This window comes from Pseudomonas sp. DC1.2, from assembly GCF_034351645.1.
GTDB lineage: Bacteria > Pseudomonadota > Gammaproteobacteria > Pseudomonadales > Pseudomonadaceae > Aquipseudomonas.
Genome location: NZ_CP133782.1, coordinates 464,563 through 1,387,308 on the forward strand (window position 1 = coordinate 464,563; position 922,746 = coordinate 1,387,308).

Genomic DNA, 922,746 nt, shown 5'->3' on the forward strand with positions numbered 1-922,746 from the left:
ATTCACCAGCAGCGCGCGATAGCCCTGCTGTACCCAGATGGGCAGGTGCCAGAGGTCTACCAGTGTCTGGGCGATTTCCAGCAAGCGGACGCCGAACAATTGCTTTTCGACCTTGCGCGCCGATTCGCCCTTGTGAATGACCCGCAATTCCCACTCTTCAAGCAAGTGCGGATGGGTCAGAGCCAGCGGCCAGAGCGGCGAAAGAAACAGCAGGCTGCCCCAGTGGATGTCTTGCCACAGTCGCGCCAGGCGGCTGGCGAAAAAACCGTTGGCCTGTTGGGTGGCATGCTGGCTGATCATTTGCAGCTGACGCAGGGCCAGCGGAATGTCGGATAGGGGTTTGGCGGGCAGTCGGGCGAGCAGTTCTTCGGTGCGTTTCAAACCGAGGCGATTGATCGCCACCTCAAGGTTTTCCGCCGGTTCGGTCATGCTGCCCTGGGTGTGACGATTTGCCTCACGAATCACGCTCAAGGCCAGTGCCGGGCTTTCTTGCATGAGGTCGGCGATGTCGCGCACAGAACTGCGACTATTGCGAAGTGCCTTGCAAACACGGTCATGACTGGCTTGAGGAACCGGCAGGCGCACGGCATCGAGTAGTTTGACCCAGCCTTGGAGGGTGGTCGGTTTTAGAGCTGGAACGTTCGTTTCGTTAGCCATGGTTGGACGCGATCATCGTCTGCATTACCTATGCCCGGAGCGGGCCAAATTGGCTTTTCGCCTGAACTGGCTATAGTCTGGCGCAGTTTTGCCGATAAGTAGAAGAAGAGATTTTTTAACTTCCGAATATGACCTTGAACCCGACTCAGTAAGTGCTCCCCTACCTATGGCTAAAATAATCGGCATCATTGTCGTATTCGCGAGCGTGCTCGGCGGATACGTGCTTTCCCACGGCAAGATTGCCGCCCTGATTCAGCCTTTCGAGGTGATGATCATTGGTGGCGCTGCACTGGGTGCATTCCTGCAGGCCAACCCCGGTTACATGACGATGCACGTGCTCAAGAAGTCGTTGGGCATGTTCAGTTCGCGTTTCACCCACACCTTCTACCTTGAAGTCCTGGGCCTGATCTACGAGATCCTCAACAAGAGCCGCCGCGAAGGCATGATGGCCATTGAGGGTGACATCGAAGACGCCTCGGCGAGCCCGATTTTTGCCAAGTACCCGGCTGTATTGAAAGACACACGCATGACGGCGTTTGTCTGTGATTACCTGCGCATCATGTCCTCCGGCAACATGGCTCCCCACGAACTCGAAGGCTTGTTCGACATGGAGCTATATAGCCTCAAGGAAGACCTTGAGCATCCGTCCCACGCGGTGAACGGTGTTGCTGATGCCATGCCCGGTTTTGGTATCGTCGCAGCGGTACTGGGTATCGTAGTGACCATGGCCTCCCTGGGTGAGGGCGACCAGAAAGCCATTGGTATGCACGTTGGTGCGGCACTCGTGGGTACATTCTTCGGTATTCTCGCGGCCTACGGTTTTTTTGGTCCGCTAGCCACCTCCCTGGCGCACGATGCCAAGGAAGAACTGAACGTTTACGAAGCCATCAAGGCTTCCTTGGTGGCCTCGGCTTCCGGCGTGCCGCCATCGTTGGCGGTCGAGTTTGGGCGCAAAGTGCTGTACCCGGCGCACCGGCCTAGTTTCGCCGAGCTTGAACAAGCGGTTCGCGGTCGCTAAGTCATGGAAAATAACCAGCCGATAATCATCAAGCGCGTCAAGCGCATCGCTGGCGGGCATCACGGGGGCGCCTGGAAAATCGCCTTCGCTGACTTCGCCACGGCGATGATGGCGTTCTTCCTGGTGCTGTGGCTGTTGTCCACGGCCACGCCGGAACAGAAGATCGCCATTGCCGGTTACTTCAAGGACCCGGTCGGCTTCTCGGAAAGCGGCACGCCTTACATTATTGACCTGGGCGGCACACCGACGCTCGCGCCGGAAAACACCCTGAACCCCGAGGTGAAGTCTCAGCCTCAGCCAGACAAGGTGACAGTGGACACCGATCAGGTCGAAGGCATGGCCGAGCAGGTCGAGAAAGAACGTCTGGAACTGCTGTTGCAAGAACTGCAGAACAAGGTCAATGAAAACCCGCAACTGCAGAAGTTCAAGGACCAGATCCTGTTCGAAATCACGCCGAATGGCTTGCGCATCCAGATCATGGACGCAGAAAACCGGCCGATGTTCGACTCAGGCTCCGCGCGACTGAAGCCTTATTTTGAAGACATCTTGCTGGCCATGGCTGACACCATTAAAGCGGTGCCGAATAAAATCAGCATCAGCGGTCACACTGACGCCAAGCCGTTCTCCGGCACCGGCGACTTTGGTAACTGGGAGTTGTCGGCTAACCGTGCCAACGCTGCCCGTCGTGCGCTGGTTGCCGGCAGTTACCCGGATTCTCAAGTGGCGCGGGTCGTCGGTTACGCCTCGTCGGCGTTGTTCGATCGCGAGCATCCATTCAATCCGGTCAACCGCCGTATCGACATCGTCGTACTGACGAAGAAGGCGCAGGCGGCCATCGAAGGTTCGCAAGGTGCAGACCCGACATCGACACCGGACACTCCCGCCGGTGCGCCGACCGCGCCTGCGGATCCGAACGCCTTGCCGGCGGATAAACAGCCGGTGCCAGCCCATGAGCTTCGCGAGCGGTTGAACCTGTTCGAGGACGCTGCGCCGAAACCGGGCGCACCCGCCAAGCCTGCGGATCCGCCAAAGCAGTGACCCAAAAAAGCCACGATGATCGTGGCTTTTTTGTTTCTGGGACGTTGCGGCTTGCCTGTTGTTTGTGGAGGGGCTTCCATCCAAACACTTGCAGCTGCTGCGTCACTATTACCGCTTCCTCAGCCTCACCCAGTAATATTTTTAAATACGGAAAGCTCCTACGGGCTTTGCAGGGGTGTCTGACATTAATTTTTCTTCCTCCTTGCTAGCTTGCTCGGCAATTGACGCCTACTCCTATCCGCTATGGATTGAGCTTCGCGCCTTGTCTTTCAGCTCAAGGATTAGCGTATGTTCGCGCGGGCCAATGTTGCGCACTTCGAACTAAAAATTCCTAACGTCCGTAACGATTTCAAGGTGCTCGCGTTTGACGGTGTCGAGGCCATCAGCGCCTTGTACGCCATCCACGTTGAGCTGGTCAGCGAGCACCCGGATTTCGATCTGGAGCGCCTGCTCAGTCAGCCGGCGTTTCTGCAATTTGGCTTCAACGGCGAAGGCCTTCACGGCCGCATCGAAGACGTCATGGTCGGTGAGGCCGGCAAGCGCCTGACCCGTTATCACCTGACGCTGGTGCCGGCGCTGCACTATTTGCAGTTCAGCCACAACCCACGGATTTTCCAGCGGTTGACGGTGCCGCAGATCATCACGCAAGTGCTCAAGGGGCACGGCATCCTGAGCGATGCGTTCAGCTTCCATGTCAGCACCAGCCCCGAGCGCGAGCACTGCACTCAATACGGTGAAAGTGACCTGGATTTCGTCCAGCGCTTGTGCGCCGAAGACGGCATCGCGTGGCATCACCAGCATTCATCGGGCGGTCATCAGTTGGTGTTCACCGACGATCAAACCTTCTTCCCTAAACTGGGCGCCACCCCCTACCAGCAAGACTCGGGCATGGTCGCGGAGCACCCGGTGGTCAACCAGTTTTCCATGCGTTTCAGCACGCGTACCAGCAACGTGACGCGCCGCGACTACGACCTGAAACGGCCACAGCTGTTGCTGGAAAACAGCTTCAGCGCCGAGTTCACCCCGGTGCTGGAAGACTACGATTACCCGTTGCTGATGCAGACTGAAAAGCGCGGCAGACAACTCGCCCGTCAGGCCTTGGAGCGCCACCGCACCGACTATCAGTTGGCCCAAGGCACAAGCGATCAGCCGACCCTGCGCAGCGGTCACTTTTTTGACCTGATGGAGCATCCGCGTAAAACCGCCAACGATCTGTGGCTGCTGCTAAGCGTTACGCACTTTGGGAAACAGCCACAAGCACTCGAAGAGGTGATCACCCTCGACGTCAAACCCGAAGAGGGTTTCACTCAGGGTTACCGCAATACGTTCAGCGCCATTCCGTGGGACGTTTTTTATCGTCCGCCGCTGTGCCCACGCCAAGCGCAGCTGGTCAGCCAGACCGCACGCGTCACCGGGCCGGTGGGCGAAGAGATTTTTTGCGATGAGTTTGGTCGGGTAAAGGTCGAACTGCCTTGGGACCGCGCCGAACTCAACAGCGATAAAAGCAGTTGCTGGCTACGGGTCTCGTCCAGTTGGGCGGGCGAGCAGTTCGGCGCGGTGACCATCCCGCGCATCGGCATGGAAGTCGTCGTCACCTACCTCGAAGGCGACCCCGACCAGCCGCTGATCACCGGTTGCGTGCCGAACAAAGTCACCTGCGTCGCCCATGCCTTGCCCGAACACAAAACCAAAACCGTATTGCGCAGCCACAGCTCGCCGCGCACCGGCGGCTACAACGAACTGTCGCTGGAAGACCGCGCCGGGCAGGAAAAAATCTACCTGCGGGCCCAGCGCGATATCGAGCAACTGATCCTCAACGACAGCGACAGCCGCATCGGCAACGACCGCCGTGAACAAATCGCCCGCGACAGCCACAGCCTGATCGGCAACGACCGTTTCGAACAGGTGGACCAGCACAGCGCCAGCCTGATCAAGGGCGACGAACTGCACACCACCGAAGGCGCGCGCAATACGGTGATCGGCGGTGAAGAACGGATCAGCATCAGCAGTAACGCCAGCACCACGGTGGCCGGAACGCTGGTGATTCAGGCGGGTTCGCAAGCGCATATGACGGCCGCCAATGTGGTGATTGAGGCCGACGTGAGCCTGACGCTTGAAGCCGGTGGCCAACACATCGTGATCAACGCCAGCGGGATTTTCAGCAGCGTGGCCATTGTTCAGGGCGGGGCGCCGGTGGTGGGGATGGCTGCTCAGGCTGCGCTGTCGGTTGTGCCGCAGGGGACTGAGTCCGTGAGGGTTGACACCCTACCTATGGAAGCCCTGCTCAAACAGGACATCGTCTTTCGTGAGGCCAATATTGGCCTCTGCCCGGTGTGCGACGCCGCCCAGCAAAGCCACGAAGCTGAAGGGACGCCAGCATGACGTCAACCACCCCAAACAAAGGACTGCTCCTGCTTGACGGTGCCCACTATGAGAGCGCCATGGATTGGCTCCTCGAGCACTACGGCCCGGACCAACCTCAGCCGCTATTCAAGGGCACCGCTTACGAGCCCATTGGTGCCGCGGGCCCGTTTCTCCTGAATGCCTCGTTCGGCAGCGCAACCTATGCCGCGTGGTGGGGCGGTTCCGACTTGCAGCACGGTGTGTGGCTGGCTTCTGCGCAAAGCGCCCGACAGTTGTTATCGATCCTGCAACGTCGCTTACGCATTTTTGATGAGCAACAGCGTGAGTTCTGGTTACGCCTGGCGGATGGCGCTGTTCTAAGCCGTGCCTGGATGGCCGGTGCGCAATGGCCCGCAGGTTTTTGGCATGGCGTGGATAGCGTCTGGCTACGGCATGGCAATACAGCGGTGTGCGCTTGGGAAAACCCAACACCTGAATTCGACGCGGCACCGGTCAACAAAGGTCTGGCTGCGCAAATCACTCTGCCTGAGCCGCTGCTGGATGCACTCGGTTTGCCTGCCAGCCCGGAGCGGAAAGCATGAGCACACACGATAAAAGCCGCTTTGGCACGTGTCCGCTGTTTGTTGCAGTCCTGCCACTGCGATATGCCTTGGGCCCCACAAACGCTGTCGATACCAGCGCCCATGACGTGCCTGCTCTGAATGGCCAGTTTCCCGAACTGGGCCCGAGGCATCCTGATCTGACCGCGCACACGCTCAACTACACCTCCCGTTTGTTGCGCGACGGTTGGTTGTACGTGTGGCAGAGCAATCCACCCAGACTGGTGGAGTATGAGATTGAAAAAGCGCAGCTCACGCAAACCACGCGCTCAGGCAAGGTGATCGACACCCGAGTCAAGCCGCATCTGTTGCTCAGGGCCGGTGATGCTGCCGCGTTGGTGTGGTCGCCCGTGCGCTGGAGCGAACCGCAGTACAAATCCGCCAGAACAAGCCCCTTCGTGCGCCAGCGCATCATGCGCAGTTTTGTGCCGGGCGTTGCGCCGTTCAGTGGTCCCGTCGACACAGTCACCAAGCAGATTGGCGAATACAACGATGCGACGCGCTACGGTTGGAGCACTGAACCCGAAACGGAACATGCCCCCGACTGGCTGAAGTTGCAGCGCCAGATGAAAGCGTGCGAGCAACAAACCTTCGCGATCATTGATGACGCATGGGGCGTGCTGCTCGACCTCGCGGCATTGATGCGTGTGCGTAAGGAGGCTTTCGACAGTTATCAGGAGCATCACGCTGAAGAGTGGGCGATGGCCAATGTCATCAAGTCACTGAGCGAAGGCGACCGTCAACTAAGCACGCAACTGCCGTCGATCACCCGTTATGACGAACTCCAACGGGCGTGGAAAGATCAAGACATCCAGAACGATCGATATACCGCCGATATCCGACGCCTGGCCCAACTCTGGGTGGCGTGGTTCAACACCCAGCAAGTGGCTGGCCCGTCGAGCATGGACACAGCGTGCGGTCATTTCGATATAACTCAAGCGCTTGCTCGTGAGGCGCTGGAGTTGCATTTTGCTGCTGCTTGTTTGGGGCCGGCGAACACTAGTGTTGGGGCTCAGGCCATTACCTTTAGTCTGGAAGGTAACCAGGCCGGTAAGCCTTGGCTGCTTTGGGCGTTGCTCGGGTTGCCATCTCGGTTGGGTGTTGGCGAGATTAAATATCTGGTGGACTTCAGTGATGTGGTTCGCGACAACATGGCGGCCGCGCAAGAGGGCACCAACAATCTCGCAAGGGTTTTCGGTTATGCAGGGGCGATCAATCAGACGGCCGACAAACTGAAGCAACACAAACCGGCTTCAAGCATTGAGGCCTTGTTTCTGTCCATCGCGCCGGTGGCGGGGCTGCAATTGCATCAGGGCGAACAGACCAGCAGTGCGGCGGGGCGTTTGTACCTGGCGGCAGCGCTGGCCCGCAGCGACCAGCGCATCCAGACTTCGGGCGTCACGCCGCGTCAATTAGGTGAGTGGTATAGCGATTTGATGGGTACGCGTCAGTCATTGCCCACTCATTTGAATGTCGCGCCGCTGGTCAGCGGAGTGGCTGACGGTATTCCGTTCATGCACTTGGTTCCGGCCAGTACCAAGCTGCCACCGTTGCCGGTGAATCTGGCGGCCGGTGTTGAATTGAGCAGTGTGTTTGATGTGAAAAGTACGCTGAGTAAGGCGTCGATCAAGTCGATTTTGATGTTGGTGGCGGGGGTGAATTTTGTTTCTTCGGGAGAGCAGGTTTTTGAAAAGCGGACCTACAAAAGTGTATTTGTCACGGCCGGGGCGGCGATTGGTGTTGGGGCCGCAGCTGCGGCGGTCTTTCAGCGAGTAACAGAGGTTGATTGGGCATCAGCCGTTCGCCATAGCGGCAACTCTTCAGTTTCATCTCGGCTGCTTTTAAGCAAGGCGTTAAGGCGGGCTGCCACTACTGCTTTGGCGCAGGGCGTCTTTCTAGCATTTGATGTTGTGCTCTATGGGGTCGACGCCTTTGAAGCCTACAAAGCAGGCGATTTCGACACGATGGCTGTGAACTTGGCGGTAGTAGGGGCTTCACTGGCAAGTATCAGGCTTCAAGTCCAGGCTTTTCGGGAACTGCGAGTGGCGCGAGCCGCTGTAATAGTAGGAGATGTGGCGACTATTGCCAGAGGGATCAACGTGGTACCCCATCTCGGTGCCAAGCTATTGGGCCTCGCTGTTGTGATTGTGGGTGGAGTCATTGCCCGTCTCTATACCACGGACTCGTCGCTGGAAAAATGGGTAAAAACCAGCCGCTTCGGTATACGTCCAGACGACACTTGGTCCCACGACTATGCGCTGTCCATGGATAAGATGTATTCCACTCTGTTTCCCATTAGTTTTGATGCCTACCGGTTGGCAGAAATGCATCCCTATCAAGGGCAAGTGACGTCCACCTACCTAATGCTGAAACTACCGGGAGAAAACGTGCAGATGTCCGACGCCATGGTTCACTTCAAGGGTGTCGAGGTCTGGGGCGATACACTCGGCTATCACTCCGAACAGATAAGAAAGGTCGAATGGACGGGTAAAGATTTTTCCCGACACAGTGGTACCCGCATTCCGGTTTCCGCCGGCATCACTCCTTATCGCCGTGTTTATCATGAAGATGGAGTGCGGGACTTGAAGTACGTTGAGGGGGAATTGATCTATTCACCACAAGAAGGACTGACGCTACCCGCGGTAAAAATCATGGAACGAGCATGGATATAAGTACGCAAGAGACGCCTCGCTACAGTGCTACCCCCACAGTTATCCTTGCGGCGGACAAATCGACGGGTGAACAGCTAATGGAGTTGTTTATCACTGAAGAACACACCGAGCATTACTTGGCGTTACAAGCGGGTGGCGACTCTGATCGAGGAATACTGACGGGAGTGCTGGGCGGAATAGGGGGCTGTGCTTTGGTGGGGCTTGGCCTTTTAGGCGCAATGCAAGGCAAGCTCGACATCACATATATGACGTTCGTTACAGGCCTGTTCCTATTTCTGGTGCCTTTCTTTTGGGAAGTCCTTCGCCCCTTGCCATTGCCCATTCTATTTAACCGCCGAACCCGCGAAGTGTATTTTTATCATGAAGGTAATCTTTATCACGCTCCATGGGATGGCATCTGCGCCGTAGCCAATGAATTTCAATTGGTTGGTGCTCAAATCGGTGGTATGCAAAGCGCCTCACTGGAAATTAGGATGTGGAAATTTGAAGAATCGGAAACCGCTCTGATGGTTAGCCTCGGCTCTCCATTCGGTAAATCATTGGAGATGCAAAAAGGCTTTTGGGAGTACATCCGCTCCTACATGAACAACGGCCCCTATTTCGATGAGTACGGTAATCACAGTGAGTCGGACGTATTTGTACAAGGCCAGTTGTCCGTGCGGCCTAGAATGAGCGACAGCTTCAAACAGACACTGGAGCGGATAAAACAGGCAAAGCGAGAGAACGGAGGTAAAAACTATCTGCGCAGTATCGATGTTTTGGGCTTAGTACTCGATCTTTGCTTCTATCCCACCTGTCGCATTCAAGAACTCACCTACAGCCTCGCCAAGCGCCGCTCCCGCAACCTGTGGCCGAAAGTTGTCACTGAACGCCTGAAACCCGACGGTCCGAATACGCGTCTTGTTGATCTGGAGGATCGGCAGGATCGTGTAGCTTCGAACGAAGGCTGATTTGCTTTTCGTTGATTGAACTGAAATTAACAGCGATGAATATCGTGGAATAAGTATGGATATTAATAAGTCAGCATCTCCCCACGCCACTGCACCCACCGTAAGGCTCGAGGCGGCAAAGCCCACAGGTGAAAAGCCAATAGCCCCATTTATTATCGATGAGCACAATGAGGACTACTTAACACTGCAAGATGCGGGCGAACCGGATCGAGGGCGCCTGGCTGGCTTCTTTGGGTGGTTGGCAATTGCACTGTTATGTCTGGAGCTACTGTTAATGCTCTATGGGATACACAAGAGTGTCCTTGTAGAATTGGGAATCACAACCCTTTTGTTTTTTGTTTTATTTGTATGGGAAGCCCATCGCCCTTTACCGCTGCCGATTGTGTTCAATCGCCGTACACGCGAAGTATACGTCGATCAGGATGGGGTTCTGTTTCACGCCCCGTGGGATGGTCTTTGCGCCGAGGTCGATGAGTTTCAGCTCGTCGATACTCAATTAGCGAGCATGCAAAACGCTACGCTGGAAATTAGTGTATGGAAATTCCAACAACCGGAAATGGTACGGATGATCAGTCTTGGTACGCCTTTTGGTAAAACACTGAACCTGCAAAAAAGCTTTTGGGAGTATCTGCGCGCCTATATGAATAACGGTCCTTGGTTCGATGGCCAAGGTAATCACAGTGATTCGGACGCGTTTGTAAAAAGGCAGTTGTTAATGCGTCAAAAAATTAGCACCCGTTTGATGTCGAAACCTACACCAATAGAACAGATGGAAAAGGAGGGTGGAGACGAAAACTACATAAGCGGAAGGGATGCAATAAAAATAATACTTAAACCGATTTTCTACCCCCTGGATCGAATTCAAAAACTTGTCTACGGTTTCGCCAAGCGCCGCTCTCACAACGTGTGGCCCCATGTTATAACCGAGCGGCTCAAGCCCAATGGACCCATTACGCGTCTTGTCGATCTAGAGGATGAAAAAAAACCGTGACGATTAGATTTGATTGCACTGTCGGTCTCTAAAACTAATGCGGTGCGCTGAAAATTAAATTTTCAATCGGTCATGTCTAAATACGATGTTGCTATGGCTGCTGCGAAGATCAAGGGGTAATTATGCGAGCTACATGGAATCCTTATACAAGCTTGACGCACATCTATTGGTTATGTGGAAGCTGTGTTGTTAGTTTTGCAATGCTGGGGATGATTTTTTTTCCTTACGGGGCACTGGGGCGCTACGTGGCAGGGTGGCCCATTGGGATGTCAATACTGATGAGTATTGTGTTGAGTGTGATTAGCAGTTTTTCAAAACGTGATCATAAAGTGAGTATTTCAGTTGTTCCGCAAGGTTTAATGTTTCGCGATGAGGCCGTTGGTTATAAGCGACAGGAGTTGATTCTCAGGGAGGAAATACATTCGATTCATGTTCGGCGAAACCCATTTTTCAAATCGCTTGTTATTGAGTTGAAAGAGGATAATCAGCGCTTTTTTTTGAGTAATGCGGCTTTTACGGACGGGTTCTTTGATCAGGTTCGGGCACACATTAAATATGAGTGTTGAAACATGCGTTCAAAGCCCCTCGTAACATCCCCGACAGCGTCGTGTGCCTGTGTTTGAAAAATGCCAAACGTCATGGCCTGAGGTATTTCGCCCACGCTGCACATGTATTGATTCACAACGAGTGTGACGTCTATGACGCTCATCGCTGGAAGGTGGAAAAAAGCAGCCGTTTGAATATCAGGAAGCCGCGATATTCGCGGCTTATTTGGGCCTGTCAGAAGCCTCGATGAATACGATTTTTGAGTTGGTCGTGGAAGTGTTCGGCGTTCTTTTTGTAAGTGCCGCGCAAGGATTCATTGACCGAATCCAATGTCATCGAGCGTTTATTGGTCACTTCTTCCCGGTAAGCATCGATAAAGAACTCAATATCTTTTTCGCTGCTCAGCTTCGGCCATTTATCCAGGTACAGCGGCAGCTCCGCCGGGCCAGTCCGGAACGAGCAGATGCGGCGATTGCTGATGGTCGCCTCACCGATTTCGAACGGTACCCACCAGGAATTTGCGGTCCTTTCGGACACCACGGCCAACAGGTGTGTGCATTCGCTGATGTTGCGCGTGATCACCCCGGTGATGTCGTCGGTGGTCTGCGACTCGGGATCGAGCACGTCGAGGTAGGTTTTGATGTTGGCTTGCTGTAGCCGTTTGTTGATGGCGATGGCTTGCGGCCGATCCATGTGGCGGTAGCTGATAAACACTGGCATCAAAAATGTCCCTTGATCGCGAGTTCGCGGTAGTAGGCGCCGAGCGCGGTAAGGCGGCAGCCAGTGGAGTGCATGGCCGCGAAGTACATGTGCTCGGCGTCGACCGGTTCGATCAGGCTGTGGCGGTTGCATTTCTGCAGTTGTTGAAAAATTTCTCCATTGTCGGGATCGAACGTGGCTTCGGTGGGTTCGTAGCTGGGGTCGAGCGGATAGACAAAACTGGGTTCGGGGAACCAGTCCTTGAGTTTGCGCAAGGTTTCTTCAGCAATCAGCGGCGCTACTTCGCGCAGCGGGACGAATTGAGAAACATTGGTTTTGAATACCGGGCGCTGTTCCCACGCGCCCAGCGCATTGTCGACAAACGAATACACGCTGCCGGGAGTCACCCTGCCCAGCACATTGGCCGCGCCGCCGTGCAAGGCCTGCAACAGCAGTCCGGTGAATACGCCGTGGCCACGCGATTCCAGTGCCAACTGCTCTTTCTTGCAGGCGGTCAGGATGGTCATGCCTTCGCCGACCACGCTGTTGCCGCCGCGCAACCCGCGCATCGCGGCGGCGGCGCCGGCCTGGCAGCAATCGAGGATGATGATTTTATTCTTGATCTGCGGGGCGTTGTCCGCCCAGTTCAAGATATCGCTGATGCGAATGCCATCTCCGCCATGCGCAAAGTCCTGAGGAATCAGCAGCCCTTCGTCGATGCTGGTGTCGAACTGACCGTGGCCGGCGAAATACAGCAGCGCCACATCACAATCACCGGAAAACAGGCTCTGGATGTGCTGTTTCATCGCCGTCAGTGAGAGGTCATCCTCGGCGGAGGTCAGCACCTTGCTGCTGAAGTTGGGGCGGCCGTTGGCATGCCGTTCCAGTACCGACGCCATAGCCATGGCGTCGTTGTTGCAGCCGCTTAGCGGTGAGACATGCTGATAATGGTTGATACCGATGAACAATCCCTTGCGCATGCTCATACCGCCGTGTGCAGGCGAATCGCGTTGACGATGCTGTTGGTGTTCCACGCACATTCGGCATGTGCGGCGTCACGTACCACCGTGGAGATTCGCTCGGCCCCGAACGGTTTGACCGCGATGATCACCTTGCCCATGCGCTTGGCGATCTCGATCTCCTTGTTGATCCACTTGCTGTATGTGGAATACATGCCGGCCATGATCAGTACCGCCGAGCACGGGCGGATTTTGTTTTCGATTGCCTCGACCAGTTGCTTGTCGGTCTTCGCGCCAATAATCGGGTTTTCGGGTGGCACCGAAAAATTCTTGAAGGTGAAGGTCGGGTGCGCGTTGAGCAGGCGCACGAGATTGTCATGCGTGTCGGAGTAGTTCCACGAATGGCTGATGAACAAATGATAGGTTTGCATGGGCGTCCCTCTGTATCGCCAAAAGGGCGAAGAGGGCTTGAATTTAGGCAGTTGAATGAAGGTGGCAAGGGCTTTGCGTTAAAACAGAAATGCCCTACAGGCACTTGTGAGCGGGCCCTACAGAGTGATCTGGCGTTTAAGTCGGCGAGGGTTTTGTAGGTCTAAAATAGCGACGCGCCGCCCCGTCGATGTCGGGGGGGCGCGCACGTCTGTTTAATAGCTGGTTTCCGGCAGGCTGGCGATGATCGAGCGGTAGCTGTTCATCCTTTGCTGTTGCACGCGACCCTCTTCAAGGCCTTTGAGCAAGGCGCAACCCGGTTCGCGGTCGTGCTTGCAGTCGCGGAAGCGGCAAGTGCCGATCAAGTCGTTGAACTCAATGAAGCCAGCTTCAACGTCGGCACGGCTGACGTGGCCCAGGCCGAATTCACGGATACCAGGGGAGTCGATGAGTTCGCCGCCGCCGGGGAAGTGGAACAACCGTGCGGTGGTGGTGGTGTGCGTACCTTGGCCGGAAAGCTCGGACAGCGGGCCGACGCGGGCTTCGACTTCGGGCAGCAGGCTGTTGACCAGCGATGACTTGCCGACGCCGGACTGGCCGACGAAAACGCTGATGCGCCCGTCCAGCTGTTCCTGCAATTGCTCCATGCCATTGCCGTGGTGCGCCGAGACTTCCAGTACCGGATAGCCCAAGGTGCGGTATACCGCCAGCAAGGCATTCAGCGCCGGGGCATTCTGCTCGTCGATCAAGTCGAATTTGTTGAGCAGCAACAGCGGCCGGATTCCGGCGTGCTCAGCGGCAACCAGGTAACGATCGATCAGGTTGGCGTGGGGCTCGGGCAGCGGGGCGAAGACGATGACGATCATGTCGACGTTGGCTGCTACCGGCTTGAGTTGGCCGCGGCTGTCCGGACGGCAGAGCTCGGTTTTTCGTGGCAGTTGCGCGACGATGACCCCTATGCCCTGGTTGCCGGCGCGCCATACCACCTGATCGCCTGTGACCAGCGCGGGGAGGTTGGCGCGCAAGTGGCAGCGGAATACCTGGCCTGCCAACTCGCCATCGAGCGCTTCGACTTCGACCTGCACACCGAAGTGCGCGATCACCAAGCCGGTCTGTTCCGCGCCCAGGTCGCCGCCTTCAAGTGCCTCGACAGCTGAGGACTCGCGTTTGGCGGCGCGGGCAGCGCGCTCGCCCTGAATTTTTTCGATGCGCCAGTTTTGACGACGATTGAGTTGGCGTTTGGCCATGGGTGTTCCGTATCAAGAATGCAGCGATTAGATAAAACGGTCGCGAGTTTAGCACGCCCCGCTGGTTGCCTAGGCTAAACTGCGCAGCATTGCCTAGGAGCCGCCGTATGCATAACCCGCAGAATCTGATCTGGATCGACCTGGAAATGACCGGTTTGAACCCGGATACCGACGTCATCATCGAGATGGCGACCATTGTCACTGACAGTAATCTGAACACCTTGGCCGAAGGGCCGGTGATTGCTATCCACCACAGCGACGAGATTCTCGCCGGCATGGACGAGTGGAACACCCGCCAACATGGCGGCTCGGGTCTGACCCAGAGGGTTCGCGACAGCCGGATCAGTATGGCCGAAGCCGAAGCCGAAACTATCGCCTTCCTGGAAAAATGGGTGCCGAAGGGCAAGTCGCCGATCTGTGGCAATAGCATCTGCCAGGACCGCCGCTTTCTTTACACCCACATGAAAGCGCTGGAAAGCTACTTTCACTACCGCAACCTCGACGTTTCGACCCTTAAAGAGCTGGCTGCGCGCTGGGCGCCGGACGTGCGTGACAGCTTCACAAAGGGCAGCACTCACCTGGCCCTGGACGATATCCGAGAATCCATCGCCGAGTTGCAGCACTACCGCAAGCACTTCATCAAGTTCTGATGTGGCGGCGTCCGCAATCACGCCTTCGCGGGCACGCCTCACGCCTACAGTTCTGGGCTGTACCGTAGAAGCGAGGTGCGCCGCGAAGCCGTCAGCCCGGCCGTACTGTGTGATTGCCCTCTTTTGGTGCCGCCACGAAATGGCTAGACTGCGCGCCTTCCTGCCAGGACTGCCGCCATGTTGCTGATGCTCTACCTGATCGCCATTACCGCCGAGGCCATGACCGGTGCCTTGTCTGCCGGCCGTCGTGGCATGGACTGGTTTGGCGTGGTGTTGATCGCCTGCGTCACGGCCCTGGGCGGCGGTTCGGTGCGCGATGTGTTGCTCGGCCACTACCCGCTGACGTGGGTCAAGCATCCGGAATACCTGGTGCTGACCTCGGTAGCGGCGATGTTCACGGTCTTCACTGCCCGGTGGATGCGTCACCTGCGTTCGCTGTTTCTGGTGCTCGACGCCGTTGGTCTGGTGGCATTCACCTTGATCGGTTGCATGACGGCCCTGGAAATGGGGCAGGGCATGCTGGTGGCGTCGGTCGCCGGTGTCATCACCGGGGTTTTTGGCGGCATCCTGCGCGATATCTTCTGCAACGATATACCGCTGATCTTCCGTCGTGAGCTCTATGCCAGCGTCTCGTTCGCCGCGGCATGGTGTTACATGCTCTGTATCTACCTGCAATTACCCGGTGAGCAGGCGATTCTGATCACGCTGTTTGGCGGCTTCCTCCTGCGTTTGCTGGCGATCCGTTTCCACTGGGAAATGCCCAAGTTCGTTTATAACGACGAGGCTTGACGCGCCGCGTGTTGCTTGAGCGCCCACTCCACATGCTCTCGCACCAGTTCTGACGGGTATTCGCGCCGTGCCTTCAACGCTTCCAGCACTGGAATGCTCGACGGCGCGTTGCCCAGGCCGACCGCCAGATTACGCAACCAGCGTTCATAGCCGGCTCGGCGCAATGGCGAACCTTCGGTGCTGCTGAGAAAACGCTCCTCGTCCCACATGAACAGTTCGGCCAGTTCAGCATTGTCCAGGTTGTGCCGTGGCTTGAAGTCGTTTTCAGCGGACGGCCGTGCGAAACGGTTCCATGGGCAGACGATCTGGCAGTCATCGCAGCCAAACACGCGATTGCCGATCAGTGGTCGCAGGTCTTCGGGGATGGCGCTTTTCAGTTCGATGGTCAGGTAGGAAATGCAGCGGCGCGCATCCAGCAAATACGGGCCGACGAAGGCGTTGGTAGGGCAGATGTCGAGGCACGCGGTGCAGCGCCCGCAGTGCTCGGTGGTGTGGGCCGGGTCCACCGGCAGCGGTAGGTCGACGAACAATTCGCTCAAGAAGAAGTAACTGCCGGCCTTGCGGTTCAAGACCAGGGTGTTTTTGCCGATCCAGCCGAGTCCGGCTTTTTCGGCGATGGCTTTTTCCAGTACCGGGGCGCTGTCGACGAAGGCGCGATAGCCGAATGGACCGATGACCGCCTGAATTTTGTCTGCCAGTTGCTGCACGCGTTTACGGATCAACTTGTGGTAATCGCGGCCCAAGGCATAACGCGAAACGTAGGCTTTTTCCGGCTGGGCCAGCAATTGTGCCATTTGCGTGTCACCGGGCAGGTAGTCCATGCGCAAGGAAACTACACGCAAGGTGCCGGGGACGAGTTCTTCCGGGTGCGAGCGTTTGCTGCCGTGGGCGCCCATATAGTCCATTTCGCCGTGGTAGCCGGCTTCGAGCCATCGCTCCAAGTGTTGCTCATGCTCACCGAGGTCCAGGCCGCTGATGCCGACTTGCTGAAAGCCCAGCTCACGGCCCCAGTCCTTGATGGATTGAGCGAGGGCGGGCAGGTCTGTAGTAATAGCGGGCATGAGACGAGAGAAACCGGAGCTGAGGTGCGTATAATTCTGCCAGACATCGGAGCCCGAAGACGCATGCCGCACACTAAAGATGATTTACCCGACGCACTGTACAGCGCTGCGCAAGTGCGTGGGCTCGATGCGAGCCTGATCGCGGCCGGCACGTCGGGCTTCGAGTTGATGCGGCGAGCGGCCCGGGCGACGTGGCGTGCGATCGTTCGACAGTGGCCGATGGCTAACGAATTGAGCGTCATGGCCGGCCACGGCAACAATGCCGGTGACGGTTATCTGGTGGCCGTATTGGCCCGTCGTGCCGGGTGGTCGGTGCGGGTGTTCAGCGTGGTCGATCCTCAACGCTTGCAAGGTGATGCGGCGTTGGCCCATGCCGAAGCCGTTTCTGAAAAAGTAATTATCCAAGCCTGGAGCGCAGATGCCGAATTTCGCGGCATTGTGTTGGACGCACTGCTGGGCACGGGTCTGAGCGGTGAGGTGCGTGAACCTTTCGTCATGGCCATCGGCGCCATCAATGCCAGCGGGTTGCCCGTGGTCGCGGTTGATATCCCTTCGGGGCTGTGTGCCGATACCGGTCACATCCTCGGCGCGGCGGTTCAGGCTGATCTGACCGTAACGTTCGTTGGTCTGAAACTGGGGCTGTTCACGGGTGACGCCGCGGATGTGGTGGGTAAGTTGGTTTTCAACGATTTGCACGCTGACCCTGCGTTGGTCGAGGCGGTCGCCTTGAGCGCGCTTCTTTTAACCCCCCGTAATCTGCCGCGATTGGCCTCTCGTGCGCCCTCCTCGCACAAAGGCACGTTAGGTCATGTGCTGCTGATCGGCGGAGACCGGGGCTTGGGCGGTGCGATCCTGCTCAGCGCGCAGAGTGCGCTGCGCTCGGGTGCGGGCATGGTGTCCCTGGCCACGCGTAGCGAACACGTGTCGGCGGCATTAACGCGTCTGCCTGAGGTGATGGTGCTGGGTACGTCGTCGGCCAATCAACTGATGGGTTTGCTTAAGAAAGCTACGGTGCTGGTGGTCGGGCCGGGACTTGGTCAGGCCGGTTGGGGGCGCAGTCTGTTGTCGGCGGCCGCTAACGCAGCGTTGCCGCAAGTCTGGGATGCCGATGCGTTGAACCTGTTGGCCAGCGAGCACGTGAGCTTGCCCAAGGACTGCGTGATCACTCCGCACCCTGGCGAAGCGGCACGATTGCTGGGGATATCGACGGCTGAGGTTCAGGCTGATCGTCCGGCCGCGGCTCATGCGCTGAGCAAAAAATACACCGCTGTCGTCGTGCTTAAAGGCGCCGGCAGTTTGATCGCCAGTCCCGACGGGCGTCTGGCGCTGTGTCACCAAGGCCATCCCGCCATGGCCACTGCCGGTTTGGGTGATGTGCTGGCGGGGCTGGTTGGCGCATTGCTGGCGCAAGGCATGAGCGCGTTCGCCGCCGCTTGTCTGGCCGTCTGGCTGCACGCCAATGCCGGTGAGCAACAAGGTAAGTTCGGCCGTGGTCTGGCGGCCAGTGATCTGATTCCGGCCATTCGTCAGTTGTTGGAGGAGCAAGCACCGTGTCTGAAGTAACCCTGTACCTGGCTGATGAAGAGGCGATGAGCGCATTCGGCGCACTCATTGCGCAAACCACCCAAGGGCATGGCCTGATCTTTCTTGAAGGTGATCTTGGCGCCGGCAAAACCACCTTGTCCCGAGGCATCATCCGCGGGTTGGGGCACGTGGGTGCGGTAAAAAGTCCGACCTTCACTTTGGTCGAGCCCTACGAAATTGGCGACATCCGCGCCTTCCATTTTGACCTCTACCGACTGGTCGATCCGGAAGAGCTGGAGTACCTCGGTATCCGCGACTACTTCGACGACGATGCCCTATGTTTGATTGAATGGCCCCAGAAGGGTGCAGGGTTTTTGCCAAAGCCCGACCTGACCATTACCATTAGCCCGCATGACAGCGGGCGTTCGCTGAAAATTTTGCCTCAAGGCTCGCGTGGCGAGTCTTGGTGTGCCGCTTTGGCATTGGAATTCAAATAAATGATGGGGTCAGGTATGCGCTTTCGCGCGATGGTAGCTGCCGTAGGATTGTTGTTTTTGGCGGTGACCGTCGACGCTGCGGCCGAAACGAAGGTCAACAGCGTTCGCCTGTGGCGGGCGCCGGATAACACGCGACTGGTGTTCGACCTTAGTGGCCCGGTGCAGCACAGTGTGTTTACCCTGACGGCTCCGGATCGGTTGGTCATCGACATCAATGGTGCGACCCTCGGTGCGCCGTTGAAGGTCAACACTGCCAACACGCCGATTACCGCCATGCGTTCGGCCCAGCGTACCCCGACCGATTTGCGGGTGGTCATCGACCTTAAAAAAGCCGTCACCCCGAAAAGCTTCATCCTGGCGCCGAACGCTCAGTACGGTAATCGCCTGGTGGTTGACCTGTTCGACAGCGCTGAAGCCGCTGCGCCCATTCCACCGCCGCCGACCAACGTCGCGACCGTGGCCCCGGTGCCGGTCACTCCAATTGATCCACCGGTGAAGTTGCCACCCGCCCCGGCTGGCAAGCGCGACATTATTGTGGTCATCGATGCCGGCCACGGCGGCGAAGACCCGGGTGCCTCTGGTTCGCGCGGCCAGCATGAGAAAGACGTGGTGCTGGCCATTGCTCGTGAGTTGCAGCGTCAGGTCAACGGCATGAAAGGCTTCCGTGCCGAACTGACCCGTACCGGCGACTACTTCATCCCGTTGCGTGGCCGTACCGAAATCGCCCGCAAGAAAGGCGCCGACCTGTTCGTCTCGATCCATGCTGACGCCGCGCCGTCCTCCGCAGCCTTTGGTGCGTCGGTGTTCGCCTTGTCTGATCGCGGTGCGACGTCGGAAACGGCCCGTTGGTTGGCTGACAGTGAAAACCGTTCCGACTTGATTGGTGGTGCCGGCAGCGTCAGCCTCGACGACAAGGACCGCATGCTAGCGGGCGTGCTACTTGACCTGTCGATGACCGCCTCCCTGACCTCCAGCCTGAACGTTGGTCAGAAAGTCTTGAGCAACATCAGCCGCGTCACACCGTTGCACAAACAACGCGTCGAACAGGCCGGGTTCATGGTGCTGAAATCGCCGGACATTCCATCGATCCTGGTTGAAACCGGGTTTATCTCCAACGCCAATGAGGCGGCCAAGTTGTCCGGGTCGAGCCACCAACAGGCCCTGGCTCGCTCGATCAGCGCCGGCGTTCGTCAATTCTTCCAGCAGAATCCGCCGCCGGGCACTTACATTGCCTGGCTGCGTGATTCCGGCAAAATCGCTCAAGGGCCGCGTGACCATCGCGTCAGTCCGGGCGAGACGCTGGCGATGATCGCCGTGCGTTATCAGGTGTCCCCGGCGACGCTGCGCAGCGCCAACAACCTGAAAACCGATGAGTTGAAAATCGGTCAGACCCTGACCATCCCAGGCACTGAACTGGCGGCCAAGGAATGAACCAAGTGCTGACGAACGCTGGCCGTATCGAGCTGCTCAGTCCGCGGTTGGCGAACCAGATTGCGGCGGGGGAAGTGGTCGAGCGTCCGGCTTCGGTGATCAAGGAACTCTTGGAAAACAGCCTCGACTCTGGCGCCAGGCGCATTGATGTCGATGTGGAGCAGGGCGGTGTCAAGCTGCTGCGGGTGCGCGACGATGGCAGCGGTATTTCTGCCGATGACCTGCCGCTGGCGCTGGCGCGGCACGCTACCAGCAAGATTCGTAACCTCGAAGACCTCGAGCAGGTGATGAGCCTGGGGTTTCGCGGTGAAGCTCTGGCTTCGATCAGCTCCGTGGCGCGATTGACCCTGACGTCTCGCACCAAGGACGCCGATCAGGCCTGGCAAGTCGAGACCGAAGGCCGGGACATGGCGCCGCGGGTACAACCAGCGGCTCACCCGGTGGGCACCTCGGTGGAAGTGCGCGACCTGTTCTTCAACACCCCAGCGCGGCGCAAGTTTCTTAAGACTGAAAAAACCGAATTCGATCACCTGCAGGAAGTGATCAAGCGCTTGGCGCTGGCCCGGTTCGATGTGGCATTTCACTTGCGTCACAACGGCAAAACCATCCTCAGTCTGCACGAAGCCCATGACGACGCGGCCCGTGCCCGGCGCGTGGCGGCGATCTGCGGTTCGGGTTTCCTGGAGCAGGCACTGCCCATCGAAATCGAGCGCAATGGTCTGCACTTGTGGGGTTGGGTCGGCTTGCCGACCTTTAACCGCAGCCAGGCGGACTTGCAGTATTTCTTTGTGAACGGCCGTGCAGTACGCGACAAACTGGTGGCCCACGCCGTGCGTCAGGCTTACCGCGACGTGCTGTTCAACGGTAGGCATCCGACGTTCGTGCTGTTTTTCGAAGTTGATCCAGCGGGGGTTGACGTCAACGTACACCCGACCAAACACGAAGTGCGTTTTCGTGATGGGCGCATGGTCCACGACTTCCTCTACGGCACTCTGCACCGTGCCTTGGGCGATGTGCGACCGGATGATCATCTGGCAGCGCCGGTGGCGACGGCTATTGTTCGGCCTACTGGCATTGATGCTGGAGAATTCGGTCCGCAGGGTGAAATGCGCCTGGCGGCCAATGCGTTGCTGGAGCAGCCGCAAGGGCAGCCGACGTTCAATACGGCGGCGGGGTCAGGCGCTGGCGCCGGTTTTCAGTATCAGTACACGGCACGGCCTCAGTCCGGCGTGCCGGTTGCTGAAGCCCAGGCCGCCTATCGCGAGTTTTTCGCACCGTTGCCTGAAGCCAATGCGGTAGCCCTGCCCGACGGGCAGGACGACATTCCACCATTGGGATACGCGCTGGCCCAACTTAAAGGCATCTACATTCTTTCGGAAAACGCCCAAGGCCTGGTGCTCGTTGACATGCACGCCGCTCACGAGCGGATCATGTACGAGCGCTTGAAGATTGCGATGGCCAGCGAAGGCCTGAGCGGTCAGCCGCTGCTGGTGCCGGAGTCCCTGGCTGTCAGCCAGCGCGAGGCCGATTGCGCGGAAGAACATATCGCGTGGTTCCAGCGTCTCGGCTTTGAATTACAGCGCCTTGGCCCCGAAACCCTGGCCATCCGGCAGATCCCGGCACTGCTCAAACAGGCTGAAGCCAACCGCTTGGTCAGTGACGTTTTGGCGGACCTGATGGAGTACGGCACCAGCGACCGTATTCAGGCGCACCTCAATGAACTGCTCGGCACCATGGCCTGTCACGGTGCGATCCGCGCTAATCGGCGTTTGGCTTTGCCAGAAATGAACGGCCTGCTGCGGGACATGGAAAACACCGAGCGCAGCGGTCAATGCAACCATGGCCGACCGACCTGGACCCAACTGGGGCTGGACGATCTGGACAAACTATTCTTGCGCGGTCGTTGATGAGTCAGCTCCCTCCAGCGATTTTCCTGATGGGCCCGACCGCTGCGGGCAAGACTGATCTGGCCATCGAACTCACTAAAGTGCTGCCCTGCGAGTTGATTAGTGTCGATTCGGCATTGGTTTACCGTGGCATGGACATCGGCACCGCCAAGCCTTCCAAAGATATCCTTGCCGAATTTCCGCACCGTTTGATCGATATTCTTGATCCGGCCGAGAGCTATTCCGCCGCGGATTTCCGTCGTGATGCCCTTCAGGCCATGGCCGAGATCACCGCGCGGGGCAAAATCCCATTGCTTGTAGGCGGCACAATGCTCTACTACAAGGCTTTGGTCGAAGGTCTGGCGCAAATGCCGGCGGCTGACCCGCAGGTTCGTGCGCAAATCGAAGAAGAGGCCGCACGCCTTGGTTGGCAAGCGCTGCACGACCAATTGGCGCTGATTGACCCGGTTTCCGCGGCGCGAATTCACCCGAACGACCCGCAGCGTCTGAGTCGAGCGCTGGAAGTTTATCGCCTGAGCGGTCAGAGCATGACCGAGCTGCGCGAAAGACAATCTGCGCAAACTACTGAAGCAGCAGCTTCGGGACTGCAACAATTGCCCTATACTGTCGCGAACTTGGCTATCGCTCCGGCAAATCGCCAGGTGCTGCACACCCGTATTAAACAAAGATTCACAAATATGTTGGAACAGGGGTTCATCGACGAGGTCGTAGCCCTGCGTACAAGAAGTGACCTGCATTCGGGGTTGCCGTCTATACGCGCTGTAGGGTACCGACAAGTCTGGGACTACCTGGATGGCAAGCTGTCGCAAGCCGAGATGCAGGAGCGGGGAATCATCGCCACGCGCCAATTGGCAAAGCGCCAGTTCACCTGGCTACGCAGTTGGGCTGATTTACATTGGTTGGACAGCCTCGATTGCGACAATCTGCCGCGCGCCTTGAAATACCTTGGGACGATCTCCATATTGAGCTGAGTCCTTGCAATTGCCGTCTATCCTTGGGGGTGCGACGGCCACAAGCCATCTGTTTACCTATTTTTTATATTGAATCCTTAAAGGAGTGCGGCACATGTCAAAAGGGCATTCGCTACAAGACCCTTACTTGAATACTTTACGTAAAGAGAAAGTTGGGGTTTCCATCTATCTGGTCAACGGTATCAAACTGCAAGGCACGATCGAGTCTTTCGACCAGTTCGTTATCTTGTTGAAAAACACCGTAAGCCAGATGGTTTACAAACACGCTATCTCTACAGTAGTGCCGGTTCGTCCAATTCGTCTGCCTAGCGCAACCGAATCCGAAGCAGGTGATGCTGAGCCAGGTAACGCCTGATAGGAGTCTCCTTTGTTCTTTGAGCGCCACAGTGGTGGTGATCGAGCAGTTCTCGTTCACTTGGATGGTCAGGACCCTGAGGCGCGCGAAGATCCGCAGGAGTTTCAGGAATTGGCAATTTCGGCTGGTGCCGAGACCGTCGCGTTTGTCAACGTGCCGCGTCATCGGCCAACCGCCAAATACCTGATTGGCAGCGGCAAGGTCGAAGAATTACGCGACCTGGTCAAAGCCGAACAGGTAGATCTGGTGATTTTTAATCACATCCTCACGCCCAGTCAGGAACGTAACCTCGAACGTGTTTTCGAGTGTCGCGTAATCGACCGCACGGGCCTGATTCTCGATATTTTTGCCCAGCGTGCCCGCACCCATGAAGGCAAGCTTCAGGTCGAACTGGCCCAGCTTGAGCACATGAGTACGCGGCTGGTTCGCGGCTGGACTCACCTTGAGCGGCAGAAGGGCGGTATCGGTCTGCGCGGCCCGGGTGAAACCCAATTGGAAACCGACCGGCGTCTGCTGCGGGTTCGCCTGCGACAGATCAAGGGGCGCTTGGAAAAGGTCCGTAGCCAGCGCGAGCAATCTCGACGCGGACGCAAGCGGGCTGATATTCCGACAGTGTCACTGGTGGGCTATACCAACGCCGGCAAATCGACATTGTTTAATGCGGTGACCGACTCCGATGTGTTCGCCGCTGACCAACTGTTCGCGACCCTTGACCCCACGTTGCGCCGACTCGAACTCGACGACCTGGGGCCTATCGTCCTGGCCGATACGGTAGGCTTCATTCGTCACCTGCCGCACAAGCTGGTCGAGGCATTTCGGGCTACGCTCGAAGAGTCGAGCAACTCCGACCTGCTGTTGCATGTGATTGATGCGCATGAGCCCGAGCGCATGGCCCAGATAGAACAGGTCATGGTGGTGCTCGGGGAGATTGGTGCGCAGGACTTGCCGATCCTTGAGGTATACAACAAACTCGATTTGCTCGAAGGTGTCGAGCCGCAGATTCAACGCGATGCCGATGGCAAACCGCTGCGGGTCTGGTTGTCGGCCAAGGAAGGTACTGGGCTTGACCTGCTCAAGCAGGCCGTGGCCGAGTTGCTCGGTGATGATTTGTTTGTAGGCACCTTGCGCTTACCGCAACGTTTTGCTCGACTGCGTGCGCAGTTTTTCGAACTCGGTGCGGTGCAGAAAGAAGAACACGACGAAGAAGGTATCTGTCTGCTGGCCGTTCGCTTACCACGGATCGAGTTGAATCGACTCTTGAGCCGCGAAGGTCTGCAATCAACGGACTTCATCGAGCAACACACTTTGCAATAAAAGCCTGAGAAAGCGGTTGTGCCGTGGTGACAGGCATTCTGTAGCATTGGTCGGCGCGCCGTGGGTGCGTCTTTGCTTTATCAGATGGAGAGCGCTATGGCTTGGAATGAGCCGGGTGGCAACTCGAATAATCAGGATCCTTGGGGTGGCAAACGCCGCAATAACGGCGACCGCAAGGGACCACCGGATCTCGACGAGGCCTTCCGAAAGCTGCAGGAAAGCCTGAACGGGTTGTTCGGTGGTGGTAAAAAACGCGGCGACGATGGCGGCGGTTCGGGCAAGAGTGGCGGCTTCGGCGGCCTGCTCGGTATCGGCCTGGTCGTGTTGGCGGCCATCTGGCTGTACAGCGCGGTGTACGTTGTCGACGAGCAGGAGCAAGCCGTGGTGCTGCGCTTTGGCAAGTACTACGAAACCGTTGGCCCGGGCCTGAATATCTACTTCCCGCCAATCGATAAAAAGTACATGGAAAACGTGACGCGTGAGCGTGCGTACACCAAGCAAGGCCAGATGCTGACTGAAGACGAGAACATCGTCGAAGTGCCGCTGACCGTGCAGTACAAAATCACCAACCTGCAAGACTTCGTGCTGAACGTTGATCAGCCTGAAATCAGTCTGCAGCAAGCTACCGACAGTGCCTTGCGCCACGTGGTGGGCTCCACCGCCATGGACCAGGTGCTGACCGAAGGTCGTGAGTTGATGGCCAGCGAGATCAAGGAGCGTCTACAACGTTTCCTCGATACCTATCGCACCGGTATCACCGTTACTCAGGTCAACGTTCAGAACGCAGCGGCACCGCGTGAAGTTCAGGAAGCGTTCGATGACGTGATTCGTGCCCGTGAAGACGAGCAGCGTTCGCGTAACCAGGCTGAAACCTACGCCAACGGCGTTGTGCCGGAAGCCCGTGGTCAAGCCCAGCGTATCATCGAGGATGCCAACGGTTACCGCGATGAGACGGTCTCCCGTGCCAAGGGTGAGGGTGATCGCTTTACCAAACTGGTCGCCGAGTACCGCAAGGCTCCAGAGGTGACGCGTGAGCGGCTGTACCTGGACACCATGCAGGAAGTCTTCACCAACACCAGCAAGGTGCTTGTGACCGGCAACAAGAATGGCCAGAGTAATCTGCTGTACTTGCCGTTGGACAAGATGATCGACAGTGGCCGCACCACCAGTGCTGGCAATCCGGCGTCTGGCGCGGCAGCCAGCAGCAATGAAGCGAATGCGCGTGCAGCCGCTGATCTGCAGCAACAGCAAGCACGTACCAGGGAGAGTCGCTGATGAGCAATAAATCGCTGATCGCCCTTATTGTCGGCGTCGTCGTGGCGATCGCTGCCTGGAACTGCTTCTACATCGTGGCTCAGACCGAGCGAGCGGTGTTGCTGCAGTTTGGTCGCGTGGTTCAGGCTGACGTTCAGCCGGGTCTGCATGTGAAAGTGCCTTACGTTAACCAGGTGCGCAAATTCGACGGTCGTCTGATGACGCTGGATGCACCGACACAGCGCTTCCTGACGCTTGAAAAGAAAGCGGTCATGGTTGATGCCTTCGCCAAGTGGCGCGTCAAGGATGCCGAGCGCTTCTACACGGCGACTTCTGGCCTCAAGCAGATTGCTGACGAACGCCTTGCGCGTCGTCTGGAATCGGGCCTGCGCGACCAGTTTGGTAAGCGCACCCTGCATGAAGTGGTCTCCGGTGAGCGTGACGCGTTGATGGCGGACATCACCGCTTCGCTGAGCGCGATGGCTGAGAAAGAGCTGGGCATCGAGGTTGTCGATGTTCGGGTCAAGGCCATCGACTTGCCGAAAGAAGTTAACCGCAGCGTGTTCGAGCGTATGAGTACCGAGCGTGAGCGTGAGGCTCGTGACCACCGCGCCAAGGGTAACGAACTGGCTGAAGGCATTCGTGCCGACGCCGATCGCCAGCGTCGCGTGTTACTGGCCGAAGCCTATCGTGAATCGGAAGAGGTTCGCGGTGATGGTGATGCCCAGGCCTCTGCGATCTACTCCAAGGCCTATGGTCAGGATCAGGAGTTCTACGCGTTCTACCGTAGCCTGCGCGCCTACCGTGAAAGCTTCGCGAACAAAACCGACGTCATGGTCCTGGACCCAAGCAGCGATTTCTTCCGTTACCTGGAAAAATCCAAGCCTTGATGCAACGTTGACCTGAATCATCCCCGCTTGGCGGCTAAAAACCGCGGCGGGGTGATCCTTTAGGAAAACGTGTGTATGATGCGGCAGCCGGGAAATTCCCGGCTTTTTTGCGTCTGCACGTTTGATTGCTGCTTTGTTGCAAGACATCGTGTTGAATGGCTCGACAGATTTTTCGAGGAAAGTGCTTGGCGAAGCCGATTTAAGGCTTTTCGCCCCTTCGTTCATGCGCGTGGTTTATGCGCATGAACCATGCATTTTCTGCTTCACTCAAGGCTCGCCCAAAGGCTGGCCGCCCGGATCATAGGGGAATGGCGTAATGGCAACGGTAGACCGCTGGCTGCTGCCAGATGGCATCGAAGAAGTACTGCCACCGGAGGCAGCGCGCATTGAAGTCGCGCGTCGCCAGGTGTTGGACCTGTTCCAGAGCTGGGGTTACGAGTTTGTCGTGACTCCCCATATCGAGTACCTGGAATCTCTGCTGACCGGCGCAGGCCAGGACCTGGATCTGCGTACCTTCAAGGTCATCGACCCGCAATCGGGCCGGCAGATGGGTTTTCGTGCTGACATCACGCCGCAAGTGGCGCGCATCGATGCGCATACTCTGCGTCGCGAAGGCCCGAGCCGTTTGTGCTACGCCGGCAGCGTGCTGCATGCTCAGCCACGCGCCTTGTCGTCCTCGCGCAGCCCGATCCAGTTGGGCGCCGAGTTGTACGGCGATGCCAGCCCGAGTAGCGACGTTGAAGTCATCAGCCTGATGCTGGCCATGTTGCAACTGGCTGATGTTCCGGACGTCCACATGGACCTCGGCCATGTCGGGATCTATCGTGGCCTGGCGCGCGCCGCCGGTTTGTCTGGCGAAGTCGAACAGCAGTTGTTCGATGCGTTGCAACGCAAAGCCATCGACGAGGTCATTAGCTTGACCGAAGGGCTGCCAGCCGATTTGTCGAGCATGCTGCGGGCGCTTGTTGATCTGTGTGGCGGTCCTGAAGTATTGAGCGCCGCACGCGTGCGTCTGGCCAATGCGCCGGCGCCGGTATTGGCTGCATTGGAAGACTTGTTGGCGATTGCTGATCGTCTGTCGACGCGTTTCCCGCAGTTGCCTCTGTATTTCGACCTGGGCGAGTTGCGCGGTTACCACTACCACACCGGTGTGGTGTTCGCGGTGTTTGTGCCAGGTGTGGGGCAGTCCATTGCCCAGGGCGGTCGTTACGACGACATTGGCGCCGACTTCGGTCGAGCCCGTCCGGCAACAGGCTTCTCTACCGATTTAAAAACCCTGGTGACCCTGGGGCGTGCTGAAATCGAGCTACCGTCTGGCGGTATCTGGATGCCTGACAGTACGGATACGGCACTCTGGCAGCAGGTTTGTCAGTTGCGCAGTGAGGGTCAGCGTGTCGTTCAGGCATTGCCTGGGCAACCTTTGGCCGCCGCCCGTGAAGCGGACTGCGACCGGCAATTGATTCAGCAGAACGGGCTGTGGCAAGTATTGCCGCTGGCTTCTTGAGTTTCCCTGCCGGCCGCCGCCGGCACCAAGTTTGCGCGAATGAGGACAAGTGTTATGGGTAAGAATGTCGTAGTCCTGGGCACCCAGTGGGGTGATGAGGGCAAAGGCAAGATCGTTGATCTGCTGACCGAACATGCTGCCGCCGTAGTGCGCTACCAAGGTGGCCACAACGCAGGTCACACCTTGGTGATCGATGGCGAAAAAACCGTCTTGCACCTGATCCCGTCGGGCGTGCTGCGCGATGGCGTGCAGTGCCTGATCGGCAATGGTGTGGTGGTTGCACCGGACGCTCTGCTGCGCGAGATCATCAAGCTGGAAGAAAAAGGTGTACCGGTGCGCGAGCGCCTGCGCATCAGTCCTTCCTGCCCGCTGATCCTGTCCTATCACGTAGCGCTGGACCAGGCGCGTGAAAAGGCCCGTGGCGAGCTGAAGATCGGCACCACCGGTCGCGGCATCGGCCCGGCTTACGAAGACAAGGTTGCTCGTCGCGGTCTGCGCATCGGTGACCTGTTCCACCGTGAGCGTTTCGCCGCCAAGCTGGGCGAGTTGCTGGATTACCACAACTTCGTGCTGGTCAATTACTACAAAGAGCCGGCGATCGACTTCCAGAAAACACTCGACGAGTGCATGGAATATGCCGAACTGCTGAAGCCGATGATGCTCGATGTCACCGCTGAGCTGCACGAGCTGCGTCGTGCGGGCAAAGACATCATGTTCGAAGGCGCCCAAGGCTCCCTGCTGGACATCGATCACGGTACTTATCCATACGTCACCAGTTCCAACACCACTGCTGGTGGTATCGCCACCGGTTCCGGTTTTGGTCCGATGTACCTGGATTACATCCTCGGCATCACCAAGGCTTACACCACGCGTGTCGGTTCGGGTCCATTCCCGACTGAGCTGTTCGACGACGTGGGTGCTTTCCTGGCCAAGCGTGGCCATGAGTTCGGTGCTACCACTGGCCGTGCCCGTCGTTGTGGCTGGTTCGATGCGGTCATTCTGCGTCGCGCCATCGACGTCAACAGTATTTCGGGCCTGTGCCTGACTAAGCTGGACGTGCTGGACGGTCTGGAAACCATCAACATCTGTGTTGGCTACAAGAATCAGGACGGTGCAGTGATTGATGCGCCGACTGACGCCGACAGCTACATCGGCCTGGAGCCAGTGTACGAAGAGATGCCAGGCTGGACCGAGTCCACCGTAGGTGCCAAGACGCTGGAAGAACTGCCTCAGGCTGCACGCAACTACATCAAACGCGTCGAAGAGTTGGTAGGCGCGCCGATCGACATTATTTCGACGGGCCCGGACCGCAACGAGACCATCGTTCTGCGTCATCCGTTCGCTTAATAAGTTGTTGATGTAAAACACAAAGGCCCCTTAATTGGGGCCTTTGTCGTTTAGGCTTGTTGAGCGGCACGACCCTTGCTGCGATCTTGTTAAAAGCGTCGCTTCCAGTGTGCCATCAATTTAATGGCGCCAAAGCAGAGGGATTTCATGTGTCGGCCGTTCTCTCACTGTTACAAAGCCGTTTGTTGCGGCCAGTGTTCGTTACCCTTGGTATCGCCCTTTTGGTGCAGGTGCTGGTAGCTGTTGCTCTGACTCGGAGCACGGTGACTGCACTAGAGGCCGATCTCGGCGCGAGACTAGGCGCCGATAGCCAAAAACTTTCAGCAGAGTTGGAGCAGGCGGGGCGTGAAGTCACGTCGAGCCTGGACAGCCTCTCCAGCAATACTCGTCAGCGTCTTACTGCGGGATTGTCTTCGCGTCTGAAGGATGAGCAGGCGCAACTGCGTGGGACGTTGGAAAAGGATCTGCAGGAATCGGCCAATGACATGGCGCAGTTACTGGCCTCGGTCGCTCCTCGAGCGATGTGGGACAGTGACGTCCCGACCCTGTCCGAATTTGCCCGCCGGGCTCAGCGCAATCCCAATGTGCTGTTCGTGGTGTATGACGATGCGACGGGTCAGCACTTGACGCGCTACCTCAATCGGGAAAATCCGATCAATAAGGCACTCCTAGAGAAGGGCCAGGGTGAGCGTGCGCTGGACAAGGTGTTGGATGCAGCGAAGCACGATCCGTCAGTTTATTACCTCGAAGCCTCGATCAACCCCAATGGCGTGGAAATCGGCAAGGTCTTGATGGGTGTTTCTACCGCCTCGGTGGAAACTGATCTTGCAGCGCTGGATAAGCGTTTTTCGGCGTTGATTGCCAGCAGTGATCAACTGGTTGGCGACAGTCTCAAAGGTGCGGCGGCGGACAGTGCCGCGGCGATGCGTGCGCGGTTGCAGTCGGCGCAGTCCACGGCGTCTGAAATGAAGGCCAATACGACCAGTACCGTGCAGGAGGCGGCTGGCACGTTGCGCTGGCGCATCGGCATGGGGTTGGCGGTGGTAGGTTTTGGCGTGTTGCTGTTGCTGGCGGTAGTGTTAGGGCGGCGCGTGGTCAACCGTCTGAAAATGCTGATTGCTGCGATGGATGACTTGGCAGCAGGCGAGGGTGATCTGACTAAGCGGGTGCAGATCAGTAGCAAGGACGAGATTGGCGACATGGCCTCGGCGGTCAACCGCTTTGTGGATAAGTTGCAGCCGATCGTGCGTGAAGCGGGCGATGTGGCGCAGCGTACCGGCGTGGAAATCGGCGCGATGACCTTGCGCAATGCGGGGGCGGATGCGGCGGCGGGTATGCAGCGCGATGAAGTCGCCGAGAGCTTGCGCGCGTTGTCGCAGATGGCGGACGAGGCTCAGTCTGAAAGTCATGCCATGCAGGCCGCTTTGCAACAGGTCGTGGATATTCGCCAGGCCACGGACGAGAACACTCGCACCTCGGCGAAGGTTGGCAGTCTGATCGAAGCATTGGCTGGTCAGGTCGATACCGGGGCGAAAGTTATCGAGCGTCTGGCGCAGCAAAGTGAGCAAATTGAAGTGGTGCTGACGGTGATTCATGGCATCGCCGAGCAAACCAATCTGTTGGCGTTGAACGCGGCAATCGAAGCGGCGCGGGCCGGTGAGACGGGGCGCGGGTTTGCGGTGGTGGCCGATGAAGTGCGGGCACTGGCGAGCAAGACGCAAAGCTCTACCGGTGATATCCAGGCGCATATCGTGGCGTTGCAACAAGGTGCGCGTGAAGCGGTGGCGGCGATTGGTCTGGCGGGGCGTCAGGCCAACGAAGGTCTATTGGTGTTGCGCGACAGTGCGCGTTTACAGCAATCGGTGCAGGCATCGGTAGAGCAGGTGCATGCGGCGATTGGTTTGGCGACGCAGGCGGCGGCGCATCAGGCGCAAGGCGCGCAAGCGGTACGTGGGCGGGTTGAAACCATTCATGCACAGGCTGAGAAGGCAGCTCAGGCAGTGGTTGAAACCACTGCCAGCGGCAAAGTGCTGGACGGATTGGCGGCGCAGTTGAAAGCAAGCCTGGGGCAGTTCAGGGCGTAAGATCTTCTGTGTTTGGGCTGGCCGCTCGCGGGGGCGATGTCGGCAGCTCAGACACATTCGGGCGTCAATACAGCGCGCGCGGGGGAAAAATTTAACGTCATGTCAGGGTTTTTTTGGGGGGGCTGCAGGCGCCGGTTGGCTTGGGTGGGCTCGGTCGCACCTTGACGTCATGAGGTTGCTGGTTTCTCGAACATAAAAACGGGCTACCGTCTACTGTCACTTTTCGCAGCTATTCACCCCATGCCTGAAGGTTCCTAATGCAACATCCCATGCAGTCGCTCAATTAAACCCTGATGAGCATATGTGGATACCTTCATATTCACGGAAGGGTTTGCTTATGAGCAATGCAGTGATAAATACGGCCGGACAGCGAGACCTGACTTTCGGTAATCAACTCACAAAAGATGGCACCATTTTCTATGATGGCTTCGCGGGGATTTCACGATCAGACAGCGCTGGGTCAATCATCACCGCATGGCCATATGGGTTCGTCAAGCATGACGCTAACGGCGAACTGAGCTCTACCGTTAACGCTAAGGTCGTCAAGCGTGCAGTGGCCGAACATATCGACATTTACAACCTTGCGATACAGCCTGACGGAAAGCCGCTGATACTCACTGCGCGAGGTGAGGCTAGCAGCGCTTTCATCACCCGATTCAAGCAGGTCGGTGAGGTGGATAGCGACTTTGGTAACAACGGGAGTACTTCGCTCGGCGCTCAGGTATCAAAATTTTTTGCGCCAATAAGCGGTATTTCCATTTTGCCTGGCGGAGACATTCTTTTGGCGTTCTATGACCTGTCAAACAACAGCCATATCATGCGACTCGATAGCCAGGGCGCGTTGATTAACTTTGGGCAGGGTGCTCCCATTCACTTGCCGGCGACCGAGCTTGAAGCTCTGCTGGTCACTGCTGATGGTTTCGTGGTGGGTGGTTCAAGCGCAAAAAAAGCGCTCCTGAAGGGCTTCTTGCACAATGGCCAGCCCAACCCAGGGTTTGGCACCAACGGAACCGTCACTCTCCGCTTTTCAGGCGGCGTAGAGGATACAAAAATCACCGGGTTGGCAGCCGGCCCAAATGGCGCAATCGCAGTAGCGGGGAGTAGTTGGTACTCCCCGCAAGATATCAACTTTGTGGCGAACATCCTTGTCAACGGCGCCCCGGACCCCCTGTTCAATAACGGAGGTCCGCTGGAGACTGGCGCGGGTATTGGCGCCTACACCAGTGTCGTCGTGCAGGCAGACGGGAAGATCGTCACCTTGGCCCGAGATGATCGTAATGGGTCTTTCGTCAATCTGATCAGGCACACTCGGGCGGGCCAATGGGATGCTGATTTCGGGGCAGGGGGCGTCGCCGAGGTTTACCGAGACTCGCAAAGAAGACCGGAAACCGTCTTTATAGATACCTTGGAATGGGTGCAGCCTGGCGGAAAGCTACAAAGCAGCGGAAAGCTGTCGGCTAGCAGCTTCGTCGCACGCCTTCTTAGTCAGTGAGCCCGGTGCGCTAATCAGGCCTGCCGCGCAGGCAATCCTTCATGCGTCATCCGCTAATAGGTTTGTTCGCTCGCCTGCGACAGGTGTAAATGATTGAATGTCGCGTGGCGATAGGCTGCAACTTCAAGCGATTGGACATTTTTTTCAGCAGTCTGAAACGCAAAAACCCGCTTTCGCGGGTTTTTGTTAAATTTCAGAGCGCGCCCTGAAATTTGAATTGGTGCCCAGAAGAAGACTCGAACTTCCACGACCTTGCGGTCACCAGCACCTGAAGCTGGCGTGTCTACCAATTTCACCATCTGGGCATTATCGCGAGCGTTGCCGCTGTTGATGTGGCGCACTATACGGAGCGCACTTTGATCTGTAAACCCCTGATTTGGTTTTAATAAATCATATGCTTAGAATGCAAAAACCCGCTTTCGCGGGTTTTTGTGTGAGCTTTGAAATTGATCTAATCTCAAGCTCTAAATTGGTGCCCAGAAGAAGACTCGAACTTCCACGACCTTGCGGTCACCAGCACCTGAAGCTGGCGTGTCTACCAATTTCACCATCTGGGCAGTATCTTCGGCGCGTCTGCGTCGTCGATGGCGCGCACTATACGGAGCGTCTTTTTAACTGTAAACCCCTGTCATCCAAAAAAGCTGGAATATTTCACCAACGGTATTTAAAACAGCATCGGGGCGTCAATAAAAGGCTTTAGAAGGGCTCTCGTAGCCTGAAATTTCCCGTTTCATTACGCCTATGCCAAACTAACCCGCATATAGACAAGGTGAAAACTCTCTAATGGCCGATTGGCAATCCCTCGATCCCGAGGCCGCTCGTGAAGCGGAAAAATATGAAAACCCTATTCCTAGCCGCGAACTGATTCTGGCGCATCTCGCCGATCGGGGTTCGCCTGCTAGCCGCGAGCAGTTGGTGGAAGAGTTTGGTCTGACCACAGAAGACCAGCTTGAAGCCCTGCGTCGCCGCCTGCGCGCCATGGAGCGCGATGCTCAACTTATCTATACCCGTCGCGGCACTTATGCGCCGGTAGACAAGCTCGATCTGATCCTGGGGCGCATCAGCGGCCACCGTGACGGCTTTGGCTTCCTGATCCCGGACGACGGCAGTGACGACCTGTTCATGAGCCCTGCACAAATGCGCTTGGTGTTCGATGGCGACCGTGCCCTTGCGCGGGTTTCAGGCCTGGACCGTCGCGGTCGCCGTGAAGGCGTGATCGTGGAAGTCGTATCCCGCGCCCACGAAACTATCGTCGGTCGTTATTTCGAAGAAGGCGGCATCGGCTTCGTCGTCGCGGACAACCCAAAGATCCAGCAGGAAGTGCTGGTCACTCCGGGCCGCAACGCCAGCGCGAAGATTGGTCAGTTTGTTGAAGTGAAGATTACTCACTGGCCGACGCCACGCTTCCAGCCGCAAGGCGACGTGGTTGAGGTTGTGGGCAACTACATGGCCCCGGGCATGGAAATCGATATCGCCCTGCGCACCTATGACATTCCTCACGTCTGGCCTGAAGCGGTCTTGAAAGAAGCTGCGAAACTCAAGCCTGAAGTCGAAGAAAAAGACAAAGAGAAGCGCATCGATCTGCGTCATCTGCCGTTTGTCACCATTGATGGTGAAGACGCTCGTGACTTCGATGACGCGGTGTACTGCGAAGCCAGGCCGGGCAAGCTGCGCCTGTTCTCCGGTGGCTGGAAGTTGTACGTCGCGATTGCCGACGTTTCCAGCTACGTGAAGATAGGTTCGGCCCTGGACAACGAGTCCCAGGTTCGTGGCAACTCGGTGTATTTCCCCGAGCGCGTGGTGCCGATGCTGCCTGAGCAGTTGTCGAACGGCCTGTGCTCCTTGAATCCGCACGTTGACCGTCTGGCCATGGTTTGCGAGATGACTATCTCCAAATCCGGCGAGATGACCGATTACTGTTTCTACGAAGCGGTGATCCACTCCCACGCTCGTCTGACCTACAACAAGGTCAGTGCAATGTTGGAGACGCCGAAAATCACCGAGGCGCGTCAGCTTCGCGGTGAGTACAACGACGTTTTGCCGCACCTCAAGCAGCTCTACTCGCTGTACAAGGTGTTGCTGGCGGCTCGCCATGTACGTGGCGCGATCGATTTTGAAACGCAGGAAACCCGAATCATCTTCGGGACCGAGCGCAAGATCGCCGAAATCCGTCCGACCACCCGTAACGACGCACACAAGCTGATCGAGGAGTGCATGCTGGCCGCCAACGTGGCCACCGCCGAGTTCCTCAAAAAGCACGAAATTCCTGCGTTGTACCGTGTTCACGATGGTCCGCCGCCAGAACGTCTGGAAAAGCTGCGCGCCTTCCTGGGCGAGCTTGGCCTGTCCCTGCACAAAGGCAAGGACGGCCCGTCGCCGAAGGACTACCAGGCACTGCTGGCAAGCATCAAAGACCGTCCGGATTTCCATCTGATCCAGACCGTCATGCTGCGTTCGTTGAGCCAAGCGGTGTATAGCGCTGATAACCAGGGCCACTTCGGCCTGAATTATGAAGCCTATACCCACTTCACCTCGCCGATCCGCCGCTATCCCGACCTGCTCACGCATCGGGCGATTCGCAGCGTCATCCATTCGAAAATGGACACCCCGCACGTTCGTCGTGCCGGTGCGATGACCATTCCAAAGGCGCGCATCTATCCGTATGACGAGGCGGCCCTGGAGCAGTTGGGCGAGCAGTGCTCGATGAGCGAGCGACGCGCCGACGAAGCCACCCGAGACGTGGTGAACTGGCTCAAATGCGAGTTCATGAAAGACCGTGTGGGCGAGTCGTTCCCGGGTGTTATCACCGCGGTGACCGGTTTCGGCCTGTTCGTCGAGCTGACCGACATCTACGTCGAAGGCTTGGTGCATGTCACTGCGCTGCCGGGTGATTACTATCACTTCGACCCTGTGCATCATCGCCTGGCCGGTGAGCGTACCGGTCGCAGCTTCCGTCTTGGCGACACCGTTGAAGTGCGGGTCATGCGCGTCGATCTTGATGAGCGCAAGATCGATTTCGAGATGGCTGAAAAGACCATCAGCGCACCGATCGGTCGCAAGAAACGCGGCGCTGAAACAGCTGCACCTGCTGCTAAAACCGCTGCAGAGCCAGCTCCGGCGAAAACCGGCCGTCGTCCTGCCAAGGAAAAAGCGGTCGAAGCCTATCGCCCGAGCGACGCGGCAGCAAAAAACGCCGAGCTGCGCAAAAGCCGTGAAATGAAGCAGGCGTTGCTGTCTGAAGCCAAAAGCGGTGGTAAAGCGGCGTCTGGGGGAAAGACCGGGCGGTCGGCGCCTGAAAAGGCCTCCGGCAGCAAGCCAGCCAAACCGAGTAAACATCGTAAAGGCCCGCCAAAGGCGGGCTCGGCTCCTACTGCCAAAAGCGGCGGAGCACGTAAACCAAAGGCCAAGTCATGAGTCAGTTGGAAAAAATCTACGGCGTGCATGCTGTAGAAGCGTTGCTGCGTCACCACCCGAAACGCGTCAAGCAGATCTGGCTGGCTGAAGGTCGCAGTGATCCGCGCGTGCAAACGCTGATCGAACTGGCGAACGAAAATCGCGTGGCCGTCGGTAATGCCGAGCGACGCGAGCTGGATGCCTGGGTTGAGGGTGTGCATCAGGGTGTTGTGGCGGACGTGAGTCCTAGCCAGGTCTGGGGCGAGGCGATGCTCGACGAGCTGCTTGATCGCAGCGAAGGCGCGCCGTTGTTGCTGGTGCTTGATGGCGTGACCGATCCGCACAACCTTGGTGCTTGCCTTCGTTCAGCCGATGCGGCCGGTGCGCTGGCGGTGATTGTTCCGAAGGACAAGTCGGCGACCTTGACCCCAACGGTACGAAAAGTGGCCTGCGGCGCGGCGGAAGTGATTCCGCTGGTGGCCGTGACGAACCTGGCGCGTACCCTGGAAAAACTCAAGCAGCGTGGCTTGTGGGTTGTCGGCACAGCGGGAGAGGCTGAGCAGAGTCTGTATCAGCAAGACATGACCGGCCCGACTATCCTGATCATGGGGGCGGAAGGTAGCGGCATGCGGCGTCTGACTCGTGATCTTTGCGATTACTTGGTGCATTTGCCGATGACCGGCAGTGTCAGCAGTCTCAACGTTTCCGTGGCCACGGGCGTGTGCTTGTTCGAGGCTCAGCGTCAGCGTAGCGTCAAAGCTGCTGGAACCGCCAAGAAGTCCTGATCTGCTGCACAAACAACTGTGGGGGCATGTCTGCCCCCACAGTTGTTTGTGGTGAGGCGAAAAATGGTGAGCGAGCGAGCTGTTCAAATAATCACCAATTGCCTTGCGCCTCCGCCGTCCCTTCTCTACAATTGCGCCCCTTGCTGTGATGGCAGGCACAAACGTGTCTAGCGTCCGCAAGTCCATAAGTGTCATTCACTCCTTGTCTGACCGCTTTTTAGTTAGCGGCAGGCTACAACCCGTAAGGAGCATTCATGCGTCATTACGAAATCATCTTTTTGGTCCACCCGGATCAAAGCGAGCAAGTCGGCGGCATGGTAGAGCGTTACACCAAGCTGATCGAAGAAGACGGTGGCAAAATCCACCGTCTGGAAGATTGGGGCCGTCGTCAACTGGCCTATGCAATCAACAATGTTCACAAGGCTCACTACGTGATGCTGAACGTTGAATGCACTGGCAAGGCCCTGGCCGAGCTGGAAGACAACTTCCGCTACAACGATGCAGTGATCCGTAACCTGGTCATCCGTCGCGAAGAAGCCGTTACTGGCCAATCCGAGATGCTCAAGGCTGAAGAAAACCGCAGTGAGCGCCGTGAGCGTCGCGACCGTCCTGAGCACTCCGACGCTGAAGGCGTTGACAGTGATGACAGCGACAACAGCGATAACGCTGACGAGTAATCCACGGACCTTTTAAGGAGCCAATTACATGGCACGTTTCTTCCGTCGTCGTAAATTCTGCCGCTTCACCGCTGAAGACGTGAAGGAGATCGATTACAAAGATCTCAACACTCTGAAAGCTTATGTATCCGAGACCGGCAAAATCGTTCCAAGCCGCATCACCGGTACTAAAGCTCGTTATCAGCGTCAGCTGGCCACCGCTATCAAGCGCGCCCGCTTCCTGGCCCTGCTGGCCTACACCGACAGCCACGGCCGCTGAGACCGGGCAGTCGACAAGTTAGTAAGGGATTGAATGCATGCGCGCCTTAGCTGAATTCATCATGCGGGGGCGTGTGCAGGCCACGCTGGTTGTGGCCGGATCTGCGGCATTGCCGCTGTTGTTCTGGTTGAGTGCCGCTGCGGGTTGCCTTGTGCTCCTGCGGCGCGGTTCGGACGCTTTGAGCGTCCTGGGTTTGGGTTTGTTGTCAGTGTTGGTGAGCTGGCACTTCCTGAAAGACCCGACAGCCCTCTTGGTGCTTGTCGGGTCTTGTAGTCTGGCGTTGGTTTTACGCGCCGGCTATTCCTGGAGCCGCGTGCTGCTGGTCAGCATGGCCGTGGGATTGTTGTGTGCCGTGAGTCTGGGGACTGTGTTCAGTTCCTTCATTGAGTCGTTGGCGCAGACGTTTGAAAACGTCTTGCCGCTGGCGATGGGTGAGGTCTACGAGAAATTCTCGGCAGACCAGAAAGCGTTTCTCACGGCGCTAACCGTTCCGCTGATGATCATATCAACAGCGATTTCGCTACAGGTCTTTAGCGTGCTGTGCCTGATTCTTGGGCGCTATTGGCAGGCGTTGTTGTATAACCCCGGTGGTTTCGGTCGCGAGTTTCGCGCCATCCGATTGCCGAAGAGCGTGGCGCTGTCGCTGCTGGCCGTCATGTGTGTTGCTCCGTTTTTCGGGCTACATGCATTGATCTTGTTGCCGTTGTGCAGCGTACCGCTGTTCTTCGCTGGTCTGGCTCTGATTCACGGGCTGGTCGCGCAGAAACGCCTGGCCGGTTTCTGGCTGGTGGGGATATACGTCACGTTGTTGCCTTTCATGCACTTGCTCGGTCCGTTACTGGTGGTTTTGGCCATTGTCGACAGCCTGATTGATTTTCGCGGTCGTCTGGCGTCGAAAGACGCCGACAACGCGAACGGTGAAGGTTAAAAGTTAAGAGGATTTTCACATGCAACTGATCCTTCTGGAAAAAGTCACCAACCTGGGCAACCTGGGTGACAAAGTGAACGTTAAGGCTGGTTACGGTCGTAACTACCTGCTGCCTTACGGTAAAGCGACCGCTGCGACCGCTGCCAACGTGGCTGCGTTCGAAGAGCGTCGCGCTGATCTTGAAAAAGCCGCAGCAGACCGTAAAACCTCGGCTGAAAGCCGTGCCGCCCAACTGGCTGAGCTGGAAGTGACTATCACTGCCACCGCCGGTGACGAAGGCAAGCTGTTCGGTTCGATCGGTACTCACGACATCGCTGATGCACTGACCGCCTCTGGCGTTGAAGTTGCAAAAAGCGAAGTTCGTCTGCCGAACGGCACCATCCGCAACGTAGGCGAATTCGACGTAGCCGTGCATCTGCACGCCGAAGTTGAAGCCACCGTACGCGTTGTCGTGGTAGCAGCTTAAGCAACACTTGATCGGCTGGCGGCTTGCCCGTCAGACGGTTAACATCGGGCACGATCCTGTTTACAGGTCGTGCCCTTTGTCTTTCTGCAGTTCCTGATTTTCACACCCCTGCTTTTCCTAAAGAACCAAGTGGCCATGAACGATATCTCTGCTCCTGAGCAATACGATCTGCAAACCGCTGCCCTGAAGGTGCCGCCACATTCTATCGAGGCCGAACAGGCCGTGCTCGGTGGTTTGATGCTGGACAACAACGCCTGGGAGCGTGTGCTCGATCAAGTCTCCGACGGCGATTTCTATCGGCATGACCACCGTCTTATCTTCCGCGCAATTGCCAAGCTGGCTGACCAGAACTCACCCATCGACGTGGTGACCCTGGCTGAGCAATTGGACAAGGAAGGTCAGACTTCGCAAGTCGGTGGCCTCGGTTACCTTGGGGAGCTGGCCAAAAACACGCCGTCTGTCGCCAACATCAAGGCGTATGCGCAGATCGTCCGCGCGCGGGCCACTTTGCGGCAGTTGATTGGCATCGCTGCCGAGATCGCCGACAGCGCTTTCAACCCGGAAGGCCGAACGGCTGAAGAGATTCTCGACGAAGCCGAGCGGCAGATTTTCCAGATCGCCGAGGCTCGGCCGAAGACCGGTGGTCCGGTCAGCGTCAACGATTTGCTGACCAAAGCCATTGATCGTATCGATACGCTGTTCAACACCGACAACGCGATCACTGGCCTGTCCACCGGTTACACCGACCTGGACGGCATGACCAGTGGCTTGCAACCCTCCGACCTGATCATCGTCGCCGGTCGTCCATCCATGGGTAAAACCACCTTTGCGATGAACCTCGTAGAAAACGCCGTGTTGCGCAGCGACAAGTGCGTACTGGTTTACTCGCTGGAGATGCCAGGCGAATCGCTGATCATGCGTATGTTGTCGTCCCTCGGTCGGATCGATCAGACCAAGGTCCGGGCCGGCCGCCTGGAAGACGACGACTGGCCTCGCCTGACCTCGGCGGTCAACCTGCTTAACGATCGCAAACTGTTTATCGATGATACGGCGGGCATCAGCCCATCGGAGATGCGTGCGCGGACACGGCGTTTGGTGCGTGAGCACGGCGAGGTCGGGCTTATCATGATCGACTACCTGCAATTGATGCAGATTCCAGGGTCTGGCGGTGACAACCGGACCAACGAGATTTCCGAAATTTCCCGCTCCTTGAAAGCCTTGGCCAAGGAATTCAACTGCCCGGTGGTTGCGCTGTCGCAGCTCAACCGCTCTCTCGAGCAGCGCCCGAACAAACGCCCGATCAACTCCGACTTGCGTGAATCCGGAGCAATCGAGCAGGATGCCGACGTCATCATGTTCGTTTACCGGGACGAGGTTTATCACCCGGAAACCGAGCACAAAGGCATCGCCGAAATCATTATCGGCAAGCAGCGAAACGGGCCTATCGGTACGTCGCGGCTGGCGTTTATCGGTAAGTACACCCGTTTTGAAAACCTGGCGCCGGGTAGCTATAACTTCGACGACGAGTAAGTCGCAGGGAACGCCCTCGACTCAGGGGTTATGTTTTGCCTCCAGACTTCACACAAAACAGGCGCCGCAATTTCCGACTGCTATGGTCGGAATTGGTTATTTTTTGTGCTATATTCCGCGCCCGCGAAATTCAATGAAAGCCAACACCGGTTATCGACATGATGCAAGCAGCCAAGCCGTTATTTGACTATCCCAAATACTGGGCCGAATGTTTCGGGCCAGCGCCATTCCTGCCCATGAGCAGGGAGGAGATGGATCAGCTCGGCTGGGATTCCTGCGACATCATCATCGTCACCGGTGATGCATACGTCGACCACCCATCGTTCGGTATGGCAATTATCGGCCGGCTGCTAGAGTCCCAGGGCTTTCGCGTCGGGATCATTGCCCAGCCAAACTGGCAATCCAAAGACGATTTCATGAAGCTCGGCGAGCCGAACCTGTTTTTCGGCGTCGCCGCCGGCAACATGGATTCGATGATCAACCGCTACACCGCCGACAAGAAAATCCGTTCCGACGATGCCTACACCCCCGGTGGTTTGGCGGGTAAGCGTCCGGATCGCGCGAGCCTGGTCTACAGCCAGCGCTGTAAAGAAGCTTACAAAAACGTGCCGATTGTACTGGGTGGCATTGAGGCGTCCTTGCGCCGTATCGCCCACTACGACTACTGGCAGGACCGGGTACGCAACTCGATCCTGATCGATGCCTGCGCCGACATTCTGCTTTACGGTAACGCCGAGCGAGCCATTGTCGAAGTCGCCCAGCGTCTGTCCTACGGTCACAAGATCGAAGACATCACTGACGTGCGCGGCACCGCGTTCATTCGTCGCGACACGCCGCAAGGCTGGTACGAAGTCGATTCGACACGCATCGACCGTCCGGGCAAGGTCGACAAGATCATTAACCCGTATGTCAATACGCAAGACACCCAAGCCTGTGCCATCGAGCAGGAAAAGGGCCCGGTTGAAGATCCGGAAGAAGCCAAGGTTGTACAGATTCTCGAAAGCCCGCGGATGACTCGCGACAAGACCGTGATTCGTCTGCCGTCGGTTGAAAAAGTCCGTGGCGACGCGGTTCTTTATGCTCACGCCAACCGCGTGCTCCACCTGGAAACCAATCCGGGTAACGCCCGCGCGCTGGTGCAGAAGCACGGCGAAGTCGATGTCTGGTTCAATCCGCCGCCGATTCCGATGACTACTGAAGAAATGGATTACGTGTTCGGCATGCCTTACGCACGGATCCCGCACCCTGCGTATGGCAAGGAAAAGATTCCAGCCTACGACATGATCCGTTTCTCGGTGAACATCATGCGGGGCTGCTTCGGTGGCTGTACGTTCTGCTCGATCACCGAGCATGAAGGTCGGATCATTCAGAACCGTTCCGAAGAGTCGATCATTCGCGAGATCGAAGAGATCCGTGACAAGGTGCCAGGTTTCACCGGCGTCATTTCCGACCTCGGCGGCCCGACGGCTAACATGTACCGCATCGCTTGCAAGACCCCGGAAATTGAATCCGCGTGCCGCAAGCCATCATGCGTGTTCCCTGGCATTTGCCCGAACCTGAACACCGACCACTCGTCGTTGATCCAGCTGTATCGCAGCGCCCGTGCCTTGCCAGGTGTGAAGAAGATCCTGATCGCCTCCGGCCTGCGTTATGACCTCGCGGTCGAGTCGCCGGAATACGTCAAGGAACTGGTGACCCACCACGTCGGTGGTTACTTGAAGATCGCCCCGGAACACACCGAGGAAGGTCCGCTCAACCAGATGATGAAACCGGGCATTGGCAGCTATGACAAGTTCAAGCGCATGTTCGAGAAGTATTCCAAAGAAGCTGGGAAAGAGCAGTACCTGATTCCTTACTTCATTGCCGCGCACCCCGGCACCACTGACGAAGACATGATGAACCTTGCCTTGTGGCTTAAGGGCAATGGCTTTCGCGCCGATCAGGTGCAAGCGTTTTACCCGTCGCCGATGGCCACGGCTACCGCGATGTACCACTCGGGCAAGAACCCGCTGCGTAAGGTCACTTACAAGAGCGACGCGGTAACCATCGTCAAGAGCGAAGAGCAGCGTCGTCTGCACAAAGCGTTCTTGCGTTATCACGACCCGAAAGGCTGGCCGATGCTGCGTGAAGCGCTGACCCGCATGGGTCGCGCCGACTTGATCGGGCCGGGTAAGAACCAGTTGATCCCGCTGCACCAGCCGGCGACCGACAGTTACCAAAGTGCCCGCCGCAAGAACTCGACGCCGGCTGGCAGCCATAAAGTCGCGGGGGAGAAAACCACCAAGATTCTGACCCAGCACACTGGCTTACCGCCGCGTGCCAGCGATGGCGCTAACCCTTGGGACAAGCGTGAACAAGCCAAGGCTGCGGCGTTCGCCCGCAACCAGCAGGCAGCGAAGGATCGTAAGGACGCGGCCAAAGGCAAAGGGCCAAAGCCTGCGCGTAAGCCGGTAGTGCCACGCTAAGCTGCGCTTGAGCTGAACAGAACGCCAACCTTCGGGTTGGCGTTTTGCTGTCCGCTCTCAGGCTTCGCGATGGAACGATTTTGGGTGTCTCGCCACATTTGCGTGCAATCCCCTCAAACCAATTTCTCGCGCTGCCCGATTTTGGTGCTGTACTGCCTCAAGCAACCGGAGAAAGCGCCAGTGCTACGCGATGGCATAAGTCTTGCGCGCTTTCCAATACGCTTAAGGCTCGCAGGAGGCACGCCGTGTCGATTCATGTCGCATTGCATCACGTCACGCACTACCGCTACGACCGCGCTGTCGAGCTCGGTCCGCAGATCGTTCGCCTGCGCCCGGCGGCCCACAGTCGCACGCGGATTTTGTCCTATGCGCTGAAAGTCTCGCCTGAGGAGCATTTCATTAACTGGCAGCAGGACCCCCAAGGCAATTATTTGGCGCGGTTGGTGTTCCCGGAAAAAACCAATGAACTGCGCATCGAAGTCGATCTGCTGGCAGAGATGGCGGTGTTCAATCCGTTCGATTTCTTCCTGGAGCCCTACGCGGAAAAAATCCCGTTTGCCTATGCCGCCGATGAGCGTAAGGAGCTGGCTCCGTATCTGGAAACTTTGCCTCTGACCCCGGTGTTCAAGGCCTACCTGGACGGTATCGACCGAACGCCGCTGCCCAGCGTCGATTTTCTGGTCGCACTTAACCAGCGCTTGAGCGAAGACATCGGCTACTTGATCCGTATGGAGCCCGGCGTCCAAACCCCCGAGCACACCCTCCAACATGCCTCGGGCTCTTGCCGCGACTCGGCCTGGCTGCTGGTGCAACTGTTGCGCAATCTCGGGTTGGCGGCACGTTTCGTTTCCGGCTACCTGATCCAGTTGACCGCTGACGTCAAAAGCCTCGATGGCCCTTCGGGCACTGAGGTGGACTTCACGGACTTGCACGCCTGGTGCGAAGTTTATTTGCCGGGTGCTGGCTGGATCGGCCTGGACGCGACCTCAGGGCTGTTTGCCGGTGAAGGACACATTCCGTTGGCTTGTAGTCCCGATCCGGGCTCAGCGGCACCGATCAGTGGCTTGGTGGAGCCATGCGAATGTGAATTTACCCACGAAATGTCCGTGGAGCGGATTTGGGAAGCGCCACGAGTCACAAAGCCCTACACCGAAGACCAGTGGCTGGCGATCCAGGCGCTGGGCCGGCAGATTGATGCCGACCTGCTGGAAGGCGATGTACGCCTGACCATGGGGGGCGAACCGACTTTTGTTTCGATTGATGACCCCGATGGCGAAGAGTGGAACACCGCTGCCCTCGGCCCGGACAAGCGTAGGCTGTCGGCCGAGCTGTTTCAGCGTATGCGCAAGCATTACGCGCCCAAAGGTCTGGTGCATTTCGGGCAGGGCAAGTGGTATCCGGGCGAACAGTTGCCGCGTTGGTCGTTGAACTGCTACTGGCGCCGTGACGGCGTACCGATCTGGCACAACAGCGCACTGGTAGCCGATGAGCAGGAAGACTACGGGGCTGATGGCGAACTGGCCGGGCGTTTTCTGGCGAGTGTTGCCGAGCGCTTGAAACTGCCGGCGCGTTTTGTGTTTCCAGCCTACGAAGACAATTTCTATTACCTCTGGCGCGAAGGCACCCTGCCGCAGAACGTCAGTGCCGAAGACTCGCGTCTGGAAGAGCCGTTGGAGCGTGCGCGTTTGCGCAAAGTCTTCAGCCAGGGCCTGGACAAAGTCATCGGCCAGGTCTTGCCACTGGCGCGCACCGCCAAGGGTGATCAATGGCAAAGCGGTCGCTGGTATTTGCGTGAGGAACATTGCCGATTGGTGCCGGGTGATTCGCCGCTGGGTTATCGCTTACCGCTGGGCTCGCAGCCTTGGGTGAAGGCCGCTGAGTATCCCTTCATTAATCCCGCCGATCCGAACCAGGATTTCCCGGCGTTGCCGGACGCTGCACAACTGAAACAGCATGGCGATCCGGCGGTCGCCGATGAGCGCGCGCCGAAGGTCGATGAATCCGCTGACTGGCTGACTCGCACAGCGTTCTGTGCCGAAGCGCGAGACGGTCGGTTGTACCTGTTCATGCCGCCGCTGGAGCAGGTCGAGGATTATCTGGAACTGGTGGCCGCTATCGAAGCCACTGCCGAGGAGTTGCATTGCCCTGTGTTGCTCGAAGGCTATGAGCCACCGAGTGACCCGCGCTTGAGCAACTTCCGCATCACGCCGGATCCAGGGGTGATTGAGGTCAACGTGCAGCCGTCCGCGAGTTGGGATGAATTGGTCGAACGCACCGAGTTTCTCTACGAAGAAGCGCGCCAGACCCGATTGACCACCGAGAAATTCATGATCGATGGCCGGCACACCGGCACCGGCGGCGGTAACCATTTCGTGCTGGGTGGTGCGACACCGGCGGACTCGCCGTTTCTACGGCGTCCAGACCTGCTGCGCAGCCTGATCAGCTACTGGCATAACCATCCGTCCTTGTCCTACTTGTTTTCTGGATTGTTCATCGGCCCGACGTCCCAGGCGCCGCGGGTCGATGAAGCGCGTAACGATGCGTTGTATGAGCTGGAAATTGCCTTTGCGCAAATGCCGGAGCCAGGCGAAGAATGCACGCCGTGGTTGGTGGATCGACTGCTGCGCAACTTGCTGATTGATGTGACCGGTAATACGCATCGTGCCGAATTCTGCATCGACAAGCTCTACTCGCCGGACGGTGCCACCGGTCGCCTTGGTCTGCTCGAGTTGCGTGCATTCGAAATGCCGCCTCACGCGCGCATGAGCCTGGCTCAACAGTTGTTGCTGCGCGCGCTGGTGGCGCGGTTCTGGCGTGAGCCCTATGCGCCGCCGAAACTGGCGCGCTGGGGCACCGAACTGCACGATCGCTTCCTGTTACCGCACTTTATTGAGCAGGACTTCGCCGATGTGATCGTCGATCTGAACGCTGCCGGTTATCCGGTGCGGTCCGAGTGGTTTGCCGCGCATCTGGAATTCCGGTTTCCCAAGGTCGGCGATTACGCTGTCAGTGGTATCGAACTGGAGTTGCGTCAGGCGCTTGAACCTTGGCATGTGCTGGGCGAGGAGGGCGCGGTCGGTGGCACGGTGCGCTACGTGGATTCGTCGCTGGAGCGTTTGCAGGTCAAACTCAGCGGCTTGCCGCCGCAGCGTTATGTGCTGACCTGCAATGGCATTGCGGTGCCGTTGCAACCGACGGGGCGGATCGGCGAGTTTGTCGCCGGTGTGCGTTTCCGCGCCTGGCAGCCATCCAACTGCCTGCATCCGACCATCCCGGTTCACGCGCCGCTGGTGTTCGACCTGCTCGACACCTGGATGGGGCGTTCGCTGGGGGGCTGTCAGTACCACGTCGCCCATCCGGGCGGGCGCAATTACGACAGCCTGCCGGTGAACGCCAACGAGGCCGAGAGCCGAAGAATGGCTCGATTCTTCCGAATCGGACACACCCCGGGGAAACTTCCTATACCGAATGTAACGATTAACGACGAGCTGCCGATGACACTCGATTTGCGACGTTTCTAAGCCCTACACGACGCTCGGATTTTTCGTATATCCGGGCGTCATTAGCCTGCGTTAGTCTGACCGTTCTTTGCTGTCTGCCGAGCTTTCCATGCCTGACCTGCTTGACCGCTACCCGCTGACGGCGGGCACCTACCACGAACTGCTCGACGAGAGCGGCGCCGTGCGCCCGCACTGGCGTCGATTATTTGACCAACTGCAACGCAGTACCCCGGCGCAACTGGTGCAGCGTCAGGCGTTGTTGGCCCGACAGATCCAGGAAAACGGCGTGACTTACAACGTCTATGCCGACCCCAAAGGTGCCGATCGGCCTTGGGAATTGGACTTGTTGCCGCATGTGATCGACGCCGATGAATGGCAACAATTATCGGCCGGCATCGCTCAGCGGGCGCGCTTGCTCAACGCTGTGTTGGCCGATCTCTACGGTCCGCAGCGGCTGATCGCCGAGGGGCTGTTGCCGGCAGAGCTGGTGTTTGGTCACAACAACTTCCTCTGGCCTTGTCAGGGCATCTTGCCGCCCGATGGGGCGTTTCTGCATCTCTACGCCGTGGACCTTGCGCGCACGCCGGACGGTCGTTGGTGGGTTACGGCGGACCGGACACAAGCCCCGTCTGGCGCCGGCTATGCGCTGGAAAATCGCACCATCGTGTCGCGGGCTTTCCCCGAGTTGTACCGCGACCTGAAAGTGCAGCACCTGGCGGGTTTTTTCCGCACGCTTCAGGAAACCCTGGCCCGTCAGGCCCCGTGTGACGACGAAGCACCGTTGGTGGTGCTGCTCACACCGGGGCGTTTCAATGAAAGCTATTTCGAGCATCTGTATCTGGCCCGCCAGCTCGGTTATCCGCTGGTGGAGGGCGGCGACTTGACGGTGCGCGATGCCACCGTTTACCTGAAAACCCTGAGCGGCCTGCGACGGGTTCACGCGATCATGCGGCGCCTCGACGATGACTTCTGCGATCCGCTGGAGCTGCGCACCGACTCTGCTCTCGGCGTACCTGGCTTGCTCGAGGCCGCGCGGCTGGGCCGGGTGCTGGTGGCCAATGCGTTGGGCAGTGGCGTGCTGGAATCCCCAGGTTTGCTGGGGTTTCTGCCGACGATCAATCAATTTCTATTCGGCGAAGAACTGATCCTGCCGTCCATTGCCACCTGGTGGTGCGGTGAGGCGCCGGTGCTGGCGCAGGCGCTGGAAAAACTGCCGGAACTGCTGATTAAACCCGCGTTTCCTTCCCAAAGCTTCGCACCGGTATTTGGCCGCGATCTGAGTGAAAAACAGCGTCAGACGCTAGCCGAGCGCATGCAGGCGCGGCCTTACGCTTATGTTGCGCAAGAACTCGCTCAGTTGTCACAGGCGCCGATCTGGCAAGCCGAAGACGGGCAACTGCAACCCCGTGCCATCGGCATGCGCGTGTATGCAGTGGCCAGCCACGACGGCTATCGGGTTTTGCCCGGCGGTTTGACTCGGGTGGCCGCCGACGCCGACGCCGAAGTGGTGTCGATGCAGCGCGGCGGTGCGAGCAAGGACACGTGGGTGCTTGGTGAGCGTGCCCCCGGCGGCGAACAATGGAAAACCCAGCGCGCAATTGGTGTTCACGATCTGGTGCGACGCGATCCTTACTTGCCGTCGCGAGTGGTGGAAAACCTGTTTTGGTTTGGCCGTTACTGCGAACGTTGCGACAACAGCGCGCGGCTGCTTCGGATCATGTTGGCGCGTTATGTCGAGGGTGATGACCCGCAGGCCCTTGATGCTGCCGTCGATCTTGGCGAGCGCCTGAATTTGTTGCCCGATGAAGGCGATTTGCCGGAGCGGTTGCTGGCTGCATTGCTTGGCGATGACTGGTCGTTCAGCCTGCGCTCCAACCTGCAACGCTTGCAGTGGGCGGCTTCACAAGTGCGCGGCAAGCTCTCGCGGGAAAACTGGCAGGCGTTGGTGGAATTACAGCGCGAGGCCATGGAACTTGAAACCGAAGAGCCGGACTTTGGCGAGTTGCTCGACTTCCTCAACCGCCTGGTCATGTCTCTGGCGGCGCTGTCTGGTTTTGCCCTGGATGACATGACTCGAGACGAAGGCTGGCGCTTCTTGATGATTGGCCGGCGGATCGAGCGGCTGCAATTTCTCAGTGCCAGCCTCGCGGCGTTTTTGCGTGGCGCCGGTGCCTTTGATCAAGCAGGTCTTGAATGGTTGCTGGAGCTGGGTAACAGCGGCATCACCTACCGCTCGCGATACCTGGCGGTGGCGCAATTGATCCCGGTTCTCGATCTGTTGTTGCTAGACGAGCAGAACCCGCACGCGGTGCTGTTCCAGTTGAAATTGGTGACCCGAACCTTGAAGCGCTTGAACGACGATTTTGGTGCCCCGCGAGAGGCCGGGTTGCCGCAGTTGGTGGCGCGCCTGGCGCATTTCGATCTCGGCTGTCTGGAAAACTCGCTGTTTGGCGAGGCCAGTGTCCACGCGGCCATCGAAGGGCTGGCCGATTTGCTGCAAGAGATTGCCGATGCCAGTGGGCAAGTCTCGGATCGCTTGGCGCTGCGCCATTTTGCCCATGTCGATGATGTTAGCCAACGAACGGTGTCCGTCTGATGAGTGCTCATTACCAGATTTTTCACGACACCCATTATCACTATGACAGCCCGGTGTCCCTGGCCCAGCAACTCGCGCATTTGTGGCCGCGCGCTTGTGAGTGGCAGCGCTGCACGGCGCAGGCGCTACTGATCAGCCCGGAGCCCACGACGCGCCGTGATGAACTGGATGTGTTCGGTAATCCCCTGACCCGCCTGGCCTTCGAGCGTCCCCACGATGAGTTGTTGGTCAATGCCCAGCTGACATTGGAAGTACTGGCCCGGCCGTTACTGGATTTCAATCTGTCGCCTGCCTGGGAAGAAACCCGCAGTGCGTTGACCTACAGCAGCCAGCCACTGTCCCCCGAATTAATGGAAGCCTGCCGATATCGCTTCGAGTCGCCCTATGTGCATTTGAAGCGCAATTTTGTCGAGTTTTCCGAAAGCTGTTTTCCACCTGAGCGGCCACTGCTGCTAGGGGTGCAGGCGTTGATGGAGAAAATTTTCAGCGAGTTCACCTTCGATGCCGAAGCGACTCAGGTGGCGACACCGTTGGTCGAAGTGCTGGAGCGTCGGCGCGGGGTCTGCCAGGACTTTGCTCACCTGATGCTCGCCTGCGTGCGGTCACGTGGCTTGGCGGCGCGGTATATCAGCGGTTACCTGTTGACTCAGCCACCGCCCGGCCAGCCGCGACTGATTGGCGCCGATGCGTCTCATGCCTGGGTCTCAGTGTTTTGCCCGATTCTGGGCTGGGTCGATTTCGATCCGACAAACAATGTGCAACCGGCACTCGAACACATAACCCTGGCTTGGGGCCGGGATTTTTCCGATGTATCGCCGTTGCGGGGGGTGATTCTAGGGGGCGGCAGTCATGATCCCGAAGTTCGGGTTACCGTGATGCCACTGGATTAAGCGGGTGTTGGTAAGCAGAGGCTGTGAGGGTCAGCAGGTAACCTGCTGACCCTGGACACAGATCCGGTGGGCCTGATCAGATCATCGGGCCCTGAGGGTCTCAGGCGTCGGGCGCCTGATCTTTCGGTGCTTCAACATCATGTTCTGCTACCACTTCACCTTCTGCATCCGGGTTCAGTGCTGCTGCTTCTTCTTCAGCTGTAGCTTTCTTGCGCTGAAGCTTTTCCTCTTTCTTCTGCTCCTTGGCCAAGTCTCTCTGACGTTTGGCGAAGGAATAATTAGGTTTAGCCATGGGCGATCCTCTGGGGTCGAAGGTGAGGTTGAGCGGCGCATATTCTGCCCTGTATCGATGCCGAGCCGTTAGCTGGGTTTTTGCTCGGTCCATTTTGGTGGTGCCGAGGGGTGCCAGGCGTCCAGTGCATCGAGCAGGGTTTGCGGCGACTCGCTCATTTGCAGCATGTCACGGTGCTGCCCGCGAACGAAGCCTTCGCCGACGATATGATCGAGAAATGTCGCCAACTTGCTGTAGAAACCGTTCACTTCCAGCAAACCGAGCGGTTTGCCATGGTAGCCAAGCTGGCCCCAGGTCCAGACTTCGAACAGTTCTTCCAGTGTGCCCAGGCCGCCGGGTAGCGCGATAAAGGCGTCGCTGAGTTCCGCCATTCGAGCCTTGCGCGCATGCATGCCGTCGACTACTTCCAGGCGAGTCAGGCCGCTGTGGCCGATTTCCTGGTCCTTGAGGCTTTGCGGGATGATCCCGATTACTTCACCGCCGGCTGCCAGCGCTGCGTCGGCGACGATCCCCATCAAACCGACGGCGCCTCCACCGTAGACCAGGGTCAGCTTGCGCTCGGCCAATGCGCGCCCCAGCGCGACGGCTGCCTCACGGTAAGCTGGGTGGGTGCCGGTGCTGGCACCGCAAAATACACAAACGGATGCGATAGACATGCCTTGCTCCAGGGTCAGGATCGCCACAGGTTAAAGGCAGGCAAGCATCGCTCCAAGGGTTAAACCTCGCGATGAGGCTTTTCGTAAGTACCGCTTGCACCACAGGCGTAGGCGGCGAGCAAACTGCACAGCAGGCTGTTAAGGGACATATCAGGCGCTCCGGGTCATTGATGGGGCTGAGCATAGGGTGGTGCCAGACGCCTGGCTGTTAGATTGTTTCGATGAATGTCATAGCTGGAAAGTTGTATACAATTTTTGACTCAAGTCATAGGAACTTGCGAAGATTTCAGGCAGTCTTCTGTCCATTCGCAATTTGTTAACCCTGCCTTGGAGATTCACCATGTTTGCCAAACTTGTTGCGGTATCCCTGCTGACACTGGCCAGTAGCCAATTGATGGCTGCCGAATGCAAGGTCGATGTCGACTCCACCGACCAGATGTCCTTCAATACGAAGGAAATCACCATCGACAAGAGCTGTAAGACCTTCACCGTGAACCTGACCCACTCCGGCAGCTTGCCGAAAAACGTCATGGGTCATAACTGGGTGCTGAGCAAAACCGCAGACATGGCGGGCATCGCGACTGATGGTATGAGCGCCGGTATCGATAAGAATTACCTGAAGGACGGCGACGACCGCATCATCGCTCACACCAAAATTATTGGAGCCGGCGAGAAAGACTCGGTGACCTTCGATGTATCGAAGTTGGCGGCTGGCGAAAGTTACCAGTTCTTCTGCTCGTTCCCTGGCCACAACTCGATGATGAAAGGCGCTGTTGTCCTGAAGTAATCGAATCAAACGCATAAAAAAAGCGTCCACTCGAGACGCTTTTTTTGTACCTGACGTTTGACCATTGGTGTTCATCGCCGCAGGTACTTCACGACCCTTGTGGGGGCGAACCTGCTCGCGATGGCGCCAGCATGCACAGCGTGTCAATTATGGGGCAAACGGCATCTCACGCTTGTGATGCGTTTTTTTGTACGTTTCACAAATGATCCTGAATGCTTCCTCGCGTACCGGCTCTCCATGCAGGAACGCGTCGATCTCGGCATAGGTCACGCCATGGGATGCTTCGTCCGGCTTGCCGGGCGACAGGTCTTCGAGGTCGGCGGTTGGGACTTTTTCTACCAGCGACTCCGGTGCGCCGAAGTGGCGGGCGATATCTCGGACCTGGTTTTTCACCAGGCCGCTCAACGGTGCCAGGTCACAGGCGCCGTCACCGAACTTGGTGAAAAACCCCATCACCGCTTCGGCGGCGTGGTCGGTGCCAATCACCAGACCCTGGGCTGCGCCGGCGATGGTGTACTGGGCGACCATGCGCATCCGCGCTTTGGTGTTACCGAGCACGAAATCCACCGAGACCGCGTGTTTGCCTTCGAAGGCAGCCACTTCATTGGCCAAGGACTTGACGGCCGGGCCGATGTTCACGGTATGGCGCTCGTCCGGGGCGATGCAGTCCACCGATGCCTGGGCGTCGTGTTCATCGAATTGTGTCTCGTAAGGCAGGCGCACGGCGATGAAGCGATAGCTGTTGTCACCACTGCGCTCACGCAGCTCGCGTATGGCCCGTTGCGCCAGCAGCCCGGCGGTCAACGAATCGACGCCACCGCTGATGCCCAGCACCAGGCTCTTGAGCCCGGAGTTGACGAGGCAATCCTGGATAAAGCTAATCCGCCGGGCGACTTCCGCCTCGAGGGCGGCTTGGTCGGCAAACGGCGGTTGAACCTTGAGCTGCTCAGCAATCTCACGCTGTACGGCTTGCATGAATTCACTCCTTGCTTGAAACGCTGGAAAGGGCAGGTACTTTGAAAACGTGTCGCAAATAGGCGACGAAATTAGGATCTTTGCAGTGAGTCTTGCCAGGCTCATCGGAAATCTTTGCCACGGGCTGGCCGTTGCACGCCGTCATTTTAAGCACGATGCTCATCGGTTCGACACCCGGAATATCGCAGGTCAGGTTGGTGCCGATACCAAAACTGACATTGATTCGCCCGCGCAACGCGCGGAATATCTCCAGCGACCTGGGCAATGTCAGGCTGTCGGAGAACACCAGCGTCTTGCTCATCGGGTCGATGCCGAGCTTGTGGTAGTGGGCGATTGCCTTTTCTGCCCACAGCACCGGATCACCGGAATCGTGGCGCAGACCGTCGAAGAGCTTGGCGAAATACAGGTCGAAATCACCGAGAAAAGCATCGGTGGTGATGCAGTCGGTGAGGGCGATCCCGAGTAAACCGCGATACTCGCGAACCCAGCAATCGAGGGCGGCAATCTGGCTGTCGATCAACCGTGGGCCGAGTTGCTGATGGGCCATGATCCATTCGTGGGCCATGGTCCCCAGTGGCTTCATGTCCAGCTCACGGGAAAGATGCACGTTGCTGGTGCCGACGAAACGTCCGGGGAAATCGTGCTTGAGCACGTTCACCACTTCTTCCTGTACACGGTACGAAAAGCGCCGGCGAGTGCCGAAATCAGCGACCTGCAACTCGGACAACTCGTCGCTGCTGGCGTTGGCAGTCAGCCAGTCGAATTTGCGATACAGCTGCTCGCGCGCTTGTTCCAGAACGACTTCACGGTAGCGGTAGCGGTTTCGCACCTCGCTGACGATTGCCAGCATCGGCACTTCGAACAGAATCACATGCAGCCACGGTCCCCGCAGGCGGATGAACAGTTCACCGTTTTCAATACCGGTGTGGACATAGCGCAGGTTGAAGCGAAATAAACCGAGAAACCGCAGGAAGTCCGGCTTCATGAAGCTGATGCGCTCCAGGAAACTCAACTGGTCAGCGCTCAGGCTTAGCTCTGCCAGGCGCTCGATCTGGTAACGGATTTCCGCCAGGTACGGGCGCAAATCCTCACTGTTACGGCAACGAAACTCCCATTCGACTTCCACGTTCGGGTAGTTGTGCAGCACTGCCTGCATCATCGTCAGTTTGTAAAAGTCGGTGTCGAGCAGGTTCTGCACGATGCGATCGCCAAATACGCTCTCGCTCATAACGGGGGTTCTCCAGGCTGGTCGCGGCCTGTGGCAACGACGTGTCAGCAATATCAGTCAATAGGCTAGTGGCGCATATCTGTAGCGGTTATTGCCAGCGATTTTTTAAGCGAAGCCGATCCCGTAGGCGCGAGCCTGTTCGCGAAGGGGGTATCACACTCGACATCAACGTTAAATGCTCCGTTCAGGCTCGCTCCCGCAGGGTTTATGTGAGGCTTCAAGTGTGCGGCGTATCAGGGCTGTCGATCTGCTCCAGCATCCACTTTACAAAGTCTCGCACCTTGGGCACTTCCGCCGAGTGTTCCGGGTAGGCGAGGTAATACGCGTCGCAACTGGGCATCGGATGTTGCCAGGGAATGACTAGTTTGCCGTCGGCTAATTCCTCTTCCACCAGGAATCGTGGCAGCAGCGCCACGCCGCAGCCGACTTGCGCGGCGCGGATGCACATATAAAAAGTTTCGAAACGCGGGCCGTGGTAGCTGTGTTCGGTGTGGTAGCCCTGGCTGTCGAACCAGTCGTGCCAGGCCTGGGGGCGGGAGGCGTTTTGCAACAGGACCAAATCGGCGAGTTGTGTCGGATCGGTAAACGGCGTGTCCGGTAGGCTACCTGGCGCGCAGACGGGCACCAGCTCTTCACCAAACAGTTTCAGGCTTTCAGTGCCGGGTCGCGAGCCTTGGCCGAAGTAGAACGCCAGGTCGCTACGACCTTGCAGCAAGTCGTCGGCTTCTTGTTCGCTGCACAGATCCAGATGGATCGAGGGATGGCGCAGGCGCCAGCCTTTCAAGCGCGGCACTAGCCAGCGTGCGCCGAAGGTCGGAGGCGTCGAGACGCGCAGGACTTCGGTGTCACCGCCGTAGGAGCGCAGATAGTGGGTCGACATCTCGACCTGAGTGAGGATTTTTCGTACCTCCACCAGGTACAAATCCCCGGCAGGGGTCATTTGCAAGCGTCGGCGTACCCGACGAAACAGCAGATGCTGTAGTAACTCTTCCAGCTGGGCGACCTGTTTGCTGACGGCGCTTTGGGTCAGGTTTAGCTCTTCGGCAGCCCGGGTGAAGCTCAAATGCCGGGTCACGGCCTCGAAACACTGGAGTGCGGTGATCGACGGCAAGTAGCGTTTATTCAGCATGGGTGGTCCTTTTTCTTCTTTCTTTGTTGCCAGCAATGCGAAGCATGAATAAACGGAATGATATCTCTCTTAATGGTCGTTTGTTGGCTCCTCTCAGGGCGGCTACAACTACAGGTCTGATCAGCCGTGATTTTCCGGCTGCACGTTTTCTGTTTTTTGCTTGAGGAGTGACCCATGGTTGCTGCATTGCTTGATCGTCTTGGTGTGAACCCGGCCCTGTATCAGAACGGCAAAGTGCCGGTTCATTCGCCCATCGATGGCAGCCGCATTGCCGACGTGAACTGGGAAGGTGCCGCTGAAGTCGAGCAGCACATCAGTCGCGCAGATCATGCGTTCGAGCTGTGGCGTAAGGTCCCGGCGCCGCGCCGTGGCGAATTGGTCCGCCAATTGGGCGATATCCTGCGTGAATACAAGGCTGATCTCGGTGAGCTGGTCTCCTGGGAAGCCGGCAAGATCACTCAGGAAGGCCTGGGCGAAGTTCAGGAAATGATCGATATCTGCGACTTTGCCGTCGGTCTGTCCCGTCAGTTGTACGGTTTGACCATCGCCTCCGAGCGTCCTGGCCACCATATGCGTGAAACCTGGCATCCGCTGGGGGTCGTGGGCGTGATTAGCGCGTTCAACTTCCCTGTGGCCGTCTGGGCCTGGAACGCCGCCCTGGCACTCGTCTGCGGTAACCCGGTGATCTGGAAACCGTCGGAGAAAACCCCGCTGACTGCGCTCGCCTGTCAGGCACTATTCGACCGCGTATTGAAGAACTTCAGTGACGCGCCTGCGCACCTGAGCCAAGTCATCATTGGCGGTCGCGACGCTGGTGAAGCGTTGGTCGATGACCCGCGCGTGGCGCTGATCAGTGCCACGGGCAGCACGCGCATGGGCCGTGAAGTAGCACCAAAAATTGCCGCACGTTTTGCTCGCAGCATTCTGGAGCTGGGCGGCAACAACGCGATGATTCTCGGCCCAAGCGCCGACCTGGACATGGCGGTGCGTGCGATCCTGTTTAGTGCCGTCGGCACCGCCGGTCAGCGTTGCACCACCCTGCGTCGCCTGATTGCCCATGAGTCGGTCAAAGAAGAAATCGTCACGCGCCTGAAAGCAGCCTATTCCAAAGTGCGCATCGGCCATCCGCTGCAAGGCAATCTGGTCGGCCCGCTGATCGACAAGCACAGCTTCGAAAACATGCAGGATGCACTGGAGCAGGCGTTGAGCGAAGGCGGCCGGGTGTTTGGCGGGAAGCGTCAGTTGGAAGATACATTCCCGAATGCCTACTACGTGTCCCCGGCCATCGTTGAAATGCCGGAGCAGAGCGACGTGGTGTGCCACGAAACTTTCGCACCGATTTTGTATGTGGTCGGTTACAGCGATTTTGCCGAAGCGATGCGCTTGAACAACGCGGTGCCGCAAGGCCTGTCGTCGTGTATTTTCACCACTGACGTGCGTGAGGCCGAGCAGTTCATGTCGGCGGTCGGCAGCGACTGCGGCATTGCCAACGTCAACATAGGCCCGAGCGGTGCAGAAATCGGCGGGGCGTTTGGTGGCGAGAAAGAAACGGGAGGTGGTCGTGAGTCGGGCTCCGACGCATGGCGCGGGTACATGCGCCGCCAGACCAATACCGTGAATTACTCGCTGGAGTTGCCATTGGCCCAAGGGATCACGTTCGACTGATTGTCGATTTGAGCCGTGATCCCCTGTAGGGGCGGGCAATCCCGCGCCCTCATTTGAAGGTGTGTTGGTTAGGTTTCTGATTGGAGTCTGGCAATGCCGTTACGCGAAGAGTGTCTGTGGGAAAAGCTGACGCCGCAAAGGCCTGATAACGGGGCGCTCAAGGGTGAAGTCAGCGCAGACGTGTGCGTCATTGGCGCCGGTTTTACCGGTCTGTCGGCGGCGGTGCATTTGTTGGAGCAGGGTAAAAGTGTCTGCGTGCTTGAAGCTCATCGCGCCGGTCATGGCGGTTCCGGACGCAACGTCGGGCTGGTCAATGCGGGGATGTGGATTCCACCGGACGAGATCGAGGCCGGGTTCGGTGAGGCGGTGGGCAGTCAGCTCAACCGCATGCTGGGGGCGGCGCCATCCCTGGTGTTCAGTCTTGTGGATAAGTACAAAATCGACTGTCAGTTGCGTCGCGAAGGCACGCTGCACATGGCGCACAACGCCCGTGGCGAAGCGGATCTGCGCAGTCGTGAAGAACAATGGAAACGTCGCGGCGCACCCGTTGAACTGCTGACAGGCCAAGCCTGCGAGCAAGCGACCGGCACCCAGAAAATTGCCGCCGCGTTGCTCGACCGACGTGCCGGCACTCTCAATCCAATGGCTTACACCTCGGGTCTGGCCCAAGCGGCCATTGGCCTCGGCGGTCAGTTGTTCGATCATTCTCCCGTCACCCAACTCGAACGTCAGGGCCAGCGCTGGTCCGTACAAACCGATCAGGGCTCGGTGCTGGCCGAGCAAGTGGTGATCGCCTCCAACGCGTATACCGAAGGCGACTGGACGGAGCTGCGGCGCAACTTCTTCCCCGGTTATTACTATCAAGTGGCGTCGGCACCGCTCACCGAAGACGCTGCCCGGCAAATCCTTCCCGGCGGGCAAGGGTCGTGGGACACCCGGCAGGTGCTCAGCAGCATTCGTCGCGACAAGGAGGGGCGTTTGTTGCTCGGCAGTCTTGGCAACGGCAATCAAAAGCCGGCGTGGTTTTTGAAAGCTTGGGCGGACCGCGTTCAGCAGCACTATTTTCCCTACCTCAAACCAGTGGAATGGGAATGCACCTGGACCGGCTGCATTGCCTTTACCCCGGACCATCTGATGCGCTTGTTCGAGCCGGCGCCCGGTTTGGTGGCAGTCACCGGTTACAACGGCCGTGGCGTCACCACCGGCACTGTGGTCGGAAAGGCCTTTGCCGATTATCTGTGTCACGCCGATCCTCAAGCGCTACCTATCCCGTTCGCACCGATGCAGCCCCTCGCGGGTGTCGGCTTGCGCAGCTGCCTGTACGAGGCCGGTTTCTCGCTGTATCACGCAGGCCAGTGCCTGCGGATCGTTATTTGATTGTTGATTTTTGTTGCTGGAAGCAGCGCTTTCCGGCGTAGCGACTAGCCTGTAATGGTGCGGGTTGTAGCAGTCCCGCACCAGCAGTGTGCAGTTCGGTGACGCAGGCTGTTACAGGCTGGTTGCACGTCGTTTAATGCCGCGGTTGCAATGATGGCGCTTGCGGGTTGCGCCTTTTTCATAAAATGGTTTCACCTCCCGCGGTTTAGACGGTTGCACGCCCAATGAAAAAGGGCCCGAAACAGTCGAAATAACCATAAGGCAGCGACTTTTTTCAGAATAAAAAACCGATGGCACGGCCCTTGCTCTGAGCATTCAGAGAAGTCGCAGTGCCAACTAAAAAAAACCTCGGAGCACCACCTCATGTCCCAGACGTTTTACAAGAAAGGCTTTCTGGCCCTCGCAGTGGCAGCTGCATTGGGTGTTTCTGCGTTTGCACAGGCTGATGTGAAAATCGGTGTGGCGGGTCCTATGACAGGCGCCAACGCGGCATTTGGCGAGCAGTACATGAAGGGGGCACAGGCTGCGGCCGATGCGGTCAACGCAGCAGGCGGCGTCAACGGGGAAAAAATTGTACTGGTCAAGGGCGATGACGCCTGCGAACCGAAACAGGCTGTAACGGTCGCCAAAGACCTCACCAACCAGAAAGTCGCCGGCGTCGTCGGTCACTTCTGTTCCTCTTCGACCATCCCGGCCTCCGAGATCTACGACGAAGCGGGCATTATTGCGATCACTCCAGGGTCCACCAACCCACAAGTTACCGAGCGCGGCCTGAGCGCCATGTTCCGTATGTGCGGGCGTGACGACCAGCAAGGCATCGTGGCTGGCGACTACATTGTCGACGTGCTCAAGGGTAAGAAAGTCGCGGTTATCCACGACAAGGACACCTACGGCCAAGGCCTCGCTGACGCCACCAAGGCGCAGTTGATCAAGCGCGGCGTGACCCCGGTTATTTACGAAGGCCTGACTCGCGGCGAGAAAGACTTTAGTGCCCTGGTGACCAAAATCCGCGCCGCTGGCGCCGATGTCGTCTACTTCGGCGGTCTGCACCCAGAGGCTGGTCCACTGGTTAAACAACTGCGTACCGAAGGCCTGAAAGACGTGAAATTCATGTCCGATGACGGCATCGTGACCGATGAATTGGTGACCACCGCTGGCGGCCCGCAATACGTCGACGGCGTGCTGATGACCTTCGGCGCCGACCCGCGTCTGCTGCCAGAAAGCAAAACCGTGGTAGACGCCTTCCGCAAGGCCGGTACCGAGCCTGAAGGCTACACCCTCTACGCCTACGCCTCGGTTCAGGCACTGGCTGCCGCGTTTAACGGCGCCAAATCCAACAAGGGCGAAGACGCTGCCAAATGGCTGAAAGTACACCCGGTCAAAACCGTGATGGGCGAGAAGACCTGGGACGCCAAGGGCGACTTGAAAGTCTCCGACTACGTGGTTTACCAGTGGGACAAAGACGGCAAATATCACCAGTTGGAAAAACAGAAGTGATATGAACTGCTGATCTGTCCGGCGCCTTGTGCGCCGGGCAGTCAAAGAACATGTCCGTGCAGTACCTGTCTTTTCTCGTAGAGCTGCACACTACCGTGTTACGTCGGCGGCTGAACCCCGGTCCGTTGCAATGCGCTTCTGTGCAGTCTCTCAAATGCGTGAGATTGCGTTATGGATGGTATTTTCCTGCAGCAACTGGTCAACGGTCTGACCCTCGGGTCGGTCTATGGCCTGATCGCCATCGGCTACACAATGGTCTACGGCATCATCGGCATGATCAACTTCGCCCACGGCGAGGTTTACATGATCTCTGCGTACCTCGCGGCGATCAGTCTGGCTCTGCTGGCTTACTTCGGTATTGAATCCTTCCCTCTGCTGATGCTCGGCACACTGGTCTTCACCATCATCGTCACCGCGGTGTATGGCTGGGTCATCGAACGTGTTGCTTACAAACCGCTGCGTAACTCCACCCGACTGGCACCGCTGATCAGCGCCATCGGTATCTCCCTGATCCTGCAAAACTACGCACAGATTGCCCAAGGCGCCCGTCAACAAGGGGTGCCTACACTGCTGACAGGCGCATGGCGAGTTGAAGTCGGGACCGGCTTCGTCCAGCTCACCTACACCAAGATCTTCATTCTGGTTGCAGCGTTCGCCGGGATGGCCCTGCTGACCTACGTCATCAAGTACACCAAGCTTGGCCGCATGTGCCGTGCTACTCAGCAAGACCGCAAGATGGCTTCGATCCTGGGGATCAACACCGACCGGGTGATTTCCTACGTGTTCATCATTGGTGCAGCGATGGCGGCTCTGGCCGGCGTACTGATCACCATGAACTACGGCACGTTCGACTTTTACGCCGGCTTCGTCATTGGCATCAAAGCGTTCACTGCGGCGGTACTTGGCGGTATTGGCTCGTTGCCCGGCGCCATGCTTGGCGGGATTATTCTCGGGATCTCCGAGTCGCTGTTCTCCGGGTTGGTCAACTCGGATTACAAAGACGTTTTCAGCTTCTCGCTGCTCGTGCTGGTTCTGGTCTTTCGGCCCCAAGGCCTGCTCGGCCGTCCTCTTGTGTCGAAGGTGTAAACGATGTCTTCAACCACTAAAAAAACCATTGATATCAAAAGAAGCCTGGTTGACGCGATTCTTGCCGGCCTTATTGCCCTGATTGTGTTCGGCCCGATTGTTGGCATTGTGCTGGATGGCTACAGCTTTAATCTGCAACCGACGCGAGTGGCCTGGCTGGTTGCCATCGTCATGGTCGGACGCTTTGCCCTGAGCCTGTTCCTGCAAACCCCCAAAGGGCGGCACATTCTCGAAGGTTTCGAGACCACCGGTTCCGGCGTTCACGTACTGGCACCTGATTACAAATCCCAGCTACGTTGGGTCATCCCGCTGATGATCGTGATTGCCGTGGTCTTCCCGTTTTTCTCCAACTCCTACCTGCTGGGCGTGGTGATTCTCGGATTGATCTATGTATTGCTGGGTCTGGGCCTGAACATCGTGGTCGGCCTGGCCGGTCTGCTCGACCTGGGTTACGTGGCGTTTTATGCCATCGGCGCCTACGGCCTTGCACTCGGTTATCAATATTTGGGGCTGGGTTTCTGGACGGTGCTGCCGCTGGCGGCGATTACGGCAGCAATGGCCGGGTGCATTCTGGGCTTTCCAGTCTTGCGGCTGCACGGTGACTACTTGGCAATCGTGACCCTGGGCTTCGGTGAAATCATTCGGCTGATTCTCAACAATTGGTTATCCCTGACCGGTGGCCCGAATGGCATGCCCGCGCCACTGCCGACGTTCTTCGGCCTGGAGTTCGGCAAGCGAGCGAAAGAGGGCGGAATACCGTTTCACGAGTTTTTTGGTATCGCCTACAACCCGGACGTGAAGTACTACTTCATCTACGCGGTGTTGTTCCTGGTGGTGTTGGCCGTGCTGTACATCAAGCACCGCTTGACCCGTATGCCGGTTGGTCGGGCCTGGGAAGCATTGCGTGAAGATGAAATCGCCTGCCGTTCGATGGGCTTGAACCATGTGTTGGTCAAGCTCTCGGCGTTCACCCTCGGCGCTTCAACCGCGGGTCTGGCCGGGGTGTTTTTCGCCACGTATCAAGGTTTCGTCAACCCGACCTCGTTCACGTTCTTCGAATCGGCGCTGATCCTGGCCATTGTGGTGCTCGGTGGTATGGGTTCGACCATCGGCGTGGTGATCGCGGCGTTCGTACTGACTGTCGCCCCGGAACTGCTGCGCAGCTTTGCCGAGTACCGGGTGTTGCTGTTCGGCATTCTGATGGTATTGATGATGATCTGGCGACCGCGCGGCTTGATTCGCATCAGCCGTACCGGCGTGACCCCGCGTAAAGGAGTAGCGCCATGAGCGAAGTCGTACTCTCGGTCGAGAAGCTGATGATGCACTTTGGCGGCATCAAGGCATTAAGCGATGTCAGCCTGAAGGTCAAACGCAACTCGATCTTCGCCCTGATCGGCCCCAACGGTGCCGGCAAGACCACGGTGTTCAATTGCCTGACCGGCTTTTACAAAGCCTCCGGCGGCAAGATCGAACTCAATGTACGTGGCGAGCGGACCAACGTCATTCAGCTATTGGGCGAATCGTTCAAGTTGACTGATTTCGTCTCGCCGAAAAACTTCGCCACTCGGCTGTACTACAAAATGTTCGGCGGCACGCACCTGGTGAACCGCGCTGGCCTGGCGCGCACATTCCAGAACATTCGCCTGTTCAAGGAAATGTCCGTGCTGGAGAACCTGTTGGTTGCTCAGCACATGTGGGTCAACCGCAACATGCTGGCCGGTATCCTCAACACCAAGGGTTACCGCAAGGCGGAGAGCGATGCCCTGGATCACGCCTTCTACTGGTTGGAAGTGGTGGATCTGGTGGACTGCGCCAACCGTTTGGCCGGTGAACTGTCCTACGGCCAGCAACGCCGTCTGGAGATCGCCCGGGCCATGTGTACCCGGCCGCAGATCATCTGCCTCGACGAACCGGCCGCCGGCCTCAACCCTCAGGAAACCGAAGCGCTGAGCGCGATGATCAGGCTGCTGCGTGACGAGCATGATCTGACCGTGGTGCTGATCGAACACGACATGGGCATGGTGATGAGTATTTCCGATCACATTGTGGTGCTGGACCACGGTAACGTCATCGCCGAAGGCGGGCCCGAAGCGATTCGCAACGACCCGAAAGTGATTGCTGCCTACTTGGGCGCCGACGAAGAGGAGCTGGTATGAGTCAACCGATCCTCGAATTGAAAGAGCTGGATGTGTTCTATGGGCCGATTCAGGCCCTGAAGAAAGTCTCGCTGTACATCAATGAAGGCGAAACCGTGAGCCTTATCGGCTCCAACGGCGCCGGCAAGTCGACCCTGTTGATGTCGATCTTCGGTCAGCCTCGCGCCGCTGGCGGTCAGATCATTTATCGCGGCGTCGATATTACCGAAAAATCGTCCCACTACATTGCGTCCAACGGCATTGCCCAGTCGCCGGAAGGGCGCCGGGTATTTCCGGACATGACCGTCGAGGAAAACCTGCTGATGGGCACTATTCCCATCGGTGACAAGCACGCCACCGAAGACATGCAGCGCATGTTTGAGCTGTTTCCACGGCTCAAGGAGCGGCGCACCCAGCGGGCGATGACCATGTCTGGCGGCGAGCAGCAAATGCTCGCCATTGCCCGCGCGCTGATGAGTCGGCCCAAGTTGCTGCTACTTGATGAGCCGAGCCTGGGTCTGGCGCCGATCGTGGTGAAACAGATCTTCGCCACCCTGCGAGAGCTGGCGGCCACCGGTATGACAATCTTCCTGGTCGAGCAGAACGCCAACCACGCGCTCAAGCTGTCGGACCGGGCGTATGTGATGGTCAACGGCGAGATTCGCCTCAGCGGTACGGGTAAGGAGCTGCTGGTGAACGAGGAGGTACGCAACGCTTATCTGGGCGGCCACTAACCACCCCCACGAAATACCCACAGCCCCGACGAGCCATCGCCGGGGCTTTTTTACACCTCAAAGGCACCGCGAATCCGCTGTGGTAGAGCGCAGGATCGCTTCTGTATTTATCCTCCACAGGTGTTTCTGTGTGCTTTCCGGAAATTGTGGAAAACAATATTCACATGCTCTCAAACCGCGACATAAAGCCGCTGCAAATAGTTGTTTTGTCACGCTTTTGACTTGTCCCCGTTTGCTGTGGAGCTGGCTGTGAATAACATGGGAGTAGCTGGCTGAGTGCCTTTGTTTACGTGGCTTTCAGGCGATTGATTGTTTTTTGATCAGGCGTTTTTTGCTGATCTTGACCTGACTTTGTCAACCTTTTTGTTGTGGGCGAAAACGCTCCTAAATCGGTGTCGCGAGCCTGTGGATAAGTCTGTGGTTAAACTCTGGAAAGACTCCGCTGATGGCCGTGGTTGCTGGCTCGGCGCCATCGCCGGTTTGACCGTTCAATCGTGCAATTTGCCTTGGGCTACACTGCAGGGTGTCGACGGTCAAGCAAAAAAGTTTCTGATGTGCCCGCAAAGCCTTGTGGATAGCGGGGGCGAGGTGTTTTGCACTTGCCCCCAAAGACTGTGGACCTGCCTGTGGATAACGTGCGCGCACATGGCTACAAGCCAGTTGTAGCAAGGGCTGGCGGCAGGTGATCGTTTTTTGTACAGCTTAGATGAATAAATCTTCATTTTGCTGATTTTGCGTTCGGATACTCTGCGCGCATTGCCCCACAGCCGGTGGGGTCTTTGTCAGTGGAAGACCTGGAGCAACTGCATGACCGATAGTCCCGCTTTTGTTCCGGCAGAGCCCTCCAGCCCAATGGGCCGGTTGCGCCAACGAATCGGCTATGACCTGGCGGTGATGGACCTCGGTGGACGAGGTCTGGCCTTGATCGGCGGCCTGATGTTTCTGGCCTGGATCAGTTCGGGTATCTATAAGGTTCAGCCCGACGAGCAGGGCATCGTCCTGCGTTTTGGCCGCTGGCAGCAGACCGCCGAGTCTGGCCTGCACTATCACCTGCCATTTCCCATCGAAACCGTGTTGCTGCCCAAGATTACCCAGGTCAATCAATTGCAACTGGGCAGCGGTAGCAGCCAAAGCGCGGCCAGCAATGGTGCTCGCGACAAACAGATGCTGACCGGCGACGAGAACATCGTCGAGGCCGATTGCACGGTGTTCTGGCGTATCAAGGACGCTCGCTTGTACCTGTTCAAGATCAGTGACCCTGAACGTTCGGTGAAACTTGCGGCGGAAAGTGCGCTGCGCGAAGTCATCGGGCGCACACCGATTCAGGCGGTGATGTCAGATAAGCGCGCACAAATTGCCGATGAAACCCGTGATTTATTACAGCAGTTATTGGACCGCGAGCAGGCCGGGATTCTAATCACGCAAGTACAACTGCAACGGGTCGATCCGCCACCACAAGTGATTGATGCGTTCAACGACGTGCAGCGGGCCCGAGCCGACCAAGAGCGCGCCCGTAACGAAGCCGAAGCCTACGCCAATGACGTGATCCCCCGCGCTCGCGGTGACGCCTCACGCATTACCCAGGAGGCGGAGGCTTACAAGGCTCAGGTCGGGAACTTGGCTGAAGGCGAGGCTAAGCGCTTTCTCTCGGTCTACAACAGTTACGTGCAATCGAAAGACGTTACCGCTTGGCGCTTGTACATGGAAAGCATGGATGAAGTCTTGAAAAAGGCTTCTCGGGTCATTATCGATTCCTCCGGCAAAGGGATGTCGGGGGTTGTGCCTTACATGCCGTTGAGCGAGCCGGTCAAAACCGCAGCCAAGGAGGTCCGCCCATGAGCCGCCTGATCAAACGACTGGCGTTCGTCAGCGCCGCGCTCGGGCTCTGGGCGTTGGTGGCTTCGGCGTATGTGGTTGATGAATCGCAGCAGGCGCTGGTCATCCGCTTCGGCGCCCCCATGGGCGTGGCCGGTGAGCCAGGGTTGAAGTTCAAGGTGCCGTTCAGCGATTCGATTGTGTTCTACGACCGTCGCTTGCAGACCCTCGCTTCGCCGGCTGAGCAAGTCATTCTGGGCGATCAGAAACGCATCGAGGTCGAGACTTACAGCCGTTTCCGGATCAGTGACCCGTTGCGTTTTTATCAGGCCGTGGGAACCCTGGAACAGGCCAACGCGCAACTGACGCAAATGGTCAGTTCTTCGCTGCGACGAGAGTTGGGCGAGATTTCGCTGCGTTCATTGTTGTCGCCCGCCCGACAGCAAGAAGTGGCAATTATCGAGAAAGACGTTGCCGACAAGGCCCGTGCATTAGGTATTGAGGTGACGGAAGTGCGCCTGCACCGCGCCGATCTGCCGCTGGAGGCCAGTCAGGCCATTTACGACCGGATGAAGTCCGAGCGTCAACGCGAAGCCAAGGAGCTGCGCGCGCAAGGGTTTGAGTGGGCTCAGCAGATCCAGGCCAAGGCGGATCGTGATCGCACAGTTCTGCTCTCCGAGGTCCAGCGTCAATCGGCGATCACCCACGGTGAGGCGGATGCGGCAGCCAACCAGATTCTTTCGGCGGCGTTCAACAAAGACCCTGGGTTTTACAAGCTGTACCGCTCGTTGCAGACGTATCGCCAGGCATTGGCTGAGAGTCAGCCAATGTTGGTGCTGACGCCCGACGCGCAATTTCTCAAGCAGTTTCAAAGCGGACCGGTAACGCCCGGTGAGCGGTAGCCGGAGCCATGAGTGATCTCTCTGCGGACCCCCCTGCGTTCAGGCGGCGCCTGACCCGGCTACTTGCCACGATGGGGCCGGGGCTGGTGGTGATGATGGCGGACACCGAAGCCGGCAGTGTGATTACGGCGGCGCAAAGCGGTGCGCAGTGGGGTTACCGTTTGTTGTTGCTGCAGTTTCTGCTGGTGCCGTTGATGTTCATGGCCCAGGAACTGACCGTCCGGCTGGGGTTGTGTACCGGCAAAGGTTACGTGGAATTGGTGCGTCAACACTTCGGTCGCGGGCTGGCGGCGGTCACAGCGCTGGTCTTGTTGCTCAGCTGTTTTGGTTCGTTGTTGACGCAAATGAGCGGGCTGGTCGGTGCCGGCAGTCTGTTCGCAATTCCCGGCTGGTTGATTCTGCTGACGTTGGTGGTGTTCATCCTCGGCATGGTGCTGACCGGTTCGTACCGCTCGGTCGAACGGGTGACCCTCGCTGTGGGCATGTTCGGCCTGGCCTTCGTGGTCATGGCGATCAAGGCGCAGCCCGACATCCCCCAGATACTGCATGACCTTGCCCGCATGCCCTTGAATAATCCCGACTATCTGTACCTGCTGGCCGCCAATCTGGGGACCAGCGTGATGCCGTGGACTGTGTTCTATCAACAATCGGCGTTGATCGACAAAGGCCTGGATGCCACGCATTTGCCCATCGCGCGCATTGATACGCTGGTGGGGGCGGTGTTCTGCCAGGTGCTGACGGCGTCGATCGTGATTGCCGCTGCCGCCACCCTCGGCGGGCACGCGGCGGGGCTGGACAGTATTGCCCAGATCGGCCAGGCCTTTGGCGCGTTGATCGGGCCTACCTGGGGCGAGTTGGTGTTTGCCATCGGGTTAGCCGGCGGTGCGCTGGTGGCGACCATCGTGGTGTGTCTGAGTGCGGTGTGGGCCGTGGGCGAGGCCTTGGGCGTGCGTCATTCGCTGGAGCAACACCCGCTGGACGCGCCTTGGTTCTACGGCCCTTTTGCATTGTTGCTGATCGGCGGGGCCTTGCTGGTGGCGTCGGGGGTGAACCTGATCCGCCTGTCGATTGCGGTCGGTGTGCTCAATGCCCTGCTGATTCCGCTGATCTTGCTGTTGTTATTCTTGCTCGCGCGCAGCGTTCTGCCGCCGGAGCATCGCTTGCGTGGGCGTTATGCACGGGTGGTCGCCGTTATTTTCACGCTGACTTCGGTACTCGGGTTGTATGCCGGGCTCTGCGGGTCGCTGGGATGAGGTTGCGATGACAAAGGTTCTTGCCGGGAAACCCCTCGATGTTATTTGACGGTGCGCTGCATGCGCTGAGTATGATTTTTGAAGTGTTCCTGCTGGATTTGATTCTGTCCGGGGACAATGCGCTGGTGATCGCTATGGCCTGTCGCGGCTTGCCGCCGGACCAACTCAAGCGAGCCGTCATGATCGGCACCAGCGGCGCCATTATCCTGCGGGTACTGCTCACGACCCTGGCAGGGTGGTTGCTGCTGGTGCCGGGGCTCAAGCTAATCGGCGCGGTATTGTTGCTGGTGATCGCGATTCGGCTGTTGATCGAGGACGAAGCGAACGAGGAAGGCGAGTTGCCTGCCGGTGCGCTTTCGACCTTGGGCGGGGCGGTGCTCACCGTGCTGACGGCCGACCTGATCATGAGCATGGACAACGTGGTCGGGTTGGCGGCGGTGGCTCAGGGCAGTGTTTTTTATCTACTGCTGGGGTTGCTGTTGAGTGTGCCGTTGTTGATGTTCGGCAGCGTGCAGATTGCCGGGTTATTACAGCGTCAGCCGATGCTGGTGTCGGTGGGGGCGGCGTTGCTGGGCTATGTGGCAGGAGATATCGCGGTGGGCGACCCGGTCGTCGTCGGCTGGATCAATAGCCAGTCGCCTGCGCTCAATCAAGTGGTGCCGCTGCTATGTGCAGTCTTCGTGGTGCTTCAGGCGCGGATTATCCGACGTCAGCGTGCCCGCTTGCCGAGGCCGCAGATCAGTCGGCTGTGGGTGCCGAGTGTCGATGTGGCGAATGTCCAAATGCCGTCGCCGCCCAGCGCTGCTGTGATGGCGCCGCAGAGGGTACTCATCACGCCGCTGGCGCCAACGGTTGAAGTGAGTGCCGAGGCGTCGAGAGACCCTGCCCCTCTTGTGGGGTCGCGCTTTGGGGCGTATTCCGGCTGGGTCGCGGTGGTGGCAGGGCTGGCGGGTATTTTTCTGGTCGCCGGCGTGTTGTACAGCGTGGTGGGGGCGCTGGCGGGGACGTTGTTACCCAGCGCGCAAAAAGAGTTTGCCTATGTCTGCACCGGGGCCAGTACCACCGTTTACTACCGGCCGGGAGGCAGCACCATTCGCATCGTTACCGGTGGCGGCGAGGCCTCGGGGTACGTGAACTATAAGGAAATTCTCTGGCAGGACGCCGAGGCGGCCGCCAGGCAATTGCACCTGACGCCCCCGAGTGAAATCGAAAAGACCAGCGCCACGGTGGTCACGCTCAATGGTGGCAGCTTCGCGCAGATCGCCTGCACTCGCACGCTCTAGGGGCGAAGCAACAAGACCCGGTTGCCGCTGTGCTCCGGGCCGGGCATGCTGGCCGCTGATTTTCTATTCCAATGGCTGCTCATCAGCCGAAGCAAGGAGAACACGATGTCCAACACCCTGTTTATTACCGGCGCGACGTCTGGTTTTGGCGAAGCCTGTGCCCGGCGTTTTGCCGAGGCAGGCTGGAAACTGGTGCTGACCGGTCGTCGTGAAGAGCGCCTTGATGCGCTGTGCGCCGAGCTATCGAAGCAAACGGAAGTCCACGGCCTGGTGCTGGACGTGCGTGATCGCAAGGCCATGGAGGAGGCGATCGCTAACCTGCCGCCATCCTTCGCCAAACTGCGCGGGCTGATTAACAACGCTGGCCTGGCGCTGGGCGTTGATCCGGCGCCCAAGTGCGATCTGGACGACTGGGACACCATGGTCGATACCAACATCAAAGGCTTGATGTACAGCACTCGTCTGCTGTTGCCGCGCCTGATCGCCCACGGTCGAGGGGCGGGCATCATCAACCTAGGTTCCATCGCCGGCAACTACCCGTACCCCGGCAGCCACGTGTATGGCGCGAGCAAGGCGTTCGTTAAACAGTTTTCCCTGAACCTGCGCTGCGACTTGCAAGGAACAGGCGTGCGGGTCAGCAACATCGAGCCGGGCCTGTGTGAGAGCGAGTTCTCGTTGGTGCGGTTTGCCGGTGACCAGGACCGTTACAACGCCACCTACGCGGGTGCCGAGCCGATCCAGCCGCAAGACATCGCCGACACTATTTTCTGGGTGCTCAATGCGCCTGCGCACATCAATATCAACAGCCTGGAATTGATGCCGGTGAGCCAGACCTGGGCTGGTTTTTCAATTGAGCGCAATGGCGGCAAGGCTTAAGACTGAGTCGTGCCCCCCATGCGGTAGCCCGCGCCCACAGGGATTACCTGACCCTTGTGGGCGCGGGCTTGCATCGCGAATGCGTTCAGGAAGGCGAAAGCGCTCATACGCTAGACTCCTCCTCCAACAACCTCACCGCAGCCTGCGGTGTTCAAGGTTTTTAGAGGAGGCTACGTGAGTAACCGAGGTGAGCAGTCGCTGCTCAAACAATCGACTGTCCTGATGTTCGCTGTCGCAATCGCAGGGATTGTCACTGGTTTTGTTTCTGGTTCCCAATCCATCCTTTTCGATGGTTTTTTCTCGTTGATCGCGACCTTGATCAAGGTCTTGATGCTTATTACCGCCAAACTCATTGCTAAAGAAAGTAACCACCGCTTCCAGTTCGGCTTCTGGCATCTGGAGCCGATGGTGCTGCTGATCGAAGGCAGCTTCCTGTTTTTGATTGCCATCTACGCCTGCCTTAACGGTGTGTTCGGCATCATCAATGGTGGACGCGACATTGAGCTGGGTTTGGTGATCATTTACGCGGCGGTGTTTACCGTCGTCGAGTTTGGCTATTTCTTCTACGTCCGGCATCGCAATCGCAAGCTCAAGTCAACGCTGATCCAGTTCGACAACATCAGTTGGCTGGTGGACGCGATGCTCTCTGTCGGCCTGTTGATCAGTTTCCTGACCGCGCTGCTGCTGAAGTCCCAGGGATACGGCCAGTGGGCGGTATTTGTCGACCCATTGATCCTGATTCTGCTGGGCCTGAGCATGCTGGCGCCGGCCTTCAAGATCCTGCGCCCTGCGCTGCGCGACGTGCTGGGCATTGCTCCGGATCAACTCGACGACAAGGTTCGTCAGGTGATGGACGCGATGAAGCTCGAACAGGGTTTCGACGACTACGTGTCCTATGTGCAGAAGCACGGTCGGGCGCGGTTTATCGAAATTCATGTGGTGTTGCCAACGGACTACCGACTGGCGAGCGTGGGGCAACTGGATGTGTTGCGTGAGCAGATTTCCGCGAAGCTGGGCCCCGCGGACACGGCGCGATGGCTGACCATCAGCTTTACCGGGGACCGCAAGTGGATTGCCTGATCGAGGGGTGAACCCTGGCGATCAGCGCAGATAGTCGGCCAATCCGCGATAGCAGGTCGCCAAGTGATAAGGCGTGGTTGACGGCATGTCCTTGCGGCTGACCTCGCCCTCTTCATCACGACATTCGTACCAGCCACCCGCATGCAGAAAACGCTGCTGTAGCGCCTGCAATTGGCGCAACACCGCCGCTGCGCTGTCAGGTTGCAATGTCAAGGCGCGCAGGTATTCGGCCTGGGCCCAGATGCGCTGGGTGCTGTCGCGAGGACGGCGTGGGTCGCTTTCCAGATCGAGCATGGCTCGAACGGCGCCATTGTGTTCGACCACCCCCAACTGCTCGGTGTGGCTGAACGCCTGGCTCAAGGACCGATGCAGTTTGCTGTCACGCAGCAACGGCGAAGATTCCAGTAGGAAATACCATTCGAATTGATGGCCCGGTTCGAACCAGTTATCCACAGACCCCAGCGGTTTCTCCATCAACACGCCCTGTTGCGGGTCGATGAAGCGCTTGTGCATGGCGGTGCACAACTCGATCAATGCCTCTTGTACTGCCGTGTCTTCACGTACCGACAGCGTGGCGAGAAACGCTTCGGCCAGGTGCATCAATGGATTTTGCAGCGGTCCGGAGGTGAGCGACGACCAGTCACGATCCAGGCTGGCTTCATACAGGCCGTCGCCTAAGGCAAAGTGCTGAGCCACTACCTCCAGCGCCGCGTTGAGCGCCGATTCGACCAACGGTTCGCGGACCTTGTGCCAGTAATGAGCGCAGGCGAACAGGATGAAGGCGTGGGTGTAGAGGTCTTTGCGCTGATCCAGCGGCGCACCTTGTGCATCGATGCTGTAGAACCAGCCGCCATGTTCGGCATCGTGAAAATGCTGCTGCAAGGAACGGAATAGCGCCGCCGCACGGGTTTCGGCATCCGGGACTTTGCCGATCAGGCTCGAAAACAAGTACAGCTGACGGGCGCAGGCCATGGCTCGATAGCGCTGTGCCGGTAGCGGCGAATGCTCGGCGTCCAGCGCCTCGTAAGGCAGCGCCATGTCGGCGTTCCATCCGGGACCTTGCCAGAGCGGTACGATCACCTCCAGGAAGTGCTGTTGCACCTTGGCAAACAGGTCGGTCAGTTCAGGCTGGGAGGCAGAGCGGGAAGCAGGCGGCATTGGCTGGCGTCGTCACGGCAGGGGCGATTGCGCGACATGTTAGCAGAGTGAGCGCTTTGATCGTTCCCACGCGGTGCGTGGGAGCGATCTTTGCTGCTTAGCCCGCCAACAACCACACTCCAGTCGCCGCCGACGCCGCACCCGCCAAACGAACCAGCGGCGCCGCTGCTTGCGGCAGCGCGCGCACAACGGCATAACCGGCGGCATGCAACGCGGCCGTCGCGGCGACAAATCCGGCGGCGTATGCCCAAGGACTCGACATGTCAGGCAGCTCCAGGCCGTGCGCCACGCCATGGAACAGTGCAAACAACGCTGTCGCAGCGACCGCTACCGCCAGCGGTGGACGCACGGCCAGAGCCACGGCGAGGCCGAGCGCCAGCACCGATGCGGCAATCCCGCTTTCCAGCGCCGGCAGATTGAGCCCTTCAAAACCGAGCAAGCCGCCGATCAGCATCGTGGCAACAAAGGTGCATGGCAGTGCCCACCGAGCGGCACCTTTCTGTTGTGCTGCCCACAACCCCACCGCGACCATCGCGAGCAGGTGATCAATGCCGCTGATCGGGTGACTGATACCCGCCATCAAACCATTGTCGCCATGGCCGGGGTGGGCGAAGGCGATGGCCGGGGTCAGCAACAGGGCCGCGGCGCCCAGGATGCGTTTCAGAGTCATGGATAAGCTTCCTTGTTGATAAAAATGAGTCGGTATCAGGCGGCAGTCAGCAAGCCTTGGCGTTCGATGAAGGCAATGATTGCTTCCAGGCCCTGGCCGGTTTTCTGGTTGCTGAAGACAAACGGCTTGCCGTTGCGCATGCGTTGGGTGTCGCTGTCCATCAACTCAAGCGATGCACCCACCAACGGGGCGAGGTCGATCTTGTTGATCACCAGCAAGTCGGACTTGCAAATTCCCGGCCCGCCTTTGCGCGGCAGCTTGTCGCCGGCTGACACGTCGATCACGTAGATGGTCAGGTCAGACAACTCCGGGCTGAAAGTCGCCGACAGGTTGTCACCGCCAGACTCGACGATGATCAGGTCAAGCCCCGGAAAGCGGCGGTTCAGTTGATCCACTGCTTCGAGGTTGATCGAGGCGTCTTCGCGGATCGCCGTGTGCGGGCAGCCGCCGGTTTCCACGCCAATGATGCGCTCCGGTGCCAGGGCTGCATTGCGCACCAGAAAGTCGGCGTCTTCGCGGGTATAGATATCGTTAGTCACGACGGCCAGGTTATAGCGGTCGCGCAGGGCCAGGCAGAGGGCCAGCGTCAGTGCGGTTTTACCGGAGCCGACCGGGCCGCCTATACCGACGCGCAAAGGTTGTGTGTTCATGTGTTTCTCCAAAATAACAGGGCCAAAATAACAGGCCCTAGGAACGGAATAGACGGCTGTACTGGCGCTCATGGGCCATGCACGCCAGGGACAGGCCGAAAGCGGCACTGCCCACATGTTCTGGATTGATTCGGATGGCGTTCTGCTGAGCCTCTTGTAACAACGCAAGCAGTTGGCTGGTCAGGCGTTGAGCGGCTTGCTGGCCCATCGGCAGGGTTTTCATCAACACCGCCAATTGGTTTTCCAGCCAGCTCCAGAGCCACGCGGCCAGGGCATCCTGCGGGTTTATTCCCCAGGCGCGAGCGGCCAGCGCCCAGCCGAGGGCCAGGTGCGGTTCGGGACGTTGTTCGAGAAAGGCCCGCGCCGGCGTATCCAACTCCGGCAAACCGTTGAGCAGTTGCTGCAACGAATAGCCCATTTGCCGACTTTCCTGATGCAGTTCGCGGGTCTCTCGGCTGGCACGGTGTTCTTCGCAGCGTTGCAGCAGTTCGACCCAGTTGTCGTCTGCGGCGGCCACACAATGGGCCAGCAGCAACGGCGCGTCGAAGCGGGCCAGGTTGAGCAGCAACTGGTCGCTGATCCAGCGTCGGGCGCTGTCGGCATCTGTCACGCGGCCGTTATCCACAGCCATTTCCAGACCTTGGGAATAGCTGTAACCGCCAATCGGCAACTGCGGACTGGCCAAGCGCAACAGCGCCCAGGCTGGGTTCATAAGCGCACGCCGAACTGGTGCAGTTTCGGCGGGTAGTTAAAGTCTTCGTCGCCATGCCGCGAATGATGATGACCGCCGCCGTAGGCGCCGTGTTCCGGCTGGAATGGCGCTTCGATGTTGTCGGCGTTGGCGCCCAGTTGTTCGAGCATGGCCTTGAGCACGTAATCGTCCAGCAGGCGTAACCAGCCATCACCGACTTGCAGGGCGACGTGGCGATTGCCCAAGTGATAGGCCGCGCGGGTCAGTTCGAAGGCGTTGGCGCAAGTGACATGCAACAGTTGTTCGGGGCGGGCGCAGACGCGCACGATGCGCCCATCTTCGGCCTGTAGGCATTCGCCGTCGTGCAGCGGCGGCTGACCACGCTCCAGAAACAGGCCAACGTCTTCACCTTCGGCACTGAAACAGCGCAAACGGCTTTTGCTCCTGGCCTCGAAGGTCAGGTGCAATTCGGCGGCCCAGACGGGTTGAGAGTCGATTCTGCGGTGGATCACCAGCATCGGAAAGCTTCCAGCAAAGGGCAATGCTCAGGTTAGAGCAAGGGGCTTGCCAATCGGACAAGGTGTAGGAAATCCCTGTCGGAGCTTAGTGGTTGTTTCAGGATGTTGCAGAATTTTGCGTCAAGTTGGTGCGCTGATGGAGGGTGCGCACCAAGGGGTGGCGTGCGTCAGCGTGAGGCAGAGTGATTGGTTATTCCGTGCTCCCGAGCCCTTGCCAATGCTTGAGCCCGATAAAGATAAAGCGCAACTGCTGGGTGATCTTGGCCTGAGGCGTCAGATGTTCCGGCAACGCTTCAACTGGCGGGTCGATGATGTCCGGCAGGGTGGCGAAAACGCTTTTGACGATCAAATCGGCTATGACATGCAAGCCGCTGCTGTCCAGGTGCTGGAGTTTCGGCATGCGTGACAGGTCGGCGGCCAAGTCCGAGCTGATGCCTTCGCGCAGGCGGCCAATGGCTTGCCGCACCGGCAGAGAGCCGCCGTATTGCTCGCGGGCAAGAAACAGGAATTGCGAGCGATTAGCGCTGACCACGTCGAGGAAAATCCGTACTGACGCATCAATGATGCCGCCCATGACGAATTCGTTATGCCGGACCAGGCGGATGGTTTCGCGGAAGGTTTGGCCGACTTCACTGACCAGCACCAGGCCTAGCTCGTCCATATCGGCGAAATGCCGGTAGAAACCGGTGGGCACGATCCCGGCGGTTTTTGCTACTTCGCGCAGGCTCAGGCTGCCGAATCCTCGGCCGCAGTCCATCAAATGGCGGGCAGCGTCCATCAGGGCGTTACGGGTCTGTTGTTTCTGTTCGGCGCGGGACAGCATCGCAAGGGGTGTTTTCTGGACAGGACAGCGGCGCACTCTAGCAAATCGGCTTTGCTGGCGTCGAACGAGTATCGGGGAGTCAGGCGGGGAAAAACGTGTGGCTTATATAAAGTCAAAAGCCCAATCCGGGGATTGGGCTTTTTTCAGGGCGCTCATGGCCTTAGCTCAAAGCGCTGTTGCGTTCGATTACACGGTCACCACCACCTTCGGCAAGGGTTTGACCTTGTGGTGTGCGATCTGAACCGTCAGCGGCAAGGGTTTGACCTTGTGGTGTGCGGTCTGAACCGTCAGCGGCAAGGGTTTGACCTTGTGGTGTGCGATCGGAACCGTCAGCGGCAAGGGTTTGGCCTTGTGGTGTGCGATCTGAACCATCAGCGGCAAGGGTCTGGCCTTGTGGGGTCTTGTCGTAGCCGTCCTGAGTGATCAGGCCTTTTTCTTTCAGGCGTTCGTTACCGTTGGCACCATCAGCGACGGTCTGGCTGTACACCGAGTGGCTGTCTTTGACTTGGGGAGTGGCTTGATCAGCGGCTGGCAAAGCAAAAGCGCTGCTGGCAAGCATCGAGAGGGTAAGGCTAAGCAGTAATTGGCGTTTCATGATGGGTTGCTCCTTGGGGGGGCGTTAAAGTGGGTACGAGGGCAATGCTACTCTCGATAAGTCGATATAAAAGTTCATAAACGCAATGGTAATAATCAACAGAATTGATTGTTCCGCGGAAAGGCTCTAGCTCGGGCGTTTCCGCGGAGCAGTTTTGCCCTGTAGTGGGTATTTTTGACCCACTACTGCCTCGCAAAAGGGCGTAGGAGGTAACGCTAAAACAGTCGCTCGACGGGTATTCGGGAGGTTTTTGCGCCTGGATAGGCCTTTCGATTAAACCTGCACCGCATTTCTCAGTCGTAGAACCTATGGCGGGCCAGTTCTGGCCTACCGTTTCATACGTGCGTCGTAGTCAGGACGCCACGTCGTATTCAGGAGTCCTGTGCAATGACGCGCACTCGTAAAATTTTCGCCTGGGCCTTTGCCAGCCTTTTGGTGGTGCTGGTGGTCCTGGTTCTGGTCATCGTGTTCTTCGATTGGAACCGGATCAAACCGCCCCTCAACGCTAAAGTCTCCGAAGTGCTGCATCGTCCTTTTGCCATCAATGGCGACCTGTCAGTGGTTTGGCAGCGCGAGCCCGACGAGGGCGGCTGGCGTGCCTTTGTGCCGTGGCCCCACGTGGTCGCGCAGGACTTGAGCCTGGGCAACCCGGACTGGTCAAAGCAGCCGCAGATGGTCACGCTTAAGCGCGTCGAACTGCGTATTTCGCCGTTGGCCTTGATCGTCCAGCGTGTGGTGATTCCCCGGATCGATATCACCGAACCGAATGCCCAACTGCAAAGGCTGGCCGACGGTCGCGCCAACTGGACCTTCAAACTCGACCCCAAAGACCCGAATGCCACGCCGTCGAGTTGGGTGGTGGACATTGGCGCCATTGGCTTCGATAAGGGCCATGTGAATCTCGACGACCAGAGCCTGAAGACTCAGCTCGATGTACTGATTGATCCGTTGGGTAAGTCGATTCCATTCGGCGATATCGTCGGTGACAAAGCGGCGAAAATTGCCCTTGAAAAGGGCGCTGCACCGCAGGACTACGCCTTTGCTTTCAAGATCAAAGGTCAATACCACGATCAGAAGCTCAGCGGGCAGGGCAAGATTGGCGGTCTGCTGGCGCTACAAGATGCCACCAAGCCGTTTCCGCTTCAGGCCCAAGTGAGTGTCGCCGACACCCGAGTTGAACTGGCCGGGACCCTCACCGATCCGTTGAATCTCGGCGCGCTGGATTTGCGCCTGAAACTGGCCGGCAGCAGCCTGGCCAACCTCTACCCGCTGACCGGCGTGGCCCTTCCGGCCTCGCCACCTTATGCCACCGACGGCCACCTGATCGCCAAGCTGCATGACGCAGACGGCGCGCAGTTCCGCTACGAAGCGTTCAACGGCAAAATCGGCAGCAGCGACATTCACGGCAACCTGGCGTATGTCGCCAGCCAGCCTCGGCCCAAGCTCAGTGGTGCGCTGGAGTCCGCTCAGTTGTTGTTTGCCGACCTGGCGCCGTTGATCGGGGCCGATTCCAATGCCAAGCAACAGGCCCGTGGTGGCGAAAGCAAACAACCGACGGACAAGGTGCTGCCCGTTGAAGAGTTCAAGACCGAGCGCTGGCGCGAAATGGACGCCGACGTCGAGTTCACCGGCAAGCGCATCGTCCACAGCGAAAAGCTGCCGTTTACCGACCTCTACACCCATTTGGTGCTCACCGACGGCGTGCTCAGCCTCGAACCCCTGCGCTTCGGCGTGGCGGGCGGCAAGCTAGATGCGCAGATTCGTCTCAATGGCCATGCCGAACCTCTGGAAGGTCAGGCCAGGCTCACCGCTCGCGGTTTCAAACTGAAGCAGTTGTTCCCGACCTTTGAGCCCATGAAAACCAGTTTTGGCGAACTCAATGGCGACGCTGACCTCTCCGGTCGTGGCAACTCGATCGCCAAATTGCTCGGCACGGCCAACGGTAAGCTGAAAATGTTAATCAATGACGGCGCCATTAGCCGGGAGTTGATGGAGTTGGCCGGTCTGAACGTCGGCAACTATGTGATGGGCAAAATCTTTGGCGACAAGGAAGTGAAGATCAACTGTGCGGCGGCGGACGTCGATATCAAGACGGGCCTGGCGGCCACGCGTCTCTTCGTTTTCGATACCGAGAACGCGATCATTTATATCGATGGCACGGCGAACATGGCCACTGAGCAGTTGGACCTGACGGTGACTCCTGAGTCCAAAGGCTGGCGTTTGATCTCGCTGCGTTCGCCGTTGTACGTGCAGGGAAAATTCATCAAGCCGGATGCCGGTGTAAAAACCGTACCGTTGCTGTTGCGCGGGGCGGGGATGGTTGCGCTGGGCGTGATTGCCGCGCCGGCGGCCGGGCTGCTGGCGCTCGTCGCGCCGAGCGGCGGCGAGCCCAATCAGTGTGCGCCGTTGCTGGAGCAGATGAAGGCGGGCAAGGCACCGGTGACGGTTAAGCCCACCCGGTAAATGGGTGGCGCCTGTAACAGCGCCACCGCGAGCGGACCCGCCCACAATGGCACCGTGTTACAGGGCCAATGTGGACGTGGGCTTGCTTCGATCAAACGCTACAAATCTTTCAGGATGTCCGCCATGTCATCGGCATGCTCTTCTTCCTGAGCCAGGATGTCTTCGAAGATGCGCCGAGTGGTCGGGTCTTTTTCGCCGATGTAATGGATGATCTCGCGGTAGCTGTCGATGGCGATTCGCTCGGCAACCAAGTCTTCGTAGACCATTTCCTTGAGATTTTTACCGGCCACGTATTGCGCGTGAGAGTTTTTCGACAACAGGTCGGGATTGAACTCCGGTTCCCCGCCCAATTGCACAATGCGTTCGGCCAGGCGGTCGGCGTGCTCGGCTTCCTGGGTCGCGTGTTCGAGGAACTCGGCGGCGGCTACCTGCGCCTTGAGGCCGTTAGCCATGAAGTAATGGCGCTTGTAGCGCAATACGCAGACCAGTTCGGTGGCCAGCGACGCGTTGAGCAGGCGCAGCACTTCTTCACGGTCGGCGCTGTAAGTTTCAGTGACGGCACCGTTCTCAACGTTCTTGCGGGCTCGTTCACGAAGGGTTTTCACATCAGACATATGCATGTCGCTCATCTTCATCTCCTGGAGGCTAATCCGGTTGGCGTCACGCCTCTGAGGCCGTGATCGCTACGTAGGTGTGAGTGATGAGCATGGCGAAAAGTTTTATGTTATTTGCCCATCGCCGACATTGGCCTGCGTGGTGCAGTCAACGCGGTTGCTGCGTTGTCACACTAGAGTTGTCATCTTCCATGGCGATGCTTGGCTGATGTCTTGCACGCCTTGCGTCTTCCACCGACCACAAGGATGTCTGCCCATGTCACAAGGTTCCGCTACGCGCTACCCGCTGGTATTGGTCCCGGGAATGCTGGGTTTTATCCGGCTGCTGCTCTATCCGTATTGGTACGGCATCATTTCGGCGTTGCGTCGCGGTGGAGCGACGGTGATTGCGGTGCAGGTTTCACCCCTTAACTCCACCGAAGTGCGCGGCGAGCAGTTGTTGGCGCGGATCGAAGAGATTGTGCGGGAAACCGGGGCCGAGAAGGTCAACCTGATCGGTCACAGCCAAGGCGCGCTGACCGCCCGCTATGCTGCTGCCAAACGCCCGGACCGCGTGGCTTCGGTGACGTCAGTGGCCGGCCCCAATCATGGTTCGGAGTTGGCGGACTACCTGCACACCCATTACCCGGCTGACAGCGCCAAAGGGCGTTTGCTGAGTGTTTTGCTACGCATGATTGGCGCGCTGATGAGTCTTCTGGAAACCGGCTATCGCGGGCCGAGACTGCCGGTGGATATTCAGGCTTCCCATCACTCGTTGACGACCGAAGGCGTGGCGCTGTTTAACCAGCGTTACCCACAGGGCCTGCCCCAAACTTGGGGCGGGCAGGGGCCGGAGGAGGTCAACGGCGTGCGCTACTATTCCTGGTCCGGGACGTTGCAGCCGGGCAAGACCGATAGAGGCCGCAACCTGTTCGACGGCACTAACCGTAGCTGCCGGTTGTTCGCCAAAACCTTCGAGCGTGAAGCCGGGAATTGCGACGGGATGGTTGGACGGTACAGCTCGCACCTCGGGACGGTGATTGGCGATGACTATCCGCTGGATCACTTTGACATCGTCAACCAGTCATTGGGGCTGGTGGGCAAGGGCGCGGAGCCGGTCCGGTTATTCGTCGAGCATGCGGCGCGGCTAAAAGCAGCAGGCCTTTAGACCGCGTCACGGGTCTTGGCGAGAAGGCGTCGAGTCAGGCAACGCTTACCTTATGGCCCAACACCGTGGTCCAGCGCTCCGACAAAATCACCCCGCCCAGCGTTAGTAGGCCGCCGACCAGGTGATACATCGCCAGTTGTTCATGCAGCACCGCCGCCGCAATCAGTGCGGTGATCAGCGGCAGCAGGTTGAAAAACAGCGTGGTCCGACTTGGCCCCAGGCGCACCACGGCCTGCATCCACGCCAAGGGTGCGAGCATCGAAGCCAGCAGGCAGGCATACAGCACCAGCGGGATGTTTTGCAGGGTCAGACCGGTTTTTTCCGAGGCGAGGAACATCGGAAACAGCACCACGACCGCCACCAATACCTGCAAATACAGCAACACCAGGGGCGGCAAGCGCAGCTGCCATTTTTTCAGCAGGGTGCTGTAAATCGCATAGGCGAGCGTAGCGACCAGCATCATCGCGTCGCCCAGATTGATTCCGTGTTCCAACAGTGCGCCAAGGCTGCCGGACGACACTACGACCAACACCCCGGCAAACGACAGCAGCGCACCGACCAAGGCCCCGGCGGTCAGGCGCTGGCCGAGGCTGGCAATTGCCAGGGCCAGCGACATCAATGGCATCAGCGACAGGATGATCCCCATGTTGGTGGCGGTGGTCAGCGTCGCGGCAAAGTACGCCAGGCTTTGATAGACCGCCATGCCGAGCACGCCGAGGATAAAAACCTTGCCCAGGTTCGGACGGATCAGCGGCCAATGGACGAGCACGGGTTTGAACATAAAGGGCGTGAACAGCAGGGCTGCCAGCAGCCAGCGGTAAAAACCGATCTCGGCGGGGAAGATCGCGCCGACCGCCAGTTTGTTGATGACGGTGTTACCGGCCCAGATGAAAATGGCCAGCAGGGGATAAGCGTATTGCATCGCGAGCAACCAGAACGTTAATGAACGTTGATTATCCACCTGTCTGGATGCACGCCTATACTGCGATCCAGACAACCTGCCGCTGATTCCGGACACCATGAACAGTAAACACATCGACTTGCTCGATTTCACCGAACTACCGGCCCCGGTCTATTTTCGCTACGCCGATTTTGATACGCATGAATACGCCTCGGCCCATCGTCACCCGTGGGGCAGCCTGGAGTATTCAGCCAGGGGCGTGCTGCATATGGACATCGGCGGCAGTCGTTTCCGGTCGCCACCGCAATACGCCGTGTGGGTGCCACCGCAAACCGAACACAGTTTCTACAGTAATCAGCCGATCAACTATCGCGCCGTGTGCCTGGCGCCGCCGTTGTGCATCGACTTGCCGCAGCAGGCCTGCACGTTGGCCATCAGCGAAATTGTCAAAGCGATCCTCAAGGACTTCGCCGCGCGGGATGTGAAGATTGCGCAACACGACGCCGATCAGCGTCTGGCCCACGTGTTGGTGGATCAACTGCAACAGGCGCCGGTCCTTGAGTGCTACCTGCCTTACGCCAGCAGCCCCGGCTTGCTCGCCATACTGGAAGCCATGCAAGCCGAGCCGGGGGATAACCGGCCCTTGGCGCAATGGGCAGAGCAAATCCATGTCAGCGAGCGGACCCTGGCGCGACAGTTCGTTCGTGAGTTGGGCATGAGCTTCGGCGAGTGGCGGCAGCGCCTGCGATTTTTGGCTGCGATTGAAGCGCTGGAAAGCCCACGCAGCATTCAGGAAATCGCTTTCGATATGGGCTATAGCGCCAGCTCGGCGTTTATTGCGATGTTTCAACGTCAGGCCGGATGCACGCCTGAACACTATCGTCGGTACAAAACACTTTAAAAAGGGTTGGCTACACTTCAGGGCGAGGCCGCGCCCCTCGGTGCGGCGACAAGGAGAAAACTCCATGAAGATGTTGCGTGTCCCTTTGTTGATGATCGGTTTGCTGCTCTGCTCCCAAGGTTTCGCCGCCACGGCCCAACAGAACAAAATGACCACCTGCAACGCCGACGCCAGCGCCAAAAGCCTCAAAGGCGATGAGCGCAAGACATTCATGAGTACGTGCCTGAAGGCCACGCCCGCTGCCGAGACCGCCAAACCCATGACCCCTCAGCAAGAAAAGATGAAAACCTGTAACGCCACCGCCACTACCCAGGCCCTTAAAGGTGATGCGCGTAAAACGTTCATGAGCGACTGTCTGAAGAAAAAATAAACGCCAGTGGGTAACGATGGGTGCGGTGATCGCCCCATCGCGAGCAAGCTCGCTCTCATTGGATCCAGGTTCGCAGGACTCATGTGCGGGCGACGGGGATTAATAAGGCCCGTGAGAAAAGCCGTCAGTCCCCGACCCCTACACAATCCCTAGTGCTGACATCGGAACGCTGGCAGACTGCCGGTCCTTTTACGCCGTTCGTTTTGAGGCTGTATGCCAACGTTTTCTCAGCGTCACGTATTGCTGTTGGTTAGTTGGGTGATCATTTTTGGCGGGCTGCTGCTGGTACTGCCGCTGCGACTGCTGCCTAGCCTGCTGGCCGGCCTGTTAGTGTTCGAACTGGTCAACATGCTCACACCGCAACTGCAGCGGTTGATCGAAGGTCGCCGTGCTCGCTGGCTCGCCGTGGCGTTGCTCGGCACGCTGGTGGTGAGTGTGCTGGCGTTGATTTTCGCCGGAGCCATCAGTTTTCTGCTGCATGAAGCGGAAAATCCAGGCGCCTCCCTCGATAAATTCATGGGCGTGGTTGACCGCGCTCGCGGGCAGCTACCGCCGTTCATCGACGTTTATCTGCCGGCCAGCGCCGCCGAGTTTCGGGTGGCCATCGGCGAGTGGATGAGCAAGCACCTCAGCGATTTGCAGTTGGTGGGCAAAGATGCGGCACACATGTTTGTGACCCTGCTGATCGGCATGGTCCTGGGGGCGATCATTGCCTTGCAGCGCGTGCCAGACTTGACCAAACGCAAGCCGTTAGCGGCGGCGCTGTTCGAGCGTTTGCACCTGTTGGTGCAGGCGTTTCGCAACATCGTGTTCGCCCAGATCAAAATATCCCTGCTGAACACGGTCTTCACCGGGATTTTTCTCGCGGTGATTCTGCCGATGTTCGGCATCAAGCTACCGCTGACCAAAACCCTGATCGTGCTGACATTCCTTCTCGGGCTGTTGCCGGTGATCGGGAACTTGATGTCCAACACGCTGATCACCATCGTCGGTCTGTCGCTGTCGATTTGGGTCGCAGTGGCGGCGCTGGGTTATCTGATCTTTATCCACAAGCTTGAGTATTTCCTCAACGCGCGCATCGTCGGTGGACAGATCAGTGCCAAGTCGTGGGAGTTGCTGCTGGCAATGCTGGTGTTCGAGGCCGCGTTCGGACTGCCGGGTGTGGTGGCTGGGCCGATTTATTACGCGTATCTGAAAAGCGAGTTGAAGCAGATTGGAATGGTGTGATCAGGCGCGATGCGTCGCCTGATCCCCCCCTCGCGAGCAGGCTCTCGAGGGGGGCGAATCAGTTCTGGATCAGTCCATCGACCCGTAACGCTTCATGGCCTCGATCGCCAAACCGCTGCCGATGCTGCCAAAGATGTTGCCTTCCACGTGGTGAGCTTTGGACAGCATCGCCGAGATGCTGTTACGCAACGCCGGAATCCCGCTCGAACCACCGGTAAAGAACACCGTATCGACCTGATCAACCCGCACGTTGGCGTCGTTCAACAGCTTGGTCACGCTGTTGCGCACGCGCTCCAGCAATGCGTCGATAGCCGATTCGAACAGCGCTCGACTCAATTCAACGCTCAACCCCGGTTCGATGCGATCCAGCGGCACGTGGCGGCTCTGCGCGTGGGTCAGCTGGATTTTGGTTTCTTCCACTTCCATCGCCAGCCAGTGACCTGCGCGCTGGTCGATCAGTTTGAACAGACGATCGATGCCGCCCGTGTCTTCGATGTCGTAACGCATGCTGCCCAACGACAAGGTCGATTTCTGCGAGTAGACCGAGTTGATGGTGTGCCAGGTCGCCAGATTCATGTGATGACTGGTGGGCATGTAGGCGCCGCTCTTCATCCGGCTGCCGTAGCCGAACAGCGGCATCATGCCTTGCAGGCTTAACTGCTTGTCGAAATCGGTCCCGCCGATGTGTACACCGCCGGTGGCGAGGATGTCATCGTGACGGTTGTCATGGGTGCGGCGCTCGGGTGACAAGCGCACCAGCGAGAAGTCCGAGGTGCCGCCACCGATGTCCACAATCAGCACCAGCTCTTCTTTTTCAATGGTCGACTCGTAGTCGAAGGCTGCCGCAATCGGTTCGTACTGGAACGACACATCTTTGAAACCGATGGCGCGGGCTACGTCGACCAAGGTGTTTTCGGCTTCCTGGTCGGCCATTTCATCGTCGTCGACGAAAAACACCGGACGGCCCAGCACCACTTCTTCGAACTCGCGACCGGCTGTCGCCTCAGCGCGCTTCTTCAACTGACCAATGAACAGCCCGAGCAGGTCTTTGAACGGCATTGCCGTGCCCAGAACGCTAGTGTCATGCTTGATCAGCTTGGAGCCCAGCAGGCTCTTGAGCGAACGCATCAGCCGCCCTTCGTAGCCTTCCAGGTATTCGTGCAACGCCAGCCGGCCGTACACCGGGCGGCGTTCCTCGATGTTGAAAAAGACCACCGAAGGCAGAGTGATCTTGTCGTCCTCCAGCGCGATCAGCGTTTCCATGCCGGGACGCAGCCAGCCGACGGTGGAGTTGGACGTGCCGAAGTCGATACCGCAGGCACGGGCTGGAGATGCGTTTTTCATGTCTGTCGAGTTCCGGTTAAAAAACGGCCGCGCAGTGTATGCCAGTGCGGCGCAGATTCGAAGGCCGACTATCCGCTAAATCGCAGCTATTCGCGCCTTGAAAGACTATCCTTCGCCCCAAACTTGTCTGCATTGGGCCTGGCAGCTTTAGGGCGGTCGCAAGAACCGCCGCCCGCTGCCGATAAACTTCTAATGCGCTGCCCGGTCACAACCTTGAGATCGGTCAACTCTGCGCCTGAAAACAAGCGCATGCTGCCGGTGGCGGCGCGATATCGATAACGGATGGTGATTCCCTCGATGGACTTCAAAGACTATTACAAGATTCTCGGTGTGGAGCCGACGGCGGACGATAAGGCGATCAAAGCCGCCTATCGCAAACTGGCGCGCAAATACCACCCCGACGTCAGCAAGGAAAAGGACGCCGAGGCCAAATTCAAGGACGCGTCCGAAGCTTATGAAGCGCTGAAAAGCGCTGACAAACGCGCCGAATACGACGACCTGCGTAAATATGGCCAACACGGCCAACCGTTCCAGGGCCCGCCGGGTTGGCAGGGTCGTGGCGGTGCAGGTGGTTTTGGTGGTGGACAGGACACGGGCGATTTTTCGGACTTCTTCAGTTCGATTTTCGGCAACCGTGGTCCTGGTTTTGGGGGTGGACAGTCGGGCCGTAGCGCCGGGCGTCGAGGGCAAGACGTGGAAATGGAATTAGCGGTTTTTCTGGAAGAAACCCTCTCGAACGAGTCGAAGAAGGTCACGTTCCAAGTGCCGCAGTACAACGCGGCCGGTCAGCATGTCAGCAACACCAGCAAAAGCCTGAACGTGAAAATCCCGGCCGGCGTGACCGACGGCGAGCGCATTCGTCTCAAGGGCCAGGGCGCTCCAGGCGTCGGTGGCGGCGCCAATGGCGACCTGTTCCTGATCATTCGTTTCGCGCCGCACCCGAAATTCGATGTCGAAGGCGAAAACCTGATCATCACCTTGCCGCTGGCACCCTGGGAGTTGGCACTGGGGGCCGAGGTTGCGGTGCCGACGCTGACTGGCAAGATCAACCTCAAGGTGCCGGCCGGTAGCCAGAATGGTCAGCGTATGCGGGCCAAGGGGCATGGCCTGATGAACAAGGCCGGCGAGCGCGGGTTCCTGTTCGTGCAACTCAAGGCCGTCATGCCCAAAACTGCGGACGACGAGGTCAAGGCGTTGTGGCAGGAACTGGCGAAAAAAGCCGAATTCGATCCGCGAGAAAATTTTTGATCCGGTAGAAGGAGTAGCCCGACATGAGCAGCCCCCTGATCGTTCAACTGGACATGGCAGCATTCTGTGAGGCGACCGATTTGTCGGACGTCTACGTGATCGAAATTGTCGAGCACGGCATCCTCGAACCTCAGGGCGCGCAGCCCAAGGATTGGCGCTTCAACGATTTTGAGTTGGTGCTGGCCAAGCGCGCCGCCAAGTTGCGCCGCGATCTTGAACTTGAATGGGAAGGCGTGGCGCTGGCGCTGGACCTTCTGGAAGAGGTGCAGCAATTGCGCGCCGAAAATCAGATGCTCAAGCAGCGATTGGGACGGCTGGTGATCGAGTAAGCGCGTGAATTTTCCGGTGGCGTGTTCAGTTCGCCTTCGCGATCAGGCACGCCGCCACGTTCGATGCCTGATGGGGCAACACGCAGGTTCGCGATAAACGACAGCGTGGGTGCTCGGCTTTACATCTTTTTTGGCAGCACCACGGTAAACACCGTCCCGTCGGCTTCGCTGGAGCGGACCTCAATCGTGCCTTGGTGCGCTTTCACCACTTCCTTGACGATAAACAAGCCCAAGCCGAGGCTGGTGCTCGGTGAGCCTGGCTCTTCGTCAGTGCTGCGCACCAGCGGATCGAAAATCGTACCGATGGCGGCGTCCGAAATCGGTGCGCCGCCGTTGTGGATAGTGAGTCGAACGCTGTCAGGCTCGCCTTGCAGGGTCAAGCAGACCTCGCATTGGTTCGAGCCATGTTGCAGCGCATTGCCGATCAGGTTTTGCAACATCTGATCAAGCCTTGAAGCGTCCCATCGCCCCCGGGTATCGCCCTCGACAGACAAGCGCAACAGGCACTCTGGATGGCCGGCGCGGGCTTGGGCGACGGCTTCGCGCGCGGCCTCGGCCAGGTCCATGGGGGCGGGCTCGACCGGCAGCGTCTTGCCCAGGCGGCTGCGCACCAACTCCAGCAAATCGTTGACCATCACCGCCATATGCCGAGCGCCCAGCTTGATCTGATGCGTCCAGGTCAACGCATCACCCTCAAGCCCTGCTTTGCGCAGGAGCATTTCGGTGGACATGCTCACGGCCTGCAGGGGCGCACGCAGATCGTGCCCCAGAATGGCCAGGAAAATATCTCGCGAGCGGTTGACTTGGTCGGCATACGCGGCAGTCGATTCTGCCAGGGCTTCATCAATGGCTTCATTGAAACGAATCATGTCCTGAAAATATTGCAGGTCCGGACCTTCCAGACTTTTGACCCACAGGCGAATCACGCACGCGCGCAGGTGACGGAACTCGGACGTCATCTGTACCAGGTCGAAACCGACGTCGTGCCGCAACTCTCCGTGACTGGCCGCTGCCTCGTTCAGGCTAGGAGTTTTTTCCGGGCCTTCACCCTTGGCTTTAGCGGCTTGTTCGCTGGCGCTCTGGGCGGTGCGCATATCGCGGGCGGCCGCCAGCAGGATGGACTTGGCATGATCGCGCAGGGTCGTGCGATCCAGGTCGTCGTCCGGGGTAATGTCTTTAGCGAATTGCTCCCACTCGTCGACGATGTGCTCCACGTGTTGCACGATGAAATCAGGTAACCGCATGGTCGAAAGCCTCGGGCAGTGAGGGCGTGAAGGTGTCGCATGATAGCGCCTTTACCGTGCCGTAAAACAGCCGGTATCGGTCGCAGCAAATTCACGCTAAGTCGTGGTGTTATCTATATATGTTCGGCGTTTTAATATTCGAACAGTCACGCTCTGTTCTTTGGGGACAGCCAGCAAATTTTTGCTCTTTTATTTTATGGGGTGACGCTTAAGCTGAATGCTCATAAGGCTATTTTTGGTTGAAGTGCGATGTCTGAATCAAATGGATTTGAAGTTGTGGCAGAGGAGCCTGATCTATCGCCCAAGCGTACTGGCCTCCATCAGCTACGTATTGTCGAGGCAATTCCGACACTCATAAAAAACGCGCCGCCGTCCAGACTGCGGTCATTGCTGCGAGCCAATACCTCAACAAAAACAATACCAGCGTGGTATCTCCGGACCTCCGAAGGACAGCGACACTACCTCAAGCAACTGATCGATGAACGTTGGCGGCTGCAGTCGAAAGTGGAGGGGCCGCTTAAAGACCTTCAGCAGGACATTGGCGCCTTTGCCAAGCCACTGTTTTCAATGTTGATCCGTTCGAACTTCAATACCGATGAAGACATTAGTCAGTTGACTGTGAAGCTTTATGTCGCGGACAGGTTGATTTTCGGTATCGATACCGGCGCCACTCGTCTGCGTGAGTCGACGTTGCTTGACGCGGCGTTGCATAACTTTGAGTCGGCGGAAACGGTCGAGGGTTATTTCAGCAGTGGTACGGGTGTTTATCGAAAAAATTTTCGTAATGAACTCACGCTTATCCCTGGCATGACATTAAAAAAAATTGCCACACTCTGCCGGCAGATAGACATAGGGCAGCAGTACCAGACCCACATAAAAAATATATTGGTTCCCGCTGATTCGAGTGTCAGGGCCTCACTCGAACAAGATTCAATCGCCAGTGAAAAAGCGGCTTTTAAACTCGAATCACTGGTGGCGTATTTAAAGAGTGATCTAGGCTCATATGCTTACGGCAAACTGCAACAGGTACACGATGGTCTCAGCAATATCGTCTTCCATGACCGCCCGCTGCACAGGCATCGATTGTCGCTGATGGGGTTTCGGTTACACGGGATCGTATTGTTCAGTGCCTTGAGTGATCCTTCCAGAATCAAGCAGGCCATTGATGAACTGATGCCGGACGGTCTCAAGCAATGGCTTGAATGGTCACAACGCATTCCAGTGGTATCGGACAACGCGTATGAGAAGTTCAAGTTGCTGCAGGTCTTTTTTGCCAACGGCCCCCGTGGTCTCAGTGATGCGCTGATACGCCGCGACGATATCTATCAGCAAAGCGATCTCAGCGGTCCTTTGATTGCCTACATTCCGGATGACCCTGTGCATCCGATCAAAGAATACGCCTCCATGGTGGAGTTTATGAAAGAGCTGATCAGCCAGCTTCGCCAGCCGGACTACCAGGCGTTTTTCAGCCGGTTCGTTGCCCAGCAAGACAAGGGCATTTTTTTTTCTCGGGTCAAAGGGCGTCTGTCCACGATGACCTGGCAGCAACGCGCGCCACTGGACATGGGGCCATGGTGGCGTGAGACAGCGGTGGAGAATCCTAACGCAGAGCCGATTTCCAACGTGCTGGAAGGTGATCTCTGGCGCGCGCTTTATCTGGACAAACGTGACCAGGCCATTGCCGATGCACGAGTGATTGCGGTTCCCACCGGCGATGAAGACGCGAAGTCTCGCTGGAAGCGCCTGACCAGCTACCTGGACATTGGCTGGAATGTGTTCAACTTTGGCGCAATGCTGGTGCCGGGTTTGGGCGAGGTGATGCTGGGCCTCATGGTTGCGCAAATGGCCGCCGAGCTTCTGGAGGGCGTCGAAGAGTGGAGCCAGGGCGACAGGGACGAGGCCGCGGCGCATCTGACCGGGGTCATGATCAATTTTGCCCAGCTGGCGCTGATGGGCACGGGCCATGTGCTGCCGAGTGGCGCGGCGGTTGCCGTCAAGCCCAGCCCGCTGATCGACAGCCTGAAGCCCGTGACGCTGGCCAATGGCAAGCCCCGACTTTGGAAGGCGGACTTGACGCCCTATGAACATCAGGTCGTCCTCCCTGATGCCAAGCCCAACCGGTTGGGGTTGTACGAGCACCAGCGCCAACAGTGGTTACGCGCACAAAATAAAAACTACAGGGTGCTTAAAGACCCGATTACCGGTCAGCATCGCCTCGAGCATCCGACGCGTTACGATGCCTATCAACCCAAGGTAGAGCACAACAGTGCCGGGGCCTGGAGGGTCGAAAGCGAGCGCCCGCTAAGTTGGGACGCCCATCAAGTCACGCAACGCCTTAACAGTATGCTGGACGCTCAGTCCCCTGAAATACTGGCGAATTTTCGCCGCGTTAGCGGGTTCGATGAGAATCAGCTACGTCGGCTGCACGTCGAACACGAAAAGCCGCCCGCGCTATTAATGGACAGCGTCTCGCGCTTTGATCACTACGTCACTGTAGAAAGACTCCCCGCGCAAATAAAGATGAGTGGTGTTCCAGAGGACATGGTCGGGTTCCTGCCGCCGCTGATGGTCGAACTGCCTCGCTGGCCGGAATCCCGAGCGATAGAAGTGTTTGCCGCCGACGATCAGGCAGGCGTCTCCTCCATGCACGGTAACGCAATGGCTGCTGAGCCAATGAGGATCAAAATCAGTCGATCGGAACTGATCGCGGGCCAGTTGCCGTCTCGGGTCATTGAGTCCCTGAACGTTGGCGAAATTCGTGAGCTGCTGGGCGAGCAGGTTGGCAGCGACACCAGCGCTCGTGTCGAGGCGTTACGTAATCAGTTGGCCACTCAGGCAAAAAAACAAACCGCGCGCTTGTTCGAATCATTGTGCCAAGGCCGTGAGGTTCCCACTGAGCCTGGGGTGCGTTTGTTAATGGATGACTTTCCAACACTGCCGGCAAACGTTGCCCAAGAACTGGTGGAACACGCCGAGCCTGCTGATCTGCTGCAACTGACGGACAGCAAACGGGTTCCGCTACGCCTTGGCCAACAGGCACGCCGGGTGCAAGAACGCGTGCGCTTGAATCGCGCCTATGAAGGCCTCTATTGGGAGGCGTTAGCGGGTGCCGATACGCGACGGCTTGAGCTGGGTACATTGGCAGCGTTGCCAGGCTGGTCACCCGAGGTTCGTCTCGAAATTCGGGAATTGAAATTTGATGGGCGCCTGCTGTCCAGTGTCGGACCTGTGGATGCGCCGATACGCAAAGTGCTGATCAATGATGACAAGGGGCGGTACATCACTCGGGGCTCGCAGGATGAGCATTTACATGGTGCCGATAACTTTTATGCCGCCGTGCTGCACGCCCTGCCCGACGCTGAGCGCACGGCTTTGGGGTATCACATTTACGAGGGTGATCAGCTCAAGGCGGCCGTGCATCGTTCGCCACTTGACCGTGAAAAGCTGGCGCCGATTCTGCTTGAGAAGCCTGTTCGCCAGCCGGCCTATGACCCGATGGCTGCGAGGTTGCTGGGGGGCGCTGACGGCTACCGATATGTTCCTGATGGTCCAAACACCCGCTATCGGTTACGCAATCTTTACCCTGCGTTCACCGAGGTGGAGCTAGACGAAGTCATCGAGCGTTTTTATCGCTCAGGGTCGCCGTACCGAGTTCAGCTCGAAGCACTTGAAAATGAGTTCGATCAGCTGTGCAATTCGCTGCAGCAATGGCGGGAATCACCCACCGTGAGTTTTCGCTGGAGCCCCGATGGCGTGAACCAGATAGCGACGAGGGATCGAATCATTACGTCGCTCAGGCAATGTTGGCAGCGCACTGGACCGAGGCACATCGCTCCTGATGGAAGCTACATCGGGCAGACACTGAACATCAGTGATTTTCGATTGGGTCCGCACTTCGAAACATTGCCCAAGCTGCAAGCCAACTTCGATCATGTGACGCGGCTGTTGTTAAGGAACGCCGAGCTTTCCAATACCCATCAGGCTTTCCTTCAACCCTTTCGCAAGGTGCGTGTGCTCGACCTTGCTTTCAACAAGTTCCGTGCGTTACCGCCGATTATTGCCGAGATGCCGCATCTCACGGAGCTTAACCTCTCCACCAATGAGATTGCCCTGACCTCTGCCGATGTGCAGATGCTCGCAGACCGCAGGCAATTGTTGAAGTTGAATCTGTCCGGGAACCCACTGGGTTTACTGCCGGACATCAGTCGTATGCCGGATTTGCACACGCTGAACCTGTCTGATACAGGCGTAAATACTTGGCCGCCAGGGCTGTTTGATTTGCCTCGGTTTCGGCATTTTCATCTGGACTTGCAACGCAATGTACTCACCGTCATCCCTTCCGTTGCCCGAGGCTCTGCCGATGCCGAGTTGCTGGCCCGTACACTGCTCAGTCGTCAGCCCCCATGGATGAGCGCGCAAAACCTGGAGATTCTCAAAGAGTATATCCGGTCGGTTGGCATGGACCCTGAGCGCCTTTACCCACCCCGAGGCACCCAAGACAGCCTTGCATGGGAGACGGGTTTTACGCGTCCGCAGTGGGTGGCAAAACAGGCTGTCTGGAATGCGGTAGAGGCTGAGTCGGGTTCGCTCGAGTTTTTCAACGAGATCAGAACGCTCACACATTCCTATGACTTCACACACAGCAGCGCTTACCGCACCGATCTGACGGCGAAGGTGTGGCGAATGCTCGACGCCATGTCCGAAAATACCGAGCTTCGTACCACGTTTTTTGCCGAGGCCAAGGTGCGTTCTCAATGCGTGGATGGCGCTACTCAGTTGTTCAATGTGATGGGGCTTAAAGTCCTCGTCCATGAAGCGTATGCGTTGGACAACGCCGGTCTGATTGAGTCCGAGCTGGTTAACCTGGCCAAGGGTAAATCACGACTGGATGAGATAGAGAGAATTGCCGAGCGTCATATCGCCCAGCGTATTTCGGCGGGCGAGACTTTTCGAGCGGTCGGAGCCAACGGCGACGTCACCGGAAGTATTGACGTGGTCGAGGTTCACCTGGCGTTCATGACGGACCTTGCAGAACGACTTGATCTGCCCTGGCAAGCCCGTGGCATGCAATTCCGACGCATTGCAGGTGTCACTCGCCAAATGATCGATGATGCTTACCAGCGGGTGCTGGGGCTGGAGGAGGGCGATCTGTTGCGTGACTCGATTGCCAGTCAGCCGTTTTGGGAAACCTTTGTACAACGCTCCAACCGCGCCCGCTTCAAAGCCCTGCGGCGCAAAGTAGAAGCTACTTATGAGTTCAAGGAGGCACTGGATGACAGAGCCGCCAGCACTGAGCGCTCGCCGGAGGAGAGGGCGCACTTGAAAGAACGGATCAGGGTAGTGGCTGCCGAATTGGGCCGGCCGGAAAGTGCTTACGACGTTGGCCTGGTGGTATCGGATGAAGAGTACGCCGCGCAAAACCAGTCGATTAAAGAAGAGTCTAAAGCACTGCTCAGTCAACTGACGCAAGCAGCTATGGACCGGGCAAAACTGCAAAGGGTCGAAGTACCTTTTACAGTACAAACCGATAGCTGATCGCCAAGGCACAGGGCTCTTGGCAACGCCTTGTGTGTGTTGGAGAAGACCCGCACACACAGGGCTGTTCTGAGCACTTGGCCGTTAGAACAGGAAGTAACGTTGCGCCATTGGCAACACGTCCGCCGGTTCACACCAGAGCAGTACGCCGTCTGCCTTGACCTGATAGGTCTGTGGATCGACATCGATATCTGGCAGGTAGTCGTTGTGAATCAAGTCGGTTTTCTGCACCTCGCGGCAGCCTTTGACCACCGCAATTTTTTTCTTTAGTCCCAGTGCTTCGGGCAGGCCGGCTTCGTGCGCGGCCTGGCTGATGAAGGTCAGGCTGGTGGCATGCAGCGAGCCGCCGTAACTGGCGAACATCGGGCGGTAATGCACCGGCTGTGGGGTCGGGATTGAAGCGTTGGCGTCGCCCATTAAACTGGCGGCGATGGCGCCCCCCTTGATGATCAACGTTGGCTTAACGCCAAAGAATGCTGGGCGCCAGAGCACCAGATCCGCCCATTTTCCGACTTCGATCGAGCCCACCTCGTGGCTGATGCCGTGTGTGATCGCCGGGTTGATGGTGTATTTGGCGATGTACCGTTTGGCGCGGAAGTTGTCGTTGCCCTCGCCGTCACCTGGCAATGCTCCGCGCTGTTTTTTCATTTTGTCGGCGGTCTGCCAGGTACGGATGATAACCTCGCCGACGCGGCCCATGGCCTGGCTGTCGGAGCTAATCATTGAGAACGCGCCGAGGTCGTGCAGGATGTCTTCGGCGGCGATCGTCTCGCGGCGAATACGGCTTTCGGCGAAGGCCACGTCTTCGGCAATGCTTGGGTCCAGGTGGTGACAGACCATCAGCATGTCCAAGTGCTCGTCGATGGTGTTGCGGGTGAACGGTCGAGTGGGGTTGGTCGAACTCGGCAGCACGTTGGCAAAACCGCAGGCCTTGATGATGTCCGGCGCATGACCTCCGCCGGCACCTTCGGTGTGGTAGGTGTGAATGGTGCGGCCCTTGAACGCGGCGAGGGTGGTCTCGACGAAGCCGGACTCGTTGAGGGTGTCGGTGTGGATCGCCACTTGCACGTCGTATTGATCGGCGACGTTCAAGCAGTTGTCGATGCTTGCCGGCGTGGTGCCCCAGTCTTCGTGCAGTTTGAGACCGATGGCGCCGGCCTTGACCTGTTCGATCAATGGCTCCGGGAGGCTGGCGTTGCCCTTGCCGGTTAAACCGATGTTCATCGCAAAGGCGTCAGCGGCCTGAAGCATCCGCGCCAGGTGCCATGGCCCTGAGGTGCATGTCGTGGCGTTGGTGCCCGTGGCGGGGCCGGTGCCGCCGCCGATCATGGTAGTGACACCGCTCATCAATGCTTCTTCGATCTGCTGTGGGCAGATGAAGTGGATGTGCGTGTCGATGCCGCCGGCGGTGAGGATCATGCCTTCGCCGGCGATGACTTCAGTGCTGGCGCCGATGGCGATGGTTACATTCGGCTGCACGTCCGGGTTACCGGCCTTGCCAATCCCGGCAATGCGCCCGTCCTTGAGGCCCACGTCGGCTTTGACGATGCCCCAGTGGTCGATAATCAGTGCATTGGTGATGACGGTGTCGACCACTTGTGCCGCCAGTAGCTGGCTTTGACCCTGGCCGTCGCGGATGACTTTGCCGCCACCGAACTTCACTTCTTCGCCATAAGTGGTGAAGTCTTTTTCCACTTCGATCCACAGTTCGGTGTCGGCCAGGCGGACCTTGTCACCGACGGTGGGGCCGAACATGTCGGCGTAGGCTTGACGGGAAATCTTCATTCGTTCGCCTTGAGATTCTATTGAATTTGAAATCGTTCGCGGCGCTCACGTTCGCGAGCAGGCTCGCGAAGGGGCCGTTGCAGACACCGCATTACTTACAGGTCACCCATAATCCTGCCGGCAAACCCGAACACCCGGCGCTGTCCGGCCAGGTCCACCAACTCGACTTCGCGGCTTTGTCCCGGCTCGAAGCGAACGGCGGTGCCAGCGGGAATATTCAGCCGCATGCCGCGGGTGGCGGCGCGGTCGAAGGTCAGGGCGTCGTTGGTTTCGAAAAAGTGATAGTGCGAACCCACCTGGATCGGCCGGTCGCCGCTGTTAGCCACTTTCACGCTGATCGTGCGGCGGCCGACATTGAGTTCGATGTCGCCGGGCTGGATCTGATATTCGCCAGGAATCATACGGGTTGTCCCAGGGTCTTGAAGTAGATGGCGGTCGGGGCGTAATGACCGTCCGGGCGTTGGCAATAGTTGGGCAACTCGCCGACACGGATGTAGCCCAGCGACTGATAAAAGGTTTCGGCGGCGGAGCCGGCTTCGGTGTCGAGATAAAGCAGGCCGCGCTTGTGCTGGCGCGCTGCAAGTTCCAAGGCGCTCATCAGTTGTTGGCCAAGGCCACGTCGACGCGCTTCGTGCAGCACTTGCAGCTTTTGCACTTCGGCACGATTACGACCGTTGGCTTTCTGGCACAGACCCAACTGCACGCTGGCCAGGACCTTCTCTTCATGCACCACCACCCATAGCAACAGGCTTGCGTTCTCAAGGTCGGCCTGTACCGCATTGATGTAGGCGTGGGCCTGAGCGTCATCGAGGTTGGCCAAAAAACCAATCGAAGCACCATGTTTTACGGCGTCGAACAGCAAATCAATCAAGCCCTGGCGATAGTGCGCAAAGCTTTCAATATTGACGCGGCGCAGTTGGGCGGCGTTCATCGAGTATCACTCCTTATTGGCGTTCGGCGGCTCCGCGCCTGGGTTGAGGGTCAGTTGCATGAAAGTCAGGTCCAGCCAGCGGCCGAACTTGGTGCCTACTTGGGGCATCTGCCCGGTGGTCACGAAACCGGCCCGTTCATGCAGGCGAATAGACGCGACGTTGCCACTTTCTATCGCGGCGACCATGACGTGCTTGTTGCACGCTTTAGCGCGCTCAATCAGTTGCACCACCAGTTGCGCGCCCAGCCCGTTGCCGCGCTGGTCGTGGCGCACGTAAACCGAATGTTCGACCGTGTGGCGAAACCCGTCGAACGGCCGCCAGTCACCAAATGAAGCGTAGCCCAGCACGGTGTTGTCACCGTCGACGATCGCCAGGATCGGATAGTCCTGGGATTGCCGGGCGCTGAACCAGGCCTGTCGATTGCCCAGGTCAACGGCTTGGTCGTTCCAGATCGCCGTGGTGTGAGTAACGGCATCGTTGTAGATGTCGCGGATGGCCGGCAGGTCGGTGTGCAGTGCATCGCGAATGAGATAAGTCATGGCACGGCCTCAGGCGATCGGTTGGTGAACGGTCACCAGTTTGGTGCCGTCGGGGAACGTCGCTTCAACCTGAATCTGCGGGATCATTTCCGGGATACCTTCCATGACCTGTTCGCGGCTGAGCAGGGTCGTGCCGAAATGCATCAGCTCGGCCACGGTCTGGCCGTCACGGGCCCCTTCGAGCAGGGCTGCGGAAATGTAGGCCATGGCTTCGGGGTAATTGAGTTTCACGCCGCGCGCCAAACGTCGCTCGGCGACAAGGCCGGCGGTGAAGATCAGTAGCTTGTCTTTCTCGCGAGGGGTCAGGTCCATTTGGAATCCATATCGGCAGATTAAAAGGGTATTTGGCACCGTAAATACACATCCCCTGTAGGCGCGTGCGTCAGGTGCTCCATATTCTTGGGGGAACAGCGTCTTTGCCCAGCAACGCTGGCCGCAGTAATCGCCATAAATCTATAAGCCAACCGCGTGCCAATAACGCTTCACTGGCCAGGCATCTAGCCACCAACAGTCCCGGCAACTGGGTCAAATCACCGCGCACGTGATGGGGCAGCGAGCGGCACTGTTCCAATAAATCGTCAGCGATTTCACCCGTCACCAGTAAGGTGGCAAACACCGGTTGGCCGTCGAGCCCGATGGGCGAGTCCAGCAACCCGTCGCCGCCGACAATGCGCTGGCGTTCATGCCAGAGCAACTGGCCGTCCCGGCGGATATCGAGCTGCGCCTGGAAATGCCCACGCTCAAAACGCTCGCCACTGGCCGGACGACCCAGCGCCACCACGTCCCAGTAAAAAACTCGGGCGTCGCCCTCAAGGTCGATTGTGGTACTGATCTCGGCTTGGGCCGCGCTGAAAATGATGGTTTCCTGCGGCAACCATTCCAGCGTCGCACCGGCCGCCACTTTCAAGTCGAGATGCTGATACGCGGGACTGGCGGCGCGATACCACTTGGCCGCGCCAGGGCTGGTGATCTGCGCCCAAGCGTCGGCGCCGACACTGGCCGTGATATCGAGCCGATCGCCTCCGGCTATCCCGCCCGGCGGGTGGATGATGATGTGCTGGCACACCTCGGACCCTTCGGCATACAGGTGCTTTTGCACCCGTAACGGGCCTTTGTGCCGGCGCTGAATCGGGCGCGTGCTGTCGCCGAATCGGGCGTAGCCGAGCTCCAGTTCAGCGTGCCAACTGGGGGTGAACGGGGCAGTGGGGACAGGTAAATTCATATCGTCTAATTATCGTTAGGACGCTACAGACTAGATCGTAACCAGCCCGCGCACACCCTCGGCTTCCATATTTTCTCCGCGACCTTGCTGCACGATCTCGCCCCGGGACATCACCAGGTACTGATCGGCCAGTTCGGCGGCGAAGTCGTAGAACTGCTCCACCAGCAAAATCGCCATGTCGCCACGCGCGGCCAGTTTCTTGATCACTGCACCGATTTCCTTGATCACTGATGGCTGGATGCCTTCGGTGGGCTCATCGAGGATCAGCAGTCGTGGTCGGCTGGCCAGCGCGCGGCCGATTGCCAGTTGCTGCTGTTGACCGCCGGACAAATCGCCGCCGCGCCGCTGCTTCATTTGCAGCAGCACCGGGAACAGCTCGTAGATGAACGCCGGCACTTCTTTCGCCTCGCTGCCGGGAAACCGCGACAAGCCCATCAGTAAGTTTTCCTCCACGGTCAAACGACCAAAGATCTCGCGGCCCTGAGGCACGTAGGCGATTGCGGCATGCACCCGTTGATGCGGCTTGAAGGTGGTAATCGGCTTGCCTTCCCAGTTCACCGTACCTTCCTTGGACGGCAACAGCCCCATCAGGCATTTGAGCAGGGTGGTCTTGCCCACACCGTTACGCCCCAGAAGACAGGTGACTTCGCCGATTTTTACTTCAAACGTCAGGCCCCGCAGGATGTGGCTACCGCCGTAGTATTGGTGCAGCTTGTCGACTTGCAGCATTTTAAAATTCCTTCTGTTCCACACAGCATCCGGTGGGAGCTGGCGTGCGAAAGCGGTGGTTCAGTCACCCCCATGTTCGAGGTGCCGACCTCTTCACGGCCAGGCCCGCCGCTACCGGAAAGGTATTTACGGATCTAGCGACCGAGATAAACCTCAATCACCCGCTCATTTTCCTGCACCTGCTCCAGCGACCCTTCGGCCAGCACGCTGCCCTGGTGCAACACGGTGACGTGGTCGGCGATTGCACCGACGAAGCCCATGTCGTGTTCCACCACCATCAGCGAATGCTTGCCCGCCAGACTTTTGAACAGCTCGGCTGTGAATTCGGTTTCGGCGTCAGTCATGCCTGCTACAGGCTCGTCGAGCAGCAGCAGTTGCGGGTCTTGCATCAGCAGCATGCCGATTTCCAAAAATTGCTTTTGTCCGTGGGAGAGCAGCCCCGCAGGACGATTGACCGAGGCCGTCAGGCGAATGGTTTCCAAGACTTCGGCAATTCGGTCTTTCTGTTCGCCGTTCAGACGGGCCCGCAGGCTGGCCCACACGGACTTGTCGGTTTTCTGTGCCAGTTCAAGGTTTTCGAACACGCTCAGGGCTTCGAATACTGTCGGCTTCTGGAACTTGCGCCCAATACCGGCCTGGGCGATTTGCACTTCGCTCATCAGCGTCAAATCCATGGTTTCACCAAACCAGGCCTTGCCGTGACTGGGGCGAGTCTTGCCAGTGATCACGTCCATCAGCGTGGTCTTGCCCGCGCCATTGGGGCCGATGATGCAGCGCAATTCGCCGACGCCGATGTACAGGTTCAGCGCGTTCAACGCCTTGAAGCCGTCGAAGCTGACGCTGATGTCTTCCAGGGTCAGGATCGTGCCGTGGCGAGTATCCAGACCGGGGCCGACGCGTTGGCCGAGGCCGATCGCGTCACGGCTGCTGCCGGCGTCCTTGTTGGGTTCCACCGGGAAAAAAGCCGGTTCGAGCATGAATTCAGCCGTTGCAGTGACTCTCATTGTTCACCTCTTTTTTTCAGCAAACCGATCACGCCTTTCGGCAGATACAAGGTCACGACGATGAACAGCGCGCCGAGGAAAAACAGCCAGTATTCCGGGAACGCCACGGTGAACCAGCTCTTCATGCCGTTGACCACTGAGGCACCGAGCAGCGGCCCGATCAGCGTGCCGCGACCGCCCAAGGCTACCCATACGGCGGCCTCGATGGAGTTGGTCGGCGACATTTCGCTCGGGTTGATGATCCCGACTTGCGGCACATACAATGCGCCGGCCAAACCGCAGAGCACGGCGCTCAAGACCCAGACAAACAGCTTGAAACCACGCGGGTCGTAGCCGCAGAACATCAGGCGGTTTTCCGCATCTCGCAGTGCGGTGAGTACGCGCCCGAACTTGCTTTGCGCCAGCCGCCAGCCAATGAACAGACTGGCGACCAGCAATACCACCGTGGCGAAAAATAGCACCGCACGAGTGCCGGGCTCAGTGATGCCGAAGCCAAGAATGGTGCGGAAATTGGTAAAGCCGTTGTTGCCGCCAAAGCCGGTTTCGTTGCGAAAGAACAGCAGCATCCCGGCGAAGGTCAGGGCCTGGGTCATGATCGAGAAATACACGCCTTTGATCCGCGAGCGGAAGGCGAAAAATCCGAACACCAACGCCAGCAGCCCAGGTGCCAGTACCACCAGGCACATCGACCAGAGGAAGCTGCTGGTGCCGGTCCAGTACCACGGCAGTTCGGTCCACGACAGGAACGTCATGAAGGCTGGCAGCGCATCGCCGGAGGCCTGGCGCATCAGGTACATGCCCATGGCGTAACCGCCGAGGGCGAAGAACAGGCCGTGGCCCAGTGACAACAGACCGGCGTAGCCCCAGACCAGGTCCAGTGCCAGCGCGACGATGGCGTAGCACAGAATCTTGCCCACCAGCGTCAAGGTGTAGGCCGAGACATGAAACACGCTGTCGGGCGACAACAGCGACAGCAGTGGCAACGCCAGCAGTAAAACGAGGATCACCGCGCCAATCGTGATCGTGACTTTAGGGCCGGCTTTTTGCGTGGCCGTGAGCATCAGAGGCTGATTCATCAGTCGATCACCCGTCCTTTCAGTGCGAAGAGGCCTTGCGGACGTTTCTGGATAAACAGAATGATCAGCGCGAGGATCAGGATCTTGCCGAGCACGGCGCCGATCTGCGGTTCGAGAATCTTGTTGGCGATGCCCAGCCCGAAGGCGGCCATAACGCTACCGGCCAACTGCCCGACGCCGCCGAGTACCACCACCAGGAACGAATCGATGATGTAGCTCTGCCCGAGGTCCGGGCCGACGTTGCCGATCTGGCTCAGCGCCACGCCACCGAGGCCGGCAATGCCTGAGCCGAGGCCGAAGGCGAGCATGTCCACGCGCCCGGTGGGCACGCCGCAGCAGGCCGCCATGTTGCGGTTCTGAGTGACTGCGCGCACGTTCAGGCCCAAGCGAGTCTTGTTTAGTAGCAGCCAGGTCAATACCACCACAAACAGCGCAAAAGCGATGATCACGATCCGGTTGTATGGCAGCACCAGGTTGGGCAACACCTGAATCCCGCCCGAGAGCCAGGTCGGATTAGCCACTTCAACGTTCTGCGCACCGAATAACAACCGCACCAATTGAATCAGCATCAGGCTGATGCCCCAGGTGGCGAGCAGGGTTTCCAGCGGGCGGCCATAGAGGTGGCGAATGACGGTGCGTTCCAACGCCATGCCGATGGCTGCGGTGACAAAAAACGCCACCGGCAAGGCGATCAGTGGGTAGAACTCAATGGCGTTCGGGGCGAAGCGCTGGAACATCAGCTGCACCACATACGTCGAGTAAGCCCCCAGCATCAGCATCTCGCCGTGGGCCATGTTGATCACACCGAGCAGGCCAAAAGTGATCGCCAGGCCGAGTGCGGCCAGTAGCAGAATCGAGCCCAACGACATGCCGCTGAAGGCTTCGCCGAGGATCTCGCCAATCAGCAGTTTGTGTTTGACCTGGGCGAGGCTGGTTTCGGCAGCGGTGCGCACGTTGGCATCGGCTTCGACACCCGGTTGCAGCAAACTTTCGAGACGCGTGCGCGCCAGCGGGTCACCGGTTTCCCCGAGCAAACGAACGGCGGCGAGGCGCACCGCGGGGTTGCTGTCGACCAATTGCAGGTTGGCCAGGGCCAGGCTCAGGGCGGCGTGAACGCTTTCGTCTTTTTCGCCAGCCAGTTGCTGGTCGAGGAATTTAAGCTGTGGCGGTGTCGCGCTTTTCTGTAATTGCTGAGCGGCGGTCAGACGGATTTTAGGGTCGGCGGCGAGCAATTGGTGACTCGCCAGTGCGGTGTCGATAAGACCCCGCAGGCGATTATTCAGGCGCAGGGTTTTCGGTTGGCCATCGACAGTCAACTCGCCTTGTTGCAGGGCGTTGATCAGTTCGACACGGGCCGGGGCGGGCTGCGCGGCCCAGGTTTCCAGAAGCTTGGCCTGTTGCGCGGGATTGGCCGCGACAAAGTCTTCGGCATCCCCTGCGTGGGCGGCCATCGGCAACAGCAAAGCGATGGCGAGGAGAAAGCGGTAAAGGGCGGTGCGCATAGAAAGTCGCCTTACGCGGACAATGGGGGACTTGCGTCAGGTCCGGGCTTTGTGCCCGGCCCTGACACCCAGTGGCTTAGTTGCTCTTTACTGCATAGTCCGGCTTCTTGTCGTTGCCCTTGATGAACGGGCTCCACGGTTGGGCTCGGATCGGGCCGTCGGTCTGCCACACAACGTTGAACTGACCGTCGGCTTGAATCTCGCCGATCATCACGGGTTTGTGCAGGTGATGGTTGGTCTTGTCCATGGTCAGGGTGAAGCCCGACGGGGCGGCGAAAGTCTGGCCCGCGAGTGCTTCGCGGACTTTATCGACGTCGGTGGATTTAGCTTTTTCCACCGCTTGTGCCCACATGTGGATGCCCACGTAAGTGGCTTCCATCGGGTCGTTGGTTACCGCTTTATCAGCACCCGGCAAGTTGTGTTTCTTGGCGTAGGCTTTCCAGTCCGCCACGAACTTCTTGTTCACCGGGTTCTCGACCGACTCGAAGTAGTTCCATGCGGCGAGGTTACCCACCAGCGGTTTGGTGTCGATGCCGCGCAGTTCTTCTTCACCTACCGAGAACGCTACGACCGGAACGTCAGTGGCTTTCAGGCCCTGGTTGGCCAGCTCTTTATAGAACGGCACGTTGGAGTCGCCGTTGACGGTGGAGATGACCGCTGTTTTGCCTCCTGCCGAGAATTTTTTGATGTTGGCCACGATGGTTTGATAGTCGCTGTGCCCGAACGGGGTGTAGACCTCTTCGATATCTTTGTCGGCCACCCCTTTGGAGTGCAGGAACGAACGCAGAATCTTGTTGGTGGTGCGCGGGTAGACGTAGTCGGTGCCCAGCAGGAAGAACCGCTTGGCGCTGCCGCCTTCTTCGCTCATCAGGTATTCCACTGCCGGGATCGCCTGTTGGTTGGGCGCGGCGCCGGTGTAGAACACGTTCGGCGACATTTCTTCGCCTTCGTATTGCACGGGATAGAACAGCAAACCGTTGAGTTCTTCGAATACCGGCAACACCGACTTACGCGACACCGAGGTCCAGCAACCGAACACCACGGCAACCTTGTCCTGAGTCAGCAGTTGTCGGCCTTTTTCAGCAAACAACGGCCAGTTCGACGCCGGGTCGACCACCACGGGCTCCAGCATTTTGCCGTTCACGCCGCCCTTGGCGTTGATCTCGTCGATGGTCATCAACGCCATGTCTTTCAGGGATGTTTCGGAGATCGCCATGGTGCCGGACAACGAATGCAGGATACCGACCTTGATGGTCTCGGCGGCCTGGACAGTCCAGGTCATGCCCATCGCGACAATAGATGCCGTGAGTGTGAAAGCCTTGATCAAGCTGCGACGCTTCATGGTGCGATCTCCAAAACAGTTGATTTTTTTAATGGGTGGAGGCAAACGCTGAAAAGCCCTGTGCAAAGGCTGTGCCCACGAGAGAGGTGGCCTGTTTTTTGCGAAATCCGGGCTTGGAGTACGAGGAGTGACGCACCAGTTTGGCGCCAAAATCAGAGAGGGGTGCGGTGCGTGCGCTGATCTGGGGCCGAGGTCCTTTTTCATCCTGCATAGAGGCCTGAGCCAGCCGATCGCTTATTAAAACGCCGGATCAAAAATATATATGTACCACCTCCCACGGTTCGTGAAAGCGGACATTGAATACCTCTGGTTTGCCTTGAATTCATGCATGGCGTGAACGCGCGGTATTGAGCAACTGATCCTTTGTCTCGCTCTGCCTGGCGCTCAGGAGCTTACGGTTTAGCGACCGGGCTTTTATTGCCTCGGCAACCCTTGCAACCCAGGTTTTGCACGGTGCGGTTTTCAGCGCAACGAATATCAACGCCTACTTTTTCCGAGTGAGTAACTAGATGGATAATTTTTCCCGGCGCGCAGAACGCGCGTTGAATAACACCGTACCTTTCCCGCCGCTAGGACCTGCCTTTGTCAGCGCTGATGACGCCGCCTGTTGGGCACACCTGCAAATTGGCGCACAACGTGACCGAGAGTATGGCGGAGTTATCGTTCAGGGTACTGACGGTCGATTCCGCGCCACAGTCCCCAAGGAGGGCGAGGAAATTTCCGTGGACTTTGCGCTGTTTCTGTCAACGGATGAACATGGCGCCTTTCAGGTTCCGGCAGGCTTCGTGTGCCATGCCTGTTATCACTCCCATCCATCGAGTGAGGCACAGATTCTTGCTGCCAACCCAGGGATGACAAAAGACCAGGCAAGTGTCGCGAACAGCTTTTTCTCAGTGCCCGACATCATCTTCACGCTCAGGAACAGGGCATTTGCCCGCGCCCATTATTTGTCGGGCCCTGGCGGTGTATTGCTCAAATACCTGACCAGTGGTTTTTCGATCGAGGCTTTGTTTTACCAGGCTTTGAATAACCAGTGGTCCAAGGGCACGCCGATTGAACTGGATGGCTCTTTCGAGGGCATGATTCGGCGGTTGGCCATGAGTGGTGAGTTGCAGGTGCTCATTGCCAACGGCTTATGGGGTGGTGTACGGGGCCGCGTGCCGGATAGCTGGACGATGAATACTCCGGTTGCCATCGTCCCTATGAGTTTGATGCTCAACAGCCCAGTTTTTCCAGCTGCTGACCTTGCCGTGGCCTATGCGCAGTCGCGTATCAGGCAACTGCCCAACACTCGGCAGTTGGTGTTCTTATTCAAACATGACCGAGCCGATGAATACTTGGCCACGGAGCCGTTGGTTATCGGGCGTAGCCGTTTGCCGCCCGACAATGCCTTCCCCATGTTGCCCCTGGGCCCCTCAGTGCCGAGCGGGTTTCACCTGCACGGTATTTTCTATATGTCTCGACCGGTTACCGCGCAATTCCCGACCATTGAGCCCTGGTTGTATCAGCAGTTTTTCAGTCCTGCTGATTTGGCGAGTTACATCGGCCAGGTGCACAAGTTTCTGCACAAGATACAGGCCTCTACAGGGCTTTCGCTGTACATGCGTACCAAGGACGGCGCGCTGTTGAAGTACCGGTTCAGTGGCAGTGATGCCGAGTTCGGGCTGTCCAGAATCAATGCCGCGGGCATGATTACGGATGACGGAACTCAGGAGCGATTGCTCGACGGGACTTTAACTCCACACCAATTCATACGGCGTGTCGCGGCATTCGGAGTGCTGAGCGTCGAACAGACCAGCCCGCTGTGGGATGTCCTCGGTGTCGTTGGACAGGGCTGGATATCCCATGCGACTTTTGCACGTCCGCAGTTGAGTCTGTCTTTTTTATCCGCCGACGATGCGGCGCGACATCTTCATTCGCGGGTTAACGGCCGACGTAAGACTGAATTTGGCGCTCTTGTCTTAAAACGTGCTGACCAACGTTACGTGGCTACGGCGTTGTTGGAGACCGGTGCAAATCCTTTTGGGTACGAGCGGTTCTACCCCAACGATAGCAGCGGCGCCATGATCGGATTGCCAGAAGGGCACGAGATAGTTGCCTGGTTCGGCTCTCATATGGCGTTGTCGAAGATGGACGTTGGGCTGGTCGAAAGTATGAAGTGGACACGCCAGGATGCCGAGCTTTACGCCCAGATGTATGCCGATTTCGAGGCCTACAGCATCCATCGACGGCAGTTGCCGGGCTACCTCTCTGGTGCTGAAGACAGCCTGATCGTCCTCGAGCCTACCGGCACAGGCCAGGAAGTGTTTGAGCTGTGGTTTGAAGCGTCTCTGTCGGGAAAGAGCTCTATCAGCATCAACCTGGCCAACGGTACTTACACCCCGGCAGACGTCGCGCGCAAGTTGGCCGAGGTCAGCCGCCTGCGGGTGTTGGCGGGTAATCCGTTGTGGGGGCCAGCGCGTCAACTAAGCCTTAATTGGAAACCTTTTGAAGCGCTGCTGGAATACGCAAAACCTAGTCAGATCACTTACGGTGCGGTGTTCAACGATCCCGATAGCGCGGTTCTGGATGCCAGTAAGTGGGCTTTGCAAAGCCTCGACGGTGCCGAGCGTTACTTTGCCTTTCTTCTCAAACATGAAGAAAAAAACGAGTATGTGATGAGCGAGCGGGTGCCGGTGACCTGGAATACCGCGCTTTTTTCCCTGACCACGCTCTTTACATTAACGGCTCCGGCCACTTATTCCTTGCCGCCAGGGTTCTATTTCGAGGCGCTCTACTATTGCTCTGGGGATACCAGCAACTGGCCGGCCCGTCACTTCATTCCACCCAGGGAGTTGTATCAGGCGCTGGAAGTTGGGAAGACGGTGTACTTCAGCAGCGGCGGTGGTTTGCCGTTGTATTTCACGACCTCCGATCAGGCGTTGCTCAAGTATCAGCCCGCAAAGGAGTCGCCGTTATTCACGCTGCAAGACGGCGACAGTGGCTCAGGGGATATAGAGCGAAAGTTGAGCGGTGGCACCCTCGACGGGCCCGATTTTGCGCGCAAGGTCGCCAATGCCGGTGAACTGGATGTGGTTCAGACGAGTCCGTGTTGGGGTCGCCTCGGACGGGTCAGTAACGCCTGGCAGCCTTACGCCAATCTTCAACGGAATAACCTGGGTCCTGTCTTTATTGACATGGATGATGCCGCTCGCTACGTGCAGGACTTGGTGGGCACTGCCCGTCTCCAACGGTATGGCGGGTTTATTTTGATGCGCGAGGATGGCTATTTTTTTGCCACCTTGCCACGCGTTGTTCTGCAAGACGATTTTCAGCTCAGCTGGATTTTCCCTGATGAGATCACCGATAAGGGGCTCTATCCGCCCAGGGTTAAGGTCGTTGCCCGTTATTACTCGCAGCCGGCGACCGAGCTGCCGTTTTTGCTGCCGTCCGTTGAAAAAGACATCTATTGCTGCATGTTTTCAACCCGCGCGGTGAACACTGCCGTTCAATGGCCATATGGCCACTTGACCCACTATTTGTTGGCCCCTGACGGGGCTTTGCTCAGTCTGCAACCGCGCGATATATCGGCTCTTGTCGCTGAACATCAGGTTCCCGATCGGGCTGAAAAAGACTGGCTTCAAAGCCCGGTGGAAAAAAAATTGCGCAGTGGCGAGCTGGCGCCCAGTGACTATGTCAAACGCATAGCTATGTTTTTTGATTTTTGGGTGATCACTGGCAGTGTCCTGTGGGGTGTTGCCGGACGGGTTTTGAATTGGGCGCCCAATCTCCCGCGCGAGGTGTTGACAAGCTATGAGCGCGCGACTCAAGACCCAGCGCTCAGTCCGCTATTTACTCAACCCGCTGATGCCGTGCGCCATGTTCATCAACAGCCACGCAATAAGCGGTCGTTGACCTTCGGATTTGTGCTCAAGTCCACCAGCAACGGCCATTACGTGGCGAGTTTACCGGTCACCGATGATGGCTCCCTCTTCGCCCACCGTCGGGTGTTCAGTATCGATGGCTACCCTTATCGCTATGGTCTTGCGGGTGTCTATTTTTGCGTGCCAGAGAACCCGGATTTTTACCCCTCGGGCACGGTGTTTTCAGAGAGCCAGTTCGCCGGAATTTTCTCGCCTGTCGATATGGCCAACGCGCTCAGTATGTTGCGCTTGAGCCGTGACCGTCTCAGTCTGCCGGTGTATGTGTCGTGCGCCGATGGGGCGTTGTTGCGGTTTCAACTCAAGGAAAGTGCCGTCGGGATTGAAACCTACGGGGGCGCCCAGAAGACGCTGCGTGAGATACGCTTCCGTAACCTGAGCGCCTCAGGTTATATCCAACACTTGGTCGCGGTCGGTGATCTGGATGTGCTGGTGAGCAGCAAAAACTGGCTCGGTCAGGGCCGCGTCGGGCCACGTCACCGACTACGCACCTCGCTACCCACACACACTGACAATCGCCTGCCCTTGGGGCCAATTTTTACTCATCCCGACGATGCGGCGCAGTACGCTCAAAAACACGTCGACGCGTTTTCCCTGACGGAGTACACAGGGGCCGTACTCAAGCACGCAATGACAGACAGTTATGTGCCGGTGGAGCCGCTACGCGACGGTCCCCCGCCTCCCATTGCCGCCCGTACTACTTTCAGATTCATCGCCTCGCAACCTGCGACAGAACTGCCATCGGGCTATGAGGTTTTCGCCGCTCACCAGTTCTACCACACAGGGATGGATCAGCCGGCCGAGCAGCCGGAAGACAATTTTCGTCTCTACTTTGTGTCGTGGCGCGAGGTCGGGTTTTATACCTATACGTTAAAAATGAGGGGGTACGGGATACAGGCGTACTACTTGTCTAGTCGTGACGGTGCGTTGCTCAAGTACGAACCGAACTACTCTGGCGGGGAGTTCAAGGTATTCGATACCCAAGGTAAGTGGTCCGAGGAGGGGGGATACACAGCGAAGGCGCCCAAGCCCAGCGCGTTTATTTCGGCGCTGGCGAGGAACTCGGTGTTGGAAGTGCTTAGATTCGGGACATTCTGGCGACCCCGTGGGAGGGTCGATCCCGTGTTGAGACTTGAAATCATGTCTCACGATGACTGGCGTCTACGCGACGAGTTGTAAGTGCCCGACGCTGCAACAAATGCCACTGTGCCGAGGGGCTTCATCACCCTCGGCTCAGCGACGGCGCATCAGCGCGATGAAAAAAAGGCCGCCGATAGCCGCGGTAGCGACACCAATCGGTAGGTCTTCCGGGGCGATCAGGGTACGGGCCGCAACATCAACCCACACCAGGAAAACGCTTCCCAGCAACACACATGCCGGTAGCAATCGTCGGTGCTCGGCGCCTACCAAGCGCCGCGCAATGTGCGGCACCATCAGTCCGACAAACCCGATTGAGCCACTGATCGACACCAGCACCCCGGTCATCAACGACGCGATCAAAAACACCCTTAAACGCACGTTACGGGCATTCAAACCAAGGGTCACGGCGGTTTGCTCACCGGCCATCAGCGCGTTCAATGGCCGGGCCATGCCCAGTAGCAGCACCAGCCCCAGCAGGACGCTGGCGGCGGGCACTGCGAGCAACTCCCAGCGCGCCAGACCGAGCCCGCCGAGCATCCAGAACATCACCGCAGAGCTGGCCCGGTGATCACCGAGAAACAGCAGCAGATTGGCAATCGCCATCATCACAAAGGACACCGCGACGCCACACAGCAGCAACCGGTCACTGTCCAGCCGGCCATTGCGGTTGGCGATCATCAAGACGATAAGCATGCTCACTGATGCGCCAATAAACGCGGCAATGGGCAGCGTCAGCAAACCGACGACTTCCCCGACGTGCAGCACCACAATCACCGCCCCCAACGTGGCGCCAGAGGTCACACCCAGCAGGTGTGGGTCGGCCAACGGGTTGCGCGTCACCGCTTGCAGCACCGCACCGATCAGCGCTAGCCCGGCACCGACCAAGGCGCCGAGCAACATGCGAGGTACGCGGATCAGCCAGACGATGTGCTCTTGCCCGGCGCTCCAGCTTTGCTCACCGAGGCCGAATGCCTTGTGCAGCAGAATTCGCCAGACCACGTCCACCGGAACCCGCGCCGGTCCAAAACCCAGAGACACCACACACGACACCAGCAACAGCGCACCGAGGGCAATCAGCAGCAAGGCATAGCGACGATTGATCATTCGCCGTGGAAACCCTTGGCCAGGGTTTCAACCGCCAACACGTTATCGATCCCCGGCGTGGCCTGGACATAAGGGATGACAATGAAACGCTGGTTCTTGATCGCGTCCACTGCTTGCAGGGCTGGGTTCTTCAGCAAGAACTGCTCCTTTTGCTCGGCAGTGACTTCGCCATAATCGACGATCACGATCACCTGTGGATTGCGCTCGACCACGTTCTCCCAGTTGACCCGGGTCCAACTGGCCTCGACGTCGTCGAGAATGTTGCGTCCGCCGGCGGCGTCGATCAGTGCTTGTGGCATGCCGAGGCGGCCAGACGTCATGGCTCGGTCCTCGCCGCTGTCGTAGAGGAACACCCTCGGTTTGTCCACGGGCAGATCCTTGCGCACCTCGGCGACTTGCGCCTGCATCCGGGCGATCAGGGCAGTGGCGCGGTCTTGCACATCAAAGATTTTGCCGAGGTTACGTAGGTCGTTGTAGGTGTCGTCCAGCGTGGCGGCCGGGCGTTGCATGACGAACGCGCAGGACTCGGTCAGTTCGTAAACATTGATGCCCAGCGGTTGCAGCGTCTGCGGTGTCAGATCACCGCCTACGCGCATGCCGTAGTCCCAGCCGGCAAAGAAGAAATCGACGTTGGCGTTGAGCAGGGTTTCCACCGAGGGGTACTTCGCCGCCAGCTCCGGCAGACCGTCGAGGATAGCCTGCATCTGCGGCGTGACTGACTTCCAGCCAGTCACGCCGCTGTAGCCGGCCATCCGCGATTTCAGGCCGAGGGCGAGCATCATCTGGGTCATGTTGATGTCATGGCTGACTGCGTGTTTTGGCGACTGCTTGAACGTCACCTCACGATTGCAGCTCTGGACGGTCAGCGGGTATTTCGTCGCCTCGGCGCGAGCTTGAGCAGCGCCCAGCAATAGGGCGATGCATAGCAGGAAACGCACAGTCATGGTTGGGTTATCCAAGTGATTCGGGGGTAGCCGTGGAGGGGGTGTTGATCGATCAGCGCTTCGACGCCGAAGACTTCGCGCAGCAGCGCGGCGGTCAGGACTTCGGTCGGCGTGCCGCTGGCGACGATTTGACCGTGATTGATCACGTATAACCGATCACAAAAAGCGGCCGCCAGATTGAGGTCGTGGATACTCGCCAGGGTGCCGATCTTCAGGCGTTTGACCAATTGCAGCAGTTCGAGCTGATAGCGCGGGTCGAGGTGGTTGGTCGGCTCGTCGAGGAGCAGCAATTGCGGTTGCTGGGCCAAGGCGCGGGCGAGGATCACGCGTTGCTTTTCACCGCCGGACAGGGTCGCGAAAGCGTGGTCATCGAAGCCTTCGAGACCGACCGATTCCAGTGCCTGGGTGGCGAGGTTACGGTCTTCGAGTGTGTCGTTGTCAAACAGGCCTTTGTGCGGCGTGCGGCCCATGGCGACCACTTCTGCAACGGTCAGGCCAAAGGCATCGGGGAATTCTTGCAGGACCACGGCAATGCGTTGTGCGCACCAGCGTGAGGATTGCTTCCAGACGTGGTGATGATCGAGTTGGACATCGCCACTGTCGGGTTTGCTGAAGCGATAGGCGCAACGCAGCAGGCTGGTTTTGCCGCTGCCGTTGGGGCCAATTAACCCGACAAACTCACCGGCGGCCACCTGCAACGAGGCGTCACGCAGTTGGAACTGGTGATGACAGTGGCCGTGGCTCTGGGGAGTCCAGGTGAGGCGAGTGAGGTTCAGCGAGGTCATGCGTTGGCTCTGGATGTTGGCTGTTGCTGATGACGCCTTCGCGGGTAAGCTCCACTCCTATGGTCTTAGGCCGATCACCCAATGTGTGTTCGACATAACCTTGCAGGAGCGAGGCTTGCCCGCGAAGAGGCGTTTTCTGTGTTATACAGTAACGTTTGTGGCGGTCAAGCGGTCAGCGCGCGAAGTCTACAGATCGTTCTAAATTAAGCATCTCGCCTGCTTCATGAGGAAGGTGAAGCAGATTCAGTTTGCCTATTGATTCGCGACAGCAGTAGTCGATCCAACAGCCAGACGACGATCAGCGATGCCCCCACCAACGGAAAAATCACCGCGAGCGCTAGCATGATCACCACACCGGTTTTCCATTTCGGCAGGTTGTGGCGCAGCGCAGGGACGCCGAGTTTGCCATCCGGCCGACGCTTCCACCAGATCACCACGCCGCTGACCGCACTGAGCACAATCATCAGGCAGATCAACAACACCACGAGCTGATTGAATGCACCGAACATCTTGCCTTCATGCAGCATCACGCCGACTTCGGTAGCGCGGGCGACCTTGCCGTATTGCTCCCAGCGCACGTCGGCGAGGACCTTGCCGGTGTACTGATCGACATGCAGGGTGGCGTCGTTGCGCGGGTCATCGGCGAACACGGCAATGGTAAACACGCCTGTCGCAGTGGCCGGGAAGGTGATGCTGTAGCCCGGCTCGACATGGCGCTGCGCAGCGACGTTCTGCACGTCTTGCAAGCTGATGGTCGGAGCAGCAGGACGGGCATGTGCGCTGTCGTTGGTACTGTGTTCGGCATGGTCGCCGGACATCGGCATTGGCGTGTTTTCCATGGCCCAGGGGACAGTCTGGCGTGTGGCGCTGTTGAGGCTGCGGGCCTCGACGTCGGATTTCGGCATGTCGTTCCACATAGCTGCCGGGAAGCGGTTCCAGACTTCGGCATATTGCTTGCCCCAGAAGCCGGTCCAGGTCATGCCGCTGAGCAGCATCACCAGCAAAAATGCAGCGCCCCAAAACCCGGTTACCGCGTGCAGGTCACGCCACAGCACGCGACCGCGCCGGCTGAAACGCGGCCACACAATGCCCGCGTATTGACCGCGCGGCCACCACAGGAATACGCCGGTCACGACCAGCACCACGCCCCAGCCAGCGGCCAGTTCGACCAGCCGATCACCGACGGTGCCGATCATCAGCTCGCCGTGAATCGCGCGGGCGATGGCTTGCAGATTGTTCTTGGCGTCTTGCTCGCCGAGGATATCGCCGTGGTACGGATCGATAAAAACGTTCAGCTCTTGTCCTGCGTTGATAACGACAAATTGCGCGCTGCGTTCGGCGTTGACCGGCGGCAGGTACTGCTTGATCCGACCTTGTGGGTACGCGTCTTTTACCCGCTTGAGCAACTGGTCGGCGGAGACGGCGTGGTGCCCCGTCGGGACGTGCATCAGGCTGCCGTACATCAACGGATCGAGTTGCGGTTTGAACAGGTAAATGAGACCGGTCAGCGCCAGCATCACCATGAACGGCGCGACGAATAATCCGGCATAAAAATGCCAGCGCCAGGCCAGGTTATAGAAATTCGGTTTGGGTTGTTGCATCAAGGGTGCTCCGCTTGGCTTGGGTCTTATGTTGTTCGTTGACTGCTGCGCAGTCCTTCGCGAGCAGGCTCGCTCCCACAGGTATCGCCCTGTGTGTGCTGGAGCGGGCTCGCCCGCGATACTTTTAGAAACTCATATCGACCTTGGTCCAGAGCGTGCGCCCCGGCTCGTTGATCGCTTGTGGGTTATTGGCCGGGTAACCGAAGCCGGCGTTGCCGGCCAGGTTCAGGTGCTCCGCGTAGGCGTTGCCAAAGAGGTTGTCGACCCCGGTGCTGACCTTCCAGTTTTTATTGAGGCGGTAGGCGCCGTTGAGCGAGAACACGCCGAAACCCGAGCTTTTGTCGAAGTCCTTGCCGACAACGTTGCCCTTGTTCTGATCAATGCGGTTTTGCGCAGCCACCACTCGCCACAAGGCCCCGGCGCTCCAGTTGTCTTCGCTGTAGGTCAGGCCGAAACGTGCATCAAGCGGCGGCATTTGCGGCAGTGCCTTGCCGTCGCTGCTGTTCTTGCCCCAGGCGTAGGCCAGCGTGGCGTCGGCTTTCCAGTTGGACGTCAGCTTGTAGGCCGCACCGACCTCACCGCCCATGATCCGAGCGTTGATGTTCTCGGCCTGAGAGTGGGTGCCCATCATTGTCGGGGTGTAGTTGAACAGGATGTAGTCACGCACCTGGCCGACGTAACCCGACGCCCAGGCTTGGAGGTCATCGGTCTTGTATTGCAGACCGACGTCGAGCTGAGTGGTCTTCTCCGGTTTGATTGAGTCGAAGGCATTCACCGAACCGGTTGGGCCGGACTTCGCTGAAAACAGCTCCCAGTAATCTGCAAAACGTTCGACGTGGCCGAGACCGGCATACAGCGTGGTCGGGCTGTCCGCTAAGTCATGTTCGTAGCGCATGAAGCCGCTGGGTAGGGTGTCGGCGCGAGTATCGCCAGCAGTCGGGTTGGGACGGGTCGTTGTGCCCGAGCCGGTGCTCTGCCGATAATCCTTGGCTGACGCTCGATCGAGACGCGCACCGCTAATCAATCGATCGCGGTCGGCGGCGTACCAGGTCAGTTCGCTGAACACACCGTAGTTATTGAGTTCGGCGTCCTTGGTGTACGGCAGGTCTTTGTAGGTGTCGATGCCCATGCTGCCGCGCTGGCGGTGTTCGTTGGTCTGCGCATCGAGGCCGCTGATCAGTTGCACGTCGGCCCAGCGCCACGTGGCCTTGACCCGCGCGCCGAGGGTCCGACGGTCGACGTTTGAGGCCATTGGCCCCGACATCATTGCGGTGCCGGACGGCGTGCGCAGGGTGTAGTTGTCCATCACGTGGTCGGCATAGTTGTAGTAGACCTGCGCCTCGACCTTATCCAGCACCTCGCCGATGTTGGATTTCTCGAAGCGCAGCCCCAGGCTTTCGCGCTTGAATTGCGAACCGTCCATGCCTCTTCCGGCGGAACGCGCCTCACCGTCGCCCTTGCCAGCGGTCAGTTCCAGCAACGTGTCGGCGTCCGGCGTCCAACCCAGCGCCACATCACCGTTCCACTTGTCATAACGCGATGGCACGGTGTCGTTGTTACCGTCTTTGTAATCATTCGAATGCGCGGTGTTGCCGATCACCCGCACGTACCCCAAAGGCCCGCCCGCGGCGGCGTCCACTACTTTGTCGAAACGGCCGTTGGAACCGGCCAGTACGCTAGCGTTCACCCGGGTGCCGAGTTCGCCAAAATGCTCCGGCTCGCGCTCGAACAGCACGGTGCCGGCCGAGGCGCCCGGTCCCCAGAGCACGGTTTGCGGGCCTTTAATGACGGTCAGTTTGTCGTAGGTTTCGGGTGAGATGTAGGAGGTGGGCGCGTCCATTCGGCCAGGGCAGGCGCCGAGCATCATGCCGCCATTGGTGAGGATGTTCAGCCGCGAGCCGAACATACCGCGCAGTACCGGGTCGCCATTGGTGCCGCCATTGCGCACCAGGGCAAAGCCAGGAATGGTTTTCAGATAATCCCCACCATCGCTGGCCGGCACGGGTTGGCGCGGGTCCTTGGGGTCGGTGACGATGGTCAGCGGTGAACTGGGCGCGATCGCTGTAATCACTGTTGGGCTCAGCGCTTCACTGTGCCCGGCGTGTTCATCGGCCAGTACTGCGGGTGTCAGCAGGACGCCGCAAATAACGGCGATGGCGTGCCTGAAACGAAGATGGGTTTCGTTCAGGGCAAAAGAAGCTTGGGCAGTGCCCAAGTGTGTGTCAGCAGAAAAACGGGACATGACAATTTCCATCGAACAGACGTAAACGGCACGGGCGGCAACCGAGGCAATCCTGCGGGCGCGAGCAGGCGCGCTGCCACAGGTTGCTGTAGCTGTCTTCTAAACCGTGTGAGATCAACGTTGGGGTTTACGCGACGATGGGCGGAGCGCGGCTGCGTGCGCCGGGGAAGACGGTTGATCGGGCGTGGCCCAGTCGGGTGGCGGGTGTGGTGAAGGTTTTGGCGTGGAATGTGTTGAACGTTACGAAAAACAGGCTGCCGGTGAGCGCCGGGCAATTAAACAACAAGCTGCAATAGCCGCACTTTTCCCACAGTGCGTGGTGTCCGGCGTCCGGTGGACAATGCTCCGCAGCCGGTTTTTCAGCAGGCTCACCTTGCGCGTCGATGCTCATGTCCATCGACATGCTCATGGGCATGTTCATGGACATCGAGGCGTGTTGATCCATCGGCATCGACTGAGAAATCAGCGGTCCGATAAAGATCATCAGCATGGCGAACAGGCTGATCCAGCTACCGCGAGTCAGGCTCAGTGGCTGACGGCGGCGCACGGCTGGCCTGGCGCAAAAGGCGCCCATGGGCACTTCAGCGAAAGCGCTTACTGGGCGTGCATATGCTCTTGCAGGCCGTCGGGCGCTTTCTTCTGCACGGCGACGTCAACCGTCACGTCACCCGACTTTTCAAAGTGCAGCGTCAGCGGGAAGCGTTTACCGTCGCTCAGCAGGCCGCGGTCTTTGAGTTCCAACAGCATGACGTGATAGGCCATCGGCGCGAAGGTGACGGTGCCTCCGGCGGGAACATCGACGCTCTGTACCTGCTGCATTTTCATCAGGTCGCCTTGCATCACGTGCTCGTGCAACTGTGCAAGGCCGGCAATCGGTGAGTCGACGCTAAGCAAACGGTCGGCGGTGTTGCCTGTGTTGTGAAGCACGAAGTAAGCGGCAACGGTCGGCGCGTTGGTTGGCAACTCTTGCGACCACGGATGAGCGATTTCAAGTGCCCCGGCCTTGTATTCATGGGCATTGGCAAAACAGGCAGGCAGCATCAGCGCAGCCAGCACGACGATTTTTTTTAACATGGCAGTTCTCCAGAACGATTCAAAACGCAGGTCAATTGCGAGAAGGAATCACACCAGAGGGGATGCGCGAGGGTTAAGGCTTGGCCATTGCTGGCGCGGTGTGGGGGCATTGAGGGCGGCGCGCGGCAGGCCTCGATCAGGCTCCAGACGCACGACATACAGCTGCGGGACATGCCCCGGCAACGCTACTAACGGCGCAGAGCCTGAGCAGCACCAGCAATGCTGCATGTTGGAGTGATCGTCGTTCTGCGGGGCTTTCTGTTCAAACGTGCCCAGGGAAACCGCGACCATTTTGGTGCCGCTGGACGTACAGAAATTGCTCCACAAAAATTGTTCGGCGGGCGATTGCGCGGCCTGCGCCATCGCCCCCGTCATCGGCATGGCGAGCATGTTGAACAGCACTGCGAAGCAGGCGATCCAGGCAAATGCGAGCCGTTGTCGGGACATGGGGTCATCCGGTTGAGTGGGCGATCAGACGGGGCTATTTAGCCTGATCAGGACCGAGAAGTACAAACACAGCGTGCGGTGTGGTGTCGCAGCGAACTCAGAAAGCAACGGCATGCAGACGCAGCCCCAAGGCTTTTATAACTTTCATGAGGGTTGAAGCTATTGAGAGGAACAGCCGGCTCCTTCCTTAAAATTGCCGGCAAATTCGCATGTTTCTGCATATCTCAGGAATGGTCTGACAAGGCTTTCAGTAGGTGCTCGACCGATCCAAACTCTCGTTCAACCTTCGCCAGCACCGGCCGCTTCAATACCAACACCGGCAGTCCACGCTCCCGTGCCACTTGCAGTTTCGGTTCGGTGGCGGTGCTGCCGCTGTTTTTGCTGATCAGCACGTCGATCTGTCGGCGTTCGAACAGTTCACGTTCATCCTCGATCACAAACGGCCCACGGGCGCCGATGACTTCGCAGCGTTCGTTGCCGGGATAAACGTCCAGGGCGCGCAAGGTCCAGAATTGTTCTGGGGGGATTTCGTTCAGGTGCTGCAAGGGTTCGCGGCCAAGGGTGAATAGCGGTCGACGGAAGGGTTTGAGCGCTTCGATCAATTGCGCCCAGTCACTGACTTCGCGCCAGTCGTCCCCCGCCTGTGGTTGCCACGCCGGACGTCTCAACGCCCAGCACGGGATGCCGGCCAACTGCGCGGCGGTCGCGGCGTTTTGACTGATTTGCGCGGCGTAGGGATGAGTGGCGTCGAGCAGCAGTTCAATGCCTTCGTTGCGTATGAACTGCGCCAGTCCTTCAGCCCCGCCATACCCGCCTACACGCACCTGACAGATCAGATCTGTCGGCACCCGGCCGACCCCTGCCAGGCTGTAAATATGTTCCGGCCCGAGAGTCCTGGCGATGGCCAAGGCTTCGGTGACGCCGCCGAGCAACACCACGCGCTTCATTGAAAAGCGCCTGCATGGCCCACAATCCCGCCTTGGCGATCTATTGCAAACACCTCGACCAGCACCTGCGCCGGCACCACGCTGCGGGCGAACGCCAACGCATGGCGACATACTTCATCCCCAAGCGCGATGCCGACAGCGCTGGCCATGGCCAAGGCCTGTTGGCTGGTATTTGCCTCGCGAATCGATTGCTGCAAAGAGGCATCCGCGCCAATTGCCGCCGCCCATTCCGCCAGTTGCGGCAGGTCGATGCTTGAATGCCGACTGTGCAAGTCCATGTGCCCGGCCGCCAGTTTGCTGATTTTGCCGAAGCCGCCGCACAGGCTGAGTTTATCCACAGGCACTTTGCGCAGGTGCTTGAGCACCGCGCCGACGAAGTCACCCATCTCGATCAGGGCGATCTCCGGCAGGTCGTAGACCCGGCGCATGGTATCTTCGCTGGCGTTACCGGTGCAGGCAGCGATGTGCAGGTAGCCGTTGGTTTTCGCCACATCAATACCCTGGTGGATCGAGGCGATGTACGCCGCGCAGGAAAAAGGCCGGACGATGCCGCTGGTGCCCAGGATCGACAGCCCGCCGAGAATCCCCAGGCGCGGATTCATGGTCTTCAAAGCAAGGGCCTCGCCACCCTCGACGTTGACCGTGACCTCGAAACCACCGCTGTAACCCCGCTCATCCGCCAGCTGTGTCAGGTGCGCGCTGATCATCTTGCGCGGCACCGGGTTGATCGCGGGCTCTCCGACATCCAGCACCAGCCCTGGCCGAGTAACGGTGCCGACGCCATGCCCGGCGCTGAAACGGATGCCCGGTTCCGGTGTCAGGCGAACCTGGGAGTAGAGCAGGGCGCCGTGGGTCACGTCGGGGTCGTCGCCAGCGTCCTTGATCGTTCCGGCTTCGGCGCCGTCAACGATCAGCCGACAGAACTCCAGACGCATTTGCACCTGTTTGCCCTTGGGCAGAACGATCTGCACCGCGTCCGCTGCCACACCGCCCAGTAATAAACGCGCGGCGGCGAGGCTGGTGGCGGTGGCGCAACTGCCCGTGGTCAAGCCGCTGCGCAACGGCGCCGGTTGTTCAGCGGTTTCGTCACGCATCGAACAGCTTCTTCACATCGAGCACGGTAATGGGCAATGCCTGACGCCAGGTGTCGAACTCGCCCAACGGCTGTGCCTGTGCAACATGCAGGCGGGTCAGTTCGCCGCCGTGCTGTTCGCGCCAGGCCATCAAGGTCATTTCGCTTTGCAGGGTCACGGCGTTAGCGACCAAGCGGCCACCAGGTTTGAGCTGAGCCCAGCACGTATCGAGCACACCTTCGCGGGTCACGCCGCCGCCGATGAAGATCGCGTCCGGGCGTTCGAGCCCGGCCAACGCTTGTGGTGCGCTGCCGCGAATCAATTGCAGGCCCGGAACGCCAAGGGCATCGCGGTTGTGTTCGATCAATAATTGCCGGCCGTGATCAGCCTCGATGGCCAGCGCCCGGCAACTGGGGTGCGCGCGCATCCACTCGATGCCGATTGAGCCGCAGCCGGCGCCGACGTCCCACAGCAGTTCACCGGGTGTCGGCGCCAGGCGCGCCAGGGTCATGGCGCGTATGTCGCGCTTGGTCAGTTGGCCATCATGCCGGAAGGCGGTGTCTGGCAACCCGGCCAGGCGCGAAAGGCCCAATGTGCCCGGTTCGGCGAGGCAGTCGATGGCCACCAGGTTCAGGTCGGCGATGGCCGGGTCGGTCCAGTCGCTGGCGCGGCCGTCAATACGCCGTTCAGCCTGGCCGCCCAGGTGTTCGAATACAGTCATCCTGCTGGGGCCGAATCCTCGCTCGCGCAGCAGCGCGGCGATGGCGCCGGGGCTCAGTCCGTCGTTGCTCAGGACCAGCAACCGCACGCCGCTGAACACCTGCGCGTTAAGCGCGGCGACGGGGCGCGCAACCACCGACAGCGTCACCACCTCTTGCAGTGGCCAACCCATGCGGGCGGCCGCGAGGGCGCAAGAAGAGGGCGCCGGGAGGACCCGCATCTGCTCGGCGGGCACGTGTCGGGCGAGGCTGGCACCGACACCAAAGAACATCGGATCGCCGCTGGCCAACACGCAAACCGACTCGCCTTGCCGTTCGAGCACCAGGGCCAGGGTAAAAGGGCTAGGCCACAACTGCCGCTCGCCACGAATGCAAGCGGGCAGCAAATCCAGTTGTCGCTGACCGCCAATGATCCGAGAAGCGTCCAGCAGAGCCCGACGGGCGTTCTTGCCCAGGCCCTTGAAGCCGTCTTCACCGATTCCCACTACTGTCAGCCAGGGCGACATCTATATTCCTTAAAAATAGTCCTCAAACGGACTGTTCCGACGGGCAGGCTTTTCATGCCGCCCGACAAAGCAGGCATAATACCGCGCCTTCGCCCGCGAAGCGCTTTTCCCACATTGCTGGTCGCCTCCTTGAACGAACGCCCGATGTCCATCGCCTTACGCCCCTCGGCCTGCCCGGGGTTGCTGCGTATCGTCCAAGCGCTGGACGGCGGTATCTGCCGGATCAAGTTGACTGGCGGCTCAATCAGCGCCGAGCAGGCGATCGCCGTCGCCGACGCGGCTGAACGCTTTGCGGGCGGCGTGATCGAGGCGACAAACCGCGCCAACCTGCAAATTCGCGGCATTGGCGGCGACCACAGCGCCCTGATCGATAGCCTGCTGGTCGCCGGTTTGGGGCCACGCACCGCCGCGGGTGACGATGTACGTAACCTGATGCTCAGCCCAAGCGCGGGAATTGACCCGAAGAGCGCGTTCGATACGCGTCCCTTGGCCGAGCACATTCTGGCGACCCTGCAAAGCCATGAGCGTTTTCACCAACTCAGCGCAAAATTCGCCGTGCAGCTCGATGGCGGCGAAGGGTTGGCGATGCTTGAGCATCACCATGACCTGTGGTTGAGCGCGGGTGAACAGGACGGCGAGCCCCTGTTGGCCTTCGGTCTGGCCGGTTGCCCTACAGATACGCCGGTCAGTGCGGTGAGGCTGGAGGATGGCCACGCGTTGGTGGTGGCGGTGTTGGAGTTGTTCCTCGACCTGGCGCGGCCGGAGCAGACGCGCATGCGCCATCTGTTAGCCGAACAGGCGTTGGGCGGTTTCATCTCTCAACTGGCTGAGCGTGTGCCGCTTGTGTCCCTCGCGTATTGGCAGCGTTGCACCTCTGCGCAGGATTTGCACATCGGCGCGCATCCACAGCGTGAAACCGCACGCGTCTATGTCGGCGCGGTCCCGCCCTTGGGTCGGCTCAATCCCGTCATGCTGCGGGGCGCGGCACAACTGTCTCGTGAGCATGGCGATGCAAGCCTGCGTTTCACGCCGTGGCAAAGCCTGCTGCTGCCGAGTATCCACGAAGACGATGCCGCTGAAGTTATTCACAACCTGGAAAATTTGGGCCTGCGCTGTTGGGCGGACGATCCCCTGGCGCACCTGATCGCCTGCACCGGTTCGGTCGGTTGCGGCAAAGGCCTGGCCGACACCAAGGGTGATGCGTTGCAACTGGCGACGTTGTTGCACCGTTACGGCCACGTCTTGAACGTACATCTGTCCGGCTGCCCACGTTCCTGCGCGGCCGCGCACACCTCGCCAGTGACCTTGTTGGCGGTTTCATCCGGTCACTACGACCTCTATTTTCGCGATGCAGCGCTGCCGGGTTTCGGCGCGCTGCACGCACGCAACCTTACTATTGAAGCGGTCGCAGCCTTGCTCGACGCCCGCTCACGGAGCCCCTTTTGATGCTTGATTACATCCGCGACGGTCAGGAGATCTATCGCAATTCCTTCGCGATCATTCGTGCCGAGGCTAACCTGGAACGTATTCCGGCCGACCTGGAAAAACTCGCGGTACGGGTGATCCACGCCTGCGGCATGGTCGAGGCCATTGACGGTCTGCAATTTTCCGAGGGTGCAGGCAAGGCCGGGCGCGAGGCGCTGGCCGCCGGGGCGCCCATCCTGTGTGACGCGCGGATGGTCAGCGAGGGCGTGACCCGCACGCGCCTGCCGGCCAACAATCAAGTGATCTGCACCCTGCGTGATGAAAGCGTCCCGGACCTGGCTCGCGAGTTGGGCAATACCCGCTCCGCCGCCGCGCTCGAACTGTGGCGCCCGCACCTGGCAGGCAGTGTGGTGGTGATCGGCAACGCACCGACCGCGCTGTTCTATCTGCTGGAAATGCTCGATGCCGGTGCGCCGAAACCAGCGTTGATTCTTGGTTTTCCGGTGGGCTTTGTCGGCGCCGCTGAATCCAAGGCGATGCTCGCGGCTAACAGTCGCGGCGTGCCGTTTGTCATCATGCAAGGCCGGCTGGGCGGTAGCGCCATGGCCGCGGCCGCCGTCAACGCCCTGGCCACGGAGATCGAATGATGCAAACACCTGGACGTCTGATTGGTCTTGGTGTCGGTCCCGGGGATCCCGAATTGATTACCGTCAAAGCCCTGCGCCTGCTGCGCGAGTCGCCTGTGGTGGCGTACTTCGTGGCCAAGGGCAAGAAGGGCAATGCGTTCGGCATCATCGAAGCGCATCTACAAGACGCGCAACACCTGTTGCCGCTGGTGTACCCGGTGACCACCGAAGCCTTGGCGGCGCCGTTGTCCTATGAACAAGTGATCAGCGATTTCTACGATACCGCGAGTGAGCAACTAGCCGCGCACCTGGATGCCGGCCGCGATGTGGCGGTGATCTGCGAGGGCGACCCGTTCTTCTACGGTTCCTATATGTACCTGCACGATCGTCTGGCGGACCGCTACGAAGCTGAGGTCGTGCCGGGTGTTTGCTCGATGCTCGGCGGCGCGTCAGTGCTCGGTGCTCCGCTGGTGTATCGCAATCAGAGCCTGTCGGTGTTGTCCGGTGTGCTGCCCGCTGAAGAACTGAAGCGTCGACTGGCGGATGCGGATGCGGCGGTCATCATGAAGCTGGGGCGTAACTTCCTCAAAGTCAGGCAGGTGCTGCAAGAGCTTGGCTTGGCCGACCGCGCGCTGTACGTCGAACGGGCAACCATGTCCAACCAGAAAATCGTCCCGATGGATGAGGTCGAGCCGATGTCTTCGCCGTATTTCTCGCTGATCATTGTGCCCGGCGAACGGTGGCAGGGTTGATCGCCCGTGCCGCACCGGCCATTGTCATTCTGGGCAACGGCAGCCTCGCCACCGCGCGCAGGATTCAGCAGCGTTATCCGGGCGCGCTGATCCACGGTCTTGCCGATCGGGTGCAAGGCGCTGACCGCACGTATCACGAGTTCGGCGCAGCCTTGCGCGAACTGTATCAACAGAACACGCCGATCATCGCCTTGTGTGCGGCGGGCATTGTTATCCGCACGCTCGCGCCGTTGTTGCTGGAAAAGGGCGCCGAGCCGCCGGTGCTGGCGGTGGCCGAAGACGGCAGCGCCGTGGTGCCGCTGCTCGGCGGCCTCGGCGGGGTGAACGTGCTGGCCCGTGAGATCGCCGCAGCGCTCGACGTCGCGGCGGCGATCACCACCAGTGGCGAACTGCGTTTTGGCACTTGTCTGCTCAACCCGCCCAATGGTTACACGCTGGGTGACCTGGCGTTGGGCAAGCGTTTCGTTGCGGACTTGCTGGCCGGGCAACGCGTGCGCATTGAAGGCGCCGCACCCTGGCTGGCGCACGCTCAGTTGCCGGAAGATCCTCAGGCCTCGTTGTCGATCCATATCGGCACGGCTGAGCGCGCGCCAGCGGCCGATGAACTGATGATTTATTCGCGCAGCGTAGTGGTGGCGGTGAACGGTGAGCCGGCGGATCTGCCAGGCGCTGTTCGCGCGGTGCTGCATCACGCCAAGGTCGCCGTGCAATCTGTCGCGTGCCTGTTGGCCAGCGACCTGTACATGGCCAATGCGCTGTTGCACGACGCGGCGTTAGCGCTTGGCGTGCCGCTGCGTTTTGCCAGGCCAGCCGACACGCTGACTGATATGGTCCGTGATGCGCTGCCTGACGCGGTACTTATCACTGGCCAGGAGGGCATGGTCATTGCGCTGGCCGCTGCGCCGTTGGAGGTCGCACGGATCGGTCGCGCTCGTGGACGTCTGGCAGTGATCGGTCTTGGCCCTGGGGCCGCTGACCTGATGGTGCCGGCGGTGAAAGCCGAATTGGCGCGGGCCACCGACGTGCTTGGCTACGAAACCTATGTGCGCATGGCCGGCCCGTTTCGTCCCGATCAAGTCTTGCATTGCACCGACAATCGGGAAGAAATGCAGCGTGCCCGGCATGCGTTCGAGTTGGCGGCTCAGGGGCGGTCGGTGGTGGTGGTGTCTTCCGGTGACCCTGGCGTGTTCGCCATGGCCGCCGCTGTGCTGGAAGCGCTGCACGAGTCCAGCGATCAGGACTGGCATACCGTTGATCTGCAAATGCTCCCCGGCGTGTCCGCGTCCCTGGCGACTGCCGCACAAGCTGGCGCTCCGTTGGGCCATGATTTTTGCGTGATGTCGCTGTCGGACAACCTCAAGCCCTGGTCCATCATCGAAACGCGCTTGGACCTCGCGGCCCAGGCCGATTTGGCACTGGCCTTCTACAACCCGATTTCACGCTCACGGCCCTGGCAATTGGGGCGTGCATTGGAGATTGTCGGGCAGCACCGCACGCCGGCCACGCCGGTGGTGTTGGGACGTGATATTGGCCGCCCCGGCCAAACCTTGCGCGTGACCACGCTGGGTCAGTTGACTCCCGATCAGGTGGACATGCGGACCATGGTGCTGATCGGCTCTTCCACGACCTGCACCTTCCCTCGCGCTGAGGGCGGTGACTGGGTCTATACGCCGCGCTGGTATGGCGTGAAGCCCGGCGCCTGAAGCCGATTCACGGCGGCTCGTTCGGGTCGCCGTGATTGAACGCCGCCGGGTTTTTCACTCACCTGTTCTGCGGCGTTTCGCATGGATTGTTTCGGCGTTTGAATCTGTTTCTGACGTCGACAGCTGTTGTCAGTTTTCTTCTTTCGTTTAGAGCGATTTATGCCCGTGACCTGTCGTCTACTGCCAGGACTCGGGAGCCATTACCCCGCACGGTGGAAGCCTACTTGGCGTCAAGACGGTACGCCATCTGCTGTTTATCGTTTTTCCAATCCGTCAATGCTCGACAGAAAGTTGTAGCGCTTCGGTTTCATTAAGTTTCATTTTTTATGAAAGAACTTCCGCTTGAAATTAATTGAATTTCTTTGTGGTTGAATCGGCAGGTTTCTAGCGGCTAGTGTGTTTGTGCGGCGAAAGACTTTTATTTAAGTAGTGCTGTTTTTTTACCTCTTTCGCTTCGCTATTTAAACCCCTATGGCGTTCAGTGGAGCTTCGCTCCACGGCCGATACCTGTCTGTGTTCTTATATGAATGGATGTATATATCTATGAGTTTTTCTACGTCGGAGGGACAACGTTTCGTCAGTGTTGTGGACTTTCCTGAAATAATTAATTTTTTCCATGATTATCGTGAAACTCTTGAGTTTATGGAACTTGAGCGTGCTTATCACGCCGCCAGTGCGACGGCGTTGAGTGCGGAGCAGGTGGCGCCAGTCAGTCTGTTCAAAGAGCGTTTTAATTCATTGCTCTCGAAGAAAAATAAGCCCGTGCCCACTGCCGTGACACGCAGTTACGGCAACGTGATCGCGTATTTGGCCAACGTTGAAAAAACCGCAGAAATATTCTCCGGTAACGCCTCGGAAGTTCCCAGGGTCATGCACTTCGTCTGGGTTGGCGGTAGTGAAGTGGGGGCCATTCAGCGCGATTACATCCACCTCTGGCAGCAGGTCATGGCTGAGCAAGGTCATGCGTTTAACCTGTGGTATGACAGCGATGCGTTGCTGGCGTTTGAGATGAACAGAGTCATCATCGAGAGTGCGAAGGCGCACGCGATGGCTTCTGGCGGCGCCGAGGCGACCTCACCCCAGCAATTGGCCCTGATGATTGAGGACCGGGCGCTGGTGCTCAAGCAACAGATGTTTGCCTACCTGCAACAGCCGCAGTGGGTCGGCAGGGCGGATGATGCACGCATTGACCTCATGGTGCGTGCCTATGGCAAAGACCAGGTAACCCTCACGACGTTCAGGCAAAACTGCGTGAACAGTCATTTGGCCATGGTCGGTCCGGCACTGCGCTTGCGCGATGTTCGCGACACATTCAACGCGCATTTTCTGTGGGATGTGTATGAGCGCGAAATCAGTTTCCGGGGCAACTTCGCGGCGGCCAGTGATGTGGTTCGCTTGCAGGCGTTGGCACTGGAAGGCGGAACTTACAGCGACGTGGATTACTTGCCGCCACTGGCACAGAGACTGGGTGGCGTTGATGTCGTCGCATTCGACACTTATGCCCAATTAGGCGTATTGCAACTGTTGTTGGATCACAACAAGCACTTGATGCCCGGTCGCAATGAGGCGCGTTATGGCGACTCACGCTCTAGTATTCCCGCTGAACATAGAGACGCGTTGCTCAAGTTTGCACAGGCCTCTCCCGGTGTGCTGGACATATTCACTGCGCCCGCCGACCGGCGTTCGCCCATCGACGGACTGCGTTTGACATCCAATGATATGAACGCGCATATGATCGCGCACCCTCAAGCGGGCATGACACTCTCCGTGATGGAGGCGGTGAGGTTTTACTATGATTGTTTAATTGAAGTTGAGCGACGAGTGACGACGTCGGGTGTCGCTTGGAGTGATATCAATAAGATGGTGGATGTGGCGACGGTTGTTTTTGATCTGCGCTTCGCTGAATTACCCTTTACGTCAACATTTCGACAACAGCAATACCGAGCAAAAGTGATTGGCGCCATTGTCAGTTATCACAGCGACGGTCTTCGTTACGGGGCAAGGGCCACCATCGATTTGACCGGTCCCGGGGCGGCGGTCAGCGGTATTGCCGAATATGTTGAGCGACACTTGGTGGGCGTCAGTGCTCAGTCTGTGCGCGACACACTCAAACTCAAGGCCGGGTATAACGCGTCCACCGAAGAAGAGTTGATCCACAGTTGGACGGAGAACGTTGACGACCCTAACGCCTGGCTCATGAAGGAACAGAGCAACTGGGCCGCGGGCAAATACACGGCGCGCTATGCCCACAGTCTTCCGGAGCTATTGAAAGGCAACGTCCTGACGTTCAAGCAGGGTTGGCCGGTGATCGAGGGGCGGCCCGTCCTGCTGACGGGAGTGTTGCAATCCTTGCTCGACGCCTTGGGGGAGCCGTTTATCCGCGCTATGAACGATAAGTTGAACGGTGACGTGATGTTCGACCGACCGTTGCCCATCGGTCCGGCTGAGCGCGCACTGATCATTGCGCAAGCGGCCACTGAGTTGCCTGCCTCGGTGGGCGCACAACCGATTGGCTACCTGAACGAAGTGTTTACCCGCATAGACCATGGATCGTTGCCGTTGGAGCAGTTGAGTCCCTTGCAGCGAGTGTTGCTGGGTGGGATTTTTGAGGCTCAGACGCTGGATGACACGGGTTTTGCCGCCGCCTGGGAATCGGTTCTGACGATGGCCCGAGCGACCGCCGATCGAGGCATGGTCGCGCGGTTTGCGTTCATCTGCGAACGTGTCCTCCAGAAAAGCCGGGGTGGCAGTGTATTGCTGCCCGATCAGGACGGTGTTTCAGGTTCCGCAGAGCTCAAGGTCCGCGCGCTTGTCGAGCCCTTGAGTGTGCGTCAGTGGCAGGCTTATGCCGAGCGGGTCAGGGCAGTATCCCTACGCGAATTCCGCTCGCTGATCCTCTACGCCGCCGGCGAGGTCCGACAGTCTTTTCACAAATCCGGTGCCAGCTCCGCCCGCCAGTTACCGCAACAGTTGCTGGTCAGCGGTGAGGGTGAACCCGGCCGGCGTTGTTATCCCTTGGTGCTGGTCATGGCCGCTGCTGTGACCGAGGGGCCGCTGGCTGAGCGGGCACTGATTGGCAACATGGCCATCGCCAACGGAGCCCCTGAAACTCAGCATGCCGGGGTGCTGTTGCTGACCCTTGACGAGCTGCGCAGCATTCCCATGGCGGAGTTCGGCGATAAGCGCGGTGAAACCGGCCTGATTGAGGTCATGAAAATCCTGGAAGAAAAAACCACCACCAGCACCTTGATGTTGAACACCGAGAACCACTCATTGCTGGTGGCCAAGGTGTGGGTAGACGACCGTTATGCTTATCGTTTTTACGACCCAAACTTCGGGATCTACGCCTTTGATCAACTGCCGCAAATGCAGGGCGCAATGCTCGATTTTTTGAGTACGTTCAAACTGGCGCCGCTGTATGCCATCAAGGATCCGGAGCATCCCGTGTTCAACGTGATTGAGCTGGATGGCAGCAAGATTGCGCGCAAGATTTTACCCTCGCATCTTTCCGTACAGTCATTGCTGCACCACCAGATGATTGTGGAGGGCCTGCCGGTCGATACGTGGAAGCATCACGCTACCCAGCGCACCCGCGCCCTGTCGGAAAACGCGCGACTGGGGGCCTGTGCGAGTCAGTTGGACGGCGTCTACTGGGCCAATCAGATTCATCGGATTGGCACTGAATTGCTGAAAGTCCCGCAGGCTGAGGGAAAGAACTTCGCCCCCTTGTTCGACACGGCCAAACCCCTTGCCGATGGCCGTTATGAGGTGTCACTGGTGAACCTCGACGACCCGCAAACGCAGATCAAGGTCTACACCAAGGATTGGCGAATCATTCGGGTCCGGGATTTTCTGAGCAAGCGCTTCGAGGCCTTGCTGCGTCCGCACAGCAATGAGCCGGGGGCGAACACGCTTAACGTAGCTTTCGCAATGCAGGCCCTGTTAGGTCATCTGCGAGAGCTGGATCACAACCGCCAGTCCGAGCAAGAGTCGTCGCTGACGGTGGCGATTCGACTGCGCGGTTATGTCAACAATGCGCAACTGGTTCACGGTGTCGTCGTCGATGCGGTGCAGTTAGTCAGGCTGGTGCGTCAGGTTCGGACCAGCGAGCGGGCGATTGTCGCTGCCGCGTCGGTCGGTCATTTGCTGGAGCGCACGGCGACCACAGGGGCCGGACGATTCTTTTCTGCGGTGGGCGTCGGCTTCGATATTTACGAGTTGGCCAACGCCGAAAACGAGGAGCAGAGTGCCCGCGCCGCAACGCAGTTGGCGTTCGACTTGGGTGGTTTGGCGCTAGAGGGGTTTGGCGCAGTGGTCGGGGGCACGGCGGGCGCCTTTGCTGCCGCGCTGGCCGTACCGCTGCTGGGGGTAGGGTTTGGTGTCTCGGCGATCGCCGGCAACCTGGGCCGCATCAAGGATCAGGCCAAGGGTATCGCCGAGACGTTCAATCAGTTCAGTGGCGCCTACAGCTCTCAGGCCTACACGCGCACGAAGGGGATTGTGTCGATCTTGCCGCTCAGTGTTGTAGAAACGCTGGACCTGCAAAATGACCGGATCGAGTTTGGTTCGCAGTGGTTGTATCGCAGCCACCGGCCCAACTTTCACCTGCCGGAACCCGATGGAAACAAGGCCCGTGCCATCAATATTCGTCAAAGCCTGGCCTTGCCCAGGCAGGTCAATTTGCCGCCGTTCGCTGCACAGCGTGATAGCGAAAGTGGCGAGTTGTTTACCCCCGGTTTGCTGCTGCCCTGCACGCCGACGTGCTACTACGGTTACGGGTATCACTTGGGCTCAGACTCGCAACCCCTTGCATACGACCCACCGAAAATGCTGTTAAGTGGTTTGCTCCCCTTGGGTTTGTTTCTTCCCGAGCGGAAAGACCCGGTGTTCGAAACCTTAAAAAAACTGGAGTTCGATGCTCAGGGGCAGCGACAGTTTTACCTCACGGCGAGTAACCCGTTCCCCTACATTGTCTACAAGCTCCACCCGATTTACGTGGCAACCACCGTGACCGTAAGGGCGGATGAACGGACCCGATTGTTCCATGTTCCGGACATCCCTGACGCGTGGCAGGGGCACATCTCCTATCGCATCGAAACCCACGGCGAGCGCTGCACCCTGGTGCTTAACCCCGGTGTCGTCGATATCGAGTTGAGCACCTGCGAACTCGTCGATAAATCAAGCTGGGTTCTGATTGCCGACTGGGTCGCGCCGCCTGAGGTCAGCGTCGAGGTGCAGACGCTGACGGTCGCGGGGATCGCGATACGGTTCGTTGACAAGGCTGAGGTGTATCTCCAGCTCAAGGACAAACAGGTCTATACGGTCGAGTGGGCGAGCGGGCGGTTGCTGCTTGCCCAACTCGATGTGATCGATGATCAGCAATTCGAACAAAAGCGCCTCCACCTGCAGACGCTCGCGCGACAACATCAATTGAGCAGCCCCTATACGGCGGTGTTGAATTTTCCGCTGCCCTACACCCACGGCAATCAGCCGGTGCATACCACCGCTTGGTATGACCGTGCCCATGAGCGATTTATCTATGGTCGGGATCTTCCCGGCAGCGTGGCCAAGTCGATCCAGTTGGGTGCGGTTGTCGCAGGGCAGGCGTTTCTTTATGACCCTTCGCACGCAACGATCTGGCGAGTGGATGTGCGCAATGGATTGGTCACTCGGCGTTATCACGTGGCCAATCCGGCCAACGCGACCTCCACCTTGACCTGCGAGGACTTGGGCGCCGGCATCCTGCAAATTGAGCAGAAACTAAAGATCAAAGGTGTCCCCACATTTCATTTGGTCTATAGGCTCAGCGCTGATCGGCTGACGTTATGCGCGATAACCGGTGCGCCGGCGTCAGGCGCTACCTCGGGCTATTTTGAACGCCTTGTACACGAGGGGTTGGCGTCGATTTTCGAGCACCTCGAACCTCGGGCCCGGTACAACGACCAAACGCCTGGTGTTTCGCAGTGGGTCTCAAGCTGGTTGCCGGCGACCTTCGTTTCTGTGCGTACCCGCCCCGGACAGTTTCCGGCGTTTGTCGTGTGGGTGCGAAGTGGCGACGGACTGTTAATTCAGCCAGGTTCGCGGTCGTTCACCGATGTCGTTGACCGCGGGGCACTGGTGCTCCTTGAGCCGGATGCATTGCACTCGCGCAACAGTTTTGTGTTCTATGACGCGACAAACAAGGCGCTCTATCTGCATCGTCAGGCCGTGAATCTGGCGGCCGGGTCCAACGCGCCTGGACCGGCTGCCCTGCTCGAAAAGCTTGCGCTGCCTGGCCCGGTGACGGTGGTTAAACACCAGAATGTGTACCTGGCCTCGACTTCCGAGGGGTTGACCTTCGCGGTGAGCGATGACGGCAGTTTTCAGCTCATCAGTGTCGATGCGTGTTGGCTACAGAACCACACCGAGTGGTCGCAGGCGTTGGCTGCGCTGGGTGATCAGTACGCGGGATCGCGGTTTTCGGTCTCGGGCTTGTTGAACGACAAGGGCACCTCCAGTCTGCACGCCTGGTGGGTAGGAGGCCGGTTGTTGATCGCGGATTTGGGCGCGAAGCGCGACGTCAGGTTGCTCGGGCCGACCCCTGATCAGCAGTCGGCGTGGCTGTTCGAACCTTCGCGCGGTCAACTCTATCGTCAGGACTTTCTCTCGACCGAGCAGTTGAGCGCGGTGCTGGGCAACAGCAGGCAGTTGTTGCGCGCTAATGTCCTCGCGCCCGTGCGCCGTGAGTGGGCCGACTGGGTGTTTAGCGAAGTCAGTGTGTCGGCGGGCGGGCTCAAGGCCCGTTCTGTCGATCATGTCCATCTTCAGCTTGTGGACCTTCAGCCCGCCCGTATCGTGGGCGTGGCGCTTGAGTGGGTGCAGGCCAGGACTCATCAGTCAGCGACCCTTGAACCCTTGCGCAAGCCTTTGCGAGACCTGCTCAGCCAGCATGCGCACGCTGCGCACGTGGCGGTGTTCAGTTGGGCGCGGCACCAATGGTATGTCGTCGAGACGGAGCACTTTATCGCCATGGACAAGACGCTACTCAACGAGCCGGTTGCGGTGCTGGGGGCCAGAAACGAGACCGATGCGTTGGTGCAGGATTTAACCCGTCACGTGCTGTGTTCTTCGCCGCAGCGCGAACGTTTTGGCCCGTTCGACTACCTCGCTTGCGATGGACCGGTGCTGATGTTGATGCTAAAGCCCAAGCAAGTCATCGATGATCTCTTGCCGCTGATACCTGACGGGGTCACCACATTGATGCTCGGTGGCTTGTCGGGAGCGGCCTGCTGCTGGATCAAGCCGTTGGCGTGGGCAAAGTTCGACAGCATTGTGGTCAGTTGCACCGAACGGCTGGGGACAGAAGCACCTGGCGAGCTGGTTGTGCAAGTGGGCGTGCAGGACACGTGGCGGGTTGACTTGCAGCACGGGCATTTGCTGATAAGCGATCCCGATACGGGGCACAGCCTGATCTTTCGTAATGCTCATGATGAGCTGATCGCCCGCAGCCCCATGAGTCTGACGCTGATGGTCTTTGGGGATTGGCTGACGGTTTCCATCGACGACCTGGTGCAAGCCATGCGGGTTGATAAACAAGGTGGCCCTGAACTGGGTCTTCTCATTGAACAGATGAACGAGGTGTCATTACGCCCTCGCGCGGCGATGCATTAACGGCGAGTCTGCGGCTAATCGCGCTCTGCGCCCCGGTGCGTTGAACGGTGTGCTCTGGCGATGGCTTAGAGGATTGTTTCGGCGTTTGACCTTGTCATTGATTTCGACAGTCGTTGTAGGAATAGCGTTGCCGCATGCAAAGAATTAAGAGCGCGGCATGTAGCTGTATTTCTTTGTGGGTTAATAAGATTGTTGTATTCCGTATAGGGGGTTCGCCGGACATGCCCCACGTTATAGGCGATTGCGATGGGTTTGGTTTTGTTTTTTTTGCAAAAGTAAGTGAGAGGTTTAAGTAATATAAAGTTTCAGTTTTAGCGGTTGGGTTGTTTTTTGAAATTTATTGAATTTCTATCAAGTTGAGTTGGCTGGAAAGCCAGATTAGATTGGTTTGGTATGAGTGAGGGTTGTGTTTCTATATTAAGTTTTTAAATTGTTTAGTTGGGTGCGTCGAGCGACAGGGCAACGGTTGATTGATGTGCTCTGGTCGAGCGGCTGCGGGTGAAACGTTATTTAAGACAAAAAGGATTATTGTCGATGAATGAATTAATAGTGAGTGCTTCGGGACAACTTATAAGCTTTACAGACCTGGTTACGTCGCAGGATCTAGAGCGGGCTTTGCAACCGCATAAAGGTACAGAGCAGTACGCGGAGATATTCAGGTATTACGCCGGCTGTATCAGTTTGCTGGATTCGCCAGCACTTCTGGAACCCTTGGGGCTTCTCAAGCATTCGCTGGCTGTTTTGGTCGGGCCTGCGGGCCGCAAGCGACGTACTACAGACCCGGAGTCTGCGGTTAGCCCCGCCGCGCCGGGGGCTGAAGCGCTGACAGGCCTCTACGAAAAAATCGATGGCTTCCAGGCGCGGGTCAGTGCAAGTGTGGAGCAGATGATGGCGCCCGCACTTGAAGTACCGAAGAACCTGCACTTTGTCTGGCTCGGTGGAGGGCTGGGGGAGGTCCAGCGCGACTACATCAATATCTGGCAAAAAGTGATGGTCGATGAGAAGTACACTCTGAAACTTTGGTACGACAGTGATGCGCTGCTCGCGTATGAAACTAACCGGGTTATTGTCGAAGCCGCCAAGGCCGATACGATGTTGGCCGATGGCAAGGAGATGACGGATTACCATGAGTTGGCGGACCGATATGTCGAGCGTGCGACAGTCTTGAAACAGCAGATGTATGCGTCTCTAAATGACGCGGTCGCAAAAGGGATGAGCGCCGACGACGCCAGGATTGAACTGTTGGTAAGCGCCTATGGCCAGAAAAAAAATGAACTTGAAAACCTGCGCGAGACTAACCGGCGCAGTATCGTTAGTGCGGGCGAGCGAGGGCTTGAACTTCGGGATCTGGCCGTCGGAAAAGGTATTGCCCTCAACCTGCGTGATCTCTATGAGCGAGAAATGAAGTTGCGCGGCAATCTGGCCGCTGCGTCGGATGTGGTGCGTATTGAAGCGCTCTTTGCTGAAGGTGGAACTTACGCAGACGTTGATTGCTTACCGCCGTTTATGGAAAAAATGGGGGGTGTAGACATCAGTGGCCTGAACGAGAATGCCCAATCTGGCGTTCTGCAGTTATTACTGGACCACAACCCTGAGTGGATGCCGAGCCGTCAGGCACTGTTGAGCCAGTACACACGGTATGTCGAGTTCATTCCTGAAGAGCATCGCGTGACGCTAACGCGTTTTGCCGAGGGCCATCCTGATTTGGCCAGTGTTTTTTTTCCACCGGTGGAGCGCCTCGTTCGCCCCGACCTGATGGCGGCTGTCGTCCAAAGCAGCAGTCTGAGCAATGCGTTTCTGATGGCTCATCCCCAAGCCTCGATATTGAAAGTGGTTTTCGAGCGTTTCAAAATGGCTTACGCACTATTGGACACCACGGCCACTTTGGCGATGGAGCGCGGCATCCTGCCTCTGGAGTTTAATCGCCGGGCTGATCTGGCAGTGGAGGTGCTCGAGAAAAAACTGGGTGCTTTAGGCCTGCTTACAGCGCAAGAAGACATTGCCTGGAAGTCACTGGCCGTTGCCGTTGCCGGTTACTACGACGACGGCATCCGCCCTGGCAGTGAAAATACGATTCTTCTGACTGGGCCGACCGCGATGCGTGAGGCGATGCGTGAATACCAAACACAGCATTTCCCCGCGCAATTGTCGCGAGAGCTTTGGACTCATTGGGGCGTTGCCCCACACTTGACGGTCAACACAATGACCGAGGAGGGAAAGGACAACTCCTGGAAGGAAGACGCGTTCCTGATTGAGGAGTGGCTGGACAATGAGAAAGCCAGGGATTTCAAGGTCAGCTACAGGGGCAGTATCGCGTCGTTGCTCAAGCATCAGACCGTTGAGTTTGAGAACGGCTGGCCTGTCATTGAAGGACGTCACGTGCTCAAGAGCGAGATTTTGCAGCACTTGTCCGATGAGCTTGGGCCTGCATTTCTAAAGGCCATGAATACCCTGCATGATCACAGCGTGGTGTTCGATAAACCCCTGTCACTGAGTTTTGACCAGCGTCAGGCGATCCTCGCCCAGGATCCGGCGCTGCGGCCGCCGGGCTCGCAACGTGACGCAAAGACCCAGGCACTTTCAATGGATAGCCTCTTCGAGGGCCTGGCCGAAGGCACATTGGTCATCGAGCAGTTGAGCCCGGCGCAACGTCTGTGGCTCGGCGCGATGTTGGGACTCGACAGCCTGGACAATCGCACCTTCGAGGCTCACAGCAGTGAATTCGATAACTTGGCCAACCGGGTGAGCAAGCAGGGCGTTTCCAAGCGCTATGCGGTCTATGAGGAGCAACTGTTAAAGACCAGAAGCCCTGCTTTTATCGCTGGTCTGCAGAGCCAAAGTCATGAGCCGGTCGGTGTGCGCGACGTCGCCTTTGATCTGAAAAAGGCGGCCCTCGAGCAGTCGCTGACGTTACGTCAGTGGGGGCAAACGGTGGCCCGGGTCGAACGGCTCGCCAAGCTCGAGTATCGGGGCAGAGTCAAAGATAAGGTGGCTTCCGTGTTGGGGGGGATCGAGGGCCTTTCGTTCAAGCTGGTGCCTCAAGACCTGTTGTTGAGGGGCGCTGGCGACACGGTTGCGGCGCGCTGCTATCCATTGACGATGCTGATGGCCGCTGCTTTCGCCCAAGGGCCGCAGGCGCGAACCACGTTGCGTGAGCGGTTCTATACCAGTGTCATTGAGCCAGACAGCAAAGACTCCTTGGCGTTCTTGCATGTCATTGAACACCTGCGCGATGTACCTACCCACGAGGTCGGAATCGCGCACGGCCAGTCGAGTATCAAGGACGCGGTAGCCCTCCTGAAAACCCGACCGGGCAACAGCACTCTGATGCTCAACTCTGCCAACCACGCGATGTTGTTGGCTAAAACCGTGGAAGGTGGACAGGAGGCGTATCACTTTTATGATCCGAACATCACTGTTTTCGAGGTTGGGCAAACGGAGGTACTCACCCGTGCGCTGGAACAATTCTTCGGGCAGCAGGGGATGGCCGCAGACTACGCCGCCTATGGAGAGGCCAACCTGCCGCGCTTCGAGCTAATCGAACTCGATGGCGCAAAAATTGCGTCGATGACCACCTCGGCGGGGCTTCATGTCCGTGAGGTGTTGAGCCCTGGTGAGTTGCCTGGCGATTTGATGCCGGCTGGCCGACGTCGTCTGTCCAGCGTGCGGGGTCAATCGCTGATGGACAACCCGCAACTGGGTCGCTCCTTGATGGCGCTGGACAGTCGTGGCTGGGGAGAACACATCGAGCAGGCCACGCGTCAGCTTCAAGTCGAGCATGGGTTGTCGAGCCAGTTTGTCCCGCTGTTCCAGACGTTGGAGGAGACGGCCGCAGGCAATTATCAGATCAGCCTGATCAAGCCCGGTAGCCCTGAGGAACTGGTGCGTGTCAGCTCTAGTAATCCGCGCTTGGCGCGGATCAAAACCTATCTGTCGGAGTTGTTCACGCGTTTGGTCGCGCCCAGAGTCGACGTGCTCGACCCTACCCATGCCGGCGCCGTACACACGCTCAACGCCGGGTTTGCCATTCAGGCATTGATGCATGCGCTGCGCGCCCAGGAGGACGGCGACAAACCGCTGACCCTGGCGGTTCGTCTGCATGCCTACGTGAACTATGCACAGATGGCGCATGGTGTGGCGTTCGATCTGGTCAGTGTCTTGCAACTGGTTCGGCAAGGGTTGGCTCAGGAGCGGCTGATCGCTCAGGCCACGTCCACCGCGTTGGGCGAGGCCCTGGGCCACGTCGCGAATGAGGGGGTCGGTTCGGTGTTGGCGCTGGCGAATGTCGGTTTCGATATCTATCAGTTGAGCCAGGCCGAGAGCGATGTAGAGATTGCGCAATTCGGTACTCAATTGGCCTTTGATTCGGCCAGTGCGCTGCTGGCGGCTGCCGGGCTGGGCGCCGCAGCATTAGGGGCGGGCACGGCAGCGGTGGCTCTCGGAGGTTTTTCGGTGATTCTCGGTGGACTGGCCATTGGAGTCGGAGCGTTGGCGCAGGGTTTTGCCAAGATTGCCGAAGAGGCCAAACAGGTCGGCTGGTTTTTCCATGAGCTGGAGCAAGGCTACAAGAGCGGTGGCTACAGGTGGAGTGCCAGGGACAGGGCATGGCTGCCGATCAGCTTGGTGGTGATCACGTCGGTGGATTTACGCAACGCCTCCCTGACGTTCGATAGCCCGAAGCTGTTCCCCCTACGTAACCACTTTGGGGTTCCGGACTATGACGTGGATTATTCGCGCGGGATCGATATCCGTTCGGAACTCGGCTTGCCGTCCTCGACTCCCTTCGATCCCCCTTCTGAGCACGCCATCATGCTGCCGTGTACGCCGAAGGCTTTTTACGGCTACACCTACAAATGGCTACCGGGTTCGAGCACGCGTCATGACAGCGGTTTCGATATTGCCCGTCGTCTGGAAAAGCGCAAGCCTGACGGGGACTGGCTATTTTTATATTCGTTTTGGTCGAGTGCTTTCGAATACATCGTCAATGGCATGCGCGGGGTCTACCGGCCAACCGTGGTTAAGGTTCGGCTGGATGAGGTGGCGCGCACGCTGATCGTGTCGCTATTGCCGAGTAATTGGCACAACCTTTTGACCTATCAGGTCGAGGGTGGCGATGCGCCGTGTACCTTGCAGCTTAATCGCGGGGTAAGTCTTGAACTCGAGGCCTCCGGCACACAGACCATGCGCTGGGTGTTAATAGCGACCTGGGCCACTGAACGTGATGTCGTGTTCAAGGGCACCAAGGCCTTTGAGATTGGTGGCCTACAGGTACTGCTCAGTGGCAAGGCCGCTCACGAGATTGTGGTTCGGCTGGCCGACAACGAAGTGGTCCGATTGTACCTGGCCCATCAGCAACTGATTGTGATTGAACAGAGCGCCTTGCCAGGCATGGACGAAAGAGCCTTGCGCAGTCACTTCAGGGGGCTGGCCAGGGATCATCGACTGGCCATGCCGTATACGCAGGTCCATCAATTCGTTATCCCGTTCGAAGATCCCGAGGAGCCGCGTACCACGTTGGCTTACTACGACCTTGCGCAAGATCGTTTCCTGTACGTGCGCGATGAAATCATTACGCAGAGCGAGAACGCTGTGCTGGGACCGGTGACCAACGGCTTTGCCTATTTCTTTGACCCGCAGGGGTATGACGTCTGGACCGTCGATGTGATCACCGGGTGGATTCATCATCGCAATAAACTGTTGCTCAGGATTAACAGCGTGTCCACCGTCTCGAGCCTTGAAACGGTGGCGGGTGGTGGGATAAAAATTGTCCAGACATTGAACAATCAAGACGGGATCGAGGACGTCCTGGTTTATCTACTCAAGGATGACGAACTACTCCTTTGCTCGATGACCCGCGGCCTGGATCAAAACATGCAGCACTTGGTCAGTGCGCACCCTAACCTTACTGAATGGAGTCAGGTGCTGGGGAGTTACTACGCTCGGCCGATAGCGCAACACAGCCCATTTAAAGGTGCGAACTGGAAGCCCGCTCCCTTCGTTGCACTCTGTTGGAAACCGGCGTCCTCGATACGGGACATCGTCTGGGTACGTGGCCATGACATGCTGATTATTCATCCGATGACAACGCGTCATTTCGAGCGCGGCTGGCCCGATTCGATCAAGAGCATGAAGCAACTGATGCTCCTCACGCCGCAGGGCGCCGAGGGTGATGTGTTCCTGATCTATGACCGGGAAAAGCACTCCCTGTGTCGGCGAGCGCTGTCGCACACGCCACAAGGCCCAAAATTGTCGGTCGAGTGGCTATGGGCCTCGGGAAATGGACGGCTGACGGACGTCGCGCAGGTTCGGGGGGCTTACGTGGTTCTGGCCGAAAGCGGGATGTTCTTCAATGTCACCTTCGAAGGGCAACTGCAACTCGGTGGTCTGACCGAAACCTGGTTCAAGGACCGGCCGCAATGGTCGGCAGAGCTGAGCACCGTGGTGACCGCATATCCGTCGCCGCATTTGGCATTGCTGGGCTTGAGCGGTTTGCATAACGATGACAAGTTGTGCGCCTGGTACATCGACAATCGATTGCTGCTCGCGGACCTTGGGCATCGCGAGGAAGTGCGGCTGCTGGGAGTGACGCCGGATAACACGGGCGGCTGGCTGTTTGATGTGTCCAGGGGACGGGTCTACCGCCAAGCCTTTATCGATGCCGCGCAAATGACGGCAGCGTTTGGTAGCGGCACCAAGCTGTTGCGTGCCGATGCGCTGCCAGCGCCGCAGTTGGAGTGGTCCGGCTGGGTGTTTGCGGACGTCAGGCCGCAAGACGCCGGGCTGCGCGCGACGAGCAGGGACGGCATTGAACTCACGTTGCAGGACAAGGAGCCGGCGTTGATTACCGGTGTCGATCAACAGTGGGTGCAGGCGCAGGGCGGCACGTTGAGTGACAGCTTGAAGGCATTGGTGAGTGGCCATGATCGCTATGCGGCATTACTGACGGTGGCGCAGCCCGACCGGCAGCAATGGTTCGTCTGTGCCAGCGGGCGTCTGATCGAGGCACCGAACGAAACAGTGCCCCAAAGCGCTGAACTGCTGGGTACTCAAAAGCGTACCAGCGTCGTGCTTTACGACAATGTTGAGGCTCGACTGCGCAGGTATCCAGGCGGCCGCGCCCTGCCCGCGCACTACATGCAGCGCACGGGCGAGGTGCTGACGATCGAAGGACGTGGAGTCGTCGCCGATCTTCTGCCTTTCCTCCCGGACGATGTCACCACGCTGGTCCTGCGAGCAGGGCAGGGCAACACGACCTATCATGTGTCACGTGCCGCTTGGCTGCGGCTGGAGTCGGTGATTGTCGATTGCCGACCAGCAGCAGTTTTGTCCAGCATCACAAGCCAACTGATTTGGGACCTGCCGTTGGCGCAGGACTTGAGCGCGAGTCTGGTCGGTGAGCATCTGGTGATTTTCGACCCTGATACCTGCGGCACCCTGATCTTGCGTCAGGTAAATGCCGATGATGTCAGTGTGCGAGGTGAGGTGTTGCTGGTGGTAGCGGGACTGCCGTCCTTCACCGCCTCAAGTGTGGTGAGCCAGTTGAGCAACAGTGCTGACGCCAGCGTCGGACTGTCACTCACCACCCTTGTTGCCGCTGCCTCGGCCGACATGACGAGCAGCGCAGCCTAACCGCGATTGCAGGCTTCTGACGCCCCTTCACGTTATGTGTGTGCAGGGGCGTCTTAAGGCACGGTCATTTTTGCGCTCGCTACCTGACGCACATGTTGAAAATCAGAAAGCTCATACAGAACTCCTGGATTAGTCCTACATCAATCCATTTTCCCCATTGCTAACGTACTCGGCTCTTTCGCGAGCACAGGCCATGGACGGTTTGGACGTCGCGCTTTCATATCCTCTGGGCTTAAGGATAAGCGTATGTTCGGGTCGGCCAATACGGCGCATTTCACACTGCACATCCCCGCGGTTCGTCACGATTTCAAGGTGCTCGCGTTTGAAGGTACAGAGGCGATCAGCGCCTTGTACGCGATCAAGGTCGAGCTGGTCAGCGAGCACCCGGATTTCGATCTGGAACGCCTGCTCAGTCAGCCGGCGTTTCTGCAATTTGGCTTCAACGGCGAAGGCCTTCACGGCCGCATCGAAGACGTCATGGTCGGTGAGGCCGGCAAGCGCCTGACCCGTTATCACCTGACGCTGGTGCCGGCGCTGCACTATTTGCAGTTCAGCCACAACCCACGGATTTTCCAGCGGTTGACGGTGCCGCAGATCATCACGCAAGTGCTCAAGGGGCACGGCATCCTGAGCGATGCGTTCAGCTTCCATGTCAGCACCAGCCCCGAGCGTGAGTACTGCACTCAATACGGTGAAAGTGACCTGGATTTCGTCCAGCGCTTGTGCGCCGAAGACGGCATCGCGTGGCATCACCAGCATTCATCGGGCGGTCATCAGTTGGTGTTCACCGACGATCAAACCTTCTTCCCTAAACTGGGCGCCACCCCCTACCAGCAAGACTCGGGCATGGTCGCGGAGCACCCGGTGGTCAACCAGTTTTCCATGCGTTTCAGCACCCGTACCAGCAACGTGACGCGCCGCGACTACGACCTGAAACGGCCACAGCTGTTGCTGGAAAACAGCTTCAGCGCCGAGTTCACCCCGGTGCTGGAAGACTACGATTACCCGTTGCTGATGCAGACTGAAAAGCGCGGCAGACAACTCGCCCGTCAGGCCTTGGAGCGCCACCGCACCGACTATCAGTTGGCCCAAGGCACAAGCGATCAGCCGACCCTGCGCAGCGGTCACTTTTTTGACCTGATGGAGCATCCGCGTAAAACCGCCAACGATCTGTGGCTGCTGCTAAGCGTTACGCACTTTGGGAAACAGCCACAAGCACTCGAAGAGGTGATCACCCTCGACGTCAAACCCGAAGAGGGTTTCACTCAGGGTTACCGCAATACGTTCAGCGCCATTCCGTGGGACGTTTTTTATCGTCCGCCGCTGTGCCCACGCCAAGCGCAGCTGGTCAGCCAGACCGCACGCGTCACCGGGCCGGTGGGCGAAGAGATTTTTTGCGATGAGTTTGGTCGGGTAAAGGTCGAACTGCCTTGGGACCGCGCCGAACTCAACAGCGATAAAAGCAGTTGCTGGCTACGGGTCTCGTCCAGTTGGGCGGGCGAGCAGTTCGGCGCGGTGACCATCCCGCGCATCGGCATGGAAGTCGTCGTCACCTACCTCGAAGGCGACCCCGACCAGCCGCTGATCACCGGTTGCGTGCCGAACAAAGTCACCTGCGTCGCCCATGCCTTGCCCGAACACAAAACCAAAACCGTATTGCGCAGCCACAGCTCGCCGCGCACCGGCGGCTACAACGAACTGTCGCTGGAAGACCGCGCCGGGCAGGAAAAAATCTACCTGCGGGCCCAGCGTGATATCGAGCAACTGATCCTCAACGACAGCGACAGCCGCATCGGCAATGACCGCCGTGAGCAAATCGCCCGCGACAGCCACAGCCTGATCGGCAACGACCGTTTTGAACAGGTGGACCAGCACAGCGCCAGCCTGATCAAGGGCGACGAACTGCACACCACCGAAGGCGCGCGCAATACGGTGATCGGCGGTGAAGAACGGATCAGCATCAGCAGTAACGCCAGCACCACGGTGGCCGGAACGCTGGTGATTCAGGCGGGTTCGCAAGCGCATATGACGGCCGCCAATGTGGTGGTTGAGGCCGACGTGAGCCTGACGCTTGAAGCCGGTGGCCAACACATCGTGATCAACGCCAGCGGGATTTTCAGCAGCGTGGCCATTGTTCAGGGCGGGGCGCCGGTGGTGGGCGTCGTCGCCGCGCCGGCGTTGCCTGGAATGCTCTCAGCGTTGTCAGCTCCCACGCCATTGCCACTCCCCAGCCTGTCGTTTTACCAGCAGCAATCGTTGGCTGGCGCGCTCTTGCCTGTGCCGTGTTGCGAGCTTGGCAGTACAAGTGACTGCCCCACCCACCCGACAGGTGAATCCGCATGATTACCGCCATTGCTTCACCCTTTGAGGCACCTGTCGCACCGGGAATACTGTGCGTGATTCTGGATGCCAGTGCCGATTCGGACTTACAGGCCCGCATCGAGCAGGCGGTCGCTGATGGCTCCGCACGGTGTGTCCCGCTATTCGACGACACGCCCTATGCCCGACTGCAAACCGCAGGACCGTTCGCGTTGCTGTTGCCTTCGCTTGGCGCCTGGACCGAGTACGCCAGCGCGCTGCTCGAACGGACCCCTGCCGGCTGCGTGGCCTATCTGCGCGATGAGCCATCTTTTGCAAAGGCCATTGCGCATTGGCGCTGTGTGCTCACGGTCCGCACGGATAACTCCTGTACCCGCCTACTGCGCTTTTTTGACCCGCGCTGGCTGGAGCCGCTGTTGAACAGCCTCAATGAACCCGAGCGTTTGCAGTTCATGGGGCCGGTTACCCACCTCGCCTGGCGCAACGAAATGGGCTGGCGCCATTTTGCTAATCCTCGCCCTGATGTGGACGCTGAGATTCAAGCGCCCGGCTGGTTGCACCTGAGCCAGACGCGTCAGGATCTGATGGATCAGCTCCGTCTGAAGGTGCTGGCTGAACGGTTTGCCCAGGCTTATCAAACCGTGTTGCCCATGCCAGAACCCGTGGAGTTCGTGTTCCGACAATTACTGGCAGCCCGACAAACAGGCTATTTACGCGTGCTTGAGCAGGAACGCTGGCTACGCCTGGCCCTGATTCAGGGCGATGACTTTTGGAGTCGCTCCCCGGCCGCCGAATGGCTGGCCCGTGATGACCTCGGCCTTGGCGAAAAGCTCAGCGAGCTTGAGCGTCTCTGAATCAGGACGATGAAGAATGAACAGCACCTATACGGTTAAACACGGCGACACCTTGGGCAAAATCGCCCAGCAGCACGGCGCCAAAGCGGCTGATATTCAGGCGCTCAACCCGATGATCTCTAACCCCCACTACTTGCGGCCCGGTTGGGAGTTGAAGCTCCCCGCTAGCGCCGCGCCCAACGTAATCCTGCCGCCGCTGGTGTTTGCGGACAGCCTCACTTGCACTGCCATCGAGGGCCAGCCGGACTGCAAGGAAGAACTGGTGGATATCGCTCACATCACCGGCGAGCCGTACTTCCATATCTTGACCGACGATCAATCCAAAGCACTGAAGCGGGAAATCAGCGCGGTTCAGACACTGATGGATGAGTTGCACCAAAATCTAGCCAACGCTTTACCCATCAGCCAATGCAATAAACTGCAAAACCCCGACGCTGTGTGCGCCTGCACCGCGTGCGTGAAAGACGCGTGGGCGATCAAGGCTGAAGGCGCCGGCTTACTGATTCGTGAGCCCAGGCCTGTCGCGGTGGCCGCGCCGCTGACCACCGCCAACGATTTTCAGGGGCAACTGAGGGAGTTGCAGGAGATTCGTGACTGGTATCGGGACTACCGCCCGAGCTTTGGTGGGGCTCAGTATTTCGAGTCCAACTGGACGGAATTGATGCACAACAAAACCCGGGCGCTGGACCATGACATCAACCGGTTACGCACCCAGTTGACAGCCCAGCGGTCAGCCAGTCCCGTTAACAGCTCAACCCACGCCAAAAACGCCGCGCCCACGCTGAACCAAGGCAAAGGCATCCGTGGCGAAACACAGCGTGGCAAGCAAACCAGAACCGGCCTCACCGTGGTGGAGGTTATGGTGTTCAGTGACCCGACGCGACGGCACTACATCCCGGCTCGATTTCGCGAAACAACGCGCTGGAATGTCCAGGTCAGCACTCGCGTGTTGGCCGGGAAAACGTTTAGCAAGCAATTGGCCGGCGACCTGATCAAGGACATCAAAAACTCGATCGGCTCAGGACGCAAAGCCGGGCCGCTGGGCAGTCTGGAACTCAAAATCAGCAGCTGGGCCAGTGAAGAAGACAACCTGCTCAATACCCTGCATCAGCAAGTGGCGTGGTCCTCCAATCAGAGCGATGCCGCGCGCTACGCGGTGTCCAGCGAAGCCCACGCGCTGCGCTTTGCCGCCAGTGCGAGCGCCGGGGTGAACAGTTGGAACCCCAGGCAAGGCAGCATCGAGGTCGGTGTCAAAGGCAACGCGGCGTTCTCGTTGGCGGAAGCGGCGGTGTCGCTGAATACGTATTTTCCGAGTCAGGGCGGGTACGTCGCGCACATGGCCTACCGCAACGCCGAGGGCTTGGAAGTGGTCCACCCGATGGGCGTGTTTCGCGTCAGTGGCAAGTTGGAACTGTCGTGTTTTGTCGGGGCCAAGGCACAGGGCGAGGCGGGTGTCACAACCCACTACAAACCCGATGGACGAGCCCCCTGAAAGACAGGACACCGTTTCCCCCTTAACATAAGGGATAGGCAAACGACTGTGTATATGACTAATAGAAACGATAAGGGTGGGGAGCTTTTGGGTCAGGAGCGGCGTCGCCGCTGGAGCCCGGAGCAAAAACTGGCCATGGTTCGCGAGAGCCTGCAACCGGGGCAAAGCGTCTCGGTGGTGGCTCGACAGAATGGCGTGAATGCCAACCAGTTGTTTCAGTGGCGCAAGCTCTATCAGAGCGGCAGTCTCTCGGCTGTCAGTACTGGGGAGAGCGTGGTGCCCGCTTCCGAGCTGGCCGATGCGCTCAAGCAGATCCGCGAGCTACAGCGCATGCTTGGCAAGAAAACCATGCAGGTCGAGATCCTTCAGGAAGCTGTGGAGATTGCTCGGTCGCGAAAATGGATTGCGCACTCACCCTTGTTGCCGGGGGACGACCAGTGAAGCTGATCAGTGAAAGTCTCGGTGTAGCGCGCTCGCAATTGACGGTTCGACTCAACCCAAATGCTCAGGTCGAGCGGCGTCGCCCTGCGCTGGACGATGCCGCACTGGTCGAAGAAATTCAGGCTGAAGTGAGTGAACTGCCCAGCTACGGGTACCGCCGTGTGTGGGGGTTGCTGCGTCGTCGGCGTGAAAAGCAGAGTCAGGCGCCGATCAACGTCAAGCGGGTTTATCGCGTCATGCGCGATCATCAGTTGCTGCTGGAGCGACGGATTAAACAACCGGGTGTGGCACGCCGTCACGAAGGCCGAATTGCCGTGGCCACCAGCGATACCCGGTGGTGCTCGGACGGGTTTGAGTTTCGCTGTGATGATAACGCCAAGCTGAGCGTGACCTTTGCCCTGGACTGCTGCGACCGCGAAGCCATCGGTTGGGTGGCCAGCCCGACCGGGTACAGCGGCGACGATATCCGTGATCTGATGCTGGAGGCGGTGGAAAAACGCTTCGGTGAAGAGGCGCCTGCCACCCCGGTGCAATGGCTGAGCGACAATGGCTCGGCCTACATCGCTGAACAGACACGCCAGTTTGCCCGACAGATCGGTTTGCAACCGGTGACCACACCGGTGCGTAGCCCGCAGAGCAACGGCATGGCCGAGAGCTTCGTCAAAACGATGAAACGCGACTACGTCGCGCACATGCCCAAACCTGACCGGGAAACAGCCTTGCGTAACCTGACGATTGCCTTTGAGCATTACAACGAGGAGCATCCGCACAGCGCGCTGAAATACCGTTCACCACGGGAGTTTAGGCGTTTGGCAGCGGCATCAATTTAACGGGGTGCAGGTGTCCGGTTTGATAGGGGCCAGTCCACCCGACGAAACCGCATCCGGCGCCACTGCGTTGCTCGGCACCCCGAGTATGCAAGTCGGCCCCAACGGCCGCATCGGCGTCAAGTGCGAAGCCTTTGCCGGCGCGCAAAGTGGGGGCGCCCTCAGTGGTGCCTTTGAGTGGGTGGCGCCGGACAAGCACGGCACGGGGCACTCCGTCATCGGTCAAGCCAACGCCAGCAGCAACTGGATCAGCCTGGCGACGGTCAAGGTCGAAGGCAATGCCGCGTTGGGGATGGGAGGCAGTGGCGAGTTTGGTCTTAGCATCTCGGATAACCGGCTGGCGTTTGAATGCAAAGGCTCGCTGGTGTTCGGTCCAGGGGCTGGGGGGGGCTTTGCTACGGTGGTGGATGTTGAGCAGGTTGGGCAGTTGGCGTTGTTGTTTTGTAATGCCTTGGCGCAAGTGGAGTATCGGCACCTGTTAGGAGTGACGGGGGAGGCTTTTAATTATTTGGCTTCGGGGTTGTATCAGGTGATAACGTCACCCGTGAAGGAGGCTGCCAGGGGGTTTGAGTTGGGTCGCGAAGAAATGTTTGCTTGGTGGGACAACAGAAAAGCCACAAGGATTGAAGCTGAAGCACTGGCCCGTTATTTGATTGCTCATCAGCGCGATAAGCTCATCCGGGTAAGCGGGCAGGACATCCCCTTGAGCGCATTACCCCCCGAAACCATTGGGCCCATGGTCTACCTGCTAACCGAAGGCGTTGCCGCGAGGGGAATGGGTCACTTCAACGAAAACCAGGAAAAAGCCTTGGTCATTTTGCTCTCCGAAGTTCGGCGCTGGCGGCAGTTTATCGAAGTGCTGGAGCATTGCTCGCTGAAAGGGGAAAAGGTCAATGCCATGGAAAGCCTGGAACGCATTAATGCGCTGCTTGTTGGCCACGAGCAGGATAAATTCAATCGATTTATTGACAGCTTGGCGTTTAATAATTCATCTGAACGGTCGACGCGCATGGCCTGGGAACCGAGTGAAGCCTGGCGTAAAGAAAAAGTGCTGCTGGCGGCACAGAGCAGTGGCCGGTTTGAAGGCTTGGCCTAAATAAAAGGATAAATAACAAGGGCGCTTTAACGGCGCCCTTTTAATTTTTTTGACTACAGCGACTGATCGGATTGAATAGCGCAGCGAAAACTTGCACCGGGTAAATGAATGCGCCTTACGGGCTCGTTAGGGTAACGCCGAACGGTACTGGCCGTGAGCAATGGGCTTTCGCCCGCATTCGTTCCTCGGCGAATTCTTTGCGTTCCGGTCGCCGGGCCTTGAGGGTTTTCCAATGGTGAGTGACGGTAATAGTCCTCGTCGTACCAGTCGTTCACCCAGTCGGTAGCATTTCCCGACATGTTGTAAATCCCTAAGGGATTAGGGGGGAAACTATCTACCGCAAAGGGTCGCCCCTTACCTTGAAGAGGAAAATTACGTCCATAGTTTAAGCTGCCATTGTCGGTCGGAAACGCTAAGTATTGGCCGCGGCTGCGTGCTGCATATTCCCATTGGGCCTCGGTGGGCAAATCGACTGGATAACCACTGAGTTCACCCAGCCAGCTGCAATAGTCCTTGGCTTCTTGCCAGCTTTTGCTCGGTGCAGGTAGGTTAGGTGAAAACCGCACAATTTTTAAATCTTCTCGTTCACGATATTCAGCGTCTATTAACGGCTTGCCAAGCACAACAAAGAACAGGTCAACGCTCTTCAGCGTTGTCTGAAACTTCGACAAGTAATAGCTGCTGAGCTTGACGGGATGAACGAAGTCATCATCACCGTCCATACTTATCCGCCCCATCCGCTCCGGTTCTACCCCGCAGGGCCAGTCACACATGTTGCTGGGGTCATCGTCAAACACCCAACCAAAATCGCCCATCTGAAATTCGCCGCCTTCGACAAACACCATATTGTCCAAAGAACTCACCACTGTATTCAGCAGCGTGCTGCGAATATCTGCGGAGAGTGTTGGGTATTTATGCTCGATAGTGGCTGCGATTCTGGCGACTTTGTCGGAGGACAGCTTCTCACTTTTAGGTAGCGGCGTGGATGGAGCCTGGCAGCCAGCCAGCAACAGTAAAGTGTAAAAAGGTAATAAGATGTTTCTTATCACGTGAATATCCTTATACCGATAAGCCAAGGCCGCAAGACTATCATTTTTTGCGGTATGGCATGTGCGCTAAGTTTGGCTGTATGAGTTGGAAGGCGTAGTGGGTGTGTTTGATCGAGCTCTAATTGTTGACAGTTTGGCGTTTAATAATTCATCTGAACGGTCGACGCGCATGGCCTGGGAACCCAGTGAAGCCTGGCGTAAAGAAAAAGTGCTGCTGGCGGCACAGAGCAGTGGCCGGTTTGAAGGCTTGGCCTAAATAAAGGATAAATAACAAGGGCGCTTTAACGGCGCCCTTTTAATTTTTTGTGACTACAGCGACTGATCGGATTGAATAGCGCAGCGAAAACTTGCACCGGGTAAATGAATGCTCTTTACGGGCTCGTTAGGGTAACGCCGAACGGTACTGGCCGTGAGCAATGGGCTTTCGCCCGCATTAGTTCCTCGGCGAATTCTTTGTGTTCCGGTCGCCGGGCCTTGAGGGTTTTCCAATGGTGAGTGACGGTAATAGTCCTTGTCGTACCAGTCGTTCACCCAGTCGGTAGCATTTCCCGACATGTTGTAAATCCCTAAGGGATTAGGGGGGAAACTATCTACCGCAAAGGGTCGCCCCTTACCTTGAAGAGGAAAATTACGTCCATAGTTTAAGCTGCCATTGTCGGTCGGAAACGCTAAGTATTGGCCGCGGCTGCGTGCTGCATATTCCCATTGGGCCTCGGTGGGCAAATCGACTGGATAACCACTGAGTTCACCCAGCCAGCTGCAATAGTCCTTGGCTTCTTGCCAGCTTTTGCTCGGTGCAGGTAGGTTAGGCGAAAACCGCACAATTTTTAAATCTTCTCGTTCACGATATTCAGCGTCTATTAACGGCTTGCCAAGCACAACAAAGAACAGGTCAACGCTCTTCAGCGTTGTCTGAAATTTCGACAAGTAATAGCTGCTGAGCTTGACGGGATGAACGAAGTCATCATCACCGTGCATACTTATCCGCCCCATCCGCTCCGGTTCTACCCCACAGGGCCAGTTACACATGTTGCTGGGGTCATCGTCAAACACCCAACCAAAATCGCCCATCTGAAATTCGCCGCCTTCGACAAATACCATATTGTCCAAAGAACTCACCACTGTATTCAGCAGCGTGCTGCGAATATCTGCGGAGAGTGTTGGGTATTTATGCTCGATAGTGGCTGCGATTCTGGCGACTTTGTCGGAGGACAGCTTCTCACTTTTAGGTAGCGGCGTGGATGGAGCCTGGCAGCCAGCCAGCAACAGTAAAGTGTAAAAAGGTAATAAGATGTTTCTTATCACGTGAATATCCTTATACCGATAAGCCAAGGCCGCAAGACTATCATTTTTTGCGGTATGGCATGTGCGCTAAGTTTGGCTGTATGAGTTGGAAGGCGTAGTGGGTGTGTTTGATCGAGCTCTAATTGTTGACAGTTTGGCGTTTAATAATTCATCTGAACGGTCGACGCGCATGGCCTGGGAACCCAGTGAAGCCTGGCGTAAAGAAAAAGTGCTGCTGGCGGCACAGAGCAGTGGCCGGTTTGAAGGCTTGGCCTAAATAAAGGATAAATAACAAGGGCGCTTTAACGGCGCCCTTTTAATTTTTTGTGACTGCAGCGACTGATCGGATTGAATAGCGCAGCGAAAGCCGGAATTGGGTAGGTGCTGGCTATGCTCTGGATCGATGGACCAGCGTCGAACCGTGCTGGCACCGAGCAGGGGATCTTCTGATACGGTGGCACCTCGGCGGATACGCTGAGTGCCGGTTTTAGGCCCCTGCGGGTTTTCTAATGGCGAATGACGGTAGTAGTCTTTGTCATACCAGTCGCTCACCCAGTTAGTTCCGTTACCCGACATGCCGTAAAGCCCTAAGGGGTTGGGTGGGAACTTATCGATGGGGAAATTATCGCCAGCCGCAGGAGCGGGAAAATTACGTCCATAGTTTAAGCTGCCATTGTCGGTCGGAAACGCTAAGTATTGGCCGCGGCTGCGTGCTGCATATTCCCATTGGGCTTCGGTGGGTAGGCCCACTGGGTATTCACTGATTTCCCCCAACCAATCGCAAAAGTCCTTCGCTTCTTGCCAGTTCTTTGTCGGCGCAGGTAGATTGGGTGCGTAAAATTTAAATTTTAAATCTGCTCGTTCACGATATTCCGCATCAAACAACGGTTTACCCTGCGCAATAAAAAATAAATCAAAATCCGCCAGCGTTGTCTGAAACTTTGACAAGTAATAGCTGCTGAGCTTGACGGGATGAACGAAGTCATCATCACCGTGCATACTTATCCGCCCCATCCGCTCCGGTTCTACCCCACAGGGCCATTCACACATGTTGCTGGGGTCATCGTCAAACACCCAACCAAAATCGCCCATCTGAAATTCACCGCCTTCGACAAACACCATATTGTCCAAAGAACTCACCACAGTATTCAGCAGCGTGCTGCGAATATCTGCGGAGAGTGTTGGGTATTTATGCTCGATAGTGGCTGCGATCCTGGCGACTTTGTCGGAGGACAGCTTCTCACTTTTAGGTGGCGGCGTGGATGGAGCCTGGCAGCCAGCCAGCAACAGTAAAGTGCAAAAAGGTAATAAGATGTTTCTTGTCACGTGAATATCCTTATACCGATAAGCCAAGGCCGCAAGACTATCATTTTTTGCGGTATGGCATGTGCGCTAAGTTTGGCTGTATGAGTTGGAAGGCGTAGTGGGTGTGTTTGATCGCGCTCTTATTTTTGGCGTACCTATAGCGGCTGAATAGATTGGATGGAACAGCGAAAGCTATAACCAGCTATATATTCTCCCTTTATTGATTCATTAGCCCAGCGCCGAACGGTACTGGCATTCAATAATGGACTCTCACCATAACCTGAACCTCGATTAACTCGCAGGGTTCCTGTTTCAGGGCCTTGAGGATTCTCTAATGGTGAATGGCGGTAATAATTTTTGTCGTACCAATCATTGACCCAGTCTGTAGCATTGCCCGAGAGGTTATAAATTCCTAAAGGGTTAGGGGTGAAACTATCAATCGCAAAGGTGCGGCGTTTATTTCCACCAGGTTCGGGGAAGTTGCGACCATAATTTAAACTCCCGTTGTCGGTGGAGAACGCTACATATTGTCCACGATTGCGCGCTGCATATTCCCACTGTGCCTCGGTAGGCAGATCCACCAGATAACCACTTAGCCTGCCTAACCAATTGCAGTAGTCCTTCGCTTCTTGCCAGTTCTTTGTCGGCGCAGGTAGGTTTGGTGCGTAAAGCTTAACCTTCAAATCTTCTCGTTCACGATATTCCGCATCAAACAACGGTTTACCCTGCGCAATAAAAAATAAATCAAAATCCGCCAGCGTTGTCTGAAACTTTGACAAGTAATAGCTGCTGAGCTTGACGGGATGAACGAAGTCATCATCACCGTGCATACTTATCCGCCCCATCCGCTCCGGTTCTACCCCACAGGGCCATTCACACATGTTGCTGGGGTCATCGTCAAACACCCAACCAAAATCGCCCATCTGAAATTCACCGCCTTCGACAAACACCATATTGTCCAAAGAACTCACCACGGTATTCAGCAGCGTGCTGCGAATATCTGCGGAGAGTGTTGGGTATTTATGCTCGATAGTGGCTGCGATTCTGGCGACTTTGTCGGAGGACAGCTTCTCACTTTTAGGTAGCGGCGTGGATGGAGCCTGGCAGCCAGCCAGCAACAGTAAAGTGCAAAAAGGTAATAAGATGTTTCTTATCACGTGAATGTCCTTATATCTACAATCCAAGGCCGCGAAACTATCATTTTTACTGCGTATTCGGGATGTTAATTGCCGCCTTATTAAATAGGTAGGCGTGTGGTTGAGTTGGAAGTTGTTATTACTTTATTCGCTTATGCAGTAATGGACTTTAAAAGTGATCTTTATATTGTTTGTCTGGAAATAAAAAAGCCACTGTCCGCATGGCACAGTGGCTTTGTGCAGGGTGGCGTCAAGACACCAGGTAGCCTTTGACCCCGGTGAAGATGATCTGCGCCGCCAGTGCGCAGACGAACAGCCCCATCAAGCGACTGACAATCTGCAGGCCCTGATCGCCGAGGATGCGCTCGATATGATTGGAGAGATAAAGCACGACGCCGACCGTCAGGCTGGCCATGGCAATACTGAGGATGGCGGTGAGTTTGTCATCCCAGTGGGGTTGGCTGACGCCCATTACCAGCAGCGCGCCGATGGTGCCGGGGCCTACGGTCAGGGGAATGGTCAGCGGAACAATCGTCACGTCCTGCTGCACATTGTCGGTCTGCACGGCGGACTTGCCCTGGGCCATGGCCAGTGCCGAGATGAATAGCACGCTGCCGGCGCCGATGCGAAAAGCGTCTACGGTAATGCCGAATACGCTGAAAATCACTCGGCCGAACAGGTACAGCAAGACGCTGGAGACCAATGTCGCGAGCGCGACTTTCCAGGCCAGGCGTCGTTGTTCCTTGCGTGAATAGCCACGGGTCAGGCTGATGAAGCAGGACAACACGAAGAACGGGCTGTAGAGCACCAGCATCTTCAGGTAAACGCTGAACAACACGTGGAGCATGATTGACGCTCGCGGCGAGGGAAATTGACGGGGAGTCTATCAGGCGCTGCGGGGTCTGTCGGCTCAGGAGGTCGGTACGGTGATTCGGTTCTGTTGATCGCGCTGAGCTACCCAATGTTCGATCAGTTCACGTAACTGCGACAGTTCGACCGGTTTGGCCATGTGTCCGTCCATGCCTGCCTGGCGCGCACGCTCCTTGTGTTCTGCAAGAATGTGCGCGGTCAGCGCGACAATCGGCGTGCGTATCCGCTGATTGCCGACTTCCCAGGCGCGCAGTTGTTGAGTCGCGGAGAACCCATCGAGAATCGGCATCTCGCAGTCCATCAGGACCAAGTCGTAGCGCTGGGCTTTCATCGCCTGCAACGCTTCTTCGCCATTGCTGGCGGTGTCCGGTTGCAGGTTGAGCTTGCCCAGCATGCCGCGGATCACTTTGGTCGAAATGGTGTTGTCTTCCGCCACCAAAATACGGAAATCGCTCGGCACTTTTATAGGTGCTATCGCGCCGCCAGGTTGTTGTTGCGAGGTTATCTGGCCTTTACTGCGCTGGTTCAGTTCGTCCGCCAGGGTGGTCTTGAGGGTGTAGCCGGCGACGGGCTTGGCCAGAATGCGCTTGATACCGGCGTTGCGCGCAATGATTTTGCTTGGCGCGTTACTGATGCCCGTGAGCATGATCAGCAGAATGTCGTGATTCAGGCTCGGGTCTTCCTTGATCTTTGCGGCCAATTGCATACCGGTCATGCCAGGCATGTTCTGGTCCAGCAGGACCACATCGAAATAGTCACGCAAGTGAGCCTTGGTTCGCAGCAAGGCCAGCGCTTCCTTGCCCGATGGCACGGCGCTGACGTTAAGGCCCCAGGCGCTGCACTGCTGCACCAGCACCTTGCGGCACGTATCGTTATCGTCGACCACCAACACCCGTGCGCCTTGCAGTGGACCGTCGAGGTCGCAGGTCGGGTGTTCGAGACGGTCGGGGTCAAGCGGCAAGGTCAGCCACAAGGTGTTGCCCTGACTGGCGCCGCTCTTGATACCAAATTCACCCTGCATCAAGCGAATCAACTGACGGGCGATGACCAGCCCCAGGTTGCCGCCCAGGCGGGTGGCCGAGAGGAAGTTCTTGCTGTGCAGTTCGGCGTGCATCAACGCGTCGCGTTCTTCGGTGTCCATCGGCTGGCCGCTGTCCTGTACGGCAATGCGTAAGCGCGATTTAGCGCTGCGCTCGTCGAGGGCGACGACGATCAGGACTTCGCCTTCGTCGGTTTTCTTGAGTGCATTTTCCAGCAGGCTCAGCAGGGTCTGACGCAGGCGTGTGGGGTCACCGCTGATCACCCTTGGGACTTGGGGCTGGATAAAGCTGATCAGTTCGACATTTTGCTGTTCAGCCTTGGCGCGGAAAATGCTCAGGCAGTCTTCGATCAGGGCATTGAGATCAAATTGCACATCGTCGAGTTCGATCTGCCCGGACTCGAGCTTGGAGATGTCGAGGATCTCATTGATCAGTGTCAGCAGTTCGTTGCCGGCGCTGTGGATGGTTTGCACGTAATCGCGTTGTTTGACCGACAGGGGCGTACCCAGCAGCAGTTCGGTCATGCCCAGTACGCCGTTCATCGGGGTGCGGATTTCGTGGCTGATTTTCGCCAGGAATTCGGCCTTGGCGTTGATCTCGGCGTTGCTGGCGGCAAGGTCGCGGCTGATGCTGAAGCGGTCTTCGGTGATGCTGCGTTGGCGCTCTCCCAGTGCAATGCTCATCAACAGGCCGCTGATGCAAATAAAGGCGAGCAACGTGATGATCAGCCATTGCGGTGCTACCAGGGTCAGCCCGAGCAGTGCCGGCAAGATGATCAATGTACCGATGTTGAACACCACCATGGCTGCCACGAAGAGCCGGGCCGGGCGATAGCCTTTATGCCAGTGATAGGCGCTGACGAACAGCATGCTCAGGCCGGCGAGTGCGACCAGGGCGTAGGTGATGACGTTCAGCGGCAGCGTATTAACGAACAGCAAGAGCAGGCCGCAAACGACGATGAACAGAATATCCCCCAGCAGCAGCTTGTTCAGCGGGTGCGGGCCGAGCGGTGCGAAAAATCGGTAGGCAAACATCAGGCCGCAGGGTGCCGTCAACAGCAACGCCAAATAGGCCCCCGGCGTCTGGATGGCACGCCAGTCGGGCAACCACGGCCCCGCCACATTCAACAGCAGGACCAAGCTGAGCAGCAGCAGACTTTCGCAGGCTGCCAGCCAGAGGCTGCTGCGCGAACGGGTGTAAGCGTAACGGGTCAGGTTATGCAGGATCAGCATGGCGATGCAGCCGAAGAGCAGGCCATAGACAAGTGTCAGGTTCTGATTGGCGGCGGTCATGACCGCCGACTGAAGCGTAATGTATGGCCGTAACTGATGCTCGGACACCAGACGCAGATAAATCTCGAGAGGCTTGTCGCTTTGGGGCAGCGGCAACATGAAATCATTGCTGGGCAATGGCCGCTCAGTCTGGGGTTGTTTGGTGCCGCTGGCCGTTTGCTCGACCAGTTTGTCGCCGTCCAGCACATACAGGTTGAGGTGTGCCAGGTCCGGCGCGAACACTCGCAGTAACTGTTCGTGCTTGCCGGGAGCCAGTTTAAAGCGTAGCCACAAGGCGCCATCGGGTTCGGCCGCAGTGAGCCGGTCGAGTTCGATGGGGCTGAATTGATTGATGTAGCGCGCGGAGCGGATGTCGCTCAACTGCAGGTCGCCCTGTTCGTCGAGCAATACCGACCAGCCACTGCCCTGCGCGGCGAGTGCCGGGAGCATGCAGAGCAAGGTCAGCAGCGTGACGGTGAAGCCTATGGCAATCCTGAGCCAGCGCACGGCGAAATCCCTTCGTAGGTTGATGCCAGAATATAACTATGCGCGGCGTCGCAATCGCGCGGCAAGGACCTGTGGTCCTCGCCTAGCCGAATGGATAGCTTATTCCTGATGTTCACCACGCTCGCGGGCGATAGCCCGGTAGCCGATGTCCTTGCGGTAGAAGCAGCCTTCCCAATCGATCTTTGCCGCCAATGCGTAAGCCTGTTGCTGAGCCACATCAACACTGGCACCCATGGCCGTGGCGCACAGTACCCGGCCACCGGCCGTCACCACTTGACCCTCCTTGAGCGCAGTGCCTGCATGGAAGACTTTGCCTTCGAGGCTTGCCGCTGCGTCGAGACCGTTGATGATCACGCCTTTGGCGTAGTCACCTGGGTAGCCACCCGCGGCCAGCACGATGCCGACGCTTGGGCGCGGATCCCATTGCGCTTCAACCTTGTCCAGGGCTTGCGCCAAGGCTGCTTCGACCAGCAATACCAGGCTCGACTGCAAGCGCAGCATCACCGGTTGGGTCTCAGGGTCGCCGAAACGGCAGTTGAATTCGATGACTTTCGGGTTGCCTGCCTTGTCGATCATCAGACCGGCGTACAAGAATCCGGTGTAGACATTACCTTCATCGGCCATCCCGCGCACGGTTGGCCAGATCACCAGGTCCATGACGCGTTTGTGGACTTCAGCCGTCACGACGGGTGCGGGTGAGTAAGCCCCCATGCCGCCGGTGTTCGGACCGGTGTCGCCGTCGCCGACGCGCTTGTGATCCTGGCTGGTGGCCATCGGCAATACGTTCTTGCCGTCGACCATGACGATGAAGCTGGCTTCTTCACCGTCGAGGAACTCTTCGATCACCACGCGTGAGCCGGCGTCGCCAAATGCATTGCCAGCGAGCATGTCGCGTACTGCGTCTTCGGCTTCGCTCAGCGTCATGGCGACGATCACGCCTTTACCGGCGGCCAGGCCGTCGGCCTTGATCACGATCGGTGCGCCTTTCTCACGCAAGTAAGCCAGGGCCGGCTCAATCTCGGTGAAGTTCTGGTAGTCGGCCGTGGGGATTTTGTGGCGTGCCAGAAAGTCTTTAGTGAAGGCTTTTGAACCTTCCAGTTGGGCTGCGCCAGCGGTCGGACCGAAGCAATCGAGACCGCGCGAGCGGAACAGATCGACAACGCCGGCAACCAATGGCACTTCCGGGCCAACGATGGTCAGGGAGACGTTTTTCTCGGCAAAATCGGCCAGTTGCTCAAGGGCCAGTACGTCGATAGCGACGTTCTCGCACTTGGCTTCAATGGCGGTGCCGGCGTTGCCCGGAGCAACAAAGACCTTTTGTACGCGTGGATCCTGAGCTACTTTCCAGGCCAGGGCGTGTTCACGGCCACCGCTGCCAATGATCAAAACATTCATTTCAAAAACCTCGGATGACGCTAATTCTGGAGGCAGCACTGATGCTGCTTTTCTGTGGGCGCGTCGTATCAGTGACGGAAGTGGCGCATGCCGGTGAAGACCATGGCGATGCCGGCCTCGTCGGCCGCAGCAATCACTTCGTTATCACGCATCGAACCGCCTGGCTGGATAACCGCAGTGATGCCGACCTTGGCCGCGTTGTCCAAGCCATCGCGGAACGGGAAGAACGCGTCGGAGGCCATCACCGAGCCCGCCACCTGCAATCCGGCATGTTCAGCCTTGATCGCGGCGATACGGGCGGAGTTCACGCGGCTCATCTGGCCCGCGCCGACACCGATGGTCTGACGGTTCTTGGCGTAGACGATGGCGTTGGACTTAACGTATTTGGCGACTTTCCAGGCGAAGATCAGGTCGTGGATTTCCTGTTCGGTCGGGGCACGCTTGGTCACGACTTTCAGGTCATCGGCGCTGATCATGCCAATGTCGCGGCTCTGCACCAGCAGGCCGCCGTTGACGCGTTTGTAATCCCAGGCAGCGGCGCGATCAGCCGACCACTCGCCGCAGGCCAACAGGCGCACGTTGGCCTTGGCCGCAACAATGGCACGCGCTTCGTCACTCACGGAGGGCGCGATGATCACTTCGACAAACTGGCGCTCGACGATGGCCTTGGCCGTTTCAGCGTCGAGTTCGCGGTTGAAGGCGATGATGCCGCCGAACGCGGATTCGGTATCGGTCGCGTAGGCCAGTTCGTAGGCTTGGCGGATGCCGCCTTCGGTGTCCAGGCTCACGGCAACGCCGCATGGGTTGGCGTGTTTGACGATCACGCAAGCCGGCTTGACGAAGCTCTTCACGCATTCCAGCGCGGCGTCGGTGTCGGCGACGTTGTTGTACGAAAGCTCTTTGCCTTGGAGTTGGGTCGCGGTAGCGATGCCCACTTCGGTCGGCGTGGTTTCCAGGTAGAACGCCGCGCTCTGATGCGGGTTCTCGCCGTAGCGCATTTCCTGAGCCTTGACGAACTGGCTGTTGAAGGTGCGCGGGAATTCGCTGCGACCTTCGGTGCTGAGGGTGTCAGCGGCCTGATTTACGGTGCCCATGTAGTTGGCGATCATGCCGTCGTAGGCCGCGGTGTGTTCGAAAGCCTTGAGCATCAGGTCGAAACGCTGAGCGTAGGTCAGGCCGCCGGCCTTGAGGCTTTCCAAGACGTTGGCGTAATCGCTGGTGTTGACCACGATGGCCACGTCTTTGTGATTTTTTGCGGCTGAGCGGACCATGGTCGGGCCGCCGATATCAATGTTTTCGATAGCGGTTGGCAGGTCACAGCCAGGCTTGTTGATGGTGGCCTGGAACGGGTACAGGTTGACCGCAACCAGATCAATCGGCTTGATGCCGTGCTCGTTCATGATGGCATCGTCGATACCGCGACGACCCAGGATCCCACCATGGATTTTTGGGTGCAGGGTCTTGACACGACCGTCCATCATTTCCGCAAAACCGGTGTAATCCGCGACTTCCACTGCGGCAACGCCGTTGTCGCGCAGCAGTTTGAACGTTCCGCCTGTGGAGAGAATCTCGACGCCCAGCGCTTCAAGCGCCTTGGCGAACTCGAGGATCCCGGTCTTGTCGGAAACGCTGATCAATGCGCGACGGATCGGCAGGCGGGTGGTCTGGTCGGTCATTTCAATTTCCATCAAAAGCAAAGGAGTCAGCAAAAAAGGCGACCGGTTTTACGTGGGCGCCTTTCTGGTTTGATTGAATGCTTACAGCAGATCGTACTGCTTGAGTTTTTTACGCAGCGTGCCCCGGTTCAGTCCGAGCAGTTCGCTGGCCTTGGTCTGGTTGCCCTTGACGTAGTTCATCACGCTTTCGAGCAGGGGCGCCTCGACTTCGGAGAGCACCAGGTTGTACACATCCGTGACGGCAGCGCCCTCAAGGTGGGCGAAATAATTGTGCAGCGCCTTCTCGACACTCCCGCGAAGGGTCTGACCTTCTTCGCTCGGCGTATTGAGGTGCTGTTTCAAATTCACATTGTCGCTCACGGGTGTTGTTCCACTCACTAAAGTCTCGGTCATCATCGTCATGCGGCCACCCCTTCTCCGTCCCCTGCCAGGCTCTTGTAACGCTCGGCGAAGAACTCCCGAACGCTGGCGCATTGTATTTGCGTACCATCCAATCGATTGAAATGGGCACGAAACTCCCTGGCGCCCGGCAGGGTTGCGAGATACCAGCCCACATGCTTGCGAGCAATGCGTACACCCATCACGTCTCCGTAGAAGACGTGCAGCGCCGCCAGATGCTCTAGCAGAATGCGTTCCACCTCGATCAGTTCGAGTGGCGGGAGTTTCTCTCCCGTCCGCAGAAAATGATCGATCTCACGAAAAATCCAGGGCCGCCCCTGGGCGGCCCGGCCAATAAGCAGGCCATCGGCACCGGTCGCGTCCAGCACGTATCGGGCCTTCTGCGGTGAATCTATATCGCCGTTGGCGAATACCGGAATCGACACCGCCTGCTTGATCGCGGCAATGGTGTCGTACTCGGCTTCGCCTGTGTAGAGATCGGCACGGGTGCGGCCATGCACCGCCAACGCCGTAATGCCTGCCTGTTCGGCGATCTTCGCCACGGTCAGACCGTTCTTGTTGCTCCGGTCCCAGCCGGTGCGGATCTTTAGCGTGACCGGAACATCAACCGCAGCCACGACAGCCTGCAGGATCTCGTTCACCAATGCTTCATCCTTCAACAGGGCGGAACCGGCGGCCTTGTTGCAGACCTTCTTTGCCGGACAGCCCATGTTGATATCAATGATCTGTGCGCCCAGTTCGACGTTGGCCCGTGCCGCATCCGCCAGCATCTGCGCATCACCGCCGGCGATCTGTACCGAGCGGGGCTCGGGATCACCTTCGTGGATCATGCGCATCCGCGACTTGCGGGTGTTCCACAAACTCATGTCGCTGGTGACCATTTCCGACACGACCAGCCCTGCGCCCAGTCGCTTGCACAGCTGACGAAAGGGCTGGTCGGTGACGCCCGCCATGGGGGCGAGAATCAAGCCGTTGTGCAATGTGTATGGACCGATGCGTACCGCCGACATAGGACTTCCCTGTTGTGGGGCCGGATCATGAGAGTTCGAAAAAGGGTTGGCATGATACCCGCTCTCGATGACTGGATAAAGGCTGAATTGGATAAAATCTGAACAGTTATTCTGTTATCGCCAGCGGTTTGGTGCGCGCGGGCACAGCCAGAAAACTGCCGCCAATGCTGCAACACTGAAGTCCTTCACTCGGGCGAATGGAAGCTCAGGCTGTAGTTCACCGCTTTTGGGCCAGGATCGAGGATGTCCAGCGCGATGTGAATCGGCGTCTGCGGCGGCATTTCCGACAGGCCTTCAAGGTCGCCGTTGAGGTATTCGCCAGGCTTGAAGCGACGGCTGGCAATCAGGTGGCCGTTGAGGTCGGAAAAGCGCAGTTCCAGCAAAGGGAACGGCTGGGAGAAAGGCGCACGATTGTAGATGATCGCGTCGACCACCAACGCCCCGCTGAAGTCCGGGTGGCTGCGCACCACCAGGTTGCTGCTTTTTATTTTGGCAATGTCGACCTTGGACGGCACGGTGCAGCCGATTTGCGGGCACAGTTGCTGAAACCATGGACGGTATTGGTCCTGGCGAGCCAACTCGTCTAAATGATAGGCGATGTACTGGCCAGCCAGCGCGCCAGCGCTCAGCAGAATCAATACCAGCCAGAAAAAGCGTCGTCCCCAAGGGGAGCGGCGTTTCTGCCAGTCCAGTTGCAGTGGATCGTCGGTCAGGTCCTGCAACGCTTCGGCGCGCCCGCCTGGTTCAGGGCGTTCGCGTTTTTTGCGCAGGGGCTCGATCGCAGGCAGGTCATCGTCAATGTCGTCGGTGGTCGACAGGTGACTGTGCTGGGTGGAGGTGTCGATCGGGTCGTGCAGGTGCAACTTTGGCACCTGAGGTTCTTCGTCCAGATCCATGGGGTCCAGCGACAGCGAGGGCTCGGTGCGCAAGTGTTTGCCCGAGTCTATTGTCGTTTGCGCTGCGGCAGCGGTTCCGCTGGCCAGGGCGCGGTCTACGGCTGACTCACTGAACAGGCTGTCAGACCAGGGTTCGTGGTCGTGCTCGATGCTGTCGCGACGCGCGCTCAGACTGTCTTCACGGTGTCGGCCGAATTCGGTGGTAGGCTGGATTTCCCGCTGTTCAAGCCGGGCGAGCTCTTGATCCAGGTCGAGGCCATCCAGGTCCAATTCGGCGGCGGTCCATTGCTTCTGGCTGATGGCTCGCTGCGTAGGGGGAGGGACGACCGCCGGAGCAACCGGTTTGACTGCTTCCTTGCCGGCCCGTTGCTCAAGCAGCTGTTTGGCGGCGTTGAACACCTGCAAGCATGAGCCGCAACGAACCACTCCGCGGGCCACGCTCAATTGAGCATGGCTGACGCGGAAGCTGGTTTGGCAATGCGGGCATTGGGTGACGAAGCTATCGGTCATGCGGCGATCCGGATTATGCAGGCGCTCATTCTAGCGCCGACGACCCGTGATGCGCACCCAGCCATCTCGATTGGCAATCGGGTCCAGATCAAAGTCCTGGGCATAGGCTGCCGCGACGTCTTCACCTTGTTCGGCGAGGATGCCGGACAGGGCCAGACGACCGCCGGGTTTGACCAGGCTGGACAATTGCGGCGCCAGGGACACCAACGGTCCGGCGAGAATATTGGCGACCAGTACATCGGCTTTGACCTGCGGCAGGTCTTGCGGCAGGTACAGCGGGAACAGCGCTTCGGCAATGTTGTTACGCCCGGCGTTGTCGCGTGACGCTTCGATAGCCTGCACGTCGATGTCGGTGCCCACGGCTTCCCTGGCGCCCAGCAACAGTGCGGCAATCGCCAGGATCCCCGAGCCACAGCCGAAGTCCAGCACGTTACAGCCTTTCAGGTCCTGCCCATCGAGCCACTCCAGGCACAGCGCGGTGGTCGGATGAGTGCCGGTGCCGAACGCGAGGCCCGGATCCAGCAACAGGTTTACGGCGTCTGGCTCAGGCGCGGCGTGCCAGCTCGGAACAATCCACAGACGCTGACCGAAACGCATCGGTTGGAAACCGTCCATCCAGCTGCGTTCCCAGTCCTGATCTTCAATGACTTCGCTGTGATGCTCTGGCAGCGGGCTGCCGGTCAACAGCCCAAGGTGGGCCAGTACGGTGGCGGCTTCGGTGCCACCTTCGAACAGGGCCAGCAGGTGCGTGTGCGACCACAGCGGCGTGGTATTGAGTTCCGGCTCGAAGATTGGCTGGTCTTCGGCGTCCATGAAGGTCACCGATACGGCGCCTACCTCAAGGAAGGCGTCTTCGTAGGTTTCGGCTTGTTCTGGGCTGATGGCGAGACGGACTTGCAGCCAAGGCATGGCGGGCACCTTTGAAAAATATTGATTGCAGCCTAGCGGGCTGCGAGAAGCGCGCAAGTTTACGCGAGCACGGTGCAGAAGACGACCGGGTTACCACGGTTTCGGGCGGTTTGTGCTGTGGCCCTCATGCCAGGTTGACCCACATCTGAGGTCGGTGTCCTACGCGATTGACCGATTCAGGCCGCGTTCGTTAGGGAGCCGTCTCATTGGTACTGGCGGGCGATTGCCTGAGTATTTAATAGATGAAAGGGGCTTCAGTCGTTGGAGTGCCCAAACCGCGGAGTTTGATTGTTCATGGATGAAGAGTTTGTTGCACAGGCGCCACGCAGTAGTTATCTGGATATCGACATGCCGCGCGTTACTGCTCGTCAGGCCATGCGAGCGCAGGGTGACGATGCGTTGGTGCGTGCGTTGGTCGATACCCTGTCGGCTGCGATTACCCTACAGGCCATTACGTTCGTAATGTCGCCGACGATCAACGTGCCGCCGTCGAGCATGTTGGGGCAGTGGCTGGGTGTGTACTCCAAAGCCCTTGCACGCCCGGAATTTCTGGCATGGCTGGCCCGCCATGAGTTGGTGTTCGACAGCGTGCTGTTGCGCGGTGGGGTGCTTGAAGCCAATAGCGTCAAGGGGGGCGTTTCCACCGCGAAAGTCTTCACGCCGGAAGATGATTCGGGTTGGCGCGAGATCGCCGAGCCCCTCATCGCCGCCAGCATGGTCATCGACCCGGCCTGCGGCCACATATCCGTAGCAGGGGACCCAACTCGCACTGCTGAAGGTGCCTATCCGTTGGCGCCGACCCTGGCTTTCTATGGTTACCCGTTACCGGTCAATCGAGCTCAGGCTTACGTGATGAGGGACGAGTTGCGGCGGCGCTTTAGGTTTGCGGCGATTGATAGCAGTGGCTGTGCTCGAGGTGCTTTTCTGGTCGAGCAGGCAGAGCAGGCGCATGACCTAAGGCGGGTGGCTGACGAGTTGGAACAGGTTCTGTCGGTTGATACGGACAGTTCCCAAGCGTTCGACTGGCTGGCTGTGTATCGACGACGCGTCGAATTGACCTCTGGCTCGATGCTCGCCAATACGATGAATGCCGCACTGTTGTGGCTGCACGATGTCACGGATAAGTTGGCCCAGGGCGAGCAGTCCTCAGACGTCTATTACTTCTTCTCCTTCGCCGAGCAAACTCTGATCGAGGTCGGTTCTAACTCCTTGCCTCGACCGGTGGCGCGCGACAGGCTTGCCGTGCCGGATGTCGATGCGGACATTCGCGGGCTGGCGCTTCATGCCCGAAAGCTGGGGGCGGATGTTTACTCCGATGGGCGTTTCAGTGTCGCCGCCGTGTTGCAGGCCTACGGGTGGGAGCGGCCGCTGAACGAGGCGGCTTTACGCTTGCTTGTTGATCGTTTACGTCAGTTGCCATCGCCCTTTGCACCCTATGTGGAGACGGCTGCGCATTCGGTGCCCGAGCTCGTCAAGCATCTGCGCTACATCGCGTTGTTGAACAATCGTTATCGGTTGTGGCTTGCACTGGAAGCCCAGGCAGAGGCGCGAGAGGACGCCGAAACAGTCGATATCACGTCGCTTATGATTGAAAGTGATATTGATTCGCCCTTGTACGACCTAGTGGAAATCGGCAGTCGAGGCCTTCAGGAATTGAACGGTCTGGATGAGTTTAAATCGATTCGGACGGCCCTGTCGGTCGCCCCTGACAGTCACGTATTGCTCAGTTCTTCGGGCAACCTTGGTGCAATGGCGGTGGACGGTCGCTGGGTTCGCCTGACGGACGCTGTGTTGGCGGTAGAGCGATTGTCAGGCGGGATGCCGTTGATTGCATTGATCGCCAGTCGGGCAGGAGGCGAGCTGAGAAGCAACGGCCGGATTTCCCTTGCGCAGATGCTCAGTTTTTACAATTTCAAGCTGCCAACTACGGTAAAACAGGTTCGCAGGCTGGCCCTGCTCGTTCTATCCGAGTCCTTACGCGTGCAACTTTCGGTCTCTTACTGGAACGTGCTCTCGTCTGGATCCGATGCGGCGAGTCCGTCGATGTCGGGTGCTTCCGAGCCGTTTATGCCCGAGGTTGTTCGACGTCTTTATCACTGGGATGTGAACCCGGTGACGCCAGTGGCGTTACTGTCGGATTTTCAGCGTCGCCAGTTGATCGGTGCGACCGAACAATTAATGTCGGGTGTCGAGGGCACGTTATTTGACTACCTGGCCGGGGACTTGATCGCTGGTAAGTCCCCATCCAGTATTCGGGCCGAGGCGCATTTGTTGTTGGCCTGTCTGTTCGCCAGGAAGCGGGCGCAAAGACTGGCGGGAATTCTGTCGGCCCTTGTGGGCTTTCCTGATCAGGATGTTGGCGATGCCGCGACGCGCAGCAGGCTCAAGTCGCTCGTGCTGGTGGCCTTGATCCTCAGTCTTGACCCTCTGGCGGGGACGCTGCGCAATAGCGTCGCGGGGATTAATCTGGTCGACAAGCGCTATTGGGGCGCCAGTTGTTCCGCAGTGGTGCTGGGGATTGAGTCCGCACTCGCAAACAGCACCGGCATAAGTGTCGCGACGGCTCCTCTGGCGACTCATCTTTTGCTGGCTGGCGTTGCGCCGGAGCTCCTGGTGCGCAAGATTCCCGATGCCATGCCTTACCAGTGTTCCCAGGTGTGGGTGACCTTCAAGCATCTGGTGGCTTATCTGGAGTCGAAGTACACGGGGTTATCGCTTCGGCTAACGTTCGACAACATCATGACGTGGGTCAAGGGCTACGATCTCAGGCCTGCGCTCTGGCGGCAGGTTGCGTTTAGCGGTCCGCTCATCGATTGGGCTAGCGCTAACGGCGTGTTGCTGGGGAACAAGGAAGTGTTTACATCAGACGAATTCAATGCGGCGAGAGGCGCTTTTCTCGAGCAGCGAACGACGGTATTGAGGTCTGTGGAAGTGCTTTATTTGCAGTTTCCCAGCCGTAGAGCGCGCGCCTTGAATGATTTGCGCTGGGTCTTTCCCGACAATGATTATCTGGATCAGGAGATATTGACTGCCGTCGCTGATGAGGGGGGCACGCCGTCTGAGCAGAAGGTGTCGTTCGTTGACTTACACATGGCAGGGCAATTGACGGCGGGGTCGAGTGCGTGGCGGTCCATGGTAGAAGGTGTTGATTACAGCAGAATGGCCGAGCGTTTTTATCGGCTGACCGCTGTCAGTAAGCTGCACGGCGATGCTTTTAATCTCAGGCTTGACGAGCTGCACTCGGCTTATGTGAACTCCATCCAGTACGAGATCGCCAATTTAAGCCTGCCTCACCGGCAATTGCTTGAGTACGGGTCGCTGGAGTTGTACACCCTGAGTGACACAGCGCCAGGTGCTTCGCGAGCTGAACCGCTGAGTCGTTATGGCGTCATTGTGTGGTGCGAGCATCCGGCCTTTCAAGATCGAGCCTTCGAGATTTTTCCTGGGCTGATTAGGGTTGTCGAGCACGCTGACTTGCGCCGCACGCAGTTCAACTCAACGCTGAGGGCTCGATCTTGGCCTGTCGATTTGCAGGCTTACACCCTTGGAAGCCTTCCCCGAAACAAGGTCAGTGCGCGCGTCTGGCACGAAAAAATTGATAATTTCTGGCCTTCTGCCCATGACTCGTTACCTGATGCCAGCACGCTGGGTGTGCCGCAATCTTACACCTCGCCAAGAATTCACATGCTGGTCACCAGCCTGTTAGACAAGAGCTTGTTTTTGGGGAGCGAGGCACTACGCGAGTCTGCCCGTCAGGCCGTCAGCCTTGAGCAGGGTAGGGGTGGGTATGATCCCTGGAGCGAGTATTTCAATAGACTCGCCTTCAAAAAACTGGTGTGAACGTGGTGTAGAAGACTGCCGCTGCTGCTGGCCAGAAACAACAAAGCCGCTCGAAAGCGGCTTTGTTGGTTGGATCACATCTTAATGCTGGCCAGCCAGCTTGTGTTCCAGGTAGTGGATGTTGACTCCACCTTTGCAGAAACCCTCATCGCGGACCAAGTCGCGGTGCAGCGGGATGTTGGTCTTGATCCCGTCGACAACGATTTCGTCCAGCGCATTGCGCATGCGCCCCATGGCTTCTTCACGTGTTGCGCCGTAGGTGATCAACTTGCCGATCAACGAATCGTAGTTCGGCGGAACGGCATAGCCACTGTACAGGTGCGAATCGACGCGAACGCCGTTGCCACCTGGGGCATGGTAATGCTTGATCGTGCCAGGGCTAGGCATGAAGGTTTTTGGGTCTTCGGCGTTAATCCGGCATTCCAGTGCATGACCGCGAATGACAACGTCATCCTGGGTGAACGACAGTGGGTTACCTGCGGCGATGCTGAGCATCTCCTTGACGATGTCGATGCCGGTGACCATTTCCGAAACCGGGTGCTCCACCTGAACGCGCGTGTTCATTTCGATGAAGTAGAACGCGCCGTTCTCGTACAGGAACTCGAACGTGCCCGCGCCACGGTAGTTGATGTCGATGCAGGCTTTAACGCAGCGTGCGAAGACTTCCTGGCGTGCTTTCTCGTCGATACCCGGTGCTGGCGCCTCTTCGAGAACCTTCTGGTGACGACGTTGCAGCGAGCAATCGCGGTCGCCCAAATGGACAGCGTGGCCCTGGCCATCGGAAAGCACCTGGACTTCCACGTGACGTGGGTTGGTCAGGAATTTTTCCAGATAAACCATCGGGTTGCCGAACGCCGCGCCTGCTTCGGTGCGGGTCAGTTTTGCGAAAGAGATCAGGTCTTCTTCTTTATGCACAACGCGCATACCGCGACCACCGCCGCCGCCAGCGGCTTTGATGATCACCGGGTAACCGACTTCGCGACCAATGCGCAGCGCGGTTTCTTCGTCTTCCGGCAGTGGGCCGTCAGAACCCGGAACGGTTGGAACACCGGCAGCGATCATGGCGTGCTTGGCCGAAACCTTGTCGCCCATCAGGCGAATGGTGTCGGCTTTAGGACCGATGAAGGCAAAGCCGGAGTTCTCGACCTGCTCGGCGAAATCAGCGTTTTCCGCAAGGAAACCGTAGCCAGGGTGAATGGCAGTGGCGCCGGTCACTTCAGCTGCGGCGATGATTGCCGGAATGTGCAGGTAAGACTTTGCCGCGGATGCCGGACCGATGCAGACGGATTCATCCGCCAGGCCCAAGTGCATCAGCTCTTTGTCGGCCGTGGAGTACACGGCGACAGTCTTGATGCCCATCTCTTTGCAGGCCCGCAGAATCCGCAGCGCAATCTCACCGCGGTTGGCGATCAGAACTTTTTCCAACTTCGCAGTCATCAAAGTTTCTCCGCGTTTCAAACGATGGTGAACAGCGGTTGGTCGTACTCAACCGGCTGGCCGTCTTCGACGAGGATGGATTCGATCACACCGCTGGTTTCAGCTTCGATGTGGTTCATCATCTTCATCGCTTCGACGATGCACAGGGTGTCGCCTTTCTTCACGGTCTGGCCGACTTCAACGAAGGACGGCGAGCTTGGTGAAGATTTGCGATAGAAGGTGCCTACCATCGGCGAACGGGCCACGGTGCCGTTCAGAACAGGTGCGGCTGGAGCAGCGGCGACAACCGGGGCGGCAGCAACTGGCGCCGGCGCCGGTGCTTGCATGGGGGCCGGTGCGTAGTACTGCTGAGCCGGGGTTTTGCTGTGACGGCTGATGCGTACGGACTCTTCGCCTTCCTTGATCTCGAGCTCGTCGATGCCGGACTCTTCCAGCAATTCGATTAGTTTCTTAACTTTACGGATATCCATGAATCATCAACTCCCAAGGGTCGGTCAGGGGCGTAACGCTTGTTGTTCAAGCTGTTGCCTGTCTTTCAAGCTGTTCCAGGGCGGCCTCCAGGGCCAGTCGATAACCGCTGGCGCCAAGGCCGCAGATCACTCCCACCGCTACGTCGGAGAAGTAAGAGTGATGGCGGAAAGGTTCGCGTTTGTGCACGTTAGACAAATGCACTTCGATGAATGGGATGCTCACCGCCAGCAGCGCGTCACGTAATGCGACGCTTGTGTGTGTAAAAGCTGCTGGATTGATCAGAATGAAGTCCACACCTTCGCCGCGCGCGGCGTGAATGCGGTCGATCAATTCGTACTCGGCGTTGCTTTGCAGATGGAGCAAATGATGGCCGGCTTCACGCGCACGGCGTTCCAGGTCCTGGTTGATCTGCGCCAGTGTCGTAGCGCCATAGGTGCCCGGTTCACGGGTGCCGAGCAAGTTCAGGTTGGGTCCGTGCAGAACCAGTAGCGTAGCCATCCGCTGTTCCTTGTTATCTGTGTGCAATTGTCAGAACCCGGCGACTATGCCGCAAAGCGTTTATGACTGTCCAGTTCTATGCAATAGCCAACACGATGGGCGATGTTTGCGCGAATTATGTGACTGGGTGATTAAATCCGGTCATTTGCCTTCGCAACACGTTCGGCGAAGTAGGCCGCATTGATCACGAAAGCGGTGTGTCAGACGCGGAATGCTTGAACAGCCGTGTGCAAACGTCCACCCAACACCAATAAGTGCTCCCCTTGCTCGCGCCCCTTGCCGATGCGTAGCAAGTTATTTCCTCCCAATTGGTGAATCCGCTCGCTGTGATCGCGGATTTCGCTGACGGCGCCGCTCTGCTGGGCGGTGACGTCGGCGATGCGCGCGGCGGTGTCAGCAATGGTCTGGATCGCTCCAACGATTTTATCGAGTGCGCCGTCGGCTGCTTGGGCCTGATTGGCCGTGGCCTCGGCGTGTTCGACTTGCGCGCGCATGCCTTCCACTGATTGCCGGGCCGCCGTTTGCAGCCCGGCAATCAAGGTCTGGATCTCGGCCGTGGCGCCGGCGGTGCGTTGTGCCAGTGAGCGGACTTCTTCGGCCACTACTGCAAAGCCTCGGCCCATTTCTCCGGCTCGGGCGGCTTCAATGGCTGCGTTTAGTGCCAGCAGGTTGGTCTGGTCGGCGATCGAGCGAATCACCGTCAGCACGCCGCCGATGGTGGCCGACTCCTCGGCCAAGTGTTCGATCATCTGCGCGTTGCCCTGCACTTCACCGACCAGCGCATGCAGCCCTGTGAGGCTCAGGCCGATCACCTTCTGGCCTTGCTCTACCGCCAGTCCTGCGTTGCGACTGGCTTCGGCGGCGTGGCTGGCATCGCCGGCTACTTGTTGAATGGTGGCTTCCAGTTCGCCGAGGGAATCGCGTATCAATGCCGTATCACCGGCCTGATGTTCGGCGCCGCTGTGCAGATCATTACTCAGTTCTGCCAGGGTGCGGCTGCTGCCGGCGACCTGTTCAGCGTTGAGGCGAATGGTCCCCACCAAGTCCACCAAATAGGCGCGCAAGCGATTGAGCGACGCTTGAATGTCGTGCAGTTCGCGATTGGTCGCGCCCAGTTGAATATCCCGGCTGAAGTCGCCCTCGGCCCAAGTTGAAAGCGCCGGTGCCAGATTGGTCAGCGTCCGTGCCAGGCGCCGCTGCAAGGTATCGATCAGCAGGGCGATCAGCAGTATCAGGCCAATCATCACCCCCTGAATCAGCCGAACTTCACTCTGTATCTGCCCGTGTTGGGCGCGTACCACCGGTTCCAGGCCAGCGATGGCCTGCTGTACGGCGGTGATTTTAAGGTGAGTTGCAGCGCTGAGGTCGGCGCGCTTTTGAATCTGCTCGCGAGTGCGGCTCAGCTCGGCTGGGTAGCGCGTGAGCAAGTTATTGAGTTCGCGCTTAAGACCCACTCCGGCGTCTTCGGTAAGGGTTTTCTCGGTATTCTCCAGGCCCATCATTGCCGCGAAATCACCGGTGTTCGATTCGGTGCTCGCGCTGACGCCTAGCAGCGGCAGGGCGTCCAGTTGTTCGGCCTGAGAGCGAATGCTGGCCACTTCGCGCTCGACATCGGCGGCCAGTTCGCTGCGACCGCTACTGACCAGTTTGTCTCGGGCCAGGGACAGTTTGCCCAAGTGTTGGGACGCGGCGAGTAACGGTGTCAGGTACGCACCATTGCTGATGGCGTACTGGCTGAGTTGATCGAGACTGGCGCCCAATTCTCGCTCGGCTTGCAGCAGCAGCGCTTGCGGGTCACCCGCGAGTTTGCCGGCGGCCAGCAGATCGGTTTTGCTGAACGTTTCGAGGCTCGACAGGCTCGGGCGCAAGGTGTCGCCCAATGCTGTCGGCAGTTCACTGAGTTCCTGCTGCAAGCCATCTATCGCCTGACTGGCGCTGCTCAGGCGCAAGGCATCGCCACTGGACAAGTAGTCCTCGACGTTGCGCGCCACTTGATTTTGAAACTGCTGAGACAGACTGAGGTAACGTTCCATCAGCAGATAGGGCCGCTCCAGGGCTTTTTGTGACCACCAGAGTGTGACGCTGAGGGCCACGCACACGGCGACGAGCAGGAGGGTGTTGAGGTTGGTCAGCAGCTTCAGGCGCATAAAGGGTCTACCAACGGCAGAATGGTAAGCGCCTGAATTTATTGCGTTTGTGTTACAGCGTTATGACCGAACCAGTGGATTCCGGTGAAAAGGTGGCACTTTGCTTTGATTGCCTAGCCGCCTGTACGCGGTTGCGTCCCGCATCTTTGGCGCGGTACAGCGCCTCGTCCGCTTGGCTGGCCATCATCAGGCTGTCGGAGTCTTCGCGCAGGTCCACGACCCCGGCGCTGAATGTGCACCAAAGATCTTGTGGCTGGGCCGGGTAGTGAATCTCGGCAAAGCGCTGACGGATTTCGTCGAGTACCTTGTGGGCCGATTCGATATCGGTGTCTGGCATGACGATGGCGAACTCTTCACCGCCGTAGCGGCCAATGAAGTCAGTTTTGCGCAGTCGTTGCTTGAGGAACAGCGCCAGGCTTTTGATCACCCGGTCGCCCATCGGATGGCCGTGGCTGTCGTTGACTCGTTTGAAATGGTCGATGTCGAGCATCGCAAAGCTCAGTGGCTTGTTCTCACGGCGGGCGCGGAACGTGCAGTCCTCAAGCAGTTGCAGAATGTGGGTGTGGTTGTACAAACCGGTGAGGCTGTCGCGAACCATTCTTGCTTTGAGGTTACGCGCCCGAGCTGCACGGTTGCGCACGGTGGTGATGAGATGTCGTGGCTTGATCGGCTTGGTCAGGAAGTCGTCGCCGCCTTCACTCATTGCGTCGAGCTGTTTATCCAGATCGTCTTCGGCCGACAGGTAAATGATCGGTACGCTGACGTAACGATCATTGTGGCGGATAACTTTCGCCAATTCGGTGCCGGTGCAGGCGGGCATGTACATGTCGAGAATGATCAGGTCAGGCTGAAAATCCGCCAGTTCGGCCATGGCCTGGATCGGTTCAATCAAGGTTCGGGTGACGATGCCGGCGCTATTCAGTAGGCGCTCGGTGTGCAAGGCCTGGGCTCGTGAGTCATCAATGATCAGCACTTTATAAGGTTCGTACTGGGCGACGCAGGTCAGGACTTCGATTTTTTCCAGCAGGCTCGAGGCTTCGAGGGTGCCGGTGAGGAACTCCTGGCCACCGGCGCGCACGGCGGCGAGTCGGGTAGGGGTGTCGGTTTCATGCAGGCTGAAGAACAGCAGCGGCAACGGTTCGTCCAGACCAACCTGGGCTTCGGCAGCCAGTTTCAGGCCAATCCCCGTGCCGCTGAAGTCCACGTCCATGACGATTGCAGCTGGCAGGCGCTCGACCATTGAGGCGCGAAATGCTGCGACGCTGTCGAGGGACTGGGCGCTGAGCCCGAAGAACTCCAGTTGTTTGGCCAGGCGCTCGGCACGGTCATGATCCTGCAGCATCACGTAGATTGGCTTGCGCAGGGGCGGCAGGAAGGTTTGATCAAGATGATCGCCATGGCGCAGACCGGTGCGGGACAGGCGCTGCATCAAGCGATTAAGGTCGGTGATCAGGCCGCTGCTCAAGCGTCCGCGATTAGCGTCCACGGCCTCTAGCGATTGGCCGATATGGCGCGCCAGTTGACAGTGTTCCGGTTGTTCGAAGCGCTCGGCAAAGCGCAGCAGGCGCAGGTTAGCCTCGCTCAGTTCGGACAAATCGGTGGTGGACCACTCACTGCGTTGCAGGCGCTGCCATATCTCAAGAATTTGACGTGCTTGATGAATTACCCGCTGGGCAAAATGGTGCTTGAGGCGCTCACGGCTGGGGTCTTCTGGCTCGGTCATATCCTGACTACTAGTTAGGGTGCATGCTGAGATCGACTGGTGGCTCTATGCTAGCAGTTCTTTTCGGTCGTATGAGTGTCGTATATCAATAATATGTAAAGCGACATCATTCAGTTTGTGACTGGCAGGTATTGTTTAATAGGCCGCTGGCGGACTGATCCTGGCACGTAGAGTGTTGCAGGACCGTTCCTATTGGTTTCAACGCAATATCCTTACCTCTTGAGAGTGTTGTCCGTCAGGCAATTCTGATTTTCCTTCGGCATGATTCGGACTGGCGTTGCCGCTGTTAGGGTTCAGGGACTCCCCTGGAAGCCGTTCACTAATCATGACCCTGTGTTTCAAAGAGCAACCTTGCGATAAACAGCGCCTTAGCCACAACAGCACCCCTGTGGCTGACTGTGAATGCAAAGAAGTGCGGCTTTATGGCAGTAAAACCTTGGTCACTGATGTGCCGATTCTTACGTGCTCAGGCCTCTGGCGTCACTACCAGCGCGAGGCAGAGGAGATTGTTGCACCGAATGGGATATTGATCGTCGATTCGCTGGCACGTAATCGAGCGATTAATGCTGCTTACGCTCGATTGTGGCTACACGATCCGCGATTTCAATGGGCCGCGCTGGCGGCATTTGCCTCCAAACAGGTCGGCTGCGGATTGCTGCATGCGGCAGACAGCGTCGAACGTATTCGCGACGAGCGTGATACTCGGCAGCGTATGCTTGGCCAACGACGTGGTCTCGGCCTGCATACGCCCGGCCGGAAGTCTGAGCATGCCGAGGCAATGCGCGACTATAAGGACGCGGCTGCACGCAATCCTTTCCCCTCTTTGGATCTCCACTCAGCAGGGGAAGATCTGTCGCTGGTGCAACAACAATTGCGCCACGTACACGACATGATGGCGTTGGGTAATACCACCTTGTTTCTGGATGTTTTTCCGCTGCACGCCTTTTATGCCAAGCGCGGGTTCAAGGAACTGGATCAGTGCCTAGGCGCGCGAGCGGGAATTTACGGGCATCCGACGTTCCCGGTGCTTTGGCCGGTCGGCCAAGGGAAGCTCACTTTTGGGCGAGATTACACCGAGGTTTTGCAAGCCTTTGCGGCTTTAGAGTCCGGTGATCTGGCCGGCAGCGTGGAGCTTCTCGCGTGGCACGAGCAGTACAACATCCTCCAGCCAGCAATTTACAAGGACCGCCAATTGGTGGCCTTGCTGCGTGGCAACCATGCCTCCTACGTGACCGGTTTTCCTTCCGGCGTGGCCCAGGCAATCGAGTTGACGCTCACCAGCCAATGCCAGCGTGTTGAGGATGGCCGCACCATTGGTTTTGATAACCACCCGCTGGCAGACTTGTCGGACATCAATCAACGAATGCCTTTTGTGCTGCGGGCTGCAGCCCGCTTCGACGAGATGTTGCGGGACGCAAACCAGTCTTCGTTGGAACACTCTATTCGGGAGATTGCGGCGGGGGGCGGGCAGTCATGACCTTGTCGTGGCTCGCGGGGCGAGGTTGGCGGCAGGCATTGCTGATTATTTTCAGTGTGTTCGCGGTGTGTTGGGCAATTGACGTGCTCTCGGATGATCCTGAAATCGCTCTGGAAATGGGCGGTACCTACGAAGACCTGCACAAGCGTTCTTCCGCTTCCTTTAGCCCGTTGATACGCGGGCATTCCTGGTCCGGTATTCCCGCGACCGATGCGCGATTGCGTTTCATCGACCCGCAGTACGCATTCGTTACGCCCCTGGCGCGCTTTTTCGCTGTTGGATTTGACGACAACGTGATTAGAAGCATCCGCATGTCCCCCCAAGTCGAGCCGCTGTTGCTCGATGATGCCTTGAAGGTTGCGCTGGATTTGCAGGAGCAGTGGCGTCAGGGCGGATGGCGGGTTGCCGGACCGAGAATCTATCCGCCCTTTGCCGACACACCGGCATGGCGGACGCGGTTACAAGACGTAAACCTGGACGGAAAAACCTACTGGAAGGCGGGTGAAAAATACCAGGTTGCGATGTACATGAACCGTTTTAAGGACGACAAGCGCCCTAACGAAGAGCGCTATCTGATTACCCTCTCGATAGGCAAGCCGTGGACATCTTTCGATGCTGATGAGTGAGCCGGGAGTGAGCCTGCGATCCCGCCACCCCAATGGTGGGCGACCAATATCAGACGCTGCTGCGTCTGGGACGACTCAAAGCCCCCGGATATCCCACCGAAGAACGCTGCTTCATCAGCCTGGCACTCGCTAAACCCTGGGTACCTGTCGATGAAATCGAAGACCAAGCCGATCCCGTGATTTTTAGCCTCCAACCCCAGTAACAAGGAACCCCGCCATGCCAACCCCTGCCTTCATGACTCTCCTTGGTGAAACACAAGGTCTTATTAGCGCCGGCGCCTTCACCGAAGCATCGGTGGGTAACATTTACCAGTTGGGGCGTGAGGACCAGATCATGATTCAGGCCCTGAGCCATGGCATTTTTGTACCCAGAGGTTCGGGCGCGGGCTGCCGGATGCACAAGCCCTTGATCATCACCAAGGCGATCGACAAGTCTTCGCCGCTGATCAATATCGCGTTGTGTTCCGGGGAGCTGCTCAGTAAGTGTCGTGTCGAGTGGTATCGCACCTCGGCTCACGGCACGCAGGAACATTTCTACACGATGGAGCTGGAGGACGCGGTGATCATCGGCGCCGAAATACTCATGCCGCATTGTCAGGACCCCGGCACCGCTCACCTGACTCAGCTGGAAAAGGTCCACTTCAGTTACCGGCGCATCTGTTGGCGGCATGAAATCAGCCGGACCATGGGTTCCGATGAGTGGAGTACCGAGGCACAGGCATGAGGCTGATCAATACGTTCCAGCTGTGCGCTTGGGAACGCCAGCAGGCGTATTCCAGCGAGGAAGCCGTGGAACATGTTCGCCAGGCCTTGCACGATCACCCACCCATCGCAGGCCTCGACGAGTTGCGTGCTGGCTTGCTGATCGATATCGACAGCGAGGTGCTTGATCAGGTTGAGCGCGGTGAGTGGTGTTTGATCAAGCCTGAAGCTGACTACGGTGACTGGGTGATGCCGGTGCGGACCTTTGATCAAAAAATCATGCTGTTGATGAAGAATCCGCCCGTCCAGCCCTCACGATCTCCAAGGATTTTCCGTCTCGTTGACAGCGTAACGGGGGAACCGCTGGAGCGGCAGCGTTACATCGCGACCTTGGACGGGCAGGCCGTCCAGCGCTCTACCGATGGTGAAGGCATTGCTCATCTTTTTACGCCGGACGAAGTGCGGCAAATTTCCATGGAGGTCATAGGCGCTAGCGCGAGCATGGACGTTTGAGTTCATTGGCATCCATTGCGGCCAGTGAGTCGGTAATTTTTCAGGATTACCCCTACGGCGGGTGCCGGCCAAAGGCACGTTGTTGTATGGTTGTGGTCGAATCGACGAACTCAAGTGATTGAAAGGATATCGCCATGCTGGACTGGAAGAACCGCGCGGGCAGTGCGCCTGAACGTGCCGCTGAACCGAAATCGGCCACCCGCAGTTACTTTGGTGGCCTGTTGTTCAGTCGGGCACTGGCCACTCTGATTGGCCTTTATCTGTTACTGACCATTGGCCTGGGCATTTACTGGAGCGAGGAGCCTGCGCTATTTCCGGTCCAGCAGAACGCCCAGATGGCCGCCGAGAAAGACGGTCGACAGATGGTCGTCGGGTACACCACGGTAGAAACCCTCAAAGCCGTGGCTGGCACGTTGCTAAACAAGCCGGGCGGCTATATTTCCAACGACCGTTTCCCGCCGGGCCTATGGCTGGACAACATGCCGAGCTGGGAATATGGGGTGCTGGTCCAGGTTCGTGACCTGACGCGTGCTTTGCGTAAAGACTTTGCCCGTTCGCAGTCGCAATCCGCAGAAGATACCGATTTGGCCAAGGCCGAGCCACGCTTCAACTTCGATAACAAGAGCTGGGTTTTGCCGTCCAGTGAGTCGGAGTATCAGGAAGGTATCAATTCCTTGAGCCGCTATCAGGCGCGCCTGTCCGACCCTGCGCAGAAAAATGCCTTGTTCTACGCTCGCGCTGACAACCTCAACAACTGGTTGGGCGATGTCGGCACCCGCTTGGGTTCGCTGTCGCAACGGCTGTCGGCGAGTGTTGGTCGGGTCAAACTCAATACGTCGCTGAAAACCGAAGTCGTGGTTCCAGGTCAGGTGCCGCAAGTTGACGAAGAAATCGTCGAAACCCCGTGGTTGCAAATCGATAACGTGTTCTACGAAGCGCGTGGCCAGGCTTGGGCGTTGTCCCATCTGCTAAGGGCTATCGAGGTCGATTTTGCCGATGTGCTGGCCAAGAAGAACGCCACGGTCAGCGTGCGCCAGATCATTCGTGAACTGGAAGCGTCGCAACAGCCGGTCTGGAGCCCGATGATCCTTAACGGCAGCGGCTTCGGCATCCTCGCCAACCACTCGCTGGTCATGGCTAATTACATCTCCCGGGCGAACGCCGCAGTGATCGATCTGCGTCAGTTGCTCAATCAAGGTTGAGCCATGACCGATAACACCCGAGAGGCCGCACACCGCGCAGCCTCCGACGCCGAACAGATCGCTTGGGTCGACGAGCAGGACAATCTGCTCGGCGCCCTGGTGCGCAGTGACCTGCGCGAGCGCGGGCTGATCGGGCGCGGCACCTACATCATGCTGTTCAATTCGGTCGGTGAGCTGTGCGTGCATCGACGTACCTTGAGCAAAGCCATCTATCCCGGTTTTTGGGATGTGGCCGCGGGAGGCATGGTGCTTGCGACCGAGACCTACGCCGAATCGGCGGCCCGTGAGCTGGAAGAGGAACTGGGGGTGAGCGGTGTTGAGCTGACGGCTCATGACCATTTCTTCTTTGAAGACACTGGTAATCGCCTGTGGTGTTCGGCGTTTTCGGCCGTGTGGGACGGGCCTCTGGTCCTTCAGCCTGAAGAAGTGCTCGAGGCGCGCTTTGTCACCATTGATCAAGTCATGCAGGAAATCACGCACAAGCCTTATTGCCCGGACTCTCTGGCCGCGTTGAAGCGCTATCTTCGAGCGCGTGAACAGCACGTCGCAAAAGAGGCATAAATTGGCGCCGATTGGCTCTTAGCAAGTCGGCTTTTTGCCGTTACACTGCGCGACCTTTTAAAACTGGACCGTCAATGTACGGTGCAGTAGCGCTGCCCCTGCCTGAGTGGGGCTTCGCGGTCGATGGCATCTGCCCCAGTTGCCGCGATCAGTCTTTGTCCTCCCAAGAGGATTGCCGGTGGCCAAAAAAGCCGCATCCTTCGCCGCCCTTGGTGGCCTGGTATTTTCTACTGACGCAGGTCGTCACTGCCCCGATTGCAGCAAACCGGTGGACGCCTGCGTCTGCAAGCAGACCATTATCCCGGCCGGCGACGGCGTCGCTCGTGTGCGCCGCGAAAGCAAGGGCCGTGGTGGCAAGACGGTGACGACCATCACCGGCGTGCCGTTGGCAGAAGATGCGCTCAAAGACCTGGCCACTGCGTTGAAGAAGCGTTGTGGAACGGGGGGTGCGTTGAAAGACGGGATCATCGAGATCCAGGGCGATCATGTCGAGCTACTCTTGGCGGAACTGATCAAGCAGGGTTTCAAAGCGAAGAAGTCCGGCGGCTAGCAGCCTCTGTGAAAACCACCCTCGGCTTGATCCAGTCCTGACTCTATTTTGGCCTGGCGTCGTCTACATGGTTTTCACAGAGCCTGTTTTGACCGGTTTCTAAACTCAGCGCTGCAACCGGGGTCTATCCCCTCGTCGCAGACTAATCGTCATTTTTATCCTTTAGACTGCGCCGGCCTGAACCCAGGCGACGCTTTATGACTTCTTTATAGGGGACTTCAATGTCCGTAAGACGCACACGCAAAGACGATGGCAGCCAATGGACAGTTGCGGACAGCCGCAGCGTTTACGGGATTCGCCATTGGGGGGCCGGGTATTTCGCGATCAGTGACGCCGGTCGCGTCGAAGTTCGTCCGAACGGTCCGACCAGTTCGCCTATCGACCTGTTCGAGCAAGTCGACCAGTTGCGTAAAAGCGGCTTGTCCTTGCCATTGCTGGTGCGATTCCCCGATATCCTGCAAGACCGCGTGCGTCAGTTGACCGGCGCTTTCGATGCGAACATCGAACGTCTGGAATACCAGAGCAAGTACACCGCGCTGTACCCGATCAAGGTGAACCAGCAAGAAGCGGTGATTGAAAACATCATTGCCACCCAGGACGTGTCCATCGGTCTGGAAGCTGGCTCCAAGCCCGAGCTGCTCGCCGTGTTGGCCTTGGCGCCCAAGGGCGGCACCATCGTCTGCAACGGTTACAAGGACCGCGAGTTCATCCGCCTGGCCTTGATCGGGCAGAAGCTGGGTCACAACGTATTCATCGTCATCGAGAAAGAATCCGAAGTCGGTCTGGTGATCGAGGAAGCGGCGGCGCTCAAGGTCAAGCCGCAGGTCGGCCTGCGCGTCCGTCTGTCGTCCCTGGCGTCGTCCAAATGGGCTGACACGGGTGGCGAAAAATCCAAATTCGGCCTGTCGGCGGCGCAGTTGCTGTCGGTAGTCGAGCGCTTTCGCGCGGCGGGTCTGGATCAAGGCATTCGCCTGTTGCACTTCCACATGGGGTCTCAGATTGCCAACCTGGCGGATTACCAGCACGGCTTCAAGGAAGCGATCCGCTACTACGGCGAACTGCGCAACCTTGGCCTGCCAGTGGACCATATCGACGTCGGCGGCGGTCTGGGTGTCGACTACGACGGTACGCATTCGCGTAACGCCAGTTCGATCAACTACGACATGGACGACTACGCCGGTGTCGTGGTTGGGATGCTCAAGGAATTCTGCGATGCGCAGAACCTGCCGCACCCCAATATCTTCTCCGAGAGCGGCCGCTCCCTGACTGCCCACCATGCCATGCTGGTGGTCCAGGTGACCGACGTTGAGAAACATAACGACGACGTGCCGCAGATCGATAACAAGGAAGAACTGCCGGAAACCGTGCAGTGGCTGGTCGATCTGTTGGGCCCCACTGACATCGAGATGGTCACCGAGACCTACTGGCGCGCCACTCACTACATGAGCGACATCGCCACCCAGTACGCCGATGGCAAGTTGACCCTGGCCGAAAAAGCCTTGGCCGAGCAGTGCTACTTCGCCGTGTGCCGCCGCCTGCATAACTCATTGAAGGCCCGTCAGCGCTCCCACCGTCAGGTGCTCGACGAACTCAACGACAAGCTCGCCGACAAGTACATCTGCAATTTTTCGGTGTTCCAGAGCTTGCCGGATACTTGGGCCATCGGCCAAGTGTTGCCGATCCTGCCGCTGCACCGTCTCGACGAAGAGCCGATGCGCCGTGCGGTGCTGCAAGACCTTACGTGCGACTCCGACGGTAAGATCAAGCAGTACGTCGATGAGCAGAGCATCGAAACCAGCCTGCCGGTACACGGATTGAACGACGGCGAAGACTATTTGTTGGGAATCTTCCTGGTGGGTGCCTATCAGGAAATTCTGGGCGATATGCACAACCTGTTCGGTGACACTGACTCGGTCAACATCTATCAGAACGCCGACGGCAGTGTGTATCACGCCGGTATTGAAACCCACGACACGATCGAAGACATGCTGCGCTACGTGCATTTGTCGCCGGAAGAGCTGATGACTCACTACCGCGACAAGTGCGCCAGTGCACGCATTACACCTGCTGAGCGAACCCAGTTCCTCGACGCGCTGCGTCTGGGCCTGACCCGCTCGTCTTACCTGTCTTCTTGAGATAGGTTTTTGTTCTCATCGGGTTGTCTGAAAATGTACCGTTTGCTGCGGAAATTTCAGAGAACCTGATGCGATACCTCTTTTTTTTTCAATGAAATACCTGGCATCGCAAACTATTAAAGTGATGCGGTCCTCTTTTTGTGTAGGTCATTTCCTAAGTTGTACTTCGGCACTCTACTCAGCCTTGTCTCTCAGCGAGAATCTCCGGCCGTCCCTCCTGTAGAGAATCGCCGATGTTCGATCCAGTCAACGAGCCTTCATTTCGTCTGGATATAGCGGGTCTGCCTGACCCCTTTGAGGTCTTGGCCTTTACCGGTAGTGAAGCCATCAGCGAACCGTTCCTGTTCGATGTGGATTTGCTGATCAATGACCTGACGCTCGACCTCGCAAGTTTGCTGTACCGCCCGGCGTTCTTGCATTTCGGTGCCGCGGGAAATGGTATTCACGGACACTTGTATGAACTCGTCCAGCGAGCGCATGGCGCCAGCGCCGGGCTTTGCCGAGTGCGACTGGAGCCAGCACTGGCTTCTTTATCCCAGCGTTTCACTCAGCGCGTGTTCAGCGGACGCTCCGTACCGCAGATACTCAGTCAGGTGCTCAGGGAACACGGTATTGCGGGCAAGGACCGACGGTTTGAGCTGACGAACGACTACCCTCCCCGTGATTTCTGCACACAGTACCGGGAGTCGGATTTGCAGTTTCTCCAGCGGTTGTGTGCCGAGGAGCGGCTTCATTACTACTTCGAACATCGTCTGCGTGGGCACTGCCTGGTCTTCGGCGACGGCGAAAGAGCCTTTTGCCTGGGTGACGCGTTGCTCTTTCAGGCCGCGAGCAAGGACGGCGACCTGTGCCGGTTCAACGTGCAGAAACGCACGCAAACCGATTGTCTGGAGGCGCAAGCCACGCAAATCGCGCAGGTTGCCGAAGGCCAGACGGGGCTGGAGACCCTGCGCAGCGGTCGGGTAATGGGGTTATCCGGGCATCCGTGTTCCGAGTGGAACGCTCTCTGGCTGCTCACCCGAGTCGAGCATCAAGCGGACGCGGGGTTGAGGCCTGCCTATCACAACCGAATTTATGCCGTGCCTTGGGGCGCCTCATTCCTCACCCCGTTTGTGGGTGCGAAGCCCGACATGCAAAGCCTGCAAAGGGCATGGGTGGTAGAGGTCGATGAGTCGCCACCCGATCCCTCCCGGCCGGTTGCCGTGCAGTTTGACTGGCTCTACCAGGGTGAAGGCGCTAGGCCGAGCCACTGCTGGCTGTCTTTGGCGCCTTCACTGTGCAACGACGGTGTATCGCCACTGGCGGCAGGCTGCGAAGTGGTGGTGAATTTCATTGAGGGTGATCCGGATCAGCCACTGATCACCGGGGTTTTTCACCGCATGTCATCGCTCGACAAACCGCCGACTTGCGCCCCGTTGCCCGTCAGTTTAGAAAATGAGGGGCTGGGCCTGCTGGGCCTGCTGCGTGCGAGTGAGCCCTTGGTGCTGCTGTGCCTGCTACCCGGCGGAGGCAGTTTCAATCATTGCGTGCAGGCCGTCTGTGTCTGTCGGGCGGCAACGCAACTCGGTCAGAGTGGTGTCGCATGATTTCCCTCCAGGCACGTGACCCTGTCGCGCAATGGGTGTTGCTGGATGTGCCGGGAACTGCGCAGGCAGCGGCCCGGTTACGCCGCGAGTTTGCCCATGCCCGAGGCTATTGGCTGTTCGAGGGCACCGAGTGGCACGCCGTGCGTGAACATGGGCCGTTGCTGGTGGATTTGCGCACCTGCCCGGTACTCGCCGACCTATGCTTCAGCGAGCCAGAGGCATGGCGTGGATTGCTGATGGTCAGCGAGGCGCCGTCGCTGCCACTGCTGGAGCATTTGCGCCGCATGCTGACCGTGACCTTTGGCCTGCATCACCGAGCCCTGTTGAGCTATTACAACCCGCACACCGCGAGTTATTTTTTTGATGCCTGCGATGCGCTTGAGCTGAGTCGCTGGCTGGGGCCGATCAGGCAGTTGTGCTGGTTCGGCGGAACCTGGGCCGATCAGGCCATCGGCAGTCAGGGCTGGCAGCAGTTGCACAATCCCGGGCTGGCGGTCAGTCCGTTGGCGATTGAAGAAAACCTCAGCGCCGGTCAGCGGGAAAAATTGCAAACCTGTGTGCTTGAGCAACATGCCTGTCACTGGAGTCGATCGACAGGGACCGATTACGCTGCCCTGTGGTCCCATCTTCAGGAAGGCCTGGCGCAAGGATTCAGTGAGCGAACGGTACTGGATGACTGGTTGTGGCTACGCTTGCAGTATCCCCAAGCTGAACTGATGCAATCGCTGCCCGGACAAACCCCACTGGAACGCCTCGAAAGACTGCGCATTGGGTGGCAGAACGATCAACCCCGAACATGAGGTCTTACATTGATGGCGAACAGGATTTGGCGGTTGTTCAGTTTGGTAGCAGGTGGGGTGGTGTTGGCTGCGTTGACCGCGTGTTCACCGCTGAAAATGCTCAATGCGCTGACTCCGCAAGGCTCCTTCGACAAGACGGAGGGTATTTCCTATGGCAGTGATCCGCGGCAAAAACTCGATGTGTATGTGCCCCGGCATCCGATGGCAAACGCCCCGGTGGTGGTTTTCTTTTATGGCGGCAGTTGGAACAGCGGTTCACGTAGCGATTACAGCTTTGTCGGCGAGGCCTTGGCGTCCCGCGGAATCGTCGCGGTCCTGGCGGACTATCGACTGTATCCGCAGGTACGTTACCCCCTGTTTCTTGAGGATGGCGCCCGCGCCGTGGCATGGACCCATGAGCATATTCGGCAGTTCTCCGGTAACCCCCAGCGGCTGTACTTGATGGGGCACAGCTCGGGCGCCTACAACGTGGCGATGCTGGCACTCGATCCGACGTTGCTGGGCGCGGTGGGCATGTCGCCACATGACCTCAGTGGCTGGATCGGCCTGGCGGGGCCGTATGACTTCTTGCCGATCAATAATCGTGACGTGCGCCCGGTGTTTTTCTGGCCCGACTCACCCCCGCAGTCCCAGCCGATCAATCACGTCAGTCGCGGCGCTCCGCCGGCCCTGCTGATGGCCTCAAGGGATGATGACCTGGTCAATCCGACGCGCAACACCGGTGGGCTCGCGCAGAAACTGCGGGAGGCCGGGGTGCCGGTCCAGGATTTGTATTTCTCGCGCACCAGCCACGCGACGTTGGTGGCAACGCTGTCCCGGCCCATGCGTCGTCTGGCGCCCGTGCTGGACGAGGTGACAGGTTTCGTCAGGGACACGCCGACTCAATAAGCTTTGCCCGCAAACCAGCCGTCGTTCTTGCGCAGGTGCCAGGCGATGGCTGACAGCGTAAGGCTGCGCAGCAACATGAACAGCAAAAACGTTATCCACAACCCATGGTTGCCCAACCCTTGCAGCGCCCAGGCAAAGGGCAGTAACAGCAGCACCGTTAACAGCATGCCGTTGCGCATCTCCTTGGCGCGGGTGGCACCGATGAACAGCCCGTCCAGCAGGTAGCTCCATACGGCGATCAAGGGCAGGGCGGCGAGGTAGGGCAGGTAGACGAATGCGGTGTCGCGCACACTCTGGATGTTGGTCTGCATCTCAATGAACAGGTGTCCGGCGAACAGAAACAGCAGGGCAAACCCCACGCTTGCCAGTAACGACCAGCCGCAGGCCACGACCAGTGAACGGCGCAGCGCTTTACGGTCGCGAGCACCGATGGCATGCCCGCACAGCGCTTCGACGGCATGGGCCAGGCCATCGAGGGCGTGGGCGGTCAGCAGCAAACCATTGAGTAGCAGCGCGTTGGCGGCGACCGTAGCGTCACCCAGCCGCGCGCCTTGTACGGTGATCAGGAAAAACACCGATTGCAGCGCCAGACTACGAATGAAGATGTCGCGGTTGACCGCGAGCAGCGGCCGCCAGCTCTGCCACAAGGCCAGGGCGGCCCAGGCAATGTGGCCGGGATAGGCCCGCAGCGCCTTGCGCGTCAGGACCAGACCGACCAGTGCGCCGGTCCACTCGGCGATCACCGAAGCCCGAGCAGCGCCGACCACCCCCCAATCCAGTCCGAGGACAAACCACAGGTTCAACGCAATGTTCACCAAGTTAGTGCTCAGCAGAATCGCCAGCGGTGCCCGTGCGTTCTGAGTCCCGAGGAACCAGCCCACCAAGGCATAACTGGCCAGAGCTGCCGGCAAGCCGAACAACCGGGTGTGGAAGAACTCGCGGGTCAACTGGTCGAGTTCCGCCGAGGGTTGCATGAAGTGCAGCGCGACGCCGCTCAGCGGCACGCCCAGCGCCCCGAGTAGAATGGCCAGCCCCATGGACAGCAACAGCCCCTGCAAGAGAATCTGCCGCAGCGCAGCCCCATCTTCGCGCCCGGCTGCCTGCGCGGCGAACCCGGTGGAGCCCATGCGCAGAAAGCCCATGGCCCACGCGAGAAATGTATACAGACTCGCCCCAACGGCCACGGCACCCAACTGATGGGCATGGGGCAAGTGCCCGATAACGGTGCTGTCGACCAGCGCCACCAGTGGTACGGAAATACTCGACAGAATCATCGGCGCAGCGAGCGCCCAGACCCGGCGATGGGTAGGGCGGTCGCGCCAGTCGGCGATCAGGTTGGTCATGCGGGCTCCTTGGAGGAGCGAGGATTGTAGCGACACATCGGGCAGGCGCCGCGACCTATTATGAAATGGACGGTGCTAGTGAATGATCCAGCTCAGCAACCACAGGCCCAGCAGCAACCAGATGACCCCGGCGATGATCGATGCATTCATGAACGCTCGAATCGCCGACCACAGCAGCATCAGCCCGAGAATCAACGCGACGATGCTGATGATCGACGTGTCCATGCCCAATGCGCGGGACAGCCCTTCGACAAAGTTGCCGCCGGCATGGCTAAGGATAGTGAATAGGCCACTGAGGCCGTCGACGATAAAGCGAATGACCGAACCGATTGCCTGGCCGAGCCATTCGAAGAAACTTTCTACCTGCATGTGGGTGTCCTGATGAAAGAGGTGGCAGGGTTGCCGGACCTGAGCCTTTGGCCATTGATCGCGGTGCCGAGTTCCCTGCAAGCATAGAGGGTTTGGATCGTTCCTACGCTAGCGCGTGTCAAAGCCCTACCGAACACGCTTGGGACGCGCAGCCCCTTCGCTGGATTCCTGCGCATAGCGGGGCAACGATCAGCGCCACTTGCCTTCATCCGCCATCCCCACGAAGCTATACGCCTTCAGGAGAGCCCGATGAACCTTGTTGAACTGACCGAACGCCTGCACACCCTCCGTGACCGCAATGACTGGCGGCCCTTTCACAGCCCGAAAAATCTGGCCATGGCGGCAAGCGTGGAAATGTCCGAGCTGGTGGAGATCTTCCAATGGCTGACCGAAGACCAATCGCGTCGGTTACCGGCAGACAAACTCGCCCACGCCGGGCAGGAAATCGGCGATATCGTGCTCTATCTATTACTGATGTGCAGCGAGTTGGGGTTGGACATGAATGAAGTGGTGCGCAGCAAACTCGCGGACAGCGAACGGCGGTTCAGCTGATGGGGGATCGTCATTTCGATCAGTTGGCGACCCGCTTCGCCGAAAAAATCTATGGCGGTGCCAAAGGCGCAATCCGTCTGGCGGTGCTTCAGGCCGACCTGGCCGAAACCCTGCCTGATCGACCGCTGCGAGTGCTGGACATCGGCGCCGGTCTTGGCCACATGTCGTTATGGCTGGCCCAACGCGGTCATGACGTCACCTTGGCCGAACCCGCGGCGCCGATGCTCGAAGGCGCCCGCCAACGTTTCGCTGACGCCGGCCAGACCGCAACGTTCATTCAGGCGCCCTGGCAGGAACTGCTCGGCCAACTCACCGAACCTTACGACCTGGTGCTGTGCCACGCCGTGCTGGAATGGCTGGCCGAACCTCATGCGATCCTGCCGGTATTGCATCAACTGACGACGAAAGACGGCTGGTTGTCCCTGGCGTTCTACAACCGCGATGCGCTGATTTACCGCAACTTGCTCAAGGGCCATTTTCGTAAGATGCGCAAGAATGACATGGCCGGAGAGAAACAGAGCCTGACGCCGCAGCAGCCGCTTGATCCACGGGAACTGGCGGCGCAGCTTGAGGGCTTGTGGCAGGTTGAAACCCAGAGTGGGGTGCGGGTTTTTCACGACTACATGCCGGTAGAATTCCAGGCCCGCGCCGAACTGGTGGACTTGCTGGAAATGGAACTGGCGCACCGCCGTCACCCAGGTTTTGCCGGGCTTGGGCGTTACTTGCACTGGATTTGCCGGCCGGTTTGATCGGAGAGCGAAATGAAAGCGCGTTCAGGTTTACTGCTGATCTGTCTGGGGTTGGCGGCCTGCGAGGGCAGCAACCCGTACATTGCCACGTCCAACCCTTTGCCGCCGGCACCACCGCAGGCGGCCAACACGTTTGATCGCAGTGCCTACCCGGCGGCGCCGCGCGACTACGCACGTTATCGCAGTTGGGCCTGGCTCAATGGGCGCCTGCCGCCAGGCAGTGCTTGGGCGGACTCGGCCCAGATTGCCGAAGCCGTTGGCAACGCCCTCGATCAGCGTGGCTTGCGTCCGTTGCATGACAATCGCCCGGCTGACGTGTTCGTCAGCGCCGACCTGCACCTGGAAACCCGTCTGCGTCAGGTTCAGGACGATTACGGTTACGGCGGCTCTGGCGGTTACAACCGCTACGGGAATGGCTACGGCATGTACAACACAGTGCCGATTGTTCGCACCTACCAGGAACAGGTCGTAGTGGTGCGGGTCGATCTGTTCGACGCGGGCTCCGGGCAACCGGTGTGGAGTGCCAGCGCCGAAACGGCCAACCAGGGCAAGCAGAGTGAGCGTGCCGATGCCATCCGCGAAGCTGTCGAAAAAGCCCTGTCGGCGTATCCTCCCAGTTAGTTTGTGCCGTTCAGAGGCACTGCACAGGTTCATGTTTTCAACCGGAGAAAACCCATGTTCCGCCGTCTCGCTCTATTGGCTATGGCCGCGCTGCTCAGTGCTTGCGCGGGCAATCAGGTCAACCATGATTTTGATGCCAGCCGCGACTTCGCGGCTTATCGCAGTTGGAGCTGGAAAGAACCTGCGCTGCAATACCGCCCTGATGATCCACGGATCCGCAGCGACCTGACCGAACAGCGCATTCGCCAATCGGTTGCCGATCAGCTGGATCAGCGAGGTTTGCGTCCGGCACCGGCTGGCGCCAAGGGTGATGTGAACGTACAAACCTACCTGATCGTCGAAGACCGCCAGCAACAAGTGACCACCAACTATGGCGGTGGTTGGGGCGGCCCGTGGAATGGTTACTGGGGCGCACCGATGTACAACGAAACCCGCAACATCACCTACAAAGTGGCCACCCTGCAGATTGATGTGCTTGATGGCAAGGACGGCAAACTGGTGTGGCGTGGCAGCGACGAGCAACTGTTCAGCAGCTCGCCGAACCCGACGGATCGCAGCACAGCGATACGTGAAACGGTGAGCCGAATTCTGTCTAACTACCCACCAAAATAAATACGGCGCCCCGAAAGGGCTTTCGATAACGGCTCAGGTGGGTCGCCAGCAACCTGCGCAAGCCGCGTCTACACTGTTTTCATCAATGGAGGCAACGCTCGGCGATGAGCCGGCAAAGGAGTGCGGCATGTCGCCCGGTTCGCAAATTTGCGGCGCTACCCGGCAACGCGGGGCTATCGGTTTGATGGCGGCAATGACGCTGAGCCTGGCGCTGGTGTTGATGCTGCTGGTGATCGACACGGGCCGGCTGTATATGGAGCAGCGCAAATTGCAGCGCGTGGTCGACACGGCCGCGCTGGAGGCTGTCAGTCGCGGTGGTACGTGCCTTCCTGGCCTCACCGCCGCCAGTTACGCCAGTCAAAGTGCAACGCGCAACGGCTTCACCGTTGACGCCAATGACACCCTCTCCACCACCTGCGGCACGCTGCTGACTGCACCCACCGGCCTGCGCACGTTTAACGTTGATGCCACTCAGTCGGTGGCAATTAAAGTGGTTGCCAGCCGCAGCCTCACCACCAGTTTCGCCGGGGCAGTGCAGGCTCTGTTCAGCGGCACGTCGGTCAGTTTGAACACGCAGCTCAATGCCAGTGCGGTGGCGGCCAAACCGCAGTCGAGCATCGCCCAGTTGAGTATTCGCAGCACGCTGGTCAGCGTCAGCACGGCACAGTCAAACATCCTTAATCCGCTGTTTTCAGGGTTGCTAGGGGGTAACGTCAGCCTCACGACAGCAGGCTGGACCGGGTTGCTCAACACCAACATCGACCTGCTCGACTATTTGAACCAGTTGGCGATCAACCTCAACGTCACCGCCGGTAATTACAGCCAGTTGCTCAATACCCAGGCCTCGGTCACTCAGTTGATTCAGGCCGCGGCCACGGTGGTCCAGCTCAACGGAGCAACCGCGGATGTGCTCAGTGCTCTGGGTAATCTGCAAGTGGCGGCGATCAATGCCAGCCCGGTCAAACTGGGCGATATTTTGCAACTGCAAACCGGCACTGCCGCGGCGGGGCTGGACGCCAATATTCAATTACTGCAACTGATGCAAGCGGTGGTGCAACTGGCCAACGCCAACAGTGCCGTGGCCGCCACTTTGCCGGTCAGCGTGCTGGGGCTGGTCAATGTGACCGTGCGGGTCAAGGTGATCGAGCCACCGCAGCTCTCCGCCATCGGTGACCCGGCCCTGGCCAAGGCCAGCCCACTGGGGCCCAATCGTATTTACGTGCGCACAGCTCAGGTGCGCACGATGTTGTCGGTGAACCTGCCGGTCTTAACCGGCGTGCCTGGCCTGGCCAATGCGGTGCTGGGACTGGTAGGGCCATTGACCCCGACCCTCAACGGCCTGCTGGGCCTGAACCTGGCGGCGACGCTCAACTCGGCAGCGTGCCTGCTCGGCGCGGGCTGCCAACAACTTGACCCAATATTGCTGCCGTCGCCCGAAATCGACATCAGCCTCGATGCTGGCGGCGCCATCAGCTATGTGACCGATTACAGCTGTCCGGTCGGCGGCATCACCGGTAGCAAAAGCCTGACCGCTCGTACCGTCAGCTCGATAGCGGACCTCAAACTCGGCACGATCAACCCGGTGAACGCCTTCTCATCATTAGCCGAACCCACCGTCACGCCGCTGCCGCTGATCGATATCGGTATCTGGACTTGCCACCAAGTACTAGGCGTCGGCAGTTGCGGGCCGGCGCGAACCGCCTTCGCCGCCGGCGGCATCGCAATCATGGCTAATACCAGCGTCGGGAATAACACGCAGGATCTGGTGTTTTCCAGTACCACGCCCTTCGCGACGCCGCCGAATCTAAAACTGCCACCGAGTATTATGTCCGTGGCCCCGACCAACAATATTGTGGCCAGCCTCGCCAATACGCTGTCGGGTATCAATCTGGTTGTCTATCAACCGGTGGGGGGTAACCCGCTGGGAGCGGCCGTTGCTGGCGGCGGCAGTCTTATTAACGGCGTCAGCGCTATTCTCCAGCCGTTGATCACCAACCTTGTGAGCCCACTGCTTGATCCGTTGCTGAACAACCTGCTCAATAATCTGGGCATCAACCTGATGGACGTGGACGTTGGCGCCAACATGACTTGCGGCCAGACCGGCGTAGCTTATTTGGTGATTTAAACGTCCAGGATAATCGGCAACTCGATACAGAACCGGGCACCCTCGGTCGAGTTCGAAACACTCAAACGTCCACCCATGTTCTCGACGATGCCATAGCTCACCGATAACCCCAAACCCGTGCCGACACCCACCGGTTTGGTGGTGAAAAACGGTTCGAAAATTCGCTCCAGCAAACGTGCATCGATGCCGCCGCCATTGTCCTCGACCCACAGCCGGACATAACGTTCGTCGCGCTCGGCGTAGAGCGAAATCCACGGTTTTAACTCATGGTCGGTCTCGCGTTTGCTTAGCAACGCGTCACGGGCGTTGACCATCAAATTGATCAGCACCTGTTCGAGTTGATCCACGTAACCTCGCACGTGGACTGTAAAACCGATCTCGCTGACCCGTAAATCCACGCCTTTACCGCGCATGCCTTCGGCTAGCAACGACAGCGTGCCTTCGATCGCATCGGCCGGGTTGAACGGGTGCTGTTCTATTTCCGAGCGACGACCGAATACCCGCATGTGGTCCACCACACGGGCGGCGCGCTGTACCTGCGCGTCGATACGGTTGAGTTTTTCGGTCAGGTAATCGATTTGTATATCGCCATTGCCGAGGCGCTTAAGCACATTGACGATGGCCATGCGCATCACGTTCAGAGGCTGGTTGATTTCATGCGCCAAGCCTGTGGCCATTTCGCCCAGGGTGGCCATTTTCGCGCTTTGCGTGAGTTGTTGCTGGGAACGCCGAACCTCCGTGTTGTCGCGGCCCACCGCTTGCACTTCTACCAATTGCCCTTGTTCGTCGAACACCCCGCGATCTGACCAGACCCACCATGCATGTTCGCGGCCGGGTAATTGCAGGCTGATTTCTGCCGTGTTGACCGGCCGTTCCGGGCTGAGCTGGTGGATCCGCTGGACAAAGGCTTCGCGCTGCTCATCGGACATCCAGCTGCCCAAGTTGACCCCAGGCAGTTGCTCCGGCGCGCACTCCATATACGTTGCCAAGGGCCGGTTGCCGAAGGTCAGTGTCAGGTCAGGCCGGTAGCGGCAAATCATTGCAGGGGAATCTTCGACGAGCATTCGATAACGCTCTTCGCTGTGCTTCACCTGCTCGGCGGCCAGGGTCGCTTCCGTGACGTCAAGCCATAGGCCGACAGCTTCCACCGGCAGCCCGAGGTCGTCGCGCAGCAGCTTGGCTTCGTCCAGTAACCAGTGGTAATCGCCATGGCTGTCGAGCAGGCGATAGCGGGCGCGCACTGTGCCTTCGCGCAGCAGTTGCCGGGTGCGTTCGAAATAGCGGTCGCGGTCGTCAGGGTGGACCCGCTGCGCCAGTGCTTGGGCATTGCAGTCGTTGAGGTTCCAGCCCAGCAATGGTTGAAGGCTGGCGCTGAAAAATGTCGGCAGCAGCGCACCTTCCACATAGCGCTGCACATAGATCACGGCCGGTGAACTGGCGATCAGGTTGTCCAGCCGGGCATGCGCGGCGGTGGCTTGCTGCTGCTGGTTCTTGATATCGCTGATGTCTAGCATGAACCCGACCAGTCGCCGGTGTTCGCCGGCACCGATCGCTTGTCCCTGCAACCTGTACCAGCGCGGGTTCTGTGCCGCGTCGCTGCGGTGCAGGCGCACGCACAGCGTCAACGCCTCGCCTTGTTCTTGCAAGGCCTTGAGCCGGCTGCGCAGTTCTTCACGATCGGTGGGATGGATCTGTAACAGCCAGTCGTCGAACGCCAGCCTGGGATTGTTCAAGGCCAAGGCGCTGGCCAGAGACGGCGCCAGCAACACTTCGTCACTGACATCGAAGGCCTCCCACCAGCCGGTGCCCAGCAGTGCTTGCAACGACTCCATGCGCTCCAGTTGCAGATGATGCTGTTGTTCACGCAAGCGACTGAGCAAAGGACTGGCCAGCGCACTCACCAGCATCAGCCAGTCGCGATCACTCAGGCCAGGCGCAGGCTCCTGCACCGGATAAAAACCGCACAGCAACCATGCGGCGACGCCTCGATCATCGCTGTACGGCACGGCGAAACCCTCGGCGTTGCCGAAGATCGCCTGCACGCGCAGGTGTTCATTCAGGCCATGACGGGCTCCGAGGTGCTGGAGAGTGGTGCCGTTCAGGCTGTCCAGGCTTGTACCCAATCGTTGGCCGTCCTGCCATAAAGACGGGGCGTCATGCGCATTGAACTGGCGGTAAATTTGCCAGCCCTGTTCCTGTTCGTCGAGCAACGCCAGGGCCACGCAGGGCAGGTGCCAGCGCTGGGCGATGGCGTGTAATTGTTCGCCGACGATCACTGGCAATCGAGACAGACTACAGGCACGCAACTGCTCGCTGATCTGTCCGGCCATCCCTTGGCAGGCATCACGGCTGCGCGCCTGCTGGCGTTCGCGTAACAGGTCGGCGATGTCCATCAGTTGCAACAACCACCCTTGGGGCATGGGCTGAACCCAGCCTCGCAGGTGAAGCGTCTGGTCTCCCAGCCCGGAAAAGTCCAAGTCCAGCATCTGCCCCTGCCAATCGGCAGGCGGGCCTTCGAGCGGCAGCGTGCTGTGGGGCAACACATAGTGGTGTAGGTGCAACGGCTGTTCATGGGGCCCGTGTTGAGCCAGCAACAGGCGTAGCGGTCCGGCAATTTGCAACACATGGCCTTCGTGGTCCAACTGCACATGCAGGCCCATGGATTGCGCAGCGATATGTTCGGGCGGATCGGCGGCCAGGGGCGTGCGCTTGAGCAGGCGGCCGAAGAGGTTGTCACTGGATGTCAAAATTGCATGCTCGATGTGGCGCTTAAGGTCGTCGGCAAGTTGGGTACGGTGCCTACCCCTGGCAATACCAGAAACGGGATGACTTGATTCAATTTGCTGGTGGGGTAATTCACGCTGACGGTCAGCGTACCGGTGGTGGTGCTGTAGGTCGTGGTTGTGTCAACGCCAATGACCAGGTTCAGGGGGGCGGGCATCCACGACAGTTGTTGTTGCAGCGCGGTGTTCGCGGTGTTGACCAGGACCGTTTGATAGTTGGCGGTGGTCGGGTCCACCGCGACGCCGCGACGCACCGCCTCCGAAGTTGCCTCGTTGAAGGACTGCATCAGCAACAACGGCAGGCTGTAACTGACCAACCCATAAAACACGGCGAAAAAAATCACGAACACGAGGGCGAATTCAATCGCCACCGCGCCTTTTTGCGTTTTGGGGAGGCCTGCTTTCATGAGTGCGTCTACCCTGACGGTCACTGTGTAATTTCAGCATAGAATCATTCAGCGAAAACGGACGGTTTTTAGCGGATGCAGAGTTTTGTCCTATTGATCTGGCTGACGCTTTGCGCGGCACAGGATGCCCGTGAGCAGCACATCTCCAATGGGCTGACGCTGGGGGGCGCGGCGTTGGCGCTGGGCTATTTGTTGTGGACCGGCAACACGTGGCTGGGGGCTGAGGCACAGCAGGGTGGCTGGGCATTTTTGCTGGCGCTCGCCTTCACCTTGCCCGGCTATGCGATGAGGCGCATGGTAGCAGGGGATGTGAAATTAATGACAGCGTTAGCGCTCGCGACAGACGGTTATCACCTGCTGGGCGCGTTTATCGGCGCCGGCGTGGCCAGTATTGTCTGGTTGCTACTGGCGCCAAAAGTCTGGCCTCATATTCATCAAGGGCTTAGAGCGCATGTTCAATATATGGAGCCTGATGTGTCAAAAAATCCGCCATTTGCCCCGTTCGTGTGGGTGGGCACGCTGCTGAGCCTGGCTTGGATCCACTAGTCGCCCAGCGCCACTGGTTCTATGTACATAGTCAAAAACTACGTCTACTTTCAAATGTTAGTTGTACAGCCCATGACGGTCGGTACAGGAAGGGTCAGCTTTGACTTGGGCATGGAGTAGCGAGTGAATAAAATCAGGTCTGCGGTGAAGGTTCTTGTGGTTGACGATCAGCCGCTGATTGTCGAAGAACTGTGTGAGTTTCTTGAAAGCAGCGGTTACCGCTGTGTTCCTTGTGAATCGAGCAAGCAGGCTGTCGAGCGTTTCAGCGAAGACCTGGACATTGGGTTGGTGCTGTGCGATCTGCACATGCCAGGTCTGGACGGCATCCAGTTGGTTCAGGAGCTGCAGCGGCTGTCCGGCAAGCACCGGGCGTTCGAGGCCATCATGCTCACTGGCCGCGCCGACAAGCAGGATGTGATCAAGGCCCTGCGCGCGGGGATTGCCGATTACTACCAAAAGCCGATTGACCTGGATGAGTTGCTTGAGGGGGTGCAGCGTCAGGAAATTGCCCTGCAGGAGCGGCAAAAAAATGTGGACTTGGGGCATTTGAATCAGAAGTTGCAGTGCCTGTCCGACTCTATCGATGATCTTTATCAGGACCTCGACAAGGTTCGGCGCAGCCCCGTGGTCTCTTCCAGAGACCTTGCCGGTGACGGGCTCAGTGACGCTGATCGGGTGCAGATTCCGACGATTTTCAATCAGTTGTCCCCCAGGCAACTGGATGTGGCCCGCCTGGTGGGCAAGGGCTTGACCAATTATCAGATTGCTTGTGAGTTGGGCATTACCGAAAACACGGTGAAGCTTTATGTGTCGCAGGTGTTGCGGTTGACGCACATGCACAACCGCACGCAGTTAGCGTTGGCCTTGTCACCGAGCAATGCGGCTATTGGCCAGAAAGTGACCGCTCACTAGGCTTTTCTTGAGGCTTGGCCGCGAAAACGGCCTCATCCCTAACGGCCGTCTATTTATTAGCGCCGATTTTCCCTGCGGCATCCGGGTCATAGAGGTCTGGGATTTCGTATCGGTACTTTTTCAGCCAACGCTGCAACGCTTGTTCGCGCTCGGCGGCGGTGGCGGTTTGCGGGGTGGAGGAGGCGGCCAAGTTGTGGCTTTGCAGTTGCAGCCAATCTTCGGTTTCCTGTTGCTGGGGCGACGAAGGGCCAGCATCGATGGCCTGGGCGGCCAACGGCAGACTCAACACGCTCAGGCAGCACGCGCCTTTGAAAGTGATCATCGTAGCCTCCTTGACACTCATTTCAGGGGTGAGGGTTGCGGCTCGGTGACGACAGCCACTTGAGCGCTGGCAACCGGTTTACGGGTATTGCCGGCTTTGAGTTTTTCGGCACGGGCCTGAGCGTCGGTGAATTGCTCCGGGGTCAGGTGCGAGTGGCTGACGATTTCGGCAGCCTGCTGCCAATTGTTCTGATAGAGCAGCAACGTCACCAGGTTCAACGTCGCCAGTTGATCACTTTGCTTGAGTTCAATCGCGGTCAGAAATTCGAAGCGAGCGTCTTCAAGCCTCAGTTGGTTGAGGTACACGACCCCTAAGTCATTGCGGATTTTTCCGTCAGTCGGTGCCAGCCGTGCGGCACGTTGCAGGTGCGCCTGGGCCTGGCCAAAGTCGCCACGGGCGGCGAACAGTTGGCCCAGGCCCTGCTCGGCGTCGGCCGACAGGCAACTGCCGAGCAAGCTGCGGTACAACGGCTCAGCTTCACTGCGCCCCAGCAGGCGATAGACCTTGGCTTTGCGCAGGCGCACCTCGCTGAGGTCGTCGGGTAGGCTTTGCAGGTTGGCCAGGCTGGCGTGCAGTTTGCCGTCATTGGCCAGGTCATCGGCCAGGTTGATGGCCAATTCCTGATCGGAACTTAATTTGCTGCAACTGCCAGGCGACAGCAGGGTCGTCCAGGGTGCTTGCCCATCCGTGGCGCAACCACCGAGCATTATCAGGCTGACGGCGACAATCAGTGCTTTCATCAAACTCTCTCCATGACACAACGTCAGGGCGCGAACGCCCGAGTAATCGCAGTAAAACCAGGGCCTGCCAGCACAATCAATAAGGCTGGAAACAGAAACAGCATCATCACCACGGACATCTTGGCCGACATTTTTGAAATGTATTCCTGAAGGCACGTCAGGCGTCGGTCGTCGAGCAACTGCTTGAGTGCCAGCAAGGATTTCATCGCCCCGCCGCCTTGCTGAATCAGTTGCTGGAGGATCACGCAGGTATCGCTGAACTCATCCACCGCCAGTATCACCGAGGCTTTGTTCAACTCCTGGCCGAGCTCCAGGCCAGAGTCGACCCGCGCCAGAATCAGGCGCAACTCACTGGTCAGCTCCGGTAACAGTTTCTGCCCCTCGGTGCCGAGCACTCGCAACGCCTGCTCCACGGCCATGCCGGACTCGAAGAGAATGCGCAGCAGCGGGATGAAGGTCGAGACTTCCACCGCGATGATTTTCTGTCGCCGCCCCGAGGCATACGCCAACAGTCGCTTGGGCAACAGATAACCGGCGCCCGAGGCGAGCATGGGCACCAGCCAGCCGTGGGGCGCATGAGGGAAAAACACCTCTTGCAGAAACAGCCCCAACCCCAAGGCTAGCAACGGGGTGCTGACTTGGCAGGCGGCGTATAACGAGCGTTCGCGGGCGCGGCGCCAGCCCAGTCGGCTGAGCAGGGTTTGGGTTTCGCTGTCAATGCTGACCGAGCGTTGCCCGAACTTACTGCTCCCCAGGATCCGTAACCAATTGCCGAATCGATTTTCGCGTACCAGGTGACCTTGCAGGCGCAGGGTCACCTGGCGTACCCGACGTCGCGCTTGCAACCAGTCGCCGACCACCAGCAGCAAGGCTCCCAGAAACAGCAAGAGGCTGGCCAGAAGGACCATTTCACACGCTCCGCAACATGCGCCACAGCGCCAGACAGCCGAAGACCTGCAAGCACACAGCAGCGATGAGCATGGTCTGGCCTGCGGAGTCGTGCCACATGCCAAGCATGTAACCAGGGTTAGTCAGCATGAAGTAAGTGACCAAAATCAGCGGCAGTGACCCCAGCACCCAGGCGGTCATTCGTGTTTCCCCGGTCAAGGCGCGCAGTTGCCGCGCACCTTGGTCGCGTTCGCGGATCAGTTTGATCAGGTTCTCCAGCAACTCGCTGGCGTTGCCGCCATAGCGATGATTGACCTTCAGGCCCAGGGCAAACATGCGCAGCTCGTCCTGTTCATAGAGTTCGGCAAAATCGTTCACCGCCTCCGGCAAGTTGACCCCCAGTTGCACATTACGCTGGACCCGGCCCATCGCTCTTTTCAGCGGATCATCGCTGGCGTCGATGCTGCCCATGACCGCGTCGGTCAGCGTGCGTCCGGACTTCAGGCTGCGCACCGTGTGATCGAGTAACGCCGGTAATTGCTCGATCATGCGCACGAGCCGTCGCTGATAGCGCCAGGCGATATACAGGCGCAGCACCAGCGGCGGCGCGAGTAACAAGGCCAGCAGGCCGAGCCAGTCCGCCAGCATAAAACCGCTGATCATGCCCAGGCCCCACAGGCTCAGCCACAGCCAGAGGCGATCGGTTGGACGCCCCAGCCCTGCGCGTAAAAACATCCGTTCAAGGCCGGTCCATGAGGCCTTTTCAATCGCTTGCAGCGGTTGGCCTTCGGCCAGTCGATTGAGCACCCGTTCATTGCCGGTTTTGCGTAGCCCCTGCAAAAAAAGCCGGATCGACAGTCCCAACAGCATCAGGCATACCAGGATCAGAATGATCGGGCCTAGCATGATGAGCGCCTCATGGTTCAGTCCAATCCCAGGCTGAGTTCTCGGCGCAACTTGTCGCCTGCCGGGTTGACCGCCTCGCGCATAAAGCCAAAGCCAGTACGTCGGTCGAGTCGAAACAGTGTGTTGGTGACATAGATGTCCTCGCGCACGCCGACCACCTCCACCACCTCGCTGACGCAGCGTCTGCCGTCGGGCAGGCGAGTCAATTGAATGATCACGTCCAGCGCGGCACAGACCATTTGTCGCAAGGTGCGTTCGGCCACGGTGCGCCCCGTCAGGCCGACCAGGGTTTCGAGGCGCAGCAGGGCGTCCTGGGCGTTGTTGGCGTGTACCGTACTCATCGAACCATCGTGGCCTGTGTTCATGGCCGTGAGTACGTCGAGCACTTCGACGCCGCGAATCTCGCCAAGGATGATCCGGTCCGGGCGCATCCGCAGAGCGTTGCGAATCAAGTCGCTGGCTTTGACTTCGCCGTGGCCTTCGGCGTTGGGCGGGCGGGTCTCCAGGCGCACGACGTGCGGGTGGCCCAGTTGCAGTTCGGCGACGTCTTCGATGGTCACCAGCCGCTCGTTGGGGTTGATCAATTGGCTGAGAATATTCAGCAGCGTGGTTTTACCGGTACCGGTGCCACCGCTGATAAGGATGTTGCAGCGCTTGCCAACGGCCTCCTGGAGGAATTCGAAAATCGCCAGGTCGATGGTTTGCATCGCCATCAGGTCACTGCTTTTGAGCATGTCCTTGCGAAACTTTCGAATTGACAGGCAAGGGCCATCAAGGGCAATCGGCGGAATAATCGCATTGACCCGGCTGCCGTCGGGCAGGCGCGCATCGACCATCGGCGAGGATTCGTCCAGCCGTCGCCCCAACGGCGCCAGGATGCGCTGCATCACGCGCTCGACATGGTGGGCGTCGATGAAGCGCAAATCACTTTGATGCAGCACGCCGTCGCGCTCGACAAACACGCGGTGCGGGCCGTTGACCAGGATTTCAGTCACGGATGGATCACGCAGCAGCACTTCCAGTGGTCCGAAACCGGTGAGTTCGTCGACGATCTCTTCGGCCAGACGCTCCATTTCATAGCGGGAAATCGCCAGGTGCAGGCGCGCGATGTACTCGGCGACCTTGTCGGTGACGAACTGCGCAAGTTGTTGGCGTGAACCCTCCAGCAGGTTTTTGCCGGACTCTTCGATGGCATCAATGATGTAGCGGTGCAGCACCAGTTTCAGGCCTTCATGGTCGGTGTTACCGATAGGGCCGCGCTGAGTGGCGCCGAAGAGTTTTTCGCTGCTCATGGCGTGCCCCGCAACCGCTCGAACCAGCCGGCCTTGGGTTTGACCAGGCCTTCGGAGCGTTTGGCCAATCGTGCGCCGAGGGTGCGCAGGCTTTGCGTGAGTTTTTCCCGGGGGGCCAGTTCGAACAACGTCAGGCCCTGGTTTTTCGCGTTAAGGCGCACTTCGGGGCAGTAGGCCAACACGGCAATCACTTCCAGGTTAAAGGTCTTGCCAAGGGTTTCCGAGTCCGGTGCGACGTTGTTCAAGTAGCGGTCCACCAGTAAGCGTCCGTGATCGAGTTTCATGCCCTTTTCTCGCCACCGGTTGAGCACCGCGAGGTTGCGCCGGCAGTCGAGGACGTTTTGGTCGCTGTACCACAGCAGTTTGTCGCAGTGGCTGACAAAGGTCCGCAGCGCTTCGCTGTCCGGCTGGCCGGTGAGGTTTACGACGATGTGCTGGAAGTGTTGGCGCAGGGCACTGAGCAGCATGTACAGCTCGGCGGCGCTGGTGCTTTCCAGCGGCTCGTCATCGCGCGCATACGCCAGGATCCGCAGGCCCGCTTCGGCAATGGTGAAGGCGCTGTCAATCAGCGTGGCGTCGAGGCGGCGCAAGTGCCGCAAGGCATCACCGAAGTGAAACGAACTCTCGAGCCCCAGCAGCGCGAGGCTGTCGCCATGGGGCAAGCCGAGGTCCAGGAGCAAGGTTTGTTGTCCGCTTTTTTGCACCACCAGCGCCATGTGGTTGGCCAGCAGTGCCCCGTCGGCATTGCTCTGAACGCCGTACAGCACCGTCAGGCCGCCCATTTGTGTACTCGACGCGACGGGCGGCAGACGTTTGCTCAAGCGTCGCACCAGCCCGGCCACTTCACTGGCCCGCGAACCATAGGCGACAAAGTCTCGTGCCCCGGCGCGCATGGCATTGAGTACGAGTTGGTGGTCCATGCCATCGCCAAGGGCGACGATCGCCAGCATTGGTTTGGCTTCCAGTGCGCCTTCGATCAGCGCGCTTTGGGCCACTACGTGTTCGCGGTCGAGCCCGACGAACACCAGGCTGGCGAAAGTCACGTCCACCAGCGCGAGCAATTCGTCAAGGCTGCCGCCACCGGCGCTGACCACTTGGCCAAGGGGAGCGAGGGCACCTTGCAGCCATTCCAGGTCGGTGCTGTTGCGAGTGATCGCGAGAAAGGTCTGGCTTAGGCTCTGGCTCATTGCGAGAGCCCGCTGCGTTTGTCGAAGTTGCCGTTTTCGAGGAAGAACATGCGATAGAAATTGGGGTCGTAGTTGCGCAGTTTTTCCCCTGGCAGCGAGGGCAGTTGTGCGTCGGCTGCCAGTGGCTGTACCAGATGAGGGGTGACGATCATCAGCAGTTCACGCTCTTCGCGGTTGATTTGGGAGCTGCGAAAAAAAGCGCCGAGGACCGGTATGTCACCCAGGCCTGGAAACTTGTTCACCTGTGAACTGTTGGTGGTGCTGATCAGGCCGCTGATGACGAAGCTTTCGCCGTCAGCGAGCGAGATGCTGGTATCGGTGCGGCGTATGGTCAGGGCCGGCACGGTGGTGCCGGCAATGACCACGGCGTTGCTGAAGTCCAGTTCACTGACCTCCGGCGCGACTTTCAAGGCGATACGGTTGCGACCGATGATGGTGGGGGTCAGGGTCAGGCGGATACCGAATTCCTTGTACTCGATGGACACACTGTTACTGCCGGAGCTGGGCACCGGGATCGGGATTTCGCCACCGGCCAGGAAACTCGCGCTTTGCCCGCTCAGCGCCACCAGGCTAGGGCGCGCCAGGGTGTAGGCAAAACCACTGCCCTCCAGCGCGTTGATAATTGCCATGGTCTTGCCGCCGATCCACGAGAAGTTGAACAGGGTATTGTCCACCGGCAGTTTGGGGGTCGTTACCCCGCCGACGCTGGGCAGCGTGCCGGGGGAGCCGAACAGGAAATTGCCGCGGGCACCGATCAACGACGCCGTGGCCTCCTTGAGTTTGGTTCGGCTGACTTCGACGAAGCGGATGTCGGTCTGCACCTGTGACGGCAGCATCGGGTCATCGGACGGCAGCACGCTGGCACTGGTCAGGGCGGTGGTCGCCTTGCCCTGAACAAACACCATGCTTTGGCGCGGTTCGCTGGCGCAGGCGGTCCAGACCATCAGGCTGGTGGCACCGGGGGCCATGCCGGTCAGTAAAAAGGAGGTGCTGGCGTTGGCATGTACGTCGGCGATTTTCGGATCGCCGATGGCCAGCCGTGTGATGGGCACTGGCGATTGCACGTCCTGCTGCAACCCTTCGCCGATTTCGATCACCGGCGGCAAACGGCCCAGCGCTGCGCAATTACCGGTGACTGCGAACGCGGCGTCTACGGGCAGTCCCATCAGCATCAAGGCCCAGAAAACGGGTTTGAACATCGGCGTGGAACGACTCTGCATGCACATCCATCCTTGCTCAGTCATGGGGTTTGCTGGGTGACTTGATTGCCACGTATCACTTCGACCGCTGACCGCGCGGAGCCTGTGTAGCCGCCGCTGGGCGCGGCTTTCTGGGCACCGCCGAGGGCCAGTTGGGTGAACTGGAACAATTGACTGTTGGCCGCCTCGAGTTTGCCCGGCGACGCGCTTTCGCCTGACCAGTATTTGGCCAGGCGCTGCTCTTCGCTGCTGCGCACGGCGAGGCGCAAAGTGCCTACTTGGGTGGCCAGCATCAAACGGCTCAACAGTTGTTCGGGAACGGCCAGTACCACGGTGCGCGCAGCTATCCGGCGCTGGTCCTGTTTAAGTTTGTCGTCAGCGCTCAAGGCCGGCGTGGCGGGTTGACCGTCGTTGGTCAGGCCGAGTTGGTCGCCCACTCCCAACACGCGCAGGGCAGGGACGACGATTTGCGCTGACTGTTGCAGGTTGCTGATGTCCTGGCGCAGGAATAACAGCACATCGACGTAGTCGCCGGGGCTCAGTTGCCCGGCGGCACCGATCACTTCGTCCACGGCCACGGCAAGGGCTCGTTCATCGCGGTGAATCATGCGGGCCAGCGTGCCGCCGGCCTCGAAGCTTTCTTCGTTGAGCCAAGTGCCTGCACTCAGGCGCCGCCAAGGGCTGCGGCCAATGGCTTGGTCCAAGCTGTTCAGGCTGCCGACGGGAACGCTGCGCAGGTGCTCAAGGCTGAGGTCGGCGGCGGTTAGCGCCGTGAAAGGCGCCACGTTATGGGTGAGTACAACGACTGGTTGACGGGTCTCGTCTTGCGCGACGGCGACCGTTTTTTCGACGCTGACCACGGCGCTCGGTGCAACAGCCGGTGGTGCCACAGGTGCGGGTTGGCGGCTCAGTACCAAGCCCCAATAACCGACAAAAATCGCGCCCAGCAAAAGTACCGCTGCAAGGCCCATCGTGATGCGACTGTTCATGAAGGCCTCCCTTTCCCGCTGCTCCGCAATCCGTAATTCCTAACGAGACTTTTCGTCATCAGGCAGCTTTGAACATGCAACTATTTCGCTATTTCCACGCTAGTCGATCTAGAACAAAACGCCATTACTGATCAGGAAATAACTGATTAATTTCGGTGGTTTGGCCAATTAATCAGCGTTTTCTGCCGTCTACCGAGGGGGCTAGTCCTTTGTGATTAATCCGTTCTTACAGTTGTTGACCCGGGGTTTGTTGACAATGCTCTGGTAGCGCAGAGGACGACTGTCGCAGTAGCGTTGTATCGGCGCCACAGGCGCAAAGGAGTGGACCTATGATTCTCGAATATCTGTGGCTTAGAGCCCGACTGTTTTTCAACCGCACCGAAGGAGCGTCGGCGATTGAGTACGCCATTGTGGTGGCGATGGTGGCAGTGGTAGTTGTGGTGTTTGTGACACCTATTGGCACCAAGGTTTTGAATATTTTCAACTCTGTGCTGGTTGCGCTCGGCGGCACGGCCGTTGCCAAACCCACGCCATAATCGGGCCCGTTTCTTGGCAATACATGCCCGAACGTGCCGTTTCTGATGGGTGGCCCAGGAAAACGCGCTCGGGCTGGGGTTGATCGCTGGATTAATGTTGCCTGGGTGCCCATGGGCACGAAGGAGAACTTCCATGCTCTTTGAATACCTGATGCTGCGCGCGCGTTTTTTCCTGAACAACACCGAAGCGGCGTCGGCCATCGAGTACGCCATTGTGGTGGCGATGATCGCGGTGGTGGTCGTGGTATTCATCACGCCCGTCGGCGCCAAGCTGTTGGCGATTTTCAATAATCTGTTGGTCGCACTGGGCGGAACCGCACAGACGGCGCCGGTGCAAACGCCCTGATTGGGGTGAACATCGCATTCAATCAATGACGCACTACACTTGGTTTTTCCTTCAGCCCTCAGGTGTCGCCCATGAACTCTTCCTCGCCGCCACGCCAACAACTGCTGCTTGTTGACGATGAAGAGGACGCGTTGCTGGAACTGGCTGAGCTGCTGGAGGGCGAGGGCTTCAGTTGCTTTACCGCCACGTCGGTCAAACTCGCTTTGCACCATTTGACGCGCAATCCCGATATCGCTTTGGTCATCACTGATCTGCGCATGCCGGAGGAAAGCGGTATGTCGTTGATCAAGCGGTTGCGCGAGCACACCTCGCGCGAGCATCTACCGGTGATTGTCACGTCGGGGCATGCGGACATGGAGGATGTGAGCGATATGCTGCGTTTGCAGGTGCTTGATCTGTTTCGCAAGCCGATCTATCACGTGCGGTTGCTGGAGACGCTGGACAATCTGTTTCCGCAACCCAAGGTCAATCTGGGTTAGCCCTTACGGCAATACACTGTTGGCCAGCGTCCCAAAAATCACCCCAATGCTTAGCCCACAGCGTCCGGTCTTCGCTTGGACCTGATGATGGCGGCCTGACCGCAGACCTGTTTTTGCGGGGTATCTCACTTCGCACAATACCGCCGCCCCTACCTACAGCTGATAACTGAAGCTAATGCTGTAGCGCGGTCTTCTGTTTAGCGTGTCCAGCGCTTCATCGGACATCGGCTTGGCGGCTTCCAGGGCAATGTTGTAGTACTTGGCATCGCCAAACCTCAAGCCGACAGCCGCCGAGGACAGGTTGTTGCCCTGGACGGGCAGTTGGTTGAACCAGGTCTTGGCGCGGTCCAGCACGGCATACGGTTGCAACACGCGCAGCCAGTTGCCGTCGCGATGGAAGCTGTAGTTCACCTCGTAAGCCACGCCCCAACCCTTGTCTGCGGACGCTTGGTCGTCGGGGTAGCCGCGACCGAAGTTCTGCCCGCCGAACACCGCGCGTTCACTGGTGGGCAGCGTGTCGTCGCTCCAATACAGCGCAGCCGAGAGTACGCCTTGCCAGTTGTCGAAGAATTTGTCGCTTTGCACCCCTGATAGCCGCAGGCGGAAGAAGTCCAGGTCGTAGGCGCTGTTGTTGCTGTTGGCCCCCATGCCATTGATGCCCTGATACACGCCCGCGCTGATGATCCTCAGTTGTTGGGCATCGGTCTTACGCCAGTCGCTTTCGAACGCGAGGGCGCGGATGTCGGTGCGTTCTTCGAGGCTTAAGGGGAGGCCGATCACGTTGTAGCGGGTTGTGTCGTTGACGGCATAAAGCCGCGCACCGGCGCTGAGTAACTCGTTGGGGGAGGCGATCAGGGGGTGGCTGAAACCGATGGAATAGCGATCGTCCGCTTGGTGTGGCTTTAGATCCAGGCCGTTGTCCAGTCGCAGGTAAGTGCTGGGGTCTGCACGGTAGCGCGAGGCCGACAGGCTCAGTTGCGTGCCCTCGGCGTTGAGGAACTGGTTGTAGTCCAGGCGAGAGTAATGCTCGGCGTTTTGTCCGGGGGGGAATAGCCCGCTGAGTGTTAGTTGTTCGCCCATGGAAGTCTGCGAGTTACTGCTCACCCCGATCAAGGCCTGAGTGCCGGTGCGATTGTCTTCGGTGGTGCTCAGGGTGCTGGTGAACGGTTTGCGGCTGGCCTGGACGATCAGATAGGCCGCGCCGTCGGTGGTGCCAGGGGGGGGCACTTGCGCCTGCAAGGTAACGCCGGGGATGCGGCTCATCAGCGTGGTGTAGCGCTCGAAGGTCTTGCGGGTCAGTGGCCGTTCGGCCTGAAGCTTGGCCACCAGTTTGTCCAGCAGGCCTTTGACTGGGCCGATATCGCCCTGCAACTGATAGTCCTTAATGTAGCCCTCCACCAGCACCACGCGGACCATGCCCTTGTCGAAACTCTGCTGGGGCAGGAAGGCGTAGGACAGCAGGTAACCGTCCTGTTGATAGCGACGGGTGATGCTGCGTGTCGCTTCGATCACTGCGGCGAGGTTGGTTTCATGCCCCAGCAGCGGTTGAAAGAGCGCCGCCAGTTCGTTGAGCGGGTAAATCGTTCCGCCCTCTATCTGCACGTTCGTGAGGCGGACCTTGGTGCCCATCATTAACGGTTGGGTCTGGGTGGCACCGGGTTCGGGCACCTGCAATGGCGTCGTGGTTGGACGGTAGGCGTCGGCAGGCAGATTGGGCACGGGCAGGTTGCGAATGGTCTGGTTGCTATTGAGAAAGCTGGGAAGGGTGTCGGCGAAGGCGATAGAACTGACAGTGATTAGCAGCAAGCAAGCTATAACGCGCATAGGACACTCCATGGTCAGATCGCAACAACCGGTGGGTCAGGTTCCTGGACCTGCATACAGCGCCACGGGTGTCGAACTCCTAAAGAAAAAGCGGAAGACTCATCTGAGTTTTCCGCTCTCAACCAAGCGTAGGCGCTGTAGGTGAGGCCGTCGAATAGGCCGGGTGCAATTCAGTTATTTTCGGCTACTCAAGCCACCGGCGAGACCGCCCAGCAAACCCCCGGTTGTGCCGGTGCCGCCGCTGACCAGTCCACCAACTGCGCCGAGGGTAGTGCCTGTCGAGGCGACGGTGTTGCCGATTGCGGCAGTCACAGGGTTGGCGTTACTGGCTGCGATGGCGGTTCCGAGGCTGCCCACGGCGCCGCCGACCTGGTTGGTCAGAGTGCTGACGGGAGCGCCGAGGCCGGAAGCGGCTCCCACATTTTGAGTCAGGCCGGAGATGCCGCTGACAACCGGGGTCAGACCTGCGCCCACGCCGCTGCCGAGGCTGGCCAAAGAGGCAGTGACTCCGGTATTGGACGTCCCGGAGCCACCGAGCGCGGTGTTGAGTGAGGACACGGTATTGCCCGCTGCGGCGAGGGTGGCACCGCCGGCGCTGAGCAAGCCGCTGTGACTGCCAGCGTTCAAACCATTGCCGACGTTGACCACTGCGCCACCGACTGTTTGCAGCAGTCCGGTGCCACCCAGACCGGTGCCGACACCGCGGCTCCCGGCGCCGGAGGACACCATGAGTCCGCCGGCGGTGCCCAGGGTAATGCCCGAATTAGTCATTGCGCCGCCGAGGGTATCGCTGAGCGCGTTGCCGTTGCCGGCCGCCGTCACTTTGCTGCCCAGCCCGCCGAGTGCATTGTCGACGCCATGGAGTACGCCATCGACGGGGTTGCCGATGCCCGAGGCGCTGCCGACCTTACCGCTTAGCCCTTCGGCCAGGGTCACCACTGGCACCAGCACTTGATTACCCATGCCATCGGTGAGTGAACCCACGGGGCCACTGCTGGTGGCGGTGGTCAAGGTGTCACCGAGCATGGTGACTTTGTCACCGACGCCACCGAGCACTGGGGCCACTTGGGTGACCATGCCGCCGACGACGGCAAGACGGCGGGTAGCGGTCGCCAGCCTGCTACTGATGCCGGTCACTCCGGTGCCAGCGTCGGAGACGACATTGCCGACGGTGGCCGTCGTCGTGCTCAAGGCATCAGGGTTGGAACCCAGTGTTCCGAGACCATCGGTGAGGCCGGCGCCGGTGGTATCGACTACGTTGGCGGTGGTCCTGAGGGCACTTTGCACGACTCCTCCGACAACGGGCATGGTGGTCAGCGAGGTGCCGACATCGCCGACACCGGTGCCGACGCTACTGAGCAGCGATCCCATGTCGGACGCCAGACTGCTGGTGGTCAGTGCTCGGTTGACGGTGCCTCCGGCGCCCGTACCACCAGTGCCAGCAGTCACGCCGCCGCTCACGCCGCCAGTGCCGGTAACGCCTGTGTCAGTGCTGCCGTTGCCGGTAGCCGCCGTGGTTGCGCCGCCGGTAGCGCCTGAGCTACCCGAGCCCGTTGCGGCGGTGCCCGAAGTTGTGCCGGTGGAGGCGCCATCGCTGCTGCGATGACCGCCACCGCCGCTGCTGCACCCGGCCAGGCCGAGAGAAAGGATCAACGCCAATGCGATTGTTGATTTGCACCACACTTGAGTTTTCATGAGTGAGATTCCTTGCACCTGTTACAACGTTCTTCTTCTTAGGCGGCCCGCCGGTTTCCTCGCCGGTAATGCCGTCATCCGTTGCTGACATCACAGGCGCAAGCGCGCTATTTCACCATTCTCAAGTTGGTATTAATCACTTTATAGAGGGGTAGCCGATTGCCACCCAAGGACTAATACCTTGGGCGTAACTAAGCGATTTTCTCGGGGGCGATTTCGTTGTAAATCAATGGGTGGTGTTTTTAACGGGCGGCGTGAAGGCGGGGCAAAAACTTAAGTGATATACACACAATTAATCATGTTCACGGCGGTGAATCGTTGGCTGTTTCGTCAGGCATGGCGCGTTATCGCGTGTACGCAAGCTCGCGAGGACGGTCTCAATACACTCGCCACAGACCTGCAGAAAAAAACCTCAGGCAATCGGGCGCCAATGCCCGAGCATGTGCTCCAGGTCGCCAACGCCCACCAACCGCAAGTCACCGCTGGAGGCCGCCGCGCTGGACAGCAGCGTCACTTCGCTGGGCAGCCGTACCGGTTTGCGAAACTGCACCGCAATCTCGATATTCGCTGTCGGTAGGTAATCGGCAAGCGCCGCCAGTGTCCGGGCCTTGTTCCATAAACCATGGGCGATGGCGCAGGGGAAACCGAAGAGTTTGGCGCTGATGGCACTCAGGTGAATCAGGTTGTAGTCGCCTGACACGCTGGCGTACTGGCGACCTGCGTTTGCCGGGGCGCTCCAGCGAGCCACTGGGTTCAAGGGCAGCGTCGATTGCAAAACCTCCTCGGCGGGCTCGCCGTCGAGGTTGACGCCACGGCATAGCATCTGGCTTTGCGCTTCCCACAACGTGCCCAATTGATCGTCGAGGGTTGTCACCAGATCGAACGTCGCCCCTTTGGCATGGGGTTGCAGATTTTGCACTTGCACGCTCACTCGCACACGGCTCAAACCGCCCATGGGCCGCAATACGCGAATGCGATTACTCAGGTGAATCAGCCCCAGTAAAGGGAATGGAAACGCCTTGGCGGTCAGTAACTGCATTTGCAAGGCAAACGCCAGTACGTGTGGGTACGTCGGTGGCAGCAGACCGTTATCGACAAAACCGCAGACGTCGCGATAGGCCGCCAGCCGCGTTGGATCGATATTCACCCAGCAGCGCAAACCTGAATCGGGCAGTGCGGTGCCAGTGATTTTGCGGCGTATCGCGGCGTGTAGATAAAGCGCCGGCAGGCTCGGTTCACGGTTGAGTGTGTGCCAATCAGTGATCATCGCTACGCCCCCAGAACACTTTGCCCGCAGACCCGCAACGCTTGCCCGGTGAAGGCGCCGGTGCCGGGTTGCGCCAGCCAGGCCACGGCCTCGGCGACGTCTTGCGGCAAACCGCCTTGGCCCAGCGAACTCATACGGCGCCCGGCTTCACGCAGGCCGAAGGGGATGTGCGCGGTCATTTGAGTTTCGATGAACCCTGGCGCAACGGCGTTGATGCTGATACCGCGCTCATGCAGTGACGGCGCCCAGGCCTGCGCCAGGCCGATCAGCCCGGCCTTACTCGCGGCATAGTTGGTTTGCCCGCGATTGCCGGCGATGCCGCTGATGGACGCCAGCAAAATCACCCGCGCGTTGTCGTGCAGCGTACCGGCGTCGAGCAAGGCCTTGGTCAGCACTTGCGGGGCATTTAGATTGACCGCCAGCACCGCGTCCCAGAATTCCGGGGTCATGTTGGCGAGGGTCTTGTCTCGGGTGATGCCGGCATTATGGACCACGATGTCGAGGCCCTCCGGCAAGTGTTCGATCAACTGTGCGGCGGCGTCTTGCGCGCAGATATCGAGCGTGATGCTGCGCCCGCCCAGGCGCGCGGCGAGGGCATCGAGGTCTGTCTTGGCAGGTGGCACGTCGAGCAGGATGACCTCGGCGCCATCACGGGCCAGGGTTTCGGCAATGGCGGCGCCGATGCCTCGGGCCGCGCCGGTCACCAATGCTTTGCGTCCGGACAGCGGGCGGGTCCAGTCCTGGACCTGCGTGTCGCAGGCGCTCAAGCGAATCACCTGCCCGGACACGAACGCGCTTTTAGGCGAAAGGAAAAACCTCAGTGGCCCTTCCAGTTGCTCTTCGGCACCTACGCCGACATAGACCAACTGCAAGGTGCCGCCGCTGCGCAGCTCTTTGGCCAGTGAGCGGCTGAAACCCTCAAGTGCGCGCTGGGCGCTGGCGGCGAACGGGTCGCTCAAGGACTCTGGTGCTCGGCCCAGAATCACCAGGTGCGCGCAGTGATCGAGGTTTTTCATCAGCGGCTGGAAGAACTCGCGCAGCTGTTTGAGCTGCTCGGTATGTACCAGCGCACTGGCGTCGAACACCACGGCCTTGAGCTTGGGGCTGTGGCCGGGAATCCAGGCGGTGGCCAGCGAGGGCTCGGTGCCGTAACCGTAAATCACATCGGTCAGGCGATTGGCGAACCGGCTCACCTGCTCGATGAGCGGCCCGCCCCCCATCAGCAGCGCACCCTCGACAGGCCGCAGGCGTCCTGCTTGCCAGCGTTCCAGCCGTACCGGCGACGGCAGACCAAGGGCCCCGACCAAGCGGTGGCCGATGGACGAATTGGCGAAGTCGATATAACGGTCAGACATGGAACGCTCTCCGGTAGCTGGGGTTCAAAGTGTGGACCATGAATGGCGATCAGTCGTTCGATTCACCAGATAAGGCCTACGCTAGAACAGTGCCGATGGGTTTTAGCCTGGGTTTAGCGGAGCACTTTCAGGGACATGCAGAGCCTGTGGCAACGAGCCCGCTCGCGTCCACCAGGGGCCGGGTTCACATTTTTATTTTTTAAAAGGAGCTTTTCATGACTCAACTGCGCCGCGTCGCGATTATCGGCGGTAACCGTATTCCTTTCGCCCGGTCCAACGGGCCATACGCCACTGCCAGTAACCAGTCCATGCTCACCGCAGCGCTTGAAGGCTTGATCGAACGCTTCAACCTGCATGGTTTACGCATCGGCGAGGTGGTGGCCGGCGCGGTGCTCAAGCATTCCCGGGACTTCAACCTGACTCGCGAATGCGTCCTCGGCTCGCGGTTATCGCCGACCACCCCGGCGTATGACATTCAGCAAGCGTGCGGCACCGGCCTGGAGGCCGCGCTGCTGGTGGCGAACAAAATTGCCCTGGGTCAGATCGAGTGCGGCATTGCCGGCGGTGTCGACACCACCTCGGACGCGCCGATCGGCATCAATGAAGGCCTGCGCAAAATCCTGCTGGAGGCGAACCGCGCCAAGACCACCACGGACAAACTGAAAACCTTCCTGCAACTGCGCCCAGGGCACCTGATCCCTGAATTTCCGCGCAACGGCGAGCCGCGCACGGGCCTGTCGATGGGCGAGCATTGCGAGTTGATGGCTCAGACCTGGAGCATTCCTCGCGCCGAGCAGGATCAACTGGCTCTCGACAGTCATCAGAAAATGGCCGCTTCCTACACCGAAGGCTGGCACAACGACTTGATCACGCCGTTTCTCGGTTTGAACCGCGACAACAACCTGCGCCCGGACCTGACCCTGGAAAAACTCGCCTCACTCAAGCCTGCGTTCGAGAAAAGTGCCAAGGGCACACTGACTGCGGGCAACTCCACACCGCTCACCGACGGCGCGTCGCTGGTGTTATTGGGCAGTGAAGAATGGGCGAAAGCGCGCGGGTTGCCGATTCTCGCTTACTGGCGTGATGGCGAAGCGGCGGCGGTGGATTTCGTCAATGGCGCCGAAGGGCTGCTGATGGCACCGGTCTATGCCGTGCCGCGTTTGCTGGCCCGTAACGGCCTGACCTTGCAGGACTTCGACTATTACGAAATCCACGAAGCCTTCGCGGCGCAGGTGCTCTGCACGTTGAAGGCCTGGGAAGATCCGCACTATTGCCAAACTCACCTGGGCCTGGATGCGCCGCTGGGGTCCATTGACCGCAGCCGACTCAACGTCAAAGGCAGCTCTCTGGCGGCCGGGCACCCGTTCGCCGCTACCGGTGGGCGCATCGTCGCCAACCTGGCGAAGCTACTCGACGCTGCCGGAAAGGGCCGAGGCTTGATTTCTATCTGCGCTGCCGGCGGCCAGGGTGTGACGGCGATTATCGAACGCTGAAACCGGCGGCGACCCTGAGGGCGAGCAGGCTAGCGCCCTCTGGAAATGCCATTGTCAGAATTGATGAGTTGGCCTAACGTCGGCGCTATCTGCCGTGCTGCGACATAAGGCTCATCAATGACGTCCAACGGACAAATCTCACTCGAACGCTCCATACCGGCACTGACGTCATTGCCGCGTCCGCTGTTCGCCCGTGCGGAAAGTCTCAATGCCGGGTCGTGGACCCCGCCCCATCGGCACGACTGGGTGCAGTTTTCCTACGCCATCAGTGGCGTTCTTGGCGTGCATACCACGGAGGGCAGTTTTTTTGCGCCGCCACAGTGGGGCATCTGGATTCCAGCGGATTTGGAACACCAGGTCGTGACTTCGATGCGTGCCGAGATGCGCAGCCTGTATGTCCGGCGTCAGGATTGCCTGTGGGCGGACGGGCGTTGCCGGGTACTGGAAGTGACCCCGTTGGCCCGTGAGCTGATCAAGCGCTTTTGCCTGTTGCCGGTCGAGTACCCCGAAGGTGACAGCCAGGAGACGCGCCTGGTGAATGTATTGCTGGATCAGTTGGCGAGTTTGCCGCAGGTCGAATTTTCTCTGCCGTTACCCCGCCACCCACGGTTGCTGGGGTTATGTAACGAGCTGATTGCCAGTCCCGAGCGCAACGTCACGTTGCAGGAGTGGGCTCAGCGGCTGGGCATGTCGGAGAAAACCCTGATGCGCTTGTTTCAGCGTGAGACCGGGTTGAGCTTTCGAGGGTGGCGTCAGCGCATGCGGTTGCTGTCGTCGTTGAGTTTGCTGGAGGAGGGTGACAGCGTGACCAATGCGGCGCTGTCCTGCGGGTATGACTCGACGTCAGCGTTTATTGCGGCGTTCAAGGGGTTGTTCGGGTTTACGCCGGGGGAGTTGTTCCGGCAGTGATCGCCGCTTCCACCCCTTTCTGTCCGGACAGTTTTAAAAGGGCGGCCAACGGACTGAACACGCGGTGTCAGCTTCTGTCGCAATTACGTTCACATCCCGTCGAGAACAAGTGGCCCCGTGTCGGCTATCATCTGCGTCGGCCGATGGTCATCGGCAGGGTTTGCGCGATTAATCGGCACATTGTGTGCATCCGCAACGTTCATAGGTCGGTAACCCCTCCCCGACGTGCGAGGATTGCCGTATAACGAATGACTTTCGCGTGTTTGGTAATAAAGGACCCTCAATAAAAGCTGATGAAGACTCCAAAACGCATTGAACCCCTGATCGAGGACGGTCTGGTCGACGAGGTGCTGCGCCCACTCATGAGTGGTAAAGAAGCAGCTGTTTATGTAGTGCGCTGCGGTAACGAGTTACGTTGCGCGAAGGTCTACAAGGAGGCTAATAAACGCAGTTTCCGTCAGGCGGCCGAATATCAGGAAGGCCGCAAGGTGCGCAACAGCCGGCAGGCTCGAGCGATGGCCAAGGGCTCCAAGTTCGGCAAGAAAGAAACCGAGGATGCCTGGCAGAACGCCGAAGTGGCGGCTTTGTTTCGTCTGGCCGGTGCGGGTGTGCGAGTTCCCAAGCCGTATGACTTCCTTGAAGGCGTACTGCTCATGGAACTGGTGGCCGATGAGTACGGCGATGCCGCGCCGCGTCTGAACGACGTGGTGCTGGAGCCGGACCAGGCCCGTGAATATCACGCGTTCCTGATCTCGCAGATCGTGCTGATGTTGTGTACCGGCCTGGTACACGGTGACCTGTCGGAGTTCAACGTGCTGTTGACCCCGACCGGCCCGGTGATCATCGACCTGCCTCAGGCGGTGGATGCGGCGGGTAACAACCACGCGTTCAACATGCTGGAGCGGGACGTGGGCAACATGGCGTCCTACTTCGGGCGTTTTGCGCCGGAGTTGAAGGGCACCAAGTACGCCAAGGAAATGTGGGCGCTTTACGAAGCCGGCACCCTGCACCCGGCCAGCGCATTGACCGGTGAGTTCGACGAACCGGAAGAACTGGCCGATGTGGGCGGCATCATGCGCGAGATCGAGGCGGCACGCCTGGATGAAGAGCGCAAGCAAGCGGTGCGCGCGGCTGATGATGCGCCACCCAACAAAACCGAAGAGCCGCCTCCCCCGTGGATGCAGTGATCGGTTAACGAAAAACCCGGCTTCGGCCGGGTTTTTTGTCGCTGTCTGGCTCCAATCCTGCACTTTCGCGAGCAGGCGGGTTGCGACATGATGCGGCACTCCAAATACACACACTCAAGGATTGATTGTGAACGCCTCTCGCAATGCGCAACTGATCATCACCGCCCGTCTGATTTCAGATTTCGGTGCCTTCCTCAACATGGTTGCGCTGGCGACGTATGTCTATGTGCTCAGCGACAGCGCAATCAGCGTCGCGATCTTCCTTGCCAGCCGTGTGGCCGGGGGGATCTTCGCCAGCCTGATCAGTACGGCGTTCTATCGTCGCTGGGCCGGGCGCCTGCCGCTGATAGCTTTTGACCTGCTGCGGGCTGGGGTTCTCGGTCTGCTGTTGATTCTGCCGGTGGCCCAACAAGCGTTGCTGCTCCCGGTGATTGCGTTCGGTCTGGGCTTTGGCAATTCGATGTTTGCCATCGGACTCAACAGCCAGTTGCCGAACCTGATCGACCGTGAACACTTACTCAAGACCAATGCCTGGATCACGTCGGCGGCGTCGGCGGCGATGGTCGGCGGCAGTCTGGTGTCGGGACTGGTGGTGGCGGGGTTTGGTTTTGAAACGGTATTTGCGCTGAACGTGGTCACGTACCTGCTGGCGGCGCTGTTCATTGTGCCGTTGCGGTTTTCCACGCCGGTGCCGAGTGCCGAGAGCACCCGTGAGCGTGGCGAATGGTCGGCGCTGCTTCAGGGCTTGCGCTGCGCCCCAGTGCTGGCTGCGATGCTCGCGGTTGCCATGGCCGACACCTTGGGCAGTGCGGCCCATAACGTCGGATTTCCGATCATCTCGCGGTTGCTGACGCCGGATTCGGCGAGCACTACATTGGGGCTGATGCTGGCGGTCTGGGCCAGCGGCAAGCTGATCGGCGCACGGATTGCCAGTCGTCTCAAAGGCTCGGAAAACATTCATCTGGAACGACGATTTTTCTTCGGCGTATTGCTGATGTCTTGCGGTTTTATTCTGATGTTCCAGCAACAGACCCTTTACGGCTTGCTGCTGTTTTCATTGCCGGCCGGGCTGGGCGATGGTTTTTCCGAAGTCGGTCTGATGTCGCGGCTGCAACGCGAGCCGGACGATCTGCGCCTACCGATGTTCAGTTTCCTGACCCTGCTGCAAATGACCGGGTTTGGCGTCGGGATGCTGATTGCCGCACCGTTCTATGTGTGGTGGACGCCCGGCGCGGTGGTGCTGTTGTTCCACGGTATGCCGCTGACCACCTTGCTGGTGGCTAAGGTATTGGCTCTGCGGCGCGAGCAGGTTCGGCGCAGCAGCCCGACGCCAGCTCCTTGAGGATTGGGCAGTCCGGGCGGTGGTCGCCTTGGCAATGTTCCACCAGGTCTTGCAGGGTGTCGCGCAACTGCCCGAGTTCGCGAATTTTTTGATTCAGTTCATCAATGTGTTGGCGTGCGAGGGCTTTCACATCGGCGCTTGCCCGGTGGCGGTCCTGCCAGAGGGTCAGCAGTTTACCGACCTCTTCCAGCGAAAAGCCCAGATCCCGCGAGCGCTTGATGAAGGCCAGGGAATGCAGGTCGTCGGCGCTGTACACCCGGTAGCCACTGTCGGTGCGATGAGCCGCTTTGAGTAGCCCAATTGACTCGTAGTAGCGAATCATTTTCGCGCTCAGGCCACTGTGGCTGGCCGCTTGGCCGATGTTCATTGTTTGTCCTCCAGAGCCTTGGGTTTCCAGGTTTTCAACAGCAGTGCATTGCTCACCACACTGACGCTCGACAGGGCCATCGCCGCGCCTGCCAGTACCGGGTTGAGGAAGCCGAACGCCGCCAGTGGAATGCCGACCAGGTTGTAGACGAAGGCCCAGAACAGGTTCTGCCGGATCTTCGCGTAGGTCTTGCGGCTGATGTCCAGCGCTGCTGGCACCAGCCGCGGGTCGCCGCGCATCAGTGTAATCCCGGCCGCCTGCATGGCGACGTCAGTGCCACCGCCCATGGCGATGCCAATGTCAGCCGCGGCCAGCGCCGGAGCGTCGTTGATGCCGTCGCCCACCATCGCCACCACCCCGGTTTTTTTAAGCAGGGCGACGGTGGCCGCTTTGTCGGCCGGCAGAACTTCGGCGTGAACATCGGTGATACCTAACGCTTCGGCGACGACGTTGGCGCTGCCACGGTTGTCGCCGGTCAGCAGGTGGCTGCTGATGTGGCGTGCGTTGAGTTGCTGCACCGCTTGCAGGGCACCGGGTTTGAGCGTGTCACCGAACGCGAACAGGCCAAGCACGCGTGGATCGGGGCTTTGCTCGATCAGCCAGGACAGGGTCCGACCTTCGCTCTCCCAGGCTTTTGCCGAGTCGGCCAGTGAGTCGGCGCTTAAGCTGCTTTCTTCCAACAGACGGCGATTACCCAGCGCCAATTGACGATTGTCGAGTGTGCCGACGATGCCGCGTCCGGTCAGTGTCTGACTGGCGTTGACATCGGCCACGCTTAGCCCGCGCTCGCGGCACGCATCCAGTACGGCCTTGGCCAGCGGATGTTCGCTGCCCCGTTGCAGCGCGCCAGCTATTTGCAGCAGGGCGGTTTCGTCACCGTCAACCGCCGTCAAATGAGCAATGCGCGGTGTCCCCGATGTCAGTGTTCCGGTCTTGTCGAACACCACAGCGCTGACTTCATGGGCACGCTCGAGGGCTTCGGCATCCTTGATCAAAATCCCGTAACGTGCGGCGACCCCGGTGCCGGCCATGATCGCGGTCGGTGTGGCCAGGCCCAAGGCGCAAGGGCAGGCAATCACCAGTACGGCGACGGCATTGATCAACGCAGTTTCAATCGGCGCGCCATATAGCCACCAACCGATCAACGTCACCAGGGCGATCAGTAACACGGTCGGCACAAATACCTGGCTGACTTTATCCACCAACTTCTGAATAGGGGCCTTGGCCGCCTGCGCGTCTTCCACCAGACGGATGATTCGCGCCAGCACGGTTTCCGCTCCGAGCGCGAGGGTGCGTACTAACAGGCGGCCTTCGCCATTGATGGCGCCGCCGGTGACGTTGTCGCCGGGTCGCTTGGGCACCGGCAGGCTTTCGCCACTGATCAGTGCTTCGTCGGCGTGGCTCTGGCCGTCCACCACTTCACCGTCCACCGGGAACCGCTCCCCGGGTTTGACCATGACCAGGTCATTCAGGCGCAAGGCGCTGATGGCAACGTCTTGCTCGCGGCCGTCGATGATCTGGATCGCCCGCTCCGGACGCAAAGCTTCCAGGGCACGAATGGCACTGGCCGTCTGGCGCTTGGCACGGCTTTCCAGGTATTTGCCCAGCAGTACCAAGGCGATCACCACCGCGGAGGCTTCGAAATAGAGGTGCGGCATGCGCCCGGCGGCAGTGGCCCACTCGTACAGGCTCAGGCCGTAACCGGCGCTGGTGCCCAGCGCCACCAGCAAATCCATATTGCCGGCACCGGCGCGCACGGCTTTCCATGCGGCGACATAAAAGCGTGCGCCAAAGATGAACTGCACCGGCGTGGCCAACAAAAATTGTGCCCAGGCGGGGAGCATCCAGTGTCCACCGAACGGTTGCAGCACCATCGGCAGTACCAATGGCAACGCAAGGGCGATGGCGAGTACCAACGTCCAGCGCTCACGGCGTAGGCGTTGCTGTTGAATATCGGTGTGCGGCTGTTCGGCGGCCCAGACGCTGGCGGAATAACCAGCCTTGGTCACGGCGTCGATCAGGGGCTGTGGGTCGATGTGGCCGAGTAGTTCAAGGTGGGCGCGTTCGTTGGCCAGGTTGACGCTCACGCTGCTGACCCCAGGCACTTTGGCCAGCGCCCGTTCGACGCGACCCGCACAGGAGGCGCAGGTCATGCCGTCGATGCTCAGTTCCAGACGCTCCTGCGTCACGCCGTAACCGGCCTGCTTCACGGCGTCCATCAGGGCCGGCAAGCTGTCGCCGGGCGCTTGGACCCGCGCCTGTTCGGTCGCCAGATTGACGCTGACGGCAGTGGCGCCGAGAACTTTGCTCAAGGCACGCTCGACACGTCCGGCGCAACTGGCGCAGGTCATGCCGGTGATCGGCAAATTAAAAGTGCTGGACTCGGACATCGCTCACGCTCCCTGTAGAAAGTGCCTACAGGATCAACCTTGCCATGCGGGCAAGGTCAAGCGCCAATCTACTCTTCGCCGCGGGCTGAAGGTGGGCGCGGTGTCAATATTCAAGGTCCGCACGTTTGAGGTACATCCCTTCGGCCGTCATCGCAATCCGGAACTTCAATACATCCCCAGCCTTCAGCGTGATGATCTGCGACCCCGGCGCAAGCATTCCGGGGTTACAGCCGATTGCCTGGCCCGGCAGGAGTTTCAGGCGCAGCGACACATTGCCGGGCGGCAGGTTGAACGAGGTGCTCTGTTCCTGAAACAGGCGTGCGGATAACTGATCCTGGATGTACACGCCGATTTCGCAATTGGTGGCAACTTCCAGGCGCTCGCGGGAAATGATCAGCACGCCATAGTCTTCCCCGGTGGCATGGGCGCAGGGCATGGCGGCAACGAGGCTGAGTAAGCCAAACAGGCTGAGAGCTGACCAGCGCATGGCTGAATCTCCTGAGGTTGGGTCATTGATGTACGCAGCTTGGCCGAGCCCGGCGACGAATGCCAGCCCGGCCGTTTATTTCAGAACTTGACCTTGCCATGGTGGCAAGCTTGAGACTGCCCTCCACCTCACTCCAGGCGTTAGCTTATGCAAGTGTTCAACGTTCAAGGCATGTCTTGCGGTCACTGCGTCAAAACCATCACCCAGGCCCTGCAAGCCAAAGATCCCGCGGCCAGCGTGCGGGTTGATCTGGCGGCCGGGGTCGTTAGTGTCGACGGTGCATTGACGGCGCAGCAGGTAATCGACGCGATCAGCGAAGAAGGTTATGCGGTGAGCGCCGCCTGAGGCTTTTTAATAGTTAGCGGCCTATCGGAATGTTCAAGGCGTCCCCGCGCGGCTAGACTGTCGGGCTGCCGACCCTGCTCAACTGGATGCCTGATGAATTTCCGTACCATTTTGATTCTTGGCGCACTGAGCGCTTTCGGTCCGCTGGCGATCGATTTCTACTTGCCCGCATTCCCGGCCATGGCGCTGGCTTTTGGCACGGATGAAAAGCACATCCAGTGGACTTTGGCGGCGTACTTCCTTGGCCTGTCCATCGGTCAGTTGGCTTACGGCCCGGTGGCGGATCGTTTCGGGCGGCGTATCCCGTTGCTGACGGGCGTTGGCTTGTTCACGGCAGCCTCTCTGGCCTGTGCGTTTGCACCGAATCTGCAATGGCTGATGGGTGCGCGCTTCATCCAGGCTCTTGGCGGCTGTGCGGGGATGGTGATTTCGCGAGCGGTAGTCAGTGATAAATGTGATGCCGTGGGTTCGGCGAAGGTATTTTCGCAGTTGATGCTGGTGATGGGGTTGGCGCCGATTCTGGCGCCGATGCTCGGCGGGCTGTTGGTCAACACCTCCGGCTGGCAGTCGATCTTCCTTGTGCTGACCGGCTTCAGCGCATTGGCGGCACTGGCTGTCGCCTTCGGGTTACCGGAAAGTCTGCCGGACTACGTCCCGCGCCAGCCGCTGAAGGGGGCGCTGCGCCAGTATGGTCGCTTGTTATCAGATCGCGTGTTCCTCGGTCATGCCCTGACGGGGGGAATTGCGATTGCCGGTATGTTTGCCTACATCGCCGGCTCGCCATTCGTTTTCATCAAGCTCTATGGTGTGCCGGCCGAGCATTTTGGCTGGCTGTTCGGCACTAACGCCGCGGGCTTCATTTTGGTCGCGCAGATCAATGCGCGACTGTTGGCCAAGCGCGGCCCTGCGTTTTTGTTGGCGCGCGCCGTGTGGATTTACCTGGGCGCGGGTCTGGCCTTGTTGGCGATCAGTTCGCTGCACACCACGCAGTTGTGGCCGTTACTGATCCCACTGTTTATCTGTATTGCGAGCTTGGGTTGCATCATCCCCAACGCTTCCGCCTGCGCGATGAACGGGCAGGGCGCACGGGCCGGCAGTGCGTCGGCGATGCTGGGTTGCCTGCAATTCAGCGTCGCGGCGGGGGCGGCAGCCTTGGTGGGTATTTTGCACGATGGCAGCGCCATGCCGATGGCAATGGTCATCAGCCTGTGCGGCGTTCTGGTCGTGAGTGTGGCGATGCTCACCCGGCGACTGCAAAATGCCCGGGCATTGGCACAAGCCGATGCCTGAAGGTCAACTCAGCCAGCAGCGCGCTGCTGGCGGTCGGGAATCTGGTGGGGGGCGTGCAGCCGCGCTTCGAGTGTGCTGGTGAAGGCGCGAGCTTCCGCTTCGCTGCGGAACGTTACGGCGTGTTGGCCCAGGCGGACTTGCCATTGGGACGTTGCCACTTCTTTTATCAGGATCTTCATTGCTGATCTCCTCTTGTAAAAGACGTCATGTACAAGGTGGTGTCGCAGAGGTTCCGAGTGTAGACCTCAATACGATCATCATTGTGACAACGGTCAACCTTCTGACTGACGGTGTCGTCCATTTCTGAACGACACCGTCGTGTATTCGCCTTAGAACCCTTCCAGCACGATCTTGCCTTTGGCCTTGCCGCTTTCCAACAGCGCGTGGGCGCGGCGCAGGTTAGTGGCATTGATCGTCCCGTAGTGTTCGCCCACCGTGGTTTTCAGTGTGCCCGCATCGATCAGCTCTGCAACGCGGTTGAGCAGTTTGTGTTGCTCGATCATGTCGGCGGTTTCGAACAGCGAGCGGGTGTACATGAACTCCCAGTGCAGCGAGAGGCTTTTACGCTTTAGCTTGGTCACGTCCAGCGTCTTCGGATCGTCGATCAGTGCCAGTTTTCCTTGAGGCGCTAACGCTTCAACCAGTTGATCCAGGTGTTGCTCGGTTTCGGTCAGGCTGGCGACGTGAGTCACGGCATCAATGCCCGCGCGTTTGAGTTCTTCGCTCAGTGGCTGGCTGTGATCAATGACCCGGTCAGCCCCCAGTTCGCGGACCCAGCGCTGGGTTTGCTCACGGGAGGCCGTGCCGATAACGTGCAGCCCGGTGAGTTGACTGGCCAGTTGCGTGAGAATCGAACCGACGCCGCCGGCGGCACCGACAATGAGCAGGCTCTGGCCTTCATCGGCCTTCCCTTCGCGTATTTTCAGGCGTTCGAAGAGCAATTCCCACGCAGTGATCGCGGTCAGCGGTAGCGCGGCGGCTTCGGCAAAGCCGAGGCTCTTTGGCATATGGCCGACAATCCGTTCGTCTACTACATGGCGTTCACTATTACCGCCGGCACGGGCGATGGAGCCGGCGTAAAACACCTGATCACCCACCTTGAACAGCGTCACGTCGCTGCCGACAGCCTTAACCACGCCGGCTACATCCCAGCCCAACACTTTAGCGGCGCCTTCTTCTGGCTGGACGTTCTGTCGGACCTTGGTGTCCACCGGGTTGACCGAGATGGCTTTGACCTCCACCAACAGGTCGCGGGGGCCGGCGACCGGCTCTGGCAGTTCGATGTCTTGCAGGGCGCTTTCGTCGGTGATCGGCAGCGAGGTGTAGTAGGCAATGGCTTTCATGGACAGCTCCTGAGCATTAATGGAAGGGAAAGGATCAGGCCAGGGCGCGCAGTCGTTTGAGGTCGAAGTGTTCGATCAACTCACCGGCCAGGGCGCGAAAGTTCTGGATGTGGGCGCTGGCATCGTGGGCTTGCAGGGCCTCGTCGCTGCTCCAGTGTTCAATCATGTAGAAGGCCTGCGGATTGGCGAGGTCTTGGTGCAGGTCGTATTGACCGCAACCGGCCTCGGCACGTGTCGGCACCAGCAGCGCGCGCAGGTGGTGTTCGAGGGCGTCCTGCTGGCCGGCTTTGGCGATGAGGGTGGCGATAGCGGTAAAAGGCTGGGACATGTTCGACTCCTGACACTCGGTTATTTCGATGGGGCAGATGATTGGCTATTTCTCTAGGAGATAAAAGACGTTAAAAGAGCAGTCTCTTTCAATATTTTTTTGATAATAGAGGCTGAGGATGCTGCGTTTCGATGACTTACAGGTGTTTGTTCGGGCGGCGGACTTGGGCAGTTTGTCGGCGGCGGCACGGGTGATGGACATGTCGGCGGCGGTAGCCAGTGCGGCGTTGAAGCGTATTGAGCAACAACTCGGTGCGCGTCTGTTGGCCCGCTCCACTCGCAGCCTGCGCCTGACCGCCGAAGGCGAGGGGTTTCTGGCGTATGCCCGGGCGGCCCTGAGCAATCTGGACGAAGGGCGCAGGTTGCTGGCCAGCGGTCAGGACCAGGTCAGCGGAGTATTGCAGTTGTCGGCGCCATCGGACTTCGGGCGCAATCTATTGTTGCCGTGGCTGGATGAGTTTCAGCGCGAGCATCCGAAACTCACCGTCCGCTTATTGTTGGGTGATCGTATCGCCGACCTGTTTCGGCAACCGGTGGACATCGCCTTGCGCTATGGCGAGCCGGAAGACTCAAGCCTGGTGGCGCTACCGATCGCTGCGCACAACCGGCGGGTCTTGTGTGCTGCGCCGAGTTATCTGGAGCGACAGGGCGTGCCGCGGCATCTGGAGCAACTGACGCAGCACAACTGCTTGCTGTTCATGCTTGGCAGTCGGGTTCACGATCATTGGAGTTTCCATGACGGCAAGCGTGAAGTCGGCCTGACCGTCAGTGGCGATCGCTTCAGCGATGACGCCGATGTGGTGCGCCTGTGGGCGTTGGCGGGCGCCGGTATAGCGTACAAATCCTGGCTCGACGTGGCCGCAGATGTGCTGGCCGGTCGTTTGCATGTGCTGTTGCCGGAGTTGCTCTGCGAGCGCGCACCGCTGAATTTACTGTGCGCCCATCGCGCTCAGTTGAGTAAGCCAGTGAACCTTTTAAGGGAGATGCTCGTCAGTCGATGCGCGCAATTGAGTAGGCAATTTCCGACGTTGCCGGGAGTCGGTCTTTAGTCGCAGTCAAAAAGCGAAATTTCCGTCAGGAACTATCACCATTCAAGGCGTGCGGAAGGCACGAACCGGCGGTTAACCCGCTTATACTAGCGGCCACTTCAGGCCCGCACCGTCGAGCCGGCCCGACCCTCTTCACGCTCGAACTGTCCAAGGGCCGGTGACAGTAAGGGGCGGCGCTTATTACTCGGCGGATTACGATGCGTTAGTGGCTTGCTTTGCCCGGTTTATGGCGGTTTTTGCGTCTTGGCCGACGACACGTTACTGGTCAAGATGTCTCTGAGCAGTAGACGAAATGATTCAACAGGGAGTGAATAGATGGAACATGCACCTTGCATCAGCCAAATCGCCACGTTGCTGGCTGACCCAAAGCGCAGCGCAATGATGTGGGCCTTGATGGATGGCTCGGCGCGGCAAACCGAAGAACTGGCCTTGTTGGCAGGGCTGTCGCCGTCTTCGGCCAGTGCACACCTGGGGCGTTTGTTCGCCGGAGGTCTTTTGAAAGTCGAAACCCGCGGGCGCAAACGCTTTTTCCGCCTGGCGGCCCCTGAGGTCGGTGCCGCAATAGAGGCACTCGCCAGCGCTACCATCGCGAGCGCGCCACGGGAGATGCCGGTGGTTTTCAAACGGGCAACCCCGATGGTCAAACCCCAGGCGGCACCTTCGTCATTACTGCGAGCGCGATTCTGCGACGACCATCTGGGCGGTACTTTGGCTGCCGATCTGTTCCAGCGGCTGCTGGATGCTGCGTGGATTGAGCAGTTCGATCAGCGGGTGGTCGTTACGTACAAGGGCGCCACGCAGTTGGCCAAACGGGGTGTTTTCATCCAGGCCCTGGCTCATCGCAATACACAAACTGCGTGCGCCTGCCCCGACTGGAGTGAGCGCCGCCCGCACTTGGGCGGCGCCCTGGGAGCAGCGTTGTTGCAATTATTTATGCAATCGGGTTGGTTGAGCCTGCCCAACGATTCGCGGGCCTTGCAGATCACCGCCGCCGGGCAGCGCGAAGTTGAGCGTTTCGCCAAGCAGACAGAGCCAGAAATGGCGTTGTAGACGCCCGCACCGGCGATGTTTGAGCTGTGGCACGTCGCTCAGGGTTTCGGGCAGGTCGTATTCAGCAATAACCGCCAACCGCTATCGCGCACACTCGGTCCGGGGACTTTCGGGTGGGGGGCGGCATGGATATACGTGGCTTCAGCGCGGCAGAGCGACTGGAAAGGCTGCCCATCAGCAGCTATCACCGGATCATTTTTATCATCATTGCCCTGGCGTTTTTATTCGACTCCATGGATTTGGCGATGATGACGTTCCTGCTCGGCTCAATCAAAACCGAGTTCGGCCTCAGCACCGCTCAGGCCGGATTGCTCGCCAGTTCGAGTTTCTTCGGCATGGTGGTCGGGGCGTCATTGTCAGGCTTGCTCGCCGACCGCTTTGGGCGCAAACCAGTGTTTCAGTGGAGCATCGTGTTGTGGGGCATCGCCAGTTATCTGTGCTCCACGGCGCAGACGGTGGAAACCCTGACGTTGTTTCGCATCCTGTTGGGAATCGGCATGGGCATGGAGTTTCCGATTGCTCAGTCGATGCTCTCGGAGTTGATTCCGGCCAAGGGCCGTGGGCGCTACATCGCATTGATGGATGGTTTCTGGCCGCTGGGGTTTGTGGCGGCCGGCGTGCTCTCATATTTCCTGTTACCGGTGATCGGCTGGCGAGACATCTTTCTGGTGTTGGCGGTGCCGGCAGTGTTTGTCTTGGCCATTCGCTTCTTTATTCCCGAGTCCCCGCGTTGGCTTGAACAGGCTGGGCATCATGCGGCGGCGGATAAGGTGTTGCTGCGCATTGAAGAGCGGGTCCGGGTCTCGCTGGGACGCTCTGACTTGCCGGAGCCGGTTCGGTTGCCACGGGTGGCGAGCGCGCCCGGTAGCTTCTTTTCCGCGTTACGACAAATTTGGTCGCCGCAGTATCGCCAGCGCACGATGATGATCTGGAGCGTATGGTTCTTCGCCTTGCTCGGCTTCTATGGCCTCACCTCATGGCTCAGTGCGCTGCTGCAACAGTCGGGGTTCGCCGTGACGCAGTCGGTGTATTACACGGTGCTGATTTCTCTCGGCGGGATTCCAGGGTTCCTTATGGCCGCTTGGCTGGTGGAGCGTTGGGGGCGAAAACCGGTGTGCGTCGTGACGCTGCTGGGCGGCGGGCTGATGGCGTTTCTTTACGGCCAGAGCGCCGTGTTTGGTGGCAACGTCAGCCTGTTGATTACCTCGGGGCTGTTGATGCAGTTCTTCCTGTTTGGCATGTGGGCGGTGCTTTACACCTATACCCCGGAGTTGTACCCGACGTCGGCGCGGGCCACGGGTTCGGGGTTTGCCTCGGCGATAGGTCGCGTGGGGTCGTTGCTCGGTCCATTGGTGACCGGTCTGGTGTTCCCGATAACCGGGCAGGGAGGGGTATTTGCCTTGGGGGCGATGTGCTTTGCGATTGCGGCAGTGGTGGTGTGGGTGTTCGGAATGGAGACGCGAGGCAAGACGCTTGAGGAGCTGACTGAAGCCACGACGATCTAAATGCGCGAGCGAGTCTACTCGCTCCCGCAATAGATCGTCAGTGAATTTACGGTTTGACCAACCGCGCATCCAGGCTGTTCTGCGCCAAACGCTTGGCCTGATCCTGAGTCATGCCCAGGTCGGCATACAGCGCGTGGAAGTTCTCGGTGACATAGCCGCCGAAGTACGCCGGGTCATCGGAGTTCACGGTCACTTTCACGCCACGCTCCAGCATGTCGAGAATGTTGTGCTGGGACATGTGATCAAACACGCAGAGCTTGGTGTTCGACAACGGGCACACGGTCAATGGGATTTGTTCGTCGATGATTCGCTGCATCAAGCGCTCGTCTTCGATGGCGCGCACGCCATGGTCGATGCGCTGGATTTTCAGCAAGTCGATGGCTTCCCAGATGTACTCAGGCGGGCCTTCTTCACCGGCGTGGGCGACGGTCAGGAAGCCTTCGTGACGGGCACGGTCGAATACGCGCTGGAACTTGCTCGGCGGGTGACCCATCTCCGAACTGTCCAGGCCGACAGCGACAAACGCATCGCGGAACGGCAAGGCCTGGTCGAGGGTTTTCTGCGCGTCCTCTTCGCTTAAGTGACGCAGGAAGCTGAGGATCAAACCGCTGGTGATGCCCAACTGCTGCTCGCCATCTTTGAGCGCAGCGGTGATGCCGTTGAGCACTACTTCGAACGGGATGCCACGGTCAGTGTGTGTCTGCGGGTCGAAGAACGGTTCGGTGTGAATCACGTTCTGCGCTTTGCAACGCAACAGGTAGGCCCAGGTCAGGTCGTAGAAATCCTGAGAGGTACGCAACACGTCGGCGCCCTGGTAGTAAAGGTCGAGAAACTCTTGCAGGTTGTTGAAGGCGTAGGCCTTGCGCAGGGTTTCGACGTCGTCCCACGGCAGGGCGATCTTGTTGCGTTCAGCCAGGGCGAACAGCAACTCAGGCTCCAGCGAGCCTTCCAGGTGCAGGTGCAGTTCTGCCTTGGGCAGGGCGTTCAGCCAGTCGTACATAGTCGTTTCTCATCAGGTGCAGATGGCGTGCATTCTACAGATGCTCACTGCAACAATTGGTAAAACCTGACCAACCGATCCATCACGCCGCTGGCGGTTCCCGCCGGTAAGCGTATGTGTCGGCGAAGCGAGAGAGCAGGAACTCGGCGCAGGTGGTGGCGGGATATTTCGCCGGGTGCATTTCATCCTGACAACCGGGCAGGCATTCGATAAGGGTGTCGGGGTGCGGTTCGGCGAAGAACGGCATCGAGTATCGGTCTATCCCCAACGGGCTGATCACTCGGTGCGGCGTCGAAAGGTAACGGTCGTTGCTCCAGCGCGCCATCATGTCGCCAAGGTTGACCACGAAGGTGCCTTCAATGGCCGGCGCGTCAATCCATTCTCCTTTGACGTTGCGCACTTGCAGGCCACCGGCCGTGTCCTGATACAGCAACGTGATGCAGCCGTAATCGGTGTGGGCGCCGGCGCCTTGCTGCTCGGCTGAGCTGGCGGTGTGGCGCGGCGGGTAGTGAATCATGCGCAGCACGCTGACGGGTTGGTGAAAGCGTGTGTCGAAGAAGTCACGTTCGATGCCCAGTGCCAGGGTCATGGCGCGCAACAGTGTTTGCGCCAGCGCTTGCATGTCCAGGTAGTGCTGTTCCATCAATGCTTCCCAGCCGAGCATCGATGGATGACGGTTGGGGCCACGCAGCGGTTTTTGCGCCAGTACGTCGGGATGATCTGCCGGCAGATGCAGGCCCATGTCGAAGGTTTCTTTGAGGTCGCTGGGTTTGCTCGGGTCCAGCTGTTCGGTGGCGACGGCGCCATAGCCTCGGTGGTGTTGGGTTTGGGTGATGTCGATCTTGAGTTTTTCAGCGGCGGGCAGGGCGAAGAAGCGCTGGGTGAAGTCGAGCACCGTATCGATGCGCGCTGCGCTTATCGGGTGGCCCTTGATATAAAAAAAGCCCCAGTCGCGGCAGGCACGGTCGATCTGGGTCGCGACGGTTTGCCAGGCTGGCTCGTCGTCGGTGTAAAGCGGGGCGATGTCGATGATCGGGAGTTGGTTCATGCGCAGTTCTCTTTAATGCTCGTTCCCACGCGGAGCGAGGGAACGAGCAGCAGAAGGAATTACTTCGGTATGTCGGCCTTCATGCCTTCGACGTAATAGTTCATCGACGCCAGTTCCGTGTTCGTCGCGCTCACGCCCGCCGGGATTTTCTCGACGCCAGCCTGATCCTTGATCGGCCCGGTAAACGGTTTGAACGCGCCGCTCTTGATGTCGGCAATGATCTGCTCGGCCTCGGCTTTCACCGGGGCTGGCACCAGGTCGCTGATCGGTAGCTCAACAGTGCCTTCTTTCAATCCGCCCCAGTAATCCTCGGATTTCCAAGTGTGATCGAGCACGCTTTGGGTCGCCTGAATGTAATGCGGTGCCCAGTCGTTGACGATCGAGGTCAGCACCGCTTTCGGCCCGAAGTGCGCCATGTCCGACGCATAGCCCACGGCATATACACCGCGACGTTCAGCCGCCTGGATCGGCGCCGGGCTGTCGGTGTGCTGGAACACCACGTCCACGCCTTGATCGATCAGGGCGTTGGCGGCGTCGGCTTCCTTGCCCGGATCGAACCAGGAGTTGACCCACACCACCTTGATCTCGGTGCCGGGGTTGTATTTGTTCAAGGCCAGTTGAATCGCGTTGATGTCGCGGATCACTTCCGGGATCGGGAACGAGGCGACGTAGCCGATCTTCTTGGTCTTGGTCATCTTCGCCGCGAGGAACCCACCCACGTAGCGTCCCTCATACGTGCGCGCCAGGTAGGTGCCAAGGTTTTTGTCCTGCTTGTAACCGGTGGCGTGTTCGAAGGTCACCTTGGGAAATTGCTTGGCGACTTTCAGTGTTGGGTTCATGTAGCCGAAAGAGGTGGTGAAGATCAGGTCGTACTTGTCCTTGGCCATGTTGCGGATCACCCGTTCGGCGTCGGCGCCTTCCGCAACGTTCTCCACATAGTTGGTGGTGATCTGTGAGCCGAATTTTTCTGCGAGCGCCTTACGCCCCTGTTCATGCTGATACGTCCAGCCGTGGTCACCGATCGGGCCGATATAGACGAAGCCGACTTTCAGCGGGTCGGTGGCGCTGGCAGTCAGGCTTGCGCTCAAACCGATAGCAGCCGCAACGGCGCACAGCAGCTTCTTCAACGGACGTTTATGCATGAATTCGAACTCCATTTTGTTTTGAGGATTTTCGGGTCAATGCAAATTACTGACCAACAGGACAACAAAACCGCCGAAGCCGAGTCACGGCCCTCGCGAGCAGGCTCACTTCCACATTTGAGCTTCCTACCACGCAGATCTCTGTGGGAGCGAGCCTGCGCGTAAAGCGGCGCTGGAGGCCGATAAAAGTGCATGGCCTGCGACAAGTGCCACCCACTGGTGCGCTAAGGTGTAACGAAACGTTAGCGCTGCACCGTAGTCAGTAGCTCATCACTCTGATTTCGCTCAACTGTGCAAAAGGCCCGCGATGCTCACACTCCTTAAGCAAGAAATGTTTCTGCTACTGGCCTTGATCGCCGCCGTGGTTGCTTACCCGCTGGAACACTGGCTGCTGAACAGTGGCCAAGGTGTCGCGTTGATCGGCGGGTTGGGACTGATCGCGTTTATCGTCGCCGCTTCCATGCGCGTGGCCCATCACGCTGAACTGCTCGCCGAAAAAGTGGGTGATCCTTACGGCACGATGATCCTGACCCTGGCGGCCGTGCTGGTGGAGGTGGTGATTCTGGCGATCATGATGAGCAACGAAGCCTCTGCGACGTTGGTGCGTGACACGATTTATTCGGCAGTGATTTTCTAGACACACACCTCTTTGGTGTCAAAGCCCTTAGGCTTTGACCTGCTCCTGCTCCTGCTCCTGCTCCTGCTCCTGCTCCTGCTCCTGCTCCTGCTCCTGCTCCTGCTCCTGCTCCTGCTCCTGCTCCTGCTCCTGCTCCTAGCTTTAAAGCCCGCTCTTGATTGGGAGTGCTCTTGCCTTGGTCTTCCTGACACACCACGATCAATGGCATACCCCGGAAGCCAGAAAATTTTGCTTGGTCAGTGTGCCGCGATCTTGTGTGAAACCTTTGGGATAAACATGCCATCCAGGGAACGTCCTTGCTCCCGAGCTCTAGCAACCTCAGCGACTACCGCTATGCATCAGGCATTTGGCGAAATGGAGAGAAACGGAGTTACGTAGGTGACGAATTCTGCATGGGGAGTGCGATGCTCGTTCCATCTCGGAGGGTTTGAGGCTGGCCGATGGCGTATGTCGCACGTCGTGATCATCAACCGCTCCTTGGCGCGAGAAACACCTACAAAGAAACCGCAGCGCTCCTCTTGAGCATTACCCCAAAATGTCTGAGTCTCAATACCGATCATGATTACAGAGTGGAATTCTAATCCCTTGCTTTTATGAATCGTGAGAAACCGAACTGCTTGATCGTTGGAGAACAGATCAAGTGCTTTTAGTAAGTCAGGTTGTTGCTCAAGCAATTTTTCAATCTGCTGTCTTGTATTTTTGATCACCTCGTTCAATCTGGCTTTTGCTTCATAGTCAGAAGAAAGTGTGGTCAGCACGGGTAGGCCGACGTTCTTTAGGAACGTCATCGTTAGATCCCACCATCCTGCAAAAGGGGCGTCAGATCGGGATAATTTTTTTACTTCCTTGAGCTGGGCCAGATAGAGACGCTCGAAGTTTCTCTGGAGCTCAGATTCACCGTCTTCGTCATTAAACGAAACCAGTTGCTCCATCAAACTGATCCACGCCTTTGGCTCTCGCTCGCGATACAGGCATGACAAATAGTCAATAATTAGGCGAGCGGCTGGCTCGTTAACCAGATCCTGGGACTCATGCTCGTTGCGATAGGGAATTCCCTTGGCCGCCAGTTGCTCCATGAGAGGGGCGCCATAGAGGTCTATCTGCCTGGGAAACAGAATCGCTATTTCTTGGAGGGGGATTTTCTCTACATCTATCCACTGTTGGATGAGCTTGGCCAACGCGGCGGCTTCGCTGTGATTGGTGTCGTAGTTTCGGGCGAGGAGTTCGCCATCGTTTCCAATGATCAGGTCATCGGCCATCACCGCAGCAGGATCAAGCGTTCGAATGATTTCGTTCTGCATCCGCAACAGGCGAGGCTTGGATCGGAAGTTTCGATATAGATTGAGTGGCCGGGCGTCGAAGTCCTTCGCATACTCTATAAATATGCCATCCAGTGCTCCTGCCCAGCCCATGATTTTCTGTTTGGTGTCACCGACTGCGGTTAATCGAATTGGCTTGTTCATGAAGACGAGCTTCAGAAGCCCGTACTGTTCAGTGGTGCAGTCCTGAAATTCATCGAGGAATACATCAGCGTAAGTCTGACAAATCGCGTTCCGCGCAATCTTTGAGTCGCTCAAAATCTTCGTGGCGAGCGGTATGAGCTGCGCGAACTTAATTTGTTTGCCTGGGATTTGTTCGTTGCCTATTGAGTAGTTGGGCTCTAGAGAATCCTTGCCTGTGAGCACCGGTCTAAACCTGTCAATGATGCGTTTGGCGAAGCCATGAAACGTGTAGCTGTCGAAGCGCGCAGCCAGATCAAGGCCGCACCTGCGACGAATCCGATCCTTGAGGTTTTTGCTCGCATCGACCTTGAAAGATATCGCGAGTATTCGCCTGGGGTATCGACAGTTTCCGGTACGTAACAAAAAGTCTGCACGCTGGGCAAGAACCTCCGTTTTGCCAGCGCCTGGGCCAGCGGTGAGCGCAAGCGACTTTCCGAGTTCTTTCACAGCAAGAAGTGCGTTTGTTTCCAAGGTCAAACCATCGGCGACTTTCCATGCGTGCTCACTAATCATTCTGGAATGTCCTCCAGCGCCGCAATGATTGCATCGGCCAAACGGTTGAGTGATGGAGGAAGATTCTTTAGCAGGTCTTCGTCCGTTAGCTTTGCAAGGGCGGAAATGTGTGCTGCCGGCTTGCTACCTAATTTGAACTTGGAGTGGTAGGTGCCAAACATCTGCTGTTCAGTTGCATCGTACTGTGCGGCGTTATAATGGCTTTTCCCAAGTACAGCCTTAAGCGTTGATTCGTCAGGATCGCTCCGCTCAATACCATATGCTTCTGGATAGGACTTCATCATTGCGAAGTCCAAATCCATAGGTTCGGAGAAGAAAACGTCGCGCTTCTCAAGCTCGGCAAATACGCTGATTTTACCGTTGTCAAACCAATGGTGAGTTCTAACTGGTAGATCACCATTCCACTTGGCGATATCCCAGCTGGGAAGTATTTTTGCTGGAGAAAACTTAGCTAGCTGATTATTGACGTTGCTGATGCGCCCCCACCCACCTTGATGTCGTGCGACGTCGAGATCAAGCAGGGTCACATAGGGCGTCTCCAGCGCGGACAGTAACCGCCAGAAATGATTAACGTGACGACCTCCCAGTGGCGCGATAGTCACCGCCGACTCATCAACCGGCGCACCTTTCGCTTGCAGGATCCTCGGAAGGACAATCTCTTCACTATCTCCTTCGCCTAGCACCACAAGCCTGGAGAAATAGACTTCTGGAAAAGCCTGAACAGCCTCTCGGACGAACTTATGAGCTTCATCCTCCTTATCAGGTAACGCGATGCATGTAACCTTGGTTGCACGGCTTGCAGTCAAGCGTAGATAGCGGATGTTTTCGGGAGCCACACGGCGGAGCATGGAGGGGGCGTGTGTTGCAATTATTGCTTGGGAGTCAGCGCCGCCAATTGAGCTATTGAGGGCATTCACGATGCGGCCAAGATAATGAGGTGAGAGGCTGTTTTCTGGCTCCTCCACTGCTATCAGAGTGAATGAAGGTGGCTTCAGTTTATCTGCGTCGAATGATTTCTCATTCCCGGTAAGGACTGCACGCCCGATAGCATGAGAGGACAAAACAAGTGAAAGATACAGCATTGACTTTTGCCCATCGCTCAATCGAGAGAAGTCGACGAGATTTTCGTCGTGCCCCGGCGAGAAAGAGACCGACATGTGCCTAAGAAGGGATTCAATTTCGGACGTTACGAAGGTGAGCTTGGGGTCGGTGAAAAAGCTTCCTCTGTGGAGCCGCTTCCACATGATATTCAAGCTTTCACTGAATGCACTTACGGACTGGTTTCCTGACAGGCATTCACTGATCTGATCGGTGAGCCCTTTGATCCGCTCGCGGTCATCCTCCCAATTCACCGCCCGTAACAAGCGACCGAGCAAGGCATTAGCACCGTAGGTGATGTGGTCGGCAGGATCACGTCTGGCGGGGAGATAATGCATTTGAATGGTGTTGCGATGAGCCCGAGTGACTACGGCGGTCGACAATGGGCTGGCATCTTTATCAACGTCGAGGACATAAACGAGGGTCTCTTCGATGTCCCCTTCAATCCCCATGGTTGCACTGAGTCGATACCTAACGCGAGGTATGCCGTCAGTTGAGTCCAGCCGCATATGAGCGAAATGTGGAGCGACTGTGGAGTTGTCTTCATCTTCCATCAGTTCAGGGAACTCGAAATCTGCTTCTAGCCACAGGTTCCGTTCCTCTGGTACCAAGTCTTCATCAGCAGGTACATGGAAGTCAGACCGCTTGATTCGTCGCAGGCTCGGATCAAAGGCAAACAATCTACAAAGCGCTTGAAGGACAGCTGTCTTTCCGGAGCCATTGGGGCCGATCAGGTAGGTGACATCTTCGAATGTGATTGCTGTAGGGCCATCGCCAAAGGACTGAAAATTACATAGCCGAATACTGTGCAGCTTCATTGCTCACCGTCCATCGTCCAGGATGTGTACGCCCCGTGTCTGCTGACTTGGTTAGCGTCGCCGACAGCCGAATGGCTCGGAGATCGGTGACGTAGAATAGGCGTATTGATCTGCAGGATGGTAGTAGGCCAGCATTCAATTGCGATTATTTGAAGCTTGCGCCAGGCATCAAAATTTGGCCCGCGCGACAGGCGTGAAGGGTTGAATCAACTCTGAACGCACTCCGCTACGTGGATGTCCACTGCGTCACTGGATGAACGGCATGGTGTGCCAATGGTCTAGTGAAATGATTTTTGTAATCCCATGGCGACGTTCGATACGACAGGGCAATTCCAAGCCTGCTGCAGAGTCAACTATGCAGGGCGCTGGCCTGGCCTTTCGTGCGTGGGATGGCAGGGCAGGCGAATGAAAGCGGAAGGAGGTTCGGATGGCCGGTAGCAGCCTGTTTGCACTATTGGATGACATAGCCACACTGCTAGACGACATCTCCCTAATGAGCAAAGTCGCAGCGAAGAAATCGGCGAGCGTCCTCAGCGATGACCTGGCTGTTAATGCGGAGCAGGTCACTGGCATGAAGGCTGACCGGGAGCTACCCGTTGTATGGGCAGTGTTTAAGGGTTCAATGAGGAACAAGGCAATCTTGGTTCCCTGCGCATTGATCCTAAACGCGTTGCTACCCGGAGCAGTTCATTGGTTGCTTATGGCCGGTGGCGCTTACCTGTGTTACGAAGGATTCGAGGCAATAAAAGAGAAGCTGTCTTGTGATCGTACCGACGGAAAGGTCGTGAAAAAGCAGACCAAGTCAAAGACGCCCGAAGAGTTGGCTGCGTTTGAGAAGCGCAAGGTAAGCGGCGCCATTCGTACAGATTTTATCCTGAGCGCTGAAATCATTGTCATCACTCTAAACATCGTCGCCGAGGCACCAATGCTCCAGCAGATCCTGACGTTGGCACTCATTGCGATAGTGATGACCATTGGAGTCTACGGCTTGGTTGCTGGCATTGTCCGTATGGATGATGCGGGTCTCGTTTTATCAAACTCAAAAGCACAAGGCTCTTGGGGATCGATCCTTCGTAACCTAGGAGCGGTACTTCTATCTGCAGCTCCCGTATTGATGAAGGCTTTGTCCTGGATCGGCACTATCGCGATGTTTTTAGTCGGCGGAGCGTTCGTTGCAGATGGCATCGCGCCCCTCAAAAATTTCATTGACCAATTCACGCATGGGAGTGGGGGCTGGGAAACAGCTATGACTCTCGGTATCCATTGCGTAGTCGGTGCCGCTGTAGGCCTGGCGGCGGTCATGATTGTAAAAGGCGTTACGGCAATATCCGGTAGAGCTGCACAGTAGGAGCAACGCAGGCCCGCGATCTCCTATAAGAAGCTACAGGCCGTCCCACAATTGACCCGAATTGAGTATGGCCGCTCTCATATGGGCGCGACTAACATTCGTGCGATCCAATTTTCAAGGTGTCTGCGAATCGCCGATTTCGAACGGCTGTGTTTCTGAGCAGTTTCCATTACTGCAAGACCTGCTCGCTTTGCATGCTCGCCGTGCTATGTAAGTAACTCAGGACTTAGCCAGCTTTTGAAGGAACACTTATTTGAGCGTGAGGAAGGATCTGCGGGGGCGTTATCCAAAACATTTTTCCTGACGACCCATTGATCGCCGAGCCTACCGCCCTGGCCAAACCTTGTAAACCGTAGGGCGCTGCCGGGTCTTTATCGACTGTAATTGGAGTGAGCCGCATGACCTTAATGACTATTCCTAATCACTCGTGTCTTTACTGTGGTAGTTCAGGGCCATTTTCGGATGAACATGTCATCAGCGCGGGAATGGGAGGAGACGACAATCGCTTCGTTTTGAAAAATTGTGTTTGTAGAACCTGCAATACAGAAATTTTTTCTCCTCTAGAGCTAGAAGTGCTTCGGAGCTCGCCGTTGGCGATTGGTCGAATTTTCATGCAGCCGTTGGGGCGCAAGAGAGGAAAAAGTACCAACCTGCCGAAGCTTCAGGCGAAAAGCAAAGCGATGATTTCAGAGAGCGGACGCCCTCTTGATTTTGAATTCGGCCAAAACGCTAAGCCTATATTAATTCCGCAATTGACTATGGTGGGCCAAAGCGCCTTCGAGAGTAACTCTGATACGGGTTTAGAGCTCCAAGAGTTCGTTGAGGTGGCCAGGCGCCTTTTCAATGAACCTATTGTGTTGATCCGCAAGCTTGTCGGCGAAGTCAAATCCACTTTCGAGCTTGCTCGTTGGGTTTGGGCTGATGGTGAATATGTTGAAGCCGGGGAGGCTGAAATCGCGGCAAAGCCACCCGTTGGGGGTATCTGGTTTGAGAGAATGGAACAGAGTGGTGATGAGCCCAGTCCATACCTTGCTCGTCTTTTTCAAACTGGCACCAAGAGTGTCGGACTGAGGGTTGCTTGCGAAATGGCTCCCCAAGCTGCGCTTATCTTTTTCAGGAAAGCTATTGAGCAAATAGACTTTTCCACGACGGTGGAAAGTCTCATCACCAATCCCGTGGTTTCAGTTGGTATGACTATATCCGTTGGGATGATGGATAGAGTTATGACGAAGATTGGGCTGAATATACTGGCGTTTGTTGCGGGGCCGGATTACCTACGACATCCAGCTTTTGATGAGATCAAGAAGTCAGTTATGACCGGGAGGCCCGAACTGCAAATGACGCCCGGTGATGAAGCAGGTCAGGTCAAGTTCATCTTTGATCGTGTTCCTGCAGGGCATCATGTGTTCTTCATTTCCGGCATGTATCTACCTGATGGAAAGTACGCATTAGGAATGACGATGAAGCTTTACGGATCTTCTGGTTCATTCGTCAAGCTAGGTATCGATGTGCCTGAGCCGCCTGTACCCATGCCGATTATTTTCACGGCTGATTACACTACCCACTCCGTGAAGCAGTGGAGCTTGATTGAATTTTCGAAGCTATTGAGAGATTGCTGGCAGGAAGGGAGTAGCTTGCGCTAAGTCACGCCTGAAGCAGTGAACATCCTGCATTTCACAATTTCTAGGAGTTCCAGAGTTTAGGCGACGTCCCTATCATTTACTCTCTTCCTTCCGATTCCAAATACGATTGACCGTCGAGGACGGAATGCCCAGTTCAGTGGCGGTCTGTTTTTGAGTCATGCCCCGCGCACGACAGATGAGCACCGCTTCTATTTTTTCGGGTGGAGTCCGCGTACCTGCACGCATTGATAACAGGGCGCCATTTTCGAATTGACTTGGCCAATCAGCGACAACACCGAGGTCGCTCAACATCCTGACTTCCTTGCTTAGGTGCTCGAGCAGTTCATCGTGCGTCTGCTTTCTGTCTAGGCTCGCTGCCAGCGTGAGGAGCGCTAGCGGATCGACCTTCAGGGTTGAGGCGAGAATTTGGAGTGTTTCGAGGGTCACGCTGGTCTTTGCATTCTCGAGGTTATAGACGTGCTTCGGATCAAGCTGGCCATGGAAGTCATCCTTCGAAAGACCACGCGCAGACCGGACTAGCCGAAGAACGGCTGCCAGCGAATCTCTCAATGGCATGACGAATCCTCAAAGCTGAGGATAGAGCCATATTGATCAATCCCAATCCATGGAATATAGTCCCTGTGGTGGGATTCAGGATGCAGGTGTGCCTCCCAGCTCGGGTTACCGTTGGTGCCCTTTATGGAGCCATGAATCAGGCGCTTCTGCTGGAAGCTTTCTACCGGCGCTTTTCGAAGCATCGGAAAGCGCCTGCAACATTATCTGAAAATTGACGGGATAGGGATTGGGATGGAACAGGTTTCTATGGGCTCTGGGCTCCTCAGTGGGGCGGGACACGCCAGAGAAGGAACCGCCAATACTTCGAAATTTCTGATTGACGCTGTTCAAATACGTTTCCCAAACAAGGCTCATTGCCTGGTTGAGGAATGGACTATCTTCCGCGTCGACCTGAATGACGATGAGCTCTCCAAAGTCGCTGACGCCGGCCACATCCCCCTTTTTGTTTTTGCCCACAAAGTCATCGAAGACAGCAGACAACGCTTCCAACCCGGCGACTGGGTGCGCAGCAGCATGTGCGTCTCTTTTGACGACGGCGTGATGTTTGAAACCAAGAACACAATCTACGTCCTCATGGGCCCTGGCCACGAGAAACAAGCCAACCTAAAAACGATTTTTTCTTTCTTTTGACAAGCCACTGCGCAGGCGTTGGCTTGAGTCGAGACATGAAATGTTCAGAACCCAGAACACAGAGATGGCCGGAATCCCCGAGATGTTTGGCGAAGGCCTTACCCACTGGAATTCAGTGTCGCGCGTTCTTGCAATGCACTGGTATCACGTGAACGTTCAGGAGTTTCACGAGGGGCGCCTCATCACCCTCGTTCACCTGATCAATGACGAAGTCAGACTCAATGGTCTCCTCATGAACCAAAGCCAGGAGTTAATCGTCAACGACGTGCAGGTAGTCAGTCCCCCATGGATGAATAAAAGTCTGAGCTGGAAAATGGAAAAGCTGACGTCAGTCTCTGTTGGCTTCGACAAAAATGACGTCGTGGTATGTCTCGTCCAAGTCGAAGGCGGCGAGGTCTACTCCGACACTCACGACCGGAATTTCGACGTCGGTGCCCTGACTGGCCTCCGAAGAATTTACTGAACAAATGCAGTCGCACCAAAACACGTACCGCGATTTTTCCACAGTAACAAGAGCCGTGTTACTGCACAAAAAGCATGTTACGAATCAGCAATCATGCATCAGGAGCTACAAATGCTGAACACGACTACTGTTGAGCTGCACAGTAAGCGCCTTACGGATTTTCATCTTAAGCGCATAGTCCAAGCAGATGCTCAGTCGTTCGAGGAGCCCATCACAGCTTATCTAAGCGATGTTTTCATTTCTTCTTCTTCAGCGATTGGCGTGGTCTTTGGACACAAGCAACGCGACGAGCTTGGGCGGTTCGCGGACGGCCATTTTGTGCGAACGTCTGAAATTTGCTCTGCGAGAAAAGAGGGAAAGTTTTGGGTGATCACCACGATGAACTCTCGTTACGTCTTGGCATCCTTCAAGCGAGGGGTTGGCAGGGCAAGTCTGAAGATATTCCTGCGAGCTACGCAGGGCCGCTACATCTACACGCCGCCTGTCTTGCAGTAGGCAGCCGTAAGCTTGATAGAGGTGTGGTTGAAGGCGAGTTGTCTTTTATCCAAAGAAGCGAGTTCGATTTACAGGTGATCATAAATAGCAGTCGGGTCAGCGCGTCCTGAGATGCAGTGTCAGTAATTCAGGTTGATCAGGGATACGGCTGTATAAAGCCTTGCCTCAAGATGTGCCCTCCGGTACCACACGATGACGCAAGATATCTGTTGCGATTTGTTGTGGATGGATGTACAGTAGTTTTGCTGTGTTAATGTTTCCGCTCCTGATTGGCTGCTTACACCCAGAGCGTCAGCGAAGATCGTAGCCCGGTTATTTTGGAAGCCCCTTCACTGGGGCTTTTTTGTGTCTGGTGGATTTGTATTCTTAACTGTTCGTCTTCGGTAGCTCACCCCTTTGTCGCTTGCGATGAGTCTTCGTTTGACCGCAAACCCGATTCGGCTGTTTACTGTACGAACATACAGTATTTCGGCGATTTGTATTATGGTCACCATCCTTGGGCCGCTTTCCAGCAGCGGCGTTAGGGAGCCTGAGTCCAGCAACGTAAACCCTACAGCATCCCTGGACGCGTAAAGCTCATGCATTAACGTCAGAAACTCGGTTTTTCTTGAGGTATGAAGAAAGGCAGGGATCCGTTCGCATACGCGTGGAAAGTGGCGTAATTCGCTGGCAAGTATTCCTGCCGCTTCCATGGATCTGTCCACAATGGCCAGGTCTCCCGGAAATATACCGGCGCCGATCATGCTATCGCCTTCGATGCGAACGAGGTACATGTGGGGAGCCCGCAAATCCAAGAGCTCGTCCAACGAAACCTTTTGCTCGAGATGATCTGCCGCAGGCGACGGAAAGCCTGCAGGAACGCGGTAGGAATAAAACGGAAGCTGAACCCGTCTGGCCGCGCTTTTTCCAACTCACCACACAGCTCAAACACCGTACATCCCTCCACGTATTTGGCGCTATCAAGTTACTAGGCTGCGAGAGTGCCTTGATGATTTCCTATCCCATCGAGAACAGGTTGAAGCTTGTTACCGGTTCTGCTTCGCGGCTTACGAACATAACCAGAGAGTTTCGGAGAGAACGGCGTGCGTAAACGCCCAGCCTTTTAGCGGCCACAAAAATCATTTATCAGGCGCTAAAACGGGGCTTCGTATTCTCGGCGCGTTTGCAGATACCGCGAAACGCTTCGGCATCTTTGAGCTACTTGAACGTTGGGTGGGTCGAAGTGGCGGCTTGCAAGCAACAGCGCTGACTAGCTATCTGAGACTGGTCAACGGCGCGGGATTAGCTTACATCCTTAACTTCAGTCTCATGCGGGTCGAGGAGGCATGGAATCTTCGAGCCGGGTGCCTTGACATCGAGCACGACAAGAGCTTCGGTGACATTTTTTTGTTACGTGGGCAGACGACAAAAACGCTCTCTGATAGCGACGCCGTTTGGGTCACATCCCCATCTGTGACAGTCGCCGTGAAGGCGATGGAGGTTATTTCTCTGTTTCGCTCACTATACGCACCTCACGAAGCCGCGAGAGTTCTCGCCGGGCGTTACTTGACCGATTTTTCTTACGAGCCCTGGAGTTCGTTGCGCAATAAAGGTAATCATTCACTGAGGCCGAGCATTCAGTCATATTCCGACCTTTTGGGCCAGCACGGGAAGCTCTTTGACTTAGAAAATTTGCGTATCACGCCTGAGGATTTGAAATTGGCCCGGCTAGCTACCCCTTCACTGCCGGAGGAGTATCAAGTGGGCGCTGTATGGCCGTTGGCGTGGCATCAGTTGCGTAGAACTGGGGCAGTAAACATGCAAGCTTCCGGGCTCGTAAGTGATGCGTCGCTTCAGTACCAGCTCAAGCACGTCACACGAGCGATGAGCCTTTACTACGGACAAAATCACTCGCGGATGCGTCTAGAGGAGAAGGCTCACACTCTGTACGTTCGCACAATGTACGAGACGCTTGGAAGAGAGTTACAGCAGCTTACGAGTGAGCGTTTTGTCAGCCCCCATGGAGACAAACGAAAGGCTGAGATCGTTCGGCTGATTTCGCCAGAGGATGCGAAGAAGATGATTGGTTTGGCAAAGAAAGGCGCGGTTGCCTGTCGCCCGATCATTCTTGGCGTTTGTTCGAGTCGCAAGCCTTGTCCGTACGGCGGAATTGACAACATTGCCCATTGCGGGGGCGGTGATTCAGTGGATGCAAAACCTTGCCCTGATGTGCTGTATGACTCAGAACGATTGGGCGCGGTAGATGATCTTGAACACGTACTCGAAGAGCGGCTTGCTACTGCTCAGGATGGAAGTCCGCTAATGGAATCTTTGATGGCTCAAAAGCGAAGCGTAGCAAGCTTTCGTCGTGTCGTAGGGAGCGCAAATGGACGTTGAACTCCCTGCTCGCCGCAGCGCGGCTGATCAATATCGTGATGCTTTTGAGCGCCTGAAACTCAATAGGCCACAGCTTCTACCGAAGGGGACACCGGTCACTCAGAACAACGTGGCCAAAGAAGCCGGGAGCGATCCGTCGGCGCTTAAGAAATCTCGTTTCCCGAGTCTCATCGCTGAGATAAAAACCTACGTGGAACAACATGCGGAGGAGCGACCTCCTTCGTTGAACCAGGTAAATCTTCTCGCCCGCCAGAAAAGCCGCGCCCTGCGTGATCGGATTGAGGAAGTAGCCCGGCAGCGCGACCAACTCGCAAGTTTATTGAGCGAAGCGGATACGAAAATCATTGAGCTGTATGACCGTATCGCTGAGCTTGAGCGGCAGTTGCCTGCGTCAAATATAATTTCGTTGGATCCTCGCGGGCCGAGAAAGCTTTGAGATAACAGCGCATGCAGCTAGGTTTCGCCAAGAAGTCGATGTGGAATGCTTCCTGGCCAGTACGCTCTGGCCGGGGGGGAATAAAAACGTGCGCACGAGGGATGACTGCCGAGCGGCCAATTTTGGCCGATTTCTGTCCTTAGCCTAAGGCTGCAATAGGATGTCAATACATCGGGTGGTGTGACAAGGGTGGCCGGATTGGCCGGGAACACCAACGGCGTTAAAAAATCGTGATACTGCCTCGCCTCGCGCTACTGGGAAATTGCACTCCACTTGCCCACCCATATGCATTCGACCTGACCAGTCATTTGCATCGTACTGACCACCGATTGCACCGGATTTGACAGGCATACTTTGAGACCATGATCGGCAGAGAACGGCCAGAAGCAGTCATTCATCCAGGTACCGTTTTTGGCCAAAAGCTGACGTCACCCAAGCCGCTTCCGCCAAAATCGGACGGTCAGCCTGGGTGGCGGCGCTAACAAATGGATATATGATCTGCCTACTAAATGAGAGCCGATTCAGGCATATGCTTCTTCAACAACCACCTGTATGAAAAGAGCACGGCACGATGATAAATGATTCAGATTTGGCCGAAATGATTCCTTCCGCGCTAACAGGTGTAACTGTCGGGATCGGTTCGCAGATCCTGCTTTTTGGCGATATGGCTAGCGTGTTAATTCAGTGCCCATTCGCTTGTGATATCAATAGGGTATGCAAGTGGGGGCATGGTGAAGATGCTGCCACAAGCCCTTTACTTTTCGACTTTCTAAACCACGATGTAGAAGCTTTTTCAATTGATAGTTTTGGGATTTTCACCATCACCTTCAGTACGCAAATGATCTTGAAAATCCATCCTGAGAAAAATGGATTGGAGTCTTATGTCGTGAGTACGCGGCGCGATATATTTCCCATCTTGGTGTGGTAGCCAGGAACGCGATGGCTATACGACGCGAGCCCCGGCCTTCGCTCTGACTCTGGTTGCTGACACCTGTGGGTCGTTTTCTGCCCATCGCGACACGCAGAAATCGGCCAACAGCGGACGGTCGTAGCCAGCCGTTTATCTCAGTTATCTACCAGACGGTACAGTGCTTGGGCATGGGATGCCGTTAACCCGGCACGTTGCAGATTTCGGCGACTTTGGGAGCTGGCCAGCGCGGTCGCGGCGATCAAGTGGCAAGCATGCTTCTTTGCTTGCTCTATTCGGTGAGTTATCAGTGCTCCATGGTAGCCATAGCCTCGCGCTTCCTTTTGGGTGGCAGCGGTTCCAAGGTAGGCAATGCCATTGCTGGCTAAATACATTGAGGCTCCTGCCACGACGTCCCCACCAGCTTTCAGGACGTAGATTTTCAGACTCCCATTTGCCGTCAGCCCTGCAAACGAAGCTTGATTCAGCAGTCGGTGCTTTGGTTTGGTATGAAAACCACCCGCATGCACTTCAGCAAACAGAGCAAGAGTTTTTGACGTGACTTCCTCGATTTCGAATGAGTGGCGACTCAAGACCACATTCTCGATGGCACAAGCGAATTGCAAGTGAGTCCACCCCCTCAAGCGCTCAAGCCGTGCTTCGCCCACAAGAGCGTACTGCTCCAACGCAGAAGGTTTTCCGATAATAGGGGTTACAGACGAGTGCTCCGCTGAATCCCTGAGCAACTTCAACACGGCATGTGGATCATGGGAGATGTCACCGTAGATGCGGTTGAACATTGGGCTAGGTGATGCCTCCACTTGAAAACACGGAGCGTCTCCGTTGAAAAAAACACGTGCGCCATAAGGATTTCCACTTATCCCTGCCAAGCTCTCAACACGTGAACGCAAATACTCGCATTCTGCGGCCTCAATCTCATGAGCCTGCTTAACATCCATGTACGTTGTCCTCTTTTAAGATTCCAAGGGAGCTAAAGCCCCTCGAACGATACACTTACGTCCAGGTACGTACCAGTAACCGGGTCGACTTCACCGTCAGCCTCGAGGCGATTGCAGTCCTTCACGAAAGGCAAAAATCGGCCAGAAGCAGCCTGTCGCCGATGATCGCATTCGAGTCTTCGGACGTTCATGGATAATTGGTTCTGGTTAGAAGCCTCCGGCAGCTATCTGAACCCTTCCGCTCTGGCACTAACGACGGCCACTGCCTATAGATCCCTACAGAGGGCCTTCAATGGCTCGTGGCCACAAGCGCGATTTCGGGCTCATCTTGATCAAGCTAGCTTTCGTCGCCACAAAATTCGCGTATTTGCCATGGACACCACGTGATCCATTTCTGTGAAAAATGTGTATTGTCTATGGACGTCGAAGACCTAATTTAAACCCTCACAAATATTCATCCAAATCGATGTCCATGGGTTGACATCTTTCCTTTATGTCGATGAGGCGTTCGCAGATTTGGCGGGTGTGCCAGGTGATCTTGAGGCGCTCGGACGGCGCATCCGTGCTCAGGTTTATCGAAGTACGGGCATCCCGGTTGGAGTAGGCATCGCAGGAACGAAAACCCTCAGCAAACTCGCCAATCACGCAGCCAAAAAATGGCAGGCGCAGAGTGGCGGAGTGGTCGATCTTCGCGACCAAACTAAGCGTGAATGGGTGCTGAAGAAATGCTCGGTCTCGGATGTCTGGGGCGTGGGGCGGAAGATGACGCTTCACTTGGAAGGCATGGGCGTCAAGTCCGCCTGGGATCTCTCCATAGCTGATGCTTGGATGCTTCGAAAAAAATTCAGCGTGGTGATCGAGAAGACGGCGCGTGAGTTGGCGGGTACTTCGTGCCTGGAGCTCGATGAGCCAGATCCACCTAAACAGGAAATCTGCTGTTCCCGCATGTTCGGTAAGCGCCTCACCGAGATTGCACCGATCAAAGAGGCCGTCGCCACTTATATAATGCGAGCTACGGAGAAACTCCGGGCACAGCAGTCTCTGTGCAAGAAAATCCGGGTGAGCATTCGAACCGGCATGTTTAACCCGGAGGAAGCGAAGTATGCCAACGGTGTACTGGTTGAACTGCCTTACCCAACCGACGATGTGCGATTGATGACAAAGGCCGCAGTGGAAGCGGTGGATCGGGTCTATCGGCCGGGATTCAAGTACAGCAAAGCAGAGGTTCTCCTGGTTAACCTCTGTCAGAAAGGGGAGTACACGGACGACCTGTTCTCAGTATCTCAGCCAGAGGCGACTGAAAAAGTCATGGGTGTTTTGGATGCCATCAATGGGCGATGGGGCAGGGGGACAATGCGTTTAGCGAGTGTGCCGACCAAACCGGACTGGGGTATGCGCAGGGAGATGATGAGTCAAAGCTTCACGACAAGGATTGATGAACTGTGGACGGTCTACTGCAAGTGATTTTGGTCATAATTTACGAACGATAGGTTTACTAAGGAGGTGTTCTATCGTCAATAAGCCTCGTCGTTTTATGGATAGGCAACCGTGCCCGTGCGGAGCTGGTGTGAGGTTTAATAACTATTTCATAAACAGGTTTTTTATTTCTCTAAGCTTTTCGAAAAGAGGCATGAAACCATCGAAGGATACGCTGTCAAACGGTACTGTTTCGTCATAAATATAACTCGCAAAATCATTTTTGCTAAGTGCTACGCTAGATTTTGAGCCGATGTCTATAACATTTGAATCGCATATAAGTGACTTTGGGGGAGTGCGAATAAATATGTTTGGTTCAGTCAAGTGGCAACTATGCTTGTCAAATTCCGACTTTGAATATAAGCGTCTGCCTTTCGCGTCTTTTAAGTAAAGATCTTTATCTTCGTATAGGTGTTCAATGCAGATATCTGGGTCGGGTCGAAAGGACGGGACGGGAAGAATCAGGCTGTACACATTGTTATTATGATCAAGGTAGTCGCTGGAGGAGCCGCCCATAGATTTTATATAGTCCTTCTCGTCTCTATCAAAGATGCAAATTGTCAAGCACCGTTGAGGGGTTGCGCTTAGTGCTGTACATAGTTTTTGTAGGTTGCTGCTTCCATGGTCGCGTTGGGTCGGAAAGGTTAAGTTCAGGTCTGCGTACATTCCTTTTTTCTGTGCATTTTGGAAAGCTTTTTCTATATGCTTGCGATCTGTAATGCCTTCTACGTAGATGTTTACTTCATGGGTTACTGACAGTGCAGAAATCTTCGGGTCAAACGAAAAGCTTGAATCCAAACGTTTCAGCCAAGCTGCAAGTTTCAAGTAAACGGGGTCTGCTTCGCCTTTTATATACTTTACAAAATTTATCTGCCCCCTAATGACCCATCTGAACCGCGGCGTGGCGCCACTCCAACGGTTACGATGATCAACATTCGCCTGCCAATATGCTTCCGCAGCGGTGAGACCAAATTTTTCCCAGGAGTACAAGGCCGCACGAATATTTTTAACATACTGCTTGGGAACATTAGGTCGTGAGTTTACTACAACACCTGTAATTATCTGACGTTGCGAGATCGCCTTTAGGGATGTCTTCTCTTCGTTCGGCATGAAGCCCGCACCAATGATCGCTAGTTTTAGTTCATCACCGATGGTGATATTGCTCTCACTGTCAGTTTTGTGGGCTAGCGCAATCGGGAATAGGCTGTTGCTGGTAGAAAAAAATAAGTCATCAGCATAGCGGCTATAATAGCACTTATGTTTTGAAGCCAATTTTTGAAGGGTATAGTCTAAACCCCTGCAAATCACATTTGTGATCCACGGGCTAAGAGGGCTGCCTTGGGTTAGCCGTCCATTTTTTGTGCTAATAAGAGCAAGAGCACGTGCCGGTTTGTAAGATAAATTAAAAGGTGGGGCGCTAAACATGCCTGCAACCCGAACCGTCGTAACCGTTGGAAAGAAATCTCTAAGATCAACCCTTAACACCCATCGCTGCCTAAGATGTCTTATGCTGTTTTGAAGGATTCCGCGATCTTCAACATAGCCATAGACGCATTTTCGAAATTGTATTTCTTTCGAAAATGTTTCATATATTAATTTCTGAAGGTCTTTAAGCCCTTTAACAGGTGCATCAATTTGGCGATCCTTTCCAGAACGCTTTTTTATAGTGAAGCTTGAGTATGCATTTTCGGGCTTGATGTAGTAGGCATAGTACGCCAGCGTTCCTCTTTTTATGGCTAAGTAATCTGCCAAATTTTGATTAGAGGTGATAACTGGTACGGCCATATCAAGTCCTTTTGAGTGAGGAGCTCGGCCAGAACTCCAACTGCGCAGCGAGATACCTCTGCGCGCGACTCGGAGAGTCAATGCTGAAAGTACAACAAGCTAAGACGAATGCATCTTAGAAATGCGAGTTCTGGACGAGCGACGCGGATCATAATCGCACCGTGAGGGTTTGCCAAGAGCTCTATGGGGTTAGTCCATATCGTGTGAAAAGAGCCCTGTAGAATTCGGCTAAGCGCTGCTCAGCATCCGACTGACTAAGCTCATACCCGCCAAATCGATATACCTCATACCCGGTCAACCTGAGCGCTCGATCAGCTGCCATCATATCCGAATAGCTTTTGGGGTGCGCTCGCCCGTCATCGCTTGAGTAATGATGCTTACCGTCAATTTCGATAACAACCCGGATACCTCCTGGTAGTAATAACAGGAAATCCATTCGAAAACGCAACAACGCTGCTTTGCCCCGCTGAGCCACGGTCTGTGGATCCCAGTGAAACCAGACCTCGGGTAATAACGCCGGTAGGTTTTGAACGTCAGCGCTGAACGTTTTGTAGAAAGTCTCAAAGGCCAGGGTCTGTGGCGGTGAATTTTTGGGCAAACTGTTTTTTAGGCGTTTGTACAAACCCCGCTTTGCTTTTTCATTGTCGAGATTTTGCGTATCAGCCCACCACGCTTGTAGATCCTTCCATAACAGGCCGGACTTATTGATCGGTCTGTCGAACACCAGCACCTGGTCGGCGTTCGAAACAATTTCGATGTCGTTATCAAGCGCATTACTGAAGCGTAGGTCGGGCTTGGTCGAAGACGCAAAAATAAGGTTTTTGGGGGGGCGTTGTTCCCCGGAACCAATGCATTCCAGTGTTGGGGCGAGATATCCGTCATCCCCCCAAGCTTCGACAAAACGGACACCACATGGCAGGAGAGCTGAGTTCACCACTTCGATAAATTTGTGTTGTGCCTCTATATCAGGCCTGACTCTTGAGGATGCGAGGGCCTCCAAAAAATAGACGAACCTAGCGCTCGACGCTCGGAATGCCCCAAGTTGATCAAAGAAGGTTATGGCGTCCCAATCGTTATTGTCGATGTAGTGACGAGTGATTTTGTCACGTAGGGTTGGAGACATTTCAGTGAAACTAAAATTTAGAAATTCAAACTCGTCGACCCGCCAAAACTCTCCAAGAGACTCCTCGAATCCCCTTCTGTCCAAGCAGAGCTCTATTTCGTCTAGCTGACGCGCGACGTCTCTTCGAAAGCGTGCAGGTATGTCTGGGTGAGGAAACCCAGCCCATATCAACTCCTGAAGATCGTCGCGCTCAGCGGGTTGCAATTGCAAAACGACCAACGCTTGCTGAGCCCCAAGAGTAACCTGTTCATCGCTTGAGGCTTCCACAGCGCCTCGAAGACGGTCTCGCTTGCTAGTGGCATCTGGGCAGTCTTCCAACCCAAGCCAATCTAAGAGCTCTGGAATTTTACCGCCCGTAAACCTATCTTTTTGATCGCCCATGATTAGCCCGAACGTTGCACGCAGGTCATCTAGATTCTGTCGGGAACGGGCCATTGGCGACTCTAGCGAAATGAAAGGAGTTTGATTCTGGCATGCATTAGTCTAGATCCGATAGCGTGCCTTTCTGAGTGGTTCACGTTCAGATATGGAGCTGAACGTGACTTTCTTCTTATAAGCGTCATGGGTTCTGTCTTCATGCCTTGTCTAAGCATGTTAAGAATCGGAGAACGTGTTAGTGAGGCATTACCTGTTTTTTGCCATTCACAAATACGTAGGTGTCCGGCTCCCACTCAAATTGCATTTTAGAGAAATTGGCTGACGCGAGTTTTTTATCGGAAGCTTGGAACTGGTTGTAGTCCATGGTGCCGCTGTAGATGTAGTTTTGCCCAGGGTCAATTTGACTGTCATCGGAGAGGGTAATTCGCTTAATGACGTCGCCAAAGATATCCTTCAGGACAACTGTACCTTTGATACCCGAAAGGGCATCAGTCGTGTTGTTTTTGAACGCAACACGGATCGAAAAATAATCGCTATAGCGTTTTTGAGCATAGTCTTTCGGACTCAATTCGAGTCCGATCAGCGATGCAGTTAGCGTCGCATTCATCTCTTTAAGGCTTTGGAGTTGTTGCTGCTTCACCTGTTCTGCCAGTGCCTTCTGTTTTACCTCCTCAGCAGCTTTTTCATCGAGCCAAGCCTTTTGAGTTTTGAGAGCTGCTCCAACCGTTGTGTCGGTCACGGCTTGGGAGCCACCAAAGGCGCTAGCAATTGCCCGGCGCGTTGCGTAACCAAGGAACAGTTTTTTTTCTTCTTCGGGAAGTTTTTTGACCGACTCAGCGAGTTGTGCATCATCCGACCATTTGCTGATGTCGACTGGTAACTTGGCATCTTTGGGATCGGAGCATGCGCTGAGAAGAGCGCATACGAGAATGGTAGCAGCAAGTTTTGCGTACATTTTTCTTCCTGATTAGTACGTTTTCAAATGATAAGGCAGGCGAGGTGCCAACATCATCCAAGAATTGTTATTCAGGGCAGCCGATTTCACAAGCGAAGTGTTTGAACACAATTTTTTGGTGTACCGTTAGGAAACTAATCACATAGAGCTTTCCCATGTCCAAACTCGCAGAATTCCGCCAACTCGAAAAACATCTAGCAGAGCAGCTCCAAGCACTCGAAGCACTGAAAGGCGATGCTGGTCTCAAGAAAGAAATTGAATTTGAAACCAAGCTACGTGCCCTGCTCGCCGGGTACGGCTACAGCCTGCTGAACGTGATCAACTTACTTGACCCTAAGGCCGGTCGTCGCGCGCCAGCAACCGAGTCAAAAACCGGCACCCGCAAGCCGCGCCAGGTGAAGGTTTACAAAAACCCGGAGTCCGGTGAAGTCGTCGAAACCAAAGGCGGCAACCAGAAAACGCTGAAAGAATGGAAAGCCAAATTTGGCTCCGACACCGTCGAGTCTTGGCTGACCAAGTGAGCTTGGTTTGAGTACAAAAGGGCCCTGAAAGGGCCTTTTTTGTAGCGAATTGGGGGCATTGAATCTGGCGTCGCGCTCAACCCACCATTGGCGCTCCATTCCATACGCCCACATGGATCTTCGCGGGCCAAACGCTGCGCGGTATTTTGCTGGACGTTCGTAACCAGTCACATCCCAGCTCAATGGAAGCAACGGCTGCGTGCTCGCATCAGGGGTATGTCTTACCCAGACGTTTACTGTGTTGTTTAGGACTTTTCCTACATCTTCGGCGTGGCGCGCTTGGTAACATCGGAGTTTTGCTCGACCATCAAAGGAATGCCATGGCTTTTGTTATCAGGGAAGGAGACCCTACGACTACTGGCGGCAAGGTAGTCAAAGGCTCAACAAATACGACTGTCGAGTATCAAAAGGCAGCGCGCATCAGTGATCCGGTGTGGTGTCCTAAATGCAGTTCGATGGGTTTCATCGCTGAGGGCAACCCCACAGTCATCGACGAGTTCGTAGCTATCGCTACACATGGCCATGCTGTGCAGTGTGGTTGCCCATTCGGTAGCAACCGGCTGATTTCTACTCAGACCAGCACAATGGCCGCAGAAGATGCAAGCGTTGCCATTGCTCCTGACTTTGCTGCCAAAGCCCAGGCCGCGACCCACATCTGGGCTCAAGCTATCAGCGATGGATCGTATAAAAGCGAATTCACGGCTGGCATCCCCACAAATAATTTAAGCGGTTACAAGCCACCGAAACTCTGCGTTTTCGCGAAGTCCTGCACAGTCCCTGCTGGCTCGATAGACGCGGGGAAGGGTAAAGAGCCGGCAGATAATTTCGGTAAGGTCGCGGTTCTTGGGGCTGTTGGAGCCCCAGCAAGTGTTGAGGCTGGCTCCGGAGGCATAACGTACCTCGGTCGGATCGCTGGTCAGCTTGGCACTGAGGGCCTTGGCACATGGGCCCTTCGCAGTGCCGTGACAGCAGGTTCGGTCGCTACCGGATTACTTCTCGCGTTCTTGCCTAGAGACATAGCTGATGGGAGTCTCTATACCGAAGAGCAACTGAGAGGTATGAGCGAGGCGGCGACGAGGGTTCGCTTCCAATTCCGAAAGGACGAAAAAGGAGAGACTCAGGTCTACGGAATACATACGGCCCAGTCATCTGGGATGGCAAGTGTTCCTGTTGTGAATGCTAAGTGGAGCGCGGACAAGCAGCACATCGAAGCGCATGTGGGCGGCGTAACTATCATCTGGACTCCAAATGATGGCCCTGTAATCACTGCTCCATCGCCGTATCCGGGTGTGTCAGACGAGCTTTCAAAAGTATTGGTACACCCAATAGCCGAGGACACTGATACTCAGATCGAGATTTATCCCGCCGAAAATGACATAACCTGGCAGGACTGCATCCTGGTATTCCCGCCAAAGTCAGGTGTTCCACCGCTTTATATTGTTTTTGCGAAGCCGGCAGTAAATCCTTTAGAAGTCGGGGTGTACAAGGATCTAAGCAACAGAAGTGTGAAGGACACGCTTGATATTGATCACATCACCTCTCAAGCAGCCCTAAGAACATATATCGTCGATAATTTCGATAACGTAACGCCAGAGGAAATTAAATACCTGCTATCTCAGGCGCCAAGTATCGCGATTCCGCAGTCGGTTCACAGAAAATATAGCGAGACTTATGCAGGGCGAAATGTAAAGGCCAAGCAAAGACTCGACGCCTCAAATCTAAAAGCAGCAGTTGATAGTAACTTTGACGCTATCAAGCGAGGGTTGCTCGAAGAGGGTTACGCAGAAGGTGATATTGAAAAGGCTCGCGAAGAATTGCATAATCTGCACAAAGAGCAGGGGTGGTACAAATGACTACTAAAGTAGACGAGTACGTAAAAAGTATTGGCAGGAGCTATTCCGTATTGCTGGCGGAAGGTGCTATTCCTAAAAAGAGTCTTCAGTATTTATTTGAAGGTGATAATGAGCCATATTTGACTGTCGAAGACGGTTTGAGTTTGAGCTTTTCTGAGGAGAAGATACTTCAGCATGTCTATGTGACACTTCTTAAAACTGTTGAGGGCACCAAAGAGTATAAAGGCCCCTTGCCTGAGCCCTTGGTCAAGCAGATCAACCAAAGCTGGGTGAGAGAAAGGTTTGGTGCTCCGGTAGACTCAAAAGGGCCCGTAACGCTTCCAGTGCTCGGCAAGAAGGGCGGTTGGGATGCGTACAGTCTAGATCCGAAGGTGTATGGATCAGTTCGGATGATCTTTCAATATACAGAGTCGTTTGCTGTCAACGTCATTCACTTCAAGGGCCAATAAATAGCTATGGGGTAGGACTCAGCAGTTCTACCCTCAGGGCCTCTATAGCGTTTTCCCCGCCTGCGCGATGGCTTTCCAGGTCTTACCTTCGTCTTGCGACAAATAGACATCACGCTTGATCGTCGCCATAGCCCACTCCTCAGCATTGGTTGGACTCTGCGCCAGGTAAGTGACTGCATCCTGAGTGAGAGGTGGTAAGACTAAGCCGTCGTAAGTGACATTGGTAAGGCTATCTTATCCGATCCTTGATTGAGCACTTATTAAGCAAAAGGGGGGGCAGATACATTTTCGCAGTTTCCGACAGTCCCTTCTGGCCGCTTTCTACCTGTCACGAGAGACAGAAAGCGATCAGAAGGAGACTTAGGATTTGACTACAATCGGTGTCAGATAAAGTGTAAGCGTCCGTCCAACACACCTTGCGTGATTAAACGGGCGCCCACCTGTGCGGTAGCAGCTCGGCAATCTCACTCGCACGCTGCGTCGGCAGGCGTGTAAGAACATCCTTCAAGTAAGCATACGGATCATGCCCGTTGAGCCGCGCCGACTGGATCAAACTCATGATCGCCGCCGCCCGTTTACCGCTACGTAACGAGCCCGCGAACAGCCAGTTCGAGCGCCCAAGAGCCCACGGCCGGATTTGATTCTCGCACCAGTTGTTATCGATGGGCACAGCACCGTCATCGAGATAGCGCGTCAGCGCTATCCAGCGTTTGAGGCTGTAATCCAACGCCTTGGCGATGGCCGATCCCTCAGGCACAAGCTGCCTCTGGGCGATCATCCAGGTATGAAGTGCGTCGATGATCGGCGCTGCTTTTTCTTGCCGTATTCGCTGTCGAACACCCGGTTCCAGCTCGCGGACTTCTCGTTCAACTTCGTACAAGGCCGCGATGTAGTGCAGCGCTTTTTCGGCGATCTGGCTCTTGTTGGTCGCGTGCAAGTCGAAGAACTTTCGGCGTGCATGGGCCATGCAGCCGATCTCCGTGACGCCCAGTTCAAAGCCTGCCTTGTAGCCAGCGAAGTCATCGCAGACCAGCTTCCCGTTCCAGTGGCCGAGGAAGTTTCGAGCATGTTCGCCAGCACGGCTCGGGCTGAAGTCGTAAACGACCGCCGCCAGATCGGAGAACTGACTGGTGGCATAGGCCCAGACGTAAGCGCGATGAGTTTTCTTCGCGCCAGGCGTCAACATTTGTACCGGCGTTTCGTCAGCGTGGACGACGCCGTGCGTCAGCACGGCTTCGCGCAGCGCATCAACCAGCGGCTGTAATTGCACGCCGCAGTTGCCCACCCACTGCGCCAAGGTCGAGCGAGCAATAGGCAGTCCAGCGCGGCCGAAGATTTTCTCCTGCCGATACAGCGGCAGATGATCGGCAAACTTGGCCACCATGACGTGGGCCAGCAGGCCCGCTGTCGGTATGCCTTTGTCGATGACGTGCGCCGGTACCGGCGCCTGGATCAGCGTTTCGCACTGTTCGCAGGCCCACTTTCCACGGATGTGGCGCTCGACGGTGAACACGCCGGGCGTGTAGTCGAGCTTTTCGCTGGCATCTTCGCCGATGCGCTTGAGGGCGCAGCCGCACTGGCAGTGGCTGTTGTCCGGTTCGTGATGGATCAGCGTGCGAGGAAACTGCGATGGCAGCGGTGCGCGCTTGGGTTGCTGGCGTACTTTGGCTTCGACAGGTGCCGGTTGCAGCGCCTCAAGTTCGGCTTCGATAGCAGCGATATCCGTATCGATCAAGTCGTCGAGCAGGCTGGCTTGATTCGGGCTCAACTGCTCGCTGCGCTTGGCAAACTTGAAGCGCTTGAGCAGCGCGATCTCGTGGGCCAGTTTCTCGTTGACCGACTTGTGATGAGTGATTTGCTTGTCCATCGTCTCGACGCGCTGGATCAACTGCGCCGCCAAGGCGACATTGGCAATCGAGGTGTCAGCCTGCGCGCACTCGGCGATGACCTGGGCCTTAAAGGACTTGGAATAGGAACGGCGTTCTTGTGGCATGGGCGTCCGCTTAAAAAGGCTAAAAATGGTGTCCACTTAAATTTAGGTGGACACCATCGCCTTAAGCGATGGCATCAGGAAGGTGTGTTGCCCGGACGGTTACGATAAAGTCGAGGCTTCTACGCATAAAGGATTCCTTTAGGCGACACATCAAATGGCCTGGAGATCGGCATACACATCCACAAAAAGTGTTTCCAAACGGGTCAGCCAGTTATTAAGCCGTCAAGGTAAGCAAATCAAAAACGACCTTCGCAAATTTACTGGCTTTAGCCGGGTCAGATAACAATTGCATCATCTGATTCTGGTGAGCATCGCCACTGTCCATAATTGCGTCGTCTACCGCGTTGGCGAAGTTACCCAGCAATGCTTGTTCAGCGGTATTGTTGGCCAGTTGCTGCATGACCAATTGGTTTTCACTAACCTTGTCACGGATGGTGTAGGCGTAATTCACCATGTCTTTCTCAGTCAACTGATCCGTCACAAACAGTTCGTTGTGTAGTGGTCAACTAATCCCGGACACGACGTTAAGTTTTTTCTCGGCCTGAGCTGGCGCGAGCCCAGCGTTGAATTGATGGGGCCGAATCCAGTTGTACCGATGCATCAAAAAATGACTGATGTCGCGCTGGGCCTCTTGGGCCGTTCGGTAGCCCGTGGTTGGAATCCATTCGGTTTTCAAACTCCGAAATACCCGCTCCATCGGCGCATTGTCCCAGCAGTTTCCTCGGCGACTCATGCTCTGGCGCATTCGATAACGCCAGAGCCGCTGGCGGAACAAACGGCTCGCATACTGCGACCCTTGATCCGAGTGAAACAGCAACCCCTGAGGCCTTCCACGTTGCTGGTAGGCCATGTCCAGCGCCTTGATAACCAGCTCGGCGTCCGGCTTTTCCGACAATGCCCAGCCCACTATCCGACGCGCACAAAGATCCAGCACAACAGCCAGGTAGTGCCATTTGCCTTGGGCCCAGATGTAAGTAATGTCGCCGCACCAGACCTGATTGGGCGCGGGGACATCGAACTCCCGATTCAACGTATTCGGGATATCCAGTCGTTCAACCGTCGCTCGTTTATAGGCGTGAGAACCAGGCTGTTTGCTCACAAGCTCAAGTTCGCGCATTAAGCTACGTACTTTGAACCGGCCCAGTTGCTCACCGTCTTCACGCATCATCGACAAGATGCTGCGGCTGCCCGCAGCACTGCGACTTTGCGTGAACAGTTCATTGACCCGACTGCGTAGCCGAAGCCGCTCAACATCAGGAGTCCGGCGTCTGAGACGCTGGGCGTAGAAACACGAGCGGGTGACTTCAAACACCTTGCACAGCCAATCAACCGGCTCGTGGACGCTCAGCTGGTCAATCAGCGCGAACGCTCGTGATCTTCCGACATCAAGAGCGCGGTAGCCTTTTTTAAGATGGATTTCTCTCGCTCAAGTCGAGCGATACGAGCTTCCAGTTCCTGAATTTTCTGCTGTTCCGGTGTCAGCGCCTTGCTCTGCGGGGTAACGCCTTGGCGTTCCTTCTGGACTTGATCGACCCAACGGCGCAAGGCCGATTCGCCGACACCGAGTGAACGGCTGGCTTCGATGTAGCTGTAGTTTTGCTTGAGTACGAGGTCGGCAGCCTCGCGTTTGAATTCAGCGGAAAACACACGGCGTTGTTTGGTCATCTGACACCTCGATCTGGCGAGCATTCTCGCCTAAATGGGTGTCCGGTTTCATTAGACCACTACAGTTGAGCCGTTCTAGTATTTGCGAAAGCAGCTCTTCCTTGATGTCCTTTGCCGTTCCTGAGCCAAGCCCCTCACCAGGCACCAATTTATGGTCGGGCGCGTCTTCTATTAGCTTCAGGTCTTGCTGGCGTATTTTCGAAACGCGGTAATGGCTGAGTAGGATGCTGTTGAGGTCAATATCATCCTCATCCACAGCGGTTTCGCGCAGCATAGGGCTCAGATTACGCGCGTACAGGCTGAGCTTTTCCAAATGCTTGTCATCGTAATCGACGATCTGCGACATGAACTCATAGAAGCGCACGAAGGTGCCCAGATCCTTTTTGAAGATGTCGAGGGCGTCCTTGGCTTGCTTGCATTCCTTCAGGTCGTTTTCAGCGTTGGCGATCAACACCGCATCTTGGGTCTTTTTTATCCGCTCAAATATTTCTTTTGAGTGCGCGTAGGCCTCAACCGCCTGTTTGTAGCTTTTCGTCCAGCGCTCTACCGCTGGCTTGCAAATATTGGCAATCGCCGCATTGCTTTTGTTTTTGACGAAGAAGGCCGCGCAGAACTGCTCAACCTCAGTCGATTTATAAATACCAGCGGCGTTGAGCTTCTCAAACAGATCGAAGATCAAGTCTGGATTTGAAACATCCGCCAGCTCTGCCGTCTGAAAATACGGCTGGAACGAGTCGAGGATTTCCTGCGGCTCGTTGAAGAAATCCAGGATAAAAGTGCCCACTTCCGCCTTGCCGGGATAAGTCCGGTTCAAGCGTGACAGGGTCTGTACGCACTCCACACCGCCGAGCTTTTTGTCCACGTACATGGCGCAGAGCTTGGGCTGGTCAAAGCCGGTCTGAAATTTGTTGGCAACAATCATCACCTGATAATCATCGCTATCAAAGGCTTTGCGCATGTCGCGGCCTTTGAGGTTGGGGTTCATGTTGCTCTCGGTGTATTTGTTGCCGAGTTGCGCGACGGCGTTTGGGTCTTTCTCGGTAAATTCCACCTCACCCGAGAATGCCACCATGGCATGGATTTTTTGGTAGCCCTTGTCGACTATGTATTTGTCAAAACACAGCTTGTAGCGCACGGCTTCTTTGCGCGAACTGGTGACCACCATGGCTTTGGCTTGCCCACCCAGTAGGCCCATGACGTTGCTGCGAAAGTGCTCAACGATCACCTGCACCTTTTGCGCGATGTTGTACTCGTGCAGGCGCACCCACTGGTTGAGCTTGACCTTGGCTTTTTTGCTTTCAACTTCCTGATCGGCCTTATCGATTTTTTGCGCCAGGTTGTAGGCCACTTTGTAGTTGGTGTAGTTCTTTAGCACATCCAGAATAAAGCCCTCTTCAATGGCCTGACGCATGCTGTACACATGGTAGGCCTCGGGCTTATTGGTTTTAGAGGGTTGCTCAGCTGGCTTGGGCAAACGGCCAAACAGCTCCAGCGTCTTGGTTTTTGGCGTGGCGGTGAAGGCAAAGTAACTCAGGTTTTTTGATGCCCGGCGGGACGCCACGGCGGCATCGAGGATGTCCTCAGAGTTGAGTTCGTCCTCACCATCAGCCTTGGCCTCAATCATCAGCACCTCTTTCAGCTGCCGCGCTGTAGAGCCGGTTTGCGAGGAGTGGGCTTCGTCGGCAATGATCGCGTAGCAGCGTTCTTTCAAGCTGACGCTGTTTTCAATGGCGCGCAGTACAAATGGAAAGGTCTGGATGGTGACGATAATAATCGGCTGCGAGTTTTCCAGCGCGGCGGCGAGCTTTTCCGATTTGGAACCGTCGCCTTCCTGATTATTGATGCGGCCAACCGCGCCATCGACGTGTTCAAACTGGTTGATGGTGTCTTGCAGCTGGTCATCCAGCACGGTGCGATCCGTCACCACAATCACGGAGTTGAATTGCTTACAACCCTGGTCGTCATAAAGCGCCGAGAGCTGATGCGCGATCCAGGCAATCGAGTTCGACTTACCGGAACCGGCGCTATGCTGGATGAGGTATTTATGGCCGGGGCCTTCGGTGCGTGCCGCCGTGACCAGTTTATTCACCACATCCCACTGATGGTAACGCGGAAAAATCAGGCTTTCTTTCTTGTATTTACGGCCTTCCCAATCTTCTTTCTCTTCAATTTGCAGATGCACAAAGTGCCCGAGAATCGACAGTAGATTGCTAGGGAGTAAAACCTCGTTCCAAAGGTAATCGGTGGCGTACTGGTTAATGTCTGCCGGTACATCGTTACCGGCACCGCCGACCGTGGTGCCCTTGTTGAATGGTAGGAAGAAGGTATCCGCGCCTTCCAGTCGCGTGGCCATATAAACCTCATACTGGCTCACTGCAAAATGCACCAGAGCACCACGCTTGAAGGTCAGTAGCGGCTCGGGTTTTCTAGTTACAGGATCTGTAGCAAAACGTGTGGTTTTGTATTGCTTAATGGCACTGTGCACAGCCTGCTTGAATTCGGATTTCAGCTCTAGCGTGGCGACCGGTAAGCCGTTTACAAACAGCACCAAGTCAATTCGCCAAGCTTTGGCCTTGCTACCGGTCTGTTCAAGATGTTCTTTGCTTGCCCAAGGCGAATAAGCCACCTCAGGCACCACGCGGCACCGGTTCTTGGCGTAGCGCACCAGGGTATCGGGGTTTAGCTCGTGTTCAGGTTTGAACTGGCATAGGCTGAAGCGCGTGCCACGGTGGCGTAGTTCATGGCGTAACACGCCCAACGTGCCGAAGGTGCGCATTTCTTTGCTGGCGGCATTGGGATCGGTTTTATTCAGTTGGGTGGCGACACGTTCAAGAAAGTGCTGCTCTGGGTGGCTTGGGTACAGTGCGCAGAATTTTTGCCACTGTTCAGGCTGGGTGTCTTGAACGAAACCCAGCAAATCTTCCGGGTACAAGGCCAGGTCACGATTGTAGCTTTCGGCCTTGCCCTGTAGCCAACCGCTGGCAACCAAATGCGTAAGCATATCGTTCTGGAATGTCAACTCGTTGGCCTTACCGCCACCCAATGCACTCATGCGGCTACTTCCTTGTTAGTTTGACTTTCTTTCGGCGTTACCCAGTTTCTGACATCTATTTTGCCAGTAACAGCTGCGGAGATTAGTGCGGTGCGGCGCTCTTGCATAAGCGCGATTGCTGCCTCTGCTCTTTGTGTTAATTTAAAATATTTTAATTTAATATTAGATAAGTATTGATGTATTTTTTTAGCTTCATCCGTCGGTGGAACCAAAACAGGAATGTTTTCTACTTGCTCGACGCGAAGATGAGATACCGTACTTCCGTGCGATACACTTTTAATGTATGTGTCTAAACAATCTGACAAAAGAAAGTCAAACAAAAAGTCAGTGTATTTTTCTTCATTGCAGATGAAATTCATCATCCTTTGACCTAGGCAAAATTTAACATTTTCTGGGGCTCGACAAACTTCGCCAGCTGGAGCCTCTCTTGTAAAAAGAATTGATCCTGCTGGTGGGATACCTCGCTGCGTCCAAATTTTAAAGTTTTTTTCATCTGTAAAAAGTGCGCCGTCCATGCTTAATTTTTGATTTTTAATATTTGTGGTTCTGACAACAAAATAATCGCCATCACTAAAGTATTCAGGTGTTTTATTACGGCAATCAACTATTTCTGATGTGTTTTTTAGTCTCTTGACGTCCCAATGCTCTGGCACTTCTCCCAGCCACTCAACACCCGAGTCGCGCATCTTGGTATCGGGGTTCAAGCCTTTGGTAACTGCATGGCTAATCACAGATCGACGTTTTTCTTTTAGCAACTTTATGAGTTGCTGTTGTTTTTCGATCAGAGTATCAATTTTGATGATTTCGTAATCGAGAAAGTTAGCGATGCGACGCTGCTCATCATCAGGAATATTAGGGAGGCTTACTTGTGAAAAATTTTCAAATCGTAATGCCTGCCCATCTCGAACAAGATTTGAAGTGCTCTGCAATGCTTGGATGTAAGGTTGACATTTAAAGAGGTAAGAAAAGAATTCTGGCACGACATGTTTGATTGTGATAAGTCCAATATAAGCTGAGCTTACGCTGCCTGAATATTTGCACCACTCTAATCCACCTTGGAAACTCCGCATGCTAATTACAAAATCATTCGGCTCCACATGTTTTAATATTTCAGGGCCCGATATGACCTGAACCACTCTCTGGTTTTCCAGCTCCATATATTCTTTTTGAAATATTACGCCATGTTTTTGAGAGGACGTAAGCTGCTCGTCTTCAGGTCTTGCACGCTCTTTTCGTTGAGAAAACAAACGGCGGCTCTGTATTAACTCCCAGTGCGAAGGTATTTCCCCCATCCATTGAACGCCGGAGTCTTTATATTCAGAATATGGTTTATATCGCCCCGGCATTATGAATGCACCTCTTGCAGTAACCGCATAATTTCGGCTGAAACTGCATCCAGGTCGGCATCGATTTCAAGTAAATCCCTCTGTGGCTGATACTGGTAGAAATGCCGGTTAAACGGGATTTCATATCCGACGATACCGACCTCCTGATCCTTAGCATCTTTCTTGCTGGCATCTATCCAGGCGTCGGACACATGCGGCTGCACTTCTTTAAGGAAGTAGGCCTCGTTAATGGCGTTAACGCTTCGGCTCGGGTCGAGCGCGACACTTTCGTTGTCGCGTAGGTCGCTATCGGTTTGATATTCCAGCACCTCACCGTTGACAGCAAACAAGCCATACAAGGGATTGGCTTTAGTCTTGTGGACTTTCTTGATGACTTTTGCTGCAGCTGGGTTCTTCCAGCTCACAGCATCGGTAATCTGCTTTTTCTCTTTGGCATCAAGGATAATACCCAATTGTTGGCAGGCGGCCTTGATCGTGTCGTCAAAAGTATTCATGTCGTCGTACTGTGCCGTACCGATGGTGGCCTGCAGGCTTTGTGCCTTCAGTAACAGCCGCTTCTGATCCATCCAGGTTGTTCTGTTGAGCAGATCCTTGATGTGTTTCTCTTTTAGATCGGCGAAGTGCAGTTTGAAGTAACTGGACTGGCCCCTATCAAACCGGACACCTGCACCCCGTTAAATTGATGCCGCTGCCAAACGCCTAAACTCCCGTGGTGAACGGTATTTCAGCGCGCTGTGCGGATGCTCCTCGTTGTAATGCTCAAAGGCAATCGTCAGGTTACGCAAGGCTGTTTCCCGGTCAGGTTTGGGCATGTGCGCGACGTAGTCGCGTTTCATCGTTTTGACGAAGCTCTCGGCCATGCCGTTGCTCTGCGGGCTACGCACCGGTGTGGTCACCGGTTGCAAACCGATCTGTCGGGCAAACTGGCGTGTCTGTTCAGCGATGTAGGCCGAGCCATTGTCGCTCAGCCATTGCACCGGGGTGGCAGGCGCCTCTTCACCGAAGCGTTTTTCCACCGCCTCCAGCATCAGATCACGGATATCGTCGCCGCTGTACCCGGTCGGGCTGGCCACCCAACCGATGGCTTCGCGGTCGCAGCAGTCCAGGGCAAAGGTCACGCTCAGCTTGGCGTTATCATCACAGCGAAACTCAAACCCGTCCGAGCACCACCGGGTATCGCTGGTGGCCACGGCAATTCGGCCTTCGTGACGGCGTGCCACACCCGGTTGTTTAATCCGTCGCTCCAGCAGCAACTGATGATCGCGCATGACGCGATAAACCCGCTTGACGTTGATCGGCGCCTGACTCTGCTTTTCACGCCGACGACGCAGCAACCCCCACACACGGCGGTACCCGTAGCTGGGCAGTTCACTCACTTCAGCCTGAATTTCTTCGACCAGTGCGGCATCGTCCAGCGCAGGGCGACGCCGCTCGACCTGAGCATTTGGGTTGAGTCGAACCGTCAATTGCGAGCGCGCTACACCGAGACTTTCACTGATCAGCTTCACTGGTCGTCCCCCGGCAACAAGGGTGAGTGCGCAATCCATTTTCGCGACCGAGCAATCTCCACAGCTTCCTGAAGGATCTCGACCTGCATGGTTTTCTTGCCAAGCATGCGCTGTAGCTCGCGGATCTGCTTGAGCGCATCGGCCAGCTCGGAAGCGGGCACCACGCTCTCCCCAGCACTGACAGCCGAGAGACTGCCGCTCTGATAGAGCTTGCGCCACTGAAACAACTGGTTGGCATTCACGCCATTCTGTCGAGCCACCACCGAGACGCTTTGCCCCGGTTGCAGGCTCTCGCGAACCATGGCCAGTTTTTGCTCCGGGCTCCAGCGGCGACGCCGCTCCTGACCCAAAAGCTCCCCACCCTTATCGTTTCTATTAGTCATATACACAGTCGTTTGCCTATCCCTTATGTTAAGGGGGAAACGGTGTCCTGTCTTTCAGGGGGCTCGTCCATGGACGGCACAACGGGAGCTTGCCATTCGCTTCAAAGCGACTGCTTCACCTACCTTAACGCGATGGGTTGAATCATGTCCTCAGTAAGGCTAGCTGTTATCCAGTCCCTTCCCAGACATTGATTCCAGGCCAGTTGCTGGTGTCAGACTATGAGTGTCAGATTTACACATAACCATATGATGAATAATATGATTTCCTGTTGTGAAATTTGGTGTGTCTAGAAAACTGTGATGCTCGACATCAACGGCATTCTCGGCCTGGCGGCGTTGATGGGCGGCATCAAGCACGGTGAGCAGTCCTATAACGACGATTCGGCGCGCAGTTACAGCGTGATGATCCTTACCGCCATGGGCGTTTCGATGGTCGTGCCGGAGTTTATTCCCGAGGCCAATTGGAAGGTTTATTCGGGCTTCACCATTGGCGCGATGATGGTGCTTTATGCGTTGTTCCTGCGTATGCAGGTGGGGCCTCACAGTTATTTTTTCAGCTACAGCTACCCGGAAAAACGCCGTAAAAAAGTCTCGGAAGAAGCACCTGAGCCGGTCAATCTGGCGCTGAGTATCGGGATGTTGGTGTTCGGCGTGGTGGTGATCGGCGCACTTGCCGAGGTAATGTCCAAGACCCTTGACCTGGGCCTGGAAGGCACGGGCGCACCGCCGGTGATCACGGCAATCCTGGTGGCCGCGATCTCGGCCGCGCCGGAAATTCTGACGGCGTTGCGTGCCGCATTGGCCAACCGCATGCAGTCGGTAGTCAACATCGCGATGGGTGCGTCGCTGTCCACGGTGATCCTGACGGTGCCGGTGATGGAAGCCATGGCACTTTACACGGGCCAGCCGTTTCAGATGGCCATGACCCCGGTGCAGACCGTGATGGTGTTCATTACCTTGATCGTCAGTGCGATCAACCTCAATGACGGCGAAACCAATGCCATCGAAGGCATGACTCACTTTGTGCTGTTTGCGACGTTCATCATGCTGTCGCTACTCGGCCTCTGAAAACACCACCAAACCCATGGGTAGCGAGCCGGCTCGGGAATGGGCCGGGTCAGCCAACATTGATGTTGAATACCCGTGTGCTTTCGCGAGCAGGCTCGCCCACCGTTTTAATGAGTGTGGGGTCAGGTGCCCGCAATCAACTGCCGCGCTGCCTGGCTGTGATTGGCAATCAAACCTTTCAGGTCGAGCCCTTCGACTTGCCCGTCGATCACCCGCCACTTGCCGCCAATCATCACTCGGTCCGCGCGATCCGCACCGCACAGCAGCAGCGCGGATACGGGATCATGGCTGCCGGAGAAGCGCAGTTCATCGAGCTTGAACAGCGCCAGGTCGGCCTGCTTGCCCACGGCCAGCTCACCAATGTCGGTACGGCCGAGCAAACTGGCCGAACCCTTGGTCGCCCAGCCCAAAACCAGCTCTGGGGTGATCTTCTCGGCACCATAACGCAGGCGCTGGAGGTACAGCGCCTGACGGGTTTCGAGCATCATGTTGGACGCATCGTTGGACGCCGATCCGTCCACGCCCAAGCCCAGCAGCGCACCGGCTGCGGTCAGGTCCAGGGTCGGGCAAATGCCGGAGGCCAGGCGCATGTTCGAACTCGGGCAATGGCAGATACCGGTTCCGGCCGCGCCGAGGCGGGTGATTTCGTCCGGGTTGAAGTGGATGCCGTGGGCCAGCCAGGTGCGTGGGCCGAGCCAGCCGACGCTGTCCAGGTAGTCCACGGTGCGCAGGCCGAAGCGTTGCAGGCAGAAGTCTTCTTCGTCGAGGGTTTCCGCCAAGTGCGTGTGCAGGCGCACGTCGAGTGTGTTGGCCAGTTCGGCGCTGGCCGACATGATTTCCGGCGTCACCGAAAACGGCGAGCAGGGCGCTAGCGCGATCTGGATTTGCGCGCCATCACCCCGCTCGTGGTACTCGGCAATCAGCCGCTCGCTGTCGGCGAGGATGACTTCGCCTTGCTGCACTGTTTGCTGGGGCGGCAAGCCACCGTCCTTTTCGCCGAGGCTCATGGAACCGCGCGTGAGCATGGCGCGCATCCCCAGTTCGCGGACGCTTTCGACTTGTACGTCGATTGCATTTTCCAGGCCTTCCGGGAACAGGTAATGGTGGTCGGCGGCAGTGGTGCAACCGGACAGCAGCAACTCAGCCAGTGCAACTTTGCTGGCGAGTGCAAGCTTTTCAGGCGTGAGGCGCGCCCAGACCGGGTAGAGGGTTTTCAACCACGGGAACAGGGGTTGATTGACCACCGGTGCCCAGGCGCGAGTCAGGGTTTGATAGAAATGGTGATGGGTGTTGATCAGCCCCGGCAGGATCACATGCTCGCGGGCATCGAAGACTTGTCCACAAGGCGCGGACGGTTGCTGGCCGGCGGCGAGCATTTCAATGATCAAACCGTCTTGCAGGACCAAACCACCACGGGCATCGAGGCCATTGGCAGTAAAGATAGCGAGGGGGTTTTTTAACCAGGTGCGGGTCGCAGGCATGTTGGCCGGCTCCTCTGAAAGTGGGGTTCAGGTTAGCCAGCTCAGTGATTACCCTGTCTGCTGATCCAGGGTCGCCGCGAGGCGAGGTGCGAAGTTTCCTGCAAAAGCGCTTCGCGGGCAAGGCGTCATATCAGGCGACACATCACCAGGGAATGGTTTCGCCTTTGTAGTTCACGAAGTGATGGCCGCCCTTGCCGGTATAAGCGTTCACCTGATCGATCAACCCGCGCGTGCTGGTTTGTACATCAAGGTCCGCGCCTTCGCCGCCCATGTCGGTCTTCACCCAACCCGGATGCAGCGACAGCACGGTAAGTTTGTGCTCGCCCAACTGCGTGACGAAGCTATTGGTCATCGAATTCAACGCGGCCTTGCTGGCCTTGTACAGCGCCAATTCCGGCGCGTCGGGCATGGTTACGCTACCAAGCACCGAACTCATGAACGCCAGGACGCCGCTGCCTTCACGGATCTGCCCGACAAAACGCTGGGCCAGGTTGATTGGCGCCACGGCGTTGGTGAAAAACAGTTGCCCGACTTCGGCCTGTGTCGCCCCGCCCGGGGTTTGAACGTCAGGGCCTTTAACGCCGGCATTCACGAACAACAGGTCAAATACTTCGTCCTTGAGCTGCTGGCTCAGGGCGATCACGGCCTGCTGGTCATCCATGTCGAGTTTCTCGATCCGCACCTTGCCCAACGCTTGCAACGCGTCGGCGTTCTGTGGGTTGCGCACGGTAGCGGTGACGTGCCAGCCGTCAGCCAGCAGGGTTTTCACCAACCCGAGGCCCAAGCCCCGGGAGGCGCCGATGATGAGTGCGGTTTTTGCCGTCGACATGAGTGGCTTCCTTGATAAATGGGATCACGGATTTAATGGACAACGTTGACCGAGCCTTTGCTGCAATTCACCGCGCAACGCGTCGAGTTCGGTCATCCGGGTTTCGATCAGCTTGAGCTTGTCGTGCAGCAATTGCGTAACAGCACTGTCCGGGTCAGGTGACTGCCATAGCGCCGCGACGCTGTTACCGATCTCGCCGAGGGTAAAGCCCAAACGCTGAGCCGTCTTGATGTACAGCACCAGTTGCACCATGTCGGCCGGGTAGTCGCGGTAACCGTTGGCGCTGCGTTGCGCTGCAATCAACCCGCGCTGCTCGTAGAAGCGCAACGTGTCGCGGCTAACGGCGCTGGCCTGGGCTAATTCACCGATGCGCATTATGACGTCTCAGAGGGGGCTTGACCCTGGAGCATACTCCAGGCTTTAGCCTGGTTGCTCCTCGAATTTATGGAGCGACACTGATGTGGACTTCAACGCAATATCGCCGACTGGTGCGTAGCAGTGCCTGGTATGACTTGATCGTAACCGCAGCGTTTGCCACGCCGTGGAGTTTTGCGGCGTTGCATGGGGCCTTGTCGGGCGTGAGTCAGGCGTTGAATTTACCCGGTGAACTGCCGGCGTTTGCGCCGATGCACCTGCTGATGGCGAATCTATTGGGGTCGATTGTTTGCGTGTGGGCAGTGCTGCGGATTCGTGATCCGCAGCAGGTATTTGGGCGGTATGACGCGATGGGGCGGTTCCTGTTTGCGGCTTGGCAGTGGTATGCCTTGGTCCATGGCGCCAGTTCGTTATTGGTGATTTTCCTGTTCTTTGAATTGGTGTGGGGCGTGGTTCAGGTGTTGCCGGTGCGGGCGCCTTCGCCGGCAGGCTCGCCCACAGTCGGCGTGTGTTGATCACAACAATCCGCTGCAACTCGGTCATCAATGCGACCGAGCCAGCTCGGGAAGACGCCGGTGCAGGCGCCCATTAATGCCCGCCTTGCCACGGCTGCCCCAACGACATCGGTGCATACAGCCGCGTGCGGACCGCGTCCCGTGACAACAACACCAGGACTACGATGGTCGCGACGTAGGGCAACATCGCCAGCAAACTCGACGGAATCGCCAGCCCCAACCCCTGCGCCACCAAGTGCAGGATGCTGGCGAGCCCGAATAGGTACGCCCCGAGCAACAGCCGCCACACCCGCCAACTGGAAAACACCACCAGCGCTAACGCAATCCAGCCGCGTCCGGCGCTCATGTTTTCGGCCCACATCGGCGTGTAGGCCAGCGACAGGTACGCCCCTGCCAACCCGGCCATCGCCCCCCCGAACAGGACCGCCAGGGTGCGCACAGCCAACACCGGCAGGCCCATCGCGCTTGCCGCATCCGGATTTTCCCCGACGGCCTGGATGATCAAGCCCACGCGACTTTTCACAATCACCCAGGCCACCAGTGCAAACAGCACGAACGACACGTACACCAGCAGGTCTTGCGCAAACAGCATCCGGCCAATCAGCGGGATTTCACTCAGATAAGGAATCGCCACCGGCTCAAAACCCGCCAGTGGTTTACCGACCCATGCCGCGCCGACGAACGTCGACAGGCCAACACCGAAGATCGTCAGCGCGAGCCCTGTGGCCACCTGATTGGCGTTGAACACCAACGCCACCAAGGCAAACAGCGATGACAGCAGCATCCCGGCGAGCATCGCCAGCAGCACGCCGAGCCACAGGTTGCCGCTGTTCAATGCGACGATAAAACCGATTACAGCGCCAAACAGCATCATGCCTTCCTGACCCAGGTTCAGGACGCCGCTCTTCTCGCAGATCAGTTCGCCCAGCGCCACCAACAGCAACGGGGTGCCACAGCGGACCATGGCGTAGAAAATATTGCTCAGCAAATCGATATCCATCACAGGACTCCTGCGTGTACGACGGGGGCGGCTGCGCGGCGCGACCAGCGCAGGTTCAACCGGGGGCGATAAAGAATCAGTACGTCGCTGGCCAGCAGGAAAAACAGCATCATGCCCTGGAACAACTGCGTGATCGCTTGGGGCAGGTTCATGCTCATCTGCGCGCTCTCGCCACCGATGTACAGCAGCGCCATCAACAAGCTGGAAAACAGAATGCCGATTGGATTCAGTCGCCCGAGAAACGCCACCGTGATCGCTGCATAGCCGTAACCCGGTGAGACTTGCGGCACCAGTTGGCCAATCGGCCCGGTCACTTCACACACCCCGGCGAGCCCCGCCAGACCGCCGCTGATCAACAGCGCCAGCCAGATCAATCGCTTCTCGCGAAAGCCGACAAAACCGGCGGCGCGCTTGTCCAGCCCCAGCACTTTGATCTGAAACCCGACAAAGCTTTTCTGCAACAGTACCCACACGGCGACCAGCGCGAGCAGGGCAAAATACACCCCGGCGTGAACGCGTCCGTCTTCCATCAACAAGGGCAAACGGCTGGCCTCGCCGAACATCGCCGATTCCGGAAAGTTGAAACCGGCGGGGTCCTTCAACGGCCCGTGTACGCAGAACAGCAGCAGGTTCAGTGCGATGTAATTGAGCATGATGCTGGTGAGGATTTCATTGGCGTTGAAGCGAGTTCGCAGCCACGCCGTCAACCCGGCCCACCCGGCGCCGGCCAGGGTGCCGGTGAGCAGGATCAACACCAAGGCCCAGCGACTTTGCATGTCGATGATGTTCACCGCCAATGCGCTGCCGGCCAGCGCGCCGAGCAGTAATTGGCCTTCGGCGCCGATGTTCCAGATCCGCGCCTGATACGCCACCGCCAGACCGAGGGCGCAGAGCAGAATCGGCAAGGCTTTGACCAGCAGTTCAGAGACGCCGTACAGGTCGCTGATCGGTGCAATCAGCAAGGTGTGTAAGGTCAGTAATGGGTCGTGCCCCAGCGCGATAAACAACAGTGAGCCGCAGCCCAGGGTCAGCGCGGCGGCGATTACCGGCGAGCACCACAACATCAGGCGTGATTGCTGGCCACGGGGTTCGAGAGAAAGCAGCATGTGAAACTCCGTTAAACCGTTGCAGGCGCAAGTGGGTGAGGGGCGTCGAATTGGCCGGCCATCCATCCGCCGACATCGCTCAGACGGGTGTCGATGGTGGCTTTTAGCGGAGAAAGTCGGCCGCTGCACAAAGCTCCCAGCCGATCACAGATCTGGAACAGTTCGTCGAGGTCTTCGGAGATCACCAGGATCGCCGCGCCGGCATCGCGCAAGGCAATCAGCGCCCGGTGAATGGTCGCCGCCGCACCGACGTCTACGCCCCAGGTCGGGTGTGCGGCCACCAGCAATTTCGGGTGTTGAAGAATTTCCCGACCGAGGATGAATTTCTGCAAGTTGCCGCCGGAGAGGCTACGGGCCGCTGTGCGAGTGTTGGGTGTTTTGACCCCGAAGCGGCGGATGATGTCTTCAGCCAAAGCTTCGACCTTGGCGCGCTGGATGAGCCCGTTACTTACCAGTCCTTGTTGAAAAGCGCTGAGCAGCGCGTTGTCGGCCAGGCTCAGTTCCGGCACCGCGCCGTGGCTCAGACGCTCGGCGGGGACAAACGCCTGGCCGAGTTTGCGTCGTGCGTCTGGCCGCAAGTGCGCGACGGCTTGCCCGCCGAAACGAATGATTGCGCGGTCGTCGCGGATCAGCCGTTCTTCGCCGCTGAGCAGCGCCAGCAACTCATCCTGGCCGTTACCGGCCACGCCGGCGACACCGACGATTTCACCGCTGCGCACCTCAAGGTCAACGTCTTTGAGGGAGCAGCCGAACGGGTCGGGGTTGTGCCAAGACAATCGAGCCACGCTCAAAAAAACATCGCCGCCAACGGCTTTTGGATAATCCGTCATCAACTCGGCCGTTTCGCCGACCATCAGTCGTGCCAGTTGTTGATCCGAACAGTCGGCCGGCACGCAATGTCCGGAAACCCTTCCGCCGCGCAGCACTGTGGCGCTGTGACACAAGGCGCGGACTTCGCCGAGCTTGTGGCTGATAAACAAAATGCTGCAACCCTCGCTGGCTAGTCGGCGCAGGGTGATGAACAGTTCATCGGCTTCTTGCGGGGTCAACACTGAGGTCGGTTCATCGAGAATCAGTAAGCGAATGTCCTGCATCAGGCAGCGAATGATTTCTACGCGCTGGCGTTCGCCGATGGACAGGCTGTGGATCAGTCGTTCTGGCTCCAGCGCCATGCCATAGCGTTGGGACACCTCACGGATTTTCGGTTCGAGTCGGGCAGGCGTACCGGCCGATGCGCCCATTGCCAGAGCGATGTTTTGCGCCACGGTCAGGGTTTCAAATAATGAGAAATGCTGGAACACCATGCCAATGCCGAGTGCTCGGGCTTGGGCCGGGTTGCGCAGGCTGACCCGCTGTCCCTGCCAGATCACCTCTCCCGCGTCGGCTTGGGTGACGCCGTAGATGATCTTCATCAAGGTACTTTTGCCCGCGCCGTTCTCACCGAGTAGGGCGTGGATTTCGCCCGGCGCGATGCTCAGGTCGATGGCATCGTTGGCCAGGCAACCGGGGTAGCGTTTACTGATGTGGCGCAGTTGCAGGCGGGGCGTTTGATCGGGGATCGGCACGGTGTTGGGCATGACAGGCTCGGTCGATTGGCGTTATGCCTGTGAACAAAGCAATTTCCTGGCCATTGAGTCAGGAAAGCGCAGCGACCGCACTGTTCCGGGCTTGCGAGCAGTACCGGGAGGTATTCGGCTCGCTCCTCAGGCACTACTTGAGGGCGGATACAAGGCAGCGGGCTCCGATTTCGCTCGTGATAGCTTGGTTAAAAAACGAACAATTGGCTGCACGCTATGACGGGCCGGCTGCCGAGACAGTCATGAACGGGTTATCCACAGGTTGCTCCACAGTATTTGTGTGCAAGCTCAACGCTTGGGCATAAGCGCTGCCGATCTTTCTACTAAAGGTGATAAATCGTTCTAACTGATTGTTTTTTAGTGTATTTGAAGTTTTTACGGGTGGATTGGACAAAAAACGAGCAAAGCCCGCAAAGCCGCATGACAGAAGGGTTACAGCAGAATGTACTCAGGTTATCCACAGCCGGGTACACAGCAGATGTGGGCAAGTACCCTGTGCATTGTTTTTGAGGGGCGCCCCAAAAAATTGCAGGCGTGTGCGACCTTTCAGTCGTCTGTTAGCGCTGCAACAGAATTCGTCCGCGGCTCAAATCAGCCAGTTGGTTTTGCAGCGTCTCGATGCGCAGTGCGCCGACGGCTAATTGCAGTTCCACGCCGTTGGCCGTGAATGTCTCTGTGATCACGATCCCACCGAGTTCCGCTACCCGCAGCTTCACCAGTGCCAATTCACCGAAGGCGCAGGCGCACGTCACCGGTAAGCGGCTGATCAGTTCGACTTTGTGCGCGCCTTGCAGGCATTTGTTGGCGCCGCCGCCATAGGCTCGAGCAAGGCCGCCGGTGCCCAGTTGAATACCGCCATACCAACGGATCACCAACACGGCGACCTGATCGCAATCCTGCGCCTCGATCGCCGCCAGAATCGGCCGGCCAGCGGTGCCGCCGGGTTCGCCATCGTCGTTGCTGCGGTATTGGTCGCCCAGCTTCCAGGCCCAGCAGTTGTGGGAGGCATTCATGTCGCTGTATTGGTCGATGAACGCCTGCGCTTCGGCCGGGCTGCCAACCGGCCCGGCGTAGGTGATGAAGCGGCTTTTGCGAATCTCTTCGCGGTATTCGCCAACGTCGCTGAGGGTAAAAGGCATAGAGATTTAGAGCGAGGGTGTCAGGCCGCAGCCCTTGAGAATAATGCGTATCAGGTTGTTGCCGGCGTCTTCCATGTCTTGTTTGGTCAACTTGGCGCGGCCGCTGACCCGGCAAATCTGCGTGGCGAAGTCGGCGTAATGCTGAGTGCTGCCCCACAGCAGGAAGATCAGGTTCACCGGATCGACCGGGTCCATCTTGCCGGCGTCTATCCACGCTTGGAACACCGCGGCTCTGCCCTGGAACCAGGCGCGATAATCCTGATTGAAATATTCGGTCAGGCATTCGCCGCCGCTGATTACTTCCATGGCGAATATTCGCGAGGCTTGCGGCTGGCGACGGGAGAATTCCATTTTGGCGCGGATGTAACGGGTCAGCGCTTCAGCCGGATCGTCCTCGGCCGTCAGGGTGTTGAAGGTGCTGTCCCACAATTCGATGATGTTGCTCAACACCGCCACGTACAAACCAAGCTTATTGGTGAAGTAGTAATGCAGGTTCGCTTTGGGCAGCCCGGCATTCTGGGCGATGGTGTTCATGCTGGTGCCTTTGAACCCGTGGCGGGCGAATTCATCTTCGGCGGCTTTGAGGATCGTCTCTTCGTTCTTTTGACGAATGCGGCTGGCAGGTTTGCCGCCGTGGGCGGGGACTTCAAAGGTCATAGGCACTTCCAAAATGGTCTGTGGATGCAACCAGTGCGTTGATAGCGCACCCACAGGTTTCAGACAAGTCCTGAGACAATAAAACCCTTATAGCTGCTCGATCGGGTCGCTTTTTAGCGGGGGATTGGCGTCAAGCATTTGGGTTTTCGATTCAGGCAGCAACAGGCACATCAGGATCGCCGTGATACCGCCACTGGTGATCGCCGAGTCGAACAGGTTTTGCACCAGTTTCGGCAGCAGGTGCAAAAGGCTCGGTTGTGCCGCAATCCCCAGGCCAACGCCGAACGAGGTGGCGATGATCAACATGCTGCGCCGATCCAGCGGTGCCTGGGCGAGGATGCGCACACCGGCCGCCGCGACACTGCCAAACATCACCAGGGTTGCGCCGCCGAGCACTGGTTTGGGGATCTGCTGCAACACCGCGCCAATCAGCGGAAACAGCCCTAGGCAAAACAGCACTGCGCCGATGTATAAGCCGACGTAACGGCTGGCGACGCCGGTTAACTGGATTACGCCGTTGTTCTGCGCAAACGTGGTGTTGGGGAACGCGCTAAAGGTTGCGGCGATCAGGCAACTGAAGCCGTCACCGAGGACGCCGCCCTTGAGTCGGCTTATATAAGAAGGCCCCGTGATCGGTTGACGAGCGAGCATGCAATTGGCCGTGAGGTCGCCCACGGTTTCGAGGGTGCTGATCAGATAAATCAGGGCCACGGGCAGGAACGCCGTCCAGTCGAAGCTGAAACCGAACCTGAACGGAATCGGCAGACTGACAAAAGGTAAGTCAGGCAAAGGTTGCGGGACCAGTTTTCCACTGAACCATGCAGCGAGGCTGCCCAGCAGTAAGCCGATGATGATGGCTGAAAGGCGAATCCACGGGGTGTTCGAGCGATTGAGCAGGACAATCGTCAACAGTACGAACAGCCCCAACGCCAGATTACCCGGTGCGCCGAAGTCTGCCGCGTTGAAACCGCCGCCCACGTCAGTGATGCCGACCTTGATCAGGCTGATGCCGATCAGCGTGATGACAATCCCGGTCACCAGCGGCGTGATCACTCGGCGCAACTGACCGATGAAGCGGCTCAGCACTATTTGCACCACCGCGCCGAAAAAGCACACGCCGAAGATCATCGCCAGGATGTCCTCAGGACTGCCGCCCCGTTGCTTGACCATAAAACCGGCGGACAACACGGCACCCAAAAAGGCAAAACTGGTGCCTTGCAGGCAGATCATCCCGGCGCCAATGCCAAAAGGCCTGCGGGCCTGAATGAACGTGCCTACGCCGGAGACCATCAGAGCCATGCTGATCAAGTACGGCAGGTGCGCGGACAAACCGAGGGCCGAGCCGATGACCAGTGGCGGGGTGATGATGCCAACGAAACTGGCAAGTACGTGTTGCAGCGCGGCGAGGATTGCGGCGAGCGGTTTTGGGCGATCGTTGAGGCCGTAGATCAAATCGCTTTGGGTCGAGGATTCTGGCTGCATGGACGTAGGAACTCAGTGCTGACGGATCAAGGTGCTGATACGTTGCAAAAAGCTGTCCAACTGCTCAGCTTATTGATCGTTTTTCACTGTTTCGCCCAGTCTGGGCGGGCGTTAGGGTGTTTAACGAGTGGCCGCCAAGCTCTCCAGAAAACTTTCCAGCACCAAATGTGGGCGGCGCCCTTTGCGCGTGACCGATGCGAGGCTCAGGTCATAAAAACGCACTGTAGGCTTAAGTACGCGTAATCGACCTTGTTGCACCCAGAGGTTGGCGTAGTGGTCCGGCAGGTAACCGATGTAGCGCCCCGTCAGAATCAGGAAGGCCATGCCTTCACGATCCGATGCACTCGCGGTGCAGTTGAGTGCCTGATAGTGAGCCTGAATATCGGCAGGCAGGCGGAAGGTCGGCGCGATGGCGTCCTGGCTGTTGAGGCGGTCATCGTCCAATTGTTTGTCATCGGCGTAAAACAGTGGATGGCCTACCGCGCAGTACAACAGCGAGCGTTCGCTATAGAGCGGTTGATACTCCAAGCCTGACAAGGCGCTGGCCTGTGGCACAACACCAACATGCAAGCGGCCGTCGAGCACGCCTTGTTCAACTTCATTGGGGGCGATCATGCGGATCTGAATCTGCACGTCCGGCCCGCGTTCCTTCAGTTGCGCCAACGCGTGGGTGATGCGCATGTGGGGCAGGGTGACCAGGTTATCGGTCAGGCCAATGGTCAACTCGCCGCGCAGGTGTTGGTGCAGGCCGTTGACCTCGGTGCGGAAACTTTCCAGCGCACTTAATAGCTGTAATGCCGATTGATAGACCTCGCGGCCTTCTTCAGTCAGGGAAAAACCGGCGCGACCTCGTTGGCACAGGCGCAGGCCAAGCCGCTGCTCCAGATCACCCATCTGTTGGCTGATCGCTGAACGACCGATGCCCAGCACCGATTCCGCCGCAGAAAAGCCACCGCACTCCACCACGCTGCGAAAAATACGCAGCAGGCGAATATCAAAGTCGCTGACCTGTGCCAGCGGATCGGGGCGACGCGTGCTCATGCTGTATGACTCAAAGTTTAGTAGTGGGCTGACTGAACATTAGAAAAGTTGCATTTCAACGACTTTATCTCCGTGGCAATTTAGCTGCAAGAACGCTTTTGATCTCTACGCCGCTCATTGCCTGCGAGGTTTTGCTCATGAACATGCCCGAAAACGCCCGGTCTCCCTTGGCCAGCCAGCTCAAACTCGATGCGCACTGGATGCCCTACACCGCGAATCGAAATTTCCAGCGTGATCCGCGACTGATCGTTGCCGCCGAGGGCAGTTGGCTGACCGACGACAAGGGTCGCAAGATCTATGATTCGCTGTCGGGTCTTTGGACCTGCGGCGCCGGGCATACACGCAAGGAAATTCAAGAGGCGGTGGCCAAGCAGTTGGGTACGCTCGATTACTCGCCGGGCTTTCAATACGGTCACCCGCTGTCGTTCCAGTTGGCTGAAAAGATCACCGACCTGACTCCCGGCAATTTGAATCACGTGTTCTTCACTGACTCAGGTTCTGAATGCGCCGACACGGCGGTAAAAATGGTGCGGGCCTACTGGCGCCTGAAAGGTCAGGCGACCAAGACCAAAATGATTGGCCGTGCCCGTGGGTATCACGGTGTGAACATTGCCGGCACCAGCCTTGGCGGTGTGAACGGCAACCGTAAACTGTTCGGCCAAGGCCTGATGGACGTCGATCACCTGCCGCACACTCTGCTGGCGAGCAATGCCTTTTCCCGTGGCATGCCGAAAGAGGGGGGCATTGCGTTGGCGGATGAGTTGCTCAAACTGATCGAATTGCACGACGCGTCGAATATTGCCGCGGTGTTCGTCGAGCCAATGGCCGGTTCCGCTGGTGTTCTGGTTCCGCCTGAGGGCTACCTCAAACGCCTGCGTGAGATCTGCGATCTGCACAATATCCTGCTGGTGTTCGACGAGGTGATCACCGGTTTTGGCCGCACTGGTTCGATGTTCGGCGCCGACAGCTTTGGCGTGACCCCGGACCTGATGTGTATCGCCAAGCAAGTCACCAACGGCGCGATCCCGATGGGCGCGGTGATTGCCAGCTCCGAGATCTATCACACGTTTATGAATCAGGCGACGCCTGAGTACGCTGTGGAATTCCCTCACGGCTACACCTATTCGGCTCACCCGGTGGCATGCGCCGCTGGCCTGGCAGCTCTCGATTTGCTGCAAAAGGAAAACCTGGTGCAGAGCGTGGCCGAGGTTGCGCCGCATTTCGAAAATGCGTTGCACGGTCTGAAGGGCAGCAAGAACGTCATCGACATTCGTAACTACGGCCTGGCGGGTGCAATCCAGATTACCCCGCGTGACGGCGACGCGATTGTGCGTCCGTTCGAAGCAGGGATGGCACTGTGGAAAGCCGGGTTCTACGTGCGTTTTGGCGGCGACACCCTGCAGTTTGGCCCAACCTTCAACAGCAAGCCGCAAGACCTTGATCGTCTGTTTGACGCGGTCGGTGAAGTGCTGAACAAAATCGACTGATTTCTTCCTCTATATAAGCACCAACACCCGGTGCCCCACGACGGGTGCTGGTGGATAACATTTTAGGAGTAGCGCATGAGCCTTATCCCGCATTTGATCAATGGCGAATGGGTGACCGAAGAAGGTCGCACCGCTGATGTGTTCAATCCCTCTACCGGTCAACCGATCCATAAAGTGCCGTTGGCCAGTCGCGAAACCATTCAGAAAGCGATTGATTCGGCCAAGGCTGCGTTCCCTGCCTGGCGTAACACGCCACCGGCCAAGCGCGCTCAGGTGATGTTCCGTTTCAAGCAACTGCTTGAGCAGAACGAAGCACGTATTGCGCAGTTGATCAGCGAAGAACATGGCAAGACTCTGGAAGACGCGGCGGGCGAACTCAAACGCGGGATCGAGAACGTTGAGTTCGCTTGTGCGGCGCCGGAAATCCTCAAGGGCGAGTACAGCCGTAACGTCGGTCCGAACATTGATGCCTGGTCAGACTTTCAGCCGTTGGGCGTGGTAGCGGGGATTACTCCGTTCAACTTCCCGGCGATGGTGCCGTTGTGGATGTACCCGTTGGCAATCGTCTGCGGCAACTGCTTCATCCTCAAACCGTCTGAGCGTGACCCAAGCTCTACACTGCTGATCGCCCAACTACTGATCGAAGCCGGCCTGCCTAAAGGTGTGTTGAGCGTGGTCCACGGCGATAAGGTCGCGGTGGATGCATTGATCGACGCGCCGGAAGTCAAAGCGCTGAGCTTCGTTGGTTCGACGCCAATTGCCGAGTACATCTACGCCGAAGGCACCAAGCGTGGCAAACGCGTTCAGGCATTGGGCGGGGCGAAGAATCACGCGGTGCTCATGCCTGATGCAGATCTGGATAATGCTGTCAGTGCCCTGATGGGCGCGGCTTATGGTTCTTGTGGTGAGCGTTGCATGGCGATCTCGGTGGCCGTGTGCGTCGGTGACCAGGTTGCGGATGCGTTGGTGGCCAAGTTAGTGCCACAGATCAAGGCGCTGAAAATTGGTGCGGGCACCTCCTGTGGGCTGGACATGGGACCGCTGGTTTCCGGTCAGGCTCGCGACAAAGTCAGTGGCTATATAGAAGACGGCGTTGCATCCGGTGCTTCTTTGGTGGTCGACGGTCGCGGGTTGAGTGTGACCGGTCATGAGGAAGGGTTCTTCCTGGGCGGCTGTCTGTTCGACAACGTTACGCCGCAGATGCGCATCTATAAAGAAGAGATCTTCGGTCCTGTGCTGTGTGTCGTCCGGGTCAACAGTCTGGAAGAGGCTATGCAACTGATCAATGATCACGAGTATGGCAACGGCACCTGCATCTTTACCCGCGATGGGGAAGCTGCACGGTTGTTCTGCGATGAGATTGAAGTCGGCATGGTCGGCGTGAATGTGCCGTTGCCGGTGCCAGTGGCTTATCACAGCTTTGGTGGTTGGAAGCGTTCGTTGTTTGGCGATTTGCATGCCTATGGTCCGGATGGCGTGCGTTTCTACACCCGTCGCAAGGCTATTACCCAGCGCTGGCCGCAACGTGCGAGCCATGAGGCTTCGCAATTCGCTTTCCCTAGCCTGTGATTTCTTAGTGAAAGGGCCGACTCGTTAGAGTCGGCCCTACTGTTTTGGGCTGTTTCTGACTTATATGACAGAAATATGAAAATAGCGGTTGACGGCAGATTCTGGAAGTCTATAATTCGCCCCACTTCCGGCGCAGCCGAAACGGAAAACTCCTTGGTAAACAAAGAGTTATGTAGGTTTCGACAGCGAGCTGCTTCAGATCATCGAAGCCCAGAAGGAGTTGATAAGGCAGTGTGTTTTAGCCTTATAAACGATTCGATCTTCTCGATCGAAAGCGGAGAAAAAGAGGTGTTGACAGCAGCGAGTAACGCTGTAGAATTCGCCTCCCGCTAACGAGAGATCGAAAGCGCAAGTGGTTGAAGTTGCAGAGGAAACTTTGAAACTTCTTAAAATAACCGCTTGACAGTAACAGGGGCTGCTGTAGAATGCGCGCCTCGGTTGAGACGAAAGATCTTAACCACCCGCTCTTTAACAACTGAATCAAGCAATTCGTGTGGGTGCTTGTGGAGTCAGACTGATAGTCAACAAGATTATCAGCATCACAAGTTACTCCGCGAGAAATCAAAGATGTAACCAACGATTGCTGAGCCAAGTTTAGGGTTTCTTAAAAACCCAAAGATGTTTGAACTGAAGAGTTTGATCATGGCTCAGATTGAACGCTGGCGGCAGGCCTAACACATGCAAGTCGAGCGGCAGCACGGGTACTTGTACCTGGTGGCGAGCGGCGGACGGGTGAGTAATGCCTAGGAATCTGCCTGGTAGTGGGGGATAACGCTCGGAAACGGACGCTAATACCGCATACGTCCTACGGGAGAAAGCAGGGGACCTTCGGGCCTTGCGCTATCAGATGAGCCTAGGTCGGATTAGCTAGTTGGTGAGGTAACGGCTCACCAAGGCGACGATCCGTAACTGGTCTGAGAGGATGATCAGTCACACTGGAACTGAGACACGGTCCAGACTCCTACGGGAGGCAGCAGTGGGGAATATTGGACAATGGGCGAAAGCCTGATCCAGCCATGCCGCGTGTGTGAAGAAGGTCTTCGGATTGTAAAGCACTTTAAGTTGGGAGGAAGGGCATTAACCTAATACGTTAGTGTTTTGACGTTACCGACAGAATAAGCACCGGCTAACTCTGTGCCAGCAGCCGCGGTAATACAGAGGGTGCAAGCGTTAATCGGAATTACTGGGCGTAAAGCGCGCGTAGGTGGTTCGTTAAGTTGGATGTGAAATCCCCGGGCTCAACCTGGGAACTGCATTCAAAACTGTCGAGCTAGAGTATGGTAGAGGGTGGTGGAATTTCCTGTGTAGCGGTGAAATGCGTAGATATAGGAAGGAACACCAGTGGCGAAGGCGACCACCTGGACTAATACTGACACTGAGGTGCGAAAGCGTGGGGAGCAAACAGGATTAGATACCCTGGTAGTCCACGCCGTAAACGATGTCAACTAGCCGTTGGGAGCCTTGAGCTCTTAGTGGCGCAGCTAACGCATTAAGTTGACCGCCTGGGGAGTACGGCCGCAAGGTTAAAACTCAAATGAATTGACGGGGGCCCGCACAAGCGGTGGAGCATGTGGTTTAATTCGAAGCAACGCGAAGAACCTTACCAGGCCTTGACATCCAATGAACTTTCTAGAGATAGATTGGTGCCTTCGGGAACATTGAGACAGGTGCTGCATGGCTGTCGTCAGCTCGTGTCGTGAGATGTTGGGTTAAGTCCCGTAACGAGCGCAACCCTTGTCCTTAGTTACCAGCACGTAATGGTGGGCACTCTAAGGAGACTGCCGGTGACAAACCGGAGGAAGGTGGGGATGACGTCAAGTCATCATGGCCCTTACGGCCTGGGCTACACACGTGCTACAATGGTCGGTACAGAGGGTTGCCAAGCCGCGAGGTGGAGCTAATCCCAGAAAACCGATCGTAGTCCGGATCGCAGTCTGCAACTCGACTGCGTGAAGTCGGAATCGCTAGTAATCGCGAATCAGAATGTCGCGGTGAATACGTTCCCGGGCCTTGTACACACCGCCCGTCACACCATGGGAGTGGGTTGCACCAGAAGTAGCTAGTCTAACCTTCGGGAGGACGGTTACCACGGTGTGATTCATGACTGGGGTGAAGTCGTAACAAGGTAGCCGTAGGGGAACCTGCGGCTGGATCACCTCCTTAATCGACGACATCAGCTGCTCCATAAGTTCCCACACGAATTGCTTGATTCATTGAAGAAGACGATTTAGAAGCAGCCCGAAATTGGGTCTGTAGCTCAGTTGGTTAGAGCGCACCCCTGATAAGGGTGAGGTCGGCAGTTCGAATCTGCCCAGACCCACCAATTTTGTGTGGGAAACGCCTGTAGAGATACGGGGCCATAGCTCAGCTGGGAGAGCGCCTGCCTTGCACGCAGGAGGTCAACGGTTCGATCCCGTTTGGCTCCACCACTTACTGCTTCTGTATTGTAAAGCTTAGAAATGAGCATTCCATTGTTAAGATGGTGAATGTTGATTTCTAGTCTTTGATTAGATCGTTCTTTAAAAATTTGGGTATGTGATAGAAAGATAGACTGGACGTTACTTTCACTGGTAACGGATCAGGCTAAGGTAAAATTTGTGAGTTAAATTGCGAATTTTCGGCGAATGTCGTCTTCACAGTATAACCAGATTGCTTGGGGTTATATGGTCAAGTGAAGAAGCGCATACGGTGGATGCCTTGGCAGTCAGAGGCGATGAAAGACGTGGTAGCCTGCGAAAAGCTTCGGGGAGTCGGCAAACAGACTTTGATCCGGAGATGTCTGAATGGGGGAACCCAGCCATCATAAGATGGTTATCTTAAGCTGAATACATAGGCTTAAGAGGCGAACCAGGGGAACTGAAACATCTAAGTACCCTGAGGAAAAGAAATCAACCGAGATTCCCTTAGTAGTGGCGAGCGAACGGGGACTAGCCCTTAAGTGGCTTTGAGATTAGCGGAACGTTCTGGAAAGTACGGCCATAGTGGGTGATAGCCCTGTACGCGAAAATCTCTTAGTCATGAAATCGAGTAGGACGGAGCACGAGAAACTTTGTCTGAATATGGGGGGACCATCCTCCAAGGCTAAATACTACTGACTGACCGATAGTGAACTAGTACCGTGAGGGAAAGGCGAAAAGAACCCCGGAGAGGGGAGTGAAATAGATCCTGAAACCGTATGCGTACAAGCAGTGGGAGCCCACTTTGTTGGGTGACTGCGTACCTTTTGTATAATGGGTCAGCGACTTATTTTCAGTGGCGAGCTTAACCGAATAGGGGAGGCGTAGCGAAAGCGAGTCTTAATAGGGCGTCTAGTCGCTGGGAATAGACCCGAAACCGGGCGATCTATCCATGGGCAGGTTGAAGGTTGGGTAACACTAACTGGAGGACCGAACCGACTACCGTTGAAAAGTTAGCGGATGACCTGTGGATCGGAGTGAAAGGCTAATCAAGCTCGGAGATAGCTGGTTCTCCTCGAAAGCTATTTAGGTAGCGCCTCATGTATCACTGTAGGGGGTAGAGCACTGTTTCGGCTAGGGGGTCATCCCGACTTACCAAACCGATGCAAACTCCGAATACCTACAAGTGCCGAGCATGGGAGACACACGGCGGGTGCTAACGTCCGTCGTGAAAAGGGAAACAACCCAGACCGTCAGCTAAGGTCCCAAAGTTATGGTTAAGTGGGAAACGATGTGGGAAGGCTTAGACAGCTAGGAGGTTGGCTTAGAAGCAGCCACCCTTTAAAGAAAGCGTAATAGCTCACTAGTCGAGTCGGCCTGCGCGGAAGATGTAACGGGGCTCAAACCATACACCGAAGCTACGGGTATCACTTAGGTGATGCGGTAGAGGAGCGTTCTGTAAGCCTGTGAAGGTGAGTTGAGAAGCTTGCTGGAGGTATCAGAAGTGCGAATGCTGACATGAGTAACGACAATGGGTGTGAAAAACACCCACGCCGAAAGACCAAGGTTTCCTGCGCAACGTTAATCGACGCAGGGTTAGTCGGTCCCTAAGGCGAGGCTGAAAAGCGTAGTCGATGGAAAACAGGTTAATATTCCTGTACTTCTGGTTATTGCGATGGAGGGACGGAGAAGGCTAGGCCAGCTTGGCGTTGGTTGTCCAAGTTTAAGGTGGTAGGCTGGAATCTTAGGTAAATCCGGGATTCTAAGGCCGAGAGCTGATGACGAGTTGTCTTTTAGACGACGAAGTGGTTGATGCCATGCTTCCAAGAAAAGCTTCTAAGCTTCAGGTAACCAGGAACCGTACCCCAAACCGACACAGGTGGTTGGGTAGAGAATACCAAGGCGCTTGAGAGAACTCGGGTGAAGGAACTAGGCAAAATGGCACCGTAACTTCGGGAGAAGGTGCGCCGGTGAGGGTGAAGCATTTACTGCGTAAGCCCATGCCGGTCGAAGATACCAGGCCGCTGCGACTGTTTATTAAAAACACAGCACTCTGCAAACACGAAAGTGGACGTATAGGGTGTGACGCCTGCCCGGTGCCGGAAGGTTAATTGATGGGGTTAGCTAACGCGAAGCTCTTGATCGAAGCCCCGGTAAACGGCGGCCGTAACTATAACGGTCCTAAGGTAGCGAAATTCCTTGTCGGGTAAGTTCCGACCTGCACGAATGGCGTAACGATGGCGGCGCTGTCTCCACCCGAGACTCAGTGAAATTGAAATCGCTGTGAAGATGCAGTGTATCCGCGGCTAGACGGAAAGACCCCGTGAACCTTTACTATAGCTTTGCACTGGACTTTGAATTTGCTTGTGTAGGATAGGTGGGAGGCTTTGAAGCGTGGACGCCAGTTCGCGTGGAGCCAACCTTGAAATACCACCCTGGCAACTTTGAGGTTCTAACTCAGGTCCGTTATCCGGATCGAGGACAGTGTATGGTGGGTAGTTTGACTGGGGCGGTCTCCTCCTAAAGAGTAACGGAGGAGTACGAAGGTGCGCTCAGACCGGTCGGAAATCGGTCGTAGAGTATAAAGGCAAAAGCGCGCTTGACTGCGAGACAGACACGTCGAGCAGGTACGAAAGTAGGTCTTAGTGATCCGGTGGTTCTGTATGGAAGGGCCATCGCTCAACGGATAAAAGGTACTCCGGGGATAACAGGCTGATACCGCCCAAGAGTTCATATCGACGGCGGTGTTTGGCACCTCGATGTCGGCTCATCACATCCTGGGGCTGAAGCCGGTCCCAAGGGTATGGCTGTTCGCCATTTAAAGTGGTACGCGAGCTGGGTTTAGAACGTCGTGAGACAGTTCGGTCCCTATCTGCCGTGGACGTTTGAGATTTGAGAGGGGCTGCTCCTAGTACGAGAGGACCGGAGTGGACGAACCTCTGGTGTTCCGGTTGTCACGCCAGTGGCATTGCCGGGTAGCTATGTTCGGAATAGATAACCGCTGAAAGCATCTAAGCGGGAAACTAGCCTCAAGATGAGATCTCACTGGGACCTTGAGTCCCCTGAAGGGCCGTCGAAGACTACGACGTTGATAGGTTGGGTGTGTAAGCGCTGTGAGGCGTTGAGCTAACCAATACTAATTGCCCGTGAGGCTTGACCATATAACACCCAAGCAATTTGCAGGCTTTGAGCCCAAGGGCGAAAGAGCACCAGATTGCGGTGTGTGAAGACGACACAAGTCGAAAGTTTGCGATCAAACACACAAATCTATTACATACCCATTCGCTGGCGTGTTACCCGTAAGGGCTGACGCACTGGCTACCGAATTTCTTGACGACCATAGAGCATTGGAACCACCTGATCCCATCCCGAACTCAGTAGTGAAACGATGCATCGCCGATGGTAGTGTGGGGTTTCCCCATGTGAGAGTAGGTCATCGTCAAGATTAAATTCCGAAACCCCTATCTGCTTATGCAGGTAGGGGTTTTGTTTTTGCGTCCAGGAAAGTTCTTACAGCACTAACAGGCAGCGTCCGGCTGTCACGGTCTCGCGACAGTGCTAAGGTTCGGCCCTAGCTTTTGTCTTTTTCCAAGGAAGCCTTTATGCCGGACGCCATGTCCCTCAATGCTGGTTTTATGGTTGTTCAAAGTAACAGTCTGGATGAACTGCGCAGCCTGGTGATCAGCGTAATGCGGCGTTACCCTTTGGCGCCCTTGGAAAATGAAATTGCCTTGGTGCAGAGCAACGGCATTGCCCAGTGGCTGAAGCTTGCATTGGCTGAAGACGCTGAAGATGACGACATGGGTGGCTGTGGGATCGCAGCCGCTATCGATGTGCAATTACCGGGCAGCTTCATGTGGCAACTCTATCGAATGGTCCTGGGGCGGGATGAAATCCCAGTTAAATCCCTGTTGGATAAGGCGCCATTGACCTGGCGCCTTATGCGGCTGTTGCCGCAATTGATCGATCAGCCGCACTTCGAACCACTTCAACGCTTCCTGACCCACGACTCTGACTTGCGCAAACGCTATCAATTGTCTGAGCGTTTGGCCGATTTGTTCGACCAATACCAAGTTTATCGGGCCGACTGGCTTGAGGACTGGGCGCAAGGTCGTCATCAGTTAAAAAATGGCAGAGGCGAAGCGAAAGCGCTGGCGCTGGCCAACTGCTGGCAGGCGGAATTATGGCGTGCCTTGTTGCTCGATGTGGGTGAAAAGGGTATGGCTCAAAGCCGCGCGGGCGTCCATCAGCGGTTTATTGAACGCATTAATAATCTCGATGTGGCCCCTGGCGGCTTGCCCTCGAGGGTGATCGTTTTTGGGATTTCGTCGCTGCCCGCCCAGGCCCTTGAAGCACTCGCCGGACTGGCTCGATTCAGTCAGGTCCTGCTGTGCGTTCACAACCCATGCCGTCATCACTGGGCAGACATCGTCGCCGATAAAGATCTGTTAAGGCATCAATACAAGCGTCAAGTACGCAAGAGCAGCATGCCCGCGATGCTCGACCCGCAGACTCTCCATCAGCATGCTCATCCACTGCTGGCGGCATGGGGCAAACAGGGAAGGGACTATATCAATCTGCTCGACAGCTACGATGATCCCAGTAGTTATCGCGCTGCTTTTCGCGATGGACGCATCGACCTGTTCATCGACATTGCGCCACAGAACATGCTTAACCAATTACAGGACGATGTCCTTGAGTTACGGCCCCTTAGCGAGACCCGCGAACATTGGCCAATAGTCGATTTGAAGGGCGATAAATCGATCCGTTTTCACATTGCCCATAGTGCCCAGCGGGAAGTGGAAATTCTTCACGATCAATTGCTCGAGCGCTTTAGTGCTGACCCGGCGTTGAGGCCGCGGGATGTGATTGTGATGGTTCCGGATATCGACAGCTATGCTCCGCATATTCGTGCGGTATTTGCTCAGCTTGAGCGTAGCGATCCGCGTTTTATTCCTTTTACTCTCGCAGACCAAGGACAGCGCGGCCGTGATCCTCTGCTGATTGCTGTCGAACATTTGCTAAAACTGCCGGACAGTCGTTTCCCTGTCAGCGAAATTCTCGATCTGTTGGACGTCCCCGCACTACGTTTGCGCTTCGGCGTCGAAGAACGTGATCTGCCAACGCTGCATCGCTGGATCGAAGGCGCTGGCATCCGCTGGGGGATGAATGCCGAGCAGCGTGCCGCCCTTGGTTTACCCAATGAGCTGGAGCAGAACAGCTGGCGTTTTGGCCTGCGACGGATGTTGCTCGGCTACGCGGTTGGCAGTGCCAATGCCTGTGAAGGTATTGAGCCTTACGACGAGATCGGCGGGCTGGATGCTGCGCTTATAGGTCCGTTGGTCGCGCTGCTGGACTCACTCGAAATTGCTCACCAAGAACTCACACAACCGGCGCCCCCAAAACAATGGGGCTTGCGGTTGCAAGCACTGGTGCAGCTGTTTTTCCAAGCCAGCAACGAGCACGACGACTATCTGCTTGCTCAACTGGAAGAGTTACGCGAGACCTGGCTCGATACCTGCGAATCCGTCGATCTGCAGGAAGAGTTACCGTTGACCGTAGTCCGTGAGGCTTGGTTGGCCGGTCTTGACCAAGGGCGTTTGTCCCAGCGCTTTCTAGCCGGCGCGGTTAATTTCTGCACGTTGATGCCGATGCGAGCGATCCCTTTTAAACTGGTCTGTCTGCTCGGTATGAATGATGGGGACTATCCACGTGCCCAGCCCCCACTGGACTTTGACCTGATGGGCAGTGATTACCGTCCCGGTGATCGCTCTCGGCGTGAAGATGATCGTTATCTGCTTCTGGAAGCATTGTTGTCAGCTCGCCATCAGCTCTATATCAGTTGGGTCGGACGCAGTATCCGAGATAACAGTGAGCGCCCGGCCTCGGTACTGATTGGCCAGTTGCGTGATCACCTCGCCAGCGGTTGGAGATTGGGTAATGACGATGAAGATTTGCTAGAGGCAATGACGCAGGAGCATCCACTGCAACCCTTCAGTGCCCGTTACTTTCATGAGGGCAACGCCCTGTTCAGCTACGCCAGCGAGTGGCAGGTGCTTCATCAAACCCGGGGCCAAGCGCCTAATACCGAGATCCTTGCGGCTTACATTCAGGATGAACCGCTGAGTCTGGGGCTATTGCAAGATTTCCTGCGTAATCCAGTACGACATTTTTTTAGCCAGCGCCTCAAGGTTTTTTTCGAAGCTGCTGAAGCGCCTATGGCCGATGAAGAGCCGTTTGTTCTCGACGCACTGCAACGTTACAGCCTTAGTGACAGTCTGCTTGGGGCAGCATTGAGCCAACTGGATCATGTTGAACAGGCGCTGGAGGCGCAGGCAGTGCGCCTGCAAAACAGCGGCCTCCTGCCCATGGCTGGTTTTGGCGAGTGCCTTCAGCGAGAGTTGATCGAGCCGCTACCGGACCTGTTACAGCGCTATCAACAGCTCCTGGCGTTGTGGCCGACACCGCTTAACAGTGCCTTGCCGGTGAGTCTGGAACTGCATGGCATGCGACTTGAGGGTTGGCTGAGTGGCCTGCATCAGCGCGCCGATAACCGATTGCTCTCGATCACTACTATCCCGAATAGCATTGGCTCGATCAAAAGCCGTAAGTGGCACCGACTGACTAGACCTTGGGTCAATCATCTGGTGGCCTGTGCCAGTGGTCTGCCAATGACCACCGCGTTGGTAGCCAGCGACGACAGCTTGCTGTTGGAGCCCATTGAGCAAGGGGCCGCGTTTCAGATACTCGGCAACGTGTTGTTGGCCTGGCAAGCAGGTATGCGCCAACCGCTGCCTATAGCGGTGAAAACCGCCTTCGCCTGGCTCGGCCAAACTGACCCAGTGAAAGCGCAGGCGGCCGCGCGCAAGACCTACGAAGGCGATGGGATCACCACCGATGGCGAGCGTCGGGAAAGCCCTGCACTCGCCCGACAATTCGCCGATTACGACAGCCTGATTGCCGACGAAACCTTCAATGACTGGTGTGATGTTTTGTACAAGCCACTGCTTGAAGCCCCATGGCATTCATTGTCCAGTGAGGCGGCGCACACATGACCACGAAAACACCGCTGGCGCTGGCATTCCCTCTGCGCGGCAGCCAACTGATCGAGGCCAGTGCAGGTACCGGCAAGACCTTCACCATCTCCGCGCTTTACTTGCGCTTGGTGTTGGGGCACGGCACAGCGTCCACTGGTTTTGGGCGTGAGTTGCTGCCACCACAAATACTGGTGGTGACGTTCACCGATGCCGCGACCAAAGAGCTGCGTGAGCGTATTCGTACACGCCTGGCCGAAGCCGCGCGGTTTTTTCGCGATGAGATTCCTGCTCCGGATGGTCTGATAGCCGAGTTGCGAGAGCAGTTCCTTCCCGGGCAATGGTCCGGTTGCGCAAACCGTCTGGACATCGCAGCGCAGTGGATGGACGAAGCGGCCGTCTCGACCATTCACAGTTGGTGCCAGCGCATGTTGCGTGAGCATGCTTTTGATAGCGGCAGCCTGTTCACTCAGACGCTGGAAACTGATCACAGCGATTTGTTGGGTGAAGTCCTGCGCGATTATTGGCGGCTTTTCTGCTATCCGATGCATGGCGATGCGTTGAACTGGGTTCGCGGCAACTGGGGGGGACCCGCCGCGTTGCTCCCGCGAGTGCGGGGGCTATTTGCCAGCGAGCGCGACAGCGTTGAAGGCCCCCCCCTGCGCAGCTGATTACCGAGTGCCTGCATGAGCGCAGAGCCGCGCTTCTCGAACTCAAGCGCCCCTGGCTTCAATGGGCGGACGAATTGCTTGCGATCTGTCATCAGGGGGTGGCGAGTAAAAGCGTCGATGGTCGAAAGATGCAGGCGCGCTACTTCGAACCTTGGTTCGAAAAGATCAAAGCGTGGGCCGATGACGAATCCCTTGAACAATTGGATATTGGCACCGGTTTCACGCGCTTGACCCCTGATGGCATGGCTGAAGCCTGGAAGGGCGAGGTGCCCAGTCATCCGGGCCTGAATGCGATGCCGGTCCTCAAGGCCAGTCTTGATGGTTTGCCCACACCCGACGCTGCGGTGTTGCAGCACGCGGCCCGGTGGGTTGGTGCTCGCTTTGAGGAAGAAAAACGTCGCCGTGCGGAAATGGGGTTCGATGACATGCTGCTGCGCCTTGATGCGGCGTTGCAGGCGGAGGGGGGGGGACGCTTGTCCACCTTGATTCGCGAGCAATTCCCGGTGGCGTTGATCGATGAGTTCCAAGACACCGACCCGGTGCAATATCGCATCTTTGAAAGCATCTATCGCATCGAAGACAACACCCCGGAATACGGTCTGTTCCTGATCGGCGACCCGAAGCAGGCGATCTATGCTTTCCGCGGCGCGGACATTTATACCTACCTGCGTGCCCGCCAGGCGACCACTGGCCGCCTGCACACCCTTGGCACTAACTTCCGCTCCAGTCATGGCATGGTCAGCGCTGTGAACCATGTGTTCGAGCGCGCCGAGGCTCGCGAGGCAGGGCGCGGTGCATTCCTTTTTCGCGAAAAGAACGGCGATAACCCGGTCCCGTTCGTGCCAGTGGAATCCCAGGGGCGCAAAGAGGTTCTGCAGATTGAGGGGCGGCCTGTGCCAGCGCTGAATATCTGGCATTTGTGCGCCGAACAGCCTCTGTCCGGCGCGGTGTACCGACAACAGTTGGCCGCTGCGTGCGCCAGCGAAATCACCGCATTGCTCAACGGGGGTCAGCAAGGTCGGTCGGGTTTCGCCCAGGATGGCAAGGGCTTCAGAGGCCTGCTACCTGCGGATATCGCGATTTTGGTGCGCGACGGCAAAGAGGCTCAGGCCGTGCGGGGCGAACTTTCAGCCCGTGGTGTACGCAGTGTTTATCTGTCTGACAAGGACTCGGTCTTCGCTGCCCAGGAAGCTCATGACGTGCTGACCTGGCTCAAGGCCTGCGCCGAGCCGGATGTCGAACGCCCGATGCGTGCCGCATTAGCGTGCATCACACTGAATTTGTCACTGGCGGAGTTGGAGCGCCTGAATCAGGACGAACTCGCCTGGGAGGCTCGGGTCATGCAGTTTCGCGGTTATCGCGAGCTGTGGCGCAAGCAAGGCGTTCTACCGATGTTGCGGCGCTTGCTCCACGATTTCCAGCTGCCGCAGGCATTGATTGCCCGCAGCGACGGCGAACGTGTGTTGACCAACTTGCTGCACTTGTCCGAATTGCTGCAACAGGCCGCCGCCGAACTCGATGGCGAGCAAGCACTGATCCGTCATTTGTCCGAGCATCTGTCGTTGTCCGGCCAGGCTGGCGAAGAACAGATTCTGCGTCTGGAAAGTGATGAGCAATTGGTCAAGGTCGTGACCATCCATAAATCCAAGGGGCTTGAATACCCATTGGTGTTTCTGCCTTTCATCTGCTCGGCGAAACCTGTGGACGGCAGTCGTTTGCCCTTGCACTACCACGATGCCGCGGGCAAGGCTCACGTCACGCTGAAGCCAACTGCCGAGCTGATTGCCCTGGCCGATTACGAGCGTCTGGCGGAAGACTTACGGTTGCTCTATGTCGCCCTGACCCGCGCGCAACACGCCTGTTGGCTCGGTGTCACTGATCTCAAACGCGGCAATAACAACAGCTCGGTGCTGCACCTTTCAGCATTGGGGTATGTGTTAGGGGGCGGTGCGGCATTGGCCGAGTCCGCGGGTCTGAAGCGCTGGCTGGAAGATCTGCAACAGGATTGTCCTGCACTGGGTTACGGTCAGATACCTGAGGCGACTGCCGAGCATTACCAGCCGCCGATTAACCAAGCGACGTTGCTTGCGCCGCTTGTGCCCAAGCGCAAGGCCAGTGAGAACTGGTGGATTGCCTCCTACAGTGCCTTGCGCATCGGCGACAGCTTGAGCGTTGGTACTGACCAGGCGCCGGAGAGCGCGCAAGCGCAAAAGCTCTTCGACGACGAGCGCCTTGACCCCGAGGCGCCACGAGAAGTGATCGCGGGCGGTGCCGATATCCACCGCTTCCCCCGTGGCCCTAACCCCGGGACCTTCCTCCATGGTTTGCTGGAATGGGCCGGCGACGAAGGTTTTGCCGCCGCACCGTCAGCCGTTGAGAACGCGATTGCCCGTCGTTGCAATCGTCGCGGTTGGGAAGGGTGGATCACCACGCTCAGCGATTGGTTGCAGCACCTGCTCAAATCCCCTCTGCACATTGGCGGCGGTCAGCCGCCCGTGGTGTTCGAGCAGCTGACCCAATACCGGGTGGAGATGGAATTCTGGTTCGCCAGTCATAAGGTCGATGTGCTCAAGCTCGATGAACTGGTACGCCAGTACACCCACAACGGTGTGGCTCGGGTCGGTGCCGAGCCGGTGATGCTCAACGGCATGTTCAAGGGCTTCATCGACTTGACGTTCGAGCATGGCGGTCGTTACTACGTCGCCGACTACAAATCCAACTGGCTCGGTGTCGATGATGCGGCCTATACCGAGCAAGCCATGGAACAGTCGATCCTCGACAATCGCTACGACCTGCAATACGTGTTGTACCTGTTGGCCCTGCATCGCCAGCTCAAGGCGCGAATGGCTGACTACGATTACGACCGGCATGTCGGTGGCGCGTTGTATCTGTTCCTGCGCGGTACGCGTGCGTCCAGCCAAGGGCTGTATTTTGCCCGTCCGCCACGCGAGTTGATCGAACGGCTCGATCGACTGTTCCAAGGCAAGCCGCAACCCAAGGCTGAGCCCGTCTGGGAGCAGGGAGTACTGCTATGAGCCGCACCTTTGCCGATTTACTGCCCACGCCGCTGGCAGCCGAAAGCCTGCTGGACCTGGCCCCATTGAACCGGGCCGAGGATCTGTTGCTGTTGCTCACCCGTTGGGTAGAGCGCGGTTGGCTGCGGGCGCTAGATAAGGCGTTCGTCGCCTTTCTCCATGAGCTTGCCCCTGCTGACGATCCGCTGGTGTTGCTGGCGGCTGCGTTGACCAGTCACCAGTTGGGCCACGGCCATGTATGTCTGGACCTGTTCGAGACGCTCAAGGCACCGGACTTTGCGCTGTCGCTGCCGCCTGAAGGTGATGTGCAGAGTGGCGCGATGGTGCTCCCGTCGCAATTACTGGAGTCGCTGGACGGTGCTCACTGGTGCAAGGTGTTGGCCTCCAGCCGTCTGGTGGCACTGGCGGCTGACGACGGTGAAGCCGCACGGCACCGGCCCCTCGTGCTTTCAGGTAAACGCTTGTACCTACGCCGTTATTGGGCTTACGAGCGCCGTATCGACAACGCCTTGCGCCAGCGCTTGGCAGAGCACGAAGTAACACCGCCGGATTTACTGCAACGCCTGACCGGTTTGTTCGGCCCCGCCAAGCCAGGGGATGTGATCGACTGGCAAAAGCTGGCTTGTGCCCTGGCAACCCGGGGTGCATTCAGTATCGTCACCGGCGGTCCGGGGACGGGCAAGACGACCACGGTGGTGCGGTTGTTGGCGTTGCTTCAAGCGCCCGCAGTGGAGGCCGCAAAGCCGTTGCGAATTCGTCTCGCGGCACCCACCGGTAAGGCGGCGGCGCGGCTGACCGAGTCCATTAGCCAGCAAGTGCAAACCCTCAAGGTTGCGCAAGAGGTGCGGGAAAAAATTCCGTCTGACGTCACGACTGTGCATCGTCTGTTGGGCAGTCGTCCCGGCACTCGGCACTTGCGCCATCACGCGGGTAATCGTCTGCCCCTTGATGTGCTGGTGGTCGATGAAGCATCGATGATCGACCTGGAAATGATGGCCAATCTGCTTGATGCGCTGCCGGCTCATGCCCGTCTGGTGCTGCTGGGTGACAAGGACCAACTGGCGTCTGTGGAAGCCGGCGCGGTATTGGGCGATCTGTGCCGCGACGCAGAAGCGGGCTGGTACAGTCGGCAGACCCGTCAGTGGCTGGAGGCCGTCAGTGGTGAAAACCTTGAAACCAGTGGGTTGCAGGAAGACAGTCAAGGCACTCATCCATTGGCGCAGCAAGTGGTGATGCTGCGTCACTCACGACGGTTCGGCGAGGGCAGCGGCATTGGCCAACTGGCCCGTTGGGTCAATCAACAGCAGCCCGAAGAAGCCCGCAAATTGTTGGCTGCGCGAAGCCACCACGATGTGTTTTCCCTGTCCCTCAAAGGGGAGCAGGACCGTGCGCTGGAGCGTTTGCTGCTCGACGGTCACGGTGAAGGGCCGCAAGGTTATCGGCATTATTTGAGCGTTTTGCGCAACCAGCGACCTGCGCTCGACAGCGCCCTCGATGACAAATGCTGGACCGATTGGGCGCGGCAAGTGCTGCAAGCGTTCGATACCTTCCAGTTGCTGTGTGCCGTACGCAAAGGACCATGGGGCGTGGAAGGCTTAAATCTGCGTGTGACCGACGCTCTGCTCAGGGCTCGGCTGATCGACAGCGACCAGCAGTGGTACGAAGGCCGCCCGGTGTTGATGACTCGTAACGATTACGGCCTGGGTTTGATGAACGGTGATATCGGTATTGCGCTCAAGTTGCCGGAGCGTGAAGGGCCGGAAGCTGGCAAGCACGTGTTGCGAGTGGCTTTCCCGCGCAATGACGGTCAGGGGGGCGTGCGTTTTGTTCTGCCTAGCCGTCTCAACGATGTCGAGACGGTGTACGCAATGACCGTGCATAAGTCTCAAGGCTCGGAGTTTGCTCACACCGCGCTGATTCTGCCGGATGGGCTTAATCCGGTATTGACCAAGGAACTGATCTACACCGGGATTACCCGGGCCAAGGATTGGTTCACCCTGATCGAACCTCGTGCAGGCGTGTTCGAGGAGGCGGTGCGGCGCAAGGTCAAGCGCTTGAGCGGGTTGATGCTGGAGCTGGAGGAACGGGGCGAACCAAACGACTGAACGATAGATGGCAGGCGGCCTGGCGCTGCCTGAACTCGAGGCTGAACGGCTGCTGTGCTATCGTTGCGGCATCATTTTGTACAGTTCGAAGAGAACCCCCGCATGAAGGTCGTTGCCAGGTCGACAGAACGCGTTGTTGTCGGCAAGCGATTAGTGCTTGTCGGCTTTTTCTGTTTGATGACAGGTGTGGTGTCTGCTCAGCCAGCAACGCCGCTGAGCATGGCCGACCAACGGGCCAAATCCGTAACGCAGGTGGTACTCGGAATCCTCAGCTACGCCCGCTGGCCTGTAGAACCCGCGCAGTTGAGACTCTGTGTTGTCGGCCCGACGGAGTACACCGACGACCTGGTCAAAGGCACCACGCAGGCCACCGGCCGGCCCGTCACCGTGCAGCGGTTGTTGGCGGATAATCCGGCGGTGGTCAGTGAGTGCGATGCCCTCTACATCGGTAAGTTGACCCCTGATGAGCGCAGTCGATTGTTCGCGTCGCTGGTCGGCCATCCGGTATTGAGCATCAGCGAGGGCGTAGACCAATGCACCGTTGGCAGTCTGTTCTGTTTACGGGTCAGCGATGACCAGGTGTCCTTTGAGGTCAACCTGGACTCCGTGGCCCGCAGCGGCGTGCGCATACACCCCAGCGTGCTCCAACTGTCACGCCGCAAGCCGGCGACACCATGAGCCTGTCCAAGCCAACTCATCGTCCAACCTTGCGGTCGGTCATCGGTCGTGGACACTTGATCGTTGCACTGATGGCTGTGGCCATGGCCAGTGTGTCACTGACCTTGCTGGGCGTTTTGGCCCTACGGGTTTATGCCGACCATAACCTGCACCTGATTGCGCGCTCGATCAACTACACCGTCGAAGCGGCAGTGGTGTTCAATGACAAGGCTGCTGCCACCGAAGTGTTGGCATTGATTGCTTCCACCGAAGAGGTTGCCGACGCCCAAGTGCTCGATGAGCACGGGACCTTGCTGGCGCATTGGCAGAGACCGGAAACGGGGTTGTTATCCGATCTTGAAATGCAGATCGCCAAGGCTTTTCTGGAGAAGCCCATCAGCGTGCCGATCCTTCATCAAGGTCAGGAAATTGGCAGCATCCAGCTCACCGGTCACGGCGGCAGCCTGCTGCGCTTTTTGCTCAGTGGTCTGGCGGGGATTGTTTTATGCACCGCCATCAGCGCCTGGGTCGCGCTCTATCTGGCGCGTCGACAGTTGCGCGGCATCACGGGCCCGCTCCGCAGCTTGGCCGCCGTGGCCCACGCGGCTCGCAGCGAACGCGCCTTTGATCGGCGCGTACCGCCAGCTGACATTGCAGAGCTCAACAACTTGGGTAACGACTTCAATGCCTTGCTCGATGAACTCGAGTCCTGGCAAACCCATCTGCAAACCGAGAACGAAACCCTGGCTCACCAGGCCAGTCACGACAGCCTTACCGGGTTGCCCAACCGTGCATTTTTTGAAGGACGCTTGATTCGCGCCCTGCGCAATGCCAACAAGCTCCACGAGCGGGTGGCGGTGTTGTTTCTCGACAGCGACCGCTTTAAAGGAATCAACGACAACTTTGGTCACGCTGCTGGCGATGCGGTTTTGGTGTCAGTGGCCACGCGGGTTCGAGCGCAGTTGCGCGAGGGGGATCTGGTGGCGCGTCTGGGCGGTGATGAGTTTGCTGTCCTGCTATCGCCGCTGCACGAGACCGAAGACGCCGAGCGGATTGCGGACAAAATCATTGCGAGTATGGAAGTCCCGATCACGTTGCCCGGCAACACCTCAGTGTTGACTTCACTCAGCATTGGAATCGCCGTTTACCCCGATCATGGCGCTACTCCGGGTGCCTTGCTCAACGCCGCCGACGCTGCGATGTACCAAGCAAAGCGCCTTGCCCGAGGCGCGCAGCAAACGGCAGGGGCGGAGCCCCCTGTCATCGATAATCAAACCAGGAGCTGATTGCTGTGTTCTTAAAGACCCGAGTTTCTCTGCGATTTTTCACCATCACTCTGTTGATGACGCTGCTGGCACTGGCCGGCTGCCAGACAGCCCCACAAAAAGGCTTGAACCCGGCGCAGATTGCCGTGCTCAAACAACAAGGCTTTGAATTGACCGATGAGGGCTGGTCCTTTGGCTTGTCCGGCAAAGTACTGTTTGGCAGTGATGTCGAAAGCCTAAACCCGCAGAGCACCGAAATCGTCGAGCGTATTGGCAAGGCATTGCTGGGTGTCGGGATAGAGCGCGTCCGGGTCGATGGTCACACCGATGCCTCTGGCAAAGAGACCTACAACGAACAACTGTCCCTGCGCCGCGCGAAAAGCGTCAGTACGGTACTCACCCACGTCGGCATGAAAGAGCAAAACATCCAGTTGCGCGGTCTTGGCAGCAAAGAGCCCGTCGCGTCGAACACCACCGCGACAGGTCGCACGGAAAACCGTCGTGTCTCGATTGTGGTGATCGCCGACTAATCGGCTAACGCTCTCCAGAGCGGAAGGCCCTGTGGGTGTCGTTTGCGTCCTGCTTGGCGGCAGCGATAGTCGATAACGCTACACTCGGAAACGAGGTTTAAACCCCGCTAAGCCGTTGGTCTCCCGCCACTCTTTAGCGGTCCTGATGAGGCCCTCAGCAGATGTGTCAGCCCCTGGCTCTGGGTGGTAACTCAAGTCCGCTTCGCTGGGGTGTCCGATGATTTTATTGAAGTGCATCAATAAAATATCTGCACGGGCCTCCGGGTTCTGTACCAAGCGCTGCCGAGCGTCCATTGATCCCGTCACGACGAGGTCCCTACCCCTTATAGACGCTCAGTCTGCGAACAGCATGACCTGTGTTTCGCCTAACAATAACGGGGCGTTCCGCTCAGTCACCTCGCGGATGTAATCCCACAACAGCGTGATGCGCTTGAGTTTGCGCAGGTCCTCCCGGCAGTACATCCAGAACTGCAAGGCGTAAGGGTTCCAACCAATGGTTACGGGACCCTTTTGTCATGCCTACCGATCAACGCACTATCCCTGTCACAAGTGCTGTAACAAGTATTGCTATACCTCAGAGGCCGAAAACCCGCCTCGCTAAGCCCTACCACTACAGACGTAACGGCATTTACTATCTCCGCCTTCGAGAAACAGGCAGCCTCACCCGCACCGTCTCCGTTTCCCTCAAGACAACCGATAGAAAGGCCGCTATGGACGCTTCACGACACCTCTCAGAAACCATCAGAGCATTTCATCTGGATAATCCCGATGCTACTTGGCATCAACTGCGGGAAAATCTCATCTGGATCGCTGAGGGATTACTGTCGTCGGCACATGACGTGTATTCACTGAGAATGTGGGGAGACCTGTACGAAGACGTAGCAATGAACCTCACCGAGATCGCCGCCACGATGCCTCTAAGTGTGAATCAGCACGAACACGTAGCCAAAGCGAGGCAAGTCATGAGCGCTGCACAGGTGCGCTTACAGGGTGACTCTGTGCCGCTCGTGAATATCATACGAGATCTTGAGAGCCGTACCGATCCCACTTTGAAGCACGTGAGTGACGTGTCTCTGTCCTTATCTGTAAAGCGTCCCGCAATGACCTTTGAGGTTCTTTCAGGTCTCTATCTGGCGGATCGTGGGCAGGAACAGAAGCCTTCGACCTTGAAGGAAACCAAGTTGTGTCATGGAACGCTCTCCACGCACTTAGGTGACCTTGACCTGAGGAACCACTCAAGGGCTGACCTTGTGGCTCTGCGTGATCGACTGTCCGTAGGCCGGATGCCCTCTACCGTCAACAAGTTGATCGTTAAGTTGTCTGCTGTATTCGCTTGGGCTGTTGAGAATGGTCATCTGACGAAAACCTATGACAAGCGGCTGAAGCTCACCAAGGGCCTCGAATCGACCCGCAAGGCGTTCTCTCAGGCTCAAGTCACCAAGCTGATGGATGGACTGGCCCCTATCAAACCGGACACCTGCACCCCGTTAAATTGATGCCGCTGCCAAACGCCTAAACTCCCGTGGTGAACGGTATTTCAGCGCGCTGTGCGGATGCTCCTCGTTGTAATGCTCAAAGGCAATCGTCAGGTTACGCAAGGCTGTTTCCCGGTCAGGTTTGGGCATGTGCGCGACGTAGTCGCGTTTCATCGTTTTGACGAAGCTCTCGGCCATGCCGTTGCTCTGCGGGCTACGCACCGGTGTGGTCACCGGTTGCAAACCGATCTGTCGGGCAAACTGGCGTGTCTGTTCAGCGATGTAGGCCGAGCCATTGTCGCTCAGCCATTGCACCGGGGTGGCAGGCGCCTCTTCACCGAAGCGTTTTTCCACCGCCTCCAGCATCAGATCACGGATATCGTCGCCGCTGTACCCGGTCGGGCTGGCCACCCAACCGATGGCTTCGCGGTCGCAGCAGTCCAGGGCAAAGGTCACGCTCAGCTTGGCGTTATCATCACAGCGAAACTCAAACCCGTCCGAGCACCACCGGGTATCGCTGGTGGCCACGGCAATTCGGCCTTCGTGACGGCGTGCCACACCCGGTTGTTTAATCCGTCGCTCCAGCAGCAACTGATGATCGCGCATGACGCGATAAACCCGCTTGACGTTGATCGGCGCCTGACTCTGCTTTTCACGCCGACGACGCAGCAACCCCCACACACGGCGGTACCCGTAGCTGGGCAGTTCACTCACTTCAGCCTGAATTTCTTCGACCAGTGCGGCATCGTCCAGCGCAGGGCGACGCCGCTCGACCTGAGCATTTGGGTTGAGTCGAACCGTCAATTGCGAGCGCGCTACACCGAGACTTTCACTGATCAGCTTCACTGGTCGTCCCCCGGCAACAAGGGTGAGTGCGCAATCCATTTTCGCGACCGAGCAATCTCCACAGCTTCCTGAAGGATCTCGACCTGCATGGTTTTCTTGCCAAGCATGCGCTGTAGCTCGCGGATCTGCTTGAGCGCATCGGCCAGCTCGGAAGCGGGCACCACGCTCTCCCCAGTACTGACAGCCGAGAGACTGCCGCTCTGATAGAGCTTGCGCCACTGAAACAACTGGTTGGCATTCACGCCATTCTGTCGAGCCACCACCGAGACGCTTTGCCCCGGTTGCAGGCTCTCGCGAACCATGGCCAGTTTTTGCTCCGGGCTCCAGCGGCGACGCCGCTCCTGACCCAAAAGCTCCCCACCCTTATCGTTTCTATTAGTCATATACACAGTCGTTTGCCTATCCCTTATGTTAAGGGGGAAACGGTGTCCTGTCTTTCAGGGGGCTCGTCCAATGGACTACGCTAATAACCTCCCTGAGACCTCTTGGAAGCGCTGGTTGTTGAGCCTTGGGGTCATCACTGGTGGGCGACTTAACGAGATCTCACAGTTGAGCATCGGCGATGTCCAGACCCTTGAATCAGGTATCACCGTCATTCACATCAACGAGGTTGGTGAAGGCAAATCAATTAAGAACAAGCGCAGTGAGAGGCTGGTGCCTTTGACTGATGGTGCCTATGGGTTCGACCTTGCAGCCTTCTTGCGGTATGTCGAGACCTGCAAGACCAGTGGGTCAGATGCACTGGCTCAGATTGGCTACAAAACAGCAGGAGAGTGGGCGAACCAACAGGCGATCCCTGCATCACTGGGAGACGACTATTCAAAGGGTCTGACGTTCCACTCCCTAAGGCACTCGCTGGCTTCCTTGATGCAGGCCAAAGGGGTTTCTACCACTCACGCTCAGGCCGTGATGGGGCACGCTTCAGGAACCATTACGTTCGACACGTACGGCTCAGGGGTTCCCGTTGATGTGATCGCAGATATGCTTTGCGGATTGCTTGGTGGGCGCCTTGACGGCCGCCGAATCCACTCTGTGCTTACTAACTAAACTCACTCACCAAAATTGAGAACCTGCCAAATGGACAACACACAGAATCTGACGCTCGAGCTCGACTTGGAAAGCGGTAAACGGATCAAGGTGCAGGTCACCAGCTATCATCTATCGCTCGCTGCGAAGCTGCACGTTGGTAGTGATGGCAAAATCTTCAAACTCGGTACATTCAAGATTAACAGCGCGCAATATCAAGAGTGGAAAGACATTACGAAAATCAAATATCGAATTGGTGAATGCGCTGTCCTGAGGGATCATTCACCTAAAGAGACACCTCGAACCATCACTTTTAAGGTTCGTCACGACTTCAGTTAATTAACTTCATGGGCATCAGGTAGCAGCGCTACTGCTGAACTCGATGTCCTCGCAGGCCACTCGGAACACGACTTGTTGTTCGTTGCGACCCAAGTGGCCTGAGCGGCTGGCTTGAAGAATCCGAGCCAATCCATCACACAACCACGGCCACCGGGGGACAGGCGTAAAGCTTCGGGTTCAGGACATTGCGTCCCTACATGATTTATGCAGGACCGGGCACAAGATCAAATCCAACTCATGGTTGTTTAATGAGGCCCGGTGCTATGACTTGCTCTTGCGGGGCCATGCCCCTCAGTCCGAACCTTCTGCAAGTAGGTCACAGAGGAAGTCCTCCCGACCATCCGCAAGACCGGCAAGTACAACGCTGAGGAATCCACCGACCCTATCGCTCAAGGCGTTGCTGTGGCGATTCTGGAAATTCAGCAGGGGTGTGGCCTTGCAGATTTCAAGCAGCACCGTTGTTCTGATGGCGTGATTTAAAAAACCTCACCTACACCGAGGCGGACACATCCCGTGTTCCCGGTGCCTGAGGAAGCCACAATTGAGCAACGTTTTAGATCTATCACCCATCACGGCCTCCAACAAACGGGGCCGGCCACCGAAGTCCTTCGCTAATCCCCTTTTTTCCTATGTTGGTTCGACGACCCGTTACGGCCGTTATCCTGCTTTCGCCTTGGATATTCTTGAAGGTGTCGCACGGCTGGACTGGCATGATCGGCCGATTGGAACTGGTGGTAAATCCACACCGCTATCTGTTCGGAACATCGCGATCATCCTTGAGTGCCTCGAAAGGGTGACAGTGGAATCGGTTGGGGGAAGTTCTTCGGATAGCAGAGCGGCACGCAAGGAGATACGTAAAGGCCATCGAGATGATTATCCCGTACGTGATGAAGGCGAGACCCTCGTCACCTGTCCATGAGATGAACGACACCCATGAGGCCGCGAGTCACGAGTGGGAAGACATTGACGAACTGACGAAGCTGACAGCTATTGAATTGGCCAAATTGCACCATGACCTCCGGACGTTTGGCCCGGATTGAATTACGGCCGCATGTATAAGAAACCCTCACCTACACCCGATGGTCACCAGCGATCCACAGCGGTGGACTCACGATATTGTTCTTTTCATCTACTCACTTCGTTTTCTCTCAACGAGTCCTTTAAGTAGGGGGGGGACTGGTCTTCCGACCCAGATTCCCATCCCTTTAAGGAGATCGTTGCGATCTGGGGCCCTCGTCGAGGCCCTGCATGTCGGGTCAGATTCAATACCCCCACCTTTACCGGACATCCTGGACACCTCAATGGCCAGTCGCATGGTCACCACCGAAGTTCGTTTAGTTTGCCTCCTTGCTACTGCCTGATAGCCCTCATCGTGGGTCTTAGGGTCGGGCCGTGGATGCGAACAAGGCGGCAAACTAAAGGAAATACGATAATGGACATCAAGCATAAACACGCGGGCCACGTAATCATCATCGATGGTCAAGCCTTCAAGGCTAACGACTCCGGGGAGTGGGATCTGACCGACATTTGGAAGACCCTGAAGGGCATCCGTGAGGATGTAGCTAAGCGTGCCCCGGTACGTGGGAACTAAACGGCTGAAGGCAAGCGATTGAGCAACAGCGGAAAATCCGCTAATGCAAAGGCAGGGACTGAGAATCACACGATGGCTGAGTACTTGTATTCTGTGAGGCTAATACTCTAAGCAAAATCTCCAAGGTGAAGCAATGATATCTTCTTTTGTTGTAGATAACGCTGGCGAACTATGAGGGGCACGATGGATTGTCTCCAGAGCTGTACACTCTGCCTAAATTTCCGTGTGTTTAAATATAGTCTTTTCTATGTATTATATTTTGAATGTATAGTTCGTCTGGATTGCTCTCTTGATTTCCTTTTTCTCTCACGCAGAATACAAAAGAGAATATTGCTGATCTTGTAATTTGAAGTAGTTGCTCGAGGTGTTCTATGAACTCCATCTCGCTAATCATGATTACCTTGTTGTTCATTTTGTGTGAGCCATAAAGATCGTTAGGTATTTGCTGTTCGTGGATTACGACGAACTTGTGTTCTAAGTCATTTCGCCATTGTTTGAAGAAGGCCAGTTCGCCATCCTTTCGTTCATTTAGGTCTGTAGCTAAGCTATATAGAGCGAGGAGTCCCGGTGTTTTTATTTTTTCGAATATTTCTCTTCGTCCCCCTTGGTCAAGCTGCCAGAATCCTTGAAAGTAGATGCTCCCATTTGATGGTGGAACGTCATAAAGGTCGCAAATTGCTGCGGCTATTTTATCCAAGATGCCAAAGCAAAGCCTAAATGCCGTTCGGAGTTTTTCTATGTTTAATCCAAGTAGTTCGTCATTAAATAATTCGGAATAGCAAGACTCATGCATGCTTTCTTCGTCAGTTTTTTCATGCAGGTATTCGTAATAGAACCGTCTTGCCAGAGAGAACTCTGATTTAAGTCGGTTAAGGACCATTTCCATTGCAGGGACGAAGCTCCCATTGACTCCTGATCCGGTAGGAATTGTGAGGTTATCCCTTGCGCTTCCTGAGCAAGCACAATAAAGACCATGTTCTGATAGGGACAGGTGTTTTATTAGAACCATTTTTCTGAAATCGCTGAGACTATCAAATTCTTTGCGAGTTTCATGATCTTCTGTTTCACGATCTAAGATTTCAACGTCTGCTTCGGCACAGGTCTCTACGATCTTCTCTTCAAGATGCTCGACGTAACGTTGATATTGCTCCCGCCATAACGGAGGAATCTCTCGTGACGAAGTGACTCTCTCATAACCCGCTTTTATCTCGTGCATCATTTGTAACGAAAAAGACCCTGAAACCTGATTAAGGATTTTCAGTGTTTCAGAGCGGTTTATCCAAGCCTGCGGGATATCTAAACTGAGCTGGTTTACTCGGTCGTAGAAATACAATGACTCACTAAGGCGAAACTGTCGCTTCAATATGTTTGCAAGGTTGACCAGTGTCTGGGGAGGTGTGGGCTCGCCGTTTTTTCTGTGAGTTTTTACAGATTTCCACAGTAGTGATTTTATTTCTATTAATTGCTCAATTGACTCGAAGGTGTGATTGAATGGGTTGCTTTCTTTTATAAGATTTGTTTTTGCGTTGCTTAGATTGTAGTAGTATTCGGCTTCTCCAGATATTGCCATGAAGGCACTTTTGTTTTCTTCAATTAAATTTAGCCCCATTTCTGATGATCGTTCGTTTCCAGCCATTCCTCCGATATCGATGAATAGCCCAGAGATGTTGAATAGGAACCTGTCTCTAAGCTCTTTGTTCGATATGAGCTCAATTTCTTTAAGTAGGTCCACTGACCCCGAGAAAGCTTCTGAGAACTCCCCAGCGTCAACGCGCCTCGTTAAGTTAATAAGTGTGTCGTTTATTGATTTTGCTTCCATGTAATTAGTCTCCGGTAGCCGTGGTTAGGGTTTTAAGAGATAAGGCCCTACAAGAACGGAAAAACTCAGAAACGTCACCTCAGTTAAGTCATGAAGCGTAGTTCCATCCTTCCGGTGTTGCTGCAAAAACTTCAGCTATTGCCGTTTGCGGTGATGTCGCCGTTAGGTTGTCGTCTGCCTTCTGCTCTGTGGCTGTGGTGGTTAACTTGTCGTGGCGCTTGCAGGTCGCCTTAGGGGCGGAAAGGATCTGCATCACCCTCACACGCCTTCAAGCGGGCAATAACGTTAGGAGAGGTTTTAGCGGTATCGATGCGACCTGTTTCATTGAGGTAGATGTCTAACGCGCTGCCCCATTTTGGCGTGATGTCGATGCACCTCCGAAGCCCCTTATCGGTCCACCAATCGAACATCATAAAGAATTTCTCATTGGGGAAAATATGCCCAGTATCAAATGTGGCTTGCCCCGGAAGCATCCTTTCCTTATGGATATTATGCTGCGTGTTCCAAATCAGTCGAAGCTCATCTGTGCCCTCTTTGGAGTAGTGGACACGCACGACAGGGGTCGCCACGTACCAGAAAAGCACTGGGAAAATAATGAGTGACCCAATAACATATCGGGCCTTAATATTTCTCGCATACATGAATACGGACCCCCTCTCCCCATCCTTCCGGTGCGACTGCAAGCACTGCGTCCATGATTGCTTGTGGCGGGACGCCCCCAAGTGGGTAATCGTTGAAGAGTTTGATGCCGATACTAATTGAAAGTCGATCAGGGACGTCATCCCAGGCTCTCAGGCCTTCTACGCCTTCTGTGGCATGAGGCCCTTGGAGCCTTTGCTCATCTTTTGCGACAAATATCTGCTCCTCCCACCGTCGAAGTTGGTCTGAAACAATTTGCTCGGCCCCAGCGCCATCCAGAAGGACGCCTTCAGTGAGTCCGCCAGCCATGCCCACATAGCCATAGTGGATGTTCGACCAAATATCATAGAAGTAGTCGTACTTGCCTTGCCTATGGTGATACCTACCAAACTTCGCATGGATCTTTGGCTTGTGGTCCCAAACTCGGTTCTGACCTACTCGTTCAGTCCAAAGAGCCATCGCAGTCGCGCCATTGGCCGCACCAATAGCTTGAGGGCTGGTCGCACCAATTTGAGCATACCAAGGTAGCTCCATTTGCTTGCGGGTCTCCTCCGCAACGTCATAGCTGAGCAGTTCTTTCATCTTTAAGACCGAGGAGTCGTGAATATTGCGATTCATCTCGTCCGCAATGTAGTCCGCCAGCTTCGCCATCATATTCGGGTGAGTACAACCTTCAGGCCCATCGTTCTCCTCGAGCTTATCCTCAGGCTCCTTACGGGCTGCGTTAGGGTCCACCAAAGCGTTCGCCGCCAAGGCTTTCTCCTTGAGATTCGGATCGGCCAACAAGGTCGCCATCTTCTCATCGTCCACGGAACCGTCTGGCCGGAAGGCTCCCAGCGCCATAAAGTTGATGATGGTTGCACCACCAGCGTCACCCATGACGAAGCCACCACCAACATCGCCTGAGCCCGTGATGATTGTCCCGCCGTGACTGGTAGGACTCCCTAAGTGGGCCATAGGACGGCCATTCACCTGTATAGAGGGAAACCCTGTAGTGATGACTGCACCACACCCACAGGTATCACCAACGCGAGCAGAGCCCATAAAATTGATATTTACGTCACCACTCGCAGAAGCAATAGGGGTAGTGCCGTGCCCCGGCAATGGGCAGACGTGTTTGTCGCCCAGTCGAGCAGAAGAAATCATCGAACATCGTCCTTGCGTTTTTCGTCCATAGACAATAACCAGCCTTCGAGCTGGCGCGTGGCAGGCTACCGGAATTGCAGAGGACGGTCTGTAGGAAAAGTCTCAATCTCGAACAGTGGGAGCTGCGAAGAATCCCTCTGAGCGGAGACACAATAGAAAACCGAGGGGGAGGTCCACGGTGGCGAATATGTCTACTATCCACGCTGCTACGGATGTGACTGGGCAGGGATATCTGGTCACTTCCAGCACTCATTTAAAAACACCCACTATAAGCAGAGGGGGACTTAAAGGTATCTCTGTTAGGTCTTCGTCTGCGCAATCACTGGTGAAGCCAAAACCCCTCACTATAAGCATAGGAGACTTAAGGTTACTCAAACAGCCTTACTCTTTAAGGCCATTCACTGATGCCTCTGTGGTGATGAATATCATTGACCAATAACCACCTCACCTACAGGAGGGCTTAGCGATGACTACTCGGTGGAGAACCTTTGTAGGACTAATCCGCACTCTGGCTACCCACCGTGTCACCTGCCGATTTCTTGGTCTACTCCTTGTCGCTTTTGGAGTTAGTCAGGGTGGTCCTCTGGGCGGAGCCTTTGGGAATGTCGTCTGCGTTCTACTTGGTGGCTGTGCTGAGTGACGGCGTTTGCTATGTCTGCTCGGACGCCATTAGGTTTGTCTTATATCGCCGAATATGGCGTAAAAGGACTCTCGGCAAGCCTCGAGACGAGCGTGTCTTGGGTCATGTTCACCGAGCTTCGGAAGCGTGAAGCGGATTTCTTGTGTTGCATGCCCCAAAATGTAAACGTAGTGGTTAACATCATTGAGCCGAGCTACATCTTCTCGGCTTTCAAAGGTTGCTTGAAGCATCCGGTATGTCTCTGGCAGCAGCCAATTTGAAGAGTCATCCCTCAGGGCGTCAACCTCGAAAAGTAGATCTTGAAGCGTACTCAAGCCAGGTATCTTGTTATAGACCACATGACGGCGCAGTCGCCTACACCTCATGAGCGCTTCGCTCACGAATCGTGTTACTCCTTGGTTTAGCCCATCAAACTCTGGGTTACCGGAGAAGCGAAGGTACACATCGTATACCTGCTTCATACGCCGGAGAGCTTCGTGCAATGAGTAGATATTGATACCGGTATGGAAGTGCCCTTTAACGATGTCCCCATCCGTTTGTTCTCCGACCCATTCGAATCCTAAATCTGACACCAGATCGCTCAGATTAGTCGCCAAACCGTAGGCCTCTGCTTCAGACCACTCTGTCTTCATCAAAAGGGAGTCCAATCGTTCGAACTGTGCTTTGAGCTTGCCCAAAAGATTCTCATCACTCTCTGAATGCTCAGGCTTGACCACAAGATCAACGTTCGCGGGGCCATTATTGGGGAATAGTCCAAGATAAAGTGTCTCCACTTCTGGAAACTTGATTTTGTGGTCATAGCGTGCGCGCACCTGCTCAATCCGCTCGCCGAATACCCTTTGATGTGTGAGGAACTGCTCAAAGTTTTGCGCTTTCGTTTGCAGCTCTATGAACTCTTGCTGTTTGCGGTTCTGATGCGCAAGGAATAACAACGTCGCGAGCGTGGCCCCCGCCCCAACGCACGATCCAAAGCCGCCCAGCACCGCCCCGAAGACATTCCAATCATCACGTACGCCGCTAAGTTCAGGAAAATAGTGTCCATAGACTGCAAATAACGTGATGCCGCCACCCGCGCTTATAAGCAGTACCCCCGATGCGACCCAAGCCCATAAGCTTGCCTCTTTAGCTCTCTCACTTAGAGTCATGCAGGTCTCCTTCCCAAACGTCCATCCTATCAGCAGCCTTTTGAGAATCTGGCAGAAAAATCTGAATGACCACCTCACTACGGGCGCACTCGCGCATCCCCCCCATGGGTGCCCTCGCGTGGTCCTTATCGGGCGCATGCGTGGGTCCTTATCGCGTGCCCATGCGCGCTTCTGGATGAGGGCTTTCGGGCAACCGCTGGGGGTTGCTGCGAGGTGTCACAAGTTCTGTCATAACCCCTGTCACAAGTCGTTGCAGTGGCGTGCCAAACCTCGCTACGATAGGTCTCCCTTACGCCTTGCAGTCACTCAGTCAGTAAACCGAAGGTCTCGCGTTTCGCCCAGTAATAACGGGCGGTTTAGCTCGGTCACCTCCCTGATGTAATCCCACAACAGGGTGATCCGCTTCAACTTGCGCAGATCCTCCCGGCAGTACATCCAGAACTGTCGGGTGATGTTGATCTCTTGCGCCAATACCGGCAGCAGCCGTGGATCTTGCGCTGCCAGGAAACACGGCAGAATGGCCAGCGATCGCCCCTGCTGCGCCGCAACGAATTGTGCGATCACGCTGGTGCTGCGTAAGTTTGCGCTGGCGCCTGGCAATACATTTGCCAGGTACAGCAGCTCAGAGCTGAACGCCAGATCGTCGACATAACTGATGAATTGATGGTTGCCCAAGTCTGCGGGACGGCGGATTGGTGGGTGTTTGTCCAGGTATTCCTGGGTCGCGTACACCTGCAACTTGTAGTCACAGAGTTTGCAGCACACGTAGGGCCCGTGCTCCGGCCGTTCCAGGGCAATGACGATGTCCGCCTCGCGTTTGGACAGGCTGATGAAGTGCGGCAGTGGCAGGATGTCTACCGAGATGGCCGGGTAGGTGTCGACGAAATGGCTGAGTTGCGGGGTGATGAAAAAACTGCCGAAACCTTCGGTGCAGCCCATGCGTACATGCCCGGACAAGGCCACGCCGGACCCCGAAACCTGCTCACAGGCCATGTGCAGGGTGCTTTCTATCGACTCGGCGTAACCCAGTAAGCGCTGGCCCTCGGCCGTCAGGACGAAGCCGCTGGTCCGGGACTTCTCGAACAACAGCGTACCCAGTGCCGTCTCCAGCGAACTGATGCGTCGCGACACGGTGGTGTAGTCGACAGCCAGGCGTTTGGCGGCAGTGCTGGCCTTGCGGGTGCGGGCGACTTCGAGGAAAAACTTGAGGTCATCCCAGTTCAACGAGCCTAAAGAGGTGATGTTTTTTTGCATGATAGACCGGCTTTTATGTGCGTTCTTATTAGAAGTTTGCACATCTATACTCCAAAAACACATCGACAACCAATTTGCGACACAGCCTCCTTTCAAGGCGACTTTCTCGCCTTGGCTCCCAAGATAGTTCTCTACATAAAAACAACGTCCCGGAGACCCGCATGAACGTATCGCTGACGCCAAACGAAACCACTGTGCAAACCGCCAAGCTATTGATCGACGGCGCGTGGGTCGAGTCCCAGACCACCGAGTGGCACGACATCGTCAACCCGGCGACCCAGCAAGTGCTGGCCAGGGTTCCGTTTGCTACCACCGCTGAAGTTGACGCGGCCATCAGCGCCGCCCATCGCGCCTTCCAGACCTGGAAGCTGACGCCCATCGGTGCGCGGATGCGCATCATGCTCAAGCTCCAGGCGTTGATTCGCGAACACTCCAAGCGCATTGCCGTGGTGCTCAGCAACGAACAGGGCAAAACCATTGCCGACGCTGAAGGCGATATCTTTCGTGGCCTGGAAGTGGTCGAGCATGCGTGCTCCATCGGCACGCTGCAAATGGGTGAATTCGCAGAGAACGTCGCTGGCGGCGTCGATACCTATACCCTGCGTCAGCCAATCGGCGTCTGTGCCGGCATCACCCCGTTCAACTTTCCGGCGATGATTCCGTTGTGGATGTTCCCGATGGCCATCGCCTGCGGCAACACCTTTGTCCTCAAGCCGTCGGAGCAGGATCCACTGTCGACTCTGCTGCTGGTGGAACTGGCCATCGAAGCGGGGGTTCCCGCCGGTGTGCTCAACGTGGTTCACGGTGGCAAGGACGTGGTGGACGCGCTCTGCACCCACAAGGACATTAAGGCTGTGTCTTTCGTCGGGTCGACCGCGGTCGGTACTCACGTTTATGACCTGGCCGGCAAACATGGCAAGCGGGTGCAATCGATGATGGGCGCCAAGAACCACGCCGTGGTGCTGCCAGACGCCAATCGCGAACAAACGCTCAATGCGTTGGTCGGCGCTGGTTTTGGTGCGGCCGGTCAGCGTTGCATGGCGACCTCGGTGGTGGTGTTGGTGGGCGCGGCGAAGCAGTGGCTGCCGGACCTCAAGGCGCTGGCGCAGAAACTCAAGGTGAACGCGGGTAGCGAAGCGGGCACCGATGTCGGTCCGGTGATTTCGAAAAAAGCCAAAGCGCGGATTCTGCAGTTGATCGAAAGCGGCATCGAGGAAGGCGCCACGCTTGAACTGGACGGTCGCGATATCAATGTTCCAGGCTTCGAGCAGGGCAACTTCGTGGGCCCGACCCTGTTCTCCGGTGTGACCACCTCAATGCAAATCTACACCCAGGAAATCTTTGGTCCGGTGCTGGTGGTGCTGGAAGTCGACACCCTTGATCAAGCGATTGCGTTGGTCAATGCCAACCCGTTCGGCAACGGCACCGGCCTGTTCACTCAGAGCGGCGCAGCGGCGCGTAAATTCCAGAGCGAAATCGATGTCGGCCAGGTGGGTATCAACATACCGATTCCGGTGCCTGTGCCGTTCTTCAGCTTCACCGGTTCGCGCGGCTCCAAGCTCGGCGACCTCGGCCCGTATGGCAAGCAAGTGGTGCAGTTCTACACTCAGACCAAGACCGTCACCAGCCGCTGGTTCGATGACGACAGCGTCAACGACGGTGTGAACACCACGATCAACTTGCGCTAAGGAGCCGGACATGAAAATCGCTTTTATCGGTCTCGGTAACATGGGCGCCCCGATGGCGCGCAATCTGATCAAGGCTGGCCATGCGCTGCGTCTGGTTGACCTGAACAAAACCGTTCTTGCCGAGCTGGAGCAACTGGGCGGCAGCATCTGCGCCTCGGCACGTGACGCCGCACAAGGCGCAGAACTGGTGATTACCATGCTGCCAGCCGCAGTGCATGTCCGCAGCGTCTGGCTGGGTGAGGACGGTGTCTTGGCCGGTATCGGCAACGGTGTGCCCGCAGTAGATTGCAGCACCATTGATCCACAAACCGCTCGCGACGTAGCCGCCGCGGCTGCTGAACACGGCGTGGGCATGGCCGATGCACCCGTCTCCGGTGGTACTGGCGGCGCCACCGCAGGAACGCTGACGTTCATGGTGGGCGCCACCCCGGAACTGTTTGCGACCCTGCAACCGGTGCTGGCACAGATGGGCCGCAACATCGTCCATTGCGGTGAAGTCGGCACCGGACAAATCGCCAAGATCTGCAACAACCTGCTGCTGGCGATCTCCATGGTCGGTGTCAGCGAGGCCATGGCGCTGGGCGATGCGCTGGGGATCGACACCGGCGTCCTGGCCGGGATCATCAACAGTTCCACCGGTCGATGCTGGAGTTCGGAGATGTACAACCCTTGGCCCGGTATTGTTGAAACAGCGCCGGCCTCGCGCGGTTATACCGGCGGCTTCGGTGCCGAACTGATGCTCAAGGATCTGGGGCTGGCGACTGAAGCGGCACGTCAAGCGCATCAGCCGGTGGTGCTCGGCGCGGTGGCCCAGCAGCTTTATCAGGCGATGAGTCAGCGCGGGGACGGTGGCAAGGACTTTTCGGCGATCATCAACAGCTATCGCAAACCCCAGTAGGGCGCTGTTCCTGGCGCCGTTGGGACGTTTGCCGCCGGTAACGTTCAGTTAAATATTTTCCGAGAGATCACGTCGGGTGATCTCTCGGTTTTTTGCATCAGGCAAACACAAAATATTTGCGCACGGTTTCAACCACTTCCCACGTTCCTTTCATCCCTGGCTCGACCACGAAAATATCACCGGCGCGCAGATGAATCGGTGCCATGCCGTCTGGGGTAATAACGCAGTAGCCTTCCTGGAAATGGCAGTACTCCCACTTCACATATTCCACGCGCCATTTGCCGGGCGTGCAGATCCAGGTGCCCATGATCTTGCTGCCGTCTTCGCTGGTGTAGGCATTGAGGTTGACGGTGTGCGGGTCGCCTTCGAGCTTTTCCCATTTGCAGGCGTCAAGCACCGGCAGTGGGTGAGTGTCGCGAAGAACGGTAATCGGTGCGGACATGATGACTCCGGGCGTGAGGGAGAACTGAAGTCGCACCCTATAGCGCTTGGTCAGGTGCCAGTTGTCTGTACTCGACACTGAGCTATCCAGAAACGCAGCGACTGCCATCGGTCTAAGCAACGCCGGGCGGATCACAGCGATTGTTGAGTCAGTGATTTTTTCTGCATGATATTTCCTTCCGGTAAACGCCGGATTTCTCGCAGTTCGTGCGAAACAGCAGGGCGTTTGCACCGCTATTCGCAAGAATATTCACAGGTTCCGCTCGTATGATTCAGGTCGGAACAGGCCGAGAGTTTTGCAATGAAAAAAACAATACCGTGGTGGGACATCAGCCCGCCCTTGAGTGCCGCCACACCGACCTGGCCGGGTGATACGCCGTTTCAGGAAGCGCGCGTCTGGACCTTCGGGCCTGAGTGTCCGGTGAATGTCGGACGCATCACCCTGTCGCCTCACACGGGCGCCCATGTCGATGCGCCGTTGCACTACAGCGCCGATGGCGTGGCCATTGGCGATGTGTCGCTGGATGTCTACCTCGGGCCGTGCCGGGTACTGCATTGTTTGGACAGCGGTGCGCGGGTGCAGCCCGAGCAACTTGTCGGGCGTTTGGATAACGTGCCCGAGCGCGTCTTGCTGCGGACCTATCGACAGGCCCCGCTGACCACCTGGGATGATCATTTCACCGCGGTCGCCAAAGAAACCGTCGACCTGCTGGCCAGTTGCGGTGTGCGCTTGATCGGTATCGACACGCCGTCGTTGGACCCGCAGCAATCCAAGACCATGGATGCGCATCAGGCGGTGGCCCGACATGGCATGGCGATCCTCGAAGGTATCGTGCTGGATGAGGTGCCGGAAGGGGACTATGAATTGATCGCGCTGCCGCTGCGCTTTGCCAATCTCGACGCGAGTCCAGTTCGGGCGATACTGCGGCCACTCAATGCATCGCAACGCAAGGGGCCAGCGCAATGAGCCAATGTCCCTATTCACCTGACCATTCGCCAGACGACTGGCATAACGCCGAGCTGAATTTTTCCGACGCCATGAGCTACGGCGACTACCTGGACCTGGGGCGTATTCTCAGCGCGCAACATCCCTTGTCGCCCGACCATAACGAAATGCTGTTTATCATCCAGCACCAGACGTCAGAGCTGTGGATGAAGCTGATGTTGCATGAACTCAAGGCCGCCCGTGAACACGTGCGGCTGGGCGAGTTGCCGCCCGCCTTCAAAATGCTGGCGCGGGTCTCGCGGATTTTTGATCAGTTGGTACACGCCTGGACCGTACTGGCCACGATGACCCCGACCGAGTACCACTTGATACGGCCATTTCTGGGGCAGTCATCGGGCTTCCAGTCATTTCAGTACCGTGAAATCGAGTTCATTCTGGGCAATAAAAGCGCGACCCTGTTACGGCCCCATGCTCACCGTCCGGAGCTGTTGCAGGCGCTGGAGAAGGCAATCGTCACGCCGTCGCTGTATGACGAGGCGATCCGTTTGATGGTCGATGCCGGCCTGAAGGTTGACCCGCAGCGCCTGGCGCGTGACCCGAGCCAGCCGACAGTGCATGACGCCTCGGTCGAAGCGGCTTGGCGCGTGGTCTATACCGACCCGTCACGGTATTGGGACTTGTATCAGTTGGCCGAAAAACTCATCGACCTTGAGGACTCTTTTCGTCAATGGCGCTTCCGGCACGTCACCACGGTTGAGCGGATCATTGGTTTTCAACCGGGCACCGGCGGGACTGAAGGGGTCGGTTATCTGCGCAAGATGCTCGACACCGTGCTGTTTCCGGAATTATGGCGAGTGCGCTCGACGCTTTGATCCGGCCCGGATAAACAAAGCGCCGGCATTCAGTGAATGCCGGCGCTTTTTATTAAGCGTTGAGGCTACTGGGCCACTTGCACCGCCCGGTCCCTCGACACGCGCACCCGGTAGAACGCGTAAATGATCAGCACCCAAATCGGCATGGCGAAGACCGAGGCGCGTATTCCGGGAATCATCAGCATGACGCAGATGATCATGGCCATGAACGCCAGGCACAGGTAGTTGCTGAAGGGAAACCAGAACGATTTGAAGCTCGGCACAATGCCTTGCTGGTCCATGGTTTTGCGAAACTTCATGTGGGTCAGGCTGATCAGCGTCCAATTAATCATCAGCGACGCGACCACCAGTGCGAACAGCAACTCGAGCGCTTCATGCGGGGCGAGGTAGTTGACCAGCACCGATAACAGGGTGACCAACGCCGAAACCCCCAGGGCTCGCAATGGTACGCCCTGTTTGTTCAGCTTCATCAGCGCCTTGGGGGCGTCGCCCTGTTCCGCCAAGCCATAAAGCATGCGGCTGTTGCAGTAGACACCGCTGTTATAGACCGAGAGCGCGGCGGTGAGCACCACGAAATTGAGGATCTGCGCCGCGGTATTGCTGCCGATCAGGGAGAAAATCTGCACGAACGGGCTACCGCTGTAGGCATCGCCGGACGCCCCCAGGGTTTGCAGCAGTTGGTCCCACGGGTACAGCGACAGCAGGACCGTGAGGGCGCCGACGTAGAAGATCAATACGCGATAAACCACTTGGTTGATCGCCTTGGGAATCACCTTCCTCGGTTCGCTGGCCTCAGCGGCGGTGATGCCCACCAGTTCCAGCCCGCCGAAGGAGAACATGATGAACGCCATCGACATCAGCAATCCGGTCGTGCCGTTGGGAAAGAAACCGCCGTGACTCCACAGGTTGCTGATCGAGGCTTGCGGGCCGCCGGAACCGCTGAACAGCATGTAGCAACCGAGGGCGATCATGCCGATGATTGCCACGACCTTGATGATCGCGAACCAGAACTCCATCTCGCCGAAGACTTTGACGTTCATCGTATTGATCAGGTTGACCAGCACGAAGAACACCGCGGCGCTGACCCAGGTGGGAACCTGCGGCCACCAGAACTGGATGTACTTGCCGACGGCCGTCAGCTCCGCCATGCCCACCAGGACATACAGTACCCAGTAATTCCAGCCGGACAAAAAGCCTGCGTAGCCGCCCCAGTATTTGTGAGCGAAGTGACTGAAAGAGCCGGCTACCGGCTCCTCGACGATCATTTCGCCCAACTGGCGCATGATCAGAAAGGCGATGAACCCCGCGATTGCATAGCCCAGAATCATCGACGGTCCGGCTGACTTGAGCACACCGGCCGAGCCCAGGAACAGTCCTGTACCAATCGCCCCGCCCAGGGCAATCAACTGAATATGACGATTCTTCAACCCCCGCTTGAGCGTGCCCTGTTGCAAGATTTCGTCCGCCATCTCGTTCCCTTCTGGTGGTTGTTGTCAGGCATGGTTTTAAGGCTCAGATATTACTCTCGGTAAATTTTTCGTAATACAGGCAAACGCTTTCCATGGCGTGGATTTGCAACCAGTTTTTGATCGACTCGACCATTGGCGGCGGCCCGCAGACGTACATATCGACGGGCGCATCGCGCAGTGCTGCGGTATCGAAATGCTCGGCAATGTAGCCGCGCTTTCCCGTCCATTGCGCCGTCGGGTTACTGACCACCTCGGTGTAGCACAACCCTGGAATACGTTCGGCATACGCCTCAATGCGTGCTCGCTCGCACAGGTCTGCCGGGTCTCGCACGCCGTAATACAAATGCACCGGTTGCTGGCATCCACGCTGGGCCAGCTCGTCGAGCATGCCGAGAAAGGCGGAAAGCCCTGTGCCGCCGGCCACCAAAACCAAGGGTTTGACGACGTGACGAAGATAGAACGCGCCCAGCGGTGCTTCCAGTTCAATGGCGTCGCCGACTTGGCAGCGGTCGCGTATGTAGTTGCTCATCACTCCGTCCGGCAGCAGTCGAATCAGGAACTGCAACTGATTGTGGTCGCTCGGTCGGTTGGCAAACGAGTAGGCGCGCGTGCTCTGCGTGCCGGGTATCCGCAACCTGGCGTATTGTCCCGGCAGAAAGTCCAGAGGGCCTTTCGGGCCCAGGTCCAGGTGAAGAATCGCGGTGCTGGCCGAAACCTGGCTCACGCTCGTCACGTTACCCTTCAGTTGTGCAGGGCCTGGGGCGTTGCACAGGCTGGAGGCGAAATCAAAATAAAACGCGGCGTCAGACGTCACACGTGTCTGGCAGGTGAGCATTTTGCGTTGCAGCAGGTCTTGGCTCGAAAGCGCTTCTTCATCCACATAGTCCTGGCTGTACTCGCCTGATTCGCAACGGCCCTGGCAGGTTCCGCAGACGCCTTCGCGGCAGTCCAGGGGAATGTTGATGCCGTTGCGCAGGGCGGCGTCGAGCAGTATTTCGTTGGGTTGTACGGGAAAAAATAGCGTTTTACCGTCGGCAAAACTGAACGCGACCTTGTGACTCATGCCCCGGTCTCCATGGTGTCAGAGGTGGTAGAAATCGAGCACCGAGTTGATGGTGTCGTTGAGCAGCAGGACATGCTTGCGGGTAATCAGCCAATTGCCGGCGTGGGGCGTTAGGTGATACGTCGCGCGGCCGTAGAACTGTTCGCTGGTGGCCAGGCGATAGAACAAGGTATGCCAGTTCAGATGCACCTCCAGGTCGCCGCTTCCAAGTTCGCCGATCCGCACATTGTTGATCAGGTGCAGGGTGCGCGGCATCGGCGTCGAAGAAGCCGATTTGCCTGTGCGTAAACGGAACACGCGGTCTTCCAGTCCGGAGCGGTTGGGGTAATAGATCAGCGACATTTCGCGCTTGGGGTCCTGGGTGTAGACGTGCTCCGAGTCCCATTGCGGCAAGTGGAACTCACTGTGCTCGTCGAACAGCTGGAGGTAGGCGTCCCATTCTTGAGCGTCGCACAGCGCAGACATCCGATAGAAAAACTGCTCAATTTGGTACTGCAATTGCGCATTCATGGTCACACCTCACGCAGCTTCAAGGATTTCGCTTCCAGGCCGTCGAGCAGAAACTTCTGCCAGTTGCTGTGCTGGTTGACGTAAAGCCCTTCGTGAGTGAATTCGGTGCCGGTCATGGCGGGGTCAATACCGATCGACTCGCTGTTGGGCGTGGCCCCGGTTGCCCATTGGTGACTGCCGCGAGAAATATCGCTCCAGCGTTCCAGGCGCGCCTGGAATCCACGCTGAGCTTCGCGAAACTCCACCAGGTCGTCGGGTGTGCCGAGTCCCGAAACGTTGAAGAAGTCTTCAAACTGACGAATACGGTTTTCGCGGTCCGCCGCCGATTCGTTTTTAACCCCGAGGCACTGGCTGATGATTTCGGTTTTGTTCCAGGCTATCGGGCGGATGATGCGTAATTGCGAGCTGATCTGATCGAGGAAAAACAGGCTGGGGTAAATGTTCAGATTGCGCAGGCGATGCATCATCCATTCGGCTTTTTGCTGGCCGTGTTCTTCGATCAGGCGCGGCATGATGGTGGCGTAGCCAGAGCGTACCGACGGGTTTGGCATGTCACTGAACAACAGGCTGTGGCCGTTATCGAAGGCAAACCAGCCGTCATCGGTATTGGCGTCGCCAGCGCCGAGCTTGCTGTAGTCCAGCGTGGTGCCGTTTGGCGTGCCGTTCTCACTGTTGACGTGCTGGCGGTGCTGCACGGTGGCCACGTAGTTGTAATGCACGGTACTCACGTGATAACCGTCCAGGCCGTTTTCGTTTTGCAGTTTCCAGTTGCCGTCGTAGGTGTAAGCCGACTTGCCGGGTAGCACTTCCAGCTCGCCGGTCGGCGACTGGGCCACCATCATGTCGAAGAACACCTTGGCATCGCCCAGGAAATCTTCGAGGCTGTTGTCGCCGTGTACGTCGAGGCTGATGAAGACAAACCCCTTGTAGCTCTGGATGCGCGCCTTTTTCAGGCCCCGAGTGGCTTTGTCGAACCCTTCAGGGTATTCGCCGGGCGCCTTGACCTTGACCAGGCGGCCATCGCTTTTGTAGCACCAGGCATGAAACGGACAGGTGAAGGTCGATTGATTGCCCTTGCCCACGCGGGTCAAGGTCGTGCCGCGATGCTGACAGGCGTTGATCAATGCGTTGAGCTGGCCGTCGCCGTCGCGGGTAATGATCATCGGTTGGCGGCCGGCGCGCATTGTCACGAAGTCGTGGTTATGGGCCAGTTCGCTTTCATGGCAAGCGTAGATCCAGTTCTTCTCGAAAATCAGCTCCATCTCCAGATCGAACAACGGCGGCTCGGTGAATATGTCCCGGGCGATCCGGAACACGCCGTCTACCGGACGAAAGTCCAGGCAGCCTTCAATAAACGCTTTCCACTGCTCGACGCTTTTTTCGCCATTCATGGGGGGTGTCCCTTTTTTATTCAAGCCAATCGGTTGCGTCCATTAGAGAGAGCGGGACGGGCAGGGGTCTATCCGGTTTGTCGGCGAAGGCAGTCCGCAAAGTGTGCGGTAACACCTCGGTGTCGAACTGGGCAGCAGCGACTCATCCCATGCCCTCAGTGACCAACGGCTGCACCTGTTTGCAGCAATCAGGTACTGTCTGACGGGGCATCGACCGCTATTGAGGGCGGTTCGGGGCATTCGAACGACGGCTTTATCCGCTTAGTCGGTGATGACTATCCACTGGGTGGGCACAGTCGTTTTGCGGCTTGAAACTTGCTGTCTTCAAGCCGAATACGCGCCGTCAGAGCGCTGTAGAAAATATTGCCGTGGGTGCGCCGTGATGAGTAGCAAAGCTGATCCGCAGTGTCGCGATATTCGTATTGATCGCTATGACCTCGAAGGTGCGAGGACCTGGATGTCCGGTATCTGCGGGCCGCATCGACTCGTGACGACCACCCCCGAGCGGATCCGCTTTCATCACAGCGCCAATGTGTTCAAGTCGATGGCCACGACGCTGGGCACCATCGAGTACGGCACCGATGTCACCGTCGATATCGAAGACGCCGAACACTTCAGCAGTTACAGCCTGAGCCTGCCCTTGGTGGGCGAGCAGGAGTTGAGCAAGAACGGCAACGTGTTGAAGTCCAACCGCGATCAAGGGGTGATCATTTCCCCGAATGAAAACCAGATGCTGGCGATCTCCGGCGACTGTCGCAAAGTTCAGGTGGTGATTACCCGAGCGGCCATGAGTGAGTCTCTGGAAGGCCTGTTGCAGCGACCGCTAAACGAGCCGCTGCGTTTCGAGTCGGTGATGGATGCCGTGGATGGGGCGTCGGCATCGTGGTGGCGCATGGCGCGGTATTTCATCGCCGAGCTGGAGCGCAGCAGCGAGCTGTTTGAGCAGGTGGCGTTCACCCGGGATGTTGAAAGCGCCTTGATCAAAGGCTTGATCCTTGCGCAGCCGAACAATTATTCCGAAGCGTTGCGGGACGTGTTGGGCGTTAAGTTGCCGCATTACCTGATCAGGGCCAGGCAATACATTCACGAAAACGCCCGTGAAACTCTGCACTTGGAGGACATCGAGGCCGCCGCCGGGGTTTCCCGTTTCAAGTTGTTCGAGGCGTTCAAGAAATACTTTGCCCTGTCACCGATGGTCTATCTGAAAAAGTACCGTCTGAACGCCGTTCGCCAGGACATCCTTGAACACGGTTCTGCGCGTAACATTTCCGAAATCGCCATGGGATGGGGCTTCACGCACCTCGGGCGTTTTTCTGCCGAGTACCGCAAAGTGTTCGACGAGTCCCCCAGCACGACCTTGCAGCGGAACGAGGCCCGACGTATGCGCGGATTTTGAAGCGCGCGGCGCGCTTCACTTACGCACCACCAGATCCAGTAACGCGTCCTTTTCCTTGATTTTTTGCAGGACGATTTCAGAGCGAATATCGGTGACCCCCGCCGTGCGATTGAGCTGGTTGACGATGAAGTCGGAGAAGTGTTTGAGGTTGCGCGCCTGCACCCGCAACACGTAGTTGCTTGCACCGGTAATCACATACGCGGTGACCACCTCCGGCCACAGTTGGACCTTTTTGATAAATGTCTCATGCCAGTCCTCGACGTCCTGTCGCAATGACACATGGACGATGGCTTCCAGTTCAATGCCCAACTGCTCGGCATTCAGCACGGCGCGATAGCCGGTGATGACGCCCTCGCTTTCCAGCAGCCTTAAACGCCGTAGACAGGCCGAAGGTGACAGGGCGACTTTCTCCGCCAATTCCTGATTGCTGATACGGCCATCCTGTTGCAGGTGATGCAGGATTCGCAGGTCTGTCGCGTCGAGAATCATGGTTGGAATAAATCCGTGTTTATTGGCGTTGTATTCGAATTTCCTGCGAGATAACTACTATATGACCGTTCACTTTGCACGAAACTTCTCCAAAGCTTCGTCCATTATTCACTCACCGAGAGGGGCCGGATAACACCTTGGCGAGCGTGCTGGTCCCCGTCTCGACTCGATTATCGCGATCTGCCGGACGGCTCATCAGTCAACCCACAGGACATTCAACGATGACAAGAAACGATTGCCTGACGCTGGATGCGCAAGACGCGTTGGCGCCCCTGCGCCAGCAGTTTGCACTCCCCGAAGGGGTGATTTATCTCGACGGTAACTCACTGGGCGCACGCCCGGTTGCTGCATTGGCGCGGGCTCAGGCCGTGATCGCCGAGGAGTGGGGCAACGGCCTGATTCGCAGTTGGAATAGCGCCGGCTGGCTCGACCTGCCAGAGCGTTTGGGCAATCGACTGGCGCGGCTGATCGGTGCGCGTGAGGGTGAAGTGGTGGTGACCGATACCACCTCAATCAACCTGTTCAAGGTGCTCAGTGCCGCCCTGCGCGTGCAAGCCACACGGTCGCCGACGCGGCGAGTGATCGTCAGTGAAACCAGCAATTTTCCAACCGATCTGTACATCGCCGAAGGGTTGGCCGAGATGCTGCAACAGGGTTACAGCGTGCGCCTCGTCGACAGTCCACAGGCGCTGTCGCAAGCGATTGACCAAGACACTGCGGTGGTCATGCTCACCCACGTCAACTACAAGACAGGCTACATGCACGACATGCAGGCCCTGACTGCGTTGACCCACGAGTGTGGTGCGCTGGCGATCTGGGACTTGGCGCATTCTGCCGGCGCGGTGCCGATTGACCTGCACCAGGCCGACGCCGATTACGCCATCGGCTGCACCTACAAATACCTCAATGGCGGTCCCGGTTCGCAGGCGTTTGTCTGGGTTTCGCCGACACTGTGTGATTTGGTGAAGCAGCCCTTGTCGGGGTGGTTCGGCCATTCGCGGCAGTTCGCCATGGCGTCGCGCTACGAGCCGAGCAGCGGCATCGCTCGTTACCTGTGCGGCACCCAGCCGATTACTTCATTGGCGATGGTTGAGTGCGGGCTGGACATTTTCGACCAGACCGACATGGCCAGCCTGCGCCGTAAATCCCTGGCCTTGACCGACCTGTTTATCCAACTCGTCGAGCAGCGTTGCGGCGCTCATGAATTGACCCTGATCACCCCGCGCGAACATGCCCGGCGTGGCAGTCATGTCAGCTTCGAGCATGCCCAAGGCTATGCGGTGATTCAGGCGCTGATCGCCAGGGGCGTGATCGGTGACTACCGCGAGCCGCAGATCATGCGCTTCGGTTTCACCCCGCTGTATACGAGCTTCACCGAGGTCTGGGACGCGGTGCAGATCCTGGGCGATATTTTCGATCAGAAAACCTGGTCCGAGGCGCAATTCCAGGTCCGCCACAGCGTCACCTGAACCGCTGGCAAAACCCGCCATGCAGACGACGTGCTCTCTTTAACAAAAAAAATAGTCAGAGGACATAACAATGACCGATACCACCGGTTTTGAAACCATCTCCAAACGTGAGCATGGCCTCAAGCGCCAGCTGACGTCGGGTCAGATGAGCATGATCGCCATTGGCGGTGCGATTGGCACCGGGCTATTCATGGGCAGCGCTTACGCCATTGGTTACGCGGGGCCGAGCGTGCTGCTCAGCTACGCCATCGGCGCGCTGATCACTCTGTTGTTGATGGGGTGTCTGGCGGAAATGACCGTGGCCCATTCAACCTCGGGGTCGTTCGGTGCTTATGCCGAATTTTATGTCAGCCCACTGGCTGGGTTTCTGGTGCGCTATGCCTATTGGACGGCGATTGTGCTGGCGGTAGGTACGGAAGTGACGGCCGTGGCGATGTACATGAAGTACTGGTTTTCCAATGTGCCGGAGTGGGTGTGGATCGTCTCTTTTTCGAGCATTTTGGTGGTGCTCAACGCCATCAGCGTGAAGACGTTTGGCACCTTTGAGTATTGGTTTTCGACCATCAAGATCGCAGCGATTGTCGGTTTTATCATCTTGGCGGTGTACGTGGTATTTGGCTCCGGCAACGCGCAATACGGCGTGCATAACTACACCGCCTACGGTGGTTTTTTTCCGAAGGGGCTGCAAGGCATGTGGGTCGCGGTGATCGTGTCCATCTTCAGCTACCTGAGCGTGGAAATGATCGCGGTGGCGGCGGGTGAGGCAAAGGACCCGGAGCTGGCAGTGAAGAAGGCCTTTCGCGCGACCATCGTGCGGCTGGTGGTGTTTTACCTGCTGACCCTCGCGCTGATGTTGGCGATTGTGCCGTGGGTTCAGGCCAGTCATGCTCAGAGCCCGTTCGTGACGGTCATGCAAACCATCGGTATTCCCGGCGCGACCGGGGTGATGAACTTCGTGATTCTGATCGCGGCGTTATCGGCCATGAACAGTCAGCTCTACATCACCACGCGCATGATGTTCAGTTTGTCCCGAGGCGGCTATGCCCCCCAATCGATGGGCGTACTGAGCAAGAGCGGGATCCCGCTGAATGCCTTGCTCCTGTCGAGTTCAGGGATTGCCCTGGCGACCTTGCTCAATATCCTTTACCCGGAAAGTTCGTTCACCTTGATGATGGCAATCTCTATGTTCGGCGCCATTTTCACGTGGTTCATGATTTTTCTGACGCACTACTGTTTCCGTCGTTACCACCAGCGTAACGGCGAGCGGACGCTGTCTTTCCGCATGCGTTTTTTTCCGTACACCACATTGTTGGGCATGGTGCTGATGGGCGCGGTGATGATTACCACGTACTTCACCGACGCCTTCAAACTGACCCTGGTTTTCGGGCTGCCGTTCTTGTTGGTCCTGACCTTTGTCTACGCTGTCTTTTTTAGAAAAGCCAAGAGGGTCGTGGCGTTGAGTCCGTTGCCAAAGGTTTAGACACGAGAAGGCCGTAGGCCGGTCGGTGGTTTTCAAGGGTCGCCGAGCCGGCATTTTTCTGGACGGGTCTTGGCGTGCCGGATGACGCCTTGTCGTTCACTTATCAAACCTCTCTCGCATTAAGCATCGGCCCAAATCTTTGGTAACAATCGCCTGTTGATTCGTGCGTTTTAGTCAAATCAATAGTGCGACTTCAGCGCTTACTCCGCGCAACACGGATCGATACGCTGGCGCCATCGAATTCCAGTGATGTGAGACCTTCAATGAAAAAAGTCCTGTTGCTCAATGGCGGCAAAAAATTCGCCCACTCCGATGGCCGCTATAACGCCACCCTGCACCACACCGCCCTGAGTGTGCTGGACCGTGGTGGTGTCGATGTCAAAACCACCTTCATCGACGAAGGCTACGACGTTGCTGAAGAGGTGGCCAAATTTCTCTGGGCCGACGTGATCATTTATCAGATGCCCGGTTGGTGGATGGGGACGCCCTGGACCGTCAAAAAATACGTCGATGAAGTCTTCACTGAGGGGCACGGTAGCCTCTACGCCAGCGACGGCCGCACTCGTTCCGATGCGTCGCAAAAATATGGCAGCGGTGGCTTATTGCAAGGCAAGCACTACATGCTGTCCCTGACCTGGAACGCGCCGCAGCAAGCTTTCGACGACCCGGCCGATTTCTTCGACGCCAAAGGGGTGGACACCGTGTATTTTCCGTTCCATAAAGCCAACGCTTTTCTGGGCATGACCGGTTTACCGACCTTCCTGTGTGTGGACGTGATGAAACGCCCAAACATCGACGCTGATGTGGTGCGTTATGAACGGCATTTGGCTGAGGTGTTTAGCCTCAAGGCGTAACCCTCGGCTACTATCGAAAGCCGGCGTTCTTCACCTTAAGTGGTGAAGGATGCCGTTCACCACTCAAGGTTTACCGCCGGGCTATCGATAAGAGGACACACGTGAAAGCCAGATCCGATGAGTTGCAGGTTTTCGTCTGCGTGATTGAATGCGGATCGATTTCTGCGGCGGCCGAGCAGGTCGGCCAAACGCCGTCGGCAATCAGCCGCACCCTGTCGCGGCTGGAGGCCAAGCTCGACACCACGCTGATCAACCGCACAACGCGGCGCATGGACCTGACCGAGGAAGGCAAATACTTTTTCGAACAGGCCAAGCTGATTCTCAATCAGATGCACGCACTTGAAGAACGCTTGAGTTCACGACAACAAACCCCGTCCGGCCGTCTGCGAATCAACGCTGCCGCGCCCTTTATGCTGCATGCCATCGTGCCGTACATCGACGAGTTTCGCCGTCTCTACCCGCACATTCAACTGGAGCTCAACAGCAACGATTTGATTATTGATCTGCTGGAACAAAGCACTGACATCGCCATTCGCATCGGCGCACTGGCCGACTCGACGCTGCATGCTCGATCGCTGGGTTGCAGCCCTCTGCACATGCTGGCTAGCCCGTCTTACCTTGAGCAACACGGCACGCCTACCGCCGTCGCCGACCTGAGTCAGCACACGTTACTGGGGTTTACTCACAACGATGGCCTCAATCAGTGGCCGTTGCGTCATGCCCACGGTGATCGCTGGCCGATCAGTGCGGCGATCCACGCCTCCAGCGGCGAGACGGTGCGTCACCTGGCGCTGGCAGGTCAAGGGATTGCCTGCCTGTCGCATTTCATGACCATCGACGATATACGCGCCGGTCGCCTGCACGTGCTGCTGGCGGATTTCAACAGCGGTTATCGCCAGCCAATCAATGCGGTGTATTACCGAAATTCACAGCTTGCCCTGCGAATTCAATGCTTCCTGGACTTCATCCAGGGAAAATTGGCGGCTTACGCGATGTCGGATTTTCAGCCTGACTCATGATCGCTCCACGCTCGGTCACTCGTTTGTCGCGTCAGTGAAGGTGGGCGGTTGGCGCTCCCGTAAACCGGGCGGTTGCAGTACCTATCTAATTTTTAATTTAATTTATGAGAACTCTTTCAAAATTTACTACTAGGCTTATGGGCGAATAAACACTATTTGCTCCGATAGTTGGACAGTGCATTATTCGCAGTAAAGGTTCTGCTGGCGCAATGAATGGGTCAGCGGTTGAATACCATGGAGTTATGTATGCAAAAGGAATTTGCAATGGCCACACGCACTCTTGATGTCTTTTATATAAGGCATGTCTCTGGCGACCGCTATGACGTCGCGTCCTCACCCGCTATGACATTCGGCATTGATGCCTGATAGGTACTGATAGGCCCTGATTAGCGCTATTCACTCTTCGAGTGTCGGCACTGTGATCACTAAAAATGGCAAGAACAAGGAGTTGTTATGATCATTTTAGGCATTACAAACAATGACTTATCGGGTGCGTGCCTGGTGCGCGACGGTGAGATTCTGTCGGCGGTCAGTGAAGAGCGTTTTACCCGGATAAAAGATCATAGGGTCTGGCCGGAAAAATCCATTGAGTTTGTATTAAACCAGGCCGGCGTGTCGCTGGAAGATGTCAGTTATGTTGCATATGGGTGGCATTCAGGTTTCAACGCCGATAAACATCTTCAGTTGTACTTCGATCGAATTGTTGAAGAGGTTAAGCATAATCCGCAAGGCCTCGGGCAATTCCGCCAGCGTATAACCGACGAAATAAACAACGATAAAGAAAAAAGAGCGGAGTTCGAGCACTATATTGCAGCCAATGGTTTGAACGGCAAGGCTTATTATATTGACCATCATGAATGTCATGCGCTGGGGGCTTATGTCTGTTCGCCGTTTGACGAGGCGTTGACCCTGACGTGTGATGGCCGTGGTGATTTCCAGTCACTGACCATGACCTGGTACAGCCCGACAGAAAGCACGGTATTGCAGCGGGAAACCAGCATCGACAGCCTGGGCTATTTTTACGGGCGAATGACTCATGTGCTGGGTTACAAACCCAACCGCCATGAAGGTAAGGTCACGGGCCTGGCGGCGTTTGGCGATCCGCAAAAGCTGCTGGGCGTCATGCAACAGATGATTCGCTTTGAAGACGGTCGCATCAAAGCCTGTTGTGGCGATTGGTTCTTGCCGTCCTACCACCACTACAGCGAACCGTTGCACCGTGTGTTCTCCCAGGAAACTCCCGAGGACATTGCCGCCGCCGTGCAACGCCATACCGAAGACCTGCTGGTCGCAACGGTGAGCCATCACCTGGCGCAACGTGGCAGCGCCAACTTGTGCCTGGCCGGTGGTGTGTTTGGCAATGTGAAACTCAATCAGCGCCTGCGTGAAATCCCAGGCATCAACAACGTCTATGTGTTGCCGTGCATGGGCGATGGAGGCCTGGCACTGGCGGCGGCCGTCGGTGCGGCCTACCTTGAAAACGGAACCCGCTTCAAGAACCCGGTGATGACCCTTGGTCCTGATTCGCGAAGCGTGTCCCAGAACATTAACCTCATCAACCGCGACTACCCTGAACTGGGCTATCACACCCCTTCGAACATCATCGATGTGCTGACCGACGCGCTAGTCGAGAATCAGGTGCTGGGCATGTTCAAGGGCAAGATGGAATTCGGGCCGCGCTCGCTGTGCAACCGCAGCATCATTTATCACGCGCAGGACGCCGAGGTGAACGATTGGCTGAACAAACGCATGCACCGCACGGAGTTCATGCCGTTTGGCCCGGTGACGGCTATTGAGCAGGCCGCTGCGTGCTATGTGGGCTGGGCGCCCGATCAGGTGGCGGCCGATACCATGACCATGACCTATGACTGCCATCCGCAATTTCGCGAGTCGAGCCCGGCGGTGGTCCACGTCGATGGCACCGCCCGGCCGCAGATCATCCGGCCGCAAACGGACAATTTCATGCACCGCTTGTTGAACGCCTGGCACGCCAGGACTGGCCAGTCGGCTTTGATCAACACCTCGTTCAACCGCCACGAAGAGCCCATTGTGTGTTCGTCCCAGGACGCACTGGATGCGCTGAAAGAGGGAATGGTCGATCTGGTGGTGATGAGCGAGTCGCTGATTGTCTGGCGCAAAGGCAAAAACAGCTTTACCCAGCAACGCTTCGAATAATGGAATGACGGTTTTCCAGGGCTCCTTGTGAGCCCTGCTTTGGAGCTCTTTTTTGGAGTGTCGAGCGTATGGTTAACGCATGTACCTGATCTTTTTCGGCTTCTTTGCGGCAGAAGGGATCATCTATCCGTTCTGGCCAACCTGGCTCGATTCGCTGGGTTTCAGCGCCAGTCAGATTGGCTTGCTGATTGCTGCGGCCTACTGGCCTCAGGTATTGACCGGTGTGTTCATTACCTACGTCGCCGACTGGCGGGTGGACCAACTGCGCCTGGCCGCGTTTCTCGGGTTCTCGGCCGCGTTCTGTACGTTGCTGTTTTATTTCATGCCGGCCCATTTATGGGTGTTTGTGGGCTTGAGCACCTTGTTCGGCGGCCTGTGGATGGTGGTGTTGCCCTTGTCCGAGGCCTACCTGCTCAAGCGTGACAAGCACGCGTTACAGAACTATGGGTGGGTCAGGGCAGTAGGGTCTTCAGCGTTTATTTTGACCTCGACACTCGGCGGCTTGTTGTTCGCGCAGTTCGGTCAATCCTGGGTGCCCATCGTGATTGCGGGCAGCATGTTGATGACGGCCGTGGCATGTTTGCGTTTGAAGCGCCGCGTTGGCCGGAACGGTTTGCAAACGGTCAGCCACCGCGCTAAACGACCTGACTGGAGGGCGCTGCTTGAGCGCAAACCCTTGCTGCTCGCCATTGCCGCGGCCAGCTTCATCCAGTTGAGTCACACCTTGTACTTTTCCACGGCCTCGATTGGCTGGGGGGTGAAGGGCTACTCGTCGGCGTACATCGGGGGCTTCTGGTCGGTGGCGGTGATAGCAGAAATCACCTACTTCGCGCTGTCGAATAAAGTCCTGTCGGTTTACTCGCCATTGTCTATCGTGATGTTTTCCAGTGTGTGCGCAGCGGCGCGCTGGGCGTTCTTTTCCGACAGCGATGCGATGTCCGTAATCGTGTTCGGGCAATGCCTGCACGCCCTGAGTTTTGCGGCGTATCACTCGGCGATCATGCGCTTGATTCGGGATCATGCGCCCGAGGGGATTCAGGTGTTCACCCAAGGCGTTTATTACTCCCTCGCCGTAGCCTTGCCCATGGGACTGGCCACGCCGTTTGCCGGGTATTTGTATGAGACACAACCGCAATGGTCGTACTACGTGATGGCTTTGTTTGCCTTGATAGGCACAGGGCTGGCGTTGATTGCTCATCAGGGGATGCGAAATACAACTCATGACACAACGAACCTTTACCGCCGTCTGCTTTGACATGGACGGCGTGCTTATCCAGTCTCGCGAGGTCATTGAATGTGCCTGGACCACCGTTGCCCGGCACTACGGTGTGGCCGTCGATCAGGCCTTTATTCGCGAACATATCCACGGTCGCCCGGGCGGCTACACCTTGCAGGCTCTGTTTGGTCAATTCGGCGAACAGCAGCGTCAGGTGATCAAGCGAGAAGTAGATGCCATTGAACAAGTCTCGGCGTGCGCGCTGACGCCCGGCGTGGCTACGCTCATCGCGCAACTGCAAGACGCGGCGGTGCCGCTGGCGTTGGTGACCAGCAGTTGGCGCGAGCGTGTCGAGCATGTCTTGCATCAGCATGACCTGAAGTCAGCCTTCGACAGTATTGTCTGCCGGGATGACGTGCGCAGCGGTAAACCGGCGCCCGACGCTTATCGGTTGGCGGCCGCGCAGTTGCAGCGTCATAGCGATGAATGCCTGGTATTCGAAGACTCATTGAGCGGCGTGCAGGCGGCGATCAGCAGCGGTGCGCTGTGTGTTGGTATTGGCGATGACCTGACGCTGACCGCGCACGGTGCGTCTGGGGTCTATGCGGATTTCGGTGCGTTGCCGGTCTCGATGACGAATACCAAGGCACACGTCTATGACCGCGACGGGCTGTTTATCGGCGTGCCGCTGCCATTCCGGGACGCTCGCTCATGACGCCGACACTGCAACACGCGACCGTTCTTTGGGAGTTCCTCGGTTCGGGGCGCATGCACCGTTCCTGTGAGCTGATTGTCGTCTGCGGTTCCTACGACTTGCGGGTCTGTGATTACGCCTGCGAGTTACTGAAACAGGGCGTGGCGCCGCATCTTTTATTTACCGGTAACACTGGAAACTGGACCCGGCACCTGTGGCAAAGAACTGAAGCCGATGTGTTTGCGCAGCGGGCGCTGGCGCTCGGCGTTTCGGCCGACCAATTCACCCTGGAGTCGCGTGCCACTAACTTTGCCGAAAACATCGCTTATGCCCGAACGCTGTTTCCCGATGTGCAGCGAGCGACATTCCTGACCAAACCCAACGCTATCCGGCGCGTTGCCCTGACCTTGCCGATTCAGTGGCCGGGGCTTGACGCCTGCGTGGACTCGCCGTCGTTCGAGTTTCCCGGACAGGTGAGCAACCTGATCGGGGTCTTGGGCCTGATCGACGAAATGGTCGGGGATGTACACCGAATCATGGTTTACCCTTCGCTGGGCTTCCAGGTTGAGCAAGCGATACCGGACGAGGTGCTGGGGGCTTGGCGTTACCTGATAGAGCAAGGTTTTGACCACCATTTGATCAAAGGTAAAAGCTGATGCCTGAGCCGAGGCGGCAGCGTTTTTTGCCGCAGGGAGACTGACGTGCAGTACGACACATTGATCCGCAATGCCCTGATCATTGATGGAACTAACGCGCCTGGCTATCGCGCCGATCTGGCCATCCACAATGGCCGTATCGAGTGCATCGGCGACCTACGCACCGCCCACGCTGCTGAGGACATCGACGCGGCGGGTCGGGTGTTGGCGCCGGGTTTCATTGATGTACACACCCACGACGACACGGCGGTCATCCGTCAGCCGCAAATGCTGCCCAAGCTCAGTCAGGGCGTCACTACCGTGATTGTCGGCAACTGTGGGATCAGCGCGTCGCCGGTCAGTTTGCGCGGCGATCCGCCAGACCCGATGAACCTGCTCGGCAGCGCGGCAGCATTTGTTTACCCACGGTTCAGCGACTACCGAGCGGCCGTCGAAGCGGCCCATACGACGCTGAATGTCGCGGCGCTGGTAGGCCATACGGCGTTGCGCAGCAATCACCTCGACGATCTGTTTCGCAGCGCCACCGCCACTGAAATCGCCGCGATGCGCGAGCAGTTGCGTGAAAGCCTGGCGGCCGGCGCCTTGGGTTTATCCACAGGCCTGGCCTACGCCAGCGCGTTTTCAGCGTCCACCGATGAAGTCATGCAGTTAACCGAGGAACTGACGGCGTTCGGCGCGGTGTACACCACGCATTTGCGCAGCGAGTTCGAGCCGGTACTGGACGCCATGGACGAGGCCTTCCAGATCGGTCGCCACGCGCAAGTACCGGTGATTATTTCCCACCTCAAGTGCGCCGGCGTCGGCAATTGGGGGCGCAGTCCACAATTGCTGGCAGCCCTCGAATCGGCTGCGAAAACTCACCCGGTAGGCTGCGACTGTTATCCCTATGCCGCGAGTTCTTCGACCCTGGACCTCAAACAAGTCACCGCTGCCCACCGCATCACCATCACCTGGTCTACGCCACACGCGCAGATGGGCGGGCGTGACCTGATCGACATCGCTGGCGAGTGGGGCTTATCCCTGCTGGATGCCGCTCGCCGTCTACAACCGGCGGGTGCGGTGTATTACGGCATGGACGAAGCGGATGTGCGCAGAATCTTAGCTCACCCGTTAACCATGGTCGGCTCTGACGGACTGCCAGAAGACCCGTTCCCGCACCCGCGCTTATGGGGCGCGTTCCCACGGGTACTTGGGTATTTCAGCCGTGATGTCGGTCTTTTTCCGCTGCACACCGCCGTGTACAAAATGACTGGGCTCTCGGCGGCGCGATTCGGCTTGAAGGCGCGTGGCGAAATCCGTACAGGCCATTGGGCCGACCTGGTGTTGTTTGATCCGGCGACCATTCGCGACGTGGCGGATTTCCACGACCCACAACGGGCGGCGGAGGGCATTGACGGGGTGTGGGTCAACGGTGTCCTGAGTTACCGCGACGGGCAGGCCAGCGGTCACCGCGCTGGGCGTTTTTTGGCGCGGGGAGGGGACTTGCGTCAGGGCTTTCATTGATTGGATTATCAATCTTTTGATCGACCTCTCACCTTGGTACGGGGAGATTAAAGAAAGCCGTCTTCAAGCCGAAGCGCTTACATCCAGCCCCTCTGCATGGGCCTTTTCAGTCAAGGAGCAACCTAATGAGCTTCGGTAAAACGACCCCTATCCTGCGGATTTTCGATGAGGCCAAGGCTGTGGCGTTCTACGTCGACTTTCTGGGGTTCACGATCGATTGGCAGCATCGTTTCGAAGCCAACTTCCCGTTGTACCTGCAAGTCTCTCGCGGCGACTGCGTGCTGCACCTGTCAGAGCACCATGGCGACAGCACGCCGGGTTCGGCGTTGCGCATCGAAACCGATCAACTGGAAATGTTCCAGCAGCAATTGCTGGCTAAGGATTACCCGTTCGCCCACCCACAGATCAAGGCCATGCCCTGGGGTAGCCAGGACATGACGGTGATCGATCCGTTTGGCAATCGGTTGGTATTTACCAACGCGATTAGCGTTTGATGCCTTTCAACCGATTGGGGGGGTAAGGTCTGACCCGTGTCAGACCTTGAAGTGACTGACCATCTGCTGCAACTGACTGCCCAACCGCGCCAGTTCAACACTGGATGCGGCGGTTTCGTCGCTGGCGGCGGCGGTCTGTTCGGACACGTCGCGCACGTTGACGATGCTGCGGCTGATTTCTTCGGCGACGGCGCTTTGCTGCTCGGCGGCCGCGGCGATCTGCTGGTTCATCGCCTGAATGTTAGACACCGTGCGGGTGATATTTTCCAGTGACACACCGGCCTTGCGGGTCAGGGCGACGCTGCTGTCGGTCAGGGTGCGGCTGTTGTTCATCACCGCCGATACGTGTTGGGTACCATTTTGCAGACCGGCCACCAGGCCTTCGATCTCCTCGGTGGATTTCTGTGTGCGCTGCGCCAGTCCGCGGACTTCGTCAGCTACCACGGCGAAGCCACGACCGGCTTCACCGGCACGTGCCGCTTCAATTGCTGCGTTCAGCGCCAACAGGTTGGTTTGCTCGGCTACAGCCTTGATCACGTCCATAACGCTGCCGATCTTGTCACTTTCTTTTTGCAGCACGCTCATGGCTTCGGTGGAGCGGGCCACTTCAATGGCCAAGCGCTCGATTTGGGCAATCGCTTCGTTGACTACCTTGTCACCTTCGCGAGCCTGCCCGTCTGCATCGGCCGCCGCTCGGGAGGCTTCTTCGGCGTTACGCGCGACTTCTTGCACAGTGGCTGTCATCTCGTGCATCGCGGTGGCGACCTGATCGGTTTCAATTTTCTGGCTATTGACCCCGGCGCTGGTCTGCTCGGTGACGGCCGACAACTCTTCGGCGGCGCTGGCAATCTGGGTGACGCCATCGCGGATGCCGCTGATCAAGTCGCGCAGGGTGACACCCATACGGCCGATGCCTTGCTGCAACACGCCGAGTTCGTCGCGGCGAGTGACTTTGACGTCTTGGGACAGGTCGCCACCAGCGATACGCTCGACCACTGTCATGGTGTCGCGCAGCGGACCGGTGATCTGCCGGGTGATGACGATGGCGGCAATCACGCCCACCAACAGCGCCAGCAGCGTGCTGATCAATTGCAGGGTGCGGGCCTGGGCACTTTCAGCGTCACGACGGTCGAGTTGGAATTGATACAACTGATCGCTCAGGGTAACGATGGTATTGCCTTGGTCGGTCATTTCCTTGCGTGCCTGCACCGCATCGTTGCTGGCGTTTTCGTAAGCCAGCAAGGCGCTGCGGTAGTTGCCGAGGGCGGTTTCCAGCTGACGCAGGGCATCTTGCTGGGTGTCAGAGAATTGCACGTTCAGTGGTTTGAGCTGGGCGATGGCCAAATCCAGTTGAGCAATCGCTTTTTGTTCATTCTCGGGGGTGGTGTTGCCGGTGTAGCCGCGCACTTCGTAGCGCGCCAGCATGAATGCTTCTTTGGCGGCGGTGATCGACTGGAACTGCTCGAAGCGCTGATCGCTCGGAGGCATTTGCTGCACGCGGGTATTGATGGTGTTGATCATCGTGCTGGCGGCTTCGGCGTTCGCACCCATGGCATCGCGGGCGCCGTTACCGGTGCGGTAGGCGCTACGCATTTTGTTCAGCGAGGCCTGATAAGCGGCGATGGTCGCGGCTTGATCCTTGAGCATTTTGACGTTTTCAGGGTTTTTGAAGCTGCCCAGCAGCGCAGTTTGCTGAGCCACAAAACCGTCGAGGGTGGTTTGCACATTTTGTGCGGCGGTCTCGTCGCCGTTGGTCAGCATGTATTGCAGGCGTACCACGCGCAGCTTGGTCAGGCTGGCGTTGAGCTGGGTGATGTCGCTCATCCAGTTACTGCGGTCAATCAGCCCACCAAGGCTTGTCCAGCCTGTCAGGGCGAGGACGCAAGTCAGTGCCAGGACCAGGCCAAATCCCAGGCCCAGTTTCAGGTTTACACTGATATTGCCGAACCAGCTATTCATCACAATTCCTCCAGGAACGTTGTGTTTCTTTATCTTCAGTTGGCTGGAAGATTGTTTTTTTAAGTGCCAGCAAGGTATGTCGCAAACCTGTATCGGCAGCAATCTCTAGAGCTGAAAGGTTTTTGTAAGACTAGTCATGTAACAAAGTGTGAGAGGGATTAAGCTTTTTTTCACATGGGTTTCACTTGCCGCCGACGCATGCCTTTCTAAGCTCGGCGCCCTGAATAAAACAGGCGGCGTGCCGTCGAGGCATTTGATATGGAATTGAAGCTGAATTTTTTCGGTGTGAAACGCTCGATTGACCTGCGCCCTTATGCCCGTTATCAAACGGCCGCCGTGGTCCTGGCGGCAACGATGCTGGTCGTGCCGCTGACCCTCTGGCTGCTACGGCCGGCAGCGGTCCCGGACCTGGCCCACGGCAATGTCACCGGAGCACAGGCGTTACTGTCGGGCTGGGCCAAGGGCGACATGATCGTGCTCGTGCGCCACGTTGAGCGCTGCGATCATTCCACAGCGGCCTGCCTGAGCGGCAACGACGGCATCACTGATCGCTCGCGCGGCGTCGCGGTGGCTGTCGGTGCCCATTTCGAACGTTTGGGCCTGACCAGAGCGGACATCTACAACAGCCCGATCAAGCGTGCGGCGCAAACGGCCGGCTATATGTTCGGCAACGTCGGGGCCGGCGAAGACTGGTTGATCAATTGCAAAGGCAGCATGCTGAGCGACGCCTTGGCGCACAAAGTGGCCGGGCGCAATTTGATTCTGGTCACGCACAGCGAATGCATGGTGCAACTGGAAAAAGACCTTAAGTTGCGTACAGAAATCCCTGGGTACGGCGCCTCGTTATTTATGTCCGCGCAAAACCCTGATGCACCGAAGATGCTCGGCTTTATCGAGGCGGCTGACTGGCGTTCGGTGTCCACCCAATAAGTGCCTGAAACGAAAAAACCCGCCAGTTCCCAAGGGAGTGGCGGGTTTTTTGTTGCCTGCTCACGGGCGGTGCGGCGACCGGCCCGGTGAGCAAGCCTGCGGCGACTTACTGCCCGACGAAGTAGTAAGTCTGTCGTCCTATCAGGATGGTGTTGAGTACCTTCAGCGGCGCAGCAGGTTCTTTTTCGCCGCCCATGACCGCCACATTGGACGGTGATGCGCTCAGAAACTCATGCAGTTGCGCCTCAGTGTCCAGCCCTTTGATCACTCGCTGCAGGTAGAACACGCTGGCGCCGCCCACCCGCTCATCGGCCTGGAACAGCGCGACTTGCTGTCCGTTGCTTTGCAGTGTGTGAATTTGTTCGGTCAGCGGCAGGAAGGACAACTGGCGATCAGCCCTGGGCTGGGCCCACTGTGCGGCGCTCAGGTAGCTGGCGATCACCACGACCAGCACACCGGTGGCAATACCGTTACGGTGCCTGGCAATGCTGCCGATCCAGGTCGATACGCCTTCGCGAGCTTTCAACCGTTCGAACAGGACGGCCGCATATTCGGCGGCGATCACTGCGGCTGCCGGCGTCATGGACATTAGATACACCGTGCGTTTGCTGGAGGCGAGCGTCAGCATGACGAACTGCGCGAGTATCCACACGGTGAAAAACAGCAAGTAACGATTGGCCATTAGGCTTTTGCGAAAGTGCCACAGCCCCAGGTACACCAAAATGTTCCAGGGCAGGAATGCTTCCGGCAGTTTGGCCAGGTAGTAGTAGAACGGTTCGTAATGCCCCGCCTCGACGAATGAACCGCTGAAGCGTCCGACGCTGTTGGTCAGCAACACTTCACCCACGGCGTGGGCGCCGCCGCGTTGATACAGCACGACGAGCCAGATCAGCAGAGGAATCAGCCCCGCCAGCGTCAACAGGCCAGGTCGCAGCCAGTCGCCGACTTTCAAGCGCTTGTCCATCAGGCTTTCGGCCAGCAGAAACGCGAAGATCACCACCCCCGGCATCGCCAGACCCAACACGCCTTTACTCAACGTCGCGATGGCTATACCGGCCATAAACAGCAACGCATTGCCTACCGTCGAATGCTTCTGGCCCTGAAAAAACGCCAGCAGCGCCATGGTCACGCCCAGCGCGAGCAAGGCATCTTCACCGACCCCGCGCACGTTGCTCCAGTAACTGGCCATGGTTGCCAACAGAATCCCGGCTGTCCAGGCAATCGCTTTCGGTCGGCCGAAGCGGCGCAACATGGCGTACAACACCATCACACTGAACAGTCCGGCAAATGCCGACGCCAACCGCACGGCCCACGGTGTGCCGCCAAACACCCGGATCGCCCCGGCATCAAGCCACAGGCTCAAGGGGGGTTTTTCCAGAAAGGGCGCGCCGAACAAACGTGGCGTTACCCAATCGTCGTTCAGGTGCATTTCCATGGCGATCCCGGCGACCCGGGCTTCAGTGGAGCCTTGCAGTTGATGATTACCAAGAGCGAAAAAGAACAGCAAACAGGCAAGCACAAATAACAACAACGGGGCAGGACGCGACATAAGGTTCTGGCTACCGAAGAAAAAGGGGTTGTGGAGAAAAATGCTGCAAAAAGTATACGGGGTCAATTCTTAACAAAGTGTGAACAACGGATGTGATCTAGTGGCGTGTAACGGTGACCTTTTTAAAAGTACCTGCTGGCAATGCCAAGCGAGACCTCCGATTGAAACACATCATTTCCTCATCACGTGTGGCAAAGCGTTTTGTGTTCAAAAAAAGGATGCGCCGGGCCGCCATCGCTGTGGTCCTTCTGCTGTTAACCGGTGGTGCGGCAGGTTACTGGATGCTGACGCCACCACCGCCTTATGTTCCTTTAAGCGGTCTCGACCCTTCGCAGGTGTCGATGATCGCCTTGGGTGACCAGGGCAGCGGCAATCTCCAACAGTGGCGCGTAGGGCGTGCGATGGAGCGGGTGGCGGACAACGAAGGTCGGTTGGACATGGTGGTGTTGCTGGGCGACAACTTCTACGGCAAGCCGCTGACCAGTACCGACGACCCGAGCTGGCAACTGAAATTTGAGCGTGTCTATTGGGGAAAGTGGTTGAGTCGAGTGCCGTTTTACGCGGTGCTGGGCAATCATGACTATCCGCTGTCGCAGCAGGTTGAGCTTCAATACGGCCAACAGCGCAAAGGCTCTGGCCGCTGGCAGATGCCGAGCAACTTCTACGTCAAGGATTTTGGCAGTGTCGAGGGGCGTCCGCTGGTGCGAATGGTGTTCCTCGATACATCGGCCCCCCGTGAAACGCTGCCACAGCAAATCGAGTGGCTCGATCAGGCCTTCCAGGCGCCTGGCCCGGCCCCGGTATGGCGAATCGTTGCCGCTCATCACCCCGTGCGCAATCAGGGGGAACACGTAGAAGACTCAGCACTGGTCGCCGCGCTGTTACCGGCACTTGAACGTAACAAGGTGGATGTGTATTTGGCCGGACATGATCACAACCAACAATTGTTGTTGCGTGCAGCGGAGCCGGCCTGGGTGATTTCCGGGGCCGGAGGGCAAAAACTGAATGCCACGCGTGCCGGCTCCTTGGGCACCTCGTTTGCCACCTCGCGAGCGGGGTTTGCCAAACTCGACCTGAGTGTCAGTCAGCTGCGGCTCGCGTACTACGACGACCAGGGAAATCAGGAAACCAGCTATCGCTGGGCCAGAGACTGTCAATGGATGGCACAGGGATGCTTGTTGCCGGAGGTCGCGAGTTCGGTTGTCTCGCCATAAATAGAATGCGCAACGGTCAATGGAGGCCTGGGGCGTGATTGACGAGTGCGGTCAGCACGTGGTCCTGCCAGCGTCCGGCGATGTGCAGGTAAGCTTTGGCGTAGCCCTCGGGCTCGAAACCCAGGCGCTCCAGCAATCGCGCACTGCGTTCGTTACCAGGAATGTAGTTGGCCATAATCCGGTGCAATTGCTGTTCCTCGAACATGTAGCAAATACCCACCTCCAGGGCTTCTTGCATCAAGCCTTGGCCTTGGTGGGACTTCGCGATGTGATAACCGAGATAGCAGGCCTGAAACACTCCGCGAGTGATACCGCTGAACGTGCAGGCGCCGATCATCTGGCCGTCGCCCGGTGCCAGCAGTGCGAAATTCACCGCCAGGCCCGCCTCGAAAGCGCTGGCCTGTATTTCCAGGCGCGGGCGGATTTGCTCAGGGCTGTAGTAGTCGGCGGCCCGAATCGGCAACCACGGGGCGAGATGTTCCTCGTTTTGCAGGTAGAAGTCGCTTTCCAGCATCGCTTGGCTGGGGGCGAGCACCGCCAGCGTCAGGCGTTTGGAGGGGAGGGACAACAGCGGCATGGTGTGCTCCGTTTCTCGGCAGTACAGGGCGCCAGGGCAGGATTAGCCCGCCAGCATTCCCCAGAACATCGCAATGACGGCAAGGGCCATTGCGATGGAACAACTCCATCCTAGAATCCTCAGCCTGATGTGAATGACGAATGTGCCCATGATGGCGGTGTTGGATGCCATCAGCATCATGATGAACATGATGGGCACCGCCATGACGCAGTTGATGACCGCGCTCCAGAGCAGCGCTTTGATCGGATCGATCGGGGCGAAGCAGATCAGCACGCCGAGCAACGTCGCCGCCGTAATGATGCCGTAGAACTGTTTAGCCGTTTTCGGTTCGTCTGCGAGGCTATTTTTCCATTGGAAAGCGCCCGCCATGGCATAGGCCGCAGAGCCAGCCAGCACCGGAATGGCCAACAAACCCGTGCCGATGATGCCCGCACTGAACAGCCAGAACGCAAACTCACCGGCAATAGGGCGCAGCGCTCTGGCGGCTTCTGCTGAGGTCTGAATTTGCGTCATACCCTGTAAGTTCAAGGTGAGTGCGGTGGTCAGCATGATGAAAAAGGCAATGATATTGGAAAACCCCATGCCGATTAGCGTGTCGCTTTTTATTCGACTGAAGTTGGACGGTGCCTGGTCAGGCGCTTCGATCAAAGGCTTCGCACCAGGGCACGCCTCCATCTCTTCGATTTCTTGCGAGGCTTGCCAGAAAAACAGGTAGGGGCTGATGGTGGTGCCAAAAACGGCCACGAGCATGGTGATGTACTCAGGTTTCCAGGAGAGTGCGGGCCATACCGTGCGGTATGCGACCTCGGCCCAGGGAATATGCACCGCAAACAAGGTGCCTACGTAGGCGAGCAGTACCAGCGTCAGCCATTTGAGGACGCGCACGTAGCGGTTGTAAGGAATAAAGACTTGCAGCAACACCGAGACTACGCCAAAGCCCACCGCGTACAGATGCGCCGGGCCGCCGATCAGCAATTTCAGGGCATCACCCATCGCGGCAATGTCGGCGGCGATGTTGACGATATTGGCGATCAGCAACAACGCGACAATGCCTAGTAGAAATGGCTGGGGGTAATGACGGCGGATATTGGTCGCGAGTCCATGACCGCTGACCCGACCGATTCGGGCGCTGATCATCTGGATGCCGACCATCAGCGGAAACGTCAGGAACAAGGTCCAGAGGGTATTCAAACCAAATTGCGCACCGGCTTGGGAATACGTCGCGATGCCGCTTGGGTCATCGTCCGCAGCGCCTGTTATCAGGCCGGGACCGAGTTTTTTAAGCCAGGTCGTGCGGGTGTCTACCGAGAGGCTAGCGTCCGGGGCATCAGTCTTCATGGGCGTTGCTTCGACACGGCGGCGCAGCGCCACGCATCACAGTGACGGGCGTGAGTCGAGAACAGTTTCAAGAAATACCCAGAACAGGCATGGCTGAGGGCCTCAGGATGTGGCGGGCAAAAAAAAGCCCGCGGGAGCGCGGGCAAACCATAGTTTCTTGAATGAGCGAGCGCAATTTAACGTTTCGTGAAAGGCTCTGCGGTGAAGAAAAGTTCATCTGTGCCCCTGATGCCTGGTTTAGAGGCTTTGTTTTAGGTCAATGATCCGCCGCTGTGTCGAAGGTGCCGCTCAAAGAACCCATCACTGAGCGATGGGGGGGCGCCAGTCCACGTGTATGAAGTGTAGAAGAAGACCGGCCAAACTCTACGGCAGGTTAGTCGAGGCGCGGACGGGGGCGTCCGCTGTTGAGCGGTGCCTAGGAGTCGCGCGAGGAAAAACCTGCCGTCGACCTACGAATGCGACGACTCAGTGGCAGATGGGCTTGACCACCGAATCGGGCGATTCGAGATTTTCCAGCGCCCGGTTGATCAACATTTCGGCCAGTACGGCCAACTGCTTGATCGCCAATGCCACGTTGCGATGCGAACCTTCGAGCTGATCGGCCAGACCGGTGGTCATGACGTTGAGGGAGGCCAAGGATTCGCTGGCGTGAGCGAGGAGGGTAGGCGTGTCGATATCGGGGATGACGGTGAAAATCTGGTTCATTGGATTGGACAGTTTCGCGGCGCGCCGACGAGCGCCGACAGCGCACTGGCTGGTTTTGGGCCGAGGCGTTGGATCGACGTCTCCTGACGCTGAAAGGATTGGATTTTCAAGTGGTTTTGGGTAGGGCTTTTTCATGGAGGAACTCCGGAGGTGTAGGGACCCCTAGGCTTTTCGGACTGTTAAAACTGCCCGCCGGGTTGTAGCAAAGAACGGAGGTTAACCCTCATCAATAAGGGTCGCTAGTTCATGAAAGCCGATACGTTGTGCGGGAAATTTCCTAGGACGTTTCGTCGGCGCTAATGCACGTTGCAGTTAACCGTCTCTGCCTTGTTCCAGGGCTGTCGAAAGAAATCCGTCCCCGCTCGGCACACGAAGCTACGCTGTAATTTCTGCCTGATCTCCATGGAGAACAAACGATGTTGCGACTTAATCAGCATGTTCGGTTGTTCTCCCTCGGCGTGTTTGTCGGTTTTATGGCTACCCCCGTAGTGGCGTCAGAAACGCCCCCGGCTCCCGCGGCCCAGATTCAGTTGGAGCCCAAAGCGCTGGATATTCTGAAAGCCATGAGTGCGAAGTTAGCGGGCACTCAGGGAATGAGCTTCAAAGCCGTCACCACCTACGAAAAACCCAGCCGACTGGGACCGCCCCTGGCCTATAGCACGTTGGCTCTGGTCATTGTGCAGCGGCCTGATCGTTTGCGTGTGTTGACCTCGGGAGATGGGCCAGCGACCGACTTTTACTACAACGGCAAACAAGCCTACGCTTTCGCTCCGAAAGAAAACCTGCTGGCGCAGGCAGAGGCTCCAGACACCATTGATGCAACCCTCGAAGCCGCCTATCAGCGGGCGGCCATCTATTTCCCGTTCACTGATGTGATCGTTTCCGATCCCTACAAGGATTTGGCTCGTGATATGCGCTTGGCCTTTTACATCGGTCAGTCCACGGTGGTGGGTGATACCACGACGGATGTGATTGCCTACGCCAATGACAACGTGTTCGTACAAGCCTGGATTGGCACGAAGGACAAGCTTCCGCGCATGCTGCGAGCGGTGTTCCGAGATGACCCAAGCCAATCCCGGCATCAGGTGGCGTTCAGCGACTGGAAACTGGCTTCGGATTTATCAGCGAATTTCTTCCAGCCTGAGCATATCGACAAGGCACAGCGGATCCAGTTTGCCGCACCGCCGGACATGCGCGTCCTGGATGCAGAAAAACAACCGGTGGCCACCCCCTGAGCGAGGCTTGAACCATGAGCAAACGACTACTGAAAGTGACGGGGGCGTTGGTCGCGGTGCTGACGTGCAATCAAGCGGCCGCCTGGTCCCATGCCTCCAGTTACGGGCATTCATCGGGTGGCGGTGGTTCCTGGAGCCACTCAGGTGATTACAGCTCTGCCTCTGGCGGCAGTGGAAGCTGGAAAGGACAGGATAACCGCGGCGGTACGGCCTCGGGCGGCAGCGGCAGTTGGAATGGCTCTGGCGCTCGTGGAGGTTCAGCTTCCGGCGGAGGGGGAAGCTGGAGTGGCAATGACGAACATGGAGGAACAGCCTCCGGGGGCGCAGGTGCGTGGCACGGTACCGGCGCGCAAGGAGGAACCGCTTCGGGTGGCGAGGGCGCGTGGCACGCCTCCGGCGAAAATGGTGCCTCTGCCGCCGGGTATCATGCGAATGGCAACGGTGCGACGACTTACCACCCGACCGCCACGAGCACCAGCTATTACCATCCCCCCACCGCAGTGATTGCCAGCAGCGGTTGTTACAACTGTGGATATAACAGCGGTGTCAGTCCTGCCGCAGCGGCAGTCGGTGGTGTGGTCGTCGGCGCGGCCGTGGCCTCTGCGGCCAGTGCGAACGCTAGCAACAATGCCTATGGCGCCGGCTACAACGCCGCGATGGCGGCCTCCGCGGCGCCGACCATGCCGATGGGGTCGACGTTTGTCAGTCTTCCCAGCGGATGTGGGCTACGGAGTGTTTCGGCCGGCACCTTCTATCAATGCGGTAACTCCTGGGTGCGACCGGCTTACGGGGCCAATGGGGTTTTCTACACGGTCGTGCCTATGCCGCATTAATAGTGGAGGCGCTACAGGCTGTGGGAAAAATGACGTATTGCTGTGCTGTGAAGGCAACTGGAGAACCCCGCTCACGCAGGACTCACCAGCCTTTTGCCGTGTGCCAGAGCGATTACGCTTTAGTGTTGATGATCTCGCCGGTTATCTGCCCGTTGCCATTCACCACACCGGTCTTCGGTGCTGCTGTGGTTGCGGGTTGATGGTGTTGCTTTTGCATCAAACGCTGCGCCTGATGATCACCCTGCCCCGCCTCTTGAGCGGTTTGCGCGGCAGTCTCGGTCGCTTCTTTCAGGGCTGCTGCAACACTGCTTGCCGCGGTAGCGGTAGCAGGGGTTGAGGCAGTGCTCTCACTGGCTTTCGCCTGTGGCTGACGTTGGGCAGAACTTTGCCCATTGATCAGCACTGGATTTGAAGCTGATACGGCTCCGATGGACATAGGTAACTCCTGAATGAGTGGATTACACGTGCGTTTTAGTCATTGCAATGACGACAACGTTACCCATCAAGTCCCTGTTCTCAGGACTGCTTTGCGTACCCTCCTCGATATCAACCCATAGCAGCGCCTAGAGTAAGTCCGCAGTTGTCGAGCCTCTGTCGGATAAAGGTGAAAGCTTCGTGGTTTAGGAGGCAAGGGCTACTTCGATCAGCTTTGGATCCCACGTGTGTTCGTTCAGGAAGGTGCTGGCCACTGAACACAAGCCGTGGCTGTTTCAACCCCATGTCGGCGGTCTGGCTGTTGAAGTGAGTGAGCGGATTTCTGTTTGCCGAAAACACGTATGCCTAGAGTGCTGTGGGCGGGAGTGCAGAAAGGCCAACATCATGCACTCGATCGCTGCGCCCTGAGTTTTCTCTCGAATGATGGCGATGTGCCTTTTGGTCCGGTTTTTTTCTAGTATGCTGCCGACCTTTTGATAACTGCATTCGCGCGACGCCTTTCTGCTTCAGGCCTTGCGTGGAGTGTCATTCTGTTGTCGCTGATTGAAAATCGCGCGCATAACGCGCGATCTTCACTTTCTTGATTTTTGGACGGAACTGGTATTTTTATTGCGAAGGATGCGTCATCACAGCGTTAACACTCCGTGTATCGACGTGAATTAATATGCCCTCCGGAAAGGGGGTAGGCATACTGATCTAACGACCCGGTGCTGCGAACATGCTCAGCATGTTAGTGGTGAGTTATTCTTCTCAGGCAATTATTAGCGAGCTTTCTATAATGAAGCAATCTCGACGGTTAATTATACTTGCGTTTGGCTTAATGCTTTGTGGGAGCCAGGCTTATGCCGACACTACGGTGCGCGAGCAGCAGGTCTTACTGCCGATCGAGATCGACTCCCATGTTGAGAAAGTTGAAGCTTTGATCGTCCGTCCCGTAAAAGAAGGGAAGTTCCCCATCGCTTTGATTATTAATGGGTCGGCTCCAGCATCTCCTTCAGACGTGCATGCTTACTGGCTTGCACATATTGCTCACGATTTTGCACATCGCGGCTGGCTTGCCGCGTCGATTGTATGGCCTGGGTATGGTCACTCGACGGGAGTTTTCAGGGGTGAAGCAGGAAACTGCGCTGAGCCCAATGTGGCCCAATTTCTCGATGTACATGGAAAAGAGCTGGGCGCCACATTGGCAACACTCCGCGAGCGTCCAGATGTTGACCCTTCCTTGGCACTGGGTGTGGGGATTTCTATAGGCGGAGCGTCCATGCTCGATTTGGCCGCTCAGCCAGATCGTCCTTTGGCAGCAGTCATCAACATATCAGGCGGAGTTTACTACCACAAACATGTCGGTACTCCTGAATCTAACTGCTCGTTATTTCAAGCAGATCTAGTACGAAACTTTACGAAATTTGGCAAGGACAACCCAACGCCAACACTTTGGATCTACGCCGAAAATGATCCGCTTTTTCGTCCTGATCTAGTCGAGCGGATGGTCACCGGCTATCGGTCTCAGGGCGGTGATGCGGACTTTGTGTTGCTTCCTCCTTTTGGCAGCAATGGGCACACACTTTATCAACGAGATGCCAATCCGCTTCTGAAGCCTCACATCGAAGATTTCCTTAGACATCACCGGTTTCCTGCAATGGACGATACCGCATTAACGCCGCTGTTTTCAAAGCTAGTGCCCGAAGACCGTGAGGGCGCTGAGGCTTATCTTAAAAGCGTTACGGAGAAAGCTATGGCAATGTCCAAGGAGAGCAGCAGTATCTTCTACAGCTACGGCGCGCGCTCAATCAAGACCGCGCGACACCAGGCTCTTAGTCATTGTCGCAGTGCAACTGGTAAGGCCTGTCGAATCGTTGCGGAAAACATGGAATTGATAAATGGTTGGAAAAATATAGTGAACTCATCCAATAAATAGCAAGCTATATGGTACGGCGGTTATAGAAGTTCGATACACGGTGATGATCGACTCGGTGCGGAAGTTCGGTACGGGCAGAACTCGGCCAAGCTGCAGTCAGATCAAGGATCTCTTCGGACTGTTAATATAAGCACAAATTAGAGTTAGTATTTTATATTTTATGTTTTTTGAAAAGCAGGGAGCTTCTATGTCGTTCGATGCGTTTATGCCTGCATATATCGTCACTGTCTTTCCCATTCCGTGAGGTGTAAGTGAAAGAGTATAATAGTCTTATCACCTGTATGCTTGATCTAAGTACGGCTATAGGTCCGATTTGTCAACCCGAGCAAAAGTTTGATTTGGTCTGTTCGTAGAATATCTAAGCAGATTGGAGAGATATCATGCCGGAGTGCTTGACGGCTGGTGATTGGTGAAGGAGTCGGTTGCATCTCGGGGACGGTCGTAAATCGTTTCCGCGACTAGATGGTAATACCTTGAACTGCGTGGCCTTTGGCTACGCAAAAATCGTTGAGGTGCGGGAATTATAAGAGCGTAAGCGACAGATATATATGAAAAAATATCCAGTCTTTCCTACCGTCAAGCGGCGAGAAACTAAGAGATTACAAGTTTGCTCGCAAAGTGCAGCGTTCCTGATCAGGATCGGAATCTTTCAGGACGTAGTGCCATGATGGATAAGCGAGGGGAGGGGGTTCAGATTATCTTAGACAGTAGTGAGCGCTTGTCTGGTATTCGTCCGATATATAGGCTCGTAGATGAGTCTGAATTACTATTAATAATTAATTCCGCTGTTGTTGATGTTGTAGTGGTCAACTAATCCCGGACACGACGTTAAGTTTTTCTTCGGCCCGAGCTGGCGCCAGCCCACCGTTGAATTGATGGGATCGAATCCAGTTGTAGCGATGCATCAAGAATTGACTGATATCGCGCTGGGCTTCTTGAGCCGTTCGGTAACCCGTGGTCGGTATCCACATCGAACTCTCGATTCAAGATGTTCGGGATATCCAACCGTTCAACCGTCGCTCGTTTATAGGCATGTGATCCGGGCTGTTTACTGACGAGGTCAAGCTCGCGCATTAGGCTGCGCACTTTGAATCGTCCGAGCTGCTCACCGTCTTCGCGCAGCATCGACAAGATGCTGCGGCTACCCGCAGCACTGCGACTTTGCGTGAACAGTTCATTGACCCGACTGCGCAGCCGAAGCCGCTCAACGTCCGGAGTCCGGCGCCTGAGACGTTGGGCGTAATAACACGAGCGAGTGACTTCAAACACCTTGTACAGCCAATCAACCGTAAGCGCTCCATGAACCCCACCAGACTCAAGGTGGATGACGCGCTTAGCTAGGTGAGACCGGCGAGCAGTTCCAAGGCCACAAGGCTTCGTAATCCTCTACTGCTGTCGCCATTGGCAGACGTTCTAGTGCGTGGCGCAGCCACGCATAAGGCTCCTGGCCGTTGGCTTTGGCAGTCTCGACCAGGCTAGCGGTACTGACAAAATCAAATTCCACACCCATCTTCGCGCAGAGGGTTATCCGTTCCTGGTGCTGATGGGCGCCGGGGATTGGTGGCATTTGCGCAGTGACGGCGCTGGCGGGTGGCTTCCTGTAGGGAGGTTCGACAGCACGGCCTTGGGGCGTCCAGTCTTTGAAACCACCGTCATATTCAGTCCTGTGGGATACGGTGCGCTGAGTAGTTCGGTTTTTCAGCGCGCTGAATGGCCATGGCTGTGGGATCACGCCCAGCAATCAGGAATGTTGACTACTGAATCTGGCCGGGTAGGCGCTGAAGGTGGTTGGACCGCCGGGGACGGAGTCGCGACGTTTAGAGGGCCGGAGGCGCGAGGCGAGTTCCTGCGGGTCTTGTCCGAAACCCGACCAAGTGTTGACGTGAGCCGAGTGGCAGGCAGCTCTCAGGCTGCAACCAGGGTCGCCAGTTCGCCCAGTCAGACCGGCACCTCCTTACCATCCAGTAACCAGTTGGAGGAGTCCGAGGACCCTCCTATTTTGCTGGGCTCCATGTATGTGACACCCACTACATCGTCAATTTCGGCGATTACTGCCTATAGAGTTCGTGCCCGCAACATTGCATACCCTGGCCGAATCAAACTCATCTGAGGGATACCCATGCCTAGTTACCTTATTGACACCAATCAGGCTCTGAGCGGGCCTGTGGAGCTCCCGATAGTTCCTGGCTTGGGGCGTTTACTGCCTGGGAATGCCGTGGAACTCGCCGATGAACTGCAAGACCCTGCTGTCGGGCACGCATGGGCCTTGGTGGACGGCGCGCCGCTGCAACTTCAAGACTTCCGGGGAACGGTATATCGGACGAATACAGGGGCTGCCTTGATCTGGAATGAACTCGGCGAGCTACCGCAGGGACTGACCACAAGCGAGCGGCCTGGACCCTATCACCTATGGGTAAAGGGGAAATGGATGCTGGACGCGTCCGCTGAGACCGCTGGTCTGGCCAAGCAGGCATTGGAACAGCGTACAGCCCTCATGGTGCAGGCGACCGTCGCCATCGCGCCGCTGCTGGATGCAGTGGAGCTGGACATGGCTACGGAAGAGGAACGGACGCGGTACGAGGCGTGGCGACGCTATCGGGTGCTGCTTAATCGAGTAGAACTTCAGGACGGGTTCCCACGGGCCATTGAGTGGCCCGTGATTCCCGCTTAGGCGTGGTGCCAACCAAATCGCGAAAATGAAGCGGCTCAAACCGCGCCATGAATGCCAAACATCCCGCTAGACGGTGCCAAATACGGCGCGCGCTTACAGTAGTTTGAGCGCGCATGAGAAGTACTCCATGACACCTTTTGGTATTCCCAAGATTAGCGCCGGGTAGCCGGGAATACCACCTGGGATACCAAGCTGTCTGGAACTCCAAAAACCTCGTTGGCCCCCAGAAGCGCTGGAAACCCTTGATTTCACTGGATTTCAGGCACAAAAAAAGACGCCCGTGGACGTCTTTAGATGATGAAGTGGTGGAGCCGGGGGGATTTGAACCCCCGTCCGCCAGTACTCCGCTGTCGGTACTACATGCGTAGCCGTGTCTATTAAGTTAACCCTCAGCGACCCGACTGGCAGGGTGCATTGGGCGAGTTGTGTAAGTTTTAGCCGCTTCGTCCACAACGTACTGCACGGCGATTCTGTTCTATATGACAATCACTTTGGGTTTACAGACATCCCCTGATGATTGCTGGACCCGAAGGTACCAGGAGGGAAGGGCTAAGGCTGCTTACGCAGCGAGAGCGTATTCCCCGTAGGTTTCGTCATTGGCAACTATAAGAAGTTGCAACAGTGGATTTACGAGTTCTGTTACCAACTCGGCATGCACCTAAAGTTTCGCAACCGGCGTCGAATCCTAAACGGCCCCGAGCCCATTGCTCTGTACATCTTGATGAGCAACAAGCCTGCGCAGTGTACGCCAACTGGGCTCAGAAGGCCAACGGGAAGGTTGGCCATTGCTCATTACTGATGCAATTGGTCGGCGAGGGACAGCGCCTGAGTGGCATCACTGACGCATTTGTCGTTGTCATGTTTAGCCGCGGCAGCCTCAGCACTGGCCTGCATACGCTTGACCTCCATGGTGATGTTGTCTGATGTGGCGGGCAGTGAAGAGACCTTATTTCGTAGCTCTTGCACTTTGGCAGTGCAGAGGTTGTTGTCTGCAGCAAACACGGGAGAAGCCAACAGTGCAGCGCAAATGAACAGGCCACCAAGTGCGGTACGTTCCATGAGTATCTCCTTGAGCGAAGGGGCTCTGCGCTGCCGAATGGGCGGGCGGCGCTGCCGAGATTGGTAATGAGTGACTTGAAACCGGTTGAATTAAATGACTACGGCGATGCACAGGAATTCGGTTGTTTTTTTAAAGGGCGATGAAATCGCCTTACACCAATCTGGCTTGAGTGACTCTGTCCACCAGATAGACCAGCCCATGGTAATCAATCCCACCGTGCAGCGTCAGACCGATCTCACAGGTTCGGCTGGTGGAAATCCCTTCACTGCATTGCTGCACCGCATTCTTTAGCGTTCGCAGTGAATGTGCATTCAACTCCGGGGTCGAGAACCCCTTGTCGCCGGCGAATCCGCAGCAATGGATTCCCTCAGGAATCACCACGGTTTTGCTGCACTTACGCGCGAGGTCGATCAGCGCCTGGCTCTCTCCGAGGTGTTGAGTGCTGCACGTGACATGCACGGCGATGGGGGCTTCCTGCGGTATGAAATCCAGCCGATCCATCAAATATGTTCGGATAAAACGCACCGGGTCGTATACGTCCAGTCGAACGTCACCCAGGTCCTGAACCAAGCGCAAGGTGCAGGGGCTGGTGTCGCAATAAATCGGGTCGAGGCCGCCACGACTGGCGTGCAGCAAGGCGCCAATCAGTTCCTGGCGTTTGTGTTCGGCCTGTTCGGGGTAGCCCTTGGAGGCGAAGGGCTGACCACAGCAGAGGTTGTCTTGATTGTCTGGAAAGACTACCTGGTAACCGGCCTTTTCCAGCAGCCCACGGGTTTTATCGTACAGCGAGCTTTGCTCTTTATCGTCCGCCGCGGGGCCCATGACCCGCGAGACGCAGGCCGCGAGGTACACCACCCTGGGGCGTTCGTCTGACACGCTTGGGCTGAAGCGAATGGCTTTTTCCGGCTGCGGCATGGCATGGGTCCATTGCGGGACCTGTCCCTTGGACAACCGCGTCAGCGTTGCCGAGAGTCTCGCCAAGCGCGGGGCCCCCAGCAGCATCCGTGCCCCGTTGGCGACATGCAGGGTGAAGCGAGCCCCTTGCAGTGCAGTGGCGAAATTTCCCTCAATCCAATTGGCGGTTTTCGTGTGAGTCGCCTTACGGCTCCGGAGCTTTTTCACCAGCTCTCCGGTGTTGATGCCTACGGGGCAACGTTGCGCACACAGACCCGTGGCGGCGCAGGTGTCGATGCCTTGGTATTCATAAGCGGCTTCAAGTTCAGCCGTGTCGATGCCTGCGCGTTTTTTGGCCTGAATGTCACGCCAGATCACAATGCGTTGGCGCGGGCTCAGGGTCAGGTCTTTCGAGGGACAGACCGGTTCGCAGAAGCCGCACTCGATGCACTTATCCACAATCTCGTCGGCGGCGGGCAGCGGCTTCAGGTGTTTTAGGTGAATCTGCGGATCTTCGCTGAGCACCACATCCGGGTTAAGAATGCCGTTCGGGTCGAGTAGGCGCTTGAGCTGCCACATCAACTGATAGGCCTCGCTGCCCCATTCCAGTTCGACGAAGGGCGCCATGTTGCGACCAGTGCCATGTTCTGCCTTCAGCGAGCCACCGAACTCCACGGCGACCAGTTGCGCCACGTCGTCCATGAACGCCTGGTAGCGTGCGACTTCTTGCGGGTTGTTGAAGCCTTGGGTGAAGACGAAGTGCAGATTACCTTCAAGCGCGTGTCCGAAAAGGATCGCTTCGTCGTAGTGATGTTTGTCGAACAGTTCGATCAAGCGATTCACACCGGCGGCCAGTTGTTCCACCGGGAAGGTCACGTCTTCGATGATCACTGTGGTGCCGGTTTTACGCACGGCGCCGACGGCGGGGAAGGTGTCTTTGCGGATGGCCCAGAGCCGGGCGTTTTCCACCGGGTCTTCGGTGAAATCGACCTGTTTCTCCACCGGGAACGCGGTCAGGGACGCCATGATCTGCGCCAGTTGTTCGCGCAGTAACGTGGACGAGGCCGCGCGGGATTCGATCAATAGTGCGCAGGCATTATTCGACAGCTGCTGTACGAAATCTGGCATGCCGGGTTTGTCCTGCACCGAGCGCAGGCTGCGGCGGTCCAGCAGTTCCACGGCTGACACCGGTTGGCTTTTCAACACGGTGACGGCGTTGCAGCAGGTCTCCACATCGCGGAATACAATCAGTGCCGTCGCTTTGTTCGGGTGGTCGATCACGGTGTTGTAAGTCACGGCGCTGATGAATCCGAGCGTGCCTTCTGAACCCACCAGCAAGTGACTCAAGATATCCACAGGCTCGTCGAAATCCACCAAGGCATTGAGCGACAGGCCCGTGGTATTTTTCAGGCGGTATTTGTGGCGGATTTTTGCGGCCAATGGGGCATTGGCACGGGTGTCTCGCCCCAGCGTCGCCAGACGTTCCAGCAGCGGGTGGTGGCTATGACGAAACGCCGCAACGCTGGCAGCGTCTTCAGTATCCAGGCAACTGCCATCGGCCAGCACCAGGCGGATACCCGCCAGTGTGTGGTAGGTGTTTTGCGCAGTGCCGCAGCACATGCCGCTGGCGTTATTGGCGACGATGCCGCCGATCTTGCAGGCATTGATCGAGGCCGGGTCGGGGCCGATTTTGCGCCCGAACGGTGCCAGCCATGCGTTGGCTTGCGCGCCGATCACGCCGGGTTGCAGGCGAATTTGTGTGCCTTGGCCGCGGATCTCGCGACCGTTCCAGTCATCCCCCAGCACGATCAGTACGGAATCGCTGATGGCCTGCCCGGACAGACTGGTGCCGGCCGCTCGGAAAGTCACCGGGACTTGATCCCGTTGCGCCAGTTTCAAAAGGGCGATCACTTCGTCTTCGGACTCGACTCGGATCACCAGTCGCGGAATCAGGCGGTAGAAGCTGGCATCGGTGCCAAAGGCCAGCGTCGACAGCGGGTCGTCGAAACGTCGGTTTGGGGGGATCAGTTGCTGCGCATCACGCAGGAAAGCGGTGGGTAGTGTCATTGATCCTCCAGGATCAGCACCACCAGGTCTTTAGGGCCGTGGGCGCCGTAGGCCAGCACTTGTTCGATGTCGGCGGTCTTCGAGGGACCAGAGACCAGCAAGGCGTTGGTTGGCATGCCCTGAGCCCATTCGAATGCTTGCTGCACTTGATAGAAGTTGTCACGAATCTCACTGGCTTTGAGCAGGGCGAAATGCACTGGCGGCACAAGACTCATCAACCGCGGCTCTTCCCGCGTCGGCCAAAGAATCAGACTGCCTGTCGCGGCGATGGCTCCGAGGGTCGTGGTCAGGCTGGCCGGGGTGTCATTAAACAGCTCCGCTTTCCATTCTTCTACTGGGCGGTCGTAGGCTTTGAGCATTGGCAGGCCAGGATTTTTCGACCAGTGCTGAGTGACGCGTTGACCGTGAGGCGTGGTCGGCGCGATTAACAGGTTCGGTAACTGGCGATCTTGCAGTAGTTGCGCCAACAGTTCAGGCCAGGCTTCGCCAGAGGTCAGATGGATTTCGGTGTGTACTGCTTCCATCATTTTGCGCAGTTGAGGGATGCGTTGCTCGGGCGTGTAGGTGTAGGGCGCAGTCACCAGTTCGACGTCGAATTCGTCCGGTACAGGCGTAGTGCCGGTCAGACTTTTACGTAGTTTGGCGATGATGTTTTGCTTGGCGCTCATCAACGATCTCCGTGTTTGGCCAAGTGCTCGCGGGCCATGTCATGCAGTGAGCGGGCAGCAGGTCTGGGGGCGCTGTGGTTTTGTGTCCAGGGGCCGACGTTGCTGGGGGTGAGTGCGCGCAAGCGCGTGGCCACGAAACTGAACAACCGATAGAGCGTCGGCGAACTGTTGAGCTTCGCCCAAGCGTTCCAGATAAAGCGTTCTTTGCGCGAGTACTTGCTGCCCTGGCCACGCATGACCTGATGGGGGCTGTCCGGGGCTTTGACATTCTCTTCCCGTAGGCGTCGCAGCAATGCCGGGATCGGGATTTTTACCGGGCAAACTTCGCCACAGGCACCGCACAGCGATGACGCGCTCGGGTGGTCAGGCACTTTCGCCAGGCCAACCATGTGCGGCGTGATGATTTTTCCGATAGGCCCAGGGTAAACCTCCCCATAGGCGTGACCGCCGATTCGGGTATAGACCGGGCAATGATTCATACAGGCGCCGCAGCGAATGCAGTTCAGGGTTTGACGCAGTTCACTGTCGGCAAAGGCCTGGCTGCGACCGTTGTCGAGCAGCACCAGATGTACTTCACGAGGGCCGTCGAGTTCATGTTCTTTGCGCGGGCCGGAGATCATGTTGACGTAGGTGGTGATCGGCTGGCCAAGGGCCGAGCGGGTCAGGAGCGATAGCAGCGGTACAACGTCTCGCAGGTTTTCAACGACTTTCTCGATGCCGGTGACGGCAATGTGTACTGGCGGCACGGTGGTCGACATCCGCCCGTTGCCTTCGTTTTCTACCAGGAGCAAGGTGCCGGTTTCGGCCACGGCGAAGTTGACACCGGAGACACCGATGTCGGCGTCGAAGAATTTCTGCCGCAAAACCTTGCGACCGATCTGAATGAGTTGGTCAACGTCCTTGGTGTATTCCACACCCAGTTTGTCGTGGAACAAGGACGCGACCTGACCGGCGTTCTTGTGGATCGCCGGCATAATAATGTGTGAAGGCTTCTCGTGGTCGAGCTGGACGATGTACTCGCCCATGTCCGATTCCAGGCATTCAATGCCCTGTTCAGCGAGGACATGGTTCATTTCCATTTCTTCGCTGACCATCGATTTGCCCTTGATCACTTGCCGCCCCTCGTGAGCGCGGATGATCGAGAAGACGATGCTATTGGCTTCGTCCACCGTTTCCGCCCAGTGTACTTTCACACCGTTGCGGGTCAGGTTCTGTTCAAGCTGTTCGAGCAGGTCGGGCAACTTGGATAACGCACGGGCGCGGACAGCATTGCCCAGCGCGCGCAAATGTTCTCTTTCGTGGGCATCGCTGAAGGACGCTGCCCGTTTTGTCATCAGTGAATCCATTGCAGTGCGAAAGTTGTTTCGCAGTTGCGTGTCGGCCAAAGCCTCGTGAGCCCTGGCACGAAAATCTTCTTCTACGGCAACTGTCGGAATCAGCGTGGAAGTATTCACGAAACACCTCCAGTGCGCTGCCAAAGGAAACTGGCCAGATGTTGACCGCGCAACGCTGCCTTCTGCTTTTCCAGCGAACCGTTAATGTTCATCAGGCAACCGCAATCGGCACTGAGTACCTGGTGCGCGCCGGATTCCTTCAATGACCGTGTCTTGTCAGCCACCATCGCGCCCGAAATGTCTGGCATTCGGACGCTGAACGTTCCGCCAAAGCCACAGCATTCACTTTCATGGCTGTGATCGACGCGCTCGACATTGCTCAATTGCGCCAACAACTCTCGCCCGTGCAAGTGCGTATTCATCTCACGCCGCGCCGAACACGAGGTGTGCAACGCTACTTTCACCGGCTCGCCACTGTCCTTGAGCTGCACCTTGCAGACGTACAGCAGAAACTCGGCCAGTTCGTAAGTTCTGGCCGCCAATGCGTGAACGTGTTTCAGCGTGTGCGGCTCGTCCTTGAACAAGTCGGCGTAGTGTTCGCGCAACATGCCTGCGCAAGAGCCGGACGGCACCACTACCGGATAATCTCCAGCAAACAGCGCCAGTTGCGAGCGCGCCACGGTCCTGGCCTGTTCGGTATAACCCGAGGTGTAGGCCGGTTGTCCGCAACAGCTTTGCCCTGGCGGGTATTCGACACGAATGCCTTCGCGCTCCAGCAGATGAATCGCATCCATCCCGGCTTCGGGGTAGAACAAGTCCACCACGCAGGTTCCGAACAGATACACCCGCGACGGTTTTTCGCTGGGGTATTGCCGAGGCTCGGGCAGGGGCGGGGCGACACGGGTCGCATTCGGCACGGCGTTGTAAAAAAGCTCGCTCATCAGGCGTGTCTCTCGGCCGGTTACGCGTCTGTTGAGGCTGCTGAATATAGAGACGGAGGCTTTCAGCAGCCTTACAGACCCGGTTGTTAATAGCTGACGCCGGAATCGGAGTCCAACGTCGGTTTTTTTCGTGTGGCTTGTCGTCGTTATTGCACCAGCATGCCGGTGAACCAATAGGCTTGAGCCAAAGTGATCAGACCGACAATCGTTGCAAAGAATAGGCTGTGCTTAAGGGTGAAACGGAACAGGTCCGATTCCTTGCCTACCAACCCGGTCGCTGCGCAGGCCACGGCGATTGACTGCGGCGAGATCATCTTCCCGGTCACGCCACCGCTGGTGTTTGCCGCTACTAACAACACGTCGCTCACGCCGATCTGGTGTGCGGTGGTGGCTTGCAGCGAACCGAACAGTGCGTTGGACGAGGTATCTGAACCGGTCAAGAACACGCCCAGCCAACCCAGGAAAGGTGAGAAGAACGGGAACGCTGAACCGGTGGCTGCCAGTACCAGGGCCATGGTCGAAGACATGCCGGAGTAGTTGGTGACGAAGGCAAACGCCAGCACCATACCGATCGACAAAATCGGCCAGCGCAGTTCGTAAAGGGTTTCTTTAAAAGTGGTAAGACCTGTTTTGAAGTTGATCTTCAGGATCAGCATCGAAAGTAGCGCGGAAAAGAATATTGCGGTGCCGGTCGCGGAAATCGGATCAAATTTGAACACCGCCGGAAGGGCGGTTGGCGTCGCTACGATGGGGGCGACTTTGATCACCAATTGATCAAGGTGCGGAATGGCAAAGTTGAAGACAGCGCTGTACATCAAACCACCAGCGGCGAACATTGCCTTGAAGGGTTTGAGGGTCCAAATGGTGACAAGTACGGTAAGGATCAGGAACGGTGACCACGCTTTGAAAATTTCGATGAGGCTAAAGGACGACGCCACGCTGGTACGTGGCTGACCGAAACCACCGACGCTGGCGGTGACCGTTGTGCCGGAGGCTGCGCCAGCAATCTGTGCTCCCGCCGTGCGTTTGGGCTGCCAGATTTTTAGAAACAGCGTCAGAGAAATCAGGCTGACCAGCGCCGATGTGATGTCCGGCAACTCCGGGCCGATGAAGTTCGACGTGAAAAATTGGGTGATTGCAAAGCTCAAACCAGCCACCAGTGCTGCTGGCCAGGTTTCCCGAACGCCGCGCAGGCCGTCCATCATGAACACCAGCCAGAACGGCACGAACACTGACAGCAGGGGCAATTGACGGCCCGCCATGGCGCCGATCTTGAATGCGTCGATCCCCGTGACTTGCCCGGCTACGATGATCGGAATACCCAGCGCACCGAAAGCAACCGGTGCGGTATTGGCGATCAAGCACAGGCCTGCGGCAAACAACGGGTTGAAACCGAGTCCTACAAGCAGTGCGGCGGTAATCGCTACCGGCGCGCCGAAACCCGCGGCCCCTTCCAGGAAAGCACCGAAGCAAAAACCGATCAGCAGCACTTGCAGGCGTTGGTCGTCAGTGATCGACAGCACTGAGCTGCGGATCACTTCAAACTGGCCGCTTTTGACTGTCAGCTTGTAGAGGAATACTGCCGCGACGATGATCCAGGCAATCGGCCATAGGCCATAGGCAAAACCATAGCCAGCGGCTGCGAAAGCCATGTCCACCGGCATCTGGAAGGCGAAGATTGCCACGGCAATGGCCAACATCAGCGTGATGCTGCCGGCCACGTGTCCTTTGAGGCGGAACACGGCCAACGCCAGGAAGAAAAATACAACGGGGATAACGGCTGCGAGCGCGGACATGCCGAGGCTGCCGAGCGGGTTGTAGAGCTGTTGCCAGGTTTGCATGTGGGATGGCCCCTAATTATTGTTGGTAGGCACTTGTCAGCGGTTTTGGTTAATTGGTAATACCAATTTACAATCGCTGTTGGCTAGGGTAAAAGCCTTGTGTGGGTTGTGTCAATTTGCCGCCCTAAAACTTTCGTCGAATGAGCGGTGCAGAGCCCATCTGATCTGTTTGATTGACCGGCGTCTGATCGGTGCTGGTGCAGCGTTGATAGGCCAGAATAGAGAGCCCGGCGAGCTGCCGGGATCGTGGAGAATGAGTTATGGGGTTTGATCAAATTCGTCAGCGCCGTTTGTCTGACGATATTGTCGAGCGGCTTGAGGGGATGATTCTTGAGGGCACGCTGAAGTCTGGAGAGCGTCTGCCCGCCGAGCGCGCGCTTGCCGAGCAGTTCGGCGTATCACGGCCTTCGTTACGCGAAGCGATTCAGAAGCTGGCGGCCAAGGGCTTGCTGGTCAGTCGCCAGGGGGGCGGTAATTATGTGGTGGACTCTCTAGGTTCAACATTCAGTGACCCACTGTTGCATTTGCTGGAAAGCAACCCGGAGGCTCAGCGCGATTTGTTAGAGTTTCGCCATACGCTGGAAGCTTCTTGTGCTTACTACGCTGCGTTGCGTGCCACCGATGTCGATCGGGAGCGGCTGACTGTCGCGTTCGAAGAGTTGCAACATTGCTACTCGCGTCACGATGAGGTGAGCCGGGTGGAGGAGGGGGCAGCGGATGCAAAATTCCACTTGGCAATCGCCGAAGCGAGCCACAACGCGGTGTTGTTGCACACGATTCGAGGGTTGTTCGATTTGCTTAAGCGCAATGTCGTGACCAACATCGGTGGCATGTACAAACAACGCTCAGAGACACGCGACATGCTGATCAGTCAGCATCGCGAGTTGTACCTGGCGATTATCGAAGGGCGGGCGGAGCAGGCACGGGAAATTTCCAGTCGGCACATTTTGTATGTGCAGGAAGTACTGGAAGAAGTGCGCCAGGAGGTTCAACGCGTGGCTCGGGCGGAGCGCCGAAAGGGCATGTAGTTAACGACAGCGCGTGCTTTGGCGAGGGAGCAAGCTCCCCCGCACAAGGTCGTGCCAAGGACGAAAAACTACTCTTCCTTGCCCTTGTTTCGCACCGCACGCTGCAACTCGCGACCGGCGTCGCGCTCGCGCTCGGTATCACGCTTGTCGTATTCCTTCTTGCCCTTGCCTAGAGCGATTTCGCACTTGACCATGTGCTTGCTCCAGTACCAGGAGAGGCACACGCAGGCATAGCCTTTTTGCTGCACGGCTGCGGCAAGCTTTTCCAGCTCGCGCCGATTGAGCAGCAATTTTCGAGTGCGGGTCGGATCGGCGATGACGTGGGTACTGGCGGTCATCAGGGGCGTAATGTGACTGCCAAGCAGCCAGGCTTCGCCATCCTTCAGCAGCACATAACTGTCAACCAGTTGTAGCTTGCTTGCCCGTAGACTTTTTACTTCCCAGCCGGCCAGGACCAGACCAGCCTCGAACCGATGTTCGATGAAGTAATCGTGTCGCGCCTTTTTGTTCTGCGCGATGGTCCCTGTTGGGTGTTTCTTCTGTTTAGCCATAGGGGCGGCATTATAGGGAGTTGCGCGCGAGTCGGCTACGGTGATCCTGCGTGCTTGAGCAGGTTGATTGAATCCCGGACAATGCGCCCTCTTTTTTGAATGCTTGGACGTGGTAACGATGTCGACAGACAAGGTTTCTGTCCACGGCAGTTGGGCTAGCCGCTGGGTCTTCATACTCGCCGCGACGGGTTCTGCCGTGGGCTTGGGAAGTATCTGGAAATTTCCATACATGGTTGGCGTCTACGGCGGCGGCGCGTTTGTATTGATGTTTCTGGTGTGTATCGCGCTGATCGGTGTGCCAGTGATGTTGGCCGAAACATTGATCGGTCGTCGCGCACGGCAAAGCCCGGCCAATGCCTTGAAAGTACTGGCGCTGGAAGCGGGTCACTCTGGGAAGTGGTCCTGGGGTGCGTTCGCCGGGATGATCACGGCGTTGCTGATTCTTTCTTTCTATAGCGTTGTCGGTGGCTGGTCGCTGGATTACATCATCGACATGGGCCGTGGCGATTTTCAGGGTGTGACGGCGGATCAGGTCGGGGCCTACTTCGCCAATGTGATCTCGGATCCATGGCGCCTGACGCTTTGGCACACGATTTTCATGCTGCTGTCGGCGGTGGTGATCGCCAAGGGGGTAGTCGCAGGGCTGGAGCGCAGCCTTCGGATCATGATGCCGTTGCTGTTCGTGATGGTCATTGTGTTACTGGGCTACAGCATGACCACGGGCTATTTCATGGCTGGCGTGCACTTCATGTTCGACTTCCACCCGGAAAAGGTACTTGATGGCTTGCTGCCAGCCATGGGGCACGCTTTCTTCTCCCTGAGTGTGGGCGTCGGTTCGATTATGATTTACGGCGCCTACATGCCGAAGAATGCTTCGATTTCTGGCACCGTTGTTGGCGTGGCGCTGCTCGATACCTTTGTTTCGCTGGTGGCCGGCCTCGCATTGTTTCCGATTGTGTTTGCGGCGGGCCTGAATCCGAGCGAGGGCCCTGGGTTGATGTTTGTCAGTCTGCCCTTTGCCTTTGGTAACGTAGCGTTTGGCCAGTTGATGGGCGTAGTGTTCTTTGTGTTGGTGGCAGTTGCGGCCTGGAGTTCGGCGATTTCTCTTTTGGAGCCGATGGTGGCGTACCTGGTCGAACGCACAAAAATTAGCCGCGCCTGGGTGACTTTCTGGCTGGCTTTCACGTGCTGGTTCGTCGGGTTGGGCACGGTGTTTTCCTTCAATATCTGGAAGGACGCCAAATTTTTCGTGAACGAAGGCGGGATGTTTTACCTCTACCAATGGGGTGCTGCCGGCGGACTGGACTTTTTTGGTGTGATCGACTTCTTCACGTCGCGGATTATGTTGCCACTCGGTGGTTTGTGTTTCGTAGTGTTTGCCGGTTGGATAATGGGGCGTGAAGTGGTGCGAGACGAGTTGTCGATTCGCAGTCCGATACTGTTCGGCCTGTCCTTGTTTTTGATGCGCTATGTGGCGCCCATCGGCATTTTTGTAGTATTTGCCGCCCAGCTGTGGAAGTGACGCTGACATGACAACGCATATTCAACGCTCTGCCCTGCTGCCGTATCCGGCTCAAGCCCTGTACGACCTAGTCAACGACGTGGCGCGCTATCCGGAGTTTCTGCCGTGGTGTTCGGCCGCCGAAGTCCTCGAAAGTTCTGCTGAGCACATGCGCGCCAGCGTGGGCGTGGCGAAGGGGGGGCTGAGTCAGCATTTCGTAACGCGCAACACGTTGGTTCCAGGCCATTCGATCGAGATGAATCTGGAGGAGGGGCCGTTTAATCAGTTGCACGGTGTCTGGGTGTTCAAGCCGTTGGGCGAGAAGGCCTGCAAGATCAGTCTGGACCTGTCGTTCGACTACGCCGGGCCAATCGTGCGTGCGACGCTGGGACCTTTGTTCAATCAAGCGGCGAATACGCTGGTGGATGCGTTCTGCCAGCGCGCCAAGCAGATGCAGGGTTGAGTCGGTGATTGAGGTTGAAGTGGTGTATGCCGCCGAAGATCGTCAGGTATTGCTGACAGTCGAAGTACCTTCAGGCTCTACGGTGCGTGATGCTTTGCTCAAGTCCGGTATAGATGTTGAGTTTTCCGGGCTGGATTTAGCGGGCTGTCCGGTCGGGATTTTTGGCAAGGTGGTCGCTGATCCCTCTACTCGCACGGTTCAGGCGGGGGATCGTCTTGAGATTTACCGGCCCCTTCTGGTTGATCCTAAAGAGGTTCGTCGCTTGCGTGCTGCCAAGGCCGCCGAGGCCAAGGCCAAAAATCTATGATCCGTTAAACGTCAGGTAATAAAAAACCCGGACATTCCGGGTTTTTTATTACCTCGCCTATTATTGCGGCGAGGTGTCCAGCGGTGTCGGTGTCGGGACTGGCACGGTTTTTACACCGTCTACGTCCTTCTGGATCTGATCCAGCAACGAGCCTGGTTTCGCAGGTACTTCCGACTTTGGCTTCTCGGTGTTTTGCACAGGAGCGGCCACGTTAGCGCCAGTATCCTTGCCGAGAATAGCTTCGTCGCGGCTCACGCCAGGCATGAAATCACCCGACAGGCTGACGAGTTGATCGCTAGGGTTGAAGATAACGCTGACGCGTTCCTGTTGGCGTTCACCACCACCCGGTTGCAGGCTATACAGATAATCCCAGCGATCGGCATGGAACGTGTCGGTCAGCAGAGGGTTGCCCATGATAAACCGTACTTGCCGACGGGTCATTCCCGGGCGTAACTGGTCTATCATGTCCTGCGTGACGACATTGCCCTGCTGGATGTCGATTTTGTAAACCCCGGGGAATGAACAACCGGCGAGTGCGAGCAGTCCCACGAAGGTGAAACTGGTTAGCAAGAGCTTGGTGTTTTGCATCGGTGGGCGACTTCCACTATCTTGGCTGGGACAACGTAAACGCCGATCATACCCGTATTAAGAGAAGCTGCGAAGCAGCATCGCGAGAAAGCTGACCATGGTTGAAAATAGCGAACTACGCAAAGCCGGCCTCAAAGTGACCCTTCCACGGGTCAAGATTCTGCAAATGCTCGATTCCGCCGAGCAACGCCACATGAGTGCCGAGGATGTTTACAAGGCATTGATGGAGGCTGGTGAGGACGTCGGTCTGGCCACGGTTTACCGTGTACTGACTCAGTTCGAGGCAGCTGGCCTTGTGGTGCGACACAACTTCGACGGCGGCCATGCGGTCTTCGAACTGGACGACGGCAAGCATCACGACCATATGGTCAATGTCGAAACCAGCGAAGTGATCGAATTCTTCGACGAAGAAATCGAGCGGCTACAGAAAGCAATCGTCGAGAAGTATGGCTTCGAGATGGTTGATCACAATCTTGTGCTGTATGTACGCAAGAAAAAGTAAGCATGTCGCGCGAACGTTAGGTTCGTAAAACGAGCGAAGGCGACCCTAGGGTCGCCTTCGTGCTTTCTGCTGATCTTAAATTTTTGTAGTAACGACCATTTTTTTTGCGTGAGCCAAGGACTCCCTGGTCAGGTCAATGCCGCCGAGCATCCGCGCGACCTCTTCAATACGATCGTTCTTGCTGAGTTTGGAGACAGCGGTGTGGGTGGCATCCTCGCCACGAACCTTATGCACGAATAGATGCTGATGGCCCTGTGCCGCCACTTGCGGCAAGTGCGTTACCGTCAGCACTTGCCCGCGCTCCCCGAGCCTTCGCAACAACTGGCCAACAATCTCGGCAGTCGGACCACCAATGCCTACGTCTACTTCGTCGAACACCAGCGTGGGTACGCGTGAGGTCTGCGCGGTAATCACCTGAATGGCCAGGCTTATGCGCGACAGCTCGCCGCCCGAAGCTACTTTTGAGAGTGCTTTCAGTGGTTGCCCTGGGTTGGCGCTCACTAACAACTCGACTTGTTCAAGACCGTTGGGCAGCAGCTCATCGCTGCTATTAGGGCGCAACTCGATAGTGAAGCGACCGCCCGGCATGCCCAGGCGCTGGATTTCCTGTTCCACGGCGCTGGCCAGGCCGTTCGAAGCTTGATGGCGCAGATCGCTGAGGTCTCGTGCCTTTTCCTGATAATGCCGTGCATAAGACGCCAGCTCATCGCTCAGCCGCTCGATGGACTCGTCGTTGGCATTCAGGGTTTCAATTTCATCAAGCAACTTCTGTTGCATCTCGGCGACTTCGGTTGGCTGTATGCGGTGTTTGCGCGCCAATGTGTAGATCGCATCGAGTCGCTCCTCCAGGTATTGAAGGCGTGCCGGGTCGGCGTCGAAATTGTCGAGGAAGCGGTTTAGTTCGCCTACGGCCTCTTCCACCTGAATTTGCGCGCTAGTCAGCAGGCTGCTGGCCTCACCCAAGGCGCCGATTGAATTGTTCACACTCGACAGGCGGTTGAGGCTGGCCGTCAGCGCATTCAGCACGTTACCGGAGTCACTTTCGCTGCATTGCTCGACCACTTGTCGGCAGATGCCCAGCAGCGTTTCGGCGTTGGTCAGGTTTTTGTGTTCCTGTTCCAGCTGCTCCAGTTCGTTTTCGCCGAGACCGAGGTTTTCCAGTTCTTCGAGTTGGTAGCTCAGTAGCTGATGGCGAGCACGTTGTTCGTCGCCGGAGTTAGACAGGCGATCCCGCTCTTGGCGGGTTTGGCGCCAGCGTTGAGCCGCCAGTTGTACTTGGCGCGCAAGGTCGGTAGCGCCTGCATATTCGTCAAGCAGGCGGCGATGCGTATCGGTTTTTAGCAGCGATTGGTGCTCATGCTGGCTGTGGATGTCGATCAGCAACTCGCCCAAGGCCTTGAGGTCGCCGAGGGGGCAGGGCGTGCCGTTGATGTAACCGCGCGAGCGTCCTTCGGCGGTGATCACCCGCCGCAGGATGCACGGGCCATCGCTTTCCAGGTCGCGCTCGGCCAGCCAGGCGCTGGCTTCAGGGATGTCTATCAGGTCAAAAGTCGCCAGGATATCGGCCTTGTCTGCGCCGGGACGGACCACGCCGCTGTCAGCACGATCACCGAGTGTCAGGCCCAGGGCGTCGAGCATGATCGATTTGCCGGCCCCGGTTTCCCCGGTGATCACGCTCATCCCGCGATCAAGTTCGAGATCGAGATGTTCAACGATGGCGTAGTTGTGTACGGACAGATGCACCAGCATAAAGGCCGCTCCCAGGCTTTAGGTATGGTTATTTATACAGTGTTTTGTTTCGGGCTGACAATGCCTGCCTTTAGCTCGATTTGCTTGAGTCGGCGAAATACTTAGTACATCGAGGAATGAGATGGTTGCTCTTTTTGTAGGGTTAATAACGACAAACCCCTTGAAGCTGAATTTTGCGGCCCCATATAGCTGGGCAGAAGCGTGAGTTGAGCTCGCGGACGATATTGAAAGGAGAAATCTATGGCTGACGAACAGACAGTGGATACGCAAAAGCTAGACGCCAATCAAGGCCCCGAGGCTTCGGGTGAAGACCTGGTGGCTCGTGTACAAGTGCTCGAAGAGCAACTGGCAGGCGCACAGGATCAGGCTTTGCGTGTGGCCGCCGATCTGCAGAACGTCCGCCGTCGCGCTGAGCAGGATGTTGAAAAAGCTCACAAATTTGCGCTGGAAAAATTCGCTGGCGACTTGCTGCCGATTGTCGACAGCCTAGAGCGTGGCTTGGAGTTATCCAACCCGGATGACGAAAGCATCCGTCCAATGCGCGAAGGCATCGAGCTGACCTTGAAGATGTTTCAAGACACGCTCAAGCGTTATCAGTTGGAAGCGATTGATCCGCATGGCGAACCGTTTAACGCCGTTCACCATCAAGCGATGGCCATGCAGGAGAGCGCCGACGTAGAGCCGAACAGCGTGCTCAAGGTGTTCCAGAAGGGCTATCAGCTCAATGGCCGTTTGCTGCGCCCAGCCATGGTCGTGGTTAGCAAGGCACCTGCGCCAGTTTCGCCTTCGATTGATGAGCAGGCTTGAAATTAGCCGCAAGACCCCCATTAAGAAGTCAAGCGTTTAAGTGCTACCGCAGTCAGCCACCACTGCTGCGGCATCCAAATCCAAAGTTTCGGGAGAGTTAACATGGGCAAAATTATCGGTATCGACCTGGGGACCACCAACTCCTGCGTCTCCGTGCTGGAAAACGGCAAAGCAAAAGTTATCGAAAACGCTGAAGGCGCACGTACCACGCCGTCGATCGTTGCTTACGCAAACGATGGCGAAATTCTTGTGGGTCAGTCGGCCAAGCGTCAGGCAGTGACCAATCCGCACAACACGCTGTATGCGGTGAAGCGTTTGATCGGTCGCAAGTTCGACGAAGAAGTCGTACAGAAAGACATCAAAATGGTGCCTTACAAGATCGCAAAAGCTGACAACGGTGATGCATGGGTTGAAGTGAACGGCCAGAAAATGTCGCCGCCACAGATCTCCGCTGAAATCCTGAAAAAGATGAAGAAGACTGCCGAAGACTATCTCGGCGAGCCAGTGACCGAAGCGGTGATCACGGTTCCGGCTTACTTCAACGACAGCCAGCGTCAGGCAACCAAAGATGCTGGCCGCATCGCGGGCCTGGACGTTAAACGTATCATCAACGAACCAACCGCTGCCGCACTGGCTTACGGCATGGACAAGGCGAAAGGCGATCACACTGTGATCGTTTACGACTTGGGTGGTGGTACCTTCGACGTGTCCGTAATCGAAATTGCTGAAGTTGATGGCGAGCATCAGTTCGAAGTGTTGGCCACCAATGGCGACACGTTCCTGGGCGGTGAAGACTTCGACATTCGTTTGATTGACTACCTCGTTGACGAATTCAAGAAAGAAAGCGGTATGAACCTTAAAGGTGACCCGTTGGCCATGCAGCGCCTTAAAGAAGCCGCTGAAAAAGCCAAAATCGAGCTGTCTTCGAGCCTGCAGACCGACGTGAACCTGCCTTACATCACTGCAGATGCCACCGGTCCTAAGCACCTGAACGTGAAAATCTCCCGCGCCAAGCTGGAAGCACTGGTGGAAGACCTGGTTCAGCGCACCATCGAACCTTGCCGTATCGCTCTGAAAGACTCCGGCATCGATGTTGGCGCTATCAACGACGTGATCCTGGTCGGCGGTCAGACCCGTATGCCACTGGTTCAGAAGTTGGTGACCGAATTCTTCGGTAAAGAAGCGCGTAAAGACGTCAACCCTGACGAAGCTGTGGCCATGGGTGCTGCTATCCAGGGCGCGGTATTGGCCGGTGACGTGAAAGACGTTCTGCTGCTGGACGTTAGCCCGTTGACGCTGGGTATCGAAACCATGGGCGGCGTGATGACTGCGCTGATCGAGAAAAACACCACGATTCCTACCAAGAAATCGCAAGTGTTCTCGACTGCCGATGACAACCAGGGTGCTGTGACCATTCACGTGCTGCAGGGTGAGCGTAAGCAAGCGACTCAGAACAAGTCCTTGGGCAAGTTTGACCTGGCTGAAATTCCACCCGCTCCACGTGGTGTGCCACAAATTGAAGTGACCTTCGACATCGACGCCAACGGCATTCTGCACGTAGGCGCCAAAGACAAGGCCACAGGCAAGACTCAGTCGATCGTGATCAAGGCTAACTCTGGTCTGTCCGAGGAAGAAATTCAGCAGATGATCCGCGATGCTGAAACCAATGCTGACGAAGATCGCAAGTTCGAAGAGCTGGCTAGCGCTCGTAACCAGGGCGATGCCTTGGTTCACTCGACGCGCAAAATGGTTGCGGACGCTGGCGACAAAGTCACTGCTGAAGAGAAAACTGCAATCGAAGCCGCTGTTGTTGCCCTGGAAGCCGCTGTAAAAGGCGACGACAAGGCTGCAATCGACGCCAAGGTTGAAGAGCTGTCGAAAGTCTCCGCGCCAGTGGCTCAGAAAATGTACGCCGAGCAGGCTCAGCCAGCTGAAGGTGCAGCACCACACGGCGAGAAAACTGAAAAAGCTGACGACGTTGTCGATGCTGAGTTCGAAGAAGTTAAAGACCACAAGTAAGTTGTTGGTCGGCCGGTTGACTGCCTTCAGGCGGTGACTGGTAGGATGTCGCCGCGCGGGAGCTTGCTCCCGCGTTGGCGTGTCTGGAGTTAGCGAATTTTTACAGCATGCGACAAGGCTCGAAGGTATGGCCGAAAATGCTCCTGCTTTTCGGGCTGCAAGTACCGCATTGAATCAAAGACCAGGATCGTTGAATTGACGTGAGTTGGGTCCGGGCCTGTATTGGGGCTCAACGAGTTTGGCAAGGCTCAGGAGGGGTTTGCCGAACGTCCTTAAGAGTGCAAAGACTTATGGCAAAGCGTGATTATTACGAAGTATTGGGTGTTGAGCGTGGCTCAAGCGAAGCGGACCTGAAAAAGGCCTACCGTCGCCTGGCGATGAAACACCACCCAGACCGTAATCCCGATGACAAAGCATCGGAAGAGATGTTCAAAGAGGCCAATGAGGCCTATGAAGTGCTGTCTGATTCCAGTAAGCGTGCAGCTTACGACCAGTACGGTCATGCGGGTGTTGACCCGAGCATGGGGGGTGGAGGCGCCGGTTTTGGCGGCCAGAACTTCTCTGACATTTTTGGCGATGTCTTCAGTGATTTCTTTGGTGGCGGTCGTGGCGGTTCCCGTGGCGGCGCCCAGCGCGGCAGCGACTTGCGTTACACCCTGGAACTGAATCTGGAAGAAGCGGTGCGTGGCACGACCGTGAATATTCGTGTGCCGACATTGGTCAACTGCAAACCGTGTGATGGTTCGGGCGCCAAGAAAGGCTCTGCGCCGACCACCTGCCCTACGTGCGGTGGTATTGGTCAGGTCCGCATGCAGCAGGGGTTCTTCTCGGTACAGCAGACCTGTCCGCGCTGCCATGGTCAGGGCAAGATCATTTCTGATCCGTGCGACTCCTGCCGCGGCGAAGGTCGTGTTGAAGAGTACAAAACTCTTTCCGTTAAAGTGCCTGCGGGCGTCGATACCGGTGACCGTATTCGTTTGTCGGGTGAGGGCGAGGCGGGGGCTCAAGGTGGTCCAACTGGCGACCTTTACGTCGTGATCAATGTGCGTGAGCACGCGATCTTTCAGCGCGATGGAAAGCACCTGTTCTGCGAGGTGCCGATTAGCTTTGTCGATGCTGCGCTGGGCGGTGAGTTGGAGATCCCTACTCTCGATGGTCGGGTCAAACTGAAAATTCCGGAAGGGACTCAGACCGGCAAGCAGTTCCGTGTTCGCGGTAAGGGTGTCGCGCCCGTGCGTGGCGGCGGTGCTGGTGATTTGATGTGCAGTGTGGTGGTCGAAACCCCGGTTAATTTGGGGCGTCGTCAGCGCGAGTTGCTGGAGGAGTTTCGCAGTTCTTTGGCGGACGATAACAGTCACTCCCCGAAAACCACCGGTTGGTTCGAAGGCGTTAAACGTTTCTTCGGCGATCTGTAAGGAGTGGGCATGCGACGTATAGCTGTGATGGGTGCTGCCGGGCGCATGGGTAAAATCCTGGTTGAGGCGGTGCAGCAGCGCGCGCCGCTGACCGGCCTAACGGCTGCAATCGTACGTCCTGGCAGCGCGTTGATTGGCGTTGATGCTGGTGAGTTGGCATCGCTGGGGCGTATTGGCGTGCCGCTGTCCGCAAATCTGGATGCGGTGGCGGATGAGTTCGATGTGTTGATCGACTTTACACTTCCGGAGGTCATGCTGAAAAACCTGGCGTTCTGTCGCAAGGCAGGTAAGGCCATGGTGATCGGTACTACGGGATTGGACGCCTCTCAGAAGCAGTTGCTGGTGGAGGCGGGTAAGGACATTCCAATAGTGTTCGCTGCCAATTTCAGTGTCGGCGTGAACCTGTCGCTTAAGTTGCTCGACATGGCGGCCCGTGTGTTGGGTGAAGATGCCGATATTGAAATCATCGAGGCTCATCACCGGCACAAGATTGATGCGCCCTCGGGTACGGCGCTGCGCATGGGGGAGGTGATTGCCGATGCGCTGGGTCGTGATCTGCAAAAGGTGGCGGTTTATGGGCGCGAGGGTCATACCGGCGCCCGCGCTCGTGAAACCATTGGCTTCGCTACTGTTCGCGGTGGCGATGTGGTGGGCGATCATACGGTGCTGTTCGCCTGTGAGGGGGAGCGATTGGAAATCACACATAAGGCTTCTAGCCGCATGACCTTTGCCAAGGGTGCGGTGCGTGCTGCGTTGTGGCTAGAGGGGCATAAGCCTGGCCTTTACGACATGCAAGACGTGCTCGAGCTGCGTTAAGATGCCCAGAAATCGAGTTCAAACATTGTGTTTGAGCTCGGTTTTACAGCGCCAAGCGACGTCCTGTCGCATTCCCCGGCCTTTTAGGCTCATTGGCGGTAGACCAAAAAAGCCTTTTTCTGTAAGCTACAGCTTTAGTGTGTCCACTAAAAGCGCGCAGAATAATTCAGTGAAGAAGCGGGGTGACGTGTCCATACGTCACTCCGCTTTTTTACAACCTGCGATCGCCCTTTCAGGCTTTATTTACGGGAGGTCTTCTTGACTAAGCCAGCCATACTCGCCCTTGCTGATGGCAGCATTTTTCGCGGCGAAGCCATTGGAGCCGACGGTCAAACCGTTGGTGAGGTGGTGTTTAACACCGCCATGACCGGCTATCAGGAAATCCTTACCGATCCTTCCTACGCCCAACAGATCGTTACCCTGACTTACCCGCATATCGGCAACACCGGCACCACACCTGAAGACGCTGAGTCGGATCGTGTCTGGTCCGCGGGTCTGGTCATCCGTGACCTGCCGCTGGTTGCGAGTAACTGGCGTAACAAGATGTCCCTGTCTGATTACCTGAAAGCCAACAATGTGGTGGCAATCGCTGGTATCGACACTCGCCGTCTGACACGCATTCTTCGTGAGAAAGGCGCGCAGAACGGCTGCATCATGGCCGGCGACAACATTTCTGAAGCGGCCGCTATCGCTGCTGCGCAGGGCTTTCCTGGCCTAAAAGGCATGGACCTGGCGAAAGTCGTCAGCACCCAAGAGAAATACGAGTGGCGCTCGACTGTCTGGGATCTGAAAACCGACAGCCACGCGACCATCGATGCTTGCGAGCTGCCTTATCACGTGGTGGCCTTCGACTACGGCGTCAAGCTGAACATTCTGCGCATGTTGGTCGAGCGCGGTTGCCGCGTGACCGTAGTGCCGGCACAAACGCCTGCTGCTGATGTTCTGGCCATGAAGCCGGACGGCGTATTCCTGTCTAACGGTCCTGGCGATCCAGAGCCTTGCGACTACGCAATCCAGGCGATCAAGGACGTATTGGAAACCGAGATTCCGGTGTTCGGCATCTGCCTCGGTCACCAACTGCTGGCGCTGGCCTCTGGTGCCAAGACCCTGAAAATGGGGCACGGTCACCATGGTGCCAACCATCCGGTCCAAGATCTGGACAGCGGCGTTGTGATGATCACCAGCCAGAACCACGGTTTTGCGGTAGATGAAGCGACCCTGCCGGCCAGCGTCCGGGCAACCCACAAATCGCTGTTCGACGGCACCCTGCAAGGGATTGAGCGTACCGACAAGAGCGCTTTCAGCTTCCAGGGGCACCCTGAAGCCAGCCCTGGCCCGAACGACGTAGCGCCATTGTTTGATCGCTTCATCAACGAGATGGCCAAGCGACGCTAATCGCTCGCCTTGATGCAGCAAAGCTTGAGGGTGGTCCCGAAACCGGCGGTCCCCTCAAGGCTTCACAGATTGAACAAAGACGGCTTGCCGACTGACCTGCGGATTTGAGTGACAAACCCATGCCAAAACGTACAGACATAAAAAGCATCCTGATTCTCGGCGCTGGCCCGATCGTGATCGGCCAGGCTTGCGAATTTGACTACTCCGGCGCGCAGGCCTGCAAAGCCCTGCGTGAGGAGGGCTACCGCGTCATCCTGGTGAACTCCAACCCCGCGACCATCATGACCGACCCGGACATGGCCGATGCTACTTACATCGAGCCTATCAAGTGGCAGACCGTTGCCAAAATCATCGAGAAAGAGCGTCCGGACGCGCTGCTGCCGACCATGGGCGGCCAGACCGCTTTGAACTGCGCACTGGACCTGGAGCGCGAAGGCGTTCTGGAGAAGTTCGGGGTGGAAATGATCGGTGCCAACGCTGACACAATCGACAAGGCCGAAGACCGTTCGCGCTTTGACAAGGCGATGAAATCCATCGGTCTGGATTGCCCGCGTTCGGGTATTGCGCACAGCATGGAAGAGGCCAATGTGGTCCTCGAGAAGCTTGGCTTCCCGTGCATCATCCGTCCGTCCTTCACCATGGGCGGCACCGGTGGTGGTATCGCTTACAACCGTGAAGAGTTCGAAGAAATCTGCGCTCGCGGTCTGGACTTGTCGCCGACCAAAGAGCTGCTGATCGACGAATCCCTGATCGGCTGGAAAGAATACGAGATGGAGGTTGTCCGCGATAAAAAGGATAACTGCATCATCGTCTGCTCCATCGAAAACTTTGACCCGATGGGTGTGCATACCGGCGACTCGATCACGGTTGCTCCAGCACAGACCCTGACGGACAAGGAATACCAGATCATGCGTAACGCCTCTTTGGCGGTACTGCGTGAGATCGGCGTGGAAACCGGCGGCTCCAACGTCCAGTTCGGCATCTGCCCGGACACGGGTCGTATGGTCGTCATCGAGATGAATCCGCGTGTTTCCCGTTCTTCGGCCCTGGCCTCGAAAGCTACCGGCTTCCCTATTGCCAGGGTCGCGGCAAAACTGGCTGTCGGTTACACCCTGGACGAGCTGTCGAACGACATCACCGGCGGCAAGACTCCGGCGTCCTTCGAACCATCCATCGACTACGTTGTGACCAAGCTGCCACGCTTCGCTTTCGAGAAATTCCCGAAAGCAGACGCCCGCCTGACCACTCAGATGAAGTCGGTCGGCGAAGTCATGGCGATCGGCCGTACTTTCCAGGAATCGCTGCAGAAAGCGCTGCGCGGTCTTGAAGTGGGTGTTTGCGGTCTGGACGAGAAGCTTGATCTGAGCAATCCGGAAAGCATGAGCGTGCTCAAGCGTGAGCTGACCGTGCCGGGCGCCGAGCGTATCTGGTACGTCGCTGACGCCTTCCGCGCGGGTCTTTCGGTTGAAGATATCTTCGGCATGAACATGATCGACCCTTGGTTTCTGGTGCAGATCGAAGACTTGATCAAGGAAGAAGAGAAGGTCAAGACCTTGGGGCTGGCCAGCATCGATCGCGACATGATGTTCCGCCTCAAGCGCAAAGGTTTTTCCGACATGCGTCTGGCCAAGCTGCTAGGCGTGACCGAGAAAAGCCTGCGTCGCCACCGTCACAAGCTGGAAATCTTCCCGGTCTACAAGCGCGTTGACACCTGCGCGGCCGAGTTCGCTACTGATACCGCTTACCTCTACTCGACTTACGAGGAGGAGTGCGAAGCCGCGCCGTCGGGTCGCGACAAGATCATGATCCTCGGTGGCGGCCCAAACCGTATCGGTCAGGGCATCGAGTTCGACTACTGCTGCGTACACGCGGCGCTGGCGCTGCGTGCCGACGGTTACGAGACCATCATGGTCAACTGCAACCCGGAAACCGTTTCCACCGATTACGACACCTCTGATCGCCTGTACTTCGAACCAGTGACCCTGGAAGACGTGCTGGAAATTGTCCGCGTCGAGAAGCCGAAGGGCGTAATCGTTCAGTACGGCGGGCAAACCCCGCTGAAACTGGCGCGTGCCTTGGAAGAGGCTGGCGTTCCTATCATCGGCACCAGCCCTGATGCGATCGACCGTGCCGAAGACCGTGAGCGCTTCCAGCAAATGGTTGAGCGCCTGAACCTGCGCCAGCCGCCTAACGCCACCGTGCGCAGTGAAGATGAAGCGATCCGTGCTGCTGCCAAGATCGGTTACCCGCTGGTGGTTCGTCCGTCCTACGTATTGGGCGGCCGTGCGATGGAAATCGTTTACGAAGAAGACGAACTCAAGCGCTACCTGCGTGATGCGGTGAAAGTGTCCAACGACAGCCCGGTGCTGCTTGATCACTTCCTCAACTGCGCCATCGAAATGGATGTGGACGCAGTTTGCGACGGCACTGACGTGGTGATCGGCGCGATCATGCAGCACATTGAGCAGGCAGGCGTTCACTCAGGTGACTCCGCTTGCTCCTTGCCGCCATATTCGTTGCCTGGGCACATTCAGGACGAGATGCGCGAACAGGTCAAGAAAATGGCCTTGGAGCTGGGTGTTGTCGGTCTGATGAACGTTCAGTTGGCGCTGCAAGGCGAAGATATCTACGTCATCGAAGTCAATCCGCGTGCTTCCCGTACCGTGCCGTTCGTGTCCAAGTGCATCGGTGTTTCCCTGGCCATGATCGCTGCGCGCGTGATGGCCGGTAAAACCCTGAAGGAAATTGGCTTCACCAAGGAAATCATTCCGAACTTCTACAGCGTGAAAGAGGCGGTGTTCCCATTCGCCAAATTCCCTGGCGTGGACCCTATCCTGGGCCCAGAGATGAAGTCCACCGGCGAAGTGATGGGTGTGGGCGATACCTTTGGTGAAGCGTTCGCCAAGGCTCAGATGGGCGCTAGCGAAGTGCTGCCGACCGGCGGTACCGCGTTCATCAGCGTGCGTGACGACGACAAGCCGCTGGTGGCGGGCGTGGCCCGTGATCTGATCAGCTTGGGCTTTGAAGTGGTCGCCACTGCCGGCACTGCCAAGGTGATCGAAGCCGCAGGCCTGAAAGTGCGTCGTGTGAACAAGGTGACCGAAGGTCGTCCGCACGTGGTCGACATGATCAAGAATGACGAAGTCACGCTGATCATCAACACCACTGAAGGTCGTCAGTCGATCGCTGACTCGTACTCCATTCGTCGTAATGCCTTGCAGCACAAGATCTACTGCACTACCACCATTGCTGCTGGCGAAGCCATCTGTGAAGCGCTGAAGTTCGGTCCCGAGAAAACCGTGCGCCGCTTGCAGGACCTACACGCAGGATTGAAGGCATGATCAAATACCCAATGACCGTCCAGGGCGCGAAAGCTCTGGAAGAAGAACACGCTCACCTGACCAAGGTCGTCCGTCCGAAGCTTAGCCAGGACATCGGTACGGCCCGCGAACTGGGTGATCTGAAGGAAAACGCCGAATACCACGCCGCTCGCGAGCAGCAGGGTATGGTGGAGGCGCGGATCCGTGACATCGAAGGCCGCATGCAGAACGCGGTGATCATTGATGTCACGACCATCCCTCATACCGGTAAAGTGATTTTCGGGACCACGGTTGAAATTGCCAACGTCGAAACAGACGACAGGGTTACTTACCATATCGTTGGTGAGGATGAGGCAGATTTCAAACTCGGTAAAATCTCCGTGGGTTCGCCGCTCGCCCGTGCCTTGATTGCCAAGGAAGAGGGGGATGTGGTGTCCGTAAAAACGCCCGGTGGCGTTATCGAGTACGAGATTGTCGAAGTCCGACACATCTGAAGTTGCGCGCCCGCTACGTGCGGGCGCCATGCTTTGGCAGTTTACTCAAATGTTATGGGTTGGTGGCCTTTGGCTGCTACATGTCGGTTTGCTGCCGGCGCTGGGCAAGATTGGCTTGGCGCCGCTGCTGATCGACGAAATTGAAGGCATGCTTGATGCGCTGATGGTGGGTTTCGCCACAGTGTGTGTGATTTTTCAGGCTTTGGTGCTGATTCAGGCCGAGGGCCTTGTGAGTCTATGGCTGGATATTCGAGGGCAGTCGCTGCTTATGGCGCTGTATGCGTGCGGGATGTATTTCGCGGTGCGCTTCGGTTGGCCGGATGCGGTGCGCTGGGAGGAATTCAGCTATCTTGTGCTCGGATTTTCCGGGCTCGTGCTGGTGCTGCAACCGATACCGGGATGGAGTGTCAGGGTGCGCGAAGCACACCCTTGACCCTTGTCATCACTTGAAGCGATGAACGTTCGACAGCTGCTTGTTGACGCTGAAGTTCTTGCGGTAAAGCAGCGCCATCTTGCCGATGATCTGAACGGTATCCGCTTTGCCGACCTTGCACAGTTCTGCAATGGTCGCCAGGCGCGACTCGCGATCGAGGATGTTGAGCTTGATTTTAATCAGCTCGTGATCCGCCAAAGCGCGTTCAAGTTCGGCTAGCACACCTTCAGTCAAACCGTTGTCAGCCACAGTCAAAACTGGTTTCAGATGGTGGCCAATGGATTTGTACTGTTTCTTCTGCTCTTGAGTGAGCGGCATAATCTGACCCCTGCGTCTGATCTTGTAAAAAGCGGCGGCCAGTTTACCCGAGCGAGTCCGGGACCGCCCAGTTAATCACGACCCGTTTTATTTTCGAGGTGGCCCGTGGCCCGTTCCAAGACAAGTCTTAAATGGCTGCAAGAGCATTTCAACGACCCATTCGTCAAAATGGCGCAGAAAGATGGGTATCGCTCCCGTGCCAGCTACAAGCTGCTGGAAATTCAGGACAGAGACCGTCTGATCCGTCCAGGGATGAGTGTGATCGACCTCGGTGCTGCGCCGGGTGGGTGGTCTCAGGTGACCAGTCGTCTGATTGGCGGACAGGGTACGTTGATTGCTTCCGACATCCTGGAAATGGACAGCATCCCTGATGTGACCTTTATTCAGGGCGACTTCACCGAAGATGCCGTGCTGGCGCAGATCCTCGAAGCCGTCGGAAAAAACGAAGTGGACCTTGTGATTTCCGATATGGCCCCCAATATGAGTGGATTGGCGTCTGTTGATATGCCTCGATCAATGTTTCTGTGCGAGTTGGCGCTGGATCTTGCGGTCAGGGTATTGAAGCCAGGTGGTGATTTTTTGATCAAGGTCTTCCAAGGTGAAGGCTTCGACGAATATCACAAGAGCGTTCGCCAGCAGTTCGAGAAAGTCACGACGCGCAAGCCTAAATCGTCGCGCGATCGTTCTCGCGAGCAGTACTTGTTGGGCCGTGGTTTCCGTGGTCGCAGTGAGGATTAAGAGATTTTTCGACCGGGGTGATAGGTTTTTCGTATTTCGCCTCGTGAGCTTTAGCGAATATTGTGTAAAAAGTGTTTCACAAAGGGTTACAGACGGCGCCTGCCAGAGCCGTAGGTAATGTAGTAAGTTAGGCCGGTGAATATCATGCGAAGCGCGCGCCAGTAGCGGAGCTTGCTTCAGAGGGTAGTTAATTGAACGATATGGCAAAGAATCTGATCCTGTGGTTGATCATCGCGGCTGTCCTGGTGACAGTGATGAACAACTTCTCCAGCCCTAACGAGCCGCAGACCCTCAACTATTCCGACTTCATCCAGCAGGTCAAGGATGGCAAGGTCGAGCGCGTAGCTGTTGATGGTTATGTGATTACCGGCAAGCGCAATGATGGCGATAGCTTCAAGACCATTCGTCCCGCGATTCAGGACAATGGATTGATCGGCGACCTGGTGAACAACCATGTGGTGGTTGAGGGCAAGCAGCCTGAGCAGCAAAGCATTTGGACCCAGCTCTTGGTTGCGAGCTTCCCGATCCTGGTGATCATCGCCGTCTTCATGTTCTTTATGCGGCAGATGCAGGGCGGTGCCGGTGGCAAGGGCGGGCCGATGAGCTTCGGCAAGAGCAAGGCGCGCCTGCTCTCCGAAGATCAGGTGAAAACCACCTTGGGTGACGTGGCCGGTTGCGACGAAGCCAAGGAAGAAGTGGGCGAGTTGGTCGAGTTCTTACGTGATCCGGGCAAGTTCCAGCGCCTTGGCGGTCGAATTCCTCGTGGTGTACTGATGGTCGGTCCTCCGGGTACCGGTAAAACCTTGCTGGCCAAAGCTATTGCCGGCGAAGCCAAGGTGCCATTCTTCACAATCTCTGGTTCTGATTTCGTCGAAATGTTCGTCGGTGTTGGTGCAAGCCGTGTTCGCGACATGTTCGAACAAGCCAAGAAACACGCGCCATGCATCATCTTCATCGATGAAATCGACGCCGTCGGTCGTCACCGCGGTGCCGGTATGGGCGGCGGTCACGACGAGCGCGAGCAAACGCTCAACCAGTTGCTGGTCGAGATGGACGGCTTCGAAATGAATGACGGCATCATCGTCATCGCCGCGACTAACCGTCCTGATGTACTTGACCCGGCGTTGCTGCGTCCAGGTCGTTTTGACCGTCAGGTCGTGGTGGGGCTGCCGGATATCCGCGGTCGTGAGCAGATTCTCAAAGTCCACATGCGCAAAGTGCCGATGGGTGACGACGTTGCTCCGGCAGTAATCGCGCGCGGTACGCCGGGTTTTTCCGGTGCAGACCTGGCAAACCTCGTTAACGAAGCGTCTTTGTTCGCCGCTCGCACAGGCAAGCGCATCGTCGAGATGAAAGAGTTCGAACTTGCTAAAGACAAGATCATGATGGGCGCCGAGCGCAAATCTATGGTCATGTCCGAAAAAGAGAAGCAGAACACTGCTTATCACGAAGCAGGTCACGCTATCGTCGGACGCGTTGTGCCTGAGCATGACCCGGTTTACAAAGTGTCGATCATTCCGCGTGGCCGCGCCTTGGGTGTAACCATGTTCCTGCCTGAGGAGGACCGGTATAGCCTGTCCAAGCGTGCGCTGATCAGTCAGATCTGCTCGCTGTACGGCGGCCGTATTGCCGAGGAAATGACGCTGGGCTTCGATGGTGTTACTACCGGCGCATCCAATGACATCATGCGTGCCAGTCAGATTGCACGGAACATGGTGACCAAATGGGGTCTGTCCGAGAAGCTCGGTCCTTTGATGTATGCCGAAGAAGAAGGTGAGGTGTTCCTGGGGCGCGGCGGCGGTGGTCAGAGTGCAAGCTTCTCTGGTGAAACGGCCAAGCTAATCGACTCCGAAGTGCGCAGCATCATTGATCAGTGCTACGGCACAGCCAAGCAGATCCTCACCGATAACCGTGACAAGCTGGATGCCATGGCTGACGCTCTGATGAAATACGAGACGATTGACGCTGATCAGATCGACGACATCATGGCCGGTCGTGCGCCTCGCGAGCCCCGTGATTGGTCGGGTGGTGCCGGTACATCGGGTACTCCTCCGGTGGCACAGGATCCTCGCCCGGAAACACCGATTGGCGGTCCGGCTGCTGACGTTTAAGGTTTGAAATGACCTCTGTTCAGTCCCTGACCCGGTTGCCTTGTGGCAACCGGGTTCTTGATTTGGCCCATACGCATGTCATGGGTATTCTCAATGTCACTCCTGATTCCTTTTCTGATGGTGGCCGCTACAGCCATCTCGACGCAGCAATGCGCCACGCCGAAGCGATGGTGTTGGCCGGGGCGACGCTGATTGATGTCGGTGGCGAATCTACCCGGCCCGGCGCCAGGGCGGTGTCGCCGCTTGAGGAGCTTGAACGCGTTGCTCCGATAGTCGAGCGCATCAATCGCGAACTCGATGTGATCATCTCCGTTGATACCTCCACTCCAGCAGTCATGCGAGAGACTGCGCGACTTGGTGCAGGGCTGATCAATGATGTGCGTGCGCTGCGTCGTGATGGTGCCCTGGATGCCGCGTCAGCTACGGGTCTACCGGTTTGTCTGATGCACATGCTCGGCGAGCCAGGCGATATGCAGGATGATCCGCATTACGGGGACGTTACGAAGGAAGTTGGCGAGTTTCTCGCTGAGCGCATGGCCCGGTGCGCTGCGGCGGGTATTCCTGCTGAGCGAATTATTCTCGATCCGGGCTTCGGCTTCGCTAAAACCTTGCAGCACAATCTTAGCTTGTTCAAGCATATGGAGGCCTTGCATGCCTTGGGTCGCCCCCTCTTGGTTGGGGTTTCCCGGAAGAGCATGATAGGCCAGGCGTTGAATCGTCCCGTTGGGGAAAGACTGTTTGGTGGTCTGGCACTTGCGGCGCTGGCTTCGTTCAGGGGCGCGCGTATATTGCGCGTCCATGACGTGGCGGAGACCGTCGACGTGGTGCGAATGATCGCCGCGGTGGAATTAGCCGAATAAGAATGATGGAGCAATTATGAGTAAGAAATACTTTGGTACCGACGGCATTCGTGGTCGGGTCGGAGAGTACCCTATTACTCCTGATTTCATGCTCAAGCTCGGTTGGGCTGCCGGCATGGCTTTTCGAAAAATGGGTGCCTGCAAAGTGCTGGTCGGGAAGGACACGCGGATTTCAGGTTATATGTTTGAGTCAGCGCTTGAGGCTGGGCTCACCTCGGCCGGCGCCGATGTGATGTTGCTTGGGCCGATGCCGACGCCTGCCATCGCGTACCTGACGCGCACGTTTCAGGCGCAAGCCGGCATCGTGATCAGTGCTTCGCATAACCCGCACGATGATAACGGTATAAAATTCTTCTCCGGCAATGGCACCAAACTGCCTGATGAAGTCGAGCTGATGATCGAAGAGTTGCTCGACACCCCCATGACGGTGGTTGAGTCGAGCAAGATCGGTAAGGTGTCGCGAATTAACGATGCGTCTGGTCGTTATATAGAATTCTGCAAAAGTAGCGTCCCAACCGGTACCAGTTTCGCTGGGCTGAAGATCGTGATCGACTGCGCTCACGGTGCTACTTACAAGGTGGCTCCCAGTGTTTTTCGTGAGTTGGGGGCTGAAGTTGTCGTGCTCTCTGCTCAGCCAGACGGCCTGAACATTAACGAAAATTGCGGTTCGACCCATATGGCGCCTTTGCAGGCGGCTGTATTGGCCGAGCATGCCGACCTTGGGATTGCCTTTGACGGTGATGGTGATCGGGTTCTGATGGTCGACCACACCGGCGCCATTGTTGATGGGGATGAATTGCTATTTGTCATTGCTCGCGATTTGCATGAGCGCGGCAAGTTGCACGGAGGTGTGGTCGGGACACTGATGAGCAACCTCGGGTTGGAGCTGGCCCTGGCTGACCTTTCAATTCCTTTTGTGCGGGCCAATGTCGGCGATCGTTATGTGATCGCAGATCTGTTGGAGCGCAATTGGGTCGTGGGTGGTGAGAACTCTGGACATATCGTCTGTTTCAATCACACCACCACAGGCGATGCGATCATCGCGGCCCTACAGGTATTAATGGCGCTCAAAACTCGTGCCGAAGGTCTGGCTCAGTCTCGCCAGGCTTTGCGTAAGTGCCCTCAGGTACTTATTAACGTGCGATTTGGTGGCGGTGCAAGCCCGCTAGATCACCCTTCAGTCAAGGAGGCCTGTGAGCGTGTCACCCAAGCCATGGCAGGTCGTGGTCGCGTGTTGTTGCGCAAGTCCGGCACCGAGCCGTTGGTGCGGGTCATGGTAGAAGGCGAGGACGAAATGCAGGTTCGTGGTTATGCCGAAGAGCTGGCAAAATTGGTAACTGAAGTTTCTGCCTGAATTCGGCTTGCCAGCCATGGTTGTGTTGGGTAACATCTGCGCCCACTTTGACCGACGAGGTACAGCATGCGTCGCACTATGGTAGCTGGTAACTGGAAGATGCACGGTACCCGCGCCAGCGTCGCTGAGCTGATCAATGGCCTTCGTCATCTGGCCTTGCCGAGCGGTGTTGATGTTGCGGTATTCCCGCCTTGCCTGCATATCAATCAAGTGATTGATGGCTTAAAAGGAAAGTCGATTTTGGTCGGCGCGCAGAATTCTGCGGTGGAATCGATGCAAGGTGCGTTGACCGGTGAAATCGCGCCCAGTCAGTTAGTGGATGCAGGGTGTTCCCTGGTACTTGTCGGGCACTCCGAGCGCCGCCAGATTATGGGTGAGCGAGACGGCTTGCTGAATCGCAAGTTCGCAGCGGCGCAGGCATGTGGCTTGATTCCGGTGTTGTGTATAGGGGAAACCCTTGAGCAGCGCGAAGCCGGGAAAACTCTTGAGGTTGTCGGGCGTCAGCTGGGCAGCATCATTGAGGAGCTGGGTGTTGGTGCTTTTGCAAATGCAGTAATAGCTTACGAGCCGGTCTGGGCCATTGGTACCGGGCTGACAGCTTCGCCGCAACAGGCGCAGGATGTGCATGCAGCCATTCGCGCTCAGTTGGCGGCAGAGAATTCTGAGGTCGCACGAGGTGTGCGGCTTCTATACGGCGGCAGCGTGAAGGCGGCCAATGCGGTCGAACTGTTCGGCATGCCGGATATCGATGGGGGGCTCATTGGTGGAGCTTCCCTGAATGCAGATGAGTTCGGTGCGATCTGTCGCGCCGCGGGAAACTGAAAAAATGCTGGAAACAGTCGTAGTCGTTTTTCATCTGCTGGGTGCATTGGGCGTAGTTGCTCTGGTATTGCTTCAGCAGGGTAAAGGTGCGGATGCTGGCGCGTCTTTCGGAGCAGGTGCTTCAAATACTGTATTCGGAAGCCAAGGTTCCTCTACCTTTCTTAGTAAGTTTACTGCTATACTTGCCGCCGGTTTCTTCATAACCAGCTTAGGGTTAGGTTACTTTGCTAAAGAGAAAGCTCATCAGCTGACTCAAGTAGGTTTGCCAAACCCGGCAGTGTTGGAAGTTCCAAAGCAAAAACCGGCTTCTGATGATGTACCGGTGCTTCAAGAGCAAAAGTCGGCTACTCCAGCGACTGACGTGCCTCCAGCTCAAGAGCAAAAGTAAGAAGGGTTTCAAACGCAGTATTGCCGAGGTGGTGGAATTGGTAGACACGCAACCTTGAGGTGGTTGTGCCCATAGGGTGTAGGGGTTCGAGTCCCCTTCTCGGTACCAATTGTCAGGAGAGCCCGCTGTTGCGGGCTTTCTTGTAGGTGGAAGGTTACATTGACCCTGTCAGGGATCGGTCGTATACTTCCGCCCCAGCTTTGTCGCGGGGTGGAGCAGTCTGGTAGCTCGTCGGGCTCATAACCCGAAGGTCGTCGGTTCAAATCCGGCCCCCGCAACCAGTTTAAGGAGCCCCTTTTAAGGGGCTTTTTGTTAGCTGGACACTTTCAACGCCGCTGTTCGACGGCGTTTCAAGGATGGGCGTTTCGCCCATTTTTTTATTTTGCATAGCATGCACATACATGCACGAGGGGGTTCAGTGTCGAGCAAGCTAGAAGAGTTGCAGGCCTTGCTGGCCCCGGTGGTCGTGGCCCTAGGCTATGAATGCTGGGGTATTGAGTTTTCGGCTCAAGGTCGCCACTCAATGTTGCGCGTTTATATTGATAAAGAAGGCGGCGTGTTGGTGGACGATTGCGCCATCGTCAGCCGTCAGATCAGTGGTGTCCTGGATGTTGAAGATCCGATCGCCGTTGAGTACACCCTTGAAGTTTCCTCGCCAGGCATGGAACGCCCACTGTTCACTATTGAGCAGTTTGCAAAATTTGCCGGTGAACAAGTGAAGATTAAGCTGCGCTCGCCTTTCGAGGGTCGACGCAACTTTCAGGGCCTTCTGCGCGGTGTAGAAGAGCAGGACGTCGTGGTGCAGGTAGAAGACCATGAGTTTCTGTTGCCGATCGATATGATCGACAAGGCCAACATTATTCCCAGTTTTGACTGAGACGCGGATCCCGCGGATCCAATGGCTTGCGAAAGGCGAGGCGTACGATGAGCAAAGAAGTACTGCTGGTTGTTGAGTCGGTATCCAATGAAAAGGGCGTACCGGCAAACGTAATTTTTGAAGCGCTGGAGCTGGCTCTGGCCACTGCTACCAAAAAGCGTTTTGAGGACGAAGTTGATCTGCGTGTGGAAATCAATCGCCACACCGGTGCTTACGAGACATTCCGTCGTTGGACGGTCGTCGAAGAAGCAGACCTGGACGATCCGGCTATTGAAACCTGGCCGAGCAAGGTTGCTGAAACGCACCCAGGCGCCCAGGTTGGTGAGGTAGTCGAAGAAAAGATTGAGTCCATCGAGTTCGGCCGCATCGCTGCGCAGACTGCCAAGCAAGTTATTGTGCAGAAAGTTCGCGAAGCTGAGCGTGCTCAAGTCGTTGATGCTTATCGCGAGCGCCTGGGGGAAATCATCTCTGGCACCGTGAAAAAAGTCACCCGCGACAATGTGATTGTCGACCTGGGCAACAATGCTGAAGCGTTGCTGGCTCGTGAAGACATCATCTCTCGCGAAACCTTCCGGGTTGGCGTGCGTCTGCGTGCGCTGCTCAAGGAAATCCGCACTGAGAACCGCGGCCCGCAGTTGATCCTGTCGCGTACTGCGCCGGAAATGCTGATCGAGTTGTTCCGCATCGAAGTGCCGGAAATTGCTGAAGGTTTGATCGAAGTGATGGCTGCATCCCGTGACCCGGGTTCGCGTGCCAAGATCGCAGTCCGTTCCAAGGACAAGCGCATCGACCCACAAGGTGCTTGCATCGGTATGCGCGGTTCGCGCGTCCAGGCAGTGTCGGGTGAGTTGGGCGGTGAGCGTGTTGATATCGTGCTTTGGGACGATAACCCGGCTCAGTTCGTGATCAATGCAATGTCGCCGGCTGAAGTGGCGGCAATTATCGTTGACGAAGATGCCCATGCAATGGACATCGCCGTTGGCGCAGACAATCTGGCTCAGGCCATTGGTCGCGGCGGTCAGAACGTGCGTCTGGCTAGCCAATTGACTGGCTGGACCCTGAACGTGATGACCGAATCGGACATCCAGGCTAAGCAGCAAGCAGAAACCGGCGACATCCTGCGCAACTTTATCGACGAGCTGGAAGTCGACGAAGACCTGGCGCAAGTGCTGGTAGATGAAGGCTTCACTAGCCTGGAAGAGATTGCCTACGTACCGTTGGAAGAAATGCTCAACATCGACGGCTTTGACGAAGAAACCGTCAACGAGCTTCGCGCTCGCGCCAAGGATCGTTTGTTGACCAAAGCCATCGCTACTGAGGAAAAGCTGGCAGACGCCCATCCGGCCGAAGACCTGCTCTCGCTTGAGGGTATGGACAAGGATTTGGCGATGGAACTGGCGGTGCGCGGCGTAATTACCCGCGAAGACCTGGCCGAGCAGTCTATTGACGACCTGCTCGACATCGACGGCATTGACGATGATCGTGCCGGCAAGTTGATCATGGCCGCCCGAGCCCACTGGTTCGAGTAATTAGGCGCGGCCTGAGGAGAGAAGTGCATGACGCAAGTCACGGTGAAACAACTGGCCGATGAGGTCAAAACACCGGTAGAGCGCCTGTTGCAGCAGATGCGTGAGGCAGGTCTGCCGCACACCGCCGCCGAAGAACATGTGACTGACAGTGAGAAGCAATCTTTGCTGACTCACTTGAAAAGCAGCCACAAGGCGAAAGTGGAAGAACCACGCAAGATCACGCTGCAGCGTAAAACCACCAGCACCCTGCGTGTTGCTGGCAGCAAAAGCATCAGCGTTGAAGTCCGTAAGAAGAAAGTTTTCGTACAGCGCAGCCCGGAAGAAATCGAAGCCGAGCGCAAACGTGAACTGGAAGAACGTCGCGCCGTAGAAAATGCTGCTCGCCAGAAGGCTGAAGAAGAGTCGAAGCGTCGCGCCGAAGAAGAAGCGCGTCGCCAGCCTGCTGGTTCGCAAACCGCTACTACCGACGCTGTTGCCGCACCTGCTGCCGCCGAACCTGTGCGTGAAAGCGCGCCGGTTGTGGCTGCTGCACCGGCACCTTCTGCCGATGCTCGTAAGCAGAACGAACAGCGCCGTCCGGACAAACCACGTGCCGACGATAACAATCGTCGTGGCAGTGGCGATGGTGAGCGCAAAAACGCTCCGCATCGTGCTTCGGTTAAGGAAAAAGCGCCTACGCCACGCGTTGCGCCACGTACTACCGACGAAGAAAGCGACAGCTTCCGTCGTGGTGGTCGCGGCAAGGCCAAGCTGAAGAAACGCAACGCTCACGGTTTTCAGAGCCCAACCGGCCCTGTCGTGCGTGAAGTGAAGATCGGCGAGACCATCACTGTTGGCGATCTCGCTCAGCAGATGTCGGTCAAGGCAGCTGAAATTATCAAGTTCATGTTCAAACTGGGAACTCCAGCGACCATTAACCAGGTACTGGATCAGGAAACTGCTCAACTGGTTGCCGAAGAGCTGGGCCACAAAGTGACCCTGGTCAGCGACACCGCCCTGGAAGATTCCCTGGCTGAGTCCCTGAAGTTTGAAGGTGAAGCGTTCTCCCGTGCGCCGGTTGTGACCGTAATGGGTCACGTTGACCACGGTAAGACCTCGCTGCTCGACTATATCCGTCGTGCCAAGGTAGCTGCAGGCGAAGCCGGCGGTATTACTCAGCACATCGGCGCGTACCACGTTGAAACTGATCGCGGCATGGTCACTTTCCTCGACACCCCGGGCCACGCTGCGTTTACCGCAATGCGTGCTCGTGGTGCCAAGGCGACTGACATCGTGATCCTGGTCGTTGCAGCGGACGACGGCGTAATGCCGCAGACCATTGAAGCGGTCCAGCACGCCAAGGCTGCCGGTGTTCCACTGGTGGTTGCAGTGAACAAGATCGATAAGCCGGGCGCCGATCTTGATCGCATCCGTAGCGAGTTGTCGGTTCACGGCGTGACCTCGGAAGAGTGGGGCGGCGATACCCCGTTCGTATCGGTTTCGGCGAAAGTCGGTACTGGTGTGGACGAGTTGCTCGAAGCTGTTCTGCTGCAAGCTGAAGTTCTAGAGCTGAAGGCCACGCCTTCTGCTCCTGGCCGTGGCGTTGTGGTTGAATCGCGTCTCGACAAGGGTCGTGGTCCGGTGGCTACCGTTCTGGTTCAGGACGGTACTCTGCGCCAAGGCGACATGGTACTGGTCGGTTCGAACTATGGTCGCGTTCGCGCCATGCTCGATGAGAACGGCAAGCCAATCAAAGAAGCGGGTCCTTCCATCCCTGTCGAGATCCTCGGCCTGGACGGTACTCCGGACGCTGGCGACGAGATGAGCGTGCTGTCCGACGAGAAGAAGGCCCGTGAAGTGGCTTTGTTCCGTCAAGGCAAGTTCCGCGAAGTCAAACTGGCCCGTGCTCATGCTGGCAAGCTTGAAAACATCTTCGAGAACATGGGTCAGGAAGAGAAGAAGACGCTTAATATCGTCCTCAAATCTGATGTCCGTGGTTCGCTGGAAGCGTTGAACGGTGCCTTGAATGGCCTGGGTAACGACGAAGTGCAAGTGCGTGTTGTCGGTGGCGGTGTCGGTGGTATCACCGAGTCCGACGCTAACCTGGCACTGGCCTCCAACGCTGTACTGTTCGGTTTCAACGTGCGTGCCGATGCTGGCGCTCGCAAGATCGTCGAGCAGGAAGGTCTGGATATGCGTTACTACAACGTGATCTACGACATCATCGAAGACGTCAAGAAAGCCCTCACCGGTATGTTGGGCAGCGATGTTCGCGAGAACATCCTGGGTACCGCTGAAGTGCGTGACGTGTTCCGTTCGCCGAAGTTTGGCGCGATTGCCGGTTGCATGGTTATCGAAGGTGTTGTTCACCGTAACCGTCCAATCCGTGTACTGCGTGAAGACATCGTTATCTTCGAAGGCGAGCTGGAATCCCTGCGCCGCTTCAAGGATGACGCTTCCGAAGTACGTGCCGGCATGGAATGCGGTATTGGCGTCAAGAGCTACAACGACGTCAAGGCTGGTGACAAGATTGAAGTCTACGAGAAGGTTCAGGTTGCTCGCAGCCTCTAACTCGCGCACTTCAAGGGCCACGATGAGCCGCCGCATGCAAATGCGCGGCGCAGCGTCAGGACTCTAAACGCAACGCCCGGTCTGGCTTTTGTCAGGCCGGGCGTTTGCCGCTTTCAGACCCACGGGTTTCACCGTGAGGCAGTAACAGGTAACAAGACATGGCAAAAGAATACAGCCGTACCCAACGTATCGGCGATCAGATGCAGCGTGAGCTGGCACAGCTGATCCGTCGTGAAGTCAAAGACCCGCGTGTCGGTCTGGTCACCATTACCGCTGTTGAAGTCAGCCGTGACGTCGGTCACGCCAAGATCTTCATCACCGTGATGGGGCAGGACAATGCTGAAGATATCGCGCAAAGCATCAAGGTGCTCAACTCCGCCGCTGGTTTCCTGCGTATGCAGTTGGCTCGCGAAATGAAGTTGCGCAGCGTTCCACAGTTGCACTTCCACTACGACGAAAGCGTCGTGCGTGGTGCGCACCTGTCGGCTCTGATCGAGCGTGCGGTGGCTGAAGACAATCAGCACCCGGTAGCGGCTGAACCCGAAGACGCCAAGGAGTAATCGGTGGCTCAGGTCAAACGTATCCGTCGTAACGTCAGCGGCATCATCCTGCTCGACAAACCGTTGGGGTTCACCTCCAACGCCGCGTTACAGAAGGTTCGCTGGTTGCTGAACGCTGAGAAGGCCGGGCACACCGGCAGTCTCGATCCGCTGGCCACTGGCGTATTGCCGTTGTGCTTCGGTGAAGCCACCAAGTTCTCGCAATACCTGCTCGACTCCGACAAGGCTTATGAAACCGTGGCGCAACTGGGCAAGACCACCACCACGGCGGATGCCGAGGGTGATGTTTTGTTGGAGCGTCCGGTGACCGTTGGTCGCGCCGATGTCGAAGCTGTTTTGCCCGGTTTTCGCGGGCTAATCAGTCAGATACCGCCGATGTACTCGGCGCTTAAGCGTGATGGCCAGCCGCTGTACAAGCTGGCCCGTGCAGGCGAAGTAGTGGAGCGCGAACCGCGTTCTGTTACTATTGCGCGCTTGGAATTGCTGGCCTTTGAGGGGGATACTGCGCGGCTTGCGGTGGATTGCAGCAAAGGCACTTATATTCGCACCCTGGTGGAGGATATTGGTGAGCAACTCGGTTGTGGCGCTTACGTTGCAGAACTGCGACGCACCCAGGCCGGGCCTTTCACGCTGGCGCAGACTGTCACGCTTGAAGAGTTGGAAGCAGTGCATGCCGAAGGCGGCAATGAAGCGGTCGACCGCTTCCTGATGCCATCGGACAGTGGCTTGCTGGATTGGCCACTGTTGCAGTTCTCGGAGCACAGCTCGTTCTATTGGCTTAACGGCCAACCGGTACGAGCCCCGGATGCACCGAAGTTTGGCATGGTACGGGTACAGGATCACAACGGTCGCTTCATCGGTATCGGTGAAGTGAGCGAAGACGGGCGCATCGCGCCGCGTCGACTGATTCGGTCGGAATGACCGAAACCGGTCTGCGTAACAGCAGGCTGGCGAGGGTGGCTGTTAGCAGGCATGGTCACTACTCATTTTTAGATACAGGGATTTGTCCCTGGCCTGTTGAAGCTGTTTCTTTGAAACAGTTTCCTGATAAAAGGATTGCCTCATGGCTCTCGACGTTCAAGAAAAAGCTCAAATCGTAGCTGACTACCAGCAAGCTGTTGGTGACACTGGTTCGCCAGAAGTGCAAGTTGCACTGCTGACGCACAACATCAACAAACTGCAAGGTCACTTCAAGGCCAACGGTAAAGATCACCACTCCCGTCGTGGTCTGATCCGCATGGTAAACCAGCGCCGTAAGCTGCTGGACTACCTGAAAGGCAAAGATCTGGGTCGTTATCAGGCTCTGATCGGTCGCCTGGGTCTGCGTCGCTAATCAGCGATTGCGCTAGAGGTTGGTTGTCTGTCGTTCGCCAGTGGGTTTCCCGCTGGCGCATGGCAGGCTCCCAGCCTCAAGTTTTATCTGGATACACGTTTTACCCTGGACAGGCGTTGGGCCGATTCCCGACATTGCCCAAGAATTTCGCAAGAAGACAAGTTCCCCAAGAGCCACAAAGAAGGTAGGACACCGTGAACCCGGTAATCAAAAAATTCCAGTTCGGTCAGTCGACCGTTACCCTCGAGACTGGCCGTATCGCCCGTCAGGCCTCCGGCGCAGTATTGGTCACCGTTGACGACGACGTCAGCGTATTGGTGACCGTCGTTGGTGCCAAGCAAGCCGATCCAGGCAAGGGCTTCTTCCCTTTGTCCGTTCACTACCAGGAAAAAACTTACGCTGCCGGTAAGATCCCTGGCGGTTTCTTCAAGCGCGAAGGCCGTCCTTCCGAGAAAGAAACCCTGACTTCCCGACTGATCGACCGTCCGATCCGTCCGCTGTTCCCAGAAGGCTTCATGAACGAAGTGCAGGTTGTCTGCACCGTCGTTTCCACCAGTAAAAAGACCGATCCGGACATCGCTGCGATGATCGGTACCTCGGCTGCCCTGGCCATCTCCGGCATTCCTTTCGATGGCCCGATCGGCTGTGCACGTGTTGCGTTCCACGAAAGCACCGGCTACCTGCTGAACCCGACTTACGAACAACAGAAAGCTTCGAGCCTGGACATGGTCGTTGCCGGTACTTCGGAAGCCGTGTTGATGGTTGAATCGGAAGCTAAAGAGCTGACCGAAGACCAGATGCTGGGCGCTGTACTGTTTGCTCACGACGAGTTCCAGGTTGTGATCAACGCCATTAAAGAACTGGCTGCCGAAGCGGCCAAGCCAACCTGGGCCTGGGCTCCACAGCCAGAAGCGACCGCTCTGCTGGGCGCTATCCGTGCCGAGTTCGGCGACGCGATCTCCCAGGCTTACACCATCACCATCAAGGCCGATCGTTACGCTCGCCTGGGTGAGCTGAAAGACCAGGTTGTTGCCAAACTGTCCGGTGAAGAAGGCCAGCCTTCGTCCAGCGAAGTCAAAGCGGCTTTCGGCGAAATCGAATACCGCACCGTTCGCGAAAACATCGTAAACGGCAAGCCACGTATCGACGGCCGCGACACCAAAACCGTACGTCCTTTGAACATCGAAGTCGGTGTTCTGCCTAAGACCCACGGTTCGGCTCTGTTCACCCGTGGCGAAACCCAGGCTCTGGTTGTTGCAACACTGGGCACCGCCCGTGACGCACAACTGCTGGACACCCTGGAAGGCGAGAAGAAAGACCCGTTCATGCTGCACTACAACTTCCCTCCGTTCTCGGTAGGTGAGTGTGGTCGCATGGGTGGCGCTGGTCGTCGCGAAATCGGTCACGGCCGTCTGGCCCGTCGTTCGATTGCAGCCATGCTGCCTGCAGCTGACGTGTTCCCGTACACCATTCGTGTCGTGTCGGAAATCACCGAATCCAACGGTTCGAGCTCCATGGCTTCGGTCTGCGGCGCTTCCCTGGCCCTGATGGACGCCGGTGTTCCGATGAAGGCACCGGTTGCCGGTATCGCCATGGGTCTGGTTAAAGAGGGCGAGAAGTTCGCCATCCTGACCGACATCCTGGGTGACGAAGACCACCTGGGCGACATGGACTTCAAGGTAGCCGGTACCGCCAAAGGTGTTACCGCGCTGCAGATGGACATCAAGATCAAAGGCATCACCGAAGAAATCATGGAAATCGCTCTGGGCCAAGCCCTGGAAGCGCGCCTGAACATCCTCGGTCAGATGAACCAGATCATTGCTCAGTCCCGCACCGAGCTGTCGGAAAATGCTCCGACCATGATCGCGATGAAAATCGATACCGACAAAATCCGTGATGTTATCGGTAAAGGCGGCGCGACCATTCGTGCGATCTGTGAAGAGACCAAGGCTTCGATCGACATCGAAGACGACGGCTCGATCAAGATCTTCGGCGAAACCAAGGAAGCGGCTGAAGCTGCGCGTCAGCGCGTTCTGGGCATCACCGCTGAAGCTGAAATCGGCAAGATCTACGTGGGTAAGGTTGAACGCATCGTCGATTTCGGCGCATTCGTCAACATCCTGCCGGGCAAGGACGGCCTGGTTCACATCTCCATGCTGAGCGACGCTCGCGTTGAGAAAGTGACCGACATCCTGAAAGAAGGCCAGGAAGTGGAAGTATTGGTACTGGACGTGGACAACCGCGGCCGTATCAAGCTGTCCATCAAAGACGTAGCAGCAGCCAAAGCGTCGGGCGTTTAAGACTCCCCCGCTTGGCCGTTTAAGCGTTGTAAAAAGGCCTCGCAGTGAAAGCTGCGGGGCCTTTTTTTGTCTGCGAAAAAGGGCGACATGGAATTTGCCCGCGCTCAAAACCGGTGCTAGGTTTAGCGCACTGCCCGTGTAGCTCAGTCGGTAGAGCAGCGCACTCGTAACGCGAAGGTCGCAGGTTCGATTCCTGTTTCGGGCACCATTTTTTGCTATGTCACCTTCCTGCCGAGGTCCTTGATGCTGCGCTTGGGCTGCTGCAGTGCGCGCTCCTGATCGGGGGGCGTGCGTATTCGGTCTGATAGTTCACCGCTGCTTGAACTTGAAGTGGAACCATTGCTGCGCCTAAGTTCTTCAATAAAGGCGTGACTGGTTGCTGAGACTTTGCTTTTTGAAACATGTTCCTCCGGCTCGCCCAAAAAGGCAGTGCGTGGTGGCGCCGTTCAGTTTTTTGTAAATTTGATGTAACGATGTCTATAAATCGCCAGTCAAAGGTCCTATATTCGGACCTTGCATGAGTACCACTTTGTAGTTTTCAGATGATCCCGAATGGTTCTGAAGGCCAGATAAACCGGGCTTTACCCGGTTTTTTGCGTCAGAGAGATCCTTGATGATCCAGATCCATCTTCCATTCCCCAGATCAGCGAGAACGCCATGACCGTTAAAGAATTGACCCAGGAAGCCAGACACGCAGAAGCACTCAAGAAATACGTGCTGGACACGCCGTCCTTGATGGAAGAGATCAAGGACTTGCCCGCCGACGATCAGAAAGATCAGATCCAGTGGGCGTTTGAGGATGAAGCTGAGGCACAGGGCTTGCAGCCCTGGGAACTGACGCTCAAGTACACCTCAAGCCCGGAAGAGTTCGAGGCCGCGCGGCTGGTTCTGCACCGGGAGGCTGCCGAGGTATTGGGCGTCGAGTGGGAAGAGTACTGCGAGATGAACAATTTGGTGGTCTGATAAAAACGCCAGCCTTGATGAGGCTGGCGTTTTTCATTGGGGACGGCGTGATCAGAGACTCAGCCGCATCGACAGGTCTACAGCTTTTACATCCTTGGTCATCGCACCGATCGAAATATAGTCCACCCCGGTTTCGGCAATGGGCAGCAGCGTGCTTTCGTTGATACCGCCGCTGGCCTCCAGTTTCGCCTTGCCGCCGTTCAGGCGCACCGCTTCACGCATGTCATCCAGGCTCAACTCGTCGAGCATAATGATGTCGGCACCCGCCGCGAGCGCTTCTTTGAGCTCGGTCAGGCTCTCCACTTCGATCTCCACCGGTTTGCCCGGGGCTATCTTGTGCGCAGCAGTAATCGCTTGCGAGATGCCACCACAGGCGGCGATATGATTTTCCTTGATCAGGAAAGCGTCATACAGGCCGATGCGATGATTGTGGCAACCGCCACAGGTCACGGCGTATTTTTGCGCCAGGCGCAAGCCCGGCAGGGTTTTGCGGGTGTCGAGCAACTTCACCTGAGTCTCTGCGACGAAGTCCGCCAAATGCTGCGCCCGAGTGGCGACGCCCGAAAGCATTTGCAGGAAGTTCAGGGCACAGCGCTCGCCCGTCAGCAACGATCGCGCCGGCCCTTCGAGGTGAAACAGCGCCTGATTGGGTTTCACCCGTTCGCCATCGCGCACTTGCCAATGCACGGCCACTCTTGGGTCCAATTGCCGAAACACGGCGTCAACCCAGGCGGTGCCACTAATGACGGCCGCGTCACGGGTGATGATGGTGGCTTTGGCCAAGCGCTCGGCTGGGATCAACTGTGCGGTGATGTCGCCGCTGCCGATGTCTTCGAGCAACGCACGGCGCACGTTGGCTTCGATTTCGGCGGTTAAATCGGCGAGACGTAGATTCGGCATAACGGACTCCACAAACAAAGTGTCCCGATTATAGGGCTATGGCGCGGGGCAACCCAAGGCATCCAAAGTCCTCCAGGTGATCTGAACCGTGCATTTGGTCGATTGCTGTGAGTAATCGGCGATCAACGAGGGTCTCTGATAAAGGTTTATTTCAAATGCAGGTACAGAGTCTGCTGGCACAGGGCGTGTCTTTTGCCAGATAATTCGCCTTGCGTTTGACGTCATAGCTTTGACGTATCTTTGGGCGAGCGTTAATGAATCACTGCGAGCGGGCAGCGGACCCTTGCTGATTTTTTATCACTGAACTGAAGAATCACCGTTTCAGGAGGCTTGGATGCACAACGACGCGAATGTGGTGCCCTTGCGCAAAGCCGCTATCGACCAAACGAATTGCTCGCCGCTCGCCCGCCTGCCTGTGATTCTGCTTCAGGTTCGCGACAAGGCCGCGCAACAGCTCAGGCACGGCTTGCAGAAGCTGTTTGATAACGCCGATGACACGCTGTTCGAAATGGCCGATCGGGCACGCAACGACGTCGAACAGAATCTCTTCTTCCAAGCCATGCGCGATGTGCGACTCAAGCGCAAAAGCATCGAGCGCGGTTTTCTCGAACACGTCTTCGACGCTTTCGTCGGCCTCACTCAGTACGACATCACTCAAGTCACACTGCCCCGTGCGTTGTCCTTTGACACTCCAGCGGCGCCTAGCAGCGACGACTTGGAGCGACGCGTCGCCGTGGACGCGATGGTCAACAAAGTCCTGAACCGGGAAGGCTTCACTCTCGACCAACTCACCGCTCGACTCAGCGCATTGCTGGGCAAAGAGTTGCTCGTACAGCACAACCCGTTGGGGCCCGCGTTGCTCTGCGAATACTTCCTGCAAGCGGGGCGCAATTTGGGGGTGGAGATCAAGGTCAAGTTGATTCTCCTCAAACTGTTCGAGCGTTACGTACTCAGCGGCGCCGATCAGCTCTACGCCGAAGCTAATCAATTGTTGATTGCCACCGGTGTGCTGCCCGACCTCAAGCCCGCCCCGGCGCGGCGTGCCATGGATCGTGCCGCGGTCAGCGCGCGCGCCGAACCGGCGACGACAGGTCCGCGCTCCGCTGGCATACCCGTTGATGAGAGCGTGCAGGAAGTTTTCGCCGCATTGCAGAAACTACTGTTTCACGTGCGCGGCAGCGTTGCCCCCACCCTGGAGGCCAGCGCTGAGCCCCAGCCCATTTCTACCCGCGACCTGCTGCGTCTGCTGTCGCACTTGCAGCAATACGTTCCAGCCCCGTCGGCCCAGGACGAATTCGATCTGCGTAATCAGCTTGAACAGTTGCTGACGCGGGTGAGCGTCAAAAGTGGCAAATCACGGGTGGTCGGGGTGGCGGATGAGGACGTCATCAATCTGATTGCGATGCTGTTCGAATGCATTCTCGATGACCGTAATCTGCCAGATTCGCTCAAGGCGTTGATTGCCCGCTTGCAGATCCCGATGTTGAAAGTGGCGGTGCTCGACAAGAGTTTTTTCAGCCGCAGTAGCCACCCGGCTCGGCGGTTACTCAACGAAATTGCGGCTGTCGCCATGGGCTGGGGTGAATGTGATGACCATGAACGCGACAGCTTGTATCTGCGCATCGAGCAGGTCGTGCAGCGGTTGTTGAATGACTTTGTCGATGATCCGGCGATTTTCTCCGAGTTGCTGGCCGACTTTCTGGCCTTCACCAGCGACGAACGTCGGCGCAGTGAGCTGTTGGAGCAGCGCACCCGCGACGCCGAAGAAGGGCGAGCGAAGACCGAACTCGCGCGTCAGCGGGTCGAACGGGCGCTGAATCAGGCTGTGCGGGGCAAACTTCTGCCTCAGGTCGTGGTGGCTTTCGTGCAGGAGGCCTGGAGCCAGGTGCTGTTGCTGACCAGCCTTAAGCACGGTGACCAGTCCGCCGAATGGCACGCCGATGTGCAGACCATGGAGCAACTGATCTGGAGCGTGCGGCGTCATGACGAACCTGATGCAAGCGAACGTTTATTTTCGTTGGTGCCGGGGCTGCTCAAGTCCCTGCGCGATGGCTTGAGCCGTTCTGCATTCGATCCGTTTGCCACCAGTGCGTTTTTTTCTGAGCTGGAAACGTTGCATGTTCAGTTGTTTGAGCCTGCGGAGCAGCCTGCCATCCTTGACGCTCCGGAGAGGGTTGAAGGACTGCAAGAAATCGTTCCGCTAACCGCCGATGAAGGGGCGGTAGATAACGCTTGCTCCAGTTTGCCGGCGGACGATGTGGGTTTGCGTCAGGTCGATCAACTGCAACTGGGCAGTTGGGTAGAGTTTCAGGAAGACGAAGAAAATACCCTGCGCTGCAAGCTGGCGGCGATCATCGACGCCACTGGAAAATACATTTTTGTTAACCGCACCGGGATGAAAGTGCTGGAGCGCAGCCGCACGGTTCTGGCCTTGGAATTTCGCCGTGGTGCGGTGCGTGCTTTGGACGACACCTTACTGTTTGATCGGGCACTGGAGTCGGTGATCGGTAATCTGCGCCGACTCAATCGCGGCAAGTGATCGCACGCCGAGGGTCTATCGCGGCATACTGCGCACTTACACTGTCGTCGCTGAAGGAACCTGTATGCAGTTGGACCCCGCGAGCGGTTGGTGTCAGGGCGTACATATATGCCCCTCACCCAACTTCAATGCGCGCCCCTCGGGCGAAATTTCCCTGTTGGTGATTCACAACATCAGCTTGCCGCCGGCGCAATTCGCGACGGGCAAGGTGCAGGAGTTTTTTCAGAATCGTCTGGATGTCACGGAGCATCCCTACTTTGAAGGGATCGCTCATTTACGGGTGTCTGCGCATTTTCTGATCGAGCGTGACGGCGTCGTCACTCAGTTTGTCTCCTGTCTTGAGCGTGCCTGGCATGCGGGCGTCTCTAGCTTCGAAGGGCGCGAGACCTGCAATGATTTTTCAGTGGGTATCGAGCTTGAAGGCACTGATGAACAGCCGTTCACGGAGGCGCAATATCAGGCGTTGACTATTCTGACCGAACAGTTGCAAAGCGCTTTTACCGGCATTACCGCGCAGCGTATCTGCGGGCATAGCGACATCGCCCCCGGTCGTAAGACTGATCCGGGCCCTGCGTTCGATTGGGTACGCTATCGCGCGGCTCTGGCAAAAGCCGCTCTGGAAAAAGAGGAACCACAATGAGCTTTCTGGTGTTGCTGTTAGCCGTCTGGGTCGAAAAATTCTCGGCCCTGCGCCATCGGGTTCAGCGTGATGGTGGCTGGGTACGTGAGCTGCACAAGCTTGAGGCCGGCCCACGCCTGGCGAACCGGCCCTGGCTGGTATTGATGCTGCTGGTGTTATTGCCCGTGGCGTTGTTGGGTCTACTGCTGGTGGTGCTGGAACCGGTGGCCTACGGTTTGCTGGCGTTGCCGATTCACTTGCTGGTGGTGATTTACAGCCTCGGTCGGGGAGACTTGTTAGGCGGCCTCGGCCCGTTTCGTGATGCCTGGCGTCGGGAAGATCTACAGGCTGCCTCGCATGTGGCCAAGCGCGACCTGGACATCTGCGCCGATTCCGGTGAGCAATTGCTGGAGCGGGTGCAGGGGCATTTGTTGTGGCAGGCCTATCAGAGTTTTTTTGCGGTGATTTTTTGGTATTTCCTGCTTGGCCCAGTGGCGGCGCTGAGCTATCGGCTGCTGGCTCTGGCGCAGGAGCATGCACAGACTCCAGCCTTGATTGAGCGCGCTGCGCAATTGCGGCATGCCTTCGATTGGGTGCCGGTACGGCTGCTGGCGGCGAGTTTTTCGCTGGTAGGTAACTTTGTTGCGGTTAGCCGGGTGATGCTCCATGAATTGCTGAACTGGAACATCAGCGCTGCTCAGTTGATCGAAAACGTCGGGCTGGCAGCCGCTGAAATTCCAGCGCCGGTGGTTGGCCCGGAAGGCGTCAATAGCCTTGATCGCATCTGGGAGCTGCTGCTGCGGGCGGCGGTGCTTTGGTATGCAGGTTTTGCGTTGTGGACTGTACTGCCGTAACCCTCGCCTGGCAGAGGTGAGCGTCATAGTGGTGAAGGGGAAACCTCTCACCACCGCCAGCCGATCTGCCTGAAGAACGGCCTCTTGTCGTTAACCTTAAGTTACAAAACCTCTCCTCCATTTGAGCTATACAGAGGCAGTGCCAATAGTGGCTATCTGCTGCTTCTGTGCGCCTGCCAATAAAAATAAGAAATCAAAGGGAGATTTACAGTGAAGAGCGTGCTCTATCCCGCTGTCGCGATGATGAACCGCCTGAGCTTCGGCATGAAGTTCAGCCTGATCAGCGTACTGTTCCTGGTGCCCATGCTGGTGACCAATTTCTACCTTGTACGTGATTCCTATCGTGAATTCCAAGGCACCCAGGTCGCCTTGCAAAGCCTCGACTTGCTTGGCAGCAGCTTGACGCTGCGTCGGGACCTGGAAACCCTGAACAACCTGGTACAGATCAACGTTACGCTGGGTCAGTCCGGTAAGGCGGGTAACGTCGAGTCAAAAATCACCGTACTGGAACAGAGCATTCTGGCGCGATTGCAAGCGCTGACAGCGATGACCATCGACCCTGAACCCATGGCGCTGTTTAACGGCAAACGCGATGAAATGATTGCCGCGTTCAAAGCCCAGCAAACGGAGAACTCCGTACAAAGTAAAAGCGCCCTGATTGGCAAGTTGCTCGGCAGTTCGCAGGTTTTCAATCAGATCATCGTCAGTCAGTCGGGCCTCAGCCGCGACACGCAGAGTGACATGCGTCAACTCAGTGACCTGATCACCAACGTTACCCCGCCGATCACCCAGACGCTTGGCGAAGGCCGGTCCATGGGGTCGTACTCCTTGGGGCAAGGCTTTCTCAACTCGTCGTCGAGCACTCGTTTCGACGAGTTGCTGGCGCAGATCGAAAAACTTCAGGCCGAATACGCACTGAAATTGCAGGACGCGCTGGGTTCCAGCAACGCTGCGCGCGAAACCCTGGCCACTCAGGCCGAGAGCAGTAAGGCATCGTTGAAAAAAGCCAGTGAGCTGTTTGAAGAGCAAGTGGTGATGGCCGACACGCTCGATGCGCCCTGGCAGGCCTTTTACGATCAGGTCACCGGCCTGATGGAGCAGACTTACCAGCTCAATGAATCGACCCTGAAGTTCCTTGGCATCCAATTGCACCAGCGGCTGGAGCAGAACCGCACCCACATGCTCTTACAAGCGGCAGGGCTGTCGGTAGTGTTCATATTGATTTTTTACCTGTATGGCGGCTTTTACGCGTCGACCCGCACGACCCTTAAACGGCTGGGCTCGGTGATGGACAAGGTGGCGGCGGGCGACATGACGGTGATCTTCAAATCCCATAGCCGCGATGAGTTGGGCGAGCTGGGTGAGGTGTTCAATGCCACGGTGAAGAAAATCCATGACCTGATCGAGCGAGTCGGCCATACGGTCGGTGAGGTCGAGCGCCAAGCCGGACAGGTCGAAACAGTGTCCGCACAGAGTAACCAAGCGGCAGCGGGTCAGCGTACACAGATCGAGCAGGTGGCGACGGCCATGAACCAAATGTCGGCGACCTCGCTGGAGGTGGCACGCAGTGCCGCGGCGGCGGTCAGCAGTGCTCACAGTGTCAACGATGAGACCCTCAACGGTCGTGGGCTGGTCGGGTCGCAGCAAGGCAGCATCGCCGCGTTGGCCTGCGAGATCGACCAGTCAGTGTTGGTGATCAATCAACTGGCCAGCGACAGTCAGTCCATCAGCCGCGTGCTGGAGGTGATCAAAAGTATCGCTGAACAGACCAACTTGCTGGCCCTCAATGCGGCCATCGAAGCGGCGCGTGCGGGCGAGCAAGGACGTGGGTTTGCGGTGGTGGCCGATGAGGTCCGGACTCTTGCCAAGCGCACGCAACAATCGACCGAGGAAATCGAGCAGATGATCACCAAGCTCCACGGCGGTGTCGGCGCAGCGGTGAAAGCCATGGGGATCAGCCATCAGATGGCCAGCGGTACGGTAGGGCAGTCGGAAAAAGTCCAGCAGGCGTTGGACAATATCCTGGGCGCGGTCGGCATGATCGTTGATCAGAACCAGCAAATTGCCGCCGCCGTGGAGCAACAGACCGCGGTGGCGCACGACATTGACCAGAATATCGTCGAGATCAACCGCGCCGCCGAGCGCACGGCTGAAGGCGCACAACAGACTGAAGGGGCCAGCCGTGCGTTGTCGGCTCAGGTGGTGGCACTGAAACACTTGATCCGCGCGTTTCGGGTTTGATGGCTGAACGGGGCGAGGGGGCCTGCGGCGCACATCGGGCGCATGCTTTACCAGTTGAACAGCTCACACGCATTGGTGGTGCTGGCGGCGGCCAGTTGCTCAGGACTGATCGCCATGATTGCAGCCAACGCTGCGCAGATTGCCGGCAGGTGCGCCGGGCTGTTGCGTTGGCCGGCAAACATGGAGGGCGCCATGTCTGGAGCATCGGTTTCCAGCACCACCGATTCAAGCGGCAGCTGCGCCAGCACGCGATGCATGCGCAGGGCTTGAGGCCAGGTCGCTGCACCGCCGAGACCGAGTTTGAAACCGAGCTTGAGGTATTCGCGCGCCTCTTCCTGACTACCGGCGAAGGCATGGATGATCCCGCCACGTTTCAAGCGAAACCGTTTTAGCGTGGCAATGACTGCCGCGTGGCTGCGTCGCACGTGGATCAGCGCGGGCAGATTGAAGTCTGCCGCCAGGCGCAACTGCGCGTCGAATAACGTCTGCTGGCGCTGGCGGTCCAGCGTTTCGATGAAGTAGTCCAGGCCGATCTCACCCACCGCACACAGTTGTCGATGGCCCGCTAACCGTGTCAGCCAGTCGCTCAGCTCACGCACGTCCTCGGGGCGATGGTCATTCAGGTACACCGGGTGCAAGCCGAACGCCGCATGCAAGTCAGGATCGCTTTGCACCAGGTCCCAGGCGCGCTGCCAGTTGCCCTGATAAACCCCCAGCACCACGATTCGCCGCACCCCCAGAGCGCGGCTTTCGGCCAGCACTGCTGCACGGTCTTCGTCGAAGTCCGGAAAATCCAGATGCGTATGGCTGTCGATCAGCTCCACGGCTCAGTCCTGGAGAATTCGCTGCTTGAACGTGCGCGCAATCGCCTGCACCCCAGGCCTGTAGTCCGACTGCTCGATGGCGGCCAGTGCCAGTTCGAGGGCCTTGTCGGCGATCAACTGGTGTTGCTGCGCCATGGCATTGACCGGCAGTGGCAGGAAGTCCAGCAATTGCGTATCACCGAAGGTGCCGAGGCGCAGTGGACGGTTTTTGAGCGGGAAGTCGTGCAGGGCGTCGAACACGCCTTGAAGCAATACGTAGGACGTCGTCACCAGCGCATCGGGCAAATGGCCCAGACGCTGGAGTAACTCTTCCATCAATTGTTTGCCACACTCGCGGCTGAACGACTCACCATGCTCGATCAGCACCTCGCCGTTGAAGTCGGCCAAGGCTTCCTTGAAGCCAGCGGCCCGCTCTTGGCTGATACTCAGTTCGGGGCGTGCCCCGATCAATGCGATCTGCTTGGGCTTTGGTTCCAGCAGGCTGCGGGTCAATTGCAGGCTGGCGACGCGATCATCGCTGATGACTGAGCAGAAATGCTCGGGCTCCATGACCCGGTCAATGGCGATGACCGGCGTGCCCTTGGCTTGCAATTGACGGTAGCTGTCGTCGCCGGCCGGCAGACAACTGGCAACAATCAAGGCATCGCAGCGTCGGGCGCGGAACAGTTTCAGCAACTGCCGTTCGCTGTCCGGCGCATCGTCGGAGCTGGCGATCAGCAATTGATAACCGCGGGCCCTTGCCCCTTGCTCGAGCAGTTTGGCGATGCGTGCGTAACTGGGGTTCTCCAGGTCCGGCAGAATGAAGCCTAACGTGCGCGTGTGCCGACTGCGCAGCCCGGCAGCCTGTGGGTTAGGTGTGAAGCCGTGTTGCTCGACCACCGCGCGCACACGCTCGACGGTGGCGCTGCTGATGCGTTGCTGTTCGGCCTTGCCATTGATGACATAGCTGGCGGTGGTAACGGACACACCGGCCAACTGGGCGATATCACTGAGTTTCAACTCGGGATTTCCTTGTTTTTTCGAGCTTGCCCCGACATTTTGGCCAATCCTACCTGATTCAGGCAGACGACCTATGTCGCAACGCTTCCGACAAGTTGGGCTTCAAGGATGAGACATTATCGAGTAACGTGCCAAACATTCTAGATTAAACGTTTCAGCAAGCGTATTTTCTACGTTATTAGAGCCATTGGCCGGTTCTGCCGCGAAACCGCCAAAGATTGGTCCTACAAAAACGCTAAGCTGATTCATTCAAAACAATACCTGGCGCCATCAGACGCCAAAAAGGAGAAAGCATGCTCGAGCTCACCATAGAGCAGATATCCATGGGCCAATCGGCTGTGGATAAGTCCACCGCCCTGCAATTGCTTGCCGACAAACTGGTGGCCGATGGCTTGGTGGCCGACGGTTATCTCGCCGGTTTACAGGCGCGGGAAGCTCAGGGCTCGACCTTTCTCGGTCAAGGTATTGCTATCCCGCACGGCACCCCCGAAACCCGCGATCAGGTATTTGCCACCGGCGTGCGGCTGATGCAGTTCCCGCAGGGCGTGGATTGGGGCGACGGCCAGATCGTCTATTTGGCGATCGGTATTGCGGCTAAATCCGATGAACACCTACGCCTGCTGCAACTGCTGACCCGTGCCCTCGGCGAGACGGACCTGGGCCAGGCCTTGCGTCGTGCCAGTTCCGCCGAAGCGTTGCTGAAGCTGCTGCAAGGCGCGCCGCAAGAGTTGGCGCTGGACGCCCAAATGATCGGCCTCGGCGTGTCCGCTGACGATTTCGAAGAGTTGGTCTGGCGTGGTGCCCGTTTGCTGCGTCAGGCCGATTGCGTGAGCAACGGTTTCTCCGCCGTGCTGCAACAGGTCGAAGCGCTACCGCTGGGCGATGGGCTGTGGTGGCTGCACAGCGAGCAAACCGTAAAGCGTCCGGGCCTGGCGTTTGTCACCCCGGATAAGCCGATGCGTTACCTCGGCCAGCCGTTGAGCGGCCTGTTCTGCCTGGCCAGCCTCGGTGAGGCGCATCAGGCCTTGCTCGAACGTCTTTGTGCGCTGCTGATCGCTGGCCGCGGTCATGAATTGGGCCGCGCCACCAGCAGTCGTAAAGTCCTCGAAGTGCTAGGCGGTGAAGTCCCTGCCGATTGGCCGAGTGCGCGCATTGCCCTGGCCAACGCCCATGGCCTGCATGCACGGCCGGCGAAGATCCTCGCGCAACTGGCAAAAAGTTTTGAAGGTGAGATTCGGGTGCGCATTGTCGATGGTCAGGACAGTGCGGTGTCGGTCAAAAGCTTGAGCAAGCTACTCAGCCTCGGCGCCCGTCGTGGTCAGGTGTTGGAGTTCATCGCGCAGCCAAGCATCGCCGCCGACGCCTTGCCGGCCTTGCTGGCGGCTATCGAAGAAGGCTTGGGTGAAGAAGTCGAGCCGTTGCCGGTGCTCAGCCCGCAGCGCGACGTCATGGCCGACGTCGCCCAAGTGCTGCTCGCGCCGGCCTCCGGCAGCCTTATTCAAGCCATCGCCGCCGCTCCGGGCATTGCCATCGGCCCGGCGCACATTCAAGTGCTGCAAGCCATCGACTACCCGCTGCGCGGTGAGTCCGCCGCCATCGAGCGCGAGCGTCTGAAGCAAGCGCTGGTCGAGGTCCGTCGCGACATTGAAGGCTTGATCGAGCGCAGCAAGTCCAAGGCCATTCGTGAGATTTTTATCACCCACCAGGAAATGCTCGACGACCCTGAATTGACCGATGACGTTGACACCCGCCTCAAGCAAGGCGAAAGCGCCGAAGCGGCCTGGATGGGGGTGATTGAAGCGGCAGCCAAACAGCAGGAGTCTTTGCAGGACGCTTTGCTCGCCGAGCGTGCCGCCGACCTGCGCGACATCGGCCGTCGGGTGCTGGCGCAGCTCTGTGGTCTCGAAACCCCGAGCGAACCTGAGCAACCGTACATTTTGGTGATGGATGAAGTCGGTCCGTCCGACGTCGCCCGTCTCGACCCGACCCGTGTCGCCGGGATTCTGACCGCCCGTGGCGGCGCTACGGCTCACAGTGCCATCGTCGCCCGCGCCCTTGGTATTCCAGCGTTGGTTGGCGCGGGGGCGGCGGTGTTACTTCTGGCGCCAGGTACGCCGTTGCTGATCGATGGCCAGCGCGGTCGGCTGCACGTCGATGCTGATGCCGCCACCTTGCAGCGTGCCACCGAAGAGCGCGACACCCGTGAGCAACGCCTGAAGGTCGCGGCGGAACAACGCCACCAGCCGGCGCTGACCACCGACGGTCACGCGGTCGAAGTTTTTGCCAACATCGGCGAAAGTGCCGGCGTCGCCAGCGCGGTGGAGCAGGGCGCAGAAGGCATTGGTCTGCTGCGCACCGAACTGATCTTCATGGCCCACCCACAAGCGCCGGACGAGGCAACCCAGGAAGCCGAGTATCGCCGTGTGCTGGATGGCCTGGCCGGTCGGCCGCTGGTGGTCCGCACCCTCGACGTCGGCGGCGACAAGCCGCTGCCGTATTGGCCGATCGCCAAAGAAGAAAATCCGTTTCTCGGCGTGCGTGGTATTCGCCTGACCCTGCAACGTCCACACATCATGGAAGCGCAACTGCGCGCCTTGCTCCGCGCCGCCGACAACCGGCCATTGCGGATCATGTTCCCGATGGTCGGCAGCGTTGATGAGTGGCGCCAGGCCCGTGACATGACGGAGCGCCTTCGTCTGGAAATCCCGGTCGCCGACCTGCAACTGGGCATCATGATCGAAGTGCCTTCGGCGGCGCTGCTGGCGCCGGTGTTAGCCAAAGAAGTCGACTTCTTCAGTGTTGGCACCAACGACTTGACTCAGTACACCCTGGCCATCGACCGTGGTCACCCGACCTTGTCGGCCCAGGCGGATGGCCTGCACCCGGCGGTGCTGCAATTGATCGACATTACCGTGCGTGCTGCTCATACCCATGGCAAGTGGGTCGGCGTGTGCGGTGAGTTGGCGGCCGACCCGCTGGCAGTGCCTGTGCTGGTCGGCCTCGGTGTCGATGAACTCAGTGTGTCGGGCCGCAGCATCGCCGAGGTCAAGGCGCGGATTCGCGAATTCAGCCTGACCCAGACCCAAACCCTCGCGCAACAGGCGTTGGCCGTGGGCAGCGCCAACGAAGTGCGCGCATTAGTGGAGGCCCTGTAATGGCGCGGATTCTCACCCTGACCCTCAACCCGGCGCTGGACCTTACCGTTCAGCTACCACGTTTGGACGTCGGTCAGGTCAATCGCAGCGACGCGATGCTCACCCATGCCGCCGGCAAGGGCATAAACGTGGCGCAGGTGTTGGCAGACCTGGGCCACGAGCTGACGGTCAGCGGTTTTCTGGGGGAAGATAATCTTCAGGCGTTTGACACCCTATTTGCCAAACGCGCTTTTGCCGATGCATTCATTCGGGTGCCGGGTGAAACCCGCAGCAATATCAAACTCGCTGAAAGCGATGGCCGTGTCACGGACCTCAACGGTCCGGGGCCGCAGGTGAGCGAGGTGGCGCAGCAGGCCTTGCTTGATCGTCTCGATCAGATTGCGCCGGGGCATGACGCGGTCGTGGTCGCCGGGAGTTTGCCGCGCGGCATCAGCCCGCAGTGGTTACAGGCCTTGATCCTTCGATTGAAACAGCTGGGTTTAAAGGTCGCTCTGGACACCAGCGGCGAAGCCTTGCGGGCTGGGTTGGCGGCCGCTCCATGGCTGATCAAACCCAACACCGAAGAACTCGCTGAGGCGCTTGGGTGTGACGTGGTGTCGGTGTTGGCGCAGGCCGATGCCGCCAGTCGCTTGCACGCTCAAGGCATCGAGCACGTGGTGATTTCCCACGGTGCCGATGGGGTCAACTGGTTCAGTGTCGGCTCGGCGCTGCACGCCACACCGCCCAAGGTCCGCGTTGCCAGCACTGTGGGTGCCGGCGATTCGCTGCTGGCCGGCATGCTCCACGGTTTGCTCAGCGCTGATACGCCTGAGCAAACGTTGCGCACCGCCACCGCGATTGCTGCCCTGGCGGTGACACAGATCGGTTTTGGCATTAGCGACGCCGCGCAATTGGCGCTGCTTGAACAGGGCGTGCGCGTGCGCCCCCTGACAGAACAATAAGAGGGTTTGTGATGAAGTTAGCCATTGTTACGGCCTGCCCGAACGGCATGGTCACCAGCGTGCTGTGCGCGCGGCTGCTGGACGCTGCCGCCCAGCGTCAGGGCTGGAGCACATGCGTCGAAGTCGTTGATGCGGCACACCCGGAACGTCAATTGTCGACGGCGACCATCGAGTCCGCCGAGTGGGTATTGCTGGTGACCAGCGCCCCGGTGGACATGGGCCGATTCGTCGGCAAGCGGGTCTTTCGCAGCACCCCGGCCCAGGCCCTGCAAGATGTTGAGGCGGTCCTGCGGCTGGGGGCGCTTGAGGCTGAGGTTTATGTTGCCAGTGACGTCTGCGCCGAACCCGCCGTGGCGCCTAAAAGCGCCCCGCGTCTGGTCGCGATCACCGCGTGCCCGACCGGTGTCGCCCACACGTTCATGGCCGCCGAAGCCTTGCAGCAAGCGGCCAAACGATTGGGCTACGACTTGCAGTTGGAAACCCAAGGCTCGGTCGGCGCTCGTAACCCCCTGAGCGCGGCGGCGATTGCCGATGCGGACGTGGTGCTGTTGGCGTGTGATATCGAAGTCGCCACCGAGCGTTTCGCCGGCAAGAAGATTTACCGTTGCGGCACCAGCATCGCGCTGAAACAAGCCGAAGCCACGCTTAATAAAGCCCTGGCCGAAGGCAAGCAGGAAACCGCTGCGAGCGGCGCCAAAGGCCCGGCCAAGCAAGAGAAGACCGGCGTCTACAAACACCTGCTGACCGGTGTGTCATTCATGCTGCCGATGGTGGTGGCGGGCGGCTTGATGATTGCGCTGTCGTTTGCATTCGGGATCGATGCGTTCAAGGAGGCGGGAACACTGGCCGCGGCGCTGAAGCAGATCGGTGATGCGGCGTTTACCTTGATGGTGCCACTGCTGGCAGGGTACATCGCCTACTCAATTGCTGATCGGCCAGGCATTGCGCCGGGGATGATTGGGGGGCTCCTCGCGAGCACGTTGGGCGCAGGCTTCCTTGGCGGCATCATCGCCGGCTTTCTCGCAGGTTACAGCGCCGCCATCATCGGTCGCAGGCTGCGTCTGCCACAAACGTTCGATGCGCTGAAACCGATTCTGATCATCCCGCTGCTGGCCAGTCTGTTCGTCGGGTTAGTCATGATTTATGTCGTGGGGCAGCCGGTTGCAGGCTTGCTGGGCGGCATGACCAGGTTCCTGGAAAATATGGGCACCGCCAATGCGGTGCTGCTGGGCGTGGTGCTCGGGGCCATGATGTGTATTGACCTTGGTGGGCCGATCAATAAAGCGGCGTATGCATTTTCCGTTGGGTTGATGACCTCGGCGAATGCCAGTTATGCACCGATTGCTGCGGTCATGGCCGCTGGTATGGTGCCGCCAATTGGCCTGGGAATTGCCACTTTTATAGCTCGACGCAAATTTGCCCAGACCGAGCGCGAAGCCGGTAAAGCGGCGTTGGTATTGGGTATGTGCTTTATCTCTGAAGGCGCGATCCCGTTTGCCGCGAAAGATCCTTTACGGGTGCTTCCGGCGAGCATTGCAGGTGGGGCGCTTGCCGGTGCGTTGTCGATGTATTTCGGTTGCAAGCTGATGTCGCCCCACGGTGGTTTGTTCGTGATGGTCATTCCTAACACGATCAACCATGCGCTGCTGTATCTGCTGGCGATTGTGGCCGGGAGTTTGCTGACGGCGGTGACGTATGCGCTGCTCAAGCGCCCGGAAGGGGTGGAGTTGGCGGTGGACCCCGTTAACGCCTGATACCCCTTTACTGTGGAAGCGCGTTTCACACGGGCGTCATGCGCCCGTGCTCTAGTCTCCCTTTTAAGGGAGAACACCATGAGCGAATTCAATCTCGGTCGCCGTCGTGTCGTGCAAGCGGTCGGCGCCGGTTTATTGCTGCCCGGCCTGGCCCCGGCCGTGATCGCGTCGGTCAAGGATCGGCCGCAACTCACTGACGGCGTGCAGTCCGGCGACCTGCTGGGCGACCGGGCGATGGTCTGGAGCCGCAGCGACCGTCCCGCACGGATGGTGGTGGAGTGGGACACCCGCAGCCTGTTCGCCAATCCTCGTCGTTTTGTTTCGCCACTGGCGGACTCACGCACCGACTTTACCGCTCGCGTCGAACTCACCGGGCTGCCGGCCGATCAAGCTATTTTCTACCGTGTGCATTTCGAAGACGCTCAGAGCGGTGTGACCAGCGAGCCCTGGTTTGGCCACTTGCGCAGCGTGCCGACGGCGCGTCGCGACATCCGTTTTGTCTGGAGCGGCGACACCGTTGGCCAAGGCTTTGGAATCAACCCGGACATTGGCGGTATGCGTATCTACGAAGCCATGCGTCTGCGCTTGCCGGACTTCTTTATCCACAGCGGCGACACCATCTATGCCGACGGCCCCGTGCCGGCGCAACTCACCACCGAAAGCGGTCGGGTGTGGCGCAATATCACCAGCGAAGCCAAGAGCAAAGTCGCCGAGACCCTTGATGAGTACCGTGGCAATTACCGCTACAACTTGATGGACGAAAACATTCGCCGGTTCAACGCCGAGGTGCCGCAGATCTGGCAGTGGGACGACCACGAAGTGGTGAATAACTGGTCGCCGGGCAAGCAGTTGGATGAGCGTTACCAAAGCAAAGATATCCACAGCCTGGTGGGACGCGCGCGACAAGCCTGGCTTGAATACGCACCGATGCGTTTGCAGAGTGCCGACAACGGCGGGCGGATTTATCGCAAGCTCGGTTACGGTCCGCTACTGGACGTGTTTGTGTTGGACATGCGCAGCTATCGCGGTGCCAATGATGACAACCTGGGCGCAGCCAAACCGTTTTTGGGACGCGAACAACTGGACTGGCTCAAGCGTGAGCTGAAGGCGTCGAAGGCACAGTGGAAAGTCATTGCCGCCGACATGCCGATTGGTCTGGGCGTACCTGATGGTGAAGTCAGTCCCGGCGTGCCGCGCTGGGAAGCTGTGGCCAACGGCGATCCCGGACCGGCGCAGGGACGTGAACTTGAGATTGCCGAGTTGCTGGGTTTCCTGAGGGCGCAACAGGTGCGTAATTTCGTCTGGCTGACGGCCGATGTGCATTACTGTGCGGCGCACCACTACCACCCGGAGCGGGCCGCGTTTCAGGATTTCGAACCGTTCTGGGAGTTCGTCGCAGGCCCGTTGAATGCCGGCAGCTTCGGGCCCAATCCGTTGGATAAAACCTTCGGCCCCGAGGTGGTGTTCGAAAAGGCGCCTGCTGTGCAGAACACCTCGCCCTTTGCTGGTTTTCAGTTTTTTGGCGAGGTGAATATTGATGGGCAGACGGGTGCGCTGAATGTGGTGTTGCGGGATCTGGATGGGGTCGGGGTATTTACGCAGACACTTGCTCCCGTCTGACACTTTGGCCGCGTAATGACTCCTTGCCGCGAAACGACAAGGAGTTTGACGTCACAGGCCGCGATGCCTGTTCGTTACTGAAGGCTGCTATAGGTCAATTTGTAAGCAGACATCGGTGGGTGGCTGTTTTTCCATTCCTCAGCAAACGCCTTGCCTGCCTCGATCTGTTCCGGCGTCAGCGTACTGCCGGTGTTTGCAAGGATCTCTACCGCCTCGGCACGTCGTACATAGTTCCGGGTGCTGTTGACCACCAGCCACAGCAGGCCATAGCCCTTGATCGCGTCATAGCTGTAGTCATAGCGATCGAGGTTCTGCTCGGTATCGAAGAGGTGCAACAGCGCGTAGCTGTAGGTCAGCACGGCGCCAAGGTGGTTGTGCTCCAACCGTTTGTTGAGCCAGCGCTCCTGATAAGAAACGTTGGCGAGGTACTTGATGTTGCTCAACCAGTACATCGCAGGGGGGTATCCCAGCGCGGCTGACCTTCTCAAGATAATGTCGAGCATTGTGCTCAAGTCGCTGGTGGCGGGAACGAGCGCAGGGGTTTTCTCATAAAGGATGGCCAGGATATAGAGCGCTTCCCCACAGGCTGCTGTCCCGGCTTTCTTCAGCCAGGCGATATCCTGGGTCAGTTCGTACATCTCCAGCATGGCATCGCCATCGCCAATCTCGGCCCCGGCTTGTGCGAGTTTCCTGGCTTTATCAAGGGAGTCGGCATCACCCAGGCGCATCAATGAGTAGACATGATCTTGAGCACCGGCCAGTCGATACCAGGGTTTGGCATTGTCGCTGATGCTGCCTTCGCGGCGTCGAATGACTTCGCCCAAGGCGTACTGTGAGTCACGGTCACCAGCCTTGGCGGCGATGGTCAGCGCGGGTTCAGCGTCCTGGTATTCCCCCAGATGGTAGAGGTCAAGACCTCGTGTCTGGGCTGCTCTTTGTGGCTCGGTCAGCGGTGAAAGTAGCGAGTTTATTGAGCTGATTAACGTATGGAGCGCAGTAATGGCGTCTGAAGGATGATGCATGGTTAATACCTGTGTTGGTGAAGGAACGTACTCATCAACACAGGTTATTGAGGTTTCAGGGGGGAGAGGTGGTACATAGTTATCGATTTGAAAATCGAATCGTTACCAGAAAGTCGTGCCGTGTAGGCCGTTCCCAGCCTGCGGCAGCGCCCCCATTTTCAGGCGGTGCCGCGGGCTAGGAGTTGTCAATAAACGTCGCGGCGGTAGCGCCCTTGCTCGATCAAGCGTTCGACGGTCTCGGTCCCCAGCAGGTTGTTGAGCACCTGATCCACGCCGGACGCCATCCCATGCAGGCTGCCGCAGATGTAGATCGATGCACCGTCCGCCAGCCATTGCTTGAGTTCGTCGGCGCGTTCACGCAGGCGATCCTGAACGTAGATTTTCTGCGCCTGATCGCGCGAGAACACCAAGTCCAAGCGCTCAAGGTCGCCTTCGATCAGCCACTCTTCCAACTCGTCGCGGCAGAGATAGTCGTGCTCCCGATGACGTTCACCGAACAGCAGCCAGTTGCGCTGCTGGCCATCGGCTATGCGCGCCTTGAGCAAGCTGCGCAGCCCCGCGAGACCCGTGCCGTTGCCCAGTAAAATCATCGGCACCGGCGTGGGCGGCAAATGGAAGCCACTGTTGCGACGTACCCGCAGGCTGATGCTACTGCCCACTGGGGCGTGTTCGGTCAGCCAGCCGGAGCCGATGCCGAGTTGACCATCGGGATGCTGTTCCTGACGCACAATCAGCTCCAGCACACCGTCGGCCGCAATCGAGGCGATGGAGTATTCACGCATCGCCAACGGCACCAGCGCGTCCAGCAGCGCTTGCGCATGCAGACCGACCAGATGCGCTCTGTTCTCGGGCAACTGGCGACCGGCGAGGGCGTGCTCCAGTGGTTGCGACAGACCGCCGAGCGCAACGGTGGCACGACCGTCAATGCCCAGGCCATCGAGAAAGTGTTCGATGGCCCCGGCGCTGTTGCGCGGCAGCACTTCTACCAGATCACCTGCTAACCAACTGCTGCTGGTGGGGGCGATGAGCCCTAGCAAGTACACAGGTGAACCGCTGCTGTCGGGGTTGAGCAACGTGCGTTGGGTCAGGGTCCAGTTGTCGTAGCTTGGCGCTTGCCAGGTGTCCACGGGCGTTTGCCCGGTCAGCAGGCCGAGTTGTTGTTGCCAGTGCCGTAACGCGTAGGGATCGCCGCTGTCGACTTCTACTGGCGCAAACAAGGTCTTGCCGCCGTGTTCGGTCAGCCAGGTGTGCAAGCGCCGGGCGAAGCCGCAGAAGTGTTGATACTGGCGATCACCCAAACCGAGCACCGCATAGTTCAGGCCGCTCAGGTTCGACGCCTGACGCAGTACGTGGCGCTCGAAACTGCGAGCGCTGTCTGGTGCTTCGCCGTCGCCGAAGGTACTGACGACGAACAGCGCGTTGCTCGAGTCCTGTAGATCCTGCGCACTCACACTCGCCAGTGGCTGAACCTTGACCGGCAACCCGGCAGCCTGCAATTGGCCAGCGGTCTGCCAAGCCAATTGCTCGGCGAAACCGCTCTGACTGGCAAAACCGATCAACCATGCCGGCGCATCGCTGCCGGGTTGCTCAAAGCCCTGGCGCGCTTCCTTGATCTGTTTTTTCTTGCGCCGACGATCCAGGTACAGCAACCAGCCTGTGACAAAAAACAGCGGCATGCTCAGTGCGGTGATCGTCATGATGATCCGCCCGACAATGCCGAAATAGCTGCCGACGTGCAGTGCGTAGAGGCTGGTCAGTAGTTGAGCCTTGAGGCTTTTGTCGCTGTATCGGTCATGACGGGCGATGACGCCAGTGGTCGGGTCGAGGGTGATCTGGTTCAGCGCACGATCATGGGGTGAGGTGTTCAACAGGTAGAACACGGTCGCTGGTTGGCCGGCCACCGCTGGCATACGAATGTTGTAGGCCGACAGCTTCGGGCCGGCAGCGCTATAGATACTGCTCCACATCGCAGCGTAATCGGCGGTGGGCGCCGGACCGCTCGGCGCAGGGCCACGACCGCCCCGAACCCGCTCGTTTTGCGGGGCGTCGGAAAGCAGTTGGGTCAGGCCTTTGTTGTACCACTCGTAAGACCAGGACAGCCCGGTCAGTGCGGCCAGCAGGTAAAACATCAGGCACCAGGTGCCCGCGACCGAGTGCAAGTCCCAGTTGAAGCTGCGACCTTTTTTCTTCCAGTCCAGGGTCAGCCAGGCGCGCCAGCTTTTCCACTGACGGGGCCAGCGCAGGTACAGGCCCGAGAGGCAGAAAAACAGCAGAATCAGTGTGCAGGCGCCGGTGATCTGGCGACCGTTGTCACCCATCGCCAGGAAACGGTGCAGTTGCAGCATCAGGCCAAAGAAGTCCTGGCCGGTCGCATCGCCCATGAATTGAGCGGTGTATGGATCGAAGTAGCGCATCTGCCCACGGCGTTCGCCTGGCGGTGGCGTGAAGAACACCCGCGCGGCATTGCCGCTGTCGGTCTCGACCGACAGCATTGAGACTTTCTTGCCAGAGGCCGCCTCGATTTTTTCCACCAGCTCGGCCGGCGGCAGCACGCCGGCGATCTGCTTCTCGACTTGCAGCACTGAAGGGTTGAGTGCCCGCAGGATTTCATCCTGAAACGATACCGTCGCGCCGGTAATGCCCATTAGTGCCAGGACGAGTCCGGCGCTGATGCCAAAAAACCAGTGCAACTGGAACAGGGTTTTCTTCAACACGTCGCTCGCCTTGTCCGTTCAAAAATAGTCATCACGACGCGCATTATGCCGTGAGTTGTCGAGAAACATTCCTTCTTACGCATAAAAAACCCCGTTCAACTGAATGAACGGGGTTTTGGGTATCACACTTCTCAGAAGTGGAAGTTGGTGCTCAGCAATGCTGTACGGCCCGCCGCCTGGTTGGCGAAGTGGGTCGAGAACGCCTTGTCGTAGTAGGTTTCGTCGGTCAGGTTTTGTACGTTTAGCTGTAGGTCGAGGTTTTTGCTGACCTTGTAGCTCGCCATCGCGTCGTAACGCACGTAGGAGTCGACCATGGTGGTGTTGGCCACACTGCCGAAGACGTCATCGACGTAGAAAGCACCGCCGCCGAGGGTCAGCTTCGGCGTGACGGCGTAGGTGGTCCACACGCTGGCACTGTTTTTCGGGGTGTTGGGCAGTTCGTTGCCATCGCTGGCCTTGCCCAGTGGGCCGCCGTCGATTTGCTGGCTGTCCATGTAAGCGTAGCCGGCGAACACCTGCCATTTGTCGGTGATCTTGCCGGTGGCCGACAGTTCGACCCCTTGAACGCGGGTTTTGCCGGCGTTTTCATACGACGTCGTGTCGACTTGAACGCGGGCGTTTTCTTTCTCGGTATGGAAGACATCAGCCGTCAACGAAAGACGATCATTGAACAAATTCCACTTCGTGCCGACTTCGTAGTTCTTGGTGGTTTCCGGCTCCATGTCGCTGCTCAGCAGATTGCCATTGCGATCCGCCGTGCCGCCCAGTGGGTTACCGTCCATGCCTTCACCAAGGGTGTTGCCCGGCGGTGTGGCCGATGTCGCGTAGGACGCATAGATGCTGCCGTTTTCTGTGGGTTTGTAGACCACGCCAAACTGGCCGGTGACGAATTCACTGGTGTCTTTGCCCTTGGCGGTGGTGTTCCCGGCCGTGGTGTAAGTGTTGTAGTCGGTGTCGAAATGGTCGTAACGCAGGCCCATGTTCACCAACCATTGCGGCGACAGCTCCAGGGTGTCGAACACATACAGCGCACGCGTATCAGCCTTGGTGTTGGTGCCGGCGTAGTTGCGCGAGATAGCGCCGTTCCACGGGTCGTTCGCGTTCGGGTTGGACAGCGACGTGCAGTTATAGCCGCTCGATGCGCCGATCATCGACGGTGTGCAGTTGGTGGTCGCCGCGGACGTTCTAGGGGTGGTATCGGTGTTGACGTTGTAGGAGGACTTGTCGCTTTCTTCGTGGGTGTACTCGATACCGGTGGAGAAGCTGTTCTTGAACCCGGCGATGTAGAAGTTACCAAACAGATCGGTCTGGTTAGTGGTGGTTTCGGTATTGCTCACTCGGGTGTTGGCACGACGCCAGACGCTGCCATTGTTGACGTTGCCCTTGCTGTCGTCCGGCTGGGTCAGGATGTAATCCTGCATGCTGGTGCCGTGACGCAGGGTGTTCTTAATGGTCAGCGAGTCGCTCAGGTCGTGCTCGATGGCAAAAGTGGCGGTATCGGTGCGGCCTTTGCGGAAGTCACGGTCGTTCAGACCGTAGAAATTGCTGTTATTGCCACCGGCATTGGGTTTGTCCGGGTTGGACTGGGTGCGAGCAGCCGAGCCCGCGGCCGGAATGCTGTACGGGATGCCGGAGTCTGGCAGGTCGTTGCTTTGCAGGTGGTAGTAATCGAGATTGACCCGGGTCTCGGTGCCCAAGCCGAAGGCCAGGGATGGCGCAATGCCCCAGCGGTCGTAATCGACGCTGTCACGGCCGGCGACGTTGCTTTCGTGGCTCATCAGGTTCAGACGGCCAGCCGCGGTGTCAGTGAACTGGTAGTTACCGTCCATGGTGTAGCGTTGGGTCTGGTCTGAGCCCCAGGTAAAACCACCGTCAAATGAGTTGCCCAAGTGCGCTTTTTTGCTGACCAGGTTGATGCTGCCGCCCGCTGCGCCACGTCCACCGATGGCCGAGTTGGGGCCCTTGCTGACTTCAATCGATTCAACGGCGAAGATTTCACGGCTCTGTGAGCCGGTATCGCGAACGCCATCCAGGTAGGTGTCGCCTTGCGCGTCGAAACCACGAATGAATGGACGGTCACCTTGCGGGTTGCCGCCTTCACCAGCACCGAACGTGATGCCGGGCACTGTGCGCAGCGCATCCTGCATATTCAGCGCGCCAGTGTCCTTGAGCACTTGCTGCGGAATGACGGTGATCGAGCGCGGCGTGTCTACCAGCGGTGCGGTGTATTTAGGCGAGGACGCTTTTTCAACGTTGTAGGACGTCTGGTCCTGCGCTTCGCCGGTAATGGCCGTTGCGTCCAGGGAAATGGCATTGCCCGGTGTTTTTTCGTCGGTCTTTTCAGCGGCAAAAACCATGTGCCCAGCGGAGCCGGCGGTGATCGCCACGCCAATTGCAGAAGCGAGCAAACGCGGTGAACTGACTGGTAATTGTGATGATTGGCGTGACATGTGAATTCCCCTCCCCAAGGATTTGAGGTCGCGGAATATAGGGTAAATACGTATTTGTATCAATTGCGAAATATTACTATTCGCGACAAATTTACAATCTTTACAGTTTGCCGTTACGGTTTTTTCGGTTTCATTCGTCCATGGGTTTTACAGGGGCAATAAGAATCAATAACATTGGCGCCCCTTTGCCAATGGTATTGCTCCCATGCTCCTGCACATTCCCGGCGTATTCGCGAAAGAACACGTACAGCGCATTCGCGAGGCTCTGGAGCAGGCCGATTGGGCCGACGGCAAGATCACCGCCGGTTTTCAGTCGGCTAAGGCCAAGCATAATTTGCAACTGCCTGAAGGCCATCCATTGGCCAAGGAAATCGGCGCGGCGATGCTTGAGCGGCTGTGGAAAAATCCGCAGTTCATGTCGGCGGCTTTACCGCACAAAGTGTTCCCACCGTTACTGAACTGTTACACGGCGGGTGGCAGTTTCGACTTTCACATCGACAACGCCGTGCGTCAGCCCAAGGGCAGTATCGAGCGCGTGCGCACGGACCTGTCGGCCACCCTGTTCTTCAGTGAGCCAGATGACTATGACGGCGGCGAACTGGAAATTCAGGACACCTTTGGCACTCAACGGGTGAAATTGCCTGCCGGCGACATGGTGCTGTATCCCGGCAGCAGCCTGCACAAGGTCAATGCCGTCACCCGCGGCACCCGTTATGCGTCGTTTTTCTGGACCCAAAGCCTGGTGCGCGAGGACAGCCAGCGTGCCTTGCTGTTTGAGATGGACGGCGCCATCCAGCAATTGACCCAGGACATGCCCGACCACCCTTCGTTGATCCGTCTCACGGGGACTTACCACAACCTGTTACGCCGTTGGGTTGAGGTATGAGCTATCAACTGCGCCGTGAAGAAGTCCTCGACGGCGATCGTCTCAACGCCATGCTTGAAGAAAGCCCCGCGCGCGCAGCCCAGGCGATTCTGATCGCGGCGCGTGAAGACGTGCTCGAGGCTCAGGCGTTGTTAGGGCAGATTCTGCTCGACGGGCAGGGCATCGAGCAGGATCGGCCGCTGGCAGTGCGCTGGTTTGAGATCGCAGCCAAACGCGGGCATCTGATGGCGCGCAACATGCTCGGGCGTTGTCATGAGCATGGTTGGGGCTGCACGGCTGATGTTTCAGCGGCCGCCGGGCATTATCGCTTGGCGGCTGAGAAGGGGCTGGATTGGGCGATGTACAACTACGCTAACCTGCTGGCCACCGGCCGAGGCGTGGCTGAAGACCAGGCTCAGGCGCTGAGTTTTTATCGCCGCGCCGCTGAGTTGGGCCACGCGAAATCGATGAACTTGTTGGGGCGGTACCTGGAAGACGGGCGTTATTGTCCCGCCGACCCGGCAGCGGCGTTTGACTGGTATCGACGCTCGGCAGACAGCGGCGATTTTCGCGGGCAGTTCAGTTATGCCGCGGTACTGGCCGACCAAGGTCGAGTCGATGATGCGCTGGGCTGGTTGCGACAGGCGCTGGCCGGGGGAAACGTAAACTTCTTGCGGGTGAGCAGTGAGTCATTGCTCAGTGCGACTCATCCACAAATTCGCCAGATGGCAGATGCTTATCGGCTGCGGCTGTCTCAATTGCTCGTAGTCTGACAGTACGTTTTTATCGTTAACGTCTTCTTATATAAAAGTACCGTCTTATTTGCGCGATCTCATTGGGTTTAATCTGCCGGCACGGTTGTGCGTGATCGCGGGCGATAAAAAATATAATTTTTGTGGTTGTCTTGGTTTTTAATATTTAAAGCCTTGTGAGCAGTTGGTTCGGTGTTTTAAGGTTATTTGCGCGATAACAGTAAGCAGGTTAAATAAGAATCTGTATCAGTGTCGGGTAAGGTGAATCAATATTAATGTCTGGAGAAGACAAGGAGTCTCTCATGGAATTCAAAATGGATAATAAGATCGTCGAGGCAGCTGTAAAAGCGCCCAAGCTGTTTGTAAGTGCATCGCTGGGCGAGGGCGAAGATTATAATCGGGAGCCCGGTATACAGCTGACAAAAGAACAGATTATCAGCCTGAGGAAGTATGAAGCCTTGGGGCTGTCTCTTCCCATTCGGCTACAAGATGTAATTGCATATTTAAACTATGGCGCCGGTGATGGCGGCGGCGTTGGACTTAAAGCGGCAGACTTCCTGCGCACCTTCTCAACGACGTATGACCATGCCAGGCGCTGGTCGCCATTGCGCGAAAAAATAATGCTGACAGGTACCGATCTGAAAATATTCGGCGGTAGCATTATCAGGATCGGCAACGGCATTGTAGAAGTCTATGAGGATCTGAAAGCGTCGAAATACCTCGAAGAGCACAATATCACCACGCCGGCACAGTATCTGGAACTCAAGCGCCAGATTCCGAACCTTCCAGAGCTGGGCTTGCCGGCCGGAGATGTACCGGAAATCAAGGTCTACCTCAATGACATGCTGGTGAAGGTTCGATACTGCCACGATAAAGCCGAGCGAGTGAGGGTAGAGCTGGACAGCTTTGGCACCGATATGCGTGAGAAAGTGGTGCCGGAACTCAAGTTGCGACTGGAGTTTGTCTCCAAGAATACCTATCAGGCAGATATTCTGGCTCAGCAAAAGGATATTGATCAGCGCGCGGCAGATATTGATGATCTCAATAAGCAATATGATCAACTTGTTCAAGAAGCGATCAAGGCGGCGGCGTCGCTTAATATTGGTGGGTTGATTCTCGGCATCTACCAGGGCGTCAAGGCCGAGAATATCCGCAAGGAACGCAATCGATTGAGGGACGAGCAACAAGCCGCTATTCAAACGATGGCCAGTAAAAACCAGACATTGAGTTCCTTGAACAGGGTGCGTGATGACCTTCAAAATTTGAACTACGTGGCGATTGAAGCTGAAGTGGCAACGCAAAACCTGATGCTAGTGTGGAATGCGCTGAGTTTATACATTGCGGAATCCATGAAAGAGGTTGATTTGATGGATAATGCGATTTCCCTGCGAAAGTTCAAAAACCAAATCAACTCGATCATCGAGCCCTGGGAGTATATAAAAACAAGTTCAGATCAATTGCTGGCTGTGTTCGCAGCGGCAGATAAAGAATATGAAAATACTCGTTCTTTGAATAGGGTGAAAAAATTTATGAATTTGGTCATTGGTCATTCGGTGCATCAACCGTTCAATATGGCCGCGCTGATTAAGCATAATGGCATCGTGCAACAGAGTCACACCAGCGTGCAAATGCTGTTCCAGCAATTTGATTACGCATCCGGCGCAGTAGGAACGATGAGTGATCTGGCCAGTGCGATCAACAGGGTGACCTTCGATGTGCGTAAGTTGGCCCAGACAAACAGTATTAATCTGGAGCGGACCGCGAGAAAGCTGACGGGGTATCAGGCAGAGCTTGGCGATCCGGATGATGACGACGAGATTCGTCAAGACATGGAAGACGAACTCATGTCGGCATCTCGTCAACTCTCTGCACAAACTGAAGACCTGAAAAGTATTCATAAGAGTATGAGCACCCCTTATGACAGGACTGCCTCGAAGGCATGGACTGAAACGCTGCAAAAGGACCGGGCCTTTGATGAGCTGCGTAAAACGGATGTCGAAGAAAAACTGGTTGTACTGAACGTACAGATGAAGGCCGTTTCCGAGGCAATCGAGTTGATTGGAAAGGCCGGCATTGAAAAAATTGGTGAGGAAGCACAGTTATCGCTGGACAGTTTGAAAGCATTGGGCCTGGCTCCGCCGCAAGTTCAAATCGCTTTGTTGGCCATTGATACCCTGAAAAAAATCATCTCCGGTATTGGCGAAGCCATTTCCTATTTGAACATGCTCGCGGGGTACAACCGGCTCAAGGACAAAGCCAGTGATTTGCGAGCACAGGCTGAAAAGTACGCCAAAGCGATTGCCTTGATTAATGGACGGATTGAACTGGTAACAACGCTTGACGCGTTGGACGAACAACGCTGGGAATACGTTAGCGAATTTTCGAATCTGGTGACGGACTTTGAAAAAATTGCGAGCGGCTTTAAGCAAGATACGTCGTTACCCGTCGAGGAGCGGGCGGGAACTGCGATTGTCCGAATTGCAGATGTCATCAAGTATTTGAACACCGTTCAGCACTAACAAGGAGTTATGGAGGTGGGCCCTGCGCCCACCTTTAACACGGATATGAGCATATTTGACTATGAATTTACTGCGGTGCAGCGCCGCACTTTAGACCGCTACACCAACTTTCTTGGTTCCTTGGCTCCGATTTTCGACAACATTCCTGTTGTGTTTGAACGCCGCAGAAGCAGCGGCCATCAACTGGCGGTTCTGGTCAAGGATTCACGAATTAATAATGCCGAATTTAATGCGCGATATTTGCGCGAGTTTTGGGTGCGTACTGAAGAAACCAGACGTGTGTGCAGTCATTATGTAGAAGATATAGCGACCTTCGCTCGCGAATCTTTGGAAATAACCAGGCAGACTTCCAGGAATGAACCCATCGCTCAGGTGGATTTTAATTTTTACAGTTTGTCGAGATCCCCGGCCTGGATGTTATTTGCGCCAACGAATGTACGGGACTTGACTCACGAGTTGTACCTTCGATTTGATGATCTGCAAGGTTCAATACGACAGCTCAAATATACGATCCGGGAAGTGAATGATGAATCGTTTGGACTGAAGCCTGTATTTACCCGCGCAATGGACCACGTCTCTTGCAAATGCCATCCACAACCAACAGTGGCGCAGGAGTTATTTAGTCAGGCGGACACGACACCCCTTTGGGACATGGCTTACTCTTCCACAGTCGCTTCGGTCAGGGCGGCGGAATATAAGGAAAATATTGCCACCTTGTTTGCCGGATACGCTTCTGTGGGCGCGCAGATGGGACTGTTTATTGAAAACATACAACAACGTATGGAAGATGTGACCCTCGAGCTGTTGCAAGCAAGAGGCCTGTCCACACTCGGCCAGTTGAACTTCAAATTAGGCGGGGTTTCGCAGAGTGCTCAGGCGTGTCTGGCGATGCTGAATCAGCTTGAGGCATGGCTACGCAAATAAAAAAGGTCCATGTTTTCATGGACCTTTTTTTTACGCGATGAATTACACGTAAAACGACTTCAGCGGCGGGAAGCCATTGAACTCGACGGCGCTGTAACTGGTGGTGTAAGCACCGGTAGACAACCAGTACAAACGATCACCGATGGCCAGGTTCAGCGGCAAACCGTATTTGTAGTTTTCGTACATGATGTCGGCGCTGTCGCAGGTTGGACCAGCGATGACTACTTCTTCCATCTCGCCTTTCTTCTCGGTCCAGATTGGGAACTTGATGGCTTCGTCCATGGTTTCGATCAGGCCGGAGAACTTACCCACATCCGTGTACACCCAACGCTCGACGGCGGTACGGGATTTACGCGCGACCAGCACCACTTCGCTGACCAGGATGCCGGCGTTGGCGATCAACGAACGGCCAGGTTCCAGAATGATTTCCGGTAGGTCGTCGCCGAAATCTTCCTTGAGGAAACGGATGATTTCTTCGGCGTAGGTTTCCAGGCTGTTGGTGCGGGTGATGTAGTTGGCCGGAAAGCCGCCGCCCATGTTGATCAGTTTCAGGTGGATGCCGTCTTCTTCTTTCAGGCGCTCGAAGATCACTTTGACCTTGGCGATCGCGGCGTCCCAGACGCTGATGTCGCGCTGTTGCGAGCCTACGTGGAACGACAGGCCGTAGGGCACCAGGCCCAGGTCGCGGGCGAGGATCAGCAAGTCCATGGCCATGTCGGTCTGGCAACCGAATTTGCGCGACAACGGCCAGTCGGCAGTGGTCGAGCCTTCGGTGAGGATGCGCACGTAGACTTTCGAACCTGGAGCGGCCTTGGCGATGTTGCGCAGGTCAGCTTCGGAGTCAGTGGCATACAGACGCACGCCCTTCTCATAGAAGTAGCGAATGTCCTTGGATTTCTTGATGGTGTTGCCGTAGCTGATGCGATCCGGGCCGACGCCCTGGTTCATCACTTTATCGAGCTCGTAGATCGAGGCAATGTCGAAGCTCGAGCCTTTTTCTTTGAGCAGGTCGATGATTTCGACGGCCGGGTTGGCCTTGACGGCGTAGTAGACCTTGGCGAAATCGAAACCGGCGCGCAGGTCGTCATAGGCCTTGCTGATCATCGCGGTGTCGATCACCACGAACGGGGTTTCTTGTTTGTCGGCGAAGGCCTTCATTTTGTTGAAGGTATCGCGCGCGAAATAGTCTTCGACGTTGATCGACATGCTGGGAACTCCTACTGGCAAACTGAAATTAACAATGGGTGCAAATGAACGTCCTCCGTATCCCCACTTTGGTTCGCCTACTTCCCAAGGCATGTCGCCGAAAGCAAAAAGGCCATGGGAGATGCTGCTGCCCTTGGCCTTGCTGTCTCGTCGTCAGTACTTGAGCCGGATGGATCGTTTCCAGCATGGACGTTCGGCGCGAACTTTAGGGCGTGAGGGGCTTGAGATCAACAAAAAATGTCGCGTTTTTGCACGCTTCCGTCGTGCGGTCCCGGACAGCTACTGATGTAACCGACCTGCATGACAGTGTGATGTTCCCGTTGGCGGGAGATTTGAGGTGTTTCAGGCGGGATTGATCGTTCCCACGCGTGGGAACGATCAGTAGAGAGGGATCAGGCCAGCGCAGTCTCAGCAGGCGAAACAATGCTGGTCTTGCCGCCACGGGACTTGCCGGAGCTCAGGTACTCGGCAATTGACTCCTGGGTCACTTCCCCGAGGAACACGCGCTCGGCATCCATCACCGGCAACCACGAACGGTTGAACTCGTACATGCGCGACAGCAGGATGCGCAAATGCTCGTCAAACGCCGCGGTGGCGTTGAACTCACGCAAATACTGCGCGCACGTGCCGGTCTGACGGTGCAAGTCGCGACGTCGTACATAACCGAGCGCCTTATTCTCGGCGCAAGTCACCACCACATAACGGCGGTCCAGTTCGTCCATCAGCTCCAGGGCCTCGGCCACCGGCGTTTGCGGGCTCACCGACGGGGCGTTGTCCGCCGCGTCTTCGGCTTTCACCAGCAACAGACGCTTGAGCGTGCTGTCCTGGCCGACGAAGTTGCTGACAAAATCGTCCGCCGGGTGCGCCAGCAGCGTGTCCGGGTGGTCGATTTGCAACAGTTTGCCAGCACGGAAGATCGCAATTTTGTCGCCGAGCTTGATCGCTTCGTCGATGTCATGGCTGACCATGATCACGGTCTTGTTCAGCGCGCGCTGCATCTCGAAAAACTCGTTCTGGATCATTTCGCGGTTAATCGGGTCGACCGCACCGAACGGTTCGTCCATCAGCAACAACGGCGCATCCGCCGCCAACGCACGAATCACGCCGATTCGTTGTTGCTGGCCACCCGAGAGTTCACGTGGGTAGCGATTGAGGTATTGCTTGGGTTCCAGCTTGATCATGCTCATCAACTCGCGGGCGCGGTCGTGGCATTTCTGTTTGTCCCAACCCAGCAGGCGCGGAACGATGGTGATGTTTTCTTCAATGGTCATATTCGGGAACAGACCGATCTGCTGAATCACGTAGCCGATGCCACGGCGCAGGGTGACTTCGTCGAGGTCGGTGGTGTCTTCGCCGTTGATCAGGATTTTGCCCGAGGTCGGTTTGATCAGGCGGTTGATCATCTTCAGCGTGGTGCTTTTACCGCAGCCCGATGGCCCGAGGAACACACAGATCTCGCCCTCATTGACGGTCAGGTTTACCGAGTCCACGGCTTTCACATCTTTGCCGTTGCTTTGGAAGGTTTTGCTGAGGTTTTGAAGTTCGATCATTTCAGGAGTCCTTTTGGAGTCAGCGAGCGTTGCAGCCATTGCAGAAGCAGGTCGGCGACGATGGCCAGGAGACTGACCAGCACGGCGCCGACGATCAGCATCGACATGTCGCTGCGGCTGATGGAAGCGAGAATGAGTATGCCCAAGCCGCCGGCACCGATGGTGGCGGCGATGGTCATGACGCCGATGTTCATGACCACAGCGGTGCGCACGCCAGCGAGGATGACCGGCACCGCAATCGGTAACTCGACCATGCGCAGGCGCTGGCCGAAGGTCATGCCGATGCCTTTGGCGGCTTCGCGAATGCCGGGTTCGACGCCGGTCAATGCCAGGTAGGTGTTACGCATAATCGGCAACAGTGAGTACAAAAACACGGCGGTGATCGCCGGCATCGGGCCCAGGCCCTGGCCGAACTTGGAGTAGAACGGCAGCAGCAGGCCAAACAGTGCAATTGACGGTACGGTCAGCAACACGGTGGCGCTGGCTTGCAGCGGACCGGCCAGTGACGGGAAACGCGTCATCAGAATACCCAGCGGCACGCCAGCGAAGATTGCCAACGTAACGGCAATGCCGACCAGCGTGATGTGCTGCCAAGTCAGGTGCAGCACCTGCTGCCAGTCGAGGTGGGAAAAGGCGTTCCAAAATTCCATGTCTTTTCCTCCTTATTGGATGGGGTGTTGGCGCAGGAAGTCGGCGGCAACGGATGAAGGGCTTTCGTGATCGACATCGACCCGCGCATTGAGTTGGCGCATGGTCGCGTCATCGAACAGTGCCGCGAGTGGTTTTAGTTCTTCAGCCAGTTTCGGGTGCGCGTCGAGGTAGACCTGACGCACGACCGGTGCGGCGGTGTAGTCGGGGAAGTAATGCTTGTCGTCTTCGAGCAGTTTGAGCTTGAAAGCGTTCAATCGACCGTCGGTGGTATAGACCAGTCCAGCAAACACTTGGCCATTGCGCAGCGCGGTGTAGACCAGCCCGGCGTCCATCTGGCGGATGTTGTTGCGGGTCAGGTTCATGCCGTAGAGCTTGACCATGCCGTCCAGACCGTCGGAACGGTTGGCGAACTCGGTGTCCAGCGCCACCAGGTGATTGTCCTTCTGCTCAGCCTGCAACACCGTATTCAGCTCGCTGATGGTGTTGATCTGCGGGTACGCCTTCGCGGTGGTTTCTGGCAGCGCCAGGGCGTAGGTGTTACTGAATTTCGACGGGGCGAGCCAGATCAGGCCTTTCTTCGCATCGAGTTCTTTGACTCGGGCGTAGGACTGTTCGCTGTCGAGTTTTTCAGTGACATGGTTGTACGCCACCAGCGACACGCCGGTGTATTCCCACATCAGGTCCAGTTGGCCACTTTCATGAGCGCTACGGGCCAAGTTGCTGCCCAGACCGCCGGTTACCTGAGTGTCGTAACCTTTGGTGCGCAGGTACTGGGACGTGATTTCGGCGAGCAGGGTTTGTTCGGTGAACACCCGTGCGCCGATGCGGATCACCGGTTTTTCAGCGGCGTGGGCAAATCCTGCGAACAGCAGGACGCAGCCCAGTATCAAGGTCATTCTTTTCATATCGATTCCTTTGCCGAGGCTTAAGACGGGCGCAAGCCGCGTTCGAGCCAGAGGCGGCTGGCGAGTATCACCAGACCGTCGAGCAGCAAGGCCAGCAGGGCGGTGCAGGCCGCGCCGAGCAGCAGTTGCGGCTGATTGTTCAGGGCGATGCCAGGGAAAATCAGGCTGCCCAAACTGTTGGCGCCGATCAGGAACGCCAGCGGTGCTGTACCCACGTTGATCGCCAGGGCCACGCGCACACCACCGATGATGATCGGCACGGCGTTCGGTAGCTCGACCCGCCACAGCACTTGCGTCGGCGTCATGCCAATGCCGACGGCCGCTTCCTTGAGCGAGCCCTGAACATTCTTCAGGCCTTCATAGGTGTTGCGCACAATCGGCAACAACGAGGCGAGGAACAGGGCGAAGATCGCGGGGCCGCTGCCGATGCCCAGAATCCCCAGGGCGATGGCCAGTACGGCAAGAGGCGGCACAGTGTTGCCGATGTTGAAGATCTGCATGAAGCGTTCAGCGCGGCCAACCATGGTCGGGCGACTGAGAAAGATACCGGCGGGTATGCCCACAACAAGGGCGGCCAGCATGGAGACAAGGACGAGAATCAAGTGAGCTTGCAGGTAAAACAACAAATCGTCGCGGTAATGTTCGATCGTGTTGATGCCAATCCAATGGATCAGCAGGGCCAGAAGCGCGACGACAACCGCACCTCCTATCAGCCCTTTGCCATAGCGAATAGCCACAGGCGGACTCCTTTTTTTCTTGGTCGGCGAACGCAGTCCCGTGTGGCATGCCATTCCTGGCTGCCGGGAAAATAACGTTCGCGAGAAGCAGCTCTTCATGCTGATAAAACCGCATGAGATCGAGCCATAAGCGCAGCCTCGTCAGGCTAACTTGCTGATTTATCAGCCCCTGGTACGAGTGCAGTAACAGGGGAGTGGACGTCTGCACCTTTTAAAAGGTTCCATAATTGGCAGCATTTAGCCACCTTCAATGTCCCCGTTGTCCCGTTAATCGCCATCGGCGACTGGGCGAGCGGTGGTCCGTGACGCTCGGTTTGCGCTATACTCGCCGCCCTTTTTTGAATCACCTGCCAGGCGATTTCCCATGACCAAACAGGCCGCCGAAGTCGCGAAGCGCCGCACTTTCGCCATTATTTCCCACCCCGATGCCGGTAAAACCACCATCACCGAGAAGCTCTTGCTGATGGGCAAGGCGATTGCGATTGCTGGCACGGTGAAATCCCGTAAATCCGACCGCCATGCGACGTCCGACTGGATGGAAATGGAAAAACAACGGGGTATTTCCATTACCACGTCGGTCATGCAGTTCCCGTATCGCGACCACATGATCAACCTGCTCGACACCCCGGGCCACGAAGACTTCTCCGAAGACACCTACCGCACCTTGACGGCGGTGGATTCGGCCCTGATGGTCCTCGATGGCGGTAAGGGTGTAGAGCCACGCACCATCGCCCTGATGGACGTCTGCCGTCTGCGTGACACGCCGATTGTCAGCTTCATCAACAAACTCGACCGTGACATCCGCGACCCGATCGAACTGCTCGACGAAATCGAGGCCGTCCTGAAGATCAAGGCGGCGCCGATCACTTGGCCGATTGGCTGCTACCGCGACTTCAAAGGCGTTTACCACCTCGCCGACGACTACATCATCGTGTACACCGCCGGCCACGGCCATGAGCGCACTGATGTGAAAATCATCGAGAAGCTCGACTCCGATGAAGCACGTGAACACTTGGGTGATGAGTACGACCGCTTTGTCGATCAGCTGGAACTGGTTCAGGGCGCCTGCCACGAATTCAATCAGCAGGAATTCCTCGACGGCCAACTGACCCCGGTATTTTTCGGAACGGCCCTGGGCAATTTTGGTGTCGATCACGTGCTTGACGCCGTGGTCAACTGGGCACCGAAACCGCTGGCCCGGGTTGCCAACGAACGCACCGTCGAGCCGATTGAAGAGAAATTCGCCGGTTTCGTGTTCAAAATCCAAGCGAACATGGACCCTAAACACCGCGACCGTATTGCTTTCATGCGTATTTGCTCCGGCAAATACGAAAAAGGCATGAAGATGCGCCACGTGCGTACCGGCAAAGACGTGCGGATCGGCGATGCGCTGACCTTCTTCTCCTCCGAACGTGAGCAACTGGAAGAAGCCTTTGCCGGCGACATCATCGGTTTGCACAACCACGGCACCATCCAGATCGGCGACACCTTCACCGAAGGCGAGGCGCTTGGCTTCACCGGCATTCCGCACTTCGCCCCGGAACTGTTCCGCCGTGTGCGCCTGCGTGATCCGTTGAAATCCAAGCAACTGCGTCAGGGCTTGCAGCAACTGGCCGAAGAAGGTGCCACTCAGGTGTTCTTCCCGACCCGCAGCAACGACATCATCCTCGGCGCCGTCGGCGTGCTGCAATTCGATGTGGTCGCCAGCCGTTTGAAAGAGGAATACAAGGTCGAGTGCTCGTATGAGCCGATCACTGTTTATTCCGCACGCTGGATCGATTGCAGCGATAAGAAGAAGCTTGAGGAGTTCCAAATCAAGGCGGTGGAAAACCTCGCCATCGATGGCGGCGGTCACCTGACCTACCTGGCCCCGACGCGGGTCAACCTGGCGCTGATGGAAGAGCGCTGGCCAGACGTGACATTCCGTGCGACGCGTGAGCATCACTAAGCGCTGATCGGCGATGCCCAAAACCCTGTTGCGAAAGCGACGGGGTTTTTTATTGCCCCGGTGTTTTTATTGAGATTGGATATAACGCTTATTCCAAACCAATCTGCCCATTACTGGCAATTACCTCTCTTCATTTGCGTCCAATCTGGAGAACCCGGCCGATCGGAACTAGATTTCATTCAGCGCCACGGCAACCGGGCTAATCCGCCGTCAGGCACCTATGGTTCACCTACGAAAGGATGGAATGGGTTATGAGAATTTTTCAACGCATTGTGCTGTTGATCAAAGTGATGGTGATGTTGTCGCTGGGTACGTCGGCGGCCTGGGCCAACGGTCATCCCGTGCAGAGTCCGGGCCTGTGGGCATCGAACGCCGTTCAGGGAAGTGCGCTGGTCATCGCCAAGTCCGATTCGGAACCGGGCGATGAGGACCAGGGCGGCAGCAAGGGCGATGACGACTCGACCACCAAAGAGCCCGACACCGACGATGACGAAGACGGCGATAGCCAGTCGTAACTCGCAGATAAAAGAAAACCCCTTCTACCTGACTGATGCGCAATCGAAGTAGAGGGGGTTTAGGCAATTGATCCAAGCGCGCCTCAAGGCCTGAGGCGCGTTTTTTTCAGGCCGCGCCGTCGAGGAATTGCTCGGCGTAGTGGCACGCCACCTGGCGACTGTCGAGCAGGCGCAGGGCCGGCTCGTCGGTGCTGCAAAGTTCGGTGGCATAAGGGCAGCGCTTGTGGAAAGCGCAGCCGGACGGCGGGTTCAGCGGGTTGGGTAACTCGCCGACGATTTTGATTTTCGGCTTGTTCGGGTCCGGGTGAATGGTCGGGGTCGCCGACAGCAACGCCTGGGTGTAGGGGTGCAGTGGCCGCTGGTAGATGTCGTTCTTCGGGCCCATTTCCACCGGGCGACCGAGGTACATGACCATCACATCATCGGCCACGTGCTGGACAACGGCCAGGTTGTGCGAGATGAACACGTAGGCGGTGTTGAACTCTTGCTGCAAATCCATGAACAGGTTCAACACCTGCGCCTGGATCGACACGTCCAGCGCCGAGGTCGGTTCGTCCGCCACCAGCACTTTCGGTTGCAGCATCATCGCGCGCGCCAAGGCGATCCGCTGGCGCTGACCGCCGGAGAACATGTGCGGATAACGCTGGTAGTGCTCAGGACGCAAGCCCACCTGCTTCATCATCGCCTGGACTTTCTCGCGACGTTCGGCGGCTGACAGGTTGGTGTTGATCAGCAGCGGCTCGCCGAGCTGGTCACCGACTTTCTGCCGTGGGTTCAACGAGGCATACGGGCTCTGGAACACCATCTGCACGTCTTTGCGCAGTTGCTTGCGTTGGGCCTTGTCGGCGCCGGTGACTTCCTGGCCGGCGATTTTCAAGGAGCCGGAAGAGGGCTCTTCAATCAGGGTCAAGGCGCGGGCCAGGGTGGATTTGCCGCAACCGGATTCGCCTACAACGGCGAGGGTCTTGCCGGCTTCCAGCTCAAACGACACACCGTTGAGGGCGCGAACCAGCGCATGGCCCTTGAACAAGCCACGGGACACTTCGTAATGACGGGTCAGGTCGCGGGCGGTAAGTACGACGGCCATTACGCCACCTCCTGATTCAGCGGGTAGAAGCAGCGGGCGAGGCTGTTGCTTTTCGGGTCAAGGCCAGGACGCTGGGCGCGGCAGCTGTCTTGCACATACGGGCAGCGCGGCGAGAGCAGGCAGCCTTGCGGGCGGTCGTAACGACCGGGAACGATGCCCGGCAGTGTCGACAGGCGTGTGGCGCCCAGGCTGTGTTCCGGAATCGCTTTGAGCAGTGCTTCGCTGTACGGGTGCGCCGGAATGTCGAACAACTGTGGCACCTGACCGACTTCAACCGCTTGGCCGGCGTACATCACGCACACGCGCTGGGCGGTTTCGGCCACGACCGCGAGGTCGTGGGTAATCAGCACCAGGCCCATGTTCTGCTCTTTTTGCAGCGCCAACAGCAGTTCCATGATTTGCGCCTGAATCGTCACGTCCAGTGCCGTAGTGGGTTCGTCGGCGATCAGCAGTTTCGGCTCGCCGGCAATCGCCATGGCGATTGCAACACGCTGGCTCATACCGCCCGACAGTTGATGCGGGTAGGCCTCCATACGGCTGGCGGCGCCCGGAATTTCCACTTTTTCCAGCAGTTCGATGGCACGCTTGCGCGCTTGCTTGCTGGACATTTTCAGGTGCAAACGCAGCACTTCTTCGATCTGGAAGCCGACGGTGTAGCTGGGGTTCAACGCGGTCATCGGGTCCTGGAAGACCATGGCCAGGTCTTTGCCGACGATTTTCCGACGCTGACGGTTGCTCAGCTTGAGCATGTTTTTGCCGTCGAAGTTCAGGGCGTCGGCGGTGACGATCCCTGGATGCTCGATCAGGCCCATCAGCGCCATCATGGTCACGGACTTGCCGGAACCCGATTCGCCCACGATGGCCAGGACTTCGCCCTTGTCCACGGTTATGTCGAGCCCGTCGACCACCGGAACGGCGTTCTTGTCGCCAAAGCGAACGTTGAGATTCTTGATTTCTAACAGTGACATTTGAATCTCCTCAGGCGGCGTTCTTGAGTTTCGGGTCCAGCGCATCGCGCAGGCCGTCGCCCATCAAGTTGATTGCCAGCACGCTGAGCAAAATGGTCAAACCTGGCAGGCTGACCACCCACCACGCGCGTTCGATGTAGTCGCGAGCCGAAGCCAGCATGGTGCCCCACTCAGGGGTTGGCGGTTGTACGCCAAGGCCGAGGAAGCCCAGTGCGGCGGCATCGAGAATCGCCGAGGAGAAGCTCAAGGTCGCTTGAACGATCAGCGGCGCCATGCAGTTCGGCAGCACGGTGACGAACATCAGGCGTGGCAGGCCGGCACCGGCGAGGCGGGCGGCGGTCACGTAGTCGCGGTTCAGTTCGCCCATTACCGCGGCGCGGGTCAGACGAACATAGGACGGCAACGAAACCACGGCGATCGCAATAATGGTGTTGATCAGGCCAGGGCCGAGGATGGCGACAATCGCCACAGCCAGCAGCAGAGATGGCAGGGCCAGCATGATGTCCATCAGACGCATGATGGTCGGGCCGAGCATTTTCGGGAAGAAACCGGCGAACAGACCCAGCAGGATCCCCGGAATCAGCGACATGACAACCGACGACAAGCCGATCAGCAGGGACAGGCGCGAACCGTTGATCAGCCGCGACAGCAGGTCGCGTCCCAGTTCATCGGTGCCGAGCAGGAACTGGATCTGCCCGCCTTCCAGCCAGGACGGCGGGGTCAGCAGGAAGTCACGGTATTGCTCGCTCGGGTTGTGCGGGGCAACCCACGGCGCGAAAATCGCGCAGAAGATCACCAGCAACATGAACATCAGACCGGCGACGGCACCTTTGTTCTTGGAAAATGCTTGCCAGAATTCTTTGTACGGAGACGGGTACAGCAGGCTTTGATCGACTGTTACCGCTTGATTTTGAGTTGAAGCTGGAGTGGTCATGGTCATGATGATCTCAGCGCTGGTGACGAATGCGTGGGTTGGCAAAGCCGTAGAGGATGTCCACTACGAAGTTGACCAGAATCACCAGGCAGGCGATTAACAGGATGCCGTTTTGCACCACGGGATAGTCCCGTGCGCCAATGGCTTCGATCAGCCATTTGCCGATGCCGGGCCAGGAGAAGATGGTTTCGGTCAGGACTGCGCCCGCCAGCAATGTGCCGACTTGCAGGCCAACCACGGTCAGCACCGGAATCAGCGCGTTGCGCAGGCCATGCACGAATACCACGCGAGCCGGCGACAGGCCTTTGGCACGAGCGGTACGGATGTAGTCTTCACGCAGCACTTCGAGCATCGACGAACGGGTCATCCGCGCAATAACGGCCAGCGGGATGGTGCCGAGCACGATGGCCGGCAGGATTAGGTGATGCAGGGCGTCGAAGAACGCGCCGACGTCATCGGCCAGCAAGGTGTCGATCAGCATGAAACCGGTGCGCGGCTCGATGTCGTAGAGCAGGTCGATCCGACCGGAGACGGGCGTCCAGCCCAGCGACACCGAGAAGAACATGATCAGGATCAGGCCCCACCAGAAGATCGGCATCGAATATCCCGCCAGGGAGATGCCCATCACCCCATGGTCGAACAGGGATCCTCGCTTGAGTGCCGCAATTACCCCGGCCAAAAGGCCCAGGACGCCGGCGAACAACAGGGCGGCCATGGACAGTTCCAGGGTCGCAGGGAATAAAGAGGTGAATTCGGTCCAGACACTGGTGCGTGTACGCAGTGATTCGCCAAGGTCGCCGTGGGCCAACTTGCCGATGTAATCCAGGTATTGGGCGTACAGGGGTTTGTTCAGACCTAGGCGTTCCATTGCCTGAGCGTGCATTTCGGGGTCAACCCGACGTTCGCCCATCATTACTTCCACGGGGTCGCCCGGAATCATGCGAATCAACGCGAAAGTCAGCAAGGTGATGCCGAAAAACGTGGGGATCAACAACCCCAGTCGGCGGGCAATAAAACTAAACATCGTGTGGTGTACCTCATCAGCCGGTTAGGCGTGCCCGGCTTCCCTGGGGTCAGGGAGGCCGGGAGTTTCTTATCTACTTCACCTGGGTGGTGGCGAAGTTATTAGTGGTGAGGGGGCTAATGTGATAGCCCTCTACGTTGTTGCGCATGGCGGTAAACATACGGGTGTGGGCCATGCTGATCCATGGCTGATCCTGGTTAAAGATCACTTGGGCTTCTTCGTACAGTTTGGCACGTTCGGCCGGATCAACTTTAGCCCGAGCTTCGTCGATCAGCCCTTGGAATTTCTCGTTGCACCAGCGGGCGTAGTTTTCGCCGTTCTTCGCCGCTTCGCAACTGAGCATAGGCGTCAGGAAGTTATCCGGGTCGCCGTTGTCGCCCGCCCATCCGGCAGACACCATGTCGTGCTCACCGTTTTTGGCGCGCTTGAGCATTTCGCCCCATTCCATGACGCGGATATCAATCTTGATCCCGACTTGCGCCAGGTCCGCCTGCATCATCTGTGCGCCGAGCATCGGGTTCGGGTTGGTTGGACCGCCGCCGTTGCGGGTGAACAGGGTAAACGTGGTGCCTTGCGGTACGCCGGCTTCCTTGAGCAAGGCACGAGCCTTGTCGAGGTCACGCGGCGGGTTTTTCAAGTCATGGTTGTAGCCCAACAGCGTGTCCGGGTACGGGTTGACCGCGACCGTAGCGTTACCTTTGCCGAACAGCGCATTGACGTAAGCCGCTTTGTCGAACGCGATGTCGATGGCTTTACGCACTCGCACATCACTCATGTACTTGTGAGTGGTGTTCATCGCGATGTACGAAACGGTCATCGCGTTCAGTTCATCGACTTTCAGGTTCGGGTCTTTCTTGATGCTCGGGATGTCATCCGGTTTCGGATACAGCGCGATCTGGCACTCGTTGGCCTTGAGTTTTTGCAGGCGCACGTTGTTGTCGGTGGCGATGGCCAGGATCAGCGCCTCAGCCGGTGGTTTGCCACGGAAGTATTCCGGATTGGCCTTGAAGCGCACCTGAGCATCCTTGGCGTAGCGCTGGAAGATAAACGGCCCGGTGCCAATTGGCTTGCTGTTCAGATCGCCGGTCTTGTTGGCCTTGAGCAACTGATCGGCGTACTCGGCGGAGTAGATCGAGGAGAAGGCCATGGCGATGTCGGCCAGGAACGGCGCTTCGCGGCGAGTCAGGGTGAATTTGACGGTATTGTCGTCAACTTTCTCGACGCTTTTCAGCAGTTCCTTGAAGCCCATGCTTTCAAAGTACGGGAAGCCCACGCTCGACAGTTTGTGCCACGGATGGTTTGGGTCCAGTTGACGCTGGAAGCTCCAGACCACGTCGTCGGCATTCATGTCGCGGGTCGGCTTGAAGTAATCGGTGGTGTGGAACTTGACGCCTTTGCGCAGGTGGAACGTGTAGTTCAGACCGTCTTCGCTGATGTCCCAGGAGTCGGCCAGTGCCGGAACCACTTCGGTGGTGCCGGGCTTGAAGTCCGCCAGACGATTGAAGATGGTTTCGGCCACCGCATCGGCTGTGACTGCAGTCGTGTACTGGACCATATCGAAGCCTTCCGGACTGGCTTCGGTGCAGACCACCAAGGGTTTGGCCGAAACGCCAACAGCGACACTCAGCAACGCGGCAGCGATGGCCGCACGTAGGGGAAGCATTTTCATCAAGAACCCTCTGCAATCAGTTGAACAGGAAAAAACCCGACGGCCGACTCGTCATGAGTCAGCCGTCAGGTGGCGTTTTACAAAATGTTGAACGGGATGGTGGTCACGAGACGGAACTCGTTGAGGCTGCCGTCCGCCTGATTTTCACTGGCGCGGTGCGCGGTGTAGGTCGCGCGGATAGCGGTGGCTTTGAGCGGGCCGCTTTGTACGGCATAAGAAGCGCCGATGCCATATTCGTAATGGTGTTCGCCGTTCATGTTTTTCACGTCGTAGGCGGTGCCGGTGTAGTGAGTACCGTCGATGCCCCAGCCGCGAGCCTGGTAGATGTTGAACTTCAGGCCCGGCACGCCGTATTCGGCCATGTTCAGACCGTAGGCCACCTGGAAGGATTTCTCGTTCGGGCCGTTAAAGTCGGACAGCAGGGAGTTGGCCAGGTAGATGCCGTTGGTTTCATGCAGGTAATCGAAGTACTCGTTACCGTCAATTTCCTGGTACGAGAACGTCAGGCTGTGCGCTTGGTGAGTCAGGCCGAACGACAGGGAGTAGGCGTCGTTGTCGATCACACCCATCTCTTTTTTGCCGGTGTCGACGGTTTTGTAGTAGTTCAGGCCAGTGGTCAGGCTCAGTACATTGCTGTCACCCAGTTCGTGGGTGGCGCCGAAGTAGTACTGGTTCCAGAAATCTTCAACCTTGGAGGCGTAGAGGCTGGTCTTCAGGCTTTTCAGCGGCTGGTAGTTCAGGCCGACGATGCTGACGCGATCGGTTTCTGCGCCGTTGTTGGTGTACTCGGAGCGGAATTTCGACAGGCTTTCTTCGGTACGCGGGGATACGCGGTCGAAGGTGCCTGCGTCGAACGACAGGCCGTTCAGCTCTTCGCTGTGCAGGCTCACACCTTCAAAGCTCGACGGCAGTGCGCGGTTGCCGATGTTATCGACAATTGGCGTACTGAAGTTCTGGCGGCCGGCGGTCAGTGTGGTGTTCGAGACGCGGAACTTGACGTTGGCCAGGCCCAGTTTGCTCCACTGGCCTTGAGCATCGCCGCCTTCGGTGGTCAGGGTGCGGTTGTTGCCTGCGCCTGGACGAGAGCCCGGTGCGCCGCCGTTGTTGGACGCCAGGTCCTTGTGATCGCGCTCCAGCGCCACGGCGTTGTAGGCGGCGACTTCAGTGCTGACACCGACAGTGCCTTGAGTGAAGCCGGAGGTGTAGTTGACAATAGTGCCCTGGACCCAGTTGATGCGGCGGTCAGTTGGCGTCGCTACACCGTCTTTGCGGTAGGTGAACTTGCCGCCACGATGCAGTTGCTCGTTGGCGTACCAGTTACGGGTGGTGCCTTTGACGGTTGAACCTTCAACAAAGCCGGATGCGTCGGCTTGGGCGCTGGCGGTGTTGACGGTAACCGGGGTGAAATCCTGGCTCTGGGTTTGCGCATACGCCGTAGCGGTGATGCTGCTGATGGCCATGGCCAGGATCGCGGTGCTGCTCAGTTTCATGGGTGACGCTCCTTTACTTTCTTTTTTTTTATGCCGGCTTTTTTTGTTGAGCTGGCTATTGGTGTTGAACTCATTTAAGGCATCGCAAACGTTTGCTTAAGGCCTGATTGGCGAATTAAAGCAAAACGCTTGCCAGAGGGCGAAAATCGCCCCCGGCGTTACAGGTCTATCGGTTATTGGTTGAGGCTGACACCCGAGAACACATTGCGACCGAAGGGGCTGACCTTGAACCCCTCGACGTTAGCGCTTAACGGCTGGTTGACCGTCGAGTGGGCGACCGGCGTGATCGGCACTTGCTGCTTGAGCAATTGCTGCGCCTGTTTGTAGAGCACGGTGCGTTGCTCACGGTCGGTGACGACTTTGGCCTGTTTGATCAGCGAGTCGTAAGCCGGATCACACCACATCGAGTAGTTGTTGCCGCCAATGGCGTCGCAGCTGTACAGCGTGCCCAGCCAGTTGTCTGGGTCACCGTTGTCGCCGGTCCAGCCGATCAGGCTGATGTCGTGCTCGCCGTTCTTGGTGCGTTTGATGTACTCGCCCCATTCGTAGCTGACGATCTTGACCTTGAGACCGATTTTCGCCCAGTCCGCCTGGAGCATCTCGGCCATCAACTTAGCGTTGGGGTTGTACGGCCGCTGCACCGGCATGGCCCAGAGGGTAATTTCGGTGCCTTCCTTGACGCCGGCAGCCTTGAGCAACTCTTTGGCTTTTTCCGGGTTATAGGGCGCGTCTTTGATGGCGTCGTCGTAGGACCATTGGGTCGGCGGCATGGCGTTGACCGCCAACTGCCCGGCACCCTGATAAACAGCATTGAGGATGCTTTGCTTGTTCACTGCCATGTCGAGCGCCTGGCGCACTTCGAGCTGGTCGAATGGCTTATGGCGCACGTTGTAGGCGATGTAGCCCAGGTTGAACCCAGGCTTTTCGATAAGTTTGAGCTTCGGGTCGCTCTTCAGCGCAGCTACGTCAGCCGGGCGCGGGTGCAGGGTGATCTGGCATTCGTCGGCCCTGAGTTTTTGCACACGCACTGTCGCGTCGGTGTTGATCGCAAAAATCAAGTTGTCGAGCTTGACCCGGCTCGGGTCCCAGTATTGCTGGTTGCCGGTGTAACGGATGTTGGAGTCTTTCTGGTAACTCTTGAACACGAACGGCCCGGTGCCGATCGGTTTCTGGTTGATGTCGCTTGGTTTGCCGTCGGCCAGCAGTTTGTCGGCGTATTCGGCCGACAGGATGGCGGCGAAGCTCATGGCAATGTTCTGGATGAACGCGGCGTCCACGCTGTTGAGCGTCATGACCACGGTCAGCGGCCCGGTCTTCTCGACCCTGGCGATGTTCTTGTTCAGGCTCATCCCGTTGAAATAAGGGAACTCGGTAGGGTAAGCCTTACGGAAAGGTTGCTGCGGATCGAGCATGCGATTGAATGTGAACAGCACGTCATCGGCATTGAAATCACGGGTTGGGGAGAAATAAGCCGTGGTGTGGAACTTCACCCCTTCGCGCAGGTGGAAGGTGTACGTGAGGCCGTCTTCGGAAATATCCCAGCTCGTTGCAAGGCCTGGTACGACATTGGTTGCGCCTTTTTCAAACTCTGCCAGTCGGTTGTACAGCGGTTCGGCGGCGTCGTTATCGGTCGCAGTGGTGTACTGCGCCGTGTCGAAACCGGCGGGGCTGCCTTCCGAGCAGAACACCAGGCTGTTATTGGCGGCCTGGCTGATAGACGTGGCGGCCAACAGGCCTGTGCCGAGCACTATGGATAAAACCAAGGTATGGCGCATGACGCTCCCTCTTTTCAGTGTTTAACAATGAGCCGTCGTCCCGTCCAGGGACGTGGGGGATCACTGCGTTCAAACCATTGCATGCCGCAAACCGAAGGCGCACGCATCAACGGGTCAGATCCCGACGGTAGGGGCCGCGGGCCTGGCAGTAAATGCGGAACAGCCTGAAAAGCTCGTAGGAAAAGGCGACGCAGTGCAATCCGCTGTTGTAATCGGCAGTGGATTATGGTGTCGGAAAATCCCTACTTGCTCGGCAGATAAAACAACGGCGACGTTAAAAACGTCGCCGTTGCCACACCTTATTTGCTGACGCTGACGCCATAGAAGGAGTTCAAGCCGAATGGGCTGATCTTGAAATCCTGCACGTTGGCGCGCATGGGTTGATACACCGTCGAGTGTGCGATAGGTGTCATTGGAACGGCATCTTTGAGGACGTGTTGTGCCTCTTTGTACAGTTCGGTGCGCTTGGCCTGGTCTGTCGTGCGCTTGGCTTCTTTCACAAGGCCATCGAACTTCTTGTCGCACCACTTGGAGAAGTTGTTGCCGCTCAGCGAGTCGCAGCCAAACAGAACGTTGAGCCAGTTGTCCGGATCACCATTGTCACCGCTCCAGCCAATGATCATGGCTTGGTTTTCGCCACCTTTGGAACGCTTGATGTACTCGCCCCACTCGTAGCTGGTGATCTTCACGTTCAGGCCGATTTTCTTCCAGTCGGACTGCAGCATTTCAGCCATCAGCTTCGCGTTCGGGTTGTACGGACGCTGTACCGGCATCGCCCACAGAACGATCTCGGTGCCTTCCTTGACGCCGGCTTCCTTGAGCAGCGCCTTGGCTTTCTCAGGGTCGTACTTGGCGTCCTTGATGGTGGTGTCGTAGGACCATTGGGTCGGCGGCATGGCGTTGACGGCCAGTTGGCCTGCACCCTGGTAAACCGAATCAATGATCTGCGGCTTGTTGACCGCCATGTCCAGCGCCTGACGAACACGAAGGTCAGCCAGAGGGTTCTTTTCGTCGCTGCCTTTGACCTTGTCCATCACGTTGTAGGCGATGTAGCCCAGGTTGAAGCCGGCCTGGTCAGGCATCTTCAAGGATGGGTCTTCTTTCAGCGCTTTCAGGTCGGCTGGACGAGGGAACAGGGTGACCTGGCACTCGTTCTTTTTCAGCTTCTGAATACGTACCGACGGGTCGGTGGTGATGGCGAAGATCAGGTTGTCGATCTTCACGTCTTCAGGCTTCCAGTAGTCCTTGTTCCCGGTGTAGCGGATGTTGGAGTCTTTCTGGTAGCTCTTGAACACGAACGGGCCAGTACCGATCGGTTTCTGATTGATGTCGGCAGCCTTGCCTTCCTTGAGCAGCTGGGCAGCGTACTCGGCGGATTGCAGGGAGGCGAAGCTCATGGCCATGTTCTGGATGAACGCCGCGTCGACTTCTTTCAGGGTGAACTTGACGGTGTGGTCGTCGACTTTATCGATCTTGGTGATGTTGGTATCCATCCCCATGTCGGTAAAGTACGGGAATTCGGTCGGGTACGCTTTGCGGAACGGGTCATCCTTGTTAATCATGCGATTAAAGGTGAACAGCACGTCGTCGGCGTTGAAATTGCGAGTTGGGGTGAAATACGGCGTGGTATGGAACTTCACACCGTCACGCAGGTGGAAAGTGTACGTCAGGCCGTCCGGGGAAATATCCCAGCTGGTCGCCAAGCCAGGAATCACGGCGGTGCCGCCGCGCTCGAACTGGGTCAGGCGGTTGAACATGGTTTCTGCAGAGGCGTCGAAGTCGGTTCCGGTGGTGTACTGACCAGGATCAAAACCGGCCGGGCTCCCTTCGGAGCAAAACACCAGGTTAGTCGCCGCTTGGGCGAAAGGTGCGCTGGCTAATAAGCTGGCGCCGACTAAAAACGGAATGACCGCGTGTTTAAGCATGTTGGCCTCATGATTTGTTGTCATTTTTGGAATTTGAGGACGACCTCGTGAGTCGTTCCTGCGGATACTTATGCAGGGGCCATACCCATTGCAAGATGTTGAATGACTGCAAGCCTTAAACAGTGGCACGAACGTACCTTAATGTCGCATATGTATAAATATTGACGCATTTGACCGTTTGCGCCGGCTTTTTACGGTGCAAACGGCGCACTCGAGTGGGGCGATCGGGGCTCTTCATGCACCCGGTTGGCGCGCGGTGTTACTTATTTATACCCACGCCGTAGAAGGGTGTGAGGCCAAAAGGGCTGATTTTGAAGTCGGTGACTTCCTTGCGCAGAGGCTGGAACACCGTCGAGTTGGCAATCGGTGTAATGGGCACCTGTTGTTTAAGAATTTTTTGCGCCTGTTGATACAGTTTTACCCGTTCGTCACGATCCGTGGCCACTTTGGCCTGCTGAATCAGCTTGTCGTAAGCGGGGTCACACCACTTGGCGTAGTTACTGCCTTTTACCGCCGCGCAGCTGTACAAAACACCGAGCCAGTTGTCTGGATCACCGTTGTCGCCGGTCCAGCCGTAGATCATTGCGTCGTGTTCGCCGTTTTTGGCGCGCTTGATGTATTCGCCCCATTCATAGCTGACGATGTTGGCCTTGATCCCAACCTTGTCCCAATCCTGCTGGATCATCTGCGCCGACATCCGCGCGTTCGGGTTGGAGGCACGCTGCACGGTCATCGCCCACAGATTAATAGTCGTACCCGGTGCAACCCCGGCTTCTTTGAGTAACGCCTTCGCCTTGGTCGGGTCGTAGGGCGCGTCCTTGATCGTCGGGTCATACGACCATTGCGCTGGTGGCAGCGCGTTCTGGGCGAGTTGGCCAGCGCTTTGGTAGACCGCTTTGATGATCGCTGGCTTGTCGATGGCCATGTCCAGCGCCTGGCGGACCTTGAGCTGGTCGAGTGGCGGATGGGTCACGTTGTACGCGAGGAAGCCGAGGTTGAAACCAGCCTGCTTTAGCACGGTCAGGTTCGGGTCTTTCTCCATCACTTCGATGTCGGCCGGGCGCGGATAGCCGCTGACCTGGCACTCGCCAGCCTTGAGCTTCTGCAAACGCACGGCGGCGTCCGGTGTGATCGAGAACACCAGGTTGTCGATTTTCACGTCCTCGGGTTTCCAGTACGCCTTGTTGGCGGCGTAGCGGATTTGCGAGTCCTTCTGATAACGCTTGAACACGAACGGGCCAGTGCCTACGGGCTTCTGGTTGATGTCCGCAGCCATGCCTTCCTTTAATAGCTTCGCGCCGTACTCAGCGAACTGTAGCGAGGCGAAGCTCATGGCCAGGTTTTGGATAAACGCGGCGTCGGTGTTGTTCAGACTGAAGCGCACGGTGTGATCGTCGATCTTGTCGACGCTCTTGATCGTTTTGTTCAGGTCCATGTCGGTGAAGTACGGCGATTCGGCGGGGTAGGCTTTGCGGAACGCGTTTTCAGGGTCGAGCAGACGCTGGAAGGTGAACAACACGTCGTCGGCGTTGAAGTCCCGGGTCGGGGTGAAGTAGTCGGTGGTGTGGAACTTCACGCCATCGCGCAGGTGAAAGGTGTAGCTGAGGCCATCCTTGCTCACGTCCCAGCTGGTCGCCAGGCCAGGCTCGACTTCGGTGCCGCCGCGTTTGAATTGGGTGAGTCGGTTGAAGACGGTTTCGGCCGAGGCGTCGAAGTCGGTGCCGCTGGTGTATTGGCTGGGGTCGAAGCCGGCTGGGCTGGCTTCGGAACAGTACACCAGGGTAGTGGCAGCTTGGGCGAACGGCGCCGTTGTGGCCAAGGCCAGGGCGAGCAACAGTGGTTTAGCGGTGGTTCTTTGCATGAAGTCCCCAGAGGATTTGCGTAGAGGTGTTTTCCTGAGAGTAGCGTTCTTGACGGGTTGGGCGGAAATATCGTTTTTTTAGGGGGACTGCTGTGTCTGGGCATAGTTAGGGATGGCGGCCTGACAGAGCAAGAATGAAAGCAGGCGAGCGGACACTCGGCTTGATGAGTCATGAAAGACGGGTGGGTGTGCGGTTCTGCTTTTGAGATCGATAGGAGCAAGCCTGCTCGCGAAAGCAGCGAATTGATGAGCACGAAATCTGAAAGGCAATAAAAAACGGCGATCATTCAGGTGATCGCCGTTTGTGGGGATGGGTTATCGAATCAAGGCATTAATACTTCAATCGACCCATCCGCGGTCATGCCGACCTGGCTGGTGCCCGCTTCAACATCCGGTGTCACCGGTGCCGAGTCCATGCCTGCTGCCGCTTTCATCATCATCGGTGCGCGCATGTACGGTTGTGGATAACCGTTGCTGTTCAAATTCAGGTCGATGATTTTGTAGCCCTTGCCACCGAGGGCATCGGTGGCGAGTTGGGCGCGGGCCTTGAAGGCGCTGACGGCGTCTTTGAGCAGTGCGTCTTCGCTGGCCTTGCGGGTGGGCATGGCGATGGCGAAGTCCATGCCGCCCATTTTCAGGTCGGTCAGCAGTTCGCCAGTCAGTTTCGACAGGGCGGCGAAGTCAGAGCTTTCCAGGCGCAGTTCGGCGCGTTCACGCCAGCCGGTGATTTTCTGGCCCTTGGTGTCGTAGATCGGGTAGCTGTTGCGGCTGCCCTGGCGCAGGGTGATGTCTTTGACCAGCTTGGCCTGGGCCAGTGCTTTGTTCATGGTGGTGCTGACGTCGGCGGCGAGTTTGGCCGGGTCGCTGTTTTGGTCTTCGGTGTACAAGGTCACGATCATCAGGTCGCGGGCCACTTCCTGGCTAACTTCAGCGCGCAGGGAAATATGGTTGTAATGAAGTTCGTCGGCGGCCAGCGCCGGGAGGCTGGCGACGCTGCCAACGCTGACGGCGAGGAGGAGGGCGCTGTGGCGCAAAGTGTGCATGAAAGCTCCTTGGACGGTGCGCAGGGGTTGTGATCCTAGCCTGCGTAAACCTATCAGACTCCGGCTTCTACTATTCGGTTCGCTCGATTACAACTTCTATACAGATGGCAAGGCCGTGACCCCCTGGGGTTAATCGCGGACAGCCATGCTCGCGCCTTGGAATGCGTTTCTGTGAGGGCGCTGGCTGGTCTGCAATGGCTTGCCTATAGACGCTGCAACCCTTCCTGCCATGTGGCGGTTTGCCGCACTTTTGCCTGCCAACCCCCGCGCTTGGTTATACTCCGTGCAATCCGCCTGGAGCGCTCATCAGGAGAGCCCATGCTCGCCCCCGTTCAACTCACTTCCGCGACTCGCCAGAATCTCTGGCGGCTGACGTTCATCCGCACGTTGGTGTTGGCCGCTCAGGCCGGCTCCGTGGGGCTGGCTTACTGGTTCAACTTGTTACCGCTGCCGTGGATGCAACTGGCGATGACGCTGGGTTGCTCGATGCTGCTGTGTGCCTTTACGGCCATTCGCCTGCGCACCTCATGGCCGGTCACGGAACTTGAATACGCGGTGCAACTGGCCTGCGACTTGTTTATCCACAGTGCATTGCTGTATTTCTCCGGTGGCTCGACGAACCCCTTCGTCTCTTATTACCTGGTGCCGTTGACCATCGCCGCCGTGACGCTACCGTGGCGTTATTCGGTGATTCTGTCTGGCATCGCATTGACCCTGTACACCCTGCTGCTGGCGCGATTTTACCCGCTGCAAACGTTCCCGATCGCGCGCGAAAGCCTTCAGGTCTATGGGATGTGGTTGAGTTTTGCCCTGGCCGCTGCGGTCATTACTTTCTTTGCCGCTCGCATGGCCGAAGAGTTGCGCCGTCAGGATGAACTACGTGGTATCCGCCGTGAAGAAGGCCTGCGTGATCAGCAATTGCTGGCCGTGGCGACGCAAGCCGCTGGCGCTGCCCATGAATTGGGGACGCCACTGGCGACCATGAGCGTGCTGCTCAAAGAAATGCAGCAGGATCATCCAGACCCGCTGTTGCAGGATGATCTGAAGGTGCTTCAGGATCAGGTCAAACTCTGCAAAGAGACCTTGCAGCAACTGGTGCGCGCCGCCGAGGCCAATCGCCGGTTGGCGGTGGAAATGCAGGACGTTACTGACTGGCTCGACGAAGCGCTTAACCGCTGGCACCTGATGCGCCCGGAAGCCAGTTATCGCTTCCAGCGTCTCGGCCAGGGCGCCGTGCCACGCATGGCGCCGCCGCCGGACCTGACTCAAGCACTCCTGAACTTGCTCAACAACGCCGCCGATGCCTGCCCCGAAGGGCTGCAAGTGACGCTGGACTGGAATGCCGAGGATTTGACCATCAGCATTCGCGATCACGGCGCCGGTGTGCCGCTGGCCATCGCCGAACAAATCGGCAAGCCATTTTTTACCACCAAGGGCAAAGGTTTCGGCCTGGGCCTGTTTTTGAGTAAGGCCAGCGTGACACGCGCCGGCGGCTCAGTGAAACTCTACAGTCATGAGGAAGGTGGCACGCTTACCGAGCTGCGCCTGCCCCGTGTCGCCCGAGGAGACGAACATGAGTGACGAGATCCAAGTAGAAGGCGAAGAGCTGCCGCATTTGCTGCTGGTAGACGATGACGCCACCTTTACCCGCGTAATGGCTCGCGCCATGGCGCGCCGTGGTTTTCGCGTCAGTACCGCCGGTTCTGCCGAAGAAGGCCTGAGCATCGCCCAGGCCGACCTGCCGGACTACGCTGCACTTGACCTGAAAATGGACGGCGATTCGGGCTTGGTGCTGCTGCCGAAACTGCTCGAACTCGACCCGGAAATGCGCGTGGTGATCCTCACCGGTTATTCGAGCATCGCCACCGCCGTCGAGGCGATCAAGCGCGGCGCCTGCAATTACCTGTGTAAACCGGCCGATGCCGATGATGTGCTGGCCGCGTTGCTGTCCGAGCACGCCGACCTCGACACCCTGGTGCCGGAAAACCCGATGTCCGTGGACCGCTTGCAGTGGGAACACATCCAACGCGTGCTGACCGAGCACGAAGGCAACATCTCCGCCACTGCCCGCGCCTTGGGCATGCACCGTCGCACCCTCCAGCGCAAATTGCAGAAGCGCCCGGTCCGTCGCTGAACCGTCGCTGAACAATTGTTGTCACGCCGCGTTACAACACGAGCCGATCATTTATGATCGGTCCGTGCGTGTTCTTTTCTTTATCGAGCCTTATCCATGAATGAGAACGCTGAAAATTCTGCGGTCAATGACGCAGTGCGCGGGCAGTTTTTCCGTAAAGTCTGGGCACTGATCACGCCGTACTGGCGCAGTGAAGAGAAGGGCAAGGCCTGGACGTTGCTGATCGCAGTGATCGCCCTTTCGCTGATAAGTGTCTGGATCGCGGTGTGGTTCAACCACTGGAACAAGGATTTCTACAACGCCTTGCAAAAGAAGGATGAGGCTTCTTTCTGGAGTTTGATCTTGTACTTCTGCGCGATCGCTGCGGTGTCGATTGTGTGCGGGGTGTATCGGCAATACCTCACTCAGATGCTGACTATCCGCTGGCGGGCCTGGCTTACGGAAAAGCATTTTGCCCGTTGGCTCGCAGACAAAAACTACTACCAGTTGGAGCAGGGCGGTTATACCGATAACCCGGACCAGCGGATCTCCGAAGACCTCAATAGTTTTACCACCAATACTCTGGCCCTCGGTATCGGGCTGCTGCGCAACGTTGTCAACCTGGTGACGTTTTCGGTCATTTTGTGGGGAGTGTCAGGCAGCATTGAGGTGTTCGGCTTCACTGTTCCGGGGTACATGTTCTGGTGCGCATTGATTTATGCGGCGGTGGGCAGTTGGCTGACGCATCTGATCGGTCGGCGTTTGATTGGCCTGAACAACCAACAACAACGCTTCGAAGCTGACCTGCGTTTTTCGATGGTGCGGGTTCGCGAGAATGCCGAAAGCATCGCCCTCTACAACGGTGAACCCAACGAGAACCGCCGTCTGAGTGGCCGCTTTGGAATGGTCTGGCGCAACTTTTGGGACATCATGAAGGTGTCCAAGCGTCTGACATTCTTCACCTCCGGTTACAGCCAGATCGCCATTATCTTTCCGTTTGTCGTCGCAGCCCCGCGTTTCTTCTCGGGCAAGATCGAGCTGGGTGACCTGATGCAGATCGGTTCGGCATTTGGCAATGTCCAGGACAGCTTCAGTTGGTTCATCAGTGCGTACACGGAACTCGCCGCATGGCGCGCCACCTGCGATCGTCTGCTGAGCTTCCGCCAAGCCATGACGGACAACGAAGAGCGGTCGCCGGCCGTTGACGTACAAAACCAGGGCTCTGAGCTGAAAATCCACAACCTGGGCCTCGACCTGGCCGATGGTCGCCACTTGCTGACCAGCGCCGACATGACCGTGGAGCAGGGCGAGCGCGTGATGCTTAGCGGTCGTTCCGGCAGCGGTAAATCCACCTTGCTGCGGGCGATGGGGCATTTGTGGCCGCGCGGTCACGGCAGTATCCGGCTGCCGACGGCGCGTTATCTGTTCCTGCCGCAAAAGCCTTACCTGCCGATTGGCACTTTGCGTGAAGCCTTGAGTTATCCACAGTCCGGCGACGTTTACTCGCAGGAACGCTATGCACACGTGTTGGAAACCTGCCGTTTGCCGCACTTGGTTTCGCGCCTGGATGAAGAAAATCACTGGCAGCGCTTGTTGTCGCCGGGTGAGCAGCAACGATTGGCCTTCGCTCGCGCGCTGCTTTATGCACCGCAATGGCTGTACATGGACGAAGCGACCTCGGCGATGGACGAAGAAGATGAAGCGTTGCTGTATCAGGCGTTGATCGATGAATTGCCGGGGCTGAGCATTATCAGTGTCGGCCATCGCAGCAGCCTGAAGCGTTTCCATCCAAAGCACATTCGTATAGACAATGGCCACTTGGTGGATCAAGCCGTGACGGCCTAAACACCCACAACCCCTGCGGGAGCGAGCTTGCTCGCGAAAGCGATCTGACATTCACCCTGGTGGTGTCTGACATGCCGTCTTCGCGAGCAGGCTCACTCCTACAGGGGCGGTGTTCGCTGACGGTGATCGTACAACCCGCTTGAGCTATGATGCGGCTTCAGCCGAATTTTCGAGACAGATGTTCACCATGGAAAACCCGATCGACGCACCACGCCTCCCTCGCAAGCGCCGCAGCCTCGCTCAGGAGCTGGTGACGGTGCTGTCAGAGCAGATCCGCGACGGCCAACTCAAACGTGGCGACAAGTTGCCCACCGAGTCGGCGATCATGGAGGCCCATGGCGTCAGCCGCACCGTGGTCCGCGAAGCGATTTCCCGTTTGCAGGCTGCGGGCCAGGTGGAAACCCGCCACGGCATCGGCACCTTCGTGCTCGACACGCCGAGCCCGAGCGGTTTTCGCATCGACCCAGCGACCGTCGTCACCCTGCGTGACGTGCTGGCTATTCTGGAACTGCGCATCAGTCTGGAAGTGGAGTCCGCTGGCTTGGCGGCACAACGCCGTAGTGCCGAGCAGTTAGCCTTGATGCGAGCGGCGCTGGACGCGCTCAAAGAAAGCGCCTTACACGCCAGCGATGCGGTCGCTTCGGATTTCCAGTTCCACCTGCAAATTGCCCTGTCCACCGGCAACCGCTACTTCACCGACATCATGACCCACCTGGGCACCAGCATCATTCCGCGCACGCGCCTGAACTCCGCGCGCCTGGCCCATGACGACCAACAGCACTACATGAGTCGCCTGAGCCGTGAACACGAAGAAATCTACGACGCCATCGCCCGCCAGGACTCGGATGCGGCGCGGGCGGCGATGCGCTTACACCTGACAAACAGCCGCGAACGGCTGCGTCATGCGCATGAAGAGGCTGAGGCGCAACGCGGCTGAATGTATGTCGTCTGCCAAGCCCCCTCGAGCAGGCTCGCGAAGGGGGCCGCAGTCTCATTGAATCGCTTCTAAACAGTCTTCAGAATCTCCCGATCCACCCGCACCGCTAATCCAGCAGCCCCAGGCTTGACCTCAAAAACCACCCGCCCCTGAGCATCCGCCCGCGCCCGCGCAATTGGCACACCGTTGCACAACAACTCCAGCGGCGCCCCGTCCAGCGACTGCCCCGAAGCCAATTCCAGTTTCAAATTAATCGTCATTTTTTGAGCTCCTGATCAGGCAACGTTGCCAGTTGGGTGATAGTCCTTGAGCAGCAGATAAGTGCTCCAGCCCCACCAGTCGTCGACAGTGGCGGTGTCGTTGAGGTTGTTCACGTCTTTGCGCCGCAGCACTTTGCTGCCCTCGAGCCGCAACAGTGGCGAGAAGTTGGTCTCCAGGTTCAGCGCCGCTTGCAGGTCCGGCAGCTGTTTCAGCGCGGCAAAGCTGCTGGCTACCGGAACCGTCCCGCTGAGGTACGTCGCAAACACCTCGTCCGCTGACAGTTGAACCGCTTTGTTGACGTGAATACGGTTGGCGCTGTCGATGGCATCGAAGTAGCGCTTGTCCCCATACGCACGCCACTGCTCGCCGTTGCCATTGCGGACATTGAGGCCGAACTTGCTGTCTTCGTCGTGCATGAAGCGGGTAATCAGCGAGCCGAGGTCACTCGGCGTCACCGCCGCTGCCAGTGCTTTACGCGGCACTCTCAAGTGGCCTGCGGAAAACAGATCGGTGAGGAAGTGGTCGGCAAAAGCATTCATCGCATAGGCGACTTCCAGTTGTTTGTCGTCACGGCTGGCGTGCGCCGCCGCTGCGTGTTGAAGGGCCGCGATGTGCCCGGCGATGTAAGCCTGTTGCGCCCATTCGCCAAAGTGATCAGCGTTGTTTGCCGCCAGTTTCAGGTAACGTCCCAAGGGAAACAGCGCCGAGACGAAACTGCCGCCGCCGGTGATCTTGTTCCACTCTTGCGACAACGTATCACCCAAGGCGTCGTAGGCTTCGTGAGGTTGTTTACCGTCCCTGATCGCCTGATTTACGGCGTCGATTTCTTTTTGCATCACCGCGAGGATTTTCACTGCCTCGACTTTTGATGCAGACAGCACCGCCAGCGTATCGAAAGCGGCGATAAAGCGGTTCAGGCGATCAGAAGGGGTAGCGCCGTCGCTAATTGGCCGATCCGCGATGCCATAGAAATCACCGCCCAGGGCCAACACCTGGCCGTAAGTCGGTGCGAAGCCGTTGGGCAGGTGCAGTTGCACGTTATGAGCGAGGATCGGTTCGGCGTTTTCAACAAAACGCAGCAGGGTTTGGTCGCCAATTGCGGTGTGTTCGCCGCCCTCAAACCTTAGTACGGGCGTGCCTTTCAACGTGTTGCCGGTGGGGTGAGTCGGTTGCGGCGGATGACGGTGATGCTCGGCAATGTGTAGCACTAAATAATCGTTGTTGCCGGTAATGACGATGCCATGCGCGGTAAAAAGGTCATCGAAACAAGCAATGACCTGTTTGGGGTTTTCCTGCGGTTGCGTGGATAGGCCTGACATGTCTAGCTCCTTGATATGTCGTAGGTTGATTCATATTTAACTGTACGTATATACAGTTAAAACGATCTTAGTCGAGAATATTCCTACGTCAAGAAATCACCTTTTCTGACTCGAATTCAGAGAGCGGCGATGAAATGCAGTTGACGGTTGTATTTTAAGTTGTACGATGACTTACAACTTCGGCCAAAGGCTGAACGGCTTTCTCACACAAACGTTGCTACTCCAGGGTGTTCGAATAATGAATCCACAAGAACTGAAGTCCATCCTCTCTTCCGGCCTGCTGTCTTTTCCTGTTACCGACTTCAATGCTCAGGGCGATTTCCATCGCGCGGGCTATATCAAGCGTCTCGAATGGCTGGCCCCATACGGCGCCACGGCGTTGTTCGCCGCGGGCGGTACCGGTGAGTTTTTCTCCCTGGCGGCCAGCGAATATTCGGAAATCATCAAGACCGCCGTCGATACCTGTGAAAACAGCGTGCCGATCCTGGCCGGTGTCGGCGGTTCGACGCGTCAAGCCATCGAATACGCGCAAGAAGCTGAGCGCTTGGGCGCCAAAGGCCTGTTGCTGCTGCCGCACTACCTGACTGAAGCTAGCCAGGACGGCGTTGCCGCTCACGTTGAGGCAGTGTGCAAGTCGGTGAAAATTGGCGTCGTGGTCTACAACCGCAACGTTTGCCGCCTGACCGCGCCCCTGCTGGAACGTCTGGCTGAACGCTGCCCGAACCTGATTGGCTACAAGGATGGCCTGGGTGATATCGAGTTGATGGTGTCGATCCGTCGCCGCCTCGGTGATCGCTTCAGTTACCTGGGCGGTTTGCCAACTGCCGAAGTCTACGCCGCGGCCTACAAGGCGTTGGGCGTGCCGGTTTACTCGTCGGCGGTGTTCAACTTCATCCCGAAAACCGCGATGGATTTCTACCACGCCATCGCTCGCGACGATCACGCGACCGTGGGCAAGATCATCGACGACTTCTTCTTGCCGTACCTGGACATTCGTAACCGCAAATCCGGTTATGCCGTCAGCATCGTCAAGGCCGGGGCAAAAATTGTTGGGTATGACGCCGGTCCGGTGCGTGCGCCGCTGACCGACTTGACGGGCGACGAGTACGAAATGCTCGCCGCGCTGATCGACAAGCAAGGTGCGCAGTAATAATCCCGATTAAACAAGGCCGCTGAGCAATCAGCGGTTTTTTGCGTGAGGAGACTGCCCGTGGCAGATGCAAAGCGTTTCGATAACTACATCGGTGGCCAATGGGTTGCCGGCAACGATTATTCCACCAACATCAACCCGTCGGAGCTGACCGACACCATCGGTGAGTACGCCAAGGCAGACCTGGCTCAGGTCCACGCCGCCATCGATGCCGCCCGCGCAGCGTTCCCAGCCTGGTCTACCTCGGGCATTCAAGCGCGCAGCGATTCGCTGGATAAAGTCGGCAGCGAGATCCTCGCCCGACGCGAAGAACTCGGCACGCTGCTGGCTCGGGAAGAGGGCAAGACCCTGCCTGAAGCCATCGGTGAAGTGAGCCGCGCCGGCAACATTTTCAAGTTCTTCGCCGGTGAATGCCTGCGTCTGTCCGGCGACTACCTGCCTTCGGTGCGTCCGGGTGTGAACGTGGAAGTCACTCGCGAAGCACTGGGTGTGGTCGGTCTGATTACCCCGTGGAACTTCCCGATCGCCATCCCCGCATGGAAAATTGCCCCGGCCCTGGCCTACGGCAACTGCGTCGTTTTGAAACCGGCCGATCTGGTACCAGGTTGCGCCTGGGCGTTGGCCGAAATCATTTCCCGCGCAGGCTTCCCGGCCGGCGTGTTCAACCTGGTGATGGGCAGCGGTCGTGTGGTTGGCGATGCGCTGGTACAGAGCCCGAAAATCGACGGCATCAGCTTCACCGGTTCCGTTGGCGTGGGTCGTCAGATCGCCGTTAGCTGCGTTTCGCGCCAAGCGAAAGTGCAGTTGGAAATGGGCGGCAAGAACCCACAGATCATTCTCGACGACGCCGACCTCAAGCAAGCGGTCGAGCTGTCGGTACAGAGCGCGTTCTACTCCACTGGCCAGCGTTGCACCGCCTCCAGCCGCTTTATCGTCACCGCCGGGATTCACGACCAGTTCGTTGAAGCGATGGCCGAGCGCATGAAATCGATCAAGGTTGGCCACGCACTGAAGGCCGGCACCGACATCGGGCCGGTGGTTTCGCAAGCGCAGCTTGAGCAAGACCTGAAGTACATCGACATCGGCCAGTCCGAAGGTGCGCGTCTGGTCAGTGGCGGCGGTCTGGTGACCTGCGATACCGAGGGTTACTACCTGGCGCCGACACTGTTTGCCGACAGCGAAGCGGCGATGCGTATCAGCCGTGAAGAGATTTTTGGTCCAGTGGCCAACATCGTGCGCGTGGCCGATTACGATGCCGCGTTGCACATGGCCAACGACACTGAGTTCGGTCTGTCAGCGGGTATCGCCACCACCTCGCTGAAGCACGCCAATCACTTCAAACGCCACTCCCAGGCCGGGATGGTGATGGTCAACCTGCCGACCGCCGGCGTGGATTACCACGTACCGTTTGGCGGGCGTAAAGGTTCTTCCTATGGGTCCCGCGAGCAAGGTCGCTACGCGCAAGAGTTCTACACCGTGGTGAAGACCTCCTACATCGGATCGTAACCCGCAGCACCCGCGCGAAGCCCTGCCTGAGGCCTCGCGCGGTACAAGACTAAAGAATGTTTTACCCGCATAAAAATAATCAGTGGGAGTACATCTACATGCCATCGACCAAGCCGACTCACGTCCGCTATTTGATCCTGCTCATGCTGTTTCTGGTGACCACGATTAACTACGCCGACCGGGCAACGATCGCTATCGCAGGTTCCAGCCTGCAAAAAGACCTCGGCATTGACGCGGTCACCCTCGGCTACATCTTCTCTGCATTCGGTTGGGCCTACGTGGCCGGGCAAATTCCCGGTGGCTGGCTGCTCGACCGTTTTGGTTCGAAAAAAGTCTATGCCCTAAGCATCTTCACCTGGTCGCTGTTCACCGTGCTGCAAGGCTATGTCGGTGAGTTTGGCGTCTCCACTGCCATCGTCGCGCTGTTCATGCTGCGCTTCCTGGTGGGCCTGGCTGAAGCCCCGTCCTTCCCCGGCAACGCGCGCATTGTCGCCGCCTGGTTCCCCACGGCTGAACGCGGCACCGCTTCGGCGATCTTCAACTCGGCGCAATACTTCGCCACGGTAATTTTCGCGCCGCTCATGGGCTGGATCGTCTACACCTTCGGCTGGCAACACGTGTTCGTGGTCATGGGCGGCATCGGTATCGTCTTCTCGTTGATCTGGTTGAAATTCATCCACAGCCCACGTCAGCACCCGATGATCAACGAAGCCGAGTTCAAGCACATCGCCGACAACGGCGGTCTGGTGGACATGGATCAGGACAAAGGCAACGGCAAGCGCGCCGACGGCCCAAAGTGGGATTACGTCCGTCAGTTACTGACTAACCGCATGATGCTTGGCGTGTACCTGGGGCAATACTGCATCAACGGCATCACCTATTTTTTCCTGACCTGGTTCCCGGTCTACTTGGTGCAAGAGCGCGGCATGACCATCCTCAAGGCCGGTTTCATCGCATCCTTGCCGGCGATCTGCGGTTTTATCGGCGGGGTGCTCGGCGGGATTATTTCCGATTACCTGCTGCGCAAGGGTCATTCCCTGACCTTCGCCCGCAAGGCTCCGATCATTGGCGGCCTGCTGCTGTCGACCACCATCGTTGCCTGCAACTACGTGGACGTTGAATGGATGGTCGTCGGTTTCATGGCGTTGGCGTTCTTCGGCAAAGGCGTGGGCGCGCTGGGTTGGGCCGTGGTGTCGGACACCTCACCGAAGCAGATCGCCGGTTTGAGTGGCGGCCTGTTCAACATGTTCGGCAATATCGCCTCGATCACTACCCCGATTGTCATCGGCTACATCATCGCAACCACCGGTTCGTTCAAATGGGCGCTGGTGTTTGTCGGTTGCAATGCGCTGGTGGCAGTGTTCAGTTACCTGGTGATCGTCGGTCCGATCAAGCGCGTGGTGCTCAAAGAGCCACCGGCCAATGGTCCTGAGCTGACTAACAAACTATCTGAAGCGCATTCCTGAGGAGCGGCGTTATGCAGTTGATTGAACATTCCGACTCGCCGCGCTACATCCGCTTGCACGAGCGGGACAATGTGGTGGTCGTGGTCAATGACCAAGGTGTACCGGCCGGGACCGAATTCCCCGATGGCCTGGTGACGTTGGATTTCGTGCCACAAAGCCACAAGGTCACCCTGGAGGACATCCCCGAGGGCGGCCAGGTGATTCGTTACGGTCAGACCATCGGTTACGCCTTGCAGCCGATTCCGCGCGGCAGTTGGGTCAAGGAAGATCAACTGCGCATGCCCACCGCGCCGCCGCTGGACAGTCTGCCGCTGTCCACTGATGTTCCGGCGGCGCAGGCGCCGCTGGAAGGCTTCACCTTCGAGGGTTATCGCAACGCCGACGGCACCGTTGGCACGCGCAATATTCTGGGGATCACCACCACCGTGCAGTGCGTCACGGGCGTACTCGATCATGCGGTCAAACGCATCAAGGACGAGTTACTGCCGCGCTATCCGAACGTCGATGACGTGGTGGCGCTGACCCACAGTTACGGCTGCGGCGTGGCGATTACTGCCACCGATGCCTACATTCCGATCCGCACGGTGCGCAACCTGGCGCGCAACCCGAACCTGGGCGGCGAAGCGCTGGTTATCAGCCTCGGTTGCGAGAAATTGCAGGCCGGGCAGGTGATGCACGAGAACGACAGCTCGGTGGACCTGAGCGAGCCGTGGTTGTATCGCTTGCAGGATTCCAGTCACGGTTTCACCGAGATGATCGAACAGATCATGGCGCTGGCCGAAGCCCGTTTGAAGAAGCTCGATCAACGTCGCCGCGAAACCGTGCCGGCGTCCGAGTTGATCCTGGGCATGCAGTGTGGCGGCAGCGATGCGTTCTCTGGAATCACCGCTAACCCGGCACTGGGCTATGCCTCGGACCTGTTGCTGCGGGCGGGTGCGACGGTGATGTTTTCGGAAGTCACCGAAGTACGCGATGCGATTTACCTGCTGACCTCCAGGGCCGAAACCAAAGAAGTCGCCGAGGAGCTGGTGCGTGAAATGGACTGGTACGACCGTTACCTGGCCAAGGGTGAAGCGGACCGCAGCGCCAACACCACACCGGGGAACAAGAAGGGCGGGTTGTCGAACATTGTCGAGAAGTCGTTGGGGTCGATCGTTAAATCCGGCAGCAGCGCGATCAACGGCGTGCTCGGTCCGGGCGAACGGTTCAAGCGCAAAGGACTGATTTTCTGCGCGACACCCGCCAGTGATTTTGTCTGCGGGACCCTGCAAATGGCGGCCGGGATGAACCTGCATGTGTTCACTACCGGGCGCGGCACGCCGTATGGTCTGGCGATGGTGCCGGTGGTGAAGGTTTCGACCCGGACCGAGTTGGCGCAGCGCTGGCCTGACCTGATCGATATCGATGCCGGACGAATTGCGACGGGGCGGGCGACGATTGAGGACCTCGGCTGGGAGCTGTTTCACTTCTACCTCGACGTGGCCAGCGGCAAGAAACAGACCTGGGCTGAGCAGCACAAACTGCACAACGACATCACCTTGTTCAACCCCGCGCCGATTACTTAAGACCGCGTCGCCGGCATCGCGAGCAAGCTCCCACACTAGGTTTTCGCCGTAAACAGAGGGTGTGTTCGGCACAGGACAAAGGTGTGAGCGCGCTTGCTCGCGATAGCGGTCTAACAGACGCCGCAGGACCGGGTGGCTTATCATCAGCCCCCTAACGACGCCCACCCAAGGTTCCCCCGGCATGCTGGCTATTTTCCTCGAAACCCTGAACATCACGGCGCCGGTGTTTGCCATGCTGTTCCTCGGTGTGTTGCTCAAGCGCATCCATTGGATCAACGACAACTTCATCCATACCGCATCGGCTCTGGTGTTCAATGTCACCATGCCTGCGTTGCTGTTTCTGGGCATTCTGCATGCCGACCTGCGCGCTGCGTTGCAACCGGCGCTGTTGATCTACTTTTCGTTGGCCACTCTGGTGTGTTTCGCCATCGCTTGGGGGTGGGCGATCTTCAAGTGCCCCCCGGAGGACCGAGGGATTTACACCCAGGGCGCGTTTCGCGGGAACAACGGCGTTATTGGCCTGGCCCTGGCGGCGAGCATGTACGGCAGTTACGGAATTTCCCTCGGGGCGATTCTCGCGGCGCTGGTCATCCTGTTCTACAACACGCTGTCGACCATTGTGCTGGCGGTGTACAGCCCGGTGATCAAGTCCGACCCGTGGAGCATCTGTAAAAGCGTGTTCAGCAATCCGTTGATCATCAGTGTGATTGCGGCGGCGCCGTGTGCTTACTTCAAGATCAGTTTGCCGGGTTGGCTGGAAGCGTCCGGTCAGTACCTGGCGCAAACCACGTTGCCCTTGGCGTTGATCTGCATCGGCGGCACCTTGTCTCTGGCGGCGCTGCGCAAAAGCGGGAACATGGCGTTCAGCGCCAGCCTGGTGAAGATGGTCGGCCTGCCGCTGATGGCAACACTGGGTGCCTGGCTGTGCGGTTTTCGCGGCGCGGAGTTGGGGATTCTGTTTCTGTACTTCGGCAGCCCGACGGCGGCGGCCAGTTTTGTCATGGCGCGGCAAGCTAACGGCAACCATGAGCTGGCGGCGGCGATCATTGTGATCACCACCTTGATGGCGGCGGTGACCACCAATCTCGGGATTTTTTTACTGCAGTGGGGCGGCTGGATTTAGCCTGGCGTTTGGGTTGTTTGTAAAAACACTCTGGCTGACAGCAAAAATGCCAATCTGCTACGCCGGCGGCTGATAACTATCAATCACTTCCTGCGCCGCCCGAAACGCGTCGATTGCCGCCGGCACGCCCGCATAGACCGCGCAATGCAGCAGCGTTTCGCGAATTTCTTCTACGGTGCAACCGTTGTTCAGCGCGCCGCGTACATGACCTTTCAACTCCTGCGGACACTTCAGTGAAGTGAGCGCCGCGAGGGTGATCAGACTGCGGGTTTTCAGTGGCAGGCCTTCCCGGTTCCAGACACTGCCCCAAGCGTGTTCGTTGACGAAATCCTGTAGCGGTTGTGTGAACTCGGTGGCATTGCCCAGCGCCCGGTCGACAAAGGCGTCCCCCATCACTTGGCGGCGAACTTCAACGCCGGGCGTTTTGTGGTCGGTCATGGCATTTCCCTCTTGTGATGTTGGCGCCGCCAGGCGCGCAGTGACGTGAACAGCAAAAACGCCGCCAGCGCCGGCAGGATGAAAAACAGCATCATGTGCTCCAGTTTTTCAGCCAGGGGCATGCCGGTGGTGAACGATACTACGTGCAACCCGTAAGCCAGGTACAACCCCAAAAACAACAGGCCTTCAGCCCGTGTGACCCGATAGCCGGAATAAAAAACCGGCAAGCACAGCAGGGCGACGCCGAGCATCACCGGCAGGTCGAAGTCCAGGGCATTGGGTGAGACCGACAGCGGTGTCGGCGCCACCAGTGCGGTAAACCCGAGTACCCCCAGCAGGTTGAACAGGTTGCTGCCAATCACGTTGCCCACAGCGATGTCACGCTGGCCGCGCAACGCGGCAATCAACGAGGTCGCGAGTTCGGGCAGAGAGGTACTAATGGCCACGATGGTCAGGCCGATGATCCGTTCGGACAGTCCCAGGTCGGTGGCGACCGAGACTGCCGCCCCGAGCAGTAAGTGAGCGGCATACGCCAGCATGGCCAGCCCGACGAGAATCATCATCAAGCTGCTGAACCACGGTGCCGGAGGTCCGTCGTCATGGTTCGTTTGCGGACGCGCCGAGTGCCGCGACTGGCGCAGCAGCAAGCCTAGGTACAGCATCAGCGCGGCCAGTAGAATCACGCCGTCGAGTCGGGTCAGTTTTTCGTTCCAGGCCAGCACGAACACCAGCAGGCTGGCGCCGATCATCAGTGGAATGTCCAGGCGAACCAATTGCCGCGAGACCCGCAGTGGAATGATCAGCGCCGAGAGGCCAAGGGTGACGAGGATGTTGAAGATGCTGCTGCCGATCACGCTGCCGACCGCTATGTCTGCGTTATCGGCCAAAGTGGCTTGCAGGCTGACGGCCATTTGCGGTGCGCTGCTGCCCATGGCGACGACGGTCAGGCCGATGATCAGTGGCCGCACATGCAGCCGCGCCGCCAGACGCACGGCGGCGCGCACCATCAGTTCGGCGCCGGCGATCAGTAAAAATAAGCCGCTGAGCAGTTCGAGCAGGCTGAGCAGGGGGATGTCGGCTAATCCGTAAATGGTGGGGACTCCGTCAATCGTCGAGGGCTTGCACGCGAACCTGTGCAGTGCCGCTGCCGAGCATGCCCAATTGTTGGGCGGCCTGGCGAGAAAGATCGATCAGGCGTCCACGGGTGTGCGGGCCGCGATCATTGATGCGTACCACACAGGATTTGTTGTTGTTCAGGTTGGTGACCTTCACCCGGGTGCCGAACGGCAACTGACGGTGGGCGGCGGTCAGGGCGTTCTGGTTGAACGGTTCGCCACTGGCGGTGCGTTTTCCCTGGTGTTTGGCTCCGTAATAGGACGCCGTGCCCGTTTGGTCGTAACCGTGCGGGTCGATGATATCGGTACTGGCACATCCGGCCAGCAGCGAGAGCAAGGCGCAAGCGCCGAGCAGACGTTTCATTTGAAGGTTCCCACGAGCAAATGTGGGAGCGAGCGCGCTCGCGATAGCGTCCTCACAGCCCACTCATCGTTGAGTGTCGAATCGCTATCGCGAGTACGCTCGCTCCCACAGGGGGTAGAGCCAGGCTTTAAATCTGGCTCCATTCTCATCAGCCTTCGAGCTTGCTTTTGAGCAGTTCGTTGACCTGTTGCGGGTTGGCCTTGCCTTTGGACGCCTTCATGGCCTGGCCGACGAAGAAGCCGAACATTTTGCCGCGTTTGGCTTCGTCTGCCGCGCGGTACTGTTCAACTTGTTCTGCATTGGCTGCGAGCATTTCGTCCAGCACTGCCGAGATTGCGCCGCTGTCGGTCACTTGCTTGAGGCCGCGCTTGTCGATGATCTCGTCCGCGCTGCCTTCGCTGTTGGCCATGGCTTCGAACACCACCTTGGCGATTTTGCCGGAGATGGTGTTGTCCTTGATGCGCAGTAACATGCCGCCCAATTGCTCGGCCGAAACCGGCGACTGATCGATGTCCAGGCCTTGTTTGTTCAACAGGCTGCCCAATTCGACCATGACCCAGTTGGCCGCCAGTTTGGCGTCGCCACTGATGCTCACGACTTGCTCGAAGTAATCGGCTTGCTCGCGGCTGGTGGCCAAGACGCTTGCGTCATAGACCGACAGACCGAACTGGGCCTGGAAGCGTTCGCGTTTCTGCGGAGGCAATTCCGGCAGGGTAGCGCGTACTTCGTCGAGGAACGAGTCTTCGATGATGACCGGCAGCAGGTCAGGATCGGGGAAGTAACGGTAGTCGTTGGCTTCCTCTTTGCTGCGCATCGGACGCGTCTCGTCCTTGTTCGGGTCGTACAGGCGCGTCTGTTGGATCACCTTGCCGCCGTCTTCGATCAGCTCGATCTGACGTTGTACCTCGCTGTTGATCGCTTTCTCGATGAAACGGAACGAGTTAACGTTCTTGATCTCGCAGCGGGTGCCGAATTCGACTTGGCCTACGGGGCGGATCGACACGTTACAGTCACAACGCAGCGAGCCTTCAGCCATGTTGCCATCGCAAATGCCCAAGTAACGGACCAGCGCGTGGACTGTCTTGACGTAAGCCACGGCCTCTTTCGCGCTGCGCATGTCTGGTTCGGAAACGATTTCCAGCAGCGGCGTGCCCGCGCGGTTCAGGTCGATGCCAGTGGCACCGTTGAACTCTTCATGCAGGCTCTTGCCCGCATCTTCTTCCAGGTGCGCACGCGTCACGCCGACGCGTTTGATCGTGCCGTCTTCCATCGCGATGTCCAGATGGCCCTTGCCGACGATCGGCAATTCCATCTGGCTGATCTGGTAGCCCTTGGGCAGGTCCGGGTAGAAATAGTTTTTACGGGCAAACACGCTGTGCTGACCGATCTCGGCGTCAATCGCCAGACCGAACATCACCGCCATGCGCACCGCCTCCTGGTTCAGCACCGGCAGGACACCGGGCATGCCCAGGTCTACCAGGCTGGCCTGGGTGTTCGGCTCGGAGCCGAATGTGGTGGAACTACCGGAAAAGATTTTCGACCGGGTGGTGAGCTGGGTGTGAATCTCCAGTCCGATCACGACTTCCCATTGCATGTGTTTCTCCTCAGAAGCCGGTTGGGGTGCGGGTGTGCCAGTCAGTGTTCAACTGATACTGATGGGCAACGTTCAACAGGCGACCTTCCTGGAAATACGGAGCGAGCAGTTGCACGCCCACCGGCAGACCCTCGACAAAACCGGCTGGCATGGACAAGCCCGGCAGGCCCGCAAGGTTGGCGGTGATGGTGTAGACGTCTTCCAAATAGGCAGCGACCGGGTCGCTGTTCTTGGCGCCAAGCTTCCACGCCGGGTTCGGCGTGGTTGGGCCGAGAATGATATCGACCTCCTTGAAGGCAGCCATGAAGTCGTTCTTCACCAGGCGACGGATCTTCTGCGCTTTCAGGTAATAAGCGTCGTAGTAACCCGCGGACAGCGCGTAGGCACCGACCATGATCCGGCGCTGCACTTCAGGTCCGAAGCCTTCGCCACGGGAACGCTTGTACAGATCGATCAGGTTGACCGGGTTCTCGCAGCGATGGCCGAAGCGCACGCCGTCGAAACGCGACAGGTTGGAAGACGCTTCTGCCGGCGCGATCACGTAGTACGCCGGGATCGCGTGCTGCATGTTCGGCAAGCTGATTTCCTTGATCACCGCACCGAGTTTTTCCAGTTCTTTGACGCTGTTGTGGATCAGTTCGGCGATGCGCGGGTCGAGACCGGCGCTGAAGTATTCCTTCGGTACACCGATACGCAGGCCTTGTAGCGAGGTATTGAGGCTGGCGCTGTAATCCGGCACGGGTTCGTCGATGCTGGTGGAGTCATTGGCATCGAAGCCGGCCATGCCTTGCAATAAAATCGCGCAGTCTTCAGCAGTTCGCGCCAACGGGCCGCCCTGATCGAGACTGGACGCATAAGCGATCATGCCCCAGCGCGATACACGACCGTAGGTCGGTTTCAGGCCGGTGAGGTTGGTAAACGCTGCCGGCTGTCGGATAGATCCGCCGGTGTCGGTGGCAGTGGCAGCAGGCAACAGGCGCGCGGCAACGGCGGCGGCAGAACCACCGGACGAACCGCCCGGCACGTGTTCCAGGTTCCACGGGTTTTTCACCGCGCCGTAGTAGCTCGACTCGTTAGCCGAACCCATGGCGAATTCGTCCATGTTGGTCTTGCCCAGGGTGACAGCCCCTGCGGCAGCTAGCTTGGCGACGACGGTGGCGTCGTAGGGCGCTTTGAAGTTGTCGAGCATCTTCGAGCCGCAGCTGGTACGGATGCCCTGTGTACAGAACAGATCTTTGTGGGCAATCGGCGCCCCGAGCAGGGCGCCGCTCTCACCGTTCGCGCGGCGTAAGTCAGCGGCTTTCGCCTGCTGGAGCGCCAGGTCTTCGGTAAGACTGATAAAGCTGTTGATCTGCGGGTCGAGCTGGGCGATACGCGCCAGCAGGACTTTGGTCAGCTCTTCGGAAGAAAACTTTTTATCGGCGAGACCGCGGGCGATCTCGGCCAGAGTCAATTGATGCATTACAGGCTCTTTCCCTTTAGTCGATGACTTTCGGAACCAGGTACAGGCCGTTTTCGACCGCTGGTGCGATGGACTGATAGGCCTCGCGATGATTGGTCTCGGTCACGACGTCCGCACGCAAACGCTGGTTGGCTTCCAGTGGGTGAGCCAGCGGCTCGATACCGTCGGTATTGACCGCCTGCATTTCGTCGACCAGCCCAAGAATGCTGTTCAGGGCCGAAGTGATGTGTGGAAGATCGGCATCATTGAGGCCAAGGCAGGCCAAATGTGCGATTTTTTCCACGTCGGAGCGTTCAAGCGCCATGGGATTCTCCAGTGGAAAACAGAACGGACGGCGTCCGTGTGTTAGATTGTCGGAACACTACCGCATTTCTACGGTCATATGGCCGCGATTGTGGGGGTTGGTGCACAGAAAAGCGGCCAATTTAACATATTGGCGCCTTGCCCAAAATCCCTGTCGTTGTTAGAGTTTGCCGCACTTTTTTACCCACGCGTTGCCTAGGGTCCCTTTCCCATGTTCAAGAAACTGCGTGGCATGTTTTCCAGCGATCTTTCCATTGACCTGGGCACTGCCAACACCCTTATTTACGTGCGCGAGCGCGGAATCGTCCTGAATGAGCCATCGGTTGTGGCTATTCGGACACACGGTAACCAGAAAAGTGTCGTTGCTGTCGGCACCGAGGCCAAGCGTATGCTCGGCCGTACGCCGGGCAACATTGCGGCCATTCGTCCGATGAAGGACGGCGTAATTGCCGACTTCAGCGTCTGCGAAAAGATGCTGCAATACTTTATCAACAAGGTTCACGAAAACAGCTTTTTGCAGCCCAGCCCTCGGGTGCTGATCTGCGTTCCGTGCAAATCCACCCAGGTGGAGCGTCGTGCCATCCGTGAATCGGCCCTCGGCGCCGGTGCTCGTGAAGTGTTCCTGATCGAAGAGCCAATGGCTGCTGCCATTGGTGCCGGCTTGCCGGTTGAAGAAGCACGTGGTTCGATGGTGGTCGATATCGGTGGTGGTACAACTGAAATCGCATTGATCTCCCTGAACGGTGTGGTCTACGCCGAATCCGTCCGGGTTGGCGGCGACCGTTTCGACGAAGCGATCATCACCTACGTGCGTCGTAACTACGGCAGCCTGATCGGTGAATCGACCGCCGAGCGCATCAAGCAGGAAATCGGCACTGCCTACCCAGGCGGCGAAGTTCGTGAAGTCGACGTTCGCGGCCGTAACCTGGCTGAAGGCGTTCCACGTGCATTCACCCTGAACTCCAATGAAGTGCTGGAGGCTCTGCAAGAGTCCCTGGCCACCATCGTTCAGGCTGTGAAAAGCGCCCTGGAGCAATCGCCACCGGAACTGGCTTCCGATATCGCCGAGCGTGGTCTGGTGCTGACCGGTGGTGGCGCCTTGCTGCGCGACCTCGACAAGTTGCTGGCCCAGGAAACCGGTCTGCCGGTCATCGTTGCCGAAGACCCGCTGACCTGTGTTGCTCGCGGCGGTGGCCGTGCATTGGAAATGATGGATAAACACACCATGGACCTGCTCTCCAGCGAGTGATCTCGCTGGTTGCATCTATGCTGTTGAGCGCGCAGGCAGCACTTTGCAGTGCTGCCTGTTGGCGTTTATCTTCTGTCAGTCTGCATCCAGGCCGGTTTGATGGCGTATGAATAAAGAAAATATTTGCCCGGGAGGAGCGGCTTATTAAACCGCTTTTCGCCAAGGGCCCCTCATTGGGCGTGCGCCTGTTGGTGCTGGTCGTGCTATCGGTCGCGCTGATGGTGGTCGATGCCCGCTTCACACTGCTCAAGCCAGTGCGTAGCCAGATGTCGCTGGTGCTGATGCAGTCTTACTGGATCACCGACTTGCCGCAGCGGCTATGGCAAGGTGTGGCCAGCCAATTTGGCAGCCGTACCGAGCTGGTTGCCGAAAACGAAAAGCTCAAAACCGAAAACCTGCTGTTGCAGGGGCGCATGCAAAAGCTTGCTGCCCTGACCGAGCAGAACGTTCGGCTGCGCGAGTTGTTGAATTCTTCCGCCCTGGTCAACGAGAAGGTCGAAGTGGCCGAGTTGATCGGCATGGACCCCAATCCTTTCACCCATCGCATCATCATTAATAAAGGTGAGCGCGACGGTGTGGTTCTCGGTCAGCCGGTGCTTGATGCGCGTGGCCTGATGGGGCAAGTGGTCGAGTTGATGCCGTATACCTCCCGTGTGTTGTTGCTAACCGACACCACCCACAGCATTCCCGTGCAGGTGAACCGTAACGGTCTGCGGGCAATTGCCAGTGGCACCGGTAACCCGGAGCGCCTTGAGTTGCGGCACGTGGCTGATACCGCAGACATCAAAGAAGGTGACCTGCTGGTCAGCTCCGGCTTGGGGCAGCGGTTCCCTGCCGGTTACCCGGTGGCGACGGTCAAGGAAGTCATTCACGATTCCGGGCAGCCGTTTGCTATCGTCCGCGCCGTGCCGACCGCAGCCCTCAACCGCAGTCGTTACCTACTGCTGGTGTTCAGCGATGGCCGCACCGCAGAAGAGCGCGCCAACGAAGCCGCCCAGGCCCAGGAGGCTCTGGACCAGCACGGCGGCGGACCGGTCATTCCGAGCACCGTGCCGAAACCGATTCCTGCGGTGGTGCCGGCGCCGGCCGTTGCTGCGCCTGTCGCGGCGCCAGCGGCTGCTACAACGCCAGCCAAGCCAGCGGTCACCAGCCATCCCGTCAAGCCGGGCACCAAGCAGCCGGCGGTGAAACCTGCTGCCAAACCGCCAGTCTCTGTACCGGCTACTACAGGGGGAAGAGAATAATGGCCGGTGCGACTGCGTCCCGAAATGGCTGGATCGTCTGGCTGACTTTCGCCGTCGGTCTACTGCTTAGCGTTTCCCCGCTGCCACAATTCATGGAAATCCTGCGTCCGCTGTGGCTGGCCTTGCTGCTGGCATTCTGGGCGCTGGCGATGCCGCAAAAAGTCGGCATGGTGACCGCGTTTTGCCTAGGGCTGGCTGAAGATGTGCTCTATGGCACATTGCTTGGCCAGAATGCGTTGATCCTGACGCTCATTACCTTCCTGGTGCTATCACTGCAACAGCGTCTGCGGATGTTCCCGATGTGGCAGCAGTGCCTGGTGCTTCTGGTGATCTTCGGCCTCGCTCAACTGGTTCAGTTGTGGCTCAGTGCGCTGACCGGGAATCGCCAGCCAACGCTGGCGCTGGTGTTGCCCGCACTGGTCAGTGCGTTGCTCTGGCCATGGATCAGCTTCGGTTTGCGTGGTTTGCGTCGGCGCTACAAAATCAATTGATTCGGTCAGGCATTTGCCCGTACCTCGGAGATGTCTTGATGAAACAGCTGTACCTGGCCTCCGGCTCGCCGCGCCGGCGTGAACTGCTCACGCAGATCGGCGTGCCGTTCACCGCCGTCAGTGCCGACATCGATGAAACCCCTTTAAACGACGAAACTCCATCGGCTTATGTCGAGCGTCTGGCGCGCGGCAAGGCCGATGCCGGGCGGCGCTCGGTCGTGTCCGATGTGGCGTTCTGTACCTTGGGCGCCGACACGGCGGTGGTGCTGGACGGGAAAATTCTCGGTAAGCCGCTGGACGAAGCGGACGCTTGCGCCATGCTGATGATGTTGTCCGCTAAAGAGCATGAAGTCCTGACGGCCATCGCGGTGTTCGAGGGTGAGCGTTGCGAGTCGCTAGTAGTGCGCAGTCGGGTACGTTTTCGCTCGATCAGTCTTGAACAGGCGGCGGCCTACTGGGCCAGCGGCGAACCCCGCGACAAGGCTGGCGGCTACGGCATTCAAGGTCTTGGCGCGGTGTTTGTCGCCGGCCTCGAGGGCAGTTACTCGGCGGTGGTCGGCTTGCCACTGTGCGAAACCTGCGAGTTACTCAGCCATTTCGGCATACCCTGTTGGCAAACCCTTAACGCGCGCTGAGCGTCGTAATGACAAGATGCGGCCATTATCGTGAACATGCCTGAACGAGACCCTGCCATGAGTGAAGAGATTCTGATCAACATCACGCCGATGGAATCGCGCGTGGCGGTGGTTGAAAACGGTGTCCTGCAAGAGGTTCACGTCGAACGCACGCAAAAACGCGGTATCGTCGGCAACATCTATAAAGGCAAGGTTGTGCGGGTATTGCCCGGCATGCAGGCGGCCTTCGTCGACATCGGCCTGGACCGCGCCGCGTTCATTCATGCTTCGGAAATCTCCTTGCGTGAAGGCCCTGCGGTGGAAAGCATCAGCATGCTGGTCCACGAAGGCCAGAGCCTGGTTGTCCAAGTTACCAAGGACCCGATTGGCTCCAAGGGCGCGCGCCTGACGACGCAATTGTCGATCCCGTCGCGTTATCTGGTGTACATGCCGCGCACTTCGCACGTTGGCATTTCCCTAAAAATCGAAGATGAAGCCGAGCGTGAACGGCTCAAGCAAGTGGTCACCGACTGTGTGGCCAAAGAGGGCATCAAAGAAGCTGGCGGTTTTATTCTGCGTACCGCCGCTGAAGGGGCTGGCGCCGATGAGATCCTCATGGACATCCGCTACCTGCGCCGGCTGTGGGACCAGATCAACGCTCAGATCAAAACCATTGGCGCTCCGAGCGTGATCTACGAAGACCTCGGCCTCGCCCTGCGCACGTTGCGTGATCTGGTGAGCCCGAAGATCGAAAAAATCCGCATCGACTCCCGCGAGACCTTCCAGAAAACCACGCAGTTTGTGGCTGAGTTGATGCCGGAAATTGCCGATCGCCTTGAGCATTACCCCGGTGAACGTCCGATTTTCGACCTGTATGGCGTCGAAGATGAAATCCAGAAAGCCCTGGAGCGCAAGGTGCCGCTCAAATCCGGCGGCTATCTGGTGGTGGACCCGGCTGAAGCCATGAGTACCATCGACGTCAACACCGGCGCGTTCGTCGGCCATCGCAACCTCGAAGAAACCATCTTCAAGACCAACCTCGAAGCGGCCACCGCGATCGCCCGACAGCTGCGTTTGCGCAACCTGGGCGGGATCATCATCATCGACTTCATCGACATGGAAGATGAAGAGCATCAACGCCAGGTGCTGCGTACCCTTGAGAAGCAACTGGAGCGCGATCACGCCAAGACCAACATCATTGGCATCACCGAGTTGGGCCTGGTGCAGATGACTCGCAAGCGTACCCGCGAAAGCCTTGAGCAAGTGCTGTGCGAACCGTGTAGCAGTTGCCAGGGGCGGGGCAAACTCAAGACGCCAGAAACGGTGTGCTACGAAATTTTCCGCGAAATCCTGCGCGAAGCCCGTGCCTATCAGGCCGAAGGCTATCGTGTGTTGGCGAATCAGAAAGTGGTAGATCGTTTGCTCGATGAAGAGTCGGGCAACGTCGCTGAACTGGAGGGTTTTATCGGGCGCACGATTCGGTTCCAGGTGGAAACTATGTATTCCCAGGAACAATACGACGTGGTGCTGCTCTGATTCGCTGTGTTTCACGTCTACTAGAACGGCTGGCCTCAGCTTTTTGCAGTATTTTTGCCATGGGAGCCGACTGACATGGACCGTCTTACACGCATTTTGGCCAAACTGACCCGCTGGGGGCTGGGCCTGTGTGCGTTGCTTTTGGTGCTGATGGCTTTGTACGTGAGCCTCGGTCGGGAACTGACGCCGCTGGTGGCCGAATACCGCGCGGAAGTCGAAAGCAAAGCCACTGAGGCCTTGGGCATGCCGTTGCACATCGGCAACCTGGAGGGTAGCTGGAACGGTTTCGCCCCCATTTTGCTGGCCCACGACGTCATGGTCGGCGAAGGCCGCAATGCGCTGCGTCTGGATCAGGTCCGTGTGGTTCCGGATCTTTGGGCCAGTCTCTTGGCCCGTCAGGTGCGTATCGCGCACTTGGAACTCAATGGTCTGAATATCAACCTCAAGGAAGGCGAGGATGGCCAGTGGGCGCTGGAAGGTCTACCGGTGCAGCAGGATCAGCCACTGGACCCTGAGCAGTTGCTTAATCGCATGCAAGTGGTCCAGCAGTTGTCGGTACTCGACAGCCAGGTCACTTTGCAACCGTTGGGACAGTCGCCGCTGAGCTTCACTTATGTCGGCTTGAACCTGAAAACCAGCGCTTCTCGCCAGCGCCTCGATGCACGCCTGACGCTGCCTGATGGCCAGCCTGTCGCCATGAGCCTGCGTACTCGCGTGAGTGCCAGTGAGTGGCGAGACGGCCAGGTTGACGCCTATCTGAGCTTGCCCCAGAGCGACTGGTCGAAGTGGTTGCCCGGACGTCTGACTCGGCAGTGGAATTTTTCCGAGATCAAGGCCGGTGGGGAACTGTGGGTGAACTGGGGCAAGGGGGCGTTGCAAAGCGCTGCGATTCGGTTGAACGCGCCGCAACTCAAGGGTGCCTACGCCGAGCGCAAGCCGATCCAAATCAGCAACCTGGCGCTCAATGGTTATTTCCAGCGCGGGGCTGACGGTGCCACGGTGTCCCTTGATTCGCTGGCGATGAACCTTGGCGAGACGCGCTGGGAATCACGCATACAACTCAAGCAAAGCGATGCGACCGATAAGGCCGAAGAGCTGTGGCACGTGCAAGCCGACCGTCTCGATCTGACGCCGCTGACGCCGTTGCTGAACGCTTTGGGACCGCTGCCCGAGGGCCTCGCCACCGCGGTTCAGCGTTTGAAGGTCACCGGTGGTCTGCGCAATGTCTTGCTCGATTTCCGCCCTGGTGCCACCGACGACACTAAAGTCAGTTTTGCCGCGAACCTGGATACCGTCGGTTTTGACGCTTATCGCGGCGCTCCGGCGGCCCGAAATGTCAGCGGCAGCATTAGCGGTGACCTCGGTCACGGTGAACTGCGTATGGACAGCAAAAACTTTGTCCTGCACTTGGACCCGATTTTTGCAAAGCCGTGGCAGTACCTCCAGGCCAATGCCCGACTGACCTGGAAGCTCGATAAAGACGGTTTCACGCTGATCGCGCCGTACCTGAAGGTGCTGGGCGAAGAGGGCAAGATTGCCGGCGACTTCCTGATCCGTCTGCATTTCGACCACACCCAAGAGGACTACATGGACCTGCGGGTGGGCCTGGTGGAGGGTGACGGCAAATACACGGCCAAATACTTGCCGGCAGTGCTCAGTCCCGCGCTGGACCAGTGGTTGCGCACTGCGATTCTCAAGGGGGCGGTGGACCAGGGGTTCTTCCAGTATCAGGGCTCGTTGAACCATGACGCGTTGCCTGCCGCTCGTAACATCAGCCTGTTCTTCAAGGTGCATGATGCCGAACTGGCTTTCCAGCCGGGCTGGCCCCACGTCAGCAAGGTCAGTGGTGATGTATTCATCGAAGACAGTGGCGTAAGGATCGTCGCCAGCAAGGGACAATTGCTCGATACCCAAGTCAGTGATGTTTACGTCAACATTCCCCATGTGCCTGCTGGGAAAAACACTCACATGTTCCTCGACGGTGACTTCGCGGGTGGTTTGGGCGATGGCTTGAAAATCCTTCAGCAAGCGCCTATCGGCACCGCTGATACGTTCGCTGGCTGGGAGGGCGCCGGCGATCTGCAAGGCAAGGTCAAGCTCGATATCCCCTTGGATAAAGGCGAGCTACCGAAAGTCCTCGTCGACTTCAAGACCACCAAGGCACGTTTGAAACTGAGCGAACCGAAGCTGGAACTGACCGACCTCAACGGCGACTTCCGCTTTGACAGTGGCAAAGGTTTGAGTGGGCAAAACATCAGCGCACGGGCGTTTGACAAGCCGATCACCGCGCGCATTTTCGCCGAGGGCAGTGCGGGCAAGTTAAATACTCGGGTGATCGCATCGGGTCAGGTCGAGGTCAAGAAACTCACCGACTGGTTGAATTTCACCCAGCCGCTGCCGGTGTCCGGCACGATTCCTTATCAATTACAGCTAAACCTGAATGATGCTGACAGTCAACTGATGGTCAGTTCCAGCCTCAAGGGTGTGGCGGTGGATGTGCCTGCACCGTTCGGCATGGCGGCCAGTGTCGGGCGTGACACCGTGTTCCGCATGACTCTTCAGGGGCCGGAGCGTCGCTATTGGGGCAATTACGGCGACTTGGCGAACTTCACCCTGGCAGCGCCTCCCGGTAATTTCGCCGACGGTCGCGGTGAATTATTCCTCGGTGGCACCCGTGCGGTGTTACCTGCCGGAAAAGGCCTGCGAGTCAGGGGCGTGCTGTCGGAGCTTGATGTTGGGCCCTGGCAGGATCTGGTGACTAAATATGCGGGCCAGGATCCAGGCGGCAGTGCCAAGCAACTGGTGAGCGGTGCCGACTTTACAGTCGATAAACTCAGCGGTTTTGGCACCACGCTGGATCAAGCGTCGGTGCAATTGACCCGCAAACCATCAGCCTGGACCTTGAAGCTCGACAGTCAACAAGCGAAGGGCACGGTCAATCTTCCGGACGCGAAAGCGGCACCGATTGCGATTAACCTTCAATACGTGCGTTTGCCGGCGTCCGACCCCAAGGAACTGTCGGATGAGAACGCGCCGGATCCGCTGGCCTCTGTAGACCCAAGTAAGATTCCGGCACTGGACATCACCATCAATCAGCTGTTTCAGGGGCAGGATTTGGTCGGTGCCTGGTCACTGAAAGTACGTCCGACCGCCAAGGGCATTGCCCTCAATACACTCGACATGGGGCTCAAAGGTATTTTGTTGCAGGGCAACGGCGGTTGGGAAGGTACACCGGGCGCTACCAGCAGTTGGTACAAGGGTCGCATTAGCGGCAAGAACCTGGCTGATGTGCTCAAGGGCTGGGGGTTTGCCCCGAGTGTCACCAGCCAGGAGTTCCGTATGGATGTCGATGGCAACTGGCCTGGTTCACCGGCCTGGTTGGCCACCAAACGATTCTCCGGCAGCCTCGATGCGTCGTTGAATAAGGGCCAGTTCGTCGATGTAGAGGGGGGCGCACAGGCGCTTCGCGTGTTTGGCCTGCTCAATTTCAACTCCATCGGCCGGCGCTTGCGGCTGGATTTCTCTGACTTGTTTGGTAAAGGCCTGAGCTACGATCGAGTCAAAGGTCTGCTGGTGGCAAGCAATGGGGTTTACGTGACCCGCGAGCCGATCGTCATGACCGGACCGTCGAGTAACCTGGAGCTCAACGGCACGCTCGATATGGCAGCGGATCAGGTGGACGCCCGATTGCTGGTGACGTTGCCGCTGACCAACAATTTGCCGATTGCCGCGTTGATCGTGGGTGCCCCAGCCATTGGCGGTGCGCTATTTCTGATCGATAAGTTGATCGGCGACCGTGTGGCGCGCTTCGCCAGCGTCAAGTACACCGTCAAGGGCCCGCTGAAAGAGCCCAAAATCACGTTCGACAAGCCTTTTTGAGAGCGCTTTTGAAAAAGCGCTCTGCGGGTCTATGGAGTAGCATGGCTGCCTACTCAGTCAGGAGCGCGCCATGTCTGTAGCGGTTATTCAAATGGTCAGCCAGAGCGATGTGCTGGCCAATCTGGCCCAGGCCCGACGCCTGCTCGAGCAGGCCGCGAGCAGCGGCGCCCGGCTGGCAGTGCTGCCGGAAAACTTCGCCGCCATGGGCCGTCGCGACATCGCCGATATCGGCCGCGCCGAGGCGTTGGGCGAAGGTCCGATCCTGCCCTGGTTGAAACAGACCGCCCGCGACCTCACCTTATGGATAGTGGCTGGTACGTTGCCGTTGCCACCGGCGGATCAACCCACCGCCAAAGTGCATGCCTGCTCGCTGCTGGTGGATGATCAGGGCGAAACGGTAGCGCGCTATGACAAGTTGCACCTGTTCGACGTGGACGTGGCGGACACCCGCGGGCGTTATCGGGAGTCCGATGACTATGCTTATGGCGGTGAAGTTGTGGTGGCGGACACGCCCGTCGGTCGCGTCGGCCTGACGGTGTGTTATGACCTGCGTTTCCCTGAGCTGTACAGCGAGTTGCGCGCGGCGGGTGCGGAACTGATTACCGCGCCGTCGGCCTTTACCGCCGTCACCGGCGCTGCCCATTGGGAGGTGCTGATCCGCGCGCGGGCCATCGAGACTCAATGTTACGTGCTCGCGGCTGCCCAGGGTGGAACGCATCCGGGGCCGCGTGAAACCTTTGGCCACGCGGCGATCATCGACCCATGGGGTCGTGTGCTGGCGCAACAGGATAAGGGCGAGGCCGTGTTGCTGGCCGAACGCGATAGCAACGAACAGGCGTCCATCCGGGCGCGGATGCCGGTGTCCAGTCACCGGCGCTTTTTCTCGCAGGGCGCCCAGCGACCTGTCTCAGAACGACGAATTTAAGGCGTAAAGCATATGAGCGAGTTGTTGTCCTCAGTCAGTGACCACCTGTTAGCGCCCGGCGGCGTGACCATCGAGAGCCTGCAAAGCGTGCTCGGCGATTTGGCCGGCCCGGGCATCGATGCCGCCGACCTGTATTTCCAGGGCCAGATTTCCGAGTCCTGGGCGCTCGAAGACGGCATCGTCAAGGAAGGCAGCTTTAACCTCGATCAGGGTGTTGGCGTGCGTGCGCAATCGGGTGAAAAAACCGGTTTTGCCTACAGCAATGCGATCACCCTTGAGGCCTTGGGCGCTGCGGCGCGTGCCGCCCGCTCGATCTCTCGTGCCGGTCAAAACGGCACCGTGCAGGCGTTCACCTCCCAGGACGTCGTCCAGTTGTACGGACCGGACAATCCGCTGGAGGTGATGAGCCGCGCCGAAAAAGTCGATTTGCTGAAGCGTATCGACGTCGCGACTCGTGCCCTCGATCCACGTATCCAGCAAGTTACCGTGAGCATGGCCGGTGTCTGGGAGCGCATTCTTATCGCCTCTACCGATGGCAGCCTGGCGGCCGATGTTCGTCCGCTGGTGCGTTTCAACGTCAGCGTGATTGTCGAGCAGAATGGTCGTCGTGAGCGCGGTGGTCATGGGGGAGGCGGTCGTACCGATTACCGGTATTTCCTCGCCGAGGACCGCGCCATGGGGTATGCGCGTGAGGCGTTGCGTCAGGCGCTGGTCAATCTCGAAGCGATTCCGGCACCGGCCGGTACGTTGCCGGTGGTGTTGGGTTCCGGGTGGTCCGGCGTGCTGCTGCACGAAGCGGTTGGCCATGGCCTGGAAGGCGACTTCAACCGCAAGGGCAGTTCAGCCTACAGCGGGCGCATGGGCGAGAGGGTTGCGTCCAAGCTTTGCACCATCGTCGATGACGGCACCCTGGCGGGACGCCGTGGCTCGCTGAGCGTCGACGATGAAGGCACCCCGACCGAATGCACCACGCTGATCGAAAACGGCGTACTCAAGGGCTATATGCAGGACAAACTCAACGCCCGCCTGATGGGCGTGGCCCGCACCGGTAACGGTCGCCGTGAGTCCTACGCGCACTTGCCGATGCCGCGCATGACCAACACCTACATGCTGGCCGGCGAAAGCGATCCGGCGGAAATCATTGCCTCGGTAAAGCGCGGCATCTACTGCGCCAATCTTGGCGGCGGTCAGGTGGACATCACCAGCGGCAAGTTTGTGTTCTCCACCAGCGAGGCGTACTTGATCGAAGACGGCAAAATTACTGCCCCGGTCAAAGGCGCGACCTTGATTGGCAACGGTCCGGAAGCCATGAGTAAAGTGTCGATGGTCGGTAACGATCTGGCGCTGGACAGTGGGGTGGGGACATGTGGCAAGGATGGGCAGTCGCTGCCGGTGGGTGTCGGTCAGCCAACGCTGAAAATCGATGCGATCACCGTGGGTGGCACGGGCGCATGAAGCAAGGAGCCCAGGGTGAGCGGCATGGCCGATCACCCCGGTCGATGATCAACGCAGACCGCGTTGCGTCTCGTCCAGCTCACGGATGTACTTGAACATTTTACGGCTCGATGCCGGTGGCTTGTTTTGCGCCAGTTCGTGCTGGGCCTGACGGATCAGGGAGCGCAATTGTTGACGATCAGCTTCCGGGTAATCGACCACGAATTTTTCCAGGACCGCGTCGTCGCCTGCGATCAAGCGATCGCGCCAGCGTTCCAAGCCATGAAAACGTTCGTTGTACTGCCGCGTGGAGGCATCAAGTTGATCCAGCAACGTCAGGATGGCGTCAGTGTCCTGATCGCGCATCAATTTGCCGATGAACATAAGGTGCCGTTTACGCGCGATATTCGCGGTGTGCTTGGGCGCATCGGCCAGAGCCCGGCGCAAAGCGTCGGTCAACGGCAGTTTTGCCAGCAAGTCAGGCTTGAGTGTTGTAAGGCGCTCGCCAAGGTCAACCAGAGCATGCAGCTCGCGTTTAACCTGGGTTTTGCTTTTTTCTCCCGTATCGAGGGAGTCGTCGTAAGAATCAACCATGGTGGCAGTCCGCAAAGAAACGCCGCCATGATAACCAGTCGGGGGCCGCTTGTCCGGCCCGGTCGCTCGAAGGCCCTAGCCGAAAGCAGAATTTGAGTGGAGAACAGCATGAGTGCAGTTGAAAGCGTCGGCCCACAAGCGTTGCCGGCACTGCAAGAGCAAGTCGAGCAGATCATCGCTGAAGCCAAGCGCCAGGGCGCCAGTGCCTGCGAAGTTGCGGTGTCGCTGGAGCAGGGTTTGTCGACTTCGGTTCGCCAGCGTGAAGTCGAAACCGTCGAATTCAACCGTGATCAGGGCTTTGGCATCACGCTGTACGTCGGCCAGCGCAAAGGCTCGGCCAGCACATCGGCCAGCGGTCCTGAGGCGATTCGTGAAACGGTCGCCGCAGCTCTTGCGATTGCCAAGCACACCTCTGAAGACGAAGCTTCGGGCTTGGCTGACGCTGCGCTGATGGCCAAGGATCTCAAAGATTTTGACCTGTTCCATCAGTGGGACATTTCCCCCGAGCAAGCCATCGAAATGGCGCTGACTTGTGAAGCGGCGGCGTTTGCTACCGATAGCCGGATCAAAAACGCCGACGGCACTACCCTCAGCACTCACCAAGGTTGCCGTGTCTATGGCAACAGCCACGGGTTTATCGGTGGCTACGCATCGACCCGTCACAGCTTGAGCTGTGTGATGATCGCCGAGGCCGATGGCCAGATGCAGCGCGATTATTGGTATGACGTGAGCCGTCAGGGAGAGTTGTTGGCCGACCCGGTCAGTATTGGCCAGCGTGCTGCACAACGGGCGGCGAGCCGTTTGGGCGCTCGTCCGGTGCCGACCTGTGAAGTGCCGGTGCTATTTTCGGCTGAGCTGGCCGGTGGTTTATTCGGTAGCTTTCTGTCGGCGATTTCCGGCGGTAGCCTGTATCGCAAATCCTCGTTCCTTGAGGGAACGCTGGGTCAGAAGCTGTTTCCAGAGTGGTTGACCCTCGATGAACGCCCGCACTTGATGCGAGCCATGGGCAGCTCCGCGTTCGACGGTGATGGTTTGGCGACCTATGCCAAACCGTTCGTCGAGAGGGGTGAGTTGGTGTCCTATATTTTGGGCACTTACTCCGGTCGCAAGCTGGGGATGCCAAGCACTGCAAACTCAGGTGGCGTGCATAACTTGTTCGTGACCCATGGCGATGAAGATCAGGCTGCCTTGCTGCGGCGCATGGGACGTGGTCTGCTGGTCACCGAATTGATGGGGCATGGCCTTAACATGGTGACCGGTGATTACTCCCGTGGCGCGGCGGGTTTTTGGGTCGAGAACGGCGAGATCCAGTTCGCGGTCCAGGAGGTGACGATCGCGGGCAACATGCGCGACATGTTCAAACAGATTGTAGCGGTGGGCAATGATCTGGAACTGCGCAGCAACATTCGCACCGGTTCGGTGTTGATTGAGCGGATGACAGTAGCGGGTAGCTAATCCCTTACCGATATACCAAAAGGCGCGTCACCCATTGGGTGGCGCGCTTTTTTTGTGGGACCTGCACCGGCCCCTCCAGCAAAGTACATCGCCCTTTTGTGACCGGGGTTGTTTTGGCTTTGATTATCATATAATAATGATTATCATTTCTATAATGATTGGATTATGGTTTCTGCTGCCAAAACTTCTTTTCGTTTATTGCTCGACATTGCCGCCGAAGCTGCACAACCCGACTCTGGTCACTGCACTCAATCCTGAGACGCTCACCGCAGGTGGCGTGAAATTACCGCTAACGCTTTGGAGGCGCACCATGGAGCATTGGAAACGCACGATCGAAAGGGCTAATCGCTACTTCATGCTGGGCGAGTTCGTCGATGCTCGCGAGGCTTACTTGCAAGCGCTGGCGCTGGCCCACGTGTTATTCGAGCGCTGGGCTGATGCCGACGAAGCGGTGTCGGCTTGCGTTATTTCCCACCACAACCTGGCGGACCTGCATTTGCGCCTAAATCAACCGGAGGAGAGCGCCGAGTACCTGTGCGCCATCCATCAACGCTTATTGCAGACCCTTCAGGACCTTCGGCTGGCGCCTGCCCTTCGCGAGGCCGCGTGGCGTCAGAGCAGTAAAACTTACATCGAGCTGTTGAACTTCATCAGCGAACACGGCGAATACCCGCGCACACACCGCCTGCTGTACAGGGAGACCGCGGCGCCTCGGGATCACGCTTCATCTCTTCAATACGGAGTTCATTGAAATGGCTTTTACCTTGCCTGCGTTGCCGTATGCCTATGACGCCCTAGAGCCGCATATCGATGCGCAGACCATGGAAATTCACTACACCAAGCATCACCAAACGTACATCAACAACCTCAACGCGGCCGTTGAAGGCACTGAGTTTGCCGCATGGTCAGTGGAAAAACTGTTGGTCAGTGTCCAACATTTGCCAGAAAAATTGCGCGTTGCCGTGATCAATCAGGGTGGGGGTCATGCGAACCATTCACTATTCTGGGCGGTCATGGCGCCCAATGCTGGCGGTCAGCCTGACGGCGCGCTGGCCAACGCTATCGATGAGCATCTGGGCGGCCTCGATAATTTCAAAAAGGCTTTCACCAACGCGGCGCTGACACGCTTCGGCAGCGGCTGGGCCTGGTTGAGTGTGACACCTCAAAAAAACCTGGTTGTGGAAAGCAGCGGTAACCAGGACAGCCCGTTGATGAATGGAAATACGCCCATCCTCGGCCTGGATGTTTGGGAGCACGCTTATTACTTGCGCTATCAGAACCGTCGTCCGGAATACATCAATGCGTTCTACAACGTGATCAATTGGCCCGAAGTTGCGGCGCGCTATTTGGCTGCGCTGATTTGAGTCATCCCCGCGACACTTCAAGGCTGACTATGAGCACTGAAATACGGAAGATCGGAGGCTGGCGAATGTTTCGTTATGCTTTCGGATCGCTGTTATGGCTGGCGGGTATGAGCGTGTTAGTGGCTCAAGGATTGGCGTGGCTGGATCTGTAACCAAGCCTGACGCGAGCCTTACAGGGCGTGGCAACTTGCACATTGGCCAAGGCACTGCCTGACGCCCGATTGCTTTTGCGCCTGGCAAATGGGTATGGCGAGGAGCTGCCTCTCGCCATAACAGTAATCAGGCTGAGGTGTTACTCGCCTTCGTCGAAGTAGTTGTTGATCAATGCCACCAAAGCGTCAAGCGCTTCCTGCTCCTGCTCGCCTTCGGTACTCAAGTGAATTTTGGTGCCCTTGCCCGCAGCGAGCATCATCATGGCCATGATGCTTTTACCGTCAACCATCGACTCCGGGGTGCGGCCCGCTCTGATCTGGCATGGGTACTGTCCTGCGACCCCAACGAATTTTGCTGATGCACGGGCATGCAGGCCCAGCTTGTTGATGATTTCAATTTCCAGAGCAGGCATCGCGGTGTGAATCCTTTAGCTGAGGTCGCGGTGGCGGACCTGGACGTTCTTCAGGGAATGTTGCAGGACCTGGCCGAGACGTTCGGTCAGATAGACAGAGCGGTGATGTCCGCCGGTGCAACCAATGGCGATGGTGACGTAAGCGCGGTTGCTCGCAGCAAAACGCGGCAGCCATTTCAGCAGGTAGGAGGAAATGTCCTGGAACATCTCTTCGACATCCGGTTGTGCAGCCAAGTAGTCGGCTACCGGTTGATCCAGTCCTGACTGATCCCGCAATTCTGGCTTCCAGTAAGGGTTTGGCAGGCAGCGCACATCGAACACTAAGTCGGCATCCACCGGCATCCCACGCTTGAATCCAAAAGACTCCACCAGGAAAGCGGTACCGGGTTCTGGCTGGTTAAGTAGGCGCAACTTGATGGTGTCGCGCAACTGGTACAGATTCAGGTTGGTGGTATTGATCTTGAGGTCGGCCAGGTCTGAGATGGGGCCCAGCAGTTGGGTTTCATCTTCAATCGCTTCTGCCAGCGAGCGATTGGCGCTGGTCAGCGGATGGCGACGACGGGTTTCCGAGAAGCGCTTGAGCAATGTTTCTTCGTCGGCGTCCAGATAAACAACATCGCACTGGATATGCCGGCTGCGGACTTCCTCGAGTAATTCGGGAAAGCGCGAAAGATGGCTGGGCAGGTTGCGTGCATCAATAGAAACAGCGACCAGCGGTTGCGCTAGCTCGGTATGAATCAATGCGCGTTCGGCCAACTCTGGTAACAGGCCTGCCGGCAGGTTGTCGATACAGTAGTAGCCGCTGTCCTCAAGGACATCGAGTGCGGTGCTTTTACCTGAGCCGGACCGGCCGCTGACAATGATCAAGCGCATGATTACTGACCGTTTTGCTCGTCCAGGACAACCTGATACAAGGCTTCGTTACTCGGGGCGCTACGCAGGCGATCACGAACTTCCTTGCGATCAAGCATGCTGGCGATCTGTCGAAGCAATTCAAGGTGCGCATCGGTGGCGGCTTGCGGTACCAGCAGTACAAACAGCAAATCAACCGGGGCGCCGTCAATAGCGTCGAAATCGATGGGAGCATCCAGGTGCATCAACGCACTGATGGGCGCTTCGCAGCCTTTGAGGCGGCAGTGGGGGATGGCGATACCGTTGCCAAAACCCGTGGAGCCGAGTTTTTCACGGGCAACCAAGCTCTCGAAGACATCCTGCATGGCCAGATCCGGCACTTCGCGGGCGATCAGGTTGGCAATTTGTTCGAGTACTTTCTTTTTACTGCCGCCCGGCACGTTCACAAGGGAACGGCCGGGGGTCAGGATGTTTTCAAGTCGGATCATGGGTAGGGAGTGTTAACGACCGGTTGCGCCCTGAAGCAGGCTTTGGGTCTTTTCCTTATGCTTTTTAAGTTGGCGATCCAGCTTGTCGGTCAGCAGGTCAATGGCCGCATACATGTCTGAATGCTCGGCATTGGCGACCACTTCTCCGCCGGGGATATGCAAGGTGGCTTCGATTTTCTGCTTCAGCTTCTCGACGTTCATCGTGACTTGCACATTGGTGATTTTGTCGAAATGCCCCTCAAGCCTTTTGAGTTTTTCGCCTATGTAGGCGCGCAGGGGCTCTGTCACTTCCAGCTGGTGTCCACTGATATTGACTTGCATACAGCTTCTCCTTCGTTGCCAGTGCATAAAGCGGCAGGTAGAAATACCTGCCACTGGAACGCTGTGCTGTGGCTTACATCAACCGCTTGCGTTCGCTCGAAGGCGCGATCCCTAGGGACTCACGGTACTTGGCGACGGTGCGGCGAGCCACCTGAATGCCTTGTGCCTCCAGTAAACCAGCGATCTTGCTGTCACTCAACGGCTTTTTCTGATTTTCCGCGGCAACCAGTTTTTTGATGATCGCGCGGATTGCCGTGGACGAGCATTCACCGCCTTCGGAGGTGCTGACGTGGCTGGAGAAAAAGTATTTCAACTCATATATGCCCCGTGGGGTATGCATGAATTTCTGCGTGGTTACCCGTGAAATCGTTGATTCGTGCATCCCCACCGCTTCGGCGATGTCATGCAGTACCAGCGGTTTCATGGCCTCGTCACCGTACTCCAGGAAGCCTCGCTGATGCTCGACGATCTGGGTGGCTACTTTCATCAGGGTTTCGTTGCGGCTCTGAAGGCTCTTGATGAACCAGCGGGCTTCTTGCAACTGATTACGCATGAACGTGTTATCGGCGCTGGTGTCCGCGCGACGCACGAAACCTGCGTACTGGGCGTTGACCCGCAGGCGTGGCACCGACTCCTGGTTCAGCTCTACCAGCCAGCGTTCGTTATCTTTACGCACGATGACGTCGGGCACCACGTATTCGGCTTCGCTGGACTCTATCTGTGAGCCTGGGCGTGGATTGAGGCTTTGGACCAGTTCGATGACCTGCCGCAGCTCATCTTCCTTGAGTTTCATGCGCCGCATGAGCTGGCTGTAGTCGCGGCTGCCGAGCAAATCTATGTAATCACTGACCAGGCGTTTGGCTTCAGCCAGCCAAGGCGTCTTGGCGGGCAGTTGGCGCAATTGCAGCAGCAGGCATTCGCCCAGGTTCCGGGCACCGATACCAGCAGGTTCGAATTGCTGGATGCGGTGCAGGACGGCTTCGATTTCGTCCAGTTCGATATCCAGTTCCGGGTCGAAGGCTTCGAGGATTTCATCGAGCGTTTCGTCCAGGTAGCCCTGATTGTTGATGCAGTCGATCAGGGTGACGGCGATCAAGCGATCAGTGTCGGACATCGGTGCAAGATTCAATTGCCACAGCAGGTGGCTTTGCAGGCTTTCACCGACCGATGTGCGGGTGGTGAAATCCCACTCGTCGTCATCGTTGCTCGGCAGGCTGCTGGCGCTAGTCTGGTAGACGTCATCCCAGGCCGTGTCGACAGGCAGTTCGTTGGGGATGCGTTCGTTCCAGTCGCCTTCCTCAAGGTTATCCACCGTTGGGGCGGATTCCTGGTAAGAGGGTTCCTGAACGTCGGCGTTGGGTTTCTGCTCGGCGCTGTCGGCCAACGGGTCGGTGTTATCGAAGTCGTCGCCTTCTTCCTGGCGTTCGAGCATCGGATTGGACTCCAAGGCCTCCTGGATTTCCTGTTGCAGGTCCAAGGTCGACAATTGGAGCAGGCGGATAGCCTGTTGCAGCTGCGGTGTCATCGTCAGCTGCTGGCCCATTCTCAAGACTAGCGATGGTTTCATGGCAGGGGCTTAACACCTTATTCGCCGGCGCACATGCGCCATCCACTACAGGGCGCCGGAGCGCCAAACATAAGCAAATTATATGCCTGAAACTGAAGTGTTTGCCTAGAGCGCTGTAACAATAAAACCCCTAAGGCTTCACTGATACGCTTTTCTGGCCATCGGCTGAACACCTTTGGAGCTTCGTGTTTGCCGGGAGCGCTGTAGCAATAAAAAAACTTTATTGGAACGCACGCTCAGGCCATTGCCGGGCACCTCAGTGCTTACAGGCGGAACTCATGGCCTAGATAAACTTCTTTTACCAGCTCGTTGGCCAGGATGGTTGCAGAATCGCCTTCGGCGATCAGTTGTCCATCGTTGACGATGTAGGCTGTTTCGCAGATATCCAATGTTTCACGGACGTTGTGGTCGGTGATCAAGACGCCGATGCCCTTTGCCTTGAGGTGATGGATGATTTGCTTGATGTCGCCCACGGAGATCGGGTCAACGCCGGCGAAAGGTTCGTCCAGCAGGATGAATTTCGGTGCCGTGGCCAGTGCTCTTGCGATTTCCACGCGACGGCGCTCACCACCGGAAAGGCTCATGCCGAGGTTGTCGCGAATGTGGTTGATATGGAATTCCTGGAGCAGGCTTTCCAACTCTTGGCGCCGCCCGGCTTTGTCGAGTTCTTTTCGTGTCTCAAGAATCGCCATGATGTTGTCGGCCACCGACAGTTTGCGGAAGATCGACGCTTCTTGCGGGAGATAGCCGATACCGGCCTTTGCACGGCCGTGCATCGGTTGGTGGCTCACGTCGAGGTCGTCGATCAGTACGCGGCCCTGATCGGCCTGTACCAAGCCGACGATCATGTAGAAGCAGGTGGTCTTGCCCGCGCCATTGGGGCCGAGCAGGCCGACGATCTGTCCGCTGTCGATGGACAGGCTGACGTCGCGCACGACTTGCCGGCCCTTATAGCTCTTGGCCAGATGTTGGGCTTTGAGAGTTGCCATTACTGGGCCTTCTGCTTCGGCGGGATCACCATGTCGATCCGTTGGCGTGGCGTGGTGATTGGCGAGCCATTGGCGCGGCCTGCGGTAGCCACCTGTTTCACCGTGTCATAGACGATTTTCTCGCCTTCGGTGGTACTGCCGTCGTCGCTGATGACTTTGGCTTGGTCGATCAGCACGATGCGGTTTTGCTGGGCATGGTACTGAACGGTCTTGCCGTAGCCTTTAACTGGCTGCGGCGAGTCGGGCTTCTGCTTCTGCTCGAAATACGCGAGGTTGCCCACGGAGGTCACGACGTCGATTTCGCCGGCCGGCGTGCGAGTGATGGTCACGGTGTTGCCGGTGACCTTCATCGAGCCTTGGGTGATGATCACGTCACCTTTATAGGTGGCGATCCCTTGCTTGTCATCGAGCTGAGCATCGTCAGCCTGGATGCGGATCGGTTGCTGGCTATCGTTCGGCAGAGCCCAGGCGCTCACGCTTCCCAGTGCTGCGCCCAGACTGAGCAAAATAGGGAGGGTTTTAACGAGCCTCATACTGTCCTCTTACTTTCGATAGCAGGTGTATCCTGCTTTCTTTCAAATACGCTTTCATTCCCGTGCCAAATGACACCCCGCCAGCGCCGTCGATTCTAACGGGTTGCTCGGTCTGCGCATATTGCTGCTGTGGGAACACTGTCATACGGGTGCTGGTAATAATGGTGTCGCGGTTCTTTTCATCGGTGCGTGCAATGCGTACTGAGTCGATCAGTTCCACTTGCGTGCCGCCCGGGTTGACCTCGCCGCGCAAACTTTGCACGTGCCACGGAAACTCGGTGCCACGGAACATGTTCAGGTCGGGGTTGGTCAGCAGCGTTACATCGCTCGCTTTCAAGTGTTCGACCTTGTCTGAGGTCAGGTCGTACTGCAATTTGCCATCTGGCAGGAACTGCATACTTTGTGCGTTGGTGGCGTAGTAGTCGATCTCGCCTTCATCGACCTTGGCCACTGGCTTGTCGAGGAAGCGTTCCGGGCTGATGTTCCAGTAGCCGACGGCCGCGAATATCGCAGCGATGCAGCCGAACATCAGGATGTTGCGAATCTTTTTGCTCAGCATAAATGGGCTCACAGGTACGCAGCGTTGGCTGCATCGAGGCGGCCTTGGGCGCGCAGGATCAATTCGCAGAATTCCCTGGCGGCGCCTTCGCCGCCTCGGGCCTGGGTAACGCCGTGGGCGTGTTCACGGACGAAACTGGCGGCGTTGGCCACGGCCATGCCCAGGCCCACGCGGCGAATCACCGGTAGGTCCGGCAGGTCGTCACCGAGGTAGGCAACCTGTTCATAGCTTAGGTTGAGTTGAGCAAGAAGCTCGTCCAGCACGACCAGTTTGTCTTCGCGGCCCTGGTACAGGTGTGGAATCCCCAGGTTCTTTGCACGCCGTTCGACCACCGGGGTCTTACGACCGCTGATGATAGCGGTCTGAACGCCGGCTGCCATCAACATCTTGATGCCTTGGCCATCAAGGGTGCTGAATGTCTTGAATTCGCTGCCGTCTTCCAGGAAGTACAGGCGGCCGTCAGTCAGCACGCCGTCGACGTCAAATACGGCCAGTTTGATCTGTTTGCCGCGTTGCAGCAGGTCGGTACTCATTACATCACTCCTGCGCGCAGCAAATCGTGCATGTTCAAGGCGCCAACCGGGCGATCCTCGCTGTCGACCACTACCAGTGCGTTGATTTTATGGTCTTCCATGATTTTCAGGGCTTCGGCGGCGAGCATTTCGGCGCGGGCGGTCTTGCCATGCGCGGTCATGACCTGGTCGATGGTGGCGCTGCGGATATCAATGCTGCGGTCCAGTGTGCGACGCAGGTCGCCGTCCGTGAAAATCCCGGCGAGCCTGCCGTCTGCTTCCAGGATAACGGTCATGCCCAAGCCTTTTCGGGTCATCTCCATCAGCGCGTCCTTTAGCAGCGTGCCACGTTGCACCTGTGGCAGTTCCTGGCCGGCGTGCATGACGTGTTCCACTTTCAGGAGCAGGCGTCGGCCAAGTGCGCCGCCAGGATGGGAAAAAGCGAAATCTTCGGCCGTAAAGCCGCGTGCCTCCAGCAGAGCAACAGCCAGGGCGTCGCCCATGACCAGCGCTGCGGTCGTCGACGAGGTGGGCGCAAGGTTCAGCGGGCAGGCTTCGTGTTCGACATGCACGTTAAGATTGACTTCGGCAGCCTTGGCCAGCGGCGAATCAGGGTTGCCGGTGAGGCTGATCAACTGGATGCCGAGGCGTTTGATCAGCGGCAGCAGGGTAACGATTTCATTGGTGGAGCCGGAGTTCGACAATGCAAGGATGATGTCATCGCGAGTGATCATGCCCATGTCGCCGTGACTGGCTTCGGCCGGGTGTACGAAAAATGCAGTGGTGCCGGTGCTGGCCAGGGTGGCGGCAATTTTGTTGCCGATGTGCCCGGATTTGCCCATGCCGACCACGACGACGCGGCCTTTGCTGGCCAGAATCATCTCGCAAGCGCGCACGAAATCCGCGTCGATATGGGGCAGCAAGCCTTGTACGGCTTCCAGCTCAAGGCGGATGGTGCGTTGTGCCGATTGAATCAGGTCGCGGGATTGGCTCATGTCTGAAATCGTATAGCCCGATGAAAAGGCGGCGATTATAGCGGTAATGATCGAAACCCTCACGCAAGTTCGTCGTGCTTTGTTAACAGCCGTTCTCTAATGCCTCTAAATCAGCATTTTTGCCTGTCACGTTGCTGAATATGCTCTGGCTTGGGCCTTGGGCGGTTGGCCTTTGCAGTGATATAGTTCGCCGCCAGTTCGGCCCGCCCGGGAGGTATGTGCTTTCGTCAGGAAGCCAGGCGTCCGAGTGAGAGGCTGCATCGCAAGGAGTTTAGATGAGTGCCGATAACGCCTACGCGGTCGAGCTGAAGGGACTGTCCTTCAAGCGCGGTGCGCGCAGCATTTTCAATAACGTCGATATCCGTATCCCTCGCGGCAAGGTCACCGGCATCATGGGACCTTCCGGGTGTGGCAAGACCACGCTTCTACGGTTGATGGGTGCGCAATTGCGGCCCAGCAGCGGTGAAGTCTGGGTCAACGGTCAGAACCTGCCGAAGCTTTCGCGCAGTGATCTGTTCGATGCGCGCAAGCACATGGGTGTGCTGTTTCAGAGTGGCGCCCTGTTTACCGATCTCGATGTGTTCGAGAACGTCGCTTTTCCGCTGCGCGTTCACACCGACCTGCCGGATGAAATGATCCGGGACATCGTCCTGCTCAAGTTGCAGGCCGTGGGTTTGCGTGGGGCCATTGACTTGATGCCGGACGAGCTGTCCGGTGGCATGAAGCGTCGTGTGGCGCTGGCCAGGGCGATTGCGCTCGATCCGCAAATTCTCATGTATGACGAACCTTTCGTCGGCCAAGACCCTATCGCCATGGGCGTGCTGGTGCGTCTGATCCGTCTGCTGAACGACGCACTGGGCATTACCAGCATCGTTGTCTCCCATGACCTGGCAGAGACCGCGAGCATCGCCGACTATATTTATGTAGTCGGCGATGGGCAGGTATTGGGGCAAGGCACTCCGGATGAATTGATGAACTCCGACGAGCCTCGTATTCGTCAGTTCATGACCGGCGATCCCGACGGCCCAGTTCCGTATCACTTTCCAGCGACGGATTACCGCGCAGATCTTCTGGGGAAGCGTTGATGCGCAAGATTTCACTGATCGAAAGAGTTCGTCGGTTCGGGGAGGCTGCTATTGATGCTCTCGCCGTGTTCGGGCGCTCGACGCTGTTCCTGTTTCACGCTTTGATCGGTCGTGGTGGTATCGGTGGTGGTTTCGGCCTGTTGGTCAAACAGCTGCATTCGGTGGGCGTGATGTCCCTGGTGATCATCGTGGTCTCGGGGTTGTTCATCGGCATGGTGTTGGCCCTCCAGGGTTTCAGCATCCTTTCCAGCTATGGTTCGGAGCAAGCTGTCGGGCAAATGGTTGCGCTGACGCTGCTGCGAGAGCTGGGTCCGGTGGTCACCGCGTTACTGTTCGCGGGTCGCGCAGGTTCTGCCCTGACGGCCGAAATCGGCAACATGAAGTCCACCGAGCAGTTGTCCAGCCTGGAAATGATCGGTGTCGATCCACTCAAGTACATCATTGCGCCGCGCCTTTGGGCCGGCTTCATCTCCCTGCCGGTGCTGGCGATGATATTCAGCGTTGTCGGGATCTGGGGCGGTTCGTGGGTCGCTGTCGACTGGCTGGGCGTGTATGAAGGCTCCTACTGGGCAAACATGCAAAACAGCGTGACGTTCAGTGGTGATGTGATCAATGGCATTATCAAAAGCATCGTCTTTGCCTTTGTCGTGACCTGGATTGCCGTATTCCAAGGCTATGACTGTGAGCCCACTTCCGAGGGGATCAGTCGTGCCACTACCAAGACCGTGGTGTATGCCTCTTTGGCGGTACTCGGCCTGGACTTTATTTTGACCGCCTTGATGTTTGGAGATTTCTGATGCAAAACCGCACCCTGGAAATCGGTGTCGGCCTTTTCTTGCTGGCTGGCATCCTGGCTTTACTGCTACTTGCCCTGCGAGTCAGTGGCCTGGCGCCGAGCGCGAATACCGAAACGTATAAACTTTATGCCAACTTCGACAATATCGCCGGTTTGACGGTCAGAGCTAAAGTGACCATGGCCGGTGTGACCATCGGCAAGGTTACGGCAATCGATCTGGACCATGAAAGCTTCACCGGTCGAGTGACGATGCAAGTGGAAAAGCGTGTAGATAATCTGCCGACTGACTCCACTGCATCTATCCTGACGGCGGGCCTGTTGGGCGAGAAGTACATCGGTATCAGTGTCGGTGGGGAACAAGCCCTGCTCAAGGAAGGTGGAACTATCCACGACACCCAATCGTCTCTGGTACTGGAAGACCTGATCGGTAAATTCCTGCTCAATACCGTTAGCAAAGACGCTAAATGAGGAGCTTTTGAATGATCTCTACCTTGCGACGTGGCTTGTTGGTGTTCCTCGCGGCCTTGCCGTTGATGGCCAATGCCGTAGCGGCGCCTTCGGCGCACGATCTGGTTCTGGATACCACGACCCGGATGCTCGCCGATCTGTCGGCTAATAAAGAGAAGTACAAGCAGGACCCGCACGACTTTTATACGGCGCTTAACACCATCGTCGGGCCAGTGGTGGATGCCGAAGGCATTTCCAAAAGCATCATGACGGTCAAGTATTCGCGCAAAGCTACGCCCGCGCAGATGAAGACGTTTGAAGAAAACTTCAAGAAAGGTCTTTTTCAGTTCTATGGCAACGCCTTGCTTGAGTACAACAACCAGGGGATCGTCGTTGATCCTTCCAGGGATGAGTCGGGAGACCGCACCAGCGTTGGCATGACAGTCAAGGGCAGTAATGGCGCGGTTTATCCCGTGCAGTACACCCTTGAGAAGATCAATGGCGAGTGGAAGTTGCGCAACGTCATTATCAATGGGATCAATATTGGCAAGCTGTTCCGTGATCAGTTCGCTGATGCGATGCAGCGCAATGGCAATGACCTGGACAAAACCATCAATGGTTGGGCTGGGGAAGTCGCCAAGGCCAAGGAAACCTCGGAAAAAACTGCCGAGAAACCAACCCCATGACTGAGTCGGCTGTTCGCATGAGCGAAACCGGCGAGCTGCTTCTCAGTGGCGTGCTGGATTACCGTTCCGGCCCGGACCTGCGCAAGCAGGGTCAGGTGCTGATCAAGTCCAGTAACGCTACGGCATTGGTGGTTGATTGTTCGGCGGTGCAGAAGTCCAGCAGCGTCGGTTTATCGTTGCTGCTGTGCTTTATGCGCGATGCCCAGGCGGCCGGTAAGGCCCTGAGCATCCGTGCAATGCCCGAAGACATGCGTGAAATTGCCCAGGTCAGTGAACTGACCGAGCTGTTGGCGCACCCCTAACCGGCATCTATAAAGAAGCCCCCCGTCAGAGTCCTGTGAATGCGGGGTTCGCAGGCGCGGGGCTTTTTTGTATGATGTCCGACCCGCGCGCACAGGGCGCCGATTGAGGTTGAGCATGCAGGCCAGCGAAGTGAAGAGCTTTCTTGAAGGAAAGCTGTCCGAAACTTTTTTATCAGTACAGGTAGAAGTCGAGGGCGAAGGCTGCAACTTTCAGCTGAATTTGATTAGCGATGAACTGGCGGCGTTGAGCCCGGTGAAGCGTCAGCAGCAGATCTATGCCCATTTGAACCCGTGGATCACCGATGGCAGCATCCACGCGGTCACTATGAAATTTTTCAGCAGCGCGGCCTGGGCCGAGCGCACCTGAGCCCAAGGGCGTCGAGATTCTTATGGATAAACTGATTATTACCGGCGGCGTTCGTCTTGATGGCGAAATCCGCATCTCCGGGGCAAAGAACTCTGCCCTGCCGATTCTGGCTGCAACTCTGCTGTGCGATGGCCCGGTGACCGTGGCCAATCTGCCGCACCTGCACGACATCACCACCATGATCGAGCTGTTCGGTCGGATGGGCATTGAGCCGGTGATCGACGAGAAACTCAGCGTCGAAATTGACCCGCGTACCATCAAGACCCTGATCGCACCGTATGAACTGGTGAAAACCATGCGTGCGTCGATCCTGGTGCTGGGACCTATGGTTGCCCGCTTCGGTGAAGCCGAAGTCGCACTGCCTGGCGGTTGTGCCATTGGTTCGCGTCCGGTCGATCTGCACATCCGTGGCCTGGAAGCCATGGGCGCGGTCATCGACGTCGAAGGTGGCTATATCAAGGCCAAGGCGCCTGAAGGTGGCCTTCGCGGCGCGAACTTCTTCTTCGACACCGTCAGTGTGACCGGCACCGAAAACATCATGATGGCCGCGGCTCTGGCCAAGGGTCGCAGCGTGCTGCAAAACGCTGCGCGCGAGCCTGAAGTCATCGACCTGGCGAACTTCCTGATTGCCATGGGCGCCAAAATCACGGGCGCCGGCACCGACACCATCACCATCGATGGCGTCGAACGTCTGCACCCGGCCACCTACAAAGTGATGCCGGACCGTATCGAAACCGGCACCTACCTGGTAGCGGCAGCAGTGACGGGCGGGCGTGTGAAGGTCAAGGATACTGATCCGACCATCCTCGAAGCCGTTTTGGAAAAACTTCGTGAAGCCGGCGCCGAAATTACCTGTGGCGAAGACTGGATCGAGCTGAACATGCACGGCAAGCGGCCAAAAGCCGTTAACGTGCGGACTGCTCCGTACCCGGCGTTCCCGACGGACATGCAGGCGCAGTTCATCTCCCTCAACGCCATTGCTGAAGGCACTGGCGCCGTGATCGAGACGATCTTCGAAAACCGCTTCATGCACGTTTATGAACTGCATCGCATGGGCGCCAAGATCCAGGTCGAGGGCAACACAGCCATCGTTACCGGCACCGAGAAGCTCAAGGGCGCGCCAGTCATGGCCACCGACCTGCGTGCTTCGGCCAGCCTGGTGATCTCGGCACTGATCGCTGAAGGCGACACCCTGATCGATCGCATCTACCACATCGACCGTGGTTATGAATGCATCGAAGAGAAACTGCAAATGCTCGGCGCCAAGATCCGCCGCGTACCGGGCTAGTTTCTGCTGCATGGGTGCAGGGACGCGCCCGTTGAATTCGTTTCAGGTCGAGGGCGGTTGCGCCCTCGATGTGTGTCCGGCGCCGTTTACGACCGGGCATGAGTACCTTGATAAGGACTGACGTTTCCCATGTTGACCATCGCACTGTCCAAGGGCCGCATCCTTGACGACACCCTGCCGCTTCTGGCTGAAGCGGGCATCGTGCCGACCGAGAATCCGGACAAGAGCCGCAAGCTGATCATCCCCACGACCCAGCCGGATGTACGTCTGCTGATCGTGCGCGCCACCGATGTCCCGACGTATGTCGAGCACGGTGCCGCTGACCTGGGCGTCGCCGGTAAAGATGTGCTGATGGAATACGGTGGCCAGGGCCTCTACGAGCCACTGGACCTGAGAATTGCCCTGTGCAAACTCATGACCGCTGGCAAGGTCGGTGCTGTCGAGCCCAAGGGCCGTTTGCGCGTGGCCACCAAGTTCGTCAATGTAGCCAAGCGTTACTACGCCGAGCAGGGCCGTCAGGTCGACATCATCAAGCTCTACGGCTCGATGGAACTGGCACCGCTGATCGGTCTGGCCGACAAAATCATCGACGTGGTCGACACCGGCAACACGCTGCGGGCCAACGGTCTGGAGCCCCAGGATTTCATTGCTGATATCAGCTCCCGGCTGATCGTGAACAAAGCTTCGATGAAAATGCAGCACGCCCGTATCCAGGCGTTGATCGACACCCTGCGCAAGGCAGTGGAGTCTCGACACCGCGGCTGATTCCCCTGCGCGACGTTAAGTCGCGCCGTCTATCCGCCTCATAGCCAGAATTCTCAGGTGCCCAAGCGGATCGGATGTTAGCTTCGGGCGCCTGAGTTTTTGCCATTCCTATGAGGCTCTCGCTATGACCGCACCGACTGCAATTCGCCGACTCAACGCTGCTGACCCGGATTTCGCGCATCATCTGGATCATTTGCTGAGCTGGGAAAGTGTGTCTGACGACTCGGTCAATCAGCGGGTGCTGGACATCATCAAAGCCGTGCGCGAGCGTGGCGATGCGGCGCTGGTGGAGTTCACCCAGAAGTTCGATGGCCTGCAAGTGGCCTCAATGGCGGACCTGATTCTGCCGCGTGAACGTCTGGAACTGGCCCTGACCCGCATCACGGCCCCTCAGCGCGAAGCCCTTGAAAAAGCCGCGACCCGCGTGCGCAGCTATCACGAAAAACAGAAGCAGGACTCCTGGAGCTACACCGAAGCCGACGGCACGGTGCTGGGCCAGAAAGTCACGCCGCTCGATCGCGCCGGTCTCTATGTGCCGGGCGGCAAAGCGTCTTACCCATCATCGGTGTTGATGAATGCGATTCCGGCCAAGGTTGCCGGGGTGACCGAAGTGGTCATGGTCGTACCGACGCCGCGCGGTGAAATCAACGAGCTGGTGTTGGCGGCGGCGTGCATCGCCGGCGTAGACCGCGTGTTCACTATCGGTGGCGCGCAAGCGGTTGCGGCATTAGCTTATGGCACCGAAAGCGTGCCGAAGGTCGATAAAGTGGTGGGCCCTGGCAATATCTATGTGGCCACCGCCAAGCGCCACGTGTTCGGTCAGGTGGGCATCGACATGATCGCCGGCCCCTCCGAGATTCTGGTGGTGTGCGACGGCCAGACCGACCCCGACTGGATCGCCATGGACCTGTTCTCTCAAGCCGAGCACGACGAAGACGCTCAAGCGATTCTGGTCAGCCCCGACGCCGAGTTCCTCGACAAGGTTGCTGCCAGCATCAGCAAGTTGCTGCCGACCATGGAACGCGCCGAAATCATCGAAACCTCGATCAATGGCCGTGGCGCCCTGATCAAGGTTCGCGACATGGAACAAGCCATCGAAGTGGCCAACCGCATTGCGCCCGAGCACTTGGAATTGTCGGTCGCCGATCCGCAAGCCTGGCTGCCAAAGATTCGCCATGCCGGTGCGATTTTCATGGGGCGCCACACCTCGGAGGCCTTGGGCGATTACTGCGCCGGTCCAAACCATGTGTTGCCGACCTCCGGTACCGCGCGCTTCTCTTCGCCGTTGGGTGTATACGACTTTCAGAAGCGCTCCTCGATCATCTTCTGCTCCGAGGAGGGCGCCTCCGAGTTGGGCAAGACCGCTTCCGTGCTGGCCCGTGGCGAGTCGCTGACCGCCCACGCTCGCAGCGCCGAATACCGCATCGTTGACGACAAGAAGGTGAGCTGAATATGAGTAAATTCTGGAGCCCGTTCGTCAAGGATCTGGTGCCTTACGTGCCGGGCGAGCAGCCGAAGCTGGCAAAACTGGTGAAGCTCAACACCAACGAAAATCCTTACGGTCCATCGCCCAAAGCGTTGGCCGCGATGCAGGCCGAGCTGAGCGACAACCTGCGCCTGTACCCGGACCCGAACAGTGATCGGCTGAAGAATGCTGTCGCCACGTATTACGGCGTGCAGAGCAATCAGGTGTTCCTCGGCAACGGGTCCGACGAAGTGCTGGCGCACATCTTTCATGGCTTGCTGCAACACGACACGCCTGTGCTGTTCCCGGACATCAGCTACAGCTTTTATCCGGTGTACTGCGGCTTGTACGGTATTACGTTCGACGCGGTGCCATTGGACGAGCACTTCCAAATCAACCCGGCGGACTACGCCAAGCCGAACGGCGGAATCATTTTCCCCAATCCGAATGCCCCGACTGGCTGTCTGTTGGCGCTGGACGCTGTGGAGCAAATCCTCAAGGCCAGCCCGAATTCTGTGGTGGTGGTTGATGAGGCTTACATCGACTTCGGTGGTGAAACCGCGATCAGCCTGATAGGCCGTTACCCGAACCTGCTCGTGACTCAGACCCTGTCCAAGTCCCGTTCTTTAGCAGGCCTGCGGGTCGGTCTGGCGGTAGGGCACCCGGACCTGATTGAGGCGCTGGAGCGGATCAAGAACAGTTTCAATTCCTACCCGCTGGATCGTCTGGCGAATGTTGGCGCGGCGGCGGCGTTCGAAGACCGCGAGCACTTCGATCAGACCTGTCGGTTGGTCATCGACAGCCGCGAGAAGGTTGTCGCGCAGTTGCAGGCTAAGGGTTTTGAGGTATTGCCGTCGGCGGCTAACTTCATTTTCGCTCGTCACCCACAACACGATGCGGCCGGGTTGGCGGCGAAGTTGCGTGAGCAAGGGGTGATCGTTCGGCACTTCAAGCAGGCGCGGATTGCGCAGTTCCTGCGGATCAGTATCGGCACGCCGGAGCAGAATCAGGCGCTGATTGACGGCCTCGGCGACCTCTAAAGTCGCCCCCGAGACTGTGGGGCGCGAGGCTTGCCGCGAATAACGCGGGTGCGGTCAAACGGTTGCACCACGGTGTGGCTATCGCGGGCAAGCCTCGGTCTTACACGGGTTGGCGTGTTACTCGTGATGCGCCTCGCCGAGGAACGTCAGCGAACTGAACACGCCCCTCGTTGCCACATCCGGATTGTTCTTCAGCGCGATTTCCATCTGCGCTGCAATCACGTTCAACCCTTCATTGCGCACCAGCACCTGCGCTCGACCTTCTGCGTCCGTCTCGGTGCTGAAAGTATTTGGCGCGCTGCGATAGTCGCCGATCAGTTTCACCCCAGCCGCCGGTTTGCCATCCAGCAGCACCCGCACTGGCAGTGATTTTCCGGGCCCGACCGTCAGGGGATCGACTTCCGGCAGAATCAAAAGCTTCATCTGCTCAAGGTGGGGCAACTTGGCCCCCGGCTGATAAATCGCCAAGCTGTACTTGAAGGTCTGGGTCGATTCAATCGCCCCCGGCACTTTACTGCGACCCTGGTTGATCCACTGTTTGTCGGCCGTCTGCGACCACATGCCGTTGTCCAGCGCGACGGCCATGATGGCTGGCGCTTTGAGCGGTTGCAGGCGTGCGTGATCGGCCAGGCGTTGTACGGTGACCGGAATCATTTTGCCGTTGATGTCATAGGCCCAGGCGCCGCTGATTTTCTGCGCTTTGAACGCGTTGTCCTCGGCGCCATGGCCGTAGATCACTTCGATGTTGTTGCGGCGTTGTTCGGTCCACAGGCCGTGCGCCGAAACCTGAGTGGCAAACATTAGGCCCATCAGAGCTAAAGGTGTGAGGTGTCGCATGGTGACTTCCTTTTACAGATTGAGGGTCAGGCTGACCGTGACGTTGCGTGGATCACCGGGGGTGACCCAGTAATTGCTGTAGGAGCGCTCGAAGTAATGCTCGTCAAACAGGTTGTTCAGGTTTAAACCCACGGTGACGCTTTCGCTGGCCTTGTAATGGGCCAGCAGGTCGACGGTGTGGTAAGCCGGCAGTTCGAACTCACTGCCGGCTTCGCCCGAGCGATCACCGACGTAGGTGAACGCGGCGCCAACGTCCGAGCCACGTAGATGACCGTCCTGAAATTCATAAACCCCGAGCAGACTGCCGCTGCGTTTGGCCACGCCGAGGATGGGGCTCCCGGTAGGAATGACGCTGTCGCCCTCGGTGACCTGGGCGTCGATGTAGGCGAAGGCTGCGATCAGCCGCACGGCATCGGTAACCTGTCCCGTGACTTGCAGGTCGAGGCCCTGGCTGCGGGCCTTGCCCATGGCGCGGCTGGTGTCGGTGCCTGGGTCGAGGGCGAGGACGTTTTTCTTTTCGATATGGAAGACGGCGAGGGTGCTGCTCAGGCGGTCGTCGAACAGCTCGCTCTTGATCCCGATTTCATAGCCCACACCCTCTTCGGGATCGAACGATTTGCCTACAGCGTCCAGGCCGTTATTTGGTTTGAATGAGGTGGAGGCGTTGGCAAATACACCGACTTCAGGGGTCCATTGATAGAGCAGACCGGCCCGTTGGGTCAGGGCATCGTGGTTTTGGCGTTGGGTGGCGCTGCGGGTGTGATCGTCGACGCTTTGTTCGAAATGTTCAAAACGCGCGCCGAGCATGCCGCGCCATTTTTCGTTGAAGATGATTTGGTCTTGCAGGTTCAGCGCCTGGCTCTCGACGTGTTCGAAGAAGTCGCTGCCGGAGCGTGCGCCGTCGGGTTTGGGCTGACCATAAATCGGCCGGTAGATGTCGATGGCGTAGGGGCCGCCGGCAAATGTCGTGACCCGTTCGTTTTTGCGGTAGTTCTCGTATTCGCTGCCGATCAGCACTTCATGTTGCCAACTGCCGAGGTCGAATACACCGCGCAGTTCGAGCTGGGTGATGCTGTCGTGCCAATCATTTTCACGCTCGCGGTAGCGGCGGTTGACGCTGTGGCCGTCGACGTTCAGCGCGCGGCTCTCGGAGGCGAACCCCCAGAGCTTGCCTTCCTTGTAATGGCTGGCAAGGCGCAGTTTCCAACTGTCGTTGAGCTGATGCTCCAGGGCTGCTTGTAACCGGTTGTTGTGGTTGTCGATGTCGCCATCGTCGGGTTCGCCGAGGAATGTCGAGCGCGAAACACCGCCCGGCTTATTGTTCGGCGCGACGATGCCTCGGTCGAAGGTCGAGCTGTGGCGCACAAACTCGCTTTCCACCAACAGCTGAGTCTCTGGGCTCAATTGAAAGCTGAAAGAAGGCGCAACGAATAGGCGTTGGCTGCCGACGTGATCGCGAAAGCTGTTGTTGTCTTCGACGGCCAGGTTCACTCGGGAGAGCAGGTTACCGTTGTCGTCCAACGGCGTGTTGAGGTCCAGTGCGGTGCGATAACGATCCCAACTGTCGGCGCTGGTTTGCAGTGTGGTGAAGGCTTCGGGCTGGGGTTTTTTGGTGACGATGTTCACCGTGCCGCCAGGATCGCCGCGACCATACAGACTCGCGGCGGGGCCTTTGAGCACTTCAATGCGCTCGATGTTAGCGACGTCCGGCGTACTCGGGTAACCGCGGTTGGCGCTGAAACCGTCCATGTAGAATTCTGAGGTGGTGAAACCACGCACGCTGTATTCGTAGAGGGTCAGGCCACCGAAGTTATTCTGCTTTGACACGCCGCCGGCGAAGTCCAGCGCGCGCTCGACATTGCTACTACCCAAGTCTTTGAGCACGCTGATGGGAATTACGCTGATGGATTGCGGGATGTCACGCAGGGCCGTATCGGTTTTAGTCGCGCTGGCAGAGCGCAGGGCCCGGTAGCTCTTGACCGGGCTGGTGGAGGACTCGTAGTCCGACGTGACGCTGATGGCGTCCAGTTCAAGGGGTTTCGGTTCTTCGGCGAAGACCGGATCCCCCAGCAGTCCGAGGAGCAGACCGGCGAGGGAGGCCTTTGTTCGAGACGACATGTTATGTTGTTCCAATAGTAATATTGAAACAATATAACATGACCAATGAGAATGTATGCCTTTAAGGTTTTTCGATCAGCAGAGTCGTTCGCTGATGCCGGGGCAGGCTAAAACGCGGCCGAACACGCTGCGAGCCCCAGCCACCCTGATTTACTCCTCTTCCTTCACTGGCGCCGGCGGTGGACGCAGGCCAATTTCGGCGGTGAGCTTCAGTTCTTTGCCGTTGCGCATCACCTGAATTGTGACTTTGTCGGTTGGTTTGATCCGCGCCACCTGGTTCATCGAGCGGCGTCCATCGCCAGCGGGCTCGCCGTCGATGCTGAGAATCACATCACCCAATTGCAGGCCGGCTTTCTGCGCCGGGCCGTCGCGGAAAATCCCCGCGACCACAATTCCTGGGCGTCCGGACAGGCCAAAAGATTCCGCCAGTTCCTGGGACAGTGGCTGCACTTCAATGCCGAGCCAACCGCGAATCACTTGGCCGTGTTCGATGATTGATTTCATCACTTCCATGGCCAGTTTGATCGGGATGGCAAAGCCAATGCCTTGGGAGCCACCGGACTTGGAGAAGATCGCGGTGTTGATGCCGGTCAGGTTGCCATTGGCGTCCACCAGTGCGCCGCCGGAGTTGCCAGGGTTGATCGCGGCATCGGTCTGGATGAAGTCTTCATAGTTGTTCAGGCCTAACTGATTACGTCCGGTGGCACTGATGATGCCCATGGTCACGGTCTGGCCGACCCCGAACGGGTTGCCGATTGCCAGCGCGACATCGCCGACGCGGATGCTTTCGGAGCGCCCGACAGTGATTGATGGCAGGTTCTTCAAATCGATTTTCAATACAGCGAGGTCGGTTTCCGGGTCGCTGCCAATGACGCGGGCCAGGGTTTCACGGCCGTCCTTGAGTGCCACTACTATCTGATCGGCACCGGTGGTCACGTGGTTGTTGGTCAGCAGGTAACCTTCCGGGCTCATGATCACGCCGGAACCCAAGCTCGACTCCATGCGTTTCTGTTTGGGCGAGTTGTCACCGAAGAAGCGGCGGAACTGCGGGTCTTCGAACAGCGGGTGGTTGGGTTTATTGATGACCTTGGTGGTGTAGAGGTTCACCACCGCCGGCGCGGCCACGACCACGGCTTCGGCGTAAGACACCGGGCCTTGCTGGACTGCGGTGGTTTGCGGGGCTTGTTGCAGGTTAACGTCCTGGCTCGGTAGCCCTACCCACTGTGGGTAACGCTGAATTATCAACAGAGCGATAAGCACGCCGGCCAACAGCGGCCAGCCGGAAAAACGCAGCGCCTTGAACATTAAGCACGTCCTGGAAAGGTTGCAGGCGGTATGAGACCGCCCATAATGTCGCGCATTATACGAGGCCGCACGCGCCTCTGAACGGGATATTTAGGAGTCATTTATGGCCGTCGCCCTGAGCACCCTCGTCGAAGAAGCTGACCGTTATCTCGCCAGTTCGAAGATTGCCGATTATTGCCCCAACGGCTTGCAGGTTGAAGGCCGGCCGCAGGTGATGCGGATCGTCAGTGGTGTTACCGCCAGCCAAGCGCTGCTGGGCGCGGCCGTGGAAGCCAAGGCGGATCTGGTGCTGGTGCATCACGGTTACTTCTGGAAAGGCGAGAATCCCTGCATTACCGGCATGAAGCAGCGCCGGTTGAAAACCCTGCTCAAGCACGACATCAGCCTGTTGTCTTATCATTTGCCTCTCGATTTGCACCCTGATGTCGGCAATAACGTGCAGTTGGCCCGGCAACTGGACATCACAGTCGAGGGCCCGCTTGACCCCGGCAACCTGAAGGTTGTCGGTCTGGTGGGGTCGTTGAGCGAACCGATGAGCCCGCGCGACTTTGCTCGTCGCGTGCAAGAGGTGATGGGCCGTGACCCGTTGCTGATTGAAGGCAGCGCGATGATTCGCCGTGTCGGCTGGTGTACCGGAGGCGGGCAGGGTTATATCGATCAGGCGGTGTTGGCCGGTGTTGATCTTTATCTCAGCGGCGAAGCGTCCGAGCAAACCTTCCATAGCGCTCGGGAAAACGACATCAGTTTCATCGCCGCCGGCCACCACGCTACCGAACGCTATGGCGTGCAGGCGCTGGGGGATTACCTGGCCCGGCGCTTTGCTCTGGAGCATATTTTTATCGATTGCCCCAACCCGATCTGAATCACCCCACCCTCACTGTGAGAGGTCGCGGTGCCCAAACGAGGGGGAATATTCATATACCCTTTCGATCTAGTTGGCGTCCTGATTAGAAGGGGGCGCTGTGCTAGGATTCCCCGCTCGAACACGGCCCGCTGGCCGTCCATAAGATCGTTTTCGTGAGTAGCCATGGTCGACAAACTGACGCATCTGAAACAGCTGGAGGCCGAAAGCATCCACATCATCCGCGAGGTCGCCGCCGAGTTCGATAACCCGGTGATGCTGTACTCCGTCGGTAAAGACTCCGCCGTGATGCTGCACCTTGCGCGCAAGGCATTCTTCCCGGGCAAACTGCCGTTCCCGGTGATGCACGTCGATACCCGGTGGAAGTTCAAGGAAATGTACGCGTTCCGCGACCGCATGGTCGAAGAACTGGGCCTGGACCTGCTGGTACACGTCAACCCCGATGGCGTCGCGCAGGGCATTAACCCGCTGACCCACGGCAGTGCAAAACACACCGACATCATGAAAACCGAAGGCTTGAAACAGGCCCTCGACAAGTACGGTTTCGACGCCGCCTTCGGTGGTGCCCGCCGCGATGAAGAAAAGTCCCGTGCCAAAGAGCGCGTGTACTCCTTTCGCGACACCAAGCACCGCTGGGACCCGAAAAACCAGCGCCCAGAGCTGTGGAATGTCTACAACGGCAACGTCAACAAGGGTGAATCCATTCGTGTGTTCCCATTGTCGAACTGGACCGAACTGGACATCTGGCAATACATCTACCTCGAAGGCATTCCGATTGTGCCGCTGTACTTCGCCGCCGAACGCGATGTCATCGAGATGAATGGCACTTGGATCATGATCGACGACGAACGTCTGCTCAATCACCTGAGCGACGAAGACAAGGCGCGCATCGTCAAGAAAAAAGTGCGCTTCCGTACACTCGGTGACTACCCGCTGACCGGTGCGGTCGAGTCTGAGGCCACCAGCCTCACCGACATCATTCAGGAGATGCTCCTGACGCGAACTTCCGAACGCCAGGGCCGAGTCATCGATCACGATGGCGCTGGCTCGATGGAAGAAAAGAAACGTCAGGGTTATTTCTAAGGGGTTGTCATGTCGCACGTATCTGATTTGATCAGCGAGGACATCCTCGCCTACCTGGGCCAGCACGAACGCAAGGAAATGCTGCGCTTTCTGACTTGTGGCAACGTCGACGACGGCAAGAGCACCCTGATTGGGCGCCTGCTGCACGACTCCAAAATGATCTACGAAGATCACCTGGAAGCCATTACCCGCGACTCGAAAAAAGTCGGCACCACCGGCGACGAGATCGACCTGGCGTTGCTGGTTGACGGCTTGCAGGCCGAGCGTGAGCAAGGCATCACCATCGATGTCGCTTACCGCTACTTCTCCACCGCCAAGCGCAAATTCATCATCGCCGACACCCCTGGCCATGAGCAGTACACCCGCAACATGGCCACCGGTGCTTCTACCTGTGACCTGGCGATCATTCTGGTGGATGCGCGTTACGGCGTGCAGACCCAAACCCGTCGCCACAGCTTCATTGCCTCGCTGCTTGGCATCAAGCACATCGTGGTCGCCATCAACAAGATGGACCTCAACGGCTTTGATGAAAGCGTGTTCGAATCGATCAAGGCCGATTACCTGAAGTTCGCTGACGGCATCGCGTTCAAGCCGTCCACCATGGCCTTTGTGCCGATGTCTGCGCTCAAGGGCGACAACGTGGTGAACAAGTCCGAGCGCTCGCCGTGGTACACCGGCCAGTCGCTGATGGAAATCCTTGAAACCGTCGAAATCGCCAACGACCGCAACTACACCGACCTGCGTTTTCCGGTGCAGTACGTTAACCGTCCGAACCTTAACTTCCGTGGTTTCGCCGGTACTGTGGCCAGCGGCATTGTGCATAAGGGCGATGAAATCGTGGTGTTGCCGTCGGGCAAGAGCAGCCGCGTGAAATCGATTGTCACTTTCGAAGGTGAGCTGGAGCACGCTGGTCCCGGTCAAGCGGTGACGCTGACCATGGAAGACGAGATCGACATCTCTCGCGGCGACTTGCTGGTGCATGCCGATAATCAGCCGCAAGTGACGGATGCCTTCGACGCCATGCTGGTGTGGATGGCTGAAGAACCGATGTTGCCGGGCAAAAAATATGACATCAAACGCGCCACGTCCTACGTGCCGGGGTCGATCACCAGCATCGTCAACCGCGTTGATGTAAATACCCTGGAAGAAGGTCCGGCCAGTGCTTTGCAGTTGAACGAGATCGGTCGGGTCAAGATCAGTCTTGACGCCGCGATTGCGCTCGACGGCTACGCGAGCAACCGCACCACCGGTTCGTTCATCATCATTGACCGCTTGACCAATGGCACCGTCGGCGCCGGCATGATCATCGCTCAGCCGTTAGCGCATGGCAGTGCCACGCACCACGGCAAGTTATCCCATGTTGCTACCGAAGAACGCGCCCAGCGCTTCGGCCAGCAGCCGGCTACTGTGCTGTTCAGCGGTTTGTCTGGCGCGGGCAAAAGTACCTTGGCCTATGCGGTTGAACGCAAGCTCTTCGACATGGGCCGTGCGGTGTTTGTGCTTGATGGCCAGAACCTGCGCCACGACCTGAACAAAGGTCTGCCGCATGATCGCGCCGGGCGTACCGAGAATTGGCGTCGTGCAGCTCATGTGGCCCGTCAGTTCAACGAAGCCGGTTTGCTGACGCTGGCGGCATTCGTTGCCCCGAGCGCCGAAGGTCGTGAGCAGGCCAAGGACCTGATCGGCAAGGAGCGTCTGCTGACGGTTTACGTCCAGGCGTCGCCAGCCGCGTGTGCCGAGCGTGATCCGCAGGGCTTATATGCCGCCGGTGGCGACAACATTCCAGGTGAATCCTTCCCTTACGACGTGCCGCTGAATGCCGACCTGGTGGTCGATACACAGACACTGTCAGTGGAAGAAGGCGTCAAGCAAGTGCTGGAACTGTTGCGCAGTCGTGGCGCGATCTAAGCGTTAGCCGCAAATAAAAACCCGCCGATGAGTGATCATCCGGCGGGTTTTTTGTGATCGTTCCTACGCTCCGCGTTCGGCTTTGAATGGGACGCGGAGCGTGGGAACGATCAGGCGCAAGGGTATTCCCGATGCATTTGCTCCAGCAACGCATCCTTGTCTTCCCACAGCTGATTGATCCAGCCCTGAAACTGCAATCGGTACTCCCCATCCTGGTCGTAATTCTTGCCAATGAACTGCGGCGGAATCTTCAGCTCTTCAAAGTTCACCACCACGTCTTGCACATTCCCACAGAGCAAATCCCAATAACCCGGACGCCCGCCTGGATAGTGAATGGTCACGTTGACGATCGACGCCAACTGCTCGCCCATCGCATCCAGTACAAAGGCAATGCCGCCAGCTTTGGGTTTGAGCAGGTAACGAAACGGTGATTTCTGCTGGGCATGTTTGCTCTTGGTGAAGCGCGTACCCTCGACGAAGTTGAAAATTCCCACCGGGTGGTTGCGGAACTTGTCACACGTCTGTCGGGTGGTTGCCAGGTCTTTGCCTTTCTTCTCAGGGTGCTTTTCCAGGTAGGCCTTGGAATAGCGTTTCATAAACGGAAAGCCCAAGGTCCACCACGCCAGACCAATCACCGGGACCCAGATCAGCGCTTGCTTGAGGAAGAACTTCAGCGGCTGGATACGCCGGTTGAGCACGTATTGCAGCACCATGATGTCGACCCAGCTCTGGTGGTTGCTGGTGATCAGGTACGAGTGCTGATAGTCCAGGCCCTCAAGGCCGCTGAGGTGCCAGCGGGTGCGGCAGACCAGGTTCATCCAGGCCTTGTTGTTGCTGATCCAGGCTTCATGGGTATGGTTCATCAGCCAGCGGGTGAAACGCTGGGTGAGGGCGAAGGGCAGCACCTTGAAAAACGCCACGCAGAACAGAAACGAGCACAGCACAATGGTGTTCAGGGCCAACAGCAGCGAGGCGAGCACGCCGCGTAAGGGGGCAGGTAGGAATTGCAGCATTTAAAGATCCAAAGGTCGGTTGGCGGCTTGAATCGCGGTCAAGGCAATGGTGTAGACGATGTCATCGACCTGGGCGCCGCGCGGCAGGTCGTTCACCGGTTTGCGCAAGCCTTGCAGCATTGGCCCAAGGCTGACGCAGTCGGCGCTGCGTTGCACCGCTTTGTGAGTGGTATTGCCGGTGTTCAGGTCAGGGAATACGAACACCGTGGCGCGACCGGCGACTTGGCTGTTCGGCGCCAACTGTCGGGCAACGGTTTCGTTGGCGGCGGCGTCGTACTGTAACGGGCCGTCGATCAGCAACGAGTTTTGCTGTTCGTGGGCAAGTAACGTTGCTTCGCGCACTTTTTCCACTTCTTCGCCACTGGCGGACTCACCGCTGGAGTAGCTGATCATCGCCACACGCGGCGTGATCCCAAACGCTGCGGCCGAGTCGGCGCTTTGCAGAGCAATCTCCGCCAGCTCGCTGGCGCTTGGGTGTGGGTTCATCACACAGTCGCCGTAGACCAGCACTTCTTCCGGAAACAACATAAAGAACACCGACGACACCAAGGTGCAGCCCGGCGCAGTCTTGATCAGTTGCAGCGCTGGGCGGATGGTATTGGCGGTGGAGTGAATGACGCCGGACACCAGTCCGTCGACTTCATCCAGCGCCAACATCATAGTGCCGATCACCACAGTGTCTTCCAGTTGCTGCTCGGCCATCGGGGCGTTGAGGCTTTTGCTCTTGCGCAGGGCAACCATCGGTTCGATGTAATTGCCGCGAATCAGGTCCGGGTCGAGAATCTCCAGGCCGGGCGGTAGTTCGATGCCTTGGGCGCGGGCGACCGCTTCGACGTCGGCCGGTTTGGCCAGCAACACGCAACGGGCGATGCCGCGCGCCTGGCAGATGGCTGCGGCTTGCACGGTCAACGGCTCGCTGCCTTCGGGCAGCACGATGCGCTTGTTGGCAGCCTGGGCTCGTTGGATCAGTTGATAACGGAACACCGCAGGCGACAGGCGCATCTCCCGTGGCGTACCGCAACGCTGATGGAGCCATTTGGCGTCGAGATGGCTGGCAACGAAATCGGTGATAATTTCTGCGCGCTCACGGTCGTCGATCGGGATTTCCTTGTTCAGGCCATTCAGCTGATTGGCGGTTTCGTAGGATCCGGTGCTCACCGATAACACCGGCAAGCCTGCCTGCAAGGCGCCGCGGCAGAGGTCCATGATCCGCGGGTCGGGCAGGGTGTCGCTGGTCAGCAACAGGCCTGCCAGGGGGACGCCGTTCATGGCCGCGAGGCTGACAGCGAGGATAATGTCGTCGCGGTCGCCTGGGGTCACCACTAACACGCCGGGCTTGAGCAGTTCCACGGTGTTGCGCATGGTGCGGGCGCAGATGATGATTTTGCTCATGCGCCGTGTTTCGTAATCACCGGCATTGAGGATTTGCGCGCCCATCAGGTCGGCGACGTCACGGGTGCGCGGGGCGTTCAGTTCGGGCTGAAACGGGATGCAGCCCAGCAGCCTGAAATCACCACTGCGCAGTAACGGCGAGTGCTCCTTCAGACGCGAGGCGAAGGCCTCCATGCTTTCGTCGGTTTTGACCTTGTTGAGGATCACGCCGAGGACTTTGGGGTCTTTCGGGCCGCCGAACAGCTGCGCCTGCAATTCCACGCGGCCGGAGAGTTCGGTCAGCGCTTCGCTTTCCGGGGCCGAGACCAGGATCACATCGGCATCGAGGCTCTTGGCCAAGTGCAAATTGACCCGCGCGGCGTAGCTGGCGCTGCGGGTCGGGACCATGCCTTCGACAACTAGTACGTCTTTGCCCACGGCCGCTTGTTGATAGAGGGTGATGATTTCTTCGAGCAACTCGTCCAGCTGACCGTCGCCGAGCATTCGCTCTACATGGGCCAGGCCCAACGGTTGCGGCGGCTTGAGGCCGTGGGTGCGTGCCACCAGCTCGGTGGAACGCTCAGGGCCGGTGTCGCCCGGATGCGGCTGGGCAATCGGTTTGAAGAAGCCGACTTTCAGCCCGGCTCGCTCAAGTGTACGCACCAGCCCGAGACTGATGGAGGTCAGACCCACACCAAAATCGGTGGGTGCGATAAAAAAAGTTTGCATGCGGATTCTCTGGAGGTGCATGGCAATGGTGATCCTCTATATCTGACGATCTACCGAAATTCAGTTGCCAAGGTTATCGCTAACCGAGCCTTGAGCGCACCAACCGCAATCAAAGGGCTGGCCTATTTTTTCAATACGTAGTGCCGGGTCCAGGACCCAGGTACGTGATTGCCACGGTGGCTGGTGACGCAGGTGCTGAGTGTGACCGCAGGACAGCTCGGCGACCCAATGCCCATCCTCGTCCTGATGAAAGCCGATGAGCGTCGAGCCTGTGGCCATAATCCGTCTGTCCGGGTTGTGTTCGCTTTCGGGCGATTGCTTCGCTAAACTTCGCCTTTCTTTATTCTTATGCAAAGGTCTCGCCCCATGCTGATCGCCGCCAATAAGGCTGTCTCCATCGACTATACCCTGACCAACGACGCTGGTGAGGTCATCGACAGCTCCGCCGGCGGCGCGCCGCTGGTCTACCTGCAAGGCGCAGGTAACATCATCCCAGGCCTGGAAAAGGCGCTGGAAGGCAAAAAGGTCGGTGACGAACTGACTGTCGCCGTAGAACCTGAAGATGCCTACGGCGAATACGCGGCCGAACTGGTCAGCACCTTGAGCCGCAGCATGTTCGAAGGCGTCGATGAACTGGAAGTGGGCATGCAGTTCCACGCGTCTGCGCCGGACGGCCAGATGCAGATCGTGACCATTCGTGATCTGGACGGTGACGACGTCACGGTTGATGGCAACCACCCATTGGCCGGTCAGCGCTTGCATTTCCAAGTCAAGATCATCGACATTCGTGACGCCAGCCAAGAAGAAGTTGCTCATGGTCACGTCCATGGCGAAGGTGGTCATCACCACTGATTTCTGCGCTAAGCTCAGAGAACTGGAGAGGCGCCCGAGGGGCGCCTTTTTTAGTCCGCGGTTGTTTCAGGCGCCGCCAGGCGGCTGTTTCAATAAGAACACGGGAATTTGGAGTTCGTCATGAGTGCTTTTCACGACCTTAAATTGACAGCCCTGGATGGTCAGGAGCTTCCTCTGGCGCCCTTCAAGGGGCATGTCGTGCTGGTGGTCAACGTCGCCTCCAAATGTGGTTTGACCCCACAGTACGCCGCGCTGGAAAACCTTTATCAGCAATACAAGGGCCAAGGTTTCAGTGTGCTGGGCTTGCCTTGCAACCAGTTTGCCGGGCAGGAACCTGGCACCGAGCAAGAGATCCAGGACTTCTGCCGCCTCAACTATGGCGTGACCTTTGCGTTGTCCAGCAAGCTGGAAGTCAATGGTCATGATCGTCATCAGCTCTACCGGTTGCTGGCGGGCGAGGGGGCCGAGTTTCCAGGGGACATTACCTGGAATTTTGAGAAGTTCCTGCTGGGCAAGGACGGTCGCGTATTGGCGCGGTTCTCGCCACGCACGGCGCCGGATGATCCGACAATCATTCATGCGATTGAAAAAGCACTGAGCTGAATCGAAAAATCGCAGCCACCGTGCTGCGATTTTTTATGCCTGCCTTTTGACCCTTAATCACCCACATCAATAGTGCTGGGCTTCTTCTGAGGCAATGCATATTATCGTCGTCATAAAATTTATGTCCGTCGATATCGTTTTTGTGGAGCGCACCATGTCCGTCAAAGCCCTGTTCAAACCGTTCCACCTCGGCAGCCTCGAACTGTCGAGTCGTGTCGTGATGGCACCGATGACCCGTTCCTTTTCGCCGGGCGGTGTACCCAACTCCAAAGTCATCGAGTATTACCGCCGCCGCGCGGCTGCCGGTGTGGGGCTGATCATCACCGAAGGCACGACCGTCGAGCACAAAGCCTCCAACGGCTACCCTAATGTGCCGCACTTCTATGGTGAGGCCGCGTTGGCCGGCTGGAAGAAAGTCGTTGCGGCGGTACACGCCGAGGGCGGCAAGATTGTTCCGCAGTTATGGCACGTGGGCAGCGTGCGACGTGTCGGCACCGAGCCGGACGCCAGCGTGCCGGGTTACGGGCCGTCGGAAAAACTGAAGGACGGTCAGGTCGTGGTGCATGGCATGACCCATCAAGATATCCGGGACGTGATCGCTGCGTTTGCTCAAGCGGCCAAGGATGCCCAGAGCATCGGTATGGACGGCGTGGAAATTCACGGTGCTCACGGCTATCTCGTCGACCAGTTTTTCTGGGAAGGCACTAACCAGCGTACTGACGAATATGGCGGCAGCCTGGCCCATCGTTCGCGGTTCGCCATCGAACTGATTCAGGCGGTGCGTGCGGCGGTGGGCGAGGGCTTCCCGATCATTTTTCGCTTTTCCCAGTGGAAGCAGCAGGATTACACCGCGCGTCTGGTGCAAACCCCGCAAGCGTTGGGCGAGTTCCTGAAGCCGCTGTCTGACGCCGGCGTGGACATTTTTCATTGCTCGACGCGACGATTCTGGGAGCCAGAGTTTGACGGTTCTGAACTGAACCTTGCCGGCTGGGCCCGCAAGCTCACCGGCAAGCCGACCATTACCGTGGGCAGCGTTGGTCTGGATGGCGAATTCCTCCAGTTCATGGTCAACACCGATAAGATCGCCCAACCGGCCAGCCTGGAAAAATTACTGGAGCGTTTGAACAACGACGAATTCGACCTGGTGGCGGTAGGCCGCGCGTTGCTGGTTGACCCTGACTGGGCGCAAAAAGTGCGAGAGGGTCGTGAAGAAGACATTCTGCCGTTCAGTCGTGAGGCATTGATGACGCTGGTTTAAGCGGCAGCTTCGCCGAAGCCATCGCAAGCTTGCTCGCGATGGCTGACTCGATACTTGCGAAAATTCAGGGCAGTGTCGGTGCGCCGGTAACCGTCTGCTCTGCGGCACACGCTCCGCGCAACTGACCCTCAAACTGCTCGATAATTGCCCCCCAGCCGTGACGACTGGCATGCTGGCGCGCATTGAGTCTTATGCAACGCAAGGTTTCATCCTCTTCCAGCAACCATGCTGCTGCATCGCAGAACGCTATTTCATCGCCTGGCATCGCCAGCACGCCGTTGTAGCCATGGCGAATGTGTTGACCCGCAGCCGCCTGATCGTAAGCCACCACACCCAGCCCCGAGGCCAACGCCTCAAGCACCACATTGCCAAAGGTTTCGGTCATGCTCGGGAAGAAAAAAACATCCCCTGACGCATAGTGGCTGGCCAGGACTTCGCCGCGCAGTGAGCCACAGAAAATAGCCTCGGGCAGTTCTTTTTCCAGCGACATGCGCAGCGGGCCATCGCCAATTACGATCAGTCGTATGTTTCGCTGTGGATACGTGTTTTTCAGAGCGTCGAAGCTGCGCTTGAGCAACCCGAGGTTCTTCTCGTGCGCCAGGCGTCCGACATGGATAACGGCAATGTCATCTTCGCCCACTCCCCATTGCTCACGGAGCGCGTTCAGACGTTTGCTGGGGTGAAACAGTTGACTGTCAACGCCGCGGGACAACAGCGCCAAACGTTCGAAGTGTCGACGTTCCAGCTCAAGTCGTTGACTGACGCTGGGCACCAGGGTCAGGGTCGAGCGATTGTGAAACCAGCGCAGGTAGTGAGTCAGCATGCGCGTCAGCAACCCGAGGCCGTACTGGTTCGAGTATTGCTGGAAGTTGGTGTGAAACCCGCTGACCACCGAAATGCCCATGCGCCGTGCAGCGCGCAACGCAGACAACCCCAAAGGTCCTTCAGTGGCGATGTACAGCACGTCGGGGCGATGGCGTTTCCAGCGTCGCAGCAACTTGTGCATCGAAGACTGGCCCCACTGCAAACCGGGATAGCCTGGCAGCGGCCAACCCCTGCACAGGAGCAACTCGTCGTCGCTGTTCAACAACTGATCGCAGCCCTGGCGCGGGCGAACCAATTCCACCTGATGTCCGCGCGCGCGCAGTCCATCGCACAAGCGGCCAAGGGTATTGGCTACGCCGTTGATTTCCGGTGGAAAGGTTTCGGTGATGAGTGTGATATGCAGAGCTGTCGTCATGCGCTCAGTGTGGGCTGGCGCGATGTCTTCATTGTGACGGGAGGATGACGGAGGTGTGACAGTGGTTTTTTCGAGAACGACTCAACTTTTTGGTGGGCGGGCCGTTAGCTTTAGCTCACTACACTGATCAGGGAAGCTAATGTGTCCGAAAACGTTTATGCACCACCGGTGGCGCCATTGATGCCACACGCTGAGCGCCCCGGCGAGTTTTATGTCATCTCGCCAGGGAAACTTCTCATGTTGTTGATTTTCAGTTTCGGGCTGTTCTTTTATTACTGGTCATTCAAGAACTGGAGTCTCTACAAGCGCGAGACTCAAACTGATATCTGGCCTTGGGCACGTGGTTTTTTTTACATATTCTTCATTCACAAACTGTATCGGCGAGCCGACGAGAAGATTCGTCACAGCGGCTTAACGCAGAAGTGGGACTTTGAACAATGGGCGACCGTTTTTGTGGTGCTGACGGTCGTAGTCAATCTGCTGAGTACCCTAACGACGCGTGTGAATGGCTTTGGTTTCCTGGCCGGATGGGTGCTGCTGATTCTGCCGCTAAGGGCTTGGGTGTTGAGTAAAAGCCAACCGATGCTCAATGCTGCTTCCAATGACCCTCTTGGGCTCAGCAACTCACGCTTCACGGCCTGGAACTACCTGTTTATGGTTCCGGGCCTGTTGCTCTGGGCGATGACGCTTATCGGGTTTTGGGCCCGCCACCGCTGAAACGTCCGGGTCGAGGAGGAGTACTGTCAGTGCTTCTCCATCGGCAAGGCTTCAGACCCTCGCTCACGTACCCAGAATAACGTCGCACCCGCCACCGCTGCCGGCATCATCAAAATGTTGACTACCGGAATCAGCAGCACCAAGTACACAATCGCGCCAAAACTCATGCTCTGCCAGCGCTTCTGGCGCAACCAGGCGAGCATTTCGTTCCAGCCCAGTTTGTGGTTGTCCGCCGGGTAGTCGATGTACTGAATCGCCATCATCCAGACACCAAACAGCAGCCACAACGGCGCGGCGATGATGTTGACCACGGGGATGAACGACAAGATCAGCAGCCCGATCGCGCGTGGCAGAAAGTAGCCCAGTTTGCGCATTTCCCGGGCCAGAGTGCGGGGGATCATGGCGATTAACTCGCCCCAACTGAACGCTGGGAAGTCGTCGGTGCCGCGCACCACCACTTCGACCTTTTCCGAGAGAAAGCCGTTGAACGGTGCGGCAATGACGTTGGCGAGCATTGTGAAGGTGAAAAACACCATCAATGCAACTAGCACTACAAACAGTGGCCAGAGTATGTAACTGAGAAAGCTCAGCCAGTCGGGCAGGGAGGGCATCAAGGTGTCAACCCACACGCTGAACTGATGGCCAGCCAGGTAAATCAACCCGATAAACAGCACCAGATTGATTGCCAGCGGCAACAACACGAACAAACGCAGGCCCGGACTCAGGACCAGCTTGAGGCCTTCACGCAAATATTGCGGGCCGGACAGGACGGGGGCGGGCATAGCGTGCTCCGAAAAAAGGAAATCGCGCGACCTTACCGGCTTTGCCGCGTGGGCGAAAGCGCAGCAGCCGCATAGTCGTTAACTGTAACAAAGACGTCTATAAAATTGCGGTCACCGGATAGAGACCACCTATGAGCTGGATTGTTAAACCGTATTTCCTTAATCTTCGCCCCCTCGATACGCTGCACCCATTCTTTTACAGGACTGTCGAGTTCAAGCCTTCCCCAAGTGCTTTCAACAGTCCTTTTTTATTCCCGCCGGTGACCCGGCGTTCCGCGCCAAGTGTTTCGGCTCGGTCAATAGGAGCAGGTCATGTCTGAAGTCCGTCATTCGCGAGTGATTATTCTCGGTTCCGGCCCTGCCGGTTACAGCGCGGCGGTGTATGCCGCCCGCGCCAACCTCAAGCCGTTGCTGATTACCGGTATGCAGGCTGGCGGTCAGTTGACCACCACCACCGAAGTCGATAACTGGCCGGGCGACGTCCACGGCTTGACCGGCCCGGCGCTGATGGAGCGGATGAAAGAGCACGCAGAGCGCTTTGAAACCGAGATCGTGTTCGACCACATCAATGCTGTGGACTTTGCTGCCAAGCCTTACACCCTGACCGGTGACAGCGCGACGTATACCTGTGATGCGCTGATCATCGCCACCGGTGCCAGCGCTCGCTACTTGGGCTTGCCGTCTGAAGAAGCGTTCATGGGCAAAGGCGTTTCGGCCTGCGCAACGTGCGATGGTTTCTTCTATCGCAATAAGCCAGTGGCCGTGGTTGGTGGCGGTAATACCGCTGTAGAAGAAGCGTTGTACTTGGCCAACATCGCCAGCACAGTGACCCTGATTCACCGTCGCGAAACCTTCCGCGCCGAGAAGATCCTGATCGACAAGCTCAATGCCCGTGTTGCCGAAGGCAAGATCATCCTGAAGCTGAATTCGAACCTGGACGAAGTCCTGGGCGACAAAATGGGTGTGACCGGTGCTCGCTTGAAAAACAACGATGGCAGCTTCGACGAGCTGACAGTCGATGGCGTGTTTATCGCCATCGGCCACACGCCGAACACGTCGTTGTTCGAAGGCCAATTGACGTTGAAAGACGGTTATCTGGTGGTGCAGGGCGGCCGTGATGGCAACGCCACTGCCACCAACGTCGAAGGCATCTTTGCCGCGGGTGACGTGGCTGACCACGTTTACCGTCAAGCCATTACTTCGGCGGGTGCCGGTTGCATGGCGGCACTCGACACCGAGCGTTACCTCGACGGCTTGCAGAACGTTTCGTTCTGATCCTGTAGAGACAAAAAAACCGGCTTCGGCCGGTTTTTTGTACCCGCGTTTTAGCGGCGGTCAAACAACCCTACTCGCACAGCGTTGTGGGCTAACCCAGTTTGTTTTCAGGTCAGCCTGGCCAGGCACGCCTCGAGAATATCCAGCCCTTCTTCCAGCACCGCCGCCTCGGTGGTTAACGGCGCGAGCAGGCGAATGATGTGTCGCGACTTGCCGCTGGGCATCAACAGCAAACCCGCGTCCCGCGCCAATGTCAGCAGATGCGTCAACTGCGCCGCTGCCGGTGTGCCATCGGTATGGCTCAACTCAATGCCGCGCATGGCGCCGACGCCAGTCAAACGCCCCAGGAACGGCGAAAGCTTGCGCGCGCGCCAGCCTTCGTAGCGACTGACAATCGCCTCGTCCTGCTGTGTACCCCAGGCGTGCAGATTTGCATCGGTCATTTCGTCCAGCGTAGCCAACGCCGCCGCGCAGGCGATCGGGTTGCCGGAATAGGTGCCGCCCAGCCCGCCCCTGGGCAGCGTGTCGAGCAGCGACTTTCGCCCGACCACCGCACCGAGCGGTAGGCCGCCGGCGATGCTTTTGGCGAGCAGGATCAAGTCCGGTTCAATGCCCAATCGCGAGAACGCGAAACGCTGGCCGGTGCGGCCGAAACCGGACTGGATTTCATCAGCGATCAGCACGATGTTTTTCTCATCACACACACGCCGCAAGGCCTGTGCAAATTCGATATCCAGCGCCAGGAAGCCTGCTTCGCCCTGCACCGGTTCGACGATAAAACACGCCACGTCCTCGATGTCGATCTCCACGCTGAACAGCCGCTCCATGGCCTTCAAGGCCTCGGCGCAGGTCACGCCGTTGTCCTTACTCGGGAAGGGCAGGTGAAACACCGGCCCTGGCAACACACCGACCTTCTGCTTGTAGGGCGCGACTTTGCCATTGAGGTTGAGGGTGGCGAGCGTGCGGCCATGGAAGGCACCGTCAAAGGCGATGACCACTGTGCGGCCAGTGGCGCTACGGACGATCTTCAGGGCGTTTTCCGCTGCTTCAGCGCCGCTGTTGGTGAGCATGCCGCTGACGGGGTAGTCCACCGGAATAAACGCGGTCAGACGATCCATCAGTTCAATGTAGGGCGCATGTGGGGCGGCGTTGAACGCGTAGTGGGTGAGTCGGGTGGCTTGGTCGCGAATGGCGTCGACGATGCGCGGGTGGCAATGGCCGAGGTTGAGCACGCCAATACCACCGACAAAGTCGATGTAGCGCTTGCCATCGGTGTCCCATACCTCGGCGTTTTTGCCGTGGCTGAGCGTTACGGGATGAACGATGTTGATCGACCGACTGATGTTTTCGCTGCTCATGGAATGCCTGGCTCAGAAGAAGAATTGCTTCTTTTTATCTAAGCCGTGAGCAGCGGTGCCCGACAAACGAAATAAAGTCGCCGGGTCAATCTTAAAAGTCGGGATGTGCCTTGTAGGTGCATGGTTTGCGGGTGACGGCGCTCTGGAGATTGCCTTCGCGGGCAAGCCGCGCGCCTACAGAAATAGGCTCTAGCGACGGGTCAGCGGCTGTTGAGTGAACTGCACCCCGGCCAGGCCGTGCGCAATCAATGCCCGGATATTGCCGTGATCGCTGCCCTCAGGCGTGGCGACTACCGACCGATAATGTTCGCCAAACGCCAACAGCGCTTCCTGATCGCTCAAGCCTTCGAGCAACGCCAGGCCCAGGGTCTTGCACGAGCCTTCGTTTTGCCCGGCGGCGTTTTCCACACCGCCGTTGTTGAACGCTTGCGGCTGATACTCATAACTGGCTGCGACGAAGGCCAAGGTGTCGGCAAACAGGTGTTTGCCGCTCTGAAGGCTTGCGCGCAGTGTGTTCAAATCATTCATTGGGTTTTCCTTTGGCGAACGCCGCTTGTTGTTCGGCGCTGGCTTCTTGCTGGTAGTGGGTTTTCCACTCGGCGTAGGGCATGCCGTAGACCACTTCGCGAGCGTCGTCGAGGCTGACCTCGATCTGGCGCTCGTCGGCAGCGGCCTTGTACCACTTGGACAGGCAGTTGCGGCAGAAACCCGAGAGGTTCATCAGGTCGATGTTCTGTACATCCTTGCGGCTGTCCAGGTGCGCGACCAGCCGACGAAAGGCGGCGGCTTCAAGTTCCAGGCGTTGTTGATCGTTCATGGTGGGCTCTGTGCAATTGAATCGTGGCGCGGATGATAAAAGTCTGAAGAGCATGAGGCCATAAGCCCTCAGCGGCTCGCGGCGAGGGTAATCGACACCGACTCGGCAAATCGCAGCGCGTGGGGTTTATCAACTTCCACTTCGGCGTACAGCACCGACTCGTTGAGCATGACCAGGTCGAGAATCTCTTGGGTCAGTCGTTCGAGCAGGGCAAAACGGTTGCCCTCCACGTGGGCGATGATCGCCTTGGTGATGGTGCGGTAGTTCAAGGCGTGATCAATGTCGTTGTCCCGCACGGCTGCTTGCGCTGCATACAGGATGGTGAGGTTGATCAGCACATCTTGTTTGTTGAGGATTTCGTCCTCGTTGATTCCGATGAAGGTACGCAGACACAGGTCTTTGACCCGGATGCGTGCCATTCCTGGCTGAAGTTGTGGCATTGCTACTTGCTCCGTCCAATCAATTGCAGGAACTCCTGGCGGGTGTTGCTCGATTCGCGAAAGGCGCCGAGCATCACGGAGGTGTTCATGGTCGAATTCTGTTTCTCGACACCGCGCATCATCATGCACATGTGCTGGGCTTCGATAACCACCGCGACACCTGCGGCGTTGGTCACGCGTTGCACTGCATCGGCGATTTGTCGGGTGAGGTTTTCCTGAATTTGCAGTCGCCGGGCGAACATGTCCACCAATCGTGCGATTTTCGACAGGCCCAGCACCTTGCCTGTTGGAATATAAGCCACATGAGCCTTGCCGATGAAGGGCAAGAGGTGATGTTCACAGAGCGAATACAGCTCGATGTCGGCGACGATCACCATTTCATCGGTGTCGGACGCAAACAGGGCGCCATTGACGATTGCATCGACACTTTGTTCGTAGCCATGGCAGAGGTACTGCATGGCCTTGGCTGCTCGCACAGGGGTATCGAGCAGGCCCTCGCGTTCGGGGTCTTCACCGATACCGATGAGGATTTCGCGATAACTTTGGGACAGGGCGTTCTGGGGCAGGGATAACGTCATGAAACATCCTCGCGGGGCGGCTTATTTGATGTGCCGTCCGCCGTTGACGGTCAGGGTCGTACCGGTGACATAAGGGTTGTCGAGCAGATACCGCAGGCTCTGGTAGATCACTTCGCTACCGGGTTCGATACCCAGGGCAGACTTGGCCAGTGCCTTGGCGCGGTAAGTTGCGTCATCTTCGGGATTGAACAATAGCAGGGCTGGTGCGATGCCGTTGACCTTGATCGTCGGCGCGTACTTGGCGGCGAAGGACAGGGTCAGGCTGTCGAGCCCGGCTTTGCTGGCACAGTAACCGATGTGTTTGCTGCTGCCTTTACGGGTCACGTCGTCACTGATGTGTACGATGTCTGCGGGGCTTGAATGTTGCAGCAAGTCGGCGCAGTGCAGGTTGATCAGGTAGGGCGCCAGCATGTGTACGTTGAACATTCGGGTGAACGCCTGGGCATCGGTGTCTGGCGTTTCAGCCAACCATTCGGAGGCGTTGTGGACAATCGCTCGAAGGCTGTCGGTACAGGTCTTGAGAGCGGCGATGAACGTGAGAATGCCGGCTTCGCTGGAAAAATCTGCGAACACTGCTGTCGCCCCCAGGTCGCGCAGGGTTTGGACGCCGGCTCGCTCGCTGCGGTAGCTGAAGATCACACGGTGGCCGTCGTCGAGCAAACGCTGCGCACAGTGCAGCCCGACACGCTGGCCGGCACCGGTGATGAGGATCGGAGCAGAAGAAGAGGTCATGAACGGCTCGCGTCGCGGTAAGGGCAAAACTATACCAGCGACGGGAGCTGTAAACCTATTGCGCGCGTGCTTGGGTGAGCGCTCGCGCGCGCATCAAGTTGATTAGCGGTTTTGCGTTGAAGGTTTGGCGGGCAATGTGCGCGCCGGCGTACTGTGTAACCAGGCTGCCAGCAAGTGAGTCGACAGCGGAATGAAGAAATAAACCATCAACGGTGTCAGGCACAGGGTACTGACAAACACCCGAGGCAATAGGCTCATCTCGCCCAACAGCGGCCCCAGGACAAAGTTGAACAGCAGCGATACTGGAAAGAACGCCAGCCAGATCGCCACGGCCTGTTTCCAGCGTGGCGGACGTTGACCCGCGGCACCGAACCAGCCTTCGATGCCACTGACCCGATGTTCGGTCGGATGCGCGAACAAGTCGCTGCCGCGTGCCAGCCACGCAGTGCGCGAGGCTGAATGCTCCCAGGCGTGCAGGGTTTGCTCGTCGGCGAAGCGGAAAATAATCTGAAATTCGTCATCGTCAGGCGGTGGCGCAAGCACGCCGGAGCCGAGATAACCAGGGAAGTCAGTGGCCAGTTGTTCGCCTTCGCGCAACCAGGCGATCAGGTCCTGATAGCGCCCATCGGCGACTCGGCGCGCAACCATCAACGTGACGGGGGAGGTAGACATTGTGTATCTCCGAAAAACAAACGCGTCACTCCGGATAGGAGTTTCGCCAGGCGCAGCGCCGGGGTGGTGGGCTGCGTCTCGTTGCAAGCAAGGATTATTCCTGATTATGAAAATTACGCCAGAGACTTTCTTTGTCCATTGACTTGTTGAATAGACAGTGGGCTCGAGACGGGTAGAATGCCTTCCAATCCAAACTCGGACGTGGGCCGCCAAATGCCTGTTTCAACTGACGTAGTCCCGGTCTTGCAGCCTGTACTTTCCCCTGTACAGGAAGTCCTGTTTCCGATTCGTGAGGTCGCGCGCCTGACGGGTATCAATCCCGTTACGCTGCGAGCCTGGGAGCGCCGTTACGGTCTGATTCAGCCCACTCGCACCGAAAGTGGGCACCGACTCTACTCGATGGCCGATGTTGAGCGGGTACGCAGCATCCTTGGCTGGATTGAGCGCGGCGTGGCTGTCAGCAAGGTGGGCAAAATTCTGGCCAAGAGTGCCCCGCTTCAGGCGTTGTCGCACATCATTCCCGATGACCGGATTGAAGCTGACTATGCCCAATGGCAGCAGCAAATCCAGGCTGCCGTCAGTGCTTTTGACGAGGTTGAATTAGAGCGTGTTTACGGACAGATCTTTTCTACCTACGCCCAGACGGTAGTGTTTCAGGACATTTTGCTTCCGCTCTGGAAGCAACTGTTGCAACGCCAGGATATGTTCGGTCAGACCAGTGAATGGCTGTTCCTGGACGGTTTTCTGCGATCGCGCGTCGTGCATCGTTTGTTGTTGATGCGCACCAAATACTCCATTTCTGTCGTGGTCAGCGCTCTGGTCGGTCAGTGCCGTGAACTTGAGTTGCTGGTGGCCGCTTTGTTTATGAGCAGCGCCAATGTAACCGTGCGAGTGCTGACAGTTGGCCAACCGCTCGATGAATTGACCCTGATTTGCGAGAAAATCAAACCCAGGGCGCTGGTGTTGTTTTCAAATCACGCTCCGGCCCCCGAGTTGCCTCGGCGCCTGCATCGTTTGGCGTTGAGTCTGGATTGCCAGTTAATGCTGGCTGGCGATGTATCGGACCTCGCACAAGAAAGCCTCGCTGGATCGTCAATCGGCTGCCTGGGAAATGAAGGGTTGTTGATGCGTGAACGTCTGAAGCTGTTTCTGGCGGGAAGCCTGGATACGTAAGGCTTAGACGTGCAGGGCTGGGTGCGTGACGCGATGCTGCTGAAGGATGAACTGGCGCAGGCGTTCGGTTTCGTCCTTGTCGCTTTGGTTCAACTGATAGGCGAAGAAGCCCAGTTCGGTTTCGCGCTCGAAGGTGCCACGCAACGCAATCCGCTCATAGCCTGAAGGACTGAACCACAACGCGAAATGCTTGGGGGGTTTGGTCTTGTTGCGCACTTCGAGTAACACGCCTTTGAACGACACTTCGTGAACCCACAGTGTGCCGGCTTGTCCTTTGGCGTTCTCAAGTGCTACCGGCTCTTCGAGCGCCAGGCGCCAGGGGCGGACCATCGGCCCGTCTTCGTAAATGCTCGGAACGCCTAGGCGCAGGTGCAGCGCGTGAAATTCATCTTCCACCAGGTGCAGTGGAAATGTCATTTGCTGGTTTTCGAAGTTGGCTTGAATGGTCACTTGTTCATGCGCTGCGAGCCGCGTCAGCAGGTCGCGGATCTGTGAACCACCGTTAACCAGCAAGCTCGACGTCGCATCCCGCATATTGAGCTGCGGGTTGTGTTGCATGGTCTGGATGAAATCCAGCTCATCCTGAGTCAGAAGCGCGTCGCGTTGCATGGCTAGCTCTAAAGATATAGTTACAAAGTCATCGGTGATTGTAGCTAATGACAATTAATTCACCGCTTTGTTTTCGCCGTTCGTCACTTCAGCGCTGCCAGCTCAGCCTGTGCCTGGACCAGCTGTGCCTCCAATTGCGCGATCCGTTGCAAGGCCTTGACCTGCACCGTGACGTCCTTTTGCACAGCAACGAAGTAGGTCAGTCCGTCACTCTCGCTTTTTACCGTCGACAGGGACAGTTCGTTCCAGAACGGTGTCCCGTCCTTGCGATAGTTTCTGAGGGTTTCCCGGCAGGATCCTCCGTGCGCCAACACTTCACGGATCGCATTCAATGCTGGCTGATCCCGGTCCCCGGCCTGCAGAAAACGGCAGTCCTGGTAGAGAATTTCCTCGCTGGTGTAGCCGGTCAGGCGTTCAAAAGCCGGATTGACATAAATCAGGATGCTGTCTTGATCGCCTTCTTTTTCAGCGATCACGATGCCTTCGTTGGACGCATTGACCACCATCTGTAGCAGTTGGGCGTTGATCATCAGAGGGCCACTTCCACGCTGATTAAAAGCTGCATTTTAGAAGAACAGCCTGCGCTGTCCACTCGCCATCAAGGCTGATTGAGCGTGACTCGCAGCTTTTTTGCCATGGCTGTTACTATCCCCGTCTTTTTACTTAGACTCAGGATCAGATTGATGAAAGTCGCCATCCTTTCCGGCTCGGTATACGGCACGGCTGAAGACGTCGCCCGTCACGCTGCGAAGATTTTGAAAGACGCCGGTTTAGACACCTGGCACAACTCACGCGCCAGCCTTGCCGATGTGCAGGCATTCAGCCCCGAGGCCATCCTGGTGGTGACATCAACCACGGGCATGGGCGAGTTGCCGGATAACCTGCAACCGTTGTATTCGATGATCCGCGACCAACTACCGGCCGCCTGGCGTGGCTTGCCGGGTGCGGTGATCGGTCTGGGCGATGCGAGTTACGGCGATACGTTTTGCGGCGGAGGCGAACTGATGCGCGAATTGTTCGCTGAACTGGGCGTGCGCGAAGTGCTGCCGATGCTGCGTCTGGACGCCAGTGAAAGCGTCACCCCGCAAGACGACGCCGAGCCTTGGTTGGCTGAGCTGGTCAGCGCTCTGCGGGGCTGACCGGACGCTCGCGCACTAACGCGAGCCAGGCCTGGGCTGCTTTCGACAGATAAGCGCCCCGACGCCAAATAAAGGCGATATCCCAACGCAGATAGTTCGGTGCGTTCAGCGTCAGGCGTACTACGCCCGGACGCGCTAGCCCGCGTGCCACAACGCTGGGCAACAGCACCACACCTTGTCCGGCGGCCACCAGTGCCGCCAGAAAATCAGCCTGTCCGCTGCGTCCGCCTTCTTTCGGCGTAAACCCCAATTGCTGGCAGGCCTGCAGCAAACGATCATTGAGTACAAAACTGCGCTGATACAGCAGAAACGGCGTGTCGGCCAACTCCTGCAGACCAATTTCTGTTTTTGTTGCCAGTGGATGATCGGCCGGCAGCAGTGCGTCCAGCGGCTCATCGCAGAACGGTTGGAAGGCGAACTGTGGGTCTTGGGGCTTGAGACTGCCACCCAGCTCCAGCTCGCCACTCAATACGGCTTGCTCAATGTTCAGGCTGCCACCTTCGAGTAACTGAATGCTGATGTTGGGGTAGCGTCGCCGGTATTCGGCGAACAGGCCGGCGAACAGTGCGTCACTGCCCAGCAGCGGCAAGCCCAGACGCAACTCTCCTCGGGCCAGTTGGCTCAAGTCGTCCAGCTCGCTGAGTAATTCGTTACGCAATCGCAGCATGCCTTCCGCTCGTTGCAGCACCACGCTGCCGGCGGCGGTCAGGCGCAGTTGCGAGCCCAGGCGTTCGAGCAACGGGGTGCCCAGGCTTTGCTCCAGTTGAGCGACTTGCTTACTCACCGCCGATTGACTGATGTGCAGGGTCTTGGCGGCTTGGGTGAACCCGCCCTGGTGCATGACTTCGACAAAGCTGCGCAGCTGTTTGAATTCCATCTTGATGATTCCATTTTGGAATGGCGCTGAGTCTAACAATTCGCTTCGGGGATAACAGTCTGCTCCTTAAAATGAGCGTCTCTGAGGACCGAAATCATGACTGCATCGACGTTGAAATACCTGGCTCGACTGGTGGCTGAACTCGCGGTGCTGCTGGTCATCTACGCGCTCGGCTGCCAACTCGCTGCTTGGTCGGGTTGGCCGATCCCGGGGGGTGTAATCGGTATGGGGCTGCTGCTGTTGGTGTTTGCTTTGGGCTGGGTCAAGCCAGCGGCAGTGCAACGGGGCGCCGGTCTGTTGATGGCCGAAATGCTGCTGTTTTTTATTCCGGCCTTGATGAGCCTGCTGGATTACGGCGCACTGTTGCGCGACGACGGTTGGCGGATTCTGTTGGTGATTGGCGTCAGTACATTGATGGTGATGCTGGTCACGGCGTTTACGGTGGAGTGGGTCGTGCGCTTGAGGCGGTCCCATGAAGCTTGAGCTGATGCCGGTGTTCTGGCTGGCCTTCACGCTGCTGGCCTACTTGTTCAGTCGCTGGATCTACCGGCGCACGGGCCACTACTTACTGTCGCCGCTGATTCTGGTGCCGATCCTGTTGCTGGCGTTGGCAGTGCCGCTGCACACCGCCTATGCCGAGTACTCCAGCGACACCCATTGGCTGATGGGGGTGCTGGGACCGGTCACTGTCGCGTTTGCGGTGCCGATCTGGCAGCAGCGGCAACTGCTGATGCGCCATTGGTCGGCATTGTTGCTCGGGATGCTGGCGGGGAGTGTGGCGTCCATCGGCAGTTCATTCGGTTTAGCCAAAGCTCTGGCGCTGGACAGCTCCGTAACGTTGTCGCTGCTGCCACGCTCGATTACCACCCCGTTTGCCATGCCGCTGGCTCATGATTTGGGCGGTGTGCCGGAACTCACGGCGGTGTTTGTGATGTTCACCGGAGTGTTTGGCGCGATGCTCGGCGGTGTCTTGCTCAAGTGGCTGCCCCTGCGCAGTGCGCTGGCGCGAGGCGCGTTGTTTGGTGTCGGCGCTCATGGTGCCGGGGTCAGTCGGGCTCATGAGGTGGGCAGCGAAGAAGGCTCGGTGGCGGGTCTGGTCATGGTGTTGACGGGATTGCTCAACCTGTTCGCCGCGCCGTTGTTGACCCTGCTGCTGTGACCGGTATCCAAGGTCTTTGTGTGACTGACTCGCTCGGCCATCAAGCTGGCTGCTAATGCAACTACACGAAGTCCGGTGGCTGGCTAGACTGCTTTCACGTGAGCAAAACAATAAAAATCCAGGAGGTTCTTGCCGTGAGCGTCGCCCCCGTCCAATCGCCACACAGTGTCAAAGACCAGGTCAGTGCCGCCGAGTGGCAGACCCGTATCGATTTGGCGGCGTGCTACCGTCTGGTCGCCCTCCACGGTTGGGATGATCTGATCTTTACGCATATTTCGGCCAAGGTGCCGGGCACTGAAGATTTTCTGATCAACCCGTTCGGGCTGATGTTCCACGAAATCACGGCCTCAAGCCTGGTCAAGGTCGATCAGGCCGGCCATAAGCTGATGGACAGTCCTTACGAGATCAATCCTGCGGGTTACACCATTCACAGTGCCGTACACGAAGTGCGTCACGATGTCGTCTGTGTGCTGCACACCCACACCGCCGCCGGTGTCGCGGTTTCGGCGCAAAAACACGGCGTTCTGCCCATCAGCCAGCAATCGTTGTTCGTGCTGTCGAGTCTGGCCTATCACGCCTACGAAGGCGTTGCACTGAACCACGAAGAGAAGTCGCGCCTGCAAGTCGATTTAGGCGAACACAATTTTCTGATGCTGAACAACCACGGTCTGCTGACCTGTGGTGGCACTATCGCCGACACGTTCCTGATGATGTTCACCTTTCAGCGCGCCTGCGATATCCAGGTGCTGGCGCAAAATGGCGGTGCAGAGCTGATTACCATCGCACCGCCGATTCTGGCAGGTGCCAAGGCAATGATTGCCGGCGTCACCAAAAGTGCTCAAGGGATGGGAGGCGCGTTGGCCTGGCCGGCGCTACTGCGCAAACTCGATAAACAAGACCCGAGTTACAAACTCTAATGCCACTCGCCGAGATTCCTCTGTGTGTCTGGCGCAAACGCGGCCAGACGTTGTTGTTTCGTGGCCAGACCATCCGTTACTGGACGGCGGGGCAGGGTGAGCCGTTGTTGCTGATCCATGGCTTCCCGACCGCCAGTTGGGACTGGCATTACCTGTGGCAGCCGCTTGCCCAGCGCTATCGCGTGATTGCCTGCGACATGCTCGGTTTCGGCGATTCGGCCAAGCCGGTGAACCATGAATACAGCCTGCTCGAGCAAACCGACCTGCAACAGGCGTTGTTGGCGCACCTGAATGTGAGCGTCGAGCAGCCGATACACGTGCTGGCCCACGATTACGGCGACAGTGTGGCTCAGGAATTATTAGCCCGGCATCAAGAAGCGCGCGTTCATATCGCCAGTTGTGTGTTTCTCAATGGCGGATTATTTCCAGAAACCCATCGTCCGGTCCTGGCGCAAAAACTCTTGCTGAGCCCCTTGGGCTGGATGATAGGTCGCGCTTTTACGCGAGATCGACTGGTGAAAAATTTCGGTCAGATCTTCGGCCCCAAGACCCGTCCCACCGAAAGTGAACTGGATGACTTCTGGAGCCTGATCGATAGCAATCACGGGCCTCGTATCATGCACAAACTGATCGGCTATATCCCCGAGCGGCGCGTCCAGCGTGATCGTTGGGTCAGCGCCATGCAGCGTTGCAAAGTGCCGTTGCGGGTGATCGACGGCGAGGTCGATCCGATTTCTGGCGCACACATGGTCACGCGTTATCGAGAGTTGATCCCCAATCCTGACACTGTTCTGCTACCCGGTATCGGCCACTACCCGCAGACCGAGGCTCCGACGCAGGTGCTCAAGCATTACCTGGCGTTTCGCGACCGACTGGAAGCCCCGCCGCGCAAGGTCGCCTGTTCCTGATTGCTTGGCGACCTGAGCTCTAAAACCGCGCTGGTGAGTGCGCTGCGCGGTCGCAGAGCCCCTGAAACCCGTCACCACGACGACTGCCATGACGATTGCTGTGGGGCGATGCACGTCCCTCTTCATCAATCATCCCTGCGCCTTATTGCGCACCATTCAGCCCCACCCTTGTTGATTGTGACTCGCCGTCCCGTGCCCGACACTCCAAGCTATCGTCCCTTGGCCTGTTGGAGTTTTCCCATGAGTGAGTCTGTGCGCTTCGAAGATAAAGTCGTGATCGTCACGGGTGCCGGCGGCGGCCTCGGACGAGCCCACGCATTGCTGTTCGCCAAACACGGGGCCAAGGTGCTGGTGAACGACCTTGGCGGCTCGACTCAGGGCGAAGGCGCCAACGCGTCGGCAGCAGACCGGGTGGTGGCCGAAATCCGCGAAGCCGGCGGCACCGCCGAGGCCAACCACGACTCCGTCACCGATGGCGACAAACTGGTGCAAAACGCCCTCGACGTGTTTGGCCGTGTTGATGTGGTGGTCAATAACGCCGGCATCCTGCGGGACAAGACCTTCCACAAAATGGACGACGCTGACTGGGATCTGGTTTATCGCGTCCACGTCGAAGGCGCGTACAAAGTCACCCGCGCCGCCTGGCCGCACCTGCGCGCACAAAACTACGGACGCGTTATTTTTACGGCTTCGACCTCAGGCATTTATGGCAACTTCGGCCAGTCCAATTACGGCATGGCCAAACTCGGCCTCTATGGCTTGACGCGCACCCTGGCCATCGAAGGCCGCAAGAACAACATTCTGGTCAACGCCATAGCGCCTACCGGCGGCACCCGCATGACCGAAGGTCTTATCCCGCCGCAAGTCTTCGAACAGCTCAAACCGGAACTGGTCAGCCCGCTGGTGGTGTACCTCGCCAGCGAGAGCTGCCAGGAAACCTGCGGGCTGTTTGAAGTGGGCGGTGGCTGGATGGGCAAGGTGCGCTGGGAGCGTAGCCTGGGCGCCGGGTTTGATCCGCGTGTGGGGTTTTCGCCGGAAGAGGTGGCGGCGCATTGGCAGCAGATTTGTGATTTTGAAGGGGCGGTGCATCCGAAGGACAACATTGAAGCGTTGAAGGAAATGATGAGCAATTTGCAAAAATATTCGCTTTAACGTCACTGACGTCGATTCCAGACAATAAAAAAGGCCGCTGCAAACGCAGCGGCCAAGGTAAGACGTTTGATCAGGAGCAATAAATCAACGTCAGTGAACACGGTGTGATGAGCCGAATTTTCGATTCATCTGAAGTCTTTTGCCAATGGCGTGGGGTGATCACTCGCCATCGCTTTCTCGGTAACGGCTGTTTTGACGTGAAAGCCAGGCAAGAGTAAGGGCTTGAGCCAAAAGGAAAAATAGCGATTCGCGACATGCACTGTTACAGATCAGGCAACAGTCCGTTAATGACACCCGACAGGCAGGTCAAGCGAGCGGTATTAAACAGATTGCCCGCCACCAGAGCTAACCGGTTATCTGCGATCAGGTCCTCCAGCGCAGCGTCATAAAACGCATGCATTGGCCCGTAAAGGCTCGCAGCACTCGAAAAAAAGACGGGCAGCTATTAATAGTCCCTGGTAAATCTAATCAATAAATGTCTATGTGTTAGTTGTCGAGTTACATACGGTAAGCATTAAGGTGCTCCTCGTTCATGAACAGTTTTAGGTATGACCTCGGGCGCGCGCGAGTGCTTAACTAAAAGGACGATATAGGCGTTGGTTTGGTGGGCGAATTTTTAACCGGAGCGCTGAAAAACAAGGAAAAATTACTTAAAATTTTTTATGTGCCCAGTATTAAGGTATTGTTTTCGGTCTAGGGCGAATACGTATTCAGTTGTGTACTGGTTAGTTTGGTAAATGGTTGTAATGGATTCCTGGTTTTAATGTTGGCTTGTTATCGCTAGCGTTGCTGCATCAATAAATGGCACTGGGTCATTTTAATCTGAAAGCAGTAGCGGAGTAATATGCAAGATAGAGTTGAGTTGCCGAGTTGGTTGTCGGGTCAGTCTGCAAAAGATTTACAGCGTTATACCGATCTGGAGCAGGCGAATGAGAGGGCCGAGATTGAACTTGGGCGCGAGTTGGCGATTGTCGCTTCTTTGAGAAGTTACGCTAATTATCAAGTCAAACGATGGGTCGCTAGTACGTTCGGTAAAGTTGTTGATCCAGATCAAATTATGACCACCACACATTATGAGTTCAATGTGGGTGGTCGTACCCTTGTACAGGAAGACAAACGAACATTGACCGAGCTGGCATTGTTTGGTGTGCATGATTCTAACAACAGCTTCACGGTGTTGTACGAAGGGAGTCAGATCCCCAGTGGTGTGAACTTCCGCGGTTTGGACGCCTGGCTAGGAAGTGTAAATTTACGCTCGACATTTTGGGCTGCGCTGTTTGAGCGCTTCAAAGATCCTAAGGTTCGAATGGCCTTAATGGAGTCGCTGGGCACACGTATTGCGCTCACTGTCTTCAGTGCAAAACTGCAGGGGCATATTAACGACAGTGATCTGGCAATGGTCGAACGCTCCAATCTCGGAGATCCAGCCTATGCCCCGCAGGCCTACTATCTTCCGAACTGCGACTCCAGTCTCAAGGACGTGATGGTATTTGCTCGTAAAAACGATCCCCGAAGCGACTTTGTGTTGTACGCCCCCGACTCGCCTGGCGGCCAAGACTGGTATTCGTTTCCAAGTGAGCGAGCGTTGGAGTTCGCATTACTCGGTTGGAGTGAGACTGATGAGGGGTTGGAGTATTTGGTTCAACAAAATATGCCAGGTGATCGGGCCACGGCTAGAAAATACCTCAGGCATTTACAACAACTTCCTAGTGCCATGGAGAAAGGCTATTTCAATGCGTGGGATAACACGTCAGAAGGTGTTTTGGGCCAGTTGATTAGTTATCGTATTGATTGGGATCTGGCACAGCAAAGTACGGTCGATCCGCGAAATTTCAGGCGTGGGCCAGCTATTTATCGTCAATATTTTGCACGGTTTGATACGGAGCTTAAAGCGCTGTATACCGTTGAAACCCGAGACGCTGGTTTTTTGAGTTATGAAAAGTTCACCTATGAGTTGACCAAAAAGACTATCGAAAATATTTTGAACCAGCGTGGCGAAAGGGTTGAAGTCGATCCGGATCTGGTGGTTATCGAATTTGACGCGGAAGATCATGAGTCGATGACATCCGTTATTACCCGAGAGAGGCCCTTCTATGCGAACGAGCCTTCACGGGGTGCCGCCGAGACGTATCCACGGTTCTCTCTGGCCGAAGGACATCCTGCCGTTAAGACGCTTAATATTTTTGAATTGGCCAGTGTGTCCCGAAGCTTGCGTGCCGGTGAAAAATACATCGATATGTTGCGCTCGGTTGTTCTGAATGAACAGGAGCAGGGGTACCACTTCAGGCGCAGTGTTTATCATCAAAGGCAGTTGGTTGAGATGCAGCGGGCTAATCTCAGCGAGTATTTTCACGGCCGAATTTCAGAAGAACAGATGCACTGTTGCAAGGAGCTAATCATATCTTTGAGTACTCGGGATCTTCGCCTGACGCATCCATTGGGGGATGCCCCGGTTGAGGACAACAGTGTTTATCAGTTCCATCTTGGGCATCGACGTCCGGTGCTGGGTGTCTATGTTTTTCGGTGCAAAATTGACGCGGTGGTCGAGGATTGGTTGTATACGCCTCAGTCCCCCGATGGCATATGGTTTCGCCGCCTCAAAGAGTTTGACGCGTCAGTACGGACTCACGGGCTGGGTAGCTACTACCTCGAGCGCGTCGCTTACACCGATCAAAAGGCTGTCATCAAATATTTTTCCGAGTTGGAAGCGTCCAGTGAAAAGCTGCCGTCGCCTAAGTTACAGATTAGTAGTCGCGTCCGGGATTTCCCGGCGGCCTATCGTCAAATGGTCTTGCGCATCATTGATGATGTGGACGCTCAAACCACCAGCCTCGGGGAGATCATTGCGCAATTAGTCTATGACAACGTCATTCTTGCGGCACAAGTCATCAGCATGGTGATCCCGCCTGTCGGGTTGGTAGTGAGCGCTGTAACTATTACTAAAAATATTTTGGATGGCGCTCAGGCTTATCACAATGGAGATGATCGTTTAGCCTTTGGTCACTTCAGGGATGCGCTAATTGCACTTGTGACGCTAGGTTATGGGCAGTACAAAAAACTCGGCATCCAGGCCATCACCAACACTCAAAAAACGCTGATCGGCCTGGCGGGGGATGCGAAAACAGTAGCGAGTCTGTATTCCTCGGCGACCGGGCAAAAGGTTCCTCATCAGTTGCTGCTGGAAATTGTCCAGGACGTTCTGGCACAGGGCGACACGGGGAAGAGCACGACCACGGTGCATTGATCCGGCGGCCGATTAATCGATGAGTCGGCCAGTCACTGCGGCGCACTCATACCCCATTCGCCAACTCACGGCCCGCGTCGCCGCCAGCAATCGCTGAGCCGCCGGGCCGTTTTCGTCGGCGTGAAACAATGAGGTCGGGCCGACAATGGTCATGACCGCTGCCACGTGACCAACAGCGTTAAACACCGGTGCCGACAAGGCGTCCACGCCCGGCATCAATAACCCATGAACATGATGCAGACCGCGCTCGCGGATCTGTTCGCACAACGCGGTGTAGACCTGATCGTCAGATAACGCATGGACGCTGGCGGTTTGCAGCTCTTGCGCGCGCAAGTCCAGCGTTTCGCGTTCGGGCAGAAAGGCGCCAAACACCAGCCCCGTCGACGAACTCAGCAATGGCAACACCGAACCCAGTTGGGTCACGACCGTCACCGCACGTATTGCCGGTTCGATGTGGACCACCGTGGCGCCTCGATTGCCCCATACCGCTAAAAAGCAGGTTTCGTTCAGTTCGTCCCGCAGTTCGGCCAACGGCAGAGCGGCGAGTTTCAGCACGTCCATACTGTTGAGTGCCGCAAGCCCTACACGCAGGGCCTCGCGGCCGAGTCCGTAGTGGTTGGTGGCGCTGTTTTGCTCGGCGAAGCCGCTGGCGATCAAAGCCTGCAAGTAGCGGTGCACCTTGCTCGCGGGCATTTGCACGTGTTCGGCCAAGCGCGACAACGAGGTAGAGGGCGATAACTCGGCCAGTGCCTTGAGGATGTCAGTGCCGACCTCGGCCGAGCGGACTTTCTGCTTACCGTTACTGTTGTTGCTGCTACGCGGCTTTTCCATGAAGGCAGTGTGATCCCGGGACGAATGGGCGTCTTTATAGCTTGACGGTCAATACCAATCAAATTACGTTGTGCGTAATTGGATTACGATAAAAATAACCCAGGCGTGCCGAGACCTCTGCAACAGAGCGACAGGCCATTGCTTACTCCCTGTTCAGGAGGCTCCATGAACCTCGATTCAACGGCGCCAACGCTGGTTTATCTGTCCGGCTTTGGCAACGAATTCAGCAGCGAAGCGTTGCCCGGCGCACTGCCCATCGGCCAGAACTCCCCGCAAAAAGCCCCTTATGGCCTTTACACCGAATTGTTCTCCGGTACCGCATTCACGATGGTCCGCAGCGAAGCGCGCAGGACCTGGATGTACCGGATTCAGCCGTCAGCCAATCACCCGGCATTCGTCAAACTTGATCGACAACTGGCTGGCGGTCCGTTGGGTGAAGTTACCCCCAATCGTCTGCGCTGGAACCCATTGGAGATGCCTGAGGAACCGACCGATTTCATCGATGGGCTGGTGAGCATGGCCGCTAACTCGAGCGCTGAAAAGCCGTCCGGCATCAGCATTTATACCTACCGTGCCAACCGCTCTATGGAGCGGGTGTTCTTCAACGCCGATGGCGAGTGGCTGGTGGTGCCGGAGCTGGGCCGTCTGCGCATCGCCACCGAGCTGGGGGTGCTGGAGCTGGAACCGCTGGAAATCGCTGTGCTGCCACGCGGCCTGAAATTCCGTATCGAGCTGATTGACTCTAACGCTCGTGGCTACCTCGCCGAAAATCATGGTGCGCCGCTGCGCCTGCCAGACCTCGGGCCCATCGGCAGCAACGGCTTGGCCAATCCGCGTGATTTTCTGACGCCGGTGGCTCATTACGAAAACCTTAAACAACCGACCACGCTGGTGCAGAAGTTTCTTGGCCAGTTGTGGGGTTGCGAGCTTGATCATTCACCGCTGAACGTAGTGGCCTGGCACGGTAACAACGTGCCGTATAAATATGACCTGCGCCGTTTCAACACCCTCGGTACGGTCAGTTTCGATCATCCGGATCCGTCGATTTTCACGGTCCTGACGTCGCCGACCAGCGTTCACGGTTTGGCCAATCTGGACTTCGTGATCTTCCCTCCGCGCTGGATGGTGGCCGAGAACACCTTCCGCCCACCCTGGTTTCACCGCAACCTGATGAACGAGTTCATGGGCCTGATCCAGGGTGCCTACGACGCTAAAGCTGAAGGCTTCGTGCCCGGCGGTGCGTCGTTACACAGCTGCATGAGTGCCCACGGTCCTGATGGCGAAACTTGCACCAAGGCTATCAACGCCGAGCTCGCACCGGCAAAGATCGACAACACCATGGCCTTCATGTTTGAGACCAGCCAAGTTTTGCGTCCGAGCCGTTTTGCCCTTGATTGCCCGCAACTGCAAAATAATTACGATGCCTGCTGGGCCTCGCTGCCCACCACTTTCGACGCGACCCGGAGATAACTCATGACTCAGACTTCCGCCCTGCTTAGCTGGGTTGCCTCTGCCAACGGTCACGCCGACTTCCCGCTGCAAAACCTGCCCCTGGGCGTGTTCAGCGTGAAGGGCGCTGCGCCCCGCAGCGGTGTGGCCATTGGCGAACACATTTTCGATCTCGAAGCGGCGCTGGATGCCGGCCTGTTCGACGGTGCCGCGCGAACGACGGTTGAAGCCACCCGTGGTGGGCAACTGAATGCATTCTTCGAACTGGGCCGCGACGCTCGCGTTGCCCTTCGCGAACGCCTGCTTGAACTGCTGAAACAGGGCAGCACCCTGCGCGGCAAAATCGAAGCCCAGGGTGCAACGCTGCTGCCACTGGCGGCGGATTGCACGATGCACCTGCCGGCGAAAATCAACGACTACACCGACTTCTACGTCGGCATTGAACACGCACAAAATGTCGGCAAACTGTTCCGTCCCGACAACCCGCTGTTGCCGAACTACAAGTACGTGCCGATCGGCTACCACGGCCGCGCCTCAACCATTCGCCCGTCCGGCACCGAGGTACGTCGACCGAAAGGCCAGACCCTGCCGGCAGGCCAGACCGAGCCAACGTTTGGTCCGTGCGCGCGCCTGGACTATGAATTGGAGCTGGGTATCTGGATCGGTCAGGGCAACGCCATGGGCGACTCGATCGCTATTGGCGAGGCAGCGGATCATATCGCCGGTTTCTGCCTGCTCAACGACTGGTCGGCACGGGACATTCAGGCCTGGGAATACCAGCCGCTGGGGCCGTTTTTGTCGAAGAGCTTTATCACCAGCATTTCGCCATGGGTGGTCACCGCCGAGGCGCTTGAACCGTTCCGTCGCGCTCAACCGGCGCGCCCGCAAGGTGATCCTCAGCCGCTGTCGTACCTTTTCGACACTCGCGATCAAGCCACGGGCGCTTTTGACATCGAACTGGAAGTGCTGCTGCTGACCGAAACCATGCGTCAGCAAAACCTGCCCGCCGAACGCCTGACACTCAGCAACACCCAGCACATGTACTGGACCGTGGCGCAGCTGGTGGCGCACCACAGCGTCAACGGTTGCCAGTTGCAAGCCGGTGACCTGTTCGGCTCCGGCACCTTGTCCGGTCCTGAAAGTGGCCAGTTTGGCAGCCTTCTGGAAATCACCGAGGGCGGTAAAAAGCCAATTCAATTAGCCTCGGGTGAAGTGCGCAAGTTCCTGGAGGATGGCGACGAAGTTATCCTGCGCGCTCGATGCCGCCGCGACGGTTTCGTCTCCATCGGTTTTGGCGAATGCCGTGGCACCGTGCTGTCGGCGCGTTAAGAGGACTGCGTCATGGAACTCTATACCTACTACCGTTCGACGTCGTCTTACCGGGTGCGCATCGCCTTGGCGCTCAAAGGTCTGGACTACCAGGCCCTGCCGATCAACCTGATTTCGCCGCCGGGTGGCGAGCACCGGCAGCCGCCGTACCTGTCCGTCAACCCGCAAGGTCGAGTGCCGGCGTTGCGCACTGACGAAGGCGAGTTGCTGATTCAGTCACCGGCGATCATCGAATACCTGGAAGAGCGTTATCCACAGGCACCGCTGCTGTCCAAGGCCCTTGCCGCTCGGGCTCACGAGCGCGGTGTCGCGGCGGTGATGGGGTGCGACGTGCATCCACTGCACAACGTGAGTGTGCTCAATAAACTGCGCGAGTGGGGGCATGCCGAACCTCAGGTCGTGGAGTGGATCGGCCACTGGATCAGCCAAGGGCTGGCGACGGTGGAGCAGTGTGTGGGTGATCAAGGGTATTGCTTTGGTCCTCAGCCTGGGCTGGCAGAGGTTTATTTGATCCCGCAGTTGTACGCGGCTGAACGCTTCAATATTCCACTTGAAGCGTATCCACGCATTCGCCGGGTTGCAGCGTTGGCCGCGGCACACCCGGCCTTCATCAAGGCGCATCCGGCAAACCAGCCTGACACCCCGCAGTAACGCTGCATAAAACTATAAAAACAAAACAGGTACCTTGCGATGCACAACCAGATTGCCAGCTTTCGGGCGGCACTCGACGCCCGTCCTGTGTCCCGTTATCAGTGGTTACTCCTTTTGTTGCTGGCGTTGTTGCTGGTGACCGATGGTTATGACGCACAAGTTCTGGGCTATGTGGTGCCCGCCCTGGCCCAGGACTGGGGCCTGGAAAAAGCCGCGTTCGGTCCGGTGTTCAGCGCCAACCTGCTGGGCCTGACGCTGGGCTCGCTGGCGGTGACACCGTTGGCTGATCGCTTCGGTGTGCGACGGATTCTGCTGTGCTGCGTGTTGATCTACGCCTGCCTCACTGTGTTGATGGTCTTCGCTGACTCCCTGAACACGCTGATGGCCGCCCGTTTCATTTGCGGCATCGGCATGGGCGGGGCGATGCCGAGCGCTATGGCGTTGATGTCGGAATATTCACCACCGCGTCTGCGGACCTTGATGGTGACCCTGGCCGCCTGCGGATTTTCCTTGGGCGGGGCGGCGGGCGGATTTGTCGCCGCCGGGTTCATCGACCGTTTTGGCTGGCAGGCGGTGTTCCTCGCGGGCGGTGTCACGCCGTTGCTGTTGTTCCCCTTTCTGGCCTGGTTTCTGCCCGAGTCTTTACCGCGTCTGTTGCGTGATGCGCCGCCTTATGCACGGTTGCGTAAAGTCACGGCGCACATGCTGCCTGATTGGCAACCGCCCGCCGTGTCGATGGCGCAAAACCAGCAGGAGCACGGCAGCAACTTGACGGTAGTGGAGCTGTTCCGTAACGGCTATGCACGGCCGACCTTGCTGATCTGGGCAACTTTTTTCGTCAGCTTGATTCTGCTGTATTTCATGATCAGTTGGCTGCCGTCGCTGTTGCTGGAAAGTGGCTTGAGTCTCAATGAGGCTAATCTGGTGACCTCGATGTTCCTGTTCGCGGGGACTGTCGGCGCCATCTGCATGGCCTGGTTTGCCGACCGCCTCAAAAGCAAGGTGCGACTGCTGTCGTGCGTGTTGGCCGCGGCGGCGGTGTGTACGATTCTGCTGGGCCTAAACCATGACAATCCCCGTTATCTGGTGGCCAGTGTGTTTGCCGCCGGGTTCTGCATCATCGGCGGGCAACTGACCCTCAACGCATTCACCAGTAATTTTTACCCGGCTCAGGTGCGCGCCACGGGGACCGGCTGGGCACTGGGTGTGGGGCGTTTCGGTTCGATCCTCGGCCCCTTGTTTGGCGGCCTGTTACTGGCGATGCACCTACCGGTGCAGCAGATTTTTTTCTTCTGTGCGATTCCAGCGGTCATTGCGGCGTTATTCATCATTCAGGTGCGTTCGCCCGGCGATGCAACTCCGGCTGCTTTTGGGCAGAAGGCTGTTCACGATGCCTGAGAAAAAACGCGTATTTTTCTACGGGGCCGAGGCGCCTGCATCAAGAGCCGACAGGCTCACACGGGCACACGATCAGTGGACAACGGAGTTGGGCGGCAGGTGCCCCAATCGTTCAGTCAGGCGAAGCCGCTGGATCGGGTCGTCGCTGAGCAGCAGCGCATGTTCCAGGTCAAAGCGCTCGGCGTTCGGGCAATCCAGACGCTGATAGAGGCTGGCCCTGGCGAGGTAATCGGCCGCGTTGGCGTTGCCCAGTTCCAACACTCGTTCGGCATCCACCAGGGCGCCAATATAGTCCTCGTGGGACAAGTGCAATTGGCGCAGGTTACGCGACAGGCGTTGCAGCATGTGCGCCGGCTCTGCCGTCAGCAGATGTTCGGTGCCCAGTTTCAGGTTCGGTCCGTACTGGCGTTGCAGCAGCTCGCGGCAATCGTTTGGATAAAGACGGCGTCCACCGCACGGGTCTAGCAGATGATCGGCGCCGGGTACCCGCAGCAGGAAATGCCCCGGAAAATTGACGCCGACCATCGGGATCTCCAGGCGCCGGGCCAGTTCCAGAGCAATCAGTCCCAACGACAGCGGCTGACCCCGCTTGCGCTCCAATACTTTATTGATCAGTGCCACCTGCGGGCGCAACGGCGTGAAGTCGTCCTGGGCGAATCCGAGGTCATTCATGCGGCGCAACAAGGGCTGGGCCAACTCGCTGACGGGCAGCATCGGCAGGCCACAACTGACCCGTTGTTGCAGGTCCTTGAAGTTAGCCAGCAGCGCCTCGGGATCGACCTGAAGGTCGTGCTCGACCGCAATCCACAGCGCCGCCTCAAACAGAGCGGGTGGTGAACGTTGCAGACAATCGAAAAAACGTTGGCGCGGGGTCATCAAAATCTCCGGGCAATGCCTCGTTTTAGCCCGGTCACCGGCATTCGTCCAGTGCTGTACACATCCCGTCGCAGGTTATGTCCGAATGCCTGTTTCGCGGTCGCGCTTATTCCGGTGCGCTCCAGCAAATTTTGGGTGCGCGCCTATACTGGCGACTACAAGAAGTGATTCGGGAGGTCGACGATGTTCGCTCTCATGCAAAGCACTCGCCTTGAGTCGCTCCACCTGAGCGTCGACCCGGCCACCGGGTTGAGGGCGGTCATTGCCATTCATAACAGCCGCTTGGGGCCTGCCCTGGGAGGATGCCGCTACCTTGCCTACCCTTCAGACGAATCTGCCGTCGAGGATGCTGTGCGCCTGGCTCAGGGCATGAGTTACAAGGCGGCGCTGGCGGGTCTGGCCCAGGGCGGCGGCGTTGCAGTGATTGTGCGTCCCGTGCATGTGGAAAACCGTGCCGCGCTGTTCGAAGCGTTCGGACGCTGCATCAATCAACTCGACGGTCGCTATATCACCGCTATCGACAGTGGGACTTCGGTGGCGGACATGGATTGCATTGCCCAACAGACTCAACACGTCACCAGCACCACCTCGGCGGGCGACCCGGCACCGCATGCCGCCATGGGCGTGTTCGCCGGTATTCGCAGTACCGCGATGGCCCGCCTTGGCAGTGATAACCTCGAAGGCCTGCGCGTGGCCATTCAGGGACTGGGCAATGTTGGTTATGCGTTAGCCGAGCAATTGCATGCCGCCGGGGCCGAATTGCTGGTCAGCGACATCGATCATGGCAAGGTGCAACTGGCCATGGAGCAACTGGGCGCCCACCCGATCGCCAATGACGCATTGCTCAGTACCCCGTGTGACATTCTTGCGCCGTGCGGCCTGGGGGGTGTGCTCAATAGCCATACGGTGACGCAATTGCGTTGCTCGGCGGTGGCCGGGTCGGCGAACAACCAACTGACTCACCTGGACGTCGCTGATCAACTCGAACGGCGGGGCATTCTGTATGCGCCAGACTACGTGATCAATGCCGGCGCGTTGATCTATGTTTCGCTCAAACATCGTGGGGAAGCGTTATCGACCATTACGGCGCATCTTTCAAAAATCAGCTCACGGCTGACCGAGGTCTTCGCTCACGCTCAGGCTGAAAAACGCTCACCGGCGCGAGTGGCAGATGAGTTGGCCGAGAGGGTGTTGTATCGGTGAGTTGATGCCTGCAGGCATTAAAAAGGCCCTGAGCCATTTGACTCAGAGCCTATTCAATTCGGGCGTTGCTTATTTGGCGGGCTTTGCTGCTTTCGCAGGTTTGGCCTGAGCGTCGGCGTCTGCTGCCTCGGCAGGTTCGGCGACAAAAGGTTCAGCGACTTCGGCGGGGGCGGTGAGCAATTCGGACAATGCGTCCGGCTGGCTCTTGAACGCCTTGGCGAACACATCGCGGTTTTTCGCCATGTAGATCCCTGCTTCTTCCACTTGCTGTTCGGTCAGTGACGGAACAGCTTTTTGCAACACTTCAGCCAGCAATTCAGCCAGTTCGAGCATTTTGTCATGACGGTCAGCTTCGGCTTTATCCATGAACAAGCGCTCCAGATCTCGGCTGCTGCGGTATACCACTTCGACGGCCATTCACCACCTCACATGCCTTCACATTAAGTTGTCTTTGCGACTACTGTATTTATATACAGCTAAAAGGATAAGCGAATCCTTGCCTTTTGGGTAGTGGCTTTTCAATGTAGACCGAATTTGGCGTTTGTCAGGTGGACGGGGTCGCTCAAATCGCGAACAGGCTGGCTCCTACAAAGGGTGCGACCAAACGCCACGGCGCGGGTTTTCGGGCATCTGGCCATCATGTGCAGGCCGCCTCTGGCCTTTTTTCTGCATGCCGAACGATCGTCACGTCCAACCGGCATCATCTGCTCGCATCGAGCTAAGGAAGAATCATCGTGAAAATCAATTGGGCCGAAAACCTGCGGCAGAACGTTCATCAACTGGCCGAGTCCCTGGGCAACCTGTTCGTCGAGACATTCCACTACATGGCACTGTTTGCCATCGGCGCCGTCACCGCTTGGGCCGCGGTCATGGAGTTTTTGCAGATGATCGAGGCGGGGCACATCAAGATCGATGACATCCTGCTGCTGTTCATCTATCTGGAACTGGGGGCGATGGTCGGGATTTACTTCAAGACCAACCACATGCCGGTGCGCTTCCTGATTTACGTCGCGATCACTGCGTTAACGCGGCTGCTGATCTCCAACGTGTCGCACCACAACCCGCCCGATATCGGCATCATCTACCTGTGTGGCGGTATTTTGCTGCTGGCGTTTTCGATCTTGGTCGTGCGCTATGCGTCGTCGCAATTTCCCTCAGTAAAAATTGCACACCCGCAACGCAAAATTGGTGCGGGTTCCGGTGAGCATCCCGAGGTTGAGAAGGGCGAGCTTTAAAACCCCATGTAGGGTCGTGAGTGGCCTTTGATTTGAGGCGGTGGCAGTCTGGAATTGTCGCCGTCGGTCATGGCTTCGAGGATCGCCATGGCGCTGTGACCCTGTTCGATGGCGATGCCGAATTGAATACTTTGAACCAGGCGCTTGAGGCGCTTGGGGTCATTACGTTGTTCGGCGCTGATCATGCGTTTCGCGACTACGCGGCCACTGGTGGAAAGGGTCAGCATGATGCTGCCGTCCAGACCCTGAATGCTCAGGTTGATCTGATAGTCCGGTGCAAATGCATCGGTAATAAGCTGAAAAGGGTTGTCCATAATGCGTCACCGCTTGGTTAAACCTGCAATTGTTGACCAGCCATGATCGGGTTGGTTCTCAATCCCAGACCATCGGCGTTCCATGTTCATGCGCTTTCATCCGTGTCACAGGGGACATAGCAAGGGGCATGCCGGGAAAAGTGTCGAACAATAAACGCGGCAAAAAAGAGGCGGACCCTGCGGTCCGCGTTCTTTTTGCCTGCCCGTTTCGGGGCATGAATGAGGTAACGATCGCCGACGGTGCAAGCAAAACGATCAGGCCCCTTCGCTGTGTAACTTTCTAAATTGCGAAAAGTTCTGGCGGTTGAGAAGCGGTGGATAGGTTGGTTTTAGCCTCTCCCTAGACCGGCTGGCGTTTAACGGCACAGGCACCTGTTGGGGGTACATCGGGTGGCGACCTGTCCAATAAACGGGGCTCAAAAGGAGTTTGAGCCTGGTCAAGAATGAGTGGGATAAAAGAAAAGCCGCAAGGATTGAGGCTGGAACGCTGACCGACTATTTGATCGGTCACCAGAGCGACAAGTGGATGCGAGCTCTGGCAGGACATCCCTTTAAGTGCGATGCCCCCTGAAACCGTTGGGCTCAGCGCTTGCCGGTGCAGCAGCAGACAGGCGTAATTGTGACAAACAGTCGAGGCGACCCAACTCCCGACCTTAACAGCGCTTTTGGCCGTTGTCCGGCTTTTTCTGCGAATCAACATTTATCTTTTTTTAGGGGTTGAAATGTTTGGCGAGCAGACCGATTGTGTAAGTAAGAGGTCACGGTGATGACGCCCAAGGGCTAGCCGACCGGCCTCTCGCGAGCTAGCTGAAATAAGGGATGAACTATGCAAATCCAAGTCAATAGCGATAACCATATTCAAAGCAGCATCCGACTGGAGGAGTGGGTACGTACTACCATTGAGAGCACGCTCGAACGTTACGAAGAGGATCTGACCCGCGTTGAGGTTCACCTGCGGGACGAGAACGGCGATAAGCCCGGACCGCACGATATGCGCTGCCAGCTGGAAGCGCGGCCTAAAGGTCACCAACCGATTTCCGTGACCCATAAAGCCGACACCCTGGAACAGGCCATCGACGGGGCAGCCACCAAGCTTGAACATGCACTGGATCACCTGTTTGGCAAACTGCGTGGCAAGCCTCGTGCTGCTGCGGTGGTGCCGATCGAAGCGGGGGCCCATGCTGACGTGTTGTTGGAAGAGGAGTTTCTCGAAAACGAACAGGCTGCACAAAACGGCTGATAGCTAATCCGGTTTTTACCTTCCACCATTGAACACGGGTCTGCAATTGCAGGCCCGTTTTGGTTTCAGCGTTTAGCGTTTTTCTCAGTGCAAGGACGTCCTGCCTTCACGTCCGGGTGAGTGATCAAAACGCTACCGAGGTCTGCACATAAACTGTTCGTGGTTCACCCACATACTTGCCCTTGTTGTTGTCATCGAACGATCGTGTGAAGTACTGGTGGTTAAGGATATTTTTTACCCCGACGGCCACCGTCAAATCCGATAGTTTTGGCCCGAAGTCATACGCCGCGCGGCTACTGAACAACATGTAGCCAGGGATCTTGCCCGTGCTGCCATCAGCACTTTGGGCCGTGGTGTTAGCGTTGTCGGCGAATTGGTCACTCTGGTAGCTGCTGTCCAGGTTCAATTTCCACGCGCCCTCGGTGTAACCAACGCCCAGCGTGCCTTTGTGTTTCGACGAGAACGGCACACGATTGCCCTTGTTCGGTCCGTCTTCGCGGATGGACGCGTCTACATAGGCGTAGGTGGCGTACACATCGAAACCGGCCAGGGCCGGGTTCAAGTCATCGAGGGCATAGTTAACACTGGTCTCGATACCTTGATGACGTGTCTCGCCTCGGGCGATGACCGAGTCGGTGGTCTGATTGCTTTCATATTGGTTATCGAAATTAATCAGGAACGCACCGATCTCCGCGCGCAACGCGCCGTTGTCGTATCGGGTGCCCAGCTCCCAGGTGCGAGCCTTCTCTGGTTTGACTTCACCGCTGGTCACCCGGTTAGGCATCTGGCTGTATTGCACACTGCCGAACGAGCCCTCGGTGTTGGCATAGAGGTTCCAACTGTCGGTCAGGTGATAAAGCACGTTCAGCGCCGGCAGCGCGGTGTTGTAGTCGCCCTTGTACTTGACGTTGGTCAGGTTGTTGGTCTGCTGCGACGAGATCATTTCGTAGCGTATGCCGGGGGTCAGGGTCCATTTGCCGATATCGATCCGGTCGTCGACGAAGAAGGCATTGGCCTCGGTGCCGCCCCGGGTGTCCCGGTCGTTGCGGCTGTCGGTGGTCGGGTATTGGTTGCTGGCAATGGGCGTGCGGTAGCGCAATTCGTGGCCGGCCTCGTTGATGTAGCGATAGCCGACGCCCACTTCATGGCTGGACGGGCCGATATCGAAGCCTTGGGCCAAACGGGTTTCCAGACCGCGCACCCAATACTCGCGAGGTGACAGCGAGAGGAAGGTGCCCTGGTCCAGATAACCGCTGCGCAGGGTTTTGGTGAAGAAGGTGTTGGCGGTGAACTCGCGGCGATCTTCCTGATAGCGATAGCCGAAGTTGAACATCGTCCGGCGCCCCCAGAACTGGTCTTTGGGGCGGGTCGATTGGTATGGATCGGCGTTGTAATCGGCAACGTTCAGGCCGCCGGGCATGTCCGCCTTGCCTTCGTAGTACTGGGCCATGGTGTTGAAGCTGTTGGCGTCGTCGAGCTGATAGTTGCCTTTGAGGATCAGGTCGTCGATTTGTGTGTCGCTGTGTTCGCGCCAGTCGCCACCGCGCGTGCCCGAATACAGCAGCGCGCCGCCCATACCGTTGTCGGCGGTGCCGCCGGCCAGCAAGCTGCCGGTGGTCTTGAAACCGTCCTGGCTGGAGGACGGGCTGGTCTCGGTCTGGAAACCACCTTTGACGGTCGGCTCATCGGGGATGGCTCGGGTCACGAAATTGACCACGCCGCCGACGTTCTGCGGTCCGTAACGGACTGCACCGCCGCCACGCACCACGTCAACGGCGTCCAGGTTGCCCATGCTGATGGGCGCGAACGACAGTTGTGGCTGGCCGTAAGGCGCGAAGGGCACCGGAATGCCGTCCATCAGCACGGTCGAGCGTGAAGCCAGGCGCGGGTTGAGCCCGCGAATGCCGAAGTTTAATGCCATGTCATGGCTGCCGGTGCCGTTGTTGTCCGGCGCATTGACCCCTGGGATGCGGTTGAGCACATCCTTGGCCTGGGTCGCACCCTGACGTTCGAAGTCTTCGCGTCGGATGACATCGCGAGCCCCTGGGTGCTCGAAGACATTGGTTTGCGCGGCATCGCCGAGCCAGTCACCGACGACGGTTGAGGTGCTCAGTTCCAGCGCGGCGCTGCCCGCGGGTTGCAGGCTGTAGGCATTGTTACCCTCGGTCCGAGCTTGCAGGCCGGTGCCTTCGAGCAAGGCGTTCAACCCTTGCTCAGTGCTGTAGTCGCCTTCCAGGCCACGGCTCTGCAACCCGCTGGTGAGGTGTGAACCAAAGGAAATCAGTACGCCGGCTTCACGGCCAAACTGGTTGAGGGCATTTTCCAGTGAGGACGGCGCGATATGGTAAGGCCGGGTGTCGGCAGCGTATGCCAGCGGCAGGGCGCCGAAGCTCAGGCTGGCGCCCAGCAAGAGTTGGCGCAGCGTTCTTGCCAGCGGGGTAAGGTGAATGAGGTGCATGGGTGACGATCCTGAGGAGGTGGAATCAAGGGGGCTTTCCTTCTCTGTCACGCCAGATCTGAAAAACGGCTCACGTATTGCCAATAAATAAATGAAGGTGGTGTCAGGCCCTTGCCTCAACGGTCACCCAATACCGGGTAAAACGCTTTACCTTCACCGGCAAACTGATCTCCAGTAGTTCGAGAATCCGTTCGCTGTCATCCAGCGGGTAGGTCCCGGAAATCAGCAGATTGGCAATCTGCGCGTCGCAATCGAGGTGCCCACGGCGATAGCGGCCCAGTTCGCCGAGGAAATCCCCAAGGCGCATGTGCGCGGCCACCAGCATGCCGTCGATCCAAGCGCCGCTGTTGGCGTCCAGGGGGTGCGGAGGGCTGGTGCCATGGGCGCCAAAACTCAGTTGTTGGGCGGTTTTCAGCAGCAACGGAGAACCGCCGTCGGGCGTCAATTCGACACGTCCTTCAAACACGGCGACCTGAGTGCGATCAGCGAATTGCCTGACGTTCATTCGCCCGCCTTGGGTTTTCAAAACGCCCTGCGCCGTTCGTACCTCAAATGCCTGAGCTGCGTTCAACCATATTTCGCCTTCAAGCAAACGGATCAGCCGCTGCGGACCGTCGAGGCGCACGTCGACCGAACTGGCGGTGTTGAGTTGTAGCTGACTGCCATCGCCCAGCGACACTTTGCGCCGTTGGCCGACCGGGCTGCGATAGTCCGCCAGCAACGGCGTCAGCAGCGCTTGCTCATGGCGCAGGCCCCACGTGACCGCTGACCCCGCCCCCAGAATCAGCAACAGCTTCAGCGCCTGGCGACGACTGCTGGACGTTGGCGCGTTGAGGGCAGCATGGGCCAATGGCGAAGACACGCCGCGCAAGCGTTGGTTGACCCGTTGAATATGGTCCCAGGCCCGACGATGTTCGCTGTGAGCCTCCAGCCATTGTTGCCATGCCTGTTGCTGGCGCGGATTGAACGGCCCTTGCTGCATTTCCATCAGCCAGTACACCGCCTGTTCGGCAACCCCCGAGGGAAAATCAGGCGAAGGGTTCATCGCGCAAAATAGCAGCGCATCGCTGCTTTATTGAGGTGGCGCTTGACCGTGGCGATGGAAATTCCCAGCTCGGCCGCGATCTTTGGATACGTTAGGCCATCGATCTGCGCCAGCAAAAACGCGCGCTTGACCCCGCGTGGCAAGCCGTTCAGCAACTGGTCCAGTTCCGTCAGGGTTTGAAGGATGATTGCCCGTTCTTCTTCCGAAGGCGCGACAGCTTCCGGCATCTGTGCCAGTGCATCCAGATAGGCACGCTCCAGATCCTGGCGACGGTAATGATTGAAAAGCACCCGTTTGGCAAGGGTTGTGAGGAAGGCACGTGGCTCGATGATCGGCGCGGTTTCACGGGCGGTCAGTACCCGCATAAAAGTGTCTTGCGCCAGGTCCGCCGCACTGTCCGGGCAGCCGAGCCTGCGCCGCAGCCAACCGGTGAGCCAGTTGTGATGGGCGTGATAAAGGTTTTCGACGGTATTGGCTGACTGCAACGGGGCCCCGCGACCGCATTTAAATGCGGTAGAGAACAAGAATTGTTCGCATTGTAGGGGCGAGAACCCACATCCGGCAATCGCTCGTAGCGCCGTTCTGATCGGAGTCTTTTGCGTATGAGAATTTTTATCATTAGTATTGCTGCGCTGCGGGTCCCTGTTCGTTCGCCGGGCCTCACCCGGTTTCAAGGTCTAAACATGAAAGGCAACATCATCCTGCTTCCCGTTTGCAATCGGCTGGCGACGGCGTCCGGGCCGACGCGATGATCAGCAGCCCCCCTGAATCCCATGACGATGAACATCGCGGCGCCCGTGCGCATTTTCTTCAGGTTTTCCTTTCCCAGCGCCCGCAGATGGAAGCGCTGGTGAGCCGTCGTGTCGGCTGTCGGGCAACGGCGGCTGATCTGGTGCAGGACTTGTTCTTGCGTTTCTGGCGTCGGCCGTTGGTTCAGGTCGAGGAACTCAGCACGTACTTGTTGCGTTGCGCCGGCAACATCGCTATCGATCACCTGCGCAGCGAGGGCGTGCGGGTGCGCGTCAACGAAGGCTGGATGCCAGACGCACCGGACAGTCTGGGCAGTGAACCGCAAGCGGCTTTGGAGGCAGGCAACGATTTGCGCTATGTCGAAGCGGCGCTGCGGGCGTTGCCTGAGCGTACTCGACAGATCTTTTTGCTTAACCGCTTCCACGGGCGCAAGTATGCCGAGATCGCCAAGGCCATGGGCCTGTCTCAAAGCGCCGTGGAAAAACATATGATGCGCGCCCTCGATGCCTGCAAGGCCAGCCTGCGGGAACCCGAACTGCGCATGCCAAGGAAAGCACCGTGAATCAGCTTGACCGCGTCACCCCGACGCCCGCTCAGGAACAGGCTGCTTTTGCCTGGCTGAGTTTGTTGCACGATCAGCCCAGCAGCGGCGATCAACTGACGTTCAGTCAGTGGCTTCAGGCCGATCCCGCCCACGCCCAGGCATATACCCATGCGCAGGTGGTGTGGGAGTTGAGCGAAGGACCGGCGCGCACATTAGCCGCTGAGGATGTCTTTGCCCTGCAACGTTATCTCAACCGCATGGAGCGCTCGCGGCGCACCCGTGTGTTGCGTGGTGCCGGTGCGCTGGCCATGGCGGCGTGCCTGTTGTTGATGATCGGCCTTGGCGCTGGCTGGCAGCCGTCGCGTTGGGTCAACGATCTGGGGGCGGACTATGTCTCGGCGCCGGGAGAAATTCGCACGGTCACGCTGGCTGATGAATCGCACGTCACCCTCGACGCTGACAGCGCCATCGCCGTCGATTTCAGTCACGGCGAGCGGCGTGTCCAACTGCGTCGCGGCGCCGGATTTTTCAGCGTGACCCACACCGGCGAACCTTTTGTAATCGAGGCCGAGAAAGGGCAGGTGACCGTGCTGGGCACCCAGTTCGAAGTGCGCCTGCAACCTCAAGGGGCTCAAGTGACGGTGTTGTCCGGGCGTGTCGGGGTAACGGCGGACAGCAATGCTGTGCAGCAGATCCTGACGGCTGGCCAGCAGGTGTTTTATGGCAATGGCACGGCGCAAAAACTCCATTCGGTCGACAGCGAAGCGCAACTGGCCTGGCGTCAGGGCTGGCTCAACTATTACAAGGCGACGTTGGCTGATGTGGTTGAGGATTTGCGGCGCTATTACCCAGGGCGGATTGTGCTGCTCAATGACGAATTGGCGAGGCAACGAGTCAGCGGAAGCTTTCCGAGCAAGGACCCGAAAGCCGTGTTGAGTTCGTTGCAAGGGGTGTTGGGGTTTGAACAGCATCGGGTGCTGGGGCAACTGATTATTTTACGTTGAGGTGAAAGGCGCCCTTGCGAGCAGGCTCAGCCACGCCTTTGAAAGGCGCTCTGACGCGGTGCGAGCGTGCAGGCGAAGGCGTCAGATTCACCCCCCTCATCATCCCCGGTAAAAATATTTTCAAAATAATAGTGAGGTAAACCGGAGCGCCATTCGTGTAGTGACTGAAACTGCGAGTCATTCGCATCCGCAGCGGTTCTACACAGGTCATGAGCAATGAAGTCCAGGGCAAAATCGGGTTCGGTCAAACAGTGGGTCGGTGCCTCGGCGCTGAGTTTTTCGGCGTTGGCGTTGCTACCGTTGAGCGTCGTGCTGGCGGCTGAAACCAGCAGCTCGCAACCGCTGACGCAGTTCAACTTTGCAATGGCTGCCAAACCGCTGCCCCAGGCCTTGAGCGATTTCAGTCGCGTCACCGGCATCAGTGTGATTTACACCGATGAAGCGCCCTACGGCCTCAACGCTCCCGCCGTCAACGGACAAATGAGCGCCGAACAGGCGATCCAGCGTTTGCTGGGTGGCTCAGGCTTTACCTTCCGCCGCACCGATGCACACACCCTGGCGCTGGAACCGCTGCCTACCGAAGGCACGCTGAACCTGGGCGCGACGACCATCACCTCGGTGACGGATCAAACGATGAGCTATCAGCCGCCGCCGACCAGTTCGGTGATGCGCTCCTCGGCCTTGCTTCAAGAGATCCCGCAAACCATCAACGTGATTCCGGCCCAGGCCATTCGCGATCAGGCACCGCGCAATCTGGATGACGCGCTGGCCAATGTCAGCGGTATCACTCAGGGCAACACCTTGGCCAGCACTCAGGACTCGGTGATGACTCGCGGTTTTGGTGACAACCGCAACGGCTCGATCATGCGTGACGGCATGCCGATCGTGCAGGGCCGTGGTATGAACGCAACCGTAGATCGGGTCGAAGTGCTCAAAGGGCCGGCCTCGCTGCTGTACGGCATTCAGGACCCTGGCGGCGTGGTCAACATGGTCAGCAAGAAGCCCGAACTTGAGCAGTACAACGCCCTGACCCTGCGCGGCTCGACCTACGGCGACGGCAAAAACGGCAGCGGTGGGACCCTCGACAGCACTGGCGCGCTGGGCGATTCCGGACTGGCGTACCGCATGGTGCTGGACCATGAAGACGAAGACTACTGGCGTAATTTCGGCACCCACCGCGAAACGCTGGTGGCACCGTCCCTGGCCTGGTTCGGTGAAAGCACCAAGCTCTTGTTCTCCTATGAACACCGTGAATTCCTGACCCCGTTTGACCGAGGCACGGTGATCGACCCGCGTACCAACCATCCATTGGACATCTCGCGCAACGAACGCCTTGACGAACCGTTCAACAATATGGAAGGGCGCTCGGACCTGTATCACTTCGAGGCCGACCACGAACTTAACGACAACTGGAAAGCCCATTTTGGTTATAGCTGGAACCGCGAAACCTACGACGCCAGTCAAGTGCGGATCACGGCCATCGACACCAAAAAAGGCACGCTGACCCGCAGCATGGATGGCACGCAGAACGCTATCAGCACTGATCGCTTCACCACCGCCAGCCTCGAAGGCAAAGTGGACGTTCTGGGCATGCAGCATGACCTGGTGTTTGGCGTCGATGACGAGTACCGCAAAATCTACCGCGCCGACCTGATCCGTCAGAAAAGCCTGAGCACCTTCAGCTACCTCAACCCGGTGTATGGTCGCGAAGTCGCCGGCACCACGGTCAGTGCCGCAGACAGTGCCCAGACCGATTTGCTGCGCAGTGACTCGGTGTTTTTGCAGGACTCGATCCATCTCACCGACCAGTGGATTCTGGTGGCCGGCGGACGCTTTCAGGAGTACGACCAGTACGCTGGTAAAGGCGTGCCATTCCAGGCCAACACCGACAGCAATGGCCAGAAATGGGTGCCGCGCGCCGGCCTGGTGTACCGCTACACCGATGCGCTGTCGTTCTACGGCAGCTACACCGAATCGTTCAAACCCAACTCGACCATCGCGCCGCTGAGTGGCAGCAGCGTTGTGCTCGACGGGAGCATTGCGCCGGAAGAAGCCAAGTCCTGGGAAATCGGGGCCAAGCTCGACATGCCCGGTCGCATCACTGGCAACGTTGCTCTGTTCGACATCAAGAAACGCAACGTGCTGGTCTCCAACTCTGAAGGCCCGACGACGATCTACAGCGCTGCCGGTGAAGTCCGTTCCCGTGGGCTGGAAGTGGATTTGACCGGTCAGCTAAGTGATCGCTGGAGCATGATCGGCAGCTACGCCTACACCGATGCCGAGGTCACTGAAGATCCGGTTTACCAAGGTAAGCAACTGCAAAACGTGGCCAAGAATAGCGGCTCGCTGTCAGCGGTCTACGACTTCGGCAGCCTCCTCGGTGGCGATCAACTGCGCGTTGGCGCCGGTGCGCGGTATGTCGGTGAGCGGGCGGGTAACGCGGTGAATGACTTCGACTTGCCGAGCTACACCGTGGCCGATGCATTTGCCACCTACGACACCAAGGTCGAAGGGCAGAAGGTCAAGTTCCAGCTCAACGTGAAGAACCTGTTTGACCGCACCTACTACACCTCGGCCGCGAGCCGGTTCTTTGTGTCCATGGGCGATTCGCGGCAGATTTCGCTGTCTAGCACGCTGGAGTTCTGATGAAAATTTTTAGCCTGCTACTGCTGACCCTCAGCGCTACCGTCAACGCCGCCGTGCCGGATGCTCCGGACGCGCGGCTGTATCACCGCGAGCATCAGGTCACGCTGCCCGGCACGGGTGACAGTTGGGGCTTCGTGGCGCTGGACCCAACGCGACCGTATCTGATGCTGGCCCGTCGCGAAAATGGCCTGAGCGTGTTCGATGTCGAGCAGCAACGGCTGGTCAAAACGGTGGATGATTCCCAGGGCGCCAACGGTGTGGTCTTCGTAACGACACTGAACCGCGCTTTCGTGCTCAACACCGATGGCAGCCTCGGCGTGCTTGAGTTATCCACACTCAAACTGCTCAAACGCATCCCGGTGGCCCAGAGCAATTTGAACAGCGCTGTGTATGAACCGAGTACCGGGCAAGTGATCATCGTCAGTGGTCGGCGTGCCAATCGTTCGACGTTATTTGTGTTCGACCCTGTCGCGGAGCGCATCAGCGCCGCGCATGAACTGGACGTGAAGAAAATCGATCCGCTGTTGCTCAAGGGCGATGGCAGTTTCTTTCTGCCGATGCGCGATGAAGGCAAGGTTGCGCGGTTCTCGTCGAGCACTTTCCAGATTCTCGACACTTGGCAGTTCGACGGTTGTCCGAAGCCCAGCGCCCTGGCCCAGGACGCCGAGCGCGGCCGTTTGTTCGTGGCCTGTCGCGGCGACAAGCCTCGGCTGGTAGTGGCCGATCGGGAAACCGGCGAGGTCAAGGCCAGCCTGCCGATCAACCGTGACGTCAACGCGCTGGCCTATGACGCGGATAACCAACGCTTGCTGATGCCGAGCGGTGTCGATGCCAACGTGCTGGTGGTCCAACAACAGGATGCCGATCATTACCAGGCAGTCGCGAGCATCAGTACGCTGCCGATGGCCTACAACATGGCCTTCGATCCTGTGAGCAAAAAGGTTTTCCTGCCAGCGATGGACTTTACCCAACCCATCACGGCCAAGGGAGAGCCCAAGCATGATCCGCTGTTTCATGCTGAGACTTTCAGCGTCACCACGTTGGCACCCTGAATCAACAGTCAAACATCGCAGCCGGCAGTCGGCTGCGATGTTTTGATGTTGCGCTAGCGTAAAAACGCCTGCCGATAGTCCCCAGGCGTCCCACCCACGGTTTGGCGAAACCGATTGGCGAAATGACTCGCACTGGCGAACCCGCAGGCCAGGGCAATTTCCCCCAGCGGTTGCGATGTCGACGAGCGCAGCAGTTCTCGCGCCCGACTCAGTCGCCGTGCCAGCACGTACTGGTGCGGTGGCAAGCCGAAGCTCGCTTTGAACATCCGCGCAAAGTGGTACTCCGACAACGCGCACAACCCCGCCAACTGCCCCAGGCTGATGGCCTCTGCCAATTGATTGTCGATGAACGCCATCAACTGCCGCCGCTGATGGCTGGCCAAACCGCCCTTGAGGCGCAGGCCCTGACGCTGACCGACCTGGCTAAGCAGAGTGTGGCTGAGCATTTCATGGACCAGACTGCTGGTGAGCAGGCGCTCGCCGGGCTCGTCCCAGTTCAGCGTGATCAGTTGCCGAAAACGTTGGGCCTGCTGCGGGTCGTCGAGGAACGTACCTTCACGCAATTGCAATTCTCGAGGTTCGCGGTCTAGCAAGGTCACGCAGCCAAGGGCAAATTGTTCGGGGCTGAAATACACGTGTGCCAGGCGAATGTCGCCGTTGATCACCCAGCCCGACTGATGCTCCGCCGGCAGAATGCACAGCTTGTCCGGGCCGCCCTTGTTACCGGGTTGGTCGCGGCGAAAGGTGCCGGTGCCGCCGGCGATGTAGCACGACAGGGTGTGGTGAGTAGGGGCTTCGTATTCCTGGGCATCGTGATGGTTACTCCACAAGGCTGCGGCCATGCCGTCACCGAGCTCGGCGCTGTGCTCAAGGCGAGCATTGGGCGAGCGGTTGAGGGCTTGAAAGACTTGCAGGGATTGCAGTGCGGGCATAATCGCTTCTCTCCGACGTCTCGCATCCTACTCCCTAGGCATTGCTGTGCCAGCCCGTAGGCCGACAAAAGCGCAAGTTTATGCAAGTGCGACGGCCCGTGGCGCAGGACACTGGTCGCCTATTCAGGAGCCGTCGCCATGAACCTTTCGTTGTATCTGCTAACCGTGCTGATTTGGGGCACCACCTGGATTGCCTTGAAATGGCAATTGGGCGTCGTGGCCATTCCCGTGTCCATCGTCTACCGCTTCGGCCTCGCCGCGCTGGTGCTGTTCGTGATGTTGCTGCTTAGCCGTCGCCTGCAAGTGATGAACCGTCGCGGGCACCTGATCTGTCTGGCGCAAGGGTTGTGCCTATTCTGCGTCAACTTCATGTGCTTTCTCACGGCCAGCCAGTGGGTTACCAGCGGCCTGGTGGCGGTAGTATTTTCCACTGCCACGCTGTGGAATGCCCTGAATGCTCGGCTGTTCTTCGGCCAGAAAATCGCCCGCAATGTTTTGATGGGCGGGGCACTGGGTTTGCTTGGGCTGGGGCTGTTGTTCTGGCCGGAACTGGACGGCCACACCGCCAGCCCTGAAACCTTGATGGGTTTGGGCCTGGCCTTGTGCGGCACCTTGTGTTTCTCGGCGGGCAACATGCTGTCGAGCCTGCAACAGAAGGCTGGGCTCAAACCCCTGACCACCAACGCCTGGGGCATGGCCTACGGCGCGGCGATGCTCTCGGTGTGGTGCCTGGTCAAAGGCATCCCGTTCGACATCGAATGGAATGCGCGTTACATCGGATCGCTGCTGTACCTGGTCATTCCCGGTTCCGTGATTGGCTTCACCGCCTATCTGACGCTGGTTGGGCGCATGGGCCCGGAGCGTGCGGCGTATTGCACCGTATTGTTCCCGGTGGTGGCGCTGAACGTATCGGCGTTTGCCGAAGGCTACCAATGGACCACGCCGGCGCTGGTGGGGTTGATGCTGGTAATGCTGGGCAACGTGTTGGTGTTCCGTAAGCCCAAGGTGCCGTTGGTGCAGGGAAACGGCAAACTGGCCTGAAGTGTGTTGAGGATCGAATGCACTAGTGCTCAATTTTTAGGGTCAGGTAAATCAATAAGGGAACAATGAAGTCGATAATATGCCGCGCCCAGTCTTTGGCGTTCCAGACTTGTGATTCGTCCATGTTGAACCATTCAACGCCGATCACTTGCATGCACACGTAATAGACAAAAATCGCAATTAACAAACCGATAATGGATAATTTTTTAGCTTCGTGAAACACATCAATGGATGCGTTTCGGTGTTTGAAGAGCTGGTAAGTTCCTATCAAGCAGCAAGTGGTATAGATAACTTCCAGCGTAATGATGATCCAGTAGACTCGGTGATGCAGCATCGGCGAAACAATCGCCCGGTAACTGATGTTGAGGTTCTCTCGGGTGGTGTCCATGCTCAGTATATGGCTGACATACTCGTAGTTTGAACTGTAGTCGATGATGTTGCTGTACATCACCAACAGTCCAAAGAAGCTCAAGAATGCCATGAGGGTGATTTTGCTGTATCTGATGAGTTGGTCAGTTGTCAGGTTGTTCAATGAATGGGCTCTCCGTAGCCAGGACTCGAAACAGTCGAGTGAATGACCAGGAGTCTATAGTGCTGATTGTTTTTTTGCGGAGGACTAAATTTCAAGTTGTGTATCAAATTTCAGTTATTCATCGTAAGTGCTAAAAAGTTAATAAAAAAACGGGCAGGTGGTTTTATACACCTGCCCGTTTTTTCAGCCTTTCCAGACCTGCGGGTTCACCAGATCCTGCGGTCGCTCACCTAGCAAGGCGCTGCGCAAGTTGGCCAGGGCGCGGTTGGCCATGGCTTCGCGGGTTTCGTGGGTGGCCGAACCGATATGCGGCAACGTGACGGCGTTTTTCAACTGAAACAATGGCGACTCGGCCAGTGGTTCTTTTTCGTAGACATCCAGGCCCGCGCCACGAATCCGGTTGTTTTGCAGCGCGTCGATCAGCGCCGGTTCATCCACCACGGGGCCCCGAGAGATGTTCACCAGAATTGCGCCGGGTTTCATCAGCGCCAGTTCGCGGTGGCTGATCAAATGTCGGGTCTTTTCGCTGAGCGGCACCACCAGGCACACGAAATCAGCTTCGGCGAGCAGTTGGTCGAGGCTGCGTAACCGCGCACCGAGTTCCCGTTCGAGGTCAGTCTTGCGGCTGTTGCCGCTGTAGATAATCGGCATGTTGAAACCCAAGCGACCTCGACGGGCAATGGCCGCGCCGATGTTGCCCATGCCGACGATGCCCAAGGTCTTGCCATGCACGTCACAGCCAAAGAGCGGTGCGCCAACGCTGGCCTGCCATTGGCCGGCTTTGGTCCAGGCGTCCAGTTCCGCGACGCGGCGAGCGCTGCTCATCAGCAGGGCGAAGGCCAGGTCGGCCGTGCTTTCGGTGAGCACGTCGGGGGTGTTGGTGAGCATGATCCCGCGTTCGTTAAAGTACGCCACGTCGTAATTGTCGTAGCCCACCGACACGCTGGAGACCACTTCCAGTTGGCTGGCGTGTTCAAGCTGAGCGCGACCGAGTTTACGACCGACGCCGATCAGACCGTGGGCGCGGGGCAGGGCTTCATTGAACTGAGCGTTGATGTCGCCGTTTTTCGGGTTCGGCGCAATCACATCGAAATCCTGCTGGAGGCGTTCGATCATCTCGGGAGTGACGCGGCTGAAGGCGAGGACAGTTTTTTTCATGATAGGCGGGCTCGGCGGGCGGTGATGAATACCAAGCACGCTAACATTCTTCCGCAACCCGGTGAACTCCGCCGAGCGGCTGATCAGTGCCAGGGCTTAGTTGGGGGGGAGTAGAGGGTAGAGAGCATCCCGCTCATCGCCACTGTGAAATCAGTTCGCCACTCGAACCCCACCGAAACTCCCACTCAATTCATACGCTGCCAATTCCGCCTGATGCGCCGCCAGGATATCGGGCAACGAGCCCCTCAGGTATTCAACCCAGGTTTTGATCTTCGCATCGAGGTATTGGCGCGACGGGTAGATGGCGTACAGGTTCAGTTCCTGGGAGCGGTAGTTCGGCATCACCCGTACCAGCGTGCCGTTGCGCAGCCCTTCGATGGCGGCGTACACCGGCAGTACGCCAACGCCCATGCCGCTGGTGATCGCGGTTTTCATCGCGTCGGCGGAGTTGACCAAAAACGGTGAGCTATTAATGGTGACCATCTCCTGACCTTCAGGGCCGTCGAAAGTCCATTTTTCCAGCGGGATCACTGGGCTCACCAGGCGCAGGCAGGCGTGGTTGAGCAGGTCGCTGGGCTTTTGCGCACAGCCGTGGGTTTTCACATAGGCCGGGGAAGCGCAAACGATGCTGTAGGTAATGCCCAGGCGCTGTGAGACGAAACCCGAGTCTGGCAGCTCGCTGGCGAGCACGATGGACACGTCATAGCCCTCGTCCAGCAGGTCCGGCACGCGATTGGCCATGGTCAGGTCGAAGGTCACATCGGGGTGGGTTTTGCGGTAGCGGGCGATGGCGTCGATCACAAAGTGCTGACCGATGCCGGTCATGGTATGCACTTTGAGCTGGCCAGCCGGGCGGGCGTGAGCGTCGCTGGCTTCGGCTTCGGCTTCTTCGACGTAGGCCAGAATTTGCTCGCAACGCAGCAAATAGCGTTTGCCGGCCTCGGTCAGGGCGATGCGGCGGGTGGTGCGGTTGAGCAGGCGGGTTTGCAGATGGGCTTCCAAGTTGGACACCGCGCGCGAGACGTTGGCGGTGGTGGTGTCCAGTTGCACCGCGGCGGCGGTGAAACTGCCAGCCTCGGCCACGTAACTGAAGGCGCGCATATTTTGCAAAGTGTCCATGGGGTGCTCTCGTGGAAGGTGGCAAATTGTGACACGAAGTGGTGGGTTGCAGACCCCCGACCAAGGGATTATCGCGTTAACGGTAACAAAGATTCACAGGAATCCCAGCTTATCGCCGTTCGGGCGTCCCCCTAGAATTGCGCCACCGCAGGCCTATCAAACCTGAGGGATTAAGGTGTCCTCCCCCTATTTCAGGAATTTGCAGCAGTGCCGCGTCGCATCAACAGAGCGCTCAAGACGCTCAGTGTTTTGGCTTTAACCCTGGCTATCAGCGGCTGCATCGGTACCGCAGGCATTGCCCCGCACGGCAAGGCGCTGGAGGCCGATTCACTGGCCACCGACGAAGCTATTCGCAACGCTGCACAGGACGCTCACTGGCCCAACGCGCAATGGTGGCAGGCCTATGGCGACCCACAACTGAATCGCTGGATCGACCTCGCCGTACACGGTAGTCCGACCATGGCCATGGCCATCGCTCGGCTGCGTCTGGCTAAATCGATGGCGGGGGTCGCCGAGTCGGCTGAGTCGTTGCAGATCACTGGCGAGTCCACGCTCAAGCGTCATCACTGGGCTACCGATCAGTTCTACGGCCCCGGCGAATTGGCCAACACCACCACCTGGGACAACAACGCCTCGTTGGGCTTCAGTTATGCCCTCGATCTCTGGGGGCGTGAAAGCAATACCACCGAGCGCGCCGTGGACATGGCGCACATGACGGCGGCCGAAGCACGCCAGGCCCAGCTCGAATTGCAGAACAACATCGTGCGGGCTTACATCGAACTCTCGTTGCATTACGCGCAACGGGACATCGTTGAGGCGACACTCGCGCAACAGCAGCAAATCCTCGACTTGGCGCAAAAGCGTTTGAACGGCGGGATCGGCACGCATTTTGAGGTCAGTCAGGCCGAAACGCCGCTACCGGAAACCCATCGGCAGCTCGATGCCCTGGACGAAAAAATCGCCCTGAGCCGCAACCAACTTGCTGCGCTGGCAGGCAAAGGTCCGGGCGAAGGCGCACAGTTGCAGCGGCCGACGCTGGCGTTGGGCGCGGCGCTGAAACTGCCGTCTTCGTTGCCCGCGCAACTGCTCGGTCAACGTCCAGATGTGGTTGCCAGCCGCTGGCAAGTGGCGGCCCAGGCCCGAGGCATCGATGTTGCTCACGCCGGTTTTTACCCCAATGTCGATCTGGTGGGCAGCTTGGGCTTCATGGCCACCGGCGGTGAAGCGTTGACGTTTTTGACCGGCAAGAAGCTCAGTTACAGCGCAGGTCCGGCGATTTCACTGCCGATTTTCGATGGCGGCCGTCTGCGTTCGGAATTGGGCGAGGCCTCGGCCGGGTATGACATCGCGGTGGCCAGGTACAGCCAGACGCTGGTCAATGCGCTGAAGAACATCTCCGATCAGTTGATTCGCCGTGAGTCGATGGACAAGCAACAGGTGTTCGCCGCCGAGTCGGTGGCTACTGCGCAGAAGACCTATGACATTGCGCTGATTGCCTATCAGCGCGGGCTCACCGATTACCTCAACGTGCTGAATGCGCAGACGTTGCTGTTCAAACAGCAGCAGGTTCAACAGCAGGTTCAGGCCGCACGCCTGAGTGCTCACGCCGAACTGGTGACCGCACTCGGCGGCGGACTCGGTGCCGGCAGCGATGTGCCGACAGTCAGCCAGACCGTCGCGCCGAAAACCCCGGCGTTGCTTAAGAGCCTCTCCAATTGAGTACCGGCCTTGCGGGGTCGCGTCTTGATTGAATCACCGCACAACCTTCGATCACTGAGCAGGATTTCATGACTCCCTTGCCCGCTCCATTGCGCTGGCTGTATTCCCTTGAATGGCGTCGAGGTTTTTTCGACTGGGCGCGCAGCGACGGCGTGACCTGGGTCTACATTTTCAAGGTGCTGTTTGCCGCGTTCCTGACGTTGTGGCTGGCCATGCGTCTGGAATTGCCCCAACCGCGCACGGCAATGATCACGGTGTTCATCGTCATGCAGCCGCAAAGCGGTCATGTATTGGCCAAGAGCTTCTATCGCTTCCTCGGCACACTGGCCGGGTCGACGGTGATGGTCGCGCTGATCGCGCTGTTTGCGCAGAACACCGAGTTGTTCCTCGGCTCACTGGCGATCTGGGTCGGTATCTGCACGGCGGGTGCAGCGCGCTATCGCAACTTTCGCGCCTATGGTTTTGTGCTGGCGGGGTACACGGCGGCGATGGTCGGATTGCCGGCGTTGGCGCACCCGGAAGGCGCGTTCATGGCCGCCGTCTGGCGAGTCTTGGAAATCTCCCTGGGGATTATGTGCTCGACCGTGATCAGCGCCGCGATCCTGCCGCAAAGCGCCAGCGCCGCCATGCGCAACGCCTTGTACCAGCGCTTCGGGGTGTTTGCACTGTTCGTCACCGACGGCTTGCGCGGTCGTAGCCAGCGTGAGGCGTTTGAAGCGAGTAACGTGCGTTTCATCGCCGAGGCGGTGGGCCTTGAAGGCTTGCGCAGCGTTACGGTGTTTGAAGACCCGCACATGCGTCGGCGCAACGGTCGGCTTAGTCGCTTGAACAGCGAATTCATGAGCCTCACCACGCGCTTCAACGCCTTGCACCAGTTGCTTGAACGCCTGCGCAACAGCGAGGCCGACCACGTGGTGGCGGCGATCAAACCCGGTTTGCAGGACCTTGCCGAATTGCTCGACGGCTTCAGCGGTCGGGCCTTGACCAACGCCGATGCGGCACGGCTGGTGATCGCCTTGAGCGCTTACAAAGAGGGTTTGCCGGCGCGGGTTCGCCGCTTACGGGCGACCTTTCAGGAGGGCGATCCGAGCGACGCCGAGCAACTGGATTTTCACACCGCCTACGAATTGCTTTATCGCTTCGTCGACGATTTGCACAATTATGCGCAGACCCACGCGTCGCTGGCCGATCACCACCACGCGCGTGAGCAATGGGATGAACCATTCACCCCGCAAACCAACTGGCTGGCCTCGGCCGCTTCGGGGATTCGCGCATCGTTCATTCTGGTGGTGCTCGGCAGTTATTGGGTCGCCACCGCGTGGCCGAGCGGGGCGACGATGACGATGATTGCCGCCGCCACCGTGGGCTTGTCCGCGGCTACGCCGAACCCGAAACGCATGGCGTTTCAGATGGCTTGCGGGACATTGCTGGGGGCGCTGATCGGCTTCGTCGAGATGTTTTTCATCTTCCCCTGGATCGATGGGTTCCCGTTGCTCTGCGTGATGCTCGCGCCTGTGATCGTGCTCGGTTCATTCCTGACATCGCGGCCGCAATACGCCGGTGTCGGCCTGGGCTTGCTGATTTTCTTCAGCACCGGTTCGGTGCCTGACAACCTCACGGTCTACAACCCTTACACCTTTATCAACGACTACATCGCCATGGTGCTCGGCATGTTGGTGTGCGCCGCCGCCGGGGCGATTATTTTGCCGCCCAACAGCCGCTGGTTGTGGCGTCGCCTGGAGCAGGACCTACGCGGGCAAGTGGTGTATGCGATCAGCGGCAAGCTCAAAGGCTTGGGGTCGAGCTTCGAAAGTCGTACCCGCGATCTGCTGCACCAAGCGTATGGCTTTGCAGCGGGGCAGCCGCACGTGCAACGGGACTTGCTGCGCTGGATGTTTGTGGTGCTGGAAGTCGGCCACGCAATCATCGAGTTGCGTAAGGAACAAGCGATTCTGCCTGTTCACCCGGCCTATGCCCAATCCCAGCCATGGCGCCAGGCAATCCGCGTGATGGGACGCTCACTGGTGCGACTGTTCCTGCAACCGAGCCAGAGCAATCTGGAGCGCGGCTTGATTGCGGTCGACCATGCGATCAGCCGCGTGCAAGCCACCGATGAACCCTTCGCCCCGCACTTCGACACGTCAGCGTTGCGCCGGGTGAAGAGCTACCTGCACTTCATCCGCACCTCGTTGCTGGACCCGCAATCGCCACTCGCCGGCTACCTGAAAGCGATGGCTGCAAACGCACCTCAAGGAGTTAGACATGCCGCGTGAAATTGCCTTCCACGGCGTGTATATGCCGACCATGACGCTGATGTTTTTCATCGCGGCGGCGCTGGCCTGGGCGCTGGACCGGTTCTTGTCCGGGTTCGATCTGTACCGCTTTTTCTGGCACCCAGCGCTGTTGCGCCTGAGTCTGTTTATTTGTCTGTTCGGCGCCCTGGCGCTGACTGTTTACCGTTGACTCTCTACCCCTGAGAACGCTCTGATGAAAAAGCTCTTCAGCCTGCTCGCGACCCTGTTGGTGCTGGCCCTCGCGATGTGGATCGGCCGCACCTTGTGGGTGCATTACATGAACACGCCGTGGACCCGAGACGGCCGGGTACGCGCTGACATCATCAACGTCGCCGCTGACGTCACCGGCGAAGTGGTGGAGGTGCCGGTGCGGGACAACCAGTTGGTGAAGAAGGGCGATTTGCTGATGCAGATTGACCCTGAACACTACCGGATTGCGGTCAAACAGGCGCAATCAATGGTGGCGTCACGCAAGGCTACGTGGGAGATGCGCAAGGTCAACGCCCATCGCCGCGCGGACATGGACGCGCTGGTGATCTCCAAGGAAAACCGCGACGACGCCAGTAACATCGCCGACTCGGCCATGGCCGATTACCAGCATGCCCAGGCAGTGCTGGAAGCCGCTGAATTGAACCTGAAACGTACTGAGGTCCGTGCCGCGGTGGACGGTTACGTGACCAACCTCAACGTCCATCGCGGTGACTACGCCCGCATCGGCGAAGCGAAAATGGCCGTGGTCGATATGAACTCGTTCTGGGTCTACGGCTTCTTCGAAGAAACCAAACTGCCGCACGTTAGGGTGGGTGATAAGGCCGACATGCAACTGATGAGCGGAGAAGTGCTCAAGGGTCATGTGGAGAGTATTTCTCGCGGCATCTACGACCGCGACAACCCCGAGAGTCGTGAGCTGATTGCCGATGTGAACCCGACGTTTAACTGGGTGCGCTTGGCGCAACGGGTGCCGGTGCGGATTCACATTGATGACGTGCCGGATGGGGTGCTCTTGGCGGCGGGGATTACGTGTACCGTGGTGGTGAAACAGGCTGCTGTTGAGTAAGTGGTAGACCGAGTCGCTCGCGATGGCGGCGACTCGCTCTTTCAAGGGATTGGCGAACTTCACTCACTGCAAAACGTCTCCTGCAAATGCCGCCAAACCACCTTGCCCGACGCTTGTTTCTCAAACACCACCGTCGAGCGCCGATCCGAGTGCAAGCCCGAGGCATCCGTCTGCTGCTCGCGGTAACTCAGCGTCGCGCCGCGTTCATGCAGTGCAATACCACGCAGCTCGCTGAGTTCAATCCTGAACCCGTGCTTCTTCCCGCCGGCCATTCGAAACAGCGCACTCAACGCCTCCAGATCCAACACCCGTCCCAACGGCGAAACCATAGAGAACTGCGGCGAAAAGCGCGCCAGCAGACGTTTCAGCGCCGCTTCGTCTTCTTCCACGGCAAACCATTGTTCGATTGCAACATGGGCCTGGATCACTTCGTCAACGTAGTCGGTGTAGTCAGTCATACGGATTTTTCCTGAAGAGGAGGTGAGGTTAGCAGAGCGAGCACTTTCGTCGAATCGGGGTTTTTGCGGTGGCGGTGTCAGGGTGGTCGAGCGTTTCGAATCGGTCTGTACGTTGGCGGCATTGGAGTCGTTGCCGACGTTGGGACATGGGCGGGCGCCTGAAATGACCGTGAGAAACTGCGGGCGTTTATTGATTTTAGGAAGTGATGGGTTTGACGCGTTGTGGTGAATGTTCGGGCCTCATCGCGAGCAGGCTCGCGATGGCGTCAACTTGATTCTAGAGTTGCCCACGCAACCCGAACCGCTTCATCAACCCCGACTCCAGCAACCCTTTTGGCAACAACCCCGCCAGTAACGGCAACGCCCGGCTGCCATTGCCCAACCGCAGCAATCGTGGCGGTGTGCTCTGCTGCACGGCTTTGAGCAACCCCGCAGCAAATTCACTGGCCGGGGTCGGGTTGTCTTGCGACGCTTTTGCCCGTGCGCGAATGCCTTCACGTAGCGGCCACCATGGCGATTGTTCGCTGATCAACTGCTCGGCTTCATGCCCCGCATTCTTGGCGAAACGGGTGTCGATGGCGCCTGGCTGGACTTCCATCACACGGATGCCGAACGGTGCCAACTCCATGCGCAATGCATCGCTCAAGGCATGCACCGCCGCTTTTGACGCGCAATAAGCGCCGGCGAACGGCGTGACCAGAACCCCGGACACACTGCCGATGTTTACCACTAAGCCTTTGGCGCGACGCAACACCGGGAACAGCGCGCGGGTCACGCCAACCACCGCAAACACGTTGGTTTCAAACTGGCGCTGCATGGCTGGCACGCCGCCATCGAGCAGCGGCCCCATGGCGCCGTAGCCGGCATTGTTGATCAGCACGTCGAGGCCGCCATGTTGCTGGTTGATCCGCTCGCTTAATGCTTCGAGCGCCGGCCCATCGTTGACGTCGAGTTGCACGGCGATAAATCCGGCTGCTTCCAGCGCGACCACATCTTCAGTCTTGCGGGCACTGGCCCAGACCTTGTAACCGGCCGCTTTAAATACATCAGCCGTGGCGCGGCCAATGCCGCTGGAACATCCGGTAATCAGTGCAACGGGCATGGCGCGGTCCTTGTGCAAAAGGGCAAGTGGAGTCAATCGGAGAAACTACCCTGCAAACGCTCGGCGCGAAACTCCAGGGTTTGGGGGCGGTAGCCGCGCCGCAGAGGTGGCATTGGCAAGCAGTCTTCCCAAGTAGCACCGGCCTGCAACTCGCCGGGGCCACGGTAGCGCGGCGCGGCGTATTGATTGTCGGCCAGGTTCACGGTGTCGCCGGGTGCGTAAGCGGCGATGCGCCAGCGCAGCTCGGTCAGCGGCACGGTGTTGCCGTTGTTCATTTTCAGTTGCAGAGGGCGGTCGGCCGGGCACTGATCGGGCGCGTAGGCGATACGCAACTCAAGGCGCGCCAGTTGCTTGACCTCGCGGTTGTCCAGCCAGACCACCCACGTGGCGACCAGGCCCAATCCAACGGCCGCGGCCGCCGACACCGGTAAAGCCTTGGCCGGGTAACGTAACAGGAGGATCAGCCAGGTGATGACCAGCAGGACGCCGATGAACATGTTTGAACACTCTTGGGACTCATGAGCACCATCCTACCGAAGGGGCGCGGGAATGGACATTCGTGGAGCACACTCTGTCCCGTTGGTCGGCACTGTAATGTCTGACAGTAGTCAGCTGTGTGGGCCAATGATTCGATGACAGCCAGCAAGGCAGGGACGTTATTTCCAGGCGGGACTCGGCGATGAGACTGCATCATAAAACCCCGACATTGACCCTCATCGATCCGCGTGGCCTTACGATTCGTTCGGTTGATTACTGGCGCGCCGTCGAAGATGTTCCGACTCAAGCACGTATCAACCGCACCCTCCACAATGCCGCAGGCCTGGCGGTAAAACAGTGGGACCCGAGACTCTGGTTGCTACAGGAACAAAATCCGCGGGCGCCCGCCAATAGTACAACGGTGTATTCGCTGTCTGGTCTTGCCGTAGGGTCGCTCCGCGTGGACGCTGGCTTGCAGATCAGTCTTTTCGGCCTGGCCAATGAAATCCTGCAAGGCTGGGACAGTCGTGACGTCCGGCGCGAGGTTGAATACGACAACCTGCTTCGTCCTGTGGCGGTGTTTGAGCACCTTGTTACTGAGCCACGATGGTGTGCAGAGCGCATGGAATATGGGCGTCCCGATCAAGGGGGGGCGGGCCGCAACCACTATGGGCGGTTGATTCGCCAGGATGGGCCCGGTGCAACGGTGTTGTTTGAATCGTATGCGATCACCGGCGAATGCACTAAGCACGTTCAACACTTCACGCTGGAGGCTGTTGCACCGGATTGGCCTGAATCGATAGTGGAACGTCAGAAATGGCTGGAACCTGGTGAGGGCGCTATTTCGGCCTGGCTTTACGGTGCGCGGGGTGATGTGCTGGAAACGGTCGATGCCGGGAAAAACATTCAAGCGTTTGGCTTCACCCTTGATGGCCAGTTACAACACAGTGCCTTGAGCCTGGCAGGCAAACCCGCTTGGCAATTATTGGTCAGTGGGATTGAGTACAACGCAGCGGGGCGGGTTCTGTGCGAAGTGGCAGGCAATGGCGTGCAAACAACCCTTACGTATTGCCCTGAAACCGGTCGCCTGTTGGAGCGAAGGGCACACAGCGAACACACGGGATTGCAGCAGCATTTGTTTTACGCTTATGACCGCATGGGCAATGTGCTGAGCATCGAGGACAAGGCGCTGCCGGTGCGCTACTTCAACAATCAGCGCATCGAGCCCCTCAGTCGTTTTATCTACGACAGCCTTTATCAATTGATCGAGGCGTCTGGCTGGGAGGCGGGCGCTGCAAATCAGGGCCCCGAATCAGTCGGGCGCAACGATCCTGCGGCGCTTAGTAACTACCATCAAACCTATTGTTATGACGCGGGCGGCAACCTGCTGAAACTGACGCATGTCGGGGCGCAAAGTCCGGGGCGTGAACTGAAGGCCGCTCGCTACAGCAACCGCTGCCTGCCGTGGCGCAACGGCGTGCCGCCGACCGAAGACGACATTGACGCGGCTTTCGACGCCAATGGCAATTTACTGATGCTGGATCAGGGACGCTTCACGACGTGGAATCTGCGCAATCAACTGCAATCGGTCAGCCCGGTAGTGCGCAATGGCGGGATCAATGATCGAGAATTTTATCTCTACGACGGAGGCGGTCAGCGAGTGCGCAAGCTTCGCACATCGCAGACAAAGTCCCGCTCTTTGGTGGCTGAAGTGCGTTACCTGCAAGGTCTGGAACTTCGTACCGACAGTGGCACCGCGCAGGTGCTGCACGTCGTTACCGCCCAGGCCGGTCTCAACACCGTTCGGGTGTTGCATTGGGAAAGCGATCCGCCATCCGGCGTCAATGATCAATACCGCTACAACCTGGTCGATCACCTCAATTCCTGCACCCTAGAACTGGCCGACGACGCACGCGTCATCAGCCGGGAAATGTTCTACCCCTTCGGTGAGACCGCGTGGTTTGCCGGCATGAGCCTGATTGGCGTTGATTACAAGACCATTCGGTATTCAGGCAAGGAGAGGGATGCGACAGGACTTTATTATTATGGTTTGAGGTTCTACATACCCTGGTTGCAGCGCTGGGCCAATCCGGATCCGACAGGTCCTGTTGATGGATGGAATCTGTATTGGATGACCCGTAACAATCCGGTCAATTTTGTAGACGATGGTGGCGCCATTTCGCTCAAGGAACAGCCAAACGGGCTATGGGAACCGGTGATTGCGCAGGGTAAAACGCGTGAAGTGCCGGGTGCCAAGCCCGTTGATGCCGGCAAGCCTTTATTTATGGTGCCATTCACGGGCCAGCCGACGGATATCAGGAGTGCATTATCGGTACCGGAGTTTGGTCAAGTGAGTGTCAATACCGACTTGTTGATGTCTACGAAAGTCGCTTATTCGCCACAGGTCCGCTCGCAACTGGTGCAACAAGCGGGAGGTTCCGGCTTTATATTTTCAATGCTGCGTATGACGTATTTCGGTGCGGCCAGGGGCGAATTTAATGCCCTCAAGGTGGTTGATATCGCCGGGGGCGAAATCCCTCAACAATTCAGCGCCGTTTCAGGCTACTGGGCTCCTCAGGGCGGTTACGTGGACATCCCGACTCACCCCAGTGGCTCGGACCCCGAGTTTGTTTTTACACCGGGTTTCAGTGGTTGTTCGCTGACAGTGAATCAGCTCAACGACAATGTGTTGCGTGTGAGGCACGTGGAGGGTGGCAAGGAAGATGCTCAATACAATGAGTTATCCGCTGCTGAACATGGTTTGGGCCTCAGCGCGGCCATGCAGTTCCCGGATTACGGCTTCGACGTTGATGAAAAAAATGAAGTGATTACACAAACGACCGGGTTTGCTTTTATGAGGTACGACCAAAAAATACAGGCATGGAACATTCACTATCAAACCCTCCAGGGTGCAGTGGGTATAGCGACGTATTCGACGGCCAAGCGAAGCTTTTTTAGAGGGGGCAAGTCCACGGTGAACGTGTTCGAAAACACCAAAGTCAGAAACACTATGAGTAAGAAGGTCTTTACCGCTAAAAGGTAAACGAAAAAAGCCCCCGCCCAACCCGCTGCGGATAGGGGACGCAGTGGGCTCGACGAGGGCTTTTTATTTTGCGGAACGCTTACTGCGCGATGGTTTTCACCGACACGCCGCGTTCGATCGGGCTGGAGCGACCGTAGATATCTTCGAACCGCTCGATATCGTCTTCGCCCAAATAGCTGCCCGATTGCACTTCGATGATCTCAAGTGGAATCTTGCCCGGGTTGCGCAAGCGGTGGACCGATGCAATCGGGATGTAGGTCGACTGATTTTCACAGAGCAGGAACACGTTTTCGTCGCAGGTCACTTCGGCCGTGCCGCTGACCACGATCCAGTGTTCGGCACGGTGGTGATGCATTTGCAGCGACAGACACGCGCCCGGCTTGACCGAGATGTGCTTGACCTGGAAGCGCCCGCCCATGTCCACCGAGTCGTAGGAACCCCACGGACGATAGACTTCGCAGTGGTTCTGGGTTTCGCTGCGGCCCTGTTCGTTGAGGGTGTTGACCATCTGCTTCACGCCTTGGACCTTGTCCTTGTGCGCGATCATCATGGCGTCCTTGGTTTCGACCACCACGATATTTTCCAGACCGATCACCGACACCAATTTGCCGTTGCCGTGGATCATGCAGTTTTTGCTGTCCTGGATCACTACGTCGCCCTTGGTGACGTTACCGTTGGCGTCTTTTTCATTCACTTCCCACAGTGACGCCCAGCAACCGACATCGCTCCAGCCAGCAGACAGCGGCACCACGCAGGCGCGCTGGGTTTTTTCCATCACCGAGTAGTCGATGGAGTTGTCCGGGCAGCAGGCGAAGGTGGCTTCGTCGAAGGTGATGGTGTCGGCATCGTGCTCGCTGCGTTCGAGGGTCAGCACACAGGTGTCGTAGATGTCCGGATCGTGTTTCTTCAGTTCTTCGAGGAAACGGCTGGCGCGGAACAGGAACATGCCGCTGTTCCAGAAATAACCACCGGACTCCACGTATTCGGTAGCGCGCTTGACGTCAGGCTTTTCCACAAAATGCGAGACGCGGCTCACGCCTTCGGGCAGCAGTGAATCATTGGCGGACTTGATGTAGCCGTAACCGGTTTCCGGTTTGGTAGCCGGTACGCCGAACAGCACCATTTCACCGTTTTCGGCAGCGACGGTGGCCAGGGCCAGCGCGCGTTGCAGGGCTTTCTGGTCTTCCAGCACGTGGTCGGCCGGCAGTACCAGCATCAACTCGTCGCGACCTTCGTTAACCAGCATCATTGCGGTCAGGGCCACAGCCGGCGCGGTGTTGCGGCCGAAGGGTTCCATCAGAATGCGCTGGGTGTCGAGGTTGCGGGCGCTCAACTGCTCGTTGACGATGAAGCGATGATCTTTGTTGCAGACCACAATCGGCGTGTCCATGCCTTCGAACACCAGGCGTTCCAGGGTTTGCTGGAACAGCGTGTGTTCGCCGGTTAGGGCGAGGAATTGCTTGGGGAATTGCTTACGCGAAAGCGGCCAAAGACGTGAGCCACTACCACCTGACAAGATCACCGGAATCATATTGTTACTCCTTTAAAATCGATTGGTTAGAGCACGAACGTTCTGTCGTTTCACTCTTGTTCTTATTGCGCATCCTGATTGGCGCTTCGCCCCCTTGGGGAAGGGAATGGGCCAATCCAGAAAAATGGTTAGCGTGTCGACACCGGGCGTTTTACCCAGACTGGCGACAGGTTGTTGCCGTTGCCGGTGACGTACAGCACGGCCGCTTCACCGCGCTCGAGGGCTACCGGCTTCACATCGCTGACTTTGGTCGCGCCGTCAAACAGCGCCAGGTTGACTTTCACCGGGTTGATTTCACGCTCGCCACGGCCCTTGGCGGCGACGTTAGGGACCACCTCAGTCTTGCCGTCAGCGGTTTTCAGGGTCAGGGCCTTGTCGCTGAGGTTCTGGACTCGCACCAGGGATTTTTGTTTGTTTTTGAACGGCGGTTCTTCGATCAACTGTGGCGCTCCGCTGGCGTTGTTGACCAGGGTGTAATAGTGATCGCCTGCCAGTCTCACCGGCAGGGTCTGGCTGCCAACCTTGGCGGTGTAATCGCCGCCGGGCATGAAGCTGAAGTCGCTGCTGGCCAGCGGCGCGACATCCGCCAGGCTGGTATTGCCGACGGTGGCGCTGACTTCAGCGTTGCTGGCGTTGTACATCCGTACAAACGACGAACCCTTCGGTGCGGTCGGGCCGTAGAGTGCGGCGTCGCCAGCGAAGGCGGACATCGACAACACGCTCATGCCGGCTACGAGGGCAAAAGTCTTGGCGAGACGGCGAGGTGTAGTAGTGAAAGTCATGGGTGTACCTCTCTTTCAGTTTTGCGCCCGGTCGGGCGTCTCGGATTGAGTGTTTGCAGCTACGTTTTGTTGGCGCGTGCCGGCTTCTTTGAGAGCCGCGACCCACTGCGGGTCGGCGTCACCGATTTCGTTGTTCACCGGCAGATAACGTTCAGGAAATTCCCAGATCAGCACCTGTGGCGGGCTGTTGTTGAAAGCATCGCTTTTCAGGTAACTGAGCATCGGCAGGATCGGGCCGTGGCCGTCTTCGGCGTAATTGACCACGTCGCTGTGCAGCGCCTGCTTCAGCGCACCGACGAAGTTCCAGTTGGGGTTGGCGCTGTAGCTGGTGCCGATCAGGGCCACCGGCACTTGGTTGTTAGCGAACAACGCGTCGTCACCGGCCGGCTGATCGTCAACGGCCACGGTGTTGCGCTTTTGCAGGGGCTCTTGAGCCGGCATCAGGTTTTCGAACAGCGGATCGAGGGGGAGGAACAGTCGCAGGTCGCCTTTGTGGGTGACTTTCTCTGCCGCTTGAGTGACGAAGTTTTGCGGTGGGCCACTGAGCGGGGTTTTCGCGGCAATGGTCTTGGCCAGTTGCTCTGCCGCAATTTGCGCGCCCTCCGGGGTCCAGTGAGTGTCAGTGCGCAGGAACACTTGCTGACCGTTTTGCTTGGCCTGTTGCAGCGGACCGAGCAGATCCGGTGCGGGGATCTTGTCGGCCGCCACGCGGGCGTGGAAATCCTGATAAAGGTTGGCGTGGATGCTCGCCGGTTTCACGTCACCCAGGTGTTCCGGGTACAGGCGAACCTTGGCCGGCACGATGGCCATCACCAGTTTCACGCCTTTGGCTTTCAACGTTTGCCGCACGCCTTCGACGAGTGCGTAGTTGCCTTGCAGGTTCTGCTCTTCGTTGACGATCGGGTTGAACTCTTCATCGCTGTAGAGCCATTGATCACGACCGAGCACCACGCCCGGACGACCTTCGTTGAACAGTTTGAAATCCAGCGCCGCCCAGAGGTTGGTGCCCAGGCGCTTGATCGGAAACTCGGCGTCATAGTGCGTTTCCACGGCTTTGGTCCAGCGACCGTTGAGCACCGTGGTGTCGGCGCTGGTGCTGAAACCGAAAAAGCTGCGTGTGGACCACACACCCAGAACCAACAGCGTCAGCAGGAACAGCGCGATGTAGAGGATGCGTAATGAGCGGGTCATGGTCAGATCCCTCAGAACTGGAAGTAAAGGAACGGCGAGAAGCTTTGCGCCGAGAGTTTGAAAATCGAGGCGATGAACAGCACCAGTACCAGCGTGCGCATCACGTAGCGCGACCCGTCAGCGGTCCAGTAAGCCGGTTGCACGGTGGCTTCAACGCCCACGGTGTAGCCCGGTTGGTGGAGGGCGGCCGGGTTGTCGCCCGGTACGGCTTTGATCATTCCTGGGGTCGCGCTTGCCGGGCCATCAGCCTCCACATTCAGCGCAGTCTTGGTCTTCTCTGGCGGGCGATTGCTGTAGAAATCACGGATGCCGAAGAACGCGAGGGTTATGTAAGCGACGATCAGCGTCGCCACTTGCAGGCCGGTGAGGCTGGCCTGGTTGAGTTCCGACAGCGACCATTCGCTGAAGCTGAACATCGCGCCGTACATGCGTGCTGCGACGTGCAGGTTTTCGGCGCGAAAGATCACCCAGCCCATCACCACCAGCAGGAAGGTCAGCGCCCAGCGGATCGGGTTGATGCTGCGTGGCGAGGTGTTTAGGCCCAAGGCTTTTTCGATGGCCAACCACATGCCGTGCCACGCGCCCCAGACGATGTAAGTGATGTTCGCGCCGTGCCACAGACCGCCGAGCAGCATGGTCAGGAACAGGTTGCGATAGGTCATCAACGTACCTTTGCGGTTCCCTCCGAGGGTGATGTACAGGTAGTCACGCAACCAGGTCGAAAGACTGATGTGCCAGCGCCGCCAGAACTCGGTGATCGACTGGCTGATGTACGGCTGCTTGAAGTTTTCCATGAAGCGGAAACCCATCATCAAGCCCAGGCCGATGGCCATGTCGCTGTAGCCGGAGAAGTCGAAATACAGCTGCGCGGTGTAGGCCAGCGCGCCGAGCCAGGCATCGCCCGTGGTCGGGTTTTGCAGGGCGAAGCAATGGTCAGCCACCACCGCGAGGGTGTCGGCGATGAAGACCTTCTTGATGAAACCCTGCATGAACCGCGTGCAACCCTCAGAGAACTTGTCGAGGGTGTGGGTGCGGTTGTTGAACTGATCGGCGAGGTCGCGGAAACGCAACACCGGGCCGGCAATCAAGTGCGGGAAGATCGCCACGAATGCTGCGAAATCGATCAGGTTGCGCGTGGCCGGTGTGTCGCCACGGTAGACGTCGATGATGTAACTGATGGACTCGAAGATGTAGAACGAGATCCCGATTGGCAACAGCACGTGGGTCAGGATGAACGGCGACAGGCCGACCGAGGTCATCATCGCGTTGATGCTGTCGACGCCAAAATTGGCGTACTTGAAGTAGCCGAGAATGCACAGATCGACGGCCACGCCCAGCAGCAACCAACGCTGGGCCGGTCGGGTCCTGACGCCTGCGGCACCGACTTTGAGGCCGATCCAGTAGTTCCACAGTGTGACGGCGGCGAACAGTGCCAGGAAATCCACACGCCACCAGGCATAGAACACGTAACTGGCGACGAGCAGCAGCAGATTGCGATAGCGAATCCCGCTCAAGTAATACAAGCCGAGAAAGATCGGCAAGAACAAAAACAGGAACACGTTGGATGAAAACACCATCCCGATCTCTCCTTGTTTAACCCACAGTCAAGGGCCAACGGCCCCCCCAAAACCCCCCACTGAAATCTGGAGAGCTACGATCATTCCCACGCGTTGCGTGGGGGTGCCTCAATGGACGCTCTGCGTCCGCTTCGGCCTGTGACGCGGAGCGTCACGGTATGCATTCCCACACGGCGCGTGGGAACGATCAATTACTCAACTGCCTTTGTTGCCTTTTTCGTTGGCCGGGTCGAAGACCTTGGTCAAATCGCCGCCTAACCGGAACGTCTTGAACGGCTGCATCCCGTGCTTCTTCGCCAGCACATCAGGGGCACAGGTGTAGAGGGTGCAGAACGGTTCGAGCCAGGCGAATTTCATGTCCTGTTTCAGGTCGGTCATGTCCTGCTCCTTGCCGTTCTTCTTCTCGAAGATCTCTGGGTCTTTCACCCCGGCCAGCACCCGATCACCCAAACGCTTGAGCGCGCCATTGTTTTCCTGACGCAAATCCACGCCGTTGACCTGGGCGAAACTGGCGATCATCGCCAGCGGCGGCAAGGCGTAGTTGTGGTAGGCGAGGGCGCGTTGCTGGCGCTTGAGTTCGTTGGGCAGGAAGCCGTCGGCGTCGACTTGATTGGCGCCGACTTTGTATTCCTTCACCGCCCAATCGAACAAGTCGCGGCGGTTGGTGGCGATGGACGTGGCCATCACCGACCAAGCGGCCCAGTAGGAGTGGTTGTTGGTTTTATCGAGCGGCAGGTTGTCCCAGTCGCTGATGACCTGATCGGCCAGTTTGTTGAACCACGCTTCGATCACTTGCGACTCTTGCTGGTGGGTCGCCAACGGATGGGAGTCGGAGAACTTCAAGCGGATGTACGCTGACGCCATGCTCCCCAGTGCCCATTTGCGCATTGATTTGCCGGTGTGGTTGAAGTCCTTGGACATCAATGCATCCGCCTTGGCCCAGGCGGTCAGCCAGTTGAGCGTGCAGTCCAATTGTTCCGGACGCCCGTCACGCATGAACTGCATCACCCGTTTGCTGGTGCCGCGTTCCAGTTTGGTGATGTCGGACGTGGTGTCGCGGAAGGCTTTTTCCGATTGCACGTTCAAGGTCGAACGGGCTTTGTCGGAGCCTTCGTATTTGCTGCGAAATTGCAGGGCGCCGGTGTACGGCGTGGGCATCGCATCGCAGCCCTCGCTGTCGTCGTGGGTCTTGAACTTATCCACCGGCGCGAAGTAGCCCTGGGGTGGGCGCAGGGGCGCGGCGGCCTGCGTGGCTCCGGCGAACATTGCCAGGCTCAAAAGCGTGGGCGCCAACAGATTTTTCAGTTTTGGATTACGCATGGCAGACCTCATTGCCCGGCCTGAGCGGTACGTTGCTCAGTGCCTGGGAACACGTTGCGTTTGCAGATTTTCGCTTCGACTTTTTGTGGCGCGGTGCCGGCTTCAGGACCCTGGACTTCGACGGCCAGCAAGTTCTGCGAAGCCCAGTCTTCATCGGTGCGCAACTCAAAGGCGAAACGACCGTCAGTGTCGGAGGTTTCAGGTTTTTCGATCTTGATGTCCTCGTGGCGACCGTTCATGTACCAGAGGGTAGCTTGCAGGGTTTTCACCGAGGTGTCGGCGAACTGGATGTCGACCTGGTGATTGCTGTTTTGCAGGTTCAGGTTTTTGCTGTTGACCAGCAGTTCGTTTTTGCCGGGTTTAATCAGAGTGCTGCCGGTCATCTGTGCTTCCTTACCGTCGCAACCGTTGTCCAGTAGCGCCATCATTTGGCGGTAGATGGTTTCCTGATCGAGGCGATAGAGCGGCGAGAATTCCCAGACCAGAATCTTCGGCGGCTGTTTTTGGAATTCATCGCTGCCCAGGTATTGCAGCATCGAGCCTTCCAGGCCACCGCCGGGGAACGCTACGTTGAGGATGTCAGCACCGATGGCCTCTTCGAGGAAACCGGCGAAGTTGTAATTTTTGCCACTGTGGCTGGTGCCGACGAGGGTGATCTGCGGATTACCGGCGTCACTGAACAGATCGCCATCGGCCGCTTCGCCCTTGGGCTCGGTGGTGAATTGATCCATGTACTGGATCGCATAGCTGGTGCCACAGAGTTGACCGGCCATGTTGTGTAATGTTCCGGTTTTGCCCATGCGACCTGACTTGTGGCTCTCGAATTCGCGCTTGTGGATGTCGGCGAAGGCTGGCATTTGTTTGATTTTTTCGCCGACTATTTTCGCCGTGCGCTGGGCACCATAAGGCGTCCAGTGTTGGTCGCCGCGGAAGTAGAAGTCTTGCGCCGGCAAGGTGTCGGGCAGCGATTCGTTGGTCAGTGGCGACAGGTCCGGCACGGTGTAGCCCATGGCGGCGAAGCGTCCGAGCATGGTGGTGTAGTTCTTCAGCGCCTTTTCGAAATCGTACCGAGCTTTTTCTTCCGGGTTGAGCTTGTTACGGTTTACCAGGCCTCGGGTTGGCTGGTAAACGATCACCAGTTCCACGCCTTTGCTCTTGAACGCGTCGTGCAAGGCTTGCAGGCGTTTGTAGCCGGCCGGCGAGGTGTCGAACTCGGTGCGCAGGTCCTCCTGAGTACGGAACAACCAGTCACCTTGGGCCTGCACCAGCGTCGTGAAGTTCTGCTGGTAGCGGGTGGTGTAGTTTTTCGCGTCGTGGGCCTGCGGGCACAGGTTGCAGCACGGCTCGGCGGCGAAGCTTGGCGCTTTAATTTCATCGTCGGCACGGGCACCGGCGCCGGCGCCGGCCGCGAGAATCCCCGCAGTCAGGGCCGACAGGCTGAGTAATTTGATCAAGTGTGGGTGCATAAAATTATCCTCAGTCCTGCATTTCTGTCTGGCGTTCGACCGGGTCGATCAGCACGGCTTTCTGCTGGCGCACCAGCAGGTCGAGAATTTCATCCTGACGCTCGCCAAGAATTCCGTTGAAGCTGATGCCGCTGGATTTGGTCGGGGCGAGCATCGACACGCGATACAACTCGACGCTCAGCGGCGAGTCGATGGACAGCGGGCCGCTGCCGTTGCCGGCCAGTTCGCCGCCGACCACGATGAGCGATACCTGGGCGTCGAACGGGTCGAGTTCGATGTCACGGTCGGTGTCGCTTAAGTCTTTGATGTGGCCGTAGACGCCGGTCAGGCCGTTGGCCATGGCGAGGTTTTCGTAGAGTCGGATGTTCACGCTGTTACGAATCCGGATGCCGTGGCGTGTGTTGCTGATCACCTTGTTGCCCCACAGCAGGTTGTCGGCACTTTCGTAAAGGGTGATGCCGTCGGTGTGGTTCTTGTAGATCTCGTTGTAGGCGATCAGGTTGTTCACGCTGTTACGGTCGATCACCAGCCCCGAGAGGTGGTTGTCGTAGCTGCGGTTGTTGAAGATGAAACTGTCGTTGACCTCACGGGAAATGATGATCCCGTGCTTCTTCTTGGTCCCGTGAACGGTGTTGTCCGCAATGATCAAACCGTGGGAACGGTCATGGGGGTCGATGCCGTAGACGATGTTGTCTTTGTAGGTGTTGCCCTTGACCACGAAGTCACGGGTTTCGTAGCAGTAGAAGCCGTACCACATGTCCGAGAACTCGGAGCCGACGATCCAGCCCGTCGGCTCAGGACGCTTGAGGACCTTGGCCATGTTTGGCGTGTACTGAGAAATACTCACACCATACGACTTACTGTTGGCGTAGCCGAAACTGGTGATCTTGCTGTTGGCAATGTAGGTCTCGGTGCCGCCCCAGGACAGCAGGAACGGGCGGAATTCCTTCGGCGTCTTGAACAGCGCTGGGCCATTGTTCTTTTCGCTCCACCCGGTGATTTTGGTGTCACGCACAAACAACTGGCCGTCGTTGACCAGGAACGAACCGGCCTCTTGGGACAGGCGCAATTCCTGGGTTTGTTTGTCGATTTCGAGAATGCCTTTGCGCCCGACCACGATTGGCAGCTTGGCCAGGAACACGCCCGGCGAGGTTTCGCTGATGTACTTCGGTTCTTTCCTGGCGAGGTCCTTGAGGTTCAGGTAACCGTCGTCGATGAAAATTGCCTGAGGGATACCGTGCTGACGTACCACCCATTCGGCCATCTTGTTGTCGCCGCCGATGAAGTCCTTCAAGGCGTCTTCCTGCATCATCCGGCGCACGCTGATCTTGCCTGGATGGGTGCGCACGACTTTTGCGGCAATAGCTTCGGCGGTGTAGCCGGACAGGTCTGGCAGTTTCGGTGCGGCCAGCTCTAGCGGCGCGGTCGGCGCGCTGCTGACGGTGTAGGTCTTGGCCTGTTGCAGCTCCTTGGCCATTGTCACGGGTTTGGCTGTCGGTTCGGCAGTGGCGAAGGCGGCCGAGCTGGCCAGCAGCATCGCGCTGGCCAGCAAGGTGATCGAACCTCTCTTCGGATTGTTCATGTCGGGCACTCCCTTCGCGGTTTGCATCAGAAGCGCCAGATCACGTCGATGAACGCGCGGTGCATGTAGGAATCGACCTGTTTGCCATAGGCATCGCCAGGCTTGAACACGCCGCCACGGAACCGCACCAGGGCCGAAGGCTCATCGATGGACTGGCTCAGCGCGGCAGGCAACAGGCCTTGCTTGAAGTATTTGGTGACCACCAAGTCCATTTCCTGGCCGAGGTCTGTCTTGCCATCTTCCAGTGGCAGGGAGGTGCTGGAGAGGATCGCGCCGGTGACGTCGTCGGTGTTGTTCTGCACCGCGTTGATGCCGTTGCTGCCGACTGGCTTGTTGCCGTCCACACGCCAGAACTTGTGGTAGATCAGGCTGGCGTCGTATTCGTCGTTGAGCATCCACGAGCCGAACAGGGTCGCGGTTTGCATGTTGTTCATTTCGCCACGGAACGCTTCGCCAAAACGGTGAACCCGCGAGCGTGTACCGGTGTAAGTCGAGCGATTGCTTTGCAGGCCGTTCTGTTCGTATTCGGCGCTGGCGCGGGCATAGGCAGCACCGACTTGCCATTGCGGATCGAGGCGCAGCCGCACGCCGACATCGGTAGCCCAGCCGTTGAGGTCTTCACCGCGTTTGGCTTCGGTCGGGCGGGTGCCGTCGGCGTTGAGCGCGTTGACCGTGTCGGTGTTGCCGCTCATGCCAGTGATGCTGCCCCAGTAGTTGACGGTGTTGCCGTTTCTCAAACGGTAGGCATCGCTGTCGGCGGTGAGGCCGAGCCAGGTCAGGTCGCCATTCTGTTTCTTGTCCAGCGAGTCGCCGGCTACGCCCGGTTCCGGGTAGTCGAGCTTGCCGTCATCGTGAGCGTGATGACCGCGGATGCCGACCCAATTGCCCGGTGTCCATTGGTACGCCGCATCGGCGTAGGCGTGCAGCCGATCCTTGTCTTTTGGCGCCAGCTCTTTCAGGTCGGTGCGGTATTCGCTGAAGCGTTCGGCGACACCGACGTTGGCGCGCAGCAGGGTGGTGTCGAAGGTCCAGTTCAGGGCCTCGATGTTAGTGTCGCGCCATTGGCCGTCGTCATTGCGCAGGCGTTGGCGACCGAGCTTGAGCATCTCGCCAGGGTACGGCGTGAGGCCGCTGTAGCCGACCCAGAACTCGCGCATGGCCAAGTAGTTTTTCTTCGACGTGCGATCACCGCTGTTGGTGGTCTGGTTGACGTCGTCGGCCTGTTGCAGGGTGTCGGTTTCGATGATGTCGGTGGACGTCACGGCTTGACCCATGGCGTAAGCGCTCCACGCACCGCGTTCGCCGTAGACCCACGGGCGCAGGTCGAGGCCTAGGCCGTTGACGTCGCCGCCCTTGGCGGTGCCGAGGTCAGCGTCATCTTCGGACTGACCGGTGATTTTCACTTCCAGGCCGTAGTTCTTGGCATCGGTCATGGCCGCCAGGGTCGGGCACGACCACAGCAGCGCGAATGTCAGGCCAATACCGGCCTTAACGAAAGGATTGAGCATCATAGGGATTCCTCGCCGTCTTCTTGCAGAGCGTGCATATCCAGCTTGTTCTGGCTCGATGCGCCACGAACGGCCTGTTCTTGTTTCAACAGGCGTTGGGCCTCGGCGAGCTGGGCAGGCGGCAGTTGGGCTTCTAGCGTTGTCGCAAGCTCGGTGGCTTGCGGGGTGTCCTGTGCCTTGGCCAACTGGCTGAAGACGTAAGCGTTGACAGGGTTTGGCTGGGTGCCCTTACCTTGGGAAAACAATTGGGCGATGGCGAAATCGGCGCTGTTCTGGCCGTTGCGCGCAGCGGTCAACAAGTGATCCAGGGCCTTTTGCGAGTAGACCTTGCCCAGGTATCCGCGGCGGTAAATCTGGCCGAGGTAGTAATCGGCGGCGACTTCGCGGCCCACGGCTTTCTGGAAGTGGGCTTCGGCGACCTTGGCGTCGGCCGGCACCCATTTGCCTTCGTAGTAGAGCTTGCCCAGCAACAGTTCGGCACGCGGCTGGTCGGCGGCGCGGCCGTTGTCCAGGTACTTCATCATCGTGTCGACGTCACCGAGTTCCGGGAAGTCGTAGAGCAATTGCGCCAGGCTGACCCAAGACGCTGGATAACCGGGGGCGATGTCTTCGAGTAGCGCCTGTGCGGTCTTCTCGTCTGGCTTGCCCAGGCTCGAGTCGCCCAGAATGCGAGCGACACTGTCCACTCGCTGCGCAGAAACGGTGCCGCGAGTGTGAGCGGCTTGCATCTGCTTGATCAGCGCAGCTTGCTGCTCGGTTTTGCCTTGTTTCTGGTAAACCGTGGCCAGTTCGACGTAGCAGATATCGGTGCTGTTCAACGCGGCTTTGCAGATGGAGTCGACTTCGTCCAGGTGCTGATCGTAAGTGCCTTGGGTGCGGTACAGCAGCACTTGGGCCAGACCCGCCTCTGGTTTGCCTTCGGCGCGCCATTTGCTGATTTGTTGCTGGGCGTTGATGTTCGCGAAGCTGTGCGGGTATTGCAGGTACAGCATGGCCAGCGGGATCAGGGTGTTGCCTTCACCATTGGCCGAGGCCTTTTTCAGCAGGCCTTCGGCTTCGTGGTGCTCGGCTTCGGTTGAGCCGGGTTTGGCCACCAATAAACGGCCCAGTCGAGCCTGAGCCCGAGGCGAAGTGTCGGCGGCAGCGCGGTAAGTGGCTTCGGCCTGTTTGATTTGCGCTGGATCACGGCTATTGACCTGGATATCGGCCAACCCGACTTGCGCCTCGCTATAGCCCAGGTCTGCCAGTTGTTGGTAGTTCTGCGCAGCCAGCGCCGTGTCGCCGCGCTTGAGCGCTTCGTTGGCCAGGCGCTGGTCGGGCAGGCCGGCGCAACCGCTGAGGCTCACGGCCAAAGCAATTGCACAAAATGCATAACCCGTGTGGGAGCTAGCCTGCTCGCGATACCGGCGGCTGGGAGCATCAGGCAGAACGTGCCGGTCGGGCGCGACCTCGGCCCATCGCGAGTAGGCTCGCTCCCACAGGGACTGCGGCGCGGTGAGGATAGTTGGAGTCGTCACAGGCATGTCCTCGACTTAAAGACCGGCAGCCATGGCTTTGTCGATCAGCCAGTTCAGGTTCGGGCCACGATCACTGCTCACTTCCACCGGGCGTCCGGCCAAGTTGGTGTTCAGCGGCTCATCAGGCTTGATCTGGACGCGAATATCGGAGGACAGGTCGGCGCTTTTCAGGCTGGTGCTGCTGACGATTTTGCCGGTGCGGGTCTGTTCTTCGCCGGCGATCTGAAAGCGTACCGGGGTCCCTGGGCGCACGTCGCCGAACTGGCGATAGGCGAAGCGTGCTTCAACATTGGCTTCGCTGTTACGCGGCACCAGTTGGAAGATCACGTCACCTTTGTTGGCGTACTGACCGTCGGCGACCAGTTGCTGGGCCACGGTGCAATCGCACGGCGACGTCAGGGTGCCGGTCATTTGCTTGCCGAACAGTTCTTCAACCTTGGCCGGTTGCAGTTGATCCTCGTCCAGGTGCCCCTTGAGCACATCGAGCATGCTGGTACTGAACGTTGCCAGCGGTGCGCCTTTGGCAGCGACGCCGTCGGCTTTGATCAGGCTTTGCACGGTGCCATCCCGGGGCATGGTGATGTTCATCCCCGGTACGCTGACGATGCCAGCCTGGGCATGGCTGACGAAGTACATGCCGTACACCGACTTGAAAATAAAACCGAACGCCGCGAGGCCGACGAGGAAGATCGCCAGGCTGAACGTCACGGCGCGCAGACGCCCGAACGGGGTCATGCCGTGGCCGCCATCCTTGACCTTGCGCGCCTTGGTGAAGTTGTCGCGCTGTAGCGTTGCCAGCACTTCCCCCATGCTGACGATGTCGCCGGCCAAATGGGAAGTGATCAGGTGACGCAGGGTTGAGATGTCTTGCGGTTCCAGGTTTTGGAACTGGCATCCGGTGCGACCGGTCTGGCGATCGTAGGAGCGGATCTGCAACTCCACATCCATCGCCAGGCCCAGGTTGTCGATGACAAATTGCAGGCGTGCTTTATGCACTTCACCGAGGGTCAGCGCTTTTTGGGTCCCGGCGTTGAAGCACAGGCCACCGGCGGAGAGGTCTTCCACCCGCGCTTCAATGGGCGCGCCAGAGGTCCCGAAAAAGCGCAGTTTGGCCGGAATTTTCACACGGGCGTGTTGGCGCTGGGCTTCGGATTCATGCACTACGTTGGTGTTCACAGCAGTATTCATAGGGGCTATTTCCTGGCTAATTCAATAAGGGGCAGTCAGACCATCAGCAGCAGCACGGCGACAAAAATGCTGCCGGCGGAGAAGGTCATGGTCCGAGACGACCAGGTGTTGAACCAACGTTGAAAGCTGGCGAGATCACGGGTCAATTTGGTGTCTTGTCGGGTCCAGGATTGTTGGTCGAGGCGGAAGAACACGTAGATCTTCACCAGCGCACCGACGATCTGGTTGTAATAGAGAATGGCCGGGTAAGCCGGGCCGATCCGGTGACCGGAGCAGGACAGCAGCAGCGTCAGAATGAGGCGGGTGATGCCGATCCACAGCAGGTAAACCAGGATGAATGCGGTGCCGTATTTGAAGCTGGCGATGATCGCCACGGTCAGGCCCAGCAACGAGGTCCACATCGATACACGCTGGTCGAACAGCACCACCGAGGTGAACAAGCCGAGGCGTTTCATTCCCAGGCCCAGGGCGCGGGAGTTTTGGCGCAGGTTGTTGCCGTACCAGCGGAACATCAGCTTGCGGCTGGCCTTGATGAAGCTCTTTTCGGGCGGGTGTTCCACCGTGTGGATCGCGGCGTCCGGCACGTAGAAAGTGTCATAGCCCAAGCGCATCAGGCTGAACCAGCTCGATTTGTCATCACCGGTAAGGAACTTGAAGCGGCCCAGGCGCCAGTGTTGCAGCGAGTCGCTTTCCACGTCAGCGATGAAATCCGGGTCGGTAACCACGCTGGCGCGAAACACTGACATGCGCCCGGTCATGGTCAGGACGCGTTTTGACAAGGCCATCGAACACATGTTGATGTGGCGCTGGGCGAAACGCAGCTTGTGCCATTCGCTCATGATGTAGCCGCCGCGTACTTCGCAGAATTCGTTGGTGGTGAGGCCGCCGACATTGCCGAACAGCTGGAACCACGGCACGGTCTTGAGCACAACGCCTTCAGCCAGCACGGTGTCGCCATCAATCACCGCCACCACGGCGCGGTCGTCCGGCAGGTGGCGGGAAATGGCGCGAAAACCATAGGCCAGGCCATCGCGTTTACCAGTGCCCGGAATGCGCACGAAATCGAGCTTGACCCGGTCCGGCGGATTCATCCGCGCCCACAGGCTTTTCACCAGCAGCTCATCGGACATTTCGACGATGGAGCAGACCATGGTGGCGGGCAGGCCACAGTCGATGGCTTCGCGAATCACCGAGCTGTAGACCTGGGCGGTGGTCAGGGCGTCGATGCGAAAACTGGTGACCATCAGATACACATGGGACGGGTCTGCCGCGTTGCCCAGCTTGCGCACTTTGCGCCGCAGGTGTGGGTAGACCACGTACAGAAACAGCATGCCGCGCAGGAAATGCGTAGCGCCCATCGAGTAACGCCAGATCCCGATGAAGCCGATCAGGAAGATAAAGTCCTTCGACTCGGAGTCGAACGTCGTGGCAGGCAACACCATGGCGATGCCCATCAATAAACTGAGGTAAAACAGCCAACCGGCGGCCTGAAGTAGGCCGTGCTTTAGCCTGTGCATAATCTGCATCCGTCTCGATCTCGGGCGAGCCTTTCAGGTGGCCCGATGGGGTTAAGGCAGGCGAAAGACCGGTCGGGCTACCAGAAAGGCTTACCCGACCGGAAAACTGACTTACCAGCAGATGCCTTCGGTCCGGCCACTCACGCTGGTGGCTTTGGACATGAAACCGACCAGGTCAACCACTTGCTTACCGTGTGGCGCTTGTTCCGCCAGCGCACGGAACTTCTCGTCACGGTTGCCCAGGATGATGACGTCGGAGTTGTTGATGACTTCGTCGAAGTCGGCATTGAGCAGCGACGAAACGTGCGGAATTTTCGACTCGATGTAATCGCGGTTTGCGCCGTGAACGCGGGCATATTCGACGTTGCTGTCGTAGATGCTCAGGTCGTAACCCTTGCCGATCAGCATTTCTGCCAGATCCACCAGCGGGCTTTCACGCAGGTCGTCGGTGCCGGCCTTGAAGCTCAGGCCCAGGAGGGCGACTTTACGTTTGTCGTGGCTTTCGACGATGTCGAAGGCGTTCTGCACTTGCGACACGTTGCTGCGCATCAGCGAGTTAAGCAGCGGCGCATCAACGTCAAGGGAGCCTGCGCGGAAGGTCAGGGCGCGAACGTCCTTGGGCAGGCACGAGCCGCCGAAGGCGAAGCCCGGACGCATGTAGTACTGCGACAGGTTCAGGGTTTTGTCCTGGCAGACCACTTCCATCACTTCGCGACCATCAACGCCGACAGCCTTGGCGATGTTGCCGATCTCGTTGGCGAAGGTCACCTTGGTGGCGTGCCACACGTTGCAGGTGTACTTGATCATTTCGGCGACCGCGATGTCCTTGCGGATGATCGGCGCGTCGAGTTCTTCGTACAGCGCTTGCAGCACGTCGCCACTGGCGGTGTCGAACTCGCCGATGACGGTCATCGGTGGCAAATCGTAGTCGGCAATCGCGGTGCTTTCACGCAGGAATTCAGGGTTGACCGCCACGCCGAAGTCGACGCCGGCCTTCTTGCCGGAGCAGTCTTCGAGAATCGGGATCACGACGTTGGCGACGGTGCCCGGCAGCACGGTGCTGCGAACCACGATGGTGTGGCGGGAAGTCTTGTCACGCAGGACAAAACCGATCTCGCGGCACACGGCTTCGATGTAGTTCAGTTCCAGATCGCCGTTCTTTTTGCTCGGTGTACCGACGCAGATCATCGACACGTCGGTGTCGCGAATCGCTTCTGCGAAGTGGGTGGTACCGCGCAGACGACCGGTCTCGATTCCCTTGGCCAAAAGCTCGCCGAGACCCGGTTCAACGATCGGCGATTTACCAGCGTTGATCATATCGATCTTGTCTTTGGCCACATCAACGCCGATGACGTCATGGCCACGTGCAGACAAGCAACCGGCACAGACTGCACCGACGTAACCCAAACCAAATATGCTGATGCGCATCGTATTTACCTCTGTATTTATCAAGCCATTAAATGGCTGGAGTTAAGGGTGTGCCGCGGGCCGAAGTTCACTCGCAAGTGTGCCTTACAGCCGAAAAAGTGCCGTGTGCAGGCAAGCTAAGTGTTGAGTGTCTAAGTAATGCACTCAAGGTGTGCGCAACGAGGCCTTGTTGTTATGACATGCCCTGTTATGCGGCCGATTCTCTGTTCTGAAGAAGCAGATACACAGACGGTTCGTACTCGATCCCCAGTATTTAGCCAGTAAAATCAAGCATTTCAATACTCAGATGAGCATTTTTATAGGGGCGCAGCCTTGGCCTTTTAGGGGATATCAATGGTGCCTATCTCCTGTCCTTTGGGTGTTTTGCAGATAAGTGCTCAACCGGTAGAAGTTAATATGACAACTTCGCTAGATGAGTCTCTTGTCTGTGTAAGTTATCTCGTACAAGCGCGTTGAGAATCGTTACCGGTGGTATGAGCGGTGCATTTGGACATAGTTCCAGTCCGCTCATCACGATTTTTGAAAATGATTGAAATATTGATAAAGATGGCACTGCTTTCATATTGATAGCACTTTCGATTTGGCCCTTTGTTAATGGGCTAGTTACCGAGTTGGATGGTTAAGTGCCACTACTGAAAAAAAGATTGAGTGCCACTACTGAAAAAAATGACGACTGTCGAGTGAAAGAAAATTTATAAAACAGCGTGATGATTTTTTGGCGCCAAACAAATGGCGATAGAAGAGGGTTGTTGGACGATCAGAGGGCGGCGCACGACGGTGTTTGAAGTCGTGCGCCGAAGCAGGAGGGAGGTGTTATTCGGGAGCGTGATCGCGCAAAAATACAAGGTTGTCCACTTTTGAGTGTTCGGCGCTGTAGCGATAACCCTGGACATCGAATTGCTTGAGCGCTGCCGGGTCGTTGATGCGCTCCTCGATCACGAAGCGGCTCATCATTCCGCGTGCTTTTTTTGCATAGAAACTGATGATTTTGTACTGACCGTTTTTCAGGTCCTTGAACTCGGTATTGATGATGCGTGCGTTCAGTGCGCTACGTTTGACTGACGAGAAATACTCGTTGGACGCCAGGTTCAGTAGCAGGTCGTCACCTTGATCGGCCAGAGCCTCGTTCAGCCATTCGCTGATTCGTGTGCCCCAAAAGGCATAGAGGTCCTTGCCACGGGCGTTGGCCAGTTTGGTGCCCATCTCCAGCCGATACGGCTGCATCAGGTCCAGAGGACGCAGCAGGCCGTACAGGCCGGACAGCATGCGCAAATGCCGTTGGGCGTAATCGAAATCGGCTTCGCTGAAGGTTTGTGCGTTCAGGCCGGTATAAACGTCGCCCTTGAACGCCAGCAACGCCTGTTTGGCGTTGTCCGGGGTGAAGGCCGGGGTCCAACTGCCGAAACGTGCGGCGTTGAGGCCGCCGATCTTGTCGGAGACGTGCATCAATTGGCTGATCTGCGCCGGTGTCAGTTCGCGCAATTGCGAGATCAGCTCCTGGGAGTGATCCAGATACTGTGGCTGAGTGAAGCGTTGGGTCGCCGGCGGTGTTTCGTAATCGAGGGTCTTGGCGGGTGAAATCACCATCAGCATGAAGTCGTCTCCTTTAATCGTGCGGCGATTCTAGGGGGTTGTCTGCGCTGACTCCAGCTATCAAGGCCATAGGTGATCGGTGGTTTGCACAGATGAGGCTGACCACGCAGGGGCGGGGAACGATCATGTGCGTCGCTATCAGCTATAGTGCCGCGCGGGTTTTGTTATGGAGACATCCCATTGCGTATCGTTTTTCTATTGGCCGCTTGGCTGCTGAGCGTCGGTGCCCTGGCGGGGCCCGCTGATTTGGCGACGCTGGATCGCAGCACCTGGCCCGAACACTTGACCAGCCCGACGCTGTTCGACGTAGCGTCTCGCGCCGAGATCCTCATGTTCTCCCGGGTGCTCCTGGCCAGTGAGTCGCTCGATGAAGCGGCGCTGGCCCAGCGCCTTGGGCTGCGTACCATCAACCTGGAGTCGGTCAACAACCTGCGCCAGCGTTTGTGGCAGCGGCTGCTGGCCAATTACAACTTCGCCCAGCAGAGCTGTGATCAGGACGCGTCTTTTTGTTTCCTGGTCGAAGACTTGCCGACGCTCCGAGAGCAGGCGGCGAAATTTCAGGTCAGCGACGAGAGCTACTACATCAAGTGGGCCGAGCCGAGCCGACTGTTCCACGCTCAATACCTGGACGAGCAGTTGCGCAAGGCTGCGCTGTTTCCGCAAACCAGCAGCGAAATCGATCGTTTTGGTGACTACGAGCGCAACGGCGATGAGATGAACGACCGGCTGTTCCTGTTGACCTTCGACAGTGCGGCCAACGCCAGTCCGGACAATACCGGGTGGGTGGCCGATTACCTGCGCAAGTCGAACATGAGTGGCACCTTTTTCGTCCTGGGCAAGGACATCCAGACTCGACTGGCTGAGCGTTCGGTCGCCAGCCTGCAAGCAACCTATTCCGGGCAGTGCATCGGTGTGCAAGGCTGGGAGTTTCGCTCGCACAGTCACTGGCAAGACTGGCAGGACTCGGTGCGGCGCAGCGTCGAGCTGGTGAAAAGCAAGCTGCCAGAGAATTACGTGCCGCTGTTCCGTCCGCCCGACGGCCAGCGGCGGGCCGATGCCGAGGACTTCTTCACGTCTCAGGGCTTGCAGGTCGCGTTGTGGGACATCGATGCGCAGGACGGTGCCGGCAAGCTCAAGGCCCGCCAGAGCGCGCAACGGGTATTGACCCTGATGTTGTTGTGGCGCCACGGGGTGATTAATTTCAATGTGAAGCAGGACGGGGTCAAGACGGAGATGCCTTGGCTGATCACGCAAACGGCGCAAAGCGGGATCGGATGGGAAGACTGTCAGGACGCATTTCGCTGAATACAGCTAAAGCCTGTAAACGTTGGAGAAGAGGGCGAGGCGGGGCGTTTTTTGAGCGGGTTGCGGTGCTGGCGGACTTCCGACTTTAACGGCACTGTGCCTGCACGCCAAGGGCTATTCGTCACTCTGAAAAATAAACTTCAAAAAAACGTCAAAGTGCTTTTTTCTGTCACGGGTTTAGGAGTATTACGAAGACAGACCGCCGAAACCTGCAACACAGGTGGCGTCTTCCAAGACTCCGCTATGGATGCAGTTCACTTGATTCTCCGCAGGTGAATTCGGTGGCCACTTCGCGGCGCAGCACTGTCAAGGTGTTGCGTCGACTGGCTCCCACAAAGGTGACCGAGTATGGATGATCACGGACGTAGCCCTTCTTCCAATCTGCCTATCCTATATGTACTCGATACCAACGTACTGATTCACGATCCAAATGCCCTGCTTAACTTTGAAGAGCACCACGTTGCGATCCCGATGACCGTGCTTGAGGAGTTAGACAAACTCAAGAGCGGGCATCACAGCGTTGCAGCCGAGTGCCGTCAGGCGATTCGCCTGATCGACAAGACCTTGGGCGATGCCAGCCCGGAAGACGTCGAACTCGGTGTGCCAATCCAGCGCGGCAAGAGTGGGCCCAAGGGCTTGCTGTCAATTCTGATGAGCAAGCGTGCCGAGCCGAATATCATTCTGCCCGAGCATCTGAACGACAACATCATCATCAACCAGTTGATCGACCTGCACGCGCGCGACAAGGAATTGCGTTTGGTGCTGGTGACCAAAGACATCAACATGCGCCTCAAGGCTCGGGCATGCGGGATTGCAGCCGAGGACTACAGCACCGACCAATTGGTCGATGACGTATCGCTGCTGCCCAACGGATACCACAACATGACGGGCTCGTTCTGGGACCGTGTAAGCAAGGTCGAAACCCGCCAGGACCATGGTCGAACTTGGCACCAGGTGCAATTGATCGACAATCTGCCGGCGGTGCATGTCAACGAGTTCATTATCGACGAGCAGGGGTTTGTGGGTTGGATCAAAGAGATTCAGGTCGACAAACTGTTGATCCTCGACCTGCATCAGGAGCCCCTGTTGCACCAGGAAGCCTGGGGCCTGAAACCGCGTGACATTTATCAGAGCCTGGCGCTGTATGCCTTGCTCGATCCAGACATTCATCTGGTCAACCTGACCGGTGCGGCCGGCTCGGGTAAAACCATTCTGGCGCTGGCGGCGGCGATTGAGCAAACGATGGTCAGCAAGCGTTACCGGCGCATCATCGCAACCCGCAGCGTACAAGGCCTGGACCAGGAGATCGGCTTTCTACCCGGCACTGAAGCGGAAAAAATGGAGCCTTGGCTGGGCGCCATTACCGACAACCTGGAAGCCTTGCACATGGATGACGAAAACACCCATGGCAGTGTCGATTACATCCTCAGCAAAGTGCCGTTGCAGTTCAAATCCCTCAACTACATTCGGGGTCGCAGCTTCCAGCAGAGTCTGATTTTGATCGACGAGTGCCAAAACCTGACGCCGCACCAGATGAAAACCATCATCACCCGTGCCGGCGCCGGTTCCAAGGTGGTGTGCCTGGGTAACCTGGCGCAGATCGATACCCCTTACCTGTCCGCGACCAGCTCGGGACTGACGTACCTTACTGAACGCTTTAAAGACTTCCCTAACGGTGTACACATCACCCTGCAAGGGGTGCCTCGCTCGATTCTGGCTGAATACGCTGAATCGCATTTGTAATCGCTTCACCAGAACCGGGCGGCCTAATAGGCGCCCGGTTTTTTGTGCCCGGCACAAATTCCACAGCCCGTGTGAGGAGTCGACAATCAAACGTGCGGAAATTTGACTCACGGGTTTACAATCGTCGCTCTTGATCAGGAGTAACCCTGTGCTGACTCATCTCGATTCTCAAGGTCGCGCCAATATGGTCGACGTCACCGAAAAAGCGGTCACGTTCCGTGAAGCGACGGCCCAAGCGCTGGTGCGCATGCTGCCTGGTACCCTGCAAATGATCGTCAGTGGCGGTCACCCCAAGGGTGATGTCTTCGCCGTGGCGCGGATCGCCGGTATTCAGGCGGCGAAGAAAACCAGTGATCTTATTCCTCTCTGTCACCCGCTCATGCTCACCGGCGTTAAAGTCGAACTCAGCGCCGAAGGCGACGACACCGTGCGCATCGTCGCGCGCTGCAAGTTGTCCGGGCAGACCGGCGTCGAAATGGAAGCCTTGACGGCCGCCAGTGTTGCGGCGCTGACCATCTATGACATGTGCAAGGCTGTGGATCGCGGCATGACCATCGAGAGCGTGCGGCTGCTGGAAAAGGTCGGCGGCAAGAGCGGTCATTTTCAGGCCGATCTGTCATGAAGGTGACGGTGAAATTTTTCGCCCGTTACCGTGAAGCGTTGGGCGTGGACTCGCTCAAGGTCGAAGGCGATTTCGTTACGGTCGACGATGTGCGTGCAGTGCTCGCCCAGCGCGACGGTGCCGAGGTGCTGACCGAGCAGAACCTGATGTGTGCACGCAACGAAGACTTGTGCCAGCTTGATGAGGCGGTGGTCGATGGCGATGAAGTTGCCTTCTTTCCCACCGTGACCGGAGGCTGATCATGGCGATTCGCGTACAGCCTGTTCCGTTTGATCCGGGTGCTGAAGTCAACGCCATGCACGCCGCCAATGTCGGTGTCGGCGCGGTGGTGAGTTTTGTCGGCTACGTGCGTGACTTCAATGACGGCTTGGACGTTGCCGGGATGTTTCTTGAGCATTACCCAGGCATGACCGAAAAGGCCCTGGGCAAAATTGCCCTCGAAGCGCAACAGCGCTGGCCGTTGTTGAAGCTGGAAGTGTTACACCGCGTTGGTGCCCTTGAACCGGGCGAGCCGATCGTTTTCGTCGGCGCCGCCAGCGCCCACCGCCAGGCTGCGTTCGACGCCTGCTCATTTGTCATGGATTACCTGAAAACCCGCGCGCCGTTCTGGAAAAAGGAAAACACCAGTGACGGGCCACGATGGGTGGAAGGCCGCGACAGTGATCATGCGGCGGCGGATCGCTGGAATCCGTAAACCCGCCTGATATTGCTGGGTTGTCCGCACTATTGCTGTCGCGGACAAGCTCACGCTGCGCCCAATAATTGACTGATTCACCCGCCGGCCGGTGCCCCGGCATGAGTCTGTTTGCCCGATTGACGGAAAATACATAAAAGTCCAGTATGGAATTATAAGTATAGAAAACCACTTCTCCGTTTTAGCACTTTCTTCTGTCTTGCCAAACCAACAACAACCCGCGAGAGAACGAACATGAAGAAACTCCCCCTGATTACCGGCCTGGCTCTGAGCCTGTTAGCGTCCAGCGGTCTGTTCGCTGCTGAGAAAACCCTGCGTATCGGTATCGAAGCGGCTTATCCGCCGTTTGCGTCGAAAACCGCTAAAGGCGAAATCGTCGGTTTTGACTATGACATCGGCAATGCGCTGTGCGCGCAGATGAAGGCCAAATGCGTGTGGGTCGAAGGCGAGTTCGACGGTCTGATTCCTTCCCTGAAAGTGAAGAAAATCGACATGGCGCTGTCGTCCATGACCATCAATGAAGACCGCAAAAAGTCGGTCGACTTCACCCACAAGTACTACTTCACGTCATCACGCCTGGTGATGAAGGACGGCGCGGAGGTCGATGACCAGTACGCCAGCCTCAAGGGCAAGACAGTCGGCGTGCAGCGTGCAACCACCACCGACCGTTACGCCACCGAGGTTTTCGAGCCCAAGGGTGTCAGCGTCAAGCGTTACAGCAACAACGAAGAGATCTACATGGACCTCGCGTCCGGTCGCCTCGATGCAATTTTCGCCGACACCATTCCGCTCAATGACTTCCTGTCGATGCCGCGTGGCAAAGGCTACGCGTTTGTCGGGCCGGAGTTGAAGGATCCGAAGTATGTCGGTGAGGGTGCCGGGGTAGCGGTGCGTAAAGGCAACACCGAGTTGGTGGCGGAACTGAACAAGGCCATTGACGGTATTCGAGCGAATGGTGAGTACCAGAAAATTTCAGACAAGTACTTTAAGTCCGACATCTATGGCGACTGATTAACCGCCATCGCGAGCTTGCTCGCGATGAGGGCCTGCCAGCCAACACACCTTAAGGCGTCAGCCCTTCAATTCCTTCAATTCCTTCAAATGCTTGTACACCGTCGCCCGCCCCATGTTCAGCACATTGGCCACATAGTTGGAGGCGCTTTTGCCTTTGAAAGCGCCCTCGGCATGCAGCGCCAGTACCAGTTCCCGTTTGTGGTCACGGGTTAGTACATTCAGGCTTAGCTGGCGCTCGCGTAGCCAGGCGTGGAGGAAGGTGTTGATCCGCTCCTGCCAGTCATCGCGAAACAGAGAGTCCGGTTGCGGGATGAGTTTGCTGGGCGACAGAAACAGGTCCAGCGCCGCCTTGGCATTCTCGAACAGCGAAATATTCAGATTGATGCACAGCACCGCTAGCGGATGGCCGTCGCTGTCACGCAGCACGCTGCTGAGGCTGCGAATCTTCTGGCCGTCCCAATTGAGCTTTTCGTAGGGACCGATATTGCGTTCGCTGACGTTGCCGCTAAGCAGCTCTTGCAGCGCGGAGTCCTCACCGATTGCACGCTTGGACAGATTGTTGGCGATGTAATCAACCTTTTGCGTGCGCAGGTCATGCAGCACCACCTCGGCATGAGGAAAGAACAAGGTGGCGATCGCATCGGCGATCGCTCGGAAGTTGTCCAGGGCCGGGTTTTGTTCGGGTGCAGTCATCAGGTGGGGCTCCAGGCAGCATCAGCGCCCGTCAGAAAGGGCGCTGGAAGTTTGCCGCAATCGTGTCGATACGTCACCTGAGGACGGTTATCAGCTCAGGCGGGCGGGGGAGAGCATCGCGGCTTCCAGGCCGAAACGGGTCAGTTGCTCGGGCAATGATTCACCGCGAACCAATGCCGCGCTGGCTTGCCCCATCGCCGGTGACGTCTGGATACCGTAGCCACCCTGCGCCGCTACCCAGAACAGCCCTGGCACCTGAGTGTCGAAGCCGCACAGCAAATCACCGTCGCGCACAAAGCTGCGCAGGCCGGCCCAGGTCCGGGTCGGACGGCGGATAGTTAGGGTGGTGGCTTGTTCAATCTGGTAAATGCCCATCGCGATGTCCAGTTCCTCTGGCTGCACATCGTGGGGTTCCACCGGGTCGGCGTTGGCGGGCGAGCCGAGGAACATGCCGGCATCGGGCTTCATGTAGAACGATTCGTCGAGGCTGACCAGCATCGGCCAGTGATGAATATCCACGCCCTCGGGGCCGGCGAAGATAAAGGCTGAGCGCCGCTTGGGTACCAGGCCCAGTGGCTGAGCGCCGGCCAGTGCGCCGAGCTTGTCGGCCCACGCCCCGGCGGCGTTGATAATGATCGGGGCCTTGAAGACCTGGCCGTTGGTCTGCACCCGCCACAGACCGTCGGCATCACGGCTCAGGCCCAAGACTTCGCTGTCGGTATGGATTTCGCCGTTGTTGCGGCGGATCCCGCGTAAATAACCTTGGTGCAAGGCATCGGTATCGATGTCGCAGGCCGTTGGGTCGTAGATCGCGCCATGGACTTTTTCCCGGCGCAGGATGGGCAGCCGCGCGCAGGCATCGTCGGCGCTGAGCAGTTGCATCTCGGGCACCGTGGCTTTGGCGCTTAGGTATTGATTGTTCAGCTCGACTGCGTCTGCGGTGAAATCCACGGTCATCTCGCCCCGCGCGGTCAGCAGCGGATGCTCGCAGAAACCGCTGGGCGGGGCGTCGAAAAAGTCGCGGCTGGCCTGGGTCAGCGCCCGAACTTGGGGCGTGCCGTAAGCGGCGCTGTACAGTGCGGCCGAACGTCCTGTGGCGTGATAAGCCGGATGTGATTCGCGTTCCAGGACGATCACGCGCCCGTGCGGTGATAGCCAGAAACCGGTGGAAGCGCCGGCAATGCCACCGCCGATGATGATGAAGTCTGCCTGGCTCATGGACGTCTCCTGAAAGGGCGTAAACACCGAAATTGTAAAGGTATTTTTGGGCTTCGGATGTCGAATATAAACTAATTTGTCCATTGTGGACTTAAAGTTTCTGTCGGCAATCTTCAGGCGAAAAAAAAGCGCAGGCCGTTTCCGGCTGCGCCTCTTGGTGTGCGACCTGCGTTACGGGTGCTTGCGCTCAACTGGACGTAACAGATGAGTGGACGGTGTTTCACAGCTGATCTTGCGACCTAGCAGCGCCTCGATGGAGGGGAGCTGGTAGGAGTCGTCTTCACCGGCAAAGCTGATGGACACACCCTCTGCGCCGGCACGGCCAGTCCGACCGATGCGGTGTACGTAGTCGTCCGGGACTTCCGGCAGGGTAAAGTTGATCACGTGGCTGATGCCGTCGATGTGGATGCCGCGACCGGCAACATCGGTGGCCACCAACACACGAATCTTGCCTTCGCGGAAACCTTCCAGGGTTTTGATGCGCTTGTGCTGCGGCACATCGCCGGACAGTTGCGCGGCGTTGACGCCATCGCGTACCAGGCGCTCTTCGATTCGCCGCACTTCATCTTTGCGGTTGGCGAAGACCATCACCCGTTCCCAACCGTTGTCGGTGACGAGGTTGTAAAGCAGCTTGTATTTGTCGGCACCTGCCACGGCGTAGATGTGTTGCTCGACGTTTTCGCTGGCCACGTTTTGCGCTTCGATCTCGACGATCGAAGGCTCGGTGGTCCATTGCTTGGCCAGGTTCATGACGTCTTCGGTGAAGGTCGCGGAGAACAGCAGCGTTTGGCGTTCGTTCTTCGGCGGGGTCTGGCGAATGATCTGACGCACTTGTGGGATGAAACCCATGTCGAGCATCCGGTCGGCTTCGTCCAGGACCATGACTTCAACCATGTCCAGGTGTACATCGCCGCGCTGGTTGAAATCCAGCAGACGGCCCGGTGTGGCGACGAGGATGTCGCAGTGACGGGCTTCAAGGTGCTTGAGCTGCTTGTCGAAATCCATGCCACCCACAAACGTCATGACGTTTAGGCCGGTGTACTTGGTCAGGTCGGCGGCGTCTTTGGCGATCTGCACCACCAGTTCCCGGGTCGGCGCAATGATCAGCGCGCGCGGTTCACCCATGTAGCGTTCTTTGGGCGGCGGGGTATCCAGTAACTGAGTAATGATCGAGATCAGGAACGCGGCGGTTTTGCCGGTGCCGGTCTGTGCGCGACCAATGGCGTCTTTACCCGCGAGGGTGAAACCCAGGACTTGCGCCTGAATCGGCGTGCAATACGGGAAACCCAGGTCCTGAATGGCGTGCATTAACTCTGGCGCAAGCTTGAAATCGTGGAAGCGGGTTTTGCCTTCCATGGGTTCGACGGCGAAGTCTTCGAGTTTCCAGGGAATAACCGGCGCCTTAGGCTTTGGTTCGCGACGCGGTTTTACTGGTTTTGGCGTTTCGCTGAGCGGTTGCTCGGAGGCAGAGACTGCAACAGGTTGGGCGGCCGGTGTGGTCACTGGCGCGTGTTTCGGTGCCGCTGCGGTGGCGGTCCGGCCAGGCTGATGACCGTCGGTGCGGTGGCTGGGGGTGTGAGACGGAGCGGTGGCGACTGGGGCGAGCGGCTCAGCCTCGCTTTTACCGAACATTTTTTTGAGTGCTTTGAGCACGGTCATCTCATCAATTGGTTAAGGAATGTACGCCGGCCAGTGTAATGCAAGAATCGGGCGCGGCGTAGCGGGATGATCAAAGGACGCCGATTAACGCAAGCGCTCGGTGAGCCAGGTGCCAATGTCGTGAATTTCCTCAGGTAACACTTCGTGACCCATTGGGTATTCCTGCCATGCGACGGTGACACCTCGCACCTTCAAATGCTCATACGCGCTGCGGCCCATGGCGTTTTGAACGACGTCATCGTACTGGCCGTGCATGCACAGCACCGGGATACGTTGCTGGCTGGCTGAAAGCTCCAATTCACTGCTGAAGGTGGGGGCATAGGTAGAGAGGGCAAGTACGCCACCGAGTGGCCCCTGCCATTCAAGGAAGGCGGTGTGCAAAACCACGGCGCCGCCCTGTGAGAAACCGGCGATAAAAATTCGCGAGGCGTCTATTCCGCTGGTTCGCTGCTCTTCTATCAGCGCGATAAGCATTTTTGCTGACACGTCCAACTCTTCGCGGCTGATCGCGCGGGCCGGGTTCATGGCCAATATGTCGTACCAGCTGGGCATCTCGTAGCCGCCGTTGATGGTGACGGCGCGGGTGGGTGCCTGAGGCAGGACAAAACGCGTGGTCAGTAGGCTTTCCTGAAGCGCTTCGGCTACTGGCAGGAAGTCGTAGCGATCGGCGCCGAGGCCGTGTAGCCAGATAACGCAGGCGTCTACTGGTTTACTGGGCTCAATAATCAAGGGCTCGGTCATGGCTGCTCCAATGTTGTGCGCGCGCTCTCATTGAGTGCGTGATCTGAGTGCGCGAGTGGTTGATCAGTTAAGAAGATGTCGCAAGGCTACAAGTTTTGCTATTGCACTGTCGCTGAATCGCTTAAGCGCGCGGTGTGGTACGGGCTTTGCTATGGGAAAACCTGCGCAACCAATCTCGCGTCTGGCGGTAACACTATCAGTGTACGACTGGCGGTGGGATAGCAAAGAATCCGGTGATGGATGTTCGCCAATGGCCGCTTCGGGCTTCGCGAACGTGAAAGGGCTACAGCCCGTTCGGCCGATTGGTGAGAAGTGAGTTGTCCATGATGTGGATTTTCTCCTACTAGACTCATAGCGAAGGTTTTACGTCGGTTGACCCTAAAAAAAGCCAACACGGGTCAACAACGCCTCATAAGGGTGCGACTGGACTTAAGCTCCGACACAACAAGAGCAAAACTGGAGGTTTGAATGAAGATGTTGAAATCCACCCTGGCCATCGTGACTGCAGCCGCAGTGCTCGGTGTCAGTGGGTTCGCTCAGGCGGGTGCAACCCTGGATGCAGTGCAGAAGAAAGGTTTCGTACAGTGCGGCGTCAGCGATGGTCTGCCGGGCTTCTCGGTTCCGGACTCCACCGGCAAGATCCTGGGGATCGATGCTGATGTCTGCCGCGCCGTGGCGGCTGCCGTTTTCGGCGACGCGACCAAGGTCAAGTTCAGCCAGTTGAACGCCAAAGAGCGCTTCACCGCGCTGCAGTCCGGCGAAATCGACGTGTTGTCGCGTAACACCACCATGACCAGTTCCCGTGACGCGGGCATGGGCTTGAAATTCCCTGGCTTCATCACCTATTACGACGGCGTGGGCTTCTTGGCCAACAGCAAGCTGGGCGTGAAAAGTGCCAAGGAACTGGATGGCGCGACCATCTGCATTCAGGCCGGTACCACCACCGAGCTGAACGTTTCCGACTACTTCCGCGCCAATGGTCTGAAGTACACCCCGATCACTTTCGACACCTCTGATGAAAGCGCCAAATCGCTTGAGTCCGGGCGTTGCGACGTGCTGACTTCCGACAAGTCGCAGCTTTACGCACAGCGCAGCAAATTGGCTTCGCCAAAAGACTACGTGGTGCTGCCAGAAACCATTTCCAAAGAGCCGCTGGGTCCAGTCGTGCGTAATGGCGATGACGAGTGGCTGGCAATCGTTCGCTGGGTTGGCTATGCCATGCTCAACGCCGAAGAAGCCGGTATCACTTCGAAAAACGTTCTTGAACAAGCCAAGTCGACCAAGAACCCGGACGTTGCCCGTATGCTGGGTGCCGACGGTGAATACGGCAAGGACCTGAAACTGCCGAAGGACTGGGTCGTCAAGATCATCAGTCAGGTCGGTAACTACGGCGAAATTTTCGAGAAAAACCTCGGCAAGAGCACCCCGCTGGAAATTGACCGTGGCATGAACGCGCTGTGGACAAACGGCGGCATTCAATACGCACCACCAGTGCGCTGATGGTTCTATCACCCGGTGGGCCAACCACCGGGTGATGTTCTGTTCCATTATTACCGGGGCACTTCATGCAAAAATCAATCGGCGCACCAAAGCAGAGGCTCAGCCTCAGCGATCCAAAAGTGCGTGCGTGGCTATTTCAGATCATCACGATTGTCGCGGTGGTCGCGATGGGCTGGTATCTGTTCAACAATACGCAAACCAACCTTCAGCACCGGGGCATTACTTCCGGTTTCAGCTTTCTGGAGCGCAGTGCCGGGTTCGGCATCGCTCAACATTTGATCGACTACACCGAATCGGACAGCTATTCCCGGGTGTTTGTCATCGGTCTGCTCAATACGTTGCTGGTCACCGTCATCGGCGTGGTTCTGGCGACCCTCCTAGGCTTTATTGTCGGTGTGGCAAGGCTGTCGCCGAACTGGATCATCAGCAAGCTGGCAACGGTTTACGTGGAAGTTTTCCGTAATATTCCGCCGCTGCTGCAAATCCTGTTCTGGTACTTCGCGGTCTTCCTGACCATGCCCGGGCCGCGCGCCAGCCATAACTTCGGCGACACGTTCTTCGTCAGCAGTCGAGGCCTGAACATGCCGGCCGCGCTGGCAGCCGACGGGTTCTGGGCGTTTGTGGCCGGCGTTGTGCTGGCGATCGTCGCTGTTGTTCTGATGTGCCGTTGGGCCAATAAGCGCTTTGAAGCGACCGGCGTGCCGTTCCATAAGTTCTGGGTTGGCCTGGCGATCCTGGTGGTGATCCCGGCACTCTGCGCACTGATCTTCGGCGCGCCGCTGCATTGGGAAATGCCGAAGTTGCAGGGCTTCAACTTTGTTGGTGGCTGGGTACTGATTCCGGAACTGCTGGCGTTGACCCTGGCCCTCACGGTGTACACCGCGGCGTTTATCGCCGAGATCGTGCGTTCGGGCATCAAGTCGGTCAGCCACGGCCAGACCGAGGCGGCGCGTTCCCTCGGGCTGCGCAACGGTCCGACCCTGCGCAAAGTGATCATCCCGCAGGCGCTGCGTGTAATCATTCCTCCGCTGACCAGCCAATACCTGAACCTGGCGAAGAACTCCTCGCTGGCCGCCGGTATCGGTTACCCGGAAATGGTGTCGTTGTTTGCCGGTACGGTGCTGAACCAGACCGGGCAGGCCATCGAGGTCATTGCCATCACCATGAGCGTGTACCTGGCGATCAGTATCAGCATTTCCCTGCTGATGAACTGGTACAACAAGCGCATTGCGCTGATCGAGCGGTAAGGAAAAGCGCATGACAACTCATACTTTCAAACCCGACATGCCACCACCGAGCAGCAGCATCGGTGTGGTCGCGTGGATGCGGGCGAACATGTTCTCCAGCTGGCTCAACACCCTGCTGACCCTGTTCGCGTTCTACCTGATTTACCTAATTGTGCCGCCGCTCTTGCAGTGGGCGATCCTTGACGCCAACTGGGTCGGGACCACTCGGGCTGACTGCACCAAGGCGGGCGCTTGTTGGGTGTTTATCGAGCAGCGCTTCGGCCAGTTCATGTACGGCTACTATCCGATGGAACTGCGCTGGCGCGTGGACCTGACCGTACTGCTGGCGATCATTGGTGTGGCGCCGCTGTTCATCTCGCGTTTCCCGCGTAAGGCGATGTACGGGCTGAGCTTTCTGGTGCTGTATCCGATCATTGCCTACTTCCTGTTGCATGGCGGCGTCTTCGGCATGACCAACGTGGCGACCAGCCAGTGGGGCGGCCTGATGCTGACCCTGGTGATCGCTACCGTCGGTATTGCCGGTGCTTTGCCACTGGGGATCGTCCTGGCCCTGGGTCGTCGTTCGAACATGCCGGCAATTCGGGTGGTCTGTGTGACCTTCATCGAATTCTGGCGCGGCGTACCGTTGATCACGGTGCTGTTCATGTCCTCGGTGATGCTGCCGTTGTTTCTGCCTGAAGGCATGAACTTCGACAAGCTATTGCGGGCACTGATTGGGGTGATCCTGTTCCAGTCGGCCTACGTCGCCGAAGTAGTACGCGGCGGTCTGCAAGCGATCCCCAAAGGTCAGTACGAAGCGGCGGCGGCAATGGGCCTTGGTTACTGGCGCAGCATGGGCCTGGTGATTCTGCCGCAAGCCCTGAAGCTGGTGATTCCTGGCATCGTCAACACGTTCATTGCGCTGTTCAAGGACACAAGCCTGGTGATCATCATCGGCCTGTTCGACCTGCTGAACAGCGTCAAGCAAGCTGCCGCCGACCCAAAATGGCTCGGCATGGCGACTGAAGGCTATGTGTTTGCGGCCCTGGTGTTCTGGATTTTCTGTTTTGGTATGTCCCGCTACTCCATGCATTTGGAACGTAAGCTGGACACTGGCCACAAGCGTTAGGAGCGTAGTTTATGAGTGAAGCGATCAAACAGCCTGTGAGCCCTGAAGGCATTATTCAGATGCAGGGCGTGAACAAGTGGTACGGCCAGTTCCACGTGTTGAAAGACATCAACCTGAACGTCAAGCAGGGCGAGCGTATCGTTCTGTGCGGTCCGTCGGGCTCTGGCAAGTCGACCACCATCCGTTGTCTCAACCGTCTGGAAGAACACCAGCAGGGGCGTATCGTGGTTGACGGTGTTGAACTGACCAACGACCTCAAGCAGATCGAAGCGATCCGCCGTGAAGTCGGTATGGTGTTCCAGCACTTCAACCTGTTCCCCCACTTGACCATTTTGCAGAACTGCACCCTGGCGCCGATGTGGGTGCGCAAGATGCCGAAACGCAAGGCCGAGGAAATCGCCATGCACTATCTGGAGCGCGTGCGCATTCCGGAGCAGGCGCATAAATTCCCTGGGCAACTGTCTGGCGGTCAGCAACAGCGCGTGGCGATTGCTCGTGCGCTGTGCATGAAACCGAAAATCATGCTGTTCGATGAACCGACCTCGGCGCTCGACCCGGAAATGGTGAAAGAGGTTCTCGACACCATGATCGGCCTCGCCGAAGACGGCATGACCATGCTCTGCGTAACTCACGAAATGGGCTTCGCGCGCACCGTGGCCAACCGTGTGATCTTCATGGACAAAGGCGAAATCGTCGAACAGGCCGCGCCGAACGACTTCTTCGACAACCCGCAGAATGACCGCACCAAACTGTTCCTGAGCCAGATCCTGCATTGATCCTGCACCGACAGTGAAATAAACCCGGACATGTTCCGGGTTTATTTTTACCTGCGATTTGAGCCGTGCTGCGGCGAGGCAGACCGCCACAATCCTTATGAGAGTCCGTTCCCACCCGTTTTGAAGTTGCCCTCTCAGAGGTTGCTGACTAAGATGTCAAGAAATTCATCCTATGATTGGATGAAAAAGGCGAATCGAATGCCAGCAATTTTCCCACTCATAAAGCGCTCCTTGGTCGATCAAGCCCTGGACCAGTTGCGACTGCGCATCACCGAGGGCGTATGGACGGTGGGCCAGCGTTTGCCGACCGAGCCAGAGCTGTCCGCTGAACTGGGCATCAGCCGCAACACCGTGCGTGAAGCCATGCGCGTGTTGGCGTTTTCTGGGTTGATCGAGATCCGTCAGGGCGATGGCAGTTACCTGCGAGCGGTGGTGGATCCGCTGGACACGATGAAAGCGCTGTCGCGTTGTACCCATGAGCAGGCCCGGGAAACCCGGCACATCGTTGAAGTCGAGGCCATTGGCCTGGCCGCCGTGCGCCGTACCGACGCAGACCTGCTGGCGTTGCGTGAAGCCTTGAGCGTCAGCGGCAGCCACTATCACGGTGATCTCGACAGTTACATCGCTTGTGACCTGGTGTTCCATCGCCGTTTGGTGGACGCCGCGCACAACCCGGCGCTCAGCGAACTCTATCGCTATTTTTCCAGCCTCATCGGCGCGCAACTGCGCCAGACTTTGAACATTACCCCACGACGTCAGGCCGTGTTCGACCTTCATGTCGATCTGCTGGATGCCGTCGAGCAACGCGACCCGCAAAGGGCCAAAGCCTTGTGCAGGCAGTTGATCAATGAACCTTAAAACCGAGAACGCTATGTCCCGCGAGCGCACTGTCACGCCCCCCAAACGCACGGCGGAGTTCGACGAGCTGCTGATTGATGCCGAGGCCGATGACGAAGAGGTCCAGCAACGGCATCCGGTCCTGCGACGGCCGTGGTTGTTGCTGCTCGGATTGATATGGGTGGCGCTGAACCTGCGTCCGGCATTGTCGAGCATGGCGCCGATGCTCAGCGAGGTGTCCAAGACCCTCGGTTTGTCGGCGGCCCAGGCGGGGTTGCTGACCACGTTACCGGTGCTGTGCCTCGGGGTGTTCGCGCCGTTGGCTCCGATCCTCGCGCGGCGCTTCGGTGCCGAACGGGTAGTGCTGGGAATTCTGCTGATGTTGGCGTGCGCGATTATTCTGCGCAGCACGTTCGGCGAGGTTGGCCTGTTCGCCGGCAGCGTTCTGGCAGGGGCAAGCATCGGCATCATTGGCGTGTTGTTGCCGGGTATCGTCAAGCGAGACTTCCCGAAGCAAGCCGGTGCCATGACCGGCGTCTACACCATGGCCTTGTGTCTGGGGGCCGCGATGGCGGCTGGTGCGACCGTGCCGCTGAGCGAGCACTTCGGCAAGAGCTGGGCCCTGGGCCTTGGTTTCTGGGGAGTCCCTGCGGTGGTCGCGGCGATATTCTGGTTGCCGCAAGTTGGCCAGAAACACAGTGCGCATAACGTGGCGTATCGGGTTCGCGGCCTGTTGCGCGATCCACTGGCCTGGCAAGTGACGTTGTACATGGGGCTGCAATCTTCCCTGGCGTACATCGTGTTTGGCTGGTTGCCGTCGATCCTCATTGGCCGCGGTCTGACGCCGACCCAGGCAGGACTCGTGTTGTCGGGGTCGGTGATTATCCAGTTGGTCAGCTCGTTGGCGGCGCCCTGGTTGGCAACGCGCGGCAAGGATCAGCGCTTGGCCATCGTTGTGGTCATGTGCTTGACCCTCAGCGGTTTGTTCGGTTGCCTCTATGCGCCGTTAGAGGGCTTGTGGGGCTGGGCGATTGTGCTGGGCCTGGGGCAGGGTGGTGCGTTCAGCCTGGCGCTCACCCTGATCGTGCTGCGTTCGCGCGACGCCCACGTGGCCGCCAACCTGTCGAGCATGGCTCAGGGTTTTGGTTACACGCTGGCGTCCCTCGGGCCGTTCGCCGTCGGCATCGTGCATGACTGGACCGGCGGCTGGACCGCGCTCGGCTGGATCTTCGGTGTGATCGGCCTCGGCGCGATTATCGCCGGCCTGGGCGCTGGGCGTGCGCGTTATGTGCAAGTCGACAGTCAGAAAGTCTAGAGATAGACCACCTCCAGCGTGGCCGAGCCGTCAATGTAAATCTCGCGGCTCAAATCCAGGTTCTGCTTGGCGGATATCACCGTTTCGACTGTGATCGTGCTGCTCAGATTTTGCAGCGCGATGGGGCCGGCGGTGCTGCCGGCGATGTCGGTGAAGCCCAGGTAACTGCGTGCGCCGATGTCAATCGGCTGAACACTGGCGCTCCGCCAGGCAACACCTGCGGTGGTGGATTCAGTGCCGTAGATCTGCGGCAGCAGGTCCGCGGTCGTTTGTGTCGGGTCAAAACTTACCGAGTACAGGCCGATTTTATTGCCACTGGGGTCACGGCCCAGTCCGTAATAAATCTCGCTATTTACGTTCGCCGAACCGTCGCGGTTGTCGCGCATACGCAGGGCAAAGCGGCTTTGGCCGTTGCATGCAATGGTCAGTGCCAGGTGCCTGACGGGCAACCGGGTGCCTTGGTCGAATTTGAGGTCTTGCTGAGATATTTTGCCGTAGTCGATCACGCCGCTCCCGGACAGCACAGGTGTGCAAGAGGTCGGGGAGACCAGGCCTTTGATGCTCAGGTCGACGCTTTGGGCGGCGAGCGCCGACCCTGCTATCAGTGGCAGTGCCGCCAGAGTGAGTTGCACAAACTTCATGGTGAACGCCTTGTCTTGGGGGTCAGAGGTAGACAATTTCAAGGGTGCCGGAACCGTCCAGCAGCACTTCGTTGCTCAAGTCCAGGTTATTCATGGGGGCCAGTAACGCCCTGATGCTCACTTCGCCGCTAAGGTTTTGCAGGGCCGTGGGGCCGGCCTGGCTGCCTTGGGTGTCAGTGAAACCCAGGAAACTGTTATTGCCGATGGGAATGGGGGAGGCGCTGGCGCTGCTCCAGGCGACGCCGTTGGTGGTCGAGTCGGTGCGGTAGAGCCGCGGCAGGGTGTCGGCGCTGAAGTCAAACGGATCGAAATACAAGAAATAGCGGCCGATATTGTTCTGGCTATTGTCCTGGCCCAACCCATAGGCCGTTTCGTCGATGCCTCCGGTGGCTGAGCCTTTGCGGTTGTCTTGCATGCGCAGGGCAAAGTGCGTGGGAGCGTCGCAGCCGATGCTCAGTATCAGCGTCCGGCTGGGTAAGGCGCTGTCCTGATCGGCATTGAGATTTTTTGCCCACAGGCGCCCGAAATCCACTACGCCGCCGTTGGACAGGCTCGGCACACAGGCCGCCGGGGCAAAACGTGCTTGCAGCGTCAGCTCTCGGGCATTGCCGTCGGCGGTGTCGAACAGGCCTGCGACCTCCCAAGTCACCGCGTCGCGAACGCGGGTGGCTTCGACCTTTGCCCAGGCGCGGATTTTCAGTTGCACCGAAAAAGCGCTGCCGACCGCTGGCGCGCCATCCTTTAGGGGCACGATGACGTGGTCCGGTCGCCAGCCCAGCGCGCTGGCCCTGGCGCTCGGTGCCTGGCCACGGCCAGCGAGCAGGCCCAGGTCCACTGCTTGACCGTCAAGCACACCCTCGCTGACGTGGATGTCATAGCGCCCCTTATCGGTAAACCGAAAATACTCGTGACCGGCGGCCAAGGCCTTGTACGCCAGGCTCATGTCCGCCGGTTCAGGGCAGTTCAGGTTCAGGCTCAGATGACGCTCTCCCAGCGACTGCTCGCTCGCCTGGGGCTCAAGGATGGCACGGTTCATGAGGCCGAAATCCATACGCGACTCGTTCACGTTCAATCGGCATTCTTGTGCATACGCCGGGACGATCCAGCCAAGCGCAGGTGCCAGGAGGCAGGCACCGACTATCAATGGTTTCATCACAAGGCTCCTACGGGGGGCATTTCAGAGGGCAGGCAACGGGCTGGCGCGGTTTCAAAGTAGACCTGCGGGTCGGCTTTCTCCGGCAGGCTGAATTGCAGTTCGCAAGGTGCCTGGCCGGGTGCTTTGACCCATAAGCGGCGCGGGTCGAGCACCGAGGGCAGGAATACCCGGCTGCCTTCTTGCACCAAGGTCACGAACTCGCCGTCGGCCGTGCTGACGGTCGCGCCAGGCGGCAGTGGTGCGCCGTTGAGCGTGGTGACGCTTAGCAGGGCACGGCGAGTCATGGTCACTGCAAACTCGACGCGGTCCACCGCGCCGCGCCCGGCTGAAATCATCGTCAGGCCATTGCTGATGTCTGCGTTGCGCGGTAGCGAGCGAGTTTGCACCTGCACGGGACTGCGGCCATAGGCAGCCACTTGCGGGACCACGGCTTGGCCCTGCGCATCGGTCCAGACTGGCCCGCTGGGGGTGCTGAGTTTGACGCCGCTCATGTCACCCACTGACACCACGGCAAAGGTATCGCGCACCGGGTACGGTGAAAAAGTCATGCCGGCGCCATGCACCACGATGCCGCCACGCGCTCCGCCCTGGTAGCTCGAACGCTCGGCGTCGGAGCGGCTGTAGTTGACGTCAAGTTGGGTATATCGCGGCAGGTAAGAAACACCGACGGTGGATTCCACTTGCTGGTCGCGGGTGTCATGTTCGACGCTGACCCGATAATTCAACTGGTCGTTCAGCTGTTCGCTCAGACCCAGGCCTGTGCGGTGTTCACCACCCGAGTTGCGTGCCCAGGCTCTGGCTCGGCGGTCCTCACCCAATGGCAGGCTGATGGTCAGGTAGACCGCATTTTCGTCGTTCTCGCGACCGCTGACTTGCCATTCGGCGCTGGCTGAGAGCGACACGCCACGCACGTTGCTCCCCCAAGAGGCGAGTGCGCGGCTACTGTTGTCGCCGGCGACGTTGCTGGTGCGTGAGAACCCGGCGTTGAATGCCCCCAACCACGGATGTGCCCACCCCAGGGACAAGCTCTGTTGGTCGCGGTAGCGCGAGCGCCGTTGCGCCGGGCCGTCGCGGGTGTCGCTGCCATCCTCTAACTCGCGATAGCCGGGCGTGCGATGGGACATGGCGGCGGTGGCCGACCATTGCTCGCCCAGCCGTTGGCTCAGCGAGAGGTCGGTTTGTACCCCGCGTGAAGGCTCGAGCCCCTTGGCGTTGGCAACTTGCGTTGACACTTGAACCTGACCATCACGCCACGGCAGCAGCCCGAGGTTGGTGCCGGTCGCGTGATAGTCGTCGGCGGTGAGTGCGCCAATCCCCAGATTGAACCGTGAACCCAGCGCACCACTCCAGCCGCCACTGATCACCAAGGGCGCTTCGCCCCGGTTGTCGCCGATAGTACGTACACGCCCGGCGCCCACTGAATAGCCGGCTGCCGGCAAACTGAGACCGAGCATTGCCGCGGGCACCGTAAAACGCCGCTCGCCGCCGGCGGTTTGTTTGACCGTGACCTCGACGTCGGAGCGGCTGTTTAGGCGCCTGACATCGGTCAGGGAAAATGGCCCGGCAGGGACCACGGTGGAATGAATAAGCACGCCGTTTTGCCGGACTTCAACCTGGGCCGGGCTGTCGGCGATGCCGCTGATCGTCGCACCTTGTGCCTGCTCTTGGAGTGCCTGCTCGGTGAACACTTGGACGCCAGTGATTTGGGCGCCTGCCAGCACGGGGTTGTACAGATTGATCTGCCCGGCCTGAAACACCGCTTGTTGCTGAGTAAAGGTGCGTTGAGCGTAAGCATCCAGGTGGGTGGTGCGAGAGGCATCGTCCTGCCAGGTCTGGACCTGGCGACTGCGCACGATCCAGTCGCCCGCGTTGAATCCCACTTCAGTATTGGCCGAGCCAAAACGATTGGCGTCATCGCCGTATTGGTTGTATAGCCCCGTCAAATCGTAGTTGAGCAATCCGCCGAAACCGCCGGTTTGATACCCGGATACATCACGTTCCCGTGGGCGCAGGGCTTCGGTGGGCACGACCAGCGCGACGCTGAGACTCGCCGGATCCTGCTCGACCAGGGTCTGGGGATACTGCTGCAAAAAATCATGGCAGGCGCCTTCGCCGATGGCCACAGGGACGATCAGGTTGGCGGCGTCCAGCAGCATTCGATCAAAACACAACGTGCCCTGGTGATCGAAGCGCGCGTTGGCCCGACCCCGCCGCTGGCCGTTAACGGTCAGGCTGATGGCGTGCTGGCCGGCGCTGAAACGCGCGGCGTCGAGCAGCAGATAAGCCAGCTGTGGGTCGATACCGCGATGGCGCAGGGTTTGCGGGTCAAAGGGCTCGGCCTCCGCGGCCCAGGTCGGGGCCAGCAGCAGGGCGTTGGCCAATGGCAGTGCAGCCCGGACCAGATAGCGGGTCAACCTGGCGCGCTGCGGTAATGGGCGAAAGCCAGGCACGGCTTTGCACCCAGGGGCATGGGTCAATCTGTTCACACAAGGGCACTCGGGTTAATGGCAGTGCTGCACCTGTGGGTAGGCAGGTGCGCGCAGGTTTGCGCAGCCGGCGGATCTTGGTCCGCGCAGGACGCGTCAGCGTGGAGTCAGTGGGGCGTCGTAAGCCGCCACCGCAAATCCATAAACAGTGGCGGGTTGCAGTCGCACGGCGGTGGCTGTCGAGATCGATGCGCGTAGGGTCAACACGTCTCCCGGCAGGATGTAGGTGCGCGGTAGCAATGCTGCGCCGGGCCCGGGCAGCAGTTGCAGTTCCTGGGCCAGACGGACGACGTAGGGCGTGTCGTTGCGGACTTTCAATTGACCGTCTTCAAGTGACCAGACCAGACCTTTCCACGGGGTGCGATTGGGCGCGAGGCCTTTGGGATGAATAATCACCGGCAGGTTTTGGCGTACCGTCACGCCGACGCGGGCATGGCCGGCCTTGGCGTCGGCTCGGCCTTGGGGCATGCCTTCAAAGACCACCCGCTTCAGACGCTGAGTGCGCAGCGGTGTCTGGTTTTGCAGGATAAAGCGCACCAATTGGGTTTTGGACGCCTCGACCCTGGCCAGCGGCGGAGTGACAAACAGCAGGGCTTCCTTGTCTTCGGGGATGTCCTGGAGGGTGACGTGCAGCAACGCCAGCGTCGCGTCGGAATTGGTCACGGAAACGGCGGCTTCGCCATCTTCCTCGTGGACAATCACCACCGACGTGTCGGGGACCATGCCGTCGGCGCGACTGTCGATACTCAGCAACAGCGCCCAGGCGGCGAGGCTGCAGACCAGCGTTTTGAGGGGGGTGCAAGTCTTCACGACAGGCCTCCTGCTAGGGGTGGGTGGTGCGTGTGAACGGGCTAGAGATAGCGCAAATCCAGAACAATCGATCCGTCCAGTGGCACTTCCTGCTGCAAGGTGAGGGTGCGTGCAGGGCTGATGGAGGTGTCGACTCGAAGCTGTGTGGTCAGGTTGATGATGGGTTCTGGCTGGGGGCGGCCGGGGCGGGCGAACCCCATGAGCATTCTGGGGTAGGCGTTGGGTTCAGGTGACCAGTTAAGGCCCTGGTCATAAGAGGTCAATGACTGCATGGTTTGCCCATCGCCCGACGAATTGCGAAACGACAGCGAGACCGACCCCAGGCGTTCGGCGGAGGCATGAACGTTTTTGCCCAGGCCATAGAAAAAGTTCGGTGCCAGCGAGGAGTCCGCTCGATTGTCGATACCGACCAGGGCAAACAACACGGGCGCGCTGCAGTTGATCTGCATCGTCAGCATCTGACTGGGCAGGACGCTGAATTCATCCGGCAACAAATCACGCGCCGGAATCCGCCCATGGTCAACCTCGCCGCCGTTCAAATCGACCCGGCACGCACTGGGCGTCACCAGGCCATTGATAATCAGGTCGGTTTGACCATTGGCGCTGAAAGCCGGCATCGGCAGCATTAGCCCCAACAGCAGTGCCGCAAGGCTTGAGGGCGAATTCGTCGAAGGGTATTTGCAGTGTGTCAAGGGCATCGCGATAGGCCTCTCCACGCCCATACCGGGGTGTGGCGCCGTGCAGGTATGGGCGTTCATGGTGTTACAGGTAAACGATTTCGAGGGTGGCGGAACCGTCGATGGGTTGCTCGTCAGTCAGGTCCAGGCTGTCGGCGCGGGCGATGAAGCCCCGGACATGAACATCGGAGGTCAATTGCTGAATGGGTATTGGCGCCCAGGCCCCCGAGGCGTTGTTGCCGAAGCCGGCCAACATCCCGTCGTCCAGCGGCATCCAGGAGACTTTGTCGTCTGATTCCAGCACCGTGACGGCGGCGGCGTCGGCAACGGCGTTGTCTATCAATAGTGCGTAGTCGCCCAGCTTCTGGGTGCCATTGATCAGTCCCAAGCCATAGGTCGCCCCATCACCGCTGATCGAGGAACCGGCACGGTTGTCGGTGCCTTTCATGGCGAACAGGGTTGAGCCGTCGCAGAGGACGGTCATTTGCAGGGTGGCGGCGGGCAGTACGGTCGTGCTGGTGAGGTTGAGGTCTTTGGCGGATATTTTGCCGTAATCGACTGTGCCGTTGCCCGACAGGCTCGGGGTACAGGCGTTGGGGGTAATCACCCCTTTGACGGTCAGGTCGACGGTGGAGGCAGCGGACGCTGACGCGCAAGCGCCCAGCAGGACAGTGGTGGCGAGTGCGTAAAACGTAGTGTTCATGAAGATTGAGTTCCTTTCAAAAGGGGGGGCAAGGGGTGTTACAGGTACGTCAGTTGCAACGTGGCTTCGCCATCCAGCGGCACCTCGTCGATTAGCGTCAGGTCGTTGGTCGGGGCAATGTGCGTATAGAACCTGAGTTCAGCATCGAAGTTAGTCACGGCGATGGGCGTCAGCGGGGGCGCCGCTGCAGAAATGGCGGTCAGCGCCGAATGCCCCAGAAATACTGAAGGTTGCCAGGTGGTGCCACCGTCGACCGAACTGATAGTTCTTACCGACACGCCGTCGGCCACCGGGTTGTACAAGCCTAAACCGGTGCTGCCGAGTTTCTCGTTATTGGGCGTCATGCCCAGGCCATGCCAGTGGTCATAAAGGGCGGATGAGCCTGCGCGGTTATCAAGGGTGTTCAGCGTGAAGGCGGTCGGCCCTTCACAGCGCACACTCAGTTGCAGGGATTGCTGTGGCAGCGAGGTGTAAACATCTGAGGTGAGCGCCTTGGCCGACAGTTTGCCGTAGTCGATCACCCCGCCATCGGAGAGCGCGGGGATGCACGCATTGGGGGTGATCGCGCCTTTGATCGCCAAGTCTGCGGTGCTGGCAGCCAGCACTGAGGGTGCGACCAACAAGGCCGCGAGAAAGCGGCAATTAAACGTATTCATCGTGGAAGGAGCCTTGTGGGTGGCGTTACAGGTATTTCAATTCAAGCGTGGCCGAGCCATCGAGAAGCACTTCATCCGTCAGGTCCAGGTTATTGGCGCCGGCGATGAAGGTCTGGAGTTTCAGGTCGACAGTGACTTGTTTGAGGGCAATCGGTGCCCATGCTCCTGTCGATTTGTCACCAAAGCCGGCATAGCGCCCCGGCGGCAATTGGGAGTCGTCCAATAGGTCCCACCAGGTGCTTCCATCCGCAGACTCCAGCACCGTGGTGGGCGCGCCATCGGCGACGGCGTTGATCATGCGGAACGCAAAGGCGCCCAGTTTCTGGTTGCTGTTGATCAGGCCCAGACCGAAGCTTCCGAGTGTCGAAGAGCCTGCTCGATTGTCGATCGTATAGAGGGAGAAAGTGGTGAGACCCTCACAGAACACGCTGAGTTGTTGAGTGCGTTCAAGCAGCTCGGTGTGGTTCGCGGGATTGAGGTCTTTAGCCGAGATCTTGCCGTGGTCGATCACCCCGCTCTCGGACAAAGTTGGCAGGCAGGCGTTTGGCGTAATCAGGCCTTTTACCGCGAGGTCAACGCTACTGGCGGCAAAAATCGGGGTGGTGTGACTGAGGATCAGGGCGCCGGTTAGGACGATCAGGTGTTTGTTCATGGTGTTTATGTCCGTTGTAAGGCCATTGACCGGCAACCCACCCGGCGAACGCCTGGTGGTGCAGCGTGGGTATGGACTGAAAGCGCTGTGGTTGGATTCATGGCGACGTTCTGAAGCCTCGTCTCATGCCCCCCTCTAGCAGTGAGGAGGAAATTTAGCGGTAGTCGGGTACGGGGGAAATACAACTATTACGACAAAGCGCCGATCAGGCGCTGGTTTCTGTCTGAGACGAATTCAGTGGCAAGACGCAGGGACCAAGACAACTCCGCCCCTTGCGTCTCGGTCAGGAAGGCTCCTCGAAAGGCTGTTTTTCGTACTAGTTGTATCGTGCGGGTCTGTTCTCGTGGCTATTTTTTATGGGTGAAAAATAGGCACAAGAATGGTCTGCGTCGCCTCTTTTGAGGTGTCGTTGGCTTTAGCCGTCATGGTCGAAGTGGGCACCTGATACCGGTGCCGTTCACTGGAGCCTGACGAACCGCTTGGTGCATGTGAGGTGCCCAGCATGTCCGCAGATTTTTCTGTCAATGGTTCACGGCCGCCATGGTCCATCCCCAGGCTCCAGGTGGCGCATTCGGACTATCCAAGGGTGTTGGTGGTGGAAGATCACTCGCCCTACCGAGTGCTGTTAGGCGCGATGCTGAGCACGCTTGAAGTTCGCCATGAGCTGGTGGTCGACGGCCAGGCCGCTCTGAATGCCCTGGGTCTGCGGCACTTTGACTTGGTGATCAGCGACTGCCAGATGCCGGTCATGGACGGTTATCACATGGCCCGGGAAGTTCGTCGTCTTGAACGTGTGTCGGGCAGCCCGCCGATTTCGATTGTTGCGTTGACGAGCTGTCGCGGCTGGCAGGCCGCTCAGGCCTGTCTGGACGCGGGGATGAACGCCTGGGTACTCAAACCCCTGACCTTGGATCGATTGCACAAGGTTTTGCAGTGCTGGCTGCCAGCCGGAAAACTCATTCCTGCCATCGGGGCGACGGTCGCCTTGCCCCAGTCAAAATCACCGCCCTGCATGCCCGATCGCGCCAGTCTGATACGGAACTTCGGCTGTGGGCAGGCGCTGGATCAAATCCTCAGTACGTTGCTCCATGAAGCCAATGAAGACATGACGGTGTTGGCCCGTGCTCAACGGGCACAGGACATCCGCTTAACCGCCGACCGCCTGCATCGCCTGGTCGGCAGTGTGGCCTTTTTGGGGGCCAGCGATTTGGAACTGCGGGGTGTGGCGTTGATCGCCTCTGTCCGCACCTCGGGGGTCGTCGCCAACAAAGAAGCGTTGACGGATTTTTACCGTGACCTGAGGGCGTGTCTCGGTTATCTGTCTGGCCTTTAAGTTTTTTCTGAAAGATTTTGTCCATCAGCCTTGTAGGGTTTGGGTGTAGTTTTTTTCTTTTTATTTTGTAGGCTTCACGCCGGTCGTCCGCAAACACGGGGAACGGTGTCGCCAGCCCTGCCTAGAGCGGTTGTCGCTGCAAGCAGGCACGGGTACTTTGCACAGATTCAAATTGCCATCAGAGTGCTTTCAAATGCTTCGCGTAATCATTGCTGACGATCATCCTCTTGTCCGCATCGGACAAAGAGTGGTGATCGAGGCAAACGGCAGGTGTTCGGTGGTGGGTGAAGCCGATGGCCCTGACCAGTTGTTGAGCCTGATGCAGGCGATGGCTTGCGATGTGCTGGTGACCGACTTTGCCATGCCCGGCAATCGCCAGGCTGACGGCTACGGACTGTTGAGTCTGTTGGAGCGCCTGTACCCGCAGGTGCCGGTCATCTTGGTCACGATGATGGCCAATGTCTCGATCCTGCGCGCTTCCTTCGCCCATGGCGCCAAGGCGATTGTCGCCAAGAGCGCGTCCGCCCGGGAGCTGCCCTTGGCCATACGGGCGGTTAGCGAAGGAAAAACCTTTATCAGCGAGTGCTTGCGCCTGCAATTGGTCGAGGCCGGCACTGGCGATCAATCACGTGTTCCGCAACTGTCTGGCAAGGAGCGCGAAGTCGTGCGCATGCTGGCCAGCGGCATGACCGTCAGCCAAATTGCCGCGCGAGTCAATCGCAGTATTTCCACCATCAGCAAGCAGAAATGCACGGCGATGAACCGGTTGTGTATTTCCACTGACGTGGACTTGTTCGCCTATGCGCGCAGCAGCGGAATGGTGCCGTAGTGTCAGGACCTGCGCCGTATATTCGCCTCACAAATGTCGATAGTGTTCCCCAGGCCTTCGGCCTATCGTGCCACTCCCGCCCGCCACTTTAAGGAGCCCCGCAATGAGTGATGCCCATAACGCGTTGATCACCGAGTTCTACACTGCCTTCCAACGGCTGGACGCTGAGGCCATGAGCGCCTGCTATACCGATGACGTGCTGTTCAGTGACCCCGCGTTCGGCGAGTTACGTGGGCGCGACGCCGGCGATATGTGGCGCATGCTGGCTACTCGCGCTAAAAAATTCTCGCTGACCTTCGACAACGTCCGCACCGACGAGCTTACTGGCGACGCTCACTGGGTGGCGACTTACCTGTTCAGTCAGACCGGCAACACGGTGGTCAATGACATTCAGGCCCGCTTCGTCTTTCGCGACGGCAAGATCTGCGAGCATCACGACAACTTCGATTTGTGGCGTTGGTCGCGTCAGGCGTTGGGCACCAAAGGTCTGTTGCTGGGCTGGACGCCCTTGGTGAGAAACGCCGTTCGCGCGCAGGCCTTGAAAGGGCTGAAGGCGTTTCAAGCCAGTCGCTGATAAGATCGCGGCTTGTCTTCCTTCAAGCCTTGATCGTCACATGAACACCCCCAGCGCAATCTCCTCAGACACCGACAAACCGGTGAGCAAACCCTGGTTCGTCTACCTCGTCCGGGCGGCCAACGGTTCGCTCTACTGCGGGATCAGCGACGATCCTGTTCGCCGCTTCGCCACTCACCAGCGTGGCAAGGGCGCACGCTTTTTCTTGTCCAGCCCTGCGGTGGCACTGGTCTATACCGAAGTCTGCTGTGACAAAAGTGAAGCGTTGCGACAGGAGCGGCTGATCAAAAAACTCAAGAAAAGCGCCAAGGAATGTTTGGTGGCGAGTGCCGCCGCAGCCTTATCAATCTGACTGATAACCCCCCATCAGTCAGATGGGTAGGCCGCTAACCGATTGCGCGATAAGCTGCCGGCTCTTTTAAGCGTGTCACGGAGCCGAGCATGTCCGAGTTGATCCTGCATCATTACCCGACGTCCCCATTCGCTGAAAAGGCGCGTTTGCTGTTGGGCTTCAAGGGCTTGTCATGGCGCTCGGTGATGATCTCGCCCGTGATGCCAAAGCCCGACCTCACGGCGTTGACCGGTGGTTACCGCAAGACCCCGGTGTTGCAGATCGGTGCTGACATTTATTGTGATACGGCGCTGATTGCCCGACGCCTGGAGCAGGAAAAGGCGCTACCTGCATTCTTCCCGACAGGTCAGGAAATGATCACGGCAACGTTCGCCGCGTGGGTGGACTCGGTGGTGTTTCAGCACGCGGTCAGTCTGGTATTCCAGCCGGAATCGGTAGCGGTGCGTTTCGGCAAGTTGTCACCAGAAGCGATCAAGGGGTTCATGGCCGATCGTGCCGGCTTGTTCAGCGGCGGTACGGCAACCCGTTTGTCTGCCGAACAGGCCAGGCACCAATGGCCGACGCTGATGGCGCGGCTGGAGCAGCAACTTCAGCGCGAGCAGGGTGACTTCCTGTTCGGCGAACCATCGATTGCCGACTTTTCCTTGGCGCATTGCCTGTGGTTCCTCAAGGCAACGCCCGTGACTTCACCGTGGGTTGATGCTTATCCGGCGGTGTTGGCGTGGTTTGGTCGGGTGATGGGTTTTGGTCATGGCGCGTTCAGCGAAATGAGTGCCGAAGAGGCGCTGGAGGTGGCGCGCCAAGCGACGCCGGCGGCGTTGCCCGATGAAGCATTTGATGAGCCTAACGGCGTTGAGCTCGGCCAGCAGGTGGTGATCGCCGCCACGGACTACGGGGTTGATCCGGTGGCCGGTGAGCTGGTGTTTGCGGGGCGTGAGGAATTGATTCTGCGGCGTGAAGACGAACGAGCGGGCGTGGTGCATGTACACTTTCCGCGCTTTGGGTTTCGCCTCGAAAAACGCTGACGTAAACAGTGCTGGGGCGAGCAGGCTCGCCCCAGCACTGTTTATTTGATGGCCGCTAGAATCGCATCCGGGTCATACCCGCGAATCAATGTTCCGTTCACATCAATCAGCGGAATCCCGCGCCCGCCCAAGGCCTCATAGGCCTTGCGCGCTTGGGCATCCTTCTCGATATCGAATTCCTTGTACGGAATGCCTTTCTGATCGAGAAAGCGTCGTGTCAGTTTGCAGTAGCCGCACCAGTCGGTGGCGTAGAGCACAACGCTGGCCCTGGCTTGGGTCTGCTCGGACACGCCCTGCGCTGGGTGAATGAGGCGCTCGATCTTGCCCCAGTTCTGATAAACCACGACCACCAGCAAGATCAGCAGGAATTTCTTCAGTACGCCGTTAAGCATCAGTTGCGTCGCTTGAGCTGGTCGGTCAATTGGGTCGGCAAGCCCTTGATGATCAGCGTGCCGGCTTCTTCGTCGTATTCGATCTTGGAGCCCAGCAGGTGCGCTTCGAAGCTGATGGACAGGCCTTCGGCGCGACCGGTGAAGCGGCGGAACTGGTTCAGGGTGCGTTTGTCTGCCGGGATCTCCGGTGACAGGCCGTAGTCCTTGTTGCGGATGTGATCGTAAAAGGCCTTCGGGCGCTCTTCATCGATCAGCTCGGACAACGCTTCAAGGCCCATCGGCTCGCCGAGTTTGGCCTGGCTGCTGGCGTAGTCCACCAAGGTTTTGGTTTTCTCGCGTGCGGACTCTTCCGGCAGGTCTTCGCTTTCGACGAAGTCACTGAAGGCTTTGAGCAGCGTGCGGGTTTCGCCGGGACCGTCGACACCTTCCTGGCAGCCGATGAAGTCGCGGAAATACTCCGAAACTTTTTTACCGTTCTTGCCTTTGATGAACGAAATGTATTGCTTGGACTGCTTGTTGTTCTGCCACTCGGACACGTTGATCCGAGCTGCCAGGTGCAGTTGGCCCAAGTCCAGGTGCCGGGACGGTGTCACATCGAGTTGGTCGGTCACGGCAACTCCCTCGCTGTGGTGCAGCAGAGCAATCGCCAGGTAATCGGTCATGCCTTGCTGGTAGTGCGCGAACAGCACGTGGCCGCCGACCGAGAGGTTCGACTCTTCCATCAGTTTTTGCAGATGTTCCACTGCCACTCGACTGAACGCGGTGAAATCCTTGCCGCCGTCGAGATATTCCTTCAGCCAGCCGCTGAAAGGATGCGCCCCCGACTCGGCATGGAAGAAACCCCAGGCCTTGCCTTGTTTGGCGTTGTAGCTCTCGTTGAGGTCGGCAAGCATGTTCTCGATCGCGCTCGACTCGGCGAGTTCGGAGTCGCGGGCGTGAAGCACTGCGGGTGTGCCGTCGGGTTTTTTGTCGATCAGGTGGACGATGCAATGACGGATCGGCATGGGCTTCTCGGCTGATTGAAGAGAGGAGGGCGTGCTCCCCGAAAAAGCGCTCAGTGTACCGCAACCACTGGTTTTGGCGCGGGGCGGAGGGTAATTTGCGGCCAGGTGACGGTCCTTATGCAGTTTTTTCCCGGTTTAGAGCAATAAAGCTGACCAAATGGGTAGCTAGAGGCGGATATTTCCCCGTCTCTGTGCTAGTTTTGCCCCGTCTTACGCGAAGTCACTGCGTTAAGCGTGCATTCAGCATTTGTCAGGTCGAACCAAACCCTGATTTCGGCATCTATAACCCCGACTCGTCGTTGTTATGGCCGAGGGTGCCAGATCCAGAAGATCGGGCTCGATGGCTGACACTGCACTCTGCAATCCATATGAATTTGATAGGGAAGGAACACTACATGGCTCTTACTAAAGACCAACTGATCGCCGATATCGCTGAAGCTATCGACGCGCCAAAAACCACCGCGCGTAACGCTCTGGACCAACTGGGCCAAATCGTTGCCGATCAGCTGGAAAACGGCGGCGAAATCACCCTGCCGGGTATCGGCAAGCTGAAAGTGACTGAGCGTCCTGCCCGTACTGGCCGCAACCCTTCGACTGGCGCTGCCATCGAAATCGCTGCCAAGAAAGTGATCAAGCTGGTTGTGGCCAAAGGCCTGACCGACGCTGTTAACAAGTAAGACTTGTTATAAAAAAACCGTGCTCCGGAGCAATCCGGGCACGGTTTTTTTGTGTCTGCGATTTATCACCGGCACCGACCAACGTGGGCGCGAGCTTGCTCGCTCCCACCGTTGGGCTGCGTTAGCCTTTGCGAACCCAGCGCTCGCGCCAGACCTGCTGCTCGGATGGGGTCTGGAAAGTCCAGGCAACGAAACGGCTTTGCTTCTGCCCCTGGGACATCTCCACGACCTGGCTTTCCAGTACGCCAGCCTTTTTCAGCGCTGTCTGGATGACCGGCAGGTTTGAGGCTTTCGAGACCAGGGTGCTGAACCACAGCACTTTGTGTTGAAAGCTCGCGCTCTCGGCAATCAGTTGTGTCACAAAGCGTGCTTCGCCACCTTCACACCACAGTTCAGCCGATTGACCGCCAAAGTTAAGCACCGGCAGTTTGCGTTTTGGATCGGCACGGCCCAGGGCGCGCCATTTACGCTCGCTGCCCTTGGTGGCCTCGTCCATTGAAGCGTGGAACGGCGGGTTACACATGGTCAGGTCAAAGCGTTCGCCGGGTTCCAGCAAGCCCAGCAGGATGTGCTTTGGATTGCTTTGCAGGCGTAACTGGATGGCTTTGTTCAAACCGTTGGACTGCACGATGGCCTTGGCGGCAGCCACAGCTGTCGGGTCGATTTCCGAACCGAGGAAGTGCCAGCGATAGTCGCTGTAGCCGATCAACGGATAGACGCAGTTGGCGCCCATGCCGATATCGAGCACCTTGACCGGTGCGCCACGCGGGATCTCGCCGTCGTTGACGCTGGCCAGCAGGTCCGCCAGGAAGTGGACGTAGTCGGCACGCCCCGGCACCGGCGGGCAAAGGTAATCAGCCGGGATATCCCAGTGCGCGACGCCATAAAACGACTTGAGCAGCGCCCGGTTGAACACCCGCACCGCGTCCGGGCTGGCGAAATCGATGCTTTCCTTGCCATACGGGTTGAGGATCACAAACTGCTTCAGTTCCGGCGTGCTCTTGATCAGTTCCGGGAAGTCGTAGCGACCCTGATGGCGGTTGCGCGGGTGCAGGGTGGCCTTTTCACGCGGCTCCACGGCTTTGGCCGGGGTGGTGGAGTCAGGCTTCTTGCGCGCGGGGCGGGGAGTGCGGGGGGCGTTCATGGGTGTGATCGATTCGGGTATGGCTGAAAGTGGCGGGCATTGTCCCACATTCCTTGCATTGAAAAGCTTTCCTGTCGGCACTGGCTTGCGTGCGTTTGACTCAATCCGGTCTGGCCGGACTAAGGGGGCGCGGCTATCGCAGGCCAGCCAGCGCTCACATGTCTCGATTTTTCAACGAGATAGGTCGGCGTTTTTTTTGCCAAAAAAAGAGACCCGAAGGTCTCTTTCTTTACACGGGCTGCACCTTACAGGCTGGCAATCCGCGCATGCTGCTCGGCCAGCTTGCCCAAAGCCTGTTCAGCTTCGGCCAATTTGGCGCGTTCCTTGTCGATGACTTCAGCCGGGGCCTTATCGACGAACGCGGCGTTGGACAGCTTGCCGCCGACACGTTGTACTTCGCCCTGCAGGCGCAGTATTTCCTTGTCCAGGCGCGCCAGTTCGGCAGCCTTGTCGATGAGGCCGGCCATCGGCACCAGCACTTCCATCTCGCCAACCAGAGCGGTAGCGGACAGCGGTGCTTCTTCGCCGTCTGCCAGAACGGTGATCGATTCGAGCTTGGCCAGTTTCTTCAGCAGGGCATCGTTCTCGGTGAGGCGACGCTGATCTTCGGCACTGACGTTTTTCAGGAACAGGTTCAGCGGTTTGCCTGGACCGATGTTCATTTCGCCACGAATGTTGCGCGTACCGAGCATCAGGCCCTTGAGCCATTCGATGTCGTCTTCGGCGGCCTGGTCGATGCGTGCCTCGTTGGCCACTGGCCAAGGTTGCAGCATGATCGTCTTGCCTTCGATGCCGGCCAGCGGCGCCAGGCGCTGCCAGATTTCTTCGGTGATGAATGGCATGAACGGATGCGCCAGGCGCAGAGCGACTTCCAGTACCCGAACCAGCGTGCGGCGAGTGCCGCGTTGGCGCTCGACCGGTGCATTCTCGTCCCACAGCACCGGCTTGGAGAGTTCCAGGTACCAGTCGCAATACTGGTTCCAGATGAACTCGTACAAGGCTTGTGCCGCCAGATCGAAACGGAACTGGTCGAGTTGACGCGTCACTTCGGCTTCGGTGCGTTGCAACTGCGAGATGATCCAGCGATCGGCCAGGGACAGCTCAAAGGCTTCGCCGTTCTGGCCGCAGTCTTCGCCTTTGTCCAGCACATAGCGGGCGGCGTTCCAGATCTTATTGCAGAAGTTGCGATAGCCTTCGACGCGGCCCATGTCGAACTTGATGTCGCGACCGGTGGACGCCAGCGAGCAGAAGGTGAAGCGCAACGCATCGGTGCCGTAGCTGGCGATGCCGTCGGCGAATTCGTCGCGGGTCTGCTTCTCGATCTTCTTCGCCAGTTTCGGCTGCATCATGCCGCAGGTGCGCTTTTGCACCAGTTCTTCCAGCTCAATGCCGTCGATGATGTCTAGCGGATCAAGGACGTTGCCCTTGGACTTGGACATCTTCTGGCCCAGGCCATCACGCACCAGACCGTGAACATAAACGGTCTTGAACGGCACCTGCGGCGTGCCGTCTTCGTTCTTCACCAAGTGCATGGTGAGCATGATCATCCGGGCAACCCAGAAGAAAATGATGTCAAAGCCAGTGACCAGTACGTCGGTGGAGTGGAATTTCTTCAAGAACTCAGTCTGCGCTGGCCAGCCGAGGGTGGAGAACGTCCACAGTCCCGAGCTGAACCACGTGTCGAGCACGTCGTTGTCCTGTTGCAGCGCCACGTCCGGGCCGAGGTGGTGCTTGGCACGCACTTCGGCTTCGTCGCGACCGACATAGACCTTGCCTGACTCGTCGTACCAGGCCGGAATCCGGTGGCCCCACCACAGCTGACGGCTGATGCACCAATCCTGAATATCGCGCATCCACGAGAAGTACATGTTTTCGTACTGTTTTGGCACGAACTGAATGCGCCCATCTTCAACGGCCGCAATCGCAGGTTCGGCCAATGGCTTGGTCGACACGTACCACTGGTCGGTCAGCCACGGCTCGATGATGGTCCCGGAACGGTCGCCTTTCGGGACTTTCAGGGCGTGATCGTCGACGCTGACCAGCAGGCCGGCGGCATCGAATGCGGCAACGATCTGCTTACGTGCCTCGAAACGGTCGAGGCCGGCGTATTCGGCCGGGATCTTGCCGTCGATGGTGGGGTTCAGCGTGCCGTCCAGGTTGAACACTTGGCAGGCCGGCAACACGGCGGCGTTTTTGTCGAAGATGTTCAGTAGCGGCAGGTTGTGACGCTTGCCGACTTCGTAGTCGTTGAAATCGTGGGCCGGGGTGATTTTCACGCAGCCGGTGCCGAATTCAGGATCGCAGTAATCGTCGGCGATGATCGGGATGCGGCGGCCAACCAGTGGCAGCTCGATAAATTTGCCGATCAAGGCTTGGTAGCGTTCGTCGTTCGGGTTTACCGCGACGGCGGAGTCGCCGAGCATGGTTTCCGGGCGAGTGGTCGCGACGATCAGGTAATCATTGCCTTCAGCGGTCTTGGCACCGTCAGCCAGCGGGTACTTCAGGTTCCACAGGAAACCTTTCTCATCGTGGTTTTCCACTTCGAGGTCGGAAATCGCTGTGTGCAGCTTGGTGTCCCAGTTGACCAGACGCTTGCCGCGGTAAATCAGGCCATCTTCATGCAGGCGCACGAAGGCTTCTTTAACCGATTCGGAGAGGCCGTCGTCCATGGTGAAGCGCTCACGGCTCCAGTCTACGGATGAACCGAGGCGACGAATCTGACGGCTGATATTGCCACCGGACTCATCTTTCCATTCCCAGATTTTCTCCAGGAACTTCTCGCGGCCCAGGTCGTGGCGGCTCTGGCCTTTGGCTTCAAGTTGGCGCTCTACCAGCATTTGAGTGGCGATACCGGCGTGGTCGGTGCCCGGTTGCCACAGGGTATTGCGACCCTGCATGCGGCGGAAACGGATCAGGGCGTCCATGATCGCGTTGTTGAAACCATGACCCATGTGCAAGCTACCGGTGACATTCGGCGGCGGAATCATGATGGTGTAGGATTCGCCCGCGCCTTGCGGGGCGAAGTAATTCTCGGACTCCCAGGTGTTGTACCAGGAAGTTTCAATGGCGTGCGGCTGGTAGGTCTTATCCATGCGCGGCGGGACCCTATTGGCATTTATTCAGGAAAAGCCGGCAAGTATAGCGGGGCAAGGCGCGCAGGGCGAGCAGGGGCGGACAGCTCGCATTTTCTAGTCGTGGCGCTAATCAATGTGGGAGCGTGACTGCTGGCGATGCCGGCGCCTCGGCCAGCCCTGACGCTGAGGTGATGCAATCGCGAGGAGCCCCGCTCCCACAGGCGATCGGAATTATTCGTAGTGACTAAGCAACCGTTCCATCCGCGCGTCGAGGCGGCGTTTGATCTCGGTTTCGATGTGCGGAGCGAAGTCATCGATCACGTCTTGCATGATTAGCTGCGCGGCAGCACGCAGTTCACTGTCCAGGTGCAGCAGTGCATCGGGGCCTTTGCTGGCGGCAGGTACAGCCTGGGCGACAGGGGCTGGCGGTGCTGGCGGTTCGACGGCTGACGGCGTGTTGTCGACAGTGTTGAACAGCAACGGAATCTGTTCCTGATCACCTTCGTGGACAGTGTCGGTCAGCAGGGGCGGTTGCAGGTTGTCATCGCCGAGCAGTTGGCGGATCGACTCGAGGTCGTCCAGCAGGTGCGCGGACTTTTGTTGCGGTTTTGGAGTGTCCATCGGGAGGCTCAGAGTCGCTGTAAACGGTGATCTTGCAGAGAATAGCCCTGTTCGCGGTAGAAACGAAAACTCTCCCGCGCGGCCGCACGAATCGTTGGATCTTCCACCACCACTTCCGCCACACGGGCGAACTTGTTGGCAAACGCTGGTACTTTCAGGCTGAGATTGAGCAGTAGATCCTGATGCTGGCCGCAGTCATCACCCAGTCCCAGGACTATTAAACTGTCCGGTTCGCTTTCGGCAGGGCCGTGAGGCACGAAGCTCTCACCTTTAAATGCCCAGAGACGTGCATCGAGGTCCTCGCGCTGCTGGGCATCGCTGCAATGCAGGTAGATACGGTGGCCCATGCGCCAGGCTTTTTCGGTGAGTTTGCAGGCAAAATCCAGCCGCGCTGACGGGTCGGCGCTGGGCAGGATATAAAAATCGACTTTGGTCATCGTGGTTCCTGAGCCTGGGGCGGCGTCGCCCGAAAGCAACGCCGTCCAGGGTCATCGGTTTCAGGCTTTGGCGCGGTCCAGCAAGTATTGGGTCAGCAAAGGAACCGGGCGACCCGTGGCGCCTTTGTCCTTGCCGCTTGTCCATGCTGTGCCGGCGATGTCCAGGTGCGCCCAGTTCAGGTTTTTGGTGAAGCGCGACAGGAAGCAGGCCGCGGTGATGGTGCCGGCTTTCGGCCCGCCAATGTTGGCGATGTCGGCGAACGGGCTGTCCAGTTGCTCCTGGTACTCGTCGAACAGCGGCAACTGCCAGGCGCGGTCGTCAGCCGACTGGCCGGCGCTCAACAGTTGGCCGATCAGTTCGTCGTTGTTGCCCAGCAAACCCGAGGTGTGAGCACCCAGTGCCACCACGCAAGCGCCGGTCAGGGTCGCGATGTCGATCACGGCCTGAGGCTTGAAACGCTCGGAATACGTCAACGCGTCGCACAGCACCAGACGGCCTTCGGCGTCGGTGTTGAGGATTTCAACGGTCTGGCCGCTCATGGTGGTTACGATGTCGCCCGGACGGGAAGCATTGCCGCTTGGCATGTTCTCGGCGCAGGCGAGGATGCACACCAGGTTGATCGGCAGTTTCAGTTCGAGCACAGCACGCAGGGTGCCGAACACGCTGGCCGCGCCGCCCATGTCGTACTTCATTTCATCCATGCCGGCGCCCGGCTTCAGGCTGATGCCGCCGGTGTCGAAAGTGATGCCTTTACCGACCAGTGCGTAGGGTTTCTCGGATTTCTTGCCGCCGTTGTATTGCATCACGATCAGGCGTGGCGGCTGATCGCTGCCCTGGCCGACGGCGTAGAACGAGCCCATGCCCAGCTCTTTGATCTTCTTCTCATCAAAGACTTCGACTTTCAGGCCTTTAAATTCCTTGCCCAGGTTCTTCGCTTGCTCGCCGAGGAACGTCGGGTGGCAGATGTTCGGCGGCAAGTTGCCCAGGTCTCGGGTAAATGCCATGCCGTTAGCGATTGCAGTGGCGTGGGCCACGGCGCGTTCAACTTCAGCCTGGGCCGCCTTGATGGTCACCAGCGTGATTTTCTTCAGGGCGCGGGGTTCGGCTTTCTGGCTCTTGAACTGGTCGAACTGGTACTCGCCGTCCACCAGGGTTTCAGCCAGCAGGCGGGTCTTGCCATAGCTGTCGCGACCTTTGACGATCACTTCGTCGAGCGCCAGTACGGCATCGCTGCCGCCCAGACCTTTAAGGGTGTTTAGCAGGCCGGCAATGATCTTGCGGAACGGACGGTCGCCCAGCTCCTCGTCCTTGCCCACGCCCACCAGCAGCACGCGATCCGCCTTGAGGTTCGGCAGGCTATGCAGCAATAGGCTCTGGCCTACTTTGCCTGCCAGGTCGCCGCGCTTAAGCACAGCGCTGATTGCGCCACCGCTCAGTTCGTCGAGTTGTTTGGCGGCGGCGCCAAGCTTGCGGCCTTCGCCGACGGCGACCACCAGAGTGGCGGTTTTCAACGTTTCTGGGCTAACGCTTTTTACAACCAGTTCCATATCCGGGTCCCTGAATTAATGGTCAACGTACAAGCGCTCGACGCCAAGCGTATGCGCTTGCTTATAGAGAGAAAGACACGGGTCACGGCCCGCGACAAAGGCCGCAGTTTGAACCTCGCTACCGGCGCCTGACAACCCTCGGCTGTGCGATCTTCAATGCTTTGATCGCCAGCGTGAGCATGCGCAGTGACAGGCGCACCCAATCACAGGATAATGCGCCATCTTTTTCGGCGGCTCTGCCCTGCGGGCCGTCTGATACGTTTGCTTGTTTGGCCGCCTTAGCCTGACAACCCTGGAGTGTCTGGTTTGATCGTCTTCCGTTATCTATCCCGCGAAGTCCTGTTGACCTTGAGCGCCGTCAGCGCCGTGCTGCTGGTCATCATCATGAGCGGTCGCTTTATCAAATACCTCGCCCAGGCGGCTTCTGGCGCCCTGGATCCGGGGTCGTTGTTCCTGATCATGGGATTTCGCCTGCCGGGCTTCCTGCAACTGATCCTGCCGCTGGGCCTGTTTCTCGGGATATTGCTGGCCTACGGTCGGTTGTACCTTGAAAGTGAAATGACCGTCCTGTCGGCCACCGGCATGAGCCAGCAACGTCTGCTCGGCATGACCCTGTTCCCGGCGACGCTGGTGGCATTGATCGTCGCCTGGCTCAGCCTGAGCCTGGCCCCGCAAGGCGCCAACCAGTTCCAGTTGCTGTTGAACAAACAGGACGCGCTCACCGAGTTCGATACCCTTGAGCCGGGTCGCTTCCAGGCCCTGCGCGACGGTACTCGGGTGACCTACACCGAGCAGTTGTCGGCGGATCGCATCAATCTGGCCGGTGTTTTTATTACGCAAAAGAACGTTTCGTCTGACCAGAAGGATCGCGGCATTTCCGTGTTGGTGGCCGAGAAAGGGCGCCAGGAAATACGTCCCGACGGCAACCGTTACCTGATTCTGGATAACGGCTATCGCTACGACGGGAATCCGGGGCAAGCCGACTATCGTTCGATCAAGTACGACGAGTACGGCGTTTTGTTACCCAAGCCGGATGTCAGTGACGAAGTGACCGACCGGGACGCGATGACCACCGCAGCCCTGCTGGGCAGCGACGATATTCGTATGCGCGCCGAGCTGGAGTGGCGCCTGTCCCTGCCGCTGCTGGTCTTTATTGTGACGTTGATGGCGGTGCCATTGGCGCGCGTCAATCCGCGCCAGGGCCGATTCCTCAAGCTGCTGCCGGCCATTCTTCTTTATATGGGTTACCTGACGCTCTTGATTGCCGCCCGTGGCGCTCTGGAGAAGGGCAAGCTTTCGCCACTGCTGGGCTTGTGGTGGGTGCATGCGATTTTCCTGCTCATTGGTCTCGGCTTGCTTTATTGGGAGCCCATACGCTTGAAAATGGCGAGTCGCCGCAGTGCGCTGGAGGTGGCTCGTGGTTAAGCTCGATCGCTACATTGGTAGCAGCGTCTTCATTGCAATCCTGGCGGTGCTGGGGATCATTCTCGGTTTGGCCACTTTGTTTGCCTTCATCGACGAAATGGGCGATGCCAGCGAAACCTATACGCTGGTCGATATCCTCAGTTACGTCATGCTGACCGCGCCGCGCCGTGTTTACGACATGTTGCCGATGGCGGCACTGATCGGCTGTCTAATCGGCCTTGGCACCTTGGCCAGTAACAGCGAACTGACCATCATGCGGGCTGCTGGCGTGTCCGTGGGGCGCATTGTGTGGGCGGTCATGAAGCCGATGCTGGTCCTGATGGTGGCGGGTGTGCTGATCGGCGAATACGTAGCGCCGGCCACCGAAAACATCGCGCAGGCCAATCGCTCCCTGGCTCAGGGCAGTGGTGATGCGCAAAGCGCCAAGCATGGCTTGTGGCACCGCCAGGGTGATGAGTTCATTCACATCAACTCGGTTCAGCCCAACGGTCAGTTGTACGGCGTAACGCGTTATCGCTTCGACAAGGAACGGCACATGTTGTCGGCCAGTTTCGCCAAGCGTGCCGACTTCAAGCAGGATCGCTGGGATTTGACCGATGTCACGACCACGCTGTTCCATGACAAGAGCACGCAAGTGGTGACCGCCGCTGAAGAGCGCTGGGACGTTGCACTGAGCCCCGAGCTGCTGAATACCGTAGTGATGACGCCGGAATCGTTGTCGATCAGTGGCCTGTGGGGTTACATCCACTACCTGGCCGACCAGGGCTTGAACAATGGTCGCTACTGGCTGGCGTTTTGGGTCAAGGTGTTGCAGCCGTTGGTGACTGCCGCGTTGGTGCTGATGGCCATTTCGTTCATCTTCGGGCCGTTGCGCTCGGTTACCCTCGGTCAGCGAGTATTCACCGGTGTGCTGGTGGGCTTTACCTTCCGCATTGTCCAGGATTTGCTGGGGCCGTCGAGCCTGGTGTTCGGATTCTCGCCGCTGTTTGCGGTGTTGGTCCCGGCCAGTGTCTGCGCGCTCGCTGGGGTCTGGCTATTGCGCCGGGCCGGTTGATTCCGGGTTTTTGCTGATTCACTTGCCGCCTCAAAACGCCCCTGTCGCAAGACCGGGGCGTTTTTGTAGGCACCGTCTGACCTGCGAACGTGACGCTTGCGCCGTGGATCAGGTACAATTCCCGGCTATTTTTCCGCGGGCTATGCCTGCAGCCTTTTTGAGTGTTGATCCGTGAGTGATTTGAGTCATATCCGCAATTTCTCCATCATCGCCCACATTGACCATGGCAAGTCGACGCTGGCCGATCGCTTCATCCAGATGTGCGGCGGCCTTGCCGAGCGCGAAATGGAAGCCCAGGTGCTGGACTCCATGGACCTGGAGCGTGAACGCGGGATCACCATCAAGGCCCACAGCGTCACCCTCTATTACACCGCTCGCGACGGCATCAAGTACCAGCTGAACTTCATTGACACCCCGGGCCACGTTGACTTCACCTATGAAGTCAGCCGGTCATTGGCGGCCTGTGAAGGTGCGTTGCTGGTTGTCGATGCCGGTCAGGGTGTTGAAGCGCAATCGGTTGCCAACTGCTATACGGCGATTGAACAGGGCCTGGAAGTCATGCCCGTCCTGAACAAGATCGACCTGCCTCAGGCCGATCCCGATCGCGTTAAAGAAGAAATCGAGAAGATCATCGGCATCGATGCTACCGATGCGGTCGAGTGCAGCGCCAAGACGGGTCAGGGCGTTGACGAAGTGCTCGAACGCTTGGTCAAGACCATTCCAGCGCCAACCGGCAACATCGAAGATCCGCTGCAAGCGTTGATCATCGACTCCTGGTTCGACAACTACTTGGGGGTTGTTTCCCTGGTACGCGTGCGCCACGGCTGCGTTAAGAAGGGCGACAAGATCCTGGTCAAATCCACCGGCAAGATCCACCTGGTGGACAGCGTCGGTGTTTTCAACCCTAAACACTCTGCCACCGTTGACCTGAAGGCCGGCGAAGTGGGCTTCATCATTGCCGGCATCAAGGACATTCACGGTGCACCGGTCGGTGACACCCTGACGTTGAGCTCGACGCCAGACGTTGATGTGTTGCCAGGCTTCAAACGCATTCAGCCACAGGTGTATGCGGGCCTGTTCCCGGTCAGCTCCGACGACTTTGAAGATTTCCGTGAAGCCCTGCAAAAGCTCACGCTCAACGACTCGTCGCTGCAATACACCCCGGAAAGCTCTGACGCGCTGGGCTTTGGCTTCCGTTGCGGATTCCTCGGCATGCTGCACATGGAAATCATCCAGGAGCGCCTGGAGCGCGAGTACGACCTGGACCTGATCACCACGGCGCCGACGGTGATTTTCGAGCTGTTGCTGAAAACCGGTGAAACGATTTACGTCGACAACCCGTCCAAGCTTCCAGACCTCTCAGCCATTGAAGACATGCGCGAGCCTATCGTTCGCGCCAATATCCTTGTGCCCCAAGAGCACTTGGGCAACGTCATTACCCTGTGTATTGAAAAGCGTGGCGTACAGCACGACATGCTGTTCCTCGGTACTCAGGTTCAGGTGACCTACGATTTGCCGATGAACGAAGTGGTCCTCGACTTCTTTGATCGTCTGAAGTCCACCAGCCGCGGCTATGCTTCGCTGGATTACCATTTTGATCGTTATCAGTCAGCTAACCTGGTGAAACTGGATGTGCTGATCAACGGTGATAAGGTCGACGCCCTGGCGCTGATCGTGCACAAAGATAACGCGCACTACAAAGGTCGTCAGCTGACCGAGAAAATGAAAGAACTGATTCCGCGCCAGATGTTCGACGTCGCGATCCAGGCTGCCATTGGCGGTCAGATCATTGCACGGACCTCCGTCAAGGCTCTCAGAAAGAACGTATTGGCCAAATGCTACGGTGGTGACGTTAGCCGTAAGCGCAAGCTGTTGGAAAAGCAGAAGGCCGGTAAAAAACGCATGAAGCAAGTGGGCAATGTGGAAATTCCACAAGAAGCCTTCCTTGCGGTGCTCAGGTTGGATAGTTAGGTCCTATGTCACTAAATTTCCCGCTGTTGCTGGTCATCGCCGTGTTCGTCTGCGGCCTGTTGGCGTTGCTCGATCTGGTTTTCCTGGCGCCGCGTCGGCGTGCCGCCATTGCCTCATATCAGGGCAGCGTCAGCCAGCCAGATGTCGTGGTCGTCGAGAAACTGAACAAAGAGCCGCTGCTGGTTGAATACGGCAAGTCGTTCTTTCCGGTGTTGTTCATCGTGTTGGTGCTGCGTTCGTTCCTGGTGGAACCGTTCCAGATTCCTTCCGGCTCGATGAAGCCGACGCTGGACGTGGGCGACTTCATTCTGGTGAACAAGTTTTCTTACGGGATCCGTCTGCCGGTTGCCGACAAGAAAGTCATCGAAGTCGGTGACCCGCAACGCGGTGATGTGATGGTGTTCCGCTATCCGAGCGATCCGAACGTCAACTACATCAAGCGCGTCGTAGGGCTGCCGGGTGACCAGATTCGCTACACCGCCGACAAGCGTCTGTTCGTCAACGGTGAGTCAATTGCCGAACAACTGGTCGGCTCCGAGCCGGGCACGTTGGGCAGCGCCGAACTTTACAAGGAAAAGCTCGGCTTGGCGGAGCACCTTATCCGCAAGGAAATGAGCCGCTACCGCGCCACGCCGGACCGTTCATGGACCGTGCCTGCCGGGCACTACTTCATGATGGGCGACAACCGCGACAACTCGAACGACAGTCGCTACTGGGATGATCCGAACATTCCCAAGGATCTGCTGGGCATGGTTCCCGACAAAAATATCGTCGGCAAGGCCTTCGCAGTCTGGATGAGCTGGCCGGAACCCAAACTCAGTCACCTGCCGAATTTCTCGCGGGTTGGCCTGATCAAGTAATCACACACGGCGCTGTTGAACACAGCGCCGAATGCATTTCTGGAGCCGGCACAATCGGCGCCAGAAGCATGAAAACAATGATATTCAGGACTTTATTTTTGAACACAGCGTTAATTGTCCCAAGCCTGCGCCGTATCACGGCGATGGCGGTGGAATTCAGCCACGAACTCAGCGTGGGTAAATCGTGAGCGCTTCCCTAAGCCGTCTAGAGCGTCAGCTCGGCTACACCTTCAAGGATCAGGAACTGATGATCCTGGCCCTGACTCACCGCAGCTTTGCCGGGCGCAACAACGAGCGCCTGGAGTTTCTGGGTGATGCCATCCTTAACTTCGTGGCGGGCGAGGCACTCTTTGATCGCTTCCCGTTGGCCCGCGAAGGTCAGCTGTCGCGTTTGCGCGCACGCCTGGTGAAAGGTGAAACCCTGGCCGTACTGGCGCGTGGCTTCGACCTGGGCGACTACTTGCGCCTGGGCTCTGGCGAATTGAAAAGTGGCGGGTTCCGTCGCGAGTCGATTCTGGCCGATGCCCTGGAAGCGTTGATCGGTGCGATCTACCTCGACGCCGGCATGGACATGGCGCGTGAGCGCGTTCTGGCCTGGCTGACGGGGGAATTCGAGGGTTTGACTCTGGTCGATACCAACAAAGATCCAAAAACCCGCTTGCAGGAATTCCTGCAATCGCGTGGTTGTGACCTGCCGCGTTACGAAGTGGTGGATATCCAGGGTGAGCCACATTGCCGGACGTTCTTCGTCGAATGTGAAATCACCTTACTGAATGAAAAAAGCCGAGGTCAGGGTGTGAGCCGTCGTATTGCCGAACAGGTAGCGGCCGCCGCAGCACTGATTGCCCTGGGCGTGGAGAATGGCCATGACTGATTCAACCGCAACTCGCTGTGGCTATGTTGCCATCGTCGGCCGTCCCAACGTGGGCAAGTCCACGCTGCTGAACCACATTCTGGGTCAGAAGCTGGCGATCACCTCGCGCAAGCCGCAGACCACCCGCCACAACATGTTGGGTATCAAGACCGAAGGCGCCGTGCAGACGATCTACGTTGACACCCCCGGCATGCACAAGGGTGGCGAGAAAGCCCTGAACCGCTACATGAACAAAACCGCTTCGGCCGCGTTGAAAGACGTCGATGTGGTGATCTTCGTGGTGGACCGTACCAAGTGGACCGACGAAGACCAGATGGTCCTCGAGCGCGTTCAATACGTCACGGGTCCAGTGATCGTGGCGCTGAACAAGACCGACCGCATCGAAGACAAAGCCGAACTGATGCCGCACCTGACCTGGTTGCAGCAACAGTTGCCGAACGCGCAGATCATGCCGATCTCGGCCCAGCACGGGCACAACCTCGAAGCGCTGGAGCGCGTGATCGCTGGTTACCTGCCAGAAAATGATCACTTCTTCCCGGAAGATCAGATTACCGACCGCAGCAGCCGTTTCCTCGCTGCTGAACTGGTGCGTGAAAAAATCATGCGCCAGATGGGCGCTGAACTGCCGTACCAGATCACCGTGGAAATCGAAGAGTTCAAGCAGCAGGGTAAAACCCTGCACATCCATGCACTGATTCTCGTTGAGCGTGACGGTCAGAAGAAAATCATCATTGGTGACAAGGGCGAGCGGATCAAACGTATCGGCACCGAGGCGCGCAAGGACATGGAGCTGTTGTTCGACTCCAAGATCATGCTCAACCTCTGGGTGAAAGTGAAAGGCGGCTGGTCCGACGACGAGCGCGCCCTGCGTTCGCTGGGTTACGGCGACTTGTAACGCCCGGCGCCAGATACACCGAAGGACCCCTGTGGGAGCGAGCCTGCTCGCGAAGAGGATGTAACATTCAGCATTGATGTTGACTGGTACACCGCTTTCGCGAACCGGCTCGCTCCCACACTGGTTTCTGGTTGTTTATAAGATCGCGTTCCTCTATTGAGACCACTGAATTCCATGCCCCAACCGCCACCTCTCGGCCAACTCGCCTACGTGCTCCACTCCCGCGCCTACCGCGAAAGCAGTGCGCTGGTGGATTTCCTCACGCCGCAAGGTCGTCTACGGGCGGTATTGCGCAGTGCGCGGGGCAAGGCCGGGACGTTGGCACGGCCGTTCGTGCCGCTGGAAGTCGAGTTCCGTGGACGTGGCGAGCTGAAAAATGTCGGCCGCATGGAAAGCTCAGGTACTTCTACGTGGCTCGTCGGTGAGGCGCTGTTCAGCGGTCTCTATCTCAATGAACTGTTGATTCGATTGTTGCCGTCCGAAGACCCTCATCCCGCTGTCTTCGATCACTATGCCGCGACCTTGCTCGCATTGGCCGAAGGTCGTGCGCTGGAGCCGTTGCTGCGCTCTTTCGAATGGCGCCTGCTGGATGACCTCGGTTATGGCTTTGCGCTGAGCACCGACCTCCACGGCGAGCCGATTGCACCGGACGGTCTTTATCGCCTGCAAGTGGACGCTGGCCTGGAGCGCGTCTATTTGCTGCAACCGGGCCTGTTCAATGGCACCGAGCTGCTGGCCATGGCGGACGCTGACTGGTCAGCCCCCGGCGCACTGTCCGCTGCCAAGCGTTTGATGCGCCAAGCGCTGGCCGTTCACTTGGGCGGTCGTCCCTTGGTCAGTCGCGAGTTGTTTCGAAAGCCGTAGTCTCCCCGTATGCTGTGCGCCGAATCTTTAAATTCAGGAGCGCTTCCGTGACCACCAGCAATCGCATTCTTCTTGGCGTGAACATCGACCACGTTGCCACCCTGCGTCAGGCCCGGGGCACTCGTTACCCCGACCCAGTCAAGGCCGCGCTGGACGCAGAAGAGGCGGGCGCTGACGGCATCACCGTGCATTTGCGTGAAGACCGCCGGCACATTCAGGAGCGCGACGTGTTGTTGCTCAAGGATGTGCTGCAAACCCGCATGAATTTCGAAATGGGCGTCACCGAAGAAATGATCGCGTTCGCTGAGCGCATCCGCCCGGCGCACATTTGCCTGGTGCCGGAAACCCGTCAGGAGCTGACCACCGAGGGTGGCCTGGACGTGGCGGGGCAGGAAGCGCGGATCAAGGCCGCGGTGGAGCGTCTGGCGAAAATCGGTTGTGAAGTGTCGCTGTTCATTGACGCCGACGAGCGTCAGATCGAAGCGTCCCGTCGTGTGGGCGCACCGGCCATCGAATTGCACACCGGGCGCTACGCCGATGCGCAGACGCCGACAGACGTGGCGCAAGAACTGAAGCGTGTAGCTGAGGGGGTGGCGTTTGGCTTGGCCCAAGGGTTAATCGTTAACGCCGGTCACGGGCTGCACTATCACAACGTCGAAGCGGTTGCGGCAATCAAGGGCATTAACGAACTGAACATCGGCCATGCACTGGTGGCTCACGCGTTATTCGTCGGGTTCAAGTCGGCCGTGTCTGAAATGAAGGCGCTGATTCTGGCGGCAGCAAAAGCATAAGTCTGTCGCCAATCCCTGTGGGGGCTTGCCAGCGATGAGGACGTAAACTCAGCAGCAATGTTGACGGCCGGTCCGCCATCGCGAGCAGGCTCGCATGCAGTGTGCTGTGGTCGTTGTTAAAGCGGCGGGGTTTCCGGGTTCGGCTTGCTCTTGTCGATTCCCGGTACGTGCAGGTTGCCCTCTGCCACTTGATCGCCCTCAAGTTGCGGCTGCGTGACCCACGTCAGGATGTCGTAGTAGCGACGAATGTTCGCCACGAAGTGGACGGGCTCGCCGCCCCGTGCGTAGCCGTAGCGGGTTTTGCTGTACCACTTCTTCTCCGACAGGCGCGGCAGGATCTTTTTCACGTCCAGCCATTTGTTTGAGTCCAGGCCTTCCTTGGCGGCCAGTTTGCGCGCGTCGTCCAGGTGACCGCTGCCCACGTTGTAGGCCGCCAGCGCAAACCATGTGCGATCCGGCTCCTGGATCGAGTCGTCCAGTTGATCCTTCATGTACGCCAGGTACTTGGCGCCGCCCATGATGCTTTGCCGGGCATCCAGTCGGTTGGACACGCCCATGGCCTGCGCGGTGTTCTGGGTCAGCATCATCAGGCCGCGCACGCCGGTCTTGGAGGTCACGGCTGGTTGCCACAATGATTCCTGGTAACCGATCGCCGCCAGCAGGCGCCAGTCGACTTTCTCTTTCTTGGCGTAGGCCTTGAAGTGTTGTTCGTATTTGGGCAGCCGTTGCTGCAAGTGTTGGGCGAAGGTGGTGGCGCCCATGTAGCCGAGGACATCGACGTGACCGTAATAACGGTCTTTGAGGCGTTGCAGGGTGCCGTTTTTCTGCACCTTGTCGAGGAAGGTGTTGATCTCGTTGAGCAGGCTATTGTCGTCGCCAGCGACTACTGCCCAACTCTGGTTGCTGGCGTCGCCGAGGTCGAAGGCCACCCGCACGTTGGGGAAGTAGACCTGGTTCATGGCCACTTCATTGGAATCGACCAGGGTCAGGTCAATCTGGCCTTCATCCACCATGCGCAACAGGTCGACCACTTCTACCGCGTCGGATTCTTCGTATTCAATACCAGGGTATTTCTGTTTAAGCACTGCCAATTGTTCGGCGTGGGTGCTGCCCTTGAGCACCATTATTTTCTTGCCCACCAGATCGCTGGGGTCTGTCGGCCGAGACTGGCCGCTGCGGTAGATGACCTGGGGGGTGACTTCCAGATAGGCGTGAGAAAACCGGACTTGCTGTTTACGATTCTCGCTGCTGACCAGACCGGCAGCAGCGAGCACAGGGCCGTTGGGCTTGCCCACCTGATCGAAAAGATCGTCAAGGTTGTCCGCCGTCTCGATTTTGAGTTCGACGCCCAAATCTTCGGCAAAGCGTTTCACCAGCTCGTATTCGAAGCCGGTTTCACCGTTGCGATCCTGAAAGTAGGTGGCGGGGCTGTTTCGGGTAATGACCCGCAGCACGCCATCCTCCTTTACGCGCTCCAGCGTGTTGGGTTTATCAACACAGCCACTGAGCATCAGGAAGAGTCCGGTTGCGATCAGCCATTTGGCGTACCGCGGACGCAAAGCCGTTGGGGAAAACATTTGCGCAGTATACGCAAAGGACCACGGCCGCCATATCTCGACAGCGCAGGGCTTGTCTGCTAGTGCGTGAAAAACCGCTCTGCACCCCGTAGGAATGGGCTGGAAGGTTATTTTGTGACAGTAAAAATAACCCCTGCCGGAGCGCTGTTTCAAGGCCCAATCCGTGGCCCGACGTCCGGGTGCAGTCAGCCATGCCGTTTCGGGTGATGTCGCGGGCGGTTTAGGCTAGAATGCACGGCCTCAAAGCACACCCCTTCCCGAGGCTGTCCCGAAGATGTTGATCCTGCGCGGCGCTCCTGCCCTTTCTGCCTTTCGCCACAGCAAACTCCTTGAGCAACTGAGCCAGAAGGTATCGGCTGTCAGCGGCTTGTATGCTGAATTCGCTCACTTCGCCGAAGTCACCGGCGTCCTGACCGGCGACGAACAGCAGGTGCTCGCGCGCCTTCTGAAGTACGGCCCAAGTGTCCCGGTACAAGAACCCACCGGTCGTCTGTTCCTGGTGTTGCCACGTTTTGGCACCATCTCGCCGTGGTCCAGTAAAGCCAGCGACATCGCTCGCAACTGTGGCCTGAGCAAGGTCCAACGTCTGGAGCGCGGCATCGCGTTCTACGTGGCCGGCCAGTTCAGCGACGCTGATGCGCAACTGATTGCCGACGTACTGCACGACCGCATGACCCAGATCGTGCTGGGTAGCCTCGAACAGGCCGCCGGCCTGTTCAGCCACTCCGAGCCCAAGCCCCTGACCGCGATTGACGTGTTGGGTGGCGGCCGCGCTGCGCTCGAAAAAGCCAACACCGAGCTGGGCCTGGCCTTGGCCGAAGACGAGATCGACTACCTGGTCGAAGCCTTCGTTGGCTTGAAGCGCAACCCGCACGACATCGAACTGATGATGTTCGCTCAGGCCAACTCCGAGCACTGCCGTCACAAGATCTTCAACGCCAGTTGGGATATCGATGGTCAGAGCCAGGAAAAAAGCCTGTTCGGCATGATCAAGAACACCTACGTGATGCACAGCGAAGGCGTTCTGTCGGCTTATAAGGACAACGCTTCGGTGATCGTCGGCAACGTTGCCGGCCGTTTCTTCCCGGACCCTGAAACCCGCCAGTACGGTGCGGTACAGGAACCGGTACACATTCTGATGAAAGTCGAAACTCACAACCACCCGACTGCGATTGCCCCGTTCCCTGGCGCCGCCACCGGCAGTGGCGGCGAGATTCGCGACGAAGGCGCTACCGGTCGCGGTGCCAAGCCCAAGGCTGGCCTGACGGGTTTCACCGTGTCCAACCTGCAAATTCCAGGCTTCGAACAGCCGTGGGAAGTGCCGTATGGCAAGCCTGAGCGCATCGTTACCGCACTCGACATCATGATCGAAGGTCCGCTCGGCGGCGCCGCGTTCAACAACGAGTTCGGGCGTCCGGCCCTGACCGGTTACTTCCGTACCTTCGAACAGTCGATCACCACCCCGCGTGGCGACGAAGTTCGCGGTTACCACAAGCCGATCATGCTGGCCGGCGGCATGGGTAACATCCGTGCCGAACACGTCCAGAAAGCCGAGATCACCGTGGGCTCCAAGCTGATCGTCCTCGGCGGCCCGGCGATGCTCATCGGTCTGGGCGGCGGCGCTGCTTCCTCCATGGCCACCGGCACCCGCTCGGCCGACCTGGACTTCGCCTCCGTACAGCGCGAAAACCCGGAAATGGAACGTCGCTGCCAGGAAGTCATCGACCGTTGCTGGCAGTTGGGTGACAAAAACCCGATCAGCTTCATCCACGACGTCGGCGCGGGCGGTCTGTCCAACGCCTTCCCGGAACTGGTCAATGACGGTAACCGCGGTGGCCGTTTCGAACTGCGTAACATTCCAAACGACGAGCCGGGCATGGCCCCGCACGAAATCTGGAGTAACGAATCTCAGGAGCGCTACGTTCTGGCGGTCGGCCCGGCCGACTTCGAACGCTTCCAGGCGATCTGCGAACGCGAGCGATGCCCGTTTGCCGTGGTCGGCGAAGCCACTGCCGAACCGCAGCTGACAGTCACCGACAGCCACTTCGCTAATAACCCGGTCGACATGCCACTCGAAGTGCTGCTGGGCAAAGCCCCGCGCATGCACCGTTCGGCCGTTCGTGAAAACGAGCTGGGCGACGACTTCGATCCAAGCACCCTGGAAATTGCTGACTGCGTTGAACGCGTTCTGCATCACCCGGCCGTGGCCAGCAAAAGCTTCCTGATCACCATCGGCGACCGCACCATCACCGGCCTCGTGGCCCGTGACCAAATGGTCGGCCCGTGGCAGGTTCCGGTGGCTGACGTTGCCGTCACCGCCACCAGCTTCGACGTCTACACCGGTGAAGCCATGGCCATGGGCGAGCGCACTCCGCTGGCACTGCTGGACGCTCCGGCGTCGGGCCGTATGGCCATCGGCGAAACCCTGACCAACATCTCGGCTTCGCGCATCAACAAGATTTCCGACATCAAACTGTCGGCGAACTGGATGTCTGCTGCTGGTCACCCAGGTGAAGACGCGCGGCTGTACGACACCGTGAAAGCGGTCGGCATGGAACTGTGCCCGGACTTGGGTATTACCATTCCGGTGGGCAAGGACTCCATGTCCATGGCCACGCGCTGGAACGATGAAGGCGTCGACAAAACCGTCACTTCGCCAATGTCCTTGATCGTGACCGGTTTCGCACCAGTGGCTGATATCCGTCAGACCATGACCCCGGAACTGCGTATGGACAAGGGCACCACTGACCTGATCCTGATCGATCTGGGCCGTGGTCAGAACCGCATGGGCGCCTCTATTCTGGCCCAGGTTCACGGCAAGCTCGGCTCGCAAGCGCCGGACGTTGACGATGCCGAAGACCTCAAAGCCTTCTTCGCCGTGATCCAGGGCCTTAATGCTGACGGCCACCTGTTGGCATACCACGACCGTTCCGATGGTGGTCTGCTGACCAGCGTCGTGGAAATGGCCTTCGCCGGTCACTGCGGCCTGAGCCTGAACCTCGACGGTCTGGCTGAAACGTCCGCCGACATCGCCGCGATCCTGTTCAACGAAGAATTGGGTGCCGTGATCCAGGTTCGCCAGGACGCGACCCCGGACATCCTCGCGCAGTTCAGCGCTGCCGGTCTGGGCGATTGCGTCTCGGTAGTCGGTCAGCCGATGAATAACGGCCAGATCAACATCACCTTCAACGGCGAGACCGTGTTCGAAGGCCAGCGTCGTCTGCTGCAACGTCAGTGGGCTGAAACCAGCTATCAGATCCAGCGTCTGCGTGACAACGTCGACTGCGCCGAGCAAGAGTTCGATGTGCTGCTGGAAGAAGACAACCCTGGCTTGAGCGTCAAGCTGAGCTTCGACGTTAACCAGGACGTCGCGGCGCCTTACATCAAAAAAGGCATTCGGCCACAGGTTGCTGTCTTGCGTGAGCAGGGCGTCAACGGCCAGGTGGAAATGGCAGCCGCCTTCGACCGCGCAGGTTTCAACGCGATCGACGTCCACATGAGCGACATTCTGGCCGGCCGTGTCGACCTGAACGACTTCAAGGGCATGGTTGCTTGCGGCGGTTTCTCCTACGGCGACGTGCTGGGTGCCGGTGAAGGCTGGGCCAAGTCCGCGCTGTTCAACAGCCGTGCGCGCGATGCGTTCCAGGGTTTCTTCGAACGCAACGACAGCTTCACCCTCGGCGTGTGCAACGGTTGCCAGATGATGTCCAACCTGCACGAACTGATCCCCGGCAGCGAGTTCTGGCCGCACTTTGTGCGTAACCGCTCCGAGCAGTTTGAGGCCCGTGTGGCGATGGTTCAGGTCCAGGAATCGAACTCGATCTTCCTCCAGGGCATGGCCGGTTCGCGCATGCCAATCGCCATCGCGCACGGTGAAGGCCATGCCGAGTTCGAAAATGAAGAAGCGCTGCTGGAGGCCGATCTGTCGGGTTGCGTGGCGATGCGCTTCGTCGACAACCACGGCAAGGTCACCGAAAAGTACCCGGCCAACCCGAACGGCTCGCCGCGCGGTATCACCGGGCTGACCAGCCGCGACGGTCGCGTGACCATCATGATGCCGCACCCGGAACGTGTGTTCCGCGCTGTGCAGAACTCGTGGCGTTCGGAAGACTGGAACGAAGACGCACCTTGGATGCGTATGTTCCGTAATGCGCGCGTCTGGGTTAACTAAGCGCTGTGTACAAGCTCAGCTTTTTTGTTCCGACCCGCCATGTAGAGCAGGTCAAAGGTGCCGTGTTCGCCGCGGGTGGTGGGCGGATCGGCGCTTATGATCATTGCGCATGGCAGGTGCTGGGTCTGGGTCAGTTTCGACCTTTGGATGGCAGTCAGCCGTTTATTGGCGAGGCCGGACAGGTTGAGCAGGTTGAGGAATGGAAGGTTGAGCTGGTGGTGGCGGATGAGTTGATCGTGGCTGCAGTGGCCGCATTGAAACTCAGTCATCCCTACGAGACGCCGGCTTATGAAGTGTGGCGGCTGGAAGATTTCTGACCTTTCTGCCGCTAAAACGGGAAACCCGCTGAGAGTGATTTCAGCGGGTTTTTTGTTGTTTGGGGGTTGGTCGTGGTGGCCAGCCAGCCCAGCATTTTTTCCCGGATGCTCCCGTCAAAACTGTGGCTAAACCTTGGCACTTACCTCGCTGCGATTCATCAACGCCTCCAGCGCCCCGCTCAAACTCGGCGCCTTGTCGCCAATCAATAAATGCCAAATGCCGCCCTCGAATTGGCTAACGCCAAGGCAGCCCAGTTCCTTCAGTCGGCACTCCGCCAGCGCCTTGCCATCCGCCAGTTGCAGTCGAATCCGGGTCATGGCGATGCAGTCCATCTGCAACACATTCTCCCCACCGCCCAATGCCATTAGCCATTGCTGCGCTTGCGGCACAGCGACAGGTTTTGACTCCTCGATAACGGCAGCGGGGGCACTGATTTCCGTGCGGCCCAGCGCAGGCATTGCCAAGCGAATCTCATCAGCAATGCTGTCCGCCATCGGCCCGACGACGATCTGCAAACTACCACCCTTGCCGGGTCTCACCACCGCCATTGCCCCCAGCGCTTTCAACTGCGCATCGTTGGCTTTGTTGCGATCCACCATGTCCAGCCGCAACCGTGTGGTACAGGCGCCAACAGTGATCAAATTGTCAGCACCGCCCAACGCTTTGATATACGCCCCGGCCCGTTCGTTTTCGGCGAACACAACTTTTTCGCCGGTCGGCACCTCTTCGCGTCCCGGCGTCTTGAGGTTGAACTTGCGAATACAGACATCAAACACGACGTAGTAGATCACCGCATACGCCAGCCCTACCGGCACCACCCGCCAGCCATTGGTGGATTTGCCCCAGCCGAGCACCATGTCGATGAAGCCCCCGGAGAAGGTAAAGCCCAAGTGGATGTTCAGCATATTGGTGATGGCCATCGACAGGCCGGTCAGCAGTGCATGCAGTAGGTACAGCATTGGCGCGAGGAACATAAAGGCGAATTCGATCGGTTCGGTCACGCCCGTCAGGAACGAAGTGAGCGCCATCGACAAAAATATCCCGCCCATGACTTTGCGCCGTTCCGGTAGTGCATTGCGGTACATCGCCAGGCACGCGGCGGGCAAGCCGAAGATCATCATCGGGAACATGCCGGTCATAAACTGGCCGCCCTTTGGGTCGCCGGCAAAATAGCGCGACAGGTCGCCGGTGACGATGGCGCCCGTGGTCGGGTCGGTGAAGTTGCCGAACACGAACCACGCCATGTTGTTGAGGATGTGGTGCAGGCCGGTGATGATCAGCAGTCGGTTGAACACGCCGAAGACGAAGGCGCCGATGCTGCCGCTTTCCATCATCAATGCGCCGAAGCTGTTGATGCCATGCTGGATCGGCGGCCAGATCAGGCCGAATACCAGGCCGAGGCCGACGGCGGCAAAACCGGTGACGATGGGCACGAAGCGCCGGCCACCGAAGAACGCCAGGTACTCCGGCAGCTTGATGTCCTTGAAGCGGTTATACAGCGCGCCGGCCATCAAGCCGCTGACGATTCCGGCGAGCATGCCCATGTTGATGCTCGCATCCAGCACTTTGAGCGTGGAGATCATCACCAGATAACCAATCACCCCGGCAAGACCTGCCGTGCCGTTGTTGTCTTTGGCGAAGCCAACGGCAATACCGATGGCGAAGATCATTGCCAGGTTGGCGAAGATCACTTGGCCGGCGTCGTGGATGATCGCGATGTTCAGCAGGTCGGTGTCGCCCAGACGCAGCAGCAATCCCGCAATCGGCAGGATCGCGATCGGTAGCATCAGCGCGCGGCCGAGGCGTTGCAGGCCTTCGATAAAGTAGTGGTACATGGCGGATCTCCCTGGGTTCTTGTTGTTTTTAGTCGCTGTGGTTCAGCTCAGAGGCCATTGTTGGTGACAGGCATGACGCACCGCGGCGGCGCTGCTCAACGTGAGCAACTGTTGGCTGATGCGTCGGCATTCGCTTGCGTCGAGGTGGCGGACGCGGTCTTTTATTTCGCCGATTTGCACCGGGCTGACGGACAACTCGCTCACCCCCAAACCGATCAGGACGGGCGTGGCCAGCGGGTCGCCGGCAAGCGCGCCACAGACACCGACCCAACGTTTATGCACCGCCGCCCCGGCACAAGTCTGAGCGATCAGCCGCAGGAGCGCCGGGTGCAGGGCATCGACCCGTGAGGCGAGGCCGGCGTGGTCGCGGTCCATGGCCAGGGTGTACTGGGACAGATCGTTGGTGCCGATGGACAGGAAGTCCGCGTGTTCGGCCAGTTGCTCGGCCAGCAGCGCGGCAGCCGGCACTTCGATCATGACTCCCAACTCCGGGCGCTGAGTCAGGCCGAGTTCAGCACACAAGGCGTCGAGGCGTTGGCGGATGAGCAGCAGCTCATCGACTTCGGTGACCATCGGCAACAGAATTCGGCAGCGCGACAATGGCCTGACGTGCAGCAGCGCCCGCAGTTGTTGATCGAGCAATTCCGGTCGTACCTGAGCCAGGCGAATGCCGCGCAGACCGAGCACAGGATTCGCTTCAATCGGCAGTGGCAGGTAAGCGAGCTGTTTGTCGCCACCGACGTCGATGGTGCGAATGATCACCGATTTGTCGCCCATGGCGTCGAGCACTGCTTGATAGGCGAGTTGTTGTTCCTGTTCGCTTGGCGCGGTCTGGCGGTCCACAAACAGAAACTCGGTGCGCAACAGGCCGACACCATCGGCACCATTGGCCAGCGCATCGCCGGCCTCAGCGCTGGACGCGACATTCGCCGCGACTTCAATGTGCATGCCGTCGAGGGTCAACGCCGGCGTGTGTGCGTGCGCCTGCTGCTGGGCTCGACGTTGTTGGTGCTTGAGTTGCGCCTGGCTCACCTCGGCCAGACGTTCTGCTGTCGGCGTCAGCTCCAGGCGTCCGCCGTCGGCATCCAGCACCACGACTTGGCCTGGCGGCAGAGCCAGCAGCGCCGACCCCAGTGCAACCATGCACGGCAGGCCTTTACCGCGAGCGAGAATCGCCACGTGGGAAGTCGCGCCGCCTGCGGCCATGCACATTCCGGCGACACCTTGTTGGCTCAGTTGCAGCAAGTCCGACGGCGTTAGCTCATGGGCGACGACGATCGCACCGGCCGGCACGCTGTAATGCCAGGCTTCCCCGAGCAGGGCGCGCAGCACCCGTTGTTTGAGGTCGCGCAGGTCGTTGGCGCGTTCGGCCAGGAGTGCGCTGCCGAGTTGTTGGAGCACCTCGCACTGTGCATCGATGGATTGGCTCCACGCATGAGTGGCGGCCATGCCTTGAGTGATCGAACCGTTTGCGGCTTCCAGTAACACCGGGTCTTCGAGCAGGGCAAGGTGGGCGGCGAAAATCGCTTCTTCGTCGGTGTTTTTGTGCGCTCTGGCGTGGATCAGCGTGTGTTCGATATCGCTGCGCACCCGGCTCAGCGCAGAGTCGAGGGCTTGCCGTTGGGGCGCCGGTTCATGCTGGCTGTCGTCCACCGGCAGACTGATCGCGTTCAAACGAAACAGCGGGCCTGCGACCAGACCCGGCGCCGCGCAAACACCTTGTAATACACCGGCTTTGGCAGCGCGATGCGGTTGGGCGCTCGGTGCCGGCGTCACCGCGTGGTGGTCTTCGGCCAGGGCGGTGGATAACGCCATTAACAACGCGTGCAGCGCCGCTTCAGCATCCGGGCCCTGACTGCTGACATGGACGTCATCCTGCTCGCCGATGGCCAGGCTCATCAGCCCAATCAAACTCTCGCAAGCGGCCGACTTTCCGGCGAAATGCAGCTGCGATTTGCTTTTGAAGCTTAGCGCGGTCTGACGAATCAGTGCGGCTGGCCGAGCATGCAACCCGCCACGATGGGCGATGCGCACATGGCCATGAACGTCGATGCCTGTGACCTCGACCTCAGCTTGCGCAGCGTTGGCTCGGCGCCGAATGATATGCAGCAGCGGATCGCCCACCTTCACCGCTTTCAGGGTAATGGGCCGCGACTGAAAATCCTCGCTGTTGGTCACGATCATCAAACTGACCAGGCTTTTGCACTGCTGCGCAACCTTGTCCAGGTCATAGCGCAGCAGCGGTTGGCCATGGCTGACGCGTGAGCCTTCCTTGACCAGTACGGAGAAGCCTTCGCCCTGCAATTCGACGGTGTCGAGGCCCAGGTGCAAGAGCAATTCGACGCCGTTGTCGGCGCGCAAGGTGATCGCATGGCCGGTGCGCGCAACATGGATCACGACGCCGGCACACGGTGCATGGAGGGTATCGTTCAGCGGGTCGATGGCGATTCCGTCGCCCATCGCCCCGCTGGCGAACACGGGGTCGGGGACGTTGGCGAGGGTGAGCACCGGGCCGCTGAGCGGGGCGCTGAGGGTCAGCTCTTTATTGTTGTTGTGCATGGCTCAGTCTCATCAGGAAGCGCAGCTAAAAAGGTGTCCGGGTCGGGCTCAGTGGGTGCGCGTCACTTTGCTCAAGTATTGTGGCTGGTCCGGGTCCATGCCTCGGGCAACGGCTAACCCGGCCGCCATCACGTAAAAACTCTGGATCGCCAGAATCGGGTCGAGGGCAGGGTGCTCGGCACGGCTCAGGGTCAGGTCGCGGTGTTCGATGTCATCCGGTGCGGCCAGCAGCACCCTGGCGCCGCGCTGGCGCATGTCGGCGGCCAGGCTCAGTAAACCAGCCTGTTCGGCGCCGCGCGGGGCGAATACCAGCAGTGGATACTGCTCGCCGATCAATGCCATAGGACCGTGACGGACCTCGGCGCTGCTGAAGGCTTCGGCCTGGATCGACGAGGTTTCCTTGAACTTGAGCGCAGCTTCCTGGGCGATGGCAAAACCGGCGCCGCGACCGATCACCATCAAGCGTTGGCAATCACGCAAGCTGTCGATGGCTAAACTCCAGTCCTGTTGCGCGGCCTCGCGCAGCCCCTGCGGCAGGGCGAGGCCGGCATCGAGCAATGCCGGATCTTCATTCCAATGCGCGACAAGGCGTGAACTGGCGCTGAGGGTGGCGATAAAACTTTTGGTCGCTGCGACGCTGCTTTCCGTGCCGGCGCACAGCGGCAGGCTGAACTCGCAGGCGGCTTCCAGTGGTGAGTTCTCGGCGTTGACCATGGAAATGCTCAGGGCACCGCGCTTGCGCAGCAGACGCAGGCTGTTCACCAAGTCCGGGCTTTGTCCCGACTGCGAGAACGCGAACGCCACTTGGCCGCTGACCTTCAACGGTGCCTGTTGCAGGGTCACCACCGACATTGGCAACGACGCCACCGGAATGCCCAGTTGCTGCATGGTCAGGTAGGCGAAGTAACTCGCAGCATGGTCGGAACTGCCGCGAGCGATGGTCATCGCCACCTGCGGCGGCTGACGGCGCAGGCGTGCGGCGATCTCGATCATCTGCGGGTCCAGGTGCTGCAATTGGGTATGCACGGCCTCGAACGAGGACAGTGCCTCTTCAAGCATTTTTGAAGTCAATGTCTTCTCCTTCGACCATCACGGCGGTCAGTGTCAGTGAGCGATCCAGCCGCACGCAGTCGGCCCAGGCGCCGGGCTGCAAGCGCCCGCGTTCGGTGAGGCCGAGGTAGTCGGCGGGGAATTGCGACACCCGTTGCGAAGCCTCGGCAATCGGCAAGCCGACCTTCACCAGGTTGCGCAGGGCTTGATCCATGGTCAGGGTGCTGCCAGCCAACGTGCCGTCGGCCAGGCGCACGCCGCCCAGGCATTTGGTCACCGTGTGGCTGCCGAGCTTGTACTCGCCATCGGGCATGCCGGCGGCGGCGGTGGAATCGGTGACGCAATACAGGCAGGGGATCGCGCGCAGGGCCACGCGGATGGCGCCGGGGTGTACGTGGATTAAATCCGGAATCAGCTCAGCGTATTGAGCGTGGGCCAGCGCCGCGCCAACGATGCCCGGCTCGCGGTGATGCAGCGAGGTCATGGCGTTGTAGAGGTGGGTGAAACTGCTGGCGCCCGCGCTCAGTGCAGCGACGCCCTCTTCATAGCTGCCCAGGGTGTGGCCAATTTGCATGCGCACGCCGCGAGCGCTGAGGGCTCGGATCAACTCGTTATGACCGGCGATTTCCGGGGCGATGGTGATCACGCGAATCGGCGCCAGGGCCATGTACGCTTCGACTTCGGCCATCAAAGCAGTGTGGGCGAAGTTCGGCTGAGCACCGAGTTTGCCAGGGTTGATGTACGGCCCTTCCAGGTGTACACCGAGAATCCGGGCGCAGCCTTTCGGGCGCTGTTCGCAGTAGTCGCCAACGGCTTTGAGTACGCTGGAAATTTCGGCACTCGGCGCGGTCATGGTGGTGGCCAGCAGTGAGGTGGTGCCGAAACGCAGGTGGGTTCGGGTGATGGTTTCGAAGGCGCTGGCACCTTCCATGATGTCTTTGCCGCCGCCGCCGTGTACGTGCAGGTCGATGAAGCCCGGCAGCAAGTAAGGCAGTTCGTTGTCTGCCGGATCGCACGGTGTGCCTTCGATGGACACGACTTTGCCGTGCTCGTGAATCAGCCGGCCGCGAATCCAGCCGTGGGCGGTGAGGATGTTGTCTTCAGGCATGATCAGGTCTCTTGTTTAGCGGTGCAGCGGCTTGGCGACGAAGCGTTCTAGCGACGAAGCTCGGCAACAAAATCGTAATAGTCGTTGCGGCAATAAGTGTCGGTCACTTCGATGGGCGTGTTGTCTTCCAGGTAGCCCACTCGGGTCATCAGCAGCATGGCAGTGCCAGGGGCGATACCCACCAGTGCGGCGAACTCGTCGGAGGCGTTAATGGCCTGGATGTGTTGCAGTGCGCGGACCACCGGCTTGCCAATGCCATCAAGGTATTCGTAGAGGGAATCGCTCACGGCTTGCGGCTTGGGGATGATCGAGGCGGGCAGGGTACTCATCTCGATGGCCATCACGGTGTCGTCGGCCTTGCGCAGGCGTTTGAGTCGCGCGACTTTGTCGTTCGGCGAGAGGCCCAGGCGGATCAACTCTTCGTGGGTCGGCGGAGTAATTTCCCGTTCCAGCCATTGCGAACCGGGAACGAAGCCCTTCAGCCGGAGCATTTCGCTGAACCCCGAGAGACGCGACAGCGGTTGCTCCAGGCGAGGTGTGATAAAGGTGCCGGAACCTTGGTGGCGACGAATCAGGCCTTGCTCGAACAACACTTCCAGCGCCTTGCGCGCGGTGACGCGGGAGATACCCAGCAATTCGCTGAGGTTGCGCTCGGACGGCATGGCCTGTTCGGCTTTCCATTGGCCGGCATGGATCGCGGCTTCAAGATTGCGCGCCAGTTGCAGGTACAACGGTGTCGGCTGAGTGTCGTCAGGACGTAGGGCCTGGAGGTCATTCATGTCTGGGATGTCCGAGGCGGTTATTGGTGTTTTATTTCCCGCTAATGGGCGAAAGCTAATACCACTTAAATACCATGTCAATCAGACCACTTTGCTCAAGGCGCAGTAAAACCGGGGCCTTTGAGCAAGGTTTTTTAGGGTTGGCTTTAAGTGGTATTAGCGGTGGGGGTTTTGAAAGCAAAGATAGCAGCCTGCGGCAGCGGCTACGCAGGGGAGTGGTATCAACCCTGTAGGCGCTGCCGCGGCGTGCGATCTTTTGATTTATTTTTTCGGAGGGCGACCGAAGGTAGCGGTCAGTACACGATTGATCGTTGCCACGCAGAGCTGGGGAACGATCACGCGTGGAGGGTTACGGCCGAATCTCGATCATCGTGCCATCGGGCACTAGGCCCCAGACTTCACGCATGTCCATGTTGCGCATGGCAATGCAGCCGTCGGTCCAGTCCAGTGTATGGAACAGCTCTTCCGGCGTTTCTTCGGTGTCCGGTGTGCCGTGGATCATGATCATGCCGCCTGGCGCGACGCCTTCACGTCGCGAGCGTGCGGAGTCGCTGATGTTCGGGTAGGAAATGTGCATCGCCAGGTTGAAATGCTCACTGGTCTTACGCCAGTCGATCCAATAGAAACCTTCTGGGGTGCGTTTATCGCCCTCCATCAGCTTCGCGCCTTTAGGCTTTTTACCCAGTGAAATGCGATAGGTCTTGAGCGGCTTGCCGTCGTTGATCAATTGCAGTTGATGGGCGGATTTGAGAACCAGGACTTTTTCGATGACTTTGCCACCCAGCATTTCCGTGGTGGAAGCGTGGGAGACAGCGACGAACGACAAGCAAAACAGGGCAAGCAACCAACGCATTGAAACGATATCCCTAGAGGTGTCGCGGCTATTTATGAGTGAGCGGTACTGTCTTTCAACCAGCGTTTTAAGTGAGGGCCGGCTGAGTGAGCGGCGGGATCGATTCGCAACGCACGGGGTATTGTTCGGTCTGCCGGTCAGCGAAAAAACATTCTAAGGTACGGCCTACCGTGCGGAAAGCCAGGTCTGACCAAGGGATGTCGGCTTCTTCGAAAAGCTGGACTTCCAGGCTCTCGGGGCCTGCGGAGAAATCCAGGTCCACCAGTTCGGCGCGGAAAAAAACATGCACCTGGCTGATGTGGGGCACGTCGATCAGCGTGTAGAGGCTCAGGTTGCGCACGCGGGCGCAGGCTTCTTCGGCGGTTTCGCGGATGGCGCCTTGTTCGATGGTTTCACCGTTTTCCATAAACCCGGCGGGCAGGGTCCAATAGCCGAGGCGGGGCTCGATGGCGCGACGGCACAGCAACACTTTCGAACCCCAGGTCGCCACGCAACCGGCGACGATATTGGGGTTCTGGTAGTGAATGGTCTGACAGCTGTCACAGACAAAACGCAGTCGCGAATCGCCTTCGGGAATGCGCTGGGTCACTGGGTTACCGCACTGACTGCAAAATTTCATGCTGGGGTTCCTGAATGCTGGGCCTATCTTGGCGTGCGGCGGTGTCAGTCGGCAAGTTGTCGTTTCGCGACACGCGGTTGTTCGGGGGTTGGGCGGTCGGTGTGATTGGTGCATGATGCGGGGTAAGGCACAGATCGAGAACACTCATGCTGGACGAGCTACTGCATCGGGTAAGTAATCACACACCGCGCACGCTGGAAACCGACACGCGTTTCCCCGAGGCTGCTGTGCTGGTGCCCATCACCCGCAGCGATGAACCTGAACTGGTTCTGACCCTGCGCGCCAGCGGGCTCTCGACTCACGGCGGCGAAGTGGCCTTTCCCGGCGGTCGCCGTGACCCCGAAGACCCTGACCTGATTTTCACTGCCCTGCGCGAAGCCGAAGAAGAAATCGGCCTGCCGCCGGGGCTGGTCGAAGTCATCGGCCCGTTGAGTCCGCTGATTTCCCTGCACGGTATCAAGGTCACGCCTTATGTTGGCGTCGTGCCGAATTTTGTCGAATACCTGGCCAACGATGCTGAGATTGCTGCTGTGTTCAGCGTTCCTCTGGAATTTTTTCGCAAGGATCCGCGCGAGCACACGCACCGCATCGACTACCAGGGCCGTAGCTGGTACGTGCCCAGTTACCGTTATGGCGAGTACAAAATCTGGGGGCTGACGGCGATCATGATCGTGGAGTTGATCAACTTGCTCTATGACGCGAAGATCAGCCTGCATCAACCGCCCAAGCATTTTATTAATATCTGAAGCCATCGCTCGTATGGCGTAAACCCGCGGCTGCCTGAGCCTTGAGGACAACACGATGAAATACCGCTTGGGCGATGCCCGCGTCGAAACCCATCCGCAGAGCTGGGTCGCCCCCAACGCCGTGCTGGTGGGCAAAGTCAAACTGGAAGAAGGCGCTAACGTCTGGTTCAACGCCGTGCTGCGTGGCGACAACGAACTGATCCTCATCGGTAAAAACAGTAACGTCCAGGACGGCACCGTGATGCACACCGACATGGGTTACCCGCTGACCATCGGCACGGGTGTGACCATCGGCCACAACGCCATGTTGCATGGTTGCACCGTGGGCGATTACAGCCTTATCGGTATCAATGCGGTGATCCTCAACGGCGCGAAAATTGGTAAGAACTGCATTATTGGCGCCAATTCGTTGATCGGCGAAGGCAAGGAAATTCCTGACGGTTCGCTGGTCATGGGCTCGCCGGGCAAAGTTGTGCGCGAGCTGACCGAACCGCAGAAAAGGATGCTGGAAGCCAGCGCAGCTCACTACGTACACAACGCTCAGCGCTACGCCCGCGATCTGGTCGAGCAGGAAGAATGAACGCTACCGAACGACCGGTCCCTTCGCCCTGTGTGAGCATTTGTGCGCTGGATGAGCATGACATTTGCACCGGGTGTCAGCGCACGGTAGAGGAGATCACTCGCTGGAGCCGGATGGATAACGAGCAGCGGCGCAAGGTCCTTGGTTTGTGTCATGAGCGCGCCAAGTCCAGCGGTCTACTCTGGATGCTGCCTGCCAAATCGGATAGCTGAGTGTTTTTTGCCTGCTTGTATCGCGCCCTCACCAGCGCCCGCTGCATGATCGCCTGTGGATAAGTTCGGCACTGAGTATTGCACTCGACAGGTGATTTTTTTCGGCACGATCGACGCGTTTACGCCGGGCGTGATCCTTGCCGCGGTGCGCTCCAAGTTCGTCGGTGTGACCGCTGTCTGGCGGCTCATGGCCTGGCGCTGGCGCAAGCAGGCCGTCGTCAACTGAAGCTAAACCCTCAGGTTCATGTAAAATGCCGCGCTTTCTTCCCGTGGGAAACGCGCCTGGCGTGTATCCCTCGATGATCCGCTTCTTGAGGACCTGAGATGACCCGTATCGGAACTCCATTGTCGCCAACCGCGACCCGCGTAATGCTGTGTGGCTGTGGTGAGTTGGGCAAGGAAGTGGTGATCGAGCTGCAACGCCTGGGCGTTGAAGTAATTGCCGTGGATCGCTACGCGAACGCGCCGGCCATGCAAGTTGCGCATCGCAGTCACGTGATCAACATGCTCGACGGCGCGGCCCTGCGTGCGGTGATCGAAGCCGAGAAGCCGCACTTTATCGTGCCGGAAATCGAAGCCATCGCCACCGGGACACTGGTTGAGCTGGAAGCCGAAGGCTTTACCGTGATCCCGACGGCACGTGCCGCGCTGCTGACCATGAATCGCGAAGGCATCCGTCGCCTCGCCGCTGAAGAGCTGGACTTGCCGACGTCGCCGTACCACTTTGCCGACACCTTTGAGGATTACAGCAAAGCAGTCGAAGACTTGGGCTTCCCGTGCGTGGTCAAACCGGTCATGAGTTCATCGGGTAAAGGCCAGAGCCTGTTGCGCAGCCACGATGATGTGCAGAAAGCCTGGGATTACGCTCAAGAAGGCGGCCGTGCCGGTAAGGGGCGAGTGATCATCGAAGGCTTTATCGACTTCGATTATGAAATCACCCTGCTGACCGTGCGCCACATTGGCGGCACTACATTCTGTGCGCCGGTCGGTCACCGTCAGGAGAAGGGCGACTACCAGGAATCCTGGCAGCCACAAGCAATGAGCCCGATTGCCCTGGCTGAATCCGAGCGCGTCGCCAAAGCCGTCACCGAGGCGCTGGGTGGTCGTGGTCTGTTTGGCGTTGAGTTGTTCATCAAAGGTGATCAGGTCTGGTTTAGCGAAGTGTCGCCGCGCCCGCATGACACCGGGCTGGTGACCCTGATTTCTCAGGATCTGTCGCAATTTGCGCTGCACGCCCGGGCCATCCTCGGCTTGCCGATTCCATTGATCCGTCAGTTTGGCCCATCGGCGTCGGCGGTGATTCTGGTGGAAGGGCAGTCGACCCAGACCGCTTTCGCCAATCTGGGGGCTGCCCTGAGCGAACCGGATACGGCATTGCGTCTGTTCGGCAAGCCGCAAGTTAACGGCCAGCGTCGGATGGGTGTGGCGCTAGCGCGCGATGAGTCGATCGAAGCGGCTCGCGCTAAAGCGACCCGTGCTTCCCAGGCCGTTGTTGTAGAGCTGTAACCGAGGCGCTGCCATCGCGGGTTTGCCCGCGATGGCGGTCTATCACGCCACCCGATTCAAATCGTTGTGACGCGTTTCCTTCAGGCACAGCACCGCTATCAAGCTCAGCACCGCCGCCCCCGACACATACCCGCCGACGTAACTCAAACCGCCCATCGCCACCAGTTTCTGCGCAAAGAACGGTGCCGCCGAGGCGCCAACAATGCCACCCAGGTTATACGCCGCCGAGGCACCGGTGTAGCGAACGTGGGTCGGGAAAAGCTCCGGCAGCAGGGCGCCCATCGGCGCAAATGTCACGCCCATCAAAAACAGCTCGATGCACAGGAACAGCGCCACGCCCCAGGTTGTGCCGTGGGTCAGCAGCGGTTCCATCAAAAAACCGGACAGAATCGCCAACACGCCACCGACGATCAACACCGGTTTACGTCCGTAACGGTCGCTGGCCCAGGCCGACAGCGGGGTCGCTGCTGCCATGAACAGCACGGCAAAGCACAGCAGCTCGAGGAAGGTTTCACGCGTGTAGCCGAGTGTCGATACGCCGTAACTCAGTGAAAACACCGTTGAGATATAGAACAGCGCGTAGCACACCACCATCGACCCGGCCCCCAGCAACATCGGCGCCCAGTATTGGCTGAGCAGCTCGACCAGCGGAATCTTCACTCGCTCCTGGCGGGCCATTGCGTTAGCAAATACCGGGGTTTCGTGGAGCTTGAGACGCACATACAGGCCCACCATCACCAGCACGGCACTGAGCAGGAACGGAATCCGCCAGCCCCAGGCGCGGAACTGCTCGTCGTTCAGGGTCATGGCCAGGGTCAGGAACAGACCGTTGGCCGCCAGAAAGCCAATCGAAGGGCCAAGTTGCGGAAACATGCCGAACCAGGCGCGCTTGCCTTTGGGGGCATTCTCGGTCGCCAACAGCGCCGCGCCACCCCATTCACCGCCTAACCCCAGGCCTTGGCCGAAGCGCAGCACGCAAAGCAGAATCGGCGCCCAGGCGCCAATGCTGTCGTAACCGGGCAACACGCCGATCAGCGTGGTGCATACGCCCATCAGCAGCAACGAAGCGACCAGGGTCGATTTACGGCCGATACGGTCACCAAAGTGGCCGAACAGCGCCGAGCCCAGCGGTCGTGCAAGGAAGGCAATGCCGAACGTGAGAAACGCCGAGAGCATCTGTGCCGTGCCGGACGTCTGCGCAAAGAACACCGGCCCGATCACCAACGCGGCAGCGGTGGCATAGACGTAGAAATCGTAGAACTCGATGGCGGTGCCGATGAAGCTTGCGGTGGCCACTCGGGTGGCGGAGTTCGTCGGCTGGACAGACGCAGTGTCGCTGTAAGCGGTGCTGGTGGTCATGCGGTGATCCCTGACAGTCATGCTCCAATGGAGCGAATTATTATGGTCGAACACCCAGGGATGTGGGTTTAACGCGGTGTGCGGGTAGCACGGTGGGGAGGGTGGTGCTTGGGTAAGTGGCTCGATTATAGGAAGGCGGCTAGAGATTCAACAAGGGGCTTGGGATTGGCGAGGTCTTTAGGGGTGTCGGGGTAACCCAATGCCAGGCACTGGGTTGCCCATTGGCCACAAGGGTGCGTCAGGTTTTGGAGAGTGCCGCAACCGAACTGGTATGCCAGATCAGCACGCGGCTGACCCGGTTGTCCTCGGTTTCCAGAATCTCCAGCCGATAACGCCCGATTTTCAGGCATACCGCGCTGTCCGGAATGGTTTCCAGTGCTTCGGTCACTAACCCGTTCAGGGTTTTCGGACCGTCGCTGGGCAGGTGCCAGCCCAGGCTCTTGTTCAATTCGCGAATCGACGCCGCCCCATCGATCACCAGTCGGCCATCGGCCTGTGGGTGGATGTGCGGGTTGTCCAGGCTGTGCTCGCTTTCGAACTCGCCGACGATTTCTTCGAGAATATCTTCCAGGGTCACGATGCCCAGCACTTCGCCGTATTCATCCACCACCATGCCCAGGCGTCGCTGCTGTTTGTGAAAATTCAGCAACTGCAATTGCAGCGGGGTGCTTTCCGGTACGAAGTACGGTTCGTGGCTGGCTGCCAGCAGTGCTTCTAAGGTCAGGCTGGCATCCGGTAGCAGGTGGCGGATCTGTCGGGTGTTGAGCACCGCTTCGACCTGATTGATATCGCTATGGAACACCGGCAGGCGAGTGCGTCGGTTTTTGCGCAGTTGCTCGATGATCTCTTCGATGGTGTCGTCGAGGTTAATGCCGTCGACGTCACTGCGTGGCACCAGGATGTCATTGACCGTGATGTTGTCCAGCGCGTGGATGCCCGACAGTGGGTGGGCACGGCTGGCGGCCTGTTCGTGATCGTCGTGGCGATCAACCGGTGCTTCGTCTTCGCTCTGTTGCACGATTTTGACTTTGCGGGCGAACGGTCGCATCAGCAACTGGCTGATGCCACTGATCAGCCAGGCGATCGGATAGATTATTTTTAGCGGCGCACCGAGCAAGGTATTGCCCAGGGCCAGGACTGCATCCGGAAAGCGCAGGGCCAGGGTGCGCGGCAGATAGTCGGCAAACACCAGCAGGATCGCGCCAGCACCGAGAGCGGCCACCCATGGACCGTTCTGGGCCCAGGTAAACACCGCCAGCAGGGTGCTGATGACCATCGCCATCGCCCGGCAGAGGGTGTTGCACAGGATCAGGCTGTTGAGCGGAAAACTCAGTTTTGCCACCGGCTTGTCGCTGGCACGCGAAGCGGTGCGTTGCGCCAGCAGGTGCTGCTGCGCGACTTCGACGGCGGTAAATAACCCCGACCATAAAATCAGCAGAGCCACCACTGTGAGCATTGGCCCTATGGGCAAGTCGTCCATTAATGCCGCCCGTCAGATGTGCAGGATGTATTCACGGACCAGCTTGCTGCCGAAATACGCCAGCATCAGCAGGCAGAAACCGGCGAGGGTCCAGCGGATAGCCTTGTGTCCACGCCAGCCTAGGCGGGTGCGCCCCCACAGCAGTACGCTGAAGACAATCCAGGCCAGGCAGGCCAACAACGTCTTGTGTACCAAGTGCTGGGCGAACAGGTTCTCGACGAACAGCCAGCCAGAGAGCAGCGACAGCGACAGCAGGCTCCAGCCGGCCCAGAGGAAGCCGAACAACAGACTTTCCATGGTTTGCAGCGGAGGGAAGTTCTTGATCAGGCCGGATGGGTGCTTGTTTTTGAGTTGGTGATCTTGCACCAGCAGCAGCAGGGCCTGGAACACCGCGATGGTGAACATGCCGTAGGCGAGGATCGACAGCAGGATGTGCGCGAGAATGCCCGGCTCTTCATCGATGATCTGCACCGTGCCAGCCGGGGCGAACTGTGCCAGAAGCACCGTTGCAGCCCCTAACGGGAACAGCAAGACCAGCAGGTTCTCGACCGGAATTCTGGAGCAGGCCAGCAGCGTCAACGCGATGACCGCAGCGGCGATCAGGCTGGCGGCGCTGAAGAAGTCCAGGCCCAGGCCGATCGGCGTCCGCAAATGGGCGAACAAGCTGGCGCTGTGGGCGAGCACGGCGAGGATGCCGAGCGTAACCAGCAGGCGCTTGTTCACCTTGGCGCCGTTGGCCAGGCGTGTGCCCTGATAGAGGGTCGCAGCGGCATATAAGCAGGCGGCGGCGAGAGAGGTCAGCAAACTGGGTGACAAGGGGAGCATAAATCCTGTTAGGCAAGCCCGAAAGGCGCTGAGTTTGGCATAGAACCCACATGGCACGAAAGACTATACAACCTGACAGCGAGGTGTCCGCCAGCCGCAGTCTTCGCTATAATCCGCGACCTGCCCACGCCGCAGGCTCGCCCAGCGATTGTTTTTCACGGGCTGGGCCGCCATTACCTCGGTCTACACAGGGCCTGAAAGGATCGCGCAATGTTTGAAAACTTAACCGACCGTCTCTCGCAGACGCTGCGCCATGTCACCGGCAAGGCCAAGCTGACCGAGGACAATATTAAAGACACCCTGCGCGAAGTGCGCATGGCGTTGCTTGAAGCCGACGTCGCCCTGCCGGTGGTCAAGGACTTCGTCAATTCGGTCAAGGAACGTGCAGTCGGCACCGAGGTGTCGCGCAGCCTGACGCCAGGCCAGGCGTTCGTGAAGATCGTCCAGGCCGAGCTTGAAAGCCTGATGGGCGCGGCCAACGAAGACTTGAACCTGAGTGCCGTTCCACCGGCGGTTGTATTGATGGCTGGTTTGCAGGGCGCGGGTAAAACTACTACCGCCGGCAAGCTTGCGCGCTTCCTTAAAGAGCGCAAAAAGAAGAGTGTCATGGTTGTGTCCGCTGACGTTTATCGTCCAGCGGCGATCAAACAACTGGAAATGCTGGCCGCCGAAGTCGGCGTGACCTTCTTCCCGTCAGACCTGAGCCAGAAGCCGGTCGACATCGCGCAAGCGGCTATTAAAGAAGCCAGGCTCAAATTCATTGATGTGGTGATCGTCGATACCGCCGGTCGTCTACACATCGACGAAGAGATGATGGGCGAGATCAAGGCGTTGCATGCCGCGATCAACCCGGTAGAAACACTGTTCGTGGTCGACGCAATGACCGGTCAGGACGCCGCCAACACGGCCAAGGCCTTCGGTGATGCGCTGCCGCTGACCGGTGTGATCCTGACCAAGGTCGATGGCGATGCCCGTGGCGGTGCCGCGTTGTCGGTCCGCGCCATCACCGGTAAGCCGATCAAGTTCATTGGTATGGGCGAGAAGAGCGAAGCGCTCGAACCGTTCCACCCTGAGCGTATTGCCTCGCGCATCCTTGGCATGGGGGACGTGCTCAGTCTGATCGAACAGGCTGAACAGACACTCGACAAGGACAAGGCCGAAAAACTGGCCAAGAAGCTGAAGAAGGGCAAGGGCTTCGATCTCGAAGACTTCCGCGATCAGTTGCAACAGATGAAAAACATGGGTGGCCTCGGCGGCCTCATGGACAAGTTGCCAAGCATGGGCGGCGTGAACCTGGCGCAAATGGGCAATGCTCAGAGCGCGGCAGAGAAGCAGTTCAAGCAGATGGAAGCCATCATCAACTCCATGACCCCGGCCGAGCGCCGTGACCCTGACCTGATCAGCGGTTCGCGCAAACGTCGGATTTCCATGGGCTCCGGCACTCAGGTGCAGGACATCGGTCGCTTGATCAAGCAGCACAAGCAGATGCAGAAGATGATGAAAAAGTTTTCCGCCAAAGGTGGAATGGCCAAAATGATGCGCGGCATGGGCGGTATGTTGCCCGGCGGCGGTATGCCTAAGCGTTAAAAATCCGCGTCGGCAGTCATGTCGGCGCAGCCCCACAGCAATGTGGAATCTCCAGCAAACCCGCGCTTGGCGGGAGCTGACTGGCCGTTTTCAACGACGGCTCTATAGCAAATCTTGATGGCGGCCGATAGGCCACCGGAAAAAGACATTTGCAAAAGTCCGGATATTACTTAGAATATGCGGCCTTTCGGGCACCTATGCCCGCTGTGGCTTTAGATTTGCAGCACCGACTACAGGAACGATGTTCACATGCTAACAATCCGTCTTGCCCTTGGCGGCTCCAAAAAGCGCCCGTTTTACCACTTGACCGTAACCGACAGCCGCAACCCGCGCGACGGTTCGCACAAGGAACAGGTTGGTTTCTTCAACCCTGTTGCTCGTGGTCAAGAAATCCGTCTGTCCGTGAACCAAGAGCGCGTAGCCTACTGGCTGAGCGTTGGTGCACAACCTTCTGAGCGCGTTGCTCAGTTGTTGAAGGATTCTGCTAAGGCTGCGGCCTGAGCAATATGAACGCGACGCCAGCCATTGCTGATGATTTGATCGTTATCGGCAAGATTTATTCTGTTCACGGCGTTCGCGGCGAAGTGAAGGTTTACTCCTTTACTGATCCGACTGAAAACCTGTTGCAGTACAAAACCTGGACGCTCAAGCGCGAAGGTAATGTTAAGCAGGTTGAGCTGGTCAGCGGACGAGGGAACGACAAGTTCCTGGTCGCAAAGCTCAAGGATCTTGATGACCGTGAAGAAGCTCGTCTTCTGGCCGGTTATGAGATCTGCGTGCCGCGCAACCTGTTCCCTGAATTGACCGACGGCGAGTACTACTGGTACCAGCTCGAAGGTCTGAAGGTCATTGACCAACTCGGGCAATTGCTCGGGAAGATCGATCACCTTCTGGAAACCGGCGCCAATGATGTCATGGTGGTCAAGCCTTACGCTGGGAGCCTGGATGATCGCGAACGCCTGTTGCCCTATACGGAGCAATGCGTGTTGGCCGTTGACCTTGCCGCAGGCGAGATGAAGGTGGAATGGGATGCGGACTTCTAAGCGTGGCTAATTTGCGCGTAGAAGTGATCAGTTTGTTTCCCGAGATGTTCTCCGCCATCAGCGAGTACGGCATCACCAGTCGTGCGGTGAAACAGGGGCTGTTGCAGCTCACCTGTTGGAATCCGCGAGACTACACGACGGATCGACATCACACTGTGGACGATCGCCCATTTGGCGGTGGTCCGGGCATGGTGATGAAGATCAAACCCCTGGAAGACGCTCTGGTTCAGGCCAAAGCAGCAGCCGGGGAGGCGGCGAAGGTTATTTACTTGTCCCCCCAAGGCCGTCAACTGAATCAGTCGGCGGTACGCGAGTTGGCGAATCTGGATGCATTGATCCTGATTGCTGGTCGCTATGAAGGCATTGACGAGCGTTTTATTGAAGCTCATGTCGATGAAGAGTGGTCGATTGGCGACTATGTACTGTCTGGCGGCGAGCTGCCGGCGATGGTCCTGATCGATGCGGTTACACGGCTGCTGCCCGGAGCTTTAGGGCATGCGGACTCCGCCGAGGAAGATTCCTTTACGGATGGTCTGCTGGATTGCCCGCACTACACCCGACCGGAGGTGTATGCGGATCAGCGTGTTCCCGACGTGTTGCTAAGTGGCAATCACGCGCATATCCGGCGTTGGCGTTTACAGCAGTCCCTTGGTAGGACCTTTGAACGACGCGCCGATCTTCTGGAAAGCCGCTCGCTTTCTGGAGAAGAGAAGAAGCTGCTCGAGGAATACATCCGCGAGCGGGACGATAGTTAACAACGTATCGATGGTAGATCCGACGATTTACCTTAGGAGCACAGCATGACTAACAAAATCATCCTTGCACTCGAAGCAGAGCAGATGACCAAAGAGATCCCTACCTTTGCCCCGGGCGACACTGTTGTCGTTCAGGTGAAAGTGAAGGAAGGCGACCGTTCGCGTCTGCAAGCGTTCGAAGGTGTTGTTATCGCCAAGCGTAACCGCGGCGTAAACAGTGCTTTCACCGTTCGTAAAATCTCCAACGGTGTTGGCGTAGAGCGTACTTTCCAGACCTACAGCCCGCAAATCGACAGCATGGCCGTTAAACGTCGCGGTGACGTGCGTAAAGCCAAGCTGTACTACCTGCGTGACCTGTCCGGTAAAGCAGCTCGCATCAAGGAAAAACTGGCTTAAGTCCAGCTTCCGATGCAAAAAAAAGCAGCCTGCGGGCTGCTTTTTTGTTGTCCTCGATTTATACGTGCAACGGTTCCGTGAGCGTATGGGCTGTGAAAGACTGTCCGCCACTTTCCTGTTGCTTGTTTACCTGAGCCTTTATGCCCGCCATCGATCATCCGCTGATAGACCAGTTCCTCGACGCCCTGTGGCTGGAAAAAGGCCTGTCCGATAACACCCGCGACGCTTATCGCAGCGACTTGGCCTTGTTCAATGGCTGGATGCAGGAAAAGAACCTGGAGCTTATCAACGCGGGTCGCGAGCTGATCCTTGATCACCTGGCCTGGCGTCTTGAGCAAAACTACCAACCGCGCTCAACGGCGCGCTTTCTCTCCGGGGTGCGGGGTTTCTATCGTTATCTGCTGCGGGAAAAGCTGATTGCCGTCGATCCGACGCTGCGCATAGATATGCCGCAGCTCGGTAGGCCGCTTCCCAAGTCTTTGTCGGAGGCAGATGTTGACGCACTGCTGAAGGCCCCTGATTTGAGCGAAGCCATCGGCCAGCGTGATCGCGCCATGCTTGAAGTGTTGTACGCGTGCGGTTTGCGGGTGACAGAACTGATCAGTTTGACGCTGGAACAAGTGAACTTGCGACAAGGGGTGTTGCGAGTAATGGGCAAGGGCAGCAAAGAGCGGTTGGTGCCGATGGGAGAGGAAGCGATTGTCTGGGTCGAGCGCTATATGCGCGATGCGCGTGGCGAACTGCTCGGCGGACGCCCCAGCGATGTGCTGTTTCCCAGCCTGCGCGGTGAGCAGATGACCCGGCAGACGTTCTGGCATCGCATCAAGCATCAGGCCAAGGTCGCGGGAATCGGTAAATCGCTGTCACCGCACACCTTGCGCCACGCCTTTGCCACGCACTTGCTCAACCACGGCGCTGACTTACGGGTGGTACAGATGCTGCTCGGTCACAGTGACCTGTCGACGACCCAGATTTACACCCACGTTGCCCGTGCGCGTCTACAAGACTTGCACGCCAAACATCACCCACGCGGCTGACGCCTGTGAGGTGAGCGTTTGTGGGGCGCGCTGATGATTTCCCACCTCTCGGGGTCTTGCGTCAGGCGCATTCGGCCACAGGGGCCTTATGTGGTAGGCTTTGCCGGTTTGCAAGATGGGCGGTTATGACCCGGTGTTTCGGCACGGGCGTTCTGACCGTCCCATTTGACCGTCCTCAGGAGTTCTCATGCGTCTGACCCCTATTTTCGCCGCCGCCGCTATTGCGTTGGTCAGCACCTTTGCCGTCGCCGATGATGCGGCCGACAAAGCCATTCGTAAAAGCCTGGAAAACCTCCAGCTCGACGTACCGGTCGAAAGCATCTCCGCCAGCCCTTTGCCGGGTATGTACGAAGTCAAGCTCAAGGGCAGCCGCGTGCTATACGCCACTGCTGATGGCCAGTACATCGTCCAGGGCTACCTGTTCCAGCTCAAGGACGGCAAACCGGTCAACCTGACCGAGAAGGCCGAACGCCTGGGTATTTCCAAACTGATCAACGAGATTCCGGTCGCAGACACCGTGGTCTACCCGGCTATCGGTGAAACCAAGTCGCACATCACCGTGTTCACCGACACCACGTGCCCGTACTGCCACAAACTGCACGCCGAAGTGCCAGAGCTGAACAAGCGCGGTATCGAAGTGCGTTATGTGGCGTTCCCACGCCAGGGCCTGGGCTCGCCGGGCGACGAACAACTGCAAGCCGTCTGGTGCTCCAAGGACAAGAAAGCCGCGATGGACCAGATGGTCAACGGCAAGGAAATCAAGGCCGCCAAATGCGATAACCCGGTTTCCAAGCAGTTCGCTTTGGGTCAGTCGATTGGGGTGAACGGTACACCGGCCATCGTTTTGGCCGACGGCCAGGTCATTCCGGGCTACCAGCCTGCACCACAAGTCGCCAAACTGGCGCTGGGCGCGAAATAATTTCGTATCGTCACGGTCAGCCTTTGACGATCATGGTTCGGCGCCAGCGTGCGTCGCGTCATCAATAGAGAGCCGCGTGCATGCGGTTGTTTTCACGGCCGACCTTGAGTCGGCCGTTTTATGGGGAGTTCACAGTGAAACCGGTCAAAGTAGGCATCTGTGGGTTAGGGACCGTCGGTGGCGGAACCTTCAACGTACTTCAGCGCAACGCCGAGGAAATTGCTCGTCGTGCCGGGCGTGGAATCGAAGTGGCACAAATTGCCACGCGCACGCCAAAGCCTCAGTTCCAGACGACCGGTATTGCGATTACCAACGATGTCTTCGAAGTGGCCACGAACCCTGAGATCGATATCGTTATTGAGCTGGTGGGCGGCTACATCGTTGCCCGCGAGCTGGTACTCAAAGCGATCGAGAACGGAAAACACGTGGTCACCGCGAACAAGGCACTGATCGCCGTTCACGGTAATGAAATTTTCGCCAAGGCGCGCGAGAAGGGCGTGATCGTTGCGTTCGAAGCCGCAGTGGCCGGTGGCATCCCGGTGATCAAGGCGATCCGCGAGGGCTTGTCCGCTAACCGCATCAACTGGGTTGCCGGCATCATCAACGGCACCGGCAATTTCATCCTCACCGAAATGCGTGAGAAGGGCCGCGCCTTCGAAGACGTTCTCGCCGAGGCGCAAGCGCTGGGTTACGCCGAAGCCGACCCGACCTTTGACGTTGAAGGTATCGATGCCGCGCACAAGCTGACGATTCTGGCGTCTATCGCCTTCGGTATCCCGCTGCAATTCGACAAGGCCTACACCGAAGGCATCACCAAGCTGACCACCGCCGACGTGAACTACGCCGAAGCCTTGGGCTATCGCATCAAGCACCTGGGCGTGGCGCGCAGCACCGCGGCCGGTATCGAGTTGCGTGTACACCCGACGCTGATCCCGGCTGATCGTTTGATCGCTAACGTCAACGGCGTGATGAACGCGGTGATGGTCAACGGCGACGCTGCCGGTTCGACGCTGTTCTACGGTGCTGGCGCCGGCATGGAGCCGACGGCTTCATCGGTGATCGCTGACCTGGTGGACGTGGTGCGTGCCATGACGTCAGACCCGGAAAATCGGGTGCCGCACCTGGCCTTCCAGCCGGATTCGTTGTCGGCGCACCCGATCCTGCCGATCGAAGCCTGCGAAAGTGCTTACTACCTGCGCATCCAGGCCAAGGATCATCCAGGCGTGTTGGCTCAAGTGGCCAGCATCCTGTCGGAGCGCGGTATCAACATCGAATCGATCATGCAGAAGGAAGTCGAAGAACACGACGGCCTGGTGCCGATGATTCTCTTGACCCACCGTGTGCTGGAACAGCACATGAACGACGCGATTGCTGCCCTGGAAGCCTTGGCGGGCGTGGTCGGTCCGGTCGTGCGGATCCGTGTCGAGCACCTGAACTAAGCCGTTATCGTACACCGGGCTCGCGTGCGGGCCTGGGTTTGCGAACACTGTCTATTGGAGCCAGTCATGCGTTATATCAGTACCCGCGGCCAGGCACCGGCCCTGAATTTCGAAGACGTTCTGCTGGCCGGTCTGGCCACTGACGGCGGCCTGTATGTGCCGGAATGCCTGCCACGTTTTACTCAGGAAGAAATCGCTTCCTGGGCCGGTTTGCCTTATCACGAACTGGCTTTTCGGGTAATGCGCCCGTTCGTTGCCGGCAGTATCCCGGATGCCGATTTCAAAAAAATCCTTGAAGAAACTTACGGCGTGTTTTCCCACAGCGCCGTTGCGCCGTTGCGTCAGCTGAATGGCAACGAGTGGGTGCTGGAACTGTTCCACGGCCCGACCCTGGCGTTCAAGGACTTCGCCTTGCAATTGCTCGGTCGCTTGCTCGACTACGTACTGGAAAAACGCGGCGAACGTGTGGTGATCGTCGGTGCGACCTCCGGGGATACCGGTTCGGCCGCCATTGAAGGCTGCAAGCACTGCGATAACGTCGACATCTTTATCCTGCACCCGCACAACCGTGTGTCCGAAGTGCAGCGTCGGCAGATGACCACCATTTTTGGTGAGAACATCCATAACATCGCCATCGAAGGCAATTTCGATGACTGCCAGGAAATGATCAAAAACAGCTTCGCCGACCAGAGTTTCCTCAAGGGCACGCGCCTGGTCGCGGTGAACTCGATCAACTGGGCGCGGATCATGGCCCAGATCGTTTACTACTTCCATGCAGCTCTGCAACTGGGCGGCCCTGCACGTTCAGTATCGTTTTCGGTGCCGACCGGCAATTTCGGCGATATTTTTGCCGGTTACCTGGCGCGCAACATGGGGCTGCCGATCAACCAGTTGATCGTCGCCACTAACCGCAACGACATTCTGCACCGCTTCATGAGTGGCAATCAGTACGTCAAAGAAACGCTGCACGCGACCCTGTCGCCCTCGATGGACATCATGGTGTCGTCGAACTTCGAACGCCTTTTGTTCGACTTGCACGGTCGCAACGGCGCCGCGATTGCCGGTCTGATGGACAGTTTCAAGCAAGGTGGTGGTTTCAGCGTCGAACAAGAGCGTTGGACCGAAGCCCGTAAACTGTTCGACTCCCTCGCCGTGGATAACGCGCAAACCTGCGAAACCATTGCAGAAGTTTTCGCGCAGACCGGTGAACTGCTGGATCCGCACACAGCTATCGGTGTAAAAGCCGCACGCGAATGCCGTCGCAGCCTGGATATCCCGATGGTAATCCTGGGGACGGCGCATCCGGTCAAGTTTCCGGACGCAGTGGAAAAAGCAGGTGTAGGAAAAGCACTTGAGCTACCTGCACATCTTTCTGATTTGTTTGAGAGAGATGAGCGCTGCACAGTTCTGCCAAATGACCTGAAAGCCGTGCAGGCCTTTGTGAGTCAGCATGGCAACCGAGGCAAGCCTTTGTAGACCCAAAAACCTGTCACATTTTGAAGCCCGTCTCCTGACGGGCTTTCTTGTTTCTGCGTGCCACACTTGTCTCGTTTCCGCCCTTGAAGGACGGGCGAGTTGATCACGAAGGAAGTGGCAATGCGGTTTTTTAGAGGATTTAGATCAGCCGTGTGCTGGTTGTTTTTGTTGGGCACCCTGGGCTTTTGGCCGTGTGGATGGGCGGCACAATTGGTGGTACATGAGTCCAGGGCGCCTGTTGCAGGCCACGCGATTGGGCTAAGTGCGGCGGAGTTGCAGTGGGTGCGTGAACACCCCCGCGTAATCATTGCGTCGGCGCAGTACCCGCTGTACTTGTTCAAGGATGATCAGGGGCAGTGGAGCGGTTTGAACAACGATGTACTTAACCGCATCAGTGCGATGACAGGCCTGCAATTCGTGCATGAAGAATCGTTTTCCACCGACCAGTTGCTGGGGCGACTGGAAAGCGGTGCTGCCGGCATGAGTACCACGCTGGCGATGAATGAGGAGCGCAAGACGTTTCTGGATTTTAGCCATGCGTTCGGAGGCTCTGGCTGGGCGCTTGTCGGGCGCGCGGGGGCACCGCTGCTGCATTCGCTGGAGCAGTTGTCAAAACGCGTGTTGGTGCTACCGACCCGGCACGCGCTGGAGGAAACCATCCGGCGTGATTATCCGAGTATCGAACTGCGCTCCGTCAAGACCTACGCCGAGTCGCGGGCGTTGGTGGAAAGTGGTGAGGCCTACGCGACCATCGAGAACGAAACAGCAGCGCAGCTCTATCCACTCGGGCAGTTAAGGGTTGGTCTCACCGTGGAGGGCAAGTGGGAGGCTGATCATCTGGCGGTACGCAAGGGGCAGCCACAGTTGCTGAGTATCCTTAACAAGGCGCTGGAGGCCTTTCCGCCTGCCGAGTTGCGAGCACTGCGCCTGAAGTGGCTAGACAGAATCGGCCCCGCTCCAACACCTTCTACGTGGCAGCGAGTGACGCAATGGGGCTGCTGGGGGATGGTTGTTGTCAGCCTGTTCGGCATGCTGTCCCTGCTCTGGAACCGACGGCTTGCGGCGCTGATCAAGCAGCGTCACGACGCCGAAAAAGACCTGAGTGATCAGCTGGCTTTTCAACATGCGCTGATCGATGCAATGCCCGACCCGGTGTTTGTTCGGGATCTGGACGGTCGTTTGATCATGTGCAACAAAAGCTATGAGGAGGGGTTGTCGACCCGCTTCGATCAGGTTCAGGGGCGGCAGCTTATTGAGGTTGATCTCTTTCCGCCCGAGACCGCCCACATGCTGCATGCCGAGTTCATGGCCCAACTGGGTACTCGCAAGAATCGATTCAGTGAGCGTCAGTTGATGTTCAATAACGGCATCAGAGACATCTACCAGTGGACGGTGCCGTTTTACAGTGCAGATGGTCAGTTGCGAGGACTGCTTGGGGGGTGGACCGACCTCGGTCAGCGCAGAGCCCTGGTCGGTTGTCGATGCACGTCATGAGTTTAGGAATTGTCCTATCACACGCGGCTACTTTTCCTATGGGCTGCTGAAGGACGCTCGCCTAGAGTGGGTGACAACTGCGGTGATAACCCGCGATTGTCGCTCCTGAGGCTGCCCATGCGTTCGCTAAAAATTCTGATTCTGGAACACAATCCTTTTCGGATGATCGCCTTACACCAGATGTTCAACGCCATGGGCGTCTACGACGTGCTGACGGCGCCCTCGATGACGGCGGCGCTCCGTTCGCTGGACCGCAGGGGCGTGGTCGACATCGCTCTGTGCGATCCGCAACTCGGTGACGGTGACGGGATTGCGTTGGTGCGACATTTGACGCAATACCGTGAGGCTCGTGCCCTTATTTTGCTGGGTAATGTGGGGTCGCATGCCATGCCGGAGCTGAAAACCATGCTGGCTTACAGTGACGTAACGTTGTTGGGGCATCTGGGTTCGCCCGTCTCGGCGGTGTTGATGAGGGGGTTGCTGGACGCCTATCAGCAAGGCTTGGCCATTCAAGTCAGGGCTTGAGCAGACTGTTTTTTCTTTGTCATCTTTGCAGAGCATGCTCTACCGACCCCAAGCGCAGACGGAGTTTGCGCTCGGTATCCAGAACTTTCTTCTCGGGCCAGTGGTCATTTACTGTAGACACGCCCCAGGCACTTTGTTTTCGGACTATTGAGTGGTGATCGAGATGGAAAGTATCAGTCTATTGCTCGGTGAGGCTCTGAGCCCGTATCAGGTTACGCTCGCCCCTTCGGGTGCGCACGGCGAATGCCTGGTGACTTTGAAGAATGCGGCTGGCGCCATTGTGGTGGAGCGTGCATTCAATCAGGCGCAGCTTACCGATAAGTGGTTGCTGACAGATGTCGTCGATGGCTTGCACCGTGATGTGCTGATTGCCGAAGGACGTCTTGAGCCTTGCGTGATTGCTGCTTTGCGCAATGCTGCCCAGGACAAAATCCTGGCCAGCCGAAATTGATTTGTTTTCTGTGGGAACCTTCCCGCGAAAAAGTCAGTCAGAGGTTATAACAGCAGGATCAAACATTGTGCTCCGGTGATTGTCGCTTGCTGCTACTGGTCTTTATGTAGGCCACGTTTAACCCCGAGATGTCTCCCCACTTCTCGGGGTTTCTTTTGCTCGGGATTTGTCACTGGGCAGCCGGCTTTTCAAAAAACACCTTGGCTTCCTCCAGATAGTCGCTGCGCCTCTCCGGATCCAGCCAGTCGGCATAGGCCTGGTTGAGTCGGTCATGCGGCAGCGTGCCTAGCAGCTTATTGATCTCAATGATCGCTTGCTTGCCTTGAGGTGTCGCGGAGCAACCGATATAACCGGGCAGGTACTTGCCCGTGCCTTTGACGGGATAAAACGCGAGCTCATCGTTGCCAATGTTTTCGTGACTGGCTTGATAACGAATTTCCGGCCAGTAGCCCAGCACCATCTGCAATCTTCCAAGGCGCTGCATCTGCAACAGACTGCCAAGGGCGTCGTTACCGTAATGCGCTGTCAACGCGCCGGTTGGCGCCTTTTCCAGCAGCGCGTCGAAATAGGGGCCGTAACTGCGTTCAGCAATTACGCCGATTTTCTGTTTGCCACTGTTCATCAGGGCAGGCAGATCGACTTCGCCATCAACCAGATAAGGGGCCAGCGCCGATCGGTTGCTCTGACGAATGACCAGGCCGTTCGTCACAGCAAGAAATGCCGGCGTGGAAAACGCTATCCATTGTTCGCGTTCCTGAGTCCGGATCAGTGCGGGGTCGCAGGTAAAAGTTGTTTCGTGGAGCATCTGGATGCCGCGGGCCCGATTCACGCGTATCACGGTGTGGTTGTATTGCGGCATGCCTGCGATCAAAAACGGCATCAGATGATCGATCACGCCCTGGCCTTTTTTCGGGCCTTCAAAAATAGTCATTGGCGGCAGGTCGCGCACCAACCAGATCAATGTCTCTTTTGGCTGCGCACCGACAGAGGACGCATGGCCCACCAGTAGCGCAAAAAGCGCTGAGGTACACCTGCACCGGTTGTCAAGGAGGGTGGATGACAGCAGGCGCCTCAGCTTAGATTGCCCCGTCTTCACGCAGTTTTGCGACCTGTCCTTCGTCATAGCCAAGATCGTGTAGTAGCTGCGCATTGTGTTCACCTAGCTGCGGTCCGACCCACTCGGATGTGCCGGGTGTCGCTGAGAGTTTCGGCACGATTCCGGGCATCTTGAAGTCCTTTCCATCAGGTAGCTTGGCTTGTAGAAACATTTCCCGTGCCAGGTACTGCGGGTCGCTGAACATGTCTGCGGCGCTGAAAATGCGGCTGGCCGGGACATCAGCCAGGTTCAGTTGCTCGATCACAGTGTCCAGCGGCAGTGAGTTGACCCAGCGGTCGATCACACCGTACAGCTCGTCGCGACGGTTATCACGGCCATCGTTACTGGCCAGTACCGGGTCATTGGCCAAGTCTTCGCGGCCAATGATCAGCATGAAGCGTTTGAAGATCGCATCACCATTGGCACCGATCTGCACGTGTTTACCGTCGGCGCTGGTGTGAATGGAAGACGGCGTGATGCCCGGCATGATGTTACCGGTGCGTTCGCGGATGAAACCGAAGACATCGAACTCCGGCACCATGCTTTCCATCATGGCGAAGATTGCCTCATACAGCGCCACATCCACCACTTGGCCCAAACCACCGTTGACCTCGCGATGCCTCAGGGCCATCAATGCGCCGATTACGCCCCACAGCGCGGCAATCGAGTCACCGATGGAAATACCGGTGCGCACTGGCGCTCGGTCCTCAAACCCGGTGATGTAACGCAGGCCGCCCATGGACTCACCCACGGCACCAAACCCGGGTTGGTCCTTCATAGGCCCGGTCTGGCCGAAACCTGAGAGCCGCACCATCACCAGTTTCGGGTTCAAGGCGTGCAAGACATCCCAGCCCAGGCCGAGCTTTTCCAGGACTCCGGGGCGAAAATTTTCAATCAGGATGTCGGCTTCGCTGAGCAGTTTTTTCAGAATCGCCAGGCCGTCCGGGTGTTTCAGGTTCAACGTCAGAGACTTTTTGTTGCGTGCCTGGACGAACCACCACAGCGAGGTGCCTTCATACAATTTGCGCCATTTGCGTAAAGGATCACCGCCATCGGGAGATTCGATTTTGATGACTTCGGCACCGAACTCCCCGCAAATGCGCGAGGCAAAGGGTCCAGCAATCAACGTACCCAATTCGATGACTTTCAGGCCTGAGAGCGGTTTTCCGGTGAGCGGCATACGGGATCCTGTAAGACGAAGGCTGAACGGGTAGAGCGTTTTAACATAGCCCACGGTCAGCCGCCCAAGGTTGATGGTCGTGAATTCGTTGATTACCGGTCGCATCGGTTAGACTTGCCGCCTTTCCTCGTATCAAGAAGCCCGTTCATGGCCCAGCCGTCCACGACCTACAAGTTTGAACTGAACCTCACCGACCTCGATCGTAGCGTTTACCAGAGCGTGAAGCAGACCATCGCCCGTCATCCTTCGGAAACCGAAGAGCGCATGACGGTGCGGCTGCTGGCCTACGCCTTTTGGTACAACGAGCAGCTGTCTTTCGGTCGAGGTCTGTCAGACGTGGATGAACCTGCCCTGTGGGAAAAAAGTCTGGATGACCGCGTCCTGCACTGGATTGAAGTTGGTCAGCCGGACGCTGATCGCCTGACCTGGTGCTCACGCCGTACCGAACGTACCAGCCTGTTGGCGTATGGCAGCTTGCGCGTCTGGGAGGGCAAAGTGATCCCGGCGATCAAAAACCTGAAAAACGTACACATCGCTGCGGTGCCTCAGGACGTGCTGGAAACCCTGGCCAAGGACATGCCCCGCGTCATCAAGTGGGACGTAATGATCAGCGAAGGGACGATTTTCGTGACCGACGACCGCGGTCAGCATGAAGTGCAATTGCAGTGGCTGAGCGGCGAGCGCGGCTGATTTTTCGCCGTTGCCCTGCGTTACCCGGTTTTATCCTACGTATTCAAGAGAAGCACCTGTCACCCCATGCGCATCGAACCTCGCCTGTTGCCCGATACTCTGCCATTCCTCGGTGATCTGCCGCCGCTGTTGACCCGTCTCTATGCGGCGCGGGGGGTGCGGTGCGAGGCTGAGCTGGACAAGAGCCTGGCGCGCCTGATTCCGTTTCAGCAGCTCAAAGGCATCGATGCTGCGGTGGACCTGTTGGTGACCGCGTTGGAACAGCGTCAGCGGATTCTGATTGTCGGTGACTTCGACGCCGATGGTGCGACGGCCAGCACCGTCGGCGTGCTGGGCTTGCGCCTGTTGGGTGCGGCCCACGTCGATTATCTGGTGCCTAACCGTTTCGAGTATGGCTACGGCCTGACCCCGGAAATCGTTGAAGTCGCGCTGACCCGCACGCCGCAGTTGCTGATCACCGTGGACAACGGCATCTCTAGCGTCGAAGGCGTGGCGGCGGCGAAAAAAGCCGGGCTCCAGGTGCTGGTAACCGATCACCACTTACCGGGCGAAGAGCTGCCGTTGGCCGATGCCATCGTCAATCCGAACCAGCCCGGTTGTGAGTTTCCGAGCAAGGCACTGGCCGGTGTCGGGGTGATTTTTTATGTCTTGATGGCGCTACGCGCGCGCTTGCGCAGCCAGGGCTGGTACGAGCATAAGCCACAGCCGAACATCGGTGAGTTGCTGGACCTGGTGGCGTTGGGCAGCGTCGCCGATGTGGTGCCGCTGGATGCCAATAACCGGATTTTGGTGCATCAGGGCCTTGAGCGTATTCGCGCTGGCCGCGCTCGGCCGGGGATCAAGGCGATCCTTGAAGTGGCCAAGCGCGAGCCGTCGCGGATCACTTCCACCGATCTGGGGTTCATTGTCGGCCCGCGGTTGAACGCGGCGGGGCGTCTGGATGACATGAGCCTGGGCATTGAATGCCTGCTCACCGAAGAGGCGGACGGGGCCCGTGAAATGGCGGCGCAACTTGACGGCATGAACCAAGACCGCAAGTCCATCGAACAGGGCATGCAGCGTGAAGCACTGGCCCAACTCAAGGATTTGCCAGTGGAGTCGATGCCGTTCGGGTTGTGCCTGTTCGATCCGGAATGGCACCAAGGCGTCATTGGAATCCTTGCTTCGCGTATGAAAGAGCGCTATTTCCGTCCGACCATTGCCTTTGCCGATGCAGGCAATGGCTTGCTCAAGGGCTCGGGGCGTTCGGTTCAGGGGTTTCATATTCGCGACGCCTTGAGCGTGGTGGCGGCTCAGCATCCGAATCTGATCAGCAAGTACGGTGGTCACGCCATGGCGGCCGGTCTGACGTTGCCGCAAGCAAATTTCCCACTGTTCGCCGAAGCCTTCGACGCTGAAGTGCGTCGGCAACTGCGCGAAGAGGACTTGACCGGTCGCCTGCTGTCGGATGGCACGCTGGCGGTCGAGGAGTTTCACCTGGAGCTGGCCCGCGCGTTGCGCCACGCTGGACCGTGGGGGCAGCACTTCCCGGAGCCGCTGTTTCATGGGGTGTTTCAGTTGGTCGAGCAACGTGTTGTCGGTGAGCGGCACCTTAAAATGGTGCTTAAAAGTGAATGTGGTTCGGTGAAACTGGATGGCATCGCTTTTGGCGTTGATCGAGATATTTGGCCGAACCCGACCATCAAGTGGGTGGAACTGGCCTACAAGCTCGACCTTAACGAGTTTCGCGGTAACGAGACCGTGCAACTGATGATTGCCCACATCGAGCCGCGTTAAGCCCGTCGCGCCTACAACGTCCGTGCAAACCTTGTGGGCGCGAGCCAGAGCGCAAAAGAAAATGCCCTCGCGACGCGTCGCTATGAACCCTCCCTCATCTGCCGTTGTCGACTAGGCTCTAAGCACTGCTTGATTGGCCTTGTGACGTCATGTCGAATATTTCGCCCACGGGGGTGGGCGCCGCACCCTTTCCTGTCACTCGTCGACTTTTCAAACAGAACCCTGGAGCCTGCCCATTGATTCGAGAGGTGCCCCATGAGTCTGCTGCTTGAACCCTATACCCTTCGTCAATTGACCCTGCCTAATCGCATTGCCGTGTCGCCCATGTGCCAGTACTCCAGCGTCAATGGCCTGGCCAATGACTGGCATTTGGTCCATCTCGGTAGCCGCGCTGTCGGTGGCGCCGGTCTGATTTTTACCGAAGCCATGGCGGTCACCGCCGACGGACGCATCACCGCCCAGGATCTTGGCCTGTGGAACGATGAACAGATCGAGCCGCTGCAACGCATCACTCGTTTCATCGCCGCTCAAGGGGCGGTCGCCGGCATTCAACTGGCTCACGCCGGGCGTAAGGCCAGTACCCATCGGCCCTGGCTGGGCAAGCATGGCAGCGTCACAGTTGAAGACGGCGGCTGGACACCGGTCGGCCCTTCGTCGATTGCTTTCGATCCCCAGCACACCGCTCCCAAAGCATTGGATGAAGCCGAGATTGCCGAGGTGATTCAGGCCTTTGTCGAATCGGCGAAACGTGCGCTGACGGCCGGTTTCAAAGTGGTCGAAGTACACGCAGCCCACGGTTACCTGTTGCACCAGTTTCTTTCGCCTCTGAGCAACCAGCGGCGCGATCAGTACGGCGGTTCCTTTGAAAATCGTATTCGGCTGGTGCTGCAAGTTACCGAAGCCGTTCGTGCGGTCTGGCCTGAAGAGTTGCCGTTGTTCGTGCGGGTGTCGGCCACCGATTGGGTGGAAGACGGCTGGAACCCAGATGAAACCGTCGAGCTGGCGCGGCGGCTGAAGGGCTTGGGCGTTGATCTGATCGATGTTTCATCCGGAGGAACCGCGGCGAACGCCGAGATTCCCGTCGGCCCTGGTTATCAAACGCGCTTTGCCGAGCGAGTGCGCAAGGAGTCAGACATCGCTACTGGCACGGTAGGAATGATTACTGAGCCAGCGCAAGCCGAGCACATTCTTCGGACTTGTCAGGCCGACATCATCTTCCTGGCCCGTGAGCTGTTGCGTGATCCTTACTGGCCGCTGCATGCCGATGATGATTTGGGCGGGCGCAAGGCCGTATGGCCGGCTCAGTATCAGCGGGCGACCCATCGGGATCAGCCGATTCATGAGTCCGATTTACGCGACTGAGCCGCCCTGTAAAAACAAAAAGCCCCGGTAGGGGCTTTTTGGTTCTCTGAGACGCCAATTTTCTTTCAGGTGTATTTACGCTTATCCGGTGCCGGCGGGAAATACTGATACAACCAGGTTTCACTCAACGTCCGGTCATGGGTGCGAATGAACAACCGCAGTTCTACCGGCGCGACGCTGTCATGGGTGGGGTACCAGTCAAATGTAATTCGGTAACCCTTGATGTCATCGAGCACCAATACGTTGAAGTCCTTTACCTCGCCGTTGGAACACGTGACCACCGGCTCAATCCCCGCGCCTTCCGGCAAGCGGTCGAGACCTCCACCCGTGAAGTCCACGGCAAAGCGCCGCGCCCAGACTGGCGGGTAATGCTCGCCCGGCGCCCAGCCTTCGACGAAGCCGCCCATGCCCGAACGCGTCGCATTGACCCGAGCCAGCGGTGTACCAACCGGCGGCAGGGCGCTCCAGTAAAGTTTGTAGCCGTAGTTCAGTGAGTCTCCCGCGGCGACTGGTTTTTTTGGAGTCCAGAAGGCGACGATGTTATCCAGTGTCTCGCCGGTTGTAGGAATTTCCAGCAGATCGATAGAGCCTTCGCCCCACGCGGTGGTAGGTTCCACCCACAAGCTTGGACGTTTGCTGTACCAATCGACGGTGTCCTGATAACTGGCAAATTCGTGGTCGGTTTGCACCAGTCCGAACCCTTTGGGGTCGGTGTCAGCGAACGCATTGAATTGCAGGGTTGCCGGGTTGTTTAGCGGGCGGCAGATCCATTCACCATTGCCACGCCACATGGCCAGGCGATCAGAATCGTGGATTTGCGGGTGAATGGTGTCGCACATGCGCCGTTCGTGGGTGCCGCAGCTGAACATGCTGGTCATCGGTGCAATGCCCAGCTGTTCAATGGCGGTGCGGGCATTGATGTGAGCGTCGATGCCCATGACCACCTGATTGGCCTGGCAATCGATGTCAAAACGGTAGGCGCCGGTGGCGCTCGGCGAGTCGAGCAGGGCATAGACCACGAAACGGGTGCTGTCCTTCTCCGGTGTCTCGAACCAGAACTGGGTGAAATCCGGAAACTCTTCGCGCTTCCTGGCGTAGGTATCGATCGCCAGCCCTCGGGCCGAGAGCCCGTACTGGCCGGAGGCATCCACTGCGCGGAAGTAACTGGCGCCAAGGAACGACAGCACATCATGCCTGTCGAGTTCCGGCGCCTTGAACAGTTTGAACCCGGAGAAGCCGAGGTCACCCGTGAGCTGTTGGGTATCGACTGTGGTCTTTTCATAATTGAACAGCGATGGACGGAAATGCACTTCCCGGGCCTGACGCGTCTTGGCATCGACGCTGTACATGCGCACGGGTTGCTTGAAGCCCATGCCGACATGGAAAAACTGGACATCCAACTGACCGTTCAAGTCGTTCCACAGCGAGTGCTTACCGTCGTACTGAATCGCGTTGAAGTTCTGCGGTGTCAGGGTCGCCAGGGTCGGCGGTAGCACTTGCTTGCGGTCCTGATAGTGATTGCCGGCAAGCTGTTTCGCCTGAACCTTCAGCGCTTCAAAGTCGAACGCCAGAGCCTCGCCATCGGCGGCGCCATTCCCGGCCCAGGCCCGTGCGGCCAGCAGACCTGTGGCCGACAGACCGGTGTAAGCCGCAATGGCCATGGACGCTTTAAGCAAATTTCTGCGGTGCATAGGGACAACCTGTCGTGAATAATCCCGCGCCGTTCCTGGCACGTGCTGGATCAAAAATAACGGTTCGGACCTGCCTTCGGCCAAACGCAACGGACTTTAAACAGATGCCAAATAGCTTAAAGCGTTCGCTTGTGAAGAAAAAATGATGGAGTCGCGCCGCGACGGTACGGTGATTTACCACTGCTTGATGGTTCACATTTCCCACAGCATTTTCTGATTTAGAGGGCATATCTGCTTTTTTCGACTAATTACTCTAAAAACAACGCTTCCGCGCCGATTTACTTTCTATTCTATGGAGATGACCGGTTTAAGTCCGTCAGACCGGTGGGTTCAGCGGGCGCAAGGTCGCTGCTGCAAGTAGTCGGGCGATGCGCACATTTGCCGTTTTTTAGCGTTATAGAAGGACATCGTCCATGTCGAAAGTACAAGGCATCACTGAAATGTTAGGAATCTTTCCCTGCTTGGCCATTGGGCGGCGAAGGCGTCGGCTCAATTCCGACGAGATGAAATTGGTGGAGCGGTATCGCGAGTTGTCGGAAAGCGACCGGATTGCAATGCGGTATCTGGTGGATGCGATGAGGAGCGTTTCGCGGTTTTGAGCGTAGGTGCTTACTGTGACGAAGGGGCGGACTGCGAAGTCTGCCCCTTTTTCATTGAGATACCCGCCCGTTGCGAGCAGAGATCTTGTCCTTACCGGCTGACGTCCCAGGCATCCCCCGCGGGTGCGGTGCCGTGGTCATACGGCTTGGCCAGCCACATGTAGAGCAGGCCCAGGCCAATGACAATCGCGGTACTTAGTACCATGGCGTAGTTGATGTACCACGCCGCCTCAGGTGTACGCGGCCAGGCCATATTGATGATGGCGCTCACGCCGTAGATCAGCGCGCCGATGTTGACCGGCAGGCCCCAGGCGCCGAGGGTGAATTTGCCGCTCGGTTTCCAGCCTTTCATCCGTGCGTACAGGGCGGCCAGCACAATCATCTGGAACGCCAGGTAGATGCCGATGGCGGCGAAGCTGACGATGGTTGCGACTGCGTCTTGCAGGAAAAATCCAAGAGCGATGATCAGCGCCGGCAGGACACCGGACACGAACAGCGCCGCAACCGGCACCTGCGTTGTAGGGGAAATCTTTTTCAGCAGGGCGCTGCCGATGACCATTTCGTCCCTGGCGTAGGAGTACAGCAGACGACTCGCCGCCGCTTGCAGGCTAATCACGCAGGAGATGAAGGAAATCATCACCACGCCCATCACCACTTTCGAACCCACTGGGCCAAAGGCGTTGTTGAGGATGGTGGTGACCGGGTCCTTGTCGGTGCCGTTGATCACCGCTTGCATGTCCGGTACGGCGAGGATCAGGGCCAGGCAGGCGAACATGGCGGAGATGCCGCCGATGTAGATGGTCATGCACATCGCGATCGGAATCTGCTTGCTCGGGTTCGGTGTTTCTTCGGCGACATCGCCGCAGGCCTCGAAGCCGTAGTACAGGAACATCCCCGCCAGCGACGCGGTAAGGAAGGCGGGCAGGTATGAGCCGTCGATGCGGATGTCGAAAGTGTTGAACAGCACGCTGAGCGGTTGATGACGTTCAAACACCAGCAGGTACACCCCGACGATTACCGCGCCGATCAACTCACAGAGGAAGCCGAACATGGCAATCCGTGCCAGCACCTTGGTGCCGCTGAGATTGACCAGCGTGGCGAACAGTGTCAGGAACAGCGCAATGACAATGTTGGTGGTGTTGCTCGGTTCAAAACCCATCATCGCGGCCAGGTACGGACCGGCGCCGACCGCAACGGCGGCGATGGTCACGCACAGGGCAATGGAGTAAATCCAGCCCACCATCCACGCCCAGCGCTTGCCCACCAGGCGACGCGCCCATGGGTATACGCCGCCGGAAATCGGAAACTGCGAGACCACTTCGCCGAAGATCAGGCACACCAGCAACTGGCCACAACCGACCAACAAATAGGCCCAGAACATCGGCGGTCCGCCAGCGGCCAGGCACAGGCCGAACAGGGTATAGACCCCAACGACCGGCGAGAGATAGGTGAAACCCAGGGCGAAGTTTTCCCACAGGCTCATGCTGCGATTGAAGTTTGAGGTGTAACCCAGTTTGCGCAGTTGCTCGGCGTCGCTGTCGGCGACCGCTGCAGAGAGATCGGGTGATGCACTCATGGTGTGTTAGCTCCGGAAAATCAGCAGATTTCGGATGTCCGACTCCGTGGCAGGGCCGTGAAGGCGCTGCCCGGATCGGTGGTTATTGTTTTGGTTTTTTGGGGTGGAACCTGGTGATGCTAAGTGCCGGTTTCTTCCTTGAGATTGCGCTGACGCCATCGCGAGCAGGCTTTTAATGCTTGAACATCACATGCCGAACCGTGGTGTAGTCCTCCAGCCCGTACATGGACATGTCCTTCCCGTAACCGGACAATTTCTGACCGCCGTGGGGCATTTCGCTGACCAGCATGAAGTGTGTATTCACCCAGGTGCAGCCGTACTGCAAGCGTGCGGCCAGGCGATGAGCGCGACCCACATCCGTGGTCCAGACCGACGACGCCAGGCCGTAGTCAGAGTCGTTAGCCCAGCCCAGTACCTGCGCTTCATCCGTGAATTTCGTGACGGACACCACTGGACCAAACACTTCGCGACGAACGATCTCGTCGTCCTGTTGCGCATCGGCCAACACTGTCGGTTCAAAGAAGAAACCATTGCCTTCCACGGCCTTGCCGCCGGTGATCAGGCGGATATGCCGTTGCGCTACGGCACGCTCGACAAACCCGGCTACGCGGTCGCGGTGTTGTGCGGTGATCAGTGGGCCAAGTTCGGTTGTCGGGTCATCCTGCAAGCCGTACTTGATGGTGCGGACGGCGGCGCCGAGCTTCTCGACGAACTGCTCGTAGAGGCCTTCTTGCACATAGATGCGGCAGGCGGCGGTACAGTCTTGCCCGGCGTTGTAGAAGCCAAAGGTGCGAATACCGGCCACAGCGGCATCAATATCGGCGTCGTCGAAGATGATCACCGGGGCCTTGCCGCCCAGTTCCATGTGCAGGCGTTTGACGCTGCCGGCGGTGCTGGAAATGATGTTAGCGCCGGTAGCGATGGAGCCGGTCAGCGACACCATGCGCACTTTCGGGTGAGTGACCAGCGGGTTACCCACGGTAGGACCACGACCAAACACCAGATTGAGCACGCCGGCCGGGAATATCTCTGACGCTAGTTGCGCCAAGCGCAACGCGGTCAGCGGGGTTTGTTCCGATGGCTTGAGCACCACGGTATTGCCGGCAGCGAGGGCCGGGGCGATTTTCCAGGCGACCATCATCAACGGGTAGTTCCACGGCGCGATGGACGCGATCACGCCCACCGGGTCGCGGCGGATCATTGAAGTGTGCCCCGCCAGGTATTCACCGCCCGCCGAACCGCTCATGCAACGGCTGGCGCCAGCGAAGAAACGGAACACGTCGGCAATCGCCGGGATCTCGTCGTTGAGTGCCGCGCTGTACGGTTTACCGCAGTTATCCGATTCGAGTTTGGCCAGTTCTTCGCCGTGGGCCTCGATGGCGTCGGCGAGTTTTAGCAGCAGCAGCGAGCGGTCTTTGGGCGGGGTTTGCGACCACCCTTCGAAGGCATTGTCGGCGGCCCGCACAGCCGCGTCGACCTGAGCTTCGCTGGCTTCATTGATTTCGACCAGCACGCGACCTAGGGCCGGATTGAACACCGGTTGAGCGGGGCCTTCGCCATCGACCAGTTGGCCATTGATCAAGAGTTTGGTTTGCATCGTGTGGTCCTCATCGAAGCGGTTGTCGGTTATCTGCAAGCCCGCGCCCCGAAAAAGCGCGTCCCACAGTAAAAATCGTTGTCAGTTACTTGCCGCCACTGCCCGCTACACTCTCGCCGCCACGGGTCAGGTAATAGGCACCGAGGATTGGCAGCATGGTCACCATCATCACCAGCATCGCGACGACGTTGGTTACCGGCACGTCTCGTGGGCGGCTGAGTTGGTTCAGCAACCACAGCGGCAAAGTGCGTTCATGGCCGGCGGTAAACGTGGTGACGATGATCTCGTCGAACGACAGGGCGAAGGCGAGCATGCCGCCTGCCAGCAATGCCGAGCCGAGACTGGGCAGTACGATGTAGCGAAAGGTCTGCCAGCCGTCGGCGCCAAGGTCCATCGAAGCTTCGATCAAACTGTGCGAGGTGCGCCGTAACCGCGCGATCACGTTGTTGTAGACGATCACCACGCAGAAGGTCGCGTGGCCAACAATGATGGTGAACATTCCCGGCTCAATCCCCAGCGATTTGAAGGTCGCCAGCAACGCGATCCCGGTGATGATCCCCGGCAAGGCAATCGGCAGAATCAGCATCAGCGAAATCCCTTGTTTGCCGAAGAACTCACGGCGATACAACGCCGCCGACGCCAGCGTGCCGAGGACCATCGCAATCAAGGTGGCGATGCCAGCAATTTCAGCCGACAGCTTGATGGCTTCCAGCACGTCCGGCCTCGAAAACGCCACGCTGAACCAGTGCAGGGTGAAACCCTTGGGCGGAAAGCTGAACGCCGCCTCTTCGGTGTTGAAGGCGTACAGGAAGATGATCAGGATCGGAAAGTGCAGAAACAGCAACCCGCCCCACGCGGCGATTTTCAGGCCCAGGGAGGCTTGGTCGCCTTGTTTGACGGCGGTTGGTTTTTTCGAATCAGAGCGCATCGAAAGCCCCCAGACGTTTGACGAGGGTCAGGTACACGGCGATCAATACGATCGGCACTAAGGTGAACGCGGCGGCCATCGGCATGTTGCCGATAGCGCCCTGTTGGGCGTAAACCATGCTGCCGACGAAGTAGCCCGGCGGCCCCACCAGTTGCGGCACGATGAAGTCGCCCAAGGTCAGCGAAAAGGTGAAGATCGAACCGGCAGCGATACCCGGAATCGACAGCGGCACAATCACCTGCATGAAGGTCTGGAGCGGCTTGGCGCCAAGGTCCGCCGAAGCTTGCAGCAGCGACGGCGGCAGGCGTTCCAGCGAGGCCTGAATCGGCAGGATCATGAACGGCAGCCAGATGTAGACGAACACCATGAAGCGACCCAGGTGCGAGGTCGACAAGGTGCTGCCGCCGACCCCCGGAATGCCCAGCACACACTGTAAAACCGGCTCCAGCCCCAGGTGCTGAACGAACCACTGTGCAACACCGCCCTTGGCCAGCAGCAAGGTCCAGGCGTAGGCCTTGACGATATAACTGGCCCACATCGGCAGCATCACGGCGATGTAGAAAAAGGCCTTGGTCTTGCCGCTGGTGTAGCGCGCCATGTAATAGGCAATCGGAAAGGCGACGATGGCGCTGGCGATCGACACGACAATCGCCATGCTCAAGGTGCGCAGGATGATGTCGAAATTCGACGGCTGAAACAGTGCAGCGAAGTTCGCCAGGGTCAGGTCGGGCGTGACCGCCATGGTGAAGTCGTCGAAGGTGTAGAACCCCTGCCACAGCAGGGTCAGCAGCGAACCGAGATAAATGGCGCCGAACCAGATCAGCGGCGGCACCAGCAACAGCGTCAGGTACAGGTTGGGTCGGCGATACAGTAGGTTGGAAAACCTGCGCAACGGCGAGCGGCCGGCCGGGATTTGAGTGATCGCCAACGTGTTCATCTCACGCCCCGCCCGCAACGGTATCGTGCAACTGCGTCATCGCCTCGCGCGCCCAGCGTGCGGTGATGCGTTGCCCAGTCTGGTGTTGCGCGCTGATGTCCAGCCACTGGTTGTTGGCCTGGCTGATGTTTAGCGTCTGCCCGTTTTCCAGTCTCAGTTCGTAGCGGGTGGCGCTGCCTTGGTACTGAATGTCGTGCAGCAAGCCGCTGACTTCAATCTCATGGCTGGCCAGCGGGCCTTCAGCGAAACGCACGTGTTCCGGGCGAATCGAGAACGGCTGCGGGTTGCCGCTCAACTGCTTTGCCAGATCGCCGCGAATCACATTGGAGGTGCCGACAAATTCAGCGACAAACGTGGTTGCCGGTTTCATGTAGAGGTTGCGTGGGGTATCGACCTGCTCGATGCGCCCCTTGTTGAACACGGCGACGCGGTCGGACATCGACAGGGCTTCGGTCTGGTCGTGTGTGACGAAGATGAAGGTGATGCCGAGTTGGCGTTGCAGCTTTTTCAGCTCACTCTGCATTTGTTCGCGCAGCTTTAAATCCAGTGCGCCGAGCGGTTCGTCGAGCAGCAGTACGCGCGGACGATTGACCAAGGCGCGCGCCAGGGCCACACGCTGGCGCTGACCGCCGGACAGTTGCACGGGTTTGCGCTCGCCGTAGCCACCGAGGGCGACCATGTCGAGGGCTTCTTCGGCGCGTGTGTGGCGCTCGGCCTTGCCGACGCCTTTGACTTTTAAACCGTAGGCGACGTTGTCGCGCACGTTCATATGCGGGAACAGCGCGTAATCCTGAAACACGGTGTTCACGTCACGTTGATACGGCGGCAGCCCGGCGGCTTCCTCGCCATGAATACGAATAGAGCCTGCGCTCGGTTGTTCAAAACCGGCGATCAGGCGCAGGCAGGTGGTTTTGCCGGAGCCTGAGGGCCCGAGCATGGAGAAGAACTCGCCGTCCTGGATATCGATGGAAACCCGGTCTACGGCTTTCACTTCGCCGAATAGACGGGAAACGTTGGTGAACTGGACTGCAAGCGTCATGGCGCGTAACTCCGAAAATCTGAATCTTTAAAAGCATCGCGAGCAGGTTCACTCCCACCGTGGAGTGTGATCAAACAGGTGGGCGTGAGCCTGCTCGCGAAAGGGCCTTAACGACCGCCCATAATCGCGATGTAGTCCTGGGTCCAGCGGCTGTACGGTACGAATTTTCCGCCCTCGGCCTGCGGGGTTTTCCAGAAGGCGATTTTCTCGAACTGGTCGAAACCGTTGGTTTTGCATCCCTCGGCGCCTAACAGTTCACTGCCTGTACACGCCGCTGGCACGGCTGGCAACGAGCCGAACCACGCGGCCACATCGCCCTGGACTTTCGGTTGCAGCGACCAGTCCATCCACTTGTAGGCGCAGTTCGGGTGCTTGGCCTCGGCGTGCAACATCGTGGTGTCGGCCCAGCCGGTGGCGCCCTCTTTGGGGATGGTCGAGGCAATGGGCTGTTTCTCGTTGATCAGGCCGTTGACTTGATACGGCCAGGCGCTGGACGCGACCACGCCTTCATTCTTGAAGTCACTCATCTGCACGGTGGTGTCGTGCCAGTAGCGGTGGATCAACGGTTGCTGCGCGCGTAACAGGTCAAGCACGGCTTTGTACTGGGTTTCGGTCAGCTCGTAAGGACTCTGGATGCCCAGTTCAGGGTGGGTGGTTTTCAGGTACAGCGCAGCGTCGGCGATGTAGATCGGACCGTCATACGCTTGCACACGGCCCTTGTTCGGCTTGCCGTCCGGCAAGTTTTGCGCGTTGAACACCACCCCCCAACTGGTCGGCGCGGTTTTGAACACCGTGGTGTTGTACATCAGCACGTTCGGGCCCCACTGATATGGGGTGCCGTAGGTCTGTTTGTTGACCACGTACCACGGTGCATCTTTCAAGCGCGGGTCGATGCTTTTCCAGTTCGAGATCAAATCCGTGTTGATCGGCTGCACACGCTTGCCGACGATCAAGCGCAACGAAGCATCGCCCGAGGCGGTGACCAAGTCGTACCCGCCCTTGGCCATCAGGCTGACCATTTCATCGGAGGTGGCGGCGGTTTTCACATTGACCTTGCAGCCGGTTTCCTTCTCGAACCCGGTCACCCAGTCGTAGGCTTTATCGCTCTCTCCCCGCTCGATGTAGCCGGGCCAAGCCACGATATCCAACTGACCTTCGCCGGCGCCGATGGTTTTCAGCGGTTCGGCAGCCTGGAGGCAGGCACTGGCCAGCAACGCGGTGGTGATTGCACTGAGCAGTGCGGTCTTATGCGCGAACATGGGGTTTCCCTCTACTTTAATTATGGTCGGGGCAGTGTTGAACGGGGTCGAGCCAGTGCCTTTGCGGCTGATTGTTAGGGGTGTGCGCTTTATAAGTGCTGGCCGTGGCGAGCCATGATGTGGCGTACCACGCTGTAGTCCTGAAGCGAATCGCTGGACAAGTCTTTGCCATAACCCGAGCGTTTGAGGCCGCCGTGGGGCATTTCGCTGACCAGCATGAAATGGCTGTTGATCCAGGTGCAGCCGTACTGCAAGCGGGCAGCGACCTGCATCGCTTTATCCAGGTTTTGGGTCCAGACCGATGAGGCCAAGCCGTATTCAGAGTCGTTGGCCCAGTCCACCGCTTGTGCCAGCTCATCAAAACGGGTCACGGTGACCACCGGTCCGAACACTTCGCGCTGGACGATTTCATCGTTCTGTTTGCAACCGGCCAGCAACGTTGGCTGGTAATAGAAACCGGCACCGGAATGCACTGCTGCACCGGTCACTCGCTCGATGTGGGGTTGGCCGAGCGCGCGTTCGACAAAACTGGCCACGCGGTCACGTTGACGCGTGCTGATCAGCGGGCCGATCTCATTGTCGGCGTCACGTTTACCGGCGAAGCGCAGGCTGCTGACCGCCGCACCCAGTTCCGCTACCAGGCGATCGTGAATCCCGGCCTGTGCATAAATCCGGCACGCGGCCGTACAGTCCTGACCCGCGTTGTAATAGCCGTAGGTGCGCACACCGTCGACGACCGCTTGAATGTCCGCATCGTTGCAGACAATCACCGGCGCTTTACCGCCGAGTTCCAGATGAGTGCGCTTCAGCGTTTTCGCTGCCGCTTGCAGGATTTTTTGCCCGGTGACGATATCGCCGGTCAGCGAAACCATGCGCACCTTCGGGTGGCTCACCAAGTGACTGCCGACGCCTTCACCGCCGCCGCAGAGGATATTGATCACTCCGCGCGGCAAGATCTCGGCCAGTGCCGGGGCGAGCGCCAGGATCGACAGCGGCGTGTGTTCCGAGGGTTTGAACACCAGCGTGTTGCCAGCGGCGAGTGCCGGGGCGATTTTCCAGGCGGCCATCATGATGGGGTAGTTCCACGGTGCAATCGACGCCACCACCCCAATCGGATCGCGGCGCACCATGCTCGTGTAACCGGGTAGGTATTCGCCGCTGAGTTGGCCGGTCTGGCAACGCACGGCGCCGGCGAAAAAGCGGAACACATCGACCGTCGCGCTCAAGTCGTCCTGACGGGCCAGGTGCAACGGCTTGCCGCAGTTCAGTGATTCGAGGCGGGCCAGCAGGTCGGCGTTTTTTTCGATGGCGTTGGCGATGTCCAGCAGCACGTTGGAGCGTTGTTGCGGTGTGGTCCGCGACCAACTGGCAAAAGCACGGTGGGCAGCGAGGATGGCCGCTTCGACTTGTTCAGTGCTGGCTTCGGCAATGTGCGTCAGCACTTCACCGGTGGCCGGGTTGAGGATCGGCTCGACCACACCCTGGCCGGCGACCAACTCGCCATCGATCAGCAATGCGGTAAACAGCGGAGTCTGCGCGCCAGCCATTTTTCGGGTTCTCTTTTCTTGTGTGGCCATGGTGCTCCCGGTGACTGGGGCCGGCCGTCTTATTGATGCAGCAAGACTAGTGCGCGATCCCGAGGTCGACAAATACTAAATACTGAAGGTTGCGTTCGATTAAATAGATGGCTTGCGCCCGCCGTGAGGCTGCTCGCGAGCCACGGTCAGAAACGGATCCACCAGCGCCGGTCGGGCGGTGCCGCGACGCCAGGCGAGGCCGACGTCGAGGGTCTGGCTCAGGTCCGCGATGGGCCGTGCCTCGATGATGTCGCCTTCCAATGACCATGGACGGTAGGTCATATCGGGCTGGATCGACACGCCCAAGCCAGCAGCGACGAGGCTTCGCACCGCTTCCGTCGAGGCTGTTCTGAGGGAAATACGCGGTTGCAGGGAAGCCGCCGACCACATGCGCTGGGCGTTGCGATCCATTTCATCGACGTTCAGTTGAATCAGCGGTTCACGTGCTACGTCGGCGAGATTGATGCTGTCGTGCTCCAGCAACGGGTGCTGGGCCGGCAGCCACAGACGATGGGGTGAATGCGTCAGGACCTCGGTCTGCAAGGCATGGCGGTCTTCGAGATTGGAGAGGATCAGCACCCCGACGTCGATTTCCCCGCTGACCAGCAAATGCTCGATGTAAGGCCGCTCATCTTCCATCACTCGTATCTCGACGTTCGGGTAGGCGCGCTGGAAGCGGGTAAGCAAATCCGCGAGGTAGTAACCCGCCACGAGGCTGGTTACCCCGATGATCAACTGCCCTGCCACTTGGTCGGTGCTTTGTTGCAGGCTGCGTTTGGCGTTGTCCACTGTCGCGAGAATCAGGTGCGCCTGGCGTAGGAATTGATGACCCTGATGGGTCAGCGTCATGCCCTTGGCGTGACGGTTGAACAGGCTTACGCCAATTTCCTGCTCCAGTTGCTGAATGGCCAGGGTCAGCGTGGACTGGGAAATGAACGCGGTTTGCGCGGCGGCGGAGATCGAGCCGGTTTCGGCAACCGCGATGAAATGACGGATCTGACGCAAGGTCATCATAGAGACAGTACCCAGTGGGCAGTTTTTATAGATTCGCTCGAGTGTATATCTTTTTTTTAGAAGGGCAGTTGAGGGGCTAAGCCTTGGCGGGCAACATCTGGAAGCAATCTTGGGGGCGGGCATTGGGCACTTTCTATCCAGGCGAGTGCCTTTAAGTGTCCGGTCTGCACATTTTTGGAGTCAGCACATGAACACGCGTGGATTACTCGATCAGCTACTCAAGTCCGGTCAGGACCTGTTGCAGAACAACGTCAGTGGTCAAAAAAGCAAGGCATCCAGTGATGGGTTGGGTAGATTGCTGGGCGGCGCTGGCGCTTCCGGTGGCCTCGGCAATTTGCTCTCCGGCGCCGGTGGCGGAGCCTTGGCGGCCGGGGCCATGGGCCTGCTGCTGGGCAGCAAAAAGGCCCGCAAGTTCGGCGGCAAGGCGCTGACCTACGGCGGCCTTGCTGCGTTGGGTGTGATTGCCTACAAGGCTTACGGCAACTGGCAGGCGCGGCAAGGCACCGCACCGCAAACCGAACCACAAACCCTCGACCGGTTGCCGGCCGCACAAGCGGAGCAACACAGCCAGGCGATTCTCAAGGCCCTGGTGGCGGCGGCCAAGGCTGACGGTCATGTCGATGAACAGGAACGGGCCTTGATCGAAGGCGAATTCATTCGGCTTGATAACGACCAGCAATTGCAACGCTGGCTACACGCCGAACTCAACAAGCCGCTGGACCCTGCCGAGGTCGCCCGTGCTGCGAGCACCCCGGAAATGGCCGCCGAAATGTACATCGCCAGCGTGATGCTGGTGGACGAAGAGAACTTCATGGAAAAGTCCTACCTCGATGAGCTGGCGCGGCAGTTGAAGCTTGAACCTGGTTTAAAGGCCGAGCTGGAACAACAGGTTCGGCAGGCTTCCCTTTAATTCTTCAGGCCGGCGATGGCATTTTCAACGGCGCTGCCGAGGATGTCATCGCTCTTCTCTAGCCCTTTCTGTCAAATGACTGCTGGCCCCGTTTCGCTGTCTCACGCAAAGTATTCTTCCAAGTCGTTCCAGGCTTTTAACGACCGGAATGAGAAGTAGTGCGTCCGTCTTATAAATGAAACACTGCCCTCGGCTATACTCCCCTGCATTTGAAATGGTCCCGAGGACTTACTGTGAAGAACTGGACGTTGCGCCAACGCATTTTGGCGAGCTTTGCGGTCATTATCGCCATCATGCTCCTGATGGTCGTCGTCTCTTATTCCCGGTTGTTAAAGATCGAAGTCAGCGAAGAGAGCGTCCGGGGGGATGCGGTTCCCGGGGTCTATTACAGTTCGATGATTCGCAGCGCCTGGGTGGACAGCTACATTCAGACTCAGGAATTGCTGGGGTTCAAGCAGGGGCAGGGCATCAGTGCCGAGGTCGCGGATGACTTCAAGTCGTTCGAAGCACGTCTTCAAGAGCAAATGGCCAACTATCGCACCACGATCATCACCGATTCAGACCGGGCCGAATTCGCCATGTTTGAAAAGAACCATGAGGACTACAACAGGGTCTTGGCGGCGGTGCTTGATTTGCACCAGCGCAACCAGGACGTCGAAGCGACCAAACTATTCAACGAGAAAATGTCCCCGCTCTGGACGGCTGGGCGCATGAAACTCAATGACGTTATCCGTGAGAACAAGACCGTCGCCGATCAGGCCACGACGGCCATCGACAATTCGGTGGTCGCAGCAAAAATCAGCATGGGCATTTCGCTGCTGATCGCGGTGCTGGCCGCTGGCCTCTGCGGTCTTTTGTTGATGCGGGCGATCATGGCGCCGATGAATCGTATCGTGAAAATTCTCGAAATCATGCGCACCGGCGACCTCAGTGGCCGTCTGAACCTGGACCGCAAAGATGAATTCGGTGCCGTGGAAACCGGCTTCAACGACATGATGACCGAGCTGACGTCGCTGGTGTCTCAAGCCCAGCGGTCCTCGGTGCAGGTCACTACATCGGTCACTGAAATCGCCGCGACCTCCAAGCAACAGCAGGCCACCGCCACCGAAACGGCGGCGACAACCACCGAAATCGGCGCCACCTCGCGTGAAATTGCAGCGACTTCCCGCGACCTCGTGCGCACCATGACCGAAGTCTCCACCGCCGCCGATCAGGCCTCGGTACTTGCAGGTTCCGGTCAGCAAGGGCTGGCGCGCATGGAAGACACCATGCATTCGGTGATGGGTGCAGCCGACTTGGTCAACGCCAAACTGGCGATCCTCAATGAGAAGGCCGGTAACATCAATCAGGTGGTGGTGACCATCGTCAAAGTTGCCGACCAGACCAACCTCTTGTCACTGAACGCAGCCATCGAAGCGGAAAAGGCCGGCGAATACGGCCGTGGTTTCGCGGTGGTCGCTACCGAAGTACGGCGTCTGGCGGACCAAACGGCCGTGGCAACTTACGACATCGAGCAGATGGTGCGTGAGATCCAGTCGGCCGTCTCGGCCGGGGTCATGGGCATGGACAAGTTTTCCGAAGAAGTGCGCCGCGGCATGTCCGAGGTGCAGCAGGTCGGCGAACAGTTGTCGCAGATCATCCATCAGGTGCAGGCGTTGGCGCCGCGGGTGTTGATGGTCAACGAAGGCATGCAGGCCCAGGCCACCGGCGCCGAACAGATCAACCACGCCCTGGTGCAGTTGGGCGATGCCAGTAGCCAGACCGTCGAGTCCCTGCGTCAGGCCAGTTTCGCCATCGACGAACTGAGTCAGGTGGCGGTGGGGCTGCGTAGCGGTGTCTCGCGATTCAAAGTCTGATGAGCGAGCTCGCGGCTAAACGCAACGCCGTGGCGCCGGTGAAGTTGTCGCTGTTCCTGTTGTTCCGCATCGGCAACGAACGCTATGCCTTGCAGGCCACTGAGGTGGCCGAAGTGCTGCCGCGTGTGCCCCTCAAACCTATCCCGCGCGCGCCGCACTGGGTGGCAGGTGTGTTCGCTTATCGCGCCGCGGTAGTGCCAGTGATTGACCTCAGCGCCTTGGCATTTGGTGAGCCTGCTCAGGCGCGCACCAGCACTCGTTTGGTGCTGGTCAATTACCGTGCGGATGACACCGCCAAGGCGCAATTGCTCGGGCTGATTCTGGAACAGGCCACCGACACTTTGCGTTGCAACCCGGCAGACTTTCAGCCTTATGGACTGGACAACCGCCAGGCCCCCTACCTCGGCCCGGTGCGCGAAGATGCCCAGGGTTTGTTGCAGTGGGTGCGGGTCGCCGATTTGCTCGATGAACAGGTGCGTGCGCTGCTGTTTCCATCGCCACCGCTGGACATGGCGTTGCTTGAGGAGTTGCCATGAGCAGTGATCAACGGTTTTTCGACTTCCTCAAGCACCGCATAGGCCTGGACGTGACGTCGGTGGGGCCGGCAATCATCGAGCGCGCCGTTCGCCAGCGCAGCACAGCGTCCCAGCTACAGACAGCCGATGAGTATTGGCATGCCTTGCAGACGTCCGAAGATGAACAGCAGGCCTTGATAGAGGCGGTGATCGTCCCCGAAACCTGGTTTTTCCGTTACCCGGAATCGTTCGTTACCCTGGCGAAGCTCGCCACAAAACGGCTGGCAGCGATCAACAACAGGCGCGCCCTGCGGATTCTCAGCCTGCCATGCTCCACGGGCGAAGAGCCCTATTCCATCGCCATGGCGTTGTTCGATGCGGGTTTCGAAGCGCATCAGTTCAAGGTCGAAGGCATGGACGTCAGCCCGCTGTCGGTGGAAAAAGCCAAGCGCGGGCTGTACGGGAAAAACTCGTTTCGCGGCCAGGACATCGCCTTTCGTGAACGGTATTTCACCGACGAAGGAGACAGTTATCGTCTGAGCGGGCGAGTCTTGGAACAGGTGCGTTTGCACGTGGCCAATTTGCTGGATCCGGCCTTGCTGGCTAACGAGCCGCCTTATGATTTTGTGTTTTGCCGTAATTTATTGATCTATTTCGATCAGCCGACCCAGCAACACGTGTTCGAAGTGCTCAAGCGCCTGACCCACGTTGATGGCGTGCTATTTATTGGCCCGGCGGAGGGCAGCCTGCTGGGGCGTTTTGGCATGCGCTCGATCGGTATCCCCCAGTCATTTGCGTTCAGTCGTCATAGCGCGCCTGAGCCTTTACCCGTTTACGCTCCAGTACCGCTGCCGGTGCGCCAGCCGGTGCGTAGCGTGATGCCGGTTCCCGTGCGTAACCGACCGTTCGCAACGATGACGCCGCCAGCCGTTACTCCAAAAGCCTCGGACGCTGTCGCGTTGCTCGCCAGCATCGCTGCCCTGGCCAACGAGGGGAAAAGTGCAGAAGCCCGTGCTGCGTGTGAAGGCTATTTGCGCAGTCACGAGCCCGTGGCCCAGGTTTTTTACTGGCTGGGGCTGCTCAGCGATGTTGCTGGTCGAGTCCTGGAGGCCCAGGGTTTTTATCGCAAAGCGTTGTACCTCGAACCGCAACATCCGGACGCGTTGATGCACTTGGCTGCTTTGCTGCAATCGCAGGGCGACACGGCAGGTGCCAGACGATTGCAAGACCGCGCCGCCCGCAACGAGCGCGCCGCTGACAGTGAGCGCAAACGATGAACGTCTCTGACACCTTGAGCGTCACCCTTGAAGATGCCCAGGCCATCGATGACTGCTGGAACCGCATCGGTATCCACGGCGATAAGTCTTGCCCGCTGCTGATTGACCATATTCATTGCCGCAATTGCGCGGTGTATTCAGCCGCCGCCACGCGTTTACTCGACCGTTACGCCTTGCAGCAGGAAGATCGCCTACAGGTGTCGGCGGTGGTTGAGGCCGAGGTGAAGACGCGCTCGCTGTTGATCTTCCGTCTTGGCGAAGAATGGCTGGGCCTGGCCACCCGCACTCTGGTGGAAGTGGCGCCGTTGCACGCGATTCACTCGTTGCCGCATCAGCGCTCCCGGGCCCTGCTTGGCGTGGCAAACGTGCGCGGTGCCTTGGTCGCCTGCCTGTCGTTGGTGGAGTTACTCGGCCTCGACGTGACCCTTAACGTATCCTCTGGCGCCCGCGTCATGCCGCGCATGTTGATCATCGCCGCCCAAGGTGGGCCGGTCGTGGTGCCGGTGGACGAAGTGGACGCCATTCACGCCATTGACGAACGCATTCTGGAGGCCGCGTCGCAATCGGGCACGCAGGCCAGCGCCAAGTACACCCGTGGGGTGCTGCAATTCAAAGGTCGCAGCTTGCGTTGGCTGGATGAAGAGCAGTTGCTGTCCGCGGTCACCCGGAGCCTCACATGACCCCTGAGCAAATGCGCGACGCCTCTTTGCTGGAGCTGTTCAGTCTGGAAGCTGAGGCTCAGACCCAAGTGCTGAGCACGGGGCTGTTGGCCCTCGAACGCGACCCGACTCAAGCTGATCACCTGGAGTCGTGCATGCGCGCGGCCCACTCGCTCAAAGGCGCGGCGCGGATTGTCGGCGTCGATGCCGGCGTCAGCGTGTCGCATGTAATGGAAGATTGTTTGGTCAGTGCCCAGGAAGGTCGCTTGTACCTGCGGCCGGAACACATTGACGCGTTGCTGCTGGGCACTGACCTGCTGATGCGCATTGCCACCCCGGCCAACGCGCCGAGACCTTCGGATGTTGAAGGATATGTGGCGCTGATGGCGCGTTTATTGGATCCGGCGGCACTCGCGGCACCGGTCAGCAAGCCGATGGCGCCGCTCATGGCGGAGCTTATGTTGGAGCCGCCCGCGCCCGAACCTGTCATCGAGCCGCTTGCCGCCGCAGTCGTTGAGCCCTTGCGCAAGCGCACCACTGAAAACGGCGAGCGGGTGCTGCGAGTCACGGCTGAGCGCCTCAATAGCCTGCTCGACCTGTCGAGCAAATCGCTGGTGGAAACCCTGCGGCTCAAGCCGCACCTGGCCACCATGCAGCGGCTCAAACGCATACAAAGCAATGGCCTGCGAGCCCTGGAAAACCTCAATGTCCACCTCAAGGAATACGCCTTGAATCTGGAGGCCCAGGAGGCGCTTGAGGATGCCCGGCGGTTGTTGGCCGAGTCGCAGCAATTGCTCGCGGAAAAAAACGCCGAGCTCGATGAGTTTGCCTGGCAGGCCAGCCAGCGCGCGCAAGTCTTGTATGACACGGCGCTGGCGTGCCGTATGCGCCCGTTCGCCGATGTGTTGACCGGGCAGGTGCGCATGGTCCGCGACCTTGGGCGCGACCTGGGGAAACAGGTGCGTCTGGAGATCGAAGGTGAGAAGACCCAGGTCGATCGCGACGTCCTGGAAAAACTCGAAGCGCCGCTGACGCACCTGCTGCGCAACGCGGTGGATCATGGCATTGAGTCCCCAGAGCAACGGTTGTTGGCCGGCAAACCCGCTGAAGGCCTGATCCGCTTGCGCGCCTCGCACCAGGCGGGCCTGCTGGTGCTGGAATTGAGCGATGACGGCAATGGCGTTGACCTCGAAAAGGTCCGTCGCAGCATCATCGAACGTCATTTATCACCCGCGCAAACCGCTGCCCAGTTAAGTGAAGAAGAACTCCTGACCTTCCTGTTCCTGCCGGGCTTCAGCCTGCGCGACACGGTCACCGAAGTTTCGGGGCGCGGTGTTGGCCTGGACGCGGTTCAGCACATGGTGCGCCAACTGCGCGGGGCGGTGGTGCTGGAGCAGGCGGCGGGCGAGGGCAGTCGTTTCCACCTGGAGGTGCCGCTGACCCTGTCGGTGGTGCGCAGTCTGGTGGTGGAAGTCGGCGACGAAGCCTATGCCTTTCCGCTGGCGCATATCGAACGCATGTGCGACCTGGAACCCGAAGACATCGTTCAGCTCGAAGGCCGTCAGCATTTTTGGCATGAGGGCCAGCATGTCGGTCTGGTTGCCGCCAGTCAGCTGTTGCAGCGCCCGGCGAGCCAGAACAGTCAGCAAACCCTGAAAGTCGTGGTGATCCGCGAGCGCGATGCGATCTACGGCGTGGCGGTCGAACGTTTTATCGGCGAGCGCACGTTGGTGGTGTTGCCCTTGGACGAGCGCTTGGGCAAAGTGCAGGACATTTCTGCCGGAGCCTTGCTCGACGACGGTTCGGTGGTGTTGATTGTGGACGTGGAAGACATGCTGCGTTCGGTGGACAAGCTGCTCAATACCGGGCGCCTGGAACGCATTGCTCGCCACAACCAGCCGGTGGTGGACGTGGTGCGCAAGCGGATTCTGGTGGTGGATGACTCCCTTACCGTTCGCGAGTTGCAACGCAAGCTGCTGCTCAACCGTGGCTACGATGTAGCCGTTGCAGTGGACGGCATGGATGGCTGGAACGCTTTGCGTTCGGAGGATTTTGATCTGCTGATCACCGACATCGATATGCCACGCATGGACGGTATCGAATTGGTCTCTTTGTTGCGCCGTGACAACCGTTTGCAATCGCTGCCGGTCATGGTGGTGTCCTACAAGGACCGCGAAGAGGACCGTCGCCGTGGGCTGGATGCCGGGGCCGACTATTATTTAGCCAAGGCCAGTTTTCATGACGACGCGCTGCTCGATGCAGTGGTTGAGCTCATTGGAGGAGCAAGGGCATGAAAATCGCAATCGTCAATGACATGCCCATAGCGGTAGAAGCCTTGCGCCGGGCGTTGGCATTCGAACCTGCGCATCAGGTGATTTGGGTCGCCAGTAACGGGGCCGAAGCGGTGCAGCGTTGCGCCGAAAATACCCCGGACTTGATTCTGATGGACCTGATCATGCCGGTGATGGATGGCGTGGAGGCGACCCGTCGAATCATGGCCGAGACCCCCTGCGCCATCGTGATCGTCACGGTGGACCGTCAGCAGAACGTCCACCGGGTATTCGAGGCCATGGGCCACGGCGCGCTGGATGTGGTCGATACTCCGGCCATCGGCGCCGGCAACCCGGCAGAGGCGGCAGCGCCGTTGCTGCGCAAAATCATGAACATCGGCTGGCTGATTGGCGACAAGAGTAATCGGATAAGCTCGGCGCCGAGCACGTTGCGCAGTTCGGCGTCCCGGCAACGGCTGGTGGCCATCGGCTCGTCCGCGGGCGGGCCGGCAGCCCTGGAAATTTTACTCAAAGGGTTGCCCCAGGATTTCTCGGCGGCCATTGTGTTGGTGCAACATGTCGACCAGGTGTTCGCCGCCGGCATGGCTGAATGGCTCAGCAGCGCCAGCGGCCTGAATGTGCGCCTGGCGCTGGAAGGTGAACCACCGCAGGCCGGCACGGTGTTGCTGGCAGGCACCAATCACCATATTCGCTTGTTGAAAAACGGTACGCTCGCCTACACCGCCGAACCCGTGAACGAGATTTACCGGCCTTCGATCGATGTGTTTTTCGAGAGCGTGGCCAGTTACTGGAATGGCGACGCGGTTGGCGTGTTGCTGACCGGGATGGGCCGCGATGGTGCGCAAGGGCTTAAACTCATGCGCCAACAGGGCTACCTGACCATCGCTCAGGACCAAAACAGCAGCGCGGTGTACGGCATGCCCAAGGCGGCTGCGGCCATCGACGCGGCAGTGGAAATTCGTCCACTGGACAAGATAGCGCCACGATTGCTAGAGATTTTCCCAAAATGACCATTTTTTCTCAGCAATCCTGGTTTCAGCAGTATTCAGGTGACCGCACATGAATGAATTACAGCTCGACGACTTCAAGACCGACGAAAACGCCGCCATGGTGTTGTTGGTCGACGATCAGGCGATGATCGGCGAGGCAGTGCGGCGCGGTCTGGCGAATGAAGAAAATATCGATTTCCATTTTTGCTCCGACCCGCACCAGGCCATCGCGCAAGCGATTCGCATCAAGCCTACCGTCATCCTTCAGGACTTGGTGATGCCGGGCCTCGATGGCCTGAGCCTCGTCCGTGAATACCGCAACCACCCGGCCACCCGTGATATCCCGATCATCGTCCTGTCGACCAAGGAAGATCCGATGATCAAGAGTGCGGCGTTCGCGGCCGGTGCCAATGATTATCTGGTCAAGCTGCCGGACAATATCGAGCTGGTGGCGCGTATCCGCTACCACTCGCGGTCCTACATGACCTTGTTGCAACGCGACGCTGCGTACCGCGCGTTGCGTGTCAGCCAGCAGCAACTGCTCGACACCAACCTGGTATTGCAACGGCTGATGAACTCCGATGGCCTGACCGGTTTGTCCAACCGTCGCCACTTTGACGAATACCTGGAGTTGGAGTGGCGACGTTCATTGCGTGACCAGACCCAACTGTCACTGCTGATGATCGATGTGGACTACTTCAAGTCCTATAACGACAGCTTTGGCCACCTGGAAGGCGATGAAGCGCTGCGCAAAGTCGCCACGGCGATTCGTGACGCCAGTTCCAGGCCCTCCGACCTGCCGGCTCGTTATGGTGGTGAAGAATTCGTCCTCGTACTGCCAAACACCTCGCCGGGTGGCGCGCGGATGGTGGCGGAAAAACTGCGTATGACGGTGGAAGGGCTGAAAATTCCGCACGTTTTTCCGGCTCAAGGTTCAAGCCTTACGATCAGTATTGGTCTGTCGACCATCACTCCACAGCTGGGCGGTGATTGTCGGCAACTGATCTCGGCGGCAGACAAGGGGCTGTACTTGGCGAAGAACAATGGACGCAATCAGGTGGGGATCGAGTAGTTTCAGACGCCCCGGCAAGCCCCCGCGATTGATAGGGCGCTGCGTTATGTGTAACGCGGGGCGCTCTATGTCGATCGGTGCCGAGCCAAGGGTTTAGTCAATCGACATACGTCACATAAGCAGTCATCAAATTCGGCCGTCGAAACGTATCGATGTCGTCCACGCGTTGGTGCATCTCTCTGACCATCTGCTTGAATGTCGCATCGTCCATGTCGATCCAGTAACGCGGGTTGCGCCCGATCAGGCGGTCGTAGTCGGCGGTGGTGGGGTCGAGGTGGCGGTATTCCTCGTATTGCGGCAGGTCCGGCAGTGGGCGGCTGACGTCCATGTAGTTCTGGATGAAGTCCCACAGCGCGCACGCGGATTTAGACTCGGGGCCGGGGCAGAGCAGGGCGCCGAAGTTGATCATGATGTTGCGGTAGCGATGGGCGAGGTAAAGCACGTTCATCGGCATGCCCTGACTGTCCGGTGACGTAGCGATGTAAGCGTCGAACTCGTAGAACGGTGCGCTGAGTTCACCGATGGTGCCGTTCTTTTTATATTCACCGTTGTTTTTGTAGTCGAAGACGGTGACCAGCCCGGTGCGGCGGTTAAGTTCCCAGATGGGGCCGCGGGAGGGTTTTAGCCAGAGGCTTGGGAAGTGTTTCACGACTATTGAGCCGATTGCCCAGGATAGGAGTGGTAGGCCGAAAATAATGGAAAAAAAATCAACAAACCAACTTATTGTGGATTCCCATGCTGGCTCTTTCCCTGTTGAAATATCTAAAATAAATATAGGGGTGCTGACTACTAAGAGTATGAAAAACATGTACTTTCCGAACGCTTTCATATATAGCCAAAAATGAGAGCTCGCAGGAAGAAGCGCGTACCTAAAGCGTTCGTGGTCATCCTTTATGTGGAAATCAATAAGTTCGTATGAGCTGGGAGCATAGGTGTTTGTGGCTATTTGCTCTTCCCGCTCTTTTTTGATTTTTTCTTGATGACGAAAATCATTTGGCGAGTAATCCTCCACAAAACTTACCGGGCATACATCATCTGCGTTACCCCAAGGCAACCTGATTTTCGCAAAACGCATGATCCATGGCCGTTCAGCCGAACGTTCTTGTTGAGGTACCTCGCTAGCCCCGTAGGCAGTCTGGGCGTACCACGATTCACTGGTCATTAATTGCTGTCTCGCGATTTATGTGTAATTTCATCTGCCCAGTACAGTTTGCCTTCGCTGTCGAAGTTGGGTTTCTTGTAGGTGTCATCAAATGGCGTACCGTCCTTGGGCGGTGGCGCCGGAAAGTGCCATTTCTGCTATCAATCGACATACGTCACATAAGCAGTCATCAAATTTGGCCGTCGAAACGTATCGATGTCGTCCACGCGTTGGTGCATCTCTCTGACCATCTGCTTGAATGTCGCATCGTCCATGTCGATCCAGTAACGCGGGTTGCGCCCGATGAGGCGGTCGTAGTCGGCGGTGGTGGGGTCGAGGTGGCGGTAGGCCTCGTATTGCGGCAGGTCCGGCAGCGGGCGGCTGACGTCCATGTAGTTCTGGATGAAGTCCCACAGGGCGCACGCGGATTTAGACTCGGGGCCGGGGCAGAGCAGGGCGCCGAAGTTGATCATGATGTTGCGGTAGCGATGGGCGAGGTAAAGCACGTTCATCGGCATGCCCTGACTGTCCGGTGACGTAGCGATGTAAGCGTCGAACTCGTAGAACGGTGCGCTGAGTTCGCCGATGGTGCCGTTCTTTTTATATTCGCCGTTGTTTTTGTAGTCGAAGACCGTGACCAGCCCGGTGCGGCGGTTAAGTTCCCAGATGGGGCCTCGGGAGGGTTTTAGCCAGAGGTTAGGGAAGTGTTTGATGACTATTGAGCCGATTGCCCAGGATAGGAGTGGTAGGCCGAGAATCCAGGAAAAGAAAACGTTAAACATGATTTTGGTGGACTCCCATACAGGTTCATTTCCTGTTGAGATTCCTAAAAAATAAGTAGGGATGCTGACTACAAAAAATAGAAAAAATAAAACACGCCCTCCTCCTGACATGTACATCCAAAAATGAGAGCTCGCAGGAAGAAGCGCGTACCTAAAGCGTTCGTGGTCATCCTTTATGTGGAAATCAATAAGTTCGTATGGGCTGGGAGCATAGGTGTTTGTGGCTATCTGCTCTTCCCGCTCTTTTTTGATTTTTTCTTGATGACGAAAATCATTTGGCGAGTAATCCTCCACAAAACTTACCGGGCATACATCATCTGCGTTACCCCAAGGCAACCTGATTTTCGCAAAACGCATGATCCATGGCCGTTCAGCCGAACGTTCTTGTTGAGGTACCTCGCTAGCCCCGTAGGCAGTCTGGGCGTACCACGATTCACTGGTCATTAATTACTGTCTCGCGATTTATGTGTAATTTCATCTGCCCAGTACAGTTTGCCTTCGCTGTCGAAGTTGGGTTTCTTGTAGGTGTCATCAAATGGCGTACCGTCCTTGGGCGGTGGTGCCGGAAAGTGCCAGCGTTGATTTTTTTGTTCCAGCACACACTGCGCTCTCACTTGCCATTGTTGTGCGATGCCAGAGGAACCTGTGACCACATCGAAGGCATAGTTCGGTGGGGTTTCGAAGAACAGTTCCACGCCCTGCGGTAGCAGCCTTTGGGCTTTGGGTTGCACAAGTTCGCTGTTGATCAGTTTTGTAAACGGTACGCTTTCACTTTTGATGCGCCCAGCCTTTAGCTCGAATGTATTGAGTCGGCAGTGGGCATTGATATTGAGCGTCCCCAGGTTGGAAATTAAGCCGGGCAAGTTACTTTCGATGCGAATGCAGGTGTTGGATGAGAGCACTTGAAACGGCGTTTTAGCGTGACTGCCAAGTTTGGCATTGGGCACAAACTCAGGATTGGTACCGATGTTGATGCGAATGTCGGCAAACAGACTGATCAGGTAGTAGAAGCCACTCTGTGGCTCCAGCAGGTGCGCATTGCCTGAATGAACCTGCGTGCCGAAAGGGCCATTGACCAGCCATTCTTCGATGGGTTTGTCGCTTAGCCACCAAGCAATTCCGGCGCCGATGACGATCAATATCAGTGCGACCCAACCTGCCGGACCAAGACCGAGGAAGGTGACCGTGCCGATAATCAGGCCACTGAGCGCGCTGACTGCTCCACCCACGGCCATCATCAAATAGCCCCAACCGGCGTCATCGCCCCATGTCCACGCATACCAGGCATCTGAAAGGCCAATGGCTGTGAGTACCAAACCGCTGGTTATTTGCGCAAACAGTCGCACAGTAAATTCCTTTACTAAATACTCGAGCGCTAGAGTGCTGAGGGTTCTCGCGGCCTCATCTGAAATAGTAAAAATAACCTTGCGCCCAGCCGCTAACACCGATTGGGTGCCGGCAAGTTTTACAGTCAGCATCTCCAACGCGATAACTAGATCTACTCCCGCTCCTACCCCGGATATAACTAGTCGAAACACCCCCTTTTCCCGTCTAATTTGCTCCGCCGCCGCCCACTCCGTCCTAACATTCCAAATCTCCAACATCAAAACCCCCGCCGCAAACGGCAGCGAGTTCAGCACCCGATAAACCCGGCTATTCCCCAACTCCGCCAGTTCATCCACACCCTTTTGCAACGCGCCTTTCACTGTCGTTTTGTCACCCGCCCGCGCGTCAACATCCTCTTTATGCACCGCATTGATCCGTCGATTCAGCGCACTAAGACTGCGCGCCGTCGGGTGATCCACCGGCATCACCAGCAGTTTGTAGTTACCTGTGCGGGGGGCGCTCGGTGTTTCGAACGCTTCAGCATTGCCCGCCTTCAACGGCTCGCCCCCAGCACTCAAATACTCACCCACCCCCCGCCGTGGCCGCTGATCCGCAGTCGGCACGTCGGACAAACCAAAGAGGTAATAGTGCTGCGGATCAGCGTCACGGCGATTGATGAAATGCATTTCACCAAAGGTATTGGGCATCAAACTGCGCAACAAGCCCACGCTTAGGCCGTGCAAATAGGCACTGGTGGGGGCGACGTTCGGGCTCTGCGTCCCGGCGCCGGCCGATTTGTTGACCGCGCTGCTGGCGGTTTCAACCGCGCCCGCGAGGGTTTCATAAATGCTGACCAACGTTCCAATGGCCGCTTTCGATTGGCCGGTGAGGGTGCTGTTCAGGCGGGCGCTGGCCAACAGACTTTCGAGCAAATGACCATCAAGGTGTTCGGCTTGTGGGTAATAGGGGCCTGGCTCGGTTTCGAATACGGCGAGGTGTGCCGCGCGCAACCGACCGTCGCCCTCGTTGAATATTTTCTCGGTGGGCGGCACATAAGGCGCCGCCAGTTCGGCTTCATCAACGGCCGGCCAAAGCATCCCGTGCAGCGGGTGCGCCGGGTCGTGAGCGATGTCGTTGATTAACGTCTGGCCACGGCTGGCTTGCGGACTGTAAAGGCTCAAACCGCTCAACGCGTGGGTGACGTCGCCATTGCTGGCCAGCGGATCGAGTTGCGCGGGCACGGTGGCGAGGCTCGCAACGGTCTGGCTGACAGCCAGCAACGCCGCCAGATAATCAAACCCGTCCAGGCTCAAATGATCGGCCAGGGTTTGCTGGGTCACCGGTTGTTGCAGGCACTCGGCAAGCAGCGTCTGCGCCCTATTGAGTTGTTGCCAAAGCAACGCACGTTCCGCGGTGGCGGTGAAGCGATTGATGTCACGGCGACCGGCCTCTTTCACTGTGTCGAAACAGGCGTGCAATGGGTTTTTCTGGCCGCCGATGGTGGGCGGCACGATCAATTGCTGAACCATCACCGCGCTGGCGTGGTGCGGATGCAGGCTGGCGCGCTCGGCGCACAGCGTCAGCAGTTGCTGTTGCTGCTGGATTTGTGAGTGCAGATGGCGCAAGCGGTGACGCGGGTCTTCCAGTAGCACGCCGCATAAACGCCGTTGCCGAGCCGCTTGCAGAACATCGACGACGGTGGGCTGGGGTTGCCAAAGATCCGCGTCATCGGCGGGCGGCGTTGTCTCACGTAAATGGTGCAGCAGTGTGGCGAGACAATCGGCCCAGGCGCTGCTTTCGAATGTGTCAGGTAGCGCGGGTGTGGCGCCTTGCTCCCACTGATCCAGACACGCCTTGGCTTCGGTTTTACGCTGCGCCGGGAATTGGCCCGACAGGTCGCACACGTAACGGCCCGGATGCTCCAGTACGTATTCGAAACCGCTTTGACGCGCCCGTTGCGCGGCGATCAGGCTGACGGGAAAGGCTCGCGCCGCCAGGTTGCGCCAGGTAACGCTGGCTTTTGTCGCGGTATCGGATGCTTGTGCATCCTTCGCGTTGAAGCGACTGAAGGCCTCCAGCATCGCCTGCCCATCGGGCTGCTGGTCGAAAAATCGTTCGAACGTCTGGCTCTCGCAGTGCAACGCGGGGCTCTGGCACCGTAGGGCGCGTAGTGCCGAATCTTCCTCAAGGCGTTTGAGGCGTGCGGCGCTGAGCTGGATTTCACTGAAACACAGCTGCACGCTGCCGGCCGTTTCATTGTTCCAGGTGGCGGGCAACCAGATGTCAGCGAGGCCGACGCCGCTGCTCAGTCGGTAATCGTCGCTGAAGCCGTCCTGCTGGCGATACGCCTGTAAGTCAATGTCGTGATACGTCGTCAGCTCATCGTCCTGACGGACTTCCAGCTCGCGCCAGAGCCGGTCACGGTAAAACACATAGACATAACCGCTGCGGCACAGCACCGGGGTGCCGAGGTCGTAGCGACTGCGAGTGCCGGGCAGGGCCGTGAAGGGGATGACCGGGACGATTTGATTCCACTGCGCCTCGATCTGGCGTGGGGTTATGCGCACATCGTCCAGCAGGGGCAGGTGGATCGGTGGGCCTTGGGCGGTGGCAATTTCCAGCCATAACGAATGGTTGAGCGGCGACGACCAATCCCACACCCACAGGTCGCTATGGACAGGCGTCGAGCGCTCGGTTTCGCACACGAACGCCTCAGTCAGGCCGTTGAGCCGTTTTTGGCCGGACTGATCAAACATCACCAGTCGCTGGTCGCTGGAGTGATCAGTGCCAATGACCTGCACAATCAGTTTGGCCCCCTCGCAGGAGGGGCCATCTGTCAGCGTTCCGAGGCGCTTCATCGCTGAGCCGCCGGGCAGTGGGCGCTCAGGAAGGTACGGAGATCGGCGGGGTCGTCGATGCCCTGCACCAGTGCCTGGCTCATCACCTCCCAGGCGTGTGAATAGCTGAGGTGGGGATGTTGCTGCCACCAGCCATACAGAAATTGTTCGCTGCGTTGGCGAGTCAGGGCTTGTTCCTGGTCGGCGCTCAGGTGCAGGGCGCCTGTGATGTGTTCTTCGGTCCAGTTGCCCGCATCGGGATTGTTCAGGTCGCGCCAGCTTGTATCGCCAACGGCCCGTGCAGCCCACGTCTCGCCAAACCCGCTCAGGCGATTGATCGGCCCCAGCCAACGGCCGAGGTCTTGTGCTGTGCAGGCCGCAAAGAAATAGCGGGCGACAGTGGGGTTGCTGTAGCGCAGCACGCCTTTGCGTTGCCGGTCGAAGTGTACGAACAGGATATGCCGCAGGTGTTTAAGCACCGAGGCGGTGTCGTGGGTGCTTTCGATCACCAGACCGGGCCATTCGGCGGGGCTTTGTTGAATCGCTTGCCTGAGTGTTGGCTGGTCGTTGAGTTTCACCAGCAGGGGGCTTTGCTCTGCATAACTGTTTAATGCGGTGGTGCTGAACAGCGCATGGGTGAGCGGATGAGTGGCCAGGGCGTAGAGGTTTTTGAGCAGGGGGGCAGGGCGTTCCAGCAGGCACCAAGTGTTCATGAGCGCTCTCTCAGTGCTTTGCGGCATGGGCAGTCGCTTAGCGGGCAATCCATCGGTGTACCGCCTGAGGGCTTCTGGCACAGTTCAATCAAGGCCTCGTCGCCTTGCAGCCGTTTGAGCAACACGACATCTACCGGGTCGGTGTGGGGTGGTTTGCTCCCGTCAAGCGACACCGGGGCGGCCGCCATCAGCGGTAACGGTTGCCCGCCGATCTGCATGGGCACGCTGCTGAAAATTCCGGCCGAGGTCAGCGTGATCCACGCTCCCCCGGCCTGGAGCGTGGCGCTGGCGCCGCCGTCGATGACCATGTTCTGGCCCGCAGCGATGTGAATCTGTTGCCGGGCTGTCAGGCGTTGCGTGGTCACGCTGACGTGTCGGTCGCCGTGAACGCTCAGGTGGTCGTTCTGCCTGAGTTCTGTCAGGCGATTGCCGTGGGTGATGTGCTGTTCTTCTGCGTGAAACTCATGACGGGCATCGCCGCCGACCACGATGCTGCGCTGGTTATTGACCTGCACCTGCTCGTCATTCACTACGTGCCGCAGGTAATTGCGTTGGGCGCGGACGGAGATTTCTTCGGCACCTTTGCGGTCTTCGATGCGCAGTTCGTTGTAGCCATCGCCGCCGGGGCTGCTTCGGGTTTTGAAGAGGCTGCGGGTTTTATCGGCGGGCAGGTCGAGCGGCGGCTGATTGGCCCCGTTGGCCAGGCAGCCGACGATCATCGGCTCGTCCGGGTCGCCTTGGTAGAAGCCGATGATCACTTCCATGCCGACCCTTGGAGTCAGCACGCTGCCATAGCGGTCGTGCGCCCAGCCACCGGCGACGCGTACCCAGCAACTTGAGTGGTCGTTGTATTGACCGTCACGGTCCCAAGGGAACTGGATGCGCACGCGACCGTATTCGTCGCAGTGGATTTCTTCGCCTGGAGGGCCGCAAACCACTGCGTGTTGATAGCCGTTAATGGTGGGCTTCGGGTGATTGAGCGCGGGTCTGAACGGCGTGTCCCACGGGGTGGCCAGAAAGGTATTGCGGTAGCCTTGGGGAAACTCGTCGTCAGCAGGGCTGATAGCCTCGGCTTCGAGCACTTGCGGTTGCTTTGCGGTGTGCCGGACTTCCGTCAGCAACCACAAATCGTTCCATGGCTGGCGCGGATGATTGGTCAGGGACAGGAAGTGACCGCTGACCAGCATCGGTTGATCGCTATCCCCTGTGGCCTGGCGATAATCGCTGCGGTGCCGTTCCAACGCCCGTTTCGAAAGGTGTTTGCCGCGTTCACGGTCGGTGAAGTGGCCGGGAAATCCGTAGTCTTCCAGCGTCGGCATGGACGCACTCTTTGCGCCACTTTCAAGGCTGAGCAAGGGTTTTTTGAAGTCGTAGTCGCGGCGCGTTACGGCGGTGGTGCGGGTGTCCAGGGCCAAGGTGAACGTGTTGATCACCGGTGCTTCGGCGACCATTGCACGCGCCTGCTTGTAGGCGGTAGGCCGAGCAAGTCTGGGGAATACCGTTTGGTCATCACCGAACACCAGCACGTGACCGTCGCGGCTGTGCTGAAAGTGGTAGTGCAAGCCTTCCTCTTCGCAGAGGCGTTGTAAAAAGTGCAGGCTGCTCTCGCCGTGCTGAACGCAATAGTCTCGTGGGCGATAGTCCATGCCGAGCGTAAAGCGGTAGGCATCGCCGAGAATACCGTGGGCTTCAAGCACGTCGGCGATGATCTGCGGCACGCTCCGTTTCTGGAAAATCTTATGATCGAAGCAGTGATCGAGGTAGGCCAGGCTGGGCACCAGGCTAAGCCGATAACGGGTCAGGCGTTTACTTGAGTCGCCTTGGGCGACGCTGTAAATCTGGCCGTGAACCCCATGGCCGTCGCGGTCCAGGCTCAGAAAGGCCATGCGGTGCAGCAGGCTTTCAAGGTCGAGATCGGCGCGTTCGCTGACCAGTTCGAGGTCGAAGCGAAAGGGCTGGCTGATGGCTTCCTTACCGGTTAACTCGAGGACGTGCAGGTCGTGTTGAAAACCTTGTATGTCCAGGACGACAGTGGCTTGGTTGGCAGCGCCGAACATCACACATCCCATGTGTTGATTGAGTAGAGGGGGACTGTGAATGAGGTCTCTGGAAAGCGATGCAGGGCGTTTCTGTTTGTTGTGAAGGCAATGGGTTTTTATGGTGTAGGATTTTTCGTTGCTGGATTTCTCTCTCTTTAAAGTGGCCCAGACCCCATTGGGCTGCATTCAGTCCGCCAGGCGGGCTGCCGTGACAGTCCGATTACGTTATACTCGCCGGCTTTCAAAAGTTCGCCAACGAGTGCTGCCCGCCATGGAAATCAACCCGATCCTTAACAGCATCAAGGACCTGTCCGAGCGCTCCGAAACTATTCGGGGGTATCTTTGACTACGATCAAAAGCATGAGCGTCTGACTGAAGTCAATCGTGAGCTTGAAGATCCGAGTGTCTGGAACAACCCGTCGTATGCTCAGGAATTGGGCCGCGAGCGCTCGCTGCTGGCGCAGATCGTCGACACCCTCGATGAAATGCACACCGGCCTGACCGACGCCAAAGAATTGCTGCTGATGTCCGCCGAAGAAGAAGATCAGGCGGCCGTCGACGACGTCTCTGCCGAAGTCGAACGTCTGCGCGAATCCCTGGAAAAACTCGAATTCCGTCGCATGTTCAGCGGTGAGATGGACGCCAACAACGCTTACCTGGACATCCAGGCTGGCTCCGGTGGTACCGAGGCTCAAGACTGGGCCAACATCCTGCTGCGCATGTACCTGCGCTGGGCTGACAAACGCGGTTTCGACGCGACCATCATGGAACTGTCGGCCGGTGAAGTCGCCGGGATCAAGGGCGCCACCATTCATATCAAGGGTGAATACGCCTTTGGTTGGTTGCGTACCGAAATCGGTGTGCATCGCTTGGTGCGCAAGAGCCCGTATGACTCTGGTAACCGTCGCCATACCTCGTTCTCTGCCGTGTTCGTGTCGCCTGAAATCGACGACAACATCGAAATCGACATTAACCCGTCGGACCTGCGCATCGACACCTACCGCTCCTCGGGTGCCGGTGGTCAGCACGTAAACACCACCGATTCGGCTGTGCGGATTACTCACGTACCGTCCAACACCGTGGTGTGCTGCCAGAACGAACGCTCCCAGCACGCGAACAAAGACACCGCGATGAAAATGTTGCGGGCACGCTTGTACGAGCAGGAAGTGCAGAAACGCAACGCCGCCTCCCAGGCCCTGGAAGACACCAAGTCCGACATCGGCTGGGGTCACCAGATTCGCTCGTATGTACTCGATGCGTCGCGAATCAAGGATTTGCGCACTAACATCGAACGCAGCGACTGTGACAAGGTGCTCGACGGCGATATCGACGAATACCTGGTAGCCAGCCTGAAACAAGGCCTGTAAACCGCCAGTCAAGACCTTAAGTCCCCTGCCACCGGTGGGGGCAACGAACCTGTGATGGAATCTTTAAAGACATGAGCGACCTAGAACTCGACCCGCAAGCCCTGCAACAGGAAGAAAACTCCCTGATCGCCCTGCGCAAGGAAAAGCTGGCTGCCGAGCGCGCCAAGGGCCAGGCTTTCCCGAACGACTTCCGCCGTGACGCTTACTGCGAAGACTTGCAGAAGCAATACGCCGACAAGACCAAGGAAGAGCTGGCAGAGGCTGCAATCGCGGTCAAGGTTGCCGGTCGTCTCATGCTTAACCGTGGCTCGTTCATGGTGATCCAGGATATGTCCGGGCGCATTCAGGTTTACGTCAACCGTAAGACCCTGTCTGAAGAAACCCTGGCAGCGGTCAAGACGTGGGACCTGGGCGATATTATTGCCGCCGAAGGCACCCTGGCCCGTTCCGGCAAGGGTGACCTGTACGTAGAAATGACCCATGTGCGCCTGCTGACGAAATCCCTGCGTCCACTGCCGGACAAGCACCACGGCCTGTCCGACACCGAACAGCGCTACCGCCAGCGTTACGTTGACCTGATCGTCAACGAAGACGTGCGTCAGACCTTCCGCGTGCGTTCGCAAGTCATTGCGCACATCCGCAGCTTTTTGATGCAGCGTGACTTCCTCGAAGTCGAAACGCCGATGCTGCAAACCATCCCCGGTGGTGCCGCGGCCAAGCCGTTCGAGACACATCACAACGCGCTGGACCTGGAGATGTTCCTGCGGATCGCGCCGGAGTTGTACCTCAAGCGTCTGGTGGTCGGCGGTTTCGAGAAGGTCTTCGAAATCAACCGCAACTTCCGCAACGAAGGTGTATCGACCCGCCACAACCCAGAATTCACCATGTTGGAGTTCTACCAGGCTTACGCCGACTACGAAGACAACATGGACCTGACCGAAGAACTGTTCCGCGAACTGGCGCAGTTGGTCCTTGGCAGTACCGACGTACCTTACGGCGAAAAAGTGTTCCACTTCGGTGAGCCGTTTGTACGTCTGTCGGTGTTCGACTCGATCCTCAAGTACAACCCTGAGCTGACCGCTGACGACCTGACCGACATCGACAAGGCGCGCGCGATCGCCAAAAAGGCCGGCGCCAAGGTGCTGGGCTTCGAAGGTCTGGGCAAGTTGCAGGTGATGATTTTCGAAGAACTGGTCGAGCACAAGCTGGAGCAGCCGCACTTCATCACTCAGTACCCGTTCGAAGTGTCGCCGCTGGCGCGTCGCAACAACGACAACCCGAACGTCACTGACCGTTTCGAGCTGTTCATCGGAGGCCGTGAAATCGCCAACGCCTACTCCGAGTTGAATGACGCGCAAGATCAGGCTGAACGCTTCATGGCGCAGGTGGCCGACAAGGACGCCGGCGACGACGAAGCCATGCACTACGACGCCGACTTCGTTCGCGCGCTGGAGTACGGCATGCCGCCAACCGCGGGTGAAGGCATCGGCATCGACCGGCTGGTGATGTTGTTGACCAACTCGCCGTCGATTCGCGATGTGATTCTGTTCCCGCACATGCGACCGCAAGCGTAAGTGTTTCAATTAAAAAGCCGCCTATGACAGGCGGCTTTTTATTGCCTGTCTGGTACAAATGTATCAATTGGTTACTTTTTACGTATACAGAGGAATGCTTGTCGTGAACCGTGCAATTGCTCAAGAAGGTGCAGCGGGTATCGCCACTGCAGTCGCTGAAAGTGTTCAGTACCAAGGCCGAAAAGCGAGCCGACAGGGCAGTGAACAGCGCCGGCAGGAGATTCTCGATGCGGCCATGCGCATTGTTGTGCGAGACGGCGTGCGCGCCGTGCGTCACCGTGCGGTTGCTGCCGAGGCGGGGGTGCCGTTGTCGGCCACCACGTACTACTTCAAAGATATCGATGACTTGCTCACCGATACCTTTGCCCAATACGTGGAGCGTAGCGCCGCGTTTATGGCCCGGTTGTGGGCCAACAATGAAGGCTTGTTACGGGCGATGGTTGTCAGCGGAGACGGCAGCGCTGAGTCGCGCTCACAACTGGCGGACGATATTGCGCGGCTGATGGTGGACTATGTACATCTGCAATTGATCGCCCGTCGCGAGCACCTGATGGCCGAGCAAGCTTTTCGCCAGGAAGCGTTGCTCAATCCGCGTCTGGCGTTATTGGTGCGCTCGCACCAGCAAATTCTCCTGCAGGGTACGTGTCAGCTTTTTCAGGTGCTGGGCTCCCGCGAGCCACAACAGGATGCCAAAGTGTTGACGGCGATTGTCGGACGGATGGAATATCAGGGCCTGCTCAACGATGCGGAGCCTGAGGCCGAAGCGGAAATGCTCGGTATCCTCACGCGCTACATGCATTTGGTACTCGCATCGGTGTGATTCCGTGTGGAAACGCACAACGCTGTGGGCGCGAGGCGGCTTGCGAAGGCGGTTTTACATTCAACATCCAGGTTGTTTGAGACAACGCCTTCGCGAGCAGACTCTATCCAGCATGGCGTCGGTGGCCACTTCAGGTCGGTGTGTGTTCATAGGGAGTGTTGAATGAAAGCCTGGCGCGTCATGGTGATCGCCTTGTCGTTTCTGCTGCTCAGTGGCTGTCTGGTGAGCTTTGACACGCCAGCGCCCGAAAGCGCGCCCGCGCCCAAGGGGTTGCTCGGAAAATGGAGCAGCACCAATGCCTGGGGCGAGCCGATGAACCTGGAGTTGAGGCACCTGGGCGACAATCGCTATCAGGCTGTCAGCTACTTCAAGGACCAGCCCCGTGAGCGTGATGCCTATCCCTTCACTGTGTTTCGTCATGGCAGTCGCTGGTACCTCTCGGCAAAGGTGCCGGCCAGGTTCGGCGGGCATTTCACCCTTGTTGGTTTCGAAATCAACGAAAAGCATGAATTGGTGGTCTACACCCTCGACCTCGAACAGATCAAGCAGGCCATGGGGCAAACGGTCTTGATGGGCGAAAGCGTGCAGACGGATGAGGGCGACGGCGTATTGATCCACAGCGCGATGGATCAAGTGTTCGCTTACCTCGACGACCCGGCCAATAGCGATGTGTTCGTTGAGGCCGTGCGCTACCAGCGCCGGGTCAAAGCCAAATAAACGCAGTACGTAACGGTTCTAAACAGGAGTTTCGGGTGGACGATTACCAGCAGACGATACGCACGTTGTCCGACCGCATTGTGCTGGCACAGACGCCGATTCGCGTTCTGGATGCGGTGAAGTGGGACGAAAGCATCCGCAAGGGTTTTCTCAAGGCCAAGGGCAAGGAAATGCCTGCCGTTGACCGCGATTACTACCTCAATCGGCCACTGTCCTTTGACTCCAGCAAGGTGAAACTGGAATTCCAGAACATCGAGCGTGACATCACCCGCCAGCTCGGCCAGTTCAACCCGGTCGGGCAGATCATGCGTCGCATGTGCAAGGAATACCGCATGGTGGTGCGCATGCTCGAAGCGCGAGGCACTGAGGATTTCGGTCTGATTTCCCAGGAGTTGTACGGCGCAGCGTCCGACGCATTCCACGCCGGCGACCCAACCCTGGCCGACCTGGGTCTGATGCTCTCCGATTACCTGAACAACATCGACGGCCGCGGCGATCTGAAGGACGAGCCGAAGACGCTCACCGCCAAGGACGCAGTCAATCTGCTGCAAAGTCGCTTGAACAAAGTATTTGGCGAAGCCGAGGAAACGATTCGGGTGTTTGAGTCCGACGGGATCGTCGCCGATGCGGCGGCGGGTGCGGATTACATCAAGATCCGCGCCGACGCGATGTTTAACGACCGCGACGTGCGGGCCCTGGAAGTCCACGAAGGATTGGTGCATGTGGGCACCACCCTGAACGGTCAGAACCAGCCGATTTGCACCTTTCTGTCCAAAGGCCCACCGTCGTCCACCGTGACTCAGGAGGGCCTGGCGATCCTGATGGAAATCATCACCTTCGCCTCCTACCCGAGCCGTCTGCGCAAACTGACCAACCGGACCCGCGCTATCCACATGGTGGAAGAGGGCGCGGACTTCTTGCAGGTGTTCGAGTTCTTCCGCGAGCAGGGTTTTGAAATGGCCGAAAGCTACGGCAACGCAAGTCGTGTGTTCCGTGGCTCGGTGCCCAATGGGCTGCCATTTACCAAAGACTTGTCCTACCTCAAGGGCTTCATCATGGTTTACAACTACATTCAGTTGGCCGTGCGTAAAGGCAAGCTGGAGCAGGTGCCGCTGTTGTTCTGCGGCAAGACCACGCTGGAGGACATGCGAACCTTGCGTCAGCTCGTGGACGAAGGTCTGGTGGTGGCGCCCAAGTATTTGCCAGAACAGTTCCGCGACATGAACGCCCTGGCGGCCTGGATGTGCTTCTCCAACTTCCTGAACCATCTGAGCCTGGACCGGATCGAAGCGGACTATTCCAATATTTTGTAATACACCGACTGATCGTTTCACTGCGAGGTTTCAACGGATGAGAATCCTCGGCATTTTCTGTCTGCTCCTGACGCTCGGCGGTTGCAGTTCGCTGCTGTTCTACCCTGAGCCCGGCCAGCCGTTTACCCCGGACAAGGCCAGGCTTGAATACCGTGACGTCACGCTGACGACCGCCGACGGTCTGAAACTGAATGCCTGGTGGCTGCCAGTAAAAAAAGGCGTCGAGGTCAAAGGGACCGTGCTGCACCTGCATGGCAACGGCGGCAACCTGGCTTACCACTTGGGGGGGAGCGGGTGGTTGCCGAAAGAAGGTTATCAAGTGCTGTTGGTGGACTATCGCGGTTATGGCCTGTCCGAAGGTGAGCCGAGCCTGCCGGCTATTTATCTGGACATTGACGCCGCGTTCAAGTGGCTCGACCTGGCCCCCGAGGTCAAGGGCAAGCCGTTGATCGTGCTGGGCCAGAGCCTGGGCGGTTCGATGGCGGTGCATTACCTTGCTCAGCATCCCAAGCGCCAGCCGCAACTCAAGGCGCTGATACTTGACGGCGCGCCGGCCAGCTACCGCGATGTCGGCCGATTTGCCCTGAGCACGTCGTGGCTGACCTGGCCATTGCAGGTGCCGCTGTCGTGGCTGGTGCCGGACGGTGACAGTGCGATCAACGTCATGGCGCACCTTAACGGTGTGCCGAAACTGATTTATCACAGCATCGACGATCCGATCGTGCCTCTTTCCAACGGCATCCGTCTGTATCAAGCTGCGCCGCCGCCGCGCGTGCTGCAACTGACCCGAGGTGGGCACGTGCAGACTTTCGCCGACCCGGTCTGGCGTCAAGTGATGCTGCGCTATCTCGAAGATCCGCAGCATTTCAATGGTCTGCGCCGCCTCGGTGAAATTCCGAATTACCCGGTGCCCCTGAATTCAAAAGATCAACCACCTGAGAGCCCGCAATGAGTGAAGAACGCAACGCCATCCCGCTGATCATCACCGGTATCTGCAGCATCCTCGGCACCGTCGGCGCCCTGTGGTTCTACGGCTACCTGCATTTCGCCAAACCCGAGGATGCATTGCTGCTCAACGACTTCACCATGCTCAAGACCGTGCCGGGCGAAGACTATAAAGTGTCGCTGGAGCCCGCAGCGCAGGTTGCCCAGTGTATTGATGGCGTGCTGGTGCTGTTTGACACCGAACAAAAAGGCCTGACCGGCGTGCTGATCAACGGCCAGAAAAAAGCCGTGCGGTGCATGGGGCAGGAGACGCCGCAGAAGCTGGAACCGTAAAAAGCGGTGATCGCCAAAGATCCAATGTGGGGGGTGGATCTGCTCGCGAAGGGTGAATGGCAGTCAGTCTGACTGTTGGCTGTTCCACCGTTCCTGCTCCCACAGGTGTGATGAATTGCATGCCAATAAAAAGCCCCGCCGTGACTGAGTCAGGCGGAGCTTTTGCGTTTCAGCGTGAAGCTTAGTTCGAGCTGACGGACGAACGAGGCATCACGGGTTGGTTATCGTTGGAAATGGTTACTTCCACCCGACGGTTCATTGCGCGGCCCGAGACGCTGCCGTTGTCAGCCACCGGGTATTCCTTGCCGTAACCCTGGACGACGATGCGTGCCGGGTTGACGCCCATTTTGATCAGCGCGACTTGCACCGCCGTTGCACGACGTTCCGAGAGCGACTGGTTGTAAGCTGGCGAGCCGGTGCTGTCGGTGTAACCCTCGACAATCACTTTACGGTCCGGGTTTTCCTGAAGGAATTGCGCCAGCTTGTTGATGTTCACCAGACCGGTGGACTTCAGGTCCGCCTTGTTGGTAGCGAACAGCACGTCACCGAAAGTTACCAAAGTACCGCGATCGGTCTGCTTGGCGTTCAGGCTGTCCTGCAACTGTTTGATCTGAGCGTTGCGCGCATCAAGGATTGCACGGGCGCGCTGGTCACCGGCGTTCTTCAGGTTGGCTTCAGCCGTGCGCAGGGCAATGGTCTGCTTGGCCACTTCAACCCGCTGGTTAGTCAGATAAGCCAATTGATCGACTTTTGAAGCGTCTTGTTTGTCTTGATAGGCCTTGTCAGCCTTGTCCATGTAGTCGCTTGCATCTTTGGTTTCCAGCGCCGCGACTTTGCTAGCTTGCGGGTTGGCTTGCAGCCCGGAGTAGTTGGTACGGGCGTTTTCCAGATTCGCGTTAGGCGGTGTGGAGCAGGCAGCCAGAGCAACACTTACGGCCAGCAGGGCAGGGATCATCAATTGTTTGCGCATAGTGGTTTCGTCCTTTTAATCGATTTCGAAATACGTGGGGCTGTCAACAGCGGCTTATTGCACGCTGCGCATGCCTTCCTGACGCAGTTCCTGAACCCCTTTCTGGGAATCCTTCAGAGCCTGTTCGGCTTTGGCGGCCTGGGCCTTGCGCTCGGCTACGCGAGCGTCCCACTCAGCCTGTTCGGCCAGACGCTTGGCTTCGTCGTACTTCTTGTCGTGCATGGCCATTTCGGCTTGTTTCAGCTTGTCTTGCGCGGACTTCATTTCCACTGCTGCGAATTCGGTGCCGCCGGCGCTGACCGCGCTGTTAACTGCCGATTGAGTCACGGCGTATTGCTCGGTCGGCGGGTTGCCAGCGCAACCGGCCAGAACGAAGCTGCTGCCGATAGCCAAGGCAGCCAGTTTCAGACCGCGCAGGTGGGTGAACGAGGATTTGGCAGTGCTGGTATTCATGGTCTTCAACTCCATTGGATAACTCCTGAAAAACGTCAAAATCCATCCTGGTTTGGGAGCCGTAACCGAACATTCAGCGGGTGAAGTGAAACGGCCGTACCAGGCGTGGTTACTGGGTACGACCTGAGGCGTTTTTCAAAAGTTCAGAGAAGATGGCCTATCGCCTAAAATTTTTTTGACTGAACGGACAAGGCTCTAAACCGGGAACTTTAGCCGCGCGCAGCGGTATCCCTCACCCTGGCTTGGCGTGGGAATGCGCTTTTTTTGAGGGAGGAAGAACGCGAAAATCAGTGTTTCTGTTTGTCGTCCACAGCGGACAAATCGTGCAAATGACGACGCGACAACGCCAGGAAACGCGGCGTTGGGCCGACGTCTTCATACAGCGGATCGCCTTCCTCATCGGTGGCGACCACGGTCGAACCTTTCACGTAGGGAAAGCTCTTTTCAAGCTCTTCCAGCGCGGCGCCGATCAGTTCGCCGAGCAGTTCTTCGGGATGCCGTTTAGGGTACATCTCGGTAATTGCCGCCAACCGCGCGGCAGCTTCGACGTCCAAATGAATGGTGTAGCCCGAGTCAGTCAGGCGACCCTTGGCGTTTTCTTCCCAATGCTGGGCGAGCTCGCGAATTTTCATAGTGACCTCTTGGCAGGCAGGGTATGTGTCCGGCGGCGGCCGGCGGGAAACCGTTGTAAGGCTTACTGTTGAGACTAGCTTCAACCCGTAAGGTTTAAAGTCCCTTCGTCGTCTGCTTGTAAGAACCGCTTGGCAGCGGCACTCTTGGGGCTCTTAGCCGCCCGGATTTTTGCTGGAGAACTGCTGATGACCGATATTGATGCACGCTTGCGCGAGGACGTTCACCTCTTGGGTGAGCTGTTGGGCAACACGATTCGTGAGCAGTATGGGGATGGTTTTCTCGACAAGATCGAGCAGATCCGCAAGGGCGCCAAGGCTGACCGTCGCGGTTCCGTGGACGCCGAACTCAGTGCCAGTCTCAACCAGCTCAGTGAAGACGAATTGCTGCCGGTAGCGCGAGCGTTCAACCAGTTTCTCAATCTGGCCAACATCGCCGAGCAGTATCAGCTGATTCACCGTCGCGAAGAGTCAGTGCCTGCGCCTTTCGAGGCGCGGGTGCTGCCCGAGCTGCTGGCTCGCCTGCGTGCCGAAGGGCATGGTGCTGAGTCCCTGGCTCGACAATTGGGGCGGCTGGAGATCGAACTGGTCCTCACTGCGCACCCGACCGAGGTCGCACGCCGCACCCTGATCCAGAAATACGACGCTATCGCCGCACAACTGGCGGCTCAGGATCACCGAGACCTGACCAGTGCCGAGCGTGAGCAGATCCAGGGCACCTTGCAGCGCCTGATCGCCGAAGCCTGGCACACCGAAGAAATCCGCCGCACCCGACCAACGCCGGTGGATGAAGCGAAATGGGGCTTTGCGGTCATCGAACACTCGCTATGGCAAGCGATCCCCAACTACTTGCGCAAGGCCGATCAGGCCCTGCACACGGCCACGGGCCTGCATTTGCCCCTGCACGCCGCGCCGATTCGCTTCGCTTCGTGGATGGGCGGCGACCGCGATGGCAACCCGAATGTCACGGCGGCCGTGACCCGCGAAGTGTTGCTGCTGGCACGCTGGATGGCGGCGGATTTGTACCTGCGTGATGTCGATCACCTGGCCGCTGAGTTATCGATGCAGCAAGCCAGCGATGCCCTCAAAGCCAAGGCCGGTGACAGCGCCGAGCCCTACCGCGCGGTGCTCAAGCAATTGCGCGACCGCCTGCGGGCCACGCGCAACTGGGCGCAGGCGTCCTTGAAGGTCAACACGCCGGCATCGGCCGATGTGCTGCAACACAACCGCGAACTGCTTGACCCGCTGGAGCTGTGTTACCACTCGCTGCACGAGTGCGGCATGGGCGTGATCGCGGACGGACCGCTGCTGGATTGCGTGCGTCGGGCGGTGACGTTCGGCTTGTTTCTGGTGCGTCTCGATGTGCGCCAGGATTCGTCCCGGCATACCGCCGCCATGACTGAAATCACCGATTACCTGGGCCTGGGGCGCTACGAAGACTGGAGCGAAGAGGAGCGCATTGCCTTCCTGATGCGCGAACAGCATAACCGCCGGCCACTGTTGCCGGCGTACTTCAAACCGTCCGCCGATACTGCCGAAGTGCTGGCGACCTGTCGCGAAGTCGCCGCTGCGCCAGGGGCGTCACTGGGCTCCTATGTGATCTCCATGGCCGGTGCCGCTTCCGATGTGCTGGCCGTGCAACTGTTGCTCAAAGAGGCCGGCGTGTTGCGGCCGATGCGCGTCGTACCCTTGTTTGAAACCCTCGCCGACTTGGACAATGCCGGTCCGGTGATTGAAAAACTACTGCTGCTACCGGGCTATCGCTCGCGCCTGCAAGGGCCGCAGGAAGTGATGATTGGCTATTCCGACTCGGCCAAGGACGCCGGCACCACAGCGGCGGCCTGGGCGCAGTATCGGGCGCAGGAACGTCTGGTTGATATCTGCCGCGAACAGCAAGTGGAACTGTTGTTGTTCCATGGTCGCGGCGGCACCGTGGGCCGCGGTGGCGGTCCGGCTCACGCGGCGATTCTGTCGCAACCCCCGGGTTCGGTGGCCGGGCGTTTCCGTACAACCGAGCAAGGTGAAATGATTCGCTTCAAATTCGGCTTGCCGGACATCGCCGAACAAAACCTCAATCTTTACCTGGCAGCCGTGCTGGAGGCGACGTTGCTGCCACCACCACCACCGGAACCGGCGTGGCGTCATTTGATGGACGAATTGGCGGCTGACGGTGTCAGTGCTTACCGCGCCGTGGTGCGGGAAAATCCGCAATTTGTGGAGTATTTCCGTCAGTCGACCCCAGAGCAGGAACTCGGACGTTTGCCGTTGGGCAGTCGCCCGGCTAAGCGTCGTGCGGGGGGTATTGAAAGCCTGCGCGCCATCCCGTGGATTTTTGGCTGGACCCAGACGCGCTTGATGCTGCCGGCCTGGCTGGGCTGGGAAGCCGCGCTTGGCAATGCGCTGGCACGCGGCGAAGGTGAACTGCTGGGCCAGATGCGTGAGCAGTGGCCGTTCTTTCGGACCCGTATCGACATGCTGGAGATGGTGCTGGCCAAGGCCGACGCGGACATCGCTCGGTCCTACGACGAGCGATTGGTTGAGAAGGAATTGTTACCTTTAGGTGTGCATTTACGCGACCTATTGTCGCAGGCCTGTGCGGTGGTCCTTGGGTTGACCGGTCAGTCACAGTTACTGGCGCACAGCCCTGACACCCTGGAATTCATCCGTCTGCGCAACACCTACCTCGACCCGCTTCATCTATTGCAGGCCGAACTGTTGGCCCGCTCTCGGCAACAGGAAGTTGCACAGGACAGCCCGGTAGAGCAAGCGCTGCTGGTGTCTGTGGCGGGGATTGCCGCCGGATTGCGTAATACCGGCTAAGGTTTTCGCTGTAGGTTCAGGCACCTGGCGTGGTCCGCGGGTGCCTGCTGGCCAAGCGCGCCAGATGTCTGGCAGGCGACAGTTAATGACGGGGTTGCGACTTGGGGTACTCCGCCCAAAGGTCACGGCATGCGCGGGTTTCTCCGACTTTCGGCGACTTGTGTGGGCAGGGCCTGCTGTGTATCTTGATCAGCCTCTGACCGTTTGCGCGGTCACGATCCTATTTTTGAGATTGGCCCCACGAGGCGAATCTGACGTTATCCATATAAAAATTTGAGGAGCACATCGATGCGCGTCATTCTGCTGGGAGCTCCCGGGGCCGGTAAAGGTACTCAGGCTAAGTTCATTACCGAAAAATTCGGCATCCCGCAAATCTCCACCGGCGACATGCTGCGTGCCGCGGTCAAGGCTGGCACCGAGTTGGGTCTGGTTGCCAAGAGCGTTATGGACAGCGGTGGTCTGGTCTCCGATGACCTGATCATTAATCTGGTGAAAGAGCGCATCAGCCAGGCTGATTGTGCGAATGGTTTCCTGTTCGACGGTTTCCCGCGCACCATTCCCCAGGCTGAAGCCTTGGTGAAGGTCGGCGTCGAGCTGGACAACGTGGTCGAAATCGCTGTCGATGACGAAGAAATCGTTCAGCGGATCGCCGGTCGGCGTGTTCACGAGGCCAGCGGTCGCGTTTACCACACCGTGTACAACCCGCCAAAAATCGCCGGCAAAGACGACATCACCGGCGAAGCATTGGTGCAGCGTAAGGACGATACCGAAGAAACCGTGCGTCATCGCCTGTCGGTTTATCACTCCCAAACCAAGCCACTGGTGGAGTTCTACCAGAAACTGTCCGCCGCTCAAGGCAAGCCGAAGTACAGCCACATCGCTGGCGTCGGTTCGGTTGAAGCAATCACCGGCAAGGTGCTTGAAGCGCTGAGCTGAAAAGTCTGATTGGCTTTATCTTCTACGGCCCGCTTGCGGGCCGTAGTTGTTTATACTGGCGCACTTTTTCTGACCTCTCTTACGGATACATCGATGAGCACCTTGCTGGCCCTGGACACCGCGACTGAAGCTTGTTCCGTTGCTTTGCTGCATGACGGCAAGATCACGAGCCATTACGAGGTGATCCCGCGCCTGCATGCGCAGAAGCTGTTGCCCATGATTAAGCAGCTATTGGCCGACGCCGGAACCACCCTGCAAGCGGTGGATGCTATCGCTTTCGGTCGTGGTCCGGGCGCGTTCACGGGCGTAAGAATCGCCATTGGTGTGGTGCAGGGGTTGGCGTTCGCGTTGGAGCGCCCGGTGTTACCGGTCTCAAACCTCGCCGTGCTGGCCCAGCGGGCTTATCGCGAGCACGGGGTGAGTCAGGTTGCAGCCGCCATCGATGCGCGCATGGACGAGGTGTACTGGGGCTGCTACCGCGAAACGGCGGGGGAAATGCGGCTGGTGGGCCATGAAGCAGTGCTGCCGCCGGAAGTTGCCGCGCTGCCCGCTGATGCCAGCGGCGACTGGTTCGGTGCCGGCACTGGCTGGGGGTACGCCGAGCGCATCCCGGTCAGCCTCATCGGGCAGGACGCTGGCCTGCTGCCTCACGCGCAAGATTTGCTGACCCTGGCTCGGTTTGCCTGGGAGCGCGGTGAAACGGTGGTCGCGGATGAGGCGCAACCGGTTTATTTGCGCGATAAAGTGGCGACGCCCAAGGCTCGATAATTCGTTGTGCCGAGTGGGTCGCGTCACCCGTCGGCGCGGTCTACCGGGCTCTACGCTGAGGCTCTGGAGAACGAACCCGCCCGCGACAGCCATGGGCCTCGCGCAGCCAATCGTCAGTTTCTACAGGGCGCTTTTAAACCTTTTGCCTTTTATGTGTTCTAGTTATCACTCGTGATTTGCTAAGTCGGTCAAGTGCCGCTAAATTGCCACTATTGATACCGAGCATGACTTTATGCGTATAGACGGCGTTTCCTCTCAGTCCTACCCCATCAAGCGCAAGCCTCGCAAAGGCAATGTGGTTGAGGACGAGTCCGTTGATATCGACGGCGAGCTGGAATTTCCCTCCGAGGAGCAGCTGGCCGCTCGCGCCGCCAAAGCTTCCGCGCAGCGCCTGAGCAATCTCCCAGCCCGCCAGCAAGACATGATTTATCACCGGGCCATGAGCAAAAGCGTCGCGATGGCCTTGGCCAGCTACCTGAGCACCGCCGGTTTTGTCGATTGGGATGTCGATGTGCTGGGTCTTGATCTGTATATCTGATGCGGCTGCCTTACTACCTTGGTTGCCCGTCCTGGAGTGAAAACGCCTGGCGCGATTACTTGTATCCGCCAGACGCCAAAAGCGCCGAATTTCTCAACCTCTATTCTCAAGTGTTCAACGCCGTGGAAGGCAACACCACCTTCTATGCAAGCCCGTCTGCGGCCACTGTGCAGCGCTGGGCCGACATCATGCCCGAGCACTTTCGTTTCACCGCCAAGTTCCCGGGCGACATCAGCCACAGCGGTGACTTGCGAGAACAATTAACCGCTGTCGACACCTTCCTACAATTGCTCAGCCCGCTCGGCGAACGGGTTTCTCCGGTCTGGCTGCAATTGTCCAAAAGCTTCACCCCGCAACGATTGTCGGAGCTGGCTGTTTTTATCGATGCGGTGGGCCGGCCTCTGGCGGTCGAAGTGCGTCATGACGCGTTCTTTGCCAAGGGCGATGCTGAACGAATGCTCAATCGTCTGCTGCTGGATCGCGGTGTCGAGCGTATCTGTCTCGATCCACGGGCGCTGTTCAGTTGCACCTCGACTGAGCCGTCGGTGCTCCACGCCCAATCGAAAAAGCCCAAAGTGCCAACACGTCCAGCGGCGTTCACCCAATTTCCGCAAGTGCGCTTCATCGGGCATCCGGTACTTGAAGCCAACGATCCTTTCCTGATGCCGTGGGTCGAGAAAATCGCCGGGTGGATCGAAGAGGGCCGCACGCCTTATATCTTTCTGCACACCGCTGACAACCTGTTGGCGGCGAAACTGGCGCAACGTTTTCATGCACAACTGATGCGACGATTGCCTGGCCTGCCAGCGCTGCCTGAGCTATACAGAGAGCCTGCCGCCGAGCAACTTGACCTGCTCTGAGGCGGATTCGTTTTCCCCTCAGGAGCCTGCCAATGGATGCGCAAACCCTTCGAGCCCACGCATTCAAAGCGCTGCATGAGCGCGCAGGGGCGTTTGTCATGCCGAACCCGTGGGATGCGGGCTCGGCGAAAATGCTCGCCAGTCTAGGCTTTGAGGCGCTGGCGACAACGAGTGCCGGGTATGCTTTTTCTCAGGGCCGCCCCGACGGTGGATTGAACCTGGGCGAGACCCTGATCAACGTTCAGGCGATTGTCGCAGCGACCGACCTGCCGGTGGCCGTGGACTTGGAAAACGGATTTGCCGACAGTCCCGCAGAGTGCGCCAACAGTCTGCTGCGCGCTGCTGCCGTCGGTGCCGTAGGTGGCTCGATTGAAGATGCCACCGGGCGCGAAGACAGCCCGATCTACTGCTTTGAGCACGCCGTTGCCCGGATCGAGGCCGCCGTTGCAGTCGCTCGCCGTTTGCCTTTCGCCTTCACGCTGACTGCCCGAGCCGAGAATTTCCTGCACGGTAATCCCGATCTGGCCGATACCCTGCGCCGTTTACAGGCGTTCGCTGAAGCCGGGGCCGACGTGCTGTATGCGCCTGGTTTGCGCAGTGCCGAAGAGGTCTTGGCGGTGGTGCGCGCGGTGGCGCCCAAGCCTGTCAACGTGCTGATGTCCGGCGGCCTCAAATTGACTGTCGAGCAGTTGAGCGAAATGGGGGTTAAACGCATCAGTGTCGGGTCGTCGCTCGCGCTGGCAGCGTATGGCGAGTTCTTTCGCGCGGCCGAAGAGATCCAGAAGTCGGGGACGTTTGGGTTTACCGCTCGGTCAATGCCCTTTCAACAGGCCAATCAATTGTTCAAAGCCTAAAGAGTCAAAGGCTGAAGAGACGGTTTCGGGTGCTCGGTGTCGCGAAGGGTCAAGCGGCGATGCGCAGGTTCTGTAGAACGATCGGGCGCGCCCAGCCGGTATCGAAATCGAAATGCTTCTGCTGCTCCACCAGTTCTTCAGGCGAGAACGGCGGGAGTGGCTTGTCCAACAAATGCAGTTCGAATTCGGCGATTGGCAGGTGCAGTGGACGCGGTTGCGGTGCCGGGCCGGCTTCTGGAGCAGGCTGGCCAGCGTTGAGCACGATCGGACGTACCCAGCCACTCTCAAAGTTCTGTTGCTTCTGCTGAGCAGCGATTTCTTCTGGCGGGAACGGCGGGAAGGGTTTGTCAGCCAGGTCCATTTCGAACTCGGCGATCGGCAGGAACAGAGGCTCAGGAGGCTTGACCTCGGTTTCTTTTACATCGCACTCACGCTGGGAAACGATGTGCGCCAGCAGATCGCTGCCGACAGTCGGTTCGACAGGGCTGTCGAGATCGACCGGTGGGAAAGTGCCGCAGGCAGGCGCAACATCGCTCGACTGTTCGGCCAGGGCCTGGGCAAAGAAATCTTGCCACAGGTGACTGACGCCGCTCAGTGCTTGGGAGTTTCGCAGACCATAATCGCCATAACGCGATAGATAGCCTACGGATGTGCGTTGAATGTCTGACATTTTTCTCGGTCGACGCTCAGCTCTGGCAATATGCTCGATAGTTTTGTTATCGGCCGTTTTTGCCGATCATTAATTTTTTGAGCGTGTTTTCCCATGATTGAGCAACCTGCGGCCTGCCGCATTCACGTCGAGGCCTTGAGCACGACCTTTCAACCGCAGGCCGAGCAATGGGCCGAACGCCTGGGGTTGCCGTTGCAGGTTGATGACGGCGAGTTTGCCTTACAGGTCGGTGAGCAGGGTTTGCAGCTGCAACAGCTGGGTGCTGATGCGCCGGGGCCGGTGCGGGTGGACTTCGTTGAGGGCGGTGCGGCGCATCGTCGGTTGTTTGGCGGTGGCACGGGGCAAATGATTGCCAAGGCTGTCGGTGTCGCTCAGGGCGTGCGCCCGCGCGTGCTGGATGCGACGGCCGGGTTGGGCAAGGATGCTTTTGTGCTGGCCAGCCTGGGGTGCGAGATGAGCTTGATCGAACGGCAGCCGCTGATCGGCGCGTTACTTGAGGATGGTCTGGCCCGTGGCGCGGAAGATTTCGACGTGGCACCGATTGTGGCGCGGATGCGCTTGCTCAAAGGTAATTCCATCGAGCTGATGCGTAACTGGGAGGGCGAGCCACCGCAGGTGATCTACCTCGACCCGATGTTTCCTCATCGAGAGAAAACCGCGCTGGTGAAGAAGGAAATGCGCCTGTTCCGGCCCTTGGTCGGCGATGATCCGGATGCTCCAGCGTTGCTCGAAGCGGCACTGGCCTTGGCCAGCCACCGGGTGGTGGTCAAGCGCCCGCGCAAGGCGCCCTGTATTGACGGGCCCAAACCGAGTCATGCACTGGATGGAAAATCCAGCCGGTATGACATTTACCCGAAGAAGGCGCTGAAGTCCTGATACCGAGTCGCGAAGACGCCCGACCAGACAACCCAAATCTATCAGGCTGTCTCAGGCCGATAAGCGCGCATAAACAACCCGACTACTTCCAACACATGGCGCTCGGCCGCCTCGCCGGTCAGCGGCTCGCCGCAGCCATATAGCAGCCGAAAATTGGCCGCGCCCTTGAGCAGGCAAAAAAAGTGCTCGGCGGCATTGCGCGGTTTATCGATGCTCAGGGCACCACTCAAATCGATGTTCATCAGCAGCCGCTCCATGCCATTCAGCATGCGCTGCGGCCCAGCTTCGAAGAAGATCAGCGAGAGTTTTGGGTCCTGGCTGCCGAGGCTCATCATCAGCCTGTGCAAGTTCACCGATTCGTCACTGTTGATCAATTGATGAAAGCCACGTGCGATGTTCAGCAGCACCGGTTCTACGGCGATCCCTTCTGGCAGTTCGAAAAATAGTGGCGGTAATTGCTCCTCGCACTTGGCGACCACGGCGGCGGAGAACAGTGTTTCCTTGTCGTCGAAGTGGCTGTAAACCGTCAGCTTCGATACACCAGCCTCGGTCGCCACCGCATCCATGCTGGTGCTCGCGTAGCCATGGTTCAAAAACAGTGTTTTCGCCGCGTCGAGGATTGCCTGGCGCTTGGCCAGATCCTTGGGGCGTCCTGGACCATTGGATGTTGAAAGATTGTTCGACATTCTTCGCTTTAATACTGGACTGGTGAGTTTGCTATTAATAACATACCGGCCAGTATAATTATTCCAAGCACCATTAGCGAAAGGTCCTTCACCATGTTCCGCTATGCCTTGTCCCTCGCGTTGCCAGTCAGCCTGGCTTTTTTAGTGTCTGCGTGCGGTCATGAAGAGGCGGCGCAAGTGACCGTGCGACCGGCCATGGTGGTGCAACCGCTGCCTTCGGCCAGGGCGATGGAAAGCTACCCCGGTGAAGTCCGTGCGCGTTATGAGCCTGACCTGGCCTTTCGCATTGGCGGTAAAGTCAGCCGCCGATTGGTCGAGGAGGGACAACGGGTCAAGGCTGATCAACCGTTGGCCGAGCTAGATCCTCAGGACGTGCGCCTGCAACTGGAAGCTGTTCGCGCTCAAGTCACTGCCGCCGAGGCCAACCTGAGCCTGGTTCGCGCCGAGCGGGACCGGTACAAAACCCTGATGGACCGCCAAATGGTCAGTCGCTCGCAGTACGATAATTCCGAAAATCTCTACCGCTCAGGTGAAGCACGCCTGAAGCAGGTCAAGGCTGAGTTCAATGTCTCGACCAATCAGGCCAGCTACGCTGTATTGCGTGCGCCTCAGGACGGGGTGGTAGCTAAACGCTCGGTAGAAGTTGGCCAGGTGGTGGCCGCCGGGCAAACCGTATTTACCCTCGCCACCGATGGCGAGCGCGAAGTATTGATCAGCCTGCCGGAGCAAAGCGTTGGCCGCTTCAAGGTAGGGCAGCCGGTGTCGGTGGAACTCTGGACCCAGCCCGGCCAGCGTTTTAACGGGCGTATCCGCGAACTGTCGCCGGCCGCCGATGTAAAAACGCGGACCTTTGCTGCACGTATTGCCTTCACTTCCGGTCAAGTCCCGGCGGAACTTGGCCAGAGCGCTCGGGTGTTCGTCCAGAGCGCCGAGTCGGTGCCGTTGTCCATCCCGTTGTCGGCTTTGACCGCCGAAAACGGTGCCACTTATGTGTGGGTGGTCGGTGCCAACAACACGGTGAAAAAGGTGCCGGTGCGGGTCGGGGCCTTTGGCGAGAGCAGCGTGCCAGTGTTCGAGGGCTTGAACGCCAGCGATTGGGTGGTGGCCGCGGGTGTTCACGTGCTGCACGACGGGCAGCAAGTGCGTCCGGTGGACCGCTCCAACCGCGTGGTTAATCTGGCGGAAAAGGAGTAACACCTATGGGTTTCAATCTTTCCGAATGGGCGCTGCGTAACCGCCAGATCGTGCTGTTCCTGATGCTTTTACTGGCAGTCGTTGGCGCTCTTTCCTACACGAAACTCGGCCAGAGCGAAGACCCGCCGTTCACCTTCAAGGCCATGGTGATTCGCACCAACTGGCCGGGCGCCACGGCGCAGGAGGTGTCGCGCCAGGTCACTGAGCGGATTGAAAAGAAACTGATGGAAACTGGCGAGTACGAACGCATTGTTTCGTTCTCGCGCCCCGGCGAATCCCAAGTAACATTTGTCGCCCGTGATTCAATGCACTCCGCGCAAATTCCGGACTTGTGGTATCAGGTCCGGAAAAAAATCAGCGACATCCGCCAGACGTTGCCTCCGGGCCTTCAGGGCCCATTTTTCAACGATGAATTTGGCACCACGTTCGGCAATATCTACGCCCTGACCGGTGACGGATTCGATTACGCGGTGCTCAAGGATTACGCCGATCGCATCCAGATCCAACTGCAGCGGGTCAATGATGTGGGCAAGGTTGACCTGCTCGGTTTGCAAGACGAAAAGATTTGGATCGAACTCTCCAACGTCAAGCTCGCCACGCTCGGTTTGCCGCTCGCGGCTGTGCAGCAGGCGCTAGAGGAGCAAAATGCAGTTTCGACCGCCGGGTTCTTCGAAACCAGCAGCGAGCGCTTGCAGCTTCGGGTTTCAGGGAATTTTCAGACGGTCGAGCAGATAAAAAACTTCCCGATTCGGGTTGGTGATCGCACCTTCCGTATCGCCGATGTGGCCGACGTGCGTCGCGGTTTCAATGATCCCCCGGCGCCGCGCATGCGCTTCATGGCGCAAGACGCCATCGGTCTGGCCGTGGCCATGAAAGACGGTGGCGACATTCTGGTCCTGGGCAAAGCGCTGGAAGTTGAGTTCGAGCGGATTCAGAAAAATCTTCCGGTCGGCATGCAGCTGCGTAAAGTCTCGGACCAGCCTGCCGCGGTCAAAACCGGCGTTGGCGAGTTTGTCCAGGTGCTGGTGGAAGCGCTGGTGATTGTTTTGCTGGTGAGCTTCTTCTCCCTCGGCGTGCGGACCGGCATGGTGGTCGCGTTGACCATTCCGCTGGTGTTGGCGATAACCTTCGCGTGCATGTACTTCCTGGGAATCGGCCTGCACAAGATTTCCCTTGGCGCTCTGGTGCTTGCCCTCGGTTTGCTGGTGGACGATGCGATCATCGCTGTGGAAATGATGGCGATCAAAATGGAGCAGGGTTTCGACCGGATCAAAGCCGCGAGTTATGCCTGGACCAGCACCGCGTTCCCGATGCTCACCGGCACACTGATCACCGCCGCCGGTTTCCTGCCGATAGCCACTGCACAATCGGGCACGGGTGAATACACCCGCTCGATCTTCCAGGTGGTGACACTCGCGCTGCTGGCATCGTGGGTTGCCGCCGTGGTTTTCGTTCCGTATCTGGGGGAAAAACTCCTGCCGGACCTGGCGAAAATTCATGCGGCCAAACACGGTACGGCTGACGGTCACCCCGACCCCTATGCCACGCCTTTCTATCAGCGGGTCAGACGTTTGGTGGAGTGGTGTGTCAGGCGTCGTAAGACGGTGATCGTTTTGACGGTGATGTTGTTCATCGCCTCGGTCGTCCTGTTCCGTTTTGTGCCGCAGCAATTTTTCCCGGCGTCGGGTCGGCTGGAGTTGATGGTCGATCTGAAACTCGCCGAAGGTGCCTCCCTGAGTAACACCGCCGAAGAGGTCAAGCGCCTCGAAGGGCTGCTGAAGGACCACGCAGGCATCGATAATTATGTGGCCTACGTCGGCACCGGTTCTCCGCGCTTTTACCTGCCACTGGATCAGCAACTGCCAGCGGCGAGCTTTGCCCAGTTTGTCGTTCTGGCCAAGACTATCGAGGAGCGCGAAACCCTGCGGGTCTGGCTGATCGAAACCCTTAACGAACAATTTCCGGCCCTGCGCTCGCGGGTTACACGCCTGGAAAATGGCCCTCCGGTTGGCTATCCCGTGCAGTTCCGGGTGACCGGTGAGCACATCGAAGAAGTCCGCGCGCTGGCGCGCAAAGTCGCGGCCAAAGTGCGTGAGAACCCGAAGGTGGTCAACGTCCACCTGGACTGGGAAGAACCGAGCAAAGTGGTGTACCTGAACGTCGATCAGGACCGTGCGCGGGCCTTGGGCGTGAGCACGGCAAACTTGTCGAAATTCCTGCAAAGCTCCCTGACCGGTTCCAGTGTCAGTCAGTACCGGGAAGACAACGAATTGATCGAGATTCTGCTGCGCGGCACTGTGCATGAACGCACCGAGCTGTCCTTGCTGCCAAGCCTGGCGGTGCCGACCGACAGCGGTAAAAGCGTCGCGCTGTCGCAGATCGCGACCCTTGAGTACGGCTTTGAAGAAGGCATCATCTGGCACCGCAACCGTCTGCCGAACGTGACAATTCGTGCTGATATTTACGGGCAGGAACAACCGGCGACCCTGGTGCAGCAGATCATGCCGACCCTCGATCCTATTCGCGCTGAACTGCCGGATGGCTACTTGCTGGAGGTCGGCGGTACGGTGGAAGACTCGGCGCGTGGGCAGAATTCGGTGAAGGCCGGTGTGCCGCTGTTCATCGTCGTGGTGTTGACGTTGCTGATGCTGCAACTGCGCAGTTTCTCACGCACGGCCATGGTGTTTCTGACCGCGCCGTTGGGGCTTATCGGCGTGACGTTGTTTCTGATGGTGTTCCGTCAGCCATTCGGCTTCGTCGCCATGCTCGGGACCATCGCCCTGTCTGGGATGATCATGCGTAACTCGGTGATTTTGGTGGACCAGATTGAGCAAGACATCGCTGCGGGGCTGAAGCCGTGGCAAGCGATTATCGAGGCGACGGTGCGCCGCTTCCGGCCGATTGTGCTGACCGCGCTGGCCGCGGTGCTGGCGATGATTCCACTGTCACGCAGTGTGTTTTTCGGGCCGATGGCGGTGGCGATCATGGGCGGTTTGATTGTGGCTACCGCGTTGACGCTACTGTTTTTGCCGGCGTTGTATGCTGCGTGGTTCCGGGTCAAAAAAGACGTGGCCTGATCTTCTGTCAGGGTTTGTTACCAAGGGTGCCTCCTACACCCACCGATCGTTCCCACGCCTATGCGTGGGAACGATCATCTGCGGTTTAGAGCGTACTGAAGACTTTCTTGGCGAGGCTGGTGGCCGCTGCCGCCGGGTTCTGGCGGATGGTTTCTTCCTGCTTGCCAATCATCTCGAACAAGCCATTCAACGCTTGTTCGGTCACGTAGTTTTCGATGTTGGCGTTCTTTGCATCCAGTACACCCAGCGTAGCGGCCTGACCGGCGAACGAGTTGTACTGTTTCGCCAGGCCAACCTGATCGGTGGCGTGTTTGACGATGGGTAGGAATTTGACGCGGATCTGCTCGCGGCTCGATTTGTCGAGGTACTGGGTGGCAGAGTCTTTGCCGCCGCTGAGAATGCCCTTGGCGTCGGCCACGCTCATCTTTTTCACTGCATCCACGAGAATTGGCTGAGCCTGCGTCACGGCGGTTTCCGCCGCCTTGTTCATGCTGGTTTCCAGCTGTTCGACCTGATCGCCCATGCCGAACTGTTTCATTTTGTTGGCGACTTTACCCAGTTTGCCCGGCAGTTCGATTTTCACCTGCGGGTTGTTGCTGAAACCACCCGGCGTGCCAAGTTGTTTCACCGCGATCTGCGCACCTTGGGTCAGTGCATCCTTTAGGCCTGCGGTGGCGTCGCTTTGCGACAGGTCACTGAGGGACAGGGCCAAGGCACTGGCAGAAATCATCAAGCCTGCGCACAGGCCGGTGAAGCGAAGGGTAGGGCGGAGCATGGCTGCTTCCTTGTTCAAAAGCGGAATTTAGCGGACGGTATCGACGCGGATTTTCAGCGGTTGCGGATCGTTGCCGTCGAGTTGCACGGCGTGGTTTTCGGTGGTGATGAACATCAACTCGCCGTTGACTTCGATCCGCGCGCTAACCGAGTAACGATGGCCGGGTTTGATCTGCGCGGGATCGTAGCTCAAATGAAACGGCAGCGGCACCTGGCCTTTAACCGGGCCTTTTTGTTCGTCAAGGACTACGGCTGGCGCATCGGCCAGGGACACGTCCCGCAGGCTCACGCGCAGGGTCGCCGTTGGCGGCAGGGCGATGCGTTGCAGGTAGAACACTTCGCCGTCGAGGCTGGTTTTGGCGGTGGGGTGCATGGATTGGCAGGCGCCCAGCAAAGCGCTCATGGCCAATAAAGAGAATTTTTTCATTGCGGATCTCCGTATCGAAGGCGCCAGAAGAATCCTGGCACCCCGGGGAATTTAGCGGATTTTGCGCGGGACGTCGAAACTGAAGTCACTACGGGTAAATAAACGTCGATGAGTAGAGGAATAACCTCGTATTAGTCTTTAAATCCAAAGGGGGCCAAGACGGCAATATCAGGAGACACGGAAATAGTCTGGCCATATCTGTTTTCCATGCCTTTCAATGTATAGCGTTTTCCGGGAACAGCTTGAGCTGGATCGTAATTTAAATAAAAGGCAGAGGCTGTTTCTTCATCACACTGTATTCGTACAAGTTCTGCGTCCGGCTCATTGTACTCATGGGCGCTAATGGATACCGCTTGCTCACGCTCAATGGTTTTCGGCGGTTGCGCTTCGACATAGAGTTGTCCAATAGGGCTGAGATGAATTATCTGCCGATGGGGCGCCTTAGCGACGGTGACGAAGTAATCCAGGTCCAGCAATAATGGGTTGCGATTATGCGTCAATTGAATGTTGACCTGGTATTTGACACTCACGTCCACATACTTGTGTTGGAAAGAGAAGTTCCATTGGCCATCCGCGATAGTGGGTTGGCTCCAGTTCATCACGTTTATGGGGCGGGAAGCATTGATGACTTGAATGTTGATTCGAGTCTCACAGTCGCCATCATTTGGAACTAAATAGTCAGGTGGTAACTTGAAAGTCAGGGTGATGCTGGGGTTAGGGTTCATCGCGATATCCTTATCGTGATAATGGAAAACCCAAATCTATCTTTTAATTAACTACCAGGGAAGCATTCATCTCGCCTTGGTAGTTGTCGAAAAGTTTCAACTAGTTCGAATCTGCCGCATCTTCACTGCGATGCAATGCCACTTGGCGGATCGATAAACGAATCTCCGCCGGTAATACGCGTTTGGCCGCGCCTTCGGCCAGTTCGCCGAGCAGTTCGTGATAACTCAGTTTGCCAGCCTCATCGCGTTTGAGAACCTCAAGGTCCAGCAGGGTCTGGATGAAGTGGCGGAACAGGCTCTTGTCGAAAAATTCCGGGGCGTTGAGGCCATGCAGGATCGAAAGGCGTTGGGCCATGACCGTACACAGGTCTTCCAGCTCTTCGGCGCTGAGGCTGTTCTGGCCGCTGTTGAGCAGTAGGGACACGGACATGTAGAAGCGTTGCAGGGTCTGGGCGATGCTTTTCGACAGTAGCGTCAACAACACGAAGTGCCGTGAGCTTGGCGCCGGACGCACGTATACCTCGTTTTCGAAACGCAGCAGACCTTTTTCGACAAAGGCTTCGAGCCATTGATCGACGACGGCATCCAGTTCGTCCATCGACCAGCGAATGAACAGCTCCGCTTGCAGGTACGGATACAGTGCGCGGGTATAGCGCAGGATCTGCTCGCGGCGCATGCGTGAGGCGCTCTGGAAGAAACTCGCCAACAGTGCCGGCAACGCAAAGATGTGCAGCACGTTGTTGCGGTAATAGGTCATCAGCACGGCGTTCTGTTCGTCCAGGTACAGAATCTTGCCCAACGCATCGCTTTGCTCGGACAGCAGGTCCATGTCCTTCACATGTTCGATCAGCGCGCGCCCGTCGCCTTCCGGCAACGTCGTATGCGGCGAGTAAGGCACTTTGCGCAGCAGCGCGAGATACAGGTCGAGCACCCGCGCCATGGCGCGATCATCCAGCGCCAGACGGCTGGTTGACAGCAGCGCGAGGGCCACCAGGTTGACCGGGTTGATCGCTGCCGCTTCGTTCAGGCGCTGTGCGACTTTCTCGCTGAGGCGGTGAGTGGTTTCGTTGAGCCAGTGCGGTTTGAACTGTGGGCCAAGTTCCTGTTGGCGCCAGTCCGGTTGTTCGCTGTCGAGGAATTCTGCCAGTTTGATCGGTTCGCCGAAGTTGACCGCGACTTGGCCGAAGCGCTGCTTGAGGGCGCCGATGACTTTGAATATGTCGAAGATCGATTCTTTTTTCTTGCTCGCGCCACGCAGTTCGCCGAGGTAGGTCCGGCCTTCCAGCACACGCTCGTAGCCGATGTAGACCGGAATGAAGACGATCGGCATGCGTGAAGAACGCAGGAAGCTGCGCAGGGTGATCGCGAGCATCCCGGTTTTCGGTTGCAGCATGCGCCCGGTGCGCGAGCGCCCGCCCTCGACGAAGTACTCCACCGGAAAGCCTTTGGTGAAGAGGGTGTGCAGGTATTCGTTGAACACCGAGGTATAGAGCGGGTTGCCTTTAAAGGTGCGGCGCATGAAAAACGCGCCGCCGCGTCGCAGCAGGCTGCCAATCACCGGCATGTTGAGGTTGATCCCGGCGGCAATGTGCGGCGGTGTCAGGCCGTTGCGGAACAACAGATAGGAAAGCAACAGGTAATCAATGTGGCTGCGGTGGCACGGCACATAGATCACTTCGTGACCTTGGGCGACTTCTTGTACGCCTTCGATATGGTTGACCTTGATGCCGTCGTAAATCTTGTTCCAGAACCAGCTCAGTACCACTTCCAGAAAGCGGATGGCGGTGTAGGTGTAGTCCGAGGCAATCTCATTGCCGTAACGCAGGGCCATTGCCTTGGCTTTTTCGGGCGAGATTTTTTCGCGCTCGGCTTCATCGAGAATGGCTTGTTTGACCAGTGGCTGATTGAGCAAGCCTTTGACCAGGTTGCGGCGGTGGGAAATATCCGGGCCTATGACCGCAGCTTTGAGGTTGCGAAAGTGTACTCGCAGAATGCGCTGTGCCATGCGCACGGTGCGCTCGTGGCCTTTGTTGTGTTCGATCAGTTCGCGCAGATGGATCGGCGCCGAGAACTGCACACGGGTTTTACGCCCCAGTACGATGATGCTCAGCAAGCGGCGCAGACGGCCGGTGACCGCCCAACTGTCGGCGAACAGCAGCTTCCACGGGCTCGATTCGCTGTCCGGTGACTGGCCCCAGAACACGCTGACCGGAATGATCTGCGCGTCTTCGGCGGCGTTCTGGCTCAACGTGCCGACCAGCCGTGTCAGCGTTGGCGGCGCGCCGCGCTTGTCCTGACGCCCTAGCCAGTCGGGATCTGGGGTCAGGTAAAAGAACGCGGCGGGCTCCAGCAAATTACCCACTGCCACTGGCAGCACCGGACGCGGCAGGCCGGCCTTGGAGCACTCGGTGTCAATCACGGCGAGTTCGGTTAGCGAAGGATTTTGCAGGACGTAGAACACCGGACGACTGCGGTCGAGGTTGAGGGTAAACGACGACTGGTTGATCGTCTCCGAGCGAACCCAGAGGTAAAGCAGTCGGCGCAGGGTGCCAAACACAAGACGGCGGAACGGGGAGCGGGTCATACGGCTTCTGCGTGAGTGAATAAAACCGAGCAAAGGCTCAGGCGGTCGATAGTGTGCCGTATTCCCCGAAAATCGGCAAAAAAGCACCTAACCAATCTGTAGTTGTGTGTTTTTGTGCCTGTCATATACTCGCCCGCTCAACAATAAAAAGAAGAGGGGTAACGACACATGACAACGCGCGAAACCGGCAATGTGAAGTGGTTCAACGATGCCAAGGGTTATGGCTTCATTCAGCGCGATGACGGTGTGGACGTGTTCGTACACTACCGCGCAATTCGTGGCGAAGGGCACCGTTCGCTGGCAGAGGGGCAGCAGGTTGAATACGCCTTGGTGACCGGCGATAAGGGTTTGCAGGCTGAGGATGTTGTAGGTCTGTAAACCGATTATTCGGATCACACATAACCCAAGGAGCGAGGCTTGCCCGCACTGGCGCTTAAGCTTCGCTCCTGTGCGGTTATTGTGTTTCCAGTCACGCTATTTTCAGCCCATCTATTATTGCGCGTCGCCTTTACGGCGCCTCCTGTGCCTTTCAGTGGCCACTCACTACCGCGCCATGACGCTTGCTTCCGGGTGATCTTTACACCCGTGTCTCAATGCTGGATGCATGGCCACCTGTCATATCTAACAGTAGACGTTTTTGTTTACGCGCCTAATCTCGGTGAACGTTATTCCTGAGCCCGTATCGGTGGACTCGGAAACAGTCGGGAGTGAGCGATATGTGGCGAGTCATTGGTTTTTTGCTGTTGCTAACAGTGGTCGGCTTCACGGCCCAAGGCACATTACCAGAGCAGACCGCCAGTGAAGTGCTCACTGACCAGCAAGCCGCGGTGTTCAAAGTGCTCGATGCGCCGGCCGGTGAGTTGGATATCGATACCTCGGGCGCTACCGTCACCGTGCAGGTGAGTTACCCGGCACTGGCGGCCGGCGATACCGTCGGCCTGCGTCTGAGTGGTGTGGTGCTGCGTGACATGCCGATACAGAAGGTATCGACGGTCGGCGTGCTGACGTTTGACGTGCCCAGCGCGTGGTTCGTCGAGAACCTCAATCACACCGTGACCTTGACCCACACCCACAAGGTGGTGGGTGTGGGCAGCCTGATAACCTCGTCACCCTTGAGCGTTCGTGTGGTGGGGACTCCGGGCCAGGCAGTGTTCAAGGTGGTTGAAGCGCCAGCCGGTGAATTGAATGTCGATACCTTGGGTTCCACCGCCACCGTGCAGGTACGTTACCCGGCACTGGCGGCCGGCGATACCGTCGGCCTGCGTCTGAGTGGTGTGGTGCTGCGTGACACGCCGATACGGAAGGTGTCGACGGTCGGCGTGCTGACGTTTGACGTGCCCAGCGCGTGGTTCGTCGAGAACCTCAATCACACCGTGACCTTGACCCACACCCACAAGGTGGTGGGTGTGGGCAGCCTGATAACCTCGTCACCCTTGAGCGTTCGTGTGGTGGGGACTCCGGGCCAGGCAGTGTTCAAGGTGGTTGAAGCGCCAGCCGGTGAATTGAATGTCGATACCTTGGGTTCCACCGCCACCGTGCAGGTACGTTACCCGGCACTGGCGGCCGGCGATACCGTCGGCCTGCGTCTGAGTGGTGTGGTGCTGCGTGACACGCCGATAAGGAAGGTGTCGACGGTCGGCGTGCTGACGTTTGACGTGCCCAGCGCTTGGTTCGTCGAGAACCTCAATCACACCGTGACCTTGACCCACACCCACAAGGTGGTGGGTGTGGGCAGCCTGATAACCTCGTCACCCTTGAGCGTTCTTGTGGTGGGGACTCCGGGCCAGGCAGTGTTCAAGGTGGTTGAAGCGCCAGCCGGTGAATTGAATGTCGATACCTTGGGTGCCACCGCCACCGCTACCGTGCAGGTGAGTTACCCGACACTGACGGTCGGCGATACCGTCGGCCTGCGTTTGAGTGGTGTGGTGCTGCGTGACACGCCGATACGGAAGGTGTCGACGGTCGGCGTGCTGACGTTTGACGTGCCCAACGCGTGGCTCGTCGAGAACCTCAATCATACTGTGACCTTGACTCATACCCACAAAGAAGGGGGTACAGGCAGCCTGATTACGTCGGCGCCTATTCTGATTAAAGTTGTTGGTGTATTGAGCGATGGTCAGCGCGTCGCCAACAGGCTTAACGAGCAATACGCAACGACCAGCAATACCTGTCCCGGCAACAAAGCCGCGTTCTATTGCAGCGGGGTATTGATAAGGGTGACAGATGCCTCGACCGCGTTTCATGCCTGGAATCCCAGCCCATCATCGGTGGCGTTGGGCAGCGTTGCGTTCAGCTACATGAAAGTGGATTTGAGTATGAACAGACTTGCTTTCGGCAAGTTGCAGGGGCTGATCCTCAAGCCCGCAGAGGTGTTTACTCAGAACGGGGACTATCCGCTGAAGGTGTTGTGCGCCTATGCGTATGATGCAAACTCTGTCTCAAGAAGTCTGAACGGGTGTGGGGAAAATATTGATTTTCCTACTGACAGCGGAACCTGCGCATCGTTAAAAATCACGACCCTTGCGGCATGGCGCGCGCATTTCCAGAAGTACCCAATAACGTCTTACTTACGATTTCATCACCAGTGCAGTCTTGGCACTGATCAAGCATCGTTTGAGTTAAGCCTTACTGCACGGGAGGATCCGGCAGCGGAGTTAGTTGCTTACGCGCACAACGAGATCATCATAAAAACGTGGCCGCAAGATACTAAAAACCTACCGATTGAAGCTTTTTTCTATTGGTATACCGGCACCGAAACGTCGGGGCTGGCGGCAGCGAAGTACATGCAGCAGGACTTTTATCAAATGACAGCCAAAAAAGTGCCGATTATTCGGGTGATACCGGATACCTCAGCCGCCCAAATCTTCAGTTACCACGCCGCGGAACAGGGTCTTTGACGAACGCTCGTCTATCAATGCTGCATGCTTAGATACCTGTCATATCTGACAGTTAATGTGGTTTGCGCGCCTAAACTCGGTGAACGTTAGTCCTGAGTCCGTAGCGGTGGACTCGTAAGCCGTCGGGAGCGAACGATGGGTGGAGAGCGATTGGTTTTTCGTGGTTGCTGACAGTGGTCAGTTGCGCGACGCAAGGCATTCCAAACGACGCTGAGATACCGACCAACCGCCAGATGATTTTTCGGTCATTACATCGCCAAGTCAGGACGCCAGTGAATTACTCACTGACCAGCATGCCGAGGTGCTCAAAGTGCGACACGCCGGCCGGTGAGTTGTATGTCGACACTTTAGGCGCCCTTGGCACTTGGTTTTTAAGCGGTCTTCCAGGTGATTTCTTCTTCGCCATCCACGCTGATGCGCATCCAGCGGTCTGCGGTTTCTTCACCTTCTTCTTCGATCCAGCTGCCCGGCGCGCAACGCACTTCGACGTTCAGTGCGGCAAAGGCTGCGCGAGCGCAGGCGATGTCGTCATCCCATGGGGTCTGGTCGCTGTCCAGGAACAAGCTATTCCAGCGGCCAACGGCGTTCGGCAGCCAGGTGACGGGTACGTTGCCGGCCTTGCACTTGTAAGTCTGCCCTTTTTTCACCCAGTCGGAGCAGGGGCCCAACGCGGCGCCTAGCCACGCCGAAATAGCCTTGTAGTCGACGTCAGTGTCTTTCAGGTAAATCTCGATATCGGGTTGGCGCATGGATGTCCTCACTGCGGTCTTGAAAAATCCATTCGCGGATTTAGCCGGCCTCAAGCGATTGCTCAAGGCCAAAAAATGTAAGCGTTACTGAAGCACAAAATAATCGTAGCGCATCGAAACAGTGACCTCGAACGGTTCGACCTGTGCGATGACCGCCGCGCGTCGTTCGGCACTGGCACGCCAGCCGTGAGGCGTCATTGCCAACAGGTTGGCACGATCCTGACCACTGTCCAGTGTCAGTTTGAATTCCAGGGTTTCGCTGTGCGCCAGCGTCATGCCTTCTGGCATTAGGGCCAGGTGTTTGTCGTCGGTGTACTCACGCACTTCGTCGTACAGGCGTTCACGCAATTCCATCAGGTGGCCGCTGGTCGGCCCGACTTTCATCAAGCCGCCGCCGGGGCTGAGCAAGCGTTTGGCTTCTTCCCAGTCCAGCGGGCTGAAGACGCTGGCCAGAAACTGGCAACAGCCGGACGCCAGCGGCACGCGGGCCATGCTGGCGATCAACCAGCTCAATGCCGGGTCGCGCTTGCAGGCGCGTTTGACCGCTTCGCGCGAGATGTCCAGCGCGTAACCGTCGGCATCCGGCAAGGCGTTGGCGATTTGTACGGTGTAGTAACCCTCGCCACAGCCAATGTCCAGCCAGCGCTGCGGTGCGTACTTCGCCGCCAGTTCGGCCAGACGTTTGGCCACCGGCGCGTAATGGCCGGCATTCAAGAAGTCACGTCGCGCTTCGACCATCGCCAGGTTATCCCCAGGGTCGCGGCTGTTCTTGTGCTGTACCGGCAGCAGGTTCAGGTAACCCTGGCGCGCACGGTCGAAACGGTGCCCGGCGGGGCACGCGACACCGTTTTCCACCGCGTTCAGCGGTTCGCTGCAGATCGGGCAAGCGAGCATCAGGCGAGCAACTTGATCAGGGTTTGGTAGTAGATGTCGGTCAGTACATCGAGGTCGCTGGCCAGCACACGCTCGTTGACTTGATGGATGGTCGCGTTGACCGGCCCCAGCTCAACCACCTGTGTCCCCATGGTTGCGATGAAGCGACCGTCGGAAGTGCCACCGCTGGTGGACGCTTTGGTCTCGCGCCCGGTGACGTCCTTGATGCTCGACGCGACGGCATCGAGCAGGGCGCCCGGTTCGGTGAGGAACGGCAGGCCGGACAGTGCCCAGTCTACGTGCCAGTCCAGGCCATGGTTGTCGAGGATATCGGCAACCCGCTTTTGCAGGCCTTCAACGGTGGACTCAGTGGAGAAGCGGAAGTTGAACACCGCCACCAGATCACCCGGAATCACGTTGGTCGCGCCGGTGCCGGAGTTGAGGTTGGAGATCTGGAAACTGGTCGGCGGGAAGAAATCATTGCCGTGGTCCCAATGCTCGGCGGCCAGCTCGGCGAGGGCCGGGGCGGCGAGATGGATCGGGTTCTTGGCCAGATGTGGGTAAGCAACGTGGCCTTGCATGCCACGCACGGTCAACGTGGCGCCCAGAGAGCCGCGACGGCCATTCTTGACCACGTCACCGACCAAGGTGGTGCTTGACGGTTCTCCTACGATGCACCAGTCCAGACGTTCGTTGCGGGCCTTGAGACGTTCGACCACTGCCTTGGTGCCGTGATGCGCCGGACCTTCTTCGTCGCTGGTGATCAGGAAGGCCACCGACCCTTTGTGGTCCGGGTAGTCACCGACGAAACGCTCGGCTGCTACCAGCATCGCGGCGAGGCTGCCTTTCATGTCTGCTGCGCCACGGCCACAGAGCATGCCGTGCTCGTCGATCAGCGCATTGAACGGATCAATCTGCCAGGCAGTCACCGGACCGGTCGGGACTACATCGGTGTGGCCGGCGAAGCACAGGACCGGGCCCGAGTGGTTGCCGTGGGTCGCCCAGAAGTTATCCACTTCTTCGATACGCATCGGTTCCAGTTTGAAACCGGCATCGCCCAGGCGCTGCATCATCTGCTTCTGGCAATCGGCGTCGACCGGCGTTACAGACGGACGGCGGATCAGGTCGATAGCGAGTTGGAGGGTCGGCGAAAGGTCAGCGTGGGCCGTCATGGAAAACTCCGGATGCGGTAAATGTGAGCGCGAGCCTGCTCGCGAAAGCGGTCTGGCAGTCAACATAAAGGTTAAGTGTGACGGACGCTTCGTCGCAACGCCGTCTGGAGCCGGCTCGCTCCCACAGGTATTGGGTCAGGCCATAGCGCCTAAGGCGCGCAAAATGGCGGTTATCTTAAAGCAAAACGGCGGCCATTGGCCGCCGTTTAGTGCATCTCTACGGATTTAGACAGCAGGCAGAGGCGCAGGCTCGGCGGCCGGTTTCGGCAGCGAAGACAGGAACGCCATGATCAGCGCCGCCAGGTACGGCAGCGACTGCACCAGCAACATCACCACCCAGAAGCGCATGTCGTTGCTGGGCAGGCCCTGTACCAGGAAGATTCCCAGCGCAGCGCCCCACAACAGCAGCATGATGAACATCTCTTCGCGAGCCTCCGAAATCGCCACCCAGAAGCCGTGGTTGTCGGCGTTTTTCGGGGTGCGGAAGAACGGAATGCTGCTGGTGAAGAAGCCGTACAGCACCGCTTTGGCGATGGTGTGGGACAAGGCCAGCCCGGCCAGCGCCGCGCAGAATGCATCTTTCAGATTGACCCCGACCGCGCGGCGGTAGAGGAAGATGATCTTGCCAACCTTGAACACGAACAGTGCCAGCGGTGGGATTGCGAAAATCAACAGCGGTGGATCGACCCGCTGCGGCACGATGATCATTGCCGCCGACCACAACAAGGCGCCGACGGTGAAGAAGATGTTCATGCCGTCCGCTACCCACGGCAACCAGCCCGCGAGGAAGTGGTAACGCTGGCCACGCGTCAGTTCGGTGTCTTTGCCACGCAGCAGGCTTGCGGTGTGACGCTTGATGATTTGAATCGCCCCGTAGGCCCAGCGGAAACGCTGTTTCTTGAAGTCGATAAAGGTATCGGGCATCAAACCTTTGCCGTAGCTGGTGTGGTAGTACGCCGCCGACAGGCCTTTTTCGAACACCCGCAGACCCAACTCAGCGTCTTCACAGATGCACCAGTCAGCCCAGCCCAATTCCTCGAGTACCGAACGTCGGGTCATGGTCATGGTGCCGTGCTGAATGATCGCGTCACGGTCGTTACGGGTGACCATGCCGATATGAAAGAAGCCTTTGTATTCGGCGTAGCAGAGTTTCTTGAAGGTGCTTTCGTTTTGGTCGCGATAATCCTGTGGTGACTGCACCACGGCGATTTTCGGATCGGCGAAGTGCGGCACCATGTGCTTGAGCCAGTTCGGCTCGACGCAATAGTCCGAGTCGATCACCGCAATCACTTCGGCATCCTTGGCGGTGTGCGGGATCAAGTAGTTCAGCGCGCCACCCTTGAAGCCTGCCAGCGGTGCGACGTGGAAGAACTTGAAGCGCGGGCCAAGGGTTTCGCAGTAATCACGCACCGGTTCCCAGACCGCCGGGTCCTTGGTGTTGTTATCGATGATCAGGACTTCGAAGTCCGGATAGTCGAGGTTGGCGAGGGCGTCGAGGGTCTGTTTGACCATCTCCGGCGGCTCGTTGTAGCACGGTACGTGAATCGACACTTTCGGTCGGTAGTCCGATTCGCCTTCTACCGGCAGGAATTCTCGCCGGCGTTTGTGAGTCCAGACCGCTTCGGCCAGTTCGTGGGCCTCGGTCAGCAACACGATAAACACCCCGAGCGCCCCGAGGGCGAGCAAGAAGCCCACCGTCAGGCTGAACCAGGTGCTGTATTGCTGGCTGTAGTCGTAACCGATCCACACCAGAACCGAACCGCACAAGAAGGCGATAAAAGTCAGGAAGGTCCGGCCACGCTGACGCAGGGCCGAGCCGTCGATCATCAACAAGGTCAGCGACAGCAACGCCAGTACCGCCGAGCCGATAGCCAGTACACGCCACTGCGGGATCGCGACCACCGGGCCCTCGAAGTTGAACTTCTGCTGGCGCGCCGCGTTAAACACGCCCCAATACGCGCCCACCGAACCTTCGTCGCTGGCCTTCCACGGCTGGTCGAACGCTTCGATCACGAAGTAGTTGAAGCCCTGACGATTCAGCTTGTTAACCAATGTCCGCAGGTAGATCGCTTGATCCGCCGGGCTGGCATCGGTGCCGCCGCGCATACGACCGTTGCTCGGCCAGCCAACCTCCGAGAGCAACAACGGTTTTTTCGGGAACATTTTTTTCAAGTCCCGAGCGCGATCGAGGACGAACTGCCCAGCCTTGTCCACCGGGATGAATTCCCAGTAGGGCAAAATGTGAGCGGCAATCAGATCGACGTGCTTAGCCAGTTCCGGGTGTTCTTCCCATACGTGCCATTGCTCGGACGTAGTCACCGGCACTTTCACTGCGGCACGGACGCGGTCGAGTATCACGCTCAGGTCCTTGGCGGTAATTTCCTTACGGAAAATCGCCTCGTTACCCACGACCACGCGAACCACGCTGCGTGAGGTATTGGCCAGGGTGATGGCGCGCAGGATCTCACGCTCATTGCGTTCCTGATCCGGACTGATCCATATCCCCAGGGTCACCCGCAGTCCGAACTCTTCCGCCAGCTTGGGGATGTCTTCCAGGGTGCCGTCGACCGAGTAAGTACGGATGTTATCCGTCAGCTTGCTCATGATCTCCAGATCGCGACGCATTTCATCGTCACTCGGGTACTGGTCTTTCTGTGGGTACTGGCCTTGCTGGAACGGCGAGTACGAAAAACCAGAGATCTGTTCAGGCCAGTTAGGGGCGCTGACCGGGCGGTTGATTAGCGCCCAGAAGCCGGTGAACAAGGCAGCGATGGCGAGCACCACCACCAGGTTGAGTCCAAATTTACGCGATGACATAGCTTTTTCAGGTTCCAAAGGCTGTGGAACGAAGGAACGGTCGGCGATTGCCAAGGGGCGCGCATCCTACACCGGGCGTTCACTGGCCGTACAGAGGACAGAGAAGTGCCGCACGTTGGGCACTCTACTTTGTCTTAAGTTCTTACACTTGCAGCTTAAAGCTTGTAGCCGCCCAGGTATCTTGCCTCGCAGGCCCCTTTCGTTTTTTGACAGCAGCGGGCGCCGTCAAAAAGGAACAGTGTTTGTGAGGCAGGACACCCTTTATAATGCGCGCCGGTTTTTGGGGTAATGGTCATGAGTACAGAAGATCCGCGGTTTGCCGGCATTGCTCGGTTGTATGGCATTGAGGGCCTGGCACGCTTGCGCGCGGCCCATGTGGCGATCGTCGGCGTCGGTGGTGTGGGTTCCTGGGCGGCGGAAGCCGTTGCCCGGTGCGGTGTGGGCGAGATTTCGCTGTTCGACCTGGATGACGTTTGCGTCAGTAACGCCAACCGCCAACTGCACGCGCTGGACAGCACCGTCGGCAAACCCAAGGTCGAAGTAATGGCCGAACGCTTGCGCGGCATCAATCCAGACTGCACGGTACACGCCGTGGCGGATTTCGTGACGCGCGAAACCATGGCCGAGTACATCACGCCCAACATCGACTGCGTGATCGATTGCATCGACAGCGTCAATGCCAAGGCGGCGCTGATTGCTTGGTGCAAGCGCCGCAAGATTCAGATCATTACCACCGGCGGCGCGGGCGGGCAGATTGATCCGACGCTGATCCAGGTCTGCGACCTGAACCGTACCTTCAACGACCCGCTGGCCTCGAAAGTGCGCTCCACGTTGCGCCGCGATTACAACTTCTCCCGCACCGTGACCCGTCATTACAGCGTGCCCTGTGTCTTTTCCACCGAACAACTGCGCTACCCGAAGCCGGACGGCAGTATTTGTTTGCAGAAGAGTTTTGTCGGCGATGGCGTGAAGCTCGACTGTGCGGGTGGTTTTGGCGCGGTGATGATGGTGACGGCGACGTTCGGCATGGTCGCGGCAACCAAGGCTGTGGATAAAATTGTGGCGGGTGTGCGGCGGCCGGCAGATCGGGTTAAATCTGCGGTTTAAAATTGCGACTGATGGCCCTTGGCGAGCAGGTTCGCTCCTACAAGGGCGCGGCCAATTCTTTCATTCGCTGTAAAACGGCATTAAGGCCATTACTGCGCGAAGGGGAGAGCTGGCGGCTCAGCCCAAGCTGATTAAACCAATCCGGCAAATCCACCTGCCGCAACTCAAGCGCGGACAAACCGTTGACTCGTGCCAGCAGCAACGCCACCAACCCGCGAATCAATCGTGCATCGCTGCTCGCGGCAAACAGCCAGTGGCCGTCATTTAGCGAACCCACCAACCAGACCTGACTTTCACAACCATGTACCCGGTTGGCGTCGACTTTATCCACATCGCTCAACGCCGGCAGTCGGTCGCCCCACTGCATCAGCAACCGCGCCCGCTGCTCCCAGCCGGCGGCATTTTGAAAAGTGTCCAGCGCGGTGACGGCGTCGGCCGGCAAACTCATCGCAGTAACTCCAGCGCCTGATCCAGCGCTTCAAAGAACCGCTCCAGGTCTGCGGAGTCGTTGTAGAGCGCTAGCGACACCCGGATCGCGCCGGCCAGTTCGAAGCTTTTGAGCAGCGGCATGGCGCAGTGGTGTCCGGCGCGCACGGCAATCCCTTGCTCCGTCAGCAAGTGCGCCACATCCGAGTTATGCACACCTTCGACCACAAAACTGGCGAGTGCCAATTGCGGTTTGCCCAGCAAGCGAATGCCGTTGCGCGCCTCAAGCCCCTTGAGCAAATAGCCATGCAGCGCCGCTTCATGGGCGGACACCGCGTCCTGATCCAGCCCGGCGAGGTAATCCAGCGTGGCGCCAAGACCAATCACACTCGCAATCGGCGGTGTGCCAGCTTCAAACCCCAGTGGCGCCGGACGAAAACGTGCGTCGTGGTAATCGGCGTCGAGCACCATCTCACCGCCGAACTGCCATGGCCGCAGGCACTCGAGGGCTTGATGGCGCCCAAACAGCACCCCCAAACCATCGGGGCCATAGAGCTTGTGGCTGGAAAACACATAGAAGTCGCAACCGAGGGCCTGCATGTCATGCCGGCCATGGACCACACCCTGAGCGCCGTCGACCACGGTCAATGCGTTGTGTGCTTTGGCCAGCGCCAGCAGGGCGGGCAGAGGTTGCCAAGCACCGAGGACGTTGGACAACTGGCTGACGGCCAGCAGCCGGGTGCTTGGGCCGATCAATCGGACGGCGGCACCAAGGTCAATCAGCCCTTGGGCATCCAGCGGCAGAATGACCAGCTTCAAGTTGCGGCGGTGCGCTAATTGCTGCCACGGCAACAGGTTGGCGTGATGCTCCAGCGCGCTGATGACAATCTCATCGCCCGGATTAAAGCGATGTTCCAGGCCATAAGCCAAGAGGTTCAGCGCGGAAGTCGCGCCGTGGGTGAAGATGATATGCCCGCTGTCGCCGGCGTTCAGCCATTGACTGACTTTGCGACGGCTGTCCTCGAACGCCTGAGTGGCGAGGGCGCCGGGCAGGTGTTGCGCCCGATGCACGTTGGCCGCGCCGTTGGCGTAGTAATGCGCCATGGCATCAAGCAGTGCTTGGGGTTTTTGCGTGGTGGCGGCGCTGTCCAGATACGTCTGGCCCTGCCGCTGCAATGCGGCGATGGCCGGAAAATCGGCGCGCCAGGGAGAGGCAATCATCATGTTGTTCGGCCCTGGTGACATGGGCGAGTACGCTTGACCTGTCGGCGCTAGGCGTGCCCGCGAAGGCGCCATCATTGGCACCAAAAGCTTCGCGAGCATGCCCTGCGCCTACAAAGGGCAGGTGATCGATTGACGCCCTGCTTAGTTGTGAGCGTGCAGCGCTTCGTTCAGCTCGATGGCCGATTTGTGGGTTTTGCATTCCACGGCACCGGTCTCTGAGTTGCGGCGGAACAACAGGTCAGGTTGACCCGCCAGTTCGCGAGCCTTGACGACTTTGACCAGCGTGTTGTGTTCGTCCAGCAGTGCCACTTTGGTCCCCGCGGTCACGTACAGGCCCGATTCAACGGTGTTGCGGTCGCCCAGCGGGATGCCGATGCCGGCGTTGGCGCCGATCAGGCAGCCTTCGCCCACCTTGATCACGATGTTGCCGCCGCCCGACAGCGTGCCCATGGTGGAGCAGCCGCCGCCCAGGTCCGAACCCTTGCCGACGAATACGCCGGCCGAGACACGGCCTTCAATCATGCCCGGACCTTCGGTGCCCGCGTTGAAGTTGACGAAACCTTCGTGCATGACGGTGGTGCCTTCGCCCACGTAGGCGCCCAGACGAATACGGGCCGCGTCAGCGATGCGCACGCCGGCCGGAACCACGTAGTCGGTCATCTTCGGGAACTTGTCCACCGAGAACACTTCCAGCAGTTCGCCGCGCAGGCGGGCTTCGAGTTGACGCTCGGCCAGCTCAGCGAGGTCGATTGCGCCCTGGCTGGTCCAGGCCACGTTTGGCAGCAACGGGAACACGCCGGCCAGGTTCAGGCCGTGTGGCTTGACCAGACGATGAGACAGCAGGTGCAGCTTGAGGTAAGCCTCTGGGGTGGACGTCAGTTGCGCGTCGTCGGCCAGAATCGTGGCAACCAGCGGCTTGTGGCTTTCGGCCAGACGTGTCAGCAAGGCTGCCTGGGCGGCGTCGACGCTTTTCAGTGCTTCGGCCAGCTGAGCGGCCTGAGCGGTGCTGAACGCGATCGCCTGATTGCCTTCGGTGTAACCCAGGATCGGTGCGATTGCCGCGACCAGTTCGGCCGAAGGGGTGAGCAGTGGCTGTGCGTAAAACACTTCCAGCCATGCGCCTTGACGGTTTTGAGTGCCAACACCAAAGGCCAGGCTGAACAGGGTAGTGGACATGTGTATACCTCTAACAAAATTGAACGGGCTGCCTTACTGGAGTGCGGCCGCGTAGATGTCTGGCTTGAAGCCAATCAGGGTTCGGTCACCGAGATCGAGCACTGGGCGCTTGATCATCGAGGGTTGGGCGAGCATCAGTTCGATGGCTTTCGTCTGGTCGAGATCGGCTTTGCGTTCGTCATCGAGCTTGCGAAAGGTCGTACCTGCACGGTTCAACACCACTTGCCAGCCGTGTTCGTTGCACCACAGGGTCAAGTGTTCACGGTCGATTCCGGCCGTTTTGTAATCATGAAAATCGTAGCTGACAGCGTGTTCATCGAGCCAGGTGCGCGCCTTTTTCATGGTGTCGCAGGCTTTGATGCCGAAAAGGTGCAACGTTTTGCTTGAAACGGTCAAGGAATTGCCTCCTTTGCAGGTGCTGGAAAAAAAGTGTGCCGGATTATGCCATGGCCTTTCAGTTAAAGCGCAAAACCTGATGGGGGAGCGAGCAGCCTTGCTCCCACAGGGATCTCGCTGTTCTCGGCTTTGCGCGATTGCGTGCGACATTGGTGCAACGGTCAGTCAGTAGTCTAAGCGGCTAATATGGCACTTCAATGCTGTCGATTTCCTGGGAATCTTGCGATATGCAAACCGCCTACACCGTCCTGATCATGCTGATGCTGGTCGGCGTTTCACGTCTTGTCGGGCGTGTGATTCCGTTGCCACTGCCACTGGTGCAAATTGGCGCGGGTGCTTTGCTGGCGTGGCCAACGCTTGGGCTGCACGTTGCGCTGGACCCGGAATTGTTCCTTTTTCTGTTTCTGCCGCCGCTATTGTTCTCCGATGGCTGGCGCATGCCCAAGCGTGAGCTGTGGCGCCTGCGCGGGCCAATCCTGACGCTTGCGGTGGGGCTGGTGTTGTTCACGGTGGTGGGTGCCGGGTATTTCATTCATTGGTTGTTACCCAGTATTCCTCTGCCGGTGGCGTTTGCGCTGGCGGCAGTGTTGTCGCCGACTGACGCCGTGGCGGTCTCGGCCATTTCCCAGAACCGTTTGCCGACACCACTGATGCACATGCTCCAGGGCGAAGCGCTGATGAACGACGCCTCTGGCCTGGTGACCTTTAAGTTTGCCTTGGTTGCCGCGATGACCGGTGTGTTCTCACTGGCCAACGCCAGCGTGACGTTCGTCCTGGTGGCCGTGGGCGGTTTAGCGGTGGGTGTGGCCTTGAGTTGGCTGGTCGGACGTATGCGGGCCTGGATGATCGCTCGCGGTTGGGGGGATCCGGCGACCCACGTGGTCTTCATGTTGTTACTGCCGTTTGCCGCCTATGTGCTGGCTGAACGCCTGGGTGCGTCGGGTATTTTATCGGCGGTGGCGGCGGGGATGATGCAGAGCTGGCTCGACCTGTTGCCGCGCCAGACCAGCACGCGCCTGCTTAACCGCAGCGTCTGGTCGTTGCTGGAGTTTGCGTTCAACGGTTTGCAGGTTTTTTTATTCTTTTCATGTAAACGTCATTTGTGGGCGTATGACAGACGTCCTAATTCCAATGTCCTATCCGTATAAACCCTGAATTTATGGGGTTCTAGGCGCGTAAATCATTTTCTATGGATGCATCAATCATGGTGCTTTCTCGGAAAAATGTAAACATAAGATTTTCGGCGCGATTTCATCGGAAAAATGTAAACCTAGTACGCGGTTTGCAACCTTGTGAAGCCAAAACCTTCTCTTAGTGAATGTAAACAGCGGCGGTTTTATTGGGGTTGGCGGTTTACATTTGCGTCGTAGTTACCAAGAGGTTCGAACCTGATTTTCTCCGCAGCAGGCGCTTTTCGGCTCACCCGAACCAGGTTGCCGGCTGCGGTGCGAAAAAGGGCACCGGTGCCTTTTTCAAGCATCAATAAATTCAGATGCCAAATTCTATGTCGCTTACACGGCCAAGCGCCGATGAACAGGAGTTGGCAGACACATTATTTTTAGGATCGCCTTGTAGATCAGGTGTGCCGACGAACACGCTCTTTTTGAACCCGTGGTCGGGATCTATTCGGTCATGTCATTGGGCGCGATGAGTGTCGGCCCGTCCTGGTTTGGATAGTTCCCCTGTGCCTAGCGTTGCAGTTGCTCGTGGCGTTGGTATATGCGAGCTACCAAAAGCATCATTGGCCCGAAGACCCATTGGTGGCAGAGCCGACTGCTCGTGCGAAGCCAAGAGGGACGTAGGGGAGAGGGGGTTCTAGCGCTTTTGCCGGCGCCGTAGCAGGCGGAGGTCGTTCCAAGCGTGACGTGTCACAACGATGTTTTTTTTGACGTGAGAATCACGCTTGGGTACTATGAATATGTCGCTACAGACCGGAACCTTGAGAAAGGGGTAGCGATGCCGGGAACGAGCTTAGGCGAGTTCCTCCCAGCCAGTGAGCGGGATTTGAAAGGCTAGGCCGATATGTGATTCAGCAAAAAGCCCTACGGTGTGAGCCGCAGGGCTTTTTTGCTTTTCCAGGTAGCGTCATTGAACGACAACGGCCTCGTTTAGACGGCGTAGCCCTGGTTCAGACAGGGACACCCTCGTTACGCTTTTCGAGCACGTAGCGAACGTTCAGCAGCGGCCCTTTGCTCGGCATACCACCTCGACCCCATGTTTCGACTTCATAGGCCGAGACCACATTCAGGCGGAGGAAGTTCTCCATGTTCTGCGGTTTGCGAATCTCGAAGAAGATCGCATATTCGTGTACATCCATGCAGAAGTACCGCCTGTTGGTTTTTCCGGCGAAGTGGGCCCTGACTTTCGATTCAATGAAGCGCCTATCGATGTAGTCGATAAGTTGTTTGGATAGAGCGTACCGATTCGGGCAGAAGTATCGTTCTTCCTTGGTCTTTGGGTGGACGATCAGTTCCCCGTTTTCTTTGCTGTCAGTGAAGCAGTGAAGCCCGAACGTGAATTCGACGCTGCACTCGCTGGCACCCAATTGGAATGTCCGCACCGTGGGCTGCAGATGAGCCATGCAGACTTCTTTTCCATTGATCGTCAAATTATCCCAGCGCATGCTCACGGTCACTTCTTTTCGGCCCACGAGAATATGCGATTAAAAGGTGATGTCAATATAGTGGCCATTTAGCACTGTGCCCAGTAAGTGCAGGCTTTAGGCGCAGAAACGTTTCGTGCGGGGTCGAAAGCAACCGTGGGGCGCACAGGCTACTCAGGTGCTTGTGGCCCGCATACGATGATCCCTCCATTCCAACGCTCCGCCACACGGCCAAGATGCCCCGGTTCACGCCTAAATCATCTTCCATGGTAGAGCAAGCTAGTCTGGTGCCTCACCTTCCAAGAAGCCCAGGAGGTACAGGACATTCCTATCCGGTAGCTGCTCATCCGTAGGAATCACCATAGGTTTGGTGAATGCGTCGATGTCTTTGAAATCGAACGCAGCAGCCAAGGCCCGAAGGGTGTGCACGCTTGCTCGCCTGCCTCAATGCGCTGGATGGTTCGCTCTGTAGAGTGCGCAAGCTGTGCCAGAGTGTCCTGTGATCATTGTCGAGTCTCACGAAAATGCCTGATAACGAGGCCCAGCTCGCTTTTGCTGAGTACGCGTTTTTCAGCTCTGTCGAATATGCTCATATCGTGTCTCCTGCTACTTGGCTGATGTGATGATCCGAGTATGAACAGGCGCGGATCGCGGTGACACGACATGTACCCGACAGGCCTCTTTATGTCCTCTTCACTTTTGCCCGCCAGTCCTTCGTATAGAGCAGTTTGTCGCGATGCAATTGTAATACCTTATTGTTTTGCAGGATCTGCTGAGTCGCGAGGCTGAACTTTTTCGCCTCATCAAAAGCTAGGAAAATTTGCTTTTGTTTAAATGAGGCTAGAATTCGAATGATATGCTCAGTGGCGGCAATTTCGATGTTTTTATAGATCATCGAATCATGGATGACAAATGGCAGGCGCGTGAGCGAAAGCATTGACAAATCAAATCCAACCAAGCCTGCATACGATTTTCCTGTTCCAGTATCCAATGGCGAAGTAAAGCTGTAAGAATTTGCACTCTTAATGCGAATCTGTGACGGGTTGCGTTCAGGCCCGTAAACAGTATTGTTAAATTTCTCAAGCTTCTGGTTGATGGTGCCTTCAATCTCAAGAAATATTTTGTCGTAGATAGCATCTAGGCGCGTTTTGGAAGCGGCCTCGCTATCATCAATTGAAACCTTCTGCTCGAAGAATTTATTCTCTTCCCTAGCCTTGTCGGTAACCTCTTTAAGTTCAAAGACTTTCGTGAATAGGTCTGTGGGGGTGCCTTTAGCTTTAAGGGTGAGTTTTATTTGTTGATCCAGGTCGGTGATAAGTCCGGTAATCTCAGATTCATTTGCGACCAAAAGCTCAAGTTCGCTTTTAAGTTCTTTGCTGACTAGCTTGCCAATTTTTGCGTGGAATTGCTCTACCTGTTCGAGTCTTTCTAGGTTGGCTTCTGGGAAAAATTCAGCAACAAGAGCTATGTTTGCAGCGAGGCGAGGTGTTACGCCAGATATGTCCCTCTGAAGCTTTTCTCTTCTAGCTGAAATCAGATTTCTCTGATTTATCATCTCGTTTTTGGTTTGTTGGATAGCCCTTAATTTTTCGTCGAACAGGGCTTCGTATGCGGTGATGGCTCCAGCGAAATTATCCTTGATATCACTAATGGCTTGTGCATTAGTTTTAATTAGCTGGTTGTTGGATTTGTATTTGGTCATCGTGATCCGTGGAATGATTTCCGCAGTCATCGACTTTCTCATCAGATCTTTTTTATCTTTCAAGGTCTGAAGTACAGCCCGCTCCACGGAAACATCACCGGTGCGTTCAAAGAGATCGAGCAGCCTGGCCACCCCGGCGCTGAGCCTTTCTTTTGAAGCTCCCGCCAATGGGTGATCTGGATCGGCTTCGCCCTTGTTCCATATCCGAGCAAATGGGCCAACAATGGATCGAAAGGTGCTCTCTAGCTCAGACAGGTCGTAGAGGCTTTTTAGCTTTTCTCTATACGCTTCTAATGATATTTCGTCTTGTTTAACATGGTTGGAGTCGCAGACATCAACGACGTCTGGCTGCTCAGTAGACCTAGTTACGAATAGGGGGGCGCCACCGAAGTCAAATGTGATTTCGTATGAATGGTTCCCAAGCACCTTAATAACTCCGGCGTCGTCTACCAATAGGCTATTACCGCCCATTGCGAAGTCGATCACCAAGAGAGCTGATGATTTGCCAATAGAGTTCTTGGCTTCGTCATCACCAAGGACAATATTTAGTCCAGCATGGAATTCAATAGGGGTTTGATTGAATAGACTGCACTTCACCTGTTTAAGCATATTCAATCACTCCAGTTTCATCCTGAATATCTAAATAACCTAGAAAAAATAGAACATCCATCGCAGCAAGAAATTCAGAGGTGTCTAAGAATTTATCGCGAGTCTTCGCGAGGGCTTGGGCTACTGTTTCGCCAAGCTCCTTCTCTGCTAGGATTACGTGCATCTTGAAAATCGTAGATTCCTCAAGCTTCGTAAACTTACTAGGCACTAACATCGAAAACCTCGCAGTTTTGAACAAAGAATGAAGTTATGATCTTCGAAACATCCAGCGACTTACCGCTTTTAGCGCTAATCCATTGAGCGATATAGTTGAAAATTACATCCTTGTTGTCAGGATGATCTCTATGCATCGCCCAAAAATAGGTATTTACTTGGTTGAGCAGCATCTTGACTGATGCTTGATCCCTTTGCTCAAGCAGACGCAGTTCATCCCGAATTGTCACGAAATAGCCAACCACGTCGTTTCGTATGTTGCGTTTCAGGACGTTGGTAGCGCCTTTCTTTAGTTTCTCTTTTAAGGTGTAGGCATTTAGTTCTAAGTCAAAGGTGACGAGGCTATCGTCGTCTAGATCAGCGAATGACTCAATCAGCTCTTTTATCTCTATCCTGAGGCTGTGTTCAGAAATAGACTTTCTTGCCTCGGTATCTCGGATGAAGCCGTCCTTAATTTCCCGTAACCGATCATACTCTTCAATCTTAAAATCCTTGTCATACTTCCGGTGACAAGATGGGCACAAGCAGATCACGTTGCCGAGACCGTTTATGTCGATAGGAATCGTGTGATTTATCAGTGCCAGAGTTTGAGCGGCAGTTGGATTCAGAGGGTAGATGTGAGCGATTTCATAAAACTTTCTAGGGTTTTTTGAACCTGGCTTCTTATCTATGATTACAAGAGCGCAAAGCGGACAGATACCACCTGTTTCCGCATAAAGCATGCTGTGCTCTTCAGGATGGTAAGTTGTCCTTACATTCGCCATATAAAACCTAAGTTGTGTGCATGCCACTCAGGGCTGAGCAGTGCCCCGGTTGGCTGCTGGAAGAGTAATGAAGAGGCGCAGGTATAGGTTCCAAGCGGCAAAACAAGAACGCCTGATCTACGGGTGATTGTGAGGGTAGCAAGACGCTGTCAGCCAACGGTGCGGCTGTGTCTATTGATAGAGACATCCTGCTTTCGCAAGTTGCCTGTTTAAAATTCCACATTCCCTGTGCCTGATTTCCACTTGTCTCGCGCAACATACCATTTTGCCATCATCGCCGGTATAGCTAAGCCCCGCCTTTTGAGGAAGGGGCAACCAATGGCGGTGTGAGCATGATTGAAGCTGTGAGGTATGATCGCCAGAGCTTGCCTCCCTCTAATCAGGCTAGAAATGATGCTGAAGTTTTTAAAACGCGTCTTTAACGTCCTCTATCCCGACCGCCGTCCCGATTGGGAGCAGAAGCGCGAGCGTGAGTTCATCCTGGCAGCGAACGGGTTAAAGACTCTTTCGGTCACCGACCGGGGCGGCATGTCTATCGACCCCGAAGAGCTCCGCGATCAAATAATCGCCTCACGTGAGCAGTTGAAGCATCTTGTCCACAGGCCAGAAGCGCCTAGCCGATCATTAAGAGCAGCGGAAGCTGCCCAGATGGAACCGTTAGTGAGTTCCACCGTAGAGGCTCCGGTGAGCGCCATGGACTGTATAGAGGTGGTGACCTGGCGTCGGTTGCTGAGTGGCGCTGTGGTGCGGTACGTGTGCCTCAAGTCTACGAGTACCGGTGGATACTCGGTCGCGACGGCCAGCATGTTCTCAGGGGCTACAGAAAGCCTCCCGACTTGGGTCGACGGCAATACCAACAGGCAAATTGCGAATGCCCTACAGCTCGGTGACCTCCAGTGGTACGCGACTGTGAGCGAGGCTATGGATGCTTGGGATGCGGAGCTTTGATGACCCTGAACTTTCAGTTGGGGCGCGCCCCTGCGGGGAGCGGCTGTCGTGCACCGAGCCCTTGCGATGCCAAGGTCTCGGCCCTTCGGGCTTCCATGCCACACGCCTGCGCGCTCCGCTTGCGTGATGCCTAGATCAGTTCCTCCCTGGACAATGCCTGTAGTTCCCACACTCTGGTCTCTTCACAGATCAAGTGTGAGGCTAGCAATGGCTTTTTGGAGGGATAAACTCCCAAGCCTGGGTGCAGGCTGAGGAGCGGGCAGTCATAAGAGCTGTCATAAGAGCTGTGAACAGCTTGATACCACCTGGTAGATTCCCCATACCTCAAAAGTAGCTTTCGGCAACAGATTTCCCATCCACTAGAGAAACATGTGCCACTGGGCGGGAAACACCATGCCTAGGGTGCTCAATGCAGCAGGAAACACTACGCTGTACAAATGTACAGCATTCGATCCGCAGAGCCTCAAACGCCATCATATCTGCCCTAATGGCAAGTAATTCATTATGATGGCACCGAATTCGGCTCTCTCGGTCAGACATGCGCCAGCTAGGAACGCAAACGAGGGGGCTAGGAAAGGATATGGCAGAGACACAGATTGAGTGGACAGACTCTACCTGGAATCCGGTAGCAGGCTGCTCCATCATTAGTGCCGGGTGCAAGAACTGCTATGCCATGGAAATGGCACGTCGGCTTGAAGCCATGGGCACTCCAAAATACATGGGTTTAACCCGCAAAAAGAACAAGCGCGTAATCTGGAACGGCACCATCGTCGAAGATCACGACGCCTTGGCGATTCCGTATCGCTGGAAGAAGCCCAGGAAGGTTTTTGTGAACTCAATGAGCGATCTTTTCCATGAGAAGGTCAGCGAAGAGTTCATAGTTGCCGTCTGGAAGGTCATGCGAGAAACCCCGCATCACAATTACCAGATTTTGACCAAGCGGCCAGAGCGGATGAAGCAGATTCTCAATGAAGTCATCACTGAGGTGCTACCCAATGTGTGGCTGGGCACCTCCGTGGAAGACCGTGATGCTGCTGGGCGCGTTCAGTTTCTGAAAGACACACCTGCGCAGATCAGATTCATCTCCTTTGAGCCACTGATTGGCCCCGTAGGCAGCATCGATCTCTCGCAGATTGACTGGGCGATTGTCGGCGGTGAGAGCGGTAATAAAGCGCGGCCTGTGAAGGAAGGCTGGATTGATGAGATCTACACGCAGTGCCTAGAAAGCGGCACAGCGTTTTTCTTTAAGCAGTGGGGGACGTGGGGTGAAGACAATGTCCGCCGTTCGAAAAAAGCTAACGGTCGCGAATACCGTGGCAAAACCTGGGATGAAATGCCTGTAAAGCTGGTGGGCATGGCCTAGTAGAAATACCGTAGCCTGACAAGGAATATCCATGGCTAAGAAGAAGTATGATTGGGAAGAAGGTGCAATTCTTGAAGAACACTCAAGGAAGAAACATCAAATACTTCGCGATTATTTTTATCAGTACGTAATCACACGATGCAAGCACCCGCAGGTCAGAAAATTTCGCCTGGCTGTGGTAGACGGCTTCAGTGGTGCTGGACGATACAAATGCGGCACTGCCGGTTCACCCATCATCTTTGTGGAAGAACTGAATCGAGCGTTAACTGACATCAACACTTACAGGGCAGTTAACAATTTACCCCTCGTGGATATTGAGTGCAGTCTTTTCCTCAACGATGCTGAAAGAATGGCAACTAGCATTCTGGAAACAGTCCTTAATCCGATTATTGTTCACCACAGCGTCTTAAACAGCCGGCTAAAAATCCAAGCACGCTACTCGACTGAGTTGTTCGAACACGCTTATCCAAGAATCAGAGCCCAGATTAAATCGGAGAAATACCCGAATATAATCTTTAACTTGGATCAGTGTGGGCACAGCCATGTTGATACTGCAACCTTGATCGACATGATGAATCTGAATGAGTCTGTGGAGGTGTTTTACACCTTCGTCATCTCTTCGCTATTGGCCTTCCTGAAGCAGCACGATCCGAAAACGCTATCGAGCCAATTGGCATACTTGCAGCTGAGCAGCAAGGATTTCGAGATCCTTGAAGAGAAGCAATCGAAGACAGCGTGGCTCGGCGTGGCGGAAAACATCGTCTTCGAAAATTTTAAGAAATGTGCAAAGTTTGTCAGCCCTTTTTCAATCAACAACCCTAATGGTTGGCGATATTGGCTGATACACCTGGCCAATTCGTATCGTGCTCGTCAGGTTTACAATGACCGGCTCCACCAAAATAGCGAGACTCAAGCTCATTTCGGCAGATCTGGCCTTAGCATGCTTGCGCATGACCCTAGCGAAGGTAAAACACTTTACCTCTTCAATGAGTCGGCTAGAGATCAGGCAAAAGACCAGCTACGGGAGGACATTCCGAAATTCCTCCACGACTCGGCACCCGCCTTATCCGTTAGGGATTTTTTCGAAAGGATCTATAACAACACTCCAGCCCATAGCGATGACATCAATGCTGCGTTACTCGGCAGCAACGAGATCGAGATTCAAACCGCTACCGGTGGAACAAGACGCAAGGCCAGCCAAATCCATACAACGGACATCATCGCCTTCAAAAAGCAACGAAGCTTCTTCTTCCCCAAATGATGTGGTGGGTTCAAGCATAAGAGCGGGAGTGAATCAACCTGGGTGCCTGCAACTGGGTAGATCAGACTTTTGAAGGCAGGTCAGAGGTGTTCAATAGGGTTCGATTCACTGACACCATGGCCCCCAGGTCGGCGGTTTCTCAACGACGTCAATTGAGGTGCTGAGCTCATCCTGCATGTGTTCAAAAACTCTATCGAGACTTGGATGAGCTTTCGACTCTCGCAGGGCATTCACTAACGCCAATAGCTCTCGCCCTTGAGCCACAGGCATTTGGATGTCGCAATACACGGTGTCATCGCTGTCTCGTTCCACGTCTATTCTCCGTCCGCATCAATCCAGCTTTGGCTTAGTGCAGGCAGCTCTGTGTGCCTCTAGATGCTGCATCTCTGCTTCCCAACTCGCCAGGAATTTATCCCAGTCTGACGCGTATGGCCCATCAACTAACCTAGTCGACCCGATGCTTGCTTGGTGGAAACGCTCTCTCCAGGGTTGCGGAATAGTCTGCTCCAAAATGATGTCGATTCCGGAGTTATGGCGCATCACCAAGACAGAGTTACGAACCTCAATGAGTTCGAGTGGCTTATCGCTACAAGGGGTATCGTTTCGCTCTTGGTCATCGAGATCATTGAGGATGGTAAGGAGCTCGGATGCTGTGGGATCACCAGGACGGAGGCTTGCAAGCGCCCACAGAACTCTTCGCCTAGTTTTCTCACGCTCGCGGAGTAAATCGCAGGTCATTTCAACCTCCTTTTCACAAATATGGGCGGTGGTTATGGCGTGCCGCCTTCGGCGGATGGCTGGCGTGAACCGAGCCACGGTAAACCGCGTCTCGGCCCTTCGGGCGCTCATCCTGCACGCCTGCGCGCTCCGCTTGCTAACGCGCAACGCACCGGCATTCTGACTGTGTTCAATTTTCAGCGAAATTGTGGGGCAAACATTTCGCTTTTACCGTCAGCCGCGAACATTACTCCTTATGAAACTTGCTGAAGCGACTCGACAGCGTGGAAGGGGCGATAATTTCCCACGATTCCGGCCTCGAGGTGGCACTGAAAATTACCCAGGCACGCCAAAGGAAAAACAGCGCAACCAACCCTGCTTCAACTATCGTAACCACAGTAGCGTTATACATATAGCTTTGATCTTGTCCGAATAAGAAGATTAGTGCGAATAGAGATGGAAACCAACCGATGAGAAATACCATGCAGAAGGCGAGAGCGGCGGCGCCCGCCAAAATCATTGGCACCATAAGCCTAAAGGAAGTAGCGAACATTTTCTCGCCACTTTCTTTTTGAACACCATATATTACACCAATATTTTTTTCTTTTTTACTACTGTTCTTGAACATCCCATAAAATGTCACATTTTGGCCAACCTCTAATTCTTCGTAAATTTTATTGGTCAGTGTCAAATTAGGAATTACCGACCCATCAATACTGACCTTGGCTTTATAGCCACCATTCATGGGCATAACAGATCGGACATAGTCGAGTTTTCCGGAAACTTTTACGCAATCAAACTTCATTACAACGTTTACCTTGTATTCACGTAATAGAGTTCTGGGGCAGTTGAAATCTACAGTTTCCCCAAAATGTAAACATGTCCCGGTAGCAGGGAGGCGCGTCCGAATACCCTGCTGTGGGGAGCCTCTGGCGTTAGCCTGCGGGTCGCCGTTGCGTAGGTGATATCAACCAGCCATACCCATGGCTGAATATATTAGATGGAATGGGTTTTAGCAATGTGGCCTTATCCTCGCATTTGGAGATTCCAATGCTTGCTAGGGACTCACTTGCCGCTGTCCTACGCGTTCTCAGACGTGTACGTGATCTGAAAGCAGAGGATTTTTCGACTAGCATCGATCCCACTCACGTGAACAACCTTGAAAACGGTAAAGTCAGCGTATCGCTTGAAACGCTCGAGTCCGTAGCAAAGATCCTTGACCTCCGAACCGTCTCGTTGCTGGTGCTTGCAACAAGTCTTCGCGAAAAAATATCGCCTCATGAGTTACTGGCCGAAGTAAAAAAGGAAGTACGCGAGTTTTCTTCGCCACGATTTTTGGCCGATTTCGCAAGCCAAATAGAAAATGGCGAGCTGGTACGCAGACCGTCGGGAGCTCAGGTTTCCCAGAAAAAATTGGCTGCAGTACGAGAGTGCAAGGTTGCGGGTATGACTCAGCGTGAGACAGTGATCAAGCTCGGTTTACCTGCCTCCACTGTGCAGCGTTACTGGCACAAGAAATAGCTTTCTCACTACAGTGCTGTCGGGATGCTCTGAGCTGCGCACACCTACCATTCCTGACTTGACCACGCAGAACACTTACCAAAGCGTTCTGATATCGTTGGGGCAATAATCCATTGGCTCTACGTCATAAACCGCCAATATCAGAAATGGATGGGCGCGCTGCGTGCCAGTCTGTGAGAGTTTTCGATGAAGCATGTCAGGCTAATCAGGCACGGTGAAAGCGCGGCCAACGCCGGCAAAGCCAGCCTGGATCACGCGAGCATCCCTCTTACGCAAAAGGGTGCCGAACAAGCGCGCCTAGTGGCCGAGTCATTCGTCCACGCCCCAGATCTGATTGTTGCCTCTCCGTTTTCCCGAGCCCAAGCAACGGCGATGCGGACAGTCGCTGCTTTCCCTTCAGCGCCGTTCGAAATATGGCCCATTCACGAGTTCACCTACCTTGAACCTGCACGATGTGCCAACACGACCGTTGCTCAGAGACGAAACTGGGTCGAGGCATATTGGGCCAAGGCAGACCCCGCGTTCATGGACGGGGAAGGCGCAGAGTCGTTCCTAGAGTTTATAGCTCGAGCTCAGTCTTTCCTTGATCGACTTGCTGAACATCCCGCCCAAGACATCGTAGCGTTTTCGCATGGTCAGGTTATCAACGCCGTAGCCTGGCTGATTGAGCGCAAACCGCTCGGCATTGATGGCGATGCTATGGTGGACTGGCGTAAGTACGAGATCGCAAACCACGTGCCCAACTGCGGTGAGTGCCTGCTTTCGAAAGAACCCGACGAAGCCGGTTGGAGAGTCAGCCGGTCAGCCCCTGAGGAGCCACGAATGGATGCCGCTTGGGGCGTATCAGGCAGAGCCTACCAAGCGGTTCGTGATCCTGAGCGCCTGCTCATTGAAGAGCGCGCTGAAGCTCTCGCAGCTGCAGGCTATCCTCTGCCACAGGATGATCCGGCTATGTACGCTGAGCAACGGTTGCAGGAGGCAAAAGCGGCTTTACGCCTATCATCCCCACGCCCTTCTGATAGAAAACTGTAGCGGGAGTGCGGGGAGTGACATTAGCAAGAGGTGTCACCTTGCTGGAAACACCTCCTACACATTCAACGACGAAAAATGCGATTTATCAGGATCAGCGCTGCAGCACCTATCGCGAGTGCGGCGACCGGTTTTTCCTTCAAGAACGTAGATACGCTGTCCAGTGTATCGCCGTAGGTTTTAGTCATCTGACCAGCTGCTTGATGGCCCGCACCTTCAGCTTCCATCTTCGAATCACCAATTAGTTTCCCGACTGCGCTCTGCGCCTTGCCGGCCAGCTTTTCTGCTACACCTTCTACTTGTTCGCTCTTCATGATTCATGGACGAGCCCCCTGAAAGACAGGACACCGTTTCCCCCTTAACATAAGGGATAGGCAAACGACTGTGTATATGACTAATAGAAACGATAAGGGTGGGGAGCTTTTGGGTCAGGAGCGGCGTCGCCGCTGGAGCCCGGAGCAAAAACTGGCCATGGTTCGCGAGAGCCTGCAACCGGGGCAAAGCGTCTCGGTGGTGGCTCGACAGAATGGCGTGAATGCCAACCAGTTGTTTCAGTGGCGCAAGCTCTATCAGAGCGGCAGTCTCTCGGCTGTCAGTGCTGGGGAGAGCGTGGTGCCCGCTTCCGAGCTGGCCGATGCGCTCAAGCAGATCCGCGAGCTACAGCGCATGCTTGGCAAGAAAACCATGCAGGTCGAGATCCTTCAGGAAGCTGTGGAGATTGCTCGGTCGCGAAAATGGATTGCGCACTCACCCTTGTTGCCGGGGGACGACCAGTGAAGCTGATCAGTGAAAGTCTCGGTGTAGCGCGCTCGCAATTGACGGTTCGACTCAACCCAAATGCTCAGGTCGAGCGGCGTCGCCCTGCGCTGGACGATGCCGCACTGGTCGAAGAAATTCAGGCTGAAGTGAGTGAACTGCCCAGCTACGGGTACCGCCGTGTGTGGGGGTTGCTGCGTCGTCGGCGTGAAAAGCAGAGTCAGGCGCCGATCAACGTCAAGCGGGTTTATCGCGTCATGCGCGATCATCAGTTGCTGCTGGAGCGACGGATTAAACAACCGGGTGTGGCACGCCGTCACGAAGGCCGAATTGCCGTGGCCACCAGCGATACCCGGTGGTGCTCGGACGGGTTTGAGTTTCGCTGTGATGATAACGCCAAGCTGAGCGTGACCTTTGCCCTGGACTGCTGCGACCGCGAAGCCATCGGTTGGGTGGCCAGCCCGACCGGGTACAGCGGCGACGATATCCGTGATCTGATGCTGGAGGCGGTGGAAAAACGCTTCGGTGAAGAGGCGCCTGCCACCCCGGTGCAATGGCTGAGCGACAATGGCTCGGCCTACATCGCTGAACAGACACGCCAGTTTGCCCGACAGATCGGTTTGCAACCGGTGACCACACCGGTGCGTAGCCCGCAGAGCAACGGCATGGCCGAGAGCTTCGTCAAAACGATGAAACGCGACTACGTCGCGCACATGCCCAAACCTGACCGGGAAACAGCCTTGCGTAACCTGACGATTGCCTTTGAGCATTACAACGAGGAGCATCCGCACAGCGCGCTGAAATACCGTTCACCACGGGAGTTTAGGCGTTTGGCAGCGGCATCAATTTAACGGGGTGCAGGTGTCCGGTTTGATAGGGGCCAGTCCAATTCATCAGACCTTCGTGTGTGAGAGGGGAGTTCCATACAGACTTGGTCGAGTGGCTACCAACACGACTTTAGGGGCGTGCGTCTGATGATTAGTTCAATGATGATGAGCTGTAGGGAATGTCAGGAAAGCGTCTACTCGTCACCCCTGACTCGCGATGTTGATTTTTTAAGGAGCCCACATAAATGCCCAGTGAATACTCCCTGTCAGACGTTCTGGAAAGGATGTATCAAAACCAGCTCGCCTTGGAGGCAGCAATAATGGAGTTGACCCTCCACGTAGAAGCGCACGGTCATGCGGATGTAGGAGATAACGTCCGGGGCGCCTTGGAGGCAATCGGCGAGAACGCAGGCCACATAAAACAGGGCTTTGCGCGTCTCAGCAGGCTCCCATGACTCAGCCGCTATTTGATTTTGATCTCAAACGCGTTTCCCGTCCGCACTACATCACTGGAAAGGCCGCCATCAATTTCCCGCATCCAGGAAGCACTACAGGTGGGTGGCATTTCCTATCGTACTTCGACCGAGAATCTGGCGTAGCCAAGGTTTCGCTCGCAGGCATTCACTATCCTGACACTACCAGTTTTTTCAGCGACGAAGGCATCGTTGACGTCACTGAGCATATGGCGAGGCTTGGCTGGTCTGTAGAAGGTCGGCAGCTTTACATGGCGGATCACTATCGAGCCACCGCCGACATGATCGCGAAGTGGACACTGAGCGAGTCCGAGCACTGCAATGTTGTGATTAATGAGTGGTTCCCATCCCCATCAGAGAAACAACGACTACTCGAGATACTGGAGGCGGCAAAGCCCAAGCTCTTCAAGGTTGGCAGGCTGCACAAAGTGGAGGCTTGGATAAGCTCGCAGTAAGGGCACTACCACGTTCCTGAAAGCAGCCCTCAAGTCGGTGCTGGTATCAACATTTGACGGTCTGGGCAGAACTTGGGTTTGCTAATACACTCCGAATGAATTCGGAAACGCTGGCTATCAACCGGCTGAGGACATTAAGAGTGAACGTAAATTGGGAAGGTTTGCTACCGATCCATGGAGAAATAGTCGTCGTAGAAGACGATCCTACGTTACGGCTGCTCATGGTAGACATCGTGTCTGAGATCGGTGCAACCGTACGGCAGTTCGATACAGCTGATGTGTAGTGGTCTAATGAAACCGGACACCCATTTAGGCGAGAATGCTCGCCAGATCGAGGTGTCAGATGACCAAACAACGCCGTGTGTTTTCCGCTGAATTCAAACGCGAGGCTGCCGACCTCGTACTCAAGCAAAACTACAGCTACATCGAAGCCAGCCGTTCACTCGGTGTCGGCGAATCGGCCTTGCGCCGTTGGGTCGATCAAGTCCAGAAGGAACGCCAAGGCGTTACCCCGCAGAGCAAGGCGCTGACACCGGAACAGCAGAAAATTCAGGAACTGGAAGCTCGTATCGCTCGACTTGAGCGAGAGAAATCCATCTTAAAAAAGGCTACCGCGCTCTTGATGTCGGAAGATCACGAGCGTTCGCGCTGATTGACCAGCTGAGCGTCCACGAGCCGGTTGATTGGCTGTGCAAGGTGTTTGAAGTCACCCGCTCGTGTTTCTACGCCCAGCGTCTCAGACGCCGGACTCCTGATGTTGAGCGGCTTCGGCTACGCAGTCGGGTCAATGAACTGTTCACGCAAAGTCGCAGTGCTGCGGGCAGCCGCAGCATCTTGTCGATGATGCGTGAAGACGGTGAGCAACTGGGCCGGTTCAAAGTACGTAGCTTAATGCGCGAACTTGAGCTTGTGAGCAAACAGCCTGGTTCTCACGCCTATAAACGAGCGACGGTTGAACGACTGGATATCCCGAATACGTTGAATCGGGAGTTCGATGTCCCCGCGCCCAATCAGGTCTGGTGCGGCGACATTACTTACATCTGGGCCCAAGGCAAATGGCACTACCTGGCTGTTGTGCTGGATCTTTGTGCGCGTCGGATAGTGGGCTGGGCATTGTCGGAAAAGCCGGACGCCGAGCTGGTTATCAAGGCGCTGGACATGGCCTACCAGCAACGTGGAAGGCCTCAGGGGTTGCTGTTTCACTCGGATCAAGGGTCGCAGTATGCGAGCCGTTTGTTCCGCCAGCGGCTCTGGCGTTATCGAATGCGCCAGAGCATGAGTCGCCGAGGAAACTGCTGGGACAATGCGCCGATGGAGCGGGTATTTCGGAGTTTGAAAACCGAATGGATTCCAACCACGGGCTACCGAACGGCCCAAGAGGCCCAGCGCGACATCAGTCATTTTTTGATGCATCGGTACAACTGGATTCGGCCCCATCAATTCAACGCTGGGCTCGCGCCAGCTCAGGCCGAGAAAAAACTTAACGTCGTGTCCGGGATTAGTTGACCACTACAGTCACCACTCGGCGGAGATATGAATTTTTCAGGATGTTGCGCAGAATAAGTTGCAAGTGCCCCGAGGCTGTAAAGACCGCATGTGTAACGGTGGGTCGCGGTTGTGTACGTAAGCGCGGATAATTCTGGTTCTGCATCATGGCTTCACATGAAGGCATCCATTTTCGGACAAGGATTTGCTATTCCATTGGGGCTTGAGTCGAGCCAAACTTGCTGGCGATGACTACGAAAGATTTGTTATAGAACTGCGAGGGAATGCAATGCGTATCACCTACGACGATTACACACCCGTTGAGCCGCTCTCAGAGCTCACTAGCCGTAGCACCAGCCATTGCGCTGAGCCTGAAAGCTTTTTCAAAGGAGAAAAGAAGAAGCATACCGGACGACAGGAAGTAATCGATCAACCGCCCAGGTTGGTCGTTGGCGATTACCTCGGGTGATGTTGGAGAAATCCAGGTGTTGAATGAGTGCCAGCGTTTACATACTTTGAAAACGGAGTGTTTTGGTAAAACTTGACCTGAATGGGACGACTTGTTGCTGGAAGGTCTGATGGCTCTATCAGGAGTGGATTGCATAGGTAACGCATTGGATGCGGGCTATTGACGACGTGCCCCGCCTCGCACCGCTCCTGCGAATTATTTCCCATGTCCTGCTGGGTTGGCGCGTTCGCAACGCTGGAACCATCCAAATCGATGACGGCCTGGAGTGCGAGATTAAATTAAGGCAGCCAGCGACTTGAATTAAACCTCACGCCCAAGGTTGGGACAGCCGAAATTCACGTATCGAGCCCTCTGCCTTTGAATGCGCTCATAAACGCTGTAGCGGAGAAATCAGAGGCGTTGAAAATCTCCATCTTACGTCCTTGATGCATCGATAGGATGACTCGTGCCATACCTATGTAGTGATCAAATGTTGTCTTTAAAAAAGTGTGTCCCATTTGCCTTTGCAAAACTTGAGCGACAGCATAGTTGAACAGTATTTCATTGGATTTCAATAAGTCGTCTCCGAATGATCTAATAATATATTGGGTCGGCCACCAGTTTCGGCTGTCGTAGAATCGAATGTTCTTCCTTAGGTTGCTATTGTTAGCCATCGCTTTTTTCTTGGCTGCAACTGTACGACCTGAAATAGTATCGGGTGTGACAGGACGGCCATCCTTGTTGAGAAATAAAACCGAAAGCGGAGGTTTGGTGCCGTAGCGCTTACGATATTTTTTGGCACGCTCTGCATAGTAGGGTTTGATATAGTTTTCTTCCAATGCCTGCAGGGCGTCTCTGTGAATGAGAATGTCTCTGGATTTGTTGCCTTTGCTATTGCTTACTGCGTAGTTAACGGTCGATTCCTCAAATGTCATTGATGAATACGGCATGATATGACTGTTGTCACCATTACCAAAGTAGGGGAAACGACATAAATCCATAGGGCGCATTGCGGTATCTAATGCAAAATGAAATAGCGCCGCGTAAACCGGATCTGAGTAGCTCTCCATCAATTGTTTGATTTCATATGGAGTGATCAGTTGGTCACTTATCGACGCTTGGCGGTTTTCTTTGTCCAAGACGCGAATGCTAGTTGAATCGAATACTCTGATCGCTTTGTAGGAGACATATTCCTGGTATCTCGCACTCTTGAATGGAGGGATCCAGTTCTTCAATAAAACGTTAACGCCAGTGTAAAAGTTATTTTCACTCAGCCAGCGAAAATAATTCATCAATAGCTTAGCTTCATCAAAAATAGTCTTAGAGGACGGTCGTATAGACTCTTTAGACTTACGCTTGATCTCACGGAAAGTCTGCCACCTCTTCACATTTTTATTGTGCACGTGGAGATGGTACTCACTAGGGGAGAAGCCTTGGAAATCTTCAAGAGTAGAAAGATACCTGTAAAACATAGAGATTACGCTAGCGTACCTCGATGATGTTTTTTTAGATTGCCTGGTTTGAGATTGTAAGAATAGATTTGCATGGCTTAGTAAAATGCTGTGCTTTGTGGTTTCGTGAATTAGAATGAAATGTGATACTTCTCTGTTGGAATCAGGGTTAATATAGGATACATATTTTTTCGTGATGATGATCATGCTATTTTCCATTATCCACGCTGAAGTAAACGACACGATCCACACCCTTGGAAAGGTGCACGTAATCAGCTTTTTCAGCATATTCAAGCTCTTCTAAAGGAGCGCTTGATGCTCGAAACTTTCGCTGCGCAACGGCATCGGCAATAGTTCTGCATTCAGGAACATATATAGAGGTTTGAAAGCTTTTTGGTATCTTTCGAAGGTGGTTCTTGAGGTCTGCAGTATCGAATATAGGAAGTCTCAAGACTATTTCGTCTGATGAGTTTGGAGGAAGTCTTTCTAAGAAGTAAGGAAGGTCGCACAAAAATTTATCAATGAATATAATTAAGTGAATACTTTTGTCGGCAAAGTCGTTGAGCTTTACAAACTGACGCTGGATTTTTTCGTGCTTGGATTCCGAATAGGATTTGTAGTCTTTGTTTTTTTTGTAGGTGGCGTTCGCTGATTTTAGATCAAGGTCGAGTATGATTCTGGATCCACTTAACAATGTTAAATCGTTTTCGGTTTTTTTAATTGTAGAATTAGTTAGCCGTGCTTTGAGCTCATTTATCTGTGCTGTATAGCTGCTGATTAGGCTGCTTTGTTTTTCAAGGGTAACGTTAATATTGCTGTTGTCAAAGCTGATGAGATCGCCCTGCATTAGCGAGGTTGTATAGCGTTCGCGGACAGCAATCAGTTCTGCTTCATGTTTTTTTTCAATATTTTGCAAGCTTAACTCTAGGTCGGTAACGCGTTTCTGAGCGTTTAGAAGAAGTTGCGTCACAGCAGTAGGTTCGTGGCCAGGCAACAGGTCATCGATGTTTCTATTGCCTTTTATATATTCTACTAAGTCGCTGTAGTATCTTTGCAACGATTGACGGCTTATTCCTGCTTCATCTGCAATTTTGCCAACGTGCAGTTTTTTTCCTGCAGCCGAATAGTAATGATCTACTATTATTTTAATCAGGCGGTTGCGGGTTTCTGAGCTCATATCAAACCTCAGCTAGCGAAATGAGAGTACCCTGTTTTTCCATGCGCTGTTGTTGCGTATTATCAAAATCAGGGTGGTGGGTATGGAAAGTGCTCAGCGTCAGATTGTCCAAATGAAAACGGTATGATTTGATCTTGCGAATAATTTCATTCCTGGTGCGATCAGGCAAGGTAACCGCATCGTTGTCCAGAATCCTTTGATAGAATTTGATATTGTCCGTTAGTGCAGTTCGCGCCTTGCCTACAACTACGATTTTTCTGCATTCATAATGGCAGTTGGATGGATCAGGCTTCGGGATAGCGTCGCCGAAATCACGACCTTTGATGCATGGAGGGAGGTTGTCTTGACGAAACTGCTCAGCAGTCACGCAATAGGTACCGACAGCCGTCCGTTTGATGAATAGTGGTTTTCCGCCCGCCAAGAGGTTGGACACGTAATCGAAAACTGAAAGCGGAATACGCCGGCCTTCAAAATCGTCGAGCTTCGCCGCCATTTGCTCTGATATTCGAATCGCTGTTTGACCGGAATACGAACCTTCACGGATGGCGGCAATAATTTCTTTGAGTTCTTCGGTAAAAGAGTGTTCTATCGTCATCGCCACTGTCCGAACCATAGCCGGGTTGCGCGCAATATATTGCATCGTCATCTTGAAAGTTTTATGGCCGAAAAGCGCTCGGATCAAGTCGATATTGCGTTCGTCCTGGTTGATCAAAATTTCCGCAATGGTTTTTCGAAATCTGTGAACGTGTAAACGCTCAATTGGTAGTTGTTCGCGAAGCTGAGTGATAATGTGATCAAGGATCTGTGGGGTAAACTGCTGAATTTCATTAGGCATCCTCTTGCTTGCATTACTGCGAAACAGCCAATGCCGCTGACTTTTACGACCTATGTTGCGAAGTTTACTGTACGCTATAGCACTTTGAGCAATAAAGTCCGGCAACGGTAAGTGTTCGACTTCACCGTTGTAGTTAGGGTCATTCGCGGTTTTAAATCGCACAATGCGTAACCAGAAATTCCCTGTGCCTTCTGCATTATCGTTGGTGATGTCGCTAACACTTAACGGAGCAAGCTCGGAAGCCCGTGCCCCGCTAATTAAGGCAATCATTATGAATATGGAGTTTCTGACATGATCCAGTGCCGTGTACCAGTTGGTTTTCCACGTATATAGCCAGTTATTTCCTGCCCGCTGATGACTCGTTTTTGTACGATTTAGCTCCATAACCGTACGTCCTTCCACCACTACGCGAAACTTCTTCTCAAGCTCTTCGTCAACCTTTGATCGAATTGTCTTGCCGTTCGGATTTGCTTTAAGGGCTGCATCAATATGTGGTTCCAGAAGTGCAAGTTCTGGTGCTGCTTTCTCAATCCAAAAAAGTGCATATTCCATAAGGTGTGCCAGTTCGTTCTCTGAAAAAGAAACCCAGGTCTGATATGTTCCCTTGAAGACATTCATCATGTCCGCTTTACGCTCAGGGCTTTCCATCTTGTTCAGCGGAACGGTGATTCGGAGCTCTTCGGGAATCAGCCCATTTTCAGAAACGATTATCCAAAGTTTCAGGATTCGATACAGTCCGAAATATTGATATGGGATGTTGGAGTTCTTTGCCCTGTCAAGCGCTTCGTTGATGAGCTTGGAGCTTATAAGTTCAAGGTGCGCTGTATTCACCTCAAGATGAGTATCTATGAAGAGGTATTTCTCAAGAGCACTGAAGTCATTGCAGTACGTGAGCGTTGACTTGTTGCTGTTTATGCCATGCATCAGGGAATTTTCAGGGAGCAGATAGAATGATAGCGCCCTTTTGAGTTCGTTCGCACCGGGAACCACATGCTCGAAACGGATGGAAATTACGTCAGAGAAGCGATGAGTATCAAGCTTCCATGCTGTATCCAAATAGAGGGATGACGGGGTAACAGGGAAGTTTCCTCCACTTGCAGAAAGCTTGTCGATCAGCTCACTTCGATGCACCTGAGAGCTATGTTCTGTCTCAAGTAGAAGACTTTCTAGCTCTTGTTCAGCAGCATCAAGTAAGTCAAGTTCAAACTCATCCACGAGAGACTGTGCGTATTCTACGTCATTCATTCAAGTCACCGGTTTTAAAGATCAGTTTTAGATCACGCATTTCTCGGGGCAAAAGAGGAGAGTTTGCTGCACGATAACGTATTGCTTCTTGAATCGCATCTTCATCGTTCCAGTTCTCTAGGATGACCTCAATCTCTTCCTGCTCTGCCTCGAGTTGTGATCCGAACTCGGTATATGCCCTGTCCCGAAGAAGTTCGCCAATATGGGAAAGTCGCTCGATCAAAAAGGGAAGGGAGTCTTCCAAGATCCTTAGTCTACTGCAAAAAATACAGTGTTCCAGTCCTACACATTTAACACCCTCATCTAATTTCACTGCTCCAGGCCAATCTGGTTTATGACGATCACTACAAGCCCACAGCGCCTTTTCAAAATAAGGGAGGTGGATTATGCTCAAGTCCGAGTTGGCTATCTGGCTTGCCTGCTTACACAGCAAACCTTGGAATTTTCTGGCTCGAAGTAATTCTACTATCCGTTCCAGTGCTGATCGAAGGCGCTTTGTACGTTTGGCACGTGCGACTGGAGAGTTATCATAAGACTCATCCGTAGTATCACGTGATTCGTGCCCCATCATTTGTGATAGAAATGCGTATGGGGTATGTTCCGCGTTATAGTACAGCCATGTCGCCCGAAGCCTACCTGTTAGATTGCTGGCGCTGGTAATTCTAGCGCCATTTTCAATGACTTCGTGTAACGACAAAAGTTGATTGACTGCATAAGCAAAATCCCCGCCGTAATCTATCGCACCTGCTGCTTGGCCCTCTGCGCGAGCCCAAGCATTCAAGGGCCTTAGAAACGCATACATACTGTTAACTGGCTTGTTTCTTAGAGGATCTATTAAATGCTCGACATAGGCGGCAAGCGGAGCTGAAATTTCCTTGGATAACAATATCAAGTTATATGTTGAGTACGGGTTGTCACTGTCTGACGTTGATAACATCTGTTTGGGAGCAAAATATGGTAAGTTTGCGCCTTGGCCTCTGTTCTTCTCTGCAAAGATCAATTTAATATTTTCTTCAATGGCAGAGGTGAGGCCGTGTAGGAAGTTGTTTTTGTCGATGTCAACTACAGTCTCTTTGTTCCAGCCAGCTTGAAGCATCATGAATAATACTAGGCCGGCTATGTCTTTGGAGTTTGGGTAGTAAAGCTCCATGTGTTCATCCATGGAGAGCATCATTCCTTCCGTGTCGCCCCATTTTTTGTTAAATATTGAGCGAACATATGATAATTTGTGAATTATCATTTTTACAGCGTCATCAAGATTGTCATAATTAAATAGTGTGGCGCTGCTGTAATCAATCGCAAGACATTCTCGGCTGAATTTTAGCGGATAGCCGTGTCCGATTAACGTTTTGACCACACGATGCGGATCTAGTTTGGTGTTCCACCATCCCTTGCCGCTGGTGGGGTGCGGATCGTAATCAGGGGGAACAACGACATCTTCTCCTGAACTCTTGTATAATTCTGCAAATAGCGCTAAAAAATCAGGGTTTTTAGAAAGTGTGGATATTTCGGGATCAGCGCATTTATCTAGTCGCGCCATTAGCTGAGCTTTTACGATAGGCATGTTGCTCAAAAGCCGATGTTTATACCAGGTAAATATGTCTAGCTTGGTTAGACGTACTATCCAATGATCTTGTAGCTCTTCGAGCGTGTAAGGAACAGCATTATCAATTTCGTATCTTCTCGAGACCATTTCACGAAGAGACTCGACGATCTCCTGTGTTGCTTTGGTTAGCGTTGCTACCCCATCTTCGGATAAAGGTTCGGTGTCGGAATTACGATTGATTTTCAGATTTGGTAAATTGAGGCTTGGGATGACACCGGTTTCTCTAGCTGCGATTAGGATGCAAGACTTTAATTTTGAGGCGTGAATGGCCCCTTTCCCGATCTTATTCAGGTGCTGTGCAAATTTTTTAAATAGACTAGGTGTAATGTCTTTGATATGGCGGATTTGCAGTGGTAGAGCATGTTTTGCGTTGTATAGAGACATGAAGTCAAGGAAGTAAACGATTGCCAGGCGCAGTTGATACGCCCATGCTGAAACTCTGCTAGGTGCACACTTCACCATGATGTAGTGAAAGCTGAGGCATATGTTTGTCGTTGGATCCCAGCTCGGATGATTCATGTAGCTGCAGAATACAGATACGCCGTTGGAAGCATTCACTGCTCTGATCGGCAGTTCCGATATAACGCTCGCTTCGTCTTGGCCGCCTTCTTCCGGGCGCGCTCCCGCCTCTACTGCAAGGCCTCCGGTCATTTCCTTTTGGGTCGCACCGCCGCTGTATTCAGTTGCTAGCGAAGAGGTTCTCTGACTGCCCATCTCGGTGGTTTTTAGCTGGTCATCGAAAGGCTCAGTCAAGGTAAGCCTCGCCCGACGGCAGCCCACTGAGATCCTCTAACCAAGCATTTGAACCGCTCGCATGGGATGGATTCGGTCGCACCGCTCCCCCAAAAGCCAAGGCCCAACCTAAGTCCTTTGGGCTTGAATCCCGCCACCGCGCTCTAACCAAAGCTTTCATACCTCACTCCCCAAGCGTTTACATTTTTTGGATAGTAAACTAAATATATTTGTTTACAACATGTTAGAAAGCAAACTAAGGTTTGATCTTTCTTCTGCTGGGGTTGCAGTTGCCCGACATCATCAAAGCCGTCGCCAGTCATGAAACCTCGATGTGGCCAACGTTGCTGTACCGCTGCCTGGACGTGCTGGCGATTTTTCTGGTGCTACTGGTGCTGCGTTTTGTCTGGGTGCAGAGCGTTTGGCGGTTGTCCGTGCTGTTACGGCGCTGGCGCGGCAAGGCCGAGCCGACGCTGCTGCTTACCGCGCGCGCCTGTTGGTTGCTGACGGTTGGCGGTGTGCGCGGTGCGGTGACCCTGGCGGGCGTGTTGTCGGTGCCACTGCTGCTGGGCGGCGATGCATTTCCCGAGCGGGATCTGCTGATTTTTATCGCCGCGGGCGTGATCCTGCTATCGCTGATCGCGGCCTGTATTGCGTTGCCATTGTTGCTGCGCGGGATCGAAAAAGGCCCCGACGACAAGCGTCGCAATGAAGTGCGAGAGGCTTGGCGCAAGACGGCCGAAGCGGCCATTCATTCGCTTGAGACCGAGGACGCTAGCCCTCAGGACGCGGCGGAAGCAGCGTTGGCAGTCGAACTCAAGGCCCGAATCATGTCCGAGTATCGTCATCAACTCGAGGTTTTTAACGATTCCGCCGAAGCCCAGGCGTTGGCATTTCAGATGGACTTGCTGGAACGACGTTTACGGTTGAAGGCGCTGCGGGCCCAGCGCCTGGAGCTCTACAGCCTCAGTCGTCATCACCAGATTGGGGATGACGTGTTACGCGAGGTGTTGGGTGAGCTGGATTTGAGTGAGGCGAATCTTGGTCAGGTGAAATAAGCGTGACATTGATGCCGCCTGCCGGTGAATCACTTTGGGTAAGCGTTGCGCACAGTTGCGATGTCTTTTGTGCTGAGTGTCAGGTTTTCACGCTGTTCCCAGCCACCGGTAGTGGTTTCTCGGGAAACGCTGTAATGCATGACGGAATGGCGGTCGTAATCGCCGTAGGTAGTATTTGCAGAACGCGATAGCGGAAAAACATCACTGTCTACGACTTCACGACTCCAGCCAAATTTTTGTTTATACGATGCATAGACTTTTGGTCGGTCCCATGGAATATCGGCGTCAGGATGTTGATGCTCGTGATGCAGGCCCAGTACATGGCCGAACTCGTGCAGCACAACATAATCAAACCTGGGGTCCGTGGGGTCGATATTCAATACCATGGTTGGACGGTGCGGTGCTAAAGTCAAAGCGTCCGTCCCGATCGCGGAAGACCCTCCACCGTCGCCGAGAAAATTGATATAAATTCGAATGTCTCCCACTTCTCCTGAAATGAAGTTAACTTTAAGGTTGGTATGTTTCAGCCACTTTTTTGCAATGCTTTTGATTTTTTGGATGGTTTCCTCATCTTCGTCATACATGGCAATATTGAGTGTGCGGCCCGCACGCCAGTATTTGGTGTGAATGCCGACACTTCTTTTTGATCGGCGGGAGTTGTTGGTCGGTTCGTTTTCTTTTCGCTCGGTAGTGGCGGCTTCAAAGGAGTCGCGCTCGTCGATGTTGTGCAGGGTACTGCAAGGTTTGTAATTCATTTTTTAGCCTTGGTATTTAATAGAGTTATGTTAGGTGGCTGAATAGCGTTACGCTGTTGTTGCAGGGTTAACAGGTTGTGAGTTGTGTGAGCTTGATTTACTGAGCTTGAACGGTCGGGTAAGGGTAGGCTTTGGCCATGAACGCCTTGTCTTTTTCGCTGAGCACCAAGTTAAGATCAATCTTGAAGTCACCGTGGGTCCAGCCCTGACGGACGGCGTAGTGCATGATGGACAGTCGATCATAGGCCGAGTAACTGACTTCACTGGCGTCCAGACGATTGAAGTACCGCGCATCGATAATGGTACGGGTGTAATGATCTTCGTCAGCGAACTCATCAGCGCTATGTGCCTCGTAGACCGCTTTTTTGTTCCAGGGAATGTCAGCTTCGGGGTGTTGGTGCTCATGTTGGGCACCCAGTACATGCCCAAATTCGTGCATCACATTGGCGGCAAAAAATGCAGGCCAAAGCCTATCCGGCGACAGGCCCATGGTCGGCCCCTCAGTCTCCAGTAGAGCATCGGTGCCAATACTCGACCAGTAGGTGCCGGGCGTAACGGCAATGCGGATGTCACCCTCGTTGCCTTCGACGAACTCGAACTTCAGGTTGATGTGCGGCAACCAGTTATTTGCGGCGGCTTTGGTTGCATCCCTGAAGGCTTGATCTCCGTCCAGAAAGGCAATGCGCAACGTGCGACCCGCAGCCCAGTAGTGAGTGTGCTTGATGACGGCGCGTTTGCTTCGACGCGATTCTGTGGTGTGACCATTTGCCGGGTTTTCGCCGATTGCAACTTCATAAGAGGCATTAATGTCGTCGGGGTTTTTAATCAGGCAGGCGAGTGCATTATTCATGTAAAACTTCCATGTTTTTGATGTGGGGTGTCTCGGTTTCATTAGTGAGACTGTAAGTTTAATGTTTTTGTATTGCTTTTACTTTGATGCGCTGTCTGTCAGGAATAAGGTGAAGTGCTTGGTTTTGGATAAGCGCTGCGGCTGTTTTTTCGGTCTGGCTTGCTGGCTCGAAAGTTATCATCTGCTTGTCAGTCACCCAGATTCAGTTCTTTAATGGCTCTGTAGTGTATAACTAAGTCCCTGTCGTAAGGCTCGCTAAGCGTATGGTAAGTTGGTGGGGGTGTAAATAAATTGAAGTCCAGGTTTTGGTTTCTATGTAAGACGAGTTTTGCTCGGTAATCGTCTAGGTGCGTATATCTCCTTGTACTTCGTGGTTAAAGTTGAACGTCAGATTGGTGGAATATTACAATTGTCTGATAAGAATTTCAGTTTGGTCTTTTTAGACGCTCAGGCAAGGCGTCGAAAAAAATAATATTACGCGTCCGTCCATTTGTCAGGATTTACTTCGAGTGCTGGCCGAACATTTATGTCGTGTGCCAGCTCCTGATGTTATTTCATTGTTTGTATTTTCTTCTGTTGCTGCTGGATGATATGTCTATTCGTTAGACGGGTTTATTAGTTTGCAAGGGCTGTGGTTTTTTATTGCTGATTTTTATGTGCGTTAAAAAAATACCTAATTTGTTTAGGTGTTTAGTTTGCAATGAAAGGCTAAGCGAGATACGTCAGGTTGTTAAGTTGAAATATGAATCGAGTTATTACTTGACGTCGATTAAACCCGCACGGCATTGCGCCGTGCGGGTTTTTATATCGGACTACTTATAATTTTCGAGTCCTGAATTCAACACATAAGTGCAACGCTCACCCCTGCATAAACTTCGTAAGGTGTCTTCCAGCCCAGGCGTTTGCGAGGGCGTAAATTGATCTGCGCGACCACCCGGTTTACAGCGGCAACGGTTAGTTTGCTGAAGTCACTGCCCTTGGGGAAATACTGGCGGAGCAAACCGTTGGTATTTTCATTCGTACCGCGCTGGCAGGACGAATACGGGTCGGCAAAATACACCCTACAACGACTCTTGTGCGCGATGCGCTCATGGCCGGCAAACTCCTTGCCGTTGTCCAGTGTCAACGTATGCACCACATGCCCATTGAACTGTAAATTGATCGCCCGAGTGACTTGGCGGCGAGTTCGACGCTTGACTGGGTAAGCACTCAGATAGTCGCTTTTACGCTCAACCAAGGTGACCAGATTACCGCCCACCCCATGCACCCTGTCACCTTCCCAGTCCCCCAGCCGTTCGCGGGTTTCGACCTCAGCAGGGCGCTCGGTGATCGACACCCGATTTCGCAACTGCCCCCGCCGATCATGGCTTCCATAGCGTTTACGGTAGCGCTTTCGACGGTGCCGTAGATGCGTATACAGCTCGCCGCCGCCCCGTTTGTCGGTGGCAATAAACCGATAAATCCACTCATGGCTGACCGCTTGATCCGGTTTCTCTTGCTTGAGCCGATGAGCAATCTGCTCCGGGCTCATTCCATGCTTGAGCCATATCGCAAGGTGATGACTCAACCAGGCAATCGGCTTGCAAAATTTACGGGCACCCACACGGCGGACATAACTTTCTTGGGTCGCACAAATCGCTTTGTAAATGTTTTCAGGACGGTTGCGGCGAACCTCACGGCTGATCGTCGAAGGATGCACTCCCACCTGTTTAGCAATGCTTGCTTGACTCTCTTTAGCCCTCAGGCCGGCTTCAATCTGGTAACGTTGGCCCTGAGTCAGCTGCCGGTAAGGCGTGGTCATCTGCGCTTGAATCCTTTGGTGTGAGAGCCTGGATTCTACCGGTGGCTGGCTCTCTGCCTCTCGTTTCAAACGTTGCACTTATTCTATGAATTCAGGGGGTTAAAGGTGGGGCATTATCGGCCGCTGTAAAGTTGGTCGGCTAATTTCGCATCGCCTTTGGAAATTCGTGAATTTAATTTGCTGTGTGTTCCATCCAGCGTCCAATTGGCTGCAATGGGATAGTGCATGACTGATTCGCGGTCATATGGTGAAGTTCTTGTGTGGCTCCGCTCCAGTTTTCTTAGAATATTGTCGTGGATACGACTTCTCGGCCAATTTTGGGTATTTGCAATGTGTTCATAGACTGCATCTTCATCCCAAGGAATATCCGCGTCGGGATGTTGGTGCTCGTGTTCCAGGCCGAGAGCGTGACCGAACTCATGCAGTACAGTCGCAAAGAACTGTTCATCGAGCCCCCTCCACTGCAGTTGCATGGTGGCTTCACCGGCGGGTGCTGTAAGCGCATCAGTGCCAAGATAGGACCAGTTTCCACCGTCTGGATGTTTCTCTGTAATGCGTATCTCACCTTCCGTGTCTGCCACGAACCGGATCCGCACATCAAAGACGTGAGGTATCCACTGAAGGATGGCGCCTTTTACCGAATCGATAAACCAAGGGTTAGTGCTGAGGAAGGCGACTCTGAGGGTTCTGCCGCGTTTCCAGATTTTCGAGTGGGTTGCAACTCCGCGCTTTTGACTGCCACCCGGTGATGGTGGAGGGGCGTTGTCAGCGGTTTCGTTTATCGCGGCCTCGTAAGACGCCTGGTGATCGATTTCGATGCAATGGCATAAACTGATAGTGGTCATTCTCATCTTCCTTGAGAGGTTTATGAATTGTGAAGGTGTTGATGTTAATAGTGTGTGGGGCTGGATGTATCCAGATGCATACCGCCAATCAGGCGGGTGAAAAATATATGTGGTTTTATGTGTTGTATCGTCAATGGTTTATTTTTTAGTGGATGTAAAAAGTAGTACTTAAGTTGGTCGGGTGTTTCTTTAAAAGCTTTGTTAGTTGGATGTGCTCACTCAGATATCATCCGCACCACATTGCATGGTGCGGATTTTTTTTCAGGAGTATTATTTTTTTCGTTGTATGTAATTGCGAATGCGTTCCGCGGCTTCCACGCACTCTGCGAGCGGGGCGACGAGCGCCATGCGCACTCGGCCGGCGCCCGGATTGGTGCCGTCGACGTCACGGGACAGATAAGAACCCGGCACCACAGTCACATGCTCTTCGACAAACAGGTCGCGGCAAAACGCTTCGTCATCACCGTCAACGCTCGGCCACAAGTAAAAGCCGCCATCCGGGCGCTGCACATCCATCACTGGGCTGAGAATCTCCAGCACCGCATCGTATTTCTCGCGATACAGCGCACGGTTGGCCTGTACGTGCAGTTCGTCATTCCAGGCAGCGATGCTGGCCAGTTGGGTCTGAACCGGCATCGCGCAGCCGTGATAGGTGCGATAAAGCAGAAAGCCTTTAAGAATCTCGGCGTCACCGGCCACGAAACCAGAGCGAAGGCCAGGCAGGTTGGAGCGCTTGGACAGGCTGTGGAATACCACGCAACGCTTGAAATCCTTGCGACCCAGTTCCACGCAAGCGCTGAGCAGGCCGGGGGGTGGGGTTTGTTCATCGAAGTACAGTTCGCTGTAGCATTCGTCGGCTGCGATTACGAAATCGTATTCGTCGGCCAGGGCGATCAGCTTCTTCAGGGTTTCAACCGGGATCAGAGCGCCAGTCGGGTTGCCTGGGGAACACAGGAACAGGATCTGGCAGCGTTTCCATATGTCGGGTGATACGGCGTCGAAATCCGGGTTGAAGCCGTTTTCATCCAGGCATGGTAGATAATGCGGCTCGGCCCCGGCAAGGAACGCGGCGCCTTCGTAGATCTGATAGAACGGGTTGGGACTGACCACCAACGCGTCATCACCTCGGTTGACCACGGTTTGCGTGAAGGCAAACAACGCTTCACGGGTGCCGTTGACGGGCAACACGTTACGGGCCCGGTCGAGCCAGCCAGTCGGAATGCTGAAACGACGCTCGCACCACGCGGTGATGGCTTCACGCAGGGCTGGGATGCCGAGGGTGCTCGGGTACACCGCCATCTGATCCAGATTGTTTGCGAGGGCCTCGGCGACGAAGCTCGGCGAACGGTGTTTCGGTTCGCCGATGGACAGGGCGATGGCACGTTTGTCCGGGTTGGGCGTGACGCTGCCGAGCAGGGCGCGAAGCTTCTCGAACGGGTAAGGCTGCAACTGGGTCAGAGCGTTGTTCATGGGGGCCTCTTTTAATGTGGGGCTGGCTTGTTTGGGAGTCGGGCTTGCCCGCGATGCTGACGTCTCTGGCTGTCAGTTACGCCGAGGTGATGCTATCGCCGGCAAGCCAGCTCCCACATAAGCGTTTCCCCACAGGGAAGTTTGTTAATTCAAATACTGATGCGCGACAGTTTGATATTGGGTTCATGGCCGACGCTAAGCTGTTCGACGATCGCATCCTGCAAGCGGCTGCACAGCAAGGGGTCGGACAGCGGTTGGTTGTTGGCGTCGGTGATAAAGAAAACGTCTTCTACGCGCTCGCCGAGGGTGGCGATCTTGGCGTTCTGCAACGACAGGTCGAACTCTAGGAAGATCGTGCCAATCCGCGCGAGCAGGCCGGGGCGGTCCGGAGCGCTGAGTTCCAGCACGGTCACGGGACGCTGGGCATCGTTGTGGATCGTCACCTGGGGCGCGAAGGCGAAATGCTTGAGCTGGCGCGGGACACGACGCTGGATGATCGTCGGGTAATCGTCCGGGTTGCGCAGGGCTTCGGTCAGGCCTTCACGGATCTGCTTGACCCGGGTCGGGTTGTCGCCGATCGAGTCGCCGTCGGTATCGAGCACGATATAGGTGTCGAGGGTGAACTGGCTGCTGGACGTGATGACCCGAGCGTCATGAATGTTCAGGTTGAGCTGGTCCATCGCCGCCACGGTTACGGCGAAGAAGTCGTGCTGGTCTGGCGCGTAGATGAAGATCTGCGTGCCGCCCTCGAATTCGCGCTGGGTGGTTTCCTTGATTAGCACCAGCGGCCCGCCGTCGGCCGGCTGCTGAAGGATCGCGTCACTGTGCCAGGCAACGTCGCCGGCAGTGTGGCGCAAGAAATAGTCATCGCCCAATTGCGCCCACAATTGCTCGACGTCGTCCGGATCGGTGCCGCCGCGTACCAGAATGTCCAGTGCGGCGCTTTGCGTCTGGCGGATCTGCTCTTCGCGGTCCACCGGGTTTTCCAGGCCGCGGCGCAAGGCGCGCTTGGTCTCGGTGTAGAGCTGGCGCAACAGGCTCGCGCGCCATGAGTTCCACAGCGTCGGGTTCGTGGCGTTGATGTCGGCGACGGTCAGTACGTACAGGTAGTCGAGGCGGGTTTCGTCGCCGACGGCTTGGGCGAAATCGTGAATGACCTGTGGGTCGGACAAATCCTTGCGTTGGGCCGTCGTCGACATCACCAGGTGGTTTTGTACCAGCCAGACAATCAGGCGGCTGTCCCACAATGGCAACTGGTGGCGCTGGCAAAAGGCTTCGGCATCCACTGCGCCGATTTCCGAGTGATCACCGTGTCGGCCTTTACCAATGTCGTGGTACAGGCCCGCCAAGTAGATCAGTTCGGGCTTGGGCAGTTTGCCCATGAGCTTGCTGGCCAGCGGGAATTTTTCCGACACCTGGGTGTACTGCAACTTACGCAGGTGCTTGATCAGGTTCAGGGTGTGCGCATCGACCGTATAAATGTGAAAAAGATCGTGTTGCATCTGCCCGACAATGAAACCGAACTCCGGCAGATAGCGCCCGAGAATACCGTAGCGGTTCATCCGCCGCAGGTTGCGGTGGACGCCGATCTTGCACTTGAACAGCTCGATGAACAGGCTGGTGTTGCGAATATCGTTACGAAACTCGTCGTCGATCAGGTGCCGGTGCTCGCGCAGCAGACGAATGGTGTCAGCGCGCACGCCTTTGATTTCTGGCTGCTGTGCCATCAGCACGAATATTTCGAGCATGGCGAAGGGCGTGCGGCGAAACACGTTATCGTTGCGCGCCTCGATATAGCCATCGTGAAGCTGGAACCGTGAGTTGATTGGCTGCGGCGGTGCCTCGTCTTCCGGCGCGAGGATGACTTCCTCGAAGTGCTGGATGATCAGGTCGCTGAGCTGAGCAATACTCATCACTACCCGGTAATACTGCTGCATGAAGTTTTCGATGGATTGCTTGGCGTCATCGCCCTCGAACCCCAGTAGCCCCGCGATGGAGCGCTGGTGGTCGAACAGCAAGCGGTCCTCGGAGCGCCCTGCGAGCATGTGCAGGGCGTAGCGTACTTTCCACAGGAACTCCTGGGACGAGGCCAGGAGGGCATTTTCGCTCTCTACCAAAAAGCCTTCGCCGGCCAGCGCCCGCAGGTTCAGGGTGCCGTACTGGCGACGGGCTACCCACAGAATGGTCTGAATATCGCGCAATCCACCCGGTGAGCCTTTGACGTTCGGTTCCAGGTTGTATTCGGTATCGTTGTACTTGTGGTGGCGGGCTTTCTGCTCGGCGCGTTTGGCCAGGAAGAAGTCCTTGCTCGGCCACATGTGTGCCGTGCTGGTCACGTCGAGCATGCGCTTGCGCAAGCGTTCGGGGCCGGCAATGGTGCGACTTTCCATCAGGTTGGTGATCACTGTCAGGTCGGCACGGGCCTCAACGGCGCATTCGTCCACTGAGCGCACGCTCTGACCGACTTCCAGGCCGATGTCCCACAACAGCGTCAGAAAACGCTCGATGGAGTCTCGGAAAACTTCGTGGTCGGCGCTGTCCAGCAGGATCAGCAGGTCGATATCGGAGTAGGGGTGCAACTCGCCCCGACCGTAGCCGCCGACCGCGACCAGCGCGATATCGGCGTCTTCGCTCCAGTTGAACTGTTCCCAGGCCTTTTGCAGGATGTTATCGACGAACCAGGCGCGATCCTCGATTAGCCGGCGAATATCCCGGCCGCTGCGAAAACGCCCGTCGAGCACCTCACGCGCCTGACGAATCGCCTTCTTGAAAGCAGCGATCGGGCTTGCCTTCAGTGCCAGTTCGGCCTGGAACTGGCCGCGGTCGAAGAGTTCGGGATCCACCTGCGGCATCGATTGGCTTTCCTTTCTATAGGCTGGGAGCAGGGGCTGAGTCAGGCTGAAACGCGTGCGATGGTGTCATCGGCGCGCAGAGTGAAGATCTCGTAGCCGGTGTCAGTCACCAGCAGGGTGTGTTCCCACTGGGCGGACAGCTTGCGGTCCTTGGTGATCGCGGTCCAGCCGTCGCCCAATACTTTGGTGTCTGCCCGGCCCTGGTTGATCATCGGTTCGATGGTGAAGGTCATGCCTGCCTTGAGCTCCATGCCGGTGCCGGCACGGCCGTAATGCAGGATCTGTGGCTCTTCGTGAAAGACCTTGCCGATACCGTGGCCGCAGAACTCGCGAACCACCGAGAAGCCGTTCTTTTCAGCATGCTTCTGGATCACCTCGCCGATGTCGCCCAGGCGGCAGCCAGGCTTGACCAGCTCAATGGCCTTGTACATGCATTCCTGGGTGATCTGCGACAGACGCTCGGCCCAGACTGGCACAGTGCCGACGTGGAACATGCGGCTGGTATCACCATGGAAACCGTCCTTGATGACCGTGACGTCGATGTTCAGCGTATCGCCATTTTTAAGCGGCTTCTCGTTCGGGATGCCGTGGCAGACCACGTGGTTGATCGAGGTGCAGATCGACTTCGGGTAGCCCTTATAGTTGAGCGGCGCGGGGATGGCTTGCTGCTCGTTGACAATATAGTCATGGCAGATGCGGTCCAGCTCTTCGGTGGTAACCCCCGGTTTGACATGTTCGGCAATCATTTCCAGTACGTCGGCGGCCAGTTTGCCGGCGACACGCATTTTTGCGATGTCCTCTGGGGTTTTGAGGGTGACGGTCATACAGGCTCTCTCTGCGCGCGATAGCGCTTTGCAAAACGGAATGGGCGTTGCGCGATCGATCTTCGCTGCCCCAAAAAAACCTGATTCTAACAGACGATCAGCGCAAATCTGAGCCTCTGTGCATCGCTTCTCTGTATAACATGGCGCATTCTGAGCCGATTCCAAGGGGCAAAGTAAAAGCGCTCGCGTGGATTGCAGAATGCGGGTTTCGTTTTTTCCATCCTTGTGATATAAAATGCGCCGCTTTCCGGGTATACCCGAAAAGCTTAAATCCACACACGTGTCGACACGATGACCTGGGTGCCTTCAGCTGATGCTGCTGGTTGGTCATTGGGATACGTGGAGGCCAAACCCGACTTATTAAGGAACTATCATGTCCCAAGTCAACATGCGCGATATGCTGAAGGCCGGTGTGCACTTCGGTCACCAGACCCGTTACTGGAACCCGAAAATGGGTAAGTACATTTTCGGCGCGCGTAACAAGATTCACATTATCAACCTTGAAAAAACCCTGCCAATGTTCAACGAAGCTCTGACTTTCGTAGAGCGTCTGGCCCAGGGCAAAAACAAGATCCTGTTCGTTGGCACCAAGCGTTCCGCTGGCAAGATCGTTGCTGAAGAAGCAGCACGTTGCGGTTCGCCGTACGTCGATCATCGCTGGTTGGGCGGCATGCTGACCAACTTCAAAACCATCCGTGCTTCGATCAAGCGTCTGCGTGACCTTGAAATCCAGGCTGAAGACGGTACTTTCGCCAAGCTGACCAAGAAAGAGGCGCTGATGCGCACTCGTGATCTTGAGAAGCTCGATCGTTCCCTGGGTGGTATCAAGGACATGGGCGGTCTGCCAGACGCTCTGTTCGTTATCGACGTTGATCACGAGCGTATCGCGATCACCGAAGCTAACAAGCTGGGCATCCCGGTTATCGGCGTAGTCGATACCAACAGCAGCCCGGAAGGCGTTGACTACATCATCCCAGGCAACGATGACGCAATCCGCGCCATTCAGTTGTACATGGGTGCGATGGCTGACGCTGTTATCAAAGGCCGCAACCACGTTGCTGGCGGTACCGAGCAGTTCGTTGAAGAAGCTCCGGTAGCAGCAGCTGAGTAATTGACGCCTTGGCGTTGACTCAGTAAGCAAAAAGGGGGCTTGGCCCCCTTTTTGCCACCTCGAAAACCATTTGTCAGCAGCGCAGCTACAGCCTCTGTAACATGCAGCCGCTAACAAGGGTGGTTCGGGAAGAATTGAACGCCCGTTCGATCGGGTGGAATGGTTGAAAACCTATCCAAGAGGATTTTGAAATGGCAGAGATTACTGCAGCGTTGGTCAAAGAACTGCGCGAGCGTACCGGCGAAGGCATGATGGATTGCAAAAAGGCCTTGACCAAGGCCGGCGGCGACATCGAAAAAGCCATTGATGATATGCGTGCTTCCGGCGCCATCAAGGCTGCCAAGAAAGCAGGCAACGTAGCTGCTGAAGGCGCGATCGCTTTGAAAGAAGACGGTAAATCCGCCGTTCTGCTGGAAGTGAACTCGCAGACCGACTTCCTGGCTTTGCAGGATGACTTCAAGGGATTTGTCGCTTCCAGCGTTGAGAAAGCGTTCGCTGACAAACTGACTGACGTTGCTCCACTGATCGCCGCTCAAGAAGCCGATCGCCTGGTTCTGGTCGGCAAGGTTGGCGAAAACGTCAACATCCGCCGCCTGGCTCGCGTTGAAGGTGACGTTGTTGGTGGTTACCTGCACGGCAACAAGATCGGTGTTGTGGTTGCCCTTAAAGGCGGCAGCGTTGAGCTGGCCAAAGACATCGCCATGCACGTCGCGGCGACCAACCCTGAGTTCCTGCTGCCATCGGAAGTTTCCGCTGAAGCGGTCGAGCGCGAGAAGGGCGTTTTCCTGACCCTCAACGCTGACAAGATCGCTGGCAAGCCAGAAAACATCGTTGAAAACATGGTCAAAGGCCGTATCAGCAAGTTCCTGGCTGAAGCGAGCCTGGTTGAACAGGCGTTCGTCAAGAACCCTGAAATCAAGGTTGGCGAACTGGCTAAGAAAGCTGGTGCTGAAATCGTTTCCTTCACCTACTTCAAAGTAGGCGACGGTATCGAGAAGCCGGTCGACAACTTCGCTGAAGAAGTTGCTGCCCAGCTGGCTGCCGCCAAGCAATAAGACGGTTTTTTTAACTGTCGCCCTGAAGAGGCTGCCCGCTAACGCGCGCAGCCTCTTTTCAGATGGGGGCGCCAATTTTTTAATTGGTTTCCTTTTGGAACTGGCTTACAAAGCCATGTTCCGATGGCGCTGAAGCAGCGCCAAGCTAGAGTGAACAGCCAGCTGTAAACAGCTCGCAAAGAATTTTTTAAAATACGCCGCAGGAGAGATTCGCAATGGCTCAGCAGGGCAGTGGTTATCAGGCTCGCTATAAACGCATTCTACTCAAGCTTAGCGGCGAGGCCCTGATGGGCTCGGAAGAGTTCGGGATCGACCCGAAGGTTCTGGATCGCATGGCGCTGGAAGTCGGCCAACTGGTCGGTATCGGTGTTCAAGTCGGTCTAGTGATCGGCGGCGGCAACCTGTTCCGTGGTGCAGCGCTCAGCGCGGCAGGCATGGATCGAGTGACCGGAGACCACATGGGCATGCTGGCCACTGTGATGAACGCCTTGGCCATGCGTGACGCGCTGGAGCGCGCCAACATCTCGGCCATCGTGATGTCGGCCATCTCCATGGTGGGCGTGACCGATCACTACGATCGTCGCAAAGCCATGCGTCACCTGAACGCCAAAGAAGTCGTGATTTTCGCGGCCGGTACCGGTAATCCGTTCTTCACCACGGATTCGGCTGCCTGCTTGCGTGCGATCGAGATTGACGCGGATGTGGTGCTTAAAGCGACGAAAGTCGACGGCGTCTATACCGCAGATCCATTCAAAGACCCGCATGCCGAGAAGTTCGATCATCTGACCTACGATGAAGTGCTGGATCGCAAGTTGGGTGTAATGGATCTCACCGCCATTTGTCTGTGTCGCGACCACAAGATGCCGTTGCGCGTCTTTAACATGAACAAGCCCGGCGCCCTGCTGAACATCGTACATGGCGGCGCTGAAGGAACCCTGATCGAGGAAGGCCAACAATGATCAACGAAATCAAGAAAGATGCTCAAGAGCGCATGAAGAAATCCCTGGAGTCTCTGGCCCATGCATTTGGTCAGATTCGTACCGGCAAGGCGCACCCAAGCATTCTGGGCAGTGTGATGGTGCCTTACTACGGCTCCGATACCCCGATTAGCCAAGTAGCTAACGTCACCGTAAAAGACTCCCGTACCCTGCAAGTCGTGGCCTTTGAGCGCAACATGCTAGCGGCTGTCGACAAGGCTATCCAGAGTGCCGGTCTGAACCTCAATCCGACCAACCTGGGCGAATTGCTGTTGATTTCGATGCCTGCCCTGACGGAAGAAACCCGCAAGGTTTTCGCCAAGCAAGCGCGTGATGCGGCCGAAGACGCTCGTATTGCGGTGCGCAACATCCGTCGAGACGCCTTGAGCCAGTTGAAAGACCTGGTCAAGGAAAAAGAAATCAGCGAAGACGAAGAACGTCGTGCCGCTGATGATGTGCAGAAACTGACCGACAAAGCCGTCGCTGATATCGAAACGGCCACCAAGCAGAAAGAAGCGGACCTGATGGCCGTATAAGGGTTCTGTTTTCATGGATAAGACCAAGCAGACTGCGCCGTCCGCGGTGCCGCGCCATGTCGCGATCATCATGGATGGCAATAATCGCTGGGCGAAAAAGCGCTTTATGCCCGGTGTGGCCGGGCATAAAGCCGGCGTGGATGCTGTTCGTGCGGTGATCGAGGTGTGCGCCGAGGCCAAGGTTGAGGTCTTGACCTTGTTCGCGTTTTCGAGCGAGAACTGGCAGCGTCCGGCCGATGAGGTCAGCGCCTTGATGGATTTGTTCTTCAAGGCGTTACGTCGGGAGGCCAAGCGCCTCAACGACAACAACATCAGCCTGCGCATCATCGGTGACCGTTCGCGCTTTCATCCCGAGCTTCAGACAGCCATGCGTGAGGCCGAAGCGATGACCGTCGGGGCCAACCGTTTTGTCCTGCAGATCGCCGCTAACTACGGCGGTCAGTGGGACATCGCGCAAGCGGCACAGAGGTTGGCGCGGGAAGTTCAGGCTGGGCATCTGCGTCCCGAAGACATCACGCCGCAATTGCTGCAAACCTGCCTGGTGACCGGCGATCTGCCGTTGCCTGACCTGTGTATTCGTACCGGGGGTGAGCACCGAATCAGCAATTTCCTGCTGTGGCAGTTGGCTTATACCGAGTTGTACTTTTCCGACCTGTTCTGGCCGGACTTCAAACACGACGCCATGCGCACCGCGCTGGCTGATTTCGCTTCTCGCCAGCGCCGCTTCGGTAAAACGAGCGAGCAGGTCGAGTCTGGAGCCCGGGTTTAATGCTTAAACAACGAATCATCACTGCGTTGATCCTGCTACCGATTGCCTTGTGCGGTTTTTTTCTGCTCGAAGGCTCAGGTTTTGCGCTGTTCATTGGGTTGGTCGTGACGTTAGGCGCATGGGAGTGGGCTCGCCTGGCGGGGTTCGAGGCGCAGCCGATTCGCATCGCCTACGCCGCCGCTGTGGCACTAATGCTCTTCGTTATGCACATCTTGCCCGGGCTCGCGCCTTGGGTCCTGGGGGCTTCGGTGCTCTGGTGGGGCGTGGCGACGTATTTGGTGCTGACTTATCCCGCGTCAAGCGAACACTGGGCCAGTGCGGCCTGCAAGCTGGTGATCGGGTTGCTGATCCTGTTGCCAGCCTGGCAAGGCCTGATCCAGATCAAGCAAGAGCCTTTGGGTAACTGGCTGATCATGGCGGTGATGGTGCTGGTCTGGGGTGCTGACATCGGTGCTTATTTTTCCGGTCGGGCTTTCGGTAAACGCAAGCTGGCGCCGCAGGTCAGCCCCGGCAAGAGCTGGGAAGGTGTGTACGGTGGATTGCTGTTGAGTCTGGTCATTACCGCTGTCGTGGGCTTTGTGCGTGACTGGACCTTCGCTCAGATGATGATGGGCTTGTTGGGCTCAGCGTTGATCGTCTTCATTTCGGTGGTGGGCGACCTCACCGAAAGCATGTTCAAGCGTCAGTCCGGGATCAAGGACAGCAGTAATCTGCTGCCGGGTCACGGCGGCGTGCTGGATCGCATCGACAGTCTGACGGCGGCGATTCCGGTGTTCGCGGTTCTGTTGTGGATGACGGCGCCGTGAGCCGCCTACAACAGATCACGGTGTTGGGGGCTACTGGCTCGATCGGTTTGAGCACCCTGGATGTTATTGCTCGTCATCCCGAGCGCTATCAGGTGTTCGCTTTGAGCGGTTTCACTCGACTGAGTGAGTTGTTGGCGCTGTGTGTGCGCCACACGCCGCGATTCGCTGTGGTCCCTGAAGCGACTGCTGCCCGTGGTTTGCAGGACGATTTACGTGCGGCCGGTCTGGCAACTCGCGTTCTGGTCGGGGAGGAGGGCTTGTGCCAAGTTGCCTCCGATCCCGAGGTCGATGCCGTTATGGCGGCTATCGTCGGTGCGGCGGGTCTGCGTCCCACCCTGGCGGCAGTTGAGGCGGGCAAGAAGATCCTGCTGGCCAATAAAGAAGCGTTGGTAATGTCCGGCGCGTTGTTTATGCAGGCGGTGCGTAAAAGCGGTTCGGTACTGCTGCCAATCGACAGTGAACACAATGCGATTTTCCAGTGCATGCCGCATGATTTTGCGCGCGGCCTGGGGGCGGTTGGTGTGCGTCGGATTTTATTGACAGCCTCTGGTGGTCCTTTCCGGCAGACACCAATGGCCGAACTGGCGCATGTTTCCCCTGAGCAGGCTTGCGCTCACCCCAACTGGTCCATGGGGCGCAAGATTTCTGTGGATTCGGCCAGCATGATGAACAAAGGGCTTGAGCTGATCGAGGCCTGCTGGCTGTTCGATGCCAAGCCTTCCCAGGTTGAAGTAGTGATTCATCCTCAAAGCGTGATTCATTCGCTAGTCGATTATGTCGATGGTTCGGTGCTGGCTCAGCTGGGTAATCCGGACATGCGCACGCCGATCGCCAATGCCTTGGCTTGGCCGGAGCGTATCGATTCGGGCGTTGCGCCGCTTGATTTGTTCAGCATTGCGCGTCTGGATTTCCATGCGCCGGATGAGGGGCGCTTCCCTTGTCTAAGGCTTGCGCGTCAGGCAGCTGAGTCGGGTAACAGCGCCCCGGCCATGCTTAATGCCGCCAATGAAGTCGCGGTGGCAGCCTTTCTCGATGGACGGGTTGGTTATCTGGAAATCGCGGGTATCATCGAGGAGGTTTTGAGTCTCGAGCCTGTGGTGGCGGTGAATGATCTTGAGGCGGTGTTCACGGCAGACGCGAAGGCGCGTGTGCTGGCCGAGCAGTGGTTGAGTCGCCACGGGCGATAAGTGCTGCAATACGTTGGCCCACGGCAGCACTGAATAGGATTGCGGAGAAAATAGATGAGCGCGCTCTATATGATTGTCGGCACCCTGGTCGCTTTGGGTGTGTTGGTTACCTTCCATGAGTTCGGCCACTTCTGGGTCGCGCGTCGCTGTGGTGTCAAGGTTCTGCGTTTTTCCGTGGGTTTTGGCATGCCTTTGTTGCGCTGGCATGACAAGCAGGGCACCGAGTTTGTGGTGGCCGCGATCCCGCTAGGCGGCTACGTCAAAATGCTTGACGAGCGTGAAGGCGAAGTGCCGGCCGATCAACTGGATCAATCCTTCAATCGAAAGTCCGTTCGTCAACGCATCGCTATCGTCGCTGCCGGTCCGATTGCCAACTTCCTGCTGGCGATGGTGTTTTTCTGGGTGTTGGCGATGCTCGGCAGCGAGCAGGTGCGTCCTGTTATTGGCGCGGTAGAATCCGGCAGCATTGCTGCCAAGGCCGGTTTGGGCCCGAATCAGGAAATCATTGCCATCGATGGCGAGCCGGTTTCTGGGTGGGCAGCGGTGAACTTGCAGTTGGTCCGTCGCCTTGGCGAGAGCGGTGCCTTGCAGTTGATTGTGCGTGAGCAGGGCTCTACGACCGATACGCCTCGCGAGCTGATGCTGGATCACTGGCTCAAGGGCGCCGATGAGCCTGATCCGATTCGCTCGCTGGGTATTCGTCCATGGCGCCCGGCTTTGCCGCCAATTCTGGCTGAACTTGATCCGAAAGGACCGGCGCAGGCCGCGGGCCTGAAGACCGGTGATCGGTTGCTGGCGCTGGATGGTCAGTCGCTGAATGACTGGCAGCAGGTGGTCGACACTGTTCGTATGCATCCCGATACTAAAATCATGCTGCGTATCGAGCGTGATGGTGCTCCAATCGACGTCCCTGTGGTGCTGGCTGCTCGCGGCGAGAGCAAGGCGCCGAACGGTTATCTTGGCGCTGGGGTCAAGGCAGTCGATTGGCCGCCAGACATGATTCGCGAGATTAGCTACGGTCCTGTGGCCGCGATTGGGGAGGGTGCCCGACGCACTTGGACCATGAGCGTACTGACTCTGGATTCGCTAAAGAAAATGTTGTTCGGCGAGCTCTCGGTAAAAAACTTGAGTGGACCGATAACCATTGCTAAAGTGGCGGGCGCTTCTGCCCAGTCGGGTGTCGCTGATTTCTTGAATTTCCTTGCTTATCTGAGTATTAGCTTGGGCGTTCTGAATTTGTTGCCTATTCCTGTACTGGATGGGGGGCATTTGTTGTTTTATCTGATCGAGTGGACGCGTGGTCGTCCCTTGTCGGATCGGGTGCAGGGTTGGGGGATACAGATCGGTATCAGTTTGGTGGTCGGGGTGATGTTGCTTGCTCTGGTCAATGATCTGGGTCGACTGTAACGCTTCGCTGAATTGCGAATCTGCCGCATTTTGCGGCAGTTTGTTTATTGCCAGTTGGAATAAGAAAGGACTTCATGAAACGTCTGCTGCTAACTGCGGTTCTCACCGTATTGATGATCGCCGAAGTTCACGCCGAGTCCTTCACTATCTCTGATATTCGCGTCAATGGCCTCCAGCGGGTCTCCGCGGGTAGCGTCTTTGGTGCCTTGCCGTTGAACGTCGGTGAGCAGGCGGATGATCGTCGCCTGGTGGAATCCACTCGTGCGTTGTTCAAAACCGGGTTCTTTCAAGATATCCAGCTGGGCCGTGATGGCAACGTTCTGGTCATCACGGTGGTCGAGCGTCCTTCGGTCGCCAGTATCGAGATCGACGGTAACAAGGCCATCTCCACTGAAGATCTGATGAAAGGGCTTAAACAGTCCGGTTTGTCCGAGGGCGAGATTTTCCAGCGTGCCACGCTCGAAGGTGTGCGTAACGAACTGCAGCGTCAATACGTCGCGCAGGGTCGTTACTCGGCTACCGTCGACACCGAAGTGGTGCCGCAGCCGCGTAACCGCGTCGCGTTGAAGGTCAACATCAACGAAGGCACCGTTGCCGCTATCCAGCACATCAACGTGGTGGGTAACACGGTTTTCCCGGATGACGATCTCATCGGCCTGTTCGAACTCAAGACCACCAACTGGCTGTCGTTCTTCAAGAACGACGACAAATACGCCCGTGAAAAGCTGTCCGGTGACTTGGAGCGTCTGCGTTCCTACTACCTGGACCGTGGCTACATCAACATGGACATCGCTTCGACACAGGTCTCGATTACTCCAGACAAGAAGCACGTCTACATCACTGTGAACGTCAACGAAGGTGAGAAGTACACCGTTCGTGACGTGAAACTCAGCGGTGACCTGAAAGTACCTGAAGACCAGGTCAAGTCCCTGCTGCTGGTTCAGAAAGGGCAAGTGTTCTCGCGCAAGCTGATGACCACAACCTCCGAACTGATCACTCGCCGTCTGGGTAACGAGGGTTACACCTTCGCCAACGTCAATGGCGTGCCTCAGCCTCATGATGACGACCACACTGTAGACATCACCTTTGCCGTCGATCCTGGTAAACGTGCCTATGTGAACCGTATCAACTTCCGTGGCAACACCAAGTCTGAAGACGAAGTGCTGCGCCGTGAGATGCGTCAGATGGAAGGCGGCTGGGCTTCGACCTACCTGATTGACCAATCAAAGACGCGTCTTGAGCGTCTGGGCTTCTTCAAGGAAGTCAACGTTGAAACGCCTGCTGTACCGGGTGTAGACGATCAGGTCGATGTGAACTACGGCGTTGAAGAACAGGCTTCCGGCTCCATTACTGCCAGTGTCGGTTTCGCACAGAGCGCTGGTTTGATTCTGGGTGGCTCGATTACTCAGAACAACTTCCTGGGTACGGGTAACAAGGTCAGCATCGGTTTGACTCGCAGCCAATACCAGAGTCGCTACAACTTTGGTTACGTTGACCCGTACTGGACTGCTGATGGTGTGAGCCTGGGTTACAACGCTTTCTATCGCACCACCGACTACAAAAACCTCGACGTCAGTGTTGCAAGCTACGCCGTCGATAGCTTGGGTGCTGGTGTCAGCGTCGGCTACCCGATCAGCGAGACCTCGCGTCTGACCTTTGGCCTGACGGCGCAACAAGACAAGATCAAGACGGGTGACTACACCGTCGATGAGATTTTCAACTTCGTTAACACCCAAGGCGACAGCTACCTGAACTTCAAGGCTTCGGCCGGCTGGTCTGAGTCCACCCTGAACAAAGGTGTACTGGCAACCCGTGGTCACTCCCAGAGCGTGACGCTGGAAGCGACCACCCCAGGCAGCGACCTGTCGTTCTTCAAGCTTGACTACCGTGGCCAGTTGTTCCAACCACTGTCTGAAAACTACACCGTTCGACTGCACACAGAGCTGGGCTATGGTGATGGTTACGGTTCGACCAATGGTCTGCCGTTCTACGAAAACTACTATGCCGGTGGCTTCAACTCGGTTCGTGGTTTCAAAGACAGCACCTTGGGCCCACGCAGTACGCCGAGCCGTGGCGAATCTGTCACAGGTAACTCGGGCACCTTGTTGGACAGTGACCAGAATGCGCTGCCGTTCGGTGGTAACGTGCTGATTCAAGGCGGTGCTGAAATTCTTTTCCCACTGCCTTTCGTCAAGGATCAGCGTTCCCTTCGCACCTCTGTGTTCTGGGACGTGGGTAACGTGTTTGATTCCAAGTGCGACCAGACCGCCAACACCAACGGTACGAAGTCCAACACGCAGTGTAACGACATCAGTCTGAGCAACCTTGCCAGTTCCGTCGGTGTAGGCGTGACATGGGTTACCGCACTGGGACCTCTGAGCTTTGCCTTGGCCATGCCGGTCAAGAAACCGGATAACGCTGAAACTCAGGTGTTCCAATTCTCCCTCGGCCAGACGTTCTAAGCGTCTGACCCAAGATAATGACAATGGATTTTGTAGGAGTGCATCGTGCGTAAGTTGACTCAATTGGTTCTCCTGGCAACCTTGCTGGTAGCCGGCCCGGCTTTTGCCGACATGAAAATTGCCGTTCTGAATTATCAGATGGCTTTGCTCGAATCTGACGCTGCGAAGAAGTACGCAGTGGATGCCGAGAAAAAATTCGGCCCGCAGCTGACCAAGCTCAAGACCCTGGAAAGCAGTGCCAAAGGTATCCAGGACCGTCTGGTCGCCGGTGGTGACAAGATGCAGCAAGGTGAACGCGAGCGCCTTGAACTTGAGTTCAAGCAAAAGGCCCGTGACTTCCAGTTCCAGTCCAAGGAACTTAACGAAGCTAAAGCCGTTGCTGACCGTGAAATGCTGAAGCAGCTCAAGCCGAAACTGGACAGCGCTGTGGAAGAAGTCATTAAGAAAGGTGCTTTTGACCTGGTCTTCGAGCGTGGCGCAGTGATTGATGTCAAGCCTCAGTACGACATCACGCGCCAGGTTATCGAGCGCATGAATCAGCTGAAGTAATCCATGACAGCGACTATTAAGCTCGGCCAATTGGCCGAGTTTCTCGGCGCCACCCTGCGTGGCGATGCGGAGAAAGACATTACTGGGCTAGCCACTTTGCAAGAGGCTGGCCCAGCTCAGTTGAGCTTTCTGGCAAATCCTCAATACCGTAAATACCTAGCGGACAGCCACGCCGCAGCCGTACTGCTCAAGGCTGATGACGCTGAAGGGTTTGCCGGTGATGCTTTAGTGGTGCCTGATCCTTACCTGGCCTACGCACGTGTGTCTCATCTGTTCGATCCTAAGCCCAAAGCAGTTGCCGGAATTCACCCGACAGCGGTAGTGGCTGCGGATGCGCTGGTCGATCCGGCGGCGAGCATTGGTGCCTTTGCCGTGATTGAAAGCGCTGCGCGGATTGCGGCGGGTGTCACCGTGGGGGCTCATTGTTTCATCGGTGCTCGTAGCGTAATCGGTGAGGATGGCTGGCTTGCCCCGCGAGTCACGCTGTATCACGACGTGCGCATTGGCAAACGAGTGGTGATTCAATCAGGTGCCGTGCTCGGAGGTGAAGGCTTTGGCTTTGCCAACGAAAAAGGCGTCTGGCAAAAAATCGCCCAAGTGGGCGGTGTTGCCATTGGCGATGACGTTGAGATCGGTGTGAATACTGCGATTGATCGTGGTGCTTTGGCCGATACCGTTATTGGTAATGGTGTAAAACTCGACAATCAGATTCAGATTGCCCACAACGTTCATATCGGTGATCACACCGCGATGGCTGCGTGCGTGGGTATCTCCGGCAGCACCAAAATCGGCAAGCATTGCATGCTTGCTGGTGGCGTGGGGCTGGTGGGGCATATCGAGATTTGTGACAACGTGTTCCTCACCGGGATGACCATGGTGACCCACTCGATTACCGAGGCTGGCTCCTACTCATCCGGGACGGCCATGCAGCCTGCGGCCGAATGGCGCAAAAGCGCAGCACGCATCCGCCAGCTCGATGATATTGCTCGACGTCTGCGACAGCTTGAAAAGCGTGTGGGGGAAGTGACCCCTGACGGTAATGCTTCATCAGATGGCTGATACCATTTCCATATCAAGTGTGCACAGCCGCTAGACTGCCTCCTTGATTTGCTAGAGGAGCGCGCGTCAGTCGCGCGTTCCCAATCTTTACATAGGCTTCCCCCCGAAATGATGGACATCAACGAGATTCGCGAATACCTGCCTCACCGTTACCCATTCCTGCTGGTGGACCGGGTCGTGGATCTGGACGTGGAAGGCAAGCGCATTCGCGCCTATAAGAATGTCAGCATCAACGAGCCGTTCTTCAATGGCCACTTTCCGGCGCACCCGATCATGCCTGGCGTGCTGATCATCGAAGCGATGGCCCAGGCGGCCGGGATCCTCGGTTTCAAAATGCTCGACGTAAAACCGTCTGACGGCACCCTTTACTACTTCGTCGGCTCAGACAAACTGCGCTTCCGCCAGCCCGTCAAGCCGGGCGACCAGTTGATCCTTGAAGCCACTTTCATCAGCTGCAAGCGTAAGATCTGGAAGTTTGAGTGCCAGGCTTCTGTGGATGGAAAGCCGGTTTGCTCCGCCGAAATTATCTGTGCGGAACAAAAAGTATGAGTTTGATTGACCCTCGCGCAATCATCGATCCGACGGCCGTGCTGGCCGAAGGTGTCGAGGTCGGCCCATTGTCGATCATCGGCGCAGGTGTGGAAATCGGCGAGGGAACAGTGATCGGGCCGCATGTGATTCTCAAGGGCCCGACCCGGATCGGTAAGCATAATCGCATCTACCAGTTTTCATCGGTAGGCGAGGACACGCCCGATTTGAAATACAAGGGTGAAGAAACCCGGCTTGTGATTGGTGACCATAATGTCATCCGTGAAGGCGTGACCATTCACCGTGGCACCGTTCAGGACCGTTCGGAAACTACGCTAGGTGATCACAACCTGATCATGGCCTATGCCCACATTGGTCATGACAGCGTCATCGGTAACCATTGCATCCTGGTCAATAACACCGCGCTGGCAGGTCATGTCCATGTTGAAGACTGGGCGATTTTGTCCGGCTTCACCCTGGTTCACCAGTATTGCCATATTGGTGCCCACAGTTTTTCCGGCATGGGCACCGCCATCGGCAAGGATGTTCCTGCGTTTGTGACGGTGTTTGGCAATCCAGCGGAAGCTCGCAGCATGAACTTCGAAGGCATGCGCCGTCGCGGGTTTAGCGAAGATGCGATCTATGCACTGCGTCGTGCCTATAAGGTGGTTTACCGCCAAGGGCTGACGGTTGAACAGGCGCTCGCAGAACTGGCCGAGCCCTCGACCCAGTTTCCGGAAGTCGCGGTGTTCCGTGATTCCATCCAGTCTTCAACTCGCGGCATCACTCGTTAATCATGGCTAATTTGCGTATTGCGCTGGTGGCGGGTGAGGCTTCCGGTGACATTCTGGGCGCCGGTCTCATGCGCGCGCTCAAGGCACAGCACCCTGCGGTCGAGTTCATGGGTGTCGGTGGTCCGTTGATGCAGGCCGAGGGCATGGTCTCTTGCTTCCCCATGGAGCGACTCTCGGTGATGGGCCTGGTGGAAGTGCTGGGTCGACTGCGCGAGTTGCTGGCTCGGCGCAAGAAGTTGGTGGCCGACCTGATCGCCGAGAAACCGGATGTGTTCATCGGTATCGATGCCCCGGACTTCAACCTCAATATTGAACTCAAGTTGCGTCAGGCCGGGATCAAGACCGTGCATTACGTCAGCCCGTCGGTTTGGGCCTGGCGCCAAAAGCGCGTGCTGAAGATTCGCGAAGGTTGCGACCTGATGCTGACGCTGTTTCCGTTCGAAGCCAAATTCTATGAAGAGAAGGGCGTGCCGGTACGGTTTGTCGGGCACTCGCTGGCGGATGCTATTCCGCTCGAAGCCGACCGCGCCGCTGCTCGGGCCGAGCTGGGCTTGCCTGACGGGCCGTTGGTGACGCTTATGCCGGGCAGTCGGGGGGGCGAAGTGGGCCGTCTCGGCGCGTTGTTCCTCGACACTGCTGAACGTTTGCGGGCGTTGCGTCCTGGTGTGCGATTCGTTCTGCCTTGCGCGAGCCCCGAGCGCCGGGTGCAGCTTGAAGAGTTGCTGGCTGGGCGCGATTTACCGCTGACCCTGCTCGACGGCAAGTCGCATCTGGCCCTCGCTGCTTGCGATGCGGTGCTGATTGCGTCTGGGACCGCGACCCTTGAGGCATTGCTGTACAAAAGGCCGATGGTCGTGGCTTATCGCCTCGCGCCGCTGACGTTTTGGATTCTCAAACGCATGGTCAAAAGCCCTTACGTCTCCTTGCCGAACTTGCTGGCCCAGCGTCTGCTGGTGCCCGAGTTGCTGCAGGATGAGGCGACTGTGGAAGCACTGGCCCAGACGCTGTCGCCGCTGCTCTACGGTGGCGAAGAACAGACTCGCGGCTTCGACGAAATCCACCGCACGCTGCGCCTGGATGCCTCTAATCAGGCGGCAGACGCAGTATTGAAACTGATCGGCCAATCATAATGAGCAAAACAAGCATGCAGATGGGCCTCGACTTCACACTGGTCGCCGAGCTGGAAGCGCTGGTTGCCGGTGTCGACGAAGTCGGTCGCGGCCCGCTCTGCGGCGCCGTAGTCACGGCGGCGGTGATCCTCGATCCGAGCCGGCCTATTCTGGGGCTGAACGATTCGAAGAAGCTCACTGAAGCGCGCCGTGAAAAGCTCTACGACGAAATTTGTGAAAAGGCCTTGAGCTGGCACATCGCTCGGGCTGAAGTCGAAGAAATCGACGAGCTGAACATCCTGCATGCCACCATGCTGGCCATGCAGCGCGCCATCGAAGGCCTGCACATTCAGCCGAAACTGGCGATGATCGACGGCAACCGCTGCCCGAAGCTGTCCATGCGCTCAGAGGCCGTGGTCAAGGGCGATAGCAAGGTGCCGGCCATTGCGGCTGCGTCGATCCTGGCCAAGGTCAGCCGTGACCGTGAAATGGCTGCGTTCGAGTTGATTTACCCAGGTTACGGAATCGGCGGCCACAAAGGCTACCCGACGCCCGTTCATCTGGAGGCCTTGGCCCGTTTGGGGCCCACGCCGATTCACCGCCGCTCGTTCGCCCCGGTGCGCCTGGCTTACGAAGCGCGGGAAAACCTGATCGAGAGTTAGTCGCAAGGCTGATGTTTTTTCCAAGGCCCGGTACAATCCGGGCCTTGTTGTCTTCACGTTTCTAGACAGGATCACTATGCCGGCTTCATTCGTTCACCTACGCCTGCACACTGAATATTCCCTGGTCGACGGGCTGGTGCGGATCAAACCGCTGGTCAAGACCCTGGTCGGCATGAACATGCCTGCCGTGGCGGTCACTGATCAGAACAACATGTGTTCCTTGGTCAAATTCTATAAAGCGTCCATGGGGGCCGGGATCAAACCGATCTGCGGTGCCGACCTGTGGTTGTCGAACAAAGACCCGGACAACGCGCTGAGCCGGATCAGCCTGCTGGCAATGAATGCCGTGGGTTATCGCAACCTGACCGAACTGATTTCCCGTGGCTTCATTGACGGCCAGCGCAACGGCTCGATCATCATTGAGCGTGAGTGGGTGGCCGAAGCCAGTGAAGGCTTGATCATGCTGTCGGCGGCGAAAGAGGGTGAGATCGGCCTGGCCATGCTCAGCGGCAACCCGGCGGAAGCCGAAGCCTTGGCGCGTGAATGGATGGCGGTGTTCCCAGATCGTTTTTACCTGGAAGTCCAGCGCACCAGCCGCCCCAATGATGAAGAGCAATTGCACGGCGCCGTGGCCCTTGCCGAGAAAATTGGTGCGCCGTTGGTGGCGACCAACGATGTGCGCTTCATCAAGCAGGAGGACTTCGAGGCCCACGAAACCCGGGTTTGCATCGGTGAGGGGCGTGCCCTCGACGATCCGCGGCGCTCGAAGAATTACAGCGATCAGCAGTACCTCAAAAGCGCCGAGGAAATGGCTGAACTGTTCAGCGACTTGCCCGAGGCGTTGGAAAACACAGTCGAGATCGCCAAACGCTGCAACATCGAAGTGAAGCTAGGTAAACACTTCCTGCCCAACTTCCCGATTCCCGATGGCATGACTATCGACGAATACTTTCGCAAAGTCTCGTTCGATGGCTTGGAAGACCGTCTGAGTGTCCTGCTGCCCAAGGACACCACTGAAGATTACGACGCCAAACGTCAGGTCTACGTCGATCGGTTGAATTTTGAACTGGATATCATCATCCAGATGGGCTTCCCTGGATACTTCCTGATCGTGATGGATTTCATCCAGTGGGCCAAAAGCAACGGCGTGCCGGTAGGCCCCGGCCGTGGGTCGGGTGCTGGATCACTGGTGGCTTACGTACAGAAGATCACCGACCTCGATCCGTTGGAATATGACCTGCTGTTCGAGCGCTTCCTGAACCCGGAACGGGTATCGATGCCCGACTTCGACGTCGACTTCTGCATGGACGGTCGCGACCGGGTAATCGATTACGTGGCCGAGAAATACGGTCGCAACGCGGTAAGCCAAATCATCACTTTCGGGTCCATGGCAGCGAAAGCGGTGGTGCGGGACGTGGCGCGGGTGCAGGGCAAGTCCTATGGTTTGGCGGATCGTCTGTCGAAGATGATTCCGTTCGAAGTCGGCATGACCCTCGAAAAAGCCTACGAGCAGGAAGAAATCTTGCGTGACTTCATCAAGGTCGATGAAGAGGCTGCCGAAATCTGGGAAATGGCTCGAAAGCTTGAAGGCGTGGTACGTAACGTCGGTAAGCACGCCGGTGGTGTCGTTATCGCCCCGACCAAGCTGACCGACTTCTCGCCGATCTATTGCGATGAAGCGGGTGATGGTCTGGTCACCCAGTTCGACAAGGATGATGTCGAGGCTGCCGGTTTGGTGAAGTTCGACTTCCTGGGTTTGCGCACTCTGACCGTCATCGATTGGGCGCTGAAAACCATCAACCGCGAGCGCGCCAAGGTCGACGAGCCGCCGCTCGACATCGCGTTCATCCCGCTGGATGACAAACCGACTTACCAGTTGCTGCAAAAAGCCGAAACCACTGCGGTGTTCCAGCTTGAGTCCCGCGGCATGAAGGAGCTGATCAAAAAGCTCAAGCCCGACTGCCTGGAAGACTTGATCGCACTGGTGGCCCTGTTCCGTCCTGGCCCCTTGCAATCGGGCATGGTTGACGACTTTATCAACCGTAAGCACGGTCGCGCTGAACTGGCGTACCCGCACTCGGATTACCAGTACGAAGGCCTCAAGCCAGTATTGGCGCCGACTTACGGCATCATCCTGTATCAGGAGCAGGTGATGCAGATTGCCCAGGTGATGGCCGGTTACACCCTGGGCGGCGCGGACATGCTGCGTCGAGCCATGGGTAAGAAAAAGCCAGAGGAAATGGCCAAGCAGCGTGGCGGTTTCATTGAAGGTTGCACGGCGAACAATATCGACGCCGACCTGGCCGGCAACATTTTCGACCTGGTAGAGAAGTTCGCCGGTTATGGCTTCAACAAATCTCACTCCGCTGCGTATGGCCTGGTGTCCTATCAGACCGCATGGCTGAAAACGCACTACCCGGCGCCGTTCATGGCGGCCGTCCTGTCGGCGGATATGCACAATACCGACAAAGTCGTGACCTTGATCGAAGAAATTCGCACCATGAAGCTGCGTCTCGACGCGCCGGATGTGAATGCCTCGGAGTTCAAGTTCACGGTGAATGACGAAGGTCGCATTATTTACGGGTTGGGCGCGATCAAGGGCGTGGGTGAAGGCCCGGTCGAGGCGATTACCGAGGCGCGTCAGAACGGCCCGTTTACTGATTTGTTTGATTTCTGCGCCCGTGTCGATCTCAAACGCATCAACAAACGCACCCTGGACGGATTGATCCGCAGCGGTGCGCTGGATCGTCTGGGGCCTTATTTCCATGACGAACCGAAAGCCTATCAAGCGAGCATCGACCAGAACCGCGCGGTCTTGCTGACGGCGATGGAAGAGGCGATCAAGGCTGCCGAGCAAACTGCGCGCACCCGCGACAGTGGCCACGCCGACCTGTTTGGTGGCCTGTTCGTGGAAGAAGACGCCGACGTCTACGCCAATCACCGCAAGGCTAAGGAGCTGACCCTCAAGGAACGCCTGAAAGGGGAGAAAGATACCCTTGGGCTTTACCTGACTGGTCACCCGATTGACGAATATGAAGGCGAAATCCGCCGTTTCGCTCGCCAGCGCATTATCGATCTGAAACCCGCCCGGGATACCCAGACGGTCGCGGGCATGATCATTGCGCTGCGGGTAATGAAAAACAAAAAGGGCGACAAGATGGGCTTCATCACCCTTGACGATCGTTCGGGGAGGATCGAGGCGTCGTTGTTCGCCGAGGCGTTCCATTCCGCGCAGTCGCTGTTGCAGACCGATGCGATGGTGGTCGTTGAGGGCGAAGTCAGCAACGACGACTTCTCCGGCGGCTTGCGGTTGCGGGTCAAGCGGGTGATGAGCATGGAAGATGCCCGTACTAACCTGGCTGAGAGCCTGCGCTTGAAGTTGCAGACCAAGGACTTGAAGGGTGATCAACTGCGTTGGCTGGGTGAGTTGTTCAAGCGTCACCGCGGCGCTTGCCCAATCACCATGGAGTACACCAGCCCTGACGCGAAGGCCTTGTTGCAGTTCGGCGAGACCTGGCGAATTGACCCGGCGGATGCCTTGATTCAAGCCCTGCGTGACCAGTTCGGGCGAGACAACGTCTTCCTCCAATACCGTTGACGGTGAGGCGCCGTTCTTTGCCACTATTGAGCGCGCCCTGACCTCGACCCAAATATTTAATCTCGACCTTAACGCGCCTCTCCCTTAAGGTAGGGCGCGAATAGACAACCGGCCGACCCAAGCTCTCTTGGATGTCGACCCAAGACGGACGCCTATGAACCCGAATTTTCTAGATTTCGAACAGCCGATCGCCGACCTGCAAGCCAAGATCGAAGAGTTGCGCTTGGTCGGTAATGACAATTCGCTGAATATCGGCGATGAGATCTCCCGCCTCCAGGACAAAAGCAACACGCTGACCGAGGACATCTTCGGCAAGCTGACCAGTTGGCAGATTGCGCGTCTGGCGCGTCACCCGCGTCGCCCGTATACCCTGGATTACATCGGGCATATCTTCACCGAATTCGATGAGCTGCACGGCGACCGTCATTTCTCCGATGATGCCGCGATCGTTGGCGGCATTGCCCGTCTGGATGATCAGCCGGTGATGATCATCGGTCACCAGAAAGGCCGTGAGGTGCGCGAGAAGGTTCGCCGCAACTTCGGTATGCCGCGTCCGGAAGGCTACCGTAAGGCTTGCCGCCTGATGGAAATGGCCGAGCGTTTCAAAATGCCGATCCTGACCTTCATTGACACTCCGGGTGCCTACCCTGGCATCGACGCCGAAGAGCGCAATCAGAGTGAAGCGATTGCCTGGAACTTGCGCGTCATGTCTCGCCTGAAAACTCCAATCATTGCCACCGTGATCGGTGAAGGTGGTTCGGGTGGTGCTTTGGCGATCGGTGTTTGCGATCAGTTGAATATGCTGCAGTACTCGACCTACGCGGTGATTTCGCCGGAAGGTTGTGCTTCGATTCTGTGGAAAACTGCCGAGAAAGCGCCGGATGCCGCTGAAGCCATGGGTATCACCGCCGAGCGCCTGAAAGGCCTGGGCATCGTCGATAAAGTGATCGGCGAGCCATTGGGCGGCGCCCACCGCGATCCAGCCACGGCGGCTGCTTCGATCCGTGCCGAGCTGAGTTCACAGTTGGCGATGTTGAAGACGTTCGACAACGAGGCACTGCTGGCTCGTCGTTACGAGCGCCTGATGAGCTACGGTCTTTGATCTGACCTCGCTCTATCCTGTGGAAGCGAGTTTGCTTGCGATGGTGGTTTAACAGTCAACAATCAGGTTGGCTGTGACACCGCTATCGCAAGCAAGCTCCCTCCTACATTTGATGTGTGGCTAAGTGAACCCTATGAGTTCATCCAGGATTGATCTGCCTTCCAGGCTTCTCGCGAACCTGGCCCCCTGGCGCAACGCAGCGACCTGGCGCATCGCCTTCTCCGGCGGCCTGGACTCTAGCGTCCTGCTGCACCTTCTCGCCCAGCTCGCCAAATCCCAATTGCTTCCGGCACTCAGTGCTCTCCATGTTCACCATGGTCTTCAAACTGTGGCCGATGCGTGGCCGGAGCATTGCCGGTCAGTCTGTGATGCGCTGGGTGTGCCGTTACACGTCGTTCGCGTCCAGGTTAAAACCGGCGCTAGCCTTGAACGTGCTGCTCGTGACGCGCGGTACGGCGCCTTCACCGAAGCGACTCAAGCCAATGAAGTGTTGCTGACCGCCCAGCACCGTGATGATCAGGCAGAAACTTTGCTGTTTCGACTGTTGCGCGGGGCCGGGGTGAGAGGGCTATCGGGGATGCCGCGGGAGCGAACGTTGGGGCGCGGGCATTTGCTTCGCCCGTTATTGGATGTCACTCGAGCCGAGCTTGAGCGGTATGCCGCCGAGCATCAATTGAGTTGGATTGAAGACCCCTCGAACCAGGATCAGCAGTTCTCGCGTAACTACCTGCGACGCCAAGTGCTTCCTGTACTCGCCGAGCGCTGGCCGCAAGCAGTGACAAGCCTGGCGCGCAGTGCCGCGCATCTGCGCGAGGCTCAAGGGTTGCTGGATGAATTGGCGCAAATCGATCTTGCCGAGGCGCGCAGTGGCAGTGAGTTTGATTGGCTGGGCCTGCCGTCTCTGATATTGGCGCCGCTTGAAAAGCTTGCCGCTGCACGACAGCGAAATGCCTTGAGTCACTGGCTCGCAAGGCGCACACGCCTACCGGACACTGACCATTGGTCGGGCTGGGACGATCTGCGCGATGCGGCGGCGGATGCTCGACCGATCTGGCGGTTGGCCGACGGTCAACTGCAACGGGCTGCCGGGCGTATCTGGTGGTTGTCGGGCAGTTGGTTGCGCGCTCTGCCGATTGCCGGGCGTTGGGCGGATCCTTCGTTGCCACTGTTACTGCCAGACAATGGCCTGGTGACCCTGGTCGGGAAAATCCCCGAGGGACCGCTGCACATCCGTTACCGTGCGGGCGGCGAGATTATGCATCTGCCCGATCGCGGGCATCGCGACCTCAAGCGTTTGCTCAACGAAAGCGGTATACCGATGTTTGCCCGTGGCAGATTGCCGCTGCTCTACAGGGGCGATCAATTGCTCGCGGTGGCAAACCTGCCTGGGTTAAACGCAAATGCACAGGAAGACTGGCGTTTGGATTGGCGCCCATTGAGCGAAGATCAAGGTTTGAGCTGAAAGGGGCTTTCCGGTAGACTACGCTCCCTTCTTGATACAACTTCTGTGGATTCGCATGAATTGCAGGAGTTGCCGATTACCAAGCAGTCTTTGCTGGGCGATTCCAAAAAATGTGTAGCTTGCAACGTACCGGTGTTTCATTTGCCGGTCTGTCCCAACGCGGCGGTTTTTTTGAAAGATGCACTGTGATTAATGCAGGTGATCGGGGGCTTCGGCCTTCCTTCGCTTTCCCCGGCGGCTCGGACCGCTTTAACGCAGACTTCTAGGGTTTTTCATGACGCGCTACATATTCGTCACGGGCGGTGTTGTTTCTTCATTGGGGAAAGGCATCGCCTCGGCTTCATTGGCGGCCATCCTGGAGGCGCGGGGACTTAAGGTCACCATGCTGAAGCTGGACCCGTACATCAACGTTGACCCGGGCACCATGAGCCCGTTCCAGCACGGTGAAGTGTTCGTCACCCACGACGGCGCCGAGACCGACCTGGACCTGGGCCATTACGAGCGGTTCATCCGCACGACCATGACCCAGAACAACAACTTCACCACCGGCCGTGTTTACGAACACGTGCTGCGCAAAGAGCGCCGTGGTGATTACCTGGGCGCCACCATCCAGGTGATTCCGCACATCACCGACGAAATCAAGCGCCGGATCATCAAGGGCGCCGGCGATGCCGACGTGGCCATGGTCGAGATCGGTGGCACCGTGGGTGACATCGAGTCGCAACCGTTCCTTGAAGCGATCCGTCAGTTACGTTTCGAAGTCGGCGCCAAGCGTGCAATGTTGATGCACCTGACATTGGTGCCGTACATCGCCACTGCCGGCGAAACTAAAACCAAGCCTACCCAGCACTCGGTCAAGGAACTGCGTTCCATCGGCCTGCAGCCTGACGTATTGGTGTGCCGCTCCGATCACCCGATCGATATGGCCTCCCGTCGCAAGATTGCCCAGTTCACCAACGTTGAAGAACGTGCGGTGATCGCGCTGGAAGATGCCGACACTATCTACAAGATTCCGGGCATTCTGCATTCACAAGGCTTGGATGATTTCGTTGTGGAGCGTTTCGGCCTGCAATGTGGCAGTGCTGATCTGTCCGAGTGGGAAGCTGTGGTCGATGCCAAGCTCAATCCTGAGCACGAAGTCACCATCGCCATGGTCGGCAAATACATGGAGTTGCTGGACGCCTACAAGTCGCTGATCGAAGCGATGAGTCACGCCGGTATCAGCAACCGTACCAAGGTCAATCTGCGCTACATCGACTCCGAAGACATTGAAAACCAGGGCACCGCGCTGCTGGAAGGTGTTGACGCGATTCTGGTGCCGGGCGGCTTCGGTTTGCGGGGCGTGGAAGGCAAGATCACGGCGGTTCAATACGCTCGCGAAAACAAGGTTCCTTACCTCGGCATCTGCCTTGGCATGCAAGTGGCCGTGATCGAGTTCGCTCGTAACGTGCTGGGCTGGAAAGACGCCAACTCTACCGAGTTTGATCGCGCCAGCGGTCACCCTGTCGTGGGGCTCATCACCGAGTGGGAAGATGCCACCGGCGCTGTCGAAGTCCGGACCGAAACGTCCGACATGGGCGGCACCATGCGTCTCGGCGCACAGGATTGCCTGCTCGAAACCGGTTCCCTGGTACACGATTGCTATGCCAAGGACGTCATCGTCGAGCGTCATCGTCACCGCTATGAAGTGAACAACAAGCTGTTGCCGAAACTGATCGAAGCCGGGTTGAAAATCTCCGGTCGTTCCGGTGATGGCGCCTTGGTGGAAGTGGTTGAAGCACCGGATCATCCATGGTTCGTCGCTTGCCAGTTCCACCCTGAGTTCACCTCGACGCCACGCGACGGTCACCCGCTGTTCACTGGCTTCGTCAAAGCGGCGTTGACTCAACACCAGAAGAAGGCCTGAACCCCATGGCGCAGAAGATCATCCGTGTAGGCGATATCGAGATTGCCAACGACAAGCCAATGGTGCTTTTCGGTGGCATGAATGTGCTGGAAAGCCGCGACATGGCGATGCAGGTCTGCGAAGAGTACGTCAAGGTTACCGAGAAACTCGGTATCCCTTACGTGTTCAAGGCCAGCTTCGACAAGGCCAACCGGTCCTCGGTGACCTCTTACCGTGGCCCCGGCCTGGAAGAGGGCATGCGGATCTTCCAGGACATCAAGGAAGCCTTCGGCGTACCGATCATCACCGACGTCCACGAGCCGGATCAGGCCGCGGTCGTCGCTGAAGTCTGCGACATTATTCAGTTGCCGGCCTTCTTGTCGCGCCAGACCGACCTCGTAGTTGCGATGGCCAAGACCGGCGCGGTGATCAACATCAAGAAAGCCCAGTTCCTCGCACCGCATGAGATGAAACACATCTTGAGCAAATGCGTCGAAGCCGGTAACGATCAGTTGATCCTCTGCGAGCGTGGTTCGAGCTTCGGCTACAACAACCTGGTCGTCGACATGCTGGGCTTCGGGATCATGAAGCAGTTTGAATACCCGGTGTTCTTCGATGTGACCCATGCGCTGCAAATGCCGGGTGGTCGTTCCGACTCTGCGGGCGGTCGCCGTGCTCAGGTCACTGACCTGGCCAAGGCCGGCATCAGCCAGTCGCTGGCCGGATTGTTCCTTGAAGCACACCCGGACCCGGACAACGCCAAATGCGACGGCCCTTGTGCTTTGCGTCTGGATAAACTGGAGCCTTTCCTGGCCCAGCTCAAAGCGTTGGACGAATTGGTGAAGAGTTTTCCGACGGTAGAAACCGCGTAAACCGCTTTTCTCCGGTAAAGTACCCCACGATTTAATGCTCAGGCCCTCGGGCCTGAGCCTTATCGCCCGCAAGTCTGCCCGCTGCACACCGCTTGCCGGCGATACAAGATTTCCTTCAGCTGCGTCGTTTTCGTCAACTTTGGAGTGTTTACAACAATGGCAAAAATCGTCGACATCAAAGGTCGTGAAGTTCTCGACTCCCGTGGCAATCCCACCGTGGAAGCGGATGTGCTTCTTGATAACGGCATCATCGGCAGTGCTTGCGCGCCGTCCGGTGCTTCCACTGGCTCGCGTGAAGCGCTCGAGCTGCGTGATGGCGACAAGAGCCGTTACCTGGGCAAGGGTGTACTCAAGGCCATAGGTAACATCAACGGTCCGATTCGTGACCTGCTGTTGGGTAAAGACCCAAGTGACCAGAAAGCCCTCGATCACGCGATGATCAAGCTCGACGGTACTGAAAACAAAGGTTCCCTGGGCGCTAACGCGATCCTCGCCGTTTCCCTGGCTGCCGCCAAGGCCGCCGCACAGGACCAGGACCTGCCACTGTATGCGCACATTGCCAACCTGAACGGCACGCCGGGCGTTTACTCGATGCCGGTTCCGATGATGAACATCATCAACGGTGGCGAGCACGCTGATAACAACGTCGACATTCAGGAGTTCATGGTTCAGCCAGTTGGCGCCAAGTCGTTCTCTGAAGGTCTGCGCATGGGCACCGAGATTTTCCATCACCTCAAAGCCGTTTTGAAGGCCCGTGGCCTGAGCACTGCTGTAGGTGATGAAGGTGGTTTCGCGCCCAACCTGGCGTCTAACGAAGACGCTTTGAAAGTAATCTCCGAAGCTGTTGCCAATGCTGGTTACACGCTGGGCACCGATGTGACCCTGGCACTTGACTGCGCAGCCAGTGAGTTCTACGAAGACGGTAAATACAACCTGTCCGGTGAAGGCCAAGTATTTACCTCTGAAGGTTTCGCCGATTACCTCAAAGGTCTGACCGAACGTTACCCGATCATCTCCATCGAAGACGGTCTGGACGAGTCCGACTGGGCCGGCTGGAAAATTCTCACTGACAAAATCGGCGAGAAAATCCAACTGGTCGGCGACGACCTGTTTGTGACCAACACCAAGATCCTGAAAGAAGGCATCGATAAAAAGATCGCCAACTCGATCCTGATCAAGTTCAACCAGATCGGCACCCTGACCGAAACTCTGGAAGCCATCCAGATGGCCAAGGCTGCTGGTTACACTGCCGTTATCTCGCACCGTTCCGGCGAAACAGAAGATTCGACCATTGCCGACCTGGCCGTGGGCACTGCCGCTGGCCAAATCAAGACCGGCTCGCTGTGCCGTTCCGACCGCGTTTCCAAGTACAACCAGCTGCTGCGTATCGAAGAGCAGTTGAACGGCAAAGCCAAGTACAACGGTCGCAGCGAGTTTCGCGGCTGATAGAACGCTGGTAAAAGACAGCGGATGGTGTCGAAAAAAATCGCGACAGCGGTGAATTTGCCACTAATCTGATGCCTTATAAGCACAAGCCTGGGTTTTCCAGGCTTCGTGCTATCAGACGCTCCATAGTTTTAATACGGCTGTCTTTTTTCACTGGATACCTGATATTCGATGCGCAGTCCCAATTGGTTGTTCCTCATCTTGCTCTTGCTGCTGGCTGGCCTGCAGTACCGCCTGTGGGTGGGAAATGGCAGTCTGGCGCAAGTGGCCGAGTTGACTCAGCAAATTGCCGAGCAACACGCTGAGAACGAGGCGTTGCTGGAGCGTAATCGGGTGATGGACGCTGAGGTCAGCGAGTTGAAAAAAGGCATGGAAACCGTTGAAGAGCGGGCTCGTCATGAGTTGGGCATGGTCAAGGACGGTGAAACCCTTTACCAGTTGGCGCAATGATCGACTCGTTACCGGCCTTCTGGGCCGTGATTCCTGCCGCGGGCGTTGGCGCCCGCATGGCCGCGGACCGTCCCAAGCAATACCTGCAACTGGGCGGGCGCACTATTCTCGAACACAGCCTCGGCTGTTTCATTGATCACCCTTCCCTGAAGGGGCTGGTGGTCAGTCTTGCGGTGGATGATCCTTTCTGGCCAAACCTGCCCTGCGCCACTGATCCGCGTATTCAGCGGGTGGACGGGGGCTCCGAACGATCGGGGTCTGTGCTCAATGCGTTGCTGCACCTGCACGCTCGGGGCGCTGACGATGAGGACTGGGTGTTGGTTCACGATGCCGCACGACCAAATCTGGCGCGTGAAGATCTTGATAAATTGTTGATCGAACTGGCTGGCGATGCGGTCGGGGGATTGTTGGCCGTTCCTGCCAGGGACACCTTGAAGCGGGTTGATAAGCACGGTCGCGTGACGGAAACCGTTGATCGCAGCGTGATCTGGCAGGCCTATACGCCGCAGATGTTTCGCCTGGGTGCGTTGCATCGGGCATTGGCCGACAGCCTGGTGGCCGACGCGATCATCACTGACGAAGCGTCGGCCATGGAGTGGTCTGGTATGGCTCCGCGCCTGATCGAAGGTCGATCCGACAACATTAAAGTCACTCGACCTGAAGACCTTGAATGGTTACGTCAACGTTGGGCTAACCGCCGCTAAGCCGCGTACTCCGGCCTTTGCGCCAGCCCTTCCTTCAAATAATCCACCAATTTGCGCACCTTCGGCGACAGGTGCCGCTGCTGCGGGTAAAGCACCCAAACCGCTGTATTCGGCGGTTGATGGGCATTCAGCAGCGAAATTAACGCGCCGCTGTTCAAGTGCTCGAGCACGTAATAGTCCGGCAATTGACACAACCCAACACCTTGTAGCGCCGCATCCAGCACGGCCTGCCCACTGTTGCACCGCCAATTGCCTTGTACCCGTTGCGAAAATTCCCGCCCGTTATTCTCCAGTTGCCAGATATCCGAGCTGCCGATCAGACAGTTGTGCTGGCTTAGTTCCGACAAACTGTGTGGCCGACCGTAGCGTTCAATGTAAGAAGGCGACGCGCACAGGTACATGCGTCGTGGCGCGAGGCGTGTGGCGACCAGTCGAGAGTCCTGGAGACGGCCGAGGCGAATCGCCAGGTCCAGACCTTCATGCACCAGGTCGAGTTGCCGATTGCTCAGTTCAATATCGATCCGCAATTGCGGGTAGAGGCCCATGAAGCGCGTCACTAGAGGCACTATGAAGCGCTCGCCGTAGGCGACGGCGCACGTCATGCGCAGCATGCCCCGAGGTTCACTGGTCAAATCGCTGACCGCTCGCAACGCTTCTTCGCGCCCATCCTGCAAGCGCTGGCAATGTTGCAGAAACGTTTGCCCAGCCTCGGTCAGCGTAACCCGGCGGGTGCTGCGATAAAGCAGGCGAGTTTGCAGGCGCTCTTCCAGGCGCACGATTTGCCGACTGACGTGAGAGGAAGAAACCCCAAGACGCTCAGCGGCGGCGGTGAACTGGCTGCACTCGGCCACGGCGACAAACTCGTCGATGCCTTCCCAGCGGCTTTCTGACATCTATGATTATCCCTGTATGGCAATAATGTTTTGCTTTTGGTCGGATTATTCATCGTAAGGCGATGGATTACACTCCCTGTCTCGTTTTTATTCACTGGAGAGTCAACATGATCAAGTCGCGCGCCGCTGTAGCCTTCGAGGCGAAGAAACCCCTCGAGATCGTTGAAGTCGATGTCGCTATGCCCAAGGCCGGTGAAGTCCTGCTGCGAGTGGTCGCCTCCGGTGTTTGTCACACGGATGCCTACACCCTGTCCGGTGCGGACCCGGAAGGCATCTTTCCGTCGATCCTCGGTCACGAAGGTGGCGCTGTGGTTGAGGCCATCGGCGAAGGTGTGACCTCGGTCGCCGTCGGCGATCACGTGATCCCGCTGTACACCCCGGAATGCCGTCAGTGCAAATTCTGCCTGTCAGGCAAAACCAACCTCTGCCAAGCCATTCGTGCCACTCAAGGTAAAGGCCTGATGCCCGATGGCACCACGCGCTTTTCCTACAAAGGAGCCCCGATTTTCCATTACATGGGCACCTCGACGTTCTCCGAGTACACCGTGCTGCCGGAAATCTCCGTCGCCAAAATATCTAAAGAAGCGCCCTTGGAAAAAGTCTGCCTGCTGGGGTGCGGTGTTACCACCGGCATCGGCGCGGTGATCAATACGGCTAAGGTCAAACCCGGCGATACCGTGGCCATTTTTGGCCTGGGGGGCATTGGCCTGTCAGCGATCATCGGCGCCGTCAAAGCCAAGGCCGGTCGTATCATCGCCATCGATATCAACCCCGCCAAGTTCGAGATCGCCAAGCAACTGGGAGCAACGGATTGCGTGAACCCGAAAGACTTTGACCGTCCGATCCAGGACGTCATCGTCGACATGACCGATGGCGGCGTCGATTTTTCCTTCGAGTGCATCGGCAATGTCCAGTTGATGCGTGCAGCCCTTGAGTGCTGTCATAAAGGTTGGGGCGAGTCGGTAATCATCGGCGTGGCCGGTGCTGGCCAGGAAATCACCACTCGTCCCTTCCAATTGGTGACTGGTCGCGTCTGGCGTGGTTCGGCGTTTGGTGGTGTGCGCGGTCGTACCGAGTTGCCGAGCTACGTTGCGATGGCTGAAACCGGCGAAATCCCGCTGGATACCTTCATCACCCACACCATGGGCCTGGAAGATATCAACAAGGCGTTCGACTTGATGCATGAAGGCAAGAGCATCCGTACCGTGATTCATTTCTGAGGTCGGTCATGAGCCTGGAAAATATCTCCTGCCAGAAGAGCTTCGGTGGCTGGCACAAACGTTACAGGCATCGCTCCGACGTGCTCGGCTGCGACATGGTGTTTGCCGTCTACCTGCCGCCGCAAGCGGAGCAGGGCGGCAAATTGCCGGTGTTGTACTGGCTGTCCGGCCTGACCTGTACCGACGAAAACTTCATGCACAAGGCCGGCGCGATGCGTATGGCCGCCGAGCTGGGGCTGATCATCGTTGCACCGGACACCAGCCCCCGCGGCGCTGAGGTGCCGGGTGATCCGGAGGGTGCATGGGACTTCGGTCTTGGTGCTGGTTTTTACCTGAACGCGACTCAGGAACCTTGGGCCAAGCACTATCGGATGCATGACTATGTCGTGCAGGAATTACCGGCATTGGTCGAAGCCCATTTTCCTGCGTCGGATAAACGCGGTATCAGTGGTCATTCCATGGGCGGCCACGGTGCGCTGGTCTGTGCGTTGCGCAATCCTGGGCGTTATCTGTCGGTGTCGGCGTTCTCGCCGATCAACAACCCGATGGATTGCCCTTGGGGCCAGAAAGCCTTTTCCCGCTACCTGGGTGAAGAACGTTCCAAATGGCGCGAATGGGATGCCTGCGCGTTGATTGCCGAGGCCAGCGAAAAATTGCCGCTGCTGGTGGATCAAGGCGATCGCGATGATTTTCTCGCCACCCAGCTCAAGCCTGAAGCACTGCAACATGCCGCGAAGCAAGCGGGTCATCCCCTGACGTTGCGTCTGCAACCGGGCTACGACCACAGCTATTTCTTTATCGCCAGCTTCATCGACGAGCACTTGCAGCATCATGGGCGCGCCCTAGGCACCTAATGCAGGTAGAATCACGCCCTGACAAAAATCGGGGCGTTTTTTTATGCGTATTGGCCACGGCTACGATGTGCATCGTTTCGCTGAAGGCGATTTCATTACTCTGGGCGGCCTGCGGATCGAGCACGGCTTCGGGCTGCTCGCTCACTCCGACGGTGATGTCCTGCTGCACGCCTTGAGCGATGCGTTGCTCGGCGCTGCTGCGTTGGGTGATATCGGCAAGCATTTTCCGGACACTGACCCGCAATTCAAGGGTGCCGACAGCCGTGTGCTGTTGCGTCACGTCGTCGCATTGATCCACGCCAAGGGCTGGAAAATCGGCAACGTCGATAACACCATCGTCGCCCAGGCGCCCAAAATGTCCCCGCATATCGAATCGATGCGCGCCTTGATTGCCGCGGATCTTCAAGTTGAGTTGGATCAAGTGAACGTGAAAGCTACCACCACCGAAAAGCTCGGCTTTGTCGGTCGCGAAGAAGGCATCGCCGTGCATTCCGTTGCTTTGTTGCTGCGCGCATGAACGAGGCGCAATTACTCGGTCCGAGAGCTTATGGCCAAGCCCTTGGCAGTGCTGTGCTGAAAGCGGTTGCCGAGGATTTTCAAGTCGACGAAGTCCTTGATATCCCGCTCAGTGGCGATGGCGAGCACTTGTGGATCTGGGTTGAAAAGCGTGGCTTGAATACCGAAGAAGCGGCACGGCGTATCGCCAAGGCCGCGGGCGTGCCATTGCGCACCGTCAGCTACGCGGGCCTCAAGGATCGCCAGGCATTGACTCGCCAGTGGTTTAGCGTGCAACTGCCGGGCAAGGCTGATCCTGATTTGTCGGCGGCGGAAAACGACACGCTGAAAATTCTCAAGACGGGTCGACACAAGCGCAAGCTGCAGCGCGGTGCTCACTCGGCCAACGGCTTTACCCTGCGCTTGACCCAGTTTGCTGGCGACAAGGCGGCGATTGAAGAGCGCCTGCAACTGATCGCGAAACAGGGCATTCCCAACTATTTCGGTGCCCAGCGTTTCGGTTATGACGGCGGGAATGTGATCGATGCCCGTGCCTGGGCTGTGCGTAAGGCGCTGCCCGAGCAGCGCAACGTGCGCTCGCGTCTGCTCTCCACCGCACGCAGCTTTCTGTTTAATCAGGTGCTGGCGGCGCGGGTCGCCGACGGTAGCTGGCAGCGGGCCCAGGTCGGTGATCTGCTGGCGTTTACCGACAGCCGCAGTTTCTTTCCTGCGGGTGAGGCTGAATGCAGCGATCCACGGCTGGCGATTCTCGACCTGCATCCGACCGGCCCGCAGTGGGGCGAAGGTGACTCGCCGGCCACCGGTGTTGTCCACGAACTGGAACAGGCAATCGCGGCGCGCGAAGCGGATTTACGCGATTGGCTGATTAATGCCGGAATGAGCCACGAACGTCGCATCCTGCGGCTGCCCATTGGCGGGTTGACGTGGCATTATCCCGAGCCTGACATTCTGCAACTGGAATTCGTCCTCCCGGCCGGATGCTTTGCCACTGTATTGGTGCGCGAGCTTGTTGATCTGGTGCCGGTGGGGCAGACGGACAGCCCATGCGTATTCTAATTTCTAACGACGATGGGGTAACCGCACCCGGTCTTGCCGCGCTTTATGCTGCGCTGGCGGATTACACCGAATGTGTGGTGATCGCCCCGGACCAAGACAAAAGCGGCGCCAGCAGCTCGCTGACGCTCGACCGTCCGTTGCACCCGCAAACGCTGGCCAACGGCTTTATCAGCCTCAACGGCACACCCACCGATTGCGTGCATCTTGGCCTCAACGGCCTGCTGGAGCATGAACCGGATATGGTGGTTTCAGGTATCAATCTGGGCGCCAACCTGGGAGACGATGTGTTGTATTCCGGCACCGTGGCAGCGGCCCTTGAAGGTCGTTTCCTGGAGCGGCCTTCGTTTGCCTTTTCGTTGGCCTCACGGCAAGTCGATAACCTTCCTGTGGCCGCCTACTTTGCGCGCAAATTCGTCGAAGCTCACGCGGACCTCAAGCTTGCGCCGCGCACCGTGTTGAACGTGAACATTCCCAATCTGCCGTTGGACCATATTCGCGGTATCCAGCTGACTCGCCTTGGTCATCGCGCGCGCGCCGCGGCACCGATGAAGGTGGTCGACCCGCGCGGTAAGGCTGGCTACTGGATTGCCGCAGCAGGTGATGCCGAAGACGGTGGCCCAGGCACCGACTTTCATGCGCTGATGCAGGGCTACGTTTCCATCACTCCACTGCAACTGGATCGCACCTTCAATGATGCCTTCAGAAGTCTGGACGGCTGGCTGGAGGGGCTGCGCTAATGGGGCGTGAGCAAGACGATATGCTGCGTCGCGGCATCGGGATGACCTCTCAGCGAACCCGTGAGCGTTTGATTCAGCGTCTATATGAAGAAGGACTGTCCAACGCCAAGGTGCTGGAGGTCATCCGCAGCACGCCGCGTCACTTGTTCGTCGACGAAGCGTTGGCTCATCGTGCATACGAAGACACGGCGTTGCCGATTGGACATAACCAGACCATCTCCCAGCCTTATATGGTGGCTCGCATGAGTGAGTTGCTGTTGGAGGCGGGGCCTTTGGACAAGGTGTTGGAAATCGGCACGGGTTCCGGTTACCAGACAGCGGTGCTGTCGCAACTTGTCGAGCGAGTATTTTCCGTTGAGCGCATCAAGGTGCTGCAGGACCGCGCGAAGGAACGCCTGACCGAGCTGAACCTGCGCAACGTGGTTTTTCGCTGGGGAGATGGCTGGGAAGGTTGGCCTGCACTCGCGCCATACAATGCGATTATCGTTACCGCCGTGGCCACTGATGTGCCTCAAGCGCTGCTCGACCAATTGGCTCCGGGCGGGCGACTGGTGATCCCGGTTGGGTCCGGAGAAGTCCAGCAATTGATGCTGATCATCCGCGAAGAGCAGGGCTTTTCCAGGCGTGTTTTGGGGGCGGTTCGCTTTGTGCCATTGCTCAATGGGCCACTGGCCTGAGCATTTGTTTTTCTACGGTGAATTCTCTTCGATTGCTTGGGTCTTACAGCGGCATCGATCGGTTAAACGGGGTGCATTGCACGCAGGCAAACGTGTGCGCGAAGCGATTTCGCTTCATTAAAGGTAAAGCCCGTACAGCCCGTTATACTTGCGACATTTCATGCCGAAACACGGCACTTCACATTTCAAACCACCACAAAGGGAGCGGCGGGTGAGTCTCACAGTCATTGCGCAGCGTATGAGTACAACGAGCTTTCAGCGCCTGGTGACTGGCCTTGTCTTGAGCACCTTGCTGGTCGGTTGCTCCAGCACTAAATCGAGTGACGTTCGTGTTGTCGATCGCAATAATTCAGTCGCCCAGCGTCCGGCAGTGACAACGGGTCAATATGTCGTTCGGCCTAAAGACACTCTGTTTTCGATCGCCTTTCGCTACGGCTGGGACTACAAGGCCCTTGCCGCTCGAAACAACATTCCTACGCCTTACACGATTCATCCAGGGCAGACGATTCGCTTTGATGGACGCAGCGGCTCAACGCCGACGGCGGTTGCCGCGGGCTCTGACTCAACGCCGTCATCGTCGTTGAAAACGACCGTCATTCGGCGCCAGGCGAACGGGTCAACCACCAGCAACGCCGTGGTTGTACCGTCCGTCGCCAGCAAGTCGGCACCTGCTCCGCTACCGCCTGCAGGACCGGCTCCGACGGGCTGGGGGTGGCCATCTAATGGCATTCTGATTGGAAAATTCTCTTCAAACGGTAGTTTGAATAAAGGAATTGATATCGCCGGAGATTTGGGACAGCCTGTTTTAGCTGCGTCTGATGGGACGGTGGTATACGCCGGGAGTGGCTTAAGGGGCTACGGCGAATTAGTCATCATCAAACACAGTGACACCTACGTCAGTGCCTACGGACATAACCGTAGGCTGTTGGTTCGGGAGGGACAGCAGGTCAAAGTCGGACAGACAATTGCCGAAATGGGGTCAACGGGTACCGACCGGGTGAAACTGCATTTTGAGATTCGCCGACAAGGTAAGCCTGTAGATCCGCTGCAATTCCTGCCACGTCGTTGATTTGTTGTCGCAGCCTGTTCCGTCGCGTAGAGGGAACAGGCTCCAGCGCTGCCAAGGATAAAGGCGCCGCTTGAGCTTGAGGTCGAACTCACCAAAGGACTATAACAATGGCTCTCAGTAAAGAAGTGCCGGAGTTTGACATCGACGATGAGGTACTCCTGATGGAGACCGGCATCGCTATGGATTCGGTGTCGAATGATGAAGGGGCAGCACCACCTTCTGTTCGTGCCAAATCCAAACACTCCGCTTCACTAAAGCAACACAAGTACATCGATTACACGCGGGCGCTTGATGCCACGCAGTTGTACCTCAATGAAATCGGCTTTTCCCCATTGCTCTCCCCGGAAGAAGAAGTCCATTTTGCGCGATTGTCGCAACGTGGCGATCCGGCTGGGCGCAAACGCATGATTGAAAGTAACCTGCGCCTGGTGGTGAAAATCGCTCGGCGTTACGTCAATCGTGGCCTGTCGTTGCTGGACTTGATCGAGGAGGGCAACCTCGGCCTGATCCGTGCAGTGGAAAAGTTCGACCCTGAGCGCGGCTTCCGTTTCTCAACCTACGCGACTTGGTGGATTCGTCAGACCATCGAACGCGCAATCATGAATCAGACCCGGACGATCCGGCTCCCGATTCATGTGGTTAAAGAACTCAACGTGTACCTGAGGGCTGCACGGGAGCTGACGCAAAAGCTCGATCACGAACCCTCACCCGAAGAAATCGCCAATCTGCTGGAAAAACCGGTAGCAGAGGTCAAGCGCATGCTGGGCCTGAACGAGCGAGTTTCTTCGGTCGACGTCTCGCTGGGGCCAGATTCGGATAAAACCCTGCTGGATACCCTTACAGATGACCGCCCCACGGATCCCTGCGAACTGTTGCAGGACGATGACCTCTCACAGAGCATTGATCAGTGGCTTTCGGAACTTACCGACAAGCAACGCGAAGTGGTGATACGCCGCTTCGGCCTGCGCGGTCACGAGAGCAGCACACTTGAAGACGTCGGCCTGGAAATTGGCCTGACCCGGGAACGGGTCAGGCAGATTCAGGTGGAAGGCCTCAAGCGTCTTCGGGAAATTCTCGAAAAGAACGGCCTGTCGAGTGAGTCGCTGTTCCAATAAGCAACCCGCTGGCCCGGCAACAAGAAGCCCCGACTGGTTTTTGAACTGCACCCCAAAAGTTGGACACCCGTCCTGACTTTGGGGTGTTTTTTCATGAATAAATACTCAGAGCAATTCAAGCTTAAAGCGGTAAATGACTTCCTCGCAGGTGGCACCAGCTACCGAGTTGTTGCCGATTTGCATGGAATCGAGTTCGGATTGCTCCGTCGCTGGGTTGCAGGTTATCAACATCATGGAGCTGATGGCCTACGTAAAAAGCCGCGTTGCCAGCACACTCCAGACTTCAAGCTTTCGGTGTTGCAGCGCATGTGGTGTACGGAGCTCTCCTACCGGGAAACCACGGCCTTGTTCAATCTTCGCAATCCCGGCCAAGTGGGCATTTGGGAGCAGCAGTATTACAGTGGAGGCATCGAGGCCTTGTCCTCTCGCCAACCAGGTCGACCTGCCCAAGTGCCGAAAACACCGAAGACGCCGAAGACTTCAAAAACCACCGCGACCTCAGCCCGTGTTGACTTGCCTTCTCGAGAGCAACAACTGCTCGCTGAAGTGGAGTATCTGCGGATGGAAAACGCTTATCTAAAAAAGCTCAAAGCCTTGATCCAGGCAGACGAACTGGCTGCACGCGCCAAAAAGCGTAAATAGTTCTGGTGTTAAGGCGGCATTACCCCTTGAACGGTTTGCTTCAGGCCTCGGGCTTGGCGCGCAGTACCTTTTACTACCGGCAGAAAGCGTTGCAGGTAGTCGATAAGCATGCCTTGCTCAAAACCCAAATCAAGTCTGTTTTTGAGCAACACAAGGGTCGTTATGGTTATCGGCGCACCGCCGCCGCGATCGGCAACGCAGGGACTGTGGTGAACCACAAGACAATCCAGCGTCTGATGGGGGCTACAGCTGAAATCACTGGTCAGGCCCAAGCGGTATCGTTCCTACAAAGACCCTGTGGGTCGAATAGCACCTAACCATTTGGCGCGTCAGTTCGAAGCGGAACACCCCAATCAAAAGTGGGTAACTGACATTACAGAGTTCAAAATTGCGGGAATCAAACTGTACCTTTCGCCTGTTCTGGATCTGTATCACGGCGAAATTGTGGCTTACCAAATGGAAACGGCGCCCCGCTTTTCAATGGTGAGCGACATGCTCAAAAAAGCGTTGAGCTGCTTGAGGGCACATGAGAAACCCATGCTGCACTCAGACTGTGGGCGCTGGTGGTTGTTACATTTGTTTCCAGTGGTTGTTAGCCACCCATTCCAGTGATAGTGAGCCACCGCGCTGGTGGTTGTGAGCCACTCAAATTGCAACGCGACGCATGTCGAAAACCTTAGCGTACGATTTTTTCCGAATTCTGTAGGCTCCCCTATTAGCACTCGGGCTCCTTTTTCTTTAGTCTGCGCCATCGCCTTCCAGCCTTATGCAGATTACCCCCCATGCGCAAATTACTTGTCCTTAGTCTGATCCTGCTGGGCGGCTGCACTCATACGTCGCAAACACCCGACATCAGCGGGCTATGGATCAACCAGGCAGCCATCGATTCGGCCGCCCAGGGCAGGTCCTTGCTGCGGGCCATTGATGCCCACGGTTTGAACCTCGAATGGAACATCGACACCCGTAGCGGCAAAGCACAATTCAGCAATGCGTTCGAGCTGGGCGAAGGTCAATTGCTGCCCAAAGCTCCCGGTATGTGGACGGTCGACTACAACGGCTATGGCAGCAACGAGCTGCAATTGGATGGCAAGCAGCTGATACAGCAGGCCACGAACAATCACGCAGGCCAGGTTTTTTCCCGCCCGGCGCAACCCGCCGCAGCCGGCGCCAAATGGGGTGCGACTTTTAGGCAGGCACTGAACTCAGCCTATATGGGCGGTCAGTGGAGGATCATTGGAGGCCCGGGTACTGGCAACATCGTAGCGTTCAAAGATGATGGCGGTGTGTCAGGGCTGGGGCAAAATGATCGGTATGAGTTGTGCCTGGGAGGCGATTGCGCCACTCAAGGCGCCGGTAATGACACCCTCTATCTGGGCAAGGGTGATGTTGGAGATGGATGGATTTTTGTCCGTTACGGTAAGCAGCTGGAGATCTTCAGTACGATCAACCTATCCCGGCCCGACGAAATCCCCCAACTCACTCCGGGCCCACGCCAATGGCTGCTGGAAAAACAGTGACGTAAAAAAGGAGCCTGAATCGCCCCGGGTTTCCTAGACACCTCTTTGCCTTAAACTGAGGCCAATTAGGAGGTGCCATGAGCAACCCTCGTTACCCCGAAGAATTCAAAATCCAGGCGGTCAATCAAGTGACCGAAAAGAAGCTACCCGTCGCTGATGTGGCGGCCTGCCTTGGCGTGTCGACGCATAGCCTATATGCCTGGATAAAGCGCTACAGCAAACCTCAAGAAGAACGACAGCAGGACGATGATCAGCACGCTGAACTGCGTCGGCTGCGAGCGGAACTCAAACGCGTCACTGAAGAGCGAGACATATTAAAAAAGGCCGCTGCGTACTTTGCCAAGGAGTGCGGCTGAAGTACGCCTTTATCAAGCAGCGCGCGGACGACTATTCGATTCGACGGCTTTGCCTGACGCTTAAAGTCCATCCCAGCGGTTATTACGCCTGGCTGTCCGAGCCGCAATCGGTACACGCCAAAGACGACCAGCGACTACTGGGTTTGATCAAGCATTCATGGCTAGAGAGCGGCGGCGTTTATGGCTATCGCAAAGTCCATGACGATCTGCGCGAGGTTGGTGAAGACTGTGGCCGGCATCGTGTGGCGAGGCTGATGCGCCTTGAAGGTCTGCGCTCTCAGACAGGGTATCGACGACGCCCTGGCAAGTACGGCGGCAAGCCAGCGGTCGCCTCACCCAATTTGCTGAAGCGCCAGTTTGATGTCGTAGAACCCAACAAAGTTTGGGTCACCGACATCACCTGCATTCTTACGTATGAAGGCTGGCTGTATTTGGCCGTGGTGTTGGATCTGTTTTCTCGTCAGGTCGTTGGCTGGTCAATGAAGTCGCAGATGACCAGTGATTTGGCCCTTGACGCGTTGTTGATGGCGGTTTGGAGGCGTAAACCGAAGCAAGAGGTGATGGTTCATTCCGACCAGGGCCGCCAGTACAGCAGCGCCGATTGGCGCAGTTTTTTGAAGGCGAACAATTTGGTTGCCAGCATGAGTCGCCGAGGCAACTGTCATGACAACGCCGTGGCCGAAAGCTTCTTCCAACTTCTGAAACGGGAACGGATCAAGCGGAAAATCTACACCTCGCGGCAAGATGCGCGTAGTGATGTGTTCGATTACATCGAGATGTTCTACAACGCAAAACGCCGTCATGGTTTCAACAATCACCTGTCACCGGTAGAGTTTGAAAAGCGTTACGCAATGAGCTTGCAAGGTGTCTAGAGAATCCGGGGCGATTCATTTTCGGGGCTTTTTGTTGCCGGGGAAAAGTAAGGCATTGACTCAGGTTTGTAGTCTTTTGCTGTAAGTCTTTGCCTACTCTTTCGTAGGCGTTCGCTATTTTTAGATGGTGGATAGTCGTCTATTTTTGATATTTAAAATTATAACTATATGATTTTAATATTTAATTTTTAAAGTTGATGGAGCGTTGCAGCAGATTTTCGCCAATGGGAGCGGTTGCTCTTGGCGGGGAACTCTCTAGTATCCGAGGTGTGTCGACGGACAGACACACCCTTCAAGGATGGAGGGAAAGGACATCGAAGGACGCGGTTCATCAGGACGATGAAAGGGAACACAGGGAATAGGGAAAAAATGTGGGCGGGTCAAACCGCCCCTTTTTTCGCCTGCTGAAAAGCAAAAAGGCCCGCAAGGGGCCTTTTCGAGAACGCGGGGGTAATCAGCGTTCGAGCTCTTTGATCTTGCCTTTGACGCCATCCCACTCTTCGGCATCGGGCAGCGACTCTTTCTTCTCGGTGATGTTCGGCCAGATTTCGGCCAGATCAACGTTCAACTGAATGAATTCCTGCATCTCTTCCGGGACTTCATCTTCGGAGAAGATGGCCACGGCTGGGCATTCTGGTTCGCACAGTGCGCAGTCGATGCACTCATCCGGGTGAATCACCAGGAAGTTCGGGCCTTCGTAAAAGCAGTCCACCGGACAGACTTCTACGCAATCGGTGTACTTGCACTTGATGCAGTTGTCGGTGACGACGAAGGTCATTTCTAGTTTTCTCCTCAGGCGGCGGCAGCGGAGCCCCTTCTGGACGGGGTCGCGAGGTTTGGGAGCGATAGTCTGCTGGTCAGGCTATTAGCCAGCAGCATCCCAAACCGCGCGAGATTCTAACAGCTTGCAGGCAAGTGCGTTAGATCCGTGTCTTTAATGTATAGAGCATTTCCAGCGCCCTGCGTGGTGTGAGGTTATCCAGGTCGAGCTTGGCCAGTTCATCAAGGACCGGATGCGGCAGGCTGGCGAACATGTCGCTCTGCTGCGGCGCGGCCGGTTTGCCTTTGGCTGCCTTGGGCACTTCATGCGGTAGCGCCGTGGATTCCAGGCGGCCCAAATGCTCGCGGGCACGCACGATCACTTCGCTCGGCACGCCAGCCAGTTGTGCAACTGCCAGGCCGTAGCTCTGGCTGGCAGGGCCGGGCAGCACGTGGTGCAGGAACACGATGCGTTCGTTGTGCTCGGTGGCGTTGAGATGCACGTTGGCCACCAGCGGCTCGGATTCCGGCAACACGGTCAATTCGAAATAGTGGGTGGCGAACAGTGTGTAGGCGCGCAGATGGGCCAAACGTTCGGCCGCCGCCCAAGCCAGCGACAGACCATCGAACGTGCTGGTGCCGCGACCGACTTCGTCCATCAACACCAGGCTGCGGTCGGTGGCGTTGTGCAAAATATTCGCTGTTTCGCTCATTTCGACCATGAACGTCGAACGACCGCCCGCCAGGTCATCGCTGGAACCGATCCGGGTGAAGATCCGGTCCACCAGCGACAGTTCGCAGCTGGCTGCCGGCACAAAACTGCCAATGTGGGCCAGCAACACGATCAATGCCGTCTGACGCATGTAGGTGGATTTACCGCCCATGTTCGGGCCGGTGATGACCAGCATGCGCGTGTTGTCGTCGAGGCTCAGGTCGTTGGCCACGAACGGTGTGCTCAGTACTTGCTCGACCACCGGGTGACGACCCTGGCTGATGCGCATGCATGGCTCGCTGACGAAGCGCGGGCAGTTCAGGTCGAGGTTCAGCGCACGCTCGGCGAGGTTGCTCAGTACATCGAGTTCGGCCAGGGCGGCGGCGGTGTCCTGCAGCGGCGGGAGCTGCGAGATCAGGTCTTCAAGCAACGCTTCGTAAAGCATCTTCTCGCGGGCCAGGGCGCGACTCTTGGCTGACAACGCCTTGTCTTCGAACGCCTTCAGCTCCGGCGTGATGAAGCGCTCGGCACCTTTGAGCGTCTGGCGCCGAATGTAATCTGCCGGCGCCGACTCGGCTTGCTTGCTTGGCAACTCAATGAAGTAACCGTGAATGCGGTTGTAGCCGACTTTCAGGTGCGACAGGCCGGTGCGGGCCTTTTCGCGAGCTTCAAGGTCGATCAGGAACTGCCCGGCGTTTTCGCTGAGCGATTGCAGGTCGTCCAACTCGGCGTCGTAACCGGTTTTCAACACGCCACCGTCACGAATCACCGCCGGCGGGTTGTCATTAATAGCTTTTTCCAACAGCGCTGCCAGTTCCGGGTAGGTGCTGGTGGTCGCGGCCAGTTGAATGATGTGCGGGGCTTCGAGCTCGGTCATCGCCAGTTGCAGCTCGGGCAACGCGCCGAGGGCATCACGCAGACGTGCCAAGTCACGAGGACGAGCGTTACGCAGACCGATCCGTGCCAGAATCCGCTCGATGTCGCCTATTTCCTTGAGCTGTGGTTGCAGCTTTTCGAAACGGTAACCATCCAGCAGGCAGGTGATTGAGGTCTGGCGCGCCAGTAATACCGTCAAGTCACGCAGTGGGCGGTTCAACCAGCGGGTCAACAAGCGGCTGCCCATGGCTGTCTGGCAGCGATCAACTACCGATTGCAGCGTGTTCTCGCGACCGCCGGCCAGGTTGGTGTCCAGTTCCAGGTTGCGACGGCTCGCGCCATCGAGCACCACGGTGTCATCCAGACGTTCGTGGCGCAGGCTGCGCAAGTGCGGCAGGGCGGTGCGCTGGGTTTCCTTGGCGTAGCTGAGCAGGCAACCGGCAGCGCCGATGGCCAGGGTCAGGTTCTCGCAACCGAAGCCTTTAAGGTCTTGGGTGGAAAACTGCTGGCAGAGACTTTTCAGCGCCGAGTCACGCTCGAAATCCCACGGCGCACGACGACGAACCCCACGGCGTTTTTCCGCTGGCAGATCCTTCGGCCAATCATCCGGGATCATCAGCTCCACCGGGTTGACCCGTTCCAGTTCCGCCAGCAGGTTTCCCCAGCCTTTGATTTCGAGCACGCTGAAGTTGCCGCTGGTGATGTCCAGCACCGCCAGACCGAACAGGCGCTCGTCGCCCAGCACCGCGGCGATCAAGTTATCCCGACGCTCATCCAGCAACGCTTCATCACTCACCGTTCCCGGTGTGATGATCCGCACCACCTGACGATCCACTGGCCCTTTGCTGGTGGCCGGGTCTCCGACCTGCTCACAGATCACTACCGACTCACCGAGCTTGACCAGTTTCGCCAGATAACCTTCGGCAGCGTGGTAAGGAATCCCACACATAGGGATCGCCTGACCCGCCGATTGCCCACGGGCGGTGAGGGTGATGTCCAGCAATTTGGAAGCCTTCTTCGCATCTTCATAGAAGATCTCGTAGAAGTCGCCCATGCGGTAGAACATCAGCTGGTCAGGGTGCTGGTTCTTCAGTCGCCAGTACTGTTGCATCATCGGCGTGTGGGAGGACAAGTCGGAGATAGCTTTATTCATGGGTAACTTAGGAAAACTCGTTGAAAGGTGTGGGGCAAAGGAGGGGCATCGGCCCGGCTTTTCCGCGATGGGCGCAAGATTAACATGGGCGGTCAGATCGGCGCAGGCATCAGCACCCTGCGCTACCTTTCTGCTTTTTATGCGCTATTTATGCATATTGGCATTTGTTTTCCGGAAAAAGATCAAGCACTATTCGCGCTATGCAAAAACGCAACGTTTCTATCGTCTTAAGAGCACTGCTCGATCAGCACGGGATCTCCCCCACGGAGCTTCACCGTCGTACCGGCGTGCCCCAATCTACGCTTTCGCGGATTCTCAGCGGGAAGATCGTCGATCCTTCGGATAAACACATCTCGAAGATCGCTGAGTACTTTGCGGTGAGTACCGATCAATTGCGCGGGCGCTCGGATGTTGCGCTTGCTGCTACTGCCGGACGCGATCAATTGCATTCGGAACTCAAGGACATAAGTCTGTGGGACGACGATACGCCTATCGATGACGATGAGGTGTCAGTCCCCTTTCTTCGAGAGGTTGAATTGGCTGCTGGATCAGGAAGATTCGTCATTGAGGAAAGCGAGCGCTCTAGCTTGCGTTTCGGCAAGCGCAGCCTGCGGCATAACGGCGTGCAATTCGACCAGGCCAAATGCGTCACGGTGCGCGGCAACAGCATGTTGCCGGTGCTGCGCGACGGCGCCACCGTTGGCGTGAATGCCGGTAAATGTGCGATTGGCGACATCATTGATGGTGATCTGTACGCCATCAACCATAACGGCCAGTTGCGGGTCAAACAGCTCTATCGCCTGCCAACCGGGATCCGCCTGCGCAGCTTCAATCGCGATGAGCACCCGGACGAGGACTATACCTTCCAGGAAATCCAGGAAGAACAGATCGTCATCCTCGGTCACGTCTTCTGGTGGGGCATGTACGCCCGCTAACCTCACCGCTGTTCGCTAAAACCCGCCTCACAGCGGGTTTTTTTTCGCCTGCATAAAACCACCAGCGCCTTTGTCTGCGGGGTTTTCATGCGGCAGTGCATTTGTAGTGCATAAATAAATGCATTTATGCATTGACTGCTTATGCGTTCGTGCATATTCTATGTCCAAGCCGCTCAACAAAACGGCTCGAAACGAAGCTCTTTAGTTCCACAAGAACAGGCAGCGATGAACCGGCCTCAACGGTTCAGAGGGTTGGCAACTGACCCGGGTGTGCAGCGTAAAGCACCAGAAGCAGTTATCCGGCGGGCAGGGACCGCGGTCGGAAAAAACAATTTGAATGGACTCGTACCGCGCCAGTAGCGCCGAAAAGTCAGCTTCCTTTTTTGCACACAGGATTAAAGGAAGGCGAAGGACCGCATTACTGAAAAGCCCGGCCTGAAAGCCGGGCTTTTTGGAATGCCTACCTCCCGTCAGGCACCTCAAGAGACAAGGTTTGAAATACACACATCACTCTCATCAATCACCCCTGGAGGCGTGACATGACAAACGAGCAACAAGCGTTGCTGGACATGCCGATCTGGCTTGTCATCGTCCTCGCCCTGGTGGGCGGGGTGTCCGGCGAAATGTGGCGCGCCGACAAGGAAGGCGCCAGGGGCTGGGCGCTGTTGCGGCGCCTGGCGTTGCGCTCTGGTGCCTGCGTGATCTGCGGGGTCTCGGCCATCATGTTGCTGTACGCCGCCGGCGTGTCGATCTGGACCGCGTGTGCCTTTGGTTGCCTCACGGCGATGGCTGGAGCGGACGTTGCTATCGGGCTTTATGAGCGCTGGGCTGCTAAGCGGATAGGTGTCAGTGATGTACCGCCGCGTCTGGATCAACAATAAAACAGCGGCGCGGATCTTCGCGTTGCCGCTGAATAGGAGGCCATAAATGCCCGCTGTTATCGGAAAGCCCTCGCAGCTTGTTTCAGCTATCGCCGAGGCACTGCGCATCGCCGTTCCCGAGGTAAAGGTCGGCAATAATCAAGACTTCGACAGCACTGGCGATTCGACCTGGGTACTGATCTCGATCGAACACGATGCACCCGGCGAGCGTGCCCATAACGGACGCATCGCTCATGTCCTGAGCGTTTCTCTGCAAGCCATATTGCCCACTGCAGGATTGGCTGCTTGCGACCTGGCCAGCGAGCTGAAAAACCTGGTCACGGACAACTGCTGGAAGCTGCCGGGTGATCAGTGCGACCTGCCGCTGAACATCGACGGGATTGCCTCCACTTTTACCCGCGATACACGGCAATACAACGCCTGGACCGTTTCATTCACCCAGACGCTGTACCTCGGGCCACTGCTGCTGGACGACCCGCTGGGCACGCCGAAATTCGCCCGTACCTGGGAGGTGTCGAACATCGACGACCCGGATCAATACACCGCACTCGAGGGCTAGCCCATGTTTGATGTGCTGCTACGTATGCAACTGGGCCCGATCATCGAGCGCCTGGCACAGATGGAAACCGAACTCGAAGACTTGTATCGACGTGCCGACAGCTTTTGTCGCATCGGCGTGTGCCAGGAAGTCGATGCGGCCACCAACACCTGCAAGGTCAGCCATGGTGAATTACTCACCCCGGCGATCCGGTTTTTCAACCCCAGCGCCGGGGCACAGAGCGAGTCGCGGATTCCTTCCGTGGGCGAGCAATGTCTGTTGCTGAACCATGGGGGCGGCGAGGGCGGCGGGCAGTCAGTGGCGCTGTTCGGCCTTAACAGCGGTCAATTTCCGCCAGTCTCGACACAGCCTTCGTTGAACCGCCGCTTGTATCAGGACGGCACCGAAAGCAGTTACGACGACGCTAGCCATGTCCTGCACTGGAAGAACGGACCAGCCGAATTTATCGGTTCTCGCGAGTCACTCGAACTGAATATCGGCTCGGCCCGACTGGCCCTGACGCCCGAGGCGATCACCTTGCAACTGGGGGCGGTTGGCGTGCTGCTCAACGCGTCCGGTGTGCATCTGAGCGGCCCGGTGGTGGATCACCAGGGCCGTGTCATCAGTCCGGTATAAAGAGTTTTCACATGATCGGAATCGATAGAGACACCGGAGCAGCAGTCGATGACTGGCTGCAGTTTGTACAACGTGCGACCCGGGCACTGACCACACCTTTGGGTACTCGCCAAAAGCGTCCTTTTTACGGCTGCCAAATCACAGAGTTGCTGGGGAAGAACCTCGGTGACGACCTGCTGATTCTGGCGCAAAGCCATGCTGCCCAAGCGTTCTATAACAAGCACAACGGCATCGATGATTTTGAGCCCCAAGTCATTGTGGCCAGTCGATACGGCGCCGGGTTGCTGTTGCGTTTTGCGGGCACCTGGAAAAACCGCCAACAGTCCTTTGAGGTGGTGGCATGAGTATGTTGATACCCGGCCAGAACCAACTGGCCGAACCGTCGATTGTCGTTGTCGAAGCGTTCGAGGACCTCCTCGCAGAGTTCAAGACCTTCGTCGTTGATTACGTCGGCGCCCGCTCTCCCGAGAGCGCGGCAAAGTTGAGCGTCAGCCTGGAAAACCAAAGTGAATTGCTGACCCTGGCCCTCGAAGCTTTTTGTGTGCGGCTACAAACTCACGAACGCAAATACAATGCCCGCATCAAGCAGATGCTGGCGTGGTGGGCTACGGGCAGCAACCTCGATGCACGTCTGGCGGACATGGGCCTTGAACGCCAATTGCTGGACCCTGGCGACCCGGCGGCATTCCCGTCGATCCCACCGGTTTATGAAAGCGACGACGACGCCCGGCTACGTTACTACCTGGCGCCTCATGCACCGGCAGCGGGCTCGCGGATGCAGTATCGCCGTGAGGTGTTCACCCTCGGCGAACGACCTGTCGTGAAAGTCGAAAGCGCTGCTGCGGGTGTGGTGACCGTCACCTACACCTTCGATCCGGACGGCTTCGCGGCGCAGGTCAAGGATGGCAACGGACGCCGTACCGCGCCGGGCGAAGTGATGGTCACCGTGCTGACAAGGGGGGGCGATGGTACGCCGTCCGATGACCTGCTTGACGGCGTCCGCCAGCATTTTGCGCGGCCGGATGTCTGCCCCGAAACCGACCACGTTTCTGTGCAAGGCGCACAAATCAAGACTTATAAAATTCGTGTCGTGGCGAAGATCAACGCCGGCCCGGATTCGGGGCTGACCAAGGTCGCTGCGCAACAACAATTACAAGCGTATGCCGATGCGTGTCATCGGCTGGAAGGGCGGGTTGATCCGAGCTGGATCGACTACACGCTGCACAGTGCCGGCGCGGTTCAACTGCAAATCCTTGAGCCGTTGGCGCCGATTGTGACGACGGCTTCTCAGGCCCCGTACTGCACGGGCATTGAGGTCGAGGTGGACACGTTATGAGTAACGACACACCTCGACCGAGCGTGTTGCCCGCTAACAGCTCACCGCTGGAAAGGGCGCTTGATCTCGGTTTCGCCCGACTGATTGAGCGCATCGACCCACCGTTTCCGGAGTTGATGAACCCTGCCGCTACACCGCTCGCGTTTCTGCCGTACCTCGGCGCAGATCGCGGTGTCAGCGAGTGGAGTTCCGAGGCGGGGGAAGTTGAAAAGCGTTTGACCGTCGAACTCGCCTGGCCCACCGCACGCCAGGCCGGTACTCGCAAGGCACTGGAAAACGCCGCCAAGGGGTTGCAACTTCGACCCGAGGTGCGCGCCTGGTACGAGCAAATACCTACGGGCCAGCCCTACAGTTTTTCCGTCAGGGCCTTCACGGAACAGCCCTACAGCGAAGACATCGATGCGCGTCTTGATCGTCGTCTGGCCGATGCCAAAAGCGAGCGCGACACCTTGACGGTTTCCGTCGGCCTCAGCGCCTTCGGCAATCACGTCATCGGCGCCGTCACCGTGTGCGGCGAACTGACCACGGTCTACCCGATGGTTATCGAGGGCCTCGAAGCCTCGGGCCAGGCCTTCCTGGCGGCCGGGCTCTACGCCGTCGAAACCTCCACTATTTATCCTCAGGGGTCCTAAATGGCCGACTACTACACCCTGCTTACCAACGCTGGGATTGCCTACGAAACTGCCTGCAAAGCAGCGGGCCTGCCGATCAAGTTGTCACAGATTTCCGTCGGTGACGGCGGTGGCACTGTCTACAACCCGGCCGCCACGGCCACTGCACTGAAACGCGAAGTCTGGCGCGGGCCGCTGAATGCGCTGTTTCAGGACGAGAAAAACCCGAGCTGGTTGCTCGCTGAAGTGACCATTCCACCTGATGTTGGTGGTTGGTATGTGCGTGAAGCCGGACTCTGGACCGATACCGGGATTTTGTACGCCATCGTTAAATATCCGGAGTCGTTTAAACCGGTATTGGCGACGTCCGGGTCGGGGAAAGAGTTCTACATTCGCTCGATTTTCGAGACGAGTAATGCGGCGTTGGTGACGTTGTTGATTGATGACACGGTGGTCAAGGCTACCCGTGCCTGGGTTATGAGTTACCTCGCTGAAGAACTCGGCAAGCTCGATGGTAAACAATCTGTTCGTGTCGCGGCGACGGCCAATGTGGTGTTGAACGGTGCACAGCAAATTGATGGCGTTGCGGCGGTTGCGGGTGATCGGGTGTTGCTGGCGTCTCAGACGTTGGCGAAAGACAACGGTCTTTGGGTTGTGGCCAATGGCGTCTGGACCCGTGCGACTGATGCTAACACCAGCGCGAAAGTGACGCCGGGCCTGACCGTGATGGTCGAGGAGGGCACCGCTAATGGTGATTCGCTGTGGCACCTGACGACTAACGGCCCGATCACGCTGGATGCCACCGCGCTGACGTTTGAAATGTTGGCGGGGCGGACCGGGATTCAGCCGGGCACCTACAAAAGTCTGAATGTCGATAAGTATGGTCGAGCGACAGCTGGGTCGAATCCCGAGACGCTGGCTGGGTTTGGTATCAAGGATACGTATACCAAGCCTGAGATTGAGTCGCTGATTGCCAAGGCGTCGATGTTGCCGGTGGGGACGATTGTCGCTTTCCCTGGTGATACGCCGCCGATGGGCTTTCTTGAACTGGATAACAGCGTTAAGAGCTCCGCAGCTTACCCGGACTTGAGCGCTTATCTGGCGGGCAAGTACAACAAGGGAGATGAGGGCGCCGGTAACTTCCGTTTGCCGGAGGCGCGTGGGGAGTTTTTGCGGGGTTGGGATCATGGGCGAGGGGTCGATGCCGGCCGAGGTCTAGGGACTACTCAGGGTGAGGCCTTCAAGGCACACAATCATCGCTATTTTGATGAAGTAGGGGCGACGTTTGACCCCGCCGGAGTCTGGTCGGGAGGCAATATCAATGGTGCACCAGCCAGTATTTCTGCTGGGGCTTTTCTGTCTGGAGTAGACGGAGGCACCACCATGCAAATGGTAAATGCCGTCAACACGGTCAATACGGGTGGAGCTGAAACCCGTCCGCGTAACCTTGCAATCATGTGGTGCATCAAAGCCTGGAACGCGCCGATCAATCAGGGGCAAGTAGATGTCGCTGAACTGGTCAAAGAAGTGGAAAGGCTGAAATCCGCCGTTCCGGTTGGCGCTGTTTTGTCATTCCCAATGGGCATCGTTGCTCCCGGTTACCTGGAGCTGGATGGCAGTGTGCAGAGAACTGCGGTTTATCCGGATCTGGCGGCTTACCTCGGGACGACTTACAACAAAGGCGATGAGGGCGTTGGTAACTTCCGTTTGCCTGAGTCGCGCGGTGAGTTTTTGCGCGGCTGGGATCATGGGAGGGGAGTCGATGTCGGCCGGACAATTGGCAGTCGTCAGAAAGGTTCTATCGCCTCATACGATGCTGACGGTAACGGGTTTACAGCAGTCGTTGGTGTGGGCGGCCCTAGCGGAAGCAAAGGGGATTTTTTTGGTTTGGACTTACTGTCGAAGTCTGGAGATGTTTATCCCGCCCAAGTTGGATATAGCAGTTCCGGAGCGTTGCTCGCGCTCACTCCGGACGATGTTTATCTCGGTGTATCCCGCCCAAGAAACCTGGCAGTCATGTGGTGCATCAAAGCCTGGAACGCGCCGATCAATCAGGGAAATATTGATATCGCGGCGCTGGCCGCTTTGACGGCGCAAGCCTCGGAAAACAATCAGGGCACGTCTAAAGTCGCGACACAAGTACAGGTTAATGCCGGTACTGATGATGTAACGATTGTCACCCCGAAAAAATTGCGCTTTGGTTTTTCCGTCAGTTGGGGAGCCTCGGGAAGTATTGTTTTCCCGACATGGCTCGGCGGGATAGTCATTCAGTGGATATCCAGTAACACCGGGCAAATAGCGCAAGGGTCGGCAGAAGTAGTAACTGCACCCTGGACTATGGCGTTCCCTAATGGGTGCTGGTTTGCAATGGGGGCTACAGGCCAGTCTCTTAACGGTAATGGCTTTGCAAATTGCCGCATTGATAGCTTAACGATGTCCAGCGTCACATCTAGCACCTTTGCCCATATTACCGGGTGGGTAGTCCGCAAAATATTCGCCATTGGGTACTGAGGTTTAAATGAAACGTTATTACAGCCAAACAACTGGATGTACCTATTTGCTAGGGCTCCACACTTCAATGCCTGCGGATGCTGCCGAAATCTCCGAGGCGTTATTTCTGTCGGTTATTTGCAACCCAGCCCCCGGCAAGATTCGTGCGCATGACGGGCAGGGTTTGCCCTATCTGGTCGACGCTCCGGAGCCGGTGCAGGATGTGGCGGCGCAGGAGCGGGCATGGCGCGACGGCGAGTTGTCGGCGGTGATGTGGTTGCGCGAGCGTCACCGCGATCAGTTGGAAATTTCGGAGTTGGCCACGCTGACGGTCGAGCAATTCAACGAGCTGCTGATGTACATGCAAGCGCTGCGCGACTGGCCTCAGTCGTCAGATTTTCCCGATAGCCAGCACCGGCCAATCGCGCCGGCCTGGATCGCCGGACAGGTCCAATAAACGCCAAACCAGTGCGTTTTCTTATCCGCAAAACCCTCAACAACACCCCAAAGCCCCTTCCTCAAAAAAGGGGCTTTTTCGTCTCTGGAGAAACCCAAATGGCAGAACGCCAAACCTACACCGTCCTCGTCCCGTTCCCTGTTGGGCGCGGTCACTGGTCCACCACCGGCCAGGAACTCGATCTGCTCGACGTCGAGGCCAGCGCACTGCTTAGCGCCGGTCGCCTGGCGCTGAAATCCACATCCACCCCGGCCGAACAGGCCGCTGCGAAGAAGGCTGAATAACATGGCTGAGGTTTTGAACTTCGAGCACAACGGCATTACCGTCAATGCCACTGAATCCCCCGAGGCCATGGGTGGCCTGGGCGATAACGTGATTGGTCTGGTCGGCACTGCGCCGAAAGCCGATTTGCTGATCCCCCGCAATTCGCCGTTCCGCATCAACAGCTTCACTACGCAAGGGCTGCTCGATCCGACCGGCGCCGAGTCGGGCACGCTGTACCACGCGGTGTACCAGATCCTCAAAGTGGTGAAGGTGCCTGTCTACGTGGTGATCGTCGACGAGGGCACAACCCCGGCTGACACCATCAACAACGTAATCGGCGGCGTCGATCCGCTGACCGGTCGCAAGCTTGGCCTGGCCGCGCTGGGTGGTGTGCCGGAAGATCTGACCATCATCGGTGGGCCGGGCTTCACCGGCACCAAAGCAGTGGCCAGCGAATTCGCCTCGTTCGGCAAACGCATCAAGGCCCGTGTGGTACTCGACGGCAAGGACGCCGCGGTCGCTGATCAGGTGACTTACAGCAAGGACCTGGGCGGTGATGATCTCGGTTTCGACCGCTGCCTGTTGGTACACAATATGCCGGCGGTGTACTCCAAAGCCGCGAAGAAAAACGTGTTTCTGGCGCCTTCCAGCCTGGCGATTGCCGCACTGGCCAAGGTCAAGCAGTGGGAAAGCCCGGGCAACCAGGTGACCTACGCCGAAGACGTGTCGCGGGTGGTGGAATACAACATCCTCGACACCTCCACCGAAGGCGATCTGCTCAACCGTTACGGCATCAGCTACTACGCCCGGACCGTCCTTGGTGGCTTCTCGCTACTGGGTAACCGCTCGGTCACCGGCAAGTTCATTAGCTATGTTGGCCTCGAAGACGCCATCAGCCGCAAGCTGGTGAAAGCCGGCCAGAAAGCCATGGCCAAGAACCTGACCAAGTCGTTCATGGATCAGGAGGTCAAACGCATCAACGACTGGCTGCAAACCCTGGTCGCCGACGAAACCATCCCCGGCGGCAGCGTGTACCTGCACCCGGAATTGAACAGTGTCGAGAAGTACAAAAACGGCACCTGGTTCATCGTCATCGACTACGGCCGCTACGCGCCGAACGAACACATGGTTTATCAACTCAACGCCCGCGATGAAATCATCGAGCAGTTCCTGGAGGACGTTCTCTAATGTTTACCAACCGCGTAAGACAGGCCATCGCGGCCACCCTGCAAGGCCTGCCGTTGTCGGCGACGGTGGAAGAGTTCACCCCGCCGAAGATCGAATTCGAAATGGAAAACATGCTTGGCGGACGCTTTATCGGCGAGGAAATGGCCAAGAGCGGTAAAGCGATGGGCGCCACGCTGAAGCTGCAAGGCATGGGGCCCGAGATCATGCTGGCCCTGGGCGTGAAACTGGGTGACGACATCCTGCTGAACGTTCGCGAAGCCGGTCAGGATCAGGACGGCAACACCTGGTTCACCTATCACACTGTCGGCGGAAAATTGAAGTCTTTGACCGAAACCGCGCTAAAGATGAACGAAAAACCGACCACCACCCTTGAGCTCTCTTGCCGGACGTACAACCGCCTCGAAAACGGCATCCCGGTGATCGATATCGACGTGCGCACACAGAAATTCATGCTCAACGGCGTCGATATTCTCGGTGACGCCCGCCGCGCCGTGTTGCTGCCGTAACCCTCACCCGTTAAATGCAATCCATGTGGGAGCGAGCCTGTTCTCGATGAGGCCGGCACCTCCAGCACTTATGTTGCCTGACCTGCCGCCATCGCGAGCGGGTTCGCTTCCACAGTGGTCTTGTCGGCCTGGGTATTGGCATTCATCGACCGCTATTGCGTGACACTTTTTCATGATTCACCAAGGAATTTATTTCATGTCCTGGACGCCTCCCGTTCACGTCTTGCTGTCCCCGATCACCGCCGACGACCAGTCGCAGATCGAGCAAATCCCACTCAAACCACTGTTCTACGCCGCGCAGAAAGACGCTCTGGCCCGTGCCGGTGATGATGAGGACGATCAGTTCTTCGAGCTGGCGCGGCTGGCCACCGGGTTGTCGGTCAAGGAACTCGATCAGCTGAAGCGCCCGGACTACGTGAGCATCGCGCAGTACGTGCATGAGATGTCGACTCGTCCGGCGGCGTATTTTTTACAACAGATTGCCGAGGATGCAGCCTCCGGCCCAGTGCCGACCGACGATCCCGATCAGGTGCAATTGCTGCAACCGCTCAACGTGGCCGGCCGCAGCATGACTTCGCTGACCCTGGAAATGCCCGTGCTGCGTGCCACCAAAGCAATGAAAAAACTGAAAACGGCCAAAGAACGTGCCGAGTTCATCACTGCCCACTGCACAGGCCTGATGCTTCCCGATCTAGGCTCGCTGACCGTTCCTGACTGGACTCAGTTGCAGGTGCGCATCGACGATTTTTTAAACAAACCGGCGGCCTTCTTTCGGAGCGCGACATCGAAGTAATCCTCGATGTGGTGCCGCTCATTTACTCGGTAACTGAGGCGGAAATTCTGGAGTGGGACGCCGGCAAGGCATTGCGCCGCTACGACATTGTGATGAGTCGTCTGGGCGTTAAAAAGGAGTAGAGGAGGATGGCAGATAGCAAGTATTCGCTGGCCGGTGCGCAGATCAATGCATTTGAATTGCCGGCATCGGGAGGCTTCTCGGCAACCCTCGACTGGGCCGTCTTTATGGACCCTTTGGCGCAACTCAGCCTAGCGCTGAACACGCTCAGCGTGGATATCCGCCTGTTGACCGTAGGGCAGGGCAAGCTCGGTGAGGTGTTGGCATCGCTGACCACAGCGTTGTCATCTACACGTTCGTTGTCGAAGGCGAGTGCTGCTGCGCCGGCTCCTGCCGGCGAGCCGAAGTCGTTACTCAAGGCTGAGGTTGGACAGCGCGCGCCTCCGGAATATTTGAAATCGGCGATGGCGATGCAGTCAGCCATGGTTGACCTCAATCAAAAGTTGCAGTTGAAACCGAATCAACTGCAAGCGATGTTCGATGAGAACCAAAAGATAGCCGGTGAAAAACCAATCAGCCCTAGTGGCGCGACAGGTATGCAGCTGGCGCAGGTGCAATTGGCAGCTGTCAACGCAGGCCTGGTCAAAGGCGTCAAAGCGGATGACCGACCGCAAGTGCTCACCAACTTTGCCCGCGACAGTGCAGTCATGGCATCGGCGTACAAGATTGACCTCAAGGACGCCGGCGTGATCCTGGCCGGCTGGCGTACTTCGTTGGGACTTGATCGAGAGAAAAGTCTCGATTTGGGCAATGCAGCCAACCGCTTGGGCGCCAGTGTCAATTTGAAGTCTAGCGCGGCAGACATCAGTTCGGTCGTGCTGCAAGGCGGCGAAACGGGATTGGCGACGGGCATGAAGCCCGAAGACGTGGCGGCCATCGCTGCGGCCCTGCTGAGTGCGTCTGTGGGCAAGGACGAAGCCGGCGCCTCGCTGAAAAACCTTGGTGCCACGTTGAGCAAGGGCGACAACGCCACGGCAGATCAGAGAGCGGCCTGGGCTCAGCTTGATATCGAGCCGGGCGCGCTCGCCAGCAGAATGCGCACGGACGCACCGGGGGCCATCAATGACGTGCTGGCGGCGTTGAAGCGTCAGCCGGTCGAGCGCCAGACCTTATTGCTCAAGACGCTGTTTGAGAGCGACGAGGGTGTCGGCAAATTGCTGAAAGCGCCCAATGACCTGAAAACGGCGTTTGTTGTGGCGTCCGACAAGGGCGATGGCTCGATGGCGCAGACTGCCGACGCCCGTGGCAACACCTCGCAAGCCCGTTGGAATGCGCTGGATGCGAGTGTAATCCGTCTCCAGGCAGCGATCGTCAATGCTGTGACGCCCTTTACTGACCTCGCCATGCTGAGTGCCGATCTCGTGGTCAGCGGCTTGAGTTCGGTGGTTGAAACATTCCCGAAAGTCACCGCCGCGCTGACGGTGCTGGGCGCTGCACTGGCGAAGCCGTTTCGCGGAGCGATCTTGAGCAAACTGGCGTCGTTTGTCTCTTCCACCAGCACCGAGCTGTTGAAACCGGACGCGGCGATTCAGGCGCCGGGTGGGACTGATCCCGGAGTGCCAGACGCGCCCGGCAAACAGAGTGGGCAAGGCGCCGGTAAGCGCGAAACACCGCGCCCTACGGTACGCAGTCGGCTGGTCAGCTCCGCGGCCAGGGCCAAGTCGTTCACCGGCAGGCTCGGGGCTCCTTTAGCATTGGCCAGCGCGGGCTACGACGGGGTGAAAGCGCTGATGGCCGGGGATTACAAAGCCGCTACGGGCGCTGTTGGATCGGGTGTCGGAGGCTTGGCCGGCGGTTATGCCGGCGCGGCCACCGGCGCGTTGATCGGCAGTTTCGTCCCGGTCGTAGGCACAGCCGTTGGTGCTTTGATTGGCGGCCTGGTCGGTTCCTACTTTGGTAGTCAGGGCGGAGAGTCGCTGGGTAAGTCGCTTTACTCCGAGGTTGACCAACTGCGCTCACCGGACCAAGTCACCAAAGACCTGACCCGCGCACAGGCGGACAACCGGCAGTTCACCTATTCGCCATCGATCCAGGTCAGCGGAGCCGATCCGACGGACGCCGATCGATTGACGGAAAAAATCATGGCGAATCTTCGCCTGCAATTCAGCGGCGAGTTCATGCCGTTGATGATGAACAACCCGCTCGCCGTGCGCAGTGACGCGGCCCTGACTGACGGAGGTACGTAATGCGTCAGCAAATGGTACTGGGCAGTTTCATTTTCGGCCTGTCCAGAAACTTCGCTTACAGCAGCTTGGTGCGTAAGTCGGACGGTGGCTGGAAGAGCATCGAGATCCTCACCAGCAAACCCAAATCCAGTCAGACCGGGCAAGGATTACAAGGGCTGACGATAGCGGGCAAATCGATGTACGCCATTGCGATGGATCGGCTCGATGAGCTGCGTGCCCTGCAAGCGCTGCGCATTCCGTTGCCGTTGATTGACGGCATCGGACGTAACTGGGGGATGTGGCAAATCAACAGTGTGTCGGAAACCCAAAGCAACATCATTGATGACGGCACCGCGATGGTCGTCGATTGGACAATCGAATTGATGGAGTTTGCCAATGCGTAGGGTTCGAAGTATTGCCGGTGACTCAGTGAATTTGCTGCTGTACCGCCAGCTTGAGCAGTGTGATGACGCCACCGAGGAAGCGCTTTGGCGTCTCAATCCTCAGCTTGCGGAACATGGCCCGGTATTGCCGGCGGGCGTTTGGGTGCTGCTGCCGGAAGTGGATTTGAGCCCCGTCGCACCCACACCGGTTTCGGCCTGGGATTAAGGAGGCACCATGTCACTGGGTTTCACGCCAACTGTGGAAATTTATGGTGCGAATGCCGCGCTGATCAATGAGCGACTGATCTCCTGGCAGCACATCGACGCGGCAGGGATCGAGTCCGATCAACTGACGTTAACGATCAGTCTGGAGGGGCTTGAAGGGTTGCCCAGCCTCGGCGGAAAAATCGGCTTGCGGGTCGGCTATCTGGAGTCGGGGCTGGTGGATAAAGGCGAGTTCGTCATCACCCGGCGCACGCCGACGCTGTTCCCTCTGCGCCTGACGCTGGTGGCCATGGCGGCGCCGTTCAGTGCGGCGGATCAAACCGGGTTCAAGCAGCGCCGCTCCGTCAGTCATGGTCCAACGACCTTGGGCGCGTTGTTTCGCGAGTTAACGTCCAGGCACGGTTTTTCACCACGTGTCGCTCCTGAACTGGCACTGAAAAAAATCTCACATATCGATCAGTCCAACGAAACGGACATGGGTTTTTTGACCCGTCTGGCGTACCTGCATGACGCTGTCGCCAAGCCCATCAACGAGCTGTATGTGCTGGCTCGGCGCGGTCAGGCGAAATCACTGTCGGGCAAGGTGTTGCCGACCATCCGGCTGTCCGTGACGACCAACAATCGTCCTGGTGATCACGCCTTCATCAGCGCCACTCTGGAAGACACGGCTCGGGCCAAATACCAGGGCTGCAAGACCCGCTGGTGGGATGCGGCGGCGGGCAAAGTTCGCATCGAGGAGAGCGGCATAGCGCCGTTCAAGACCCTTCGCCAGCGCTACCAGAGTGCAGATGATGCGCTGGCCGCTGGTGAAGGCGAGGTCCGCAGGATGATGCGTGAAGCACTCAAAGTGAAGATCGAATGCCCTGGTCATCCCGGGTTGTCCGCCGAGGGGCTGGTGCTGCTCGACCCCACGTGGCCGGACTTCATGCGCGGTCGCTGGTCGATCGACAAGGTCACCGCCAATGGCGACCGAGCCCAAAGCTATCGCTGCATGGTCGAGGCGACTTGCCTGGATGCCAAGGCCTGACGTCAGCCGCTTCTTCGCGCGAGCCTGCTCAAGCACAACCTCTGCCTCCAACCGAGACTCCCTGTGGTAGCAGGTGTGCCCGCTTAGAGGGCGGCATCTCCCGACTTCATATCGCCTTAGCTATTACTTATGTTGCTAGCAAGAGCGTGGCGCAAAACTTGATGCTGCAACCGATCTGCAACCGTTCTAAAAATGCTGGATCTGTAGCACGACCTGCGCGCTGAACTGTGGTTGGCGCTTCTGGCTACATCGTTTTTCCTTCGTGGATGGGCGGATTGATAATCCAATGGATTACCGGTAGCGCGAGTCAAGCAGGTAATGGGGGATTTGGTGATCTCAACGTGTGGCCTTTAGCGTTCCCCAACGATTTATTCCTGGCAGTGGCCACTCATGAAGGGACGGCTGCAGGAACTTTTTTGACGTTTAATAACAATGCGGCGGTGAGTCGGCTTGTGGGGATTAATGTCCGTTGTCCGGAGTGGCCAACAGGCTCCATTGCTGCAAGGATTATCGGGATAGGGTATTGAATATGTATTATTTTTCTCCTGGTACTTTAGGCTTTTATCATTCGGACTTGCATGGGGCCAATCGGCCTTTGGATGCTGTTGTAATTAGCGATGATGAATACTTCGGATGGGTGACAAACGCGCCAAAAGGTACAGTCTTGTCCGTGGGCAGTGATCGACTTCCTGAGCGGACTTTACTGGTCGCGCAAACCGATGAAGATATTGCGCGCGCCTGGCGAGACAAGGCGCTGGAAATGAGTCAATGGCTGGTCAATCGTGATAACGAAGAAATGGAAATGGGTGAAGGCACGACGCTGAGCGCTATAGAGTTCAAAGAGTTGCTTGCTTACAGGCGATTACTGCGTGATTGGCCTTCAATGGCGAGGTTTCCTGATGTTGAATCTCTTCCAGCAGAGCCAGAGTGGCTCGTAGATGCTCTTCGAAAAGATAGTTAGTTCCTTCCCGTCAATATTAAAGAATGGATAGATTGAAATGTCCGTCACGCTCACACAACTACTCAGCATCATGCCCAACGCCCGCTCCCAAGCGGGCGTTTTCATTTCCGTCCTCAACACCGCCATGACTCACCGCGACATCAATACCTCCAAACGCATCGCCGCTTTTCTTGCACAAGTCGGGCATGAGTCCGGGCAGTTGCACTACGCACGTGAGTTGGGCAGCGATCAATACTTGAGCAAGTACGACACCGGCGTCCTGGCTGCCCGGCTGGGCAATACTGCGCAAGCTGATGGTGACGGCCAGAAGTACCGTGGCCGGGGCCTGATTCAGATCACCGGTCTTAACAACTATCGCCAGTGCAGCCTTGGGTTGTTCGGCGATGAGCGTTTGCTGTCTTTACCTGAACTGCTGGAGCAACCGCAATGGGCCGCCGAGTCTGCCGCTTGGTTTTGGGAACAGAACGGTCTGAACGAGTTGGCTGATCGTGACCAATTCAACAGCATCACCCGCCGAATCAATGGTGGGCTGAATGGATTGGAGGATCGGCTACAACTTTGGGCGCGGGCGAGGGCTGTGCTATGTCAGCCTTCAGCCTGATGCCGGCGTCTTACCGGTGGATCGGCTTTGTTGTGCTGCTGGCCTTGGTAGCCGGTGGTTCGGCAGCGCTGGCCTGGCACTTTCAGGAGTGGCGTTACGGCCGGCAACTGGCGGAACAGGCCAGGTCGCAGGCCGAGACGCTGAACCAGCTGACCCAATCGGCCGCGACGCAACAACAGGCCGCGCAGGACAAGCGTCTGGCGCTGGAGCAACAGCTGTCGGCCAGTGAGCAAACCCATTATCGAGCGCTTAGCGATGCCCAACGTGATCAAGGTCGCTTGCGCGATCGTCTTGCCACTTCTGATGTGCGCCTGTCAGTTCTCCTCGACGCCAAGGACGTTGCCTCAACCTGTGCAGTGTCAACCGCCTCCGGCGCCAGCAGCGTGGATCATGGCGCCCCGCGAGCCCGACTTGACCCGGCGCATGCTCAACGAATTGTCGCCATCACCGACGCTGGAGACAGCGGATTGATTGCCTTGCAGGCTTGTCAGGCCTATATCAGAGCCATCGTTCGCTAACATTTTGATCGGTTCTGCGCCTTGCAAGCGTCATATGCTCGTGTACGGTGGATGTCATTCAGCCCGACCAGGAGAGGACCGTGAAAGAAATCACTCAGCTAGCCGCTGAACTTGGCAGGCGCTTGCAGGTTCTCAATGCTCACGTCACCACTGCCGAATCCTGCACCGGCGGCGGTATCGCCGAGGCCATCACCAGGATTCCGGGAAGCTCGGCATGGTTCGAGGCCGGTTACGTGACGTACTCCAATCGCCAGAAAACCCAGCAACTGAATGTAACGCCCGAGTTGTTCTCGACGGTGGGGGCGGTCAGTCGCGAGGTGGTCGAAGCCATGGTCCGTGGCGCGCAGGACAAAAGCCTGGCGCGGTTTGCGGTTGCAGTCAGCGGCGTAGCCGGGCCTGATGGCGGCTCGCCAAACAAACCCGTAGGCACCGTTTGGCTGGCCTGGGGGGTCGGCGAGCAGGTGTTCAGTGAGGTCCAGCACTTCCCCGGTAACCGCGATGAGGTCCGCCGACAAACGGTGAAGGCCGCGCTAGAGGGGCTGCTGCGCCATGCTGCTGGAGAAATCTCAAATCAGGGGTAGGCGATCCTGAAACGCTGTGGAATAATACTGGCTACTTATACAGGTGTTGGCCGTCAGGCCTTATTGATTACGTGAGGACTTTAATGGACGACAACAAGAAGAAAGCCTTGGCTGCGGCCCTGGGTCAGATCGAACGTCAATTCGGCAAGGGTGCCGTAATGCGTATGGGCGATCAGGACCGTCAGGCGATCCCGGCCATTTCCACTGGCTCTCTGGGTCTGGACATCGCACTCGGCATTGGCGGTCTGCCAAGAGGCCGTATCGTTGAAATCTACGGTCCTGAATCCTCCGGTAAAACCACCCTGACGCTGTCTGTTATCGCTCAGGCTCAAAAAGCCGGCGCGACCTGCGCATTTGTCGACGCCGAACACGCCCTCGATCCTGAGTACGCCGGCAAACTGGGTGTCAACGTAGATGACCTGCTGGTTTCCCAGCCGGACACCGGTGAGCAGGCCTTGGAAATTACCGACATGCTGGTGCGCTCCAACGCTGTTGACGTGATCATCGTCGACTCCGTAGCCGCTCTGGTGCCAAAAGCTGAAATCGAAGGCGAAATGGGTGACATGCACGTCGGCCTGCAAGCCCGTCTCATGTCCCAGGCGCTGCGTAAAATCACCGGTAACATCAAGAATGCCAACTGTTTGGTGATCTTCATCAACCAGATCCGTATGAAAATCGGTGTAATGTTCGGCAGCCCGGAAACCACTACCGGTGGTAACGCGCTGAAGTTCTACGCCTCGGTTCGGCTGGATATCCGCCGCACGGGGGCCGTGAAAGAAGGCGATGAAGTCGTTGGTAGCGAAACCCGCGTTAAAGTCGTGAAAAACAAGGTTGCTTCGCCGTTCCGCCAAGCCGAGTTCCAGATTCTTTATGGCAAGGGCATTTACCTCAACGGCGAGATGATCGACTTGGGCGTTCTGCACGGTTTCGTTGAGAAGTCCGGTGCTTGGTACGCCTATAACGGCACCAAAATCGGTCAGGGCAAGGCTAACTCGGCCAAGTTCCTGGCGGATAACCCGGAAATCGCCGCGACGTTGGAGAAGCAACTGCGCGATAAGCTGCTGGCTCCAGTGGCTGACGTAAAAGCATCGCCAGTCAAAGAGAATGCAGCCGACCTGGCTGACGCTGATATCTGATTGATTCGATGACAGCCGTACTCGATACACTTGTCGCGGTGCGACGAACCGCAATGGACCTGCTTGCGCGACGCGAGCACGGTCGAGTCGAGCTGACGCGTAAATTGCGTCAGCGCGGCGCACTTCCTGAAATGATTGACACGGCACTCGACCGATTGACGGAAGAGGGCCTGTTGTCCGAATCCCGTTATCTCGAAAGTTTCGTTTCCTATCGTGCTCGCTCCGGCCACGGACCTTTGCGTATTCGTGAAGAGCTGAGCCAGCGCGGCCTGTTACGTACCGACATCGAACTTGCATTGCGCGAGAGCGGTATCAACTGGCAGGAACAACTGGAAGACACCTGGCGGCGCAAGTTCTCCGGGCATTTACCGATAGACGTTCGGGAGCGCGCCAAGCAAGGTCGGTTTCTGAGTTATCGGGGGTTTTCCATGGAAATGATCAGCCGCTTGTTCAGCGGTCGAGGAATGGACGATTAAATAAAAAGGCCCGCTATTTCGATAGTGGGCCTTTTTGCTTACGTCACCTTGGACGGTTTACGCGTGCGTTGCTGCGTCTGTGGTTCGGGTTGGGCCCAGTTCTCGGGCAAGTTGATGTAGTCCACCAGTTCCCGCAGACGCCCATGATCACGAGCGTTGAAGGTGAAGGCCAGTCGCGCCAGATGGCTGAACTGCGGCTCATCGTGTGACTCGCCGCTGTAGGCATGCTGATGAAAGTGATCACTCAGGCACAGGTCGGCGAATGCTGTCTGCAGGTGTTCTAGCGCCTTGTCGCTGAGCTTATGATTCATACGAATCACAAATTGATGCTTGAGCCAGCGGCTGGAGTGGAAGTTGCTATAGAACTGGTTGATCTGCTCCACAGCCTCTTCCACGCTGTAGACCAGGCTCACGAGTTTCATGTCAGTTGGCAGAATGTAACGGTTTTCCTCCAGTTGATGGTGGATAAAGTCCAGCGCGCCTTGCCAGAACTGACCGCCCGGTGCGTCCAGCAGTACCACCGGCACCAGAGGACTTTTGCCCGTCTGTATCAGTGTCAGCACTTCAAGAGCTTCGTCCAGGGTGCCGAAACCACCGGGGCATAAAACCAATGCATCGGCTTCTTTGACGAAGAACAATTTGCGGGTAAAGAAGAAGTGGAAGGGCAGCAGGTTGGCAGTGCCCTGAACGGTGGGGTTGGCATGTTGCTCGAAGGGCAGGGTGATGTTGAATCCCAGACTATGTTCCAGCCCAGCACCTTCGTGGGCTGCCGACATGATGCCGCCACCGGCACCGGTAATGACCATCAAGTCCGAACGCGCGAGTGCTGCGCCCAGCTCTCGGGCCATGCCATATAACGGATGTTCGACCGGCGTGCGGGCCGAGCCGAAAACCGTGACTTTACGCCGTCCCTTGAACCGCTCAAGCACACGGAAGGCCTGTTCGAGTTCGCGCAGGGCTTGGAGGGTGATTTTGGCGTTCCAGCGGTTGTGGTCTTCCTGGGCCATGCGCAGCACGGTCAGGATCATGTCGCGGTAAATCGGGATGTTGGGGCTGTCGGGTGAAACCAGGTTGAGTTGCTCTTCAACCTTGCTGATGAGGTCGTGGCCGCTTTCCTGGAAATGACGGCTAAGCAGGTCATTCGGTTGGTAAGGCATTCAACTTCTCCTTCTGCACAGAACCTTTGGCTTCGACAAAACAGTTATCGGTGCCGCGACACCTCGTGTGTCGCTGTCTGCCCAAGCCCGTGCCTGGGCGTTCCATCTGACTCGATGCAACCGAGTCATCCATACAGGCTCTGCTTTTCCCTTAGATGAAAGAAAGAAACATTCGCACAACAAAGCTCTAAGCGGGCAACCCCCTTTGCGGCCCGACAACGGGAAGGTAGTACTCCGAATCTATACCGTTATGGTGATATGTGCTGACTTGATCATGGCGCCGCAAAGTCTTTCCTGGCAACCGCTTATTGATGATCTGTAAGGTGGTTTCGCCGCTCGTCTGAACGCCGCTCGCCCGGTGTGTGCTCTGATTTACTAAATTACAGGCGCGGCACGACAACTTTGCGTCAGAGGACGCAAGCAGGTTTCAAGGGGTTCAGGGATTGAGCAGCAAGGAGGCAGTACGTTATGGCCAAAGTCATTCTGGAGATCGATGCGCAACTGTATGGATTGTTGAAATCCTCAGCCGAGGCCCGCCGTTTAAGTATTGAGGAAGAGTGTTATCGACGTCTGCAAAATGCAGAGCGCCGCTCACTTTACTTGCAGGCGTTGCTGGCAGAACTGCGCGCCCAGGAAGAACAGAGGCTCGCAGGTTCACTGTAACTATTTTTTCTTGGGGGTTGCCTGCGCCGGGCAATCTGATTCCTGGAAACGGGCGGAAGCGACCGGGCGGTTGGTTTTGTTTTCGGTGAACTCATAACGCATGACCGCACCTTTGGCCATCAGCTTGCGATAGTTGGGGTTACGGCAAACGCTGGCGCCCAGTTGCAGATAAACCGCCTTGGGGTTCGCGCGCATTTGTTCTGCGTACCCGGATTGCACACTAAGGTGATCAATCAGCTCCGCACCTTCCACTGTGTAGCCTTGGTCGAGAATGTTGTCATCGACCTCACGTGGCAGACCGACGTTACTCTCCGCGGCAACCTTTTCCAGCATCTTGCTCAGATTCAAGTCGTTCAGAGAAGCGGCTTGAACGCTGAAAGGCAGAGCGAGTAGAAGGGCAGCGGTGGGAACGATAAGGCGCAGCATGAAACTCTCCTGGTTCAGTGACTGGTGCTTCGACCAGCCACGTGGCTGTGCGTTCAGTGGCGGAGAATTATAGGGGAGCTGGCCCGGACGGTACAGGCTTGCACCGGCTGCTCTGTTAAACTGCGGCACTTTGATGCCTGCCGAGTGTGTTTTGTGTCGATTTTACTTGCCTGTCGGCGTTGCCCGCGATGAGTCATACCCTTGCGCACTTCGCCGTGAATGCCGTAGCCCGCTTGCGCGATGAGCGCGAAGAGGAAGGCATCAAGCCGATTCAAGCTCGTGGCTGGCGGGCGCCGCGTTGCCGTGAATGCCGCGTGATCCAGAGTCATTGCTTGTGCGCTTGGCGCCCGCAGGTCGAGACTCGCTCGGGCGTGTGCCTGATCATGACCAATAAAGAAGTGTTTAAACCGAGTAACACCGGCTGGCTCATTGCCGATGTGGTATGCGACAACCACGCGTTCATCTGGTCGCGCACCGAAGTCGATCAGCATTTGCTGGCGTTGCTGGCCGATCCGCAATGGCAGCCGTATCTGGTCTTTCCGGGTGAGTACGTCGAGCCCGAACGCGTGACCAACACTGTCGAGGCTGACAGTACCCGGCGCCCACTATTCATTTTACTGGACGCCACGTGGACCGAGGCGCGGAAAATCTTTCGCAAGAGCCCGTACTTTGATCGGCTACCGATCCTGAGCCTGCAGCCCGAGAAACTTTCGCGATACCGTTTGCGCAGATCGACTCGCAGCGAGCACTTGTGTACCGCCGAAGTGGCGGCGTTGTGTCTTGATCTTGCGGGCGACACAGACGCTGCCTCTGCGCTGGACGCTTATTTTGACGTGTTCAGCCAGCACTACCTCGATGCCAAAAACCAACTGGACATGAATATTTCAACGCCGGCCCACGCCGAACTGATGCCGTTCATTCAGGATATGGCCCCGGCTATCGGCTGAACATCGCCCATACTGCAAAGAACAGTAGGGGCCGCGCAGCTTGACCACCCCGGTTTCGCTGGGCATGCTTGGCGCCGATTAGGGTGCAGCCAAGGTTTGAAACGCCGTTTTTTACGTAATTGGCGTTGAACGTGCCCTGTTGGTGCAGCTTCGTGGCTGTACCTCGAGTTGTTTTGGTAGGCCTGAATGCGTCGGGTCTGCCATAAAAAACAGGATCATTTGAAAAATGGCCACATACGAAATCCTGATTGCCGATGACCATCCTCTTTTTCGTAGTGCTCTTCATCAAGCGGTGACGCTGGGTCTTGGCCCGGATGTGCGCCTGATCGAAGTGGCGAGCATTGCCGAACTGGAAGCACGTCTGACCGAGAAGTCTGACTGGGATCTGGTTCTGTTGGACTTGAATATGCCAGGGGCCTACGGTTTTTCCGGGCTGGTGCTGTTGCGCGGGCAGTACCCGCAGATTCCAGTGGTGATGGTCTCGGCCCAGGAAGAAGCCTCAATCATGGTGAAGTCCCGAGAGTTCGGCGCCAGTGGCTTCATCCCCAAGTCCAGCGACATGAGTGTCATTCAAAAAGCGGTGCGTGCAGTGCTTGATGGCGACGTGTTCTGGCCCCCTCAGGCGTTCGAAGCGGTCAGCGTTTCAGCTGAAGCCAAGGCTGCAAGTGAAGGTCTGGCGAGCCTGACACCTCAGCAATTCCGGGTGTTGACCATGGTTTGCGAAGGGTTGCTGAATAAGCAGATCGCTTACGAACTAAGTGTTTCCGAAGCGACGATCAAGGCTCATGTGACGGCTATTTTTCGTAAGCTGAATGTGCGGACCCGAACCCAGGCCGCGTTGCTGTTGCAACAACTTGAGTCAATTTCGAGCCACTAAAGCACTGTGTATTCACGCTTTTTTGACTTTGCCTGCTCTAGCGTTTCTTCTCCTTTTTTTGGTTCAGTTGCCTACCCTATGTCACCTTTCAAAGGCCAGACCGGCCTAAAACGCATTCTCAACGCCTCCGGTTACTCGCTGGACGGTCTGCGCGCCGCTTTTACCGGTGAGGCCGCTTTTCGGCAATTGGTATTGCTCAATGTGATTCTGATCCCGTTGTCGTTCCTGCTGAATGTCAGCCGTGTCGAGCGAGCGCTGCTGATTGCCGTCTGCTTGTTGGCCTTGATCGTCGAGTTGCTCAATTCGGCAGTGGAGGCGGCCATCGACCGTATTTCCCTTGAACTGCACCCGTTGTCCAAAAATGCCAAGGACATGGGCAGTGCCGCGCAATTCGTGGCCTTGACCATGATCGCGCTGGTGTGGGCGGTGATTCTGCTTTAAGCGATGGCGGGCAGGACGATTTCGTCGCTGCGCTGAACCCCTGCGGTGAAAGCGCGGCACAGGTCGAGAAATTCGCGCATGGCCGACGTCTGATATTTCTGTTTGTGCCAGATAAAATAGAACTGTCGCGCCAAGTCCAGATCCGGTGTTTCCACCGGCACCAGGCTACCGCGGCGGAAGGCGTCGCGTAGCGCAAGGCGCGAAATGCAGCCAATGCCCAACCCCGACTCCACTGCGCGCTTGATCGCTTCGGTGTGCTCCAGCTCCAGGCGAATGTTCAGTCCGCTGCGGTGGTGACGCATGGCCTGATCGAAGGTCAGTCTTGTGCCAGAGCCTTGCTCGCGCAGAATCCAGGCCTCGTGGCTCAGCTCCTCGATGGTCGCCGTACCGCGTGTGGCCAGTGGGTGCTGTGGCGCACAAAACACTACGAGTTCGTCCTCCACCCAGCTCTGTACTTCGATGTCCGGGTGGTTGCAATCGCCTTCAATCAGACCCAGATCAATTTCATAGTGGGCCACTTGCTGCACGATATTGGCAGTGTTCTGCACATGCAGCTTTACCTGGCTCTCGGGATGACGCTGCATGAAACTGCCAATCAGTAAGGTTGCCAGGTAATTGCCAATCGTCAGGGTTGCACCGACTGCCAGCGAGCCGAAACCAGACTTGCCGTTGAGCAGGTCTTCGATTTCTTTGGCTTGGTCGAGCAGTGCCACTGCTTGCGGCAATAACTGTTTGCCGAGGGCGTTGAGGCTCAGCCGTTTGCCCGCGCGATCGAACAGCTGACAGCTGCACTGGCGCTCTAGCTCGGTGATCGAGGTGCTTGCCGCGGACTGCGAGAGGTTGAGCAGGCCCGCAGCACGGGACACGCTTTCCTGCTGAGCGACGGCGACGAAGACTTGAAGTTGACGGAGAGTAAATCGCATATCGATATAACCGATAACCCTTATCTTAATAATCCAGTTAACAGATATTGTGGCTGCCATTAGAATGCGATGCAATTGCGCACACCTGCTCATTTCTTGCAGAGCAGGCGCAGAGCTCGCGCAGATAAAACTCCAGGAGTCCCACGTACATGAGCAACATGAACCACGAGCGTGTCCTCAGTGTTCATCACTGGAACGACACTCTGTTCAGCTTCAAGTGCACCCGCGATCCGGGCTTGCGCTTCGAGAACGGTCAGTTCGTGATGATCGGCCTGCAACAGCCCAACGGCCGCCCGCTTATGCGCGCCTACTCGATTGCCAGCCCAAACTGGGAAGAGCATCTGGAGTTTTTCAGCATCAAGGTGCCAGATGGTCCGCTTACTTCTCAGTTGCAGCATCTGAAGGAAGGCGACGAGATCATCATCAGCAAAAAGCCTACCGGTACGCTGGTGCTGGATGACTTGAAGCCGGGCAAACATTTGTATCTGCTCAGCACCGGGACGGGACTGGCGCCGTTCATGAGCGTCATCCAGGACCCGGAAACCTACGAGCGTTTCGAAAAAGTGATCCTGTGCCACGGCGTGCGTTACGTCAATGAAGTCGCTTACCGCGAGTTCATCACTGAGCATTTGCCGCAGAACGAGTTCTTCGGCGAGGCCCTACGTGACAAATTGATCTATTACCCGACCGTGACCCGCGAGCCGTTCGAGAACGAAGGTCGTCTGACCGACTTGATGCGCAGCGGCAAGCTGTTCACCGACATCGGTCTGCCACCGATCAACCCGCAGGACGACCGCGCCATGCTGTGCGGCAGCCCGAGCATGCTCGACGAGACCAGTGAAGTGTTGAACAGCTTCGGCCTGAAGGTGTCACCGCGGATGCGTGAGCCGGGTGATTACTTGATCGAGCGTGCGTTCGTCGAGAAGTAAGACGTTATCGGATGACGCAAAGCGTCACTGGATGCATTTCCACGCACAGCGTGGGGTGCTAAGCCCGCGTTGCCCGAGAAGGCAGTGCGGGCTTTTTCGTTTCTGACAGTCAGGTGTTGGCTGGAATGACTTCCAGAACACGGATAATCCCGGCTTCGGGATAATGCCAGCGCACATCCAGGTCCCAGAATTGCGCTCCGTATTCTCGTTCGGGCGTAGGATTTTGATAGGCCGGCCGTGGGTCTTGTGCCAGGCATTGCTCGATCAGCGCCACTAAAGGTTCATCAAGGCGCTGAGCATGCTCGTGAGCCTGTTGCAGCGCACCCTCCGTCCACTGCACAGGAATCAACGCTGGTGCGGCACTGGCGATGCTATTGGAGGCGTTAGCGATGATGTCGGCGTAAGGCACGTAAGGTTTGATGTCGAGAATCGGCGTGCCGTCCAGCAAGTCGATGCCGGAAATCCACAGTCGACTGGCTTCGACTCTGTCCAGCTTGACCACTGACTGGCCGATCCCGTTGGGCCGATGCGTCGCCCGTGTGGCAAACACGCCCATGGATTTGTTACCGCCCAGACGAGGAGGGCGGACTTTGAGCCGTGGCTTTTCTTCCAGCGCTTGATGGAACAGGAACAACAGCCAGACGTGGCTGACGTGCTCCAGCCCCTGCACCGCATCACCCTGATCAAACGGCGCCACCAACTCCAAAACGCCACGAGCGGCCGGGGCTAATTGAGGTTGGCGCGGGATCGCGAATTTCTCCTTGAAGCAGGAGCGCACGAAGCCGATGGGGGAGACACGGTAGGTCATGGTGGAGGTCATGGCAGGCAGGGGTGGGCATCATAACCCGAGGGGCCGGCGTCAGTGCGCCTTCGCGAGTCTGCTCGCGAAGGCTTTGAGCCGCATCTCCGCCGCTCAAGCCCAGGCGCGTGAGCTTACTGCGGGCGAACGCGCAGGGTCAGCCCCTTGAGGAAGTTGCGCAGCAACTGGTCGCCGCAGGTCCGATAGTTGGTGTGACCGAATTTGCGGAACAGCGCGCTCAGTTCAGGCTTGGACACCGGGAACTCGGACGCTTTGAGGATGGCGTGCATGTCGTCTTCTTTCAGTTCGAAGGCGACGCGCAATTTTTTGAGGATGATGTTGTTGGTCACCGGCGTTTCGATAGGCTGCGGCGGACGGCTTTCATCCTTGCCACGTTTGAAGATCACCAGGCCATCGAGGAAATGCGCGATCACCTCGTCAGGGCAACGAACGAAGCCTTCCTCGTCTTCCTCTTTTTTATCGAGGTACGTCACCAGGTCTTCCAAGGTCACGTCCATGCCGCCGAGCTTGATGATCTCGATGACTTTCTTGTCGCTGATGTCGAGCATGTAGCGCACGCTGCGCAGTACGTCGTTATGAATCATGGTGTGCAATCCTGATATTCAGCAGTGGGGGCCGCTTATACAGCGGCTCCGAAATGTAAGGCGGCGTGAAAAGTCTTAGAACTTTTCTTTGCCGGACAGGTAGCGCCATTGCCCCAACGGCACTTTGCCAATGGACACGCCGCCGATACGGATGCGACGGATGGCGACGACCTTCAGGCCGACGGCCTGGCAGAACAGGGCGATCACGCCCGGTTGTGGGTTCTTCATCGCAAAGCGCAGACGGTTTTCGTTTTGCCAGCTGGCCTTGACCGGCGGCAGCTCCTTGCCCTTGTAAGTCAGGCCGTGGTTTAGCCGGTTTAGGCCGTGAGCCACCATCTCACCTTCAACCTCGACCACATACTCCTGCTCGATTTTGCTGGCGTCGGCGGTGAGCTTGCGCAAAATCTTCCAATCCTGAGTGAACACCAGCAGGCCGCTGGCGTTGGCCTGCAAGTCAGTGCTGGCGGTCAGGCGCAGGAAGTGGCCTTTTAGCGCTCGTTTGCTGAAGCGGTGCTCTTCGCTCAGAGTCTCGGCGCTGAGGGTCGCCATGGCGGTGTCCGCATCCATCCCCACCGGGACGTTCAGCAGAATAGTCACCGGCTCTGGCGCAGTGGCCTTGGCTTCAGGGTCAAGCTCGACTTTCTGGGCTTCGACCTTGAACTGCGGCTCGTCAATGACTTCGCCGTCCACGGTGACCCAGCCGCCCTCGATGAACAGCTCAGCCTCCCGACGGGAACAGCCGACGAGTTCGATGAGGCGTTTGGAGAGACGAATCGGGTCAGTCATGACAGGGCCGTAACAAAAAGGGGGTGTGCATTGTACCTGCCTGGCGCCGGTTAATCCCGGCCCTATTTGCCTCATGTGTTTTTAATGTGAGCGCTGGCTTATACGGGTTGCGTCAGCCGTGCCGCGAATGTTGCTGATTTTGGCGCAAGCGCATGTGCAACAACGGATATGGCTGGCCCATGCCGTCGTGCTCACAGCGACCGATCACCTCGAAGCCTTGTTTGAAGTAAAACCCCAGGGCTTGCGGGTTCTGCTCGTTGACGTCTAACTCATCGGCGTTCAAGTGCTCCAGGGCGTAGCGCAGAAGCTGTTTGCCCAGGCCCTGGCCACGATAGTCCGGGTCGACGAACAGCATTTCGATCTTGCCCGCGGCGACGCCGGCAAACCCGGTGATGCGCTGGCGCTGATCTTTGGTGCAGATCAGCATGACCGCATCGAGGTAGCGGGTCAGTACCAGATTTTTCAACAGTTCGATGTAGCTGTCAGGCAGAAAGTCATGAGTGGCACGTACCGACGCCTCCCAGACGCGTGTGAGTTCCTCGTAGTCGCTGTGTTTGGGTGTGTGAATCGCTGAGTGATGGCGCATCCCCGCCTGCTCCTTCTCTGTATTGGCTGATGTGGACGTGGGCATCCTTTCCTCATAAAACGATAGACCTAAAAAAGCCCCGCATCTCGTCAAGAGAGCAGGGCTTTTTGTATGTTCTGCGTTTAGATCTGTTCAGCCCACAGGTCGTACTCATCGGCGTCAGTCACTTTGCACCAGACTTTGTCGCCTGGCTTCAAGTTACTGCCGTTGTCGATAAACACGTTGCCGTCGATTTCCGGGGCATCGAAGAAGCAGCGACCGACCGCGCCTTGCTCGTCGACTTCATCGACCAGGACTTCGATTTCACGGCCGACGCGCAGTTGCAGGCGCGCCGAGCTGATCGCTTGCTGGTGTGCCATGAAACGGTCCCAGCGGTCTTGCTTGACGTCGTCCGGCACGATGGCGGCATCCAGCAGGTTGGCCGGTGCGCCTTCGACTGGCGAGTATTGGAAGCAGCCGACGCGATCAAGCTGCGCTTCGGTCAGCCAGTTCAGCAGGTACTGGAAGTCTTCTTCGGTTTCGCCGGGGAAGCCGACGATGAAGGTCGAACGGATGATCAGGTCTGGACAGATTTCGCGCCAGTTTTTGATTCGCGCCAGGGTCTTGTCTTCGAAGGCCGGGCGTTTCATGGCTTTCAAGATTTTCGGGCTGGCGTGCTGGAACGGGATGTCCAGGTACGGCAGGATCTTGCCGGCGGCCATCAGCGGGATCAGTTCGTCGACGTGCGGGTACGGGTAAACGTAGTGCAGGCGCACCCACACGCCGAGGGTGCTCAAGGCTTCGCACAGTTCGGTCATGCGTGTTTTGACCGGAGCGCCGTTCCAGAAACCCATGCGGTACTTGATGTCGACGCCGTAGGCGCTGGTGTCCTGAGAGATCACCAGCAGCTCTTTGACACCGGCCTTGACCAGGCGCTGTGCCTCGTCAAGTACATCGCCGACCGGACGGCTGACCAGTTTGCCGCGCATCGACGGGATGATGCAGAAGCTGCAACTGTGGTTGCAGCCTTCGGAAATCTTCAGGTAGGCGTAGTGGCGCGGGGTTAGCTTGATCCCTTGTGGCGGCACCAGGTCGATCAGCGGGTTGTGATCCTTACGCGGCGGCACGGCGTCGTGTACGGCATTGACTACTTGCTCGTACTGCTGCGGACCGGTCACGGCCAGCACGCTTGGGTGAATCTTGCGAATATTGCCTTCTTCGACGCCCATGCAGCCTGTCACGATGACCTTGCCGTTTTCCTTGATGGCTTCGCCGATCACTTCCAGGGATTCAGCCTTGGCCGAGTCGATGAAGCCACAGGTGTTGACCACCACGACGTCGGCGTCCTGATAGGTGGACACAACGTCATAGCCTTCCATACGCAGCTGGGTAAGGATGCGCTCGGAGTCGACCAATGCTTTTGGGCAACCCAGGGATACGAAGCCAACCTTTGGATTGGCTGGCGTAGGAGTGGTGGACATGTCTAACCTCGGTGTTTTGTGACGCCTCCAGCCGGGTACGGCAAGGCGACTTACGGGCACTTGCTGTGCCTCTGATCAAAAAGTGCGCAATTCTAGCGGCGCGTCGTTCACTTGACCAGCTTTATGCAGGGAAATACGACGAGTGCTGCGCTATGCTTCGCGCCGTTACGCTTTACTGAATTTTTACGGGTAACAAAACGCCTGTAACGTTATGTAAAACAGCGCATGCTGCACGGCAAAGCATAGCGCTTCCTTCAAAGCGGTCCGGGTCTGAGTAGTAGGAGTGGTGGATGGGTCAGGCAAGTAATCAGGCTGCGGGTAGCGAGCATTCGTCGGCAAAACCTTTGGGCATGCTGGTCGCTGCGGTCGGGGTGGTTTATGGCGATATCGGCACCAGCCCGCTGTACACCCTCAAAGAGGTGTTCTCTGGAAGCTATGGGGTGCCGGTCAACCATGACGGGATTTTCGGGATTCTGGCGCTGATCTTTTGGTCATTGGTCTGGGTCGTTTCGATCAAGTACGTGCTGTTTATCCTGCGCGCGGACAACCAGGGTGAAGGCGGGATCATGGCGCTGACAGCGCTGGCCCGGCGTGCCGCTGCACCGTATCCGAGGTTGCGCACGGTGCTGGTGATCCTGGGACTGATTGGCGCGGCGCTGTTCTATGGCGATAGCATGATCACTCCGGCGATTTCCGTGCTGTCGGCAGTGGAAGGTCTGGAGCTGGCTTTCGATGGGCTGGAGCGCTGGGTGGTGCCGTTGTCGCTGATAGTGTTGGTGGCGTTGTTTCTGATCCAGAAACACGGTACTGATCGCATCGGCAAGTTGTTCGGCCCGGTGATGGTGTTGTGGTTTTTGGTGCTCGGTGGGCTTGGTCTCAATGGCATCCTGCAGCATCCCGAAGTGCTCAACGCGTTGAACCCGGTGTGGGGCGTGCGTTTCTTCATGGTGCATCCGGGCATGGGTGTGTCGATTCTCGGAGCCGTCGTGCTGGCATTGACCGGTGCTGAAGCGTTGTACGCGGACATGGGGCACTTCGGCCGCAAGCCGATTGCCCGTGCATGGTTCGCCCTGGTGTTGCCGGCGCTGGTGCTGAACTACTTCGGTCAAGGTGCGTTGCTGCTGGGCGATCCGGAGTCGGCGCGCAACCCGTTCTACCTGCTGGCGCCGAGCTGGGCCTTGATTCCTCTGGTCGGTCTGTCGACCCTGGCCACGGTAATCGCCTCGCAAGCGGTGATCTCGGGAGCCTTTTCCCTGACCCGTCAGGCGATTCAACTGGGCTACATTCCTCGCATGCACATTCAGCACACCTCCAGTGCCGAGCAGGGCCAGATTTACATTGGCGCGGTGAACTGGGCGTTGATGGTCGGCGTGATTCTGCTGGTAATCGGCTTCGGCTCGTCGGGTGCGTTGGCCTCTGCCTACGGCGTGGCGGTGACCGGGACCATGTTGATCACCAGCATCCTGGTGTCGGCAGTAATGTTGTTGCTGTGGAAATGGCCACCGCTGCTGGCGGTGCCGATTTTGATTGGTTTTGTGTTGGTTGACGGGCTGTACTTCGCCGCCAACGTGCCAAAGATCATTCAGGGCGGTGCCTTCCCGGTACTGGCGGGGATTGTGCTGTTTATCCTCATGACCACCTGGAAGCGCGGTAAAGAGCTGCTGGTGGATCGACTGGATGAAGGCGGGCTGCCGTTGCCGGTTTTCATCAGCAGTATTCGCGTGCAGCCACCGCATCGGGTCCAGGGCACCGCGGTATTCCTGACCGCGCGGCCTGACGCAGTGCCTCACGCGTTGCTGCACAACCTGCTGCACAACCAGGTGTTGCATGAGCAGGTGGTGCTGTTGACGGTGGTGTATGAAGACATACCGCGTGTTCCGACACAGCGGCGTTTCGAGGTGGATTCCTACGGGGAGGGCTTCTTCCGGGTGATTCTGCACTTCGGTTTCATCGACGAGCCGGACGTGCCGCAGGCGCTGAAACTGTGTCACCTCGACGACTTGGACTTCAGTCCGATGCGCACCACCTACTTCCTCAGTCGCGAGACTGTTATCGCTTCCAAGCTCGACGGCATGGCCCGCTGGCGTGAAGCCTTGTTCGCCTTCATGCTGAAAAACGCCAACGGTAACCTGCGCTTTTTCAAGCTGCCAGTGAATCGGGTGATTGAGCTCGGTACGCAAGTAGAGATGTAAGCCCCATCGAGAACCCCCCGTTGCCATTGAGGTAGCGGGGGCTTTTTCGTTTCTGGGCCTTTAGTTGCTTTCAGGCCGCTGTGCTTCGGATTCGGTCTTTGTTCGCGCAGGTCGCGGTGTCAGCACCTTCACCACGTCATCTATCACAGCCTTGCTCATGGCCGTCAGATAATGCGCGGCCCAGGCGTGGCGGTCGGTGTCTTTTGCGTAGGCGGCATCCTCGGCAAATGATTTGGCAAGGGATAACAGGTTGGAGGCATGAGTCAGTGCTTAGCCAAGCGGGACGCCGGCGCTAACGTGCAAGAGGGGTTGTTCTGGGCAGTAGATTAACGGCGTGAAGCCGATGGTTTTCAGGTTGGAGGGTGTGGACGGATTTGTTTGGGTCATGGTCTTTCTCCAAGGTTCGAGGAGTCGCCACGTTCGTTTCCAATCGAATAGATGGCGGCTGTACGTGGGTTGGAAAACCGGGAACCAAGGAACCGGCACGCCCGAAGGCGTCCCACGCACAGCCGCCATAACTCAGGATCGCAGCGGTAAAGCCACTGCGGTCAAGATGGGCGCTGGTACGCTTTGGTTCGACGCGTTCCCAAGCCCGGTCGCTGAATAGTCAGTGACGTCCGGAGAGTATCCCGTCGAAGAGAAAGCCAACAAGGCGGCAAAGTGCCCAAACGTACCCATTACGCAATTCTCGAATTTTGCCTACAAACTCGGCGGGCTTCATCTGATATTGCGACACCTTCCAGGCTGAACTCATCGGTCAGCAACAAGGCTGTCGTGCATCCGCCACGGCTTCGCGATAGCTGCAGGTGAACAGCGGCTAGCGGCTTGTTGTAAATCTCGCGGGTGTGTTTGGCTGGTGTAGCGGTCAGGCCGATTTTGCACGCATCAAAATAATCGAGCACGCAACGGTATTGTGAAAAAGCCCCCGCAACCAGTTGGCTGCGGAGGCTTTTTGTTGAGCGGTGGCTCAGATCACTCTGGTGCGGCAGTCTCTTGTGCTGGCGCGTCCTTGACTTGACGCTTGACGATGATCTCCACCAGGCGCTTGGCCAGGGCCGGGTAGTTCTCGTCGAAGTGGTGGCCACCTGGCAGTTTGATCGCTTCGCCCACGGCAGTCTTGTCGGTGCAGCCGCTCTCGTCGACTTCTTCCTGACCGTAGATGCACACCACTTTTTCCGGTGGTAGTTTTGCCATTTCCGGGCCGGTGGCGGCTTCTTTGCCAGCGTTGCCGAGCCAGCCTTCGACTTCGATCTCGAAGCTGCCAGTGCGCGCGAAGGCTAGCAGGATGATCGCGTCGACCCTTTGCTGTTCCGATTCGGCCAGGCGGTTGTAGATCGCCGGCAGCACATCGGCACCGAACGAGTAACCGGTCAGAACGAAGCGCTTGGTGCCCCACTTCTGACGGTAGTGTTGCATCAGTTCGGCCAGGTCCAGCGCACTTTGCTCGGGGCTCTTGTGCTGCCAGTAGTAGCGCAGGGTGTCGATACCGACGACTGGGTAGCCGATTTTCGCCATCTCGCCTGCCACATCGCGATCCAGGTCGCGCCAGCCGCCATCGCCGGAGAGGAACAGGGTGACGGTGTCTTTGGCTTGGCCGGCCGGGACTTCAACGACGGGAATTTGCAGGCCGCCATTGCCCTTGTCGGTGCCGACGAGGATTTTGCGCAGTTCGTTGTTCAGCACTTGCGGCAGATTAATGTCGTAGTCGCTGATGCTGGTCTCGGCGTTGGGTTGGTCGCGCACGAAGCCTGCGCTGGTGTCGTCCGGGTTGTCGTTCCAGGCAACCAGCCAGTGGCCGTGGGCGGCTTTTTTGGGAAGCAGTAGGGTGCAGCTGGATTTTTCCAGGGCCAGGTTCACAGAAACAGCCTGTGCCTTGTCGTCCTTCTGTTCTGCCAGCCAGCGCCAAGCCAGTACGGCGCCTGGGCCAATGCCGCTGACCAGGGTCGCGGGTGCCTGGAGTTCTCTGAGGGCTGATTGCAAGGCGCGTCGTTGCAGCAGGCACTCAACGGGCAGTATGACTTGCACGATCTGGGCAGAGCCGCTGCGGCTCAGCGTTATGAGTTGCTGGTCGCTGAGTTTTTGCTCGTCGGTGACCGCAATCACCACCTGCGCTCGCGGCTTGGTGCCGGGAATCACTCGGGTCATGGCGGCGCCGTCTGCGGGCGTCAGCAATTCGAGGGTCGGAGCGGGTGCCGGACGTTTCAAGTACCAGTAACCGCCACCGAGGATCAGGGCCAGCACTACCAGAGTGGCCAGTACATACCGCAGGGAGCGTTGAATCATCAGCGTTTCACCAATCCAGTCAAGCCGCCCGCAATCAGGGCAGCAGTATCGGCCAGGGCTACCAGGGGATCGAGTCCGGCGGGCACGGCCATATAACGGGGTTCCCAGTCAGGCTGGAACTTGTCTTTAAAGCGGCGCAAGCCTTGGAAGTTGTACAGCTGTTCGCCACGGCGGAAGACCATCGAGCCCAGACGCTGGGTTAGTGGTGCGCCGCGGCGCGGTTGCAGCCCTGACAACGGCACCATGCCCAGGCTGAAACGCGCGTATCCATGATTTTTATAATGTTGAATCAGGCCGACCATCATGTACTCCATGGTCAGCTTGGGCGCGTCCGGGTGCGCGCGCATCAGGTCGAGACTGGCCAAATCATGGCCGTAGGTTTCGAGCAAATTAGCAAAAGCAACCGGGCGCCCCTCGAAACGAATGACCGCGACGCGGAAATGCTTGAGGTAGTCATCGCTGAAGCGGCCAAGCGAGAAGCCTTTCTCGCGGACATTTTTGCCGGTCAGCCAGGCGTCGGAGATCACCTTGAGCTCGTCCATCGGTGCATGCCCCGGCTCATGGATCTCCAGCGACAGACCGTCACGCGTGCCACGGTTCCACGTGTAGCGAAGGTCCTTCATCTCTTTGCCTTTGGCTTCGAGATCAAAGCGATGCAGATCGACCCGGGCTTCTTCGCCGAGCTTGATAGCGGTCAGGCCGATGTCCATGTAGTACGGCAGGTTCTCGGCGCGCACTTGATAAAACACAGGCCGGGCGTGGTGAATGTCACACAGGTCGCGGAACTGCCAGATCATCTCCGCGCGCTGCTGAGTCGGCCCGATGGGGTCGTACAGCGCCACCAGGCTGCGGCCACGGCGGGCGTACATCAAAAACGCCTCGTCGTTGGGGTGGAACAGCAGCGCCTTGTCACCGGTCAGCGCGAGGCCTCCGTCCGGTTGCGACGAAGCCATGAGGATTTTTACCGCGCGCTCCAATTCATCGGGCGTTGGCAGGTGAATGATCGGGCGTGCAGTGCGCAACAGCCAGGTCAACGACACCACCACCAGCAGCACTGCGGCGCCTAACAGCGAGCGCAGGCCGCGTGGCGCGTCGGCGTCGAGGGTGAATTGCCACCAGAGCTGATGGCTGTATGGAACGTCTTGATAGGCAAACAGCAAAAGCCAGATCGAAGCACCGAGTACGCACAGGCTGGCAACCAGGTACAGCGGCGAGAAGGGCACTTCGGTGAGGCGGCTGGGGCGATAGAACGAGCGACGGAAAACCCCAAGCAGGCTCGCGGTCAGGGTCATCATGCAGGCTTCTTCCCAATCGAAACCTTTGAGAAGGGAGAGCACCGCGCCCACCAGCAACAGAATGGTGGTCAGCATCCAGGCCGCTGACAATCGGCGGCGCAGGCCTTGAGCCAGCAGCAGGCACAGTACGCCGACCAGGCTGGCACCGAAGTGGGAGGCGTCGACCAATCGGTGTGGAATCAGGAAGCCTATGTGTTCCAGGCGGGTGTCGATTTCCGGGGTCGCACCGGAGAACAACAGGACCACGCCGGACAGGAACACCAGCACCGCCAGAATCGGCGCGGCCAGGCCGGAGGCCGCTCGCAGCGACTGGCGTGACTGGAACAGGCGCTGGCCTTCGTTGATCAGCAGAAGCACGCAGGCTACCAGCAGCGGCAGCACCACATAGATCAGGCGATACAGTAACAGTGCCGCGGCCAGGGGCGCCGCGCCGAGTTTATCGGCGAAGGCCGCCAGCAGAATCGCTTCGAATACGCCGACACCGCCGGGTACATGACTGAGCACACCAGCAGCCAGGGCCAGCAGGTATACCAGCATGAACGCGCCAAATGGCGGCGCTTCCGGCAGCAACAGATAGAGCACGGTCGCGGCGGCCGCTACGTCGAGCGCTGTGATGACCAGTTGCAGAAAAGTCAGGCGGCGGCCTGGCAGGCGCAGGGTGCGGCGTCCGGCCTTGACCAGTAGGTTGTCCGGGTAAGGTTGCTCTGGCAGGCGACGGCGATAGATGCCGATGGCCAATACCGTCATGAGCAACAGCACGCCCGTGGCGACTGCGCCCAGCAACGTCTCGGAAAGACCCAGGGCTGCCGAAGCTGCGGGCAGGTTGCTGAGCGTCGCCAGGGCGGCCAGCGGCGGCAGGGCGCAGCCGAGCGATAGGCTGGCGAACAGTGTCATGTGGGCGACGTCTGAGGCCCCCAAGCCATGACGCGCATATAAACGGTAGCGAACTGAGCCGCCCGAGAGCATCGATAGGCCGATGGCATTGCCAATCGCGAAGGCGGTAAATCCACCGAGGGCCAGTGTTCGCGGTGCCAGCGTCACGCCGGCATAGCGGCTGGCGGACCATTCGTAACCCAGCAGAATAATGAAGCCAATCACGGTGGCGCCCAACGCCCCGAGCAAGGCCGGTTTCGGAACTTCCAGGATGGAGTCGTGAAGCGCATACAGATCGAGTTCGCTCAACAGGTGGCGACAAGCGATCAGCGCAATAGCGAACAACAGCAAAGTAACCGCCAGGCCGATGGGCTGACGGTATTTGCTGACCAGATCCAGCAAGCGCAAGCGCTCAGCCTTGATCGGTTGTGTCGCTGTGACGTTGTCTTGTGAGTCAGACGAGTTGGCGCGCATCAATCACCTCTTGGATTGTGCGCGACAGGATGGAGGTATCGAGCCAAGTTACCAATCCCTGTAGAAAAAATAATCACGAATATTAACGCCTATCACTTGTTGTGAGCGATGGCACGTCATCGATTGTAGAGGGTCTGCTTGTGATTGGGCATAGTTTGATTTCAGAGCCCCGGTGATCCTCAAGGGTTCACATAACAGTGACAGATCATTGTTGCGAAAGGACTTTTTCGGCAGATACAAAAAAGGCCACTCTTTCGAGCAGCCTTTTTTGATGTTTGGTTGCGGGAGCCGGATTTGAACCGACGACCTTCGGGTTATGAGCCCGACGAGCTACCAGACTGCTCCATCCCGCGTCTGTGTGGCGGCATTCTACAGCCGAACGGCGAGGTGTCAACCTTTAATCCAGATATGGGTCAAATAAGCGCAAATGAGTGTCAAACGTTTGCGCGGTGGACTTACATTTCGTAACAGGATCGATTTTTCTGGGATGCCCTGATTGAGGTTGCTGAAGGCGGGCATCGGTAAAAACAAGCGCGCACAAAAAAGGCCACTCTTTCGAGTAGCCTTTTTTGATGTTTGGTTGCGGGAGCCGGATTTGAACCGACGACCTTCGGGTTATGAGCCCGACGAGCTACCAGACTGCTCCATCCCGCGTCTGTGTGTCGGCATTCTACAGAGGATCGCTGGGCTGTCAACCTTAAATCTTTGGAAAACCTGTTCCTGTTCAATCGCTTAGGTGTGCTGAGGGTAGCGTAATAGGTCTGTAGGGCAGGTGTGGTAAGGCTTTCAGCTCTATCGGAAGGAGCTTTTCGATTGAAAAAATAAATTCATCCAGGCCCATTCCTAAGGCGGATAAAGAACATTCAGGGTACTGGTGCTATATACAGGTGTCGGTGAGATACTGCCGATCTGCCTCGCCATTACCCCAATTCCTCGACATGAATGCCGCTTTTATATGACTCAGCGAAAAATCATCCACGTCGACTGCGACTGTTTTTACGCCGCTATAGAAATGCGCGACGACCCGCGTCTGGCGGGTAAGCCGCTGGCGGTGGGGGGCTCTGCGGACCGGCGTGGGGTCGTTGCGACCTGCAATTACGAAGCGCGTGCTTACGGCGTTCGTTCGGCCATGTCGTCCGGGCATGCCTTGAAGCTCTGTCCTGACCTCACCATCGTCAAACCTCGAATGGAGGCTTATAGAGAAGCGTCGAAGGAAATTCAGACGATCTTCCGTGATTACACTGACTTGATTGAGCCGCTGTCCCTGGATGAGGCCTATCTGGATGTTTCTGACAGTGCGCATTTCGGCGGCAGTGCCACGCGCATTGCTCAGGACATTCGCCGTCGGGTCTCCAATCAGTTGCACATCACCGTCTCAGCGGGCGTCGCACCCAACAAGTTTCTCGCGAAAATAGCCAGTGACTGGAAGAAGCCCAATGGTTTGTTCGTGATCACGCCGGACCAGGTTGAGGATTTTGTCAGTGGCTTACCTGTCAGCAAGTTGCACGGTGTGGGCAAGGTCACGGCCGATAAACTGGGCAAGCTCGGCATCGTCGATTGCTCGCAACTGCGTGAATGGAACAAGTTGGCGCTGGTCCGAGAGTTTGGCAGTTTCGGTGAGCGACTCTGGAGTCTGGCTCGTGGGATTGATGATCGGTTGGTGCATAACAACAGTCGTCGGCAGTCGATCAGTGTCGAAAATACTTACGACGTTGATCTGCCGGATCTGGTGAGCTGCCTGGATAAACTGCCAGAGTTGCTGGACACCCTCGGTGCTCGGATGGCGCGAATCGACAGCAGCTATAGGCCGGGTAAGCCGTTTGTCAAAGTGAAGTTCCATGACTTTACCCAGACCACTTTGGAGCAGGCTGGCGCCGGGCGGGATTTGGGGAGTTATCAGTTACTGCTGACCCAGGCATTCAATCGCGGCGGCAAGCCGGTGCGTTTGCTAGGGGTAGGCGTGCGGCTGGAGGATTTGCGCGGAGGGTTTGAGCAGATGGAGTTGTTTGAGCGCTAGCGACAGGTGTTTGATGACATGGGCGTGAGGCCCGCGTTTGCGAGCAAGTCCATTGTCACGCGAGGTTTGCGTAGGGTCGCAAACTTCATGTGGCGGCGGACTTGCTCTGGGAGCGGGGCAACTGAAGCGTTTAGTTTGGCCCTGGATCTGCCACCAGTCGGCCCGCATCCCTGGTCAGTGACTTGAGGAATTGGGTTTGAAGCTCCGGATCGTTGCGGGTCAGCTCGATCAGGCTCTGCTCCAGCTCGCTGGCCTCTTCTTCCAGGCCCAGTTCCGACAGGCGTTTCACCCGGTGAACCCACTGGCTGACTTCGTCGTCTTCCAAGTCGTCATAGATCAGTCGATGGGCTTCGAGCAACTTGCTGCGTAACGTGCTGCTGATCGCCAAAGACGAGTCAGTATGCACATCGTCCTGGGCGTCCTCGACACTGATCTGCAGCTTGCTCAGATGATTGATGTCATGTTCGGCGAACGGGCTGTCCAGCAGGTTCAGGCGCAATACGCCATTGCGGTCAGTGCTCAGTTCGAAGGTCTCCTTGCCGGCCTTGACCTGTACCGGGCGCTCGCTCCAAGGCAGGCTTGAATACTCCATGCGCTTGTCGCGCTGGACTTCGTCGATGCCCGCCAGATTTTGTTGTGCGCGGCCGTGAGAAGGGATGTTCATGAACGGGTTGATTCCGGCAATGCCGTAGCTGAGCCAATCCTTCGTCATGCTGTCCGGCAGATTACCAAGGGCAAACACGTTAACGACATTCGCGCCAACACCGGCGACGATAGCCAGTGCGCCTAACGGGATCTCGTAAATCTCCCTCCAGGGCTGGTAGGGCGTGTAGCGATCATAGTGGCGCGTGACTTCGAACTCGGTGACTTCGAAAGTCTTTTGCTCGTGGATTCGCACTCGGCGTTGCGGCAACTCAAGTATCTTGGGCTCGCCGACATCGATCTGCAGGCTGTGGTCGAGCAATTTGCGTTCGACCCGCTCCTCGTGCTCGCTGCGTTGTGACATCTGATTGGCACAGCCGCTGACCAGCAGGGCGCCGCACAGGGCGGCACCACCGAGGCCTAAGGTGTTTCGCTTGAACATGACGTCTCTATCTGGTGTCAGCGGCGGATACGTGCCTGGAGGAAGGGCAGCACGTCAGCGACTGGCAGCGCTTGCGCCTCAGCCTCGGTGCGGCTCTTATATTCCAGATTGCCTTCGGCGAGGCCGCGGTCACTGACCACGATCCGGTGAGGAATGCCGATCAGCTCCATGTCCGCAAACTTGATGCCCGGGCTGGTTTTCTTATCGCGGTCGTCCAGCAGTACTTCGAAGCCGGCCGCCGTCAGCTCTGCGTACAGCTTGTCGGTGGCTTCGCGAACCTGTTCGTTGTCGTAGCGCAGCGGCACCAGGGCGATCTGGAACGGCGCGAGTGTGTCGCTCCAGATGATGCCCTTGTCGTCGTTGTTCTGTTCGATAGCCGCCGCGACCACGCGGGAAACGCCGATGCCGTAGCAGCCCATTTCCAGGGTGACCGGTTTACCGTTTTCGCCCAGCACTTCGCACTTCATCGCCTTGCTGTACTTGTTGCCCAGCTGGAAGATGTGCCCGACTTCGATGCCGCGCTTGATTTCCAGGGTGCCGTTGCCGTCAGGGCTTGGGTCGCCTGCCACGACGTTACGCAGGTCGGCTACGGTCGGAACCGGCAAATCACGCTCCCAGTTCACGCCGAAGTAGTGTTTGTCGTCGATGTTTGCACCGATGCCAAAGTCGCTCATCAGCTCAACCGAGCGGTCGATGATGATTGGCAGCGGCAGGTTCAGCGGGCCGAGGGAGCCGGCACCGGCGCCAATGGCGTCACGCAGTTCGGCTTCGGAGGCCATGACCAGTGGGCTGGCAACCCCAGGCTGGTTGGCCGCCTTGATTTCGTTCAGTTCGTGGTCGCCGCGGATGATCAGGGCAATCAGCTTGCCTGCTTCTTCGGCGTGAACCACGAGGGTCTTGATGGTTTTTTCGATCGGCAGGCCGAAACCTTCAACCAGTTGTGCAATGGTCTTGGCGTTCGGGGTATCGACCAGTCGCAGTTCTTCGGCCGGCGCAGCACGCACTGTTTCGCGCGGAACAGCTTCGGCTTTCTCGATGTTGGCGGCGTAGTCGGAGCCGTTGCTGAAGACGATATCGTCTTCGCCGGATTCGGCCAGTACGTGGAACTCGTGGGAGCCGGCGCCGCCGATGGAGCCGTTGTCGGCTTCTACAGGGCGGAATTTCAGGCCCAGACGGGTGAATACGTTGCAGTACGCCTTGTGCATGCGGTCGTAGGTGACTTGCAGCGATGGCTGATCTGCGTGAAACGAGTAAGCGTCCTTCATGATGAATTCGCGGCCGCGCATCAAGCCGAAGCGTGGGCGAATTTCGTCACGGAATTTGGTCTGGATCTGATACAGGTTGATTGGCAGCTGCTTGTAGCTGCTTAGCTCATTGCGCATCAGGTCAGTGATCACTTCTTCGTGGGTCGGGCCGGCGCAAAAGTCGCGACCGTGGCGATCCTTGAAGCGCAGCAATTCAGGGCCGTACTCTTCCCAGCGCCCGGACTCTTGCCACAGCTCAGCCGGTTGGGTGCTTGGCATCAACACTTCAAGAGAGCCGGCGGCGTTCATTTCTTCGCGAACGACGGCTTCGACTTTGCGCATCACTCGCAAACCCATCGGTAGCCAGGTGTAAAGGCCCGAGGCAAGTTTGCGGATCATGCCGGCGCGCAGCATCAACTGATGGCTGATGACGACCGCGTCGGAAGGCGTTTCTTTCTGTGTGGCGAGCAAAAATTGACTGGTGCGCATGGTTGGCCGTTGTCGGTTGCTGATGACGGGAAATGACGGAGCATTGTACGGGCGAGATCTGCTGACGTACAGAAGTGCGGTCGGCGTTGAGGCTGGAAGGGCGGAAATCTTCGGCCCTTCGGGACGTTTCCTACGACTCTTCCGCGACCGGGGTGGGCAGCGTTTCCGGTTTGGGTGTGGGGCCGATCCGGCGGTTTTCCTGATACCAATGCAGCGCGATCAGTAGCAGCGTCGGAACGCCGAGCAGCGCGGTGATGATGAAGAAATTATGGTAGCCAAACTTCTCCACCATGACCCCGGAGTAGCCGCCTATCAGGCGTGGCAGCAGCAGCATGAGCGAGCTGAGCAGCGCGTACTGGGTGGCGGAGAACTTGAGGTTGGTCAGGCTCGACAAGTAAGCGACGAACGCCGAAGTCGCCATGCCTGAGCTGAAGTTGTCCAGGGAGATGGTGACGATCAGCATCTGTAGGTTGGCGCCCATGTCGGCGAGCATCACGAACAGTAGGTTGGTGGCGGCCGAGGCAACGCCACCGATGAACAGGATTGGCAGGATGCCGAAGCGCACAATCAGCAGGCCGCCCATGCCGGCGCCGACCAAGGTCATGATCAAGCCGAAAATCTTGCTTACGCCGGCGATCTGATCCTTGGTAAAGCCCTGGTCGATATAAAACACGTTAGCCATGACGCCCATGACCGTGTCAGACATTCGGTACGTCGCGATCAGGCCTAGCAGCAGGAGTGCCTGCCAGCGATAGCGCAGAACGAAGTCGTTGACTGGCGTGAGCACTGGCGCCAAGCCTCGGCGCCCCATGGTCGAGAGGCATAAGGCGGTGAGGATGATGTAGAGGATCGCTCGCAGCAGTGCGCGGTCTTCAAGCAACAGGTCCAATGGGCTCGCGCCGCCGAACAACACGCTGGCAAAGTCGGTGTTGTAGAGCTGTGTGAACATGGCTGGCACGGACACCAGCAATACAATGAGGACGAACACTGACGCCAGTTGATGGGCAAAGCTGTAGCGTCCGGCCTGCAACTGCGTGCGCAACGGGACCGGCGGTTCGCGCATGAACAGGGTGGTCAGCAGCGCTGGAATCATCAGGGCGCCGAAGAGCACGTAGGTGCCGGTCCATGCTGAATGTTTATAGTCGAAGCCGGTGGAGCCGAAGCCCTCGGCAAAAAACAGTGCGCCGGCCGTCGCCAGCAGTGCTGCAACCCGGTAACCAGACATATAGCTGGCTGCCAATGCTGCCTGGCTGCTGTCTTCGGCAATTTCCAGTCGATAAGCGTCTACGGCGATGTCTTGGGTGGCCGAAGCGAAGGCGACGATGACGGCAATAGCAATCAGCCAGGACAGGTGCTTTTGCGGGTCGCAGAAGCCCATGCCGATCAGTCCCAGAATCACCAGTGTCTGGGACAGAACCAGCCAGGAACGGCGTCGGCCAAGTTTGCCGAGCAGGGGCAAGCGCCACTGGTCGAGCAGCGGTGACCAGACCCACTTAAAGGCATAAGCCAGACCGATCAAGCTTGCATAGCCAATGGTCTCGCGCGCCACACCTGCTTCGCGCAGCCAGACCGACAGTGTCGAAAACACCAGCATGTAGGGCAGACCGGCGGCGAAACCAAGCAGCAACAGCACGAGTGTCGAAGGGCTGGCATAGGCAGCGAGCGCGGCGCGCCAGGTTTTACGGGGCATGGGCTGGAGTCTGCCTCAAGAGTGACGGAAACAAAGCGCGCACTCTAACCGCTGTGCTCTACCGGGCGCCAGCCATGACGCTGAATATCAACACGATTGTTCAGGATACTGACACCCTCGTCGCGCAATCTGGCGCGTTGCTCGTCTCCCGAAGGGCTACCGGCGGGCAGGCTAATCCGACCGCCTGCGCCGAGTACTCGGTGCCAAGGCAGGCGGGTGTCGCCGGGTAACTGGCTCAGCGTGCGGCCTACCCAGCGGGCGGCTCTGCCTAAGCCTGCCGCCTCGGCCAGTTGTCCATAACTCACGACTTTGCCTTTGGGCACTTGGGCCAATGTCAGGTAGAGCGCCGTGCGTCGGATTTGCGCGGGGCTTTGGCTTTCGGTTGTCGGGTCTGTCACGCGTGCAGTTCCTGAAGAAAATCATCGTGCTGGTTTTGGAGTAAGTCTTGGTTCGCGTGTTGAGAAATGAACTCAACAGAAATAGTCGGGTCAGTCCTTGAATATGCTTTACCCCTAAGGGTAATGCCGACTTTTTTTGCAAACCAGAGCCTTCACTTTGCCTATGTTGTCCAGAACCTTGCTGTGCCTAGCTGCTATCAGTGTGTCCAATCCGTTGCTTGCTGACACCGTCTGGTTAAAAAACGGTGACAAGTTGAGTGGCAAGATCACCGTTTTTGACGGCGGCAAGTTGTTGGTCCAGACCGCTTATGCCGGTGCTGTCCCGATCGACTGGAAGCAGGTCAAGACGTTGGAGAGTGATCAGGAACTGCTGGTCAAGCAAGACGCGTACACCGGTGAGAAAGCCAAGTCGTTGCGAGCGGCCGAAGATGGCAAGGTGATCCTGGTCAATGGCGAGGCGCCGAAGACGGTTGATTTGGCAAGTATTCAGCAAATCCTCAAGCCCAAACCGGTGGTCGAAGATCTGGTTTGGAAGGGTAATGTCGATTTGGCTTTGGACTACAAGCGTGCTGAGCGAGACACCAACGATTACGACATTGGCTTCAAGACCACGGCTCGCCACGGCCAATGGCGGCATACCGCTGAAGGCGAGTACAACCGTGAATTTCAGGATGACGTGATGACCACTGACAATTGGCGCGCCGCTTATTCTCTCGACCGCTTCCTGACCGAGCACTGGTTCTGGGAAGGGCGTCTGAATTACAAACGTGACATGGTCGAGGATCTGTCCCGTCAGCGTGTGGTCGGTACTGGGCCGGGTTATCAATTCTGGGATGACGAGCTGGGGGCGTTCTCGCTGGGCTCGCTGCTCAACCGTACTGACTACGAATACAGTGATGGCGGTAAGGACAACTTTTACTCCGCTGCCATTAAGTGGGGCTACAACCGCTATTTGATTGGCAAGCGGGTGGAGTTCTTTACTAATGGTGAGCTGGGCAAGCCGCTTTCCGGTGTGGCTGATTACGCGCTCGATGCCGAGATGGGCTTGCGCTATAAGGTTACCGACTGGGCTTCGCTCAACCTTAAGGCAGAGCGCGACATCATCAGTGGTTCCGAGGATGCCGATTTAAGTAAGACCCGTTATACCGCCGGGTTTGGTGTGGCTTGGTAAATCGCTGAGGGATTCTGGTCGTGTGCAGCGCCTGCCTTCATCCGGCCTGGGCGTTGCCGGGAGGGGTGAGCAGTGTTCGGGTTTTGTGAGTGGCAAAAACAGTTGCCCACAAAAAAGCCCCGCTTTTAAGGGCGGGGCTTTTTACTAAAGCAAGTACAAGTTAGATAACTTGAACTTCTTCAGCTTGCATGCCTTTCTGACCGCGGGTAGCGATGAAAGAAACCTGTTGGCCTTCTTTCAGGCTTTTGAAGCCGTCGGATTGGATAGCTTTGAAGTGAACGAAAAGATCGTCACCCGATTGTGGAGTGATGAAGCCGAAGCCTTTTTCATCGTTGAACCACTTAACGGTACCGGTTTGGCGATTAGACATGGTGTAACTCCTTGAACAAAGATAACTGCGACGCAGGAAGAACCCTGGCCGAGACTGAGTGCAAAGAGCAGGAAAAATTCTTGTAGATGGTTGGATCGAAATTCAACATATCGTGTAGAGATTCTCAGTGACACAAGCAGCACAGTGGCGCCACCTTAACCCTTTTTCCAGGACGTGCCAATGTTTCTTGCGAAGGTTTCTTTATTTTCGTGACTGACGGTGCGCCGGATTGCGGTGAAGCCTAATAAATACTGGGGATCGCTGAGAATCGCGTGCCAGACTTTGAACCCGGCGGCGCGCCCCGGTAAGATGCCGGACAGAATTTTTCTACCTCGCTATTCAGGACACCCGCCATGAGCATCAAATCGGACAAGTGGATTCGCCGCATGGCGCAAGAGCACGGCATGATCGAACCCTTCGTCGAGCGCCAGATGCGCGGCGAAGGTGCCGAACGGCTCATTTCCTATGGTGTGTCGAGCTACGGCTACGACGTGCGCTGCGCCGGTGAATTCAAGGTGTTCACCAACATCAACTCGGCCATCGTTGATCCGAAAAACTTCGATGAAAAAAGCTTCGTCGACGTAACGAGCGACGTCTGCATCATTCCGCCGAACTCCTTTGCCCTGGCCCGCACTGTGGAATTCTTCCGTATTCCGCGCAACGTGCTGACCATCTGCCTCGGTAAAAGCACCTACGCTCGCTGCGGGATCATCGTCAACGTGACGCCGCTTGAGCCCGAGTGGGAAGGTCATGTCACCCTGGAATTCTCCAATACGACCACCTTGCCGGCGAAGATCTACGCCAATGAAGGTGTGGCGCAGATGCTGTTCTTCGAATCTGATGAAGAGTGCGAAGTGTCTTATAAGGACCGTGGCGGCAAGTACCAGGGGCAGCGCGGCGTCACTTTGCCACGCACCTGATCCGTTCATCTGACGGTTCGCGGGAATTCTTCGGCGGGTAGACACTCTATTGAGTGTATTGCCCGGTTTGCGCACAGCTTACCGGGCCCCTGATCAGGAGTGTTCCATGAAGATCGATCCGCGAATTAGTGCTGAATTTGCCAGGCTTGAGCCCAATCAGGTTGGCGTTCTGGCCTGGTCCTTGTTGGCATATACGCCCATCAACATGGCAGGCGGTATTCCCGGCCAGCCTGATCCCGACACCCCAAACGAACAGCCCATCGAGCCCGGCGAGCCAATGTTGCCGGATGAGCCTCCTCCCGCGCCGGTCGCTTGATCAATGCGGTAGAAAACAGTGGCCGGTTAGCTGAGCCTGGTAAAGGTTTCAACTGACTGGCCATATTTCGTTATCGCCGATGACAAAGATCCGACAATCATCGTCCTGCTTCACTGGATAACCCCCGGTGAATGCACCAAACGCCGGAAGCAGGCTGATTTTCGGCCCGAGTCTGAAACACGCTAGACGTAAGCTTTGGCGCCCTCTGCCGTGCAGCCGGTAGACAGGATGCACGTGACCGGCAATTACAGGCCTGGACGCGTGCGGGTCAGGCTCGTGTTGTAGCGCAAACGGCCCCAGATACAGAGGTTCCGGGACGACCCTGATGTTCAGTGACGCCGGTGGATCTCCGGCGCGTTTGTCGTGGTTGCCGCGAATCAGCGTCATGGCCAAATCACGATGGCGTTCTCGCCATTGCGCCAACGTGTTCAACGTCTCTGCGGCGTGCGAGCCGGGTCCGTGCAAAAAATCCCCGAGGAAAATCAACTGGCGGCAGGGTCGTGCGGCGAGCAATGCATCCAGCACTGCAATATTGCTTGCGGTGGTGCCTCCGGGCACCGGCTGGCCAAGGCTGCGATAAGCCGCGGCCTTGCCGAAATGCACATCAGCGATCAACAACGCTTGCTGCGCCGGCCAATACAGCGCTTTTTCGGGCAGCAACCAGAGTTCTTCGCCCGCAAGCTGCACAGGGTATGGTGTGCCCATCAGGCTTTCCCTGTTTCAGCGGTTTTTTCCAGGTCGCTGACCATCCGCTTGATTCGATCCGCCAGTTTTTCGGAACTCATGCTCTCCCGAAAGCGCTCCGCCAGTAGCGGAAAGGCAAGTGGTGTCGGACGTTTGATCTGATGCAGGTCGAGTCTCAAGCTATTGATGCGTGCCAAGGTCTGCTCCAGTCGCCGAATGTCCAACTCTTCCTGTAGGACTTCTTCTCCCGCCTGGGCTAGTAATAGGTTGTTGGCGTCGTATTGTTTGAACACTTCAAAGAACAGTCCACTGGACGCTTGAACTTGACGAGTGCTTTTCGGTGCGCCCGGATAGCCAGCGAACACCAAACCGGCTATGCGCGCGATCTCACGAAATCGACGCAGTGCCAGCTCCCCTGCATTCAGACTGCCCAACACATCGTTCAATAGTTGCTGCGGGCTAAACAGCGCGGGGCTCAAATGGTGCGACCAATCCACCTCGGTAGCGCTCAGCAGCTCCAGTCCGTAGTCGTTGACGGCGATGGAAAAGGTGACCGCCTGCTGCTGACTGACCCGCCACGCCAGCAGGCTTGCCAGGCCTAGATGCACTTGGCGTCCGGCGAATGGATAGAGGAAAAGGTGCCAGCCCTCGCGGGATTTCATCGCTTCGGCCAGCAGGCTTTTTTCCGTGGGCAAACCAGACCAACGTTGCTGCACGTCCAGCAACGGTCGTAGCGCCAACATCTCCGGGCCGATGAAGTGACCGTGCGCCGCCGCATCAAAGCGCGCAATCACGGCATTGGCCAGCTCACTGGACAGCGGCATACGTCCACCTTTCCAGCGTGGCACGGCGGCTTTTTTCGCCGTGCTGCGTTTCACATAGGCGGTCATGTTTTCCACCCTTACTAGCTCAAGGAGGCGCCCGGCAAACAGAAAGCCGTCGCCGGGTTTGAGCCTGGCAATGAAACCTTCCTCGACGCTGCCGAGGTTTTTGCCGCCACCGCCCTTGCTCCAAAACTTCAATTGGATACTCGCCTCGCTGACGATGGTGCCGATACTCATGCGATGACGACGCGCCAGCCGTGCATCCGGTACGCGCCAGAGGCCCTGCTCATCGGGTTCAACACGTTGGTAGTCTGGGTACGCTGTCAGAGACAGTCCGCCATGCCTGACAAAAGCCAGCGCCCATTCCCAGTCCGCAGGGGTGAGCGCGTGATAGGCCCACGCGCCGCGTACTTCTTCGTACAGCTCATCGGGCAGAAAACCGCCGCCCAAGGCCATGCTGACCAGATGCTGTACCAATACATCCAGCGGTTTGATGGGAGACTCGCGTGACTCTATTCGCCGTTGCTCTACGGCATCGCGGGCGGCGACGGCTTCGATGACCTCTAGGCTGTTAGTCGGCACCAGCGTCACCCGCGACGTTTGCCCTGGCGCGTGGCCGGAGCGTCCCGCTCGCTGCATCAGCCGCGCGATGCCTTTGGCCGAGCCAATTTGTAGCACCCGTGCCACAGGCAGGAAGTCCACCCCCAGATCCAGGCTTGAAGTGCAGACCACGGCTTTGAGCTGACTATCCTTGAGGGCTCTTTCGACCCAGTCACGAGTTTCTCGCGACAGAGAGCTGTGGTGCAGCGCAATCAGGCCGGCCCAGTCTGGCCGGGCATCGAGCAGGGCGTGATACCAGATTTCAGATTGTGCTCGGGTGTTGGTAAAGACCAGGCTCGCGGGGCTGGATTCAATCTCGACGACGACTTGGGGCAGCATTTTCAAGCCGATGTGACCGGCCCATGGAAAGCGATCGACGGCGGTCGGCAGCAGCGTGTCAATGTGCAACGCCTTGCGCGTGTCCCCTTGGATACTGAGGCCGTGACCCTTTGGGATCAGGACTTGTTGCGCGTGGGATTGATTACCCAGCGTCGCGGAAACTCCCCAGACAATCAGCGCCGGGTTCCAATGCCGAAGACGGGCCAGTGCCAGTTGCAGTTGGACGCCGCGTTTGTTGCCGAGCAGCTCATGCCATTCGTCGACGACGACCATGCGCAACGTCGACAGGGCTGTTTGCGCGTCCGCCCGTGCGAGCATCAAGGTCAGGCTTTCGGGGGTGGTGATCAGCGCAGTGGGCATGCGCCTGCTCTGCCGAGCGCGTTCGCTGTTGCTGGTGTCGCCAGTGCGCAGACCGACGGTCCAGGGAATGTGCAAGTCCAGCAACGGAGCTTCCAGGGCGCGGGCGGTGTCGGCGGCCAGGGCGCGCATCGGCGTTATCCACAACACGGTCAGTGCCGGGGCGACAGCGGTGCGTTTGCGCGGGTAATCGACCACTGTCACCGGACGGGCGAAGTGGTTGAGTGCGGCAAACCACAGGGCGTAGGTTTTACCGGCGCCGGTGTTGGCATGAAGCACACCTGACTGCCCACGTTTGACCGCTGCCCATACCTGTTTCTGAAAGGCGAAAGGCTTCCAGTCACGGGCGCTAAACCACTGTTTTGCGTAGTTAGTAGAAGTGTCCATGCCGGCCGTGTGCGCTCTGAAAGTCCTTTTCCAGTGACCACGGCGGCCTGCGACTAGTTTAGTTTCATCTGCGTAATGGCTCGCTTTTGTAGCTGTGGATTTCTACTTCAGGTTGCCGCTGAGGAACTGCTGGAGCCGCTCACTTTTCGGATTGCCTAGCACGTCGTCCGGGGTGCCTTCTTCCTCCACCCGCCCTTGGTGCAGGAATAGCACCTGGCTCGAGACCTTGCGCGCAAAGCTCATTTCGTGGGTGACCATGATCATGGTTCGACCTTCTTCGGCCAGGCCCTGAATGACTCTAAGCACTTCACCCACCAACTCCGGGTCCAGCGCCGAGGTCGGTTCGTCAAACAGCATGACTTCCGGCTCCATCGCCAAGGCGCGAGCGATCGCTACCCGTTGTTGCTGACCGCCGGAAAGGAAGGCCGGGTATTGATCGGCCACGCGCGCGGCCAGACCGACCTTGTCGAGGTAGCGTCGAGCACGCTCCTCGGCTTCTTGTTTGCTGCAACCCAGCACCCGGCGTGGCGCCATGGTGATATTTTCCAGCACAGTCATGTGGCTCCACAGGTTGAAGTGCTGGAACACCATGGCCAGACGAGTACGAATCCTTTGCAGTTCGTCGGGGTCGGCGACGTGCATGCCGTGGCGATCGGTGACCATGCGGATGTTCTTGCCATCCAGGCTCATGGCGCCGTCGTTGGGTTGTTCAAGAAAGTTGATGCAACGCAGAAAGGTGCTTTTGCCCGAACCACTGGCGCCGATCAGGCTGATGACGTCGCCGGTTTTGGCCTTGAGCGAAACACCTTTGAGCACTTGATGATCGCCGTAGCTTTTATGCAGGCCTTCGATGGTCAGTTTGTACATGTGGCGTGCATCCTCAAGGCGAAAGTAGGTAGCCGCTGCGATAGGCTTCGGTGCCCGCGATGTGGGCGATCACCATGCCGGCAGTGGCCATGCGTCGCAACGAACGGGCATACATCAACCCGGCTGCGGCGCAATGAATAGGGGTTACGTGGTCAAGGATCGGGTCGATTATTTCGGCGATCATTTGTCCGGCTTCGAGGTATTCCCCCGGTAGCGCGGTGAATACCAGCAGGCCGCCCACGGGTGTTGTCACCGGCTCGACACCGGCTAGCGGCGTGGCGGGATAGGGCAGTGGCGGCAATGGCGCCGGTTCGCCGGAAATCGCGCCAAAGTGGATCAGGTAATCGATCAGCGCCTGGCAATCGAGGCTGGCCAAGGGGTGATTGACGTCACCCTGACCGCGCAATTCGACGGTCACCGAGAAGCTGCCCAGAGGAATCTCGAACTGCTCGCCGAAGCGCTCTTTCAACTGCCACCAGAGCAGGGTGAAGCACTCATCGAACGACTGACCGCCAGAGTCCGTGGCCAGCAGGCTGGCTTCGGCGCCGATGTAGCGGGCCAGTGGCTCAACCTGTGGCCAGGCGTCGGGGGTGGTATAGAGGTGAGCGACGGCTTCGAAATCGCAATGCAGATCAAGCACCATAGCGGCATCGCAGGCCAGCCTTTGCAGGGTCAGGCGCTGCGATTGCAGTTGCGTGGCCGCGCTCTGTCGAGCCAATGCATGGCGCAGGCTGCTGCGGATCAGCTCAAGGTTTTGCTGCGGGTCGTCGCCGAGCTGGCCTTCGATCTGGTTGCCGACCTCTTCACTCAAGTCGATAAACCAACGATTGAAGTTCTGCCCGCTTTCCAGCTCGTAGCGGCCCAGCGGGACGTCCATCAGCACTTGTTCCAGGCCGACCGGGTTGGCGACCGGCACCAGAACGATTTCGCTGTGAAGACGGCCGGCGGCTTCCAGCTCCGCCAAGCGCAACTTGAGGTGCCAGGCCACCAGCATGCCGGGCATTTCGTCGGCGTGCAGGGACGACTGGATGTAGACCTTGCCTTTGGCCGACGTCGGGCCAAAGTGGAAGCTGTGGATCTGTCGTGCGGTCCCCGGCAGTGGGGCCAGCAGGTCATGAATCTGGTGGCGCATTTCGTTTGTTTCCTGAAGCAGAGAGACCTAGTGAGTCGGCCCAAGGAAGGCTAGCCATCGGCGTTCGGCGAGACGGAACAGGCCGACCAGCGCAAAGGTTACGGTCAGGTAAATCAACGCGGCGATACCAAACGACTGAAAGGTCAGGAAGGTTGCCGAGTTGGCATCCCGCGCCACTTTGAGGATGTCGGGAATGGTCGCGGTGAACGCCACGGTGGTCGAGTGCAGCATCAGGATCACTTCGTTGCTGTAATACGGCAACGAACGGCGTAAGGCTGAGGGCATGATCACGTAGGCATACAGCTTCCAGCCCGTTAGCCCGTAGGCCTTGGCGGCTTCGACTTCACCGTGGTTCATGCTGCGAATCGCCCCGGCGAAAATCTCAGTGGTGTAGGCGCAGGTGTTGAGCGCAAACGCCAGGATTGTGCAGTTCATCGCATCGCGGAAAAAGCTGTCGAGCAACGGTTGCGCACGCACGGCGGCCAAACTGTAGATCCCGGTGTAGCAAATCAGCAACTGAATGTAGAGCGGCGTACCCCGGAAGAGGTAGGCGTAGAACTGTACCGGCCAGCGAATGTAAAAGTTTGGCGAAACCCGGGCGATGGACAGCGGGATCGACACCAGAAAACCGAAGAAGATCGATGCACTGAGGAGCCACAGAGTCATGGCCAGCCCGGTGATGTGGTAACCGTCCGTATAAAGGAAGGGTTTCCAGTATTCCTGCAAGAGTTCAATCATCGTACTGCCTCCCTGGAACCCGCGGCGTAACGGCGTTCGAGCCAGCGCAGGACGAAGTTGGAGGCGCTGGTGATCAGCAAATAAATCAGCGCCGCCAGCACTAGGAAGTAAAACAGCTGGTAGGTGCTTTTACCGGCGTCCTGCGCTGCCTTGACCAGGTCCGCGAGGCCGATGATTGAGACCAGTGCGGTGGCCTTGAGAATTACCATCCAGTTATTGCCGATACCCGGCAGGGCAAAACGCATCATTTGCGGGAACACCACAATCCGAAAGCGTTGCCCGCGTTTGAGTCCGTAGGCCGTGGCGGCTTCGACCTGGCCCTTGGGCACGGCGAGGATCGCCCCGCGAAAGGTCTCGGTGAAGTACGCACCATAAATGAAGCCCAGGGTGATGACCCCGGCGCTGAACGGGTTGATCTCGATGTAATCCCATTCCATGAAGTCGGTAAAAGACGTCAGCCAGGTTTGCAGGCTGTAAAAAATCAGCAGCATCAGCACCAGGTCGGGGACGCCGCGAATCAGCGTGGTGTAGAGCTGAGCCGGTACGCGGAGCAGTTTGACTTTTGACAGCTTGGCACTGGCGCCCAGCAAGCCGAGCAACACGGCCACCAACAGCGACAGTACCGATAATTTGATGGTCATCCAGGTGCCCTGCATCAGCAGCGGACCAAAGCCCTTGAGGCTGAAGGCTGAGAGCCCCAGGTTTTGTAAGAGGTTTTCTAACATAAATCAGCAACCTGATCCGTGTGAAAAAAGCGCCCATCGCAAGATGGGCGCCGGGCATTATTTGCCGCTGTACAGATTCAGATCGCCAAAGTGTTTCTTCTGAATGGTGGCGTAGGTGCCATCGTCGTGTAACGCTTTGATACCTTTATCCAAGAGTGCCTTCAGGTCTTTGTTACCTTTCGAGATACCGACAGCCGTTTTGGCTGGCAGCAGTGGGTCGTTAACCGGCTTGCTGACTTCGTAATCGGCGCCTTGTGGCGACTTCAAAAAGCCCAATTCAGCCTGCAACATGTCCTGAATCGAGGCGTCCAGACGACCGGAGGTCAGGTCAGCATAGACCTGGTCCTGGTTGGCATAGGCCTGAGTGGTTACGCCAGCCTTGTCCAGCACGGCCTTGGCGTAGGCTTCCTGGATGGTGCCTTGTTCGTAGCCGACCTTCTTGCCCTTCAGCGACGCGATGTCCGTTGTAACGCCAGAACCCTTTTTGAACACGAAGGATGTCGGGCCGGAGAACAGCTCGCTGGAGAAGTCGATGACTTTTTCGCGGGCTTCGGTGACGGTCATCGACGAGATCACACCGTCGAATTTATTAGCTTTGAGGCCCGGAATCATGCCGTCGAAATCGCTTTCGACCCATTTGCACTTGACCTTCAGCTCTGCACAGATCGCATTACCCAGATCGATATCGAAGCCAACCAGGCTGCCGTCGGCCGCTTTGGACTCGAACGGTGCGTAGGAAGGGTCAACGCCAAACCGCAATTCTTTGTATTCCTTGGCCAGCGCGGAGCCAGCGGCCATGCACAACGCCAGTGCAGAAAGGGTCAGCAATGCTTTTTTCATTATTCAATCCCTAAAAACCAATATGAGCGCTTGTGGCGCAGAATTATTGTTACTGGAAAGCGTAAGACCTAATGAAAGTAGCAATTTCCGAACCATAGTCCCGAACAAGCGTTTTAAAAGGTAATTAAAGAACGGCGCGGAGGGGATTCGCGCCCAAAAATGGGCATACGCAAAAGCGCGCACTGAAGCGGTGCAAATCATCATCCTGGTTGGGTGTGAGCACCACCGTTTATGTCGGTCATTGCGAAGACCGAAGCGATCCACGTTTCGACGCAAGATTTTGAGAATCAGAAAGCTCAGACAGAATTCCTGGATTAGTCCTACATCAATCCATTTCCCCCATTGCTAACGTCTCGTCTCTTTCGCGAGCACAGGCTATGGACGGTTTGGACGTCGCGCTTTCATGTCCTCTGGGCTTTAAGGAAAAGCGTATGTCCGGGTCGACCAATGCGGCGCATTGCACGCAGCACATCCCCGCTGTTCGTTACGATTTCAAGGTGCTGGCGTCAGCCGGATGTCACCCGCTAACCCGAAGCTTATTACCCTCAACAACGTGACTGTGACGTTGTTGAAGGAACAGTCTTGGAAGAACACATGCCCCCACTTTCCTCGCTGCCGATCCCCGGACACGGAGATCTGCCGGATTACGATGTATGCCTGCCTGCGCACTTGCGCGCCGACGCGGGTCGCTTGATTCGTTACCTGCACCAATTGCCGTATCTACCCGTGCGGTACTGCCCCCAGTGCGGCAATACCAACATAACGACCCACAACAACCGTCGCGGACAACGCCTCACGCGGTATTACTGCTGTTCCTGTCGCAAGAGTTGCAACTGTCTGAGCAACACGCCTTTTGCAAAAATGAGTCGGATGGATTTGTGGTCAACGTTTGCTGTTTATTTATTGGCCGGTTGGCCCAGCGTCCAGGTAACGTCTCGTCTGGGCGTCAATCACAAAGTCTATTTCACTTGGGGCCGAGCGGTCCGCAGCGTAATGCAGGAGGAGTGCCCTGAGTTGCTCCAGTGGTGGGTGACACGCCATAGCCGCGAAAACCTGGAGCCGCCCGAGCACATTGCAGAGCAACAGCGGGCGGTCGTTACTTGGATAGAGACGACGTTGGGCGCTCAGCACGCGACGTGTCCCAAGTGCGCGGGGACAAAGACTTACCGAATCAAAGGTGCTCGACCGAAGTTTAAGTGTGAGCCCTGCGTGACCTGCTTTTGTATCCTGTCGGTGACCCCTCTGGTGGGCATGATCCGCACTGAGCTCTGGGTCGATTTCGTTAAGGGGGTGATGGATGGCCTAAGCATTCAGGACTTGAAGCGGCGCTCCGGGCTAGGCATGGGGGCCAGTACCCGTTGGCGTGAACAGTTTTTATTGCTGATCGAACAACGGGGGTATCAAGAACTGCTGCAATGGATCACCTGGATGCGCAGTCGGCGTAACAATGAAACGGTCAGGTTTGTACGAAATGGCGGTTATCTCGACCAAGCTACCTGCTCGATTTATCCGCAGGGCGCGCGAAAGGGCCGGTTTTCGCCCAGCACGCCAACGTGAAATCACGGTTGGCTGAACAGTAGGACATGCTCAGTGTTAAAGGCTGGTTTGACGATGCAGGTGCGGGCGAGCGCTCTGGCGATAGAAGTCGGTTTAGCCCAGCAAATCCTGCAACGTTGCCAGGCTGTCCGCCTCTTCGACCGACTTGTCTTGTCGCCAACGCAGCATTCTTGGAAAGCGCACTGCAATCCCGCTCTTGTGGCGCCGGGAGAGGGCGATTCCTTCAAAGCCCAATTCAAACACCAGCGACGGTTTGACACTGCTGACCGGCCCGAACTTCTCCACGGTGGTTTTACGCACGATGCCGTCTACCTGGCGCATTTCTTCATCGGTCAGCCCGGAGTAGGCCTTGGCAAACGGCACCAGCGAGCGTTCGCTGGCATCGGGTGGGCCGTCCCAGACGGCAAACGTGTAATCGCTATAAAGGCTGGCCCGGCGGCCATGGCCCCGCTGGGCGTAGATCAACACCGCATCGACGCTGAACGGTTCGACTTTCCATTTCCACCAGACGCCCACGTCCTTGGTGCGGCCCACGCCATAGCGTGCATCGCGAGCCTTGAGCATCATGCCTTCGACGCCCAGATTGCGCGAAGCCTCACGCTGCGTTGCAAGGTCGAACCAGTCTTCGCCGGTCAGCACGGGTGAGGCCAGTAGCACAGGGTTATTGCAGTCGCTGATGACCTGTTCCAATTGCAGGCGCCGTGTGGATTGCGGCTGGTTGCGCCAGTCTGCGCCTTGCCATTCCAGTAGGTCGTAGGCGAGGACCGCCACAGGCACCTCATCGAGGACTTTTTTGCCCAGCGTTTTACGGCCAATCCGCTGTTGCAACAGAGCAAAGGGCAGTACGGCGGGGGATGTCGGGGCACGCGGGTCGAAGGCATCCTCGGTGTCCGGCGTGGGGCTTTTCCAGGCGACGATTTCCCCATCGATCACCGTTCCGTCAGGTAAGCCCTGCACCAGGCTGTCCAGTTCCGGAAAGCGCTCGGTCATCAATTCTTCGCCCCGAGACCAAACCCACAGCCGACCTTCACGCTTGACCAGTTGCGCGCGGATGCCGTCCCACTTCCATTCCACTTGCCACTGGCTGGCGGGGCCGAGCAGGGCGTCAAATTGCTCGACCGGTTGCGGCAGCGCGTGAGCGAGGAAAAACGGATAAGGCTGACCGCCCCGTTGCGCATGTTCGTCGTCGGACTGAGGGGCGATCAGTTTCAGGTAACTGGCGGCGCTCGGGCGGTTGGACAGGTCGGTGTAACCGACCAACCGTTGCGCCACCCGTTTGCTGTCGAGCCCGGCCAGGGCGGCGAGCGCACGGGTGACCAGCAACTTCGAGACCCCGACCCGAAAGCTGCCGGTGATCAGTTTGATGCAGAGCATCAGGCTCTGGCGGTCCAGTTGCGACCACAGTTCGGGCAGTCTCCGGGCCAGGTGTTCTGGCGACTCACCGCGTAGCGGCAGCAGTTTGTCCTCGAGCCACACGGCCAACCCGTCAGTTGAAGTGTGAGGCGCTTCGGGCAGTACCAGCGAGATGGTTTCCGCCAGATCGCCGACCGCCTGATAACTCTCCTCGAACAGCCACGGCGAGAGTCCGGACGACGCCACGGCGAACTCCCGCAGCCTACGCACCGGCACCAGTTGTCGAGGGCGTCCGCCAGACAAAAAGTACACCGCCCAGGCCGCATCGTGTGCGGCTGCCTGGGCGAAGTAGCGTTGCATCGCCGCCAGTTTGGCGTTGCTTGAGGTGGTGGCGTCGAGTTCTGCATACAACTCGGCAAAGGCCTTCATGACGCCCCCTCGACGCGTTCCGGTTCGACGGCGGCGTGGTCTTCCTCATCATCGCCATATTCGGTGCTGAAGCTTTGCGCATCCAGACCTTGCTCGAGCAAGTGGCGCACTAATACGCCGACCGAACCGTGAGTGACCATAACCCGCTCGGCGCCGGTCTGTTCGATGGCCCAGAGCAAACCGGGCCAGTCGGCATGGTCCGACAGTACAAACCCGCGGTCGACACCGCGTCGGCGACGCGTGCCGCGCAAGCGCATCCAGCCACTGGCGAAGCCATCACTGTAGTCGCCGAAACGGCGCATCCAGTTACTGCCACCCGCCGAGGGCGGGGCAATCACCAACGCTTTGCGCATCATCGGATCGCTCTTTTTCACGTCGCCGGCATAGAGCGTGGGCGGCAGGTAAACGCCGCTATCGCGATACACCCGGTTTAGCGGTTCTACCGCCCCGTGCGCCAGGATGGGGCCGATGCCGGCATCAATGCCGTGCAGAATTCGCTGAGCCTTGCCGAAGGAGTAGCAGAACAGGACGCTGGTTTTATCCACGGCGGCGTTGGCCTGCCACCACTGATTGATCTCGGAAAAGATCTGCGCCTGAGGCTGCCAGCGATAGATCGGCAGCCCAAACGTCGATTCGGTGATGAAGGTATCGCAGCGCACCGGTTCGAACGGTGTGCAGGTGCCGTCGGGCTCGATTTTGTAATCCCCCGAGGCGACCCAGACTTCGCCACCGTATTCCAGGCGCACCTGCGCCGAGCCCAGGACATGGCCCGCTGGGTGAAAACTCAGGGTGACGCCGTGGTGCAGCAACCGCTCGCCATATGCCAGGGTTTGCAGGTTGATGTCCTGACCCAGTCGCGCACGCAGAATCCCTTCGCCGGGGGCGGCCGCCAGGTAATGAGCATGACCGGTGCGAGCATGGTCGCCGTGCGCGTGGGTGATGATCGAGCGTTCGACGGGGCGCCACGGATCGATATAGAAGTCCCCGACGGGGCAATACAGGCCTTCGGGGCGCGCAATAACAAGGTCCATGCTGTTACCAGAAGGGAGGGCTTGTTAGCTATGAGGTTTGGGCGGGGTGAGAAGTTCTATGCAAATGTCAGGTGAGCGACATTCCAAGGTGCAACGAGCTGGCTCGCTCCACCTTGGTGATGGCACTTCGGGCGTGGAAGGTTACTTGCCGGGCACCAGCGTCAACCGTGTCGTGCCATACGCCTTGTCAAAATTCTGCGGCTGCATCGGCAAACTCAGGTACTGCCCTTTAAGCCACGGATCGATGCTGTCGAGGTAGTTTGGGCTGGCCGGGTTGCCGGATTGACCGGTGCCGTTCTGGCCCATCAGCGGTTCGGCCTGGCCGAAGTCGACGATAAAGCGCATGGACGGCACCCTTAGGGTGTTGAAATCCTGACCCCAGGCGAATGCCGCCGTGTTCAGCGTGGTGTGGTCGCCGCCGGCCGGCACGGGGCCGCGCACGGTCTGGCCGCTGGCATTCTTCCACTCGTAACGGTGCAACTTGCCCCACTGCCAGGCGTTGTGATCGCCGCCTAACTGGCTGTCGCCTGCGCTGATCGCTGCGGCCAGGCTACGGGCGAGGATGGTTGGTTTGTCTTCTTTGTTCGGGGTTCGACTGTCATCCCAGAACGGGCTGTCTTCGCGACCGAGCAAGTGATCTGCCTGCGCTGAGTAGGACAACGAACCGTTGGCAATGAACGCTTTCCACGTCGGGCTGTTTTCCGGGCCCAGTTCGTCGAGGAAAATCTGTTTCATGCTTTCTTGCAGGAAAAGCTCATAGATTGCCGCATCGGCGGACGTCGAACTGAGCTTGCCGTCGAACGCCATCAAACGCGTGTAGGCTTCCCGAGCCTTGGCCCGATCAGCTGCGGGCAGCGCTTCGATGGCTTGCTTCAGCGGTTGAGCCATGCCCGGTGCTTCGAACATTTTTTTCAGCTTGGCCGCAAATGTCGTGGTCTGGTCGTATTGCATGGCAATCAGGCTACGGCTGTCGTGCTTACCCGCGCCGGCCAGCTCGGCCAAGCGCTCGCCACGCTCCGGCGCCGCCCAAGAGTTGGACAACTGCATACCGTAACCATGGGGAATGACCCGCTGGTTGGCGGTGCCGACCCAGCCCTGGGTCGGGTCCTGGTCATACGGGTGGAGCATCGGATCGGCGTAACCGTCCCAATCGTAGCGACCTTCCCAGCCCGGCGAGGGCAGCAGGCCTTCGCCTTCACGGCGGTTCGGGTAGCGACCGGTGACCTGCCAGCCAATGTGGCTGGCGTCGGCAAACACCAGGTTCAGGGCAATGGCGCGTATTTCACGACTGGCGTCCGATGCTTTCTCGACATTCTGTGCCCGGGACAAATCGAAAAAAGCGTCCAGGGTTTTGTCATCGGTGAAGCTCGGCGTCTGTAACGCCAGGCCGAAACCATTGGCCAGCGTCAGGCCCTGAGCGCTGTTGAGCAGTGGGCCGTGGCGGGTTTCGTACACCGCTTCGCGAATCGGCCGTTGGCCTTTGACGAAGTAGGTTTCGTTACGAACCATGGCCGGCTGCCATTTGCCGCCGCTGCTTTCGTAGGAAAGACCGTTGCCTTGGCGTTTGATTTTTTCCAGGAACAGGTCTTGGTTGTCACCCATCACCGCGGTCATGCTCCACGCCACTTTGCCGTTGAAGCCACCGAGCACCATCGGCAGGCCGGCAATCGACACCCCGGCGGCCTGGTATTTCGGTGCGCGAATCTGTACGTAGCTCCACAACGCCGGCACGCCCATCGGGCCGTGGCTGTCGCTGGCCAGCAGGCTTTTGCCGCTACGGCTGCGTTGCGGTGCGATGGCCACGTTGTTCGATGAGGTGGAACCCAGCAGATTCAGATCGGACAGTTGGCCGGTGGCTTTACTGAGTTGCGCCAGCCCCGGAACTTGCCCACTGAGCTTGATGCCCTGAAGCTTCTGCGCCTCGCCCATGGACAGTTTTTCGTCGGGGGCGGACGGGGTCAGCCACGCCAGTTTGTCGGTGCTGACCGTTTGGGCCAGCACCAGCGAGGAAATCTCTTGCGGCAGGTTGGCCGATTGACTGAAGTTCAGCAGGCAGAAAATCAGCGCCGAATCTTCCGGTTGCCAGTATTCAGGTTTGTAACCGGTGGCCGCGAGGTCTGGCGGAAGCTTGTCGCGGTAGCGGAACAAGTAAGCGTTGACGCCCCTGGCATAGACTTCGAAGAAGCGCTTGAGGCGTGGCGAAGAGGCTTTGTACAGCTCGCCCGCGCTTTTCTTCAAGTTGACCGCGCGCATGTAGCGGTCGGCGTCGAGCAGATCGGGGCCGGACATCTCTGCCAAGCGCCCTTCGGCGAGCAGGCGCATGGTCACCATCTGGGTGATGCGGTCGCTGGCGTGGACATAGCCGAGGGTGAACAGGGCGTCGTGGAAGCTGCTGCTTTCGATCAGCGGCATACCCATGGCGTTGCGTCGCACCGACACGTTTTGCGCCAGACCCTTGAGCGGCTGCACGCCGGAGGACGGCGGGAGGGTGTCCTGTGTGTTCCAGGTCTGACAACCGGTCAGGCTCAAAACACTGGCCACTGCTGCGGCAACGCCGAACCGGGGAATAAAATGTATAAGGGCTGGCGAGGCCATGGCAAAGCTCCTGCGGGGGTGGTGATGCAATAAAGGCGCTACGTTAGTGAGCAGGAGGTGGCCGCGCAAGCGGCGGCGGGGTTATTTCTTCACAGTGATCGCTCCACGGGGGAGCGATCAGTGACAATCGGTCAGGACTTGGGTGGGTTGACCTGCGCGGCGATGGCATACGCCCTCACCGTCGCCGGCCGCTCCTTGATGTGGTTGAACCAGCGCAGCACATTCGGGAAATCATCCAGGTTCTGACTCTGCCACGTGTGGGAAACGATCCACGGATAGATCGCCATGTCGGCAATGCTGTATTCACCGCCGGCCACGAAGGCATTGTTCGCCAGTTGCTTGTCGAGCACGCCGTACAGGCGCGCCGTTTCATCAATGTAGCGCTTGATCGCGTAAGGGATTTTTTCCGGGGCAAACTGGCTGAAGTGATGATTCTGCCCCGCCATAGGTCCTAAACCGCCCATTTGCCAGAACAGCCACTGCAACACTTGCTGGCGTGCGCGCAGGTCTTTGGGCAGGAACTGGCCGGTTTTTTCCGCCAGATACAGCAGAATGGCCCCGGATTCAAACAGCGATAACGGCGCACCGCCGTCGGCCGGTTCGTGATCGACGATGGCTGGGATTTTATTGTTCGGCGAGATTTTCAGGAATTCAGGCTTGAACTGCTCGTTTTGGCTGATGTTGACCGGGTGTACGTCGTACTTGAGGCCGGCCTCTTCAAGAAAAATCGAGATTTTGTGGCCGTTGGGGGTGGTCCAGTAATACAGATCAATCATGGCGTGCTCCAGGAAATAGGCGTCGTTCAATACTGACAGCAGCCGCAGGCATAAGGTCGTCCTGTTTTACCGTAGGGCTTGCCTGTGAGAAAAGGTGATGCTCAAGTGTGCGAAATTCAATGACTCGACATGAGAAAAGTCAGCATGGAGCTCAAGACCAACGCGGCGTTGATCATCATCGATCAGCAAAAAGGCATCCTGAATCCTAAATTGGGTCGCCGAAACAATCCTCAGGCTGAAACGCACATGCTCGAATTGCTGAGTCATTGGCGTCTGACCGGACGGCCAGTGATTCACGTGCAACACCTCTCCCGATCACCGGAGTCGGTGTTCTGGCCAGAGCAATCGGGTGTGGAGTTTCAGCAACGTTTCCAGCCGTTAGCCGGAGAACAACTGATTCAGAAAAAAGTGCCGGACGCATTTTGTGCGACAGGGCTGGAGGTCAGCTTGCGCACGGTGGGCATCGATCAATTGATCATTGTGGGCGTCGCCACCCATAACTCGGTGGAGTCTACGGCGCGAACGGCCGGTAATCTCGGGTTTGAGTCATGGGTGGTTGAGGATGCGTGCTTTACCTTCGACAAGGCCGACTTTTTCGGCACCGCCCGTTCAGCCGAGGACGTGCATGCCATGTCGTTGGCCAACCTGCACGGCGAATATGCGACGGTCACCTGTACCGCACAGATCATCGCCGCAGGCTGAAACCCGGTGCAAGCCGTCCTGCTCGCGAAGGCGATTCAACCGGCGAAGCAGATCTTCGCCCGAAGCCTCAAGCGCCGTGGCATTTTTTGAATTTCTTGCCGTTGCCGCAAGGGCAAGGGTCGTTGCGGCCGACATCTTTCAGCGCGTTACGCACCGGTTCCTGGTGCGCGTGGCCGCAGTTCGGGCCGTGGACATGGCCATGGTCGTGATCATGGTGGTCGTGTTGGTCATGATCGTGGTTGCAGTCAGGGCCATGGACATGCGGTTGCTGGGTCATGCGGGTCACTCCGGAATTAAATCGGCGGTGATTATCACGCCATTGCGCGCCACGTGCACGTAGTGCGCGATGAATAGACCGGTCTCCAGCGTTCCCTCCAGGCGATAAGGGATGGGTTGGTCGGGATTTTTCAGCAGTTTCACCAGCCCCCGAACCTGGGGCCACAGGTTGGTGCGGATCGGCACCTTGAAATAGGCGCTGCGTTTGGGACCCACGGTAAACCAGTGTTCGTGCTCGCCTTCGGTCAGCAGAATATCGCCTACGTGAATGCTGTAATCGAGACTGCGCACAGTCAGGTCGCTGTCATTGGGGTTGTCGACGCGAAAGTGCAGCAGGAATCTTTGCTCCAGCAGCTTGGCCCTTATGACCTCGACCTTGACCAGGTACACCTGCGGGTCCGGCTCGTCGTCACTGAACCAGGACGCGCAGCCGCCCAGGCTCATGAATATGAACAGCGTGAGCACAGGCAGTGCTCGGTACTGAAGAGCTTGGCGCAGACTGAGCATGGTGGTGTTTCTCCCTTGACGATCTTTTGTGCTCAAATCAACTGCCAAAATACCCCGCACAACACTTCTTGAATTTCTGTCCGCTCGCACAGGGGCATGCCTCGTTGCGCCCGGACTTGAGTTGCACGGTGGGGTCGATGAAGTACCAGTGCCCCGCGTTTTGCACAAAGGAGGAACGCTCGCGGTGGCTGTGCTCACCGGTGCTGTCGTGCCAGCGCGCGGTGAAGGTGACGAAAGCATGTTCCGGCTGGCCGCCGAATACCTCGGAGCTTTCCACCTCCAGGCCTAGCCAAGTGCTTTGCGAACTCCAGTCGCTGATGGATTGGCGATCAAGGCCCTTCTGCTGGGCGGGCAGGGTGGTCGCCACCAAGTAATCCACCAACCCCAGCACATAAGCGCTATAGCGCGAACGCATCAAGGCTTCGGCGCACGGCGCCGGGTGCCCGGCATGGTAATGGCCGCAGCAGGCATCGAGCAGCGTGCCGCTGCCGCAAGGGCAAATGGATGTACTCATTGCGTTACCACCAATATTTCCCGAAGTTTTCCGGATTGGCCCAAAACCTGGAATTAAGCCAGTCCGGCACCTGTTTATAGTCCAGCAAATCATAGGTGAACAGGGTCAGCACCTGATCGTCGCGCTGGAAACGTTCGCTCGCTTGCAGGGCCAGGGAGAAAAAATCCGTCTCCAGCCAACCACTGGCCTGCAAGTCCGCCAGGACCGCGATGCGACTGGCGTTGAGGTTGCGGATGCCGCCAAGCAGGTTCAGGCCATCGCGTTTGGGCAAGTGCTCCAGACAATCGACCACCAGCGCCAGATCAAAGCGCTGTGCCGCCAGTGCTTGGGGCAATGCGCCAGGCGCCGCAAAGGCGACGCAACTGTCGGGGTGTGCGAGCTTGAAGGCCTCAAGCGCGGGGAACTCGCTGGCGCCAATCAGCAACAGGCGTGCGGGGGCGTAGCGATCAAGCAAGGCGGCCAGTGCTTGCTGGGGCGTGCGCGGAGAAATACCTGCAATCATCGAAGATCCTCAATCAGAACGCCAAGACTAGCTTGCTCGAAGAGCGGGGCCTAGCGCCTGTTTCTCGCAGAGGGCCAAGGCACCGTGAATACGGGGTAAAACAGCAGTGGGTTGGTGCGGGTGTCTGTGGTCAATGCCAAACCCGCAGACGGCTGGCAACCAGGCGCTGCGAGCGCGGTGAAAAAGCCGCCCTGTGATATTGCACTTCAACCGTTGACGCAGGACGTTAACCCTTGATCTAGAGCCATTGGGCGATGATTGTCGGCGCAGCGGCGTTCATTCGAGCTGCGGCAGAAGAATTTTGCATTGTCCTCTGGCTTATCTCGCGTTGAAGCCGGTACTGTGCGCGCAAAGAATAATGTTGCAGGGGGAGGTTGTATGAAAGTGTTCTGGGGGCTGGGGAAGGCGCTCACATGGCTGTTCTGGCTGGTAGTGCTGGTCAATGTGCTAATTCCGTTTGTCAAACCGTTGCACTCGTTGGTCAATCTGGCCGGCGGCCTCTTACTGCTTATCCATCTTCTGGAACTGCTGCTGTTCAACGGCCGCTTCAAAGGTCGCGCCCACCCTTGGCGAGATCGTCTGCAAACACTCTTTGTCGGCATTTTCCATTTGCAAACCATCCCGGCCCCGGCCGTACCGGAGGCTTCCCATGCGTAAACTGTGTCTGCTCGCTGCGCTCATCAGTCCATTAGCCTGTGCCCAAGTGGTGAGTGTTGAAACCAACTCCTTGATGCGGTTGCCTAACACCGCCAGCACCTTGCAACTGGAACGCCTGGAAGTGGCCGATTACGGCACGCTGCTGATTCCCTCGAACGTGACCGAGGTGACAGTCGGCGAATTGCGCCTCGGCCGTGAGGCACGGATTGCGATTGTGCCGAGCGAGCAGCCTCTGGAATTGAAAGTCGAGCGCGCCGAGTTGTCCGAAGGCAGCCTGATTACCGCTCGCGGCGCACCGGGGACTTACCTCAAGGCCGCGCGTTCCGGGCGTAACCTCAATGTGCAGTTCAAGGTGCTGAAAGCTGCGCAACTGACTGTCGATGCACGAGGCGGCGCCGGTACGCCGGGGTTCTTTGGACTCGACGGCGCCAATGGTCAGGAGCCTGGCTGCACGTGGGGCCAGGCCGGTCATGGTGCCGATGGCAGCAACGGTACTGATGGTCAGTCGGGTGCGCCGGGTGCGTTGGTTCGGCTCCAAGTGCCTCGCGATTACCCGGCAGAGCGCATCGCCGTCCAGGTCGCGGGCGGTGCGGGCGGCTTGCCAGGGCCGGGTGGCAAGCCGGGGGCTGGCGGTAAGGCCAAGGGCTGTTTCGTGTACAAAACTGACGGCGCAAAAAGCGGACGCCCAGGCCTTGACGGCCAGCCAGGGCCTGTCGGTGCAGCGGGTTCGGTGACTATTCAGCGGTTTTAAGCATTGCCGAGCGTCTACGGCGAGGGGGGCATGACCCCCTCATCCGTTTCAGAACATCGGCCGAGCCGCGGCAATCGCCACCAACACCAGCCCGACAATCAGATTGATCCCCACCAGTCGGCGAATTTTCCCGAGCACAGCCGCACCGGTTGGCCAGTCCTGCGCCATCACGGCGGTGCGCAACTCCGGCAGCAGCAACGCCTGAATCCGTATAAACAGCGCGGTCATCACGATGTACAAGCCCATCATTACTTGCACGTACCGTGGCGCTGCCTCGAAACCTGAATATTGCAGATGAATCATGCCCACACCGCTGATCGGCAACAGCACCACGGCGACCCAGACCCAGCGGAAAAAACCTTGAAACACTTCTACCCACAGCTTCAGCCGAGCGGGACCTTCCAGGGCGCTCATCGCTGCGGGACGCAACACCATCCAGGCGAAAAACATGCCGCCCACCCACACTAGGGCTGACAGGACATGCAGGGTATAAACCAGGCTAAAGGCGGTCATTGAGGTACTCCGTTCTGCGCGGGATTAATTAGCGGGGTATGATAGCGGCCGATCCGAACCACTGAAAATTTATCCAGCGTTTTTTGCGCCCGACAATCCATGATCAGCACCGAACTCAAAACCACGATCCAGGGCGCTTATACGCGTTTTCTCGAAGCCAAGAGCCTCAAGCCGCGCTACGGCCAACGTCTGATGATCGCTGAAATCGCCAAAGTCCTCGGTGCCATCGACACCGACGACGAAGGTCGGCGCAGTGGCGACCCTGCGATTGTCGCGGTGGAAGCCGGCACCGGTACGGGCAAAACCGTGGCTTACGCGCTCGCGGCGATCCCTACCGCCAAGGCCGCCGGTAAGCGTCTGGTGATCGCCACGGCCACCGTGGCCTTGCAAGAACAAATCGTCTACAAGGATTTACCTGACCTGATGCGCAACAGCGGGCTGAATTTCAGCTTCGCGCTGGCCAAGGGCCGTGGGCGCTATATGTGCCTGTCCAAACTTGACATGTTGCTCCAGGAAGGCCACGCACAAACCGCTACTGCGCAGCTTTTCGAAGAAGAAGGCTTCAAGATCGAGGTCGATGAAGCCAGCCAGAAGCTGTTCACCAGCATGATCGAGAAGCTCGCCGGTAATAAGTGGGACGGCGACCGCGACAGCTGGTCCACCGCTCTGGAAGACGCTGATTGGGCGCGTCTGACCACTGATCACAGCCAATGTACCAACCGTCATTGCCCGAACTTCGGCCAGTGTGCCTTCTACAAGGCACGCGAAGGCATGGGCAAGGTTGACGTGATCGTCACTAACCACGACATGGTACTGGCCGACCTGGCCCTGGGCGGCGGCGCTGTGCTGCCGGATCCGCGCGACACCATTTATGTGTTCGACGAAGGCCACCACTTGCCAGACAAGGCAATCGGTCACTTCGCCCACTACACGCGCCTGCGCTCCACCGCCGACTGGCTGGAAACCACCGCCAAGAACCTCACCAAACTGCTGGCCCAGCACCCGTTGCCGGGCGATTTGGGCAAGCTGATCGAACAAGTGCCGGAACTGGCGCGAGAGATCAAGACCCAGCAACAGTTCATGTTCACTGCCTGCGAGCAGGTCGCCGATTTCAAACCGGGTGAAGACGTTGAAGGCCGTGAGCGGCCGCGTCATCGCTTCGTCGGCGGAGTGATTCCCGAGCACATGCGCGAGATGGGCATTGAGCTGAAAAAAGCCTTCGCCCGCCTGACCGATCTGTTCACCCGCCTCACCGAACTGCTCAAGGAAGGCATGGACGGCGAGGTCAACATTGGCATCGCCAGCAACCAGGCCGAAGAGTGGTATCCATTGTTCGGCAGTTTGTTGTCGCGCTCTTCGGGCAATTGGGAGTTGTGGACCGCCTTCACCGTCGAAGACCCGGAAGACAGTCCGCCCATGGCCCGCTGGCTGACCTTGGCCGAAAGCGGCTCGCTGTTCGATATCGAGGTCAACGCGAGCCCGATCCTGGCTGCGGAAATGCTTCGTCGTAACCTGTGGAACGTGGCCTATGGCGCGCTGGTGACCTCGGCCACCCTGACGGCGCTGGGCACTTTCGACCGCTTTCGCATGCGTGCCGGGTTGCCAAAAAAAGCCGTGACGGCGGTGGTGCCGAGTCCGTTTCATCACGCTGATGCCGGCGTGTTGCGGGTGCCTGACCTCAAAGCCGATCCCCGGGATGCGCCGGCCCACACCGCGGCCATCATTCGCGACCTGCCGGGTCTGGTCGAAGGGTCGCGAGGCACGCTGGTGCTGTTCTCCTCGCGCAAGCAGATGCAGGACGTATTTGATGGCCTGGACCGAGACTGGCGCAAACAAGTGTTCATTCAAGGCAACCTGTCAAAACAGGAAACCCTGAACAAGCACAAGGCTCGGGTCGATGGCGGCGATTCCAGTGTGCTGTTCGGCCTTGCCAGTTTCGCCGAGGGCGTGGACTTGCCTGGCGCGTATTGCGAGCACGTGGTCATCGCCAAAATTCCATTCTCGGTGCCCGACGATCCGGTAGAAGCCGCGTTGGCCGAGTGGATCGAAGCCCGGGGCGGCAATCCGTTCATGGAAATCTCGGTGCCGGACGCCTCGCTGAAACTGGTCCAGGCTTGCGGTCGCTTGCTGCGTACCGAAGAGGACCGCGGCACTATCACCTTACTCGACCGGCGTCTGGTCACGGCCCGTTACGGCAAGGCCATCCTCAATGCGTTGCCGCCATTTCGACGTGAAATTTCCTGACACAGGGCTGGGCAATTTTGCCCAACCCGTTGTCTATCTCTCTGCCATCGCTTTTCCGCTGGCCATTGTTGGTCTTTAGGGAGAACTTCGTTCTTATGATTCGCCGTTCGTTGCCTGCTGTATTGACCTTGTTGTTCGCAACGCCCCTGTTGGCCGCTCCCGCAGGGCAGCAGACGCTGTTCAACTTTGTACGCCCCGCCGACGTGGTTCAGGTGGTGACCCAGGACACCAGTTTGCCGCAATCCAATGCCGAACAAACGGCCGAAGGCGAAGTGCTACGCCGTGTTACGTTCAACCCTGTAGCCCAGCCGACTTTGCGCTTGACCCCGCAAACCGGCGTCTGGGACTGGTCGCAGTCGGGCGTCATGACCCTGCGTGTCCAGAGCGCGATGAGCTGGGCCGTCACCCTGTATGTGAAAATCCAGAGCAGCGATGGCAAGACCCTGGCCAGCCGCGTCGATCTGCCGGCGGGTCCTGCGCAAACCTTGCTGGTGCCGTTGATTGCCTCGTCGCCGTTGCGCCTGGGGATGAAAGCCGGGCCGCCGATGCCGATGATGTTTGACGGTCAGCGCGTATTACTGACCAGCAGCGCCGGTGAACTGGACCGCAGTCAAGTGGTGTCGGTGACCCTGTCGATGGATCAGCCGAAAGTCGCCCAGCATATCTTGCTGGAGCGCTTCGGCGTGCAAGACGGCGAGGCTGTGACCCAAGCAGCATATGGCGCTCTTGTGGACGCTTACGGTCAATCGACCCGGGCCAAATGGCCAGAGAAAATCAGCAGCGACGAACAACTCAAAGCCGCCGCCGCCAAAGAGCAGCAACAGTTGAAAATCTGGCTGGCGGAGCGCGAGAAATCGTCTCTGGACACATTTGGTGGTTGGAATAAAGGCCCGGCCTTCAAGGCCAGCGGCTTCTTCCGCACCGAGAAACGCGACGGTCGCTGGTACCTGGTGACGCCCGAAGGTCATCCGTTTTATTCGTTAGGCGTGAACACCGTCGCCCCTGACGTCAACCAGACCTACATCGCCGGTCGCGAATGGATGTTCGACGCGCTGCCAAAACCCGGCGAGCCGCTGGCCAGCCACTATGGCGAGGGCGACAACCGCAGCGGTAATGGGGCCGATCAGGGCCGTGGCTACAACGCCGGTCGCTGGTACGACTTTTACGGCGCCAACTTGCAACGCCTCAATGGCCAGCCTTGTGTGGCTGGCAGTGAAACCAAGGCCGGCGTCGCCGAAGCCGCAAAAGCGGATGCACAAACCGTCGAACAACCGGCCGCCGCGCCATGCAATCCTGAGGCTGTCGACGAAAAGCGCTGGGCCATTCATACCCTGGATCGCCTGCAAGCCTGGGGTTTCAACACCCTCGGTAACTGGAGTGCTCCAGTGCTGGGCAACGCGGACCGAGTGCCTTACACCTTGCCGCTGTCGATCGTCGGCGATTACGCGAGCATCAGCACCGGTTCGGACTGGTGGGGTGGCATGCCTGACCCGTTCGATCCGCGGTTTGCCATGGCCACTGAACGTGCCGTGGCCATCGCGGCTCGGGATCACCGCGACGATCCATGGTTGATCGGTTACTTCGCCGACAACGAATTGGCCTGGGCCGGGCCTGGCGATGACCCGAAGTCTCGCTATGCGCTGGCGTATGGCACCTTGAAAATGACGACGGACGTGCCGGCCAAACGTGCATTCCTCAAGCAACTGCGTGACAAGTACCGCAACCAGGCGGGGCTCTCGAAAGCCTGGGGTATCGACTTGCCTGCGTGGGAGCTGATGGAAGACCCGGGCTTTGTACCGCCGCTGCCAAGTGCTGAGCACCCGGAAATCGAGGCTGACTTCAAATATTTCCAGAAGGTCTTCGCCGACACCTATTTCAAGACCCTCTCCGACTCACTCAAATGGCATGCGCCGAACCAGTTGTTGCTGGGCGGCCGGTTTGCAACCAGCACCCCGGAAGCCGTTGAGTCCTGCGCGCGCTTTTGCGACGTATTGAGCTTCAACATGTACACCCTGCAACCTCAGGATGGTTACGACTTTGCGGCATTGCGCAGCCTGGACAAGCCGGTGCTGATCACTGAGTTCAACTTCGGTTCGGCTGACCGTGGCCCGTTTTGGGGCGGCGTGACGCAACTGGCCAAGGAAGAAGATCGTGGCCCCGCTTATGCCAATTTCCTCAAACAGGCGATGAGCGAACCCTCGATTGTCGGCGTGCATTGGTTTCAGTACCTCGATCAACCCGTCACCGGTCGACTGCTGGATGGCGAGAACGGTCACTTTGGTTTGGTGGGTGTGACGGACCTGCCGTTCCAAGGCTTCGTCGACAGCGTGCGTAAAAGCAACTTGCTGGCCATCGATCAACTCGGCAAAGAGGCCGAGAAGGCCAAGGTCGAGGCGGATAAAGCCGCCCACGACGCGCAGGGTGGCAGAAAAGGCGATGCCGGCAAAGGCGCGGGGCATGGCAGCGACCATGCCGGTGGGCACTCCGGTAATGGCCACTGATCGCCGCTTAACCCGCGGCGTGAGCTTGTTACACAACGGTTCTGATCAATTCATTAGGCGACCGCCCGGCACGGCCCTGTTCCCAAAACCCTCAAGGGCTGGAACAATGCGTGCCGAGGTGTAGCGCGTTAATTCAGGGGGGCATTGCGGGTGCAGATTCAGGGTCATTACGAGCTTAAGTTCGAAGCCGTGCGCGAAGCCTTTGCCGCCTTGTTCGACGATCCTCAGGAGCGCGGTGCAGCCTTGTGCATTCAGGTGGGGGGGAAGTGGTGCTTGATCTCTGGGCCGGCACCGCCGACAAGGATGGCACCGAGGCCTGGCACAGCGACACGATCGCTAACCTGTTCTCCTGTACCAAGACGTTCACTGCGGTGACGGCTTTGCAATTGGTGGCCGAAGGCAAGCTGCAACTGGATGTTCCGGTCGCTCGCTACTGGCCTGAGTTCGCGGCGGCGGGCAAAGAGGCCGTGACCCTGCGCCAATTGCTCTGCCATCAGGCGGGTCTGCCAGCGCTGCGTGAGTTGTTGGCCCCCGAGGCTCTTTATGACTGGCCCATCATGGTCGAGGCGCTGGCCGCCGAAGCACCTTGGTGGACCCCCGGTGAAGGCCACGGTTACGCGGCCATCACCTACGGTTGGCTGGTAGGCGAGTTGCTGCGTCGGGCCGATGGTCGCGGACCGGGTGAATCGATTATGGCGCGGGTCGCCAAGCCGTTAGGGCTAGACTTCCATGTCGGTCTGGCTGACGAAGAGTTCTATCGCGTGGCGCATATCGCCAGGGGCAAGGGCAACGTCGGCGACGCAGCCGCCCAGCGCTTGCTGCACGTGATGATGCGCGAGCCGACGGCCATGACCACTCGGGCGTTTACCAACCCGCCGTCTATCATGACCAGCACCAACAAACCGCAATGGCGGCGGATGCAACAACCGGCGGCCAACGGCCATGGAAATGCGCGCAGTCTGGCGGGTTTCTATGCCGGATTGCTGGATGGTAGCCTGCTGGAAAGCGACATGCTTGACGAGCTGACCCGTGAACACAGCGTGGGCGAAGACAAGACTTTATTGACCCAGACCCGTTTCGGCCTGGGTTGCATGCTCGATCAACCGGACGTACCGAACGCCACTTTCGGCCTCGGCCCACGGGCATTCGGTCATCCGGGCGCTGGCGGTTCCATCGGTTTTGCTGATCCGGAACATGATGTTGCTTTTGGTTTTGTGACAAATACCCTTGGACCCTACGTCTTGATGGATCCGCGCGCGCAATCGCTGGTGCGGGTTCTTGCTACCTGTTTGTAAAGATTTTCAGAAATTTCCTACGCGGGAATTCCGTAACTTTTTTGGATTCAAAGCGTCTGTTTAGGCGGCCTGATGTGGGCCTGATTGTTCATTACTTCATTTTGTGGAACTCCAATGTCATACAACAAAACCCTCGCTTTGGCAGTGTGCTTCGCTATCACAGGTTGTGCACAGACTCCGCAAAATGACGCCGAAGGCAGCCGCTGGTGGCAGTTCGGCTCTTCCGACAAAGTGGCGACCAAAGATTCTGTTGCTGCGCCTTCTACGGCACCTGCCGCTGCCGCTGCCGCTGCTCCCGCCCCGGCCCAGTTGAAACCTGCCGCGACCGCGCCGGTTGCTGCCAGCGAAGGCGCGACTCATTGGTACTGGCCGTTCGGTTCTGATGCCGCGGCCAACAAGGTGGCTGCAACGCCGGACGGCAAATCTGCCGTAACGCCTGCCGCAGCCGCCAAACCGGACGTCAAACCTGCCGCCCAGCCGACTACAGTCGCCAAGGCCGACGCCGACGCGGGTGCCAAATGGTGGTGGCCGTTCGGCGCCAAGGACCAGAGCGCTGCCAAGGACCAGAGCGCGGCCAAGGTTGTACCGATGCCGGACCCGAAAATCACCCAAGCCTGGCTTGACGACTATGAGCCGCGTCTGCGTGAAGCGATCAAGGACAGCAACCTGAAACTTGAGCGCCGCGAAAACGTGCTGGTGGTGACGGCCCCGGTGGATGGCTCGTTCAACCCTAAACGTCCGAACATGCTGCTGCCGGCCACCCTGGGTCCTTTCACCCGCGTTGCGAAAGTCCTTGAAGTCGATCCAAAGACCTCAGTGCTGATTCTTGGTCATGGCGATACCCAGGTCGTCGGTCCGGAAAACCAGAAACTGAGCCAGGAACGCGCCCAGTCGGTCGCGGCGATCTTCCGTCTCAGCGGTTTGCAGCATGATCGCTTGATACTGCGTGGCATGGGCGGCGAGAACCCGCGTGCAGCCAATGACAGCGCTGAAGGCCGCGCCTTGAACCGTCGCGTGGAACTGCTGGTTACTCCTCAAAACACCATGCTGGCGTTGCTGAGCAAGTACAGCGTGCCGTCTCAGGCCCCAGTAACCATGGTGGCGGTCCAGGACGTCAAGCCCGCGGCGAAACCTGCGCCAGTCTCCAAGAAAGCGGCTGCTTCCAGCACTAAAAAAGCAGCGGCAAAAAAACCTGCTGCCAAGGCTCCAGCCAAGAAAGCGCCAGCCAAAGCGGCAACGCCTGCGAAGAAAGCAGCGCCGGCCAACGCTGATGCTGATACGAAGAAAGTGGCAGCAACGGATGCCGCGAAAAACTGATCTTCAACCCCAAGGAGTGCGCCATGACCCAGGCCCTGGCTGATATGCGTCGCGACTACACCCGCGACGGCCTGAGCGAGGCGCAAGCCCCGGCCGAGCCGTTTGCGCTGTTCCACCAGTGGTTCGCCGATGCGGTGAGCACTGAACAGGCGCCGGTAGAGGCCAACGCCATGACCTTGGCCACTGTTGATCAGGACGGTCGGCCGCACTGCCGGATTCTGCTGCTCAAGGGCCTGGACGAGCAGGGATTCACCTTCTTCACCAATTACGAAAGTGCCAAAGGCCAACACCTGGTGGCGAATCCGTTCGCCGCCATGACGTTTTTCTGGCCGAGCCTTGAGCGTCAGGTGCGTATTGAAGGTCGTGTGGTGAAGGTTTCGCCGGCGGAGTCTGATGCGTACTATCAGGTCCGGCCTCTGGGCAGTCGGCTCGGTGCGTGGGCGTCGCCCCAGAGCCGGGTGATCGCCGGCCGTGAAGAACTGGAAAACCTGCTCAAGGCTACCGAGCTGCGTTTCAGCGACACCCAGCCTGATTGCCCCGAACACTGGGGCGGTTATCGTTTGCTGCCGGAGCGCATCGAGTTTTGGCAAGGCCGCCCGAGCCGTCTGCATGATCGCCTTAATTACCGGCTGCAAGGTGCCGAGTGGATTCTTGAACGCCTGGCACCCTGAGCGGTCTACCGGACGATGTAACCTGCCGCGGCGGCTTCAAGCCATTGCGGCAGGTCACGACGCTTGATTTTCTGTGCTTGAGCGTTCGCCAGTTGCTGAAGCATGAAGGCTTTCTTCGCTTCGTCGCCGCCGGCCAGCGCCAATGCAAGATCACGGTCCATCCAGCGTTTGATCCGCACGTACAGCCATCCGTGGAAGTACAAACCGGCAACGGTCGTGATCAAAATGATGAAGTAGTCCATGAAAATCCTGGTGGTGGCAGCGCAGTTTTTGTCATTTGCCGCTACTGTTCGGTGAGTTCCGAGGCGCCTGTACTGGGCCTGAATGAAAACACTTTTATCCGGGCGACGCCGTGACAGGTGTCAAGCTGCGGAGTTTAATGATTACTTGTCCTTTGGAGTTTGATGCTATGCGTAAGTCTGTTCTGCTGGTTGCTTCCTTTTCCACGATGGCGATGTTGCTCACTGGCTGCCAATCCAGCCTGACCGGTGACTCCTACTCCCGTGACGAAGCGCGTCGCGTGCAGACGATTCGTATGGGCACCATCGAATCCCTGCGCCCAGTGAAAATCGAAGGTACCAAGACCCCTATCGGCAGCGTCGCCGGTGCTGTGGTCGGTGGTGTCGGTGGCAGCGCAATCGGCGGCGGTCGTGGCAGTGTCGTTGCAGCGGTGATTGGTGCCGTGGCGGGTGGTTTTGTCGGTTCAGCCGCTGAAGAAGGCTTGACCCGCACCCAGGGTGTTGAAATCACTGTGCGCGAAGACGACGGCAGCATGCGCGCCTATGTGCAGCAGGTTCAGGAGAATGAAGTGTTCCGCGTTGGCGAGCGGGTACGGATTTCCACTGTTGGTGGTACGAGCCGCGTTTCGCACTAAACGCAGGCAGATAAAAGAAAACCCCGATCAGGTCACTGGTCGGGGTTTTTTATGTTTATGGTCTGGCTAAGCCGCGGGCAGTCCCTTCTTGCGACTCGCCGCTGCGGTTACCGCGTAACCGATCAGTGCCGCCAGAATTGAACCTGTGAGAATGCCCATGCGATCCATGCCTGCGTAGTCACTGACGCCGGGCTCAAACGCGAGTGAACCGACAAACAGGCTCATCGTGAAGCCGATGCCGCAGAGGATGGCGACGCCCAGCACCTGCCCCCAGTTGGCGCCTTGGGGCAGGGCGGCGATGCCGATTTTTACCGCCAGCCAGGTGAGGCCAAAGACGCCGACGGTCTTGCCCAGCAGCAGGCCGACCGCGATACCCATCGGCACGTGGTGGGTGAAGCTTTCCAGGGTCACGCCGCTTAGGGACAGGCCGGCGTTGGCGAAGGCGAACAGCGGCAAGATGCCATAAGCCACCCAGGGGTGCAGGGCGTGTTCCAGGGTCATCAGCGGCGAGGGCTCAGCATTTTTGGTTCGCAGCGGAATGCAAAAAGCCAGGGTCACGCCGGCCAGTGTCGCGTGGACACCGCTCTTGAGTACACACACCCACAGGATCATACCGATGATCAGGTAGGGGCCGAGCTTGATGACGCCGAGCCGGTTCATCGCAATCAGCGCCACGATGCAGGCCCCAGCCAGTGCCAGCGACAAGGTCGAGAGGGTGCCGGAATAGAAAATCGCGATGACGATGATGGCGCCAAGGTCGTCAATGATCGCCAGGGTCATCAGGAACAGTTTCAGCGACACGGGCACCCGCTTGCCGAGCAAGGCGAGTACGCCGAGGGCGAAGGCGATGTCGGTGGCCATCGGGATGGCCCAGCCGCCGAGGGCTGCCGGGTTGTCACGGTTCAAGAACCAGTAGACCAATGCCGGCACGACCATGCCGCCAATCGCGGCGGCGCCGGGCAGGACGATCTGCGAGGGCTTTGACAATTGACCGTCGAGGACTTCGCGTTTCACTTCCAGCCCAATCAGCAGGAAAAACAAGGCCATCAGCCCGTCGTTGATCCACAGCAGCGCCGGTTTGGCGATTTGCAGCGCGCCAATTTGCGCCACCACCGGCGTGTCGAGAAAGCTGCTGTACAGCCACGACAGCGACGAATTGTTGATAATCAGAGCCAGGGTGGCAGCGGCGATCAGTAAAAGCCCGCTGGCAGCCTCTAACTGAAAGAAGCGCGTGAAAGTGCTACGCAGAGGCAAGGTCACTCTCCATTAATGAATTTAAAAGGTGGCACACCCTAACCTGTGTCGTTAGTTGTTAAAACAAAAGTTATATTCTTTTTTGTTATATGCCGTTACAAGGTGGATGGCTGTAATTCGCCCGCCAGCTATGAGCCTAGCAGTTGACGGGCGTATTTGACGTCAGCTGTACCTGTGCGCGATCCAGGTTTTTTCCTAAGCTTGTGGGCTGAGCCTTTAAACAAGGCCGACTCTTGCCTGATTCAACGAGATAACCACCATGAGCGACAACCGACAGTGGGCCCGTGAAGCCATTCGGATCATCGAAGCCGACTTCCAGCGTAGCGCAGATACCCACCTGATTCCGCTGCCGCTGCCAGGGTTGCCGGGTATCGAGTTGTATTTCAAGGATGAGTCCAGCCACCCCACCGGCAGCCTGAAACATCGGTTGGCCCGCTCGTTGTTCCTCTATGCGCTGTGTAATGGCTGGCTCAAACCCGGCGCACCGGTGATCGAGGCGTCCAGCGGTTCGACGGCAATTTCCGAGGCCTACTTCGCAGGTTTGCTGGGTCTACCGTTTATTGCGGTGATGCCTGCGACCACCTCCAAGGAAAAAATCGCGCAGATCGCCTTCTACGGTGGCAAGAGTCATCTGGTGGACGATCCCACGCAGATCTACGCCGAATCCGAGCGCCTGGCCCGTGAACACGATGGGCATTTCATCGATCAGTTCACCTATGCCGAGCGCGCGACTGACTGGCGGGCGAACAACAACATCGCCGAGTCGATCTTCCAGCAGATGCGTTTTGAGCGACACCCTGAGCCGAGCTGGCTGATTTCCAGTCCCGGCACGGGTGGCACCACCGCGACCCTGGGCCGTTACGTGCGTTATCGCCAGCATTGCACCCGCGTGTTGTGCGCCGATGCCGAGCGTTCGGTGTTTTTCGAGTACTACCAGACGGGTGACGCCAGCTTGCGACTCGATTGCGGTTCGCGCATTGAAGGCATTGGCCGGCCACGTGTCGAAGCGTCGTTCCTGCCCAAGGTGATCGATGCGATGGTCAAAGTGCCGGACGCTTTGTCCCTGGCGGCTATGCATTACCTGGCGCAGCGATTGGGTCGGCGGGTTGGCGGGTCGAGCGGGACCAACCTGATTGGCGCCTTGATGGCGGCTCAGCAGATGGTGGCCGCAGGGGAGTCGGGGTCGATCGTGGCGATTTTGTGTGATGGCGGCGAGCGTTATGCCACCACCTACTACGATCAGGAGTGGCTCACGGCCCAAGGGTATGAATTGAGTGGTTTGATCGATGCTGTGGCGGCGAGTGTGGAGCGCGGCGCAGCGCTTCCAGCCACCGTCCTGCGCGCCAACGTCTGATACACCGAAGAGCCGCTGTGGAGCGTGCTCGCGATGGCGGATTTGCATTCAATTGCTCTACCGCTTTCGCGAGCAAACGCGTTCCCGCAGGGGATTGGCGTCAGGCCTCCAGGCCGAGGATGTCGCGGGCAACCGCTTCGGCAATCCGGATGCCGTCGACACCCGCGGACAGAATACCGCCGGCATAACCCGCACCTTCACCGGCCGGGAACAAGCCTTTGACGTTCATGCACTGCATCGATTCGTTACGCGTAATACGCAGTGGCGACGAGGTGCGGGTCTCGATCCCGGTCAATACCGCGTCATGCAGCGAATAACCACGGATCTGCTTCTCGAACGCCGGCAAGGCTTCGCGAATGGCTTCGATGGCGAAGTCTGGCAATGCCAGGGCCAAATCACCCAAGGCAACGCCTGGTTTGTAGGACGGTTCAACGCTGCCCAGTGCAGTAGACGGTTTGCCCGCAATAAAGTCGCCGACTAACTGCGCGGGGGCCTCATAGTTGCTGCCGCCGAGTACGAACGCGAGGGATTCCAGGCGCTCCTGCAGCTCGATGCCGGCCAGCGGTCCGCCAGGGTAATCGACTTCAGGCGTAATGCCGACGACGATCCCGGAGTTGGCGTTGCGCTCGTTACGCGAATACTGGCTCATGCCGTTGGTGACGACTCGATTCGGTTCGGACGTTGCCGCCACCACGGTGCCGCCGGGGCACATGCAGAAGCTGTAGACCGAACGGCCATTTGTGGCGTGGTGGACCAATTTATAGTCGGCGGCACCGAGTTTCGGGTGGCCCGCGTATTTGCCCAAACGCGCACGGTCGATCAGCGACTGCGGATGTTCGATGCGAAAACCCACCGAAAACGGCTTGGCTTCCATGAACACGCCGCGGCCATGGAGCATGCGGAAGGTGTCCCTGGCACTGTGGCCGAGGGCAAGAATCACGTGTCGGGAATGAATCTGCTCACCGCCATCGAGTTCGACCCCGACCAATTGGTTGTCCTCGATCAAGACGTCGGTGACCCGTTGTTGAAAGCGCACTTCGCCGCCCAGGGCGCGAATTTGCTCACGCATGTTTTCCACAACGCCCGTCAGACGAAACGTACCAATGTGCGGTTTGCTGACGTAGAGGATTTCGTCCGGCGCGCCTGCTTTGACGAACTCATGCAGGACTTTGCGACCGATGAACTTCGGGTCTTTTATCTGGCTGTAGAGCTTGCCATCGGAGAACGTTCCCGCACCGCCCTCACCGAACTGCACGTTCGATTCCGGGTTGAGCACGCCTTTGCGCCACAGGCCCCAGGTGTCCTTGGTGCGCTGGCGCACTTCGGTGCCGCGTTCGAGGATGATTGGCTTGAAGCCCATTTGCGCCAACAACAGCCCGGCGAAGATCCCGCACGGGCCGAAACCGACCACGACGGGACGTTGCTTCAGGTCCGCTGGCGCCTGGCCGACCACTTTGTAGCTGACATCTGGCGCGGGGTTGACGTTACGGTCATCGGCGAACGTGTGCAGCACCGTCGCCTCATCCTTGACGGTGAGGTCGATGGTGTAGATGAAGCACAACTCGGAAGATTTTTTGCGTGCGTCGTAACTGCGCTTGAACAAGGTGAAATCGAGCAGGTCATCGCTGTCGATGCCCAGGCGCTGCACGATGGCAGGGCGCAGGTCTTCTTCGGGATGGTCGATCGGCAGCTTGAGTTCAGTGATTCGTAACATGACGGGATCCGGTTCGCGGGGCGCACAACTGCGCCAAGGCGTTTGAAGGGCGCGATTATAAGCCCCAAAAGCCGGTCCCGTGAGGCAAAAACGATCAGTCGTTACGTCCGCCGCCGAAATACCCGCAGCCGCGCTGTACCTGACCGTCAATGCGCAGTTCGGCGCTCATGTGCTGGACGCTGCCGGTGCTGCTGTCAACGCAGCGTTGCGGCGCGACCCAGAGTTCGATGTGCTTGCCATTGGCTTCACTGCTGAGATTGAAGCGGCCATCCCCCAGCTGTTCTTCAACATAGGGCACCGCCAAGGCGGGTTGACCGGCTTGATCGATGACCATGCCCTTGCCGCTGACCTTGACGTTCCACTCCGGTCCATGACCGCTGGCCCGCAGGATCAGCCGTTTGAAATTGGGATCGTCACACGCTGTGTTCGAGCGTTCGACGCGGTACAACTGCTCAAGGTCAAGGCGGCTGTCAGCGCCGCTGGTAACGATGCGGCCACGCACGTCAGCGAACAACTTACCTTGCTGATCGGCCAGGTGCGCGAACTCTTGCAAAACGCTGGTGCCGCCGGTGTCGTTGACCGCGTAGTTGCGCTGCTCATTGCAGGGCTGGAATTGCAATTTGCCGCCAACCGCCATCAGCTGCCCCTGCATGCGGGTCTGGCCGACGTGGGAGGCGCTCTGACGCGGGCCGTCGAGCAACTGACAGGCGGCGAACAGTGGAAGCAGGGCAATAACGATCAAGGAACGGGCAACACGCATCTTTGGCTCTCCAGACAAGAGCCGCCACGTTACTCAGGCACGCCTGCGACCACAAGGCTTGTGTGCCGAGATGCTTGAAGGGATTGAGTTGGTCGGGGCGCCACAGCATAGTGCTTACCTGTTTCGCATCGGGCCTCATCGGCATGCATCAACACGTGCCTGTTTTCCCCAAACGACTTTATGCACTGGATGCACTGCGCGGGATGGCGGCCCTGGCCGTCGTTTTTTGGCATTGGCAGCACTTCTTTTTTCAAGGGGCGCTAACGGGGCCGCTGCACATCGAACAGCAACCCTTGTAAGGGATGTTCTCGTTGTTCTATCGCCACGGTGGCGATGCGGTCGCGCTGTTTTTCAGTCTGTCGGGATTCATTTTTTTCTGGTTATTCGCTCAGGCGGTGGCGCGGCAGGAGCTGACGGCCAAGCAGTTTTTCATTGACCGGTTCAGCCGCGTCTACCCGCTGCACCTGGCCACCTTTGCGGGAGTTGCGCTGCTACAGATGATTTACACGCGACACACGGGTAACGCTTTTGTGTATCCGTTCAACGATCTCTATCACGCCGTGTTGAACCTCTTTCTGGCCCCGGCTTGGGGGCTGGAGCAGGGCTGGTCGTTCAACGCGCCGGCCTGGTCGGTTTCTGTTGAAGTGCTGCTCTACGCGCTGTTTTTCCTGTTATGGCGCTACACGTCTTTTCCTGTCCTGTTCAGCGTCATGTTGGTCGGTGTGGCCGTTTACCTGTTTCCCGGTCAGTACAAAATCACTTTGGGCGTGTTCAGTTTTTTCTGCGGAGGACTAGCCTATCGGGTGGTCACTTGGCTGTCGCAACGCGGGTCTGCACGCTGGGTGGGTGGTGGGCTGGTGATTGGATGTGCGGCGGCATGGTGGCTGCTCGACACCGATCAGCCATTGACCAAGTTCGCGCTGCTGTTTCCGCTGACGATCATGGCCATTGCGGCGTGTCATCGATTGCTCGAGCCTTTGGCCCGGCGCCTGGCTTGGCTGGGCGACATCAGCTACGCCTCGTATTTGCTGCATTTTCCGTTGCAAATCGTCGCTGCGCTGCTAGCCGATAAATTTTTTCCTGGGCGCAGCGTGTTCTATCAGCCATGGACGTTGCTGCTGTTTTTTGCCGTGCTGATCACGGCCAGTCTGGTGTGCCATCGCGGGTTCGAGCGACCGCTGCAACGTTGGCTGCGTCAGCCGCTGCGCCAGTGTGCGGCGGGCGATGTCATCGAGCGCTCAGGGCTTTGAGGCCTATGCAATCAGCCAACGTGAAACGTCTGGCCGGTTTGTAAGCCTTCCACGCTTTTGGCGTAGGCCAATGCCACCTCGGCCGCCGGAACCGGTTTGTAGCCGCGAAAGTAGGGTGCGTAGCTATCCATGGCTTCGAGCAGCACGGTCGGGCTGATCGAGTTCACTCGCAGACCGCGCGGCAGTTCGATGGCGGCGGCGCGGACGAAACTGTCCAGCGCACCATTGACCAACGCCGCCGAAGCCCCGCTGCGAATCGGATCGTGGCTCAAAACACCTGTGGTGAAGGTGAACGAGGCGCCGTCGTTGGCGAATTCACGGCCGATCAGCAGCAGGTTGACCTGGCCCATCAGTTTGTCTTTCAGGCCCAAAGCGAAGCTGTCTTGCGTCATTTCAGCCAATGGCGCGAAGGTCACGTTGCCTGCCGCACACACCAATGCATCGAACCGGCCGGTTTGCTCGAACAGAGTGCGGATCGACGCACTGTCGCTGATATCAACCTTGAAATCGCCGCTGTTGCGGCCAATGCGGATCACTTCGTGACGTTGTGCCAGTTCCTTCTCTACCGCCGAACCAATGGTGCCGCTTGCGCCTATCAAAAGAATTTTCATCGTGCTGTTCCTCGAGGTGGTTGAGCGAGGCTTCAGTCTAGAGTGGTTTTTTTGCGTGATAAGCACGCTAATAGGCAACCTTTGGTTTTCAAATGGAAACAATCCATGAGCGAAATGGATGATCTGGCGGCGTTCGCGGTGTTGATTGACGCCGGCAGTTTTACCCTGGCCGCCCAGCAACTGGGGTGCAGCAAGGGCCAGTTGTCCAAGCGCATCAGTTTGTTGGAGTCACGGTTTGGCGTGGTCTTGCTGCAACGCACCACCCGCCGTCTGAGCTTGACAGCGGCGGGTGCTGCGTTGTTGCCACAGGCTCAGGCGCTGGTGGTCCAGGTGGAGCGAGCGCGTCAGGCATTGGCGCGATTAAAGGACGACATCGCCGGTCCGGTGCGTATGACGGTTCCAGTGTCGCTGGGGGAAACCTTCTTCGATGGGTTGCTGCTGGAGTTTTCCCAGCAGTATCCGCAAGTGCAAATCGAGTTGGACCTTAGCAACAGCTATCGCGACTTGTCCCGTGATGGCTTTGACCTGGCGGTTCGTTCCGAGGTGGCCAATGATCAGCGACTGGTGGCACGGCCGCTATTGGCCTGGCATGAAATGACCTGCGCCAGCCCGGCCTATCTTGAGCAGTACGGTGAGCCGCTGACGCCACAGGCTCTGGCCGAGCACCGCTGTTTGCTTAACAGCCATTACAGCGGTCGTGAAGAATGGCTCTATCACCAGCAACATGAATTGCTGCGGGTGAGGGTGTCGGGCCCTTTCGCCAGCAACCATTACAGCCTGTTGAAGAAAGCGTCATTGGCGGGTGCGGGTATTGCGCGTCTGCCGTCCTACTTGCTGCAAACGGAATTGGCTGACGGGCAATTACGCTGGCTCCTGCGCGATTATCAGACTCGGAGCATGCCGATGTACCTGGTTCATCCGTACCAAGGCGGGCTACCCAAGCGTACCCAAGTGCTGGCGGACTACTTGATCGGCTGGTTCAAACGCAGCGCAGAAGCGTTGGACAGGCTTCAGCGATGACACCGAGGCCAGGCAGGCCCCGTAGTTACAGTGCAATGTCAGGCGTGGACGTCATGCCGCGCAATCAGGTGGTCGATGGATAACTTGCCTGGCCCGGTGGCCATCAAGTACAGCAGCACTGCCGCCCAGGTGCCGTGAGTCGGGTAGGCGTCGGGGTAGACGAACAATTGAATAGTCAGGGTCATGCCCAGCAACGCCATCGCTGAAAAGCGGGTGGCGAAGCCGATCAGGATCAACACCGGGAAGAAGTGCTCGGCGAACGCGGCCATGTGGGCGGCAATTTCCGGCGACAGCAGCGGTACGTGGTATTCGCTCTTGAACAGCGAAATAGTCGAGTCGGCCAGGCGTGGCAGTCCGAATTGGAACGTACCGTCGATCAAGTCGATGGCCAGGCCGTCGACTTTGGTTTGTCCGGACTTCCAGAACACCGCGGCGATAGAGAAGCGCGCAAGGAAGGCAATCAAACTCTGGGGGATGTGGTTCAACAGCGTGATGGCGCGGTCGATTGGGTTGTTCATGGCAAGACCTTTTGGTGTAGGTGCGTAATGGCGTTGCGCCGGATCAGCAGCGCCAGGGTTGGGCTGAGGTCAAAGTCGGGCGACGCTTGCAGCGCATCGCTCAGGTTTTCTCCGTTTTGCAGGTGCTGAATGAAGGTGCTGGCGCCATAGGTGATGGCAAAGACTTCGACGTCCAGGCCGTTGCGTATCACCAAGGCACTTTGCCCCAGGTGCGGGTCGATCCCCGCCGGCGTCGCGTCGCGCTGGTGAGCGGCCCAAATCGCGACCACAGCAAACGCTGAATTCAACACACTCAACGAAGGATGGAGCGCGACGCTCAGTTCATTCAGTGCGGGTGGGTCTGACAGCACCGCCGCGATCTGCTCCTGTCCGAGCGGCTGCGCATCGGCCGCGTGATAGGCCCGCACCCGCAAACGCTCCAGACGAGCGACATCCGCCAGATACGGCACGCTGGCAGCCGGTTCGAAGCTTTCGACGAATGCAGCGAACGTATCGCCGAAGTCGTTGATCAACGGGCTTTGGGGCGGGCAATGCTGTGTGTAAACAGCCGCCATGGCCCGAAAGAACTCATCGCCCACCAGTTGCAATACCACCGGGTAACTGGCGGCCAGGGCATTGCTCAGTGAACGCTGCACATTGTTGCGATACACCGCAAAGCGGCTGGCCGGATCGGCGCCATTGGCACTGACCAAACCCTTGGGGCATAGCCGGTGCGGGTCGAGCAGGGCCGCGGCGAAATCGGCTTGAGTGCTCATGAACAGACCTCGGCGCACGCCAGCAGCTCATCGGCCTGCTGCACCTCGGCGTGCAGCAGGCTGAACGCCGGCAGTTGATTGTCACGCTCAATTAGGGTGGCGACTGGGCCGATACGCTCCAGCACCCGCAGGTAGAGGGCCCACACGGCGTTATCGATAGGCGCCCCGTGATCGTCAATCAGCAAGCGGTCGCCGAGGCTGTCGGTGTCTTCGGCAAATCCTGCCAGATGAATCTCTCCGACCGCGTACAACGGCAGGCTATCGATGTAGGCCAAGGGATCAGCGTTGTGGTTGATGCTGGAGACATAGGCGTTGTTCACGTCCAGTAACAGCCCGCACCCGGTGCGCCGAACGATCTCGCTGATGAACAGTGCCTCATCAATCGTTGAGTGCTGGAACGCCAGGTAAGTCGCCGGGTTTTCCAACAACATCGGACGCTTGAGGGCGGTTTGCACTTGATCGATGTGCTCGCAGACGCGGCGCAGCGTTGCACCGTCGTAGGCCAGGGGCAGCAAATCATTGAGAAACACCGTGCCGTGGCTGGACCAGGCCAGGTGTTCTGAAAAGGCTTGTGGTTGATAACGCTCGATCAGCGTGGCGAGCCGTTGCAGGTGCTGTTTATCCAGCGGCCCTTCAGCACCGATAGACAGGCCAACACCGTGTAGTGATAGCGGGTACTGCTCGCGGATCAACCCCAGGTAATGATGAAACGGACCGCCGGCCACCATGTAGTTTTCGGCGTGGACTTCAAAGAAGCCAATGTCCGGTTGTGACCCGAGCACGTCACGAAAATGCTCGGTCTTGAGGCCCAGCCCGGCACGGGGCGGGAGCCCGAACGATAGATTGTTCATGATCGATACTCAGGCTGGGTTCAATTCAAGACTTGGTTTTGAAGGCTTCCATTTGACCGAAACCGGTCGGCGAGGTCTTGCTCATCGTGGTGGCGCAGGTGCCTTTGGGCACCAGTTTCCAGGCGTCAGGCTGGAAGTCGGTTTTCGCGGTGCCAGCGCAAGTGGTCCCAGCGCCTGCGGCACAATCGTTTTGACCTTTCATGGCGACGCCGAAGCATTTTTCCATATCGTCGGCGGCGTGAACGGTGGACACCGCGGCCATGCTCAGGGCAGAACCGAGGGCCAGAACCAGGGCGGTGGCGGACAGTGTGCGGGAGGTAGCAGACATGATGTTTCTCCAGAGTTTTTTGTTTGGGTAAGGAAGCACGTTTGCTTGCTTACCCCTCTAGAGGAATGGCAAAGCGATGCGTTACAGCGATGACAAAACTTTTTTAGAGAATCCTGAAATTTTTTCGCGCAGGGGATCTTCAGAAGGGGAATAGAGGGGCATAAAAAAACGGCCCGAAGGCCGTTTTTGTTTATCGCACAGGTTTAACCGCCGAGGTACGCTTCGCGCACTTTCGGATCGGTCAGCAGCGCTTCACCGGTGCCTTGCATCACCACCCGGCCGTTTTCGAGCACGTAGGCACGGTCCGCGATTTTCAACGCCTGGTTGGCGTTCTGCTCCACCAAAAACACGGTCACACCGTCCTTACGCAGTTGTTCGATGATGTCGAAGATCTGCTGGATGATGATCGGTGCTAAACCCAGCGAAGGCTCGTCGAGCAGCAGCAGCTTGGGTTTGCTCATCAGCGCACGGCCGATGGCGAGCATTTGCTGTTCGCCGCCGGACATGGTGCCGCCGCGCTGGCTGAAGCGTTCTTTCAGGCGTGGGAACAGTCCCAAAACCTTGTCCATCTGTTCCTCATAATCGCCTTTGTCGGTAAAAAAACCGCCCATGGCGAGGTTTTCTTCTACGGTCAGACGGGAAAATACCCGACGACCTTCCGGCACTACGGCGATGCTCTTGCGCATGATCTGCGCCGAACTCAAGCCCACAAGTTCTTCGCCCATGTAGCGCACGCTGCCGCTGTGCGCTTGCGGCGAACCGCAGAGGGTCATCAGCAGGGTCGATTTGCCGGCGCCGTTGGCACCGATCAGCGTGACGATTTCGCCCTGACGGATTTCCACGTTGACGCTGTGCAGAGCCTGGATCTTGCCGTAGAAGGTGGAAACGTTTTCGAATTGCAGCATTTACGCTTCCCCCAGGTATGCTTTGATCACTTCAGGATTGTCGCGGATCTGTTCCGGTGTGCCGTCGGCCAAGGGCGTGCCCTGGTTGATCACGACGATGTGGTCGGAAATGCTCATGACCAGTTTCATGTCGTGTTCGATCAGCAGCACGGTGACGTTGTGCTCTTCACGCAGCATGCTGATCAGCGCCTTGAGGTCCTCGGTTTCCTTCGGGTTCAGGCCGGCAGCTGGTTCGTCGAGCATGAGGATCCGCGGGCGGGTCATCATGCAGCGGGCAATTTCCAGGCGACGCTGCTGACCGTAGGCCAGGGTGCCTGCCGGACGGTTGGCAAATTCCTTGAGGTTGACCTTGTCCAGCCAGAATTCGGCGAACTCCATCGCGTCGCGCTCGCTTTTACGAAACGAGGGCGTCTTGAACAGGCCTGCCAGAAAGTTAGTGTTGAGGTGGCGGTGCTGGGCGATCAAGAGGTTCTCGACCGCCGTCATGTCCTTGAACAGCCGCACGTTCTGGAACGTGCGGACCACGCCTTTGCGAGCGATCAGATGGCCGGCGAGGCCTTGAATCGGCTCGCCGTCCAGCAGGATGCTGCCGCCGCTCGGTTTGTAGAAACCGGTCAGGCAGTTAAACACCGTGGTTTTACCCGCGCCGTTCGGCCCGATCAGCGCCACGACCTGTTTTTCTTTCACGGTCAGGGCGACGCCGTTGACCGCCAGCAAGCCGCCGAAGCGCATGCTCAAGTTTTCGACTTTAAGGATCTCGCGGCTCATTTGCGCAGCTCCATGTGAGGACGTTGCATGGGCAGCAGGCCCTGAGGGCGCCAGATCATCATCAGCACCATCATGGCGCCGAACATCAACATGCGGTATTCGCTGAACTCACGCATCATTTCCGGCAACAGGATCATCACGATGGCGGCCAGAATGACCCCCAGTTGCGAGCCCATCCCGCCCAGTACCACGATGGCGAGGATGATCGCGGACTCGATGAACGTGAACGATTCCGGCGTCACCAGGCCCTGGCGAGCGGCGAAGAAGCTGCCGGCAAAACCGGCGAAGCTGGCGCCCAGGGTGAAGGCCGACAGCTTGATGACGGTAGGGTTGAGCCCCAGCGCACGGCAGGCGATTTCATCTTCACGCAGGGCTTCCCACGCGCGGCCGATGGGCATGCGCAGTAAGCGGTTGATCACGAAAAGCGCGGCCAATGCCAGTACCAACGCAACCAGGTACAGGAAAATTACCTTGTTGATCGGGTTGTAGGCAAAACCGAAGTATTCATGAAAGGTCTGCAGGCCCTCGGCCGCGGTTTTATCGAAGCTCAGTCCGAAAAACGTTGGTTTTGGAATGCTGCTGATGCCGTTCGGACCCCCGGTGATGTCGGTCAGGTTACGCAGGAACAGACGGATGATTTCACCGAAGCCCAGGGTCACGATTGCGAGGTAGTCGCCACGCAGGCGCAGCACCGGGAAGCCGAGCAGGAAGCCAAAGCTGGCCGCCGTCAATCCGGCAATCGGCAGGCAAACCCAGAAACTCCAACCCAGGTAGTGCGACAGCAGCGCATAGCTGTAGGCGCCGACGGCGTAGAAACCGACGTAACCCAGGTCAAGCAACCCGGCCAGACCCACCACGATGTTCAGCCCGAGGCCGAGCATCACGTAGATCAGGATCAGGGTTGCGATGTCCACCGCGCCGCGTGAGCCGAAGAACGGCCAGACCAACGCACCGATGATCAACGCGATGATGACCCAACGCTGGGTGGTTGGCAGGGTTAGGAAGTTGCTGGCCTTGGCCGGGATCAACGGCAGGCTTGGCGATGATTTCCACGCCGCGCTGATCTGGTGGTTGAACAGCACCCGCAGGAACATCAGTACCGAGCTGATCGCGATGATCGCCAATGTGGTGGGGGTGGTGTTGTGGACTTCCAGGTTGATGCCTACGATGGTCAGTTTCAGACCCAACACCGGGTAGGCAACAGCCCATACCAGCAGGGCGCTGAAGAGTGCCGATTTAAGATTGCGCATCATACTTTTTCAACCTCCGGACGGCCCAGAATGCCGGTCGGCCGGAACAGCAGTACCAGAACCAGCAAGCCGAAAGCCACGACGTCCTTGTACTGGTCGCCGAAAATGTCGGCACCAAAGGCTTCCGCCACACCCAGCACCAGCCCGCCGAGCATGGCGCCGGGGATGCTGCCGATACCGCCCAGCACCGCAGCGGTGAAGGCTTTCAGGCCGACAAGGAAACCGGCGTTCGGATTGATCACACCGTATTGCATGCTCAGCAATACGGCAGCGACCGCGGCCAGCGCTGCACCGATGACGAAGGTCAGGGCGATGATGTTGTTGGTGTTGATACCCAGCAGGTTGGCCATCTTGATGTCTTCGGCACACGCGCGGCAGGCACGACCCAGGCGAGAGCGGGAGATGAACAGGGTCAGGCCGAGCATGGCGATCAAGGTCACCACAAAGACCACGATTTGCATGTACGAAATCAGCACTTCATGTGCGCCCCCTGGCCCGAAAGACAGGTTGCCGGGAATCAGGTTGGGGATGGATTTGTCCTTGGAGTCTTGCGCGAGCAGAACGGTGTTCTGCAAGAAAATCGACATGCCGATAGCGGAGATCAGCGGGATCAGGCGGTTGCTGCCGCGTAACGGTCGGTAGGCGACGCGTTCGATGCTGTAACCGTAGGCACTGCAAACGACGATGCTCGCGATAAAGCCAGCGGTCATCAAGAGCGGGACGCTGTCGAGTCCCATCATGCTCAGCCCGGCGATGGCGATGAACGCCACGTAGGAACCGATCATGTACACCTCGCCGTGGGCGAAGTTGATCATTCCAATGATGCCGTAAACCATCGTATAGCCGATGGCGATCAGGGCATACGTGCTGCCAACGGTCAGGCCGTTAACCAGCTGCTGGAAGAAGTGATAAATGTCAGGCATTACTGCGCTCCTAAAAACCTGATACGCATTTCACTGGTGGAGTCATTTTCCCGCTCGAGTCCCATGGATATGCCTCCACTTCGAATTCGAGGTTTGCCAGCGAACCGCTGATGACGGTTTTGAGATTTTCAGGTGGGGAGACTTGCGGATCACGCAAGCGCGGCCCTATACGTTCGTAAAACAAAACCCACGGCACGCCGTGGGCTTTATTGGCAGTCAGTCAGGCTGGGCCTTACTGAGGCGAAGCTTCAGTTTTAGGTTTGCCGAAGTGCCACTCGTAAACCACAAATTTGAAGTCCTTCAGGTCGCCTTTGGCGTCGAAGCTCAGGTCGCCGGTCGGGGTCTTGAAAGTACCTGCGTGGATGGCTGCAGCCACTTTGGCAGTGTCTTCGCTCTTGGCGGCAGTGATACCCGCGGCGATGACTTCAACAGCCGAGTAGGAAGGGAACACGAACGGACCGCTCGGATCTTCTTTCTTGTCGGTGAAGGCTTTGGTCAGCGCGATGTTGGCTGGATCCTGGTCGAAAGATTTCGGCAGGGTGACCAGCAGACCTTCGGAAGCTTCCTTGGCAATCTGCGAAATCGAGTCGTTACCCACGCCTTCCGGGCCCATGAACTTGGCTTTCAGACCTTTTTCTTGCGCTTGACGCAGGATCAGGCCCAGTTCCGGGTGGTAGCCGCCGTAGTAAACGAAGTCGACGTTGGCTTGCTTGAGCTTGGAGATCATCGAGGAGAAGTCTTTGTCGCCGGCGTTGATGCCTTCGAACACGGCAACCTTCACGCCTTTGCTTTCCAGGGTCTTTTTAACGGCGGTAGCAATGCCTTCGCCGTATTGCTGTTTGTCATGCAGAACAGCAACGATTTTCGGTTTTACGTGGTCGGCGATGTAGTTACCGGCGGCAGGGCCTTGGGCGCTGTCGAGACCGATAGTACGGAACACCATTTTGTAGCCCTTGGAAGTGATTTCCGGGCTGGTGGCTGCCGGGGTGATCATGATCACGCCTTCGTCTTCGTAAACGTCGGCAGCAGGCTGAGTGGAGCTGGAGCACAGGTGACCGACCACGAACTTGACGCCGTCGTTGACGACCTTGTTCGCGACCGCGACCGCTTGTTTTGGATCACAGGCATCGTCGTATTCAACGGCTTCGAGTTTCTTGCCGTCGACGCCGCCCTTGGCGTTGATTTGTTCGATGGCCATTTTGGCGCCACTGAACTGCATGTCGCCGTATTGGGCTACAGGACCGGTTTTAGGGCCGGCGATACCGATTTTGATGGTGTCAGCTGCGAACGAATGGCTGGCAACCCCGGCCAGAACCATAGCGGCAAACAGTTTGGAAATCTGCTTAGTAGCCTTAGTCATAGTGCTCCACTCTTACTGTTGTAGTTTTTATAGTTCCAGTGCCTTGGCAGCAGAACCGGGTCAAATATCGTCGATACCTTACGCCAATGCCCCCGGCAACTGTACCGGTACAGTGTAGAGCGCCAATTGTTGGCCTGGGAAGCTGGCGCCAGGGGGCAAAACCATAGGGTGTCGCTTTATTGAAAGAAAAAGACAGAATTGCGGCGGGCTGTTAGCTGGCTAATTGCTTGATTCAGCTGCATTCCATGGCTTTCCTGCTTTTTTCGATCAGTCACTCAATGACAACCGGGTTTTTCTGCCGAACCACCGACGTTATGATTCACGTCGATTTCTTTTCCGGACAGGACCCATGACTCAAGAACCTAGCACCCTCTATGCCAAGCTGCTTGGTGAGACTGCATCTATTACCTGGAAGGAGCTGGAACCGTTCTTTGCCAAGGGTGCCCTATTGTGGGTCGACCCTGCTCTGGATTTGATCGCTGCCGCCGAGGCAGTGGCCGAGGATGAGGGCGAGAAAGTCGCCACCTGGCTGGCCGCTGATAAACTCGCCAAGCTCTCTGAAACGCGGGCGCTGGATCTTTTCGAGCGCGATCCGCCGCTCTGGGCAGTGGTCGTTTCGCCGTGGATTCTGATCCAGGAAAGGGCGGCGGCCTGAGGCGGAGCGCTAATTTGGTGCGCAACGTTGTCGGACAAAAGTGTGTAGGTGAGTAGCGTGATGGCATGTTGCCGTGGAGAAAGGCTACAGAAGGGCCGTGGGCAGGGTGACGCGCGCGTAATGGGAACAGTTTTGTGAGTGGCTTACGGGCTGCTTAATTGTTTCTGGATGTTGTAAATCGCGGCGAGTCGGCGGCTGCCATCGCGGGCAAGCCCGTTTCCCCCTCTGCATCATCGCGCACCGGCGCAGGTTTGTGCCCGTGGACGATGTTCTGCACACGATCAGCGGATGGGGCGCAAAACGGAGGCGTCCGCATGGAGCGCAGGGCTTTTGGGGTAAGCATCCGCTGACGTCAGCCCCGTTGTCACGCTAGCCGGACTCAGGGGGCTGACGCTGCGTAAGTGTTTACGCTGATTGATTTCGTTCAGCACCGGTCTTAGTTCCGACAGTGGCACGGGACGACTCAGTAGGTAACCTTGAACGAAGTCGCAACCATGGCGTTCGAGAAACTCGTATTGCTCAAGCGTCTCGACACCTTCGGTGACCACCTGCAAATGCAGGGTGTGCGCCATGACGATGATCGCCTGCACGATTTCCATGTCGGTAACCGACATCGGTATGTCCTGGATAAATGATCGATCGATCTTCAGCGTGTTCAGTGGCAGACGCTTGAGGTAGGCCAGAGATGAATAGCCAGTGCCGAAGTCGTCAATCGACAGCGAGACGCCGAGGGCGCGGATCTGTAGCAACTGCGCCAGGATATTGCTGATGTTGCCCATCAGTGCGTTTTCGGTCACCTCCAGTTCCAGGCGTTGGGGCGCCACCCCGGCGATCCTCAGGGCTTGTTCGATTTCATTCGGCAGTTCTTCGCGCCCCAGGTTCAAGGGCGAGCAGTTCACCGCAATTTTCAATTCGTCGCCGCCCTGTCGGGACAATTCACTCAGGTCTTCGCAAGCCTTGCCCAACACCCAGTGGTCCAGTTCGGCGATCAAACCACTAGCCTCGGCGATGGCGACAAAGCGCTCTGGAGTGAGTAAACCGTGAACCGGATGCTGCCAGCGGATCAGCGCTTCAAGCTTGGTAACCTTACCGATTTTAAGGTCGTATATCGGTTGGTAATAGAGCATCAGCCCTACTTCTTCGCGCAGGGCGTGACGCAGTTCTTCTTCCAGTTGCAGTTCCAGGTTGGCGCGGGTTATCAGATTGGAACTGAAAAAACTCAGGCAGTTGCGTCCCGTTCCTTTGGATTGGTAGAGCGCCAGATCGGCGTGTTTCAGTAACTCTTGACATGTTTCCCCGTCCTCTGGAAACAGGCTGATGCCGATACTGGTGGTCATTACAATGCGTCTGCCAGAGAGTTCGACGGGTTCTTTCATTTTCAGCATGATGCGCTGCGCCATGTGTCGGGCTTCTTCGCGAGTATGCAGGTTGATCAGAATGCAGAACTCATCGCCGCCGAAGCGTGCTACGACGTCTTCATGGTCGCGGACCGAGCTTTTGATGTGATTGGCGATCACCTTAAGTAATTCGTCTCCCGCGTCATGGCCGAGGCTGTCGTTGATTCGTTTGAAGTAGTCAATGTCGAGGAAGATCAACGCCAGCATGCCGCCTTCCTCGGTGGTTTTGATCAGTTTTTCGGTGAACGTCTGATTGAGACCGCGGCGGTTGAGCAAGTTGGTCAAAGAGTCGTGGTTAGCCGCTTTCTGTAGAGACATGCGCGCCTGATCCAGTTGGCTCAGAAGGGCGTTCAACCGGCGCAAGTCATGCTCCTTATGCTGCAATTTCTTGTCGGCCAGGGCCGCACTGAAGGCACTACCGATAATCAGCAAGGCTATGAATGCCACTGTCAGGCCCAGTTGCAGATGGTTGTTGTCAACCACCTGCATGGGATGGCTATTTTCGCTTATAACCAGGTTGAAAGCGGCCATGCCAATGAAATGCACACTGATGATGCAGGCGCCGAGCAGCAGGCTGGCACAAAGCTTTCGTAGCTGGTGAGACACGCCGCTTCCGTCACGCAGATGACTGGCGAGTACCAAGCCTATGAAGCTGGTGGCAATGGCAAAAAGCACGGACAGTGCGAACAGGGTGGGCTCGTAATAGACGATGGCGTTTGAGCTTATGGCAGTCATGCCGACGTAATGGGTGATAGCAAGGCCCAGACCAATCAATGTTGAGCTTTTTAAATACTGCCAAACGTTCAGATGTGGGTGGTCGAGGGTGCGCATGACTTGCCATGAATTGATCAGGGCGATCAGCAAGGTCAGGAGTGTCACGTGCAGTTGGTAGTGAATTTCGATCGGCGCTTCAAACGCCAGCACGGCGATAAAGTGCATAGCCCAGGCACCGCCCGCCAGGCACCCTGCACCGACCCAACGCCAAATTATTTGAGAGTGAGCGTGTTCCGCATGGCGGACTCGCTCGGCGATGTCCAGGGTGCCGAAGCTAGCTGTGCAGACGACCATATAGGCTATAAGCACCAGATAGGGGTTATGGGTGAAGTTGAGAATGACCTGCCCATTTTTTGGTAGCTCGGTAATGAATTGCAAACCAAGCCATGTCATCTGGATGTCCTGTCTCTTATTTATTATGGTCTGCGCCTGAATGCAGGCGAGATCTTTGATTTATAGAGAGCATGTAAGCAAGGCTGCAGATAGTGGCATATTAGTGGCCATGTCTGCGTTAATAATTTCGACCTCAGTTCAATAGCGATTGGTGCTAGGCCTTAAGCGCTCCGTTCGTGCGGTGTTTCGAACGGCGGGGGCAGTGCTGGCAATCCGAACGCGGCCCGTGCCGCATCGCAATCCACGTTGGCCTCACCGTTGACCCAGGACGCATCAAACTCGCGGCAGGTGCTGGAACGCTGATCGTAGACCGAGCACTGCACGGTGCTGCCGACGTCGCCCACCAAAGCGATACAGCGGGTGGGCTTGCAGTCGGTGCCAAGCATCGCTACGCGACTTGGACTGATCGAGGCGACCAATTCGTCGGGCACTGTCCCTCCGGCCGAGGTGCATTCACCCCAGAAAAAAGACACGCGAAAATGAGAACAGCAGGCACCGCAATTCAGACACGGACTGGCTTCGGACATGGGCGATTATCTAAGGAGGAATGGGGGCAAGCAGGGGCAGGCAAGGCCGCTATTCTAGGCTTCGCTTTGGGGTTTTGAAGGGGGTAACAGAGGTATTTTCGAGCGTTCCCGACAACCTGTGCTTGCCAGGCTTGCAATGGCCTGATATCAGGCCGGCGAATGATCACAGACAGGTGGGGCGCGTCTGACTAGATTGCAGTTTCCGGTGGCAGCGCAGCCTCATAACAATAAAAGAGACGGACCCATGCAGAGCTCGACCCAAGCGGCGAATGCCTGGCGCATTCTGTTCCTGTTGTTCCTGGCCAACCTGTTCAATTTCTTCGATCGCACTATTCCGGCGATCATCATTGAACCGATTCGCATGGAATGGCACCTCAGCGACTTTCAACTGGGCATCGTCGGGACGGCCTTCACCCTTGTTTATGCCATTGCCGGCCTACCCTTGGGACGCATGGCCGACACCGGCTCGCGGAGCAAGTTGATGGGCTGGGGATTGGCGGTGTGGAGCGGGCTGACCGCGGTCAATGGGCTGGTGGGCAGCTTCTGGGGTTTTTTGATCGTGCGCATGGGCGTCGGTATCGGTGAAGCCAGTTACGCGCCAGCGGCCAACTCGCTGATCGGTGACCTGTTTCCAGCACATCGCCGGGCGCGAGCCATGGGCATCTTCATGCTTGGCCTGCCGTTGGGGCTGCTTTTGGCATTTTTTACCATCGGTGCGATGGTCAAGGCTTTTGATAGCTGGCGTGCCCCTTTTTTTATTGCGGCTATACCGGGGTTGATCCTGGCGATTTTTATGTTTTTCATCAAAGAACCGAAGCGCGGCGCAGCGGAAAGCGTGCAGGTGTCTCAGGAACGTGTGGACCGGCCGATCCGCCGAGTCCTGGCCGTACCGACTTTCCTCTGGCTGGTGTTGGCGGGGTTGTGCTTTAACTTCGCGACCTATGCCTGCAATTCGTTTCTAGTGCCGATGTTGCAACGCTATTTTTTGATGCCGCTACAGGAAGCGGCGGTGGCAACCGGCGTGATCGTTGGCGTGACCGGGTTGTTCGGTTTAACCCTGGGCGGCTTGATCGCCGACAAAATTCATCAACGAGTGGCCAATGGGCGGCTGTTGTTTGCAGCGTTCAGCCTGATCGTCTCGACTGTTTGCACCGCGTGGGCGCTGCACGCCGGGCGAATCGAAATCGGCGTGTTTGTCGCGGTGTTCAGCCTGGGCTGGCTGTTCGCCTACAACTTCTACACCTGCGTCTACACGGCAATTCAGGATGTGGTCGAGCCGCGCCTGCGGGCTACGGCTATGGCGCTTTTTTTTGCCGGTTTGTATTTGTTGGGTGGTGGGTTAGGGCCGGTGGTGGTGGGCGGTTTGTCCGATCACTTCGCCCACACGGCCATGCTGTCGTCGGGTGCTGAGCAGATGACTGAAGCGTTCAAGGCTGTCGGCCTGCATGACGCGATGTATTTGATCCCGGTGGCGCTATTTTTCACCCTGGTGTTTTTATTCATGGCTTCGCGGTGTTTTGTGCGCGATGCCAAGCGAATGAAGGACGGGTTAGTGGCGGTGGTCGACACGCAGATTCCGGCCGTTGTGGCGTAATGATCGTCCCCCACCGAGTGGGAACGATCAGACAAAAAAGGCCCGCATCGCTGCGGGCCTCTTTGTTTTCATCGGTGGGGCAGGGGCTTAACCGGCGACTAACACCCGAATGGCTTCCAGTCGCAACGCCGCCTTGTCGAGCATGGCCAAACCTTGCTCACGTTGTTGGCGCAGGGCCACCAGTTCGCTGTCACGCACGGTTGGATTGACCGCCTGCAACGCGGTCAGGCGCGCCAGTTCTTCATCAGTGTCCGCTGCCAGGCGACGTTGCGCCTCGGCGACGCGCTCGGCGTGACGCGGGTAGATTTTCTCTTCGCCGGCGTTGATTCGAGGCGTCAACTGATCGCGTTGGGCCTGGACGAACTTGTTGGCGCTGGCGCGTGGCACGCTTTCCAGTTGATCGTTCAGGGTTTCGAACGACACGCGGGTCGACAGGTCATTGCCATTGGCATCGAGCAAGCAGCGCAGGGCAGCCGGCGGCAGGTAGCGTCCCAGTTGCAGTGAGCGCGGGGCAACCACTTCACTGACGTAAAGCAGCTCCAGCAACACGGTGCCTGGCTTGAGTGCCTTGTTCTTGATCAGCGCCACGGCGGTATTGCCCATCGAGCCGGACAAGACCAGGTCCATACCGCCCTGCACCATTGGATGTTCCCAAGTGATGAACTGCATGTCTTCGCGAGACAGCGCCTGGTTGCGGTCGTAGGTGATGGTCACGCCTTCGTCGTCGCCCAGCGGGAAACTGGCGTCGAGCATTTTTTCGCTCGGTTTCAGAATCAGGGCGTTTTCCGAATGGTCTTCGCTGTCGATGCCGAAGGCGTCGAACAGGGTTTCCATGTAGATCGGCAGCGCGAACTGATCGTCTTGCTCAAGGATGTCCTCGACCAGCGCATCGCCTTCGCCCGAACCGCCGGAGTTAAGCTCCAGCAAACGGTCACGGCCGGTGTGCAGCTCTGCTTCCAGACGCTCACGTTCGGCACGGGCTTCGTCGATCAGCGCTTGCCACTCGCCGTCGTCGGCGTTTTCCAGCAACGGCAGCAGGCGCGGGCCGAATTGATGCTGCAAGGCGTTGCCGGTCGGGCAGGTGTTGAGGAACGCGTTCAGCGCTTCGTGATACCACTGGAACAGCCGTTCTTGCGGGCTGGTTTCCAGGTACGGCACGTGCAGCTCGATGATGTGCTTCTGACCGATCCGGTCCAGACGCCCGATTCGCTGTTCCAGCAAGTCTGGGTGGGCCGGCAGATCGAACAGCACCAAGTGGTGCGAGAACTGGAAGTTGCGACCTTCACTGCCAATTTCCGAGCAGATCAGCACTTGCGCGCCAAACTCTTCGTCGGCGAAGTAGGCGGCGGCGCGGTCACGTTCGAGAATGTTCATCCCTTCGTGGAACACCGTGGCCGGGATGCCGGAGCGCACGCGCAGTGCGTCTTCCAGGTCCATGGCCGTTTCGGCATGGGCGCAGATCACCAGCACCTTGGTGCGTTTGAGCATTTTAAGTTGGTCGATCAGCCACTCGACGCGCGGGTCGAACTTCCACCAGCGCTCTTCTTCGTTGGCATCCGGCTGGGCCTGGAAGCTGACTTCCGGGTACAGCTCTGCGTGGTCGCCCAGCGGCAGTTCGAGGTATTCGTCCGGGCACGGCAGCGGATACGGGTGCAGCTTGCGTTCCGGGAAACCCTGCACGGCGGCGCGGGTGTTGCGGAACAGCACGCGGCCGGTGCCGTGGCGGTCCAGCAGTTCACGCACCAGACGGGCGCTGGCTTCGGCGTCGCCATCGTTGACCGCGTTAAGCAGGGCTTCGCCTTCGTTGCCGAGGAAGCCGTGAATGGTTTTATGGGCTTCAGGCGATAAGCGGCCTTTGTCCAGCAACTCCTGAACAGCCTGGGCCACCGGGCGATAGTTTTCGCTCTCGGCGCGGAAGGCGTGCAGGTCGTGGAAACGGTTCGGGTCGAGCAGGCGCAGACGAGCGAAGTGGCTGTCCTGGCCCAGTTGTTCAGGGGTCGCGGTCAGCAGCAGCACGCCCGGGATCGTTTCAGCGAGCTGTTCGATCAGGGTGTACTCAGGGCTGGCTTTCTCTTCGTGCCACACCAAATGGTGCGCTTCATCGACCACCAACAGGTCCCAGCCGGCGGCGAACAGCGCGTCCTGGGCCTTCTCGTCATCCACTAGCCACTCGAGAGCAACCAGCGCAAGTTGGGTGTCTTCGAACGGGTTGCCAGCGTCGCTTTCGATAAAACGCTCTTCGTCGAACAGCGCAACTTGCAGGTTGAAGCGGCGGCGCATTTCCACCAGCCACTGATGCTGCAGGTTCTCGGGCACCAGGATCAGGACGCGGTTGGCGCGGCCCGAGAGCAATTGACGATGGATCACCAGACCGGCTTCGATGGTTTTACCCAAGCCCACTTCGTCCGCCAGCAGGACCCGTGGCGCGATACGGTCAGCGACTTCGCGGGCAATGTGCAACTGGTGCGCGATCGGTTGCGCACGCACGCCGCCGAGGCCCCAGAGGGCGGATTGCAACTGGCGGCTGGTGTGTTCAAGGGTGTGGTAACGCAGGGAAAACCAGGCCAGCGGGTCAATTTGTCCGGCGAAGAGACGGTCGCTGGCCAGACGGAACTGAATGAAGTTCGACAGTTGCGTTTCCGGCAGTGTCACCACTTCGTTCTGCGCGTTGAGGCCGTGATAGACCAGCAACCCGTCGACGTCATCGACTTCGCGGACGGTCAGCTTCCAGCCTTCGAAGTGAGTGATCGAGTCTCCGGGGGAAAATCGCACGCGGGTGAGGGGCGCATTCCGTAGCGCGTACTGGCGGGTGTCGCCAGTGGCCGGATAGAGCACGGTCAACAAGCGGCCGTCCTGTGCCAGAACGGTGCCTAAACCCAGCTCGGCTTCGCTGTCACTGATCCAGCGTTGCCCCGGTTGATACTGCTGCGCCATGCTGCCTGACTCCCACCTTGAAAAAGCGGGCTATCTTAACGGAATGAGGGCTTCAGGGCCAAAGGATTAGGAGGATTGACACGCTTTAGCCGAACGCTGCCTGCCAACGCGAGATCGGGTTTGTTACGTGTTGAGGCACTAATCGCTGCCAACCCGGTCACAGTTTGCGACCGATGGCTCAAGTCGCCATCACCGCAGCCGACAGCCTGCTGACAGGAGACTAATAATTATGCTGCCACCGATGCTCCCCTTGAGTGCCGTGCCGATCACCTCACAACAGGATCCGATTCGCCCGCGCCCGGACATTGCGCCGCTGGTGCCGGTGCAACAAACCTCCAGTGAAAGCACGATCGACCTGCAACAGCGCGACCCGGAAGAGGCCGCGCTGCAATTGCGCGAGGAACAGCGCCGCCGCCATGAGCGCGAGCGTCGTCGTCGGGAAGCCGATGAGGACCCCGAAGAGCATTTGGAGATTCCTGGCGACGAGCTCAACGCCGACAATACCGTGCCGGTCGCGCCATTGATGGAAGATCAGCCGCGTCAGGGGCTGTGGGTTGATATCCAGATTTAAGGTCACGGCTGGTCAGCGCCGCCGTCAGACCGCATTATTGGCAACTCCTTGCCGGCAGATGCGGCACTTGTATTTCACCGACGCGATGCCCTCAACGCCATGAGCCAAGACGATAAGCTGATTGACCTCAACACTGAACGCGCCAAACGGGTTCATGACCTCAACGATAAGCGCCTGAACGAAGTGCGCCAGGCGTTCGAGCAAGCCATGCCGTTAGGTAAAGCGAAGAAAAAGCCGAAGAACAAACCGAAAAAGCGTTGAAACCCCCTGCATCGATTGATGCAGGTCAGTTATTCCCCTCCTTTACGCCCAGTCTCGGGCGGCATTGATCCCGGTCAATTTTTTCTCCTGCCTGATTGGTTAACTTAGCCCTATCGCAACAGGGCAAGTGCAGGAGGCCAGTCATGTTTTTCGACAACGTGGTGATCGCCGGAGTGCTGACAGTTGGCCTCATGGTTCTGTTTTTTGCAGGGTTTGGATTCTTTATCTGGAAGGACTCGCATAAGCGGAAAAAACCGTAGGTCTTTCTTGAAGCAATGAGCACGCAAGGCATTTTGGGCAACTTCGGTTGCCCTTTTTTTTTGTGTGCGAAAACTGTCGATTAACAAACAACCTGGCGGTCTTTGGGAATTGCAGGCATGAAAAAGGCGCGGCTCTTACGAGGCGCGCCTTTTTCGTTGCAGCGATAGATCAGCTACCCAGCGCCTTCGATGCCAGCCAGAACAGGCCGGCCGACAGGGCCACGGTTGCCGGCAGGGTCAGGATCCAGGCCAGCAGGATGGTTTTCACCGTGCCGCCTTGCAGGCCGCTTTTATTGGCGACCATGGTGCCCGCCACGCCCGAGGACAGGACGTGGGTGGTGGATACCGGCAGACTGAAAATGTTGGCCAGGCCGATCATGGCCGCTGTGGTGATCTGCGCCGACATGCCTTGGGCGTAGGTCATGCCTTGCTTGCCGATTTTTTCGCCGATGGTCAGTACCACGCGTTTCCAGCCGACCATGGTGCCCAGGCCCAAAGCCAGTGCGACCGCCAGAATCACCCAGAACGGGGCGTATTCGGTGGTGGTGGTCAGGTCTTTGCGCAGTTTGTCCAGGTCCGCTTTTTCACGCGCATCGAAGCCAGGTAACTTGCCGACTTTCTTTGCGGTGTCATCCAGGCAGAGCAGGTAGCGACGCACTTCTACGCGGCTTTCGGGCTTCAGCGAGTGATAGTCCGCCACGCCATTAAGCGTGCCGAGCAGGGCGGCGATGGTCGGTTCGGTTTGTTGCGGGTCGCAACTGAATTTCCCCGGCAGATCGCCTTCCACGCTTTTGCCCAAGGCCAGGAATTCACCCAGCGTGTCGGCGTTGCGCTTGTAGAACTGGCTCAGGTGCAGGGTCGCATCGCGGGTGCGTTCGATCTGGTAGGTGGTACTGCTCAGGTCGAGTACGAACTGCGCCGGCACGATACCGATCAACACCAGCATGATGAGGCCGATGCCTTTCTGGCCATCGTTGGAGCCGTGTACGAAGCTCACGGCCATGGCCGAGATCACCAAGACCAGGCGGTTCCAGAACGGTGGGTGCTTCTTGTCGTCGAGCTTGCGGCGCTGATCCGGCGTCTTGTGCATCTTCGACAATGGGCGCCACCATTTAAGGCCGACCAATACCAGTGCGGCAACGATGAAGCCGGCAATCGGTGAGAACACCAGCGAAGCGCCGATGTCGACAGCCTTCTGCCAGTTCACGCCATCGGCCAACGGAATATCGTTGATCAAGGCGTTGGCCAGGCCCACGCCGAGAATCGAACCGATCAGCGTGTGCGAGCTGGAGGCCGGTATACCGAAGTACCAGGTGCCCAGGTTCCAGGTGATGGCGGCGGCGAGCAACGAGAACACCATGGCCAGTCCATGCCCGGTGTTCACATTGATCAGCAACTCTACGGGCAACAGGTGGACGATGGCATACGCCACGCCAACGCCGCCCAGCAGTACACCGAGGAAGTTGAACACACCGGAAAAGAACACCGCCAGGTGGGGCGGCATGGCTTTGGTATAGATAACAGTGGCAACCGCGTTAGCGGTGTCATGAAAGCCGTTGATGAACTCGAAGGCGAGGACAAAGGCGAGGGCGAGCAAGAGGCTCACTAGCACCCAAGCATCCAGTCCGCTGAATAAATCGATCATGAAGGTTTTCTGACCCGGTCATAAGGGGGCGCGATTATGCCAGAAAAGACTGCTAATCGATGCACTAGCTGCTCATCGGTAACATTCTTCAACGAATTAGTTTTGCGCGATGCCCTGCGCCCCAGGTTTTTACAGGGGTTTGCAACTGATTGATTTTATTTGGAAAGACACGGGCACAACGATATCTCTCGCAAGCGCACGAGCCTGAAACACTTGTGTGAAATATCTGAAAAGAAGGTCAGGCATACGCCATTTACCTCAGCCGCCGGGTAAAGCGGCCGCTGCCCGCGGGTGGCGGGCGCGAAAGGACGCGTCGGCACATCACGCTTTTAACGGATGCAGGCGCAGGCCTTTGGAACATCGAGGCCTAGGCGGTCAAGGCTCTTCGGCTTTGAGTTCCTTTTCCATCTTTTGCAGTTCTTGGGTAAAGGCCTGATCCTGAACGGTGGCGCGTTTACGCCAGGGCTTGCGTTCCGGTTCGGGCTGGGCGGCGTAGGTGGTGACTTCTCCGCCGTAAACGTCCTTGTAACGTTGTTCCTGGCGCTCAAGTTCCACGCGCAGTTCGTCTTTCGTCACAGTGCTACCTGATTGAGTTGAGATAAATTCTGGTCAAACGCGCTGCATCGAGTTTATTGACCACGCTCGTCGAAAGGACAAGGCCTGAAAGGCGTCTGCGATTTAACGACATTGTGATCAACACTTCCATGTTGCAGGCGACCACGGCACCAGAGAAGTACAGCTGACGTGGCATCAGTTTCCTGTTTCAGCGAGCGCATTGGCGGCGTATGTGAAATGAGCCTCAAGCGGCTTGCTGCGGGAGGTCGCGATGGAACATCGCACTCCGGGTGACGCCATCGACAAGTAAGAAACCGCGCCGTCACTGGGTGGCATTATAGCGGTCGATTTGAATAACACTATCGTTGGAGAGTTAAAAGTGGTTCTTCGTGTGTGACGATTTTGTTAAACGTAACTTTTGCGGGTAATTAAAGAGTCCGGCTGAGCACGTTGTGGCGTTTTGTTTCTGCCGTCAATAAGGCAGACAAGTTTTAACAATGACATCGGTCTGTTAAGACCTTCTCAGGGGAAGTTTAAAAAGGGGCTCTGCGTATTCGCCTGGCGACCGGCTTACCGTAACCGGGTGGATTGCGATTATCGGTTGTTGGTTCGATAATCGCCCAATCTTGGCTTTCGGTGGCTTGTGCATCGAGCCAGGAGCCGCTTGTAATAGCCATTGATCTGTGTGGGAAAAGGACACTGTTATGAACGATCAAATGCGCAACTCCTTCGCCTCGGTGGCGCCACCGATCGTTGCCTCGCCGGCCAAGCGGATTCAGGCCTTGACCGGCGATCCGGACTTCATGACGTCTCTGGCCCGAGGTTTGGCGGTGGTGCAGGCGTTTCAGGAGCGTAAACGGCACCTGACCATCGCCCAGATCAGCCACCGCACGGAAATCCCCCGCGCCGCTGTGCGACGCTGCCTGCACACGCTGATCAAACTCGGCTACGCCACCACCGACGGTCGCACGTACTCGTTGCTGCCCAAAGTCTTGACCCTGGGCCATGCGTACTTGTCATCGACGCCGTTGGCAGTGTCCGCGCAACCGTACCTTGACCGTATGAGCGAGCAGCTTCATGAAGCCTGCAACATGGCCACTCTGGAAGGCGATGACATTTTGTACATTGCCCGCTCTGCCACGACTCAGCGCCTGATTTCCGTCGACCTCTCGGTGGGCGGACGCTTGCCGGCTTATTGCACGTCCATGGGCCGTATTCTTCTCGCGGCCCTGGACGACACGTCGCTGGGCGAATACCTGGATCACGGGGAGTTCCAGGCCAAGACCAGCCGTACATTGCATACGCCTGAGGCGTTGCTTGAATGCCTGCAAGAAGTGCGGCAACAAGGCTGGTGCATTGTCGATCAGGAATTGGAGCAAGGCCTGCGTTCGATTGCTGTGCCGGTTTACGACGCTTCAGGTCAAGTGGTCGCGGCGCTCAACGTCAGCACGCACGCTGGGCGGGTCAGTCGTAGCGAGTTGGAGCAGCGTTTCCTGCCGGGGTTGCTGAGCGCCAGCCGTGACCTGAGCACGCAGCTTTTCGCCTGAACGGCGCCCTTAAGCTGTTCGATAAACGCACACAGTTGCGTTTATCGAATTGACGCTCTTTCCCTTCCCTCATTAATGTCGCGGCAGCGTCATCCGGCGCAGTGGCGCTCGCCTGCACGCCGGACGATGACCCCAATAATAATGAAGAGGCTCCCCGTCATGCGCACGTTTTCCTACTGTCGCTGCTGCCACCGGTTTAGCTGGCCCAACCGGATCGTCTGATTCCCCCTCTCCTTGCTTGTGACAGCGCCAGCCCAGGGCCGGCACGTGTTCGACTGCGTTCTTTGCGTGGAATAAAAATAATGAACCAGCCCCAGTCTGCTGTAGGTAACTGCCTCGACGTGCAGTCCTTTATCAATGCTCAACCCATTTCGCGCTATCAATGGCGGGTGGTGATTCTGTGTTTCCTGATTGTCTTCCTCGATGGCCTCGACACCGCGGCCATGGGGTTTATCGCGCCGGCCCTGTCTCAGGACTGGGGCATCGACCGCGCCAGTCTGGGCCCGGTGATGAGTGCCGCACTGATCGGTATGGTTTTCGGCGCACTGGGTTCGGGCCCTTTGGCGGATCGCTTTGGGCGAAAAATCGTCCTGGTGGGAGCGGTGCTGGTGTTCGGTGCCTTCAGCCTGGCCTCGGCCTACAGCGCCAACGTCGATCAATTGCTGGTGCTGCGTTTTCTCACCGGTCTGGGACTGGGGGCCGGGATGCCGAATGCGACGACGTTGTTGTCGGAGTACACCCCGGAACGCAAGAAATCGCTGCTGGTGACCAGCATGTTTTGTGGCTTCAACCTCGGCATGGCGGGCGGCGGGTTTATGTCGGCCAAGCTGATCCCGATGTTCGGCTGGCACAGCTTGCTGATGATCGGCGGGATTCTGCCGCTGATCCTCGCGCTGGTGCTGCTGTTCTGGCTGCCGGAATCGGCGCGCTACCTTGTGGTCCGTAACCGTGGCAGCGACAAAGTGCGTAAGGCACTGGCTCCGATCGACCCGGTTGCTGTCGCCCAAGCGTCCAGCTTCAGTGTGCCGGAACAGAAAACCGTGAAGGCCCGCAACGTATTCGCCGTGATTTTCTCCGGCGCCTACAGCACCGGTACGTTGCTGTTGTGGCTAACCTATTTCATGGGGTTGGTGATCGTTTACCTGCTGACCAGTTGGCTACCGACGCTGATGCGTGACAGCGGCGCGAGCATGGAGCAGGCCGCCTTCATTGGTGCGCTGTTCCAGTTTGGCGGCGTGCTGAGTGCAGTCGGTGTGGGGTGGGCGATGGACCGGTTCAATCCGCACAAGGTCATCGGTATTTTCTATTTGCTGGCCGGGGTGTTTGCCTATGCGGTCGGGCAGAGCCTAGGCAACATCACGATTCTGGCGACGTTGGTGCTGGTGGCCGGGATGTGTGTCAACGGTGCGCAATCGGCGATGCCTTCTCTGGCGGCGCGGTTTTACCCGACACAGGGGCGTGCGACTGGCGTGTCGTGGATGCTCGGTATTGGTCGTTTTGGCGCGATTCTCGGCGCATGGATGGGCGCCACGTTGCTAGGCCTGGGCTGGAACTTTGAGCAAGTATTGACGGCGTTAGTGATTCCGGCCGCATTGGCCACCACCGCCGTGTTGATCAAGGGCATGGTCAGCCATGCGGATGCGACCTAAGGGCTGCCCGCGATATTTTTGAGATAGGTAGCCAGACAACAATCTGTTCGATAAACGAACACTGAGTCGATTATCGGATTGTTTGGCTTTTAGGGGCGGCTTAATCTTCAGTCATTCCGGCGCTGCCTACGGCGCCTTTTTATTCCACTGTCGGTTCATCACAAACGGGAGCCTGCCCCATGGCTGAAATCCTTTCGCTGCACGATGCAGTGAAGCAATTCGTCAATGACGGCGATACCGTCGCGCTCGAGGGCTTCACTCACCTGATTCCGACGGCAGCGGGTCATGAAATCATTCGTCAGGGCAAGAAAGATCTGACGTTGGTGCGGATGACGCCTGATTTGGTCTATGACCAGTTAATCGGTGCCGGTTGCGCTCGCAAGCTGATTTTCTCTTGGGGCGGCAATCCCGGCGTGGGTTCGCTGCACCGTCTGCGCGATGCGGTAGAGAAACAGTGGCCGCATGCGTTGGACATTGAAGAACACAGCCACGCCGACCTGGCAAATGCCTACGTTGCTGGCGCCTCCGGACTACCGTTCGCCGTGCTGCGCGCCTACGCAGGTTCCGACCTGCCCAAGGTCAACCCGCTGATCAAAACCGTGACCTGCCCCTTCACCGGTGAAGTGCTGGCGGCGGTGCCAGCGGTACGCCCCGACATCACTGTGATTCACGCGCAGAAGGCTGATCGCAAGGGCAACGTGCTGCTATGGGGCATTTTGGGTGTGCAGAAAGAGGCGGCACTGGCGGCCAAGCGCTGCATCGTCACGGTTGAAGAAATCGTCGACGACCTCAAGGCGCCGATGAACGCCTGCGTCCTGCCCACTTGGGCTTTGAGCGCGGTGTGTCACGTGCCCGGTGGCGCGCATCCGTCCTACGCCCATGGTTACACCGAGCGTGACAACCGTTTCTACCAGGCGTGGGACGCGATTGCTCGGGACCGCGAAACCTTCACCGCGTGGATCAACGAGTACATCCACGGCTGCGCTGACTTCAGCGAGTTCCAGGCCAAGCTGGCCGCTGCTTCGGAGGCCAAGTAATGACTTACACGACCAATGAAATGATGACCGTGGCTGCCGCCCGCCGTTTGAAGAACGGTTCAGTGTGCTTCGTCGGCATCGGCCTGCCGTCGAAAGCCGCCAACCTCGCGCGGCTCACTTCCTCGCCGGACGTCGTTCTGATCTACGAATCGGGTCCGATCGGTGCCAAGCCCAGCGTATTACCGCTGTCGATCGGTGACGGTGAACTGGCGGAAACCGCCGACACTGTCGTCCCGACCGGTGAGATTTTTCGCTATTGGTTGCAGGGCGGGCGCATCGATGTTGGCTTTCTCGGGGCGGCGCAGGTTGATCGTTTCGGCAATATCAACACCACGGTGGTGGGTGACTATCATCAGCCTAAAGTGCGTTTGCCCGGTGCCGGTGGCGCCCCGGAGATTGCCGGTTCAGCCAAAAGTGTGCTGATCATCCTTAAGCAGTCGGCGCGCTCGTTTGTCGAAAAACTGGATTTCATTACGTCGGTGGGCCATGGCGAGGGCGGCGATTCGCGCAAGCGTCTCGGCCTGCCGGGTGCCGGGCCGGTCGGCATTATTACCGACCTGTGCATCATGGAACCCGAAGCTGACACGCATGAATTCGTGGTCACCGCGCTGCACCCAGGGGTGAGCCGTGAGCAAGTGATTGCCGCCACCGGTTGGACGATTCGTTTTGCCGAGCACGTTGAAAACACAGCCGAGCCCACCGCGGTTGAACTCAAAGCGCTGCGAGATCTGGAAGCCCGCACTGCCTTGGCCCACGGCCAAGTCCCCGGAGAAGCTTGATGCGTGACGTTTATATCTGCGATGCGATTCGTACCCCCATCGGTCGTTTCGGCGGCGGCTTGTCGGCGGTGCGTGCCGACGACTTGGCGGCGCTGCCGATCAGAGCGCTGATGGCGCGTAACCCGTCGGTGGACTGGTCGGCGGTGGACGAGGTGTTCCTTGGCTGTGCCAACCAGGCCGGTGAAGACAACCGCAATGTGGCGCGCATGGCTTTATTGCTGGCGGGCCTGCCGGAAACGGTACCCGGAGTGACCCTCAATCGGCTGTGCGCTTCGGGGATGGAGGCGATTGGCACCGCGTTCCGCGCCATTGCCAGTGGCGAGATGGAGCTGGCGATTGCCGGTGGCGTCGAGTCGATGTCTCGCGCACCGTTTGTGATGGGCAAAGCTGATACGGCGTTCTCGCGCAACATGAAGCTGGAAGACACCACGATTGGCTGGCGTTTCATCAACCCGTTGATGAACGCTCAGTACGGCGTCGATGCCATGCCGCAAACCGCTGACAACGTCGCCGATGACTACGACATTTCCCGCGCCGATCAGGATGCTTTCGCCCTGCGCAGTCAGCAGCGCGCCGCCGCGGCACAAGCCTCCGGTTTTTTCGCTGAAGAAATCGTTGAAGTGCGAATTGCCCACAAGAAGGGTGAAACGGTTGTCAGCCAGGACGAACATCCTCGTGCCGACACCACCCTGCAAACCCTGGCCAAACTCAAACCGGTCAACGGTCCCGACAAAACCGTGACTGCCGGCAACGCTTCCGGTGTGAACGATGGTGCCGCAGCCCTGATCCTGGCCTCTGCCGACGCCGTGAAAAAACATGGTTTGACCGCTCGAGCCAAAGTGCTCGGCATGGCGAGCGCCGGGGTTGCTCCTCGGGTCATGGGCATTGGTCCGGTGCCGGCGGTGCGCAAACTCACTGAGCGCCTCGGTCTGGCCGTCAGCGATTTTGACGTGATCGAACTCAACGAGGCGTTCGCCAGCCAAGGCTTGGCGGTGCTGCGTGAACTGGGGCTGGCGGACGACGCCGCGCAGGTCAACCCGAACGGTGGCGCCATTGCCTTGGGTCATCCTTTGGGCATGAGTGGCGCACGTCTGGTGCTGACCGCACTGCATCAACTGGAAAAGACCGGTGGTAAGAAAGGTCTGGCAACCCTGTGCGTCGGCGTCGGGCAGGGTCTGGCACTCGCCATCGAACGCGTCTGACGGGCGCCGACTAATAAGAACAGAGGAAAAGCGAAATGACTGACAAACCTGGTTACCGTCGCCCGCAAGAAGGCACCCAACCTCAATACCTGCACCCGACCTATCAATCCACCAACAAGCGCTCGCCGTCGAAGCCGTTGGTGTTTTTGCCCCATTCGCTGTCGGAAATCACTGGCCCGACCCTCGGTGCCGAGCGCATCCATGAGAAGGACAATGACCTGACCGCCCAGCACACGGGCGAACCACAGGGCGAGCGCATCATCATTCACGGCCGCGTGTTGGATGAAAACGGCTTACCGGTGCCGGGGATTTTGCTGGAGATCTGGCAGGCTAACGCCGCCGGCCGCTACAACCATGCCCGCGACCTGCACGATGCGCCGCTTGACCCGAATTTCACCGGCACCGGGCGCACCGTAACCGACGCCGATGGGTGGTATCAATTCCAGACCATCAAGCCCGGCGCCTACCCGTGGGGCAATCACCACAACGCTTGGCGCCCGGCGCATATCCACTTCTCACTGTTCGGGCCGAGCATCCTGACGCGCCTGGTGACCCAGATGTACTTTCCCGGTGACCCATTGCTGGCTTATGACCCCATCTACAACTGCGTGCCGGACACCCGAGCCAAAGAACGTTTGATCGCCAGCTTCGACCTGGAAAAAACCATCCCTTCCTACGCCCTCGGTTACCGTTGGGACATCGTCTTGCGCGGCCGCGAAGCCACGCCGATGGAGAAATAAGATGACGCTGAATGCGACCACGTCCCACACCGTCGGGCCGTATTACCACATCGGCCTGACTTGGCTGAACCGCGAAAACTTGACTGTCGAGCAGACCTTGGGTGAACGCGTAACGATCACCGGGCAAGTCATTGATGGCAACCGCGACGTCGTCAATGACGCCATGCTGGAAGTCTGGCAGGCCAACGCCGCCGGCAAATACGATCATCCCGAAGATGAGCAGGAAAAACCGCTGGACCCTAACTTCGAAGGTTTTGGTCGGGTGCCGGTGGATGCCGAGGGGCGCTTTCGTTTCACCACGATCAAACCGGGTACGGTCGAAGGCTTGAACGGCACGACCCAGGCACCGCATTTGGTGGTGTTGGTGTTTGCACGCGGCTTGGTCAAGCACTTGCTGACGCGGATTTACTTTGCGGGTGAGCCGGCCAATGCGGCGGATTCGCTGCTGGAGTGTGTGCCGGCTGAACGTCGCAATACCTTGCTGGCGAAGGCGGATGCAGCGGGTATTTATCAGTGGAATGTGATCTTGCAGGGGACCGATACCGAGACGGTGTTCTTTGATTATTGAGTGAGCACCGCAATTCCTGTGCGCGAGTTTGCTCGCTTGCACAGGAATTCGCGTCGCTGACGTAACGGTGGAACAGGGCTGTTGCAAAGTATGTCTAGACTGTCACTGTCCCTAAAGAGTGAAAAATAATGACAAGCACAACAGCTCACTACACCGGTGCAGAGCGCAAGAAAAGGATCTTTGCGATTGTCGGCGCCTCCTCCGGCAACCTGGTCGAATGGTTCGACTTTTATGTGTATGCCTTTTGCGCGATCTATTTTGCGCCGGCCTTTTTCCCCTCCGACAACCCCACGGTGCAATTGGTCAATGCCGCGGGTGTGTTCGCTGCCGGGTTCCTGATGCGGCCCATCGGTGGCTGGATTTTCGGTCGGGTAGCGGACCGGCACGGGCGTAAAAAATCGATGATGATTTCGGTGCTGATGATGTGCTTCGGTTCGTTGCTCATCGCCTGCTTGCCGACCTACAAAGACATTGGCGTGTGGGCACCGCTGCTGTTGCTGTTCGCCCGTCTGCTTCAAGGCTTGTCGGTGGGTGGCGAGTACGGCACCACCGCGACCTACATGAGTGAAATTGCCCTCAAGGGCCAGCGCGGTTTTTTTGCCTCGTTTCAGTACGTGACGCTGATTGGCGGGCAACTGTTGGCGGTGTCGTTGGTGGTGGTCTTGCAACAGTTCCTCACCGAGGAGGACCTGCGAGCCTATGGGTGGCGGATTCCGTTTGCGGTTGGCGCGGTCGCGGCAGTGATTTCGTTGTTCCTGCGGCGCACCCTCAAGGAAACCACCAGCAAGGAAATGCGCGAAAACAAAGACGCTGGCAGCATTCTGGCGTTGTTCCGTGATCACACACCGGCGTTTATCACTGTGCTCGGTTACACCGCCGGTGGTTCGTTGATTTTCTATACCTTCACTACGTACATGCAGAAGTACCTGGTGAACACCGCCGGCATGCACGCCAAGACCGCCAGTTACATCATGACCGGGGCGCTGTTCCTCTATATGTGCATGCAGCCCTTGTTCGGGATGCTCGCGGACAAGATAGGCCGGCGTAATTCGATGCTCTGGTTCGGCGCTCTCGGCACACTGTTTACCGTGCCGATCTTGCTGACACTCAAAAGCGTCAGCAGCCCGTTCCTGGCCTTTGTGCTGATTACGCTGGCACTGGCGATTGTGAGCTTCTACACCTCGATCAGTGGCCTGGTGAAAGCCGAGATGTTCCCGCCGCAGGTACGCGCACTGGGCGTTGGCCTAGCCTACGCGGTGGCGAATGCGATCTTCGGCGGTTCGGCAGAGTACGTGGCCCTGAGCCTCAAAGCTGTGGACATGGAGAACTCCTTCTACTGGTACGTGACGGTGATGATGGCGGTGGCGTTCCTGTTCAGCCTGCGCCTGCCCAAGCAAGCGGCGTATTTGCACCACGACCTTTGATCTTTTCCCGTGGGCCTGACCGGCCCACGCTTCCAGGAATTGTTTATGACCCAGCGACCGAACAATCAATTGTTCGATGCCTATTTCACTGCCCGCGACATGCGTGAAGTGTTCTGCGATCAGGGCCGGATTCAGGCCATGCTCGATTTCGAAGCAGCGTTGGCCCGTGCCGAGGCGCGGGTCGGGTTGGTTCCACACAGCGCAATTGCGCCGATTGAAGCCGCTTGCCAGGCCGCTCTCTACGATTTTTCAGCCTTGGGTGAAGCGATTGCTACGGCGGGCAACTCAGCGATTCCTTTGGTCAAGGCGCTGGGCAAACAGATTGCAGCCAACGATGTCGAGGCCGAACGCTATGTGCATTTGGGCGCGACCAGCCAGGACGTGATGGACACCGGGCTGATCCTGCAACTGCGCTGCGCGTTGTTGCTGATCGAAAGCGATCTGGCGCTACTCGGTGAGCGCCTCGCGGTTCAAGCCAGGCGTTACGTCGCGACGCCGCTGGCCGGGCGCACCTGGCTGCAACATGCAACACCGGTCACCCTCGGTATGAAGATCGCCGGTTGGCTGGGAGCGGTAACGCGCAGCCGCCAGCGTCTGCGTGAACTCAAACCGCGATTGTTGGTGCTGCAATTTGGTGGTGCCTCGGGAACCCTTGCAGCGCTGGGCGAGCAGGCGATGCCGATTGCCCAGGCGTTGGCCGAGGAGTTGCAACTGACGCTGCCAGAACAGCCTTGGCATACCCAGCGCGATCGTTTGGTGGAGTTTGGGGCGGTGCTGGGCTTGATCGCTGGCAGCCTCGGCAAACTAGGCCGCGATATCAGCTTGCTGATGCAAACCGAAGCAGGCGAAGTGTTTGAACCCTCGGCGCCAGGCAAGGGCGGTTCGTCGACCATGCCGCACAAACGCAATCCGGTGGGGGCAGCGGTGCTGATCAGTACGGCAACCCGGGTGCCGGGTCTGCTGTCGACGCTGTTCAGCGCCATGCCTCAGGAACACGAGCGCAGCCTCGGTCTGTGGCATGCGGAGTGGGAGACCTTGCCGGAGATTTGCTGCCTGGTGTCCGGCAGCCTGCAACAAGCGTTGCTGGTCGCCGAAGGCCTTGAAGTGGATGCTCCTCGCATGGCGCGCAACCTTAACCTGACCCAAGGCCTGGTGTTGGCCGAAGCGGTGAGCATCGTGCTCGCCCAGCGGGTGGGCCGCGATACCGCGCATCATTTGCTGGAGCAATGTTGCAAGCGTGCGGTGGCCGAGCAACGCCATCTGCGGGCGGTGCTTGGCGATGAGCCGCAAGTGACCGCCGAACTGTCGTCGATTGAACTGGATCGCCTGCTGGACCCCGCCCATTACCTCGGCCAGGCGCATACCTGGGTCGAGCGGGCGGTGGCCGAACATTTTACGCTGACTGCCTGAAGGAGGCTGCTGTGGGAGTCGTACAACTCGCCGAGGGCGAACTGCATTATCAACTTGACGGTCCGGGCGATGCGCCGGTGCTGGTGCTGTCCAACTCACTGGGCACTGATCTGCACATGTGGGAGGCGCAGATGCCCGCGTTCAGCGAGCACTTTCAGGTGTTGCGTTTTGATACGCGTGGGCACGGCCAGTCGCTGGTCACTCCGGGGCCTTATAGCATCGAGCAACTGGGGCGCGATGTGCTGGCGCTACTGGATGCGTTGCACATTGAGCGCGCGCATTTCTGCGGGTTGTCGATGGGGGGCTTGATCGGCCAATGGCTGGCGATCAATGCCGGTCAGCGTTTGCATAAGCTGATTGTGTGCAACACCGCGGCAAAAATCGGTGATCCGTCAGCGTGGAATCCGCGGATTGAAACGGTCCTGCGTGACGGGGCGGCAGCGATGGCAGCCCTGCGTGATGCGTCAATTGCGCGCTGGTTTACGCCAGACTTCGCGGTGACGAATCCGGCGGCGGTGCAGCAGATCACCGACATGCTGGCGGCCACTTCGCCTGAGGGCTATGCGGCCAATTGCGCCGCAGTGCGTGATGCCGATTTCCGTGATCAATTGTCTGCGATCAAGCTCCCGTTGCTGGTGATCGGCGGCAGCGAAGATGCCGTCACGCCACCGTCCGGCGGGCACTTCATTCAGGAACAAGTAAGGGGCGCCGAGTATGCCGAGTTCTATGCTGCTCACCTGTCCAACGTCCAGGCGGGTCATGCGTTCAGCGAACGGGTCCTGACATTTCTGTTAGCCGACTCACGCCTCTGAGGGATTTTTTGTGGACGAGAAACAACGTTACGACGAGGGCCTGAAAGTTCGTCGCGCGGTACTCGGCGATGCTCATGTCGACCGCAGCCTTAATGCCCTGACCGAGTTCAACTCGGAGTTTCAGGAAATGATCACCCGCCATGCGTGGGGTGACATCTGGACCCGCCCAGGACTGGCGCGTCATACCCGTAGCCTGATCACTATTGCGATGCTGATCGGCATGAACCGCAACGAAGAACTGAAACTGCATCTGCGCGCGGCTGCGAACAACGGCGTGAGCCGTGGCGAGATCAAGGAAGTGATCATGCAGAGCGCGATCTACTGCGGGATTCCGGCGGCGAATGCGACGTTCCACCTGGCCGAGTCGGTGTGGGATGAGCTGGGGGTTGAGTCGCGGGAGTGATTCAGGTGTTTCACGACGTCTGAGGTGATCTGCGAAACGCCTATAGGGGCTCTGTGCGGGTCACAGAGCACCTAGGGTGGGCGGGTTTTTACAAGAGATTGATCGGGTAGCTGACGATCAGACGGTTCTCGTCGAACTCGTTGTTGCTGTAGTCGCGACGCATGCTTGAGTTGCGCCACCTGACGTTGAGGTCCTTGAGCGTGCCGTTTTGCACGGTGTAGCCCAGTTCACTTTCGCGGCCCCATTCCTTGCCATCGGACGTGCTGGTGGTGTGTACGTTGTCGCCGCTAATGTAGCGGTTCATCAGGGTCAGGCCAGGCACGCCAAGGGCGGCGAAGTTGTAGTCATGGCGCACTTGCCAGGAGCGTTCCTGGGCGTTGTCATAGCTGGAGTTGTAACTGTCGTTGGCCAAGGTGCCGCCGCTGGTGCCGTTGACGCGCATCCAGGCACTGTCGCCGGTGAGTTTCTGCACGCCGACGTAGAAGGTGTTGCCGCCGTATTTGGCTGAGAACAGTCCCGACCAGGTTTTGTTGTCCAGCGTGCCGGCCTTGGCGCTGCCGTCGTCCTTACCGTAGAAAAACCCGAGGTTGGCGCCCAGTGTCCAGTCACCCAGGGGTTGGGTGTGGATCAGGCTCACGTATTGTTGGCTGTAGATGTCTTTGAGTTCGGCATTCCACAAACCAATCTGGGTGTGTTTGTCGTTGAAGGTGTATTCGCCGCCCTCGAAGTTGAAACGGTCGGAGGTGAACGCCGGTTGGCCGGTCATCGACAGGTCGGTCATGCTGCTGTCGTTGCGCGGGCTGTTGGCGCGGAACTGGCCGCCGTAGAGCGTCAGGCCGTGGATTTCCCTGGAGGTGATCTGCCCACCACGAAACGTCTGTGGCAGCGAGCGGCCGTCGTCCGAACGCAGGATCGGCAGCACCGGCATCCACTCGCCGACCTTCACTTCGGTCTGTGACAACTTGGCCTTGAGCGCCACACCGGTGCGGCCGAAAGTGTCTGCCGGGCGGCCGTCGTGGTCCAGCGGCAGCAACTGCGTACCGCCAGTGCCTTTACCCCCGTCGAGTTTTACCGAGTACAACCCCAGCAGGTCCATGCCGAACCCGACGGTGCCTTGGGTGAAGCCGGATTTAGCGTCGAGGATAAAACTTTGCGTCCATTCATCTGCCTTGCGCTGTGCTTTGGTTGGGTCGCTGAAGTTGCGGCCAAAGTAGAAGTTGCGCAGGTTCAGGTTGACCTTGGCACCGTCGATAAAGCCGGCTTCCTCGGCCTGAACGGGTAGGGCACTGCCGGCCAGTGCGACGGCGATGAGGCTCGCAAACAAGTACTGCGCGTTGGGAGGGGTCATGGGTTCGGGTCTCTCTAATTGTTCGGGGTGAAGCAAAGTGCTGCCGCAACCAGAGGTTGCAGACACAAGATTTGGAAACGAGGTAAGTCGGGTGCAGTCAGCCAGTCGGTGCGCGGCGCGGGGGCATGGTGTCGAGCCTGTTGTTATTGGTTTTGTGCGACGAATGGTGCGGGGCCGGGGCGGGGTGATTCAATTGGAAAAAGCCGGTTTTGGGCGATTATCGAACACAAGATGGGCGATGATTGTGTGGCGCAACCGCGCACGAAGGGGGCATAACTGACAATTGAACATTTCCGGCAGCCAACAAAAAGCCCACCAAATGGTGGGCTTGTTGTTTTGTACCGTGCTGTTAGAACAACTTCAGCTTTGGTGCGTCTTCTTTCAACGGCTCGTTTTTCGCCGTTTGTTCGTTCCAGCCACCACCCAACGCCTTATACAGATTGACCGCGCTGGCCAGTTGCGCCAGTCGGTCGGTGATCAGCGATTGTTGGGCGCTGAACAGTTGACGCTGGGCATCGAGGAAGGTCAGGTTGCTGTCGACACCAATACGGTAGCGACGCTCGGCCAGACGGTAGTAGTCCTGGTTCGCGGTGACGAAATCACGCTGAGCCTGTAACTGCTCGGTGTAAGTCTGGCGCGCGGCCAAGCCGTCGGCGACTTCCTGGAAGGCCGTTTGAATAGACTTCTCGTAGGTCGCTACGCTGATGTCTTTCTGGATTTTTGAATAGTCCAGGCTGGCACGCAGGCTACCGGCGTTGAAGATCGGCAGGTTGATTTGCGGCGAGAACAACCAGGTGCCCGAACCGCCCTTGAACAGACCGGACAGGTCTGGGCTAAGGGTGCCGGCATTGGCCGTCAGGCTGATGCTTGGGAAGAACGCAGCCCGTGCCGCGCCAATGTTGGCATTGGCGGCTTTCAGGTTGTATTCAGCCTGGAGGATGTCCGGACGACGTTGCAGCAAGTCCGATGGCAGACCGGCCGGCACTTCGCTCAGCAGGTCATCGGCCAGGGGCTTGGCCGCTTGCAGGTTGGCTGGGATACCGGTACCGAGCAGCAGCACCAGGCTGTTTTCATCCTGGGCGACTTGACGCGTGTACTTGGCCAGTTGCGCCCTGGCGTTTTCCACCGAGGTACGCGACTGGGCCAGGTCCAGCGCCGAGGCCACACCCACTTCATTGCTGCGTGCGGTGAGTTTGTAACTCTCTTCGAACGCACCCAGCGTGTCCTGGGTCAGCTTCAGCAGTTCCTTGTCGGCCTGCCAGGTCAGGTAGGCATTGGCTACGTTGGCCACCAGGCTGATCTGGGTACTGCGCCGCGCTTCTTCGGTGGCGAAGTATTTCTGCAATGCTTCTTCACTGAGGCTACGTACCCGTCCGAATAGGTCGAGTTCATAGGCACTCATGCCGACAGTGGCTGAGTACGAACCGGTGATGTTCGACTCGCCCGTTTGCGAGGACCGTGCCGGAACGCGCTGACGGCTGCCGCTGCCAGTGGCTGAGATCGCCGGGTACAGATCGGCACGCTGGATGCGGTATTGAGCCGCATAAGCGTCGATGTTCAGCGCGGCGACACGCAGGTCACGGTTGTTTTCCAGAGACAGCTGGATCATCTGTTGCAGTGCCGGGTCGTGGAAAAACTGCTTCCAGCCCTGTTCGGCGGCGGCCTGGTTGGGCGCCTTGGCCGGCGAATACGCCGGGCCTTGCGGGAACTGGCTCGCCACCGGCGCGGTTGGCTGCTGATAATCAGGTATCAGCGAGCAGCCACCGAGCACGAAGGCAGCGACGGCTAGGGAGAGTAGCGACTTGCTCATTGGCCAGCCTCTTTAGGAGTTTCAGTTGCGTCATCCTGGTCGACCTTTTTACGCTGGCCGATGGAGGACACGGTGACGAAGAACAGTGGTACCCAGAAGATCGCCAGGGCCGTGGCCGTGATCATACCGCCAATGACGCCGGTACCGATCGCATGCTGGCTACCCGAACCCGCCCCCGTGGAGATCGCCAGCGGAACCACACCGAGGACGAAGGCCAGCGACGTCATGATGATCGGTCGCAAACGCATCCGGCAGGCTTCAATGGCCGCGTCGCGCAGGCTGCGTCCTTGCTCATGCAAGTCCTTGGCGAACTCGACGATCAGAATGGCGTTTTTCGACGCTAGACCGATGGTCGTCAACAGGCCCACCTGGAAGTACACATCGTTGGACAGACCTCGCAGGCTGGTGGCCATCAGCGCGCCGATGATCCCCAGCGGTACGACCAGCATGACCGCGATCGGAATCGACCAGCTTTCATACAGTGCCGCCAGACAGAGGAACACCATCAGCAGCGACAAGGCATACAGCGCTGGCGCTTGCGAGCCGGACAGCCGTTCCTCATAGGACAGGCCGGTCCATGAAATACCGACACCTGCCGGCAGTTTGGCAGCAATCGCCTCGACCTCGGCCATGGCATCCCCGGTGGAATAGCCTGGCGCCGGGGCACCGAGGATTTCCATCGCTTCTACACCGTTATAGCGAGCCAGTTTCGGCGAACCGTAAACCCACTCACCCTTGGCGAACGCGGAGAACGGCACCATGGTGCCGGCGCTGTTGCGCACGTACCATTTCTTCAGATCTTCAGGGCTCATGCGAGCGCCTGCCTGGCCTTGTACGTAAACCTTCTTCACACGACCACGGTCGATAAAGTCGTTGACGTAGCTACTACCGAAGGAGATCGACAAGGTGCTGTTGATGTTGGCAAGTGTCAGGCCCAGCGCGCTGGCTTTCTCGTCGTCGATTTCCAGTTGGTACTGTGGCTCGTCGTTCAGGCCGTTCGGACGCACCTGATACAGCACTTTGCTCTGCGCAGCCATGCCAAGGAACTGGTTACGGGCAGCCATCAGCTTGTCGTGGCCGATGCCGGCGCGGTCCTGGAGGAACACGTCGAAACCGGTGGCGTTACCCAACTCCAGTACCGCCGGCGGTGCGAAAGCAAACACCATGGCGTCGCGGAAACTGAAGAAGTGCTGCTGAGCGCGGCCTGCGAGTGCAAATACGCTGTTGTTCGCGTCACGCTCGCCCCACGGTTTGAGCATGATGAACGCCAAGCCAGAGCTCTGACCACGACCGGCGAAGTTGAAGCCGTTCACAGTGAACACCGACGCCACCGAACTGGACTCTTTCTCCAGCAGGTAGGTGCGCATCTCGTCGATCACCACTTGCGTGCGCTCGGCACTGGAACCGGCCGGGGTTTGCACCTGGGCGAACAGTACGCCTTGGTCTTCTTCCGGCAAGAAGGCAGTCGGGATGCGGGTGAACAGCCAGATCATGCCAACAATGATGATCAGGTAGGCCAGCAGGTACGGCGCCTTGTGCGTGAGCATGTTGCCGACACCGCGCTCGTAGCTTCTGACGCCACGGTCGAAGTTGCGGTTGAACCAGCCGAAGAAGCCGCGTTTCGGTGTGCCGTGCTCGCCTTTCGGAATCGCCTTGAGCATGGTGGCGCACAGTGCCGGGGTGAAAATCAGGGCAACCAGCACCGACAGGGCCATGGCCGAGACGATGGTGATCGAGAACTGTTTGTAGATCACACCGGTGGAGCCGCTGAAGAACGCCATCGGCAGCAGTACGGCCGACAGCACCAGGGCGATACCGACAAGGGCACCCTGGATCTGCCCCATGGACTTCTTGGTCGCTTCCTTGGGTGACAGGCCTTCCTCGCTCATCACCCGCTCGACGTTTTCCACGACGACGATGGCATCGTCCACCAGCAAACCGATGGCCAGCACCATACCGAACATCGTCAGGGTGTTGATGCTGAAGCCGAAGGCCGCGAGGATCCCGAAGGTACCCAGCAATACCACCGGCACGGTCATCGTGGTGATCACGGTGGCGCGGAAGTTTTGCAGGAACAGGAACATTACCAGGAACACCAGCACGATCGCTTCAACCAGGGTTTCAACCACACCCTTGATCGATTCGGTCACCACTGGAGTGGTGTCGTAAGGGAACACCACTTCCATCCCTTGCGGGAAGAACGGCTTCAGGTCGTCAATGGTTTTACGCAGGGCCTTGGCGGTGTCGAGGGCGTTGGCGCCGTTAGCCAGTTTTACTGCCAAACCAGAAGCCGGTTTGCCGTTGAACTGTGCTGCGATACTGGAGTTTTCACCCCCCAGACCCACTTCGGCGACGTCACCGACACGCACTTGCGAACCGTCTTTGTTGACCTTTAGCAGAATCGCCCTGAACTGCTCGGCAGTCTGCAGACGCGTCTTGCCGATGATCGTGGCGTTCAGTTGCTGGCCAGGCATTGCTGGCAAGCCACCGAGTTGCCCAGAGGACACTTGAACGTTCTGCGCCGAGATGGCCGTGCTCACGTCCGCTGGGGTCAGGTTGAAGTTGTTCAACTTGGCCGGGTCGAGCCAGATGCGCATCGCGTACTGGGCACCGAAGACTTGGAAGTCACCGACACCGGCGGTCCGCGAAATCGGGTCCTGCATGTTCGACACGATGTAGTTGGACAGGTCGTCCTTGGACATGCTGCCGTCTTGCGATACCACGCCGATCACCAGCAGGAAGTTTTTCACTGCCTTGGTCACGCGGATACCCTGCTGCTGCACTTCTTGTGGCAGCAACGGGGTGGCCAGGTTCAGTTTGTTCTGAACCTGAACCTGCGCGGTATCGGAGTTGGTGCCCTGCTCGAAGGTCGCGGTAATGGTCATGCTGCCGTCGGAGTTACTTTCCGACGACACATAACGCAGGTTGTCGATACCGTTGAGCTGTTGCTCGATGACCTGAACC

Annotated in this window: 788 protein-coding genes, 9 tRNA genes, 3 rRNA genes, 1 other RNA gene and 21 pseudogenes (2 of these 822 cut by a window edge); 449 read left to right on the forward strand and 373 right to left on the reverse strand. The window is 57.8% G+C overall.

The annotated features are described in order from the left end of the window. On the reverse strand, positions 1–657 hold the 5' portion of the coding sequence (locus tag RHM68_RS02080) for an HDOD domain-containing protein (RefSeq protein ID WP_322220300.1). It extends 876 nt beyond the left edge of the window; the window shows 657 of its 1,533 coding nt (coding positions 1–657); the start codon lies at positions 655–657; its stop codon lies off the left edge, out of view. 166 nt (positions 658–823) lie between these two features. On the opposite strand from RHM68_RS02080, the gene motA reads away from it, so the two are divergent. The 8 genes from motA to RHM68_RS02120 all read left to right on the forward strand — a co-directional run bounded on the left by motA (position 824) and on the right by RHM68_RS02120 (position 10,855). Continuing rightward, entirely contained in the window at positions 824–1,675 is an 852-nt protein-coding gene (motA, locus tag RHM68_RS02085; RefSeq protein WP_322220301.1) for a flagellar motor stator protein MotA, read from the forward strand. 3 nt (positions 1,676–1,678) lie between these two features. Further along, complete coding sequence (motB, locus tag RHM68_RS02090) at positions 1,679–2,713, forward strand: flagellar motor protein MotB (RefSeq protein WP_322220302.1); 1,035 nt, start codon at positions 1,679–1,681, stop codon at positions 2,711–2,713. Between the two features lie 288 nt (positions 2,714–3,001). After that, positions 3,002–5,095, forward strand: coding sequence for a type VI secretion system tip protein VgrG (locus tag RHM68_RS02095; RefSeq protein ID WP_322220303.1), 2,094 nt, complete (start codon positions 3,002–3,004; stop codon positions 5,093–5,095). Continuing rightward, entirely contained in the window at positions 5,092–5,658 is a 567-nt protein-coding gene (locus RHM68_RS02100) for a DUF4123 domain-containing protein (RefSeq protein ID WP_322220304.1), read from the forward strand. Before RHM68_RS02095 ends, RHM68_RS02100 begins: the two co-directional genes overlap by 4 nt. Next, a complete protein-coding gene (locus tag RHM68_RS02105) occupies positions 5,655–8,348 on the forward strand; it encodes a toxin VasX (protein WP_322220305.1) in 2,694 nt (897 codons plus the stop codon). Before RHM68_RS02100 ends, RHM68_RS02105 begins: the two co-directional genes overlap by 4 nt. Beyond that, a complete protein-coding gene (locus tag RHM68_RS02110; protein WP_322220306.1) occupies positions 8,339–9,298 on the forward strand; it encodes a DUF6708 domain-containing protein in 960 nt (319 codons plus the stop codon). Before RHM68_RS02105 ends, RHM68_RS02110 begins: the two co-directional genes overlap by 10 nt. 55 nt (positions 9,299–9,353) lie before the next feature. After that, positions 9,354–10,289 carry a DUF6708 domain-containing protein gene (locus RHM68_RS02115; protein ID WP_322220307.1) on the forward strand — a complete coding sequence of 312 codons (936 nt, stop codon included), beginning with the start codon at positions 9,354–9,356 and terminating at the stop codon, positions 10,287–10,289. Positions 10,290–10,411: 122 nt separating this feature from the next. Further along, positions 10,412–10,855, forward strand: coding sequence for a hypothetical protein (locus tag RHM68_RS02120; protein ID WP_322220308.1), 444 nt, complete (start codon positions 10,412–10,414; stop codon positions 10,853–10,855). Between the two features lie 214 nt (positions 10,856–11,069). On the opposite strand, the gene RHM68_RS02125 is transcribed toward RHM68_RS02120, so the two are convergent. The 4 genes from RHM68_RS02125 to rsgA form a co-directional block, all read right to left on the reverse strand. Beyond that, a complete protein-coding gene (locus tag RHM68_RS02125) occupies positions 11,070–11,555 on the reverse strand; it encodes a toll/interleukin-1 receptor domain-containing protein (RefSeq protein ID WP_322220309.1) in 486 nt (161 codons plus the stop codon). Beyond that, a complete protein-coding gene (locus RHM68_RS02130) occupies positions 11,555–12,514 on the reverse strand; it encodes a caspase family protein (RefSeq protein WP_322220310.1) in 960 nt (319 codons plus the stop codon). Before RHM68_RS02130 ends, RHM68_RS02125 begins: the two co-directional genes overlap by 1 nt. 2 nt (positions 12,515–12,516) lie before the next feature. Then, positions 12,517–12,924 (reverse strand): TIR domain-containing protein, encoded by a 408-nt coding sequence (locus tag RHM68_RS02135; protein ID WP_322220311.1) that lies wholly within the window; start codon positions 12,922–12,924, stop codon positions 12,517–12,519. A gap of 213 nt (positions 12,925–13,137) precedes the next feature. After that, positions 13,138–14,169 (reverse strand): small ribosomal subunit biogenesis GTPase RsgA, encoded by a 1,032-nt coding sequence (gene rsgA, locus RHM68_RS02140; RefSeq protein WP_322220312.1) that lies wholly within the window; start codon positions 14,167–14,169, stop codon positions 13,138–13,140. 107 nt (positions 14,170–14,276) lie between these two features. On the opposite strand from rsgA, the gene orn reads away from it, so the two are divergent. Both orn and RHM68_RS02150 read left to right on the forward strand, forming a co-directional pair. Then, positions 14,277–14,819 (forward strand): oligoribonuclease, encoded by a 543-nt coding sequence (orn, locus tag RHM68_RS02145; RefSeq protein WP_322220313.1) that lies wholly within the window; start codon positions 14,277–14,279, stop codon positions 14,817–14,819. 177 nt (positions 14,820–14,996) lie between these two features. After that, a complete protein-coding gene (locus tag RHM68_RS02150; protein ID WP_322220314.1) occupies positions 14,997–15,608 on the forward strand; it encodes a trimeric intracellular cation channel family protein in 612 nt (203 codons plus the stop codon). Here RHM68_RS02150 and queG read toward each other — a convergent pair. Further along, positions 15,590–16,669 (reverse strand): tRNA epoxyqueuosine(34) reductase QueG, encoded by a 1,080-nt coding sequence (gene queG / locus RHM68_RS02155; RefSeq protein ID WP_322220315.1) that lies wholly within the window; start codon positions 16,667–16,669, stop codon positions 15,590–15,592. The two genes, RHM68_RS02150 and queG, sit on opposite strands and share 19 nt — an antisense overlap. 63 nt (positions 16,670–16,732) lie before the next feature. Between queG and RHM68_RS02160 the strand changes: the two genes are divergently transcribed. The 13 genes from RHM68_RS02160 (at position 16,733) to RHM68_RS02220 (ending at position 33,239) form a co-directional block, all read left to right on the forward strand. After that, positions 16,733–18,232 carry an NAD(P)H-hydrate dehydratase gene (locus tag RHM68_RS02160; RefSeq protein WP_322220316.1) on the forward strand — a complete coding sequence of 500 codons (1,500 nt, stop codon included), beginning with the start codon at positions 16,733–16,735 and terminating at the stop codon, positions 18,230–18,232. Then, a complete protein-coding gene (gene tsaE, locus RHM68_RS02165; protein WP_322220317.1) occupies positions 18,220–18,690 on the forward strand; it encodes a tRNA (adenosine(37)-N6)-threonylcarbamoyltransferase complex ATPase subunit type 1 TsaE in 471 nt (156 codons plus the stop codon). The genes RHM68_RS02160 and tsaE overlap by 13 nt, the downstream gene beginning before the upstream one ends. Continuing rightward, complete coding sequence (locus tag RHM68_RS02170; RefSeq protein WP_322220318.1) at positions 18,691–20,121, forward strand: N-acetylmuramoyl-L-alanine amidase; 1,431 nt, start codon at positions 18,691–18,693, stop codon at positions 20,119–20,121. An 8-nt stretch (positions 20,122–20,129) separates the two neighbouring features. Next, positions 20,130–22,028, forward strand: a complete 1,899-nt coding sequence (gene mutL / locus RHM68_RS02175) for a DNA mismatch repair endonuclease MutL (protein ID WP_322223656.1) — start codon at positions 20,130–20,132, stop codon at positions 22,026–22,028. Continuing rightward, positions 22,028–22,999 carry a tRNA (adenosine(37)-N6)-dimethylallyltransferase MiaA gene (gene miaA / locus RHM68_RS02180; RefSeq protein WP_322220319.1) on the forward strand — a complete coding sequence of 324 codons (972 nt, stop codon included), beginning with the start codon at positions 22,028–22,030 and terminating at the stop codon, positions 22,997–22,999. The genes mutL and miaA overlap by 1 nt, the downstream gene beginning before the upstream one ends. A 94-nt stretch (positions 23,000–23,093) precedes the next feature. Further along, positions 23,094–23,354: an RNA chaperone Hfq gene (hfq, locus tag RHM68_RS02185; protein ID WP_007902656.1), complete on the forward strand. Its 261-nt coding sequence runs from the start codon at positions 23,094–23,096 to the stop codon at positions 23,352–23,354. Between the two features lie 12 nt (positions 23,355–23,366). Next, positions 23,367–24,668, forward strand: coding sequence for a ribosome rescue GTPase HflX (gene hflX / locus RHM68_RS02190; RefSeq protein ID WP_322220320.1), 1,302 nt, complete (start codon positions 23,367–23,369; stop codon positions 24,666–24,668). A gap of 96 nt (positions 24,669–24,764) precedes the next feature. Beyond that, positions 24,765–25,943, forward strand: coding sequence for an FtsH protease activity modulator HflK (gene hflK, locus RHM68_RS02195; RefSeq protein ID WP_322220321.1), 1,179 nt, complete (start codon positions 24,765–24,767; stop codon positions 25,941–25,943). Then, entirely contained in the window at positions 25,943–26,812 is an 870-nt protein-coding gene (gene hflC / locus RHM68_RS02200) for a protease modulator HflC (protein WP_322220322.1), read from the forward strand. Before hflK (RHM68_RS02195) ends, hflC begins: the two co-directional genes overlap by 1 nt. Before the next feature lie 316 nt (positions 26,813–27,128). After that, positions 27,129–28,316, forward strand: a complete 1,188-nt coding sequence (locus RHM68_RS02205; RefSeq protein ID WP_322220323.1) for an ATP phosphoribosyltransferase regulatory subunit — start codon at positions 27,129–27,131, stop codon at positions 28,314–28,316. 54 nt (positions 28,317–28,370) lie between these two features. Further along, the gene (locus RHM68_RS02210; RefSeq protein ID WP_322220324.1) at positions 28,371–29,663 is read left to right on the forward strand and encodes an adenylosuccinate synthase; all 1,293 of its coding nucleotides are present in this window, start codon (positions 28,371–28,373) and stop codon (positions 29,661–29,663) included. A gap of 149 nt (positions 29,664–29,812) precedes the next feature. Next, complete coding sequence (locus tag RHM68_RS02215) at positions 29,813–31,747, forward strand: methyl-accepting chemotaxis protein (RefSeq protein ID WP_322220325.1); 1,935 nt, start codon at positions 29,813–29,815, stop codon at positions 31,745–31,747. A gap of 337 nt (positions 31,748–32,084) precedes the next feature. Next, a complete protein-coding gene (locus RHM68_RS02220; RefSeq protein WP_322220326.1) occupies positions 32,085–33,239 on the forward strand; it encodes a hypothetical protein in 1,155 nt (384 codons plus the stop codon). A gap of 218 nt (positions 33,240–33,457) precedes the next feature. On the opposite strand, the gene RHM68_RS02225 is transcribed toward RHM68_RS02220, so the two are convergent. Together RHM68_RS02225 and RHM68_RS02230 are read right to left on the reverse strand one after the other, a co-directional pair. Beyond that, a tRNA-Leu gene (locus tag RHM68_RS02225) sits at positions 33,458–33,544 on the reverse strand. Positions 33,545–33,709: 165 nt separating this feature from the next. Further along, positions 33,710–33,796 (reverse strand) — tRNA-Leu (locus tag RHM68_RS02230). A 226-nt stretch (positions 33,797–34,022) separates the two neighbouring features. On the opposite strand from RHM68_RS02230, the gene rnr reads away from it, so the two are divergent. The 11 genes from rnr (at position 34,023) to RHM68_RS02285 (ending at position 50,728) form a co-directional block, all read left to right on the forward strand. Beyond that, positions 34,023–36,653 (forward strand): ribonuclease R, encoded by a 2,631-nt coding sequence (gene rnr / locus RHM68_RS02235; protein WP_322220327.1) that lies wholly within the window; start codon positions 34,023–34,025, stop codon positions 36,651–36,653. Continuing rightward, complete coding sequence (rlmB, locus tag RHM68_RS02240; RefSeq protein WP_322220328.1) at positions 36,650–37,417, forward strand: 23S rRNA (guanosine(2251)-2'-O)-methyltransferase RlmB; 768 nt, start codon at positions 36,650–36,652, stop codon at positions 37,415–37,417. Before rnr ends, rlmB begins: the two co-directional genes overlap by 4 nt. A 254-nt stretch (positions 37,418–37,671) precedes the next feature. Then, entirely contained in the window at positions 37,672–38,094 is a 423-nt protein-coding gene (rpsF, locus tag RHM68_RS02245; RefSeq protein WP_007939579.1) for a 30S ribosomal protein S6, read from the forward strand. Between the two features lie 28 nt (positions 38,095–38,122). Beyond that, a complete protein-coding gene (gene rpsR / locus RHM68_RS02250) occupies positions 38,123–38,353 on the forward strand; it encodes a 30S ribosomal protein S18 (RefSeq protein ID WP_002551829.1) in 231 nt (76 codons plus the stop codon). Between the two features lie 37 nt (positions 38,354–38,390). After that, positions 38,391–39,281: a hypothetical protein gene (locus RHM68_RS02255; RefSeq protein ID WP_322220329.1), complete on the forward strand. Its 891-nt coding sequence runs from the start codon at positions 38,391–38,393 to the stop codon at positions 39,279–39,281. A gap of 19 nt (positions 39,282–39,300) precedes the next feature. Beyond that, entirely contained in the window at positions 39,301–39,747 is a 447-nt protein-coding gene (gene rplI, locus RHM68_RS02260; protein WP_322220330.1) for a 50S ribosomal protein L9, read from the forward strand. A 135-nt stretch (positions 39,748–39,882) separates the two neighbouring features. Further along, positions 39,883–41,277: a replicative DNA helicase gene (dnaB, locus tag RHM68_RS02265; RefSeq protein ID WP_322220331.1), complete on the forward strand. Its 1,395-nt coding sequence runs from the start codon at positions 39,883–39,885 to the stop codon at positions 41,275–41,277. A 161-nt stretch (positions 41,278–41,438) separates the two neighbouring features. Then, complete coding sequence (locus RHM68_RS02270) at positions 41,439–43,742, forward strand: YgiQ family radical SAM protein (RefSeq protein ID WP_322223658.1); 2,304 nt, start codon at positions 41,439–41,441, stop codon at positions 43,740–43,742. 245 nt (positions 43,743–43,987) lie between these two features. Then, on the forward strand, positions 43,988–47,263 hold the full coding sequence (locus RHM68_RS02275; RefSeq protein ID WP_322220332.1) for a transglutaminase family protein: 3,276 nt from the start codon (positions 43,988–43,990) through the stop codon (positions 47,261–47,263). Positions 47,264–47,351: 88 nt separating this feature from the next. After that, positions 47,352–49,838 (forward strand): circularly permuted type 2 ATP-grasp protein, encoded by a 2,487-nt coding sequence (locus tag RHM68_RS02280; protein WP_322220333.1) that lies wholly within the window; start codon positions 47,352–47,354, stop codon positions 49,836–49,838. Next, the gene (locus tag RHM68_RS02285) at positions 49,838–50,728 is read left to right on the forward strand and encodes a transglutaminase family protein (RefSeq protein WP_322220334.1); all 891 of its coding nucleotides are present in this window, start codon (positions 49,838–49,840) and stop codon (positions 50,726–50,728) included. Before RHM68_RS02280 ends, RHM68_RS02285 begins: the two co-directional genes overlap by 1 nt. 100 nt (positions 50,729–50,828) lie before the next feature. On the opposite strand, the gene RHM68_RS02290 is transcribed toward RHM68_RS02285, so the two are convergent. Both RHM68_RS02290 and RHM68_RS02295 read right to left on the reverse strand, forming a co-directional pair. Further along, entirely contained in the window at positions 50,829–51,020 is a 192-nt protein-coding gene (locus RHM68_RS02290) for a hypothetical protein (RefSeq protein WP_322220335.1), read from the reverse strand. Positions 51,021–51,088: 68 nt separating this feature from the next. Further along, positions 51,089–51,676 (reverse strand): TIGR00730 family Rossman fold protein, encoded by a 588-nt coding sequence (locus tag RHM68_RS02295; protein ID WP_322220336.1) that lies wholly within the window; start codon positions 51,674–51,676, stop codon positions 51,089–51,091. 340 nt (positions 51,677–52,016) lie between these two features. Here RHM68_RS02295 and azu point away from each other — a divergent pair, with 340 nt between their 5' ends. Beyond that, complete coding sequence (azu, locus tag RHM68_RS02300; RefSeq protein ID WP_322220337.1) at positions 52,017–52,463, forward strand: azurin; 447 nt, start codon at positions 52,017–52,019, stop codon at positions 52,461–52,463. Positions 52,464–52,610: 147 nt separating this feature from the next. Here the strand turns inward: azu and nadE are convergent, their stop codons facing one another. From nadE to RHM68_RS02315, 3 genes are all read right to left on the reverse strand, one after another. Beyond that, positions 52,611–53,438, reverse strand: coding sequence for an ammonia-dependent NAD(+) synthetase (gene nadE, locus RHM68_RS02305; protein ID WP_322220338.1), 828 nt, complete (start codon positions 53,436–53,438; stop codon positions 52,611–52,613). Positions 53,439–53,442: 4 nt separating this feature from the next. After that, a complete protein-coding gene (gene pncB, locus RHM68_RS02310; RefSeq protein ID WP_322220339.1) occupies positions 53,443–54,666 on the reverse strand; it encodes a nicotinate phosphoribosyltransferase in 1,224 nt (407 codons plus the stop codon). Positions 54,667–54,883: 217 nt separating this feature from the next. Continuing rightward, the gene (locus tag RHM68_RS02315; RefSeq protein ID WP_322220340.1) at positions 54,884–55,795 is read right to left on the reverse strand and encodes a LysR family transcriptional regulator; all 912 of its coding nucleotides are present in this window, start codon (positions 55,793–55,795) and stop codon (positions 54,884–54,886) included. Positions 55,796–55,969: 174 nt separating this feature from the next. On the opposite strand from RHM68_RS02315, the gene RHM68_RS02320 reads away from it, so the two are divergent. From RHM68_RS02320 to RHM68_RS02380, 13 genes are all read left to right on the forward strand, one after another. Next, positions 55,970–57,460, forward strand: coding sequence for an aldehyde dehydrogenase family protein (locus tag RHM68_RS02320; RefSeq protein ID WP_322220341.1), 1,491 nt, complete (start codon positions 55,970–55,972; stop codon positions 57,458–57,460). A gap of 93 nt (positions 57,461–57,553) precedes the next feature. Continuing rightward, on the forward strand, positions 57,554–58,837 hold the full coding sequence (locus RHM68_RS02325; protein ID WP_322220342.1) for an FAD-binding oxidoreductase: 1,284 nt from the start codon (positions 57,554–57,556) through the stop codon (positions 58,835–58,837). Between the two features lie 363 nt (positions 58,838–59,200). Next, positions 59,201–60,334, forward strand: a complete 1,134-nt coding sequence (locus RHM68_RS02330) for a branched-chain amino acid ABC transporter substrate-binding protein (protein ID WP_322220343.1) — start codon at positions 59,201–59,203, stop codon at positions 60,332–60,334. Positions 60,335–60,505: 171 nt separating this feature from the next. Beyond that, the gene (locus tag RHM68_RS02335) at positions 60,506–61,420 is read left to right on the forward strand and encodes an ABC transporter permease subunit (protein WP_322220344.1); all 915 of its coding nucleotides are present in this window, start codon (positions 60,506–60,508) and stop codon (positions 61,418–61,420) included. A gap of 3 nt (positions 61,421–61,423) precedes the next feature. Then, positions 61,424–62,707, forward strand: a complete 1,284-nt coding sequence (gene livM / locus RHM68_RS02340) for a high-affinity branched-chain amino acid ABC transporter permease LivM (protein ID WP_322220345.1) — start codon at positions 61,424–61,426, stop codon at positions 62,705–62,707. Continuing rightward, positions 62,704–63,576, forward strand: coding sequence for an ABC transporter ATP-binding protein (locus RHM68_RS02345; RefSeq protein WP_322220346.1), 873 nt, complete (start codon positions 62,704–62,706; stop codon positions 63,574–63,576). Before livM ends, RHM68_RS02345 begins: the two co-directional genes overlap by 4 nt. Continuing rightward, positions 63,573–64,289: an ABC transporter ATP-binding protein gene (locus tag RHM68_RS02350; protein ID WP_322220347.1), complete on the forward strand. Its 717-nt coding sequence runs from the start codon at positions 63,573–63,575 to the stop codon at positions 64,287–64,289. The genes RHM68_RS02345 and RHM68_RS02350 overlap by 4 nt, the downstream gene beginning before the upstream one ends. A gap of 807 nt (positions 64,290–65,096) precedes the next feature. After that, entirely contained in the window at positions 65,097–66,128 is a 1,032-nt protein-coding gene (gene hflK / locus RHM68_RS02355) for an FtsH protease activity modulator HflK (RefSeq protein WP_322220348.1), read from the forward strand. After that, positions 66,125–67,006 carry a protease modulator HflC gene (locus tag RHM68_RS02360; protein WP_322220349.1) on the forward strand — a complete coding sequence of 294 codons (882 nt, stop codon included), beginning with the start codon at positions 66,125–66,127 and terminating at the stop codon, positions 67,004–67,006. The genes hflK (RHM68_RS02355) and RHM68_RS02360 overlap by 4 nt, the downstream gene beginning before the upstream one ends. Before the next feature lie 8 nt (positions 67,007–67,014). Continuing rightward, positions 67,015–68,259 carry an NRAMP family divalent metal transporter gene (locus tag RHM68_RS02365; RefSeq protein ID WP_322220350.1) on the forward strand — a complete coding sequence of 415 codons (1,245 nt, stop codon included), beginning with the start codon at positions 67,015–67,017 and terminating at the stop codon, positions 68,257–68,259. Positions 68,260–68,297: 38 nt separating this feature from the next. Beyond that, entirely contained in the window at positions 68,298–69,542 is a 1,245-nt protein-coding gene (locus RHM68_RS02370; RefSeq protein WP_322220351.1) for a TerC family protein, read from the forward strand. Between the two features lie 105 nt (positions 69,543–69,647). Continuing rightward, positions 69,648–70,418 carry an SDR family oxidoreductase gene (locus RHM68_RS02375; protein WP_322220352.1) on the forward strand — a complete coding sequence of 257 codons (771 nt, stop codon included), beginning with the start codon at positions 69,648–69,650 and terminating at the stop codon, positions 70,416–70,418. Between the two features lie 174 nt (positions 70,419–70,592). Then, positions 70,593–71,498 carry a cation diffusion facilitator family transporter gene (locus RHM68_RS02380; protein WP_322220353.1) on the forward strand — a complete coding sequence of 302 codons (906 nt, stop codon included), beginning with the start codon at positions 70,593–70,595 and terminating at the stop codon, positions 71,496–71,498. Positions 71,499–71,519: 21 nt separating this feature from the next. Here the strand turns inward: RHM68_RS02380 and RHM68_RS02385 are convergent, their stop codons facing one another. The 7 genes from RHM68_RS02385 to RHM68_RS02415 all read right to left on the reverse strand — a co-directional run bounded on the left by RHM68_RS02385 (position 71,520) and on the right by RHM68_RS02415 (position 76,603). Further along, a complete protein-coding gene (locus RHM68_RS02385) occupies positions 71,520–72,656 on the reverse strand; it encodes an AGE family epimerase/isomerase (protein WP_322220354.1) in 1,137 nt (378 codons plus the stop codon). A 97-nt stretch (positions 72,657–72,753) separates the two neighbouring features. Then, a complete protein-coding gene (locus RHM68_RS02390; RefSeq protein WP_322220355.1) occupies positions 72,754–73,326 on the reverse strand; it encodes a HupE/UreJ family protein in 573 nt (190 codons plus the stop codon). A 35-nt stretch (positions 73,327–73,361) separates the two neighbouring features. Beyond that, positions 73,362–73,976, reverse strand: coding sequence for an urease accessory protein UreG (gene ureG, locus RHM68_RS02395; protein WP_322220356.1), 615 nt, complete (start codon positions 73,974–73,976; stop codon positions 73,362–73,364). 37 nt (positions 73,977–74,013) lie between these two features. Next, positions 74,014–74,688, reverse strand: coding sequence for an urease accessory protein UreF (locus tag RHM68_RS02400; RefSeq protein WP_322220357.1), 675 nt, complete (start codon positions 74,686–74,688; stop codon positions 74,014–74,016). After that, entirely contained in the window at positions 74,685–75,185 is a 501-nt protein-coding gene (ureE, locus tag RHM68_RS02405; RefSeq protein WP_322220358.1) for an urease accessory protein UreE, read from the reverse strand. The genes RHM68_RS02400 and ureE overlap by 4 nt, the downstream gene beginning before the upstream one ends. A gap of 190 nt (positions 75,186–75,375) precedes the next feature. After that, the gene (locus tag RHM68_RS02410; RefSeq protein WP_322220359.1) at positions 75,376–76,008 is read right to left on the reverse strand and encodes a TetR family transcriptional regulator; all 633 of its coding nucleotides are present in this window, start codon (positions 76,006–76,008) and stop codon (positions 75,376–75,378) included. A gap of 160 nt (positions 76,009–76,168) precedes the next feature. Then, positions 76,169–76,603 carry a hypothetical protein gene (locus RHM68_RS02415; protein ID WP_322220360.1) on the reverse strand — a complete coding sequence of 145 codons (435 nt, stop codon included), beginning with the start codon at positions 76,601–76,603 and terminating at the stop codon, positions 76,169–76,171. 387 nt (positions 76,604–76,990) lie between these two features. Between RHM68_RS02415 and RHM68_RS02420 the strand changes: the two genes are divergently transcribed. Then, positions 76,991–79,066 carry an AsmA family protein gene (locus RHM68_RS02420; protein ID WP_322220361.1) on the forward strand — a complete coding sequence of 692 codons (2,076 nt, stop codon included), beginning with the start codon at positions 76,991–76,993 and terminating at the stop codon, positions 79,064–79,066. Between the two features lie 98 nt (positions 79,067–79,164). Here RHM68_RS02420 and RHM68_RS02425 read toward each other — a convergent pair whose 3' ends face one another. Continuing rightward, complete coding sequence (locus tag RHM68_RS02425; RefSeq protein ID WP_322220362.1) at positions 79,165–79,695, reverse strand: ferritin-like domain-containing protein; 531 nt, start codon at positions 79,693–79,695, stop codon at positions 79,165–79,167. Positions 79,696–79,936: 241 nt separating this feature from the next. Here RHM68_RS02425 and RHM68_RS02430 point away from each other — a divergent pair, with 241 nt between their 5' ends. After that, positions 79,937–80,827, forward strand: coding sequence for a triacylglycerol lipase (locus RHM68_RS02430; protein WP_322220363.1), 891 nt, complete (start codon positions 79,937–79,939; stop codon positions 80,825–80,827). 34 nt (positions 80,828–80,861) lie between these two features. Here the strand turns inward: RHM68_RS02430 and RHM68_RS02435 are convergent, their stop codons facing one another. Further along, positions 80,862–81,749, reverse strand: coding sequence for a DMT family transporter (locus tag RHM68_RS02435; RefSeq protein WP_322220364.1), 888 nt, complete (start codon positions 81,747–81,749; stop codon positions 80,862–80,864). A 97-nt stretch (positions 81,750–81,846) separates the two neighbouring features. Here RHM68_RS02435 and RHM68_RS02440 point away from each other — a divergent pair, with 97 nt between their 5' ends. The 3 genes from RHM68_RS02440 to RHM68_RS02450 all read left to right on the forward strand — a co-directional run bounded on the left by RHM68_RS02440 (position 81,847) and on the right by RHM68_RS02450 (position 84,226). Beyond that, positions 81,847–82,629: a helix-turn-helix transcriptional regulator gene (locus RHM68_RS02440; RefSeq protein ID WP_322220365.1), complete on the forward strand. Its 783-nt coding sequence runs from the start codon at positions 81,847–81,849 to the stop codon at positions 82,627–82,629. 64 nt (positions 82,630–82,693) lie between these two features. After that, positions 82,694–82,999: a PsiF family protein gene (locus RHM68_RS02445; RefSeq protein WP_322220366.1), complete on the forward strand. Its 306-nt coding sequence runs from the start codon at positions 82,694–82,696 to the stop codon at positions 82,997–82,999. A gap of 213 nt (positions 83,000–83,212) precedes the next feature. Beyond that, on the forward strand, positions 83,213–84,226 hold the full coding sequence (locus tag RHM68_RS02450; RefSeq protein ID WP_322220367.1) for a hypothetical protein: 1,014 nt from the start codon (positions 83,213–83,215) through the stop codon (positions 84,224–84,226). A gap of 69 nt (positions 84,227–84,295) precedes the next feature. Here RHM68_RS02450 and RHM68_RS02455 read toward each other — a convergent pair whose 3' ends face one another. Further along, complete coding sequence (locus tag RHM68_RS02455) at positions 84,296–85,570, reverse strand: Hsp70 family protein (protein WP_322220368.1); 1,275 nt, start codon at positions 85,568–85,570, stop codon at positions 84,296–84,298. Between the two features lie 297 nt (positions 85,571–85,867). Between RHM68_RS02455 and RHM68_RS02460 the strand changes: the two genes are divergently transcribed. Both RHM68_RS02460 and RHM68_RS02465 read left to right on the forward strand, forming a co-directional pair. Beyond that, entirely contained in the window at positions 85,868–86,818 is a 951-nt protein-coding gene (locus RHM68_RS02460) for a DnaJ C-terminal domain-containing protein (RefSeq protein WP_322220369.1), read from the forward strand. Between the two features lie 23 nt (positions 86,819–86,841). After that, complete coding sequence (locus RHM68_RS02465; protein ID WP_322220370.1) at positions 86,842–87,147, forward strand: chaperone modulator CbpM; 306 nt, start codon at positions 86,842–86,844, stop codon at positions 87,145–87,147. A gap of 119 nt (positions 87,148–87,266) precedes the next feature. On the opposite strand, the gene RHM68_RS02470 is transcribed toward RHM68_RS02465, so the two are convergent. Continuing rightward, positions 87,267–88,391, reverse strand: coding sequence for a HAMP domain-containing sensor histidine kinase (locus tag RHM68_RS02470; RefSeq protein ID WP_322220371.1), 1,125 nt, complete (start codon positions 88,389–88,391; stop codon positions 87,267–87,269). 504 nt (positions 88,392–88,895) lie between these two features. Here RHM68_RS02470 and RHM68_RS02475 point away from each other — a divergent pair. Beyond that, positions 88,896–93,926, forward strand: coding sequence for an NEL-type E3 ubiquitin ligase domain-containing protein (locus tag RHM68_RS02475; protein ID WP_323560819.1), 5,031 nt, complete (start codon positions 88,896–88,898; stop codon positions 93,924–93,926). An 84-nt stretch (positions 93,927–94,010) separates the two neighbouring features. Here the strand turns inward: RHM68_RS02475 and ureC are convergent, their stop codons facing one another. The 11 genes from ureC to urtA all read right to left on the reverse strand — a co-directional run bounded on the left by ureC (position 94,011) and on the right by urtA (position 104,057). Beyond that, positions 94,011–95,711, reverse strand: a complete 1,701-nt coding sequence (gene ureC, locus RHM68_RS02480) for an urease subunit alpha (RefSeq protein ID WP_322220373.1) — start codon at positions 95,709–95,711, stop codon at positions 94,011–94,013. A gap of 95 nt (positions 95,712–95,806) precedes the next feature. Beyond that, positions 95,807–96,112, reverse strand: coding sequence for an urease subunit beta (locus RHM68_RS02485; RefSeq protein WP_322220374.1), 306 nt, complete (start codon positions 96,110–96,112; stop codon positions 95,807–95,809). After that, positions 96,109–96,642, reverse strand: a complete 534-nt coding sequence (locus RHM68_RS02490) for a GNAT family N-acetyltransferase (RefSeq protein WP_322220375.1) — start codon at positions 96,640–96,642, stop codon at positions 96,109–96,111. Before RHM68_RS02490 ends, RHM68_RS02485 begins: the two co-directional genes overlap by 4 nt. Before the next feature lie 6 nt (positions 96,643–96,648). Further along, positions 96,649–97,182 (reverse strand): N-acetyltransferase family protein, encoded by a 534-nt coding sequence (locus tag RHM68_RS02495; protein WP_322220376.1) that lies wholly within the window; start codon positions 97,180–97,182, stop codon positions 96,649–96,651. A gap of 9 nt (positions 97,183–97,191) precedes the next feature. Next, positions 97,192–97,494: an urease subunit gamma gene (locus tag RHM68_RS02500; protein ID WP_322220377.1), complete on the reverse strand. Its 303-nt coding sequence runs from the start codon at positions 97,492–97,494 to the stop codon at positions 97,192–97,194. Positions 97,495–97,564: 70 nt separating this feature from the next. Next, positions 97,565–98,404 carry an urease accessory protein UreD gene (locus tag RHM68_RS02505; RefSeq protein WP_322220378.1) on the reverse strand — a complete coding sequence of 280 codons (840 nt, stop codon included), beginning with the start codon at positions 98,402–98,404 and terminating at the stop codon, positions 97,565–97,567. A gap of 30 nt (positions 98,405–98,434) precedes the next feature. Continuing rightward, the gene (gene urtE / locus RHM68_RS02510; protein ID WP_322220379.1) at positions 98,435–99,133 is read right to left on the reverse strand and encodes an urea ABC transporter ATP-binding subunit UrtE; all 699 of its coding nucleotides are present in this window, start codon (positions 99,131–99,133) and stop codon (positions 98,435–98,437) included. Between the two features lie 134 nt (positions 99,134–99,267). After that, a complete protein-coding gene (urtD, locus tag RHM68_RS02515; RefSeq protein WP_322220380.1) occupies positions 99,268–100,137 on the reverse strand; it encodes an urea ABC transporter ATP-binding protein UrtD in 870 nt (289 codons plus the stop codon). Further along, positions 100,134–101,213 (reverse strand): urea ABC transporter permease subunit UrtC, encoded by a 1,080-nt coding sequence (gene urtC, locus RHM68_RS02520; RefSeq protein ID WP_322220381.1) that lies wholly within the window; start codon positions 101,211–101,213, stop codon positions 100,134–100,136. Before urtC ends, urtD begins: the two co-directional genes overlap by 4 nt. Continuing rightward, positions 101,213–102,715: an urea ABC transporter permease subunit UrtB gene (gene urtB / locus RHM68_RS02525; RefSeq protein WP_322220382.1), complete on the reverse strand. Its 1,503-nt coding sequence runs from the start codon at positions 102,713–102,715 to the stop codon at positions 101,213–101,215. The genes urtC and urtB overlap by 1 nt, the downstream gene beginning before the upstream one ends. Positions 102,716–102,791: 76 nt before the next feature. Beyond that, the gene (urtA, locus tag RHM68_RS02530; protein WP_322220383.1) at positions 102,792–104,057 is read right to left on the reverse strand and encodes an urea ABC transporter substrate-binding protein; all 1,266 of its coding nucleotides are present in this window, start codon (positions 104,055–104,057) and stop codon (positions 102,792–102,794) included. Positions 104,058–104,566: 509 nt separating this feature from the next. Between urtA and RHM68_RS02535 the strand changes: the two genes are divergently transcribed. Beyond that, positions 104,567–109,156, forward strand: coding sequence for a DUF4329 domain-containing protein (locus RHM68_RS02535; protein ID WP_322220384.1), 4,590 nt, complete (start codon positions 104,567–104,569; stop codon positions 109,154–109,156). 54 nt (positions 109,157–109,210) lie between these two features. Here the strand turns inward: RHM68_RS02535 and RHM68_RS02540 are convergent, their stop codons facing one another. The 11 genes from RHM68_RS02540 to cbiE form a co-directional block, all read right to left on the reverse strand. Further along, on the reverse strand, positions 109,211–110,221 hold the full coding sequence (locus tag RHM68_RS02540; RefSeq protein ID WP_322220385.1) for an iron ABC transporter permease: 1,011 nt from the start codon (positions 110,219–110,221) through the stop codon (positions 109,211–109,213). Beyond that, complete coding sequence (locus RHM68_RS02545; RefSeq protein ID WP_322220386.1) at positions 110,218–111,165, reverse strand: ABC transporter substrate-binding protein; 948 nt, start codon at positions 111,163–111,165, stop codon at positions 110,218–110,220. The genes RHM68_RS02540 and RHM68_RS02545 overlap by 4 nt, the downstream gene beginning before the upstream one ends. Further along, positions 111,162–111,950 (reverse strand): ABC transporter ATP-binding protein, encoded by a 789-nt coding sequence (locus RHM68_RS02550; protein WP_322220387.1) that lies wholly within the window; start codon positions 111,948–111,950, stop codon positions 111,162–111,164. Before RHM68_RS02550 ends, RHM68_RS02545 begins: the two co-directional genes overlap by 4 nt. 221 nt (positions 111,951–112,171) lie before the next feature. Beyond that, entirely contained in the window at positions 112,172–113,551 is a 1,380-nt protein-coding gene (locus RHM68_RS02555; RefSeq protein ID WP_322220388.1) for a PepSY domain-containing protein, read from the reverse strand. Positions 113,552–113,675: 124 nt separating this feature from the next. Continuing rightward, the gene (locus RHM68_RS02560) at positions 113,676–115,793 is read right to left on the reverse strand and encodes a TonB-dependent copper receptor (protein WP_322220389.1); all 2,118 of its coding nucleotides are present in this window, start codon (positions 115,791–115,793) and stop codon (positions 113,676–113,678) included. Positions 115,794–115,920: 127 nt separating this feature from the next. Further along, complete coding sequence (locus RHM68_RS02565; protein WP_322220390.1) at positions 115,921–116,367, reverse strand: DUF2946 domain-containing protein; 447 nt, start codon at positions 116,365–116,367, stop codon at positions 115,921–115,923. 20 nt (positions 116,368–116,387) lie between these two features. Beyond that, positions 116,388–116,867 carry a copper chaperone PCu(A)C gene (locus tag RHM68_RS02570; RefSeq protein ID WP_322220391.1) on the reverse strand — a complete coding sequence of 160 codons (480 nt, stop codon included), beginning with the start codon at positions 116,865–116,867 and terminating at the stop codon, positions 116,388–116,390. Positions 116,868–116,915: 48 nt separating this feature from the next. Further along, positions 116,916–117,314, reverse strand: coding sequence for a DUF2946 domain-containing protein (locus RHM68_RS02575; protein WP_322220392.1), 399 nt, complete (start codon positions 117,312–117,314; stop codon positions 116,916–116,918). Between the two features lie 224 nt (positions 117,315–117,538). Then, complete coding sequence (locus RHM68_RS02580) at positions 117,539–118,261, reverse strand: cobalt-precorrin-6A reductase (RefSeq protein WP_322220393.1); 723 nt, start codon at positions 118,259–118,261, stop codon at positions 117,539–117,541. Further along, complete coding sequence (locus RHM68_RS02585; RefSeq protein ID WP_322220394.1) at positions 118,258–119,355, reverse strand: cobalt-precorrin-5B (C(1))-methyltransferase; 1,098 nt, start codon at positions 119,353–119,355, stop codon at positions 118,258–118,260. The genes RHM68_RS02580 and RHM68_RS02585 overlap by 4 nt, the downstream gene beginning before the upstream one ends. Next, positions 119,348–120,559: a precorrin-6y C5,15-methyltransferase (decarboxylating) subunit CbiE gene (gene cbiE / locus RHM68_RS02590; RefSeq protein ID WP_322220395.1), complete on the reverse strand. Its 1,212-nt coding sequence runs from the start codon at positions 120,557–120,559 to the stop codon at positions 119,348–119,350. The genes RHM68_RS02585 and cbiE overlap by 8 nt, the downstream gene beginning before the upstream one ends. Positions 120,560–120,703: 144 nt before the next feature. On the opposite strand from cbiE, the gene cobG reads away from it, so the two are divergent. From cobG to RHM68_RS02645, 11 genes are all read left to right on the forward strand, one after another. Next, positions 120,704–122,005 carry a precorrin-3B synthase gene (cobG, locus tag RHM68_RS02595; protein WP_322220396.1) on the forward strand — a complete coding sequence of 434 codons (1,302 nt, stop codon included), beginning with the start codon at positions 120,704–120,706 and terminating at the stop codon, positions 122,003–122,005. Next, positions 122,005–122,631: a precorrin-8X methylmutase gene (locus tag RHM68_RS02600; protein ID WP_322220397.1), complete on the forward strand. Its 627-nt coding sequence runs from the start codon at positions 122,005–122,007 to the stop codon at positions 122,629–122,631. The genes cobG and RHM68_RS02600 overlap by 1 nt, the downstream gene beginning before the upstream one ends. Further along, the gene (locus RHM68_RS02605) at positions 122,628–123,362 is read left to right on the forward strand and encodes a precorrin-2 C(20)-methyltransferase (RefSeq protein ID WP_322220398.1); all 735 of its coding nucleotides are present in this window, start codon (positions 122,628–122,630) and stop codon (positions 123,360–123,362) included. Before RHM68_RS02600 ends, RHM68_RS02605 begins: the two co-directional genes overlap by 4 nt. Next, positions 123,362–125,065 (forward strand): precorrin-3B C(17)-methyltransferase, encoded by a 1,704-nt coding sequence (cobJ, locus tag RHM68_RS02610; protein WP_322223660.1) that lies wholly within the window; start codon positions 123,362–123,364, stop codon positions 125,063–125,065. The genes RHM68_RS02605 and cobJ overlap by 1 nt, the downstream gene beginning before the upstream one ends. A gap of 543 nt (positions 125,066–125,608) precedes the next feature. After that, a complete protein-coding gene (locus RHM68_RS02615; protein WP_322220399.1) occupies positions 125,609–132,715 on the forward strand; it encodes a TcdA/TcdB pore-forming domain-containing protein in 7,107 nt (2,368 codons plus the stop codon). Positions 132,716–133,330: 615 nt separating this feature from the next. Beyond that, the gene (locus RHM68_RS02620) at positions 133,331–140,344 is read left to right on the forward strand and encodes a TcdA/TcdB pore-forming domain-containing protein (RefSeq protein ID WP_322220400.1); all 7,014 of its coding nucleotides are present in this window, start codon (positions 133,331–133,333) and stop codon (positions 140,342–140,344) included. 246 nt (positions 140,345–140,590) lie between these two features. Then, entirely contained in the window at positions 140,591–142,687 is a 2,097-nt protein-coding gene (locus tag RHM68_RS02625) for a type VI secretion system tip protein VgrG (RefSeq protein ID WP_322220401.1), read from the forward strand. Next, positions 142,684–143,517 (forward strand): DUF4123 domain-containing protein, encoded by an 834-nt coding sequence (locus RHM68_RS02630; protein ID WP_322220402.1) that lies wholly within the window; start codon positions 142,684–142,686, stop codon positions 143,515–143,517. Before RHM68_RS02625 ends, RHM68_RS02630 begins: the two co-directional genes overlap by 4 nt. A 16-nt stretch (positions 143,518–143,533) precedes the next feature. After that, positions 143,534–145,009 carry a LysM domain-containing protein gene (locus tag RHM68_RS02635; RefSeq protein ID WP_322220403.1) on the forward strand — a complete coding sequence of 492 codons (1,476 nt, stop codon included), beginning with the start codon at positions 143,534–143,536 and terminating at the stop codon, positions 145,007–145,009. A 54-nt stretch (positions 145,010–145,063) separates the two neighbouring features. Beyond that, a protein-coding gene (locus RHM68_RS02640; protein ID WP_322220404.1) for an IS3 family transposase occupies positions 145,064–146,280 on the forward strand; the annotation gives its coding sequence in 2 pieces (ribosomal slippage) (positions 145,064–145,409 and positions 145,409–146,280; 1,218 coding nt in all). A 10-nt stretch (positions 146,281–146,290) separates the two neighbouring features. Continuing rightward, the gene (locus tag RHM68_RS02645) at positions 146,291–147,373 is read left to right on the forward strand and encodes a hypothetical protein (protein WP_322220405.1); all 1,083 of its coding nucleotides are present in this window, start codon (positions 146,291–146,293) and stop codon (positions 147,371–147,373) included. Positions 147,374–147,426: 53 nt separating this feature from the next. Here RHM68_RS02645 and RHM68_RS02650 read toward each other — a convergent pair whose 3' ends face one another. From RHM68_RS02650 to prmA, 12 genes are all read right to left on the reverse strand, one after another. Beyond that, a complete protein-coding gene (locus RHM68_RS02650; RefSeq protein ID WP_322220406.1) occupies positions 147,427–148,422 on the reverse strand; it encodes a formylglycine-generating enzyme family protein in 996 nt (331 codons plus the stop codon). A 309-nt stretch (positions 148,423–148,731) separates the two neighbouring features. Next, entirely contained in the window at positions 148,732–149,727 is a 996-nt protein-coding gene (locus RHM68_RS02655) for a formylglycine-generating enzyme family protein (RefSeq protein ID WP_322220407.1), read from the reverse strand. Positions 149,728–149,979: 252 nt separating this feature from the next. Next, positions 149,980–151,032 carry a formylglycine-generating enzyme family protein gene (locus RHM68_RS02660; protein ID WP_322220408.1) on the reverse strand — a complete coding sequence of 351 codons (1,053 nt, stop codon included), beginning with the start codon at positions 151,030–151,032 and terminating at the stop codon, positions 149,980–149,982. Positions 151,033–151,166: 134 nt separating this feature from the next. Continuing rightward, positions 151,167–152,168, reverse strand: coding sequence for a formylglycine-generating enzyme family protein (locus tag RHM68_RS02665; RefSeq protein ID WP_322220409.1), 1,002 nt, complete (start codon positions 152,166–152,168; stop codon positions 151,167–151,169). Between the two features lie 229 nt (positions 152,169–152,397). Continuing rightward, a complete protein-coding gene (locus RHM68_RS02670; protein WP_322220410.1) occupies positions 152,398–152,994 on the reverse strand; it encodes a MarC family protein in 597 nt (198 codons plus the stop codon). Positions 152,995–153,057: 63 nt separating this feature from the next. Then, positions 153,058–155,835, reverse strand: coding sequence for a hybrid sensor histidine kinase/response regulator (locus RHM68_RS02675; RefSeq protein ID WP_322220411.1), 2,778 nt, complete (start codon positions 155,833–155,835; stop codon positions 153,058–153,060). Positions 155,836–155,934: 99 nt separating this feature from the next. Next, complete coding sequence (gene purD / locus RHM68_RS02680) at positions 155,935–157,230, reverse strand: phosphoribosylamine--glycine ligase (protein ID WP_322220412.1); 1,296 nt, start codon at positions 157,228–157,230, stop codon at positions 155,935–155,937. A 68-nt stretch (positions 157,231–157,298) separates the two neighbouring features. After that, complete coding sequence (gene purH / locus RHM68_RS02685) at positions 157,299–158,906, reverse strand: bifunctional phosphoribosylaminoimidazolecarboxamide formyltransferase/IMP cyclohydrolase (protein WP_322220413.1); 1,608 nt, start codon at positions 158,904–158,906, stop codon at positions 157,299–157,301. 81 nt (positions 158,907–158,987) lie between these two features. After that, entirely contained in the window at positions 158,988–159,308 is a 321-nt protein-coding gene (gene fis / locus RHM68_RS02690) for a DNA-binding transcriptional regulator Fis (protein WP_003186237.1), read from the reverse strand. Further along, complete coding sequence (gene dusB, locus RHM68_RS02695; RefSeq protein ID WP_322220414.1) at positions 159,305–160,315, reverse strand: tRNA dihydrouridine synthase DusB; 1,011 nt, start codon at positions 160,313–160,315, stop codon at positions 159,305–159,307. The genes fis and dusB overlap by 4 nt, the downstream gene beginning before the upstream one ends. Before the next feature lie 185 nt (positions 160,316–160,500). Next, positions 160,501–161,721, reverse strand: coding sequence for a DUF3426 domain-containing protein (locus tag RHM68_RS02700; RefSeq protein WP_322220415.1), 1,221 nt, complete (start codon positions 161,719–161,721; stop codon positions 160,501–160,503). A gap of 30 nt (positions 161,722–161,751) precedes the next feature. After that, the gene (prmA, locus tag RHM68_RS02705) at positions 161,752–162,630 is read right to left on the reverse strand and encodes a 50S ribosomal protein L11 methyltransferase (protein ID WP_322220416.1); all 879 of its coding nucleotides are present in this window, start codon (positions 162,628–162,630) and stop codon (positions 161,752–161,754) included. A gap of 288 nt (positions 162,631–162,918) precedes the next feature. Between prmA and RHM68_RS02710 the strand changes: the two genes are divergently transcribed. Next, positions 162,919–166,470: a hypothetical protein gene (locus RHM68_RS02710; protein ID WP_322220417.1), complete on the forward strand. Its 3,552-nt coding sequence runs from the start codon at positions 162,919–162,921 to the stop codon at positions 166,468–166,470. 81 nt (positions 166,471–166,551) lie between these two features. On the opposite strand, the gene accC is transcribed toward RHM68_RS02710, so the two are convergent. The 5 genes from accC to gcbA all read right to left on the reverse strand — a co-directional run bounded on the left by accC (position 166,552) and on the right by gcbA (position 172,746). Continuing rightward, positions 166,552–167,907: an acetyl-CoA carboxylase biotin carboxylase subunit gene (gene accC, locus RHM68_RS02715; RefSeq protein ID WP_322220418.1), complete on the reverse strand. Its 1,356-nt coding sequence runs from the start codon at positions 167,905–167,907 to the stop codon at positions 166,552–166,554. A 17-nt stretch (positions 167,908–167,924) separates the two neighbouring features. Next, positions 167,925–168,377 (reverse strand): acetyl-CoA carboxylase biotin carboxyl carrier protein, encoded by a 453-nt coding sequence (gene accB, locus RHM68_RS02720; protein ID WP_322220419.1) that lies wholly within the window; start codon positions 168,375–168,377, stop codon positions 167,925–167,927. A 46-nt stretch (positions 168,378–168,423) separates the two neighbouring features. After that, positions 168,424–168,876: a type II 3-dehydroquinate dehydratase gene (aroQ, locus tag RHM68_RS02725; protein ID WP_201189370.1), complete on the reverse strand. Its 453-nt coding sequence runs from the start codon at positions 168,874–168,876 to the stop codon at positions 168,424–168,426. Between the two features lie 200 nt (positions 168,877–169,076). Beyond that, positions 169,077–171,023, reverse strand: a complete 1,947-nt coding sequence (locus tag RHM68_RS02730; RefSeq protein ID WP_322220420.1) for a methyl-accepting chemotaxis protein — start codon at positions 171,021–171,023, stop codon at positions 169,077–169,079. A gap of 52 nt (positions 171,024–171,075) precedes the next feature. Further along, positions 171,076–172,746 (reverse strand): diguanylate cyclase GcbA, encoded by a 1,671-nt coding sequence (gene gcbA / locus RHM68_RS02735; protein ID WP_322220421.1) that lies wholly within the window; start codon positions 172,744–172,746, stop codon positions 171,076–171,078. Between the two features lie 325 nt (positions 172,747–173,071). Here gcbA and RHM68_RS02740 point away from each other — a divergent pair, with 325 nt between their 5' ends. The 11 genes from RHM68_RS02740 (at position 173,072) to RHM68_RS02790 (ending at position 183,786) form a co-directional block, all read left to right on the forward strand. After that, positions 173,072–174,223 (forward strand): DUF2515 family protein, encoded by a 1,152-nt coding sequence (locus RHM68_RS02740; RefSeq protein WP_322220422.1) that lies wholly within the window; start codon positions 173,072–173,074, stop codon positions 174,221–174,223. Further along, a complete protein-coding gene (locus RHM68_RS02745; RefSeq protein ID WP_322220423.1) occupies positions 174,220–174,849 on the forward strand; it encodes a hypothetical protein in 630 nt (209 codons plus the stop codon). The genes RHM68_RS02740 and RHM68_RS02745 overlap by 4 nt, the downstream gene beginning before the upstream one ends. Before the next feature lie 217 nt (positions 174,850–175,066). Continuing rightward, complete coding sequence (locus RHM68_RS02750; protein ID WP_322220424.1) at positions 175,067–175,573, forward strand: Hcp family type VI secretion system effector; 507 nt, start codon at positions 175,067–175,069, stop codon at positions 175,571–175,573. Next, entirely contained in the window at positions 175,570–176,064 is a 495-nt protein-coding gene (locus tag RHM68_RS02755) for a hypothetical protein (RefSeq protein WP_322220425.1), read from the forward strand. Before RHM68_RS02750 ends, RHM68_RS02755 begins: the two co-directional genes overlap by 4 nt. 134 nt (positions 176,065–176,198) lie before the next feature. Further along, the gene (locus tag RHM68_RS02760; RefSeq protein WP_322220426.1) at positions 176,199–177,266 is read left to right on the forward strand and encodes a DUF2333 family protein; all 1,068 of its coding nucleotides are present in this window, start codon (positions 176,199–176,201) and stop codon (positions 177,264–177,266) included. A gap of 3 nt (positions 177,267–177,269) precedes the next feature. After that, on the forward strand, positions 177,270–177,827 hold the full coding sequence (locus RHM68_RS02765; RefSeq protein WP_322220427.1) for an NUDIX hydrolase: 558 nt from the start codon (positions 177,270–177,272) through the stop codon (positions 177,825–177,827). A gap of 178 nt (positions 177,828–178,005) precedes the next feature. Continuing rightward, a complete protein-coding gene (locus RHM68_RS02770) occupies positions 178,006–178,377 on the forward strand; it encodes a translation initiation factor Sui1 (protein WP_322220428.1) in 372 nt (123 codons plus the stop codon). 221 nt (positions 178,378–178,598) lie between these two features. Then, positions 178,599–180,512 carry an arginine decarboxylase gene (gene speA / locus RHM68_RS02775; protein ID WP_322220429.1) on the forward strand — a complete coding sequence of 638 codons (1,914 nt, stop codon included), beginning with the start codon at positions 178,599–178,601 and terminating at the stop codon, positions 180,510–180,512. Positions 180,513–180,745: 233 nt separating this feature from the next. Continuing rightward, a complete protein-coding gene (locus tag RHM68_RS02780; RefSeq protein ID WP_322220430.1) occupies positions 180,746–182,098 on the forward strand; it encodes a type VI secretion system Vgr family protein in 1,353 nt (450 codons plus the stop codon). Next, a complete protein-coding gene (locus RHM68_RS02785; RefSeq protein WP_322220431.1) occupies positions 182,095–182,898 on the forward strand; it encodes a DUF4123 domain-containing protein in 804 nt (267 codons plus the stop codon). The genes RHM68_RS02780 and RHM68_RS02785 overlap by 4 nt, the downstream gene beginning before the upstream one ends. Before the next feature lie 12 nt (positions 182,899–182,910). Next, positions 182,911–183,786, forward strand: a complete 876-nt coding sequence (locus tag RHM68_RS02790; protein ID WP_322220432.1) for an alpha/beta hydrolase — start codon at positions 182,911–182,913, stop codon at positions 183,784–183,786. On the opposite strand, the gene RHM68_RS02795 is transcribed toward RHM68_RS02790, so the two are convergent. Continuing rightward, entirely contained in the window at positions 183,780–185,129 is a 1,350-nt protein-coding gene (locus RHM68_RS02795; protein ID WP_322220433.1) for an MATE family efflux transporter, read from the reverse strand. The two genes, RHM68_RS02790 and RHM68_RS02795, sit on opposite strands and share 7 nt — an antisense overlap. Before the next feature lie 75 nt (positions 185,130–185,204). Further along, positions 185,205–185,498 (reverse strand): hypothetical protein, encoded by a 294-nt coding sequence (locus tag RHM68_RS02800; RefSeq protein WP_322220434.1) that lies wholly within the window; start codon positions 185,496–185,498, stop codon positions 185,205–185,207. 249 nt (positions 185,499–185,747) lie between these two features. On the opposite strand from RHM68_RS02800, the gene RHM68_RS02805 reads away from it, so the two are divergent. The 5 genes from RHM68_RS02805 to RHM68_RS02825 all read left to right on the forward strand — a co-directional run bounded on the left by RHM68_RS02805 (position 185,748) and on the right by RHM68_RS02825 (position 190,157). Then, entirely contained in the window at positions 185,748–186,050 is a 303-nt protein-coding gene (locus RHM68_RS02805) for a nucleotide pyrophosphohydrolase (protein ID WP_322220435.1), read from the forward strand. Then, positions 186,050–186,799, forward strand: a complete 750-nt coding sequence (locus tag RHM68_RS02810; RefSeq protein ID WP_322220436.1) for a methyltransferase domain-containing protein — start codon at positions 186,050–186,052, stop codon at positions 186,797–186,799. The genes RHM68_RS02805 and RHM68_RS02810 overlap by 1 nt, the downstream gene beginning before the upstream one ends. 12 nt (positions 186,800–186,811) lie before the next feature. Next, positions 186,812–187,420 (forward strand): DUF4136 domain-containing protein, encoded by a 609-nt coding sequence (locus RHM68_RS02815; protein ID WP_322220437.1) that lies wholly within the window; start codon positions 186,812–186,814, stop codon positions 187,418–187,420. A gap of 54 nt (positions 187,421–187,474) precedes the next feature. After that, on the forward strand, positions 187,475–188,032 hold the full coding sequence (locus tag RHM68_RS02820; protein WP_322220438.1) for a DUF4136 domain-containing protein: 558 nt from the start codon (positions 187,475–187,477) through the stop codon (positions 188,030–188,032). 127 nt (positions 188,033–188,159) lie between these two features. Further along, positions 188,160–190,157 (forward strand): pilus assembly protein TadG-related protein, encoded by a 1,998-nt coding sequence (locus RHM68_RS02825; RefSeq protein ID WP_322220439.1) that lies wholly within the window; start codon positions 188,160–188,162, stop codon positions 190,155–190,157. Here the strand turns inward: RHM68_RS02825 and RHM68_RS02830 are convergent. Together RHM68_RS02830 and RHM68_RS02835 are read right to left on the reverse strand one after the other, a co-directional pair. After that, the gene (locus RHM68_RS02830; RefSeq protein WP_322220440.1) at positions 190,154–192,904 is read right to left on the reverse strand and encodes an ATP-binding protein; all 2,751 of its coding nucleotides are present in this window, start codon (positions 192,902–192,904) and stop codon (positions 190,154–190,156) included. The two genes, RHM68_RS02825 and RHM68_RS02830, sit on opposite strands and share 4 nt — an antisense overlap. Then, positions 192,901–193,347 carry a TadE family protein gene (locus RHM68_RS02835; RefSeq protein ID WP_322220441.1) on the reverse strand — a complete coding sequence of 149 codons (447 nt, stop codon included), beginning with the start codon at positions 193,345–193,347 and terminating at the stop codon, positions 192,901–192,903. Before RHM68_RS02835 ends, RHM68_RS02830 begins: the two co-directional genes overlap by 4 nt. Before the next feature lie 75 nt (positions 193,348–193,422). On the opposite strand from RHM68_RS02835, the gene RHM68_RS02840 reads away from it, so the two are divergent. Both RHM68_RS02840 and RHM68_RS02845 read left to right on the forward strand, forming a co-directional pair. Then, positions 193,423–193,893: an A24 family peptidase gene (locus RHM68_RS02840; RefSeq protein WP_322220442.1), complete on the forward strand. Its 471-nt coding sequence runs from the start codon at positions 193,423–193,425 to the stop codon at positions 193,891–193,893. A gap of 123 nt (positions 193,894–194,016) precedes the next feature. Then, complete coding sequence (locus RHM68_RS02845; protein WP_322220443.1) at positions 194,017–194,805, forward strand: response regulator transcription factor; 789 nt, start codon at positions 194,017–194,019, stop codon at positions 194,803–194,805. A 49-nt stretch (positions 194,806–194,854) separates the two neighbouring features. Here the strand turns inward: RHM68_RS02845 and RHM68_RS02850 are convergent, their stop codons facing one another. Genes RHM68_RS02850 through cpaB form a run of 8 tightly spaced genes read right to left on the reverse strand, consistent with a single transcriptional unit; the run spans position 194,855 to position 202,328 of the window. Next, positions 194,855–195,127, reverse strand: coding sequence for a DUF3613 domain-containing protein (locus RHM68_RS02850; RefSeq protein ID WP_322220444.1), 273 nt, complete (start codon positions 195,125–195,127; stop codon positions 194,855–194,857). Between the two features lie 17 nt (positions 195,128–195,144). Then, a complete protein-coding gene (locus tag RHM68_RS02855; RefSeq protein WP_322220445.1) occupies positions 195,145–195,867 on the reverse strand; it encodes a tetratricopeptide repeat protein in 723 nt (240 codons plus the stop codon). Positions 195,868–195,890: 23 nt separating this feature from the next. Next, positions 195,891–196,775, reverse strand: a complete 885-nt coding sequence (locus RHM68_RS02860; RefSeq protein ID WP_322220446.1) for a type II secretion system F family protein — start codon at positions 196,773–196,775, stop codon at positions 195,891–195,893. Between the two features lies 1 nt (position 196,776). Then, entirely contained in the window at positions 196,777–197,661 is an 885-nt protein-coding gene (locus RHM68_RS02865) for a type II secretion system F family protein (RefSeq protein ID WP_322220447.1), read from the reverse strand. 17 nt (positions 197,662–197,678) lie between these two features. After that, entirely contained in the window at positions 197,679–198,953 is a 1,275-nt protein-coding gene (locus RHM68_RS02870; protein WP_322220448.1) for a CpaF family protein, read from the reverse strand. Beyond that, entirely contained in the window at positions 198,950–200,140 is a 1,191-nt protein-coding gene (locus tag RHM68_RS02875) for a pilus assembly protein (RefSeq protein ID WP_322220449.1), read from the reverse strand. The genes RHM68_RS02870 and RHM68_RS02875 overlap by 4 nt, the downstream gene beginning before the upstream one ends. Beyond that, complete coding sequence (locus tag RHM68_RS02880; RefSeq protein ID WP_322220450.1) at positions 200,137–201,360, reverse strand: type II and III secretion system protein family protein; 1,224 nt, start codon at positions 201,358–201,360, stop codon at positions 200,137–200,139. The genes RHM68_RS02875 and RHM68_RS02880 overlap by 4 nt, the downstream gene beginning before the upstream one ends. A gap of 20 nt (positions 201,361–201,380) precedes the next feature. Further along, positions 201,381–202,328: a Flp pilus assembly protein CpaB gene (gene cpaB / locus RHM68_RS02885; protein WP_322220451.1), complete on the reverse strand. Its 948-nt coding sequence runs from the start codon at positions 202,326–202,328 to the stop codon at positions 201,381–201,383. Between the two features lie 329 nt (positions 202,329–202,657). Between cpaB and RHM68_RS02890 the strand changes: the two genes are divergently transcribed. The 3 genes from RHM68_RS02890 (at position 202,658) to RHM68_RS02900 (ending at position 203,689) form a co-directional block, all read left to right on the forward strand. Then, a complete protein-coding gene (locus RHM68_RS02890; RefSeq protein ID WP_322220452.1) occupies positions 202,658–202,864 on the forward strand; it encodes a Flp family type IVb pilin in 207 nt (68 codons plus the stop codon). Positions 202,865–202,997: 133 nt separating this feature from the next. Then, a complete protein-coding gene (locus RHM68_RS02895; RefSeq protein ID WP_322220453.1) occupies positions 202,998–203,210 on the forward strand; it encodes a Flp family type IVb pilin in 213 nt (70 codons plus the stop codon). A gap of 71 nt (positions 203,211–203,281) precedes the next feature. Next, the gene (locus tag RHM68_RS02900; protein WP_322220454.1) at positions 203,282–203,689 is read left to right on the forward strand and encodes a response regulator; all 408 of its coding nucleotides are present in this window, start codon (positions 203,282–203,284) and stop codon (positions 203,687–203,689) included. A gap of 153 nt (positions 203,690–203,842) precedes the next feature. Here RHM68_RS02900 and RHM68_RS02905 read toward each other — a convergent pair whose 3' ends face one another. The 4 genes from RHM68_RS02905 to RHM68_RS02920 all read right to left on the reverse strand — a co-directional run bounded on the left by RHM68_RS02905 (position 203,843) and on the right by RHM68_RS02920 (position 209,830). Then, positions 203,843–205,513: a ShlB/FhaC/HecB family hemolysin secretion/activation protein gene (locus RHM68_RS02905; protein ID WP_322220455.1), complete on the reverse strand. Its 1,671-nt coding sequence runs from the start codon at positions 205,511–205,513 to the stop codon at positions 203,843–203,845. A 174-nt stretch (positions 205,514–205,687) separates the two neighbouring features. Continuing rightward, positions 205,688–207,208, reverse strand: coding sequence for a collagen-like triple helix repeat-containing protein (locus RHM68_RS02910; protein WP_322220456.1), 1,521 nt, complete (start codon positions 207,206–207,208; stop codon positions 205,688–205,690). A gap of 412 nt (positions 207,209–207,620) precedes the next feature. Beyond that, positions 207,621–208,475 (reverse strand): MaoC family dehydratase, encoded by an 855-nt coding sequence (locus tag RHM68_RS02915; protein ID WP_322220457.1) that lies wholly within the window; start codon positions 208,473–208,475, stop codon positions 207,621–207,623. A 2-nt stretch (positions 208,476–208,477) separates the two neighbouring features. Then, the gene (locus RHM68_RS02920) at positions 208,478–209,830 is read right to left on the reverse strand and encodes a 3-oxoacyl-ACP reductase (RefSeq protein WP_322220458.1); all 1,353 of its coding nucleotides are present in this window, start codon (positions 209,828–209,830) and stop codon (positions 208,478–208,480) included. Between the two features lie 215 nt (positions 209,831–210,045). Between RHM68_RS02920 and RHM68_RS02925 the strand changes: the two genes are divergently transcribed. The 4 genes from RHM68_RS02925 (at position 210,046) to RHM68_RS02940 (ending at position 214,761) form a co-directional block, all read left to right on the forward strand. Further along, positions 210,046–211,323, forward strand: a complete 1,278-nt coding sequence (locus RHM68_RS02925; RefSeq protein WP_322220459.1) for an acetyl-CoA C-acetyltransferase — start codon at positions 210,046–210,048, stop codon at positions 211,321–211,323. Between the two features lie 117 nt (positions 211,324–211,440). Continuing rightward, positions 211,441–212,232, forward strand: a complete 792-nt coding sequence (locus tag RHM68_RS02930) for a helix-turn-helix transcriptional regulator (protein ID WP_322220460.1) — start codon at positions 211,441–211,443, stop codon at positions 212,230–212,232. Between the two features lie 293 nt (positions 212,233–212,525). Continuing rightward, the gene (locus RHM68_RS02935; RefSeq protein WP_322220461.1) at positions 212,526–213,419 is read left to right on the forward strand and encodes a PA4780 family RIO1-like protein kinase; all 894 of its coding nucleotides are present in this window, start codon (positions 212,526–212,528) and stop codon (positions 213,417–213,419) included. A gap of 127 nt (positions 213,420–213,546) precedes the next feature. After that, entirely contained in the window at positions 213,547–214,761 is a 1,215-nt protein-coding gene (locus RHM68_RS02940; protein ID WP_322220462.1) for an MFS transporter, read from the forward strand. Here the strand turns inward: RHM68_RS02940 and cueR are convergent. The 3 genes from cueR to RHM68_RS02955 form a co-directional block, all read right to left on the reverse strand. Continuing rightward, a complete protein-coding gene (cueR, locus tag RHM68_RS02945; RefSeq protein ID WP_322220463.1) occupies positions 214,700–215,128 on the reverse strand; it encodes a Cu(I)-responsive transcriptional regulator in 429 nt (142 codons plus the stop codon). The genes RHM68_RS02940 and cueR overlap by 62 nt on opposite strands. Beyond that, positions 215,125–217,518 (reverse strand): heavy metal translocating P-type ATPase, encoded by a 2,394-nt coding sequence (locus RHM68_RS02950; RefSeq protein WP_322220464.1) that lies wholly within the window; start codon positions 217,516–217,518, stop codon positions 215,125–215,127. Before RHM68_RS02950 ends, cueR begins: the two co-directional genes overlap by 4 nt. Positions 217,519–217,621: 103 nt before the next feature. Then, positions 217,622–218,005: a hypothetical protein gene (locus RHM68_RS02955; RefSeq protein ID WP_322220465.1), complete on the reverse strand. Its 384-nt coding sequence runs from the start codon at positions 218,003–218,005 to the stop codon at positions 217,622–217,624. A 147-nt stretch (positions 218,006–218,152) separates the two neighbouring features. Between RHM68_RS02955 and RHM68_RS02960 the strand changes: the two genes are divergently transcribed. Next, entirely contained in the window at positions 218,153–218,350 is a 198-nt protein-coding gene (locus RHM68_RS02960; RefSeq protein WP_322220466.1) for a heavy-metal-associated domain-containing protein, read from the forward strand. 93 nt (positions 218,351–218,443) lie between these two features. Further along, complete coding sequence (locus RHM68_RS02965) at positions 218,444–219,640, forward strand: multidrug effflux MFS transporter (protein ID WP_322220467.1); 1,197 nt, start codon at positions 218,444–218,446, stop codon at positions 219,638–219,640. An 8-nt stretch (positions 219,641–219,648) separates the two neighbouring features. Here the strand turns inward: RHM68_RS02965 and RHM68_RS02970 are convergent, their stop codons facing one another. From RHM68_RS02970 to RHM68_RS02980, 3 genes are all read right to left on the reverse strand, one after another. After that, on the reverse strand, positions 219,649–219,819 hold the full coding sequence (locus RHM68_RS02970) for a hypothetical protein (RefSeq protein ID WP_322220468.1): 171 nt from the start codon (positions 219,817–219,819) through the stop codon (positions 219,649–219,651). A 150-nt stretch (positions 219,820–219,969) separates the two neighbouring features. Then, positions 219,970–220,983 (reverse strand): zinc-binding alcohol dehydrogenase family protein, encoded by a 1,014-nt coding sequence (locus tag RHM68_RS02975; RefSeq protein WP_322220469.1) that lies wholly within the window; start codon positions 220,981–220,983, stop codon positions 219,970–219,972. Between the two features lie 34 nt (positions 220,984–221,017). Continuing rightward, positions 221,018–221,311: a putative quinol monooxygenase gene (locus RHM68_RS02980; protein ID WP_322220470.1), complete on the reverse strand. Its 294-nt coding sequence runs from the start codon at positions 221,309–221,311 to the stop codon at positions 221,018–221,020. Between the two features lie 118 nt (positions 221,312–221,429). Here RHM68_RS02980 and RHM68_RS02985 point away from each other — a divergent pair, with 118 nt between their 5' ends. The 3 genes from RHM68_RS02985 to RHM68_RS02995 all read left to right on the forward strand — a co-directional run bounded on the left by RHM68_RS02985 (position 221,430) and on the right by RHM68_RS02995 (position 224,914). Next, positions 221,430–222,359 carry a LysR family transcriptional regulator gene (locus RHM68_RS02985; RefSeq protein ID WP_322220471.1) on the forward strand — a complete coding sequence of 310 codons (930 nt, stop codon included), beginning with the start codon at positions 221,430–221,432 and terminating at the stop codon, positions 222,357–222,359. A gap of 315 nt (positions 222,360–222,674) precedes the next feature. After that, the gene (locus RHM68_RS02990; protein ID WP_322220472.1) at positions 222,675–223,409 is read left to right on the forward strand and encodes a helix-turn-helix transcriptional regulator; all 735 of its coding nucleotides are present in this window, start codon (positions 222,675–222,677) and stop codon (positions 223,407–223,409) included. A gap of 125 nt (positions 223,410–223,534) precedes the next feature. Beyond that, the gene (locus RHM68_RS02995) at positions 223,535–224,914 is read left to right on the forward strand and encodes an MFS transporter (RefSeq protein ID WP_322220473.1); all 1,380 of its coding nucleotides are present in this window, start codon (positions 223,535–223,537) and stop codon (positions 224,912–224,914) included. 46 nt (positions 224,915–224,960) lie between these two features. Here the strand turns inward: RHM68_RS02995 and RHM68_RS03000 are convergent, their stop codons facing one another. From RHM68_RS03000 to RHM68_RS03010, 3 genes are all read right to left on the reverse strand, one after another. Further along, positions 224,961–225,914 (reverse strand): adenosine deaminase, encoded by a 954-nt coding sequence (locus tag RHM68_RS03000; protein WP_322220474.1) that lies wholly within the window; start codon positions 225,912–225,914, stop codon positions 224,961–224,963. Positions 225,915–225,996: 82 nt separating this feature from the next. Continuing rightward, a complete protein-coding gene (locus RHM68_RS03005) occupies positions 225,997–226,962 on the reverse strand; it encodes a 2-oxoglutarate and iron-dependent oxygenase domain-containing protein (RefSeq protein WP_322220475.1) in 966 nt (321 codons plus the stop codon). 59 nt (positions 226,963–227,021) lie between these two features. Further along, the gene (locus RHM68_RS03010) at positions 227,022–228,104 is read right to left on the reverse strand and encodes a BMP family ABC transporter substrate-binding protein (protein WP_322220476.1); all 1,083 of its coding nucleotides are present in this window, start codon (positions 228,102–228,104) and stop codon (positions 227,022–227,024) included. A 307-nt stretch (positions 228,105–228,411) separates the two neighbouring features. Between RHM68_RS03010 and RHM68_RS03015 the strand changes: the two are divergent. Then, positions 228,412–228,735 (forward strand): annotated as a pseudogene (locus RHM68_RS03015) (calcium:proton antiporter); the annotation flags it as partial. A 344-nt stretch (positions 228,736–229,079) separates the two neighbouring features. On the opposite strand, the gene RHM68_RS03020 reads toward RHM68_RS03015, so the two are convergent. Together RHM68_RS03020 and RHM68_RS03025 are read right to left on the reverse strand one after the other, a co-directional pair. Then, positions 229,080–230,756: an ATP-dependent helicase gene (locus RHM68_RS03020; RefSeq protein WP_322220477.1), complete on the reverse strand. Its 1,677-nt coding sequence runs from the start codon at positions 230,754–230,756 to the stop codon at positions 229,080–229,082. Further along, entirely contained in the window at positions 230,753–232,672 is a 1,920-nt protein-coding gene (locus RHM68_RS03025) for an ATP-dependent nuclease (RefSeq protein ID WP_322220478.1), read from the reverse strand. The genes RHM68_RS03020 and RHM68_RS03025 overlap by 4 nt, the downstream gene beginning before the upstream one ends. Positions 232,673–233,099: 427 nt before the next feature. Here RHM68_RS03025 and RHM68_RS03030 point away from each other — a divergent pair, with 427 nt between their 5' ends. From RHM68_RS03030 to RHM68_RS03040, 3 genes and pseudogenes are all read left to right on the forward strand, one after another. Beyond that, positions 233,100–234,020, forward strand: a complete 921-nt coding sequence (locus tag RHM68_RS03030) for a DUF808 domain-containing protein (protein ID WP_322220479.1) — start codon at positions 233,100–233,102, stop codon at positions 234,018–234,020. A 214-nt stretch (positions 234,021–234,234) separates the two neighbouring features. Then, positions 234,235–234,376, forward strand: a pseudogene (locus RHM68_RS03035) (ATP-dependent helicase C-terminal domain-containing protein); the annotation flags it as partial. A 42-nt stretch (positions 234,377–234,418) separates the two neighbouring features. Beyond that, the gene (locus RHM68_RS03040; RefSeq protein ID WP_322220480.1) at positions 234,419–235,663 is read left to right on the forward strand and encodes a hypothetical protein; all 1,245 of its coding nucleotides are present in this window, start codon (positions 234,419–234,421) and stop codon (positions 235,661–235,663) included. A 72-nt stretch (positions 235,664–235,735) separates the two neighbouring features. Here the strand turns inward: RHM68_RS03040 and RHM68_RS03045 are convergent, their stop codons facing one another. Further along, entirely contained in the window at positions 235,736–236,218 is a 483-nt protein-coding gene (locus RHM68_RS03045; RefSeq protein WP_322220481.1) for a helix-turn-helix domain-containing protein, read from the reverse strand. Positions 236,219–236,449: 231 nt separating this feature from the next. Between RHM68_RS03045 and RHM68_RS03050 the strand changes: the two genes are divergently transcribed. The 3 genes from RHM68_RS03050 (at position 236,450) to RHM68_RS03060 (ending at position 237,806) form a co-directional block, all read left to right on the forward strand. Then, on the forward strand, positions 236,450–236,848 hold the full coding sequence (locus tag RHM68_RS03050; RefSeq protein WP_322220482.1) for a DUF6957 family protein: 399 nt from the start codon (positions 236,450–236,452) through the stop codon (positions 236,846–236,848). Positions 236,849–236,888: 40 nt separating this feature from the next. Beyond that, positions 236,889–237,311 (forward strand): hypothetical protein, encoded by a 423-nt coding sequence (locus RHM68_RS03055; protein WP_322220483.1) that lies wholly within the window; start codon positions 236,889–236,891, stop codon positions 237,309–237,311. Positions 237,312–237,422: 111 nt separating this feature from the next. After that, a complete protein-coding gene (locus tag RHM68_RS03060; protein ID WP_322220484.1) occupies positions 237,423–237,806 on the forward strand; it encodes a hypothetical protein in 384 nt (127 codons plus the stop codon). A 629-nt stretch (positions 237,807–238,435) separates the two neighbouring features. Here RHM68_RS03060 and RHM68_RS03065 read toward each other — a convergent pair. Next, positions 238,436–238,687 (reverse strand): annotated as a pseudogene (locus RHM68_RS03065) (S24 family peptidase); the annotation flags it as partial. Between the two features lie 349 nt (positions 238,688–239,036). Between RHM68_RS03065 and RHM68_RS03070 the strand changes: the two are divergent. From RHM68_RS03070 to RHM68_RS03080, 3 genes are all read left to right on the forward strand, one after another. Further along, the gene (locus RHM68_RS03070) at positions 239,037–240,182 is read left to right on the forward strand and encodes a hypothetical protein (RefSeq protein ID WP_322220485.1); all 1,146 of its coding nucleotides are present in this window, start codon (positions 239,037–239,039) and stop codon (positions 240,180–240,182) included. Then, positions 240,172–240,618: a hypothetical protein gene (locus tag RHM68_RS03075; protein WP_122347962.1), complete on the forward strand. Its 447-nt coding sequence runs from the start codon at positions 240,172–240,174 to the stop codon at positions 240,616–240,618. The genes RHM68_RS03070 and RHM68_RS03075 overlap by 11 nt, the downstream gene beginning before the upstream one ends. A 571-nt stretch (positions 240,619–241,189) precedes the next feature. After that, positions 241,190–241,546 (forward strand): hypothetical protein, encoded by a 357-nt coding sequence (locus tag RHM68_RS03080; protein WP_322220486.1) that lies wholly within the window; start codon positions 241,190–241,192, stop codon positions 241,544–241,546. Between the two features lie 137 nt (positions 241,547–241,683). Here RHM68_RS03080 and RHM68_RS03085 read toward each other — a convergent pair whose 3' ends face one another. Further along, entirely contained in the window at positions 241,684–242,484 is an 801-nt protein-coding gene (locus tag RHM68_RS03085; RefSeq protein WP_322220487.1) for a GNAT family N-acetyltransferase, read from the reverse strand. A gap of 477 nt (positions 242,485–242,961) precedes the next feature. Here RHM68_RS03085 and RHM68_RS03090 point away from each other — a divergent pair, with 477 nt between their 5' ends. Continuing rightward, entirely contained in the window at positions 242,962–243,948 is a 987-nt protein-coding gene (locus RHM68_RS03090; RefSeq protein ID WP_322220488.1) for a DUF4113 domain-containing protein, read from the forward strand. Between the two features lie 117 nt (positions 243,949–244,065). Here the strand turns inward: RHM68_RS03090 and RHM68_RS03095 are convergent, their stop codons facing one another. From RHM68_RS03095 to RHM68_RS03105, 3 genes are all read right to left on the reverse strand, one after another. Beyond that, positions 244,066–245,745 (reverse strand): reverse transcriptase family protein, encoded by a 1,680-nt coding sequence (locus RHM68_RS03095; RefSeq protein ID WP_322220489.1) that lies wholly within the window; start codon positions 245,743–245,745, stop codon positions 244,066–244,068. Between the two features lie 181 nt (positions 245,746–245,926). Beyond that, on the reverse strand, positions 245,927–247,249 hold the full coding sequence (locus tag RHM68_RS03100; protein WP_322220490.1) for a hypothetical protein: 1,323 nt from the start codon (positions 247,247–247,249) through the stop codon (positions 245,927–245,929). Positions 247,250–247,481: 232 nt separating this feature from the next. Next, a complete protein-coding gene (locus RHM68_RS03105) occupies positions 247,482–248,201 on the reverse strand; it encodes a hypothetical protein (protein ID WP_322220491.1) in 720 nt (239 codons plus the stop codon). A gap of 155 nt (positions 248,202–248,356) precedes the next feature. On the opposite strand from RHM68_RS03105, the gene RHM68_RS03110 reads away from it, so the two are divergent. The 3 genes from RHM68_RS03110 (at position 248,357) to RHM68_RS03120 (ending at position 251,024) form a co-directional block, all read left to right on the forward strand. Beyond that, a complete protein-coding gene (locus RHM68_RS03110; protein WP_322220492.1) occupies positions 248,357–248,722 on the forward strand; it encodes a histone-like nucleoid-structuring protein, MvaT/MvaU family in 366 nt (121 codons plus the stop codon). Positions 248,723–249,042: 320 nt separating this feature from the next. After that, positions 249,043–250,575, forward strand: coding sequence for an S-type pyocin domain-containing protein (locus RHM68_RS03115; protein ID WP_322220493.1), 1,533 nt, complete (start codon positions 249,043–249,045; stop codon positions 250,573–250,575). Further along, complete coding sequence (locus tag RHM68_RS03120) at positions 250,572–251,024, forward strand: DUF6392 family protein (protein WP_322220494.1); 453 nt, start codon at positions 250,572–250,574, stop codon at positions 251,022–251,024. Before RHM68_RS03115 ends, RHM68_RS03120 begins: the two co-directional genes overlap by 4 nt. A gap of 424 nt (positions 251,025–251,448) precedes the next feature. Here RHM68_RS03120 and tnpC read toward each other — a convergent pair whose 3' ends face one another. The 7 genes from tnpC to RHM68_RS03155 all read right to left on the reverse strand — a co-directional run bounded on the left by tnpC (position 251,449) and on the right by RHM68_RS03155 (position 260,971). After that, entirely contained in the window at positions 251,449–253,017 is a 1,569-nt protein-coding gene (gene tnpC / locus RHM68_RS03125) for an IS66 family transposase (protein ID WP_322220495.1), read from the reverse strand. A 214-nt stretch (positions 253,018–253,231) separates the two neighbouring features. Further along, complete coding sequence (locus tag RHM68_RS03130; protein WP_322220496.1) at positions 253,232–253,498, reverse strand: hypothetical protein; 267 nt, start codon at positions 253,496–253,498, stop codon at positions 253,232–253,234. 21 nt (positions 253,499–253,519) lie between these two features. Then, a protein-coding gene (locus tag RHM68_RS03135) for an IS3 family transposase (protein ID WP_322220497.1) occupies positions 253,520–254,682 on the reverse strand; the annotation gives its coding sequence in 2 pieces (ribosomal slippage) (positions 253,520–254,430 and positions 254,430–254,682; 1,164 coding nt in all). Next, entirely contained in the window at positions 254,651–257,734 is a 3,084-nt protein-coding gene (locus RHM68_RS03140; RefSeq protein WP_322220498.1) for a type I restriction endonuclease subunit R, read from the reverse strand. Before RHM68_RS03140 ends, RHM68_RS03135 begins: the two co-directional genes overlap by 32 nt. After that, the gene (locus RHM68_RS03145) at positions 257,731–259,080 is read right to left on the reverse strand and encodes a restriction endonuclease subunit S (protein ID WP_322220499.1); all 1,350 of its coding nucleotides are present in this window, start codon (positions 259,078–259,080) and stop codon (positions 257,731–257,733) included. The genes RHM68_RS03140 and RHM68_RS03145 overlap by 4 nt, the downstream gene beginning before the upstream one ends. Next, a complete protein-coding gene (locus tag RHM68_RS03150) occupies positions 259,080–259,646 on the reverse strand; it encodes a hypothetical protein (RefSeq protein WP_322220500.1) in 567 nt (188 codons plus the stop codon). The genes RHM68_RS03145 and RHM68_RS03150 overlap by 1 nt, the downstream gene beginning before the upstream one ends. Positions 259,647–259,754: 108 nt before the next feature. Further along, positions 259,755–260,971 (reverse strand): IS3 family transposase gene (locus RHM68_RS03155; RefSeq protein WP_322216042.1). Its coding sequence is split into 2 segments (ribosomal slippage): positions 259,755–260,626 and positions 260,626–260,971, totalling 1,218 coding nucleotides; the frame shifts between segments, so codons are not numbered across the junction. A gap of 297 nt (positions 260,972–261,268) precedes the next feature. Between RHM68_RS03155 and RHM68_RS03160 the strand changes: the two are divergent. Further along, positions 261,269–262,039, forward strand: a pseudogene (locus RHM68_RS03160) (calcium:proton antiporter); the annotation flags it as partial. Positions 262,040–262,161: 122 nt separating this feature from the next. Here the strand turns inward: RHM68_RS03160 and RHM68_RS03165 are convergent. The 3 genes from RHM68_RS03165 to RHM68_RS03175 form a co-directional block, all read right to left on the reverse strand. Continuing rightward, on the reverse strand, positions 262,162–263,520 hold the full coding sequence (locus RHM68_RS03165; RefSeq protein ID WP_322220501.1) for an 8-oxoguanine deaminase: 1,359 nt from the start codon (positions 263,518–263,520) through the stop codon (positions 262,162–262,164). 142 nt (positions 263,521–263,662) lie between these two features. Further along, entirely contained in the window at positions 263,663–264,349 is a 687-nt protein-coding gene (locus RHM68_RS03170; protein WP_322220502.1) for an SDR family oxidoreductase, read from the reverse strand. A 24-nt stretch (positions 264,350–264,373) separates the two neighbouring features. Beyond that, complete coding sequence (locus RHM68_RS03175; RefSeq protein WP_322220503.1) at positions 264,374–264,724, reverse strand: MerR family transcriptional regulator; 351 nt, start codon at positions 264,722–264,724, stop codon at positions 264,374–264,376. Positions 264,725–264,807: 83 nt separating this feature from the next. Here RHM68_RS03175 and RHM68_RS03180 point away from each other — a divergent pair, with 83 nt between their 5' ends. Then, positions 264,808–265,239, forward strand: a complete 432-nt coding sequence (locus RHM68_RS03180; protein WP_322220504.1) for a hypothetical protein — start codon at positions 264,808–264,810, stop codon at positions 265,237–265,239. Between the two features lie 73 nt (positions 265,240–265,312). Here the strand turns inward: RHM68_RS03180 and RHM68_RS03185 are convergent, their stop codons facing one another. From RHM68_RS03185 to RHM68_RS03215, 7 genes are all read right to left on the reverse strand, one after another. Beyond that, entirely contained in the window at positions 265,313–266,239 is a 927-nt protein-coding gene (locus tag RHM68_RS03185) for an ABC transporter permease (RefSeq protein ID WP_322220505.1), read from the reverse strand. Then, positions 266,239–267,345 carry an ABC transporter permease gene (locus tag RHM68_RS03190; RefSeq protein ID WP_322220506.1) on the reverse strand — a complete coding sequence of 369 codons (1,107 nt, stop codon included), beginning with the start codon at positions 267,343–267,345 and terminating at the stop codon, positions 266,239–266,241. The genes RHM68_RS03185 and RHM68_RS03190 overlap by 1 nt, the downstream gene beginning before the upstream one ends. Positions 267,346–267,356: 11 nt before the next feature. Continuing rightward, positions 267,357–268,922, reverse strand: coding sequence for an ABC transporter ATP-binding protein (locus RHM68_RS03195; protein ID WP_322220507.1), 1,566 nt, complete (start codon positions 268,920–268,922; stop codon positions 267,357–267,359). 557 nt (positions 268,923–269,479) lie between these two features. Further along, complete coding sequence (locus RHM68_RS03200) at positions 269,480–270,061, reverse strand: YigZ family protein (protein ID WP_322220508.1); 582 nt, start codon at positions 270,059–270,061, stop codon at positions 269,480–269,482. Between the two features lie 6 nt (positions 270,062–270,067). Further along, complete coding sequence (locus RHM68_RS03205) at positions 270,068–270,718, reverse strand: TetR/AcrR family transcriptional regulator (protein ID WP_322220509.1); 651 nt, start codon at positions 270,716–270,718, stop codon at positions 270,068–270,070. Between the two features lie 87 nt (positions 270,719–270,805). Next, positions 270,806–272,200 carry a nucleobase:cation symporter-2 family protein gene (locus RHM68_RS03210; protein WP_322220510.1) on the reverse strand — a complete coding sequence of 465 codons (1,395 nt, stop codon included), beginning with the start codon at positions 272,198–272,200 and terminating at the stop codon, positions 270,806–270,808. Between the two features lie 120 nt (positions 272,201–272,320). Further along, on the reverse strand, positions 272,321–273,241 hold the full coding sequence (locus RHM68_RS03215; RefSeq protein ID WP_322220511.1) for a LysR family transcriptional regulator: 921 nt from the start codon (positions 273,239–273,241) through the stop codon (positions 272,321–272,323). A 137-nt stretch (positions 273,242–273,378) separates the two neighbouring features. Between RHM68_RS03215 and RHM68_RS03220 the strand changes: the two genes are divergently transcribed. The 13 genes and pseudogenes from RHM68_RS03220 (at position 273,379) to RHM68_RS03280 (ending at position 293,990) form a co-directional block, all read left to right on the forward strand. Next, positions 273,379–274,728, forward strand: coding sequence for an aspartate aminotransferase family protein (locus RHM68_RS03220; RefSeq protein ID WP_322220512.1), 1,350 nt, complete (start codon positions 273,379–273,381; stop codon positions 274,726–274,728). Between the two features lie 75 nt (positions 274,729–274,803). Beyond that, on the forward strand, positions 274,804–276,297 hold the full coding sequence (locus RHM68_RS03225; protein ID WP_322220513.1) for a CoA-acylating methylmalonate-semialdehyde dehydrogenase: 1,494 nt from the start codon (positions 274,804–274,806) through the stop codon (positions 276,295–276,297). A gap of 624 nt (positions 276,298–276,921) precedes the next feature. Beyond that, positions 276,922–278,460, forward strand: a 16S ribosomal RNA gene (locus RHM68_RS03230). 83 nt (positions 278,461–278,543) lie between these two features. Further along, positions 278,544–278,620, forward strand: a tRNA-Ile gene (locus RHM68_RS03235). A 30-nt stretch (positions 278,621–278,650) separates the two neighbouring features. Next, positions 278,651–278,726 (forward strand) — tRNA-Ala (locus tag RHM68_RS03240). Positions 278,727–278,962: 236 nt separating this feature from the next. Further along, positions 278,963–281,854: ribosomal RNA gene (locus RHM68_RS03245) — 23S ribosomal RNA — on the forward strand. A 168-nt stretch (positions 281,855–282,022) separates the two neighbouring features. Then, positions 282,023–282,138: ribosomal RNA gene (gene rrf, locus RHM68_RS03250) — 5S ribosomal RNA — on the forward strand. The 16S, 23S and 5S rRNA genes sit together here with 2 tRNA genes alongside, the layout of an rRNA operon. Positions 282,139–282,295: 157 nt before the next feature. Next, the gene (recC, locus tag RHM68_RS03255) at positions 282,296–285,748 is read left to right on the forward strand and encodes an exodeoxyribonuclease V subunit gamma (protein WP_322220514.1); all 3,453 of its coding nucleotides are present in this window, start codon (positions 282,296–282,298) and stop codon (positions 285,746–285,748) included. Next, positions 285,745–289,433, forward strand: a pseudogene (gene recB, locus RHM68_RS03260) (exodeoxyribonuclease V subunit beta). Before recC ends, recB begins: the two are co-directional and overlap by 4 nt. Further along, complete coding sequence (gene recD / locus RHM68_RS03265) at positions 289,430–291,538, forward strand: exodeoxyribonuclease V subunit alpha (RefSeq protein ID WP_322220515.1); 2,109 nt, start codon at positions 289,430–289,432, stop codon at positions 291,536–291,538. Before recB ends, recD begins: the two are co-directional and overlap by 4 nt. 102 nt (positions 291,539–291,640) lie before the next feature. Next, positions 291,641–292,216 carry a YfiR family protein gene (locus RHM68_RS03270; RefSeq protein ID WP_322220516.1) on the forward strand — a complete coding sequence of 192 codons (576 nt, stop codon included), beginning with the start codon at positions 291,641–291,643 and terminating at the stop codon, positions 292,214–292,216. Further along, positions 292,213–293,481, forward strand: a complete 1,269-nt coding sequence (locus RHM68_RS03275; RefSeq protein WP_322220517.1) for a diguanylate cyclase domain-containing protein — start codon at positions 292,213–292,215, stop codon at positions 293,479–293,481. Before RHM68_RS03270 ends, RHM68_RS03275 begins: the two co-directional genes overlap by 4 nt. A gap of 56 nt (positions 293,482–293,537) precedes the next feature. Further along, the gene (locus tag RHM68_RS03280; RefSeq protein ID WP_322223662.1) at positions 293,538–293,990 is read left to right on the forward strand and encodes an OmpA family protein; all 453 of its coding nucleotides are present in this window, start codon (positions 293,538–293,540) and stop codon (positions 293,988–293,990) included. A 78-nt stretch (positions 293,991–294,068) separates the two neighbouring features. Here the strand turns inward: RHM68_RS03280 and RHM68_RS03285 are convergent, their stop codons facing one another. Continuing rightward, positions 294,069–294,284 carry a bacteriocin immunity protein gene (locus RHM68_RS03285; RefSeq protein WP_322223664.1) on the reverse strand — a complete coding sequence of 72 codons (216 nt, stop codon included), beginning with the start codon at positions 294,282–294,284 and terminating at the stop codon, positions 294,069–294,071. A gap of 39 nt (positions 294,285–294,323) precedes the next feature. After that, a pseudogene (locus RHM68_RS03290) lies at positions 294,324–294,461 on the reverse strand (LysR family transcriptional regulator); the annotation flags it as partial. Positions 294,462–294,505: 44 nt separating this feature from the next. Here RHM68_RS03290 and RHM68_RS03295 point away from each other — a divergent pair. Further along, positions 294,506–295,486 carry a hypothetical protein gene (locus tag RHM68_RS03295; protein ID WP_322220518.1) on the forward strand — a complete coding sequence of 327 codons (981 nt, stop codon included), beginning with the start codon at positions 294,506–294,508 and terminating at the stop codon, positions 295,484–295,486. On the opposite strand, the gene RHM68_RS03300 is transcribed toward RHM68_RS03295, so the two are convergent. Further along, positions 295,478–296,694 (reverse strand): IS3 family transposase gene (locus RHM68_RS03300; protein WP_322220404.1). Its coding sequence is split into 2 segments (ribosomal slippage): positions 295,478–296,349 and positions 296,349–296,694, totalling 1,218 coding nucleotides; the frame shifts between segments, so codons are not numbered across the junction. The two genes, RHM68_RS03295 and RHM68_RS03300, sit on opposite strands and share 9 nt — an antisense overlap. Before the next feature lie 70 nt (positions 296,695–296,764). On the opposite strand from RHM68_RS03300, the gene RHM68_RS03305 reads away from it, so the two are divergent. The 4 genes from RHM68_RS03305 to RHM68_RS03320 all read left to right on the forward strand — a co-directional run bounded on the left by RHM68_RS03305 (position 296,765) and on the right by RHM68_RS03320 (position 299,267). Continuing rightward, positions 296,765–297,358 carry a tyrosine-type recombinase/integrase gene (locus RHM68_RS03305; RefSeq protein ID WP_322220519.1) on the forward strand — a complete coding sequence of 198 codons (594 nt, stop codon included), beginning with the start codon at positions 296,765–296,767 and terminating at the stop codon, positions 297,356–297,358. A gap of 30 nt (positions 297,359–297,388) precedes the next feature. Next, positions 297,389–297,676, forward strand: coding sequence for a hypothetical protein (locus RHM68_RS03310; protein ID WP_322220520.1), 288 nt, complete (start codon positions 297,389–297,391; stop codon positions 297,674–297,676). Positions 297,677–298,217: 541 nt separating this feature from the next. Further along, positions 298,218–298,595 carry a hypothetical protein gene (locus RHM68_RS03315; RefSeq protein ID WP_322220521.1) on the forward strand — a complete coding sequence of 126 codons (378 nt, stop codon included), beginning with the start codon at positions 298,218–298,220 and terminating at the stop codon, positions 298,593–298,595. 513 nt (positions 298,596–299,108) lie between these two features. Then, positions 299,109–299,267 (forward strand): hypothetical protein, encoded by a 159-nt coding sequence (locus RHM68_RS03320; protein ID WP_322220522.1) that lies wholly within the window; start codon positions 299,109–299,111, stop codon positions 299,265–299,267. 229 nt (positions 299,268–299,496) lie between these two features. Here RHM68_RS03320 and RHM68_RS03325 read toward each other — a convergent pair whose 3' ends face one another. The 3 genes from RHM68_RS03325 to RHM68_RS03335 all read right to left on the reverse strand — a co-directional run bounded on the left by RHM68_RS03325 (position 299,497) and on the right by RHM68_RS03335 (position 302,871). Continuing rightward, a complete protein-coding gene (locus RHM68_RS03325; RefSeq protein ID WP_322220523.1) occupies positions 299,497–301,086 on the reverse strand; it encodes an LA2681 family HEPN domain-containing protein in 1,590 nt (529 codons plus the stop codon). A 230-nt stretch (positions 301,087–301,316) separates the two neighbouring features. Next, a complete protein-coding gene (locus RHM68_RS03330) occupies positions 301,317–301,727 on the reverse strand; it encodes a hypothetical protein (protein ID WP_322220524.1) in 411 nt (136 codons plus the stop codon). Further along, positions 301,708–302,871 carry a polymorphic toxin type 44 domain-containing protein gene (locus RHM68_RS03335; protein WP_322220525.1) on the reverse strand — a complete coding sequence of 388 codons (1,164 nt, stop codon included), beginning with the start codon at positions 302,869–302,871 and terminating at the stop codon, positions 301,708–301,710. Before RHM68_RS03335 ends, RHM68_RS03330 begins: the two co-directional genes overlap by 20 nt. Positions 302,872–303,337: 466 nt before the next feature. Here RHM68_RS03335 and RHM68_RS26615 point away from each other — a divergent pair, with 466 nt between their 5' ends. Further along, positions 303,338–303,511, forward strand: coding sequence for a gp19.5 family protein (locus RHM68_RS26615; protein ID WP_369124953.1), 174 nt, complete (start codon positions 303,338–303,340; stop codon positions 303,509–303,511). Between the two features lie 29 nt (positions 303,512–303,540). On the opposite strand, the gene RHM68_RS03340 is transcribed toward RHM68_RS26615, so the two are convergent. Together RHM68_RS03340 and RHM68_RS03345 are read right to left on the reverse strand one after the other, a co-directional pair. Then, positions 303,541–304,656, reverse strand: coding sequence for a hypothetical protein (locus RHM68_RS03340; protein WP_322220526.1), 1,116 nt, complete (start codon positions 304,654–304,656; stop codon positions 303,541–303,543). Positions 304,657–304,962: 306 nt separating this feature from the next. Then, a complete protein-coding gene (locus tag RHM68_RS03345) occupies positions 304,963–305,910 on the reverse strand; it encodes a LysR family transcriptional regulator (protein ID WP_322220527.1) in 948 nt (315 codons plus the stop codon). Between the two features lie 161 nt (positions 305,911–306,071). On the opposite strand from RHM68_RS03345, the gene RHM68_RS03350 reads away from it, so the two are divergent. Further along, positions 306,072–307,598 carry a CoA-acylating methylmalonate-semialdehyde dehydrogenase gene (locus RHM68_RS03350; RefSeq protein ID WP_322220528.1) on the forward strand — a complete coding sequence of 509 codons (1,527 nt, stop codon included), beginning with the start codon at positions 306,072–306,074 and terminating at the stop codon, positions 307,596–307,598. Between the two features lie 10 nt (positions 307,599–307,608). Continuing rightward, a complete protein-coding gene (gene mmsB, locus RHM68_RS03355) occupies positions 307,609–308,496 on the forward strand; it encodes a 3-hydroxyisobutyrate dehydrogenase (protein ID WP_322220529.1) in 888 nt (295 codons plus the stop codon). A gap of 97 nt (positions 308,497–308,593) precedes the next feature. Here the strand turns inward: mmsB and RHM68_RS03360 are convergent, their stop codons facing one another. Then, entirely contained in the window at positions 308,594–308,938 is a 345-nt protein-coding gene (locus tag RHM68_RS03360) for a cupin domain-containing protein (RefSeq protein ID WP_236429503.1), read from the reverse strand. A 300-nt stretch (positions 308,939–309,238) separates the two neighbouring features. Between RHM68_RS03360 and kynB the strand changes: the two genes are divergently transcribed. Beyond that, positions 309,239–309,904, forward strand: a complete 666-nt coding sequence (gene kynB / locus RHM68_RS03365) for an arylformamidase (protein ID WP_322220530.1) — start codon at positions 309,239–309,241, stop codon at positions 309,902–309,904. Further along, positions 309,901–310,755 (forward strand): tryptophan 2,3-dioxygenase, encoded by an 855-nt coding sequence (kynA, locus tag RHM68_RS03370; protein ID WP_322220531.1) that lies wholly within the window; start codon positions 309,901–309,903, stop codon positions 310,753–310,755. The genes kynB and kynA overlap by 4 nt, the downstream gene beginning before the upstream one ends. Positions 310,756–310,820: 65 nt before the next feature. On the opposite strand, the gene RHM68_RS03375 is transcribed toward kynA, so the two are convergent. The 4 genes from RHM68_RS03375 to antA are packed head-to-tail and all read right to left on the reverse strand — an operon-like array spanning position 310,821 to position 315,188. After that, positions 310,821–312,224 carry an amino acid permease gene (locus tag RHM68_RS03375; RefSeq protein ID WP_322220532.1) on the reverse strand — a complete coding sequence of 468 codons (1,404 nt, stop codon included), beginning with the start codon at positions 312,222–312,224 and terminating at the stop codon, positions 310,821–310,823. Between the two features lie 43 nt (positions 312,225–312,267). Next, entirely contained in the window at positions 312,268–313,287 is a 1,020-nt protein-coding gene (antC, locus tag RHM68_RS03380; RefSeq protein WP_322220533.1) for an anthranilate 1,2-dioxygenase electron transfer component AntC, read from the reverse strand. Between the two features lie 18 nt (positions 313,288–313,305). Beyond that, on the reverse strand, positions 313,306–313,797 hold the full coding sequence (gene antB, locus RHM68_RS03385) for an anthranilate 1,2-dioxygenase small subunit (protein WP_322220534.1): 492 nt from the start codon (positions 313,795–313,797) through the stop codon (positions 313,306–313,308). A gap of 2 nt (positions 313,798–313,799) precedes the next feature. Further along, positions 313,800–315,188, reverse strand: a complete 1,389-nt coding sequence (gene antA, locus RHM68_RS03390) for an anthranilate 1,2-dioxygenase large subunit (RefSeq protein ID WP_322220535.1) — start codon at positions 315,186–315,188, stop codon at positions 313,800–313,802. A 382-nt stretch (positions 315,189–315,570) separates the two neighbouring features. Here antA and RHM68_RS03395 point away from each other — a divergent pair, with 382 nt between their 5' ends. After that, on the forward strand, positions 315,571–316,584 hold the full coding sequence (locus RHM68_RS03395) for an AraC family transcriptional regulator (protein ID WP_322220536.1): 1,014 nt from the start codon (positions 315,571–315,573) through the stop codon (positions 316,582–316,584). Between the two features lie 15 nt (positions 316,585–316,599). On the opposite strand, the gene RHM68_RS03400 is transcribed toward RHM68_RS03395, so the two are convergent. Beyond that, positions 316,600–317,073 carry an Lrp/AsnC family transcriptional regulator gene (locus RHM68_RS03400; protein WP_322220537.1) on the reverse strand — a complete coding sequence of 158 codons (474 nt, stop codon included), beginning with the start codon at positions 317,071–317,073 and terminating at the stop codon, positions 316,600–316,602. A gap of 221 nt (positions 317,074–317,294) precedes the next feature. Between RHM68_RS03400 and kynU the strand changes: the two genes are divergently transcribed. The 10 genes from kynU (at position 317,295) to RHM68_RS03450 (ending at position 328,633) form a co-directional block, all read left to right on the forward strand. Beyond that, positions 317,295–318,542, forward strand: a complete 1,248-nt coding sequence (gene kynU, locus RHM68_RS03405) for a kynureninase (RefSeq protein ID WP_322220538.1) — start codon at positions 317,295–317,297, stop codon at positions 318,540–318,542. Positions 318,543–318,612: 70 nt separating this feature from the next. Next, a complete protein-coding gene (locus RHM68_RS03410; protein WP_322220539.1) occupies positions 318,613–320,022 on the forward strand; it encodes an amino acid permease in 1,410 nt (469 codons plus the stop codon). Positions 320,023–320,285: 263 nt separating this feature from the next. Continuing rightward, complete coding sequence (locus tag RHM68_RS03415; RefSeq protein ID WP_322220540.1) at positions 320,286–320,876, forward strand: NAD(P)H-dependent oxidoreductase; 591 nt, start codon at positions 320,286–320,288, stop codon at positions 320,874–320,876. 101 nt (positions 320,877–320,977) lie between these two features. Next, entirely contained in the window at positions 320,978–321,895 is a 918-nt protein-coding gene (locus tag RHM68_RS03420) for a LysR family transcriptional regulator (protein WP_322220541.1), read from the forward strand. A 453-nt stretch (positions 321,896–322,348) separates the two neighbouring features. Continuing rightward, positions 322,349–324,070 (forward strand): carbamoyltransferase, encoded by a 1,722-nt coding sequence (locus tag RHM68_RS03425; RefSeq protein WP_322220542.1) that lies wholly within the window; start codon positions 322,349–322,351, stop codon positions 324,068–324,070. Between the two features lie 79 nt (positions 324,071–324,149). Next, complete coding sequence (locus RHM68_RS03430; protein ID WP_322220543.1) at positions 324,150–325,325, forward strand: MFS transporter; 1,176 nt, start codon at positions 324,150–324,152, stop codon at positions 325,323–325,325. Continuing rightward, positions 325,291–326,001, forward strand: a complete 711-nt coding sequence (locus tag RHM68_RS03435) for an HAD family phosphatase (RefSeq protein ID WP_322220544.1) — start codon at positions 325,291–325,293, stop codon at positions 325,999–326,001. Before RHM68_RS03430 ends, RHM68_RS03435 begins: the two co-directional genes overlap by 35 nt. Beyond that, positions 325,998–326,636, forward strand: a complete 639-nt coding sequence (locus tag RHM68_RS03440) for a YdcF family protein (protein WP_322220545.1) — start codon at positions 325,998–326,000, stop codon at positions 326,634–326,636. The genes RHM68_RS03435 and RHM68_RS03440 overlap by 4 nt, the downstream gene beginning before the upstream one ends. Positions 326,637–326,681: 45 nt before the next feature. After that, positions 326,682–328,139: a D-aminoacylase gene (locus tag RHM68_RS03445; protein ID WP_322220546.1), complete on the forward strand. Its 1,458-nt coding sequence runs from the start codon at positions 326,682–326,684 to the stop codon at positions 328,137–328,139. Positions 328,140–328,264: 125 nt separating this feature from the next. Then, a complete protein-coding gene (locus RHM68_RS03450) occupies positions 328,265–328,633 on the forward strand; it encodes a glyoxalase superfamily protein (RefSeq protein ID WP_322220547.1) in 369 nt (122 codons plus the stop codon). Between the two features lie 39 nt (positions 328,634–328,672). Here RHM68_RS03450 and RHM68_RS26620 read toward each other — a convergent pair whose 3' ends face one another. Together RHM68_RS26620 and RHM68_RS26625 are read right to left on the reverse strand one after the other, a co-directional pair. Further along, positions 328,673–329,536: a methyl-accepting chemotaxis protein gene (locus RHM68_RS26620; protein ID WP_416195238.1), complete on the reverse strand. Its 864-nt coding sequence runs from the start codon at positions 329,534–329,536 to the stop codon at positions 328,673–328,675. A gap of 42 nt (positions 329,537–329,578) precedes the next feature. Next, a pseudogene (locus RHM68_RS26625) lies at positions 329,579–330,592 on the reverse strand (methyl-accepting chemotaxis protein); the annotation flags it as partial. A gap of 258 nt (positions 330,593–330,850) precedes the next feature. On the opposite strand from RHM68_RS26625, the gene RHM68_RS03460 reads away from it, so the two are divergent. Beyond that, the gene (locus RHM68_RS03460; RefSeq protein ID WP_322220549.1) at positions 330,851–331,522 is read left to right on the forward strand and encodes a histidine phosphatase family protein; all 672 of its coding nucleotides are present in this window, start codon (positions 330,851–330,853) and stop codon (positions 331,520–331,522) included. 106 nt (positions 331,523–331,628) lie between these two features. Here the strand turns inward: RHM68_RS03460 and RHM68_RS03465 are convergent, their stop codons facing one another. After that, complete coding sequence (locus RHM68_RS03465) at positions 331,629–333,071, reverse strand: ArnT family glycosyltransferase (RefSeq protein ID WP_322220550.1); 1,443 nt, start codon at positions 333,069–333,071, stop codon at positions 331,629–331,631. A 203-nt stretch (positions 333,072–333,274) separates the two neighbouring features. Here RHM68_RS03465 and RHM68_RS03470 point away from each other — a divergent pair, with 203 nt between their 5' ends. Then, complete coding sequence (locus RHM68_RS03470; protein WP_322220551.1) at positions 333,275–334,285, forward strand: metallophosphoesterase; 1,011 nt, start codon at positions 333,275–333,277, stop codon at positions 334,283–334,285. A gap of 16 nt (positions 334,286–334,301) precedes the next feature. Here RHM68_RS03470 and RHM68_RS03475 read toward each other — a convergent pair whose 3' ends face one another. The 3 genes from RHM68_RS03475 to RHM68_RS03485 form a co-directional block, all read right to left on the reverse strand. Continuing rightward, positions 334,302–334,862 carry a GNAT family N-acetyltransferase gene (locus tag RHM68_RS03475; protein WP_322220552.1) on the reverse strand — a complete coding sequence of 187 codons (561 nt, stop codon included), beginning with the start codon at positions 334,860–334,862 and terminating at the stop codon, positions 334,302–334,304. A gap of 42 nt (positions 334,863–334,904) precedes the next feature. After that, positions 334,905–336,200, reverse strand: a complete 1,296-nt coding sequence (locus RHM68_RS03480; RefSeq protein WP_322220553.1) for a divalent metal cation transporter — start codon at positions 336,198–336,200, stop codon at positions 334,905–334,907. A 465-nt stretch (positions 336,201–336,665) separates the two neighbouring features. Next, entirely contained in the window at positions 336,666–337,040 is a 375-nt protein-coding gene (locus RHM68_RS03485; protein ID WP_322220554.1) for a DUF6124 family protein, read from the reverse strand. Positions 337,041–337,321: 281 nt separating this feature from the next. On the opposite strand from RHM68_RS03485, the gene RHM68_RS03490 reads away from it, so the two are divergent. Beyond that, the gene (locus RHM68_RS03490) at positions 337,322–338,140 is read left to right on the forward strand and encodes a DUF2092 domain-containing protein (RefSeq protein WP_322220555.1); all 819 of its coding nucleotides are present in this window, start codon (positions 337,322–337,324) and stop codon (positions 338,138–338,140) included. 14 nt (positions 338,141–338,154) lie between these two features. Then, positions 338,155–338,973 (forward strand): hypothetical protein, encoded by an 819-nt coding sequence (locus RHM68_RS03495; RefSeq protein ID WP_322220556.1) that lies wholly within the window; start codon positions 338,155–338,157, stop codon positions 338,971–338,973. A 112-nt stretch (positions 338,974–339,085) separates the two neighbouring features. Here the strand turns inward: RHM68_RS03495 and RHM68_RS03500 are convergent, their stop codons facing one another. Further along, positions 339,086–339,409 (reverse strand): hypothetical protein, encoded by a 324-nt coding sequence (locus RHM68_RS03500; RefSeq protein ID WP_322220557.1) that lies wholly within the window; start codon positions 339,407–339,409, stop codon positions 339,086–339,088. Between the two features lie 777 nt (positions 339,410–340,186). On the opposite strand from RHM68_RS03500, the gene RHM68_RS03510 reads away from it, so the two are divergent. Beyond that, positions 340,187–341,326, forward strand: a complete 1,140-nt coding sequence (locus RHM68_RS03510; protein ID WP_416195239.1) for a hypothetical protein — start codon at positions 340,187–340,189, stop codon at positions 341,324–341,326. Between the two features lie 806 nt (positions 341,327–342,132). Here RHM68_RS03510 and RHM68_RS03515 read toward each other — a convergent pair. After that, a pseudogene (locus RHM68_RS03515) lies at positions 342,133–342,616 on the reverse strand (IS3 family transposase); the annotation flags it as partial. Between the two features lie 43 nt (positions 342,617–342,659). After that, positions 342,660–342,803: pseudogene (locus RHM68_RS03520) on the reverse strand (transposase domain-containing protein); the annotation flags it as partial. On the opposite strand from RHM68_RS03520, the pseudogene RHM68_RS03525 reads away from it, so the two are divergent. Beyond that, a pseudogene (locus RHM68_RS03525) lies at positions 342,801–343,436 on the forward strand (phage tail protein); the annotation flags it as partial. The pseudogenes RHM68_RS03520 and RHM68_RS03525 sit on opposite strands and share 3 nt — an antisense overlap. A gap of 105 nt (positions 343,437–343,541) precedes the next feature. Beyond that, positions 343,542–343,997: a tail fiber assembly protein gene (locus tag RHM68_RS03530; protein ID WP_322220559.1), complete on the forward strand. Its 456-nt coding sequence runs from the start codon at positions 343,542–343,544 to the stop codon at positions 343,995–343,997. Positions 343,998–344,300: 303 nt separating this feature from the next. On the opposite strand, the gene ssrA is transcribed toward RHM68_RS03530, so the two are convergent. The 7 genes from ssrA to RHM68_RS03565 form a co-directional block, all read right to left on the reverse strand. After that, positions 344,301–344,694: a transfer-messenger RNA gene (gene ssrA, locus RHM68_RS03535) on the reverse strand. A gap of 95 nt (positions 344,695–344,789) precedes the next feature. Beyond that, a complete protein-coding gene (locus tag RHM68_RS03540) occupies positions 344,790–345,056 on the reverse strand; it encodes a hypothetical protein (protein ID WP_322220560.1) in 267 nt (88 codons plus the stop codon). Between the two features lie 151 nt (positions 345,057–345,207). Then, on the reverse strand, positions 345,208–348,018 hold the full coding sequence (locus tag RHM68_RS03545; RefSeq protein ID WP_322220561.1) for an FAD-binding and (Fe-S)-binding domain-containing protein: 2,811 nt from the start codon (positions 348,016–348,018) through the stop codon (positions 345,208–345,210). Then, positions 348,015–348,686: a lactate utilization protein C gene (locus tag RHM68_RS03550; protein ID WP_322220562.1), complete on the reverse strand. Its 672-nt coding sequence runs from the start codon at positions 348,684–348,686 to the stop codon at positions 348,015–348,017. Before RHM68_RS03550 ends, RHM68_RS03545 begins: the two co-directional genes overlap by 4 nt. After that, a complete protein-coding gene (locus RHM68_RS03555; RefSeq protein WP_322220563.1) occupies positions 348,686–350,140 on the reverse strand; it encodes a LutB/LldF family L-lactate oxidation iron-sulfur protein in 1,455 nt (484 codons plus the stop codon). Before RHM68_RS03555 ends, RHM68_RS03550 begins: the two co-directional genes overlap by 1 nt. After that, positions 350,137–350,961: a (Fe-S)-binding protein gene (locus tag RHM68_RS03560; protein ID WP_322220564.1), complete on the reverse strand. Its 825-nt coding sequence runs from the start codon at positions 350,959–350,961 to the stop codon at positions 350,137–350,139. Before RHM68_RS03560 ends, RHM68_RS03555 begins: the two co-directional genes overlap by 4 nt. Positions 350,962–351,107: 146 nt before the next feature. Then, complete coding sequence (locus RHM68_RS03565; protein ID WP_322220565.1) at positions 351,108–352,802, reverse strand: lactate permease LctP family transporter; 1,695 nt, start codon at positions 352,800–352,802, stop codon at positions 351,108–351,110. 260 nt (positions 352,803–353,062) lie between these two features. On the opposite strand from RHM68_RS03565, the gene RHM68_RS03570 reads away from it, so the two are divergent. Then, the gene (locus tag RHM68_RS03570) at positions 353,063–353,830 is read left to right on the forward strand and encodes a GntR family transcriptional regulator (protein WP_322220566.1); all 768 of its coding nucleotides are present in this window, start codon (positions 353,063–353,065) and stop codon (positions 353,828–353,830) included. Between the two features lie 68 nt (positions 353,831–353,898). Here the strand turns inward: RHM68_RS03570 and smpB are convergent, their stop codons facing one another. Further along, the gene (gene smpB / locus RHM68_RS03575; protein WP_131060797.1) at positions 353,899–354,381 is read right to left on the reverse strand and encodes an SsrA-binding protein SmpB; all 483 of its coding nucleotides are present in this window, start codon (positions 354,379–354,381) and stop codon (positions 353,899–353,901) included. Between the two features lie 118 nt (positions 354,382–354,499). On the opposite strand from smpB, the gene RHM68_RS03580 reads away from it, so the two are divergent. Genes RHM68_RS03580 through RHM68_RS03590 form a run of 3 tightly spaced genes read left to right on the forward strand, consistent with a single transcriptional unit; the run spans position 354,500 to position 356,652 of the window. After that, a complete protein-coding gene (locus RHM68_RS03580) occupies positions 354,500–355,903 on the forward strand; it encodes a sodium-dependent transporter (protein WP_322220567.1) in 1,404 nt (467 codons plus the stop codon). 7 nt (positions 355,904–355,910) lie between these two features. Next, positions 355,911–356,345 (forward strand): type II toxin-antitoxin system RatA family toxin, encoded by a 435-nt coding sequence (locus tag RHM68_RS03585; protein ID WP_322220568.1) that lies wholly within the window; start codon positions 355,911–355,913, stop codon positions 356,343–356,345. Further along, positions 356,308–356,652, forward strand: a complete 345-nt coding sequence (locus RHM68_RS03590; RefSeq protein WP_322220569.1) for an RnfH family protein — start codon at positions 356,308–356,310, stop codon at positions 356,650–356,652. The genes RHM68_RS03585 and RHM68_RS03590 overlap by 38 nt, the downstream gene beginning before the upstream one ends. Before the next feature lie 60 nt (positions 356,653–356,712). Here the strand turns inward: RHM68_RS03590 and RHM68_RS03595 are convergent, their stop codons facing one another. Next, the gene (locus RHM68_RS03595) at positions 356,713–357,240 is read right to left on the reverse strand and encodes an outer membrane protein assembly factor BamE (protein ID WP_322220570.1); all 528 of its coding nucleotides are present in this window, start codon (positions 357,238–357,240) and stop codon (positions 356,713–356,715) included. 97 nt (positions 357,241–357,337) lie between these two features. Here RHM68_RS03595 and fur point away from each other — a divergent pair, with 97 nt between their 5' ends. Next, positions 357,338–357,742, forward strand: a complete 405-nt coding sequence (fur, locus tag RHM68_RS03600) for a ferric iron uptake transcriptional regulator (protein ID WP_026013299.1) — start codon at positions 357,338–357,340, stop codon at positions 357,740–357,742. Between the two features lie 75 nt (positions 357,743–357,817). Here fur and recN read toward each other — a convergent pair whose 3' ends face one another. Beyond that, on the reverse strand, positions 357,818–359,491 hold the full coding sequence (recN, locus tag RHM68_RS03605) for a DNA repair protein RecN (RefSeq protein WP_322220571.1): 1,674 nt from the start codon (positions 359,489–359,491) through the stop codon (positions 357,818–357,820). A 240-nt stretch (positions 359,492–359,731) separates the two neighbouring features. Here recN and grpE point away from each other — a divergent pair, with 240 nt between their 5' ends. The 8 genes from grpE to RHM68_RS03645 all read left to right on the forward strand — a co-directional run bounded on the left by grpE (position 359,732) and on the right by RHM68_RS03645 (position 370,190). After that, positions 359,732–360,298, forward strand: a complete 567-nt coding sequence (gene grpE / locus RHM68_RS03610) for a nucleotide exchange factor GrpE (RefSeq protein ID WP_322220572.1) — start codon at positions 359,732–359,734, stop codon at positions 360,296–360,298. 102 nt (positions 360,299–360,400) lie between these two features. Continuing rightward, entirely contained in the window at positions 360,401–362,317 is a 1,917-nt protein-coding gene (gene dnaK, locus RHM68_RS03615) for a molecular chaperone DnaK (protein WP_322220573.1), read from the forward strand. 290 nt (positions 362,318–362,607) lie between these two features. Continuing rightward, on the forward strand, positions 362,608–363,732 hold the full coding sequence (dnaJ, locus tag RHM68_RS03620; protein WP_322220574.1) for a molecular chaperone DnaJ: 1,125 nt from the start codon (positions 362,608–362,610) through the stop codon (positions 363,730–363,732). Between the two features lie 9 nt (positions 363,733–363,741). After that, positions 363,742–364,548 carry a 4-hydroxy-tetrahydrodipicolinate reductase gene (dapB, locus tag RHM68_RS03625; RefSeq protein WP_322220575.1) on the forward strand — a complete coding sequence of 269 codons (807 nt, stop codon included), beginning with the start codon at positions 363,742–363,744 and terminating at the stop codon, positions 364,546–364,548. A 258-nt stretch (positions 364,549–364,806) separates the two neighbouring features. Further along, entirely contained in the window at positions 364,807–365,943 is a 1,137-nt protein-coding gene (gene carA, locus RHM68_RS03630; protein WP_322220576.1) for a glutamine-hydrolyzing carbamoyl-phosphate synthase small subunit, read from the forward strand. A 119-nt stretch (positions 365,944–366,062) separates the two neighbouring features. Next, positions 366,063–369,284 (forward strand): carbamoyl-phosphate synthase large subunit, encoded by a 3,222-nt coding sequence (gene carB / locus RHM68_RS03635; protein ID WP_322220577.1) that lies wholly within the window; start codon positions 366,063–366,065, stop codon positions 369,282–369,284. Then, on the forward strand, positions 369,281–369,757 hold the full coding sequence (greA, locus tag RHM68_RS03640) for a transcription elongation factor GreA (protein WP_322220578.1): 477 nt from the start codon (positions 369,281–369,283) through the stop codon (positions 369,755–369,757). Before carB ends, greA begins: the two co-directional genes overlap by 4 nt. Before the next feature lie 28 nt (positions 369,758–369,785). Beyond that, positions 369,786–370,190: an MFS transporter gene (locus tag RHM68_RS03645; protein ID WP_322223667.1), complete on the forward strand. Its 405-nt coding sequence runs from the start codon at positions 369,786–369,788 to the stop codon at positions 370,188–370,190. 9 nt (positions 370,191–370,199) lie between these two features. Here the strand turns inward: RHM68_RS03645 and RHM68_RS03650 are convergent, their stop codons facing one another. Next, positions 370,200–370,508 carry a YhbY family RNA-binding protein gene (locus tag RHM68_RS03650; protein WP_322220579.1) on the reverse strand — a complete coding sequence of 103 codons (309 nt, stop codon included), beginning with the start codon at positions 370,506–370,508 and terminating at the stop codon, positions 370,200–370,202. A 105-nt stretch (positions 370,509–370,613) separates the two neighbouring features. Between RHM68_RS03650 and rlmE the strand changes: the two genes are divergently transcribed. The 17 genes from rlmE to RHM68_RS03735 all read left to right on the forward strand — a co-directional run bounded on the left by rlmE (position 370,614) and on the right by RHM68_RS03735 (position 386,893). Further along, positions 370,614–371,246 (forward strand): 23S rRNA (uridine(2552)-2'-O)-methyltransferase RlmE, encoded by a 633-nt coding sequence (rlmE, locus tag RHM68_RS03655; RefSeq protein ID WP_322220580.1) that lies wholly within the window; start codon positions 370,614–370,616, stop codon positions 371,244–371,246. A 200-nt stretch (positions 371,247–371,446) separates the two neighbouring features. Beyond that, a complete protein-coding gene (gene ftsH, locus RHM68_RS03660; RefSeq protein WP_322220581.1) occupies positions 371,447–373,357 on the forward strand; it encodes an ATP-dependent zinc metalloprotease FtsH in 1,911 nt (636 codons plus the stop codon). Between the two features lie 8 nt (positions 373,358–373,365). Then, on the forward strand, positions 373,366–374,217 hold the full coding sequence (gene folP, locus RHM68_RS03665) for a dihydropteroate synthase (protein ID WP_322220582.1): 852 nt from the start codon (positions 373,366–373,368) through the stop codon (positions 374,215–374,217). A 16-nt stretch (positions 374,218–374,233) separates the two neighbouring features. Continuing rightward, positions 374,234–375,571 (forward strand): phosphoglucosamine mutase, encoded by a 1,338-nt coding sequence (gene glmM, locus RHM68_RS03670; protein WP_322220583.1) that lies wholly within the window; start codon positions 374,234–374,236, stop codon positions 375,569–375,571. Between the two features lie 66 nt (positions 375,572–375,637). Beyond that, the gene (tpiA, locus tag RHM68_RS03675) at positions 375,638–376,393 is read left to right on the forward strand and encodes a triose-phosphate isomerase (protein ID WP_322220584.1); all 756 of its coding nucleotides are present in this window, start codon (positions 375,638–375,640) and stop codon (positions 376,391–376,393) included. A 4-nt stretch (positions 376,394–376,397) separates the two neighbouring features. Beyond that, on the forward strand, positions 376,398–376,781 hold the full coding sequence (gene secG / locus RHM68_RS03680) for a preprotein translocase subunit SecG (RefSeq protein WP_201194393.1): 384 nt from the start codon (positions 376,398–376,400) through the stop codon (positions 376,779–376,781). 22 nt (positions 376,782–376,803) lie between these two features. Beyond that, positions 376,804–376,889 (forward strand) — tRNA-Leu (locus RHM68_RS03685). Between the two features lie 96 nt (positions 376,890–376,985). Further along, positions 376,986–377,062, forward strand: a tRNA-Met gene (locus tag RHM68_RS03690). 137 nt (positions 377,063–377,199) lie between these two features. After that, on the forward strand, positions 377,200–377,658 hold the full coding sequence (gene rimP, locus RHM68_RS03695) for a ribosome maturation factor RimP (protein ID WP_010463487.1): 459 nt from the start codon (positions 377,200–377,202) through the stop codon (positions 377,656–377,658). Between the two features lie 47 nt (positions 377,659–377,705). Further along, positions 377,706–379,187 carry a transcription termination factor NusA gene (nusA, locus tag RHM68_RS03700; protein WP_092273475.1) on the forward strand — a complete coding sequence of 494 codons (1,482 nt, stop codon included), beginning with the start codon at positions 377,706–377,708 and terminating at the stop codon, positions 379,185–379,187. Between the two features lie 27 nt (positions 379,188–379,214). After that, complete coding sequence (infB, locus tag RHM68_RS03705; RefSeq protein ID WP_322220585.1) at positions 379,215–381,737, forward strand: translation initiation factor IF-2; 2,523 nt, start codon at positions 379,215–379,217, stop codon at positions 381,735–381,737. Between the two features lie 158 nt (positions 381,738–381,895). After that, positions 381,896–382,297, forward strand: coding sequence for a 30S ribosome-binding factor RbfA (gene rbfA / locus RHM68_RS03710; protein WP_007942872.1), 402 nt, complete (start codon positions 381,896–381,898; stop codon positions 382,295–382,297). 3 nt (positions 382,298–382,300) lie between these two features. After that, positions 382,301–383,218 carry a tRNA pseudouridine(55) synthase TruB gene (gene truB, locus RHM68_RS03715; RefSeq protein ID WP_322220586.1) on the forward strand — a complete coding sequence of 306 codons (918 nt, stop codon included), beginning with the start codon at positions 382,301–382,303 and terminating at the stop codon, positions 383,216–383,218. Between the two features lie 142 nt (positions 383,219–383,360). Next, entirely contained in the window at positions 383,361–383,630 is a 270-nt protein-coding gene (gene rpsO, locus RHM68_RS03720; RefSeq protein WP_003176135.1) for a 30S ribosomal protein S15, read from the forward strand. Between the two features lie 194 nt (positions 383,631–383,824). After that, the gene (gene pnp, locus RHM68_RS03725; protein WP_322220587.1) at positions 383,825–385,930 is read left to right on the forward strand and encodes a polyribonucleotide nucleotidyltransferase; all 2,106 of its coding nucleotides are present in this window, start codon (positions 383,825–383,827) and stop codon (positions 385,928–385,930) included. Positions 385,931–386,062: 132 nt separating this feature from the next. Beyond that, positions 386,063–386,138: transfer RNA gene (locus tag RHM68_RS03730), tRNA-Thr, on the forward strand. 449 nt (positions 386,139–386,587) lie between these two features. Next, positions 386,588–386,893 (forward strand): DUF6388 family protein, encoded by a 306-nt coding sequence (locus RHM68_RS03735; protein WP_322220588.1) that lies wholly within the window; start codon positions 386,588–386,590, stop codon positions 386,891–386,893. A gap of 51 nt (positions 386,894–386,944) precedes the next feature. On the opposite strand, the gene nadC is transcribed toward RHM68_RS03735, so the two are convergent. Continuing rightward, on the reverse strand, positions 386,945–387,793 hold the full coding sequence (gene nadC / locus RHM68_RS03740; RefSeq protein WP_322220589.1) for a carboxylating nicotinate-nucleotide diphosphorylase: 849 nt from the start codon (positions 387,791–387,793) through the stop codon (positions 386,945–386,947). 334 nt (positions 387,794–388,127) lie between these two features. Here nadC and RHM68_RS03745 point away from each other — a divergent pair, with 334 nt between their 5' ends. The 4 genes from RHM68_RS03745 (at position 388,128) to RHM68_RS03760 (ending at position 394,046) form a co-directional block, all read left to right on the forward strand. Then, positions 388,128–390,332 (forward strand): DUF1631 domain-containing protein, encoded by a 2,205-nt coding sequence (locus RHM68_RS03745; protein ID WP_322220590.1) that lies wholly within the window; start codon positions 388,128–388,130, stop codon positions 390,330–390,332. 64 nt (positions 390,333–390,396) lie between these two features. Next, positions 390,397–390,972 carry a 1,6-anhydro-N-acetylmuramyl-L-alanine amidase AmpD gene (gene ampD / locus RHM68_RS03750; RefSeq protein WP_322220591.1) on the forward strand — a complete coding sequence of 192 codons (576 nt, stop codon included), beginning with the start codon at positions 390,397–390,399 and terminating at the stop codon, positions 390,970–390,972. Continuing rightward, positions 390,969–391,805, forward strand: coding sequence for a regulatory signaling modulator protein AmpE (ampE, locus tag RHM68_RS03755; protein WP_322220592.1), 837 nt, complete (start codon positions 390,969–390,971; stop codon positions 391,803–391,805). Before ampD ends, ampE begins: the two co-directional genes overlap by 4 nt. Before the next feature lie 210 nt (positions 391,806–392,015). Then, positions 392,016–394,046, forward strand: coding sequence for a methyl-accepting chemotaxis protein (locus RHM68_RS03760; protein WP_322220593.1), 2,031 nt, complete (start codon positions 392,016–392,018; stop codon positions 394,044–394,046). A 47-nt stretch (positions 394,047–394,093) separates the two neighbouring features. On the opposite strand, the gene RHM68_RS03765 is transcribed toward RHM68_RS03760, so the two are convergent. Further along, entirely contained in the window at positions 394,094–394,870 is a 777-nt protein-coding gene (locus RHM68_RS03765) for a TatD family hydrolase (protein ID WP_322220594.1), read from the reverse strand. Between the two features lie 3 nt (positions 394,871–394,873). Beyond that, on the reverse strand, positions 394,874–395,869 hold the full coding sequence (cra, locus tag RHM68_RS03770; RefSeq protein WP_322220595.1) for a catabolite repressor/activator: 996 nt from the start codon (positions 395,867–395,869) through the stop codon (positions 394,874–394,876). Between the two features lie 293 nt (positions 395,870–396,162). Between cra and ptsP (RHM68_RS03775) the strand changes: the two genes are divergently transcribed. The 4 genes from ptsP (RHM68_RS03775) to RHM68_RS03790 all read left to right on the forward strand — a co-directional run bounded on the left by ptsP (RHM68_RS03775) (position 396,163) and on the right by RHM68_RS03790 (position 403,339). Continuing rightward, a complete protein-coding gene (ptsP, locus tag RHM68_RS03775; protein ID WP_322220596.1) occupies positions 396,163–399,024 on the forward strand; it encodes a phosphoenolpyruvate--protein phosphotransferase in 2,862 nt (953 codons plus the stop codon). Then, positions 399,024–399,965: a 1-phosphofructokinase gene (gene pfkB / locus RHM68_RS03780; RefSeq protein WP_322220597.1), complete on the forward strand. Its 942-nt coding sequence runs from the start codon at positions 399,024–399,026 to the stop codon at positions 399,963–399,965. The genes ptsP (RHM68_RS03775) and pfkB overlap by 1 nt, the downstream gene beginning before the upstream one ends. A gap of 11 nt (positions 399,966–399,976) precedes the next feature. Further along, positions 399,977–401,719: a PTS fructose-like transporter subunit IIB gene (locus tag RHM68_RS03785; RefSeq protein ID WP_322220598.1), complete on the forward strand. Its 1,743-nt coding sequence runs from the start codon at positions 399,977–399,979 to the stop codon at positions 401,717–401,719. Positions 401,720–401,797: 78 nt separating this feature from the next. Then, positions 401,798–403,339 (forward strand): alkaline phosphatase D family protein, encoded by a 1,542-nt coding sequence (locus RHM68_RS03790; RefSeq protein WP_322220599.1) that lies wholly within the window; start codon positions 401,798–401,800, stop codon positions 403,337–403,339. A gap of 74 nt (positions 403,340–403,413) precedes the next feature. Here the strand turns inward: RHM68_RS03790 and RHM68_RS03795 are convergent, their stop codons facing one another. The 3 genes from RHM68_RS03795 to RHM68_RS03805 form a co-directional block, all read right to left on the reverse strand. Beyond that, positions 403,414–404,361, reverse strand: a complete 948-nt coding sequence (locus RHM68_RS03795; RefSeq protein ID WP_322220600.1) for a sel1 repeat family protein — start codon at positions 404,359–404,361, stop codon at positions 403,414–403,416. 185 nt (positions 404,362–404,546) lie between these two features. Beyond that, positions 404,547–407,075, reverse strand: a complete 2,529-nt coding sequence (locus RHM68_RS03800; RefSeq protein WP_322220601.1) for a sulfite reductase flavoprotein subunit alpha — start codon at positions 407,073–407,075, stop codon at positions 404,547–404,549. 131 nt (positions 407,076–407,206) lie between these two features. Next, positions 407,207–409,525: a TonB-dependent siderophore receptor gene (locus RHM68_RS03805; RefSeq protein ID WP_322220602.1), complete on the reverse strand. Its 2,319-nt coding sequence runs from the start codon at positions 409,523–409,525 to the stop codon at positions 407,207–407,209. Between the two features lie 205 nt (positions 409,526–409,730). Here RHM68_RS03805 and RHM68_RS03810 point away from each other — a divergent pair, with 205 nt between their 5' ends. The 4 genes from RHM68_RS03810 (at position 409,731) to RHM68_RS03825 (ending at position 414,585) form a co-directional block, all read left to right on the forward strand. Further along, positions 409,731–410,411 carry a Fe2+-dependent dioxygenase gene (locus RHM68_RS03810; protein WP_322220603.1) on the forward strand — a complete coding sequence of 227 codons (681 nt, stop codon included), beginning with the start codon at positions 409,731–409,733 and terminating at the stop codon, positions 410,409–410,411. Continuing rightward, the gene (locus RHM68_RS03815) at positions 410,408–411,163 is read left to right on the forward strand and encodes a tetratricopeptide repeat protein (RefSeq protein WP_322220604.1); all 756 of its coding nucleotides are present in this window, start codon (positions 410,408–410,410) and stop codon (positions 411,161–411,163) included. Before RHM68_RS03810 ends, RHM68_RS03815 begins: the two co-directional genes overlap by 4 nt. A gap of 281 nt (positions 411,164–411,444) precedes the next feature. Then, positions 411,445–413,661 carry an alpha-xenorhabdolysin family binary toxin subunit A gene (locus tag RHM68_RS03820; protein WP_322220605.1) on the forward strand — a complete coding sequence of 739 codons (2,217 nt, stop codon included), beginning with the start codon at positions 411,445–411,447 and terminating at the stop codon, positions 413,659–413,661. Positions 413,662–413,676: 15 nt separating this feature from the next. After that, entirely contained in the window at positions 413,677–414,585 is a 909-nt protein-coding gene (locus RHM68_RS03825) for a hypothetical protein (RefSeq protein WP_322220606.1), read from the forward strand. 42 nt (positions 414,586–414,627) lie between these two features. On the opposite strand, the gene RHM68_RS03830 is transcribed toward RHM68_RS03825, so the two are convergent. From RHM68_RS03830 to RHM68_RS03850, 5 genes are all read right to left on the reverse strand, one after another. After that, the gene (locus RHM68_RS03830) at positions 414,628–415,791 is read right to left on the reverse strand and encodes a type III PLP-dependent enzyme (protein ID WP_322220607.1); all 1,164 of its coding nucleotides are present in this window, start codon (positions 415,789–415,791) and stop codon (positions 414,628–414,630) included. A gap of 392 nt (positions 415,792–416,183) precedes the next feature. Further along, positions 416,184–417,341 (reverse strand): ABC transporter ATP-binding protein, encoded by a 1,158-nt coding sequence (locus tag RHM68_RS03835; protein ID WP_322220608.1) that lies wholly within the window; start codon positions 417,339–417,341, stop codon positions 416,184–416,186. Continuing rightward, positions 417,338–417,991, reverse strand: a complete 654-nt coding sequence (locus RHM68_RS03840) for an ABC transporter permease (protein WP_322220609.1) — start codon at positions 417,989–417,991, stop codon at positions 417,338–417,340. Before RHM68_RS03840 ends, RHM68_RS03835 begins: the two co-directional genes overlap by 4 nt. Before the next feature lie 12 nt (positions 417,992–418,003). Then, complete coding sequence (locus RHM68_RS03845) at positions 418,004–418,897, reverse strand: glycine betaine ABC transporter substrate-binding protein (protein WP_322220610.1); 894 nt, start codon at positions 418,895–418,897, stop codon at positions 418,004–418,006. Positions 418,898–418,917: 20 nt separating this feature from the next. Then, positions 418,918–419,634: an ABC transporter permease gene (locus RHM68_RS03850; RefSeq protein WP_322220611.1), complete on the reverse strand. Its 717-nt coding sequence runs from the start codon at positions 419,632–419,634 to the stop codon at positions 418,918–418,920. 364 nt (positions 419,635–419,998) lie between these two features. On the opposite strand from RHM68_RS03850, the gene RHM68_RS03855 reads away from it, so the two are divergent. After that, on the forward strand, positions 419,999–421,582 hold the full coding sequence (locus RHM68_RS03855; RefSeq protein ID WP_322220612.1) for a peptide chain release factor 3: 1,584 nt from the start codon (positions 419,999–420,001) through the stop codon (positions 421,580–421,582). 251 nt (positions 421,583–421,833) lie between these two features. Then, positions 421,834–422,097 (forward strand): hypothetical protein, encoded by a 264-nt coding sequence (locus RHM68_RS03860; protein WP_322220613.1) that lies wholly within the window; start codon positions 421,834–421,836, stop codon positions 422,095–422,097. Positions 422,098–422,203: 106 nt separating this feature from the next. On the opposite strand, the gene RHM68_RS03865 is transcribed toward RHM68_RS03860, so the two are convergent. The 10 genes from RHM68_RS03865 to RHM68_RS03910 all read right to left on the reverse strand — a co-directional run bounded on the left by RHM68_RS03865 (position 422,204) and on the right by RHM68_RS03910 (position 435,873). Further along, positions 422,204–423,184: a peptide ABC transporter ATP-binding protein gene (locus tag RHM68_RS03865; protein WP_322220614.1), complete on the reverse strand. Its 981-nt coding sequence runs from the start codon at positions 423,182–423,184 to the stop codon at positions 422,204–422,206. Next, positions 423,184–424,152 carry an ABC transporter ATP-binding protein gene (locus tag RHM68_RS03870; protein WP_322220615.1) on the reverse strand — a complete coding sequence of 323 codons (969 nt, stop codon included), beginning with the start codon at positions 424,150–424,152 and terminating at the stop codon, positions 423,184–423,186. Before RHM68_RS03870 ends, RHM68_RS03865 begins: the two co-directional genes overlap by 1 nt. Before the next feature lie 10 nt (positions 424,153–424,162). Beyond that, positions 424,163–425,092, reverse strand: coding sequence for an ABC transporter permease subunit (locus RHM68_RS03875; RefSeq protein ID WP_416195222.1), 930 nt, complete (start codon positions 425,090–425,092; stop codon positions 424,163–424,165). Between the two features lie 7 nt (positions 425,093–425,099). Continuing rightward, positions 425,100–426,110 (reverse strand): ABC transporter permease subunit, encoded by a 1,011-nt coding sequence (locus tag RHM68_RS03880; protein WP_322220616.1) that lies wholly within the window; start codon positions 426,108–426,110, stop codon positions 425,100–425,102. 73 nt (positions 426,111–426,183) lie between these two features. Next, on the reverse strand, positions 426,184–427,779 hold the full coding sequence (locus RHM68_RS03885; RefSeq protein WP_322220617.1) for an ABC transporter substrate-binding protein: 1,596 nt from the start codon (positions 427,777–427,779) through the stop codon (positions 426,184–426,186). A 77-nt stretch (positions 427,780–427,856) separates the two neighbouring features. After that, complete coding sequence (locus tag RHM68_RS03890) at positions 427,857–429,269, reverse strand: OprD family porin (RefSeq protein ID WP_322220618.1); 1,413 nt, start codon at positions 429,267–429,269, stop codon at positions 427,857–427,859. Between the two features lie 173 nt (positions 429,270–429,442). Next, positions 429,443–431,044: an ABC transporter substrate-binding protein gene (locus tag RHM68_RS03895; RefSeq protein ID WP_322220619.1), complete on the reverse strand. Its 1,602-nt coding sequence runs from the start codon at positions 431,042–431,044 to the stop codon at positions 429,443–429,445. A 299-nt stretch (positions 431,045–431,343) separates the two neighbouring features. Continuing rightward, positions 431,344–432,969, reverse strand: coding sequence for an ABC transporter substrate-binding protein (locus RHM68_RS03900; protein WP_322220620.1), 1,626 nt, complete (start codon positions 432,967–432,969; stop codon positions 431,344–431,346). 259 nt (positions 432,970–433,228) lie between these two features. After that, entirely contained in the window at positions 433,229–434,830 is a 1,602-nt protein-coding gene (locus tag RHM68_RS03905) for an ABC transporter substrate-binding protein (RefSeq protein WP_322220621.1), read from the reverse strand. Between the two features lie 323 nt (positions 434,831–435,153). After that, positions 435,154–435,873: an SIMPL domain-containing protein gene (locus RHM68_RS03910; RefSeq protein WP_322220622.1), complete on the reverse strand. Its 720-nt coding sequence runs from the start codon at positions 435,871–435,873 to the stop codon at positions 435,154–435,156. A gap of 318 nt (positions 435,874–436,191) precedes the next feature. On the opposite strand from RHM68_RS03910, the gene RHM68_RS03915 reads away from it, so the two are divergent. From RHM68_RS03915 to RHM68_RS03930, 4 genes are all read left to right on the forward strand, one after another. Continuing rightward, positions 436,192–437,454 (forward strand): ATP-binding protein, encoded by a 1,263-nt coding sequence (locus tag RHM68_RS03915; RefSeq protein WP_322220623.1) that lies wholly within the window; start codon positions 436,192–436,194, stop codon positions 437,452–437,454. Then, positions 437,447–438,007: a response regulator transcription factor gene (locus RHM68_RS03920; RefSeq protein ID WP_322220624.1), complete on the forward strand. Its 561-nt coding sequence runs from the start codon at positions 437,447–437,449 to the stop codon at positions 438,005–438,007. The genes RHM68_RS03915 and RHM68_RS03920 overlap by 8 nt, the downstream gene beginning before the upstream one ends. Positions 438,008–438,103: 96 nt before the next feature. Continuing rightward, positions 438,104–439,831, forward strand: coding sequence for an ABC transporter ATP-binding protein/permease (locus RHM68_RS03925; RefSeq protein ID WP_322220625.1), 1,728 nt, complete (start codon positions 438,104–438,106; stop codon positions 439,829–439,831). 187 nt (positions 439,832–440,018) lie between these two features. Beyond that, positions 440,019–440,768 carry a FadR/GntR family transcriptional regulator gene (locus RHM68_RS03930; protein WP_322220626.1) on the forward strand — a complete coding sequence of 250 codons (750 nt, stop codon included), beginning with the start codon at positions 440,019–440,021 and terminating at the stop codon, positions 440,766–440,768. Between the two features lie 68 nt (positions 440,769–440,836). Here RHM68_RS03930 and RHM68_RS03935 read toward each other — a convergent pair whose 3' ends face one another. Further along, positions 440,837–441,028 (reverse strand): hypothetical protein, encoded by a 192-nt coding sequence (locus tag RHM68_RS03935; protein ID WP_322220627.1) that lies wholly within the window; start codon positions 441,026–441,028, stop codon positions 440,837–440,839. 15 nt (positions 441,029–441,043) lie between these two features. Then, entirely contained in the window at positions 441,044–442,348 is a 1,305-nt protein-coding gene (locus RHM68_RS03940; RefSeq protein ID WP_322220628.1) for a phospholipase, read from the reverse strand. Positions 442,349–442,586: 238 nt separating this feature from the next. Here RHM68_RS03940 and kdgD point away from each other — a divergent pair, with 238 nt between their 5' ends. The 5 genes from kdgD (at position 442,587) to RHM68_RS03965 (ending at position 449,158) form a co-directional block, all read left to right on the forward strand. Further along, positions 442,587–443,498, forward strand: a complete 912-nt coding sequence (gene kdgD, locus RHM68_RS03945) for a 5-dehydro-4-deoxyglucarate dehydratase (RefSeq protein ID WP_322220629.1) — start codon at positions 442,587–442,589, stop codon at positions 443,496–443,498. Between the two features lie 60 nt (positions 443,499–443,558). Beyond that, on the forward strand, positions 443,559–445,004 hold the full coding sequence (locus RHM68_RS03950) for an aldehyde dehydrogenase family protein (protein WP_322220630.1): 1,446 nt from the start codon (positions 443,559–443,561) through the stop codon (positions 445,002–445,004). A 98-nt stretch (positions 445,005–445,102) separates the two neighbouring features. Beyond that, positions 445,103–446,470 carry an MFS transporter gene (locus tag RHM68_RS03955; RefSeq protein ID WP_322223671.1) on the forward strand — a complete coding sequence of 456 codons (1,368 nt, stop codon included), beginning with the start codon at positions 445,103–445,105 and terminating at the stop codon, positions 446,468–446,470. A gap of 11 nt (positions 446,471–446,481) precedes the next feature. Beyond that, positions 446,482–448,035 carry a galactarate dehydratase gene (gene garD / locus RHM68_RS03960; protein ID WP_322220631.1) on the forward strand — a complete coding sequence of 518 codons (1,554 nt, stop codon included), beginning with the start codon at positions 446,482–446,484 and terminating at the stop codon, positions 448,033–448,035. Between the two features lie 181 nt (positions 448,036–448,216). Continuing rightward, positions 448,217–449,158 carry an AEC family transporter gene (locus RHM68_RS03965; protein ID WP_322220632.1) on the forward strand — a complete coding sequence of 314 codons (942 nt, stop codon included), beginning with the start codon at positions 448,217–448,219 and terminating at the stop codon, positions 449,156–449,158. A gap of 57 nt (positions 449,159–449,215) precedes the next feature. On the opposite strand, the gene RHM68_RS03970 is transcribed toward RHM68_RS03965, so the two are convergent. The 6 genes from RHM68_RS03970 to gatC all read right to left on the reverse strand — a co-directional run bounded on the left by RHM68_RS03970 (position 449,216) and on the right by gatC (position 454,435). Next, positions 449,216–449,596: a carboxymuconolactone decarboxylase family protein gene (locus tag RHM68_RS03970; RefSeq protein ID WP_322220633.1), complete on the reverse strand. Its 381-nt coding sequence runs from the start codon at positions 449,594–449,596 to the stop codon at positions 449,216–449,218. Next, positions 449,593–450,654: a calcium/sodium antiporter gene (locus RHM68_RS03975; protein WP_322223673.1), complete on the reverse strand. Its 1,062-nt coding sequence runs from the start codon at positions 450,652–450,654 to the stop codon at positions 449,593–449,595. Before RHM68_RS03975 ends, RHM68_RS03970 begins: the two co-directional genes overlap by 4 nt. A gap of 46 nt (positions 450,655–450,700) precedes the next feature. Continuing rightward, positions 450,701–451,075 (reverse strand): septal ring lytic transglycosylase RlpA family protein, encoded by a 375-nt coding sequence (locus RHM68_RS03980; protein ID WP_322220634.1) that lies wholly within the window; start codon positions 451,073–451,075, stop codon positions 450,701–450,703. 148 nt (positions 451,076–451,223) lie between these two features. Then, positions 451,224–452,669, reverse strand: a complete 1,446-nt coding sequence (gene gatB, locus RHM68_RS03985; RefSeq protein ID WP_322220635.1) for an Asp-tRNA(Asn)/Glu-tRNA(Gln) amidotransferase subunit GatB — start codon at positions 452,667–452,669, stop codon at positions 451,224–451,226. Positions 452,670–452,679: 10 nt separating this feature from the next. Then, positions 452,680–454,131 carry an Asp-tRNA(Asn)/Glu-tRNA(Gln) amidotransferase subunit GatA gene (gatA, locus tag RHM68_RS03990; RefSeq protein ID WP_322220636.1) on the reverse strand — a complete coding sequence of 484 codons (1,452 nt, stop codon included), beginning with the start codon at positions 454,129–454,131 and terminating at the stop codon, positions 452,680–452,682. Between the two features lie 16 nt (positions 454,132–454,147). Then, on the reverse strand, positions 454,148–454,435 hold the full coding sequence (gene gatC, locus RHM68_RS03995) for an Asp-tRNA(Asn)/Glu-tRNA(Gln) amidotransferase subunit GatC (RefSeq protein ID WP_046040026.1): 288 nt from the start codon (positions 454,433–454,435) through the stop codon (positions 454,148–454,150). A 210-nt stretch (positions 454,436–454,645) separates the two neighbouring features. On the opposite strand from gatC, the gene mreB reads away from it, so the two are divergent. The 8 genes from mreB to tldD all read left to right on the forward strand — a co-directional run bounded on the left by mreB (position 454,646) and on the right by tldD (position 465,827). Beyond that, positions 454,646–455,683, forward strand: a complete 1,038-nt coding sequence (mreB, locus tag RHM68_RS04000) for a rod shape-determining protein MreB (protein ID WP_002555108.1) — start codon at positions 454,646–454,648, stop codon at positions 455,681–455,683. Positions 455,684–455,826: 143 nt separating this feature from the next. Further along, the gene (mreC, locus tag RHM68_RS04005; RefSeq protein WP_322223675.1) at positions 455,827–456,927 is read left to right on the forward strand and encodes a rod shape-determining protein MreC; all 1,101 of its coding nucleotides are present in this window, start codon (positions 455,827–455,829) and stop codon (positions 456,925–456,927) included. Beyond that, the gene (gene mreD / locus RHM68_RS04010; RefSeq protein ID WP_322220637.1) at positions 456,927–457,418 is read left to right on the forward strand and encodes a rod shape-determining protein MreD; all 492 of its coding nucleotides are present in this window, start codon (positions 456,927–456,929) and stop codon (positions 457,416–457,418) included. The genes mreC and mreD overlap by 1 nt, the downstream gene beginning before the upstream one ends. A 38-nt stretch (positions 457,419–457,456) precedes the next feature. Further along, the gene (locus RHM68_RS04015; RefSeq protein WP_322220638.1) at positions 457,457–458,053 is read left to right on the forward strand and encodes a Maf family protein; all 597 of its coding nucleotides are present in this window, start codon (positions 457,457–457,459) and stop codon (positions 458,051–458,053) included. Positions 458,054–458,110: 57 nt separating this feature from the next. Continuing rightward, positions 458,111–459,568 (forward strand): ribonuclease G, encoded by a 1,458-nt coding sequence (gene rng / locus RHM68_RS04020; RefSeq protein WP_322220639.1) that lies wholly within the window; start codon positions 458,111–458,113, stop codon positions 459,566–459,568. A gap of 75 nt (positions 459,569–459,643) precedes the next feature. Continuing rightward, complete coding sequence (locus RHM68_RS04025) at positions 459,644–463,447, forward strand: YhdP family protein (RefSeq protein WP_322220640.1); 3,804 nt, start codon at positions 459,644–459,646, stop codon at positions 463,445–463,447. Positions 463,448–463,517: 70 nt separating this feature from the next. Continuing rightward, the gene (locus RHM68_RS04030) at positions 463,518–464,372 is read left to right on the forward strand and encodes a carbon-nitrogen hydrolase family protein (protein ID WP_322220641.1); all 855 of its coding nucleotides are present in this window, start codon (positions 463,518–463,520) and stop codon (positions 464,370–464,372) included. 12 nt (positions 464,373–464,384) lie between these two features. Further along, positions 464,385–465,827 carry a metalloprotease TldD gene (gene tldD, locus RHM68_RS04035; RefSeq protein WP_322220642.1) on the forward strand — a complete coding sequence of 481 codons (1,443 nt, stop codon included), beginning with the start codon at positions 464,385–464,387 and terminating at the stop codon, positions 465,825–465,827. Positions 465,828–465,875: 48 nt separating this feature from the next. On the opposite strand, the gene yjgA is transcribed toward tldD, so the two are convergent. Beyond that, on the reverse strand, positions 465,876–466,400 hold the full coding sequence (gene yjgA / locus RHM68_RS04040; protein WP_322220643.1) for a ribosome biogenesis factor YjgA: 525 nt from the start codon (positions 466,398–466,400) through the stop codon (positions 465,876–465,878). 108 nt (positions 466,401–466,508) lie between these two features. Here yjgA and pmbA point away from each other — a divergent pair, with 108 nt between their 5' ends. The 3 genes from pmbA (at position 466,509) to RHM68_RS04055 (ending at position 469,219) form a co-directional block, all read left to right on the forward strand. Next, complete coding sequence (gene pmbA / locus RHM68_RS04045) at positions 466,509–467,855, forward strand: metalloprotease PmbA (RefSeq protein WP_322220644.1); 1,347 nt, start codon at positions 466,509–466,511, stop codon at positions 467,853–467,855. Positions 467,856–468,165: 310 nt separating this feature from the next. Then, positions 468,166–468,606, forward strand: a complete 441-nt coding sequence (locus RHM68_RS04050) for a hypothetical protein (RefSeq protein ID WP_322220645.1) — start codon at positions 468,166–468,168, stop codon at positions 468,604–468,606. 1 nt (position 468,607) lies between these two features. Further along, entirely contained in the window at positions 468,608–469,219 is a 612-nt protein-coding gene (locus RHM68_RS04055) for a superoxide dismutase (RefSeq protein ID WP_322220646.1), read from the forward strand. A 292-nt stretch (positions 469,220–469,511) separates the two neighbouring features. Here RHM68_RS04055 and RHM68_RS04065 read toward each other — a convergent pair whose 3' ends face one another. From RHM68_RS04065 to RHM68_RS04110, 10 genes are all read right to left on the reverse strand, one after another. Further along, a complete protein-coding gene (locus RHM68_RS04065; protein WP_322220647.1) occupies positions 469,512–469,784 on the reverse strand; it encodes an HPr family phosphocarrier protein in 273 nt (90 codons plus the stop codon). A 15-nt stretch (positions 469,785–469,799) separates the two neighbouring features. Then, positions 469,800–470,657 (reverse strand): RNase adapter RapZ, encoded by an 858-nt coding sequence (rapZ, locus tag RHM68_RS04070; protein WP_322220648.1) that lies wholly within the window; start codon positions 470,655–470,657, stop codon positions 469,800–469,802. Between the two features lie 2 nt (positions 470,658–470,659). Next, positions 470,660–471,124: a PTS IIA-like nitrogen regulatory protein PtsN gene (ptsN, locus tag RHM68_RS04075; protein ID WP_322220649.1), complete on the reverse strand. Its 465-nt coding sequence runs from the start codon at positions 471,122–471,124 to the stop codon at positions 470,660–470,662. 12 nt (positions 471,125–471,136) lie between these two features. Continuing rightward, positions 471,137–471,445, reverse strand: coding sequence for a ribosome hibernation-promoting factor, HPF/YfiA family (gene hpf / locus RHM68_RS04080; protein WP_322220650.1), 309 nt, complete (start codon positions 471,443–471,445; stop codon positions 471,137–471,139). Between the two features lie 73 nt (positions 471,446–471,518). Further along, positions 471,519–473,012, reverse strand: coding sequence for an RNA polymerase factor sigma-54 (locus RHM68_RS04085; RefSeq protein WP_322220651.1), 1,494 nt, complete (start codon positions 473,010–473,012; stop codon positions 471,519–471,521). A 263-nt stretch (positions 473,013–473,275) separates the two neighbouring features. Then, positions 473,276–474,001 carry an LPS export ABC transporter ATP-binding protein gene (lptB, locus tag RHM68_RS04090; protein WP_322220652.1) on the reverse strand — a complete coding sequence of 242 codons (726 nt, stop codon included), beginning with the start codon at positions 473,999–474,001 and terminating at the stop codon, positions 473,276–473,278. Further along, on the reverse strand, positions 474,001–474,534 hold the full coding sequence (gene lptA, locus RHM68_RS04095; RefSeq protein ID WP_322220653.1) for a lipopolysaccharide transport periplasmic protein LptA: 534 nt from the start codon (positions 474,532–474,534) through the stop codon (positions 474,001–474,003). Before lptA ends, lptB begins: the two co-directional genes overlap by 1 nt. Next, on the reverse strand, positions 474,521–475,093 hold the full coding sequence (gene lptC, locus RHM68_RS04100) for an LPS export ABC transporter periplasmic protein LptC (RefSeq protein WP_322220654.1): 573 nt from the start codon (positions 475,091–475,093) through the stop codon (positions 474,521–474,523). The genes lptA and lptC overlap by 14 nt, the downstream gene beginning before the upstream one ends. 8 nt (positions 475,094–475,101) lie before the next feature. Then, a complete protein-coding gene (locus tag RHM68_RS04105; RefSeq protein WP_322220655.1) occupies positions 475,102–475,626 on the reverse strand; it encodes an HAD family hydrolase in 525 nt (174 codons plus the stop codon). Further along, entirely contained in the window at positions 475,626–476,600 is a 975-nt protein-coding gene (locus RHM68_RS04110; protein ID WP_322220656.1) for a KpsF/GutQ family sugar-phosphate isomerase, read from the reverse strand. Before RHM68_RS04110 ends, RHM68_RS04105 begins: the two co-directional genes overlap by 1 nt. Before the next feature lie 275 nt (positions 476,601–476,875). On the opposite strand from RHM68_RS04110, the gene RHM68_RS04115 reads away from it, so the two are divergent. From RHM68_RS04115 to hisC, 10 genes are all read left to right on the forward strand, one after another. After that, complete coding sequence (locus RHM68_RS04115) at positions 476,876–477,685, forward strand: ATP-binding cassette domain-containing protein (protein WP_322220657.1); 810 nt, start codon at positions 476,876–476,878, stop codon at positions 477,683–477,685. Next, positions 477,685–478,482, forward strand: coding sequence for a lipid asymmetry maintenance ABC transporter permease subunit MlaE (gene mlaE / locus RHM68_RS04120; RefSeq protein WP_322220658.1), 798 nt, complete (start codon positions 477,685–477,687; stop codon positions 478,480–478,482). The genes RHM68_RS04115 and mlaE overlap by 1 nt, the downstream gene beginning before the upstream one ends. Continuing rightward, a complete protein-coding gene (gene mlaD, locus RHM68_RS04125; RefSeq protein WP_322220659.1) occupies positions 478,482–478,949 on the forward strand; it encodes an outer membrane lipid asymmetry maintenance protein MlaD in 468 nt (155 codons plus the stop codon). Before mlaE ends, mlaD begins: the two co-directional genes overlap by 1 nt. A gap of 11 nt (positions 478,950–478,960) precedes the next feature. Beyond that, positions 478,961–479,614, forward strand: coding sequence for an ABC transporter substrate-binding protein (locus RHM68_RS04130; protein WP_322220660.1), 654 nt, complete (start codon positions 478,961–478,963; stop codon positions 479,612–479,614). Then, on the forward strand, positions 479,611–479,916 hold the full coding sequence (locus RHM68_RS04135) for an STAS domain-containing protein (protein WP_322220661.1): 306 nt from the start codon (positions 479,611–479,613) through the stop codon (positions 479,914–479,916). Before RHM68_RS04130 ends, RHM68_RS04135 begins: the two co-directional genes overlap by 4 nt. Before the next feature lie 115 nt (positions 479,917–480,031). Then, positions 480,032–480,283 (forward strand): BolA family protein, encoded by a 252-nt coding sequence (locus tag RHM68_RS04140; RefSeq protein WP_322220662.1) that lies wholly within the window; start codon positions 480,032–480,034, stop codon positions 480,281–480,283. A gap of 22 nt (positions 480,284–480,305) precedes the next feature. Next, the gene (gene murA / locus RHM68_RS04145; protein WP_322220663.1) at positions 480,306–481,571 is read left to right on the forward strand and encodes a UDP-N-acetylglucosamine 1-carboxyvinyltransferase; all 1,266 of its coding nucleotides are present in this window, start codon (positions 480,306–480,308) and stop codon (positions 481,569–481,571) included. A gap of 129 nt (positions 481,572–481,700) precedes the next feature. Next, positions 481,701–482,336 carry an ATP phosphoribosyltransferase gene (hisG, locus tag RHM68_RS04150; protein ID WP_121757288.1) on the forward strand — a complete coding sequence of 212 codons (636 nt, stop codon included), beginning with the start codon at positions 481,701–481,703 and terminating at the stop codon, positions 482,334–482,336. Positions 482,337–482,460: 124 nt separating this feature from the next. Continuing rightward, the gene (gene hisD, locus RHM68_RS04155; RefSeq protein WP_322220664.1) at positions 482,461–483,786 is read left to right on the forward strand and encodes a histidinol dehydrogenase; all 1,326 of its coding nucleotides are present in this window, start codon (positions 482,461–482,463) and stop codon (positions 483,784–483,786) included. A 2-nt stretch (positions 483,787–483,788) separates the two neighbouring features. Next, positions 483,789–484,841 (forward strand): histidinol-phosphate transaminase, encoded by a 1,053-nt coding sequence (gene hisC / locus RHM68_RS04160; RefSeq protein ID WP_322220665.1) that lies wholly within the window; start codon positions 483,789–483,791, stop codon positions 484,839–484,841. A 117-nt stretch (positions 484,842–484,958) separates the two neighbouring features. Here the strand turns inward: hisC and RHM68_RS04165 are convergent, their stop codons facing one another. The 3 genes from RHM68_RS04165 to algW all read right to left on the reverse strand — a co-directional run bounded on the left by RHM68_RS04165 (position 484,959) and on the right by algW (position 489,101). Beyond that, positions 484,959–485,678, reverse strand: a complete 720-nt coding sequence (locus tag RHM68_RS04165) for a DUF4198 domain-containing protein (protein WP_322220666.1) — start codon at positions 485,676–485,678, stop codon at positions 484,959–484,961. Between the two features lie 12 nt (positions 485,679–485,690). Then, a complete protein-coding gene (locus tag RHM68_RS04170) occupies positions 485,691–487,796 on the reverse strand; it encodes a TonB-dependent receptor (protein ID WP_322220667.1) in 2,106 nt (701 codons plus the stop codon). Positions 487,797–487,946: 150 nt separating this feature from the next. Beyond that, positions 487,947–489,101, reverse strand: coding sequence for a Do family serine endopeptidase AlgW (gene algW / locus RHM68_RS04175; protein ID WP_322220668.1), 1,155 nt, complete (start codon positions 489,099–489,101; stop codon positions 487,947–487,949). A gap of 103 nt (positions 489,102–489,204) precedes the next feature. Between algW and RHM68_RS04180 the strand changes: the two genes are divergently transcribed. The 3 genes from RHM68_RS04180 (at position 489,205) to cysN (ending at position 492,954) form a co-directional block, all read left to right on the forward strand. Continuing rightward, positions 489,205–489,963 carry a Nif3-like dinuclear metal center hexameric protein gene (locus RHM68_RS04180; RefSeq protein ID WP_322220669.1) on the forward strand — a complete coding sequence of 253 codons (759 nt, stop codon included), beginning with the start codon at positions 489,205–489,207 and terminating at the stop codon, positions 489,961–489,963. 165 nt (positions 489,964–490,128) lie between these two features. After that, positions 490,129–491,046 carry a sulfate adenylyltransferase subunit CysD gene (cysD, locus tag RHM68_RS04185; RefSeq protein ID WP_010463281.1) on the forward strand — a complete coding sequence of 306 codons (918 nt, stop codon included), beginning with the start codon at positions 490,129–490,131 and terminating at the stop codon, positions 491,044–491,046. A gap of 9 nt (positions 491,047–491,055) precedes the next feature. Then, positions 491,056–492,954 (forward strand): sulfate adenylyltransferase subunit CysN, encoded by a 1,899-nt coding sequence (cysN, locus tag RHM68_RS04190; RefSeq protein ID WP_322220670.1) that lies wholly within the window; start codon positions 491,056–491,058, stop codon positions 492,952–492,954. A gap of 110 nt (positions 492,955–493,064) precedes the next feature. On the opposite strand, the gene RHM68_RS04195 is transcribed toward cysN, so the two are convergent. The 3 genes and pseudogenes from RHM68_RS04195 to RHM68_RS04205 all read right to left on the reverse strand — a co-directional run bounded on the left by RHM68_RS04195 (position 493,065) and on the right by RHM68_RS04205 (position 496,465). Continuing rightward, positions 493,065–493,967 (reverse strand): acyltransferase, encoded by a 903-nt coding sequence (locus RHM68_RS04195; protein ID WP_322220671.1) that lies wholly within the window; start codon positions 493,965–493,967, stop codon positions 493,065–493,067. Next, positions 493,968–496,067, reverse strand: coding sequence for a phosphate acetyltransferase (pta, locus tag RHM68_RS04200; protein ID WP_322220672.1), 2,100 nt, complete (start codon positions 496,065–496,067; stop codon positions 493,968–493,970). It abuts the gene before it with no gap. Positions 496,068–496,127: 60 nt separating this feature from the next. Then, positions 496,128–496,465 (reverse strand): annotated as a pseudogene (locus RHM68_RS04205) (DUF3565 domain-containing protein). Here RHM68_RS04205 and RHM68_RS04210 point away from each other — a divergent pair. The 3 genes from RHM68_RS04210 to RHM68_RS04220 all read left to right on the forward strand — a co-directional run bounded on the left by RHM68_RS04210 (position 496,434) and on the right by RHM68_RS04220 (position 498,780). Beyond that, entirely contained in the window at positions 496,434–496,919 is a 486-nt protein-coding gene (locus RHM68_RS04210; RefSeq protein ID WP_322220673.1) for a peptidylprolyl isomerase, read from the forward strand. The pseudogene RHM68_RS04205 and the gene RHM68_RS04210 sit on opposite strands and share 32 nt — an antisense overlap. A 120-nt stretch (positions 496,920–497,039) precedes the next feature. Then, positions 497,040–497,522, forward strand: coding sequence for a glutathione peroxidase (locus RHM68_RS04215; RefSeq protein ID WP_322220674.1), 483 nt, complete (start codon positions 497,040–497,042; stop codon positions 497,520–497,522). Positions 497,523–497,676: 154 nt separating this feature from the next. Continuing rightward, positions 497,677–498,780: an NADH:flavin oxidoreductase gene (locus RHM68_RS04220; protein WP_322220675.1), complete on the forward strand. Its 1,104-nt coding sequence runs from the start codon at positions 497,677–497,679 to the stop codon at positions 498,778–498,780. A gap of 64 nt (positions 498,781–498,844) precedes the next feature. Here the strand turns inward: RHM68_RS04220 and RHM68_RS04225 are convergent, their stop codons facing one another. Continuing rightward, the gene (locus RHM68_RS04225) at positions 498,845–500,044 is read right to left on the reverse strand and encodes a glycosyltransferase family 1 protein (RefSeq protein ID WP_322223677.1); all 1,200 of its coding nucleotides are present in this window, start codon (positions 500,042–500,044) and stop codon (positions 498,845–498,847) included. A gap of 213 nt (positions 500,045–500,257) precedes the next feature. Between RHM68_RS04225 and RHM68_RS04230 the strand changes: the two genes are divergently transcribed. Continuing rightward, complete coding sequence (locus RHM68_RS04230) at positions 500,258–500,737, forward strand: hypothetical protein (RefSeq protein WP_322220676.1); 480 nt, start codon at positions 500,258–500,260, stop codon at positions 500,735–500,737. Between the two features lie 26 nt (positions 500,738–500,763). Here the strand turns inward: RHM68_RS04230 and cysZ are convergent, their stop codons facing one another. Then, positions 500,764–501,519 (reverse strand): sulfate transporter CysZ, encoded by a 756-nt coding sequence (gene cysZ / locus RHM68_RS04235; RefSeq protein WP_322220677.1) that lies wholly within the window; start codon positions 501,517–501,519, stop codon positions 500,764–500,766. A 312-nt stretch (positions 501,520–501,831) separates the two neighbouring features. Between cysZ and trxB the strand changes: the two genes are divergently transcribed. Continuing rightward, positions 501,832–502,794 (forward strand): thioredoxin-disulfide reductase, encoded by a 963-nt coding sequence (gene trxB / locus RHM68_RS04240; protein WP_322220678.1) that lies wholly within the window; start codon positions 501,832–501,834, stop codon positions 502,792–502,794. A 107-nt stretch (positions 502,795–502,901) separates the two neighbouring features. Here the strand turns inward: trxB and RHM68_RS04245 are convergent, their stop codons facing one another. The 7 genes from RHM68_RS04245 to RHM68_RS04275 all read right to left on the reverse strand — a co-directional run bounded on the left by RHM68_RS04245 (position 502,902) and on the right by RHM68_RS04275 (position 507,391). After that, positions 502,902–504,152: an aspartate aminotransferase family protein gene (locus tag RHM68_RS04245; RefSeq protein WP_322220679.1), complete on the reverse strand. Its 1,251-nt coding sequence runs from the start codon at positions 504,150–504,152 to the stop codon at positions 502,902–502,904. Positions 504,153–504,341: 189 nt separating this feature from the next. Then, complete coding sequence (locus RHM68_RS04250; protein WP_322220680.1) at positions 504,342–504,680, reverse strand: HopJ type III effector protein; 339 nt, start codon at positions 504,678–504,680, stop codon at positions 504,342–504,344. Then, a complete protein-coding gene (locus RHM68_RS04255) occupies positions 504,673–504,969 on the reverse strand; it encodes a DUF1244 domain-containing protein (RefSeq protein ID WP_322220681.1) in 297 nt (98 codons plus the stop codon). Before RHM68_RS04255 ends, RHM68_RS04250 begins: the two co-directional genes overlap by 8 nt. A gap of 68 nt (positions 504,970–505,037) precedes the next feature. Continuing rightward, positions 505,038–505,409, reverse strand: a complete 372-nt coding sequence (folX, locus tag RHM68_RS04260; RefSeq protein WP_322220682.1) for a dihydroneopterin triphosphate 2'-epimerase — start codon at positions 505,407–505,409, stop codon at positions 505,038–505,040. Between the two features lie 2 nt (positions 505,410–505,411). Further along, positions 505,412–505,987, reverse strand: coding sequence for a GTP cyclohydrolase I FolE (gene folE / locus RHM68_RS04265; RefSeq protein ID WP_322220683.1), 576 nt, complete (start codon positions 505,985–505,987; stop codon positions 505,412–505,414). Between the two features lie 21 nt (positions 505,988–506,008). Next, positions 506,009–506,719, reverse strand: coding sequence for a dihydromonapterin reductase (gene folM, locus RHM68_RS04270; RefSeq protein ID WP_322220684.1), 711 nt, complete (start codon positions 506,717–506,719; stop codon positions 506,009–506,011). A gap of 102 nt (positions 506,720–506,821) precedes the next feature. Further along, the gene (locus RHM68_RS04275) at positions 506,822–507,391 is read right to left on the reverse strand and encodes an antibiotic biosynthesis monooxygenase (protein WP_322220685.1); all 570 of its coding nucleotides are present in this window, start codon (positions 507,389–507,391) and stop codon (positions 506,822–506,824) included. Positions 507,392–507,604: 213 nt separating this feature from the next. Here RHM68_RS04275 and RHM68_RS04280 point away from each other — a divergent pair, with 213 nt between their 5' ends. Beyond that, positions 507,605–508,564: a MerR family transcriptional regulator gene (locus tag RHM68_RS04280; protein ID WP_322220686.1), complete on the forward strand. Its 960-nt coding sequence runs from the start codon at positions 507,605–507,607 to the stop codon at positions 508,562–508,564. A 3-nt stretch (positions 508,565–508,567) separates the two neighbouring features. Here RHM68_RS04280 and RHM68_RS04285 read toward each other — a convergent pair whose 3' ends face one another. Together RHM68_RS04285 and RHM68_RS04290 are read right to left on the reverse strand one after the other, a co-directional pair. Next, positions 508,568–509,173 (reverse strand): hypothetical protein, encoded by a 606-nt coding sequence (locus tag RHM68_RS04285; protein WP_322220687.1) that lies wholly within the window; start codon positions 509,171–509,173, stop codon positions 508,568–508,570. Positions 509,174–509,227: 54 nt separating this feature from the next. Continuing rightward, a pseudogene (locus RHM68_RS04290) lies at positions 509,228–509,703 on the reverse strand (PAS domain-containing protein). 153 nt (positions 509,704–509,856) lie between these two features. Between RHM68_RS04290 and RHM68_RS04295 the strand changes: the two are divergent. Then, positions 509,857–510,312, forward strand: a complete 456-nt coding sequence (locus tag RHM68_RS04295; RefSeq protein ID WP_322220688.1) for a flavodoxin — start codon at positions 509,857–509,859, stop codon at positions 510,310–510,312. Here the strand turns inward: RHM68_RS04295 and RHM68_RS04300 are convergent. Next, the gene (locus RHM68_RS04300; RefSeq protein WP_322220689.1) at positions 510,293–511,189 is read right to left on the reverse strand and encodes a LysR family transcriptional regulator; all 897 of its coding nucleotides are present in this window, start codon (positions 511,187–511,189) and stop codon (positions 510,293–510,295) included. The two genes, RHM68_RS04295 and RHM68_RS04300, sit on opposite strands and share 20 nt — an antisense overlap. 96 nt (positions 511,190–511,285) lie before the next feature. Between RHM68_RS04300 and RHM68_RS04305 the strand changes: the two genes are divergently transcribed. The 6 genes from RHM68_RS04305 to RHM68_RS04330 all read left to right on the forward strand — a co-directional run bounded on the left by RHM68_RS04305 (position 511,286) and on the right by RHM68_RS04330 (position 518,569). Beyond that, positions 511,286–511,672, forward strand: coding sequence for a CidA/LrgA family protein (locus RHM68_RS04305; protein WP_322220690.1), 387 nt, complete (start codon positions 511,286–511,288; stop codon positions 511,670–511,672). Further along, a complete protein-coding gene (locus RHM68_RS04310; RefSeq protein ID WP_322220691.1) occupies positions 511,662–512,348 on the forward strand; it encodes an LrgB family protein in 687 nt (228 codons plus the stop codon). The genes RHM68_RS04305 and RHM68_RS04310 overlap by 11 nt, the downstream gene beginning before the upstream one ends. Before the next feature lie 134 nt (positions 512,349–512,482). After that, positions 512,483–513,265 carry a class II aldolase/adducin family protein gene (locus tag RHM68_RS04315; RefSeq protein ID WP_322220692.1) on the forward strand — a complete coding sequence of 261 codons (783 nt, stop codon included), beginning with the start codon at positions 512,483–512,485 and terminating at the stop codon, positions 513,263–513,265. After that, a complete protein-coding gene (locus tag RHM68_RS04320; protein ID WP_322220693.1) occupies positions 513,265–514,173 on the forward strand; it encodes an alpha/beta hydrolase in 909 nt (302 codons plus the stop codon). The genes RHM68_RS04315 and RHM68_RS04320 overlap by 1 nt, the downstream gene beginning before the upstream one ends. A gap of 240 nt (positions 514,174–514,413) precedes the next feature. After that, complete coding sequence (locus RHM68_RS04325) at positions 514,414–515,325, forward strand: SDR family oxidoreductase (RefSeq protein ID WP_322220694.1); 912 nt, start codon at positions 514,414–514,416, stop codon at positions 515,323–515,325. Between the two features lie 844 nt (positions 515,326–516,169). Next, positions 516,170–518,569, forward strand: a complete 2,400-nt coding sequence (locus RHM68_RS04330; protein WP_322220695.1) for a dermonecrotic toxin domain-containing protein — start codon at positions 516,170–516,172, stop codon at positions 518,567–518,569. A gap of 12 nt (positions 518,570–518,581) precedes the next feature. Here RHM68_RS04330 and RHM68_RS04335 read toward each other — a convergent pair whose 3' ends face one another. Beyond that, positions 518,582–519,400, reverse strand: a complete 819-nt coding sequence (locus RHM68_RS04335; RefSeq protein ID WP_322220696.1) for an IclR family transcriptional regulator — start codon at positions 519,398–519,400, stop codon at positions 518,582–518,584. Positions 519,401–519,565: 165 nt separating this feature from the next. Between RHM68_RS04335 and hmgA the strand changes: the two genes are divergently transcribed. From hmgA to RHM68_RS04355, 4 genes are read left to right on the forward strand one after another with little or no spacing between them, the layout of a single operon-like run. Then, positions 519,566–520,870, forward strand: a complete 1,305-nt coding sequence (gene hmgA / locus RHM68_RS04340; protein WP_322220697.1) for a homogentisate 1,2-dioxygenase — start codon at positions 519,566–519,568, stop codon at positions 520,868–520,870. Positions 520,871–520,873: 3 nt separating this feature from the next. Further along, positions 520,874–522,178, forward strand: coding sequence for a fumarylacetoacetase (gene fahA, locus RHM68_RS04345; protein WP_322220698.1), 1,305 nt, complete (start codon positions 520,874–520,876; stop codon positions 522,176–522,178). A 12-nt stretch (positions 522,179–522,190) separates the two neighbouring features. Next, a complete protein-coding gene (maiA, locus tag RHM68_RS04350) occupies positions 522,191–522,829 on the forward strand; it encodes a maleylacetoacetate isomerase (protein WP_322220699.1) in 639 nt (212 codons plus the stop codon). A gap of 39 nt (positions 522,830–522,868) precedes the next feature. Continuing rightward, a complete protein-coding gene (locus RHM68_RS04355) occupies positions 522,869–524,227 on the forward strand; it encodes an aromatic acid/H+ symport family MFS transporter (RefSeq protein ID WP_322220700.1) in 1,359 nt (452 codons plus the stop codon). A gap of 72 nt (positions 524,228–524,299) precedes the next feature. Here the strand turns inward: RHM68_RS04355 and RHM68_RS04360 are convergent, their stop codons facing one another. After that, entirely contained in the window at positions 524,300–525,103 is an 804-nt protein-coding gene (locus RHM68_RS04360) for a SirB1 family protein (protein WP_322220701.1), read from the reverse strand. A 183-nt stretch (positions 525,104–525,286) separates the two neighbouring features. Between RHM68_RS04360 and RHM68_RS04365 the strand changes: the two genes are divergently transcribed. Beyond that, positions 525,287–526,306, forward strand: coding sequence for a Glu/Leu/Phe/Val dehydrogenase family protein (locus tag RHM68_RS04365; RefSeq protein ID WP_322220702.1), 1,020 nt, complete (start codon positions 525,287–525,289; stop codon positions 526,304–526,306). 177 nt (positions 526,307–526,483) lie between these two features. Here RHM68_RS04365 and RHM68_RS04370 read toward each other — a convergent pair. Then, positions 526,484–526,723 (reverse strand): annotated as a pseudogene (locus tag RHM68_RS04370) (YebG family protein); the annotation flags it as partial. Positions 526,724–527,040: 317 nt separating this feature from the next. Here RHM68_RS04370 and RHM68_RS04375 point away from each other — a divergent pair. Beyond that, the gene (locus RHM68_RS04375) at positions 527,041–527,541 is read left to right on the forward strand and encodes a phosphate-starvation-inducible protein PsiE (RefSeq protein WP_322220703.1); all 501 of its coding nucleotides are present in this window, start codon (positions 527,041–527,043) and stop codon (positions 527,539–527,541) included. Here RHM68_RS04375 and RHM68_RS04380 read toward each other — a convergent pair. Beyond that, positions 527,538–527,855 carry a DUF3509 domain-containing protein gene (locus RHM68_RS04380; RefSeq protein ID WP_322220704.1) on the reverse strand — a complete coding sequence of 106 codons (318 nt, stop codon included), beginning with the start codon at positions 527,853–527,855 and terminating at the stop codon, positions 527,538–527,540. The genes RHM68_RS04375 and RHM68_RS04380 overlap by 4 nt on opposite strands. 826 nt (positions 527,856–528,681) lie before the next feature. Between RHM68_RS04380 and RHM68_RS04385 the strand changes: the two genes are divergently transcribed. Continuing rightward, a complete protein-coding gene (locus RHM68_RS04385; RefSeq protein WP_322220705.1) occupies positions 528,682–529,095 on the forward strand; it encodes an HPF/RaiA family ribosome-associated protein in 414 nt (137 codons plus the stop codon). Between the two features lie 124 nt (positions 529,096–529,219). On the opposite strand, the gene fecA is transcribed toward RHM68_RS04385, so the two are convergent. The 3 genes from fecA to RHM68_RS04400 all read right to left on the reverse strand — a co-directional run bounded on the left by fecA (position 529,220) and on the right by RHM68_RS04400 (position 533,083). After that, a complete protein-coding gene (gene fecA / locus RHM68_RS04390; protein ID WP_322220706.1) occupies positions 529,220–531,553 on the reverse strand; it encodes a TonB-dependent Fe(3+) dicitrate receptor FecA in 2,334 nt (777 codons plus the stop codon). 103 nt (positions 531,554–531,656) lie between these two features. Beyond that, positions 531,657–532,598: a FecR family protein gene (locus tag RHM68_RS04395; protein ID WP_322220707.1), complete on the reverse strand. Its 942-nt coding sequence runs from the start codon at positions 532,596–532,598 to the stop codon at positions 531,657–531,659. Further along, complete coding sequence (locus RHM68_RS04400) at positions 532,595–533,083, reverse strand: sigma-70 family RNA polymerase sigma factor (protein ID WP_322220708.1); 489 nt, start codon at positions 533,081–533,083, stop codon at positions 532,595–532,597. Before RHM68_RS04400 ends, RHM68_RS04395 begins: the two co-directional genes overlap by 4 nt. Before the next feature lie 263 nt (positions 533,084–533,346). Here RHM68_RS04400 and RHM68_RS04405 point away from each other — a divergent pair, with 263 nt between their 5' ends. The 4 genes from RHM68_RS04405 (at position 533,347) to RHM68_RS04420 (ending at position 538,594) form a co-directional block, all read left to right on the forward strand. Further along, positions 533,347–533,910, forward strand: a complete 564-nt coding sequence (locus tag RHM68_RS04405) for an RNA polymerase sigma factor (RefSeq protein WP_322220709.1) — start codon at positions 533,347–533,349, stop codon at positions 533,908–533,910. Beyond that, entirely contained in the window at positions 533,907–534,896 is a 990-nt protein-coding gene (locus RHM68_RS04410) for a FecR family protein (protein WP_322220710.1), read from the forward strand. Before RHM68_RS04405 ends, RHM68_RS04410 begins: the two co-directional genes overlap by 4 nt. A 216-nt stretch (positions 534,897–535,112) precedes the next feature. After that, positions 535,113–537,542, forward strand: a complete 2,430-nt coding sequence (locus RHM68_RS04415; RefSeq protein ID WP_322220711.1) for a TonB-dependent receptor — start codon at positions 535,113–535,115, stop codon at positions 537,540–537,542. Next, on the forward strand, positions 537,542–538,594 hold the full coding sequence (locus RHM68_RS04420; RefSeq protein WP_322220712.1) for a hypothetical protein: 1,053 nt from the start codon (positions 537,542–537,544) through the stop codon (positions 538,592–538,594). The genes RHM68_RS04415 and RHM68_RS04420 overlap by 1 nt, the downstream gene beginning before the upstream one ends. A gap of 53 nt (positions 538,595–538,647) precedes the next feature. Here RHM68_RS04420 and RHM68_RS04425 read toward each other — a convergent pair whose 3' ends face one another. After that, positions 538,648–539,526, reverse strand: a complete 879-nt coding sequence (locus RHM68_RS04425) for an AraC family transcriptional regulator (protein ID WP_322220713.1) — start codon at positions 539,524–539,526, stop codon at positions 538,648–538,650. Positions 539,527–539,664: 138 nt separating this feature from the next. On the opposite strand from RHM68_RS04425, the gene RHM68_RS04430 reads away from it, so the two are divergent. Further along, on the forward strand, positions 539,665–540,567 hold the full coding sequence (locus tag RHM68_RS04430) for a DMT family transporter (RefSeq protein WP_322220714.1): 903 nt from the start codon (positions 539,665–539,667) through the stop codon (positions 540,565–540,567). A gap of 22 nt (positions 540,568–540,589) precedes the next feature. Here the strand turns inward: RHM68_RS04430 and RHM68_RS04435 are convergent, their stop codons facing one another. The 3 genes from RHM68_RS04435 to RHM68_RS04445 form a co-directional block, all read right to left on the reverse strand. After that, positions 540,590–541,099, reverse strand: a complete 510-nt coding sequence (locus RHM68_RS04435) for a DUF2165 domain-containing protein (protein WP_322220715.1) — start codon at positions 541,097–541,099, stop codon at positions 540,590–540,592. 183 nt (positions 541,100–541,282) lie between these two features. Next, complete coding sequence (locus RHM68_RS04440) at positions 541,283–542,257, reverse strand: D-glycerate dehydrogenase (RefSeq protein ID WP_322220716.1); 975 nt, start codon at positions 542,255–542,257, stop codon at positions 541,283–541,285. A 150-nt stretch (positions 542,258–542,407) separates the two neighbouring features. Next, positions 542,408–543,376, reverse strand: a complete 969-nt coding sequence (locus RHM68_RS04445; protein WP_322220717.1) for a LysR family transcriptional regulator — start codon at positions 543,374–543,376, stop codon at positions 542,408–542,410. Between the two features lie 207 nt (positions 543,377–543,583). Between RHM68_RS04445 and RHM68_RS04450 the strand changes: the two genes are divergently transcribed. The 4 genes from RHM68_RS04450 (at position 543,584) to RHM68_RS04465 (ending at position 548,446) form a co-directional block, all read left to right on the forward strand. After that, entirely contained in the window at positions 543,584–545,095 is a 1,512-nt protein-coding gene (locus tag RHM68_RS04450; RefSeq protein ID WP_322220718.1) for an efflux transporter outer membrane subunit, read from the forward strand. Between the two features lie 68 nt (positions 545,096–545,163). Continuing rightward, entirely contained in the window at positions 545,164–547,368 is a 2,205-nt protein-coding gene (locus RHM68_RS04455; RefSeq protein ID WP_322220719.1) for an FUSC family protein, read from the forward strand. Beyond that, positions 547,358–547,558: a DUF1656 domain-containing protein gene (locus tag RHM68_RS04460; protein WP_322220720.1), complete on the forward strand. Its 201-nt coding sequence runs from the start codon at positions 547,358–547,360 to the stop codon at positions 547,556–547,558. The genes RHM68_RS04455 and RHM68_RS04460 overlap by 11 nt, the downstream gene beginning before the upstream one ends. Positions 547,559–547,582: 24 nt before the next feature. Continuing rightward, positions 547,583–548,446 (forward strand): HlyD family secretion protein, encoded by an 864-nt coding sequence (locus RHM68_RS04465; protein WP_322220721.1) that lies wholly within the window; start codon positions 547,583–547,585, stop codon positions 548,444–548,446. A 59-nt stretch (positions 548,447–548,505) separates the two neighbouring features. On the opposite strand, the gene RHM68_RS04470 is transcribed toward RHM68_RS04465, so the two are convergent. The 3 genes from RHM68_RS04470 to RHM68_RS04480 all read right to left on the reverse strand — a co-directional run bounded on the left by RHM68_RS04470 (position 548,506) and on the right by RHM68_RS04480 (position 550,503). Next, positions 548,506–548,904, reverse strand: a complete 399-nt coding sequence (locus RHM68_RS04470) for a DUF4440 domain-containing protein (RefSeq protein ID WP_322220722.1) — start codon at positions 548,902–548,904, stop codon at positions 548,506–548,508. Between the two features lie 277 nt (positions 548,905–549,181). Next, positions 549,182–550,006 (reverse strand): SDR family oxidoreductase, encoded by an 825-nt coding sequence (locus tag RHM68_RS04475; RefSeq protein ID WP_322220723.1) that lies wholly within the window; start codon positions 550,004–550,006, stop codon positions 549,182–549,184. Between the two features lie 32 nt (positions 550,007–550,038). Beyond that, the gene (locus tag RHM68_RS04480; protein ID WP_322220724.1) at positions 550,039–550,503 is read right to left on the reverse strand and encodes a multidrug transporter; all 465 of its coding nucleotides are present in this window, start codon (positions 550,501–550,503) and stop codon (positions 550,039–550,041) included. A 182-nt stretch (positions 550,504–550,685) separates the two neighbouring features. Between RHM68_RS04480 and RHM68_RS04485 the strand changes: the two genes are divergently transcribed. Continuing rightward, positions 550,686–553,526 carry an RHS repeat-associated core domain-containing protein gene (locus RHM68_RS04485; RefSeq protein ID WP_322220725.1) on the forward strand — a complete coding sequence of 947 codons (2,841 nt, stop codon included), beginning with the start codon at positions 550,686–550,688 and terminating at the stop codon, positions 553,524–553,526. Between the two features lie 79 nt (positions 553,527–553,605). Here RHM68_RS04485 and RHM68_RS04490 read toward each other — a convergent pair whose 3' ends face one another. The 13 genes from RHM68_RS04490 to yaaA all read right to left on the reverse strand — a co-directional run bounded on the left by RHM68_RS04490 (position 553,606) and on the right by yaaA (position 571,726). Then, positions 553,606–555,057, reverse strand: a complete 1,452-nt coding sequence (locus RHM68_RS04490) for a mannose-1-phosphate guanylyltransferase/mannose-6-phosphate isomerase (protein WP_322220726.1) — start codon at positions 555,055–555,057, stop codon at positions 553,606–553,608. 128 nt (positions 555,058–555,185) lie between these two features. Further along, positions 555,186–555,839, reverse strand: coding sequence for an alginate O-acetyltransferase AlgF (locus RHM68_RS04495; RefSeq protein ID WP_322220727.1), 654 nt, complete (start codon positions 555,837–555,839; stop codon positions 555,186–555,188). Between the two features lie 15 nt (positions 555,840–555,854). Then, positions 555,855–557,030: an alginate O-acetyltransferase gene (locus RHM68_RS04500; protein ID WP_322220728.1), complete on the reverse strand. Its 1,176-nt coding sequence runs from the start codon at positions 557,028–557,030 to the stop codon at positions 555,855–555,857. An 11-nt stretch (positions 557,031–557,041) separates the two neighbouring features. Further along, positions 557,042–558,607 (reverse strand): MBOAT family protein, encoded by a 1,566-nt coding sequence (locus tag RHM68_RS04505; protein WP_322220729.1) that lies wholly within the window; start codon positions 558,605–558,607, stop codon positions 557,042–557,044. A gap of 195 nt (positions 558,608–558,802) precedes the next feature. After that, positions 558,803–559,927, reverse strand: a complete 1,125-nt coding sequence (locus tag RHM68_RS04510; protein ID WP_322220730.1) for a mannuronate-specific alginate lyase — start codon at positions 559,925–559,927, stop codon at positions 558,803–558,805. Between the two features lie 8 nt (positions 559,928–559,935). Beyond that, a complete protein-coding gene (locus RHM68_RS04515) occupies positions 559,936–561,393 on the reverse strand; it encodes an alginate O-acetyltransferase (protein ID WP_322220731.1) in 1,458 nt (485 codons plus the stop codon). Positions 561,394–561,403: 10 nt separating this feature from the next. Continuing rightward, positions 561,404–562,975: a mannuronan 5-epimerase AlgG gene (algG, locus tag RHM68_RS04520; protein WP_322220732.1), complete on the reverse strand. Its 1,572-nt coding sequence runs from the start codon at positions 562,973–562,975 to the stop codon at positions 561,404–561,406. 26 nt (positions 562,976–563,001) lie between these two features. Beyond that, positions 563,002–564,486, reverse strand: a complete 1,485-nt coding sequence (locus RHM68_RS04525; RefSeq protein ID WP_322220733.1) for an alginate export family protein — start codon at positions 564,484–564,486, stop codon at positions 563,002–563,004. Further along, entirely contained in the window at positions 564,483–566,000 is a 1,518-nt protein-coding gene (gene algK, locus RHM68_RS04530; protein ID WP_322220734.1) for an alginate biosynthesis TPR repeat lipoprotein AlgK, read from the reverse strand. The genes RHM68_RS04525 and algK overlap by 4 nt, the downstream gene beginning before the upstream one ends. Before the next feature lie 15 nt (positions 566,001–566,015). Next, positions 566,016–567,188, reverse strand: coding sequence for an alginate biosynthesis protein Alg44 (locus RHM68_RS04535; RefSeq protein ID WP_322220735.1), 1,173 nt, complete (start codon positions 567,186–567,188; stop codon positions 566,016–566,018). 35 nt (positions 567,189–567,223) lie between these two features. Beyond that, positions 567,224–568,705: a mannuronan synthase gene (gene alg8 / locus RHM68_RS04540; RefSeq protein ID WP_416195223.1), complete on the reverse strand. Its 1,482-nt coding sequence runs from the start codon at positions 568,703–568,705 to the stop codon at positions 567,224–567,226. Between the two features lie 111 nt (positions 568,706–568,816). Further along, complete coding sequence (locus RHM68_RS04545) at positions 568,817–570,133, reverse strand: nucleotide sugar dehydrogenase (protein WP_322220736.1); 1,317 nt, start codon at positions 570,131–570,133, stop codon at positions 568,817–568,819. A gap of 813 nt (positions 570,134–570,946) precedes the next feature. Further along, on the reverse strand, positions 570,947–571,726 hold the full coding sequence (yaaA, locus tag RHM68_RS04550) for a peroxide stress protein YaaA (RefSeq protein WP_322220737.1): 780 nt from the start codon (positions 571,724–571,726) through the stop codon (positions 570,947–570,949). Positions 571,727–571,906: 180 nt separating this feature from the next. Between yaaA and RHM68_RS04555 the strand changes: the two genes are divergently transcribed. The 6 genes from RHM68_RS04555 (at position 571,907) to RHM68_RS04580 (ending at position 577,101) form a co-directional block, all read left to right on the forward strand. Continuing rightward, the gene (locus tag RHM68_RS04555; protein ID WP_322220738.1) at positions 571,907–573,031 is read left to right on the forward strand and encodes a polysaccharide deacetylase family protein; all 1,125 of its coding nucleotides are present in this window, start codon (positions 571,907–571,909) and stop codon (positions 573,029–573,031) included. Positions 573,032–573,379: 348 nt separating this feature from the next. Further along, positions 573,380–574,774, forward strand: coding sequence for a PhoH family protein (locus tag RHM68_RS04560; RefSeq protein ID WP_322220739.1), 1,395 nt, complete (start codon positions 573,380–573,382; stop codon positions 574,772–574,774). Between the two features lie 148 nt (positions 574,775–574,922). Then, positions 574,923–575,396: a cyclic pyranopterin monophosphate synthase MoaC gene (moaC, locus tag RHM68_RS04565; RefSeq protein ID WP_322220740.1), complete on the forward strand. Its 474-nt coding sequence runs from the start codon at positions 574,923–574,925 to the stop codon at positions 575,394–575,396. After that, positions 575,393–575,635, forward strand: coding sequence for a MoaD/ThiS family protein (locus RHM68_RS04570; protein WP_322220741.1), 243 nt, complete (start codon positions 575,393–575,395; stop codon positions 575,633–575,635). The genes moaC and RHM68_RS04570 overlap by 4 nt, the downstream gene beginning before the upstream one ends. A 2-nt stretch (positions 575,636–575,637) precedes the next feature. Beyond that, a complete protein-coding gene (moaE, locus tag RHM68_RS04575) occupies positions 575,638–576,090 on the forward strand; it encodes a molybdopterin synthase catalytic subunit MoaE (protein ID WP_322220742.1) in 453 nt (150 codons plus the stop codon). A gap of 234 nt (positions 576,091–576,324) precedes the next feature. Further along, positions 576,325–577,101, forward strand: a complete 777-nt coding sequence (locus RHM68_RS04580) for an ABC transporter substrate-binding protein (protein WP_322220743.1) — start codon at positions 576,325–576,327, stop codon at positions 577,099–577,101. Between the two features lie 60 nt (positions 577,102–577,161). Here the strand turns inward: RHM68_RS04580 and RHM68_RS04585 are convergent, their stop codons facing one another. From RHM68_RS04585 to RHM68_RS04600, 4 genes are all read right to left on the reverse strand, one after another. Beyond that, positions 577,162–577,797, reverse strand: coding sequence for a helix-turn-helix transcriptional regulator (locus RHM68_RS04585; protein WP_322220744.1), 636 nt, complete (start codon positions 577,795–577,797; stop codon positions 577,162–577,164). A 90-nt stretch (positions 577,798–577,887) separates the two neighbouring features. Beyond that, positions 577,888–579,015, reverse strand: coding sequence for an FAD-binding oxidoreductase (locus RHM68_RS04590; RefSeq protein WP_322220745.1), 1,128 nt, complete (start codon positions 579,013–579,015; stop codon positions 577,888–577,890). A 171-nt stretch (positions 579,016–579,186) separates the two neighbouring features. Further along, positions 579,187–580,674 (reverse strand): ATP-dependent RNA helicase RhlB, encoded by a 1,488-nt coding sequence (rhlB, locus tag RHM68_RS04595; protein ID WP_322220746.1) that lies wholly within the window; start codon positions 580,672–580,674, stop codon positions 579,187–579,189. A gap of 84 nt (positions 580,675–580,758) precedes the next feature. Continuing rightward, entirely contained in the window at positions 580,759–581,415 is a 657-nt protein-coding gene (locus tag RHM68_RS04600) for an alpha/beta hydrolase (RefSeq protein ID WP_322220747.1), read from the reverse strand. 468 nt (positions 581,416–581,883) lie between these two features. Between RHM68_RS04600 and RHM68_RS04605 the strand changes: the two genes are divergently transcribed. From RHM68_RS04605 to RHM68_RS04630, 6 genes are all read left to right on the forward strand, one after another. Further along, the gene (locus RHM68_RS04605) at positions 581,884–582,915 is read left to right on the forward strand and encodes an amino acid ABC transporter substrate-binding protein (protein WP_322220748.1); all 1,032 of its coding nucleotides are present in this window, start codon (positions 581,884–581,886) and stop codon (positions 582,913–582,915) included. Positions 582,916–582,980: 65 nt separating this feature from the next. Continuing rightward, positions 582,981–584,162: an amino acid ABC transporter permease gene (locus RHM68_RS04610; protein ID WP_322220749.1), complete on the forward strand. Its 1,182-nt coding sequence runs from the start codon at positions 582,981–582,983 to the stop codon at positions 584,160–584,162. A gap of 10 nt (positions 584,163–584,172) precedes the next feature. Continuing rightward, the gene (locus RHM68_RS04615) at positions 584,173–585,270 is read left to right on the forward strand and encodes an amino acid ABC transporter permease (protein ID WP_322220750.1); all 1,098 of its coding nucleotides are present in this window, start codon (positions 584,173–584,175) and stop codon (positions 585,268–585,270) included. A gap of 11 nt (positions 585,271–585,281) precedes the next feature. Next, a complete protein-coding gene (locus tag RHM68_RS04620; RefSeq protein WP_003171943.1) occupies positions 585,282–586,046 on the forward strand; it encodes an amino acid ABC transporter ATP-binding protein in 765 nt (254 codons plus the stop codon). Between the two features lie 198 nt (positions 586,047–586,244). Then, entirely contained in the window at positions 586,245–586,904 is a 660-nt protein-coding gene (locus tag RHM68_RS04625) for a FadR/GntR family transcriptional regulator (protein WP_322220751.1), read from the forward strand. Beyond that, a complete protein-coding gene (locus tag RHM68_RS04630; protein WP_322220752.1) occupies positions 586,894–588,198 on the forward strand; it encodes a CynX/NimT family MFS transporter in 1,305 nt (434 codons plus the stop codon). The genes RHM68_RS04625 and RHM68_RS04630 overlap by 11 nt, the downstream gene beginning before the upstream one ends. Here the strand turns inward: RHM68_RS04630 and RHM68_RS04635 are convergent. The 8 genes from RHM68_RS04635 to RHM68_RS04670 form a co-directional block, all read right to left on the reverse strand. Beyond that, entirely contained in the window at positions 588,195–588,839 is a 645-nt protein-coding gene (locus RHM68_RS04635; RefSeq protein WP_322220753.1) for a DUF1120 domain-containing protein, read from the reverse strand. The two genes, RHM68_RS04630 and RHM68_RS04635, sit on opposite strands and share 4 nt — an antisense overlap. A 22-nt stretch (positions 588,840–588,861) precedes the next feature. Beyond that, positions 588,862–589,992 (reverse strand): DUF1120 domain-containing protein, encoded by a 1,131-nt coding sequence (locus RHM68_RS04640; protein ID WP_322220754.1) that lies wholly within the window; start codon positions 589,990–589,992, stop codon positions 588,862–588,864. Then, positions 589,992–592,445, reverse strand: coding sequence for a fimbria/pilus outer membrane usher protein (locus tag RHM68_RS04645; protein WP_416195224.1), 2,454 nt, complete (start codon positions 592,443–592,445; stop codon positions 589,992–589,994). Before RHM68_RS04645 ends, RHM68_RS04640 begins: the two co-directional genes overlap by 1 nt. Before the next feature lie 132 nt (positions 592,446–592,577). Continuing rightward, positions 592,578–593,291, reverse strand: coding sequence for a fimbria/pilus chaperone family protein (locus RHM68_RS04650; protein ID WP_322220755.1), 714 nt, complete (start codon positions 593,289–593,291; stop codon positions 592,578–592,580). A gap of 41 nt (positions 593,292–593,332) precedes the next feature. Further along, positions 593,333–593,989, reverse strand: coding sequence for a DUF1120 domain-containing protein (locus tag RHM68_RS04655; protein ID WP_322220756.1), 657 nt, complete (start codon positions 593,987–593,989; stop codon positions 593,333–593,335). Positions 593,990–594,053: 64 nt separating this feature from the next. Further along, the gene (locus RHM68_RS04660) at positions 594,054–594,671 is read right to left on the reverse strand and encodes a DUF1120 domain-containing protein (RefSeq protein WP_322220757.1); all 618 of its coding nucleotides are present in this window, start codon (positions 594,669–594,671) and stop codon (positions 594,054–594,056) included. A gap of 38 nt (positions 594,672–594,709) precedes the next feature. Further along, positions 594,710–595,327 (reverse strand): DUF1120 domain-containing protein, encoded by a 618-nt coding sequence (locus tag RHM68_RS04665; RefSeq protein ID WP_322220758.1) that lies wholly within the window; start codon positions 595,325–595,327, stop codon positions 594,710–594,712. Between the two features lie 25 nt (positions 595,328–595,352). Beyond that, positions 595,353–595,979, reverse strand: a complete 627-nt coding sequence (locus RHM68_RS04670) for a DUF1120 domain-containing protein (RefSeq protein ID WP_322220759.1) — start codon at positions 595,977–595,979, stop codon at positions 595,353–595,355. 502 nt (positions 595,980–596,481) lie between these two features. Here RHM68_RS04670 and RHM68_RS04675 point away from each other — a divergent pair. The 5 genes from RHM68_RS04675 (at position 596,482) to RHM68_RS04695 (ending at position 600,092) form a co-directional block, all read left to right on the forward strand. Continuing rightward, positions 596,482–597,312 carry a response regulator gene (locus RHM68_RS04675; protein ID WP_322220760.1) on the forward strand — a complete coding sequence of 277 codons (831 nt, stop codon included), beginning with the start codon at positions 596,482–596,484 and terminating at the stop codon, positions 597,310–597,312. A 193-nt stretch (positions 597,313–597,505) separates the two neighbouring features. Next, a complete protein-coding gene (locus RHM68_RS04680; RefSeq protein WP_322220761.1) occupies positions 597,506–598,141 on the forward strand; it encodes a response regulator transcription factor in 636 nt (211 codons plus the stop codon). A gap of 103 nt (positions 598,142–598,244) precedes the next feature. Continuing rightward, positions 598,245–598,715 (forward strand): nuclear transport factor 2 family protein, encoded by a 471-nt coding sequence (locus RHM68_RS04685; protein WP_322220762.1) that lies wholly within the window; start codon positions 598,245–598,247, stop codon positions 598,713–598,715. A gap of 40 nt (positions 598,716–598,755) precedes the next feature. After that, on the forward strand, positions 598,756–599,067 hold the full coding sequence (locus tag RHM68_RS04690; protein ID WP_322220763.1) for a GIY-YIG nuclease family protein: 312 nt from the start codon (positions 598,756–598,758) through the stop codon (positions 599,065–599,067). Between the two features lie 89 nt (positions 599,068–599,156). Further along, positions 599,157–600,092, forward strand: a complete 936-nt coding sequence (locus RHM68_RS04695; protein WP_322220764.1) for a glutathione S-transferase family protein — start codon at positions 599,157–599,159, stop codon at positions 600,090–600,092. Between the two features lie 41 nt (positions 600,093–600,133). On the opposite strand, the gene RHM68_RS04700 is transcribed toward RHM68_RS04695, so the two are convergent. Beyond that, on the reverse strand, positions 600,134–600,484 hold the full coding sequence (locus tag RHM68_RS04700) for a glutaredoxin family protein (RefSeq protein WP_322220765.1): 351 nt from the start codon (positions 600,482–600,484) through the stop codon (positions 600,134–600,136). Continuing rightward, on the reverse strand, positions 600,484–601,488 hold the full coding sequence (gene yejK / locus RHM68_RS04705; protein WP_322220766.1) for a nucleoid-associated protein YejK: 1,005 nt from the start codon (positions 601,486–601,488) through the stop codon (positions 600,484–600,486). The genes RHM68_RS04700 and yejK overlap by 1 nt, the downstream gene beginning before the upstream one ends. Before the next feature lie 395 nt (positions 601,489–601,883). On the opposite strand from yejK, the gene RHM68_RS04710 reads away from it, so the two are divergent. Beyond that, positions 601,884–602,165: an HU family DNA-binding protein gene (locus tag RHM68_RS04710; protein WP_007905514.1), complete on the forward strand. Its 282-nt coding sequence runs from the start codon at positions 601,884–601,886 to the stop codon at positions 602,163–602,165. Between the two features lie 121 nt (positions 602,166–602,286). On the opposite strand, the gene rlmF is transcribed toward RHM68_RS04710, so the two are convergent. From rlmF to RHM68_RS04735, 5 genes are all read right to left on the reverse strand, one after another. After that, positions 602,287–603,309: a 23S rRNA (adenine(1618)-N(6))-methyltransferase RlmF gene (gene rlmF / locus RHM68_RS04715; protein ID WP_322220767.1), complete on the reverse strand. Its 1,023-nt coding sequence runs from the start codon at positions 603,307–603,309 to the stop codon at positions 602,287–602,289. A 245-nt stretch (positions 603,310–603,554) separates the two neighbouring features. Further along, entirely contained in the window at positions 603,555–606,401 is a 2,847-nt protein-coding gene (locus RHM68_RS04720) for a valine--tRNA ligase (protein WP_322220768.1), read from the reverse strand. Positions 606,402–606,614: 213 nt separating this feature from the next. Continuing rightward, positions 606,615–607,004, reverse strand: coding sequence for a DNA polymerase III subunit chi (locus RHM68_RS04725; RefSeq protein ID WP_322220769.1), 390 nt, complete (start codon positions 607,002–607,004; stop codon positions 606,615–606,617). 8 nt (positions 607,005–607,012) lie between these two features. Beyond that, entirely contained in the window at positions 607,013–607,441 is a 429-nt protein-coding gene (locus RHM68_RS04730) for a DNA polymerase III subunit chi (RefSeq protein WP_322220770.1), read from the reverse strand. Positions 607,442–607,501: 60 nt separating this feature from the next. After that, on the reverse strand, positions 607,502–608,989 hold the full coding sequence (locus RHM68_RS04735) for a leucyl aminopeptidase (RefSeq protein WP_322220771.1): 1,488 nt from the start codon (positions 608,987–608,989) through the stop codon (positions 607,502–607,504). Between the two features lie 306 nt (positions 608,990–609,295). Here RHM68_RS04735 and lptF point away from each other — a divergent pair, with 306 nt between their 5' ends. The 8 genes from lptF to pdxJ all read left to right on the forward strand — a co-directional run bounded on the left by lptF (position 609,296) and on the right by pdxJ (position 617,723). Then, on the forward strand, positions 609,296–610,414 hold the full coding sequence (gene lptF, locus RHM68_RS04740; RefSeq protein ID WP_322220772.1) for an LPS export ABC transporter permease LptF: 1,119 nt from the start codon (positions 609,296–609,298) through the stop codon (positions 610,412–610,414). After that, positions 610,407–611,468 (forward strand): LPS export ABC transporter permease LptG, encoded by a 1,062-nt coding sequence (gene lptG / locus RHM68_RS04745; protein WP_322220773.1) that lies wholly within the window; start codon positions 610,407–610,409, stop codon positions 611,466–611,468. Before lptF ends, lptG begins: the two co-directional genes overlap by 8 nt. A 171-nt stretch (positions 611,469–611,639) precedes the next feature. Continuing rightward, on the forward strand, positions 611,640–613,439 hold the full coding sequence (lepA, locus tag RHM68_RS04750; RefSeq protein ID WP_322220774.1) for a translation elongation factor 4: 1,800 nt from the start codon (positions 611,640–611,642) through the stop codon (positions 613,437–613,439). 5 nt (positions 613,440–613,444) lie between these two features. Continuing rightward, entirely contained in the window at positions 613,445–614,299 is an 855-nt protein-coding gene (gene lepB, locus RHM68_RS04755) for a signal peptidase I (RefSeq protein ID WP_322220775.1), read from the forward strand. A 184-nt stretch (positions 614,300–614,483) separates the two neighbouring features. Next, positions 614,484–615,173, forward strand: a complete 690-nt coding sequence (gene rnc, locus RHM68_RS04760; RefSeq protein WP_322220776.1) for a ribonuclease III — start codon at positions 614,484–614,486, stop codon at positions 615,171–615,173. Then, complete coding sequence (era, locus tag RHM68_RS04765; protein ID WP_322220777.1) at positions 615,166–616,068, forward strand: GTPase Era; 903 nt, start codon at positions 615,166–615,168, stop codon at positions 616,066–616,068. Before rnc ends, era begins: the two co-directional genes overlap by 8 nt. A 174-nt stretch (positions 616,069–616,242) precedes the next feature. Further along, positions 616,243–616,932, forward strand: coding sequence for a DNA repair protein RecO (gene recO, locus RHM68_RS04770; RefSeq protein WP_322220778.1), 690 nt, complete (start codon positions 616,243–616,245; stop codon positions 616,930–616,932). 47 nt (positions 616,933–616,979) lie between these two features. After that, positions 616,980–617,723 carry a pyridoxine 5'-phosphate synthase gene (gene pdxJ, locus RHM68_RS04775; protein ID WP_322220779.1) on the forward strand — a complete coding sequence of 248 codons (744 nt, stop codon included), beginning with the start codon at positions 616,980–616,982 and terminating at the stop codon, positions 617,721–617,723. A gap of 116 nt (positions 617,724–617,839) precedes the next feature. Here pdxJ and mltF read toward each other — a convergent pair whose 3' ends face one another. Further along, complete coding sequence (gene mltF, locus RHM68_RS04780; RefSeq protein WP_322220780.1) at positions 617,840–619,300, reverse strand: membrane-bound lytic murein transglycosylase MltF; 1,461 nt, start codon at positions 619,298–619,300, stop codon at positions 617,840–617,842. Positions 619,301–619,574: 274 nt separating this feature from the next. On the opposite strand from mltF, the gene purL reads away from it, so the two are divergent. Both purL and RHM68_RS04790 read left to right on the forward strand, forming a co-directional pair. Continuing rightward, the gene (gene purL / locus RHM68_RS04785; protein WP_322220781.1) at positions 619,575–623,471 is read left to right on the forward strand and encodes a phosphoribosylformylglycinamidine synthase; all 3,897 of its coding nucleotides are present in this window, start codon (positions 619,575–619,577) and stop codon (positions 623,469–623,471) included. A 5-nt stretch (positions 623,472–623,476) separates the two neighbouring features. Further along, positions 623,477–623,788, forward strand: coding sequence for a YqfO family protein (locus RHM68_RS04790; protein WP_322220782.1), 312 nt, complete (start codon positions 623,477–623,479; stop codon positions 623,786–623,788). A gap of 126 nt (positions 623,789–623,914) precedes the next feature. On the opposite strand, the gene nagE is transcribed toward RHM68_RS04790, so the two are convergent. The 7 genes from nagE to RHM68_RS04825 all read right to left on the reverse strand — a co-directional run bounded on the left by nagE (position 623,915) and on the right by RHM68_RS04825 (position 632,592). Then, positions 623,915–625,624 (reverse strand): N-acetylglucosamine-specific PTS transporter subunit IIBC, encoded by a 1,710-nt coding sequence (gene nagE / locus RHM68_RS04795; RefSeq protein ID WP_322220783.1) that lies wholly within the window; start codon positions 625,622–625,624, stop codon positions 623,915–623,917. Positions 625,625–625,666: 42 nt separating this feature from the next. Next, positions 625,667–628,183, reverse strand: coding sequence for a phosphoenolpyruvate--protein phosphotransferase (gene ptsP, locus RHM68_RS04800; RefSeq protein WP_322220784.1), 2,517 nt, complete (start codon positions 628,181–628,183; stop codon positions 625,667–625,669). A 48-nt stretch (positions 628,184–628,231) separates the two neighbouring features. Continuing rightward, positions 628,232–629,242, reverse strand: coding sequence for an SIS domain-containing protein (locus RHM68_RS04805; protein ID WP_416195240.1), 1,011 nt, complete (start codon positions 629,240–629,242; stop codon positions 628,232–628,234). Next, positions 629,235–630,341 carry an N-acetylglucosamine-6-phosphate deacetylase gene (gene nagA, locus RHM68_RS04810; RefSeq protein WP_322220786.1) on the reverse strand — a complete coding sequence of 369 codons (1,107 nt, stop codon included), beginning with the start codon at positions 630,339–630,341 and terminating at the stop codon, positions 629,235–629,237. The genes RHM68_RS04805 and nagA overlap by 8 nt, the downstream gene beginning before the upstream one ends. Positions 630,342–630,388: 47 nt before the next feature. Next, a complete protein-coding gene (locus RHM68_RS04815) occupies positions 630,389–631,120 on the reverse strand; it encodes a GntR family transcriptional regulator (protein WP_322220787.1) in 732 nt (243 codons plus the stop codon). Positions 631,121–631,469: 349 nt separating this feature from the next. Next, the gene (locus RHM68_RS04820) at positions 631,470–631,973 is read right to left on the reverse strand and encodes a L,D-transpeptidase family protein (RefSeq protein ID WP_322220788.1); all 504 of its coding nucleotides are present in this window, start codon (positions 631,971–631,973) and stop codon (positions 631,470–631,472) included. A 67-nt stretch (positions 631,974–632,040) separates the two neighbouring features. Further along, complete coding sequence (locus tag RHM68_RS04825; RefSeq protein WP_322220789.1) at positions 632,041–632,592, reverse strand: NUDIX hydrolase; 552 nt, start codon at positions 632,590–632,592, stop codon at positions 632,041–632,043. Between the two features lie 146 nt (positions 632,593–632,738). Here RHM68_RS04825 and RHM68_RS04830 point away from each other — a divergent pair, with 146 nt between their 5' ends. The 5 genes and pseudogenes from RHM68_RS04830 to purT all read left to right on the forward strand — a co-directional run bounded on the left by RHM68_RS04830 (position 632,739) and on the right by purT (position 635,636). After that, positions 632,739–633,338, forward strand: a complete 600-nt coding sequence (locus RHM68_RS04830; protein ID WP_322220790.1) for a CoA pyrophosphatase — start codon at positions 632,739–632,741, stop codon at positions 633,336–633,338. A 55-nt stretch (positions 633,339–633,393) separates the two neighbouring features. After that, positions 633,394–633,918, forward strand: a complete 525-nt coding sequence (locus RHM68_RS04835) for a gamma carbonic anhydrase family protein (RefSeq protein ID WP_322220791.1) — start codon at positions 633,394–633,396, stop codon at positions 633,916–633,918. Next, complete coding sequence (locus RHM68_RS04840) at positions 633,915–634,130, forward strand: DUF1289 domain-containing protein (RefSeq protein ID WP_322220792.1); 216 nt, start codon at positions 633,915–633,917, stop codon at positions 634,128–634,130. Before RHM68_RS04835 ends, RHM68_RS04840 begins: the two co-directional genes overlap by 4 nt. 32 nt (positions 634,131–634,162) lie before the next feature. Further along, a pseudogene (locus RHM68_RS04845) lies at positions 634,163–634,356 on the forward strand (preQ0 transporter); the annotation flags it as partial. A 98-nt stretch (positions 634,357–634,454) separates the two neighbouring features. After that, positions 634,455–635,636 carry a formate-dependent phosphoribosylglycinamide formyltransferase gene (purT, locus tag RHM68_RS04850; protein WP_322220793.1) on the forward strand — a complete coding sequence of 394 codons (1,182 nt, stop codon included), beginning with the start codon at positions 634,455–634,457 and terminating at the stop codon, positions 635,634–635,636. A gap of 42 nt (positions 635,637–635,678) precedes the next feature. Here the strand turns inward: purT and RHM68_RS04855 are convergent, their stop codons facing one another. The 3 genes from RHM68_RS04855 to RHM68_RS04865 all read right to left on the reverse strand — a co-directional run bounded on the left by RHM68_RS04855 (position 635,679) and on the right by RHM68_RS04865 (position 639,300). Next, positions 635,679–636,995 carry an MFS transporter gene (locus tag RHM68_RS04855; RefSeq protein ID WP_322220794.1) on the reverse strand — a complete coding sequence of 439 codons (1,317 nt, stop codon included), beginning with the start codon at positions 636,993–636,995 and terminating at the stop codon, positions 635,679–635,681. Between the two features lie 238 nt (positions 636,996–637,233). Beyond that, positions 637,234–638,475: a transporter associated domain-containing protein gene (locus RHM68_RS04860; protein WP_322220795.1), complete on the reverse strand. Its 1,242-nt coding sequence runs from the start codon at positions 638,473–638,475 to the stop codon at positions 637,234–637,236. Between the two features lie 12 nt (positions 638,476–638,487). Further along, entirely contained in the window at positions 638,488–639,300 is an 813-nt protein-coding gene (locus RHM68_RS04865) for a cytochrome C assembly family protein (RefSeq protein WP_322220796.1), read from the reverse strand. A gap of 210 nt (positions 639,301–639,510) precedes the next feature. On the opposite strand from RHM68_RS04865, the gene ffh reads away from it, so the two are divergent. The 12 genes from ffh to RHM68_RS04925 all read left to right on the forward strand — a co-directional run bounded on the left by ffh (position 639,511) and on the right by RHM68_RS04925 (position 650,422). Further along, entirely contained in the window at positions 639,511–640,887 is a 1,377-nt protein-coding gene (ffh, locus tag RHM68_RS04870) for a signal recognition particle protein (RefSeq protein WP_322220797.1), read from the forward strand. A 249-nt stretch (positions 640,888–641,136) separates the two neighbouring features. Then, entirely contained in the window at positions 641,137–641,388 is a 252-nt protein-coding gene (rpsP, locus tag RHM68_RS04875) for a 30S ribosomal protein S16 (protein ID WP_322220798.1), read from the forward strand. Between the two features lie 5 nt (positions 641,389–641,393). After that, entirely contained in the window at positions 641,394–641,930 is a 537-nt protein-coding gene (gene rimM / locus RHM68_RS04880; RefSeq protein WP_322220799.1) for a ribosome maturation factor RimM, read from the forward strand. After that, positions 641,912–642,685 carry a tRNA (guanosine(37)-N1)-methyltransferase TrmD gene (gene trmD / locus RHM68_RS04885; protein ID WP_178111736.1) on the forward strand — a complete coding sequence of 258 codons (774 nt, stop codon included), beginning with the start codon at positions 641,912–641,914 and terminating at the stop codon, positions 642,683–642,685. The genes rimM and trmD overlap by 19 nt, the downstream gene beginning before the upstream one ends. A gap of 45 nt (positions 642,686–642,730) precedes the next feature. Further along, complete coding sequence (rplS, locus tag RHM68_RS04890) at positions 642,731–643,081, forward strand: 50S ribosomal protein L19 (RefSeq protein ID WP_063322826.1); 351 nt, start codon at positions 642,731–642,733, stop codon at positions 643,079–643,081. 140 nt (positions 643,082–643,221) lie between these two features. After that, complete coding sequence (gene xerD / locus RHM68_RS04895; RefSeq protein WP_322220800.1) at positions 643,222–644,118, forward strand: site-specific tyrosine recombinase XerD; 897 nt, start codon at positions 643,222–643,224, stop codon at positions 644,116–644,118. A gap of 187 nt (positions 644,119–644,305) precedes the next feature. After that, a complete protein-coding gene (dsbC, locus tag RHM68_RS04900; RefSeq protein ID WP_322220801.1) occupies positions 644,306–645,037 on the forward strand; it encodes a bifunctional protein-disulfide isomerase/oxidoreductase DsbC in 732 nt (243 codons plus the stop codon). A 134-nt stretch (positions 645,038–645,171) separates the two neighbouring features. After that, on the forward strand, positions 645,172–646,476 hold the full coding sequence (locus RHM68_RS04905; RefSeq protein ID WP_322223683.1) for a homoserine dehydrogenase: 1,305 nt from the start codon (positions 645,172–645,174) through the stop codon (positions 646,474–646,476). Positions 646,477–646,542: 66 nt separating this feature from the next. Beyond that, positions 646,543–647,952, forward strand: coding sequence for a threonine synthase (gene thrC, locus RHM68_RS04910; protein ID WP_322220802.1), 1,410 nt, complete (start codon positions 646,543–646,545; stop codon positions 647,950–647,952). Between the two features lie 120 nt (positions 647,953–648,072). Then, positions 648,073–649,446 (forward strand): transporter substrate-binding domain-containing protein, encoded by a 1,374-nt coding sequence (locus tag RHM68_RS04915; RefSeq protein WP_322220803.1) that lies wholly within the window; start codon positions 648,073–648,075, stop codon positions 649,444–649,446. Between the two features lie 117 nt (positions 649,447–649,563). Next, positions 649,564–649,971: a response regulator gene (locus RHM68_RS04920; RefSeq protein WP_322220804.1), complete on the forward strand. Its 408-nt coding sequence runs from the start codon at positions 649,564–649,566 to the stop codon at positions 649,969–649,971. Between the two features lie 163 nt (positions 649,972–650,134). Then, positions 650,135–650,422 carry a DUF3509 domain-containing protein gene (locus tag RHM68_RS04925; protein WP_322220805.1) on the forward strand — a complete coding sequence of 96 codons (288 nt, stop codon included), beginning with the start codon at positions 650,135–650,137 and terminating at the stop codon, positions 650,420–650,422. Positions 650,423–650,591: 169 nt separating this feature from the next. On the opposite strand, the gene RHM68_RS04930 is transcribed toward RHM68_RS04925, so the two are convergent. After that, positions 650,592–651,545, reverse strand: a complete 954-nt coding sequence (locus tag RHM68_RS04930) for a TIGR02285 family protein (RefSeq protein WP_322223685.1) — start codon at positions 651,543–651,545, stop codon at positions 650,592–650,594. After that, positions 651,499–652,698, reverse strand: coding sequence for a CaiB/BaiF CoA-transferase family protein (locus RHM68_RS04935; RefSeq protein ID WP_322220806.1), 1,200 nt, complete (start codon positions 652,696–652,698; stop codon positions 651,499–651,501). Before RHM68_RS04935 ends, RHM68_RS04930 begins: the two co-directional genes overlap by 47 nt. A 147-nt stretch (positions 652,699–652,845) precedes the next feature. Here RHM68_RS04935 and RHM68_RS04940 point away from each other — a divergent pair, with 147 nt between their 5' ends. The 3 genes from RHM68_RS04940 to RHM68_RS04950 all read left to right on the forward strand — a co-directional run bounded on the left by RHM68_RS04940 (position 652,846) and on the right by RHM68_RS04950 (position 656,526). Further along, entirely contained in the window at positions 652,846–653,388 is a 543-nt protein-coding gene (locus RHM68_RS04940) for a YaeQ family protein (RefSeq protein WP_322220807.1), read from the forward strand. Positions 653,389–653,454: 66 nt separating this feature from the next. Continuing rightward, entirely contained in the window at positions 653,455–655,164 is a 1,710-nt protein-coding gene (recJ, locus tag RHM68_RS04945; RefSeq protein ID WP_322220808.1) for a single-stranded-DNA-specific exonuclease RecJ, read from the forward strand. A gap of 255 nt (positions 655,165–655,419) precedes the next feature. Next, the gene (locus RHM68_RS04950; RefSeq protein WP_322220809.1) at positions 655,420–656,526 is read left to right on the forward strand and encodes an NADH:flavin oxidoreductase/NADH oxidase; all 1,107 of its coding nucleotides are present in this window, start codon (positions 655,420–655,422) and stop codon (positions 656,524–656,526) included. 65 nt (positions 656,527–656,591) lie between these two features. Here the strand turns inward: RHM68_RS04950 and RHM68_RS04955 are convergent, their stop codons facing one another. Further along, on the reverse strand, positions 656,592–658,217 hold the full coding sequence (locus RHM68_RS04955) for a glucan biosynthesis protein D (RefSeq protein WP_322220810.1): 1,626 nt from the start codon (positions 658,215–658,217) through the stop codon (positions 656,592–656,594). Positions 658,218–658,630: 413 nt separating this feature from the next. On the opposite strand from RHM68_RS04955, the gene RHM68_RS04960 reads away from it, so the two are divergent. Next, complete coding sequence (locus tag RHM68_RS04960; RefSeq protein WP_322220811.1) at positions 658,631–658,816, forward strand: hypothetical protein; 186 nt, start codon at positions 658,631–658,633, stop codon at positions 658,814–658,816. 91 nt (positions 658,817–658,907) lie between these two features. Here the strand turns inward: RHM68_RS04960 and RHM68_RS04965 are convergent, their stop codons facing one another. The 8 genes from RHM68_RS04965 to RHM68_RS05000 form a co-directional block, all read right to left on the reverse strand. After that, a complete protein-coding gene (locus RHM68_RS04965) occupies positions 658,908–660,392 on the reverse strand; it encodes an APC family permease (RefSeq protein ID WP_322220812.1) in 1,485 nt (494 codons plus the stop codon). A gap of 172 nt (positions 660,393–660,564) precedes the next feature. After that, complete coding sequence (locus tag RHM68_RS04970) at positions 660,565–661,989, reverse strand: gamma-aminobutyraldehyde dehydrogenase (RefSeq protein WP_322220813.1); 1,425 nt, start codon at positions 661,987–661,989, stop codon at positions 660,565–660,567. Between the two features lie 85 nt (positions 661,990–662,074). Further along, on the reverse strand, positions 662,075–662,917 hold the full coding sequence (locus RHM68_RS04975) for an ABC transporter permease (protein ID WP_322220814.1): 843 nt from the start codon (positions 662,915–662,917) through the stop codon (positions 662,075–662,077). Continuing rightward, positions 662,907–663,854: an ABC transporter permease gene (locus tag RHM68_RS04980; protein ID WP_322220815.1), complete on the reverse strand. Its 948-nt coding sequence runs from the start codon at positions 663,852–663,854 to the stop codon at positions 662,907–662,909. The genes RHM68_RS04975 and RHM68_RS04980 overlap by 11 nt, the downstream gene beginning before the upstream one ends. Position 663,855: 1 nt before the next feature. Next, positions 663,856–664,893 (reverse strand): ABC transporter ATP-binding protein, encoded by a 1,038-nt coding sequence (locus tag RHM68_RS04985; RefSeq protein WP_322220816.1) that lies wholly within the window; start codon positions 664,891–664,893, stop codon positions 663,856–663,858. Positions 664,894–665,000: 107 nt separating this feature from the next. Continuing rightward, positions 665,001–666,152 carry a putative ABC transporter substrate-binding protein YdcS gene (gene ydcS, locus RHM68_RS04990; protein WP_322220817.1) on the reverse strand — a complete coding sequence of 384 codons (1,152 nt, stop codon included), beginning with the start codon at positions 666,150–666,152 and terminating at the stop codon, positions 665,001–665,003. A gap of 89 nt (positions 666,153–666,241) precedes the next feature. Next, positions 666,242–667,699: a gamma-aminobutyraldehyde dehydrogenase gene (locus RHM68_RS04995; protein WP_322223687.1), complete on the reverse strand. Its 1,458-nt coding sequence runs from the start codon at positions 667,697–667,699 to the stop codon at positions 666,242–666,244. A gap of 129 nt (positions 667,700–667,828) precedes the next feature. After that, positions 667,829–668,743, reverse strand: a complete 915-nt coding sequence (locus RHM68_RS05000; protein ID WP_322220818.1) for a LysR family transcriptional regulator — start codon at positions 668,741–668,743, stop codon at positions 667,829–667,831. A gap of 187 nt (positions 668,744–668,930) precedes the next feature. Between RHM68_RS05000 and RHM68_RS05005 the strand changes: the two genes are divergently transcribed. The 8 genes from RHM68_RS05005 to RHM68_RS05040 all read left to right on the forward strand — a co-directional run bounded on the left by RHM68_RS05005 (position 668,931) and on the right by RHM68_RS05040 (position 678,312). After that, positions 668,931–669,653, forward strand: a complete 723-nt coding sequence (locus tag RHM68_RS05005; protein ID WP_322220819.1) for a tellurite resistance TerB family protein — start codon at positions 668,931–668,933, stop codon at positions 669,651–669,653. Positions 669,654–669,886: 233 nt separating this feature from the next. Then, positions 669,887–671,509 (forward strand): methyl-accepting chemotaxis protein, encoded by a 1,623-nt coding sequence (locus tag RHM68_RS05010; protein WP_322220820.1) that lies wholly within the window; start codon positions 669,887–669,889, stop codon positions 671,507–671,509. Continuing rightward, positions 671,509–672,045, forward strand: coding sequence for a chemotaxis protein CheW (locus tag RHM68_RS05015; RefSeq protein WP_322220821.1), 537 nt, complete (start codon positions 671,509–671,511; stop codon positions 672,043–672,045). The genes RHM68_RS05010 and RHM68_RS05015 overlap by 1 nt, the downstream gene beginning before the upstream one ends. Beyond that, entirely contained in the window at positions 672,042–673,301 is a 1,260-nt protein-coding gene (locus tag RHM68_RS05020) for a CheR family methyltransferase (RefSeq protein WP_322220822.1), read from the forward strand. Before RHM68_RS05015 ends, RHM68_RS05020 begins: the two co-directional genes overlap by 4 nt. Next, positions 673,298–673,981, forward strand: a complete 684-nt coding sequence (locus tag RHM68_RS05025; RefSeq protein ID WP_322220823.1) for a chemotaxis protein CheW — start codon at positions 673,298–673,300, stop codon at positions 673,979–673,981. Before RHM68_RS05020 ends, RHM68_RS05025 begins: the two co-directional genes overlap by 4 nt. Beyond that, positions 673,978–676,254 (forward strand): hybrid sensor histidine kinase/response regulator, encoded by a 2,277-nt coding sequence (locus tag RHM68_RS05030; RefSeq protein ID WP_322220824.1) that lies wholly within the window; start codon positions 673,978–673,980, stop codon positions 676,252–676,254. Before RHM68_RS05025 ends, RHM68_RS05030 begins: the two co-directional genes overlap by 4 nt. After that, positions 676,251–677,261 carry a chemotaxis response regulator protein-glutamate methylesterase gene (locus tag RHM68_RS05035; protein ID WP_322220825.1) on the forward strand — a complete coding sequence of 337 codons (1,011 nt, stop codon included), beginning with the start codon at positions 676,251–676,253 and terminating at the stop codon, positions 677,259–677,261. The genes RHM68_RS05030 and RHM68_RS05035 overlap by 4 nt, the downstream gene beginning before the upstream one ends. 49 nt (positions 677,262–677,310) lie before the next feature. Next, positions 677,311–678,312, forward strand: coding sequence for a PleD family two-component system response regulator (locus tag RHM68_RS05040; RefSeq protein ID WP_322220826.1), 1,002 nt, complete (start codon positions 677,311–677,313; stop codon positions 678,310–678,312). Between the two features lie 97 nt (positions 678,313–678,409). On the opposite strand, the gene RHM68_RS05045 is transcribed toward RHM68_RS05040, so the two are convergent. The 5 genes from RHM68_RS05045 to RHM68_RS05065 all read right to left on the reverse strand — a co-directional run bounded on the left by RHM68_RS05045 (position 678,410) and on the right by RHM68_RS05065 (position 687,168). Beyond that, positions 678,410–678,961, reverse strand: a complete 552-nt coding sequence (locus RHM68_RS05045) for a hypothetical protein (RefSeq protein ID WP_322220827.1) — start codon at positions 678,959–678,961, stop codon at positions 678,410–678,412. A gap of 653 nt (positions 678,962–679,614) precedes the next feature. After that, entirely contained in the window at positions 679,615–680,235 is a 621-nt protein-coding gene (locus tag RHM68_RS05050; protein ID WP_322220828.1) for a hypothetical protein, read from the reverse strand. Between the two features lie 443 nt (positions 680,236–680,678). Then, positions 680,679–684,419, reverse strand: a complete 3,741-nt coding sequence (locus RHM68_RS05055) for a toxin VasX (RefSeq protein ID WP_322220829.1) — start codon at positions 684,417–684,419, stop codon at positions 680,679–680,681. Next, positions 684,416–685,111 (reverse strand): DUF4123 domain-containing protein, encoded by a 696-nt coding sequence (locus RHM68_RS05060; RefSeq protein WP_322220830.1) that lies wholly within the window; start codon positions 685,109–685,111, stop codon positions 684,416–684,418. Before RHM68_RS05060 ends, RHM68_RS05055 begins: the two co-directional genes overlap by 4 nt. Beyond that, positions 685,108–687,168, reverse strand: coding sequence for a type VI secretion system tip protein VgrG (locus tag RHM68_RS05065; RefSeq protein WP_322220831.1), 2,061 nt, complete (start codon positions 687,166–687,168; stop codon positions 685,108–685,110). Before RHM68_RS05065 ends, RHM68_RS05060 begins: the two co-directional genes overlap by 4 nt. Before the next feature lie 253 nt (positions 687,169–687,421). On the opposite strand from RHM68_RS05065, the gene prfB reads away from it, so the two are divergent. The 7 genes from prfB to RHM68_RS05100 all read left to right on the forward strand — a co-directional run bounded on the left by prfB (position 687,422) and on the right by RHM68_RS05100 (position 694,219). Beyond that, a protein-coding gene (gene prfB / locus RHM68_RS05070) for a peptide chain release factor 2 (RefSeq protein WP_322220832.1) occupies positions 687,422–688,517 on the forward strand; the annotation gives its coding sequence in 2 pieces (ribosomal slippage) (positions 687,422–687,493 and positions 687,495–688,517; 1,095 coding nt in all). A 71-nt stretch (positions 688,518–688,588) separates the two neighbouring features. Next, positions 688,589–690,091: a lysine--tRNA ligase gene (gene lysS, locus RHM68_RS05075; protein WP_322220833.1), complete on the forward strand. Its 1,503-nt coding sequence runs from the start codon at positions 688,589–688,591 to the stop codon at positions 690,089–690,091. A 103-nt stretch (positions 690,092–690,194) separates the two neighbouring features. Then, entirely contained in the window at positions 690,195–690,911 is a 717-nt protein-coding gene (locus RHM68_RS05080; RefSeq protein ID WP_322220834.1) for a TetR/AcrR family transcriptional regulator, read from the forward strand. Between the two features lie 162 nt (positions 690,912–691,073). Then, positions 691,074–691,628 (forward strand): hypothetical protein, encoded by a 555-nt coding sequence (locus RHM68_RS05085; RefSeq protein ID WP_322220835.1) that lies wholly within the window; start codon positions 691,074–691,076, stop codon positions 691,626–691,628. 35 nt (positions 691,629–691,663) lie between these two features. Next, positions 691,664–692,941 (forward strand): flavohemoglobin expression-modulating QEGLA motif protein, encoded by a 1,278-nt coding sequence (locus RHM68_RS05090; RefSeq protein ID WP_322220836.1) that lies wholly within the window; start codon positions 691,664–691,666, stop codon positions 692,939–692,941. A gap of 37 nt (positions 692,942–692,978) precedes the next feature. Further along, entirely contained in the window at positions 692,979–693,893 is a 915-nt protein-coding gene (locus RHM68_RS05095; protein ID WP_322220837.1) for an alpha/beta hydrolase, read from the forward strand. After that, positions 693,890–694,219 carry a hypothetical protein gene (locus RHM68_RS05100; RefSeq protein WP_322220838.1) on the forward strand — a complete coding sequence of 110 codons (330 nt, stop codon included), beginning with the start codon at positions 693,890–693,892 and terminating at the stop codon, positions 694,217–694,219. The genes RHM68_RS05095 and RHM68_RS05100 overlap by 4 nt, the downstream gene beginning before the upstream one ends. A gap of 181 nt (positions 694,220–694,400) precedes the next feature. On the opposite strand, the gene RHM68_RS05105 is transcribed toward RHM68_RS05100, so the two are convergent. The 3 genes from RHM68_RS05105 to RHM68_RS05115 form a co-directional block, all read right to left on the reverse strand. After that, positions 694,401–695,189 carry an OmpA family protein gene (locus RHM68_RS05105; protein ID WP_322220839.1) on the reverse strand — a complete coding sequence of 263 codons (789 nt, stop codon included), beginning with the start codon at positions 695,187–695,189 and terminating at the stop codon, positions 694,401–694,403. 54 nt (positions 695,190–695,243) lie between these two features. Continuing rightward, positions 695,244–695,657, reverse strand: coding sequence for a DUF4398 domain-containing protein (locus RHM68_RS05110; protein WP_322220840.1), 414 nt, complete (start codon positions 695,655–695,657; stop codon positions 695,244–695,246). A 272-nt stretch (positions 695,658–695,929) separates the two neighbouring features. Further along, positions 695,930–696,274 carry a pilin assembly protein gene (locus RHM68_RS05115; RefSeq protein WP_322220841.1) on the reverse strand — a complete coding sequence of 115 codons (345 nt, stop codon included), beginning with the start codon at positions 696,272–696,274 and terminating at the stop codon, positions 695,930–695,932. A gap of 186 nt (positions 696,275–696,460) precedes the next feature. Here RHM68_RS05115 and ppc point away from each other — a divergent pair, with 186 nt between their 5' ends. The 6 genes from ppc (at position 696,461) to RHM68_RS05145 (ending at position 703,047) form a co-directional block, all read left to right on the forward strand. Continuing rightward, positions 696,461–699,091, forward strand: a complete 2,631-nt coding sequence (gene ppc, locus RHM68_RS05120) for a phosphoenolpyruvate carboxylase (protein ID WP_322220842.1) — start codon at positions 696,461–696,463, stop codon at positions 699,089–699,091. A gap of 288 nt (positions 699,092–699,379) precedes the next feature. After that, positions 699,380–700,027, forward strand: coding sequence for an adenylate kinase (gene adk, locus RHM68_RS05125; RefSeq protein WP_322220843.1), 648 nt, complete (start codon positions 699,380–699,382; stop codon positions 700,025–700,027). 93 nt (positions 700,028–700,120) lie between these two features. Next, positions 700,121–700,795 carry a tRNA (adenosine(37)-N6)-threonylcarbamoyltransferase complex dimerization subunit type 1 TsaB gene (gene tsaB, locus RHM68_RS05130; protein WP_322220844.1) on the forward strand — a complete coding sequence of 225 codons (675 nt, stop codon included), beginning with the start codon at positions 700,121–700,123 and terminating at the stop codon, positions 700,793–700,795. A 232-nt stretch (positions 700,796–701,027) separates the two neighbouring features. Then, positions 701,028–701,333 carry a hypothetical protein gene (locus RHM68_RS05135; RefSeq protein WP_322220845.1) on the forward strand — a complete coding sequence of 102 codons (306 nt, stop codon included), beginning with the start codon at positions 701,028–701,030 and terminating at the stop codon, positions 701,331–701,333. Continuing rightward, on the forward strand, positions 701,333–702,193 hold the full coding sequence (locus RHM68_RS05140) for a DUF72 domain-containing protein (RefSeq protein ID WP_322220846.1): 861 nt from the start codon (positions 701,333–701,335) through the stop codon (positions 702,191–702,193). The genes RHM68_RS05135 and RHM68_RS05140 overlap by 1 nt, the downstream gene beginning before the upstream one ends. A 32-nt stretch (positions 702,194–702,225) precedes the next feature. Then, positions 702,226–703,047 carry an isocitrate lyase/phosphoenolpyruvate mutase family protein gene (locus RHM68_RS05145; RefSeq protein WP_322220847.1) on the forward strand — a complete coding sequence of 274 codons (822 nt, stop codon included), beginning with the start codon at positions 702,226–702,228 and terminating at the stop codon, positions 703,045–703,047. Between the two features lie 49 nt (positions 703,048–703,096). Here RHM68_RS05145 and RHM68_RS05150 read toward each other — a convergent pair whose 3' ends face one another. Next, complete coding sequence (locus RHM68_RS05150; protein ID WP_322220848.1) at positions 703,097–703,717, reverse strand: energy transducer TonB; 621 nt, start codon at positions 703,715–703,717, stop codon at positions 703,097–703,099. A gap of 93 nt (positions 703,718–703,810) precedes the next feature. Here RHM68_RS05150 and RHM68_RS05155 point away from each other — a divergent pair, with 93 nt between their 5' ends. Next, on the forward strand, positions 703,811–704,593 hold the full coding sequence (locus RHM68_RS05155; RefSeq protein ID WP_416195225.1) for a class I SAM-dependent methyltransferase: 783 nt from the start codon (positions 703,811–703,813) through the stop codon (positions 704,591–704,593). Between the two features lie 41 nt (positions 704,594–704,634). On the opposite strand, the gene RHM68_RS05160 is transcribed toward RHM68_RS05155, so the two are convergent. Beyond that, positions 704,635–705,279, reverse strand: coding sequence for a TetR/AcrR family transcriptional regulator (locus RHM68_RS05160; RefSeq protein ID WP_322220849.1), 645 nt, complete (start codon positions 705,277–705,279; stop codon positions 704,635–704,637). Between the two features lie 93 nt (positions 705,280–705,372). Here RHM68_RS05160 and RHM68_RS05165 point away from each other — a divergent pair, with 93 nt between their 5' ends. Beyond that, positions 705,373–706,473, forward strand: a complete 1,101-nt coding sequence (locus RHM68_RS05165; protein WP_322220850.1) for an efflux RND transporter periplasmic adaptor subunit — start codon at positions 705,373–705,375, stop codon at positions 706,471–706,473. A gap of 5 nt (positions 706,474–706,478) precedes the next feature. Further along, a complete protein-coding gene (locus RHM68_RS05170) occupies positions 706,479–709,550 on the forward strand; it encodes an efflux RND transporter permease subunit (protein ID WP_322220851.1) in 3,072 nt (1,023 codons plus the stop codon). A gap of 85 nt (positions 709,551–709,635) precedes the next feature. Here the strand turns inward: RHM68_RS05170 and RHM68_RS05175 are convergent, their stop codons facing one another. The 4 genes from RHM68_RS05175 to plsB all read right to left on the reverse strand — a co-directional run bounded on the left by RHM68_RS05175 (position 709,636) and on the right by plsB (position 714,060). Further along, entirely contained in the window at positions 709,636–710,325 is a 690-nt protein-coding gene (locus RHM68_RS05175; protein WP_322220852.1) for a DUF4197 domain-containing protein, read from the reverse strand. A 27-nt stretch (positions 710,326–710,352) separates the two neighbouring features. Next, entirely contained in the window at positions 710,353–710,751 is a 399-nt protein-coding gene (locus RHM68_RS05180) for a YbaY family lipoprotein (protein ID WP_322220853.1), read from the reverse strand. Positions 710,752–710,882: 131 nt separating this feature from the next. Then, positions 710,883–711,476, reverse strand: a complete 594-nt coding sequence (locus RHM68_RS05185) for a hypothetical protein (protein WP_322220854.1) — start codon at positions 711,474–711,476, stop codon at positions 710,883–710,885. A gap of 100 nt (positions 711,477–711,576) precedes the next feature. Continuing rightward, on the reverse strand, positions 711,577–714,060 hold the full coding sequence (plsB, locus tag RHM68_RS05190; protein ID WP_322220855.1) for a glycerol-3-phosphate 1-O-acyltransferase PlsB: 2,484 nt from the start codon (positions 714,058–714,060) through the stop codon (positions 711,577–711,579). A 168-nt stretch (positions 714,061–714,228) separates the two neighbouring features. Here plsB and RHM68_RS05195 point away from each other — a divergent pair, with 168 nt between their 5' ends. Next, a complete protein-coding gene (locus tag RHM68_RS05195; protein ID WP_322220856.1) occupies positions 714,229–714,438 on the forward strand; it encodes a cold-shock protein in 210 nt (69 codons plus the stop codon). Between the two features lie 338 nt (positions 714,439–714,776). Further along, positions 714,777–716,957 (forward strand): hypothetical protein, encoded by a 2,181-nt coding sequence (locus RHM68_RS05200; RefSeq protein WP_322220857.1) that lies wholly within the window; start codon positions 714,777–714,779, stop codon positions 716,955–716,957. Positions 716,958–717,328: 371 nt separating this feature from the next. Here RHM68_RS05200 and RHM68_RS05205 read toward each other — a convergent pair whose 3' ends face one another. From RHM68_RS05205 to RHM68_RS05220, 4 genes are all read right to left on the reverse strand, one after another. Beyond that, positions 717,329–717,706 carry a hypothetical protein gene (locus RHM68_RS05205; protein WP_322220858.1) on the reverse strand — a complete coding sequence of 126 codons (378 nt, stop codon included), beginning with the start codon at positions 717,704–717,706 and terminating at the stop codon, positions 717,329–717,331. 84 nt (positions 717,707–717,790) lie between these two features. Beyond that, entirely contained in the window at positions 717,791–718,600 is an 810-nt protein-coding gene (locus RHM68_RS05210; RefSeq protein ID WP_322220859.1) for a putative RNA methyltransferase, read from the reverse strand. After that, on the reverse strand, positions 718,600–719,751 hold the full coding sequence (gene dapE, locus RHM68_RS05215; protein ID WP_322220860.1) for a succinyl-diaminopimelate desuccinylase: 1,152 nt from the start codon (positions 719,749–719,751) through the stop codon (positions 718,600–718,602). The genes RHM68_RS05210 and dapE overlap by 1 nt, the downstream gene beginning before the upstream one ends. Positions 719,752–719,976: 225 nt before the next feature. Beyond that, complete coding sequence (locus RHM68_RS05220) at positions 719,977–722,568, reverse strand: glycosyltransferase (RefSeq protein WP_322220861.1); 2,592 nt, start codon at positions 722,566–722,568, stop codon at positions 719,977–719,979. Between the two features lie 294 nt (positions 722,569–722,862). On the opposite strand from RHM68_RS05220, the gene tcdA reads away from it, so the two are divergent. Beyond that, positions 722,863–723,675: a tRNA cyclic N6-threonylcarbamoyladenosine(37) synthase TcdA gene (gene tcdA / locus RHM68_RS05225; RefSeq protein WP_322220862.1), complete on the forward strand. Its 813-nt coding sequence runs from the start codon at positions 722,863–722,865 to the stop codon at positions 723,673–723,675. Between the two features lie 37 nt (positions 723,676–723,712). Here tcdA and RHM68_RS05230 read toward each other — a convergent pair whose 3' ends face one another. The 4 genes from RHM68_RS05230 to RHM68_RS05245 all read right to left on the reverse strand — a co-directional run bounded on the left by RHM68_RS05230 (position 723,713) and on the right by RHM68_RS05245 (position 726,897). Then, complete coding sequence (locus RHM68_RS05230; protein WP_322220863.1) at positions 723,713–724,123, reverse strand: SufE family protein; 411 nt, start codon at positions 724,121–724,123, stop codon at positions 723,713–723,715. Then, entirely contained in the window at positions 724,120–725,325 is a 1,206-nt protein-coding gene (locus tag RHM68_RS05235) for a cysteine desulfurase (RefSeq protein WP_322223690.1), read from the reverse strand. Before RHM68_RS05235 ends, RHM68_RS05230 begins: the two co-directional genes overlap by 4 nt. 141 nt (positions 725,326–725,466) lie before the next feature. Continuing rightward, entirely contained in the window at positions 725,467–726,501 is a 1,035-nt protein-coding gene (gene dapD, locus RHM68_RS05240) for a 2,3,4,5-tetrahydropyridine-2,6-dicarboxylate N-succinyltransferase (RefSeq protein WP_322220864.1), read from the reverse strand. Between the two features lie 33 nt (positions 726,502–726,534). After that, positions 726,535–726,897 (reverse strand): ArsC family reductase, encoded by a 363-nt coding sequence (locus RHM68_RS05245; RefSeq protein WP_322220865.1) that lies wholly within the window; start codon positions 726,895–726,897, stop codon positions 726,535–726,537. Positions 726,898–727,124: 227 nt separating this feature from the next. Here RHM68_RS05245 and RHM68_RS05250 point away from each other — a divergent pair. Together RHM68_RS05250 and RHM68_RS26630 are read left to right on the forward strand one after the other, a co-directional pair. Continuing rightward, positions 727,125–727,976, forward strand: a pseudogene (locus RHM68_RS05250) (cation:proton antiporter); the annotation flags it as partial. Between the two features lie 517 nt (positions 727,977–728,493). Then, positions 728,494–728,621, forward strand: a pseudogene (locus RHM68_RS26630) (hypothetical protein); the annotation flags it as partial. Positions 728,622–729,025: 404 nt separating this feature from the next. Here RHM68_RS26630 and RHM68_RS05255 read toward each other — a convergent pair. The 4 genes from RHM68_RS05255 to RHM68_RS05270 all read right to left on the reverse strand — a co-directional run bounded on the left by RHM68_RS05255 (position 729,026) and on the right by RHM68_RS05270 (position 732,745). Next, a complete protein-coding gene (locus RHM68_RS05255; protein ID WP_186751919.1) occupies positions 729,026–729,520 on the reverse strand; it encodes a hypothetical protein in 495 nt (164 codons plus the stop codon). A gap of 661 nt (positions 729,521–730,181) precedes the next feature. Next, on the reverse strand, positions 730,182–731,810 hold the full coding sequence (locus tag RHM68_RS05260; RefSeq protein ID WP_322220866.1) for a DUF2326 domain-containing protein: 1,629 nt from the start codon (positions 731,808–731,810) through the stop codon (positions 730,182–730,184). Next, positions 731,803–731,973, reverse strand: a complete 171-nt coding sequence (locus RHM68_RS05265) for an ABC-three component system middle component 7 (RefSeq protein ID WP_322220867.1) — start codon at positions 731,971–731,973, stop codon at positions 731,803–731,805. Before RHM68_RS05265 ends, RHM68_RS05260 begins: the two co-directional genes overlap by 8 nt. 37 nt (positions 731,974–732,010) lie before the next feature. Then, the gene (locus RHM68_RS05270) at positions 732,011–732,745 is read right to left on the reverse strand and encodes an ABC-three component system protein (protein ID WP_322220868.1); all 735 of its coding nucleotides are present in this window, start codon (positions 732,743–732,745) and stop codon (positions 732,011–732,013) included. A 435-nt stretch (positions 732,746–733,180) separates the two neighbouring features. Between RHM68_RS05270 and RHM68_RS05275 the strand changes: the two genes are divergently transcribed. From RHM68_RS05275 to RHM68_RS05285, 3 genes are all read left to right on the forward strand, one after another. After that, positions 733,181–733,735: a hypothetical protein gene (locus RHM68_RS05275; protein WP_322223692.1), complete on the forward strand. Its 555-nt coding sequence runs from the start codon at positions 733,181–733,183 to the stop codon at positions 733,733–733,735. Positions 733,736–734,315: 580 nt separating this feature from the next. Continuing rightward, positions 734,316–735,098, forward strand: coding sequence for a phage Gp37/Gp68 family protein (locus tag RHM68_RS05280; protein WP_322220869.1), 783 nt, complete (start codon positions 734,316–734,318; stop codon positions 735,096–735,098). 31 nt (positions 735,099–735,129) lie between these two features. Next, positions 735,130–736,359 carry a three-Cys-motif partner protein TcmP gene (locus RHM68_RS05285; RefSeq protein ID WP_322220870.1) on the forward strand — a complete coding sequence of 410 codons (1,230 nt, stop codon included), beginning with the start codon at positions 735,130–735,132 and terminating at the stop codon, positions 736,357–736,359. Positions 736,360–736,464: 105 nt separating this feature from the next. On the opposite strand, the gene RHM68_RS05290 is transcribed toward RHM68_RS05285, so the two are convergent. Then, positions 736,465–736,671: a hypothetical protein gene (locus RHM68_RS05290; protein WP_322220871.1), complete on the reverse strand. Its 207-nt coding sequence runs from the start codon at positions 736,669–736,671 to the stop codon at positions 736,465–736,467. Positions 736,672–737,323: 652 nt separating this feature from the next. Then, entirely contained in the window at positions 737,324–737,881 is a 558-nt protein-coding gene (locus RHM68_RS05295) for a hypothetical protein (protein ID WP_322220872.1), read from the reverse strand. 344 nt (positions 737,882–738,225) lie between these two features. Here RHM68_RS05295 and RHM68_RS05300 point away from each other — a divergent pair, with 344 nt between their 5' ends. Then, positions 738,226–738,597, forward strand: a complete 372-nt coding sequence (locus RHM68_RS05300) for a hypothetical protein (protein ID WP_322220873.1) — start codon at positions 738,226–738,228, stop codon at positions 738,595–738,597. Between the two features lie 186 nt (positions 738,598–738,783). Beyond that, positions 738,784–739,392: pseudogene (locus tag RHM68_RS05305) on the forward strand (histidine phosphatase family protein); the annotation flags it as partial. Between the two features lie 299 nt (positions 739,393–739,691). Here the strand turns inward: RHM68_RS05305 and RHM68_RS05310 are convergent. Continuing rightward, on the reverse strand, positions 739,692–739,940 hold the full coding sequence (locus RHM68_RS05310) for a CsbD family protein (protein WP_322220874.1): 249 nt from the start codon (positions 739,938–739,940) through the stop codon (positions 739,692–739,694). A gap of 76 nt (positions 739,941–740,016) precedes the next feature. On the opposite strand from RHM68_RS05310, the gene RHM68_RS05315 reads away from it, so the two are divergent. The 4 genes from RHM68_RS05315 to RHM68_RS05330 all read left to right on the forward strand — a co-directional run bounded on the left by RHM68_RS05315 (position 740,017) and on the right by RHM68_RS05330 (position 743,643). Next, a protein-coding gene (locus tag RHM68_RS05315; protein ID WP_322216042.1) for an IS3 family transposase occupies positions 740,017–741,233 on the forward strand; the annotation gives its coding sequence in 2 pieces (ribosomal slippage) (positions 740,017–740,362 and positions 740,362–741,233; 1,218 coding nt in all). A gap of 221 nt (positions 741,234–741,454) precedes the next feature. After that, the gene (locus RHM68_RS05320; protein ID WP_322220875.1) at positions 741,455–741,664 is read left to right on the forward strand and encodes a hypothetical protein; all 210 of its coding nucleotides are present in this window, start codon (positions 741,455–741,457) and stop codon (positions 741,662–741,664) included. Next, the gene (locus tag RHM68_RS05325; RefSeq protein WP_322220876.1) at positions 741,661–742,137 is read left to right on the forward strand and encodes a hypothetical protein; all 477 of its coding nucleotides are present in this window, start codon (positions 741,661–741,663) and stop codon (positions 742,135–742,137) included. The genes RHM68_RS05320 and RHM68_RS05325 overlap by 4 nt, the downstream gene beginning before the upstream one ends. A gap of 343 nt (positions 742,138–742,480) precedes the next feature. Then, a protein-coding gene (locus RHM68_RS05330; RefSeq protein ID WP_322220497.1) for an IS3 family transposase occupies positions 742,481–743,643 on the forward strand; the annotation gives its coding sequence in 2 pieces (ribosomal slippage) (positions 742,481–742,733 and positions 742,733–743,643; 1,164 coding nt in all). A 783-nt stretch (positions 743,644–744,426) separates the two neighbouring features. Here the strand turns inward: RHM68_RS05330 and RHM68_RS05335 are convergent. From RHM68_RS05335 to RHM68_RS05350, 4 genes are read right to left on the reverse strand one after another with little or no spacing between them, the layout of a single operon-like run. Further along, on the reverse strand, positions 744,427–745,728 hold the full coding sequence (locus tag RHM68_RS05335) for a tyrosine-type recombinase/integrase (RefSeq protein ID WP_322220877.1): 1,302 nt from the start codon (positions 745,726–745,728) through the stop codon (positions 744,427–744,429). Position 745,729: 1 nt separating this feature from the next. Beyond that, positions 745,730–746,698 carry a hypothetical protein gene (locus RHM68_RS05340; protein ID WP_322220878.1) on the reverse strand — a complete coding sequence of 323 codons (969 nt, stop codon included), beginning with the start codon at positions 746,696–746,698 and terminating at the stop codon, positions 745,730–745,732. A gap of 1 nt (position 746,699) precedes the next feature. Beyond that, the gene (locus RHM68_RS05345) at positions 746,700–748,778 is read right to left on the reverse strand and encodes a tyrosine-type recombinase/integrase (protein WP_322220879.1); all 2,079 of its coding nucleotides are present in this window, start codon (positions 748,776–748,778) and stop codon (positions 746,700–746,702) included. Next, positions 748,771–751,137, reverse strand: coding sequence for a hypothetical protein (locus tag RHM68_RS05350; protein WP_322220880.1), 2,367 nt, complete (start codon positions 751,135–751,137; stop codon positions 748,771–748,773). The genes RHM68_RS05345 and RHM68_RS05350 overlap by 8 nt, the downstream gene beginning before the upstream one ends. 239 nt (positions 751,138–751,376) lie before the next feature. Here RHM68_RS05350 and RHM68_RS05355 point away from each other — a divergent pair. Then, a pseudogene (locus tag RHM68_RS05355) lies at positions 751,377–752,174 on the forward strand (Na+/H+ antiporter); the annotation flags it as partial. A 29-nt stretch (positions 752,175–752,203) separates the two neighbouring features. Here RHM68_RS05355 and RHM68_RS05360 read toward each other — a convergent pair. The 7 genes from RHM68_RS05360 to map all read right to left on the reverse strand — a co-directional run bounded on the left by RHM68_RS05360 (position 752,204) and on the right by map (position 761,571). Next, the gene (locus tag RHM68_RS05360; RefSeq protein WP_322220881.1) at positions 752,204–752,929 is read right to left on the reverse strand and encodes a M12 family metallopeptidase; all 726 of its coding nucleotides are present in this window, start codon (positions 752,927–752,929) and stop codon (positions 752,204–752,206) included. A 97-nt stretch (positions 752,930–753,026) separates the two neighbouring features. Further along, positions 753,027–753,779, reverse strand: coding sequence for a hypothetical protein (locus RHM68_RS05365; protein WP_322220882.1), 753 nt, complete (start codon positions 753,777–753,779; stop codon positions 753,027–753,029). Positions 753,780–754,617: 838 nt separating this feature from the next. Continuing rightward, positions 754,618–755,580 carry an IS30 family transposase gene (locus RHM68_RS05370; protein ID WP_322220883.1) on the reverse strand — a complete coding sequence of 321 codons (963 nt, stop codon included), beginning with the start codon at positions 755,578–755,580 and terminating at the stop codon, positions 754,618–754,620. Positions 755,581–755,693: 113 nt separating this feature from the next. Continuing rightward, complete coding sequence (locus tag RHM68_RS05375; RefSeq protein ID WP_322220884.1) at positions 755,694–756,425, reverse strand: M12 family metallopeptidase; 732 nt, start codon at positions 756,423–756,425, stop codon at positions 755,694–755,696. A gap of 270 nt (positions 756,426–756,695) precedes the next feature. After that, positions 756,696–757,895, reverse strand: a complete 1,200-nt coding sequence (gene dapC, locus RHM68_RS05380) for a succinyldiaminopimelate transaminase (protein WP_322220885.1) — start codon at positions 757,893–757,895, stop codon at positions 756,696–756,698. 149 nt (positions 757,896–758,044) lie between these two features. Beyond that, positions 758,045–760,747 (reverse strand): [protein-PII] uridylyltransferase, encoded by a 2,703-nt coding sequence (locus RHM68_RS05385; protein ID WP_322220886.1) that lies wholly within the window; start codon positions 760,745–760,747, stop codon positions 758,045–758,047. Positions 760,748–760,788: 41 nt separating this feature from the next. Further along, the gene (map, locus tag RHM68_RS05390) at positions 760,789–761,571 is read right to left on the reverse strand and encodes a type I methionyl aminopeptidase (protein WP_322220887.1); all 783 of its coding nucleotides are present in this window, start codon (positions 761,569–761,571) and stop codon (positions 760,789–760,791) included. Between the two features lie 373 nt (positions 761,572–761,944). Here map and rpsB point away from each other — a divergent pair, with 373 nt between their 5' ends. The 23 genes from rpsB (at position 761,945) to ispD (ending at position 788,101) form a co-directional block, all read left to right on the forward strand. Continuing rightward, positions 761,945–762,682 (forward strand): 30S ribosomal protein S2, encoded by a 738-nt coding sequence (gene rpsB, locus RHM68_RS05395; protein WP_322220888.1) that lies wholly within the window; start codon positions 761,945–761,947, stop codon positions 762,680–762,682. 191 nt (positions 762,683–762,873) lie between these two features. Further along, complete coding sequence (gene tsf, locus RHM68_RS05400) at positions 762,874–763,737, forward strand: translation elongation factor Ts (protein WP_322220889.1); 864 nt, start codon at positions 762,874–762,876, stop codon at positions 763,735–763,737. A 215-nt stretch (positions 763,738–763,952) separates the two neighbouring features. Beyond that, positions 763,953–764,696, forward strand: coding sequence for a UMP kinase (gene pyrH / locus RHM68_RS05405; RefSeq protein ID WP_003172271.1), 744 nt, complete (start codon positions 763,953–763,955; stop codon positions 764,694–764,696). Further along, entirely contained in the window at positions 764,693–765,250 is a 558-nt protein-coding gene (frr, locus tag RHM68_RS05410) for a ribosome recycling factor (RefSeq protein ID WP_322220890.1), read from the forward strand. The genes pyrH and frr overlap by 4 nt, the downstream gene beginning before the upstream one ends. Positions 765,251–765,263: 13 nt before the next feature. Beyond that, complete coding sequence (uppS, locus tag RHM68_RS05415) at positions 765,264–766,019, forward strand: polyprenyl diphosphate synthase (RefSeq protein ID WP_322220891.1); 756 nt, start codon at positions 765,264–765,266, stop codon at positions 766,017–766,019. Next, positions 766,019–766,825 (forward strand): phosphatidate cytidylyltransferase, encoded by an 807-nt coding sequence (locus RHM68_RS05420; protein ID WP_322220892.1) that lies wholly within the window; start codon positions 766,019–766,021, stop codon positions 766,823–766,825. The genes uppS and RHM68_RS05420 overlap by 1 nt, the downstream gene beginning before the upstream one ends. Then, positions 766,822–768,012, forward strand: a complete 1,191-nt coding sequence (gene ispC / locus RHM68_RS05425; RefSeq protein WP_322220893.1) for a 1-deoxy-D-xylulose-5-phosphate reductoisomerase — start codon at positions 766,822–766,824, stop codon at positions 768,010–768,012. Before RHM68_RS05420 ends, ispC begins: the two co-directional genes overlap by 4 nt. 54 nt (positions 768,013–768,066) lie before the next feature. Then, positions 768,067–769,419: a sigma E protease regulator RseP gene (rseP, locus tag RHM68_RS05430; RefSeq protein ID WP_322220894.1), complete on the forward strand. Its 1,353-nt coding sequence runs from the start codon at positions 768,067–768,069 to the stop codon at positions 769,417–769,419. A gap of 74 nt (positions 769,420–769,493) precedes the next feature. Further along, complete coding sequence (bamA, locus tag RHM68_RS05435; RefSeq protein ID WP_322220895.1) at positions 769,494–771,881, forward strand: outer membrane protein assembly factor BamA; 2,388 nt, start codon at positions 769,494–769,496, stop codon at positions 771,879–771,881. 45 nt (positions 771,882–771,926) lie between these two features. Then, positions 771,927–772,430 carry an OmpH family outer membrane protein gene (locus RHM68_RS05440; RefSeq protein ID WP_259499889.1) on the forward strand — a complete coding sequence of 168 codons (504 nt, stop codon included), beginning with the start codon at positions 771,927–771,929 and terminating at the stop codon, positions 772,428–772,430. Between the two features lie 3 nt (positions 772,431–772,433). Next, positions 772,434–773,489: a UDP-3-O-(3-hydroxymyristoyl)glucosamine N-acyltransferase gene (lpxD, locus tag RHM68_RS05445; protein WP_322220896.1), complete on the forward strand. Its 1,056-nt coding sequence runs from the start codon at positions 772,434–772,436 to the stop codon at positions 773,487–773,489. Positions 773,490–773,597: 108 nt separating this feature from the next. Continuing rightward, the gene (gene fabZ, locus RHM68_RS05450; RefSeq protein WP_322220897.1) at positions 773,598–774,038 is read left to right on the forward strand and encodes a 3-hydroxyacyl-ACP dehydratase FabZ; all 441 of its coding nucleotides are present in this window, start codon (positions 773,598–773,600) and stop codon (positions 774,036–774,038) included. Then, complete coding sequence (gene lpxA, locus RHM68_RS05455; RefSeq protein WP_322220898.1) at positions 774,035–774,811, forward strand: acyl-ACP--UDP-N-acetylglucosamine O-acyltransferase; 777 nt, start codon at positions 774,035–774,037, stop codon at positions 774,809–774,811. The genes fabZ and lpxA overlap by 4 nt, the downstream gene beginning before the upstream one ends. Positions 774,812–774,813: 2 nt before the next feature. After that, complete coding sequence (gene lpxB, locus RHM68_RS05460) at positions 774,814–775,941, forward strand: lipid-A-disaccharide synthase (RefSeq protein WP_322220899.1); 1,128 nt, start codon at positions 774,814–774,816, stop codon at positions 775,939–775,941. Between the two features lie 14 nt (positions 775,942–775,955). Then, positions 775,956–776,582: a ribonuclease HII gene (gene rnhB / locus RHM68_RS05465; RefSeq protein WP_322223694.1), complete on the forward strand. Its 627-nt coding sequence runs from the start codon at positions 775,956–775,958 to the stop codon at positions 776,580–776,582. 76 nt (positions 776,583–776,658) lie between these two features. Beyond that, positions 776,659–780,180: a DNA polymerase III subunit alpha gene (dnaE, locus tag RHM68_RS05470; protein ID WP_322220900.1), complete on the forward strand. Its 3,522-nt coding sequence runs from the start codon at positions 776,659–776,661 to the stop codon at positions 780,178–780,180. 154 nt (positions 780,181–780,334) lie between these two features. Continuing rightward, a complete protein-coding gene (locus RHM68_RS05475; RefSeq protein ID WP_322220901.1) occupies positions 780,335–781,282 on the forward strand; it encodes an acetyl-CoA carboxylase carboxyltransferase subunit alpha in 948 nt (315 codons plus the stop codon). Between the two features lie 133 nt (positions 781,283–781,415). Then, complete coding sequence (gene tilS / locus RHM68_RS05480) at positions 781,416–782,744, forward strand: tRNA lysidine(34) synthetase TilS (RefSeq protein WP_322220902.1); 1,329 nt, start codon at positions 781,416–781,418, stop codon at positions 782,742–782,744. A 274-nt stretch (positions 782,745–783,018) separates the two neighbouring features. Further along, the gene (locus RHM68_RS05485; protein WP_322220903.1) at positions 783,019–784,650 is read left to right on the forward strand and encodes a CTP synthase; all 1,632 of its coding nucleotides are present in this window, start codon (positions 783,019–783,021) and stop codon (positions 784,648–784,650) included. 5 nt (positions 784,651–784,655) lie between these two features. After that, positions 784,656–785,501, forward strand: a complete 846-nt coding sequence (gene kdsA / locus RHM68_RS05490) for a 3-deoxy-8-phosphooctulonate synthase (RefSeq protein ID WP_322220904.1) — start codon at positions 784,656–784,658, stop codon at positions 785,499–785,501. Between the two features lie 156 nt (positions 785,502–785,657). Next, positions 785,658–786,947 (forward strand): phosphopyruvate hydratase, encoded by a 1,290-nt coding sequence (gene eno / locus RHM68_RS05495; RefSeq protein WP_322220905.1) that lies wholly within the window; start codon positions 785,658–785,660, stop codon positions 786,945–786,947. 171 nt (positions 786,948–787,118) lie between these two features. Next, a complete protein-coding gene (gene ftsB, locus RHM68_RS05500) occupies positions 787,119–787,397 on the forward strand; it encodes a cell division protein FtsB (RefSeq protein ID WP_322220906.1) in 279 nt (92 codons plus the stop codon). Continuing rightward, positions 787,394–788,101: a 2-C-methyl-D-erythritol 4-phosphate cytidylyltransferase gene (ispD, locus tag RHM68_RS05505; RefSeq protein ID WP_322220907.1), complete on the forward strand. Its 708-nt coding sequence runs from the start codon at positions 787,394–787,396 to the stop codon at positions 788,099–788,101. Before ftsB ends, ispD begins: the two co-directional genes overlap by 4 nt. Here the strand turns inward: ispD and RHM68_RS05510 are convergent. Beyond that, positions 788,098–788,994: a LysR substrate-binding domain-containing protein gene (locus tag RHM68_RS05510; RefSeq protein WP_322220908.1), complete on the reverse strand. Its 897-nt coding sequence runs from the start codon at positions 788,992–788,994 to the stop codon at positions 788,098–788,100. The two genes, ispD and RHM68_RS05510, sit on opposite strands and share 4 nt — an antisense overlap. A gap of 107 nt (positions 788,995–789,101) precedes the next feature. Between RHM68_RS05510 and RHM68_RS05515 the strand changes: the two genes are divergently transcribed. The 13 genes from RHM68_RS05515 to RHM68_RS05570 all read left to right on the forward strand — a co-directional run bounded on the left by RHM68_RS05515 (position 789,102) and on the right by RHM68_RS05570 (position 799,625). Next, positions 789,102–790,214 carry an S-(hydroxymethyl)glutathione dehydrogenase/class III alcohol dehydrogenase gene (locus RHM68_RS05515; protein ID WP_322220909.1) on the forward strand — a complete coding sequence of 371 codons (1,113 nt, stop codon included), beginning with the start codon at positions 789,102–789,104 and terminating at the stop codon, positions 790,212–790,214. Between the two features lie 8 nt (positions 790,215–790,222). After that, complete coding sequence (gene fghA, locus RHM68_RS05520) at positions 790,223–791,068, forward strand: S-formylglutathione hydrolase (RefSeq protein WP_322220910.1); 846 nt, start codon at positions 790,223–790,225, stop codon at positions 791,066–791,068. A 43-nt stretch (positions 791,069–791,111) separates the two neighbouring features. Next, positions 791,112–791,585, forward strand: a complete 474-nt coding sequence (ispF, locus tag RHM68_RS05525; RefSeq protein WP_322220911.1) for a 2-C-methyl-D-erythritol 2,4-cyclodiphosphate synthase — start codon at positions 791,112–791,114, stop codon at positions 791,583–791,585. Beyond that, positions 791,582–792,640, forward strand: a complete 1,059-nt coding sequence (truD, locus tag RHM68_RS05530; RefSeq protein ID WP_322220912.1) for a tRNA pseudouridine(13) synthase TruD — start codon at positions 791,582–791,584, stop codon at positions 792,638–792,640. The genes ispF and truD overlap by 4 nt, the downstream gene beginning before the upstream one ends. Next, the gene (gene surE / locus RHM68_RS05535; protein ID WP_322220913.1) at positions 792,628–793,377 is read left to right on the forward strand and encodes a 5'/3'-nucleotidase SurE; all 750 of its coding nucleotides are present in this window, start codon (positions 792,628–792,630) and stop codon (positions 793,375–793,377) included. The genes truD and surE overlap by 13 nt, the downstream gene beginning before the upstream one ends. Positions 793,378–793,418: 41 nt before the next feature. After that, on the forward strand, positions 793,419–794,054 hold the full coding sequence (locus RHM68_RS05540) for a protein-L-isoaspartate(D-aspartate) O-methyltransferase (RefSeq protein WP_322223696.1): 636 nt from the start codon (positions 793,419–793,421) through the stop codon (positions 794,052–794,054). A 211-nt stretch (positions 794,055–794,265) separates the two neighbouring features. Then, positions 794,266–795,123, forward strand: a complete 858-nt coding sequence (locus RHM68_RS05545) for a peptidoglycan DD-metalloendopeptidase family protein (RefSeq protein WP_322220914.1) — start codon at positions 794,266–794,268, stop codon at positions 795,121–795,123. A gap of 107 nt (positions 795,124–795,230) precedes the next feature. Continuing rightward, positions 795,231–796,238: an RNA polymerase sigma factor RpoS gene (gene rpoS, locus RHM68_RS05550; RefSeq protein WP_322220915.1), complete on the forward strand. Its 1,008-nt coding sequence runs from the start codon at positions 795,231–795,233 to the stop codon at positions 796,236–796,238. A 93-nt stretch (positions 796,239–796,331) separates the two neighbouring features. Further along, the gene (locus RHM68_RS05555; protein WP_322220916.1) at positions 796,332–796,880 is read left to right on the forward strand and encodes a helix-turn-helix domain-containing protein; all 549 of its coding nucleotides are present in this window, start codon (positions 796,332–796,334) and stop codon (positions 796,878–796,880) included. 26 nt (positions 796,881–796,906) lie between these two features. Beyond that, positions 796,907–797,197: an IS3 family transposase gene (locus RHM68_RS05560; RefSeq protein WP_322220917.1), complete on the forward strand. Its 291-nt coding sequence runs from the start codon at positions 796,907–796,909 to the stop codon at positions 797,195–797,197. After that, positions 797,178–797,492, forward strand: coding sequence for a DDE-type integrase/transposase/recombinase (locus RHM68_RS26635; protein WP_369124954.1), 315 nt, complete (start codon positions 797,178–797,180; stop codon positions 797,490–797,492). The genes RHM68_RS05560 and RHM68_RS26635 overlap by 20 nt, the downstream gene beginning before the upstream one ends. A 170-nt stretch (positions 797,493–797,662) precedes the next feature. Further along, a complete protein-coding gene (locus RHM68_RS05565) occupies positions 797,663–798,397 on the forward strand; it encodes a hypothetical protein (protein ID WP_322220918.1) in 735 nt (244 codons plus the stop codon). A gap of 77 nt (positions 798,398–798,474) precedes the next feature. Next, a protein-coding gene (locus tag RHM68_RS05570; protein WP_322220919.1) for an IS3 family transposase occupies positions 798,475–799,625 on the forward strand; the annotation gives its coding sequence in 2 pieces (ribosomal slippage) (positions 798,475–798,712 and positions 798,712–799,625; 1,152 coding nt in all). A 454-nt stretch (positions 799,626–800,079) separates the two neighbouring features. Here the strand turns inward: RHM68_RS05570 and fdxA are convergent. Together fdxA and mutS are read right to left on the reverse strand one after the other, a co-directional pair. Next, positions 800,080–800,403 carry a ferredoxin FdxA gene (gene fdxA / locus RHM68_RS05575; protein WP_322220920.1) on the reverse strand — a complete coding sequence of 108 codons (324 nt, stop codon included), beginning with the start codon at positions 800,401–800,403 and terminating at the stop codon, positions 800,080–800,082. A gap of 142 nt (positions 800,404–800,545) precedes the next feature. Next, positions 800,546–803,113, reverse strand: a complete 2,568-nt coding sequence (gene mutS, locus RHM68_RS05580) for a DNA mismatch repair protein MutS (protein WP_322223698.1) — start codon at positions 803,111–803,113, stop codon at positions 800,546–800,548. 212 nt (positions 803,114–803,325) lie between these two features. On the opposite strand from mutS, the gene RHM68_RS05585 reads away from it, so the two are divergent. The 23 genes from RHM68_RS05585 to recX all read left to right on the forward strand — a co-directional run bounded on the left by RHM68_RS05585 (position 803,326) and on the right by recX (position 821,893). Continuing rightward, entirely contained in the window at positions 803,326–804,060 is a 735-nt protein-coding gene (locus RHM68_RS05585) for an XRE family transcriptional regulator (protein WP_322220921.1), read from the forward strand. 539 nt (positions 804,061–804,599) lie between these two features. Further along, entirely contained in the window at positions 804,600–804,941 is a 342-nt protein-coding gene (locus tag RHM68_RS05590) for a phage holin family protein (protein ID WP_322220922.1), read from the forward strand. Positions 804,942–804,987: 46 nt separating this feature from the next. Continuing rightward, positions 804,988–805,500, forward strand: coding sequence for a hypothetical protein (locus RHM68_RS05595; RefSeq protein ID WP_322220923.1), 513 nt, complete (start codon positions 804,988–804,990; stop codon positions 805,498–805,500). A gap of 3 nt (positions 805,501–805,503) precedes the next feature. Next, on the forward strand, positions 805,504–806,115 hold the full coding sequence (locus RHM68_RS05600; protein ID WP_322220924.1) for a phage baseplate assembly protein V: 612 nt from the start codon (positions 805,504–805,506) through the stop codon (positions 806,113–806,115). A gap of 11 nt (positions 806,116–806,126) precedes the next feature. Then, positions 806,127–806,459 carry a phage baseplate protein gene (locus RHM68_RS05605; RefSeq protein WP_322220925.1) on the forward strand — a complete coding sequence of 111 codons (333 nt, stop codon included), beginning with the start codon at positions 806,127–806,129 and terminating at the stop codon, positions 806,457–806,459. After that, positions 806,456–807,451: a baseplate J/gp47 family protein gene (locus tag RHM68_RS05610; RefSeq protein ID WP_322220926.1), complete on the forward strand. Its 996-nt coding sequence runs from the start codon at positions 806,456–806,458 to the stop codon at positions 807,449–807,451. The genes RHM68_RS05605 and RHM68_RS05610 overlap by 4 nt, the downstream gene beginning before the upstream one ends. Then, complete coding sequence (locus RHM68_RS05615; protein WP_322220927.1) at positions 807,448–808,083, forward strand: phage tail protein I; 636 nt, start codon at positions 807,448–807,450, stop codon at positions 808,081–808,083. Before RHM68_RS05610 ends, RHM68_RS05615 begins: the two co-directional genes overlap by 4 nt. Then, positions 808,084–810,573 (forward strand): phage tail protein, encoded by a 2,490-nt coding sequence (locus tag RHM68_RS05620; RefSeq protein WP_322220928.1) that lies wholly within the window; start codon positions 808,084–808,086, stop codon positions 810,571–810,573. Between the two features lie 7 nt (positions 810,574–810,580). Next, complete coding sequence (locus tag RHM68_RS05625) at positions 810,581–811,009, forward strand: phage tail assembly chaperone (RefSeq protein ID WP_322220929.1); 429 nt, start codon at positions 810,581–810,583, stop codon at positions 811,007–811,009. A 98-nt stretch (positions 811,010–811,107) separates the two neighbouring features. Further along, positions 811,108–811,293 carry a hypothetical protein gene (locus RHM68_RS05630; protein WP_322220930.1) on the forward strand — a complete coding sequence of 62 codons (186 nt, stop codon included), beginning with the start codon at positions 811,108–811,110 and terminating at the stop codon, positions 811,291–811,293. A 1-nt stretch (position 811,294) separates the two neighbouring features. Further along, positions 811,295–812,461 (forward strand): phage tail protein, encoded by a 1,167-nt coding sequence (locus RHM68_RS05635; protein ID WP_322220931.1) that lies wholly within the window; start codon positions 811,295–811,297, stop codon positions 812,459–812,461. Continuing rightward, positions 812,461–812,967 (forward strand): phage major tail tube protein, encoded by a 507-nt coding sequence (locus RHM68_RS05640; protein ID WP_322220932.1) that lies wholly within the window; start codon positions 812,461–812,463, stop codon positions 812,965–812,967. The genes RHM68_RS05635 and RHM68_RS05640 overlap by 1 nt, the downstream gene beginning before the upstream one ends. A gap of 196 nt (positions 812,968–813,163) precedes the next feature. Next, on the forward strand, positions 813,164–813,760 hold the full coding sequence (locus RHM68_RS05645) for a phage tail assembly protein (protein ID WP_322220933.1): 597 nt from the start codon (positions 813,164–813,166) through the stop codon (positions 813,758–813,760). Between the two features lie 128 nt (positions 813,761–813,888). Beyond that, positions 813,889–816,006 carry a phage tail tape measure protein gene (locus tag RHM68_RS05650; protein WP_322220934.1) on the forward strand — a complete coding sequence of 706 codons (2,118 nt, stop codon included), beginning with the start codon at positions 813,889–813,891 and terminating at the stop codon, positions 816,004–816,006. After that, the gene (locus RHM68_RS05655; protein ID WP_322220935.1) at positions 816,006–816,389 is read left to right on the forward strand and encodes a phage tail protein; all 384 of its coding nucleotides are present in this window, start codon (positions 816,006–816,008) and stop codon (positions 816,387–816,389) included. Before RHM68_RS05650 ends, RHM68_RS05655 begins: the two co-directional genes overlap by 1 nt. After that, positions 816,382–816,594 (forward strand): tail protein X, encoded by a 213-nt coding sequence (locus RHM68_RS05660; protein WP_322220936.1) that lies wholly within the window; start codon positions 816,382–816,384, stop codon positions 816,592–816,594. Before RHM68_RS05655 ends, RHM68_RS05660 begins: the two co-directional genes overlap by 8 nt. Positions 816,595–816,603: 9 nt before the next feature. Continuing rightward, a complete protein-coding gene (locus RHM68_RS05665; RefSeq protein WP_322220937.1) occupies positions 816,604–817,620 on the forward strand; it encodes a contractile injection system protein, VgrG/Pvc8 family in 1,017 nt (338 codons plus the stop codon). A gap of 529 nt (positions 817,621–818,149) precedes the next feature. Further along, positions 818,150–818,581, forward strand: coding sequence for a phage tail assembly chaperone (locus RHM68_RS05670; RefSeq protein WP_322223700.1), 432 nt, complete (start codon positions 818,150–818,152; stop codon positions 818,579–818,581). Positions 818,582–818,618: 37 nt separating this feature from the next. Further along, positions 818,619–819,182: a glycoside hydrolase family 19 protein gene (locus RHM68_RS05675; protein ID WP_322220938.1), complete on the forward strand. Its 564-nt coding sequence runs from the start codon at positions 818,619–818,621 to the stop codon at positions 819,180–819,182. Continuing rightward, on the forward strand, positions 819,164–819,700 hold the full coding sequence (locus tag RHM68_RS05680) for a lysis system i-spanin subunit Rz (protein WP_322220939.1): 537 nt from the start codon (positions 819,164–819,166) through the stop codon (positions 819,698–819,700). Before RHM68_RS05675 ends, RHM68_RS05680 begins: the two co-directional genes overlap by 19 nt. Before the next feature lie 80 nt (positions 819,701–819,780). Beyond that, entirely contained in the window at positions 819,781–820,281 is a 501-nt protein-coding gene (locus RHM68_RS05685) for a CinA family protein (RefSeq protein ID WP_322220940.1), read from the forward strand. Positions 820,282–820,364: 83 nt separating this feature from the next. Beyond that, positions 820,365–821,417, forward strand: a complete 1,053-nt coding sequence (gene recA, locus RHM68_RS05690) for a recombinase RecA (protein ID WP_322220941.1) — start codon at positions 820,365–820,367, stop codon at positions 821,415–821,417. A gap of 8 nt (positions 821,418–821,425) precedes the next feature. Further along, on the forward strand, positions 821,426–821,893 hold the full coding sequence (gene recX, locus RHM68_RS05695; RefSeq protein WP_322220942.1) for a recombination regulator RecX: 468 nt from the start codon (positions 821,426–821,428) through the stop codon (positions 821,891–821,893). A gap of 38 nt (positions 821,894–821,931) precedes the next feature. On the opposite strand, the gene RHM68_RS05700 is transcribed toward recX, so the two are convergent. Next, positions 821,932–823,050: a TIGR00730 family Rossman fold protein gene (locus RHM68_RS05700; protein ID WP_322220943.1), complete on the reverse strand. Its 1,119-nt coding sequence runs from the start codon at positions 823,048–823,050 to the stop codon at positions 821,932–821,934. A gap of 468 nt (positions 823,051–823,518) precedes the next feature. On the opposite strand from RHM68_RS05700, the gene RHM68_RS05705 reads away from it, so the two are divergent. Then, positions 823,519–823,713: a hypothetical protein gene (locus RHM68_RS05705; RefSeq protein ID WP_322220944.1), complete on the forward strand. Its 195-nt coding sequence runs from the start codon at positions 823,519–823,521 to the stop codon at positions 823,711–823,713. Here the strand turns inward: RHM68_RS05705 and RHM68_RS05710 are convergent, their stop codons facing one another. Then, a complete protein-coding gene (locus RHM68_RS05710; protein WP_322220945.1) occupies positions 823,714–824,139 on the reverse strand; it encodes a PA3611 family quorum-sensing-regulated virulence factor in 426 nt (141 codons plus the stop codon). It abuts the gene before it with no gap. A gap of 188 nt (positions 824,140–824,327) precedes the next feature. Between RHM68_RS05710 and RHM68_RS05715 the strand changes: the two genes are divergently transcribed. The 3 genes from RHM68_RS05715 to RHM68_RS05725 all read left to right on the forward strand — a co-directional run bounded on the left by RHM68_RS05715 (position 824,328) and on the right by RHM68_RS05725 (position 826,404). Continuing rightward, positions 824,328–825,086, forward strand: coding sequence for a tRNA-uridine aminocarboxypropyltransferase (locus RHM68_RS05715; RefSeq protein ID WP_322220946.1), 759 nt, complete (start codon positions 824,328–824,330; stop codon positions 825,084–825,086). A gap of 226 nt (positions 825,087–825,312) precedes the next feature. Next, positions 825,313–825,963 carry a response regulator transcription factor ErdR gene (erdR, locus tag RHM68_RS05720; RefSeq protein WP_322220947.1) on the forward strand — a complete coding sequence of 217 codons (651 nt, stop codon included), beginning with the start codon at positions 825,313–825,315 and terminating at the stop codon, positions 825,961–825,963. 78 nt (positions 825,964–826,041) lie between these two features. Then, positions 826,042–826,404, forward strand: coding sequence for a diacylglycerol kinase (locus RHM68_RS05725; RefSeq protein WP_322220948.1), 363 nt, complete (start codon positions 826,042–826,044; stop codon positions 826,402–826,404). Here RHM68_RS05725 and RHM68_RS05730 read toward each other — a convergent pair. Further along, positions 826,401–827,327 (reverse strand): LysR family transcriptional regulator, encoded by a 927-nt coding sequence (locus tag RHM68_RS05730; RefSeq protein ID WP_322220949.1) that lies wholly within the window; start codon positions 827,325–827,327, stop codon positions 826,401–826,403. The two genes, RHM68_RS05725 and RHM68_RS05730, sit on opposite strands and share 4 nt — an antisense overlap. 149 nt (positions 827,328–827,476) lie before the next feature. Between RHM68_RS05730 and fpr the strand changes: the two genes are divergently transcribed. Further along, on the forward strand, positions 827,477–828,256 hold the full coding sequence (gene fpr / locus RHM68_RS05735) for a ferredoxin-NADP reductase (RefSeq protein WP_322220950.1): 780 nt from the start codon (positions 827,477–827,479) through the stop codon (positions 828,254–828,256). Between the two features lie 109 nt (positions 828,257–828,365). Here the strand turns inward: fpr and tsaA are convergent, their stop codons facing one another. The 5 genes from tsaA to rimO all read right to left on the reverse strand — a co-directional run bounded on the left by tsaA (position 828,366) and on the right by rimO (position 832,492). Then, entirely contained in the window at positions 828,366–829,064 is a 699-nt protein-coding gene (gene tsaA, locus RHM68_RS05740; RefSeq protein WP_322220951.1) for a tRNA (N6-threonylcarbamoyladenosine(37)-N6)-methyltransferase TrmO, read from the reverse strand. A 125-nt stretch (positions 829,065–829,189) separates the two neighbouring features. Further along, positions 829,190–829,660 (reverse strand): DUF1456 family protein, encoded by a 471-nt coding sequence (locus tag RHM68_RS05745; protein WP_322220952.1) that lies wholly within the window; start codon positions 829,658–829,660, stop codon positions 829,190–829,192. A 75-nt stretch (positions 829,661–829,735) separates the two neighbouring features. Next, positions 829,736–830,446: an rRNA pseudouridine synthase gene (locus RHM68_RS05750; protein ID WP_322220953.1), complete on the reverse strand. Its 711-nt coding sequence runs from the start codon at positions 830,444–830,446 to the stop codon at positions 829,736–829,738. Between the two features lie 112 nt (positions 830,447–830,558). Further along, positions 830,559–831,032, reverse strand: a complete 474-nt coding sequence (locus tag RHM68_RS05755) for a GNAT family N-acetyltransferase (protein ID WP_322220954.1) — start codon at positions 831,030–831,032, stop codon at positions 830,559–830,561. 122 nt (positions 831,033–831,154) lie between these two features. Continuing rightward, positions 831,155–832,492, reverse strand: coding sequence for a 30S ribosomal protein S12 methylthiotransferase RimO (gene rimO, locus RHM68_RS05760; RefSeq protein WP_322220955.1), 1,338 nt, complete (start codon positions 832,490–832,492; stop codon positions 831,155–831,157). A gap of 290 nt (positions 832,493–832,782) precedes the next feature. Between rimO and RHM68_RS05765 the strand changes: the two genes are divergently transcribed. After that, complete coding sequence (locus RHM68_RS05765; RefSeq protein ID WP_322220956.1) at positions 832,783–834,684, forward strand: potassium transporter Kup; 1,902 nt, start codon at positions 832,783–832,785, stop codon at positions 834,682–834,684. A 60-nt stretch (positions 834,685–834,744) separates the two neighbouring features. On the opposite strand, the pseudogene RHM68_RS05770 reads toward RHM68_RS05765, so the two are convergent. From RHM68_RS05770 to RHM68_RS05790, 6 genes and pseudogenes are all read right to left on the reverse strand, one after another. Further along, a pseudogene (locus tag RHM68_RS05770) lies at positions 834,745–835,071 on the reverse strand (DUF3077 domain-containing protein). Positions 835,072–835,462: 391 nt separating this feature from the next. Then, positions 835,463–835,601 (reverse strand): annotated as a pseudogene (locus RHM68_RS26640) (type I restriction endonuclease subunit R); the annotation flags it as partial. 55 nt (positions 835,602–835,656) lie between these two features. Next, complete coding sequence (locus RHM68_RS05775) at positions 835,657–836,967, reverse strand: virulence factor family protein (protein ID WP_322220957.1); 1,311 nt, start codon at positions 836,965–836,967, stop codon at positions 835,657–835,659. After that, positions 836,967–839,609: a bifunctional lysylphosphatidylglycerol flippase/synthetase MprF gene (gene mprF, locus RHM68_RS05780; RefSeq protein WP_322220958.1), complete on the reverse strand. Its 2,643-nt coding sequence runs from the start codon at positions 839,607–839,609 to the stop codon at positions 836,967–836,969. The genes RHM68_RS05775 and mprF overlap by 1 nt, the downstream gene beginning before the upstream one ends. 276 nt (positions 839,610–839,885) lie before the next feature. Continuing rightward, positions 839,886–839,962, reverse strand: a tRNA-Met gene (locus RHM68_RS05785). A 224-nt stretch (positions 839,963–840,186) separates the two neighbouring features. Next, positions 840,187–840,263: transfer RNA gene (locus tag RHM68_RS05790), tRNA-Met, on the reverse strand. A gap of 301 nt (positions 840,264–840,564) precedes the next feature. On the opposite strand from RHM68_RS05790, the gene dinB reads away from it, so the two are divergent. Continuing rightward, entirely contained in the window at positions 840,565–841,626 is a 1,062-nt protein-coding gene (gene dinB, locus RHM68_RS05795; RefSeq protein WP_322220959.1) for a DNA polymerase IV, read from the forward strand. A 130-nt stretch (positions 841,627–841,756) separates the two neighbouring features. Here the strand turns inward: dinB and RHM68_RS05800 are convergent, their stop codons facing one another. The 4 genes from RHM68_RS05800 to RHM68_RS05815 form a co-directional block, all read right to left on the reverse strand. Beyond that, complete coding sequence (locus RHM68_RS05800; RefSeq protein WP_322220960.1) at positions 841,757–842,710, reverse strand: hypothetical protein; 954 nt, start codon at positions 842,708–842,710, stop codon at positions 841,757–841,759. Positions 842,711–842,727: 17 nt separating this feature from the next. Beyond that, entirely contained in the window at positions 842,728–844,443 is a 1,716-nt protein-coding gene (locus tag RHM68_RS05805; RefSeq protein WP_322220961.1) for a proline--tRNA ligase, read from the reverse strand. Positions 844,444–844,573: 130 nt separating this feature from the next. After that, the gene (locus RHM68_RS05810) at positions 844,574–846,133 is read right to left on the reverse strand and encodes an AmpG family muropeptide MFS transporter (RefSeq protein WP_322220962.1); all 1,560 of its coding nucleotides are present in this window, start codon (positions 846,131–846,133) and stop codon (positions 844,574–844,576) included. A gap of 44 nt (positions 846,134–846,177) precedes the next feature. Further along, positions 846,178–846,531 carry an MGMT family protein gene (locus RHM68_RS05815; protein WP_322220963.1) on the reverse strand — a complete coding sequence of 118 codons (354 nt, stop codon included), beginning with the start codon at positions 846,529–846,531 and terminating at the stop codon, positions 846,178–846,180. A gap of 163 nt (positions 846,532–846,694) precedes the next feature. On the opposite strand from RHM68_RS05815, the gene RHM68_RS05820 reads away from it, so the two are divergent. Continuing rightward, entirely contained in the window at positions 846,695–847,702 is a 1,008-nt protein-coding gene (locus RHM68_RS05820; RefSeq protein ID WP_322220964.1) for a DUF481 domain-containing protein, read from the forward strand. Positions 847,703–847,862: 160 nt separating this feature from the next. Here the strand turns inward: RHM68_RS05820 and RHM68_RS05825 are convergent, their stop codons facing one another. Further along, positions 847,863–848,072, reverse strand: a complete 210-nt coding sequence (locus RHM68_RS05825; RefSeq protein ID WP_002554837.1) for a cold-shock protein — start codon at positions 848,070–848,072, stop codon at positions 847,863–847,865. A 353-nt stretch (positions 848,073–848,425) separates the two neighbouring features. On the opposite strand from RHM68_RS05825, the gene dcd reads away from it, so the two are divergent. Together dcd and RHM68_RS05835 are read left to right on the forward strand one after the other, a co-directional pair. Beyond that, complete coding sequence (gene dcd / locus RHM68_RS05830) at positions 848,426–848,992, forward strand: dCTP deaminase (protein WP_054047011.1); 567 nt, start codon at positions 848,426–848,428, stop codon at positions 848,990–848,992. A 106-nt stretch (positions 848,993–849,098) separates the two neighbouring features. Beyond that, positions 849,099–849,308, forward strand: a complete 210-nt coding sequence (locus tag RHM68_RS05835; RefSeq protein WP_322220965.1) for a hypothetical protein — start codon at positions 849,099–849,101, stop codon at positions 849,306–849,308. A 48-nt stretch (positions 849,309–849,356) separates the two neighbouring features. Here RHM68_RS05835 and pdeM read toward each other — a convergent pair whose 3' ends face one another. From pdeM to RHM68_RS05870, 7 genes are all read right to left on the reverse strand, one after another. Beyond that, the gene (gene pdeM, locus RHM68_RS05840) at positions 849,357–850,013 is read right to left on the reverse strand and encodes a ligase-associated DNA damage response endonuclease PdeM (RefSeq protein WP_322220966.1); all 657 of its coding nucleotides are present in this window, start codon (positions 850,011–850,013) and stop codon (positions 849,357–849,359) included. Further along, positions 850,013–852,499, reverse strand: coding sequence for a ligase-associated DNA damage response DEXH box helicase (locus tag RHM68_RS05845; RefSeq protein ID WP_322220967.1), 2,487 nt, complete (start codon positions 852,497–852,499; stop codon positions 850,013–850,015). The genes pdeM and RHM68_RS05845 overlap by 1 nt, the downstream gene beginning before the upstream one ends. Before the next feature lie 102 nt (positions 852,500–852,601). Next, positions 852,602–853,366 carry an ABC transporter ATP-binding protein gene (locus tag RHM68_RS05850; RefSeq protein ID WP_322220968.1) on the reverse strand — a complete coding sequence of 255 codons (765 nt, stop codon included), beginning with the start codon at positions 853,364–853,366 and terminating at the stop codon, positions 852,602–852,604. A gap of 13 nt (positions 853,367–853,379) precedes the next feature. Continuing rightward, the gene (locus tag RHM68_RS05855) at positions 853,380–854,498 is read right to left on the reverse strand and encodes a succinylglutamate desuccinylase/aspartoacylase family protein (RefSeq protein WP_322220969.1); all 1,119 of its coding nucleotides are present in this window, start codon (positions 854,496–854,498) and stop codon (positions 853,380–853,382) included. 27 nt (positions 854,499–854,525) lie between these two features. Beyond that, positions 854,526–855,236, reverse strand: a complete 711-nt coding sequence (locus RHM68_RS05860) for an ABC transporter permease (RefSeq protein ID WP_322220970.1) — start codon at positions 855,234–855,236, stop codon at positions 854,526–854,528. Continuing rightward, positions 855,233–855,961, reverse strand: coding sequence for an ABC transporter permease (locus tag RHM68_RS05865; RefSeq protein ID WP_322220971.1), 729 nt, complete (start codon positions 855,959–855,961; stop codon positions 855,233–855,235). The genes RHM68_RS05860 and RHM68_RS05865 overlap by 4 nt, the downstream gene beginning before the upstream one ends. Before the next feature lie 57 nt (positions 855,962–856,018). Beyond that, on the reverse strand, positions 856,019–856,801 hold the full coding sequence (locus RHM68_RS05870) for a transporter substrate-binding domain-containing protein (protein ID WP_322220972.1): 783 nt from the start codon (positions 856,799–856,801) through the stop codon (positions 856,019–856,021). A gap of 1,209 nt (positions 856,802–858,010) precedes the next feature. Between RHM68_RS05870 and RHM68_RS05875 the strand changes: the two genes are divergently transcribed. Beyond that, positions 858,011–858,358 (forward strand): hypothetical protein, encoded by a 348-nt coding sequence (locus RHM68_RS05875; RefSeq protein WP_322220973.1) that lies wholly within the window; start codon positions 858,011–858,013, stop codon positions 858,356–858,358. 93 nt (positions 858,359–858,451) lie between these two features. Here the strand turns inward: RHM68_RS05875 and RHM68_RS05880 are convergent, their stop codons facing one another. The 4 genes from RHM68_RS05880 to RHM68_RS05895 all read right to left on the reverse strand — a co-directional run bounded on the left by RHM68_RS05880 (position 858,452) and on the right by RHM68_RS05895 (position 864,542). Next, positions 858,452–860,140 (reverse strand): ATP-dependent DNA ligase, encoded by a 1,689-nt coding sequence (locus RHM68_RS05880; protein WP_322220974.1) that lies wholly within the window; start codon positions 860,138–860,140, stop codon positions 858,452–858,454. Next, positions 860,137–861,171: a ligase-associated DNA damage response exonuclease gene (locus RHM68_RS05885; protein WP_322220975.1), complete on the reverse strand. Its 1,035-nt coding sequence runs from the start codon at positions 861,169–861,171 to the stop codon at positions 860,137–860,139. Before RHM68_RS05885 ends, RHM68_RS05880 begins: the two co-directional genes overlap by 4 nt. Before the next feature lie 141 nt (positions 861,172–861,312). Beyond that, positions 861,313–863,766 carry a penicillin acylase family protein gene (locus RHM68_RS05890; protein WP_322220976.1) on the reverse strand — a complete coding sequence of 818 codons (2,454 nt, stop codon included), beginning with the start codon at positions 863,764–863,766 and terminating at the stop codon, positions 861,313–861,315. A gap of 131 nt (positions 863,767–863,897) precedes the next feature. Beyond that, positions 863,898–864,542, reverse strand: coding sequence for a glutathione binding-like protein (locus RHM68_RS05895; RefSeq protein WP_322220977.1), 645 nt, complete (start codon positions 864,540–864,542; stop codon positions 863,898–863,900). 144 nt (positions 864,543–864,686) lie between these two features. On the opposite strand from RHM68_RS05895, the gene RHM68_RS05900 reads away from it, so the two are divergent. Then, positions 864,687–865,244 carry a cysteine hydrolase family protein gene (locus tag RHM68_RS05900; RefSeq protein WP_322223702.1) on the forward strand — a complete coding sequence of 186 codons (558 nt, stop codon included), beginning with the start codon at positions 864,687–864,689 and terminating at the stop codon, positions 865,242–865,244. A gap of 67 nt (positions 865,245–865,311) precedes the next feature. Here RHM68_RS05900 and RHM68_RS05905 read toward each other — a convergent pair whose 3' ends face one another. From RHM68_RS05905 to RHM68_RS05920, 4 genes are read right to left on the reverse strand one after another with little or no spacing between them, the layout of a single operon-like run. Beyond that, positions 865,312–865,521 (reverse strand): SEC-C metal-binding domain-containing protein, encoded by a 210-nt coding sequence (locus RHM68_RS05905; RefSeq protein ID WP_122837732.1) that lies wholly within the window; start codon positions 865,519–865,521, stop codon positions 865,312–865,314. A 5-nt stretch (positions 865,522–865,526) separates the two neighbouring features. Beyond that, positions 865,527–866,027, reverse strand: coding sequence for an LEA type 2 family protein (locus tag RHM68_RS05910; protein ID WP_416195226.1), 501 nt, complete (start codon positions 866,025–866,027; stop codon positions 865,527–865,529). A gap of 37 nt (positions 866,028–866,064) precedes the next feature. Continuing rightward, positions 866,065–866,541: a YchJ family protein gene (locus tag RHM68_RS05915; protein ID WP_322220978.1), complete on the reverse strand. Its 477-nt coding sequence runs from the start codon at positions 866,539–866,541 to the stop codon at positions 866,065–866,067. Positions 866,542–866,545: 4 nt separating this feature from the next. Beyond that, the gene (locus RHM68_RS05920; protein ID WP_322220979.1) at positions 866,546–867,043 is read right to left on the reverse strand and encodes a DUF6231 family protein; all 498 of its coding nucleotides are present in this window, start codon (positions 867,041–867,043) and stop codon (positions 866,546–866,548) included. A 378-nt stretch (positions 867,044–867,421) separates the two neighbouring features. Between RHM68_RS05920 and RHM68_RS05925 the strand changes: the two genes are divergently transcribed. Beyond that, the gene (locus RHM68_RS05925; RefSeq protein WP_322220980.1) at positions 867,422–867,700 is read left to right on the forward strand and encodes a DUF1145 domain-containing protein; all 279 of its coding nucleotides are present in this window, start codon (positions 867,422–867,424) and stop codon (positions 867,698–867,700) included. Continuing rightward, positions 867,693–868,451, forward strand: coding sequence for a collagen-like protein (locus RHM68_RS05930; RefSeq protein WP_322220981.1), 759 nt, complete (start codon positions 867,693–867,695; stop codon positions 868,449–868,451). The genes RHM68_RS05925 and RHM68_RS05930 overlap by 8 nt, the downstream gene beginning before the upstream one ends. Before the next feature lie 48 nt (positions 868,452–868,499). On the opposite strand, the gene RHM68_RS05935 is transcribed toward RHM68_RS05930, so the two are convergent. Next, positions 868,500–868,964, reverse strand: coding sequence for a CopD family protein (locus RHM68_RS05935; RefSeq protein WP_322220982.1), 465 nt, complete (start codon positions 868,962–868,964; stop codon positions 868,500–868,502). A 99-nt stretch (positions 868,965–869,063) separates the two neighbouring features. Between RHM68_RS05935 and dinG the strand changes: the two genes are divergently transcribed. From dinG to pdxH, 5 genes and pseudogenes are all read left to right on the forward strand, one after another. Next, positions 869,064–871,208: an ATP-dependent DNA helicase DinG gene (gene dinG, locus RHM68_RS05940; RefSeq protein WP_322220983.1), complete on the forward strand. Its 2,145-nt coding sequence runs from the start codon at positions 869,064–869,066 to the stop codon at positions 871,206–871,208. A 95-nt stretch (positions 871,209–871,303) separates the two neighbouring features. Further along, entirely contained in the window at positions 871,304–873,709 is a 2,406-nt protein-coding gene (locus tag RHM68_RS05945; RefSeq protein ID WP_322220984.1) for a beta-agarase, read from the forward strand. A 150-nt stretch (positions 873,710–873,859) separates the two neighbouring features. Next, a pseudogene (locus tag RHM68_RS05950) lies at positions 873,860–875,004 on the forward strand (serine hydrolase domain-containing protein). A gap of 114 nt (positions 875,005–875,118) precedes the next feature. Continuing rightward, the gene (locus tag RHM68_RS05955) at positions 875,119–876,321 is read left to right on the forward strand and encodes an OmpA family protein (protein WP_322220985.1); all 1,203 of its coding nucleotides are present in this window, start codon (positions 875,119–875,121) and stop codon (positions 876,319–876,321) included. A gap of 23 nt (positions 876,322–876,344) precedes the next feature. Next, complete coding sequence (gene pdxH, locus RHM68_RS05960; RefSeq protein WP_322220986.1) at positions 876,345–876,992, forward strand: pyridoxamine 5'-phosphate oxidase; 648 nt, start codon at positions 876,345–876,347, stop codon at positions 876,990–876,992. A gap of 5 nt (positions 876,993–876,997) precedes the next feature. On the opposite strand, the gene RHM68_RS05965 is transcribed toward pdxH, so the two are convergent. Next, on the reverse strand, positions 876,998–877,234 hold the full coding sequence (locus RHM68_RS05965) for a hypothetical protein (RefSeq protein ID WP_322220987.1): 237 nt from the start codon (positions 877,232–877,234) through the stop codon (positions 876,998–877,000). A gap of 167 nt (positions 877,235–877,401) precedes the next feature. Here RHM68_RS05965 and RHM68_RS05970 point away from each other — a divergent pair, with 167 nt between their 5' ends. Continuing rightward, on the forward strand, positions 877,402–877,866 hold the full coding sequence (locus RHM68_RS05970; protein ID WP_322220988.1) for a glycine zipper 2TM domain-containing protein: 465 nt from the start codon (positions 877,402–877,404) through the stop codon (positions 877,864–877,866). Between the two features lie 66 nt (positions 877,867–877,932). Here RHM68_RS05970 and nhaA read toward each other — a convergent pair whose 3' ends face one another. Further along, positions 877,933–879,120, reverse strand: a complete 1,188-nt coding sequence (gene nhaA / locus RHM68_RS05975) for a Na+/H+ antiporter NhaA (protein ID WP_322220989.1) — start codon at positions 879,118–879,120, stop codon at positions 877,933–877,935. A gap of 259 nt (positions 879,121–879,379) precedes the next feature. Between nhaA and RHM68_RS05980 the strand changes: the two genes are divergently transcribed. Next, positions 879,380–880,474 (forward strand): PLP-dependent cysteine synthase family protein, encoded by a 1,095-nt coding sequence (locus RHM68_RS05980; RefSeq protein WP_322220990.1) that lies wholly within the window; start codon positions 879,380–879,382, stop codon positions 880,472–880,474. Between the two features lie 100 nt (positions 880,475–880,574). On the opposite strand, the gene RHM68_RS05985 is transcribed toward RHM68_RS05980, so the two are convergent. Both RHM68_RS05985 and RHM68_RS05990 read right to left on the reverse strand, forming a co-directional pair. Next, entirely contained in the window at positions 880,575–882,188 is a 1,614-nt protein-coding gene (locus RHM68_RS05985) for an NAD(P)/FAD-dependent oxidoreductase (RefSeq protein ID WP_322220991.1), read from the reverse strand. Between the two features lie 94 nt (positions 882,189–882,282). Then, the gene (locus RHM68_RS05990; RefSeq protein ID WP_322220992.1) at positions 882,283–882,948 is read right to left on the reverse strand and encodes a hypothetical protein; all 666 of its coding nucleotides are present in this window, start codon (positions 882,946–882,948) and stop codon (positions 882,283–882,285) included. A 311-nt stretch (positions 882,949–883,259) separates the two neighbouring features. Between RHM68_RS05990 and RHM68_RS05995 the strand changes: the two genes are divergently transcribed. Next, positions 883,260–884,198, forward strand: coding sequence for an acyltransferase (locus tag RHM68_RS05995; protein ID WP_322220993.1), 939 nt, complete (start codon positions 883,260–883,262; stop codon positions 884,196–884,198). A gap of 11 nt (positions 884,199–884,209) precedes the next feature. Here the strand turns inward: RHM68_RS05995 and RHM68_RS06000 are convergent, their stop codons facing one another. Further along, positions 884,210–884,809 (reverse strand): short chain dehydrogenase, encoded by a 600-nt coding sequence (locus tag RHM68_RS06000; RefSeq protein WP_322220994.1) that lies wholly within the window; start codon positions 884,807–884,809, stop codon positions 884,210–884,212. Positions 884,810–884,914: 105 nt separating this feature from the next. On the opposite strand from RHM68_RS06000, the gene RHM68_RS06005 reads away from it, so the two are divergent. Further along, positions 884,915–885,829, forward strand: coding sequence for a LysR family transcriptional regulator (locus RHM68_RS06005; RefSeq protein ID WP_322220995.1), 915 nt, complete (start codon positions 884,915–884,917; stop codon positions 885,827–885,829). A gap of 38 nt (positions 885,830–885,867) precedes the next feature. Here the strand turns inward: RHM68_RS06005 and RHM68_RS06010 are convergent, their stop codons facing one another. From RHM68_RS06010 to RHM68_RS06050, 9 genes are all read right to left on the reverse strand, one after another. Next, positions 885,868–886,347, reverse strand: a complete 480-nt coding sequence (locus RHM68_RS06010; protein WP_322220996.1) for a DoxX family protein — start codon at positions 886,345–886,347, stop codon at positions 885,868–885,870. After that, positions 886,344–887,102 carry a DNA-binding domain-containing protein gene (locus tag RHM68_RS06015; protein WP_322220997.1) on the reverse strand — a complete coding sequence of 253 codons (759 nt, stop codon included), beginning with the start codon at positions 887,100–887,102 and terminating at the stop codon, positions 886,344–886,346. Before RHM68_RS06015 ends, RHM68_RS06010 begins: the two co-directional genes overlap by 4 nt. Continuing rightward, entirely contained in the window at positions 887,099–887,953 is an 855-nt protein-coding gene (locus tag RHM68_RS06020; RefSeq protein ID WP_322220998.1) for a DUF692 domain-containing protein, read from the reverse strand. Before RHM68_RS06020 ends, RHM68_RS06015 begins: the two co-directional genes overlap by 4 nt. 25 nt (positions 887,954–887,978) lie before the next feature. Next, positions 887,979–888,281, reverse strand: a complete 303-nt coding sequence (locus tag RHM68_RS06025; RefSeq protein WP_322220999.1) for a DUF2282 domain-containing protein — start codon at positions 888,279–888,281, stop codon at positions 887,979–887,981. A 203-nt stretch (positions 888,282–888,484) separates the two neighbouring features. Then, the gene (locus RHM68_RS06030; protein ID WP_322221000.1) at positions 888,485–889,186 is read right to left on the reverse strand and encodes an ABC transporter ATP-binding protein; all 702 of its coding nucleotides are present in this window, start codon (positions 889,184–889,186) and stop codon (positions 888,485–888,487) included. Continuing rightward, positions 889,187–889,954, reverse strand: coding sequence for a high-affinity branched-chain amino acid ABC transporter ATP-binding protein LivG (gene livG / locus RHM68_RS06035; RefSeq protein ID WP_322221001.1), 768 nt, complete (start codon positions 889,952–889,954; stop codon positions 889,187–889,189). It abuts the gene before it with no gap. Beyond that, positions 889,951–891,207, reverse strand: a complete 1,257-nt coding sequence (locus RHM68_RS06040; RefSeq protein ID WP_322221002.1) for a high-affinity branched-chain amino acid ABC transporter permease LivM — start codon at positions 891,205–891,207, stop codon at positions 889,951–889,953. The genes livG and RHM68_RS06040 overlap by 4 nt, the downstream gene beginning before the upstream one ends. Further along, complete coding sequence (gene livH, locus RHM68_RS06045; RefSeq protein WP_322221003.1) at positions 891,204–892,127, reverse strand: high-affinity branched-chain amino acid ABC transporter permease LivH; 924 nt, start codon at positions 892,125–892,127, stop codon at positions 891,204–891,206. The genes RHM68_RS06040 and livH overlap by 4 nt, the downstream gene beginning before the upstream one ends. 232 nt (positions 892,128–892,359) lie before the next feature. Beyond that, entirely contained in the window at positions 892,360–893,487 is a 1,128-nt protein-coding gene (locus RHM68_RS06050) for a branched-chain amino acid ABC transporter substrate-binding protein (protein ID WP_322221004.1), read from the reverse strand. Positions 893,488–893,836: 349 nt separating this feature from the next. Here RHM68_RS06050 and RHM68_RS06055 point away from each other — a divergent pair, with 349 nt between their 5' ends. Then, the gene (locus RHM68_RS06055; RefSeq protein WP_322221005.1) at positions 893,837–894,142 is read left to right on the forward strand and encodes a DUF2288 domain-containing protein; all 306 of its coding nucleotides are present in this window, start codon (positions 893,837–893,839) and stop codon (positions 894,140–894,142) included. 281 nt (positions 894,143–894,423) lie between these two features. Here the strand turns inward: RHM68_RS06055 and RHM68_RS06060 are convergent, their stop codons facing one another. Both RHM68_RS06060 and RHM68_RS06065 read right to left on the reverse strand, forming a co-directional pair. After that, positions 894,424–896,706, reverse strand: coding sequence for a putative bifunctional diguanylate cyclase/phosphodiesterase (locus RHM68_RS06060; protein ID WP_322221006.1), 2,283 nt, complete (start codon positions 896,704–896,706; stop codon positions 894,424–894,426). Between the two features lie 161 nt (positions 896,707–896,867). After that, positions 896,868–897,233, reverse strand: a complete 366-nt coding sequence (locus RHM68_RS06065; protein ID WP_322221007.1) for a YkgJ family cysteine cluster protein — start codon at positions 897,231–897,233, stop codon at positions 896,868–896,870. Between the two features lie 244 nt (positions 897,234–897,477). On the opposite strand from RHM68_RS06065, the gene RHM68_RS06070 reads away from it, so the two are divergent. Further along, positions 897,478–898,827 (forward strand): MFS transporter, encoded by a 1,350-nt coding sequence (locus tag RHM68_RS06070; protein WP_322221008.1) that lies wholly within the window; start codon positions 897,478–897,480, stop codon positions 898,825–898,827. Positions 898,828–898,914: 87 nt separating this feature from the next. Here the strand turns inward: RHM68_RS06070 and rapA are convergent, their stop codons facing one another. Then, complete coding sequence (rapA, locus tag RHM68_RS06075) at positions 898,915–901,761, reverse strand: RNA polymerase-associated protein RapA (RefSeq protein WP_322221009.1); 2,847 nt, start codon at positions 901,759–901,761, stop codon at positions 898,915–898,917. A 229-nt stretch (positions 901,762–901,990) separates the two neighbouring features. On the opposite strand from rapA, the gene RHM68_RS06080 reads away from it, so the two are divergent. The 3 genes from RHM68_RS06080 (at position 901,991) to ccoM (ending at position 902,853) form a co-directional block, all read left to right on the forward strand. Continuing rightward, positions 901,991–902,332, forward strand: a complete 342-nt coding sequence (locus RHM68_RS06080) for an aspartate-semialdehyde dehydrogenase (protein ID WP_322221010.1) — start codon at positions 901,991–901,993, stop codon at positions 902,330–902,332. Positions 902,333–902,431: 99 nt separating this feature from the next. Continuing rightward, complete coding sequence (locus tag RHM68_RS06085; protein WP_020299074.1) at positions 902,432–902,593, forward strand: hypothetical protein; 162 nt, start codon at positions 902,432–902,434, stop codon at positions 902,591–902,593. Positions 902,594–902,736: 143 nt separating this feature from the next. Further along, complete coding sequence (ccoM, locus tag RHM68_RS06090; RefSeq protein ID WP_007906619.1) at positions 902,737–902,853, forward strand: cytochrome c oxidase subunit CcoM; 117 nt, start codon at positions 902,737–902,739, stop codon at positions 902,851–902,853. Positions 902,854–903,022: 169 nt separating this feature from the next. On the opposite strand, the gene RHM68_RS06095 is transcribed toward ccoM, so the two are convergent. Then, entirely contained in the window at positions 903,023–904,498 is a 1,476-nt protein-coding gene (locus tag RHM68_RS06095; protein WP_322221011.1) for an inorganic phosphate transporter, read from the reverse strand. Positions 904,499–904,873: 375 nt separating this feature from the next. Beyond that, positions 904,874–905,074 carry a hypothetical protein gene (locus RHM68_RS06100; protein WP_322221012.1) on the reverse strand — a complete coding sequence of 67 codons (201 nt, stop codon included), beginning with the start codon at positions 905,072–905,074 and terminating at the stop codon, positions 904,874–904,876. A gap of 683 nt (positions 905,075–905,757) precedes the next feature. On the opposite strand from RHM68_RS06100, the gene pcaR reads away from it, so the two are divergent. The 11 genes from pcaR to pcaC all read left to right on the forward strand — a co-directional run bounded on the left by pcaR (position 905,758) and on the right by pcaC (position 916,624). After that, positions 905,758–906,600 (forward strand): pca regulon transcriptional regulator PcaR, encoded by an 843-nt coding sequence (pcaR, locus tag RHM68_RS06105; RefSeq protein ID WP_322221013.1) that lies wholly within the window; start codon positions 905,758–905,760, stop codon positions 906,598–906,600. 302 nt (positions 906,601–906,902) lie between these two features. After that, positions 906,903–908,249: an MFS transporter gene (locus tag RHM68_RS06110; protein ID WP_322221014.1), complete on the forward strand. Its 1,347-nt coding sequence runs from the start codon at positions 906,903–906,905 to the stop codon at positions 908,247–908,249. Between the two features lie 179 nt (positions 908,250–908,428). Beyond that, positions 908,429–909,286 carry a CoA transferase subunit A gene (locus tag RHM68_RS06115; RefSeq protein WP_322221015.1) on the forward strand — a complete coding sequence of 286 codons (858 nt, stop codon included), beginning with the start codon at positions 908,429–908,431 and terminating at the stop codon, positions 909,284–909,286. Further along, positions 909,286–910,065 carry a CoA-transferase subunit beta gene (locus tag RHM68_RS06120; RefSeq protein ID WP_322221016.1) on the forward strand — a complete coding sequence of 260 codons (780 nt, stop codon included), beginning with the start codon at positions 909,286–909,288 and terminating at the stop codon, positions 910,063–910,065. The genes RHM68_RS06115 and RHM68_RS06120 overlap by 1 nt, the downstream gene beginning before the upstream one ends. Beyond that, positions 910,062–911,267, forward strand: coding sequence for a 3-oxoadipyl-CoA thiolase (pcaF, locus tag RHM68_RS06125; protein ID WP_322221017.1), 1,206 nt, complete (start codon positions 910,062–910,064; stop codon positions 911,265–911,267). The genes RHM68_RS06120 and pcaF overlap by 4 nt, the downstream gene beginning before the upstream one ends. A gap of 35 nt (positions 911,268–911,302) precedes the next feature. After that, positions 911,303–912,007 carry a protocatechuate 3,4-dioxygenase subunit beta gene (gene pcaH, locus RHM68_RS06130; RefSeq protein WP_322221018.1) on the forward strand — a complete coding sequence of 235 codons (705 nt, stop codon included), beginning with the start codon at positions 911,303–911,305 and terminating at the stop codon, positions 912,005–912,007. Position 912,008: 1 nt separating this feature from the next. Beyond that, a complete protein-coding gene (gene pcaG, locus RHM68_RS06135; protein WP_322221019.1) occupies positions 912,009–912,575 on the forward strand; it encodes a protocatechuate 3,4-dioxygenase subunit alpha in 567 nt (188 codons plus the stop codon). Between the two features lie 128 nt (positions 912,576–912,703). Further along, on the forward strand, positions 912,704–913,999 hold the full coding sequence (locus RHM68_RS06140; protein WP_322221020.1) for an MFS family transporter: 1,296 nt from the start codon (positions 912,704–912,706) through the stop codon (positions 913,997–913,999). Between the two features lie 45 nt (positions 914,000–914,044). Continuing rightward, positions 914,045–915,409 carry a 3-carboxy-cis,cis-muconate cycloisomerase gene (locus tag RHM68_RS06145; RefSeq protein WP_322221021.1) on the forward strand — a complete coding sequence of 455 codons (1,365 nt, stop codon included), beginning with the start codon at positions 914,045–914,047 and terminating at the stop codon, positions 915,407–915,409. A gap of 11 nt (positions 915,410–915,420) precedes the next feature. Next, the gene (gene pcaD / locus RHM68_RS06150; RefSeq protein ID WP_322221022.1) at positions 915,421–916,221 is read left to right on the forward strand and encodes a 3-oxoadipate enol-lactonase; all 801 of its coding nucleotides are present in this window, start codon (positions 915,421–915,423) and stop codon (positions 916,219–916,221) included. Positions 916,222–916,231: 10 nt separating this feature from the next. Continuing rightward, complete coding sequence (gene pcaC / locus RHM68_RS06155) at positions 916,232–916,624, forward strand: 4-carboxymuconolactone decarboxylase (RefSeq protein ID WP_322221023.1); 393 nt, start codon at positions 916,232–916,234, stop codon at positions 916,622–916,624. A gap of 88 nt (positions 916,625–916,712) precedes the next feature. Here the strand turns inward: pcaC and RHM68_RS06160 are convergent, their stop codons facing one another. From RHM68_RS06160 to emhB, 3 genes are all read right to left on the reverse strand, one after another. Continuing rightward, on the reverse strand, positions 916,713–917,972 hold the full coding sequence (locus tag RHM68_RS06160) for an OprD family porin (RefSeq protein ID WP_322221024.1): 1,260 nt from the start codon (positions 917,970–917,972) through the stop codon (positions 916,713–916,715). A 349-nt stretch (positions 917,973–918,321) separates the two neighbouring features. Then, entirely contained in the window at positions 918,322–919,782 is a 1,461-nt protein-coding gene (gene emhC / locus RHM68_RS06165; RefSeq protein WP_322221025.1) for an efflux RND transporter outer membrane subunit EmhC, read from the reverse strand. After that, positions 919,779–922,746: the 3' portion of an efflux RND transporter permease subunit EmhB gene (gene emhB / locus RHM68_RS06170; protein WP_322221026.1), read on the reverse strand. Its footprint extends 182 nt past the window's final position; the window shows 2,968 of its 3,150 coding nt (coding positions 183–3,150); the start codon falls outside the window, past its right edge; the stop codon is at positions 919,779–919,781. The genes emhC and emhB overlap by 4 nt, the downstream gene beginning before the upstream one ends.

Excerpts from the sequence above, each read along its gene's own strand:
- hisG (WP_121757288.1), top strand. The coding sequence starts at position 481,701 with ATGTTGACCATCGCACTGTCCAAGGGCCGCATCCTTGACGACACCCTG.
- xerD (WP_322220800.1), top strand. The coding sequence starts at position 643,222 with ATGCCCGCCATCGATCATCCGCTGATAGACCAGTTCCTCGACGCCCTG.
- RHM68_RS04695 (WP_322220764.1), top strand. The coding sequence starts at position 599,157 with ATGTCCGAGTTGATCCTGCATCATTACCCGACGTCCCCATTCGCTGAA.
- emhC (WP_322221025.1), bottom strand. The coding sequence starts at position 919,782 with ATGAGCAAGTCGCTACTCTCCCTAGCCGTCGCTGCCTTCGTGCTCGGT.
- RHM68_RS04730 (WP_322220770.1), bottom strand. The coding sequence starts at position 607,441 with ATGACCAAAGTCGATTTTTATATCCTGCCCAGCGCCGACCCGTCAGCG.
- RHM68_RS03965 (WP_322220632.1), top strand. The coding sequence starts at position 448,217 with ATGCTGGCTATTTTCCTCGAAACCCTGAACATCACGGCGCCGGTGTTT.
- RHM68_RS04805 (WP_416195240.1), bottom strand. The coding sequence starts at position 629,242 with ATGCTTGAAGAGGCACTGTCCTCGTTCGAGGCCGTGCATACCCAATTG.
- RHM68_RS05755 (WP_322220954.1), bottom strand. The coding sequence starts at position 831,032 with ATGCGCCATCACTCAGCGATTCACACACCCAAACACAGCGACTACGAG.
- rbfA (WP_007942872.1), top strand. The coding sequence starts at position 381,896 with ATGGCAAAAGAATACAGCCGTACCCAACGTATCGGCGATCAGATGCAG.
- RHM68_RS04680 (WP_322220761.1), top strand. The coding sequence starts at position 597,506 with ATGCTTCGCGTAATCATTGCTGACGATCATCCTCTTGTCCGCATCGGA.
- RHM68_RS05260 (WP_322220866.1), bottom strand. The coding sequence starts at position 731,810 with ATGCTTAAACAGGTGAAGTGCAGTCTATTCAATCAAACCCCTATTGAA.
- RHM68_RS02220 (WP_322220326.1), top strand. The coding sequence starts at position 32,085 with ATGAGCAATGCAGTGATAAATACGGCCGGACAGCGAGACCTGACTTTC.
- RHM68_RS04700 (WP_322220765.1), bottom strand. The coding sequence starts at position 600,484 with ATGCTTAACGGCGTACTGAAGAAATTCCTGCTGATCTTGCTGGTGGTC.
- RHM68_RS02755 (WP_322220425.1), top strand. The coding sequence starts at position 175,570 with ATGAGGCTGATCAATACGTTCCAGCTGTGCGCTTGGGAACGCCAGCAG.
- RHM68_RS03195 (WP_322220507.1), bottom strand. The coding sequence starts at position 268,922 with ATGCCCAACACCGTGCCGATCCCCGATCAAACGCCCCGCCTGCAACTG.
- folP (WP_322220582.1), top strand. The coding sequence starts at position 373,366 with ATGACCTCTGTTCAGTCCCTGACCCGGTTGCCTTGTGGCAACCGGGTT.
- RHM68_RS02950 (WP_322220464.1), bottom strand. The coding sequence starts at position 217,518 with ATGTCCGAGTCCAGCACTTTTAATTTGCCGATCACCGGCATGACCTGC.
- RHM68_RS02535 (WP_322220384.1), top strand. The coding sequence starts at position 104,567 with ATGGATAATTTTTCCCGGCGCGCAGAACGCGCGTTGAATAACACCGTA.
- RHM68_RS03860 (WP_322220613.1), top strand. The coding sequence starts at position 421,834 with ATGAGAATTTTTCAACGCATTGTGCTGTTGATCAAAGTGATGGTGATG.
- RHM68_RS03905 (WP_322220621.1), bottom strand. The coding sequence starts at position 434,830 with ATGCAAAGAACCACCGCTAAACCACTGTTGCTCGCCCTGGCCTTGGCC.
- RHM68_RS02635 (WP_322220403.1), top strand. The coding sequence starts at position 143,534 with ATGAACAGCACCTATACGGTTAAACACGGCGACACCTTGGGCAAAATC.
- rseP (WP_322220894.1), top strand. The coding sequence starts at position 768,067 with ATGAGCGCGCTCTATATGATTGTCGGCACCCTGGTCGCTTTGGGTGTG.
- RHM68_RS02385 (WP_322220354.1), bottom strand. The coding sequence starts at position 72,656 with ATGCCGCCTGCTTCCCGCTCTGCCTCCCAGCCTGAACTGACCGACCTG.
- mreB (WP_002555108.1), top strand. The coding sequence starts at position 454,646 with ATGTTCAAGAAACTGCGTGGCATGTTTTCCAGCGATCTTTCCATTGAC.
- RHM68_RS02955 (WP_322220465.1), bottom strand. The coding sequence starts at position 218,005 with ATGCGCTGGTCAGCTCTCAGCCTGTTTGGCTTACTCAGCCTCGTTGCC.
- RHM68_RS04485 (WP_322220725.1), top strand. The coding sequence starts at position 550,686 with ATGAGACTGCATCATAAAACCCCGACATTGACCCTCATCGATCCGCGT.
- nadC (WP_322220589.1), bottom strand. The coding sequence starts at position 387,793 with ATGCCGAATCTACGTCTCGCCGATTTAACCGCCGAAATCGAAGCCAAC.
- RHM68_RS02930 (WP_322220460.1), top strand. The coding sequence starts at position 211,441 with ATGACGTCCAACGGACAAATCTCACTCGAACGCTCCATACCGGCACTG.
- RHM68_RS04470 (WP_322220722.1), bottom strand. The coding sequence starts at position 548,904 with ATGACTGACTACACCGACTACGTTGACGAAGTGATCCAGGCCCATGTT.
- RHM68_RS03270 (WP_322220516.1), top strand. The coding sequence starts at position 291,641 with ATGAAGGTCGTTGCCAGGTCGACAGAACGCGTTGTTGTCGGCAAGCGA.
- RHM68_RS02995 (WP_322220473.1), top strand. The coding sequence starts at position 223,535 with ATGGATATACGTGGCTTCAGCGCGGCAGAGCGACTGGAAAGGCTGCCC.
- RHM68_RS03820 (WP_322220605.1), top strand. The coding sequence starts at position 411,445 with ATGGAATTCAAAATGGATAATAAGATCGTCGAGGCAGCTGTAAAAGCG.
- RHM68_RS02840 (WP_322220442.1), top strand. The coding sequence starts at position 193,423 with ATGCAGAGTTTTGTCCTATTGATCTGGCTGACGCTTTGCGCGGCACAG.
- RHM68_RS04865 (WP_322220796.1), bottom strand. The coding sequence starts at position 639,300 with ATGCTCCCCTTGTCACCCAGTTTGCTGACCTCTCTCGCCGCCGCCTGC.
- RHM68_RS02325 (WP_322220342.1), top strand. The coding sequence starts at position 57,554 with ATGCCGTTACGCGAAGAGTGTCTGTGGGAAAAGCTGACGCCGCAAAGG.
- RHM68_RS04960 (WP_322220811.1), top strand. The coding sequence starts at position 658,631 with ATGTCGAAAGTACAAGGCATCACTGAAATGTTAGGAATCTTTCCCTGC.
- livH (WP_322221003.1), bottom strand. The coding sequence starts at position 892,127 with ATGCCTGACATTTATCACTTCTTCCAGCAGCTGGTTAACGGCCTGACC.
- era (WP_322220777.1), top strand. The coding sequence starts at position 615,166 with ATGACTGATTCAACCGCAACTCGCTGTGGCTATGTTGCCATCGTCGGC.
- miaA (WP_322220319.1), top strand. The coding sequence starts at position 22,028 with ATGAGTCAGCTCCCTCCAGCGATTTTCCTGATGGGCCCGACCGCTGCG.
- RHM68_RS02430 (WP_322220363.1), top strand. The coding sequence starts at position 79,937 with ATGTCACAAGGTTCCGCTACGCGCTACCCGCTGGTATTGGTCCCGGGA.
- RHM68_RS03795 (WP_322220600.1), bottom strand. The coding sequence starts at position 404,361 with ATGCATCATCCTTCAGACGCCATTACTGCGCTCCATACGTTAATCAGC.
- rplI (WP_322220330.1), top strand. The coding sequence starts at position 39,301 with ATGCAACTGATCCTTCTGGAAAAAGTCACCAACCTGGGCAACCTGGGT.
- RHM68_RS02290 (WP_322220335.1), bottom strand. The coding sequence starts at position 51,020 with ATGGCTAAACCTAATTATTCCTTCGCCAAACGTCAGAGAGACTTGGCC.
- RHM68_RS02875 (WP_322220449.1), bottom strand. The coding sequence starts at position 200,140 with ATGAGCCAGAGCCTAAGCCAGACCTTTCTCGCGATCACTCGCAACAGC.
- RHM68_RS05665 (WP_322220937.1), top strand. The coding sequence starts at position 816,604 with ATGTCACTGGGTTTCACGCCAACTGTGGAAATTTATGGTGCGAATGCC.
- RHM68_RS06160 (WP_322221024.1), bottom strand. The coding sequence starts at position 917,972 with ATGACCCCTCCCAACGCGCAGTACTTGTTTGCGAGCCTCATCGCCGTC.
- RHM68_RS05930 (WP_322220981.1), top strand. The coding sequence starts at position 867,693 with ATGCGTAAACTGTGTCTGCTCGCTGCGCTCATCAGTCCATTAGCCTGT.
- RHM68_RS05285 (WP_322220870.1), top strand. The coding sequence starts at position 735,130 with ATGGCTAAGAAGAAGTATGATTGGGAAGAAGGTGCAATTCTTGAAGAA.
- livG (WP_322221001.1), bottom strand. The coding sequence starts at position 889,954 with ATGAGCCGCGAGATCCTTAAAGTCGAAAACTTGAGCATGCGCTTCGGC.
- RHM68_RS03275 (WP_322220517.1), top strand. The coding sequence starts at position 292,213 with ATGAGCCTGTCCAAGCCAACTCATCGTCCAACCTTGCGGTCGGTCATC.
- RHM68_RS03735 (WP_322220588.1), top strand. The coding sequence starts at position 386,588 with ATGACCGTTAAAGAATTGACCCAGGAAGCCAGACACGCAGAAGCACTC.
- RHM68_RS04135 (WP_322220661.1), top strand. The coding sequence starts at position 479,611 with ATGACTGAGTCGGCTGTTCGCATGAGCGAAACCGGCGAGCTGCTTCTC.
- RHM68_RS03145 (WP_322220499.1), bottom strand. The coding sequence starts at position 259,080 with ATGCCGGGGCGATATAAACCATATTCTGAATATAAAGACTCCGGCGTT.
- RHM68_RS05370 (WP_322220883.1), bottom strand. The coding sequence starts at position 755,580 with ATGACCACGCCTTACCGGCAGCTGACTCAGGGCCAACGTTACCAGATT.
- RHM68_RS05135 (WP_322220845.1), top strand. The coding sequence starts at position 701,028 with ATGCGTATAGACGGCGTTTCCTCTCAGTCCTACCCCATCAAGCGCAAG.
- uppS (WP_322220891.1), top strand. The coding sequence starts at position 765,264 with ATGGATAAGACCAAGCAGACTGCGCCGTCCGCGGTGCCGCGCCATGTC.
- RHM68_RS03325 (WP_322220523.1), bottom strand. The coding sequence starts at position 301,086 with ATGGAAGCAAAATCAATAAACGACACACTTATTAACTTAACGAGGCGC.
- RHM68_RS04590 (WP_322220745.1), bottom strand. The coding sequence starts at position 579,015 with ATGAGCCAGGCAGACTTCATCATCATCGGCGGTGGCATTGCCGGCGCT.
- RHM68_RS05200 (WP_322220857.1), top strand. The coding sequence starts at position 714,777 with ATGTGGCGAGTCATTGGTTTTTTGCTGTTGCTAACAGTGGTCGGCTTC.
- ispF (WP_322220911.1), top strand. The coding sequence starts at position 791,112 with ATGCGTATTGGCCACGGCTACGATGTGCATCGTTTCGCTGAAGGCGAT.
- rapA (WP_322221009.1), bottom strand. The coding sequence starts at position 901,761 with ATGGCGCAGCAGTATCAACCGGGGCAACGCTGGATCAGTGACAGCGAA.
- RHM68_RS03890 (WP_322220618.1), bottom strand. The coding sequence starts at position 429,269 with ATGAAACTGAGCAGCACCGCGATCCTGGCCATGGCCATCAGCAGCATC.
- RHM68_RS03435 (WP_322220544.1), top strand. The coding sequence starts at position 325,291 with ATGACACAACGAACCTTTACCGCCGTCTGCTTTGACATGGACGGCGTG.
- RHM68_RS03280 (WP_322223662.1), top strand. The coding sequence starts at position 293,538 with ATGACGCTGCTGGCACTGGCCGGCTGCCAGACAGCCCCACAAAAAGGC.
- RHM68_RS05855 (WP_322220969.1), bottom strand. The coding sequence starts at position 854,498 with ATGCGCCACCAGATTCATGACCTGCTGGCCCCACTGCCGGGGACCGCA.
- tsaB (WP_322220844.1), top strand. The coding sequence starts at position 700,121 with ATGAGCACCTTGCTGGCCCTGGACACCGCGACTGAAGCTTGTTCCGTT.
- RHM68_RS04490 (WP_322220726.1), bottom strand. The coding sequence starts at position 555,057 with ATGATTCCGGTGATCTTGTCAGGTGGTAGTGGCTCACGTCTTTGGCCG.
- RHM68_RS03310 (WP_322220520.1), top strand. The coding sequence starts at position 297,389 with ATGGACAACACACAGAATCTGACGCTCGAGCTCGACTTGGAAAGCGGT.
- murA (WP_322220663.1), top strand. The coding sequence starts at position 480,306 with ATGGATAAACTGATTATTACCGGCGGCGTTCGTCTTGATGGCGAAATC.
- RHM68_RS04515 (WP_322220731.1), bottom strand. The coding sequence starts at position 561,393 with ATGCACCCACACTTGATCAAATTACTCAGCCTGTCGGCCCTGACTGCG.
- RHM68_RS04710 (WP_007905514.1), top strand. The coding sequence starts at position 601,884 with ATGGCTCTTACTAAAGACCAACTGATCGCCGATATCGCTGAAGCTATC.
- RHM68_RS03395 (WP_322220536.1), top strand. The coding sequence starts at position 315,571 with ATGAGTAGCAAAGCTGATCCGCAGTGTCGCGATATTCGTATTGATCGC.
- rimO (WP_322220955.1), bottom strand. The coding sequence starts at position 832,492 with ATGTCCACCACTCCTACGCCAGCCAATCCAAAGGTTGGCTTCGTATCC.
- lysS (WP_322220833.1), top strand. The coding sequence starts at position 688,589 with ATGAGCGACCTAGAACTCGACCCGCAAGCCCTGCAACAGGAAGAAAAC.
- RHM68_RS03060 (WP_322220484.1), top strand. The coding sequence starts at position 237,423 with ATGCTGAACACGACTACTGTTGAGCTGCACAGTAAGCGCCTTACGGAT.
- RHM68_RS04970 (WP_322220813.1), bottom strand. The coding sequence starts at position 661,989 with ATGCAAACCAAACTCTTGATCAATGGCCAACTGGTCGATGGCGAAGGC.
- glmM (WP_322220583.1), top strand. The coding sequence starts at position 374,234 with ATGAGTAAGAAATACTTTGGTACCGACGGCATTCGTGGTCGGGTCGGA.
- antC (WP_322220533.1), bottom strand. The coding sequence starts at position 313,287 with ATGAGTCACAAGGTCGCGTTCAGTTTTGCCGACGGTAAAACGCTATTT.
- plsB (WP_322220855.1), bottom strand. The coding sequence starts at position 714,060 with ATGACCCGCTCCCCGTTCCGCCGTCTTGTGTTTGGCACCCTGCGCCGA.
- ydcS (WP_322220817.1), bottom strand. The coding sequence starts at position 666,152 with ATGTTCGCGCATAAGACCGCACTGCTCAGTGCAATCACCACCGCGTTG.
- ampD (WP_322220591.1), top strand. The coding sequence starts at position 390,397 with ATGCAGTTGGACCCCGCGAGCGGTTGGTGTCAGGGCGTACATATATGC.
- RHM68_RS02470 (WP_322220371.1), bottom strand. The coding sequence starts at position 88,391 with ATGCGGTTACCTGATTTCATCGTGCAACACGTGGAGCACATCGTCGAC.
- RHM68_RS06030 (WP_322221000.1), bottom strand. The coding sequence starts at position 889,186 with ATGCTGCAATTCGAAAACGTTTCCACCTTCTACGGCAAGATCCAGGCT.
- RHM68_RS03840 (WP_322220609.1), bottom strand. The coding sequence starts at position 417,991 with ATGGAATTTTGGAACGCCTTTTCCCACCTCGACTGGCAGCAGGTGCTG.
- RHM68_RS04725 (WP_322220769.1), bottom strand. The coding sequence starts at position 607,004 with ATGGACACTCCAAAACCGCAACAAAAGTCCGCGCACCTGCTGGACGAC.
- RHM68_RS02410 (WP_322220359.1), bottom strand. The coding sequence starts at position 76,008 with ATGCTGTCCCGCGCCGAACAGAAACAACAGACCCGTAACGCCCTGATG.
- RHM68_RS02975 (WP_322220469.1), bottom strand. The coding sequence starts at position 220,983 with ATGAAAGCCATTGCCTACTACACCTCGCTGCCGATCACCGACGAAAGC.
- pfkB (WP_322220597.1), top strand. The coding sequence starts at position 399,024 with ATGGCGCGGATTCTCACCCTGACCCTCAACCCGGCGCTGGACCTTACC.
- RHM68_RS03165 (WP_322220501.1), bottom strand. The coding sequence starts at position 263,520 with ATGCCTGCGACCCGCACCTGGTTAAAAAACCCCCTCGCTATCTTTACT.
- RHM68_RS02455 (WP_322220368.1), bottom strand. The coding sequence starts at position 85,570 with ATGAAAAACGCATCTCCAGCCCGTGCCTGCGGTATCGACTTCGGCACG.
- RHM68_RS03030 (WP_322220479.1), top strand. The coding sequence starts at position 233,100 with ATGGCCGGTAGCAGCCTGTTTGCACTATTGGATGACATAGCCACACTG.
- RHM68_RS06080 (WP_322221010.1), top strand. The coding sequence starts at position 901,991 with ATGCTGCCACCGATGCTCCCCTTGAGTGCCGTGCCGATCACCTCACAA.
- RHM68_RS02750 (WP_322220424.1), top strand. The coding sequence starts at position 175,067 with ATGCCAACCCCTGCCTTCATGACTCTCCTTGGTGAAACACAAGGTCTT.
- RHM68_RS05165 (WP_322220850.1), top strand. The coding sequence starts at position 705,373 with ATGTTCCGCTATGCCTTGTCCCTCGCGTTGCCAGTCAGCCTGGCTTTT.
- ureE (WP_322220358.1), bottom strand. The coding sequence starts at position 75,185 with ATGCTGGTGATCCACCGCAGAATCGACTCTCAACCCGTCTGGGCCGCC.
- RHM68_RS05630 (WP_322220930.1), top strand. The coding sequence starts at position 811,108 with ATGGCAGAACGCCAAACCTACACCGTCCTCGTCCCGTTCCCTGTTGGG.
- RHM68_RS04015 (WP_322220638.1), top strand. The coding sequence starts at position 457,457 with ATGAAACAGCTGTACCTGGCCTCCGGCTCGCCGCGCCGGCGTGAACTG.
- RHM68_RS04620 (WP_003171943.1), top strand. The coding sequence starts at position 585,282 with ATGAGTGAAGCGATCAAACAGCCTGTGAGCCCTGAAGGCATTATTCAG.
- erdR (WP_322220947.1), top strand. The coding sequence starts at position 825,313 with ATGGCCACATACGAAATCCTGATTGCCGATGACCATCCTCTTTTTCGT.
- RHM68_RS02465 (WP_322220370.1), top strand. The coding sequence starts at position 86,842 with ATGAGCAGCCCCCTGATCGTTCAACTGGACATGGCAGCATTCTGTGAG.
- RHM68_RS03305 (WP_322220519.1), top strand. The coding sequence starts at position 296,765 with ATGGACTACGCTAATAACCTCCCTGAGACCTCTTGGAAGCGCTGGTTG.
- RHM68_RS02100 (WP_322220304.1), top strand. The coding sequence starts at position 5,092 with ATGACGTCAACCACCCCAAACAAAGGACTGCTCCTGCTTGACGGTGCC.
- RHM68_RS05000 (WP_322220818.1), bottom strand. The coding sequence starts at position 668,743 with ATGATGACCTTGCGTCAGATCCGTCATTTCATCGCGGTTGCCGAAACC.
- fahA (WP_322220698.1), top strand. The coding sequence starts at position 520,874 with ATGACTCAGACTTCCGCCCTGCTTAGCTGGGTTGCCTCTGCCAACGGT.
- RHM68_RS05680 (WP_322220939.1), top strand. The coding sequence starts at position 819,164 with ATGTCAGCCTTCAGCCTGATGCCGGCGTCTTACCGGTGGATCGGCTTT.
- RHM68_RS02670 (WP_322220410.1), bottom strand. The coding sequence starts at position 152,994 with ATGCTCCACGTGTTGTTCAGCGTTTACCTGAAGATGCTGGTGCTCTAC.
- RHM68_RS02810 (WP_322220436.1), top strand. The coding sequence starts at position 186,050 with ATGGGGGATCGTCATTTCGATCAGTTGGCGACCCGCTTCGCCGAAAAA.
- purT (WP_322220793.1), top strand. The coding sequence starts at position 634,455 with ATGACCCGTATCGGAACTCCATTGTCGCCAACCGCGACCCGCGTAATG.
- RHM68_RS04510 (WP_322220730.1), bottom strand. The coding sequence starts at position 559,927 with ATGCGTAATCCAAAACTGAAAAATCTGTTGGCGCCCACGCTTTTGAGC.
- RHM68_RS05885 (WP_322220975.1), bottom strand. The coding sequence starts at position 861,171 with ATGGACCTTGTTATTGCGCGCCCCGAAGGCCTGTATTGCCCCGTCGGG.
- infB (WP_322220585.1), top strand. The coding sequence starts at position 379,215 with ATGACGCAAGTCACGGTGAAACAACTGGCCGATGAGGTCAAAACACCG.
- gatA (WP_322220636.1), bottom strand. The coding sequence starts at position 454,131 with ATGCATCAATTGACTCTGGCCGAGATCGCCCGCGGTCTCGCCGATAAA.
- RHM68_RS03810 (WP_322220603.1), top strand. The coding sequence starts at position 409,731 with ATGCTCCTGCACATTCCCGGCGTATTCGCGAAAGAACACGTACAGCGC.
- kdsA (WP_322220904.1), top strand. The coding sequence starts at position 784,656 with ATGGCGCAGAAGATCATCCGTGTAGGCGATATCGAGATTGCCAACGAC.
- mlaE (WP_322220658.1), top strand. The coding sequence starts at position 477,685 with ATGCGCAAGATTTCACTGATCGAAAGAGTTCGTCGGTTCGGGGAGGCT.
- recO (WP_322220778.1), top strand. The coding sequence starts at position 616,243 with ATGCCCCAACCGCCACCTCTCGGCCAACTCGCCTACGTGCTCCACTCC.
- rapZ (WP_322220648.1), bottom strand. The coding sequence starts at position 470,657 with ATGCGCTTGATCATTGTCAGCGGCCGGTCCGGCTCAGGTAAAAGCACC.
- RHM68_RS04320 (WP_322220693.1), top strand. The coding sequence starts at position 513,265 with ATGCCACTCGCCGAGATTCCTCTGTGTGTCTGGCGCAAACGCGGCCAG.
- RHM68_RS05675 (WP_322220938.1), top strand. The coding sequence starts at position 818,619 with ATGTCCGTCACGCTCACACAACTACTCAGCATCATGCCCAACGCCCGC.
- RHM68_RS03000 (WP_322220474.1), bottom strand. The coding sequence starts at position 225,914 with ATGTACGACTGGCTGAACGCCCTGCCCAAGGCAGAACTGCACCTGCAC.
- RHM68_RS04545 (WP_322220736.1), bottom strand. The coding sequence starts at position 570,133 with ATGCGCATCAGCATATTTGGTTTGGGTTACGTCGGTGCAGTCTGTGCC.
- RHM68_RS02460 (WP_322220369.1), top strand. The coding sequence starts at position 85,868 with ATGGACTTCAAAGACTATTACAAGATTCTCGGTGTGGAGCCGACGGCG.
- recA (WP_322220941.1), top strand. The coding sequence starts at position 820,365 with ATGGACGACAACAAGAAGAAAGCCTTGGCTGCGGCCCTGGGTCAGATC.
- RHM68_RS02295 (WP_322220336.1), bottom strand. The coding sequence starts at position 51,676 with ATGTCTATCGCATCCGTTTGTGTATTTTGCGGTGCCAGCACCGGCACC.
- RHM68_RS03410 (WP_322220539.1), top strand. The coding sequence starts at position 318,613 with ATGACCGATACCACCGGTTTTGAAACCATCTCCAAACGTGAGCATGGC.
- truD (WP_322220912.1), top strand. The coding sequence starts at position 791,582 with ATGAACGAGGCGCAATTACTCGGTCCGAGAGCTTATGGCCAAGCCCTT.
- RHM68_RS04955 (WP_322220810.1), bottom strand. The coding sequence starts at position 658,217 with ATGCACCGCAGAAATTTGCTTAAAGCGTCCATGGCCATTGCGGCTTAC.
- RHM68_RS02630 (WP_322220402.1), top strand. The coding sequence starts at position 142,684 with ATGATTACCGCCATTGCTTCACCCTTTGAGGCACCTGTCGCACCGGGA.
- ureG (WP_322220356.1), bottom strand. The coding sequence starts at position 73,976 with ATGAACACACAACCTTTGCGCGTCGGTATAGGCGGCCCGGTCGGCTCC.
- RHM68_RS02575 (WP_322220392.1), bottom strand. The coding sequence starts at position 117,314 with ATGTCCCGACAACGGCTCGCATTTGCCTGGATCGCCTGCTTCGCAGTG.
- RHM68_RS06120 (WP_322221016.1), top strand. The coding sequence starts at position 909,286 with ATGACTTACACGACCAATGAAATGATGACCGTGGCTGCCGCCCGCCGT.
- RHM68_RS02990 (WP_322220472.1), top strand. The coding sequence starts at position 222,675 with ATGGAACATGCACCTTGCATCAGCCAAATCGCCACGTTGCTGGCTGAC.
- RHM68_RS05100 (WP_322220838.1), top strand. The coding sequence starts at position 693,890 with ATGAGTGAAGAACGCAACGCCATCCCGCTGATCATCACCGGTATCTGC.
- hfq (WP_007902656.1), top strand. The coding sequence starts at position 23,094 with ATGTCAAAAGGGCATTCGCTACAAGACCCTTACTTGAATACTTTACGT.
- RHM68_RS03815 (WP_322220604.1), top strand. The coding sequence starts at position 410,408 with ATGAGCTATCAACTGCGCCGTGAAGAAGTCCTCGACGGCGATCGTCTC.
- rpsR (WP_002551829.1), top strand. The coding sequence starts at position 38,123 with ATGGCACGTTTCTTCCGTCGTCGTAAATTCTGCCGCTTCACCGCTGAA.
- RHM68_RS02350 (WP_322220347.1), top strand. The coding sequence starts at position 63,573 with ATGAGTCAACCGATCCTCGAATTGAAAGAGCTGGATGTGTTCTATGGG.
- RHM68_RS04820 (WP_322220788.1), bottom strand. The coding sequence starts at position 631,973 with ATGCGTTGGTTGCTTGCCCTGTTTTGCTTGTCGTTCGTCGCTGTCTCC.
- dinG (WP_322220983.1), top strand. The coding sequence starts at position 869,064 with ATGATCAGCACCGAACTCAAAACCACGATCCAGGGCGCTTATACGCGT.
- RHM68_RS04570 (WP_322220741.1), top strand. The coding sequence starts at position 575,393 with ATGAAGGTGACGGTGAAATTTTTCGCCCGTTACCGTGAAGCGTTGGGC.
- urtA (WP_322220383.1), bottom strand. The coding sequence starts at position 104,057 with ATGAAGCGTCGCAGCTTGATCAAGGCTTTCACACTCACGGCATCTATT.
- RHM68_RS03855 (WP_322220612.1), top strand. The coding sequence starts at position 419,999 with ATGACCAAACAGGCCGCCGAAGTCGCGAAGCGCCGCACTTTCGCCATT.
- dapC (WP_322220885.1), bottom strand. The coding sequence starts at position 757,895 with ATGAACAACGCTCTGACCCAGTTGCAGCCTTACCCGTTCGAGAAGCTT.
- RHM68_RS05620 (WP_322220928.1), top strand. The coding sequence starts at position 808,084 with ATGGCCGACTACTACACCCTGCTTACCAACGCTGGGATTGCCTACGAA.
- mprF (WP_322220958.1), bottom strand. The coding sequence starts at position 839,609 with ATGCGCGCCAACTCGTCTGACTCACAAGACAACGTCACAGCGACACAA.
- RHM68_RS03930 (WP_322220626.1), top strand. The coding sequence starts at position 440,019 with ATGGAAAACCCGATCGACGCACCACGCCTCCCTCGCAAGCGCCGCAGC.
- RHM68_RS03570 (WP_322220566.1), top strand. The coding sequence starts at position 353,063 with ATGGGGTTTGATCAAATTCGTCAGCGCCGTTTGTCTGACGATATTGTC.
- RHM68_RS05725 (WP_322220948.1), top strand. The coding sequence starts at position 826,042 with ATGTCACCTTTCAAAGGCCAGACCGGCCTAAAACGCATTCTCAACGCC.
- rpsO (WP_003176135.1), top strand. The coding sequence starts at position 383,361 with ATGGCTCTCGACGTTCAAGAAAAAGCTCAAATCGTAGCTGACTACCAG.
- RHM68_RS04985 (WP_322220816.1), bottom strand. The coding sequence starts at position 664,893 with ATGACGCTTGCAGTCCAGTTCACCAACGTTTCCCGTCTATTCGGCGAA.
- hmgA (WP_322220697.1), top strand. The coding sequence starts at position 519,566 with ATGAACCTCGATTCAACGGCGCCAACGCTGGTTTATCTGTCCGGCTTT.
- RHM68_RS02780 (WP_322220430.1), top strand. The coding sequence starts at position 180,746 with ATGTTCGATCCAGTCAACGAGCCTTCATTTCGTCTGGATATAGCGGGT.
- RHM68_RS03550 (WP_322220562.1), bottom strand. The coding sequence starts at position 348,686 with ATGAGCGCCAAGCAAAACATCATCGCCAAACTACGTAAAAGTCTGACC.
- RHM68_RS02560 (WP_322220389.1), bottom strand. The coding sequence starts at position 115,793 with ATGTCCCGTTTTTCTGCTGACACACACTTGGGCACTGCCCAAGCTTCT.
- RHM68_RS05150 (WP_322220848.1), bottom strand. The coding sequence starts at position 703,717 with ATGTCAGACATTCAACGCACATCCGTAGGCTATCTATCGCGTTATGGC.
- RHM68_RS05625 (WP_322220929.1), top strand. The coding sequence starts at position 810,581 with ATGAAACGTTATTACAGCCAAACAACTGGATGTACCTATTTGCTAGGG.
- RHM68_RS04085 (WP_322220651.1), bottom strand. The coding sequence starts at position 473,012 with ATGAAACCATCGCTAGTCTTGAGAATGGGCCAGCAGCTGACGATGACA.
- RHM68_RS04655 (WP_322220756.1), bottom strand. The coding sequence starts at position 593,989 with ATGCCCTTGACACACTGCAAATACCCTTCGACGAATTCGCCCTCAAGC.
- RHM68_RS03865 (WP_322220614.1), bottom strand. The coding sequence starts at position 423,184 with ATGGCCGTCGTACTTACCGCCCGCGACCTGACCCGTCATTACGAAGTG.
- RHM68_RS05600 (WP_322220924.1), top strand. The coding sequence starts at position 805,504 with ATGTTTGATGTGCTGCTACGTATGCAACTGGGCCCGATCATCGAGCGC.
- fpr (WP_322220950.1), top strand. The coding sequence starts at position 827,477 with ATGAGCAACATGAACCACGAGCGTGTCCTCAGTGTTCATCACTGGAAC.
- RHM68_RS02960 (WP_322220466.1), top strand. The coding sequence starts at position 218,153 with ATGCAAGTGTTCAACGTTCAAGGCATGTCTTGCGGTCACTGCGTCAAA.
- ccoM (WP_007906619.1), top strand. The coding sequence starts at position 902,737 with ATGTTTTTCGACAACGTGGTGATCGCCGGAGTGCTGACAGTTGGCCTC.
- RHM68_RS26620 (WP_416195238.1), bottom strand. The coding sequence starts at position 329,536 with ATGGGTGTCACCCTGCGCGACTTGATCAGCGGCATCCGCGATGGCGTC.
- RHM68_RS02495 (WP_322220376.1), bottom strand. The coding sequence starts at position 97,182 with ATGACTTATCTCATTCGCGATGCACTGCACACCGACCTGCCGGCCATC.
- RHM68_RS04855 (WP_322220794.1), bottom strand. The coding sequence starts at position 636,995 with ATGACCACCAGCACCGCTTACAGCGACACTGCGTCTGTCCAGCCGACG.
- RHM68_RS04305 (WP_322220690.1), top strand. The coding sequence starts at position 511,286 with ATGACTGCATCGACGTTGAAATACCTGGCTCGACTGGTGGCTGAACTC.
- RHM68_RS04830 (WP_322220790.1), top strand. The coding sequence starts at position 632,739 with ATGCTGGACGAGCTACTGCATCGGGTAAGTAATCACACACCGCGCACG.
- RHM68_RS04300 (WP_322220689.1), bottom strand. The coding sequence starts at position 511,189 with ATGGAATTCAAACAGCTGCGCAGCTTTGTCGAAGTCATGCACCAGGGC.
- RHM68_RS02330 (WP_322220343.1), top strand. The coding sequence starts at position 59,201 with ATGTCCCAGACGTTTTACAAGAAAGGCTTTCTGGCCCTCGCAGTGGCA.
- RHM68_RS05935 (WP_322220982.1), bottom strand. The coding sequence starts at position 868,964 with ATGACCGCCTTTAGCCTGGTTTATACCCTGCATGTCCTGTCAGCCCTA.
- RHM68_RS04230 (WP_322220676.1), top strand. The coding sequence starts at position 500,258 with ATGTTGTTGATTTTCAGTTTCGGGCTGTTCTTTTATTACTGGTCATTC.
- RHM68_RS03475 (WP_322220552.1), bottom strand. The coding sequence starts at position 334,862 with ATGCCGCTGTTGTCCCTCCCCTCCAAACGCCTGACGCTGGCGGTGCTC.
- recX (WP_322220942.1), top strand. The coding sequence starts at position 821,426 with ATGACAGCCGTACTCGATACACTTGTCGCGGTGCGACGAACCGCAATG.
- RHM68_RS02500 (WP_322220377.1), bottom strand. The coding sequence starts at position 97,494 with ATGGACCTGACCCCTCGCGAGAAAGACAAGCTACTGATCTTCACCGCC.
- RHM68_RS05845 (WP_322220967.1), bottom strand. The coding sequence starts at position 852,499 with ATGGACACTTCTACTAACTACGCAAAACAGTGGTTTAGCGCCCGTGAC.
- RHM68_RS02540 (WP_322220385.1), bottom strand. The coding sequence starts at position 110,221 with ATGATCAATCGTCGCTATGCCTTGCTGCTGATTGCCCTCGGTGCGCTG.
- RHM68_RS02985 (WP_322220471.1), top strand. The coding sequence starts at position 221,430 with ATGCTGCGTTTCGATGACTTACAGGTGTTTGTTCGGGCGGCGGACTTG.
- RHM68_RS03350 (WP_322220528.1), top strand. The coding sequence starts at position 306,072 with ATGAACGTATCGCTGACGCCAAACGAAACCACTGTGCAAACCGCCAAG.
- RHM68_RS02485 (WP_322220374.1), bottom strand. The coding sequence starts at position 96,112 with ATGATTCCTGGCGAATATCAGATCCAGCCCGGCGACATCGAACTCAAT.
- gatC (WP_046040026.1), bottom strand. The coding sequence starts at position 454,435 with ATGGCGCTTGAACGCTCCGACGTGGAAAAAATCGCACATTTGGCCTGC.
- RHM68_RS03875 (WP_416195222.1), bottom strand. The coding sequence starts at position 425,092 with ATGACCATGACCACTCCAGCTTCAACTCAAAATCAAGCGGTAACAGTC.
- RHM68_RS05275 (WP_322223692.1), top strand. The coding sequence starts at position 733,181 with ATGCTGAAGTTTTTAAAACGCGTCTTTAACGTCCTCTATCCCGACCGC.
- frr (WP_322220890.1), top strand. The coding sequence starts at position 764,693 with ATGATCAACGAAATCAAGAAAGATGCTCAAGAGCGCATGAAGAAATCC.
- RHM68_RS04860 (WP_322220795.1), bottom strand. The coding sequence starts at position 638,475 with ATGGACGACTTGCCCATAGGGCCAATGCTCACAGTGGTGGCTCTGCTG.
- RHM68_RS02210 (WP_322220324.1), top strand. The coding sequence starts at position 28,371 with ATGGGTAAGAATGTCGTAGTCCTGGGCACCCAGTGGGGTGATGAGGGC.
- RHM68_RS03980 (WP_322220634.1), bottom strand. The coding sequence starts at position 451,075 with ATGAAACGTCTGCTCGGCGCTTGCGCCTTGCTCTCGCTGCTGGCCGGA.
- RHM68_RS04670 (WP_322220759.1), bottom strand. The coding sequence starts at position 595,979 with ATGAACAAACACCTGATCGTCCTAACCGGCGCCCTGATCCTCAGTCAC.
- ffh (WP_322220797.1), top strand. The coding sequence starts at position 639,511 with ATGTTTGAAAACTTAACCGACCGTCTCTCGCAGACGCTGCGCCATGTC.
- RHM68_RS03055 (WP_322220483.1), top strand. The coding sequence starts at position 236,889 with ATGTTCAGAACCCAGAACACAGAGATGGCCGGAATCCCCGAGATGTTT.
- RHM68_RS04330 (WP_322220695.1), top strand. The coding sequence starts at position 516,170 with ATGCAAGATAGAGTTGAGTTGCCGAGTTGGTTGTCGGGTCAGTCTGCA.
- RHM68_RS02965 (WP_322220467.1), top strand. The coding sequence starts at position 218,444 with ATGAATTTCCGTACCATTTTGATTCTTGGCGCACTGAGCGCTTTCGGT.
- RHM68_RS03745 (WP_322220590.1), top strand. The coding sequence starts at position 388,128 with ATGCACAACGACGCGAATGTGGTGCCCTTGCGCAAAGCCGCTATCGAC.
- dnaE (WP_322220900.1), top strand. The coding sequence starts at position 776,659 with ATGCCGGCTTCATTCGTTCACCTACGCCTGCACACTGAATATTCCCTG.
- RHM68_RS04835 (WP_322220791.1), top strand. The coding sequence starts at position 633,394 with ATGAAATACCGCTTGGGCGATGCCCGCGTCGAAACCCATCCGCAGAGC.
- RHM68_RS03540 (WP_322220560.1), bottom strand. The coding sequence starts at position 345,056 with ATGGAACGTACCGCACTTGGTGGCCTGTTCATTTGCGCTGCACTGTTG.
- RHM68_RS05180 (WP_322220853.1), bottom strand. The coding sequence starts at position 710,751 with ATGAAAAAATTCTCTTTATTGGCCATGAGCGCTTTGCTGGGCGCCTGC.
- RHM68_RS05320 (WP_322220875.1), top strand. The coding sequence starts at position 741,455 with ATGCCCAGTGAATACTCCCTGTCAGACGTTCTGGAAAGGATGTATCAA.
- RHM68_RS04110 (WP_322220656.1), bottom strand. The coding sequence starts at position 476,600 with ATGAGCCAATCCCGCGACCTGATTCAATCGGCACAACGCACCATCCGC.
- RHM68_RS04630 (WP_322220752.1), top strand. The coding sequence starts at position 586,894 with ATGAACCTTAAAACCGAGAACGCTATGTCCCGCGAGCGCACTGTCACG.
- ispD (WP_322220907.1), top strand. The coding sequence starts at position 787,394 with ATGATCGACTCGTTACCGGCCTTCTGGGCCGTGATTCCTGCCGCGGGC.
- RHM68_RS05015 (WP_322220821.1), top strand. The coding sequence starts at position 671,509 with ATGAGCGAGCTCGCGGCTAAACGCAACGCCGTGGCGCCGGTGAAGTTG.
- RHM68_RS05160 (WP_322220849.1), bottom strand. The coding sequence starts at position 705,279 with ATGTCGAACAATCTTTCAACATCCAATGGTCCAGGACGCCCCAAGGAT.
- ftsB (WP_322220906.1), top strand. The coding sequence starts at position 787,119 with ATGCGCAGTCCCAATTGGTTGTTCCTCATCTTGCTCTTGCTGCTGGCT.
- RHM68_RS02490 (WP_322220375.1), bottom strand. The coding sequence starts at position 96,642 with ATGAACGCCGCCCAACTGCGCCGCGTCAATATTGAAAGCTTTGCGCAC.
- ftsH (WP_322220581.1), top strand. The coding sequence starts at position 371,447 with ATGGCAAAGAATCTGATCCTGTGGTTGATCATCGCGGCTGTCCTGGTG.
- aroQ (WP_201189370.1), bottom strand. The coding sequence starts at position 168,876 with ATGGCTACGCTACTGGTTCTGCACGGACCCAACCTGAACTTGCTCGGC.
- RHM68_RS04295 (WP_322220688.1), top strand. The coding sequence starts at position 509,857 with ATGAAAGTCGCCATCCTTTCCGGCTCGGTATACGGCACGGCTGAAGAC.
- RHM68_RS03500 (WP_322220557.1), bottom strand. The coding sequence starts at position 339,409 with ATGTCCATCGGAGCCGTATCAGCTTCAAATCCAGTGCTGATCAATGGG.
- RHM68_RS03440 (WP_322220545.1), top strand. The coding sequence starts at position 325,998 with ATGACGCCGACACTGCAACACGCGACCGTTCTTTGGGAGTTCCTCGGT.
- RHM68_RS02550 (WP_322220387.1), bottom strand. The coding sequence starts at position 111,950 with ATGACCTCGCTGAACCTCACTCGCCTCACCTGGACTCCCCAGAGCCAC.
- tsf (WP_322220889.1), top strand. The coding sequence starts at position 762,874 with ATGGCAGAGATTACTGCAGCGTTGGTCAAAGAACTGCGCGAGCGTACC.
- RHM68_RS04660 (WP_322220757.1), bottom strand. The coding sequence starts at position 594,671 with ATGAACACTACGTTTTACGCACTCGCCACCACTGTCCTGCTGGGCGCT.
- RHM68_RS05065 (WP_322220831.1), bottom strand. The coding sequence starts at position 687,168 with ATGTTCGGCGCTGCCAACCAAGCCACTGTCGTCCTGGACATACAAGGT.
- mlaD (WP_322220659.1), top strand. The coding sequence starts at position 478,482 with ATGCAAAACCGCACCCTGGAAATCGGTGTCGGCCTTTTCTTGCTGGCT.
- RHM68_RS02440 (WP_322220365.1), top strand. The coding sequence starts at position 81,847 with ATGAACAGTAAACACATCGACTTGCTCGATTTCACCGAACTACCGGCC.
- RHM68_RS03020 (WP_322220477.1), bottom strand. The coding sequence starts at position 230,756 with ATGATTAGTGAGCACGCATGGAAAGTCGCCGATGGTTTGACCTTGGAA.
- pta (WP_322220672.1), bottom strand. The coding sequence starts at position 496,067 with ATGCAAACTTTTTTTATCGCACCCACCGATTTTGGTGTGGGTCTGACC.
- rimM (WP_322220799.1), top strand. The coding sequence starts at position 641,394 with ATGAACGCGACGCCAGCCATTGCTGATGATTTGATCGTTATCGGCAAG.
- RHM68_RS02870 (WP_322220448.1), bottom strand. The coding sequence starts at position 198,953 with ATGAGCAGCGAAAAACTCTTCGGCGCCACTCAGCGCGGCCCTATCGGT.
- RHM68_RS04815 (WP_322220787.1), bottom strand. The coding sequence starts at position 631,120 with ATGAATGACCTCCAGGCCCTACGTCCTGACGACACTCAGCCGACACCG.
- RHM68_RS03870 (WP_322220615.1), bottom strand. The coding sequence starts at position 424,152 with ATGTCACTGTTAGAAATCAAGAATCTCAACGTTCGCTTTGGCGACAAG.
- RHM68_RS04640 (WP_322220754.1), bottom strand. The coding sequence starts at position 589,992 with ATGAAACCATTGATAGTCGGTGCCTGCCTCCTGGCACCTGCGCTTGGC.
- RHM68_RS05810 (WP_322220962.1), bottom strand. The coding sequence starts at position 846,133 with ATGCCCCGTAAAACCTGGCGCGCCGCGCTCGCTGCCTATGCCAGCCCT.
- RHM68_RS04170 (WP_322220667.1), bottom strand. The coding sequence starts at position 487,796 with ATGTCGTCTCGAACAAAGGCCTCCCTCGCCGGTCTGCTCCTCGGACTG.
- RHM68_RS03645 (WP_322223667.1), top strand. The coding sequence starts at position 369,786 with ATGCTTTGGCAGTTTACTCAAATGTTATGGGTTGGTGGCCTTTGGCTG.
- RHM68_RS03510 (WP_416195239.1), top strand. The coding sequence starts at position 340,187 with ATGAAGCAATCTCGACGGTTAATTATACTTGCGTTTGGCTTAATGCTT.
- RHM68_RS02820 (WP_322220438.1), top strand. The coding sequence starts at position 187,475 with ATGTTCCGCCGTCTCGCTCTATTGGCTATGGCCGCGCTGCTCAGTGCT.
- RHM68_RS05890 (WP_322220976.1), bottom strand. The coding sequence starts at position 863,766 with ATGGCCTCGCCAGCCCTTATACATTTTATTCCCCGGTTCGGCGTTGCC.
- RHM68_RS04215 (WP_322220674.1), top strand. The coding sequence starts at position 497,040 with ATGAGTGCTTTTCACGACCTTAAATTGACAGCCCTGGATGGTCAGGAG.
- RHM68_RS04460 (WP_322220720.1), top strand. The coding sequence starts at position 547,358 with ATGCCGCGTGAAATTGCCTTCCACGGCGTGTATATGCCGACCATGACG.
- dcd (WP_054047011.1), top strand. The coding sequence starts at position 848,426 with ATGAGCATCAAATCGGACAAGTGGATTCGCCGCATGGCGCAAGAGCAC.
- urtE (WP_322220379.1), bottom strand. The coding sequence starts at position 99,133 with ATGCTGCAAGTCGACAAGCTGCACCAATACTACGGCGGTAGCCACATC.
- livM (WP_322220345.1), top strand. The coding sequence starts at position 61,424 with ATGTCTTCAACCACTAAAAAAACCATTGATATCAAAAGAAGCCTGGTT.
- RHM68_RS05635 (WP_322220931.1), top strand. The coding sequence starts at position 811,295 with ATGGCTGAGGTTTTGAACTTCGAGCACAACGGCATTACCGTCAATGCC.
- RHM68_RS04335 (WP_322220696.1), bottom strand. The coding sequence starts at position 519,400 with ATGGAAAAGCCGCGTAGCAGCAACAACAGTAACGGTAAGCAGAAAGTC.
- RHM68_RS04825 (WP_322220789.1), bottom strand. The coding sequence starts at position 632,592 with ATGAAATTTTGCAGTCAGTGCGGTAACCCAGTGACCCAGCGCATTCCC.
- RHM68_RS05670 (WP_322223700.1), top strand. The coding sequence starts at position 818,150 with ATGTATTATTTTTCTCCTGGTACTTTAGGCTTTTATCATTCGGACTTG.
- RHM68_RS03900 (WP_322220620.1), bottom strand. The coding sequence starts at position 432,969 with ATGCTTAAACACGCGGTCATTCCGTTTTTAGTCGGCGCCAGCTTATTA.
- RHM68_RS05910 (WP_416195226.1), bottom strand. The coding sequence starts at position 866,027 with ATGCTCAGTCTGCGCCAAGCTCTTCAGTACCGAGCACTGCCTGTGCTC.
- RHM68_RS03925 (WP_322220625.1), top strand. The coding sequence starts at position 438,104 with ATGAATGAGAACGCTGAAAATTCTGCGGTCAATGACGCAGTGCGCGGG.
- RHM68_RS02730 (WP_322220420.1), bottom strand. The coding sequence starts at position 171,023 with ATGCGCCTGAAGCTGCTGACCAACCTCAACACCCTCCTGCTCGTCGCC.
- hisC (WP_322220665.1), top strand. The coding sequence starts at position 483,789 with ATGAGTAAATTCTGGAGCCCGTTCGTCAAGGATCTGGTGCCTTACGTG.
- RHM68_RS02420 (WP_322220361.1), top strand. The coding sequence starts at position 76,991 with ATGACGCGCACTCGTAAAATTTTCGCCTGGGCCTTTGCCAGCCTTTTG.
- RHM68_RS04600 (WP_322220747.1), bottom strand. The coding sequence starts at position 581,415 with ATGACCGAGCCCTTGATTATTGAGCCCAGTAAACCAGTAGACGCCTGC.
- dsbC (WP_322220801.1), top strand. The coding sequence starts at position 644,306 with ATGCGTCTGACCCCTATTTTCGCCGCCGCCGCTATTGCGTTGGTCAGC.
- RHM68_RS05590 (WP_322220922.1), top strand. The coding sequence starts at position 804,600 with ATGACAAACGAGCAACAAGCGTTGCTGGACATGCCGATCTGGCTTGTC.
- RHM68_RS03340 (WP_322220526.1), bottom strand. The coding sequence starts at position 304,656 with ATGACTCTAAGTGAGAGAGCTAAAGAGGCAAGCTTATGGGCTTGGGTC.
- mmsB (WP_322220529.1), top strand. The coding sequence starts at position 307,609 with ATGAAAATCGCTTTTATCGGTCTCGGTAACATGGGCGCCCCGATGGCG.
- RHM68_RS03485 (WP_322220554.1), bottom strand. The coding sequence starts at position 337,040 with ATGAAAAAGCCCTACCCAAAACCACTTGAAAATCCAATCCTTTCAGCG.
- RHM68_RS05540 (WP_322223696.1), top strand. The coding sequence starts at position 793,419 with ATGACCTCTCAGCGAACCCGTGAGCGTTTGATTCAGCGTCTATATGAA.
- RHM68_RS02505 (WP_322220378.1), bottom strand. The coding sequence starts at position 98,404 with ATGAATTTACCTGTCCCCACTGCCCCGTTCACCCCCAGTTGGCACGCT.
- RHM68_RS03295 (WP_322220518.1), top strand. The coding sequence starts at position 294,506 with ATGCCTACCGATCAACGCACTATCCCTGTCACAAGTGCTGTAACAAGT.
- RHM68_RS04685 (WP_322220762.1), top strand. The coding sequence starts at position 598,245 with ATGAGTGATGCCCATAACGCGTTGATCACCGAGTTCTACACTGCCTTC.
- garD (WP_322220631.1), top strand. The coding sequence starts at position 446,482 with ATGCAGTTGATTGAACATTCCGACTCGCCGCGCTACATCCGCTTGCAC.
- RHM68_RS04840 (WP_322220792.1), top strand. The coding sequence starts at position 633,915 with ATGAACGCTACCGAACGACCGGTCCCTTCGCCCTGTGTGAGCATTTGT.
- RHM68_RS03495 (WP_322220556.1), top strand. The coding sequence starts at position 338,155 with ATGAGCAAACGACTACTGAAAGTGACGGGGGCGTTGGTCGCGGTGCTG.
- folM (WP_322220684.1), bottom strand. The coding sequence starts at position 506,719 with ATGACCTCTTCTTCTGCTCCGATCCTCATCACCGGTGCCGGCCAGCGT.
- RHM68_RS04980 (WP_322220815.1), bottom strand. The coding sequence starts at position 663,854 with ATGAACACGTTGGCGATCACTCAAATCCCGGCCGGCCGCTCGCCGTTG.
- RHM68_RS02905 (WP_322220455.1), bottom strand. The coding sequence starts at position 205,513 with ATGCGCGTTATAGCTTGCTTGCTGCTAATCACTGTCAGTTCTATCGCC.
- RHM68_RS05325 (WP_322220876.1), top strand. The coding sequence starts at position 741,661 with ATGACTCAGCCGCTATTTGATTTTGATCTCAAACGCGTTTCCCGTCCG.
- RHM68_RS05775 (WP_322220957.1), bottom strand. The coding sequence starts at position 836,967 with ATGATTCAACGCTCCCTGCGGTATGTACTGGCCACTCTGGTAGTGCTG.
- tcdA (WP_322220862.1), top strand. The coding sequence starts at position 722,863 with ATGAGTACAGAAGATCCGCGGTTTGCCGGCATTGCTCGGTTGTATGGC.
- lepB (WP_322220775.1), top strand. The coding sequence starts at position 613,445 with ATGTCACTAAATTTCCCGCTGTTGCTGGTCATCGCCGTGTTCGTCTGC.
- RHM68_RS04525 (WP_322220733.1), bottom strand. The coding sequence starts at position 564,486 with ATGATGCTCAATCCTTTCGTTAAGGCCGGTATTGGCCTGACATTCGCG.
- RHM68_RS05195 (WP_322220856.1), top strand. The coding sequence starts at position 714,229 with ATGACAACGCGCGAAACCGGCAATGTGAAGTGGTTCAACGATGCCAAG.
- RHM68_RS06110 (WP_322221014.1), top strand. The coding sequence starts at position 906,903 with ATGAACCAGCCCCAGTCTGCTGTAGGTAACTGCCTCGACGTGCAGTCC.
- RHM68_RS02315 (WP_322220340.1), bottom strand. The coding sequence starts at position 55,795 with ATGCTGAATAAACGCTACTTGCCGTCGATCACCGCACTCCAGTGTTTC.
- RHM68_RS05155 (WP_416195225.1), top strand. The coding sequence starts at position 703,811 with ATGATTGAGCAACCTGCGGCCTGCCGCATTCACGTCGAGGCCTTGAGC.
- RHM68_RS03320 (WP_322220522.1), top strand. The coding sequence starts at position 299,109 with ATGGACATCAAGCATAAACACGCGGGCCACGTAATCATCATCGATGGT.
- RHM68_RS05710 (WP_322220945.1), bottom strand. The coding sequence starts at position 824,139 with ATGCTGCGCCTTATCGTTCCCACCGCTGCCCTTCTACTCGCTCTGCCT.
- RHM68_RS02545 (WP_322220386.1), bottom strand. The coding sequence starts at position 111,165 with ATGACTGTGCGTTTCCTGCTATGCATCGCCCTATTGCTGGGCGCTGCT.
- RHM68_RS03585 (WP_322220568.1), top strand. The coding sequence starts at position 355,911 with ATGACAACGCATATTCAACGCTCTGCCCTGCTGCCGTATCCGGCTCAA.
- RHM68_RS04380 (WP_322220704.1), bottom strand. The coding sequence starts at position 527,855 with ATGGACAACCCTTTTCAGCTTATTACCGATGCATTTGCACCGGACTAT.
- RHM68_RS03490 (WP_322220555.1), top strand. The coding sequence starts at position 337,322 with ATGTTGCGACTTAATCAGCATGTTCGGTTGTTCTCCCTCGGCGTGTTT.
- alg8 (WP_416195223.1), bottom strand. The coding sequence starts at position 568,705 with ATGCACAGGCTAAAGCACGGCCTACTTCAGGCCGCCGGTTGGCTGTTT.
- RHM68_RS05860 (WP_322220970.1), bottom strand. The coding sequence starts at position 855,236 with ATGATTGAACTCTTGCAGGAATACTGGAAACCCTTCCTTTATACGGAC.
- RHM68_RS05035 (WP_322220825.1), top strand. The coding sequence starts at position 676,251 with ATGAAAATCGCAATCGTCAATGACATGCCCATAGCGGTAGAAGCCTTG.
- RHM68_RS02835 (WP_322220441.1), bottom strand. The coding sequence starts at position 193,347 with ATGAAAGCAGGCCTCCCCAAAACGCAAAAAGGCGCGGTGGCGATTGAA.
- RHM68_RS03100 (WP_322220490.1), bottom strand. The coding sequence starts at position 247,249 with ATGGGCGATCAAAAAGATAGGTTTACGGGCGGTAAAATTCCAGAGCTC.
- RHM68_RS04405 (WP_322220709.1), top strand. The coding sequence starts at position 533,347 with ATGATCAGCAGCCCCCCTGAATCCCATGACGATGAACATCGCGGCGCC.
- RHM68_RS04455 (WP_322220719.1), top strand. The coding sequence starts at position 545,164 with ATGACTCCCTTGCCCGCTCCATTGCGCTGGCTGTATTCCCTTGAATGG.
- lptA (WP_322220653.1), bottom strand. The coding sequence starts at position 474,534 with ATGAGGCTCGTTAAAACCCTCCCTATTTTGCTCAGTCTGGGCGCAGCA.
- RHM68_RS04310 (WP_322220691.1), top strand. The coding sequence starts at position 511,662 with ATGAAGCTTGAGCTGATGCCGGTGTTCTGGCTGGCCTTCACGCTGCTG.
- pncB (WP_322220339.1), bottom strand. The coding sequence starts at position 54,666 with ATGAGCGAGAGCGTATTTGGCGATCGCATCGTGCAGAACCTGCTCGAC.
- pdeM (WP_322220966.1), bottom strand. The coding sequence starts at position 850,013 with ATGGGCACACCATACCCTGTGCAGCTTGCGGGCGAAGAACTCTGGTTG.
- RHM68_RS05025 (WP_322220823.1), top strand. The coding sequence starts at position 673,298 with ATGAACGTCTCTGACACCTTGAGCGTCACCCTTGAAGATGCCCAGGCC.
- RHM68_RS03590 (WP_322220569.1), top strand. The coding sequence starts at position 356,308 with ATGCGTTCTGCCAGCGCGCCAAGCAGATGCAGGGTTGAGTCGGTGATT.
- RHM68_RS04635 (WP_322220753.1), bottom strand. The coding sequence starts at position 588,839 with ATGAAGTTTGTGCAACTCACTCTGGCGGCACTGCCACTGATAGCAGGG.
- RHM68_RS03830 (WP_322220607.1), bottom strand. The coding sequence starts at position 415,791 with ATGTCGATCAACGTCGAAGACTATTTCGCGCGCGATACCTTCAACAAA.
- RHM68_RS04385 (WP_322220705.1), top strand. The coding sequence starts at position 528,682 with ATGCAAATCCAAGTCAATAGCGATAACCATATTCAAAGCAGCATCCGA.
- RHM68_RS06055 (WP_322221005.1), top strand. The coding sequence starts at position 893,837 with ATGACTCAAGAACCTAGCACCCTCTATGCCAAGCTGCTTGGTGAGACT.
- RHM68_RS05595 (WP_322220923.1), top strand. The coding sequence starts at position 804,988 with ATGCCCGCTGTTATCGGAAAGCCCTCGCAGCTTGTTTCAGCTATCGCC.
- motA (WP_322220301.1), top strand. The coding sequence starts at position 824 with ATGGCTAAAATAATCGGCATCATTGTCGTATTCGCGAGCGTGCTCGGC.
- prmA (WP_322220416.1), bottom strand. The coding sequence starts at position 162,630 with ATGCCTTGGCTGCAAGTCCGTCTCGCCATCAGCCCAGAACAAGCCGAA.
- RHM68_RS04920 (WP_322220804.1), top strand. The coding sequence starts at position 649,564 with ATGCGTTCGCTAAAAATTCTGATTCTGGAACACAATCCTTTTCGGATG.
- RHM68_RS05060 (WP_322220830.1), bottom strand. The coding sequence starts at position 685,111 with ATGAACACTTGGTGCCTGCTGGAACGCCCTGCCCCCCTGCTCAAAAAC.
- rpsP (WP_322220798.1), top strand. The coding sequence starts at position 641,137 with ATGCTAACAATCCGTCTTGCCCTTGGCGGCTCCAAAAAGCGCCCGTTT.
- RHM68_RS04280 (WP_322220686.1), top strand. The coding sequence starts at position 507,605 with ATGCCTGTTTCAACTGACGTAGTCCCGGTCTTGCAGCCTGTACTTTCC.
- RHM68_RS04430 (WP_322220714.1), top strand. The coding sequence starts at position 539,665 with ATGAACCTTTCGTTGTATCTGCTAACCGTGCTGATTTGGGGCACCACC.
- RHM68_RS04140 (WP_322220662.1), top strand. The coding sequence starts at position 480,032 with ATGCAGGCCAGCGAAGTGAAGAGCTTTCTTGAAGGAAAGCTGTCCGAA.
- RHM68_RS04395 (WP_322220707.1), bottom strand. The coding sequence starts at position 532,598 with ATGAACCCTTCGCCTGATTTTCCCTCGGGGGTTGCCGAACAGGCGGTG.
- RHM68_RS26615 (WP_369124953.1), top strand. The coding sequence starts at position 303,338 with ATGACTACTCGGTGGAGAACCTTTGTAGGACTAATCCGCACTCTGGCT.
- RHM68_RS06085 (WP_020299074.1), top strand. The coding sequence starts at position 902,432 with ATGAGCCAAGACGATAAGCTGATTGACCTCAACACTGAACGCGCCAAA.
- moaE (WP_322220742.1), top strand. The coding sequence starts at position 575,638 with ATGGCGATTCGCGTACAGCCTGTTCCGTTTGATCCGGGTGCTGAAGTC.
- RHM68_RS02825 (WP_322220439.1), top strand. The coding sequence starts at position 188,160 with ATGTCGCCCGGTTCGCAAATTTGCGGCGCTACCCGGCAACGCGGGGCT.
- RHM68_RS05145 (WP_322220847.1), top strand. The coding sequence starts at position 702,226 with ATGGATGCGCAAACCCTTCGAGCCCACGCATTCAAAGCGCTGCATGAG.
- RHM68_RS03140 (WP_322220498.1), bottom strand. The coding sequence starts at position 257,734 with ATGAGTGCATTGGGTGGCGGTAAGGCCAACGAGTTGACATTCCAGAAC.
- RHM68_RS02795 (WP_322220433.1), bottom strand. The coding sequence starts at position 185,129 with ATGACCAACCTGATCGCCGACTGGCGCGACCGCCCTACCCATCGCCGG.
- nagA (WP_322220786.1), bottom strand. The coding sequence starts at position 630,341 with ATGCCTGAAGACAACATCCTCACCGCCCACGGCTGGATTCGCGGCCGG.
- RHM68_RS05895 (WP_322220977.1), bottom strand. The coding sequence starts at position 864,542 with ATGATTGATCTGTATTACTGGACCACCCCCAACGGCCACAAAATCTCG.
- ptsN (WP_322220649.1), bottom strand. The coding sequence starts at position 471,124 with ATGATCCGACTTGAAAACATCCTGACCCCCGGCCGTTCCCTTGTGAAC.
- RHM68_RS05850 (WP_322220968.1), bottom strand. The coding sequence starts at position 853,366 with ATGTACAAACTGACCATCGAAGGCCTGCATAAAAGCTACGGCGATCAT.
- urtB (WP_322220382.1), bottom strand. The coding sequence starts at position 102,715 with ATGCGCACCGCCCTTTACCGCTTTCTCCTCGCCATCGCTTTGCTGTTG.
- RHM68_RS03430 (WP_322220543.1), top strand. The coding sequence starts at position 324,150 with ATGTACCTGATCTTTTTCGGCTTCTTTGCGGCAGAAGGGATCATCTAT.
- RHM68_RS02280 (WP_322220333.1), top strand. The coding sequence starts at position 47,352 with ATGCCTGACCTGCTTGACCGCTACCCGCTGACGGCGGGCACCTACCAC.
- RHM68_RS02150 (WP_322220314.1), top strand. The coding sequence starts at position 14,997 with ATGTTGCTGATGCTCTACCTGATCGCCATTACCGCCGAGGCCATGACC.
- RHM68_RS04415 (WP_322220711.1), top strand. The coding sequence starts at position 535,113 with ATGAAGTCCAGGGCAAAATCGGGTTCGGTCAAACAGTGGGTCGGTGCC.
- RHM68_RS06145 (WP_322221021.1), top strand. The coding sequence starts at position 914,045 with ATGACCCAGCGACCGAACAATCAATTGTTCGATGCCTATTTCACTGCC.
- RHM68_RS06115 (WP_322221015.1), top strand. The coding sequence starts at position 908,429 with ATGGCTGAAATCCTTTCGCTGCACGATGCAGTGAAGCAATTCGTCAAT.
- RHM68_RS03935 (WP_322220627.1), bottom strand. The coding sequence starts at position 441,028 with ATGACGATTAATTTGAAACTGGAATTGGCTTCGGGGCAGTCGCTGGAC.
- RHM68_RS03920 (WP_322220624.1), top strand. The coding sequence starts at position 437,447 with ATGAGTGACGAGATCCAAGTAGAAGGCGAAGAGCTGCCGCATTTGCTG.
- maiA (WP_322220699.1), top strand. The coding sequence starts at position 522,191 with ATGGAACTCTATACCTACTACCGTTCGACGTCGTCTTACCGGGTGCGC.
- RHM68_RS03110 (WP_322220492.1), top strand. The coding sequence starts at position 248,357 with ATGTCCAAACTCGCAGAATTCCGCCAACTCGAAAAACATCTAGCAGAG.
- folX (WP_322220682.1), bottom strand. The coding sequence starts at position 505,409 with ATGCCACAACTTCAGCCAGGAATGGCACGCATCCGGGTCAAAGACCTG.
- lptC (WP_322220654.1), bottom strand. The coding sequence starts at position 475,093 with ATGCTGAGCAAAAAGATTCGCAACATCCTGATGTTCGGCTGCATCGCT.
- RHM68_RS05835 (WP_322220965.1), top strand. The coding sequence starts at position 849,099 with ATGAAGATCGATCCGCGAATTAGTGCTGAATTTGCCAGGCTTGAGCCC.
- RHM68_RS03190 (WP_322220506.1), bottom strand. The coding sequence starts at position 267,345 with ATGCTGCTTTCTCTCGAACCCCGTGGCCAGCAATCACGCCTGATGTTG.
- tpiA (WP_322220584.1), top strand. The coding sequence starts at position 375,638 with ATGCGTCGCACTATGGTAGCTGGTAACTGGAAGATGCACGGTACCCGC.
- RHM68_RS06040 (WP_322221002.1), bottom strand. The coding sequence starts at position 891,207 with ATGATGCGCAATCTTAAATCGGCACTCTTCAGCGCCCTGCTGGTATGG.
- RHM68_RS05865 (WP_322220971.1), bottom strand. The coding sequence starts at position 855,961 with ATGTTAGAAAACCTCTTACAAAACCTGGGGCTCTCAGCCTTCAGCCTC.
- RHM68_RS04440 (WP_322220716.1), bottom strand. The coding sequence starts at position 542,257 with ATGAAAAAAACTGTCCTCGCCTTCAGCCGCGTCACTCCCGAGATGATC.
- RHM68_RS02255 (WP_322220329.1), top strand. The coding sequence starts at position 38,391 with ATGCGCGCCTTAGCTGAATTCATCATGCGGGGGCGTGTGCAGGCCACG.
- ppc (WP_322220842.1), top strand. The coding sequence starts at position 696,461 with ATGACCGATATTGATGCACGCTTGCGCGAGGACGTTCACCTCTTGGGT.
- RHM68_RS04935 (WP_322220806.1), bottom strand. The coding sequence starts at position 652,698 with ATGCCGCTCACCGGAAAACCGCTCTCAGGCCTGAAAGTCATCGAATTG.
- fecA (WP_322220706.1), bottom strand. The coding sequence starts at position 531,553 with ATGCACCTCATTCACCTTACCCCGCTGGCAAGAACGCTGCGCCAACTC.
- RHM68_RS05915 (WP_322220978.1), bottom strand. The coding sequence starts at position 866,541 with ATGAGTACATCCATTTGCCCTTGCGGCAGCGGCACGCTGCTCGATGCC.
- RHM68_RS03970 (WP_322220633.1), bottom strand. The coding sequence starts at position 449,596 with ATGACCGACCACAAAACGCCCGGCGTTGAAGTTCGCCGCCAAGTGATG.
- RHM68_RS05805 (WP_322220961.1), bottom strand. The coding sequence starts at position 844,443 with ATGCGCACCAGTCAATTTTTGCTCGCCACACAGAAAGAAACGCCTTCC.
- RHM68_RS02615 (WP_322220399.1), top strand. The coding sequence starts at position 125,609 with ATGAGTTTTTCTACGTCGGAGGGACAACGTTTCGTCAGTGTTGTGGAC.
- rpsB (WP_322220888.1), top strand. The coding sequence starts at position 761,945 with ATGTCCCAAGTCAACATGCGCGATATGCTGAAGGCCGGTGTGCACTTC.
- RHM68_RS05650 (WP_322220934.1), top strand. The coding sequence starts at position 813,889 with ATGGCAGATAGCAAGTATTCGCTGGCCGGTGCGCAGATCAATGCATTT.
- RHM68_RS05615 (WP_322220927.1), top strand. The coding sequence starts at position 807,448 with ATGAGTAACGACACACCTCGACCGAGCGTGTTGCCCGCTAACAGCTCA.
- RHM68_RS03845 (WP_322220610.1), bottom strand. The coding sequence starts at position 418,897 with ATGAAAAGAATGACCTTGATACTGGGCTGCGTCCTGCTGTTCGCAGGA.
- hflK (WP_322220321.1), top strand. The coding sequence starts at position 24,765 with ATGGCTTGGAATGAGCCGGGTGGCAACTCGAATAATCAGGATCCTTGG.
- RHM68_RS03790 (WP_322220599.1), top strand. The coding sequence starts at position 401,798 with ATGAGCGAATTCAATCTCGGTCGCCGTCGTGTCGTGCAAGCGGTCGGC.
- RHM68_RS05110 (WP_322220840.1), bottom strand. The coding sequence starts at position 695,657 with ATGGAGTTGAAGACCATGAATACCAGCACTGCCAAATCCTCGTTCACC.
- rpsF (WP_007939579.1), top strand. The coding sequence starts at position 37,672 with ATGCGTCATTACGAAATCATCTTTTTGGTCCACCCGGATCAAAGCGAG.
- rlmF (WP_322220767.1), bottom strand. The coding sequence starts at position 603,309 with ATGAACGCCCCCCGCACTCCCCGCCCCGCGCGCAAGAAGCCTGACTCC.
- RHM68_RS05880 (WP_322220974.1), bottom strand. The coding sequence starts at position 860,140 with ATGAAGGCCTTTGCCGAGTTGTATGCAGAACTCGACGCCACCACCTCA.
- RHM68_RS02370 (WP_322220351.1), top strand. The coding sequence starts at position 68,298 with ATGTTATTTGACGGTGCGCTGCATGCGCTGAGTATGATTTTTGAAGTG.
- RHM68_RS03005 (WP_322220475.1), bottom strand. The coding sequence starts at position 226,962 with ATGAACCAACTCCCGATCATCGACATCGCCCCGCTTTACACCGACGAC.
- RHM68_RS04560 (WP_322220739.1), top strand. The coding sequence starts at position 573,380 with ATGGATGATCACGGACGTAGCCCTTCTTCCAATCTGCCTATCCTATAT.
- pmbA (WP_322220644.1), top strand. The coding sequence starts at position 466,509 with ATGAGTGCAGTTGAAAGCGTCGGCCCACAAGCGTTGCCGGCACTGCAA.
- RHM68_RS05715 (WP_322220946.1), top strand. The coding sequence starts at position 824,328 with ATGAGTCATACCCTTGCGCACTTCGCCGTGAATGCCGTAGCCCGCTTG.
- RHM68_RS02120 (WP_322220308.1), top strand. The coding sequence starts at position 10,412 with ATGCGAGCTACATGGAATCCTTATACAAGCTTGACGCACATCTATTGG.
- RHM68_RS04275 (WP_322220685.1), bottom strand. The coding sequence starts at position 507,391 with ATGTCTACCTCCCCCGTCACGTTGATGGTTGCGCGCCGAGTCGCCGAT.
- RHM68_RS04480 (WP_322220724.1), bottom strand. The coding sequence starts at position 550,503 with ATGTTCATCGGCGTCCTGCTGGTCATCACCTGGCTGATCCTCCTGTTA.
- tsaA (WP_322220951.1), bottom strand. The coding sequence starts at position 829,064 with ATGACCTACCGTGTCTCCCCCATCGGCTTCGTGCGCTCCTGCTTCAAG.
- RHM68_RS02445 (WP_322220366.1), top strand. The coding sequence starts at position 82,694 with ATGAAGATGTTGCGTGTCCCTTTGTTGATGATCGGTTTGCTGCTCTGC.
- RHM68_RS02555 (WP_322220388.1), bottom strand. The coding sequence starts at position 113,551 with ATGCAACAACCCAAACCGAATTTCTATAACCTGGCCTGGCGCTGGCAT.
- RHM68_RS02270 (WP_322223658.1), top strand. The coding sequence starts at position 41,439 with ATGCAAGCAGCCAAGCCGTTATTTGACTATCCCAAATACTGGGCCGAA.
- RHM68_RS02790 (WP_322220432.1), top strand. The coding sequence starts at position 182,911 with ATGGCGAACAGGATTTGGCGGTTGTTCAGTTTGGTAGCAGGTGGGGTG.
- RHM68_RS06015 (WP_322220997.1), bottom strand. The coding sequence starts at position 887,102 with ATGAGCACTCAAGCCGATTTCGCCGCGGCCCTGCTCGACCCGCACCGG.
- RHM68_RS05820 (WP_322220964.1), top strand. The coding sequence starts at position 846,695 with ATGTTGTCCAGAACCTTGCTGTGCCTAGCTGCTATCAGTGTGTCCAAT.
- RHM68_RS02320 (WP_322220341.1), top strand. The coding sequence starts at position 55,970 with ATGGTTGCTGCATTGCTTGATCGTCTTGGTGTGAACCCGGCCCTGTAT.
- RHM68_RS05925 (WP_322220980.1), top strand. The coding sequence starts at position 867,422 with ATGAAAGTGTTCTGGGGGCTGGGGAAGGCGCTCACATGGCTGTTCTGG.
- RHM68_RS05085 (WP_322220835.1), top strand. The coding sequence starts at position 691,074 with ATGAAAGCCTGGCGCGTCATGGTGATCGCCTTGTCGTTTCTGCTGCTC.
- RHM68_RS03010 (WP_322220476.1), bottom strand. The coding sequence starts at position 228,104 with ATGCATAAACGTCCGTTGAAGAAGCTGCTGTGCGCCGTTGCGGCTGCT.
- RHM68_RS05585 (WP_322220921.1), top strand. The coding sequence starts at position 803,326 with ATGCAAAAACGCAACGTTTCTATCGTCTTAAGAGCACTGCTCGATCAG.
- RHM68_RS02415 (WP_322220360.1), bottom strand. The coding sequence starts at position 76,603 with ATGAAACGCCAATTACTGCTTAGCCTTACCCTCTCGATGCTTGCCAGC.
- RHM68_RS04365 (WP_322220702.1), top strand. The coding sequence starts at position 525,287 with ATGTTCGCTCTCATGCAAAGCACTCGCCTTGAGTCGCTCCACCTGAGC.
- purH (WP_322220413.1), bottom strand. The coding sequence starts at position 158,906 with ATGACCGACCAGACCACCCGCCTGCCGATCCGTCGCGCATTGATCAGC.
- nagE (WP_322220783.1), bottom strand. The coding sequence starts at position 625,624 with ATGTACCACTACTTTATCGAAGGCCTGCAACGCCTCGGCCGCGCGCTG.
- rlmB (WP_322220328.1), top strand. The coding sequence starts at position 36,650 with ATGAGTCAGTTGGAAAAAATCTACGGCGTGCATGCTGTAGAAGCGTTG.
- RHM68_RS05115 (WP_322220841.1), bottom strand. The coding sequence starts at position 696,274 with ATGAAAATTCGCGAGCTCGCCCAGCATTGGGAAGAAAACGCCAAGGGT.
- orn (WP_322220313.1), top strand. The coding sequence starts at position 14,277 with ATGCATAACCCGCAGAATCTGATCTGGATCGACCTGGAAATGACCGGT.
- RHM68_RS04535 (WP_322220735.1), bottom strand. The coding sequence starts at position 567,188 with ATGAATACTGCTGTGAACACCAACGTAGTGCATGAATCCGAAGCCCAG.
- RHM68_RS02565 (WP_322220390.1), bottom strand. The coding sequence starts at position 116,367 with ATGGGCGCCTTTTGCGCCAGGCCAGCCGTGCGCCGCCGTCAGCCACTG.
- pyrH (WP_003172271.1), top strand. The coding sequence starts at position 763,953 with ATGGCTCAGCAGGGCAGTGGTTATCAGGCTCGCTATAAACGCATTCTA.
- speA (WP_322220429.1), top strand. The coding sequence starts at position 178,599 with ATGTCCGTAAGACGCACACGCAAAGACGATGGCAGCCAATGGACAGTT.
- RHM68_RS04465 (WP_322220721.1), top strand. The coding sequence starts at position 547,583 with ATGAAAAAGCTCTTCAGCCTGCTCGCGACCCTGTTGGTGCTGGCCCTC.
- dusB (WP_322220414.1), bottom strand. The coding sequence starts at position 160,315 with ATGTCGGCGGTACGCATCGGTCCATACACATTGCACAACGGCTTGATT.
- RHM68_RS04965 (WP_322220812.1), bottom strand. The coding sequence starts at position 660,392 with ATGAGTGCATCACCCGATCTCTCTGCAGCGGTCGCCGACAGCGACGCC.
- RHM68_RS05030 (WP_322220824.1), top strand. The coding sequence starts at position 673,978 with ATGACCCCTGAGCAAATGCGCGACGCCTCTTTGCTGGAGCTGTTCAGT.
- RHM68_RS02600 (WP_322220397.1), top strand. The coding sequence starts at position 122,005 with ATGCTTGATTACATCCGCGACGGTCAGGAGATCTATCGCAATTCCTTC.
- cysZ (WP_322220677.1), bottom strand. The coding sequence starts at position 501,519 with ATGCCCGCCCCCGTCCTGTCCGGCCCGCAATATTTGCGTGAAGGCCTC.
- lptB (WP_322220652.1), bottom strand. The coding sequence starts at position 474,001 with ATGGCAACTCTCAAAGCCCAACATCTGGCCAAGAGCTATAAGGGCCGG.
- RHM68_RS03220 (WP_322220512.1), top strand. The coding sequence starts at position 273,379 with ATGAACATGCCCGAAAACGCCCGGTCTCCCTTGGCCAGCCAGCTCAAA.
- RHM68_RS03170 (WP_322220502.1), bottom strand. The coding sequence starts at position 264,349 with ATGTCGACGGCAAAAACCGCACTCATCATCGGCGCCTCCCGGGGCTTG.
- RHM68_RS02625 (WP_322220401.1), top strand. The coding sequence starts at position 140,591 with ATGTTCGGGTCGGCCAATACGGCGCATTTCACACTGCACATCCCCGCG.
- ampE (WP_322220592.1), top strand. The coding sequence starts at position 390,969 with ATGAGCTTTCTGGTGTTGCTGTTAGCCGTCTGGGTCGAAAAATTCTCG.
- queG (WP_322220315.1), bottom strand. The coding sequence starts at position 16,669 with ATGCCCGCTATTACTACAGACCTGCCCGCCCTCGCTCAATCCATCAAG.
- azu (WP_322220337.1), top strand. The coding sequence starts at position 52,017 with ATGTTTGCCAAACTTGTTGCGGTATCCCTGCTGACACTGGCCAGTAGC.
- RHM68_RS03105 (WP_322220491.1), bottom strand. The coding sequence starts at position 248,201 with ATGTACGCAAAACTTGCTGCTACCATTCTCGTATGCGCTCTTCTCAGC.
- RHM68_RS04115 (WP_322220657.1), top strand. The coding sequence starts at position 476,876 with ATGAGTGCCGATAACGCCTACGCGGTCGAGCTGAAGGGACTGTCCTTC.
- greA (WP_322220578.1), top strand. The coding sequence starts at position 369,281 with ATGATCAAATACCCAATGACCGTCCAGGGCGCGAAAGCTCTGGAAGAA.
- RHM68_RS05210 (WP_322220859.1), bottom strand. The coding sequence starts at position 718,600 with ATGCTCGCTTGCCCGATCTGCAGCGAACCGCTGAACGCGGTGGAAAAC.
- RHM68_RS02400 (WP_322220357.1), bottom strand. The coding sequence starts at position 74,688 with ATGAACCCAGCCTGGGCGCTGTTGCGCTTGGCCAGTCCGCAGTTGCCG.
- RHM68_RS02865 (WP_322220447.1), bottom strand. The coding sequence starts at position 197,661 with ATGCTAGGCCCGATCATTCTGATCCTGGTATGCCTGATGCTGTTGGGA.
- RHM68_RS05235 (WP_322223690.1), bottom strand. The coding sequence starts at position 725,325 with ATGATGATTGCCTCTCCCTGGCGCGCCGATTTTCCGGCCATCGCCGCA.
- RHM68_RS05175 (WP_322220852.1), bottom strand. The coding sequence starts at position 710,325 with ATGCTCCGCCCTACCCTTCGCTTCACCGGCCTGTGCGCAGGCTTGATG.
- tldD (WP_322220642.1), top strand. The coding sequence starts at position 464,385 with ATGAGCGAGTTGTTGTCCTCAGTCAGTGACCACCTGTTAGCGCCCGGC.
- RHM68_RS04940 (WP_322220807.1), top strand. The coding sequence starts at position 652,846 with ATGGCCCAGCCGTCCACGACCTACAAGTTTGAACTGAACCTCACCGAC.
- RHM68_RS02785 (WP_322220431.1), top strand. The coding sequence starts at position 182,095 with ATGATTTCCCTCCAGGCACGTGACCCTGTCGCGCAATGGGTGTTGCTG.
- RHM68_RS06005 (WP_322220995.1), top strand. The coding sequence starts at position 884,915 with ATGAGCGAAATGGATGATCTGGCGGCGTTCGCGGTGTTGATTGACGCC.
- RHM68_RS04495 (WP_322220727.1), bottom strand. The coding sequence starts at position 555,839 with ATGACTTTCACTACTACACCTCGCCGTCTCGCCAAGACTTTTGCCCTC.
- RHM68_RS03805 (WP_322220602.1), bottom strand. The coding sequence starts at position 409,525 with ATGTCACGCCAATCATCACAATTACCAGTCAGTTCACCGCGTTTGCTC.
- RHM68_RS05475 (WP_322220901.1), top strand. The coding sequence starts at position 780,335 with ATGAACCCGAATTTTCTAGATTTCGAACAGCCGATCGCCGACCTGCAA.
- RHM68_RS02855 (WP_322220445.1), bottom strand. The coding sequence starts at position 195,867 with ATGAAAGCACTGATTGTCGCCGTCAGCCTGATAATGCTCGGTGGTTGC.
- RHM68_RS06065 (WP_322221007.1), bottom strand. The coding sequence starts at position 897,233 with ATGTCCGAAGCCAGTCCGTGTCTGAATTGCGGTGCCTGCTGTTCTCAT.
- RHM68_RS02390 (WP_322220355.1), bottom strand. The coding sequence starts at position 73,326 with ATGACTCTGAAACGCATCCTGGGCGCCGCGGCCCTGTTGCTGACCCCG.
- RHM68_RS05705 (WP_322220944.1), top strand. The coding sequence starts at position 823,519 with ATGGCCAAAGTCATTCTGGAGATCGATGCGCAACTGTATGGATTGTTG.
- RHM68_RS05345 (WP_322220879.1), bottom strand. The coding sequence starts at position 748,778 with ATGAATGACGTAGAATACGCACAGTCTCTCGTGGATGAGTTTGAACTT.
- RHM68_RS05955 (WP_322220985.1), top strand. The coding sequence starts at position 875,119 with ATGTCATACAACAAAACCCTCGCTTTGGCAGTGTGCTTCGCTATCACA.
- RHM68_RS03465 (WP_322220550.1), bottom strand. The coding sequence starts at position 333,071 with ATGTCGCGTCCTGCCCCGTTGTTGTTATTTGTGCTTGCCTGTTTGCTG.
- fghA (WP_322220910.1), top strand. The coding sequence starts at position 790,223 with ATGAGCCTGGAAAATATCTCCTGCCAGAAGAGCTTCGGTGGCTGGCAC.
- tilS (WP_322220902.1), top strand. The coding sequence starts at position 781,416 with ATGAGTTCATCCAGGATTGATCTGCCTTCCAGGCTTCTCGCGAACCTG.
- RHM68_RS02285 (WP_322220334.1), top strand. The coding sequence starts at position 49,838 with ATGAGTGCTCATTACCAGATTTTTCACGACACCCATTATCACTATGAC.
- RHM68_RS02900 (WP_322220454.1), top strand. The coding sequence starts at position 203,282 with ATGAACTCTTCCTCGCCGCCACGCCAACAACTGCTGCTTGTTGACGAT.
- dnaB (WP_322220331.1), top strand. The coding sequence starts at position 39,883 with ATGAACGATATCTCTGCTCCTGAGCAATACGATCTGCAAACCGCTGCC.
- RHM68_RS05385 (WP_322220886.1), bottom strand. The coding sequence starts at position 760,747 with ATGCCGCAGGTGGATCCCGAACTCTTCGACCGCGGCCAGTTCCAGGCC.
- RHM68_RS05970 (WP_322220988.1), top strand. The coding sequence starts at position 877,402 with ATGCGTAAGTCTGTTCTGCTGGTTGCTTCCTTTTCCACGATGGCGATG.
- cysN (WP_322220670.1), top strand. The coding sequence starts at position 491,056 with ATGTCGCACGTATCTGATTTGATCAGCGAGGACATCCTCGCCTACCTG.
- RHM68_RS04475 (WP_322220723.1), bottom strand. The coding sequence starts at position 550,006 with ATGCCCGTTGCACTGATTACCGGATGTTCCAGCGGCATTGGCCGCGCC.
- RHM68_RS03175 (WP_322220503.1), bottom strand. The coding sequence starts at position 264,724 with ATGCGCATCGGTGAATTAGCCCAGGCCAGCGCCGTTAGCCGCGACACG.
- antA (WP_322220535.1), bottom strand. The coding sequence starts at position 315,188 with ATGAATGGCGAAAAAAGCGTCGAGCAGTGGAAAGCGTTTATTGAAGGC.
- hflC (WP_322220322.1), top strand. The coding sequence starts at position 25,943 with ATGAGCAATAAATCGCTGATCGCCCTTATTGTCGGCGTCGTCGTGGCG.
- RHM68_RS04930 (WP_322223685.1), bottom strand. The coding sequence starts at position 651,545 with ATGACGAAGGACAGGTCGCAAAACTGCGTGAAGACGGGGCAATCTAAG.
- RHM68_RS05900 (WP_322223702.1), top strand. The coding sequence starts at position 864,687 with ATGGAGCTCAAGACCAACGCGGCGTTGATCATCATCGATCAGCAAAAA.
- RHM68_RS04720 (WP_322220768.1), bottom strand. The coding sequence starts at position 606,401 with ATGGATAAGACCTACCAGCCGCACGCCATTGAAACTTCCTGGTACAAC.
- RHM68_RS04105 (WP_322220655.1), bottom strand. The coding sequence starts at position 475,626 with ATGAGTACCGACCTGCTGCAACGCGGCAAACAGATCAAACTGGCCGTA.
- RHM68_RS03580 (WP_322220567.1), top strand. The coding sequence starts at position 354,500 with ATGTCGACAGACAAGGTTTCTGTCCACGGCAGTTGGGCTAGCCGCTGG.
- RHM68_RS04255 (WP_322220681.1), bottom strand. The coding sequence starts at position 504,969 with ATGAACGATCAACAACGCCTGGAACTTGAAGCCGCCGCCTTTCGTCGG.
- RHM68_RS06025 (WP_322220999.1), bottom strand. The coding sequence starts at position 888,281 with ATGTCTGCTACCTCCCGCACACTGTCCGCCACCGCCCTGGTTCTGGCC.
- RHM68_RS02110 (WP_322220306.1), top strand. The coding sequence starts at position 8,339 with ATGGATATAAGTACGCAAGAGACGCCTCGCTACAGTGCTACCCCCACA.
- RHM68_RS03345 (WP_322220527.1), bottom strand. The coding sequence starts at position 305,910 with ATGCAAAAAAACATCACCTCTTTAGGCTCGTTGAACTGGGATGACCTC.
- pcaG (WP_322221019.1), top strand. The coding sequence starts at position 912,009 with ATGACGCTGAATGCGACCACGTCCCACACCGTCGGGCCGTATTACCAC.
- RHM68_RS05295 (WP_322220872.1), bottom strand. The coding sequence starts at position 737,881 with ATGAAGTTTGATTGCGTAAAAGTTTCCGGAAAACTCGACTATGTCCGA.
- fis (WP_003186237.1), bottom strand. The coding sequence starts at position 159,308 with ATGACGATGATGACCGAGACTTTAGTGAGTGGAACAACACCCGTGAGC.
- RHM68_RS02910 (WP_322220456.1), bottom strand. The coding sequence starts at position 207,208 with ATGAAAACTCAAGTGTGGTGCAAATCAACAATCGCATTGGCGTTGATC.
- RHM68_RS03095 (WP_322220489.1), bottom strand. The coding sequence starts at position 245,745 with ATGGCCGTACCAGTTATCACCTCTAATCAAAATTTGGCAGATTACTTA.
- cysD (WP_010463281.1), top strand. The coding sequence starts at position 490,129 with ATGGTCGACAAACTGACGCATCTGAAACAGCTGGAGGCCGAAAGCATC.
- RHM68_RS04925 (WP_322220805.1), top strand. The coding sequence starts at position 650,135 with ATGGAAAGTATCAGTCTATTGCTCGGTGAGGCTCTGAGCCCGTATCAG.
- smpB (WP_131060797.1), bottom strand. The coding sequence starts at position 354,381 with ATGGCTAAACAGAAGAAACACCCAACAGGGACCATCGCGCAGAACAAA.
- RHM68_RS03425 (WP_322220542.1), top strand. The coding sequence starts at position 322,349 with ATGATCATTTTAGGCATTACAAACAATGACTTATCGGGTGCGTGCCTG.
- RHM68_RS04195 (WP_322220671.1), bottom strand. The coding sequence starts at position 493,967 with ATGCTGCAATTCCTACCTGCCCCCTTACGCGGCGTGCTCGCCTCGCTG.
- RHM68_RS05980 (WP_322220990.1), top strand. The coding sequence starts at position 879,380 with ATGAGCGACAACCGACAGTGGGCCCGTGAAGCCATTCGGATCATCGAA.
- map (WP_322220887.1), bottom strand. The coding sequence starts at position 761,571 with ATGACCGTCACCCTCAAAACCCCAGAGGACATCGCAAAAATGCGTGTC.
- RHM68_RS04425 (WP_322220713.1), bottom strand. The coding sequence starts at position 539,526 with ATGCCCGCACTGCAATCCCTGCAAGTCTTTCAAGCCCTCAACCGCTCG.
- RHM68_RS05185 (WP_322220854.1), bottom strand. The coding sequence starts at position 711,476 with ATGAACCCTAACCCCAGCATCACCCTGACTTTCAAGTTACCACCTGAC.
- RHM68_RS04250 (WP_322220680.1), bottom strand. The coding sequence starts at position 504,680 with ATGAATGATTTGAACACACTGCGCGCAAGCCTTCAGAGCGGCAAACAC.
- RHM68_RS03895 (WP_322220619.1), bottom strand. The coding sequence starts at position 431,044 with ATGCGCCATACCTTGGTTTTATCCATAGTGCTCGGCACAGGCCTGTTG.
- kynB (WP_322220530.1), top strand. The coding sequence starts at position 309,239 with ATGAAAAAAACAATACCGTGGTGGGACATCAGCCCGCCCTTGAGTGCC.
- RHM68_RS02850 (WP_322220444.1), bottom strand. The coding sequence starts at position 195,127 with ATGATCACTTTCAAAGGCGCGTGCTGCCTGAGCGTGTTGAGTCTGCCG.
- RHM68_RS03565 (WP_322220565.1), bottom strand. The coding sequence starts at position 352,802 with ATGCAAACCTGGCAACAGCTCTACAACCCGCTCGGCAGCCTCGGCATG.
- RHM68_RS04180 (WP_322220669.1), top strand. The coding sequence starts at position 489,205 with ATGGCCGTCGCCCTGAGCACCCTCGTCGAAGAAGCTGACCGTTATCTC.
- RHM68_RS05870 (WP_322220972.1), bottom strand. The coding sequence starts at position 856,801 with ATGAAAAAAGCATTGCTGACCCTTTCTGCACTGGCGTTGTGCATGGCC.
- RHM68_RS04065 (WP_322220647.1), bottom strand. The coding sequence starts at position 469,784 with ATGCCTGCTCTGGAAATTGAAATCATCAACAAGCTGGGCCTGCATGCC.
- pcaH (WP_322221018.1), top strand. The coding sequence starts at position 911,303 with ATGACTGACAAACCTGGTTACCGTCGCCCGCAAGAAGGCACCCAACCT.
- RHM68_RS03330 (WP_322220524.1), bottom strand. The coding sequence starts at position 301,727 with ATGTATGCGAGAAATATTAAGGCCCGATATGTTATTGGGTCACTCATT.
- recJ (WP_322220808.1), top strand. The coding sequence starts at position 653,455 with ATGCGCATCGAACCTCGCCTGTTGCCCGATACTCTGCCATTCCTCGGT.
- purL (WP_322220781.1), top strand. The coding sequence starts at position 619,575 with ATGTTGATCCTGCGCGGCGCTCCTGCCCTTTCTGCCTTTCGCCACAGC.
- hisD (WP_322220664.1), top strand. The coding sequence starts at position 482,461 with ATGACCGCACCGACTGCAATTCGCCGACTCAACGCTGCTGACCCGGAT.
- RHM68_RS04625 (WP_322220751.1), top strand. The coding sequence starts at position 586,245 with ATGCCAGCAATTTTCCCACTCATAAAGCGCTCCTTGGTCGATCAAGCC.
- RHM68_RS02585 (WP_322220394.1), bottom strand. The coding sequence starts at position 119,355 with ATGCGTGACGAAACCGCTGAACAACCGGCGCCGTTGCGCAGCGGCTTG.
- cueR (WP_322220463.1), bottom strand. The coding sequence starts at position 215,128 with ATGAACATCGGCCAAGCGGCCAGCCACAGTGGCCTGAGCGCGAAAATG.
- RHM68_RS05485 (WP_322220903.1), top strand. The coding sequence starts at position 783,019 with ATGACGCGCTACATATTCGTCACGGGCGGTGTTGTTTCTTCATTGGGG.
- fabZ (WP_322220897.1), top strand. The coding sequence starts at position 773,598 with ATGATGGACATCAACGAGATTCGCGAATACCTGCCTCACCGTTACCCA.
- RHM68_RS02450 (WP_322220367.1), top strand. The coding sequence starts at position 83,213 with ATGCCAACGTTTTCTCAGCGTCACGTATTGCTGTTGGTTAGTTGGGTG.
- RHM68_RS05170 (WP_322220851.1), top strand. The coding sequence starts at position 706,479 with ATGGGTTTCAATCTTTCCGAATGGGCGCTGCGTAACCGCCAGATCGTG.
- RHM68_RS05660 (WP_322220936.1), top strand. The coding sequence starts at position 816,382 with ATGCGTAGGGTTCGAAGTATTGCCGGTGACTCAGTGAATTTGCTGCTG.
- RHM68_RS02860 (WP_322220446.1), bottom strand. The coding sequence starts at position 196,775 with ATGGTCCTTCTGGCCAGCCTCTTGCTGTTTCTGGGAGCCTTGCTGCTG.
- RHM68_RS02570 (WP_322220391.1), bottom strand. The coding sequence starts at position 116,867 with ATGTTAAAAAAAATCGTCGTGCTGGCTGCGCTGATGCTGCCTGCCTGT.
- fur (WP_026013299.1), top strand. The coding sequence starts at position 357,338 with ATGGTTGAAAATAGCGAACTACGCAAAGCCGGCCTCAAAGTGACCCTT.
- RHM68_RS05335 (WP_322220877.1), bottom strand. The coding sequence starts at position 745,728 with ATGATCATCATCACGAAAAAATATGTATCCTATATTAACCCTGATTCC.
- RHM68_RS02125 (WP_322220309.1), bottom strand. The coding sequence starts at position 11,555 with ATGCCAGTGTTTATCAGCTACCGCCACATGGATCGGCCGCAAGCCATC.
- RHM68_RS04975 (WP_322220814.1), bottom strand. The coding sequence starts at position 662,917 with ATGCGCTCTGATTCGAAAAAACCAACCGCCGTCAAACAAGGCGACCAA.
- yaaA (WP_322220737.1), bottom strand. The coding sequence starts at position 571,726 with ATGCTGATGGTGATTTCACCCGCCAAGACCCTCGATTACGAAACACCG.
- RHM68_RS04580 (WP_322220743.1), top strand. The coding sequence starts at position 576,325 with ATGAAGAAACTCCCCCTGATTACCGGCCTGGCTCTGAGCCTGTTAGCG.
- RHM68_RS02805 (WP_322220435.1), top strand. The coding sequence starts at position 185,748 with ATGAACCTTGTTGAACTGACCGAACGCCTGCACACCCTCCGTGACCGC.
- RHM68_RS05270 (WP_322220868.1), bottom strand. The coding sequence starts at position 732,745 with ATGCTTTATGCGGAAACAGGTGGTATCTGTCCGCTTTGCGCTCTTGTA.
- RHM68_RS03205 (WP_322220509.1), bottom strand. The coding sequence starts at position 270,718 with ATGACCTTTGAAGTCCCCGCCCACGGCGGCAAACCTGCCAGCCGCATT.
- RHM68_RS05360 (WP_322220881.1), bottom strand. The coding sequence starts at position 752,929 with ATGAATTACAAACCTTGCAGTACCCTGCACAACATCGACGAGCGCGAC.
- RHM68_RS04615 (WP_322220750.1), top strand. The coding sequence starts at position 584,173 with ATGACAACTCATACTTTCAAACCCGACATGCCACCACCGAGCAGCAGC.
- RHM68_RS05555 (WP_322220916.1), top strand. The coding sequence starts at position 796,332 with ATGAATAAATACTCAGAGCAATTCAAGCTTAAAGCGGTAAATGACTTC.
- RHM68_RS04285 (WP_322220687.1), bottom strand. The coding sequence starts at position 509,173 with ATGCAACGCGACGCGCTTCTGACTCAGGATGAGCTGGATTTCATCCAG.
- RHM68_RS03450 (WP_322220547.1), top strand. The coding sequence starts at position 328,265 with ATGAGCTTCGGTAAAACGACCCCTATCCTGCGGATTTTCGATGAGGCC.
- algW (WP_322220668.1), bottom strand. The coding sequence starts at position 489,101 with ATGTTCAAGGCGCTGCGTTTTTCCGGCTGGCCGCTGTTGGCCGGCGTG.
- RHM68_RS03415 (WP_322220540.1), top strand. The coding sequence starts at position 320,286 with ATGAAAAAAGTCCTGTTGCTCAATGGCGGCAAAAAATTCGCCCACTCC.
- RHM68_RS03120 (WP_322220494.1), top strand. The coding sequence starts at position 250,572 with ATGACTACTAAAGTAGACGAGTACGTAAAAAGTATTGGCAGGAGCTAT.
- RHM68_RS03650 (WP_322220579.1), bottom strand. The coding sequence starts at position 370,508 with ATGCCGCTCACTCAAGAGCAGAAGAAACAGTACAAATCCATTGGCCAC.
- RHM68_RS03210 (WP_322220510.1), bottom strand. The coding sequence starts at position 272,200 with ATGCAGCCAGAATCCTCGACCCAAAGCGATTTGATCTACGGCCTCAAC.
- RHM68_RS02105 (WP_322220305.1), top strand. The coding sequence starts at position 5,655 with ATGAGCACACACGATAAAAGCCGCTTTGGCACGTGTCCGCTGTTTGTT.
- RHM68_RS04025 (WP_322220640.1), top strand. The coding sequence starts at position 459,644 with ATGGACCGTCTTACACGCATTTTGGCCAAACTGACCCGCTGGGGGCTG.
- RHM68_RS06050 (WP_322221004.1), bottom strand. The coding sequence starts at position 893,487 with ATGACTAAGGCTACTAAGCAGATTTCCAAACTGTTTGCCGCTATGGTT.
- lpxA (WP_322220898.1), top strand. The coding sequence starts at position 774,035 with ATGAGTTTGATTGACCCTCGCGCAATCATCGATCCGACGGCCGTGCTG.
- RHM68_RS04915 (WP_322220803.1), top strand. The coding sequence starts at position 648,073 with ATGCGGTTTTTTAGAGGATTTAGATCAGCCGTGTGCTGGTTGTTTTTG.
- RHM68_RS04675 (WP_322220760.1), top strand. The coding sequence starts at position 596,482 with ATGTCCGCAGATTTTTCTGTCAATGGTTCACGGCCGCCATGGTCCATC.
- dnaK (WP_322220573.1), top strand. The coding sequence starts at position 360,401 with ATGGGCAAAATTATCGGTATCGACCTGGGGACCACCAACTCCTGCGTC.
- RHM68_RS03915 (WP_322220623.1), top strand. The coding sequence starts at position 436,192 with ATGCTCGCCCCCGTTCAACTCACTTCCGCGACTCGCCAGAATCTCTGG.
- cobG (WP_322220396.1), top strand. The coding sequence starts at position 120,704 with ATGTCCATCGCCTTACGCCCCTCGGCCTGCCCGGGGTTGCTGCGTATC.
- cbiE (WP_322220395.1), bottom strand. The coding sequence starts at position 120,559 with ATGTCGCCCTGGCTGACAGTAGTGGGAATCGGTGAAGACGGCTTCAAG.
- mltF (WP_322220780.1), bottom strand. The coding sequence starts at position 619,300 with ATGTTTTCCCCAACGGCTTTGCGTCCGCGGTACGCCAAATGGCTGATC.
- mreD (WP_322220637.1), top strand. The coding sequence starts at position 456,927 with ATGGCCGGTGCGACTGCGTCCCGAAATGGCTGGATCGTCTGGCTGACT.
- urtC (WP_322220381.1), bottom strand. The coding sequence starts at position 101,213 with ATGAATCAGCCTCTGATGCTCACGGCCACGCAAAAAGCCGGCCCTAAA.
- RHM68_RS02895 (WP_322220453.1), top strand. The coding sequence starts at position 202,998 with ATGCTCTTTGAATACCTGATGCTGCGCGCGCGTTTTTTCCTGAACAAC.
- RHM68_RS04030 (WP_322220641.1), top strand. The coding sequence starts at position 463,518 with ATGTCTGTAGCGGTTATTCAAATGGTCAGCCAGAGCGATGTGCTGGCC.
- recD (WP_322220515.1), top strand. The coding sequence starts at position 289,430 with ATGAGCCGCACCTTTGCCGATTTACTGCCCACGCCGCTGGCAGCCGAA.
- RHM68_RS03335 (WP_322220525.1), bottom strand. The coding sequence starts at position 302,871 with ATGATTTCTTCTGCTCGACTGGGCGACAAACACGTCTGCCCATTGCCG.
- RHM68_RS02095 (WP_322220303.1), top strand. The coding sequence starts at position 3,002 with ATGTTCGCGCGGGCCAATGTTGCGCACTTCGAACTAAAAATTCCTAAC.
- RHM68_RS03880 (WP_322220616.1), bottom strand. The coding sequence starts at position 426,110 with ATGTTTAGTTTTATTGCCCGCCGACTGGGGTTGTTGATCCCCACGTTT.
- RHM68_RS05105 (WP_322220839.1), bottom strand. The coding sequence starts at position 695,189 with ATGCGCAAACAATTGATGATCCCTGCCCTGCTGGCCGTAAGTGTTGCT.
- accC (WP_322220418.1), bottom strand. The coding sequence starts at position 167,907 with ATGACTGCGAAGTTGGAAAAAGTTCTGATCGCCAACCGCGGTGAGATT.
- accB (WP_322220419.1), bottom strand. The coding sequence starts at position 168,377 with ATGGATATCCGTAAAGTTAAGAAACTAATCGAATTGCTGGAAGAGTCC.
- RHM68_RS02970 (WP_322220468.1), bottom strand. The coding sequence starts at position 219,819 with ATGAAGATCCTGATAAAAGAAGTGGCAACGTCCCAATGGCAAGTCCGC.
- RHM68_RS03910 (WP_322220622.1), bottom strand. The coding sequence starts at position 435,873 with ATGCACACTTTGCGCCACAGCGCCCTCCTCCTCGCCGTCAGCGTTGGC.
- recC (WP_322220514.1), top strand. The coding sequence starts at position 282,296 with ATGCCGGACGCCATGTCCCTCAATGCTGGTTTTATGGTTGTTCAAAGT.
- eno (WP_322220905.1), top strand. The coding sequence starts at position 785,658 with ATGGCAAAAATCGTCGACATCAAAGGTCGTGAAGTTCTCGACTCCCGT.
- RHM68_RS04355 (WP_322220700.1), top strand. The coding sequence starts at position 522,869 with ATGCACAACCAGATTGCCAGCTTTCGGGCGGCACTCGACGCCCGTCCT.
- RHM68_RS02915 (WP_322220457.1), bottom strand. The coding sequence starts at position 208,475 with ATGATCACTGATTGGCACACACTCAACCGTGAACCGAGCCTGCCGGCG.
- lpxB (WP_322220899.1), top strand. The coding sequence starts at position 774,814 with ATGGCTAATTTGCGTATTGCGCTGGTGGCGGGTGAGGCTTCCGGTGAC.
- rnr (WP_322220327.1), top strand. The coding sequence starts at position 34,023 with ATGGCCGATTGGCAATCCCTCGATCCCGAGGCCGCTCGTGAAGCGGAA.
- RHM68_RS05230 (WP_322220863.1), bottom strand. The coding sequence starts at position 724,123 with ATGAGTTTGCCGGCCGACGCCGTCACCGCGCTGGACACTTTTCAAAAT.
- rsgA (WP_322220312.1), bottom strand. The coding sequence starts at position 14,169 with ATGGCCAAACGCCAACTCAATCGTCGTCAAAACTGGCGCATCGAAAAA.
- tnpC (WP_322220495.1), bottom strand. The coding sequence starts at position 253,017 with ATGCCACAAGAACGCCGTTCCTATTCCAAGTCCTTTAAGGCCCAGGTC.
- RHM68_RS04690 (WP_322220763.1), top strand. The coding sequence starts at position 598,756 with ATGAACACCCCCAGCGCAATCTCCTCAGACACCGACAAACCGGTGAGC.
- ptsP (WP_322220596.1), top strand. The coding sequence starts at position 396,163 with ATGCTCGAGCTCACCATAGAGCAGATATCCATGGGCCAATCGGCTGTG.
- RHM68_RS05255 (WP_186751919.1), bottom strand. The coding sequence starts at position 729,520 with ATGCGCTGGGATAATTTGACGATCAATGGAAAAGAAGTCTGCATGGCT.
- folE (WP_322220683.1), bottom strand. The coding sequence starts at position 505,987 with ATGACGTTATCCCTGCCCCAGAACGCCCTGTCCCAAAGTTATCGCGAA.
- trxB (WP_322220678.1), top strand. The coding sequence starts at position 501,832 with ATGTCTGAAGTCCGTCATTCGCGAGTGATTATTCTCGGTTCCGGCCCT.
- RHM68_RS03460 (WP_322220549.1), top strand. The coding sequence starts at position 330,851 with ATGGAATTGAAGCTGAATTTTTTCGGTGTGAAACGCTCGATTGACCTG.
- urtD (WP_322220380.1), bottom strand. The coding sequence starts at position 100,137 with ATGAGAGTCACTGCAACGGCTGAATTCATGCTCGAACCGGCTTTTTTC.
- RHM68_RS03185 (WP_322220505.1), bottom strand. The coding sequence starts at position 266,239 with ATGGATATCGATTTGCTGAGCAATATTTTCTACGCCATGGTCCGCTGT.
- RHM68_RS03940 (WP_322220628.1), bottom strand. The coding sequence starts at position 442,348 with ATGTCAGGCCTATCCACGCAACCGCAGGAAAACCCCAAACAGGTCATT.
- RHM68_RS02935 (WP_322220461.1), top strand. The coding sequence starts at position 212,526 with ATGAAGACTCCAAAACGCATTGAACCCCTGATCGAGGACGGTCTGGTC.
- dapD (WP_322220864.1), bottom strand. The coding sequence starts at position 726,501 with ATGTCCACTACCCTGTTCAGCCTGGCCTTTGGTGTTGGCACTCAAAAC.
- bamA (WP_322220895.1), top strand. The coding sequence starts at position 769,494 with ATGAAACGTCTGCTGCTAACTGCGGTTCTCACCGTATTGATGATCGCC.
- RHM68_RS05050 (WP_322220828.1), bottom strand. The coding sequence starts at position 680,235 with ATGTTTAACGTTTTCTTTTCCTGGATTCTCGGCCTACCACTCCTATCC.
- RHM68_RS05610 (WP_322220926.1), top strand. The coding sequence starts at position 806,456 with ATGAGTATGTTGATACCCGGCCAGAACCAACTGGCCGAACCGTCGATT.
- RHM68_RS05990 (WP_322220992.1), bottom strand. The coding sequence starts at position 882,948 with ATGCGTGTTGCCCGTTCCTTGATCGTTATTGCCCTGCTTCCACTGTTC.
- rplS (WP_063322826.1), top strand. The coding sequence starts at position 642,731 with ATGACTAACAAAATCATCCTTGCACTCGAAGCAGAGCAGATGACCAAA.
- RHM68_RS05800 (WP_322220960.1), bottom strand. The coding sequence starts at position 842,710 with ATGTTCAAGCGAAACACCTTAGGCCTCGGTGGTGCCGCCCTGTGCGGC.
- RHM68_RS03040 (WP_322220480.1), top strand. The coding sequence starts at position 234,419 with ATGACCTTAATGACTATTCCTAATCACTCGTGTCTTTACTGTGGTAGT.
- rhlB (WP_322220746.1), bottom strand. The coding sequence starts at position 580,674 with ATGACCGTGCTCAAAGCACTCAAAAAAATGTTCGGTAAAAGCGAGGCT.
- rnhB (WP_322223694.1), top strand. The coding sequence starts at position 775,956 with ATGCAGATGGGCCTCGACTTCACACTGGTCGCCGAGCTGGAAGCGCTG.
- RHM68_RS04995 (WP_322223687.1), bottom strand. The coding sequence starts at position 667,699 with ATGGCTGGCGCGCAGACTCCGCTGTTTACCGCATTGCTGATCGATGGC.
- RHM68_RS02130 (WP_322220310.1), bottom strand. The coding sequence starts at position 12,514 with ATGCGCAAGGGATTGTTCATCGGTATCAACCATTATCAGCATGTCTCA.
- RHM68_RS04050 (WP_322220645.1), top strand. The coding sequence starts at position 468,166 with ATGGAGCATTGGAAACGCACGATCGAAAGGGCTAATCGCTACTTCATG.
- RHM68_RS05040 (WP_322220826.1), top strand. The coding sequence starts at position 677,311 with ATGAATGAATTACAGCTCGACGACTTCAAGACCGACGAAAACGCCGCC.
- RHM68_RS02800 (WP_322220434.1), bottom strand. The coding sequence starts at position 185,498 with ATGCAGGTAGAAAGTTTCTTCGAATGGCTCGGCCAGGCAATCGGTTCG.
- RHM68_RS04665 (WP_322220758.1), bottom strand. The coding sequence starts at position 595,327 with ATGAATACGTTTAATTGCCGCTTTCTCGCGGCCTTGTTGGTCGCACCC.
- RHM68_RS06020 (WP_322220998.1), bottom strand. The coding sequence starts at position 887,953 with ATGAACAATCTATCGTTCGGGCTCCCGCCCCGTGCCGGGCTGGGCCTC.
- secG (WP_201194393.1), top strand. The coding sequence starts at position 376,398 with ATGCTGGAAACAGTCGTAGTCGTTTTTCATCTGCTGGGTGCATTGGGC.
- RHM68_RS05945 (WP_322220984.1), top strand. The coding sequence starts at position 871,304 with ATGATTCGCCGTTCGTTGCCTGCTGTATTGACCTTGTTGTTCGCAACG.
- RHM68_RS04505 (WP_322220729.1), bottom strand. The coding sequence starts at position 558,607 with ATGGTGTTTTCATCCAACGTGTTCCTGTTTTTGTTCTTGCCGATCTTT.
- RHM68_RS05640 (WP_322220932.1), top strand. The coding sequence starts at position 812,461 with ATGTTTACCAACCGCGTAAGACAGGCCATCGCGGCCACCCTGCAAGGC.
- RHM68_RS03025 (WP_322220478.1), bottom strand. The coding sequence starts at position 232,672 with ATGAAGCTGCACAGTATTCGGCTATGTAATTTTCAGTCCTTTGGCGAT.
- kynU (WP_322220538.1), top strand. The coding sequence starts at position 317,295 with ATGACAAGAAACGATTGCCTGACGCTGGATGCGCAAGACGCGTTGGCG.
- RHM68_RS02745 (WP_322220423.1), top strand. The coding sequence starts at position 174,220 with ATGACCTTGTCGTGGCTCGCGGGGCGAGGTTGGCGGCAGGCATTGCTG.
- RHM68_RS04325 (WP_322220694.1), top strand. The coding sequence starts at position 514,414 with ATGAGTGAGTCTGTGCGCTTCGAAGATAAAGTCGTGATCGTCACGGGT.
- RHM68_RS03955 (WP_322223671.1), top strand. The coding sequence starts at position 445,103 with ATGCCATCGACCAAGCCGACTCACGTCCGCTATTTGATCCTGCTCATG.
- RHM68_RS03560 (WP_322220564.1), bottom strand. The coding sequence starts at position 350,961 with ATGAGCGAGCTTTTTTACAACGCCGTGCCGAATGCGACCCGTGTCGCC.
- RHM68_RS05340 (WP_322220878.1), bottom strand. The coding sequence starts at position 746,698 with ATGAGCTCAGAAACCCGCAACCGCCTGATTAAAATAATAGTAGATCAT.
- rpoS (WP_322220915.1), top strand. The coding sequence starts at position 795,231 with ATGGCTCTCAGTAAAGAAGTGCCGGAGTTTGACATCGACGATGAGGTA.
- pdxH (WP_322220986.1), top strand. The coding sequence starts at position 876,345 with ATGACCCAGGCCCTGGCTGATATGCGTCGCGACTACACCCGCGACGGC.
- RHM68_RS03050 (WP_322220482.1), top strand. The coding sequence starts at position 236,450 with ATGGAACAGGTTTCTATGGGCTCTGGGCTCCTCAGTGGGGCGGGACAC.
- RHM68_RS05205 (WP_322220858.1), bottom strand. The coding sequence starts at position 717,706 with ATGCGCCAACCCGATATCGAGATTTACCTGAAAGACACTGACGTCGAC.
- surE (WP_322220913.1), top strand. The coding sequence starts at position 792,628 with ATGCGTATTCTAATTTCTAACGACGATGGGGTAACCGCACCCGGTCTT.
- RHM68_RS04950 (WP_322220809.1), top strand. The coding sequence starts at position 655,420 with ATGAGTCTGCTGCTTGAACCCTATACCCTTCGTCAATTGACCCTGCCT.
- hflK (WP_322220348.1), top strand. The coding sequence starts at position 65,097 with ATGACCGATAGTCCCGCTTTTGTTCCGGCAGAGCCCTCCAGCCCAATG.
- RHM68_RS05655 (WP_322220935.1), top strand. The coding sequence starts at position 816,006 with ATGCGTCAGCAAATGGTACTGGGCAGTTTCATTTTCGGCCTGTCCAGA.
- RHM68_RS05265 (WP_322220867.1), bottom strand. The coding sequence starts at position 731,973 with ATGCACGTAATCCTAGCAGAGAAGGAGCTTGGCGAAACAGTAGCCCAA.
- RHM68_RS02375 (WP_322220352.1), top strand. The coding sequence starts at position 69,648 with ATGTCCAACACCCTGTTTATTACCGGCGCGACGTCTGGTTTTGGCGAA.
- RHM68_RS05510 (WP_322220908.1), bottom strand. The coding sequence starts at position 788,994 with ATGTCAGAAAGCCGCTGGGAAGGCATCGACGAGTTTGTCGCCGTGGCC.
- RHM68_RS04500 (WP_322220728.1), bottom strand. The coding sequence starts at position 557,030 with ATGACCCGCTCATTACGCATCCTCTACATCGCGCTGTTCCTGCTGACG.
- RHM68_RS02880 (WP_322220450.1), bottom strand. The coding sequence starts at position 201,360 with ATGCAGAGTCGTTCCACGCCGATGTTCAAACCCGTTTTCTGGGCCTTG.
- RHM68_RS02115 (WP_322220307.1), top strand. The coding sequence starts at position 9,354 with ATGGATATTAATAAGTCAGCATCTCCCCACGCCACTGCACCCACCGTA.
- RHM68_RS05420 (WP_322220892.1), top strand. The coding sequence starts at position 766,019 with ATGCTTAAACAACGAATCATCACTGCGTTGATCCTGCTACCGATTGCC.
- RHM68_RS02345 (WP_322220346.1), top strand. The coding sequence starts at position 62,704 with ATGAGCGAAGTCGTACTCTCGGTCGAGAAGCTGATGATGCACTTTGGC.
- RHM68_RS05605 (WP_322220925.1), top strand. The coding sequence starts at position 806,127 with ATGATCGGAATCGATAGAGACACCGGAGCAGCAGTCGATGACTGGCTG.
- RHM68_RS04360 (WP_322220701.1), bottom strand. The coding sequence starts at position 525,103 with ATGACCCCGCGCCAACGTTTTTTCGATTGTCTGCAACGTTCACCACCC.
- cpaB (WP_322220451.1), bottom strand. The coding sequence starts at position 202,328 with ATGAACAGTCGCATCACGATGGGCCTTGCAGCGGTACTTTTGCTGGGC.
- RHM68_RS03375 (WP_322220532.1), bottom strand. The coding sequence starts at position 312,224 with ATGGCGGACGAAATCTTGCAACAGGGCACGCTCAAGCGGGGGTTGAAG.
- RHM68_RS05140 (WP_322220846.1), top strand. The coding sequence starts at position 701,333 with ATGCGGCTGCCTTACTACCTTGGTTGCCCGTCCTGGAGTGAAAACGCC.
- RHM68_RS02765 (WP_322220427.1), top strand. The coding sequence starts at position 177,270 with ATGACCGATAACACCCGAGAGGCCGCACACCGCGCAGCCTCCGACGCC.
- thrC (WP_322220802.1), top strand. The coding sequence starts at position 646,543 with ATGCGTTATATCAGTACCCGCGGCCAGGCACCGGCCCTGAATTTCGAA.
- kdgD (WP_322220629.1), top strand. The coding sequence starts at position 442,587 with ATGAATCCACAAGAACTGAAGTCCATCCTCTCTTCCGGCCTGCTGTCT.
- RHM68_RS05750 (WP_322220953.1), bottom strand. The coding sequence starts at position 830,446 with ATGACTGACCCGATTCGTCTCTCCAAACGCCTCATCGAACTCGTCGGC.
- RHM68_RS03150 (WP_322220500.1), bottom strand. The coding sequence starts at position 259,646 with ATGGATCAGAAGCGGCTGTTACTGAAGGCACAAAGCCTGCAGGCCACC.
- RHM68_RS02360 (WP_322220349.1), top strand. The coding sequence starts at position 66,125 with ATGAGCCGCCTGATCAAACGACTGGCGTTCGTCAGCGCCGCGCTCGGG.
- RHM68_RS02925 (WP_322220459.1), top strand. The coding sequence starts at position 210,046 with ATGACTCAACTGCGCCGCGTCGCGATTATCGGCGGTAACCGTATTCCT.
- RHM68_RS03285 (WP_322223664.1), bottom strand. The coding sequence starts at position 294,284 with ATGGACGCTCGGCAGCGCTTGGTACAGAACCCGGAGGCCCGTGCAGAT.
- hpf (WP_322220650.1), bottom strand. The coding sequence starts at position 471,445 with ATGCAAGTCAATATCAGTGGACACCAGCTGGAAGTGACAGAGCCCCTG.
- RHM68_RS02365 (WP_322220350.1), top strand. The coding sequence starts at position 67,015 with ATGAGTGATCTCTCTGCGGACCCCCCTGCGTTCAGGCGGCGCCTGACC.
- RHM68_RS03180 (WP_322220504.1), top strand. The coding sequence starts at position 264,808 with ATGTGGACTTCAACGCAATATCGCCGACTGGTGCGTAGCAGTGCCTGG.
- RHM68_RS03215 (WP_322220511.1), bottom strand. The coding sequence starts at position 273,241 with ATGAGCACGCGTCGCCCCGATCCGCTGGCACAGGTCAGCGACTTTGAT.
- RHM68_RS03045 (WP_322220481.1), bottom strand. The coding sequence starts at position 236,218 with ATGCCATTGAGAGATTCGCTGGCAGCCGTTCTTCGGCTAGTCCGGTCT.
- RHM68_RS05280 (WP_322220869.1), top strand. The coding sequence starts at position 734,316 with ATGGCAGAGACACAGATTGAGTGGACAGACTCTACCTGGAATCCGGTA.
- nadE (WP_322220338.1), bottom strand. The coding sequence starts at position 53,438 with ATGCAAGCCGTACAGCGTGAGATTGCTGAGCAGCTCAAGGTTCAACCG.
- RHM68_RS02160 (WP_322220316.1), top strand. The coding sequence starts at position 16,733 with ATGCCGCACACTAAAGATGATTTACCCGACGCACTGTACAGCGCTGCG.
- RHM68_RS02980 (WP_322220470.1), bottom strand. The coding sequence starts at position 221,311 with ATGTCCCAGCCTTTTACCGCTATCGCCACCCTCATCGCCAAAGCCGGC.
- RHM68_RS02425 (WP_322220362.1), bottom strand. The coding sequence starts at position 79,695 with ATGAGCGACATGCATATGTCTGATGTGAAAACCCTTCGTGAACGAGCC.
- RHM68_RS05310 (WP_322220874.1), bottom strand. The coding sequence starts at position 739,940 with ATGAAGAGCGAACAAGTAGAAGGTGTAGCAGAAAAGCTGGCCGGCAAG.
- RHM68_RS02760 (WP_322220426.1), top strand. The coding sequence starts at position 176,199 with ATGCTGGACTGGAAGAACCGCGCGGGCAGTGCGCCTGAACGTGCCGCT.
- RHM68_RS03885 (WP_322220617.1), bottom strand. The coding sequence starts at position 427,779 with ATGAAAATGCTTCCCCTACGTGCGGCCATCGCTGCCGCGTTGCTGAGT.
- RHM68_RS05765 (WP_322220956.1), top strand. The coding sequence starts at position 832,783 with ATGGGTCAGGCAAGTAATCAGGCTGCGGGTAGCGAGCATTCGTCGGCA.
- purD (WP_322220412.1), bottom strand. The coding sequence starts at position 157,230 with ATGAATGTTTTGATCATTGGCAGCGGTGGCCGTGAACACGCCCTGGCC.
- RHM68_RS02205 (WP_322220323.1), top strand. The coding sequence starts at position 27,129 with ATGGCAACGGTAGACCGCTGGCTGCTGCCAGATGGCATCGAAGAAGTA.
- nusA (WP_092273475.1), top strand. The coding sequence starts at position 377,706 with ATGAGCAAAGAAGTACTGCTGGTTGTTGAGTCGGTATCCAATGAAAAG.
- fdxA (WP_322220920.1), bottom strand. The coding sequence starts at position 800,403 with ATGACCTTCGTCGTCACCGACAACTGCATCAAGTGCAAGTACACCGAT.
- ureC (WP_322220373.1), bottom strand. The coding sequence starts at position 95,711 with ATGAAGATTTCCCGTCAAGCCTACGCCGACATGTTCGGCCCCACCGTC.
- recN (WP_322220571.1), bottom strand. The coding sequence starts at position 359,491 with ATGCTGGTGCATCTGTCCGTACACAACTACGCCATCGTTGAACATCTC.
- ptsP (WP_322220784.1), bottom strand. The coding sequence starts at position 628,183 with ATGCACAACAACAATAAAGAGCTGACCCTCAGCGCCCCGCTCAGCGGC.
- RHM68_RS04605 (WP_322220748.1), top strand. The coding sequence starts at position 581,884 with ATGAAGATGTTGAAATCCACCCTGGCCATCGTGACTGCAGCCGCAGTG.
- RHM68_RS05020 (WP_322220822.1), top strand. The coding sequence starts at position 672,042 with ATGAGCAGTGATCAACGGTTTTTCGACTTCCTCAAGCACCGCATAGGC.
- RHM68_RS06095 (WP_322221011.1), bottom strand. The coding sequence starts at position 904,498 with ATGATCGATTTATTCAGCGGACTGGATGCTTGGGTGCTAGTGAGCCTC.
- rng (WP_322220639.1), top strand. The coding sequence starts at position 458,111 with ATGAGTGAAGAGATTCTGATCAACATCACGCCGATGGAATCGCGCGTG.
- RHM68_RS03085 (WP_322220487.1), bottom strand. The coding sequence starts at position 242,484 with ATGGATGTTAAGCAGGCTCATGAGATTGAGGCCGCAGAATGCGAGTAT.
- adk (WP_322220843.1), top strand. The coding sequence starts at position 699,380 with ATGCGCGTCATTCTGCTGGGAGCTCCCGGGGCCGGTAAAGGTACTCAG.
- RHM68_RS03115 (WP_322220493.1), top strand. The coding sequence starts at position 249,043 with ATGGCTTTTGTTATCAGGGAAGGAGACCCTACGACTACTGGCGGCAAG.
- carB (WP_322220577.1), top strand. The coding sequence starts at position 366,063 with ATGCCAAAACGTACAGACATAAAAAGCATCCTGATTCTCGGCGCTGGC.
- RHM68_RS02890 (WP_322220452.1), top strand. The coding sequence starts at position 202,658 with ATGATTCTCGAATATCTGTGGCTTAGAGCCCGACTGTTTTTCAACCGC.
- RHM68_RS05645 (WP_322220933.1), top strand. The coding sequence starts at position 813,164 with ATGTCCTGGACGCCTCCCGTTCACGTCTTGCTGTCCCCGATCACCGCC.
- RHM68_RS05825 (WP_002554837.1), bottom strand. The coding sequence starts at position 848,072 with ATGTCTAATCGCCAAACCGGTACCGTTAAGTGGTTCAACGATGAAAAA.
- grpE (WP_322220572.1), top strand. The coding sequence starts at position 359,732 with ATGGCTGACGAACAGACAGTGGATACGCAAAAGCTAGACGCCAATCAA.
- RHM68_RS02815 (WP_322220437.1), top strand. The coding sequence starts at position 186,812 with ATGAAAGCGCGTTCAGGTTTACTGCTGATCTGTCTGGGGTTGGCGGCC.
- RHM68_RS05730 (WP_322220949.1), bottom strand. The coding sequence starts at position 827,327 with ATGCGATTTACTCTCCGTCAACTTCAAGTCTTCGTCGCCGTCGCTCAG.
- pcaR (WP_322221013.1), top strand. The coding sequence starts at position 905,758 with ATGAACGATCAAATGCGCAACTCCTTCGCCTCGGTGGCGCCACCGATC.
- RHM68_RS04130 (WP_322220660.1), top strand. The coding sequence starts at position 478,961 with ATGATCTCTACCTTGCGACGTGGCTTGTTGGTGTTCCTCGCGGCCTTG.
- RHM68_RS04445 (WP_322220717.1), bottom strand. The coding sequence starts at position 543,376 with ATGGACACTTTGCAAAATATGCGCGCCTTCAGTTACGTGGCCGAGGCT.
- algG (WP_322220732.1), bottom strand. The coding sequence starts at position 562,975 with ATGAACAATCCGAAGAGAGGTTCGATCACCTTGCTGGCCAGCGCGATG.
- RHM68_RS04210 (WP_322220673.1), top strand. The coding sequence starts at position 496,434 with ATGCTGATCGCCGCCAATAAGGCTGTCTCCATCGACTATACCCTGACC.
- kynA (WP_322220531.1), top strand. The coding sequence starts at position 309,901 with ATGAGCCAATGTCCCTATTCACCTGACCATTCGCCAGACGACTGGCAT.
- RHM68_RS04420 (WP_322220712.1), top strand. The coding sequence starts at position 537,542 with ATGAAAATTTTTAGCCTGCTACTGCTGACCCTCAGCGCTACCGTCAAC.
- RHM68_RS05565 (WP_322220918.1), top strand. The coding sequence starts at position 797,663 with ATGCGCAAATTACTTGTCCTTAGTCTGATCCTGCTGGGCGGCTGCACT.
- RHM68_RS04735 (WP_322220771.1), bottom strand. The coding sequence starts at position 608,989 with ATGGAACTGGTTGTAAAAAGCGTTAGCCCAGAAACGTTGAAAACCGCC.
- RHM68_RS03080 (WP_322220486.1), top strand. The coding sequence starts at position 241,190 with ATGATAAATGATTCAGATTTGGCCGAAATGATTCCTTCCGCGCTAACA.
- RHM68_RS03400 (WP_322220537.1), bottom strand. The coding sequence starts at position 317,073 with ATGATTCTCGACGCGACAGACCTGCGAATCCTGCATCACCTGCAACAG.
- RHM68_RS03480 (WP_322220553.1), bottom strand. The coding sequence starts at position 336,200 with ATGAAGACTGATGCCCCGGACGCTAGCCTCTCGGTAGACACCCGCACG.
- RHM68_RS04220 (WP_322220675.1), top strand. The coding sequence starts at position 497,677 with ATGTCCGTCAAAGCCCTGTTCAAACCGTTCCACCTCGGCAGCCTCGAA.
- RHM68_RS04245 (WP_322220679.1), bottom strand. The coding sequence starts at position 504,152 with ATGAGCAGCGAAAACATCAGTCGGTCGATCAACATCGTTCATCCCGTA.
- RHM68_RS02740 (WP_322220422.1), top strand. The coding sequence starts at position 173,072 with ATGACCCTGTGTTTCAAAGAGCAACCTTGCGATAAACAGCGCCTTAGC.
- RHM68_RS05375 (WP_322220884.1), bottom strand. The coding sequence starts at position 756,425 with ATGACCACTATCAGTTTATGCCATTGCATCGAAATCGATCACCAGGCG.
- RHM68_RS03225 (WP_322220513.1), top strand. The coding sequence starts at position 274,804 with ATGAGCCTTATCCCGCATTTGATCAATGGCGAATGGGTGACCGAAGAA.
- RHM68_RS03595 (WP_322220570.1), bottom strand. The coding sequence starts at position 357,240 with ATGCAAAACACCAAGCTCTTGCTAACCAGTTTCACCTTCGTGGGACTG.
- RHM68_RS02170 (WP_322220318.1), top strand. The coding sequence starts at position 18,691 with ATGATGGGGTCAGGTATGCGCTTTCGCGCGATGGTAGCTGCCGTAGGA.
- RHM68_RS02335 (WP_322220344.1), top strand. The coding sequence starts at position 60,506 with ATGGATGGTATTTTCCTGCAGCAACTGGTCAACGGTCTGACCCTCGGG.
- RHM68_RS04585 (WP_322220744.1), bottom strand. The coding sequence starts at position 577,797 with ATGACTGCACCCGAACAAAACCCGGCCCTGGACAACTTCCGAGCGATC.
- lpxD (WP_322220896.1), top strand. The coding sequence starts at position 772,434 with ATGACAGCGACTATTAAGCTCGGCCAATTGGCCGAGTTTCTCGGCGCC.
- RHM68_RS05365 (WP_322220882.1), bottom strand. The coding sequence starts at position 753,779 with ATGAATAATGCACTCGCCTGCCTGATTAAAAACCCCGACGACATTAAT.
- RHM68_RS05905 (WP_122837732.1), bottom strand. The coding sequence starts at position 865,521 with ATGACCCAGCAACCGCATGTCCATGGCCCTGACTGCAACCACGATCAT.
- dapB (WP_322220575.1), top strand. The coding sequence starts at position 363,742 with ATGCGACGTATAGCTGTGATGGGTGCTGCCGGGCGCATGGGTAAAATC.
- RHM68_RS02920 (WP_322220458.1), bottom strand. The coding sequence starts at position 209,830 with ATGTCTGACCGTTATATCGACTTCGCCAATTCGTCCATCGGCCACCGC.
- RHM68_RS03785 (WP_322220598.1), top strand. The coding sequence starts at position 399,977 with ATGAAGTTAGCCATTGTTACGGCCTGCCCGAACGGCATGGTCACCAGC.
- dinB (WP_322220959.1), top strand. The coding sequence starts at position 840,565 with ATGACTCAGCGAAAAATCATCCACGTCGACTGCGACTGTTTTTACGCC.
- gcbA (WP_322220421.1), bottom strand. The coding sequence starts at position 172,746 with ATGACCGAGCCAGAAGACCCCAGCCGTGAGCGCCTCAAGCACCATTTT.
- RHM68_RS02435 (WP_322220364.1), bottom strand. The coding sequence starts at position 81,749 with ATGCAATACGCTTATCCCCTGCTGGCCATTTTCATCTGGGCCGGTAAC.
- RHM68_RS03360 (WP_236429503.1), bottom strand. The coding sequence starts at position 308,938 with ATGTCCGCACCGATTACCGTTCTTCGCGACACTCACCCACTGCCGGTG.
- dnaJ (WP_322220574.1), top strand. The coding sequence starts at position 362,608 with ATGGCAAAGCGTGATTATTACGAAGTATTGGGTGTTGAGCGTGGCTCA.
- RHM68_RS03835 (WP_322220608.1), bottom strand. The coding sequence starts at position 417,341 with ATGATCGAACTTCAAAACCTCAGCAAAACCTTCCAAAGCAACGGCAAA.
- RHM68_RS05055 (WP_322220829.1), bottom strand. The coding sequence starts at position 684,419 with ATGAAGCGCCTCGGAACGCTGACAGATGGCCCCTCCTGCGAGGGGGCC.
- RHM68_RS06010 (WP_322220996.1), bottom strand. The coding sequence starts at position 886,347 with ATGAACAACCCAATCGACCGCGCCATCACGCTGTTGAACCACATCCCC.
- RHM68_RS02135 (WP_322220311.1), bottom strand. The coding sequence starts at position 12,924 with ATGCAAACCTATCATTTGTTCATCAGCCATTCGTGGAACTACTCCGAC.
- yjgA (WP_322220643.1), bottom strand. The coding sequence starts at position 466,400 with ATGGTTGATTCTTACGACGACTCCCTCGATACGGGAGAAAAAAGCAAA.
- RHM68_RS02580 (WP_322220393.1), bottom strand. The coding sequence starts at position 118,261 with ATGAAGCGCGTGGTGTTGCTCGGCGGCGTCACCGAAGCCTTGGCCATC.
- RHM68_RS05985 (WP_322220991.1), bottom strand. The coding sequence starts at position 882,188 with ATGTTACGAATCACTGAACTCAAGCTGCCGATCGACCATCCCGAAGAA.
- RHM68_RS04165 (WP_322220666.1), bottom strand. The coding sequence starts at position 485,678 with ATGCGACACCTCACACCTTTAGCTCTGATGGGCCTAATGTTTGCCACT.
- RHM68_RS06060 (WP_322221006.1), bottom strand. The coding sequence starts at position 896,706 with ATGACATGGCTTGGTTTGCAATTCATTACCGAGCTACCAAAAAATGGG.
- yejK (WP_322220766.1), bottom strand. The coding sequence starts at position 601,488 with ATGCCGATCCGTCATTGCATCGTCCACCTGATCGACAAAAAACCCGAC.
- RHM68_RS05745 (WP_322220952.1), bottom strand. The coding sequence starts at position 829,660 with ATGATTCATAACGACGTACTGCGCAGCGTGCGCTACATGCTCGACATC.
- trmD (WP_178111736.1), top strand. The coding sequence starts at position 641,912 with ATGGGATGCGGACTTCTAAGCGTGGCTAATTTGCGCGTAGAAGTGATC.
- RHM68_RS05920 (WP_322220979.1), bottom strand. The coding sequence starts at position 867,043 with ATGATTGCAGGTATTTCTCCGCGCACGCCCCAGCAAGCACTGGCCGCC.
- antB (WP_322220534.1), bottom strand. The coding sequence starts at position 313,797 with ATGAATGCGCAATTGCAGTACCAAATTGAGCAGTTTTTCTATCGGATG.
- gatB (WP_322220635.1), bottom strand. The coding sequence starts at position 452,669 with ATGCAATGGGAAGTCGTGATCGGACTGGAGATTCACACCCAGCTCACC.
- RHM68_RS05700 (WP_322220943.1), bottom strand. The coding sequence starts at position 823,050 with ATGCCTTACCAACCGAATGACCTGCTTAGCCGTCATTTCCAGGAAAGC.
- RHM68_RS05220 (WP_322220861.1), bottom strand. The coding sequence starts at position 722,568 with ATGTCATCGCGTAAATTTGGACTCAACCTGGTGGTGGTGCTCGCCATC.
- motB (WP_322220302.1), top strand. The coding sequence starts at position 1,679 with ATGGAAAATAACCAGCCGATAATCATCAAGCGCGTCAAGCGCATCGCT.
- RHM68_RS04610 (WP_322220749.1), top strand. The coding sequence starts at position 582,981 with ATGCAAAAATCAATCGGCGCACCAAAGCAGAGGCTCAGCCTCAGCGAT.
- RHM68_RS03200 (WP_322220508.1), bottom strand. The coding sequence starts at position 270,061 with ATGCCTTTTACCCTCAGCGACGTTGGCGAATACCGCGAAGAGATTCGC.
- RHM68_RS06070 (WP_322221008.1), top strand. The coding sequence starts at position 897,478 with ATGCAGAGCTCGACCCAAGCGGCGAATGCCTGGCGCATTCTGTTCCTG.
- RHM68_RS05965 (WP_322220987.1), bottom strand. The coding sequence starts at position 877,234 with ATGGACTACTTCATCATTTTGATCACGACCGTTGCCGGTTTGTACTTC.
- dapE (WP_322220860.1), bottom strand. The coding sequence starts at position 719,751 with ATGACGGCCCACGCTGACCTTTCGCCGACCCTCCAACTCGCTATCGAC.
- RHM68_RS05515 (WP_322220909.1), top strand. The coding sequence starts at position 789,102 with ATGATCAAGTCGCGCGCCGCTGTAGCCTTCGAGGCGAAGAAACCCCTC.
- RHM68_RS05095 (WP_322220837.1), top strand. The coding sequence starts at position 692,979 with ATGAGAATCCTCGGCATTTTCTGTCTGCTCCTGACGCTCGGCGGTTGC.
- RHM68_RS03075 (WP_122347962.1), top strand. The coding sequence starts at position 240,172 with ATGGACGTTGAACTCCCTGCTCGCCGCAGCGCGGCTGATCAATATCGT.
- RHM68_RS06000 (WP_322220994.1), bottom strand. The coding sequence starts at position 884,809 with ATGAAAATTCTTTTGATAGGCGCAAGCGGCACCATTGGTTCGGCGGTA.
- RHM68_RS04055 (WP_322220646.1), top strand. The coding sequence starts at position 468,608 with ATGGCTTTTACCTTGCCTGCGTTGCCGTATGCCTATGACGCCCTAGAG.
- RHM68_RS02700 (WP_322220415.1), bottom strand. The coding sequence starts at position 161,721 with ATGACCGATAGCTTCGTCACCCAATGCCCGCATTGCCAAACCAGCTTC.
- RHM68_RS02605 (WP_322220398.1), top strand. The coding sequence starts at position 122,628 with ATGATGCAAACACCTGGACGTCTGATTGGTCTTGGTGTCGGTCCCGGG.
- RHM68_RS05005 (WP_322220819.1), top strand. The coding sequence starts at position 668,931 with ATGAACACGCGTGGATTACTCGATCAGCTACTCAAGTCCGGTCAGGAC.
- RHM68_RS03545 (WP_322220561.1), bottom strand. The coding sequence starts at position 348,018 with ATGACACTACCCACCGCTTTCCTGCGTGATGCGCAGCAACTGATCCCC.
- RHM68_RS06140 (WP_322221020.1), top strand. The coding sequence starts at position 912,704 with ATGACAAGCACAACAGCTCACTACACCGGTGCAGAGCGCAAGAAAAGG.